Source organism: Paenibacillus sp. FSL K6-1558, from assembly GCF_038002565.1.
Taxonomy (GTDB): Bacteria; Bacillota; Bacilli; order Paenibacillales; family Paenibacillaceae; genus Paenibacillus; species Paenibacillus polysaccharolyticus.
In genome coordinates this window covers 230,687-1,153,432 of record NZ_JBBOCV010000001.1, presented here as the reverse complement: position 1 = coordinate 1,153,432, position 922,746 = coordinate 230,687, and the positions used below count along the sequence as shown (strand labels likewise).

The following is a 922,746-nucleotide window of genomic DNA, read 5'->3' as shown; positions in this document are numbered from 1 at the left end:
TGACGATATTGTCCATCTCCTCATATCTGGAGCTTAAGGGGTAATTGTAGTTGGATTCAGCTGCATACGTATCTCGGCAGATCAGAGTGATGCCAGGCAGATCATTAGGAACTGCAAACGAAAAAGCAAATGGATTTTCATCATCAAAAGGTGCAGGAGAAGGTGATGGATAGACAAAAATTTCATCTGAAGTAGCAGCCTGTGTGGCCATCATAAATGCACCGTTTATAATGAGTCCTTCATCAGTCCGATCAACAACCTTGGCAGCGATGGCATCTTCAGTAGCATCCATCTGTCCTGAAATTTTACTGGCATGTGGCTGAATAAAGGCATGGGATAGTGTGATGTCATGATCACGACAATAGGCGTAGTAATTTCTCAGATTTTCAGCATATTGTGGGGAGAGATCGTTCAACAAGTCGGCAGCGGTAAAAAACGCCATCATCGCTGTGTTCATGTAATCGGGTGAGCGTCCCAGAAAACCGTGATGAGTCTGAGCCCATATCGTCATCGCTTCACGGCGTTTGCGGAGATCGTTGACGCTGGTTGGAGGCAGGAAGGACATTCCTACAGGCTTTCCATCGGTAGGAGAAGGATACGTCATAAGTTCTGTAAGGTGAGGGTCATACTGCAGGTCGTACATATTCATTTGAGTTTTCATCAAACCGGAGAAGGCGATGTGCTCGGAGCGTTTAGCAGTAAGCAGTTCTCCTTTATACCAGCAGGGTACGGTCTGGGCGTTAATTCGTTCACAATACTGCATGCCGGTTTTAGCGGGCATAGTTCTTCACCTCTTGGTCATGGTTCATGAGCACATTTATTTCTATCCTATACTACGTGAAGCTGTTGTCTAATGTGCTACGGACCATGGGGTGAAAAATTTGCATCGAGGGCTTGATAATAATTATCATTCTTGCTACAATAAACAAAGAAAAAGGAACCCGAGTGGGCTCCTTGGAATGAAACAGATCTTTTTATTTAACTTCAAACGTTTTGCAGTCTGTTTCAGCAGACTCGCTTGCTTCTTTGGAAGCGTGGCTCACGATGTAGATGGAAGAAGCATTACATTTGTTTTCTTGAGCCCAGTGACGACAGGAGTTTACTTCACACAATACGTCTTTTGCCATGATTGTTAACCTCACTTTTAGTTGGATTTACATTCGTTGGTATAAAGATCCGGATTCGCAAGTTGCCGCTTGAGAATCTGGAACAATTTTCACGCTCTCATGAATTTGGAGGGCTTTTTTGTGTTATACACAACGATGCACTTTCAGAATAGCAAATTTTGCTTTCCCATGCAACTGAATGGCGGCTCAGGAGACATACGGATGCAGATCAGGAGTCTAATCTTTGCAAAGAGGCATCTGTATGTTATTATTTAATAGTAAAAATTACGATTAATTAGCAAGCAGTCCCGCAACAACAAAATCTTTAACAATAAATAACGACGATACGAATGACTATCTTTTTTGAAGGAGCTACATATACACATGAGTAAATTGAATCACGCAAACCGCATCCCTCGTGCAAAAGGAATCGATATGGCGGCATTCTTCACGCCGAAGGAATGTAAACGAAAAGCACAACATATTGTCTTCTCGGCGGAAAATGAACGCATTGTCGAAGAGTTCATTACGATTCTTGGCATGAAAGAAAAGTTCAGGGAACATGATGTATCCATCCCTAATAAAATGGTCATGTTTGGCCCTCCCGGCACAGGGAAAACGTTAACCGCGTCATATCTGGCTCAGAGATTGGAACTGCCTCTTGTACTGGTCAGGCTGGATGCCCTTATTCACAGCCACTTGGGAGAAACGGGAAGTAACGTACGCAAGTTGTTTGAATATGCTCGCCTTAATCCTTGCGTATTGTTTCTTGATGAATTTGATGCCATTGGCCGGACAAGGGAAAGTAACGACGAGGTAAAAGAGATGGCCAGGGTGGTGAATACCCTTTTGCAATGTTTGGATGAATTCGAAGGGGACAGCATTCTGGTTGCTGCCACGAATCTGGAGACACAGCTTGATCATGCGATCTGGCGCCGATTTGATACCAAGATGACGTACGCGATGCCAGATGAAGATAGCCGCAGACTGTACATTAGCAAACTGGTTGGAACGTTTGAACAGGAGCACAAGCTGGAGGATTATATTTGTGAACGTCTGGCTGGCTGCAGCTATGCGGATGTGGAGCAGATTGTGTTAAAAGCAAAGCGTAAAGCTATTATTGGAAGCAGTGCTCTGCACAGGCAGTTGATCTCTGATGCGTACGAGGAATACAGACCCCGAGTGCTACAAGGGTAGAGGTGAAGTCAGTACCTCGGCGAATAATGAAAGCCCGGCTTCCTTTTTGTAAGGAATACCGGGCCTTTTTATTACAATGCTGATTTGGCTTTGACAGGTGAACGATAGGTTTTCTCTGGAATAGATGTTTCCTGCTGAGCAATCCAGCGTGGCAAGCTTAATCTAAACGTACTTCCATCTGGACTGCTGGAAACGAGGGTTAACGTACCACCTTGCTCCTGTGCAAGAAGACGGCTGTATGTTAAACCGAGACCCAAGCCACGATTACGGCGTTTTTTCAACTCTCCCCGATAGAATCGTTCGAATATGTTACGCTGATCCTCTATGGAAATTCCCGTGCCGTTGTCCTGCACATCGACATGTAACATGTCTTCCTCTACGCTTAAATGCATCTGGAAGAGGGCTTGTTGGCCAGGTATTGTGGCATGCAGTCCATTGTTAAGCAAATTTACAATAATCTGCTGGATCCGGAGCGCATCACCCATCACGTATAGTGCGTCTGACGGCGCATGAAGCTGAACTTCTGGCATATGTTCCTCATAGGCAATTTTCCATTGGTAAATGATCTCGCCTACAAGCAACTTCAGGTCGGTACGTTCCTTCCGAACAGCAACACTTCCAGCGGTCATGGCATTATAATCCAGTAGATCCGCAATCATTCGTTCCATGCGTTCTGATTCTTTCAGAGCAATATCCAGAAACTCTTTGCCTTCCTGCGGACTGACGACATCGTCGCGAACAGCCATCACCAATCCTTTGATCGAGGTGACAGGCGTTTTGAGCTCATGACTAACGCCTGCGAGAGAGAGTGCACGCCATTCTTCGAGTTGACGCAGACGGGTTGCCATGTCCCCAAAAGAACCTACAAGTTCGTTCATTTCCCGTTCACGTGTTTTAATATCTAGGTTTACATCATAATTTCCACCGCGGATCTGTTCTGCCGCGTAAGCGACCTGACGAATCGGTCTAGATAGTTTGCTCGACAGGAGATAAATCGTGAACCAGCCGCAGAGAATAAGGCCTCCAAAAATCAATGCGACGAGCCAGACCGTTTCAGGACCGAAGGTGATAGATTGTTTGGATTGCATGACCCATACTTTGCCAATCGTTTGATTCCCGTCAGCAATATCTACCGTTACACCAGCATACTTGCTGTTACGCGGTTCAAGAAAATCATCGGACAGTCGGTAATAAACATCCTCTTGTTGCATTTTTGGCTGGGAGAAAATCAGTTTGTTGTTATTGTCGAGCACCATGACGCAAAAATAGTTATCGGTATTAAACAGCTTCTCCCGGCTGCTTACGATCGTATTCAGATCAGGTGGTACCTGAAGCTTATGATCTTTCACGGTTACTCGATCAGCGATCTCCCATCCGAGTAGCTCAGCCGTTTTCAAACTTTTCTCAATCGATGTTGTTCTTATCCAGTACAGCGCACCCGCAGCAATTACGGAGAAGCCGATACATAAAATCAGAAAGTAACGTAGTGTCCAATGTGACAAAATAGATGTTGTTCGTTTGGGTTTGGTTGATGATGTCAGTTGGCGATCCAAAATTGATACCCCATTCCTCGCAACGTCCGGATTTCTCCTGTGTCTGTTGTCCAGTGAGAGAGTGCCTGACGCAGTCGTTTGATCGATAGATCCACAGCACGATCACTGCCTTCATAATCGAGTCCCCAGACTTGTTCAATCAGATGATCTCTAGTGAATGTGCGGTTGGGATACTCGGACAGAAAAATAAGAAGAGACAGGTCACGTGGTGTGAGTGCGACCTCCGCACCGTTCAGTAGCACTTGCTTAGCCGCAAGGTCAATGACCAGATTGCCAAAAGAACGCTTGTCCTGCCCTCCGGAAGTCCAGTGCGGGTTCCGCCGCAGTACAGCGTTCACGCGTGCAACCACTTCTTCAGGTACAAACGGTTTGCTCATATAATCGTCAGCACCGGCATTCAGACCGTTAAGCCGATCTGTAATATCGTCCAGTGCAGTTAACATAATGACGGGACAAGCACTCTTTTCCCGGATAATTCGTAACAGATCCCATCCATCCATTCCGGGTAGCATAACATCGAGTAATACGATAGAAGGATTTTCGGAATCAAAAAGGGTTAAAGCAGTCTTGCCATCCGCTGCATGATGAACTTCAAATTCAGCTTTTCTCAGATAAGCAGCTAGAACGCGTGCGATTGCTTGCTCATCCTCTACGATGAGTACAGATTTCAAACAGGGTGTTCTCCTTTCACAGACAAGCTTGTGTACTGATTTTACATGAGGCGGGACATAAAGCCAATCCTGTTTTCACATTTTGAAAAAAAATGAAAAAGAATTTCATCTTGACTTCTTCCTGACACATTGGACTGTTACTATCCATATCAAGAGGTAACGAAACCATACTGTACTGGAGGAATAATAGAGATGAGTAAAAAGGCCAAAACGTGGATTATTACAGGGGTAGCAGCAGTAGCCATCATTGGTGGGGGCGGTTATTACTTTGCAAATAGTTACTTGGGTAACAATGTTGAGATTGAACAGGTACTTCCGGCAAACGTGGCTGCATCCACTACAGCTGCAGATAGCGGCACGGGCAAAGCAGTGGAAAATAAAAAGGTTGGAGCAGACCAGCTGAACGGAGACTGGAATATCAGTCAGGGGTCGAAAGTATATTTCTCAGTAACCACTTCACAAGAAACCGTAAATTTTGTGGACGAGCAGGTTAGCGGGAAATGGACGATTAATGTGAATGACCCGGCCCAGTCGAAAGCAGAAGGAACAATCGAGGTAAACGGCATTGATTCTGGTAATGGACAGCGCGACGAGCATGTGAAAAGTGCAGACTTCTTCGATATGGCTAAACATCCGCAAGCAACATTCAAAGCGACTTCATTTGAAGGTCTGCCTTCGGAATGGACAGAAGGACAGACGGCTGATTTGAAAATGAAAGGCACACTTAACGTAAGAGGCATTGAAAAGGAAGTTACGTTTGACGCTAAAGCGGCTTATCAAAATAATGAAGTGCTGTTGTCAGGCACAACAATGGTTACATTCGAAGATTTTGGCATGAAAAATCCACACTCGGTTGTACTTTCCACTGAAAATGACATCCAGGTTCGTCTTGAGCTGAAGCTGGCAAAATAATAGATGGATTTAAACTATTCTATTGAAATATTCTAGTAAACAATTCTATTAAACGATTTTAATATAGTAAGCCACTAAATCTGTTGTGTTCCGCCTCCGGGCGGGCAAACAGATTTTTTGCTTTTGATATTTTTGTTGGGAAAAAGAATACACCTGTTCATCTCCCTGACGCTGGAAAATAAGGATTACGCTAGGCTGGATTATGGTTAGAAAAGTCGACATTGTTAAAAAAACTGCTGTTTCCTTTGCATAATGCCGTGTTGCTAAGGATCATGAAGCGCTTACAATGGGGAGGATTCATGACATTCATTGATCCAAGCACAAACAAACACAAGAAGGGGAGATCAAGGGTGAACAAAAGGTACATAAGCGGCTGTCTTGTTTTGTTGTTGTTATTCTGTGATCTGGGTCTGATTGCCAGGCCCGCAGAGGCGGCAAAAAATAATATCGCGCTGAACAAAACGGTAACGGTGAGTTCGGATGAAAAAAGATGGGGAGGCGATAAAACGCATCTGGTAGATGGGGATGCGAGCACCTATTGGAGTACAGAAACGGGAGTAACTGCTGAAAAACCGGAGTGGGTCATCATAGATCTGGGTGAAACGTACAATCTATCCGGAGCGGAAATAACATGGAGAGACAGTACGGTAGTGAAGTATACGGTTGAAACGTCTGCTGACCAGCAGCATTGGTCTACCGTTACGGATCAAAGTGATAATGCAGATGCGAAACAGATTGCTGATCTGACATTTCAACAAAATAATGTACGATACATTAAGCTCAACATAGCCTTTTATAAAGAGGGCGGAGCGTGGCCACAAATATTGGAGTTTAAAGTGTGGGGAGAATCGGAGGGCATGGAACCGGCTAATATTACCCATTTTGATTCCGTTCAAGTGAGCACACTTCCACGAAGTGCGCCGATTCTGCCTGCGGAAGTCAAGGCCAACTATAAGAATGATAAGTCGGGTCTCGTTCCTGTCACATGGGACAGCGTTGATCCAACGAAATATGAAAAAACAGGTTCATTCTCTGTCACGGGTACCGTATATGGTACGAATCTTAAACCCGAAGCAACAGTTGCTGTACAAGGTTATCGTTCCGATTATGTGAGGGGCGTCGATATTTCCACACTCACGGCTATCGAGGATAAAGGTGGAAAATACCTGGATATCAACGGCACCGAGCGGGACTTGCTTGATATTCTCAAAGATCGAGGTGTCAATTATGTACGTCTGCGGTTGTGGAATGACCCACAAAAATCAGGCGGCTATAACGATAAAGCTGACGTCATCACCATGGCCGTACGCGCGAAGCAAAAAGGGTTAAAGGTGCTGCTGGATTTCCATTACTCCGATGAGTGGGCACACCCGGGTCAACAGCTCAGACCGAAAGCGTGGGAAAAGTTAAGTTTCGAAGAGCTTAAGCAAGCGGTGTATGATTATACGGTTGAAGTCGTTGGGGATCTGAAGAAGGCAGGAGCCATGCCGGATATGGTGCAGATTGGTAACGAGATCAACAGTGGTCTCCTCAATGGACTAAGCAGCGATGTGAATTTTGAGGAAAATGCAGCTTTGCTGAAGCAGGGAATCAACGGGGTTCGCGCAGTTGAAGGAAACGTTAATGCAGCTGATCGGGCGAAGATCATGATTCATCTGGCTGAAGGTGGCAAGGCAGAGACATTCAAATGGTATTTTGAGGAGTTGAAAAAACAAGGACTGGGCTCCGATTATGACATCATTGGACTATCCTATTATCCGTTCTGGCACGGGACATTTGCCGATGTGCAGAAAACGATGAACGAAGTTTCAGCAGCCTTTGGGAAAGATGTCATTATAGCTGAAACGTCTTATCCGTTCACTTATAAAAACGGGGACGCGCATGGAAATATTATTGGTTCGGATCAAGCGCTCTTTCATGGTGGAGCCACATTCCCGGCAACAGTGCAAGGTCAATACGATGCCATCGCTGGCATCATGGATTTGATTGCCAATGTACCGAATAATCGCGGTGCAGGTTTCTTTTACTGGGAGCCGGCATGGATTCCGGCAGATGTAGGCTGGATTGCATCCGAAGGCGATGCGTGGGAGAACCAGGGCATGTTTGATTACGATGAGTATCCAGCGAATGGCGGGCATTCTTATGAAGGAAGAGCGTTATGGTCACTCGATGTGTACAAAAGAGGAATGGAACAGATGCCGACAGATCGGCAGCAGCTCGCAGCGGCACTGACACGAGCAAACTCGCTTGTAGAAAGTGATTTTACACCAGAAAGCTGGGGCAGTCTGGCTCCTGCAATTGTTGAAGCTAAAGGGGTATACGCCAAAGCGTATACGTCAGGTGGTGTGAGTCAAGAGGAAACCGATGCTGCATCAGCATCTTTGGAAAATGTGATGTTACAGCTTGGCGTGATTACACCAGAACTGGAGCCACTTCAAGCGGCAATTGCAGAAGCAGAGAAGATTCAACGGAATAACTGGTCGGATGCAACATGGAGCGTATTCAGTAAAGCACTGGAACATGCAAAATCCGTTGTGGCTAACTCACGAGCTACTCAGACTGATGCAAATAAAGCGGTAGAGCGTCTCGAAGCAGCCATTAAGGGCTTGTCTGACGTGGATAAAACAGAACTGCACCAGTACATTCAGCTCATGCAGCTGGAAAATGAATCTTCATATACACACCGCAGCTGGTCAGTTCTACAGCAAGCTTTACAGGCTGCTATTCAGGTGAGAGACCAAGCAGATGCGATGCAATCTCAGGAAAATGCAGCACTGGATACATTAAAACAAGCTTTTACAAATCTGGTTAAACTAGAAGCCTTGACCACGGGTAAAACCGCTACTGCATATAGTAGTGCTGGAAATGGAGGCGGTAAAGACAACGCCCCGTCAGGTGCAATTGATGATAATCCAAATACGTCATGGGGAACGGATCAGGGCCCGGGTAACGATACTTGGTGGAAGGTGGACTTGGGACAGGTTGCCAATCTTCGGAAAATTGAAATGTCGATGTGGAGCGGTGGGATCAAATACAGAATAGATGTCTCCGATGATAATGAGCATTTCAAGACCGTAGTGGATACAACCAGTGATGTTGTCGTATCGACATCCCCAAGTCATGTTCTCCCCGAGGGAACAGATGGGCGTTATATTCGTGTAACCATTACAGCTGGTCCGACATGGGTTGGATTCATGGAATTTGAGGCATATGGCACAATTCCGGGTGACAGGACCGTATTGAAATCAACCGTTGCATCTGCGGAAGCATTGAAACAAACGGATTACACGGCCTCAAGCTGGAGTGTGTTCAGTAAAGCGTTGGGGCAAGCGCAGCAGTTGGTTCTGGATGCGGAAGCTACAGAAGAAGAGCTCACCAGTGCGGAACAACTTCTGAAGGAAGCCATGGCACAATTGGCACGTCAGACGACAAATCCGGGCACAGGACAGCCATCTCAGCCTAGTAATCCGTCCGGGTCATCGGCACCTTCAACAAGTACGGACAACCCATCAACTACTCCTCAGCCAACACCTGGTAGCGAAACTGCGAGCGGTTCTATTATTGTAAAAGGAACAGCAACTGGAGATGGCACATATGCGGTGCGTCCAAGTACAGCGGAGCTTGCTCAGGCCTTGAAATCAATGGACACAGGTAAACGTACATTGAAGCTGGTGGCCGATGTACCAGACAGTTCCAAAACAGTGAAGTTCCAAGTACCAGCAGGTCAGCTCTCTTCATGGGTTCGTTCAGAGGAAGTGCAGTCTATTGAGGTGGTTGCAGGCAAAACGACAGTTCGGATCCCGCTTCGGTCCCTGCCCCTCACGATTGCCGAGAACACAGGTACGTTTGACGTTATCGTTGCGGAAGGCTCAGCTGCGCAAGTGAACGATACCCAGCGAGCCAATATGGGCAATCATCCTGTAGTTGATGTGCAGATGCTGCTCAATAACAAGTCAATCCAGTGGGCTGACAAGACGGTTGAAGTGCTTTTGTCCGATGTGCAACCTGTCAAAACAGATCATACGGTCATGGTTGTCAACTCCATCTCAACAAACGGTGAACTCCATCCTGTGACGTATACGAAGTATGAGCAGACCACAGCTACGATGGCATTCAAGCCGTCTAAGCCTGGAAGTTACGTTATAACCAATATTGAAGTGCCGTTAACCGACTTGCAGCAACACGCCTGGGCAATTCAAGAGGTTCAACATCTCTATAGCAAAGGCATCATCGCGGGAATGAGTGACACACGTTTTGAACCGCAGGGTGAACTCACCCGTGCCCAATTTTTACAGATGCTCGTTAAAGGGATTGGCAAAACAAATCTCACTGATTCTTCGGCTACCCAACTACCGACAGACGTCAAGTCAGATCAATGGTATGCGGATGCGGTTCGCGCAGGTCTTGCAATGAACATTATTCAGGGCAGAGCGGACGGAACATTCGGTGCGAATGATCTCATTTCCCGGCAGGATATGGGTGTTATGCTACATCGAGCGATGGAAGCAGCAGAACGTAATAACAACTCTGCTACTGTAAACACGGGTCAGATGAAGTTCAGAGATCAAGCAGATATTGCCGATTATGCCAAAGACGCCGTGGCATTCATGTCGCATCTCGGTGTGCTAAACGGCTTGCCTGATAACACATTTGCTCCCAAGCAAACCGCTAATCGTGCGCAAGGCGCCGTTGCAGTAGCGAGATTGATGGAACAGCTGTATTAGAAACGGTAACTTGATTTAATGGAAAGTAAATAACATGTAGACAAGAAAGAGGTCGAATCCAAGATTCGGTCTCTTTTTTCGTGCGGAATTTGTTAATGTCGTATTGACAATATCGAGATCGTTTGTTATCATTTCGATAATATCAAAACGACATTAATAAGAAATGAGGAATGAGCCATGTTAGGATTCCGATTTGTAAAGTTTCAGCCGAGTGAATATGTTATGAAAGTGAAGAACGGCAAGGTACAGCGCCAAGGCGTGGGCTTATCTTTTTATTATTATGAGCCGACGACTTCGGTGGTTGTATTGCCTGTTTCTTCGGTGGATGTGCCGTTTATGTTTGAAGAGATTACAGCGGATTATCAGACGGTTACCGTACAGGGACAGCTTAGCTATCGCATTATGGATTACAGCAAGATTACACAGAGCCTGAATTACACGTACAATTTGCGCAAAAATCAATATATGTCTGACGATCCTCACAAGCTGGATCAGCGGGTGATTACCATAGCAAAAGTGCTCACGAAGAAATATTTGGAGCAGTTGCCGTTAAAAGAAGCGATTCAATCCAGCGAACGGCTTGCCAGCAACATGAAACGAGAGGTCGCACAACATGAAGAGTTGGAAAAGCTGGGCGTAGAGCTGATGAATCTGTCCATTTTGGCTATTTTGCCTAATAAGGAAACGATGCGTGCGCTGGAAGCACAGGCGCGGGAAGAAATTCTGAAGCAGGCCGACGAAGCTTTATATGTGCGGCGCAATGCTTCCATTGAGCAGGAACGCCGTGTGAAAGAAAATGAACTGAATACCGAGATTGCGGTGGAGACGAAGAAACAACAGATTCGGGAAACCCAATTACAGGCCGAACGCTCGGTGAAACAGAAGCAGAACGAGATGGAACAGGAGCAGCTCCAGTTTAATACCGCGATGGAAGAGCGCAAGCAACAGTTAATCGAGCTCACCATTGCGAATCAGAATGCGGAAGCGGATGCCAAAGCGTATGAGATTGCAGCAGTCATGAATTCGCTTCAGCATGTACAGCCGAACGTATTACAGGCCATGGCCAATATGGGCATGAATTCGGATAAACTGATTGCACTTGCGTTCCAGGAACTGGCCGAGAATGCTGGCAAAATCGGGCAGCTGAATATCTCACCAGATCTGCTACAGGGTCTGATGGCACCAGCAGAAGGAAGAGGTAAGGGAGGGGCAACACGATGATTGTTGGATGGGGGAAACAAACCAATCTATCCGCTTCCAGAACACGGTTTATACGATCCAGTCGAGTTAGTCAAAACGTGTCAGATAATCAAGTCAATCTGGTGAGTCGGGCAAGTGAGACAAGTGAGACAAGTGAGACAAATGAAACAAGTGAGACAAGTTCAAAAATTCAAAAAAACCAAAAAAATCAATAATGGTTTTCCTTAAGTCAAAGGGAAAGCGGGAGGTGGAATCACAGATGGTTAAGATAAATGAACCCATGAGTGAGCATAAATTAATTTTGGTTAAGCGCAGAACCCGGCTGGAGGAAATGATTGTACGTTACAACACTGTACAGCAGGCTCAGTTTTACATTGAACGTCTTGGTGCTGACTTTAGCGATTACGTCGAGGAAGATCGCCGTTATAAGCAATCGATACAGCTTGCTCAGCAACAACTGAGTCAACTTGGACGTGTTCAGATGATTGACCGGGAGCATGTGCCAAACTTTATTTTTGGAGAGCAAGATATTGTAGTAGTGGTCGGACAGGATGGTCTGGTTGCCAATACGTTGAAATATGTTACCGAGCAGCCGCTTATCGGTGTTAATCCAGATCCGATGCGGTGGGACGGGGTGCTGTTGCCTTTTACAGTGGAGGATTTAAGCTTCATTGTTCCAGACGTGATACGTAGACAGCGCTCGCTTAAGGAAGTCACCCTTGCCAAAGTTGAGCTGAATGACGGGCAGGTGCTGTACGGTGTCAATGATCTCTTTATTGGTCGGAAGACACATGTATCTGCCCGTTATGAAGTGCGTTTGGGAGCCTCCACTGAAAATCAATCATCCAGCGGTATTATTGTATCTACAGGCATGGGATCAACCGGATGGTTTAAGAGTGTGCTGGCTGGTGCTTCAGGTATTGTCCGTTCAGCGGCTTGGCAACATGTGAGCAGGGGGGAGCACCAGCAATTGACTAGTGATGAAAGATCAGTTGATTTAAGAGGAACGGCTTCTGAGGGAGGATTGAACAAGAACGAGTTTTCGTGGGATTCCCGTTATTTATATTTTACGGTACGTGAACCGTTCCCGAGTCGAACCACGGCGGCAAATCTCGTGTTTGGACAGATTCATGCGAAGCAACCCCTTCACATTGTTTCACAAATGCCGGAGGATGGAGTTATTTTCAGTGACGGGGTGGAGCAGGATTTTCTGGAATTTAACTCGGGTGTGCACGCAACGATTGGTTTGGCGGAAAAGAGAGGACAATTGGTAATATGAATGAGTTTCTTCTATTATAGTATGGATATATATTATATTGGTATTTGTTCTTGTATTTACTGATATATAAAACAAGTGATATTTTAGAATGTAAATCCTAAATTCACGCCTGCATTTTCTTGATTTGAATCAAGGAGTTGCAGGTTTTTTTGCGATAAGATGAATACATAACCAGAACAAATACAGGAGGATGATGATCATGAGTATCACGTCATTACAAGAAGTTAAAGCATACAGTACGGAACGTTTCACGAAACGGGTGTTGTTTCAACAAGGAGGCGGTGTAACCTTCATGCTTCATTTTCTGCCAGGACAACAGCTTCCCGTTCACAAACATCCCGGTGCAGACCTCACGTTGCTTGTTGTTGAAGGCAAGGGCACACTGATTCTGGACGGAATAGAGCATGAGATTCAGGCAGAAGATGTGGTATCATGCGGAGGAGAGACGGAATTTGCGTTCCATAACACAAGTGATGCGGAAGTTCGTTTGTTCGTGGTATTGAATAAAGTGCCGGAAGCTTCTTACGCCAAGGATATCTAATATCCGATAGAGCCGGATGGATAATAGGGAATGGGGACTCCGCGAGGAGTTCTTTTTCTTTGGTGAAGTGCCTCTCCTTTCCGTGTGAAAAGGAACACATACAAAAACGTACCTTGGCCTGACTGGATCAGAGCTTGGGTACGTTTTTTCGGGTATTGATGTTCATCAGACAGAGTTGTTTGGACATATATCCTTGTGCCGACATCCTTAATTATAAACACCTGTTTAAAAATATCCGAGCATTTCTTTGGCTTCTCTGGACATCAGCTGCGGAGACCATTGCGGTTCCCATACCACCTGTACGTCAATATCGGTTTTGTCGGTATTTTCTTGTAAAACCCATTTCACCGCACCAACGATGGTGTCATGCAGCGGACATCCTGGCGTAGTCAGCGTCATTCGCACCTGAATGCGCTCAGGTTCTTCCTTTACTTCATACACAAGGCCGAGGTCAACGATGTTGACACCAAGCTCCGGGTCATATACTTCTTTTAAATACTCGAGTAAATGTGAGGTTTGTTCCATCTTTTCCACGCTCCAATCCATCTTGTTAACGTCTGAATACCAAGGCTATATTTGAAATATACACGATAGAGATCATAGACAGTAATGTTCCGCCAACCATCATCACTTCCGCCAAATTAATCAGAATACCGCTGACTAAGAGCAGACTGGCTGCGACCATCGCAAGTATTCCATGATTGATCCTTTTTTCACTTAACATGCCAGCCATGAGTGGAGTGCCAGGACGTCCGGCAAGCTTGCCGTATTTGTGGGTCCACCATAGAAAAGGCACGATTTTGGAAGCATACCCGAGGATCGTCAGAGATACCCAGCCTCCAAGGTATACCCAGCCAGTCAGAAGCACAACGCGTGAATCAAGGAGTAGCTCTACATCTTGCGCACTATAGATTAACAGAGCCATGGAATATACGAGCAAGGCACGGCCTACATAGACCGTCCAGCGGATTCCGGGGCCAGGGTTGCTTTTATGCCGTTTCTCCTGAATTTGCTCCAGATGATACACATAACAGATTAATGCTCCTGTCAAAAGCAAAAGCGCAAACCAGAGCAAGCCACCTTGGATACCTGTCAGGAATGCGATCACTCCTGTAATAACAGCAGCATTCCACAGGACCAGAACCATCTTTTGCAATCGGATAGAGAAATCATGGGACAAATAAAACATCGGCAGCATTTTGTAACTGAACCCGGTAATTAACATGCCAAACCATCCAAGGGTTCCCATCCAGATATGTGCGCCAAACAATCGTTGATGCAGACCATTCCAGTCGCCAAAAGCAAAATTCAGTCCCATCAGCATGCCAGATAATCCGGTAAGTACAAGATACAGACAGGCACATGCTGCACTGATCGTTACAGGGTTCCATATGGAAGCACGGTAGAGGGTGATACCCATGTTCAAGCCAAATAACAAAATGCCGGATAGTGCAAGCGTTGCTGAACCTGCAATCCAGATTACATCTGTGCGAATAAAACCAATCAACATGCCTGTAGCACCGACGGTGAACAAGAAATAGTGACAGTAACCAAGCACTGTACTATATATATTCGTTTGTAAAATGACATGTATCAACTGATAAACGGCACCCATCGCCAGCATGGTGGCCCATCCGAGTACGAACAAATGCGCATGAAACCAGCCTTCGGGTCCCCTTAATTCATCACCTAGCCAGCCTGTCAATGAGAGCAAGGAAAAGGCGTGATACATTACAAATCCAACGATGCCCGTGATGATAAAAAGAAACGGCAACCTGGACATGGCTTTCGCCCCCTTACCCTTTTTCAATTCTGACTTTGGCTGTACCATCCGCCTGGTCCTCAACGGTGTAGAGGCAACCGAGCTGATTCAGTTCCTCGATCAAAAAAACGGGTACGCGGTCATTATGAATAAGTACAACTTCTCCCGGTTTGCAACGTTCAAGTGCAGCTAATGTGCGCATCATTGGCTGGGGCGGCTCCAGTCCGCGATTGTCCAGTACAATGGTTGGCTCTTTCAGTTCCTGTGTTATGGGCTCATCTGACAAGACCTCGGATGTCGAAGGTTCAGCTATTGCTGGAGGTTGCCCTTCACAGGAATTCATGGCATCCCCTGAACCCGAATCCTCAATCGACGATGAAGTTAATTCAGTTCGAGCCAACGTATTGGATTGAACCGCCGCAGAAATCTTCTCTGCAGCGGTTTTATTTTTTTTATGCACAAATGTGGTCACCCAATGATTGGATTCCAGACGCTCCGATGTACTGGAGTATCCTTTCATTTTCAGAATGCCAAGCAATGGAGTCGGCTTGAACGGCGCATGCAGGACCAATACATCTTCGTGTTTCAGTTCTTTAACGGTATCCATAATGAGCTGAAAAGGCTCCAGTTTTTTGCTCAGATGAGGGCGTACGTCCAGTTCAACAATATTAACGTCGGTTTCAAGCATGAACGTTCACATCCGTTTCGGTGCTGACTGCCGTAGCTGCTTGCGTCTGCTGAACCAGCTTGATCGAAGATTCATATAAAGCGGCCATGCCTCCGTACAGGGCATAGAAGAATGAATCAGGTGCATCCAGGGAGAAGGAGAGATAGGTTTTGGGGTCCATCTCAAGCACACGTTCAAACAGTCTCGCACTGTCATAGGCATAGAAGCAGAAATGAGTGAATTCGAACACGGGCATTTTCTCGTAAATCGTAATGATCTCCTGTGCATAGGCTGCCTGCTCACGCTGAGCGATCTGAATCATGGATACAGCATCTTCGAGTCCCAGCGTCAGACGCAGTGTAGTCTCGTTAATGATTTCAACATGCGCCATTCCCGTTCAACTCCAATCTATCGTTTAGTGATTTTGACCTGAAACGTTATAGGACCTTGTTCGATATACTCCCAGTCAAAGCCGTCAGGATGTGTCGATTGAAACTGGAAGCGGAGCGGTTTTGGATCGTGATCGTTAACGAGTAACATCGCTTCCTCAGGCTGAAGAGCTTCAAACGTTTCAAAGATAATTTTATGTTTCAAATGAGGTGGATACTCTGTGGCATTAATGGTTGCAGCGTATGTGTTCATGGGTCATTCCTCCAAATTGGGATTAGTGTGGTGTTGCAACTTGATTATAGAAAAGCAGACAGCGAGGCTGTGTGAGCCTGCTCACACCTTTATTTTTGTCATAATCTCGCCTTATTTGGACTGAAATCCTGTTCGGAAAAGGCTTGCGGAGCTTTCATAAATGTGCAACTGTGCGTTATGTTTCAGTTCTTGTGATATTTTGCACAGTTAGCAAAGCCAGACATCATTATGCTTAGCCCATGATTGACAATACATGTGAGGAAGCGAGTGTTCTCCTTTAGCGATGTCATGACAGCACCCGAGAGAAAGGAGGTACGTGTATGGAATCAAAACTAATAGACCCTTTTGGACGTGTGCACGATTACTTGCGTATATCCGTTACGGATCGTTGCAATCTGCGGTGTGTGTATTGCATGCCGGAAGAAGGAATGCAGTTTGAACCGACAGAACGCATTTTGTCCTATGAAGAAATTACATCGATTGTCCAGGCACTTGCTCCGCTAGGCATACGGAAACTGCGATTGACTGGCGGAGAACCTCTCGTTCGCAAGGGGCTGGATCAACTGGTTGCGATGTTATCCGCTATTCCAGGGATTGAAGACATTGCATTGACAACCAATGGCATATTTTTGGCAGCTCATGCCGAGATGCTGAAAGCGGCAGGTCTGACACGCGTGAACATTAGTCTGGATTCGCTCAAGCCGGAGCGATTTGCGCGTATTACACGGGGCGGTAAGGTACATCGCGTGCTGGAGGGCATCAAAGCCAGTCAAAAGGCTGGATTCAAGCCCATCAAGCTAAACGTTGTACTGATGAAGGGTGTAAATGACGATGAGGTGGAGGATTTTCTACGCATGACGCTGGAAGCTCCAATTGATATTCGTTTTATTGAATACATGCCCATCGGAGACAGTGGAACCGGTTGGAAGTCGAGTTATTTGCCGCTTGAACATGTACTGAAGACTTGCGGAACCAAGTGGAACTACGAAAGTTGCGGTGATGTGTATGGCAATGGCCCAGCAGATAGTTACCGGATCGTTGGAGCCGCTGGAACATTCGGGCTGATTCATCCGGTCAGCAGCCATTTCTGCGGTAGCTGTAACAGGCTCCGGTTAACGGCCGACGGTAACATTAAGCCTTGTCTGTACTGGTCGGATGAGTACAATGTTCGCCCGCTCGTTGGTGACGACAAAGCGGTGCAGGATTTATTTTACAAGGCGCTCGGCTCCAAACCCGAAACTCATGACATGGTAAAAGCCTTAAAAGGGCAAGAGATTAACGGAACACCTACGCTGCGGCATATGTCGCAGATTGGAGGATAGGAAGACCAGCATCAACAGGTCACAATTGTGGGAGGACAACAATGAGCAGCAAAAGCATGCCCTGGATGGGCAAACTGAAGTATTTTGCCAAACGTGAAAAAAACGCGGAAGGCTGGAGTGAGATGTCCCCGGTAAACCGGGACTGGGAAGATGTGTATCGCCGTCGTTGGCAGCATGATAAAGTGGTGCGTTCCACACACGGCGTGAACTGCACGGGTTCGTGCAGCTGGCAGATTTATGTGAAAGATGGCATCGTGACATGGGAAACACAGGCGACGGACTATCCATCAACCGGACCGGATATGCCTGATTTTGAACCGCGTGGATGTCCGCGTGGAGCAAGCTTCTCATGGTATCTATATAGTCCATTACGTGTGAAACATCCTTACGTGCGTGGTGCGCTCCTTGAAATGTGGCGTGAGGCCCTGAAGACTCATGGCGATCCCGTTCGAGCTTGGTCAAGCATTGCGAATGATCCGGTCAAAGTGAAGAGATACAAATCGGTACGCGGTAAAGGTGGACTGGTTCGTGCATCATGGGGCGAAGTAACACAGATTATTGCTGCTTCCATGATTCATACGATCAAAGATTACGGCCCTGACCGTATCATTGGTTTCTCGCCGATTCCAGCGATGTCCATGGTCAGTTACGCTGCTGGATCCCGTTTCTTGTCTCTGGTAGGTTCACCATTGCTCAGTTTCTATGACTGGTATGCGGATCTGCCCCCGGCATCCCCGCAAATCTGGGGAGATCAGACAGACGTGCCGGAGAGTAGCGACTGGTACAACTCAGGATACATTTTGGTCTGGGGTTCCAACTTGCCAATGACCCGTACACCGGATGCCCACTTCCTCGCTGAAGCCCGTTACAAAGGGACAAAAGTAGTATCCATCAGTCCGGATTATGCCGAATATGTGAAGTTTGCAGACACATGGATGTCCGTAAAACAAGGTACAGATGGAGCTCTTGCCATGGCAATGGGGCACATCATCCTGAAAGAATTTTATCTGGATCATCCTACGGAGTACTTCATGTCCTATGCGAAGCAATATACAGACTTCCCGAATTTGTTGATTGTCGAAGAGAAGGATGGCGTGAACACTGCAGGACGATTCCTGCTTGGGGAAGACCTGGGCATCCAGGGCAACAACATGGCATGGAAGACCCTTGTATATGACGAAAATACGGCATCCTATGCGATTCCAAAAGGCAGTATGGGCTTCCGCTGGGGTGAAGAAGGTACATGGAATCTCAAAATGGAGCAGGTGGATACCGGCGAGCCGATTGATCCAAGACTTTCCATGCTCGGTGTGCACCATGATCTCGTAACCGTGCAACTGCCTTACTTCGATGACGAAGGAAGTCACGTAATGGAACGTCAAATCCCGGTTCGCCGCATCTGGGTTGATGATCGCTGGATTACGGTTACTTCGGTTTATGATCTCGTGCTGGCGAAGTATGGGGTTGATCGTGAAATGACGCGTTCAGCAGACTCTACTGAAATCGTTGCAGGAGTCGTTATGGAAGCGGAAGAGGATAAACCATTTACACCTGCTTGGCAGGAAAAAATCACCCGGGTTGACCGGGATACCGTCGTTCAGATCGCACGTGAGTTTGCACAAAATGCCGTGGATACACAAGGTCGCTCTATGATTATTATGGGTGCCGGCATCAACCACTGGTACAACTCTGACGTAATCTATCGTGCCATTATCAACCTGCTGCTGATGACAGGCTGTCAGGGGGTTAACGGTGGTGGTTGGGCTCACTATGTAGGTCAGGAGAAACTACGTCCGGCGGAAGGCTGGCAGACGATTGCGTTTGCGCGTGACTGGAGTGGACCTGCGCGTCTGCAAAATGGTACCTCCTTCTTCTATTTTGCAACAGATCAATGGAGATATGAGGAGACTAAGGTCGGAGAGCTGACCTCGGCACTTGAGGGTGATCCGCGCTTCGAGCACGTTGCTGACTATAATGTTATGGCTGCACGCATGGGCTGGCTTCCGTCTTATCCGCAATTTAACCGGAACTCTATTGATTTGCATCAGGATGCACTGGATGCGGGAGCAAAAACGAATGAAGAGATCGGAGCTTACGTGGCATCCGAACTGCAAAATAAAAATCTGAAATTCTCCATTGAACAGCCTGATGACCCGGCGAACTTCCCGCGTGTGCTGTTTGTCTGGAGAGCAAACCTGATCTCAAGCTCAGGTAAGGGACATGAGTATTTCCTCAAGCATTTGCTCGGTGCCACGAACGGATTGCTGAATGATGATGATCTGGGACTTCGTCCAGAGCATGTGGAGTGGGTGGAACATGCTCCGGAAGGCAAGCTGGATCTTATGGTCAATATGGACTTCCGGATGGCGGGTACAGCAATGTATTCCGATATCGTACTTCCAGCAGCCACATGGTATGAAAAAAGCGACCTGAGCAGTACGGATATGCACCCGTTCGTGCATCCATTCAACCCGGCAGTAGCCACACAGTGGGAATCCCGTTCCGACTGGGATACGTTCAAGGAGATTGCACGTGTGTTCTCCGACATGGCTGCACAGCAGTTCGACGGACCGCAGAAGGAGATTTTGACTACACCGTTGCTGCATGATTCACCGGATGAACTCGCGCAGCCGTACGGTGAGATCAAAGACTGGAGTGCTGGAGAATGTGAAGCTATTCCGGGCAAAACGATGCCGCATATTCATGTGGTAGAACGTGACTATGCTGCGGTTTACAACAAAATGATCAGTCTCGGACCTAATGTGAAGGATAAACCGATTGGTACGAAGGGGATCTCATGGTCTGCAACCGAGGAGTATGAGAAGTTGAAAGGCATTCTCGGTGTTAACCGAAAAGATGGTATTGGACAAGGATGTCCAGATCTGAGTACAGATCGCAACGTTGCTGAAGCAATTCTGACGCTCTCTACCACCACAAACGGCAAGATGGCTGTACGTGCGTGGGAGTCACTTGAGAAGAAGACGGCACTGCACTTGAAGGATCTGGCAGAAGAGCGCTCGGAGGAGTGTTTCACATTTGATGAGATTACTTCAAAACCGAAAACAGTCATTACATCACCTGCATTCAGCGGATCGGAAAAAGGCGGACGGCGGTATTCACCGTTTACAACCAACGTAGAGCGTCTGATTCCATGGCGGACATTGACGGGCAGACAACAGTTTTATATCGACCATGCGATGCTGCGTGAGTTCGGTGAGACGCTGGCGACCTTCAAACCAATTCTGAAACATACACCGTTCCATCCAAACAGCAAACGTCCGATCGAGGGCGGCAAAGAAATCGTACTGAACTACATGACACCGCATAACAAGTGGTCCATTCACAGTATGTACTATGATGCACAGCCGATGCTGACGTTGTTCCGCGGTGGTCCAACGATCTGGATGAATCATGAAGATGCTGAGGACGCCGGCCTGGTGGATAATGACTGGATCGAATGTTTCAACCGTAACGGGGTCGTTGTGGCAAGAGCAGTTGTTACGCACCGGATTCCACGCGGAGTAGCCTTTATGTATCACGCTCAGGACCGTCACATTAACGTTCCGGGTACGAAAATATCACAGACACGCGGTGGTACACATAACAGTCCGACTCGTATTCACGTGAAACCAACACATATGATCGGTGGTTATGCCCAGTTAAGTTATGGTTTCAACTATTATGGCCCGACAGGCAACCAGCGTGACCTGAACGTCATCATTAGAAAACTGCAGGAGGTGGATTGGCTTGAAGATTAAAGCACAAGTCAGTATGGTCATGAACCTGGACAAATGTATCGGATGCCATACATGCAGCGTGACATGCAAAAACACCTGGACGAATCGTCCAGGTGCAGAGTACATGTATTTTAACAATGTCGAAACGAAACCGGGTGTCGGTTATCCGAAACAATGGGAGGATCAGGAGCGTTATCGCGGCGGCTGGGAGATGAAAAATGGCAAGCTGGAGCTGAAATCCGGTACACGTGCCAGACGTTTGCTTAACATTTTCCACAACCCGGATCAACCAACGATTGACGACTACTACGAGCCTTGGACTTATGATTACGAAAAACTCACCAACAGTCCGGAGAAAAAACATCAGCCAGTCGCAAGACCGAAATCCCAGATCACGGGAGAGTACATGAACCTCGAATGGGGTCCAAACTGGGAAGATGACCTCGCCGGTGCTCATATAACGGGGATGGAAGACCCGAACATGAAAGGTGTCGAGGAATCGATCAAAATGGATTTTGAACAGGTATTTATGATGTACCTGCCGCGAATCTGTGAACACTGTCTGAACCCGTCTTGCGTGTCTTCTTGTCCATCAGGTGCCATGTACAAACGGGAAGAGGACGGTATCGTACTGGTTGACCAGAATGCTTGTCGTGCATGGAGATTCTGTGTATCCAGTTGTCCTTACAAAAAAGTATATTTCAACTGGCAGACGAACAAAGCCGAAAAATGTACACTATGCTTCCCGCGGATTGAAGCGGGTCTGCCAACGATCTGCTCCGAAACTTGTGTCGGACGTATCCGTTACATCGGTCTGATGCTCTATGATGCAGACCGCATTGAAGCGGCAGCATCGGTTGAGAATGAAAAGGATCTGTATGAGTCACAAATGGATGTTTTCCTTGATCCGAATGATCCTGAAGTCATCCGTGAAGCACGGGCAGCAGGCATTCCAGAGGACTGGATTATAGCAGCGCAGCAGTCCCCGATCTACAAAATGGTGATTGACTGGAAGATCGCACTTCCACTGCACCCTGAATACCGCACGATGCCAATGGTATGGTACATTCCGCCGCTAAGCCCGATCACGAACCGGGTAGAAGGCCAAGGAAGCTCGCTCGAAGCAAACGATATTTTCCCGGCGATTGATAACATGCGTATTCCGGTTGAATATCTGGCGAACCTGCTTACTGCTGGAGATACAGGACGTATTCGTGAAGTACTGCGCAAAATGGCTGTAATGCGTATTCATATGCGTAACCAGCAAACCGGCAAAACAAGTGAGTCCGACCTGTTAGATATGGTAGGCATGAGTGCGCAGGAAGTTGAAGATATGTATCGTCTGCTCGCTATCGCGAAATACGATGATCGTTTTGTGATCCCACCAGCTCACCGTGAGGAAGTGGCGGATCTCTTCAGTGAACAAGGCAGCTGCGGTCTTGACTTTGCAGGCGGCCCGGGTTCTTGCGGCGTATTCTCATAGGAGAGGAGACAACAACGATGACAATTGATATCGATCCAGAACCAATCGTTAAGCCGGTGTACGACACGGAAACAAGACGAATGGTCTGCAAACTGATCTCCTATCTGCTGCAATATCCGGATACCGAGTGGAGAGAGGGATTACAAGGCGTACAGGAAGCTGTTCTTTCGATCTCTGATGAAGAAGTGAAGCAGACCGTGTTAACCTTCATCAGTAGTGCTCAGGCTCTAGATGCCATACGGTGGCAAGACGCGTATGTTCGTTCTTTTGACTTTGATAAAAAATCGAATCTCTATCTGACGTATGCTTTGCATGGCGATGAGAGGGATCGCGGGCCAGCACTGATTGATTTGAAACGCAGATATGAAGCGGCTGGTTTCTATATGGAAGCTACCGAACTCCCGGATTACTTGCCCATGGTGCTTGAATTCATTGCCGAGGCTCCGGAGCAGGATGCCATTGGAGTTCTGGACAGTTGCCATAAAGCACTGGTATCGATGACCGAAAGTATTGCAGGACAAAACAGTCCATACGGGCCGCTCCTTACGCTGATGTTACAGGTGATGCCCGAGCCGTCTGTTTCGGACGTACCTGAACCAAGCAAAGAAGAACAGAAACAACCGCTTGGCGGTCTGAACGAGATCGTTGAGCTGATGAGGAGGGGCAGTCGGTGAGTACACTGGAATTCATGTTATGGGGTGCTCTCCCGTATATGGTCATCGTGTTTTGTATCACAGCGACCATCTGGAGATATGTAACCAATCCGTTTAGTTGGACATCCAAATCAAGTGAGATGCTGGAGAAACGTATGCTGCGATGGGGAAGTTTACTCTTCCACATCGGCATTTTCGCCGTCATCTGCGGACATATTGCCGGTTTGCTAGTACCGATCGAATTTTACCACTGGATTGGTCTGAGTGACGAAGCCTATCATATGGGCGCTGTGTTCGGCGGATTACCGGCAGGAATTATTGCATTTGCCGGTTTGGTTATTCTGTTGGTACGCCGCTATACGGCTCGTAGAGTGCGCGCAACAAGCAGCGTTGGGGATTGGCTGGCCCTCGCCATGTTGATTATTGTTATTGTAACTGGCATTCTGGCAACATCCGCTAATGCGGTAAACCACAGTGGGTTTGATTATCGTACAACGATTAATCCATGGTTGCGTGGACTTCTGGTCTTCCAACCTGATCCGGCTCTAATGCAAACTGTGCCCATGAACTTCAAAGTTCATATCTTGCTTACATTTGTGCTGTACTGTGTGTTCCCATTCACACGTCTCGTTCACATGCTGAGTATGCCTCTCGGATATCTCAGACGTAGCTACGTGCTGTATCGCAGAAGAGACGGAGCCGTGTATCCGAATCAGAATCAAGAACAACATAAGGAAAGGGCGATGTAAATGCAACAAAAAGGTAAAGTTCAACTGCCCTTGCAAACCGCAAGTCTGATTCTCGGTTTCATGGTATGGGTGATTCTGTCATCACTCATGCCTTTCATTAAAGAAGACATCGTACTTACGTCATCACAGCTGGCTTGGGCAACGGCTATTCCGGTATTGATCGGTTCGATTGCCCGTATTCCGATTGGGTATTGGACGAACCGATACGGGGCACGTAACATTTTCATGATCAGCTTTGTATTGTTACTCGCTCCAGTATGGTGGGTAAGCCGCGCAACATCTTTCAGTGATCTGGTCATTGGGGGATTTTTCCTCGGGATCGGTGGAGCTGTGTTCTCAGTTGGAGTAACCTCATTACCGAAGTATTATCCCAAAGAGCGTCACGGTTTTGTTAACGGGATCTATGGTATTGGTAACCTGGGTACGGCGCTTTCGGCGTTTGGAGCTCCTTTGGTTGCTGCTCAGGTGGGTTGGTCCAAAACCGTATTATTTTACAGTATTCTTTTAATTGGTATGGCGGCACTCAACTTTGCTTTGGGAGACAAAAAAGAAACACGTGTCACCCTTCCTCTGATGCAGCAGCTAAAAGATGTATCACGCAATAACAAGCTGTGGCTCTTGTGTCTTTTTTATTTCCTAACGTTTGGTTCATTTGTGGCGTTCACCGTCTACTTGCCGAATTTCCTGGTAACCAATTTCCAGATGGATAAGGTTGATGCCGGACTTCGCACCGCAGGATTCATCCTGGTCGCAACAATTATGCGTCCGGTTGGCGGATGGCTGGGTGATAAATTTAATCCGTTCAAAATATTAATGTTTGTATTTGGCGGATTGACGGTAGCGGCGATTGTGTTATCCTTCGCGCCATCCTTCTATATCTATACAGTAGGCTGTCTGACAGTTGCGCTTTGCGCGGGGACAGGTAACGGTACGATTTTCAAATTGGTGCCAATGTATTTCGTCAAACAAGCAGGAATCGCGAATGGTATGATCTCAGCTATGGGTGGTTTGGGTGGTTTCTTCCCTCCATTGATGCTGACACTGTTGTACAGTATGACAGGGCATTATGCGATTGGATTCATGGCGTTATCCCAGATTGCACTGGTAAGTCTCGTGCTTGTCATCTGGATGTTCTATCAGGAGAAACTTCAACTGTCTGCCAGCATTTTGGAGAATACAATTGAAGCGATTCTGGTGACAGATACGAACAGTGTTATTCGTTCTGTGAATCCAGCCTTCACGGCAGTTACAGGTTATACAGCTGAAGAAGCGGTAGGACAGAAGCCAAGCATGCTGAAATCAGGCAAGCAGGATAAAAAGTTCTATGATCAGTTGTGGCAGGAACTGCGTGATAAAGGATACTGGCAGGGAGAGATCTGGAACCGGAAGAAAAACGGTGAGGTCTATCAGGAATGGCTTAGTATTACAGCGATTCGTAATGAAGCTGGGGAAGTCAAATATTACGCCGGTATGTTCAGTGACATGAGTAAACCCGATCTTACGATTGCCTGAGCAAATCACATAAACGGAACAGGTTTTGAAAAAGTGATCCAACATACAGCAAGAGACCTTAACTTGATTTACAGTAGTTAAGGTCTCTTTTTGCACAAGTGGCAGTCTCCACACTCGGATAGAAGTAAGAAGAAAGAAAAAAGAATAAGCAAAATGCATGCAGCGGCTTATCGTTATGCTCAGGCGTCTCGTTGTTCCTTTAAAGCCTGCAGGTTATGAATGATGATGCGACTACGATCAACCTCAAGCAATTCATCTTTCGCAAGCTGGTTCAGCAGTCGATTGGCTGTCTCCCTTGTCGTTCCTATGGAATTAGCGAATTCCTGGTGGGTCATGGGCAGATTGATGACAATTTTATCTGCTTGTTGCTGACCATGTTGCTCTGCCAGCATGAGAAGAAAGGAGAGTACACGATTACGCACATCCTGACCGGAAAGCACTTGTAACTTATCTTGTAATTCGCGTATTTTATCGCCAAGTACACGCATAATTTTGATGGCAATGGAAGGTGTGCTGAGCATGAGCCGTTCAAAATGACGGACAGGAATCGCTAGCAGACTTGTCGGAGTAATCGCAACAGCGGTAGCGGGGTATGGATGCGCATTGAAAAATCCGGTATGTGGGAACATATCTCCTGTTTTGAGAAAGGAGACAATCTGTTCATGTCCGTTTTCGTCTGTTTTGTACGCTTTGACAATGCCGGTACGGATGAAGAAGACCGCTTCTTTTTCACTGCCTTCACTAAAGATCACTGTTTTTTTGCTGATGCTGCGGGATATGGCGATTTCTTCGACTTGTTTCAACTCTTCAGGGCTGAGATCCTGAAATATTGGGAATTGCTGCAGAAATTCAGCTGCGTTTTCTTTATTTACCCGAGTCATACGAGTTCATCCTCTCTAAAGCTCTAATTTTGTAATGGTAAATCGGATAGGAGGTTATGATTGAATTGAAAATCAATGCAAGTACGAACCTAAAACCAATCGTTATCCCTCATGAGCACGGTGGGTGGGCGATGGTTAGTGTGCCTTTCCTCGTCGGTGTGGCGGCAAGTAGTCCCCAGTGGCTTCATGTACCTCTGTTCATAGCCTGGCTTGGCCTATATCTGACCGCATATCCTTTGCTGCAATCGCTCAAACGAAACGCGAATCGGCATCGCTTGTACACATGGGCCGCCATATACGGCACGGTAGCTTTGGTCTGTCTCATACCGGCCGTCGTTGGGCAATCCTCGCTGTTATGGTTTGGCCCTATGCTCGTAGGCCTACTCCTGGTTAACATCTGGCATGTGAGACATAAGGCAGAAAGGTCACTGACCAATGACCTTTGTGCGATGTTAGTGTTCTCCCTTGGCGGAGCAGCAGCTTATTTAATTGGCAGTGGTGAATGGGATTATGGCATGTTGATCGTTGTATTATTTTCCTTTTTACATTTTACAGGAAGTACGTTCTTTGTGAAATCTGTCTTTCGGGAACGCAACAATCCTCGCTGGATCAGGTTGTCACGACTTGTGCATGTTACACTGCTATTCATTCCGGCTATCGTTGGGTATCCATGGATGGGGCTGGCCTTCGTCTATTCTGCTGCGAGAGCGTTCCGATATGCAGGTCAAACTCTACGTCCTATGAAGGTGGGCATCATTGAGATCATTGGAGCGGTGCAGTTTCTGCTCTGGTTTATCCTGCTATAAATCACATCATGTTATCATAACGTGATTTAAGTCCACATCAGGTGACATAGGTCACATCGTCATCGGATTGACATGGAATGATGCTGAACGTTTACTAACCATGAAGACATGCCCAGGGACAAGAACATATTCCCATTGAAGTCGCTATTCAAAAAAACATTAGAGGACTGATCGCTGTAAACGATCCGTCCTCTAACGTTTTATGCCTACCACGACATATTGCCAAAGGTTGACGCCGGAATTAGCAATAAAGCATATATCCGTTTTTGCAGCCAACATCGACCAAAAAATGTTCACCAAGTAAGTAAAACGCGAGCAATAGGTGTTTAATTCCAGTATAATCGGATAGGGGGAATTGTACATTTTTTTGGGGGAAGATCTTAAGTATGAGTATAGGAAAGAACAAGCGGATCTAGTACAATTACACTAGATATTGTAAGCGCTTGCTTTGATTTCAGAGGGAGGTACGCTGCATTCAATGAATTACCGTAATCCCGTAATCGCCGGATATTTGAGCGCTATTTCCGGACCGAGCAGGAAGTCCTACACGCTGGACGATGAGGGGCCTCCCATGTTCGCGTGCCTCAGCAGTACCATCTCATGATGGAGACAGTCTTAGTTCTGAACTTCACGCCTCGGGCAACGGTATAAAGAACGCTAGTCCTACTTATTTATGAAGGATTCTATTATTCCAATACCAAAGGAGATGCCTTATGAACCAACAACATTTACCTAAGCCCCACCAGCCGCTTGTAACCCACATCTTCACTGCGGACCCGTCCGCCCATGTCTACGAGGGCAAAATCTATATCTATCCTTCCCATGACCTCGATCATGACGAGCCGAGCAACGATAACGGTGACCAGTATAAAATGGAAGACTATCATGTGCTCTCGATGGACAACTTCGATTCCCCGGTCGTCGATCACGGCGAAGCGTTGCATCTGAGAGATATTCCGTGGGCTTCCAAGCAGCTCTGGGCTCCGGATGCTGCTTATAAGAACAATACCTATTACCTGTTCTTCCCGGCACGTGATCATGACGACATCTTCCGTCTGGGTGTGGCAACATCAGAGTCTCCGGCAGGGCCGTTCACGCCGCAGCCGAATTACATGGAAGGCAGCTTCAGTATCGATCCGGCCGTACTGGTGGATGATGACAATCAGTCATACATCTATTTCGGCGGACTCTGGGGCGGCCAGCTGGAAAAATGGCAGACCGGAAGCTTCGTACCAGATGCAGAAGGACCGGCTCCTGACCAGCCGGCGCTTGGACCACAAGTTGCCCTGCTCAGCGACGACATGCTGTCCTTCCAGGATAAACCTGTCGAGATATCCATTGTGGATGAAGATGGGAATCCAATTCTGGCTGGGGATGAGGAACGGAGATATTTTGAAGGCCCATGGATGCATAAATATAACGGCTATTACTACCTGTCCTACTCTACAGGAAGCACGCATAAGCTCGTATATGCGATCGGCAAGAACCCGATGGGGCCGTTCACATTCAAGGGTGAGATTCTCTCTCCAGTTATCGGCTGGACAACCCACCATTCCATTGTGCAAGTCGAAGACAAGTGGTATCTGTTCTATCACGACAGCTCCCTGTCGGAAGGCGTCAACCATAAGCGCTGCGTTAAATATTCCGAGTTGAAATACAACGAAGACGGAACGATCCAGAAGATCAATCCTTATCCGGATGCCGAGTAAGCTGGCGGGTTAGCGGAAACAGATCAGATTACAAGATACGGCATGACATGAGGCAGCTCCTGACGGGGCTGCTTACTTTAGCATACAGCGCAGTCTGAAAATAGAATCTATTGAAACAGGTGATTGTTTTTAATCTGTCACGCCGGGTTAATGGGAGATAAAACGATCTGGAAAAAGGGAGGGCCTACCCGAATGTGGACTGCATTGATGTGGGGCGGCATCTCCGCCTCAGCGGTTGTAATTGGTGCTCTTGCCGCATTATTCATGAAGATTCCGAAAAGGGTTATCGGTTGGATTATGGCTTTTGGAACAGGCACGCTGATTGGTGCAGCAACGTTTGAGCTTCTTGGAGATGCATTGAATGATGGAGGCATGTTGCCAACTGCTGTCGGTTTTACCGCAGGAGCTGTGGTGTATACCTTGTTTGATTGGCTCATCTCGGCCAAAGGCGGGTCCGATCGGAAACGTTCCAGCAAAAAAGATTCAAGCCAGCAAAGTGGACTCGGCATATTTGCAGGCACAGTGATGGATGCCATTCCCGAATCGATCATGCTGGGTGCCAGTTTGCTAGCAGGTAAAGGTGTCAGTGTGGTGCTGGTGGTATCGATCTTTGTCAGCAATATTCCTGAAGGGTTGTCCAGTACGGCAGGACTGAAAAATAGCAAATATAGCAAAGGCAAAATTCTACTGATGTGGCTTGGTGTATTGCTGATCTCTGCTCTTGCCGCAATGGGCGGGTATCTATTTCTGGAACAGCTTCCGAAAGAGATCGGAGCAGCGATTGGCGCTTTTGCCGGAGGGGGTATCATAGCTATGCTTTGTTCAACGATGATGCCTGAGGCTTTTGAAGAAGGAGGGCCTGTGGTAGGATTGATCGCATCGATGGGACTGCTGGTGTCCTTGCTGCTGGATATTTAGTTTGGGTGTACTCTGAAACATCATATAAAACTCTTATCGCATCAAACCGAAGTCTGAATCTATCAAAGCAAAAGAGTATCCTAATCAGTTCAATTCTGAATGGGATACTCTTTTCTTATAGATTGATGATGAAGTTTCAACTTTATATTGAAATTAATGACCCGAGCAGCTTCCACCGCAACCACAGGCTTCTTTACCTAGTTCTTTGGCTTCTGGTAGCCGATTCAATTCAACGGATTTTGTAAAATAGTTGCTGATCTGCTGATGCAATTGGCTGAACTCACGCTGTGCATAGATAAATCTGCGAATCAGCGGATGATCGTAAAGCGCACGTTCTTCCTCTTCGTAGATTTTAATCTCGGATTCGAGCAACTCAATATTTTGACGTTCTTTCTCTTCAAGGGCCTGATGTTTCTCCATGAAGCGTTCATACTGCTCTGTCGCTTGTTCATCTGCGGCAAATTGGTCGATCATCTCACGCATCTCTTTGTAGCCTTCATCCTGTAACAATAGGGAGCATAGCTCCTGCATTTTATGCATAATGAGTTGTTTGTCCAATTTAACAACGGTAGTCGTCATAAGGTTAGCCTCCTGAAAATTCTTTTCTTGTTATTCACTTTATACTGTAAATCAGACGTTCACTGTGACGATACTCACAACCTGGGTTAAATAGTTTACATATGCAAGCAGACGAATCGATCAGGAGATCATATCTTTCAACTCCTGTAGCTGCAGAATCCGAATCTCATTGCCGTTTACTTGAAGCAGCATTTGATGTTGCATCATGTTTAATTTCCGGCTTAACGTCTCTGGAGTAATTCCTAAGAGCAAGGCTATATCCTTTTTGAAAACAGGCAGTCGGATCTCAGGGTTGGCATGATTCCGGGTATGGAAATCGAGAAGAAGCTTTGCAATTTTTTGCTCCGTCGTCATAGCGCTGAGAGAGCTGTTCCACTCGTCGGTCTCATTGAGCAGACGGGTGATGGCAAGCAGGAAATGGTAAGCAAGTTTGGGATCATGCTCAAGTAATTGGTCGAAATCCTCTTTGCGGATAGAACATATCGACGAGGTCTCAAGAACCTCCGCATTCGATTGATGGGGTGTCTGATGTAGTAATGAATTCTGTCCGAAAAAATCACCGGAGAACAGGAAGCGAATAATATGTTCTTTGCCATTCTCATTATACTTGGAGAGCTTTACACTGCCCTGATGTATCACAAAGAGGGTGTCTGAACGTTCACCTTCTTGCACGATATATTCTCCTTTATGATATTTTTGGGTATGGAGAAGCGAGGTCAGCAATGTAGCGTCCGCAGGGTCCAGATGCTGAAAAAGCGAAACTTTGGTGAAACAGGCATCGTTTTTTCCATGGGTACAGATCATTTCTTAGTCACCTCTTTGTATATTTAATGAGCCATGGTCTTACCACCGTGATTTTTACCATCTTTCGTGACACGGAGCACGGCAGAAGCACCTTTGTCTACATGTTTGAATTGGTGGGTTACGATGGGATAGTCACCTTCCTCAGTGACGGTAAACTCGACAACCGCTCCTCCGCTGGCAGGTAGCATAACGGTCTGAATACCATACTCGATGTTTCTTGGATTGCCGTCCTTGTATACACGATCCATAATCGTCCCTACGACATGGAAGGAAGAGACTTCATTTGGACCAGCGTTACTAACATAAATGCGAACGGTATCTCCTACTTTGGCAAGTAGCGGATGTTCTTTCAGAGTATAGGTATTGCCATTAAAAACAACATACTCGGGTTCCCCGTTAACAAAAGAATTGTAATCGTGCTCTTTGTACCATTCGCTCTGCACAAGGGTATACGAACGATCAACGAGGTGATCCGAAGGATATCCTGCTTTGGGCTCAACAATGATCATGCCGTACATGCCATTGGCAATGTGAGCTAGGGTTGGTTTGCTACCGCAGTGATACATAAATACGCCGGGATTGGAGGCCGGATAAGTGAAAGTACCTTCTTCCCCCGGCATGACATCAATGAATTTACTGCTCGGAGAAGCATGAACGGCATGCATGTCCATCGAGTGATTCATGCGCGTATCTTTATTTTTCAACGTAAAAACGATCGTGTCGCCCTCCTTCACACGCAGGACTGGGCCAGGTGACGTTCCATTAAACGTCCAGGCGTTATAGATGACTCCTTTTGAAATTTCAATATCTGTCACTTGAGAGGTCATTTCGATATATACGGTTTGGCCATCTCTGCGAATAACCGGATCAACGGGCGGCTGGCTGGGTGCAGTACTTGAAAAGGCTTCTTCATTTTGGGTCTGCTGAATTGGACTTGTCGAACTGCAATGAGAGAGTGCAGCAGTAAAGATGGTCAGGATCAGCGTGTATTTATAAATGTTGGGAAACGAGAGCATAGATTCACAACCTTTCAATTAGCAAGTGATGATTTTCACAAAAACGAACTTGTGCAAGTAATATTTCAGGAATCTCCTAAGTCCAGATTACGATATCGATGGGATCATCGGTGTGATGAAGCACACATTTGTGTAGGACCAAGGGCGTTATTTTTAGACAATGCGCCAGCATTTGTTGTGCTTGGGTTAAGAGTTTCATATAATTTTATTAACGGCTCATTTGGAACAATGTGGGATAAACGACTGTTTCAGCGTAAGGTTCAATGAAAGGAGAGGGTGAATGTGAAACGTTTCGAAGACGAAGGGGCATACAAATACAGCTTTTATTCTGTGCTTTACCGGGGAGAGCGAGTTGAAGTCAAATGTCCAGAATGCGGCGGGTACGCTTACATAGAACGCTCTAATGGAAAAGTGCAGTGGAGATGTAGTCAGTGCTACGCTCATGCAGTCAAAGAAGCTGACTACGAGTATGCAGCTAAGGGATATTGTACAGTATGTGAGCGGTGGTTTACGGTGCTGGTAACAGATGAGAAGATGACACCTCATCCGCTAGTCCATATTACATGTCCACACTGCGGGGCGAACAATCGAGCTACACTGCACAAAAGGCAGGTCAGTCGAGGTTATTACAACGAAATTCAAAAGGGCAGGGACCCGCTTTTTGGTCTGGAACTCTATTTTCTGGACCACATTCGAGGCAAACAGATCTGGGCGGTCAATCGGAAACATCTCAATTATCTTCTGCAGTATGTATCGGCTGATTTACGTGTGAAATATGGAGGCAGATCTCAGAAGACTGCATCACACAGTATCCCTGTCTACATCAAGGAGGCCAAGAACAGGGAAGCTGTAACCCGCGTGTTAACGAAGATGCAGCATAACTTCAGATAAATGATTATCATCAGGAACAGGGGAAAAAAGATGAATAAGCGAATTAAATTTAGTGTTTTTCTGTTTGTGTTTGCCATGATGTGCATACCTGCTTATTTTATTATGGAGACGTATGGTGTATTTCAAAAAGAAAAGGTGTTATCAGGCTACGCCGTTGCTGTGGATGTCGAAGGTAAATCTTATCAGACATGGCCGCTGATCAACGGATATACAGCAATGGACAAACGAGGAGACGACCGCCAGCTGTATTACCGTATTGACACGAGCGGTCTACAGTATTTGTTTCAATTGGCTTATAAGGAGTACGAAGTTCAACCGGGTGGAAACAACCCGTATTTAGCAGGTCAAATCGATTACTCGCAGAGCGATCATGTGTATGTGCAAAGCGAAAACAAATATACCAATGCAAATGACTTTGTTACGGTAATCACGCTGCTGGACCGTGAGGGAAAGATAATCTATACCTACGAACAAACGGGTAAAGGGGACGATAAGCTGGTGAAGTCTATCATTCATCAAGGCATGAGCCGGTCTAGCAATCGCGGCACGGAAGCCGCACGTGATCCTTACCTGAATATTACGGCGTTGTTTCGTGAAAAGCTGGGCATTGATGTAAAATTGACCGTGGATGATGAGCATAAGGTTGTCACAATTCGAATGAACAAAGTGGAGGCAAAATGATGAATATGTATGGTGTAGAGCATGGGCCTGTATATCTGCAAGGGCTGACAAAGAGCGTGGCGGCAGAAAAAACACATGAAGTGGAATGGCAAGGAAAATTACAAACCGGCGATGGACATGATCAGTTTCATATTTTTTATTATGGTGACCTGGATGAAGATGATCTGATTATGTGGCATGATATGACACCATTGTTGATTTATGCAGAACACTCGGTTACTGGAGAACGCTATCTGCTTATTGATGCAGCGAAGCATGGTTACGATGCGATGGTGTGTGAGACGTATCCCGAGGAAGAATTGAACAACAGGCCGCTTCGTCCTTATCTTGACGTTGAGGGTGAGGATACATTTGAAGTATTTCTGACGGCATATTACAACGTGCCATGGGATGAAGAGTTTGGCGAGGATGTGGAGGCAGATGGGACGTATGAGCTGATTACAGGTGAACGTGTGCATTTCAATGAAGTAAAGCGTAATGGTTATGATGCTTTTGCCATCCGCATTCGTAATCGCAAAGGCGTAGAGACTGAAATCGTACAGGAAGAGTTGGCCTAATGTGTTTTGTCTATCCATCATCTTATGAATTTGATGATTCTAATGTTAGGAGCTGATGCTGAATGTATATCGTGTCTCACATGTTAAAGCCTGTTTCTCATCAGGAGTTGCAACAAGTGGAGCAAGGACACGCCGTTCGTCTGCCTTTGGCTTATCAGCGCTGGCTGCAACAATACGGAGAAGGAACTTATTCAGGCTGGATGAACATTCAGCGGCCGGATCCTGAAGTTTTAAAACCATTTGCAGCATATGATCTTTGGGAGCATACGGAAGCAACGGTCATCAGCCAGTCCCAATTGCAAGAGTGCATTAGCATTGGAAGTTCAGTAGACGGCGATTTCCTGGTTATTCATGCAGATGTGGAAGGTCTAATTTGGCTCCCGCGGCATGATGAACAGATTACGGTGTGGCCATCGAACGAGGCGTCTTTCGCTGATATTCTTGATCGTATCTACTGCGGATATTACAACAGGGACGAGCCGTTCAGACCAGCGTATTTCGAACCGTGGAACGAGGAGAAGCAACATATTTTTTATCATTTTACGGGAAAAGAGAACGGAACATCAATGAAAGAACTGGTAGATCTGTGCGAGTCGCACTTTTCATGGGATCTGGTCATTGATAATGAATATACATGCAAGCTATTCAGCGCCATGATTGGCGGGTATGTTCGTTTTAATATGGCGAGTGAGCGCGAAATAGGTTTATTTTATGAAAAAAATAATCATGCAACGGAGGCGCAAGAAGCGCAGCAGCAGGTGCAGGCGATACAACAGTTATTGCAGGCACATCATTGCACTGCATTGGAATAGAGAGCAGCAGAGGGCGAGGGGATTTTATGGATTGGCTGGATACAGAAATTGCAGAACAGTGGCGTAAGGAAGGCAAGCGGTATGCCAGGGATGTAAATGCATTTGTACATAAAATGCTTCAGGGAGAGCATCCGGATGAATCTGAACTGGCAGATGATGCCCGGCATTCGCTCAGTTCCAAAGTGATGAAAATGGTGAAACAGGCTAATCTTCAAGGTGAGGTGGAGCGTCTTCGAGAAGAATTACCTGCGGCGACGTGGCCGCTGAGCAATCATTTTCAGGATTCTATGCAGGCCGTGCAAGTTGTAGGTTACTTGAATGAGGATACGATGCTCTGTAATACAGGAGTATTGTCGAATAACGGGCAGGTATATACGATGGATCAGCAGGGATGGTGGTGTAGTCCGGATTACACCATGGCAGGCTGTTCAGCGGGCGGCGCTTACGTAGCTCTGGCGAGTCATGAAGGTATTCGCGTCATTCGTGAACCAGACCGCAAGCTGGAAGGAGAGCAAGTCGCATACTACCCGTGGGACAAGATCAAAGATCGAATCAAAGCTCAATTGCCTGAAATTGAATCCCTGGCAGATACGATACATCCCGAGAACACGATTGAAAAGCTGATCCCCATGGATCAAGGACAGGCGCTGCTGCTTCAATCCCGTTACGGCATCTATCTGATAGAGCAGGAACAGGTGATTATTCTTCATCCCGATGTGTCAGAGATTAAGGAGTACGAATACGAGGACACTCAACTTTCTATGGGACATGCCGCAGTATCTTCGGAGGAGCGCTGGATTGCCTGGGGAAGCCAGATGAGTAGCCATACGGTGCTGGATCGGGAAAATAACAAGACGTATCAGGTGGAGCCGGAGTCGAGTTATCCGCACTGTGCGGCATTCAGTCAGGACAATCAAGTTGTCTGGTTTAATGCCTGCCATTTCTACAATGGAGTAACGATTCAAGTTCCGCTAGACAGCATTGCTGATCGTAAACAGGATGAAGAGTGGCCTATTATTGAAGAGAATGCTCGTGTTTATACCATGATTGAGATGGAGGCAGGCATGGTGATTGGTGATGCATACGGTTATTTGTATTGCACCAACCGCGAAGGCCAAGAGCTATGGCGCCATTTTGTGGGCTCAACGATCTGTTCTCTGGCTGTGTCACCTGAGCAGTCTCAGCTTGCTGTGGGAACATATGGCGGTATGTTGCACATCCTTGATCTGGGTTCGGAACGGATGGACGAATACGGAATTGGCACAGGTACGTTGCGTGAACGGGAGCGTTACGTATTATGGCGTGAACAGGAGCCGCTGCGCTGGTAGCATAGACTGGCAGGCCTTGAATGAATGAATTTGATTTTGCTAAAGGATGATGAGGGTGGAACGTAAAGAGGCTATAGTGTTGTTAAAATATCACGCCTTTGCTCACGATGATGTGAATCATCCGAAAATGGAACATGGCTTTCTCGGTAGCTTACGTCCGTTTCGCGGTCAATTGATTGAAGAGAACTTCCATGAATTAATGCGCATATTACGCACGCTCGCTCCAGATCTTTCGCATGCAGCACTGGATCGGGAAGTAATCGCTTGCCTATGGAGCATTACTCATCTGGCGAGGACTTGGGCTGTAGAACCGGAAGGTATGCTTCGCAGTAATCATCTCATCTCAGATGAGCAGGTTGCAGTGATGGAGGAATGGCTTAATCTGTTCTCGTATGCAGTTATGATCCTGATTGAAGGCGGCGATGAACAAGAGGCGTTCTGGGGATATGAACAATATGTGTTGGACCGAAGTGTGCAGAAAGGTGAAGGTGACGGGATATGAAGTCTGGAGTGGATACGGTTATCAATGATCTGCGGATAGAATTGAACCATCTGTTAGACCGGAAAATACAAGATGAAGAGATCCGGTCATTGTATGACACGTATCTTCAATTGTCAGGTGTATCCGAGGCAGAACTGGATCAGTTCGAGAAACTGTATGAGGTTCGCCTACCCTCTGATTTCCGTGCTTTTTACCGCCATACGGATGGCAGTGGTTATGGTCTGCATATGTTGTACCCGGGGGATGTAGAGCAGGGGTCTTGTCAACCGTTCTATCTAATGTCACTTGAGGAGATTGTCGAGACCAAACAATATTTCTGTGATGTGGACGAGAAGCTGGAGGAGCATTACGGTGATGAAGAGATTTGCCAGTTAGATCCTGAGATCAAACCGTATTTGTTCCATAAATCATGGATTCCTTTTGCCACAATGGCTGGAGGTTCGCTCTACTTGATGTTTGATTTTGATCCAGCAGAGGCGGGGACATACGGACAGATTATTATGTATGTGCATGATCCAGACTTTGTTTATTACGTTACATCATCGTTTGCGGAGCTTCTCCGGATGTCTATCCGCAATTTGAATCTAATGGATGGGATTGAATACTAGAACCCTGAATGTTCGTTGTAAACTACGATGGATATAAAAAGATGAAATAACCAAAAGGCAGGAGCAATTTGAATAGCTCCTGCCTTTTGGCTAAAACGTAAAGCCTTCAGGCTCTACCACTGGAAAAAACGGTGACCATGAAATCCGCCGGGACCTCCGGGCCCACCCGGTCCGCCATGGCCCCCGTGTCCTCCTGGACCGCCGCCGTGAGGGCCTCCCGGATATCCCGGATAATGTCCTGGATAACCACCATGCCACGATGGTCCAAATCCCCCAATAGGAAAAGGAAGAGGAAATGGCACTACCGGTGGATAAGGATAGGGGTATGGATAAGGGTAAGGGGGTGGCGGTGGCGGATAATAAGGATAAGGATAGCCTACAGATTGCTGGGTTGATGATGCACCTGGAACATATGACATATCACAAGCCTCCAATGTCTGGATTGATGATATCAGCCTATGCGGATTCTTCACTCGCTGACACAGCAACTTAGCCCAGTAGAAATGGGCTCACCGATCTGGGCGCTAGGCATACGCTGAGGTATAGGGTACCACCTAAACCGAGAGCGAAGGGCAGGCGTTTTATTTTGGCAACCTCGTACATGGATTTCACTTTACCGACTACGCAGTTTACGTATGATCTGAGCAACAATCCGCTTTTCAAGAAAGATGAGCATAATTACATTAATGCACTTTCGGTTAAACAGCTCAATACGTTGGGCGACAGCTCTTTATTGGATATTTTTCTGAGTGCAGGCAATGTCGTCGAACCTCACATTCATCAGAACGCAGCCGAGCTTGTTTATTGCATCAGCGGTGCGGCGGTTGTTTCCCTCATTAACCCGTTCACGAATGAACTGCTTCATTTCCCCATTACACCAGGGCAGACCGCTAACGTACCGCAAGGATGGTGGCACTATGAAGTGGCGACGGCAGATCACACACATCTGCTCGCGATCTTTGATGCTCCTGTGCCTGAAGCGATCTTCGGCTCTGATATTTTGCGACTGACTCCTGCGAAAGTGCTGGCACACACCTATTGTCTGGATGACCATAAAGTGCAGGAAGTATTGGCCCCCATTCAAAAAACGGTAATTATCGGCCCGCCAAAAGGTTGTAAAACGCAGATCGCGCCTGTATCCAACCACATGCCTAATGTGGGACCGAATCTTCAACCAAACATCCAACCAGTTAATATCCCACCTAGTATCAAACCGAATATTGAACCAAAGATCGAACCAAAGATCGAACATATTGCCCAACCGAGTATGCAACCGAACTTACAGCCTAATATTCAACCCAACATCGAGCCGAATGTACAGCCTAATATGCAACCAAATATGCAACCAAATATGCCTCCTTATGTGAATCGTCTTCCACATTGGGGTACTTGGGTAGATCCGCGTATTATCCACGAACCAGGATGCCCATACTATAGCGAAATCCCGGTGCAATTGAACTCAGATAATAAGGCGTAAATTGAATCATATTCCTCTATTTACTCTTCTTGTACGAATCTATTTCGTATTTTGTTCTCATTACCGTGAGCTTTATGATAAGCAGATCTGGCATGATTACGATAATCTTTATTATGAAGCATCATAACGATAAGGGCGTTCAATTCAGAGCGCCTTTTTTGTTTTTTTAATCTTTTTTCTCGCGAGATGTCACAAACTTCATACGTTATTTGTCTTCAGTATGTAGACCAAATGAGAGCAGATGATGGAGGAGAATGAATATGAATTTACGTATGAATTACAGAGCGGCGAACCCTGGTGCTTTCAAAGCTATGATGGCGTTGGAGCAATATGTATCCGGGCAATTTGAAGATAAGGTGTTATATGAGTTGTTGAAAATTCGTGTCTCTCAGATCAATGGCTGTGCCTTTTGTATAGATATGCATGCTAAAGACTTGATGAAGCTGGGCGATTATGGGGATCATATTCTTTTGCTCAGTGTGTGGCATGAAGTGCCTATATTTACGGAGAAACAACGTGTTATGCTTGAGATGGCCGAGGTTGTGACGCAAATATCGGAGCATGGGGTTCCACTTGAGCTGTATAATAAAATTCGTGAGCACTTCAGCGAAACGGAAATCGTTAATTTGATTATGGCGATTAATTCAATCAACAGTTGGAACCGGATTGCCATTACGACAGGCATGTACCCAGGATGTTTTAACTAACATGATAAACGAGAAAAATAAACGATAAACGAACCAAGCCAGAGGAGGCGATCCTATGCAGTCCAATCTTAATTCTGATTCTAATCAACATAAGTATACGCCGGAACCGTCTTCTCTGGATGTTGGTGCATTGTATAAACAGTATAAGAATTATGCCTTCGCGATCGCATATCGAATGCTGGGCAGTGTGACTGAGGCGGAAGATATCGTTCAGGACTGCTTCGCAGAACTTCAAAAGTTGAGGAATCAGCTTATTCACCAACCCAAGTCTTACATTGGAAAACTTATCGTGAACCGCTGTTTGAATCTGTTGAACTCTGCTCGCAACCAGAGGGAGCATTATGTCGGGGAATGGCTTCCCGAGCCGCTTGGTGTTCATGAATTAGTTAATACGCCAGAGGAAGCGATACAGCAAAAAGAAATGATTTCGTACGCCTATCTGGTTATGCTTGAACGTCTGTCACCCGTGGAACGGGCTGTTTTTGTGCTACGCGAAGCGTTTGAGCATGACTATTCGGAGATTGCGGGATGGCTGGGGAAAACAGAAAGCAACTGTCGACAGATTTACAGTCGTGCCAGACGAAATTTACCTGAACAACTTCCAGTGATAGAGCAAGCGAGCGCCAATTGGAAAACTAAAAAAGAAGTGCTTAGCCGTTTCACCACGGCATTTCTAGCACATGACGTTTCAGCTATGCTGGAGCTGTTGACAGATCAGCCTGTGTTCACAGCGGATGGCGGTGGCGTAGCACGCACGATTATGCGAACAATGCATGTGCATAAAGGTGTGCTCGCCATCCTTACCTCTCCTAGAGTGCTACGTTCGTTAAGAGAAAGAATGTGGAAGCCTGCATTCATTAATGGCGAGCCTCAGCTCGCTTTAATGAAAGATGGGCAGGTCACTGAAGTGTTATGTTTGGAAATGGATGCTTCAGGGAAGCGAATCCATGGCGTGTATCTCATTGTCAATCCAAACAAACTGGCAACTGTGCAATTATGAACTAATAATAGTAATGAAATGTTTAACTGTAACTACTTATTTAAGCGACATGATCCTTTTAAAAAGGACCGTCGCTTTTTTTGTTTTATATACCGTCTAATCTACTTTAGTTTCTCTATCATAAATTTGATTCTAGAGTTATACATGGTATGATCTAATAGATTTGAAAAATAGTAAATATATGCCATGAATGAAGTAGATTTTGAATTCAACACAAGTGAGGTTGTACGTATTGAGAAAACTAAATTATGTGCACATGTTTGTTTTTCTTAGTGCAGTTATGGTTGTCACGCTGGGGTTGTATTACATAGCGGCCGACTGGCTGAATCAGCGGTATTTCCGTTTCCTAATCTGGAATTTGTTTTTGGGCTGGATTCCATTTGTATTCTCATCCCTAACCTATGGTTTGGGCCGTCTGAAATGGAAAGGAGCCATATGGATCGCGATACCGAGTGCGATGATGTGGCTGTTGTTTTTCCCCAACTCTTCGTATATCGTTACGGATTTGCTTCACCTGACGTCAAGGAGTTCAAGGTATTTCTCTGGAAGCCTTGCCGAGTTTCACTATTGGTATGATCTGATGGTTGTGCTGATGTTTGTGTGGACAGGACTGCTGATCGGCTTCCTATCAATGTATCAGATTCAGGAAGTCATCTATAATCGGTTAGGACGTGCGGCGTCATGGATATTTGTAATGGGTGGAACAGCTCTTGGCAGTTATGGTGTTCTGCTTGGACGGGTTTATCGGTTAAACAGCTGGGATGCATTGACTAATCGCGAGTTGTTAATCAGGCTGATGAACGAAAGTGTTAGTCGGCCCTCCTTGGCGTTTTGTATGTTCTTTGGAACGTTTCTTTTTACTATCTATCTCACGTTATATTATTTGCTGAATGCGAGAGGGTCTGGACCAGATCAACGAAGTTTACAAACCAATGATAAGAAAGCGTAGGTGCTTCGATATGCTGGATGCAGCAAAAGTCAGGGAAAAAGTCAAAGAGGTTATGGAACAAAAAGATTTTTCGGGTGTTGTGCTGTGCAAACAGGAGGGAGAGACCCTTTTTCAGATGGTGCGAGGGTATGCGAACCGCAGTGATGAACTTCTGAATGATGTGAATACACGTTTTGGTATTGCTTCGGGCTGTAAGGTTTTCACAGCTGTAAGTATAGGTCAGTTGATTGAGCAAGGACATTTTACGTTAGATTCCAAATTAAAGGATGTCCTAAACCTTACGTTTCCGGCGTGGGATTCAGAGATTACAGTGCACCAGTTGCTGACCCATACTTCTGGCGTACCGGATTATTTTGATGAGGACGAGATGGATGATTTTTCAGCGTTGTGGAGAGACAGGCCCGTGTATGTGATGCGACAGCTCAGTGATTTTCTGGCTATGTTTCAACATCTGCCAATGAAGTCTGCTCCTGGTGAGAAATTTCATTATAACAATGCGGCATTTATCGTACTCGGACTCATTGTGGAGCAATACACTGGCTTGGCCTTTACAACATATGTGGAGGAACATATTTTCAAACGTGCGGGTATGCAAGATTCAGGTTATTTCCTGACAGATCAGCTTCCGCGTAACACAGCTATTGGATATATCGATGCTGACGACGGGACATGGACTAGTAATATTTTTTCGATCCCTGTTCAAGGTGGAGCAGATGGCGGAGCCTATGTAACCGCACCAGATATGATTCGTTTCTGGGATGCTCTGCTGGGGTATACGTTGCTCGGTGAGGAGATGACACGGTATTTGTTGACACCCTACGCGCACGATGAGGACGAGGAATTTTATGGTTTGGGGATATGGCTGGAGTTACGTGAAAAAGAAATATTTAAGGCTCATGTCATGGGTTTTGACCCAGGTGTTTCGTTTATGTCTGGCGTGTATCCCAAGCATGGGATTCAACTTGTGGTTATTTCAAATCAGGAGTCAGGGCCTTATCCTATAACGTTGGCTGTAGAGGAAGCAATGGTGTAAAGGGAGAGTTGAGGTTGGAAAATATCGGATCGTAGACAATTGCCCTGAAACGGACAGAAGGGAGAACGCCGTAGCAGGTTAATTCCTAATGTCTGAGTACCCTTGCCCTTCCACTTAACGATCACGCAATCCAGGCAAGGGTATATGTTTGAAATATCTCTCTTCGAATCATTGTAAATTTATTCGGAAAAGGTAGCTAGCTTCCACAATTCAGGCACAATGAATCTGGGGAATACGTCGATGGGTGGCTTTTCCTTCTTGCGTTTGTCATTAGTCAGCACGGTCACAAGTTCCAACTCGGGAACAACATATACATACTGACCTCCAAATCCTCTGGCGTAGTAATAATCTAGTGATTTGAGACGCTCTGAATGCGTAGGTCGGTGTTGGGGGAGCGAGTTATCGTCAAGATGTTGATCTGCATATTGATCCACCCACCAGTGCCATCCGTAACTGCCATGGTTTGGTGGAGGGACCGTGATGAAGGGTTGCGTTGAGCGTTTGACGAGTTGGCTGGAAATAAGCTGTTTTCCTTCCCAATTCCCTTCCTGAAGGTAGAGTTGTCCGAATCTGAGCAAGTCGGTTGGTAGCAATCTCAGGCCAAATCCACCCGTGTGTACACCTTGGGGATCTTGCTCCCATTCATAATCTTGAATGCCAAGTGGGCCAAATAAATAACGCTCGGCATACGCTGCTACACTCATGCCTACATGTTGCATTAATATTGAAGATAGAATCTGGGAAACTCCCGAATTGTATTCCATATGTGTGCCGGGTTCATGTCGCAAACGTTGTTCTAAAGCAAAGTTGATCCAATGATCCGTACGTGTCATCCGTGGAAACGAATTTTGTCCGCCGAACTCGTCCCAGTTAAATCCGGCTGTCATTGTAAGCAGTTGCTCTAGGGTAATTGCTGGTTTACGTGGATCAGGATCAGAAGTAAGCTGCGGGAAAAAGGTAGATATGGGCGTGCCTGCCTCGGGCAGTAGCCCTTGATCCATGGCGATACAGATGAGCGCAGAGATGATGCTCTTGGTACATGAATTGATTTTGGCGATATCTGTCTCAGCCTGTGTGTTCCGAAAATGCTTGTAAACGATCTCCCCGCGTACACTGACCAGACAGCTTCTGAGATCCAGCGGTGGAATGATCTGTTGCAATGTATGATGAAGGTTTAGGGAATTCATAGTGTCCTTTCTGTGTTCGTTATGTATTTAGTATGTAGATTCCGAAGGGTTGCCCACTATGTTAGCATATTCATTTGGGTAGCTCAACAAACATCAATTTCATTATTTCATTGCAGAGGAGGCCAAACTTATGTACAAAATCGGTAATCAAGGCACGTTCAAAACGTTACCTGATCCAGCCCTCGCAATCTACCAAGGAGATGTTGCCCGTGTTGAAGCATATATACAGCAAGGTATGGATTTGGAAGAAAAAATAGCAATAAGCTCAAACATTACGCTTCGTCCGCTTGATCTGGCATTGATCTGTAATCAGTCGAAGGTGGTCAGACTTCTTGTGGAGCGAGGAGCCAAGATCAATGCCAAAGATCATCCAGCCATTTTATATGCGGCGCGCTACGGTGGAGCAGATGTGATCCGTTATTTAGTTGAGCAAGGAGCCAAATTGAATGGAGTAAGCCGGTTGAAATCAAGTGCATACGATGAGGCATACTACGGGAACAAAAAGAATATTACGGTGTTGAACGACCTTGGGTTGGACATCCGCAAATATGGCGGCAAAACGTTACGAAAAGCAGTATCGGATCATGATATGAAAACGGTTCAATACCTGCTGAATGAGGGTGTGGACATCAACTACAACGAGCCGGATATGGTTTATCCGTACAAAGCGACACCGCTCACCGTAGCTGCACGGCAGAACAGTATGCGAATGGTCAAATATTTGGTGGAACAAGGTGCGGATGTGACGTTGCAGGAGAAGGATGGGGAGCGGGCCTACACGATTGCGGTCAGTCAGAAAAATAATGAAATGGCTGAATACTTGAAATCACACGAGCCTGAGGAGTTCCATAATCTGAGCAATAAACTGCATGCATTAAAACCTTACAAGCTTCCGGAAACGTTAATCCGTTTTCTGACCGAAGGTTCACGCCGAATAGACATGCCAAGCTGTCCCGCTGGCGTTGGTTATATTGAATTCTTTTCGTTGACAGATACGGTGGAGATGAAGATGGGCAGGCAGAAGCTATTGCGTTTATCCTCTGATCTGGATCAGTACTCTCATATGCTCATCGTCTGGAATCCAAGCAAAAAGATGATAGGTTATGCCGATATTGAACATCAGGAACAGGGCACATTATGCACGTTTGAACAATTTTTGGACGAACCTGAGGTTTACATTGAACGGCTTTTGAATTAGAAACAGTGGTGTCTTGATTTGTGAAACCTCTTGCATAACGCGGTTGCGATTGCAAGAGGTTTTTGAGTTTTCTCAAAGTGGTGCCTAAATAGGAAAAATATCTCATGAAATATGAACTATACTAGTGCGTAAGAAGGTTAGAAATGGTAAAATAGCAATGCCTAAACATGAAAAAACACGATAATTGACGAATATTAATATATCTTATGATTGTGTTGGTTGGGATCATAGATGTTGAAATCTAGTATTTTAAGCTAAAGTGAGGAATAGAATATGGCTATTATTGATGTAATCAAGTATGACGGTTCGCCCGACGTGTTTGCCTGGAAACATCCGGAGACTGAATTGGGAACTTGGACTCAGTTAATTGTAAATCAATCTCAACAGGCTATACTCTTTAAGGATGGAAGGGCCCTTGATCTGTTCGGGCCAGGCAGGCACACGTTAAGTACAGCGAACATCCCGATACTAAACCGACTTATTAACCTTCCATTCGGAGGAAAGTCTCCTTTTGCTGCAGAAGTCTGGTATGTGAATCAAGTAAGTGCTATGGACGTCAAGTGGGGAACTGCGAATCCGATTCAGGTTCAGGACCCGAAATATAATATTATTGTGCCTGTTAGAGCTTTTGGACAAATGGGCATGAAAATCTCAGATTCACGAAAATTTTTAGTTAAACTTGTAGGAACACTGCCAGAGTTTAATCAGCTCAATATGGTGAACTACTTCCGTGGATTAATTACGATGAATATCAATTCGATGCTATCTTCCTATTTAATACATAGAAAAGTAAGTGTGTTAGAAATTAATGCCTATATCGCTGAAATATCACGACACTTTGCGGACAACATCGCTTCTACATTTGACGAGTTTGGAATTGAACTTATCAATCTATACATTCATAATGTCAATTTGCCCGAAGAAGACCCATCGGTCATTCGATTACGGGAAGCACTCGCGCGCAAAGCGGAAATGGATATCATTGGATACACCTATCAGCAGGAACGCTCATTCGACACGCTTGAAGGTGCAGCCAAGAATGAAGGAAGCATGCAGTCTGATATTATGGGCGCAGGTCTTGGTATGGGCATGGGCGTTGGCTTGGGAGGTTCGTTTAGTAGCGGAATGTCTGAAATGTCCAAAGTCATGTCTACAACAACAGAAACGCCTGCCGTACGCTTGTGCGGGCATTGTCAACATCCGAATCAGGAACAGAGCTCTTTTTGCAGTAAATGCGGCAAATCATTAGCTGAAAAATCTGCAACGACGGACTGTAATAATTGTGGTCACACGATGGAGAAAGGAACTAAGTTTTGTCCGAACTGCGGTGACAAATATTATGCTTGTCCTTCATGTGGGGCTGATAATGCGGAGAATGCGTCTGAATGCGTGAAGTGTCACGAGCCGATGCCAAGGCCATGTCCTAATTGCAACCACATGAATGGGCCTCACACTAAATTTTGTGGAAACTGTGGTACAGGTTTAACGTTGAAGTGTAATCAATGTCAACATGAAGTACAACCTGGTCAGAAATTCTGTCTCGATTGCGGAAATAATCTGCAAGAAGGGGGGCAGGCTTAGTGATGGTGAAACGGAGCAACATTTTTATTCTAGATGTAATCTATCTTGTCTGTTTAATTTTAAATTCGATCATCTCATTTACGATGTTTAGCAACGATATTCTATCATTTCCATTCTGGATCAATCTTGCCGCATCGTACGTTGCGATGACGACTTTGTGGATTTATGCGCGTCATGTGATGCAAAATATGGATCGCTTTAAACGTTTTGTCCCAGGTTACACAGCTATAGGCATTGTATTAATCATTTATCTGGGGTGTGTCATTTTTTATGCGTTATTCGTAGGTTTCGCAGATTATGCACTGCGCTGGTTTGTTTTGTTACATGTAATCACTGCGGCTCTTGCTTTCATTTTGTGCGCTATTTTAATGATCTATATTCGATCAGGAAGTGAGCATGAAGCCAACGAGCAATTGAATATTAACGACTGGAAATCAATTGAGAACGCCATGTATCAGTTGCTTGATATGATGGATAGACATCCAATGTTGAATGTGGAAAAGGACAGGAAGTCAGTAGAAGCCATCATTGAGCTGGTTAAATATAGCGATCCAATCGCTCCAGCTGCCGTGCAGTATAATGATCGTCAGATTCTTATAGATATTGAATTGTTGAGAGAAGAACTGTCTACTCAGTATGAGGCAGGAGAAGTAGTAAATAGTGAACGTGTGGCTATGCAATTATCCCGATTGATGTCTCGTCTAAAAGAAAGAAATCAACAGATTCTTTCGCTCAAATCTTAACCATGTTTTAGGGGGAGAAGCAAGTGAAGAGGTTTTTTGGAATTATTTTAATCATCATCTCGTTTATAACCATTCTATTCTCATTAATGATGATGGCGGATGAAGCTGGTCTAGCCTTGTTTAGTTTAATCGTACTTTTTATTCCTGGTGTTATTGTATTGGTTACGGGAATAAAAATGTGTGGTCGACCTAAGTCTCGTTCTAAATCGGCTCGTAATGATCAACATCCGACTAGTGTTAAAGAACATTATAAGGATGTGTACCTTGATAAAAACCATACCCAGCAAAAAGAGCCGGTTTCGATAAATTGCTCTGGATGTGGAGCTAAGGTAGAGGTATATCCTAATTCTTCGGCAAATTGTGAGTATTGTGGGACAACGGTAAGAACTTCGTAGTTTCACTGACTTGCTTGAAGCTTAAGAATGAAGACTTGTGATAGATTATTTGAGTGCTTACAGAGTGTTCTTTGGAGGAATTATCATGATCAGAGCGTTTTTTGGACTGATATTTTTGATCTATGCAATTGGTATGCCTATTGCCTTTTTTAATGCAGGTAATCACAAACAAATCAAGAGTGAGCCTTTTATCTTTATGTGTCTCCTTGTATTAGAATTTATTTTTATATTTTCAGCGATTAAATTACTCCAAAGAAAAAAGGTTCCTCAAAAACAATTTTATGGAGGGGACTATGGGAGAGATTCAGATCCGGCACTAGAAAATACTTATCGGCCCCAAGAAATTGGAAATGGTTACTCAAGTTACAATAGTAATACGGTGCATTATACAAATAACCAGTCATATAGCTACACAGAGATAAATATAAACAGCGACAAGTATGCTAAAGACGAAGAAGGAAAGGTTGAAGAGAAGGTTGAAGAAGCACCAAGGCAAGTTTCAGTGACCTGCTCGGGGTGCGGGGCGAAGGTAAAGGTGTATCGGAAACAGTTCACGGATTGTGAGTACTGTGGAACAACGGTTGAAGCTTCATAAATCAGTAGAATAAATATAAAGAGAACCACAGCTTTGTCCCTTTGAATAGGGGATAGGCTGTGGTCTTCTTTTTATAATCTGCTCTAAAAGTCTCTAGTCCGATCGAAGACTTCGTATAACTGCTCCCGATCAATCTTGAAGGAACCTGACTGGGTTGTTTTCAACTGATCCTCTAGTTGATCGATCAAATCTGCAAGCGCCGTAGCAATCTCTTCACGCTCAATCGTCTCAATCCATTCCGATATGCCATCCATTTGATTAAACGTCTGTGTATACTCCTGAGTGAAAGAAATGAGCTGATCGGAGAGTGTGTCTTCATAATCATTTCTCTGGCTCAATTCACGAATCCGCTTCAGAGATTGTTTATACAACTGCGCGGCTTTTTTGGCATGTACTGCCTTGATCTGTTCCCTTCCGTCCCAATCCCGAAATGGATTGTTCAGATTTTCAGCGAGCCATTCCGGTTTACGAGGCTGAGTGATATCGAGATCGATTCGGGTTTCGGCAACTTTTTTATATCGGGTTTTGATCGACTTGGCTGCTTCTGCCGGGAGACTGCTCATCCAAAGCGTATGTAATTCAGGAAGTTGCTCGGGACTTGGAAATTGATCTCCCTCAAAACCAAATAGATCATTCGTGCTGAACATTTGCAAGGACTTTAAATGTTGAATGGAATGAATACCGGATACTGTGCCGGGTTTACCCCACAAGCGTAATTCGGAAAGTTCAGGATATGCTTGAACGACAGATTCAATATCAAGCTCCTTGATTTTGTACAATTGAAGGCTACTTAGACGAGAAAGACCGCGAATTTCCGGAAAAATTTCCGCTATACTTAAGGTCAGCCGATGTCCGTCTCCAGTAGTATCAATAAGAAGACCTGGACTGATCTCGCCAGTGAGACTTAGGAAATCCATCATGTCATTTAGTATAATCTTTTCCATCCCGCTAGCATCCACAACAAGCCGGGTCAAATGCGTTTGACTGAAATTCAGTATACGTTGCCCGTGGTTCTGTACATGAAGTTCATAAACGAAGGGATTCTCCTTCAGAAAAGGAATGATAGCCTCGTGGTACCCATTCATCTCGATATGAGTCAGACACGGAAGTGCCTCAAGTTCAGCTACATCGTCATCTGAAGTTGGAATAAAGTTACGAATCGTGCTGGTGTTACGTCGCATTTTAATCCCGCGGGCGGTGATGTCACTGTGGTCATGAGCTGCCTGCTTAAAAAGAGTTCTGCGGCTTTCATTGATGAGTTCCCATTGCCGCTGACGATACAGGCTTTCTCCGGCCGGCCAACCCGAACTGTAACTTCGTGATTCTTCGGTAATTAGGGGAGGTCGGTTGCCGACTAAAATATAGGATACAGGAACATCCGCTTTTACATAGTTATGCTCTAAGGTACCATTCCAAAAAAAGAAATTGCAGATCAGTGGTTTCATCACGTCAAGCTCGGATTCCGTTGGGAGCTGATCTCCAGACCAGTTCAATTGCAGAATCGCGGCTAGTTGACGTGGTTTTTTATCTTCTGTTTCTTTCAAAGCAGTGATCTGACAGGCCGTATATTGTTGCATTTGCTCATTAAAGCTGCAGTATATATCCCCGATAGATGGAAACATAATAAACTCCTCTCAACATATAAAGAGTACATTGGAAAAAAATGAAGCCCAATTCGTTATCAGAATTATATCATCTAAGCCTCACAAACTTCCAATTCAAGGCAAGCACAGCCCACGTTCTTCTTATCCGCAGCACGCACAGTTTGACTTAGTTATACGCCAGAGCTTGAGTGCAGTATTATCTCATGATGTCCCAGCATACAGTACAACAACGAGATGTTTGCCCAAGGAGGAGAATATAACCGATGATCAATCCGATCTTGAAATCCCCCAATGTTCCGCTTGCTGCTGATTCCAATGCTGTGGTGAATTACCGGAGAGATTCAAGCAACTACGTCACTCAGTTATTTGGAGAGCAGTTGCCAACGATTGAGAATGGTTTTTTTAATGTCTATCTGAGTAAAGGGATTATTGTGCAACCCCACTGGCACCCCAATGTAACCGAGATGGTCGTGGTAATCAGCGGTGAGATTACAGCTTCCGTGTTCAATCCGTTCACACGTGAACGGATAACGTATCGTTTGAAGCCGGGGCAAGTGGTTGTTTTTCCAAAAGGCTGGTTTCATTGGTTTGTTGCGGAGACCGATGGCGTATATGTGCTGACCATATTTGATCAACCGACACCGGATATTGTATTTGGGGCAGATTTTCTTGCGGCTACACCGCCGGAGGTTGCTCACCGTGCATATTGTCTGGATGAAGAAGCTTATGCCAAAGCGGTTGCGTCCATCCAGAATGATGCCATTCTTGGCCCTAATATTGGTTGTGGAACAGACGTTTCGGATACCTCCGTTCAAGCTTCCAAGGCTTCTAAGGCGCCAAGGGAATAACGTTAATAACCGAAATCATCCGGGCTGTTTAACCTGTCTTAATTGAATATTATTCCCTAACCTGCAACTGCGTATATTCGGTTGCAGGTTTTTACATTTACATAAGTTGACGCCATTCACCCTCTCTCTGTTACTATAGGAGTAACAACAATGAAAATGGAGGATTCTTCTATGACTATTGCTAAAAATGAATGGCTGGAAACAGCATTAAGTTATGCACCAGTAATCATGTTTGATCAGAATGAGCCTTTTTATCCGGATTTCGTTGGCGTGTCCGTGCTTGAGCATTCTGGGCCGTCTCCTTCTTTTCGTAGAGAGCTGCAGTTTCCTTCTGAAGCAGTAAAGTATGTTATCGAATATGCGATATGGTGGGATTACGAGATCGGACATCTCTATGAGCTGGAGCATGTATGGGTGTATGTGGGACATGATGGAGAAGTCGTGGATTGCGAAGCCAGCTTTCATGGGAGAGTATTAAGAGGGCTGTTAAAAGATAGAGTTAATCTGGTTGGTCATCATGTTTGCCTTTACTCCCAGCCGGGGAAACACGCCTTTTCACCATTGCCGATTGTATTTGAATTGTTGCCCAATCTGTATAGTGTAGCAGGCGCCCAGGCAGGATGTGATGGCTTGCTTGTAAATGAAATGTTTGAACCGTTTTTTCAAACCAGTGAACAGATCGATGCCCGTGTCAAAAAATATCTGCAAACCAAAGCATTTGTACCCTCGATGCAGTTTGAAGAGTATTTGTTGAAACCGGAGATGTTTATGACATGGGACAAGCTGTTTGAACTTATTCCACAGCGAATTAAAAATCGTCTAGCAGAGCTAGAGCAGATTTATTAATATGAATGATAGTGGATGGATTTGAGTTTATTGTTCAGAAATTGCTAAAAAATTGCATATGAATCTAGAAAACAATCAAACTCCTGCATAGTGAATTTGATTGTTTTTTTAGTTCAATTGAATCATGTATTTTAATTTTATTATTAGTCTTAAGTCGTATTTATTAGATGTTTTGAACAGATGAGTAGAACTATCTCGATTAGTTATCATATGAATTAGTCCAAAGAACTATGAACTAACATATAGGTCCAAGTAAAAAAGATAACATTGATCGTCCATCATCAAAAAAAGAGATATGTACAAAAATGTATATATAAATTTCGTTAATATGAATGTTTATTCTATTAAATTTAGATTAATAGTATTTAGTAGTATAAACACAAGAGTCTTATTTATCATAAAAATTTTACATAAAAATGAAAGTTTGCAAAAATAAAATTTATCTATTCAGTTTTCTAATATTTCTGTCGAAATACATCGTATGTTGTCTGGAGAGCGATCCATAGAATGGATTAGCAAACTTTATTTACATAACTAGACACGAAGAAACTTAGGGGGAGATAAAATGAAGTGGTTTGGCAACTTGAAAACAGCAACAAAGATTATCTCAGCATTTTTGGTAGTATCTCTGATTCTTGCGATTCTGGGAGTGTATTCAATCACGACACTTAGAAGTACCAATGAGCACATGAAAGAAATGTATAACAGCAATCTGATTTCAGTAAAAGAATTGAGCGGAGCACAAATGAATTACCAGAGGATGCGGGTTAACATTCGTGATCTCAACTTTGAGAAAAATGCCACAGAGCAAACTCGTATTGTCGATAATATTAATACCATTAAAGGTAACATCGAGAGTCAAATTGAAGGCTATCGTCCTCTGGCAACGACCCCCGAAGAAACTGAGCTCCTTAGCAAATTCGATACACAGTACTCAAATTACATGCGAATCTTTGAGCAAGGTATAGAGCTGGCAAAAAGTGATGACGATCAAGGATTTATCGTTTTCTTGAAAGACACACTCAAACCGCCTGGTGATGAAGCCCTCGCTACGATGGGTGAAATGGTGGATCTGAACGTTAAACTGGCGGAACAGAACAATTCAAAGTCGGAAGCAGCGTACACAAGTGCATTCTCAGTTACCGTTGTTTTGGTCATTGGTTCGATTATTTTTAGTATTATCATTGGATTTGTGATCTCCCGTTCCATCTCCAGACCTCTAATGGCTATGCTAGGTCTAGCTACAGAAGTTTCTAACGGAAACCTTACCCTCAAGTCTGATATCTCCTCAAAAGACGAGGTTGGGCAACTGGCCTTTGCGCTTAATCGCATGGTAGACAATCTGCGAGAATTAATTAATAACATTGTCATGAATTCACAGAGCGTTGCAGCATCGTCTGAACAAATCTCGGCAAGCACACAGGAAATTGCTAGTACAAGCACAAGTCAATCGAGTGAAGCAGCAAACATCTCCGAATTGTTTAAAGAGTTGTCTCTGGCGATCAACTCTGTAGCTGCAAGTGCTGAAGAAGCTGCCGAGTTATCTAATGATACGGTGAAAACAGCGCGTGAAGGCGGTCATGTTGTTCAGACTTCCTTGGAAGGTATGCAAGCCGTGAATATGAAAATGGCGAAGCTCGAAGAAGATTCACGCAAAATTGGCGACATTATCGAAGTTATTGACGACATCGCGGAGCAGACAAACTTGCTTGCGTTAAATGCGGCGATTGAAGCAGCCCGTGCAGGAGAGCAAGGAAGAGGATTTGCTGTTGTAGCTGATGAAGTTCGCAAGCTTGCTGAACGCAGTGGCGAAGCGACCAAAGAAATCACTACGATTATCAAAGTGATGCAGGAGAATACGAGACAAAGCGTACAAGCCGTTTCGGATAGTGTGGAACAATCATCCAAAACAGGACAAGCCTTTGATCAGATCATTGAGATGGTGAATAATTCTTCCCAGAAAGTCAATGAAATCGCGGCTGCGTGTGAAGAAGAGGCTGCACAAGCTGCGGAGGTGATGAGCTCGGTAGAGTCGATCTCTGCATCCAGTGAGGAATCTGCGGCGGCATCGGAAGAAACGGCTGCAACTTGTCAATCGCTCGCACACCTTGCTGAAGAATTGTCTGTATCTGCGTCTGCTTTCAAAACACAGTCATAATAACGAATTGAGGGTGAAACGAATGTCTTCACTTCAGAAAGAACAATATATCGAACTGTCTGTCGGCGCAGAGACCTGTGCCATTCGAATCGAAGAAATTCATGAAATTATAAAAATGCAAAGTATTACCGATATTCCGTTTAGTCGTACCGAAATCAAAGGAGTCATGAACCTACGTGGTAAAGTTGTCTGCGTCATGAGCCTGCGCAATTTGCTTGGCATGCCAGACGAATCGGCAACCCGGGCGACCCGAATCATTGTGGTACGTTATCAAGATGAGTATATCGGTTTGATTGTAGATCGAGTCAGCAAAGTCACAACTTATTCGGAAATACATCCGCCTACTGGAGGTCATGGACGCAACCTTGAGATATTTTTTCAGGGTGTAGGCCAACAGGGAGACAGTCTGGTTGGTATATTGAAACTGGATGAAATATTGGGCGGTTAGGAGGGAATGCACCAATGATGGATTTGTCCGCCTATCGCGACATATTTATCGAAGAACTGAATGATCAGTTGGAACGGATGGATCAGTCCTTGCTTGCACTTGAGCTTTCACCTTCTGTGGAACTTGTGCAGACCTTATTTCGGGCGGCTCATACGATTAAGGGCTCGGCTTCGACTATGGATTTTCGTGAATTAAGTGATCTGACACATGAAGTGGAGTATGCATTGGAATGGGTGCGATCCAAGAAACCGGAAATTACCGCACAACTCGTTGACACCCTTTTTCGTTCGTTGGATGCCATGAGAGTGCTTAGGGATCAATACGTGCAAGGCGAAAGTTTTACTGATTTCCGTGCAGTGGTTAAAGAAATACAAGACATGATTCATCAACCGGCCTTGGCTCAGCAGACTAAGTCACCCGTTCTACAGTCTGTGGAGTCGAATCTGTTCGATGAAGTACTTGAACCAGGTCAGCAGATTTTTTCCATTCGCATTGTATTAAGCTCAGATTGTTTGATGAAAGCAGCTAGATATCATATTTTGTGCAAACGGGTTGAAGATGTATGTGGCAGTGTACTAGCGACATCCATTGAAAAGCAGGGTCTTGATGAGGAACTGGGAGAAGCGCACTATAACGAGTTTGTGATCGTTATAGCATCTTCTCTGGATCAAGCTCAGATTGAGAGTGCGTTATCCGGAGATTCGGATATTCGGAGCGTGGATGTCGGTCCATATATTTTGGCGACAGAAGAGGTTGCTGTAACATCTGAATTAATAGAGACTGAAATGACAGTTGGAAAAGAAAAAAGCGACACGTCAGTGCCTCTTCATGAAGATAAGATGAAGTCAACCCAGCCTACGGTTCGCGTAAGTGTGGAGCGACTGGATCATTTGATGAACCTCGTCGGTGAGCTGCTTATTGATCAGACCTCTCTTGCTGATTTGAGCCGTACTGGTGCCCGTAAGGAGCCCTCCCCAGTGATTCAAAGTATTGGTGGAGTGTCCGACCATATGGGTAGAGTCATTAAGGAACTGCAGGACGGAGTTATGAAGACGCGGATGTTGCCTATTGATCAATTGTTGAACCGGTTCCCGAGGCTGGTTCGGGATTTGTCGCAGAAGCTGGGCAAAGATATTGAGCTGGTCATTAAAGGCGGAGAGACTGAGCTGGATCGCATGATTATCGAAGAACTCAGTGATCCGTTAATCCATCTAATTCGGAACAGTGCAGATCATGGCATTGAGAGTGCTGAGGTTCGGGCCCAACAGAACAAGCCTGCCAAAGGACGAATCAAACTGACCTCATACCACGAGGAAAATCATGTGGTCATACGTTTCTCTGATGATGGCAAGGGTATTGATGGGGAGAAAATTAAAGCTTCCGCATTGAAAAAAGGCATTATAACTGAAGAGCAAGCGGCTCGTTTAAATCAACAGGAAGCCGTTCATCTGATTTTTGAACCAGGGTTCTCTACGGCTTCAACCGTTAGTGATGTATCTGGCCGAGGTGTTGGCATGGACATCGTAAGAAGCCAGATCGGAAGGTTGAATGGCATCATAGATATTGATACAGAGGTTGGTATCGGAACGACATTTACGATTAGGTTACCGCTCACCTTAGCCATTATTAAAGGGCTTCTGGTGAATGTATCTGGCAGGGTATTGATTTTGCCAATGTACAACGTAGCGGAGATCGTGCGCATTAAACCGGAAGAGATTCAGATGATTCAGGGACAGCAATCCATTTTGAATCATGGACGTATCGTGCCTTTCTACCGACTGTGTGACAAGTTGCAGTACCCGCGTAACGACCGTAAGTCCAAGACGATTCCACTCGTCATTGTGCGTTCTGTCGATAAAATTGCGGCTTATGCAGTGGATGAAATCATCGGAAATCAGGAAGTGGTGATTAAGTCGCTTGGAACATACCTCGGAGCAATGAATCATCTATCTGGTGCAACCATTCTGGGGAACGGTAAAGTGGCTCTCATTCTGGACGCTTCTTATCTAGTCAGCCATTAAAAGTTAAAGAACTCACTTCATTCAGTAATCACTATAATTTATTTAAAATAAAGAAGATAAAGAGCCTCAAGATCCTGCATGCAGGGCCTTGAGGCTCTTTATCTTGTTCTCAACGGATCATGTTCTCGAGGTGTCCGCCTGTGCTTTGAAAATTAAGTCCATAAAGTGATTCGCAGCCGAAGAGATCGGCATATTGCGTTTTGTCATGATCCCTACATGAGATGGAGGCAGAGGAACGTCGAGCTGAATCTCAAAGAGAGAGCCTTCTTCCAGCTCTTTGGAGATAAATTCTCGTGTGACATAAGAGATTCCCAAGCCGCGGCGAGCAAATTCAATCAGGAGGTCAACGCTGCCGACCTCTATTTCTGGTTTTAACGTGTAATTATAATGATTGAAGAGTTCTGTGATAGCCATCCGAACCCGGCTGTTCCGGGAAAACAGAATAAGCTCATGTTCAAGCAGTTGTTCAAGGGTCAACACTTTTCCCTTCAACTGGGCATATCGTTCGCCGGCAACAAAACAATCCTTTAGTTGAATGCTCTCCCGCACTTCCAGCTGTGGGTCAACGATGGGCATACGCACAACGCCAAGATCGATTTTGCCTTCTTTCAGAAACGTGATGACTTCAGGCGTCGTTCCATGGCTTAGATGCAGCTTGATGTTAGGGTACTGAATGTGAAACTCCTCCAGATACGATAACATGTAATGTTTGAAGAGGGAGTCGCTACCGCCAATCCGAAGTTCCCCGTTATCCAGATTTTTTAGCGCAGCCATTTTTTCTTCTGCAAGGGAGATGAGAATCTGGGATTGTTCAATATAGGAGTACAGGCTGGCACCCTCCTGGGTTAATGCAACCCCCTTGGAATTTCGATAGAAAAGAGTGAGTCCGAAGCTGTCTTCCAACTGTTTGATCGCGTGACTGACGCTGGGTTGTGTGATGTAAAGGGCTTTGGCGGCTTGGGTCAGACTGCCTGTTTTGGCAGCCCAGTAAAAGACTTTATATAATTCATAATTTGTTGTCATAGATATCGTCTATAGCTCCTGTGAAATATATTAATTACTTGTATAGCTATAAAACGTATTATAGTGTAACTACAACAAAGAAACCAGAGTTACTTGGAAGGAGCACGGTAAGATGGAACCAACAACAATTGTTTTATTTGGTGCTACTGGAGATTTAGCCAAAAGAAAAATATATCCTGCCCTATATAATCTGTACCTTGAGAAAAAGCTTCCTGAAACCTTCTCCCTGATCGGCATGGGCCGCAGAGAATGGTCGGATGAATTTTTCCAAGCTCAAGTGGAAAAATCTTTACATGAGTTCTCCAGACGTCAAGGAGATCATCAATCAGTAAAATCATTTGTAAAAGCTTTTCGCTACAGTGTATTGAATATCACACATAAGGAAGATTATATAAAGTTGCTTCAATTGGTTGAGCAAAGAGAAGCTGAACTGGGCATCCCATCCAATCGCTTGTTTTATCTCTCGGTTGGTCCGGAATTCTTCGAACCGATCGCTGAAAATATTCAGGCAAGCGGGCTTGGTTCAACGCAAGGGTGGAAACGGCTCGTCATCGAGAAGCCATTTGGTCATGATTTGCAGTCAGCACGTGACCTTAACCGCAAGCTGAGTGAATCCTTCACAGAGGAAGAGATTTATCGGATTGACCACTACCTGGGTAAACCGATGGTTCAGAAGCTAGAGACACTTCATCAAAGCAACCCGATTATGAAGGCTCTCTGGAACAACCGTTACATCTCTAACGTGCAAATTACGGCAAATGAGACTGTAGGTGTCGAAGAACGCGCATCCTATTATGATCATGTAGGTGCTGTGCGTGACATGTTCCAGAATCATATGTTGCAATTGCTTATGATGATGGCGATTCAGCTTCCATATAACAGCACTTCCGAAAATGTGGGCCAGAAGAAGAAACACATTATGGAGTCCATTCAGCCCCTTCAGAAACAAACAGTCGGAGCAAGCATCATCCGTGGACAGTACGCTGCAGGCAGCATTCAAGGAAAACCGGTACATGCTTATGCAGATGAACCAGGTGTTGCCGAGAACACGATGAATGACACATTTATTGCCGCGAAGCTGCAAATTGATGATTTCTTCTGGAGAGGTGTTCCGTTTTACATCCGTACGGGTAAAAGAATGAAGGAGAAATCAACACGAATCGTGATTGAGTTCAAAGAACCTTCTGGCCAAGGTCACCTGATCAAGAACAACGGTTCGAAGCCGAACCTGCTTGTGATTGAGATGAGCCCGGATCAAAGCATGACACTGCAACTGAACGCAAGTGATCCTGAAAATAAAGGGGAGTTCAAACCCGTTCACATTGATCTTGCTCCTAATCAGGGAGATCTGGCAGAAGCTTATGAGAACTTGATTCGCGATGCGTTGCATGGTGATCCGACATTTTTTGCACATTGGGATGAAGTTGAGTTATCCTGGGCTTGGGTGCAACCGATTCTGGACGCATTCAATGAAAATCTGCTACCACTTCACTTATATCCGGCAGGAAGCTATGGACCAGCGGAGTCGGATGCCATGCTTGAGGCGGAAGGTCATCATTGGTGGTTTGATGAACCAAGTGAACTGATTTCCGAGCAAGACAGCGATGTACCGATCGCAGTTAACGGCAACATTTAATTCAAAACAACTTAAAAAATCAAACTAATCGGAGGTTATTTAATCATGAAATTTTTTATCGATACAGCTAACGTGGAAGACATTCAAAAAGCGTACAAAATCGGTGTATTGTCTGGTGTAACAACTAACCCTTCCCTGGTAGCCAAAGAAGGCGTGAAATTCGAAGACCGCATCGAAGAAATTCTGAAGCTTGTGCCTGAAGTGGAGTCTGTTTCCGCTGAAGTAACGCCAGATGCGCTGACTGCTGAAGAAATGATTGCCCAAGCGAATGAATTGATCAAAATCAACAACAACGACAAAAACATTACGATTAAATTGCCAATGACGCTTGCGGGTCTGGAGGCTTGCCGTTACTTGACTAAAAAAGGTGTAAAAACAAACGTGACTTTGATCTTCACTGTGAATCAGGCGTTGCTTGCAGCTCGTGCAGGTGCAACCTACGTATCTCCGTTCTTGGGACGTCTGGACGACATCTCCGAAGACGGCGTACAACTGGTAGCCAAAGTAGCTGAACTGTTCCGCACACATAATCTCGATGCACAGATCATTGCTGCATCCGTTAGACATCCGGATCACGTTACACGTGTAGCGATGGCTGGAGCACATATTGCAACAGTTCCATTTGCAGTCATTGAACAAATTTCCAAACATCCGCTGACAGATCAAGGGATGGAGAAATTTGCAGCAGACTGGAAAAAAACAGTACAATAATAGCCATACGTGTGGATAAGGTTTAACGAAAAATATATATAAATCATGGAGTATCGGGAGGACATAATGAGTAAACAACAGATTGGTGTCATTGGACTTGCAGTAATGGGGAAAAACCTGGCTTTTAACATTGAAAGTAAAGGTTTCTCGGTATCGGTATTTAACCGCTCACCGGAGAAAACACATGATCTTCTGAAAGAAGCAGACGGTAAAAACCTGATCGGAACGTTTTCCATTGAAGAGTTCGTAGCTTCTTTGGAATCACCACGCAAAATCTTGATCATGGTACAAGCGGGTAAAGCGACGGATGCTACTATTGAGCAATTGCTTCCTCATTTGGATCAAGGAGATATCATTATCGATGGCGGTAATGCGTACTTCCCTGATACACAGCGTCGTAGCAAAGAGCTGGAAGCCAAAGGTTTCCGTTTCATCGGTGCAGGTGTATCCGGTGGGGAAGAAGGCGCACTGAAAGGTCCTGCAATTATGCCGGGCGGTCAGGAAAGTGCTTATGAGCTTGTAGAACCGATCCTCACAGCAATTTCTGCCAAAGTTGGCGATGATGCGTGCAGTACGTATATCGGACCTGACGGTGCGGGACACTACGTTAAAATGGTGCATAACGGCATCGAGTATGGTGACATGCAGTTGATTGGTGAAGCATACCACTTGCTGAAATCCGTACTGAACGTTTCCGTAGAAGAATTGCATGAAATCTTTACAGAGTGGAACCAAGGTGAACTTGACAGCTATCTGATCGAGATCACAGCGGATATCTTCTCCAAATACGATCCAGAAACAGGCAAACCAATGGTTGACGTTATTCTGGATGCCGCTGGACAAAAAGGAACAGGCAAATGGACAAGCCAGAGCGCGCTGGATCTCGGCGTACCATTGTCCATGATTACGGAATCCGTATTCTCCCGTTTCTTGTCGGCGATGAAAGACGAGCGTATCGCTGCAAGCAAAATCCTGAACGGACCTAAGGCCGAAGCATTCTCTGGTGACAAAAAAGCATTCATCGAGAACGTGCGCAAAGCGCTGTTCGCAAGTAAAATCGTATCCTACGCTCAAGGTTTCGCACAGATGCGAGCCGCATCCGACGAATATGGCTGGGATCTGAAATACGGCAACATCGCGATGATCTTCCGCGGCGGTTGCATTATCCGTTCGCAGTTCCTGCAAAACATCAAGGAAGCATACGATAAAGATGCAGCCCTGAAAAACCTGCTCCTTGATCCATACTTCCAAAACATCGTGGAATCCTATCAGGATGCATGGCGTGAAGTGGTAGCCGCTGCGGTGAAACAAGGTATTCCGGTACCAGGCTTCTCTAGCGCGTTGTCTTACTACGACAGCTACCGTACAGAGCGTTTGCCAGCAAACTTGCTGCAAGCACAACGTGACTACTTCGGCGCACACACATTCCAACGTGTGGACAAAGAAGGTTCATTCCACTTCCAATGGATGGATACTAACGAGTAATTTTTAAATATAAGCACCTCTGCAACAATCCTTTTGAGTTTACTCAGGGGAGAGTTGCAGAGGTGTTTTTTTGGTTTTGGCACAACTTCGGTATGTATGGTTGATAATACAGAGGTGGAGACTCTTCAAAATTTAATATCATCAAATTGTAATAAAATGTACCCATCTGGAGTCTGTAAAAGATGCTGGGGCACCTCTATTTACGTTATACTAGTTCAGACGGAACTGTATCCGTTAAAATTGCAGTATATAACTTTTTGAAGGTGGGGGTCAGGCCAGGCATGTTTGTACTCGTAGGTATTTTGTTTTTGCTCGTATATGGATTATTAGTCTTCTACATAGGCTGGAGCGGCTGGAGTTGGATGAAACCCGTAGTGGCAGCCAGATTTCGCTGGTTGTATATCGTAGCACTAGTTTTTCTAGCGGCTTCCTTTATTTTGGCGCGCATATTTGGCAGCATTTCGTTTCTCGGTGTCATCGGTTCCTATTGGCTGGCGGTTTTCTCGCTATTATTGCTCATATTACCTGTTGTGCACCTGACGTTGTGGCTTCTGCGCTTGACGCGAATTCCTAGACATCACGCTCATAAATGGGCGGGTGTAGTTACGCTGGTTTTTCTTATCTCTACAATGGGATACGGAATTTTCAACGCGTACAGTCCAGTCGTCAGACAATATAACATTCAGATTGATAAAAAGGTGGAAGGCGTCGATAAGCTGAATATTGTCATGGCTGCGGATATGCATTTTGGACTGTTGTCTGGTCCTGCTCATGCGAAACGAATGGTAGAGGAGATTAATGCCCTCAAACCTGACCTCGTCTTATATCCAGGTGATCTGATTGATGACAATCTGGCGATGTATGAGAAGAGTGGTATTGCCGACATTATCAGTGAAATCAAGGCTCCTTATGGCGTATATGCTTCACTGGGGAACCATGACAAGTTTGACGGTCCTATAGAGGATTTAATCGCTGCGTTGGAGAAAAGCAATATGCAGGTGCTTTATGACGACAAGATCGTATTGGACAACAAAATCACATTGATTGGACGGAAAGACCGAACGGAAGAAGATCGGGCAGACGTAGCAACGCTTATGCAAAATGCAGATCTGAATCAGCCTGTAATCATGCTGGATCATCAGCCGTACGATCTGGATATCGCCGAGAAGAACAACGTTGATTTAGTCGTATCGGGTCATACCCACAGGGGACAGATTGCACCGGCACAATTCATAACACAAGCGATCTATGAGAATGATTGGGGTTATCTGCAAAAGGGGTCCATGCACTCGATTGTCACCTCGGGATACGGTTTCTGGGGGCCACCAATCAGGACAAGTAGCCGTTCCGAAATTGTGCAGATCAACGTGACCTTCAGGCAATAAACAAAGCAGCCCCTTCGTGATAGAAGGGGCTGTTTTGCTTAGTTCTACAAACGGACAGTTAGTTCCGTACTCCATTTACGGGAATCGCTTCAAACGAATAAAAAGCGCCTTTTTTGTTGATTTTACCGATGAGGGTGGTGGCCCCTTTTTTTGTAAAGGTGTATTGGTTATCTTGGATACGAACGCTGTATCCTTTCAAATTCAGGCCAAAGATCGATTTTACTTTTGGCACTGCGGCGGAGAGGGCTTTCTTTTTACTCAGCTTAGGTTTGGCAAAAGACTTTTTAAAATCAGCATCATTGTTCCAGTCCGTGCCAAATTCGTTGATTACCTTCCACACCTTGCCGGTGCTACTTCCAATATGCACTGAGTTTATACTACTATCATCCTGATATACCCAGAGTGTATCTTTGTTTTCTTTGGTAAGCAATGAATAATCAAATGCCTTAACGGATGAGATGCCAAGCATTTTGAGTGAGTTTCGGGCTTTGTTCGTAAGTGTAGCTCGTGCATCCCTAAGATCATACAGAATACTTGCTGACAATTGGTTGTTATGATCCACATCAACGTATAAACTTTGGTCATGTCCCCAGATCACCCAGTAGTTTTTGAGTCCGCTGTCGTTTACATCTTGTTTAACTCGCCAGAAGGCATCCGCTTTAAATTTTTTGTCTTTGTCGAAAGACTTCAGGAACGATTGTATTTTGGTGTATAAAGCTTGATCCAATACTTTGTTAAGATCATCCGCTTTATAATTGATTAGGGTAGAAGTAACTTTTCCCATTTTGGAATTATAATTTTGAGAGACATCGGCCTCGGCTAAGCCAGTTAATGTACTATTAACCATCCAATCTTCAAATGCAGTGTCTGCCGATGTGAATTGAATCGTTTGTTTTCCAGCCAGTGCTGTGATGGCATCGGTTAATTGCTCAGTCACTTTTTGATCGAGATTCAGCGTATTGGAAACATCCTGAACCACGGAAGTAGGACTTGATTCTGCCCAAGCGGCGGGAGCTATAGATAATAATAGTGACATAGAAGTGACCGTTGCGGTGATAGAAATCAATTTTTTCAAGACGTATTCCTCCTGTTACGTAAATGTAATTGTGATTGCATTAGATATTTGTAGTTGGATACACTATTAACGTGGATGAAAAGGAAAATGTTGCATACTCTATATTTTTAACTTATGCCCTTAGTTGACACCGTTTTCAGCTTGTGCTAGACTACTTTCGAGGCTTGTTACCGGTAAAGCGGGCAAAACCACAATGGAAATGATCTTATTATTTCTATTTTGGTTTTGCCCTTTTTTATGTCTCAAAATAAACCAGGTGGGTCCATTATGATTATTAAACAGATATTTAATAACAATATCGTCAGCACAGTAGATGATAAAAATCAGGAATTGCTGATCCTCGGCCGGGGTATCGGATTTAAGTTCAAAGCTGGCGATGAGATTGACGAAGAGCGAATCGAAAAGGTGTTTCGTCTTCAGGATACATCGATTTATGAGAAATTCAAATCCATTGTAGCTGAAGTACCAATTGAGATTTTGCAGGCAACCGATGACATTGTAACGCTGGCACGAACGCAGCTGAGTAAAACGATCAGTGACGGGATTTATGTTTCCTTGTCTGACCACATTCATTTTGCTGTTCAGCGGTTGGAGAAGGGAATGATTACGCGCAATCCGCTCTCGTGGGAAGTGCAACATTTCTATAAGGCAGAATACGATGTGGCCAAAGAGGCGTTGACCTTGCTAAAGGAAAGACTGGATATCGAATTCCCTAAAGATGAAATATGTAACATTGCACTGCATTTCATCAATGCGGAAGTCAACGACTCCATGAATGATGTTACACATCTGATGCAGTTGCTGCAGGAGATTATGAACATTATCAAATATCACTTTAATGTCGAACTGGATGAGGATAGCGTGAACTATTTCCGTTTTATCACACATCTAAAATACTTCTGTCAGCGAGTCATTACACATTCGACTCATGATGATGCGGAGGAGTATCTGTATGAGGTGGTCCGGAAAAACTATCCGGAGACCTTTAAATGTATCGGCAAGATTGAGACATTTATCCATAAAAATTATCAATACGATATGACTCACTCGGAGCAGTTGTACCTTACCCTGCATCTGGAGCGTCTCATGAAAACAAAACGGGAAACGTAACGTTTTCCTAAACGCTATGGGCTTGTTACTGTTCAATCAGGCAATACCCGAATGAAAGTATGCAGGTACATCTGCGTATTTTTGTTCGGGTATTTTTTATGGGGAAATTAAGGAGGAAATGAAGATGAAACATCAAGACACGGCACAGCAGATCATCAAAGCCGTTGGCGGAAAAGACAATATTAACTCGGTTTATCACTGTGTTACCAGGCTGCGCTTTGATCTGAAAAGTAATGAAAAAGTCGACAACGGCGCGCTCAAACAGCTGGACAAAGTGATGGGTACTAACATTTCGGGGGATCAATTCCAGGTCATTATCGGTAACGATGTGTCCAAAGTGTTTGATGCGATGGTGAAGGAAGAACCGTCCATTCAGCAAAACGCAGATAACAAGCAGGCTAAGCCGGAGAAAAGTAAAAATGTAATCCTGAACATCTTCGAAACGATTGCTGGTGTATTTGCTCCCATGCTGCCGGCCATAACAGCCGCAGGTATGTTAAAAGGGTTACTGGCCCTGTTCGTTTCACTGGAATGGATGTCCGCTGGTACAGACACATATCGTATCCTGTCCGCGATTGGTGACGGTGTGTTCCATTACTTGCCACTGCTAATTGCAGTCAGCGCTGCGCGCAAGTTTGGCAGTAATCCATTCGTAGCGATTGCACTAGGTACAGCCTTGATGTATCCCGACATGGGGGCCTTGCTCTCCAGCGGAGAAACGGTGGCATTTCTAGGCATTCCGGTCACGGCGGTAAGCTATGCTTCATCGGTTATTCCGATTTTGCTGGCGGTATGGTTGATGTCTTATGTTGAAAAATGGGTGGATCGGATCATCCCTGCAGCGCTCAAACTCTTGCTTGTGCCACTGATTACGCTCCTGGTGATGGTTCCAGTCACACTGATTGCGATTGGTCCATTGGGTACATTTGTTGGTAATGGCTTGTCCGGTGGGATTAACTGGCTACTGAACGAAGGTGGTTTGATCGCTGGTATCGTACTTGGCGGTGCCATGGCACTGATTATCATGACCGGTATGCACTACGCTTTAGTACCGATTATTCTCAGCAATATTGCTACACTTGGTTTTGACAAATTCCTACCTCTGACGTTCATTTCCAATATGGGTCAGGCTGGTGCAACACTCGGTGTATTCTTCCGCGCTAAAGATAAAAAACTCAAAACCGTGGCCTTATCCACGAGTTTCACGGCTCTGATGGGTGTAACCGAACCGGCGATGTACGGGGTTAATATGAAATATAAAAAGCCATTTGCCGCTGCGATGATCGGTAGTGCAGTAGGTGGCGGTTTCGCCTTGGCTTTTGGCGCTAAAGCCTATGTACTCGCGGGGAATGGCGGACTTCCGGGGTTACCGTCCCTTGTTGGACAGACCTTCCTGTATTCCTTTGGAGGTATGATTATCGCTTTTGTTGTAGGTACGATTGTATCCATTCTGTTCGGAATTAAGGAAGAAGAGGGTGATGCAGAGGCGCTGGCCCAATTCGCTCCAGGTGCTTCTAACGCTACCTCATCAACAGATAAGGCTAACATGGTTGACGCGCCTGTCAACATAGAGGATCTTGGTGTCCCTGCACCCACGGGTGATGCTATCGCTTATGCTCCGATGACAGGCAGATCCATCCCATTGCAAGAAGTGAATGATCCGACATTTGGTGATGAATTGATGGGCAAAGGTGTGGCGTTTGTTCCTACTTTGGGTGAACTGGTGTCCCCGGTTACAGGCACGGTGATGAACGTATTCAAAACCAAACATGCGATTGTTGTCCGCAGTGATGAGGGTATGGAGCTTCTTATTCATGTTGGGATCAACACGGTGAAACTACGCGGACAATACTTTGAAGCTCATGTAGCAACGGGGACTCGCGTACAAGCTGGTGATTTATTGCTAACCTTTGAACTGGATGAGATTGCGAAGGAATATGACATAACCACTGCTATGGTTGTGACCAATACAGCCGATTATAAAGAGATTATGCCTATACAACTTGGAAATATGCAAATGGGTGAGAAGGTATTGAAAGCAAATCTGTGAACAAGGAGAGATTGATATGAACAATAGACAAGGATTTCCCGAAGGATTCTTATGGGGCGGCGCAATCGCTGCCAACCAGGCTGAAGGGGCGTTTGATGTCGGAGGAAAAGGCTGGTCTACGGCAGACATGGTTCCTTATTTTGAGAAGAAGGATTATACCAATTTGCGAGAGTTGATGCATGTCACAACTGCCAAGGTGGAGAAGGCAATGGCACATCACAGTTCGGAAGGTTATCCGAAACGATATGGTATTGATTTTTATCATCGTTTCAGAGAAGATATTGCCCTGTTTGCCGAGCTTGGTTTTAAAACGTTCCGTCTGTCCATCAACTGGCCGCGTATTTTCCCGAACGGTTATGATGAGCAGCCAAACGAAGAAGGCCTTCGTTTTTATGATGAGGTATTTTCCGAGCTTCGGAAATACAATATTGAGCCACTGGTAACCCTCTCTCATTACGAGATGCCAATGTCACTTGTACTGAAATATAACGGTTGGGCAGGTCGTGAAGTTATTGAGCATTTTGTGAAATATGCAGAAACGGTCATGACTAGGTACAAGGATAAGGTTAAATATTGGCTAACGTTCAACGAGATCAACACGACGATTATTGAGCCGTTTACAGGTGGAGGCATCATCGAGGATCGGGTGGATAACGTTATGCAGGCGTCCTACCAGGCGCTTCATCATCAGTTTGTAGCCAGTAGTTTGGTGACTGAGAGAGCACGGCAGATTAACCCAGAGTTCCAGATTGGATGTATGCTGGCCCGTATGATCCATTACCCGGCGACGTCCAATCCCGAAGATGTGCTACAAGCTCAAATCGACAATCAACTCAACCTGTTGCATACGGATGTACAAGTTCGCGGCAGTTACCCTGCGTTTATGACTCGTTACTGGTCAGATCATGGAATAAACGTGGTCATGGAGCCTGGAGACGAGCAAATACTACGTGAGCATACGGTAGATTTTATTTCGTTCAGTTATTATACTTCGTTGGTGTCTGCGGTGAATCCTGAGGATTATGGGGTTACGGGCGGGAACTTATACAGTACCATCAAAAACCCGAATCTGGAACGCACAGAATGGGGTTGGCAGCTTGATCCGGTTGGACTGCGTATTGCGCTGAAGGAGCTGTATGATCGTTATCAATTGCCGTTGTTCGTTGTTGAAAATGGGCTCGGCGCGAAAGATAAAGTAGAGAAGGATGGTTCCATTCAGGATGATTACCGAATCGATTACCTCCGTAAACATATTACACAGATGAAGGAAGCGGTCATGGACGGTGTAGAACTGATGGGATACACGAACTGGGGAGCCATTGATATTATCAGTGCATCTACCTCGGAAATGTCCAAACGTTATGGTGTAATCTATGTGGACCAGGATGATAACGGACAGGGGACATTGAACCGGTATAAGAAAAAAAGTTTTGGTTGGTATAAAAAAGTAATTGCTTCAAACGGCGAGGATATGGATTGATCCTAGAACGAACTTAAAGGGCTTTGTTTCGTAGAATTTTGCTACGGAGCAGAGCCTTTTTCGGATTGTTCCTATGAAAATGAATGACTGAGTCCCGGATGAGATGATATACTGTGTTCGTATCAGGGAGGAATGAAAATGAGAAAACCGATTATTGCCGTAGATATGGATGACACGATTTGTCAATTGGTTAAACGGGCTATATACCATAACAACAGGAGTTTCCCGACGCACCCTCTCCAATATGAAGATATGGTCGACTGGGATACAACGCACTTGCGTCACCCTGATAGTACACATGAGGTATTTTACGGGCGTCCTGGTCTGTTCGAAGAACTGGAACTATATGACGAGTATGTGGTAGAAGAGATGCAGAAGTTAAACGAGGTATATGATCTCATTATTGTTACAGCGGCAGAACCGAGAACGGTTAATGAGAAGTGGAATTGGCTGCAACTACATATGCCGTTTATTAAACTGGAGCAATTCATTACGTGTAAACGCAAAAACTTGCTCACATTTGATCTTTTAATCGATGATGGGCCACATAATCTGATTCCGGCTGTGGAAAGTGGTCGGAAAGTGATCTGTATTCCACATCCGTGGAACAGACTACATCGTGAGCAGTATGGCTTTCCTCTAATGTCGTCCTGGAAAGATGCGAAGCTGTACATCGATGAGATGTTGCAGCCTTCAGGCCTTCATATTTAATATTAAAAAATACTACCGTAATCCAGAGCAGAAGTCATACTCTGGATTTTTTGCGATAGGCTAGCGGGCTATCACCCGTTATTTTTTTGAAGGCAGCATGAAAGGAATCCATATCCTGATAACCAACTATTTCAGCGATCATACCCACTTTTTGGTCCGATCTCTTTAACAGCTCACAACTTCTTTGAATACGTAGATGTTGTACATAGGATCTAAATGTCTGCCCAGTATAACGGACGAACATTCTTCCAATCTTTTTCTCACTCCACCGCGATAACTGAACCAAATCACTCATAAGGATACGTTCGCCAAGATGTTGCCTGAGGTAATGAAGAATGGCTTCCATGTCATGAAACATAGGGGGATGTGGAGTGGAGTCCATACACTTCTTCTGTTGATCCTGTCTGTAAGTCATGATAATTAATTGGCTAACCAGTGTGTCTAACATCGCAAGTGAACCTGGTCCGGGAACGGAGAATTCACGGTATAACTGATGCATTAATTCTTCCAAACGTCCTGTATGATCTGTGACGGAGATATACTTCTGCCGATTTTGCTCAAGGTCCATCAGATGTTGCATAATGTCCTCATCCCGAAGAATATGTCTCAAAGATTGTATTAATTCGGCGTTAAACAAGCAGTTATAGATGACCAAGGGTGTTTTTGTTGCATCTGTACTCACGGGGCGGAAGACGTGAGGGATTCCGATAGGAATGACAAATAACATGCCCTTGTTGACAGGTACAATATCTTCACCGATGTGGTGAAACCCACTACCTTCGGCAACATAGCTGTATTCAACAAAATCATGGGTGTGAAAGGGCATTATAAAGTTCTCAAAGCAGCGATTAACGAATAACTGTAGTGGACGGTTCAGGAATGCTTCGCTTTTCAATAGTTCTACAGACCTTTTCATACACCGTTTCTCCTTCCCACAGATGGCTGTATAAGGGGGTAAAAGAGTCCGTTTTACCGGATAATTCACACCCTGGAATCGATATAATTATATCGTAACCTACCAAGGGAAGCCATGATGGAGAGGATGATCACAATATGTTAAAGATCAGTGACCTTCGGTGTGAATATCGGTTGAATCCAATTGGTCTGGATGTCAAATCGCCCCGACTGAGCTGGAAGTTGGAATCAGATCGTAGGAATTGTATACAGGCGTCTTATCAGGTTCAGCTATCTCATACACCTGATTTTGCAGTTATCATATGGGATTCACGAGAGCTACAATCAGATCAGTCTGTTCATGTCGAGCTCGAAGGTTTTCAACCGGCTGCTCGAACACGGTATTTTTACCGGGTTCAGGTTTGGGATGCATTTGAAAATTCCTCAGGGTGGTCTGATGCCGCATATTTTGAGATGGGACGCATGGAACTCAGCACCGATTGGACCGGAAAGTGGATTACAGCCAACAGATCTGGTGAACCTGAATCATCCTGTCCACGCATGAGAAGATTCTTTCACATTGTGAAACCTGTTCTACGTGCAACCATTTATGCTACGGCACTTGGAATGTATGAGTTACATTTGAATCATACCCGGGTAGGTGAAGATTATTTTACGCCAGGTTGGACGACTTATAGTAAGCGTTTGCAATATCAGACTTATGAGGTGACTCATCAGCTTAAGACTGGAGAAAATGTGCTTGGAGCCTATCTTGGAGATGGTTGGTACTTAGGGCATCTTGGTTGGAAAATTGAACGAGAGAATTACGGTTCTACATCTGCTTTACTGATGGAGCTTCACATTCGATATGTTGATGGCTCGGAGGAGATCATCGGTTCGAATGAGGAGTGGTCTACTGCACCAAGTGCCATTTGCATGTCAGACATTTATATGGGGGAAACCTATGATGCGCGTATGGAGAGCGACTGGGGGGATCAATCTCAAGGTGCATGGTTACCTGCTCAGGTCCTTTCCTATCCAAAGGACATCATCGTTGCGCAAGAGAATGTACCTGTCATGCAGATAGAGCAACTACAGCCCATAGCTTTACTGACAACACCGCAAGGAGATCGGGTACTCGATATGGGACAGAACATGGTAGGCTGGGTGAGATTCAGTATTGAGGGGGATGCAGGGTGGGCGGTTGAACTGCACCATGCCGAAATATTAGATCACCAGGGGAATTTTTATATCGATAATCTACGTGCTGCCAAACAAAGGATACATTACACTCTCAAAGGAGGAGGGATGGAGACATATGAACCTCATTTTACTTTTCAAGGATTCCGCTATGTGAAATTAATTGGGTTCCCGGAAGAGGTTGTTTTAGATCAGTTTACAGGAGTTGTCCTTCATTCCAGCATGGAACGCACGGGCCACTTCTCTTGCTCCAGCCCGTTGGTTAATCAACTCCATCACAATATTTTATGGGGACAAAAAGGGAACTTTGTTGACGTACCCACGGATTGTCCGCAGCGGGATGAGCGGCTGGGATGGACAGGGGATGCACAGATGTTCATTAGAACCTCCGCTTATCTGATGAATACAGCCCCCTTTTTTACGAAGTGGCTTCGGGATTTGCGAGCAGAGCAAGGGGAAGATGGGGGCGTGCCGTTTTTTGTTCCGGACCTGAGAAATTCGACCTCTGAAGGCTGGGGAGATACAAGTCATTCCTCGTCTGCCTGGGGAGATGCGGCGGTGATCTGTCCATGGGTCATGTACGAAATGTATGGGGACATGCGATTGCTCAAGGAGCAATATGAAAGTATGCAGAGATGGATTGCGTATATTTATGATCAGGGAGAGAATGTCTTCCTCTGGAATACAGGGTTTCATTTCGGGGATTGGCTTGCACTGGATTCCAAGCCAGGCAGTTACGTTGGGGCGACGGACATTCATTATGTCGCAACTGCATTTTATGCATACTCCGTTTCATTGACTCGTAAAGCTGCGGCTGCACTCGGTAAATTGGAAGATGTTAAGGTTTATGATGAGCTGCATCGAAATATTGTCAAGGCATTTCAAGATGAATATGTCACTCCTGCAGGCAGACTAGCGGTTCCGACACAAACAGCGCATGTGCTCGCCTTACAGTTTGATTTGCTGGAGACATCAGCATCTAAACGTGTTGCTGCTCAATTGACTGAACTATTAAAAGAAACACAGAATCATCTTACAACCGGCTTTGTAGGAACACCTTATTTGAATCCGGTATTAAGTGATATGGGCAGGAATGATCTAGCCTATGAATTATTGTTGCAGGAAGATTATCCGTCCTGGCTATACCAGGTGACGCAGGGAGCAACAACCGTGTGGGAGCATTGGGATGGCATGAGAGAGGATGGGAGCCTGTGGAGTGCAGACATGAATTCGTTTAATCATTATGCCTATGGTGCTATAGGAGAATGGTTGTATCGTTATGTGGCAGGGATTCAGCCTGATGAAAAGCAACCCGGATTTAAGAAGGTTCGTATCAAGCCATATCCAGGTCCGGGACTGGAATGGGCAGAAGCTAGTTTTGAGAGTATGTATGGCCAAGTAAAGTCTAGTTGGCGTCGACAGACACATGGGGAAATGGAACTTTGTGTTCAGATTCCTGCCAATACGAGAGCGGAGATACATCTGCCACATGCCGATCGTCGAACGATTAAGGAGAACGGCAGCCTGATTCATCAATCTGCTGATTATGTATTTTTAAACAAATCAGGCACAGATGTAGCTATGACTGTAGGATCTGGGAAATATCGATTCACCTACAGGATGATTACTGAAGAGGGTGAGTGTAGCTAAACCTTGTTAATTGAATATACTACAAATTAAGATTGTAATCTCCTCGCTAGCTGATTAAAATAAGATTTGGAATCTGGATTGACGGAGACTATCTTTCTATTATCAGACACAAGTGAGGTTACAAGTATGAGTCCACCGGTTAATCGCCCCCGACGCATAGAGTATCTGGATCTCTATCGCGCTATTGCGATTATGGCAGTTGTAGCGATCCACGCAACATCAACTGCTGTTGCGCATTATCCCAAAAATACATGGGATCATGATCTGTTTTATTTCTGGAATACATTTCTGCAATTTGCAGTTCCGGCGTTCTTGTTTTTATCTTCACTGGTTCTGTTCTATAACTACAGTGCTAAGTTAAACGAGAAGGACTGGATCATTTCCTTTTATAAGAAGCGAATGTTCTATATATTTGTGCCGTATGTCGTGTGGTCTCTGATCTATTTTGTCATCAAGAAGTTGATTGCAGGAAAGGAACCATTAGCATACAGTGTTCAGTTTGTGAAGCAATTAACCCTTGGGACCGCTCATACACATTTGTACTTTTTTCTGATTATTCTCCAGTTTTATATCGTTTTTCCATGGATATTATATTTAACAAGGAAACCATGGTTTAGAAAATATTTACCTTTGTATTTTATTGCAGCGCAAGGGCTGTTTTACGTATTGAATGTAAAGTTTGACTTCGAACGAACAGGCAGTCTGTTACCCAGTTATTTGATAGTGATCGGGTTTGGAGCATGGATGGGACTGAACTTCGAATGGTTGATGAATAAAATGATGCGCCTGCGTTATGTGCTGCTGGTTGCACTTATAAGCGGAGCAGCGATTTCGATGTACGCCTCTGGCATCATTAAAACAACGTTAATAGAATGGCCGGTTTTGATGTACAGTGTGTTGTTTATTGTACGAAATATATTTACACTTTCTGCTTGTCTCGTGCTCTTGGTTTTGAGTGAGAAAGTGGGTACGAGAGGCCGCAGGAGCGAATATAAAGTGTCACGCTTCACAGACTCTCTGGGCACAGTTGCATTTGGAATCTTTTTAATTCATCCTTTAGTTTTGATGATCTGGAGGCTTGTGCTCACCGACGATTTTGCCCGTCACTTCAGCCTAGGCGTTGTGTTATCATTTATCGCATCATTGTTGCTTTCATGGCTCTGTGCGGTGGGACTACGCCGACTAAAATGGGGATGGGTTCTCATCGGACGGTAATGATACGTTCATTTTTTAATAAAATATGTGGAAAAGTACAAAGAGATTTCAATCCCTTTTAACAAGGAGATTTTGAAATTTCTTTTTTATTTATTACAAGAAAGGTATGATGATAGAATACCCTCAAAAAGAAATGAATGGAAAAATAGATTAAATATATACTGTTTAAGGATTCACATCCGATTACATTTAGGTGGAGGAAACCAATGAAACTAATTATTATCTTTGGACCGCAAGCAGTTGGTAAAATGACCGTTGGACAGGAACTGGAGAAGATCACCGATCTGAAGCTGTTTCATAATCATATGACGATCGATCTTGTATCCCCCTATTTTAGCTATAGCACATCAGAGGGGAAGAGACTTGTAGGATTGTTTCGGGAGGAGATCTTTCGTGCGGTTGCTCAGAGTGAGCTTCCGGGTCTTATTTTTACTTTTGTATGGGCTTTTGACGTGGAGCAAGATCATGCCTATATTCGTCATCTTACCGACATGTTTGTTTCCCAAGGTGCGGAAGTATGTTATGTAGAATTAGAAGCGAACGTTGCAGAACGACTGGAAAGGAACAAAAGCTCCAATCGTTTACTTCATAAACCAACCAAAAGAGACATTGCTTGGTCTGAGGGAGAATTATTGCATTCTATGAGAAAATACCGATTAAATTCCGAACCGGGAGAAGTTAAACATGAGCATTATCTTCGAATAGATAATACAAATCAAAGTGCTGAGCAATCGGCGCAATGGATTCGGCAACACTTTAATTTGTAGTTTAATACAACTGACCAGCTTGTTTAAGAATATGCATACTAAGGTTGAAATACTCTACTAAACAGGAGGATACGAATGTATTTCTTAATGCTTGTATTGGTAGGCATTGTTTTGTGTATTATGTTTCCTTATGGCCCAATCATCGTTGGAGGTATCGTCTTTGCCGTTGTTATTGATCAATACAGGCAGACGATGTATATGCGTCAAGATATAAAGACGATCAAAAATCATCTGAAATTAATGACTAAAGAAGAGTCAGAAGATTACGAGACGGATCAGGCATACAAAGATATAGATCGAATCTCATCCGAGAGAATGGAAGTTATTAATCGTAAGATTGAGGCGGAATTGGAGCGGGACAGCAAACATAAAAAAACGTAATCCCAATCAGAGACTGTTAGCGTTTTCTAGTTGCATAAAACAGTGAAATGTAATACCATGAACGCACATATAGTTCACATTGAAGAGATAAGGGCATGTCCAGTAACCTCAAGGCGCAGGTATGGTTTGCCTTTTTCTGTATATTGGAGTGATGAAGTGAGAATTGAGAAGGTGTTAAACAATAATGCGGTAGTCGCCATCAAAGATGAACAGGAAGTTATTGTTATTGGTAGAGGTATCGCTTTTCAAAAAAAGGCGGGTGATCTGATCTCTGACCAGCATGTTGACAAGATCTTTACTTTACAGAATGAAGATATTCAGGAAAACTTCAAGGCTTTAATTGCCAGCATTCCACTTGAGTATATGAAAGTGTCCGAAGAAATTATTGCGTATGCCAAGCTGAAGCTTGGGAAGAAGTTAAATGAGAGTATCTATCTGCATCTTACGGATCATATTCATTTTGCCATTGAGCGGTACCGCAATAATCTTCCGATTCGGAATGGGTTGTTATGGGAAACCAAGCAGTTGTATAAAGACGAGTATGAAGTTGGTCTCGAAGCGTTAAATATGATTTGTGATCAATTTGGAGTGCTTTTGCCGGAGGATGAGGCCGGATTTATGGCATTGCATTTTGTGAACGCAGCACTTAACGAAGAGATGCCCAATATACGTAGCATGACGCAGGTGATGCAGGAGATTCTGACCGTTATTAAATATCACTTCAAAATAGACTTTGATGAGAATGCGTTGAACTATACTCGTTTTGTTACACACCTGAAGTATTTCGCGCAGCGGATGGTGAAGGGGAAACACTATAAGAGCAACAATGATGATGAATTGTTTCAGATGATTCAGAAAAAATACCCGGATGCATACAAGTGCTCTGTTAAAATCAAAAAATTCATTGAAAATAACTACACCTATCAACTGACTGACGAAGAAATGATGTATTTAACCATTCATATTGAGCGAGTGGTCAATGCAACATCTGAATAATCATGACGATTAACAAATATATTAAAAAAGTGCTTGCAAACATAGTGCGGATGTACTATGATGATGTCAAGAAGTAAGCGCATACATTATCCAAACGGATTGTTACTGTTCAATCAGGCAATGCCGGACCGAAAGGTTTGAGGATGAATCAATGTGCTTGCAGTTTATAATCAAATATCAATGTGTACAGCCTTACAGGGTTGCAACCGTTAAGGGCAAAACCTGAATTGCTGAATAACATGACTGATTTCCGGATCTCCGGTACGTTGTGATTGTTCAGTAGTTCAGGTTTTCTTTGTTTCACAAGCATGGGGAGTCTACTTAGAGAGGAAGAATGACAATGAGCAACTACGATCAATTAGCAAAAGACATTCTGTCACGGGTTGGTGGACCTGAGAACGTAAACAGTGTATTCCATTGCGTAACGAGATTGCGGTTTAAACTGAAAAATGAAAGCGTAGCCAAAACAGAAGAACTGAAAAATATGCCTGGTGTAATTACCGTTATGCAGAGCGGAGGACAATATCAAGTCGTAATCGGCAACGAAGTGCCGGACGTATATAAAGCTGTGGTTAAAGTAGGCAATCTGTCTGCTGAGGGTCAAGTCGATGCGGATGATGCAGACTCCGGTCCAAAAGGCAATTTGTTTAACCGTTTTGTCGATATGATCTCCGGTGTATTTACTCCGGTTCTCGGATTGCTTGCAGCAACAGGGATGATCAAAGGTTTCACGGCGATGTTCGTGTCCCTTGGTTGGATTAACAATACGGAAGGTACGTATGCGTTGTTAAACGCTATTGGAGATTGTTTATTTTACTTCTTCCCGATCTTCCTTGGATACACGGCTATTAAAAAATTCGGTGGAAGCCCGTTCCTGGGTATGGCCATCGGTGCATCGTTAGTCTACCCGACACTTGCGGGAATACGCGCTGGGGAACCAATGTACACTTTGTTTGCAGGCACTTTGTTTGAATCACCGATTCGGATTGAGTTTCTAGGTATTCCGGTCATTCTGATGGATTATGCTTCATCCGTTATCCCGATTATTATCGCCACGTTCTTCGCGGTTAAAATTGAACGTTTCTTCAAAAAAGTTATGCCTAAAGTAGTCAGTAACTTCTTGGTTCCATTTTGTACGTTGCTCGTTATTGTACCCCTTACATTTTTGGTTATTGGCCCGATTGCGACATGGGCAGGTCAACTGTTAGGTGCATTTACATCTTCCATTTACGGACTGAGTCCGTTACTTACAGGTCTTGTAATCGGTGGTTTGTGGCAAGTATTCGTCTTGTTCGGACTCCACTGGGGACTCGTTCCATTGGTATTCGTTAACCTTGCAACGCTTGGTTATGATTCGATTCTGGCACTTTCTTTTGCAGCTTCCTTTGCTCAGATCGGTGCAGTGCTGGCGGTTATGCTGAAAACGAAAAGCCAAAAAGTGAAAACACTCGGTGCACCTGCATTCATTTCCGGTATATTCGGTGTAACTGAGCCAGCGATTTACGGTGTGACACTACCACTCAAAAAACCATTTATCATGAGCTGTATTGCTGGTGGTATTGGTGGAGGTATCCTTGGTTTGTTCGGAGCGAAAGGTTACATCATTGGTGGTCTAGGGATCTTCGGTTATCCGAGCTATGTAAGCCCTACAGAAGGAATGAATTCCGTATTCTTCTGGGTTGTAGCAGCTACAATTATCGCATTCATTCTCGGTTTCATCTTGACTTATGTTGTGGGCTTCAAAGATCCAGTTGAAAAAACAGCCGCTCCGGCACCTGTACTTGATCCTAACCCGAATAACCGTTATGAAATCGTTAGCCCAATGGCTGGTGAAGTGGTTGAACTGAAAGAAATTAACGATGTTACGTTTGCAGGAGAACATATGGGTAAAGGCATTGCCATCCGTCCAACCAGTGGTAGAGTTGTGTCCCCGATAACAGGTGTTGTGCAGACCGTGTATCGTACCAAACACGCAATTGGTCTTGTTACAGATGATGGTGTAGAGATGCTGATTCACATTGGTCAAGATACGGTGCAATTGAAAGGCCAACACTTTACTGCACATGTCAAAGATGGTGACCGTGTCAATGCAGGTGATCTGATCATGGAGTTTGATCTGCAAGCGATTAAAGATGCGGGTTACGAAATCGTGACCCCAGTAATCATCACCAATACTTCCAGTTATCTCGACGTTGTCCCTACTAAAAGCCAGACTGTGAACGAGCAGGATAAACTGCTGACAGTACTGAACTAATACGTGCTTGAACGGATCGAATCGGATCATAAATGCCTATGATGAATAGGAGGAATTATTCAAATGGTTGAAAAAATGAAGGCCTTCCCAGATGATTTTCTCTGGGGAGGAGCAACGGCAGCGAATCAACTGGAAGGTGCTTATCTTGAAGGGGGGAAAGGGTTAACTACGGTTGACCTGATCCCGATTGGAACCAATCGTTTTCCGATTGCGCTGGGTAATCTGGATTCGTTTGAACCCAAAGAAGGAGAATTCTATCCTTCACATGACGCGATTGATTTTTATCATCGGTACAAGGAAGATATTGCTTTATTTGCAGAAATGGGATTCAAGTGCCTCAGGCTTTCGGTAGCCTGGGCACGGATTTTCCCGAACGGTGATGATGCAGAGCCGAATGAAGCGGGGCTTCAGTTTTATGATGATGTCTTTGATGAACTGTTAAAACACAATATTGAACCCGTCGTGACCATATGTCACTTTGATGTACCTGTGAATTTGGTGAAGAACTACGGGGGCTGGAAAAACCGCAAGATGGTCGGCTTTTTCGAAACCTATGCCAAAACACTGTTTACTCGTTACAAAGATAAAGTGAAATACTGGATGACATTTAACGAAATCAACATGCTGCTTCATCTGCCTTATATTGGTGCGGGGATCGTGCTTCAGGAAGGCGAGGACAAAGAGCAAGTGTTGTATCAGGCGGCTCATCATGAGCTGGTTGCAAGTGCACTGGCAGTTAAAGCTTGTCACGAGATTATTCCGAGTGCACAGATTGGATGCATGCTGGCCGCGGGTACGGTGTACCCTTACAGCTCACATCCGGATGATGTGTGGAAAGCGATGGATAAAGACCGGGAATCATTCTTCTTTATTGATGTACAGTCCAAAGGAGAGTACCCGGGTTATACCAAACGTTTCTTCAGAGAGAATAATATCCGTATTGAGATGCAGCCAGAAGATGCCGAAATTTTGAAGCATCATACAGTGGATTACATTGGTTTTAGCTATTATGCAAGCCGTTGTACAAGTGCTGATCCTGAAGTGTTGAAGGACTCCACCGAAGGCAACGTGTTTGGATCGGTGAAGAATCCGTATCTTCAGGCGTCCGAATGGGGCTGGACCATTGATCCCAAAGGGCTTCGTATTACGTGTAACCAGCTTCATGATCGCTACGGCAAACCGTTGTTTATTGTCGAAAATGGACTCGGTGCGACCGATGTGTTGCTGGATAATGACACGGTTGAAGATGACTATCGCATTGAGTATCTGAATAGCCACTTCGCTGAGATGGCCGAAGCGATTCAGGATGGTGTAGAACTGATCGGGTACACCAGTTGGGGTCCCATTGATCTGGTTAGCGCAGGTACGGGTGAGATGAAGAAGCGGTATGGCTACATTTATGTAGACAGAAATAACGATGGAAGCGGAACACTTCGTCGGGTAAGAAAGAAAAGCTTCCATTGGTACAAAGAGGTTATTGCAAGTAATGGCGCAAAATATTTCTAGACCAAGAACAGTCCCGTTCGCACGGGATTGTTTTTGGTTTTGATAAGGAATCAATGGCTTGACGTCCGTTTGACTCGTGTTATGGGTTTTATTATAATTTATAAATGTAGAAAATCTTGTCAACTAAGAAGGAGGAGTGGTCAGTCATGAAGAAAAAATCACTTGCGTTTATATCTTCAGGATATGGATACTCCACTGCGGTATTTTTCTAGAATCCAAAATACGGGACAAGTCTGCCCAAATGGAGATCAAAATAATGAAAAACCGTAGAAAAACCTTAGGAATGATGAGGTAATGAACATGACAAATGAAAAAATTACGAGAAAAAATCCAACCAATATGCCATCCCCTGTAGGGAATTATACGCATATCACAAAAATTCCGAGAAATGCAGAGTTGTTTGTGACATCAGGGCAGGTTGGCGTAGATGTGAATGGTCAATTTCCGAATACGTTGAATGAACAAGTCACCAATACATTTCACAATATCAAAACCGTTATGCAATCCGAAGATTTGCATGCTGAACATATTATAAAAGTGAATGTGTGGGCAACGGAGAAAATAGACTGGGATTACCTGTACAGCGAATGGGAGCAATTATTCGATCATGATTATCCTGCAATGACGATTGGATATATTACAGAGTTAGGTCTGCCTGAGATCAAGATTGAAATCGAAATTTGGGCTGCAAAACTATAAAACCAAATATATTTCTATAAATGCGATGGAGCTCTATCTTGTAGAAGCTCCATCGTTTTATTTGCATATTGACTATGAAATATAAGGCAACAAGGGTCAACCTAATAGGTTAGCGGTAAATGAACACACGCATCTTTATGGGACTTGCACACTTTGATTGGCATTCAGCCGCCCGTACGTCCAATAGATGCCTGAACCCGATACGGGGTCTGAAGCGAAACATAGGGCATCCCGAATTTGGGCGTTCGTTTTGCCTTGGGATGCGAGTAAAGCAGCCACGCCAGCAACTTGCGGAGCGGCCATAGACGTTCCACTAAGGTAAGCGTACGATCCACCAAGGTACGTGGAGAGAATAGTATCACCCGGTGCAGCCATATCCACCCAAGAACCGTAATTGGAGAAATTCGATTTCAGGTCGGATGAGTTGGTGGATGCAACAGCGATGACGTTAGCATACGATGCTGGAACAATCGGAAATGACGTATTGTCATTACCTGCTGCTGCAATAATGACAGCTCCCCGATCCCATGCGTACTGAACCGCAGCCTGAAGGAAAGCATCTCCTGTCGGTCCACCCAGACTCAGATTGATCACTTGAACGCCGTTATTGGCTGCAAAAACAAGCCCATTGCCCACGTTACCAATCGTCCCTTGGCCGTTGTTGTCGAGCACACGAAGCGGTACGATGGAAGCGAGAGGTGCTGTGCCCGCAATCCCAACACCATTATTGGTCATGGAAGCAGCGATACCGGCAACATGGGTGCCATGTCCATTTCCATCCTCAGGGATGTTGTCATAATCGACGTAATCGTAACCGGGCAAGAGCTTGGATGCAAGTTCAGGATGATTCAACTGTACACCCGTATCAATGATGGCAATTTTAATCGAGCTGTTACTCTGAGTGATATCCCATGCAGCAGGTGCATTGATTTTGGTGAGATTATATTGATAAGGGAAGAAGGGATCATTGGGTATGAATGAAGCTTCAACCAGATAGTTGGGATGTGCATGTTCAATGAGATCATGATCCTTGTACTGCTTGAGCATCCTGTGCATTTTTTTGCGAGATTCGATTCGGTACCACCCGAGGTCTTCATAGGTTTCGGCGACTTTGCATTTCGTTTTTCGATGAAGGGTGTGCATCTGATCAGGGGTTGTACCTTCTTTGAACTTGAGTAACAGTTGATGGGGGGCGTGAGGATCAAATGTATTTGCTTCCCTTTGGTCGATATAACGAAGGGTGAGCCAGGTGGAGATCAAAATGAAAACGGCCAAGATGCCTAACCATAACCACATCGGCTTTACCCCTTTCCATATTGGATTCTGACACGCCTTATCCTATGCGGAATCTATGAAAATGCGCGGGCTTGCTTCCAAATTGGTCGTGAGTATAGATAGATTCATAGGTTTGAATATAGTTAATTGATAGGTTTATAAGAATTCGTTAAGATGAAGAGAAGTATTTTATAAAAGAAAATAAGGAATGTGATATGGTTGACAGAACATCAGGTGAAGCCCGAAGTAAGACCTGTTCGATCCTATGAAATTCAGGAAGCGATTGATTTTGCTATGCGTGTGCGTAGTGAAGTATTTCCGATGATGAGTCATAGCGTATTGCCTAAGGATTTTGAGCAGTTCGACGAATATTACATGAACCGGAATGATACTGTTTTTGTGATTGCACGATCGGATGAAGCAGGTATTATCGGTTCGATTGGTATTGTACCTTATGATGGGCGAATTCAGGTTATTGAAGGTCGTTACTCGGCTCATACCGCAGCTGAGATTGTAAAATGTTACGTTGATCCTGCCTACCGAAGGTATGGCATTGGTTCACGATTGGTACAAGAACTGCAACGGATCGTGACTAAAATGCAGTATACAACGTTATATTTGCATACCCATCGTTTTCTGCCAGGAGCCGTGAATTTCTGGGAGCGTCAAGGGTTTACATCTATTACGGAAGAGCAAAATGAATGGCAAATCGTGCATATGGATAAACCCATCAACATTTAGATCGGAGAGATGTAGGAATGTACACAAGTCTGATTGAGAAACTGGCCCACACAAAGGCGTTAAAATGGTTCCCGAACCATCAAGTTCAGGAAAGCTGGATTGTCGAGGTTGAACAGGAGCTGGGTTTTTCATTGCCTCCTTCCTACCGATGGTGGCTTCTCAATTATGGACAAGCGATGTTGAGCGGGACAGGAATTCTAACCATTACTTCATCAGAGCACAGAGAGTACACAGATACGGACATTCTCTATATCTACAGACTTGCAGATGAACAGGCAAAGCAGGAAGGCAAGCTGGAATTGTTTATCCCGGATGAGGATGAATATTACTATTTCGATACAAGAATGGCTGATGCACGCGGAGAATTCAAGGTGATGCGTTTAGATTACTTTAATGGAGAGCCTGAAGTGTATGCGGATTCTTTTGCCGAATTTCTAGTAAAGTTGATTGATCAACGAACACCTCGGAACGCTTAGTACAGTAAAACGTAAGGTTGCAGACAGAGAATACAACTGGGGGAATAACAGATGAGCAACATAAAACCAAAAATCGTATTTATTGATATTGATGGCACGTTGGTAGACGATGACGGTAATATCCCATTGTCTGCTCAAGAGGCTTGTAAACAAGCGCGTAAGAATGGACATCTGCTGTATTTATGCACAGGCCGCTCTAAGGCTGAGATCTATGATTCGATCTGGGATGTAGGCTTTGACGGATTGATTGGAGCAGGCGGTGGATACGTGGAGTATGGTTCTGACGTGTTATATCATAAAAAAGTAACGGCAGAAGATGTTCGTCATATGGTCGATTTCTTCAATGAACACGGCATTGATTTCTATCTTGAATCCAACTCGGCATTGTACGCAAGCAGTAATCTTCAATCCCATTTGGAACGGCGTATCTATGGCGATATCGAGAATGATCCGATTGCCCGGGAGAAAAAGGAAACAAAACCTCATCCGTTTATTGCAGGGTTAACCTACGGTGAAGCCGATTTGTATAAGGATGACGTCAACAAGGTTTGTTTTTTAGAAAGCTCGGAGGTTCCTTTTGAACGAATTAAACAGGAGTTTGAAGGCAAATTTGAAGTAATTCAGTGTACCGTGCCTGTCTTCGGAGAAGGTAGTGGAGAATTGATGATTCCGGGAATTCACAAAGCGATTGCGATTGCTGATCTGTTAGAGCATCTGGGAATGTCGAGAGAAGATACATTGGCCATCGGCGATGGCATGAATGATGCCGAGATGCTGGAGTTCTGTGCTGTAGGGATTGCAATGGGCAATGCGAAGCCTGGGTTGAAAGCCATTGCCGATGATATTACGGGCTCCGTGGAAGAAGATGGACTATATCATAGTTTTGTAAAGCATGGGTTAATTTAAAGCTTGAGAAAAAGAGAATCTTAAGATTCAATCCGTTAAGACAGACATCTCTGTAGTTGGAGGTGTCTGTTTTTATTTATACCCGAGTTTATTGCATATCTCAGCATGAAAGTATAATATGAATTTTGAAAACAAGGAATTTATTGGGTTTAAATGGAGGTTGGATGGAATATGAATTTGAATACATGGAGGACACCAGATGAGTAATATCGCCCTGTTGTTTCCTGGACAAGGTTCTCAGATCATTGGGATGGGAAGAGACTTCTGGAATCATTTTGGTGTAGCCAGGTATTTATTTGAAGAAGCTAGTGACGCTATTTCTTTCGATTTAAAAAAGCTGTGTTTTGAAGGAAACATGAATGAATTGACGTTAACGATGAATGCACAGCCCGCACTGCTAACCGTTAGTGTTATTGCATTTCAGATCTATATGCAGGAAATTGGAGTGAAACCGGCTTATATGGCCGGACACAGCCTGGGAGAATATTCGGCTCTGGTATGCACAGGCGTTATATCTTTTCGAGAAGCTGTTCAACTTGTAAGACGACGAGGCATGATTATGCACAAAGCAGACCCAGATCAGCAAGGTACCATGGCGGCTATTTCCAATATCTCAATCGGTACGCTTCAAAAAATATGCGAAGAAGTGTCTGTAAACGAACGACCTGTGTGCGTTGCCTGTATAAACGCGAACCAGCAGTTTGTTATATCGGGCCATCGCCAATCTGTACAAGAGGTTATAAGAAGAACGACATTCAAAGGAACAAAACATTCATATCTCCAGGTCTCCGGTCCATATCATTCTCCCATGATGAAAAATGCGGCAGACCAATTCAAGATCGAATTAGATCAATATCACTATGGTCATGCAGCATATCCGATCATTTCCAATGTCACAGCGAAGCCCTATCCGTCGGACCAATCCGTTGTAGATTATTTGAATAGACAAATGACTTGGCCAGTAAGATGGTTAGAGTCCATGCAGTACTTAATGGAACAAGGGGTTACGGAGGTCATTGAACTGGGTCCGAAACAAGTGTTAGTGAGTCTTATGAATAAAATAGCGAAGAACATTGTACCTTATTCTTTAGGTCAACCTTCCGATTTAACGATACTCGCGAATTCACAGGCAAGACAAGACAAACTCCTAGCCATACGCAAACATAAGTTGTCTCAACTGATGAGCACAGCACTCACATCGCGGAATTACAGTCAGGACGCAGAAATATACAACAAAACGGTTGAGCCATTATTTCCTGAATTACAACGGATGAAAGAGCGGCTAGACAATCATAGCCATGAACTTAACGAAGCTGAAATACAGGATTCAATTGTGCTGTGTGAGCAGATTTTTGCAGCCAAGCATTCCCCAATGAACGCAAAAGCGATGATAAGTACGATTTAGTTTTCCGGCTCCACCAATTGTTATACACTCCAGGTTGCCTCATCTGAGGCAGCCTATTTGCCGTTAGATTTATACTGAATGTGCTTAAAAATGTATGTGCTTTGTCATGTAAGCGTGAAAAGATGTTCCTGTTTAAAAACTACATTTTACCAAATAGTAACAATAATTTTCTTGAAAATACATATATTTCTATGGTAAAATTTTGCAGTAAATATGTGTAACTAATTAGATAAGTTACATAGAGATGATTCATTTGGAGGAGAGATATGTATACCAGTCGATTTCAAACACTCGTAGACGTTATTCGCGACAGAAGTAAAATAACAGACCGAGGGATTCGTTTTATTGATTCTGATAAAATGGAAACTTTGATGTCCTATCATCAATTATTTAACGAAGCCAAAGGTTATTTGGGATATCTACAAGAAATCGGCATAAAACCAGGGCAGGAGATTATTTTTCAGATTCAAGAAAACAAACGATTTATTGTCGCATTTTGGGCTTGTATATTGGGTGGAATGATACCTATACCTGTAAGTATTGGTGAAGATCACGAACAAAATATGAAAGTATACCGTATTTGGGATTTGCTGAAGGACCCTTTCATGATTGCATCTGAGAAAGTGCTGGATAAAATGAAAAAATTTGCTTTAGAGCATGAAATGTCAGATTTTCATCATCAGCTGGAGAAGAGAGCCGAAATAATACATGACCAGGTATATAAGTATGATGTTGTTAGATATAACGAGCCCAAGCCGGAAGACCTGGCATTTATTCAATTTTCGTCTGGATCAACCGGTGATCCCAAAGGTGTTATGCTCACTCATCGAAATCTGATATACAATGCGTGTGCTGCAATCAATAGTACAAAAATCAGCTCGGATGATCGTTTCCTCTCTTGGATGCCGCTCACCCATGATATGGGTTTGATCGGATTCCACCTCGTTCCATTCGTGGCAGGTATTCATCAATATCTGATCCCCACGGAGTTATTTATTCGAAAGCCAATTCTATGGATGAAAAAAGTCAATCAACATAGAGCCACTATACTGTCCTCTCCTAACTTTGGTTACAAGTATTTTTTGAATTTTTTCCGTGAAGACAAGGCCGATGGATGGGATCTGTCATGTGTCAGAGTCATCTATAATGGTGCCGAACCTATATTACCAGAGGTTTGCCAAGAGTTTCTGAATGTATTATCAGCCTATCAGTTGAAGAAAACGGCTATGTTTACCGTGTATGGATTAGCAGAGGCATCCGTGGCAGTCTGCTTTCCTCCAATAGAGAAAGAATTTGCTGCGGTATATGTGCACCGCGATCATCTGAATTTTGGTGAGCATGTCATTGAAGTCGAGAAGGATGCAGAGCATGTGGCATCGTTTGCTGTCGTTGGTCGGGCTGTGGACTATTGTCATGTCCGAATATGTGATGCGGACATGAATCCCGTTCCAGATTATGTTATCGGCAGGATACAAATCCAGGGAGATAACGTCACTCAAGGATACTACAACAATCCGATGGCAACAGAGAACGTATTTACTCGTGATGGTTGGGTAATTACAGGGGATTTAGGTTTCACTATGAACGGCAATCTTGTGGTCACTGGACGAGAGAAAGACATTATCTTCATGAATGGTAAAAATATATATCCTCATGACATCGAGCGTGTAGCTATTCAATTGCACGAGATTGAACTCGGCAGAATTGCCGCTTGCGGTGTGTACGATTCGAATAGTCAGAGTGAAGAAATTATTGTTTTTGTCGTTTATAAAAAAAAGATCGAACACTTTCTGCCACTCGTAAAAGACATTAAAAAGCATTTATATATCCATGGAGGATGGAGCGTCAAGGAAGTACTGCCTATTAAAAAATTACCGAAAACAACGAGTGGAAAAATTCAGCGCTATCAGTTAGCCAAGCAATACGAAGCTGGAAAGTTTTCAACAGAATCTGCACTTATCCAAGAAGCACTTATGAAGGATGCAGGAAAAGAAATGGAAACTGTTTCTGTACAAGTCCTGGAACGGGAACTGATATCCCTATTTTCTGAAGTTTTGGTGGGGAAGAGGATTAAAGTTGAGGACAGCTATTTCGATATGGGTGCAACTTCATTGCAGCTGGCCCAGATCGCTGAACGTATCGAAGAGAAATATGGAGAAGAGTTAGCCGTTACGGATCTCTTTACCTATCCATCAATAACGGATTTAGCAGGATATTTGGCTGGAAGTCGCAGTGAAAATAAAAGAGCTTATCCCGCTCGGGAACATGAGTCATCATCAAATGATATCGCCATCATCGGTATGTCTATGAATTTTCCTGGAGCATCAAATGCAAGTGATTTTTGGCGTGTCATGGAAGAGGGAAAGCACTGCATTCAGGATTATCCTGAGCATCGGATACAAGACGCAGCGGATTATATTCAGTCAATTCGAAGTGAAACGGATCAACTGGAATGGATCAAAGGCGGTTATTTAGATCAAATCGATCAATTTGATTATTCATTCTTTGGATTAACCCCGAGAACTGCCCAATTTATGGACCCAAATCAAAGAATATTTTTGCAAACGGCATGGCATACGATCGAAGACGCGGGGTATGCAGGTACAGGGATTAATGGAAGTCATGTTGGCGTGTATGTGGGTTATTCCAAAGTTGGCTATGATTATGAACGACTTATCACGGCAAGTTATCCTTCGGAGATCAAACACTATATTATTGGAAATTTACCATCTGTACTGGCAAGTAGAATCGCATACTTTTTAAATTTGAAAGGTCCGGCACTAACAATTGATACAGCTTGTTCTTCCTCACTTGTTGCGGTTCATATGGCATGTAAAGGTTTGCTTGCAGGAGATTGTGAGATGGCTATTGCAGGAGGAATTCGAACCGCCTTGTTACCGATCAGTATCGGACTGGATATGGAATCTCCAGATGCATTGACAAGGACATTTAGCGAAGATGCGAACGGTACAGGCTTTGGTGAAGGTGCTGGAGCGGTTATGTTGAAGCCATTGCAACAAGCCATGCAGGACGGCGACCATATCTATGGCGTAATCAAAGGAAGTGCGATTAATCAAGATGGTAGAACGGTTGGTATTACAGCTCCTAATCCCGAGTCACAGACGAATGTCATTGAACAGGCGTGGAGAGAGGCTGGAATCTCTCCAGATACAATGCATTTTATAGAAGCACATGGAACAGGCACCAAATTGGGTGATCCCGTTGAATTTAATGCTTTACGTAAAGCTTTTGAAAAATATACGGATCGAAAACAATTTTGTGCGATCGGTTCCGCTAAAACCAACATAGGACATAGCTTTGAAGCAGCCGGTATCGCCGGATTAATTAAATCTGTTCTCATGTTACAACATAGGACGATTCCACCGTTGGTTCACTTTAACAAGCCTAATCCGGCACTGAAATTTGAAACTTCTCCTTTTTATGTGAATCAGGAATTGATGGCTTTGACTGACGAAGATCGACCTTTACGATGCGGGGTCAGCTCGTTTGGCTTCAGCGGCACAAACGCGCATGTGGTTCTTGAAGAATATGTTCCATCACAGACAATACAACAAACTTCGGACCAAGAGCCTCACCTATTTGTGTTATCTGTACTTAATGAACGGGCACTGAATGACCTGATCAAAATGTATATCCAGTATATAGAAGAGCACAGCAACGTTAGCATTCAACAAATCTGTTACACAGCAAGTAGGGGAAGGGCTAGTCTGGATTATCGGATTGCTGTCGTTGTAAAGAGTGCACAGGAACTGTATGGGAAATTGAAACAAATCGCACAAGGAGAAAACAAGATTTCCGATGTTTATTTTGGTTATGCCAAAAAAGACAGGGCAATCGCTTCCGAACATCTCTATGCATTGACAAAGGCAGAATCATTACGTTCATTCGGTGAGTTATTTACACAAGGGGCAATGATCGATTGGGAGAGGCTGTATGAAGGCGAGACCATCCCTAAAATTCCATTACCTTTATATCCATTTGAGCAGAAAAGGTGTTGGATCGAAGTTAAACAACCGGTATCTGCAAAACATAAGGTAGAAAGGAATGGGGTTTCAATGGAGGAAAAAACAAACGACGTGCAATTGAAAATTAAGACAAGCATCAGTCGCGCATCCGGTTTGAAACTGGCAGAACTAGATGAACATGCCCATTTTCTTCAGATGGGACTGGACTCCATCATTCTTGTGCAAATCAAGAAAGAGATATTAGACGAGTTTGACCTGGATATTCCGATGGAGATGTTTTTTGAGAATCTTACGAATATCCATTCCTTAGTGCAATATGTGTCAGAGAATACAAAAGGTTTTGATATGTCTGCACAGTTAGATGATGCGCCAGAACAGGAACATTCCGAACAACAACATCTTGCATCGGTGCCTCATACAAATCCGGCCAGATCATTAGCGAATTCAGACCAAATTGTGATGTCTGCCATTCAGCTGATGGAATCCCAATTAAAAAGCTTGAATTTGCTATTGGGTGAGCAAACAGCTGCTCAAGTGAATCATTCACAAATGAAACATCCTAAACACGATGAACTCAATGAAGTTAATGAACTTAATGAAGTTAAAAAGGTCAGAGAAATGCCTAATATGAAAGCAAACATTGAAAACAGTAAGGGGATTCGAACGGAAAGTGTTACATCTAATCTCGATTCCAAGGAAATCAAGCCGTTTATACCCTATCAATCACTGAAAATTCAAGAAGAAAGTCCATTCTCTGATTTGCAGAACCAATATATTGAACAATTTATAGCCAAGTATACTGCTAAAACCAAAGGCTCTAAGCTAAAAACAGACCTAACCCGTTATGTACATGCCAACAATCGTAATGTTGCTGGATTTCGTTCTTATTGGAAAGAAATGGTGTATCCCATCATTGCTGCACGTGCTGCTGGGTCAAAGTTATGGGATGTAGACGGGAACGAATATTTGGATTTGACGATGGGGTTTGGTGTAAATTTATTTGGTCATAATCCATCCTTTATTCAAAATATTATGGCTGAGAGCATTCAAGAACAGATGCCCCCATTAGGCCCTATGTCTGATCTGGCAGGAGATGTTGCAGCGAAAATTTCAGAGCTGACAGGTGTAGAGCGTGTCGCATTTTATAATTCAGGGACTGAAGCTGTCATGGTTGCGCTGCGTTTGGCAAGAGCAGTAACGGGACGTTCCAAAGTTGTATTATTTTCCGGATCATATCATGGTACACATGACGGCGTACTTGGAGTAGCGAATCCCGAAGAAGTTTTATCTTCTGCATTGCCCATGGCTCCTGGAATTGTGCAAAGTTCTATGGAAGATTTGATCATTCTGAATTATAACCATCCGCAAACCCTTGAACTGATTCGTCATATGGGTGATGAATTGGCTGCTGTGCTTGTTGAGCCAGTACAGAGTCGAAGACCTGATCTGCAACCAACGCCTTTTTTACATGAACTTAGAGAGATTACTACGCAATCCGGTACTGCACTTATTTTTGATGAAGTCATAACTGGATTTAGGATCGGGTTGGGAGGAGCACAGGAATGGTTTGGAGTTCAGGCGGATTTGGTTACCTATGGAAAAGTGGTTGGCGGCGGGCTGCCAATTGGCATCGTTGCGGGCAAAGCTGAATTTATGAATGCTGTAGACGGAGGCATCTGGAATTTTGGTGATTCTTCCTTTCCTTCCGACGCAGACAAAAAAACCTTTGTTGGTGGAACATTCTGTACCCACCCGCTTACTATGCGAGTAACGCTAGCTGTACTGCAGCACCTTCAATCCGAAGCAGGAGCTGTGTACAAAGAATTAAATGATAGAACAGATTATCTTGTTAATGAATTAAATGAGTTTTTTAAAACATCGAATGTGCCTATGCAGATGGTGAACTTTGGATCACTGTTTAGATTTATTTCCTTTGGAGATATGGAGTTGTTTTTCTACCATCTAATCCATAAAGGTTTATATATTTGGGAAGGACGTAACTGCTTTATATCTACAGTTCATTCCATGGATGACATGAATACAATCATTAAGATTGTGAAAGAGACGATCAGTGAATTGCGGGAACTGGGCTTTATTCCTAGTGCTTCACCTGTTATGGAAGTTCCGCTGTCCTTGGAGCAAAAACAATTATTACTAACTACACTACACGGTGAAGATGCAAATGCGGCATTAAATCAGAGTGTTATTTTGAAAATGAAGGGCCAGATGAATCGGTCCGCTCTGGAACAGGCTGTGAATCATATTGTACAGCGTCATGAAGCTCTGCGAACGGTTATTCATGAGGATCATGAGACACAACAAATCAGGGAAGTAATGGAATTTCACTGCACATGGCTGGATTTCTCCGTGTACGTTGGAGAGAAGCAAGAGCAGGAACTATCCGCTTGGTTATCTACCGACGCAAATGAAGCATTCAATCTGCAATCCGGGGAACCTTTGTTTCGAATTACGTTGCTTAAACAGGCAGCGGATCAACATGTTATGGTGCTTACCTTTCATCATATTATTGCAGATGGCTGGTCGATTGCTTTATTTATTCAAGAAATGGAACAGATTTATTCTTCTCTTATTCGAGGAACTCCAGTTCAATTGCCAGAAGCCACTCCATTTCGTGAGTATTTAACTTGGCAACGGCTTGAACAGGGCAGAGGTGCGTATGACCAAGGGATTCAGTTCTGGCAAAAGCAATTTTCCTTATCCTATCCGAATGCGGTTCTACCAACGGCACAGTCCGTTGAAGTGCAAAAGGGATATTCCGGCGCACGATACTCCATGAAACTGGATCATTCCTTAACAGCTTCCTTGCGAACATTGAGTATAAGTAATAAAAACAGTTTGTTTGTCACGATGTTTGCCGCATTTCATTTATATTTGCATCGGCTCACAGGGCAATCTCAGCTTGTGATTGGAGTGCCTACGGCAGGACAGTCTCATATGAGGAAAAATGCTTTGATGGGCAACTGCGTCAATATTGTACCTGTTCATCATAGCTTGTTAACGGAGCAGACTGTTGCGGACCATATTGTTCAGCTTAAGGAGAGGCTCGCTATTGTAATGGAACATCAGCATGTTCCATTAACGCTTGTATCCGAGCAGCTTGCCCCTACGAGAACACCGGAGACCCGCATTTTATTTAATATGGATCGAACGTTTCATCACCTGCAATTCGATCATATTGAAACGAAGCTTGTGTCGTATCCGATCAAACATATTTCATATGATTTATTTCTCAATATCACGGATGTAAGCCATGAACTTCATCTAGATTTTGATTACAATACCGATCTGATTGGATATGAGATCATGAAATTGTGGTCTGAAGGGTTTATAGGATTACTGCAACATATGGTCAGTCGCCCTGAAGCTGAGATTTCGTCGTTGACACTATTTACAGATCAACAACAGGTACAATTAGACGATATGTACAATCAGTTTAAAACGGAACGTGCTGTTAGCATTAGGCGTACTGCCGAGTTTGCGTATCCGGTCAATGATATTGAACGAAAACTGGCGCGGATTTGGGAGGACGTGTTGTCTATAGATCAAGTGGGCAGAAATGATCACTTCTTTGATCTCGGAGGTAACTCTCTCCAGGCGACAGTGATGCTCTCCAAAGTCCATCAGCAGTTTGCACAACATATTTCGATCGTTCAATTATTCAAGAATAGACATCTGAAGGAGCTCGCCAGCCTGATTACAGACGAGAACGTAAGTCCACTCGTTCCGATTAGACCACTGGAGGCCAAAGAACTTTACGAGACTTCTCCTGCACAACAACGAATCTATTTTCTGGATCAATTCGAGCCCAATAGTGTGTTCCAGAATATGTGCGGTCATCTGACCGTTAGAGGAAACATAGATGAAGCTAGATTAATTGATGCATTAGAACAAATCGTGCAGCGTCACGAAGCTTTTCGCACCAGTTTTCATCTGGTTGAAGGAGAACTTTATCAAGCCATTGCCCCTTCTATTGATTTTCAAGTGAAACGCTCAGAGCATAGCTATGACTCATTTGAACAGCATATCAAGGCGTTTACCAAACCATTTAATTGCGCCCAAGCGCCGTTAATACGTGCGGAATTCATTCGTGTTAACGATGATCATGCAGAAATTCTCATTGAGATGCATCATATTGTATCCGACGGGTATTCCGTTGGTATTCTAGCGAATGAACTTATCGATGCGTATGACGGAAGAAACATGCCGGAAATCAAGGTTGAATACAAGGACTTTGTTGCTTGGCAGAAAGACTACATGACAGGTGAAAACTACAGGCAGCAGGAGAAATATTGGCTGGATCAATTCAGTGGGGAGATACCGAGTCTGAATCTGCCTACCGATTTTGTTCGAACACCCTATGTGACTTCGGCTGGTTCAAGACTGTCCTTTGTTCTGGATCACCACTTGAAGGATTCTCTGAACAGTTTTGCCAAACAGACAGGTGCCACATTGTTTATGGTGTTGTTAGCCGCTTACAATGTGCTACTTCATCGGTATACGTCTCAAGAGGACATTATTGTAGGGACGCCAACCTCAGGAAGAAATCATCCAGATGTCGAGCATATTGTAGGTGTCTTTATTCAGACGGTGGCGATTCGCACACAGCCTAAGGCAAATAAGTCGTTCCGATCCTATCTCGAGGAGATCAAAATTCAATCCCTTGATGCATTGAACAACCAAGACTATCTATTTGACCATCTTGTTGAAAAATTAAACGTACATCGCGAGTCGACAGGAACAGCATTATTTAATACCATGTATATTTTTCAAAATACAGAGTTAAACCAAAGGCAGGAAAAAGATTGCATTTTTAAAGTGAGAGAGAGCAACGTTGGCGTATCATTATACGATCTAATGTTCATCGTTGAAGATGATCACGAGTGTCTGGAGATGCACTTTAATTACAAGACAGATCTATTTGAACGGAATACCATCGACCGAATGAAGACACATCTGCTGAATATTCTTAGAGACATCGTGATCGAACCGGATGTTGTATTGTCGGATATTCAAATGCTGTCTAGGCAGGAGCAGTACGTTCTATTACATGATTTTAATGATAGTGCAATCGACTATTGCCGGGATCAGACCCTTCAGGAACGCTTCGAGGCACAGGTAGAACGATCACCTGACCAATTAGCTGTTCGTTATGGTAATCAGCAGCAATTAACATTTCGTCAATTGAACGAACGGGCGAACCAGCTGGCATATACGCTAAGAGCCGAAGGAGTATGCGCGAATCAACTCGTAGGCCTTATGACAGACCGTTCCATTGATATGATTGTTGGCATCTTGGGCATTATCAAAGCGGGCGGGGCATATGTACCGCTTGACCCGAATTCTCCTGAAGAGCGTATCCAGCATATCTTGCGTGATTCAGGAGCGATGGTGTTGGTCACACAAGAACATCTGAAACAAAGGGTCATTTTCGATGGAAAAGTTATGGATTTAAACGATGAAAAAAGCTACGCACCTAATCTGTCCAACTTAGAACGGGTAGGCGACTCCAGCCAGCTGGCCTATGTAATCTATACTTCCGGTACAACGGGGATGCCAAAAGGCGTCATGATCGAACATCGTCAGGTTCAACATTTAGTTACCTCGCTGTACAACCAGGTTATGAAAGAAACACATAACGGTATGCATGTTGCATTACTAGCTCCTTACTATTTCGATGCATCGGTCAAACAGATTTTTGGCGCGCTGCTGTCAGGGCATGCCTTGTTTGTTGTAGACAAGGAAACGGTTGGGGATGGACAAGAGCTAATGAATTATTACAAGCGGTATGAAATTGAGGTAACCGACGGTACACCCGCTCACTTGAAATTACTTGCCAGGGCAAGAGACGTTCACGGAAGTTCTTTAAAATATATGCTCATTGGCGGAGAGGCTCTTTCTCAGCAAAGTGTAGCTGAATTACTTGCTTTATTTTCACTCCACCATTCGACGCCAACCATAATTAACGTTTACGGTCCGACTGAATGCTGTGTCGATGCTGCGACATATCATGTTGTTCCGGAGGAGTTGGATACAGAAAACAGAAAAAATCATCTACCGATTGGCCGAACATTAGGCAATAACCGTCTGTATGTATTGAACAATCATGAAAAGGTACAGCCTGTGGGTGTTGTCGGGGAATTGTGCATTTCAGGTGACGGAGTAGGCAGAGGATATTTGAACTTGCCTGAACTGACAGCAGAAAAATTCGTGCGCGATCCCTTCGTCCAAGGCGCGACGATGTATAAGACGGGAGATCTGGTGAGATGGCTGCCTGATGGCAATGTCGAGTATTTGGGGCGAATCGACCATCAAATTAAGATTCGAGGCTATCGAATTGAAGTGGGCGAAGTTGAAGCAGCATTATTACTTGTAGCGGGTGTGAAAGAAGTCATCGTGATTGCACATGAGGATGAGAACGGAGACAAATCTCTTTGTGCCTACTTTACGGCGGACTCCGAAAAGACCGTTGGAGAGTTGAAACAAAATCTTGCTACTCTGCTGCCCAATTATATGGTTCCAGCCTACTTTATACAGCTCGATAATATGCCTTTGACCTCCAATGGAAAAATTAATCGACGTTTACTCCCTCCTCCACTAGAAAACATACAAACGGGAAGTGAATATATCGAAGCCCGGACATCCTTGGAAAAAACGTTACTACCCATCTGGAAGGACGTACTTGGTATAGATCAAATCAGCATCAGAGACAGTTTCTTTGATGTAGGAGGCAACTCTTTACGCGCGACAAAGCTGGCGTACAAAATCAATCAAAACCTGAGTGTTCGTATCTCAGTCAGAAACGTATTTGAATGGCAGACGATAGAACAAATGGCCCAGTACATTAATCAGATGGAGCAGCAGGTTAACCAATCTATTGCACAAGCGACGGAAAAAGAATATTATCCTATTTCTTCTGCACAAATGAGAATGTACATTATGAGCATGAAAGCCGGTGAGGAGCTCACCTACAACATGTCAGGCCTGTTTATGCTGGAAGGAGCGCTTGATCGGACACGATTGGACGCAGCTTTTCAGCAGTTGGTAGATCGTCATGAATCGCTCCGGACTGCTTTCAAAGTCATCCACGGAGAACCCAAACAAATCATATATCCTGAAGTGAAGTTTGTCATTGAATCCATTCAGGCGGTGGAAGAAGAGGTGGAAGACCAGGTAGAGCAATTTGTTCGTGCCTTCGATCTGGGACAAGCACCGCTTATGAGAGCAGGGCTGATTAAACTTCGACAGGATTGCCATGTGCTGTTAGTGGATCTGCACCATATTATTGCAGATGGGCTATCCGTGCAGATTTTAATGACCGAACTCGGTCAGTTCTATCGCGGAGAAAAGTTATCCCCTCTTCGGATTCAATACAAGGACTATGCGGAATGGCAGCAATTCCAACTTCACAGTGATTGGATGAAAAAGCAGGAGCAGTATTGGCTCGAGATATTCAGTGAAAAGATTCCACTATTGGAATTGCCGATAGATTATGAAAGACCTGAATCGCCGCGTTATGAGGGAGATTTATTGGATATCGATGTGAACGAAGAGCTGGTCATAAGCTTGAGAAAATTGGAAACTCAGACAGGAGCAACGTTATACATGATCCTGCTCGCGGCGTATACCATTTTATTGTCTAAATATAGTGGACAAGAGGATATTATCGTGGGTATGCCGATTGCGGGAAGAACACATGCGGAGCTGGAGCCGGTGATGGGCATGTTCGTGAATACACTAGCTGTTCGAAATCAGCCTGCGGCAGATAAAACATTTGCAGCATATCTGCTGGAAGTCAAAGAACATATGCTGAACGCTTATGAGAATCAGGATTATCCGTTTGAGGAATTAATCAAAAAAGTTGATCTAAACAAGGATGCACGGCGGAATCCGTTGTTTGACACCATGCTTGTATTACAAAATACAGGTCCATCAGAGATTCACATGGATGGCATCACCTGTAAGCCTTATGCTCCAAATAATCGCGTATCCAAGTTTGATTTAACGCTGTATGTCACTGAGTCGGATCACCAATTCGATGCCGCTTTTGAATATAGCACGATTTTGTTTGATAAAACAACGATTGAAGCCATGTCACAAAATTTACTGCTGATTCTGACAACGATATGCCGCGAGCCTCATATAGAAATCAATGAGATCCAATTGGCTGACGAATACACGAATGAGGATACACTGACCAATCTGATCGAGATGGATTTTTTCTAAAATGAACTGTAAATATAAATAGTGATCGGGGTGCCGTATGTCTATATTTAAGAAACAAGAAATGTATTGGGCAAGCCGATTTGAAGAAGAAGATGTTCTTGTTCATTTGCCTTATTGCAAGATAGATTTCAAACACCCACACGATACTAACCGACAAAATTATATGTATAAGCCATTGTCAGTCGAAGTATCTAATAAAATCAAATCTATCTCTAGAAACAATCCCATGGCCATGTACACGATATTATTATCCGGAGTTCAGTGTCTTTTATATAAATACACCCATGAAACCCAAATCATTATGGGCATGAGAGCGATGGAAGAGAAGAACAGTGACCTGGCGCTCTCCAATAAGGTTCTCCTCTTAAAAAATAATATCGATCATACGATGTCTTTTAAGTCCATATTTAATCAAATGAAGGTCAGTTTCAGTGAGGCTGTTCAACATCAACGAATCTCTTTCCGAAAAATGGTTGAAGGTTTAAGCATTGACTACGATTTGAATCATGCACCAATGATTCATACATTGGTTTCATTAGGGAAAGCTCAAACGGTTTCTGATGAAAATAACGTAAGAGCAGCCACGTTATTTCACTTTGACCTGGAGAACGGGATTGTTCAATTGAAATTAACCTATGACGCAGAGCGTTATGATCGAGATTATATGGTTCAAGCCGCAGAGCATCTCGATCAATTGTTCGCTATCTTATTGAACCAGCCCGATCTGGAGTTAAATCGCGTCGAACTATTGTCCGTTTCCGAGCGGAACAAACTGTTGTTTGATTTTAACGATACAAAAGTGGTTTATCCACAGCATAAGTTAATGCATCAATTATTCGAAGAACAGGTGGAGCGGACGCCGGATCATCCTGCAGTCGTATTTAAGAGCAGTGTATTAACCTACAGAGAATTAAATCAACAGTCCAATCAATTGGCTCGCACACTTCAAGCAAAGGGATTGCAGCCAGGGCAATTTGTTGCAATTATGGCAGAACGATCGCTGGAAATGATTGTGGGATTATTGGGTATTCTGAAAGCTGGGGGGGCATACGTTCCCATTGATCCGGAATATCCGGCAGATCGTATCCAGTTTATCCTTAAGGACTCAAATGCGGCTTGGTTGCTTCATCACAGTCACATCCAAATACCTGGATCATATGAGGGTACGTCTGTTTTTCTCGAAGATGATGCCCATCGCAGCAACAGCCATTCGAATCTGGAGTATTCGGTCAGTGACAGTGACCTGGCATATATGATCTACACGTCAGGAACAACGGGCAACCCCAAAGGTGTCATGATTGAACACGCCAACATTGTAAATTCCCTGCAATGGAAAGCGGACTTTTATCATTTTAGCGGAAACGACCGGGTGTTAATGCTGAATCCCTTTGTGTTTGATTCGTTCATTACTCACTTTTTTGGCCCGATCATCTCTGGAGCAACCGTATACGTATTGAACGGGCAGCAGTGTAAAGATGCGGTAGCCATCAATTCGATGATCAAAACACAGGCCATTACGCATATTCAAAGCCCGCCGAGTTTCTTGATGACTCTTTTGGAACAAGCGCAAGCTGCGGATTGGGCTTCGATGAAAAATGTAGTCGCAGCGGGAGAGAAAATCGTACCTTCCTTAATACATCGATTGAAACATATTAATCCACGGATCGAAGTATGTAACGAGTATGGCCCGACTGAAAATAGTGTGGTATCTACCGTACTTCCGATTAACTCGACGGAGCAATATATCTCGATCGGAAAGCCAATTGCGAACAATAGAGTCTACATTTTAAGTGAACGCCGTGAATTGCAGCCTGTTGGAGTACAGGGAGAATTATGTGTTGCGGGAGCGGGAATTGCCAGAGGTTACTTGAATCGTCCTGACCTGACGTCAGAGAAGTTTGTCGATGATCCGTTTGTACCTGGAGCGAAGATGTACAAGACGGGTGACTTTGCAAGATGGCTGCCCGATGGAAATATCGAATATATCGGAAGAATGGACCATCAAGAGAAAATTCGTGGATACCGGATTGAACTTGGTGAAGTGGAGGGTGCCCTTTTAAAAATAAACCGGATTCAAGAGGCTATCGTGATCGCTATTGAAGATGAGGCGGGAACAAAGCAATTATGTGGCTATTTCGTAGGAGCCGAAGCAATGACCATTGCGGAGCTACGGGAAGAGTTAGCTTGGCATTTGCCAAGCTACATGATTCCATCCTATTTTGTACAGCTGGATCAGATGCCGCTTACGTCCAATGGAAAGGTGGATCGCAAAGCACTGCCTTCTCCCAAAGAACATATGCTGAAGGGAATGCAATACGAAGCGCCGCGTACCATCATGGAACAACAGCTAGTATCTATCTGGGAAAGTGTGCTGGGGGTACAAAACATCGGACTCCGGGATAATTTTTTCGAGCTGGGCGGGGATTCGATTAAATCCATTCAAGTATCGTCGAGGTTATATCAGGACGGTTATCAGGTACAGATGGAACAGCTGTTTAAGAACCCAACCATTGCAAGCTTGATTCCGCATGTTCAGCCCGTAAGCATTAAATCAGAACAGGGAACCGTTTCGGGCAAAGTGTTATTGACGCCTATCCAACATTGGTTTTTTGAGCAGTACAAGGTGGATCCCCATCACTATAATCAGTCCATTATGCTATATCGGCAAGAAGGTTTTCACGAGGCCGCTCTGCGCCAGGTGTTCGATAAAATGATTGAGCATCATGATGCACTACGCATGGAGTATCATTACAACGAACAAGGTTATGAACCGTGGAATCAAGAGCTGGACTCACCAAAATCATTCTATACGTTTGAAACGATGGATTTTACGTCGTTAGCAGATCCATCTCATTCAATCGAGAAGAAAGCCAATGAACTGCAACGGTTGCTCAGCTTGGAGCGCGGCCCTTTGATGAGGTTGTGTTTATTTCAATGCGCAGACGGTGATCATCTATTGATTGTGATCCATCATTTGGTGATCGACGGGGTTTCATGGCGAATTCTGATTGAAGATATATCAAAGAGCTATGAACAATTCATGCTTGAAAAACCGATGCAGCTACCACAGAAAACGGCATCGTTTCAATTATGGGCGGAGCAGCTTCAGTTGTATGCGGACAGCGAAGTTATGAAACAGGAATTGGACTACTGGAGAGAAATGGAACAAACCTCCTTTACGCCATTACCGACCGATTTCAGAACGAACGATGCCCTGGAAAAAGACAGCGAAGAACTAACGCTGGAATGGACGCCAGCGGAAACAGAACAGCTATTGAAACATGCAAATCGTGCGTATAATACGGAGATTACCGATCTTCTGCTTACTGCATTAGGTATGTCTATTTATCAATGGACGGGCAGTGATCAAATTCTTGTGAATCTAGAGGGACATGGCAGAGAATCGATTATTCCGGATCTTGATATTACACGAACGGTCGGATGGTTTACAAGCCAATACCCTGTTTTGCTTAACATGAAAGAACATTCCAATCTATCTCTGCTCATTAGAACCAACAAAGAGGTCCTTCGCAATATCCCTAAAAAAGGGATTGGATACGGGATTTTAAGATATTTAAGCACACATCGGAAAGAGACTCCATTTACCTTGAATCCTGAAATTAGCTTCAACTATTTGGGACAATTCGATCAGGACCTCCAACATAGCGGGATGCAAATGTCTCCTTATTCCGGTGGAGCCGCAGCAAGCGAGAATCATAGAAGAAATGTCCTTATCGATGTTAATGCTTTGATTATGGATGGCAAATTGTCCTTGTCCTTGAAGTTCAGCCGTACACAATATCATAAAGAAACGATGGGGCGAGTGGGGGCCTATTTCAAGAACCATATGCGAGAATTAACCAAGCATTGCTTAAGCAAAGAGAAGCCGGAATTAACACCAAGTGATCTATCCTTGAAAGGCATGACCATTGAAGAGCTAGAAGGTCTGGTTCGCGAAATTGAACTCATTGGTGAAGTTGAAGACATATATGCGCTGTCTCCGATGCAAAATGGAATGTTATTTCATGGTTTACTGCATTCGAATTCTGAAGCTTATGTGCTTCAAACGACACTGGATCTTCATGGATTGTTAGACGTGAAAGCATTTGCGAAAAGTTTGGATCAACTGATCGAGCGGAATTCGATTCTCAGAACGAATTTTCATAGCCAATGGAAACACGGTCCCCTGCAAGTGGTTTACCGTCATAAACCAAACGGGATTCTATATGAAGATTTGCGAGAAATGAAGGAAGAAGATCGTGACGCATATGTGGCAGCTTATATTCGAAAAGATAAACATAAAGGTTTTGATTTGTCCAAGGATGTGTTGATGCGGATATCGATTTTGCAGACGGATGATCAAACTTATCGTTTCATTTGGAATTATCATCATATTTTAATGGATGGCTGGTGTCTTTCACTTGTGATCCAGGAGCTGTTCGATGGTTATTTTGCAATTCTGGAACGACGGCAAGGTGAACAACAAACAGCTTCGCCTTACAAACACTATATTGAATGGCTAGATAGACAGGATCATAAAGCATCACTGAAATACTGGAATGACTACTTGGAAGGCTATGAGGAGCAGACCGCTTTGCCAAAAGAGCACAGCATTCGGAAAAGCAACGAATATCATTCCGAAAATCTAATTTTTCCACTGAGTCGGGAATTAACTGAACGCATCACACAGGTTGCAAGTCAGAATCAGGTAACCCTGAACACGCTAATGCAGACGGCTTGGGGAATGTTGTTGCAGAAATACAATAACAGTAAGGATGTCGTATTTGGAAGTGTGGTATCCGGCAGACCCGCAGGGATCGCTGGTGTTGAACGTATGATCGGCCTATTCATTAATACGATCCCTGTGCGAATTCAATCGCAAGGAAACGAAACATTCGCGGGGATGATGAAACGGATCCAGGAGCAAGCTGTCGCTTCGCATCCGCATGAAACGTATCCATTATACGAGATTCAAGCGGAAACCAGGCAAAAGCAAAATTTGATCGATCACATTCTCGTGTTTGAGAATTATCCGGTCCAAGGCATCACGGAACAGTTTGGGGATCAAGAGCAGACAGCTCTTCGCATTACGAATGTAGAAGCAGACGAACAAACCAATTATGATTTTAACTTAATTATCAAACCGGACCAAGAAATGAAATGCATGTTCTACTACAATGCCAATGTCTATGATCGGGGAAGCATAGAACAGATCCAAGGACACTTCATTCAACTTTTAGAGCAGGTCGTCCTGAATCCATATATCTCCATCGATGATATAGACCCGATGACAGCACAGGAGAAAGTGCATATATTGCAATCTTTTAATGACTCGAAGGCCACATATCCGATGGACCAAACGATTCATGGACTGTTTGAAGAACAGGTGGAACAAACGCCTGAACACATCGCGGTTGTGTTCGAAGGTCAACAGCTCACCTATCAGGAACTGAACAGAAAAGCCAATCAATTGGCAAGAACTCTGCATGCTAGAGGGATTCAAAAAGAGCAGTTAATTGGAATTATCGCTGAGCGATCGTTAGACATGGTGGTGGGAATGCTTGCGATTCTAAAAGCTGGCGGTGCGTATGTACCGATTGATCCTGATTATCCAGAGGAACGTGTGAATTATATGCTCGAAGATTCGGGTGTGCATATATTGCTGCTGCAGCGGCATATACAGGAGCGTATCTCTTTTACAGGAGAACGCATCTACCTTGATCAGTTATACGATTATGAAGATGATTCCAACTTGGGAGTAACGGTGTGCCCAACAGGGCTGGCCTACGTAATCTATACTTCGGGAACAACAGGGAGACCCAAAGGCACATGCATTGAACATAAAAATGTGGTTCGATTATTGTTTAACAGTCAAAATAGATTTGATTTTCAATCATCAGATACATGGACGCTGTTCCACTCTTTTTGCTTTGATTTTTCCGTATGGGAAATGTACGGTGCTTTGCTCTATGGAGGCAAACTGGTTATCGTCCCCCAAATGACAGCTAGAAGCCCGCAGCAATTTTTACAATTGTTAAGAGATGAGCGAGTAACCATTTTGAATCAAACGCCAACGTATTTCTACCATCTCCTTCAGGAGGAGTTAACAAGTAATGGAGAAAGATTGAATGTTAGAAAAGTGATTTTTGGAGGGGAAGCACTCAATCCGGCTTTACTAAAAAACTGGCGAGAGAAATATCCATCTATTCAGTTAATCAATATGTATGGCATAACGGAAACAACCGTTCATGTAACCTATAAGGAAATTACTGAAATTGAGATACAGGCGGGTAGGAGCAACATCGGTAAACCGATCCCGACACTGCAGACCTATATATTGAACACGCATCAACAGCTGCAGCCGATTGGGGTTCCGGGAGAGTTATATGTTGCGGGAGAGGGACTGGCCAGGGGATATCTGAATCGACCTGAGTTGACAGCAGAGAAATTCGTAGAACATGCCTGGATTACTGAAGGAAAGATGTACCGAACTGGAGATGCTGCCAGATGGCTGGCAGATGGAAATATTGAATATTTGGGACGAATCGATCAGCAGGTGAAAATTCGAGGTTATCGAATTGAACTGGGAGAAGTGGAGACCGCTATTTTAAAAATAGAAACGGTCCAAGAAGCGGTTGTAATCGCCCATGAACAGGAGGACGGATCCAAGCAATTATGTGCTTATTGGAAAGGCAACAGTGCATTGTCAGCCAAGGAGATTAGATCAGCATTAGCTCATGAAATCCCGGATTACATGATTCCGTCTTATTTTGTTCATGTAGATCATATTCCGTTAACTTCCAATGGTAAAGTTGACCGGAAGGCATTACCTTTACCACAAAAAAATGTAGATCAGATAGCCGAATATGAGGCACCGCAGAGCCCAGTGGAACAAGCGATTATCTCTGCCTGGGAAGCCGTGCTTGGTGTTCAGAGAATCGGCAGATCAGATCATTTCTTTGAGCTTGGGGGAGACTCGATCAAATGTATTCAAGTGGCATCACGATTGCTTCAGTCAGGCTATAAAGTGGAAATGAAGCATTTTTTCACCTATCCGGTCGTATCCGAATTAAGTGAACACGTCACCTCTGTGAACACTCATTATGATCAAGGGGAAGTAACAGGGGAAGTCTTACTGACACCTGTTCAGCGTTGGTTCTTTGATAAAAACATGGTGGATGCACATCATTACAACCAGGAAATGATGTTCTTCCGTAAAGATGGTTTCGATATCGGCTTCATTCACAGCATGTTGAAGAAAATGGTCAAGCAGCATGATGCACTTCGCATCGTTTATCGTCAGGTACCAGAAGGTGGATATGAAGCGTGGAACCGCGGAGCTGAAGAAGACGGATTATACAGTTTGGATATCTTCAATCTGACGAATGTAACGGATCCGGCACCTTTGGTTGAAATAAAAGCAAAAGAAATCCAGAGCAGCTTGGACCTGGCTCACGGCCCATTGATTAAACTTGGCTTGTTTCAATGCGCTGAAGGGGATCATTTGCTCATTGCCATTCATCATCTGGTGATTGATGGAGTGTCATGGCGTATTTTGTATGAAGATATTCAAACAGGGCTTGATCAGTTCCACAGAGGGGAAGAAATCTGCCTGCCTCAAAAAACGACTTCGTATAAACAATGGGCAGAAGAGTTATCTGCCTTTGCTGTTCAGCCTGTGATGAAGCAGGAATATGCATACTGGTGTTCTGTGGATCAAGTCGAGCGAACTCCGTTGCCTAAAGATATGGATTGTAAAGAAAGCATTGGAAAAGACAGCGAAACGATTACCTTGCATTGGACGGCAGAGGAAACGGAGCTGTTATTAAAGCAGACCCATCGTGCGTACAATACGGAGATTAACGACATTTTGCTAACGGCTTTGGGAATGGCAGTTCATGATTGGACAGGCATGGATAAAGTGGTCGTGAACCTGGAAGGGCACGGCAGGGAGGATATTCTTCCAGAGCTGGATATTACGCGTACCGTGGGATGGTTTACGAGCATGTATCCAGTCATGATTAGGATGGAAGCGGGAGCTGACATATCTAAAAGAATCAAGTCTGTCAAGGAAGGACTGCGCCAGGTCCCGAGTAAAGGGATCGGTTACGGGATCTTAAGGTATTTGTCAGCATGGACTGAAGGAGACAAATTAGAGCGAAATCCCGAAATCAGTTTTAATTATATGGGTCAAATAAACCAGAATTCGGACCAGGCTGGTATTCAGTTTTCAACGTATTCCAGTGGACCTTCCGTCAGTGAAAATAACAAGAGACCGTTTGTGCTTAATATCAACAGCATCGTTGTAGAGGGGAAATTGGCACTGACTATCAATTATAGTCAAAAGCAATATCAACGAGAAACGATGGAGCAACTGGCCTATTCTTATAAGGATAACCTTCGTAAAATAATCGAGCATTGCACCATTAAAGAACAAAGGGAGCTCACCCCAAGTGATCTTTCACTTAAGGGATTGACGATAAATCAATGGGATCAGATAGTCGAATATACCCGAAGTATCGGTCAAATTGTGAATGTGTATCCACTTACCCCTTTGCAAAAGGAAATGCTGTACGAGAGCGAGCGGAATCCTGTTTCGGGTGCGTACTTTGTACAAATCTTGTTTGATATGGCCGGGAATTTGGATGTGACCTCTTTTGCACAAAGCCTGGATCAAATCATGCAAAGGCATAGCATATTAAGAACTAATTTTTACACGGGAATGCTGGACATTCCTCTTCAAATTGTGTATGAGCAGAAGAAATTTGAATTTAAAGTTGAGGATATAACAGGCAAAAGCGAAATGCAGCGTAAAGAGTATATCGATCAATACATCAAGCAGGATCAGGCTTTGGGATTTGACTTGCAAAAAGACTCGTTAATCCGGATGTCTGTTATACGAACAGCCCTAGAAAATTATCATGTCATTTGGAGTTTTCATCATATTTTGATGGATGGCTGGTGTATGTCTCTGATCAGTAAAGAGATTTTCGAGAATTATTTTGCGATCCGGGAAAATCGAAAACCTGAAATGAGCCTGTTAACACCCTATAGTGAATTCATTGAATGGTTGGAGCAGCAGAACAATGAAGGAGCGATAACCTATTGGAGTCGTTACCTAGAAGGTTATGAGGGACAAACCAGATTACCTGGAGGGAAAACTAAACCGCACTATGAAAGACAGGATTCCAGAACGCTAAACTGTCATTTGGATGAGGAACTGGTTCAGAGAATGAAACAAATTGCTGAGCAACAACAGGTGACGGTGCATACATTTATGCAAACCGCGTGGGGCGTATTACTGCAACAATATAATGAAAGTAAAGATGTCGTATTTGGCAGTGTTGTATCGGGCAGACCAGCAGTTATTCCTGGGATTGAAAGCATGATTGGACTATTTATCAATGCTATTCCTGTTCGTATTCGGGCTGAGGGTGAAGAACCCTTTATCACACTGATGAAAAGGACCCAAGTACAAGCTGTGGATTCACATGCTTATGATACGTACTCGTTATATGATATTCAAAATTTGACTAAACAAAAACAAGCCTTGATTAACCATGTAGTCGTGTATCAAAATTTTCCGGTACAGGATCGGCTGGAGGATTTGGGCAAAATAGGTGAAGTGCCGCTTGAAATCACGAATGTTGGGGGAACGGAACACAATAGTTTCGATTTTACTTTAATTATTAAACCCCATGAGCAAATGAAAATCATATTAATGTTCAATGCTAAGATATATGACATCGCTACGGTTGAACAGATTCAAAAACACTTTGTTTCTATCATTCAACAAGTGGTGCTGAACCCCGAGGTTCATATCAATGATCTAGACTTGATTACATCGGAAAGTTATTAATGTATGTAACAACCCAAACAACTGTTTTCAGTGATTAACAGCGGTTTGGGTTGTTCTTTTTGCTGATATGTTGACCGGGTTTTTAACAATAGCTTCCCTTCTGGCCGATATATAATGAGTACAATTACATGCGAAGATAAGGAAGGAGAGATCACATGGATATCGCAGCACTATCTATGGCCAAGAGTCAGGCTTCGCTAGCTCAGGCGGCAAGTCTGCAAGTGATGTCAATGACCAAAGATATGGCACAGCAGCAAGGTCAGCAGATGGCCGAGATGTTGAAGTCGGCGCAGGCTCCTCACCCCAATCTAGGCAGAAGTCTGGACATTTCGGGTTAAGCTAGTTCCGACGGCATTTTAAGTTTATTATCTTTACAAAACATGCAGCAAGCAAAACACGAAGCAGCTTCAATTCATTGGAATTGAGCTGCTTCGTGTTTGTTTTGCGTTATTAAATTATTTCGTGTTTGTTAATATGCAGGTTTTCAGTATAGATATTATGATATTAAACTGATCTTGGTAAGTCCGGTGCTACGTTCTCAAAAGGCAGCTTATCTTTCAATGTCCATAGCTCATCATAGCTGGAAATTTGCACATCTGCTTTGGACAGATTCTGATTGCCCGACCCCGGATTATGATAGCCGATGCAGCGCATGCCTGCACTTATGGCTGCTTGAACCCCGTTGCATGAATCCTCTATAACCAGACAATTCGCCGGAGATACACCGATTCGCTCGGCTGCGGCCAGGAAAATATCCGGAGCCGGTTTGCCGTGTTCAACCTCTTCACCAGTCAGGCGAACATCAAAGAACGCACCCAATCCCGTTTTCTCCATGATTAGATTAATGAGTGCCCGAGGGGATGAGGAAGCAACGGCAATCGGGATGTGTTGCTCATGTAGCCAGCGTATCCACCGTTCTACCCCAGGCATAGCCACAAGCTTGGCATGAGCTAACATCTTTTCCATGACATGCTGCTGATGATACGCAAGAATCTCTTCCAGCGGCACCTTGACCTGATACTTGTCGATAACATGTTGCCACATGGATTCTAACGTGACACCAACAAAAGAATGATGTTCTTCCAACGTCACGGCTGCCCCAAAATGATCAAATGAACTTCGCTCTATCTCGAAATAAATCGGTTCACTGTCGATCAGAACGCCATCCATATCAAAAATGACCCCTTGAATAGAAAGATGACGATGTTCATCTTGCATCTGATTCCTGTCCAGACGTCCAGCCACTTGATCTGCTGTCATGCTGCATTCCTCCTCTGAATGATGTCTCATATGTTTTAGTGTAACTGCTTTTTATTCAGCATTCCAGCAAGCTACGAAAAACGAATTAATTGGATTGCAGTACAACCTTGATGGCATGAGAGGAGGCTTGTAAGGTGCGTCCCTGTATATCGCATCCAAGTGTGCGGAATGCTTCTTCGTAATCTTCCAGCGGAAAAGAATGGGTTATAATTTTTTTGGCAGGAATAATCTGTTGTTCAATCATATAATGTGCGGTGGCAAACGTTCCAAGCGAATCAATAGAGCCGATAATTTTCAGGCTGCGATCCACTACTTCCTTCGGGTTAAATGACGTATTTCCATCCCGTAAACCAACCAGCATCAAATAGCCGCCACTGGCAAGCTGTGACAATACTTGAGTGCCTACAACTCCAGTAGTATCTACAATCATATCCACTTGTCCGGTTGCAGGAGCGATGTCTGCAATCGCCTGTTCAAAGGAAGAATGAACTTGCCAGCGATCGGGTGCGATGGAACCTGCAATGGCTAAGCGTTCCTCGGAGATGTCGACCAGACTTCCGGTGACACCTTTGGAAGCAAGTGCATAGCTGTACAGGATGCCAATGGGTCCAGCCCCAAGAATAATCGTTCTGAAATTCGGCAACAAATGAATCTGATTAATGCCTGTCAACATACAGCTTAGCGGCTCGGTTAGAGTAGCTTCTTCATAGCTAACATGATCTTTTAATTGATATAAAAAGCGATCTTCTGTCACGTAATAATCCGTGAACGTGCCATCTGCACTTACTCCCGTTTCCGTAACGGACTTGTGAGTACAGTGGTTCTGCCTTCCTGTCCTGCACATCTCGCATTGACCACAATAATACGTAGGGTCGATGACGACACGATCTCCTGGTTGCAGAGTGGTGACGGCGGAGCCGACAGCAATTACTTCACCTGCGGATTCATGTCCAAGAATGACGGAAGGAATCGCATGATATTTTCCGCTAACAATACCTAAATCTGTTCCACAGACCCCGGTTGCCCGTATACGCACAAGCACCTGATTATCTCTGGTAATTTCGGGAACGGGTCGTTCCTCGAGTGCGACATCCCATGCAGATTTATATACTAATGCAAGCATGATGGAACCTCCTTTTTTTGTAGGAACTACATTTTTTCAAACTACTTTCGACGCTAAAATAACTTCCGATCATTAATGAACGCTGGCGAGGACAGAATCCAATCGATCGACAATCTCCACCAGTTCGTCTTCGGTCGTTGTCAGAGAAGGGCGTACTTTAACGACGTTGCCAAAGCCGTACCGTGAACTGCGTAGAATCAAATGTTGATCTTCAAAGGCACGGTCGATGATCGCATTGGTTTTTGGAGTATCTGGCTCATTTTGATCACCCACGATTTCAAGTCCCCACATGAGTCCCACTCCGCGGGCTTCTCCGATGCTAGGATATTTCAGAGCGAGCTCGTGTAGCAGTCCGCCAAGCAAAAATCCTTTTCGTTTGACCGCATCCAGAAATCCCGGTTCTGAGACCACTTCCAGTGTGGATTTGGCAGCGGTGACCGAGATGAGATTACTGCCTGAGGTAAAAGAATGCTCATGTTTTTCCAGTACATTTAATCGAGATTGCATCAGAACTGCAGCTACAGGTACACCGATACCGCCAAGGCCTTTGGCAAGTGTAATCATGTCGGGCTGGATATCAAATAATTCGCTAGCAAACATCGTACCCGTACGTCCGACACCCGTTTGGACTTCATCAGCAATGAGAAGCATGTTGTTCTCATCACATAATTGGCGAAGGCGCTTGAAATATCCTAACGGTGGAACGATGTTGCCGCCATTTCCGAGAATGGGCTCAATAATCATACAAGCAACCGAGCCTGAGCTGGCATACTCTATAGCATCAGATATCGCTTCAACACATTGATATCCGCACTCGCTACTTTCACTTTTGAACGGGCAACGATAACAATATGGTGCGGGTACATGAACCGCATTAGGGGCTGACGAATTAGGAAAACGCTTGCGTCTAAAGGCATTACCTGAGATGCCCGTTGCGAATTGGGTCTGTCCATGATGAGAAAGGTACAAGCTGATGATGTCCGTTGATCCTGTATACTTCTGGGCAATTTTAGTTGCGCACTCATTGGCCGTAGACCCGGTAATATCCCGCATCCATCCGGCATCGATATTGTTCGGAGCGTACTCAATCAAGTGTTCCAATACTTCATTGACGTAAGGTTCCGTGAAGGAGGAAGACATATGCGTAAGATTGCCGACTTGTTCCTGAATTTTATTGACTACATGTGGATGATTATATCCCAAGGACAGATTAAACGTACCCGAGACGCCATCTAGATATTCCACACCTGCATCGTCAATCAACTTAATCCCTTTTCCGACTGTAAAGCGGTTATTGGTTAAAGTTTGCATTCGGATTCCTCCAATAGTTTAGTGTACTAGCTAGGTGAACAATATGATTCATTCCGGATGGTTTGGGCATCCCCCCTTTCAGGTGTTGAAGTCAGTAGCCTTGCAAATTATATTTCTTTGGTTTGTTGCGGGAATGCAGAGCTCAACGATTCATCTCGAGTGTTCCACAGGTGGGAGAGGATCAATGTCAGCAATAAAAGCAAACAAAATCCCGCTAAAATCATGATGGTGCCGACGATCGGCCATGCGCTCATACTCCATCCCGTGAGGTACTGTAACGTTGCACCGCCTATACCGCCGGAGGCAATCAATATACTCGTTGTCCTTTCCGTCATGCCAGGAATCAGTACATTCGCATAGACGAGTGCGATGCAGAATAAACCCGACATAAATAATCCTGTTCCAAAGATTAGCCCATATGTTACCCATTGACCGGACACGAATATCATAGATACCGTAAACAGCAATGTACCTATCGTGCTCCAGATCAGGAAGGGCATATAATTGACGGCTTCAGCGATTTTGCCAGAGAAAAGGCGTCCTACAATCATGGCAATCCACAGAATGGATACACTTAGGGAGGCGATAGATTCTTTCAGTTCCAAACGTTCTACCAGAATGGAGGGCAGGAAATTCATCAATCCAAGCTCCAGTCCCATGTAAACAAAGAAAAAGACAACGAAGAGGGAGAGCAGCCCCAGATGTTTTTTGGAATAACGGACTTTGTTTGCCCCCTGTTGTGCCGTGTTTTCTCCAGCCTGTTCGAGGTATTGTGCAGCAGGCCGAGGCATGGTGACCCATGAAACCATGAGGATAAGTGCGCAGGCAGCAACCGTGAAGAACGTCAAGTGCCACTGACCCAACCAGATGAACAGAGCTGCCGCCGCGGGGATGAGAAGTGCGCCAAGGGCGAAATAAACATCCAGTTTGGACATGGCGACCGCTTTCTGATTTTCCGTAAATTCAATAGTGAAGGCTCCAACAGAAGGTTCGATGATGCCTGAGCCAAACCCGACAAGAATGGTTAACAAAAGCAGGACGTTCCACGAAGGCAACCATCCGAGCACCAAATAAGCTGCAATAATGAAGATCAACGCAAGGGTGAGCATCCATTTTCGACCAATTTTAGCCGTCATGGACGGTGACACAAGTACACCGACAAGAAACCCGAGAAACTGCAAAAATAGTAGAAATCCCCCGTCACTGTAACCGCGTTCATAGTGAGGTAATAAAACGGGTAGAAGCGCACCAAGTACTACGCTGGTTATGCCAATCAGCAGATAGAAGCCGCAACTTAAAACGAATATTCTTTTCAAATGTCTACCTCCTTGAAGTGGATAACATTTTTATAAATTGAAATAAATGTTTATTTTATATTTAACTTATACCATAATTTTGAAAATGTACAAGCTTTTTATTGTAAAATTATGTTAAAGTTTGGCGAGGTCATTCTTTTTTTAGTTCATCCTGTCCGATTACAAGATTTATGTCGAAGGTGACTCAGTTGCGTCGCTTTTCATTTCATGAGAAGATGAGGTTCAACGCTTTTAAGGTAAACGGAATAATTGTTCAAATGAATGAAAGAACAGTTGTATATACAGATCAAATAATGAGAAGCGGTGAAATATGTTAATCAACAAATACATAAGTGAGACGGGGCATTTTTCCCGCAGGGAAACGACTCGGCGCATTGCAGCCGGAAGAATTACAATCAACGGCAGGGTATGTGTAAAAGGAGATACGGTTGCACCAGGAGACATCGTGCTGATGGATGGGGAGCGCATTCCAGAGCGGAATCATGAGGCCGTGTATATCGTTCTGAACAAACCCGTTGGCATTACATGCACGGCAGCTGAACATATTGAGGGCAATATCATTCAGTTTGTGAATTATCCTTCACGCATTTTTGCAGTCGGCCGGTTGGATAAAGGGTCAGAAGGGTTGATTTTACTCACCAATAATGGAGATATCGTGAACAAAATGATGCGTTCGGAGCATCATCATGAGAAAGAATATGTCGTTACCGTGGACAAGCCAGTCACTGATGCATTTCTTCAATCCATGTCAAAAGGTGTGGAGATTCTGAATGTGGTTACCAAACCATGTGAGGTGTATAGACAAGACGAGAACGTCTTTCGAATTATTTTGACACAAGGGCTTAATTTACAAATCCGCCGAATGTGCAAAGCGCTGGGGTACAGGGTTTTAAAGCTGGAGAGAATTCGGATTATGAACATTACACTGGATGAACGGTTGAAAAGGGGAGAGTGGAGACATCTGGAGAAACAGGAGTTGGAGTTACTTATGTCTCAGTTAGATCAAGACAAAGCAGGGGATGAGTAGTGATGGACTTGCCCAATCTCTGTGATATAAGCTAATTTTTTTCGAAAAAGACGCAGAAGACACGACCCCGTTTGCTAGGGATCGTGTTTTTTACATTGTGAACGTGATTACGTAACTTCTAACGAGAAGTGAGTTAAGTGTTGCGACGTAATTTTGCCGAAAATACGTTGCGCTTTTTGCCTCTCGCCGTGCTCTCCGAAATGTAAGAGCCATACAACGTAAGGGATGCACCTAGTATGCTAACCCATGTCAGTTGCTCATGAAGAATAAGTGCAGATGAACCAACTGTAATCAGAGGTACGAGATAGATGTATACACTTGTTGGAATCGCTCCTAGTAGCTTAACGGCTTGATTCCATGTCACAAAACAAAGGGCTGAAGCGCCCACACCGAGAAAGAGAAGGTTCGATAAATTGGTGAGGTGTGTGAATCTAGCGACATTCAGATCAGATTCTACTAAACCCAACGCTGGTAGCATGAATAGCAGGCCATAGAAAAACACTTTACGTGTTGCGCCTATAACGTTGTAGTTTCGTAATCCGATTTTACGCATCATAACCGAGTACACTGCCCACACCACAGGAGCGATAAATGCGAGTAGATCACCCAAGGGATTAAGTTGCAACATATAGCTTCCGTTCAGGGTAATCAGGATAATGCCACAGATCGCAATGCCAAATCCGCTTACAAAGCGGGTCGTTAACCGTTCCCCATCCAGAAAAAAGTGGGCAAGTACAGCGGTGAAGAAAGGAGCAACGGATACAATGATGCCTGCATTGGAAGCTGTCGTATATACCAAGGCCATATTTTCAATGAGAAAATATAAGGTCACTCCGCATAAACCTGCACCGATAAATAATGCTTCTTCCCGCAAAGAAACAATTTTCTGAGTACGTGGATAGATCATCCACAGGACGAGATAACCAATCAGAAAACGGAACAATAAGATTTCAACAGGTGTAAAGTCCTTCAGTAACACTTTTGTTGAAACAAAGGTGGTTCCCCAGATGAGAATGGTAAATAAGGCAAGCAGGTGTCCGGCAACATGGTTGTGATTACGCATTAAAGTCATCGCTTGTTTTCCTGCAATCGTTTAGTCTCGGCTCCGTGATTAAAAATACGACGATATTGTTTGGGCGTTAGACCAATCAGTTTTTTGAAAAAGTTGGTGAAATGGCTTTGATCGCTAAAGCCTGTCTGAGCAGCAACATCTATAGGCAATAGTCCCTGTTCCAAATGGCGTTTGGCATGATTGATCCGTATCGTTTCAAGATAGCGGTAGGGAGATATGCCTTTTTGACGAGTAAACTGTCGCAGTAAATGGTATTTGCTAATCCCCGAAATCTCGGATAATTCATTCAAGCTGATGTTTTCCGAGTAATGGACTTCCATATAATCACACAGTTGCCGAATCTCTAACGTTATCTTCTGTTCGGTTTCAGCCATCTCTGCATCAGCGTAGTCCTTCAGCAGTTGATCTAGTAGCAAGAGAAGCATCTCTTCTTTGCAGAAGTCGGGTTGTTCCTCAAGTATGAACTGATGTAGCTCATGGAGCGAGGAGACCAGCTCACTCTGATATAGAACATGGGTGGAGAACCTTGGCAAATAGGCTTGTCCAGTAATTTCACGCACGTACTCCAGCATAACTTCTGGCTGAATATTGATGCAACGGTAATCCAATTTTCTTCCATCTACCTGCTCACAGGCATGAGGATCTTGGGGGTTGAAAACAATGATGTCACCGCTATTTAATAGGTATTCCTCGTTGTTACAGACGAGATGCCGTTTCCCTTCTTCAATAAAACCAATCACATAATAGTCATGAAAATGATTGGGAAATTTCTGCATGATGCCTTCAAATTGATAAGCTTCCAGTTGCAAATCTGGATCATACACGACGGTTCGCACTTCGCGGCTCATGATGCACCTTCTTTCTGGTATGTTTAGGTGATTATAACGTGCATCTGAGGCTGAATTCTTGAACAATATTGCTTATTATACCGAAGCGGTGAATCGAGAACATCTATTTGAGTTCAGTTTAGGTTTAATTTAAAATAAGAATGAGGCTGAATGTAAGATTATCCTCCAATGGATAAGGAGATGGGATAATATGTTTGAACACTTGGTTATTTTTAAATTTAACGATAAAATCACACCTGCGAAGCAACAGGAGTTTGTAGCTCAGTTGCTTGCGTTACAGGATCAAATTCCTGGGATTGTTGATCTGACGGCTGGCATGAATGTAACGGAGGAAACCGATCGCATTCAAGGATTCACCCTGGGATTAAGAGTGACATTTGAAGATCAGGAAGCCTTGCGAGCATACGGTCCGCACCCTGCACATCAGGCATTCGTAGCCTCTCTGGATGGCTGGATTGAGAACGTGATTGTAACAGATTATCCGATCCCTGCGAAGTAAAATACCAATAAACACTTGGTTTTATGCCGGATGATCACGTCAGATAAGAACTGTTTTACTTTGGAATTTCCATGCGACGACATAAATGAGTATGGGTTCACAAATGCTACATGAAGATAAACAAAGGAATTTCTTTGTTAGGAGAAGGAGTGTGACCCATGGAAAAAAACGATTTAAACGCAGGCTGGAATCTGGAAAACAGTTATGCAGAACTGCCTGAAACGTTTTATACAAGACAACAAGCTGTGGCTGTCCAGTCTCCAGACTGGATCATTTTTAATCAAACACTGGCGGTCAGCCTGGGGTTGAATGCAGATGTACTGCAAAGCCCCGAAGGCACAGCTATTTTCGCGGGTAATAACATACCAGACGGAGCCGAGCCCCTTGCACAAGCGTATGCAGGTCATCAATTTGGTAACTTTAATATGCTTGGGGATGGACGTGCTTTGCTCCTGGGTGAACAGATTACTCCGCAAGGGGACCGAGTGGATATTCAGTTAAAAGGTTCAGGACGGACGCCGTATTCCCGCGGAGGGGATGGACGTGCTGCCGTTGGCCCGATGCTTCGGGAGTACATTATCAGTGAAGCAATGGCTGGCCTGGGAATTCCTACGACACGAAGCTTGGCTGTTGTCTCCACAGGAGAGAACATTTATCGTGAAACAGAGCGCCCAGGGGCTATTCTCACTCGAGTCGCGGCCAGTCACATTCGAGTCGCAACTTTTCAGTATGCAGCCCAATTTGGTTCGGTAGAGGATTTACGTGCGCTCGCAGACTACACGGTACGTCGTCATTTCCCGCAAGTAGAAGGTAACGAACAGCGTTATCTAAGCTTCCTACAGGAAGTGATCAAACTTCAGGCGCACCTTGTTGCAAAGTGGCAAAACGTAGGCTTTATTCACGGGGTCATGAATACGGACAATATGGCAATTAGCGGGGAAACGATTGATTATGGTCCCTGTGCCTTTATGGATACGTATAACCCAGCGACGGTGTTCAGCTCAATTGACAGACAAGGCCGATATGCTTATGGCAATCAACCATACATTGCGGGCTGGAATTTGGCTCGTTTTGCTGAGACATTACTGCCGTTACTACATGAAGATGAAGAGCAGGCTGTTCAAATCGCTCAGGATGCCATTGCACAATTTTCGGAGCACTATCATCATCACTGGTTAACGGGTATGCGAGCCAAACTCGGTTTGTTTACGGAAGAAGCGGAAGATGAGACCTTGATTAAGGACCTGCTCGATCTGATGGAAAAGCATGCTGCAGACTTCACGAATACGTTTGTGACATTGACTCTGAATAAACTGGAAACCTCCACACTTAGTGACAAGTCCGACTTCAAGGAGTGGCATACACGCTGGCAAGACAGATTAGTTAGACAGCCGGAATCCAGCGATGAAGTGATGGAACAGATGAAACGAAACAATCCCGTAGTGATTCCGCGGAACGAGAAGGTAGAAGAAGTACTGGAGCGAGCAGAGCAGGACGGAGACTACAGTTTGATCCAGCCTTTGCTGGATATTCTCCAGCGTCCTTATGCGTATACTCCTGAACAGGAAGTATTTGGTGCGATGCCAGTGTCCTGTGACCCTTCGTATAAGACATTTTGCGGGACTTAACCTCTCTGTGAACCTGAGAGGAAAAGGTGTGGGCTGCCGAGAGGCAGCTTTTTCATTGTTAGCCGTTATAATCGATTATATGAGGTTGATCTCACACCCTAGATGTTAGAGAGAAGGAAGGTGAATCTTGTGTCAAATGTGTTAAGCATGGAGGAGCTAGCCCAGCAACTCCTTGAATTGTTATCACGTACTTCTTACCCGATGGAACAGATGGAAAGTTATGTGAACCGATTGGGCGAGTCGTTCAAATGGGAAGGTGCACCCTATGTCGAAATAGGCGATGGACATTATATTGTTACAATCTATGAACGCGGTGTACCGTCCCTGATTAAAAAGCTGAAGCACGTGGAGGAGGTCCTCTACTGGTTGTTGGAAGATATGATTTTTACAGCCGCCCATGTAAGCCTGCTTAAGAAGTATGGTGTCGATAACGTTAACACCCATCTCGATTATACAAGTGAAGTGTGGCAAGAGATCGAAGACAACGTACGGGCAGCTTTTCGAAGGATCGGTGAACCATATTTAACTTGGCATCAAGAGGGTAAACGCCGGGAACTGGAAACGGTTCAACCCAGGAAGGGGAAATCTTCGATATGAGCGAACGGGACATTCAGGATGTGTGGTATGATTACGCACTGACTTTTGTGGAGAAAAAGAACCAGTCTGCGCAAGGATGGACTGCGCTTTCCCAGACGGAACAAGAGATTGCAGCGTTGTGGCTGTTTGAGGCAGATGTCTATAATGGTGGTTTTATACAATTCTTCTGCAACTGGGGAGAAGAGGCTTATAAGTTCGCATGCAAGGCACTTGAAACGATCGGGGCAAACCAGGTTCTGAGTAATGTGAAGCAGCAGTATGCTTGTTTTGAGCATTTGGAAAACGATTCTAGACTAACGGGGTTGTGGGACATCCCAAAATATCTGGAGACGGAGCAAGAAGAACGTTTGGATGAGCTGGACCAGCAACTCTGGAATAACGAAGATCAGGTTGCGGAGAAGGCTTACGCTCATTACCATGACGAGCTACGGATCAGGTTATAGTTTTGTTGATGATTTGAATACTTGCGCTTGCAATGTGCAGAACGTTTCGCTATACTGGCTATAATTAAATATATGAATTACGTTGATAGAGCGCAGTAGCGGCTTTGTCCCTGTTACAGAAAGTCAGGGGTTGATGGAACCTGATACATACAAGGGCTGCGAATTACACTCTGGAGTACTTGGGTAATGCCAAGCGGATGGGCAAACGATAACTTGCTGAAAGTGGTATGGATCGCTATTTCTTGAACATATGAATGTTCGGAGAGGTTGTCCATGCAATTTGGGTGGTACCACGGTTATTCTAATCGTCCCTGTGTCTGTGAAGACAAGGCGGCGATTTTTTTGTGTCCAAAATACCACTTGCAATGTTAGTTCCAGATAAGTTGAACTAATTTTACACTTTAACGGAGAGGACAGAAAAAACCTGAAAAAGCGAAGCGTTCGCCTTTATCACCGGATTTTCCCCTTTGGGAAAGGGAACCAAAAAAATCTGGGGATAACAGCGATTGGAGGGTTATTCTGTCATCGAAGTGGACGGTGTAAATTCCTTGGTTCAACTTATATAGAACGTAAGTCATGACTGAATTTTGATGATGAAAAGGGGTTATTACAATGAACATTATTGACGAACTACAGTGGCGCGACGCCATTAATCAACAAACGGATGCGGAAGGGCTACGTGAACTGACGGAGACCAAAGCGATCTCCCTGTACTGTGGTGTAGATCCGACAGGTGACAGTATGCATATCGGACACTTGATTCCGTTTATGATGCTGAAACGTTTCCAATTGGCAGGGCACCGTCCGGTAATTCTTATAGGCGGCGCAACGGGTACGATTGGTGACCCGAGTGGTCGTCAGTCCGAACGTTCTTTGCAGACGTTGGAGCAAGTGCAAGAGAATGTAGACGCGTTAACGGCACAGATGAAAAAGTTGTTTGTTACCGAAGGTGACAATCAGGTTCGCATGGTTAACAACTACGACTGGACACATAAGATTAACGTTATCGAGTTCCTGCGTGACTACGGGAAAAACTTTAACCTGAACACCATGCTGGCAAAAGATGTCGTAGCAAGCCGTCTTGAAGGCGGAATTTCATTCACGGAATTCTCCTACCAGATTCTGCAATCTCTAGATTACCTTCACCTGTTCCAAACGGAGGATGTACAACTACAGATTGGTGGATCTGACCAATGGGGTAATATTACGAGCGGTCTGGATCTGATTCGTAAAAAAGAAGGCTCAGAATCGAAAGCTTACGGCTTGACCATCCCACTGATGCTGAAGTCGGACGGTACAAAATTTGGTAAAACAGCTGGTGGTGCGATCTGGCTTGATCCGAATAAAACGACACCGTTTGAATTCTACCAATTCTGGGCGAATACAGATGACCGGGATGTGATTAAATACTTGAAATACTTCACATTCCTGAGCAAAGAAGAAATCGAAGCCTTGGCTGAGAAAGTTGAAACAGAGCCGCATAAACGTGATGCGCAGAAAGCCTTGGCAGAGGAAATGACCAAGTTCGTTCACGGCGAAGAGATGCTGGAGCAGGCAAAACGTATTACAGCAGCTTTGTTCAGCGGAGATATTCGTTCCCTGACAGCAGATGAGATCGAGCAGGGTTTCAAGGAAATGCCAACATACGAAACAGACGGTGAAGCTAAAAATATTGTAGACTGGCTTGTTGATCTTGGTTTGGAGCCTTCCAAACGCCAAGCTCGTGAGGATGTGACCAAGGGAGCCATCTCTATGAACGGCGAAAAAATAACCGAGCTTGAATTTACGGTATCTGCAGAGCACGCGATTGGCGGTAAATTTATCATCATCCGTAAAGGTAAAAAGAACTACAGCCTGGTTAAGCTTCAAGCATAGTTATTTGCAAATCAAGCAACCAAAAAGACCGTCTCCCATGCTGTCAGATGACAGAGGGGAGACGGTCTTTTGTATAACAAGCTAGAAGCTAGCCGTATTTTAATGTTGATTGACAATCGCAGTAATCTCTTCATCCAGATCCAAGGTAACATCTTCACGATACGCACGAATGTTGTACTCGCTGTGCAAGTAGCGAAGAATCGCTTCGATCATGTTGGATTCTACCAGGAACTGACTGCGACCTTGAATCCAGACTTCTGCGGAATAACCTGTATCTTCTTCCCAGCTTAACTCCACATTTACGTCCGTAGGACGCACACCTTTACGCTCTGCCATGTGAATGCAAATTGCATTCACAATCTCATCCATACTTAGAACCATAGAGCTTAGTACCGTCCGTTTCTGTTACGATCATCATCACGATCGTCACGGCGGTCATAACGACCATCCGCAGCAGGTTTACGACGATTTGTAATGGCTCTGAACAATGCCATAGCCAGCATAACAATCAACATAATTGCGGCTACGTTCACGAGCAATCCAAGAATGTTACCCAGTGCTCCCATACCGCCAAATAGTCCGCCGAACAACATACCTGCCAGACCACCCAGCATCATACCTTTCATGAAGCCGCCGCCACCGCCAAAGAATCCACCACGGTTATTTGCCGCTGCGCCAGTATTGGAATTGTTACGGGAATTGGACTGACTTACGTTATTGTCTGATTTCTTAGGGGTATTCGTGTAACTCTTCGTACCGGATTTGAACCCGCCGCCGCCTCGTCTTGCATCAGCACTGTCCGGATTCGTAACACCAACCGTCGCGAACAGTAGTGTGAATGCCATGAAAACCATCATTAGATGTTTAATTCCGAATTTTTTCTTCATTGTATAGATCGTAACCCCCTGAATAAATTTGTTTAACTCCCCAAAATGGGCCTTACTCTAGTAATACGGGTCAACCTGCTGGAACGTTTCAAAATTAATTTAAATTTCTGAAATACTTGGACTCGGGTCTTGAATAGCCGCTTGACCATCGAGAAGCTGGGTGACCCAATGACACCATTCCAACCCCGTCTGGGCATGCATTAACCCTTTTTGCACCAAAATGTAACTTCCAAAATCCCGGTTGCCTACCCGAAGATTATCCTGCGGTATCCGTGATTTCAATTCTTCGAAATACCGTATACGTTCCATGAACCAGCTTTTCCGCTCATTCAGGATACGTCTCATGCTTCCATCTTCGGCAATACCTACACAAAGAATGCGAAGATTAAATTCATCGCGCGTAACGGGTGCCGTAACCGGAGTAATCATCCACTCCAGTAACTTCTGAATGCCTTTTTCCGTAACTGCATACATTTTTTTGTCCGGTTTGTCAGACTGTTGTACCCAGCGGGAGGCGAGTAACTCTTCGTTTTCCATTTTGGACAGGAGCGGGTAGATCTGGCTGTGTTTGGCCTGCCAATGCGGCTGAATCTTCAGCATTAGATCATAACCGGAAGACTCCTCGCGGGTAAGCAGCCCGAGTAATCCGTAGGAAAGTATGTTCATGCACATGTCTCCTTAATATTAGGGCTGGGCCAACGAAACAACCCTTGTTTTGTTTCGTTGACCGCTTTCATAAAAGTGTACACTGAAACTGTATGGTTTGACAACCTGACAGGATAACTGCCTTAATTTAGACAAAAAAAAGTACGAACCAAGAAGGTCCGCACTCCAAACCATTTAGAGAGATGCCTGTTGTCCATACCCGTCAGCGACAAGATCAAGCTCGCCTGTGGCAGAGTCAATCACCATACCGTGAACAGGTACATTGGGAGGAAGTAATGGATGCTTTTTAATCACGTCCACAGTTCCTTTTACCCCTTCTTCAACACTATCAAACCCGCGCAGCCACTTTTGCAGACGAATGCCGGAATTTTCAAGCGTAGACATGACCTCTTCGGAAATTCCACGTTCTGTCATGTGACCAATCATTGTTTCGGCATGCAGGGAAGCCATACCACATTCTGTATGACCTACCACAAGCACCTCATCGGCGCCCAATTCATAGATAGCAACCAATACAGAACGCATAACACTACCAAAAGGTTGGGAGATAATTGCACCTGCATTTTTGATGATTTTTACATCGCCATTTTTCAGGTTCATCGCTTTCGGCAACATCTCTACAAGACGGGTATCCATACAAGTGATGATGACCATCTTTTTGGTTGGAAACTTGCTAGCCGTATACTTCTCGTATTCTTTAGTCTCGACAAATGATTTGTTGTAAGCCAAAATCTCTTGAATGTTGTTCATGTCCATTGCCTCCTGTTATCCAATACGACGAGCACGGCCATTTGCATGAGATGCAGCTTGTCCTACACGCCTTTGATTAATTAGAGCACCGCAGTCAGTAGACCGCGCTATCCCTATTTTAGAAGCATAATGCATTATACTTCTGTCAAAAGTTGATTATACGCAATGCAAAAAGTATCATCAATAGGGTGTACAAATTTTTTTTGAAGAGGTGAACGGTAACCATGGACAAACAAACACAGCAACATTTGCAATCTTTCCTTATTCTGGCCCGTAAAATAAAAAGTTATCACGAAGCCATTGGTTTGCTTCACTGGGATTTACGCACAGGAGCACCGAAAAAAGGCGTTCCAACTCGCTCCGAGACGCTGGGATTGCTCTCTACTGAGGCATTCAAACTGCAAACCTCCGCTGAGATGAAAACTTATCTAGATACGTTGACTGAGCCGGATGTGCTGGAGCAACTCGAAGACACCGACCGCCGCCAAGTGGAGGAGTGCAAGAAGGAGTATGATCGCAGTCAGTCGGTTCCACCTGAGAAAGTTCAAGCCTATACCGTACTTACTGCCAAATCCGAGACGGCTTGGGAAGATGCCAAACATAACAGTGACTATGCCGGATTCTCACCATATCTCACCGACATCGTGAAACTTAAACAGGAGTTTATTGACTATTGGGGTGTCAAGGATACAAGGTATGATACACTACTGGACATGTACGAACCCGGATTGACTGTGGAAAAGGTAGATGCTGTATTCGCCCGCCTCAAAGCGCGTCTCGTTCCACTACAAGAGAAAATCAATGCGGCTGAGAATAAGCCTAATACTGATTTTCTGAATCAAATTTTTGACACCAAACAGCAGGAGAAGTTCAGTCTGTTTATTCTGGAACAGATGGGATACGACTTTGAAGCAGGCCGTCTTGACGAAAGTGTGCATCCATTTGCTACAGGTTTGAATTCCGGTGACGTTCGAATAACGACTAACTATTTACAGGATGATGTAACCAGTGCGATCTTTAGTTCTCTGCACGAAGGCGGGCACGCACTATATGAGCAAAATATTGATGAGAGTCTTGCCGGTACGCTTCTTGCCGAAGGCACATCGATGGGTATCCACGAATCTCAATCCCGTCTTTGGGAAAATATGATCGGACGCAGTCTACCTTTCTGGACACGTTATTATAAAGATCTACAGCAACATTTCCCGCAACTGAGCGAAGTGAAGCTGGAAGATTTCTACCGTGCAATAAACCGGGTGGAGAGTTCTCTGATCCGGATTGAAGCAGACGAGCTGACTTACAATCTGCATATCATTATTCGATATGAGATTGAGAAAATGCTTTATAATGAAGGGTTGGAAGTGAAGGATCTGCCAGAAACATGGAATAAAAAATACAAGGAATACCTCGGAATTCTGCCAACCAACGATGGTGAGGGTGTGCTTCAGGATGTACACTGGTCCGGTGGAGATTTCGGTTATTTTGCTTCTTATTCTTTAGGCAATATGTATGCTGCACAGATTATGCATACGTTACGTCGGGAGATGCCGGAGCTGGATCGTCTGATTGAAGAAGGGAATCTGATTCCAATCAAAGAGTGGCTTACAGACAAGATTTATCGCTACGGTAAGAGCCGCACCCCTTCCGAACTCATAGTTGCAGTGACAGGTGAAGAACTGAATCCGGATTATTTGGCAGACTATTTGGAAGCCAAGTATGCTGAGATTTATAAATTATAAAGCGTCTGAATGAAGGTCAGCCAGAAAATTCTGGTTGACCTTTTTTTGTGTGCAAGTTCTTAACCTTTTACTGGGCCTCGGCATATTCATAGTAAAGAGAAACTGCTGAACTCAGAAAAGGAGGGAAATCGAATGAAATATACGCCATGGTTTGTCCGGGGGATTGTAATTGTGTTGATTCTCATTGTAGCGCTGACGAGCTGCAATAAGGAAGAGAATGAAGCCAAGATTACGATTGGTGAAGTGACTCGTTCTGTATTTTATGCACCGGAATATGTAGCCGCGGCTCAAGGTTTTTTTGCAGAAGAAGGGATTGAAGTGGATATCCAAACAACGGCTGGTGGAGATAAAACGATGGCGGCATTGCTCGCAGGTTCGGTAGATATTGCACTGGTTGGTGCAGAAACATCCATCTATGTCTATCAACAAGGGGCAGAAGACCCGGTCATTAACTTTGCTCAGCTCACGCAGACCGACGGAACGTTCTTATTCGCACGAAATGCACAAGACAGCTTTGATTGGGAACAATTGAGGCAAAGTGTATTTCTCGGACAGCGCAAGGGTGGCATGCCGCAAATGGCCGGGGAGTTTGTTTTAAACAAACATGGCATTAACCCGTCAAGTGATCTGGAATTGATTCAGAATGTGGATTTCGCGAATATTGCTTCTGCCTTTGCTTCAGGCACAGGGGATTATGTACAGCTATTTGAACCGCAGGCATCGATCTTTGAACAGGAGGGCCGGGGTAAAGTGGTGGCATCGTTCGGAACGGAAAGCGGGCATCTGCCTTATACGGTTTTTATGACCAAACAAAGTTATCTGAATGAAAACAAAGAACTTGTACAAAAATTCACGAATGCATTGCACAAGGCTCAACTTTGGGTAGATTCTCATACAGCGGAGGAGATTGCACAAGTGATCACCCCATTTTTCAAAGACATTGATCCAGCGATTCTGACCAGCAGCGTAAGCCGGTATAAGGAACAAGGCACGTATGCCACAGATCCGATCATTGATGGCGATGAGTGGAACAATCTGCTGAATGTCATGAGCGCTGCCGGAGAATTAAAAGAGCGGGTTGAATTGAACACCATTGTTGATCCGTCTTTTGCAGAACAGGCGCTCCAGGGAAGGAAGTGAGGAGCAATGCCTGATTCCGGGAACGTGATTCGACTGGACAATATTTCTCAAGTGTATGTCAGTGAACGCGAAGCATCACTCGTCATCGAGGATTTGAATCTGGAGATCAAACAAGGAGAGTTCGTCAGTCTGGTGGGACCAAGTGGTTGCGGAAAAACAACGCTATTGTCGATCATCGCCGGACTGCTAAAACCCACCCGGGGAAAGGTTGAAGTCGAAGGCAAGCATGTTCAAGGTCCCTCTGCCAATATGGGTTATATGTTGCAACAGGACTATCTGTTCCCCTGGCGGACGATTCTGGATAATGCACTGATTGGGCTTGAGTTGACAGGAAATCTGGACGCACAGAGCAGAGAGCGTACCCGTGAACTTCTCGTTAGTATGGGACTTGGCGGGACAGAAGAGCAGTACCCCTCTGAATTGTCGGGTGGCATGAGGCAACGGGTAGCCCTCGTTCGAACATTGGCCACAGACCCTGCGATACTCTTGCTTGATGAGCCGTTCTCGGCCTTGGATTATCAAACCAAACTACAACTGGAAGATCTTGTATCGGATACGTTAAAACAGTATGGCAAAACTTCCGTGCTGGTCACACACGATTTGTCTGAAGCTATTGCAGTCAGCGACCGGGTCATCGTACTTGACCGCAACCCCGGACGCATTCGGCGTGAATTCGATATTCCTGAACAGATTCGGCTGGCACAGCCTTTCCATGCAAGGGAGCAGGCAGGCTTTAATGAGTTGTTCCAGTCACTCTGGGATGAACTTGTTCAGTCTGGAGGAGGTGAGAAAGATACGTGAGTCAGAAAATTCCAGATCAAGGAAAGCAGGAAGTACGTGAAATTTGGCTGGAAGAACTCCATCGTGACCATCATCGTAGGATGGTTAGATGGCGGCAACATATTTTTGCGGTTCAGCTGTCCATGTTAGTCGCTATGTTTTTACTCTGGGAGCTGGCGGGCAGATTACGGTGGATTGATGTATTGCTCTTCAGTTATCCGAGTAAAATCTTTGCTCAGATTGGCAAGGATGTCGTCAGCGGCGAAATATGGGCACATGTCGGGGTAACCGTAGGTGAAACGGTCGTTGGATTTTTACTGGGGACACTTGTCGGAACGTTGCTTGCTGTTCTGATCTGGTGGTCTCCTTTTTTGTCCAAAGTGCTCGATCCTTATATGGTTGTGTTCAACAGCATGCCTAAGGTCGCGCTCGGTCCGATTTTTATCGTTATGTTCGGGGCAGGATTTACAGCCATTGTGATGACAACCCTCTCTATTACGGTCATCATTACAACGCTCGTTGTGTACAACAGCTTTAATGAAGTGGATCCCAATTATGTGAAGGTTATTCGCACGTTTGGCGGTGAACGATCTGAAATTTTTGCCAAAGTTGTGTTTCCTGCTTCATTCCCCACAATTGTATCTACGTTAAAAGTCAATGTGGGTATGGCCTGGGTTGGGGTCATCGTCGGTGAGTTTCTGGTCGCCAAACAGGGTCTGGGATATTTAATCATCTACGGATTCCAGGTGTTCAACTTCACACTTGTGTTATCAAGCCTGCTCATTATTGCAGTCGTAGCTACCGCTATGTATCAACTGGTTGTATATGCAGAACGCAAGTTACTATCGTCTGGTCGTAGATCATAGCTCGAAAATGAAAAGTGACTGACAGAGCCATTTTACAAGTATTCATCATATGTATACAATTTCACAAGAGGTGTCACGTTGCCCCCAATTGTAAAATCAAGTAGGATATTTGATGGAAGGAAAACCTTCATGCCGGGCAGAAACACATGGGATGAGTATAGGTCGGTTAGAGGTTTAGACTCTTTCGGTTATCGCAATTGAAAGGGCAGTGTTTCTTCTTCGTGGCATGTTTCTGTGACCGGCATGTGTTGTGCATGCCGGTTGATGTCGTCTAGTTTGTAACCGGTTGAGTCATACTAAACAGGGGACATATGGGCCGCGAACTTTTGTACAGCTTAGAGGAGATGGAATGTTAAATGGGGTTTAGAGTCATTAAAACGGCAATCGCAGCGCTGATGGCTGTACTGATAGCGGACTGGTGCCGCCTGCCAGGACCAACGTCAGCAGGCTTGCTTGCGATTCTGGGTGTGGATGTTACACGAAAAAGGAGTATTCGAACGATATCGGCACGTTTTTTTGCATCCGTGGTTGGCCTTTTGTTTGCAAGTGTACTTTTTCACTTTCTCGGCTTCCATTATTGGGTGTTGGGCGTATACATACTCACGGCTTTTCCGGTGATTGTTCGGGTGGGCTTTAAGGAAGGTATTGTGACAGGTTCAGTCGTGGTGTTTCGGGTATTTAGCGGTGGAGAGATGGATGTGCATGTCATTCTTGTACAGATTGCGCTGCTCTTGATCGGCCTTGGTTCAGCGATGGTTGTGAATCTGGCTTATATGCCTGCGGCTGATCCACAGATGTTCCGGATACGCAAACGGATTGACGAATTGTTCTCGAAAATTTTCCGGGAGTTCGCCACAACGTTGCGTAACCCCAATGAAGTATGGGCGGGCAAAGAATTAATTGAAGCGGATAAAGCCGTACTCGGCGGAATTGAAGCGGCCAAACGTTCACTGGAGAATCAGGTCATTCATCCAAATGAAGGCTGGAGCGTATACTTTTATATGCGTAAAACCCAGCTGGATTCCATACAGCACATGATGCATCTTGTATCCCAGGTCTATCAGAAAATGCCTCATGCCGAGATGGTAGCGGAGCTGTTCGATCAGCTCAGTCAGGACGTGTTGACCGAATCGTACACGGGACGAACGGAAAAGTTGCTTGCTGATGTGCAGGAAGAATTCAGACAAATGGAGTTGCCGGATACAAGGGAAGAATTCGAGATGCGTTCCGCTATTCTCCAGCTGTGCCGCGAGCTCTCCATGTATCTGAAAATCGCCAAGAAGGACAAAGCGCCTTCTCCAATCTCAGACCGCTCGCAATCTGTAAACGAATCATAGAAAATAGTTGTCACCCTAGACGGATGTCCTGCATACACTTGTAGTGAATGATTGTATGGAGGAGGTTTAAAGATGTCATTGAGTCATAAACATCAATGTAGAGAGATTATCACGAAGGCGATCTGCGGCAAAGGTCGTAAGTTCTCTACCGTAACACATACCGTGACTCCGCCCAATGGTCCGACCAGCATTTTGGGGGCTTGGATTATCAACCACCAGTATGAAGCCGTATCGGCGGGGGACGGGATTGAAGTTATTGGTACTTACGATATCAACATTTGGTATTCCTACGACAAAAATTCACAGACAGATGTAGCTAAAGAAACGGTATCGTATGTAGAACATGTACCTTTGTCCTATCTAGACCCGAAACACCGGACTTCCACTGTAGAGGTATCTGCGGATGCAACGCAGGAGCCTAGCTGTGTGGAAGCCACAGTGTCCTCGGGGGGCGGCAGCGTAATTATCCGGGTTGAGCGGGAATTCGCTGTAGAGCTTGTGGCTGAAACGAAAGTCTGTGTCAAGGTATGCACGGATGGCTGCGGTGATTACGAAGACAAGGATTATGACTATGGCAGCGCGGATGGAGACTATGATGATCTCGATCCAGACCTGCTGGATGATGAGTTGTAAATCGCTCATCCGAAAAGGGAAAGTGAATGTTCATAACCTAAGGTATCATATGCACCATAAGGTGCGGCGAAGAGGGCGTAAGCCCTCTTTCTTTCATAAAGTACAAAAAATGGGTTGTGACGAGCCTGATTATGTGCCTGAAGAGTTTAACGGGAAGGCTCCGCAGCTGCGGGGTCTTTTTTTGATAAGCAAGAACATGGCGAAGGGAGGGACGGAATGGACTTCATGGAAGAAGCCGAAAAGGGTGTTCAAGCTTATACACGTCTGGGCGCTGGCGAACGGATAACGCGTTTAAAACAGGCAGGGATCGAAGTGCTGTCCATGAGTGAGCAACGTAAGCGGGAAGCTGGACTCCGTGTGCGGTATGATGTGCATATCAGCTGCCTTCAGGCCATTCGGATTATACGCAGAGACACGAGCGGAATGGGAGCGAGACAGGAAAGCGAACTGGACCGTGAAGCGTCATCATCTGTTTATAAACGGGTAGAGCGCCTTGCGATCAAGACGTTGTATACATTAGGTCTAGATCATGGGGCTGTCCGTTTGGAAGCTTCGGGTAATGGCGGGTGTGCAGTCATTTCGGTTAATCCCGACCCGTGGAAAGGTGTAACAGACCTTGCTCTGCTTTATAGGGAAAGCTGGCAGCAACATCAGACGTTATTGAACCAGGAGCGGCAGGAGAACCTGGTTCCTGTGCTCGGCATGGACCCTGAGTTTCTACTGGTGCAGATGCCTGAGTCCAAAATTGTACCTGCTTCTCGTTTTCTCGAACGCACGGGTATCGCAGGCTGTGATTCAGTAACGATTGGTGGCAGACGGGTGTACCCCGTTGCCGAGCTTCGTCCAGCTCCGAGTGCAGAACCGCGTGAGTTGTTGTCGCATTTATTGCGAGCCTTTGCGGTTGCCTCACGCAGCATAAGTGACTCCTCTTTGATCTGGCAGGCAGGTGGAATGCCGCAACGAGGATTGCCGCTAGGTGGCCACATTCATTTTAGTCGCTTGCATCTAACGGGGGGATTACTCCGTGCTCTGGATAATTATTTGGCACTACCACTGGCAGTGTTGCAAGATCCACGCGGATCAGGAAGAAGACCAAGGTACGGAACGTTAGGTGACTTTCGTCTGAAAGCCTATGGTGGATTCGAATATCGGACACTGCCGAGTTTTCTTGTTTCGCCGGTTGTTGCTAAAGGGGTTGTTGCTCTTGCAGGTCTGATTGCATGCCACTACGATCTGTTAAAACAGCGTCCTTTAGCAGAGGAGAAGGTTCATTCCGCGTTTTACGAAGGACAGCGTCATGTCATGATGACCTGTATCCCGTCACTGATGGACGATCTGAAACAGTTACCCGGATACGCTAGGTATGAACGATATGCTGCGCCTCTCATGAGGCAATTCAAACGGGGGCATACCTGGGATGAGAGCCGGGATATTCGTAAACTTTGGAATATTCGGGCAGGCTCATGAAGAAGCGTCATTTTTTTGTTATAATGAAATATAGGACTTTTAATACGTTAAGATACGGAAGATATGAAGCAGTAAGCCCATGAAGGAACAGGCGGATAGCCGAACATAAGGCGGAGGTGCGCGATCTTGGTGCCTGACCGCCTTATTGCCTTCCAGGGAACTTTCTTCCTGACATCATAGGAACGGATGGTGGATCGATATCATGGCTCAGTACACGCCAATGATTCAACAATATTTGCAAGTGAAATCCGAAGCACAGGATGCATTTCTTTTTTTCAGATTAGGTGATTTCTACGAAATGTTCTTCGATGACGCAATCAATGCTGCAAGAGAACTGGAGATCACGTTAACAGCACGCAACGGAGGCACAGACGACAAAATTCCGATGTGTGGCGTGCCCTATCATTCGGCGGAAAATTACATACAGCGTCTGATTGAGAAAGGGTATAAAGTAGCTATCTGCGAGCAGATGGAAGATCCGACAGTAACCAAAGGCATGGTACGCCGCGAGATTGTTCGTGTCGTTACACCCGGAACGGTGATGGAAGGAAAGACGCTGGGGGACAAGTCTAACAACTACATGGTATGTCTAACCGGTAACCAAAACACGCTCGCTCTTGCTGCCTGTGACCTCTCTACAGGAGAACTGTACGTCACATCAGTTCCATACTCCAAGGAGTGGCTTAAGGACGAAATTGGCATCTATGAGCCGTCTGAACTTGTTGGAGATGAAGCCCTGCTGGAGCTCGTAGAATCCGAATCATCTCCAATCGGCCGTCCGGTAGTCTATACCGCATGGACTAAAAGCAAGGAAGACCTCGTGCGTCAGCAGTTTGGCGAGTCGGTATGGGCAAGGCTGGAGCCGGAGCGTCAAGCATGTGTAGCACGTCTTTTCTCGTATCTAAGTGAAACGCAGAAGCGCTCGCTCGGACAATTGACACAAATCTCTACGTATGAGCCGGATCATTATATGATTCTTGATCCGTTTACACGCCGTAATCTGGAGCTTGTAGAAACGGTGCGAGAACGTTCGAAGAAAGGCTCCCTGCTGTGGTTGCTGGATCGCACGGAGACGTCCATGGGCGCCCGCATGATGCGGCGCTGGGTGGATAAACCTCTTTTGCAAAAAGGAAAGATCAATGAAAGACTGGAAGCAGTAGATACCTTGTATAACCAGTTTATTCTTCGTGAGGATCTGCGAGCTGAGCTGAAAGACATCTATGACTTGGAACGTCTGGTGGGACGAATTGCTTTTGGGAATGCGAATGGTCGTGACCTGAACGCGCTCAAATCGTCACTGGACAAAATTCCGAGTCTGCGCCACCACTGCGCGGCATCTTCGTCTGTAACGCTCCAGCATATCGCTGAAATGATGGATGATTGCGCTGATTTGCGTGATGCGATTGGACAGGCTATCGTGGATGAACCGCCCGTGTCGGTTAAAGATGGGGGCTTGATCCGCGAAGGATACCACGCCCGTCTGGATGAGCTTCGGGAAGCTTCGGTGAATGGTAAACAGTGGATTGCCGAGCTGGAAGCAAGAGAACGTGAAGCAACGGGCATCCGCTCGCTGAAAATCGGGTACAACAAGGTGTTCGGTTATTATATTGAAATCACTAAATCGAATCTTGCTTCACTTCCTGAAGGACGGTATGAGCGTAAACAAACACTTGCGAACGCTGAACGATATATTACACCTGAACTGAAAGAGAAGGAGACACTCATTCTTGAAGCTCAGGACAAAATGGTCGATATCGAGTACGGTCTGTTTGCAGAGCTACGTGAACGTCTTAATCAAGAGATTGCACGTCTACAAAAGCTTGCTGAGCAAGTGGCTGAAATTGACGTATATCAATCGTTTGCAGTGATTAGTGCAGAGCGTAACTTTGTGCGTCCCGTATTGACAGATGGATATAATCTGGTCGTCGAGCAAGGACGGCATCCGGTCGTGGAGGCCGTCATGCGTGATGGGGCGTTTATTGCAAACCATACTGCGATGACTGAGGAGGAGGCACGTATTCTGCTGATTACCGGACCGAATATGGCTGGTAAAAGTACGTACATGAGACAAGTTGCACTCATCTCGATTCTGGCGCAGATTGGTTGTTTTGTCCCTGCTGGTCAAGCTGAAGTTCCGATCATGGATCGTATCTTCACACGGATCGGTGCTGCTGATGATCTGATCGGTGGTCAGAGTACGTTTATGGTGGAGATGGCCGATATTCAGGTCATGACCGAAAAAGCAACGCCGCGCAGTCTCATCATCATCGATGAGTTGGGCCGAGGGACTTCCACCAGTGAAGGCATGGCGATAGCACAATCGGTCATTGAATATGTACATGACGTGATCGGCTGTAAAGCTCTTGTATCCACCCACTTTCATGAGCTGGCTCATCTGGAGGAAAGTCTGGACAAGCTGGCAAATTATTCGATGGCAGTTCAGGAGAGCGGTGACAAAGTAAACTTCCTGCGCAAGTTGATTACGGGTGCGGCAAGTAGCAGTTACGGCATCTATTGTGCAAGGCTTGCGGGTCTCCCTGATAGCATTATTGAGCGTGCTAATGGACTACTGCATGGTTTCGAACAAGCAGCCTCACAGGTAGCGGTTGGCAGTGAGTTTGTGAGTGAGAACAGAGCGTCATCCGAACAGTTGGCAAAGGTGCAAGCGGCGACTCGTTTGGAGTCATCGAACGTTGCGGAGGAGCCGTTCATTCGGGAGGAAAGCCCGAAGAATCTATCCAAACAGGGACAGCAGGAGGTTGTACAGCTGTCGATCTTCGACGACGAGCAGTCAGCAACTGTGCAACCTACAAAAACAGTTATAGTTGAAGATAAACCTGCACGCGAACTGATCCGTCATATGAAAGAAATTGATGTGATGAACATGACGCCTTTGCAGGCGATGCAAATCTTGAATGAACTTAAATTAAAGGCACAGCAATTATCCTGATTAACCGGGAGGAGGAGAATCTGTGGCTAAAATTCATGTGCTTGATGAACATATTGCCAACCAGATTGCGGCGGGTGAGGTGGTTGAACGGCCTGCATCTGTCGTAAAGGAACTGCTGGAGAATGCAGTGGATGCAGGGGCCACCAAGATTGAAGTGGCAGTGGAGGAAGGCGGTCTGCTTCGCATCCGGGTAAAGGATAACGGCTCAGGCATAGAGCCGGATGATCTGGAGACAGCTTTCTACCGCCATGCGACCAGTAAAATAACCCACGGACGTGACCTGTTTCAGATCACAAGTCTCGGGTTCCGCGGAGAGGCGCTGCCAAGTATTGCAGCCGTCTCCAAGGTGGAAGTGCTGACCGCTAGTGGAGACGACGGGCGGGGACGACGAATCGTGATTGAAGGCGGCAAGCTCTGCACTCACGAGGATGCTGCATCACCACAAGGAACGGAATTTGTGGTTAAGGAGTTATTTTACAATACGCCTGCAAGACTAAAGTATATGAAAACCATTCAGACCGAGCTGGGACACATCTCGGATGTGTTATATCGGATGGCGATGTCGCATCCGCATATTTCGTTCACTCTTCGGCACAATGAGAATACGTTACTGCAAACGCTGGGTAATGGTGATCTGTTACAAGTGGTTGCGGCGATCTATGGTACGAGTGCGGCTAAAGCGATGCTGCCTATTGAGGGCGAAAATCTGGATTACAAGATCAGCGGTTTGATCAGTCTGCCGGAATGGACACGTGCGAATCGTGCGGGGATGTCAACGATTGTGAACGGACGATATATTCGCAACTATGGATTAAATCAGGCGATTCTGAAAGCCTATCACACGTTGCTCCCTATTAATCGTTTTCCGCTCGTGGTACTGCAGTTGGAAATGCATCCTTCACTCGTGGACGTGAACGTTCACCCGGCGAAGCTGGAGGTTCGCTTTAGCAAAGAGGCGGAACTATACGAGTTTGTGGAAACCACGTTGCGTGGGATTTTAAGACAAGAGGTATTGATTCCGCAAGTAAGGAAACAGCAAATTAGACGTGGAGATGACAGTTCATTTATCCAAGAACAATTTTTGTTCCCTCGTGGACCCGTGAAAGAGCAGGAAGTAAGTGAAGGATATGGCCAACAAGGACCGCTTGGTAAACCGGTTTTAGAAGATGATCATTCCGACCTGGATGCGCCAGCGGAAATTGAATCAGGAGCAGGAATAGCTACAGTAACAGGAGTCGGCGCAGGAAATGGGTCAGAACCAGCATTACAGCAAAGTTCTTCCGATTTCTCGCAATCGGCTCCTTTGCCCGAAGTACCACCGGAATCTACTCCAGCGTACGGTTCGCTCGATCTGTTGAATGGAGCCCAGTTCGATAAAAGGAATGATTCTGAGCAGGAGAGTAAGGGGGAGTTTCAAGGTGTAGACTCTCCTGTACCTTCAGATGCCCATATAACTGAATATCAACGTGAGAATCCAGGCCAACATTCTCGGAACAATGTGGGTGAAAGTGCAGATGTGCGTGCCGACAAAGTAGCTGCTACGAGCACATCTGAAACCCCAGCGGCTACCGGGATCCAAACCGAAGCGTATCGTGCGCCATCTTACGGCGCTCCAGTAAGGGAAAGCCGTACGCCATACACATCGGCAGGTCAAAAAGGAGAGCGTAGCTGGAAAAAAGCATCGATACCTGATCCGGTCAAACTGTCGGCTGCAATGCACGCAGATCCTTCTATGCCTGCGTTCCCTGAACTTAGTCTGATTGGTCAGCATCACGGAACGTACTTGATCGCACAAAACGATGAAGGGTTATATTTGATCGACCAGCATGCGGCGCATGAACGGGTAAATTACGAGTACTATTACGAACAGTTTGGCAATCCGGCTCAGGCCTCACAGGAGCTGCTACTGCCGATTACCCTTGAATTCACACCTTCCGAGACAGAAAAGCTAAAAGCAAGACTCGCCTGGTTTGAACAAGCGGGGGTATATCTGGAGCATTTCGGCGGCCAAACCTTCCGTGTGCGTTCTCATCCTTACTGGTTCCCTAAAGGGGACGAAAAAGACATTATCGAGGAAATGTCGGAATGGGTGCTCAGTGAACGAAGTATTGATGTGGCTAAAATGCGTGAAGCCGCATCGATTATGTGCTCCTGCAAAGCTTCCATCAAAGCGAATCAAAAGCTTACCGACCGGGAAGCTGAAGTGTTGATTCAGCGTCTGGGTTCATGCCGGCAGCCATATACGTGTCCGCATGGGCGACCGATTGTGATTTCGTTTTCAACATATGATCTGGAAAAATTATTTAAACGAGTGATGTAGTTTTATAGGGGGATATTATGTATATAACGACGGGTGACAAGGAGGCGGCTTCTCTGGTAGAACGTGCGCGCGCATTGGCCGCTAAGACTGGAGGCACCTATGTAGCACGCAACAGAACATCTCTGCCCAAATTGCTTGAGCAGTATAAGGTTCAGGAGATTCTGGTGGTGCTGAAAGGGAGAGCGCGATTGTTCCGGAAAGATGCATCCGAGCTTGAATTTCACCCGAGTATGGGATTTGTACGTGCCAAACGTGTGTTACGGGGAGAATCTGATCCGATGCTGGAAGCAGGTGCTGTTCGCGAAGGAGATACGGTTGTGGATTGTACCGCAGGGCTTGGCTCGGATTCACTCGTTTTTGCGGTGGCGACAGGTGTTCGAGGGCATGTGATTGCCTGTGAAAGCTCCGCGCCACTCTATACACTTTTACTTGATGGCATGTCCCATTATGAGAGCAACGAACCATCCATAGACGAGGCGTTCCGGCGCATTGAACTGCGAAATCAGGATCATCTGGAACTGCTTCGTTCATTGCCTGACCATAGCTGTGATACGGTTTATTTTGATCCGATGTTTCGTGAACCGATGATGGATTCGAGTGCAATCAAGCCTTTACGGGACTATGCCAATGCCCGTGCATTAGCCGAAGAGAGTATTAAAGAGGCGAAGAGAGTCGCACGCAAGCGAGTGGTCATGAAAGAAAAACGCGGCAGCGCAGAGTTTGAAAGGCTTGGATTCCAGGTGCTGGATCGGGCGAATGCAAAAACCTTGTACGGAGTGATTAATGTTGAAACCGGAAGTTGAAAAAAAACCAAAGCTACTGGTGCTGGTTGGACCGACAGCTGTAGGCAAAACAAGATTGAGCATTGAGCTGGCACAGGCTTTTAACTGTGAAATCATATCGGGAGATTCCATGCAGGTTTATCGTGAGATGGATATCGGAACGGCGAAAATAACGACGGAAGAAATGAAGGGCATTCCCCATCATCTGATTGACATTCATGAGCCGGAGTATCCGTATTCCGTAGCGGAGTTTCAGGAAAGCTGCACACGTTTGATTCCTGAAATTCATGCACGGGGTAAACTGCCCTTTATCGTGGGTGGCACGGGTTTGTACGTGGAATCGGTTTGTTATGGCTTTCAATTTTCGGACAGTGGCTCAGATGAAGCTTTCAGGGAAGAGCAGTTCAGTTATGCTCAGCAGCATGGGGCACAGGCACTTCATGATCGGCTCAGGGAAGTTGATCCAGCCAGTGCGGATCGTCTTCATGCGAATGACCAACGGCGAATTGTACGTGCGCTCGAAATTTTCCATCTTACAGGAGAGAAATGGTCAGAGCAGCTGGCTGTTCAGAAAAAAGAGTCTCCGTACGATCTACTCATCATCGGTTTGACGATGGATCGCCAGAAGTTATATGCACGAGTCGAAGAGCGAATCGATCTGATGATCGAGCAAGGGCTGGTCGATGAGGTAAAAGCGTTGCTGGAACGCGGAGTCGCGCGAGGTCATATTTCTATGCAGGGCTTGGGATACAAGGAGATTGCTGCATATTTGCAAGGTGAAGTTAGCTGGGATGCTGCGGTAGAGTGGCTTAAAAGGGATACACGCCGCTTTGCGAAACGTCAGTTGTCCTGGTTCCGTCATATGAAAGATATTCACTGGGTGGACATGACGGACACCGGGAATTTTGAAGGCCAGTTTAAGCAAATAAATGATTTGATTACACATACATGGAAATAAACTTAGTCAGGCAAGACCTCTACTTTTCGATGAAAAGCTGGAGGTTTTTTTATTTTTGATTAGGTATGCTACCCATATATGAAAAAGGGTTCTATCAATATGATTCAAATCGTTGATTTCAGGATAAGATTAAAGTGATCATTCTTCGGAAATCTGAGGTTTTGAGATCGAAGGTAGGGGGAACTGATCTGCTATTCAGTCTGCTACGTAACGTTCTCATAGAGCAAATGGTCGTTCCTGTGTGGAACCATTTACTAGTAGTGTGATATTACTTAACACGGTATAACGCATTAAAACTTGTTTAGTGAAGCCTTGTTATACGGTTATTACGTGAAATTTGTTCCTCTTTTGCAAATCTGTAAGGCAGTGTATAATGGATAAGTCTACTAATTTTATAGCCTCTCCTCTGGGAGATGTGAAAAAGGGACAAGGGGTTTTTGTGGATTATATGAAACTGTTCATGATATAATAGCACGAAAGCTACTCAGCGATATTGAATAATACTTACACTACGAATTCAAATGAACCAATGGGGGTACGGCTAATGAACAAGTCCATCAACATCCAAGATACGTTCTTGAACCAACTGCGGAAAGAAAACATTCCGGCTACGGTCTATCTGACCAATGGCTTCCAAATCCGCGGGACGATCAAGGCATTTGACAATTTTACGATCGTCATTGACAGCGACGGACGCCAGCAAATGGTCTACAAGCATGCCATCTCCACGTTCACGCCGCAACGCAGCGTATCGCTGATGCAGCAAGACAACGGCGGCGAAGCTTAAAAAATCCGAAACCTTTTCACAAACCATTTCGTCTACAAGTATAGGTATTGAAACAGAGCAACCTAATAAGGGTTGTTCTTTTCATTCCGGGCAAAATAGGTTTAATATAAGCTTGTGCTCGCCAGAGAAATAGAAAACATGCAACTGAAAGGGAGTCAGGAGGTAACATGCCAAACGATCCGTTATCGAGGTCTAATAATCGCAACACCAATAACAAGTCAAACCAAAAAGCGAAACCTAAGACCTCTAAAAAGAAAAAAATTACGGGGAAACGCGTTGGATGGACTTTGTTTTTCACCATGGCAGTCGCCATATTCTGTGCGCTAGGCGGATATTTGTTTATTTTGATTAGTGGTGAACGCCTGCTTACAGCCAACATGGATAAAACAACAATCAATGAAACGTCAAAGGTTTATGATCGCAACAATAATATTATGGGCGAGCTGTCCATCAAAAAGCTGGAGCCTGTGGAATCCGATGATATTCCGAAATTGGTCAAAGAAGCCTTTGTTGCTACAGAGGATAAACGATTCTATGAGCACCAAGGGGTAGATATCTGGTCCATTGGTCGTGCAGCCGTCAAAGATATCATGGCACGTTCCATGGTAGAGGGCGGTAGTACGCTGACCCAGCAACTGGCCAAAAATATGTTTCTGTCGCGTGATAAAACGTTCTTCCGGAAAGCAACCGAGGTATCGATTGCGATGGCGCTGGAACGTAAGTTTTCCAAAGATGAGATTTTGACGATGTACCTGAACCGGATTTTCTTTGGCCATCAGCGTTATGGAATCAAGGCTGCATCGGAGTTTTATTTTGGAAAGAGTAACCTGAACGACCTTAAGCTGTGGCAGATCGCTACACTGGCTGCTATGCCTAAAGGGCCATCTGCATACAATCCGCTGAGTAATCCAAATGATTCGAAAACGCGTCGGGGCGTAGTATTGCAATTAATGTATGAGCAAGGTTACATCACCGAGGCGGAGATGAACGAAGCGAAGGCCGTGGTTTATAAATATACGCCGCCTGAGAAAGACAGAAAGTATCAAGCCTTTATTGACTATGTGCTCCGTGAAGCAGAGCGTGTAACGGGCATGACGGAAGACGATCTCAATATTGGCGGTTTCAAAATCTATACAACGATGGATGCGCAGGCTCAAACAGCAGTGGAGAATGCTTTCTCGGATGACAGTTTGTTTGAGGCAAGCAAGGATGATCAACAGGTTCAAGGTTCGATGGTGATTATGAATCATGAAAATGGCAGTCTTGTTGCCTTGTTAGGTGGACGTGATTATCAGACCAAAGGATATAGTCGTGTAACGCAAAGTCGGAGACAGCCAGGGTCAGCGTTTAAACCAATTGTATCTTACGCTCCTGCTCTGGAGACAGGAAAATACAGTGCGAACTCGCCGCTGAGCAATGAGAAGCAGTGTTTCGGAAATTATTGTCCGGGTAACCTGCATGGATACTCTTCTACGATCAGTATGACCGATGCCATAACAAAATCGGAAAATATACCTGCTGTATGGTTACTGGATAAGATCGGGGTAAATACGGGAGTTAATTTTGCGAAAAGTGTAGGCATTCAGCTGACGGACCAAGACAAAAACCTGGCAATCGCTCTGGGTGGTCTTAGCAAAGGTACGAATACACTGGAGATGGCTCAAGCTTACAGTTCCTTTGCTAACCTTGGTGAGTATCAGCAAGCCTACTCCATAAAAAGTATTGTGGATAGTAGCGAGAAAACCATTTACAAACATGATAAATCAGAAACCAAACGTGTGATGAGTGAACAGAACGCATATCAACTTACGCAGATGTTGCAAAACGTAGTAAATGACGGTACCGGACGCTCCGCTCGTCTGGATCGGCCAGTAGCCGGTAAAACGGGAACTGTGCAAAGTGGTATTGCTGGCAACAGTTCGAACCGTGACGTATGGTTTGTCGGGTACACTCCTGAGTGGACTGGTGCTGTCTGGATGGGTTATGACAATCCGGATGCAAAACATATGCTTAAGAACAGCAGTAAGCTGTCTGCAGCGTTTTTCGCCAAAGTCATGGGAGATGCATTAAAAGGTGTCCCTGTGAAAGAGTTCAAAACGCCAGCTGGCGGTCAGGCACCTCCTCCCGTGGAGCAACCACAGCAACCGACATTATCAGTGAGCGGATTGAATGGATCCTATGATCCATCTACTCAGACCGTTTCACTTAGCTGGACTGGAACTGGAGATGCGAATACGCAGTATCGTGTCTACCGGAAGGAGACATCGGAAGCTCAGTTTACTCATCTGATCGATGCTGTTGGCTCAACAAGTGCGCAGGATTTAAGCGCATTACCTGGGCTAACCTATGAGTATTATGTAACGGCTTATGATACGGCTTCCGCACAGGAAACTAGCCCATCCAATACCATTTCGCTTATGATCGAAGCTCAGGAGATTAATCCGCAGCAACCAGATCCAGGTACAGATCCTGAAACAGGTACAGATCCTGAAGTGCCAGGTACGGATAATCCGGACAATGGTGTGGGCGATAATGGTAACCCGAATGGTAACAATGGTAATGGAAGCGAGAATGGCAACAATGGCAATGGGAATAACGGAAACAACGGAAATGGTAATGGCAACAATGGTAACAATGGTGGATCAGGTCCTGGGAATAGTCAACCGGACGGTGGTGGTACTCCGCCAGGACAAGAAACGACTGATCCTGGAAGTGACGGCTCAAGTGATGGTGGAGTGAGTACACCGGGTCAAGTCGTTACACCACCAGACAGTGGAACCGGTGGAGACGGCGCAGGAACAGAAGTTCCTTCTACCCCTCAATCCGGTTCGGGAGGATAAAAATCCTGTTTCACAATAGTATATATGTGTACTCAACTGCTTCCCGGTTCGCCGGTGAAGCAGTTTTTGTTTTGTATGAACAAAAGGAAGGTTACAATTCGATATCCAAGATCATGTGAACTATGAATAGCAACATAACAAGCTTAGTTTTGAGTGTATCCTTTAAATATGGTAAGCTGTAGCTATTCGTAATACGTTGTATAGAGCAGATTCATAGCACTTGTTCTCTAGTAGACGTATAAATGTTCACCAATCCAAAATGCAGATCATAGATCTGCAGTCGGCAAAGAGGGGTTCGTATGAAACGGAAATTCGGGGATCGCGCAAACTGGCGCCGGATTACGAACCGACAATTTACATGCCGGTTCGTTCAGTCCAAAATTTTCACAGGTTACATTACGCTGTACACCATACAGGATTTAAAAGAACCCTTGTGGAAGACGTATGGAGGTACAACCTTCTGTATTGCTGACAAGGGATACTCCTGGCTACAGTACTATCCGAAGGGAGAACACTTTGTTGTTACAGCCATGTTTGATGATCAGCAGCAAATTGTAGAGTGGTACATCGATACTTGCCGTAGCCAGGGAATTACCGATCAGGGTGTTCCTTGGTTTGATGACCTCTACTTGGACGTTGTTGTGCTGAAGGACGGAGAGATCTTTTTGCTGGATGAGGATGAGCTTGAGGATGCCTTGTCACGGAAACATATTACAACCGGAGATTATGATCTCGCGAATAAAACGGCGAAGGAGCTGCTCCATGCCATTGATGCTCATGTGTTCCCATACTTTCAGTTATCACTGAAGCACAGACAAACGTTATTTGAGAACGGGGAGTTTCGCAAAAACATCCAGGTCTAAAACGAATTTTTCTGACCAGAACTTTTCTTGTACATCCTTCTAATATCTGGACACCTGATAGAATACATTAATAATCAGGAGAGATCAGCCCGATAAAATAGAGGTGATGGCGAATGAACGGACGGGTCATGGCTGCAGGAGGGCAACCGGGAGGCAGACCATCCAGGCAAATTAATGTGGTACTACGTAACCAGGAACCTCAAATACTCGCTAAAGATGAAGCACTCTCGGTACAAGCGGCTAAAAGTATAACAAAGCATGCGCATTTTCAGGAGATTCAGGGTGAACTTGAGCAACTGGTGGGACTCGAAAATATCAAAGATTTGGTGTTCGAAATTTATGCATTTCTTCAGATTGCGCAGATGCGCTCCGAGGCAGGTCTGCTAAGTGGTGCACACGTGTATCATATGATCTTTAAAGGCAACCCCGGAACGGGCAAAACCACGGTAGCCAGAATCGTAGCCAAAATGTTTCAGAAGATGGGCGTGCTGAACAAAGGACATCTTATTGAAGTGGAACGTGCTGACCTTGTGGGGGAATATATTGGTCATACGGCTCAGAAGACCAGAGATTTGGTTAAGAAAGCCCTTGGAGGCATTTTGTTTATCGATGAGGCGTACAGTCTGGCTCGCGGCGGGGAGAAAGATTTTGGCAAGGAAGCGATCGATACACTTGTAAAATCAATGGAGGACCATAAAAACCAGTTTATTCTGATCTTGGCGGGATACTCGGAAGAAATTGATTTTTTTCTACAAACGAATCCAGGTTTACCTTCTCGCTTTCCGATTCAGGTTGAATTTCCAGACTATACGATTGACCAGTTGATCCAAATCTCTGAGATTATGGCCAAAGAGCGTGATTATATTTTGATGCCTCAGACCATACTCAAGTTAAAGCAACATCTTCTTCAGGAGAAGAATGATTCGTTGCACGCGTTCAGTAACGCCAGGTATGTAAGGAATGCAATCGAGAGATCAATCCGGCATCAGGCTGTTCGTTTGCTGGAGCAGTACTCGGATGGAAGTCCGGGTAAGCTGGAGCTCATGACTATTCGTACAGAAGATTTGAAGTTTGAACGAAAGTAAGCGATAATAACCTTTTAACAGAGCCGGCCGGGCTAACCGGTTCGGCTTTAACCATGCCACGGGCATTTCGTGGTTTAATGTATTTATACGGAGCAGGGGAGTTGGTATATATATGACAATGGGCACGCACGATACAGATACAACCAAAAAAGACCGCGCAATATTGGTCAGTCTGGTTACCGATGAAGTGAAGCGTTCAGGCATTAATCATGAGTATTCATTACAGGAACTTGTGAAGCTGGCTGAAACCGCAGGCGTTGAAGTTCTCAGTGTATTAACCCAGAACCGGGAAACAAGGGACACGAAATGGTTTATTGGTAAAGGTAAAGTGGAAGAACTGCGTTTGGTTGCAGACGAGCTGGGAGCAACGACAGCTATTTTTGATCAGGAGTTGTCTGGCGCTCAGGTTCGAAATCTGGAAGAGGCTTTGGATCTGAAAATTATTGACCGTACACAGCTTATTTTGGATATCTTTGCGCAACGTGCCAGTACACGGGAAGGGATCATTCAGGTAGAACTGGCGCAACATAGCTACTTGTTGCCGCGTTTATCGGGGCATGGTAAAAACTTGTCACGACTTGGGGGCGGCATCGGGACAAGAGGCCCAGGTGAGAGCAAGCTGGAGACAGACCGTCGTCACATCCGGGGACGGATCGATGATCTAAAGCGTCACCTCGAGGAAGTCACACGTCATCGTAAACTGCACAGAGAGCGTCGTAAAAAAACTGGGATTATTCAAGTTGCTTTAGTAGGTTACACAAATGCAGGTAAATCAACATTGTTGAAGCAGTTAACCGCAGCGGATGTATATATTCAGGATCAACTTTTTGCTACGCTCGATCCAACATCACGTACAATGGAGCTACCGAGTGGTAAAGAAATTGTACTGACGGATACCGTTGGTTTTATTCAAAATTTACCTCACGATTTGGTTGCGGCTTTCCGCGCGACATTGGAAGAAGTGAATGAGGCTGATCTGATTTTACATGTTGTAGACGCTTCATCCGAAATGCGTGACGATCAGATGAGCACAGTTCATACCATTTTGCAGCAACTTGGTGCAGGGGACAAGCCTCAGCTTGTTCTGTATAACAAAAAAGATGCCTGCACGCCGGAACAACTACAGATGCTTCCTTTGGATAAAAAGCATATTAAAATAAGTGCACTTGATGAATCAGATTTGATCAAGGTTCGTGAACTGATTCAAGCGGAACTGACAGGCGATACGAAGCGATTCCGTATTCCGGCGGAACGTGGGGATCTGACATCTGTACTCTATAAAATCGGAGACGTTGTAGGAACGGAATATGATGAGAACGATGTTATCTATCAAGTCGAGCTGCAAAAAGGTGAATATGAGAAGTTTGCATATTTACTCGAAGATTTCATTGAACTGTAATATTCATGACATATTAATGTGATAAGTTGACACGAGAATTGATTCGAATGCGTCAGTTTCGTGCTATAAAAGGGGAATGAAGCAAGATGGCAAGGTTTGATTCAACTATTCTAGAACTTCAACATCAGGTGGAACGTCAGATCGAGGGACAACTTCATCAGGTTGATCGTATTGTAGATCACAATCAATGGAAAGTTATCGATGCCTTTCAGCGCAGAAAAGTAAGTGATTATCATTTTGCGGGCTCAACGGGGTATGCCTATAACGATCGTGGACGTGAGGTGCTTGATGAGGTGTATGCGGATGTGTTTGGTGCAGAAACTGCACTGGTGCGTCCTCATTTTGCCTCAGGAACACACACGATAAGTACGGCCCTGTTCGGCGTATTGCGGCCAGGAGACAATCTGTTGTACATCACAGGTAAGCCCTATGACACATTACATAAAGTGATCGGCAAGCCTGGGGATGGAACAGGGTCTCTCCGTGATTTTGGGGTTGGCTATGCTGAAACTGAACTCACAAACGCAGGGCAAGTGGATTGGGGAGCGGTGGAAAAGTCTATTACGCCAGCAACGAAGGTTATAGGCATTCAGCGCTCACGCGGTTACGACTGGCGTTCTTCGTTTACAATTGAGGAGATTGCAGATATGGTGGCACGTGTTAAATCGTTGAAACCAGACGTTATCGTGTTTGTGGATAATTGTTACGGCGAATTTACTGAAGAACGCGAACCTACGGAAGTAGGTGTGGACTTGATGGCAGGTTCGTTGATTAAAAATCCTGGTGGTGGGTTAGCAGAAACCGGAGGATACATATGTGGTAAAGAGAAGTATGTACAACTGGCAGCGTATCGCTTGACTGCACCTGGTATTGGGGGTGAGGTGGGTGCTATGCTGGGGACAACACGAGGCATCTACCAAGGACTTTACATGGCTCCGACCATTGTTGGTCAAGCGATTAAAGGAAGTATTTTTGCTGCGGCGATGTTTGCTGCATCCGGATTTGTAACGAAGCCTGCGTGGGATGAGCCGCGTACCGACCTGATTCAGGCGGTGCAATTCAGCTCTGCGGAGCATCTAATTGCTTTTGTGCAAGGCATTCAGCAGGCAGCAGCTGTTGATAGCCATGTTGTGCCTGAGCCTTGGGATATGCCTGGATATGAGCATCCTGTCATTATGGCGGCAGGTACGTTTATCCAAGGAGGAAGCTTGGAGTTATCCGCCGACGCACCGATTCGAGAGCCTTTTATCGGTTATATGCAAGGTGGGTTGACTTACTCTCATGTTAAATATGGCGTTTTGATGGCATTACAAGCGATGAAAGATCGTAAATTATTGTGAGTTTATCTAACATGTCATTGACACTTTGTAACAACTAAATGTACAATAGGGTCAAGAATAGATGACTGGAAGGTTGATGAACATGGGCGACGAGATTCGCAGAAATATGGCCTTATTCCCGATCGGTATCGTAATGAAACTTACCGACCTGTCCGCGAGACAGATTCGTTATTATGAGCAGCATAGTCTCATTGTTCCTGCAAGAACTTCAGGGAATCAGCGTTTGTTTTCCTTTAACGATGTTGAGAGATTGCTAGAGATTAAAGCTCTGATTGAAAAAGGAGTTAACATTGCTGGCATCAAGCAAGTGATGAATCCTGTCTCAAAAGAGTCTGAAGAGGCAACGGTGATTACGCCAGATACGGAAGTTAAACGTAGAGAGCTGTCCGATACGCAACTGCACCGCTTGCTGAAGCAACAGCTGGTGTCAGGCAAAAGACCAGGCCAAGTATCTCTCATCCAAGGTGAACTTTCTCGTTTTTTTAATAAAAAATAATCGGTTCACCTAACGAGGCGGGTAAGGTAAATTTCAAACTTCTGATGTCAGACTCCTTGACCCGTGGAACATTCTAATGTACAAATATAACATGCAAGCCAAATACGCAGATAAGAAAGGGAGAGGAATCATGAGTTATACAAAAGAAGACATTCTCCGCATCTCCAAAGAAGAAAACGTACGATTCGTTCGATTGCAATTCACCGACTTGCTGGGAGCGATTAAAAACGTTGAGATTCCTGTAAGCCAGTTAACGAAGGCTTTGGATAACAAAATGATGTTTGATGGTTCTTCCATTGAAGGTTATGTTCGTATCGAAGAATCCGACATGTACCTCTATCCGGATCTTGACTCTTGGCTTATTTTCCCATGGGTATCCGATAATCGCGTCGCGCGTTTGATCTGTGACGTATATCTGCCAGACGGCAACCCATTCCCAGGTGATCCACGTGGCATCTTGAAGCGAAACCTGAAGGAAGCCGAAGAAATGGGATTCACTTCCTTTAACGTTGGTCCTGAACCAGAATTCTTCTTGTTCAAAACGGATGAAAAAGGAAATCCAACAAACGAACTGAATGACCAAGGTGGATATTTCGACCTTGCACCAACAGATCTTGGTGAAAACTGTCGTCGTGATATCGTTATTACACTTGAAGAAATGGGCTTTGAAATCGAAGCTTCTCACCACGAGGTAGCTCCTGGTCAGCATGAGATCGACTTCAAATATGCGGATGCATTGAAAGCGGCAGACCAGATCCAAACCTTCAAACTCGTTGTTAAAACGATTGCACGTCAGCATGGATTACATGCTACGTTTATGCCAAAACCATTGTTCGGTATGAACGGTTCCGGTATGCACTGTAATCAATCCTTGTTCCGTGGCAATGAGAACGCATTTGTTGACGAGTCGGACGAACTGGGCCTGAGCAAAACTGCACGTCACTTCATGGCTGGAACGCTGAAGCATGCACGTGCGTTTGCAGCAATTACTAACCCGACTGTGAACTCCTACAAACGTCTTGTGCCAGGTTACGAAGCACCATGTTACGTAGCATGGTCTGCAAGTAACCGTAGCCCAATGATCCGTATTCCTGCTTCACGTGGTCTGAGTACTCGTGTTGAAGTTCGTAACCCGGATCCAGCTGCTAATCCTTACCTCGCTTTGGCTGTTTTATTGAAAGCAGGTCTGGACGGAATCAAACGTGAGCTTTCCTTACCAGCTCCGATCGACCGTAACATCTACATCATGTCAGAAGAAGAGCGTGTGGAAGAAGGCATTCCTAGCTTGCCAGCTGACCTGAAAGAAGCATTAAACGAATTGATCCGCAGCGAAGTAATCTGTGATGCTCTCGGCGACCACGCCCTGGCTCACTTCTACGAGCTGAAAGAAATTGAGTGGGACATGTACCGTACACAAGTCCACCAATGGGAACGCGATCAATATATCACGTTGTATTAATCCCCGAATCCCTTGCGCCATCTGGCGTGAGGGGTTTTTCTTTTTGTGGGCAAAACATTATAAATTCAAATAATACGAGAGTGCCCACAAAATGCCCACAAAAATTTAATCTTGAAGAATACCTTTAGTAAATACTTCGAACTTGTCCATATTGCTTTTCTGGATTTTAGAAGAAATGTGGGCATAGACATCCGACGTAATTTGAATGCTGCCGTGACCCAATTGCTCTTGTACGAATTTCATATCTGCTCCAGCTTCAAGCAATAATACGGCACAGGTATGTCGGAGTGAATGAATGGGGAGGGAGTGAAGGTCGCTTCGATCTAGTATCCGAGAGAAAGCATTGAATAATGATGATTTCGGCATATAGTTACCGTCTTCTCTGCATAACACTAGATCAAGGTCAAGATGATATCGTTCCCCTAAAACCCCTTTATTCTGCTTCTGCCATTCTTGGTGATACTTTAAATCATTAGCTAATGATTGGGATATTTTAATCGTTCTCTCTGATTTGATGGTCTTGGTTTCTCCGAATAATCCTTCCTTATCTTTAGCGGTAAAATCTAAAGTTTCGTCAATTGTTATTAACTGATTTTCTGGATCAATATCAGGCCATTTCAAGGCGGCAGCTTCACCTTTTCTCATTCCTGTTTCAATTAAGACTTTGAAAAAGATCCAATAAATGTAGCCGTGGGACCTTTTTCTGAAATTGAGTTAATGAAATTCTGATACATAGGTTTAACATCTCGAAGTAGTATGTTTCTGAAATAAGGCAAGATGTGATTCTTGATGTTGTTTTGATGTAGAAGTAGTGTGTTTTTTCGAACACTCCCTTTTTTGTATTGATCAATCCAAAAATAAAGATAATCTTTTAAACTCAAATCACTTTGCTCGTAGCCAGCGGAGAGACTCCTTTCGAACTCTGCAGCAGCTAATTGAGCTTCTTTCTTGGTTTTGAATCCCCGCTGAGACTTTTCGCGAAAAGTCTGTGTGAATGGATCTTTGTACCTTGGACGGTACTCCCAGCCAGTAGCATGTTTCTTGAAGCTTGCCATAAAAATCACCTCTATCAGAACCTATGTTCTTTTTTTGTGTATGTAAAACCGCCTCACAGCGATGTAAGCGCCTATTGACTGATTTTAAACAGTCAGTGAATTATTGTTGTTGAAAGATATTTAAGGGAAGTTTTCAGTTAGAATCTGAAAAAGATATTTTAAAGAAATCATCAAAAAACGAGCCTTAGTAACTAAGGCTCGTTTATGCAGAAGCCACTATTGGCTCTAAAAGTTGTGATTGGTTTAAGACAGTGGTTTCTCACTGACAAAGTAGCTATATTAATTCTACCCTATTTCAGAGGGTTTGACCATACTTTAGCTTATAGTTATTGTCCTTGGTTCGAGACCAGAACTTGTACCAGGTGCCGGAATGGAATAGAACGTAGTTCATTCTGAGAATAGAGATGTGTCTAATCATTGTGCATTTAACTGAAAATATCATGTTCTATTCAAATTCGCAATTATAGAGGCTTTTTTGTTTTAAGGAACCTTAATTTTAACGATATAAGTTCTTGGTTCAGTGACAAAACTCATATCGTTTTGGATAAAAAACATACATTTGACCCACAATTTACAATATTTATTAAAACGGAAAGAGAAAGGTAGAGTTAAGTGTAAAAAACGCTACGTCCTTGGAGTATCTCAAACACCTAGCTCGACTGGCACATAGTGGAAAATTAGCACAAACCGTCCCGGACATTCGATTGAAGCTGTTTAACCGTCTACGGCAAGTTCCGTGCATAAAAATACCCCTCATTCCGGATAAGCGGATAGAGGGTATTCGTTGTTACTTCTCCTATGCGAACCCTATAGGGCACTGCGAAGAGCCAGCCCGCTCGTTGCGATTTTGTTTTACAGCCGATTCAGCGCGATCAGTGAATGTATCGGACCTGCTTCCACAGATGCCTTCGACGCGTCAAGACGGCGAGTAGGAAGGATTCCCGCATCCGTCACTCTATTCATTCGTTTGCCATGCCCTCGACGCCGAACTGAATAGAATGGAGGTTTTAATGTTATTACAGACATTTCTTATAGCGAGAATTCACATGAGGGCATACTAATTTAAAACATTGTACAAAATATAAAACGAAATTTTAAAAAAGGAGGAAATTTAATGGTGTTTGGATTTGTGAATGAGGGGAAATTCTACGAAATTTTGGTTAGTTCCGATCCATTAACATTTAAAGAGAATATTAGACAACAAATTGCACGTTTACCTTTGCAGCTTCAATTTGGTAACGATGACGAACAAAATTTTGTTTTGATTTCCTATAAAAAAACGGAAACCGGAGAGTCCCCAGAGATAGTGGAGAGATCTAGTTAAATTCAAAAATATGCTATTTTTATGTTACTGAAACGTAGAGAAGAAGGGTCCACTTCTTTCTCATCTTCGGTTGATGGTTCTGTGAATTATCGTGATTCTGAACCTAGTCCATCCATCTAATTATCCAGTGAAGAGCAAATAACTCAAAGAAAGCAGGAGGTCGCATATGTCAAGTATTACTATCGGTGGGACTTTAGGAGAATTGGCTGAAAAAGCGAAGAAAGAACTAAAAAAATTAAAAATCAAGGATGTTAACGATTTTTTCGAGAAATTAGGTAATGATATTGATCATCTACCTCAAGATGTAAAAAAAGCAATAAAAGATACTGAGGAGGAGTTAAAACGTCTCAATATTAATTTTAACGAATTACTAGAGAATGGTTTTGATTCAATGAAAGAAATTTTTGAAAAAATTCCTACACCAGAAGAGTTTGCAAGAGAGATGGCTTTGAGTTTTGCAAATCGTGTAAAAGAGGATACTAAAGACGATACCTCTATAAAATTATGTAACAGGAACAGTAGGAGGACTTTTGGTTGCTACTGGTTTAACGATGAAAACTGCATCTTCAGGTGCTCCAAATCCTTATGCGGATTATCTTATTATTTCCGGTCCTGTTGCTGCAACTTGGGGTTGCACAGAAGCTTATAAATAAATTAAACATTAGATATGGAGGATTTTAATATGGGATTGAAAATTGGTGGAACGTTAGGAAAGATGGCTGAAGGAGCAAAAAAAAAGTTGAAAGGTATTAAAATTAAAGATGCCTCAGATTTTTTTGAGAAGTTAGGAAGTGATTTTCAACATATTCCTGAGGACGCAAAAAAAGCTGTGAAGGATATAAACGATGAATTAACACGATTAAATCTTAATTTTAATGAACTTTTAGATGATGCGTTAGGCAAAAGTGCTGAAAAACTAAACGAAGCACCAACACCAGAGGAGTACGCAAATGAAATGGCACTAGAATTGGCAAAAAAATATAGAGAAAGAGACGGGAGCTCGGCCGAGCAATGTCCTAAAGTTGTAAAAGGACTTTTAGTTGCGTTGGGCGCATCAATGAAGTTCGAGTCAGGCCAGACTGAAAATATGTATGCTGACAGTTTAATTGACAATAGAGAGGCAGCCGCAAATTTGGGATGCTCAGGAGCATTCAAGTAGCGACAAGGGGATGCCAAGTTTGTTGGCTGTATGTACATGTCTTTCGTATTAAGATCAGCCAGTGAACTCTGGTTGGCCAATTTTATATGCGTTTTTAAAATTAGTGATTCCTGTGTAGAATGAAATTTGTTCGATGGGAATAAGTGCCGAAATAAAAGGGAGGGGATACGGTAATCGGAACATGTTTTTGTCCCTCGACAAATTTGAAGGACAAGAACTTGTACCGATTACCAAAATGGAAAAGAACATAGTCCGAGTGCCGATTAGATATAAATCTAATCATTATGCATATCACTTAAAACCTCATTAAGTACCTTAACTCATGTAAATGAGCCTTGCAGGGCCAGAATAATGTACAGTTCAATTACGGCCATCCATGGAAATCGAGCCATTTTTGTGGTAACTTTGACCACAGGTCTTGAAAAGGAATTCGATCTTAGTATGCAAGAAGTTAACAACTTTATCGATTGGTACGAATCAAAACAAGTTGGAAGTGTAAAGGCATCATACGCTATTGATAAGCAAGATAATAACAAGGGACCATTCAAAAGTCGCAAGGAGTACATTCCTATTTGATCGTGTCTTAACGTTTGAAGTAAGCGAATACTGAAAATTTGTTACAAAGGCTACCGCGATTGTATTGCGGTAGCCTTTGTTCGTTCTTTTATAATACACTGAAATAGCTTTTCATTTTCCTTTATAGTAATAATTAACAACCTGAATAGTCTATCAGGACTAGGTACATTTTGCTATGAAAAATTTATGGTATGAAGCGATGAATCATTTTAAAAGACCAAAATGAAAAAGACTCCCTGTATGAAGATGGAGAGCCTTTTCTTGAATTTAGACTATAATATTGATTAGTTGTATTTTGTAAATTGAATATTATAAGGTTGGTTGTAGTTGTTAATGCCGTTATCCATGATTCTAAAGTAAACCTTCTCCCCAGGTTTAGCACTCATACCAATTGCCTCGGCGTATCCAGGCCCATTCCAGTTATCCGTTTTAATGAACTCTATTCCACCGCTTGCATTCATTTTATAAACAATCATAACAATATCGAAATTAGGTGGAGGGGTAGCAATAACGCCAAATGTGATTACAGAAGATCCATTTGTATTGTCTACAAGATAATAATCATTATCACTCATACTGTCTAAATACTGTGTAGCGCTGAATCCAGAAGTTGGACTAATACTTGTATACATTACTTCCGCGGTTTCAGGAGTATCTGCCCAACCCGTTGCTGCAAAAGCAGAACTTGACCCGAAAGCCATCAAACATGCCGTTGCCATAACAGAAATAGAGAATTTTCTTAATCTTTTCATATTCAAACCTCCCAAATATACTAGAGCCACTAGAGTAAGATTCTGTGTTAAGTTGTTATTTGAAATTAAAAATATAGAAGAGATCTCACATAATTAGGTTGGCCAACCATGGATAAATATACCATAATAAATCGATATTTGTAAACGATAATATTGTAAAATGATGGATTTATAATTATTATTTTGGAAAGTTCTATTTATAAAATAGATGGAAATGAAGGAAAAACACGACTTTTATCGAAATGTTAGATTGGTGATGAGATGAATTATATACATAAGATATTATCCACAGAAATGGATTTTTTCTCAGCAGCCCTAGCCCAGGTCCGCGTATCAGTCTGGCATGTTTTGGGCGATCGCGAACACATCATTGACTATGGCGACCCGGTGTTGGAGTATAGTCCAGTATCCATTAAGATTATGGGGAAGAGATACTTTCGTGATACGTTTGAATTTAGGGTACAAAAAAAGGAACCATATAGTGATTCCTTTTTTACCAATCTCTTATGAACTCTATTAAACCCAATATAAGTAATAGACCACATGCAAGAGCAACAATTCCAGCTAAAAAACTGCCTATTATAGAATTAGCGACTACATTTATATTTCCAAAATTATCTCCACAATAAGGACATATAATAGCAGTTTTTGATACCGGATTTCCGCAAGATCGGCATGGTTCCATGCTTGATGAGTTACCTTTAATGGTTGCTTTGATATTTCGGAATGTAGAAAGAAACAAACCAGCAGATAAGCCTAATATAACTAGAATAAAGCTTGAAAATAATATTATTGCAATAACAAAGAATATTTTCTCTTCCATATATTCCTCCACTATGTAATCAATCCAGAATAGTCTATCAGATCAATTTGTTTTTTTCTATAAAATTGTATGGATGTGGATAATGAATACATATCGAGAGTTAAAAAGTGACATGGTAGTATTGCGCCAGGCGAGAATACTTTTGGCATGCATTGGAGCAGCAGGAGCACTTGATTGATTCGGCGGATCGGTGGATGCTTATACGGAGGTATCCGTCAAGTTGGCGGGAAAGAGATTTTTTAGGGACACATTTGAGTTTAGGGTACAAAAATAGGAGCCTTTTCAGGCTCCCCAATTTCTATTTACTAGTGAATAAAAGGTATAATTCTTGTGCAGGTTCAAACATAACTATAATAAGAAACACAGCCAAAGCACCACTCAACACGCCCAGTACAAGCATAGCAAACATTGATTCAGCGATTGAGGATGTGCTGCCTCTTCCAAAGCTTTCTCCACAACTGGGACAAATAATGGCTGTTTTTGATACTTCATGTCCGCATACATTACACGGTACAAGTTTGGAACTCAAACCACGAATTTTTTCCCTAATATTCATGAATAAAGCGTAAAAGCATGCGTGAGCGAAATATAAAAGTGGCGATATCCCGCAGAATCCAATTATTAGCGCAAAAATAAGTTCAGCCTTATCACTCATGTTATTCCTCCATCTATGTATTTAATCCAGATTAGTCTATCAGAACTATATTACCATTTCCATAATTTTGGATAAAAAAGCTTGTCCCATTAGGACGACACTCAAATAATAAATTTATTTTCCTTAATAATTTCACATCGTTATTCCTCACACTTCCAACTTCTTTCGACACCTCGTAAACTCACATTTTAGCCGCTTCATACGGCTTAAGTAGCCCCAGTAACCTCCTTTAAATCTATAATCAGTTTGTTATATTACTCAAACACAAATGCGGGATCTCCAGTAACAAATAAAACACCTCAACCTAATTATAGCTATTTGCTATAAAAGATTGAGGCGGTATGTTATGGGTTAGTTGGAATACTCAATCAATTCAAAAATGTTCGTTCAAACCATCCAACTGACTCGGTCAAAGCTGCAACTCCTAGTGCAAAAAAAACTAAAGCGAGAAAAAAACACATAACTATGGAATCACCTGCTCCATGCAGCTCACCATAATTTTCTCCGCAATCAGGACAAATTAAAGCTGTGCTTGATATTGATCGTCCACACGTTCTACAAGATCTGGTCTTACTTACTTTCACACCTCTTAATTTCCTATAGATATTGATAAACATGTAGATTGCAGCTACGATTGCCACCAAAAAAAATATTAATACAACTATTCCTAAAACAAATACACCGACGTAATTACTTAGTTTATTCATTTGTTCACTCATACGAAGCATTTTTCCCTTCAATTAATGTAACTCTAGCACACAATCATTTAGATAATTCTCTAGGAGATTCACTACCTAATTGCCAGCCCGAAATTATCCGATTATTTTATGTATTTCATATCTTCTTCCTTCAATGCCCTCAGCCCACTGTTCACATCCTTTCATATAGCCTGTAGCTCTTTAGTAGCGTAGCTGCGGAATACATACATTGGGAAGATAGGTCTGCTACGGCCAACATAGTGATACTGGAAGGATGGGAAAGTGAGGGAGAACGTCCTAAGGTAGACCATACACCACCTTCTGGAAACATTGACTATTGGACTCAATATAAAGGGGGCTTGTCATACGTAGCAGACTGAAGGATAACGGATTGTATGAGACATCCAGAATGATTATGCCTGTACACAGAGAAGCATGGTTGGCTCAGTGCGAGCAACAGAAGAGACGTGGCAAGCCAGATTTGGACGATCAGGAAATGCAACGGATCAGTGAATTACTTGTTGACTCTTATAATAGAAGTAGTACGATTGATTTGATATTATTTAACCCTTTCTTTGAAGAGCCGCTCTCAGTAGTAGTTGTGGTGTGGGATTAAACTCTGCACGGTGTGAAATAAAGTTGATGCTAGAGGATGAGTTCCGCTGGGTTTCTTTGCCGAAATTGTCTCTGTTAAGTAATGAGATTGTAGCGCATTGGAATTGCGAACGTAATACTTTATAATATCTGTATAAGTACATTAATTTAATTATTTTCGATTTAATCAGGCAATATAGAATAGATTTATCGCATTTAATGTCAGAGTAGTAATGAAAACAAAATGAATATTTGAAACGAGTTTCTTCATTATAATAAGAAAAAAAGGGCGCCCACAAAAGCGCCCACAAAATGCCCACAAAAGTCTGAATGATTATGATTAGTTTTGAAAAGTTGATCATTGATAATACTTGTTTTAAGCGGGTTTCAAATGGTGAATGATACACTTTGAAAGCTAGGAACATAAACCATACACAAGTCCACCAATGGGAACGCGATCAATATATCACGTTGTACTAATTGAAGAAACCTTGTAACTACGGGGTTTTGAAAGAATAAACCGGGGGACGTTTTGAGAGACTTGCACGTCTATTGAGGTTGCGTCCCCCAAACGTCCCCCGGTTTTTGATTTTCTGATCCAAAAATAAGGGAAGTGTACTCTTGATACTTATCAATGTTTCTCTTTTCTAGCTTTATAGAAATATGAGCATTCACATCGGATGTAATTTGCACACTACCATGCCCAAGTTGCTCTTGCACATTTCCATGGAGTTATTACTTGTTAAGGAGAATTGTACATATGACAAGCAAAATTAAAGATTTTACGGCAAACACATTGTTTGTAGAAAACTTAGAATCATCAAGATTAAAAGATGGAAAAGTCAAGAAGAAAGGTTTTGTGGTTTGGAAACTACGTTCTATTCTTTTAGCTTTCTTATTGATTTGGTGTCTATCCGCTGTACTGATTTATCTGTGTTTTGACAGCTGGGGCAGTAGAGGAACTTTTGGAGATTTGTTTGGGGCCATTTCCTCCGCTGTGCTTTTTTTGTGCTTAAACAAAAAAAGAAACGGCACAGGACTTTTCTATACCGTTTCACATTTAATTTTCTATACTCATTTTGTCTTTGCTCGAGGGAGGTTTTTTTGTATTCCTTAGTAAGATTGAAGTGAAGACCATGGTGAATCGTTGATAACATAAAGCTGTAATTTGTAATCAGTACTGAAATTACCGTTGTATTTCACGTAAGTAAAAGAAAAGGTTGCTTTGGCTGGGGAGTCATATGTTTGATATTGCTGAACAATATAAGGCTGAACCTGATTACTTGCATATCCTGCTGCCACATCTACAAAACCGTCAAAAACCTTTGATATATAATCATAACCACCGTTTACCAATACATAGTCCGCATAAAATTTAGCTTTCACAAAAACAGTTTCTTCTTTAACAAGTGCATTGTAGTATTTTTTATAACCACTTCCGCTTACAACCCAACCAGTTCCATTATCAACAATCATAGGTGTAATCATGTCAGGTTTAGCAGTAGGTTTAACAACTTCTAAAGTAGCAGCAGTAGCATCAAAAGTAGATTGAATTACAGAACCATCAGGAAAAACTATTCTCTTAACCTTTAGCTTCTCAGAGTTAATATATTCTTCTGTAACTCCAGTATCTTTTTTCTCTGGATTATCTGAATCTGGAATACCACCAGCTTCAATTTTTTCTATAAGAGAATCCCTTACCGCATCTGATATACCTAAATTCTCCGCGTATTCTGTGATTTTTTTAAGTTCATCCTGTGATAGTTGAACCTTAACTGAATTGCTTGCAAAGATGCTTGAGGAAAAAGTAAATAACATAATAATAGACACAGCAACAGTTAATATCTTTTTCATGTTAACTCCTCCTAAAATATAATTATAATAATTAGTTAAATTTAATTCATTCAAAGATTATTAATTTAAATCAGAGCCTTGATATTCGATCAAAAACATGCAGATACAGCTAATAAGCTAGCAAGTAATTTCTTTATCATACAATCTTCGCTCCCTTTTATTATGCTCATGAATTCATTCTAAAAGAATAAATTATTCCATCTTAGTTACGTAACCCTCATAGTTTCCATAATATAATCCGTTTGAATAGGTAGTAGATGTTAATGTTAATCTTCCATACCAAACGCCATCAGCATAAGTGTAGGTCTGTGGAACATAACTTGCATTTCCATATTTATTGTTAACGTCTGAGTATCTTACATATTTCTGGGTTGCCTGAATCGTAATACTTTGTGAAGTTAATGAATCTTGAGAAGAGGGTGAAGCGGCAGCAAATGATGTTGGAACAGCGACGATTGCCGCAATAACAGTTAAAGCTCCAAGTGAATACATTTTTTTTTTATACAAATACCTCCTAAGATTTGTAATGAATTAATAAAACTTTACTCTTTAAAACTACCATATTATTCAATGTAAAATAATAACATTTGTCACATGGTTTACTATATTTATCCTCAGATCACAATTAAACATATATGAAGATAAAATAAGAAAGTCAAAAATCAATATGTCAAGCCTCTGCATTAAATAAGTTAGAAGGTATGATTTATATTTGTGCAAAGTAAAAGTAAATAGTTATATTATTGTGAAATCTCTAAATGAAAACTAAACTCAAATAAGAACATGAAGAGTTAGAAATATAATAAATTCAATATCTGAAAAATTCATAAAAGAGTTAGCGGAAAAAATAAAGAAGTATGCGTCATACTTTCCACTTATTTTGTCTTTTGACATCTGTCCTGTTTCAAAACTATGTTGATAGTTTCATATATAAAAGATATAATTAATTTGATTTTGAACAATATAATTTTTATAAATTAATTGGAGATGATATTTTTGGAACAACAAGCGAAGCAACTTGTGACTACACAACGTACGTTTTTTAATACAGGACAGACTAAACAAGTGGAGTATCGGATTCAGGCTTTGCAAAACTTGAGAGAAGGGATCGAGAAGTACCAGCAACGTATTCTGGATGCGCTTCGTGCTGATCTCAATAAATCAGAGGCTGAAGGATATGGCTCGGAGATTCGCATTGTATTGGGTGAATTGGATTACACGCTGGAACATCTGCGTGAGTGGGCTACACCACGTAACGTTCCAACGAGCCCTGCAATGCCAGACGCGGCTAGTACGATTTACCCTGAGCCTTATGGAGTTGCTCTGATTATCGCGCCTTGGAATTATCCGTTCCAACTGGCGTTTGGGCCGCTAATCGGTGCAATTGCTGCAGGGAACTGTGCTGTGATCAAACCTTCTGAGCTTACACCAGCGACGTCTCGTTTAATTAACGATCTGATCCAGGACATATACCCTGAGGAGTACATTGCTGTTATGGAAGGAGAGGTTGAAACGAGTACAGCACTGCTTAATGAGAAATTCGATTATATTTTCTTTACAGGCAGTACGGGGGTCGGTCGTATTGTCATGAAAGCTGCAGCAGAGCACTTAACTCCAGTGACGTTAGAGTTAGGCGGTAAAAGTCCAGCCATTGTGCATCGGGATGCTGATCTGAAACTGGCAGCACAACGTCTTGTGCGCGGTAAATTTCTGAATGCAGGTCAAACCTGTGTTGCACCGGACTATTTAGTAGTAGATGAACAGGTACATGATCAATTCATCGAGGAAATCAGAGCCGAGGTTCGCGATAAATTTGGGGATGATGTGATGCAAAATAAGGATTTTCCTCATATCGTTAACACACGTAACTTTGATCGTTTGACCGCTTTCCTTACGAATGGCAAAACTTTAATGGGAGGGCGTTCGAATCGGGATCAGCTTATGATTGAACCGACTATTCTTGGCGATATCGATTGGGATTCACCAGTAATGAAGGAAGAGATCTTTGGACCTATTCTGCCCATATTTACGTATCGTGATTTGAATCCAATGCTCGATGAAATCGCTCGGCGGCCTAAACCACTCGCTTTGTATTTATTTACTGAAAATGAAGCTTTACAGGAGCAGGTATTGAATCAGGTTTCTTTTGGTGGAGGCTGTATTAATGAGACTCTATCTCACATGACCTCGCATTATTTGCCATTTGGCGGTGTGGGAGAGAGTGGCATGGGTTCTTACCATGGACAACAAAGCTTTGAAGTATTCTCACATCACAAAAGCATTCTTAAACGCACTAAATAATCTCTTGTTCAGCGCATGCACTTATTAGAGTAGATGGTTAGTAAACGATATGCCCCAACTATTAGAGTAAAAGAAAGAGGTTGTCCTGTTGATCAGGGCAACCTCTTTCGTATTCTATCGGGTAGAACGTATTAGCAATTTAATAAACCAATATGCATTAATGAATATCGCGGAAAAGACCAATGACCTTGCCTAGAATACTAACGTGTTTCAACCGCAACGGTTCTAATGTAGCATTTTCCGGTTGAAGGCGAATGTGATCCTTTTCCTTATAAAAAGTCTTCACTGTTGCTTCATCGTCCTCAGTCATGGCAACGACAATGTCACCATTATCAGCGGTTTGTTGCTGACGAACGATTACATAGTCTCCATTAACAATACCGGCTTCAATCATACTGTCCCCAACAACGGAAAGCATAAATACTTTCTGTTCTCCTACATAATGTGTAGGAAGTGGGAAGTAGTCTTCAATATTTTCTGTTGCCGTAATCGGCACACCAGCTGTTACTTTACCCACGACCGGAATTCGTGCAACGCTGTGGGCGAACTGATGAGAATGCTCAGACTCTTCCTGGCTTAACAATTCAATCGCTCTTGGTTTGGTTGGGTCACGTCTGATTAACCCTTTCTTCTCCAAACGATCCAAATGTCCATGCACTGTGGAACTGGAAGCCAGTCCAACGGCTTCGCCAATTTCTCTTACGGAAGGAGGATACCCCTTCAAACGGACTTCATTTCGTATAAACTCCAGGATAGCCTGTTGCCTGCTGGATATCTTCGACATACCGTATCAACCCCATTTTAGTAACGTTTGGGAAAATTATAACATAGAACCTCCGTTCGTACAAACATAAGTTCTAAAGAAATCATATTATTTCTACTTTTTTCGATTCAGACTCATTAGTTTTTTTGGAAAAGAGAGTTTAATTGTTCATTACGCGAGAATTTTAATATGAAAAAAGATGTTTTAATGTCGAAAAAAGAGCGAACAATTGTTCTAAAAAAGTCTTGAACAAAACAAATGTTCGTGTTATATTGATTTCAAGAGATAGGAACAAACGTTTGGAGGCGGGGCAAATGAGATATTCTACGTATCAGAGCATTTATAAACCAGTAAATTCAGAAGCTGTAAAGTCTAATATAGGGCAATTCAGAACGTTCGTGACACGACTTAAGTTTTCTAAGGGTTTGATTAAACTGGCAATTGCTTTATTAATTATATTTATTGGATGTAGTACAGTGCTAACTGTTTTTGCTGGTAATGAGAATGATCTACTACCTGGCGGTAAGATTGCTGTATCACAGGGAGAAACATTGTGGAGTATTTCTTTGGAACATAAACCAACGTCGATGGATACACGTGTATATATAGAAGCAATCAAAAAAGTGAATCAACTTGAATCAGCAACAATCCAGACAGGACAAGTACTAATATTACCTCAGTTTGTTAAATAGAGTGCGCATCTGCATAGGTTGGCGCGTGCTAACTTGACAAGCCGCCTTTCTCATGTCAAAGTTAATATGACTTTGTATTTTTGGAGGGGACAAGCTTGGATATAGATAGTCTGGTAGCACGTATTAACGAATTGGCTCGCAAGCAGAAATCCACTGGACTATCAGAGGAAGAACTTGCTGAACGTGCCAAATTGAGAGAAATTTACCTAGGTAACATTCGTAGCAACTTCAGACAGCAACTCGATTCAATTGAGATTGTTGACGACGACAAGGGCCAAGGCCACCAAGGCAAACTCAAACATTAATTTACGAAACCTAAACATATCGTTATGATATTTAGGTTTCTTCATGTTAGCTGGGGATGCTTACTATAAGGGGGAACATCGGTTTGCAGTATAATTATGTAAGCCGATACAAGACACATAAGGGGGATTCACATGTCACGGCGTTCGTTCGAGAGAACGGTTCGGAAAAATTCGAAGCAATTGAATCAGCAACGTAAAAAAAGCGGTCAACCAATCACAGGTAATCCAGGTGAGGATATTTACAAAGGCAGAAGCCTTTTGTTCCCTATCTTTTTAATTGGTTTGGCGTTTTTGTATCTGTTCATGAGTACTTTTTTAGTGAAAGCACCGATGACAACCTGGGATTGGGTCACAATGCTGCTCTATGTATTTTTGGCTGTCATTTTTATGTTGCGCCGTCCTTACGTTAAAATTAGCAGTAATCGGATCATTACAACGAAGGGGAATCGTGAACGATCGATCGGGGTTGACGATATTATCAAATTCCGTTTTGAGCCAGGCACTGTTGTTATTGAACACAACAGTCGTGGAAAAAGATGGGTTTTCACCAAGTTGTTAAATCGTTACGATACAGAAGCGATTACCGAGCGGTTGCTGAAATTTGCAAAAGCACACCAGATTACCGTAGAAACGATTGATAAGTAATTAATGTGTAAAGGGGCAGTTGATCGGAATGGCGTTAAAAGCGATTATGTTTGACCTGGATGATACTTTATTATGGGACGAACGGAGTGTACGAGAAGCCTTTCATGAAACTTGTCTAATTGCTGCAGCAGAAACAGGTGTTAATGCTGAGGCACTCGAAGAGGCTGTTCGTAATGAAGCACGTGAACTATATGAATCTTATGAAACGTTCCCTTTTACCAAAATGATTGGAATTAACCCTTTTGAAGGACTTTGGGCGAACTTTACGGGAGGAGAACAGCCGGAATTTCGTCAGCTTGAACAATTGGCTCCAATTTATCGCAAGGAGTCTTGGCGCCGTGGTTTACTAAAGCTGGGTGTCGATCATGATGAGCTTGCAGAGCGCCTGGCCTCTAAGTTTGGTGCAGAACGTAGATCGAGACCTCATGTATATGAAGAAACGATGGAAACGTTGCGCCATTTGCAAGGTAAGTACAGATTGTTGCTTTTGACTAATGGATGTCCTGCTTTACAGCAAGAGAAACTTGATGGTGTTCCAGAGTTATCTCCCTTCTTTGATGAGATTATTATCTCAGGTAGCTTTGGTAAAGGTAAGCCAGATCCATCCATTTTTGAGCATGCGCTAAGTAGACTGGGTGTTCAACCAGAAGAAAGTATGATGGTAGGCGATAAGTTAACAACAGATATTCGTGGTGCGTTGTCTTCAGGTATTCGTGCAGTATGGATTAACCGCGAAAACAAAACAAATAATGAAAGTTATTCACCGAACCACGAGATTAAACATTTGTCTGAATTAGAGGGGCTTATCGCAAATTTTTAAAATCATAGATGACATAAAATCTTCGCCCAAATAGCTATTCATTTAACATTGGTTATGACATGAATGATCGTTTGTTCATGTATCGTAACCAATGTTTTTTTGTTTTAATACATTCCATATAAGAGTGTTTTTAATGCATTGTTAGGGGCGATTATTTAAATTTTTAATGAAAAGTTATTGAAATTAAAAAAAAGCTGCTTTAGAATACAACTAACATACTAGTATGACTAGTTTTTATTTATACAATATTCGAGACCATTCACTGATCAAACTACAAGTACATTTTCAGATGCATGAAAGAAGAAAAAGGCGAATGATTTAACAACCGTTTTGTAAGCGCTTTATAGAATGACTGATTCAATTCAACGACATTCAAGCAATGCATGCTCAGTCAGGTTTCACACGATTGCATATTCTTGGGTGTACATATATTCCGAATTGATACCGTTTACATTTTTGATTTTGTAGTGGAGGTGAATCGAATAGACAGGTATCCTCTGCAACACGAGGAGAGAGAAAGACTTGTCAAACAACGATTATAGCTTTTTTTTAATCAAGCATGGATCGGAGTGAATGGCACATGAAGTCAGAAACATCTAAGGCAACGATACCGATGATATCTTCACGTAAAGAAAGCAAGTTGCGAACAGCTACCATATTGATTCGTAAAGATTGGCAGTTGTACTCGCTACTAGTTCTTCCCATCATTTATCTGATTATTTTCAAATATGGCCCGATGTTAGGCAACATAATCGCCTTTAGGCGATTTGTACCGGGTGGCAGTATTTTTGGAGAAACCTGGGTTGGATTACGATACTTCAAAATGTTCATTGAGGACCCAACGTTCTGGCGGGTTTTCAGTAACACACTTATGCTCGGCGGGCTTGCGTTGTTATTTACGTTTCCCGTGCCGATTATTTTCGCACTGATGCTTAACGAGGTGAAGAGCAAACGATTTAAAAAATTTGTTCAAACAGCGTCGTATCTGCCTCACTTTCTATCGATTGTTATCGTAGCCGGCATGATTCTGCAATTAACGGCAGTGAATGGTTCGATCAACGGTCTGGTTGCATTTTTTACTGGCGATAACATTCCATTCATGCAACGTGCAGAGTGGTTCAGAACCATCTATATCTCTTCTGAAATCTGGCAGGGTATGGGTTGGGGAGCTATTTTATATCTGGCAGCACTAACTACGATTGATGAATCTTTGTATGAAGCAGCACGAATCGATGGAGCGAATCGCTGGAAGCAAACGATACATGTAACCATTCCAGGCATTTTGCCAACGATTGTTACGTTACTGATTCTAAACATGGGGAACTTCCTGGCTGTAGGCTTTGAAAAAATCTTGCTTTTGTATAATCCGCTTATTTATGAGACTTCCGATGTAATTTCGACTTATTTGTATCGTGTGGGTCTTGAATCGAGCAACTTCAGTTATGCAACGGCCATTGGGTTGTTCGAATCGGTCATTGGACTAACTCTGGTATTCACTGTAAACGCTATCTCACGCAAACTGACACAACGAAGTTTATGGTAAAGGAGGAACACCATGCAGGAATCACGATCATACAAGGTGTTTAAGGTATTTAATGTAACATTCTTGCTATTTATTGTTTTTATTACACTATATCCATTCCTGAATGTTGTTGCACAATCCTTCAGTAGTGAAGCGTACATTAACTCAGGTAAGGTAAGCTTGTTCCCGAGAGGGTTCAATGTGGATACGTATAAAACCATTTCAAAGGATAACATGTTCTGGTTGAACTATAAAAATACGATCCTTTACACAGTGGTGGGGACTTTAATCTCAATGTTTATGACGACGATTTTTGCTTATGCATTGTCTAAAAAAAGATTGATGGGACGTAAATTTCTGACCATGTTTGCCGTGTTTACGATGTTTTTCAGCGGGGGTCTGATTCCTAACTACGTTCTGATCAATTCCCTTGGTTTTAATAACACCATGTGGGCACTGGTTGTCCCAGGTGCAATCAGCATATATAACATGCTCATCATGAAATCCTTTTTTGAGAACATGCCAGAAGAGTTAGAGGAAGCAGCCGCCATTGACGGGTTAAACACATACGGTATTTTGCTTCGTATCATTTTGCCTCTCAGTAAAGCGGTCATGGCCACGATGGTGCTGTTCTACGCTGTTGGACATTGGAACTCCTGGTTCCCTGCCTTCTTGTATTTGGACAAAAAAGAGCTGTTTCCGGTCACGATCTATTTGCGTAATATGATTGCCGGGGCAACGAGTGGTGCCACTGCGGGAGCAACCTCTGCGGACAATCTGACTCAGATTGCTGCCAACATCAAATCGGTAACGATGGTGTTAACGATCCTGCCTATATTAACAATCTATCCATTTGTACAGCGATACTTTGTAACCGGTATCATGTTGGGTTCTGTTAAGCAGTAACCTTTTCACACATAGGTTTGGAAACTAAACAAAAGGGGATGAATGGATTGAAAAGAAAGCCTCGTAAACTGATTGGTAAGATGATTCTGGCAATGACAATGTCCGCTGTACTTGCTGCTTGTAGCAGTGGTGCCGGGACTGGCCCAGATGTTACCGAAGTGGGCACGAAATCAGCCATGGAGAGTTATAAAGTGGGCGAAACCTTCAAAGCGACGGAACCATTTAATCTTTCTATTTTGTATAGTGATCATCCGACGTATCCTTATAAAAAAGACTGGCTGTTATTCAAAAAAATATCGGAGATGACGGGAGTTACGTTGGAGCCAACCATCGTGCCGATGAGTGACTATCCACAGAAGCGATCGCTGTTAATCAGTTCTGGCGATGCTCCGCTCGTTATTCCAAAGACTTATCCGGGTGAAGAATCTGCTTTTGTATCTTCTGGAGCGATTCTGCCGATCAGTGATTACATTGATTTGATGCCAAACTTCAAGGACAAAATTGAAAAGTGGAAACTCGAACCTGAACTTGAAGGACTGCGTCAGGAGGACGGGAAGTATTATGTTTTACCGGGATTACATGAGGAAGTATGGCCTGATTATACACTGATCATAAGAACAGACATTTTTAAAGAAAATAATATTGCCATTCCTACAACTTGGGATGAACTCTATACCGCAGCCAAAAAATTAAAAGAAATCTATCCGGACTCCATTCCATTTTCAGACCGTTTCAAATTCAACAGTACACTTGGCATTGCAGCTACGGGTTTTGGGACTAAGGCTGGATGGGGATATGGAAATGGCTTGATCTACAAAGCCGACCAGGATGAATTTGTTGCCACGGCAACGACGCCAGAGTACAAGGAATTGCTGACGTTTTTTAACAAAATGGTTGCAGAAGGACTCCTTGATAAGGAAAGCTTCACGCAAGACGATGATCAAGCTACTCAAAAGTTCGTTTCGGGTAAATCATTTATTATTAACGGTAACTCGCAGACACTTGTACTGCATCGAAATGATATGAATAAAACGTTGGGTGAAGGGAAATTCTCGATTGCTAAGATCACAGTTCCGGGAGGGCCGAAAGGGCAGCTGATGTCGGGTTCTAGACTCGAAAACGGTGTGATGATTTCCGGGAAGATTAAAGATAGTGACAATTTCAAAGCGATTTTACAATTTATCGACTGGTTGTATTACAGTGATGAAGGACAGGAATTTGCGAAGTGGGGTGTAGAGAACGAGACATACACTAAAAAAGGTGGCAAACGCAAGTTAGTAGATGATATTAATTACAATGGTTTGAACCCTAAGGGTACGAAAGACCTTCGCGTTGACTTCGGATTCTCTGGTGGTGTATTTGCTTACGGTGGAACAACAGACCTGCTTCAATCCATGTTTAGCGAAGAAGAACTTGAGTTCCAGAAAAATATGAAAGAGACAAAGGAAGTGATTCCGGCTGAACCACCTATCCCTTATTCTTCCGAAGATCGTGAACGTGTAACACTGATGAGCACGCCGCTCAAAGACTATACAGACCAGAATACGTTGAAGTTTATTATAGGTGAACGGAAGTTATCCGAGTATGATACATTCCTAAAAGAGCTGGAGAGTCAGGGTTTGTCCAATTATGTGAAGATGGCGAACGACACTTATAAGACGTATAAGGAAAACAAAAAGTAATTTGTAAGATTTGAAGCCGAGCTACCGTTTCGCTAAAGTTATTTAAAGTGGAGCGGTAGTTTGTGCTAATATGAAAGGAATATGGCTGAGAGAAAGAGGTCAAGGCATGGCATTTAATCAGAAAACAAGAGGCTCTACCAGGACGTATTCTTATAATTTGCTCAAAGAACGAATTCTTCATCTGGAGCTTGAACCAGGTACCAAAATTTCCGAAAAAGAGATCGCAGATGAATTACAGGTGAGCCGCACACCGGTGCGAGAAGCTTTTATGAAGCTTGCCGAAGAAGAACTACTGGATATCATTCCACAGAGTGGCACTATTGTTTCGCATATTAACCTGGAGCATGTGGAAGAAGGCAGGTTTATGCGCGAGAAGATGGAGAAGGAAATTGTCATGTTAGCCTGTACTTCGTTTCCTGAAGAGTACATGTTCAAATTAGAAACCAACATTGCCATGCAGGAAGTGTGTATTGGAAAAAAGAACTTCTATCGACTGTTCGAATTGGATGAGGAATTCCACCAGATTTTGTTTCAGGGCACTGGAAAGCTACGGACGTGGAAAATGTTGCAACAATTGAACATGCCATTTAATCGATTACGATTACTCCGTTTAGCAGAAGACTCGAATCTAGAAGTGATTATCTCTCAACATAAAGAGATTTTGAGGCTGGTTACAGAGCGTCAGACGGAGGAAGCGGCACAGGTCATGGAAGCACATCTTAGGCTTGTAGTATACGAGCAGGAGATTTTAAAGGACAAGTATCCTCACTATTTCATCTAGGTTATCACACTAACCCCCGACTCTTATGAGCAGGGGGTTAGTTAAGCACGTTAACTTTTTAATCAAAGTTAGGCGTTTTTGATAAACGTTGGATCAGGATACGGATCGGCGATCCAGCCATCTTTTTCGATGAACAGGCGCACCGCAATAATTTGTTTGTTCTCCATTAAAGTGAAGAAGTGCGGTGTGTTTTCAGGAACGGAAATGACGTCGCCCGGAGACAGTTCTACATTAAAGTAACCTGTATCATCAGTTGCTTTAATGACAAAGATACCTTTACCCGCAACAATTGCACGGATTTCATCTTCCGCATGCGTATGGATTTCTTCGAACTTGGCCAGTTTCTCTTCGATGTCAGGTGTTTGCTCGGAAAGGGTAATGACATCCCAGATTTGATACCCGCGGCGTGCCGCCAAGTCTTTGATCTCATAATCGAAGGTTTCTAATACTTCTTGCTTCTGATCATCCGTTAAGCCGAAGTTGTTTTGCAGTTCCGTGTTTAATTTGGAAGCGTCCCACTTCTCGTATAATACGTCATATTTGTTCAAGAAATTTCGAACGTTCTCGTCTCCAGTGATTCGTTCGTTCGTATTTCGGATAACAATTTCAGCCATGCGCTTTCCCTCTTTTCCACTTGGATTAATTGATATTATATCGGATTGCTCAAAATTTGTCGATTCACAATTCTGCTTCATTCCTGCAAATCCGCGACCTTTCGGGAGCAAAACCGATCTTTCACATTAAGTAAGTTTCTGTTAAACTAAGATTTAACGTTTTGCGGGGGTGAAGATATTGGATAAGCTTAGTCTACACGATGCAATAAAACAACGAATATTAATCCTCGACGGCGCAATGGGGACAATGATTCAACAAGTGGATCTGACCAGCGAAGATTTCGGCGGTGAAGATCTGGATGGATGTAATGAAATGTTGGTGCTAACCCGTCCAGACTTGATCCAACGTATACATGAGGATTATCTGGAAGCCGGTGCCGATTTAATCGAGACCAATACATTTGGTGCAACTTCAGTGGTTCTCGCTGAATACGATATTCAAGATCGTGCACGTGAAATAAATCTCGAAGCGGCCAGAATTGCAAAAGCAGCTGTTGACCGCTTCTCCACACCGGAGTCGCCACGATATGTGGTCGGAGCGATGGGACCAACAACCAAAACGCTGTCTGTGACTGGCGGGGTGACATTCCAAGAGCTGGTGGACAGTTATTTCGAGCAGGCCCTCGCTTTAATAGAGGGAGGCGTTGATGCGCTACTGCTTGAAACTTCACAGGATACTCTTAATGTCAAAGCAGGTAGTATCGGTATTCAGCAAGCATTTGATCAAAGCGGTATCAAGCTGCCTCTCATGATCTCAGGAACCATAGAACCGATGGGTACGACCTTGGCCGGTCAGAACATCGAATCTTTTTATATATCCTTAGAACACCTTAACCCAATCTCGGTAGGACTAAACTGTGCGACGGGTCCGGAGTTCATGCGTGACCATATTCGATCTCTGTCTGGCATGGCATCTGTAGCTGTGAGCTGTTATCCCAATGCAGGTTTGCCTGACGAGAATGGTAACTATCACGAATCACCGGATTCACTTGCGCAGAAGATCGGTGCTTTTGCAGAACAGGGTTGGTTGAACATTGCAGGAGGATGTTGCGGAACAACGCCAGCACATATCCGGGCCATGCGTGATACACTCGCCAAATACCCCCCAAGAGAATTGAACGGAACACACCCGCCTGCATTGTCGGGAATTGAACCGGTATATGTCGAACAGGACAATCGTCCATATATGGTTGGTGAGCGCACCAACGTGCTTGGTTCACGGAAATTCAAACGACTAATTGTCGAGGGCAAGTACGAAGAAGCTTCCGAAATTGCCCGGGCTCAAGTGAAAAACGGTGCACACATCGTTGACGTCTGCGTACAGGACCCTGACCGTGAGGAAACGGAAGATATGATCAAGTTCCTTGAACTTGTGGTCAAAAAAGTAAAGGTTCCGCTGATGATCGACACAACAGATGCCTCAGTTATTGATACAGCGCTTCAATATTCTCAAGGGAAGGCGATTATTAACTCCATTAATCTTGAGGATGGCGAAGAGAAATTTGAGTTGGTAACACCTTTGTTGCATAAATATGGCGGAGCGGTAGTTGTCGGAACGATTGACGAGCGTGGTCAGGCGATCAGCCGCGAGGACAAGCTTGAAGTAGCCAAACGTTCGTATGATTTGCTGGTGAACAAATACGGGTTGAAGCCAGAAGACCTGATTTTTGATACACTGGTCTTTCCGGTAGGAACGGGTGATGAGCAGTACATCGGATCTGCAAAAGAAACGATTGAAGGTATCCGTATCATTAAAGAAGCGTTACCAGAGTGTCATACGATTCTGGGTATTAGTAACATCTCCTTTGGTTTGCCTGAGGCTGGTCGTGAGGTGCTAAACTCCGTGTTCCTGTACGAATGTACTAAAGCAGGGCTGGATTATGCCATCGTGAATACCGAGAAGCTGGAGCGCTACGCGTCCATACCGGAAGAAGAACGCAGACTCTCGGAAGAGCTTTTATATAATACAAACGATGATACTCTGGCTGCCTTCGTAGCGGCATTCCGTAACAAAAAGGTAGAGAAGAAAGAAAAAATCTCGAACCTTTCATTAGAAGAACGTCTCGCATCTTATGTGGTTGAAGGAAGCAAAGAGGGTTTGTTGCCCGATCTGGAGCAAGCTCTAGCCAAATATACAGCGCTTGAAGTCATCAACGGTCCTTTGATGCGCGGCATGGAAGAAGTCGGGCGTCTCTTTAACAACAATGAGTTAATTGTAGCGGAGGTTCTTCAGAGTGCAGAAGTGATGAAGGCTTCCGTCGCATATTTGGAGCAGTTCATGGAGAAGAACGAAACTTCTGTCAAAGGAAAGATCATTCTTGCCACCGTTAAAGGGGATGTACATGATATCGGTAAGAACTTGGTGGAGATCATCTTGTCCAACAACGGTTACCGGATCATTAATTTGGGTATAAAAGTACCACCAGAGCGTATTATTGAGGCGTATAGGGAAGAAAAAGTGGACGCTATTGGCCTCTCGGGTTTGCTCGTTAAGTCTGCTCAGCAGATGATTCTTACCGCTCAGGATCTGCGCACGGCTGGTATTGATGTGCCAATCATGGTAGGTGGAGCGGCATTGACTCGTAAGTTTACCAAAAACCGGATTCGCCCTGAATATAACGGCATGGTAGTCTATGCGAAGGATGCAATGGATGGTCTGGATCTGGCCAATAAGCTGATGAATCCTGTGACACGGGAAGCCATGCAAGCAGAGATGGATGCGGAAAAAGAAGCCGATGCTTCAAATGTAGGAGAGGTTCAAGCACTACCTGAGTTAACCCGGGTAGAACGCTCGGCCATTTCAGCTGATCATCCTGTGCTTGTACCCCCTGATTTAGATCGTCATACATTGCGGAATTACCCGTTATCACATATCCTGCCTTACGTGAACATGCAGATGTTACTTGGGCATCATTTGGGACTTCGTGGTTCAGTAGAGCAATTGCTCGCTGCGGGTGATCCTAAGGCTACGGATTTGAAAGCGGTCGTTGATGGCATTATGCAGGAAGCGGTTCGTGACGGAATCATTCAGGCTCATGCGATGTATCGTTTCTTCCCGGCGCAGTCGAGCGGCAATAGCGTCATCATTTATGATCCGCAAGATACGAGCAACATCCTGCATACCTTTACGTTCCCACGCCAGAAGGTGGAGCCGTTTCTGTGTCTGTCCGACTTCCTGAAGCCAGTTGAATCCGGTGAAATGGATTATGTGGGCTTCCTCGTTGTCACTGCGGGACATGGTGTGCGCGAGCTTTCGACGGCATGGAAGGATCAAGGGGATTATCTACGTTCGCATGCGTTGCAGTCTGTAGCACTGGAAGTGGCGGAAGGACTGGCAGAACGTGTGCATCACATGATGAGGGATATCTGGGGCTTCCCAGACCCGGCTGATATGACGATGAAACAACGTCATGGCGCACGTTATCAGGGGATTCGAGTATCTTTTGGATATCCGGCTTGTCCGGATCTGGAGGATCAGGGTCCGTTATTCAAGCTGATGCAGCCTGAAGATATCGGAGTAGAGTTGACTGAAGGTTTCATGATGGAACCTGAAGCATCGGTGTCCGCGATGGTATTTAGCCATCCGCAGGCCAAATATTTTAACGTCGAAAAAGCATAAATTGATAAGTTGTTCAGGCAAGCCCTCCGCATGGTCGGAGGTTTTTTGCTGGCAACAGAAAGAGGTGCGATCCAGAATGGAACTATATTTCCTGGGAACTAATGCTGGTGTACCTACGCTGCAACGGAATGTAACGTCCATTGGACTACGCATGTTGGATGAGCGCAGAGCGCTGTGGTTGTTTGACTGCGGGGAAGGGACACAGCATCAGATTTTAAGTTCTCCGCTTAAACTAAGCAAATTGGAGAAAATATTTATTACCCATCTGCATGGTGACCATGTGTTTGGATTACCTGGTTTGCTGTCCAGTAGGGCATATCAGGGTGGAACGACTCCACTCACGGTGTATGGACCACCAGGGACGGAGCGCATGATTGCAACAACGATGGAGATTAGCCAATCTCGTTTGAATTATGATTTGAATATTGTGGAGCATACTGGCGGTGTACTGTTTGAAGATGACAGCTTTATCGTCGAATCGGCCCTGCTCGAACACCGTATTGACAGCTATGGGTATCGGGTTACGGAGAAAGATCGCCCAGGTAGTCTTGATTCGGCTAAATTAGCGGCTTACGGTCTGAAACCAGGCCCGTTGTTCGGACGGTTAAAGCGGGGAGAGACGATTACATTAGACAGTGGTGATACGGTACGTCCTGAGGATGTTTTAGGAGCACCGAAACGTGGAATGGTGATTACGATTCTGGGTGATACCCGTCCTTGCGAAAACGTGAAACCTCTGGCCCAGGATGCAGACGTTCTTGTTCATGAAGCGACGTTTATGCATGATCTGGCTGACACGGCTCATGAGTACTATCATAGTACGTCCAGACAAGCGGCGGAAGCGGCCCTGGCGGCGAATGTGGGTGAGCTTATTATGACTCACTTCAGTTCCCGTTATAAAGATGAGGAACAGCTTCAGCCACTACTCGATGAAGCGAAGAGTATCTTTCCGAACACAAGGCTTGCGAACGAGCACCAACTGATTCCTGTGGTTCATGGGAAGCTTGATTCTTCGCAATAAAGCAGAGGCCTTGATTCATGACGCAGGCCATATCAACAACCGGCGAGTGAGACGGGACTGAGGGAGAAATATTCCCGAGGTCCCTTTTGCAATCTGCTCAGAAAGCGTGTAGGATGGGCAATATGAGCAGGGAAATTTTCCGAATTATTTTCCGGGAAAGCGCAGGAAATGACAAGCTTGTACAGAAGACGCGCGAGTTAAACCGTCTGTGTTCGATCCGGTTCGACTTGTTATGTGCCTCTTTCAATGAGGCTGAACCCTCCTACATGCTTGAATACATAGTATAAAGGTTTGTTTGCATCGCCTGATTTTGTTAAGGGGATGAAATGTTAACAGAATGAAGGAATGAAGAGAGGAAGTGCAATGTATGATTAAGGCCTATCTGATCGATCTGGATGGTACATTGTATCATGGCAGGCATCGTATTGATGGAGCCGATGAGCTCATTCGCACGTTGCGAAAGCAGGGAGTACCTTATTTGTTCGTGACCAATAATTCTTCCCGTACACCTCAAGGTGTGGCTGATCATTTGAATGGCATGGGGATAGAAGCGGATGCTTCCGAGGTATGTACCTCTGCGGTTGCCGCGGCTGAATACGTTGCTGCAGATTTTCCGGGGGCGAAGGTAGCATGCATCGGGGAAGGTGGGCTGTTACAGGCCATTAAAGAAGCGGGTTTAATTCTGACGGAGGATGAGCCAGATGTTGTGATCCAAGGCATCGACCGTGAATTTACCTATCAAAAATTAACGAAGGCACTCCGCTGGATTAATGGGGGAGCTAAGTTTATTATGACTAACCCTGATCTTCAGCTTCCGGCTGATGATGGATTAACGCCCGGCGCGGGTACGATTGGGGCTGCCATCGAGGCAGCGACGGGCGTGCAACCAACGGTGATCGGCAAACCTTCAAGCATTATTATGAGATCAGCCATCCGTCGGCTGAATTTGAAGGCGGAAGAAGTGGCTGTTATCGGAGATAATATGCGCACGGATATTGCTGCAGGCGTGGCAGCAGGTTGTGAAACGATACTTGTTCTGACAGGTATTACTACACATGAAAATATGGATGGACATATTCAGGCCGTGAAAGCACGTCCAGATCATGTTTTTGAAGATTTGAATACACTGACTGCATGGTTAGCCCAAAAGGCAGGCCAGGCTTCCAAGAAGGAGTAGATAAAGAATGCCAGAGTTACCGGAGATGGAAAATTACAGGATGTTATTGTCCGAGCATATACTTGATTTACCGATAACAGGGGTAGTTGTGAACCGTGAAAAGACGATCAATACGACTGCTGATGTGTTCATAGATGAGTTAACAGGCAATCGGATTATATTTGTGGAACGGCGCGCTAAACATCTGATTTTTCACCTTGCAAACGGCAAACGTCTTGTGTTGCATCTTATGCTGGGTGGCATGTTGTTCTGGGGGACAGAGAACGATCGTCCTGACCGCACCACACAGGTAGAGATTCAATTCGGAGAACATATTCTGTTCTTCATCGGTTTGCGTCTTGGGTATTTGCATCTGATGACTTCCAAGGAGACAGAAGAAGCGATGTCCGATCTAGGTCCAGAACCTCTGGATCGAAGAATGAATAAGGAACGTTTTGCTGGACTGCTTAAAGGTCGCCGGGGAACACTCAAAACAACCTTGGTAAATCAACATATTATCGCTGGCATCGGCAATTGTTATTCAGATGAAATCGCCTTCGCTGCGGGACTTAGACCAAGCTCAAAAACGCAGAACATTGCAAACTCGACTGAACTGACAGAGCGACTGTATCACTCTATGCAATCGGTGTTACGTGAGGCTGCGCACGAGGGCGGTTATATGGAAATGCCGCTAATGCAGGGTGACAACAAAACAGGAAAGTTTGACGAGCAGTGCCGGGTCTATGACCGGGAGGGTGAAACTTGTCCTCGCTGCGGGGGAACCATTGAACGAGTTGAAATTACGGGCAAAAAGGCATTTTTCTGTCCGCAATGTCAGCATGAGGCCTAAAACCGGCATCGGCGCACATGTAAGCACTAAAGGTGGATTTTTACAGGCGGCTAAGAGAGCATATGAGATGGGAGCGACGGCTTTTCAGTATTTTCCGAAAAATCCGCGCAGTCTTAGCCTGAAAAGTCTTGATCAAAAAGATGCTACATTGTGCAGGGACTGGTGTGAAGAACATGGTATGGCATCCATTGCTCACTCACCTTATCCTACGAATCCGGCACTAGGTATGACCCGTGGAGAGGCGGGGTTTCATGCTATTGTTTCATCGATTCGCAATGATCTTGAGATTTCTAATGCATGTGGTTCGGTTGGAACGGTTGTTCATTTTGGCCATATACAGACGAAAGATCCGCTAGAGGGATATCGTAATTTGATTCACTGTCTGGACACCGCGCTGGAAGGGTGGCAAGGCGAATCCAAAATTTTGCTTGAAAATCAGGCAGGGGATCATGGACCCATGGGGACAACGATGGAGGAAATGATCCAGATTCGCAAGCTGAGTCGATTCCCTGAGCATATTGCATTTTGTTTCGACACATGTCATGCTTTTGCTTCAGGGATGTGGAAGGCTGGAGATGAGAACATTTTGTTGGAAAAAGGTAGGCAGCTGGAATATTGGGATGACCTGGCGGCTGTTCATTTTAATGATTCCAAATATGCATCCGGTCTGAACAAAGACAGACATGCGAGAATTGGTCATGGACATATGGGCTATGAATCAATGAAGAAACTGCTGCAATCACCCCATATTAAGCAGGCGGTAGTTGTAATGGAGACGGAAACAGGAGAAGACGGAACGCACAGTGAAGATATACAGCTCATGCGTTCGTGGTTATAAGTTGGGAGGTGCGAGACGATGCATGTTTTTCTGGATGACTATCGTTCTTGTCCAAAAGGGTTTGTTCTGGCTACCAATGCTGAGGAATGCCTCTTGTTATTGCGAGATGGCGAAGTAGACATTCTATCGCTGGACTATGAACTTGGGCCGGATTCGATGAATGGCGGTGAAGTAGCTGCATCGATTGTACGGGAAGGGCTCTATCCGCGTGAGATCTATTTACATACGTCGAGTATGTACGGAAAACGCCAGATGTACGAGATGTTGTATAGCAACAAACCTGATTCCGTTATAATTCATAACGGTCCGATGACAGGTGAAGTCATGTTGCGAGTGGCTGCGGAGGCTGAAAAGTTATGAAGCCGATTACGTCTAAAATGGTAATGCGGGGTGTATGGGAAGGGTTGCCTCAAGCGGTATTTATATATACTCCGTTATGCGGAACGTGTGCAGCAGCTCGTCGTATGCTGGAGGTCGCTGAGCATATGTTGCCAGAAGGTGTTTTATATGAGATGAATATTCATGATATTCCGGAGCTTGTGCAGCAGTTTCAGATTTCGAGTGTACCGGCTTTAATGTTGTTTGATGGTGAGCAAGATGTACCCAGGATGGTCTATCGGATGAACTCGGTTGAGCATCTGCTCAATGAGATTCGGAAGGCGGTGTTAAAATGAGTGTTGTAGTGATGGAGAACATTTCGCTTCGTCGCGAAGAAAATCAGATACTTGATGACGTTCATTTACGCATTGAACCAGGCGAACATTGGGTCATCCTGGGGCGTAATGGATCAGGTAAAACTACACTGCTGGAAATGATGAATGGATATATGTTTCCTAGTTCGGGACGCATTGAAGTGCTCGGTAATGTGTACGGGCAATGCGATGTCCGGGAGGTTCGCAAAGAGATCGGTTATATCAGCCAAACATTGATTGAAAAATTGACCTTACGTGATCCGGTATGGGAGGTTGTCGCTACAGGAGCCTATGCCTTTTTACGCTTTTATCAGACGATTCCAGAAGAAGTGAAAACAAAGGCGATGCAGCTGCTGGAGGAGATGGGTTTCTCAAAACTGGCAAATCAACCGCTGGGAACGTTATCCCAGGGAGAACGCAAAAAAGTCATGTTGGCACGTTCGTTAATGGCTGAACCAAAGCTGCTTATTATGGACGAGCCTTGTGCTGGCCTTGATCTGTATGAACGTGAGAAGATGCTGATTGAGATTGATCGTCTGCGCCAGCGGAATATGACGGTGGTGTACGTCACCCATCATGTGGAAGAGATCGTGCCGTTGTTTACTCATGTCGCATTGATCCGTGATGGACGCATTGATGCGGCGGGGCCAAAACATGAGATTTTAACAGAAGATACAATTAAGCATACGTATGATATTCCGGTGGAAATTCAGTGGCATGAGGATCGTCCATGGATACACGTACGTTCTGGAGGGTAACACAAGTTGAGTACACAATCACTTTCGGGAGAAACAGACTTTTCCCGTTTTATATGCACCGCCAATCACGGCTTTGCACCTTATGCGCAGGAGGAACTGCGCCGCACTTTTGGAGCAGTGAAGAGCACGGTGCTGGTTCCAGGTGAGATTCTACTGGCTGGTTTACCAGTTGCAGAGGAAGAAGTCTCGATTAGACTTCTGCAAGAGTCTCCGACGTTTTTACGTCACATTCAGCCTGTTCAATTTCAAGAGAATACAGAGGATACGGAGCAGTCTCTGGAGAAATTGATTGCATTTATCCTGAACCATAAGGAATTGTCTGGGGCTAAAGTAGTCATGCAAACTCGCAAAACGGAGAGTTCTTTTTGGGGCGAAAACGCAGCTTCATTGAAACAAATGCTGAATGAAAAACTGGGTGATCTGGGCTGTGAATGGGTTATTCGGGATGCGGAATATGTCATTTCGGTATTTGCTGCTAATGATATGTTATATGCAGGTGTATCCAGACCCGAACAGAATCTGTCCGACTGGAGTGGTGGAGCGATCCGTTTTCAGAAGGAAGAAGGACAAATCTCTCGAGCCAAGTTTAAGTTGCTTGAAGCGGAGCAAACGTTTGGTATTGATTTTACTTCGTTTCACAAGGCACTTGATATTGGCGCAGCACCTGGGGGATGGACATCATTTCTGCTTGAGCGCGGGCTTGAGGTAACAGCAGTAGACCCGGCAAAGATGGATGCAACCTTGCTCGCTTCACCTAAATTGACGTTTTTGAAAAAAAATGCAGGCGATGTGCGTTTCCGCGAAGGTGAATTCGATCTGCTTGTATGTGATATGAGCTGGAGTCCGAAGCTGATGAGCAGACTGGTATCTGACCTTCTGTATAGTCTCCAATCCGGTGGGACAGCCATTGTTACGGTGAAATTGCTTCACAAAAAACCACTTGCGCTTATAAAAGAAGTGATCGATACGTTTGAGCGTTCACGGATGCAGATTCAGCGTTCAAAGCAGCTGTTTCATAATCGTGAAGAGATCACATTATATATGATTAAATATTAAGTCATTTAACTTATAAAATATTCTGCTTTACAACGGTTGATTATGTGTACTATAATGATACCAATATTAACCATAACGACAATAAATTTGAGGGAAAGCATCCCGAAGTGAGCATGACTGGAATTCCAGTGTGCTCATTATCGGTGAAGCTTTCCCTTTTTATGTTGTTTGGAAGGAGGTAGACCTATGAGACATCCGGCGAGGCTGGAACGCGGGAGCCTGCTGGGAGGAAGATATCGTATCCTATCGATTCTTGGTTCAGGAGGAATGAGCCATGTGTATGAGGCAGAGGATTTGAAGCTGCCAGGGAAGATCTGGGCTGTGAAGGAAAGTGTCACGAAGCTGCCCTATGAAGGCAGTATGGAGAGAGAAGCGGCTCTGTTGACATCACTTCGGCATCCGAGACTTCCGCAGATTGTTGATTTTTTTGCTCCTGACGATGACGGTTATACGTACCTTGTCATGGAATATATTGAAGGGTTAACGCTGAGCGACTACTTCAAACAGTGCCGGGGTAAAATTCCGGTGGAACAGTTGATGGAATTTGTACTTCAATTACTGGATGTTCTAAGTTATTTGCATAACTTGGATCCTCCTGTCATTTACCGAGACCTGAAGCCGTCCAACATTATGATTACACCAGAGCATGAAGTGCGCTTGATTGATTTTGGCATTGCCCGCAGTTATAAGACGCATCTTGCTGAAGATACGGTTAAACTCGGGACTGCCGGATTTGCGGCACCAGAACAATATGGTTCCGGACAAACGGATGCCCGTTCAGATCTATATGGTCTTGGAGCCCTGATGCTGTATCTAATGACGAGTGGAGCTTACACCGAATGGATTCAAGGCGTGGAAAGTTCTATACGGAGTGATGTCCCGCGAACATACGCCCCTGTTGTCAGACGATTGCTACGATATGACGTGAATGAAAGGTTTCAAACGGCGAATGAGGTGAGGAAGGAGCTGCTTCGAATACCGGGAATAATGTCCTCGCCTGTAGATCAACAGCTAACGCTTGGCGGGGGCACGAGAGTGATTGCTCTTACCGGGGTTTCTGCTGGGGCAGGTGTTACTCATACAGCGATAGCGATTAGTCATTATTTGGAGAGGCAGAACTTTAAGGTCGCGGTGATCGAAATGTCACCTCGCTCTCAATCATTTACACGTATCCAGCACATTGCTCTAGGCGGTAAACCTGTGGCATCAAGCAGGCAGTTTGCGGTGGATGGCGTGCATTATTGGAAGCAGTCTGGCCGGGCCGATATTTTATCCCTGCTGGGCGGCAGCTATCAATTTATTGTGATGGATCTAGGAAGCGGACAGGATCAGAATCGATTAGAGGAGCTTTTGCGTGCAGATCTGCCTATCATTATTGGTTCTGGTGCAGAATGGAAACAAGCGGAGATTGGAGCTTTTGTACGCACGCATTATCGCTTTCCCCGGGAGAAATGGATATACTGCCTTCCGCTCGCCGCAACAGACGCAGTGGAGCGTGTACGTAAAACACTGGATACATCCCACGTATACGGTTTACCACTGCAGCTGGACCCATTTGACAAGGATGTTCATATGGATAAGGTATTCTCACAAATTCTAGGGCATTTAATGGTAGGGCAGACCCCAAAACGTTCATTTTTTTCACTTAAAAAGTACATGAGAAGAGGAGATTAGGAAAGGAGAGCCTCTTTTGTCCAAATTAAGAAAACAAAGTCGTCAACTGATTTATGCAGGACTGATTGGAGCAGGAGCTGTCGGTATGATTTTTGGAGGTTATGTGGTATATCAGCTGAGCACCAAAGAGGATGTCAGATCAGCTATGGAGGCCCGTTATCTGTCAGCGTATGAGGAGAAAGAAGCGGAATTGTTGCAGCAGTGGAATTCTGGTGCCCGAGGGTGGGTAACCATCAGGGATATCGAAGCGGGAGAACTTATCTCACCAGAGGATCTGAAACTGATTGCCATACCGGACGCTCAGGCTCCACGCAATCTATGGTCTAGTTCGCAGAAGCTGGAAGGGCATTCAGCTAAAATTGAGCTTAAAAAAGGAACGGCGATTACAACGGAGATGGTATATGAGGGGACACCTGCATCGGCTGATTTAAGAAATCGCGAGTTGCAAGTGGTATTGCTACCATCTTCGCTAGCCAAAGGAGACATGATCGACGTACGTATTCAGTTTCCTACAGGTCAAGACTACATTCTCTTGTCCAAGAAAAAGGTGGAACGGTTAAACGCAGCAACACTATGGATTACGATGACAGAAGAAGAAATTTTGTCGTTGTCCAGTGCAATCGTGGATGCCTATTTACATAAAGCTTCAATCTACGCTCTAACCTATGTAGAACCACAATTTCAGACAGCAGCTATTCCGACATATCCAGCCAATTCCGAAGTGTTAAAGCTACTGGAGAGTGATCCCAACATCGTTCGTCATGCCGAGCAGGAATTAACGAGACAAGTTCGAAGTTCACTCGAAAGTTCGCTCGCTGCCTCCATGTCAGCCCCATCTAATGGTGTCGAACAAGATGTGGCACAATCTTCTGTTACGTATAATAAAAGGCCAACAGTTCAAGATTCATCTGAGCATCAAGGAACGATCTGGAACGACGGATCAGGCAACAGGGGAACAGATCACACGGGAGAGGCACCGGACGCTATTGAATCTTCAACTTTGAACGAGCAACAGCAATTGCTGATGGGAAATGAGTAATTTGCATTAAATCATTAATTCTTATAACAATATTAAATTGAGATTGAGGGGCGCTGATCAGTGCACATTTGGATTTTTGCAGGTTTATGTGAGAAAAATGATCTGATGTTATATCTGAGTAAAATACTTGCTTCAACAGGTAAGCGGGTTCTCTTAGTGGACGGTACGTTGCAACAAAAATATGGATACAGTGTCGGAGATCATCAGCAATCATTACGAGTTGTGGAATTTGAGGGATTTGATATTGCATGTCATTTTGTTACTTCAATGGCGGTAGAACAGCATTTGCAGATCAACGGTGAGAGCCTGGATGGTTATGATTATGTGTTATATGACATCGAGACCTTGCACTTTGCTTCACGTCATCTATGGCTTACCGCAGAAGTTCGCGTCTGGGTGAGCGATTATGAACGATATAATCTGGAACGAGGGAAGGGGTGGCTGGAAAAGTTATTCAACGAGCATGAGCTTGCTGAAGAGGTGGCTTTCCATCGAATGCTGATTAATGGAGTGGATTGTAGACTTGAAGCCCGTTATCTGTGGGCCTACCTTGAGGGTGGCCCCTTTCGTTGGACTGGAGAGTCCCTGATCCTCCCGTGGGATGAACTGAGTGCTGCGGTCAAGCTTGAAAATGAACATTACCACCGTGTGAATCTCGGCCCACTGTCCAGAAATTACAAAAAATCCTTATGTCGTGTTGTGGAACAACTGACCGGGTGGGAGAGCGTTCGCAGCCGCCGTGCGATCAAAGAAGCGGGGAGGATGAGGGCATGAGTACGATTGCTTTTTGGAGTCCATTTGCTGAAACGGGATGTTCCTCAAGTGCATTAATGAGTGCCTATGCGACAGCATTCCAATATAGAGCCAGAGTATTGCTTGTCAACACAGGTTCGGCAAATTATGGTGTAGAATCAGGAATATTTCAGGATGAGAAGAGTTCAGCCGATGTCTCGTATTCTTTTGAAGAAAATGGTTGGGATGCTGTCGAACGGCTGTTTATTAGTGGTAGCCTTAACAAGCACAACCTGAAAGATTACACCAAACCGCTGTTGAAAGAGCAGCTTGATCTACTGACTGGGAGCGTGTATAGAAATGAGCGTTCTGTGAGTGAAAAAGGGGAGTTGTTAAAAAAACTGCTGGAGACTGCTAATCAATGTTATGATCTTGTGCTTCTGGATGCAGGGCAATCTAATGTTGATTCACAGCTTATTGTGCAGCAGGCTGATTATGTTGTCGTTGTTCTGAATCAGAATATGAGGCATCTGGAACACTTTTTTGAAGAGATCCTGCCTGAACAAATAACGGAACGGAAGCTACATGTACTTATCAATAAATATGATTCGCATTCTCGTGCTACACTCTCCAATATAAAGCGTGGTTTTAGATACAAGGGAAGTCTTTCCGCAGTCCCGTATACGACCGGGTATCTGGATGCGATCAACCGCAGAGATGTCGCCAGATACTTGCAAATGGAGAGTCTGACTGAGAAAAAACAAGTTCAAAAAGGGAGTTTTGCCTCAGCTATGGCTGAACTCGCTCGCCTGATTATGGATGGTACGGGCATGCGTACTGTGCTGAAGAGGCTGGAAAGGGGAGCCTGAATCTCTAGTGGTCTGGAATGCGATATTCATCACAATGATTCTAATTACAGGTATATGGTATGTATGGTTCAAGTATCGAGCCTATATCCGGGAAAAAAATGAACGTATACCTGAGCAAGAGTACTTTACGTTTGAGACATTGATTGAACAAGTGAAAAATTCATTGCATGAAATAAGCCATAGCCAGCTTGCCGATGCCGGTTTACATGAAGAAGAGTATCGCCGCAGAATCAATCAACGAGCTGAGATGAGAAAGGCGCTCAAAAGCTGTGTATCAGGAAGCATCAGTGACAAGACGTATGTCAAAAACCTGATTAGTGACTTGTTGACACGAAGTATTGGTTTGAATAAATCCAACGTCGACGAAGTGATGATGTTTGCTGAACCAGAACGGTTAAGCGTGCAAGACCGCTTCGAGATCATCTTTTATTTATACCGTGAGCAATTTGGGGTAGATGCTCTTTCCAGAATGATTGATACCTATGATTTAGGTAAACTCCGATTGGAAGAAGGCTCAGAAGATGGCGGAAGTTACTATATTTCCGATCAAGATATCCAGCATGTTTTTGATTGTGAATACAGGGAATTGGGATTTAGAGAAAAGGTAGAAATTATCGTGCAGCGTATATATCAGCAATATAAAGGGTTCTCGGTAGTAGATGAAATCAGGGATCAACGGATCGATGGTGTCAGTGGAGGGGTAAGCGGGGCTCTTGAAATACTGCCATATACGGGGAATCATGTACCGGCTTCATGGAATGATCTTTTGGAACATGCTTTTGAGGATGAGCATAACGAGCAACCGCTAAGCGGGATGGAGAGTGTATGGATTTTTTATAAAGGGAAGTCTATTCATTTGTCTTTCTTAAGCTTTGGCAGTATCCGGGAATTGAAACGAGTGTGTCAGAACATATATAAATACAATTATCCTGGTCAATTATCGGAAGCAAGTGGTTATAAAGTGAATGAGATGAAAGACGGCTCACGTGTTGTCGTTGTGCGTCCTCCTTTTGCGGAATCCTGGGCATTCTTTGTTCGGAAGTTTGATATTCCCAACGCCTCCCTTGAACAATTGATTACAGGTAACAACGCACAATTACCAATAGAACTGTTGCAATATTTGATGAAAGGTAGTCGGATCACGGCAGTAACCGGTGCACAGGGCTCCGGTAAAACAACATTGCTGATGGCGATGGTGAAACATATCTATGCTTCCTATACTTTGCGGGTACAGGAGATGGCATTTGAGTTGCAATTAAGACGGATATACAGTCGCCGTAACATTCTGAGTTTTCGGGAAACGGAACATATATCGGGTCAGCAAGGACTGGATTTACAGAAAAAAACAGATGGGACAGTAAACATTCTCGGTGAGGTTGCGAGTGATGAGGTGGCTGCCTGGATGATTCAGATGTCACAGGTGGCGAGTTTGTTTACCCTGTTTACACATCACGCCAAGACATTCCGTGATCTGGTGTTTTCACTCCGGAATTCATTACTTAAAACAGGTATGTTTCAGCATGAACATATTGCCGAAGAACAGGTTGTCAGTGTCATTAACTTTGATGTTCATATGAAAAAAGATGCAGAGGGCCGCAGATATATTGAGCGGATTACTGAATGTATTCCCCACTCCCTTGAAGCAGAAAATATGAAAGAAAGTGCTGGGTTCACATTTAGAAATGTCGTAGAGTATCGCCAAGGGAAATATGTGGCTACTGCTCCGATCTCGGCTTCTAGCATCGAAGACATGCAGGAGCAGATGACGCTACCAGATGCCGAGAAGTTTGGGTGGTTTATTGGACAACACTGGGGTGAAACCTATGAGCATTAAATGGCTATTGTTGGTTGTAGTCAGTTTTTGTGTAGTTGGTTTAGTCATCACGCTGATCATTCTTCGTATGCTGAGGCAGAGAGAGTCAACCTCGATGTACGCTGCGGGGAAAATCGTGAATTTTCAAGGTAAGAAGTATAGAGATTGGGGAAGTTTCCTGTTGCAGACATATCAAGTCGGTATGAAGATACCCTTGCTTTCCACGTATATTTTGCAAGTGCAAAAAAGAATCTCATATCGTTATGCCAGTGATGAACCAGCGCTTCGCAGAGTCACGATGACTGTTGTTCTGATTATTATGGGCGGGTACGGAAGTGTAAGTACAGTGTTGTTTTGGTTACAGCCAGGTATCACCTTTATTCTTCTGGCTACGCTGTGTGCTATCGTGCTGAACAGTCTTGTGTTAGATATGTGCCTGAGTCGTATGGAAAAAAAACTGCTGGTGCAAATGCTAGATTTGTTCGCCGATGTAAGACATCGGTATCATCAGCATGGCATGGTTGAGGAAGCGCTCTATGAAGCGTCCGAAGCAGGTACAGGAGAAGCTGCCGAGCAGGTGAGGCTAATCTATGAAGCGTTGACTTCTCCCGACCCCAATGAAGCACTTGAACGATATTATGAAGTGGCACCCAACCGTTTTCTCAAAGGTTTTGCCGGTGTATCTTATATGGTGATGGAGTTCGGAGATAAGGATAAGGAGCAGGGCTCCATCTATCTGAAAGGTATAGGTAATCTTACTCAGGAGATACACCTGGAGATATTAAGGCGTGACAGGCTTGATTATCTGCTACAAGGGTTAAACGTGATTGCTCTTGTACCTGTACTCTTTACAGGGCCAATTGAGCGTTGGGCTCGGGTCAGTTTCCCGACGATGGATGATTTTTATCGTAGCAAACTTGGTTTTATCACTAAAATATCCATATACATTATCATCATTGTTGCTTACTTGCTATTACAGCGTCTTCAGCAATATGATGAAACCCGCTACCGTTCCGGGAAGAAACAATCCAGACTGGATCGTGTTTTGTATAAACATATTTTTTTGCGGAGGCTGGCGATGCTTTTTGCAGCCAAACCCGGAACAACTCCTTACAATCAGACGATCAGGTTAATGAGAGAGAGCAGTACCGAGCTGAAATACGAATGGTTAGCTATTCGCAGATTATTGCTATTCGCAAGTTGTCTGGTTCTGACTGTAGGCTTGATTCTTTTGCTACATCAAGTCGAGCGTAATCACATATTGCACGATCCAATCAGGGATGACCGCATGTTTGGTGCAATGTCAGAGGCAGATTTGAAAGTTGCCCGAGAGAAGACGGCACTGGATGGAAAAGTTATGGCGTATGTTGAGATGAAGCGAGCAGCCACATATGAAGATATTTCCAATGCGCTGTTGCAACTTGCACCAGCCCAGCTTGATCATGATGCTCAGACAGCAACAATTCAGCGGATTATAGACAAGATCGAATCATATAACAACCAATATATGCGTTGGTGGGAAATTGTTTTGACACTGCTCATAGGGATAGGGGGCTATAATCTGCCCATCTGGCTTATGTTGTTCCAGCGTAAAATGCGAAGGTTGGATATGAGGCATGAAATTTATCAATTTCAGACAGTCATTTCGATTTTACGAGAGATGGATCGAATGTCTGTGGAGGAGATTGTAGAATGGCTTAATCGATTCGCTGTCATTTTCAAAAGGCCACTACAAAAGTGTTTGTTGCACTTCGAACATGGGCCTGAACAAGCGCTTGAACAATTAAAAGAGGAGGTGGGTTTGCCTGAATTTCAACGTTTGATTGATAAACTGCAACTGGCTCTAGGTAAAATATCCATTCGAGAAGCTTTTGATGATTTAGAAAGCATGATGGCCTTTTATTTTGAACAGCGCAAACAGGAGTACAGCAAAATCATTGATATCAAGGCTGGATGGGGGAGGACGATCGGTTTTACACCCATGTACGCTCTGATCTTCATGTATCTTGTTATTCCGCTGGTAGGCATGAGTTTTGTACAGATGAGCATGTATTATGAACAAATCCAGAAACTGTAGTGTTTCGCTTGTACGAAGAACTGAAAAATAATCATTCATAACACTTTAGGAGGTATTTAGTATGAATAATGCTTCAAGTGCTTTAAAGGTGGCAGCGGGGATATTTTTGACGATTGCTTTGATTACGATTGTAGTGTTGTTATTTATTTCGGCTCAGGAGGCAACGAAAACAGCCCAGAATAACTTTGCAGATATTCAAACCGAGCTTTCTCAGGCAGCATTTACGGTGTATGACGGAACAACCATCAGTGGATCACAAGTGACCAATGCTTTACGGAAATACGCGGACAAGGACCAGTTTGGTATTCAGGTTATTACAGGTAAAAACAAAGGCGGACAGTGGTACGGTAATCAGCTCAACATCTCTCAGGACGTTAATAATGCGGACTATGGTTCTGTCATTGCACCTGATGACAAGGTAGGCAGCATTAATCAGACGATGAGTGAAAAGGACAATCAATACGTTAATCCAAGCGGTAAATTTAAGGCCATTATCGTTAAAGACCGATCCAATGTGGTTAGAGGTCTGATTTTCCAGCAATCCTGACTGGAGCTGGTTGAATATGACCCGGAACACACAGCATATGATGCTGTTCTGTACGGCGGTTGTCCTTTTTGTGACAGCCTGCCTGTACGGGCAGTGGAATATCCGTATTTTAAACGAAGCCTTGAATGACAGGGTGAAAACAAATGCGGCTATGGAAGGAAGAGTTCATACGACACTTCTTACAGGTGGTTTTGTCGGATACACCGGAGCTGAGGTTCTGCATACGGTGCGGCAAATGACAGGTACAGGGGTTCATGTTGAGTTAGACGGTCATGAGTATGTGGTTGATCCACTTGAACATCGATCAGCTATGATTCCGGTTGAGCTGGATGGGAATTATCGAGTTGAATATAACCGAAGTGCATCGGGTGAATTGTTAAAGCTTTCTTTTTGGAAGGAGGTACAGAGACCGTGATCAATGCAGTATCCAAATTGTTTGCGGTATTGCTTGCCGTTTTACTGCTCTATGTGTATCCTGCAGCCGAGACTGCTGAACGTCAGGATGATATTGCACGCTTGACAGCGACTCAGAGTGTCATACGATTTGTGGATGCTGTCCGCACCAAGGGATATATCTCACCTCGAATGCTCGCGGAGTTTCAAGAACAGTTAGCCCAAACGGGCAACAACTATGACATATCCATGGAACATTTACACAAAAAATATGTCCCCCAGTATTCAGATCCGATGATTCAGAGTAGCTTCACGGGTACATACGAGGTTGTTCATGATGCATACTACTTGTCACAGATTCAGGAGCGGTTATATCCGTTGTCTAGCACATTGTCCGTCAATGATCCCGGGCGCAGATATACGCTCAATATGGGTGACTTCTTCACCGTGAGTCTTAAAAGTACCAACCGCACACCTTCCATGATGATACGAGAATGGTTACAAGGTACAGTTCAGGCTTCTGCGGTTTTTGCTTCTTATGGAGGTATGGTACTGAATGAAGATTACTGAGCTTTCTATCGTGTTTATTCTCATTTTCTTTCCGTTATTTTATATCCTCTCGTTTCATACGCAAGATGCGCAAGAGGCCAATGAACTGGCTTATCGCTACAAAACAGCGTTACAAACCGCAGTGATGGATGCTGGCGCGGTCATGCACCAGAATGAAAAACAACATGCTGAAGCAGGTTATGATTCTGCCAAGTTTGTTAAAGCGGATAAGGAACTGGCGTTGACTACTTTTACCCAGACGATGGCATTAAACATGGGCATACAGGATGACAAGGAAGCTATTCAACATATGTTTAATTATATTCCAGCGATTGTGGTTCTGGATTACGATGGTTATTACATTTTTGCCAAGGAAACCGAGATGACTGGGGAGCTGGAAAATTCTTATAGACATGTGTGGAGTCCAAAAAAACCTTATACATATTCAGATTCAGACGGAAATAGCATTAATTTCACACTTGAAGGTTATGTGTATGCTTATGATGCTGGTGCAGAAAAATGGATCGAAGGATTTCAGCAGGAGCTAGCGTCGAATTCCACGATTCCATTGCTTCAGGACTCTACAACTTTTGAACAGGTACGGCGTAGCCGGATCGTGACCCGAATACAGGAAGAGCTTGCAGACGTAATCAATCGACATAATGAATTTGCCAGGAGAAATGGTGTCGCTTATCTATTCACGATGCCTTTAGTCTCGCAGGAAGATTGGTACAATTCGATCAATGATACGGGTATTATGGCTTTTATACAGGGGATCGCTGTAGGGGGTCAGAAGATTAACAATTATGCCATTGGTGGAGGCCGGCTAGTCAAAAAAACAGCGATCATTGGCGGGATTGATCCCGAAACAGGCATAAAATATCATTATCCTGCCACCTGTAACCCCGGTTTTCGTGCTGAAGAGGTGTTTACAACTGCAAGACAGGCAGCGGCCAGAGGTTATTTCGAATATGATTGCTTCGCGCAAGTGTCATTACTTTCAGAAAAGACTGAACCTGTGCTAGAATAGGGTTTTGGAACGTGAACTAAAAGTAATGTATATAGATAGGAGCAGTCTCATCTTATGAGTTTATTGTCAGTAGAGAACGTCAGTCACAATTTTGGAGACCGTACGTTATTTAAAAATGTTTCGTTTCGTCTGCTTGCTGGAGAACGAGTGGGTCTGGTTGGGGCTAATGGTGCCGGAAAATCAACCCTAATGAATATTCTCACCGGAAAATTGCTTAAGGATAGCGGTAAAGTGGAATGGACGCCAAAAGTTCGATATGGCTATTTGGATCAACATACGAAGTTAACACCGGGCAAGACCATTCGTGATGTGCTTAAAGATGCTTTTTTGCCGCTACTGGAACTGGAGAAGCAAATGATGGCCATTACGGATCAGATGGCTGATGCCGATTCAGACAAACTTGAGCAGTTGCTTGAAGAAATGGGAGATATTCAGGAACAGCTTGAACAGGGCGATTTTTATCTGATTGATGTGAAAGTGGAAGAAATGGCAAACGGTTTGGGATTAAATGCAATTGGCCTTGATCGGGATGTTGCGGCTCTCAGTGGTGGACAACGTACGAAAGTCCTGCTTGCAAAATTGTTGTTGGAGAAACCCACTGCCCTTTTGTTGGATGAGCCGACAAATTATCTGGATGTAGAGCATATTGAGTGGCTAACTAGATATTTGAAAGACTACCCATATGCTTTTCTATTGATTTCCCATGATACAGAGTTCATGAATGAAGTGGTTAATGTCATTTATCATCTGGAATTTGCTAAATTGACGCGTTATGCGGCCAACTATGAGAAATTTCTTGAAATGGCAGATATGCAGAAAGCACAGCATATTGATGCCTATGAGAAGCAACAGGAATACATCAAAAAGCAGGAAGATTTCATTCAACGCAACAAAGCTCGAGCTTCGACCTCTGGTCGAGCGAAAAGCCGGGAAAAACAACTTGGAAAGGTCGAGCGAATTGATCGACCAGACGAAGCAGCAAAACCAGCATTTAAGTTCAAGGATGCCCGCGCAAGCAGCAAAACCGTTTTTGAAGGTATTGATTTTGAGATCGGTTATACGTATCCATTACTACCTAAGATGACCATGACGATTGAACGTGGTGAAAAGATCGCGATTGTGGGGTGCAACGGGGTAGGTAAATCAACACTGCTTAAAACGATCTTGGGTAAAATAGCGCCAATTAGCGGAAAAACGTTTCTTGGAGATTATTTGGAGACGGCATACTTTGAACAGGAAGTACGAGCCGGGAATATTACACCGATCGATGATGTATGGAACGAGTTTTCACATCTAACGCAGAACGAGGTGCGAGGACATCTTGCACGTTGCGGGCTCAAAAATGAGCATATTACGCGTCCGCTTAACATGCTGAGCGGGGGAGAGCAAGCCAAAGTCCGTTTGTGCAAACTGTTGATGCGGGAGAGCAACTGGGTCTTGTTTGATGAGCCGACGAACCATCTGGATGTAACGGCGAAGGCTGAGCTACAGCGGGCACTGAAGGAATATAAAGGAACCGTTTTGCTTGTATCGCACGAACCGGATTTTTATGAAGGCTGGGTCACCAAAACGTGGGATGTAGAAGAGTGGTCCGAAAAAGCACGATGACAAAAAAAACCGGTTGTGGTAATATAGGCTACAACTTCATATGAACACTAGGGGGGCCGCACGATGCGGCTGAGATGGAAGAATGCGATTCCGGACCCTTTGCACCTGATCTGGATCATACCAGCGTAGGGAAGTGGCGCGTTTCAGCGAAAGCGATAGTAAATGATTCTAACGTAAGAACAGGATCTTATTACATCGTGATGCCAAGCGGTTCAATATCAAAATAAACAGTTATAGATTTGACTATCAAACTGTTTAACAGGTATTTGTCAGACGCTTGTGATTGAACTGAACCTTTGTTTATACGCAGCCACTCCCCTACGGGAGTGGCTTTTTTGGTTTTATATTTGTCATTACTACTTCTCCAAGCCTGTAGCTGAAAGGAGCGAGAACGAGACTGCATACCTTGATGTTTGATTATGATGCTCATGAATCAGGTAAAACTTCAACAGACCAGTGGTACAAGCGGACAGATAAATCTGTACCAACCTGTGGACTAGAGAAAGACTTTTTTGAGTTACATGTGATATCTACGAATAAAGCGGAACAGTCAGTCATGTTGAAGGCAGCCAAAGATATTTGGCCTTATGTGCATTACATTCATATCCGGGAAAGGCAACTCTCGCAACAGGAATGTTTTAACTGGGCCAAATTGATGGTAGAAGCGGGTGTTCCAGCTTCCCGCATTGTAATCAACGGTGCGAACCTATATTCGTCAGGCTATTTTTATCAAGGGGTACATTGGAGCCAAGATATGCTGGAAAGGGCAAAAGTAATGGTAAAGCCGGAGAACAAGCATGATTTGAGGCTCCGGTTGGGGATATCGGTGCATTCGTTGCATGAAGCGAGAATTGCCGAAGAGTATGGCGCGGATTACCTTTTTTTCGGGCATGTGTACGCAAGTGCAAGCAAACCGGATTCTGTAGCGAGGGGATTAGATGCGTTATCGGAAGTGTGCTCCAGTGTCAAGGTGCCTGTTATTGCAATTGGGGGGATTCAGCCGGATAACATTCGGGCCGTCAGGTCTGCGGGAGCCAGGGGTGCTGCTGTGATCTCAAGTGTGTTAAAACATGCAAACCCTGCTCATGCTGTTGCGCTTCTTAAACAGGCTGTGGAAGCGGTGAAGTGAATGTTTCTCGCTCAAAAAGTTGGAAATGACGCCAACCTAATAAGATCGGAATGTTGTTCAAACAAGGAGATGACAAAATGGTACAGAGAGGACCGAGTCAACCCGAGGAAGTGATCGACTCATCGTGTGAACAAGATAAGTTTAAGCGGCTACCGCTATCCGAAACTTTAACTAAGAAACCAGAAACCTTTCATGCAGAAACAATCATTGTGGGCGGTGGAGTCATAGGCTGTGCGATTGCTTTTGAACTGGCATCCCGAGGTCAGGAAGTACTGCTTGTTGAGCAGTCGGAGATTGCTAGCGGAGCTTCATGTGCAGCTGCCGGCATGCTGGCAGCAGATAGTGAGGATTTTGCTCATCCACTCATGGCACAAGCCGCATATGACAGTAGGGAATTACTTCATAAGCACAAAGAGCAAATATCCGCTTTAACAGGTATGGATCTTGGCTTAAGGCGCAACGGATTTATCACACCGTTTCGTTCATACGGTGATCTAAGTAAATACAAGGATAAACGAAATACCACTTCGGGGGTGCAACAACTTTGGTGGGATCGAAGCACAGTGCAACGAGAAGCGTTATGGTTGAATCGGGATACGTACGGTGCTTATTACCGATCATTGGAGAGCGAAGTGTTGCCCGTGTCATTGACAAGAGCTTATGCGATCTCAGCTGAAATGATGGGTGCCCGCATTTTGGAAGGAGTTCAAGATGTTCGGCTGATCGTAGATAAGCATGGTGTTCAAGGGATTAAAACGGCTAAGGGAGAGATGTGTTGCAAACATATCATCATAGCTGCTGGTTTACACGGGGAGCAACTCATGCATCAAGTGGGGATCGTTTTGCCTTCAAGTCCGGTGAAAGGTGAAATGTTGGCCGTTCGGTTTACTACAGATCAGGCTGGAGGCAGACCCGATCGCACGGTATATGCAGAAGATGTCTATATCGTTCCGAAAGCAAACGGAGAGGTATGGATCGGCGCAACCAGTTTGCCAGGAAGAAAAGATCACAGCGTATCGGCAAATAGTATGCAACGATTGCTTGGAGCGGCAAGTTATTGGGTTCCGGGAATCAAGGAGGCGGACTTTGTGCGGGCATGGGCAGGTATAAGGCCTTCCACCCCTGATGGGCTGCCGTATATAGGCAAATGTGTAGGGATTTCAGGCTTGTATGCAGCGTATGGACATTTTCGTAATGGGATATTGCTTAGTGCAATAACAGGTCGCTGGATCGCAGACATGGTAGAGGGCAAGAGTGCCGAAGAGATCGGGATCGAAGCATTTTCGCCTGAACGATTGAACAGAAAGGGGGTTATGTCGTGAACATTATCGTGAACGGCCAAAAGATGGAGGTTGAAGACGGGTTAAATCGTGTGGACAAATTACTGCAATCATTTAACTTACAAGTGAAAACCGTGGTGGTTGAGTTGAATCGCAATATTTTGACCAAAGATCACCATGGAACAACAACGCTAAGAGAAGGAGATCGGATTGAGATTGTTCATTTTGTCGGAGGCGGCTAAGCAAAGTGATTCACAGGCGTCGTTGAATCTTGTTGATTGAGTAGTTGGTAGTTGATACTTGCTAAAACCTAGGAGGTTGAAAGATGTTAACGATTGGTAAATACTCGTTTGAGTCAAGGTTGTTGCTTGGAACAGGCAAGTTCAGCGATATGGAAGTACAGAGTCAGGCTGTGGAAGCTTCAGGTACCCAGGTGCTGACCTTTGCTGTACGTCGTCTGAATCTGGAGGAGACGGGCAAGCAACACTTTCTGGATACGCTGGATCTGAGCAAATACACATTGCTACCCAATACGGCGGGTGCTTCGACTGCGGAAGAAGCCGTAAGGATCGCTGAGCTTGCGCGAGCTTCGGGGCTTTGTGATATGATAAAAGTCGAAGTTATCGGAGACGGAGTAACGTTACTCCCTGATCCGCTTGAAACGTACAAGGCTTGTAGCATTTTACTCGAAAAGGGATTCACCGTGTTGCCCTATATTTCGGACGACGTTATTTTAGCTAAACGGCTTCAATTGCTTGGTGTACATGCAGTCATGCCTGGAGCTTCGCCAATTGGAGCAGGTAGAGGGCTCATTAACCCTTATAATCTCGAAATCATCATAGAGCAAGCGGCAGTGCCTGTTATTGTAGATGCAGGGTTACGCTCTCCCAAAGATGCCGCTTATGCCATGGAACTTGGGGCGGATGGTGTATTGCTTAACACAGCCGTATCTGGATCAGATGATCCGGTTGCCATGGCAAAAGCGATGCGGCTCGGGGTCGAAGCGGGCAGACTGGCGTATACGGCAGGCATGATTCCGGTGAAACGTTATGCAACAGCAAGCAGTCCGGTGGAAGGAATGGTTCATACATGACAGATCAGTTACATCATACGGAGCAGAGCGATCGTTATTCCAGACAGGAACGATATGCTCCGCTCGGTAAAGAAGGTCAAGCGAGGTTAAAAGACAGCAAAGTTTTAATTATCGGAGCCGGCGCACTTGGAACAGGTATTGCAGAAACGCTAGTGCGTTCCGGTGTCGGACAAATTACCATTGTAGATCGGGACTATGTGGAGTGGAGTAACCTCCAGCGGCAACAACTTTATGTTGAACAGGATGCGATTGAGCGTATGCCCAAAGCGATGGCGGCTGTCAAACGTTTAACAGAAATCAATTCAAGCGTTCGCATCGAAGCCAAAGTGATGGATGTGCGCGTGGATGAACTTGAAGAGCTAGTGGAGCATACCGATTTAATCATGGATGCAACGGATAATTTTGATACAAGATTACTGATTAATGATATGGCACAGAAACACAATATACCTTGGATATACGGAGGATGTGTGGGTAGCTATGGCATTACGTATACGTTTTTGCCTGGCGAAACACCTTGTTTAAACTGCCTCTTAGGAGAAGTACCACTTGGTGGGGATACTTGTGATACGTCGGGCATCATTCCTCAAGCGGTGCAAATGGTGACAGCCAATCAGACAGCAGAAGCGATGAAGTTGCTAAGTGGTAACACAGCTGCTCTTCGGCGTAAATTGTTGTCATTTGATGTGTGGAGGAACGAGTACATATCCATTAATGTAGATGGGGCAAAAAAGCAAGAATGTGCATCATGTAGCCCAGCAGCTACGTACCCGTTTCTTTCTGCATCCAATCTGGAGAAAACCGATGTGTTATGTGGTAGGGATACTGTTCAGATTCGTCCAGCGCGCCGCATACAACTGGACCTTCCGCAGACAGCAGATCGATTGGAACGGCTTGGTGAAGGAAAAGTGGAAATGAATCCTTTTCTGGTGTCATTCACAACAGGTCAACATCGGTTGGTCATTTTTCAGGATGGTCGTGTCCTTGTTCATGGCACAAAAGATACGTCTGAAGCGCGTACGCTGGTTCATCGATATTTTGGCTAAACCACATCAATTACTTGTAATATCAAAACTCATGCATTGACAAAGTCTGTTCCCCGCGGGGATGGACTTTTTCTTTTTATGGCATCCTAACGGTACAATCCATGCCAAGTAGCAACGGAAACCAGACGGGCCGGGTGAGAAATGATGAAAACAGCTATCATATTAGTGGGTACTGGGGATTTAGTGGGCCGTATAGAGCGTATCATGCAAGACGAGGGTTATGAGGTGAAGCATGTAGAATGGTATGAATTAAACGACATAGAGGACTTTAGGTCTGTTCGTCCGCATTTGATTATTTTGGTGGATCGAGAGTCTGAGGATATGCTGCATCAGAGTGAACAGGATAAAATTGCATTGAAGCGGTGGATGAATCCGAGTATATCCACGCCTCTAATCGTAATTATTCCTGAAGTTTCGCCGCAACGGGTCATTGATTGGCTTGATTTTGGAGCGAATGATGTAATGGAGGAGCCTCTTCATTGGAAGGTTATGCTTGCGAGAATTCGTAGCCTGCTCCGGTTGTTTGCCAGTGCTTCCCATGAAGGTGAGGAAATGATTATAGTTCAAGACCTCAGAATTAATCTGCGTTCGCGTAGAGTGAGTCGTGGAGGGCAATATTTGAACCTGACCCCGAAAGAATATGAATTATTGGAGTTTTTAGCCTTGCATTTGAATGAAGCCTGCACACGGGGAGATATTTTGCGCGATGTGTGGGGATATGAGTTTGCCATGGATACGAACGTTGTTGATGTTTACATTAAACACCTACGGGTGAAAGTGGATAAAGGCAGAGAGGTGAAGTTAATCCAGACGGTTCGAGGGATAGGTTATATGTTGGTGGATAGCTGATTTTTAAATATTCCACTAATTTCCAGTTTAAAACAAGGATAAATCCGGGTATTTAAAGGATATGATGATATGAAAAAACCGGATCAATTGATCCGGTCGTCAGTTTAAATTATAAAGGCAGATGGACTAAAGGACGCGGCGAGCTGTAATGTAAGTTCTTTTCCACGTACCGGAGTTCAGATCAGACAGGGTTACACCTGGAGAGCCGTACGTGTGAAGAATTTTACCGTTTCCAGCATACACACCAACGTGAGTAATGTTAGAACCCGTAGAGCGGCTGCCGCTCGAGAAGAACACCATGTCACCAACACGAAGGTTGGCTTTAGAGACGAATTTACCTTCTTTGGATTGTTGTACGGAAGTGCGCGGAAGATCTACACCATATTTTTTGAAAATGTACTTCATAAAAGAAGAACAGTCAAAGTATCTGGTTGTCGTTGTTGAAGCACCAAATTTATATGGAGTTCCAGTGAATTTTTTACCATAGTTTACAATTTGCTGTCCTGTTGATACGGATGCCGTTGCGGCTTGTGCAACAGGTGCATTTGTCATTAATACAGCTCCAAAACCTAGTGTAGCGCACAACCCGACGGTTACGGCCTTTTGGATGAAGAAGTTTGTTTTCATGTAGTTAGTACCTCCAAAATTCGTTTTCGTTAAGTTGCTAGAGCGAGTATAACAGGTTTGTAACACCCTAGAAATTGGATACATAAGCAAAAAGGCTGATAGGACAGTACTTTAGATGTAATTATTAAAATACGATTAAAAATGTCAAAAAATTAATCATTGACGAATCCAGAAATAACTATAAAACAAAAATCCCCTTGATAATCAAGGGGATTTCTTCATTTAATTTGATTTAGGAAACAAAATAACAGGTTACAAAAACGTAATAATTAAGCGTTGAGCTGTAGGTTTTGACTCGTATTAACTTAAAAAATGCCTTACTAATATAGTATTTAGTGTTCAGTCTTTGCTTTGAATAATAAGTAACAGGCCGCTATCAATCGTAACTGTGCCTGACTTGTCCAATAGCTTGTTACTGATCCCTAAGGATTGTCCCATACGTATAGTAGCGTGATCCAAAGGGTACATGAATCCTTCCAGGCATATCCCTGTGACCTCATGTGTTAATGGAAGCAAAGAGACATAGGTAAAACCGCGTTGTTCGACAACAGCACTTGAAGTGGTTAACGTCATATAATTATGCTCATCCTGAAGCGCACAAGAGATATGATGTTGCATAGCACGAACCATGATATGAACATTGGCGAGGGTGTGATCCATTCGTGTGCCCGTTGCGCCAAAGATGAGAATATGAGTAGGTTCATGATCCAGAGCTGTTTCAAATGCCATTTCGGTATCTGTCAAATCTTTATGGATCGGATCACAAGCAATGAATTCTACACTGTTACTGTTTACGATCTCTCGTTCTTCTTCCGTTATAGAATCGAAGTCGCCCACTGCGATGTGCGGTTGGATACCATGTTCGATTAAATACAAGGCTCCGCGGTCTGCCGCTATAATAACGTCATCGGGCTGAATCTCCTGAAGGAATTCCTGCGTGAGTTGACCACCTGTGAAGATGACAATACGTTTATAATCCATTCTATTTCATCCTTCCTTATTTATAGAGGGACACCATTTGATTTTCTAATTGAAGCTAAATCCTGCGCTAAGCTATAAAACTATACACCAAACCAGTATAATCGACAAAATGTGGTTGCACAATTTCCGTACTCGCGGATACAATGGGGAGAGCGACATGGAGATGACTTGAAAAGTGAGGTTTGAACAGGTTGGACTTACACATTTTTGAAGTATTCAGCATTATCGGTACGATCGCATTTGCAATGTCCGGTGCATTTGTAGCTATGGAAGAGGAATACGATATTTTGGGTGTATTGGTACTTGGGCTTGTGACAGCATTCGGAGGCGGAGTGATCCGGAATGTGCTTATTGGCGTGCCTGTAACAACATTATGGAGTCAGGGCTCGTTAATCATGCTTGCGCTGGTTTCTGTAGCTGTTGCTTTTGTATTGCCCTTGAAGTGGATCAGTCACTGGAAACGGACTGAAGCTTTGTTTGATGCAATTGGACTGGCTGCCTTTGCAATTCAGGGCGGATTGTATGCGGCTAATATGGGTCATCCCATCAGTGCTGTAATCGTTGCAGCTGTACTGACGGGAATTGGCGGAGGAATCATTCGGGATCTTCTTGCCGGACGTAAACCGCTTGTTCTTCGTGATGAGATCTATGCGGTATGGGCAATGGCAGCGGGGTTTGCCATCGGAATGGGCTGGTTTACAACGAACATTGGTTTGCTGATCTGTTTTGCAACAGTTGTCTTTTTCCGAATGTGTTCCGTGCACTACAAATGGAAGCTGCCGCGCCGCTCGTTGACGCCTAATGAAACCGTCGTTTTGAAGCCGGAGAAACTTATTCCGCAACATGCACCGTCCGTAATTCAAGGTACTTTGAGCAAGGGGGAGTAACTTATCATGATTAACATTGTATTTGTATGTCTCGGTAACATTTGCAGATCCCCTATGGCGGAAGCAGTAATGCGTCATAAAGTGATGAAGAAGGGGCTTGGCGAACAGATTCGGATTGATTCGGCTGGTACAGGCAACTGGCATGTGGGCAAACCTCCGCATGAGGGTACACGTAAGTTGCTTGATGGTTATCAAATCTCTTATGCCAACATGACAGCAAGACAATTTGTGAGTGCAGACTTCACTGAATTTGATTACATTATATGTATGGATAATTCTAATGCAGAGAATGTACGTAGCCTGCCAGGTGGAGAAGAGGCAGAGATTATCAAGTTCATGGATTTGCTACCGAACGAAAAGCTGAGAGAAGTGCCTGATCCGTATTACACAGGGAACTTTGAAGAAGTGTACGAGCTTGTGAACGCAGGTTGCGATGTCTTGCTGAACAGAATTCAAGAAGAGCATCCTTTAACCTAATTTTAATTAGATAAAATACAAGCCAAGCTTGAGTAGCTCATTATTATTGGTGAAATGGCAAAGAAGCAGGAACGGAACGAATTAGAACTCCTGCTTCTTTTTCAGGGCATGAATGTAAGCGGTAACAACGTATTGTCCAAAAAATCGTAAAAAGAAAAGCGGCTATGCAGCCGCCTGTTCAACGAAATATTTAATTGTAGCTAGAACCTTTTAGCCATTCCTGCATTAACTTTTTGAGACAATCTTCTATTAACTTTCTTGTAAAAAGTAAAGCAAGGCATCAGGCAGTTCCTTTTGCCAGAAGCCCCATTGGTGATTCCCGTCTTTTTCCTGATAGGAGATGAGAGCACCACGTTTCTCCAGCAGATCACGAGTATCCCGGCTCAGCTGTACAAAATCATACGTTCCGGTATCGGCTTCAAAGGCCGTCTCCTGCAAGCCAACAATCATCCAGATCGACAACCAGGACAAGTCTTCGGCTGCAGCATAGATTTCCTGAGATGCGGAGTAGAAGGCACCAGACATGCTGATAACGCGGGTGAACAACTCAGGATATTTCAGTGCAAGATGCAATGAAACACTGCCTCCCAATGAATCACCAGCAAGAACACGTTCCTGCGGAGAGCGCCTTACAGGATATTTCTCTTCGACATAGGGAATAATCTCTTCTGCAAAGCACTTCGTATAAGCTTCAAACCGACTGCCAAAGGGAGCGTACTCCTGCGTCCTTACAGAGACGTCCACTTGAACCCCTACAATAATGAAAGGTTCGGCGCCTTCATCCAAAATGATGCGGTTAGCTGTGGTAGCGATTCGGCCAAAGTTGAAAAACTCTTCGCCATCCTGACAGTAAACGACAGGGTAGCTAAGCAGTTCGTTATAGCCTGGGGGGAGATAAATACGTAAGGTTCGTTTCTCGCCGAGATAACGGCTTTCAATCTCTTCCTTAACAATTGTACGTTTCAAATAGCGGGAATCCGTCATAAAACGTCACCTTTCCGGGTTATTTTTGCATTCACCCGCGCAATACGGTAAGATTAACCTGGTGCGGGGATGGGTCAAACACGCAATCATGTATTATGCTGTTATACCAATATTAAACCCCTGTTATACATACAATCCAAAAGGAAACATAAAAATATTACGGATTTCTTTGACGTATGCAGTGAAACAGGTGTATAATAATAATATAACAGCGGAACTTGATATTCAAATTTTTTGTTGAGGTGAAGAAAAAAATGAGCAAGGTTCCTTATGAAGTATACACGGAGGATGTAGAAGCTCTGTCCGTGCTGTCTCCTGACGGCGAAATTGTTAACAAAGACATGATGCCTAAGCTTTCCGACGATCAATTAAAAGAAATTATGTATCGCATGGTATTTACCCGTACTTGGGATGACCGTGCAGTAAACCTTGGCCGTCAAGGTCGTCTTGGTTTCTATGCTCCAGTATCTGGTCAAGAAGCTACAATGGTTGGTAGTGAATTTGCAATTGAAAAAGAAGACTTTGTATGTCCTGGCTATCGTGACATTCCGCAACTCGTATGGCATGGACTTCCTCTTTATCAAGCATTCTTGTACTCCCGTGGACACCAACATGGTGGACAAATTCCGGACGGCGTTAACGTTTTGATGCCGCAAATCATCATTGGAGCTCAAATTCTGCACGCAATGGGTATTGCTATGGGTTACAAATTGAAGAAACAAAAACAAGTGGTTATCACTTACACAGGTGATGGCGGATCTTCCGAAGGTGACTTCTATGAAGGTCTGAACTACGCTGGTGTTTACAAACTGCCAGTTATCTTCTTTGTACAAAACAATGGTTATGCCATCACAACTCCTTTTGCTAAACAAACAGCAGCTCTGTCCATCGCTCATAAAGCGGTAGCAGCAGGGATCAAAGGTGTTAAAGTTGACGGTATGGACATCTTCGCTGTTATCAAAGCGGTTCAGGAAGCTGCTGAACGCGGACGTAACGGAGAAGGCGCTACTTTGATCGAAGCGGTAACTTATCGTTTCCGTCCACACTCCCTTTCTGATGATGCTTCCAAGTATCGTACGAAAGAAGAAGAGGCTGAGTGGAGCGAAAAAGATCCAATCGCACGTTTCGCTAAATATCTGGAGAAAAAAGGTCTGTGGACTGAAGAAGATACAGCACGTGTGAAAGAAGAAGCAAAAGCAAAAGTGAACGAAGAGATCAAAAAAGCGGAAAAAACCGAGAAAATGACGATTTCAGGCTTGATCGACAGCATGTTCGAACAAACGCCTAAGCACTTGGAAGAGCAAAAAGCTGATTTCCAATAAGTTTTTTCCGATAAAGCATAAACATCCGGCGCCGGTACTGGTGTCTCGGTATACATGTATGAATTCAAATGTGAACTGTCAATGTTTAAGGAGGAAATGAAGCAAATGGCACAATTGAACATGAAAGAAGCAATTCGTGATGCGCTTCGCGTAGAGTTGAAACGTGATCCTAACGTTCTGCTTTTCGGTGAAGACGTAGGTAATGTAGGCGGCGTTTTCCGTGTAACGGAAGGCTTGCAAAAAGAGTTTGGCGAAGAGCGTGTATTTGATACACCACTGGCTGAATCCGCAATCGGCGGTCTGGCTGTAGGTTTGGGTATTCAAGGCTTCCGTCCGGTAGCTGAGATTCAATTCGTAGGTTTTATCTTCGAAGCCCTTGACCAAATGGTAGTTCAAGCTGCTCGTATGCGTTTCCGCTCTGGCGGCAAATACAATTCTCCGATCGTATTCCGTACACCATTCGGTGGCGGCGTAAAAGCGGCAGAATTGCACACAGACTCTCTGGAAGGTTTGCTCACGCAAACTCCGGGTATTAAAGTGGTAGTTCCTTCTAACCCTTACGATGCAAAAGGTCTGATGATCGCTTCCATCCGTGACAACGATCCAGTATTCTTCATGGAGCACTTGAACCTGTACCATGCTTTCCGTGCAGAAGTTCCTGAAGAAGACTATGTTGTTGAACTGGGTAAAGCGAACGTTGTTCGTGAAGGTTCCGATGTTACTATCGTTACTTACGGTATGATGGTTCATACTTCTGTAAAAGCTGCAGAAGAGCTTGAAAAACAAGGGATCAAAGTTGAAGTGATCGACCTTCGTACGATCAGCCCGATCGATATCGATACCGTTGTTGCTTCCGTTAAGAAAACAAACCGTGCAATCGTTGTACAAGAAGCTCAAAAGAGCGCAGGTGTTGCAGCTGAAGTCATTGCACAAATCAATGAAAAAGCAATCCTGCACTTGGAAGCACCGGTTCTGCGTGTAGCTGGCCCGGATACGGTATATCCTTTTGCACAAATTGAAGATACATGGTTGCCTAACCCGGCGCGTATCGTTGCTGCGGTTAATAAAGTCATGAACTTCTAATTCAATCATCTGACATGCCGCAAGGCGCAGTATGGTGATTCACATCGTAGCGCAAGCTGCACTGTAAACAGCCATTAGTCCCTTGATTGACAGTTATTTGCGCTCGCAGTAACAGTTGGTTTTTGGAGCTAAGGGTTGTTTTCAGGATGGAGCAAATAATCAAGGAGGTTTTTCAGTTGGCTAAATTTGAATATAAATTCCCTGAACTGGGCGAAGGCCTTCACGAAGGCGAAATCATCAAGATGCACATCAAAGTCGGGGACAAAGTAACTGACGACGATATCATCATGGAAGTACAGAACGACAAAGCGGTTGTTGAAGTTCCTTGTCCGGTTAACGGAATAGTAACTGAAGTTTTCGCTAAAGACGGTCAAGTCTGCCACGTTGGTGAAGTTGTAGCGGTTATCGATGCAGAAGGCGAACTGCCTGAACAAGACGACGCTCCTGCTGAAGACCAAGGTGCACAAGAGAAAGACGCAGCACAAGGTGGAGCTGATACTAGCGGTTCTTCTGCGGCAGCTTCAAGCTCCAATGCAGCTCAAGAAGGCGGCAACAACAGCGTTCCTGCAGTTCCTGCAAAAGACGTTTTGGCTACGCCAAGCGTTCGCAAATTTGCTCGTGAGCAAGGTGTAGACATCGCTCAGGTTAACGGCACTGGCAACAACGGTAAAGTAACCAAAGAAGATGTGGAATCCTTCAAAAACGGTGGCGGATCTTCCGCAGCGGCAACTTCTTCCGAAGCTCCAGCTCAAGAAGAGAAAAAATCTGCAGCACCTGCAGCTGCAGCGGCTGATCAACGCCTTGAAGAAGAGCGCGTACCTTTCAAAGGTATCCGTAAAGCGATCTCCAATGCAATGGTTAAATCGGCTTACACTGCACCTCACGTTACAATCATGGACGAAGTGGACGTAACTGAACTGGTTGCATTCCGTACTCGCATGAAACCAATCGCAGAGAAAAAAGGCACTAAAGTGACTTACTTGCCATTCATCGTTAAAGCATTGGTTGCAGCTTCCCGTCAATTCCCAGCGTTGAACGCAATGATTGATGAAGAAGCAAATGAAATTGTGTACAAAAAATATTACAATATCGGTATCGCTACAGATACAGACAACGGCCTGATCGTTCCTGTAATCAAAGATGCTGATCGTAAATCCATCTGGATGATCGCTGATTCCATTCGTGATCTGGCAGCTCGCGGACGCGATGGCAAACTGAGCGCGAATGAAATGAGAGGAAGCACAATCTCCATCAGTAACATCGGTTCTGCTGGCGGTATGTTCTTCACTCCAATCATCAACTTCCCAGAAGTTGCTATCTTGGGTACAGGACGCATCAGCGAAAAAGCTGTTATCAAAAACGGCGAAGTTGTTGCAGCACCTGTAATGGCATTGTCCTTGAGTTTCGACCACCGTATCATCGATGGCGCAACAGCACAAAACTTTATGAATTACATTAAACAGCTGCTCGCTAACCCTGAGTTGCTTGTTATGGAGGTGTAAGATATGGTAGTAGGCGACGCTTCTCTCAATATCGACACATTAGTAATTGGTGCAGGACCTGGCGGCTATGTAGCTGCCATCCGCGCTGCACAACTGGGCCAAAGCGTATTGATCGTAGACAAATCCGAGCTGGGCGGCGTATGTTTGAACCGTGGATGTATCCCATCCAAAGCTCTGATCTCTGCTGCACATCAATATGAGTCTGCTCTTCACGGCGAAGCTTTCGGTATCTCCGCCGAGAACGTAAAAGTAGATTTTGCTAAAACTCAAGAATTCAAAAACGGCGTTGTTAAGAAAATGACTGGCGGCGTAGCTGGTTTGCTCAAAGGCAACAAAGTTGAAGTTTTCAACGGTGAGTGCATGTTCATCAACGAAAACGAAGCTCGTGTATTCAACGATCACGAGTCACCACGTTACAAATTCAAAAATGCAATCATTGCAACAGGTTCCCGTCCAATCGAACTTAAACCTTTCCCGTTTGGCGGACGCATCTTGTCTTCGACAGAAGCATTGAACTTGCCTGAAGTACCAAAAAGCATGATCGTAATCGGTGGCGGTTATATCGGCGCTGAGCTTGGTCAAATGTACTCCAAATTCGGTGCTAAAGTAACAATCATCGAAGGTTTGGATACGGTACTGCCAGGTTTCGATAAAGACATGACTAGCCTTGTAGCTAAAAACATGAAGAAAACAGGCATCGAAATCGTAACGGGTGCAAAAGCGGAAAGCGCTGAGCAAACGGATAAAGATGTAACTGTTAAATATTCTGTAAATGGTGAATCCAAAGAAGTAACTGCAGATTACCTGCTCGTTACTGTAGGACGTCGTCCTAATACAGACGGAGAACTCGGTCTTGATATGATCGGTGTTGACGTTGATGAGCGCGGATTCGTTAAAGTTGACCACCAAGGTCGCACTAGCATCCCGCACATCTTCGCAATTGGTGATATCGTATCTGGTCTTGCTTTGGCACACAAAGCTTCTTATGAAGGTAAAGTGGCTGCAGAAGCAATCGCTGGACAACCATCTGTAGTTGACTACAAATGTATGCCAGCTGTTGTATTCACAGATCCTGAGTGCTCCAGCGTAGGTTACACGGAGAAAGAAGCAAAAGAAAAAGGTTACAAAGTAAAAGCAGGTAAATTCCCTTACGCGGGTAATGGCCGTGCAGTATCTTTGAACCATGCTGAAGGCTTCGTGAAAATCGTTGCTGACGAAGAAAGTGGCCTTGTATTGGGTTGCCAAATCGTTGGTCTGGAAGCTTCCAACTTGATTGCTGAGCTTGGTCTTGCAATCGAGATGGGCGCAACGTTGGAAGATCTGGCGCTTACTATTCACGCTCACCCAACTTTGGGCGAAATCGTGATGGAAGCAGCGGAATTGGTAATGGGTCACCCGATCCACATCATCTCCCGCTAAGATCATCGAAGTATCGGATTCGTCCGGCATTATATGTAGATTCGAAAGAGACGAGTGGCGCTAATTGCGTTGCTTGTCTCTTTTTTTTTGAGTTGTAATTGAGAAGATCAAGATATCGGTGTCCATAGAATGATAGAAGCATACACGCCTCAACTTGTTTAGCGAATTCATTTCTTCCTAGTACTCAATTGTGGTACACTTTAGTAATGAACAGACCTCTCGAAGTCTGTGGCCCAGATGGGTATGAGTGCGAAACATATATAGAGATGCGAGGAGATACCAACATGAAAAACTATCTCGATTTATTACAAGATATATTGGATAATGGGGTCCACAAAGGAGATCGTACCGGAACGGGCACACAATCCGTGTTTGGCCGACAGCTTCGTTATGATTTATCGAAAGGTTTTCCGCTTGTAACAACCAAACGAATTCACCTCAAATCCGTTATTCATGAGTTGCTATGGTTTTTGAGTGGGGATACGAATATTTCTTATCTGAAAGAAAATGGTGTGAAGATCTGGGATGACTGGGCAGACGAAAATGGCGATCTTGGACCGGTTTACGGCTCACAATGGCGGACATGGGAAGCGCCGAACGGGGAGAAAATAGATCAGATCGCTGCTGTAGTGGATTCAATCAAAAATAATCCCGATTCCCGCCGTCATCTGGTGAGTGCGTGGAATGTAGCCGAAATTAACAACATGAAATTACCGCCTTGTCATTTTGCGTTTCAGTTTTATGTGGCGGAGGGTAAACTATCTTGTATGCTGACGATGCGCTCCGTGGATACCTTCCTTGGTTTACCGTTTAATATAGCCAGTTATGCACTTCTGACACATATGATTGCACAGCAATGTGATCTGGAAGTGGGCGACTTCATCTGGTCTGGTGGTGATGTGCACATCTATTCCAATCATGTGGAGCAGGTGAAAACGCAACTAGAGCGCGAGCCTTTTGCTTTGCCTAAGCTGGTGATCAAACGTAAGCCTGATTCGATTTTTGATTACAAATTTGAAGATTTTGAATTTGAAAATTATGAACATCATCCAGGTATCAAAGCACCGATTGCAGTATAAACACAATAACGTATTCGATGAAAGGGATGTGCGGCCTTTGAGTATTGAATTGGTATGGGCAATGGGGGAGAATGGTGTGATTGGACATCATAATTCTCTTCCTTGGCGATTGCCAAAAGATATGGCTTTTTTCAAGCAACAAACGATAAACAAGACGATAATTATGGGACGTAATACGTGGGAATCATTCGGCGGCAAGCCACTCCCTCACCGTCGTAATATTGTTGTGACTCGAGACTTGAATTATAGAGCGGATCAAGCAGAGATCGTACATACGATTGAAGAAGGTCTGAAGGCTGCTCAAGGTGAAGAACTTTGTGTAATTGGAGGTTCTCAGGTATATCGGGAGTTTCTACCGTTTGCGGATCGGCTTGTCGTCACCAAGATTCATGAGCAATTTGAGGGAGATACGTTTTTCCCGGAAGTGGACTGGAGCGAGTGGGAGTTAAAGAAGCAGATCGAAGGCGAGCAGGATGAGAAAAACGTATATCCTTTTACATTCGAGTTTTACGAGCGTAAACGTTAGAAAAACATGTAAAGACACTGAACACAGGAATTTTCCGTGAACAGTGTCTTTTTTAATATAATGTTTTGTATTGATTGTGAACAATCATTTCAAATCGTATTCCATTACATCAATATAACACATTGACTGGTGAATTTTGCATAATATACATTGGATCAACATTCGTTTATGGTCGAATAGTCTAAAAACTGTAGGAATTCAACGTTGTAAAGCTTTAAATTGAGCTTTATTTTCGTAAATGAGTATAAACTTCACTAAAAAGCTTGATTTTAATGACAATTTATCTTACATTTATATGACGTTATCGCTTTTTTTATTCTCAACTTTCGCTTGTAAAAAAACATTATACTCTGGTTTAAGACCAAATTTAAGCTATTGACCATACGTTCAGTTGAACGCTATGATGTATAAAATACAAATAATTATGCGGATAATCCATTTAATATTCAATGTCGTAAGTGCTACTATAATTGAAATATCTTTGAGTAGATTTTGTGATACAATAGACAAAAACTCAAGTAAAAGAGTAATCCATTTCATATAGAGCCATACGCATGAAGGGATTAAGACAAGAACGGATGGGGGAAACGTAAGATGTCTACACCTACTGGATTTATGGAATACAAACGGCAGCTCCCTGCCGATCGAGAGCCAGCGGAGCGCATCAAGGATTGGGAAGAGTTTCATAAACATATGGCTGAAGAAGAGCTCAGAACACAAGGTGCAAGGTGCATGGATTGTGGTACCCCTTATTGTCATACAGGTATAGATATGACTGGCGGTACGTCAGGCTGCCCGGTTCATAACCTGATTCCAGAATGGAATAATCTCGTTTATCGCGGTTTGTGGAAGGAAGCGCTGGAGCGTCTTCACAAAACGAACAATTTTCCGGAGTTTACAGGCCGTATCTGCCCAGCCCCTTGTGAAGGATCATGTACAGTGGGCCTGATTGGTCAGCCTGTAACGATCAAAACGATTGAAGAAGCCATTATTGAAAAAGGCTTCGAAGAAGGTTGGGTTGTACCACAGCCACCGGAGAAACGCACAGGTAAGCGTGTAGCTGTAGTCGGTTCAGGTCCGGCGGGACTTGCAACAGCGGCTCAATTAAACAAGGCTGGACATACGGTAACGGTATATGAACGTTCAGACCGTGTCGGTGGATTATTAATGTATGGAATTCCGACGATGAAGCTGGATAAAAAAGTGGTGCAACGCCGTGTAGACCTGCTGGCAGCTGAAGGAATTCAGTTTATTACGAATACAGAGATCGGAAAAGATATTCCGGCTGAGCAACTTGTTAATGATTATGATGCTGTTGTTCTGTGTGGCGGTGCAACCAAGCCACGTGAATTTAACATTGAAGGTGCTGACCTGAAAGGTGTGCACTATGCGATGGACTTCCTGAATGGAAGCATCAAAAGCTTCCTGGACTCTAACCTGGAGGATGGCAACTACATTTCTGCAAAGGATAAAGATGTCATTGTAATTGGTGGCGGGGACACAGGTTCTGACTGTGTGGCTACATCGCTGCGTCACGGATGTCGCACGATCACACAATTCGGTACGCATACTCAGGCGCCGATGGAGCGTGATCCAATTAACAATCCTTGGCCACAATTTCCGAACGTATACACACTGGATTATGCACAAGAAGAAGCCAAAGCGTTGTTTGGTCAAGATCCACGTGAATTCTCCATCATGACTACCAAATTTGTGGGTGATGAAGAGGGCAATCTCAAAGAACTGCACACGATTCAAATCGAACGTATTGTCGATGAGACAGGCCGCAAGATTTATCAGCCAGTTCCAGGTACAGAGCGTGTATTCCCTGCGCAGATGGCAATGATTGCGATCGGTTTTGACGGACCGGAGCAAACACTGGTTGAGCAGTTGGGACTTGAAACGGATCGCCGCACGAACGTGAAGGCGCGTTATGGCAAATACAACACGAACGTAGATAAAGTATTTGCAGCAGGTGACATGCGCCGTGGTCAAAGTTTAGTAGTATGGGCTATCAATGAAGGCCGTGAAGCCGCTCGTGAAGTGGATAAATATTTGATGGGCGCAACAGTACTGGTATAAACCAGCACCATTGTTCGATCTTTCTGTCTTCTTAATTTACATCATAAAGTATTTACATTATCAACAAAGCGATGAATACCCCTCGTATATACGAGGGGTATTTGCTATATATTTTGATCAATAAACTTTCTTTAAATTTTTCCATTTCTGATGACAATGTGAATAAGAGCATTGCATTTTCTAAGATAAAGACTTATTATTAGATTATAATTATTATAAATAAGATTGAAGTCGAATTCATTCATAATGGGAAATAGAATTTTAACTTTGACGATGCTGTCTAAACATGACATTGAATTGAGTACATGACTGTAGATACGTTTAAGTAAAGATAGGTAACATAACATATAACGGAGGTGCACCCGTATGGCAAGTAATCGGGACAAGTCCATTTCAGAGCAAATTGATCAAATCAAAAGCCAATTGGTTGATAAAGGATATAAGTTAACTCAGCAACGTGAAGTGACGGTACGTGTGTTGTTGGAACATGAGAAAGATCATTTTAGCGCAGAAGAAGTATTTCTCCTGGTAAAAGAAAAGTTTCCGGAGATTGGACTCGCAACCGTTTATCGTACGCTAGAGCTACTCAGTGACTTGCAGGTTGTAGAGAAAATTAACTTCGGCGATGGAGCTGCACGTTTTGATTTGCGTAGCACAGACGGCTCTCACCATCATCATCACTTGATTTGTACGGAATGTGGCAGTGTGGAAGAAATTATGGAAGATGGATTGCTTCGATTGGAGCAACAGGTTTTGCGTCAGTATGGTTTTGCTGTGACCGATCATCGACTTGATTTTCAAGGTGTGTGTAAAGAATGCAGACAAAAACATGAGCTAGATGAGCCAGCAGCCGGTTAATTCATCCCGAATAGGTGCTCTTGAATCCAAAATCTGATATAATAAGTTTCAGAAGCAGGGGCTTCCGTCGGCGGAAGGCCCCTTTTTGCCGTCATAGTGACGGTTTAGGAGGAGAGATGGACGGATGAAGACACTGGTTATTGCGGAGAAACCCGATATGGGGAGAACCATTGCCGCCGTCATAGAACCAAAAGCCAAAAATAATCGCACGTATCTGGAAGGTGAACAGTACATTATCACCTGGGCGATTGGGCATTTGCTTGGACTGGCTGAACCGGATGCCTATGATTCGAAATACAAACGCTGGAATATTGCGGACTTGCCGATCATTCCGGATCAATTCAAAATTGTACCGAATCCACGGACAAAGGATCAGCTCAAAATCATCGGAGAACTCGCAAAGCGTGCTTCAGCGATTGTTAACGCTTGTGATGCAGGGCGGGAAGGACAATATATTTTTGCGCTGATTCAGCAGCAATTAAAGTTGCGCCAGCCTGTAAAACGTCTGTGGATATCGGATTTGACAGCTGAAAGTATTCGGCGTGGATTTGATGGATTGAAAGATGCCGCAGAATTCGAAAATCTGACTTATGCTGCCCGTGCACGCAGTGAAGCGGACTGGCTGATTGGCATGAATGCCTCACGGGCGTTTACAACAAGGCATAATGCACTACTGTCTGTTGGACGAGTGCAAACACCTGTGTTGGCTCTCATCTATGATCGTGAGATGGAGATTGAAGCGTTTCAGTCACAGACGTTCTATGAAGTGGCGGCCTGGTTTCGGCAGGAAGGTGTTGAATACCGGGGTGTACGTCAAGGAGATAAACTTACGGATGCAGCAACAGCGGAGGCTATTGCAAACAGTGTAAAGGGCAAGACAGGTCAGATTATTAAATATGAAGCCAAACAAACCAAGGAGTATCCATACCGGTTGTATGACTTGACTCTTTTACAGCGTGAAGCGAATGCGAAATTTGGCTACGGCGCGAAAAAAACACTGGATATTGCACAGGCCCTGTACGAAAAACATAAAGTGATCTCGTACCCGCGTACCAATTCCAACTATGTTACGGAGCAGAACATTGAAGGCATGCACAAAACATTGAATTTGCTCAAAAACGGAACGTACAGTGAGCTCGCTTTGGGCGCAAAGCCGGAATTGATGCATAAAAATAATAAAGGGGTTTGCAATCCGAGCCGGGTGGAAGACCACCATGCGATTTTGCCAACACTGAAACGACCAGGGACACTATCCAAGGAAGAACAAAATATATATGACTTAATTGTGAGACGTTTCCTGTCTCATTTCTATCCCCCCGCCGAGTATAAACAGCATACGGTACTTACGGAGGTTGAGAAACATCAGTTCAAAACGTCTGTGAAAGAACTATTATCCATCGGTTGGAAAGTAGTGCTTGGTTCTGGCGATCAGGAACAAGGTGCTTCTGGTAAGAAAAAAGCGAAGAAAAATAGCAATGAAGAAGAGGAAGCAGAGGAATGGACGGACAAAGCTTTCGCTGTACAGCCTGACTTGCCTATTCAATGTACGAAGAGCGAGTTCAAGGAGAAAGCTACTCAACCGCCCAAAAGTTATACTGAGGGCACACTGCTCAAAGCAATGGAGAGTGCAGGTAAACAGATCGAGAACGAAGAACTTCGTGATGCGATGAAGGATAGCGGTCTGGGAACCCCGGCTACACGGGCGGCTACGATCGAGCGTCTCAAAAACGTAGGTTACATTACGATGCAAGGGAAAAAGATGCAATTGACGCTGAAGGGACGAACAGCGATTGAATTAATTCGTCGTGCCGGTGTAGATTTGCTGACTTCGCCTGAGATGACGGGGCAATGGGAGCGTCGGTTACATCAGATCTCTAAAGGTGAAGCTGGACAGGACAAGTTCATGGAAAACGTCAAGAAATTCACATTATCAATCATTGAAAAAGTGCGTGTACAGGCTCCCGCTGCTGCTGATGCCTTTGGTGAAGATGCGAGAGGCAAAGGTAAGGGGAAAGCGAGAGGATCTGGCAACAAAGCAGGTAACAAGGTAACGAGTAGTAGCAAAGCGACCAGGACTTCAACGGCAAACGCAGCTTCAAGTACAGGCACAACTGTGAAATCGGGTACCGCAAGTTCTGGTGTACGTGAAGTGCTTGCTTCATGTCCTTCACCTGGTTGTTCCGGGCATATTATTGAGGGCAAGAAGGGGTATGGCTGTTCCCGTTTCAAAGAAGGATGTACATTTGTCGTCTGGAAAGAATACGCTGGCAAAAAAATAACAAGCACAATGCTGAAGTCATTGGTAGAGAAGGGCAGTACGCAAGTTCTCTCGTTCAAGCGCAAGGATGGAAGCACGGTGAAGGCACGTATTATTTTAAAAGATGTGGTCACGGGTCAATTATCCGGTGAAAAACAGGAAGCATGATCATGGGCCGCTGTAGATTTTATAGTTGAAAGTAAAAAAGAACCCTTTAGCCAAGGGTTCTTTTTTGTTGTTTCTGCTCTATATCTTCATGAATGACTTTCGGGACCTCTTCCAGTGCTGTGATGGTATACATGGAAGTTTCCGGATTCGGTTGCAGTTCAACAATGTTATATTGCCATTCATTGGGCTGTTTGATATAGATGCTATGAATTCCGGCATTTACGGCAGGCATAATATCTGTGCGAAGTGAATTGCCAATCATCCATGTTGCTCGCCGGTCAAAAGGGCCTTTGGACAGGATGCCTTCCAATGTTTCAATATTTTTGTGCTGACGAATATAGATTCGATCATCGAAATAGATGGAGAGCTTCATCTGGTCAATCTTTCTTTGTTGAATGACGGTCTCACCGCCTGTGTACAAATAAAGAGAGTGCCCTGCAGACTTCAGTTCTTCCAACGTTTCTACCATATGCGGATAAGGCTCAACTTCCTGGGTGTAGACACTCATGCCCAGTTTGCTCAAATACGTTTCTTCTTTAGTTGATGTTACACGTGCATATTTTTGGGAAAAATATCGATACGTATCAATCAAAGATTGTGGAAAATGGTGACTTGCAAACCCGACTTTGTTCACTCCCGTCACATCTATTTCGAGTTGCTTCTCCCGAATCTGCTGTGTGGTCAGGGCATGTCCGTCGAACCATTGTTGCATGTTCTCAAAGAATTCTCCCAGAACAAGATTGAAATATTTGTTGCAATATACGAGTGTATCATCAAGGTCAAACAAGATATGTTGTTTTAATAAGGTCAATGCTAGTTCACTCCTTGCCTGCGCTTGCCTGCGGATCATTCATTATCCTATAAAATAAAATAACGAGTTAGATGCGAATGTAGGATTCTAAAAACATATTCAATTCAGATACTCCGTCAGGTCTGATGCTATATTTTTCTTTACGATTGCTTCCTAGTAAATGTGTACGCAGTAGACCTGCAATGCGAAGAGCTGTAACCTGATCTTTGACAGGATCTTGTTCTTTGCCAAGCTCCTCACACATCTCCGAGAGTGACTTCGGTTCGTCCGAGACATATCTTAACAGGCGAAGTCTTTCCGGGTCTGCCAATGCATGTGTGAACCTGAGCAAACACGTTGGCGGCTCATCTTCACTCTCTTCAGGTATATCTACGGGATACTGAATAATCATCATGCCTTCATAGAAGCAGTACATGTTAATAGGACGGTTATGCACCGTTGGGAACAGAATCACTTCGTTTAATCCAGCGATGGGTTCCACAATAACACCTGCCGTAGCGTATTCTATTAACAGTTCAGGGCCCATTTTTTCGAGCAAAATGCGTTTTTCTTCAGCATCCTCTTCAAGCCATACTCGATGATCTTCGCTAATGTTCCGGCAATAGTGCTGATCCCATAGTCGCAGTAATGGGACGTAGCTGTTTCGAATACGCGTCGATTCTTCTATCGTAAGCGAAGGCATTAATGAAGACACGCGCGCAAATAATTCGTCAGCCGAAAGCTCTGTGAGCATGTCCAGAAAGTCTTGATTTTCTAAAGTGGTATTCTTATATGCTGCCCAGGCGAACAGGACATCAAAATCGTCAAAAGGCCACGTAGCAGCGGGTGCAAGCGCTGCACGTACGTTGGAACTTAGCTTGCGCTCAACGTCCAGAATCCATTCAGGACCAATGTCCAGATGCTGAATCCACTTTTTCGTGACATAAACTAAAAAGCTGTTGAGCATCTCATATATCGGTGAAACATCAATTTTAACGTGATAAGCCATAATGATGCAGAATCCTCCCGTCACATCTAGGTATTCACAGCGACTTATGTACTATTATGGCTTGTTTTACCGGGCGTTGTCCACTATAATGTTCAAGTTCGGGGCTTAGACCTGATTTATAAAGAAAGTATATACCCATATAAATAACAGCCTAGAGATCGTCAGCAATGGCGATTTTTTTTTGTTTGCGCTTGCAGGAGGAATGAAATGTCGTGGCATTGATGTTCAAATCTAAAATATCACCCTCAACTTTTAATTATTTGATTTTAATTACCGTGATCGTTGCAGCAGGGATCAGTCAGGGATTGTTGCTACCTGTCTTATCCATTTTTCTGGAACAGCAAGGGGTTTCTCCCGGGTTAAACGGGTTAAATGCCGCTGCGCTCTACATTGGCTCATTCGCAATGACACTGGCAGCCGAACGTTTACTGGGGGTACTGGGATTCAAAAAACTGATTGTTGGCGGCTTGATTCTGGTTATGCTTCCCTTGATCCTGTTCCCGTATTTTCCTGATATTAAAATTTGGTTTGTGCTACGCCTGATTGTCGGCATCGGAGACAGTGCTTTACATTATGCAGCCCAGCTATGGGTGCTGTTAGTCACTGCGCCAGAGAAGCGAGGACGTTATATATCCCTTTACGGTATGTCTTACGGACTGGGTTTCAGTATCGGGCCATTAGGAATCAAGTTGCTCGGGTATGGTGATGCTGTGCCATTTTTGGTGCTGTTTGTTGGCATGGCCGCTGTACTCATTCTGGTGCTGATGAAGCTACCGGATACCAAGCCGGAAAAAGCAGAACATGCTCATTTTCCAGAAAGACGCTTTCGCCGTAGTTTCGCTTGGGCATGGTATGCGCTGTTGCCAGCTCTTTTATACGGTTATATGGAAGCAGGCATGAACAGCAACTTTCCCGTTTACGGACTTCGTGTGGGATATGATACCGATCAGATAGCCTCTTTGCTTCCTTTTATAGGGATTGGTGGACTATTCCTGCAGCTTCCGCTCGGAATATTAAGTGACCGATATGGTCGAAAAGTAATTCTTATGATAGCCGGAATGGGTGGCGGTTTAGCATTTATGCTAGTTCCTTTAGCGGGTACGAATTTCTGGCTGACACTTGTACTGTTGCTTATCGCCGGAGGACTCGTAGGTTCATTTTTCTCGCTGGGACTCGCTTATGCCGCAGATATTTTACCTAAAGTTTTGTTACCTGCAGCCAATGTGGTAGCGTCCTTTCACTTTACGATCGGAAGTATCGTGGCACCGAATCTGGGAGGTCAGTTGATCAACTGGGTTTCACCTGGCAGTATGTTTACGATGCTTGGTTGCTTGTATTTCATTTTTGGTGTTACAGGACTATTATTTCGGCGTAAACGCGAAGCGGAATTTGTGTTAAAATAGAAGCTGGTGTTCGCATGGAAATTGATGTCCATTTCCGAGTACACTAGTAGTAGGGAAAAACATGGACAAGAGGAGACATCGCGATGATCAGAGTGGAGAACTTGAGTAAATCCGTTGGAGCGGATCGTATTCCGATTCTACGTGATATTCGTTTTGATATGCAACAAGGGGAAATGATTGCGGTAGTCGGCTCCAGCGGGAGCGGCAAAAGCATGTTGCTGAAATGTTTGGCGATGAAGGAGACGTGGGATTCAGGACGTTTTACTGTTGACGGCATGGATATTCTGAAAGAAGGCTGGAGCGGTAAACAGAAAATTCGGCGGGAATGGGCATACTTGGAACAGAACCCACAGTTATATCCCAGAAAAACGGCGCTGAAGAATGTACTTATCGGGCGTTTTGGTCAAACTCCATTATGGAGGATGGCAACGGGCATGGTGCGTTCGGATGACTACATGGGAGCGATGGACCACCTCGAAGGTTTAGGTTTACTGGATAAAGCGCATCAGCTTGCTGAAAAAATGAGCGGCGGCGAGAAGCAGCGTGTTGCTATTGCAAGGGCGCTTGCTCATGGTGCCAAGGTTGTGTTGGCGGATGAACCTGTCATTGGACTTGATCCTCATACGGCTGATGCCGTGCTGGAAACGTTACGCAAATTGTGTGAAGAGGAACGAGCTACGGTCATTGCCGTGTTACCGATTGAACTAGCAGAGAAACATGCTTCGCGAATCTGGGGAATCGCAGAAGGCCGGATCGCTTTTGATATACGAGGACGGAGATTAACACAGCAGGAGAAAAATCAGATTTAAAATGAGTGCTTAATGAAAAGAGTGATGAAATTGCTTAATTCGCGATGGGGACGCTGCATGGCAGCAGGTACAATGGCTGTTTTGCTCGGAACCGTGCTAAGTGGCTGTACAGTGATCAGTGACCCCAAGCTTCTAATGAAACCGCCGATGATGTCGACGGACAAAGAGAAACTGTATAATATTGTGCAGAAGGAAACACCGCCTGAAAGTAAGTTGATTCGGCCCAAAGATATGAGCAATACCAGCATGATTCGTGTGGAAGATCTGAACGGTGACGGTATTCGCGAGGCCATTGTTTTCTACGAGACGCCTAATGAGAATGTACGTATCCACGGTATGATTTTGGAAGAGCAGGGGGGAACCTGGGTCAAAAAACTGACGTTTGATGTACCGGGCAATGAGTTGGAATCATTCAAAGTAATGGATATTACGAATGATGGGAACCCGGACATTATCGTAGGTGTCAGCTTGCAGGATCAGAAAGCCTTAACGGCATATTCATATAAAGGCGGAGTCTTGGAACAAGTGCTGGGCGGCGTGCCTTACAATCAGGTCATTATCGATGATATGCAGGGTAACGCGCTGGATTTAAGTGGAGATGGCAAGAGTGATTTTGTTGTTGTTTCGCTAAACGCCAGTGGTTTTGCCAGCATAGCCTTGTATCAGTATCAGGATGACAGCTTTAAGGAAATGGATCGTGTTGTTACTGACTATACGGTTAAAGAAGTGTATAACGCTCTTGGCGGTGAGATCGCTGACGGAAAAATGGGGATTGTACTTGATGCGGATCTGGATGATCGCAGTTCGTTTACACAGATCATGTATGTGAAAGACAATAAACTTGTTAGTGCTTTTAAATCACCGGATCAAACGTACAGAGATGACAAAATTTTAAGCGGTGATGTGAATAATGATGGTATTATTGAGTTTGGATTAAAAGAAACACCAAAAGGTTGGGAGCACTACGTATTTGATTCGCGCATGTGGTTTTATACATTCTACCAGTGGGATGGCAAAGAGGGGAAAAAGTTTGTGTCGTTCCAGTTCCGGGATGATGCGGATTTGTTCCATTTGAACTTAAAGCCTGAATGGTATGGCAAGATCACGATTGACACCAAATCGGAGAAGGAAAAATACATTCGGTTTAAGATGATCAAAACGGATGAAACCGTGGCCGAAATCAAATATTTCACGTTTTCTCAGTGGGATCTTGAAAAGGGAAAGAGCTGGAAGGAAATTACTCGAACAAAAGATCGGGTGATTGCATCGCGTGTTGCACAATCTGAGGCGGGCAAGGATGCATTAAGTAAAAACTTCTCAGCTGAATAGAAAGGAAGAACTTGATGAGTAAAGTACTTATTCTTGAGGATGAAGAATCTATCCGCAGTTTTATCGTCATTAATTTAAAAAGAAATGGATTCGAAGTGCTGGAAGCGGGCGATGGTCATGAGGCCTTACGCATTTTGCAATCTGTACCCGATATTGATCTTGCACTGCTGGACGTTATGGTTCCTGGCATTGATGGGTTTGAAGTATGCAGACGGATTCGTGAAACGAACGAACGGCTCGGTATTATTTTCTTGACAGCCAAAGTTCAGGAGCAGGATAAAGTATACGCTCTTTCAGTAGGGGCAGACGATCACGTAAGCAAACCTTTCAGCCCGACTGAACTGATTGCACGGATTCAATCACTTCTTCGTCGTGTCAATGTACACCGCGAAACTGCGGCTAAAGTAACGTTCCAATCGGGGCCGTTTTCACTGGATCTGATCTCCAAACAGTTTAAAAAGAATAATGAAGCCATTGAATTAACACCTACGGAATTTTCTTTAATTCAGTTCTTCTTGGAAAAAGAAAATACGCCGCTGAGCCGTGACTTGCTACTGGACCATGTGTGGGGCAAAGAATATATGGGTGATCCCAAAATTGTTGATGTTAACATCCGTCGTCTACGTCAAAAAATTGAGAACAATCCTTCCGAGCCTGAATACCTGCAAACTGTATGGGGTCACGGGTACAAATGGAAGGGCCGGGATCAATGATCAAAAAGGGGATCACGCGGCAGATCGTATTACACTACTTTATTGTCGTTTTCCTCGCTCTGGTGCTTGTTGAGTTTGTGTTTATGCTAGCTGTGCAGCGGTATTATTATGAGAGCATTTACAATACCATTAGCACGCACATTACCAATAACAGAGACTTTCTTGAGCCAATAGCCAGAGCTAGTAATGGAGAAGACGGCAACAACAACTTGTCCAGACTCCTTGTTCGACTTGCATTAGACAATACTGAACTGGAGATTCTGGATCTGAACGGCCGCGTGCTGGCGAGTTCGACGGCCTTTGAGTCAGATCGAGCGATGTTACAAACGAGCGACGTTATGCAGGCTTTGAACGGGGATATGGGACGATGGATTGGCAGACAACCCAACACCGGAGAATCGGTGATGGCAGTTGCCAACAAATTCGACCTTGGTGGTGAAAATACGTACATTGTACGTTATCTGACTTCGCTCGAATCCGTAAACTCTAAATTACTTGTCATGGGGTTACTGGCTATTGCCGTAGGCGTTGGTGTACTTGCCATCGTGTTAATTATCAGTATTGGAATGGCCAACTCCATTGTAAGGCCTATTAACAGTATCACAGCGGTATCTGCTCAGATGGCGAAAGGACGGCTGGATGTCAGAGTCAAAGGGAATTATAAACATGAACTGGGCGAACTCGCGTCAACGCTTAACTTCATGGCCCACGAAATTGTACGTAGTAACCAGATTAAAGACGATTTTATTTCGTCCATTTCCCATGAACTGCGTACACCGCTGACCAGTATTAAGGGTTGGAGTGAAACGCTTGATTCAGGTGGATACGATCCGGAAGAAACACGTATTGGTATGGGTATTATCGCGAAGGAAACAGAGCGGCTAATCGGGTTGGTAGAGGAGATGCTTGATTTCTCCAAACTGCAACAGAACCAGATGAAGCTTGTGAAAGGCACAGTTAATATTCGTGAGGTTGTGCAAGAGACCATGCTGAACGTATGGGCCAAAGCTGAACAAAAGCAGGTACATCTGAAGTTAGAGACGGACGAAACACGCGCCTACAATGTATATGGCGATGGGAATCGTTTGAAGCAGGTGTTCTTAAACATTGTGGACAACGCGATCAAGTTCTCACATGAGAACTCGTGGATATTCCTTACGGTCAAAGAAGAGAATGGTCAGATTGTGGCTGTTGTGCAGGATACAGGAATTGGGATCAGTGAGGAACATTTGATTAAGGTAAGGGATCGTTTCTTCCAGGTAAACCACCAAAATGGAGGCACGGGACTTGGTCTTGCCATTACTCAGGAGCTTGTGGAATTGCATGAGGGCACCATTACGATGCAAAGTGAGCTTGGTTCAGGGACAACGGTGACCGTATCCTTACCTATGCTTAATCAGGAGATAGCTTCAGTTGAACAAGATATAACGGATGAGGTAGCACTGATCGAAGCTGGTACACCGGAGAAACCGGCAAATACAACTTCGGAGCCAGATCAGAAGGAGCAGATACAGGCTCATGACTCATCAACTGAGGGCGAGAAGCGCTAGTTCGTCATTATCACACGTACGGTGGTAGCAGACGATGAAATCTTATACAGCGAAACCAGAAAGGCGAGCCATTATGGCTCGCCTTTTTACATTTAAGGTACATCTTAAAGAATTTATGAGGATAATTCACCAGCACGGAGACGACCACTTTTTTCATACACTTCTTTGAGCATACGTACAGGTTGCGTGCGTACGGCTGGTTTAGGTGCGACAATCTCATTCGGGCCAACGACAACAATTTCATCGGCTGTACCTTTAACAATGGCACCATCTTTGATAATGGCTCCTTCGCCGATAATTGCGCGTTCGATATGAACACCGCGGCCTACGCGTGCATTAGGCATAATGACACTGTCAAGCACTTCAGAGCCTTTGCCAACTTCGGCACCGCAGAAAATCACGGAGCGTTCAGCCCGGCCTTCAATAGCGCAAGAGTCGTGAACCATGGAAGCCAGATGTTGCATCTGATTTTGTCTCGCTTTGATCGCGCTTGGTTTGGAGCGCCATTCGCGGGTGAACATAGGCCAATCTTCTCGTTGCAAGCTCCAGTTTTCTTCGTTATATAACAGATCCATATGCGCATCCCAAAGACTTTTCACCGTACCGACATCTTTCCAGTAACCATTGAAATTATATACGTAAAGCGAATTGGTTTCATTTAACATCTGTGGAATAACGTCTTTTCCGAAGTCATGACTGGAATTTGGATTCGCAGCATCTTCAAGCAAGTGACGTTTCAGATATTGCCAATTGAACATGTAAATGCCCATCGAGGCCAAGTTACTTTTAGGTTCAGCCGGTTTTTCGGCAAATTCGGTTACTCTCATGTTTTCATCAGCAGCCATAATTCCGAAGCGGTGAGCTTCGTCCCAAGGCACTTCCATCACCGAAATGGTTGCAACAGCATGATTAGCCTTGTGTGATTCAAGCATTTCGCGGTAATCCATATGATATATGTGGTCACCCGACAAAATTAGAACATTTTCGGGGTTTTGCTGGTCAATATAGTCCATATTTTTATATATGGCATCCGCAGTTCCCAAGTATTCGTCATTTCCTGTATGATAAGATGGAAGCAAGGAGATTCCGGTCTCATTCGAATTGCCAGGTGTCCATGGCTCTCCTTGACCAATATGTTCGTGCAATGATTCCGCCTGGTACTGCGTCAGAACACCTACAGTGTCGATCCCTGAGTTGACGCAGTTACTGAGAGGAAAATCGATAATCCGGTAATGCCCGCCAAACGGTACAGCGGGTTTTGCAATCCTCGAGGTTAAAGGAGCTAATCGCTTTCCTTCTCCTCCCGCCAACAGCATAGCGATGCAATCTTTATTAAACATGATCGTTTCCCTCCCAAAATATTTGTGCAGTGTAGTACATTAGTAAACGAAAGCGAAGCCTCTGAAACGATAGCTATTGTAAAAATTCTGAAAAAATACATCATTTTTTAAAACAACGCATTTTTCTTTTCAACTTGGCTAGAATGGGGTAATGGTTAACGTTATATCTATTTTCTGGAGAAAAGAAGGTGATCCCTTGGCTATTGAACCGTTGACACAACCGGATAAGTTATCTGATCTTATTTATTTATTTCATGAAGGTAATCTTCATCACAGTTATCGAATGTTGGGCGCGCATCCTGAGACTCGCGATCACCGTCAAGGATTCCGTTTTACCGTATGGGCACCCAATGCCGTAGAGGTGGGACTGGCTCTGGACCGTAATGGATGGCAAGGAGAAAAGGAACCTTTATATAAGATACCCGAATCTGGATTTTGGAGTCGTTTTATTCCGGGAATCGAAGAAGGTACTTTATACAAATTTCGCATTTTAACGGAAGATGGGACTGAAATTCTCAAAGCGGATCCGTATGCATTTGAGGCAGAAGTTCGTCCTCGAACGGCGTCAATCACAAGTTCCATTGAAGGTTACAAGTGGAATGACGGTGCATGGAGGCGTAAACAACGCTCGATGTACAACAAACCTTTACATATTTATGAAATGCATCTGGGTACCTGGAAGCGCAAAGGCGATGGGAGCCTGTATAGTTATCGTGAGATGGCGGATTTGCTCGTTCCTTATTTGCTTGAGATGAATTATACCCACGTTGAAATGATGCCCCTTAGTGAGCATCCATATGACCTGTCATGGGGATACCAAAATACGGGTTTTTACGCACCTACAAGCCGTTACGGGCAACCCAAAGATCTGATGTATCTGGTGGATACACTACATCAGGCGGGTATTGGTGTATTACTGGATTGGGTGCCAGCTCATTTTGCCAAAGATGCGCATGGCCTACGTTTGTTTGATGGTACACCTTTGTTCGAGTACGCAGATCCAATGTTAGCCGAGAAGCCGGGCTGGGGAACCCTTAGTTTTGATTATTCCAAACCTGAGGTTCGCTCATTCCTTATTTCGAACGCACTGTACTGGATGGAAATGTATCATTTTGATGGACTTCGTGTTGATGCGGTGACGAGTATGCTTCGTCTTGATTTCGAAAAGCAGCCAGGTCAATATCGTACGAACGATGAAGGTGGCCTGGAGAATAAAGAAGCGGTTGCTTTTTTACAACAGTTGAACACAACTGTTTTCGAATATTATCCTTATGCTTTAATGATGGCTGAAGAATCCAGTGCATGGCCAATGGTTACCATGCCAGTGGACAAAGGTGGTCTGGGTTTTAACTATAAGTGGAACATGGGCTGGATGAATGATACGTTAGATTACATGGAATCTGATTTTCATGAACGTGCTTCCAAACATCATTTGCTGACATTTCCGGTGGTATACTCCTTTTCTGAAAATTATGTGCTTCCTTTGTCTCATGACGAGGTAGTGCATGGTAAAAAGTCCCTTTTGAACAAAATGCCAGGAAGTTATGAGCAAAAATTTGCGGGTATGCGCGCGTTTCTCGGTTATTTCATGACATTTCCAGGCAAAAAGCTGTTGTTCATGGGTGGAGAGTTTGGACAGTTCATCGAATGGAAAGATGAAGATCAGTTGGACTGGTTTTTGCTGGACTATGATAGTCACCGCAACCTGCACAAGTTCGAGCGCGAGCTATCTGAGTTGTACGTCCGTGAAAAAGCTTTGTGGGAGCTTGATCATTCCTTTGACGGTTATGAGTGGATCACTCCGGATGACCAGGGCCAAAGTGTCATTTCATATGTACGCAAAGGAAAAAAACCTGCGGATACACTCCTTGTGCTCATTAACTTTCAGCCTGTCAAAAGGGAGCGTTACCGGATTGGCGTCATGCGTCCCGGTATGTATACCGAAATATTAAATAGTGATCATTCGGATTACGGTGGTTCAGGGATAATTAATGATATGCTGATCCCTACGGAAAAGATTCCATTTCACGGGCATGCAAACAGCCTGGAGCTGGACTTACCACCGCTAAGTATCGTTATTTTAAAAAAGAATACACGCCGGAAAACGGAGCCCATCGCTGAAGGTAGCGCTTCCGTGAAATCAAGAAAAAAGACTGAAAAAAATACAGAAAAAAAAGGGAATAGCACGCTTAAACCGAATAGGGGGACAAAAGCATGAATATTTTATTTGCAGCAGCAGAGGCCCATCCGTTTATCAAAACGGGAGGTCTGGCTGACGTTATCGGTGCTCTGCCGCAAGCGTTGAAAAATAACGGAGCAGATGTACGCGTGATTTTGCCGAAATATAAAGGGATACCTGAAGAATACAAAGAAGCTATGAAACCCGTGCTCGTGACGGATGTCCCGCTTGGTTGGCGTAGAGCCTATTGTGGCATTGAGATGCTGGAGTATGAAGGAATTCCAGTTTATTTTATTGACAATGAGTATTATTTTGCACGGGATGGCGTTTATGGGTACATGGATGATGGCGAGCGATTTGCATTTTTCAACCGCGCTGTACTCGAGGTGCTTCCACAGCTTGATTTTAAACCAGACGTTCTGCACACACATGACTGGCATGCAGGTATGATTCCGTTGTTGCTCAAGGCTCACTATGCCCATGATGCGTTTTATAGTGAAATCCGAACGGTATTCACCATACATAATTTGTTGTATCAAGGTGTATTTCCACACCAGTTGTTCAGCGAAATTTTGGAGCTTGATGATCGGTATTTTACGATGGAAGGCGCCGAATATTATGGGAATGTCAATTTCTTAAAATCAGGTATTGTGTATTCTGATCATGTGACAACGGTGAGCCCAACCTATGCTAGAGAAGTGCAGACATCTTATTATGGGTATGGACTGGACGGATTACTAAGTTCGCTTGGAGATCGCTTCAGCGGTATTGTGAACGGCATTGATACCAAAAGTTATAACCCGGCAACAGACAATAAAATTGCAGTCAAATACAGATCAAGCTTGTCCAAAAAAATCGAAAATAAAAACGAATTGCAAAAAGAACTGGGACTTCCGGTGCGTCCAGATGCACCACTGATGGTCATGGTGACCAGGCTCGTTGATTCCAAAGGGCTCGATCTGGTATGTCGGGTTCTGGATGAACTGCTCTACTACGATGACATTCAATTCGCCGTGCTGGGGACTGGAGATTCAGCTTATGAACATTGGTTCAGAGAGGCGGCTAACCGGTATCCACTAAAAATGTCAGCACAGATTACATTCAATGACGGATTATCTCGTCGTTTCTATGCGGGCAGTGATATCTTCCTGATGCCATCCAAATTTGAGCCGTGTGGAATTAGCCAGTTGCTGGCATTGCGTTATGGCAGTGTACCACTGGTAAGGGAAACAGGGGGATTAAACGATACGGTTCAAGCTTACAATGAGTTCACAGGAGAAGGTAACGGCTTCTCATTTACAAGTTTTAACGCACATGACATGATGAATACCATTCGCCGTGCAGAAGAGTTCTATCGTAAACCGGCTGAGTGGAAAAAAATTGTGAAAAATGCAATGAGCGGGGAATACAGCTGGGATGTATCGGCTGAGGAATATATGGATATTTATCGTCGAATTCAGGTGTGATCTAAGAGTAAGGTTTTATTTCGATTTTCGTATGGAGTGCCGCAGTTTAATAACTGCGGCTTTTGTTGTTACTCCGGCATCACTTAGCGAGTAATTTGGTCAAATTCCTTACGGATGGCTTGCAACAGTTCAGGCTTGCTTAGAACATCATAAGCTGTAGCAGCGAGCGCTTTGGCTCCTAAAATCATGCCATCCAGAGCGCGTTCCTGCAACGCCAAATCACGGAATTCAATAGAATGCAGGGTATGAACTTCATCAACGACACGGATATAAGGGTGAATCGCTGGGCATCTCAAGGAAACATTACCGATATCCATCGAGCCATGGTCGTTCCCACTGACGATTTCTTCCTGCGGAATGCCAAGTTCCATTAAATTCTGACTGAACGCGTCAGAGAAGGTCTCATTCGTGACCATCTCATCATAGGATGTTTCGTAGTTGGATGTTACGAGTTTACATCCGGTCTGAAGTGCAGCGCCTTGTGCTATCTGAACGACACGTTCGGTTAGAACGTTCAGTTCTTTGCGTGTGGCTGCACGCACGTAAAACTGAGCAGAAGCATAGTCCGGGATAATGTTAGCAGCTTGTCCACCGCTATTTATGATGCCGTGAATACGGACGGTGCTTTTCACCTGCTGTCTAAACGCATTAATTCCGGTGAATGTTTGGATAACCGCATCGAGGGCATTAATACCTTCATGTGGGCTGGCTGCCGCATGTGAGGATTTACCATGGAACTCGAATTGTACGGCATCGATTGCAAGGGAGCTGCCTGATTTTTCATAAGCATAGAATGGATGGGCCATCAGTGCGACATCACAGTCGTCGAATAACCCCGCTTCCGCCATCGGAACTTTAGCCCCGCGTGTCTCCTCTGCAGGTGTACCAAACACCTTGATCGTTCCGCCGACTTCGTCCACAATGGCTTTCAGGCCAACGGCTGCGCCAAGACTCATCATGCAGATCAGGTGATGTCCGCAAGCATGACCAATTTCGGGCAAAGCATCATATTCACATAGTAGGGCAATGGTCGGGCCTGGCTTGCTCGAAGCATAAGTACCGATGAAAGCTGTTTCCAGTCCGAGAATCGGAGCTTGTACTTTGAACCCATGATAAGACAATTCTTCCTTCAAACGGGCAGAAGCAAGATATTCCTCATTTCCAAGTTCAGGATGAGCTCCGATATATGATGAAATGTCTTTGAAACGGGAAGCATATTGATCAATAACGTTAAAAATTTGGGTTTTATTTGTTGTCATGGCTAAACTCCTTAGACAAAAATGAAAATAACTCCATGAGTATAACATGTTTGCAGTATTTTTTCAGAAACAAGTCAAGATTTGATCTTGAAAATGCATTGCATAATCATGCATTGTACTTTATAATGACTCAGTCATCAACATGACTGACGAATCAGTATGTAATCGTAATTATAGCATTGTAAGGGGAGAACAAGGTTGAAATTAATAAGTCGTTATACCGTAATGTTGTTAACGTTCCTTCTTTTTCTGACGGCGGCTGCACCTGCGGCGCTGGCGAGTGGAACGACAGACAACAGCTCAGGCGGTAAAAAACTGGTGCTCGGTACAAGTGCCGATTTTGCACCGTATGAGTTCCACAAAGTCATCAATGGTAAAGACGAAATCGTCGGATTTGATATTGCGATTGCCAAAGAAATTGCGGCGGATCTTGGAGCTGAACTCGTTATCGAGGATATGGGCTTCGACGGACTTTTGCCCGCACTTCAGAGTGGTCGTGTAGACTTGGTCGTCTCAGGCATGACGCCGACGGATGAGCGTAAGAAAAGCATTGATTTTTCAGATACGTATTACAAATCCAAACAAGTGATTATGGTTCGTAATGTCGACAAAGACAAATACCCGGACATGAAATCACTGGAAAATGTCAAGATTGGCGTGCAAAAGGGATCCATTCAAGAAACCATCGGACAGAAGATTCCTGGTGCAAAGCTGACTTCACTGGATAAAATCTCCGACATCGTGCTACAACTGCAAACGAAACGCGTTGACGCAGCTATTGTAGAAGATACCGTAGCCGCTGGTTACCTGGATGACATTATCGGTCTTGCGGCAGCAGTTCCTGACGAAGAACAGGCTGAAGCCGCTGTCGGGATTCGTAAGGGCAATACGGAGTTATTAGCCTCTGTAAACAAAACCTTGGACCGCTTGAAAAGCGAAGATAAGATCAACCAGATGGTTACAGAAGCAAGTCTCCTGATGGCTGACAAAGTCAATAAATCTCAAAACATTTTTCAATTGTTCTGGGAATACAAAGGCTTATATGCAACAGGTATCGGTTACACGCTCCTGTTGTCAGCGCTAGGCGTAATATTCGGGGTCATCATCGGTCTGATTATTTGCCTGTTCCGTCTTCATAATATGGCGATTCTTCGCTGGATTGGTACAACTTATGTAGAGGTGATCCGCGGGACGCCAATGCTGGTACAACTTATGATTATCTATTACGGGGTGTCGCTAACTTTTGGCATTAACTTCTCAGCACTTCAAGCAGGGATTATGACGCTTTCCATTAACAGCGGTGCGTATCTCGCCGAGATTTTCCGTGCCGGTATCCAAGGCGTTGATCGTGGTCAACTGGAAGCAGCCCGTTCACTTGGTATGGGCAGAGGCGCAGCGATGCGTTACATTATTCTGCCACAGGCCTTCAAGGCCGTTTTGCCAGCCATCGGTAACGAGTTCGTAACGATTATTAAAGAATCATCCATTATTTCGGTCATCGGTATGGTGGATATTATGTATCAAGCAAGTGTAGTCAAAAATCTCACATTCCAGGGTCTGAACCCGTTCATTATTGCGGCAGCGATTTACTTTGTGATGACATTTATTCTGTCCAAGCTGCTCGGACGATTGGAAAGGAAGTTGGGTGCAAGTGATAGACGTTAGACAATTACACAAATCATATGGTAAAAATGATGTCCTGAAAGGCATCGACGTAACGATCGGCAAAGGTGAGGTCGTTGTAGTTATTGGTCCTTCCGGTTCGGGTAAAAGTACATTTCTGCGTTGTCTGAACCTGTTGGAACAGCCATCATCGGGACAGATCGATTTCGAAGGTGTTTCGATTACCGATCCGAAGCATAACATCAATGCTACACGTGAGAAGATGGGCATGGTGTTCCAGCATTTTAATCTGTTTCCTCATAAAACGGTGCAGCAAAACATAACGATTGCTCCAATCAAGGTGAAGAAACAATCCACGGATGAGGCCAACAAAATTGCCGAGGATCTCCTGAAGACAGTCGGTTTGGCGGACAAAAAAGATGTATATCCTAACCAGCTGTCCGGTGGTCAAAAGCAACGGATTGCCATTGCAAGAGCACTCGCGATGCAGCCGCATGTGATGCTGTTTGACGAGCCTACATCGGCCCTTGATCCGGAGATGGTCGGAGAGGTATTGGAAGTCATGAAACGTCTTGCTGAAGGCGGAATGACGATGGTCATTGTAACGCATGAGATGGGTTTTGCGCGTGAGGTGGGAGACCGCATTCTGTTCATGGACGGCGGCGTCATCGTTGAGGAAGGTACCCCGGATGAAGTGTTTGGTGCGCCAAAACATCCGCGTACGCGAGACTTTCTTGCAAAAGTACTTTAATTCATGCCATTCCGTATATAGAATCAAATGAATAACGGCGTTATCGGATCGAAAGATCCGGTGACGCTTTTTTGTTGTTTGCAGAAAAGGTAGAGCTGAAAAAGTAACTTTTCTGTTACCTGTAAAATGAATTAAAACGCCAAATGGAAACATTTACTACAGCTTAAGGTTACAAATTTGTGATATATTCAAGACTGCCGAAACTTCCGAAGCGGAAGTGCGGGGGACGTAACAATGCAGACATAGTTAATGATTTGAGAAATATGCTGCTTGGGGTGAATTAGGAATACATAATGCTTCAGCATGTCACGTACAGCCTATAGGGTGGGTTCCTCCATCCGAATCCGACAACTAACTTCGCAGGCATCATGAGGGAGGAAGACCATGCATAACAAGAAACGTTTAGCCAAAACAGCCATCGCACTACTGACATCCATTCTATTCATTCAAGCCGTTCCGGCTCACGCGGATTCCGTTCATGTGGCCAAAGAAGGGGATACCTTCTTCACCTTATCCAAGCAATACGGCGTTGATATGAACACATTAATTAAAACGAATAAAGACATCTCACCTTATAACATCTATGGTGGTTTGAAAATTACAATCCCAGGTAACGAAAACAAAGTAGAAGCGGCACCAGTTCAAGCGAAGTCGCAGGAAAAAACGGTGACTGCTGCAAGCCTGGACGTGAATACAGATAATAAAGTGGTACAGGCTTGGGGGAAAACATTCGACTACAGCAAAACGCTTAGTGTTAAAGCAACAGCGTATTCCGCGGATGCTTCCGAGAATGGTGGATGGGGCCCCGTTGATTATTTTGGCAACCCGCTCGAACTCGGCACAATCGCAGTGGATCCCAAGGTTATCCCTTTTGGAACCAAGGTACTAGTGACAGGGCATACACACCCTGGATTGCCGAAACAGGCTTTCGTAGCAACGGCTTTGGATGCAGGTAGCGCGATCAAGGGAAATCGTATTGACATCTTTATCCCTGGAAGCAAACAGTTCGTTAGTTCGTTTGGTTTTCAGGATATTGAGTTGTACATTTTAAAATAAGGCTTAAACCCTCTCATTTATGGATGTGAGGTCATAAGTTGAATTGAGCATTAATAGACAGGGTGTTCTTTCTTGCGTAATCATGATAGGCATAATTCATGACGACGTAGAGGGACACCCTGTTCTTTCAATTATTGTTTCTCTTTTGGCAGTTTAAGCATCTCGTCCAATGTAACTAATTCATATCCTCGGTTTCGCAATTCCTCAATAACCTCAGGCAAAGCCTCTACAGTACCTTTCAGGTTCGAACCTGTACCGCCGCCAGCATGTTGTAATACGATGGAACCAGGCTTCACCGCGGTGAGAATATTATGTTTTACCTTTTCCTTGTCTAGTCCCTTCCAATCGAGAGAATCCACATTCCAATTCACGATGCTGTAATGCTGTTTTGCAGCCCATCTCAACTGTTCTTCGTTAATGTCCCCATACGGAGGACGAATCATTTTGGGCGTATACCCCGTCAGGCGGTGAATGATATCGCCGGTATGTAATATTTGTTTGCGAAAGGCAGTCATTGATAATTTGCTGAATTCAGGATGATTGTAGCTGTGATTGCCAACGATATGTCCTTCTTTCACCATCCGTTTCACCAAGTCCGGGTGTTTCTCCGCACGGCTGCCAACAACAAAAAAAGTAGCACGAACCTTATATTTTTTTAATACATCAAGTACCTGCGGTGTAAATCTTGGATCAGGTACATCATCAAAAGTCAGCGCAACTTGTTTGGTGGAAGGGCCATTGGTTTTGAACGTATCCGCGTATTTCTGACGAAGTTGACCTAGAGTCAACTGTTCTTCTTTAACATCTGACCCAGACGCCGGTGTATCACTGAGGGTTGAAGAAGGTTCCTCAGATGAAGCAGCAGACACAGGCGCAGGGGCTAAAGGAGCTGTATAAACCCCAGAACATATAATAGTAACGAGTGCGAGCATGACGAGGCGTATTCGCATGTTAACGGCCTCCTTTTTCCAAAATTGCGTTCTCTATGGTATGCCCGTTGCCTGTTTCTTTTATGCGTGTGTGAGAAGTTTCATTGCATCATCAGGTCATGAAAGCCATAATTCCACCATATATAACATATAGAGAAGGATAGGTGGAGAGACGATGAGTACATATGATTTGAAATCCATTCGTTTAGAGGTTTTTGAGGCAGGACAGGACAAGGTATTTCTGGTTACGGGTGGTAAAGCTCATATCGGGGCTGTAGCTACATTCTATGTTGACCATGATCGGGTTAGTGGAACAACGGTACATATCCCGGGACACAAGGAACAAGAGTTATGTGAGCGGCTAGCCCGCAAGGCGGCACTGCAATTGAAAGTTACGGTAACCGTAATTATGGGCATACATTTTGATAGCATTACACGAGTGCAGATCGACGAGATCGTAATGACTGCAGAGAGACTTGTGGATGAACATTTGAATAAGAAGTCAGAGTAATGTTTTGGTAATCGGTCACCTTATAGGATAAACGACACGTGCCTGGATAAGCATAACCTTCAGAGGTAATCCTCCTTATATTAGAGGTTGTCATCAAGTTTTAATTTTTTTTTGTAAAATTGAAACGAGTTGCAGATTGTAACGTATGTATCTTTATATACAATGCACAATCCACTGGGAGGAATAACCTAATGTCTATTTTTAAAAGATTACGTGACCTGACAATGTCTAACATCAATGCGATTATCGACAAAGCTGAAGATCCAATCAAGATGACGGATCAATATATCCGTGACATGCAAGAGGATCTGGAAGATGCTGAGAAAGCAGTAGCCGCACAAATCGCAATCGAGAAGAAGTTCAAGCAATTGTTCGAGGAACAGGAAGCACTTGTGAAGAAACGTGAAGAGCAGGCTCACACGGCAGCTCGTGCACAGAACATGGACCTTGCTCGTCGCGCTTTGGAAGAGAAGAAAGCAGCGGAAGAGAAAATGGTGGAATACAAAGCCAGCTACGATCAAAACAAAGCGTCCGCAGACAATCTTCGTGGTAAACTCGATGAGATGCGCAAACAATTGACACAGATGAAAAACAAGCGCGAAACACTGGTCGCTCGTTATAACGCAGCCAAAGCACAAACCGAAATCAACAAAGCGCTGAACGGATTTAGCTCAGATACGGCGAGTGCGGGCTTGAAACGTATGGAAGAGAAAATGATGCAGATGGAAGCTCAGGCTGAAGCAAGCAACGAAATGTCTTCCAAAGGCAAATCACTTGACGAGGAATTTGAGAAACTTGGTAAGGATGCGGCTGTTGAGGACGAACTTGCTGCACTTATGAAACAGTACGAAAATAAAAACTAACACCTTGGCGTTCAGCAGGGTTAACCAGCGGAGGGGAACAGCGTTTCTCCTTCGCTTTTAAATGCGGATCATGTTGATAAGTGGAGGCTGTGTAAATGGATTTGAACATTTTGGCGATGCTGGTCTGGACGGTTTCAGGTTCGGTTTTGCTGTTTGTACTGATGTATGTAGATTCACTCTTTACGAAATACAAGGATTTTGCTGAAGTCAAGGCTGGCAATATGGCGGTCACTACCCGGATGGTAATGAAGTTATTTGCGCAAGGTTACGTGCTTGCAACATCCATCTCAACAGCAGGACATCTTGGAGAGGCTTTGCTCGTTTCTGTTGTATCATTTGTAATTTTATTAATTCTGGAAAGTGTTGTTCACTTTATGATTCGCAAATGGGCCACATTGGATCTGGACACGGGGATACAGCAAGGTAAGACAGGGTATGGCTTGTTCTCAGGCGCTTTGCATATTGTAGGCGCATTGATTATTGCAGCGTGCTTGTAAGCCGATAAGATAAGGAACAGGAGTAATTGGCATGAGTGTATGGAAACGTATTAAAGGAATACTAACAAAGCCCGAGCCACCTAAAGTGGAAAAAACGATGCTTCAGCTTGCTCCTGGGGATATCTGTGAAGTGTCTCTGGTCACTTATGAAGTCGTTGGCAGGGTGCAGAATCGGGCTCGTAACGCAGTTGTATTAACGCTCCAGGATGGTAGTTCATTCCGATATTTACATGTGGAGGAGCGTGAGATCACGCGTTACGCCCTGTATACACCTATTGATGGGAGACTTGATGCCCCTGACGAGGTGCCGACCATTCTTGAACTGGATGATCACGTGTATCATTTGGAGGAAGAATATGGAGGTATGGTTCAGACTGTGGGTAGAACGCCTTATGGTCAGGCTGGTGAGCAGCTTGTGTGGCAGTATCAATCGGATGATAACAAACTTCTTCGTGTGGAATGGCAAGATAGAAGGTTTAACCTCTACGAGGGTGAGTCCATTCTTCCTGCGGATATCAAAGTGATTCGTTCGAACTAGGAGAGGTTCCAATGAAAAAACGCTTGGCACATGGATTAAAATTAATGCTGGTCCTCAGCCTTGTGATGTCTCTGCTGTCTGCGTGTGGTGCAGCTCCTTCCGTACAGGATACATATCCTCTTGAATCGGTAAGTGGCAGCGGTCAATCCACGTCTTATGTGTATCGGGCTGCGGATCGCACAGTTCCTGAAGTAGCAAAAGAGCTGTCCGATCAACGAACACCCGACCAGATCTCGGCAGAAAATGCAGAGCGTATGTTCCTGGTGTATCAAGACCAGTATTATCACTTGCAACAAGATCCCAAGAAACCAGAGGATACGCTCGTCGAAGTCGATTCCAAGGAATATGTTCGTCAGAACTATAGCTCTTCCTTCTTACAAGGGTATCTAACGGCAACGTTAATCGGGAATTTGTTTGATACTTTTGGTGGACGCGGTTCAGGCAACTATCGGGGATACACGGAACGGGATACGTACAAACCGAGTGCGGGATCGTATCGGGCTCCAACGAGCAATGATAAAAAGCTGGCTCCGCCTATTACCGTTGAGCGAAAAGGCTCCATTACGCGGCGTGGCAGTGATAAGGACACAAGTGTTGGTTCTGGCGGCGGTTTATTCGACCGCAAAAAGGATCAAAGTCGAGGAAGTATCGATCGCAACAAGAGCAGTGGTGGCTTGGGTGGTTTGTTTGATTCACCAAAAAAATCCTACAAAAAGCCAAAGACTCGAATCGGTGGTGGCAGGATTATGAGGCGAAGATAACACCTCGCAAGCCTGATATATATGCTTTATGGAATGATTATGATTCAAAGAATGATGATTATATACAGGACAAAATAACAGTAGCATGGTGAGACACTGGCGAATGACAGTGAGCACCTTGTTACTGTTATTTTTTTATGATTTGCGGACATGATGGGACTTGCGAACACGAGGAATCGAAGAAGCTGGCTGTTTGCGTATCCAGCGCAGGTAAGGAATGATCCGTTCATCTGCATGCAGCGATTGTAGATCGGTCAATCCCAGCGTAACCAGATCCCGATTCGTATATAACGAGTGGATTTGTTTATGACAGGGAATGCACAGGTTAGCTGTGGGCATGAAGCTACCGCCCATCTCCTTTGGCGTTAAATGATGAACTGTTGTCTCGACGGGTTCTCTCCCGCATAACTCACAATGATGATTCGTGGTGATCACCTCCCGATTTCGAATGCTATTATGTGCAAAGAAAGGGTATTTCATGTTACCAGTTTGGCCCCTGATCATATTAGCGGGTAGTGATAGCAATGATGTTTCTCCTGTTAAATCTCAAGAGTGAACACATTTAGAATGTGTCTGTTCAGATACATATGCAGTTTTTCTATTCGGATTCAGTGAGTAATCGACTTGTCATCGGCGTATATTCGGGCTACACTTTCTTAAATGAGAAAAAGACCTCAGGAGGTAAGTTACTTTGAAACATAATTCCCATTCATATGATATGACCACCGCTAAATTTCATCGTACGGCTGTACAAGTACCGGAAGCACAGAGCAGAATTGCTGCTCAGGTATCGGCAGGCCGGATTGAACATGTGCCTCTTGCCGACTCACACGGCCGCACACTTGCAACGTCGATTGAAGCGCCGCATGCGTATCCTTTTTTCCGCAGATCAGGTATGGATGGTTTTGCGATTCAAAGTGCAGATACGGCTGAGGCCACAAGTGATCATCAAGTGTGGTTTCGCGTTATTGATGAAATCCCGTGCGGATATACACCAGAACATCATATTACACCTGGAACGGCTGCAAGAATCATGACGGGTGCTCAAGTTCCGGATGGTGCAGATGCCGTCGTCATGATGGAGATGACGGAAAGCAAGCAAGAAGAAGGGGAGCACTGGATTGCACTGAAACGTCACATTCAGGCTGGGGCTAATATTACGCCCATTGGGCTTGAAGTGCAGGAGGGACAGCAACTGATCGAAGCCGGTACCGTAATCGGGGCGGGTGAACAATCTGTGCTGGCGACGTTTGGCGTGGCAGAAGTGCCGGTCTTTGAACGGCCGAGGGTGGCTATTTTTGCTACAGGAACGGAGTTACTTGAGGTTCATGAGCCGTTGCAACCTGGTCGGATTCGCAACAGCAACAGCTATATGTTACGTTCTCTGGTTGTGGAAGCTGGAGGAGAGCCGGTCATGTACGGAGCCATCGCAGACGATGTGAATACAGCAAGGGCAAAACTGGAGGAAGCGATTCGGGAGAATGATATCGTTGTGACGACAGGTGGCGTGTCTGTTGGAGACTACGATATAATGGGCGAACTTGTGCTCGAAGAACAGATGCAACTTCTCTTTAACAAAGTTACGATGCGCCCAGGCAGTGTAACTACGGCTGCTGTATATAAGGACAAGCTGTTATTTGCTTTATCAGGTAATCCAGGCGCTTGTTTTGTTGGATTTAATCTGTTTGTTCGTCCCACACTTCGTGCGATGCAAGCAGATGTCCATCCTTATTTGGAAGAATGGAATGTGATTTTAGAAGACGGTTATGCAAAGGTGAACAACTTCACTCGTTTTGTACGAGGACGTACGATCATTCGAGACGGAAAAGTATTTGCGGCTCCAGCTGCATCCCGTGTGGATGAGTCAAGTGTCATGATCACCATTAAAGACAGTGACTGCCTCATTGTGATTCCGCCTGAGAAAAAGGGCATAGCTGCAGGGGAACGGGTCACAATTCTCAAACTTCCAACCGGGCAGGCAAGGTAACTAGAATGGATAAAAGGATTGCTTCAGAGCCAAAGATCATCCAAGTCGTTGGATATAAAAATACAGGCAAGACAACAATGACAGCTACATTAATCTCCGGACTTGCTTCCAAAGGCTTGAAGGTTGCTGCATTCAAACATGACGGGCATGACCATTTTGAAATGGATCAGGAAGGGACGGACTCGTATCAGTTTGGCAGAGCGGGTGCTGCAGCTGTTGTGGTGATGTCTCAGAAAAGAACAGCGGTCATTAAGCAACACAATACCCGGCTTGACGATATGTTGAGCCAGTTCTCAGACTATGACTGGATTGTGATTGAAGGTTTCAAAGACGCCCCGTATCCCAAATTGGTGATGGTGCGCGAAGCTAATGACCTGACCCTGATACGCAAGCTTCAGCAGGTGGTTGGCATTGTTTTTTGGACGCCTGAATTAATGAGGGAAGCAGAGGCGGAAAAGTTAAGTGCTCAGATGGATAAGAAACAGGATATAAGCAAAGGAGCTATGGCCGGTTTTCTGTTCCATGAACGGGAAGTTATTGTAGAGGCTCTGCTCCAGCTAAAATCACTTAATACCTGAGATCGTTAGAATGATCAAGATCTGTGGAGGGTTATTTTTAACGTAATTATTATTATGTAAACTAAATAAATGATTTTAATATATAACTGCTAAAATGCTCCATTTAACCTATCTTCGAATGACCTGATATTTCATTTTGGTGCTTGTTTCACACCGCGTGTGGCACGCGGTGTACTGTTTCATCACAATAGAGGACAGCCACATGTGCAATTGTCTATAAGACTTTAGTGATAACTCTAAGCATTATCATCCATGCGGCGTTCGATGGCTTCGGACATCGTTTTGTCGGTGAGATGCGCATAAATTTCGGTTGTTTCGGTAGAAGCATGACCTAGTTGCTCTTTGGTTTTGTAAATATCATTTTGCAAATAATAGTCGGTGGCAAAAGAATGGCGTAATTTGTGCACGGTAAGATACGGTTTGCCAAAACATTTAGCGTATTTCATAATCATCGCTTGAATCGCGCGTTTAGTCATTCGACTTCCTTCGGATTCCCCGTTACGGAGTGCAATGAAAAGTGCTTTTTCTCGTTTAGGTGTGCGGTAACGGGATTGCCGCAGATTCATGTATGCTGCCAGCTCATCTTTGGCCTGTTCTCTGAAATATACGGGCGTTTTGTATGTTTCATCATTGTTACCTTTGCGGTAAACATAGAGCAGTTTGTTACCTGGATCGAGGTCATCCACATTCAAGTTAACCACTTCAGATACCCGTAGACCGGAGTTGAGGATGAGGCTGGCGATACAGGCATCTCGTTCTTTGTTCAACTCATGTGAGTACAGGGCCTGTTTGTTCTTCTGCATATCTGTAGCGTAGCCCTCGAGAATGTAACCGATAAATTCGAGTAATTCATTCTCTTCCAATATCTTGCCTTTGAGTTTCGCGGCAGTATCTTTGGGTTTATGGGTACGTTTGATCTCAATCTTGGCCATGATATTACGTTTAAGCAGGGGATAGAAGTCCTCATCTTCAGCAATTTGGCTTAAATAATGAAATAACGACCGCAGGGAAGAAAGCTTGCGTGAAACCGTGATTCTTGAATTGGTTCCCTCACGCTTCGTAGTCAGGAACAGTCGGTACGCAGTAACCGAATCCATACGTAGCACTTCCAGTTCGGTCAATGTTACCCCTTGGTTGGACTCAGCTTGGGACAGCCCTTCTGCACGTAGCCAGCTGAAAAAGGTATCATAATCTCTCAAATACTCCAGCAGCGTGGACGGAGACAGATCAGGCAGTTTATAGTCAATGAATTGCTGAACAAACCAGGGCATGGATGGTAGTTTTTCATCTAGTTTGCGTCGGTCAATCTCTTTTTGCACGTTGGTCAAGTTCGGCACCTCCATGTGAACGATTATTTATCTACAAAGTATATTAAGTGTACCATAATTTACATGCATCATCTTGTTTGATTATGCTGATAGGTATGGTCAAGCGTTGTGCTACACAGGCTACGATTTGTCACGTTGTTGCCCTTCATCTTATAAAGGTTTACAGTATGTATACATACAGACTAGAGGAGGCGAACCAAATGAATATGCAGATTGAGCTGGTTCCCCGCGAACGCAGTCAGGTGATTCGGCATCTCATGCAATTTTATCTCTATGATTTTACGAAATATCTGAATATTGATGTAGACCAGGATGGTATTTTTCCGGAATATCCGGGATTGGATGCGTTCTGGACGGAGAAAGGACGCAAGTTTCCTTTTTTGATCACGAGTGATGGTTCACCAGCGGGGTTTGCACTTGTGGAGAAGTTAGATCCCGGGAGTAAGGATAATGACTACTATTTGACTGAATTTTTTGTGATGCAAAAATATAGACGTAGCGGCGTTGGAACAAATGCGGCTTACGAACTATTTAGACGTTTCCCTGGGCGGTGGAAAGTGACACAGGTTCGGAACAATGTGATCGCACAGGCATTCTGGCGTAAAATCATTGGAGATTATACCGGAGGGCGTTTTCGAGAAAAATTCCATCCTGAACTGGGCAATCCCAGTCAGTATTTTGTTACCTGATGTCGTAAAAACATGTCTGTAAACTGGAACCCCATAGTACAACAAAGGAGGTCTAACATGATCGTACCAGCATTTCATCTGGAAGGACAAACAGCATTAGTCACAGGGGCAGGGAGAGGTATCGGAAAAGCGCTTGCCATCGGCTTAGCGGAATCGGGGAGCAATGTCGTGCTTGTATCTCGAACGATGAAGGAGATCGAAGAGACAGCAACAATGATTAATGAAATGACAGGCCGCAAAGCTTTGGCGCTCTGCGCAGATGTCACTTCTAAAGAGCAGTTGGAAAAGACTTTTCAGCAAGCCATTTCGGAGATGGGACGAATTCATATTCTCGTAAACAATGCGGGTATGAACATTCGGACGCCAGCGCTGGAAGTAACGGAGGAACAGTGGGAAAGGATTATGCAAACAAACCTCAAATCCGCTTTTTTCGCTTCACAATTGGCAGGTCAGCATATGAAGCAGTATGGGGATGGGACAATCATTAACATCTCATCGGTAGGTGGACATACTGCCTTGCGAACAGGTGTCGTATATGGTTCTACCAAAGCGGCTTTAATCCATATGACTAAGGTGCTGGCGCTGGAGTGGGGGAAATACGGTATTCGCGTGAACTCGGTTGGACCCTGGTATTTCCGCACTCCACTGACCGAGAAGTTACTTGATGATCCGCAGTATTTGCAAGAAATTATTAACCGCACACCGCTTAGACGTGTAGGTGAATTACAAGAGGTTGTTGGGCCTGTTGTTTTTCTTGCTTCGGAGGCAGCCGGATATATCACAGGTCAGACTTTATTGGTGGATGGCGGCATGTCTATCTACGGTTTTTAAAAGTTTAAAAAAATGTGCCGCCCCGTGACTAAACGGGTAATAACATATGATACGACATGAAAAGGCCGTAAGAGACAAACCTGATTTGGAGGAGGATCATGATGGAACTTCGTAATTACGGAAATACCGGAATGAAAGTCAGTACACTTGGTTTTGGCGGCTCTGAGATAAGGGATGCGTCCAAAGCAGACGTAGAATTGTTGCTGAATCGTGCTTTGGATGCGGGTTTGAATATGATTGATACGGCGGAATGTTATGGAGACAGTGAAGAGAAAATCGGTGATGTGCTGGGACATCGCAGGCAGGAGTATTTTCTGTTCACCAAATGTGGACATGCAGCTGGTGTGAATGGACCCGACTGGGATGCCAAGGTGCTCGCACAGACCATTGACCGTAGCCTCAAACGCTTAAGAACAGATTATGTGGATGTCGTGCATCTGCACAGCTGTTCGGAAGAAGTACTTCGGCAAGGTGAGGTAATCGAGGTATTGCAACGAGCAAAAGAAGCTGGTAAAACTCGTTTTATCGGATATAGCGGAGATACGACAGATGCTCTATACGCCATCCAGACAGGTGCATTTGATAGTTTGGAGACATCATTGAATATTGCCGATCAGGAAGCGATTGAACTGACTTTGCCTGAGGCGCGAAAAAGAAATATGGGGATCATCGCCAAAAGACCGATTGCCAATGTAGCCTGGATGTATGATAAGGTGACAGAAGAGGATTATGCTTATCACTATTGGAAGCGGTTAAAAGAACTGAAATATGACTTTTTGGCTGAGGATGCAGAGCGAGTCGTAGAAATTGCATTGCGTTTTACGCTGAGCACTGAAGGTGTGGATACCGCCATTGTGGGAACCGTCAAACCTGATCGTTGGCTACAAAACGCCGAACTGGTGGCGAAGGGGCCGCTTGAGCAGGGGCTATATGATGCTATTCGTGAACGCTGGAAGGAAGTAGCGGGATCCGACTGGACAGGCCGTATCTAATTCGAGTTAATTTTAATAAATTCATTAATCATATAAAATTGGTTGTGAACGATTTGAATTTTTAAAAAACTGCCCAACAAAGGCAGTTTTTTGTGTTTAAAGGAGAGTACTTGAAGGGACAGCAGAGAAAATAATCTGTCTAATCTCTATAATTGTTTTGTATTTTCATCATATGAAAAATTCACAATAGAAGAAGCCTTTTCGAAAAAAAATAGAAAAAAGTCCCCGAAGGGACTTGGGATGTTGGGTAGAACTTATCCGAAATTGTTAAATTCAATAGCGTTTACTGACGCAAATTGTTGTTCAATGGCTGGGCGAGCTTAGCCGGAATTGTTTTGGAAGCACGGTTAACCTTACCATACGTAAGTTTGCGCCAGATCGACTCCATTGGTCCGATCTTGAAGCGTTTTAACCACAGCGAGGCAAAAATGACGAGTACAACATACACAGCAATGCTAAGCATAAGTGTACCAATAGGTTTTATAGAACTAGCCAATCCAAATGCATAAGGAAGCAGAATTATGGTTCCCATGATGGAATGAAGGAGGTAACAGGTCAGCGACATACGTCCAACTTTGGTAAATACCATCAACGCTTTACGAAGTGCAGGAACATACAAAAACAGCATCGCGAGGCTACTCATATAAAACATGCTCCCGGTTAAGTTCCCCTGTTGACCCAAAATCATGAATAGCTCCATCCAAAATGTATTTTCGGCTGAAATAAGTGTATTCACCATGGAGCTGAACTGAGTGAGTATAAATGCAGCCAAGCTGATGAACCAGATTCGCTTCCAGATTGATTGCTTTGCTTCCATATTCGTGAAGAAGTCCATCTTCACAAAATACATACCGATCAGGAACATCAGGAACATGGAATAAACTGTAGAAAATGAACTAGCCGCCATAACGCCCATATCAGCCCATCTTTCTACTAAGGAGTTCAAGTAAGTAGAACTGGTATGACTGGATAATGTGAAATCAAAATAAGTTGGCATGTTTGAGGATGCAGTGTTCATCGCATTATAGACCATCATAAATACAGGAGTCAGAAATTGAATCAATATAAGTGCAATAATCCATCGCAATATCGTTTTAGGTGTGCGAGCATAGAACGCGAATAGTAAAAATCCGGCTACGGCGTAAAAGGTCAATATGTCGCCAACCCATATAAAGGTGATGTGCAATAAGCCAATACAGAATAAAATTAATAATCTGCGGGCAAACAACTTTCGTGGATGTTCCACTCGTTGCACGGCTCGATCCATAAAGATCATAAATCCAACACCAAACAGAAAAGAAAATAGCGTGATGAATTTTCCTTCGGCGAATGTGGAAACGAGGTTGTGGACTAGATCGCCTGAATCCATATCAAATCCCTTCACCGAGTCTACAATCAAAAAGTAATTGACAATAATAATGCCGAGCATAGCAAATCCGCGAACGATATCTAGAAAATGCACACGTTCCTTCAGACTCATTGGTTTTACAAGGTTCTCTTTTTTTTCATTCATAACATTTCTCCTATTCATTTTTATATTTAACTTGAGCGAGTCTAATCTTGGTGTGTATAAATGCTTTCCTTACCTTGGATAACTATACTTATCGATTCTTAACAGTTTCTGAAAGTTCGTTTCATTTTTTTGATTTGTGACAAATGTATGACAAATGATTGCGTTCATAAATGGTTAAGATTTATGATTTATCGTATTACTTAAGTGTTACTGAAGGACGATATATATTGAGGGCACCGTAAATAACATCAGGAATCATGAGGTGAGAAGGGCATGACCCATCGGATATTAGTTGTCGAGGATGATCAGGATATTGGTGATTTGTTAGAAGAATCCCTTACGAGAGCGGGCAATGAGGTATTAAGAGCCAGAGACGGACAGCGTGCGCTGCAGCTTGTAGATGACGGGCTAGACTTGGTCATTTTGGATATCATGATGCCGGGGATGTCGGGGATTGAAACATGTGAGCAGATTAGAACGTATTCCAACGTTCCCATTTTGTTTCTAACGGCCAAATCGAGCACATTGGACAAAACAGAAGGTCTCCTGGCAGGTGGCGATGATTATATGACAAAGCCATTTTCAGAAGAAGAGCTTCATGCCCGTGTTATCGCTCAATTGCGAAGATATAAGATTTATAAGGAGAAAAAGGAAAGTGGAGATACGTTTCTGGTTGGAGGCAAGTTAAAAGTCAATGAACATTTTAATGAGGTCTCGAAAGAAGGACAGCAGCTCAAGCTATCTGATCTGGAGTATCGCATCCTGAAGCTCTTGATGAGCAAACGAAGCAAGATATTTTCCGCTCAAAATATTTACGAGAGTGTATGGGAACAGCCGTATTTTTATTGTTCAAACAACACCGTGATGGTGCATATTCGCAAACTGCGTGCAAAGATCGAGGATGACCCGGCACACCCGGTTTATATCCTTACCGAATGGGGGAGAGGATACCGTTTTGGCACACCGTAAATTTACGCTGACCAAAAAATTGGCCTTAATCATCTTGATGGCAGCTACGGTAAGTGGTCTGTTTTTTTTGACGATGCAGAAGGTTAGTAATGGGCTGATTGACAGATACCTTAATTCCGATGCGTACTATGAAAGTGAATCGTCTAAATCTATTGCAAAGTTTAGCAAATATGTTGAGACGAATGATCTGTCTTCAACCGATCGAAAGGCATTTGGGGAATGGGTGAAAAAAGAGAACTACATCATGCTAACCATCTACAAAGACCAGCTACTGCAATATGATTCGAATTACGCAGCGGAAGATGAGTCTGGATATGGGATAGAGCAGGAAACGCTATATGCTCAGAAACACTCATTTCCTGTCATGTTTAGTGATGGAGAGGGGAGAGTAACGGTAGACGGGTTTTTCTCATCCCGATATTACGATATTGCCTTTACTCTGGAACTACTCAGCGCCACGATGATTTTTCTGTTGATTGTCCTGCTGGGCATTCGTCGAAGCCTCGCTTACCTGAGAAAGATTCATGAGGAGATCCACATTCTTGAAGGTGGAGAACTGGAATATGAGATGACGATTCGGGGCCATGATGAAATAGCGATGATCGCTGAGAGTATTGAGGAACTTCGTAAGGCCTTTCTCGATAAATTGGATGCGATTGAAGCTTTGCAGGTGGAGAGCCGAAGCCTTGTTACCGAAATGTCACATGACATGCGAACCCCGCTTACCTCTTTGATCATGTATTTGGAATTTGCCAAGAAAGAACGTGGAGACCAAGGGACGGAACATAGCCATTACATCACGAATGCCTATGGAAAAGCCATTCAACTTAAAAAGTTGTCCGATAATTTATTTGATTATTTCCTTTTGGATAAAGAGCAAGAAGCTGACCTTGAGAGCATAGCTGTGCAGGAGGCTATTTATGATCTGATATCTGATCAGGTGGCCATTTTGCGGCAGGAGGAATTCAAAGTCCGCATTATTGGTGAACTGCCGCAAGTCTATATCACAGTGAATTTGGAGGAACTCGGGAGGGTCTTTGATAATATTTTGTCTAATCTGTTGAAGTATGCAGAACCCAAAGATGAAATCTGCATTACATTCAACTCTAGTCCGGAGATGTTTGACATTCAACTGGACAATACGATTAAAATTGCTGAGGTTTCTCCGGAAAGTACCGGACTGGGCGAAAGGATCATAAGCCGGATGATGAGCCGCATGCAAGGGCAGTTTCTCAGGAATCAAGATGGAGTACATTATAGTGTTGTGTTGAGGTTTAGGAAATCCAAAATCTAACCGCAGTACTAGAATGAAATATTCAAATTCAGATAAAAAAACACAAGGGGTTTAATTACATCTGTGGAGGAATCAGAATGAGCCCGATAGACAAACCTATGAGAGGTACTTTATTTGCAACTCAATCTACATTTACGTCACTTATGGCCACTTATCAATCGATGGTATGGAGATTGGCTTCGCGCTATTTCCGGGACCCGCAAGATCGAGATGATATCGTGCAGGAGACATTCCTGCGGGTGTATACACATATCGAACAGATGAACAGCCAAAAGAATGTCGTAAACTGGATTTATACCATTGGGAGAAATGTATGCCTGGATGTGTTGCGCAAGAAAAAGAGACAGAGTCTTGCCACAACTTCGTTATATGTAGAGGATCCGAATAGATCTCCGGATGCCATATCTGATCTAATGTCCTATGAACTTGGCCCTGAAGAAAGGCTGATTCAGAACGAGACTTCTTCCGAACGCAAACGTCGGATCAATGATGCATTTCATCAGATTCCAGGTAAATGGAGGCATTACGTCTATCAGCGGTACTATTTGGAAATGACCGTCAAAGATATCAGTGTATTGAACGATATACCGGAAAATACGGCCAAAACGTATCTCTTTCGAGGAAGAAAACATATGAAACAACAGTTAGTTGACATCACGAATTGAAATAGGGGACATGACAAATGAAAGATTTAATGACTAAATTCCAAAAAACACCACACATTCTACAAGCGCTTTTGAATATCTGCCTGTTCTTTCTGGCCTTAGCTTTAAGCGCACTTCTAATCAGTGAGACATGGTATATCGTACAAATTGTGTACCAGTCTTTTGTAACTCGTCAGGATAGCTACTATGAGATGTTATCCGAATTGCTCGTGTTCTTCTTGTACTTTGAATTTATCGCTTTAATTGTGAAGTACTTCAAGTCTAATTTTCATTTCCCTCTTCGTTACTTTATTTATATTGGAATCACAGCGGTGATTCGCTTAATTATTATAGATCATGATAACGCAATGTCGACGTTCTGGTGGTCGTTGGCTATTTTGATCATGGTAGGTGCTCTGTTTATATCAAATCGACGGAATTCAGGAGCTCAGAAACATGAAAAAAGTGAAAGTGATCATTGATGGGAAAGCAATAGGAAGCGTGGAGGATCTGCAACGCATACTTCAGGCCGAATTTTCGTTGCAACCAGCTCATTTTGAAAGTATGGACACCCTCTGGGAAGCGTTAGTATGGCATGTGCCAGTCCCGGTTACGCTAGAATGGAACCATTTTAATGACAGCAGAGCCTCAATCGGACCTTACGCAGATCAATTAATGAACTTACTGTACGATGTCGATGAACAGCTGGAGGAATTATTTAGATTTACAGTAAAATTATAAAATTTCAACATATGAAAAATTCACAATAGTAAGATCAAATATGCTCCATTGTTACATCGCTATAAATCATACAATCACACTCCAATCAACTCCGAGTAACGTATAAACGAACCTCCACATTCTGAGAAGAACGTCAATAGAAAAAGCTGCTCCTTTCCCAATGAAAGGGCAGCCTTTTTTAATCACAATGTAAGTAATATATGTAACGAGTCGGATGAGATGACGAAGGGTTCAAGAGCCTTATTCTTAAAAAAGCACTTGCCACAATGCGCTAACAAACTTATAAAAAAAGTAGAACGCAAAGCCAATTAGAAGAACTCCGGCCAGGCTCGAAACGAGCTGTACCATCCTGGCACTCATCATTTTACGTGTGATGGATACGATGGTGAGTAAACCGAGATCATGTAGCAGAATGCCACATAATATCCCGATTGCCGCAATGACAAAACTGAGCTTGCCTGCCGATTGATAAGAGTCGGATAAGACAACACCAAAGACAGAAACCCAAAACATCAGATTACCTGGGGAGATCGCAACCAATAACCCATTACGATAAGTCCGCCAAAAAGAGGGTTTGGTCGGAAACGTCTTTCCGTCTGTTGTCATGAGGCTCACATCCGAATTACGGATGGACTCATATCCCAAATAAGCTAAAAATCCTGCACCCACCAACCATAGTGGAATCTGAACGAATGGAACGGATAACAGTGTAGCAAATCCAAAATACATAGCAATAATTAAAGCGATATCCAATGTCATACCACCTAGACCAACCGCCCAGCCATGAAGGAATCCATTTCGCAGTCCCTGTTTGGTCATCTCTACCGTGATTGCGCCTACCGGCATGGCAATAGCAAGCCCGATCAGGATAAATTTCACATAAATCTCCATAATCATTTCCTTTCTGAGAGATGGGTTGATGGAAGAAAAGAAGCTTGTCCACTTAAAAAAGACGTTTGCTCTAGTAGTCTATGTAACTCTTCACATGGAAGAGATATAAAAAGAAGTGCTCTCCTCACACCTCGGCTCGTATAACAGCTTATTCGAAGGAGAGCTTGTTTAGAATACGGATGATGTTATTCTTTTGCTTGTGGTTGTTGTAACAAAGAGCGTAGAAAAGGACATTTGGATGGGGCAGTGTCATCATCTCGTAGAAAATACTGTTTATACTCCAGATTTCCTTCTGCCCCGTATTGCTTCAATTCAGGATGTGCGGGAATCGTGTCATAGGCAGCAAGCCTCGCTCGAATCCTTGGCCCGATGGCTGCAGCCCGCTGAGGCTGCTCATTCCATAAATCAAGGACCCAGCGAGGCGTCATAGCTAACATGAGATAAGGAAAATGGCGACTTTGTCTTGAAATGTGAGCTGGTGTACCGCAATAAACGAAATACCGTTCATCGTTATAACAGTACTCCCATAATGGATTCTCGGGGTCTTCCGGGATATCTGCTGGCCATGATTGGGTATCGAGAGTTCGCATCTCACTTAACAGGTTCCAGAATGATTGTTCGTAAGTGAGCACGTCTTTTGTTTCCTTTTCTTTTTCAAAAAAAATGACTAGAGATGAAAAATCTCCGAAGGAACGTGAAGAAGCTCCATATTCCGTTACAATTGCTGATAATTGCTCCGCAAGAGAAAGATGTTTGGACTGAAAGACAAATCCATATCGAAGATGACCCAGTGCATATGCCTGGGTTGCAGGAATGCAGGGGAACCTGGTCTCCCGGTCACTCATCTTGGCAGAGAACAAACGATAAGCATCCCTTTGCCACAGATCCAGCGGGAGCTCACCATTTTCCATATCAGTAGAAGAAAACAATAGCGACATCAGTAAGCCTCCTTTTACTTATAGGATATCGCCTGCAAGCAAAATGGTGACTGTCCATTTATGAAAGTAAACATTGGGTAGACTGTTCAGTGAAATGCGTATCATGATGTAGTTTGTGCCAAGCAGTAATTTCAGAAGAAAGCAACTAGCTGAAACGCAAACAAGGAGCTCAGTATTGAGCTCCTTGTTATTTGCAATTTCCTGCCAAATCTTAATCTATTGGCGGTGCTGGTTGGAGAAATTGCCGAATGACTGACCTTGGCCTTGGATTGTCGTGTTAGGTGTATTATACGGTTGATCGATGTAGGATACATGCTGTGAAGAGGTGTTCGCAAGCTGTTGAGCAAGGTTAGAAATCTGTTGCAATTGCTGAATGGCTGTTTGATGTCCTTGCAATGCGGTTTGAATAATATGCGCCGCTTGTTGCTCGCGCTGGGCCAGTTGTTCCAGTTGTTGAGCATTGCTTTGTTCTTGTCTCAGCAATTGTTGATATTGCATAGAAGCTTGTTGTGTTTGTTGCGTCAGTTGTTGAGCGAGTTGCGTAATCTGTTGAGATTGTGAATATTGGTTCATGATGGTGCCTCCTATTTGTTTGAATTTACCTGTGTATTATGCTGAGAGGTTCGAAGAAATATTCAGGGAGATGTTTTGCTCCAATTGGGGAAGGCTACCTGTTGCGACGATTATCAAAAGGGAAAGGATTGACGAAATGAGTCACGCTTCAGGCAAATCATCGGATGAAAAGAAATTGAAATGGTGGCAACTTAGTTTGTTGGGCGTTGCGGGCACCATAGGAACAGGTTATTTTCTCGGTTCAAGTCTAGCGATTACCATCGGGGGACCCGCTGTAGTAATTGCTTATGCACTTGCTGCGTTAGGTACATACGTTGTTTTTGATGCTTTGGCACGCATGACTTCGGACCATCCAGAGCAAGGATCATTTCGTTCTTATGCGAAGAAGGCATTTGGCGCATGGGCAGGTTTTGCGAGTGGTTGGGTCTATTGGTTTTCGGAGCTTCTCATTATGGGGAGTCAGTTGACCGCACTTTCTATCTTCTCACGATTCTGGTTTCCCAGCGTGCCACTCTGGATCTTTGCCGCGGGGTTTGGAATCGTCGGTTTATGTATTGTGTTTTTTGGAAACAAGGGATTCGACCGGGTTGAGAATGTACTTGCAGTCATTAAAATAGCAGCTATAATCATGTTTTTGGTTCTGGCGATTGCTTTACTTGCCGGCTGGATTGGGGGCACCAAATATGCACATAAGGTACCGATGGACATGGCTTCCATTTTCCCGAAAGGGACAGTAGGATTGTGGTCTGCATTCCTGTTTGCTTTCTATGCGTATGGAGGTATTGAAGTACTCGGCATTATGTCGTATCGATTGGAAAAACCGGAGGATGCACCCAAAGCAGGCAAAGTCATGCTTATTTCACTGTCTGCAGTTTATGTCGTTTCCATTGGCCTTGCACTAACCATGGTTCCGCTGTCTGCTTTTAATCCGAAAGAAAGTCCGTTTGTACTTGCACTGAGCAGTGATCACCTTGCTTTTGTACCACATTTGTTCAACGGTGTTCTGATTGTGGCCGGTTTCTCTACGATGACCGCATCGCTCTATGCAGTGACCTCCATGATGATTACACTGGCACAGGAGGGGGATGCGCCAAAGTTATTCTCACAGAAATGGAAGAAGAAATATCCTCTATTTGCCTTGTGTCTGATTGGTTGTGGTTTGATTGGTACGATTATCATGTCGCTACTGCTTCCTGGAAAAGTCTATGAATATGTAACTACTGCTGCAGGGTTAATGCTGATGTATAACTGGCTATTTATCTTGCTCTCCTCAGGTCGGTTGCTGAAATCTCGCACCATAGATGTGATAAAACGCTGGACTGGATTGGTGCTGATCAGCACGGCCATAACTGGAACTCTTTTTCATGGGTTAAGCCGGCCAGGTTTCTTTATTAGTTTACTGTTGATTTCTCTAATTGCTTTAAGTGATATCATCGTGCAACGCAAGCGCAAAAAAACATCATCCGCTGCAAGTACGGAGCAAGACGAGCAAAAGGAGCAAGCTGATGAGAGCAGCCCCTCGGAGAGAGCAGCCTTTCATATTACAGGTATTCGTAAACAAAGGAACAAAATCAAGTGAAGAACATAAACTTCTAAAGCTAAACAGGTGGTTACTTCTGAATCTACGTTGCCTAAGGTTTCATCATAAAACATGATCTCTGAAAAATCGGGATCATGTTTTATCTATCTTATATATTAATTTTCAAGTAATATGATGATTACAAGATTCGTAGTGTAATGTATCAGATCATCAAAAAGTTAGGTCAACTGCATCCCAGAAAAGAGGGAAACAATGATGAACAAAGATTACTTTTTGCTTTCCAGTGAAGGAAAATGGGGCGATCAAGGGGACGGTACTTATGTCAATCCGGTCTTGCCTGGAGATTACTGCGATCCAGATGTGATAAGCGTTGGGGAAGATTACTATGCGATCTCTTCCACATTACATTGCTCACCAGGTATGGCTGTTCTGCACTCTAAAGATCTAGTCAATTGGAATGTAATTAGTCATGTTGTAGAAGATTTGACAGTTATCGGGCCAGAATATCGGCATGATCGAATGAATCGTTATGCAAGAGGAGTCTGGGCGGGAGCGATCCGTTTTCATGACCATCAATTTTGGGTGTATTTTTTCACACCGGATGAGGGTTTATTCGTAAGCACAGCTACAGATCCTGCTGGCCCATGGGAGCCTCTTTATCATAGTTGGGAGACTTCTGGTTGGGATGATTGTTGTCCTTTTTGGGATGATGACGGTCAAGGATATCTGGTGGCTACGAATTTTGCCGACAATTATAATATTTACCTGTTTAAACTTAGCGACGATGGAAAACAAATTTTGCATGACAGTGGTGTTGTGATCCATCAATATAAAGGTAGCGAAGCGAGTAAGCTTTACAAAATAAACGGTCTTTATTACATTTTTCACAGTGAAGTTCGACCGAGAAATGGTGAGGAGGTAAGGATTGTTATGATGCTCCGTTCAGAGCATTTATACGGTCCTTACGAAGAAAAAGAGTTAATTCATACGCATGGTGTGGAAGTGGACCGCGAACCGAATCAAGGCGGACTTGTGCAAACACCGTCTGGGGAGTGGTATTTCATTAGTCACCAGGGAGCCGGTGGTTACTTTGAAGGCAGAACTCTTCACCTGCTTCCCGTTACGTGGGTTGACGGTTGGCCAATCATTGGTGAGGATACAGACCGTGACGGTGTCGGAGAAATGGTATGGGGAGGGAAAAAACCAATTCAAGGTTATCCCAAAACGATCTTAACCGTGAATGATGATTTCAATAGCCGGGTACTGCAGTCTCATTGGGGGTGGAACCACCAACCTAAAGCGGATATGTGGTCTTTAACAGAGAGACCAGGATATTTGCGTTTGCATGCAAGTGTACCCTCGGAGAAGAATGATTTCTTTAAAATTTCGAACATTCTTTCCCAACGGGCGTATCGTGTGCCTCATAACGTAGTGACTGCCAAGTATGATCTAAGTGGAATGGTGGATGACCAGGAAGCGGGTCTATGCCATTTTGGACAAACCTATTGTACGATTGGTATTCATCAGCAGCAAGGATCTCGGGCATTGAAGTTCAATCAATTAGGTACAATCGAATGGGGACCATCTATTGATGCTGATGCGACTACCCTATGGTTGAGATCCATTTGGAACTTGCGCGGTGAAAACAGGTATGAATATAGTCTCGATGGCGAGAAATTTATTTCCTTTGGGGATGTCTATCCACTGGGATGGGGACATTATCGTGGAAATCGCGTTGGAGTATATAACTTGAATTATGAAAGAGAACAAGGGTATGTGGATGTGGAATACTTCAATTACGAGTCGGGAGATAAGAAAGTCTAGTTCATTTCTGAATACAAAAGAGGCCGAGAAGAGGGATATGTTATTATTCTCATCTCGGCTTCTTTAATGTTGTGTGTTTAAATCATTATTAAATGTCTTTATTTAATTCGTTTGATATCACAGGACTATTCGCCATCCGGCCTTTTCACTTGTAGCGGCGGAGGAATAAGCCATCCTTTTTCTTTACTCAAACGGAGAATTCGAACACCCAGTGCCGTTTTGGTAACGTGATACTTCGCAAACAGTGCACCAATGTCCTCGCGGATGGATTGGCCAATAGTCTGACTCGCGGCGACTAATCCAAGAGCATTATCAGCTGCAATTTTGGCACCGATCTCTGGATCAGTAAACCTTGCGCCAGGAGGAATGTCCTCTAATGCCACAACGGGTCTCTCTGGAAGAGTCGGAGCGGGCGTGATACCGTTCTCGGTGAGTAAGGCGTCACATTCTTTAATTTCCAGTCTTGCCTGATCCAGCAAGTCTTCTAAAATTTTCTTCAAATCTTTATCTCCTGCGTGATTCATATAAGCCTGATAACAAGAGACAGCTCCTTTGGCTACCATTGAGCACTCCCATGCACTATAGATTTCTCCATAATGCATGGGCTCGTTTTTAGGATTTCCACTTAAAATTCCCATCGCTGATCCCTCCCGCTAAGTTATTTATTTCACTACATTAGGGTTTACATGACAAGCAAATTTTATCCGGTAGAGAAGTAGTCCGAGATTTTGATTTACATCATCATTATTATGTTAACCGAAATCTATTGTCAGAAAGATGGTCACATGAACAACTGTAATTATCATCCAAGATAGTCACATGGACTAAATTAAAGAATCATTCAAATCGCATCAGGTTCTCTGCTCTGATGCGATTCCTGTTCCACTGAAAAAAAGCCATACAGTTATGTTCTGCTGGCTTCTTTCCGCTTTTATAAGTATTTTAAGCTTTTGTCGAGGTTGGGAACATGGGATTCGCTTCCATGCCAACCCACAATTCTGTTGATTCGAGTTGTCCCGCCAGATGTAATAACCAATCTTCACGGCCTTTGGTTGCCATAACCTGAACACCCATTGGCAATCCTTCTGCAGTTAAATGCAGAGGAAGACTAATGGCAGGTTGGCCTGTCAGATTTGCAAGCTGCGTGAACGGGGTGTACTTAAGGCTCGGCTTGAACATCTCATAGATCAGCTCTTGTTGCGCCGTTTTATCGAGATCACTGACGGACATCAGATGTTGAATCTGCTCCGCATGTGGCGTCAGTTCGCCAATCCGGGGTGCGGGAAAAGCGTTAACAGGTGTGATGTAAAAATCATACCGTTCAAACAGCGTAGACATCTGCGCAGCCGCCACGTCCCATTCGGCCAAGCTATGAACAAATTCAGCAGCAGATACTTTTTTGCCCGCTTCAGCCAGTACCCAGGACTCAATCTCCATATCATCTGCAGTGAGAGAACGACCCATACTATGTTCCATGGATGAAATCATAGCGGCCATCTCGCCGCTGTTCATCATGTAATAGTTTTCCATCAGGCGTACGCCATTGACTGGACTTAACTTTTCTTCAACATGATACCCTTGAGATTCCAAGAAATGGACTAATTTCATCACAGCCTCTTTGGCATCTTCACTGACAGGTGTGCCGACAGGTGAATCCATCGTATAAGCGATTCGCCATTTGCGTTGATGCGGATAGTTCATATCAGTCAGGTAACTTCCTGGGAATAATGGTGCATGAAATGCGGCTTCCGGTTGGATAATCTGGAGCGTATCCAGCAGTGCAGCACTGTCTCTGACGGAGCGAGATACTGCAAAATCTATCGAGGCTCCTTGCCATTGTCTTCCCACACCTGGACCAACGGGAGTGCGTCCGCGGGTTGGTTTCAGCCCAAACAAACCGCTGAAAGAAGCGGGAATTCGAATGGAACCACCGCCATCACTTGCGCCAGCAAGCGGCACGATGCCTGATGCTACAGCGGCAGCGGCACCGCCGCTTGAGCCGCCTGGGGAATGATTCACATTCCACGGATTGCGCGTTGGCCCGTGTAGACGTGGCTCGGTTATATTTTTCAACCCGAATTCCGGTGTATTCGTATGTCCGATCACAATAAAGCCTGCTTCGAGCAAACGAGTTACGAAATTGGAGTTGCGAAGAGCACGATGTTCGCTGAACAGACGTGAGCCAGAGGTAAGAAGTTCACCTTCCAAAGATTGAGAAATATCTTTGAGGAGCAACGGCACACCTGCAAATGGCTGTTCTCCAGGCCTAACCATGCTGGCTTCCTGCCGAGCACGTGTTTCATATGTACGAATGACTGCATTGAGATGTGGATTGACTTCTTCCAGACGTGCATAGGCAGCTTCAAGCAGTTCAACCGGGGATACTTCCCGGGAGCGAATCAGTTCGGCGAGCCCTATAGAGTCATAGGAGGTATATGAGAATGAAGACATTAGTAATCGTTCCTCTCTGAAAATAGTTCCTGTTGGATATCTTGTTCCAAGTTCCATAAGCCATCGTACCACCTAGGCAGACAAAAAACAAAACATCAATCCATCATAATAGAAGAAATACGGCAGAAGAAAAGCACTGTTCACCTCATTAAGGTGAAACAGTGCTTATATTATTTGAACCAGATGAAAATGTATTACTCCGTGCGAAGTTTGGGTGCGGCCTCGGCGATCGGTGTAGAGCGTTCCTGCTGTTTGGAGATCAGGAATAGTGCGATCCAGATCAGGATAAAGCCAAGCAATTGCTCCCAGGTTATCAGCGTACGGAATGCAATCCAGTTTACAAGCACGCCGGCCATCGGGAAACTGAGTTCTGCGAGGGTTGCAACAGAAGCTTTGGTGGAAGACAACCCTTTGTAATACAAGAGTAGACTTAGCAAGCCTGGTAAAAGTGCCTGCCCAAGAATATTCAGGATAACGGCAGCCTGTGCCCCTGTTCCAGCCGGGAGTGTCCAAGGTGCACCTTCATTCCAGGTCATGAAGATCAGGAGTGGAAGCGCAACGACGAAGCGAAGGGAGGTGACCGTCTCATAACGAGCTTGACCAAGCATTAACCGGCCCATAACGGTAGATCCACCCCACAAAGCTGCGGCACCAAGAGACAGCAGACTACCTGCATGAATCCAGTTATTCCAGTTGCCGAGCGGAAGTGAGAAGCCAAACGTAAGCAGATATGTTCCTGCCAGCGCAATGATGAACAGTCCGCCGAAGTGACGCGGCAATGTTTCTTTTAATAACAATTTCGCAAGTACAATTGCGAAGAGTGGTTGCATTTTTTGCAACAACAATACCGTATTGGGATCGTTATGGGTAAGCGCCAAAGTGAATAATACCGTTGCCAGCGCTGATCCGCCCCAGGAAATGAAGATAACAGCGATCCAGTGACGTGCACGCAGTTTCTTCAGATCATCCCGGAACTTCCATAATACCGGAATCGCGACAAGGCTGACGATGATGTGTTCGATTAGAACAATCTGTGTAGAAGTCATCGTTTTTAGCAAAAGGATGCGGAATAAGGGGTCTACACCCCAGAGGGCTGCGCCTAGCACAACTAGCCAAAATCCGGTGTTGCTTCGTTCCTTGCGATAAATCGTTGATGCTGTTGATGTGTTTTCCATATTCAGGACTCCTTCGTCAGAACACGGAATCTTCAGTTGGCAAAATCGACAAAATCCCCCGTCCTTGGCGTACGCCAAATAAACGGGGGACCATTCAAAGACAAGGCGTCAGGGAAAAAGACTTCCCAAATACGGCTTGCCGTTGTGTTGATCTTCTCTCATCCGGACTATACCGTCGGCCTTGGAATCGCACCAAGTCAGTCGCTGCCAGGTGGTAACTAAACAGCGAGTCGCGGGCTGGTTCTATAAGAACATCACCGCCGGTTGGGAATTGCACCCTACCCCGAAGATCCTATTCAATTTTAATTAGTGTATTGAACAAGTTGTAACCTTATGAAGTTCATCTTATTCCTGTAAACGCTATCAGTTCAAGTGTTTTTTTAGAAAACAATACTCCAGCATCCCTGTTGCCTCCGCAACTGCACAATCTGACCTGCATGATAGGCATCGTGTAGAACCCAGCGGGCAAGCGTCTGAGCCCAGTTGTCGTCGGAATCCATATAAGCTTCCTCAAGCTTCGAGTCCTGTAATGTAGCAAGGGTGTCGCGTAACTGCTCAGCCAGTTTAGTGGTTTGTTCCATCAGCTTGCTCCAGCCAGCTTCGTTCAAAGGATCACCGGAAATACCAAACGTAGCTACGTTGGAATCTGCAGCGGGTACAGACGGTTCTTTTCCCTGAAGACGTTCCAAAATACGTTGATTGTAATAAAACATATGATTGGCTAGTTGCCATATGCTCAGTCCACCTGAAGGAGGAACCCAGGCAGCCTGTTCGGCGTTCAGTCCCTCAAGCGCTTTTGACAATGGGACGATCCAGTTACATTGATCCCAGGTATCTTCATTCTGAATAACCAATACATCTAATGCTGTGGTGACTGTTTTCATTTTTTAATTTCATTCCTCTCTTGTCAGATTCATCTCGCCCTTGCATCTTCATGATGGTAACTAGCTAATGTGGGTGGAAGTGGTTACAATTAATATAACACAATTTCAAAGGGTGTAACCATCTTTTAATGATTTAGATAGTTACATTAATCGGAGGCTCTCATGGATAGATTATGGACTGATTTTGTTAACAGCGATTATCATGATTGGCGTGGTGGGGAGCGATCAGAAGACAGACTGGGGAACGTAAACTGGCAACAAGATTTTTTGAATCGTTGGCAATTAGAAGCGTCAGTACCGGCGTCGAATGAAGAGGAATCTACATTGAGAGGTTTTAGAGATGATTTGCAGTCACTGGCTATTCGTTTGTCTAACGGGAAGCTCTTTACTGAGAAGGATCAGGCTTGGTTGAATGATTTTATGATGGCTGGCGAAGTCATTAGACGAATAATTACACAAGATCAACAACTGGGTGTTGCGCTTGTTCCTATTCATAGACATTGGGCTCAGGTGATGGCAGAGGTTGCGGCTGATTTTGCCGTGACACTCGTTGAGGGCGAAGGGAAGAGAATTCGTTCCTGTGACAATCCGGACTGCCGCTGGATCTTCTATGATGATACCCGGAGCAGAACACAGAAATATTGCGATGATAAGATGTGCGGTAATCTAATGAAGGTGAGACGTTTTCGAGCGAAACGAAAAATACACTCTAGTGAGGAAAAGAGTAAAACATAATTATTAAGTTTACCAACGAAGTTCTACCTTTTCCAATCCGTGAATCACTATATAGGTCTCAGTTAGCTCTTCCAGAATTTGATAAATATTAAGATATGATATATAATGTATATATACTAGTGAAAATATAGTCATAAAGTATATGTAAGAACAAGCAATGCGGATCAGATCATTTTACAAACCATTACGATTGGAGAGATGTCTTATGAGGACAGGTTATCTTTTGAAGAACGGTTGTGTATTATCGATGGATGCTCGTATTGGTCAGTATAACCGGGCAGACGTACTTATTCAGGATTCTTTGATTACAGCGGTTCAACCAAATATTGAGGTGTCCAATGCAGATATTGAGGTCATCGACGCTTCAGACATGATTATTATGCCTGGACTGGTGGATACACACCGGCATATGTGGGAATCGCTTGTCAAAACAGCCGGAACAAACTGGTCGCTCCCCGTCTATCTGCAAAATTTGTACTATGGAGCTATGGGAAGCAAGCTTCGTCCAGAGGATAGCTATATTGCCAATCTGCTGGGATCACTGGAAGCGCTTAATGCAGGCGTCACTACGGTGCTGGATTGGAGTATGCCATACTCGGCTGAGCACACAGAGGAACTGATTCGAGGATTACAGGATGCAGGAATTCGTGCTGTTTTTGCCCATGGTGTGCCAGGGGAAACAATGTATTGGAATCGTGAGAGTAAGCTGTCGTATCCAGAGAATGTGAGAGGTGTTAAGGAGCGATATTTCTCTTCGAAAGATCAACTACTCACCTATGGACTTGCTATTCGGGGACCGGAGTTTAGCCACTGGGATACAACGGTGCAGGATATTCAGCTTGCGGAAGAACTGGACGCCATTTGTTCGATGCATGTCGGTTTCGGCAGCTGGGGATCAGCGGATCGTTCGATCAGCCGAATGTATGAGGCAGGACTGCTTGGTCCACGAATCAATGTTGTTCATGGCAATACGATGGGCATGGATGAATTCAAAATGCTCGCAGACAGCGGAGCTTCTTTGTCTGTCACACCTGAAGTTGAGATGATGATGGGACATGGTTATCCGGCTACAGGATACTTTCTTGAGCATGGAGGTACGCCAACGCTTGGTGTAGATGTCGTGACTTCGACGGGCGGAGATATGTTTTCACAGATGAAATTTGCGTTGCAAGCTGAGCGTTCAAGAACGAATGAGTACCTTTTGCAACAAGGTGAAATGCCGGGTGAACTCAGTTTGCAGGCAAGCCAGGTGTTGCGATTTGCGACCTCCGCGGGTTCGCGGGCCTTAGGACTGGAGCAAAAAACAGGCTCGCTTACGCCGGGAAAAGAAGCGGATGTGATCATGATTCGCACGACGGATCTGAACTTGTTCCCCGTGCACGATCCGATTGGTGCTGTTGTGCAATTCGCGAATCCGTCTAATGTGGATACGGTTTTTGTTGCTGGGAAGCCTGTGAAGCGAGAGGGCAAGCTGCTGCATGTCGATCTGAATGAAGTTCGGCGCAAAGCCATGCAGAGTACGGAATATTTGTTGACGCAATATCGGATGTCCGATGCAGATCGGGTTGTTTTTTCATAATAAAGCTGTCATAAAATAATTAAAGTCAAAGGGCCGTTCATCCAGAATACGGCTCTTTTCTTGTCTTTCTTCTCTAATCCGTTTTTCGTAAATTGTTTTCACATGAAATTAGGGTTGGAGTAAGGTATGTTGACAAATAGAACGCTTTCCACTAAGATAGCGATATAAGTTAATAATGAATATAATCAGGATTGTTACTGATCAGCAGGCAAGACCGATTGATAATGCAAACATGCAGAACTGTATTCTTTCATGTGTGCATAATTAATGGTCTTTTTTTTGTTGCTAAATTCTGTTAACGTTTCATTTTAAAAGGAGATTCCGATGAAGATTACACGAATTATTAACAATAATGTCGTCTGTGCAGTGAATGAACGGCGCCAGGAGATGATGCTTTTAGGCAGTGGCATCGGTTTTCAGAAGAAAAAGGGAGACGATGTGGACACAGACAAAATTGAGAAAGAATTTTTTCTGAAATCCAAAAATGTAACAGGTAAATTATATGCCCTGCTGGCACAAATCCCGATGGAATATATTCGTGTATCCGATAGCATTATTCAATACGCCAAGCAGTCTCTAAACAAGGAACTCAATGAAAATATATATCTAACGTTAACGGATCATATTAATTTTGCAGTGGCGCGTTATAAGCAAGGTATGAATTTCAATAATGCGTTGTTGTCTGAGATTAAAGCGTTTTACTCCAATGAATTTCGCGTGGCTATGAAAGCCCGGGATATGATTAATGAAGAATTCAACATTACACTGCCTGAAGATGAGGCTGGGTTCATTGCACTTCATATTGTCAATGCAGAATTGGGATCCGAAATGGAAGAAACCATGAAGATTACACAGTTCATTCATAAAGTCTTGAATATTATTCGATATCAGTTTAATATTCATTTCAATGAAAGCTCGCTTCATTATTCCAGGCTTGTCACTCATTTGAAATTTTTCGCCTACCGCTTGTTTAATCATACGGTTGTGAAAAGTGGTGACAGTGATTTTCTCCATATCATTAAGGAAAAGTATGCGAATGAATATCAATGCAGTCTCCGAATTGCACAGCTGATTCGGGTCGATTATGGAAAAGAATTAACAGAAGACGAATTGGTATATTTAACGGTTCATATCAAAAGGGTCATTGATGAAGAGAAGGAATAATTCATCGGCCACTATAATGAGTATACTAGGATTGTTACTGGTGAGGCAGGCAAGACCTAGAGTTCCATCGTGTATAGAGCTTATCTATATTCGATAGAATTCTAGGTCTTTTTTTATACCTAAAAACGTTTGAGGGGGAGCAGTACATGAAACATGAAAGCACAGCCGCCGAGATTTTAAAACTGGTTGGTGGAGAAAAAAACGTAGATAGTGTAACACACTGTGCTACAAGGTTGCGATTTAATCTGAAAGACGAGAAGGTCGCGAATGATGAAGCTTTAAAAAATGTCCAAGGGGTTGTAGGTGTTGCCAGCAGTGGTGGGCAGTATCAGGTCATTATCGGTAACGAGGTAAACAATGTGTATAAAGCTTTGACGCAGCTGGGGAACTTTGCAACCAATAATGATGCCCCTACTGTGAAAAAAGGAAAACTGACTACGCTTCTGGACACGATATCCGGAATCTTTACACCGATCCTGCCAGCCATGATTGGTTGTGCGATGATCAAAGCCGTTCTTCTTATTTTGAAAACATTTGATCTCGTCGATCTGGATGGGCAGTTCAATACGATTATGACGTTTATCGGTGATGCGGCGTATTACTTCTTGCCGATGCTGCTTGCCTGGAGTGCGGCTGTTAAGCTTAAAGCTAACGTAGGCTTTGCATTAACGATTGCTGGTGTTCTGTTGCATCCTTCCTTAGGGGCGTTGATGTCTGCAGGTGAGCCTGTTTCGTTTTTAGGACTGCCTGTCACGCCAGCGACGTACACTTCGTCGGTTATTCCGATTATTTTAGCGGTATGGATCTTGTCATATGTTGAACGCTTTGCGGAGAAGTATTCTCCATCGGTTATTAAATCTATTCTTAAACCGTTGGTCGTAATCCTTATCATGGCTCCATTAACGCTGATTGTACTAGGTCCAATCGGTGCCATTGCGGGTAACTACCTTGCGTCAGGCGTTTCTTTTGTGAATACACATGCAGGATGGTTAGTATCTGGTATTATCGGCGGGGCATTCCCGTTCTTGATTATGACAGGTATGCATTATAGTTTAGGACCTGTAGTGCTCACTGCGTATGCTCAGACGAAGACCGATAGCATTGTTGGTCCAGGTATGCTTGTACACAATATTTCTCAAGGTGCTGCTGCGCTTGCAGTTGCTATGAAAACTAAAAATAAAGCATTTAAACAAGTTGCATATTCTACAAGCATCACTGCCTTGCTCGGAATTACCGAGCCTGCCTTGTTTGGTGTAAATTTACGATTGAAAAAACCACTGATTGCTGTAATCGTTGGTGGCGTTGTAGCTGGTGTTTATGTCGGATTGTTCGGTGTAGCTCGATCGGCTCTGGGTATTGCAGGTATAGCTACGTTACCCGCATTTATCACGGATCATCCATGGAACTTGGTTCATGCGGCAATTGGTTGTGTGATTGCATTTGTAGTTACTTTCATCATGACTCTTATCTTGGGATTTGAAGATGTACCCGAGGATGGAAAGATTCAAGAAACACAAGAAAAAACGTCTACAAACGATCGTGTAGCTGTTGCCGGTGTTTCTGAACATATTCTCGTTGCACCATTGACTGGTAAAGTTCTGGAGTTATCCACGATTAAGGACGAAGCTTTTGCAACGGGAGCTATGGGAAAAGGGGTCGCTATTGAACCTGCGGTTGGAAAACTAGTATCACCAGCAGATGGTGTGGTATCTGCGATTTTCCCTACGTCCCATGCCATCGGTATTAGTTCAAATGATGGTGCGGAGCTTCTCATTCACATCGGAATGAACACGGTGAAGTTGAAAGGTGAGCATTTTAAGGTTCACGTCAAAGAAGGCGATACTGTAAAAGCTGGAGATTTACTCATTGAGTTTGATACGGATGCGATTGCGGCGAAAGGCTTTGACCTGACTACCCCCATTATCGTTACGAATTCACATGATTTTGTAGATGTGATCAACACGGACAAGCCATCGATTACGATTGGTGAAAAATTGATCAAAATTATTTAAAGGTAATTTAAGGAGGAATGGTTCATGAATAACAAAAATGGTTTCCCTGAATCTTTTATGTGGGGTGGTGCAACAGCGGCGAATCAATACGAAGGTGCCTGGAACCTTGATGGTAAAAAGGCAAGTACAGCTGATATGATGACAGGCGGAACCCATACGGTTCCCCGTCGGATAACGATAACAACTGAGGAGGGGGTTCATTATCCTTCTCATGAAGCGGTAGATTTTTACCATCATTACAAGGAAGATATTCGTCTGTTTGCAGAGATGGGTTTCCGTTGTTATAGAATGTCCATCGCATGGTCCAGAATTTTCCCGAACGGAGACGATGCAGCGCCGAATGAAGCAGGGCTTCAATTTTATGACAATGTGTTCAATGAATTGAAAAAGTATAATATCGAACCCATCGTTACGATCTCGCATTATGAAGCACCGTTTGCTCTAACTAAGAAATTTAATGCTTGGGCTTCCAGAGAAATGATCGATTGTTATGTAAAGTATTGCGACGCCATCTTTAATCGTTACAAAGACGTGGTGAAGTATTGGATTACTTTTAACGAAATTAATAGCCTGATTGTTCCGGCAGGTGCATACCTGGCAGGAGCTCTGCTGGTTGATAAAAAAGGCGGTGTATTTAACAATACATCCGTAGACAGCACGCAGATGAGATTTCAAGCGCTGCACCATCAATTCGTGGCGAGTGCCAAAGCGGTCAAGCTTGCACATGAGATCAATCCAGACTTCAAACTCGGCTGTATGATCAATTACAGCCACGGGTACGGAAGCACATGTAAACCGGAAGATATGTTGCAAGCGCTAAGAATGGATCAAATCAACAATATGATGAGCAGTGACGTGCAAGTTAGAGGCGAATATCCTGACTTTGCGAAGAGGTATTTTGCAGAGAAAAATATCCACATTCAAATGGCTGAAGACGATCAAGAAGTTCTTAAACAAGGTTGTGTAGATTTCTATAGCTTTAGCTACTACAAATCTCATGTGGTAGGTACGCGACCAGAAGGGGATGAAACCCAAGGTAACGTTTTTGGTGGGTACAAAAATCCGTATCTAGAAGCGACGGACTGGGGCTGGCAGATTGATCCGGTTGGGCTCCGGTACGTGCTGAACCATGTCTATGATCGATATCGCATTCCGATGATGATTGTAGAGAATGGCCTGGGTGCAGTGGATGTCGTTGAAGAGGATGGCACCATTAACGATACGTACCGGATTGAGTTTTTGCGCGCCCACATTGAACAGATGAGAGAAGCTGTTCGTGACGGCGTTAACCTGATCGGTTATACAGCCTGGGGTTGCATCGATATTGTGAGTGCTTCCACTGGTGAAATGGCCAAGCGCTATGGTTTCATTTATGTAGATAAGGATAACGAGGGCAAAGGCACACTGAAAAGAAGTAAAAAGAACAGTTTCTACTGGTATCAAAAAGTGATTGAATCCAACGGGGAAGATCTGGGTTAGGATAAAAAGTATCGTAGTGAAATAGCCTTCGGATATGATCATTGGTCACTGGCCTGGATATGGTCTATATGAAAATGTGTTGAAAGAAGCCGCTAATTGCTAGCGGCTTTTTTATTACGAACAGTAGGGACACAATCCGAATCAGGATAAGAAATGACAGCGAAAAAAGACGAAAAAACAGTTCATTTTCATAAATTCATTTAACAACGATAAAAGTTAGATTTCGATCTATAAAAAGTATTCAAAAAACTGCGCATAATATAAATTATACGCAGTTTTTATTTAAATCCATTTTCATCCTTCAGCATGGGTAACAGAACGTGATATTTTTCGTGCATAAAGGTCAAAATAAGCCATCTTCAAAAATAAATTTAATCATTCAACGCGATAACGTGTAGAATTCGATAGGTTTTTATAGGTGATGGATAAGATAGAACAAATGAGTTTTTCATAGAACAGATGAGAAATGTTATTTCGTCCTAATTACGCGGCAACACATTCGAGATTCACCATGAAAGGAACATGCGTATGAGTAGAAATGAGAAAATCAGTGTGTTATTCCGTAAAAAGCCGATTGCCAGCCAATCCAATGAAAGCGGTGTGTTGAAGAGGGCACTTGGGGCCTTTGATTTAACGACGCTTGGTGTAGGAGCGATCATTGGTACAGGCATTTTTGTACTGACAGGTGTCGCAGCTGCCAAGTATGCAGGCCCTGGTCTGGTATTATCCTTTTTACTGGCGGGCATCATCTGTGCGTTTGCCGCCTTATGTTACTCTGAATTTGCTTCCACCATCCCGGCATCGGGAAGTGCTTATACGTACAGCTACACTGCATTTGGTGAAGTGATTGCGTGGATTCTAGGTTGGGATCTCATTCTGGAATATGGCTTTGCGAGTGCGGCGGTAGCCAGCGGTTGGTCAGGGTACTTCCAGACTTTATTATCCGGATTTGGATTGGAATTGCCTCATGCATTAACCAGTGCGTTTAATCCGGAGAAAGGTACGTATTTTGACATTACAGCGGCTCTGATTACGTTAATGATTACTTTCCTGTTGACTCGAGGAGTAAAAGAAGCGGCGAGAGCGAATGGAATCATGGTAGGCATTAAAATTATCGTGGTGCTAATCTTCATCGGTGTGGGTGTGTTTTATGTTCAACCAGCGAACTGGCATCCTTTCTTGCCGTTTGGCTTCTCCGGTGTAACGGCGGGTGCAGCTACAGTATTTTTTGCGTATATCGGATTTGATGCTGTATCAACCGCAGCTGAAGAAGTGAAACGCCCGCAGCGGGATTTGCCGATAGGTATTATTGCATCCCTTGCCGTATGTACCGTCCTATATATTGTAGTATCTCTGATTCTCACGGGCATTGTGCCATTCAACATGTTAAATGTTAGTGATCCGGTTGCGTTTGCTTTTGAATTCGTTCAATTAAACGGGTTGTCATGGATTGTATCCCTTGGAGCCATTACGGGAATTACAACGGTCTTGCTCGTCATGATGTATGGTCAGACCCGTCTGCTCTATTCCATGTCACGTGATGGTCTATTATCTCCCGTTTTCTCCAAGGTAAGTGGTAAAAGTCAGACACCGGCAGTGGGTAGCTGGCTCGCAGGTATCATTGTTGCACTGTTCTCCGGCTTCATCTCTCTTGGCCATCTGGCAGAACTTACGAACATCGGTACGTTGTTTGCTTTTGCTGTAGTGAGTATCGGGATTATCGTATTGCGTAAAAATAACCCTGATCTCAAACGGGGTTTCCGTGTTCCGCTCGTGCCATTGATTCCGATTCTGAGTGCTCTCGGCTGTTTCTATTTGATGACTCGCCTTGCAGCTCTGACATGGATTACGTTTTTTGGCTGGCTGATTGTCGGATTAATCATTTATTTTGCCTATGGTCGTCATCATAGTCATCTGAATCCACTTCGGCGGAAGTGAATTGAAAAATAAGCTTTGAATCTTTCCCTGCTCCCCAATCGCCAAGCGAAGGAGCAGGGATTTTTTTGTGCAACAATATAGGAGTCGTTGGTTAAAAAGAGATGTTTAAAACTAACGATTAAAAGAAGTTTGCTGCGTTAAATTTGTCGCTCACCTGGGTAAAGGATAAAGGAAACCTGCTGAGTGTATCAGCAGGTCGGGGTTGCGGATGAACCAAATATGAAATATATTTGGGGGTGTGATCTGCAACCAGAACCGAAGAGAGGGGTTAACGTATGAAAGAACCATTACATAACAATTTTAATGAACACTCGTCGCATTTTGGGTTTGCACTTGCGGATTCAACCGTTCTCGCTGAGGCGAAGCTGATCATATCACAAGAGGATGAAACAGATAATCTGCAGTTGGACATCGATCCACAACGACATCTGGAGGATGGTCGCAAAGTTTCCGTGATCGCCCAGCTATTGCAGACACCTGTGCACCGTGAGGATGCTAATGTTCTGTATGGAGCCGAAATATCCTACGTACAATACGCGGTTCGTCTAACCGAGAACAGCAAGATTTCAATAGCTTCAATTCAAGGTATAAGTTATCCGATTGAACTTGATCTCGCACCTTATAAAGAGGGTGAATATGAGGTTCGCGTTGCTTTACACCGCAAAACACCCCGAATCGCAGAAGGTCCGTTAGAACCGGAACAGCTAGCGATGGTGAAATACGCACAAGTGAATACCGTACATATCACACTGTTCCCGGCAGAAGCCTCTATACTCGATTCACCTTCTGCAACATGGACTCGGAATCATCATGTGTTCGACTCCTATGGCCGAAGAGGATTCATCCTGGCGGATCTGGGTCGTCTCGCGAAGCGAGTAGAGGAATTGCTTGGGCCAGGTAATCATAATTTAATTGAACATTTCACGGAAGGCCGACTGGATGTATTGCTTGAAGAGGGACTGATGCTGGTTGTTTGGGGCATGACTCCGTGGTGTTACTCCCTGTATTCCCCACCAAGCGAGCAAGGTGATTATGCATTACCATGGGACAAGCTTGGGGATGAACCTGAGCGGCAAGCAATATATCCGATTGATCCCAAAGTGCAGCAGCTAAGCATTGTTCCAGCGAATGAACTTGCTTTTTGGGCGGATTGCATTCGCAAAGATTGGCCAGTTATTGATATTCCAGGCGAAGGAGAGACAGTTCTTCTGGATCTGTATGTTCAGGTGGCGGAATCGGTTAATGAGCTTCATGAAAATCCGATCCCATCCTTTGTACTTACACGCTGTGAGGGCAAACCGGAGACGATTTCGCTGATGGCTGATGTTGTGATCGTCGAAGAGGTTGATTTTCCACTAAGTTAGGCGTCTGTGTTCTGCAAATAGTAAACCGATTTTGAAATAGAAATACATTGCATTCACGTCAGTCAGTATAGCAGGTCAATCAGTACATTTGAAGTCAGTGGAGGTGACAAGAGCAGGTGATCAATGAAGAGGTTCAGGAGCAATATGGGGATGAGTTGCAGGCCTTTCATATCTGGATGAAGGATGCCGGGTACACCGGATATACGGTCAAATCTTACACGGGGGACGTAACGGAATTCCTTACTTCTATCCAAGGAAAATCGCTGGAGCAAGTGAAGAAGTTGCATGTGCTTGCTTTTCTGTCCCGTGCACGGGAGCGTGGCGTGAGTGATGCTACCCGGAACCGTAAACACGCGGCAGTCAACTGCTTCTACAAGTCACTCATTGAACTCGAAGTGCTGGCGAGCAATCCGGCTTCTGGCATCAAAAAGTCCAAAACCGAGAAAAATCGTGCTCCAGTCTTCCTGGACGAAGGAGGTTTGACACGCTTTTTGGCATCCGTCGAAGGGAAATATCGCACCCGCAACCTGGCATTGTTCCTGCTAATGGGTTATATGGGACTTCGGGTGGGAGAAGTGCATGCCCTTAATTGTAAAGACTACAACCCCGAGCGACGCACACTCGATGTGTTCGGAAAGGGGAGAAAATGGAGAACAATCCCGGTTCCTGAAACGGTTGCAGAAGTGTTATCTCAGGCTCTTGAAGAACGGTTGAATCCGTGGCGGGGCGAGAAGGAAGAGGCCCTGTTTGTATCGCAAAAAGGCAAGCGTCTGTCCATTCGTAGCATTCAACTCATCTCAACTGAAACCTTCGAACGCTTCCAGCAGGAAGCTCCTGTTCATCAGCGTCAAAGCTATTCCAGCCACAAGCTGCGCCACTCGTTCGCCACTATGATGTTGCGGCGCGGAGCTGATCTGCGCACCGTACAGGAACTGCTCGGACATGCCTCCATTCAAACGACAACGGTATACACCCATGTTACCAGCCGGGAAAAAGAAGAGGCGATGGCTTTGCTGGATGTCAAACTTCCGGTTAACGAAGTGATGAATTAGTACAAAACGAACGATATAAGTTGGAGAGAATCCAAAAAAATCTGGACAACAACACATGACCTGCTAGGAGAGATGGGCGAGGATGAAGACGGGAAATCTTGCTTCGGATGATCAAGATCAGGCTGTTACACCAAACCGATGGCGTGCGCTGTGGGAAGTGCTTATGGTTGCTGCCAAGCTGGGACTGACATCCTTTGGCGGCCCGACAGCGCATTTAGGCTAATTTCATAACGAGTATATACGCAAACGAAAATGGATGGACGAGCAGAGTTATGCTGATCTAGTGGCGTTGTGTCAATTTCTCCCTGGACCAGCGAGTAGTCAGGTGGGGATTGGGATCGGTGTCATGCGTGCAGGTCTGCTTGGTGGATTGATGGCTTGGATTGGATTCACTCTTCCGTCCGTGCTCATATTAGTGGGGTTTGCTTTTATTTTAAAAGGTTACGATGTGGGCCATGCGGGTTGGATTAGCGGTTTAAAAATCGTAGCAGTGGTAATTGTTGCTCATGCCATTTTTGGCATGGCTCAGAAGCTTACCCCGGACAAGGTGAGGATTACCATTGCTGTGTTAGTGGCTACAGCGGCTTTACTACGGACAGTTCCATATAGTCAGATCATATTAATCCTGTTCTCAGGTTTCATTGGCTGGTGGATGTACCGCAATGTTCCGGTCACTCCAGTTATCAAAATGAATGTGCCCATCCGCCGTAGCTTGGCTGTGCTGTGTTTAATCACTTTTGCAGGTCTGCTTATCCTGTTGCCGATCCTGCGGCAGGCCATAAATATGGAGTGGATCGCTCTTTTTGATTCGATGTACCGAGCAGGTTCCATGGTATTTGGCGGGGGACATGTCGTATTGCCATTGCTTGAGCAAGAACTCGTACCTCACGGTGTAGTGAGCAAAGATGACTTTCTAGCTGGATATGGGGCAACACAAGCGGTCCCTGGCCCCTTGTTTACATTTGCCGCGTATCTTGGGGCAGTTTCGATGGGCGGAGCAGGAGCGTTTATTGCTACAATCGCTATATTTTTACCTGCATTTTTGCTCATTATCGGTGCGTTGCCCTTCTGGAATGTGCTTCGCGGTAATTCGCATATGCAAGGAGCGTTAGCTGGAATCAATGCAGGAGTTGTAGGTCTTCTGTTAGCCGCACTCTATCAGCCGCTATGGACAACAGCTGTATTGTCGCCTGCTGATTTTGCGGTGGTATGTATTTTGTTTGTGTTGCTGAACTTCTGGAAATGCCCACCATGGATCATTGTTCTATTAGGTATCGTTGGAGGTATGATTGTCAATCAAATTTGAATTTTAGTTTCCGTCATTATTATTATGTAAACAGAAGAAAATAAAAAGTTAAAGACTGAAATAATTAATGATAATCATGAATGAGCTGAAATTAAACGATAATCTTGTAAGGAAGTGGAGCGCCCAGTCACGTCATATCAAAAGACCATCCGGAACTCTATGCAGAGTTGTTGAATGGTCTTTTTTTAATGGATAAGTGTATATGTTATTCCAGTCCGGCAATCTGTTCTTTTAATTTGCTTGCAGATGCCTGAAAGGCCAATCTCTCGGTTTCATTCAACGGAAGCGGCAGAATTTCACGCACGCCATGGCGATCTACGACACAAGGAACACCCAGATAGACATCAGAAACGCCGTTATAATCTTCAAGCAATGTGGAAACATTCAGAACGGAGCCTTCGTTACCCAGAATGGCAGCGACAATACGATCGAGTGCCAAAGCGATGGCATAGGAAGTGGCTCCTTTAGCATTAATGATCTCGTAAGCTGCGTTTTTGGTGCTATTGAAAATGTCTTGTTGGGTTTCTTCGTCCAGTTCAAGGTCTGTTCCCGCAACGTTTGCCAGACTCCATACAGGCACCTCGGAATCCCCATGTTCACCGATGATGTGAGCGTGAATGCTGCGGGGGTCGATGCCTTTATTTTTACCGATCAGATAACGGAATCGTGCGCTGTCCAGCAATGTACCTGAGCCAATGACCCTGGAAGCCGGCCAGCCGCTTTGTTTCCAGGACGTATAGGATAAGATATCGACAGGGTTCGTAGCAATTAACAAAATACCGTGCGAGTTGACTTCGGTAATTCGATCAATGATGTCTTTGAAAATGCTTGCATTTTTCTTCAGCAGATCAATTCTAGTCTCGCCCGGCTTTTGTGAAGCACCCGCAGTAATGATGATGATATCGGCATCTTTGCAGTCGGAATAGTCGCCTGCCCACACTTTAACGCCCCCGGTAAATGGTAAACCGTGGTTCATATCCAGCATTTCACCGGTTGCCTTGTCATGATTCACATCCACAAATACCAACTCGGACGAACGCTGTCTGAGCATAAGCGTGTATCCCGTTGTTGTTCCTACCGCACCCATGCCGATAATAACGACACGACTGGGCTTCAATGCTGAACTTGTTGTCATAATCTTATCCTCTCCTTTTTGGGTATACTACCATCCATATTAAGGGATATGTGGAGATAAAGCGAGTTTTGTCTATAACTTTTTTCACAACATATCTCATTTTCCAAGGGGAATCCGCTAAAAAGGTGGATAAATAGACTTCAAATGATTCAAAAAAGGTCTACATATTGGTATTCAAGGACAATGATCGGCAAAAATATTCAACATTCGGCAGGTTCCCCGGCGGTGTGAGCCTTTAGGTCGAAGTTTGTGGTAGAATAGGAGCAGTGGATTCTGATGAATCGTAAATATAACTTCGTCACAGAGACATGCGCGTCTGTCTGATGAATGAGAGAGGTGGAACCCACTTGCGCTTGCAATGGAAAAAAATCGCGCAGACAGCAATGCTGTCTATAGGTATCATGATGTTACTGGTTGCTTGTACCAAAACGGAACAGCCGCCAGTTGCAGAACCTCAGGAACAGGATGACAGCGGTAACGTTGGTCAGACTCTTACTGTTGTACCCCCGGCAAACAATAACACCGAAGCAGCGGAGATGGCCAAATATCAGATTCAGACTCGTTTGACCGATTTTCAACTCATTAATGATAACGGGGGCTTGGCCTGGGGAGTTACGCGTAATGCGCTCCGGCTCTATTACACTCAGGATCAGGGAAAAACGTGGACCAACATTTCGCCCTCAGAGAATGTGCAATTCCCGGCTAATCCGAAATATGGAGAAAGTATTTATTTTGTAGATCGTATGCATGGCTGGATTGTTCGAGAGGGGATGGGAGGCACAGATACGATTGTGCTACGTACCAATAATGGAGGCGTGAGCTGGAGTTTGTCTTCCTTGTCGAAGACGGATAAGGTAACAGCGATATCCTTTGTCTCTCCCGAGAAAGGCTGGGTTCTGACGACACTCGATACGGGAATTGGTAAACAGGACAAGAACCTGTATCGTACTCAAGATGGAGGTACAACTTGGGAGCGAATGACTTCCAGTGATGACAAGGATAAATCCCAAACGGGTGAAATTTCAAGACGTGGCTACACCACGGGCATGACGTTTTCGGACTCCAAGCATGGATTCCTGAGTGCCATAGAGTTCGGTACACCGAAGCTGTACGTGACATCAGATGGTGGCGAACAGTGGCGAACGGGTTCTTCCTTTTTTGACCGGGATAAATTCAAAGCGTGCGGTAATTTCACGATCAGTGCACCTCAATTTTTTGGACGTGAAGCGAAGTCGGCCTGGATGTCCATGTCATGTGCCAGCGGAGAGAGCATAACGTTCAGCGGTTTCTTCACAGCTGATGGTGGCGTAAGTTGGAAGCCGTATTCATTTAATCTGGATAAGCAAACAGGGATTAACCGCAACCTGGCGCCTGTATTTCTGAGTCCATCGGAAGGTTGGGCGATGCAGAAGGGCATTATGTATTATTCGAAGGATACAGGCAAAACATGGACAGCCTACCCTACGAGCAGTGTGTTAGAAAAGATTTTCAAAGACTACCCTGAGATTGTGAAAATGCAGATGGTATCGCCGAAGCTTGGCTGGATCTTGGTGGAGAATACTGATGCCAAACGTTCGCTACTACTGCAAACCGTAGATGGCGGAGAACATTGGAAAGTACTTTAATATTGCTGCTTGGGAAAGTGTAAGGGGGAGATCTCGAATGAGGTTTTCCCTTTATTTTTATTTTATTTTTTTGATACATTGTGAAATTAATCACAAATAAATCATGAAGATGATGTTATATTTAACTCAAGAAGAAAAGGAGTGATGAAGATGAGAACCAACGGTCAAACTCAATTCACGCAGGCGGATGAATTAACAAGATACATGCTTCACTTATGCTACACATGTGACGACGCTAATCGTTGTACTACGGAAGAAGCCGTGAAAGCTTGCATGGCTGCACATGCAGAGACAGATCAGCCGGAACAAGCAGAAGGCGTAGATGTAACTCGTGGATTCATGGACATGATGTACGCCTAGTGAAAGAAAGTGGAGATGAAAATAGCGCTGTATCAACGATTGACCCCCGAAAGGGGGTTTCTTTTTATATGCGGTTAAATGTTCCTACAATCCTCTATTCAATCTTGTGTGATATTAATTTTGAGTATATTGGAATTTATTGAAATAATCAATTATGTTTCATATAATACTACATATCATACGGTGGTCACAGATGGATAATTCTTTAAGCATAAGGAGTAATATGATGAGGAAAATTAATTTCACTTCGATTGTGATTGCAGTAGTAATTGGGACTACAGTAATTACAGGAACATCTATGATTCAAGCTTCTGAGATTAACACTATAGACTCGCACGAAGTCTCTACAGATTCTCTTCCAGCTAACTTACAATATGATTCTCAACATCCAGATGAGATTTACATAAAGGATTGCGGTGTATTCGTAAAGGCGGACTCAAATCCAGTTGATTTACATGGAAAAGATTTAATTTATGATGCGCAAGAAGTTACAGATAAAACTGAAGTAATTATAGGCTATGATGCAACCTATGTGAAAATAAGGGACTGGGAATAAAACAATGTCATATTGACGAACGCAAGGAGATAATTTTTCTTGCTCTTTTTTTATGTAATGGGGCAAATTCTCAGGATACTTTCTCACAATAGTCACGTAGCATAAAATGGGAAATAATATATCTTCGATACTTTATAGAAAATCCATGTGTAAAATAAAATAAATAGTATGTGATTTTCTGAAACCCATTTCATCACTCGTTGTATAAGAGGGATCACGTTTGAATTTTTGGCAACTTCTCATTACGTGGATTGGCATCCTTTGTTTGGTTATCGGATATAAAGATCGTGTGAACAAATGGATACTGTACCCTATATCACTTCTATGCATATTTGGAACATTCGTTTTCACATTATATAAAACAACAAATCTCAGTCCATAAAAGAGATCAATAGATCTCAAGGACAGCCATTGACGAATACTAAATGTATGTGTTAGCTTCGTTTTACATGGAAGATGCAGGGATTCATGAGTGTATCTAGAAAAGAGGAATACATATGGCTATGATCGGCGTTATCCGCCACGGTGCAACGGACTGGAATGATGAATACCGGACACAAGGGCATACCGATATCCCGCTCAATGCAGAGGGGAGAAGACAGGCACATTTGCTTGCTGACCGAATTCGATCGGAACAATGGCATTACATCTATTCAAGTGATTTATCGAGAGCATTGGAAACGGCATCTATACTTAGCAAAGCTATTTCGATTGAAATACGTGTAGACGAAAGGTTGCGCGAGATGGACTGCGGACAGATTGAGGGTACGACGGAGCAAGAACGTGTGGATCGTTGGGGGTATAGCTGGTCCAAGCTGGATTTGGGGATTGAATCTCAAGAATCGATTCTAAAAAGGGGAAGGCAGTGCCTTGCCGACTTAGCTAACCGGCATTCAGGTGAGAACATATTAGTTGTAAGCCATGGAGCATTTCTTAGCCTTACTATGAAAAGACTTCTTACTCATATGGATATCAGAGGAAATCTATTAAACACATCGGTAACTCACTTGCATAGCGGAACTCCTCGGTGGGATTGCTCGCTCTATAACTGTACTAAACATCTCACTTAGGTGGAGGAGGAAATCCTATGCAACTCGCAGATATTCCATCGGAGATATTAGGACAGATTGGAACGGTACAGCAGGTTATGCTACCTCGGCAAGGGCACACCTCTACCGTTGCCGTTCTGGAGACAGCAGATCAGAGATATGTAATCAAAAAAACAGAGCACGAACTCTACAATGCATGGTTGTCTGATGAATATGCCGCAATGCAGCTTCTTCAAGGAACAGGAATCCCTATTCCGAAAACGCATTCATTTTACATAGAGAATCAATCTAGATGGCTATTGATGGATTATGTGGATGGAATATCGTTGAGACAATTTCTTGCCGGTTATCCGCCTGAGAAAGATAAAGAAAAGGCGATTGTCAGCTTAGGACGTTGTTTGAAACAACTGCATGAATGTCCATGTCCGATCGAATGGCAACAGGTGGAGCACGCTTGGCTTGATCATATATTAACGAAAGCGGAGTATAATCTGGCTCATTATTCAGTAGACGGAACCGAAGAACTACTTGCTCATTTAAAAATAAACCGACCAGGCGATATGGCGCCCACCTTAATACATGGAGACTTCACTATCGATAATGTACTCGTCCATAACGGCGAAGTCGTGGGAATAATCGATTGGGCGGGGGCGGCTCATGGTGATCCCCGGTATGACGTGGCTTTGGCCATTCGGCCAAAAACGAATGCCTTCGAGGATGAGCGGGATAAAGATATTTTTTACGATGCGTATGGCAAGCGGAGATTGACGGAGGAAGAGTATCGGTATTTCGAAGATGGAATATATAACTTTTTCTAAAAAGTGCACAAAAGTGAGACAGGGGCTGTGCCATGGAATTCCCGGTAATTATTGTAGATTTGGATGGAACCCTATTGAAGGCAAACAAAGAAGTCTCCGAGCGAAACGTAAAGGCGATTCAAGATTGTGCCCATCGTGGAATGAAATTCATATTTGCAACGGCGCGTCCGCCGAGGGCAGTGAAAGCTTTTTTGCCGGAAAAATTGCTGGAGCTTGGTTCATTTGTGTATTATAACGGCGCGTATACAAATTGCAGACATAATGGAAAACAAAATCACTTTGGAATCACACCTGCGTTAACTGCAGAGGTTCTAGACTATTGTCTGGCATGTAATCCGAATCTGGACATTAGTTTAGAAGTGAGAGATGTATGGATGAGTTTGAAGCCTTATGATGCAGAGACAATCATGAAAGTAAAAGGGCAACCTATGGTCAGGTCTTTAATGGAGCTTAAACAGCAAGAAGCATCCAAGATCCTTTTCACAGGCAATCTGGACCGGGTGGCTTTTCAAGAATGCTTTGAAGGAAAATTAAACATATTGCTCACGGATCAAGGTGAATTAACACAAGTCTCGGCGTTGAATGCATCCAAGGAACATGCCGTCTCTGTGATCTGTGACGCCATGGGTGTTGCAATGCAAGATGTGATGGTGTTTGGGGATGATGTAAACGATATCGGTCTGTTTGATCAATGTGGTTGGCCTGTGGCGATGGGGAATGCCACTCAGGATTTAAAATGCAGAGCGAAAGAGATAACAGAAACGAATGAAAATGACGGGGTGGCTGTTATTTTGGAGAGACTTTGTCAGTAATGTCGTGAACGGATTGTGGAGGTACAAGTTCATGAAATATAGCGTAAGAACAGCTGTCGCCAGGGACATCGTAGGACTCTGTTCTGTTCGAAACAACGAGACCTTATTCATGTCCTACATGAAACAGCAGGAAAATAAAGAAGTCATTGTAGTCCTTGCTGAAACCGAGGATGAGGATAGCGTCATCATGGGGTTTGGAGTTCTTAAATTACAAGGAAAGCTGGTTCCTAAATTAAGTGATCTGTACGTTAAGGAAATATATCGCGGTCAGGGTGCTGGGTCAGCATTGATTCGGTATAGAGAAGAACGTGCGAAAGAATTGGGTTATAGCGAAATGTTTGTGAGCGTTGATCCTGTCGAAAATCCCAGAATGATCAAGCTGATCTCGAAGCACGGTTATCATGCCATCTCTGAACCTTACTCCAAACAGGCTGTTTACTACAATGAAGATGGTTCAAGTTACGAGAAAACGTACATACGGATGGATTTGAAAAAGCAGCTGCTGTAGAGTTGGTTTGCTTGGCTCTGCGAAGTTGTTACTTTGCTTTTGCGAGTAGCCGGATGACGCACAAGAATGTTGAAGGGTTGCGATGAGATGAACACAGGTGGTACTATAGGAACCCGAAATAATAGAATAGACGAAGTGTCACGTGTTATTCGCAGAATGTCTCACGAAGGGTTCCCGGGTCAAGAAGAGGTGTGGATCCAACTTGTTGGTGTGTCCAGTTTCGCTTCCTTGCTTGCGACTCGAAGAGGAGTAAACCAGGAACTGGCCGCGATCACAGGTTTGCTTCACGGATGTTACCTTTACAGAACCGGGATCAATGTTTTCCCGGGTCCTAATAGCGCAGATACTGCAAGGCAGCTACTCCGGGGTTTACAGCTATTCAGTGAGGAAGAATTGTATATCATACTGAATTCGATTTTTGTTCAAGAGGCATGTCAGCAGGTTCAGGGGTCGTACGAAGAGATTTTAAAAGATGCGATCCATTTACATATGAACTTCTCTCCTGTAAGACAGAGTTTAACGAAGGCGAGGATGGAGAAGGTCAGATTACATCATATATTGCATGAGCTTGGAATGACGGTTGAGGTGGATGAAATGGATTCCACAGGCTCAACGGTAGAAAAACAGGATTACTGTGAACAAAGACGCTCAGCCCTTGCTGATGCTGCAGAGAAGTTGGCCAAACAAAAGATTATCGGAGTTCCAGAGGATGAACACTTTCGGCAGATTTGCCAGTATTGGCCGGACCGCGATATTCACACGATACTTAAGGATAATTGGTGCGCGGCTTTTGTGTATCATTGCTGTATGCAGGTTGACATTAAGCTGCCTATTCGTTATCCCAACCGGACGTATCGTTTAGCTGGAGTTGGAGCGTGGCTGGACTGGGCCAGGTTACCTGAAAATGAATTTTTCTATCTTGATCAGGAAGATGGTTTCAAGCCAGAGCGAGGTGACTTGGTCGTATATGAAAAACTGCTGTCTGACGACTCGCATGATCACATTGGCATTGTTGTGTCTTGTGAGGGCGATTATTTACTCGTCGCAGAAGGAAACGTGGGTAATCACAACTACTCGGGGATCGTGAACAGATCCTGAGGTGACTGTATTCTTGGATACATTCGGATCAGTGATGACTACCAATTTCATTTCGAAGGGGAATATCGACCGATTTAAGATTTGAAGCTGGCTGGTAGCAGATTAAGGAGGATTCAGAATAAACATCTGGGAGGATTAATTATGTTTAAACATGCCTTAGACCGTACAGATACAGCGTACCTTTCGCTTTTTACATCCAATGACGCTACAGCGTTATTCCGATTAATTGATCGTAACCGGGAACATCTCGGAGCCTGGCTCAGGATTCCTGATATGACTTTGACTGAAGAGGATTCAGCGGGTTTTATCGAACGCACTCGTCTGCGTTACGCGCAGGAGGAAGGATACTGGTTAGGGATCTGGTTTCGAGGCGAACTGGCGGGTTCGATTGGATATTGTGATATTGACCTTGAAAACAGGAAGGCTGAGATTGGTTATTGGCTGGGACAGGAATACGAGGGAAACGGACTCATCACGAAAGCAGTCAACGTACTGATTGAGCACGCATTTGAGCAACTTGGATTAAATAAAGTGGAGATTGGAGTAGCAACGGACAATCGGAGAAGTCGTGCTATACCCGAGAAGCTGGGTTTTCAACGTGAAGGTGAGCTACGAGATTATGAGTTTTTGAATGGGAGATTTCTACATCGAGTGATGTACGGCCTAAGGACTGAGGAATGGCATTCTATCGATTCACAGCGAGATTAGAGCTTATAAGACGACAACAGGAGGAATATTCTAATGAGTAAACTACCTTTATTTGTAATCACAGGCGCGAGCGGTACGGGCAAAACAACGGTGTCATCACATGTGCGCAAGCTTTTGCCTGAATTTGACGTCTTTGATATGGATATCATCAACAATGTCGATTGGCAGATTGCCAAAGAGAATTGGCTGCGCGTTGCTTATAGCATCTCGTTAAGCGGAAGAGGTACCGTTCTATGCGGCACGATGGTACCCGAAAATATTGCATCCTCCCAATATATTGAACGATTTGATCGTATTCATTACGTCAATCTGCATTGTGATGATGCGACGCGTGAGATGCGATTACAAGCACGTGGCTGGGACGAGAATGCGATTAAAGATCATCGTAATTTTGCGAACTGGTTGTTGCAGAACGCGGATAAAGCCTTTGACCCGGCGATGCCAACGGTGGATACAACCGATTTGTCTTCTGAGGAAGCGGCAAAACAGATTGAAGAGTGGGTCAGAGCGAACTGGTAGAAAAGTTGGATGTCTCGATGACGAAAATGTTTAGAACGTAACATATATGGATGATCGGAGGGTTCGCATGCTCCCTTTTCAAGTCATAAACGAAGGCACATCCAGACAGGCTCAGTGGTTGTATGATCATTATGAGAACATTGTGACGTACAGCTTATTGTCCAGTGATTGGCAGGAGGAAGGTTCGAAATGATATTCAACATGATCTTATGGCTGACAATCATCTGGTTAATTTATCGCTATTACAGTCTTCCGAAGAAAGATCATATGTACAGCGTCAAAGTACCCTCTACATATTTCATTTCGTCCCCCAACAGGACGGAGGTACAGAAGAACGTCGAATGTGCTGCATTTTCCAGTGCATATGTGTTAAGACATTTTGGTATCGAATCCGAAGGAGATGAACTTTATCGGAGGTATCCGCGCAAATTACTGGATGGCACCTTTTATCCGAAAGCGATTACTGTGTTTTTTAAAAAATTGGGATATCCGGTCACGTATTTGCGTGGTAATGTCACTACGTTAAGAAAGCAGATCAGCCGCGGCGTGCCTGTCATTCTGTTCATCAGGGTTCATTCGGACCGGCGATTTTTGCACTTTGTGCCTGTTGTCGGGTATGATGAAACTCATTTTTATCTGGCAGAGTCTCTGGATTTCAAGCGGAATTGTGATGAAGCGCAGTACAATCGGAAGATTAGTATAGATGAACTGGAGTCGTTATGGAACACATGGCTTCCTTTCACTCGCAACTCCTATATCGTGATTGAGCCCAAACCTGATTCTTTAGATAAATCTGCGTAATAAATTGCGCTATAGCACGGTTGAAGCATGGCTGAGTATGTTCAAAATATAATCGGTGCTCCACCTGAGATATACGATGTAAATATTTCATCAGGTTAACAAGTTCTGTGTTCGTCCGCATATACATTACAGAAGACGGGTCAAGACTCCGGCTGTCCCAAGTATGAACGGAGGGGAGAGACATGGGCATTGAATCATCCTGGATGTTTGATTTGTTTGGAACCGTCTTTCCGGTGGCATTTGTCCTGATTCTGGGTATCGTGCTGTTATCAATGGGCAAAGAAGTATGGAGGTGGGGGCGCAACAATGCAGAGCCTCTGCTGACTGTACACTCTCGCATCACTAGCAGACGGGTTAAGATGAGCCAGTCGCCTTCCGAATCCGGCACCACAAATGCCGCACGAACGTTGTATTACGTCACTTTTGAAGTAGAGAGCGGTGACCGCTTGGAATTCAAAGTGAATGGTGAAGAGTATGGTATGTGTGCCGAAGGGGATGAAGGACGGCTCTCCTTCAAGGGAACCCGGTATATTGGATTTGAACGCACGAATCGTCTGTACACTGAACGTTTACGAGGTTAAAAGAAGTTGAAAATGGAGTAGCTTGCGCCCGAATGGCGTAAGCTTTTTTTGACGGATTAGGGGACAAGCGTTTCTTAAAGGGGCGAACGTGTTTGTATATTAGTATAGAGTTAGTGGAAATCGATAAGAAATGAACAAGGTAATTAGTACATCAAATTAAACAGAGAGTCTAACCAGAGGAGGAATATAGTCATGTCATTTACAGATCAAGTTGTTGTTGTCACGGGAGCGGCTCAGGGAATTGGACGAAGTGTGGCAGAAGCTTATGCGGTTGCCGGGGCTAGAGTCGTGCTTGCCGATGTTCAGGAAGCCGAGGGAGCAGCGGCAGCGGCTTCGATCCGCAATGAGGGCGGCGAAGCGATCTTTGTGCAGTGTGATGTGCGGAAAGAGCAAGATATTCAGCAGCTATTCGATACCACAGTGAAAGAGTTCAAACAGGTTGATGTATTGGTGAATAATGCTGGAGTGTCCAGGTGGGAATCGCCCTATGAGCTAACGGTGGATGAATGGGACGATGTGCTCAATACGAATGTAAGGAGCTGTTTTCTGGCAAGTCGGGAGGCGGCCCGGCATATGAAAAAAAATGAACATGGCGGTGCCATCGTAAATATGGCTTCGACCCGTTCACTAATGTCTGAGCCGAATAGCGAGGCATATGCCGCATCAAAAGGTGCAATTACAGCGCTGACACATGCGATGGCAGTCTCACTTGGTAAGGACCAAATTCGGGTCAATTGTATCAGTCCCGGCTGGATTGAGACTGGAGATGTGTCCAAACTCAAAGCGGAAGACCACGAGCAGCATCCATCCGGTCGGGTGGGGGTGCCATCGGATATTTCAAGGGCCTGTCTATATTTGTCCGACCCTGCTAATACCTTTGTCACAGGGACTAATCTCGTAGTTGATGGAGGCATGACCCGAAAAATGATATATGAGGACTAGAACCGGGACGTCGCCCCGAAGCCGGTCTTTCGATATCCCTCGAAGCTGGAATAAGCCCAAGTTAAGCACTTGGGCTTATTTGTTTTTGATAAGTCGGTTGCTATAATGAATGTGATTTTACAACAGAACAGGAATGGAGGGAGTGTATGTTCGGGAAAACGTCCCGGAAAGTATTTTGGCTGTTATTACTGATCGGAGGAATGATAATGATCGGGATCAAGTCACCTGCTACAGCTGAAGATGTGGATATACGGGCTGCCTGGGTATGGCAGGCACAGTCTGTTAAGAGTGCAGGAGATGAGCTGCTGGAAAATGCGGCTAAACATAAGATTAATCGGCTGTATGTAAACGTAGACACGACCATATCCAAAGAGGTGTATCGAGCATTTATTGCCAAAGCGGATCGTGAAGGTATTGCCATTGAGGCACTGGGTGGCGACCCTTTCTGGGGTGTTCAAGGCCGCGAGGGTCCGATGCTTCGATTAACTTCATGGGTGCAGGATTACAATCAGGCTGTGGAAGCAAGTGAACGTTTTGATGCAATCCATCTGGATGTTAAACCATATGTGTTGCCTGCATGGAAGGCAGACGCCAAACCATTGGTGCAATCCTGGATCAGTAATATGAAAATGGTTTTAAATCAGGCCAAACAGGATGGCGGAATAGCCGTGCATGTAGATCTGCCTTTCTGGCTCGATTCATACACGGTCAAGGGTGATCGTACAGCAGATGATGCAGATAACGAAGCATTGTCACACTGGTTTATTCAAAATGTAGACCATGTGACCCTGCTTGCTTACCGGGATAATGCACAAGGAAGTAACGGAATTATTCGTTTAATTGAACAGGAGATGCAGTGGGCAGACGCGAGCGGGACAAGTGTTACCGTGGGAGTAAACACCAAGCCGATGCCAGGTGAAGAGTTTACCAGTTTTGCGGGCAAAGGCTCAGCGCAGCTGGAGAATGCGCTCCAAGAGGTCGCAACTGCATTTCGGGAACATAAGTCCTATGCCGGTTCAGCTGTCCATGATTTGACGTATTGGGGGGAACTGGAGCCAGGAGAACAGACACCGCCAGAGAAACCAGTGAACCCTCCTGCGAGTGCACCTGAAATTCGCGGCACCTATATCTGGGAGGCTTCACAAGTGACGGATGATGGCGGCGACCACATTCTGGCTTTTGCCAAGCAGCAAAAGATTAACTGGTTATACGTCCGGCTTGATCTGGATCAGCCCTACTCCAGTTACCGCAGTTTTGTAAAAAGAGCGAAAGCTCAGGGGATCGAAGTTCATGCGATGGGTGGACATCCGATCTGGGGCAAAAAGGAGAATCGTCCTCGGATCAAACGACTGATCGATTATGTGAAAAACTACAATGCCGAAGTGGAACCGGATGAGCGGTTCGAGGGCATCCATCTGGATATCGAGCCGTATACGTTGCCCGAATGGGAGGCTAACCGGAATACGTTGCTGACCGAGTGGGCATCGAATATCGCCTATTTCCAAGAAGAAACGAAGAAAGACAGCAACCTTGAAACCAGTGCGGATCTTGCGGTGTGGCTGGATACCTACCCGCTACCAGGTAAGGATATCTCAGTTACCGAGTTCATGATTGATACGCTTGATCATGTATCCTTGATGGCATTCCGTAACACTGCAGAAGGCTCTAACGGGATCGCTGCAGTCGTAAGTCAGGAAATGGAGATTGCAGATCGTCTGGGTAAACGACTGCTCATTTCCGTCGAAATGAAAGAAAATTTTGAAGGTACACATATTTCATTTCACGAAAAAGGAGCCGAGGAGATGGAGAGTCAGCTCATCAAACTGCCAGACCTGCTCTCTAAATACAAGGCTTACAAGGGCAATCTGGTACATGCTTATGATTACTGGATCGAAGCCAAACCTTAACGGATTCAGGAGCATAGCAAAATTAATTTGTGTTATAAAAAGGCTTTGGGACTTCACCTTGCGTGAGGTTCCGGGCTTTTTTTATGGAAAAAATCTGGAATAGTGTCACCGAATAGGCTCCTGCACAATACGATGTACGGTGATGAACAGTTGCTGCATGGGAGGGATCAGTAAATGGCTGTAATTAAGGCCAACACGGAAGACGTCAGATTGCTGGCCAGATTGATGAGGGCAGAGGCCGAGGGAGATGGGCAGCAAGGAATGCTACTGGTAGGCAATGTTGGCGTGAATCGTGTGCTGGCAGACTGTCTGGACTTTGGCAATATTCGTGATATGAACCGCATGGTCTTTCAGAATCCGGGGGGCTTTGAGTCCACGCAGAAGGGATACTTCTATCAGCGTGCTAGACAATCCGAGATTCGGTTGGCACAACGGGTCATTAACGGGGAACGTTTCTGGCCGGCGAGCAACTCATTATGGTTTTTTAGGCCGGTTGGAGATTGCCCGGCGACGTGGTATAACCAGCCCAACACGGGACGTTTCAAGGCGCATTGTTTCTTTAGTCCAACCGGGGAAGACTGTCCGGACGTCTATTAATCCATTACCAATTTTCATATTCAGGGAGGAATTATCGTGATTAACACACCTTATCAACCAACTCAAACTATGGGTCAGCAAGCCAACTCCGTATTGGGGGCACAAGCGAATTCTCAAGTTCAGGGAACATCTTATAAAGTCGGTAATGGCATGCCGTCGATGGCACCAACACCCGGCATGGTATCACCTGGCATGGTATCTCCTAGCTCCACCAGCGTACCGCCACTCGTATCCAGCGGAAGCCCAATGACACCGTCAGGAACGGTCGTTTCGACTACAGCTCCGCAGTTTGAGCAATCGTACATTGAAAATATTTTGCGTTTGAACCTGGGTAAATTCGGTACATTCTATATGACATACGAAGGAAACAAAGAGTGGAATGCTCGTATTTTCCAAGGGGTTATCGAAGCAGCTGGACGTGACCACATCATTATCAGTGATCCTAAAACAGGCAGAAGAATCATGTTGCTGATGGTTAACTTCGACTATGCAACGTTTGATGAGCCATTGCTGTATCAATATCCGGGCGTTGTTGGCAACTATCCACAAGCGCCAAGCAGACGTTAATCCCTCATCGATATAACATTTTATACAACACATAAGGTAATTTGGGCTGTCCTGAATGCAGTTCACATCTGCAGACAGGACGGCTTTTGCATTTGTAGTCGAAAATAAAGTAACCTAATCAAGAGTTCAAGGCACTTACATATGAGAACACAAAAGTGAAGCAATAGATATACAAGTTCAGACAGCGATGAACGACAGATGAAGGGAGTCCGCGGTATTGAAATCATGGATTGAAGGAGCAATACAGGGAGAAACGGAAGCTTATGAACAACTGGTGACGCATTTTCGAGGAATGGCACTTGCCGTGGCCTATCAGCAGTTACAGGATGCATATGGCGCAGAAGATGTTGTACAGGAGGCGTTTACCGAAGCATTTGCCAATCTGTTCAAATTGGAGAAGCCGGAAGCTTTTCCGGGATGGTTCAAAATCATTGTTGAAAGGCAATGTTATCGCTGGCTCAGACGCAAGCGGCATTCGGTGGTTCCTATGCAAGAAGTAGAGACTGTATTCCTTGAAGAAGATCAGACCCGTAACCCAGAAGCTCAAGCGCTCCAGAAGGAGTTGCAGGAAACGCTACGTCGTTCAATTGCCCAGTTGCCATCATCGATGCAAGTTGTGGTGGAGCTGTTTTATTTTCAAGGCTACACGCTCAAAGAAATATCGGACTTTCTTGATGTGAATGTATCTGCATTAAAGAAAAGGCTGTTTGATGCCCGAACAAAACTCAAGCGTTCACTGCCTATACGAAATCTGGCATCCGTGTTCAATGAACTTCATGAAGGAGGAAAAGGCATGTTGCATATTATGAATGGGGATCATGCGGCCAATCGCTTACGCGAAAGCGGTATACAAGGAGACATTCTCGTTTGGAGGGAATTGTACACGTATGGTCCTGTAACTACAGCTATGGCGGACAGGAGCGCACGTCAGCATCGTGCTGTTGTACTGGAAGAGGAACTGGGCATACCGCAGAAGGTGTATTTGCAGATTGAGTCATTAGATGAGAAGCTTCGTTCGTTACAGCAGTATAAAGAGATTGTGTTATGGTTCGAGTATGACCTTTATGATCAAACGATGTTATCCTATTTGCTGCATTATTTTAGCGGACAAGATCTACAGAACATATGTCTGAATCTCCTTTGCATCGATTCGTACCCCGAGGTAGAGCATTTCAGAGGACTGGGACAGCTTACTCCCAAGCAGATCGGAAGTTTGTCAGGCAACTGGCATGTCATTGAAAAACAGGAACTTCAGGCTGGCAAACAGTTCTGGGAAGCGTACAGTTCATCTGACATTTGGTTGCATCAAGAATACTTAAAATCCGGAATGAATGAACTCCCATTTGCAAAAGCAGCATTCGAGGCGCATTTGTCCAGGTTGCCTTCCTTAACCAATGGCTTGGGTAGTATTGAACAGACCACACTGGAGACGATTAGAGCTGGTATTCAACATCCGTATGACCTTTTTCGTGAGGTAGGGGACAAGCTACATATACTCGGTATGGGGGATCTGGAATACTGGGCACATCTGAAGCGGATGTCGGAAGGGCCGGCTGCACTTATCCGCATGACAGGAGCGGCAAGTTTTCCGAAGTATAACCAGTATGATCAAGCATTTCGTGATGCTGTATTGTCTCTGACGGAACTCGGGGTTCAGGTAATGAATGGTGAAGTCGACTGGACTACCTTCAGAGAGGATGAATATTGGGTCGGTGGCCTACATGTTGAGAGTCATCATTTGACTTGGCGCTGGAACCCGGCTGAAAAGATGCTATGTGAGATTTAAAGGACTTCCTGAATTCATAAAATGTGAATAAAACAGCGAAATCACTACTTTTGTGAACGAATTTTGTCGATTTTTCCTTTTAGGTGTCATAGGACACGGATTGACTGTGTAGTGTAGAATTATATAATAAAAGAAGTATATCCATGTTATTATGGCGCAAACAGCAGGAGGTGGAAGCATTGGGAAGTTGAAATTGCATATGAACGGCAGAATGGCTAATATCCTACATTTTCGAAGGAGGTGGACCTATTTGCCGAACGATAACGGCGAATAGGAAGAACATTTGAGTGACCCCTTACCGAGTATTATGAGTTTGTTTTTAATTGGTTTACTGGTATTAATGAATGGTTTCTTTGTCTCGGCAGAATTTGCAATGGTCAAGGTGCGAAGTAGCCGAATTGAGGCTTTAGTAGAAGCGGGTAATCGAAATGCGAAATATGCGTCAAACATTATTCGTAATATGGACGCGTATTTGTCAGCTTGTCAGCTAGGCATTACGTTAGCTTCACTTGGACTCGGATGGCTGGGAGAGCCCGTCATTGCACGACTGCTGGAGCCTGTATTTACGGCATTTGGACTGGGTCCGGTATATGTGCATGGCATCTCGATTGTCATTGCGTTTGTCATTATTACGATTTTGCATATTGTCCTGGGTGAACTGGCTCCCAAAACGATGGCAATCCGCAAGTCAGAGGCCATTACACTGTGGTCTGCGGCATTGCTGACGTTCTTTTACAAATTGATGTATCCGTTTATCTGGGTGCTGAACGGCATGGCTAATGCCTTGCTCAGATTGTTTCGGATGGCACCTGCTTCAGAACTGGATGAAGCGCATAGTGAAGATGAAATACGTATTCTCATGAAAGAAAGCAATAAGAGCGGTTTAATTGATAACACTGAATTAGCACTTGTTGATAATATATTTGATTTTACGGATACAACCGCCCGTGAAATCATGATTCCGCGGACGGAAATGATCTGTCTCAACGCCAATCAGTCCATGCTGGAAAATATGGAGATTGCGAGCGAAAGCATGCGTACCCGGTATCCGGTATATAACGGAGACAAGGACCATATTATCGGCTTTATTCACATTAAGGATCTGATGCGTTCACAGTTAACAGACACCATATCCGTGATTCGTCCGATTCTGGCTGTGCCTGATACGACGTTAATTAGTGATCTGCTCAAGCGTATGCAGCGTAGCAAAACACAAATTGCTGTTCTGATCGATGAATACGGGGGAACCTCCGGCATGGTCACGCTTGAAGATATCATGGAAGAGATTGTTGGTGAGATTCAGGATGAATTCGATCAGGAACGTCCGACCATTGAACAAGTGAATGAGATGGAATACTCGATTGACGGATTAATGCTGATTGAAGAAGTTAGTGAACGATTCGGTATCGAGATGGATCGAACGGATTACGATACGATTGGCGGCTGGTTATATTCCAGAGTGGATGCGATTCCGCCTGAAATTGGCCAATCCGTTGAATATGATGGGTATTTGTTTATTATTGAGGAGACGGAACACAAACGAATCTCGCGTGTACATGTGCTGAAGCTTGAAATGCTCGTTGAAGATGCAGGGGCATAGCTTCTCAGTGAGCATGAAGTTCATGATTTAGAGTATACCGACGTTTCTTTAAAGTTCTTGAAAAGTTCCTTACATGTAAGCCGCTATTATGTAGCGGCTTTTTTGATTGCTCCCTAACAAGTTTCTGTGCCTGGTTGACGCATGAAGAGCCTCATGGTAATATTCAATTCAATAAAAGAAGAGGAGGCTCGTTTCTATGACTCATTCCATGCGTCTTCGATAAGCAGGTCAAAAAAAGCGGATTTTACCACAATCGTGGGCTTTTTTGATTTGCTTATTTTACGTATGGAGAGACATAGGTTTCGAATGGGGTAGTTTATTTGTGCTATGCTGATTCGAAGTGTCTTCTATACGTGAGTAATGCAGATTTGAGTCCACAGTGGACTTGGATCTGCATTTTTTATTACATCCAAAATGCTTGACATAGAAAGGAGGGAAGACCTCATGAGATATATGCATTGGTATTTCTTTATATAATCCCCCTTCTTAAATCGCAGGTCATCCTGCGAACGTGAAAACTGCGATTTTTGAAGGAGGAACTCATGATGAGTATATTAATTAAAGCAAAAGAGGTTGTTGTGGAATATGCGGGCCGTGAGGTATTCAATATTGAACATTTGGAGCTTTATGAATATGACCGGATCGGCTTGGTTGGCGCCAATGGGGCGGGCAAGAGCACATTGTTAAAAGTGTTACTGGGTGAGATTCCCGAATCTTACGGGAAAGTTGTGAGGAACGGCAGTTTTTCTTATATCCCGCAGATGGAGCAGGGCGGGGCTCAGAGCGATGTGGATTATGCATTAGCGGGTAAGCTTGGAATAGACCGCTTAGATGCTGAGCAGATGAGTGGCGGACAGGAAACAAGGCTGAAAATTGCTCAGGCTTTGTCCAGTTCAGTGCACGGCATTTTTGCAGATGAACCCACGAGCCATCTCGATTCGGAAGGAATCCATTTCTTGATCCATCAGCTCTCTTTTTATACAGGAGCGTTGCTGGTTATCAGTCATGATCGGGAATTTCTTGATCAAGTGGTTGATAAAATTTGGGAACTGAAGGATGGGAAGATTACGGAGTATTGGGGTGGATATTCCGATTATTTGGCTCAGAAGAATGAAAACCAGAAAAAGCAGGAAATCCAGTATCAGCAATATGTGAATGAACGAGAACGACTGGAAAAAGCGATAACTGAAAAAAGGAATCAGGCTCGGAAAGTCGATCAGAAAGAGAAAGGGACTGCAAGGAAAAATAGCTCTGATCACGGTGGCAGACTTGCTCATCAGAAATCTGTGGGGAGTAAACAGAAGAAACTTCATCAAGCCGCTAAAAATATGGAACAACGCATTGAAGCGTTAGGGGATGTCCAAGCACCGGAGGCGAATCGTACGATTCACTTTCGTCAGAGTCATGCGTTAGAACTTCACAATCCATTTCCGATTATAGGAAATGAGATGAACAAAGTATTTGGTGAGACTGTCATTTTGGAGAACGCGTCTTTTCAATTCCCTCTTGGGGGTAAGATTGCGCTGACAGGTGCGAACGGTGCAGGAAAAACAACGTTGCTTAACATGATCTTGAACCGTGAACAGGGCATCATCATATCGCCTAAGGCAGAGATCGGTTATATTGCACAACAAGCATACACACATAACCACAATCAGGCCGTCATCGAATTCATACAGGAGAACTGTGACTATCAAGTGCCGGAGATTCGAGCTGTATTAGCATCTCTAGGGTTTTCTCCGCATGATGTGCGCAAGCAGTTGGCGGTATTAAGTGGCGGCGAGATGATGAAGTTGCAGCTGGCGAAGTTGTTGCTTGGCCGATACAATATTTTGCTTATGGATGAGCCGAGTAATTTTCTTGATCTTCCTGCAATGGAGGCGCTAGAGCATTTAATGAAAAGTTATGCAGGCACAATTATTTTCATCTCACATGATGCTCGTTTGGTCGAGAACGTCGCCGATCAGGTATATGCTATAGAGAATAAACAAATCGTTCGAATCAGGTAATTAGACGATGATGATGTTACTTGCATAAAGTAGATTTAGGATTCCGCCGAACAAAGCCTATTCTTCATCATACGAGATGGATTAATTTAGGTTTCATCGTTTTTGTTAATCCGGAAAATGATGAAAGGACGCTGCCGATTAAACCATCGGGCGTCCTTATTTTTTTGAAACCAGTTATCCATTCCGTCCGTTTAATAGATTACACCAAAAATCAAAACAGAGCTGAGGAGGAATGAAGATGCATAATATCCTTAAACGAGGTAGACAAATATGTCGAACGCCAATCTTGAAAGTAGGCCTGGTTCTGGCTTTGGCTGCGCCAATAATTCTTATACTGTCTGCCGATCCGTCTGCAGTTGCAAGTCCGATCATCAACGTGACATCGGGAGCTCGAACCGCTCCGCCGCCACTCGAATCTCAGGAGTATTTCCTCCAATCAAGGGCTGCCAAACCCGTACATATCTATCAGGCGACTTGTGCATTAACACGCGGAGACGGACTTCATGCCATCGTAAAAACAACGACTAGAACATTCAAAGACATGAAAACCTTGTCTGTGAATTATCGATTGGAGCGCTGGACAGGAACAGCTTGGGTAATGTTCGCAGGCAGCTCCTCGACACAGACCCAAATGAATCTTCTTCGATCCAATTCGGATTGGGAGGTCACATCCGGTTATTATTATCGTGTCACTAGTGTTCATACTGCTGATGATGGGATGACATCGGATGAGTCTACACATACATCACCTAGTGTATTGTTTTAATTTATTTTGATTTGGCAGGAGAATTTTGCTCCAGAAAATCGTTGGCGATTGCAATCATCTCCTCTTCAGTCACGGTTCCAAACAGACTCATACTTAGAGAACCTGTCATCCACTGAATAGAATTGAAGGGTGGTCCCACATACATGAGTGCTTCACTATCATCTGCAAGCTTCACAACAGTGCTTTTCTGCAGTGATGTTTTCTCAAGAGACTGCCCTGGCTTAACGTATTCATAATCGAACTGGATAAGCTCGTCTGTATCACTTTTACCCTGGATGGAGTATTTCACCCTCATCATATCGGACTCGTAATAGTTGTCAGGATTGACGGGATTCTCTGTATCCAGTACGAGTTCATATTTTATCTTGTCAAAACGGGCAGGAATGGCTTTGGATATAATAAATTCACCGATAAATCCATCACGAGCGATCTTTTCCGTAACCGCAACGGGGCGGAAAACATGTTTGTTGAGTTCAAAGGCAGGAATGTCTTCCGCTTCATCATGGATAATTGTGCTCGATTCAAGGTCAGGTGGTGGCGGTGTTTTGGCGGTTGAGGGATCGGGACTCAGATTTACAGACTTATCCTCAACCATGATCGATTTCATGCCATTACTCCAATCCTTGATCGATTGAACAATAGGAGATACGGCTTGTGTTCCCGAGGGCAGACTGAAAATAACGGCTCCAATGGTCACAGAAGCTGCCACGATGCCCGATAGCTTGAAGGTGCGTATTTTACGTTTACGTGCGCCAATTCTTTCGATCTCCTTATGTACCTTTTGCCAGGATTGCTGCATGGATTCTGTACGGGAGGCGGAAGGGGTAGAGGTGGCTTGTTGGAAAGCTTCATCAAATGCCTGCTCAAACGCTGCATCAAAGTATTCATCTTCAAGACCTGAATCGAATTGATGTTCAAGCTTATCTAGCTTGCCTTTGCTCAATGCTTCCACCCCATTCCTTATGTAATTTCTTCTTGATACTACCACGTGCCCGGAATAATCGCTGTTTCACAATGTCTTCTGTGGTGCTCAACAATTCAGCAATTTCCCGATAAGAAAAGCCTTCTTTCCACCGTAACTCAACGAGAACGCGGTATTCCGGCTTCAGCTGAGAAAGGTAACGCTCGATGGATTCTTGCATCATCTGAGTCTCAACTATGTTTTCAACCGAAACAGCGGTTTGATTCATCGTCTCTATATCTATAAAAACACTGTCCGTGTCCAGTTGGTTACGGTTATTTTTATTTTTTCTCAAATAATTTATTGCGGTATTCCGGGTGACTACTTTGAGCCAGGCTTTAAGTTTAACCTCGTCTTCGAAGAGGGGTTTGTTTTTAATGATTTTAATAAATGCTTCCTGAATAATATCTTCTGCCGCTGTACGTTCCTTAATGATATATACGATTAATCCATACACCATATTGTAGTATTCATAATAGACCTCTTCCTGAAGTACAGGTCCTAATTGATGAAAATCGGATGCGAGTAAAAGCTGGAGCCGATTGGCCATGGTGTTCTCCTTTCTGGTCAACAGTCCACAAACATTGGTATCATTACATTTTACAACAGATTATGGAAACGTTACAATGTCCGATAGACCTGTTTACAGTCCTGAAAAGAGGGAGTTCCGACCCTGTTTGATGTTTGCTGAAAAAGAAAAAACAGACGATCTTGCAAACCATGGAATCCATGGCAGCAAAATTGCCTGTTCAATATAAAAGTTTTTTTAAAACGCCCAGTTTCCTTTCAGGAAAATCGGTTCACGGTCTCCACGCGCTGTAATGCCATAGATGTCTGTCTCTGGTGACCCCATCATAAAATCAACATGAGTGATGCTGGAGTTCATACCGCGTTCCGCAAGCTCTTCGGGAGACATCGTTTTGCCTCCTTCGATATTGGAAGCGTACGAACTGCCAATCGCCAGATGGCAAGATGCGTTCTCATCATACAGCGTTGTATAATACAGAATTCCGCTTTCCGAGATTGGAGAGTGGAACGGTACAAGCGCAACTTCGCCAAGATAATGAGAACCTTCATCCATGGAGACGAGGCGCTCTAACGTTTCCTGACCTTCCTCTGCATGAAAGTCCACAATCCGTCCCTTCTCGAATGTGAGGGTAAACCGGTCGATAATACTACCGCCGTAACTTAGCGGTTTGGTACTCGCCACTGTACCGTTCACACCGTATTTCGCTGGAGCGGTGTACACTTCTTCCGTAGGAATATTGGCTACAAAAGGGGTTCCTTGTGCGTTTACGCTACCAGCCTGCGCCCAAATATGTCCTTCAGGGAGCTCTATCGTAAGATCTGTGCCCGGGGAGATGTAATGCAGTGCATGGTACTTCTTGTTATTGAGCGCCACGGCTCGTGACTCCAGGCGTTCGATATGTTGTGCCCATGCAGCGATTGGATCTTCAACGTCCGCGCGTACAGCGGCAAAGATCGCATCCCAGAGCTGATTCATCTGTTCTGCTTGTGGGAGATCAGGGAATACCTTGGCCGCCCAATCCGGTGAAGGGCAAGCAATGCCAGTCCAACTCATCTTATCAGCTTGCAGATACTGACGATACTTAGCCATCGCCTGACCAAAGGAGCGCTGGTTCGCCGAGATTCTAGCCGGATCAATGCCTTTCATCAGATCCGGGCTGGAAGATAAAATCGTCAGAAAAACGGCATTATTCTCTGCGAGTTCCTCCATCTCTGCCGCATGCCATTTGGGAAGTTCATCGAAGGACTCCTCAGGAGCCATTTCAAAGCGAAGACGGTTGACCGTTTCATCGGAGTATTTCACGATAACTTGTTTGGCCCCGGCTTCATATCCTTTACGTACCAGTAGTTGCACAAGTGGTGCTGCATCAATCATGGCATTGATGACAAAAATCTGCCCCGGTTGCACGTTTGCCCCAACTTTGACAGCGAGTGCAGCGTATCGATCCAGCTTTTGTTCAAAACTCAACATCGAATGTCCCTCCATAATCTTTAAATATGAGTACAATTCAGACACAGGAAAAGAGAGGAGAAATCTCCTCTCTATGCATGGAGCATATTAGAATGCCCAGTTTCCATTCACGAAGATCGGTTCTTCCGCACCTTCCGAAGTGACACCATTGATGTTCATCTCACCGGAACCAATCATGAAATCAACGTGAGTCAGACTGGAGTTCATGCCATGTTCGATCAACTCTTCCTTAGACATCGTCTTGCCGCCTTCCAGACAGAAAGCATACGCATTTCCGATCGCCAAGTGATTGGATGCATTCTCATCAAACAATGTATTGTAGAACAGAATGTTCGTATCCGAAATTGGAGATTGATGTGGAACAAGGGCAACTTCACCCAGATAATGTGCACCTTCATCCATTTCGACGAGGTTTTTCAGTGCATCAAGCCCTTGCTCAGCAGTGTAATCAACAATGCGTCCATTCTCAAATGTGAGGGAGAAGCCGTCAATCAGATTGCCACCGTAACTAAGCGGTTTTGTGCTGCGAACAGTACCATTCACACCGGTTTTCAGCGGTGCAGTAAATACTTCCTCTGTAGGCATATTGGCAATAAACACATGTCCTTGCTCGTTTACACTGCCTCCGGATACCCAGATGTGACCTTCTGGAAGTTCGATGGTTAAGTCTGTACCTTGCGCGGTATAGTGAAGTTTTTTATATTTTTTGCTGTTCAGCAGATCTGCGCGGGAGTCAAGGTTCTGCAAGTGAGTTTTCCATTCAGCGACAGCATCTTTTTCACCAATCCGTACCGTTTTGAAAATAACATCCCACAGGCGGTCTACTTGCTGCGCTTCAGGCAGATCCGGGAACACTTTAGCGGCCCATTCAGGGGAAGGGACAGCTACGATGGACCAGCTGAACTTATCAGCCATTTGATAGGCGCGATATTTCTCCAGCGCTTTGCCGCGCACTTTCTGACTGGTTACGATGCGCTCCTGTGCCACTCCGTTCAGCAGATCCGGATTTTCCGCGATGACATGCAAGATTGCCGCGCCTTCTTCAACAAGCTCTGTCATTTCACCTGCAAACCATTTCGGTTCAATGGAGAATGCTTCATCTGGAGCCAGATCATAGTGAAGTCGGGTAACCGTTTCGTCACTCCAGTTGACTTTGACCAGTTTTGCACCCGTGTTGTACGCAGCCTTAACGATCAATCGTACAAAATGAGCTGCCGTGATTGGCGCATTTACGACTAACGTTTGTCCAGGGTGGACATTGACACCTACTTTGACAGCCAGTTCAGCATATTGTTGCAGATTCGATTCAAAATTGTTCATGCTATTTTTTCCTCCAATGTGATATGAATATCGTAGCTGGCGGTCTATTATAGTCCTCTTTGAAGTTAATGAGGATTCAGCATAGGGCCTTCATTGAATAATGTATACGTTGCTACGATATATATTGTACAATTAACCAATAATAATTACCAAACAGCTTTGCCAGAAAGTTGGAGAAAAGCACCAAAAGAGAGTTTTTTGGACGCTTGAATCGAAGAGTTATCGAAGTGAGGCTTGAAACGAGAGATTAAAGGAGAGTATAAAAGTGAGTATTGAAATTATTCGCGCAGAAATGCGTCGTGAGGATGAAAAAAGTTTCGTAGGTAGCACGGTGTTCAAAACAGATGGTGGTAAATCCGTATATGAAATTACGTTTATGAGCAAGAACGGTAAGGACTGGGACTACAGCTTGCACTTCACGGAACAGTCGGGTGATGAGGAAGAGTTGCTGAAAATGGACGAGTTGCTCGAAAATGATGATGATTTGTACAATCAATTGCTGGATGCAGCCTTGGATGCTTACCCGGCTTAATGGAAAGTAAATATTCTTGTTCTATTGTCCGAGTTACCTGACTATACTAGACGGTGTGTGCCCTGGGAAGGGTGTCCGCCGTCTATTTTTATTTCCGAGATTCCGAATAGATATTCCAGAAAAGGGAAGTCTACGAGATGAACTAAACCAGAGAGACAATTCGCCTGATGGGAGGTAACCGTGAATGGCATTTGACAATCTGATTACATCAGGAATGACCAGCGTAGAGGAAGTTGCTCCTGATATTTTGAGCTTGCGTACCCTTTTTGTGAATGTCGTGTTCATTGGAAAACCGGGAAGCAGGAGCTGGGTCCTTGTGGACACAGGAATGTCAAAATTCACGAATCACATTGTTGATGTGGCAACCGAGCGTTTTCAAGGTCCGCCGTCTGCCATTATTTTAACGCATGGTCATTTTGATCATGTGGGAACGGTAATTGAACTGGAGCAATTCTGGGGAGTGCCGGTGTACGCGCATCCACTTGAAATACCTTATCTCACAGGTTTGAAAAATTATCCTCCGGCAGACTCTTCTGTGGGTGGAGGCCTCATGACGCAGTTGTCTTTTACGTATCCGAACGAAGCCATTAATCTGGATGATCGGATATTTAGTCTACCCCAAAATCATACGGTGCCCGGCACAAAGGGGTGGAATTGGATTCATACGCCAGGTCATACACCGGGACATATATCCTTGTTCCGCGAAGCAGATCGATTACTGATTGCGGGTGATGCGATTGTCTCGGTCAAACAGGAGTCGCTCTGGAGTGTTCTGCTTCAGGACAAACAGTTACACGGCCCTCCGGCGTATTTTACAACGGATTGGGAGGCAGCGCATGAATCGGTTCAGCGTATCAGGCAACTGGAGCCGAGAACGGTTGTGACAGGGCATGGACATGTGTTAAGCGGGGAGATGTTACATGAATCACTCCGGCATCTCGACATGCATTTTGAAGAAGATACGGTACCCAAGCAGGGTAAGTATGTAGAATGAGAAAACATAGACCGTTACTCGTGAGTGAGTTGAAGAGCGATGAAGACCAACAAAGAGTGATCAAGGCAGCTGATCGTGCAGCTGTCTTTTTGTTTTGCGCTTGCCTGTTTAATTTGTTCTCGATCTCAGATTGTTCTTTTAGGCGCAATCATGATATAGTCGAGCCGTATAATATAACCTTAGTATGCAGGAGGTACATATAACGATGACACAACAGAATACAGCGTTTGAAGAGCAATTTGGCGGTATTCCCGCGGTATGGCTACGCTTTGGTTCATTTGAAGCGGCGGTGATTCCAAGCGTTGGCGCGAACCTGGTAGCTTTTCGGGATACGGAAAAAGGATACAGCTACCTGCGCGAACCGGATCAGGATCAGATGGATGAATTCATGGCGGCTCCTGCCGTGTACGGTATTCCGATTCTGTCTCCTCCTAATCGATATGAAGACGGTCGTTTCCCTTGGGATGGAAAAGTCTATCAACTACCGATTAATGAACCCGCGACAGGCAACCATTTGCACGGATTTTTGCATGATGTGGCGTGGACAGTTGAGGGATTCGGTTCTAATGATCTGGAGAGTTATGTCACACTCAGCCAAAACATTGGAGAAGGCCATGCTTTTTACAAATATTTGCCGTTCACCTTCAGTGTAACGCTTCGTTACTCTCTGAGCAGTCATGGTCTGCAGCAGCAGTTAATTGTGAACAATACGGGCACAGAATATATGCCGAACCTGTTTGCTTTCCATACAGCAATTAAAGTTCCTTTTGCTCCGGACAGTCAGTCCTCGGATTATACAGCCAAAGTGACGATTGGCCAGCGCCGTGAATTAAACGAGCGTTCGCTACCGACAGGACAATTTCAACCGCTTACACCGGAGGAAGAGCAGCTTAAACAGGGCGGAGTTAGTCCGTTTTTTGCAGCGATGGATAACCACTATACCGCCGAGCCGCAAAATGGCCGCAATTACATGGAACTGACAGATCATCGCACAGGAGACAAACTGGTGTACGATGTAGGCACGTCCTATAAACATTGGATGATCTGGAACAACAATGCCTGCAATGAATTTTTCTGTCCGGAACCACAGATGAATCTGGTTAATGCTCCGAATTTGGAAGGGATTTCCGCAGAAGAGAGTGGTCTCGTTGGATTACAACCAGGTGAACTCTATGAACAAACCAGCCGTTTGTATCCGATTGCTGCTCAAAAATAAAACGGGATAGATTGAACTTGCTTCTGACCTATTCGTTTTGCGCTACGCTTACAATTTTGTCGAAAAGGTGAAAACCTGTTCGTAAATCATGTATAATATGACGAGATACACAAGCTTTGTAGAGACCCAGACCAACATTTTGGAGGAGGACAAGCAAGTGGAATACCGCATTGAGAGAGATACGTTAGGCGAAATGAAAGTACCAGCCGACAGGCTGTGGGGCGCTCAGACGCAGCGCAGTAAGGAAAATTTCCCGATTGGACGCGAGCATATGCCGATGGAATTGGTGCGAGCTCTCGCCATTTTGAAGAAAAGTGCTGCAGCTAGCAATCATAAATTAGGCAAATTATCAGCGGCGAAAGCAGATGCGATTGCTTATGCTGCTGATGAAATTATTGCAGGACGTATTGATGATCACTTCCCACTGGTTGTATGGCAGACGGGTAGCGGTACTCAATCCAACATGAACGTGAATGAAGTCATTGCTAACCTGGGTAACCAGCTGCTGGAGCAAAAAGGTAAAGAAGAGCGCCTGCATCCGAATGATGATGTGAATATGTCGCAAAGCTCCAATGACACCTTCCCAACAGCGCTGCATGTCGCGGGCGTTCTTGCGGTGGAGGATCAGTTGCTGCCAGCAATTGCGGTGTTGAAAGCGACTTTTGCGGAAAAAGTGGAAGCGTTTAAGGATATCATCAAAATTGGACGTACTCACCTTCAGGATGCAACGCCGATTACGCTTGGCCAAGAGATTAGCGGCTGGGAAGCTATGCTCGGTAAGAGTGAACGTATGATCCGCGAAAGCGTAGAGTACATGAAGGAGCTTGCGATTGGGGGTACGGCTGTAGGAACCGGAATTAACGCGCATCCTGACTTCGGTGATCTTACAGCTAAGGAGATTGGTAAACATACAGGTAAAGATTTCGTATCTGCGCCGAACAAATTCCACGCTCTGACCAGCCATGATGAAGTGGTGTATGCTCACGGTGCAGTAAAAGCGCTTGCAGCGGATATGATGAAAATCGCCAATGACGTACGCTGGCTCGCAAGTGGTCCACGTAGCGGTCTCGGTGAGATTCGTATCCCTGAGAACGAGCCGGGCAGCTCGATTATGCCAGGTAAAGTGAATCCGACACAGAGCGAAGCGATCACGATGGTTGTGACACAAGTGATGGGTAACGATGCGGCGATTGGATTCGCGGCAAGCCAAGGTAATTTTGAACTGAACGTATTCAAACCTGTCATCATTTATAACTTCCTGCAGTCTGTACAGTTGCTCGCTGACTCCATCGTTGCATTTAATGACAAATGTGCTGTGGGTATTGAGCCGAACCTGGATCAGATCAAACACAATCTGGATAACTCGCTTATGCTGGTCACTGCACTCAATCCTCATATTGGATATGAGAATGCAGCTAAAATTGCTAAACTTGCACATAAAGAAGGTTTGTCCCTGAAGGAAGCTGCGTTACAAACCGGACTTCTTACAGAGGAACAATTCGATCAATATGTAGACCCGGCTAAAATGATTGCACCAAAGGCTTAAACTGATTTTAAACTCCTATATTGTGTCAATTATAAATTTCTATGAATAAAGTCCCGGAAAAGCGGCCTGCTAAGCAGGTCGTTTTTCTTATGTAATCACATATTTTTCTTGTCAGCTGATATCTATACATATAAAATACTAATGCAACAGATTTCATGCAACGATTCAGCATTCGTCTATATTTGGAGGGTTTCACGTTGTCTAAAACGAGAAGATTTACGATACGCTCCAAAATTGTATTGGGCTATCTTGTGGTTGTGCTCTTATTTGGTGTAGTGCTACTGATCCTTTCGGCCCAAATCGATGTGTTGCAGAAGGAAAATGATTTTATTAGTCATCATGATCTGGACGTACATAATCTGACCAACGCGATTGAGAAAAACGTACTCGATATGGAAACGGGACAGCGCGGGTTCATGCTTACCGGAAAGGAAAGTTATCTGCAACCTTATGATCAAGGTCTTTCCGAGTGGAATACGAATTACGATCAGTTATACGCCTTGATTAGCGATAATCCTGCACAACAGCAAAACTTGCAAAATATTAAATCCCATATCAACCGTTGGATTGAAATTGCTGGTGAACGATCCGTACAGCTCAAGAAGGAAGGCGATCAGGATAAGGTTCTCGCTTTTTTTCAGTCCGATCCGGGGAAAACGGAAATCGATCTGCTTCGCTCCCAGCTGGCTACCTTCCGCAACACCGAAATTTTGCTTACAGAAGCTAGGGTGACGGATTTGGCGAACCGGAGTTCAACTTTGCTGACAATCATGTACACCTTGTGGGGTCTGATTGCAGCACTATCCATCGCCGCGGCTTTCATTGTATCAGGCAACATTGTTAGAACGCTTCAAGAGGTAAAGCACACGATTAGCGATATCTCCAGAGGCGGTAACCTCAAACAGCGGATACGTGTAAGAACACGGGATGAAGTCGCTGATCTCGCACATGAAGCGAATCAACTACTGGATGAAGTGCAGGAGCAAAACCGGGTGAAGGATCAACTTACAGGTGTTGCTACTCTTTTCCAAAACCCTACCACATTAGAAGGTTTATCACGTTTGTTCCTGAGTGAACTTGCAACGATGTTGGAGATTCCGTACAGCGTGTTGTATCACTGGAAGGACAATCGGTTGTTTCGGGTGGCAGCCTATGCAGGAGACGGGGAGAAGGAACGCTCGCTCGGGAAAATATCACTTGCCCCTGGTGAAGGGTTAGTCGGTCAAAGTGCGATTGAGCAGCGGGTGTTACGAATGAATGATTTACCACAGAATTACATTCGCATCTCGTCAGGTCTGGGCCATGCCTCAGCGAGTTCGCTTACCGTTGTACCCATCCTGTTTGAAGGAAAGACCGTTGCTGTCGTAGAACTCGCTTCCATGAAGCCATTAACCGAGAAGGCCATGGAATTGATCAAGGAATTAACGGTCATTTTCGGAGTTTCGCTTCATTCTACAGTTACGCGGATGGAACTACAGCACCTTTACGATGAATCGCAAGTACTGAACGAAGAGTTACAGGCACAATCCGAGAAGTTGCAACTTCAAACCGAGGAGATGCAATCTCAGACAGAAGAATTGCAGATGCAAACGGAAGAGTTATATATGTTAAATGAACGCTTGGAGAGTCAGAAGGGCACGGCTGAGAATGCGGTCCAAGAACTTGCAGCAACTGCGCATCAGCTGCGAATCAGTTCGGGATACAAATCCGAATTTCTGGCTAATATGTCGCATGAGCTGCGCACACCTCTGAACAGCATGTTGATTCTGTCCGAGATATTGGCGGAAAACAAACATCATCATTTGAGCGGTGAGGAGCAGAACTATGCAGCCGTTATTCACAGATCGGGCAAAGACTTACTTAACTTGATTAACGATATTCTCGATCTGTCGAAGGTTGAGGCTGGACAGATGGAAGTGGAATTTGATGATGTTTACCTCGACACGTTGCCTGAAGTGATGAATCAGTATTTCTTGAAAACGGCTGAACAGAAAAAAATAGATTTTCGTATTCAGCTACAAGGTCCTCTTCCGGCTACGATTGAAACCGATGAAATGCGGATGCACCAGATTCTTAGAAATCTGCTCTCGAATGCGTTTAAGTTCACCAGCACAGGGGAAGTGGCACTAACCATTTCTCAGGTGCGTCTGACTGACCCTGAACACGCCGGTCAAGAAACCGAAGTCATTGCTTTTTCCGTTAGTGATACGGGGATCGGTATTGCGGAGGATAAACTTCTCCAGATCTTTGAGGCATTCAAACAGGCTGATGGAGCAACGGCTCGTAAATATGGCGGTACGGGACTAGGGCTGTCCATCTCTCAATCGCTGGCTTCATTACTTGGCGGTTCAATTTCGGCAACGAGCCGTTTGGGCCAAGGCAGTGTGTTCACGCTGTTTCTCCCGTTGTATCGAAAAGGTCACGAGGTTTCGCAGGAGGAGCAAAGTTCTAGACTGTTTGTTTATGAGGCAGTTGATGCTAAAGTAAAAGAAAGTATCGTCCCTTCATCGCCTCAGATGGAGCCGGAACAGAAGAATATGGATATTTTGCTAACGCCTTTGGAGGAATCGTTATTCAAGGATCGACAGATTCTTGTTGTGGATGATGATATTCGTAACGTATATGCGCTTGCAAATGCACTGGAGCAATACGGTATGCAAGTGACCTCTGCTCAGAATGGAACGGAATGTCTGGAGCTGTTAGAGCAGGGAGGTCTTAGACCGGATGTTATTCTTATGGATATCATGATGCCAGAACTGGATGGATATGAAACCACCCGCCGGATTCGAGAGCAACTTGGCCTGACCCAGATTCCCATCATTGCGCTCACAGCAAAAGCGATGAAAGAAGACCGGGAGAAATGTATCGCTGCCGGAGCCACGGACTATCTCAGTAAACCGTTGAATATCAAAGATGTATTATCCCGTATGAAATTATGGATGAGTCACGAAAAAATGGAGATTTGAACGAATCCGCATTGCCGGGTTTAATGTTAAGCATAAAATATTTTCAAACCTATGCCCATGACAGCATGATGATGCTGCCTTGAGGACATAGGTTTATTTTTTTCTCATGTAAGTTTCTTTATGGAAATTGATGTTATAATACTTAACAAACAATTAAAGGTTCTCTATTTTTCATTTCGAAATCGGTGGGATTATGAAGCCTAAAGGTCATTGTAAACGATTTGTTTACACATTTGTGTTAAATATATGGGAGGTCATGTCCATGCAGCTTACCGTTAAAGAAGCTTTGCAGGTATACCCGCTGTCTGAAGCCAAATTGATTGCGGGCCGGGAAGGGACTTCACGGATGATGAAGTCAGTCAACGTCATGGACGCTCCTGATATTGCAGATTGGATCAAATCTGGAGAAATGTTGTTTACGACCGCTTTTATGATCAAAGATAGTGAAACAGATACGCTTCGATTAATGCAACGGCTGAATGAACGTGGATGCGCGGGAATCGGCATCAAGCTTGGACGGTTCTGGGATTCGATTCCCCAAGGCATAGTAGAGGAAGCGAATCGACTTCGGCTACCGCTTTTGGAGCTTCCGTTCCAATTCACTTTCTCTGACCAGATGAATGCCTTGTTTAAAGCGGAACATGAACGTAGCCATCGGCTACTGCATGAAGTTGTTCAGAAGCAAAAGAAACTCATGCAGTTTGCCTTACAGCAACAACAACATCGCAATGTGTTTGCCGAAATGTCCACGATCCTCAATTATTCGATTGCCGTCATCGGCTCCCGCGGACATGTGCTCTATGCGAACGATGACGTGATGTCGGACAATGCAGTCACGCAAGGCTGGCCCTGGAAATCAGTCATGCACCGGGTAAAATGGAATCAGGGGAGCTGTCACCGAGTCCCGATTCAACAAAAAGACGAGGAACTGGGTTTCCTGCTGGTGTACACGGATTCTGCCTTGTCTCTACGAGCGGAGGAGGAACTGTTCCAGCAAGCTGCGGATGTGCTCGCCTTTTACATGGATATGACCTACCGCGAACATATCAACCCAACGGTTCAGGATGAAATGCGAACCTTGCTGACGCAATATATGGATCAGAAATTGACGATGCAGGAGCTCATGACTTTGAGCGAAAATAAGGGAGTACACCTATTTCAAGAGACGTATCAGTGTGTGTTAACCACGCTCGAACCCAATGCTTTTGCTGAGGGGAAGCTGCTCAAGCAGATTCATCGTGAGTTGCAGTACAATCCCCTTATGCAATTCACAGCTTCTCAGCATTTTCAGATGAAAGAAGGAATCCTATCCATCTACAGTTGTCCGACCGGGCGTGATTATGGTGAGGAGTTGTCCGCCTTTCTCTTAAATCGCTTTGGCGATGTGCTCACAGCTCAAGAAGCCAAAGGTGCGCCAAGTCCTCGTTTCTGGATAAGCAAAATGAAACATGAGCCGACTTCACTACGTGAAGCATACCAAGAGTGTCTGGATACACGTCAGTTAGCCCAAAGGCTCGGTATGAAGGATCGGGCACTACAATTTGAGATGTTGGAATTTGCCTATGTATTCCAGCATGTGCCGGAACAGATCATGGAGAACTATTGTCATAAAGTGCTCGAACCGTTACTTGCCAGAGACGGTGATCCCAATCAGGTGCTGATGAGCACGCTAGAGTCTTTTATTGAAAATGACGGATTAATTAATGAAGCCGCCAAACAGCTTTATGTGCATCGCAATACGGTAACTTATCGTATGGAGAAGATCGGCAGTCTGTTGCAAATGGATTTCAAAAAGACGAATGATCTGCTCAAATTAAAGCTGGTCTTTACCTTCCGTAAATTCGTGCGAGATAAAGCGCCTGTAAGACTTCGTACGTAATCACTGCTGCTCGTATGATTGGTGTGCTCATGTGATCATGTGTTCTTGTGTTTATAATGCTCGTGATATGAGTGAGACTTAGAGTGTTGGCCATAATTTATATTAAAATTGATTAAACCGCACTTCCTTCATTGGTGAGTGCGGTTTTTTGACATACACAGCAAGTGTAAAAGTCGGATTCCGTGCGCGGATAACAATTCATTTGTTTGATGTTATGTTATTTTACAAAATCACGTAAATAATATTGCTGTATTCTGAGTCAGTGAATAGAATGAGGAACAATAATTAAATAGAGACCGGAGGTTATCACATGGATGATCTTATACATCTCGTTAACGGCTGGTCTGATCAACGGTTTATGAAAGAATTTGGCTCGTTATTTGAAGAGTCTGCTTGGATTGCAGAGCGTGCTGCCGGTCTTCGGCCTTTTGGTTCATGGGAAGAGATGATGCAGGTTATGACGAAACAAGTTCTTGACTCGGAGTATAAAGAGAAGCTGGAACTGCTCCGAAAGCATCCGGATTTGGGTGCTCGCATCAGAATGAGTACCAGCTCGGTTCAGGAGCAGGCTGGTGCTGGCCTGGATTCATTAACGCCGGAACAATATAACGAGCTAAAGCAGTTGAATGAGAGGTATACAAAGCAATTTGGCTTTCCGTTCATTTTAGCGGTGAAGGGCCATACGAAGGGATCTATTTTTGATTCCATAAGACAACGGCTAGAGAGAAACGAGCAAGAAGAATTCGTAACGGCATTAAATGAGGTATTTAAAATTGCGACAATTCGGTTGCAACAATGGATGACCGAGCGTGCGAAGTGATCTGAAGAAAAAGGATAAACATAGATCGAAGGTGAATGCCTGATGCAGCCGAATGCAGGCCGGATTACTACACATGTACTGGATATATCTAAGGGGGCTCCTGCTGTAGGAGTGAGAATTGAACTCTATTTTATAAAATGGTCAGGAAACGAGTGGAATGCCCTGAAGATGGCAGAATCATTGACCAATTCGGATGGACGTTTGAATGAACCTCTGCTTCAAGAAGGAAAGCTGGAAGTGGGCGAATACGAACTGCGTTTTGATGTGAAACCCTATTTTGCACAAGATGCTCAAACGGATATCACACATGTGTTGTGGACCGAAGTCCCTATTCGTTTTGCCGTAAGAGATACCGGAGGCCATTATCATATCCCTTTGTTGATAGCACCTGGGGGATACAGCACGTACCGGGGAAGCTGAAGAGAAGACAGGACGGGACAGGGGAGATGGGGATGGGAACGATTTTAATCAAAGGCGCGCAATTGGTCACGATGAATACAGAAGAGGAAGTATTTACGGGAGATCTTCTCATCGAAGATAACAAAATCAAAGACATGGCAGTGCATATCGATGAGAACCTGGCAGATCAAGTTATTGATGCACGAGGGAAAGTATTACTGCCCGGCTTTATCCAGACCCACATTCATCTATGCCAGACGTTGTTTCGCGGACGTGCGGACGATATGGAACTAATGGATTGGCTCCGCAAACGCATCTGGCCGCTAGAAGCGGCACATGACGAGGAATCGGTGTATTACTCGGCAATGCTTGGACTGGGCGAATTGATCTCTAGCGGCACAACAACCATTCTGGATATGGAGACCGTGAACCATACGGAATCGGCTTTTCAAGCGATGGCCCAGAGTGGAATCCGGGTCATCTCAGGCAAGGTGATGATGGATCATGGTGATGAGGTTCCTGAGCCTCTGCGGGAGGATACGGCGGATTCGTTGCAGCAGAGTGTTGATTTGTTAGAAAAATGGAACGGATTCGGTGGAGGCCGCATTCAATATGCGTTTTGTCCAAGGTTTGTTGTATCCTGCACAGAACAATTGCTCATGGAAGTTCGGGACCTCTCGAATAAATATCATGTCAAGGTGCATACCCATGCTTCCGAGAATCGTGGAGAGATTGAACTGGTCGAACACGAGAGAGGTATGCGTAACATCGTCTATCTTGATCACATCGGTCTAGCCACCCCGAGATTGGTTCTTGCACACTGTGTGTGGCTGAGTGAAGAAGAGAAGGAGATTATTCGTAAACGTGGTGTCAAAGTAACCCATTGTCCCGGATCTAATATGAAACTTTCCTCCGGAATTGCCGACATCCCCGACCTTTTGAACAGACAAATTGCAGTGGGGATCGGTGCAGACGGTGCGCCATGTAATAACAATCTGGATATGTTTCAGGAGATGCGTATGACAGCTTTGATCCAGAAGGTGCCGCACGGGCCGACGGTGATGGATGCCAGAACCGTGTTACACATGGCAACGATGGGCGGGGCGGAAGTGTTGGGGCTATCCAGAGAGATAGGCAGTCTTGAAGTTGGCAAAAAGGCAGATATGATCCTGCTGGACCTTGATGATTTTCATACGTACCCGTCCTATGAGACCGACATTTACTCCCGTATCGTGTATTCGGCTACCCGTAGCTGTGTGGAAACGGTCATCATTGATGGCAGTATCGTGCTGAACAATCATAAAATACAAACTATTGACCGCAGCATCGTATTACGAGAGTCAGATAAATGCATTGCACGGCTAATGAAACGGTTATAACAGAAACGTTGAAAGGACAAATAGTAAAGAGGGGGCGGCCCTATGGAGATGCATGATCTGTGTGCCATTGCCCTTCGTGAAACCCGGAGTGTACTTGCTACTGCGATTAAAGTGGAGGGGCATGCCTATCGCAAGCAAGGGGTTTCTATGCTAATAACGGAGGACGGCAGGATGTACGGCAGTATCAGTCCGGGTTGTCTGGAGAGTGACCTGCAAGCCAGGGTGAGCCGCGTGCTGGAGACGCAACAACTTGAGCTGGCTTCCTACGATATGAGGCCTGAAGACGACTTGTCCTGGGGCGAAACAATTGGTTGCGGAGGCCTTGTAGTTGTTCTGCTTGAACCGATCTGTGGTGAGCTGTATGACATAATGAAACAGATGCAACAATGTTCGGATGCGGCAATAGCGGTTTCTCTTCTCCGGTCGTTCAATGACGATTACACTAACATTACGTATCGTTGCTCGAAGATCGAGTCAGTCAAGTCAGCCGAGCCAGGACAAGAGCAATATTTAACTGCAAATGAACAACCTGATTGTTTCGAAAATGATTTATTGTTGTCCTGTCCTCCTGATCTGGAGGTTAGGAATAATTCTTGGAATCTTCCTCAACATTTTACTTCGCTATATACGCCCAAACCACGTTTGATTATCATTGGCGCCGGAAATGATGTTGTACCGGTCGCCGCACTGTCTCAATCCGCTGGATTCCGTGTCGTTATCACAGATTGGAGAGTAGCCTTGTGTACGCCAGAACGATTTCCAGATGCGGAACTCGTGCACGGTTTTCCTCAGGAAGTTTTCCCGCAGCTTAACATCAATGAACATGACTATCTCATCCTAATGAGTCATCAATTCCCCCGTGAACGAGAATGGATAGCGTTATTAGACAACACCAACTATGCATATCTCGGCATTATGGGTTCACGTACCCGAACAGCTCGTTTGTTCGACGGGATGCCACCATTACATCACGTGCATAGTCCAGTTGGATTGTCCATTGGTGCAGATGGGCCAGAGGAGATCGCGATCAGTATTGTTGCAGAGTTGATTACGGTAAGACGTAAGGGAACGGCTGTTAAATCTGCGTTAGTAACCGAAAAAAGGAGCGGTGCTTATGCAAACGACAGGTATCGTTCTGGCGGCTGGCAAGAGCAGCAGACTTGGGCGAGATAAACTATCGGTCATGATGCCGGATGGAAGAGCACTGGCGGCATGGACACTGGAGGCCGCTCTGAATTCCCGGTTGGATCACATCATCTGTGTGGTCAAACCAGAGGATAGTCTTGAATGGTTACCTTCCAAATGGCACAAGGCATTCTCTTACACATATAATCCCGACAAAAGATTGCGTGTGGTATTATGTAACGATTTCGCTGGTGGTATGGCAAACTCCATTCGTTGCGGTATATTGACGGCGATGGAATACAAGCCGAAGGGGGTCCTGATGCTGATGGCAGACCAGCCCCTTATAACGACAGAGAATATTAATCATGTCACCGCAGTACTGGATTCTAATCCGCTGTCTGATTATGTTGCGGGTACGGACAATGAGGGGAGTAAACCCCCGGTTGCTTTTCGCTCACATATGTTCGGCCCGCTTCTGTCCCTACACGGAGATGAAGGGGCACGCAAAATGCTCCGAAACCCTAAATACCAAGGTGTACAGGTGTCTTTAGGGCGAGAGAGTTTCTGGGACGCTGATACGGAGTTGCAAGTGCAACAAATTCTGAAATATGCAGAAGAACGGATGTGGAGGGAAGCCTAAAATCAACGCGACTCTGTACGAACACAGCAAGACGATTGGAAAGGTAGAGGAAACGGAGAAATAAAGGAGGGAGAGCCATGGTACTGCCGGGATACGGCTCAGGTGCACAGCCCTCGGTGTGGCAGCCAGATACGTTACAAGAACTACAAAATATTAGGGAACAGATTGAAGGAACACGGTGTTACGTTGCTGGAGGCACGTTATTGCGAACACAATGGGAGGCTTCATCAAAGGTTTTACCAGAACATTTGGTTAGTTTGGCTTGCATTCCCGAGATCAGTGGAATCTCGATGCAAGGAGATGAGATTGTGATTGGAGCCATGACCCGATTGAGGGAATGTGCAACAGATTCTTTGCTAAGCCGGTTTCCTATTTTGCATCAGGCTATCTTGGCTATAGCTGCCCCTTCTGTTCGAAATCTGGCGACGATTGGCGGGAATATTGCTTCCGGGATAGGGGACACATTACCGGCGCTACTTGTGTATGATGCTGAGCTTCACTTCCTGACCTGTCGTGGTATGAAGACACAGCACGTGGCATTATGGCTTGAAAATGGACGTGATAACAAGCTGAACGCAGATGATGTATTAATCTCCATTCATATTCCGTTCAGGAACGCTACAGTAAATCTATCGTCCTCTGATCCAGAGCAATACGTATACGAGACCGAGCAATCCATGCCTGAACGAAATCATCAAATCTCCTTCTATCGTAAATTAGGCCGAAGAGAGGCATTTACTGCCTCGCTTGTCACGGTAGCTTGTCACGGGGAGATTAATCCGGAGGACGGACGATGGACACAGGTTGCGATAGCTGCTGGTGGCGGCTCGGGTATAGCCGTGAGGTTAACCGAAACGGAGCACTGGCTTCGATCAGGAAAAGCAGATGCTTCTCAAGCCGCCGGGCTTGCGACCCAGGCTGTTGCTGAATTTGTATCCTATACGGATGCTTTTGCCACTGAACTCTACAGAAGACAGTCGGCAGGGAATATGCTTGGGGCCGGACTTTGGCAGGCTTTTCATCCATAGGCAACTAAGCTGTCTGCAAATCAGAACTGGACTTAAAAAAGGAGCTACGAAAGGGGAGGAACACCATGTTGCTTAACCGGAAACAGAGTAGAAATCGCTGGCATCTGCGGCCGGATGGTCCTCCTAAGGTCACGGGACAATTGCAGTATCTAACGGATATGTCCTTGCCTAACATGGTCTATGGGAAAGTACTGCGAAGTGCTTATCCTTATGCACGGTTGCTGTCGGTTGATACAACGGAAGCGGAAGCCATGGAGGGTGTATATGCGGTGTTAACGGCCAAAGACGTACCTGGACTCAACCGTTTTGGTATTGCGACCCCGGATCAGCCCGTCTTCTGTGAAGATGTTGTTCGTTATGTAGGCGATGCGATTGCCGCGGTTGCGGCTGACTCACCTGAACGAGCCTTGCTCGCCATAGAAGCTATTCGTGTAAAGTATGAGGAGATTGAGCCACTGGATAGCACGGCTGCCGCACTGGCTCCTGGGGCGCCTGAACTGCATCCACATGGTCCAGGCAATGTGCTGCATCGTACAGAGATCAAACGCGGAGATGCCCAGCAAGCTTTTGATGCTTGTGCACATATCGTAACTGAGACTTATTATACGCCACGACAAATGCATGCATATATGGAGACAGAGGGAGGGCTGTTTGCACCTGACGAGATGGGTCGTCTTCATGTCTATGCGGCAACACAGCATGGGTATAAGGATCGTATGCAACTCGCACGTATTATTGGCTGCCCGGAAGAAGACATTCGGGTGGTATCTTCACCTATTGGCGGTTCGTTTGGCGGAAAAGATGAATTGAACGTGCAACCTTATGGTGCACTGCTCGCGTTAAAATGCGGCCGCCCTGTTAAAATGCATAACTCGCGTAAAGAATCCGTTCGGGCTGGTTTGAAGCGTCATCCGATGAAGATTGAGATGCAAACGGGGATAAGCCGTGAGGGGATTTTGCAGGCACATCGGGTTCGTATTACGGCAGATACCGGTGCATATGCAACACTTGGAGCACCCGTATTGAACTTCTGTACCGAGCATTGTATGGGGCCGTATATGATTCCGCATGTGGATGTAGAAGGGGTATCTGTGTATACAAACAATGGATTATCCGGGGAGTTTCGCGGATTCGGAGGCAATCAGGCGATCTTTGCAATGGAAGGTCAGATGGATCGTTTAGCACAGCTCATAGATATGGACCCCTGGGAGTTTCGGCGGCGTAATCTGAGGCAGAAACATGATCCCGGTCCCTTGAACCAGCGTATTCTGCCCACGGATGGATTATATCAAGTATGGGAGGCGCTGGACCGCTCGGAGCTATGGCAGAAGCATCTTCATCCTCCGGTGGAAGCGTCACTTCCTCCATGGATCAAACGAGGCGTAGGTGCGGCTATCGCAATGCATGGCGCCGGGCTTGGTTATGGCATTCCAGATCCGGCTGGTGGACGCTTGTCGCTGAATGCGGAGGGCAAGATTGAAGTGGCCTTCAGCTACGAGGAATTCGGGCAAGGTCTTGTGGCCACGCTGGAGATCATGCTCTGTGATCTCTTCCAGTGCCACCCATCGGACCTGAGTATTGTTATTGGGGATACAGACCGCGTGCCCCATAGTGGATCCAGTACGGCATCTCGTTCCACCACGATGGCCTGGATGGCTTTGCAACGTTTGCAGCACCCGTTCCGTGCAAAGCTACTTAAAGTTGCATCACAGTTTTCTGGGATTTCGGCAGAACAACTCATGACAGGACGTGAGGGAATATGGATAAAATCACAGGATTCCTCTTCAACCTCTGCCCCCCGCTTAGTCGTCGCTTATACGGATCTTGTAAAGCAGTGTGAAGCACAGGAATGGATTTTTGACACCACTTTTCATTACCCCACGACGCCTGACAATGTGATGGGCGGTCATTACCTTTACACGTATGCAGCAGTTGCTGCAGAGGTTGAGGTCAATACGCTGACGGGCGAAACCAAACTTCTGGATACAAGGCATATTGTAGCCGCAGGACCGGTGATCAATCCCATGGGTTATATAGGTCAGATTGAAGGTGGCAGTGTAATGGCTCTTGGATTTACGTTAACCGAGGATGCCGTCATGGAGCAGAGCCGCTACGTTACGGCGAATCTGGACACGTATTTAATTCCGACGATCAAGGATATTCACTCGAATTTGGAAGTAGAGGCAATTGAAGAGTTACCTGAAGGAGATGCATTCGGACCCAGAGGCATTGGCGAGATTGGTTCCGTTGCACTCGCACCTGCGATTACTGCGGCTATTCATCAGGCAACAGGCGTATGGGTAACTCAGCTCCCCGTGCCGCGCGAGCAACTCAGTCAGGGGATAAATGTTCTTTTGCCAGAAGGAGTGAAACCATCATGAAGAATCAACCTCTTGAACAGACATGGAGTGCTAGAGTGAATGGGCAATTAAAAGAACTATCCGTTTCTCCTGAAACACGACTTGTCGATATCCTTCGGAATCGCTTAGAGCTGACGGGAACGAAGGTTTCTTGTGAGGTCGGACGATGCGGTGCATGTATGATTCTCATGAATGGAGAGCCGGTTAATGCCTGCCTTGTGATGGCGTATCAAAGTGAGGGGAGCGTCATTACAACCATTGAAGGACTTCATGGTGAGAAAGAGGGAGAGCTACATCCCATTCAACAAGCCTTCTTGGAAGAAGGTGGGTTTCAGTGTGGATACTGCACTCCAGGGATGATTATTTCAACCAAGGCTTTGCTGGACGCATGTCCACATCCTTCTCTGGAGCAGATTGAAACCGGATTATGTGGTAATCTCTGTCGCTGTACAGGCTATGGCGGGATAATACGCGCGGTAAACAAGGCAAGTGAGCGTTGCGCAGTTAAAGGAACGGTTGGAACAGTGGTAAAAGAAAATGGAAACAGATCAGCGGTTAACTTTGTACAAACAGATGGTGCTGAAACCTGATGATCCGAAGCAGTAGCACGATTTAATTTTTGTACAAAATTATGGTAATATTAAAAATAATAGAGAATTTCCTGCGAGTGGAGATCAAGTGCTGCCCGTGGAAAGTTCTTATTTTTTTGTGTGGGGGGATTATGATGAAGAAAAAGCATTTGTTTCTGGGAACCGTGTTAAGTCTGCTTGTGATCATGTTGCTTGCAAATTACATTGAGAATAATGAGGCCGTCGTAAATACGAGCCAGGTGGTCGAAAGTTATGGGGAAGATCGCGAAATGTACAAAGCAACCGTAACGTTTGATATGTTTCCAGCGAAAAAAGCAAGCAACGTAAAAGTTATGGTTGTATACCCTAACGATACGATCGAATATCATGATGTGTCGTCACCTGATGGTCACTACCTTTTGGACATAACGAAAAACGTGGAAGAGTTCGCCTTGGACAAAAGTAAAGGCACATCACCCGAATTCCTGATTACTTGGATATCAGGGGATAAAAATAGAATAAGCTATGTTTCTTCAAGTGTCAGATGAATGAAAGATAAATGAAGAGCTTAGTTACATAAGCATGACTAGATTGTGAAAAACATAGTGTTTTTAAATGTAAATTTAAGCGTTTTCGGAATGTGAGTTTGTAAAGTTTTATTGGGATAGAATAATTATTTTTTCTTGATATACATAGTGATGACTGATCTACATAACCATATATTTACAATTTTATCCACTCATGATATGTTTACATATGAAAGCGCCATCATGATTGGGGTTATGCACATTTCGCTCTCACATTTCAGATGGAAAGGGAGATGGCAATGAAGGTCCGAATGAAGATGGGAACGAAGAATGGATGGAGGGAGAGGGTTCAAAAAACATTGGCAATCATGCTGGTCAGTACCTTGTTGTTGGGTATGCTGGCCTTGCCTGCACCTGCGCAAGCGGATGCCCCGCTGCTTAAGATTGAAGGTGAAGATGCACAATTAACCTCGGATTTGCAAGTGGTAACTCAGATTTACGGACAGCCGAAGCCAGGTTACTCGGGAAGCGGATTTGTCTGGATGCAGGGATCGGGAACGATCACATTAGATGTAACTGTTCCCGAAACGGGGATGTACAGTATTTCCACCCGTTATATGCAGGAGCTTAGTATGGACGGCAGACTTCAATACTTGGCAGTGAACGGGGTAACGAAAGGTTCTTACATGCTTCCCTATACGACAACATGGTCGGATTATGATTTTGGTTTTCACAAATTAAACAAGGGAAGCAACACAATTCAACTGAAGGCTGGTTGGGGTTATGCATATTTTGATACGTTCACGGTGGACTATGCCGATCTTGATCCATTGAATGTGCAGCCTGTGCTCACGGATTCTCAGGCTACACCAGAAACGCAGCTTTTAATGAATTATCTAACGGAGGTATACGGACACAAGATCATATCGGGACAACAGGAGATCTATGGAGGAGGGAATGACGGGAATTCTGAGCTGGAGTTTGAGTGGATACATGATCTGACGGGTAAATATCCGGCTATCCGGGGATTTGATTTTATGAACTACAACCCGCTGTATGGCTGGGAAGATGGTACAACTGATCGATTGATCGATTGGGTGAATAACCGCGGAGGCATTGCAACCGCATCTTGGCATATCAATGTGCCGCGTAACTTTACTACGTATCAGCTTGGCGATTTTGTCGATTGGAAAGAGGCGACCTACAAACCAACCGAAACGAATTTTGATACCGCAAAAGCTGTCATTCCTGGTACGAAGGAGTATCAGTATGTGATGATGACGATTGAAGACCTGGCGGAGCAACTGCAGATATTACAGGATAATGATGTGCCGGTTATTTTCCGTCCTTACCATGAAGCAGAAGGAAACGGCGGATTGAACGGAGAGGGAGCTTGGTTCTGGTGGGCTTCTGCTGGAGCAGATGTGTATAAAAAACTGTGGGATATGATCTACACCGAGCTGACCGAAACGTATGACCTGCATAACCTGATCTGGACTTACAACAGCTACGTTTACAGTACTTCACCAGCTTGGTATCCGGGGGATGATCAGGTAGATCTTGTGGGCTTTGACAAATACAATACGATCTACAATCGTTACGATGGATTATCCGGTGTGCCTAACGAGGATGCCATCACGTCCACATTTTATCAGCTGGTGAACTTGACCAATGGCAAAAAAATGGTGGCAATGACAGAGAACGATACTGTTCCAAGCGTGAAAAATCTGACAGAGGAAAAAGCGGGCTGGCTTTATTTCCTTCCGTGGTACGGCGAGCATCTGATGAGCGAAGCGTTCAACTATGCTGCCACATTAAAAACGCTCTATCAAAGCGATTATGTCATTACTCTGGATGAGTTGCCGGATCTGAAGGCGAACCAGCCCAATCCAAGTGCGGTCATCTCACCCGGAAGTGCGACCTTTGATAAGGAAACAAGTCATGCGCAGGATATTACGATTTCACTCACCTTGAACGGACATCAGCTTACGGGCATTTCTAGGGGAGGGGTGAATCTGGCTTCCGGCCAGCATTATACGGCGTCTGAATCAACAGTGGTACTGAAGCAAGCCTATCTTACAACACTACCTCTCGGGCAAACGAGTCTGACTTTTCATTTCGATCAGGGTAAAGATGCCGTTCTTAAATTGAATGTAGTCGACAGTTCCGTTGTTGTTGTACCACCCGACAGCAAGCTAACGATTCAGGCGTATAACGGCAATACGAGTGCTTCGACGAACGGGATCGCTCCCAAGTTCAAGCTGATTAATTCCGGGAATACGGCTATTCCTCTCAGCGATGTAAAGGTGCGGTACTATTATACGATTGATGGTGAGCAAGCACAGACCTTCTGGTCCGATTGGGCAAGTGTAGGCAGTGCCAACGTTACCAGTACCTTCGTCAAGCTGGACACACCAGTAACTGGTGCTGACTATTATGTTGAACTGGGGTTCACTAGTAACGCCGGAGTGCTGAATCCGGGTGAAAGTGCAGAGATACAGGCTCGGTTTTCTAAAAATAACTGGTCTAATTACAATCAATCCGATGATTATTCCTTCATGGCAACGGGGAATCAATATGCTAATCACAGCAAAATAACCGGGTACGTAAGTGATCAGTTGGTATGGGGTGTGGAACCTTAATCGAAAACAAGCAGACCGGATCAGTTTCTTGTTGAACTGATCCGGTCTTGTTTTATTATGTGTAGGGAAGGAGGCGTATGGATGAAAATCTGAAACTTAAGGGAGTTATGTTTTATTTTAGAAAGTTATACTTTTGGTAGTATATGTAATTTACATGAGAATAATGACGAAGTTTTTACCATAATAATTATTATGTAAACTTATATTTTTCGATATCCTTTATAGATGACATCTATGGTATTAGGGAATGCTAAAGTCCTGATTAATACTAAAATTCACTCTTTTATGAACTGGATTCAGACACAGAAGAGACACTCCATTGCAGTGAACAAATTCCATTTTAGTTGAAACTTTTACACACCAGATTGTTTCCCGAAAATCGTTTTCGATTCTACTGAAAAATGGGCAAGTCAATCATGTTATTTTTGGCTCAAATGACAGTCAGAGCTAGGGTTACAACACTCCATAAGTGTAGAATAGCAACACTAATCTCCTAAGGATACAGGAGAGAAGAAAACGATAATTAAAATTGGGAAAAATATTAATGTTTTAATACAAAAAAAGGAAGCTATACGCACTATAAGCCTACCCCTAAATCAAGTTAAATTAACTTGTCTAATAAATAGAAAAATAAGGGAAATGCCAGAGAAAAGCTGATGCCACGCTATTTATAGATTGATTTGATATGGATTTGCGATAGATTTTCAGATGACCTTCACGTTATGCTGTGGGAAATCAGAAAGGAAGTGGCAACCATGGAACGCGAACTGGCGTTGGAAATTGTCCGAGTAACAGAATTGGCGGCTTTAGCTTCAGCTCCTTGGATGGGAAGAGGCGACAAGAATAGTGCAGACGAAGCGGCTACTTTGGCCATGCGTGCCATGTTCGATTCCGTGTCCATTCGAGGCACGGTCGTGATTGGGGAAGGGGAGATGGATGAAGCCCCAATGTTGTACATCGGTGAAGAAGTCGGGAATGCGGAGGGACCGGAGGTTGACGTCGCTGTTGATCCTTTGGAAGGTACAGACATTGTTGCTAAAGGGCTGAACAATGCACTATCGGTCATTGCGGTGGCGGGAAAAGGAAATCTGCTTCACGCTCCGGACATGTATATGGAGAAGCTGGCCGTTGGTCCTGCCCTGGTAGGCAAAGTATGCATTGAAGATCCGATTGAGGTGACCTTGGAAAAAGCGGCTGTTGCTCTAAATAAAAATATCTCCGATCTCACGGTCATGATCCTTGATCGAGTAAGGCATGAGAGCACGATTAAAACGCTTCGCAAAGTTGGCGTGCGGATCAAATTCCTTAGTGACGGCGACGTTGCGGGAGCGATGGCTCCAGCTTTCCCTGAAGCGGGTATTGACCTGTATGTTGGATCAGGTGGTGCCCCTGAAGGCGTGCTGGCTGCAGCAGCCTTGTCCTGCCTCGGAGGCGAGATTCAAGGCCGTTTGATGCCAGCCAATGCAGATGAATTCCAGCGTTGCTTGCAGATGGGCATTGATAACCCTTACAAAGTGTTGACGATGGAAGACATGATCGGTACAGAGGACGTTATTTTTGCCGCAACGGGAGTAACGCCTGGTGAGATTCTTGGCGGCGTGCGTTATCTTGCAGATGACCGGGCGGAGACAGATTCGATTGTCATGCGTGCCAAAACGAAAACCATTCGTTTTATTCGTTCTCTGCATTTCCTGCCGAACAAAGAGGTATTGCATAAGGTTCGTAAGCTTCAGGCTTCCTCCGAGCCATCAGATCGCATGATCCGGAAATTGACTAAAGAGATGGAACAGGCTGAATTCAGTCAGTCTGCCAAAGAAGCAAGCGTAAGTACAAATGGTTAAAATGTTTACTTCATCTATATATTAAAATCATAGTACGTATATATTAAGTTCATAGAACAAATCTGTGCGCTACATTATTGACAAGTAAGAATGAGGAAAAAAGGTGAATCCTGAATTCCTCATTCTTTTTGTTGTTTTTGCATTGACAACGATTACATAGCATGAGAAAATGTACGCGCGTACATAAATGAATGTTCTCGATCATTTTTTGATTTTTACGTGCACATTTCATCTGAAGGAGGTGACGGACATGGCTTCTCGCAGAGAAGTCGCTGAGCTTGCGGGGGTTTCCGAAGCGACGGTGTCCAGAGTTTTAAATGGTGTTGGACCCATCAGGGAAGAGACTCGCCGCAGGGTACTTGAAGCATCCGAGCGGCTAGGCTATGTACCGAGTGCACTTGCTCGTAGCTTCGCCAGAAGTAAGAGCGGCAATTTGGGCGTTGTGTTGCCATATGTTCCTAAGGCACATCTGTTTTCAGCCTATTTTTTCTCGGAAATGTTAAGTGGTATCGGAAGCAAAGCGAGAGATAACGGCCTTGATCTGCTGGTCATGTTTCAAACCGCAGGTGAGGTTATGAATTATACCGATTTGTTCCGTAGACAGAAAATTGATGCCTGTATCATTCTTGGTGCGAGACATGATCAGGATGAGCTGGCGGCCATGCAGCAACTGGATCGGGAAGGGCATCCGTTCTGCGTTATGAATCAGCATTTTGCGAATGAGTCATTCATGGAAGTGGATGCTGATCATGTAGAGGGAAGCAGGCTTGCTATACGTCATCTTACCGATCAGGGACATCGTAGAATCGCCTTTTTGAATGGACCCGACAGCTATTCGAACAGTCAGGATCGATTGGAGGGCGTGCGATTGGGGCTGCATGAAGCGGGCATGGAGCTGGATTCTAGTCTGTTATTTGAAGGCAACTACAGCAGGCGGAGTGGCATTGAGGCGTCAGCCTCTATAGCTGATCGTTTGCATGAGATTGATGCCGTGTTCGCAGCGAATGATCGGATGGCCATTGGTGTAATGCATGGCTTGCGGGAACGAGGAGTACGTACTCAGGATTTCCCGGCATTTGTTGGTTATGATGACTCGGATGCGGCCGAGATGGCTGTTCCCGCGCTGAGCAGCGTCAGGGTTCCCTTTTTCGAGATGGGGGAGCTTGCTGTGTCCAAGCTGATGCAAGGTACGAGTGGCATAGCTGATGCAAGAGATTCGAAAGGGTATCATTCTACAGTATCTTTTGACTCGTTACGAACCCTTTTACCCACAGAATTGATTATTCGTGCTTCTTCCAACCGTCATGTTGAAGAGTAGAGCCAAGCAGATCCGTTAGTTACCTTCTATGAAATGGTACTTTCATTCTATACCCATGTTTTTTCATTCTATTAAGGGAGGAAATGATTATGTCAAAACGTCTTCGTGTAGGAATGGTTGGATACAAATTTATGGGGAAGGCCCATAGTAATGCCTATCGCAGTCTGCCCATGTTTTTCCCATCTGCACCGCTACAGCCTGAAATGTCAGTCATATGCGGTCGAAATGAGCAGGGAGTTCAGGCGGCGGCAAACCAGTTTGGTTGGGCTGAGAGCGTCACGGATTGGCGTGAACTGGTCAAACGGGATGACATCGACCTCATTGACATCAATGCTCCAAGTGATGCTCATAAGGAAATTGCGCTGGAGGCAGCACGTCAAGGCAAGCACTTGTTCTGCGAAAAGCCACTCGCGCTTTCGCTAGCTGACTCCCGCGAGATGCTTCAGGCTGCAGAAGATGCAGGTATAACCCATATGGTCGGGTTTAACTATCGTTTCTCCCCAGCCGTGCAGCTTGCGAAGGATCTGATCGAAAGTGGACGGCTGGGCAAAATCTATCATTTCCGTGCGTTTTTCCTTCAGGACTGGATTCTGGACCCGAACTTCCCACTCGTTTGGCGTCTGCAAAAAGAAGTCGCAGGTTCCGGTTCACACGGTGATCTCGGTGCTCACTTAATTGACCTCGCTCGTTTCCTCGTTGGTGAATTCCAGGAGGTTATTGGCATGAGTGAAACGTTCATCAAAGAACGTCCGCTCGCTTCCGAGATGACGGGTCTTAGTGCCAAAGGCAGTTCAAGTGCAGATGCACCTAAAGGTGAAGTAACAGTGGATGACGCCACGTTGTTCTTGGCGAGATTCGCAGGTGGGGCGCTTGGCAGTTTCGAAGCGACTCGATTCGCTGCCGGACATCGTAGCACGAACTCTTTTGAGATTAACGGTAGCTTAGGCAGTGTGCGTTTTGACTTTGAACGTATGAACGAACTGGAAGTCTACTTCACGAAGGATGATGAAGATGTGCAGGGCTTCCGCCGCGTGCTGGCTACCGATCCTGCGCATAAATATGCCGAGGCTTGGTGGCCTGCGGGACATACGATTGGTTTTGAACACACATTCACACATGAAATGTTGGAACTTGTAACCGCTATTTCGGAAGGCCGTCAGCCGTCGCCAAACTTCCATGATGGAGTTGCCTGCCAAGCAGTACTTGAAGCCGTAGAACGTTCGGTAACGGAGCGTCGCTGGGTAACTCTTGAAGAGATGTAACGATGTGATAACGAGCTGTAGTCCGAGTCCGATTTTCAGATCCAAGGAAGCATCAAAAAAAATGTATCGAAAGCGAGGATCTAGCAATGAAAAAAGCACTGATTGTATGGGGCGGCTGGGATGGACATGAGCCGGAGCAAGTAGCAGCCATTTTTGAGCGTATCTTAAAAGAAGAGCAGTTCGAGGTCGAAGTATCTGACACCTTGGAGTCGTATGCGGACGCAGAGAAATTGCTCGGTCTGGATCTGATTGTGCCTCTATGGACGATGGGGCAGATTGAACAGGAGCTGGTGAATAACGTTTCGGCGGCTGTACAGAGCGGTGTGGGTCTTGCGGGTCTGCATGGAGGGATGTGTGACGCGTTCCGTAACAACGTAGACTGGCAGTTTATGACAGGCGGACAGTGGGTAGCTCATCCAGGTAACGACGGGGTCGAATATATGGTGAATATGAAGCGAGGCTCCAGCCCGCTTTTCGAACATATTGAAGATTTTCAGGTGAAAAGTGAGCAGTATTACTTGCACGTTGACCCGGCTGTGGAAGTGCTCGCAACCACCCGTTTCCCGATTGTATCCGGGCCTCACGCTGCCAATGGGCCTGTCGATATGCCAGTAGCATGGACGAAGCGCTGGGGTGCAGGACGGGTATTTTACAATTCACTAGGACACCATGCAGACATCGTAGATATGAAACCCGTAACCGAGATGATGCGCAGTGGTTTCCTCTGGACAGCCGCAGGTAAGGAGCTGGCGAAGAGTCGCAAAACGGATGCAACAACAGAGGTATACACAGGTATGGCAGACAACCAAACCTAATCTTCTATAGTTAATTATTCCAGTCAATCTGTAAGTTCGCAATTTCGTACTCACATGACATCCATAAGAGAACTTTAAACACATATCAGATCCACGGCGAAGGGAGCAAGGGCATGAAAACAATGAAAGTAGGTATTATCGGCTGTGGTAAGATCAGCGGCATCTATATGGAGAACTGCCATCGTTTCGAGGTGCTTGAGCTGGTTGCGGTCGCCGACCTGGATCGGAATCGGGCAGAGGAACAGGCTGCTGCATACAACGTTCCTAACGTATACACTGTGGACGAAATGTTTGCGAGTCCCGAGATCGAGTTGATCATCAATCTGACAATTCCTGCCGTGCATGCCGAAGTATGCATACGTGCGCTGGAATCGGGCAAACACGTATATGTCGAAAAACCACTCGCGGTTACCCGTGAAGAAGGGCAGGCTGTACTTGAAACAGCCAAACGCAAAGGCCTTCTTGTAGGCTGTGCACCTGAAACCTTCTTCGGTTCAGGCATCCAGACAGCACTACAGCTCGTAGAGGATGGTATCATCGGGAAGCCGGTAGCTGCAACAGCCTTTATGATGAGCCGGGGACATGAGTTCTGGCATCCTGATCCGGAATTCTATTATGCAAGCGGTGGAGGGCCGATGTTTGATATGGGGCCTTATTATCTGACCGCGCTTGTTCAATTGCTGGGGCCGATTAAGTCCATTGCGGGAATGACGGGTAAAGCGATGACAGAGCGAACGATTACGAGTGAGAAAAAGAGAGGCCAGATCATCCCCGTTGACATTCCAACCCATGTCACCGGTCTGCTCCAATTTGAGCAGGGAGCCATCGGTACGCTGATTACAAGCTTTGATGTATTTGGCGGAAGTGCATTGCCTCCGATTGAGATTTACGGAACGCATGGCACGTTGCAAGTCCCTGACCCGAACACTTTTGGCGGCCCAGTCCGTTATCGTTTGATGGGGGAACATGAATGGACAGAGGCTCCGCTTCTTCCAGGATACCAGCAAAATACGCGTGGCATCGGCGTGGCGGATATGGCGTATGCTGTTCAAAGTGGTCGCGCGCACCGAGCGAGCGGCGAGCTGGCCTACCACGTGCTTGAAGCCATGTGGGCGTTCCATGACTCTTCGGATGAGCAGACTTTTTACAAAATGCAGAGCACATGTCAACGTCCAGTGGCGTTGCCAGTGAACCTGCCACTATATACGTTGGATCAGTAAGAAGTGTATAACTTCTTTCACGTGTAAACAGAAATAAACGGCCTCTTTCCAAGAAAATGGGAAAGAGGCCGTTTTGTGTACGAAGAGTATCGTGTACCAAAAGTATTGTGTATCAAATGTACAATGCAAGATTACCGTTATTTTATCTGACATTTAGCAAAATGTATTTATAATCAAGGCTCAAATCCGGCCTGACTTATATAGATATCCTGTTCTGCAAAATGCGTCTGCATTCGCTCCACAACCGTTTGGTAAGCATCCGGCTGATACCAGTGCTGCATTCCGACCTCCTGATAGAGAGCCTCCATCCCAAGTCTCCGTGTGCGCTTGCCTTCGCTACCGTCACCCATAAAATAGTCATCAATGCACACGCGCTGAACAAGCGGCCTCAGTGTAGACGCAAACTGTTCACTGCTCGGCAATACAGGTGCAATAGCTGCTTGAGTCGGGACGCCAGCTTCCCGGAGTAGCTTAAGTGCGTGTAAGCGACCTGAAATAGGTGGCGCAGAGGGGGTAAAGTGCTTCCTGATATCGTCTTGATCTGTCTCCACGGTCATGCTCACTCGTACACGTTCACCAAGTTTCTGCAGGACATCAATATCACGAGTAACCAGCGGACTTCGGGTCTGCACCAAAATAAAATCCGGCGGTTCGATCAGCATCGTTTCCAGCAATGAACGTGTGATTTGTTCCTGAGCTTCGACGGGTTGATACGGGTCGGTGCTGGACGACATGAATATTGTTATTTTTCCTTTCTTACGGGCTCGCTGCAATTCTTTGGCGAGAATGCCGGAGGCTTCTTTTTTCACATCAACCCAGCTTCCCCAGTCTTCCTTACGAAATAAGTTGACAGGCATCTGTCGAACGTAACAGTATGAACATCCGAAGGTGCAACCGGTATAAGGATTCAAGGTATGGGTGTAACCATTCAGGAAGCCCGTGCCTTTGTTTAATAACGTTTTGGGCACCTTGTAAGCCAATTGAGCCTTCATGAGCTGTCATGCCTTTCTCTGTAATGTGCAGGAGTACATCCGGTGTGCTTACGAAAAACGGAAATGAAATAAGCCGGATTAGATATCCCTACTTGGCGTGCGATTTCGTTAACGGTTAAATGTGTATGTTCAAGAAGAGCTTGAGCTTCGCTGATACGTTTCGCTTGGATATATTGAACCGGGGTTTGACCTGTAATGCGTTTGAACACCCGATGCAGATGGTAAGGACTTCCATGGCTAGCAGCAGCAAGTACATCCAGCGTCAATGGTTCCGTGTAGTGCTTCGCTATATATTCCGTAACCCCGTAAATCCACTCTTGATCTGGCACCCGTTCCCCTGTAGGTTTACAGCGTTTGCAAGGTCTGAAGTTGTGAGCCAGCGCTTGTTCGGCATTTTGAAAAATTAGGACATTGTCCGATTTGGGAGCTCTCGATCTGCACGAGGGACGACAGAAAATACCGGTTGTTTGTACCGCGTAGAAAAACGTACCATCGTACGTGTGATCATTCTGGATTATTGCTTCCCAGTATTCATGGGGAATCCACGAAGGCAGGGTATTATGTTGCTCTGTAGGTTTCATCAGATTCACCTCTACTTTAATTATACCCTGCATGATCGAGAAATGACGAAGTTTCGGATTGAAATCGCAAGATATCAATATTGTAACTATATCAGTTGAATAACAGATATTTACCCGGAACACTGCGATGACAGAACAACCTGAAGAGTAGCGGTTATCCCCAGATTTTTTGAATTCCCTTTTACAAAGGGAAAATCCGGTGATAAGCGTATGCTTCCGATGCAGCTTTCTTGCAGAAAGCTTTTAGGCGAGCGCTTCGCTTTTCCAGGTTTTCTCTGTCCTCTCCGTGTCTGTGTAAATGAAAAGTTCAACTGATATAATGAAAACACATGGTATTGAATCTTTCTACGGAAGGAACGAGATTAGCTCTTTCTTCATTCCTGCTGAAATATACGCTACAATGTACAGGATAGGTTATGAAGCAGAGATCATCTTATTATCTAACCATTGAACAAATATCCAACAACAAATAACAAACAGTCATAGACGAAAGAGGTAGATAAACATGGTTCGATTCGGTGTAGTAGGTACCAACTGGATTACGGAAAGGCTGCTGGAATCTGCAGTTCAAGTGCAAGGCTTTCAGCTAACGGCGGTATATTCGCGAACAGAAGATAAGGCTAACGCATTTGCAGATCGGTATGAAGCAGCCTATCGTTTTACGGATTTGGAAGAAATGGCAGCTAGTGATGCGCTGGATGCAGTGTATATTGCCACGCCGAATACACTCCATGCACAACAAGCAGAGCTTTTTCTGAAAAATGGCAAGCATGTACTGTGTGAGAAACCTCTTGCGGCGAATGCGGCAGAAGTACACAGTATGATTGAGACAGCTCGCAAACATGAGGTGTTACTGATGGAAGCGATGAAGTCCACTCTCGTTCCAGTTTTTAAAAGTGTAGAGCAACATTTGCCTAAAATCGGCCCTGTTCGCAAGTACATAGCGGGTTATTCGCAGTATTCTTCACGTTATGACAAGTACAAGGAAGGTATTGTGTTAAATGCCTTTAAGCCTGAGCTCGCTAATGGGGCATTAATGGATCTGGGTGTATATTGTTTATATCCACTCATTACGTTATTCGGAGCACCAAACCAGGTTCAATCTCAAGCCATGATGCTGGAATCCGGCGTTGACGGGCAAGGCAGTGTGTTGCTGAATTATGATGGAATGGATGCGGTCGTAACGTACTCCAAAATCGCCAATTCACACGTACCTAGCGAAATTATGGGTGAGCGCGGAAGTATCATCATCGACAAGATTGGATCGCCGGAACATGCAGAAATTCGTTATAATGACGGTACGATTGAGGTACTGACGGTGGAACAGCCACATCCCGCGATGTATTATGAAGTGGAGGAGTTCGTGAATCTGGTGCAACAAGGGAAAATAGAATCCACTATGAATACGTACGAACGCTCCTATCAAACGATGAAGGTCATGGATCAGATCAGGCAACAGATTGGTCTTGTTTTCCCCAATGATTAAACGAGAGAGTTTATAAGAGAGGAAGCGAACGAGATGAGCCGAGAAGAGCAGAGGATCGTGAACGATCAGCAGAGCAGAGAAGAACGGGAACATTCAGAAGACATCATCAGAGACAGGAAACGCAGCAAACAGATGCATCAGCATGAAGAGAGCGGTCTGGAACTGTCCCAGATTGTTTTTATAGGAAGAACGTTTGAGGAATACATGCTTATGTTTGATCTGACCAGGGAGGAGCTTGCAGGCCAGAACATCCTGGATTGCCCTGGAGGCGCATGTTCCTTCAGTGGTCAGGCTCGGAAGCTTGGGGCTCATGCTGTAGCGTCAGATATCGTTTACCAGTACGGCATGAATGAACTAGGAACGAAGGGGTTTCAGGATATTGAACATACGATGAAACAGATCCAAGCTGTTCAAGGGATGTATGTCTGGGATCAATTCGGAACGATTGAAGGGTTGAGGCAAGAACGATTGCGCGCGATTACGGATTGTGTGGAAGATATGAGACAGCATCCTGAATGTTACGTAGCCACGGTATTGCCTGAGCTGCCTTTCAATGATGAACAGTTTGATTTGACCTTATCCGCACATTTCTTATTTACTTATGCAGATCGGTTGAATTTTGATTTTCATGTTCGAACGTTATTAGAGATGTTACGTGTCACAAAGCATGAAGTACGTATTTTTCCCACAGTAGATCTGTCAGGCAAGCGTTATGAATATATGGACGAACTGAAGATGTTTTTGGAAAATAAGGGCTATCTTCTATCTGAAGTTAGAACGTCATATGAATTTCAGCGTAATGCTCATACGATCCTTCGGATAAGAAAGCCTTCACTTTAGACAGATTAAGATTGGAGGGAAACGAGATGAAAAAGGTTCTTATTCTTGGAGGTACACGTTTCTTCGGTAAACGACTTGTGGATCATCTGATCTGGGAAGGGAAGTCAGAGATCACGATTGCGACTCGTGGACAGACGGAGGTCGATTTTGGAGCGGAAGTGAAGCGAATCCGGATGGATCGGGAAAACCCTCAGTCTGTAGCAGAGGTTGCACAGTCGGATGAGTGGGATATCGTCTACGATAATATCTGTTACTCTCCGAATGAAGCCAAGGCTGCATGTGAAGCATTTGCCGGACGTACTAAAAGATATGTGTTAACCTCTACACTTTCGGTGTATGGGGAACCAAGAGAAGGATTTGTGGAAACGGATTTTGATCCATATACGTATCCACTGCAGTATGGTAACAAGGAGGACTTTGCATACGGTGAAGGCAAACGGCTTGCCGAAGCTGTCTTTTTCCAAACGGCGTCCTTCCCGGTAGCGGCCATGCGTATCCCTATTGTACTTGGTATGGATGATTATACGAGACGGCTTCATTTTCATATCAAACATGTACAACAAGGAAAACCGATAGGCATGCCGAATCCCGCTGCCGAGATTGGGTTTATTAATTCAACGGAAGCGGCAAGGTTCCTTGCCTGGCTTGGTAATGTGTCGTTAACTGGACCTGTGAATGCCGCGTCCAAGGGGGCGATTACACTCGCATCGATGATGCAGTTAATCGAAACGGTGACGGGAATGCAGGCTCAGATTCTGAAGCAAACCGTGGACGAAGATATGTCGCCTTTCGGAGTGCAGCAGTCATGGACGATGGACACATCCAAAGCAGAGCATGCAGGGTATACGTTTGAAGCGCTTATGGACTGGTTTCCGGGTCTTGTGCGTGAGATCGCTCTTGCGCTACAGTCTGAACGATAATCACGCCAAGAGATGCACTTATCCGTTATAAGAGAGCCAATAGAGAGATACGCTTGTATTCAACTAAAAGTTTAAATTGATCATATTAAAAAACAGGATGACCAGAGTGAACTGCACCTCCAATTGTTGATAATGACTAACAATTGGGGTGCAGTTCATCTCGGGAACGTCCTGTTTTTTTGTCTTTTTTCTCGAACTTGGTCATCGGAGTAGACTGCGTAAACTCTAGTTAAATTTGTATAACATTAATTAGTAGGCGGAACAGAAGCGGATGTACGTATTCGCAGCTCGGAAGGTAAGATCATCGTTTCAGCGGCAGATGACAGCTTTCCTTCAATCCGGTCAATCAGCATCTGCATCCCTTGGTATCCGAATTCATAAGCAGGTTGTGCAATGACGGTCAGAAAAGGATCAAAGGCGGAAGCCAGATCAAGGTCATCGAAACAAACGACAGAGATATCCTCGGGTACTTTAAGTCCTCGTTTGCGGAGCAGACGGATCACTCCAATCGCCAGCATATTATTGGCTGCAAAAATAGCTGTAGGCTGCTGTGACCTGGAGAGCAAACGTTCCAATCCTTCATTATCACTAAAATCACGATAGCTTGTACGGAGTATAAGGGAAGGATCAGGTGTAATCCCTGCTTCCTGCAGTCCTTCGATATAACCATCCTCACGCAGTCTGGCAGTCGAAACTTCGGAAGACCCGTTGACCAGTGCAATGTGCTCGTGTCCAAGTTGAATAAGGTAACGTATGAGCTCTATTGCGCCTTCACGGCTGTCTCCGGCAATCACATCCGAAGTGATACCGGGCACGGTTCGATCCAGAAATACAAATGGAATGTTTCGAGCCTGCAACTGTTGCAGATGGGGGAGAGAGCGATCTCCTGCAGGTGCAAAGAGCACGCCATCTACCCGTGTCGACAGGATCGCCTCCACATACTCTTTTTCTTTTCGATAATCCTCGTCACTGTTACCAAATAAAACACGATAACCCCGAAGATGCGCAGCATCCTCGGCTCCACGGGCCAGCGTTGTATAGAAAGGGTTGGTAATGTCCGTAATTAGCAAAGACAACATATGAGTTCGCTGCAACACCAGACTTCGTGCATTGGAGTTAGGGATGTAGCCCAGTTCATTGATGACCTGCTGCACACGCTCACGTGTAGCCGTGCTGATGCGTCCTGTGCGATTAATGACTTTGGAGACAGTCATCGCAGAGACATTTGCTTTTTTGGCAATATCATAGATTGTAATCAAATGGAATCGAACCTTTCCACAGCATAGTCCTTTCATTTTAAAGGATAATGGTAATTGACAGCAACATAGGAGCGTGGTAAGTTAGGGTTACCGATAACCCAGAAAGACATTCTACGATCTTAACTCGTTTTTAAATTGCTGGATTAAGCACTATTTTAATCTGATTTAAGAAGTACAGTTAAGAAAAATCGTTCTATAGGTTATTTCTGAAAATGATCTTTATAAATTCATTTTTTGAGTCAACACAGCAACCGTTCTCGTTATTTTTCATGATAATTAATGAGAGTGGTTTATTTTTTTAGAGTTATGTAAACGCATTCAGAAAGTCAATGCGTGTGGTTATCGGCAAATGTCCACCAGGTAGTGTGATCTGATTTCTTTTTCTTTTGTCGCTCATCGTTCAGTCAGAATATTCTCAATTCCACATGCATTTAATGAAATGCACTAAAAGGAGGACGTTCTCGCATGACTCATCAGGATTATCGTTATCAACAGCCTTTTCCCAAGATTGGTATTCGTCCCACAATAGATGGCAGACGCAAGGGTGTGCGTGAGTCGTTGGAAGAGCAAACGATGCGTATGGCAACGTCTGTAGCTGAGCTGATCTCATCCGAGCTTCGTTATGCCGACGGTTCTCCAGTCGAATGCGTGGTCGCGGAGACCTGTATCGGCGGTGTAGCCGAAGCAGCGGCCGCAGCGACATTGTTCAGCCGTTCGAATGTGGGTGTAACGATTACCGTAACGCCTTGCTGGTGTTATGGTACGGAAACGATGGATATGTCACCATCTACTCCAACGGCAATTTGGGGTTTTAACGGCACAGAGCGGCCGGGAGCCGTATATTTGGCTGCCGTGCTATCTGCACATGCACAGAAGGGGATTCCTGCGTTCGGCATCTATGGTGAAGATGTGCAGGACGGCGGTGATACGACCATTCCAGATGATGTGCGTGACAAGCTGCTCCGGTTCAGCCGTGCTGGACTTGCGGCGGCCACAATGAAGGGACAGGCGTATTTGTCTATTGGCTCGGTGTCGATGGGGATTGCAGGTTCCATCGTGAATGATTCTTTTTTCCAGGAATATCTGGGCATGCGAAACGAATATGTGGATATGAGCGAATTGACACGGCGTATAGAAGAAGAAATCTATGATCCAGAGGAATACAAGCTGGCTCTGGCGTGGGTAAAGGAGAACTGTAGTGAAGGTCCGGATAACAACCCGGAGCATCTTCAGTCTGATCGAAAACGTAAAGACGATGAGTGGGAAACGGTTGTTAAAATGACGCAAATCGTACGTGATCTGATGGCAGGAAATCCGAAACTTGCTGCGCTTGGATATGAAGAAGAGGCCATGGGCCATCATGCCATTGTTTCGGGGTTTCAAGGCCAGAGGCAATGGACGGATCATGCCCCTAATGGAGATTTCCTGGAATCTATACTGAACTCCACGTTCGATTGGAATGGTAAACGTGCACCCTATCTTGTGGCAACGGAGAATGACAGTTTAAACGGTGTGTCGATGTTGTTTGGGTCTCTACTCACACATACGGCTCAAATTTTCGCAGACGTACGGACGTATTGGAGCCCTGATTCGGTGAAGCGTGTGACTGGTCATCAACTGGGAGGGCACGCTGCAGCGGGCATTTTACATTTGATCAACTCCGGTTCTGCTGCCCTCGATGGAACGGGGGAACAATCGAAAGATGGCAAGCCTGTTCTCAAACCTTTTTGGGATATCACGGATGAAGAGGTGCAGCATTGCCTGAAAGCGACCTCATGGAGACCGGCTTCCGTTGAGTATTTCCGTGGTGGAGGATACTCGGCTGACTTTTTGACCAAAGGCGGTATGCCTGTGACTATGACTCGTCTGAATCTTGTTAAGGGATTAGGACCCGTGCTACAGATTGCCCAAGGTTACACGGTGGATCTGCCGGAGCATGTTCATGACACGCTGGATCAGCGTACCGATCCCACATGGCCTTCGACCTGGTTTGCCCCAACTCTGACGGGTTCTGGAGCATTCACTTCGGTCTATGAGGTAATGAATCAGTGGGGAGCCAACCACGGTTCCATCTCGTACGGACATATCGGTGCAGATTTGATTACGTTAGCATCGATGTTACGCATCCCCGTAAATATGCACAATGTACCTGAGGCAGAAATTTTCCGTCCGCGTGCATGGGGATTGTTTGGCACAAGTGAGCCGGAGGGAGCAGATTATCGCGCTTGTCATGTATTTGGACCGTTGTATCGTTGAGACGCTGAATTAAGGAGGCTTTCTTATGAGTAATCAGGCTGCATATGTACTTGCTGCTGATTTCGGTGCTGGCAGCGGTCGAGTCATACGGGGCGCTCTAGATGGACGCAGACTGACGCTACATGAGGTGTATCGGTTTCCTAATGAGCCGGTTCAGCTTCGGGATGAATTGTACTGGGATTTCCTTCGTTTATTTTACGAGCTGAAACAAGGGATACGCAAAGGCGCTGAAGGTATGCCGGGACGGATAAAATCCATTGCTGTGGATACCTGGGGCGTGGATTACGGACTGATTGATGGTGCGGGAAGATTGCGCTGCAATCCCCGTCATTATCGTGATGCACGTCATGCGAAATCGATGAACGATGTGCTACAGATGGTCAATGAGCAAGAGCTATATGCGATGTCAGGTGTACTACCTCAGCAGATTAATACGATATTTCAGTTATACGGTGAACTTCAGGACAGTGGGATCAATTCTAAAGATAGTACAATGAATCCCGATGCTGATACACGTCTATTATTCCTGCCGGACTTGTTTAACTATTATCTGTCTGGCGAGCAAGCATGCGAGTATACGATAGCAAGCACCAGTGGGTTGTTGCATAGCGGGGAAGTGAAATGGAATGAACCATTAATGAGCCGCCTCGGCTTACCTGTTTCGTTATTTCCACGATTGGTTCACTCAGGGACTGTACTAGGCCATTTATCAGACGATCTGGTTAGAGAGCTACGCACCGGTCCCATGAAAGTTGTTTCCGTGGGATCACATGATACGGCTTCAGCACTGGCGGCGATCCCTGCGACTGAATCGAACTATGCATTTATTAGCTGTGGAACTTGGTCCCTTATGGGGGTGGAACGTGATTTTCCTGTGTTAAGTGTGCAGGCTCTGGAGCTTGGATTTACGAATGAAGGAACCGTGAATGGTAAGGTGAGAACGCTGAAAAATCGTTCAGGTCTGTGGTTGCTTCAGGAGTGTAAACGCCAGTGGGAACGGGAAAATCGATTCTACTCCCACGAAGAGTTAGTCCGGCTTGCTGTATCAGCAGGTGCACATCAATCGGTGGTATCGCCGGGAAATGATGTTTTTATGAGCCCAGGTGATATGCCTAAACGAATCAGGCAATATTGCGAGCGCACTTTCCAACGGGTTCCCGAATCCGTTGGAGCCATCGTTCGCTGTATATTGGAAAGTCTGGCACTGGAGTTCAGGCAGACGCTGGATGAGCTTGAACAGATTACAGGCGTAAGGCCTCCTGTGATTCATATGGTTGGCGGTGGTGTGCATAATCGCCTGCTATGCCAGTTTACGGCAAACGCTACGGGTGTTCCCGTAATTGCTGGACCCGTTGAGGCATCTTCTGCGGGCAATTGCCTGCTTCAGTATGTGGCTCTCGGTGAAGTAGGTGGTTTGTCCGAGATCCGTGACATTGTATCGGCCTCCTTCGATACGGAGATGTATACACCTCAAGATTCAGAGTGCTGGCGGGAAGCATATGGAAAGTACCAACAATTCAACGAACGGAAACAACACCAGCAATAAAGGAGTGGGAGAAACATGTCTGAACAGCAGATCAGAGAAGAACTAACCAAATATTCCCGTAAGGCAGTAACTCAAGGACTTGTTGTCGGGCCGGGAGGTAACATTAGTGCACGATCAGGCAATACGATGCTTTTATCTCCAAGCGGGTTCGCGCTAGAGGAACTGGAGCCGGATGAATGGATCGCGATTGATATGGGGACAGGAGAGACACAAGCAGGAGCCAGCCGTCCTTCGTCTGAAGTCCTCATGCATCTGTTCAGCTATCGTGCTAACCCGGATATTCAGGCTATTGTGCATACGCACCCGGCTTATACGATAGCCCTAAGTCTTGTTTTTGACCATCTTCCGCACCTGTTTCCGGATCAGTCCGCCCTGGTTGGAGATATCGGATTTGTGCCTTACGTACTGCCAACGACCAAGCTTCTCGCCGATGCTGTTGCTGCTAAGGTGACCGAACATTCTGCGCTTATTCTCGTCAATCACGGTCTGGTTACGACAGGCAAAAATCTGCGCGAAGCCTATTACCGTACACAAGTGGTAGAGGAAAGTGCCAAGGTGTATATGATTGCCAAGGCCGCAGGCGAACCTAAAATTTTGACTGACGCAGAATATAAAGAGATTCAATCCCTTGAGAGTGAAGCTTATCGAGTTCAGCTACTGCAGCAACTTAAATCTTGATCTGGTTTGATATTAAAACAGGATAGTTTCTGCAGTCGTAAGGGAAGAATTTCAAAGATATGAGATTCGTCAAAATATGACATGAGGATAAGCAAATGATTCCCTTTTTCTCGACAACTATTGCATTACCTGAAATACCGAGTATAATACTGGGTAAATAGAACGAAAAGGGGATGCAATAAACGATGAAAACATATGCTGAATTGAACTCTCTTCTTGTTGACGATTATCTGGATCTCCTGAACATTGCAAAACAACTTGGTGATGACGAATGGAAAGACGCTATTCTGCAAGCATTGAAGGAAGAAGTCGATGCGAACCATCACGTGGATTCTACCGAAGTACGGCAGGATCTTTGGAACCAGTTTGAAGACATCAACGAACAGATGCATGAATTGTTGCTACAATTAAAACAAGCCGAACATCCTGAAGAAAAAGAACAGATTATCGAGTTAATCTGGGGACTGAAAATAGACCGCCATGCGATTACTCGCAAGCTTGAAACGATGAGCCGTGCCAGTGCCGGGGTGCACAAAGGCTGAGCATTAATATAAGTTATACAACACTGTTATACAGTGCAGATTTACATGAAAAACCCGCATCAACCCTAGAATTATGCTCTAGGGCTGTGATGCGGGTTTTATTTATCATGGCGGATGATCGTTGGTCCTGATTACGGCTGTTTGGCTCGTTCTATCTTACTTAGAACTGCTTGGCAAAACGCTGCGCTTCTTCAATCCCTTTCTGTTTGATCTCCTCGGCACGATCTTTGAACTGGTTATGCCCTTCGACAAAGATACCATCCAGCTTCGGCACGCCCAGGAATGACATGATAATGCCCAAATAACGATGTCCCGATTCCATCTGAGCCGCAGGTCCTTCCGAGTAGATACCGCCGCGCGCTTGAATATGCAATGCTTTTTTATCCGTCAGAAGTCCTACCGGACCTTGCTCTGTATAACGAAACGTTTTGCCTGCTACACAGATAGAATCAATATATGCTTTAAGTACTGGCGGGAAGGAGAAGTTCCACAATGGTGAAACGAATACATATTTGTCTGCATTTGCGAACTGGTCAGATAGTTCATTTAGCCGATGCACTTTGGACTGTTCTTCAGAGGTCAGGTCGCCTCCACCTTGCAGTTTGCCCCATCCACTGAATACATCCGCATCGATATGTGGGATATTGGAACGGTACAGATCGAGATGAATGATTTCGTCTGAGGCATGACTTTCTTTGTACGCATCAATAAAAGCTTTGCCGGCAGCCATACTGAACGAGGTTTGATGATCATGCGGATGGGCAGTAATATACAATAAAGTAGACATAACTTGGTATCCTCACTTTCCAATGTGGGTTGATTTATGGGTCCATATATCTCAAGAAACAGCTCCAGTGACTGGAGTAGTATGGGGTGCGATGTTACTTTTTATTCGTCCGTTTGGGTAAAAGACCGGGTAAGTTGGTCATTGAGACAGCGAAGGTGATATGTAATTTGACTTTTGGCAAAATATAGTGATGGAAACTTTAATATATGTATAATATATAAGGACAAGTATTGTAGCGAAATGAACTTTATACGTACAAGTTCAGCCAGCTATATACCAGAAGTTGAGGCCAAACGTTATATTTTATTTTCCAACGATAATAAGATGAGTGAGATGAATGCACATGGGAATGGACTTGGAGAAACAGCGATTAAGCATTGAAGCGGCAAAATTGTATTATCAGTCCGATTACAGCCAGCAGGATATTGCCTCAAGACTGGGCGTATCACGCCCTACCGTGTCGAGGCTTCTTCAATATGCCAAAGACCGAGGGTACGTGCGCATTGAAATCATGGACCCGCTGGAGGATATTGATATTATCGGCGGGGAACTGAAAGCCAAATACAACCTGGAGACGGCACTGGTATGTTTTGCACCCTTGAAGAGTGATGAGGAGATTCAGAAGCATATAAGCAAGAGAGCTGCGGACTATTTGCAGGACACCGTGCAGGATGCGGACATTATCGGTGTGACATGGGGAACAACAATGCATGCCGTCGCACGTCAACTCAGACCCAAGCAGGTGAAAGGCGTAGAAGTGGTACAGCTCAAAGGGGGCGTAAGTCACTCCCATATAAACACCTATGCCGCGGATATTGTTCATCTGTTTGCCGAAGCGTTTCATACGGTTCCCAGGTATCTGCCGCTTCCGGTGATCTTCGATAATATTGAAGTGAAAAAAATGGTCGAGGCAGACCGTCACATTGGACGCATTGTTGAGCTGGGAAGACAGGCGAACATCGCCATATTTACGGTAGGAACCGTGAAAGAGGACGCACTTCTGTTCAAGCTGGGATATTTTAACGAACAAGAACAGGAGCTTCTGATGAAGTCTGGTGCAGGTGATATTTGTTCACGTTTTTTTGATGCGGAAGGGCACTTGATCAGTGAGGAGATTAACAGCAGAACGGTCGGGATTGATTTGGCTGAATTAAGAAACAAGGAGAAATCCATTCTCGTGGCTGGGGGCGGGCGCAAAATTGAAGCGATTCATGCGGCTCTGAAAGGCCAGTATGCCAACATTTTGGTTACGGATCAATACACAGCGCAGGCATTGCTTCGTTTATAGGAAAGCTAATAGATGGGTTACCCAACCCATATGGCTGCTATTCTTGTCACCTGCACAACTTCAACTTCATATTAAGTTCAACAGTGACAACATCTGCCATGACATCCGGGCGGATGTTTTACTATGTAAGGCGGAAAATAAACACGGAACAAGTAAAATTTCCTCATGGCGTAACACAAAGTTCACTTTTCGATCCACAAATGATAAATGAACGAATGTTCAAGTTGATTTTTACATATGTTCATGATAGTGTAAGGATATAAGTTCACCAGTTCAGATAAGGGAGAGATTTCAATTGACTACACCACAATTAGCCAAAATGATCGACCACACGCTGCTTCGTGCAGACGCAACTCGTAACGAGCTTACCAAGCTGACAGAAGAAGCGAAGCAGTACCAATTTGCATCGGTATGTGTGAATCCGGGCTGGGTATCTTACGCTGCAGAGCAACTTCAAGGCACTGGCGTAGATATCTGTACAGTTATTGGTTTCCCTCTGGGGGCGTCAACTTCGGAAACAAAGGCATTTGAAACGAAAGATGCTATTGCTAAAGGGGCAACAGAAGTTGATATGGTCATCAATATTAGCGCACTGAAAGACGGCAAAGATGATGTTGTAGAGCAGGACATTCGTGCTGTTGTCGAAGCTGCAGCAGGTACATTGGTGAAAGTAATTATTGAAACTTGTCTGTTGACAGATGATGAAAAAGTACGTGCGTGTCAAGCGGCTGTCAGAGCCGGAGCAGATTTTGTGAAAACATCAACTGGTTTCTCCACAGGCGGGGCAACTCCGGAAGATATCGCACTGATGCGTCGTACCGTTGGTCCAGACGTAGGCGTTAAAGCTTCTGGCGGCGTACGCAGTCTAGAAGATATGCAGAAAATGATTGAAGCAGGGGCTACTCGAATCGGAGCAAGCTCTGGCGTGAAAATCATGCAAGGCGGCCAGTCCACTTCTTCTTACTAAAATGAGTTATTCTCCTGAACTCTGCCTGAGATACATGACAGGGTTCAGGGCCATTTTTCACTTGAACATGAAACGTAATATATCCTGTTGTTTGTAAGCGCTTTATAAAATTTCTGAAATCATATGTTATGAAATGACACAAAATAAGATTCAGTAACCCTTTGAGCAGTTTATACAACGGGATTAACGACCTTCAAAGGAGAGATCACATGAAATACCTTATTGCCATCCTTGGCTTACTCGTTGTTTTTGGACTGGCTTATATCGCCAGTAACGGAAAGAAACAGATTCGATACCGACCGCTTGCGGTAATGATTGTTTTACAGATTATACTGGCTTACGCTTTGCTGAATACGGAAGTGGGAACATGGCTGATTGGCGGATTTTCCACCGTATTTAAGAACTTGCTTGATTATGCAGCCGAAGGGATCACCTTTGTTTTCGGCGGTTTGATCAACATTGGAGCAGAAGGCGGGAGCGGTCCGTTTTTCCTGACTGTGCTAATGCCGATTGTGGTCATCTCTGCCTTAATTGGTATCCTGCAGTATATCCGAATCTTACCTTTTGTTATAAAATATATTGGTCTGGTATTAAGCAAAGTCAACGGAATGGGCAAACTGGAATCATATAACGCGGTTGCTTCTGCCATTTTGGGGCAATCTGAAGTTTTTATCTCGGTGAAAAAACAAATCGGGCTACTGCCGAAACATCGGCTGTACACCCTCTGTGCATCAGCAATGTCCACGGTATCGATGTCCATTGTCGGCGCCTATATGACAATGATTGAACCGAAATATGTAGTGACAGCGCTTGTGCTTAACCTTTTCGGCGGTTTTATCATTGCTTCCATCGTCAATCCGTATCGGGTTACGGCGGAAGAAGATATATTGGAAGTGCGGGAAGAAGAGAAACAATCGTTCTTCGAGATGCTGGGAGAATACATTCTGGACGGATTCAAAGTAGCAATTGTCGTAGCGGCGATGCTGATCGGTTTTGTCGCCCTGATTGCCTTGATTAACGGAATATTTAGCGCTGTAATCGGTATTTCGTTCCAGGAACTGCTTGGGTATGTGTTTGCACCTTTTGCCTTTGTTATGGGTGTCCCTTGGAAAGAAGCGATTCAGGCAGGCAGTATCATGGCTACCAAAATGGTGTCCAACGAATTTGTTGCGATGCTGAGTTTGAGCGAGCAAACGGCATTGTCTGCCAGAACAACAGGAATCGTATCCGTCTTCCTCGTATCCTTCGCCAACTTCTCCTCCATCGGTATTATTGCCGGCGCGGTGAAGGGACTTCATGAGAAACAGGGCAATGTGGTGGCCCGCTTCGGTCTGAAGCTGCTTTACGGTGCATCGCTGGTCAGCGTGCTGTCTGCGATCATCACTGGACTGTTTTTGTAATTCGGATTATTGGAAGCTGGAAGGAGTGCTTAACTTATGTCAACATTCAAAAGAGTACATCTGATCGTTATGGATTCTGTAGGAATCGGCGAAGCGCCGGATGCAGCAGAATTCGATGACTTTAACGTCGATACGTTGGGTCACATTGCACGTGAACGTGGTGGTCTGAATATGCCGAATATGGCAAGTCTTGGACTTTCCAACATTGAACCAATCCAAGGTATCCCTGTCGCGGATAAACCTAAAGCGTATTACACCAAAATGCAGGAAGCTTCCCGAGGCAAAGACACGATGACAGGTCACTGGGAGATCATGGGGTTATACATTGATACACCTTTCCGTGTGTTCGAGAATGGCTTCCCGGATGAGTTAATTCAGCGCATTGAAGAGAAAACGGGCCGTAAGGTCATTGGTAATAAACCAGCCAGCGGCACGGAGATTTTGGATGAACTGGGTGCGGAACATGTGGAAACAGGCGCGCTGATCGTATACACCTCAGCTGACTCTGTCCTGCAAATTGCAGCGCATGAAGACGTTGTACCTTTGAAAGAACTGTATGAGATCTGTGAGTTCTGTCGTGAAATCACGCTTGAAGATCCGTACATGCTCGGTCGTATTATTGCCCGTCCATTCGTTGGTGAAGCGGGGAATTGGAAACGTACGGCGAACCGTCATGACTACGCGCTCAAACCATTTGGACGCACGGTGATGAATGAATTGAAAGATGGCGGTCTGGATGTGATTGCTTTGGGTAAAATCTCTGACATTTATGACGGTGAAGGCGTAACGAAAGCTGTTCGTACTGTGTCCAATATGGATGGGATGGACAAGTTGTCTGAGACGCTGGACGAAGAGTTCACTGGACTCAGCTTCCTGAACCTGGTTGATTTTGATGCATTATACGGTCACCGCCGTGATCCACAAGGTTATGCGCAAGCCCTTGAAGATTATGATGCACGTTTACCTGAGATTTTTGCGAAAATGACAAACGATGATCTGCTGTTGATTACAGCTGACCATGGTAACGATCCAACCTACCGCGGCACAGATCATACGCGTGAATATGTACCACTGCTGGCTTACTCCCCGCGTTTCAGCGAGGGTAAAAAGCTTGAACTGCGTAGCACGTTTGCCGATCTTGGTGCAACCGTGGCAGATAACTTTGGTGTGAAATTACCGGAGTATGGAAAAAGCTTCTTGAATGAGTTGAAGTAAATTGCGTTCAGACGCGGATGTAATAACTTGAAACCAACAAGACTCACATCAAGAACTCAAGGTTATCTATCGTAACAAAGATCATCTATATCGGAGGAGATTACACATGAGTACACATATCGGAGCAAAACCAGGAGATATCGCAGAAACGATCCTTTTGCCAGGAGATCCGCTACGCGCCAAATACATTGCTGACACGTATCTGGAAGACGTTGTTTGTTACAACGAAGTTCGTGGCATGCTCGGTTTCACAGGTACATATCAAGGTCACCGGATTTCGGTGCAAGGTTCAGGTATGGGGATTCCATCCTTTGCAATCTATGCGAACGAGCTTATTAGCGAATATGGCGTAAAAAACTTGATTCGTGTAGGTACTTGCGGAGGAATGCAGGAACATGTACGTGTACGTGATGTGATCCTTGCTCAAGCAGCTTGTACCGATTCCAGCATGAACAAACATGTTTTCGGTGGATACGACTTCTCACCAATTGCAACGTTCTCGTTGTTGAAAGAAGCCTATGACCGTGCCACTGCGAAAGGCATGAAAATCCACGTAGGTAACGTATTTAGCTCCGATTCCTTCTATCGCGATGACCGTTCCGTGACAGAGAAATTGATGAAACACGGTGTGCTTGGTGTGGAGATGGAAACAACAGCGCTTTACACGATTGCCGCGAAATTTGGCGTGAACGCTTTGACAATCCTGACCGTAAGTGATCACTTGCTGACAGGCGAAGAAACATCAGCTGAAGAGCGTCAAAAAACATTTAACGACATGATGGTTGTGGCGTTGGATACAGCAATTACACTGTAAAAATATCGAAACTGGTGTTGAGCATGGAGTGGAGGAACCGGAATCGATTCTGGAGAAGCGAAGCGTGCGCCTTTGTCTCCGAATTTTAACTATGGAAATGGTGATCAGAGAAATTTGGAGACAACAGCGCTCGTAAGAACGATCCGGGTCCGGAACGGCCCCGCTCAACACGTGTTCTAGACAATCCATTTTACAAAAGGAGAGATCATCATGAGAATGGTAGACATTATTGCTAAAAAACGTGACGGAAAAGAACTGACCACAGAAGAGATCGATTTCGTCGTTCAAGGATATACGCAAGGAGAAATCCCGGATTATCAGGTCAGCGCATGGGCGATGGCTGTATTTTTCAAGGATATGACGGATAAGGAACGTGCCGATCTAACGATGTCGATGGTAAACTCCGGCGAAACGATCGATCTTTCGGCTATTGAAGGTATTAAAGTTGACAAGCACTCCACTGGAGGCGTGGGAGACACGACGACACTGGTACTTGCGCCACTCGTTGCTGCACTGGATGTACCTGTTGCGAAGATGTCTGGTCGTGGTCTGGGACACACGGGCGGTACTACGGACAAGCTGGAATCCGTTGCTGGGTTCCACGTTGAGCTGGAAAAAGAAGAGTTTATTCGTCTCGTCAACGAACACAAAGTAGCGGTTATCGGTCAAAGTGGCAACCTGACACCTGCGGACAAAAAGCTGTACGCACTTCGTGACGTAACGGCAACGGTAAACTCGATTCCATTGATTGCTAGCTCTATCATGAGCAAAAAAATCGCAGCAGGTGCAGATGCGATCGTACTGGACGTAAAAACAGGCGCAGGTGCGTTTATGAAAACAACAGAAGAGGCTAAAGAGTTGGCACACGCCATGGTTAGCATTGGTAACAATGTAGGACGTAAAACAATGGCGGTTATCTCCGATATGTCCCAGCCACTGGGTCTTGCCATCGGGAACGCTCTGGAAGTGAAAGAAGCGATTCTTACACTGCAAGGTAAAGGTCCGAAAGATCTGGAAGAACTGTGCCTGGCACTGGGACGTCAGATGGTATATCTTGCAGGTAAAGCAGATTCACTGGAGCAGGCGGAAGAGAAACTCAAAGAAGTCATCCAGAACGGTAAAGCACTGGAGAAATTTAAACATTTCTTGGCCAATCAAGGCGGCGATGCTTCTGTGGTCGATCACCCAGAGCGCTTGCCACAAGCACAATATCTAATCGAAGTTCCAGCAGATCGTGACGGGTATGTAGCTGGAATCGTTGCAGATGAGATCGGAACGGCTGCGATGTTGCTTGGTGCAGGTCGTGCAACGAAAGAGTCCGAGATCGATCTGGCGGTTGGTTTGATGCTGAACAAAAAAGTTGGTGATTCAGTGAAAGCCGGTGAATCTCTGGTAACCATTCATGCGAATCGTGAAGATGTCGATGCCGTGATTGCGAAAATCAAGGAAAACATCACCATTGCAGATCATGCCGATGCACCTGTATTGGTTCATGATATCGTAACGGAGTAAAAGGATAAATAAGGTAGACTAGCGGGATAGATAAGCAGGGTAACGATGCACTCATGACTTACCTGCTGATGGCAGTCCGCTAGACTGCCACAAAACTGTCGTGAGATCCCTTACTGGCAGACACTTGTAAACATACAGGCGAACATAATATATGAAAGACGACGGAGCAGGTATTAATCTGCCCGTCTTTTTTTGTTAGGAGACGACGTGCACGTAAACTCGAATACACGGCTGAGTACATAATACGACAAACCTCAGTCCAATGTTCTGGTTCTCAATAAACCGTGAAAGTGCTACTTTGGCGCTCTTCGTTAGTTTAAATTGTCATGATCATCATGATTATCATCAGCTCGGCTACTAACTTGTGTGCAAATGGAGCGTCTAAAACGATCCAATGAGATTAATTTTCTAACGATCACAAGGAACGCTATTTGAGCTATTTCCCGCGTTTAAATATTCTAACGATCACAGGAAACCTTATTTTAGAATTTTGATGTGAAAAAGGGCATTTTTCTTGTGTTTTCAGCAAAATAAGCTCTCAGGTGATCGTTAGAAATAGAAGTGTGCTGGCGATCTTTTCGTAAAGTGCTCCACTTCAACTCAATGATGCTCTACTTTCTCTCACTCACTTACTTACTTACTTACTTACTTACTTACTTACTTACGATCTTATCATATGCCTTAACGGAATCGGCATTGGTGTAAATATAAGGAGAAGCTGGCTGATTAATCGGTGTTACGGACGTTGCCTGAATTTCCATCGTATCTTTACCGTTGACTTGCGCGGAGCCAATGGTACCACGGATCTGTACCCAACTGTCCTTCTCAAACTTGTTGGCATCCGGAATATGAATCATCACGCCGAAAGGAGCCGCATCTGCCGGGCAACACATCACGAGAAAACGTCCTAATGCAAAATGAGATGTATGCTCCATGTTATCGTCCCGGTAAACAAAGCCGGTCAGCATAATCTCTTTGCCTGTGAATTGGCGCTGGAACATATCGATGGTGCCGAGGGTTTCCGAGAATATCTCTGGATACACCTGGATGACAGGTTGTACGTATAACTTTTCTGCCAGCTCCGCGAATTCCCGGCTGTATTCATCCGGTGGTACAAACTGCACACTGGCAGGTAATTCGGATAACTTGTCATTTTGCTGCTTTATACCTTGCGTGACCGTATAATCCTGCACGTTCAACTTAGCAGACGCGTCTGGCAGTGGGTCTTTACGCCTTATTTCAGGTGGAGTATACGTCAGAGACATTCCTTTCTGACTTGCCATCGAACTGCCTAAAGCTTGATCCGGTAGTAGAAAACCGAGCAATAGCGGCAAAGCAATTAGACCGTAGACCATAAAACTGCGAATCAGGCCGGAAGGTGGAGCATGCTCACAATCGCAATCGAATTCATTTCGACCCCAAAAAGCATGCCATGCCATAATAACAGCAATAAACAGGAGAGGAACTGCACAACCGAGAAGTAGCGTTTGCATCGTGGGAGCCAGATAATAATGCAGGGAATTGCTCGATTTGAGGTGCATAATATACACAGCCAGACTGCCAATCCAGCCTGCTCGAATGAGCGTATGCCACTGAATGACGATCCTTTTCGTAAAAAAGTTCTTGTTCATCGCATGATTAGCGTGAGCCATGACTTGCACTCCTTTCTTGTATGAATCTCATCTATGGATCATTTCAAATGAGGAGATACCACCCGGTAAACTAATTAACAGCATTAATGATTAATGTTGTTAATAACATAACAAGTACTCTTCAGCTAGAAGCAGTTTCATCTCAATCATCCAAAGAAGTTTACGAGCCAAGACCCGGCAAAAACCAGAAGGATAATCGCCAGACTTAAGCCAATGACAAAACGGGTGCGGAAGGTGGAGAGTAACATAAGCGTGCTTTTGAAATCCAGCATCGGGCCGAGCACAAGGAAGGAAATCAGCGGACCCAAAGCAAACGTATGTGAGAAGGCTGACGCAACAAAAGCATCCGATGTAGAACATAAGGACAGAACATATGCAAAGCCCATCATAAATACATAGGATGCAACCGGGCCATTTCCCAGCGCAACAAGATCACTGCGACTCACAAATGTCTGAATACATGCTGTAATCAATGCTCCAATCACCAAATATTTGCTCATATCGACGAACTCTTCACCGGCATGGATGAAAAAGCTGCGCCAGTCCTTCTTATGGGAGTGATGATGGTCATGGGTGCCTCCGTGCGAGTGAGCGTGGACATCTGAATGTGTATGTGTTGGTTTATGAGAATGAGCTGAGGAAGCCATTTTGAACCCAGGATGTGTCTTTACTTCCGTCATGACCGTTTTGGGCATGCGCAGAGGATTGCGTTTCACAAAAACATACACAAGCCCACCAACGGCAGCAGCCACCGCAAAAGCCAGTCCCATTCGAGCGATGGTGAGCTCTAGATGACTAGGAAATGCCATGAGAGTTGCTGTAAATACAATCGGATTGACGACAGGACCGCTTAGAATGAACGTTACCGCAATATATGCAGGCATGCCTTTATGCATAAGCCGCCGTACAACCGGGATCATTCCGCATTCGCAGATGGGAAAAACAATACCGAGCAGGCCCGCTACAAGCACGCCCCCAACCGGATGTTTGGGGGTCAGTCTTCGCACCATCTCTTCCGATACGAACCATTGCATCAGAGAGGACAGGAACACGCCCATGAGCAGAAAGGGGGCCGCTTCCAGAAAAATACTCACAAATACTGTTTTTATATTTTGCAACGCTTCACTATTCCAGACCTTATTGAGATCCGGGGCGAACGCAATAACAACCGGAACCAGAAAGGCACAGGGAACCAGGAAGGTGAGAAGTTTCAAACTAGCTGCGATTCTCATGAAAAGACCTCCGTAACTAGAACTTTGCTAGAATATATGCTTGTACTTGCCGTAACATACATCGATTCGGGCAGTTAATCAGTTATTTTACGATTAAAAAGTTCGCTCAAAGGGACTCAGTTGACAAGCAAAGGTGGAATAAGGTATAGTTCTCGATGTATTTAATCGTAATGATTACGATTAAATACATCGCCCATATAACTAAATCAGCATAAGTACATCATCCATCATCTTAGTTCACCATCTAGATATCCCGAAAGGTTTCATGGATCACTTAAATTCACCCATAAGAAGTGGAGGAAGCAATAATGTCAGTATCAGAAAAACAACAACATATTCAAAATCGAGTGCCAGTTACGGTTCTTAGCGGTTATCTTGGAGCGGGTAAGACGACATTGCTAAACCACGTGTTACATAATCGGGAGGGCATGCGTGTCGCCGTCATCGTAAACGATCTGAGTGAAGTCAATATTGATGCAGGGTTGATTCGGGACGGGGGCGGTTTATCGAGGATTGATGAGAAGCTGGTGGAGATGTCGAACGGGTGCATCTGCTGCACACTTCGTGAGGATTTGTTAAAAGAGGTGGAGCGGCTTGCGCTGGATGGGTCGTTCGACTACATATTGATTGAATCTACGGGCATTGGCGAACCCGTTCCTGTGGCTCAGACATTTACGTACATTGACGAGGAACTTGGCATTGATCTGACTCGATTCACTCGTCTAGACACGATGGTAACGGTGGTGGATGCCGCTCAGTTTTGGCGTGACTTTTATTCGAAAGAGACGCTTAAGGATCGCGGACAGGAAGCCGGAGAAGATGACGTGCGGGGCATTGTGCATTTGCTGACCGACCAGGTTGAATTTTGCGACGTTCTTGTGCTGAACAAATGTGATCTGGTATCCGAAGAAGAGCTATCGAAGCTGGAAAAAGCACTGCATGCGATGCAGCCAGAGGCCAAGTTGGTTCGCACAACGCATGGACAGATTGATCCGAGAGAAATTTTGAATACCGGTCGGTTTGATTTTGAAAAAGCAAGCCAGTCCGCGGGCTGGATCCGCGAATTGATGAAAGAGGAGCATACGCCTGAGACCGAGGAATACGGTATTCATTCGTTTGTATATCATCGCAAACGCCCATTCCATCCCGAGCGCCTGCTGCGCTGGATTGCCAAATGGCCAGACAGTATCGTTCGTTCCAAAGGGTTAATGTGGATGGCTACTCGCAACCATATGGCCATTTCATTTAGCCATGCGGGTACTTCCAAACAGCTTGCACCCGCGGGAATATGGGTAGGGGCGATGAGTGAGGAAGAGCGGCATCTTCATTTTGGCGACACACTTCCAGCTATTCCGGATTGGAATGAAGAGTGGGGTGACCGGGTGACCAAGCTGGTATTTATTGGGATCGATATGGATCGTGCAGCCATTGAACGAACATTGGATGAGACATTACTTACGGACGAAGAGATGCAGATGAACTGGCGCGAGTTGAAAGATCCTTTTCCGCAGTGGAGCTAAGAGAAACAGTTGACAAAATAAAAGGCTTAGGCTAGTATCAATAAATAGTAATTATTACGAATAAATAAAGGGAGGCAACACCATGAGAGTCATTGTAACCTTAGCATGCACGGAGTGCGGAGATCGCAACTATACAACAACGAAGAACAAGCGCAACCATCCAGAACGTCTGGAGATGAAAAAGTATTCACCTCGTTTGAAGAAGATGACGATTCACCGGGAAACCCGCTAAAAAATTTTGGTTTTTATAAATCGTAATATTTACGAAAAAAAGAAAGAGGTAACACCATGATTTTATCTTCCATGCGTGATGTCGTATTTGGATATGGTAAAGAGCCCGTCATTGATCATCTGTCGTTGGATATTCATGTGGGTGAATTTGTCGGCATCACGGGGCCGAATGGCTCTGCGAAGACAACCATGCTGAAGCTGTTGCTGGGGCTCTTAAAGCCCTGGAGCGGTTCGGTACATATGAATACACAGCAGCTTCGAGGCAAAAAGCTGGAGATCGGTTACGTACCTCAGCAAGTAGCCTCGTTTAATAGTGGTTTTCCCAGTACAGTCATCGAACTCGTGCGATCCGGTTGTTATCACAAGTTAGGTCTTTTTCGGCGATTCACTTCGGACAAAGAAGCGATTGTTGAACGAAGCCTGCGTGAAGTCGGCATGTGGGAATACCGCAACGCACGTGTAGGAGAGCTTTCGGGCGGACAGAAGCAGCGAATCTGTATCGCACGAGCCCTGGCTGGACAGCCGCAAGTGCTTGTGCTGGATGAGCCCACCACCGGGATGGATCGGCGCAGTAGAGAAGGGTTCTATGAATTGATGCGTCACTATGCAGATGTTCATGGTCTCACCATCATTATGGTCACACACGGTCTCGAAGAAGTGGGTAACCGGCTGGATCGAACGATCACCTTGGAGAGACAAGAAAGTGAGGAATGGCAGTGTTTGAGTACGAATTCATGCAACGTGCTTTCTGGGCTGGAGGACTAATTGGAATCATTGCACCTATTTTGGGTGTATATCTGATGCTTAGAAGGCAGGTACTTATGGCTGATACACTTTCTCACGTTTCACTGGCAGGGGTTGCCCTAGGTTCGGTTATGAACCTGAATCCGGTTCTAAGCGGCTTCGCTGTTGCAATCATTGGTGCTCTGCTGGTCGAACAGCTACGGCGAAGCTATCGGACTTACAGTGAGGTGCCGGTTGCAATCATTATGACATCTGGTCTAGCTTTGGCTGTTGTATTAATGAGTCTAAAAATGAATCTTTCCAAAACCTTCAGTTCTTATCTGTTTGGTTCCATCGTCGCAGTGAGTAATATCCAGCTGTGGATGATGGCTGCGGTATGTTTGATTGGATTGACCTTTTTTTTCGTTTTGCGAAGACCGTTGTACAATTTGACATTTGATGAAGAGACTGCCTCCATTGGAGGCGTACAGGTGAAAGGTTTATCATTTGCCTTTGCGATACTAACCGGAATGACCGTGGCCTCTGCGATGCCGATTGTCGGTGTGCTGCTCGTATCTGCACTTATTGTATTGCCGGCAGCATTAGCTTTGAGGGTTGCACGCAGTTTTGCCGCAGCCATTGTTATTTCTATCGTTACAGGATTGATGGGCATTTTTAGCGGGCTCACCGCTTCGTATCAATGGAATACACCTCCGGGAGGAACCATTGCACTCATCCTGTTACTTTTCCTGTTGACTGGAATATCAGCCCAAAAGGTGATTTCACTATACAATCGTAAACGTCATCGCGCCGTCAAGCAGCAGACAGCAACATTATATATTCATTCAAAAAGCAACACATAAAGATGAAATGGGGAATTCAGACTATGAAATTGGGCAAAACTTCAGCGCTGGGAATTATCTTCAGTTTGGCACTTGTTGCAACAGGTTGCGGCCAAAAAACAACAACCTCCAATCCGGATCAAGCTGCTGCAGTTAGTACTCCAGCGGCTTCGGAGCAAAAATTAAATGTAGAGGTCAGCTTTTATCCGATGTATGATTTCACGAAAAATGTAGCGGGCGATCTGGCTGATGTACATACGCTTATTCCGCCAGCCATGGAGCCGCATGATTGGGAACCAACGCCTCAGGACATCGCGAGCATTGAAAAAGCAGATGTTCTCGTCTACAACGGGGCAGGCATGGAGTCCTGGATGGATCAGGTCAAAGACAGCCTAAGCAATAGCAAACTTGTACAGGTGGAAGCCAGTCAAGGGATTAGCATTCGTGAAGGAGGAGAAGAAGAACATGATCACGAACAAGCGGACAAAGCAACAACCACTGAAGAACATGATCACGCAGATGACGCCTCTGCGAAGGAAGGTCACGAGCATGACCATGACGCCGCAACAGGTGAAGAGCATAACCACGACCATGGCGGGCTTGATCCTCACGTGTGGCTGTCACCAGCGCTCGCTATAAAGGAAGTACGCAACATTGAAGCTGGACTTGCCAAAGCGGCCCCTCAGCATGCAAACCAGTTCAAACAGAACGCCGATGCATATATTGCCAAGCTGGAAGCACTGGATCAGGACTTCAAAGCGGCTGTGAAGGACAGCAAACGGAAGGACTTTATTACACAACACGCGGCTTTTGCATATCTGGCAGCGGAGTATGGTTTGCAGCAGGTTCCGATTGCCGGGTTGTCTCCTGAACAGGAACCATCCGCAGCACAGATGGCAACTGTCATTGATTTTGCCAAGGAACACAAGGTGAAAACAATCTTTTTCGAAACACTCGTTTCATCCAAAGTATCTGAAACTATTGCTAAGGAGATTGGAGCCAAGACGGCTGTGTTGAACCCCATCGAAGGTTTAACCGAGGATGAGGTTAAGGCAGGCAAGGACTACATTAGCGTGATGAGAGAGAATCTGGAAGCGCTGAAGCTGGCATTGAACGAATAGGAACTTTAATGAGCATTTGATGCTTTTCGCCGAAAAAGGTACAATATAACAACATGCTGAGGAATGAACGTGACCTATTCCTTTGCCTTTTGCGAAGCAGAGAGCACAGTGATGTGCTCTTTTTCGTTTGAGACGTTTGGATATGCAGACCAGGAGGAACATGATGAACGTACATGAAGAATTTGAGGAACAGGAAGTACTGCTCAGTGAACAGCCTGTACATCTGTGGAGAAGACGGAAACAGGAACTGTTGCACTGGACCGAACGGGACAAACGAACCGTGTCTCCCAAACGGACGGTGATATGGAACGGGGTAGAGGTCGACGCAGAGCTGGTTCGCTCCCTGAGCCTGCTCCATGAAGCAGGGGTGCAGACCGAGTTTTCATGTGCCGGGGTTAGTCCGCTGGATGAGCCTGTCGATCATTCACTATATGCATATGTAACGCTTATCCAGAGCAAAGCCGCCGAACAGTTCGTGAACGATGCCATTTTGCGGATGCGAAATCGACTTTTGGTGACTTTTGAGAAAGGGCGTGGTCGATATGATCTATCTTCTTTTTTCATTGGGCACAATCGCAGCTTTTGCTGGTGGATGGAGCAATGCGCGCTTGACTTCAAAAGACGAAACGAAGCAGGGAAGCCTGACGTACTATAATGGATAGGCTCGCTAGTTGAAGGCAAGGAGGTTTGAACAGAGTGAACAAGTGGCTCAAAACGATCCTTTTTCTAATGGCCTCTGTATTTCTGACCCGATTCATCCCGTTCTCATCCTTGTTCCGTAATCTCGATACGATGATTCATGAATTCGCTCATGCGCTGATGACACTGGTTTTGTCCGGTAAAGTGTTACGCATAGAATTATACGCGGATCATAGCGGTGTCACGTATTCATCTATGCTGACATCGGGGAGAGCGATATTTGTTTCGCTGGCAGGATACATTGGTGCATCGCTTTTTGCATGGCTTCTGTTTTACTTGTACCGCAAAGGGCGGCACATGTGGGGCTTGGGAGTTATGACGGCTGTGGCACTTGTGTCGCTGGTGTTATATGTCAGAGGCGAATTCGGAATGTTGTGGTTGACCGGGTTTATCGCGTTGAATGTAGTTATTATGATTTTTGGTGTGAAAATCGCGAAGTACTACTATCTGCTACTGGCCTTTATTACGCTCGAAGAGTCCGTTGTTAGTGCGATGTATATCGGTTGGGCATCCTGGACCCGTCCATCTCAGGCCGGAGATGCAGCCAATCTGGCGCAACAGACGTTTATGCCAGCTCTGTTCTGGGGTACGCTGTTTGCATTGTTTGCGTTATGGTGTGCAAAGGGAGCTCTTGCACTTTTCTTCCGAAAAGAAGGAACGGCAAGTCCCTCGAAGTCGAAATCCCGTGGATTAAACAGAGCATAGAACGTAATGTAGATAGGGCGAAAGTCCGAAGGATGAACAAAGAACACTTCCTTTTTTTAAAAGGAGGTGTTTTTATATCGTTTTTTTGTTTTGTACCACTCAGCATAATTTGCGGGTTAGTTTCAACTCTCTTTGGATAGTGCGAAGTGTTAGTCCCCGAGGTTATCCCATAAGGCATAAAAATAATAAATTTCCTCCATAATCGCTTGATCATCCTGCGCCGCAATACCGCCCTGGATTCGTGCAAGTGCGCCCAGAATATCATAAATACTTTCACGCTCCACGCTGAATTGAATGCGGTTGACGATCCGATGCCAAGCTTGCATGGCATACTCGATCTGACCTTTGGCTTGAGTCCACTGCTTGTCCAGAACCTGCTTCTCCAGCTTCTGGATGGATTCCAGTAAGCGATCTTGCGTGCCAAAAGGTTTTTTGAGCCAAGGGCCGCTAATCATGATCGCGATGAACAGCAAAAGCATGATAATGGGGATCGTATAGAGAAGCCATTTATGCTTTTTCATTTCCGAACCTCCCGGGACAAGTTTGGTCAGATTGTTTTTATGAGTTCAGATATACTAGATTCATTCAGATCAGTTGCGTTTTTTTTCCTCATCCGTGCTGGTCATGTCTGATAACCGATCCTTATACAAATCGATATATAACTTGTCATTCGGTAGAATGGCAGCAAATGCAATGTCCTGAATCGTCAGGTTTTGTTTTTTCAATTGTTCGGTTAACCAGCTGCTGTCCTTATTCCGCTCCGCCAGTTTTTCTTTCATTAATACACCGTCGATAATAAGCTCGGTCATGAGTTTCTGGGATGGTGGGCGCATGTGCATATCCTTTGCGGTTACGGGCTGATTCTCCGGTTTCAAAGCAATGGATAGGGTGCCATCCGGCTCTAAAATGCCATAATCGACCGTGGTCAGGTCAAATACATCCTTTTGCCGTAGCATCATGGTGAGTTCGTCGAACTTCACGCGCATTTGATTCAGATTTTGTTCCAGAATTTTGCCATTCTGAATGACCAGGGTGGGATCGGAGTCCATAATTTGGGAGAAGGCTCGGCTTTTCAGCGTAATGTATTGAAAAATGATGGTGATCAAGGTGAAGATGGTTAACGCTACAAAATGAATCCACGCTTTGGACGACAAATCCGTGGCAAACGTACCGGCAATGGAGCCAATCGTAATGCCGTTAATATAATCAAAATAGGTCAGGTTGCCCATTTGTTGTTTTCCCAAAACCCTCGTATAGACAATTAAGGTGAGAAAAGCGATAATCGCTCGCACAGCAACGACCGTAGTTTCCTCCATCATATATGCATCACCACCCTTTACACCCTCAATCCTTGCCCACAACGATGCAATTTATTCCTTATCACTTGAGGATCAAATCAACGTCAAAAAAACCGAAGCCCGTGAGCATATCACGAGGTTCGGTTGGATTGTGAATCTGTTTCAGACAATCGATGTATTCAAAAAGAAGACTACACCCCGGAATAAGCCATGAATCCGCCGTCTACAGGCACAACAATACCCGTTACAAAGCCGGACTGATGCTCATCTGCCAGCCACATTAACGTACCGAGCAGATCCTCCGGTTTACCAAAACGGCGCATTGGGGTATGCGCAATAATTTTGCTGGAACGCTCCGTAGGTGAGCCGTCTGGCTGTAAGAGCAAGTTGCGGTTCTGCTCGGTCAGGAAGAAGCCTGGAGCAATCGCATTGACTCGAATCCCCGACTCTGCCAGATGCACAGCGAGCCATTGTGTAAAATTGTTAATAGCCGCCTTGGCAGCACTATACGCAGGTACTTTGGTCATAGGAGATGGGGCACTCATGGACGATATATTGATGACCGTAGCCGGTACATCGCGCTCAATCATGTGTTTGGCAAAAATTTGAGTAGGGATGAGGGAGCCGACAAAGTTCAGATCCATGACCTGCCGAAACCCCTCTACACTTACATCAAAAAAGGTGGTCACATCAGGATTACCCAAATCCTCCGGTTTAAAAATTTCATTTGTTGTGTTGGCACTGGCGTTATTGCCGCCAGCACCATTAATCAATATGTCACATGGGCCGAGTTGCTCTCGAACAATATCTGCCGCCGCCTGAACACTTTCGGCTTGGGTGACATCACATGCAACGGCAATGGCACGGCCACCTGCTTTTTCAATTGCGGATGCAACGTCTTGACCTTTGGATACCGTCCGGTTCAGGATGGCCACCTTGGCGCCGTGTCTTGCGAGTTCTTCAGCCATGGAGCGGCATAATACGCCTGCCCCTCCGGTAATCACGGCTGTTTTACCTTGAAGGCGAGAAGTACGCTCCAGATTCAGGTTCGAATGGTGTTCGCTCATGCGTTTGCCCTCCTTTGTAGTGAATCCCAGACACCCCAGAGATACATAATTCCGAGTGCACGATCATATAGTCCATAGCCTGGTCTACATTCTTCTCCCCACAGATGTCGACCGTGGTCCGGTCTGGCGTATCCTTCAAAACCAATATCGTGATAGGCTTCTACAACACCCGCGATATCTACACTTCCGTCCTGACTGCGGTGAGAGGTTTCGATAAAGTCACCATTTTCATAGACCTTCACATTCCGGATGTGAGCAAACGGAATCCGATCACTGAACTCATGAATCATACCGATGATATCATTGTCTGGATTGGCACCGAGAGATCCGCTACACAGCGTTACACTATTCGCCGGACTATCATATAGATTCAGGTATCTGCGAACATTGTCCTGATTGATTATAATTTTAGGCAGACCAAAGATCGGCCAAGGCGGGTCATCGGGATGAATCGCCATTCGAATGCCAAGCCGCTCGGCGGTAGGAATGATCTCTTGCAGGAAGTAACGTGCGTTCTCCCACATATCGTCTTCGGTCACATCTTTATAGGCTTCAAACAAACCTGTGAGATACTGCAGTCGTTCCGGTTCCCAGCCCGGCATCGTGAGGGTGGAGTTTTCATTGATTTTGCGAACCAGTTCCAGTGGTTCAATGTTTTCAATTTTGCTAGCTTCATAGAAGAGGGCTGTTGATCCGTCCTCCATTTCTTTGTGCAGATCCGTACGCAACCAATCGAAGATCGGCATAAAATTATAACAGATCACTTTGACACCCACTTGGGCAAGTTTCTCCATGGTTTTAATGTAGTTGCTAATATATTTATCCCGTGAAGGCAGTCCAAGCTTGATATCTTCATGAATATTAACACTTTCTACGACATCCAGATGTAGTCCGGCTTGGTCCGCAGCTGTCTTGACAGCAAGTATTTTGTCCATCGGCCATTCTTCGCCTGCAGGAACATCATGTAGTGCCCATACAATGCCTTCGACGCCCGGAATTTGCCGGATCTGATCCAGCGATACCGTATCATTGCCTTCGCCAAACCAGCGAAAAACCATCTTCATCTCATTCACCTCATCCTCATTAGTGGAAGAAACAACATGTATTACGATGTGCAAGCAGGAATTCTGTACTTATTGGAAATAGGAAGGATATGTACTCCGCAGAACAGCCAGATCCGTCACTGTCAGATACAGATGTTCCTGCATCAGACGTTCTGCTTTCTCTGCATCATGCTGCTGAATCGCCTGAACCATGGATCGGTGCTGCTCGATTAAGTGATCCCAATGATGATCGGAAGACAGACGGAGCATCCGGCTTCGATTCAAATGCACATTCATCTGCTGAATCACCGTCCAGGTGTTGCTTTTGTTACAGCCAGCAAAAAGACTGCTATGGAACTCCTCATCCAGTTGAAACATGCGTTCATCATCCGGTTCGCTCAGGCATTGCTGCTGCTCTGCAAGATTGTGTTCAAGGGCCAACATCTGCTCTTCTGGAAATTGTGCACAAGCTAGACGGATGACAGCTCGCTCCAGCTGCTCGCGCATAAATCGGGCTTCTTCGACGAGATCCAGTTGAATCAGAGAGACATACGTTCCACGCTGGGGATACACTTCCAGCAGACCTTCCTGAGCGAGCCGGACAAAACTTTCTCGCACAGGAGTCCGGCTAACCTGAAAGTCCAGGGCGATTTCTTTCTCCGAAATGGCCGTACCCGGAGGCAACTGCAGACTCAAAATCTGTCGTTTCAGCGTGTCATAGACCAAATCTCGCGTCGAGTAGGATTGCTTGTTCAACGCCGAGAGGTGGCCTGACAAGGGCGATAAACCGGCTTTGGATGATAATCTGGGGGTATGTTCCACAACTTCAACTCCTTCATTGCCATACTACCATACAAGTATGGTAGAGTGGAAGCGTTTTATTTATAAAAGATTGTTGTTCTAAGCTGTTTTTCTTGAAATTTGAGATATTAGGAAGTACAATTCAATTTATAGGTTTAAATGTTTAAACGAATGAAAGTAAAAACTATAAAGTTCGTAGAATGATAGTTAATAGATAGAACGCAGAATGATAATCGAGGTGTAAATATGGGTCAGAAGGCCATAACCATTTTCCAAACATGTATCCCGCTGTTTCAAGTTCTGAGTGACAACCATCGCCAATCGATTTTGCTCATGCTGAGCGAAAAAGGGCATATGACAGTGAATGAGATTACGGAGCAGTCCAGTCTGTCCCGTCCAGCGATATCCCACCATTTGAAGTTGCTGCTGGAGAAAGGGCTCATTTCCGTGGAACAGAAGGGAACGCAGCGTTATTATTCAGCTTCGCTGCACGCTTCCGTCGATCTGCTTAAACAGCTTGTAGCTGCGCTTGAAGAGGAATGCCTATAAATAAGTAGCTGATTCAGCGCTCGATTAATCTACAGTCAGATTGCACAACAACAAGAAAAGACTTAACATGCTACGGCATGTAACGTATAGGTTCGTCAGTTTAAACCTTTCATCAATAATCTTTTCCAACGAAGGAGAGTGAGCATTATGACCACGTTTCAAGAATTAACACACGAAGATGTACACGTCATTCTGGAGAAACAACGTACATTTTTCCGTTCCGGTGCCACGAGACCAGCGGAAGTTCGAATAGAGCGTTTGAGACGTTTAAAACAGGCCATTCAGAAACATGAATCCGGATTGACCGAGGCACTGTATCAAGACTTGGGGAAAAGTGAATTTGAGTCGTATACGACAGAGATTGGATTTATGCTCGACAGCATTACACACACGATGCGTAAAATCAAAAAGTGGGCGAAGCCTGTTAAGGTTAGAACTCAAGTGGCGCTTATTGGCTCCAAAAGTTATATCTTTCCTGAACCGTATGGTGCGGTGCTTATTATTGGGCCGTTCAATTATCCTTTTCAACTCCTTATCGAACCACTGGTTGGTGCGATTGCCGCGGGCAATACGGCGGTGCTCAAAGCGTCAGAGAACACCCCGGCTGTATCGGCTGTTGTGAAGAAATTGATTGGTGAAGTATTTGAGCCGGAATATGTACAAGTGGTCGAAGGAGCCAAAGACACAACAACAGCGCTTATCCATGCATCGTTCGACTATATCTTTTTTACAGGCAGTGTACCCGTTGGTAAAATCGTGATGGAGGCCGCAGCGAAAAACCTTGTTCCTGTTACGCTGGAGCTTGGAGGGAAAAGTCCTGTCATCGTGGATGAGCAGGCGGATATTCAAGTTGCGGCCGAACGTATTATTTGGGGCAAACTGCTGAACACAGGGCAAACTTGTATCGCCCCGGATTATTTGCTTGTACATGAGCGTGTAAAACAGCCTTTAATTGATGCGATGAAAGCTGCGATAGTAACCTTCTTTGGAACGGATATTCAGCATAACAAGGACTATGGGCGCATCGTGAACAAGTCACACTTTAAACGTTTGACCGCATTAATTGAACGAGACTGGGACCAGGTCATCTATGGAGGCTCTTCCGATGAAGAGGATCGCTTTATTGAGCCGACCCTAATTGATGCGGAATCGTGGAATGCAGCTACGATGGAGGATGAGATCTTTGGGCCGATTTTGCCGATGATCAGTTATAATCATCTAGATGATGCAATTGGCGAAATTATTAAACGACCAAAGCCGTTAGCCTTGTACCTGTTCACATCCGATTCAGCTGTTCAGGATAAAGTGTTAAACGAGGTTTCTTTTGGCGGAGGATGCATTAACGATACGATTACACATGTGGCCAATCCACGGCTACCGTTTGGAGGAGTAGGTCATTCTGGTATTGGCTCGTACCATGGACGGTACAGCTTCGAGACCTTTTCACATATGAAAAGTGTTTTGAAAAAGAGTACCAAGCTTAATCCGCATATGCTGTACCCGCCTTACAATAACAAATTGAATCTGATCAAACGTTTGCTGAAATAACGATATGTAACGTAAACATCAAATAGAACAGCCTGCTGCTGGACATTACTCCAGAGCAGGCTGTTCCTGTCTATATTGTGAAGGGGACTTCCCCGACCACCGTTTGAATTGACGGCTAAAATGGGCGATATCCTTATATCCAAGCATCACTGCGATATTTTGTACAGAGAGCTGCGGATTACCTAGTAAAACTTTGGCCTCGTGCAGCACCATTTGGGATAGAACGGTACGGGGGGACTGCCCGAATATTTGTTTGAAAACACGATTGCAATGCGAAGTACTGATGCCGAGTTCTGCGGCGATATCATCGATCCCATAGTGGCTGTCGGATTCATCGCCTTGTTTGAATTGCTGGCTCATTAGTCCTTGAAGCCGAGTACGAATCTGATGCGCCAGTTCAATCCGTTCGTACCCACCCGCAAACGTCTGGACTGCTTCCTGAGACACCGTCTCCCAGAGGTGACCAAACAGCTCAAATACCGCGGATTGCAGTTGCATGCGCTGTACCATAGCACTGGGGGATTGATCGTGGGCAGAGGACATGAGCTTGTGCAGCACAGGTTCAATCTGCCGGGTAACCGGGCTGTCTGCTCCGAATAATACTTGCTTGATTCGTGCCAGAAGAGAGAGAAACAGCTGATCATCAATATCAAAATGCATACAGAAGTAGGTGAAGCCTTGTCCGCTTCGGCTCTGGCTGGAATGAATGCTTCCCGGAGGGATCAGCAGGAGCTCGCCAGCGTTTTGTACATACAAAGTACCGTTTATGGTCATATACTGCACACCCTCTGTTACATAATTGAGCTCATATTGAGGATGCTCGTGCGCCGGATAGTCCCAATCGGGTCCGACACTGCGCAGATGAATGGCGAACAAGTTAACGGTGGTTTGCACATCTGGGTAAAACACTTCATGCACACTTTCTCCCAGATCGGGAGGTAAATACGTGGAAGACATTTGAATTCCTCCTTATGTTGGGTCATGTTACGCTATGTTATGTACATATTTAAAACGAATTTATTAAAATTTTAAAAGTGTAACCGCTTTATATTTTATCATATTTCAGCTTGATTTGGGTAAATATCCGATTGATTTGTTCATGGTCTGGACGGACACTGCGTGATAGGATGGGGCTAATGAAAACGCATGCATATCTTATTCCGAGAGAGGTTATGAAGAATGAGTACATCCAATTCTATTTTTTACAATGCTCATCACGCACCAATCGGTGCATTTGCCAGTTTCACGCTAGGTTACAAAGGGGCTAAAGGTGGGCTGGGGCTTGAACTTGGGAAGCCGGCTGACCAAAACGTATATATAGGATTACAAGCTTGTGATGGAGAGCATTATCAGGCTTTGCCTTTTTATGAAGCGAGTGAAGATGAGAGTAGACGTTATGATGTGGAGAAGCTGGACAGTGGAAGTCAAGCTGACGGTGCGGGGGCAAAGCCGTTGATCTCTGCGTTTCGGGATGAAGACATTACTCGGGAGTTCACTTCGGGGACAGATACATGGAATGCAGGAGATCTTGAATTCCGTATTTATTCGCCTGTACGTCCCGTTCCGCATCCGAAGAGTGCAGATCGTGAAGCGCTGATGGATGCACTCGTACCCGCAGTGTTGGTCGAGATGACCATTGACAACAGCCAAGGCGAGAAAACCCGTAAAGGGTACTTCGGTTATCAAGGTAGTGATCCGTATTCTGCGATGCGTTTAATTGGTGGACCAGAGGGAGGTCCATTGACAGGGGTTGGACAAGGGCGTCTGACAGCTATTGTGTCGAAAAATGAAGGTCTGTGGCCTGCACGCGGATTTACGCTGGAGAAAATTTTAGAGGAAAAACATCGTGACAATCTGGCATTTGGCTTAGGATCTACATCGGTATTACTGATGGAAGTTCCGGCAGGCCAGAAACGCACGTTCCAATTCGCGGTATGTTTCTATCGGGGAGGAATTGTAACTACCGGTATGGACACCACATATTGGTACACACGTTACTTTGCTGACATTCTGCAAGCGGGTGAGTATGCACTCGATCGTTTTGATGCATTGACTGCATCCTGTGCCGAAGTAGATCGGCGACTTGGAACGGAAGCGCTTAGCGAAGATCAGTCCTATATGCTTGCTCATTCCATCCACAGCTACTATGCGAGCACCCAACTGCTCGATGCAGATGGCGAGCCGCTTTGGATTGTGAATGAAGGCGAATATCGGATGATGAATACGCTGGATCTGACCGCAGATCAGCTGTACTTCGAGCTTGCTCTTAATCCATGGACTGTTCGTAATGAGCTGGAGTGGTTTGTGAAGCGTTATAGTTATACGGATCAGGTTCGCTTCCCTGGAGAAGAGACACTTCATCCGGGCGGCATTACGTTTACACATGATATTGGAATCGCCAATGTATTTTCCCGTCCGGGTCATTCGGCGTATGAACTCGTCGGCATCGATGACTGTTTCTCTCAGATGAGCCATGAAGAGCTTGTCAATTGGCTTTGCTGCGCAACGGTATATATTGAGCAGACGCAAGATCGGGAGTTTGTGACGGAGATGTTGCCGGTTATTCAGGAATGCTTCCAAAGTATGCTTAACCGTGACCATCCAGAAGAAGATCAACGTAATGGCTTAATGGGACTGGATAGCAGCCGTACACAAGGCGGGGCAGAGATAACCACGTACGACAGTTTGGACGTATCCCTTGGACAATCGCGGAACAATATCTATCTTGCGGGTAAATGCTGGGCTGTCTATGTTGCACTCGAAAAGTTGTTTGCAGCCGAGAAGCTCGCAGAGCTGTCTCATCAGGCAGGAAAACAAGCAGATCGCTGCGCGGCAAGCGTCGCTGCTCAATTGACTGATGGAGGTTACATCCCGGCGGTTATTGCGGAAAATAACGATTCGCGTATCATTCCGGCGATTGAAGGTCTGGTATTCCCGTATTTTACAGGTTGTGAAGCGGCACTCGATGTTAACGGTCGGTTCGGACCCTATATCAAGGCACTGCATACACATCTAAAAACGGTGCTAGTTCCAGGAATATGTCTGTTTGAAGATGGTGGCTGGAAGCTGTCTTCGACAAGCAACAACTCCTGGTTGAGCAAAATCTATTTGTCCCAATTTATCACACGTGAGATTCTGGGTGTGGAGTGGGATGAGACTGGGAAAGCAGCGGATGCAACTCATGTGGAATGGTTGCTTCATCCGAAGGAATCCTACTGGTGCTGGAGTGACCAGATCTTATCCGGTGTTGCTGTCGGCAGCAAATATTATCCACGTGGCGTAACTTCTATACTGTGGTTGCTTGAAGGCAAAAATAATCGTCTTGCACAGATCTATGCAAGCAAGGAGGCTGTACAATGAGTCAAACTACCGTACAATCTGGACTGTCCGGCCCGCAATATGAAGCATGGCTAGGTTATCATGTTGCACTACCAGAAGCGAAAGGGGCTACGGGAACGAGAACGGCAGCTCCTCTCTGGAGCCGGCAAATTGATGTACAGGAACAGCATCTGGTCATCGATACCGCTCTTACCGAGCTCAAGCAAGGGCTCGGTAAGTTATACGGTGAACAGCCTGTCATTCGCCATTCTCAGACCCAAAGCACGGATTCAGACGAACAACGTAAACCTTCAATCCGAGTGGGCACCTGGGCAGGGAACAATCAGGTGACAAGTGCGTTTACGGAGGCGGAACGTGCTGCTGTACAGGGTGAGGGTTTTATCATTCGTGAAGATGAGTCTCGCCAGGAACTGATTATTGGTTCAGAGACGCCGCAAGGTGTTTTATATGCTGTTTTTCATTTGCTTCGTGAACTGACATTAAAGCAAGGTAAGTCAGAAGAGGCCGGTTCGGCTCTTGACGGAGAGAAGCCTTTATTTATTACAGAGCAACCCGTGAATCAACTGCGCATGATTAATCAGTGGGATAATGTGGACGGCAGTATTGAGCGGGGATATGCCGGGCGTTCTATTTTTTACGAAAACGATGAGTTCACACAGGATTTAGGGCGGATCCGAGACTATGCCCGATTACTGGCTTCAACCGGAATCAATGCGATAACGATTAATAACGTGAATGTGCATAAACAAGAGAGTCTGTTTCTGACAGAGCGATACCTTGGTGATGTTGCGAAGGTAGCGGCTGAATTCAGAGCGTATGGTATTCGCTTGTTTCTTTGTGCCAATTACGCCAGTCCAATCGAAGTTGGTGGCTTGCAGACAGCTGATCCACTGGATGATCAGGTACGTGAGTGGTGGAAGATTCAAACGGCGAAGGTGTACGCTGCGATTCCGGATTTTGGCGGATATGTGATCAAGGCCGATTCTGAAAATCGTCCGGGGCCTTTCACATACAATCGTGACCATGCAGACGGTGCAAACATGCTTGCAGAAGCCCTTCGTCCCTTTGGCGGACTTGTCATCTGGCGGTGCTTCGTATACGACTGCAAGCAGGACTGGCGGGATCGTACTACAGATCGGGCTCGCGCGGCTTATGACCACTTTAAACCGCTAGACGGACGGTTTGCAGACAATGTCATTTTGCAGATTAAAAATGGACCTATGGATTTTCAGGTTAGAGAAGCAGTATCCCCTTTATTCGGGGCGATGGAGAATACGAATCAAGTGATCGAGTTCCAGATTACGCAAGAATACACAGGACAACAGCGTCATCTGGCTTATCTTGTGCCACAGTGGAAGGAAATTCTGGATTTTGACACGTATGCCAAGGGCAAAGGCTCAGAGATCAAGCGCATTGCAGACGGTTCGCTCTATCAGCGCCAGTACAGTGGATTTGCGGCTGTATCCAACATCGGTGCGGATGCAAGTTGGACAGGCCATCCGCTGGCTCAAGCGAATTTGTACGGATATGGCAGACTGGGGTGGAATCCTGAGCTCTCGGCAGAAGCCATCGCAGATGAATGGGTGAGATTAACGTTTGGACATGATGAGCAAGTCGTAGAGCGGGTTACGGGTATGTTGCTGTCTTCACTTGACATCTATGAAAATTATACTGCACCTCTCGGTGTAGGCTGGATGGTAAACCCGGATCATCATTACGGACCTAATGTGGATGGTTACGAGTATTCCAAATGGGGAACGTATCACTTTGCGGACTGTCATGGAATTGGGGTTGATCGGACGGTGAAGAGTGGTACAGGTTATACTTCCCAATATCATGCGGAAAATGCAGCAAGATATGAATCACTGGAGACTTGTCCCGATGAGTTAATTCTCTTTTTCCATCACGTCCCGTACACGCATGTGTTACATTCCGGTAAAACGGTTATCCAGCACATCTACGATACTCATTTCGAAGGTGCTGCGCAGGCTGAAGCTTTACTCGAAACATGGAGAGAGCTGGAAGGTAAAGTGGATCCAGTCATCTTTAACAAGGTAGCTGCGCTGCAGGAGGAACAGGCAGATCACGCGAAGGAATGGCGCGATATGATTAACACGTATTTTTATCGCAAGAGCGGTATTCAGGATGAGCAAGCTCGAAAAATCTACTAATAATCATGCATGAAATAAACATGTACGAAAGTACGCAATGTTTTCTTTGAAACGAGAGACAGCACTGACATGCATAAGGAGGAGAATGCGTATGAGTGAACACGAACTGCCCGTAACGATGAAGGCTGCCGTCATGACAAAGCCTGGACATATTATCATTGAGGATCAACCTGTTCCCAGACCTTCATCCAATGAAGTGCTTATTAAGGTAATGGCCGTAGGCGTTTGTGGATCTGATGTACACTATTTTGAGCATGGTCGCATTGGCAGATTTGTTGTGGAGAAACCGATTATTCTTGGCCATGAATGTGCGGGGATTATCGTTGCGGTTGGTGCAGACGTTGCCCGAGTGAAGGTGGGGGAGCGAGTTGCCATTGAACCTGGAGTGACTTGCGGACGCTGTACAGCTTGTAAGGAAGGACGTTACAATCTGTGTCCTGAAGTTCAATTCCTGGCAACCCCTCCGGTCGATGGAGCATTCGTGCAGTACATGGTCATACGAGAGGATATGGTATTTCCAATCCCGGATCACCTGACCTTTGAGGAAGCAGCCATGAATGAACCGTTTTCCGTTGGTATTCATGCCGCTCGCAGGAGTAAACTGGCTCCAGGAACGACACTGGCTATTATGGGAATGGGCCCCGTCGGACTGATGGCTGTTGCGGCAGCGAAATCCTTCGGAGTAGAGGCCATCATTGTCACGGATCTAGAGGAAGTCCGGCTTGAGGCCGCACGCCGGATGGGAGCAACGCACACCATCAATGTGCGTCATGAGGATGCGCTTGCTGTGATTCGGGAAATTACCGAGGGCATCGGAGTGGATACAGCCTGGGAGACGGCAGGTAATCCCAAAGCACTGCAGTCGGCGCTATATTCTCTTCGCAGAGGTGGTAAGCTGGCCATTGTTGGATTGCCCGCCCAGGATGAGATTGCAATCAATGTCCCGTTTATTGCCGACAATGAAGTCGATATCTATGGCATATTCCGTTATGCCAATACGTATCCTGCGGGGGTAGCCTTTTTAAGTTCGGGACAGCATGATGTGATGTCTTTGATCACCGATCGATACCCCCTTGAAGAGACACAACAGGCAATGGAGAGGGCGCTGCATAACAAAAGCGGTAGTCTTAAAGTGATGGTTTACCCGAACGGTATGTAATAAGAAAAGAGTGTGGGTTCTGTACACATATGTGTACAGGACCTTTTTTTAATTGTAACGGGAGTAGTCGTAATTTTTTTGTTTTTTCCGCATGAAAGGCATGGACAACCTGCCAGCACATGGTATAATTCATGTTGATTTTAATATATAAATGAAAACACATGATTACAGTTACTCATATTTTGGCGAAAGGAATTGAAAGTTGTGAGAACACATGAATTTATGATTCACGCGGATTTTCATCGGGATGAGTTACTGTCGGTATCCTCTCAAGCGTCACGTTTTGCTTCGGACATATCATTGTCTTATACGGAGGCTGATCATGAACATCGTGTAGATGTAAAGAGCCTGCTAGGCATGGCATTACTTCCGCTTCGAAACGGCAGTATGGTTCGATTACAGACGAGAGGAAGGGATGAACTCGAGGCGCTCGAGTACATATTGCATGTACTGGAAAAAGGCCCGGCGTAATGATGGATTTAGATACCCACTCGCATGGATTATAATTTTTTTGTCTTTTCGTCAATTCTTGCTGGTACTTCGTGCAAAAAAAGAGTATAATAAAATTTAGTTTGATTCTAGGAAGTACCCATATTAAAGGAGTGTAAATAGATTATGCCAAAAGTTGACATCCATCCTAAAACACAGCTCGTTATTTTCTACGATGCAAGTGCTGACTTCAAATTCCTGGCTTCTTCCACGAAGTTCTCGAATGAAACAATGGAATGGGAAGACGGTAACACTTACCCTGTTATCCGTGTAGATACTAGCTCTGCATCCCACCCGTTCTTCACTGGTAAACAAAGAAACGTGGATATCGGTGGACGTGTTGACAAGTTCAACCGCAAATACAACCTCAAAAACTAGTTCTCTTATAGATGAGGAGCAACCCCTGGAATGTTATTCCGGGGGTTTTTGTTTTTGGTTGTGTTTTCTTAGTTTCTTGCATGAAAGCTCATTGGTTCAATTCAACCAAATATTGCGCTTTCAGCGCATTCAGTTGTAAACTAGAGTACAGAGTCTGAACATAGTGGAGGAGGAAACAGAGATGAGCAGAATTACACATATGGTGACATTTACACTTTATGCAGGTAAAGATACAGCGGAGTCCGAAGTTTTTTTGAACGAAAGTAAGGAAGCGCTTGCGGAAATTCCAGGTGTTGAACATTTCCAGGTCCTACGCCAAGTGAGTGCAAAAAATGAGTTTGATTACGGGTTTTCTATGGAGTTTGCAGATCAGGCTGCTTATGACGCTTATAATGATCATCCCGTACACCGTCAGTATGTTGCTGAGCGCTGGGAGAAGGAAGTCAGCCGTTTTCAGGAAATTGATTTTATGAAACACAATGGTGAATAGAGATCCAAAAGTAACGTTGAAAATGGACTGAGAGTCAAGAAAATCTCCAAAGGAAGTCTTGATATCCGAAAATGCAGGCGTCACGAGTATTCGAAAATTCACTTTTCGAAATCGTTTTAGAGTAGAATGGATAAGGAGGTGACTCAGGTCATGAAGTTGGATTTAACGGGGAAAACGGCATTAGTTACGGGTGCAACTGGGCAATTGGGAAGAGTGATTGCTCGTACACTTGCAACTTGCGGCGCGAATCTGGCATTGCATTACATAAACAACGAAATGAAGGCCAAAGAATTGCAGGACGAGATCGAAGCAATGGGTCGTCAGGCCGTTATCGTACAAGGTGACATGACTAAACAAGATACCGTATTTCAGATGCGAGGTGCGATCCAAAATACGCTGGGTAACGTAGATATTGTCGTTGCGAATGCAGTCATTCAATACGAATGGACTTCCGTTCTGGAGCAAGCACCCGAGGATTACTTAAGCCAGTTCGAATCATGTGTCATGCAGAGTGTATATCTTGCCAAAGCTTTCATTCCGCAGATGCAGGAAATGAGGTCCGGTCGCTTCATTGGGATTAACACTGAATGCGCGATGCAAAATTTTGCCCATCAATCGGCCTACACCGCTGGAAAACGCGGAATGGACGGTGTATATCGTGTGTTAGCGAAGGAAGTTGGCGAATATCAGATTACAGTTAACCAAGTAGCTCCGGGGTGGACAATTAGTGAACGCGATCGAACAAACGAACCAGGACATGATGAGGCGTATACTCGATCCGTACCATTGAGACGCAGGGGAGAAGACCAGGAGATTGCAAACGTCGTTGCTTTTCTGGCATCCGATTTGTCCTCTTTTATCACTGGAGCGTACATCCCTGTAAGTGGTGGAAATGTTATGCCAGCTATTTGATTAATTATGCTCTCAGGAGTAGATATCGTGTAAAAAACAAGATTGATCCGTTTGCCTTTTAAGGTAAGCGGATTTTTTGAGTTTTCTCCAGATGTTAACGCAGAATGTGTTTATATACTTGGAATGACATATGCTTTTGATTCGTTTTTCAAAATATTGGGGTATAAGAATAGGTATATTCAAGGGATGGAAACCTAATCAAAATAACGTTATAAAGGAGTGACCAAGCATCATGAAAAAAACGATAGCAGACGTCCTTGTCGAAGCTTTATTAAATGCGGGAATTCACCGGATATACGGCATTGTTGGAGACTCGTTAAATGCGGTCCTCGACTCCATCCGCAAGTCGGGCAAAATAGAATGGATTCATGTAAGACATGAAGAAGTAGCGGCTTTTGCAGCGGGTGCAGATGCCCAAGTAAGTGGGAGCATTGCCGTATGTGCAGGTAGTAGCGGGCCTGGGAATATGCATCTTATTAACGGACTCTATGATTGCCATCGAAACCGTGTGCCGGTTCTGGCCATTGCTGCTCACATTCCAAGTGACGAGATTGGCAGTGAATATTTTCAGGCGACTCATCCAGAGTATTTGTTTCAGGAATGCAGCCATTATTGTGAAGTGATCACGACAGCTAAGCAGATGCCTCGTTCGCTCACAATGGCGATGCAGACAGCAGTAGCTCGTTCCGGTGTGTCAGTCATTGTGCTTCCGGGCGATGTTGCTGGACTTGAAGCGGCTGATCTGCCTGTTCCCGAGCATGTCTACCATGCGCCACATCCGGTTGTACATCCTTCTGAACCCGAACTCACCAAGCTGGCGGAGTACTTGAATCAGGACAAAAAAATTACACTTCTATGCGGGGCAGGATGTGCGGGGGCTCGTGAACCACTGCTAGAGCTTTGTGATCGATTGAAATCCCCTATGGTTATTGCACTTCGAGGGAAAGAGTACTTAGAATACGACAATCCTTATTCAGTAGGGCTGACAGGCTTAATCGGATATTCTTCGGGATACCATGCCATGATGGACTGTGACGTGCTCCTTATGCTCGGGACTGACTTCCCTTATCGTCAGTTCTATCCGGAAGATGCAACTGTACTGCAAGTGGATATTCAAACCTCGCATTTAGGGCGGCGAACTAAACTGGATTACGGAGTTTGCGGTGATATCAAGGCGACGATTGAAGCGTTGCTTCCATACCTCACGGCTGAACATAGTGACAAACATCTGCGTAAAAGCGTGAAGCATTATACGAAAGTAAGGGAGGATTTGGACGAGCTTGCGGTGGGAAAACCAGGCAAAAAGCCTATTCATCCGCAATACTTGACCAAAGTGATCAGTGATGCCGCTGCGGAAAATGCAATCTTCACTTGTGATGTAGGTACACCCACGGTGTGGGCAGCACGTTATATTCAGATGAGCCGTAACCGCAGATTGCTGGGTTCATTCAATCACGGAACGATGGCTAATGCACTGCCTCAGGCCATTGGGGCTCAGGTTGCTGATCCTGAAAGGCAGGTCATCTCGTTGTCCGGAGATGGGGGATTAGCGATGCTTATGGGGGATCTGCTCACGCTGAAGCAGCATAACCTCCCAGTCAAAGTAGTTGTGTTTAACAATGGCGCACTCAGCTTTGTAGAGCTGGAGATGAAAGCTGCCGGTTTCCTCGAATCGGGGACAGAGCTTGTGAATCCAAACTTCGCGATGGTGGCACAAGCAATGGGCATTGAAGGCATACGCGTAGAAGATCCTGCCGAGCTTGAGGGAGCCATAGAGCGCGCGTTGCAACACAATGGCCCGGTATTGATCGACGCTGTTGTGAATCGCCAGGAGCTGTCCCTGCCACCGAAAATTAATATAAAACAAGCGGAAGGATTCACGTTATGGATGATGAAAGCCGTTCTGAATGGCCGTGGCGATGAATTAATTGAGCTGGCGAAAACGAACTTGCTTCGGTAAGCAAAATCATATGGGTTGATATAATTTAGTTTGTTTTTAAATCAATTGTTTATTAAAATAGGTAAAGTCAGGAAGGAGTCATGTCCTTGCTGACCTACATAGCTCATCCATATCGAGGCGAGGAATGAATAGGTACAATCACAAATGACACATAATCGGAGGAGATCATCATGAGTCACGCAGGAAAAGTAGCCATCATTACGGGAGCAGGAAGTGGATTAGGTCAAGCCGCAGCACTGAAACTAGCGGAGCAAGGAGCTTCCATCGTTGTCGTAGATTTGGTGGAAAAGACAGGTCTTGAAACGGTGAAGCAGATTGAACAGCTGGGGAGCAAGGCAATTTTTGTTCAGGCTGATGTAAGTAAAGCTGTTGAGGTAGAGAATTATGTGAAAAAGACGATCGAAGAGTTTGGCCGGATTGATATGTTTTTCAACAATGCGGGAATTGCCGGCCCAGGGATCAAATTAATCGAACATACCATTGAGCAATTTGACCAGATTATTGATATTAATTTGAGAAGCGTATTTTACGGATTAAAATATGTTATTACCGAAATGCTCAAAACGGGTGGAGGTTCCATAGTGAATACAGCTTCTACCGCTGGAATTGTGGGTGTTCCGGCAGTTGCTCCGTATGCGGCGACCAAACATGGTGTTGTTGGTTTGACGCGCACAGCAGCGATTGAATATGGCAAGGAGAACATTCGCGTGAATGCGATTGCTCCAGGGACGATTGAAACACCGATGGTTGTTCAATTCGGTAAAGATAATCCGGAGGTTTTCCAAGCTACAGTAGATAGCATTCCATCCGGACGTCTCGGTAAGCCGGAAGAAATCGCTAATCTGGTTTCTTTCCTGCTTGGAAACGATGCACCGTACATCAACGGAGCTGTATATCCGATCGATGGTGCGGTAACTGCTCAGTAAGAAGTCAGGGCGCCATGAAAAAGAGTACTCAAAAGAGGAACTGTATGCGTTAATCCGCTCAGTTCCTCTTTCATTTTGAGGGCGATACTATCGATCTAATGCTTCAACATAATCTTTAGCTTCTTTTAAAGAAAGGCTGCGGGCTTCACGAAGTTTTTTAATGGCTTGAATTTTGTTTCCACCCCGTACCATTGCAAGCAATTCCTGATCCAACTCCGTATTCATGTCGAATCCGCTCTGAGGAAAAGAATCTGTGCTTGTAGATGAAGAAAAGGATGAAGCATTTTGGACAGAAGAAGCGTTCATGGCAAAACGATTTGCATCGAGAGACGAACCGTTTTGAAGTAGCTCTACCTCTGATTTCAGCTCATCTACCTGACGTTGCAGATTGCCGAGTTTGGACCAGAGAATTGGAATAATCAACAGGAATACCACGAATAAGAAACTGCTCATTTCAGTAGAACCGGAATTTCCTTGACGCCGCGAACGACCATGCCCGGTCTCCATTCCAGTGTATCCACATCTTTTTGTAACTTCATGTTAGGAAAGCGATTGATCAGCGTACTCACGGCAATTTCACCTTCAAGTCGGGCCAGCGGTGCACCGAGACAGAGATGAATACCTTTGCCAAAAGCGAGATGCGCACTTTTCTCACGTGTGATATCGAATACATCCGGATCTTTGAATTGCTCTTCATCACGATTCGCCGAATCCAGCGCCACAACCACAAGTTCACCTTTGGTAATCTGCTGCCCACGAAACTCCATATCCTCTGAAGCCCAGCGTGAGGTGCTGAACTCAACTGGTCCGTTATATCTCAGCATCTCTTCAATGGCTTGATGGATCAGTTCAGGCTCCCGAATTAACAAATCTCGTTGTTCCGGATGCTCAAGCAGGGCCAGAATACCGTTTCCAATAAGATTTACAGTGGTTTCATGTCCAGCAATAATAAGCAGAGAGACCACACCAAGCAATTCTTTTTCGGTCAATTGCTCCCCGGATTCTTCGGCAATGACTAGCTGGCTGATCAGATCCTGACCGGGGTCTTTACGTACTTTGGCGAACCAATCGGTCAAATATTCGATGAACTCCCGTTCATGTTGTTGGAATAGTTCTTCATTCTTGCCGGTGGAAGCCTCAATAACGGTGTTGGACCACATGCGGAATTGATCACGATCCTCAAGCGGCACGCCGAGAATTTCACTAATCACAATAATAGGCAGCGGAAAAGCAAAGTCATCGATGAGATTCATCGTTGCTTGCGAAGGCAACTTGTCAAGCAGATCATCGGCAATGCTCTGAATATGGCTTCTCATATCTGCGACAAGTTTTGGCGTGAAAGCCTTCTGTACCAAACCTCGCAAACGACGATGATCAGGTGGATCGGAGAACAGCATATTTTTTGAAAAAATACTCTTGCCCTCTGTCCCGTATCGTTTGACTATGTCTTTGCTGAAGCGGGAATCTTTCAAAATCTGAACAGCATCCTCATATCGAGAAATGATCCAGCCAAACTCTCCACTCGGAAACATGACTTTAAAGATGGGGTCATCTTTTCTTAATTTTCCATATACCGGATAAGGATTTTGAGTAAATGATGCTGTGAAAAAATCTGGGCTAGAGGTCTCGTTGCTCTCATTCGTCTCATTAGATTCATTTGGATTCAAATGTGTAATCTCCTCTCCTTAGCAATAAGATATGTCACTTTGTAATTATTCCATATGTAAAGGTTCGAAACCTTGTTTTTCCATGATAAAAATGCGAGCGATGCAGGAATATCGTGTTGGACTCAAGAAGACAAGATAGGAAGTCAAGAATACGTTTTCAAAAATAAAAAAATGAGAGGGAGTACGGAAATGTCATATAGACAGTTGCCTTTACATGATCATCAAATTCCCGCGAGTCCTATTGTTCTGGGGTGTATGCGCTTTGGAGGAGATTGGGATGGAGCCCCCATTACTGAGGATTTGGTGGTCGAAGGCCGTCAAGCGGTAGAAGCCGCACTGGAGATTGGCATTAATCATTTTGACCTGGCGGACATCTATACACGTGGGAAAGCGGAGCATGTATTTGGGCGGATCTTATCTGAAAGGAACGGACTTCGGGAACAGATCATTATTCAATCTAAATGCGGAATTCGGCTGGTAGGGGATGATGAGGGGCCACAGCGTTATGACACATCAGGGGCACATATTATAAAGAGTGTTGACGGGATTTTATCCCGGCTCGGCACGGAGTATCTGGATATTTTGCTGCTGCATCGTCCCGACCCACTTGCCCACCCGCAGGAGATCGGAGAAGCGCTGGCTAAACTTCATCAGGCTGGAAAAGTAAGAAACTTCGGCGTGTCTAATATGGGTTCTGAACAGATCCGTTTGCTTCAGATGCACAGTCGTATGCCATTCATCGTGAATCAACTGGAGATGAGCCTTGATAAAATCGGTTTTGTAGAGGCTGGCGTAACCGTGAACCGTGCGCAGGCGAAAGAAAATGTTTTCCCATACGGTACGATGGAGTACTGCCAGGCAGAGCGTATTCAGTTACAAGCTTGGGGTCCTCTCGCACAGGGAAGATTTACAGGCAGAGCGATTGAACGACAACGACCCGAGATTGAAGCAACGGCAGAACTGGTGGCTCGTATTGCTAAAGAGCGTGGTGTCACGAGTGAAGCCATTGTACTAGCTTGGTTAATGAAACATCCAGCCGGAATTCAGCCGGTGATTGGTTCGATTCGTCCAGAGCGGATTCTCGCTTGTCGTGATGCGGCTCAGGTTGAACTCACACGGTATGAATGGTACGAGCTGTACTCGTCTTCGTGCGGACGGAGAATGTAGTGTCTACAGAACAGGATATATGTTTGCATATAGTCGCTAATCTAGCGGCTTTTTGTTTATGGCTGTAGCCAGTTGAGTGCGTGAAGTGAGCGATAATATGCCGCCAATTATGCGGGTGGATGAAACACAGGAAGCACAGTTCTGTGTTTTGCATTCTTTTCTTTTTATGCAGTGATTAGAAGAGATGTTGGATTGTTTATAAGATTGTAGTGCCCTATCTCTGAAGTCCGGCCGTTAGTGTTGATAGGTAGAACTATATGCCTAAGCGATATTCCAAAGGATAGAATGAGAAATTGCTCTATTCTAGAGGTAGACCGGGAGAGAGGATTCACATTTGTGCGGTGATGTAAGTCCTCGGACTTAGTCAAAAGTGCAGGTAAGAAGGACGTTTCAACCATTTTTGCCCGTTTTCAGACTTAATAACTTACGGCTGTGATAAAATGATGTGAATAGGAACATACGATCTGTTTATTTGAGAGGAGACATCTTGATGATAGAGATGCTTAAACCGCCTGCGGAGACATTATACGAGGCTGAGTTAAGGGCGTTACAACAGGAGGATCAGGGTCATCGTCCGCCCAACTGGTTATTATCTCCAGCTAATGTGAGGGATTTTATTGTTGGTCGAGATAAGCCAGCGATGCTGGATGGAGAGAAGATCACCATTACACGTAAATTTTACGGGAATGATGTGTTGATTGAACGTGCAGTTGTTACCCTTGCAGGAAATCGCGGGTTGATGCTTGTCGGTGAGCCCGGTACAGCAAAAACAATGCTCAGTGAGTTGCTTACGGCAGCGATCTCGGGGACCAGTCTGAATACCATACAAGGTACAGCTGGAACAACGGAGGATATGATCAAGTATTCCTGGAATTATGCGATGCTTTTGGACAAAGGACCTTCTGAAGCGGCTCTAGTGCCTTCCCCTTTATACAATGGTATGAAAAAGGGTATTTTAACGCGCTTTGAGGAAATTACACGTTGTCCGGCAGAAGCACAGGACAGCTTAATTAGTATTTTGAGTGATAAAGTCATGAGCATTCCAGAACTTGACGGGGGTGTGCTTTTTGCCAAACCGGGATTCAACGTCATTGCTACGGCAAACATTCGGGATAAAGGTGTAAATGAGATGAGCGGCGCACTCAAGCGACGTTTTAATTTTGAAACGATCAGACCGATCCAGAATGTGAAGATGGAAGCCAAAATCATCGAATCTCAGGCGAGAAACCTGTTATTACATAGTGGAATTGATACCGAAATTCAGACCGACGTGGTGGAGTTGCTGGCAACTACATTTATGGAACTGCGAACAGGCATGTCTCGCGAAGGGTACAAGCTTGATACACCTCAAGCGTCCATGAGTACTGCAGAAGCCGTGTCAGTATATGTGCAGAGTGCAATGACATCGTACTATTACGAGGGGAAATCTATTGCGCTGGATCGGTTGGTACAAAACATGCTGGGAACCATTGCAAAGGAAAGCGACAAGGACCTAGGCATTCTCAAAAACTATTTTTCCAAAATTGTCAAAGCTCGCTCTGCCGAAGAGGAGATTTGGAAAAATTATTATGAGGAAAGAAAATGGATCGGTTAGACCAAGTAGAGCCCGCCGACGCTGTTGGTTTATCGGATGTTACGGATTTCAATCAGCTTCAATCCTTATTCGATACGAGTGTATATAACTTAAATAATCGAACGGTTTATTTTCCAATACGGCATCATAGTCCAGCTTGTTCTCATCATCTGTTGCATGTCATCGGAGATTACAAACCCGATATCATTTTGATTGAAGGGCCAGAAAGCGGTAATCCCCTGATACCTGTTTTAACGGATGAAGCGACCTTGCCTCCGGTCAGTCTCTATTATACCTATGAAGATGAATATGGAAGAGAAGCCTGTTATTATCCGATGCTCCGGTATTCACCCGAATATGTCGCGTTGAAGCAAGCCCACCGGCTTGGCATTCCGGCACAATTTATAGATTTGGATTATCGGCATGTATCCAGAAACACGGAGAGTCCTTCGCAAACAGAACAGAAAGAAATCTCCGTTCAGGACGAAACACTGCTTGCCAGTTCAGAATTTATTAACCGTTTATGTGAGAAAACAAACTGTCGCAGTTTTGATGAACTATGGGAAAAGGTGTTTGAGATCGGTGGGCTGCAGAAACCTACCTCTGCCTTTGTGCAGGATGTTTTCACGTATTGTACATTATCCCGAATGTGTTACACCCCGGAGCGGCTGATGACGAGTGGTGACCTGGTGAGAGAAGCCCATATGGCAAAACGAATCAAGGAAGCTGAAGAGCAGTATCAGCGTGTGCTTGTAATTACGGGAGGTTTTCATACTTTTGGTTTAGTGAATTCTACTGTTCAGGAAAAGGAAACCAAGGGCAATTCAACTCAGCACGATATATCTGATTCAGGAAATGTTCAAGAACAGGTGTATCCGATGGTGTATACATTTGCCGAAGCTGATCGATTGAATGGCTATGCCAGCGGTATGCCTTATGTGTATTTTTACGATCAAATCTGGGATCAACTGCTCCATATTTCACGTTCTCCTTACCGTGTAACTACACTGAACGTGTTATCCAGATTGATGCGCAAGCTGCGAGAACGGGAAGAACATGTTTCCACGAGTGATGCCATTGAGGCATATAGTATGATTCAAGGTCTGGCGGAGCTTCGAGGCAAGCAGGAGGGCGGAGTGTACGAGCTGATGGACGCGGCCCTCTCTTCATTTGTCAAAGGAGAGCTTACACTTGCCACCGACAAGCCGCTTCAGGAACTACAACTTCTGTTGACCGGAGACGCCATCGGGAGTGTTGCACCTAATGCTTTTCATATTCCTATCGTTGAGGATTTTAAAGCGCGATGCACAGAATTCAAACTTCAGATTCGAACAACGGGTCAGCATAAAAAGGTACTTGATCTGTATGCCAAGCCGGAACATCGTTTGATTAGCCAGTTGTTTCAATGCATCTCTTATCTTGTTCCCGAGTTCGCGAAGCGACAGGCGGGACCGGATTGGATCGCGCAGCGTGATATGAATCTGGTTCGTGAAACGTGGGAATACATGTATTCCTCACGAATTGAAGCGCGGCTTATTGAAAATTCTTTATATGGCGGAACACTTGCCACAGCAGCTACTCGAAAGATGGAAGAGCAGATGCGAGATATTCCTGACCATCACAGCGGTGAACTTGCTCAAAAAATGCTCCAGGCACTATTAATGGGACTTCAGGAGACAGCGATGCGTTTGTATGCCCAGGTTCGAGCAGCTTTGCGGACAGATGGACATTTTCTGTCACTATGCAACAGCTTAACGATTCTGAATCGGATTCATCAGCATCGCCGGCTGCTAGGACTATCGGATGACCCTCATCTTCCTGAATTAGTATCTGAAGCTTACCGTAACGCGGTGGACAAGCTGCAACAGCTTTCGCGAACGAATGCGGACGAGCATGAAGGTATTATTCAGGGAATAAAGCTACTTGCAATGCTGGCCGAGTCTGCCGAAGAGCAATTCCAGGATACGGCTTTTCGAAACCATTTGCACGAGCTTTTATCGGATTCGAAGCTTCCTGCTCAGCTCGAAGGGGTCTGTATCGCTATTGCTTCGGGACTTGGTGATCGATCTAGAGAAGAGATCGTGGAGCGTGCCCGCGGGTATATCCGCGGAACGCCGGAACAGACGCGTCAAACGGCTTTATTTTTACAAGGTGTGTTTACCGTAGCTCGAGATGCATTTCTATATGAGGACCAGCTGTTACAAGAGCTAAACGGGTTAATTGAGCAGTTATCCTATGATGATTTTATTGCTATGATTCCAGAACTACATCTGGCTTTCACTTATTTTACGCCAATGGAAACAAATCTGATTGCCGAGCGCGTGGCCAATCTGCACCAAGTGAGGTCGGATGAAATGTTGATGCCTGTGCTGGACGAGCAACTGCTTATTCGTTACAAAACGCAGGACGAAGCGCTTCGAAAGGAGTTTGCTGCATGGAAGTTAATATGAATGATGCCCGTCGCGGCCAGGACGAAATGTTGCCAGAGTTGTCTTCCTCGGAAGAACGAAGTGCTGTTGAAACTTTGAACCGTTGGCGCCTGATTTTGGGAGAATCTGCAGAGGAAGGTCTTTGTGAATCGGATCAATATAAAACGGGTGAATTTCAGTATGTTGAATTGGACGAGATTCTGGGGTACCTCTATAACCGTGAATACGGTGAAGAACAAGGTTACCGAAAAGAGGGTGGACGTGGTTCATCCGAGCTTACCGTACCTAATTGGTTACACAAGGTCAGAGATCTTTTTCCCAAATCAACGGTTGAAATTTTGGAGAAGCAGGCACTTGATCGTTATGGACTGACGGAGCTCTTAACCGATAAAAAACTGCTGGAGTCCCTTGATCCTAATATGAACCTGCTCAAAAACATCATGCAGTTCAAAGGGCGAATGAAAGGTGATGTACTGCGGAGTGCAAAAGATATTGTACGCACAGTGGTTGAGGATCTGCGCAGGAAGCTGGAGTCTCATACTCGGGCCAGTATTATGGGAAAACGCAGTCGGTACGCATCCAGTTCGGTGCGATCCCTGCGCAACCTGAACTTTAAACGAACGATTACTCGTAATCTTAAAAATTATGATAAACACAAACGAAGGTTTGTGATCGATCGACTTTATTTTGACGGGAATTTAGAGCAACACAATAAGTGGAACATCATTATCGGTGTAGATGAAAGCGGTAGTATGATGGATTCGGTGATTTACAGTTCGGTCATGGCGAGTATTTTTTATCGATTGAACGCACTACGCACAAAGCTGTTCATCTTTGATACCAAAGTTGTGGACCTGAGCGACCGACTTGAGGACCCCGTAGATGTATTGATGAATGTGCAACTCGGTGGAGGAACCCATATCGCCAAAGCGCTACGTTATGGGGAGACGCTGATTGAGAATCCTGGAAAAACGATCTACATTTTGGTGAGTGATCTGGAGGAAGGTTACCCGATTAATCAGATGTATCAAGCTTGTAAGGATATTATCGATGCGGGATGCAAGTTGCTTGTGCTTACCGCTCTCGATTTCAACGGAGATTCGGTGTACAACAAACATGCTGCACAGACTTTAGCCAATATGGGGGCACATGTAGCAGCGATTACACCTAATGAACTTGCCGAATGGATCGGCGAAATGATCACTTAAACATACTTTTAGGAGGAATATAATCATGCTTACCGCAGACCGTGCAGTAGAGAGTTTGGTAGAAAAGTTCGCTTCCATTTGTTCAGATGACTACTCGCTCAAAACAGATCGTAGCTCCGAAATTATCGATTACGTCATGGGTGCAACCGAAAAGTTCCCTGAGATGATGGGTAAAACGAGTCATTATGTCTATCGAACGGTAGAAGCTCTGTCCAAGCTTGGCAAAAAAGATGATGGAGATATCTTTTTTCGTGCCGGAGCTATTGCCATGCATTTGGAATCGAATTATTTCCGTAGAAGTCCTTGGGGGGTTAACGCATTCACAGCTTGTCTGGGTGATGATTCGGAGGCTTACGGATTAAATGGGAAAAGCAAGATTTCGGATCGGATGGGAACCTTGTTATCTCGTTTGAAGAAAATGAAGCAATATGCGGGTGAAGAAGAAATTCTCTCTGAGCTTAAGAGGCGCGTGAAGCGAGCACAATGGCTATTCGATTCCAAAAAAGCAGATAGTCAGGGTAATTTCAGAGATGTGATTGATGCCATGATGCTTGTTCATTTGTGTGTGCAACCGGATGTGGAATTTGCAAATAAGCAAGAGATCGAGGATATGAGTTCCGTCCTGCCCGAGTTGTTTCAGCATGTTATGGCGAACGATGCGACAAATCTTCATCAAGAGCTGTACCGCTTGATTGAACCTTTGGTTGCAGGCAACGTTCAAGGCAAACAAAACGGTTCGTCACAGTTGCTGGAAGAGGAATTCCTGAAACAGAAACGTAGCGAATTGATTGCCAAGCATTATCCTGAAATCACTTACTCCGCGAAACATCATGTTTCACATGCGGAATTCCATCAGACGATGGTTTTATTGAGCAGTGCAGTCTTGTATCTGACGAATATCAATGGAGGAAAGCAACGCTTTCTGGATAACGTTAGTGACGTTGGCAAGGTACTACTCGAAGTCATTCATCACCTGCATGAACTGTATCCGATGGAGGTTCGTAAGTATTTACTTAGCATGAACCCTCGTTCAAGAAGTGAAGATGATCTGCTGTCCGGGCTGATCCCTCTGAACGAACCCTATCAATTGATTGAAATGATGCAACTCGAATTGAATTCGTACCGCGTGTCTTGGATTATAATCAAAGCGGCAATTGCCAATCAACCTGAGCAAGCCAAACGAGCATATGAGATTGTCAGAGCACCATTCCTGAAGTTGTGTCTTCATAAAATGATGTTGGATCAAGCTATCAATGGAATTCAACCGGAAAGCACAATTGAAGATGCTGTATTCCAAGTGTTGCGTCAACCGCTCGAAGGTGGGAGACAAGGTCTTGCCATTGCGAGATATTTAAGTGGTGAGTACACACTTGAAGAGTATTGGGAAGACAAGGACAGCCGTGGATTGTTTAATCATGTCAACCGGGATCGGAAGCGGATTAACAATCTCATTAGTATCAGCTTCCTGCCCATTGATTCGGAGCCAATGCACCGCTTTGCGATTTTGCTAACTCATCCGGAATGGACGCTGGACATTGTCTCGGACATGTATCATTCTTATGCTTTTAGTGGTGAGCAGATTTTAAATACGTATGGTGACGACCCTCAGGTGAAACGAGAACAACTGCTGACTAGTCTGATTTCGCTGAATGGTATGACAGATTATACTTATCAATCGATGCCGCAGGATGAGTATCGCCGTATTTTACAGCAAAACCTGGAGTACGCGTTGAAGCAGTATAAAAAACTGCCAACGGATACACGTATTTTAACGCTTGAGGTTGCATTTGAGCAGCGAGATACCCTGCCTAAGCAACAATTGGTAGCAGCTATTCAGGTAGGTTTACAGGATGCTTCTAAACGGGCGAGCAGTATTGCTTTGGCTGAGTTCAACCGGGTTCCGGATCAAGAACTGTATATGATGATTTACCGTGCGGAGAAAAAGGCTTCGATTAAAGAAATGGCGCTAACAGCGATCCGTAGTCTGGATAACAGTAAGGAATTATACACTGAACTCTTGCAAAATGAGAAAGCCACCGAATTGAAAAACCTGATTCAAATTCTGCTTGATACGGCTGACCTAAGCCCTGAATATTCACATGCAGCGTTAGCTGACCTGGCCGATGCGAAAAAGATGTCTCGGATCAGCTGGTTACCTCTAAAGGAATTGCCTGCCTTGATTCGATCCACAGATGGTTTGCCATTAGATGATCGGATCAAACAATATGTATTACTGCAATCGATTGATCATGGGTCTGGCCCGAATGAGCGGTTAAATGAACTGCGAGAATATGTAAGCGAAGCTTCACTTATTCGTTTTTCAAAGGAACTGTTACAGCTATGGATTCAGGATGGTGCACCTGCGAAAGAAAAGTGGATCATGTATGTTTCCGCACTGTTCGGTGATCTTCAGATTGTTCATATATTGACCCCACAGATTAAGGAATGGACAGAGAATAGCCGCGGGGCTATAGCAGCCGAGGCAGTGAAGGTACTCGCATTTCTAAAAGAACCTGCCGCACTGATGGCAATTGACAAGGTTAAACGCAGTGTAAAGAACCGTCAGGTAAAAGGCGCAGCCGAAGAGGCTTTGCAGCTTGCAGCAGAAAATATGGGATTGACTGCAGAGCAACTTGAAGACCGTCTAGTCACTTCCCTTGGTTTTGATGAAAAAGGCAAGTTACAGCTTAGTTACGGTGAACGGTCCTTCCAGGTCAAAGTTAATGCCGATCTACAGGTTGTGGTCGTAAACGAAGAAACAGGTAAAGCCGTTAAAAGTTTGCCTGCTCCGGCACAAAAGGATGATCCTGAGCTCGCGGCAGAATCCAAGGCACGTTTTACCCAGTTGAAGAAGGATCTGAAAACGATGGTTACGATCCAGACTGCACGCTTGGAAGAGTCTTTATCCAAACAGCGTTTATGGACAGGTGAGGAATGGACTTCCCTATTTGTAGACAATGTCATCATGCAGAAATTTGCCGTTGGATTAATCTGGGGCATTTATGAGCAGGGTGAGTTAATCCGTACATTCCGTTATATGGAGGACGGTACATTTAATACGGTGGACGAGGATGCAACGGATCTGCCATCAGGAGCTCAGGTGGGTCTTGTACATCCGCTTGAACTGGACCAGGATACACTTGAAGGCTGGACTACTCAGCTTGAGGATTATGAGGTCAAGCAGCCGTTCGAACAATTGAAACGTCAAATCCATTTAATTGAGGATGAAGATCGGGCCAAGACTGAGTATGATGGTCTCCCAGAAGAGGAATTTTCACCAACAGCTCTCCCGAAAGCATTGGAGAAATACGGATGGATTAAAGGTCCTGCGCAAGATGGCGGCTGGTTCAACGAGTTTTACAAAGAGTACGGAGAGATTGTTGCTGAACTTCGGTTCAGCGGTACAAGTATCACGTATTATGAAGGGATGGACGACGTGACGCTGGAATCGTTACATTTCTTCAAACCAAATGGCAAGAGACAGCACTATTATTATGCAGATAACAAATCCATTCCTTTGGGCCAAATTTCAGGCCGAGTATTCAGTGAGACTCTCTATGATATTTTGAGAGCAACGGGGCGTTGATTTGGTGGTTATGGACGATTTCAGTGAATTCAAGCAGAAATTCAGACACTTTACAAAATTGTGCACAGAGGATTATCTCATTCGTTATGCGAACAAGGGGCTATATAAAAGGGCGCTTAAAGAGCTAGATCAAGGTGTACAAGTACAGTACACCTGGAATACAGCTTCAGTGAGCTGTCAGCTAAGTGAGGGTATCGAGTGTACCCTCTATGCTACGCTGGATGAATGGCAGTGCTCCTGTCCCTCGGAGAATATCTGCAAGCATGTCTTGATTGCGATTCTGTATGACCAGCGTCAGCAGATCACTGAAGACAGTGTTATGGGTGAGGATATTGTAGAAGTTGAGAAAATTGCCGAGCCTTCAGCAAACATTTCTACATCTTCCCCGTCAGCCTTGGATGTAAAACCATCTTCTGCTGATTATGCAGATCCTGACACTATTAAAGAATACGAGCTTCAGACGCAGGATAAGTTTCATCAGGTTAACGAGTCAGAAAGGCTGGATTACGGTTTGCAGTCTCATGCGCCGGAGGGACATGTCCGTTTTCGCTGGATGCTCGAAGCCGATCTTACTCCCATCCTGAAATCATATACTTCGACGATGGTTGAAGAGGTCGTTTTTCGTTTGCGTTATCCTGAGGACATTCAAATCATGGAAGACACACTGCTTACCGTACATTTAAAAAGTCAGAATATCGAGGTATCCTTCACAGAAGAACCTCAGCTGACCAAAGCTTTATGCAAGTTAAAGCAGACCGCGGGAAAAATGGCCAAGCTTGAAGCTTTGCTGAGATACCGTATATGTCATGGGGTCGATGACACGGACGCTTTGAGTGTCCGCGCATATGAGCCCAAGTTCTCGCTTCAAACGATTCAGGAATGCCGCGACATGTTGGGAGGCATGCTTAAGACAGGGCTCGCCAGACTGCCTCAGTCATATAATGCGCAGCTGGAGACGCTGGCCATTGCTGCACATAGTGGTAACCTTCCAGAGATTGAACGTAGTTTACGCGGCATTCAGGGAGAACTCCAGCTTTTTTTCAAGCGTCATGTACGTTTCTCCATGCAGACGATGCTGGATCGTATAAGTAAGCTATATCTCGCGCTAGAAGTGCTTGAACAAGGCGAAATCCCTGTTAGGCAACAAAGTCAGCTGGTTGGCAGTTTCCGAAGTAAGTACTTTACCGTACCTTCACTGCATCTCTATGGGCTAGGAGCAGACTCTTGGGAGACACGGTCAGGATTTCGCGGCATTACGTATTATTTCTATTGCTTTGATGATGGGCAGATCTATACGTACAGTGATGTACGTGCGGTGTACTATGAGGATCAACAATTCTCGTTTGCCGAGCATTATGCAGCGTTTACCCCCTGGTTGCCAAGTTTGACATTTAGTCAATTTACGGGAGAAGAAGTTCAGTTTCAGTCGGTTAAAGTGAATGAAGAACGACGAATTTCTTCAGGTGATGGAGCGAAACTGACTATTTTACCACGAACCGGAGTGACTGAGGTTCATTTTGGAGAGTACCTGCTAGACATACCTGCAGCACTTGAACGGGAGCCCGATTCTATTGATCTATTCGCTGAACCAAAAGAACGGTTGGCACTAATTGAGGTTGCCCGTATTACAGAGCATAGCTTTAACAAACAAACGCAGGATCTGATCCTTATGGTCGAGAATACTGAGGGGGCACGCTTGCCTCTCACACTTCCATACTCATCGGATTGGCAATCTATGATTAACAGACTCGAATCAGGATTTGGTTCACAAAAACTTGAACATTTTTATGCATTTGTTCGAATAGAAACGAAACGTATTAGTCCAATCAGTTTTCTAAAGGGCCAGACGTTGCTAAGCTTGAAGCTGGATTCCAGTAGTGGAAGGATGGGACGTTTTGGAAGAAGATAGTGGATTGATACAGCAGTTATCCGATTGGTCTGAAGAACTACTTCTTCGGGGGTTATCTCAATTTTCGATTCGAGATACGCAACTGCTTGAGCAACTGGATGCCAACGCGCAGCGATTGCAGATGCACTTCCTGCATGAATTGATCAGCGGTGTTCTAGAGGCAGGGCGCAAAGTGGCACTAGGCGAAGCACAAGATGAACGGCTCTTGGATCAATATTGTCGTCTGAGTCAATATGTTCAGCTTAGTGTACAATCACAAACTTGATCTCTCTAGTTAACTTGTTTAACGTTATGGCTGATTTAGAGAACGATGAACAGTGTTAAGTCTGTACTAAGGTATGGTATGAAGTAATTCTTGGGCTGGTTGTAGTCCTAATTCGATAGAAATAATCTAAAAAAATTGCAGGTGGCTGAGCCCCTGCAATTTTTTTGTTGTTGAATGTGAGTAAAAGTGATTTGATGAACGAATATATGTAGGAAGTTCATGTTTACGAAGTAACGTTGCAGTCACAGGGGATGAACATGGAAAGGAGGCAGATGTAATTGTGAAGGAAGAACAGATCAGGAAGGCCATAGTGAATCGCAATCCTGAGGCTATGGAATGGGTGATGAATCAATACGCAGGATTGTTGTGGACGATTGCACATTCTATTCTCCAACATGTTTCCAATGAAGAGATCGAAGAATGTGTAGCAGATACTTTCTTCACATTCTGGAAGCATCCAGAGGCGTTCCAAACAGAGCGAAGCAGCCTAAAAAATTATCTTGCGACAATTGTAAAACACAAAGCGATTGATCGTTACCGGAAAATAAATCGAAGATCCGAGATTACATATGAAGAGCACATTCATTCAATAGAAACGGAAGATGTTTTACTACAGCTTATTCGCAAAGAGAATGATATAGAGCTTGATCAAATGATTCATTCTTTCCCGGAACCTGAACGCGAGATCATGAAACGTCGTTTCTATAATGGTCAAAAGCCACATGAAATTTCAGAAGATCTGTCGTTGCATGTCAGACAAGTCCATAACAAGCTGTATCGTTCCAGACAACGTTTGAAAACATGGTGGAACAATAGGAAGTAAAAAAGGAGGCGATCCTATGGGGAAATCCAAAAATCAATTCAACGAGCAACACCTATCCAATATTAAGAGACGGTTTTATGACAAAATAACGAAGGCTGAATTAGAGCCGAATGTTCTATCCAAGTTATCACTTAGCAGACGTAAACAAACACAAAAAAGCATAATCAATCGGAGAAGATATCGTAAATTCATTTATATTCCTGTGACCGTAGCGTTATCTCTATGTATATTTACTGGTGCAGCTGCCGCGATCGGGATTCCTGACCTGACTTCAGTTCTTCATTTTTTGGGAGTAGATCGAATTGCTATTCTCCAGCCAGTTCATCAGGAGAGTGAAGATCAAGGAATACATGTGGAGGTTATCGGGGCAGTTAGAGATGGGGATACAACCGAAGTTTATGTTTCTGTATCCGATCTGATAAGTAACCGTATTGACGAGAATCTCGATGTGTATGATTACAGATTAACTGGAGGAAAAGCAAGTAATGCTCAAATTATTTATTATGATAGAGCCGCCAAAACAGCAATTGTTCGATTTGTAACCCAGGGTAAAGTTAGTACCAATCGGATGACTGTCCGCATAAATACTTTGATGTCGGGAGCGGCTAGGAAGGATGGCTATTCCGTCCCTGTGGACTGGAAATCATTGTTACAACAAAAAGAGAAAAACAGTTACGAAATGTTGAATTCAGATCAAATCAGCGGACTTGGTGGTGAAATTGCAAATGAAATGGATAAAGATTCGTTCCAAGTACTGCGAAAGGATCAAACGAACATTGCCATTCAGGGTGTGAACTGGATGTATATATCTAATATCGGCTTCGTTAATGGAAAGCTGCATGTGCAGATTAATCCGGATAATGAGGTGGGTGGATATAATCATGGATTTTTCTATTTCATAGATGAACAAGGTCATAGGCTCGATATTCCTGAAAACTCCATCAGCTACGGTTATTATATGAAAGATGGCGTAGGTTATGGTGGAGATTATATCGAGTATATATATGATATTTCATCAGTTAAAGCACTAAGTAAGCTTAAGCTACAGGGCAGTTTTACAAATATCGGTGAAGTTATTCAAGGTAAGTGGGAAACGAGCTTTAACCTGAACCAGCTTAACAAAAGTAAACGTGGACATGTAAACCTGGGTAAGAATTCAGGCACAGAAGTGGAAGCAACTCTTTCACCAATCGGTATTACGTTAACAGGCGAGGCCTTAGGCATGATTCGTATGGAGGACTTGAAAATCGAATTGCAGCTGAAGGACGGCACAAAAATGTCTGCTTTAACCGGTTTTATTCAATTGCACAATGATCTGGTCAAATGGATATCTTCTAAAACCATTCGCGTAGAAGATGTAAGCAATCTTGTAATCAATGGACAGAAGGTGAATTTAGAAGAGTAATAGGATGAAGTAGAGGTGTCACAATACATTTTCATGTCATATCCCGAGTTATGTTGCATACCATTAGGCGAATGCGGTCATAAGGGAGGAAGCGGAGATGTCGATGAGTGAACCGCTATTACTGCAAATTGTAAATCAACATATTCCGGCGGGGGCAACGGTCATTACGATAGATAAGCCAATTCAACATCCGGCAGTGTATGCGGCTGATCTTACAGGTGATGGAATGCCTGAGATTGCTACAGTGTATCAGTTGAATAGTGAATTGTATCTGCTTATATTAAAATTCGTTCAAGGGCATTGGATTAAAATGGCTTTGACAAAAGGATTAGGTTATGGTGTTACGTTGCTGACAGCAGCGCCTGTAACTTCAACGGCAAGAAATAATCTGATCGTAGGCTGGCAGATTGGAGCCATTTGGTCAAAACTCGCTGTATATGAGTGGACCGAATCCGGTCTTACGGACATTGCTCCAGACGATTTGTATTACAGCTACGCTGAGATTGTGGATATACCTGGCGTGCACGGGCGAGATGGAAAGGTAGAAATAGCGCTCTGGATTCATGACACTGGTGAAGCTTACCGAGTGGAGATTATTCGGTGGCAGCAGAATCAGTGGGTTCCAGCAACAGATGTATACCGAGCCTATTTTCCTAAAGTCGTGAAATATTATGAGCAGTTAACGAAGCAGTATCCCGATTATGTATTCTATTGGTATTATCTTGCGGATGCCCAGTTTCATGCCGGCTCCTATCCCGCGGCACTCACTTCGGTTCAGGAAGCGCTGCGTTTTCCGGAAGCGTATCCTTCAAGAGAGAACTTGCTTGAACTAGAGAGTAAAATAAAGCAGGCGATGACTGCAACGGCAGGCACATATGCCAGAGTGACAACATGGTTATATCCCGTCTCTGTTCGAACAACAAGCGGGACGCGCTGGGGTTATATGGATGCACAGGGACATATCCGTCTAGAGCCGGTGCTAGAAGACGCTCAGGCGTTTCAGCCTAACGGATTGGCAGTCGTCGTTAAGAACGGTCGTACTGGTGTCATCAATCTTCAAGGGCACTATGTAGTTCAGCCTGTGTATGATTCCATTAATTCTTTTTCCGAAGAGCGGGCCATGGCCATTGATTCTCAAGGGTTTAAAATGATCAATGAGCAAGGTACCGTGCTCACCAAACGAGCTTATCCGTTTATCGCAGATATGCATGAAGGCAGAGCGATGTTTTATAATGAAAATCCGAATCAGACGAATGGATCATCTAGCTTGTATGGATACCTGGATGCTTCAGGAAATGAGGTAATCCGAGCGCAATTCGCTTCAGCAAATGATTTTCAGCAGGGTAAAGCCGTTGTACAGATTAAGGATCAGGAATATGCCCTTATTGATCGAAACGGAAATCGATTAGCGACTTACCCATATGCCTATGTAGGGCCGCTAGGGGATGGTTTGCTTGCTTTTCAAAAAGAATCCTCTGGAAAATATGGGTACATCGATGAACGGGGTAACATTCGTATTCAGCCTAAGTTTACTTCTGCATTTGCTTTTAACGATGGGCAGGCTATTGTTAATATAGCAGAGGATTACAAATCGAATTATGGTGTCATTAATATGCAGGGATCATTTGTGATTCAACCGGCCTATAACGATATTCGGGAGCTTGGGGAGAACAGGTACGCACTCGGGAAAGCCATTGATGCAGAACAACCTTACATCGGCTCGTTGTATGCAATCGCTGAATTGAATGGAAGAATACTAACGGAGTTTATCTATCGTAATGTGGAAAATTACAAACATGGTCTTGCATCTGCATCAGACGGAAATCAGACGTATCTTCTGGATTTGAGCGGCAGACCGGCTCCTGGATATCCTCGTGTAATAGGTGCAGGATCGATGGAAGTTGTGGCGCCGGATCTGATTAAAGTGTTTGTGGATCAACGTTTATCCTATGTGAACCGGGCTGAACGTATAATTTGGCAACAGAATACGATCGTACCGCTACATCCGCCTTATCAGGTGCGTGAAGAGAAGTATAAACCAAACCGGGATTATCTCGTTTATTATCCGCAGGTTGACGGATTAGCCAATCAGATAGAGCAGGATAAGCTTAATGCTGAACTGAAAGAACTTTCCCAAGTAAAACCGATTCCTGCAGATCAACAACTGGACTATACTTATACCGGTGATTTTGATATAACTTTCTATCAGAAGCAATTGCTCCAACTCCAGTTGACGGGTTATAACTATCCAGCAGGAGCTGCACATGGGATGCCAACGATGGTGTATGCCATTATTAATCTAACCGACGGTCAGCTCTATGAATTGAAGGATCTGTTTAAGCCGGACAGTGATTATGTGAAGGTATTAAGCCAAATTGTAGGGGAGCAGATCAAAAATGATCCGCAGTATTCGTATGTTTTTCCAGATACGTACACTGGAATAAGTGCGGACCAGCCTTTTTTTGTGACAGCAGATGCACTACATCTGTATTTCAACCCTTATGATATCGCGCCATATGCTGCGGGATTCCCGACCTTTACGATTCCGTTTAGTCAGATCATGAGCATCATTAATACAGAAGGATCATTCTGGAGAGCATTTCATTGATGATTATAAGAGCAGGGTAAATATACTTCCAGGCCATATGTGTAATATGGCTTTTTCTTTATTTTGGAAGTAATAGAAGAGAGGGATTACGCGAAAAGGTGAAGTCTAAACATATTAAACGCATCTATATAATAGTTAATAATTTCACAAAGTGGCAAGAAAGATATTTGGGAGATAAAAATGAATAATATGAACCAAATGGTATATATTTCTTGTATAATATAAATAACCATGCATCAAGGTATGACAAAATAGTTTGGAGGAAATGATTTTGTACAAATCAGGTTTTTGGATTAGGCTTGCAGCGAGTTTCTTGGATGGACTTATTATTGGAATACCAACAGTAATCATCGCAGGTGTGCTTACTGGTAATTATGATTCAGATGAACCAATTGCGAAGATATTAAGTTCGTTATATGCGATTTTTTTACCTGTTTATTGGTATGGCCGAACGGTTGGTAAACGAATTTGTGGGATTCGAATTCAAATATATGACACACAAGAACCACCTAAAATTACTACAATGTTAATGCGAGTTTTAGTTGCTGGACTTGTGTACGTATTGACGCTAGGTATTGGAATTATTGTGAGCGCGTTTATGATTGGTATGCGAGAGGATCGTCGTGCAATACATGATTTTATAGCAGGAACAGAAGTTGTTTGGGATTAAGTTGTAAATGAGCAGAACCGTAATTGGATATATAAATTCATAGCGGTTCTTTTATTTTCTTAAGTACTGTTTCACAAAACTCGTATTTTGTACATATGTATATCTTTCTGGGCTCTTTATATTATCTCTATCTATTCACGTTAGTTGAAGAAAAGCAGCCAATCACATTGATCAGCTGCTTTTCTTCTAATTTTATTGTGCTACCTTTTCCCGTTAGCTTAACGATTAAAAACCTTGTTTCAGAATAGTTTATTTAATAATTCCTTTTGAATTGGCTTAATATTAATGATACTTCTAATGCCTTTTGCCTTCAGTTCAGCATCCTCTATTGTATTGGCTAACCCTAGCTCTAACAGAGTGCCAGCTGCAACAGTCCCCGTTCTGCCCTTGCCTCCACCACAATGAAAGGCGACCTTCTTACCGGCATTATATGCTCCAACAACCTCATGAATGGCTTGTTTAAAAAGTTTGGCTTCATATTCTTTCGTATCGTCATCAAGCGGAACCTTTATCCACTTCACCTGATCTGTTGGATACGCGCACTCTGTTGCTTCTTCTCGAAGATCCACCACGACTTCTATACCTTCGTTAAGAACCATTGCCTTTACGTCAGCAGCTCCGCCCATAAAAACTCGTTCAGCGATAAGTGCATGGTATTTCTTTTCGGCGTAATCCATTTTACTTACCTTCTTTCAAGAATTGCTCGATACGAGCTTTAATTGAATCACGAACCTCAGCGAATGTAGCTGTGATTTCTTCCTCTGTACCTGTCGCCTTGGCTGGATCATCGAAGCCCCAGTGCCATCTTTCAGCTTTGTCATTACGTACAACGGGACAATTATCGTTAGCATGACCACAAAGCGTGATGATGTAGTCTGCTTGTTTTAAAATCTCAGGATCAATCACATCCGATGTATGATTCGAAATATCGATTCCAGCTTCTTTCATCGTTTGAACAGCACGAGGATTTAAGCCATGCGCCTCTAATCCAGCACTTCTCACCTCATATTTGTCACTACCAAGTGCCTTTAAAAATCCATCGGCGATTTGGCTTCTGCAAGAGTTTCCTGTACACAAAAAGTAAACAAGTGGTTTGTTGTTCATGATTATTGATCTCCTTTATCCTTGATATGGTTTACTTGTATTTTGGCTTCCCTCATTTTTGAATTAGCCAACGTTTTTATGACCATAGCAATAACAACCAATGCTACTGTGATTACGGCAATTATTAACCAAACGTTTATATTTGTTGAATGAATCAGGTATAGCCACAGATACAGTCCTGTTAACGTGATAAAGAGCGTTGGGATGGTGAGCACAATTCCAATTTTGAAATAACTTCTCCATGTGATTTTTACATCCTTACGGGACAGTACATGTATCCACAAAAGTGTGGCGAGCGATCCGATCGGTGTAATTTTGGGACCCAAGTCACTGCCGATAATATTGGCGTAAATCAGCGATTCCCGAATGACACCTTCCGTGCTGGTTCCGTCAATAGCAAGCGCATCAATCATCACCGTCGGCATATTGTTCATAACCGATGACAATACGGCAGCTAGAAAGCCCATGCCAAGTGTGGAGATGTAGAGTCCCTGGTCGGCAATAGCTTGAATTACCTTACCAAGTTCATCCGTCAATCCCACATTTCGCAGTCCATAAACGACGACGTACATACCAATAGAGAAAATCACGACTGCCCATGGAGCCCCTTTAATGAGCTTCCAGGTTTGAATAGCGTGACTCCGCCTTGCAGCTAAAATAAACAAGATGGCTATAACCCCAGCGATAACAGACACCGGAACTTGAATGAACTCGCTCATCAAGTACGCCACCAGTAGCACGGCTAAAATCACCCAAGATACGTTGAACAGTTTCTTGTCCTTGATCGCTTCAGCTGGTTTTTTGAGCTGACTGACTTCGTAGTTGCCTGGAATACTCTTTCTAAAGAACAAGAATAAGACCAGAAGACTCGCTAATATTGAAAAGAAATTCGGAACAATCATACGACTTGCATACTCCACAAAACCAATACCGAAGTAATCCGCAGAAACGATATTGACGAGGTTACTAACGACGAGCGGAAGTGAAGTTGTATCTGCAATAAAACCACTTGCGATGATAAAAGGTAAAATCATCTTTTGATCAAATTTGAGCGCTCGGACCATGGCAAGCACAATGGGTGTTAATATCAGTGCGGCACCGTCATTTGCAAAGAACGCTGCCACTGCTGCTCCAAGCAGCACCACATAAACGAACATCAGCTTGCCATTACCTCTTGCCAGCCTTGCCATGTGCAGTGCAGCCCATTCAAAAAATCCGATTTCATCTAAGATTAGCGAAATTAAGATAATAGCTACGAAAGCAAGCGTGGCGTTCCATACGATTCCTGTGACCGTACCTACATCGGATAGACTCACAACTCCAAAAAGAAGAGCAAGGACAGCTCCAGCTGACGCTGACCATCCAATATTAAGTCCCTTGGGTTGCCAGATCACAAAAGTCAGTGTAAGTAAAAAGATTAAAATCGCGATAATAGTCATGCTTCCTCCTGAGGACCGCAGCAGTTGTTCAATCCTGCTATTTTATCTTTCATGGATGGCAGATACGGATACACACACTGAACATATGCTTCTGCATCTGGATTAAGAGAGTAGTACACCCACTGCCCTCTTTTCTTTTCATTTAGTAGACCGGCTGCCTTTAGTTTTCGAAGATGCTGACTGGCGTTTGGTTGTGACATGCCAATAATGTCAGTGATATCACAGACACAAAGTTCCTGTTCCTGAAGTAATGCAACGATGGTCAACCGCGTTTTATCAGCTAATAACTTATACGCCTCAGCCATCTGCTGAATTCTTTGTTCCATATGTACACCTCCTGTGATTAGTCTTGTCGGCTTCATTTAATGATATAATCATATAATGAATCACTTATATAAGCAATGACGAATATAAAGGGTTTAAATACACCAAAAAAGTCGGCGAAAAAGATTGCCGACTTTACTCTGAACTAAAAATTCACATGTTGACTTCATAAAATATTGACCGTCTTTCATTTTAACTATATCTTTCGTTTGATACTCAATGGCTCCACCTTGATCTAATAATTCATCATGCTGATATCTCACTACATGCCATTGTTTTAAGATTGCCTCATTAAGTTGTGCTGCTGTATACAAAAGTGCGCCCTTCATTATAGTCACCTCGAGAATATTTATAATCACCAATTATAATATCCTCCTGAGATCCGATAACTCACAATCTTTTCCCAAGCGATTGTACTGCTTTTTTCGCATCTTTCGCTGAGCCTCGAATCGTCGCTGAAGCAAATGAAGTCTGCCACGGTATACCTACAAAATGAATATTTTCATCGGTTTGTTTTAAAGGTACACCTGACGAATCAAGAACATTCAAACCACTAAGATATTCGAAATTAGGAATATACCCTGTGGCAAAAATAACGGTATCCACATTTTCAAGAGTCTCATCTGCCCACACTATCCCATTTTCCGTAAAAGCTTTAAACATCAGTTTGGCATCAGGCTTACCTTGATCAATAACACTTTTATATATACCGGTATCAAGGACACCGTCACTGCTTTTTTGCAATAATCGTTTGCCCCAATTGGATTGATCGAGCCTAAGTATAGTTAGCCAAAAGTGAATATCTTTCCCTGCAATGACCTGCGGCTTGAATTTGATCGGGCTTCTGGATGCAATCGTTACATACGCCGTCCGAGCAAGTTCAACCGCTATTTGTACCGCCGAATTTCCGCCTCCCACAACAATGATCCGTTTGTTTATAAACTCTTTCTCATTTCGGTAGTCCTTGGCATGAAGCATCTCCCCCTTAAATTCATGCATGCCAGGAATGTCTGGAAGATGAGGATTTACGAATGCCCCGCTTGCACAAATGATGGACCTTGTACGAAACTGTTCTCCGATTGAGGTATGGACGGTATAGATATTACTTTCCTTAACCGCTTTGATTACTTCTTGCCCTGAGTATATTGGAAAATGGTATTTATCCGCATAAGACTTTAAGTAGTGAACAACCTCATCTCTGCGCGGATAAACATTTGCACCGCCTGGAAATGGGAGCCCTGGCAATGAGGAATACGGTGCAGGTGAGAACAACGTTAAGCTATCGTAGTAATTTGCCCATGATCCTAAATGCTCTTTATTTTTTTCAAGGATGATAAAGTTCCGTTTAGCTTTCTGTAAGTAATAGGCTGCTGCCAAACCGGATTGACCACCACCAATAACGACGCAATCATAAGTTATGTTTTTCAATTTATTTTCTCCCTCCTTCTATAAAAAGCTGCTGCATCACGATTCGGATGCAGTAGCTCTAAATTCTTGATTATCTGCAGCAGGAATTTGATCCTTCCTTTTCAGTTTTTAAAGGCGAGCAGCAATCTGAAGATGCTTCCTTCACTTGAAGCGGTTCACAGCAACTTTCCGTGCTACTAGCACCAAGACTGCAAACACCCGTCTCTGGCAGTTCCAGTTCTACTTTTTGTGCTGATTCCATATCTCCCACTAGAGCAGCTACAATGGATCGGACTTGCTCATATCCCGTTGCCATGAGGAAGGTTGGCGCTCTCCCATAACTTTTGGCACCTACGATATAAAAGTCCTTTTCTGGTTGACGGAGTTCTTTTTCGCCATGTGGTCGAACTGTTCCGCAGCTGTGGATATTGGGGTCAATTAATGGCGCAAGCTCATAAACACATTCTAAGCCTGGGTCCGTCAATACTCGTACTTCTCTCAACATCGATAAGTTAGGACGAGAACCTGTGTTACCTACAATTTCATCGATGTGATCAATAACCACTTGTTCATCTTTTATGGTTCCGGAAACCTGGATCTGTTCACTTTGTTTTTGAAGTTTTTCAATATGGAATGCCGTTAGGACCTTTACGGCACCGGATTCAACCACTTTTTGAATCCGAGTGCCCAGTTCACCCCTTACCTGAAGCCCATCTAGTTCTCGTCCGCCATAAACATCCTCGATATTTGCTTTGCGAACAGCCCACACAATCTCAGTTCCTGATTCTTCTTTTTGAAGCTCTACAAGTTCGAGTAACGTGTTTATTGCAGAATGTCCGCTTCCTACAACAAGTACCTTCTTGCCGCTATATCGATTTCTCTCTTTTCCTAATACAGCAGGAATATCGTATGAAATGTGGCTATTAATCGCTTTTTCCTCTTCTGAAAATATACCGTCTGAACGAAGCGGGTTGGGATTGGACCATGTCCCCGAGGCATCGATAACAGCCCGCGCTTCATATATAAACGAAGATCCGTTTTGTTCAACATGGATTACAAACGGCAGTTTCTCACGCCCACTTGTTTTCACTTTGCTTAACCCTTTGCGACTGATCGCAGTAACTTTCGCATTCAAATGTACATTTGGACTTAATTCAGGCAGCGCAGCCAAAGGTTTTAGATAATGCTCAACAATTTCCTTACCCGTTGGGATCGTTTCGTTTTTTGGAGCAACCCAATTTGCCTTCAGCAGCAACTCTTTAGAAACTTTATCGATGTTATACTGCCATGGCGAGAACAGTCGTACATGTTGCCATTTTCGAATGTTTGCCCCCACTTCATCTCCACCTTCAAACAACATAAACGGCTCACCTTTTGAAATGAGTTGTGCTGCTGCCGCAAGACCAACCGGTCCAGCTCCAATGATCGCAACAGGTAATTTGCCCTTCTCTTGCACGGGTGCTTCGCAGCAACTCTCTTGGTTCACAGGGATATGTTTAATCATCTTAGTTTTCTCCTTATAATTATTTGCATTTTGCAAGTATTATACTAAATAAATGGGATAAGTATTATCCCAATGGTGTACAGCATACGCTGGATTTCGCCATACTTTCGTTTAGCAGTTTGACGGCGTTGATGACCATATCCCGTTCAAACTCAGACATATGCGAAAAGACTTCTTTTAAATAATCATTCATCTGCTCATCAATGACCGTAGCAACAAACTTACCTTGTGTAGTCAAGGATAATATGTAAATCCGTCGATCTTCAGGTAAGGGCGTTTTTTGAACCAAACCCAACTTTACGAGACTTTGAACCTGGCGGCTAAACGTCGTGATGTCAATGGAGAGCGCATCTGCCACTTGCTGAATGGATGGATTATGCTTACGATCAATTTCATAAATGATATGACTTTGAACAAGCGAAATATCCAACCCTCCTGCGGTGCAGCAGTTTTTATCCAATAATCCAAAACGCCGTGTCATGATCTGAAACATCTCTCTTACGTTGTTTTCCAATTACATCACCTCTTATAATAGTTATATCCTTATTATTTGCAAATTGCAAATGTTTTTTATTTTTCTATCCCCCTTCTTCCCATTTCAAATTACATTGTGATATATAAACATATACAATAACAAAACATAGGAGTGATCAACATGATAATTCTGCGGCATGCTACCGAAGTGGATCTGGGAAGCATTCTAACTATCTATAACCAAGGTATTGAAGATCGGATTGCCACGCTAGAAACAGATATAAAAGATGAAGCTTACATGTCTGAATGGTTTAATAAGCACCAGGGCCGTTACTCGGTACTTGTAGCCGAACAGAATGATCAAGTGGTCGGATGGGCTTCTATCAATACGTATAGCTCAAGAAGCGCGTATGACGGTGTCGGTGACCTCTCCATTTATATTCATCGTGATCATCGTGGCAAAGGGGTTGGAAAGCAGTTACTTCAGAAATTAGAGGAAATCGGTAAGCAGAATAACTTTTATAAGTTTGTTCTTTTCACCTTTCCATTTAATACGCTTGGTCAAAGCCTATATCATAATGCTGGATACCGAGAAGTAGGTGTATTTCAGAATCAAGGCTATCTGGAAGGAAAATTTGTAGATGTGATGGCTATGGAAAAAATATTATAAGCATCGTGAGTCGTATTGATCTTAGAATACTAGGTTTTCGAATTACTTGAACACGATACATTAAACTAATCTTTCCGTTAGTTTAATTGTATTGAAGGGCAAGACTCCACTTAGATATACGTCTAATCGGTAATAGGAACATGTTTTTATCCAATACGGTAATGGGTACAAGTTCTTGTTCTCAATAGCTAGTTTCAATCCGACTTAATACCTAGCCACGCGTGTTTCTTCCCTCTTAGTTTGTCAGTTGTTCATAACAATGTGAACATTTTCATGTATTATGGTGCTAAAAAGGTTTTAAGTCCATTCGTGCATTGTTTAGATATGCATCTAATCGGAAATCGGACTATGTTCTTGTCCCTCGACATTTTTTGTTCTCCTCCGACAAATTTATTTTTATATTAGTTGTCGGATAATTAAATTTTTTGTTTGGATATCGTCCCGAAATATTCTACAACTACCTCACGGAATTCTAGAGCAACCCGCGAAATGTACCGATTCCTGTGCCATAACAAAGCGATCTCCCTTACCAACTCATGATTCTCTACTTTGAGATATTTGATATGTTCCCAAGAATGCCTTGCAGTACTTGGTATAAAGGCTATGCCAATCCCCGCTTCCACTAGAGAACTTAGCCTTGCAGGTTCATCGCCTTCGTACACATATGCAGGAATAAATCCAGCCGATTGGCATATCGAATCCACCAAGTCGCGAGTACCGTATCCTCTTTTTACACCAACAAAACATTCATCCCTTAGCTCAGTCAAAGATATGCTGTTTCGGTCAGCAAGCCGATGCTCTTTGGGAACAGCTACAAGAATCGGGTCGATGAACATGATTTGAGTTTCAATGTCTTCCCCTCGTATAGCTGGTGAGGACAAGCAAAAATCAACCTCTCCTCTATGAAGAAGCATAACCATTTCCTGCGTGGTGAGCATTTGCACATGAAATAAGATATCGGGTCTCTTGTTCCGAAACTCTCGAAGGATCTGAGGCAATGTACTTGCGGTGGTCACAGCCAATTCAAGTATGCCATGTTCTGGTCTGGATAGATCACGAATCTCCTGCCTCCCCTGTTCCAATTCAAACAACGCTCTTTCTGCACGGTAATAGAATCTCTTTCCAAACTCATTCAATCGCAGTTTCCTTCCTATTCGATCGAATAACGGAACTCCCAAATCTTCTTCCAAACGCCCAATCGTTTTGCTTAGTGATGATTGAGTGACATGCAGACTTCGTGCTGCTTCCGTCATATGTTCCACACGAGCTACTTCGAGAAAATATTTCAGTTGAAGAAGTTCCATTCTACACCCTCCACTCATTCCTTTGAGTCAATGAAATCATAACATAAAATGCATTGGAATAAATAAATGATTTCAAGTACGATGATGACACTAACACACAGATCGGGGGCTTGAAATGAGTTTTCGCAATAGGTGGTTGATGATCTCCGTTGGACTAGGAATTCTATTGAACCCATTAAATTCTTCAATGATTTCAGTTGCAATTCCAAGGATTCAAAATGAGTTCCAACTCGATTTTACCGTGGTCTCTTGGATTATTTTTTCTTTCTACATTGCGAGCGCTATCGCTCAACCTATCATGGGAAAAGCTAGCGATTTATTTGGTCGGAGGAGGATATTTCTTACGGGACTTGTTGTATCCTTCATTGCATCATTATTAGCTCCACTATCCCCAAACTTTGGGTGGCTCATCGCAATGCGCATTGTGCAATCCATCGGAACAAGCATGATGGTTGCGGTTGGAATGGCTATTGTGCGAATACATATTACTGAGAAACAAGCGACTGCACTGTCATTTTTGAGTATTTTCCTATCCGGAGCGGCAGCGATTGGCCCCTTTATTGGCGGGGTCATCATTCACTGGTGGGGCTGGCCTGCTATCTTTTTGGTTAATATTCCGATCGTAGTGACAAGCTTTTTATTAGCCTGGAGGCATATTCCTAAGGATATTCCGTCGACGACATCCGTTGCCCGCAACATGTCCTTTCGCAAATGGTCTGATTTGATTGATGCGCCAGGAGTTCTCCTATTCACCGTGGGTTTGGTTGCTCTGCTCGTCGGATTATTGTCCATAAAATCGTCTGGTCAAATTACATTCAGCAGCGTTATTGTGGGGCTGATTGGCTTCGTTGGACTGGGAGCTTTCGTGCGACATGAGTTAAAAGCGAAGGCGCCCTTTATTCCTTTACGCACATTCGTTAAATATCCTGCAATGACTTGGGTTAATATCGAATTCTTGATCGTTAACTTGCTTTTTTACTCTCTCTTTTTCGGCCTTCCGTCCTACTTGCAAATCGTTCGTCGTGTCAGCGAGTTCAATACAGGGATGCTGATGCTAAGCTTAGGATTGTGCTCGCTCGTTACTTCTCCAATGGCAGGACGATGGATCGATAAATCAGGTCCCGGGCCAGCTTTGCTTATGTCCGGAATGCTTATGACATGTGGGTCGTTGTGGATCGTAACATTGGATCAGAATTCACCAGTTATCAGTGTGTGTCTGGTTTTAGCTGCATTCGGTGTTAGTAACGGATTGAACAGTGTCGCTATGCAAGCGGCCTTATTCAAAAGTTCTCCAAAAGAAATGATAGGTGTAGCATCTGGAATATTTAATACTTCAAGATACCTGGGAACCATTCTCTCTTCTATACTGATTAGCACTGTAATGGGAGATAGCTTCAGCTTTGAAGGATTTCGAGTACTTGGGATGATCCTCACATTAATTGCATTGTCATTGGTATTTATACATTGGCGGCGAAAGGAGACAGGGCAGTCTCATGGGTTCTAGTTATCTGACATATGAAAATAATCCTCACTGAACTGTGGGACTATTCTTCTTTATCAAAGCTCCTCCGTACGTTATCTTTGTTTTGTTTTTGTGATCAATCTTAAGATGTACATCTAATCGTTAATCGGACTATGTTCTTGTCCATTCCGGCAATCGGTCCAAATTCTTGTCCTTGGCTCGGTACACGAACTTGTACCTATAAAACAAAAAAGTCGCTAAAACAGCGACTCTAATGGGAACATGTTCTTGTCCCTCGACATTAATATAGTTAAATTCCTGCTAGCCGCAAAACGTCTTCTAGTTTCAGTTTCCCAATAACCTTATACCCTCTTTGATCTCCCAGAGGTTGTATAATAACAGTCTCCATACTTGAAAGCTCTCCAAGCCCTAACCCTGGAGGAAAAGAATGAGCTACAATTACCCGGTTGAAATGACTTGGAGGTGTTTGTTCAACTTCTTTGTTGAAAACTTGCAGTGTACTGTTCATGGTTTCAGTGCTCGGATTCTGACTGAGTTTATATATATTCAGCCAGAAATCATTAGCTTTTACATTTTGTATACCAAAAGCAGTTTGAGCGGTTTCGATGGTTCTACATAAGGGGCTACTTTCCACGGGCATATAAACAGGAATATTTAGTTTTCGAATAGCACTCCCATACTTTTTAGCTTGTTCCTTTCCGAGAGCGTTTAAATTTCTTTGTGTAGTGCAATCAGTTAAACTAAGATCATGTTGATCTTCCCCTACAGTTGCATCTCCATGTCGGATATAAAGTATGTAACCACCATTTTGAAGATCATGTATTATAGAACTTTCAGAGAGCTCTGACGCCCCAGCAGTATTGGTGCTTCCAACCAGCAGAAAAATACAAAGTAATACTCTGAACAAACGGTACACTGGTGCTCCACCTCATTTTCTTTTTATTCTATATCAACAGGATGTTTTAATTGATCTTTGTAATAATCAATGTATAATCTACCATCGCTTCCTTTTACTGCGTAGAAGACATCACTAACGTTTTTATTGTTTGATTCAAGTTGCATTAGTAACTCTTCATCGGAAATACCATTTAACTTCAAATTCATCACTAATACCTCTCCATCCATAATTAGCTCCACAGGCATACGTTCCTGTTTCTGTTCAGATTTTTTATGTACATCCTGAACTGTAGCTACTCTGTAACCAGCTTTTTTCATCACCGAAACTTGTCCATTTACTTCCAATAATGCATATTCTACTTCTTCGATATTAAATATATCTTTTTGTCTTAACATCTGGTTCAAGGAATCTAATGTTAGTTTATTCTTTGCGAGGTTATTCTCCATAATTTTTCCTCCTTCAATTAATACAGTTGGAGAACCTTCAGCCATTAAACGTAATTTTCTGCTTTTTAGATTCATTTTAGACAACAGATAGGAGGTACAAGTAAAAACAATTAACGATATGATTAGATGCATGACTTCCATCTTCTCGTTAAAAGCTAAATTAGCTGCAATCGCTCCCATGATTACTGCAGTGACAAATTCATGAAAATTCATGTTTGACAAGGTTTGTTTACCCAGTATCCGTGCGATAACTAATAAAAGTAAAAAGGCAGAGATACTTCTAATTAGAATCATGAAATGATCTAGCAAGCTAAGCACTCCTTCAATCGTAAAAAGCTGTTGTTACAATGGTTCTCCAACAACATTTTTTGATACATTGTAATGATTTCCAACATTAAATTGTACTGTTGAGAGCCTTATTCCCACGTAGTAAGAAAATGGATTGGACTAAAATCACATCCACTTAATCCAAACATATTTGCTCTTCATCTACGATCAGTGAGTTCTTCCCAGTTGCTCCTTTTCACCGACTTCACCTTGAACCACAACATCCTCTTGTCCATTCCGGCAATCGGTACAAGTTTGTCCTTGGACATTTATCAACGTGTGACTGAACCTCGCCCTCTTCTTTCCATAGTTCTTTGAGCTCTTTTATGTATATAAAGTATTTAATATTAGCGATAGCCTAAGTATTCCGTGAACAACATTTTTATAAATTACGTTATCTTATTCCTCTTTAAGCAAAGTTAGTCCCACTCTTCGACTTATTTATTAAGCTATCTTGCCCTTATGATACGGTTCGGCTTATTATCTTTAGAGCGAAATCGAAGGCACACTGTACCCAATTAGGGTGCCTTCGATGTTCTTCCTGTCTCTCTTTGGGAAGTTGGATAAACGAACTCTAATCGATCAATCAGTCTTGTTGGGACACTCGTTCATTGTAAAGAACGTGCAAGTGCTGCAACAGAGCCGCGGAAATCTGGTCAGCCGTCAACCGTCCACAAAAGCGCTATCACGAATGTATGCGATTTGGAACGTACAGCGATCTCCTATAATGTTCTTGTATGTTCTTGCGTGAAACACAAATAGCGTCTCTTCTTCGTCCTCTGACACTGTGAAGGAATTATGACTGGGACCATACATTGATATGCTATCATCTGTCGAGAGAACCGCTGTTTGCGACTTGCGCCATGAGGTAGCATCGAGGGCTAAGCTTTCCCATTCGGTACGGACCTGCCCTCTTTCCATCCAACGGCCTTGGAGCGGATTGACATTTTCATTCTCTAGCACGTCCGATGGTCGAACAACCCTTCATTCGTTTCTGTCTTGTGATGCTTGTTGTTGGATTTCCATCTTATTACCTGTTTCATAATATATACTACCCTTTAACAGCACCTGCAGTCATACCGTCTATGAAATATTTCTGAAAAGCAATGAACAGTATGAAAATTGGAACGATGGAGAAAAAGGAGCCTACGATCAATAGGTCATAGTTATTGCCATAAGGGGTTAACAACGTTTTCAAACCGATTGGAAGTGTATATTTACTCTGATCTCCGAGCACCATGAATGGCCACAATAGATTATTCCAGCTATTCATCCCATTCAAAATGGCCATTGCCGCAAAGGATGGCTTCATAATCGGCATAATTAATCTGAAATAAATCGCATACTCGTTTGCTCCATCAACCCGCCCAGATTGAATAATCTCTTTGGGTATGCTTCTTAGATATTGCCTGAAGAAAAATATGGTCGCGGCATTAGCTATACCCGGTAGAATGATTGCTGAATAGCTATTCACCATTCCCAAATCATTAATTAGGCTGTACAAAGGAACCAGCAATATTTCGAAAGGCACCATCATAATGAGCAAAACACATATAAAGAGGAAGTTCTTACCTTTAAAATCATATGCAGCAAAACCATATCCAACAAATGCGCTTACAAAAAGTGTTAAAACCACTTGAACAATTGTTAGAATCATACTATTCCAAAACCACACAAAATAATCATGTTCTCCAGTAAACAGAAAAATAAAATTATCAAAACTCATGATTTCAAAATCCAAACTTAGGTTAAGACCATATCTAACTAATGATTCACCTGGTTTAAAGGAAGATAGGGCCACTGCGTAGAATGGGATCATAATTATAACGAATAGTATAATAAAGAAACAAATAATTACTATTCTAGAGATGAAATCACTCCTTGTCTGACTTCTGCCCACTTTAATCCTCCTCCTTTTTGAACATTCCACTAAATTTCAACTGCGTTAAATTGATAACCATAGCAATAACTAATAGAACGATACCAACCGCAGCTGCGTAACCCAGCTTATTCTGCTCAATCCCTTGTCTATACAGATATCCAACAATGGTTAGACCAATATTTTGGGGTGATTTGTTACCGTTAAACATCATCAGGCTCTCGGTAAACATGGCTAAACCAGCATAAACACTAATTGTGGTAACATATACCGTGGTCGGCTTCAATAATGGCATTGTGATCATTCTAAACTTCTGCCAAGCAGATGCCCCGTCAATTGAAGCAGCCTCATAATATTCATTGTCAATGCTTTTCAAACCGGATAGATAGTAAAGTATATTAACGCCCGTCCATCTCCAACATGCGAGGATTAACAGTGCTGCCATACTCCATGCTCCGTCTTTCAAAAATTTAATAGGCTCTACACCAAATAGACCCAGGAAACTGTTCATTAATGAACCTTCCATTTCACCGAATGTAAGACGGAAAATGGTCCCCGCAACTGCGACAGATGTCAAGGCAGGGAGAAAGAACGAAGATTTAAAAAACTCTCTTCCCACCATTAACTTACTGTTGATCATAACGGCGAATAACATGGGAAAGGGAATTAACAGCACTAAGGTTCCTAACATGTACACAACGCTATTTTTAATAGATATCAAAAACACTTTATCTGTAAGCAATTTCGAATAATTTGCTTCACCAATCCACTTAGGATCCTGCCCCAACATCCGATCTTGAAAACTCATTACGAATGAATTTACAAGCGGATATAACCAGAAGATCAAAAATATGAGTATAAATGGCAATACAAAAACATAAGGTGCAGCTTTTTGAGAGTATACAAATTTCTTTATCATATTCTCAATCTCCCTTGACTATGGTTAAACCTGCCGACCACTATACCTGCCAACAGGTTTAATCGAATCATTTACTTATTATATTTATTTCAATTCTTGTTCAATTGCTGCTTGTGCTTCATCCAACGCTTCCTTCACGTCTTGGCCATCTTCAAAGATCGCATTCAAAGTAACCGTATTGAATATATTGCCAATGGTTGGTGAAGCTTTAACGGACTTTATCGCTTGAATTTCGTCCTTGATTTCATTCAAAGTATCAAATGCATTTGTCTTAAAGTATTGGACGTATTCATTTTCAGGGTTTTTCGTAACTGCATCATCTTTCCATACTTCCATGTTGATTGGGTCAAATCCAAGTGTATTCCAAATTTCAGTAGTAGCTTCTTTCGAAAGCTTAGCAAAGGCTACAAATTCTTTTGCCAACTGAACGTCTGTACCATTTTTAGTAACAACTGTGCCAGTACCGCCTAAGCCAACGGAACGAGGGTTACCTTCTTCGAATACAGGCAATGGAGCTATTGCATACTTCCCTTTAAGGTCTTTCATTTCGTTTACAAAGCGGGACATGTACCACTCAGGCATTAATGCACTTGCGTAGTTGCCTTTGTTATATTCGCCTTTTGCTTCTTCTGTGTCGGGTTGTCCGCCAGGGATCGTATGAATAACATTGTTCTTCTGTAGATCGACTAACATTTCAAGTGCTTTAATCATTTCAGGCGAATTCACTTTTGGATTACCATTTTCATCAGTAAAATCAGCATTTTGCTGAGCTAGTAGCAGCGATGCTTGGAACGAAGCTGATGTATCAGCAGTACCTAAGTACTTGCCAGTCTTTTCGTAAACCTGGATCCCTGCTTGTTTGTAATCTTCCCATGTTTTGATGGTCTTGTAGTCAACACCTGCTTGTTCAAGAATTTCAGTGTTGTAGAAAGCAAGCGTAGCACCTACGTGATAATCAAAGCCATAAACCTGATCGGCTTTGGAGTAAATCTCGACACGTGAAGGAACAACAGCGTCTTTGTATGGTGCATATACATCATTCAAAGATTCCAGGGGAACGTTGTCACCTTCCAAGAATTTAGGGAATTTACCAAGCTCGATATCCGCGATATCAGGAGCACCTTTTCCGCTTGTAACTGCCAATAAGAGCTTGTTGTGCATATCATCGTAAGGCATAACCGTTACATTCAACCTAATCTGTTTGTCTGGGTTCTGTTGGTTCCATAACCCCAGCATTTTATCCAAATGCTTGCCGTGCAAATCTACGAATGTCCAAAATGACAATTCTGTTGCATTCTCACCGGCATTAGCCCCTAATTGCTTTGTTTCCGTTTTTGAACCAGAAGAATTACCACATGCAGTAAAAACAAGTGACATAATAAGGAGTGTAACGATGGTGATTAAAGCACTGCGTTTTTTCATTTGTTCGTCATCCTCTCTTTTTTGTTATGCATTTGAAAAGTCGGCTGACTAGTTAGTTCTGTTAATTTAAGCGGTAAGCGCTTTCCGTGCCGTATTATAATATATATGAAATAAGCTTTATATAACCAATTGATTATAAAATCATAAAGTTTACGAAGAGATGCTACTCTTTGAAAAAGCTAGCGCTCTAACCAAAATGAAACAATGTTCTTGTCCACTGACAAATCATGACTTACCAAGAACTTGTTCGTACTGATAAAATAAAAAAAGCCGCTAAAAATAGCGACTTTAATGGGATCATGTTCTTGTCCCTCGACATGATATGAGTGATGTTTTACAGCCCACCTATTCGAACCTTTTAATCTGTCTTTACTCCACTTCGCTGACTTTCATAATAATTCGCAATCTCCACAATTAAAGCACCCATTCGTTCTTGTTCTGAAGGTCTTTACTCATGGAAAGTCTCTCCCCATTCTTCAGTAATCCAACTCGTACCTCTTCTACGTGAACCTGAACCGGATAAGTCCGAACCTGTCCCGTATCAGGATCAAGCACCTGACCATCCGTCAACGAAATCTTCCAGTCACAGATTGGGTCGAACAGGACGTCCCCGGATATAATTCCTTCTGCAATCGTGCCTCCGCGCGGGCCAGGGCTTTTATTCTCAAGAGCATAGATACGTCCGTCCGTTGTCTTAAATATCGCAATCTCTTCATTACCTAAGCGCACTACTCGTCCCAGTCTCTCTGTGAAATCATCTACATTGCCAACAAGATAATACGTGTATTCATTTTTATTCAGTTTCGGTTCCATCATGCAGCCCCTTCCTGTTTCTAGTCCTGTTTCGTAGAGATACTAATCTCTTCAAACATCCTTTCCCTTAAATTCGAATTATTCAAGATTTCACTCCATGGTTCCTTCACCTGCGCCAGAGCGACCTCCATTCGCTCAGCCAAAACCCGGCGGTTATCCAGATCATTGACTACAGCTTCCGTGACGGATTCCAATCCCATCCTTTCAATCCATTCCGAGGTCCGCTCCAGATATTTGCCTGTCTCCCGGTAATGCTGCATGAACGCCGCGACAATCTCCAGAAGTTCTTCATCTGTTCGCACCTTACACAGCAGTTCAGCAAGTCGGGCTTTAATTCCGCCATTACCGCCAACGTAAATTTCCCAAGCTCCCTCATTACCGACGATCCCAATATCCTTGGTTGTTGACTCCGCGCAGTTACGCGGACAGCCGTTAACGGCAAGCTTGAACTTGGCCGGCATATCTAACCGCTCGAACTTCTTCTCAAGCATTATTCCCATCCCCATCGAATCTTTCGTACCAAAACGGCAGAACTGTGATCCCACGCATGTCTTGACCGTACGAAGCGCCTTCGCATACGCATAACCGGACGGCATGCCAAGGTCCTTCCAGATCTTTGGTAGGTCCTCTTTTTTGACCCCAAGCAGGTCCAGCCGCTGACCACCGGTTACTTTAACCAGCTTGACGTTGTATTTCACCGCAATATCAGCAATAAGTCTGAGATCGTCCGGAGTGGTTACCCCGCCGTACATTCGCGGCACAACGCCAAATGTTCCATCCTTTTGAATGTTCGCATGCATCCTTTCATTCACAAAACGTGAATCCTTCTCGTCCACATGCTCAGTTGGCCAGATCATACCCAGATAGTAGTTCAGCGCAGGACGACATTTAGAGCAGCCCTCCGGGTTATCCCATTCCAGCGCATATCTTACTTCTTTAGATGTGATCAGCCCCTTTTCTTTAATCGCCGTCACGACTTCATCTCTGCTCAGTGTGGTACAGGAACAGATTGCTTCCTGTTTCGCCGCCGCTGAATCATACTTGTCTCCGAGCACATATTGAAGAATCTGCTCTACAACCGGTCGGCAACCTCCACAAGAACGCGATGCACTTGTGGCCACCTTGATCTCTTCTACTGTGGTTAATCCTTTTTCGTTAATGGCATCCACAATGTGTTTTTTCGTCACACCATTACAACCACATACGATTTCCTCATCCGCCAGCTCTGCGGCTGTATTCCCGGTTTCGACCGAGGCTTGTCCCATAATCGCATTATGAATGGCTTCTGTCATTACCGTGCCTGTTCGAATCCACTGCTGCAGTCTGGAAGATTCCTTTCCGTCACCAATCAGAACACCGCCGACGATCCGTCCGCCGCGCAGGAGAACTTTTTTGTAAATACGTAACCACTCATCATGCATCCGCACTATAGACAGTCCTTCTGCATCCATAAACTCACCAGCGGAGAACACGTCTACACCAGATATTTTTAGTTGAGTAGATACCACAGATCCTTCATATGGCTTCGTATCCACTCCGCACAGATGCTTCGCAAGGACAGCTCCCTGTTCAAATAGTGGAGCTACCAGCCCATATGTAATGCCCCGATGCTCGTTGCACTCCCCTACTGCATAAACATCCGGTGCTGAAGTACGCATATAATCATCCACAAGAATCCCGCTATTAACCACAATGCCGCTTTTCTTGGCTAATGCAGTGTTTGGTCGAATTCCCACCGCCATGACTACGAATTCTGCATCCAGCGTCGTTCCGTCGGTAAAACGAATCCCGCTGACCCGATCATCTCCGAGAAACTCCTCAGTCTGTTTGCCGGTAGCAAATTTCAATCCTTGGCTTTCCAGCTCTGCCTGAAGCATTAGTGAGGCGGTATGATCGAGCTGACGTTCCATTATCTCCTCAAACAGATGGACCACTGTCACATCCATCCCCAGTTTGAGCAGCCCCTTGGCAGCCTCCAATCCGAGCAGGCCCCCACCAATAACAGCAGCCTTCTTGTACTGATCTGCTGCATGCAGCATGTTTTGGCAATCTGCGATATCTCTAAAACCTACAATCCCCTCTTTATCTGCTCCTGGTACCGGAAGCATAAACGGATTGGAACCGGTTGCAACAATGAGCTTGTCATATGGAACCTCCATACCATTGTCTGCCTTCACAATTTTTTGTTCCGTATCAATATGTGTTACAGTCGTTCCGGTATATAGCTCTATTCCATTCTCTAAATACCAGTTCCTGTCATTCAAAATAATGTCTTCTACTGCTTTACTCTTCTCTAGCACATACGATAACTGAATACGATTGTAGTTGGGATAAGGTTCACTCCCAAATACGGTAATTCTGTAGGTGCTGGGTGCCAGTTTTAAGATCTGTTCCACCGTGTTGATCCCAGCCATCCCGTTACCAATCAAGACTAAATGCCGACGTTCTTGTACTTTTACCATGCAAAAACCTCCTACTACCTATATATTCCTATCCATGACAAAGAAAACTTGTAACCTACTAAACAACTAACATACAATCGAACCATTTTTGGCAGTATTTATTGTATTTATATCAAAGAAGGTTATATAGGGCAACTCTTATTTTAATTTTTAACAAAATAATCACCTGCCCGTTAGTTTAATGAATTAACGACTAAATACCGATTAGGTATACATCTAATCGGTATTTAGTCTATGATCTTGTCCCTCGACAATATTATTTTTATTATTGGAGGTTGGTGTCCATTCTGGAATGGACACCAACCTCCTTCCAATGCTGTTCTACGTTTGTCAGTAAAAAGTATTTTCGTATAACTTCCCCGTATGCGCATCAAGCACTTCGGGCGTCCGCTTGTGCTCGCTACCAATCATTCGATACACTAGTTCGTACGAGGCCTCTTCCGCCCTAGCATTGTGCATGCGTTCCCATTGCAGATGCAACTCGGTCTGTGCCGTCCAACGGAGGATGGCTGTCTGGGAATCAAATGAAGGTGCGGTCACCACTTTCTTTAACTGTTCTGGCCTTATGGAGGGGGACATCAAACTTTTGACCCTCCCATTAGAGCGGTCAACAGCTAGTTGATAGCATTCATCCCTGACAGATACGTCCTGAACATATACACCAAAGCGAATGATTTCCAAACGATCTTCGTCATCGGTCTCTTCAGTTAGAAGCCTGAGATAAGGCAACATTTCGGCTGCTATTCCTCGGACATAGTCCATAGCTACTTCTATACATGCGTCTCGATCCCAGGTTAATGGAGCTAGTTGATCTGGCTTACCATGCGAAACAAAGTCAATCAGTTGTCCAGTTTGGCTGTCTACTCGCGCCTTGACCGCTCCCTCCATCTGATCAGCCCAATAGGCCTTCCAAGACCGGTCATTCTTGGCTGGACGTTCTTCATTCTGTTGCTTCCACACCATCAACTTGATGTTCGAGTCGATATTGTCGTCTTGTACTAACTGAAATTGGTCGTTGTCTACGCCAATCCACTCTTCTAGGCTTCGTGCGAGCGGGAACTCACCTGGCCACTCGTCCAGAGTTCTTGGGTCAGAGGGGACAGCTTCTGCCCTATAGGTTGTTAGAACTTCCTCTTGTGATGATGCAGTATAGATGAGTCCTCTACTTCGAGGAGCGTAAACAAGATGGACCTGATCGTCACCATCCGTGTACACGGCTTTGTCCAATTTGCAATATTCCACATGTAGCAAAAAATTTGCCTTCATATACGCCATCTGTTCCTCTTCTGGTGTGATCATGGTTGGGAGTGCCGGCCCTGTAACGGTTCCGTAGTACCTAAATCCGACCACGTGACCGCTGGGGTGAACCATAATCAGGCATCCCGTCTCAGGAAGTGGCAGCCCCATCGCCTTCTGCTGTCGTGTGTACCCAAACATCCCTTCCATCCACTCCATCTCACAATACGGAAAGTCACGCAGTGCGCCGGGATAATGATCTTCCAGGAATTGCTCTGCCTGCTGTTTGAGCTTCTCATCAGATAGCCGTGTCTCGTTGTCCAATGAGGCCCAGGAAATGGAATAGTCTATCAAGTTGCCGTCCTTGGAGAGTGTAGCAGAAACGGCGTCATCACTCCCCGTTTTAACCCATAAGAATCCCGCTTCGCCCTTCCCTGTTCCCCTCATGGTATTCTCTTGATAGTCATTAACGATTAAATTATAATCCGGTGAAACGGCAAACTGGTGCTCTGCTTGTTGTCTTAACTTCAGGCGTAATGTATCCAGGTCTCGTTCGAGAAAATCTTGAGCCATTTCGTTGCGCAAATGTTCCAGCCCCTTCCGTAATTGTGTTTTTACAGTACCTAAAGGCATATCCAGGAGATGGGCGATTTGCTGCTGGGTCAGGTCCTTCTTATATTTTAAAAACAGGAGCTGACGTAGCTTCGGATTCAGACTGGCCAATGCACGCTCCAGATCCAGGGCTTGATCGATATCATTAACGACCAATGGCTCTTGTGCCAGCGGGTCTTCGCTCAGGTGAACACGCTTGGATTTCTCCAGATGATTGAGCGCCCGGTTCACCACAATTCTGGTAAGCCACCTCTCAAAGGCTTCAGCTTGCTGCAGCGTGTGCAGTGACTCATAAGCCTTAACCAGGGCATCCTGAACGATATCCTCCGCATCTTTGGACTCCCGTACATAATGGCGAGCCACTCGGTGCAGCTTATCCGTTCGATCCTTTATAAGAGAAACGAAGGCATCGTGATCTCCGTTTAGTGCGGCGCTGATTTGTTGCTGGGCATCTATCATTGTCGTCCACCTCCTGTTATATAGACAGCTAACTCACGGATTTGGATTTTATTAATGTAAAATTATTCTTTTACTTGGCTTAATTTATTTCCTTTGCTATCAGTACATTTAGATATACACCTAATCGGTAATCGAACTATGTTCTTGTTCTTCGACAATCCCGTGTGCAGCCACTATTTTGTTAAGTTCACTTCTTCAATACACTTTCATTGTCTATTGAGCCTAATTTTTTGTTATATTAATTAGTGATGGAGAGAACATATCATTTTTAAAATAAGGCCTTCTTTGCCAATCATAGTACAATTCTGTTTCTTAGTGTTATATGTAGAAAATCCTATATTTTACTTTCAAGCATATAAAATTTAGTCAGTCGTCTGCTCAAAGTGGTGAGAATTACGTTAGGTATCTCGTCTTTATGTCTAAGACCCAAGCTACATATATAAAGCTGTATATTCAATAAAGATTGATTATGAGGTGAACAATGAACAGAACATTAGATCAATTGCGCTACATCGAAAAATATGAAAGTTGGGAAGGGGCATTGGAGGTTAAAGCTTCGGTAGATTTATTTAATACGGAGATATATTCGCTTAATACGTATATCGATACTAAATATGCACTAACCACGGAAGATCTAAATACAATTCATTTTGTTAAAAGGCATTTTCACGAGATATATACAATCTTCTTAGAAAGTTTGTTGGAATGGCAATCCTACGGGATTTCTTATGAGATATATGATGAACAAAATCACTCGTTTGAATTGATTAATCCTAAAAAGATAGAGGATCTACATACATATGTAGGTCTTCCTATACTTCAGATTCTACATGACCATGCTAAAGATGGGCATTCATACTATTCCCTTAATTTTAACAAAAACTGCAAAATTTCTATTGAGCATGGCTTTACAGCCCTATTCCATAAAAAAGAACTCATCGATCTCTCCCCTTCTGATATTGATTCTGTAATTAGCGGACTTCAATATATTGAACCCGATTGTTCACAGTGGGAAAAAGGTTTTTGGAGGTTAAAACCAAAACTTGAGAATAGTTACTACAATGAGCCTGGAGTGATTAGAAATAGGTGGATCAGCGGCCTTTTTGATTAACGAGCAATACTAATCGTAGAATCATTTGTGTTGTTGAAGCTTTTTCATGGCCTATCAGACAGGTTACTTTACTCTTGGTATCAAAAATGCTTCCTCTATTTTTCAAAGCCTAGCTGAGAATAATATTCCATAGCAGTCGGTGCAGAGAGTAACAATAAAGCTACTTCTTCTTCTCATAAATGGTTTCGCAAACATTCAACAAGCTCTTTTCAGGCAATTGGTACAAGTTCTTATCCCAATCTAAGGACATGAACTTGTACCGATAAAATAAAAAAGCCGCTAAATTAGCGACTTTAATGGATATATATTCCTGTCCCTCGACAACCGGCCCTTTTTACAACTTTCGTTTACTGCGGTTTTTAAACCAATTCTTCCCCCGCAAAACCATGGTTTGCTTCGTTACGAATATTCGAGTTCTCTACCGTAACTAGTTCGGAAAATAACTTTTACGAAGAACCACTACGATATCTGTCTGAGGCACAAATAAATTATAATTCGTTACATGCACTTGTCTCGTTTCGGTTACGGATTCAATCTTTAATTCAGGAGGAAGACAGCGCTCGATGTGAGTAATTAATGTTTCTTTGGTAAATCTCCAAATTACACCATCAATCGAAGAGTTCGCCATATAACCACCATCCGTTACAGAACCTGAAAGAGACTTGAGTATAACCGGATCCGTAATAATGATTGATCCACCATCACGTAACAATCTGCTGCTCTCAATGAAGGCTTTTTTGTGATGACGAATATGATGAAAGCTTCGTGCAAATAAAATCATATCACAGCAATGTTCAGGTAAAGAAGTCGGCTTATCAATGAAGGCATGGATATAGGAATCAAACCTCCCCCACTTCTTTCCAAGTTTCAGCGCATTTAAATTCGGATCCATATTGAGAAAACGAATATCCTTCTGCTTGCGAAGATACTTGTTCAGTAAACCTGTACCACAGCCCACCTGAAGAACATCGCCCCTTAAAGGGGGTAAAACTTTGTATACATTATGAGGAATAGGGAAGTTCTGAACGTACATGGCTAATTCGTAGAGAATCGGATAACGCTCTTGTAATCGAACTAATTTACTGGTGTAGAAAGGTTTCCGCTTTTTGCGACGTTTAAAGTCCCATTTGTTTAAATAGTAGATAGGGCTTAATAACAAGAACAGAATAATAAAGACTCCTTGGACGCCATAAATTCCAAGTGTACTAAACAGACCATTGGAATTATGAGGCATCATTTGTTTAGAAGTATTCAAAGTGATCACTCCCCTATCACAGCGCTATAAATGATGTGGAATCTGTCTAACATAACAAATGAATCCGATATATAGTTTAATTCGTCAAAAAATAAATATATACTTTCCGTAACCAATGCTTTCTACCAAATGACTTACGAAGCGGAGTGAATCTGATCATGCACAATTCAATCGCATTTAGCGAATAGTAATTTATTGACTCCTTCACTCCCTGCACTTGAGGCTGATAAAAGAAGAGCCGTTTACGATGATGTATCACCATGATTTTGTTGAAGTTGCTTATGTATATGAAATTGAAACATGTTCTTGTCCCTCATCTTAGCATCGAAAAAGCCGCCCACAGGCGACCTTTTGAGCAATAATACGATTTTTAATTTGAAGTAGGATCTCAGGACGGATCATACAGGTCTGCATCATGTTCTTCGATCCAATCAATTTGCCTGGATCCATAGCCAGCCATCGTTTGCTGCACATCCAGCACCTCTAATTCCGGTGTCAGCCAAGGCGCTTTTTTCTTTTCCATCGGTCATTTCCTCCTTTCTACAAAACTGGAACCAAGATGCGAGCACCTGTACATTACTTGCGCGATACAAACTTTTGAGATACAATATGTATCTTTTTGAAAATTATAAGACACAATACGTATCGGAGTAAACAACTATTTCATCCTTTTCTATGGGTGAAGTATTCCCTGTAGCGCTAACTGCCCAAGTTAAAGCCCACTCGCCTCTATAATAGTGTTTTATATGATACCTATCTAATTGGTACTTGGACTATATTCTTGTTCTTGGCTCTTGACACGAACTTATGCCGATAAAATAAAAAAGCCGCCCACAGGCGACTTTTTTAAGCAAGAATACGATTTTTAACTTGAGGACGCTGGATTATATAGGTCAGCATCATGTTCGGAAATCCAATCAATTTGCTTGTATCCACGGCCAGCCATCGTTTGCTGCCGCACATCCAGAACTTCTAATTTTGGTGCCAACCAAGGCGTTTTTTTCGTTTCTATCAGTCGTCCCCTCCTTTCTACAAAAACTGGTACCAAGATGCGAGTAACCTTACTTACATTAATTGTGTTAAACAAACTCTTTGAGATACAAAATGTATCTTTATAAAATTATAAGACACATTTCATATCGAAGTAAACAACCTATTTCATTGCTTTCTCTGGGTTAACTATTTCCCTGTAGCGCTACTGACCCAAGATAAAGCTCGCTCACCTTTAGATCGCTTTTTATTTAGACATATATCTAATCGGTAATCGGACTATGTACATGTCAATTCCGGCAATGAGTACAAGTACTAGTCCTTGGCTGTGAACATGTTCTTGTCCCCATTCTACCCATCGGTTCATGATCTAACATGAGAGTTACCGATCTTAATTTCGCTCATCTTTCTTGGCTTAGCTTCATAAGCTGCTCTTGAGTACTGTTAAATGTCTTGGTCAGTAAGTTGAACTTTTCTTGAATTTCACTCAATTTGTCATATAGAGCATTTCTCTTTTTAATAGCAAGTTTGATTTCTTTAAGATCTGTTTTAGTACGCCCTCTCATTGCTCCGTACACTTGCTCTTCAGCATCCAAACCCAATCCATAAGCTGCAATAAACATCTGAAGTGTTTGGTTTCTTGACTCATATTGTTCGAGAGATTTTTCCGCAAGAGAAAGTGTTTTTTCTTTTTCAAACGAAAGTTTCAGCAGTGATTGTTGAAGTGATTTCGTTTGTTCATCTACCTGCTGCCTAGCTTTTTCTATTTGTTCAAGAATAGCTCTTCGCGCCTGTATATGGGTTTCCACTTGCTCCAGCAGTCCTGTAACGTTACTGTTTTTCTCCCTCCCTTGCCTCAGAATAAAATTGTATAATTTCATATCTTCTTGTTCATGATTTGAAAGGGACTCCAGAGATTTGTCGATCGCCTGACTATTTTGAGCTAGATGATTAATCTGATTGACCGCAGGCTCCTGAGGCTCTCCACATCCGTTAAGTAGGAGAAGTAATAAGGTAATAAGAACCGCATATATCCGTTTTTTACTTGTGATTTTCACCGGTTTCCCCTCTTTTACTGTTATTTTATCTAAGTTAAATTACAAGCGAGGATCGTGGCTGAAATTAACAACCATATGCTCATTCGGATTGTAAACCTCAAACTCATAGCCTTTTGCTCTCAGTAGCTTAAGAATTTGTGGCAGAGCTTCTACAGTCTGTTTCCGTTCATGCATCAGAATAACTTCTATATCTCGGTGTGCGCCTCTTTCTATCCGGGATATAATTTTATTGGGCTGGCCGGGAAGGTTCCAGTCAAGTGAGTCCGTTGTCCAGTCCCACATTTTAAACCCTGCTGCCGCGATATCCCCTCTAAATGCCTCACCGATCTGTGGGCTGCTTCCATAAGGCGCACGTATCAGATGAGGTGTATATCCAATCAAAGCCTCGACCTTATTTTGTACTTCTTTAAATTCATTCAAAAAGTTGTCTGAGCTGCCGCTCTTATATAACTTTTTATAACTATGTGTCATACTATGCAACCCGGGATAACTGCCTTCTTTCACCAAACGTTTCACCGCTTCCGGGTAGTGATCCAGATTCTCTCCAACCATAAAAAAAGTAGCTTTAGCATCATACTGGTTCATAATGTCAAGCAATTGCTCCGTGTATTTGCTAGGGCCATCATCAAAGGTAATATACGCTACTTTTCTGATTTGACCCAAGAATCTCGTCGGTTGCTCTTTTGAGTCTGGCGAACCCTGTATGAACCCTAATTGAACAGGCTCTTTAATAACAGAAATGGGTGGCGGTTCAACCATCGTCTTTATCCAATGTGTCTTACCGCTGAATACATACGTAGTCCCCATGACAAGGAGAATCAAACCCATAAGTACCAAACTTAACTTTCCATAACGAATCCTCCTTCTTCTTTTGCGACTTCCACCGCGAATTGCAATTCCGTTCACTTGTGTTGATTCATGGTGTGATTTCAAAACCTGTACACGTCCTATCATCTCGTAATTTATGCTAACTATTAATCTATGAACTCGTTCTTACATAAAATTCATAGAAAAATTCGCCGGTAACCTTCGATTGCAATTGCCTTACGGAAACAAGACGGGCAAATTGTTTGAAAAGTTTGATTTTTCAATTAGAAATTTCAACCACTGTGATTGGGCGGGTCACAAGCCCCCAACAAGAAAAAAAAGACCGCTGGCGCAAATTCTTGCGGGCGGTCTGTGCCGTGATCGAATATGAGGGCGGACAGAAAAGGAGAAAAGCGCGTTTTTAATTTTCTGAATTGGAGATCGTGATCTGACCCTGCTTGTCTTGGATGACCTTCAAATTCAGAATATCGGACAGGAATTCCAGCGGCACGTAGACGTATCCATTTCTCATTTCCTTTACCGCCCCGAGCTTGTGGGAAGCATTTTTTCCAAGAAAATAGCTGTCCTTGTTCAAGCTGATGGAGCTCCTGAGGGCTCCTTTGGTAATGTCGGTGGTTTTGCTTTTGCCATTCCAAGTAACGTCTTAATTCAGCTGGCGCAGCACGCTGGCTAAAAGAATCATTAGCTTACCGTCTTTGCCGATGTAATGCTTGCTGGTAGGAATGATTGCTTGGACAGCTCTGTGTACGGCTTTCTGGTCCGGGAGCTTCACGGCAAATTCAGGAGTGCCGGTTGATCCCGGAGCGATGCTGTATTTTTGGAATACGATATGTGCATGGCCGTCCTTCACGTAAAAGCTTTGCTCGGGGTGTATGTTCTGAAACCCGTCCTTCCCTTTAAAATAATGCTCTTGCTCTGCAGCAATTGCTGATTTAATATACGCATCCAGAATGGAGAGATACTTATTACCGAACAGATTTTCAAGCGTTACGCGCTTCGCCTGTGCTTCATTTGTGAAGTTGTACGTGTCGACACGTGTATCGGGATTGTTCATGCCAGTCCCCTCCGTGGTGATTTTAAGGGAGACCATGCCGTTGTCCGATCCGTCTGATGTCAGCTCATATTGGATCAACAGCTGGTAGGGATGCATGGTGTAGCGATTCTTTTTGGCCAAGGTGGCTGCTTCAGCGGCGGCCTTTTCCCATTTTGCAAGATCCTTGGAGGCATGGGTCTCAATGATATCGTTCAGCTGATCCTGATATTTATTGTCTGCGAGTCCTTGGAATACGGGAATGGTAATATAAGTCTTCAGCCATTTCTCAGATGAGTGGAGTTTCTTGCTTGTAACCATCTTCGTGGCAAGCACGGGAGCCGTAATCTGTCCGTTACCGGAAGCGGATTGGACCTGTGCATGTGCGGAAGAATGCCCGGAAGCGGATACCATCAGAATGCCTGCTAAGCCGGCTGCGGCCAAGGTTTTAGTCCATTTTGTTGTATGTTGTATCGTTTTCATTGTAATTACCTCCTGGTGATTAAAAAAGATTTAGTCGTATAGTAGTTATTGAACATACTTATTGCTGACGAGCAATTCCTGAATCACCTCTGTCGGAATCGTAAACTCAACAATGCCCATGGAGCCAGGCGCTACGTCATATTCATTGAAGCTGATAACTAGCTTGCCGTTCTGATTAATGTAGAAATTCTGGTCCTTCGCGATGCTGCGGAACAGATCATCCTCTGGCATATCCGCCTCGGTCCCCGGCTGCTGAACCCAGTAAACCTTGCTTGGGTCGTCCTTCATCTGCTGACTCATTTGCTCTTTAATATTGTCGCTAATCACTCGAATATAGCGTTCATCGCTGAAGAGGCTCGGCAGCGTGATGACGATATGGTTGACTTTATCGATGGTATCGTATTTGCGGGATTCCGCGGAGGATCCGGCTGATTCGACGACATAACGAGAGAGGGTTAGCAGCTGGTCCGTATCGGTGACGACTTCATAGCCGCTTTCCAGCCCGAGATGCCCTCCCCCGCTTTTTTCCAGTTGAGATACTTCATCCTTGAAGCCTTCATACAGCTTCTTGTTTTCCTCCATATATTTGGAATTTAGGGACTTTTCCAGTTCAGAATCGCCGGTACCGACAATGCCGGGCGTTTTAAGATGCACATCGGTGTTTTCGTTCTGTTCGGCATATTCCCGGATGGTGATCACCTTGACAATCTGCCCGAGCACCGGCACTTCAGATAGCGCCTTGGCGAAGGTCGGGCTAGCGTTTACGCCGACAGACAGCAGGATGCAGGCAGCTGCAGCGCTTACGAGCCAGGGCATGGCCTTTATTTTTGTTCGCCGGGAAGCGATCGTTCTGTTCACCATCTCATTTAATTCATCAGGAATAGGAATGGACTCATACTCCTGCTTCATCCTATTCAGCTTATCATTCATTATCGTCTCTCCTCCTCTTGATCTTCCTCGCTCATGTTCACCCGAAGCTTCTGCAGTCCTTGATAGAGCCTTGTTTTTACGGTATTGAGATTCTCGTTGAGCACTTCGGCAATTTCTTCGATCTTCATATCTTCAAAAAAGCGAAGGATAATCAAAATACGGTATTTTTCCGGCAACTCATCCAGTGATCTTGCCAGATCCAGATCGGCATAATGATCTTGGCTGCTTGGAAGCACAACCTCCAGTTTTTCTTCGTCCATGATTTGGACTTTTTTCTGTTTTCGTATGAAATCCAGGGACGTTGTCACGATGATCCGAAAAAACCAGCTTTTTAATGAACCCGTATTCTTCAGGTTTTCGATGGACATGAACGCTTTATGGATGGCATCCTGTACGATGTCGAGGGCATCCTCTTTGTTGCGGACATAGCTGTAAGCCAGTCGATATGCACTTTCTTGGTTATCGGTGATACATTGAATTAGAAGCTTTTCCAGCTTCCGGCCGACTCTCATCTAATCAGACACTCCTTTGGGCCCGCGCGGGTAACCATCAATTGCAATTGCCTTACGGAAGCAAGACGGGCGAGTTGTTCAAAAAGTTTGATTTGCAATGAAAAATTTCAGTCGCTGTGATTTTGTCAGCGATATGGCGGGCCAAACAAGCGGCTCAACAACTAAAAGACCCCAGCTTCACCAGGGTCCTGCGCTAATGTTTATTCACTTTTATATATTCGGATATGTATTGCGGAATTATGCCCCTCCGAAGCCAAACGAACTTTTTAGCGAAAAAATAATAACTGATTAAGTCATGTTCTTCTCTTTTTTGTGGGAAATTCCATAATGCAAACCAATCATAAGAATCCCTTCCTTTAGGAGCTTCACTATGTCGATGAGATGCACCTCACCATGATTTTTCCTCAAATGGGTGAATTGAATGTGAATGTATAAAGGAGTTTTTCTGTAAACTGCCCGATACAGACGATATAGAAAAAAGCAGCTGATTCCCTTAATCAGCTACTCTATATCATTGAACTAACGTTCCCTGTGAGTCAGGCAGATTAACTTCATCTATATCCTCAAAACCGACAAAGTAATAATGCTGTTCGTCTAATTCTATTAAGCCTCCATCTGTCGAGCCAGAAGAAGAAATTAAACTTCCGCCATGGTATAGCTTACAAGAGACATTATACTATTTCAAACTGAATCCATTTACTTCATACCCGACCTTTATTTGTCCTTCGGTGTATTCAGCACTTCTTCAATTAATAGCGCCCTTATCAACCATTTTTGTTTGAATTTCAATATTTGCTTCAGGCATCTAAGGTTTATTTTATAAATAAGCCATTTTAAAGTAACATATAATTCCCAAAACAACTGCAACAACTATAACAATAGCAATAATAAACTTCTTTTCTTTTTTATCCATAATATTTGCTCCTTACATCATGCAAAATAAAGACGAAGCCATAGAATGATTTATGGCCTCATAATAGCATTCTAAAGATTGAATGAGAAATCCGATGTTGTTTTCTCTACTTTATAAGTAATTTCAGAAGAGATGGAAGACGAAGGGCCACCAGAGATTGATACGTTAGGAGCTACATTGAGAGATTTTCATGCCGTTCCTTTAAACACACAATAAAACCATCTTCTTTTGAGTCGTAATCCTTCAGTTTTTTTGTTGTATTTACAACAAAAATTATATCGTTTATAATCATCCAAAAGAATGTTTAATTTGTTTATCATTACAAAATGAATTTCTGAAAGGATTATAAGAAATGAAATCAAAAAAAATAGACTCCATTGAGGGGCTCAACATCGCTTTTCAAATAAGAGAAGAAGTGTTTGTAAAAGAACAAAATGTACCCCTTGAAGATGAGTTTGATGATCATGATAATTTAGATGGACAATGTGAGCACATCCTGGTTTATTTTAATGAACTACCCGCCGGAACAGGCAGAATTATTCTTCGAGATGGCGTAGGTAAACTCGATCGAATATGTATCTTGAAACCTTATCGCCAATATGGTCTGGGTAAATTAATCGTTACATCACTTGAAGAAATTGCAGAAAATAAAGGAATTTCCAAAGTTAAATTACACGGACAGACACATGCAGAGGGATTTTATCACAAGCTAGGATACCAGACGACCTCCGATGTATTTATGGAAGATGGAATACCGCATTATCTAATGGTGAAAGATTTATTATCGAAATGATGCCGTTATCACGTGTAAATCAATATTTAATTTATGCAATAGGTATCTTAATTTTAACTCTTGGCATTACATTGACCATACAATCAAAGCTTGGAAGCTCTCCATTCGATGCTCTTCTGGTCGGATTGTCCCTAAACGTAGGTTTAACTGTTGGCAGCTGGGAGATTATCATTGCCCTAGTTATGATATTTTTTAATTCGTTGCTACAAAAACAAAAACCTGAATATTTGGGTTTAGTAACTGCACTTATAACAGGCATTTGTATTGATTTCTGGCTGTTATTGTTACGGACTTGGGTGGCACCTGATCTATTGTTTTTGAAATTTTTGTGTTTCGGCTCTGGTTTGGTTGTTGCAGGAATAGGAACGGCCATGTATCTACAGACCAATTTTGCACCGATTCCGATCGATCGATTAACACTCTCACTACAAAAAATAACTCGAACGAATATATTTTTTGCGAGAACTCTGATTAATGTTGTAATCCTGGTCATGGCATTCATTTTTAATGGACCCATAGGTATAGGAACTGCACTGGCTGTCTGCTTCAGTGGGGCCATTTTAAATATTTTTATGCCATGTATTGGAGAAATGATAGAAAAATGGAGTTTAACAGAATCAGGAAGTAATAAGGTCGATGGAAACCATTCCGTTTAGAATATATCGCGTATATAAAGACTTTTAGTATTGTCGCTAATCAGGAATTGAAACAGGTTCGTGTCCCTCAGCGGCTAGTTTTATTACTAAATTTCAATTTTGTAATGCTTAGCAGCCTTTGTTTACCTTCAAAAACACAGTTTGTTAATCTATAATGCGTATTTCTCCCAAAAAATCCTTACCTAAATACGCTTTTTGTCCTTGGCGTAGGATAAGAACTTGTAACGACGAAATAAAAAAGCCGCTTATAATAGCGACTTCAATAGGAAGATGTTCTTGTTCATCGTTTATAACTTTTATAATACACGTACATTATACATGTTACTTAATTAATTATTTCCTACTTCAAGTAACCACCAGGCAATTGCACTTTTTATAAATTCGCTTTCTTGACTTAGTCTCTCATTGTGAATAAAGTCGTTTACCTTTTCACGGATTTGATACTGTACACGTTCAAAAGCGACTTTATCACTTTTAATACCAAGTAGTTTTGCTGTTTTATCCAATTTATTTCTATCAGCTATAGTAGTAAACAGCTGCGGAAAAATCATAATCTCTAAACGATGTACGTAGAAAAGTGGTCTACCATTTTCAAACGGGATTCTATTTAGTTGCTCAATTAATTTAACATTTGCAATTTTACTAATAAGACGGTAGTCAAGCGGTTCTTGCAAGCGAAGTAAAATTAAACTTTGAATCTTATTCTGCACATCTTGATCTTTAAGAAATATATTATTGAATTCTGAACGGAAAATTTTAGCTGTGCCCTCTTTTGAAATATCATTGGCTCTTGTGGCTGTCCAATACTTATCGAATATGGAGATTGTATCATTAATATTCCAGTTAAGAACTTCTTGGCTTAACTCATCCAATAACTGCACAGCAGAGCGCTCAATATATTGGTTTTCAGGTTGAGATAATTCAATCTTCAGTTTTTCATAAGCTTTACGTAAAAGCAATTCATTATCTTTCTCCATACTTCCCCTCCCACATCAAACTATGTACATTAAAAAATTCAAGTTATCTACTTTGTAGATCATCACTAAAGAAATTATCATTTTTTTAATGTAGGTATAATTTTTTGTTTCACTTCTTGTTGCAAAGATTCGTAGACCTTGAATACCAAGGTTCTCATATAACCACTCTCAAATACATAATCACAACAAGCTTCAATAGCTCTATAAAAACCACTTAGAAATTCTCCACTGAAGTAATGATAGCAGAAGACAGGAACTTCTTTCTCTCCAAATAAGCCTTGCTTCCATGTAATAGATTCTATTACATCATAGCTTAGATCACTATAAGAGAAGTAGTTTTCCTTATCTATCCCTCTGCCCCAGCCTATTACATTTTCATCTATGAATTCGCGAATACCCCCATTTATGTGAGAAGTTACTTGATTATAATCTGACAGATCTACAAGTATGATATACGCTCCGCAATCAAGCTCCAATGTGAAATTAGGATAAGCCATACCATGTTTATCATAAATCGCTTGTAGCTTCTTCTTAAATGTATTGACCGTACTTTCCAGTTGAGTCTGATACTTATTTGCTAAGTCAAAACTAATTCTATCTGCATTTCCAATTTCTAAATAATTTGAGCATTCTTTATACAGCCGCCAAACACGATTTTGTGCTGCCTCACTCGCTTTACTGTGAGATGAAAAACGAAAAGAGCTGTCATAATCTGTATCAATTGAGCGAAAGACAGATTCCTTTTTTAATGGGATTGACTTAGTTTCATTCACGAGAGATTTAATTTGTTGAATAATTGCATCTTGATTGACATTTGGTGAACTTTCTAAATTAATGTGTTTTTTCAGTTCGGATTTTAAAAGGCTTAACTTTTTATTTAATGTCTCCTGGAATACTTCTGAATATTTCTTATACAATGTTTCAATTTTCGGATCTAACTCTTTATACATTTGCATAGAGAGCCCAAATACAATGTATTCACGGAATGTCTTTTCGGCCTCGACTAGTGAATATTTGTAGCCATCTCCGTAATCTTCAACGTTGATGTAAGTTTTGAAAAATTCAGCCTCTTTCATTCCGGTATTCCAATCGTATCGCTCCAAATGCCTCAACCGATAACAATAAGATTCTCCTTCAAAGCCAAAATCAGGACCAACGTCAAACTCACTAAAATCGGCAGGGAGATTTAGCTGATTGTTAGAGATCGCTTGCCCTAATACAACTACTTCTCCTAGCGTTTTAGCTATTTCTCGATTGATATCATAAAAGTAATTTCCTTCAGTTTTATTATAATAGGAAAACTTCTTGAGTTGTTTAGTCTTGTAATTAATACAAACTGCCTGAATAAGTGCTTTTTGCTGGGAGTACATCGTATCTTTAAAGGCATTAAAGCCTTCTCTATCTGCCTTATCGTATGAGTTATACACTTTGGCAGACATGTCTTTAGTTAATAGTGGAGGAGCTTCATAGTTGTTCTCAACAAAATCATAATCTGATTGGGAGGGATAAGGAATTGAAAAGTTATCCAGTTTTTCGGAGATCAAAGCTTTGAGCTTTACAAGTGCCTCAGACCCACTATGTCCTGTGATATATTCATCTTCTACAGATATGGCCTGAACGGGACAGCTTACCTCTACTTCTTTAAAATCAAGATACTGCACTTCGGTAATTAATCCTGGATCAACAGGTATGGCAAAACCCTCAGGGGTTTCTGTTAGAAATTCAGAATTTACAACACATGATCCACAAGCTACACATTTATCTGATACGGCAATTCTTTTCATTAACTGTTGCATTCAATTTTCTCCTTATATCAAATATTTATTTTCTTCATTTTGTTAAGAAAAGCCTCTCCTGTTTCTATCAATTCAAGTGATTTCAAGTTAATTTCACCAGTCTCATCAAGTAGAGGAACATCCAATATATCTTTGATTCCTTTGGCAAAGTTGAAACAAATCATGAAAGCTTCCCTGTCTTTTTGCGAATATTGATTTTTTTCGTTATCGTTACGTTGGATAATTGATCTACATTGTTGCAATGATCTGATAAATAATGCATTTAAATTCCGTAGAACATCACAGATATGTTCTGAACGCTGGAATATAGCATCCAGAGCAATGCAAATTGTCTCTGCTTGTTTTTCAATCATGAATGATTGCGAGCTACGGGCATTAGCTGCAGACAAGTTCATCTCTGCTTCTTTTTTTATCACTCCGGCAATTCCTGAAAATATGTAAGTAGAAAAAACTTGAGAATCAGATAGTTCACTTTTAGATACTCCAACCATCTTATTCATTGATTCAACAGCAATTGGAGATAGAAAAGAAGAACGCAATTCCTTTAATCCCGCTCCCTCCTCCATTTCAATTTTCTGTAGATTTCTGTACAGCTCTAAAAAGTTTACAATTGAAGTTTTATATATACCCCGTTTTCGATTGATAAGCTTTTGAATGCTGGCTTGCGTTTTTGAACTTTGTATTTTGACCTTTTCTTCTGCCTCCACTACTCGTTCAAACGAACGGACATTAACACTTTCAGCCTTTTCATTTAACTTATCTGCCTTTATCATCCTCGCTACGGTACTGCTGACTGCCCCGCCGAGCAAAATACTTTCTAACAACATAAAAACGCCCCCTAGCCTACATTTTGAATACTGAATTGTTATCAAAGAACATATCATCAAATGCCTTTTGATTTTCAAAAGAGACATTCTTTGAGAAAACAGAGAGAATTGTACTTAAACCTTCGTTGATTTGTTCTGGTGAATCTGATACAGATCCATTAAATATCATGTTATATCCTTTAATAAAATGTGCATTCCACTCGGCATATTCTTCTTGAATTAGCTGTTTTAATACGGCTTGTTGTCTGTCCATCTCCTGCAAAGCTTCAGATGCAATCTTAGCTGATGCCTGCTCAAGCTGTTTATATTCATCCACATTACGGTATGAGTGATAAAGATCCATGCATACCGTTGAAATGATCAATGATCCAAGAGCCGCACCAACAACCGGAATTGGAATAAGTGCTTGACCTGCTATTGCTCCGATAGTTCCTGCAAGCATTCCTACTCCCTTCTCTCCGACTTCCTCGAAAAATTGTTTTCCATCTATTTCTCCCTTTACATATTTGAAAATTGAATCTTTTAGCATTAGAGAGATAGTAATTACCTGCATCACTTGATTTGAATTTGCTAGTTTACGAATTGCTTCTTTTCCACTATTTTCAAGTAAATGTGTCACTCCTGTAGAAACAACTCGTATTGTGCCCCCTGTAGTTGCAACAGATAGAGTTAGATTCCCCATATCTTTGGCAGCATCTTCAAACTTTTTCTCTCCTAAGGCAACTTTGTACAAGTTACCCACACCTTCAACTACTAATGGGACAGCAGAGGATTGCAGTGAAAATAGTGCTCCTTCTGTAAAGTCTGCTCCAGCATTTTTCATAGATCTAGACAAAATATCCGTATTGACTTTGGCCTCCGCAACGACCTTACCTTGTATTAGCTTGACTCTCCCTGGGGTTGAACTCTTACTGTCAGGCGCGAATGCCAATTCAAAATCACTTTTACTACCTTTAGATGTATTCAATGACTTGGAAGTGACCCTGAAATTACTCTTTTGATTTGCGATTTCCTTCATATCTTTATCGCTAAAGAATGGGTTATATTTGACACGATTATGTATTTCTTTTAAGGAAACGACATGATCAACCTCAGCAGAATGTCTCGCCCAAGCTGATGAAATATTCTCTCCTGCTTCATTTTTCATGCGAAACCTACGTTGAGCTGCTTTTTGTGAGAAATGCAATTGCTGTCCGCTTATTGGGTCATCGTAGATTTTCCGATCCTTAAAAGTAGATTGCTTAAATTTACCTTTTGCAGATGCTGAATCCCATAATTTATTTCGATTTACACTGTTATACTCCTGAGTAACTCCATACTGCTTCTGATTATGAATTTTCATTTCTTGCAAAATTGGATTAGCTGTTAGACTGTACATTAATCGAACTGTTTTATCTTCCATTTCCATCTCCCTTTCGCTCTTCTAAAACTTGGATATACTGGCCTTGGCTTCGGAGCCACATATCGATTCCTGTACCGTAAACTTCAGCTTGAATGGTGTAAATACCATTGTTTTCTGAGATGATTTCTGCTGTAGGGAGTCTATCAAGTACGGCCTCTAATGAAGGACCTGAGAAATTAAATACAATTTTCATTAATTCACCTGAATACATAAATTGTACTCGCTTACGAAACTCTCCCTCATTAAATTTATCTCTGTAAGGAAGATTAAAATGACGTTTTGTTTCCGCTAAACCTGAAATTCGGTCTACACGAAATGTTTTTGGAAACTCATTATTGCCATCTTCCATATAAGCAATTAAATAAAAGTAATATTCTGAAAACATAATGGCCAAAGGTTTGACAAATCTAGTTTTCGAACTGCCATCTTGACGGGTATAGTTAAACTTTATAATCTTTCGTTTACTGATTAACAATGATAGTTTCCATATGGTTTTTATCAAAGGTTTGTTGTGCTTCAGAGGAACATAATGGTGTTGCTCATTGCTAATTACTTGTTGAATTTGTTTACGGTCGTTTGGTACAACTTGTTTAAGTAGTTTTCCAATTAATGCATCTAGCTCTTCCCGTGCGAATGCACGGCTCTCAAGTAAGATTTTACACAACGCCATGACTTCACTATTTGCAAGCCATTCTCTCTCAAAACGAACTAAATAATAGACATTTTTACGTCTATCATATCTGATAGATACATCACTTTCAGAATAGTGCATCTCAGCCAAATACGCTCGTAAATCGTCAATATCTCGCTGTATTGTCTTTTGTGTCACTCCAAAGTCTGTAGCAAGGTTAGCTTTATCGATCATTTCTCCCTTGTTTAGACGCTCGTAAATATTTAATAAGCGAAATCCTTTATTACTCTTGTAATTCATTTGTACACCACCTAAAGGCCTAATTCATTTTCATTATAACAGGTTAAATGGACACATATTGGGGTGCTTCAAAATAACTATGAGAAATCTCCAAGTTTATATTCTATAAACCAGCAAGTAATAAATGAGATACAGTTTGCAGTGCTGTTGTTTCTGCTGAATGTTTAGCTAATCCACATTTATATCTCGCTTTTCTGAAGGAATGCTCAAGATCATTCTGTTCAACATAAATAAATAAGGGATTTAGTCCCTCTATAATTTTTTTCAGCTCTTTGATATAGCTAGTAACATCTTCGTTCGTATCACCATATTTGATCATTCCTATTGTTATCGAATTTTGCATAAAGCAACAACAAAAATGTAAGTGTCTGAACCATTCAAGGCACGCTTACTAAACCGCTTCCATCTTTCTGTAATGATTTCCTTGCAGTGATCTAATGTTAATACATAAACATCACAACATACGCGCATAACATGTACGATTCTTTCTATATATCCTTAGAAAATAACTATCTGATTCAAGATAAAATAAGCTTAGTCTGTACAATGCTAACAATCAATTGATTGCGACCAAGACGTTTGATGATTTACCTGCACAAGGATTGCTACAGCAACTCAATGATCAGAGTATTGTCTTCGGACCACTGATCGATCACAAGCTTGGTATGATTCAACTAAACCAGAGCCGAAGAAGGCGATCTACTACATTTTCGATTCACGTACCTTAAAAGTAAAAAACACACTTGAAATCGATGATGCTCTTTTTCACCAAGCTGATATTCGTTTTCACGATGCAAACACATTTTATATTCACATGGATAAAACAATCACAAAATACGTTTTAAAATAAATTATGAAAGCTTGCACATTCTACCGACTAATGACGTATGACTTCGCTCCTTGATAGAGCTAGGCATACGTCGTTTTTTATTAGGGTATTTCATATTAGTCATCGAATTACTACTCGTAATCCCTCCTCCCCCGTCAATTGTAGCTATCCAACATATTGAAGAATTAGCTGGTATATTGCTATGGAAAGCCCTAGAAGACTCGCCTTCATTTTTGACGGGTGGTACCTCTCTCGGTTTGATAGATATAATATAATCAATAAAAATCCAATGGGAAGCGATAGCTGAAAGTCACCTTCTGATGAACCATAGGAATAGATTGGTATAACTAGTGTACTGATCCAAAAGTATAAGAATACGGTAAAACGTCTTGTCTCTAATTGTTTGCTCCACCGTACTAACAAGAGTATAATGATGATCCCAATAATTGTGATTTGTAAAGGGGGTAGAACAATAGCAACGTTCCCAAATTTGAATTCCATTCTGCACAGCTCTCCTCTTCATAATCATTCGTAACGTACTTTTCAGATGGTCTTATATCATATGTCTCCTGCCTTATTGGTAGTAATGTAAATGGATTGGATGAAAGGTGGCTAGAACTTCTTATATGTTGATAAAACCAACCTTACATAAGTATAGATATCTGAATTTCACAATCAAAAAAACCTCCACTCAGGAGGATTTTGATTTATCCAATTTAATTGAATCTTTGTAATACTTAGTGGAAACAGAGGGAAGGCAAAGGCTTAACTCGATATTCGTGAAAATAAATTGTATAAGAAGTTAAAATAGTTAGTACCCTTCTCATATTCATTAACATAATATTGAATAACTCTGTCTACTTCATTCTTATTCATACCTAATTATTTCAGTTCACCAATTCTAATACCAAGTTCAACCAACATTTTATACCAAGAATGCACTATCCTTATTTTGTTTTAAATATCTATTATATACCAATTTATTTATCAGTCAACAGGATTACAGCCCTCCCATCATCTGCACAACCTCCTGTAATCTCAATTGGGAATTAACCAGTTACTTTCAATGAAACACATATCTATGTATTATTCATATGTTTACAATTCGACAAAATGGTTGTTCTTATCTCACATAATAGCGTGAATTAAACGAGATTATCAATAATGAGAATCAAGTCATTTTGACGCAAGAAAAGAATCTGTCCAGATAAAATAAAAACCCGTTAATTTTCAGTTCATGAAAATAACGGGAGATTAACAATTTAATCATTACAAAACGTATTCTTCATCATTTCTGGTGAATTCTTGATTTTTAAAGCTGGTGCTTTTTTAGTTTATTGCGCTTCAAGTATTCGTCGTAGCAGTTTCTTCCTACCCTACTATAAGCATAACAATAGAAAGTTGTCTATTCCATCAAATCGGTTACTGCACCTTTTGAAGCAGAAGAAACTAATTTAGCATATTTGGCGAGTACACCGGATTTTACTTTCAGCGGAGGTTGTACCCACGCTTTCGCTCGAGCGGCTAATTCTTCTTCTGATACTTCAACCTTCATTTCCTGAATATCACTGTTAATGGTGATAATATCCCCATTTTTGAGCAACGCGATCGGTCCGCCTACTTGTGCTTCAGGTGATACATGTCCGACTACAAATCCGTGTGAGCCACCCGAGAATCGACCATCCGTGATGAGAGCCACTTTCCCGCCGAGTCCTTTGCCTACGATAAGTGCTGTAACGGAAAGCATCTCTGGCATACCTGGGCCGCCCTTCGGACCACAGTAACGTATGACCACGACATCGCCTTCTTTAATTTCATCATTCGTAATCGCTATTGTTGCTTCATCTTCGCTATCGTACACCTTGGTAGGGCCGGAGAACTGCTGGATCTTCATGCCTGACATTTTGGCAACAGCACCTTCGGGAGCGAGGTTTCCTCGAAGTACAACCAATGGTCCATCAGGTTTCAGCGGATTATCGAGTGGTCGTATAATCTCTTGATCATTCGGAAGTGGATCAGCTTCCGCTAAATTCTCCGCCAATGTTTTACCGGTTACGGTGAGGCAATCCCCATGTAGTAATCCCTCAGCAAGCAATAGCTTCATTACCCCTGAGACGCCACCGATATCATTCAAATCCTGCATCACATATTGGCCGCTTGGCTTCAAATCCGCCAAATGAGGAACACGGAGGCGAATGCGTTCAAAATCATCTAAGGTTAAATCGACTTCTACCGAGTGCGCAATCGCTAGCAGATGGAGAAATGCGTTAGTTGATCCTCCCAGAGCCATAACAACGGTGATCGCATTCTCAAATGCTTTCTTCGTCATAATGTCTCTTGGATAGATTTCCTGTTCAAGCAGTGAGATGACCTGTTTACCGGCTGCTTCGCATTCTAATGCTTTATCCGCTGAAATCGCTGATGTCGAGGAAGAACCTGGCAAACACATACCCATGGCTTCTGCAGCTGCGGCCATCGTATTAGCGGTATACATCCCCCCGCAAGCCCCTGGGCCTGGGCAAACACTACATTCAACCTTATGTAGCTGTTCATCTGTTATTTTGCCATCTTGATATTGACCAACGGCTTCAAAAGCGGAAACGATATCCACTTTTTTTCCATCGAGATTACCTGGTTGAATGGTTCCCCCATATACATAGACAGAAGGAATGTTCATTCGTCCAATAGCCATCAGACATGCAGGTGTATTCTTGTCACAACCACCAATCGCAACAACGCCGTCAAAACGCTCGGCTCCGGTTACAATTTCAATCGAATCAGCGATAGCTTCCCGACTTGGCAGCGAGAACAACATCCCGCCGTGCCCCATAGAAATTCCATCCGAAACGGTAATCGTATTAAAAATTAGTGGAGCACCGCCGTTATCGCGTGCGCCCTGCTTAGCTTGTACCGCTAAATCATTAATGTGCATATTACATGGTGTTACCTCACTCCAGGTACTCGCTATGCCGATCATTGGCTTTTTAAAATCTTCATCCTGAAAACCAACCGCACGCAGCATTGCTCTGTTTGGTACCCGGTTAGCTCCTTCACTGATTACCTTACTTCGAATACGAAGATCTTTTTTATTCTCCATGTTTCTTCCCTCATTTCAAAGTATTTCGTTCAGTTCCTGCATCGGCCTGATAAAATTTTGTTTCATTAGTACGTGAGCATCCTCACTATTTTTGCCTTCAAAAGCTTTAATAATCAAATCATGCTCTTCGACTGAAGCTAGTGTAGCCGTGATAGGTTGTTTTAAAAACACATATTTAAATCGCCTAATGTGAATTTGAAGAGATGCATTAAATGTGGCCACATAAGTATTATCTGAGAGCTCCACAATATAATTATGAAATAGCTCATCCACCTCCATGGCCTGATACACTTGACCATTTTTAATGGAATTTGCAAATTCCAAATTAATAGATCTTAATTTCTCGATCTGTTCTGGAATAATAATTTGAGCGGTGATTTCAGCAGCCAAGGCCTGAAGAGCGGCCATTGTTGAATACATCTTAAAAATATCGTTTTTCTCAATATTCGTTACTTTTGTTTCTTTTCCTGGATGCATTGACACGAGGCCTTGAACTTCGAGTAACTGAAATGCCTCCCGAATCGGTGTCCGGCTGACTCCAAGCGATTCAGCCATTTCCGCATCAATCAGCTTTTCACCTGGTTGCAGTGTTCCATCAATAATCCATCGCTGAATCTGAGAAAACGCTCTTTCTTTTGCAGACATACGGACGGGTAAGGCAAAATCTTTAGGAATTGGCATGGTTTTCATCCTCATTACAATTATTCTTATATGCAATATATCGCATACAGGATTGAGAAGCAATTATTATTTCATTTTAACTCGCTTATTTAAGTTTATTCTGATAACTACCTGTTTTTTTTGCCCGTTCGAATGCATGAAAAAAGCAACCAATCATAGATCAGTTGCCTCCTTGATTTTATTGAGTACGGTTAGATTTATATTCATCATTGAACCTGTTAGTTAGGTTAAACCAAAATGTTGTGTTAAAATGTTCACTAAAACTTGCTTATAATCGTTAAAATCATACGAAGGGTTCCTGAGATGCTTGGTTAAGAGCTTTTAAGAATAACTCTGTTGGTTGTGCGCCGGATATTGCATATTTTCTATCAATGACAAAGAAAGGCGCTCCTGTTATACCTAATTGTTTTGCTGTGGCTTCATCTGAACGCACTTCGCTAGCATATTTGGAGGGATCATGGAGTATTGCCATTGACTCGTCCCTATTCATTCCAACTGATTCTGCAATACTGGCTAAAGTATCATGATCACTAATTAACTTGGCGTCCGTGTAATAAGAATAGAACAGCTTCTCAGCTAATTCCTGATCTTTACCCACAGATTTGGCATACTGGGTTAAACGATGCGCATCAAACGTATTGGTGGGCTTTATTTGGTCGATATTATACACGAGACCCATCATTGCTGCTTGTTGTTCTAGTTCAGCATGTGCCTTTTTCGCTTGTTCGAGACTCATACCATGTTTCTCCGAAAGTATTTGATGCATACTTTTGCCTGAGTACATGGATGCTTGCGGATTAAGTTCGAAGCTTTTATATTCAATAAACACTTCATTCGGAGTAGCGAATTGTTCCAGTGCAGATTCTAATCGTCGTTTACCAATATAACAAAATGGACAAACATAATCCGACCATATCTCGATTTTCATTTTGAATCCTCCCTCACTAACCACCTTAATCGGTGAATACTACATTTGAATTTATTTGTTATAAATAATAGGCATTTTCCTAATCAATTGGTTGTCACGAGCGGCAGAGTACATGAATTTAGCAACATTTTCTCTGGAAACACCTAATTTAGCTGGTTTATCACCGAATGAATAATCATAAGATTGCCCTTTGTATTTGACATTGGGATTAATAATTCGAACGACTGTCCAATTCAGTTTGGATTCCTTAATCATTCCTTCCAGTTTCTTCATTTCTGCATAACCGTTTGGTAGGAAAACTTTCGCTAAGACACCTGGAAGTATCGTGGAAATGTTTTTCTTATCGTCATCGGATTGCAAAGCCGGCGTCGCAAGTGTAATGAGCCTTTTTTTGTTAAGTTTGTTCATAGTCTTAATGATCCGTTCGTGCCCGTCAGCAATCGGCGTGCCTTTAAGCTTTCGTGACATATCGGATGCTGGCCCCAATGTGCTGATTACAACATCTGATTCGGCAACGGCCTTCTCGATGGTTGAAGTATTCGAAAGATCCCCTTGTACAAGGCTCAAATTTGGATGTTTGAGGCTGATTTTTTTGGGGGTTTCTAACATATGCCGTAACGAAATCTCCGTGATCCAAAGCTAGTTGTGTTACAAGCTGTCCAATTGCACCACTTGCACCAAAAACAGTGATATTCATATTTTTCTCTTGTATCTCCTTTAAAATAAATTATTCAACTCACACTTTATCTTCAGTTATAAACTTTTCTACTCTATCTCTTTTGGTGTACATGTCGTACCAAATATCAGCGATTTTATCCTGAACGCCTGAATTCGGCTGCATCCAGATTCCGATCGAAAGATGCCCTGCATATACTCCTTTGTCCGCTAATTCGCTGTTCAAATTAAAGATATAATTACGAAGTCCTGAGATTGCAATTCCGACATTACCCATCCTTGGAACGGGGTGGACTGAAGCACCTCCGGTTGTAAATAACAGAGCACCGCTTTGCTTATCCAGCATATCCGGAAGTACTTGTTTAATGCTCGATAAAGCACCTAAAACATTATATTGAAATTGGTATAACGCATTTTCTTCAGTTACATCTAATGTTGGCGCTACGGAATCAAAGCTCGGCGTTGGACTGTACTCAAGAACATCAATAAATCCGTACTTCTCTTTAACAGCAGCAAATGCCATCTCAATTTGTTCTTTATTTAATATGTCCGCTTGAAATGAAGCCGCTTCGATTCCCAATTGTTCTAATTCAATAACCAGTTGGTTTAGCTTTTCTTCATTTCGCGCAATAAGGGCTACCCGAAAGCCATTTTGTCCGAATTTCTTTGCAATGGACATCCCTAATCCTGCTCCTGCTCCAACAATTGCTATCGTTTTCATTTCATATCTTCCCTTCGAATAGAGTTAATTATCAACAAGATAAATAATGGACAACGTGTTGTATATTTATCTTTTGTTTATTATGATTAATAAAAGATTAGTCTTCAATGTTTAATAATTTTGATTTTGAGAGATAAAATACAGTTTCAACTCAAATGTCGTATATCTAACAAAAAAAAGTTAAGGGAACGGGTCATGATGAAGAAAAAAACCGATTTGCGTATCATTCGCTCCAAACATTCGATAAAAAAAGCATTTATAGAACTTCTCAATGAGAAGGGATACGAGGGGATTACGATCCAAGATATAGCCGATAAGGCGATGATTAACCGAAATACATTTTACCTTCATTATCAGAACAAACCCGATTTGTTAAATGTATCTATGGACGAATTATTAGATGAGTTAAAGAGTACACTCAAGCTTTGTTCGAGTAGCAAATCTAGTATAAGTGGCTCTATGCTTGAACAACTGATGCAAACCATACTGGAGAAAATTAAGGACAATATCCCCTTTTACAAAGCATTCTTACTGGATGAGAACAGAATTTATGGTTTTCAATCAAAAATGGAGGAGATTATAAAAAATACTGTGGAAGATGGCTTGGATCATACCCCTCTGAAGATTTCAAAGGAATTATTACTTCAATATATCGCATCTACTTTTATGGGCATTGTAATATGGTGGGTTAAAAATGATTTTTCGTATACTCCGAGTGAACTTGCCTCTCAATTTGGAAAAATTTTAACTCACGGACATTTAACAGCTGCGGGGATTCCAATCAATGATTAAAGTGATCCATGCTTACGTACGGGGAGACATAACAGAAGAGAAGCCCTTCGAATGAGGGCTCCTCTTCTTTACAAGATCTACAGTTCCTTCGTCATAAATGTACTATTCCCATCTGGGATATAATCTGCAAATGGCTCACAATACGTGAAACCAAAATTTTCATACAACTTGCGAGCTGGAATAAATGAATCCGTGGAGCCAGTCTCTAGACTGATCCTTTTGTATCCACGGTTGATAGCTTCTTCAATAATGTGGGCAAGAATATGTCTAGTAACACCTTTACGCTTATGATCTTTAGCAGTCCGCATCGATTTGAGTTCTGCATGCTCTTTGTCTAATTCCTTAATAGCCCCACAGCCAAGAAGCTCCTCATTCTCCCATGCGCACCAGAATGTAATTTCGGGTTTCTTCAAACCGTCCAGATTAAGGGCATGAATGCTCTCTGGTGGAGAGTCATCTGCCATTCCTTGCAGATGTTCTGCAATTAACCCAATCACTTGTGCCCCGGTCAAATCATCTACACGAATATCCATTGTAACCACTCCTGCGTTAATGTTAAGTCTGAACCTCATAAATCAGAACCCAATATTTCGCTCCAGGCTCTCCTTCCTCAACAACCGCTTTCCAACCCCGTTTCTTATAAAAATTCAATGCTATTTGATTCTCGGAAACACATTTTAATGTGACTGGCGTTCCCAGTTCGGCTACAGCCCGTTTGAGTAACAGATCGCCAACACCTTTGCCAGCAGCAGTGGGGTGTACAAACAAATTATGAATAAATCGGTTAGGTACATACAATGAAGCAAATCCGAGAATATGGGCGTTCTCCTCTGCAAGAAGGATTTGTTCTTCCAATGTGTCCCTGTCAAAATCATCAAGTGTCATTTCATCTGTGTTAACCCAATGAAAACTCTCACGACGGGAATCCAGATAAATTTGTCTCAATTGTGGATAGTCTCTTATATTCGCTTCTCTGATTAGCATCAGATCAATCCCCCTAATTCTTCTACGCTTAGACTCACCATGAAGTCGAGTGTTTGCCTTTGTATTTTTCATCAGAGTCAAACTCATCGTAATCTAAGAAATATGTTAGCATTTTAATTTGGGATCAAGTAAGTACCATTTTTATTCTTTTACAACATACCAATTCTGCTATTTGGTCCACCAAAAGATCTTCACGTTTGTCTGCTAAAGTATTTTGATATGAACTTGCTTTTATAAACCGATCGGTTTATACTGACACAAACAGTTTAGAAAGTGAGGAAAAACTAATGAATAATTTAACTCCCCCATTCACACTTGAGACAGCAATTCAAAAAACTCGTATGGCAGAAGACAGCTGGAATAGCCGAGACCCTCAGCGTGTCTCACTTGTGTATACTGAAGATTGTTATTGGAGAAATCGGAGCGAGTTTATCACAGGCCGCCAAGAAATTGTTTCTTTACTAACTAGAAAATGGGCCAAAGAACTGGAATACCGCCTTATTAAGGAGCTTTGGTCATTTACGGATAACCGTATTGCAGTGAGATTCGCATATGAATGGCATGATGATAGCGGTAACTGGTTCAGATCGTATGGAAACGAGAATTGGGAATTTGCTGATGACGGCTTGATGAAGCGAAGATTTGCTTCGATTAATGACATGCCGATCAAGGAATCGGAACGAAAATTTCATTGGCCTCTCGGCACACGCCCTGCTGAACACCCGAGCCTAAGTGAGTTAAACCTATGACTCGTACTGTTTTTGAAAAATCTGACGTCGTCCCTCTCGTTACGGAGGTATTCCGTGAATTAGGTTATGAAGGTGCATCGTTAAGTAAAATTACAGCCCGTACGCGTCTATCTAAAGGAAGCTTATATTATTTCTTTCCAGGTGGAAAAGATGAGATGGTTGCTGAAATTCTTACTCATATTGATCAATGGTTTGTCAAAAATATTTTTGAACCGCTCGAAAAGAATGAACCCCTGGCAGCCATTGATCATATGTGGCAAGAGGTCGATACCTATTTTCAATCGGGACAGCGTATATGCCTTATTGGTGCATTCGCTTTGGACGGAACAAGAGATCGATTCGCTACTGTAATACAGCAATATTTTATAAGATGGATTGAAGCCTTAAGCGCGGCGCTAGTTCAAACAGGCATCTCTAAAGAGACTGCTGACCAAATTTCAGAGGAAACAATTGCTAGTATTCAAGGAGCATTGGTTCTGAGTAGAGCGCTTAATGACGAATCTTTCTTTGAACGTACGTTGGCAAATCTTTCACAACGAGTCTCAACTTATGTTTCTAAAAGCAACTCTGGTCACTGACACAAACGTGTTCTCTTTAACGTTTTCATTAGCGACTTTATTTTATGGGAGGTCAATATCATGAGCAATTTTGTCGCAGATCAATTGAAATTTGTTCGCCGTCAGGCAGTTGATTATGTAAGGAATATAACTGACTCTGCATCCGAAATCATTCCAACAGGTTTGAAAAACAATATAAAATGGAATCTCGGCCACATGTATGTTATACATGAGAAGTTCGCTTTCCAGCTTACTGGTGAAGAAACCAAATATCCTGCTAATTTTAGTAAATTGTTTGATCCAGGAACTAAACCGTCTGACTGGGATACAGAGCCTCCGACATTGTCTCAATTAATCGACTTGTTAACTGAACAAATGGAAAGGGTCGAATCGGTACTTTCAAGCAAATTGAAAGAAGAAATCAATCCTCATTACAAGTCTTCTACAGGACTTAGCTTTACGAATGCAGAACAATTACTGAGTTTTCTGATTTACCATGAAGCAATGCACTTTGCAACAATTAAAAATATCAAGAGCATAATTGAATCCGACTAAGGAAACGACTGGGCTGGAGGATAAAAAAAGAAGCTACAACAAAAGGTCTTGGTAACGCCCAACCTCTTGATGTAGCTTCTTTTGTACTTCTACTCGCTTTACACAGCGAATTCAACATAACTTTAAGCTTTGCGAAGCATTTGTCTATCGCTTAGGTGTGAAAGCATATCCTTCGTTATGGCCCTCAAGTCGTAGCGGGCATGAAATCCCCATTCTGTTTTCGCCGCCGTAGCATCAATGGAATGCGGCCAGCTATCGGCAATTGCTTGCCTCTTCGGATCAACATCATAATCCAGGGTGAATCCGGGAATCTCTTCCCGAATCGCGGCAGCGATCGCCTCTGGGTCGACGCTCATTGCGGTGACATTAAATGAGTTTCGGTGTATCAATCGGCATGAATCCGCTTCCATTAAATCAATGATAGCGTTTAGGGCATCCGGCATATACATCATGTCCATGTTAGAGTTTTTGGCGATATAAGATGTATACCGACCCGTCGTCACAGCTGCATAGTAAATTTCCACAGCGTAATCCGTCGTTCCTCCACCGGGAGGCGTCATATAAGATATCAATCCGGGGAATCGTAACCCCCTCGTATCCAGACCGTACTTATAAAAATAATAATCACAAAGCAGTTCGCCGGACACCTTGTTCACACCGTACATCGTATTGGGCCTCTGGATCGTATCCTGCGGTGTATTGTCTTTGGGAGTCGAAGGGCCAAAAGATCCAATGGAGCTTGGAGTGAAAAATTGGCAACCGAGCTCCCTGGATATTTCAAGTGCATTCATCAGTCCGCCCATATTCAAGTTCCAGGCAAGCAGGGGCTTCTCCTCTGCCGTAGCCGACAGTAGCGCAGCCAAATGCATGATGGTATCTACTTCGTACCGCTTGGCGATTTCAAACATCGCCTTCTCATTTGTCACATCCAGCAGTTCGAATGGTCCGGATCGGGTAATTTCGTGGGACGATGACCTGAGATCCGTAGCAACGACGTGATCCGCACCATAAATTTCACGTAATTTAACAACTAACTCAGAACCGATCTGGCCCAGTGCTCCGGTCACCAATATCTTCTTCATAAGACATTCCTCCCGAAATAGACTCCCGTAGGTGCAACTAAATCAGCTTCATTTCTTTGCCAACTTTCTCGTAAACGGAGATCACTTGATCCAGCATCTCCTTGGAATGGGCAGCTGTCGGCATGTTGCGTATTCTTCCGGTTCCTTTCGGAACCGTAGGGAACAGGATTGCCTTGGCGTAAACGCCTTCTTCATAGAGCCGTTTGCTGAATTTTTGAGTGGTTACCTCATCGCCAATGATACAAGGTGTGATCGGTGTTTCGCTTTGGCCTACATCATATCCAAGCCGGCTCAAGCCATTTTTCAAATGATTGCCGTTCTCCCACAGCTTCTCAATCAGCTCTTTGTCATTCATCAAAATGTCGACAGAAGCGCTACACGAAGCGATTACAGCCGGAGGCAACGATGTTGAGAACAAAAACGGACGGCTTCTCAGCTTCAACCATTCAATCAGTTGTTTCTTACCCGCGACATAACCGCCGACAACGCCGATCGCCTTGGAAAGAGTGCCAATTTGAAAGTCGATACGGTCGGACAATCCAAAATGCTTCACGGTTCCAGCACCTGCTCCGAGAACGCCTGAACCGTGAGCATCATCCACATAGGTAATCAAATCGAATTCTTCTGCTATTTTCACGATTTCGGGCAGAATTGCGATATCACCATCCATGGAGAAAACCCCGTCGGTAATGACCATAATTTTATGGTACTGACCGGATTCCTTGGCCTCTTTCGCCTGCTGCCTTAAATCATTCATATCCGAATGCTTATAGCGGATCACCTTGGCTCTCGACAGACGGCAGCCATCAATAATCGAAGCGTGATTCAGCTCATCTGATAAAATCGCATCATGCTGGTCCATTACCGCGGATATAGCGGCCATATTGCAGTTAAATCCCGATTGATACACGATAACGGCTTCCGTTTTTTTGAAAAGGGCAAGTTTTTCTTCAAGCTCAATATGAAGATCCATCGTACCATTAATGGTTCTCACAGCCCCTGCGCCTGCCCCGTATGTCTGAGCTGCCTTAACTGAAGCATCAATCAGGCGATTATCTGTTGCCAGTCCCAAATAGTTATTAGAAGACAAATTGATTAGGGACTTTCCGTTGATTCGAATAACCGGACCATTTGCACCCTGTAGCGTATCGATAACGTTATATAGACCTTTAGACTTTAGATCTTCGATGTTCGAACTTAAAAATTGATCCAATGCTTGACTTGACATTCTATTCCCTCCTCGATATACGTATGTCCTCGTACAGGAGACAAGAAATTTCTGTTTTAAAACCTTGTTATAAAAGGAATTTTCCTGATTTCAATGTAGCATCTTTTTTATTTTTTGTACACATATGGTGGACAAAATGACAAAAAAATCCGCAAATAAACATAGTGATTGCATCGCTGGACTAGTATAATATTTTGACAATATAACCATGTACTAAGCTCCAAATCGTATATTCTTTATTATTAAATCATATAAGGAGTGGAGTGGATCATGAATCGTACATAGTCATACATAGTGGAGAGAAAGAGATCGAAGAATGAATGTAGAACCTAATTTTAAGGAGTGCACTATGCCTAATCCATTCGTAAAACGTTTAATCGTATTTTGTTTGATGCTTTTAATATTACCGACATCCACAACTTTGGCAGCTTCAGTCGTTAAAGATCCCGTTTTAACACAAATCATTCGAACAGAATTAAAGCTATCGGGTAAAAATGAACTGAAAGCAGCCGATTTAAAAAAATGAAATCCTTGTATTCATTGGATGCAAAAAGAAAAATCTCAAGTTTGCAAGGACTTGAGTATGCAGTTAACATAAGGGAACTAGTTCTACCCGGCCATAAAATCAAAAATATAAACCCCCTATCCAAGCTGACAAAAATAAACCTATTGGCTTTAGATGGGAATCAAATTACAGATATATCTCCAATTTCAGGATTGCGCAATTTGGAAAGTTTGTTGATTAATGATAGCCAAATAAAAGATCTAGGACCTCTAAAAAATTTACGCAATCTTACAAGTTTGCTTGCCAGCGGTAATCAAGTATCAGACTTAAGACCACTCCAGAAGATGAATCTTGAATGGCTTAGTATGGACAATAATCTTATTAAGGATCTGACACCATTAAAAAACCATCCAACTTTACAACATCTTTATCTGCAAGATAATCTTATTCAAGATATTGCTGTGCTTGAAACGGTTCCTCATCTAACCGAGGTATATCTGGGCAATAACCCGCTAAATGAACATGCGAAGCAGATCGTTAAAGATTTGAAGAAGAACGGAGTCATGGTTAAGCTGGAGATTGATAAAGTGGATTAGTCTAATCAACTTGAGTTTAGATTTTTTTTAGTGAGTAGTTAGACCATCTTTCCTTTCAAATAGGACAAAAAGGCCGTTATATAATAACGGCCTTTTTTGTGCATTGCAGTATATATAAGTCACACGAGCGCTTCTCCACCTGTTAGTCTATATCTCCATTCATTTTTCGTTATTATCGCATCGGCGCAAAATGGCTGATGGAAGACAGGATTTTTTCTGTTTCCGAGATAATATCCGGTGTAAGTTTAAGCTCAATTGCTTTGAGATTCTCCTCAATCTGAACGGGTCTGCTGGAGCCAATAATAGCAGAGCTTACCGCTGGTTGACGGAGAATCCATGCTAATGCGAATTGAGATAAGGTTGCCCCGAGTTCGTTAGCCATTTCCGATAGTTGTACAGTACATTGGAGCACATCCTCACGTAAATAACTGTTGATGACACCATTTGTTTGATCATTCGCAGCCCGTGTGCCTTCTGGAATTTGCTGTCCTGGTTTGTATTTGCCTGTGAGTACACCCTGTGCTAATGGAGAGAACACAATGAGACCAAGTCCCTCCTGCTCGCATTGCTCAATCACACCTTCTCTCTCGATATATCGCTCAAACATATTGTAGATTGGCTGATTGGAAATTAACGGACGCAAGTTCAGACGTTTGCTGATTCCGGAGGCTTCCGCAATCTGTGCGGCCGTCCATTCACTGACACCTGCATATAAAATCTTACCTTGCGCTTGCAGATCATCCAATGCTCGAAGCGTCTCTTCAACAGGAGTTTCGGAATCAAAACGATGACATTGGTATAGGTCAATGTAATCTGTGCCCAATCGTTTCAAGCTCGCCTCACACTGCTCGACGATATGTTTACGGGACAATCCACGTTCATTCGGTCCCGATCCTTGCGGGAAAAACAATTTTGTAGCAAGGACATAACTACTGCGTGAATACGACTTCAACGTACTTCCCATGACCTCTTCAGCACCTGCATACGAATTCGAAGTATCAAAAAAGTTGACACCGAGTTCGTATGCTTTATGCATACATGCCCGCGCTGCCTCCTCAGAAGTGGCCGATCCATAGGTCAACCAGCTTCCTAATCCAATTTCACTAACTTTCAATCCACTTCTACCCAGCTTTCTGTATTTCAACTGAATCACTCCTTTTTGAGAATGGTTTGACTAGAGGCTATTTATGAAAACGCTCTATTGTACTATCTTAGGATAGTAGTTAAACTTAGGTTTAAGTCAATACCTTCAACCTTTTTTTGAAAGGAAGATTTGTTTGGAATTTACGATTAAACAAGTTGCAGAACGCACCCAGTTGCCTGCTTCCACGTTGCGGTTCTATGATCGGACAGGTCTGATGCCTTTGTTGAAAAAGACAGAATACGGTACCCGTAAATATTCCGAGATGGATATATGTTGGCTGGAATTAGTACGCTGTCTGAGAGATAGTGGTATGCCACTTGAGGATATAAAAGCATTCATGCTACTCTGTCTGGAAGGTTCGAGTACTAGTGAACAGAGGAAAGAAATGTTACAGCAACATCGGCAAAATATCGTGAAGCAAATGGACGTGTTGAACTGTAGCCTAGGAACCATTGATTACAAGCTGGATCACTATAATGAGATTGGCATCTTTCATATCGATACCCAATAATATGATTGTTGTTTATCAGACGGGTGGCCTTTTCAAGTTTAGCTCTGAAAATACGGTTACGAGGAGTGACTTTCATGCGACAACCGATCCAAGACGAATCATGGTACTCATACCCCGGAATGGTTGCAATAGTGACTGCGCGTCATGAGGGGAAACAAAATATTATGGCTTCAGGATGGCACACGTACATCGGCTCTTCACCAGGAATATATGGCATATCTCTTCGCAAAGAGACCTATACCTATACACTAATAGAGCAGAGCGGAGCATTCGGTGTACACTTTTTGCCTGCACATTGTTCAGAGATAATTCAAGCCGTTGGAACATACAGTGGAAGAGATTTGGATAAATTCAAGGAATTCAATATTGAGTATGAAGAAGGACTTCAAGTCGATATACCTGTTCTCACGGATGCCTACTTTGCATATGAATGCCGTACGCTGAGCATTACAAGTTTTGGCGACCATGAGTGGATCGCAGGAGAAATTGTTCAGCGCTATAGAGATGATACATGTTTTTTAGAGAATGGACTCCCCGACTTCTCAAAGCTTGAGATTCCATTATATGCAGGTCGATCAACTTACAAAATACTAAATCACGAAAGCCCGGAAAAGAACCATCCATTGTATCTTAATCGATCGAAGTAGATCTAAATACTCCGAATAGGGCTAAATAAAAAGAGTCCCCTTTTGGGGACTCCGTCTATCATTCCGGGTTTTTGCGGGTTGTTGTATTGTTAATACTGGATTGACATGCTCACCCACATTTTTTTGACTTCGTCGTTCGAGGCCTCTCTCTCCCACGGGCTTTCTCACATTAACTTTAATATTTACGAATGATTCATCTGTTTCTTGGTATAGTACATTTCCATCACTTGATAAATAGTTTCACTTTTAATGGGTTTACTGATGTATTCATCCATTCCTGCCTTCAAGCATCGATCCCTATCCCCTCTTAGAGCATTTGCAGTCACTGCAACGATATAGGGACAGTCTTCAGGAGATAGATTCTCTTTGATCGCTTGGGTCACTTCAAATCCATTTAATTTTGGCATCTGCACATCCATAAATACTATATCGTATGCATTTCTCTTGACAGCTTCTAACGCTTCTTTTCCGTCCACGACATGATCTACGAAGTGTCCCTTTTTTTCAATCATTTTACTAAGGACAAGCTGATTCATATCATTATCCTCTGCAATCAGAATATGGAGAGGGATGTCTCTGTTCTTTTTTGGGGACAGATCTAAGCGCTGGCTGACTTCCTTATTGTTTTTTTTAAAGCAGGCTGTAAATATAAACGTTGTGCCAGGCTCATCTGCATCCTCAATCCATATATCTCCATGCATAAGTTCTATCAATTTTTTGCTGATTGCCAGTCCCAATCCCGTTCCTTGTGTTTTGCGGGTCATAAAGTTATCCAATTGGTAGAATGGCTCAAATAATTGTTGCCTTTTCTCTACTGGAATTCCCACTCCCGTATCTTTGACTTTAAACTCGAGAAACACGTTCTCATCACATTGTTCTTTAACCCGTACTTCAATTTCAACGCTACCTTCGAGAGTGAACTTCACGGCATTACCGATGAGGTTAGTCAGTACTTGCTTTAAACGAGATGCATCACCATAAAGCGGAATTGGCAGCGTCTTATCCAAACAAATAAGAATGTCTAACTTCTTTTCGCGGATCAAAGGTTTCACGATTTGCACCGTTTCTGTCACGATTTCTTGAAGATCGAATGGATCAACCACTAAATCGGTTTTCCCTGACTCGATCTTAGAAAAATCAAGGATATCATTGATAATAGTAAGTAAGGAATCTCCACTTTTTTGAATAATCTGAATATACTCTGTTTGCTCCTGGCTCAGTCCCGGGGTATCTAGAAGAAGATCTGTCATTCCGATCACACCATTCATAGGTGTCCGTATTTCATGGCTCATCATCGCCAGAAAATCGCTTTTCGCCTGATTCATCCTTTCAGCTGTTTCTTTGGCAATGAGAAGCTTTTTCTGTTCCGTTATGTCCTTGGCTATTAAATAGTAGCCGACATTGACATTATTAATAATAATTGGGGCAAGCGTTACCAATACTTCCGTTTCACGGCCGTCCTTGTGCAAAACAGTGTTCATTTTCTTCTCAGCCAAACCATAGTGACTCCGCAGAATGAGGCCTAAATTACTAGCCCCAATAAATCTCCCTATACTTTTTCCAATCATTTCGTTTACTGCATAACCTGTCATCTTGACGGATGCAGGATTAGCATTAATAATGTTTCCACTCATGTCAAATGAAATAATAGCATCATGATTATACTTTTTGAGCGAGGTGTAACGTTCGATGGTTTCTTGAAGCCTGAATTCGATCTGTTTCTGTTCGGTAATATCCTGAAGTACTCCTTTTAACTCTACGGGCTGTTGATGTTTGTCATAAATGATTAACCCACGTAATTGAATATACTTTACTCTAGCTTCGGACCGAGCGTATTTAAATTCAAAAACAAATGGATCTCTTTGTTCTACGTTTCTTATTTTTTCTCGCAAAGATGCAACATCTGCAGTACTCATTACCTTATAGATATCTTTTGCACAATAATATGGGTTTGTGCGCTCAAGTTCAAAGATTTCCAGTACCTGTTCAGAAATGGTGATCTGATCATGAACTACATCCCACTCCCAGCTTCCAATCTTCGCCAAGCGTTCGGCATTTTCAATAATGCCTTTACTGTGCGAAAGTTTCCGTTCAGATCGGATACGATCAGTGATATCTACAATAAAGCAAATAAAATAAAGGAGTTCACACGTTACGTCGTCGCTGACGGGAGTTACATGAAAAGAACACCATAATTCTTCGCCATTCTTTTTAATGCAACGCCTTTCATATATATTTTCTGTTACTTTGTTCTCAAAAAGTCCAGCTTCTTCAACATGATCCTTCGAGGAATCCTCGGGATGCGTTAAATCCTGGCAACGGAGCTCTATCAGTTCTCCCCAAGTGAAACCGGTCATATGACAAAAAGCAGGATTCACTTTCAGCCAATTTCCCGCTGGAGCTATGAGAGCAACTCCAATCGGTGTATGGTCATATATTTGCTCGAAGAATTCATGATGATTAACCTTCTGAACCTGCATTGAAAGCTCTCCCCTACTTCATTTTATGATTTAGAACCATTTTCCCAAAAACTTTATTCTTTGTAAATCAAAATAAAACGAGATAAAACGTTTTTAAATATTAGCCTTTATCACATATGTAATTTGATCTTCCAGTAACGGACAAGATGACACTGAATTTAGCATTGGACTACATTCTAATCCTCAAGTTTACGATAAGATAGTATAGGCTCATAAATAATTATGCTTTATTTACTTCCGAGGGGGAACAGAACGTGAAACACATGCGCAACAAAAGAATGGATTTAAGATTAAAACTATATTCGATCATCCTTGTCCCACTACTGGCTATGGGCGGCCTGATTTTGTGGGCAACGAACTACTCCAGTGAAAATTCATCCTTGATGACAATGCAGCATAACAACCAGAAGCTTGCAGTGAACATCGCTACTGAGATGGGTAAGGAATCAGCATTAATCAACTCGTTATATACTTCAGGTTCGGAGGAAAGCTCTGAATACAAAACACTTAGAGAACAGCTTGTTAAGGCTCGCCTTCAATCGGGGGCCCTTTATGTTTATATGTATAATAAAACACCGAATGGATGGGTCTACACCGTGGATGGCGCGGATTGGGACGATCCGGAATACAGTCCTTACGGGACTGCGTTTGAGCTGAACTCTCAAACTCTAGAACGTTTGGCAAGCGGTGAAGTTGTAACGACTGGCATTGTCGAAGATCCTGTCTGGGGACTGCTTATGTCCTCTTTTACACCAATTAAAGATTCGCAAGGAACGATTATTGGTTATTTGGGTATGGACCAGTCTGCAGCAGAAGTTGAAGGCGTTTCTGCATTAACGTTGAATAATACGTATGGTAAAGTTATCCCGATTTTTGCAGTAGTTTTAATTTTATCGTTCATCATCATGTGGCTTGTCGTAAGAGGGATCCTTCGTCAAGTATCTGACATTAAGTCAAGCCTGGAACAGGTCTCTTCCGGAAATCTCCGGGTTGCATCCACTCAGATGACAAACGACCAACTCGGTGACATCAGTAACCTAATTAATACTATGGTTGTTCAACTAACGAACATTATGAAGGGAATACAACAAGGCTCCGCTACACTGCAACAGTCTTCTAAAAATATTGCCAAAACGTCTCTTACCAATCAGCGTCAGTCTGAAGAGCTTTCCAGAGCTATCGAAGAAATTGCCATAGGCTCCATGAAACAAGCTGAAGAGACAGAACACTCCGTCCAGCATTCTGAAAATCTGGGCAGTATTATGAATGAAGTAGGTTCTTATGTGGAACAGTTCACCCGTACTTCCGATCAGTTATCTGCATTGCAAATACAAGTGACACGCCAACATGAGGTTCTGCTAGAAAAGGGCCGTGAGAACGCCAAACTTGTTGAGGATCAACAGAATATTTCCAAGTCGCTGACGACACGTTCGGAACTTGCTTCTTCCATCAGTGGACAGATTCACAACATATTAAAACAAACTCAAATCTTATCTTTGAATGCTTCGATTGAAGCAGCCCGTGTTGGTGAAGCAGGTAAAGGCTTTGGAGTTGTTGCTAATGAGATGGGACATCTCGCTCAAGAATCCGAACGTTCGATTCAGGAGATTGATGAGATACTGAGTTCTTTTGTTCAAGAAATTCATCATATGGGAGCGCATCTGGATTCAAATATGTTAGCTGCCAAGGAGCAGGAAGAACAGATCGCTGAATGTCTTCAAAGCTTCAAACAGGTAAGCCGGTTATCCTCTGAAGTGCATGAGCTTGCTCAACGTCTGGAAAATCGGACAATCCATATGCAATCCATTCGCCAAGAGGTGGAGCAACATTTGAGTTACATTGCTTCCACAACTGAGGAAACATCAGCCATGTCCGAAGAAGTTTCCGCCAGTGCTGTAGAGCAACAGCGTTCGGCCAATGAACTATCAGGCATTTCCGGAGAGCTAACCCTCCTTGCTGATAACCTCAAATCGTATTCAGATCAATTTCAAATCGAAATCCATGATACGGATAAATACTAAGTAAAGACCGATGCTTGATTCAATAAAGTGTCGGGCTTTTTTTTATCGTTTTGACATTTTGTTTTACTTCATAGTTTGAGTTACGGTTCTCTGTAACTAAAATTCAGCCGGCCAGTGTTTCATTACATAGCGGTTTGTTTTAAATTATCAACAGCTGGCTTTTCGCATGATTACAAGCCGGACTAGCAATACTAAGGATTAGTTGGCTATAGCTTACATAACGGAGGTCTCATCATGGTATTCACAATCACAATTATCATCGTTGCACTCTTTGCAATATGGGGAGCCGTTGCTCCTGATCAGCTGGCTGATGTGGCTAACGTGGCCTACAACTTCTCGATTCACAATTTTGGCTGGTTTTATCTGCTGGCGACACTGTTCTTCCTGATCTTCGCCTTCTATCTGGCGTTCAGTCGATTCGGCAATATCAGACTGGGGGATGACGATGATGAACCGGAATATTCTACGATTTCCTGGTTATCCATGCTGTTTAGTGCTGGTATGGGGATTGGACTGGTTTTCTGGGGAGTTGCCGAACCGCTATCCCACTTTTTATCTGCACCGGAAGGAGCTGAAGCCGGAACCGCTCAGGCAGCAAGACTTTCCATGCGGTATTCCTTCTTCCACTGGGGGCTGCATCCTTGGGCGATCTATACCGTTATCGGCTTAGCGCTTGCATACTTCCAGTTCCGAAAAGGGTATAAAGGGTTGATTAGTTCCACCTTTATCCCTTTGATCGGAGAGCGTCTTGCGGCAGGCTGGCTTGGCAAGGCCATCGATATTTTGGCGGTCATCTCCACCATTTTTGGTGTAGCGACATCACTTGGACTGGGTGCACTGCAGATTGGTGGAGGACTGAATCACTTATTCGGTATCGCTAACTCCACGACGGTACAGGTGATCATCATTACGGTAGTAACCGTACTTTATTTAATCTCGGCAACCTCCGGACTGGACCGAGGGATTAAAATTCTAAGCAATACGAACCTCGTTATAGCTTTGCTATTGATGTTATTTGTATTGGTGACCGGACCGACTACGTTTATCTTTGACACATTTACAACAACCTTAGGTAATTATTTGCAAAATATTGTTAACATGAGCTTGAGACTAACGCCGTTCTCAAGAGAAACCTGGATTGGAGCATGGACTTTATTCTACTGGGCATGGTGGATCGCGTGGGCTCCGTTTGTCGGAACTTTTATCGCAAGGGTATCCAAAGGAAGAACGGTAAAAGAATTCGTGATTTACGTGATGCTCATTCCAAGCCTCTTCGGATTTGTCTGGTTCTCTGTCTTTGGTGGAACAGGTCTTCACATGGAGTTGTTTAATGCTGCAAATCTGGCGGAAGCTGTCAAGCAAGATACGACAACGGCTCTATTCCTTATGTTGGAGCAACTACCTTTAGGCACGATCGTAGCTTTCATTGCCACAATCTTAATCATGATTTTCTTCATTACGTCAGCGGATTCGGCTACGTTTGTTCTTGGCATGTTAACCACAGATGGTAATTTGAACCCGAGTGCAAGAGTCAAATTAACCTGGGGTATCTTTCAATCGGCAATTGCGGTCGTACTGCTGATTAGTGGGGGATTGAATGGTCTTCAGACAGCCTCTATTGTAGCTGCGCTGCCATTCGCAGTTGTACTTATTGGCATGTGTGTGTCCCTTCTCAAAGCTCTGCAAGCTGAAGATCGAGAGCGCCGTCAGAAGGAAAAACGACAGCGCCAAAAACTGAAACGACTGCTGGAAGAACAGGAAAACCTGCAGATCTGAATAGCCGGCAGGTAATGTACCCTTGATCTCTAACGTATGCAATCTCTACAGAAAGAAAGGACACTCACTTTTGTGTGGGTGTCCTTTTATTTATTCATGATGTTATTCCATTCGATTACATCACATTGTCCATAATCATTATCACCCACAGCAACCATGGTACCATCTGATTTCAGTCCTATGGTATGGGTACATCCTGCTGAAATAGCTCTAATATCTTGCCATTCACTTATAACGCATTGCTGATGTTTATTTGAACCCACAGCAATGACCGTACCGTCCGATTTTAGAGCAACCGTATGATAACTTCCCGCTGCAATGGCCACAACATCCCGCCATCCTTTTACGTCGCATTCACCTTCCTTATTCCTACCTACAGCCACAACTGTACCATCTGATCGAAGCCCAACCGTATGAAGGTACCCGGCGGAAACAGCTAATATGTCGCTCCAATCGTTAACGTTACATTGTCCATACTTATTGTTACCAACGGCTATTACTGTACCGTCTAATTTGAGTCCGACTGTATGCCAGTCCCCCGTCGTGACCGCTACAATATCGCGCCAGCTGTTAACGTTGCACTCCCCTTCGTTATTTCGCCCCACTGCAACCACGGTTCCATCTGACTTAACCCCGACAGTGCGACACCAACCAGCTGAAACAGCAACCATATCGCGCCATTCGTTTACATTGCATTGCCCGTGCTTATTCCAACCTGTAGCTACTGCCGTACCATCAGATTTAAGACCGACGGTGTGGGCATTACCCGTGTTCGTAGCCATATGAACATTGCCAGCATCAACTGCGACGATGTGGTTCCAATCGCTTACGTTACATTGTCCGTAGTTATTATCACCCACTGCTGTCACTGTACCGTCTGATCGAAGACGGGCGGTATGACGACGACCCGCCGCTATAGTAGAGTTTCTAAGTTGTTTCGTGTCAAACCATGCTTTTTCTCCTGAATTGTAGTCCATATCTCCCTCCACCAATTGAAAACTCGCGATTTTCAAGCAGAATATTTGCACTAATGAAAAAAACCTCAGATGATATAACTATTCTGAGGTTAATCCATTCATTATGTTATCAAAATTCTATCATGTTGCAGTCTTTTAATTCTAGTGAATGTCGAATCAGTTGTTTTCAATTCCTTTGATAACTTCAACCTTTTTATCCCCTGCTGTTTTCGCTACCTCTAACGTGGTTGTGCCTTGGATCGCAACGATTACACCAGCAGCTAACATAGAAACGATTAAAGTTGCACTCAGGGCAGTGGAAATTTTTTTCTTGACCATAACAATACCTCCTTCACTGAAAAATAACAATATTTAACTTTATTGTTGGGTATTTCATCTAGTCATTGTATTATAACCTACTGATAATATTTGTAAAAGGTTTTTACGATCCTTAAAGAAAGTCAGTTTCTACTGAATCCATATCTATGCCCTACTAAAAACGATTGAAGTCTCCTGATTTTCTTGCAGTGTTAAGTTCACATATTTCTGCTTGCCATGCATGTGAACTTGTACCTCTACTCCATCGACCAGCGCGGTTGTCCATGGCAACCCCGAACTCAGTCGAATGGTGTTATCTTGAATAAGTGAGGACAAAACCACGCTTGTTATCCCCACGGATTGATCCCATGACAAACGGCTTACTCTCACTTGTGTTCTTGCCATTAGCCCTTCGATGTGACCCGATATCCAGTCTGAAGAAAGTGCAGGCAACACTTCAATCTCTCCCGTGTTGGAATAGAGCAGTGCTTCCTGTACCGTAGCAACTACACCAAAAGCTGTGTCCGTACAATAACAATGATTTCTACGGTTGGTATCATGATCAGTCATTAAAGAATCATAATAACCCCCTTCGATCATCATCGGCAGAAGTGAATGAAGGACACCATCTGCATTTTTCAAGCGTGCATGTACGAGTGCTTTATGCATCCAGCCATGTCCTGCTGTGGCATCCGTTGTGTTAAACTGGTCTCTGTTTGCCAGAGCTACAGCAGAAGCCGATGCGAGGTCAGCATCACTGTGGGTTTCATACGCAGGCCAGGCAGCATATAAATGACTCAAATGCCGGTGATTGTTGTTTTCAATATACTCGGCCATGGCCCATTCGCAGAGCGCACCATCTTCATCGTAACGATATGCTGGTAACTGTTCCAGCAACTTGTTCCACTTGTCTACCGCCTTGTCATATCCCGGGCGCTTTAAAGCCATCTCCGCCTGAATAACCATGTTTAATCCATCTCGTGCTGCAGAAATGTCCATCGTAGCGTTAGCGGTGATGGTGCTGTTATAACCGATTGGGTGATTTTCAGGAGAGTACGTAGGAATAATCATATAACGCTCTCCGGCAAGTAATGATTGTTTGCCTGGTTCATAACGTGATTGTCCCGCAACATCTGTGAAATACTCAGGTGTACAGATCTGCTCCCAGAAGTTAGCCTGTTTGGTGAGCAGCGGTAGCAAAATATCTTGAAGCAGATTCAGCGTACCGCGTTCTTTCAAACTTACAAATGCCTCATCAGATAAGCCGTTATCATTGACAGATAACAGCGGTTGCAGACGATCAATGTTCATGTCCTCTACTATGGGAATGTTGCGATTACCGAAACATTGCCAGTATTCAAAAATAGGAAGCAAACACCAGCTCGCGCCGGCATTCCAGTATTCAAAAGGATAGTCGTTATCATATTCGACATGCATAGCACGATCTCCGTCTGAGTTAACACTTACCTGAATCGCATCATGCATGCCGTAGGCCATACGGGCATTAGCTTCGAAATCCGGGGCATTTCTGAGAAAAAATGAGATGTACCCAAGCTGAGCTTGTGTCAGACTCCCCGTATTCATGGCTGCGACCTGCAGGTTCACATTCGCATCAAGTGTGTAAATGCCTCTCCATCCCGGATTCCACTCGCCTGTCCACATTCCGTATAAGCGAGGTGCACTGCTTCCGCTGCAACAGATCATAGCATACCGCCCCTGGTTATAGACCTGTTCAATAAATGCATGATTAATTCGGTTTGGGGATGCCCGTTGCAGTTCAATGAGTTTCAGATTATCCACATCTTTGTGTTCCTCATCACCACCGAGAGCAAAACGTACAGCGTTAAATTCACGGGAATGCCATGCGGCATGTAATGAAAGTGCCTGTTCATAATCAAATGCACATTGCGCATGACTATACTTCTCCACGACCAACCGGGTGTGCTGTAACAACTCATCTACAAGGAAGTAGCTTGAGCAGTCGGCAAAGTTCTCTATACTGCCCATTTCATGAGTTCGTCCCGAAGTTGTGATCAGAAATACAGCATCGGCATCTTTAATCTGAATTGCAGGGTTCCGTTCAAGTCCTACATTCATCTCCTCGTGGGTATCTTCCAGCACAATACGTTCCTTCGTACCATTAACAACAATAACTTGAGTGACTCCGGCATATCCTCCATGGCACAACTCACTGCCTGCATAAGATGGATAGTGGGCCACTTGAGCAAGATAACGGGCTTCGGGATCCACCAGTTTTTTGTATCGAAGTGCATGAACTTCGGACATCCCATTATGCGCTCCGTCCATATGTGATATATCATCAAGCTGCAACACCATAGTTATTTTTTTGCCAAGATCCGAATGCTCCAGCTTGGTGATGGACACGTCATCTGTTCTGGATGTAAACGAGGTCCGTACCCACAGGCCGTCGTTATCACGATATTTTACGCCAGTTTCAGCCGTTTCATAGTTCGTCCAACGTTCATAATCTGAAACTTGTCCTCTGTTCACCATGTTCAAGCGAAGCTGATGACCTGGATGGTAGCTGTAATAGAATGTTCTTACACGGGTCTCACCATTGTTGTGTTTGATTTTCCATTGGTCATTCTGTTCAAATACATTTTGTCTGGCTTCCTGCAATTGACTAGTCAGTTCTGGTGGTATTTCTCTGGGGTCAGCGGAAGGGAAATTGAACCACATATGTTGAAAAATAAAGCTGTCGGAATACGGTGAACCTGACGTGATATAGCCGTTTCTTCCATTACCACTTACCATGCCATCTCTCCAGGCATGACCCGGATTTAAAGCGGGTATTTCGGTATAATGCAGAGCGTAATTGCCTCTATCGTACAGTTTTCCCAACTTCTTCTCCCCCGTTTCCCAATCTTGGATTCATAGATATAATTATAAAGATGAGCAATGGAGTTGTGTTATCACAAGAGCCGACCAAGTTCCGTTCATGATGTCGCATTATGACAGAGGAGAATAGACCATGAATCTACCCCCGATAGATATTGATGAGATGGATATCAAGTTAAAACTCGATGACCTTGTCCTTAACGTACTTTATGTAAAATTCGGTTATTTTCATCAAACGATGCCCAAACACAGCCACAGTCATGGAAGCTATGAGCTTCATTATATTCCGAGCGGTAAGGGGCTTCTTATTGCCGACGGCCAGCATTATTCCTTAACGCCCGGCACGTTGTTTATGACTGGCCCTGAGGTCGAGCATGAGCAAATTCCAGATCAAACGGACCCCATGGCTGAGTATTGTATTTTCTTCGAGATTATTACGGGACCACTTCAACTGAAACAAAACACAAGACATCTTCCGAGAAAGGGGCTTCTCTCTAGGTGGCTACTGGATACGCCTTTCTGGATCGGCCCCGATCAGGAAAACATGATGACTTTATTTGAGATGCTTGCTCGGGAGGTGTCACTCAAACATATAGGTTTTCATCAAATGACAACGAACATACTTGAGATGATTGTAGCTCGAACAATCAGACATTATCACCAAGGTGCCACCGCGGTACTGAATGCACCTGTTAAAACATTAAATGATAGCAGGCTTGTGACCATTGAGAACAGTTTCTTATATGATTATCAATCCATAACATTGAAACAGCTTGCAGATAAAATTGGACTAAGCACAAGGCAGACAGAAAGGACCGTGCAGAAGCAATACGGAATGTCGTTTAAGGACAAGAAATGGCAAGCGCGTATGGAGGCTACAGCGCAGCTTCTGCTGACGACCGATTTGCCGATTCGAGAGGTAGCGATCGCGGCAGGTTTTTCAACACCGGAACGATTCAGTCATTCGTTTAAAAAATATTATAACCAGTCTCCTTCTAAATATCGCAGTGAGAATCGTGTAGAAGTTATGAATTGATAAAGGTTACGGTTACAAATGAGCTACCATAACTGCGGTCTAACTCTTCCGGTAAGCAACTTTATGAAAAGCGTTGATATAACGAAATAGTGCTTTACCGTCATCAGGCACATGCTTGCTTCTACCCAGTGGCAACATCATTGCCTGATACGGCTCAGGCACCATGCTATATTGATGAACATAGGAAGTCAGGACGAAGCCGTTGCGTTGCCAGAACTGAATACGTTCCAGATGTGCCTCCGTTGTCCCGGACTCCGCCTCGATAATTATACCTTTGACCCCATGTTCCCTTGTTGCCCAAGCTCGAAGCTGTTTCAGCATCCATGTTCCTATACCCGATCCGCGCAACTTCTGTTCAACCGCGAGATAATCGATGATCAGGATGCGTTCTTCGCCCTTCCCCCCGAGTCCAGTAACGGCCATTGCGACCACTTCCCCATGATGCATGCCCGTGTGTAAGTAACCAATCCCCCGATCCAGCATACTGCGCAGAATCACTTTTGGCTTAGCGCCGGTTGGAAAAGCCTCTTCATAGATCCGCTCTATCCTCGTCCACAAGGCTTCATCCCAGGTCTCTATCGTTGCAAACTCTAATTCCAGCACATTTATCGCCTCCAGATGGTTATCCCAATTCCTGTCTCATGTTGTCGATCAACAGCAAGTTTTATTAATTATACTATTTATAAGACTAAATCAGCTTATCCTGACCAAAACAAAGAAGCCGCTATTAAAGCGACTTCAATGGGGGAACGCTCCCAACTTCAGACCTGCACGCACAGGTTTTTACTTGCTTATGATGATTCTGGACAGCATTCAGAGTCTGTTTCCGACTCACCTTATCTCAAGCGCCGCGGTTCTTCTACTTTTTTCATTGATCGTGATCCAATCCATAACATGCTTAATGAAGCAACTACCAATAACACAATAAGGGCTACAATAACAGCAAAAAAGGACTGAACAAACGCAAATCGCGCGGCCTGTTTCAATGTTTCCGAGGCTGTTCCAGGCAGCCCTTCTGCTACGATTAAAGCTTCATCCAAACTATCTTTCACATTTACTGGAACAGTCAATCCTGTTGGGATTTTCATGGTTAATGTGTACACAAGACCTGATAGACTGCCGATTATGGCTATTCCTGTAGCTCCACCAACTTCATATCCCACACTTTCCATCGATGCAGCCATACCTGCTTTTTCATACGGAGCACTACTCATTATAGAATGAGATGCTACCGTCATCCCGCCACCTAAGCCTGCTCCAAAAATGGCTAGTCCAAATACCTGACCAGCAATGCCCGAATCAAATTGTACAAGATAGATTCCCAATCCTGCTGCTGTAAGGAATAGAACAGCACCCTTGATATAAATAACATTGAAGCGATTCAAGAGCATTCCGGTCACTGGAGCTGCAATGACAGATGCAAAAGGGATCGTTAACGTATATACTCCGGCTAGTAGTGGGCTGAAACCTTCTATTAATTGAAGGCGTTGCGTCACAATATATTGGATTCCCGTCATAGCAAATAAACCTACCAATGCCGTAATAAATCCTGTGGTAAACAGAGGTATCTTAAATAATGAAAGGTCAATAAGTGGGTCAGAACTTCTGTTTTGACGACATATAAAGATAACAAGTGCTACAATGCCGACAGCAGCTCCGATTACTGCAAAAGTTACCGAACCTTCGCGGCGAGTAAACTCCTTGATCGCATAAATTAGAGTCACCAAGGCAATCATAATTTGGATTGAACTGGTTAAGTCAAATTTTTTACTTCTATTCCCTTCATGTTTAGGAACGATCAGTATGGTTAGTGCAAATGCTAGTATTGCAATCGGTAAATTAATTAAGAATACAGATCCCCACGAGAAATACTCGAGAAGAAGTCCACCAACAATGGGTCCAAGTCCTGCACCTCCTGAGGCAACAGCACCCCAAATACCAATAGCCAAGCCTAACTCACGCGGATCTGTAAACGTAACTCTGACGATTGCCATGGTAGCAGGCATCATAATCGATGCTCCGACAGCAAGAAGTACCCTTGCCGCGATCAAAACATAGGGGTTGGGAGCAAAAGCCGCAGTAAGTGAAGCGATTGAAAATATAATCAAACCTATTAAGAAAACCCGTTTATAACCCAGGCGGTCTCCTAATGTCCCCATTGCGGGAAGCAAACCCGCCATAACAAGTGAGTAACCATTTAATATCCATAATTTTTGTGAAGCAGTCGCACCTAATTCATGTGTTAACGTTGGCATAGCCGTGTAAAGAATGGTCATATCCATGACGATGAGTAAGAGTGCACTGGATACAATGATTAAAATCATCCAGCGTTTGAATGTTGACATAAGTAATCTTCCTCCGTACGAATTATTTTAAACTTTTAACATATTGAACTATAATGTATAGGGTAACCCTATAGTCAACAAACATTTTCAGCGAATTTAATACATAGCTATAGAGGCATGGAGGATAGAAAATGTCGAATATATCAAACGAATATTTCACAACCAGTGAACTAGCTAAAACTTGCGGAGTGACTAAACATACCCTTTTTCATTATGATGATATTGGACTGTTAAAACCTGAATTTGTCAATTCTAAAGGCTACCGTTATTATTCCGTTCAACAATGTCTTGTACTTGATTTGATTATTGTGCTCAAAAAAGCCGGGAGTTCACTAGAGGAAATCAAGGTGTTTCTCCAGAAGCAAAATACGCCTCTATTAATCAATATGTTAAAAGAAAAACAGGTGGAGTTGGAAAGAGAAAAACGTAGAATTACTCAGATGCAAAATATTTTGACAAGTGCCATCAAGATGACAGAGGAAGCAACAGTAGAGTTACGAAACGCACCAATGATTCTAGAATGCCTAGAGGAATATTTTATAACTACCCAACTGGATATAGGTGATGGTGATAAGGAGTTTGCCAAAAAATTAACCGAACATCGAGACTTTTGTGAAACACACTATATCGATCATGAATTTGCGATTTGGACGATTATAAGTAAAGACCGATTTGAATCCGGGGGCTATTATCCTGAATACATAGCTAACCAAATAAAGACCTCCATTCCTGAAGAAAAGATGTTAATCAAACCTGCAGGTTTATATGCAGTTATAGATCACAAAGGATCATACGATAGCATGCCGCAAACGTATTCTGTCATTAAAAATTTCATTGCACGTAAAGGAATGTATATAAGCGGAGATGTATATGCATTGGAACTGCACACCTATTGGACAGAAAAGAATCCAGACGACTATAAAATAAGGATATTTGTTCAGGTATCACATTGATCTCTTCCTCATTTGCATGCCAGATGAATAACAAAATCCCCCCTTCTTTTTCAAAGGGAGGATTAATGTTAAACGTTTAATATGTTCACTCTCATTTGACTCTAAAATGGTGATGAGCATATTTGCTGACAAGAGGTACAGCACTGAATAGATAACCTACCGTCAACACGATTATGGCAGCAGTTAACAACCAGAGTGCAGTCCCTAGAAAGATCGCGACAACAATACTTAATGAGATAAGAGTGTTCATGATTGTAAAAAGAGGATGATTCGTATCCAACTCGGCTGTGTAGGGCTGGAGCACATAGTACAACAATAGATGATGTACTGAGAAAAAAACAGCCAGCGTAATGATTAAAATCCAGATAGCAAGAAGTGAATCTATATTCCGTCCCTCACTTAATATGAGTACAGGCACACTTGTGACAGCCGCAAAACACAAGCCTAATTTTAAATTGGTGCTTAATATATATTTAAACCTCAAAAGGGAATGCTGTTTCGCATCCTTACGGTAAAATGCATAACGCATAAGTGGTATATCGCAATGATAGAATAACATTTTACAGATTTGACTACCTACCGTCAGACTTAGCATGGCTAGAATGAGTAAAGGCGTAAATCTTTCTACTTCATTCAGCGAAATATGATCTTTGAAAATGAATGCCAAGCAAGATAACAATAAACCAATGATCATAATAGCGATTAAACGTCTGTGGAACGGTGCGAGAAGGAGATTCGAGTGCCTCTTAACAAATAAATCATGCATCTGCTCGTATCCCTTTTTGTTTACGGTGTTCTGGACGCTCTGCTCAATGACATGGAGGTTAGTGGATGAAGGCTGGCTAAGATCGCTCCCCTTCGACTGGATCATTCTTTGTTGAAGATCAGCGATCATGAGTTCTGTGTTCAACAGCGGATCAGCATTATTTGTTACTGCGCGCACTGCGGCTGCATATTCCGTATGTTTGAGCAAAATATACCCGGCGACAGTTCCTGACAACACGATGATGGTCACAAACCAACGTTGATCCAATATCGTAGCCCCAAATAAAGGAATGCTCCATTGGGTTAAAGGAAGGTAAGCGAGAGCAAGTGCGATTAACATTGTTAAACTCGTAGCCCACGTTTTCTGTATGAGAACAATGCCTTTCTGCTGAAATATTGCCAAATGTAAAAATTCGCATAAGACTCTCCAACAAGTCATGATTCCGACGACCAGCAATACATGGCTGATCGAAAAATTGAAAAATAAGGAGACCAGCGTAAAGGCTATCCCTTGATACAAGAAAAATGTGGTATACCTGTGAAACAGTATAGCCCGCATAAATCGAGTTGGCGCTATTCGCATAAGCTTGATCGCAGTATACTTCATCTTATTTGTTTCCAGCACTTTCGCACCCGTTACTGCACCCATCACTCCACTAATGCAAAAATACATGTGAAGAGCGAGTACAAATCGATCCGTATAATGATCTTCCGTCCATAAAAGTATGGGCAATGCGAGCATTCCGCAGAAGTAGATTAAACTTTCTAATAAACCAGCGCCAAACATTAGAACTACTGCGACTGCACCTAATGTGCGTTTCGCCCGGAAAGCAGCATATGTTTGGTCACTAATGAGAGGGCCTACCACCGGTAACCTTTGCATGAAATATATTAAACGGTTGACTAGCGTGATCACCTGCAACTGCCACATGAGAGAAACTGTATTAAAGATTCCCTGCATCGGCATTCTCCTTCTGGCTACCCTCTTCGCCTTCATGTCGCAATAACTCAATAATCTGTGCTTCAAAGTCGGGTTGAGTGAGAATATCAGGTGAAATCCGAGTCAAACTCCCTTGATTTAAAATAACTAACTCGTCGCACAGATCCGTTGCCAGTTGCAGTATGTGAGTTGAAAAAATCAGGATATGGTCCCTTTTCAGATCACGCAGCAGTTGTTTCATCTCGCTCGCAACAATGACGTCAAAGGAAGTGAGCGGTTCGTCCAGTAGAATCACAGCGGGTTTCATCAGTAAGAATAGCATCGTTTGAACTTTATTTTTCATTCCGTGTGAATACTGTTTAATGAGTTTGTGACGGTCTTCTAATGTCATGTGCATCATATCGAATAAGTCATCAATATTGTTTCCTCGCCCTTCGATTACATCAGCGTTAACATCTATAAAAAATCGTACAAACTCATATCCCGTCAGAAATTCTGGCAACATAGGCAGTGAATAAACATAACCTACATCATCTACCTCTAAGTGCCGCGATGTCGCATCGTTAACTAGTTCCATTGCGCCGCCATCCACCTGAATCTCGCCACCTAGGCAATTGAATAATGTTGTTTTTCCAGCGCCATTTCGACCAAGAAGGCCATAGATTTTTCCTTTTTCAAATTGAAAGTTTAGATCGTTTAAAACATTTTTCTCACCAAAACTCTTCCTTACATTCTGTAATACCAGTTTCATTAATTAGCTCCTCGCTTTCAAAACCCTTATTTTCGTCCATATACAAATTGATTAATTGTTTAGTTTTCATACTTATCAATCCCTTCAAATTATTTTCATAAAAGGATAGCCATTCACATCCATTTAGAAGGTAAATCGTCTTAATGGAACCCAGTAGATAATCTTGGAAAATTAGACAATTACTTAATCTTGTATTCGATCTTGATTTATAATATTCCTTGTTGTATCTGCAAATAAAAGAAAACGAACTATCGAATGATAGTCCGCTTATGCAAGTTATTGAATTACTAGTTCCTGTCCATGTAAACCACTTATGGCTGTAACTTCATTAGTAAATGGTTGGAACCATTCCTCCATCCATACGAATCGGTGAACCTTTAAATGGCGCTGCATAAGGGCTGCATACAAATGTTGCTAGTCTTCCGATCTCGCTTGGTCTGATGAAACGCTGCAACTCGGATTGGGGAAGATTGGCCGCCATGAACTTTTGTTCTTTCTCATCAAAGGTCAGACTCTCATCCTGGATGACACTCTCTATGATCTGCTCTACATTCTCCGAAAGGGTTGGTCCAGGCATGATCGTATTGACCGTTACTTCCGTACCTTTTGTCCATTGGCTTAGACTCTTCGATAAAGAGAGTAGCATGGATTTGGTTACAGCATATTGCGGCATATGTCCAGGCATCACAGCTTCTTCACTCGCGATAAAGATGACCCTTCCGAAGCCGCTGTCCAGCATGATTGGTAAATAAAACTTGGTCAGTGCGTTTGCGGAAAGAACGTTTGTCTGAATATATTTTTCCCATACAGCGTCGTCTACATCATAATAGGACATGATTTCGTAAATCCCGGCATTGTTGATCAAAATATCAACCTGTGGGAACGTTTTGAACAAAGCTTCACGTTCATCGGCGTTGACGATATCGGCAGCCGCGTTTTGAGGAGAAGTGTTCGGATAGGCAGATTTGATCTCGCGAACGACTCGTTCTACCTCTTCAGCACATCGTCCATTGATAAGTACGTTGACACCTTCTTGGGCTAACTCTATAGCAATCGCTCTACCGATTCCTTTGGTGGAGCCTGTCACCAATGCTGTTTTATTATTTAATCCCATATCCATAAACCATTTCTCCATTTCTGTCTAGTTTGGCGTATCTCTCCGCATGTTCGCTTCGCCAATTGGCAGGTGTATCTCCTTCCCAAGCACGAAATACACGGTAAAATGAATTCTGATCTTCATATCCGATCAGGAATGCGACTTCCTTGATATCAAGCGATAAGTCTGCCAGGTACATCCGTGCTTGTTCATGCCTTGCCTGGGTGAGCAGATGTACGAAACTTGTTTTCTCATCCGTTAATCGGCGCTGTAAAGTGCGGTCACTCATGCCCAATTCCTTAGCGATAGTCTGTACTTCTGGACGTCCGGCGCTTAAGCTACGCTTCATGATCCATTTGACCATGTCCGACATGGAACGATTTACTTTGTATTCATGTAGCGTATGATCCAGTGCAGGGCTCAAAATCTCAATTAACTCTTCATTGTAGGTGAGGAAAGAAAGATCCAGGTCTTTTCGATGTAACGTCAACCGATTTCTACTGCCATTTGTCCGGACTGGGCAACCAAAATAAGCTTCGAGAGCTTTTTCATCTCCCATCGGTTGAGTAAATTCTACCGCACTTGCAATAAGAGGCCGTCCTGTTCCCTTCCGTCCCAATTCAAGCAGGAATGCTAATGTGATGCCGACCAGTAATGGCGGACAAGTCTGATCGGTGATGATCCACTCCAGATCAATTGTAAAACTCTCCCCCGCATCAACCATCTTTAATCTTTCGGGAGGACAAAGTTGTTTATACCTGGCCATCCGATGCAATGCATCGCGATAATTACGGGCATGATAAGTGGCTAATATCGGCGGTGGATACTTCGTTACTTCATAAACGGTTGCAAGATTGATGAGCCCTTGGGCAATATCGTCTGAAAGGTCAGAATACGCTTGCCAAATAGCATAATATTGAGCGGTATTTACCGTCGTTTCGGAAATGACGGTAAGCGGTAATCCGGCTTTACGAGCTAGATCATATGAGGCAATCCCTAACTGACGCAGTCCTTCCCAGAGACCTTGTGGCATTTTGATACGGTTATAGGAATGGGATGACATTCATTTGTACCTCCTTCTGTTGACTGACACACTCGAATGACAAACCTCCCTCGTCTTCGCTGACTCATGAATATGATGATACCCTTAACTTTCTGATATGTAACTAGCACAGGGTGACAACAGACCAACAAATTACGCCATTTTCTAAACCATATTCAGGTCATGCTACAATCCTTTCTTCGAATATCCTTCCGTGTATTTTAGCTCTATGGAAAACTGTCCCCATTAACATAAAAAGTCGCTAAATTAGCGACTTAAATGAGAGTGTTTTTAATTCCTCGACATGTGTGCTTTCATATTATCAGAAGATTCGTTCTTTTGCGCAACAATAAAAACACGGTCCTCTTCTTCCGGGGTTTCAATAGGAGCGGATAAGTCTTTCATTTTGGAAAAGTGGACTTGGTTCCATCCCACTTCTAGAAGAGAGGCCTTTACTTCATCTAACCTAAAACAGGTATTGGTGATTGAATGTACAAATCTGTCGTAATCCCCATTTTGGTTTTTAGAAAAACCTGTCATATTTGTAACGGCTCTTAAATTCATTTCGTCATAGAAACTTCTAGATACAATCATGGATTCCTCATTGTCCTCAATCACGATATTGGTCCATCCTTTAAGACCTTTATTGGTATTCAGATCAAAAATAAAGATCCCGTGATCATCGGTCACGTTATAAACGGAACGAAAGCATCTCTTTAAGGCATGCATATCAGGTAAATGGTTAAGGGCATCGAATGTTGAAACAATGAGACCAAATTTCTGCTCCAACTTGAAATCAGTTGCATCTGCCTGTACAAATGCAGCCTGTCCTGTCTCAACATATCTAGAATTGTTTCGCTTTGCGTAATTCAACATCCCTGAGGAAAGATCTATACCCGTTACTTGAAATTCTTTTTTTAGAAAATAATGAGCTAAGTGCCCTGTTCCGCAACATAAATCAAGAACGTAATTGTTATCAAGGTGTATTGCCTGTTCAACGTAATATTTCCAAATTCTTGGCGCTGCTTGAAGAGCGAAGTTTGACCATTTTTTATTATATAATCCGGCAAATACATGACCATACGTTTCCATGTTCATCACACTCACGATCTATGTTGGAGTCGATAGGAGACCTCTTGTAACAAACCTAAGAGGACGCTTTTAAACTGTGATTGAGCTTCTTCGCTTAATTCGTTATTCTCTGACAACTCTTTTTCACACACAGAGATTTGCTGAGGAATAACGTGAGCATGTAAAGAACGAAATATTAAGCGCATCGAGTTCAGGGTGTTGATGCCTGATCTCATTCCGCCTGAAGTTGACATTAGTGCGATGGTTTTATTTTTAAATCCTGATCCATCTTGGTAGTCCAGTAAGTTTTTCAGTGCGCCAGAGTACCCTCCATGATACTCTGGCGAAGAAATAATGAAAGCATCAGCCGCCTTTATTTTCTCTGAAACGATATTCATCTCTTCTGTTAGAGGTACTACTGGGCTGTATAAAGGAAAGTTCGAATCACATACACAAATGATCTCTGTATCGTGTCCTTTCTTCTGCAGCGTTCGACTTGCCATGTTTAACAGTTTTTTTCCTAGCGAATTTGGATTCATACTTCCATTAATCAGAACAATTTTAGCCATATCGCTCCTCCTATTTCTACTAAAAAGGTTTTAATTGTTTTTTAATTGGTATTTTTCAATTGTTCTAACCTGCTATTCATTTTTACAATCCATGACTTAACCTCCGTGTCGGCATGTAAACCGTAAGATTCTTGCAAGGCTCCTAAAGCCTTGGGATATTTTTTTAACTTCATATAACTTATCCCGAGCAATCGCCAGCCATAAGCATCTTGGGGATGTTCTTTCAAGTAAGGGGTAAGCCATAAGCATGCTTCTTGTTCTTTCTTAGTACGAATATACAGTAGCGCCAGTTCAGTTATTGCCCATTTTTTATGGACGCTATCTACATAATTGAGATATAACTGCTCCAGATCGTTCGTTCTATTTTGTTTTTTCAGAATTTGTGAATACAACGTAGCGTATTCCAAGTGATCAGGGTGCAATCGGCAAAGCGCAGATAAGCCAGTCGTTGCTTGCATCCATTCTTCCTTCGAAATAGTAGCTTGTACTAAATTATGCCACGCCTTAGAATGACTTGGGTCTTTAAGAACGACATTGTTCCACAGTTGTGTTGCTTTGAATAGGTGGCCGTGAGCAAAATATACATTTCCAAGATGATAAAGGGAATTTGTATCCCTTCTCCAAAAGTAAACAGAGCGCCAAAAGAAAGATAGGATATAATAGGTCACTTTGGATCCCTTATGAGGAGATCGTTGCTCCAGTTTCTTCAACCAATATTCCCCCCGTGTATAACTTAAGTAATAACTTTCTTACGGAGGCCTCCTGCTTTTCTGGAAACTTGTTCAATAAATTGCCTATTGTGATTGGATTTTTGCATTGTGTAAGAACGGTGACGATAGCTGGAGAGATCGTGATAAAGCTATCTTTTTTACAATCATACAGTATACGTGTTTCCTTTCTCTCAATGGCTACGCTAGCGTACTCCTTCTCCTTACCTGGAACAGTTGGTTGCATACTTTTTTCTAATTCCGATAGAGAGTAAGGTAAGGTGTACATTTTACATGAAGGTGAGAGCGACACTACTAAATCCTGCTTCAACACGGGTTCAGCTTCTGAATCCGCTTTTCGAGGTGGATCTAAGAAGAGCTCCGTATCATCTACAGCCAGCACATCACGAGGAAAGTCGTATCTTTCCTTATGTTGAAGCTCCCCTACTAGTGAAGAGGCAAAGCTAAGAAAATGTTTACTGTCCCAACCCGTTTCCGTTCGGAAAGGATAACTCCGTTGCAAATCTTTCTCCGGGTTTTTCTCAGCGATCCGCTCGATTCCGTATTCCTTGGATTTATTCCAAAAGCTGCTACCCTCATAAAGACGGAAAATTTTGAAACGAATATAACGATCTGTCCATTCGGAATGTTCTTTCAGAAAGGATATAAATTCTGTAAATCCTTTCGGAGAAGTCAGCGGATAACCTAGAACGACAGAATGGTACACCGGAAGTTGTTGAGACCTGCATGCTTGCCAAGTTTGAAGCATCTTTTGCTTGACCTGTTCAACGTTATCACTTTCAAGCCAACCCTTGATCTCCCAGTGGACCCACCGTAGCCCTCTACTCTTTAGCCATATCAATTCATCCTCTTTCAAGGATTGATCGAATTTGAGATAGATCCCCCAAGGGACTTCAGTATGTGATTTTTCCAAGCGTTCTCCAAAGTGTAGAGCTTCTTTCAAAGTCGTAGGTTCATACAAATACAGGCGTTTATCCGCTAAGTGCTTGCTCTCGGTTAACCAGGAGAAAAATGAATCGTCTTGCATCCAGTTCTTCTGTACTCGAACATCTCGGTATGGAGTCCAATATTCAGCTGACTCTAATTCCCCGAATCCCCAGCTGACGTCATGCTTAGAGCTTTGATGCAAAATGAAGTCTTGAGGATGTCTAACAGCTATAACCTGGGCTAGATTCATCGGAGGATTGCTGATTAAAGCTCTCCCAAAATCCGAAAAAAACGGGCCAGCCCAGGAAATCGACGCATTTGTATTCTTTTCACGAATAAGGGCTGACAGCGTGTACGCTGAAACGATTTGTTGATCTGACTCGATCCAAATGATCCATTCTCTCTCTTCGGTTTCTATAATGGATTTCAGGAATGGCTTAAAGGGATTTGTTTTCTCGTCAGTAACGCTCTTCTCCAGTTGCGCTGTACTTTCAGTGGAATACAGTAAATTAATATCATTCATTGCTAATTGAGTTGGGAGATAAGGCAGTTGAAAAAGCTCTATTGCATACCGGATCAGATTTCTTGCCTCTTCTCGTTCGCGTACACCGCATTTTGTCTTCATCGCTTGTACCGCTTCAGGAAGGTTTTTTTCTATGAGGTCCCTTCTCAAAAAGGCCCTAATCAAACCTCTCACATACTCTTGATCTTCTGGTTGAATTTCGTTTCGAACATGCAGGTGATCCCATTCAGATTCAAGTTGTTGATACCGTTCTTTTACCGCATCTGAATCTACGACATCGTTCCAAAACAAAAGATTGGCGTCTACAAATTCAATCTCCGTATAAGAAGCTTGTACAGAAGAGATACAGGACGTTAACAAAAAAGGAATTTCGGAGGGATCTTTCAAAGGTGGATAGATTACTTTAATCGGAAGAGTCATGCCCATTTCCCCTTTCAACAAAGCAGCTTATTCTTAGTTCGGCTGTATGATGTTGCTCGTGACCTTTGGTTAGCCACGTTTCGTTCAGACCGGGTAACATTTCACTTAGAGTACATTCCTCGTCAGTCCAGAATGCATTCCACATTTCCAGAAGAAAGTAGTTCTCAAAATCAATATAAAATGGCTTAGGCTGATTCGCCGTTTTAACGAATGCTTCTTTGGGGAGTCCGTTTACCAAATGAAATTTAAAAGCAGCATAAAAAAGTTCACTGGAAGAGCCTTTATATACTCCATCCCAGAAATTTTCCTTTTTGATCTGCCATTTAGCTCTTTGCACAACTACTTCCCCCATCATCAATCTTGGAGTGAATGAGCCTGTGTTAATAACAAATGGCACCGCTTTAGGTAAAGCGAAGAACGAATGTACCATCGTGTGAAGTTCACCGTTATAAATACGATACATGCCATCGTCCTCTGGAAGAGATATAGCAACACCGTTGTCTAAACATTGCACCTTCGCTTGAGCCAGGGGAATTTTTTGATTTGGGCTATTCGATATGCTGCTCATTTGTGCGGTTATGCCAGGATATTCGAAGGGTACAATTTTAAATCGTTTATTGGATAACAGATTCAACATAGGTTGATTCATTGTGCTGCTTTTAATCTTTTTTTCTAATTGTGCTGTTAGATTTTCTTCATCATTATGAAATTGCAATGCCCATCCCCATATCATAACGGTATCGTGAATTTCTCCGAGTATAACTTGATAAGTACCATCGTTCTTTTTGGCTAGCATCAGGTCGGGAGAGTTAATCCAGCCGAGGTCTGAATCAAATTCATAGGGTGAATCGTTAGGAAGCTCAACAACAAAGTCATTGCTCTTTTGAACAAAGGATTGCACGTGCTGCTCTGTATCCGTTTGTATGTTTTGCCATCGATTTTCCCAGATCTGAGCTTCAGGATGCTGAGTAACATCCTGTATAAATTTCAGATAAGGTACTTCTTTTGCTGACGGATATAGGGCGGTAAATATCTCTTTCGCCAGTTTTTGCTGTTTCTCATACTTTTCTTGGCCATGTTTAGCGCAGAGATTGAGCCATTTAGGTACGCTTTCCCGAATAACCGCTTCAATGGTGCCACCTATCTGTAATTCATCTAATGGACCGTGGCTTTCTTCATACAAAAGAGTACGGTCTGCATATATAGCACCACCACTTCTTCGAGGATTCTCCCCTGTCCATTCCGTGAAAGACTGCTCCAGTTGGGTCAATGCATTCATCTTTTCTTCCAATGGAAATGAGGCATATGAATTTTTTAAATCCCAGAGCCAATTAATCCTTTGTCTCCATAAGGTTACTTCTGGATGTGTGGGTAAGACTGGATTGTTCAGCCACTCTCTTAAACTGCGTAGGGCATCTGGTTCCGTAATGGAAATGGGTATTTCAATGTCAACCCATTTTTTGCTTTCGAGCCTCGATAACATTGGTTCTGTTTCTTCGTACGTCCAAGGTAAATGATCCGTCAGCTCCAATATGGTTTGAAAATCATGAGAAAGCCCCTCAATCAATGGATGATAACGCTCCTGAAGTGTAATGCGTTTCCCGGAATGAGGGAAATAAAGTGTGGAGCCTTCCTTGTTAAGCAGATAAGATAATTTCACACTACAATAGGGTCTAAACACTTCTTTGACCTTCAAGACGTTGACTAAACTGGACACTGCCCAGTAGGGGAAAAAGGTTCTCCGCTCCCTTTCTTGTCCTGAAACGCTAACAGTGTATGTCACGTCTTCGTCAATATTTGTTAATTTGCCGTATTGAATAGGGCCAAAATAACTCGTGGTTTCATTTTTTGTGCAAAATCGTTGCATATAGGAAATTAATTGTCTCTCTGTCCGCTTTACATCTGCATTCCTTTTTTCTAGAGAATTCTGCAGATAGGGTAATAATGCGTTCTTATACATGGATGGGCTTTGTTGAAAAACAGCCTCTTGTAATCGCACGTTCTTAAAGATGTCCTGTAATTGACGTTGTTTTAAACAAAGTTCCTCTTTGAATACTTGATTACTTTCTTCACAGACCCTTTCCAAACGTTCAACATTTATTTGATAACGTTTTAATTCATCTAATACGTTTGAGTCTAATCCACCTGTTTCAAGGCTTGTGATGAGCTCCGGATGTATTGGTTTTCTTTTCGACATCGTTTTGCGAGCTTTTTTCCAAAAAGGAAGTACTGCGTTTGAGATGGAGTCGGCATGTTCCAATTCCTTCAATTGGGTAATACCCTGTTCTATAGCTCTCTCTATGTCATAGCGTTGATGAAACGTTTGAACGGTCTTTTCAAAGCGAAGTTGTTGTATCCATTCCACAGGAAACCCGGTTGAGCGTAAAATAAATTCAGGAAAGTGCTCCCACTTTGGAGTCACGATACCGCTCACCTCCTAATCGTTCGGATACGGATGTTCCTTTTTGAAAAACAGTTCCCCTCATCTCAAAACAGTATTTGCCCTCCTCATCTTTAAGCCACAAATGATCGGGCGAGGGTTCCATTTCAATGAAAGTTACACCTTTATTTTTTTGGAGTAAACTATGGAGCAGTTCGATCGCAAAGAAATTTTCGAAATCAAAGAAAAATGGCTTTTTCTCTGAATCTACCTTAAAAAATACATATCTTGGAAGTTGGTATTGTTCACGAAGACGTTGCATTTCAACAAAAATGCCAAACGCATCTTTGGCGTTACGCAGCCTTTCTAAAGTTGCTTCTCCGAGTTCCCAACGTTCGCGCTGAAAGATTACACCGTTAATTTCAATCCTTGGTGTATGCTCCGAAATTCGGACTACAGGCGAACTCACACGTGAGGGAGCAAAAGCCCATAAATGAATGTTCTCGTCTCCGCTATTGTATAAATAGAGCTGTCTTTGATCCTGATCTATTAATTTCAATTCCCGATCTTCATAGGTTACAACTAGATCACGAATGGACACTACGTCTTGAGCTCTTGTGGATGGTGTACCAAATAGTTTGATAATCGTGCCTGGAAAAGTTTCATGAATAAGTCCTTTGTGCCTCCTTGTATTGAGAATGACAGAGAGGTTTTGGTACATGGGCATATCGGAAATCATGTGATTAATCTCTTCATTTACCTGCTCTCTTTTCGAATCAAAGAGAAGTTGTGAACCCCACATCGCAATAAATTGGTGGACCTCACCCAAAATGATTTTGTAATCTCCTTTTGATAATGCATCTAAATCCTTAGCTGAAAACATGACATCTGGAGAAGTATGACACTCCTCAAATTTCCTGAAGCGTTTAAAATGCTCGACATCTTCAGAGGTGATGTGAGCGATTGAACCTTCCTGCCGAATTTGAACCAGTTCATCAAGCAGCGTATGAAATTGGTCTAATGCAGTAAAAGAAAGGTCAACCTTGGCTTCAGCTAATAAGGCTTGGGATTGATATATAAATTCTGAATATGGAATATGAGTTCGATTGTCTTTTATTTTTTCAAAGATACGTTGTGCAATGGTTTGGTAATAATCCCTCATTACATCACCGTAGGCGGCACTTAAATCGAGAACCGGTTTGAGCCTTTCCATAAAATCATCGTAGAAATTCTGTCCAAACGACAGCCTATCAATGGTTCCCTTACATTCTTCATAGTATAACGTTCGATCCGCATACATTTGCCCCTGGCTCCGCCGTGCCGAGGAACGAGTAACTTCTTCAAAAAGTTGTTCCATACGACCGGTGACATCTTGACGATGATCTAAATCTTTCGCTAATGCTTCTTTTTTCAAATGGATAAACTGCTCCAATATGTCGAGCCATTTTCTCTTACTGCCGTTGTTTAGCGGAAGATCCTTTAACCATGAATACAAGTAATTTAACGGATCAAAAATGGTAGAAGGAATCTCAATTTCAAAAAGAACGATGTTTCTATCAGCCAATTGTTTGATGTACCTCGTAAGTTGAGGAATACTCAGACCCAATTTTGCTGACAATTGATGCAGATTTTGCTCCTCATTCGATATTTCCTGGACAATCTTTTCGTACTTTGGAGGGAGTAAGACCTCTTTATTCAGGTGTAAAAAGAACAGTTTATTTTGTTGGAGTGTACACATCGGGTGCAGTCTGGGAATCAGAAAGTTTTGGATCTCCTGCTCTTCTGTCATACCTTTGGCGAGCTCTCTGACCATCCAGAAGGAGTAATGGATGATGCGCTCTGCGAATTTGCCCGAGTGTGCTTCATAATGCACTGGTTCATGCGATTCCATATCCCACTCTGCATAATTCATTGGTCCGAAAAAACTGGCGGTATCATTTTTCGAACAAAAACGTTGCAAATAAGAATAAAAACGCATTTCCAGTGTTCTAATTTTCGAAGGTCGACTCTCATAGTCCCGATGTGTCATAAAACGAGGATAGGAAATATTGAAAACATCCGGATTAGAGATATATACGGCTTCTGCTAAATACGGATCTTGAAATATTTTCTGAAGTTGTTGCCTATTCATCTTTAGTTCTTCAAGAAATTTATCCTCAGCCCCTCTTATAGTTTCATGGATAAGTAGATCAACATCATGCCATCTCTGCAAACCTTTACGCATAGGGTGATCCGAAGGAAAGAATTGATTCACTTCCTCCAGTTCACGGTTTCGTATCACATTTTTTGCTAGATATTTCCGAATTCGGGACAGGAGGTGTAAGATCGATTTTTGGTTCTGTTCGGCATACAGTTTGACGGACCGAGGAATGATGTCACGTAATAATTGTTCCGTTAGTAATTCTTTATCTTTGTCTAAGGAAGTGACAACGATTAACTGCTGCATAGTTTCTTTCCAGTGGAGCTGCTCTAGTATTTCAAAAGGAAACCCCGTTTTTCTGACAACCAATTTTGATACAAACGTCCAGTCCAAATTTTCGTTGATATCCATCCTGTTCATACCTCCAAACATCGTATTCTAGTTACTGTTGGATTAACGGATTAGGAATATGGATCGGATAAAAGGGACGACCGATTTTCGTAATCGGTAAACCCAGATCCAATTGTGGTTTTATCATCATGGAATCATGTTGTTGTAATATCTCGACTCTTCTCCTCTGCAGCGAAGCGATCTCCTCATCACCAAACTCAATTGCCATAGACGCCGACTGTTCCAGCCAGTGGACAGCTTGATCGAAATTATTGTCATTGTAGGCATAGATCGCCAGCTCCTGGGCAATAAAGGCGGCATGGAACACGTCGTCAATCCCTTTTGCAATTTCATAAGCTTGCATGATGTGTGCAATACCCTCTTTTTGCTGACCGGACACTACAAGGAGTGCTCCCAATCGGAAATAATAAGTTTTGCTAAACGCTGCGGTTGTGCCACGGGTTATGAATTGGTCGAATTTTTGCCAAGTCGCCAGTGCTTTATCGCTCAATCCCATTTTTTCAAAAAGTACACTTAAATTAGAAATAACATTAATTTTTAAATGAAGTGCATCTCCTGCTTGATGGTTCTTAATTCGTTTCAGAGCAGATTGACTGTACTCTAAAGCCTCAAGGTAGTTCTTTTCCCGGAAAGCAGACAATGCACGGACATTAAATAGCCAGCCCTTTTCAATATCGGCTTCTTTCCCTTCCAACTGTTCGGCCTCTTGCATCCCTTTATTAATCCAAGACTGTGCTTCGTCTTCCTGATCCAGTCGTTTACTAGAGAGCAGAGCCAGGTACATGCAGGTTGCAGTTCGTTTCTGAGCATTCATCGAGAGTAAAAATAGATGTTTGTAACAAGCTATTGCCCTGTTGTAGTTGCCAATGAAGGCGTATACAAGCCCCTTTTTCATCCAAAAGGTTGCTAGGCGTTCCTTATCGCTAATCTGTTGCAGTCCTTCTTGAATCAGTGCCAGACCAGCTTCATAATTCCCATCCATAACCAACCGCTGAATGGTTTCCTCAATATCGTAAGTGTCGCTGGATTCACGATGCTGAAACCAGGATAACGAGACTTTTTCATCGAAGGATAAAGACCTACTCTGTGTTACTTGTTCAAATGGGGCTTCAATTTCATCAATCTTATATAGGCTCTTCTTCCATAACTGCAGAAGTTCAAAGCGCAAAAGTTTGCATTCTTCATCCCAGCTTGCTGGAACCTCGCCAACATGTATTCGTAGTCTCATGTTTCCCTTCAATGAAGAAAGATAACTGATAAATTGAAGACTAACTCGGTCCGCCTCTGCTAGGTTATAAAAACGAATTTGTAGAGGACTGTGATAACTTACAAACTGAATTAACTTGGATATGCCCCAGACGACGCGAAAAATCTGTTCGGATTCTTTGGATAACCTTCTTTCGGAAGAACCTGCAGCCAGCGCTTCTAAAGGGTCTATACGCTCGTTAAACGATTCTTCTGGGAATAAAAATTGTAACTCTGCTGAGAATCGTCGCTTCAACTCGGGGTGATGGTTCTCAACAACGTCTCGAAGTTGCCACCAGCATTCCTTTAACCCGTAGAATGAATGGAACAGTTTCTCTTCGAAGGAAATAGAGACTCTGATTTCTTCATGCGTAACAAGGGTAGAAGGATCTTTATACATGGTCTTCCTCCTCCTTTGTTCCGATTTTGTAAACACCCATTCTGAGCTCGCAAGAATGGCTTCCTTTGTTTGAGGTCAACCATAGATGATTCGGGCCCGGAAGCATCTCTTCAATCATCACATTGTCATTGTCCATTAAAATCTGCTGCATCAGTTCAAGAGAAAAGTAATTTTTGAAATCAATAAAATAAGGTTTCCTAACGTTAGATCCTTTCATATAAATGATTTCAGGAAGGCCTTCTTTTATTCTCCATTCCTCGCTTTTCTTCATTAATTCAAGGCCATGCAAACCTTTAAAGGTTAGATCCAAGGGTTCTGCTTCAAAGCTCCAACGTTCTCGTTGATAAACTACACCATCAATCACGATTCTAGGTGTATGTTTTCCAGTAGATATAGGAACATGAAGCAGCATAGGTTTACTAAATATTGCAAAAGGCAAATAAAATACTTGATCGGCCAGAGGGATGTAAAGCTCTATTTGCTCCAAGCTGCCTTTTCTAATAAGAATGAGATGTCCTTCATCATTTGTTGTTACAACTAATTCGGCCAAGTGGATGGACGGCTTACCCTGCGCGGGCTTCTCCGCGATCTCAATGACTGTGGATGGATAATCATAAAAGGCTTTATTTCTGCGCATCACTTCAATTCCGGCCAGCGTAGTACCATCCGTCTGATCCATCTGCTCCAATAGTTGAACCAGCTCTGTCTCCAGACTTTCTTTTTCTCTGTAAAAATAGGTCATCCAATTATTCATCAATAAATGATGATGCAGCTTGGCCAGAATGATTTGTACGTTGCCGGTTTGTAAATCTTCTGTATTCCTGGCCTGAAGAAATAGATCCGGTAGAGCGTATAATGAACGATTGGAACGTTTGATCTGCATGGATTTGGAAGATAGTTCGACTTGTTGCAACTCCGAACCCTTCTCTTCAACCATTTCTCTCAGATGCTGTGTAAGCGAAAATGACGGCAAAGTGGGTATATCCGGGTAGTGCTCTCTTAATTGCTCTATAAATTTAGAAAAAGGAACGCCTTCACGATCTACCGTTTCCATTCTTTCGAACACATTTTTCCCAAGCTGCTGGTAGTGGTTCCACACTTCTTCTCCGTATGCTGCGCTCAGATTCAGAACCCCTGACATCTTGGACTCCAAATCTTTAATAAAGGGATTTCCCAAAGTAAAATGCTTAATATGTCCGTGAGCATCTTCGTAATAAACAAACCGGTCTGCATATAAAGAAGCTTTGCCACGTCTGCTTGGCTTACCCGTTAGTTGCTCAAATTTCTCTTCGAGTTTATGAACCCATTCTATCTTGGACGTTATGGGTTGTTCGGCCAATTGCTCTGCTATTCCACATAGTTCCTGTAATTCACTGCACCATTTTTCTTTCACTTCGTTATCTGGCAGAGCTCGAAGCTGTTTCAAAAACATAGAAATGGGATGAACCAATGTGGATGGGATCACCCATTCCTTTCGTAAAATTCCTTTGGAGGTGAGTTGATCTATCCATTTTTTAATTTGTGCTGGTGCAAGATGCGAATGTACCTCCATGACTTCCGCAAGACATGGTGAATACTGCTGAATATAGCGTAATATAGACATCAACTGTGCAGGCAGTTTGATTCGATTTTCTGAAGAGATTTGAATTTCATTTTTCTCTAAAATAGTCCGAGCAGAAATATGCAACGGGACGTAGGCACTAAGTTCCTTTTCAGCCGCCACAGCTTTAATAAGCTCCTTAACAGCCCAATAGGATATAAAGGACTCTCTATCTTGTAAATAGCTTCGATGATCCCATTCTCCATTCCAGTAGCAAGGCTCTTCACGATCTACCTTTCCATAATTCAATGGACCAAAAAAACTAGCCGATTCGTTTTTAGCGCAAAACCGCTGGAGATAAGAAAATAGTTTTTTTTCGATTCGTTTTACCTTGGAAGGTCTTTGGGAAGCTGAAAAGTGTTGCATATATCGATCAATATGCTGATACATATCTGGGTTGGATATAAAGATAGCCTGCCGAAAGTCTTCCGTATCAAAAAAGTATTTTAGTTTTGTTCTTTTCTCCGCGAATTCTTTTTCAAAGACAATCTCCGCTCGCTCTTGATTGGAATCCTGGTTTAAAAGGAGTGAGGTTTGCTCCATTCTTAACTCAGCTAACCATTCGAAAGGGAAACCTGTGCTTCTCAAAACGAAATGCCCAAACCACTGCCAACCACTGGAAAAATCATGCTCATGCGACGAAGTATTTTTAGAATTATCTGTTAACAGATTCATTAGCTAACACACCCTCTAAATTTGTTGAAAATGGATGATGGGAGTATGTAAATCCCATTCTGAATTCACAGGTTTGCTTACCGTGTCCACCCTCCAGGAATAGCTGGTCTGCTGCAGGCAAGAATTCCGTAATTTCAATAGAAGAAGTATTTTTCATGATCCGGAACAACCAATCTAAAGCCCAGTAATTTCGGATGTCGACAAATACCGGCTTCTCAGTATTCGACCACTTTACAAAGAACTGCGTTGGAAGATGATGAGCAGCCTTGAACTTGTAACCTTCTTTTAGAAGTTCATATCCAGATGGTACAGTCTGGCTTTGATAATCTCGTGTGTTGATCTTCCATTTTTTTCGTTGATACACCATTTCTCCAACATAAATTCGAGGTAACATTGTTCGATCCAGCGAATCCAATAGGTTAATCGAAATGATTCGGGGTAAAGAGAATGCTCCATGAGCTATGGTTCTGACATCCCCGGGATAAAGGATGATTTCCTTGCCTTGATATTCAAGAGTTAGATGTTCTCCATGTTTGACAACATTCACTTCGCCAATAGGAATAACCTGTTCCCTGCTTTTGGTGGATTTCGATGCGAGTTCAATGGTCCAACCAGGTAACTCCGGGGTGACATGTTTATGGCGCCGGTTAGAAACAACACTAGACATTTGAGATGATACAGGCAAAGCAGATATAAAATCCTGCATCTCTTTTTTCACTTTCTCATTTTCGGGATGAAAGAAGCCGAACACACCATCATAAATCGTACTCCAGTCATCATGTATTTCTCCTAATACAATTTGATAGGCACCCTCTTCAAGATCCCTTACTGAATGGGCAGCAATCATGAGATCCGGGCTAGGAAAACTAATTGGTGCACGTGAATACACCTGATTTATGATTTCTTCATATTCTCGAATGAACTGCTCTACTTGATGCGCATCAAGCACATACCCCTCCGTCGTCTCCTGGAGTACTGAACTTGCTTTTTTTTCAAATTCATTCACTCTTGATGAAACAAAAGTTACGCCAGGGTTATCCAGGCTCTGAATGATCTCGGTATAAGATATGGAGTCCCTCTCCCCTCTTAATTTTTCATAAACAAGAAGAGCGGCTTCCTGATAATCTAACCAGCGCAAGGCTGCAGGGATTTTTAAAAATTCCAATACGAGAACGCTTTGATTATATAGCCGTTCATAGAGCTCTCCGCCGATCTGTAAATGGGTTACACTGCCAACACAATCTTCGGTAAGAATCAACCGATCACCATAGAGCGTACCCGCTTTACGGCGAACTTCATCTTCATGCCACGAACCAAACCACGTTTCCGTTGCTTCAAAAATACGGGCTTTTTCAGGCCATGCCGAAGCTTCGAATTGATCTCTCAGTGTGACAGCTTCTTCCACTAACGAAGCCCAACGATTTCGAGCATCCGGAGGTAGTTGCTCTACAATTCGTTTTAAATCCTCTAGTAATGGGACCCTTGTGGCACAAAGCTCAACCTCATGCCGAATCGCTCCAATTTTTTTGAGTTGTGCAAGCATGTAATCTATTTTTTCAATGGGCTCATCTATTAAGCGGGCTAACTCATGTGGTTGCGTTTGACCGTCGATTCGTTCTAATAGAGAGAGATAGACTTCTGGAAGAACCCTTGTTTTGTCCGTGAAGTGATACTTTAGTCTGTTGTCTACCATGGTAACTAACGGATTTTTACTAGGAGCAATATGTCTCAGAACAGCAGGGTCACTACTGATTTTTGAAGCCATTGCACGTATGCACCATTGACTAAAAGTAGCTGCTTTTCTCTGTAATGTTCTTCCCTCTGTATGCTGTATTTCTAACGAACGACCATTCTTTTGTTCAAATCGCCCGTAGTTAATCGGCCCAAAAAAACTGGTTGTATCGTTTTTCGTACAAAAACGCTGCAAATAACCAAAGATTAAAGATTCATTTTTGCGAACCTCTTTATTCAAAGAGGGGCCTTCCCTACCAGAATGTTGCCATAACTTGGCGTGCCTCTCCAATGCTTCATAAGCAGACGGACTGCTAAAATATACTGCTTCCTGAAAACGGGAATCTTCTGCAATTTCCTTAAGACCTGCTCTTATTTTGCTGAACTCTTGTTCAAATTTCTCCTTTGCCTCTAACTCAACTCGTGATTCCTCTTCAAAAAGAGCATTCCACAAAACAGGGATTTCCCTCCATTTTTTCGGGTAGTTTCTGGATAACCACCAACGCACCATTTCGCCGGGAACAGGGGTTCTTTTAAAAAAGTACTTTCTAACCTTGTTCACTTGGTGGTGGTGTTGCTCGTTTTCCGTCTGACTCCATTCCCAACTCATCATCAGATCGTAAATGGTTTGAAGATACCGTTTGGCCAACTCTTCTTTACGCTGTTGAATATCTTCCCAACGCTCTAGTGAAACGACTACTTTTTGTGAATTTAATCTCTCCACCATGTCAAAAGGAAAACCTGTCGTTCGAAGGATCATTCTATCCATCAACGTCCACTTCTTCTCATGATTGGATAACAGCATGTTGAAGTTCCTCCTTAAGGCTGTTCTGCTTTATGGGAGGGCGAATCATAATGCCCCTGAGTTCACAACAATAGCTTCCCTTCTCATTTTCAAACCAAGTAGAGTCTCGGTTCGGCAGTAATTCACTGAAGGTTACATTCTGCTCTGGAACCAGATGTTTAAGTAACAAATCAACTAGATAATAATTTTTGAAATGAATATAGAACGGCTTTAACTCGCTCTCCAGACGCACAAATACCTCATCAGGAAGTTGATACTTCTCCTTTAAGAGCCAGGCTTTTATAAAACGCTTATTCTCATCCGCTGTCAAAATGCTGTGCCATTCTTCGGTTGACATGGTCCATGTTTCACGCTGCAGTACAATGTCACGAAACAGAATCCGTGGTGTATGCCCAGGAAGTTTAAATTTGGGTACGACAACATTAGGTTCAGAGAAAACAAGCGATACCAAATCGTCTGGTTCTCCCATGTGTGGAATAATCCGCTCATGATGTATACCCCGAATCAATAGTTCCCCGTTCTCTTCGACCACATATAATTGGCTAAACGACAACACGTCATCTTTGTTTTTCGCCGAATAACCCATGAGTGTAATACTTCGATTGAAAATTTCTAGAAAGAAATTTTTTCCGGCTCTCTGCTTTAAAACCACATTTACAATATGCTTTCCGTTAGGCAAGCTTTCGATAGCCTGTTTGACCTCTTTGATCCATGGATCACGATTCGGATGATAATAAAGCAAATTACTCATCCCTTGTGTTCCCCAATGAACCTCGCCAATGATCCACTGGAAGTTTCCTTTATTGATTTCATCTATGCTTTTGGCTTGAATCATGACGTCTGGGGACGTAACACATAGATACTGCTCTGCTTCTGGAAGATCGATGACGTTTTCCACCCATTCCTCCTTCAGTTCAACGACCCTACTATGTTGCAGTTCCTCTTCATCAACCCACTTCTTCAAGAGTTCAGAAGGCGATGCCCCCTCTACCTCTAATTGAAATCTTTGCTGCTGTAGAGCAAGTAAAAATACTAAAAAAGGAACTTTTTGTGACCCCGAATCGTTACTTAATTGCTTGAACAGCTGCCTGGCTTGAGATTGTGCCAATTTCTTCTTCTGATTAGCCAGTGTCCAGCCCCAATCTAACAAAGGGGATATACGCTGTTCTAAATCTTCCTTTATTTTTTCGGATAAAATGAACTGGGTCACATCTCCTGCGCATTCTTCACAATACAAACTACGATCCGCATAATTTTTCCCTGATGATTGATATGGCTCCATACCTGTGAGATTTTTAAAAAGTTCGCCGGCTTGTTGAATAATCTTCACTTTACTTTCCGCGTTTCCGTTACTGTACTCCCATTGCCACTTCTTAAATTGACTCAAATGCAGTAGCCAGCTTTCTTTCCGAGAGCTTTCGGGTAACTTCTCAACGAATTCAATTAAGTCTTCAAGTAGATGATGTGTAGAAGGTGTCAATCTGAACCCTCGAATGACGATACCTTTGTTGATTAAGAGTTCCATCTGTTTTAAAACAGCAGCCGAATGGTTACCGAGTAGGTCGTTCGCTGATTTCAGTCCGTCACATTGTTGTAAAATTTTAATGATTTCGGTTCGGGTTCCTATTTTTTTACCACTCTGAGCATGCACAATGCCTGTTTCGTCCAGATAAAAACTATCATGTAAAGACAGAGGGAAAAACCGGCTCCATGTCTCTTCGCGATTGATTTGATGAGCTAAAGACTCGACCGCCCAATAGGCAAGAAATGTTCGTCGTTGGCTAGGGATGTGTCCCGTTCTTGTCAAACCAATATTCTGATTTTGTTCTTTGAAAGATCCGTAATTTAATGGGCCAAAAAAACTAGTCGTATCATTTTTGAACAAAAACCGCTGTAAGTAACTAATATAGGTTCGTTCTTCATAACGTCTTCTGGAAGGTTTCATTGAACTCGTCTCTTTTTGAAGATAGCTGTTCAACGAATTCCATACCTCAGGGTTTGAATGGGCGATGGCTTCTTGGATGTCTGGTAGGTTTAATAGGAATCGCAGCTGGATTGTTTTCCTATTTTTCTCTTCATGCAGAACATGTAAGGTCTTTTCTTCTTCCTTCACTAGTGTTGCTCTTTGTTTCTCGTATTCTCTAAGCCATGCTTCCCCGGGAGGCAGATTGTGAGGCCAGTCATAAGTTAATAAAGGAGCATATTTCGTGATCCGTTTTTTTACGTTGTATAACGTTTTAAACACAGGATCTCCCTGAGGGTAGATGTGTTGTGTTGCAATAACCCATTTATCAAAAGTAGTGAGAAACCATTCCCGTTCTTTTTCTAATTTCTCTCTAAGCTGAGTTGTATGTTGAATTTGATTTATTGTCTCTGAAAATAAAAGCGTGTCCATCAGATGTTGAGGAAATCCAGTACTGCGTACAATATAATCCGATAAAAAAGACCACATCACCGATTTCACCTCATTCCTGCAGCTGTGAACCGTTCGAAGCCGAACGCATTCAGCAGATTGGGAGTTTTGTTCATTTCCAATTCCTGAGTTACTAGATGTCCCGTTATACCGCTAAGCAGGACACCATGCCTTGTATGGCCGGTCGCTAGATAAAATCCTTCCCATTCAGGGACAGCTCCAATAATCGGTTGTCCATCAGAGGTAGCAGGTCGAAGTCCAGCCCATAATTCCTGTATTTCGCAACGTTTAAGCTCAGGCACGTAGTCAAATAAGGGGAGCAATTGTTCCAACCCTTTTGGAGTAATAGCTTTGTTAAATTTCTCTCTTTCGTTGGTTGCTCCCAACACAACAGTGCCATTTGGCTTTGAGAGAATATAGCCTCTGGAAGTGTTAATCATAACGTTCAGATCGATATTTCCCTGTTTTAGTACGATGATCTGCCCTTTTAAAGGATAAACGGGAAGCTTTAGCTTGGCCCATCTTGCAAGTAAAGCAGACCATGCTCCAGCAGCCAATACAGTCGTTTTAGCTCGAATCTGATCATTGTGATTCGTTAAAATTCCGTGCAGTTTTTGGTTTTGTTGAATTAGCTGAACAGCCTCGGTCTGTTCTTTGATCGTTACACCTAACTTCCTCGCCATTTTTGCTAAGGCATGAGAATATTGTACCGGGTCTACATGGTATTCTCCTGGACTGCGGACTGCCATTTGAATATGGGGAGATAGCAAAGGCTCGATCTCTCTAGCTTTTTCAGCGCTCAGTACGGTTGTCCCCGGATTAGCTGCGGATTGAAGCTGAAAGGTATCCTCAAGAATTGAGGTCTCTTCGTGATTTATGGACAGTCGCAATAAATCCTGTTGAACCAGTCCGCTGCTGATCTGTGTTTTGCTTTGAAGTTCAGGTATCCAATGGAGAAGATATTGAAGTGCTTCTCTGGATAATCTAGCGTAAGGATGTTCCTCACTTGATCCTTCGGAGACAGTAGTTAACAAGCCAGCACGGCCTCCCGATGCTTCCTGACCAAGTTGTCCTTTCTCTACGATGACAACCTTCGCTCCCTTTTGCGCTGCATGAATGGCGATAGATAGACCGATAACGCCGCCTCCTATAACACATATATCAAAGTTCTCTCTCATAAGTTCCTCCTAACCTTAACGTTATACTGCTAGGTCAGATTCTCATATATGACACTGAACCGGAATTCCGAAGTATACTTGCTGTCATGACGTTCAAACCATAGATCATCCGCTGATGGTAACATCTCCGATATCACTACAAGCTCATTTTTCTTCAGAAGCTGGATCAGTAATTCCAAGGTGAAAAAATTTTCGAAATCAACGAAAATGGGTTTAGGCTCGCGATCTCCCCTCACATACACATAGCGAGGCATCGAATATGTTTCTTTGAACTCTATGGCCCATTCAATAAGCAACTCATCGTTTGTGTCTTGATCACTCGCACTCGTTAGAATCTCTTGACTGTTTAGTTTCCAGCGTTCACGCTGATAAACGACCCCATTAATCTCAATCCGGGGCGTATGTTCACCCATATGAAGCGAAAACGACTTGACGGAAGGGAAACTAAAGATCTGATTAAGAGGTTCAACATCCGTCTCCAGGTCCATAATCTTTTTATGTCCGGATTCTACAATATAAAAGCGATCATCATAGACTAGATCTAATTCGGAAACCGCTCGTACTTCATCATGCGATTTCATGGAGCGACCTAGGTTTTCAATAGTTATGCCCCCGCTTAGTTCTGGCCTAAACGTCTTCCCGGGTGCTCTTGGCCCTACATGTTCAAGCCAAAGGGCTTGTAAACGGTCACCTAAATGATGATAAATCTCCGCATTGAGTTGATCTCTTTCAGGATAAACGGAGTCAAGCACGCTCCATACCTGTATACCACTGTGAACTTCACCCAATACCAATTGATATTGCCCTTCATTTATTGCTTCCGCATTAGGCGCCGCCATCATTACATCCGGGCTGAATAAAGCCAAATCTGTTGAAGGAAATTGAGAACAAAATCGTTCAATCTCCTCTCCTGTAACATTGATTTTGTCTGAATCTAGGGGAATTCCTTGTAGCATTGTGACTAGCTTATGATCAAATGCCTGAAGTTCTTTGTTTACGTACTCCAGTGCATCCTGTTTGCATTGTTGCATATGCAGTGCGAAGGAAAGAAAGTTAGGTTTGCTCTCAAATTTCTGATACTGTTCATAGGCAAACGTTGTGAATGCCTGGTGTTCAATACCAGCACGGCAAGTCAATAAACGGAAAATAGGGGTTAATTGCGCTTTCCATTGCTCCTTTAAATCCTGTCCAATCAGACAAGTGCTTACATCTCCATGAGCCTCTTCATATACGATCATTCTGTCGCTATAATGCTTTCCTTGATCTTTTCTAGAAGAAACTCCGATATGTTTTTCAAAGGAGATTTCAAGTGATTTTAGCAGCTTTCGACGTTGTTCAAAGGTGCTGCTATGATTCCATTCGTTTAAAAGGTCAGACCATTCATGGGCAATTTCTTGCCAGGCCGCCTTCGAAGCACAGTCATTGGGCAGCTGATGGATCCATTCTTTTAATTCGTGAAACGTTTCAAATACTGAAGTGGGGAAATCCACCTCCAGAACCAGGACACGTTTTTCTTTTAATTTCAAAATTCGTGACAGACATTCGGTTAAAGACAAATCTAGAACATGAGCAATCTCACTAACGTTCTTTATTCCGTTGCTCTCTTCAATAATTTGTTGATATAAGTTTGGAAGCCGAAGCAATTTGTCCGTTGCTACTTGTCTGAGCTGTGTATTTTCTCTTTTCAAAAATGGGCTGAGTTTGGGTTTCAGATATGGCTGCACATGTATATCATTTGCAATTTTGTCAGCTAAGCTCTGTACTGCCCAGTAAGCAAGAAATAATCGGCGCTGTATTTTACCGTTAACACGGACATCTAGCCGGCCAGGTTGAGATGTAAACACACCGTAGTTAGAAGGCCCATAGAAACTCGCCGTTTCATTCTTTGAAGTAAACCTCTGTAAATATTTCGTGGCCATCTTTTCCTTTTTTCGCTGGCTGTTAGCACGAGATGAATCTAGCTCACTGTTTATGAACAAATGTAATCCGGTCTCATATGCGTTCGGAGATGACAGATAGGTCGCTTCTTGAAGATTTTCATTTTCCATAAATATTTGTTGCAAATGTCGGCGATTTCTCCTTAACTCGTCTGCAAAGACCGTGTTTATTTGATCGGATATTTCCTTCAATGTATCGAATAATTCTTTTGTTTCCATGAGCCGACGATTCTCAATCTTACCTAGTAGTTCATCACTTCCCTCACCTGCTGGCCAGGTGTACATATCCAGTTGGCGATGTAATCTCTTTCGTTGTCGATTTGTCAATTCAGGCATGTTTCTTAGTGCGGCTTTAAAATCCTTAAGCGCTTCTTTACACTTGGCTTCTTGCTGTTTCTTTTCATAAATCAATGCTGATGTTTTTAGAAAAGAAAGTTGTTGTAACCAATGTAAAGGAAATCCTGCACTCCGAAGAATGACATGTGGGAAGAAACGCCATTCTCCTCGGTCTAACTGTTTTCGTGTAGGATCTGCTGTCATTTCTAATGTCATTATTGCACCTCCTAATTACTGATGTCCTTCGTCATACTTTCTGGTTGATGAATGTTGTTTTTCGCATTGTTTAGTCTGATTCGACCAAAGATTAACATTCCGATTGCCAGAAGTCCTACGATAAAACCGGAAGTTGCATAGACCATAGTTGGTGTGAAAGCTCCAAACAGATATCCAAATAACGCATAAGCCATAAATTCCCCGATCCAGATCGTTACTGTATGAAATCCAAAAACTTTACCTAGGTGTTCATCTGCCACTCTTTGTTGTACTAAAGTAACTAAAGGAACATCGACGAAGGGTTGAGTTATCCCTACCATGAATAATAGGATCAGAGGAAGCCAGATGGAGTCACTAAACGGCATGAAAAGAAATGCGATTCCGCCTCCCAGCCAAGCAAGCATCATTGTACGGTATTTGTTCTTAATGGCAAGACGAGCCATAATAATGCCTGCAATCAGGTATCCAAACCCATCGGCGCTCGAAAGAACACCAAAACCCGAAGAGTCTAAGCCAATTTCATTTGAAACCATCAGATTACCTAGGTGGGCAATGCCCCGACCAAAACAGGTAAATGCAGCAAACGTAATAAAAATGGAGAAGATTAGTCGATCTTGGGATACCAGTTTTAATCCGACGCCTAAATCTTTGAACAGATTTTTGTTCTTATGCTCCACTTTCACTTGCTTAATCTGCACAGGCATAAGTAAAAATACAGAAATTATAAATAGAATAGAGTTCATAATCATAATTTGTCCCGTACTAAGTAACGTTAATGAGAATCCAGCAAATAACGGTCCAATGAGCCAAAAACCCATTCTCACGCTGTTCGTTATGGAGTTGGCTTTCATTAATTGCTCTTTATGAACGATACCCGGCATGGCAGCTCTGTATGCGGTCATCGCAAATAAACGCAGAAAACCTAATATGAACGAAGCCAACATAAAAATGATTTCATTTAAGAGGCTAGAAAAAGCTAAAAGTCCCATTACAACCATGAGCACAGCTCTTATGGCATTACAAAACATCACAATTTTTTTGCGGTTAAAACGATCTGTTGCCACTCCAGCGACCATTCCAAAGATAATTTGCGGGATGGTCGTAAGGATTAAGGTTAAAGCCAAAAGTGTAGTCGAATTGGACTCTTTCCAAATCGTCCAGGTTATTAAAATCGTGGAGAAACTCTCTGCAATGGGTGAAACAATTTGGGCAGATACCCAAAAATTAAAACTTCTATTTTTGCGTAAAGGTATGATCTCTGACAAATGAAGTGCCTCCCTTAAAACCAAAAATGATGAAAAGGATAAAAGAATCTTGAATTCGGTTTCGGGACGATCTGGTAGATTTCAATCTCCCCTCTTTCGATCTGTTCTAGTTGTTTTTTTCTAATTCTCAATTGAGAAGGGGATAAAATCACGTTTCGTTTGACTGTTGATTCCGACAGTTCTTCTGATACACCAGTGATTTGGCGGACTGCCCTTAAAGCTGTAGAGATAGATATCCACTCTGGCAGAAGATGAATTTTTTGGCACAGATCTGCGCTTCTTTGAAGCCATAATGCTGCTCGATCCATCTCCCTGGACTGAAGTAATAGATATGCTGTGCTTCTGGCAATCCATTCTTGCATGTAAGAGTCAGATAACCGGTTACAAGCTTGATACGCTTTGTCTAACCAACTTAGCGCTTGGTCGAGTTCTCCCTTCTTTCCTGCCAGAAATCCTATGCGGAACCAGTGCGGGAGCAGAAAACGGTCTTCCTGTCCTGCATTTTTATGGATGAATATGTGCTGGGCTTGTTTCGCTGCATCTATTTTCCCGATAGCTTCGTAAAGGTAGCTTGAATTCTGGGCATATGCAGACGAGAGCAGGGCTGCATCTTCCTCGCCTAGCTGCTTAATGTATTCTTTAACTTGTTGTAATGATTTCGCTGCCTGAGGCAGTTGCTGAAGCCTGTAATAAGTTAAAGCTTCTACATTATGTAACCAAGCCATTTCTCTAATGGCTGATTCATCGTTCCTTCCACGAAGAAAAGATATCCCTTTTCTCACAACGTGAATGGCATCTTCAGGACGTTTGATATGATTCGCTAATAACAACGCATCATATATCGCTGCTCTTGCACGAATATCGTTTGAATATTTATGGGCTTGAGTGATTTTTTGCAACGTTGATTCTGCTGCAGAGAGCTGCCTCTCAAAAAGATAGGCACGCATGACAAGAAATAAAACTTCAGGCTCTTCTTCGTCGTTCACTGCTTTGTCAAGTGCTTCGTTAGCATGTGCTAATACTGCATATCCGTCACACCAAACAAGTGCTTTTTCTAAAGATAGATTTAATAAGGGGTACGGTTCATAGGATGATCTGATTATGGACGTTTCCTTTAAGTGGTCTACACCTAGTGATTTGTAAAAATCCTTTACACGGATCTGGATGAGCTGATTTACGTTTTGATCTTTACATGGAATGTTTTCCTGGTTGAAGTAATATGTTGCGATACCAAACGGAAGGTCTTTTGTCCGAACAATTAGCCTTTGTAGAAATATCAAACTTACCTTATCCAGGCATGAGACATTTAATTGTAGAATCCAAGGGACTTGTATTTCAGGCGTTTGCGCACGAATTTCAAGCAAACAACTTACCATATCATTGGCTATACGCAGTATTTTCTCCATGTTAGTTGAGAATTGTCGATCCATTGAGTGAGCTGGAAGGGGCGTCAACCAGCCTGTCTCATCCTCTTCAAGAGCCTGATGCAAAGGGGTATAGGCATGTTGCAATTGAATACTTTTTCCGATGTAAGGATGAATTAAAACGTCCCACATTTTATAAAGTAAATGAGCAGGCGTGTATGTGTCCTCTTGTAGTTGAATCAGAATGGCCACTCTTCCATCTAAAGAAGGGAGTTCTTGATGTTCCCGGCCCGTAACACTTGGACAAGCGGAGAACCACTGATCCAGTGCTCCTTGGTCTATCCAATTGAGCAGGTCGTGTTTGTCGCTTTTCATTACCTTCATCTTCTCACCCCTTTAATAGAATACAGATACGTTTTCTACATACAAAGATGGAGATATAAATCCTTTACTACATGTAAGATGATATCCATCTGTCGCTGGATCAATTGAACGTAACATCTGAAATAAAGGTGCTTCAATGCGGACTTGTGATAATCTCTCCGCTAATTGGTGATTGTGAATTCTCCAGCCTTCCGCTTCAAAGATGAGTTTGCCGCCTCGAATATGTCCACCATAGCTGCGGTTTAGTACAAAATCGGATAGCTTTTTACTTATCATTTGTTCTGTCGAAAGAGTACCTTCTTCTACCTTCAAGTTTGTGTATTGGATTTTGGGTGTACTTTGATAATTTTTGCGAAATGCTCGGCCATTGGCCATCTGTTTATGTTTAGTTGATGAAGAAAGTGAATGCAAGGCTTCATTAAATACGCCCTTTTTGATGATCGCAACGTCCCTACAGATGGCTCCTTCATCGTCGAAAGTCGAACTTCTAAGCAAGTCAGGGATGTGAGCGCAATCCGTTAATGTGAATGTGGGACTTGCAATTCTTTTCCCTTGTTTTTGCCAAAGTACAGGTACATTTGCATCCATATAGTCAGAAATAAAAAGATTTCCAAGAGCTTTGAGCAGCTCTTCTGTCCCCTGCTCCGTTAATATGATGCGTGAATGTTCTGCGCTTCTGCTTGGACCATCTGCTCGAGATTGCAGTTGAACGTTTAACTGTTCACACTGTAAGTGCCAATCTAAATCTGCAATGGAACGAAAAGAGAATGTCGTACTGGCCCTTCGGGATTTCCCTTGAACCAAAATAGATACAGTATGTTGAGCTTCTCGTTTCTCGAGTTCTCTTCCCTCCGTATCTTGATAAAAAACGGCTTTCTCTTCCGCTTCAAAAAAAAGAGTCGGACTCACGATAAGGTCAGGAATTGAATATATGATTTCTTTTCCTTCACGCAAAATATGATCTATAGTGTGGTTTGAGATAGGCTGGTGCATGTTCAAACAGGGTTGATTTATATTTGTTTCATCAGATCGTTGCGGTACAGACCCTGCTACTCCGCTATCACAAGCCCAATGAATCCAATCTTGATTTTTCACATCCGTATAATTGGATAAAGGGCGAATACATGAATAGAATCGATCTTCCACCCACCTTCGTAGCGCTCCTCCGCATCCTTTTCTCTCGGAATAAAGAGACTCAATCTCGGTCATGACCCATGATTTCTGGAATAGTTCTGTTCCATAATAATCCGCATATTTGCTCATGAGTCGATTGCCTGCACTTCCCAGTTGAGTACTCTTACAGTCGGGGAACCGGCCGAAACGGGTAAAGGTGATTGTCCTAATTTTCCACATCCACCTCTTACTTCTGCATGGATCTGAAAATCATTTCCTACTCGATCAATGGAACGAAGCAGCTTACGGCCGTCCCCTTCTAATATAGAAGGCGCTATTGGTGAGGTTAGTTTACCGTCTTCGATAAGATAGCCTTCAGTAACATGAATTTTGAATTCACCAGTAATCATATTTACGTCTCCATTAAAAGCATTTTTGATATAAATTCCTGATTTTGTTTCCAAAATGATCTCTTCTGGTGCGTCCTCTCCTGGTAACACAAACGTATTCGACATTCTTACTAGAGGAGGATGCGCATAATTGAGGACACGTCCATGTCCGTTGCTCTCAACATTACTGTGCAGATGACTTAAATAGTTAGATATTCTACCTGATTCGACTAATGGTGTGCACTTGGCGGTAATACCTTCATCATCTATGTTATAGCTCCCGGGTAAACCCAAAATGGTTGGATCGTCAACAATGTTAAGTTTATCGGAGCCAATTTTTTCACCTTTACAGTTATGGAATGCCGCTCCTGTAAGAGCCGCAATATCTGCTTCAAGTCCATGCCCAACAACTTCATGAAAGATGCCTGGTGCTGCTAAAGGACCTAGTACTAACGAGTATGTTCCAGAGTAAAATGGTTTGGCCTGGAGCTTGTCCAACGCCGATGCGGCAGCGTACGACACTAATTTTTCAATGTCTTTCATGTGCACATGTTTTGGTGAAAGCCAGCTTTTCGTAACATTTGATTTCGTTATTTTTTTGTTTTTTCTTGCGATTACATCTAGCTCTAACATGAAACAAGGTCTAATATCTTCCCGCAACCCTGTTGCTGTCGAATAAAACCACACATGCTGCTTTACAGATTTCCAATAAGCTCTTGTAGACAAGATCTCTGGTGCAAAGTTCAGAGCTAATTCATTCATATGGTGGTTCCATTGTTCTATTTCGTTTGTCATATCATCCTCAAAGCTGTTCTCATGCTTAGGGTCCCAATGTTTAAATAACTGGAATTGTTCTCCACTTAAATGTTGTTTGGAAGCAGCATATAAAGAATCCGGACTCAAATCAGAGATACCGATGACTTGTCGATGTGCTCCGTGATTCAAACGAACAGCACTACCGTTTTCGATCCAATTTTTCATTTCGATTTTTTCAAGGTTATTAAAAATGAGAAGCTCGGTTTTCTTTTGTTCAGCAAATAGGTGAATATTCTGCATCATATCCCCCTTATTGTTCATTTTTCACGTAAATTGTGAGTATAAGAATCAGCTATGATAAGCCGATCCCTATACTCAAAAGCTTGTATTATCAGAGGGCTAAAGGTGCAATCTTATCTTCGATCTCTTCCAATTCGAAATCGATATCATCAAGGTCATCTAACTCCAGATCCAATTCTTCCAATTCAACTGTGTCAGCCATCTTTATCACCTCCTTCACAAGGTATAATAAAGACTATCCATAACGCTAAATCGATTTTTCTGTTCTATATAGAAAAGTTCGTAATTCGGAACAGTAGTGGCCATACTTATCTTTCATCCACAAATCCCGGAAAGAAGGGTCCATTCTTGTGAAAATGAAAGATTTTGCTTTTTTGGCTTCGGTAAAAAACAGATCAATACAAAAAGGATTGTCAAAATCGAACCACATGGGCTTCTGTTCGTGCGAAAAGTGAATAAAACCCTCCGTTGGTAAATTAAATCTGCTTTGGATTGTTTGCAGCCGCTCAAACTGTTGAAACCAATCGGATAAGTTCTGCTCACCGACCCAATCTGAAGGCTCAAATCTCCAATGTTCGCGTATAATGGTAACTCTTCCTACTTTAACGGGTGCGTGTCTACCTTTTGATATCGATTTAGGTGGATCAAAAATGGGTGTACCGAATAGAGCAAATGGGAAAAAGGTTTCCTCTTTAAATCCAAGAGAAGGAGAATAAAAATGTAAACATTGTTGCGAGTCTTTTATAAAAAGAGCTACTTCATTATTTTTAATTCGCACTTCGAGTTGCTCTAAAGACAAAATATTCTCCTTGATCGATTCAGAGACACCTGTTAATTCAACGCAAAGACCTGGATATTCTTGTGGGGTGCTTTTCATCGTGCGTTTAAATACCCAATTGGCCCACGACTGTGTGCTGTGTTCGACTTGTAAAGCGTTCTGAACCGTTTGTCGTATCTTATCTTTTTCGATGTTAAAATATTGCATCCACCCATCACCCGTAAATCCATGATGAAGCTCTCCTATAACAATGGATGAAACTTCAATTCCTATTTTGCTTTCATTGCCAATGATCATAAGATCAGGAGAAAGAAGCCACCTGAATGAGTCCATTTCTGATCTCCATTCTTGCAATACGTTTTGAGGCACTTGAATGTAAAAATTCCCCTGATCTTCAACTAACCAACTCTCTAGAAACTTGACCATGGACTGATTTTCAATAACTGCAGGATTCCGAAGCCAATACGATATCCACCTCTTTGCTGGTACGGATGAACGGCCATGACTTATTTTTTTAAATTGTTGTACTGCCGTTCTCTGGAATGCCTTCCACCGCTCTAATCGAAGTTTTGCTTGGATCAATATCGTTTGGTCTAATTCCTGCCAAAGATCTTCCGAGATAACGACGGGCAAAAATTGCTGATCGTAACACTCCTCGTATACTAAGGTTTTGTCAGCAAAATATTGGGTGTTTTTACCTTGATAATGCTCTCCTGTAATTTCGGTATACATCTCTTCGATTTTAGCTAAGGTGTTACTCTTTTCAATGGGTGAAAAACTACTGCCATACTTTTCTAGATTGTGCTTGATCTCAGACAATACAGCGGACCATTTAGGTGAATTACAATCTCCTGATTTCAGAAGAAGCTGGAATTCATCTAAGCCATCTACAGCGGAAGAAGGAAGTCTCCACTCCGCTGCATTTGTACCCAAGTCATGCTTTATAGCAGTTAATATTTTTTGTAGCGCTTGATGTGACATGAATGCTTTTTTCTCTATAATCTTTCTTTCTTTAAGGGGTGCTCCTTGATCTAAAACGCCATAACTAATGGGGCCAAATTCACCCATCGTATCGTTTTTTGTGGTAACACGTTGAAGATAGGCGAAAAGAGTTCTTCCCATTTGTCTTTTCTGACTATGCTTTGTATGCTTTTTTCGCTTATAAGATTGATAAAAACTCCAAAATGCCGAGTTAATTGTATAAAGCGCTCGATCATAACGCTCCGATTGATACAGTTCAAATAGTTTTTGTTGTACAAGTCCGAGTTCTTGCTCAAATGTATTACGAGTTAAGATTTCAAGCTGGACCAACTCTTGATTTTTAAGTGAATAAAATTGGATTTTCTCTTCCATATGCAAGTTCAGTAGCGTTGTTTTATCATTTTCAGTTAAAGGGTTCTTCTGTTTTATTCTTCGGATGATTCTACGCTGTTGGGAAAGTAGGATCTTTTGCTTCGGAATAGTTCTTATTTCTTCAATCCATTGGCTGCACCAATCGTTCAAAACTTTCGTGGCTTTTTGCCATTGATGAAAATAATCCTTCGTTTTAACTACTCTTAGCTGAAGAATATCTTCAATAGGGAGAGATGTGCTACGTAAAACAAAGGGTTTTAACCATTCCCAGGTGGATGTTTTAGCCCACACGGATTCTCTCCGCTTTTTCATAATAAAGATTAGTAAGATCAAAAGGCCGATTTAGTTTGGTTTCTGGTTTTTGGATTGACCATTTTACGTAACTCTCCCACGTCTCATCTCTTTTTTGATCCCATTTTAGTACGATTTCTGATGCTTTTTGCGCAGCGCTTCCTTGGGATTGAACTTTTAAGCTATTCAAAATTTCCTGTTTCCCTGCTTCCCCGTTTCCTTGTCTTTCCAGACATATGGCTAACGCCGTTGCAACCCGTGGAAGATCTTCATCTTGCATAAGAGCCAGCTTGGAATCAAGACTTTGGCTGTACCATTGCGTCGCTTTATCGTAAATCTCCTGCTCGAAATATATGGCTCCTATGCTTCTGGCGATGATATCCATATGAAAAGCATCATTCATCTCTTTGGCAATTCGATAACTATCTTCTAATGACTCAATGGCTTCAGCATATCGCTGAAGTTTAAAAAGCAGGCCTGCTTTTCTATATAAATAATGCTTTGTAAAAATCGGGCTTGAATGTATGACAAACGGTTCAAATTTTGACCAATGTTTGAGCGCAGCATCTACCTTCTTCATCGATTCAAATAAGACCGATATGTTGGAGATTAAGTTGATTTTGATATGGATAGCATCTTCTTTCCGATTGCCCTCTTTTATATGTTCCAACCCTTGTTTGCACTCTTTAAATGCCTGAGCCAGATCGCCCGTTCCCACGAAGGTAAGTGCCCTTAGGTTATGTAACCAAGTACGCTCCACTTCTACTTCGGAACCGGTTGTTCCCTCAATACTCTGGAGTGCCTGATCAATAATTTCCCTTCCTACTAATGGTTTGTTCAAACGTTTCGTACACAGCAATGCTACATACAAATGTAATTCCGACTTTTTTAATGTATCTTCTGTAAGGGAAAGTGCATTCTTGAATATAGCTAATGCTTTATCATATTCAACCATGAATGCATAACATAAGCCCATATAAATCCATAGTTCAACGTGTGTCTCTTTCCTCAGATTGTGGATATACGGGGATGCCTTATTGATGAGAAACAGCGCATGTTCATAATTCTGCGTGAAAACACTGATCTCTAGCGCTTCAAGTAACAATTCATCAAGATGGTCTACATCTCCATTGGTAATGCTGTCTAGAAGCTGTGCTGATTTGTGAGTTTCATTGTTTACAGGCTGCATGGTTAATGAATTTTCGTATGAGCAGTCACTTTGGTTCTCATCTTTCAAGTCTGTTAATTCATATATACTAGGTTTGATTTGATGGTACAGACTTTCAAGTAATTTATTTCTGTTTTCCGCCAGATTGACATGCATGCAGATATCGTTATGTGATGCCATGTGGAAACGGGAATCACGTTCACTGGCTTCGGATACGGTTGCAACAATGACAATGGGATGATGCTCAATACACTTAGACAAGCGGGCAAAACATCGAAGAGAATGTTCGTCCATTCTGTCGATCTGGTCAAATAGAATTATGGTGTTTGTGTGATTCAGATGTTTTGTATATTCTAATAACAATTTTACAATGGCTTGTGTAACTCTGAACATTTGTTCCGATTCTTTATGTAACCTACGACGTGATGGAGGAAGTGCAATATCTTCAAGATTTTGAGCATTCACAAAAGGAGACTCGGAACGGAATTTTGGAAAAAGATACAGAATCTCAGGTGCATGGCTTTTTAGAAGATGGTGTTTCCCGTTATGGAGAAAGGAAGAAACGATTGTATAGATCAGAGGTGCAATGGAATTAAACCCCTCAGTTCCCCATCTACCTCCAATGGTAATTAGATTCGTTGTATGAGCTAATCGATCATGTGTTTTTTTAGCAAAAGTAACTCTGTTAATCAAATTACCGTTATAAATCCATAGTTTATCTTCTATTTTTAAGGGAAGTTTGTTCCTCTTTTGTTCCAGGGTTTTCAATACATTAGATTCTAATACTTCATATTTTGACTTTATCTTACTTTCAATAAGAAAAGGAATCCCTACTTCTTTAGAATGCATATATAACACCATCCTTTTTGAATAATCTGACGTGTTATTTTGTTGATAAGTCTATCAAATATGATGTGATACAAAAGAGATCATGTGAGATTGAGTAATATGAGTTTTGTATTGAAATTTTGGACAAAGAATGTGCGGGATTTACTCTTTCAACTTTGAGTAGAATAAGAAGAGCGTCATGTAATTTTACGTCGTGACCTTTTCCAAAGTACAATACGAAAACTATTCTGACTTTTTTAGCGAAGGGTAAAGTAAATGGGCAGAATGTTATGTAGAACCATTGGATCCAATAAAATTCAATTTAACTACAGCAATTCTTTAATGTGTAAGATTTTTCTATTGTTATACATAATAACATAGATTTTTCATGTGTCAAATTTCGTATAATTGATAAATATCCGCCAACATTTGTCTTTTATCGAGCCAATTGCTTCTTTAAAATACGACAGAACCCTCTTTTTTTAAGCTGGATTCAGCTCATTCCAAGGACGTCCATGCCTTTAGAAGCTTCAAGTTCCTTCCCTTTGTACAAAAAGTTATTGTAGAATAAAGGATAGTCATTATGCTTCTTTGCTGTACAGGGGGAAAAATATGTTGAAGGAAAAGTTTTCAAAAGAAAACGCTTCTATTTTTCAAAAACTGGCGCTGGGCCTGGTTTTGATGTTTGTACTAATCATCCTGATCTTCTGGTGGATCTATCGATTAAACGTAGATGAAATTCAGCGTGAGCTGCAGAAGAATAAACTGGGCGAAGTACGTTTCATGTCCTCCCAGCTGTCTAATCAATTTGAGCAGGTATTAATGAATGCGCTGACATTATCCGAGGATCAGTCGGTTAGAGGATATACGTATGCTCTCACTTACGGGAATGATTTTGCTAAATACAAAGCCAAACTCGAGCTAATGGAGAAGTTGGCCCTTAACAGTGCTTCAACGGCTTGGAACAATACGATCATTCTATATTATCCAGATGAGAAGGCTACCGTATCTTCGGACCGTGAATTTTCATTTCAGCCGTTTGTCATGTCCAAAGATCCGCTGGATAAATGGACGTTACATATGAACAAGGATGGTACGGGGTATTATTCGCATCTTACCAAGGGACATCGAGGACCAATGTACATCGAGATTCGAATATCCTTGGAGGTGTTGCAGAAAATGATGTCTGAATATACTTCCGGGACACCCATGCTTTATGATTCGCATTTTAAGACAGCTATCCGGGGATTAGGATCCTCACAACTTGCCGAAGCTGACGCACAGGTTATTCCACAGATCAGAAATGATAGCGGTTTCTTCGAAATCAAATTTCAGAATCAGAATTATTTCATCAGTTATATGAAAGCAAGTATTCTCGATTTGTACTTTATTGATTACCATCTTACCAATCAATTGCAACAGTCTATCTCACGTAACAATACATTATTTGTGCTGGCGCTGATGGCGATGCTTCTGCTCTCTCTACTGTACACTCTGGCGCTGCGAAATCAGATCCAACAACCGATTATTCGTTTGCGTAAAGCGATTGATCGTTTTGACCGGGGAGATTTCTCCAGCCGTGTTGATGGAACCCAGACTCTTGAGTTTCGAATATTAGGCCGGTCGTTTAACCGAATGGCCGAGAATACCCAGACGTTAATCGAGCAGGTGCTACTTGGAGAGCTTTCGGTCAAAGAGGCCAGGTTGAAGCAGTATCAAGCCCAGATCAATCCACATTTTCTATATAACTGCCTCAACTATATTCAGAGCAAATCCAGTGTCAAAGACTATGAATCTGTAACCGCCATGACCCTGGAACTGGCTGCCTATTGCCGTTATATTCACCGCATTGAAGATATGGATACAACGCTTGGTGAAGAGCTCCGTTTTGTGAATCACTACATGTCCATCATACATATGCGAAAAAAGAGTATTACCTGTGAGATTCATGTGCCAAAACAGCTTCTATCTATTCGCATTCCTCGCATGATCCTGCAACCGCTCGTTGAAAATGGTGTCAAACACGGGATAGAACCTTCCATGGATCCTGGGAAAATTACAATTCGTGCAGAGCAGGATCAGGAGTTCATACGTATCACGGTTGCAGACAATGGTGTAGGCATGCCAGCAGAACGGCTTGCACTCATCAGTGAGCATATGGATGAATTAACACGTCCAGAAGAACAGATTGGAACTGGAGTCCGAAATGTAAATCAGCGAATCAAGCTTACGTATGGCAAACGATCGGGCTTGTCCATACAATCCAGCCTATATGAAGGTACCACGTACATCATTACTATACATAAGGAGGATATTGCAGATGCATCAGATTCTGTTAGTTGACGATGAATCCTATGTGATCGACGATCTTGAGATCTCATTCCCATGGGATCAATACCGTATTGAGCGTATTCACAAAGCATACTCCGGCATGCAGGCATTATCCATTCTGGAGGAACAAACGGTAGACATTGTGATCACTGATATTTCAATGCCTGTCATGAACGGACTTGAACTGATACGGCAGATCAAGGCGGTAAAACCCAACCTTCCCTGCATTTTGCTTACCGGTTATGCCGAGTTTGAGTATGCCAAAGAAGCGACGAAATATGGTGTTGTCGAGTATCTATTGAAACCGCTGGATGTCGAAAAACTGGCCTCCTGTCTGGAAAAAACGGTACTGTCCATTGAAGAGCAAATCCGCAGGGCCTTGTCCTATGAACAGGCGATGAACTCATTTCGCGAACATCTTCCTTCGCTGAAGGACAGATTACTGAATCAACTGATTGAAGGTAATCGTTATTCAGAAGATGTTTTGAACGATAAGTTGGGCCATTATCAGTTACCCTTCAGTGCAGAAGATAATGTGCAGCTTGTTCTGGTGCGGTTGGAAGAGCATTTCACCAGGTATACAACGACCAGCCTGCAATTGTTTGAATACGCTGTGACCAACATTGCATGTGAGTTGTTCAATACGGCTTTTTATACTTGGCACTGTAGGGATCATTACGATTATTTGGTCTTTTTATTAAAGTCTGCTGGACCTGACAACAACGAATGGCATACTTCACCAGACACGAATCATAATGAGCAGCTTACGAAGCAAAAACAAGATCAAGATCTCACCCATCTTTCCCTGCAGTTGCATCACAATGTCAATGAATACCTGAAAGGAGGCATTTCAGTCATCCTTAGCCATGGAGGCAGACTTCAGCAAGATATACGTGACATGTACGAGCAAGCCCTATCGGCTCTCAAAAAGCAGGTAGGTAACGGCACGGGATACTTCCTTTCCCTCGAGGAAAGTTATCGCCCCGTATCCATTCGTTCTTTGCATATATTATATGAACCTCCAACCTTCAATCATTTACTTGAAACGGCACAATGGGAAGTATTCAAAGAACGTCTACACCGAATTAAGATTGGATATACCGCGCTACCTGAACAAACCGAAGAACATCTAGACGAGATTCAGATTGTATTGTTATCGGCCTTTCATTACATTGCCCACAAAAACCAAGCGCTGTTGTCCGATCTGGTAGGAAACGAACGGGTTCCACGTGTGCCCTTTCGTTCAGTCTCCCAACTTACGGATTGGGCGGATAACATGCTTGATCGGCTGCGTATTAAGCTGGAAGAACAGTCTTTTGATGAGCAACATGACGTTATTCATCAGATCAAGACATTTGTTTCTGCTAATCTGCACTCCCTCAGTCTTCAATCGATCGCAGATCATGTATCCTTGCATCCGGTATACGTCTCCAAGCTGTTTAAACAATTTCAAGGTATCAGCTTAAGTGAGTATATTTTAAGCGTGAAAATGGATCTTGCCCTCTACCTGCTCAACCATTCGCAGGATAAGGTATATGAGATTGCCGAAAAACTGGGGTATGCCAACTCCCAATATTTCATCAAGGTGTTTCGTGATAAATTCGGGATGACACCGCAGGAATACCGGGAACAGTAATGCGGCATATCGTGAAGAAAGTAGCATAAAACAAAGTAAAAAACCGCGCTTCACGTACACAGGTCAATGAAACCCCTTGTACGTAAAGCGCGGTTCGTTTTTTTATTTTATCGTGTCATACCATGCATTGACTTCTTCGGTGATCTCTTTACCTCCAGAAGTCATATACTGCTCCGCAAAAGTATCAAATTCCTCAATCGGCGCTTGGCCATAAATGATTTTGTTCAATACTTCCTTCTCCAGCTTGGTCAGCATATCGCCTCTGGCAACCTGTGTTTTCGTTGGAACACCCGTGAACATCTGAGGCATTACAATATCTTTTTGATCAATGACAATTTTGGCTGCCTTAATCTGTTCAGGGATTCGGTCCGCCAGGTTTTTCTCATACTGAGTGGTCGGCTCTTTGCCATTCGCAAGATCAGCTAACGTATTCATCATCAGGTTAGGAATGATCGCTCCATCAAAGGTTAATGAATAACGGATCGCATCAATCCAGCCGCCGGGAATTTTGTCGCTTTGCTGCTCTTTATATACCTCACCGTCAGGGCCGATATCATAATCATATCCTTTGGCAAACCCGTGTACGAATGTTGTGCTGTCCGGATTAGCCCAGTGATCAAACAGATAGTTCTGGTATACAAAGAAAGCGTCTTTGTGTTCCATATCTTTGTTGATCAGAACAGCACCCGTACTAATTGGTGTTCCGTGGCGTCCCATTTTACCATCGGGACCAGCAGGAAGTGGATAAGCTTTATATTCAGCACCTGGCACATTTTGCTGCAGATCCGGGATTGGCCAGCCTGTCATCCAATAAGGGCCAACGATAATACCAGACTTGCCGGCAGTGAATGCTTCAGCGGCCTTAGGCTCATCATATAGTCCCGCTTCCTTATCAATATAACCTTTCTGCATCCACTCTTTCATCTTCTCCAGTGCCGGTTTCATCTCTGGTTGGATAGAGCCGTATGCAAGCGAACCGTCTGCTGCTTTATTCCACTGATTCGGCATCGCTCCAAACATACCAAAAATCCAGCCGGATTCTGCCATCCATGTGTTCAAATTGTTTTTGAACCCTACAGAGAGAGCAACGGTGTCTTTCTTCCCGTTTCCATCCGGGTCTTGATTGACGAAGGCATCCATTACCGTTTCTAATTCATCTAATGTTGTTGGTGCCTTCAGATTCAGCTTCTTAAGCCAGTCTTCACGAATGTACATCACTGGATCATTGTTGTAAGCGTTCTCCAGAATAGGAATTGCCATTCGTTTACCATCACGGATGTAAGGATTCCATACATTTGGATCTTCCGCCATCGCTTTTTTATACGTATCCGAAGCATATTTATCAAACAGTTCTCCTGCATCCACGAATTGACCCGATTCAATTAAATCACTGATTAATGTCTGGCTGCCACGGAAAGAGATAATATCCGGCATTTTTTGACCCGATGTGAGCATCAGACGAAGTTTGGTCTGGTAAGCATTATTTTGTTCACTGACCGTCCATAAGTACTTAATATCGATCCCTAGTGTATCGTGAGCCCACTTGGTATGAACGTTATTTTCAATGTTTTCCCCATTTTTGAATTTCAGGCTGCTAGTGATTGGGAATACCGTCGAAATGGTAACCGGTTCAACATACTTACCATTTTCAAACGGTGCGGAATAAAATTCATTACTGTCGCTAGGATTTTTCTGTGATGTAGAATCGTTACTGCATGCTGCGAGTACACCAGATAACATTGTAGCAGCCATCAGAATGCGAAGCGGCTTTTTCCATGTTTTTAACATGTTGTCTCCCCCATATCATATAAAATTTAGTTAACCCTGAATTGGTCTTACTCTTTAACAGCACCAAGTACAATCCCTTTAACGAAAAAGCGTTGGAGTAAGGGGTACACCACCAAGATCGGTGCCATGCCAATGAAAATCTGTGCCGCCTTGATCGTCCGTTGTGAGATATTCTCGAGGTCTTCGGGACGCACGGAAACTTTGCTAAAGTCTTGCTGTACGATGATCGTCTGCAAGAACGTTGCGAGTGGATATTTTTCGTGATCTGTCAGGAAAATCAAACCATCGAACCAGGCGTTCCAGTGCCCTACCATGGAGAACAAGGATAATGTAGCGATGGCTGGCATCGACACGGGCAAAAAGACAGAGACCAATGTTCGAAAGTAACCCGCACCATCAATAAAGGCAGCCTCCTCCAGCTCTTTAGGCACATTGCGGAAGAAATTTAATAACAGGATCATATTCCACACAGATACGGCACCGGGAAGAATAAGCACCCACATCGTATTGAGCAAATTAAGCTTCTGGATAAGAATGTAAAATGGAATTAAGCCCCCACTGAACAGCATTGTAAACACAAAGTACCACGTGTAGATATTACGACGTTTGAAGCTTCGATTTTCGCGGGATAACGGATAGGCTGCCAGAATGACAACCATCATGCTGAGAAGTGTACCCAGCACGGTTCGCTGTACAGCAACCCATAGGGATCGGATGAAGTTTTCATTAGCCAATGTTTTCTCATAAGCATCAAAAGTAAATTCAACCGGAAAGAGTCCAACCAGATTCGCATTGGCAGCTGCTTTACCGCTGAAGGAGACCGCGAGAATGTGAATCAACGGGATAATACAGAGTAACGATAATAAAATTAAGAACGTATAGTTAAACACGGTGAAAACTTTGTAAGGTTTTGTTTTATGATACATGCCGTGAGGTCTCCTTTCTAGAAAATACGGTAATTTGCAAATTTATAAGCTGCACGGTATGCGAGCACAATCAGAACGAATCCGACAACCGACTTGAACAGCCCGACTGCAGCCGAGAATCCAAACTTCCCGTCGATGAGACCTACCCGATAAACGAAGGTATCAATGATATCGCCCTTATCGTAAACGAGTGGATTGTATAGATTGAAAATCTGGTCGAATCCTCCGTTTAAAATATTTCCAAGGGACAACGTTCCTACGACAATCATAATGGGAATGAGAGCAGGAATCGTAATGGACCAGGTTTGTTGCCACCGGCTCGCTCCATCCACTTCAGCAGCTTCATATAGTGCAGGGTTTATACCTGCCAGCGAGGCGAGGAAGATAATCGCGCCGAATCCGAATTCTTTCCAGATATCACTGGTGACCACAACGATTCTAAACCAGGTACCTTCTCCGAGGAAAAAGATTGGTTCCAGGCCAAACACGGCCCCAAGAAACTGATTGATCATACCTTTTGTTGCGAGCATGTCCAGCAGTATTCCGCCTAGAATAACCCATGATAGAAAGTGCGGCAGATAAACGAACGTTTGTATACTCTTCTTGAAGGTTTCCTTCCGTACTTCGTTGAGGAGTAAGGCAAAGACCAATGGTGCAATCAGACCTCCAATCAGTTTCATTCCCGCAATAATTAAAGTGTTCCAGATCACCTGCACATTCTCCGGCATGCTGAACAAAAATTGGAAATGTTCCAGGCCGATCCAGGAAGATTTGGCAAACCCGAGCCAGGGCTTGTAATCCTGAAAAGCAATGACCAATCCGCCCATCGGTATGTACGCAAATATGAACGTCAAGATGACTGCCGGCAGTAGCATAAGATCCAGTGCCAGTGTTCGTTTAAAGCCTTTTTTGCGTTTGGTGCGCCGGGGACTCGGACGAATCACATCGGCTTGTGTGGGTGTGGTGGCTTTTGCATTACTCATTCGTGTGCTCCCCTTCTTTCTCTATGTTTTGCAGAGATAGGCGTCAGCTCTGTTGTATCTCCGTATATTCAGTATAGATTCACCGCTCCGAAGTCAACATGATAAAACGATAACTTCGATAACAAATTATTAATATGACATGCTCGTTGAACGAAAATAACCCTCATGCCTATAGAGCGTTCTCTCCACAGGTAAGAGGGTTATTGATTTACAGGTATAATTCACCGAAAACAACTAAACATGTATTTAGTATGAAGTGTAAGTGTTAGTATTTGGATAAAATATTCAGGAGTACATCTCCATCAATGTTGCCACCGCTTAACACAAGTGCGACATTTCGACCATCGATTCGTTCCCTCTGTTCCATAATTGCTGCAACTACAGTAGCGCTTCCTGCTTCAATAATGTATTTTTCTTCTTTGGCCAGAAAACTTAAGGCTTGGCCAATCGAATGCTCCGATACGGCAATAAAATCATCAACATAATCTTTAGCCATCTCGTAACTCAGTTTTCCAACCCCACCAAGGAGTGCATCACAGAGGGATTCCTCGCTAGGATACTGTTCATATAAGGTATGATCTTCGTAAGATTTAATCATGGCTGGGCAGGCTTCGGTTTGCACTCCAACAATTCGAATGGACGGCTTGATCGATTTGGCAGCAACCGCAATCCCTGTAATCAGGCCCCCACCACCTACTGGAACGACGATCGTATCAATATCCTGGTTTTGTTCTAAAATTTCAATGCCTATCGTGCCTTGTCCACCATAAATCTCCGGATCATCGTAGTAAGGATCAATATACGTTAAATGATGTTCATGAATGTACTTCATGCCGAGCGTATGAGCCTCGTCAAAATCTTTACCTAATTTCATCACTTCTGCTCCGAAATAGTTCATTTTATCAATTTTGCTTTGGGCTGTCGTTTCGGGAACAAACACCTTGACGGGATGAATTCCTAGAATGGAAGCCGCGTAGCTCACAGCACTACCGTGGTTACCTGAAGAAATGGCGGCAACGCCTCTCTTCTTTTCTTCCTCGGATAACGTCATTATTTTGTTTAAAGCCCCTCGGATTTTAAAGCTCTTTGCTCGTTGGAAGGACTCCAGTTTGAAAAAGTATCTTCTGTTCAGATCGCCTAGATAGAACGACTCTTCAAGTGGTGTTTTCTTCAGGTGTTTATTGATACGATCATATGCTTGTAACACATGTTCATAGTTAAAAGTCATTTCTCTTTCTCCCTAGATGCCAATTTTAACGCCGAGATTTCGTTCCTCTGCAGTCTGCAATGCGATTTTCGCTGCATATATATCCAGAATCGCCATACCTGTCGCATCAAATATGGTGATTTGTTCGTTTGAGGTTCTTCCCTTTGTTTTCCCTAAAAGTAAATCCCCAATCTCACCGCATATATGGTTTTCTGCAATCTTGCCTTCTTTTAGCGGTATCTCAATCTCGCCCACTTGTATACAGTGCTCCCGATCATCTACATATAAGATGGCTTGTGACACCAGGTTGGAGTCAATCTCCTGTTTTCCCGCCATATCTGCACCTATGCAAGAAAGATGTGTGCCTTCTTTTACCCATTCCCTCTTAATGATCGGCGTTCTGGATGATGTGACGGTGATGATAATATCACTGCTTTTTACAGCTTCTTCTAACGATTCTGCTGCTTCAAACGTAACGTTCTCTATGTTTGTACCAAATTCAGATTGAAGTCGGTGTGGTAAGGTGTTTACAAAAGTTCTCAGCTTCTCTTGGTCCCTACCAGCCACACAAACCGTTTTCAAGTTCGGAAGCACGGATAAGGCACAAGCGATTTGGAAGATCGCCTGATTGCCAGAACCTACGACAAGGAGAGTTTCAGAGTCTTTTCTGGCCAAGTATTTTGCTCCGATTGCCCCCGAAGCACCTGTACGTATGCCCGTAATATAGGATGCCTCGGTTATGCCTAAGGGTCTGCCTGTATCGGCATCAAATACGTTTATAAGCCCCGTCAACGTGGGGAGTTGCTTCGCTTCATTCTCGGCAAACCATGTGATTGTTTTATGTCCAAATACCTTATCACTCTTCAAATATCCTGATTTGATATCCATATCTGCCTTGCCTGGAACAAAATCGTAGAAGATTGTCGGCCAAGTCTCCGTGTTCTCTTCACTCCTAGCCTTGTATACTGTTTCCACTAAATGTATCACCTGAGGTACATTCAATCCTTGTCTGACATCGTGATCACTTAAAAATCGCACCTGGTATGCCTCCTTCTTTATCAAAAAAAGCACTGAATCTCATCCCTCCCACATTACATAGGCCCTAGTGGGGATTGAGACTCAATGCTTTTTATCGTTCTTACCCGGGGATAAAAACAAGCATGATATAAAATTTGTAGCTTTATTTTAGCTGAACTTTGTTGAGAATACAACGATTATTCCGTTTTGATATACAAATGAGACTCAGAGTTCAATTCCTTCGCCGGCTTCTAGAACTTTCCCTACTCCACTAGGCAACAGCGCGACAAAGGAATGCGGGTTTTGCTGAATGAACGGAAAGGTATTGAAGTGAATCGGTACCACCTGTTTGGCTTGAAGCCATTCAGCCGCCACAGCCGCGTCTTCGGGTCCCATGGTGTGGTTGTCTCCAATGGGGAGAAAAGCCAGATCGATGGCATGGCGATCACCAATCACTTTCATATCATAAAACAGGCCAGTGTCTCCTGCATGGAACACCGTTTTTCCTTCGGTGGTAAATAAAATTCCTGTTGGCATGCCGGTATACGTAATTTTTTTCGAAATATGGTTTACATAACTTGAACTATGGAAAGCTTGTGTCAATTTCACTCGCCCGAAGTCAAACGTATACGCACCCCCAATGCTCATGGCATGTGTACGAACGCCTTCCCATCCGAGCAGGTCGGCGAGTTCGGGTGAAGCAATAACCAGTGAATTGTTGCGTTTTGCAATGTCTACGGTATCTCCCACATGATCGCCGTGCCCGTGTGTCAGCAGAATAACGTCTGTTTCTATGGTGGATGGATCAAGATCGGTATGTGCGTTTCCGGTAATAAAAGGATCAATTAAAATGATAGTGCCTTGCGTTTCGATCTTTACTACAGAATGTCCGTGATAAGTTACTTTCATGACTAAATCCTCCTTGAATCAAGATACCCATCCTGCAAATGACGGATGAACCGAAAAATGCGTGATGGGTACAATGAGATGCGATACAAGTTGACGTATTGTAATTCCTGTTTTTACATCGTTATTTTATATCTAGCATTAAAATGTTTGTGCTATGCTACGCGCTTGTTCAATGCTTTCGGCTTTGATCTGTGGTGCACGTTCTCCTGCTGTGGATACACCCTCGATAAACAGATGCTGAACGTCTGTGATGCCTACAAAATGAAGTACTGTTTCCAGATGACGGTTGCCATTCTCACGATCCGCTACAGGACCTGATGAGTATACTCCGCCACTTGCCTGAATGTGGAACGCTTTTTTGTTTTGTAGCAGGCCAACTGGACCGTTTTCGGTATATTTGAATGTTTTGGCTCTGACACAAAAGGAATCGATATAAGCTTTCATTACGGGAGGATAAGAAAAGTTCCACATGGGTGTCACAAAAACATATTTGTCTGCAGCCACGAATTCTTCGAGAAGTTCATTCAATTGAGTTACTTTTTGTTGCTGTATTTCAGTCAATTGATTGAAAGTGCCGCCTGTTTGCAGTTTGCCCCAAGCATCCAATACGTCTGCATCGATGTGTGGGATATTGCGTTGATACAGATCTACATGCACGACCTCATCTTGAGGGTGACTTTCACGATAAGCTTGTACGAATTGCTCGCCTGCCGAAAGGCTATACGATGTCTCGGGGTTGCCGGGATGAGCTGTTACATATAGTAAAGTTGACATAGTTATAACTTCCTCTCTTATATACGGTATGAATGCATTGTTACAGATCTAGACAATAAACGAAGCAATTCCATTGCCGTATGACCAGTTTTCTTTGGTAACTTCAATCAGATTAATGAATACATCTTCTTTTCGAATCCCCACCTTCTGATGTAACTCTTCAGCGAGCGCTTCATAAAACTCCTTTTTCATTTCGTCAGGACGACCCAGGTTCAAGGTGACCTGAATGATTAGGAAACCCTCACTTCTTTCGATATCCAGACAAGTTGGATCAAAGCTGAAATTTTCTCGATCCAGTTCTTAAATAATCAGAAAAAGATCATTTGTGGGCACATGCAGTTTATCCACGATGGTTTGTAAAACAACTTCCTTGAGCTGCGTTTTCTCTTCGCTCGAACGACCTTTCAATGCGACAATGCGAGTTAAAGGCATCTGTGTTACCTCCTTAGTTAATTGGTGTTGATATGACTTATTTTATCTGCTACAATCCAGAACACGAATGTACAAGAGTTCGTGTTTGTTCGTGTGCTCAGGTTGCTTAGACTATGAAATTCAGGTGATGTCATGGAAAACGATAAATACACAAACGATTGGCCCCATGAATGGATTAAAAAAATTCGTACAAGGCCTTCTCGGAAAGGCACTTTTAAAAAAATGCGGCAAGTGGACTTGGCCAAGCGAGCTGGCGTAGATCCAAGGACGGTACAGCAATGGGAGAATGGGGATCGTCTCCCCAGTATCGGAAGCCTGAAGCAGATCATTCAGGCTTTTTGGGAAGAAGGACTTTTTCTAGAGGATGCTGCTATAGAGGAAGCTACAATGTTATGGAATACCGTCAAGCGATTCTCGGAAGCGCGTTCGGCGTCAGGTCGTGAATTTGCAGATTTTGATCAAATATGGTTCAACACCCTCATGGCAAGTGAAACTGTGCAACCTGAGGCTGTGAAAGAAGTGTCCACAACACCGTTCAAGGCAGCAGTACGATTACGCAATCGACCCTCCACCTTTGTCGGACGACAACATTCCAGAGAAGTGCTGACTGAGAAATTGATTGATCATGCTCTGATTTCTATCATCGGACCTGGTGGGATTGGCAAAACGTCTTTTGCTACCGAAGTGGCTTCCACACTCACAGCTCGTTTTTCGCAAGGAATATATATGTTTGAATTTGGTACAATCCATGATGCACATGACGTATATCCTTTGCTTTTATCTACATTGGGGCTGACCACCCAGGGGAAGATGTCGGATGAAGCTGTGATCATTGAAGCGATACGTCATTATGAGCTGCTGTTTATTTTCGATAACTGTGAACATATCATTGATACAATTGCTGAGGTAGCGGAATTCCTTTTGATGGAAACACCAGACCTACGAATAATAACCACCAGTCGAGAGCCTCTTAATATCACTCAAGAATTGGTTTATCGCCTTCCTCCACTCTCTTATCCTGCGTAGGAGGATTTATCGGATGTACATACTGAATCAGAATGGATGAGCTATGAAGCGATCCAGCTGTTTGTGGAACGAGCCAGCGTTCTGGTTCCGCACTTTGTGCCTACGCTTTCACATTTCAAGCAAATCGGTGCGATCTGCCGGAAAATTGAGGGCATACCTCTAGCGATTGAGCTTACGGTAGCACGGATGAACATGTTGAGCTTGGGACAGATTGAAGAACGTCTCACTCAGCAGCTTACCCTTTTGACTTCAGGTAAACGAACCGCCGGGCCTCGGCACCAAACACTGCGTTCAACCATTGATTGGAGTTATCATCTGCTGACAGGCAAGGAACGCCATTTGCTCCAAAGGTTAAATGTATTTGCGGGCGGTTTCACGCTGGAAGCAGCAGAGGCAATCTGCATATGTGAACCGGATCTGTCTGGCCAGAAAGACCCTATTACGGTCGAAGATATGCTCGATCTTTTATCGGGTCTGGTTAACAAGTCTCTTGTCTCCACCGGGATTGATTCGCACCATGGCTCCATTCGTTACTCTTTGCTGGAGGCAATCAAGGAATATGCCACAGATAAATGGAACGAACAATCTGATGATGAAAAACGTAGTACTCTCTCTATGCGACATATGGAATATTACAAAGGCTATTTGATTCAGGCTGAAGCCTGCTTCAGAACCATTGAACGAGAGCTTAGTATCGAATCTGTGAGAACGGAATACGCCAACTTAAGTGCTGCACTTCAATGGTGTTATGCTCATGTTTACTCACGAGCATCGGGTCTTCATCTGGCGGCCCATCTGTATGGGTTCTGGCTTCATGAGGGCAGATTGAAGGATGGATTGTTCTGGCTGGAACGATTTTTGCATGTAGAAGAATCGAACGATGGTTCTGCAACGGATTGTGCCAAAGCATGGCACGGGTTAGGCATCATTCAATTTGTTCAAGGGAACATCCAATCGGGAATGGACGCTGCAACACGCAGTGTGGAGCTAGCCCTTGAACAACAAGACAATTCCCTGTCTGCCTCTTCCCTTCGCTTGCTTGCTTTTATCTACATTCGGCAGAACGATCTTCAAAAAGCGGAGGCAATGGCACAACAGAGCGTAGAATTGGCAAGAAGTATCAATGACTCTTGGAATCTTGCTTCTTCACTGCATGCATACGGCAAAATTCGTTTGGAACAGCAACGTTATACAGAGGCTTCCAACTTGCTGGAAGAGAGCGTGCGTCTTTTTCAAATGGTAAAGGACCCATGGGAACTATCTGGCCCGTACGAATGTCTCGGGTATTCCGCGTTGAAACGCGGGGCAATGAATCAAGCGGTTGAATATTTCAAGAAATGTATCGCTGCAAGTCAGATCTACCGCGGTTCCTGGGTTCTTTCTCGTGGAGTTGAGGGTTTGGGAATAACATTATGTGCTCGGGGAGCATTAATGGAAGCCGCATTATTACTCGGTGCTGCCGAGAAAAGACGTCAGTCCTATGGCGGGGATAATCAACCGAGCTTTCCAGAAGAATATTTGGAATGTGTGGAAGCCATCCATCAAGGTTTACAGCAGCACGAATGGCAAATTTGGTGGAATAAAGGGGCAGACATGAGCCAAGCGCGAGTCCTTGCTTATGCGCTCGAATTGTAGAATGATCGTTTCTGAACCGTCTTAAGCCGTATTCTATCTTGGGCCAAAGTCAGAGAGCGATTCAACAATCACGGAGAGGTTTACTTGTTTTTTTCATATGGCTTATTTCTCTCACCCTACTTAGCTATGTACTGGCAATCAATGTGTCACCTGTATTTGGTCTGCTACTAATGTGGGCCCAGGACTCTCATCTATCCTGACACGGCTTATGTTGCGCGAAGGCTTTGCAGATATTTCTCTGCGATTTGGCGGGATATTAACGTTAAAAACGCTTCCTTTTGTGCTACTATTTCCAGTAGTTGTCGGGTCGTTAGCTTATGGATTCGCCTGGATAACCGGCTTGGTCGACTACGTGCACACCAGTGGCTCTTTTATCTGGGCTCTGATGGGAAGTGTTATTTATCAGATGTTTGCTGGTACATTGTTCGGTGTGATCAGCAGTGCCGGTGAAGAGCTGGGATGGAGAGGCTATATGCTTACCAGATTAATAACAGCAGGTGTGCCCAAACCGATTCTTACAAGTGGGTTGATCTGGGGAGCGTGGCATATTCCCGCCATTCTGTTAGGGAGTTATTATTCGGGACCATCACTCGGATTGTCAATTATCCTATTTTTGATTACGATCAGTTCATTTAACTTTGTCATCAGTCATCTTCGTTTAAGTACAGGTAGCATATGGCCGGCAATCCTCCTTCATGCTTCCTGGAACGCCGTGATTCAGGATTCATTTGATCTATCCACAAGCGGAGAAAACGCCTACCTATGGACGGGGGAATCCGGCATATTGGTTGCTTTGGTGATGCTGTTTGCCGTCTGGGTGTTTTCCCAAAGATCACAGTTGATGCAGCATAAAATATAATTAAGTTTCGGACAACATGGGTTTACTGCGACTTATCACAAATAAAGATAATACAGTTTAAGCCGCTATTAAAGCGGCTTTTTACTCATCACGGGCGTGTACTGCGGGCTGTCCTCTCAATTCCATCAACAACGGTTTCAAACAGCTGCTGCGGCAAATCATGGCCCATACCTTCAAGTAACATCAATTCTGCACCGTTGATCGCTTCCGCCGTGTCTCTACCGCAAGCGGGAACAAACATCGGATCTTCCACACCGTGAATCACTAAGGCTGGGACCTTAACTTTTGCCAGTCGCGCCCGCCGATCACCTGAAACCGCAATTGCAGCAATCTGTCGCCCAACACTTCCCGGGTCATAAGCTCGCTGTATTTCCTCTCGAATGAGTGAACGATACGCGTCTTCCTCAAAAGGGTAACCTGTACCGGCAATACGTTTAGCAAAAGCTACGCTGAGAGCCAAATAACCCTCTTCATCCTCCATCGGATTCGGTGCTGGCCCAGTCATCAACGCCATGACTTCCGTGGATGTGGGTGGAAGTTCCGGGTTACCTGTAGTTGACATTAGTGAAGTAAGCGAGAGGACACGCTCGGGATATTGGCTGGCCATAAGCTGGGCAATCATACCGCCCATCGAACGACCAACAACATGTGCTTTTTTGATCCCCAAGGCATTTAACAATCCAATTGTATCGTCAGCCATATCATCAAGGGTATATGGAAGATCAGGAAGTTTTCCCGACATGAGTGTTTTAGCAAGTGCTTCGAAATCTAATGTTGCATGATTGCTAAAATGGGTCGATAACCCCGTATCTCGATTATCAAAACGAATCACTCGAAATCCACGTGCTGCTAACATCTCACAGAATGGAACCGTCCAACGAATCATCTGTGTGCCGAGCCCTGCAATTAATAGAATGGTTTCATTCTTTTCACTGCCATAACTGTCATAAGCAATATCAATATCGTTTACTCTTAACATATTCATTACGATGTTCTCCTCTATTCCTGCGTGAATGCATTACTGGACAAAGACTTAATATAATCTCTGATATCAGGTGTCCAATCATCAATTGATTCGTAAAAACGATTTTCATTCGGGGCATACAGTGCTCTCAAAGCTTCTTCGTATTGAGGGAAATCCCCCGCCATTGCTGTCATGAAATGATAGGTTGCTTCCTGCGCCGCACGAACTTTGTTTCCGTTCTCCCCTGAATGGCGAGCCTCATCAATCAGTTTTCTTAGGGTTACCGAAGCGCCACCGGGTTGAGCTTTAAGCCAGTCCCATTGCCTGGGCAGCAAAGTAACCTCACCGGATACTACGCCTAGTTTGGGGCGGCCGGCTCTGCGAGCGGGTTGTTCATTTTCTTTCGTATCCTTTATTCGTCCCGGTTTACTATTAAGACGGTCTAATACATCCTCTAGGCTTCCTCGAAAATCAATATCTATCGGTTTTCCAGTAGAATCGTCAAAAACAAGCAAATCAAAAAGTGTATTCTCTTCCAAGTTTTCTTTTACGACTTGAACAACGTGTTGTAATGTACCTTTGACGAAATGTTTTCTGCCTACAAAGGCAGTGTAGTTTATCTGTGTAGGTGAATCCTGCATGTTAACCCTCCTTTAATGATCTTCTTTAGGTATTATACCCGGGTAAAAATATGAAGTCAATATTACCCGGGTATAATTAATTTATCTCATCTTGGTCTTTTTTTACATGAAAAAATCCCTCACAGTAAAGAGTGACTATTTTACCTGACTACCATAGGAGAGCATATTCTATATAAGAAAATAATACTGTTAAAATTCCAATATAAATGTAAAATGACTGCCGGCAAATATCGCCGACAGTCATGCTCTTACTCCGTAGTATTCTTCTCTTCATATTCGCTTGATATTTCTTTGAGCGATCTGATTTTACCATGAGGGTGCTGTTCTTGCTTACGTGACTTCCAGGCAGCTTCCTGCCTTTTCTTCTGGCGAGCCATATAAGATCTCCTCCTCAGGAAATGAGAATAGTACTACTTCTGTAGGATGTCATGAACAAGTCACTTTCATTCATACTAAGCTGTATCCTCTGCCTACGGTTAGGCTATTATATGTCATATATGAAAACTTCACCACAAGACTGGAGCTGTGGTGAACTCCTACACCTATTAAGTTGCTATAAATGGGTGTGGGGCTATCGAATAAAAAAAAGCATGACTCGTTAGAATCATGCCTCGAACAAGCGAATCCCCTACATTTTATCACATAATCCAATGCGGGCTTCGAACGGCTGCAGCTGACCAGCGTAAGAAATCTCATAGTTGGTCAGCCATATCTCGGAGAGTTGAACGCCCGGCTCATCATCCTTAAGCTCCACCATCTGTTCAGTAAGATTAATGAGTACTAACACCTGCTGATCTTCCAATGTACGTGTATAGGCGAAAATGTGAGGGTGATCAGGCAGGAGCAGGTCATAGGTGCCGTATATCAACGTGTCATGCTGCTTGCGGAGCCGAATCATCTCTTTATAAAAGTGAAGGACAGAGTTCGGGTCTTGAAGCTGTTTCTCCACATTGATATCGAGATAATTGTCATTTACCCTTAGCCAAGGAACTCCAGTCGTAAATCCGCTCTGGTTGCCTGCAGACCACTGCATCGGTGTTCTTGAATTGTCACGGCTGGACGCCCAGATGATATTCATGATCTCCTCATGCTCCATGCCTTCTGCCTGCTTGATCTGATACAGATTTTGGTCTGCGATGTCGTTATAATCCTCGATGGAAGGGTAAGCCACATTGGTCATGCCAATTTCTTGTCCCTGATAGATGAAGGGTGTGCCCTGCATGAAAAAGTACATTGCTCCAAGTGCCGAAGCGCTCTCATACCAGTAATCGACATCGTTTCCCCAGGATGAAACCTTGCGCGGCTGATCGTGATTTTCAATAAACAGTGCATTCCAGCCGATGCCTTCCAGTGATTTCTGCCACTTGGTCATTACGTTTTTCAGTTTGGGAACATCCAGCTGCTTGTCTGTACTGTTATTCCATAGGTCAAGATGTTCAAACTGAAAAACCATGTTGAATTTGCCTCTGACTTCACAGATCCAGTCCAGCAGATCTTCTGAATCTTCTACTTTGACTCCATTGGCTTCGCCAACGGTGACGACATTATATTTCGACAGCGTCTCTTCTTTCATTTCCTGCAGATAGCGCTGAATGCCTTTGACATTCATATGCTTCTCGAATGACGAAATGTATTTGAAACCTTCCTTGGCCGGCATATCCAGCAGACCTTCTTCTTTGTGGATATGACTGATCGCATCCACCCGGAAGCCGTCAATGCCTTTGTCCATCCACCAATTCATCATTTCATAGATGGATTTGCGAACGTCGGCATTAGCCCAGTTCAGGTCCGGCTGTTTTTTGGAGAACAGATGAAGATAGTACTGGCCTGAAGTTTCATCGTACTGCCAGGCTGAACCGCCAAAGATGCTTTCCCAGTTGTTCGGCTCCTCCCCGTTCTTGCCGTCTTTCCAGATGTACCAGTCTCGTTTGGGATTATCCACGGAAGAACTTGATTCAATAAACCAGGGATGCTCGTCACTGGTGTGGTTAATGACCAGATCCATAATGAGCTTCATACCGCGACGATGTACTTCATCTAATAATTGGTCGAAGTCAGCCATCGTACCGAATTCATCCATAATGGCGCAGTAATCACTGATGTCATAACCGTTATCATCATTAGGTGACTTATACATCGGACAGATCCATATCAGATCAATACCCAGTTCCTGAATATAATCCAGTTTTGAAAGAATGCCTTGTATATCACCAATGCCGTCTCCGTTCGAATCCATAAAGCTCCTCGGATAGACCTGGTAAGCGACGGCCTCTTTCCACCATACTCTTTTCATTCCATCTCTTCCTTCTTTCTTCAAATGAATAGGCTTTAGTTGGGTATGCTGCTTTTCAATTGTTCTGCATAAGGTACATTCTGGCTTCGTAAGCACGCAGCTCATTGTCTGGCAGCATATCTGTGTAATTGGCAAGCAGCAGTTCGGCTGAGGATGACAAATGTTCCTGAAGCGGAAGCTGCACCGTTTCTCCCCGGAAGTTACAGACAACCATGATCTGATTCTCATGTAATGAGCGTGTGTAAGCAAATACATCCGGATGTTCCGGGAAAATCAATTCATAATCGCCATATACAATGACCTCATGATCTTTTCTAAGCTGAATGAGCTGACGATAATAATGGAAGATGGAGTCCGGATTTTGAACATTTTCCGCAGCATGGATCTCCGTATAATTCGGATTGACTTTAATCCAGGGCTCTCCTACGGTAAATCCTGCTTGATGGGAGTCATCCCACTGCATGGGTGTTCTCGCATTATCACGCCCTTTGGCGTAGATCGACTCCATAACTTCATGTTCGGGATATCCTTTCTCCATTCTTTCCTTATAAAAACGAAGCAGTTCAATATCCCGATAATCCTTGATCTCATATTGGACATTCGTCATGCCCAGTTCCTCGCCCTGGTAGATGTATGGTGTTCCCTGCATGCCATGCAAAAGGGTTGCCAGCATCTTAGCAGATTCAACCCTGAACTCCCCGTCATTACCCCAACGTGAAACAATTCGAGGCAGATCGTGATTGTTCCAGAACAAACTGTTCCACGCTTCGCCTTTGAGCTCGGTCTGCCACTTGGACAGCACATCTTTCAATTCCATTAGATCTAGAGGTTTGAGATCCCACTTCCCCCTCCCCTCCTGCTCATCCAGACTGATGTGCTCAAATTGAAATACCATGGAAAACTCACTGCCATCAGGGTTGCTGTACAATTTTGCGATCTCCGGCGTGGCTCCCCACGTCTCTCCTACGGTTAACAACTCCTTCCCTTTCTGGAATGTTTTCTTACTGAGCTCCCTGATATATTCATGCAGAAGAGGTCCGTTTCCTGTAATTTTGGAATCCGGCTCTTTCCCGATCAAATCTATGACATCCAGGCGGAATCCGCCTACACCTTTTTCGATCCACCAATTGATCATGCTGTAGATGTCCTGACGGACTTTCGGGTTCGCCCAGTTCAGGTCCGGCTGTTTGACCGAAAATAAATGCAAATAATACTGCCCAATCTCAGGCACCCATTCCCAGGCTGAACCGCCGAAGGTAGATGTCAGGTCATTGGGGGGGGTTCCTTCAATCCCGTCTCGCCATACATAATAGTCATGGTACGGGTTGTCCTTTCCTTTTTTAGCTTCCTGAAACCAAGGATGTTCGTCAGAGGTATGATTCAGGACCAGGTCCATAATGATGCGTATGTTCCGTTTGCCGGCTTCATGAATTAAAGCTTCCATATCCTCCAGCGATCCAAACATCGGATCAATATCCTGGTAATCCGAAATATCATAACCATAATCATCTTGAGGAGACTTGCAAACAGGTGATAACCAGATCGCACCGATCCCGAGATGCAGCAAATAATCCAGCCGAGATATAATGCCTCTTAAGTCGCCGATTCCATCTCCATTGCTATCTTGAAAGCTGCGCGGATAGATTTGATAAACGACGGTCTCTTTCCACCATTCTTGCTGTTCCATGTTTCATTCCACCTCTCTGACGCTGCCTAAAGGCTGTGCCTACGGTTATTTTAGTAAAGTTTCAATGCGGTTGTATATTAAGATACTCACGGTTGCAATCTCATGGCAGGATGTTATTCCTTAACCGATCCAACAACGATCCCGGTTACAAAATACTTCTGAAGCAGCGGATAAATCAGCAGTAGTGGAATAACAGCAACGACGATCTTGGCTGCATTTAAATTTTTGTTGGATATCTCCGTCAGGCTGCTGAGCTCGCTGGAGTTCGTTCCGGCTTGGAGCAGATCCGCAATATTGACGTTAAGTGACTGGATATAGGTCATGAGCGGATAGTTGCTTATTTTCGTCATATAGATCAACCCGCTGAAGAAGTCATTCCATGTACCCACGATACTGAATAAGGCGACTGTTGCAAGTGCGGGAATGGATACGGGAACGTACACTTTGAATAAAACCTGAAGCGGATTGGCTCCGTCAATGAAAGCTGCTTCCTCAAGTGCTTTAGGAACGGCTGAGAAGAAGTTCATGACCAGAATGACACTGAATATGGGTACTGCTCCCGGCAAAACAAGTGCCCAGATTGTATTCAGCATGTCCAGATTTTTAATCAACAGGTAGCTCGGAATCATACCGCCACTGAACAGCATGGCAAAAATCATAATGTTCATATAAATGTTTCTGCCCTTGAACTCTCTTTTGGATTTGGACAACGGATACGCCATTAGAATAATCAAAATCATGTTCAGCGCGAGCGAGAGCGCCACACGCAGAATGGATATGCCGAAGGAGCGCCAGAACTGGGCATCATCGATAATTCGGATATACGCAGCTGTTGTAAAATGAACAGGAACCAGACCGACGGCGTTCGCGGATACCGCTTCGCTGCTGCTGAAGGAAATCGCAACAATATTCCATAACGGCAGAAGGCAGATCAGCGCAAGCATAATGACGATGGCATAGATGCACACCCGGCCCATTCGATCTTTGAAGTTTGCGGAATAAGACACAGACGTTTGCCTCCTTAGAATATTTTACGATCGGTATATTTTTTGGCGAGCTGATTGGCAGATAGCAGTAGGATGATGCCGATTACGGACTTGAACAGACCTACAGCCGTTCCGAAACTGTACTGTCTTCCGACCAGACCAATTCGATAAACATAGGTATCGAGAATGTCACCTGATTCATAGACTACCGGATTATAGAGATTATAGATTTGGTCAAAACCGGCGCTTAATATATTCGTCAGACTCATCACACCCATGAGCAGAATAATAGGCAGCATGCCTGGGAGCGTAATATGCCATACTTTTCTCCACCAGCTGGCTCCATCCATACCTGCAGCTTCGTATAAGCCTGGATCAATTGACGTAATGGCTGCCAAATAAACGATGGAACTGTAGCCGAATTCCTTCCACACATCCGTCCCAATAATCAGCGGCTGAAACCATGTGTTGCTGCCTAGAAAATTAATGTGCTGCAGTCCAAAAAAGGCCAGGATCTGATTCACAATGCCATCCAGACTGAACATATTAACAACGACGGACGCGAGCACAACCCAGGATAGAAAGTGCGGTAGATACACGATCGTCTGGACCGATTTTTTAATCGTTTTCATCCGAATTTCATTAAGCAGTACGGAGAAAATGATCGCCATTAATGTGCCGAGCAGAATCTTGCCCAGAGCGATCACCAGTGTATTGCTAACCACTTGGGCAATATCCGGGAGCTTGAACATATAGATAAAATGTTTTAACCCGACAAATTCCGAGCCGAACATGCCTTTGGCAGGAATATAGTCTTGAAAGGCCGTAATCACACCAACCATCGGTATATAGCTGAATACAAGCAAAAACAAAATGCCCGGTATCATCATCATATGGTACATCGTACCTGAGCGGATGCGGCCATCTGTCTTGTATACTCGTTGTTTCATGAAATTCTCTCCTCTCCTTATGAAGAAAGGCTGCGCATTCGGATTTCGCGCGCAGCCCTGCAGCTATCCATAGATGATTATGGTTTTGCCCCGATCTCGGCTTCAATTTCTTGAATAATCTGCTCACCGCCTTGTTTTTTCCAATTGCTCACGAATGTGTCGAAGTAATCGAGCGGTTCTGAACCGGTTACAATTTTGATAAATGACTCCTGTTCCAGCTTGGTCAGGTTAGCCCATGTCTGTTTCATGCTTGGGGTCGTTCCCGAAAAAGCAGGAGTGATCCACACGAACTTGTCTTCTTTGGTCAGCTTGTCAATCAGTCCCACACCGTTAATGCGCGAGTGGTATTTCGACCAAGCTGTAGTATTATCCGTGTCCATATCACTCAGATATGTTTTGATGCTGCCAATATTGTTTTTGGATTCGGTTGTACGTACCTCATCCAGGCTGATCTCTCCCTTAATCCCGCGAACAACGTCCGAATAATCGTCCAGCAGCGATGTAGCCGAGTTAACTTCAATATTGAATGGGCGGGTGGAACCGTCCACGCCGGTCTCTTGATACTTGGCCGCTTCCGGCATCGTTGTGGCCACGTCTTTGTCATTGGCCAGCTTATCGTAGAACAGGTTCACAATTTTCACCGCAAGTTCGGGATGCTCGTATCCTTTTCTCACCACAATAAATTGATTGGAAGGATTAGCATGTGCGACGTTAACCTTACCATCTGCATCCTGCAGTGCATAAGCTGAAAATTTAGCGTTTTTATCCATCTGTTTGACGCTGATCAATCCCCAGTCAGGAATATGCCAAGGTCCGAAGGCAATGCCGCTCTGCCCGTTTGCATACAGCGCGGTAATATCGTCAAATGTACGAGTTCCGAATTGAGGATCGATGATTCCTTCTTTAAACCAGTCTGCCATAATTCCGAGCAGCTTCTTCGTTTCTTCCGTCGTTGAACCGTAGAGGATTTTACCGTCGTCTCCTCTCATCCAATACTGCGGAAATGCATGCTGCGTTGAAGCTGCTCCCAGCATCGTATACGCAGAGCCATTATAATCCGTTGTATTCAATGTGTTAACAAAAGGAATGCCGACCGGATTGCCGGATTGTCCCGGATCTCTTTTCAGGAACTCCTGTGTCGTTTTCTCTACCTCTTCCAGTGTTATGGCTCCGTCTCCATCGGCATCAAGCTTGATGCCGAGCAGATCCACCCAGTCTTGGCGAACCCAAACCATCGTTGGCGCAGAATCCAGGGAAGTCGCGGGAAGTCCCATCAAACGTCCGTCAATCGTTGCGTTGTCCAACGCGCGGCCATCGTAGGAATCGTAAATTTTCTTAATCTCATCCGTGGCATATTGATCATAAATGGTTGTTAAATCCTCGATCAGATCATTGTCAACCAGTTCCTTGAGCTCATCTTTGGAATCGACACGCATCATATCGGGCAGTTCCCCGGATGCAATCGCAAGCGAGACTTGGCGGCTGTAATCCTCACCGTTCGCTTCAAATTGATCTGTGATTTTGGCATTAAAGGTGTCTTTGACCAGCCGGGTATAGGCGTTGTTCTCATACGTATCTCCCGCGGGCAGCTTAGGATTAGCCGTGGTCACTCGTCCCATCGTTACGTTTATTTCGTCTTTATACGCACTGAATGGATCGCCCGGTGTTACTTCATATTTTCCTGCTTCCTCTGCAGTAGGAGCTTCTGTCTTGGCTCCACATGCTGCCAAGGCAGCAACCATCAAAGCAGACATCGACAGCACAGCTAAACGTTTGGTGAACAGATTGCTTCTTATCGATCGTTTTGTTCTCATCTTGTTAGATTCCCCTTCAATCTGATTTCGTTTTTTGTGTACGCTTTCATTATAAGGTGGACTCCGTTCCTGCCGGGATAGGGATTACACGCCCCTTTAGATAGATTAATGTTAACAGTTCTCAGGTGGAATTCCCTTATACCATTCGCCTGTGAACATTCGTCCTACCTGCTGTCATCCATTTGTCTACCCGCCCCTGTGTTTACATTTGAAAAGAAAAGCCGGCAGCTCCTTAGTTAAGAATACTGTCGACCTGTAAAGATGACCTCGCTTATCATTTTGAAATTTTAAGAATGTAATGAATTCTCTGTATCCGATCTGTTACTTCGTTGCTCGCCAGCATGTCGATATTCGCTTGGCAGCAGACCTGTCATTTCACGAAAAATCCGGCTGAAATATTTCTCATCCGTATACCCGACTTGCTCCGCAATCCAGGAGATGGTGTGAGGTGTACTGACCAAATATTCTTTGGCTTTCTCTACCCGAACAAAACGGGAATAATCATTAAAGGTGCGTCCCATCAGCTCTTTGAAGCATTGACTGAAATAACTTCGGCTGATGTTGAGCTGTTGTGAAAGCTCCGAAGCAGTGTGTGCTTGAGTCAAATCATGTTGTATGATAATCACCGCATTTTTTACAGCCTCTATAATTTCAGGTGAATACGCCTGCTGTTGATCAGCCTTCTGAATATTGGCAGCCGTCTGCTTGACCCAGGCCTGCACTTCGTGCCAGGAATGAAATGAATGGATCATGGTGATTTTACCGAGTGAGGTGTGAGCAAATAAGCGATTCCACTCCATGACAATGAAATAAAGCAGTCCGGTTAGCTGCGCTTTCTGCAGCTGCAGTGCTTTGAACTGAGCAATAAGCCGGTGATAGTCCTGCTCCCGGTGTGCCCAGGCTGTTTGGAACCAGCTTTGCTTCATCCGGTCCAGTTCTTCATCCCGGGGTTCTTCTATCTGCTGGTGCTCATCCTTCATCGTAAGATGCATGACTTGCTGATCGGGAGAGTAAGCGTAGAATAACGCCGTCTCCGTGTAATTTATAATCCAGTTTTTAATCTGCGACCACGTTTGTCCCTGTACATCAGACAGTACTAGTAGTGTGCTGTTTGGAGCTTGAAGCTGTGTTTTCTTAACCAGTTCAAACACCTGCTCTTCCTGTTCCTTACGTGCTGCCCACATCCAGCTGTTCCGTTCAATTTCCCATCGAACCTCAGAATGGTCAGTCGAATGCAGCTGATCGCCCCACGACGGTTCGGATTTGCGATCCTGTGATATAAGAGCATACACGGTTGAATAATGAACATTGGTTTCATCGAGTGAAGGAAGCTGGCGAACAATCTTGGCTGATCCGTTCATCCGTGTATGGATGCGCTGCAGCACATGCTCGAACTGCTCTTTTTCCAGCTGCACTTTAGCGATATAGTCGATTGCGCCCAGCCGAAGTGCTTCCTGGATATAATCGAAATCCTGATGCAGGGTTAACACCACAATATGAAGCTCCGGATAGAGCTGCTTCGCGGCTCTCATCAGCTCAATGCCGGACATCACCGGCATCGCCAGATCCGTCAGCATCAGATCAACGGGACGGGACTGCAGAAACTCCAGCGCTTTATGTCCATTGCTCGCTTCCCCTATAACCTCCATATTGAATTCATTCCATGGCATCGCTGAGCTGATACCTTTGCGTACCAGTTTATCGTCATCAACAATCAATACTTTAATCATAATGAGTGTCTTCTCCTTTTATAGGCAATATCAACAGCATAGTTGTCCCTGTTCCTGGTTCACTGTGAATGACCAGTTGTGCTTGATTACCATACTGGGCCTGCAACATACGATGAACATAATTGAGTCCAATGCCCATTCCTACCTTTTCCTGTTCGGCTTCTCGATTGTTCAGCAGTTTCTGAATCGCTTCCTCACTCATGCCTGCGCCGTTATCCTCGATCAAAATGTTCAATGTCGACGTACAGGTGACCTCAATCTGAATAAATCCATCATCGCTCAGCCCATGATAGAGCGAATTTTCGACCAGCGGCTGCAGAATGAAGCGGGGTACGGGAATCTGAAGTACCTGTTCATCTGCGGTAATGCGCACATCGAATTCAAAGTCATAGCGAATCTGCTGAAGAATCAAATACTGTCTTAACGCATCAAGTTCTTCCTGCATGGTGGAGACTTGCCCCAATTTACCAAGGTTGTAATAGAGCAGCTTGTTCAGTGCCTGCACCAGCTTATCAATCTCTCCTTGTCCGTTCATTACTGCCAGCCAGTGCACTGTATCCAGGGTATTCATCAGAAAATGTGGATTGATCTGATAGAGTAGCTTCTCTACCTCCAAGTCAGCACGGATCTTTTCTTTCTGCTGTACTTCCTTAAACAAGTCACCAATCTGGTGCTGCATATTGGAAAACTCACTGAGCAGAAAATCAAACTCGGGAATCTCCGTACGAGCCTGACTGCCTGTCGTTTGCGGATTACTCGACATGCTGTTGATTTCGGAATGAAACAGACTGAGAGGTCTGTACACCATCTTCCAGAGCAGCCAAGCAAGAAATACGGTAAAGCCTAGAAAAAATAAAGCAACCAGCAGAATTTGGACCAGCCATTGATTTTTCTCTTGTTGGTATTGATCCTGTGAAATGACGGATACAACACTCCATTTTTGCGGAGAACTTGTCTTAAACCAGTGATATCCTCGCGATATTCCGTCTTGGGCAGATGCCTCAGTCAAGGTGTCGAAATTCTCTCCGACACGAATGGTCCCGGGGATTTCGCTGTAGACGGTGTTTCCTTCGGCATCAAGGATGAGATGGGATACGGTAGTGTTGTGCTGATTGGCACCAAGAATATCCTCACTCAGACGGAAGCCGGATTCAACATAAATATACACATCTTCTCTGCCTGGCAGCTTTACCTTTCGCATGGCGGACAGAACAAGCTCGTCATTGAACCGATTCATACTGATGTGCGGACTGTGATATTGGATGCCATAGGATTGAAAAAGAGCGGGTAGCGATTCGGGAGAAAACCGATCCTTGATCGGAAAATTACCGAACTGCGTCGTGCCTTCTTTTTGAAAATAATACAAGGTCAAACCGATGTTAGGATTGGTGAACGTAACAACACTTAACTCACTTTTTAATTCGTCTCTCGCTTCGATTAATTCAAAAATATCAGAGGAGGGGTTCAGAAATTGCTGCAGTCTCTTGCCCGCAGTGCCGCTGTATGATAATTGCTGGGTCACGTGATTCAGGTTGGTGATTGAGTTTTCCAAAGAGGAGTTAACCTGCTGCAGACTGCTTCGGATGCCATCATCAATTTTATTGGCGAAAATCGAATCGATCGTATAATACGAAATGGCAAAAATACTGATAAAGGGGATAAACGCACTGAGGAAAAACAACAGAAAGATTCTTTTCTTTAGTGTCATGTTGATATTCTCCTTGCTAAATGAAACAGCAAGCCTCCTGCCTGCGGAAGCTTGCCTTTGCTTTCATAATTATAAAAGGTTATCTAAATAAGTCAAACGCTTTCACGCCAAACAGGCCGCTTGAAGTTGTCGTTTTCGGTTACATTCAAACCTTGAGAAGGTTGACGCAATCTAGCCAAAAGAACGCCTTTCTGGTACTTTTTCAGGCAGCCAACATTTAAATTCATTTCTTATCTAACATAAAAAAGCTCGTTTGGATTAAACCAACCTGAGCCTTTTCATGGGAATTATAAGTCAACATAACTTACAGCGATTGAATTTGGACCTGTATGGGAGCCGATAACACATCCGCCCTCAATAATGATGATTTCTTTAAAATGGTTGGTTTGCAGCAGAGATGTAAGAAGCTTTTCAGTCATTTTCTCGGCAAAAGTCTGAGCGATTACGAGTACGTTTGGACAGATCTCATTTTTCCGTGTAACAATCTTTTGTACAACCCCGTCCAAGGCTTTCTCCATTTTCCCGCGGTACTTCTGTATGGAGCGCACCTCTCCCTGGATGATATTCAGCACAGGTCGCACTCTCAGTACATTAGCAATAAGATGTTGTAAACTGCTCACCCGCCCGCCTTTATGTAGATAATCAAGTCGGTCCACTAGAACCTCAATATGGACTTTCTCTCTTACATTCTCGATATCTTTAATGACTTGCTCAAGCGAATGTCCGGCTTCAAGTGCTTGCGCTGCACGTATAACCAACATGGCATAGCTCGCTGATAAGTGCATCGAATCCACGATATGAATTCGACCAGCCGGAAATTCAGATGCTGCAATATGTGCATTTTGATTGGTGGAAGACACCTTGGATGACATACTGATGAACAAGATTTGATTGCCCTCGTTAAGCTCTCTTTCGAAGACAGGAACAAAATCGGAGGGTGACGGCGCTGCTGTTTTGGGAGTGATCCCTTCTCGATCCGAACGTTGATATAACTGTCCTGTAGTGATTTCTATGTTATCCTTATATGATTCTGTGCCCATAACGACATATAGAGGTACGACACTGATATTGTACTTATCCATGAGTTCTTTTGATAAATCTGATGTGCTGTCAACTATTATTTTAATGTTCTGATTCATTTTCATAGTTACATCAATCCGATCTTATAGGATTTTGAAGCGATAAATAAAAAACAATATCATTTGATAATAAAGTATATCATTTTATGATGTGAGTCAAATGTACTTAACAGATTAGGGATAACGCAGTCAGATGTTCACATGGATGTGATCAGCCTCGCATACCAGGTATGCAGCTCATTCCGATTGGGGACTAATATGTTTAACCAGATCCGTCAGCTTGGTTGTAAATTCTTTAACCATTTTGGGAATCGTTTCATCCGTTCTTGTGATTCTGCCCAATATAGCTGTACCGTCCGAGGTGAACTGATGTATAGGAACGGTGACTAACTGCTCCTGATAGATGGAAGACAACGCAGTTACGATAAAGTCGGGAGCAATAGTAACTGCATTTCCCTTAACAACCATCTGACACAGAGCATCTGTGTTGTTGGTGATTAAAGATATACGGTTACCATCACTGGCAGACATTAAATGGTGCGCTATTTGTTCGATATGTTCATCTTTATACAGAACAAACACCTCATTTTTCAATACTTGAGGAGATATCGTTTTGTAGAAACGCAGGGGCGATTGCGTATTCATGATTAACACAGCATTGCCTTTAACGATAGGAACCCATTTCAATGAAGTATTCTGCTGGCTTTTACTGTAAGAGAGCAATCCCATGTTGGCGTATCCATCCTGAACGTGTTTCATTACGGTTTGGGTATCTCCTTCGATCATCTGAACTTTAAGTGCGGGATACGTATGCATAAGTTCTAACGTAGCTTGAACCACTTGAGGAACCAAACCTGGAATGGTGGAGATCGTGATGCTCTCGATATGTTCTTCTTTAAGGCTGAGTAAGTCATGATGCATATGATCCAAGTTGTTGAGTATAGCTGCGGCATGCTGCAGCACGAGCTCTCCTTCTGCCGTGGGCACAACTCCCTTTTTGGTACGATGAAAGATAGTGGTGTCTATCTCTTCTTCCAATTGTTTAATGGACTGACTGATCGTTGGAACTGTGAGATGATGAACACTTGCGGCCTTTGTAAACGAACCACACTGTGCAGCAGATATCAGATATTGCAGCTGTGAAATATTCATTCTATCCTCCATATCTTTAAATAATTATTTAGGATACTAAATTATATTTAAATATCATTTATGATTATATTCAAGTATTCTTTATACAGGAGGTTGATATTATGCGAAGCATTCGAAGTTTTCTAGTAGAAATGCTGCTGAAGATGACGAAACAAAAGCTTGATGCAAAAGAATTTATGGAGCAGCGAAGAAAAATTAACAGCATCCCTTATGAAGTACCTGCCAAACTTAAACATAAGTATAATATAACGAAGGAACGCAGCCTCCCGGTAGATACGTATGTGTTGAAATCTGATTCACAATCGGACCGTCGGATCGTTCTATTTTTGCCTGGCGGAGGATATGTTGAGCAGCCCTTGACATGGCATTGGCATTTTTTGAACCAACTGAGGAAGCAGTTACATTGTACGGTGTACGTCCCTGTTTACCCTAAAGCACCGAACTATCAGTATATGGACGCGATTGAGAGTGTTCTCATGGTTTATCAGCATCTATTAAAAATAGCTAAACCCGAAAACATCGTCATCATGGGTGACTCTGCAGGTGGTGGCCTGTCACTAGCCTTTGCGCAGTATCTATTAGAACAAGGACTGCCGCAGCCCAAGGACATTATTCTGTTGTCACCCTGGCTTGATATAACATTAAGCAATCCGGCAGTACTCGCCATGATCGACAAAGAACCTATGTTGAACTGGGATATGCTGGTCGAGGCCGGGAAAAGATACGCCGGTGAAACTCCGCGCTCCCATTACTTGGTCAGCCCCATCCATGGAGAGATTAAAAATCTGGGTAAAATTTCATTATTTATTGGAACACATGAATTTTTCCTTCCGGATGCCCGCAAATTCAAAGAAAAAGCAGCCCGCCAATCCGTTGATATCAACTATTTCGAGTATCCAAAAATGAATCATGTCTTCCCTGTATTTCCGATACCTGAAGCGAAAAAGGCGCTTAAACAGATTGTAGACATTATCCAAAAATAAGCAGAAGTAACAATAACATTTTAGAAAAAAGACATTTGTAAAAAGTCTAGTCTAAAACTAAATTAAATTAAAAAAAGCCGCTATATGGTATTATCCCCTTTAAGTAGACACTTAAAAAAACCTTCATGTTATCATGAGGGTTCAAGTGACACTTGGAGGGGATATTTTTTATGGCGAAAAAAGGACAAACATTTCAGACGTACACTGAAGAATTCAAATTGAATGCAGTAAGATCTTATGTTGAAGGTTCTTCAAGTTACAAAGTGATCGCTGAACGTGAAGGAATTCGAAACTGTTCACAACTGAAGGTCTGGGTGAAAAAGTGGAAAAACGGAGAAGCGTTCGATGAACGAAAAAACAATGTCCCGAACCCACTGAAAGGGCGTTCCCGTACTGCTTTTGGTAGTGTAGAAGAAGAACGAGACTATCTTCAAGCACAGGTAGATTATTTAAAAAAGCGGTATCCAAATCTAGTAAAGGAGAAGCGCTAAGCCAACGGGAGAACTACCACATTCTAGATGAACTGCGCGGCTTGCATGGGATTACACGCCTATTATCGATTACGGGGATACCCCGATCGAGTTACTACAAATGGCGAGCCACCCAGACGCAACGAGACGCAAGAGAGGCTCGTGATCGCGAGATCAAAGAACAAATGATGGCGATTCATTTGGCAAACCGAGAGTTTGGTTATCCTCGCATGACTACAGCATTGTGGGAGGCCGGTCTGAACGTTAATCACAAGAAAGTGTGGCGAATCATGCGGGAACTATCGATCCAATCCGTGATTCGTAAGAAGCGAAAAAAGTCCAGTTATACGCCATCTATTATCTATCCGAATCGTCTGAAGCGCAAATTTCATGCCACAGCACCCCAGCAAAAGTTGGTGACTGATATTACCTATATTTCGGATGGGAACGCATTCGTTTACCTATCTGTCATTCAAGATCTGTTTAACAACGAGATTGTCGCTTGGCAGTTATCTAAACGGAACGATGTTCAACTCGTATTGGATACGGTGGAGCAATGGACACAAAAAAGAGACGTTTCGGAAGCCGTGCTCCATTCGGATCAGGGCTTCCAGTATACGTCTCAGGCGTACAACTCGCGATTAGAAGCATTCGGCGTCAAGGGCAGCCACTCTCGCAAAGCAACCTGCCTGGATAACGCATGCATCGAATCTTTCTTTTCGCATCTCAAAACAGAGAAGCTGTACCTTAACCAGTGTAATTCAGAAGCCGAGATTCGACAAGCCGTGGAGGATTACGTGTACAATTACAACTACCGACGCTTTCAAGCCAAACTCAGACAGCGCGCACCGATTGAATATCGATGCGCGCTGGCAGCATAGCTTTTTTTCATCTGTCTACTTGACAGGGGTATGACCAATAGAGCGGCTTTTCCAAATGTCCTGAGCACTTTCCTTCAATTACTCGGCTCGTTTAGTTCGTTAGGTATCCTTAGATTTTTTGCAAAAATTAGATTTTGTGCTAATTCTACTTTGTTGAAGGATGAATGTCGCGGATCAACAAGATTCCGTCATATTGATCGCGAGGAATCATCTTTTCATCCAATACGCCCCACGCCTTGGCTATACGAGGTGTAAACATCCATTCCGTCGCTGGGCTTAATTTTTGGTCTCTCATGTTGATAAATCGGGCTGCCTCCATTTCCGTTCCTAGAATATCTTCCAGGCTACCCTTATCATGAGATTGAACCTGTTCCTCTTCGCCATTATTTTTGGATGAGCTTCCTTGGTAAGCAAATAAACCGATTACATAATTAGCTTGCTTCAGTGAATAAGGCAGAAGCTCCCCCATGGTGGGATATGGATTCTCGTCAAAATCATAACCGTTATGCTCTGTGATCATCGTAGAATTGTGTTTACGAATGTGATAGTTATGTCCCCATACGATCATTTTTTCATTGGGATATACCGTTTTGGCAAGCCAAGTCAGGTTATCGGCCATAACGCGATCACGTTCATAACTCGCCATTTGTAACTGCTTCTCAGGGTCAATTCCAGCAAACATGTTTATGATGTGTGGATGATAGCTATCCAGCATATCCAAACGGTTTTGCAATACACGTTCAATCAAGGGTACCAAGTCGGATTGTTTTGGCTGTGCTTGATGTAATTCATCTTGATTTTCGCTTACGAATTGCTGAAGAGCTAGATATTTTTCTTTAATCTTCTTTTTCTGCTTGTTGAATTCATCCATGTCGGTAATCGTGTTCATTTTCAGATACCATTGTTCCGTTTGAGCAAAACCGCTCGCTTTACTTGGATCGACTTGGGCGAACCAATCTTTGATGAACGTGATAAAAGACTCCTTTGGGCCTTGTGCGTCGAATCCAGTTAAAATCAATGGATGATCGGTCTTGCTCTGCTCTGCAATGTATTCAAACAAGGGCAAGTTTTCTTTGACCTGCCACACACCAAAAACAGAATTTTTCATCAATTGTTCCGGCGTCGACTGATGTACCTGAGAATACGCAGTAGCTGTATCCGAAAGATTAGACTCGAATGCGATGACGTTAAATCCTAATTCCTCATGCAAAAATTGGACTAGCCGCACTTTCATCGAATTGTACTCAGATGCACCATGCGAAGCTTCGCCCAGACTAACGATTTGTTTATCCGCTAAAATAGAATTCAAAAACTTCAAATCATTGTATTCATCCTCTTTTTGCAGTTTGATCGATGTGATCGTTTTGGCATTTGTACGAACGTGTTCTTTCCAGATTAGATCGGAAGACATAAGGCTCTCTTGTCCCTCTTTAGAAGATCCTTCCATATATGCCGTTGCACTCACAGACACCATACTTAAGCTGCAGATTACTGCTGTAGATAATAAAACCTTTTTGTACCATGGATTCATTAGGCTGACACTCCTTCTGCTATGATGAAGTTCAGCTTAACATTCTCCGTTTAAAACCAGTCCACGTGATGTTTAAGTTTTGTTTAAGAATGGTAACGGTATAAAGATCATGGAAACTCAAAAAAAGCAGCTTCACCTAAAGACTGTGCTCCCATGTTTACAAGTCGTATAACCTGTGGGTGTAACTCTGCAGTCAACTTCTTAGTAAAGTTTAATCGAATCGGACATTATTTGTCGTAAAAAATGATGCAAATTGTCTGCGATTTTGTTAACCTCTTCAAACTCAGGTTCTTCTCCTCGTACAATAGAGCCAATCTCATTGTTTAAATCAATGGCATAAAAAGAATATCCATCACGAACAGACATCATAATCGGCAGATACTTCTCCCACCATGTCGTAATTTCTAATCGCCACGCCTCATCGTCCACTGCTGCATCCAGGCTGATTAATTCAAATTCATTCCAGTGAAAGTCCGAATCAGAGCTATTGTTGTAGTCTGCCTCACACAGGAACCACGTCTGCTCGCTAGGTGTCATACATTGGTTGATTACGCGCAAAAACGCTGTATATTCCGCGGGAATATCCGAGTATCTAGTGAGTAAACGAGGATCCAGATGGAGGTCACGTTCGGATTTAAGAGTTACAATCCATCCGTTTGACTCAGCCCAAGTCACAAATTCCAGAATCGTTTTATTCATAACGTACATCGCCCCTATCGTACAAGATTTTCCTCCAGAACGTTTGAGCATAGTCTAGTCCATCTGAAAAATAAGAGCTACAGTTAACCTTCATCCTTAAAATGGAAATGTTCGTGATGGATTGAATCCATTCCTGCCAGCTTCCCCGTTTTTTTGTGGTAAAACGCAAAGTTATGATTCAGCGGCATTCGCAGCAATTGATAATTGTGATCTCGGGGTAAAGTGTCGATTTCTTTCACGGCCTCCTCCCTCGTGCTGTACATGCCAATAGGAAAAAAATTAGGAAAGTGTGCAGAGGCATCTACTGCGAATATTCCCCAAACGAATTCAGTCAATGGATTTCATCTCTTTTCTGTAAATGATCGCCTGCTGCTTGCTCAATTGCTATTCCTTTCGTGTACCTTTCCATAAAGCGGTTGAACCCGTTCACATCAGAAATGTCCGGATCAATCTTCAGGGCTTCGATGTCTTTGAATACTTTCAGATGGAGGTAATCTGTCAAACTTTCGTTTTTCTCCTTACAAACCATATAGGAAGCCAATACGGCTATACCCCATGCACCACCCTCACCAGCAGTCGGCATGACAGATACCGGAACGTTAAGTGCAGCCGCACACATTTTCTGGCCAACGAAGGGCGTCTTGAATAGTCCGCCATGTGCCAAGATCTGGTCAACCTTTACATTCTCCCTCTGCGTTAAAATGTCCATTCCGAGCCTTAATGTGCCAAACGCACTGAACAGATGCGTCCTCATAAAATTAGCGAGTGTAAAGCGGCTCTCTGGAGAACGAACAAATAACGGACGCCCCTGAGTCATACCGGTAATTTTCTCTCCCGAATAGTAACCATAACTTAGCAAACCGCCGCCATCCGGGTCTGCTTCGAGGGCTTTATTAAACAGAACATGGAACAAGTGACTGGCGTCAGCTTTATATGCTAATGCTTCATAAAACTCATGAAAAATTCTGATCCATGCATTGATATCACTAGTGCAATTGTTGGCAAGAACCATACCAACAGGACTTCCATCCGGTGTAGTCACAATGTCAATCTCGGGATACACCCCTATATCTTTATCCAGAACAATCATAGCAAAAATAGATGTTCCTGCGGATAGACTGCCGCTACTTGTATGGATACTATTCGTAGCTACCATGCCTGTTCCTGCATCCCCTTCCGGAGGGCAGAACGGAATGCCTGCTTGTAGATCGCCAGACGGGTCGATGAGACGTGCACCGGCTTCATGAAGATAGCCTGCATGTTCACCAGCCGAATAAACAGAAGGTAAAAGATCTTCAAGTTTCCATGGGTAATCTTTATGGCTAATGAATTCGTTGAACTGCTCAATCATCTCTTCATTGTATCCTCTGGTCATCCTATTGACCGGGAACATGCCCGAAGCATCGCCCACACCGAGCGCTTTATTACCTGTTAGAAGAAAGTGCATGTAACCCGACAACGTTGTCATATAGTTAATGTCCCTTACATGTTCTTCATCGTTTAAGATGGCTTGGTAAAGATGCGCAATACTCCATCGCTCCGGAATTTTATATTGGAACTCCCTGGTTAAGAATGTTGCTGCATGACTCGTTGCAATATTACGCCAAGTCCGAAATGGAACTAACAATTCTCCCATGCTGTCCAAAACAAGATAACCCTGCATCATGCCGGATAGTCCGATGGAGCCTATGCTGCTCAGCGTTACTTCATAATGCATCATAACCTGCTGTTTCAGTTTAGCGTACACTTCTTGCAACCCTTGAATTATCTCATCAAGATGATAAGTCCAGTATTGATTGTTCCATTGATTTTCCCATTCGTAGCTGCTGGAAGCAATGATGTCAAATTTGTTATTGATCAGAACAGCCTTGATCCGGGTTGATCCAAATTCAATGCCAAGCGAGGTTTCTCCGCTGACAATCGCTCGTTTGAGATATTGATCCATTATGGCTCTGCACCACCTTTTACTTGAACTTGGTGTGATAATAACATGTTTACAACACTTTGTATATTGGATAAACTAAGTATCGCCAATGAGAAGTAAAAAGACATGCCCAATGCTCACTTGCCTAAGATGGATCTAAACAACACTTTGGGCAAATGAAATTAAGACATGTCTCACAAAAATACGATTATTTTTAATTTATGGAGTACTAATGAACAGGCACGGATGAGCCTAATCCTGCACCCTTCTTTTCTGATAACAGAGATTCAAGATTCGTTCTGCGGCGATTTGTACTATGAATTTGTGTAGGATCTGTAACAGCTTAAGCGCTCTAATTCAATGATGAACCTGATTTTGGTAATTTTCTTATCAGCTTTTTTGCGCTTCATTACCCTTAGGAGCTCCAACAGCTTTTCTCCCCATGTTCATGGATAACTGTACACTAATCATTAGCATTACAATGACCAGCATGGCAATAATGGATACGTTAAACCGTCCGCTGAGATCAAAGATCCATCCAATAACAAGTGGACCGAAGGCACCCATGATATAACCTCCCATCTGTGACATTGCTGACCACGACCCTGCTTCCTCGGCCGTATTTGTTGCCATAATGGGTAGCATCAGCGCTAGTGGAAACAATCCACCAGCCCCGATACCTAGAAAAATAACGGCTGGTAGCATGGGCACAGGCAACAAAAGTAACACTAAACCGATGAGTTCTGAGACACTACACAAGACAAGCCATAGTTTGATCTTGCCTGAACGGTTTACAAGATTCGGAATCAGTAATGCAACAGGAACTTGAATCAATGTAAACACGGTCAGAAGCAACGCTGCGTTTGGTGCGCTGTATCCGAAGCTAAGAGCGATTGGCGAAATCCAAGCTGTCAAGCTATAGAACATGCTGGCCATGAAGCCAAAAAACAAAGTGAATTGAATCGCTTTTTTATTACCCAGAGGCAGTTTAACGCGTTGTGATCTGCTGCTGGAGGGTTTGTTTTTTCGAATGAGTAAGGTCCAGAAGATCACAGCAATGAAACCAAAAGCGGCCCAGCAGGACAAGGCTAGTGAAAGATTGTGTTGATTTTGATTATAAATCGGAATGGTTAATCCGGATGCCAATGCTGCCCCAATCGTCATCGATACGGAGTAAATACTCACTATGCTTGGGCTTGCCGGGAAATACTTTTTAATAAAACTTGAAAGTAGCGGTCCCGCAAAGCTGATGCCGATCCCTCCGACTAAGGCGGTAGCAAGTAGTAAAGTAACAGATTGATCTACACTGCGAAGTGCAGTGGCGAGTGTGATAAGCAGAAGCGAGAGAAAAATAGTTCGCTCCAAACCGAGCCTCTGACTTAATGTGGTGGCGACAGGAGCAAATAATCCCATACACAGGACAGGCAGTGTGGTCAGAAGGCTTGCTGTTAATGCGCTTATACCTAACTCGGTTTGAATCATGCTCATCATGGATGCGACAGAAGTAATGATAGGTCGCAGGTTCAATGCCGCAATAAATAGAGCGATTAAATATAATGTTTTTTTCATGGTTCTTTTCCTCCCGGTTCTTCTTGAAGTCACTTTGAGTATACGTCCGCTCTAACCATTGATCAATCCAATAATTCGTATTATTATGATAGTAAAATACTATTATTAAACGAGGAGAAAAAGATGGATACTCGAAATATAACGTATTTTATGGCCGTCTTTGAGCATCTTCACTTCACAAAAGCCGCAGAGATTCTCGGGATTTCACAGCCTACATTAAGTCAGCAGATACGTCTGCTGGAGGCTGAAGTCGGTATGCCTCTTTTCGATCGGATTGGCAAAAAAGTTGTGACAACCGAGGCTGGAAGGCTGCTCCATCAATACGGAATGAAAATGATTCAGGCTGAAATGGATGCAAAAAGTGCGATTCAAGAACTTGTATCTGAGAAGCGTGGAACGGTCCGGCTTGCTGTGTTACCCTCTGATCTTGATTTTCAACTTGTTCCGCTGTTTGTTGAATTCAAGACTCGGTACCCTCATACGAAGCTACAGGCTTTTTCAACCATTTTCGTTCGAGACGAAGTACTAACACATAAAGTAGATCTTGGTATTGGTCTTCGTGGTCCCAAGGACAAGCGCCTTGTGCAGATTCCACTGGGAAGTGAGCCTTATGAACTGTTTGTTCATGCATCCAGTGATCTTGCAAAAAAACATGAAATAACCCTGGAAGAATTGACCCGGCTCGCGCTGGTCATGTATCCCAAAGGGTATATTGGCAGAGATTTGGTGGATGAGGTTTTTCGGGAGCAAGGCTTGGAGTTAACTACGGTTATGGAAGCAGGTTCTGCTTCTTCCCTATTGCAACTGGTAGCTGCAGGTATTGGTGCAACGATCCAGCCAAGAGAACTGTTAAAGCAGCATTCTGGCTGGGAAGATATCGTAACGATTCCCATTGTTGGGCCTGCACCTGTTCGACACATGGAGTTGACCTACTATGCGGATCGATTCATTAGCAAAGCGCAACACCAACTAGCGGAGTGGTTGATTGAATTTTTTAAATCGAAAACGAACTAGTGAAAAGCGAAAATTCGAAGAGAATAAATGAGGTTTTATAAAATGGAGAAATCGAAAGACGTATTTGCCGTTTCGGAGCGTTTAGTGATTCGAAAGTTCGGCATGCAAGACGTTCAGTCCTTCTATCAATACCGCTCTAATCCCGATATTGCTCGCTTTCAATCGTGGGAAAATTATACGCTCCAAGATGCAGAATCATTTGTCGGCCATCAATTAGAATCTTTCCCTGATCAGCCGGGTAGGTGGTTTCAATATGCGGTTGCTTTGGCTGCGTCTGATCAGATTATCGGAGATTGTGCGATTCATACACTTGGAACCGAACCTAGAATTGTCGAGCTTGGATGTACTCTCGCGCCTGAGCATCAAGGGAAAGGATATATGCATGAAGCACTTTGTGCCCTACTTGACTATATTTTCGGTACACTGAACAAACATAAATTGATCGCTTTTTCCGATGTGCGTAACACAAAGTCTATTCACGTTCTGGAACGTTTGGGCATGAGACGCGAAGGACATTTGCTCGAAAATTACATGTCCAAAGGTCATTGGATTGATGAGTATCAATACGCGATTTTGCAATCGGAATGGCTAAACATGCGTAAGTAATCTTTGTGAAGAAATGGGTTGTTCCATTATGACGTAGAACCCAACGGGTCATTGTTCTAATGGAGTGATGACTTTGTTGGGCACCCAGCCCTTCTCCCCTTCAGTTGTATGTACATAGCTCCATTCGTTTAGTTCTCGTTCTTTTTGCACTACCGTACCTGGAGCCACGTTTAGTTCGTATGCTGAGTAGTCTTCTTGTACTTTTGCCATTTGTTCTTCATTAGGCGTGCTCAGTATTTGCTTGGGTACCCAGCCACGCTTCTTAGACTCGATAGATTCACAAAAAATCCAGTTCGGAAATTCAGTATCTTCTTCTCCGTAATGAACGATATCTCCCTTAGCCAGAACAATAGGGTCTGGATAATTGGACTTATGCGGGTGAATCACTTTGTATTGCTTCATATGTACTCCCTCCAGAATGTAATTCTTTAAAAAGTGAACCCAACGATCAGGACAATTCTTCATTTTTTATAATAAATGATGTGTTGCCCATAGGCGCGAAGAAAGACACGTACCCCTTCAGTGATGATTCGCTTGGTTTGTTCATCCTGAAAATTTTCAATTTTTTTCGGTTGATTAAATACCATTAAAAACGTTAATGCGGCGAAATGCTTTGTAGCCAGTTCAGGATCGGGCACATGAAGAAGTCCGTTTTCTCCCAACTCGGTAAACCTCCTGATTAGCCCCTCCTCTGTTGCATTGTCTAACTTTTCTAAAAAAGAGATGGGTAGGTTGGCTTCTTCCATCGTAACCAGACGGATCAAAGCACTGTAATCAGAAGAACCGTTCGCAGAAGCTACGAATTGTTCACAGAAGGATATAAGAGCCTGCTCCAAATCCTCGAATTCCGAGAGATAGTCTGTTATTCCTTGTTTGATCATGTCCAAAACCGCCCAACTTGTGTCTTCCACAACAGCAAGCAGCAAGTTTTGTTTGTCACCGTAATAATCATAAACTGTCCTTTTCGAAACGCCTGCTTTAGCTGCGACCGCATCAACGCTGGAACGATCAAACCCATCTGAGAGAAACAAATCACGTGCCGCCGCAATAATTTTCGCTCTTTTGTCAGAAGAGCCTTTTCGTACTTTTTTGTTTTCCGTAGTATTCATCCTTAAGCTTCCCCCCTAAAACTATACTATCAAAAATGAGTTCCTCTTTACAAACTACACTGCACGGTGTAGTTTAGTTATATAACCTATCCATGATCAAGGAGGAATTTATTTATGAACACGCCGCAGTCTTTTGTTGATGTTCTTATTGTTGGGGCTGGGCCTACAGGACTGACACTCGCCTGTGACCTTGCGCGTCGAAACGTAGACCATCGGATTATCGAACGAAGCACCTCGTATAACTTAGCGTCCCGTGCCAAAGGAATTCAGCCCCGTTCGCTTGAAGTCGTTGATGATTTGGAAGCCGTTCGTTACATTATGGAAACCGGTGTCGTAGATTTACCTGTCCGCTATTATAACGAGGATGGCAGAAGTATGGTTAAGCCCTCTATTACCGTTGCAGCTAGCGCTGAACTGGGTTCACCCTATCCAGATCCGGTCTGGATTGCTCAATTTGATGTGGAAAAGGCGCTACGTGACCGATATGAGATGCTTGGCGGTAAAGTGGAGTTGGATATGGAAGCTGTAGGACTTGTTCAAGACTTGGAGGGTGTGCAGGTAACGGTGAATACACCAGAAGGAAAAGAGCAAATTCATGCCCGTTATGTGGTTGGCGCTGATGGTGGGAAAAGTAGTGTTCGCAAATTTATCCATCATCCATTGGTCGGGAATACACACGATCATGAACGCTGGTATCTTGGCGATGTACGTTTGGAAGGACTAGATCGTTATCATATCCATATCTGGACTTCGCCGGAGGGGATGGTCGGAGTAACGCCATTACCGAAATCCGACATTTGGCAACTGCAAGCTACCATTCCGTCAGAGATTAAGGAACCGGAAAAGCCATCGTTAGAAGTGTATCAGGATATGTTTAACCGTCGGGCAGGTGCTGGGCATGTTCAGTTTATCGATGCCTCCTGGCTATCTATCTACCGGATCAACGTGCGAATGGTTGAATCTTACCGCAACGGTCGGGTTTTTCTTGCCGGAGACGCTGCGCATGTTCACTCGCCAGCCGGAGGGCAAGGCATGAATACCGGGATGCAGGACGCCTACAACCTAGGATGGAAACTGGAATCCGTCATACGCGGAGCAAACACCACCTTGCTTGACACCTATGATGAGGAACGTCGTCCCGTAGCACAAGCGGTGCTTGAGGATAGCACCAAAAAAATGGGAGCGATTCTAGGGACAGTGACTGAACGTGGAGCATTATCCCAATCCTTAAGTACCGTATCCGATGATCTAACGAGCGGACTTCTTATTTCTTATCGTTCAAATTCTCTTACCCTCCCCTCTCATCAAGCCAATGTTACCCGTTCAATGCCTGGAGATCGTGCTCCTAATGCCAAGGGTCTGCAAAGTGCTGAGTTCACAGGAGATGTCTTTGACCTGTTGCGCGGCCCACACTGGACTCTTTTCGCTTTTGTAAACCGTACAGACCACCTTTCTCTAATGGACTTCACTTTTGATGAACTCCATACGCACTGCATTGTGCCATCACATGTCGAAGGGGAAGAATGCATTATTGACGCAGCAGGTAATGCCTATCAAATGTACGATATTACAAGCGAGACACTTTTATTGATTCGTCCTGATGGCTACATCGCATTACGCACTTCCATTGAGGACAGCGCACAGATTCTACAATACCTGAACTCTATGTATCACGCGAACTAGGTTATCCGCTGTAAACTTCTGTCGCTCAACCTAAAGATGGCCCCCGTGAAAACAGGAGCCATCTACATCGTTTTTTATGATGTAGAATAACGAAAATAATCAAAATCAGCATGTTTGCGGGTTCCACCCAGATCTTGCACACAAAGACCAATATAGGTTCCCGTGAACCGGATGTATTCCGGGGATTCATCGCATAGATGGGTAATATCCGTCCACTCACCGATCTGTTTCCATGACGCTTCACGATCTCCTAACGCATAGTAAAAGCAGGCACGATCATGATGGACGACTACTTTTAAACGAATTGGATTACCTGTCTGTAGCGGAATATCTTCCTCCAAAAGCTCATCATACACCCCATATTTAGACTGAAGGATGCCAATGCACAGTCCCTTCTCTTCTTGATGCGTCACCCTAAGGTAAAGGTAATCCTGCGTATCGTAATAGAGGATCAGTCCAGCCATCTGCTGTGGATAATCAGGCGCAAATTCCAGACACGTTTCAGCTTCACACTCGAAAGCCTCGAGTCTGCGAGCAAGCAAGCTTTGTCTATGGGTTGAACTCATCGATTCCATCCCATACAAACGTAAATAGCCAGGACGTTCCTTCAGTGTCAGCCAAGTGGCGTCCGGCGGGATACGAAGAGTGTTCCAGTCGTTACGAAGCTCGCTCTGATCAAAGTGGTCCATCTCCGCTGACGGCTCAAACTGCTGAGGCTTTATATTCGGTGCGGATACTTGAAGTTCTGGATATCGATCCCCGCTTACAAGCCTTAACCACCCATCCTCGCTCCACGTACAGCGCTGCAGAGCCGTTTCACGTCCAAGGACACAGTGTTTCTCCTGAACAGGTCTGCCCACCAGATGTGCCATGTACCATTCGCCCGTGTGCGTCTCGACGAGACATCCGTGACCTGCCTTTTGCAGTGGTAAATCCGTTCTTCCGTGTGATGTGAGGATCGGATTGTTCGGATCAACTTCATACGGGCCTTGTAATGTACGTGAACGGGCAACCGTCACAGCATGCTCATAACCTGTTCCGCCTTCAGCGGTTACTAAATAATAATAACCATTGTGTTTATAAAGATGTGGTGCCTCTGTCAGTCCCAGTTCTGTTCCTTTAAAAATGTTGATAGCACTTCCGACCAGCTTCTGCTCCTGAACCGAATACTCCTGAAGTACAATACCTGCAAAGCGGTTTTTGCCCTTACGATGATCCCAAATCATGTTTACCAGCCACTTACGTCCATCTTCATCATGAAACAGAGAAGGATCAAAGCCGCTGCTGTTCAGATAGATTGGTTCAGACCATGGCCCTTCGATATTTGTTGCGGTCACGAGGTAGTTGTGAGTATCTTTAAAAGCACCTATTCTACTCTTCACATCCGTATATATTAGATAAAACATACCGTGATCATAGCTGAGACAAGGTGCCCATACGCCTCCAGAGTTGATATTCCCCTCCATGTTTAACTGGGATTTTCGCGTCAATGGTGAAGGTAACGCATGCCAGTGAACTAAATCCTTGGAGTGATGAATGCGGACACCTGGGAACCACTCGAAGGTGGATGTGGCAATATAATAATCTTCTCCTGCCCGGCATATGGAAGGATCGGGATGAAAGCCGGTGAGGATTGGATTGGTAATCATGGTTGTGGTTGTATTCATGAAAGCAACCTCCGGTAAAAGTAATAGCTATGAAACATTGCTGGCTAGCACTTGGTAAAAGAATGCGTTGATTGCAGGGTCTCAGTTCCAACCGAGCGCCTTTTTGCCAGCCTCAAGTGCAGTTATGATGCGGTCTACATCGTATATATTCCCTCTCCAGGTGCCTCCACTGACCGATTGCAGCGCTGCCCACAAGCGTGTATCGTCAGGCAGTGCTTGGTCTGGTCGCATATCCGGATGAAAAGGCCGCTGTGCCAGGATCAATGCTCCTTCTTCGGGAGAAACTTCGATCCCTTCCGCTCCGACAAAATTAACACTTCCATCCAGCGTGTTCCGATCTACGACAATGTCAATTAAATCACCGTTTCGCAACTTTCCGATGGGACCGCCGGCAAGCGCTTCCGGTCCAACATGACCAATGCATGCACCGGTAGATACACCGGAGAAGCGGGCATCGGTAATGAGCGAAACATATTTTCCAAAGGAAAGATGTTTAAGTGCAGAAGTAAGTTGATACGTTTCCTCCATCCCTGTTCCAGATGGCCCACGTCCAAGCAGGACTATAATATCACCCGCGACTATTCCACCTGTTTTAATTGCACGGATGGCTTCACGTTCAGTGGTAAATACCTTGGCCACCCCCTTGTGACGATATACTCCTTGTTCATCGAGTACATCCGGGTCAATGGACGTAGATTTGATAACAGAGCCTTCGGGAGCAATATTGCCCGTTGGAAATGTCACAGTAGAGGAAATGCCCAGCCGCTGGGAGTGTTCCGCACTCATAATGACACTGTCCGGATCGATGCCATCGACCTCTTGCAACTGTTTTCGCATAACATGCCTGCGCTCGGATGACTCCCACCAATCCAGGACGTGACTCAAGGATGTGCCTGTTACCGTCTTCACAGACTCATCCAACAAACCAAGTCGTCTAAGATGGAGCATAACTTCTGGCACACCACCGGCCTGGAAAATCCGAATGGTCGGGTAGAAAATAGGGCCATTAGGGAGCGCACTCACCAGTCTCGGAACATGTTTATTGACCTGAATCCAGTCCTGTACATTGGGCAGGGTTAAACCGGCCGCATGTGCAATGGCAGGAATGTGAAGAAGTAGATTGGTGGATCCGCCGAAGGCTGCATGCACTACCATGGCATTACGAATCGATGCATCGGTGATAATGTCCGCCATTCTCAACCCTTGAGTCTCCATCTGGATCAGTGCACGTGAGGATTGCCGAGCCATCTCAAGCCAGATCGGTTGCCCTGAAGGGGCTAGAGCGGCATGAGGCACAGTTATTCCCAGTGCCTCTGCTACAACCTGCGCGGTTGCCGCTGTTCCTAGAAACTGACAGCCCCCGCCCGGGGTAGCGCAAGCCCGGCACCCTAACTCAGACGCCATCTCCAGTGAAAGCTCTCCGCTTGAGTACCTTGCACCGATCGTCTGAATTTTCCCGGCGTCTTCTCCATCCGTAGGCGGAAGAGTTACACCGCCAGGAACAATAACACCTGGCAGCTGCGGCATACCCGCCAGAGCAAGCATCATTGCGGGCAGTCCCTTGTCACATGTCGCCACGCCTAACACACCTTTGCGTGTGGGCAAAGATCGAATCAATCGGCGAAACACCATCGCAGCATCATTTCGATATGGCAGGGAGTCGAACATGCCGGTTGTTCCTTGTGATCTGCCGTCGCAGGGGTCGCTGACATAACCGGCAAACGGAATTCCGCCGCGGCTGGACAATTCATCTGCCGCTGCTTTCATCAGTAGTCCAACTTCCCAGTGGCCCGTATGATAACCGAGTGCTGTGGGACTGCCGTCCTCATTGCGTATACCACCTTGCGTACTTAAGATCAGATACTGTTTGCCGTTTAACTCTCCAGGCTTCCACCCCATGCCAACATTCTGGGACATGCCGAACAAGTCGCCACTTGGCGCATTTCGCAGTAAATCATCGGTTAGAGGCAGACGCCCTTCCACCCCGGGAGCATGGGCTTGAATCGTGAAGAGGTCAGATTGATTGTTACTCAGATCAGGCGAATTTTCACCCATAATGGATCGAATCTGTTCGTACATGATATCTCTCCCCGCAGTTTAAGATTTCACGAAGACGGTTTTGATTGCGGTGAAAAATTCAATAGCGGCCTGACCTTGCTCTCTGGAATGGGAACTGGACATCTTCATCCCGCCAAATGGAGCCTGTAGCTCGACACCCGCTGTTTCCGCATTAATTCTTACAAGTCCAGCGTCCATATCACGAATAAACGAAAGCATCGATCCAACGTTTTGTGTATAGATTGAAGCACTTAATCCATAGTCGCTATCATTGGCTAGCTCTATAGCTTCTTCAATGGAATCTACAGGCATTAAGGCCAGCACTGGGCCAAATATTTCTTCTCTAGCGATCGACATATGGGATTTGACACCTTCAAATACCGTCGGCTGTACATAGAATCCTTCTGCAAGCTCAGGACTGTCCGGTCTGTTCCCTCCGGCCAATAGTATTGCACCCTCATCCTGTCCTTTTTGAATGTAACTCAGGACTGTATTAAGCTGTCCTTCACTTGCGCATGGACCCATCCAGCTCTCGCCAGACATACCATCGCCCAAACGAATTTCCTCAACTTTTGCCAGAAGCTTTTCCTTGAAAGCATCATAGACTTTTCGTTCAATGATTACGCGGCTGGTCGCCGTGCATTTCTGACCCGTTGATTTCAGGCCACCGCTAATCGTTCCTTCCACAGCCAAATCCAGGTCAGCATCAGCTGCAATGATGACCGGGTTTTTGCCACCCATTTCAAGCTGATATTTGGCCCCCCGAGAAAGTACAGCAGCACCGACCCGTTTACCCACTTCATTGGAGCCCGTAAACGTAATCCCGTTCACATCTGGATGTTCAGCCATTGCAGAACCGATTACCGAGCCTTTACCACACACCAGGTTGAGAACGCCAGCCGGAAGGCCTGCTTCTTCAAAACATTCCAACACTTTGGCTGCCGTAACCGCTGTCTCCTGTGCAGGTTTCAAAACAACCGTATTGCCGTAGATCAACGCAGGTGCAGCTTTCCAGATCGGGATAGCTACCGGGAAGTTCCACGGTGCAATTACACCAACAACACCAAGCGGTACACGCGTTGTAAACATTAAAGCTTCGCTATCTGTGGACGGAATGACATCACCCGTTTTACGCATGCCTTCACCTGCGTAATATCTCAAGATCGCGACGCCGCGCATTGTTTCTCCTTTGGCTTCAGGGAACGTTTTCCCCATTTCTCTCGTCATCGCTTCTGCGACTTCATTCGCTCTGCGTTCCAGTACATTTGCCGCTTGAAAAAGAAAATTACCTCGTTCAGCACCAGTTAACTTCCGCCAAGACTTTGCCGCTGCTTTTGCTGCTGCCACCGCTTGATTTAGATCTTCCACGCCAGAGGCAGGTACATGCCCCACCACTTCATTTCGATTGGCCGGGTTGATGCTAGTGTCTGTTTTTCCACTGGCAGCTTTCACCCATTCTCCATTAATAAAATTGCTATAGGTCTGCTCTAACTGAAAAGTGCTCATTGTTTTCATCCTCTCTAATCAGTCATTAGAATTTAGTATTTAGAATTGTCGGATTGTCACGAGTTCGAAATAACGGGATTAATTAGCGTTCCGATGCTGCTGATTGAAATCTCGATACGGTCTCCTGGCTCAAGTGTAAAATCATTTGGCGGTACAATATTAGTACCGGTCAGAAGTACTGTACCGTCGAACAAGTCATTGTCTCTTGCCAAAAACGACACCAGTTCATCCAGCTTACGGTTTAATTCACTCGTGCTAGCATCACTTTTTACAATGACTTCTCCATTGCGATAGATCTCGCAAATAATGCTCAGGTCATAGGGGTTCTGCACCGTTTCCGCTAGCCGGATCGCTGGCCCGATAGAACAAGAATTGCGCCATATTTTGGCCTGCGGCAGATACAGTGGGTTCTCCCCTTCGATATCCCGGCAGCTCATGTCATTGCCTGCGATGTATCCTACAATGCTGCCATCAGCGGCAAGCACAAGCCCAAGCTCGGGCTCTGGAATCTGCCATGTGGAATCACTGCGGAGCGTGACCGCTTCATTGGGTCCAATGGTACGAGCAGCTGTGGATTTGAAAAAAATTTCCGGACGTTCTGCATCATAAACTTTATCGTAAAAGGTAGTCGCATCCAGCTTGCCATCCGTTGCTTCATAATTACGAGCTTCCCGGCTTCGCTGATACGTTACACCTGCTGCCCATACTTCGGGTGCTTCAATGGGGTTGACAATATGCAGGGTTGTCCAATCGTCGGTCAGTTTGTTTACAGGTTTAAAAGCGCTTTCAACAAGTTGGGCTGTTGAAATGCCCTGTTCTCTCGCTTGGTAGATTAAGGTCATGAAATCGGTCTGTGGCAAACGATAGGCTTGTTCATCATCCGTCACGGCTGCCAGCCACTTCTGTTCTCCATCCAGAAATCGAATAATTCGCATATAAACGTGCCTCCTGTGCCCCTATTGGGTTGATAATTCTAGATTAGCATTCACCATGTCTCATGACGATGTTCTAATCACTCCGACCATTTACCCTTTTCACGCATCAACTTTCTGTTAAGATAAGGATATCAGTTTCACAAGGAGCTGATTTACACAGACACTCCGATGACAGAATAACCTTCCAATCGCTGTTATCCCCAGATTTTTTTAATTCCCCTTGTAAGGTGAAAATCCGGTGATAAAGGCGACCGCTTCGCTTTTTCAGGTTTTTTCTGTCCTCTCCGTTTTTGTGTAAAGGATTAGTTCAACCACAACCAATCTAAAAATTGTACAAGGGGGTTGAATTGCTGTGGCGAAGCATTCAGAAGGGATGTATTTAGGCCGTTTGCCTGATGTTCGTCTATCGTTCCAATTAATGGGGTTGCATGCCAGAAAAGCAGATTCGAACTGGACATATCCATCCCATGAACATTCGATGTATGAAATTCATTGGATGATGGAGGGTCAGATGAGCATGGTGATCAATGGAAAACTGAATCAGCAGTCCAAAGGAGATCTTTTGTTCATTCGTCCGGGAATCACCCATGCTTGCACAGGGGCAGGGCCAGAAGGGTTTACCTATTTTTCAGTTCATTTCAGTGTGCACGATACTTCTTTTTGCCGGGAACTCAACCGCAGCAAAGACACCTACTATCCAGCAACATCGAATCTGGCCATGGCGATGTCCCCGATCCTCTCTACGTTGTATGATCTGTCCACAGAGCATTTGTCTGAATCCTTATCCTCCTCGAAACAAATGAAGGTGCATGCCGCTGTATTTGAGCTTCTTGGCTCGCTAGTTGGACAGTTATCGGAAAACGCATCCGTTACTGTATCCAGAAAAGAGGCGATTGCCCATAAGATCGCTGAGTATATCGAGGACTCGGTAAGATATATCCATCTACATAGTGAGATTCAAGAAACGGATAGAACCTGGATTCAGGATATTGCAAAATCGCTCAACTTGAGCACGTCACAGGTCAATCGAATTTTCCGAGAAGTGTACGGTCAGGCGCCGCGCAAGTATTTATCCGAAACGTTACTGAACGAAGCACAGCGGCTATTAAAACAAACGGATCTGAATATTGATCATATTGCCATGATGCTCGGATACAAAACGAATGCACATTTTAGCCGCCAGTTCAAACGGTGGACAGGCATTGCGCCAAGTGAATTTCGCGTGCATGCCCAGCAGGATGTGATGAGTCTTACGCAAGATAAATAATGCGCAAAGATGGAGAAGAACGTACTGTTTAAATGAAACGCGATTCCATGTGAAAAAGAAAAAAGCAGCTCAAGGATGAGTGCCCTCACCACTGACTGCTTGGAACTTTTGAAGACAAATGAAGTTAATTCAGTTCAAATGAAGCCAGGCTCGCGCTGCCCATCCCCTGGTATGTAAAATACAAGGCCTGTTTACCGTCCGGAATGTCAATCGCGGCTGAATACGGCTTCCATACGTTGGTGAAGTGTACCGGGATGGTTCCCAGGACGGGGCCGTCCCAAGCGGTTTTTACCTCAAAGCTACCATTACAGTATCCACGCACCTTAATCGTGACTTGTTGAATGTCTTTACAATCGAAGTATTTAAAACCAGCTGTCGCAGATTCCGTCATATTGGCAATATATCCGCTTTCTTCGTCACCATCTCGGCCATCTTGGGTAATTTTCGGAAAGCGACTGTCGAGCCAAGCACCTGCACCAAATCCACCCGTATACAATTGATCTTCTTGGGTAAAAAGGTTGCACGCAAGATAGGCGGGGTACTCGCCTCTACCTTCCAAAGGTTCCCCATTCGAACCACAAGAGGTCATTTCAACTTGAGGGATGAAGCCATCCTTTTCAAACGTAAGCTTTTCAATACATCCCTGCCGGTTAAATGCATCTCCATTCGTATGTCTGTGGTAAAAAATGTACCATTCTGCGCCGATCTCTACGATACTTCCATGATTGTTCCCTCCATAATACATGGGCTTTCCAGCCGGCTTGTATGAATCGATGTGAAGATCGCAGTTGCTCACAATTACACCTTGATATTCAAAGCCTTGAGTTGGAGACGTACTGGTTGCGTAACATAATTCATGCATGACGACCGAGGAGTATACGAGGTAGTAGAGGTCTCCCCTTTTGCGAATCGAAGGAGCTTCAAAAAATTCATGTCCTTCATACCCGCTTCCATCACTATATGGCTGACTTGGGGCTATAAATACCGGTTCCTCTACAATCGTTAGCATATCGGGGCCAAGCACCGTCGCCATTGCTCCATGTCTGGAACGGTCACCGGGTGCACTGAAGCCCGTGTAGAGATAAGTGAGCTCTCCTTCTGTCAGCACACCTGGATCGAACTGCGGCTCATCCCCTTCTCGTTCCCCGAGCCGAGTGCCGTCTGTATATTGAACATAACCATAGAATTCATATTTACCCGCAGGTGAATCGCATACCGCTACAGAAACAACCGGCACTTTATCAAGTACATAATATAGATAATAGCGACCATCCGGTCCGATAGTTACATCGGGGGCATAAAGGCACATATGACCGTCGGGGTTCAGCGGATCATCTGTTTTTTGATAAATAACTCCCTCATTGCGCCAGTTACCAAGGTCATCTACAGGAGCAGACCAGCATACATAATCGTTCAGACAAAACGCATGTCCGTGAAACCGATCATGTGACCCGTAGACGTATACTCTGTCGTTAAACACATAAGGCTCGCCGTCAGGCACGTACTCCCATGATGGGAGATAAGGGTTTAAACCTTGTTTTTTCATTGGAAAATGCACCCCTTGTTTAGATTTGTCAAGATAACTTTCGTATAATTAGGAGACACCGAGCATGTTCATGTTTCAATGGCGTTTCGATGTACACGTAGACGAGATTCACAATACGCATGGTAAAGGTGAAATACGATGAATACGATTTATTACGTTGAATATGATGCTGAGCATCACAGTCCATTTGTGTTTGATATACCTGAAGGTCATGATTGCTGGCTGTTGGTCATTACGCAGACTCCGGCACTGTTCTGGGTTAAAGGTCAACTGGAAGAATTCCCGCCCTATTGTGCTGTTCTGTATCCGCCCTATTCGAAAATATACTATCGCGCTTGCTCAGACCAATATGTGAACGATTGGATACGTTTTGCAAGTGACGAGCTCTATGTAACCGAAACCTCTCTCCCTCTGGGCGAGCCTTTTGCATTGGATGATCCAGAATATTGTCATAAGCTGTTTCAATTACTTTTCGCAGAGCATTCTCTCCAGAAAGGCTACAAGGAATCATCCATCGATTATTTGCTTCGCACATTGTTTAACAAACTGCTTGAATCTTATGTACAAAAAAATATTGGCCCGCAGCATTATCCTCTGATGAAACTTCGGACAGCTATTCACAACCATCCAAGTCATCCATGGACTGTGGCTACAATGGCCAAAACCATGAATATCAGCCCGGGATACTTGCAACTCATTTACAAGAAATCATTCGGTTTATCCTGCATAGATGATGTCATCCATAGCCGAATTCGCTTAGCTAAAGAGTACCTTAGACACCATCCCTATACGGTTGCAGAGATTGCGGACAGATGCGGGTACCGTAATGTCGAACATTTCTGTCGGCAATTCAAACAAATAACAGGTGTATCGCCTAAGCGATTCAAACATCAGTGAGTCTTAATGAGCATCTGCACCTCTGAAACAGACTTGTTTGTTTCTCCACGTTTCTTAGTGAATTGGTAGCGTTATCTTATAATTTAGGATAAGGTTTCTAACACATTCATTCAATGATTTATCCTGACCGATTATTGATCAATCCTCATATGAGATCAGTTGTTGTAGTTTTCTTCGGTTCTACCTTGGATTAATGGTAAAATAAACAAAAAATGATGCCCACTAAAGGAGAGTTAATATGAACGAAAGACCGAGTCAAGAAGAATACGCTGCTTTCTACGAAGGATACATCCACCTTGTTCCTGAAGGAAATGTCATTGAGTTATTACAAAAGCAAGCGGAACGTGTGGAGAGCGCAATTCGCGCATTATCAGAGGAACAAGCCAATTACCGCTATGATGAAGGGAAATGGAGCGTTAAAGAGGTATTTGGTCACCTTATTGATAATGAGCGAATTATGAGCAGCCGTTTGTTACGCATCGCCAGAGGAGACAAGACCTCTCTTCCAGGATATGATCAGGACACACTTATGGAAGGTCACCCTTTTGAAGCATATAGCGTGGTTGATCTGGCTGAAGAATATGCAGCGGTACGGTATTCCACCATTGTACTGCTCCGCCGCTTGAGTCCAGAAGCTTGGATGCGTATGGGGCAGGTCAATGATAACACGGCATCTACTCGTTCCATTGCTTATGTGATTACTGGACACGAGCTACATCATTTGTCAGTCCTTCGCGATCGTTATGATGTACAGATATAAGAGGTGAAGTGAAATTGAAAGGATCTCCAGCCTATTTGAGGCAAATACAGCTTAAACGGAATCAAATTGCTACTTATGATGAGTATCCGTTTGACTTACCCGTTATTCGTAACCTTCATACGATGGATTTTCATCCCAAAGTTACGTACATTGTTGGTGAAAACGGGATGGGCAAGTCTACGTTAATGGAGTCGATTGCCGTGTCATGGGGATTCAATCCCGAAGGCGGCACGATGAACTTTACGTTTTCTACCCGAGCCACACATTCGAACTTGTATGAGTATATTCAATTAATCAAAGGTGCGCGGCGTCCGAAGGATGGTTTCTTTTTCAGGGCCGAGAGTTATTATAATCTGGCTACAACCATTGATGAGTTGGATCGTGAGCCTTCCTACGGTGCTCCCATCAAGAATTCATATGGCGGTAAATCGTTACATGAGCAATCCCATGGAGAGTCGTTTTTTTCCACGTTTGTTCATCGGTTTGGCGGTCATGGTCTTTATATTCTGGACGAGCCTGAGGCGGCATTATCGCCGCTTCGCCAGATGGCCATGCTTGCCCGAATTCATGAGTTGGTACAGCAAAATTCACAATTCATTATTGCTACCCACTCTCCTATTCTGATGGCGTATCCCAATGCGCAGATATATAACCTGACACCGGAAGGCGTCGAGGTACAGACCTTGGAGGAAACCGATCATTTCTTGATCATGAAGGAATTTTTGAATAACAAAGATAAGATGATTCAGCAGTTGTTTGAAGGAGCGGACACAGAGGAATAAGGACACCAACTACCGATTCTGATGCTGCCCCCTGACCTGCTCCAACAACCTGTGTTATCACTGCTACTAAATAAAAAAGAGCCAGCTAACCATATTGATTAGCTGGCTTACCTATTGATCACTAGAATGACTTGATCACTAAAATTACTTCTTGATCACTCGGATTGCTTCACGTACATATTCCCGCTTCGTTCTTAGCCCTTATAATGAAAATCAGGGATACTCGTCCACCGTCTTTTCAGTTCATGTGCGATAGCTTTCGGTTTGCGATCCCGTGTGAAAATGCCTTTTTTATTGCCTTGCACACGGATAATTCCCTGACTGGTGGCAAAATCAGCAAAGTTCCATACTTGTTCACCGACAAATTGCTCAAATTCATCGAATACTTCATGGTTGGCTTTGTAAAATTCCACTTGGTATTCCTCCGTAAACATGACAGGTTCAACATCGTGCAATCCGGCAACCGTGTCTGCACCGTATTCGGTCATCATGAACGGTTTGTTCGGGCATCGCTTTAGCCAGCCATTGAATTCGGCACGAAGCTTTTCCTTGGCAGCATGCAAATCCCCACCATCCACATACCAGCCGTAATATCGGTTGAAAGTGAGTATATCCAACAGCTCCGCAATCTGATCCTTCTCAGGTGAGGATTCCATTTGAGTAACAATAGTCACCGGACGTTTCTGTGGATCTAACTCTCTCGTTAGATCAATCAGCGGTTTAAAATATTCATAGGCTCCCTTTTCTTCAGAGGCAGGCTCGTTAGCGATATTCCACATGACCACACAGGGGTGATTTTTGTCCCGCTCAATGAGTTCCCGAATGACATCCTGATGATGTTCGAACGTATCAAGTTCATCCCATGTGTTCTTCAGCACGCCCCCGCGATGCACAACCAGCATGTTCAGATGCATGCCAACTGCGGCCACCTCATCAATCACAACAAATCCTTCCCGATCAGCCAGTCGCATCACTTCTTCCGAATATGGATAGTGTGCAGTTCGGAAGGAGTTGGCTCCCGACCATTTCATGAGATTAAAATCAAGCACATTGGCGGCCTCATTAAATCCCCTGCCATGAATAGTCGTATCCTCATGTTTGCCATACCCTTTGAAGTAAAAGGGTTTATCATTAATCAGGAACTTGCCTTCTTTCACTTCTACACTTCTCACCCCGAATGGCTGTTCATATACATCTATGGTTTCCCCTTCGGTTTGCAGTTCTACGCGCAACGTGTATAAGTAGGCATTCAGCGGCTCCCAGAGTCTAACATCTGATATAATCATTGTGCCCGATTCGCCTTCGGATGCTGCAACCAAAAAGCCGGATTCATCGATAATTTCAGCTTTAACCGACGCAGAGCCAACCACATCAATGGAATAATGAACCTGTCCATCCAATTGGGTTACGATCGTGACGTCCTTAACATAGGTCGTTGGTGTTGTGTATATCTTTACAGGGCGATGCAGACCGGCATAGTTGAAAAAATCAAAGTTCGGCAGATTGTGCACCGTTGTTTGCCCATCTGAATGTTGTTTCTCAACAATGGAGCCAACGGGTAGTGTTGTTTCATCCACAATATTATTTACAGCGACGGTCAGGCGGTTCTTCCCTGTGTGCAGGTAACGGTTTATTTCAGCTTCAAAAGGTAAAAATCCGCCTTTGTGCTGGGTAACAAATTCCCCGTTCACATACACTTTGGCCATATGAGTAACGGAGCCAAAGCGCAAAACAACTCTCTCTTCATTCATCACACTCGGTAGCGTGATCTCCCGCTCGTACCAGACCCAGCCTACATGGTCCCGAATTTTGGCGCTTACTCCGATGTCGTTATATGAAGCTGGGACAGCCATGCGCATCGGATCTTGGAGTTTTGCCTTTTGCCAATTTTCCTGAAATCCCTCTCCGGCATCCAATTTGAAATTCCAGATTCCATTCAGATCGATTAGATTACGTGTCTCGGTCAAAATAGGGTATAACATATGAACACTCCTTCATTCTCTATAAAATAGGTGCTTCCTCTACCTCCTGCCTTATGCACGTTGTGAAACAGGTCTCGGGTATCAGTTCATTCGTTTTGCCTTGATATCGCTTACAAGTTGTGCTGTACGTTTTTTGTTTAATGGATACAGGAAAGCAATGCAGATAAATACGAGAAATAGGCCCATAGCTGGAACAAGTGTTGCCAAGAAATAAATGCCTTCAAGTGTACGTGTTGTTTGCACATGCAGTGTAGCATTATAGCCAACAGCCGCCATAGCTACCCCGCCAATACCACCTGCAACGGCCTGCCCGACTTTACGCGAAAAGGAATAGATGGAATATATCGTCGCATCCTCTCGGAGTCCTGTAACATGTTCGTGATAGTCAACCAAATCTGTGATAAACGCCCAGCTGATTAGATTGAACAGAGCGTATCCTAACAAGCCAATGAACAGAATCGCCATGTATTGAATAGCGGAAAGATTCGGAATGAAATAGAGAAGCAAGTAAACGAGCGTTGAGAGTAAAAAGCCAGCAGCGGCAACTTCTTTTTTCCCGAACTTTGCTACGAGTGGTTTGATTAACGGCATTCCGATAAATATAGGCGCAGCTTGCACCAGACTGAACACACTAAGTAATTGCGCGTTACCGAAATAGTCTTTGAACAAATACGTATTAACCGTGCCAAGCAACATTAAATTAATTAAGAAAATGAGCGATCCGATCAGGAAGACGATAAGCGGTCTATTTCTCAAAAGGCCATATAGTGTTTTTCTCAAATTGGTATTTGGCTTCTCATTCATATCCGGGATAACACGTTCGATCGATAATTTATAACACGCCATATAAGAAGCAATGGACAATATTCCAAAAATAACAGCTCCCAGGAAAAAACGGCTTGCATTCGCTTCGTTATTAACAAACAACAGCAACGGGCCCACCACGCCTACAAATAATTGCGCCAATGTTGCTCCAAGCGATCTCCATGTAGACAGCACGGTTCGTTCTACTGGGTCAGCAGTAATGACTGAAGCCATGGAACCGTAAGGAATGTTAACGGTGCTGTAGAGCGTTCCCCACAGAATGTAAGTAACATAAGCGTAAGCGAGATAAAATCCATCGGACATTCCGGGAATGTAAACAAACATGAGTACCCCGGAGATCACAAGCGGAAATGACATGCGATAAATCCATGGTTTGAATTTACCGTGTTTGCTTGCTTTACGCGTATCAACAAAACGCCCCCACGAGACATCCGCTATGGCATCCCACAAACGAGCTAACAGGAATAATCCTCCGACCGCTGCCGGGTTAATATGAAATACATCCGTGTAATAGACCATCAAAAATGATCCAACTAGCGCGAAAAAGAAATCGTTTCCAAAATCACCAAACAAATAACCGAATTTATCCTTATATCCGAAAGGACGCATAAAAATCCACCTCTTTATTCAAAATTTGGAATAACTATTGTCGAATTTTATTACAAGATGAATCTGATCATTTGATAACGCTCTCAATTCAGGGTATAGGTCATGTGTTATATTGGCTGAGTAGCTGATCCCCCTTAAATCCGTGCTTGAAATCGATTTCATGACAAATTATAATCGGTCTTGTGAGGTTTCATATGGTAAGTTTCACATGTAAATAGGAATATTCACATGTGTTTTTCAGTTCTTAGATTGAAACGGAGGCTTGGTGATGCCTAACTTTTGTGATGAAAACCTTGAATATATATGTAATATGACACATCATTTATACAATGTACCCGTCTACTATTTTGATAATGAATACACGCTAGTCTATCAGGTCACCCCTGTGGATTTCCGGTGTAACCCCTTATTCCCCTCTGACTACAAGATCATGACAGACCTGTTTTCCAGCATGCCAATCGAGCAACTCCCTGTCCTTCGTGAAACAATGTATTTGGAGAAATTTTTCGCCATACGTATTCATGCGGATCATCAGTGGAAAGGAATCATCATTGTAGGCCCGATTATTAATTTTAAAATGACAGAGGAAATTATTCGTGTGACTCTAAGTGATTTGTTAGCCAAAGCGGATCATCATGAAATGAAGAAATATTACGACGGAGTCCCTGTGATGAGTACGTTTAAATTAATTAATCTTAGTATGGCGATGTATTTCATGCTCTATCAGGAAAAGCTAACGCTGGACGAAATCTTGATGAAAAATGAGGATGAGCGTTGGAGAAAAACGCTGGAAATCGAGCAACCGTATAAGCAAATCATAGACGACCGTCAAAATAATCTCGTTCACACGGAAATCGATAAAGAGAAAAAAGTATTTGATTTCATTCGCTTGGGCAGAACCGATAAGGTGCTGGAATCCTTTCATACCATTCACAAACAAGGCAAAAAGAGTGTGTTGTCCAAGACGAGTTATTTGCGTAGTCAAAAGAATCTGGCGATCTCACTGATCACGCTTGCGACAAGATCAGCGGTAGAAGGTGGTGTTTTTCAAGAGATTGCTTATAATCTTAGTGATTTTTATATCCTTAAAATTGAGGACTTAACCGACAGCCAAGCGGTTGAGGATTTAATGGAGGTTGCTCTGCTTGATTTTGCGGAACGTGTGAAGCGTAGTAAAAAACACAAATACTCGAAACCGATTAACATATGTCAAAACTATATCTTTAACCATTTAAATGAGCGGATTACGATCTCACAACTGGCTGAAATCACTTCGTTGAATCCGAATTATTTGTCCAATCTGTTCAAAAAAGAAGTCGGCATCTCCATTTCGCAGTTTATTTTGAAAACGAAAATTGAAGAGGCGCAAAATCTGTTGACGTATTCTCACTATACGTTAGCGGAGATTTCTACGCTTTTAAACTTTTACGATCAGAGTTACTTTGCGAAAGTGTTCAAAACGTATACGGGATGTACACCCAAACAATTTAAAGATCAAAGAACAAACGGTTAAATTAATTGGATCAAAAACAACAAAAAACCGCTGTAAAAGCGGCTTTAAAGGTGTATTTAGTAACTTCCAAGTTACATTCCGGTGTTTGAAAGTAACCTGTGATTTGCGTATGCTGCTGCACCGATTACACCCGCTTGTCCACCCAATTTAGCTTGCACGATGGTACAAGCTCCTGAAGAGAGCTTTAATGAGTGATTTCTAACGGTATTACGTACGGAATTAAGGAGACGATCACCAGCTGCGGACATGCCGCCACCTACGATAATCATTTCGGGATTCAACATATTTATGACATTAGAAAGGCCGAAACCTAATATCTCTCCTGTTTCGTGCATGACTTCAACAGCAAGTGCATCCCCAAGATCATATGCATTCGAGATCATATGAGCGGTAATTCTGGACAGATCTCCTTCTACCCACTCCGTAATCATACTGGATTGGCTTGCCTCCAGCCTTTCCGTCAATGTTCGAACCATCCCAATGGCAGATACATATCTGCCCAGGCAGCCTGAACTACCGCAACGACAAGCACGGCCTTCCCTATACATATTCATGTGTCCCATTTCCCCTGCGCTTGAGGTTGCTCCGTAGATCACCTTTCCGTCATTAACGATTCCAGAGCCCAGACCGGTTCCTAAGGTGAGTAATACCAAGTTGCGACAACCGACACCAGCACCAAACAGCCATTCACCATATAGATTAACGCGTACATCATTGTCGATAAAAATGGGGAAATCGAAATGGTTGTTCATGTGATTCACTACATGGATATTCTCCCATTTGGGAAAATTAGGCGAAAATATAGATAAGCCCGTTTGTGGATCTAGCAAGCCAGGCACACCTATCCCCATGCAGTTCACCTCATCTGGATGGATTCCTTCGGCCGCCATCATTTCTTGCGTGATGTTCGCCATTTTATTTAACACATGGATCGGGCCTTTATCGGCTTCCGTGGCATCACTCCGTTCGTGAATTTTCTTAAATGCTGTATTAAACACAGCGGATTTAATATTGGTGCCGCCCAGATCTATTCCAATTATATATTTGCTCATATTAACATCCTGACTTTTAATGGTTTTGACACATCACTATTAAACCACGAAACCAGGGAAAACGGTACATTGTAAGCCGTCTTCTTCGAATATACTCAGCCAGTGGAACATTCGTAATGAACGAGAACATCCTCTGAAACTGATATGAAGAACAACAAGCACACTGCGCAACGTCATTTAAACTGATTTCGTTGGATAGATTCGTTTCAATATGATCTAGAGCACGATTCATTCTCATCAGCCAATCCATCTGATCCCTCCTCTCAACTAAGGTAAAGTATAGCGTTATGTAACCGATTCTTCGCAACGATCTGTGCATTCTGAAGTTTCATCATGCCCCACCCATCTCTGGGCAAATATTATGTTCAACACCTTTTCTTTAAGAACCATTTGTGATCTTGCACAAATCAATCTTCTAATGTTATGTTGTTTGACATTCTTGTTTGACTCCCCTCCACAACCATGTTACATTTTCAAACATAAGCAATGATTGGAAAAAGATTACATGGAACCAAGCCTGTTATTTCTTCTCATTTTAACTCAGCGAAGGAGTTGCTGACTATGCATTTAACTGTACAGGAACGTGAAAAATTACTGATGTACCTTGCTGCAGATATGGCTGAAAAGCGGCTGAAACGTGGCGTTCAGTTGAATTATCCGGAAGCCGCTGCCTATATCTCAGGTTTTGTCGTAGAGGGTGCACGGGATGGGAAAACCGTAAAACAACTCATGGAAGAAGCTCGTCACCTTTTATCAGCAAACCAGGTAATGGATGGCGTAGCCGAGTTGCTGAGTGAAGTTCAGATTGAAGCCACGTTCCCCGATGGAACGAAGCTGGTGACTGTACATGAGCCTGTTGCCCGGATCGATGGTTCGATTATCCCCGGTGAGTATGAATTTGCGGATGACCCAATTGTCCTGCTGCCTGACCGCAAACGCATTACCCGTTCCGTGACCAATACAGGCAGCCGCCCCATTCAGGTCGGATCACACTTTCATTTTTTTGAAACGAACCCCGCTCTATCATTTGACCGCGAAGGTACTAAAGGATATCGGCTGGATATCGCTTCAGGTCTTTCCGTCCGCTTCGAACCGGGAGACGTTCATGACATTACGCTGGTTGAAATCGGTGGAACGAAGGAAATCCATGGATTCGCCGGGTTAACCAACGGGAGGGTTGAATGATGAACACCATTGATCGTGCGACATATGCAAGCATGTATGGCCCCACGACCGGAGATCGGATCCGGCTCGCGGACACCTCGTTAAAAATCGAGATTGAAAAAGACTTTACTGTGTATGGAGACGAGTGTGTTTTTGGCGGAGGTAAAACGGTCAGGGATGGCATGGGACAGCATCCTCTAGCAACGCGTAGCGAAGGCGTTCTGGATACGGTCATTACCAACGTTGTTATTGTGGATACATGGGGAATTGTCAAAGCCGATATTGGCATTAAGGACGGACTGATCCGAGGCATTGGCAAAGCGGGAAATCCATTTGTGATGGATGGTGTCGATCCTGACATGGTTATTGGGGTAGGTACAGAAGTGATCTCTGGTGAAAATTTGATTGTAACCGCTGGCGGTGTAGACAGCCATGTGCATTTCATCTCTCCGCAGCAAATTGAAATTGCGTTGCAAAGTGGGATTACCACGATGGTTGGTGGAGGCTCCGGCCCGGCCACGGGCACACTCGCTACTAACTGTACCTCAGGGGTGTGGCATATTGAACGCATGCTGCAGGCGCTTGATTCACTTCCGATGAATTTTGTGATGCTTGGCCGAGGTAATAGTTCCAGACCTGAAGCGTTGATGGAACAAGTACTTGCTGGTGTTGGCGGACTGAAAATTCACGAAGACTGGGGAAGCACACCATATGTTATCGACAAATGTTTAAGCGTGGCAGAACAGTATGATATTCAGGTCAATATCCATACCGATACGCTGAATGAAGCCGGATATGTGGAGGACAGTTTGCGTTCATTCAATGGTCGCGCCATTCATACCTACCATACCGAAGGTGCGGGCGGTGGTCACGCGCCGGACTTGTTACGTGTTGCTTCCATGCCGAATGTCCTGCCTTCTTCCACCAGTCCAACCATGCCTTATACCCGAAATACCGTCGATGAGCATCTGGATATGCTAATGATCTGCCATCATCTCGATCCCAAAATTCCGGAGGATGTCGCCTTTGCCGCTTCGCGGATTCGGGAGACAACAATTGGTGCGGAAGATATATTACATGATATCGGTGCAATCAGTATGACTAGTTCAGATTCACAGGCGATGGGCCGTGTAGGTGAGGTGGCAATCCGAACCTGGCAAACGGCGGATAAAATGAAAAAACAACGCGGTTCGCTTACCGGAGATACCCAGGCGGATAACAATCGTGTGAAACGATATATTGCCAAATATACGATTAACCCTGCAATTACTCATGGCATTTCAACATATGTAGGATCGATTGAAGTCGGTAAAATGGCGGATCTTGTGTTATGGAAACCCGCTTTTTTCGGAGTTAAACCCGAACTTGTTATTAAGGGCGGCATGATTATGCATAGTGTAATGGGAGATCCGAACTCCACGATCTCGACACCACAGCCCTATATGTACAGACCGATGTTTGGGAGCTATGGCAAAGCTCGTTCTGCCATTTGTGCAACCTTTGTGTCCCAGGCCTCTATTGATGCTGGTACCCTTTCCCCTCTGGGGCTCAGTAAATCTTTAAAGCCTGTGACAGGCTGTCGTGCAGCTAGCAAAAAAGATATGATTTTAAATGGAGAAACGCCAACGATTATGGTTAATCCGAAAAATTATACCGTATCCGTGAATGGTGAAACGCTACGCTGTCTTCCGGTTGACGAATTACCCATGGCTCAGAGATACTTCTTGAGTTAATATGTGAAATCGTTGTTGCCTTCATTGAATGGCTCCGTTTAAATCTAGAAAAAAGCCCAGCTAACCTAGCCGGGCTTTTTATGATTCCAATCATTTTTTTGCCAGTCGCTTTCGATTATTCTCGAATGAATCCACCTTCCGAATGAATAACTTGTCCCGTAATCCAAGCTCCGGCTTCACTCACGAGAAAATCAATGATGTTCGCTGCATCCTCAGGTGCTCCAATCCGTCCCAACGGGAACTTTGGCATAAGATAATCACGAATGGAATCATCCATCCACGTTGTATCGGTTGGCCCCGGATTTACGGCATTTACCGTAATCTTTAAAGGTGCAAGTTCACGGGATAAGGATGTAGTAAAAGCAGAGATTGCGCCTTTGGTCGCAACATACGCTAACTCCCCTGGCATCGGCGATATATCCTGTCCCGAAGTCATATTGATAATTCTGCCTGTGGTTAGATTGGATTTTTCGAATTCACGAGCAAATATCGTACACAGTAAAAATGTCGTTCGCATATTAACAGCATAGTGGTTATCCAAGAGTTCGGCGTCAAAGGACTTGTAATCGGTGTTGACACCATAAGCCGCATTGTTAATCAGTATTGAGGGTTGTCCCAGTTGCTGGACTGCACTTTCATATACTCGTTGTGCTGCGTTACGCTCGGTTAGATCGATCTCGATTGATGTACAGCGAACCCCCATGTCTTCAATTTCCTTGTGAAACGCAAGTGTCCATTCCGGATCAGCCTTATAGTGTGTGAAGAAAATATCAATATCTCTGGAAGCTAGTTTGCGACAAAAAGCACTTCCCATTTCTCTGGGACCGCTGGCACCTGTGATAATCGCGATTTTTCTCTGAGTTAGAGTCATCATTCTACCTCCACTTGTGAAAGTTGCTAGTTCATATTTATTATTCTTCATCATAATAGATAATAGAGTTGATGAACATCATCTTTGATGATTTGACCAAAGTTCTTTAATCAGCTTAACCAAGGAATTTAATGTTATTCCATCGGTCTGATTGGTGAAGCCTCTCATCTCTTCCGTTTTCCCGTGATAAGCAGATAGAACATACTTCTCATCCACCACATAATATGTGGCATACCTAGTGAAAGAATGTTTTTTTTGGCTAAATTACCCTCTGATGTTCCTGGTTCCGTAGATAAAGTTGATTGAAAATTTTCGTTTTGCTTTATAACTTCAGCGATGATAACGGAATCTGATCTCTTCAAAATTTGTTCAAAAGGAACATCTATGGTTAGAGCATAATCAGAGTGACCATCGGAAAGGGGGTACTCTTTGCGAAGTTACTTGATTCTTTCATCGCTAAGTCTCAAGCTGGATTGTTGATCCGTTGAACAACCTAATACAACCAATGTTAAACTAAGTAATAGAATCAACACTATCATTTTCTTCAATGTTCTCTTCCCCATTTCAGTACCTATAGTTGACATCATTCAGATCAGGTTTTCTAGGTACATAAGTGATTTTTCTATCCAATTATTTGATACAATCTATTAGATCCATCTATTTTACCTATGAGGTGATACCCGTTTGATGAATTTATACGGCGCGCAGCATCACATTCTTGTGCATTCCAATGCCATCGATGCTGAGGCACATCAACATACGTTTATTCAAGTCACGATTGGTTTAAAAAATCATTTTAAGATTGAGGTTCAGGGAGAGATTATAAGTACTGCTGTAATCGTGCTTAACTCCAATATATCTCATCGTTTGCAGGTCTCAGGGCAGCCCGTAGTATTGCTTTTAATAGATAGCACATCCCAGATGGCAACAGCATTTAAACAATATATGGGCAAGCGGAATTATGCCAGTTTTCCCGAAGAGCTTGGTAAAGAAGTCGCCGAACATATCAAAAGGCGGTTACCGTTACTCAATGATGCAGAGACTTACTGTGTATTTTTACAAGAACTCATGACTCTTTTTCAACTGGATTACATTCCACCTGCGATTACGGATTCACGAATCAAGGAACTGATCCAACATATGAAGGATTGCACGGATTCGGAGCACTCTATTCGTATGTATGCTGAACAGTTCGGTCTATCGAACAGCAGGCTGTCACATCTGTTTAAAGAAAATACAGGCATATCGCTTAGCGGTTATATGTTGTTACATAAGCTACAGAAAGCATCCTATTTGATTTTCCAAGGAACGAGCATCACGGATGCAGCCATGGCGGCTGGTTTTGATACGCCCTCCCATTTTGCCAATACCAGCAAGCGATTGCTCGGAATGACCGCCAAAGATATTCGTAAGGATAGCGTGTTTTTGCAAGTTTCCTCCCTGCACTGACGATACAATGTTTGCAGGAGGTGCTCATCATGAACAACAATCTCGAGCAAACGCAATTGTTAGATTACAATCATTCGACCATTCAGAGCCTCATTCGCAGCCGTAACTGGGCTTCACTCCCTGTAAAGGAGCAAATCCTTCACGTATATAACTACGTTCGTGACGAGATTGAATTTGGTTATAATCGTAGCGATAATATTCAGGCTTCAGAAGTGCTCCACGACGGCTATGGACAGTGTAATACGAAAGGCATTTTATTCATGGCACTACTTAGAGCGCTAAGCATCCCTTGCCGGATTCACGGTTTTACGATTCATAAGCAATTGCAAAAGGGAGCCATGAAAGGCTGGTATTACCACCTTTCTCCGAAAGAGATTATCCACAGCTGGATTGAAGTGTTATATAACGACAGATGGTTAAATATTGAGGGATTTATCCTGGATCTCCCTTATCTGACCAAGCTTCAGCAAAAGTTTAAGCAATGTACTGGTTCATTTTGTGGTTATGGAGTGGCTACGGACGATTTTCAGAAACCTGCTATTTTTTGGAATGAAAATGACACCTATGTGCAGAAAGAAGGCATTGTCCAGGATTTCGGTACGTTTGACAATCCGGATCAATTCTTTTCTCTCCATCCCCAAAAGTTAAATCCAATCAAGAGAATGATATTCAGCCATGTGGTTCGTCGTCTAATGAATAGGAATGTGAGACGTATTAGGCGGGGGTGAACGTTTATTCTTTTGAAGCAAAACACCAAGAAAAAGACGGAAAGATTCGGGGTAGGTTCTCCGTTTCGTTCCGTCTGAAAGCTAGTATTAATCCATTTTTACAGGCTCGACCACTTCGAATAAAAATGGATTACCGTTCAAATATTCTCTTATATATGCTTGGGCATATTTTTGTTCATCGATTAAACTGGCTGTTTCTCTTGGATCGGAGGCGTGATGGCAGAAGTTCTCGATCATGAACATGATGAAAAAACATTCCAGATCCCGAGTATAGTCCGCTTCCAGCTTCTTAATACTCTCATAACCTTGGATAAGCTGCCATCGATGTTTAGGCCAAAGCTCCAGCATGGTGCCTGCCATATCGTAGAGAAAATATCCGTACCCACATCTTTCAAAATCAATCGGTGAAGGTTGATCATCGTTAAAAACCATATTACCGGTATGTAAATCAGCATGAATTAGTCCGTAGTTATGTTCAGTTTGACGCATAGTGGTAAGTTGGGATACAACCTTCTCCGCTGCATCTTGATACAGCTTCCATGCCTTTTCGGATAAAAAACGTTGATGGTAACGTTCCAACTTAGCCAGTTCACGTTTAAAGCTTTCTACTCCCCAAGCAGACCTTACAAAATCAGAAGGTGGATTGAAATCCTTTGCTGCTGCATGGAGCCTGCTAATCATTACTCCCATATTATACGCATGGCTATCCGTAAATTCCCCTGTTGTTTTTTCACCCTCGATCCACCGCATCATTGTTACATAAGGCCGTCTATATCCCATTTCCGTTTCAATCTCCAAAACATAAATACCATCACAACTTGGTATCCCTTCGGATACATTTAGTTCTTTCGATTTTTTCAGTGCTTGTAACAGTAGGAGCTCCGAACGAATTTCCTCTCTGCTCAATCGGTCCGAATGAATGCGAAGCAAATAATGGTTAGCTGTACTGGTTTCAATTTTATACGTGATCGATTCAGATAGTTGAATAAACTCGATTTTATCCCATTCTAAGTCATACTGTTGGATTGCTGATAAAGCAACCTTCCTTGCTCTAATTAATAACGCTTGCCGTTCTTCATTCGTATCAAATTTTAAAAAATCTTTCATTGGTTATCCTCCTGCAATTTTCATGTAGTAAAAATCACCTACTTCTCTTATACGTTATTGTAACGATCGTAAAAGCTTAAAAATATGTAGTAAACAATTTAAACTATGTTATACACAAAAAAAGCCATAAGCCTAATCAACAAAAAAGGAACGAGGCGTCATCAAGTGATACCTCGTTCCTTCTGAATCGGGTCTACTGAATGGAGAATACTTCTTTTTTCAACAGTTCTTCAGGTTTCTGACCAATAGGATCGCTGTGGAAATAATCACGGATAACTCCATCCTCCAGATAGTTCGCAATAGATACCATGATCATGCCCTGATCCAGTGCCAAGTAAGCTTTGGCGATTTCTTTGGTCTCCAGATTAATGGAGTCATATAAGCCGTATTTGCCCATCATGTTTAACTTTTTCAAAGTTTTGATGTTTTTGCGTGCCTCTTCAGGCGCATAATCCAGGGCAAGGAATGTTGCATGCGCGGTTACCGTTGCTCCGTCTTTGTAACCTGAGATGCCAAGCGGTGTCGCTGCGAACTCACTATATCCGGTAGGTGTTGCCGATGGCGAGAATCCCCATGCAGCATAGCCTTTTTCTTTGGCATATTCGATTTGCAGATCGACATGACGTTTATTGTTTAGACCTAACGCCTTAGTACCCAAGTCTTTTTCCTTGATCACCAGACCCGGCATCAGTCCTTCAAACATACTGCCTCCCCAGCTAGGAACGAACTTTTTACCTTGATACTCATAACTTCCTTCAAAGACATCCACGCCATCATAATTCACCGTGTGACCCTGTGGAATCTGAGACTGCCAATCCCATTCAAGTGGCATCGTGCGGTACATCTTCCACCAATGTTCTTTTGGTACATCTCCTTTACCGATGGCAATATAACTTCCTACACGAGGTTCCGTATAAAAGGACCCATAATGATGCTCTGTCAGTGCGCCTTTCGCGACATCATAGCCACCACGGAATTGGCCGACTTCCGGATCGTATAACGTTGTATAGTTCATTTGTTTAACGAGTGTGCTGGTTTGTGCATTTAATTCCGGATAAGCTTGACCAATTACGATTAAGCCTGCGGATAACCAACCGTTATCCACTTGAGATATAAATTGCCCCCAATCTTTTTTGACGGAACCATCGTCCGTGTTGTACCAGTTATAAAAGAGACCGTTCCACTTATCCATCTTCTCCAGTGTGTTTAACGTTGTTTTCAAGCGGGATACGGCTTCTTTTTTCGAAAGCAGTCCCATTTGTTCTGCAGAAACGGTACTCATCATGTACATCGCAATGTTTGTTGGTGAGGTACGCCTGGCTTCTTCCGTTCCCGTTTCCTTCATTCGCACTTCATCGTACGTTAACCCGGTTTTGGGATCGGTGAAATCTTTGAAGTACTTGTACGTTTTTTTGGCAACCGCTTTTAATTCCGGTTTGAAGCCTGGCGGCTTGCTTGAATCATGTGCAGATATGACAGGAGTGAAAGCTGTACTGGCAAACAGACAAAAAGTTATTATTAGTCCTAACCTTTTTACAATGTTCATCTCTTTTCTCCCTTCAAAAACGAATTCGAAACGTTTCGCATTTATGATATCATGAATGTCCATATTTGGTAAATAACAAAATGAAAACCCTTACTTTAAATAGTTGTATTTAGATTCGCTTTTTATTTTTCGACTCGAAACGTTTCATATGAAACGTGAATTCTTGAAGTATACAACTGCCCTCTTTCGTAATAACAATGCTTCGAGCCAGGTACATATATAAGCAAAATCTAAAAAAGCCGCTATAGTTAGCGGCTTCCATGAGACATACAAATGATGAGTTCAATCACGATACTCTAATCGAATTGTATTGGTTTGTATCGTGATTGTTTGCTTTAATGCTCAAACCATCCCATCATATTACAACACAACGGGCTTCATTCGCCCATCCGCTCCAAACTGAATCGGGTCAATACACACTTCACGGTGGTATCCTTTTCCCTCCGAGAACCGCGATAACGGAGTGACAAAACGATGGTAAGCCATGTAATACTGATCCGTTTCAGAATCATGGAAAATACAGTGATGTCCTGTTCCAAGCATGTCTTTTTCTACATTTTTGCTTAAGACAGGGTAGTGATAGGTGACCGGGCCGTAGAGGCTTTCCGACGTACCGTAATTGACGTGATAATCCTCACTTCCCGTATCATCACAAGACCATGTGAAGTGGTAAAGCCCATCCCTCTTTAACACGGTTACGGCCTCTCTGAAATCATGCAATCCTGCAATGTTACGCATCGTTTCTTCACGAACAGTTATCATATCGTCACCAAGCTCCACAATTGCAGCATCACCGTTGCCAAACAACAGATACATCTTGCCATCCTGCTCTGCATAGATTGAAGGATCAATGGCTTGCCCCATCTTGATCCCAAGATGTCTTAATTGACCCATTGTAATTAAAGGCTCAGGCTCCGCTCGGAATGGACCCGTCGGTGAATCGGCAATAGCGACACCAATAGCACTTTCCTGGTTAGGCATTTTGCCGCAGAAATAAAAGTAATATTTGTTGTTGTGGCTGGCAATCGCTGGTGCCCATGCATTCCCGATGGCCCAAGGCACATCATCCGTTGCCAGATCAAGAATAATCCCTTCATCCTGCCAATATTGCAGATCGCTGGAGGAAAACACCTTAAACTGCGTACCTGACCACCCGTCGAAGCCATCCGTAGTAGGATACATATAATAGCGGTCGCCAAACTTCGCCACATCAGGGTCAGCATATTGACCAGCCAGTACCTGGTGACCGTCTCCATAAGCGGCCAGCAGACAATTACCTTCTTCCGCGGTGATTGGCAGAATGCCGCCGTGCCGCTTTTGGGTTTTTCCCATATCAAACTCATCATCTGAAGCTATTCGGAAGTTTCCGCTATCCAAATCCGTCGTCAACAGCGGTAGATAACCTTTTCCCTCAGCAAAACGATCCACAATCAGGCACCACTCATCCCGGTCATTGAATTTAAATATCTGTGGCCCTTCTACACCCATCAGAGCTTCCAACACAGGCGCATGGAGCGGAGTGAAGGCGTCCTTGTCCAGAGATCGCCCCTTTTCAACACGAATGTTTTTGGTTGTTTCATCTTTGGAATATCGGTAGTAAGAACCCGATGAAGCCAGAATGGTCGTATCGATGATGTGGTTTTCACGCTCGATATACTTTACCGATGGAGTGAATGTACGGAAGTTTTTGGTGCGTGCGCTGTAAATCTTCTGTTTACGTTCAGATTCATCTGCATCTTGTGTGGCTGAGGCCCAGAATACAAGAAACTCATCAGCCGCTTCATCATATACGGCTTCAGGTGCCCACACACAACCTGCACCCGGGGTGCCAAGTGTAACTGTCCAAGGAGAAGACCAATCCATGAGATTACTGGACTCCCATACGACAATATCACGACTGCCTTCGTTTACAGCAACACCCCAGCCTTTACCGCTTGCGATTCGTAGATCGGTTGCAATCAGATAAAACTTATTCTCCTTAGCGGAGCGAATGAGAAACGGGTCGCGTACACCCTGTTCCCCCAGATTGGAGCGCAATACGGGCTTACCCCCGTTTAAGTCCTTCCAATGAAGGCCATCCTCGCTATATGAAAAATAAACCTGCTCTCCATCGGGCTGCTCACCGATAAAATGCACAAAAAGATATCCTGCGTAATTGGTGTTTGTATTCAACAAGTTTAGTAGCCTCCTAAGTATGTATATTGAATTTGATCTAAAAGAAAGCGCTTAACCTAGTATATATCATACTGCAAATCAGGGTTTAGGAGTAGGGAAACTTCCTGCTTTTCCTTATTTACCGTTGTAGTCTCTCCAATTACAATGGTATAACTGTATCGTTGACCAAAAGATGAAATGGAGGCCCCCTTATGATTCAGTCGATTATACATATCGCTTTGGTCGTTAACGATTATGATGAAGCGATCGAATTTTATACTCAAAAATTGAACTTCACATTGCTTGAAGACACCTATCAACCTGAGCAGGACAAAAGATGGGTGGTGATTGCCCCTCCGGGATCTATAGGCACAACCATTTTACTCGCGAGAGCTTCCAAACCGGAGCAACAGCCTTTTATCGGTAACCAGGCTGGTGGGCGTGTTTTCCTGTTCCTGAATACCGATGACTTCTGGAGAGATTATAAGGACATGGTTGCCAAAGGCATTGAATTTGTGAGAGAACCAAAGGAACAAGACTATGGCATCGTTGCTGTATTTAAAGACCTTTATGGGAACCTGTGGGATTTGCTGCAAATGAATGAGGATCACCCTATCTCCAAACGTGTGAAGTAGTGTTACAAATAGTTTGAAGAACCGGGGAGAGTGTTCTGCTCTAGCATGTCAGTATGAGCCTGACTTCGAATAATTAAAGTCAGGCTGCCTTCATGCAGGGTTATCATGGCGTTTACATGTTTGAAGAGAAGATTACTGTATTTTCCCATGCGTCATTTATCAATTTCATATTCCAGACCTTCAGTAACATATCCCTACGCGTGCATTTATAAAGCGGCGGTCGCTGAGTTGACGATAGGTGAATTCAGCGGTATCGCCAACGGTAATTTCTGTGCCGCCTTCAGGTAAAACGTCACGCTCTACACGGTAATTGCCGCGGACCTCCCCATCGGGCAAATACGTAGGGCATACAATCGTCCACTCCAAGGTGGAGGCTCTAAGCAACGTGTACACTTGTTCATGTTCCTCGGCAGCCCTAGTTGACTTACGTCTGGAGTCGCTCGACTGATATCGAAGTTTCTCTGGCTCGGTTCTGCTTTTAAGAATACCGGCTGTTCCTACAGTAATGATACGCTTTATGCCCTCCTGCCCCATGGCGTTGATGAGTAAGGGCATGCTTTGGGACAGTGTGGTTGTTCTATCCGTGTTCAGCGCGCTGATTACCGCATCAACTCCTTGTATAGCACGAAGAAGATCTTCGGATTCCAACACATTTCCTTGAATAACGGTCAAGCGATCATGGCGTTTGTTTATTTTTTCTGGATTACGCACCAATGCAGTTACATGATGTCCGTCTTGAAGCGCGAGTGTAACGATATGGCTTCCGACACGTCCAGTAGCCCCGAGCACTAAAAGTTGCATATTTAAACCCCCTGATTATGTGTTCACTATACGATGCTGTATCAGCATTTTGCCCGTAAAACAATAGAATAACAAAAAAAGCGTTACACGGGTACTTTAAGTACGCCATATAACGCCGTTGCCTCAATCTGTAGCGATCTTTTCGGTGAATTCCTTGATCTTCTCAGCGATTTCCTTGGGATGGGAGCGATACAAGTAATGTCCTGCCTCCAGTAAAATCATTTCTCCCTGTTCAGTGTTCGCCATCTGTTTCTCATGTTCTGCAACCCACTCTTTCACGACCGGGTGATTTTTCTGCACAAAGAAAAGAAGAGGTAAGTCCGAAGGCCATGTAAGCTGTTTCGCTGCCTGGAAGTTGGAATACATGCTTACGGCCTCGTTTAATTGTGTGTTGTTGTACATATTTTTACGGATTAAAATGTTTAATTGCTCTCTGGTATCGTCGTCATAGGAGAGCCCTTCATACGGGTCATCAGTCAGTTTCAACTGAACACGGGCAAAACCAAGGTTACGGAACCATTTAATGGGCTCAATGTCGGACGCTTCAACTTTTTGCTCACTAAGAGACGGAACACTGTGATCTAGTCCAATGAATGCTTGTACCTCATCTGCATATCGGTTCACATAGTCCAGGCTATAGAGACCTGAGATAGAATGTGCCATGAGCGTATAACGTTTGATACCGAGGCTTTGCAACGCACTATGGATCTCATGCGTGATATTAGCCGAACTACGTTCCTTGTCAGTCTGTTCACTTAGTCCGTAACCAAAAGGTTCAACAACTACGACCTTATAATGAGGACTCAGTTCGGAGATGAGTGGTTTAAAATCAAGTGCAGGCGAAGCTGTCCCGAATCCGGGTAAAATGACTATCGTTTCTTTCCCTTCACCCTGCATGAATACGTTCATTCGTTTTCCATCGACAGATACCTGTTGCCCGTAATGCTCCAGTCGCTTTTGTTCAGAATGACTGCTGACTTGGTTCACCGTGAACACGGTCGCGATGAAAAGCAGGATGACGATAAGTATAGAGGCTATGACTTTTAGTAAACGTTTAAGCACTCGCTTGACTTTGGAATCCTGGCTCGCTTTTGTTTTTTTTGAATCTGAATGACTTGGTTCAATCAACACCTTCAGCTCCTTTATGTCATGTTTCCTTCTCGGGTGGGTCTTGTTTTACTCCAAGTCAAGTGTACTCAACTTCGATGTCCCTAGAATGAATGCAATATGAACGGAACATGAACGAACGCTATAAACTTTCTTTCAAACCTTCTTCATTCTTCCTTCTACCTTATTTAAATGTAAAAAAACACCTCCAGTCATGATATCCCATAATGAACAGGACTACATGTTGCTGAAGGTGTCTGAGCTTATTAATCGTTAAACTGTCGTTCGTTTCGTGTGAGTTCTTAAAATAATTGATTCAGATAGTTAACCAGTTTCTGACGAAATTCAGTCTCTGAGCAGCCTAAAATGCCTTTGAGATCCTGCGGCTGACGGATCAATTGATTCATAGCTTCTAAACCGTACTTCTCTATGACAAACTCGACAAACATATACGAGAATTGGAATCCTTTCTTGGTTTCAAAATCCCACGTATCATCGTCTAATTGAGCAAAAGTAGGAATAGAATTCGTGCGAATGGCCTCTTTCGTCGAATTTTTAAGAAAATCGGGTGTCATCAGTTTAGCCTCGTATCCGCCAATTCCTTGTCTAATCCATTTGGGGGACAGCGGATTAATCTCCTCAATCAGCCACATGGAGAACAGGTGAATCGTACCTTTGATAATAGACTCGTAGGTATGTTCCGGTCCGGGATTAAGTGGTGATACGATCTTAAGAATATTTTCTTCATACGTACCCGTGAACCAGTTAGGCGCATCCGCTTCACCTACAGCCCGATGAAACGTTGGCAGATCTGGATACATTTCAATGATAACTTTACGTTTGGGCTGGTAATTGTATTTGGTCGCCAGTCGTTCGACATTTCCACTTAGTTGCGTGAAGAGATCATGATTTGCTTTTTCTAGACGGTTAACCGAATGTTCTGAACTTCCTTTATTTTCGATAGAAATCAATTGTTCAATCGACATGATGGCCATGTTCCCCCATTCATTTAATTCATGCTTCAGCTTTCCAAGAGCGCGGTATAATCGGTTCTTCACTGCGCTCTCACGCATGCCAACAATACTCGCAATCTCGGGTAGCGTACAATCTGCGAAAAAACGTAACGCAATAATCTCCTGATTTTTCTCATCCAGTGTTTGTAGTGCCGCGCCAATGTCAATTCGAAAGTCAACATACTTTGTAAATTCAAGAGTGATGGATTGGGATTCTAACTGTGTAAAATCAAGCGGTGTTTCATTCTGACGTGACAATCTGCGATATTCGTTTTTTAACATATTCTGAGCAATCTTGAAGATCCATGTGAAAATATGCGCACTCCCTCTAAAACGATGCATGTTCTCGGAGACTTTCATAAATACCTGTTGTGTAAGGTCGTCTGCAACCATGGCATTTATTTTCAGCAAAAAGTAACTACGGATGCGGTCACGATATAATGCATAGATGTGTTCAAATCGGGTATTGCTATCCTGTTCATCCGGATAAACAGGTGTAAAGTCTGTGTCATGAGCTCCTGACATGGTGTGAACCTCCTCTTGATTTACAATGAATTAGACACCGCAGCACAACGAAAAGCCACAAGTAACCTGAAAAATATGTATACTTCCGATAATTCTCACGATCTTCTTTGGTTCGAACAGGTCAAAAAAGTGCAACACAGTTCAAATAAGTGCAAGATTCGTACACACTTTTCATCCCATTCGCTCTCTCAATCTTCCTCTAAAGTAAAAAATCATACAGATTCTGGTCAATAACGTTTATATCCCCTCCTCTTATTCTCCATTACAATATCTTCAAGTACAACTTTCCTAAATATGACTTGAACTTGAGGGGGAACGTCAATGAACCAAAAGATGAAGCTTCTAATCATGTCGGTGAGTATGTCCGCTCTGCTCATCACAGCTTGTAGTGACACGGGAAAAGGTAAAACACAGACCGACGCGGACGATGACGGCACAGGTGCAGTCACCATTCATACGGTCACATCGGAGTACAGTTCAGCGAAATATCCAAAGGGCGATGATATCACCAATAATGTCTGGACTCGCCGGTATAAAGAGAAGTTAAACATTAACGTCAAGACGGACTGGGTCAGTGATGAATATGAAACAAAACTCAATCTCGCCATCTCTTCCAACGAACTACCTGACGTTTTCCGGGTGAATCCTTCTCAGTTACGCCAATTGGTTGAAGCCGATATGGTCATGGATTTGACAGAAGCCTTTGAACAGAATGCCTCGGAACGTCTGAAAGGGTATATGAAAGCGGATGCAGACAGCTACGAATCAGGCAAAAAAGACGGCAAGCTCTACGGTATACCGCAGATGCACTGGGGGTTAATTGAACAGCCCGACTTTATCTGGATCCGGAACGACTGGAAAGAAGAACTTAAACTGCAAGATCCGAAATCCGTTGAAGATATTAAAAATATGGCACTCAAATTTATGGAGAAACACGGCGGATACGGCATTGCTGTGGATCAATCCCTGGACTACCTCAACCTGCTTGCCATTGCATGGAATGCACATCCCGACATGTGGATTGAAGATAATTCGGGAAAACTCACCTATGGCTCCATTCAACCTGAGATGAAAAATGCGCTTGCCGAGTGGGCGGAGTGGTATAAATTAGGCATTATTGATCCCGAATTTGCAATTAAAGATTTCAACGCGATGAATGCCGACATCGTTGCTGGTAAAGTAGGCATTCAGCCTTACTATCAGTGGTGGGGGTATAATCCGGGCGTAGATACGATTGCCAATCTGGGCAAAGATGCGATCTTTTATCCGTATCTCATTCCAACCGTGGACGGTAAGGAAGCAAAACAGTCGATCTTTTTTGCCAACAACAACTACATTGTTATGAAAAAAGATGCCGCCAATCCGCAAGCGGTGATCGAAATCCTGAATGATTATGCCTACATCGTAGATGAAGGTAACGGCAAGGAAAAACCGGAGACACTGTCTGCCCTGCTCGACAATGATATTGCCCACGTGGTTGGTGCGTTCCGTGTACTTAATCCGAATTCGGACTATGAGCAGTTTGAAGCTGTGTCCAAAGCTCTTGAAACGAAGGATACAAGCGGACTTACGACTTCAGGAATGTGGCAGAAATACAATAATAGCGTGGAGTTTATTAAAAATGCGACACCGGGAGCAACTGGCGATTATTTGCAACAGGGTGCTCCGAAAAATGCATATGGTCTGGCCAAAAAAGTGCTTGATAGCAACAACTATATCAAAACCGCGCTATGGGGTGTTACGCCCGAAGCTCTCTCCAGTTACGGCACAACGCTGGATGACATTCTGACCGAAGGATTTACCAAAATCATTATGGGCAGTGAAAGCATCGATTATTTTGACGTGGTCGTACAGAACTGGCGAGCAGCTGGTGGAGATAATGCCATTGAAGCAGTCAACGAAGCCTACGGGAAATAAAGCATTTGCGGTGTGAAGCCGGAGGGGGTGAGCCCGTTCTCATCCCCTCTTTTTGATAACTGAACGGAGGAAAAGCCATGATGAAAAAATGGAAGCAGCAAAGTCCTTACCACCTCATGTTGATCCCCAGCGTTGTGCTGGTATTTATATTTAGCTACATCCCGTTCTATGGACTCATTATTGCGTTTCAAAAATATAACCCCGGTCTCGGCTTTAACTCACCGTGGGTCGGATGGGACAATTTCACGCATGTATTCAATCAGCCTAACTTTGTGAGAACGATCTGGAACACCCTCTACATGTCCATATTCAAAATGCTTGGCGGCATTGTGGTGCCGGTTGTTTTCGCACTGCTGCTGAACGAAGTCTTGCACAACGGGATCAAACGCACCTTTCAGACCCTCGTGTATATACCGAATTTCTTGTCTTGGGTCATTATGGCGGGTATCATGCTGGATGTTCTAAGTGCAAATGGCATCGTGAATACGTTTCTGAGTTTGTTCGGCGTCAAGCCGATCTCTTTTCTCGGTACCCCTTCCATCTTCCCATGGACAATGATCGTGAGTGACATATGGAAGGGTTTCGGTTTTGGAACGGTCGTTTATCTGGCGGCTTTAACCAGCATTGACCCCGGACTATATGAAGCCGCAGTGATCGATGGAGCCAAGCGTTGGAAGCAAACACTCTATATCACCCTGCCCCTACTCATGCCAACGATTGTTCTGATGTCTGTGCTTTCCCTTGGAAACGTGTTGAATGCCGGTTTCGACCAGATTTACAATCTCTACTCTCCTGTCGTTTATCAGACCGGTGATATTATCGATACTTATGTCTATCGTCTGGGGATACAGCAGGCCCAATATTCCATTGCGACCGCCGTTGGATTATTCAAATCCGTGATCTCCTGCATTCTAGTCGCTGTCTCTTACATTCTAGCTTACCGCGTGGCGGGTTACCGTATCTTCTAAGGAGGGCATATTCGCATGATCTATGATAAAAGTATAAGCAGACGCGTGTTTCTTATTATAAATTACACCATCCTGCTGACCATCTCGCTACTCTGTGTGTTGCCATTTGTGAATTTACTCGCTGTGTCCTTCAGTAGCAGTTCAGCGGTATCGGCTGGTAGTGTTACCTTCTGGCCTGTCGAGTTCACAACCAAAGCTTATGAGTTTGCCCTTTCGGGTGGCGCGTTTTATTCCTCGCTATGGGTTGCCATCCAGCGAACGGTTCTGGGCACGCTTGTGAATCTGGTGTTAATTGTGCTCACAGCCTACCCTTTATCCAAAACCAAGCAGAAAGTGATGGGGCGCAACGTCTACATGGGATTTTTTATCGTAACGATGCTGTTTAGCGGCGGTTTAATCCCGACGTATCTGGTTGTGGTGAAAATGGGACTGATTGATTCCATCTGGTCTCTGATTCTGCCAGGAGCGCTCCCCGTGTTCAGCATGATTATTCTGATGAACTTTATTCGTGGACTTCCTGAAGAGATTGAAGAATCGGCTATCATTGACGGCGCAGGCCCTCTGCAAGTGTTGATCCGCATTATGCTGCCGCTTCTCAAACCTGCGCTCGCGACGGTTGGATTGTTCAGCATTGTGGGTCACTGGAACTCCTGGTTTGACGGCATTATCTATATGAACAATCCCGCCAACTATCCGTTACAGAGTTATTTGCAGACGCTGCTTCAAAGCTTTGAGCAGATGATGCTGAAATCCGGATCGGATTACACGCAACTGTTATCCATGATGAATGCCCGGACAGGGCGAGCCGCGCAGATGTTCCTCGGTGCGATACCGATTCTGCTGATCTATCCGTTCTTGCAAAAGTATTTTACCAAAGGACTGGTACTGGGCAGTGTTAAAGGCTAAAGTGACAGCAAAAGCGACTTCACATGCGACTGTCTAAGACACATTCACTTGTTTTCCGATAAACAGGAGATCGCTGGAAGCAGAATTGCAAACGTTGTTCCTTTGCCGACCTCACTTTTCACCTGTATCCCATACGGCTCACCGAAGTGAAGTTGAATACGCCGTTGTACATTATAGAGGCCTATCCCCCGGCCTCCATTTCCTGTTTCATGCTTTTCCTCCATCAAGCCTCGTACCATACTCTGATCCATGCCGGTTCCATTATCACAAACTTCAATGCAGATGTCTTCCTCCTGAGATCCTATTCGAATCGTAATTACGCCATCCTCTTCGATCTCGGCCAGACCGTGAAAGAACGCATTTTCGACGATGGGCTGCAGGATCATTTTAGGCATTGCATATTGTAGCAGGTTCTCATCGATCTCATATTTCATCTGAATACTGCCATAATATCGAACATTTTGGATAGTCACGTAATGTGCAATGTGAGTTAATTCTTCACGAATCATAACGAGACTTCCATCAGACTTGGTGGCATATCGGAGCATAGAGATCAGTGCATCGGTCATATCTACAATTTTGTCGGCCTGTTGCATGGAAGCGATCCATTTCACGGAACCTAAAGTATTATACAGAAAGTGCGGGTTAATCTGATCATGCAGTGCCCGCATCTCGGCAGCGGCTTTCTCGATCTCTTCCTGCTGCATGCGTTCCACCATTCGTTTCAATTCATGGGACATTCGGTTGAATCTGGTAGATAAATGACCAATCTCATCACGAGAGCGAATATCCTGCACCTGCTCAAACTGTCCCTTTTCGACAAGACGTATATTGTTTAACAGTTTTTTGATGGGACGTGTAATGACGTGAGACAGGAAAATGGAGATCACCGCAGCGAAAAGTGACATGACGATCGCTAGGGTTACGAGGTTTTTACCTAGTATTCTACCATCGGCAGTTAGCTCTTCCAGCGGCATATAGACATATGTAGTCCATTTCTGCTGACTAAGCGGACTCTTTACCACGACGTTGGTTGCTTCGGATGGACGAACGTTATCCCGAAACAAGGTGCCAATTAACTGGTCGTTGACGTTGTAAACAATCTTTTCGTCCTCATCAATGATCATAAATCTGGATCGAAGTCCTTCCTGCAAGTTACGATTGACGATTTCGATAAATTTAATATCGATGCTAACCACCATCACGCCAAGCAATTTGCCGTTCGTGACATCATGAATTTTTCGTGCATGGGACACGGCCAGCACTTTATTTTCGAGTTGCTTGTCAACCCGGGTTGTTAACGTGATCGTACGCTCATCCTCATGCATAAACTTCTTGAACCACAGCTCATTTCTCACATTGAAGGCCTTGTCAATCGGTTGATGTGGACTTACAAACAGATCTTCTCCTCCGTTCATATTGTAGAGATAAATGGAAAATACACGATCCTTCATCATGATGTAATTCATTAGTATGTTATATGCCGAGATTTCGTTTTCTTCATTACTTACACGCAGAAAATCCTGGATCGGAAAGCTGCCTTCATGGGTAGCAGATAAACTGTCACTGAGCCCATTACTGGCGAGCAGCGTGATCTTTTCGATTTCTTTCAAAAACTCGTCGATGCGAATGTTCGTCTGTTTGGTCAAATCACTAAGCAGTGTATTGTAATTCTGTGATAATAACCTTTCGGAAGAGTAGTACGAATTAATAGTCATCACAACGACAGGAAAGATGATGACGATCATACAGATCACCATAATCTTGTATTTAATCTGAAAAGGCCGCTTATATTTCATCGATCACACCTCTATTTCCGAATGGCATGCACATGCTGCTGTTCCCGATATTCCTCTGGCGTAAGCCCTGTGTTCTTTTTGAAAATCTTACTGAAATACGTGTAGTTGTGATACCCGACTTTATCGGCAATCTCATATATTCTCAGCTCTTTGCTGAGGAGAAAAGCCTTCGCATGATCAATCCGAACCCGGGTCAGATAAGAGATGAAATTTTCCTTCTTCTCCTGCTTGAACAAACGGCTTAAATAGGACGGATTCACGTTAATCTGGCTAGCTACACTTTGCAATGAAAGATCCTCTGCATAATAACTGTTGATGATGTCTATTGCGAGGTCCGTGTATTTGAGCTCGTGTGTGACCTGGGAGCTAGCGTTAAATGTCTCCGTGATATAAGTCAGCACATTCTCATGGATATCCTGCCAATGTTCCCCGTTCAGGACAATCTCATAGGGGGATTTCTCCGTCATGGAAAGCTTGCTTCGTGATGTGCTGTTCAGCAAATGGGCGTTCATTGTTTCGAGCAACGTAAGGTATTGCTTGCGGATACTGTTCTCGCCTGCCCTTACGGTCTTCAGGTCAATGTAGATTTCTTCAAGAAATTGCCGGGCTTTCTCCTTATTTTTGCTCATACAAATTTTCATGAATTGTTGCTCCTGCTGAGGACTCAGCAGATGTTCAACGTCTTCCCTACTGGGGGTTTCACGTATATCCTCAACATACAGGATCTGGCTTTCACCCGTAAAAAAACGTTCCTTAAGCGCAAATTCTGCCTCCTGACAAGCCTTCCGCAGCGACACAAAGCCGAAACTAATCGAACTTACTCCCGCTGTAAGTGACAGGTTCATAAAATCCTTAAGGGAAGTGAGTACTTTACGAATCAGCTTGTTCAGGTCAGCATGTGCTTCCGTGTCAGATCGGACATTAACCACTACCCAGTATTCAGACGAGCTTTCCACAAAAATCTCCTTTGCCCACCGGGATGGAATAACCTCTTCCATAATGTTGAGTATCGAGAAACGGAGCAGCTTTTCCCCTTTTTCAATGTATTTGCGTTTGACCTTCTCATAATGATTAACGATGAATTTGATGACCACTAACTGGTCTGATTGGATACGAAAATGGAGTTCTTTGGCTTTGGTAATCAATTCTTTCTCATGGGTGAATCCGCTTACAATATCTTGGAAAAAGCTATCCTTCAAATAACGAATACTCTTGGAATAATCGGAGGATACGTAGGGTAAGGCATTTAATTGATGCTGTTCACTTTGCAACTTCTCCCGTATATTCGTCAAAAGCTCGATGAGCGATTGCTCATTAATTTCGCTTTTAATCAAGTAATCGGTGGCACCGAACTTTAAAGCATTTTTCACGTAATCTAATTCATCAAAATTGCTCAGAATGACGTATTTACAGTTTTTTAACGATGGGGATAACTGTTTGATTAACGCTAATCCGTCCATTACGGGCATTCGGATGTCTGTAATGATCAAGTCAGGTACCTTTTCAAGCGCAAGCTCCAGTGCTTCTTTTCCATTACTAGCCTCACCTGCTATACAAAAACCGTATTCTTCCCAGTTCAGCATGGAACGAATGCCCACGCGCATCAGCAATTCGTCTTCCACAATCATCAGTTTATACATGGAAGTCCTCCAAAGTTGGTTATTTATACACGAGCCATCACCCAAAAGATTCAGGGACAGGTACATTCTATCTTGTACTTTATTCGGACTGTATGTATGAAATCCCCTTAAAAGGTTAGAAAAATGATTAGAAAACGATCAAAAAATACACAACAGATTAGAAAACAGATAAAAGACCGCCAATTGGCGGTCTGCGTGGTTCGCATTATTGCTCTCTAGGAATGTCGAGAAAACATGAATACATGCTGAGGCAGGTGTTTTCATTTCTACAACCATTAGGTCATAGCCGGGCTACTGCCCTTTAATCGTTCGATATTAATATGGATATAGCACTTTTGGATTCCATGTATACAACAAGGCTTTCTTGATCTTGCATTTCAATCTTAACCTGTTTGCCTTCTTGCTCATCGTTAAACAGTACCAATGCTGTGCTTCCGTCAATATTGCGAAAAGCTACCGTGTATATGGAATCGTCGCTGGATACCGATTGGATTTGAACTGCTTTAGGGCGAATCAAAGCACTGAAATGAGCCAGCGCGTAATAATCCAGCGTGTAGACAAGTTCTCCCGTCTGCTGATTAATCTGCACAATTCCACGGCACGTGCTCTGCCCAAAACCCGGCACCGTAGGGCCATTATGTTCATCCAGTGCCATATTCCATAGTACGAGTGACTTGCTATAGTTTCGCAAAATCTGAATGCCCGTTCGAATCACATTGGAGAACGCTTGTTCAAAGGGGGGAATCCATTCCCCTCCAGAACCTTCGGTGAAATGCACTTCTTTTCCCGCAAAAGCTTCGTACACTTTGGATTGGGCAGAAGCATCTCCCCCATACCAATGCCATGCCACTCCATCCACAGCTTCTCCTGCATGTTCCAGAACGGTCAGCGGATAATCCGGACGATCCCAGTTGTGATCATAACACAGGATTTTGGTGTCAAGGTTGTTGCGTACAAAAGCTGGCTTGAGATGATTGAAAATGAACTCTGTTTGCGCCTCAGCGGGCATCAGCATGCCCGGATAATGTCCAGGCTCATACAAAGCCTCATTCTGCGGGGTGATTGCATAGATTGGCAGACCATGAGCTGCATAGGACTGAATATATTTTACAAAGTACTCCGCATATGCCGAATACCACTCAGGCTTGAGCTGGCCTGTAATCATGGAGCCGCTTGTTTTCATCCAGCCGGGTGCGCTCCACGGCGAAGCGAACAGTTTCAGCTCGGGATTCAGTGCAAGCGCCTGCCGGGTTAACGGAATAATGTCCGCTTCATCATGTGCAATGCTAAATCCGGCTAATTCCGGGTCTGTCTGATGGTCAGGCAGATCGTTATAACTGTATACCGTGCGGGCATAATCCGAAGCGCCCATCGGATTGCGGATCACCGACAATCCGATCCCTTCTGTCGGATGGAACAGCCGTGTCATCACTTCAACCCGCTGTTCAACCGTTATCTTTTGATTCATCAAATATGCCGCAGCATCTGTAAATGACGCTCCGAACCCGTCCATCTCCTGGTACGTTTGACGATCATCCAGTTGAACGGTTACGGCCATCGAATCAGCTTCCATGGACTTGATCGGATTGTATTCCTCGGGAGGAACAAGACGAAACAGGTCATTTTCCCCCGTAGTTTTGAACATTTTAAATGTTGTCATCGCAAAGCCTCCTCATTATTGCATGCCTAATTTCTCTTTATTCTGCTTCATCTTCTCGCTACGGATCTTCACAATGTCAGGCCAGCGATTTTCCTCCAAGAACGATTGATATGCCGCGAGGGCATTGTCAAACGAGGCATCATCCTTTGAACGCAACATGCTTACCAGTGTTGAGTTCCATTTGGTGTTAATGGCGGACAATGCGCGAGCTTCCGGTGTTCCCAGGTTTGGATTGATATTTTCCAGAATAAAATGAGGGGTCAACTTGCCTTTACCCCATGCTTGCATTTGTTTAATCGCCTCCGGGAAGGCATCGGCACTCAGCGCCTTATGACGGTCATGACCGAAAAACATAAATTCACCCAGGCGATATTCCTTCTTGAATTGGTCCGCATTATGCAATTGCATGTCCTTCACGGCCGGAAGTAGTTCCACCGTACCGTCAGCTTTTTTCTTAAACGTCTCTCCTTCAACGCCATAGTTCATCAGTATCTGGCCTTCTTCACTCAGCAAATACGTGAAAATTTGCATCGCTTTAGCCGGGTCTTTGGCATCCTTGGAGATGAAATTAATCATCCAGCCTGTAATACCGGACTGATTCAGTGTTGGTACATTGCCCTTGGTACTTTGCGGCCCATCAATGGCGATGTACTCTTTGCCTTCGTTGTCACTCATGTAGATCTGAAGGTTTCCGCCCTGTTGAGGTGTACCGTCGAGCAGCATCGCCGCATATTTGCCGGATTTCACCTTTTCTTCAAAGGCTGTACCGTCATCCGCAAAACTGTCATCACTAATATTGCCGTCTCTGTATACAGCGTTTAAGGTTTTCAGCCAAGTCAGATAATCTTCGTCCAGATTGCGGTCATAGAACTCTCCGTTTGCCGTCTCCAGGGGTACGCCGATAAAATCCTGTAACGCATCGCCAAGCGAACCGGTGCCTCCACCGATGGCGTTAAAGCCAAACGGAATGAGCGACGGGAACTTTTCCTTGATCTGTTTCATCACACTCTGGAATTGCTCCGGTGTTCCCATGACTGGACTGCCTAACGCTTCATATACATCCTTGCGGATGATAAAGGCGGTCTTGGCTGGAATGTTACCGCTATCATAATCTGCTTGTGTGTTGGAATAGTTCGGATAACCGTAGGTCTTGCCATCCTCTTGCTGGAACCACTTCATCGTGTCCGCAGCCGCGACCTTGTTGAAATACGGATCATATTTCTCGGCCAAATCATTCAGAGGAATGGCCCAGGTTGATGCTTTGCTCACGACTTGCGAATTGGAATCAAACACCGTCAGCAGGTCAGGCATATCTCCACCGGCAAAAAAGGTATTTAATTTGGTATCATCGCCTGTAATGAATTTGATGTTAATGTTCAAGTCTTCCTTGATCTTTTTGGTGACGATATCTTTGCCAAAATCAGTATTCCACCAGTCGGCATTGACGTACCAGGTCAGATCGGTCACTTCTTCCTTCTTATCGAGCTGCCATGCTGGTTTCTCCGGATCAACCGTATAACGATTCTCGATGGATACCCAGTTCGCTTCACTTGATCCATCGGAACCACCGCTGCATCCCGTAATCATTAACACAGCTGTCAGTAATGCTGCACATCCTTTAACCCCTCTTTTGCCCAGTACCCGGTGAATATTAAACATGTGTTTTCCCCCTCGTAGTCGAATATAAATCGTTGATGTGAATCTATCGTTTTATTCCTTCACAGCTCCAAGCATCATGCCTGAAATGAAATATCGCTGTAACAAAGGATAGATCAGCACAATTGGCAATGTGGTAATGACAATGGTGGCAAGCTGCACGCCTTTGGTTGTTGTTTCGATCACGACAGACCCGCCCACGTTCTGCATGGACTGTGTCTGGGATTGCACAATAATTTCATATAACATCATCTGTAATGGGTAGAGTGACTGGTCCGTAATATACAGTTTGGTCGTCATAAAGTCATTCCACTGGCCTACCCCGTTAAACAAAGCGATAGTCGCCATTGCTGGCATGGATAGCGGGATAAAGATTTTGAGAAAGATATGCCAGTCTCCGGCCCCATCCATCTTCGCCGATTCTTCGAGTGAATCCGGTACATTACGGAAGAAATTCATCAGGATGACGACATCGAAGAAACTGAACAAAGCCGGAATAATATACACCCAGAAGCTGTTCAGGAGCCCCAGTGCCTTGATGAGCAAAAAGGTTGGAATCATGCCGCCGGAGAAAAACATTGTAATTACACCCATGGCTACATACAATTTGCGTCCTCTCAGGTATTTCTTGCTCAGTCCGTATCCGACCATAGCGCAAAAGAATACGTGTGTTACGACACCGATCATGGTTTTGGACACAGAGATGAAGAACGCCTGCCAGATGTTTGAATCATTAAACACCGCTCGGTAATTTTCTAGCGAGAACTCGGGTGACCAGAAGATGAATCCGCCTTCTGCCAGTGCTTTGCCTGAACTAAAGGACGAGATGATAACATTCCAGAGCGGAATAATAATGACGATGGTACAGATTATTAAAAAAATGATATTGAGCGTATCAAAAATCCGGCTGTCCAGATCTTCTTTGGCCGCTTTTCCGTTCATGAGGGAACCTCCTTCTACAGCACAGACTGGTTGTCGTTTAGCTTGCTAGTTATTTTGTTTGCCGTGACGAGCAGAATTACAGAAATGATGGAAACACCCAAACCTACGGCGGTAGCATACGAGAAATCGCCTTGCGACATCCCCATACGATAGACATAGGAATTAATGACTTCGGCCTTCTCGCGGTTCTGTGAGTTCATAAGCACCAGCGTTTGGTCCAGATTCGAACCCAGCAATCCGCTGACCGTCAGAATCAGATTCAGGCTGATAATGGATTTCATGTTAGGCAAGGTGATATTCCAGATCTGACGCATCCGGCTGGCTCCGTCGATTTTGGCGGCCTCATAGTACGTAGGATCGATCTTGGACATGATGGCGAGATACAAAATGGTGCCCCAGCCAGCCTCCTTCCAGATATCCGATAACGTGGCGATCCACCAGTACTTGCCCGCGTCCAGCAATATGTTTTGCGGCTGTGATATGATGCCAAGACCGAGCAGTAGTTCATTGAACAAGCCGGTTGTGGAGAACCAGGTGATAAGCATACCGCCCAGCACGATCCATGAGAGAAAGTGAGGTAGATATGAAACCGTTTGCACGAATTTCTTGAATCGTCCGCTGTTCAGCTCGTAAATCATAATGGCCAGAATAATCGGAATGACAAACCCGATACCTAGCTTCAAAAAACTGATGCCCAGCGTATTCACAACGGCATCCCAGAAGTATTTGTCTGACATGATGATTCTGAAGTTATCCAGCCCCACCCATGGGGCACTGGACAGTGTATCAATGACGGTGTAATTTTTGAACGCAATCGTTAATCCGTAGATCGGTATGTAACAGAAGACAATCATGAACAGAATGCCGGGTAGAACCATGGACTGGATCTCCCATTGTCTGGCGAAATCGACCCAGAATGTATTGAAGCGTTGCTTGAAATGTTTCTTGCCACCGGGTTTAAGAGGTTGCTGCTGTCTGTCTGCTGTAGTCGTCAAGTGACTCATCCTTCGTTGCTCCCCTCTGTATGTGTCGATAGATGCATGTATTCCGTCTTATAAAAACGTTTTTATTTTCTCAAAAAAACTCCCTTCCCTGTAATATGAATGAAAATGGACCCGAAGAGTCTCTCTCCCTTTATTAGCGGCCATCTCTTCGGTTGATTCTCACATGGCTTGAGCCTCGTACGATAAGCTCTCCGGACAGCTTTTGCGCCACGCCTTGTTCCTGTCCCTTGATCATATTGACCAATTGCGTGATAGCTAGAATGCCTTGTCTTGCAATTTGATTGCGAACGGTCGTTAAGGGTGGGGAATAATACGGAGCGATATCAATATCATCGAATCCGACTACACTGATGTCACTCGGAACCTCATAACCGTGAGATTTCAATGCCTGTATGCATCCGATCGCACTCAGGTCGTTGCCGGCCAGAAAGGCATCAGGCAACTTGCCTGGATGCTTATGAATGAAGGATTTGATGGCACTGTAAGTGGCCTCTTCTTCAAAGTACCCTTGAATAATGTAGTCCTCATCGACTGGAAGTTCGTATTCTCTAAGGGCCGCCAGATATCCCTCCCGGCGCTGTACACTGTCAAACATCTCATCTACGCCGGAGATATAGGCAATTTTCTGATGACCCAGCCCGATCAAATATTTGGTCACTTCATAGCTGGCTACGTAAGAGTCAAAAATGACACTTCCCATTCGTTCGCTCTCGTACACACGATCCAGAAAAACCGCTTTAATCTTGTCTTTTTCCATCGATAGAATATCCTGCTCATCAATTCGCAGCTCTTCGTAGATGATTACCCCATCTACCCGCCTGCCGAGAATATTGCTCATAATTACATGTTTATCTTTGGTTACAAACACATTGAGTCCGTAACCGAGACGGTCGCATTCACGCGACATGGCCTCGACTAACTTGTAAAAGTACGGTCCCGACACACTAGTTGTGAAGAAACCAAGCATTTTTGTCTGACCTGATTTCAACAGTTTCCCATTCAGATTGGGAATGTAGTTTAAACGTTCCGCCACTTTGAGCACATGGGACTTCGTTTCCGGATTCAGTACATCCACACCATTTAAGGCATTCGAAACCGTAGAGATCGAGACACCGGCTTCCCTTGCAACATCTTTGATTGTGATTTTTCCCATACATTCAGGTTCCTTTACTATTAAAACGTTTTTATACATTCAAAATAGCATAAAACCGTTTTCAATACAACACTTAACTTTTCAAGTTTGTATAAAAGAAAACCGCTGATCTTCATTGATCAGCGGCTTCATCTCTTGATCTTATACTGCTCCGAGGGTGAATTGATTTATTGAATATAAGTTATTCACTCGAACGACATTAGGATTCAAGTTCATTTTATTTAAATGAAACGGTATATATTTGTCCTTTTTGCGTTGGCAGACTAACTTGATCGTCTTTCTCCTGAACGGTTTGTACAACCGTATCCCCTTGATATACTTTCAAGCCAGGCTCAACCTGCAAATAACATGTATTGCCCGTATGTGAGAGGACTTCTGCTTCAACTAGCTTACCGTTCTCCCAACTTAGGCTAACCTCAAACCCACCTCTTGCTCTCAACCCTTTGACCGAACCTGTAGACCAGCGTTCAGGCAAAGCTGGCAGGAAATCGAGATAACCCTGATGAGATTGCAGCAGCATCTCGGCAATACCTGCGGTTGCCGCAAAGTTTCCATCGATCTGGAATGGTGGATGAGCATCAAACAAGTTTGCGTACACGCCGCCCTGCTCATGTTTGCTTGGTTCATAGGCTTTAACGAGTGTTAACAAATTGGAGATAAGCTGTTCAGCACGGTTCCCCTCTCCAAAGCGAGCCCATAAACCGATTTTCCAGCCTAGACTCCAGCCTGTACCACCGTCACCCCGAATTTCCAGGGAAGTACGGGCAGCTTTCATCAAGTCAGGTGATTTTTTCTGCGTAATCAGTCCTCCCGGGAATACACCAACCAAGTGGGATACGTGTCGGTGCTGCGGATCTTCTTCCGTGAAATCCTCGCTCCATTCCTGAAGGCGACCTTTTGCGTCGATCTGCAAAGGCAGCAATTGTTCTTTTTTCGCTCGCAGGAGATCCACGAATTCCGCATCCGTTTGCAACACTTTAGCTGCTTGAATACAGTTTTCGAACAGCTCGGCAATGAGTGAAAGGTCCATTGTAGTTGCCTCACTGACAGCTGTATGTTCTCCGTTAATGACAAATTTCATCTCTGGTGACGTTGATGGTGATGTGATCAAATGTCCTTCTTTATTCTCAATGAGCCAGTCCAGGCAGAACAAGGCGGCATCCTTCATCAGTGGATAACCGGTCTCCTGCAAAAACTCTTTATCCTCTGAGAACGCATAATGCTCCCACAGATGCTGCGTCAGCCATACGCCGCCCATCATCCACAAAGCCCATGACGGGTCACCGGCACCATAATCCCCTACAGGGGCTGTTTGTCCCCAGATATCCGCATTGTGATGGGCTACCCAACCTCGAGCGCCATAGTTTACTTCAGCTGTTTTTCGTCCGTTTTCCGCAAGTTTTCCAATAAAATCAAGTAACGGTTCATGCAATTCAGCCATGTTACACGTCTCTGCCGGCCAATAGTTCATCTCTGCATTAATATTCAATGTGTAGTTGCTACTCCAGGGCGCACGTGTTTCCTGATTCCAGATTCCCTGAAGATTGGCTGGTAACGTTCCCGGTCTGGAGCTGGCAATCATCAAATAACGGCCATAGTTGAACAACAACTCGACCAGACCCGGGTCACTACTTCCGTATTTCTCGATGCGCTCATCTGTAGGCATGTCCTGCGGAGCAACACTTTCACCTAAGTGTAATTGCACACGATTAAACAGCGCTTGATGATCCTGTACATGACGTTGACGCAATTCTGTATAATCACGAGTCATAATCTGCTTAATAACGTCCGCAGTCTTCTCTTGCGGGGAGGTTACGCTGTCCCCTTTTTGACCTGTAGGAGCATAACTTGTAGCCCCTGCAAAGTAAATGACCGCTTCCGTTGCACCCACGATTTGCAGTCCGCCACCGCTTGAATGCAGTGTACCTCCAGTTTGAGATACCGCAAGTCGGCCATGGAAAGTCATCGCACGACTAGTTGCTACATCTCCGTAACGGACAGGAATTTCAACATCGTGATAGTTCGGTGACACATACTCAGGAGCCGTTCCAGATAGTTCATATTGAGCGTTCGCAGCAGAAGTTTCATGTCTCAGCGGACTGCTCAGCCTAGTATGAAAGTTAAGTCTTCCTTCTTTGCTTGCGGTTAAACGAATGACAATACCCTGATCGGGATGGGAAGCAAATACCTCCCTGTCATATCGTACTCCACCAATTTCATAGGAAACGCTTACAACACCTGTAGATAAATCCAGCTTGCGCTGATAAGTTTTTCGTTCACATAATTGTCCGTGTTCCATCACAAGTTCCAGATCACCAAATGGCAGGTACGATTGTGTAAAAGGCCCCATCATTTTTTTGCTAAGTTGATCCGCTTCTACGTACTGTTTACGGGCGATCAATTCCCTGATTTGAGGCAATACTTCACGAGCCTCCGGGTTATTCCAATCCTGTGCATAGCCTGACCATAACGTGTCTTCGTTCAATGCAATGCGTTCTTTTTCGATACCGCCAAAGACCATTCCGCCCAACTTGCCGTTACCGATAGGCAGTGCTTCAACCCAATAGGTGGCTGGAGTGCCAAACTGAATATTCATGCTGATCGTTACCTCCGAATGCACTTGATTTTTGGACAAACTCTAATTTTACTTGCTCAGGAATCATTATAACTTTCAATACAAAGGGAAGATATATATTTAATAAAAATGATGTGGAAAAGCTTAAACCAGTGACAAATAAACCTTAAAATTCCATTTGGTAAGAGGAGATTTTCCGTGATCTCAACACGGTATCTATTGTGAAGTACTTGTATATTTGTGATAAGCAAAAAGCGGCACCTGGTCTGGCGCCGCTCTTTAAATAAAGTATGGAAATTGTAAGTACTTCCTTTGTTGTTAGATTTGATTTGATTTATTTTAATTGAACGCTCTTCATATAAGCTTTGAATTCTGCTGCAATCTCTTTGTACTTTGTATGATGCAAATAATGCGAGCCTTCCATGGGGATCATTTTACCCTGATCGGATTGTTTGATCTGCTCCTCATGTAGCGGTATCCAATTGGGATTCGCAGTATTATTGGACTGAACGAAAAGCAACATCGGTAAATCGCGAGGATAGGTCAGTTTCTCTGCATTTTTGAAGTTAGAACCCAGATTTTTCAACTCATTCATTAAGGTTGAATTACTCGATACCTGATTAGAGATCAAGTTCATCTGCTCTATGGTATGCTCATCATAGTCCATAGATTTGTAAGGATCTGCACTCACATTTTTGAGGAATCGCATCAGCCCTGAGGTTTGAAGGAACTGCATCGATTTCAGAGGTAGTTTAACATCCATGCCAGGCTGATTAGGAACACTGCTGTCTATACCGATAAATGCGATCACTTCACCCGGATAATCTTTTACATAAGATGCGCTGTACAGTCCCGCAATAGAGTGCCCCATAAGAATATAACGGCCAAGACCTAGTTGCTCCACAGCTTCATGTATTTCTCTAACGATATTTTCAGAGGTACGTTCTTTGTCTGTACGATCACTTAATCCATAGCCAAATGGTTCAATCGTTACCACTTTATAATCTGACGTTAACTGATCAATTAATAGTTTGAAATCTAGCACAGGAGACGGCGTTCCCTGCCCTGGAAGCAGCACAATCGTCTGTTCTCCGCTACCTTGAATGGAAACATTCATGTTTTTGCCATCCACTTGCACATACTGACCATAGGATTCTATCTTTTTCTTTTCCAATCCATTGCTAATCACATTTATCACAAATACGATGCCCATGAATAATACAAGAGCTGCGATGATTCCCCCGAATATTTTTAGAAATAACTTACGCTTTTTGCCGTGTTTCTTCTCTGTTTGCTTCACTTCTACGATTTCTTCCACTCTCATCTTCTCCTGTCCTTAAGTCTGTGTAGCTGTCTTGGTGACTTATTTACAGTATAATGAGCCAAGATGTTGCCAGCGTGACGCCAATATGAACGGAATATGAACTGGCATATATAAGTTACCAATAAAACGATATAAAATGAATGATTATTTACACATAAACGAAGAGGACAGAAAAAACCTGGAAAAGCGGAGCGCTCGCCTTTATCACCGGATTTTTCCCTTTCGAAAAGGGAATCAAGAAAATCTGGGGATAACAGCGATTGGAAGGTTAGTCTGTCATCGGAGTGCTTGTGTGAAGCAATTCAAGTATATAAAAAAAGAACTGCTTATATAAACGCAGCTCTCTTTGCCATGTTCAAGACCGTTTCTTAGTGGTCGAGGAATACAAGTTGAATGAAGAATAGAATCGCAAAAATATAAAAAATCGGATGAACATCTTTACCTTTGCCACGAAGCAGCTTGAGCACAGGATAGAAAATGAAACCAATCCCTATACCTGTTGCAATACTGTGCGTCAGCGGCATCAGAATAATGATCAGGAACGCCGGGAAGGCCTCTTCCAGATCACTCCAGTTCATTTTGCTAATGACACTGATCATAAAGAAACCTACAATGATGAGCGCCGGGGATGTGATCGCCGGGATGCTCGAAATGACACTTACGATTGGACTAAAGAACAAAGTCGCGGCGAGCAATACACTTACTGTTACCGCAGTCAGTCCCGTTCTCCCTCCTGCGGCTACACCCGTACTGGACTCAATATAAGCCGAGGTTGGGCTTGTTCCAAGCATAGCACCCGTCGTTGTACCAACAGCATCAGCGAGCAATGCACCACGAGAGCGCGGGAATTTGCCATCTTTCAGTAATCCAGCTTGTTCCGCGACACCAAGCATCGTTCCTGTAGTATCGAACAAAGTAATCAACAAAAACGTGAAAATGATCGTGTATATTCCATTCGAGAAAACACCGGCTAAATCCATCTGGAACGCAGTTTCCCCCAGTCCTGAAGGCATCGCTACAATGGATGCAGGCATTTGGAACAGTCCCATGAACCAGGCGATGATCGCTGTAATAACCATACCTATAAATAGATATCCTTTGACATTGTAAGCCATCAACGTAACGGTGATGATTAGACCAATAATCGTCAGGTACGTCATCGGTTGCGCCAGATTTCCGAGTGTAATCAGATTAGATTTAGAATCGGCAATAATACCTGCGTTTTGCAGTCCAACCGTTGTAATGAACAATCCAATTCCTGCCGTTATCGCATGTTTGAGACTTGCCGGAATGGCATCCAGCAACATGTAGCGAAACGAAGTCAGCGATAAAATAATAAACAAAATACCCGCAATGAATACAGCACCAAGTGCTGTCTGCCAAGTTACGCCATACCCCTTAACTACACTAAACGCGAAAAACGCATTCAGTCCCATACCCGGTGCGATAATAATCGGATAATTGGACCACAGTCCCATAATCAGCGTTGCTACAATACTCGCCAAAATCGTAGCAATGAATACCCCGTTAAAGCTCATTCCTGTGTCGCTCAGAATTCCGGGATTCACAATCACTATGTATACCATCGTGAAAAATGTAGTAATACCAGCAATAATTTCGGTTGAAACGGTGGTGCCTCTTTCTTTCAGTTTGAACCAGTTGTCCATCGTCAAGCCAGCCTCCAACTTTCATTTTGTTTTCTTAGATTCTACAGCACAGTTAAAAACAAAAAATCCTAATTGCCTATAGGATTGGAATTCTTACGCTCCTATATTCGTCATTAGGATCTGAACATCTCCGAATGTGAAGATCAAAAAAAGAATTTTGTTTTTAATCTGAGGTGCATTTCGAATTTTATTAAAAATAACACAGGATGTCAATGGAATTCGAGCTTTGTTCACATTATTTACGAACTATTCAAGTTGATAAATGAGATTTCATTCGCTTTTAGTGTTTAGACTGATCTAAGCTTGTATGTTAGTTAATTTTGTATATTTTACAATCAGCGTACAATTGTGATGGTTTTTATTTACAAATGAATGATAATCTTCTTAAGGATGAACAAATGAACAAAGTTTCATGCATTCATGTTAAAGAGATATCGAGGAGGAATCGTTGTGAAATTGTCTAAAAAAGCATTGCCTGCATTAGCTCTGACGTTGGCTGTATCAGCTTCTACTCTTCTTTCCCCTGGACAAGCAACTATCGCTAAAGCTGCCGGTGCAAGTACTGAGAAAAAACCAATCAAAAATATCATTTTCCTTATTGGAGATGGTATGGGAACGTCGTATACATCAGCGTATCGTTACATGAAAGATAATCCTAAAACGAATGTGATGGAAAAAACGGTGTTTGATTCGTATCTGGTAGGCGCTCAGATGACCTATCCCGACGATGACAAACAAAATGTTACGGATTCCGCTTCTGCCGCAACTGCAATGTCTTCAGGTGTGAAAACGTATAACGCAGCCATTGCAGTGGACACAAATCAAAAGAATGTCAAAACCGTGTTGGAGCAAGCCAAACAGATCGGTAAATCCACAGGTTTGGTCGCGACTTCTGAGATTACTCATGCTACTCCAGCGGCATTTGGAGCTCATGATATCAGCCGCAAAAACATGGATGCTATTGCAAATGACTACTACGACGAGTTGATTAACGGCAAACACAAAGTGGATGTACTGCTTGGCGGAGGAAAAACCAATTTTGTACGTAAAGACCGTGATCTTACGAAAGAGTTTCAAAAAGCAGGTTATAGTTATGTGACGGATCGTACATCCCTGCTCGCGAATAAAAACAAACAAGTACTTGGGTTGTTTGCAGACGGTGGTCTGGACAAGTTCATTGATCGCACAAGCGCGACACCTTCACTCGCTGAGATGACGAATTCGGCTATTGATCGTCTTAAAACAAACAAAAAAGGATTTTTCTTGATGGTTGAAGGCAGTCAGATTGACTGGGCAGGACACGATAATGATATTGTTGGCGCAATGAGTGAGATGGAAGATTTCGCTAAAGCCTTTAAGGCAGCGATTGATTTTGCGAAAAAAGACGGACAAACACTGGTTGTAGCTACAGCGGACCACTCCACAGGAGGACTTACCCTGGGTAAAGATGGAGAATACAACTTCTTTGTAGACCCAATCAAAGCTGCACTGCGTACTCCTGACTTCATGGCTGCTCAAATTGCCAAAGGGGCTTCTGTTGATGAAACTTTGAAAAAATATCTCAAACTTGAGCTGACAGCAGAGGAAATTCAATCCGTTAAAGATGCTGCTCAAAGTGCGGATGTGACCAAAATTGATAATGCGATCGAAGCTATTATTGATAACCGCTCTTTCACAGGTTGGACAACAGGTGGGCACACAGGTGAAGATGTTCCGGTGTATGCCTATGGCCCAGGAAGTCAGCGCTTCTCTGGCTTAATTGATAACACTGATAATGCCAAAATCATTTTTGATATTTTGAAAAAGGGCAAGTAAACGATTTTGCACTCTGTCTTGATATCCAATGGTTAGCTGTATAAGTACTTTTCTAAATTGCCCCCTCTCTTCTTTCGAAAGAAATGAAGTGAGGGGGTTGTTGTATTAGCATTAATTTTATTCCCTGTTATATGAGAATAAGAGGTGAATTGCAGTTATACTCTGGCAAATTGTTGCATTATCGCCGTCGCCGCAAAGGTGCAGCCCCCAGCTTCTTTCAAAGATTTGCCGATGAGATGTGCCTGCTCTTTATAGATGGGATTGTGAAGTGCTTCCATAATCGCCTCCTGTAATTGGATTGCGTTCAGGTGATGCTGATCTAATACAATCCCGGCTCCAAGCTCTTTTACGCGACCGGCTACAAATGGTTGATCTGAGGTCATGGGAATCATAACAAGTGGAACATCGAAATATAATGCCTCGCTTACACTATTCATGCCTGCGTGAGTAACAAAAACGTCTGCATGCTGCAATATTTCAATCTGAGCAACATAAGGCTTCACGATAAAGTTTTCGGGAATCATTTCTTCGATGGATGTAATATCGGTGTATTTCCCCGAAGATAAAACAACATTTACTGCTTGATCTTTTAATGCATCAAAGCACAGTTTGTAAAACTCCAGGTTTTTATTCAGTATGGTTCCCATGGAAATGTATACTGTCTTCGTATGCCGTTCACGAAGAAGATGAAATGGGAATTCGGGAGCATCTTCCCGCGGAATAATCGATGAACCCGTGAATAGAAAACGATCTTGCAATTCTTCTGCCCGTGGCTGAAAATAACGGCTGGTGTAAACAATATTTAATTGAGCGTTATGTGCCATCATCTCCTCCACAGCAGGCAGGCTGACCTTATACGTTGTTGCTATTTCTTTTGCCTTGTTCATAATCGCTTCATATAATTCTCGTGTATTGATATCCTCTCCGTCATCTAAGCTTGCTGGCTCAACGGAAGCAAAAGAAGCTATCGTACATACGTATGGAATCCCTAATTTCTCAGCGAGAATTTGGCCTCCCCACCCCATCAGTGAATCATAGATGAGATAGTCAAACGTTTCATGCTCAATTAAACGAAGCACCTCAGGAATCATTCTGGGAATGATTCCGCAAGTAACCATGTGTAGGAATTGGTAGGGATGCCGATACGCCAAAGGCTTAAGTGTAGGTTCATGTGAGAACGCATCCTCCGCAAAAGGATAGGTCATGACCTTAGCTCCCGTTTGCTCAATCCGAGAACGATATTCCTCTACACAAACATAAACAACATCTTCTCCAAGTTTGACTAGCTCCGTAATTAACCCAAGGGATGGGTTCACATGGCCTTCAGCCGGAGTAATAACAACCAATACACGCGCCATCGTGCGCACCTCCTGAATGTAATATGTGCCTCCGATCCGTATCTGGTCTGACCGGTTGTTTGTTTACATCGGAAGTGTATCTATTTTTTGTCCAGCGGGATGATCTGTTTGGGATGTATGGGCTGTAATTCGCAACGATGAGAAAAAGCTCAGTATAACCAATAGAAGTTGAAGCGTCAGAACCATCAGAATGCCTGTGGATATGCCCCATCCCGTCGTTTTGGCTAAAGCAACCAATGAACCGCTTACACCAATGCTTACAGCCACATAAAAAGAATCGACAAACTGAAGGTTGGCAGACATTTTTCCTTCCTGTCCAAGCTCAGCATACTGTAAAGAAAGGACTGCGGTAGTCGGGTTAGCCAGACCCACACCAAAACCAATAATAATCTGTGAGAGGAGAATGAGCGCAATCCCGGTATCCGTCAAAAATAAAGCCAGCATGACGATCATAACTCCGACGATCATAATGCCAATTCCATACATCACTCTCCGCTTCCGCCCATCACCTCGGTCTTTTACATCCAATCTGGCTTGCAACCAAGCCGCTCCAGACCAGCTTAATGAGCCTGCTGCGACAAGTAATCCGGCAGTTTCTGCCGATAACCCCTTCATCTCAGTCAAACCCAGAATAACAAAACTCTCGGTTGCAAAGTAACAAGACACATACAATCCTCTTGTTACCAAGGTTGCCGGTAAACCGGATTGGATTAGAAATGTTCCTTGAGGCAATAATTTGTGCATGAACGGTATCATGATTATGAATCCACTAATCGAAAGAGCTATACCCTGCCAGCTCGTAATCATGCCAAGACCTGTCAGTAACAATCCCGTTCCAATAGCTAATAAAATGGCCTGACCTGTTCTTGAGTCAACCGCTCGTGCTTCTTCTATAATGTGCTGAGTGCGCTGCAGATCACGAAACGAGCGATATGTAAGCAGAAGAGCAAGTACAATCAAAGGGATAACGATCCAGAAAACAAACCGCCAAGACAGATAAGAAGCAAGAAGTCCAGCAAAATAAGGGCCTATTAATGAAGGAAGAACAAAGGCCATCGAAAAAGCTGCCAAAATCTGAGTTCGGAGATTTTCCGGGTAGTATAATGTTACACACACATAGACACATGTAATTAAAGCGCCAGCTCCAAATCCTTGAAAGACTCTTCCTCCAATGAGCATGTACATGTTCATGGATGTCGCAGCAATCATTGTCCCCATTACAAAAATAACAAAAGATATAAGAATGGAAGTGAATACACCTCGCCTGTCCACTTGCTGGCCCATCACCAGTGTTCCTACAAGCTGAGATAACAAAAACGCGCTAAAAATCCACCCATATAGATGAATTCCCTGCATGTCTTGAGCTATTTTGGCAGCAATAGTTGTGATCGCTAGCCCTTCGAATGCCGAAGTAGTTAATACCAACATAATACCAATGGTCATTGCGCTGTAACGTCGATGAAAGATGCCGATTGGTTTCTCGTGTGTCACGGACACCTCCATAAATATTGAAATATTAGTAAAATACACCTGCAGATGTATCTTTAATATAGGATAAGCAAACCACTTTGTAAACAAAAATGTTTATTAAGTGGTCTTCTTCGTTGATCATGCTAATCCGAAGGCCAGTCCACAGGCGCCCTCTCTGTTCAGCGCTCTCGCCATTTGCTCCTTCATAAGAAACGTATGCTCTGCATTGACTTCCAACAAAGTGCTCATACTACGTATCGAATATATTTAAGGAGAGATTCGAGATGGATCTGCAGAGCGGCAAATTGTATTGGCCAACCACGGTAACAAATCCTCCTTCTTACCCGAAGCTTGAGGAAAATATTACTTGTGATGTTCTCATCATCGGTGCGGGCAGTTCGGGTGCACAGTGTGCTCATTTTCTTTGTAATCAAGGATTATCAGTCGTTGTCGTGGACAAGCGAAAGGTTGGAGAAGGCAGCACAAGCACCAACACTGCGTTGATTCAATATGCGGGGGAAAAGAGTTTTGTATCTTTGAAGAATACATTCGGTGAAGAAGCAGCCGCCCGTCATCTGAAATTGTGTGAACAATCGATCAATCATATTGAGCATATCAGTAGCGAGCTCCCGATTAAGCCTGATTTTATAAGACGTGATAGCTTGTATTACGCGAGTTACCTGGAAGATATCCCGGCATTGCAAGAAGAATATGAACTTCTCAAAAAGCACGATTTCAACGTGGATTTTTGGGATGAGCAGCGTATATCAAGCGTATATCCTTTCTCTAAATCAGCTGCGATTTATTATCATGATGATGCCGAGATGAACCCGTTAAAATTCGTTTATGGACTGCTTGAGAAAGCAAAATCAGAAGGTGTACGGATCTACGAGGAAACCGAGATTTCAGGTAAACGTTTTGAGAACGATTCGGCTGTTTTCTATACCAAAGAACGCCACGAGATTCGTGCGAAACATGTGATTATTGCGGCTGGATATGAAGATAAAGACTTTAAAGCAGAAAAAAATGCCACGCTCTCCAGCTCTTACGCTGTTATTACCAAGCCGGTTTCTGATTTAGAAAACTGGTACAAACGCACGTTAATTTGGGAAACGGCACGTCCGTATGTTTATATGCGCACAACGACGGATAACCGTATTATTATCGGCGGCATGGATAAGGATACGGCCTACGTGGAAACCAGGGATTCTAAAATTTTGGCAAGTAAGGATAAACTGATCCAAGAATTTAATAAGCTTTTTCCAAATATTCAGGTTGAATCAGATTATTATTTAGGTGCTTTTTACGGGGGAACACATGACGGCTTGCCGGTAATCGGACAATATGACTCATATCCGCATTGTTACGTCATTATGGCTTATGGCGACAATGGAACCGTGTATAACGGTGTGTTGGCGAAAATTGTAACGGACAATATCGTGCATGGCTCTAGCCCGGATATGGATCTTTATTTGCAGAACAGACCCCTTGTTGAAAAAATGACTCTCTAACGCTAAAAGCCGATTCCACATCTACATCTGGAATCGGCTTTTAAGTATACCTTACAAAACCTTAATCGACCTCTATAGTTACAGGGTAATAATGATTGGCCCTTTTTTGGACAGAATGATCGTATGTTCAATCTGAGCTACATGACTGTTTTTGGTAGCAAACGTCCATCCATCCCCTTTTTGATAAACTTCTTCTTCAGATGTAGAAATAAAGGGTTCAAACGCGATGACCATGCCTTCTTTCAGCAACTCATCATCTGACGTGTCATTATAATTATAGATATGATCCGGCGCTTCGTGAATGGCACGGCCAACCCCATGTCCTGTCAGGTTACGAATAACAGTTAACCCATTCTGCCGGGCAGTTAGAAAAACAGCTTTGCCAATACCGCTCTTTTTAGAGCCAGGATTCGCTTTTTTCAGACCTGCTTCAAAAGCGAGTTTGGCTACCTCACAGATTTTCGTTAACACTTCTTCTCCCTGGCCGACAACAAAGGAGATACCTGTATCTGCGAAATATTCGTTTTTGGAGCCGGAAACATCGATGTTGACGATATCGCCTTCTTGGATTACCCGATCCCCTGGAATCCCGTGAGCGACTTCTTCATTGACACTAATACACGTAAAACCAGGAAAGTCATATTCACTTTTGGGTGCGGAAATGGCGCCCTCTTTCTCAAACAGCTCTCCAGCTAAATCATCCAGTTCTTTGGTCGTTACACCCGGAACCGTCCGCTCAACCAACGTATCGCGGATGGAAGCAACGATCCTTCCAATTTCTTTTAAACCATTAAAATCCTCTTCCGTTTTTGCAATCATATGCGCGTACCTCACGTTCCTTCTTCTTTGTAAACAGAAAGTTTCATCTCATTGCAACATAAATTGCTACAGTTTGCAACATTTTTAGGATTCGATGTACTCGCACAAAGAAAAAACTCAACTATTTGACATCTATGTCTTTGATTACGTGCTGGCCTTTACCTCTCTTACGTGTACAAAAAAGAGGTGAACCGAAGTTCACCCCAGGTATATAGCGTTAATAATCATGTTACGTTACACGAAGGATTTCGCTCTCGCTAATTTAATTTAACGGACTAAGCTAAAACCATTATTGCTGTTTATACACCCGAACATAATCCACCTGCATGGTTGCAGGAATATCTGAAGCATCCGGAATGCGGCCACCATCGAAATTACCGCCGATCGCCAAGTTCATGATTAAATAGAACGGTTCATCAAATGGAGCATTAGGGTTGTTCGGTGCAGCTGCAGACGACCACTGCTGATTGGTAACTTTATAGAAGAATTTTCCGTCCACGTACCATTTGATGTTGTCCGGTTCCCAAACTACAGAATATACGTGATAATCGTTAGCAATAGTTTGTCCTGCGGGGAAGTGATACTCTCCACCTGCATACTGATTGGCAGGCCATTGCCCGCCAAAGTGAATCGTCCCACTGCTTGTTCCAGGCAGACGGCCTCTTGCCTCCATCACGTCAATTTCGCCTGATGCAGCCCATGTGCCATATACCGAATCTTGCGGTAGCATCCAGAGTGCAGGCCATACGCCATCTCCTGTAGGCAGCTTGGCACGGAAATCGACACGACCGTACTTCAAGGATAACTTGTCTTTGGTATTCACCTTACCGGAAGCATATTTAGCAAAACGATTCGGGTCTTGAGGGAATGATTGATTACTATGTGTTGCACGGATATTTAATTTTCCATCCTGAACAAAAATATTTTGCGGACTGGTAGTGTAGTGCTGCAGCTCCGCATTGCCCCACCCCCAGGTTCCCGGATCATCATTGAGATAATACCCTGTTTCTATATTCCATTTGCTTGTATCCAGCGCAGAACCACTGAACTCATCCTGCCAAATCAGATTCATGCCTTCAATCGCCGGATTGTTCGGTGTACCGATAGAGATGTCTTCTTGGTCCGAACCATCGGGACGTGGGGCATCCGGGTTGCCAATGAGTGTATAATTCACATAGTTGCTGCCCACGTTTCCACCGGGTTGTCCATTAAGCGGATAGCCGATTCGAATTTGCATATTTTCCTGAATAGGTCGGAACCATAGACCATAGATATGATCGGCCCAGTATCCCCACTGATTGGCATCGGAAATCGGATTGTAGCCATTGCCGGAATACGTAAATTTACTTTGACCACTATTACTTAAGTCTACCCATTGACCATTGATATTGATTTGGTATACAAAATTTTGTAATTCCTTCGCAATAGGTGCGCTCCCGCCAATCTTGGGCAGCGGAATACCTATGGAACCGCTTTCATCTGCTGTGAAAGTTGTCCCTTCATAGGCAGTAACTACGAATGAATTACGCACAGGTTCATTGAATGTAATGGTGTAAATAATATTCACAGCCGATGTTTTGGACTGCAGCTTGACGTGAATAGACTCGGTTACGTTAAACCAATATCCTCCTCCACCCTCAGTGAATTGGCCGAAGTTCTGATCGTAAATCCAGCCGCTGGCTGCGTTATTGTCAATATCAATCCACGTGTTGCTCTGCACCGGTTTCACATACACCTTGAGATCCTGAGCGACGGCTTCATAGGTGACTGATGGATTATTGTTAAAGGTTGGATACGTAAAGCCGGCGCCTCCGGTGCTGCTGGCAATGATGTCAGGCCCCTGTGTAGGGCTCATTGCTGAGATCGTTGTTTCGTTAATGTTTTGAAAGACCAGTCGATAATCAAGCTTTATTCCGTTCGCTCTGGAATACAATTGAACATCGGTGGTTGAGGAGAGAGAGAACCAATATCCATGAAAGCCGGCGTCAGTCCAGTGTCCCCAGTTTTGGTTGTACGTAAAGCCTTCCGCCTGATCAATATCCACCCACTCGCTTCCTACCTTGACATTAACACCTAAATCCCCGTTCACTTCGCTCCATGCAGCAGAACCCCCATTAAACTTAGGCATCACGAACCCGAAACTGGCCTTGCCAACCCCGGATTTGGATATGACAGGTCCGTCAGCAGATGAAAAGTACTCCATGGACGTAATCGTCTTCCCGGCAGCCCGAGCCGTTGAGCCGGGCCCAAGTAAAACACTGGCCAGCATGATGAATACGAGCATCACACCCATCCTTCTGTACACCAATTGCCTCTCCCTGCAAGCAGCCGATTTCATTCATTCTCCTCCTTCAAATCATTTTTCCAATCCGTTATCAATAAGGAAAAAGATTACAGATCAGATAACTCTATTCTACCGAAAAGAAGAATGTGCTGAAAGATATATTTATATTTGTTTTAGCCTGTCAATTCATTGTATAAATGAAAAGAGATGATTCCTTTTTCTTTGTAAACAGAAAGGTTCATCTCATTGCAACATAAATTGCTACACTTTGCGACATTTTGCGTTGAAAAAGCAACCAGAAGCCTTAATCTATAAGACAAATCTTTTGATTAATGAAAAAAGCACTGTTGTCTAAAAGACGAAACAGTGCTTCTCATTAACATATGTTGTATGGGATTTATATGTTTTCCCCGTGACTTGCAATACATTCCTTGTACCAGTAAAAAGAGTCTTTCCGTACCCTTTTCAGAGAACCGTTTCCCTCATCGTCTTTGTCGACGTAGATCAAACCATATCTCTTTTTCATCTCTCCCGTACCGGCACTTACAAGGTCAATGCATCCCCATGGCGTATACCCGATCACTTCGACTCCGTCTTCCAAAATGGCCTTTTTCATCTCTCTTACATGTTGTCTCAGGTAATCAATTCGATATGGATCATGTACAGCTCCATCCGCTTCCAACACATCGATGGCACCCAGCCCATTCTCCACTATAAACAAGGGGATCTGATACTTATCGTACAGCCAGTTTAATGTAATCCGAAGACCTACCGGATCAATTTGCCATCCCCATTCGCTGGCTGGCAAGAGAGGATTTTTATAACCGCTGATTTCATTGCCCTCGCTCTTGTCCTGATCCGTTGGATCAGCCATCACGACTGAACTAGAGTAATAACTGAAACCGATAAAATCTACCGTTCCTTCTTTCAGGATCAATTCATCCCCCGGAGCAGATTCGATTTCCAATTGATGTTGCTCCAAGAATCGAAAATATGACCGCGGATATGTTCCTCTGACATGTACATCAAGAAAATAATAAGCTTGCTGAAGTTTCTTGACATGGGCGAGTACATCATTAGGGTCGCAAGTTGCTGCATAAGACGTTGGATGAAGAAACATGCCGCCAATGATAAAGTCCGGGTTGATCTTTTTACCGAGTTTGACTGCCTTGGCACTAGCGACCAGCATGTGATGTGCAGCCTGATACATGGTCTGCAGTTTGTTTTCTCCTTCAAACCATTGAATTCCTCCTGGCTTCCAGGGCTTGCGTACAATCATATTGATTTCATTAAACGTCATCCAGTACTTGACCTTTGTTTGAAATCTCATATAGATTGCTTCGCAGTAGTTTAAATAAAAGTCAATCAGCTTTCGATCACGCCATCCTCCATATTCCGTCACCAGATGATAGGGCATTTCAAAATGGGATATGGTGACTACCGGCTCAATTCCATATGCCAAACAGGTATCAAACAAGTCATCATAGAACTGCAGGCCTTCTTCATTCGGCTGCGTCTCATCCCCGTTTGGAAATATTCTTGTCCAAGCAATACTGGTTCGAAAGCATTTAAAACCCATCTCATGAAACAATTGAATGTCTTCCTTGTATCTCGTATAAAAATCACTAGCCTCGTGACTAGGGTAATATACATTTTCCTCTATACCTTCTGTAATCCTCCGCTCAACTCCATGCGCTGCTGCTGACATTACGTCAGCGACACTTATGCCTTTGCCGCCTTTGTTCCAGCTGCCTTCAACTTGATTGGCAGCGACAGCGCCTCCCCATAGGAAGTGTTCAGATAATTTATCCATGATCTCATCACCTCTAAGCATGAATGCGCAGCAATGCCTCATTTTGGGCAATTCGATCTTCTTTAGCGACCTGCTCTACACTCTGATATTCAAACGTATTTGAAATAATAATGGGTACTACTGTATCAAATCCTTCTGCACGAATAGCTTTATGGTCATATTCAATTAACAAATCACCTTGTTTAATAATCTGATCCTGTTGCACATGAGCAGTAAAATGTTTACCTTTCAACTTGACCGTATTAATGCCCACGTGAACAAGCATCTCTACACCTTCGTTCGACAGCAGTCCAATGGCATGTTTAGTCGGGAACAACGAGACGACCTTTCCGTCAAATGGCGCGTATACTTTGCCATCGATGGATTCGACTGCCGCGCCGCTACCTAAAGCAAAGATAGGATCGTCAATCTCTTTTATGTTCTTAACTGTGCCGTTAATAGGAGATCCGATGATTAACGTTCCTGAAGGCCGAATTACACGATCAATTCCTTTATTTGCAGATGTGGATGCTGACGATTCAGAAGTTGCCGCTGTTGGACTAGCCGTTCCAGCACTCACCATTCCATTACTAGCGTTAACTGTTGCTGGAGCTGGAATGTCCTCTTCAATCCCCCAGATTAAAACGGCAACCAAAGCAAGCGTTATACTTATGACAACACCAATGATAATGTGAATGTAGCTATCGGCAATATACGTTGGCAACGCAAGAATTCCGGGTAGAATCAAGGCTGTCGCTCCGCCGCCCCAGAAATTGATATAAGCTGCTCCAATCCCTCCGGCAAGCATTGCACATATAAATGGTCGCTTGTATTTCAGATTGAATCCGAAAATAGCCGGTTCCGTAATTCCAAACATGGCTGTTACACCACTGGACAAAGCACTCGATTTACTCGCTTTATGTTTTAGCAGGAGGAATACACCAAGACATGCTCCAGCCTGAGCCAGATTGCCTGTCAGGTTGGCAGGTGAAATGACCGAGTAACCATATTCTGCAATAAGCTGGCTGTTAATCGGTGTAATCGCGTAATGCATGCCAAATATGATCAAAAGCGGCCTGAATGTTCCGAACAAAAAGGCACCAATCACACCATTAACGGTATAGAGATACGTTACAATTTGAGCAACCCCGCTACCGAAATAGGTTCCGATCGGCCCGAATACAATCAATCCAAGTGGAACCATGATAAATAACACAATCATCGGTACAAACAGGATTTTAAACATATCGGGTATACGCTTATTTACAAAGCGATGTACGTAGCTCATAACCCATACGGAAATAATAATCGGAATAATCGTTGACTTATAGTTCACGAGCAACAACGGAAGTCCGAAAAAGCTTAAGCTGGTGACGCCGGTTTCTGCTACTTTTGCAGCTCCTTCCATGATCGTCGGATACATGTAAGCGCCGGCAAGAGCGACAGCTAAATACTCGTTTGTTTTAAACTTCTTAGCTGCACTGACTGCTAGAAAGAAGGGGAAAAAATAGAAAATTAGATCGCTGATCAGGTTAAAGGTTTGATATGCGCCGCTTGTTGTTTCGAGAAGATTCATTGTCGTCAGGATCGCAAGCACAGACTTGACCATACCGCATCCAATTAACACAGGAATGACGGGCCCGAATATACCTGCAACCGTTTCTACGACTCGGGATAATACATTCTTTTTTTGCTGCACTGCTTTTACTTCGATGTCCTGATTATCCAAGTCAAGCTTTTCACTGACTGCGTCAAAAACGCTTTTTACTTTTGCTCCAATAATGATCTGCAGCTGACCGCTGTTAAACTGAGCTCGCAGGACACCTTCCAGTCGATCAAGCGCTTTCAAGTTAACTTGAGTCTCGTCTTTGACGTTGAATCTCAGTCTGGTTGCACAATGCGTGGCATACGTAATATTATCCTGTCCAATGTTGGCGATGATTTCCTTAGCCAATTCCTCTGTTTTCATATAATTCCCCCGCCCTCTTAGCTGTCTTTACTTGCCTCCGGCAAAGTTGTATAACATCTTTTCACGCAAGTCAGATGTATCTTTGCCGAAAATCTCTGCAATTTTGTATGCAAACGGATAAGGCGTTGCAGGCCCTTGGCTTGTAACCAGGTTTTGGTCTGCTACGACAACTTCATCCTTGAAGATGCCACCAATCAATTTTTCTGCATACCCCACATAACCTGTTACCTGCTTCCCCTGAATGACCTTGGCATCGGACAGAACTACCGTGCCGGAACACATCGCGCCAATGTACTTGTCGTTATCATTGAAGTATTGCACTATATGAATGACATCGGGATTCTCCTTCAGATTTTGCCCACCTGGACGGCCTCCCGGCAGAACGATCATGTCATATTGCTTTACCTCTTCGCCAAATGCTTTATCTGCTTTAACAAAGATTCCGTGCATTCCCTTCACCAGCGGGTCTCCAAAATAAAAAGTGTCACAAGTCAAACCTGCTCTTCTCAAAATATCAACAATCGTCAGTGTTTCACCCTCTTCATAACCTTCCGCCATCAATACGGCTACCTTTTTTGTCATTGTAGTTCCTCCTATTCAGCATCAAATGCATTGAAATATACCATACGATTCTTTACAGCCATACTATCTCCACCTAAAGCATCCACCAACGCATAAGCAAAAGCGTAAGACGTTGCAGGGCCACGACTTGTTATCAGGTTTCCATCTTGAACCACAATGTCTTCTTTAAACGTACCGCTCGTTTGAATCTTCTGATCATAACCTACATAGGCAGTAAATTTTTTGTTTTCCAAAACACCCGCTTTAGCCAGTGCAAGTGGAGCCGCACACATAGCCGCTACATATTTGCCAGATTGGTTCATTTCCTGAATTAGCTGGATCACACGTTCATCATCACGAAGATTGGCAGCTCCTGGCATGCCCCCAGGAAGTACGATCATATCGTAATTTGCAACATCGTTACTGATGAGAGCATCTGCTTTCACTTCGATATCGTGACTGCCGCGCACCATTTCTCCTGCTGTACTAATCATGTGACAATCGATATGGGCTCTTCTTAAAATATCAACAATCGTCAGCGTTTCACTTTCTTCAAATCCTTCTGCTAAAAGAACTGCAACTTTACTCACGCACATAACCTCCTATTTATTTTATTCAGTGCAAGCAATTGCTTATTGCTCACGCTTACAACGCTATAGGTGCCGCGATACATTCATAATTTAACATACATATCCGCAACCCTAAAGCACATTTAGACTGCTTGTATGTAACTATTAGTTGCAGTATGATGATCCTAACCTTGTTGGTATATGTCATCCGTTAATCAAAGTCACAGAGAGGAAACACAGGAGGTCAGTATGCTGAATAACTATAAATACTTTTTGGTTCTATCCGAGGAGTTAAACATTTCCAATGCAGCTAAACGGCTATACATTTCCCATCAGTCCCTAAGCAAATATCTGAAAAGCCTGGAAGAAAAACACGGGGTTGCGTTTTTTGAACGAAAACCCAAAATTGCTCTGACACCTGCAGGGAGAATTATGCAAAACACGCTTCGCCAAATTGAATTGCTGGATCAAAATATGGAGAACCAACTCACCGATCTGAAAGAGGATAAGTCAGGCACTATTCATTTTGGCATTACCGAAGGGCGTTATCCGATTATCGTACCGAAGCTATTAAAAGAATTTCGCACTTTACACCCTAAGGTTCAGCTTGAAATTCATCGTACAACTTCCCCGCAAATGCAGGAGATGGTGTTAAACAATTCACTGGATCTCTTTCTCTCGGGTGTAGATAATATCGTGACACAAAATGTAAAGTATGAAACGATTCTGCATGAACAAATGTACATGGTGATTTCAGACAATCTGCTTAAGCTTTATTTCCCGGATCAGTATCCCGAGTGTATCGAAACCTTTAATCAAGGTGCGGATCTGAGTCTGTTTCAACATGTTCCATTTGTGCTTAACAAGAAAAACTTCAATTCTCGTATTTTACTCGATAAACATCTAGCTGAACGTAATATTTCCTTATATTGCATTAACGAATTAACTCAACCAGACATTCATCACCTTCTATGTGCGGAGGATTATGCTGCCAGTTTTTCGTTAACGATGTACCTTTCAGGAATACAGGCGTTGAATGAGTCCGGGCATACCAACTCTCCGCTTCATGTATTTCCGATCGCTGATTTTGCCCATCTCCACCCACTCGCATTGATTTATCACAGAAACAAAATCTTTCCTTCATACGTTGAGGATCTGAAAAGAATAATCAAGCATTATTGCAACCCTTCAGTGCATCAAATCGAGTAGCGGATGAAGCGATATTGCCCTTCAAGCCATCTTGTGCATACAAAAGTTGAGTGATTGCAGTTAACTTGTGCTGGAGTTCATCAGCGTGCCAACTATATATTTTTGTTATGTAAACTTCTCATACATTCGTGGATGGAAGTCAAAATAACGAGGTGAATTGTTGTGAAAACGATGATTGTTGAACTGGCCGATTATGTAACTCGCCTTCAATATGAGGATCTCTCCGAGAGGGCGATTGAGGTCGGTAAACAAGTGATACTGGACTCTTACGGTAATATGATATTTGGCCGATACTCGGAAGCAAGTGAACGCATCCTGAAATATGCGACTCTTGCAGACTCGGTTATTAAAAATGAAGAATTGGTTTCACTACTTGGTGAACGGAATGTTCGCACGAGTACAGACCATGCAGTCTTTATCCATACGATGATGGCGCGCTGTGCAGATCTTGATGATGGGTATCGTCATGCGATGGGTCATCCCGGTTCTGTGCTTGTTCCACTTCTACTAAGTATGGCCCAATTACACCGAAACGATGGGAAACAGATGATTACAGCTATTGTTTCAGCATATGACGTATATGCGAGGTTAGGTGAAGCTATTAATCCATTTATGTATCGGGAAAGAGGTTTTGATGCTACCGGGGTGTGCGGAGCTGTCGCAGCTGCGGCTTTGGTATGCAAATTAACCAATGCGGATACCATGCAGACCAAAGATGCCATGGGGATTGCATCTCTTTTCACAGGAGGTTTGATTGAATACCAGAATGATGGAACATCGGGGAAAATTTTGTGCAGTGGCTGGGCCGCATTGACCGGATTAAGAGCCGTGAGACTGGCATCCTGTGGTTTTACGGGGCCTGATGCAGCATTAGAAGGAAGATATGGATTTTTTCAGGCCTTCAAAGGTACAAGCGGGCATTGTGATACAAGTGATGTATTAAATGGGCTGGGAATCGATTTTAAAGTAACGAGTATTTATTTTAAACGCCATGCCTGTCAGCGCGGTTTACACGCTACACTTGACGCCATGCTGGAACTTCGTGAAGATTATCATTTAACGCCTTCGGAGATTAAGTCTGTTGAGGTGAAAACATCTTCCTTTGTATACCGACTAACGAATCCAAAACCCAAGACAGCCATCGGAGCACAGGCCAGCACGCAATTCACTTCAGCCGTGGCTCTTAAATATGGCCGTATGGATTCGGAGGAATTAATATTCGATAGCTTCACTGATCCGGAAGTACATGAACTGGTTGAAAAAATTACGGTAACCCTGGATGATGACGTACAGCAATATCTGGCTGAACATCCGACCCACTTTTGCGCTGCTCATGTTGTTATAACAACTTATGATTCTCATGTGCATGAACGTTGGATGCCCGTACCTTTAGGAGATATTGAAACACCATTTGGCTGGAACATGCTTGAACAGAAATTTAATCGCTTGCTTGCGGGCACACCTTTTGATCACACCCACAAAGAACGATTTGAGATGATTCAATATATGGAGAACCTGGCCGATGTCGATAAGCTGCTTTGTTTATAAACGATTTGATTAACGAATACTTGAATAGGATCTTAACCCGAACAAAATAGTACAAGAAAAGGGGCTGTCCCATAAGTCATAATTATGGCTGGGACAGCCCCTGCTCTATTCAAGTTATAGTCCATTGTTCGCAATCAAATTTTGGTACCAGAAGAAACTTTCCTTCCGTCTTCGCTCCAGGGTGCCGTTTCCGTCATTATCTTGGTCGACATGGATTAAACCGTAGCGTTTTTCCATTTCGGAAGAGGAATAGCTGATCAGATCGATGATTCCCCAGACGGTATACCCCATGATCTCAACACCATCCAGCAGAGCCTCATGCATTTGTTCGATATGAGAACGCAGGTATTCAATGCGATAAGGATCGCTGATTGTACCGTTATCTTCAATCGTATCGTAAGCACCAATGCCATTCTCTACGATAAACAGAGGTACCTGATAACGGCTGTACAGATTGTTAAGCGCGAGTCTCAGACCAATCGGATCGATCTGCCATCCCCAATCACTGACAGGAAGGTAAGGGTTCTTCACGCCGCCCATCGTATTGCCGCTAACCGTTTCCAGGCCTTCGCTATCTGCACTTGCAACAAAGGAGTTATAGTAACTGAATGATATGAAGTCAGCCGTAAACTTTTTTAGCAACTCACTGTCGCCTTCAGTTTTTTCAATAATGATTCCCTGCTCTCTAAAATATCTCTCGATGTAACCTGGGTAAGCGCCACGCACCTGCACATCGGTAAAAAACAGATTAAATTGATTGTTCTTGTGTGCTGCCAGTACATCCAGCGGATTACATGTGTGAGGATAGTGCAACAGGCTTGTCAGCATGCATCCAATTTGAGCATCAGGAATAATCTCATGACATAGCTTAACCGCATACGCACTTGCAATAAATTGATGATGCAACGATTGGTAGACCGCCTGCTCAACATTCTCGAAACGATCCGGAACAATGCCACCGTTGGTAAACGGATGACGAACTATACCATCAATTTCATTAAAAGTGATCCAATATTTTACTTTATCTTTATAACGGTTGAATACTGTTGTGCTGAAGCGTACAAAGAAATCAACAACCTCTCTGGATGTCCATCCACCGTAATGATCGACCAGATACATCGGCATCTCATAGTGAGACAAGGTAACCAGAGGTTCGATGCCATTTTTAATCATCTCATCAAAAAGGCGATCGTAGAACAGCAAACCTTCCTCGTTTGCATTTGTTTCATTTCCATTTGGGAAAATTCGAGTCCACGCAATGGACGTACGTAATGTTTTGATGCCCATCTCACCCATTAAAGCAAGATCCTCTGGATAACGATGATAGAAATCGATTCCTCTGCGTTTTGGATAATTCACGGTAGATTGATCCTGAAGCGCTCTCGCGAGTTGCTCCGAGCTCACAGCATTTTGTTTTTTATAGTCACCTTTACTTATGTTTTTCTTATTCATAGCCGTATCAGCGGTAGAGATGCCTTTCCCTGCTGCATTCCAGGCTCCCTCAGCCTGATTCGCTGCAATTGCTCCGCCCCATAAAAATCCTTCGGGAAATGTTCTGATGGTCGTCATATCATAATCCTCCTGTTAATGCGCTCTGTCCATCACACGGCTAATGTGAATGATGAGATACAATCTCTCTTCGTTGGACATAAATCGTTCAAATTTCGCGCCAATATAATTATTGATCTTGGAAACACAATTGCTTTCCTCTGGATATTTACTCGAAATTCGTTCTAGCAATTCATCATCCTTGGATTCGAGCATGGTATTCTCCAATAATCGCTGAACAAAAAACTGCAGATGAGTCAAAAAGCGTGAATAATTAATGCTTGATGTATCCAGCTCGATTCCATAATGAATGCGAATAATGTTAAGAATATCTTTAACGGTAGTAGTCATCATCATGACCTGACTCATGTTCTGTTCCGTTTGCTGAGCGTTGACCAGATGGAAGGCGATGTTAGCTGCTTCCTCTTCCGGCAGATCCAATCCAAGCTTATCTTTAATAAACTTTAAAGCCTGCTTCCCAATTAGGAATTCTTGCGGGTAAAACTTCTGCACTTCCCATAACATTCGATTTTGTATCGTAATATTCGATTTGAATCGCTTGGCAGCCATATGGAGGTGGTCTGTTAACGAAAAATAGAGATTTTCACTCAGATCACGCGATAATACTTGTTTCGCATAGGATATGATTTCGTCTGCCAAAATTAAATACTCTTCCGGCGTCTCTCTCATCAGTGCAGTCATATCCGAGGACATTCCTTCATTCTCAACGATATATACTTTTTCAATTTCATTTTCGTTAATCATGTCCCCGGGCCTGCTTCTGAACCCGATTCCTTTGCCCATGGCAATAACCTCTTTATTGTCATTACGCTTGGCCAAAACAATACTTGTATTGAGAACCTTAACTACTCTCATATCCATGCTCCTCTATGTTCAGGGTGAATTTCACCCCATAATATTACAAAATGGTTATAAGTGGTGTCTCAGGTCCTATTTTTTCAGATTGCTCATGTCCAAGGATTTCAAGATAGTCACCACTGTTTGTTACAATGATCGGTGTTGTTGTATCAAAGCCTGCTTTTATAATGGCTTCCATATCGAAATCAATCAGAAGTTGACCGTGTTTCACGATATCTCCCTCCTGAACAACAACATTGAAATGCTGTCCTTTTAATTTAACGGTATCAATGCCGACGTGAATCAGAAGTTCAATGCCTTCTACTGATTTCAAACCGATCGAGTGTTTGGTGCGAAACACGGTTTGCACAGTGCCATCAAATGGAGCTACGACTTGACCTTTGGAAGGTTTAATCGCCATACCTTTCCCCATCGCTTCTTGGGAGAACGCTTCATCGTTCACTGCTTTTAACGGAATTGCCTCGCCCTCAAGCGGGGAGAAAACAACCAAACGCGATTGCAATTTCTCTTTCTTCGGAGCTGGTGAAGTTGTTTCTACTTGAGCGACTTCTCTTGATGAAGCTTGTGCATGATCTTCTGCTCCTGGATCATTAAAACCGATGAAATAAACGGCAATTGGAGTAACAACGATAGAAATAGCCGCTGTAATCAGCGCGTAGGTGAAGTTATTTTCAGCCCCGATAAACATAGGTAACGATGCAAGACCCGGCCCTACTGCTGCATAAGCCTTCAAGTTAACAATACCAGCGAACAGTCCCGCTGAGCCCGCTCCAATCATACAAGCTACCAATGTTCGTTTCAGACGTAAATGTACCCCGTACAAAGCTGGTTCGGTAATACCGAACAATCCGGATATACCTGCTGGCAATGCAACCTGCTTCAATTTCTTGTCTTTTGCCAAGAACCAGACCGCCAGTGCTCCAGCGCCTTGTGCCATGTTAGAAGATAGCATCGCACTATGGATCAATGTTTCATAGCCTGGTGAAACCATGGCTGCGAAAATAACGGGATAAAACACTTTGTGCATGCCGAACATCACGATAAACGGAAGGAATACGGCCAAAATCACAACCGTTAACCAACCGATTTTACCTTGAATCCAGAATAAACCGTCAGACAAACCTACACCCAAATAGTTACCGATGGGTCCCAAAACAGTGAGAGCCAGTGGTGCCATGACAAGTATGACAATTAAAGGTTTCAGGAAGATTTTCACTGGACCAGGGGATACCTTATCCGCAAATTTCTCAACATACGACATGAGCCATACGGTCAGAATGATGGGTAAAACGCTGGACGCATAACTGATATTAGGTACAGGAACACCAGCGATTTCCACGGGTACTTCTCCGCCAAGTAATGTGATCATTTTAGGATGCAGTAAAACCCCCGCCAGTGTAGCTGCAATATATGGATTGGTTTTGAATTTCTGTGCACTTGAGTATGCGAGCAATACAGGCAGGAAGTAAAAAGCTGCATCAGCGATATTAAGCAATAAGGCGTAAATCTGACTTTCTTTAGATAGAATACCGAGCGATGTGCACAATAAAAGCAAAGCTTTAAACATACCCGCCGCTGCGATTGCTGGAATGATCGGCTGGAAAATCCCCGTAATCAATCCGGCAAAACTTTCAAACAAACCTTTAAAACTCATATCTCTTTTCTTGTTTGGCTCCGGTTTTTCATCTGTGTTTATCGTGATCATTTGTTTAAGTTCATTATATACATAGCTTACATCATTACCGATAATAACTTGATATTGTCCTCCGCTATATACTGCGCCCATAACTCCGTCCATGGATTTAATTTCTTCGGTCTTTGCTTGATTTGGATCTTTCAGATTCATTCTTAATCGGGTAGAGCAATGGAGAAAATCATTGATATTTTCTTGTCCGCCTACTTTATCAAGGATAGCCTTAGCGGTTTCTTTATAATTCATGTAAACACCTCACCCTGAAATTGTGCATAAAAAAAGGCCTAAATTGGGCGGGTATAATAAATATACAAACCACCCAATTTAGGCCTTGCCTGCCGAACAGTAACACGCCAAATTGAATCATATATGATGTTGTTTAAAGCAAATATAAACGTTTACATCGATAATGTAGCATGGATTTCGACAAAAAGCAACACTTTATACACAAAGAATCTTATTACATTTATGAATTACCTTAAGGTGTAATGGGCATCTTAACCAGATGATAGATGTACGCGACGGGGGTTGTAAACAATGCAACACATCAATGATTGGTTGAAACAGATCGCACACAATTACTTCTTGGTTGTTATCGCAGCTGTGCTCTTTTTTGCGATCAAAGCGGTGATTGGCTGGTATACGTACAGGCACTATGATCAAAAATTAAAAGCACTTACGGATAAAGTGAATCTTCTCCTTGAACAGAAAAAATCGGATTAATTGGCGAGAGTTCGTTTAGATATCACAGTTTAATTTGGAGGGAAAAGATATGCTGGGCAATTGGATCGTTGGTATGGTCATCCCCCTTCTGATAGGTGCTTGGATTTTACGGCGGAACTATAGACTCGTTTTGATTTATTTTCCGCTTGGTGTGGCCGTATCTACTTGTATCAATAGTGTTGGGTTTAATTATTTCTGGAATATATTACCCCATACTCGCAATGAGGCATATGCCGCCCTTCCGATGGATCTTGGTATATATCCAATCACAGGCTGCATCATGATGTATATGATTTTGGTCAAACACACCAGACCTTGGCCGAGTATCTTTGTAACTGCTCTCTTGTTAACATTGATCGAGTGGACTGCAAAGTTGATGGGTCATGTTGAGTATTTTAACGGATGGAATATTTTCTGGACATACTGGTCCTATTTCCTGCCTTTTGTGCTTGCCTATGGTTACAGTAAGCTGATAAAAATCATGATTAGAGACGATATCGTTAAGCGGATCGAACGTTAAAGGGCTCTGGTGCAGGCATAGCATGAAGCACAGCAAAAGAGAACGGGTTACGTTTCTGGGCATATGTGCATATCTTAACTCATCATTGTTATGGAGGTATTCGTATGTACACAACGTATCCTTATTTTTATCGAAAACCATTTACTCCGGTATGGGCAACATCAACAGCTGAAGCGCTCGGACTCATTCAATCTGCTGTTCAGGGCGAACGAAATGATGAAATGTCTTATGATGCTCTCATTCGTATGGCTCCGGATACGTACCAAGCCGCGATTATTACAAGCATTCGCGATGATGAGCGCGGTCACAATCAGATGTTCAGAGAGATGTACAAAGACCTCACAGGTCATGAGATCACAGGTGTAAGCAGTGAATCTCCGGAAAACGTTACATCGTATCTGGGTGGTTTACAGAAGGCATTTCAGGGCGAGCTTGCCGCGGTGGAGAAGTACAGAAGAATATGGTTTGGTCTCCCCTACGGTATTTACAAAGACACGGTATGGGGCATTATCCTCGACGAACAAAAACATGCGGATAAGTATAACAATCTGATTATGTACAATATGCCTAAATGATTGCTAGATAAGATCATTCGGATTGACGCGGGCATGTTAAAAAAGTGAACGAACCTTAAATACTTAACAACATCAAAAAACCAGTAAACATCATCGTTTACTGGTTTTTGCTTTTTCAAGGCCCTTTTACATTTTTTATTTTTTTTATAAATATTACATGTATTCTTTGACCGCTTCCTGCTCTGGCTCCGGCTCGACGTGAACGTGTACCGTATACACATCATGCTCTTCCAGCAGCTCATTCTCCACATCGGTACAAATATCATGTGCTTGTTGCAGATCCAAATCTCCTCGAACCGTGATGACCACGTCAACTACGGCGTTGCTGCCGTAATTACGTGCTCGTACATCTTTAACCGTCTCTACACCATCAATTCCGGCAATGGTCTCCCGGTATTCTTGAATCAACTCTACATCAAATCCATCGGTAAGATGGTGCGTAGCTTCTCTGAAAATATCCCAGGCCGTTTTGCAGATCAGCAAACCGACGATAATCGCCGTTACAGGGTCAAGCCAAGGAAGGCCGAACTGAGAACCTACGATCCCGACGACGGCACCGATACTCACCCAAGCATCGGAGATGTTATCCCGTGCGGCAGCCATAACAGCCTGACTTTTGATACGTGTGGCCAGTCTTTTATTGTATCGATAGACCAAAACCATAATAATTGCACAGAAAATGCCTGTATACGCAGCAATGAGATCAGGAGATTCGTGCTTGCCCTCGAATACGGAACCGAAGGCTTCGAATAATACTTGCAATCCCACAGCCATCATGATGAATGAGGCCACAAGAGACGCCACTGTTTCTGCCCGCCAGTGCCCATATGTATGATCTTTATCGGCCGGACGCTGGGCGAACCTTAAACCAATCAGTACGGCGATGGACGCGACAATATCCGTTGCGTTATTCAAGCCGTCTGCTTTGAGTGCTTCAGAGCCAGCAATTGTGCCAATCACCAGCTTTATTGCGGTCAAACATATATAAGCGATGATACTGATGATCGCCCCACGTTCCCCGAGTTTTAAGTTATCGTATCTTACTTGATCCACATTTCGTTCCTCCTGCAATCTTCAACTGTCGTAACACTTGTATGATGGTATCATTGAACATTTGTGTGGGTCTAGAGAAACGTTTTAAGTGTAAGCAAACATAGTCTGAGTGCCGCAAGAGTTTAATGGGAATCCAAAAAAGTTGCGTAAGGAAAACTTGTACTCCGCCTGAATCTTTATGTATAAATCTGGAGATATGTAACGTCAAAAACACTACATACATTAAATACGCTACAATCTTTTATCAACTCATAACGACATAAAAACCTGCCCAACTCTTGGGCAGGTTCGAAAAGTAAATCTTATGATACGGCTCTATAAATCAAAGAAGTACATCGATTACACTTTTAGTCCAGCAGGCTGAAGATATGAATGCTCTCGACCTTGGCATCCTTAATATGGAATGACATGACATCTACATAGTTCGATGGCTCGTAACGGAAGTCGTCTTCCTCGTCAGGTGCCCCATCTCCTACCAGCTTTCCTTCAGGATAAGCTTTTTTAAGTGTGTCTAGGCTATCCCCTGCTTTAATGTTTCGAACTGTTGTATACTTGGGATCGGTAATTTTGATATCAAAGATCGAGTCTTGTTTTCCTTCAGGTACACTGATCGTTTTAATCTCCATACCAGGATACGTGTATACTTTTTCCGTAAATCCGATTAAATTATCCATATTGGTTCCATCCCCAGCAGTGTACGTATGGGATTTGAAATTGTCTGGTTTGCCCAGCATCTGTTCCATCTGCTCTTCATTCGCTGTATCCGAAATCGCAATGGTGTGCTCATTATGAACAAAAGCAAGCTCCTTCAGCACCACATTGCCTTCTTTCTTCACTGAGCCTTCCTTCACTGCCTCAGAGCCCTGTCCTTCAGTACCTTCGGAATCCGGTTTTTTTGAATCGGATGTTCCTTCACCTTTACTTTGTCCATTCGACGTATTTTGCTCAGCAGAATTCTGTCCGGTTGTTGGTGACTTCGCATCAGTGGACTGACAGCCCGTCAGAGCTACCGTTAGTAAAGCACTTAGCAGGATAAAGCTCGCAGATTTCTTTGTTAATTTCATCATAATCCCTCCATAAATGTGTGATTTGTTCTTATGAAGTCATTATAAAAAAAGCATTTGTTAGTCTTATAACAGAAATGTATCAGTCTTGTAACGGTATTTATTTGGGCTTCGTTTTAGAAATGTGTTTAGGCACGAGGTAACACAATCGTAATTGTCGTACCTTGTCCTAACTCACTTTCGATGTCGATATATCCATTAAAACGCTCGACGATCTCTTTGCAAATGGACAAACCGAGACCTGAGCCATTCGCTGTGCTTGCATTTTTCGCCCGGTAAAAGCGCTCCTGCACTCGCTCTAGTTCATCACCCGCGATGCCTATGCCTTGGTCACTTATCTTTACAACGACCTCGCTTGACGTATGTTCCATCTCCACATCAATTTGCGAATGACTGCCTGAATATTTGATAGCGTTATCCAACAGGTTGGCGATTGCATGGGACATGAGCATTGGATTGACGCTCGCATAGACTTTTGTCAGACCTTCATCCGCCTGGTCTTCCTCTACTTGTTTAACTGTGATCCTGATCTCTTTATCCTTAGCTTTGGCTTCCATATTTCTGGCGACTTGCTGGATCAGTGCGTTCATTTCCGTCTTTTCGACCTCCAGCTCGCTTGAACCTGTCTTGTCAAATCGGGATAACAACAACAGTTCATTAATCAAACGGGTGAGCCGATCCGATTCCTGCAACAGATGAGCATAGATTTTTTGTAACTCTTCGTTCTCATTCTCTCCTTCGTACAAGTATTGAGAGAAACCACGAATGGCTGCGAGAGGTGTTTTTAATTCGTGAGACACGTTCGAGACAAATTGTTTCTGGTATTGAATGTAATTATGAAGCTGCTGTCCCATGGAGTCGAGTCCATCCGCGAGCATCCCCAGCTCATCCTTGCGGTTCAGATGAACTCGCTTAAATTCCTGTCTGGAGAAACTTTGCGCGGCACCAAGGAGCACCTTAATCGGTTTGGTTGTATTTCGTGCAATCCACAGACTGGCTAACGTAATCAGCACAATGAATCCGCCCGCGCCTGCAAACAGCACATAACGGATTTGATCCATGATTGCATAAAAGTACGAAATGTCCTCTACGAACTCGTACACATAAGCATTTTCGTAAAATTGATTCTGAATGGGAGTCGCAAAATAAAGCAGATGATCATCCGTTACAGTGTAGGCATAGCTACCGCTCAGAGCTTTTTCAATATTTTTCTCGAAAATATGTGGTTTGCCATCATTAATGATGATGCCATCTACAGCCAAGCCCAGTAGCTGCTTGGAGCTGTCATAGATACGCACTTCTTTGCCTGAAGCCTTCAGCTTCTCCAGTGCAAGTCTGACGATTTCCTTCGTCTGCGGCTCCCCTGATGATGATCGATGCTGTGCCAGCACTTCACGGAAGGACAGCTCGGAGAGATCTGCCTTCTCCATCATCTGTTTTTCAATAGTAATGAAGCTGTAGTAATCAATGGCTTTATTAACGGCAAAGATGATGATGCCAAAGGACAATACAGAGAAAAATAAATAGTTCAGCAGTAACCGGGTTGCGTACTTCAGGCCTCGCCACCTCCAAGTTGATAACCGAATCCATAGATCGTTCGGACATATTTCGGTTCGTCCGCGTTATCCTCCAGTTTCTTCCTTAGTCGCATGATGGTCATATCCACACTACGACTATCTCCCATAAAATCATATCCCCATCCGATCTGTAAGAGCTCATCCCGAGTATAGATTTTGTCAGGCCTTTTAAGTAAAGTTTCCAGAATTTTAAACTCTTTGGCCGTCAAAGAGACGGGAACATCGTTTTTCAGCACTCTTCGGCTTTCCATATCAAAAGTCAGCTCTTCATGGATGATACGTGTCGACGGCACTTCCGCCCCTTCACTTGTCTCCACCTTGCTCTCGTTTCTTCTCAAAACTACCTTGATGCGAGCAAGTAATTCGCGGTTGTCAAACGGTTTGGTCATGTAATCTTCCGCGCCAAGTTCTAATCCAAGCACCTTATCTATAATCTCATTTTTGGCAGAGAGCATAATAACAGGAACAGCACGTTTCCCGGTAATCTCCTTGCACAAGTCATATCCCGAGCAATCGGGCAGCATCAAATCAAGCACTACCAGGTCTGGTTGAAAAGAGTCCAGCAATTGCAGTCCGGTTTTGCAATCTTCTGCGGTTTTTACATCATAGTTCTCTCTTCTGAGCACCAGCTCAATTAAATCTCGAATGGCGACTTCATCGTCAATGACAAGTATTTTATTCAATGGACTGTACACCCCTTCTATCCTTGTTCCCCAGCTTGAATCATAAGTACCCTCATCTTAGCACAGAGCATTTGCAGTACTCCACCAATATAAGATGAGGTATATTCCACTGAACCCAACATAACTTGTAATAAACCCGAAGAAAGGAGAACAAACCATGGATCTGCTCTGGGTACTTATTGTTGGTGGACTTATTGGCTGGTTAAGTGGCAACTTGATTGGGCGGGACGTACCGGGCGGTGTAATTGGGAACATTGTTGCGGGTTTTATCGGTTCCTGGTTAGGAACCGAATTGCTTGGACCAAGGGGACCGGTGATTGGCGGGTTTCATATCATTCCGGCGATCGTTGGCTCAATCATTGCCCTGCTCCTCTTTTTTGCTCTGGCACGCGGCGGAGCCTTCCGTAGACGTTAACCAAGAAGTGGAAATCACTCCCGTTGTTCAATAGAAAATCATAAAAAGACCGACAGCATTCATCGTTTGCAGATGAAAACTTCGGTCTTTTTTATTTTATCTATGGTTTTATTGATTTCATCCATTCTTCCAATGCCTGAACAACCTGCTTAAGCTGCTCCTGTTCTGTGATCTTAGGTGCGTTGTCTCCCTTCTGCATTCCGTAGGAGCCAAATTGACCATGGTTGCCGCCTTCTATGCTTACATATGTCGTGTCATTCGGAAGATTGGACTTCGCTTTTTCCCACGATTCCCAGTTCAGAACACCATCATTGCTTCCCGTAATTTGCAGTGCGGACAAGTTGGTTCCGTCCAGTCTCCCGCCATCATCTGCATAAGAAGCTAGGTAAAAGACACCTTTGATCTGAGCTGTGTGCGCCGCAGCATATCTTGAAGCGAATACACCTCCTAGGGAGTGTCCACCAATAACAAAGCTTTCACCCGCATGTTCCGCGAGAAACGAATCCGCCCGGTTTTCCCCGAACATCGCCAAGTTCAGCGGCATCTTCGTAATATACACACGATGTCCTTGCTCCGCTAGTGCTCGTGCCATAGGCGCATAACTTGCCGGCTCCACTAAACCTCCGGGATAAAACACAACATTAGGCTGTGTGATGTCCTGCCCTTTAGGTTCAAATTGATAACCGTTCTTCACTTCACTAACAACGACCCGATCATGACTTTTCATTGCCACTTCCGCTTGTTCCGAAGGGCTGTATGTGACAGATGCCAGGTACGCAAACACCCCTGCTACCAGGGCAATAATAATTACACTAATCCATATCGTTATTTTCTTCCATCTGCTCTTACGCACTGTTGTCTTTGCCATAACTTCGTTGCCCACCTTTAAACGTATCATTTTTAATTACAGAACTAATTATATTTACTGGTAAGTAAAATTACAAGCTTCTTTGCTTATATTTATGATTTGACATAAAATATTGTGGAAGGAGTGTGTACGAATCTATGCTAGAGCAAGTACCTAAACGTTTGCGCGGAAGACCCAAGCAGACGGACAATGACATTTCCATGCAACAAACCATTATCTATACGGCATCTACCCTATTTAAAGAATTTGGCTACGAGATGGTTACCCTTCAGCAGATTGGGAAGAAATGCGGCGTATCCAAACCAACCATATATTATCATTTCGCGGGCAAAGCGGATCTATTCGTGGCAGCCATGACAACGATGTTGCAGAACGTTAGAAAAATTACGGCGCATATGCTGGATGAGGCTGAACATTTACGAGACGGATTAATCCGATTAGCGGAAGCTCGTCTTGCTAATCCGCATGGTGAGATTGAAATGATGATGCGTGAAGCGGAGCCTTTTCTGGAGGAAGAACAGATTCATGCCATTCGTGAAGCAGAACATCAGATTCATGACGTACTAGCCTCGCATTTTAAAAAAGCCATGGATGAGAAAATCTTTCGTGAAGAAGATCCGCTTTTCTTGGCTGAGGCTTTTTCGACTCTAATGTTGATGGGGAACCGGGCGCATGATCAGCAAAAATATGAGTCTCATCATGTCATGGCGGAGAAAATTGTACGTGTTTTTCTTAAAGGAGTAACGACCACTTAAAACGTCAAAAAGCTCGGTTGTTCGTTCTAAAGCGAACAACCGAGCTTTTTGACGCATTAATTTTCCCCGCGCAAACCATCTGTAATCTGGATTCGTTCAAGACGTCTAAGCGGCCAGTATGAGGCTATGAGTGTGGCTATGATAGCACCCAAACTGCCAATCAGAATGCTACTCCAAGGCATAACCCATTCGATCTGCACCGCATTCCTCATCAGATAGGACACACCATAGCTCAAACCTGTACCGAGAAGACTTCCGTACACAGCTGCAAATACGCCATAGAACACACCCTCAAGCAAAACCATCTTACGAATTTCCTTTTGCGTCATACCAATCGCTTTTAATACGGCGAACTCCTTCGTCCGCAGAATAAGATTCGTACTTACCGTATTCAAAATATTCAGAAACGCAATGGCTGCAATGACTCCTATAAAACCGTACAGGAATATATTTAGCGTCAGCGCATCGTTACGGGCTTGTTTCATCTCCTCTACCCGATCGCGATAGTTATACCCTGCATCCTGCTGAACAAGGCTTTTGAAATAACCCACAATTGCCCCGTTATCTGTCTCAGGACTCGCTTGAATGAATATTCTGTCATACGCGTTATCACCCGTAATGTTTTCAATCACCTTCGGTGTCGTAATCATTTGAATAACAGCACTTTCGGTGTATTTACCAGAGAGAGGGGCTTGATCTGCGGTTCCGACAACAGTAACGGTTTTGTATGCCTGCTTGTCACCCATTGACCGAACCTTAATTTTATCCCCTACCTTGAAACGGGTTTGATCAATGATCACATTGGTTCCTTTGTCGGTGATCATGCTGATTTTCTGGATAACAATGACACCATTTTCATCGTTCATTTCGCTCGCATCAATACTTCCGGAGGTGAGTTTGGGACGAAGTTCCTGAAGTCCGTTTATACCGTAAGATGTCAGAAAGTTGTTACCCATCCGATACCCGTTTTCCTGTTCAACCGTGTACATTTCTTTCTGCTGCTGGTAGTAATCCGGATTTATTTTCTCTTTCGGAATGATCGCTTGAAGCTGGTGGTTGTAGAACGAATACGCCTCTTTAACTCCGTCAAGTGTAGCCAGCTTGTTATATACCGAATTGGGGATACGTTTACTCATACCCTGATAGTCCAAGGAGTAAGAATAATTGATACCCGATGTAGAAGTCGTACTCAGAATGTTCACCAAGCCACTAAACACAATATACATGACAATGCTGATAATCATCGAAAAAGCCGTAATGCGAAATCTCTTTCGGTTCCGCCGAATATTTCGGCTGGCAAACCGGCCTTCAAACCCTAGCCATTTGCTACCTGCAAAAGACAAGCGCTTGAAATCTCCATGCTCTACCACCGTGCTGCCTGAGGTTTTCAGGGCTTCAAGCGGTGAAACGCTGGAGGCCAGCTTGGCTGGACCCAGCGCTGACACATAGACAACAATCAGTCCTAAACCAGCTGCCGCAAGTAAAATAGGCACTGAAATAATCATGTGCATGTCGTTCAAGAAGCCTAATGTCAGCATACTGATGTTATAGAATAAAACTTTCATTAGAATGGTTCCTGTAAATAAACCGATTGGAATGGCAATTAGACTAAGCGCAGTCGCTTCCTTGAATACGATCCTGCGAATCTGGGCTGGTGTTGCACCGATACAGCGCAGCATGCCAAACTGAGAGATGCGTTCAAGCACTGATATATGAAACGTATTGTAAATTACCGCGCTTGTGCATCCCATGATGATTAGAACAATAGCTGCAAATGCATACATTGAGCTTTGGTTAACGTTGGCATAGGTGCTCTTGCCAAACAGTTTGAGCAATTCATTGTTATATTCAATGCGTATATCCTTTAACACATTTTCCCGGTTCAGCTCCTGAGCAGAACCTTGATCCACCTTCCCTAAACCCAATGAAGACAGAATGGCCTCGCTCTTCTCCTTTATATTGTCCATCGATTTCATGGTCGCATAGATAAAAAAATTCTGAGACGGATCGATTTTTTGATGATCATCATACGTAATCGCTGAATAGATAAAAGTGGATGACCACGTTACATTTTTGGCTGTTTTCATCACCCCGACAACAGTATATTGCTGTTTCATACGCGGTTTGAATTTTTCATCCAGATTCCACCCATAATCACCAATGGAGCTCACGCTCTTCACCTTTCCGGTGGAAGCTTCGACCCGATCTCCCAGGTCCAGCGTAATCTTATCACCAATCGCAGGTTTTGAAGCGAACGTATTCAGGCTCCAGGATGACAGGATGATTTCATCAGGTTTTTGCGGCAGGCGTCCACTCTCCAACTGAACTTGAAGCTTGGACATGGCTTGCGCGTTGTATCCCTTCACATTCAGATAACGATACGGCGCAGCAAATGGATTTTCCTTTTGCTCCTTTTCACTCGTGGAACTTATGATGGCATAACCAATACGATGAATGACTCCTGCACTGCCTATGGCGGCCTGGTTTACGATACGAGGTACGTCTTTGCCAGGAACCCCATTGAAGGACACCTCATAATCTCCATAATCTTGAATTGTCTGACGTACCAGTTTGTCCTGATAACTCATTGCTAGTGTGCCGACAGCGGTAAGAAGTGTTACCGATAGAATGATGCCCACAATGGTGAGAATGGATCTTTTTTTCTGGCCAAGTAAATACTTCTCCGTGAGCCCTGTATACTTACGCATGATGCTCGCCCCCAGATTGCTGATCGAAAAGAACCCCGTCTTTAATGTTCACAATACGATCGGCTCTCCGGGCTACATCGGAATCATGTGTAATCATAATCAAGGTTTGATTGTACTTTCGAACCGAATAGGTGAGCAAATCTACAATTTCTTTACTGTTTTTGCTATCGAGATTCCCCGTTGGTTCGTCAGCTAGTATGATCGAAGGTTTGTTAATCAAGGCTCGTCCAATGGCTGTGCGCTGTTGCTGTCCACCTGATAGCTGGTTAGGGAGATGATGCTTTCTGTCTTTTAGACCGAGTACGTTCATTAGTTCGTCTGCATAGTCTTCATCGGCTTGACGATGGTCTAGTAGCATAGGCAGTTTAATATTTTCTTCTGCGCTTAGAACAGGAATCAGGTTATACGCCTGGAAAATGAATCCGATCTTTCGTCTTCTGAAAATGGCTAAATCCGTTTCGTTCAGAGAATACAGGTCTGTCCCATCAATATGGACTTGTCCACTGGTTGGGCGATCTACACCTCCAAGTAGATGAAGTAACGAACTTTTCCCCGAACCGCTCGCACCAACAATAGCGACAAATTCACCTTGTTGAACCGTTAAATTAATCTCTTTCAATGCATCAACCTTGGCGTCGTTACTTCCGTATGTTTTACATAAATCACGCGTTTTTAAAATTTCCAAAGAATGTGCCTCCTTCATGAGCTGTGAACAATTGTTGTATTCATATGGTTATTATAGGCTCGGAAGCTTACGTTAAAGTGAAGAGAAAGCTTACGTTATTGTAAGCTTCCTCTCAATACACTGTTTTCATAAAAGTAATTCGGAATTCAGCTCCCTCTCCAGGCTCGCTTGATACCGAGATCGTTCCACCCAAACCTTCAATAATGGACTTGGTCAGGGACAGACCTACCCCGGTACTGTGAGGTTTAGCATTGCTTCTGCCTAAGTAAAATCGCGTGAACACATGGGGGATCTGTTCCGGCCCGATCCCTTCCCCCTCATCCCGGATGATAATCGAATGAAACAAGCCTTCGTCTTCCATGGTAATGTAAACTTTTCCTGATACGGGAGAGTGCTCCAGCGCGTTTTTCGTCAAATTAATAATCGCTTCGGTTAACCATTCCTCATCTGCATGCAGCAACATGCCCTCGCCACCCTGAACGATGATGGACTGTTTCTTCTGCTCCGCCAAGGGTTGCAAGGTCTGCACCGTTGATTCAATGATGTCTTTGGGTTTAATGTTCTGCAGTTGAAAAACGATGGCTCCCGCTTCCACTCTTGCCAGCTTCAACAAGCTGATAATGAGCCATTCCATGCGTTCGATCTGTTGCTTGCTTCGTTCCAGAAAAGTGGCTCGGACGTCTTCTTTCATGTGTGGGTCATGCAACATATTTTCATTAAATACGAGCAGGGATGCGAGCGGTGTTCTGAGTTGATGTGATATATCGGTCAGCAGATCGCTGAGAAATGTTTTCTCCTGCTTCAGCTGATCTACACTATGGTTTAGTCTGCTTGCCATCATGTTAAAGCTATGGCCAAGCGCGCTGAAGTCTCCCTCTGCATTCTCAGGTAATGAGGTATCGAATTGACCTTCCACCACCTGCTCCGCTGCATGTGTGACACGGCGAATCCTTGAAAATAGCTTACGATACTCCCAAAATAAAAGCATCAACACCGGGATACTGCACAGGAAAAAGATCAATGCTGTATTTGCAGGTAATGCTGTTCCCGATAGGGCAGGCTGATCCTGAATATTCATATGATTTGTATATCCGTATTGAGACAATATTTGTTTACCTAGCTTAAGATCCTGCGGGTCTGTCCCTTGAGTAATTGTATGAATGAGCTGATCTTCGAGCTGTGGTTGCTTACTTAACACTTGTCCAACAAAGGCCGCGTGCTGGTTCACAACCGTTTCATTAATGCTTTGTGTTTGCAGGTTCATCACAACAAAAATGATAACAGTCAAACCTAATTGAACAAGGATGAACTTGGTGAACACAGATTTCCACTCTGGATTACGGATGACTTCAACCATCAGCGGTATGCTCCTGTCGTTTCGGCGTTCCATTTGTATCCAACCCCACGAATCGTAACAATATACTTAGGCGCGGCAGGTGTTTCCTCCACCTTTTCCCTTAATCTGCGTATATGTACGGACAACGTATTATCATCAATGAATTCACCAGAGACATCCCATAATTTCTCAAGGATTGATGTCCTGCTGCATATCTGTTTGGGATGGGACATTAACATGAGAAGCAGGCGGAACTCCAGCGTTGTCAGCGGAACTTCCTTTTTGTTTTTGAAAACAACCCCTTCCAGCACGCGAACTTCAAAGTCGTCGGATTTCCATATATTCGAATGCTGTTCAGGGCGAGAATGACGCCGTAAAACAGCCTTGATTCTGGATAGCAGCTCCTTGGTACGAATCGGCTTGGTCATATAATCGTCAGCACCCAGATCAAGTCCCGCGACCACATTCATCTCTTCATCCAGCGCGGTGAGAAAAATGATCGGCACCTCTGAGTCCACACGAATTTGCTTGCATAATTCATATCCCGTTCCGTCAGGCAAATTAATATCGAGCAAAATAAGTTCTATCTCGTGTTGCACAAGAGCATCGCGAGCTTCCTTCAAGGTTCCGGCATGAATGACCTCATAACCTTCATTGGTTAACGTATATTCTATTCCAAATACAAAATTTTCATCATCTTCAACAAGCAAAATGCGATTCATTGTAGCACCCCTATCCTAGCGTAACCTCTTAAATTCAAGTGTATGTGCTTCATCATTCTACTAAATGTAACATTTGAAATACAAGGTGGGAAAAGCAAAAAAGACAACCGACATATCGGTTGCCTCTGATGAAAATGATAAAACGGTCAAGTCGTACTATAAGTGCATGATTCCTTTTGTCTTCTTTCCCGAAAACGATTTAATTCACCAACTTCTCCGGGTTTTTCACCTTAATGGAAACGACCTCACCGCAGTTCAGACAAATCGTATACACACGTTCAGAACCAAGCGACATCTTTTTATCCAAAGGCCGCAAATTAATAAAGTCGGTTGCCTCCACAAAGGATGTACCTCCGCAATCGTTACAAGTTCTAGATGTTGTCATATCAAACATTCCCCTTTCTACTTATGTAATTTCAATGCATCATTTCAATCATTTTAATCATTACGATGCATTCTTACCCTTTCCTACATACACTAATTACCATTGGGCTTGAGGGTTGAAACGGCGTTTGATCCCAGTTCGCATATTGGTTCTCCAGGGTAAAACCTTGCTTTTCCAGCAACTGCTGCAGTGTCTGCACATCTGTGAATCGGCAAGCAATGCGTGAAGTGGTTTGACGATGCCCCCAGTTTCGAACGGTTGTCCAGTGCATGATCTGTTTCTCGGCATCATATGCCTGGTTACCAGATACATTGACGGTCACACCATCCACATCGACAAATGTGCCCCAGTGTTCTTCTTCCTCATCCGATAAATCATTGCCATCCGGGTTGCGCATCTCAAATGCGAATATGCCACCAGGCTCCAAATGATTATACGCCGTTTGCAGCAATGCCTGCTGATCCTCATCGCTCAGAAAAGCCTGAAATGCATTTCCTGTCAGAAAAATCATGGAGAAGCGCTGATCGGATTCAAACGTACGCGCATCTGCTTCGATAAAAGCAACCGGTAGATCCTTCGCTTTGACCCTCGCATACGCGAGCATAGGCTCTACGATATCTACACCGCTAATTGGAACTCCTCTTTCGGCTAAATAAAGTGTGGCTAATCCTGTTCCACAAGCAAGCTCCAGCACATGTCCCGGATTTTTCTTGGCAAGTTGAAGGAAAAATTCGTATTTGTCCGTCTCACCGCCAAATTCCAGATCATAGTTCATTGGATCTCGGTACTCTTCCTGATTGTTGTGATCAATCAATATGTCTCACCCTTTTCCATCAAAAATGTATTTACAACAGGAATTATAACACATTATAATAGTTTACATTGAGTAAAGGTTAACTATTTGTAAACCATAAAATGCGTACATGATGGAGAAGGAGAAATTTAAACGTATGCGTACAATGATACAATCCACCCGCTTTCCGATGTTCATTCTGATGTTAAATCTTTTTATTGCTTTGCTCGGACAAGGGATGCTGATTCCGATTTTACCGGAGTATCTCAAGCTGTTTCATGCAGGGGGCACCGTTGCCGGATTTTTGGTCGCGGCCTTTGGCGCAGCCCAGTTTCTGTTTTCTCCGCTGGGAGGACAATGGGCTGACCGTTTCGGACGTAAAAAGCTGATTATGGCAGGCATGTTTCTGGTTGTCGTATCAGATCTTATTTTTGCGGTATCGACATCTCTGCCTCTGCTCTATATCGCTCGTTTCATCGGGGGAATCAGTCTAGGTCTGATGGTTCCGGCCAATCTGGCTTATGTTGCCGATATTACAACTCCGGAGACTCGTGCCAAGGGGATGGGTTATTTCGGTGCATCGATGAACCTGGGAATGGTGCTTGGGCCAGGTCTGGGCGGTTTTATCGCTGAGATGGGTGTGCGTATGCCGTATTTCGTCGCTTCCGGTTTGGGTTTGGTTGCCGCACTGCTTACACTTCTTTTGCCAGAGACTCTTCCACCTGAAAAAAGAACGCTCCCGACGGCGAAGAAAAAAGGGTTCACTATGGGCGAGCAAATTTGGAGCTCGTTCAAAGTTCCTTACTTTGCATACTTACTGATTATCCTTGTTATGACCTTTGGTCTGATGAGTTATGAGACGGTCTTCTCGCTGTTTGCGGAAACCAAATATGGCTTCACGGCTTCAACCATCTCGATTATTATTACAATGGGAGCGATTATCGGTATCGTGATCCAAATCTGGTTACTGGACTTTTTTGTGAAACGAATGGGCGAAATCAAACTCATCCGTCTATCCTTAATCATGACCCCGATTGCTCTCTTGCTCATGTTAATTAAGGTGAATCTAGTATTTCTGTTATTTGCATCAGCGCTTTATTTTGCATTTAATGCGTTCCTGCGACCAACTGTCAGCTCCCTGATATCCAAAAGTGCCGGGGATCGTCAAGGTTATGCATCAGGTTTGAATACAACGTATTCCAGCTTAGGTACTGTCTTCGGGCCGCTCGTTGCCGGTCTGCTGTTTGACAAAAACGTAAACTTTCCGTATATTTTTGGTGCCTTTATGTTAGTGGCAGCATTATTACTTACAACGAATGCACAACGCTCCAAGAAAGGAAACCGATATGCAAGCGAATGAGAATTGGCATCAGCAGTTAAAAAATCAGAATCGGGATGAACTGATCGAAGCGGGTAAGCACCTTTTTCTGAAACACGGTCTGCTTCAAGTAAAAATCAAAGACATTTGTGCTGAAGCCAATCTAAGCCGAGTGACCTTCTATAAACATTTTCAATCGATCGATGAGCTGCTGCTCACCATTCAGATGCAGTTGGTTGAAACCATGACCCAGCACGTCGGACAGGCTGCAAGCCCAAGTGGTAGTGGCCTTGAACAGCTTGCAGCGATGCTGAACGCATGGGTTTCTTTTGCTAAGGAAAATCCGGACCATATTCGTTTTATTCAATTATTTGATATCAATTATGAGCTAGTTCATTTTCAGCCGGAATTGAAGGATACTTATGAACGGTTTATCCAAAACGGTAAAGAGAATCACTTCCTGCTTGAAGCACTGAACTCAGGTGTTGCCGACGGCAGCATCCGCAATGCTACCCCTCCGCTTAAGCTGGCGCAGTTCATATTTACGGTGATGATGGGCATGTTGCAGAAGATGTTTACACACCGCTCACATGAACTTCACCAACTGGATGATCAGATGACAAAGCAGTTGGTTGATATGCTGTTGCATTATGCAGGCAATGAGGACAACCGATAGAGTCAATTCGTGGAGCAAGATTAATCCGTTGGAATAATGACCTTTTAGCCAAATTTTACAAAATAAAAGAAGCCCTCCCTCACACGTATGGTTCATTGTACTCATGCGGAAGGAAAGGCTTCTTTGTTTGCGTTTTGTGTTATGAATTTGTGATTACATCAAGCTTCAAGCTTTACACCTGTGACATATTCAAAAGCTGCTCAAACGTATGGATGTTAGCTGCAAACTCAGGTACGTTCTGTGCTTCTTCTGCGGCTTCGACCAGTTGAACGACCGTATCATTATACGGTGTTGAAATCCCGGTACCTTTAGCCTTGCTCGAAACTACGCCGTTGATATAATGAATCTCCGTTTTACGTTGTTTCTCCAGATCCTGCAACATGCTCGCCTTAAGCAGTCTGGATGGTTCCATTACATGACGTAACGTTTCAATACGTGCGGGGACTTCCTTTTCGCTCTGTAGCTCCAATGAAGCCATATCGAATCCGTTCATTGTGACAAAAGAAACACCGTTCGCATGTCCGACCTTGATCGTTTCGTCAATGATATGAACCGCACTTCGAATGCCCGCTTCATGATCCAGAATATCTCCATACGTGCCGTTCAGTGCAGCAGATAAACCGCTAAAAGCGTTGTTGATTAGCAGTTTTGACCATTTCGTGCCTACCAGATTATCCGAGATATGTGTACCTCCAACGAGATCAAGTACTTCTTTTACACGCTGAATTCGCTCGGTTGTCTCTCCATTCAATTCCCCGATCTGGAATGCGTACTGCTTGAATTGAGGATACGCCGTGGTCAGACTGGATACGCCGGGTTCCATGAATGTAGCACCAAACTCAACGGAACCCGCGATAACCCGTTCAGCTCCAACGATCGATGCCACGTTGTCTTCGGGAATTCCGTTTTGCAGAGAACATACAACACTGTCTTCATGCAGATATGGAAGTAATTCTTTCAATACAGACTCATTGTACAATTGTTTCGTTAACAACAGCACAAGATCATATTGCCCTGACTTTTGTTCAGGGATGATTGCCTTAACTTTGGCCTGAAACTCGGTCGTTCCGGTTACTTTTGCTCCTGTCTGATTAAGTGCATCGACGTGTTCCTGATATGCATCAATTAACTCGACGTCCATTCCGCCATCTGCCAGATAAGCTCCAACGATGGTTCCAAGTGAACCTGCACCTACAATTGCAATTCTCATATGTGTTGCCTCCTTATTTTTCTTCCAGATAGTTATATACAGGCTGTGCTGCATTCAAAGTTAAGTTTGTCAGGATGTGTGAAGCAGACACGACTTCAAGCACTGGTAAATCAGCCAAAGGCGCAAGCGCATGCTCAAAAAGTTGTAGCCGAGCCGGGCCTGTCCAAGCTTCCTTCACCTCGATGTCGGTAATCTGGGTACGTATCAGGTCGCAGATCCGCAGATTCCCGGTATAATCCGTAGCTATTTTGATCATAAAGTTGGGACGGCAGATTTCATTTTTCGCAAGCTCTTTGTCCATCTCCACATGTTTGAAACCCATCGTTGCTGTGGCTACGCGCAGTGATCCATAGTCCAGTGTACCGACAAGTGTGTCAGAGTCTGTGTACAGCTTGGGAGCACCGAGCTTTTTGGGATAAGCGGTTAACTCTCGGCCACTTGCAATGGCGGGAAAGTTATCCACGTACATCGAATGCACATAATCCCCGTCTTCCCCATTAAACTGCACGGGAATGACCTGTCCAGCTTCCGTATATGCGCCAAGTCCAGAAACATCCGGCATCCACATCACTTCGAATTTCACCAAGGATTCCGTGATTTGCAATGGCTCAGGAACAGCTGCCCGCAGAGCCTGTTCATCCGTTCGGTAGATGATGTTCAGGTACTCGCGATTCACGAATTTATACGGTGGCATTGGATATGCCGGGGCTGTTAAAGGCGTGTTCAGGTTTTTGGCGATATTGTTCACATCGATTTTCATGAAAAAGACACCTGCCTTTGCATCGGGTTATTAGATTATTGGTTTAACTGTTGATTTGAATTTGTTGATTTGCTTATAAATAAAGTCTACATCTTTCTTTAAATTTAATATAATACATAATAAGTACTATATATATTTATTGAAATAAATAAGGAGTGCATACCAATGGAGCTTCTCCAATTGAAATATTTTCAAACCGTTGCCTACACAGAACATATCTCCAAAGCTGCTGCTCAGTTAAATATCGCTCAGCCTTCGTTAAGTCTCACCATAAAGCGGTTAGAGGACGAAATGGGTACTCCCCTTTTTCATCGAAAAGGCAGAAACATTGAGCTGAATGCCGCTGGAGAAATTTTGCTGAAACATGTGAACCGCATTTTTGTTGAGCTGGAGAATGCCAAGCTGGCCATTACGGAAAAAGAGGATGAACTGTCGAGGTTGATCCGGATCTCTATCTCCAATTCAAGATTTCTATCAGGTTTGATACGTGAGTATATCGAAGTTTTCCCCGATTCACAGCTTCATCAAGGTATTGCAAGTCGAAATGACATTATTACACAGCTGAAAAAAGGAGTTGTGGATCTGGGGATCACCGGCTACCCGGTTCAGGATGAGGAGATTGACAGCCGCGTGCTTGTCGAGGAGGACATTGTGCTTGTCTTGCCTGCTGATCATGCTTATGGCAGTGAAAAGCAAATTTCATTACACGCCGCTGCGAGTGAACCTTTTCTTTCTCTCGCCAATAACGATGAATACCGACGTTTCACCTTGATGCTGTGTGAAAGGGCAGGTTTTGTTCCTCATTTGGCATTCGAGGTCGATTCTCATACATTGGTCGAGATCATCAGACTGGATCGTGGGGTTGCACTGCTGCCTGTCTCTGTCTGTCGTAATCTTGGACTGCACTATGTGCCGATTGCTGACGATGCCGCCGTATATCCGATCAGCTTATCATGGATGAAACATCGAAACCTCTCTTCATCATTGGAACAATTCCAACAATTTATTATTTCGTATTACGCATCCAATGCCTCGATGTTTAAGGTGTAATATGAATGAGGATTCGATGGCAGGTGATTGACGCAGCCTTGCCTCTTCGGCTGACTGCTGTTCGTGTTAAAAACAAAAAAAGCCGCTAAATTAGCGGCTGAATTGAAACAATTATGGTCCGTTCCACGGGACAGTATCTTTCCTCTACTCTAATTATAACGTTTATGAAAATAGAATAACAGACTGTTTTTTCACCGATGCCTGCACTATACTGCTAAATACAAATCTAAAAGTTGAGGTGTGTCCGTAATGGATGACAAAAAAATAGTCTTAGATCCGGGTCCCTTTTTTCACGGTACCAAAGCAGAACTAAACATTGGCGATTTATTAGAGCCGCAATTTTTATCCAATTATCAAGACAAGAAGTCGAATCACATCTACTTCACCGGAACCTTAAATGCTGCTAAATGGGGTGCCGAATTAGCACGATCTGATTCAAAAGAACGAATTTACATCGTAGAACCCTTAGGAGATTTCGAAAATGATCCCAACGTAACGGATAAACGGTTCCCTGGAAACCCGACTCGATCCTATCGATCCAAATCCGCACTAAAGATCGTCGCTGAATTAGGTTCATGGGAACGACACACGGATGCAGAAATTGATCATATGACTTCATCTCTGAAAAAGTTAAGTGATGAAGGTAAAAATGTAATCTACGATTAATTTATCGAAGTCAATGATTAACATTCACTTTTGTAGCTACATTTACTTTATTAAGGATGATTAATGCTATTATTGCGATAGCAATTCCACCAGCACCAATCCAGGTTATCGATGAGAGAGAGAACGTTTCAATCGCGATTCCTCCCATACCTGCACCGGCTGCCATAGCAAGCTGCATCATGGACTGATTAAGACTTAGCATCACTCCTGAAGCTTCCGGTTCAATGGTCGTTAAATGATATTGCTGCGTTGGACCGGAGGACCAGGCGGAAAAGGACCAGAACAAAAGTACGATCATTACGCCCACTAATGTATGGGTCACAATGGACAGCAGGATCAGCATGAGAATATGCAGTGCAAATCCACTGAATAATGTGCGATGAACTCCCCACCGATCCGCACTGAAGCCACCAAGCTTGGAACCAATCATGCTTGCTATACCAAATACAAGCAAAGCTCCACTGAGATATTGGTTATTTAATGCTGATACTTGAAGCAAATAGGGTGAGAGATACGTATAAGCGATTGAGTATCCTCCCAGCCAGAAGAAAGTGATCGCTAATCCTAATGCGACTTTAGGGTTTTTCAATAGACTTAGCTGCTGCTTGAGCGGCACAGGCGCGTCCCCCTCAATACGCGGAATGACGAAAGAAAGAATGATTATAGCCAAAATGCCTAAAATGGCAATTCCTCCAAACATGGATTTCCAACCTAGAGTGTCAGCTGCAATTCGCCCAAGGGGAACACCAATGATTAATGACGCTGTGAAGCCCATAACCACTGTAGCAATCGCACTTGCTTGTTTACCTGACGGTGCAATTTTAGCGGCAATGTTCAAAGCAGTGACTACGACAATTCCTGCTCCAATCGCCATCATGACTCGAGCAGCTGCAAAGAGTCCATATCCTGGAAGTACAAAGGCAAGGATATTAGAAACAACAAATATGCCCATACTGATCACGATTAACTTTCTTCTGTCCATACTCGCGGTGAGCGCCATTAGAATAGGTGTACAAAGAGCGTAGATCAAAGAAAAAATGGTAATTAACTGACCTGCTGCAGCCAGTGAGACATCAAAAGAGGCGGCCACCTTATCTAAAATACCTGATAAAGCATACTCGGAAGTGCCGACTAAAAAACTGACTATGGCTAAAATGTAAACTTTCGAATGGGATGACATCAATTGAATCCACTCCTCAATAAATTTATAAATTGTTATATCTAAATTTGTAGATATAATGAACAACAAAATGACATATTGTGAATTGTCGATATGAAAAGTTAAAGAAAAACTGAATTCTTGGTAAGAACTCAGTTGCAACTTACATATCACTCATCATATAACGAGTAAATTCAGCTATCGCTTCCTCGTCTCTCTGATAATACGTAAATTTGCCTATCCGTTTGGTCGTGATCAGCCCTGCTCGCTGCAATATCGTAAGATACTGGGAGGCGGTCGACTGTGTCATGTTGAGTTTGTCGGTGATTTGACTTACACATACCCCTATTTCGTTCATATCCACTCCTTCATGGGGTTTGAAATGCTCGTTTGGTTCTTTGAGCCATTGTAAGATCTGAAATCTGGATTCATTCGAGACAGCTTTCAAAATTTCAATTGGATTCATAATCATCATTATATCGATCTTTTGCGATATGTCAATTTAAAATGATTAATGATCTTTTGTGTTAGGCTTCAGGGGCGTGAAATGAAATATAAGAAGATTGCCTGATGAGGCAACCTTCTTATATATGTGAAAAAATTAGAGATAAGAATGACGAGTCCTAATTACATTTTATTAAAGAATCTCTCCATTGGACTCAATCACTTGTTTGTACCAATAGAATGAGTCTTTGCGTGTTCTATCCAGCGAACCATTACCCGCGTTGTCTTGATCAACATAGATAAAGCCATAACGTTTACCCATCTCGGATGTGGAGCAGCTGATAATATCAATCGGTCCCCAGCTGGTGAATCCCATCAGTTCCACACCGTCAGCTACCGCTTCTTTCATCTGCTCGATGTGGCTACGCAGGTAATCAATACGATAAGGATCATGTACAGATCCATCCTCTTCGAGCGTGTCCGTAGCGCCGAGCCCGTTCTCTACGATAAAGAGCGGCATCCGGTAGCGGTCATACAACCGGTTCAGTGCGATGCGAAGACCGATTGGATCGATTGGCCATCCCCATTCGGTGGCTTTCAGATGCGGGTTTTTGATCTGACTTACCAGCATACCGGAGTTGCTGTTGTCATTCGGGTCGTATTTTCCGATATACGTCATGTAATAACTGAATGCAATGAAGTCCACTGTATTGTCGCGAATAATCGCATCATCTTCAGGCTCTTTCACCAGTTCAATGCCTTGCTCTTTAAAATATCTTTGCATATAGGACGGGTACTCTCCACGCGCCTGTACTTCCGGATAGAACAGGTTCATCTGATCTTCCTTCATGGTTTGCAGCGCATCTTCCGGTTTGCTGGATGCAGCGTATGTCTCCAGACGGCAGATCATACAGCCGATTTGGGCATTAGGCATTTTCTCTTTGCCGCTTTTTACAGCCAGCGCACTTGCCACAAACTGATGATGTGTTGCTTGATAGGCTACCTGTTCCGGTGTGCCCTTGATTTTATCTTCCAAAATGCCGCCACCTGTATACAGACTGGTTAGCATCATATTCATCTCATTGAAGGTAATCCAGTATTTCACTTTATCTTTGTAACGGTCAAACAGTGTGTTCGCAAATTTTAAATACAAATCAATCATCTCGCGGCTTTCCCAGCCATTATATTTGCGGGTTAACTCAATCGGCATCTCATAGTGAGAGATCGTAACCAACGGCTCAATGCCGTATTTCAACAGTTCGTCGAACACTTTATCATAGAAAGCAAGCCCTGCTTCGTTCGGAACGGCTTCTTCTCCTGTCGGAAAAATTCGCGGCCAAGCAATGGAAAGGCGGAATACTTTGAAGCCCATCTCCGCAAACAAAGCGATATCTTCTTTGTAGCGGTGGTAGAAATCTACTCCATTCCGTTTCGGGAAATACACGTCACTGTTGCCGCTCAAATATTGCTCCAATTCCACGGAATTGACGTCGAACGTAAAATCTTTGCCATTTCGCTCCTCATGGGGAACATAAGGTGCCATGTCAGAGGTAGAAAGTCCTTTGCCGTCAGCATCAAATGCGCCTTCCAGCTGATTGGCAGCGGTAGCACCGCCCCATAGGAAGCCTTTAGGAAAAGTGTGTTTTGTCGTTTGTGTCATGATGGTTTCTCTCCTATTTTTTATTTACACGTGCCACTTCAATGACAGATTAACCTTCCCATCGCTGTTATCCCCAGATTTTTTTGAATTATTTTTTAGTTGAGAAATATGGTGATAAGCATATGCTTCCGAAGCAGCTTTCTTACAGAAAGCTTTTAGGCGATCGCGTTGCTTTTTCTGGTTATTTCTGTCCTCTCCGTTTTTGTGTAAATATATCGTTAAATTCTATAACTCGGTAAAATAGAAATCCTTCATTCGTTTAGTAATAAGCTTAACGAACGGTGAGTAGCAGTAATTCATTCATTGGAACCACCCCCTTCACCTGAACGGGTACTACGTCAAGATAATCTGGCGTGTTGGCTACAATGACCGGGGTGGTCAGATCAATACCAGCGGCTTGAATGCTCTTGATATCAAATTCCAGCAATAAATCACCCTTGTTCACTCGTTGTCCGATAACAACCTTCTCTTCAAAAAACTTGCCTTTCAGGGACACCGTGTTAAGTCCAACATGAATGAGAATGTCGATTCCGCTGGAGGAAGTCAGCATGATGGCATGTTTGCTTTTCGCGATCATTGTGACCGTTCCGTCAAATGGTGCGGTTACACGGCCTTCTTTTGGAAAGATAGCAATTCCTTTTCCCGTCATTTCCTCTGCAAACGTAGGATCAGGCAGTTCTTTGAGTGAGACCAGTTCACCGGTAAGCGGGCTGAATATTTCACCTTTCTTTTCCTCGATCGAATGAACGGTCACAGGCGGTGTTGCAGGTATTTGATTAGACTGATTTGTTGTTCCTGATCGTTTTGCTGATTCCGATGCTGTTGTTGGAGCTATTGCTGACGAACTTGCCCCAGCAGGTTGCTGCGTAATCGGTTCATCCCACTTAAGCAATAAGGTCACTGTAAACGAAACTACGAAGCTGATACCTACACCGATGAGCGCGTACCAGAAATTCGCCATCCCCCCATTTGGACCAATGTATAAAGGCAACGACAGCAGACCCGGAACGGCAAAACCGAAACATTTTAACCCTACCGCTGTAATAAATCCACCGCCGGCTGCTCCACCGATGATCGAAGCATAGAACGGTTTTTTCAACTTCAACGTTACTCCATAGATTGCAGGCTCTGTGATGCCCAGAAAAGCAGATATACCGCTGGATAAAGCAATCGATTTCATCGATTTGTTTTTAGTTTTGAGGAATACCGCCATTACGGCACCAGCTTGACTCATATTGGCTACAAGGTTAAGCGGCAGTAACAGCACGTCGTAACCGAGTTTGCTCAAATTCTGTAATGTTCCCGGGAAAAATGCATAATGCATACCCGTCATAACGATCACTGGCATAAGTCCGCCCAGCACGATTCCTGTTAATGGGCCCGAGTGAGCAAAGAGCCAGGATGTACCGATCTCCAGATAGATGCCGATGAAATTACCAAGCGGCCCGATGGCTATTAACAGAATCGGGACGGTAATCACCAGCACGATCATTGAGGTGAAAATGACTTTAACCGGACCAGGAATGAAACGATCTACCCAGCGATGTACATAACTGAGAAGCCACACTCCGAGAATAATCGGAATGACAGACTGGGTGTAATTCACGATCGATACCGGCAGAGATAGAAAACGAATCGGCTCCAGATGATTTTCAAGATAAGCATTCAAAATGGTTGGATATAATAGTGTACCTGCAAGGGTCAAGGCGATATATTCATTCACTTTAAACTTCCGCGCAGACGATACAGCGAGTAGTAATGGCAAGAAATAAAAGGCCGCATTGGCTATGGACGCCAAAATCTGATACTCACCGCTAGTCTCTTGAATGGCCCCAAGTGTAACAAATAATGCGAGAATGCCCTTCAGCATCCCGGTACCTACTATGGCTGGAAGAATGGGGGTGAAAATACCCGAGATCGTGTCCAGTACGGCATTAAGACCTCTTGAACGCGGCGGTTCTGCTTCTCTCTCCGTTGCACCAGCTTGTTTCAACTGATCCTCCAGCTCTTCATAGACGGCTGCAACTTTGTTGCCAATTACAACCTGGAACTGATCGTTTTGGAACTGTGCCCCAAGAACACCATCCAGTGCGCGAATCTGTTCAAGCTGCACTTTCTTTTCATCACGTACATTAAAGCGCAATCGAGTGATACAATGCCAGGCTTGCGTAATATTTTCCTGCCCTCCTGTTAATCGGATGATCTCTTTGGACAACTCCCGGTGATTCATGCTGCTTCCTCCTTTTTTGGCGAAAAAAAAACCAAATGTAAACCCGCCCCGCTACTGAAGCGGAATCGGAAACATTTGGTGGTGCCTGATCGAATCAGTAACACTCCATATTCAATTAACATGGTAATGGAATATCTTCTAAGAGCTGTTTTGAGGTCAACCCGTGTCGGTACGGGATGTTACTCTTTCGATGTGGATCATAAGGTATACCATCTCATCGGGAGTAATTACAAATCCGCGTTGCTCTTCCATCGTCTCCTTGATCTTGAGTGCGCATTGGAAGCTGTCTGGATAACGTTCCGACAATACGTCATATAAAAACTGCTGATCCTTGAATGAGAGCACTTCCCGGTTCATTTGCCGAACGATGAAGTATCTCAGATGGGTAATAAACCTGGAAAAGTCAGCAGACTCCTGATTCAGTGCCCTTCCAAAATGATCGGTCATGATCCCAAGAATGTCATTGATCATCTGTGTAATCTTGATCGTCTGATTCATGCTACCCGAATCAAATTGTGAATTCACAAAATGAAGAGCAATGGAGCCGGCCTCACCCACAGGCAATGCGACCAGAAAAGCTTCATTGATCTTGCGTACCGCCAACTCACCAGCGCGGTATTCTGCAGGATACAGATGGCGAATATCCCAGTGTAGCGGATTTTGCATGTCCACCCCTTTCCTGAAACGATCCAGAGCAAAATGAATATGATCCGCAAGCGTTAATAGGATAGAATCATTCAGCTTTTTCCCGATGATCTCCCTGCCTTCTTCTATAATCTGATCCGTGATATCGATAACTTGCAGAGGGATATCGCTAAGAAATTGCTCGACTCGCTGATATTTATCATTCGAGCCGATCCGGAACGTTTTCTGAATCTGGCTGTGCTCGATCGGCTGTCCCTTTACTTTTTTGAAGCCTACACCTGTTCCAATGACAATGACTTCACAGCCTTCGGCGTCCTCCGCCAGGGCGATATTGTTGTTTAACGATTTCTTGAACCTCATGATGTTTTCACCCCCATATATGCAAAAAGCACCACCATGGCCAGGTACACAAGAAAATAAACTTGTGAGATCCAGACTGTGGTGGTGCCTGATCGAATCAGTGACACTCCTTATTTAGCTGTATTCTATACCAGCCATGTAATCGTTGTCAATACCATAACGCTGGAATGGGTATATGCTTCGTTTAAGTCGGATTATGCGCTGCTCTTATATAGGTTGATACCAAATTGCACATTTTATTCTTCTGAAGTGTTGTTTTCTAGAGCATTTTCATAATAATACCGAATCAGAATGTCCTGATCATAGTTGCCAAACCCTTTCCCAAATAGGGTCAGCCCACCTCGACCTGCTGCGCTCTCTTCGGGTTTTAACCCAAATGTCCAATAGGTAGCTGCTCGTAGATCCAGATCCGAGATCGTGACATCCGAAATTTGTTGACCATCCATAAACGTGCCTTCCTCGTTAATGCGCAGTACTTTTAACACACCATACTGGTTTACATCCAGTTTCCACCATAGTGGGGTATGCTTGCCCTTCCGATCTCCGAAGTCTCCAGGGCTTGTCCATGTACCGAGATCATTGCCGTTAAGCGTAAAACGGATATCGGATGGCCAGTTTTCATTGACTTTGGGTGCTTCCGAACTGAGTTCAAGTGAAATCTCTATCTCCCGAAGATGCTGATCATTATTCAGATAATTGGGAATCTTATATTCCAGAAAACCTCGTGCCATCCAAAGAATTGCCGCGTTAACCCGATCGGGGTCCATGAAACAGGCGGGTGTATCGTATTGTCCGATCATCTGAGTGGTCGTTGCGAGCCCGCAGGTCGGCCATGCTTCATAATCTGTATAATGTCCAACGGGGATGGATACTTCATGATAAGAAGCCTCAGCGGGTTCGGGGGGCGACAGTTGAATGGTCATGAACTCCTGCACGATAAAACAATATTTATAGGTTCCGCCATTTTCACGTTTCATTCGGCTGCCTACGATGCCTGCTTTCTGCAGTTTGCTAACATGTGTACTGACGATGGCTTTGCTCAGATATAGTTCTTGGGCGAGCGCATTGATATGCATCTCCCTATTTTGCAGCAACAGCCTCACAATATTTAAACGGGCTTCACTTGCCAGCGCCTCGTAGACAAGCAATGAGGATGCATCTGTTCCAAGCATCATAGAATACACTTCCTTTTGTATTTTTTGCTTATATATTTGGTATCCCATTTGTGTTCAAGCTTCTGTTCTATGGGTTAATTTGATCTTGTATTGAAATTATAGAATTCGCTATTTAGCGAACTGTGTAAAATGAACTTGCTCTGTATATCCGCATTATGATACATATTAGATAACAAATCAATGTATTGATTTTGCTTTCAGGCGAATTCAATATAGATTAGCGACATCATATGACATTACAAACGATGATATGTATTACACAATCATTCACATGCACTATAAAATTCAATCTTATGGAGGTTTTCACTATGCTTAAATCCAAAATGCTGATCGATAAAGATTTTCAAATTGCTGAAGTAGACCCGCGTGTCTACGGTTCATTTATAGAACATTTGGGACGTGCCGTGTATGGCGGCATATATGATCCAGGTCATCCAACCGCAGATGCACAAGGCTTCCGTCAGGATGCTATTGAAGCGATTAAAGCGCTTAACGTACCCATCGTTCGTTATCCTGGCGGCAACTTCGTATCCGGTTACAACTGGGAAGATGGCGTGGGTCCAGTAGCTGAACGTAAACGTAGACTAGAGCTGGCTTGGTGGACGATTGAAACGAATGCGGTAGGTACGAACGAATTTGCAGATTGGGCTAAGCTGGCAGGTACGGAAGTGATGATGGCTGTTAACTTGGGAACTCGCGGTATCGATGCAGCCAGAAATCTGGTTGAATATTGCAACCACCCTTCGGGCACATACTGGAGTGATCTGCGTATCTCTCACGGATATAAAGATCCACATAAATTCAAAACATGGTGCCTCGGCAATGAAATGGACGGTCCTTGGCAGATTGGTGCGATGACCGCATATGAATATGGCCGTATTGCCAATGAAACAGCCAAAGCGATGAAATGGGTTGATCCGGAGATCGAGCTCGTTGCATGTGGTAGCTCCAGCCGTGACATGAAGACATTTGCAGATTGGGAAGCAACTGTGCTTGATCTTACCTATGAAAATGTAGACTACTTGTCTCTGCATCAGTATTACAATAACAACAAAGACAACACGTATGATTTCCTAGCAACCTCACTGGATCTGGATCAATTTATTGATAGTGTGGCTTCGATCTGTGATTTTGTACAAGCGAAAAAACGTAGCAAAAAGAAATTGATGCTCTCTCTGGATGAATGGAATGTGTGGAAATCCATTGGTACAAGCCGTATGGAAGAACGTTGGCAGATTGCACCTCCTGAGTTCGAAGATGTGTACACGCATGAAGATGCACTGGCAGTAGGCTGTTACCTGATCACCATTCTTAAACATGCTGACCGTGTAAAAATGGCTTGCCTTGCGCAGTTGATTAACACGATCGCACCAATCATGACTGAAAATAACGGAGCAATCTGGTTACAAACGACGTACTTCCCGTTCCTGCACGCTTCCAACTTCGGACGTGGTACGGTGCTGCGGTCCATCACATCTTCACCTAAATATGATTCAAAAGACTTCACGGATGTACCTTATCTCGAATCCATCAGTGTACATGATGAAGAAAATGGCACCATCACCATCTTTGCGGTGAACAGACATCTCGATGAGGCCATGGAACTGAATGTTGATCTTCGTTCGTTCGGGGAAACAACATTTGTAGAACACATTGTCCTGGAAAACAATGACCTGAAAGCAAGCAATACCAAAGAAAATCCACGTAACGTGTTGCCTCACAACGGCGGACATACAACCGTGGATCAAGGTAAAGTACAAGCTGTGCTGAACAAAGCGTCCTGGAACGTAATCCGTTTGAAAACAAAACAAGCGTAATCGACAAATCGCATAAGATCAAAAAGCCCAGAGCATACCCGCTCTGGGCTTTAGCATTAGTATTAGCTTTTGCCTTTGCTGACGGACGTGTGGTAATGGGATATTGAGGTGCTTAAATGGCCCCAGTATGTAGCTTAAATTCTAACGATCACAGGAGACGCTATTTTGGACAATTCGGCTGTTTTCAATGTACAATCTCGTGTTTCAACAAAATAAGGTCTCTCATGATCGTTAGAATTTGGAACGCTCGATATTCGGCCCAATAAGGTTCCTGGTGATCGTTAGCGCTTTGCTCGATAAGATCTCTAATGCTCTGTTGTTTCCGCCTCTTAATTATAGAAATTGAGTAAGTATTGGAGCTCGCATTGAATCTTTATCCTATTCCGAAACAACTTAAATGATAAAAAAAAGCCGCTATAATAGCGACTTAGGAGTGTTTACTAATCTTTTCTCCACTATTTCTTAGCACATCAACATGTTCTCGACACTACACTTGTGTACTCAAGTTACCCCCGTTGGGTTTCCGCTTCGGCTTCAGCTTCATCCTCGGTCTGCGATGCCTGACTTGCTGGTGACATCAACCCTTGCACAGCTCCCATAAACGGCTGGATTTGTTTAATCATGCCGTAGCCCATTTTCACAACAGGCACAAAACGCTGAATCATGCCGAACAAACGCATGCCGCCTCCGAGCATGCCTCCAAATGATCCTGCCCCGCCCAGTCCACCTAATAAAGATCCCATCATCGGCATAAAGGATGATACCTGTGCCTGACGTTGACGAGAGGATCTATGTGAAGTTACCCGGGGTTGCACGGAGGATTTGCGGGAACGATTAACCTTTTTCCGGCTTGAAGAAGATACGGACTTGTTTGACTTGATTGGTTTGTTTTTCATTTGACGATCACGACTCCGTACTGCCCGCGCTTTTTTTGCCGTGGTTGTTGAAGTTTGTGTAAATTTCCCGCCCCCGGTAAGCTCTACACCCTCGTTGCTCACGCCAGAGATGTACCCGATGTACGTCTCACCATTATGAAGAGTCACGCAGACCGGACGATCCTTGAATCGTTTTGCCTTCACGTGTATTTCATTGGTCTTAGCCATGGAATTCACCTCACTCGACTTGATCTACTCTAGTCTACGCGATGGGTGGACGACTTGCCTGTGCGAATAACACATGCTTGTGCCGAAAAGAGAAAAGATACGGGTTCTGTCAACACGGCTTATACCACATCGTCTCACTGAAACCAGCCTAAATCATAAACTGCATTAACCGTCAGCAAAAAACCAACGATACCTACAATCCAGGCAGTAGCATTCTGTGCATTGTTCACCAGCCACCTATCCATTTTAGCTAGAGGTTGTTTCAAAACAGGGTAGGCGAGCAATCTCCCTGCCAGCAAAATGAGCGAAGGTAATATCATAACGAAGCAATATCCCAGTAACAGAATTCCCGACATAGGCCAGGCAGGTCCTTCACTAACTAATACGCCTATGGCTGCTAGATAGGGCAACATCGTTCCAAGTTCCAGTACGACCGCGGTCAGGGCAAGCCCAATAAGTATACTAATAGAACTTCTGCTGGAAACGGTCTCTCCCGTAACACGAGCCCTCCATTTTAAAATAGTACCTTCCCCACTTCCTGCACGTTCCGCAGCACGAGCCCGAGATTTTTTGGTATCCATGAGTTGGCTTACAATCATTAACAATATACCTATCACCAGTTGTCCTAAAAGGAAGGGCTGAGATTCCATTAGGGGTGCATATTGTTTCAGAAATGAATCTGTTCCAAACATGATGATGAGGCCAATTGCAAAGTAACAACCGGACACTGTGAATATATAGATCAAAAACCGATCTACTCGAACACGCCCAGGTGTCATCAGTAACCAGACAGGAATTAAGAGAGTGCCCAAACTCGTTGAATCTATTAGTGCTAGCAGTACAAGGGTAAATAACATTGCTGTTAACGTCATGATGTTCCTCACTCTCTGTTATAATTTTAACCACTTGCTGGAACAAAATGTAGAACATAGAACAGGACCTCCATCTACGAACGAAGTTATCCTGGCCCCAGCTGGAACTTCTTCTCACAGACAGCCTTCGCATCGCTCCCTCGCGACTTATGAGATGCAACTAACTCCCCGTCATACCAAATGGAACAGCTTATCCAGCTTGCACTGTCATCTGCTTTTGCCCTAACGTGAGTTGAAAGCAGCGGAATAAACGTATCTTTTGGAATAACAAATCTATCTTTGTACGGAACTTCAATCGTATCCCAATATACACTCTCCGGATTTTTTCGAGCATTGATCTCTACTTCCAGATCAGATGCCGAATTAACATCACTTTCAACAAGCACCTCAACGACGATGCCATCCGACTCATGTGCTGTATTTTGTTTTGACTTTTCACGATCCAGTTCATCATTCACTACATCTTCTGTCATTCCACAAGCTGAGAATATTATAAGCAGACCGGAGAGCAATAACAGAATCCAGATGTTTTTAATTTTTGTCTTGTTTTGTTTAATCTCCTTCATTAGCAATGTCCTCTCTTTGTTTTAGAAAAAAGCGGATCATCTCATCAACATAGGACATGAATTCATGATCCATGCCCATGACTACAGGCTCAGACGCATCTCTTGGATTGATAAGTTCCCAATACTTGTCGAGTAGTTTTTCATCATGATCAAACAGCTCTAATGCTGTTTCATACAATTGCCTCGCAACGACTTGGACCTTTTCAGAATGGGGAGATGAGGGCATCAAGGATCGTACACGTTGGAAAATAGTTAAAAGTCCCTCCATTCGCGGATCGTTACTCCCGAGTATAGGCAGATGATTCAGTATATCCGTTTCTCTTGATGTTAACTGTAAATCATCGCTGTATTCGGGACGAATTATCCCTTCAGAGAGCGGCCGATCTTCCATTTGGGAAATAATTTGCAATAAACTTTCGAGATTGCTCATTCCTCCAAATTTTAACGTATGAAGGGTTGATCTGAGATAATATTGCTTTCGGCTTAATTCTTCTTTTTTCTGTTCAATTAGCTCTATTTGTTCGTTTAAAGAGGCCACCCAATTTTCATGGTCTCCCTTATTTTCTTGGTTCTGAAACAATTCTTTAATCTGTTCTAATGTATAGCCGATGGACTTCAACAGAAGAATTTTTTGCAGGCGAAGAATAGCACTCTCATCATAGTATCGATACCCGTTTTCCGTAATAAGTGTCGGTTGTAACAATTCGATCTGTTCATAATAATGAAGTGTTCTTTTGCTGATATTTGTTTTTTTCGCTAATTCTCCAATCAGGATCATGCGTACCTCCCCTTCCTGAGAACATTATAAACCATAACGCATGCGTTAGGGTAAAGCCCCATAATTTCGATAGAAGACTATTGCTCAATAAAACGAAAAAAAGACGATGCTTACATCGTCCTCGCTGTGATATGAACTTCCTCTCTCCTTGAAAACAATTTCTATTATTGTACATGCTGTTCTTTGGTGTAATATCTTTCGTATTCTTTCGTCATCGCGTATCGATGAACTCCTTTACTAGCTTGTACGGCTTGCGCAGCCAACTCTTCTGCTTCCTTGTAATGATCCAGCTTACGCTCAATTTCGGCTAGAAGGGCAAATCGCATCCACTCTCTTTTAATGGAACCTAAATGCTCTCTGGCTCGTTCAGTCTCTCCTTCTTCGATCAGGACAAACGTTTCATAGTATGTACGATAAACCGATTTACGCATCTCGCGTACCGCTTTTCTCACGGTAAACAGATCCTTCCGGTAAGCACCGTATGCTGCCTGATAGTTGGCCTTCGTCGACTTGCTGGCTGATGTATTGCTCATCAGCTTTTCCATCGTGAGCTCAACTTCTTCATCCAACCTGTTGGCTGTCGCATAAATAATATAAATATAGGGCGCATTTTGTTTTCTTCTTAAAAAAGCCTCTAACCGATCCATACGTGTTTCCCAGACCATAGGATATAAAACAAAAATGCTAAACATAATGAGTCCAGCAACCAGCACTGTACCTAACACTAGTAAAATCGATTGGTCATTCAACAACATCACAAGCGTGTAAACAAATATAGCAACATAAGAAACAATTTCCCACTTACTCACTCCCAGCCTTCATTCCTTTCATGATGGATTACTTGTAGAACGGATAATAGAAATTACTATTATACCAGAAGTACCAGATCTTTTTGTATAATTTTAGGTAATTGAACGAAAGCCCATCTTACGCAGCAATAAAATATGAGCTAAACGGTACACCTCATCCATTCCATACATTCGGTATTGATTTTCACCGGTATATGCCGGGGTTAGCACTCCTTTTTTTCAAAATAACGAATCTGGTGCACGGATACTTGCAAGAGCTTAGCCAGCTCGCTAATCGTAATTCCATCTTTTATTTCATTCATGTAAACTCCACCTTTGTTCTCTTATCTATAGTTAGCATAAACCTTAGGTCTGACCTAAGGTCAAGATTAATTTTCAATTTCTTATAATCCTTTATGTATGTCTGAAATTATGAATGTACGGAAACATCACAAAGAAGGGAAAACCATATAGCGGTTCACCCTTCGCGTACGTATTTTGCAAAAATCCCGAAAAAAAGTACGGTGTGCTTGCCTATTTTTTGAATCTCATATTTCCTTTGTGATACGCGCTAATCAGCATGGGGATGGCGATCAGCAAACTGACGATGATCGGTACAATGGATGCCTCCAGTCCAAAGCTTCCACCTGTCAACCAAGGCGACCCGGATAGCTGTACATCAAAAAAACCTTGTGTCGCTATGCCCGACACCGGTATTCCCAGCATTCCCTCCAGTGCATTCCATGCAAAATGAAGTCCCATGACAAACCACAGATTACGTCGCCACAGAAACCCGGCTCCGAGCAAAATACCTGCTTCGATGACAATGGCAACTGAACTCCAAAGTGTTGCTCCGGGATTTGGCAGATGAGCCAAACCGAAAAATAGTGAAGTTATTGCCAAAGCAAACCAGCTTCCAAGTCGTTTTTCAATTGCTTGCAGGAATAGGCCGCGAAAGATCAATTCCTCCACAATGGCCGCACCAATCGCCAAAGCCAAAATAGAACCAATCGCGTTCGTCGCTGACCATGTAAAGCTGTATCCACCAAGCAACGTGATGATCCCGACAGAAACCCCAATCAAGATAAGACCAACTCCCGAGCCTAATACCAACTCAGTTCCTGCCCTACGAAGTTGTAATTCCTGTACGTTGCGCCCTGCCATGAATTTCATAACAAACCAGTAGACCGCAATGGAGACGATCCCCCCTGCAAGTGCCAGCATAATCGACAGTATGCCTTGCGAATCAACGAACAACTTTTGGGTCATGAAGCCGGACAGGCCCAGGAGAATAACACCTGTAAACATCCATACGAGCGGGAACTGCATTATTTTCCTCACTTCAACCGAACCTCCTCACATGATTGGACTAGTTACCTTTAGTATATATGTATGACGTGAATATTGCTTTCAAGCAATCCTTCGTAATGGATCGTTGTATTTACAATAGTTTGGAGCAAAGTAACCATTTAGCCGTTTGGTAGTTTCGAATCTAACGCAAAAAAGCCGCTTAAGTGCGGCTTTTCTTTATAGACTTAAGTTCCTTGCTCTCCAATCATCTGCAGTTCAATCTTCTTCATTTCGTAAAAATAACCCTTACGCTCCATCAACTCCTCGAAGGAACCTGTTTCGACAATCTGGCCTTGATCCATGACCACAATCTGATCCATCCGTTCAAGCCCTGTCAGACGGTGACAGATTAGTAGCAACGTGTCTTCAGCCGCCTGTGTCAACAAGTTCTGTAACACACGTGCTTCCGTAACATAGTCCAGCGAAGAGGTTGGTTCGTCCAGCAACCATAACCTGCCCTTGCGCAACATGGCACGGGCCAGAGCCAGCCGCTGTTTCTCACCATCGGACAGGTTTTCTCCTTTTTCGTATACGTTGTCGTCCAAGGATGTATTAGAAAGTTGAACTTGATGGAGTATATCTTCCACATATTCATCCGAGTAAGACTCGCCACTGAGTAGTAAATTATCCCGAATCGTTCCCCGGAAAAAGTGGCTCTGTTGCAACACAACATGGGTATTTTGCCATATGCATTTTTCATTCAACTCATTCACCGAGATGTCATTGAATTTTATTTTGCCAGCACCAGGTGTCCGTAGCTTGAGAAGTAAATCCAAAATCGTAGATTTTCCAGAGCCGCTTGGCCCGACAATCGCCGTTTTGGATCCAGGTGCAAGGTAGAGCGATACGTCATCTAGCGCAGATCTCCATTCCCCTTCATATTGAAAAGAAACATGAGACAGTTCGATGGTTGCCGCTTCCGCTTCTGAATAGACTTCCAGAGATAAATGGGTTTTAGACAAATGAGCCTGATTAACATGGCCATTGGTCTGCGGTTCAGGCACAGTCTCAGCCAAACGTTTCGCAGCATGCTCACTGTCCAACTTATACGCTGGTAACACGGCCATTGCTGCGGATTCTTCAAACATCGTTTGGGTTGCCAGAATCAACATCGCAAGATACACACCGGCAAAGACTCCGTCTGCAATGAGAAAAGCACTGATTACTAGCACACCCCATGTGACCAGATAAGTGACAAAAATATGCATGGATTGTCCCAGCACCAATTGTGTAGCGGCTCTTTGTTGCTGCGTTGCAAGTTCGGCCGAAGCCTGCTGAAGCTGCCGCTCACGCTCTGCCAATTGCCCATATACTTTCAAATCACGAAAACCATACAATACTTCGGTGACCTCCGTAGATAGCGTTGCCCGGTGCTCGCGCACACGTTTGTTGATTTTACGCTGACCGATCAGCACGAGGTTTGGAACAACAAAAGCTGTAATCAACATGCCAATGATGAGTAAACACGCAATCCAGAATGAAAAAACGCTTGTAAACAGGACCGTGCTCAAGAATACCATCACCACCATAATAGGCGGATAAGCCACACGCAGAAAATAATGTTGTAAACTCTCTACATCACCTACGATTCGTGCCAGCAGATCCCCGCTTCGGTTTTTGTTCATAATTCCAGGCGTAACCGGAATAAGCTTGGCAAAAAATGAGGTTCGTAAACGGCTGAGGATAGAAAAGGTTGCCCGGTGAGAAGCAAGTCTCTCCCCATAACGGCTAGCCGCTCGCACGAATCCAAGCAGCTTGACCATCGACGTTAGAACAATCAAGGTGTACAGTGGCGGTGCAAATACCGTTTGCGAGATGAGGTACCCACTTGCGGAGAAAAGGGCTACACCTGCTGTGCCTGCAATGAATCCGCATAAGATAGAAAGCAAAATGTCTTTACGTTCCTGCAGCATCGCCTTGGACAGAACAGCTAATTCTTTCATGCGATCCCTCCTGTTCTCTGAATTTGCACCATTTCGGCATATCCAGGTACTCGTTCTAGTAGCTCCTGATGTGTTCCCGAATCTGCAAGTTCACCATCCGACATGAACCAAATCTGGTCCGCTTGCTGAATCGTATACAATCGGTGTGCAACCGTAATGATGGTGGCCTGTTGTGACAATGCTGCGATAGAACGTTGCAGAATCTGTTCGGTACGCAGGTCGAGTCCAACTGTTGGTTCATCAAACAGTATGAGGGCAGGCTTTTTCAGAAAAGCGCGAGCGAGAGCTAATCTTTGTTTTTCTCCCCCAGAAAGTCCACGTCCTCCTTCCCCAACAGGGGTATCCAATCCTTTATCCAGTTGAGCAATTAGTGAAATGAGTCCAGCTTGTTCAGCCGCTTTTTCTATCTCCGCACGGGGTTCAGCGCTTCCTGAACCTATAGCTATATTTTCAGCTAATGTGCCTGCAAAAATATAGGGATGCTGTGTAATATAACTGATCTGTTCAAACCAGTCGGCCTCGTTTATTTGTACAAGCGGTTTTCCGTTAATACAAACTTCTCCCGAGGTTGGATGTAACAAACCGGAGATCAGGCTTAATAAGGTTGTTTTACCTGAGCCGCTTGGACCAACAATGGCGAGCTTTTCTCCTGGTTTTATCGATACATATCCCGTTTCAAGTGCAAACGAACCTGGGACATAGTGAAACCGGACATTTTTTAATTCAATGAATGAAGGCATATCTGACTTCGCTGACGACGGCCTTTGCTGATGTGACGACTTTTTCTCATCTTCCTTAGGCTGTGAAGTCTCATTTCGTTGTTCGCTTTCCGCAATTAGTTGCTCCACCTTACGAATAGCGCCCATGCTTGTTCGACCACTGTGAAAGGCGGTACCTGTATTTTTTAACAAACTGTAGAACTCCGGAACGAGCAACAACAACAGAAAAGCGGTATGAAAGGTCATCGATTTATACACAAGTAGCTGAATGGCAAGCTCTAACGCAACGATACCGATACTTAACATGACAATCGCTTCAAGCATAAACGTATTCGTAAAAGCAATCTTCAAAATGCTCATCGTGCTATCCCGATAACCCAGACTGCTGCGTTCGATCTCTTGTTGCTGACGATTCACCCGTCCGAATATTTTCAATGTCACCAGACCTTGAAGCGAATCGAGGAACGTGCCGGAAAACTCCGCCAGCTGTGCATACTTTTCTTCAGATTTATTCTTGGTCTGCAAGCCAACAAGAATCATGAACAATGGAATAAACGGTGCTGTACACAACAGAATCCAGCCTGTGTTGGCATGTAGTGTGAAGGCAACAACCAGAATCACAATCGGAATCATCGAAGCTTCCATCATACGTGGCATGTATTGACTGAAATAGCTGTCCGCCTCATCGACGGCGTCCAGGGCAACGCTGACCTTGCCTCCTGTCTGTCCCTCCAATGCAGAGAACATGGAAGCGTGAGTAAGATTTTGTAACACCTTTGCACGCATATTGGTTTTGGCACGTGCAGCCATATGCAAACCAACTTTCCCGTTGCCGTATGTTAACAGCGTACGTAGAGCCATAACGGTGAGTAATAACCCGAGAAGTGGCATGATCGATGATAAGGACGCCTTTTCTACAAAAATACGCTGTACAGATTCTGCCATGAATACAGCCTGGCTTATGATCGCTGCACCAAGGGCCAGTGAAAAGGCCATAAGGAGAAGTCTGCTTTTTCGAAGTAAAGACATCTGCTGTTGAATCAGAATCGATTTTTGCCGACCCGACTGTTTTCCTTGCTGTTTGGTTCGCTCTTTCCTTTGCCTTTTCACAGGGCGACCCTCCTTTTTATTTGTTTCCTTTGACATAATCCGCATCAAACAGGAACAGTTTGAACACCAGAATCAGAGATGGAATGAGCAGACATAATCCTCCGATAAAGACGACAACCAATGCGAAACCCATAGCTGGCGAGGTAGCACTGCTCTGAATCGTGATGTACGGATCAAGGATGTATGGATACTGACCGATGCCATAGGCAAAGAACGCACAGAAAAACTGTAGCATGATGCAAATAAAAGCAAGTCCGTAGCGGCGTTCGTTATACAGCAGCCACATGGCAACCATGAAGAAAGCGACGGATAAGGCGAGCAGCCACCAGAGATCCATCATATTTTGAAAATGACGTTCATTGTGCTGACCCAAATATATAAATGCAGTCAGCGCTAAAATAATCGTAGGTGTGCTCCAAAATAAGGAATAATTCCGCATGAGCTTCAAGGCACCTTGATCTTCAGCCCGTGAGGCGTAGAAGGTTAGAAAAGTTCCACTGATAAACAATACAGAGACAATCGCTAGTCCAACGATGCTCCAGGATAACGGGTTGGTGAATAACGCCCAGTAATCCAGTGAAACCGTCTCTCCCTGCTTCAGAATGAAACCACCTTCCGACAAGGTCAGGGCTACGGACAGAGATGCCGGAATCAACAAACCCGTTGCCCCATATAGAAACAGGTACACGATGTTGTTTTTGGAACCGTAATTCTCAAAAGCATAGAACGAGCCACGGATTGCTAAAAGTATAACGGCGATACTTCCGGGAACGATCAAGGCTGCGCCATAATAAGAGGCCGTATCTGGGAAAAATCCAACGATACCAATATAGAAAAAGACAAAAAATACATTCGTAATCTCCCATACGGGCGATAGATAACGAGAGATCAAACGGTTAATCAGATGATCCTGTTTCGTTAGACGTGCATAAAAGGCAAAGAATCCAGCCCCGAAATCAATGGAAGCAACGATCAGATATCCGTACAGGAACAGCCAGAGCACTGAAATACCAATTAACTCATAACTCATGGGGATGGCTCTCCTTTCTCTGCAACTGTTGCCGTTTTATTTGGCTTGGCCTGCAACCATTTCTCCATTTCTAGCTCAGCAGGATTGTTATTGAACAAACGTTTCAACACGAGAACGCAGATTACACCAAGCACGATATACAAAAGCAAGAAAACAAAAAATAAAATTCGCACACTCGGAGAAGATGTGGCGGCTTCTTCGACACGCATGTACCCACGAATAATCCATGGCTGCCGCCCGATTTCGGCATAGAACCAGCCCATCTCTACAGCGAGGAAAGCAAGCGGTGCGCTGAGTGCAACTAGGCCAAGCAGCCATTTGTTCAGCGGATTACGCTTCTTCCATAACACAAACAGGAAATATAGGCTGGAGATGGCCAGTAGAGCAAATCCGATGCCAGCCATTAAATCGAATAGATAATGCACCAGTAGTGGCGGTTGTTCATCGGGTGGAAATTCGTTCAGCCCTGTGACTTCTGCATTGAAGTCTCCAAAGGCCAGAAAACTAAGTAGTTTGGGCAAATGTAAAGCACCTATAATCTCATGTTCTGCATTCAGCCAGCCGAGTAGGATCAAATCCGCGCCGCTCTCTGTCTCAAAATGCCATTCTGCTGCTGCCAATTTCTCCGGTTGGTGTTCAGCCAAAAACTTTGCAGATACATCTCCAGCAAGTGTGTTCAGCAAACTGAATACCAGAACTACGGCCATCATCAGGTTTAGGCCTTTCTTGTGGTAAGCAGATACCCCTCTCTTCAACATCGCAAGAGCCGCGATCCCGGCGAGCAAAGCCGCTCCTGTCAGATAAGCCGAGCTTAAGACATGGAACACTTTAGAGAACGTTGCTGTATTCAGCATGGCTTGCACGGGATTAACCGCTGTAAATTGACCAGCCTGCATCACAAATCCTTCCGGTTGGTTCATGAATCCGTTCACGGTTGTGATGAAAACTGCGGACATCCCTGCTCCGGCAACAACGGGAATTGTAAGTAGCCAGTGGATATACGGGTTTTTGAATCGATCCCATGTATAGAGGTAAATGCCCAGGAAGATCGCTTCGAAAAAGAAGGCGAACACTTCCATAAATAGCGGCAATGCAATGACATTACCAGCCAGCTTCATAAAATTCGGCCACACCAGGGCCAGCTGTAGCGATATCGCTGTACCTGTCACCACCCCCACAGCCACCGAAATGACAAAACCTCGTGACCATCTTTTCGCCATAAGTATGTAGTGGGGGTCTTTCTTCCGAATACCGATAAATTCAGCAATCGCAATCATCAAAGGTATACCCACACCAAGTGTTGCAAAAATAACGTGAAATCCAAGTGTCAGACCCGTTACGAGTCTGCTCCATAACACCGTATCGACTGCCATTTTGTATTGCCTCCTCTCAAATTCCATTCATTGCTTCTTCTGTTTTACACATCCACTCCGATGACAGAATAACCTTACAATCGCTGTTATCCCCAGATTTTTTTGATTCCCTTTTTAAAGGGAAAATCCGGTGATAAAGGCGAAGCGTATGCTTCCGATGCTAGCTTTCTTTCAGAAAGCTTTTAGCTCCGCTTTTTCAGGTTTTTTCTGTCCTCTCCGTTTTTGTGTAAATTAGTTAGTTGTTAGCTTTCAAGCGAATCGCAAGTTGGTTATAGGCAAACGATTCCAATAACTTATGAGAAAAAAATCACAAACCAAAATACAAGGATAGGTTGCCACATGTCCAGTGCATTTAATCCTGCAAACGACATTAAACGTTATCCTAGGTTGGATGTCCATTTTCCTCTGATCACACAGCGTCTTAATCATTGGCTTAAACCTATTAATCAAAATTATTATATCCTTAATTTTAAGCAATTCAATCGCTGATACGTCTTCGTTGTTAAACGTTCAAGAAAGGCTCAACTCTTTCTGACAACTTCGTGAAAATAGGCACAATCACCCTTTAGGGCTATTGCATTATCTAGCTTAGCCGTGATATGCCGTGTTAATGATATTAGCTGATTGCTCATTGATTGAGTTTGAATCCTTGAGAGATTATCCAACCAATATTAGAAATGATCTGTGTTACACTAGAGTTACTTCTGTCCTCCGACAGAGAGACATGCAATTCATAACGATTAATAACGATTAATAACGATGCATAGTGTAAGGAGATGTTCTATTGAGTAATATTAAAAATAAATTCGATTATATGTCAGAAACCGAAAGACTCGTGATCCGCCCACTACAAGATAAAGATTACGAGAACTGGCTTCACGAATTCGAGAGCCGTTCTCCCTCCCAGCATCGACACGATCCTGGAAAAATGGATATGAGCGAATGTACATTAGAATGGTTCGAGCGTCTGGTAGCAAGACATCAGGAACTGGCGTTTAACGATAAAGTATATGTCTTTGGAGTTTTCCGCAAAGAAGATGGCACTCACTTGGGCATGATTGATATTGCCACCTTGGCGAGAGAACCTTTTCAGTGGGCGAGCTTTGGGTACACGATTCACAATCAGCACTGGAAAAAAGGATACGGCAAAGAAGCGGTACGTCAGGTCCTCCGTATTGCAGCCGAGTCTTTAAAATTCCACCGTTTGGAAGCACATATCAACCTGGATAACCTGCCCTCCATCAAGCTGGCTGAAAGTGTCGGTTTGGAGTTTGAATGTATTCGCAAAGGTTTTATCTATGAACATGAGGAATGGACGGATCATCTGGTATATTTCAAGAACCTGTTTTAAAGCAGTCTATTTATTTAAAAACAGATAACCTGAAAAAAGCAGCTACCATCCAAGTTAGCTGCTTTTACTTCAATATCAGACCAGACCAAGTGAACTAATAAAATACATTTATTTTACGGTGTGGATTCAGATCAGAGATACACTTCATATATAAACCAACTCATATCCACATGTATTAATGTGACTTTTTTTGAATACAGACCTCGAGGAATTTGCAATAACACATGGATAAATGTACTAATTCTATTTCTATCTTTTTCCTGAGTCAGTTACACCCGCTGAACAGCCATTTCATTTAAGATATGCCTTACTTGGTAGGTGCCCTCTTCTAATTCAGATTGTACAAATGACTCCACACGATCCTTCTCTACGTCATACAGTACTTCAATTTCTCTAGAGAACAGAAGATGTCCTTCTTTGATTTTGTTAGACAATGTAGCAATCTTCTTCGGCTTCGGCGCTTCATCCAGAATCTGCTGTAGCGCTTGAACGTAGGTTTCCAGAGGGCGAGCCCCAACCACTTTAATGCCTTGCTGCTCATTGTTGACAATAATAATGGATGGGAAACCTCTTACGCCTAGCCGGGCAGTCATCTCAAAGTCTTCTTCCAACAAGTCTTGTGCAGATTGCTGAGCAGCACTGGCCACGATTTCTTTTCCATTCAGCCCTAGCCCATTCACAAGCTCAATCAGCACATCATCTTCTCCAATATTTCGATTCATCGCAAATACGGCTTCACGTGCAACTCTTAGAAAGGCTTGTTCTTTCCCAGGATACATGCGCTCTATGACTTTAAACACACGAGAAGGCGGATAGGATGACTGGATTGGGTTCTCAAGCCAAACGGAACCGTCAATCGGCATCCGTGAGTGCTCACCTACTTCTCTCCAATGCCCTGCCACATCTGCAGGTTTCGAAATGCCATTTGCCCCATCAGAGAACCCTTCCCAGCTCGCTAGCAAACCACCCATTTTGGTCTCCACATTAAAATAATGACCGTACTCTTCTATAAAACGATTCAACACAGGTTCCAGTGCCCAGCAGTGTGAGCAAATGGGGTCTGTAGCATAATAAAGTGTTATTTTTTTCTCTTCCTGCTTTAGATTAATCACTTGCATTTCTTCTTCATCACTTACACCACATACACCCGTTTCCAAATCACACATCATGGATTCATTACTCATCATTATCCCATCCTTTTTGATCTTATCTATTGAATTGACTTTGTGTTAGTATGATTATAATATCTACAATCTACAGAACAAGTACGATTCTTTTTCTGACTAAGTATCAAAAAGTATACTAATGGACCGGAACAACAACTTTGGCTTGGAGGTTTTTGTGTGAAATATGATTTTAATTTTGAACAACTCTGTCCGGCTACTTATGCATTTCAAGTGATTGGTGGCAAGTGGAATCTGCCAATTCTGGCGATTCTAAGTGAAGATGACGCTATTCGATATAACGAATTAAAAAGAAGACTGCCGGGCATCACACCAACAATGTTAACCAATTGTTTGAAAGATTTGATTCAATACGGAATCGTGCATCGGGAGCAATATAACGAAATTCCGCCAAGAGTCGAATATTCACTCACACCATCCGGTAAAGAACTGGTTCCTTTAATTGAATCGATGGTGTTATGGGGTAAGAAAAATATGCAGCAAGGATCAAATTCACTTCAAAACGGATAAATGTCTTGTGGCATCATACGTAGTTAGCGGAAGTCCTGTTGTCCATCTTTGTACCAAATCCGGATTGGCAATGAAGGGTCGACCAAAAGCAGCCAGATCAATTACACCGTCATTGATTGCCTCTTCCGCCCTCTCCAGACTGAGATTCCCTACTCCGATAATCATGTGCTCCCATTGTGTCCGAATGGCCTGATGGAAGTTAAGTCCATCTAACCAGACACTTGCATAACTTTCGGTTGAAGGGTGCAGAATGGTGATGCCCGTTTCACGAAACAGCGCCAGATAGGCTTGGAGAGTCTCGACTCTAGAGGCCCATGAATAAGAAGGATCGTCATCCTTTTTTTCGGAAAACCGGATGCTTATGCGTTCTACGCTGATTTCTTTTTTCACCGCCTCAATAATCTCTCTCAAAAAGCGAAGTCTCTCCTGAAGACCGCCACCATACTGATCTGTTCGTTTGTTCGTACGCTCATTGATGAATTGGTCAATCAGATACCCATGTGCTGCATGGAGCTCGATCCCGTCAAACCCCGCTAAAACGGCAGTGCGCGCAGCCATCTGAAAATGATAGACAACATTCTCGATCTCCCCTTGAGTCATGGCTTGAGGGCATTCATAGGGCTTGTGAAGTTTATGCACCTTCCCCTCCGCTTGTATGGCTGAAGGGGCCTGGGGTTTCCTTCCGATTAAGTCGGAATGCGAAAGGCGACCCACATGCCATAATTGTGCGATGATCGTACCGCCGTGTCGATGAACAGCTTCCGTTACCTTTTTCCAAGAAGAGGTCTGTGCGTCCGTATATAATCCAGGTACCCCGTAGGTTCCTTTGCCTGAAAGCATCGGATTAATCCCTTCCGTAATGATCAAACCCACCCCATCTCTAGCTCGTTGTTCGTAATAAGCAGCGATTTCATCGGTTACCGTTCCGTCCGCATCTGATGCAAAACCTCTAGTGAGCGGAGCCATGACGATACGGTTGCGAAGCTTCCATTGGTTGATCGTTGCAGGTTGAAACAAATTTAAATTGATTTTAGTCATGTCATTTCCTCTTCTCTGTTTGAATTAAAGTTATTGTAGAACGGATAAGACATATCGTAAAATGATTAGAATATATAAGGATATCACTCAGAGTGATACCTTTACTTAAAGAAATGACGAAGAACTATCGTTCTTTTTCCGCTTAAAAATTGCTGTTCGGGAGGCTGTCATGGAACTATCTGATATTGATATTATGCTGGCCGTTGGACGCTCGGGCAAAATCTCACAAGCAGCCAAAGAACTAAACTATGCCCAGTCTAATGTCACAACACGGATCAAAAAACTGGAGGAAGAATACCAGGTTCAATTGTTTAACCGTTCTTCCAAAGGGGTGATACCCACGGAAAAAGGAACGCAGTTTCTTGCTTATGCGGCACGGATTCGAGGTCTGCTACATGATTTGCAACAAGAGATGATCGATCCGGAGGAACCATCGGGTACGTTGAAAATCGGAATCGTCGAAACCGCCGCTTCACGTCGTTTCATGGAGATTTTGAATGAGTATCAGATGACTTATCCGGACGTGTCCATTTCGCTGGTGAACGCCACCTCCCCCAAAGTGCTAAGGCATAAAATTCAGTCTTCTGAACTGGATGGTGCTTTCATTAGCGGGGCCTGCGTGAAGGAAGGATTAAAGGTGGAATATGAGATGCAGGATACGGTTCACATCATCTCGAAACGAACGGATACGCTTCTGGAATCGTTTTGTCAGCTTTCGTGGGTTGTCTTTCCCCAAGGGTGCCCGTATCGTGAGCTTACAGAAAAGTTTTTAGCGGAAGAAGAACTTTCGGCCAAAAAATTGATTGAAGTCAGTACAATGGAAAATTTACTTAACTGTGTAGAATCCGGGATCGCTGTGACAATTATGCCCTGTAGTGTTGTTCACAATAAACCTGAGGCATACACGTTACACAATCTATCTGATGTATTTACACCAACCACTACCACATTTGTTCGTGGTGAAAATCGATATGTCAGCAGTGCCCTTAAGCAGTTCATGAGACTGTTACATGAGAAGTGTATAACCTTCTAGGTCTTCATTGAGAACCATTTTGCTGACTATTCGACCATATATGCATAAAAAAGAGCAGCCAGATGGCTGCTCTCTTTTTATACTGTAACTCGTTCTACATACTGAATAGCTCATTCTGCTCACCCAAGCAGCTCTTTTATTACTTAAGACTGTTCCATAATTGCTGAAACGCCCCCTGCTCTACTTCAAAAAATACAGGTACATGACCGTAACGCACCATGCCTTCCTCACCGAACAACACAAGCTGAACCTTTGTTTTATCTTTCAGGGTCAAATAAATCATTTTGCGATCTTCTTTGCCATAGAGACGTTCTTCCAGTTCAGAACTTGTTGCAACCGGTGTTGCTTTGTACAATGCTTCAATAAAACGGTTCAGTGACTCGTCTGCCGGAAGCTGCTGTAGCTGCCCCAGCCCATTATTCCAGCTATCGAAGCTCTCCCACTGCGCTGCAGTCACATGACCCTCGATGTTAAGCTTGCCAATTAGATCTGTGCCGCTGCTAATCGACATACCATTGGTTTTATCGAACAATTGGGCGTAAACTTGTCCGTCTATTTCCGTATAAGACATAATCCGAAAATCAGAATCGTATCCGTTCACGGTGTAAATATCTGCTGTACCAATCGTCGAGGCCAGCTCTTTGTAGTCATCCTTACCACTTAGCTCATGGATGCCACCAGTCGTTTTGCCCAGTTTCTCACCTCGTAGCGCCAAGGCATCTGCAGCATCCACCGTTGTCGCAGATTCGGTGTAGGCGTTACCTTGATAAACAACTAATCCGATCATACTTGCTTTAACATTCTTATCATCACTGGGTAACTCAATCTTCGGAATCTCGACGGGAACAATATTTGAGTTTTCAGTTTTGATCGCAGTCTCTCCTTTGGTAACCTTTCCTTGGTTAACCTCTCCATTATTTAACGCAGTCTCTTTTGCAGGTGCAGTCGTTCCACCCCATTGCTGCCAGACGGTTGGTGCTGCAAGTCCGATACTGGCGGCGACAACAATGCTTGCTGCGACGATGTACAACGATTTACGAGGACGTTTCGTGGGTTGACGCTGGACATTCACGTTCTGTTCGATTCTTTTTTTCATCTGGTCATCTGGTTTCATCTGATCCACCGCTTTCTTATATCGTTGTTTGAATTGTTGTTCGTTCATGGTTGTTCCTCCCCCTCAAGCTCCACTTTTAATAGTTGTCTCCCCCGTTGTAATCTCATCTTCACAGCTGATTCACTAATCTCTAAAATTTGGCTAATGTCCCGGATGCCATAGTCTTCGTAATAATAGAGATGAACTACCGATCTATATTTCACGGGCAGAGACAACACCAGTTCAATCAAAGCCTGATCTTCAGGATTATCCATCATGACGGGTTCCACGGTTCCCAGCTTGACTTCCCGTTTACGCCAGCCTTTACGGAGCAGGGATTTGCAATGATTGGTAATCACCCGGATCAACCATGCTTTTTGATGTTCCGCATCGTTGAACGAAGGCGCTTTTTCCATCCATTTAATGAACGTATCCTGAGTGGCTTCTTCCGCGTCTTCCCGCCTGCCGAGGTGAACCATTGCAATCCGGAACAGCGTATCCGCGTATGTATCATAGATGTTCGTGACTTCATCACTTGGTTGGGATATGGTTTGCTGCATGGTTGTTGTGCCCTCCTTTATACCCTAAACACTCTTACGGACGACATTTGGTCACATTTTGTTTTCACTTTTTTTATCTCCGCTTGCAAAACACGCAAAAAAGGCTATTTCGCTGACAACACACTACCAAGTGCGTGTCATTGAAATAGCCCATTCATATTAACATTAACGGTAAAGTGCCCCGCTTTAAACGGGTTGATTCACAAACTAACTTATTTCCAAATAATCGAGATATGCGTCCCATGTACCGTCATCTGCTGTTACGATCAGCTCAATCACCTGATTTCCGGTGCCATGACTGATATTATTCAGCGTATACACTGCGGGACTGCTGCCTCCAAAATAAAACGTACCTTTCGTCTGCCCGCCAATCTTTAGATCCACTCTGGCCATATTGGCATTATTCGACGCACCTCGCAATGCGAATGGATGCGTCCCGCTTGAGAAGTTATGTGTCGTCCGCACGGCGTCATTATTCGCATACAAGACAACACCGTTGAACGGAGAGCTGATATTGCCAGTATACTGTCCGCTCTTGGTCATATTTTCTGTTTCGATTCTCACCGTCGTTGCAGGTGGATTGTTCGTTGCCCCATCCGGTGCAACGGCTCTTCCGGTGGATGGAGAGATCATACCGGCACACAGGCCTCGGTTTTTCAAATTTTGAGCAATCTGAGGAATAGCCTGAAGTGTTGTCTGGTACTGATCATGCATTAGAATAACATCTCCACTTGCCATACGATTCACCGCAGCTACTATCTGGGAGGCACTCGCTCCATTCCAATCCTGTGAATCGACATTCCACAACACTTCTCTCAAACCGTTCTGGCCAATGACCGATTTCACCGTTGCGTTGGTAGCACCATAGGGGGGTCTGAAGAGTGAAGGTGATGAACCGGTAATGGAACGAATGGTCTGCTGTGTACGTGTAATCTCAGATGCCATCTGAGAAGTATTCAGCTTCGTCATATCCGCATGCGTATAGGAATGGTTGGCAATCCACATGCCGGCGGATACCTGCGCACGAACCAAAGCTTGATTGTTTTGCGAGTTTTGTCCGGTATTAAACATGGTAGCGCGCAGACCCGACTGTTTCAGTGCATTAAGTATATTGTTGGTATTGTTGGAAGGGCCGTCATCAAAAGTCAGACCTACATAACCGTTAGGACAACGGGCATCGGCTGCAGTCGCAGAAGGCAGTGGAGGAATAGCGAATAACGAACCTAAAAGGGCAACAGACATGGCAGCTTTAATGAGCTTGGATTTAAACATGAATACACCTCCAGTTAATTGGTTAACATCATATTCTTTATGGTTCAATCGAAATGGCTTACTGCCGTACTTCGCTCCGCCTCCTCTCTTAACCAAAATCACCTTCCGATAAAAGCGCTTACATAGATGAATAGATTAAACTCTATCATTATGATGTTTCTAGCACTTCGCCCGGGTTGAATCTAGTATAAACGATGATTATATTGAAGTAAATTCAAATTATTACAATATATCCTATTTATTTTTCGATCCCAAAAAGAAAAACCTTGATACAGAGTCAACACCACCTAGAACATAGAGGGTTTAAACCTGTATCAAGGAGATAACTTTCACACTATTTATTTATTAAAGGTAACCTTTTCTACGCTACCATCCAGAGTAATGGATGTATCACGCGGTTTTGTTTCCGCAATTTTACGTCCTTCTCTGAAGGAGTACAGAACCGCTGCCTGTTTGCGCACCGCTTCGTATTCATTCTCTGCTTCCATAATAATGAAGTTTGCTGGCTTGCCTTCTTCAATACCGTAACGATCTTCAATGTGCAGTGTTTTGGCACTATTTTTTGTAATCAGATCGATGGAATTCACAATCTGGTCGTAACCCAGCAACTGTGAAGCGTGAATACCCATGTGAAGCACTTGCATCATATTGCCCGTACCGAGCGGATACCATGGATCGAAGATATCATCATGGCCGAAGCAAACGTTCAAGCCCGCTTCCTGCAGCTCCTTCACTCGTGTCAGCCCTCTTCTCTTCGGATACGTGTCAAAGCGTCCTTGCAGGTGAATGTTTACCAGCGGATTGGATACAAAGTTCAGATTGGCCATCTTGAGCAGCCGGAACAGCTTGTATGTGTATGCATCGTTGTATGACCCCATTGCAGTGGTGTGACTTGCTGTAGTACGTGAGCCTAGCCCTCGTTCATACGCTTCCTTGGCAACAACTTCAATGAAACGGGATTGCTCATCATCAATTTCATCACAGTGAATATCAATGAGACGGTCGTATTTTTCAGCCAGGTCAAAAGCAACTCTCATGGAATCAACGCCATACTCACGTGTAAACTCAAAGTGCGGAATGCCGCCGACAACGTCCACGCCCATTTTAAGTGATTCTTCCAGCAGCTCCACACCGTTTGGATAAGAGTGAATGCCTTCCTGCGGGAAAGCAACCAATTGAATATCGATGTACGGTGCCAATTCTTCCTTCACTTCAAGCATCGCTTTAACGGCGATCAGGCTTGGATCTGTCACATCCACATGTGTTCTCACATGCTGAATGCCTTGCGCCATCTGCCATTTCAAAGCTGTTTTGGAACGTGTTTTCACGTCCTCATGGGTCAGAAATGCTTTTCGCTCCGACCAGCGCTGGATACCTTCGAACAACGTACCACTCAGATTCCACTCCGGCTCCCCTGCTGTCAGCGTTGTATCCAGGTGAATATGTGGTTCAATGAATGGTGGCAACACCAGTGCTCCGCCTGCATCTAGTGTCTCTTCATTTGTACCCGAAGCTGGCTGTGGATCTTGTGTAATCTGCTCAAACTTCCCGTCTCTAAAGACGATATTCCAGAGGCCTTCTTTACCCCGCAATTTTGCGTTCTGTATAATCATGTGTTTTCCCCTTTTCTTTGGATGATGTCATGGACACGATAGCCATGAGGATTACATACGCTACGGCTGTACCGATCAGCGCATTAAGCGGTGTTACACCGGGAGCCAGTTGCGCAAATGCTACACCTATAGCCCATGCAACCATAGCGACCCAGTTTACTTTTTTGAAATTCATGTCGGCAAATGGTGCATACGATCTGCGTTTTACAATGAAGTAGTCCGCAATGATGATTGCTCCAATCGAGGGAATTGCTGCGCCGAGCACATTCAGGAAACCCACGAAGTTGTTGTACATCCACATCGCAAATACGGTCCCGATGATCCCGTTAACGATAACAAAGAATTTTTTCGATATTTTCGTAATGTTGGCAAAACCAAGACCCGAAGCATATAAAGCATTGTCGTTGGTTGTCCAGATATTGAGGCCCAGTACGATAATTGCTGGAATAAGTAACCCTTGCAGGAACATCACTTCTGATATGTCAGCCAGATTGTACGCCATTGCGCCGACAGCTCCAAACAAGAACATGAGTGAGTTACCGAGGAAAAATGCAATCACCGTCGCCGTAACCGCCTGCCGCGACGTCCGGGAGAAACGTGCAAAGTCTGGCGTGAGCGTCCCGCCGCTTATGAAAGAACCGATACAGATGGTGAGCGCTGCGGCCGCGGTAAGCGTCTGTGTTGGCGTGTAATCCAGCAACCCTTGTAGCCCGCCCAGCGAGCCAGCTCCCTCAAACATGGAGTACCCTCCGAGAATCGCTATGGCAGGTACTGCAATATAACCAAGAATAACAAGAGACTTCATACCGAAGATCGCGGATGCGGTCATGGCCAGACCGAATACAACGATAAGCAGGTATACGTTCCAGTCCATCGCTTTGGCAACCGGAATGGCAAACATCGCTACCCCAACCCCGAACCATCCGACCTGTGTAAAACCGAGCAAGAAGGAAGGTAGATAAGATCCTTTTTCACCAAACGAATATTTCGCCAGCAAATGGGTGGACAATCCTGTCTTGGCAGCGATATGCGCCAGCGCCCCGGTGTAGATGCCAAGCACCAGATTACCTGCCAGCACGATCGCCATAAATTCCATAAAGGTGAGGCTGACACCAAGTGTCCCACCAGCCAGCATACTAGCCGAGAAAAACGTGAATCCAAGCATGACGGATAACGTCTTCCAGAAATGATTGCGCTGTGCCTTCGGCACCTCTTGCCATGAAAACTCTTGATCTTGTTTGCTCATCAGAAACCCTCCAGTTAAAAGTGTTCTGATACCATAAAAAAAGCAGAAAAAGAGGCTACTTGTCACGCTTATACGCTGACAAGTAGCCTCTTTATGCATCATAATCCGCGCGAAGACACAGAACATTCCTGTGCAGGAAATGCTCTGATTCTCGCGTGATTACAAAATCCGCTGCCCTTGCCAGCCTCTCTGGACTGAATTAAAGGTACCAGTATTCAATTACATTCTATTATTTTGTAAAAATGGTTGACTGTCAATGTCATTTTCATCCAAATTCATTAATATTCGCATCGCGAGAAGCCGGTATTTAACTCATAATTCCTGTCGTAGCTTGGTCTCCACGTCTTCCCTTGCTACGTCAAAATAGGATGTAATTTATTAAAAAAGAATGAAGCACGTAGCAGGAACAATTCGCATAAATGTAGAATATTGTCACAAGCATAATTAAATTGAGGTGTGAAATGAGAAAATTCGTAAGTGTACTCTTGTTCAGTTTATTTTTTCTGATTGTCCTGCCCAATGTGGGACAAGCTGCCCCGCAAACTAAAATTATATTGGACGGTCAGGAGCTTGTGTTGCCGTCAGATGTCGAAGTTGTCAATGTAAACAACAATGTCATGATTCCCATTCGTGTTGTTGCTGAGAATTTGAAATTCAACGTGAAATGGGATCAGAAGAGTCAGAATGTGAGCATTGAACAAAATGCCAAGATCCTGTCTCTCAACGTAGGCAAGAAAGAAGCTAGGGTTCAGAATGAAAAAGTAACTCTGAACACGGCACCGAAATTAATCAAAAATACGGTCGTTGTTCCCCTTCGTTTTGTTAGTGAAGAGATGGGACTGTCCGTAAGCTGGAATAACAAAGAAAAAATTGTTGGCCTGACAAGCACTGAAGTTCCTCCTGTTGCTGAGCCATCCCCTGCACCCACTGTTCCAGGCGTAGGAAATAACATCGTATGGGGCAAAGTTAATGATCTCAGCTTTGCTAATCAGCAGCTTGTTGTATCTGTTGACAAAGAGGTTACGCCACAGATCACCAGACTATCCAATCCTGATCGTATCGTGGTTGATCTGCCGAATACCACCTTTGGAGATATCGGGTCAACATTACAGCAGGGCACGATGGGTAAGCTTGATGTTAGCGGTATTTCAAATGTAACAGAAATTCGATATGCCCTTTTCAAAAATGATCCGGCTCAAGTTAGAGTTGTCATTGAGTTGAATAATTTGAGCGATGTGCAGGTCAACTCTCAATATGTCAGTGGCAAACTAATTCTTGACTTAGCGCTTACACCTACGATCGGCGTTCCAATCAGCCCCGTTGGAAATGAAGGTGGCAAAAAAATCGTTGTCATTGATCCCGGGCATGGTGGCAAAGACCCAGGCACCATCGGTATCTCCAACACACAAGAAAAAGATTTCACGTTGCCGCTAGCTCTCAAAGTTCAAGCTCTTCTAATTCAGGAGCCGGATATTGAAGTTGTAATGACACGTGACACAGACGTTTACCCTACCCGCCCAGAGCGGGTGCAGCTGGCTAACACGTTAAACGCGGATGTGTTTGTATCCATCCATGGAAACAGCGTGAAAGCCTCACCACAGACCACAGGCACCGAGACGTACTATTACAAACGAAGCAGCAGTAAAGAACTGGCAGATATCGTACACAGACATCTCATAGAAGCGTTAGGCTTTAAGGATCGCAAGGTTAAGAACGGCAATTTGGAAGTGCTTCGCAATACAACGATGCCCGCTGTACTGCTTGAAATTGGATTTCTAAGCAATCTCGTTGAAGAACAAGCAATGCTTTCCGACAGTGTTCAGAATAAAGCAGCTCAGGCTATCGTGGATGGAATCAAGGAATTTTTACACCAATCGCAATGAATAGTGAATGTAATTGAGAACTGAATGTGAAGATAAGGATGTGCTTTGATGAAAAAAAAGACAAATATTATGCTCCTGCTCTACCTTACGGCTCTATTGCTCATCCTTGCCGGTTGCGGCAATAAACCGGCTACAGACCCTGGAAATGCGGAGCCTGCACCTAATACGACTCCATCTAACGGCTCTTCCCCCTCTGCACCAGATGCCGAGAAAAAAGAATCACAGGAAATTGAAGTGGGTTATGTGGACTCGGAACTCACGCAAGTCAAAACCAAAAAAGCTCAAATTGAATTTTCAAACAATAACGAGAAATATACACAAGCGTTTGATGTGATGCAGCGCTCGGATGACCCGGAGTATATCTCGTTGTGGAGTGACATCGGGCTGGAATCACTTGAGTTTCACGAAGCAGATGGCGCACTTACATTAAACATTCATATTCCCGACGAAGCCAGGCTCGGTTCTGGCGGCGAACTTCTTTTCCTGGATACGTTGAAACAAACTATGTTTCAGTTTAAAGAAATCGAAAGCATACAGCTTCTGGTAGATGGGAAAGAAAGCGAGAGCCTGATGGGGCATGTGGAATTGGAGAATCCCATCGTTCGTGGTACGGAATAATTGGATCAGGCCTGGTAAATGGCGTCTACGAGAGCAAAGATATGAATAAGGCAACGCGTGGATAACTTCAGCGATTGCCACACTGTAAAGCGTAAAAAACCTTGCTACCTGATTCTATTCAGGGGCAAGGTTTTTCGACGATGAAACTTGATCTTTTCTAATGTGATCCGATTCGGTTTATTCGCCGGACTGTCCGGAATCGATTGGAAGTTTGCCTTTTGCCTCAAGTTTTCCTAGCAGTACCTTGATAGCAGCAAGCGTGTTGGGCTCCTGTTTACCATACACAGCAAGGGCTGAACGTACATTGTGCAAATGAAGCATCTCATAGGGATTGCCAAGAGACAGCAACGTATAACGGACTTGGCGTTGGTTCAGTTCGTTGATGAATAACTGCATCTCTTCCCAACGAAACTGACTTGCTACGTTGCGGAATTGATACGAAGCCATAAGAACATAGTCGGCCTTGTTTACGGTCTGGAGCACCGTTTTCATATTATTCGAGTTCAAAACAACCATCACCGTTTCAATGGAAGCATTACCAGCGGTTTGCTTGAGTTGCTTTTGCAACTGCTCAGCCTGATCCGCATCAGAAGCCACGATGACGACTCGATCACTGGCTCGAATTGTCTCTACGCTCTTGCCATCCGCTCCAGCCAAAACAGTAACCGCCCGCTCCGCAATGCTACGCTCCACCTGAAGGTGAGCATCAGATCCGATGATGCTTTTCAACTTATTTAACTTTTGTGTCAGAGACGGACCAGACTCAAACAGATGATATTTAGATTTTACCGTCAAAATACGTTTTACCGCCTCATGCACCCGTTCGCTAGAAAGTGTCCCGTTATTCACAGCTTGAATGAGTGCCTGATGAGCATTGGACACATCTTGTGGCATGAGCATGATGTCTACACCCGCGTCAGCGGCACGCCTAACGGCTTCCGTTTCACCAAAATGCTCACTAATCCCCTTCATCGTGAAAGCATCGGAAATAATCAGACCTTTATACTGCAACTCTTCACGAAGCAAGCCGGTTAACACCTTACGAGATAGTGTAGCTGGAAGCGGAACCGGTGTACCGTCCTTGCGTGAGGTTACTTGCTCGTTATCTATCGCCGGAAAGGCAATATGTGCCGTCATTATCATATCGACACCTTCCTTAATTACCGCCTTGAACGGTTTTAACTCCACCGCGTCCAGTCGCTCACGTCCATGTGTAAGCACAGGTAATCCCAGGTGAGAGTCAACGGATGTATCCCCATGCCCTGGAAAATGCTTCACGCCTCCAACAACATCCGACTGATGAAGTCCCTTGATCATGGCTAGGCCGAGCCGGGTTACCAGCTCCGCATTCGAGCTAAAGGATCGCATACCGATAATGGGATTGTCCGGATTGCTATTCACATCAAGCACAGGCGCAAAATTAACCTGAATACCAAGCGCTTTTAACTCTTCTCCAGTCAGTCGTCCGGCTGCTTCTGCCAGTGTAGGATCACCCGTTGCGCCTAGCGCCATCTGTCCAGGGAGATTGGTGCCGCCAGGAATACGACGAATCACCCCTCCTTCCTGATCGATGCCAATAAATAGCGGGATATCGCCAGTCTGGTTTTGGATTTGATGCGTAAACGTTGTAACTTGCTGTGCATCCACGATATTTTTTTCAAAAAGGATAAGTCCGCCCACATGCTGATCTTGAAGGTTACGTTTCAATCCCTCGTTTACAGTCGTTGTCGCTTTGCCGTTCCATTGTCTGATATCGGGCATAAGCATCTGACCTACCTGCTCGCTAACGGTCATATACGAAATGAGCTTGTCCCAATCCTTCGCCTGAATCGCCGCTTCACGTTCAAATTGAATGACACGTGCCATGAATACGGCATATTCCGCTCGTGTCACCGTCCGATCCGGTTGATACGTCCCATCTGGATAACCTCCAACGAGTCCGTTTGAACTCATAATCTGGATCGGCGCCGCCCCCCAATGTTTCTCCGTATCGGTCCACTTAGCGATCAAAGTCCCTTGTTGAAGCGGATATGCGCGCGTCAAAAAAGCTGCCGTTTCGGCCCGACTAATCGGTATATTAGGCCGAAAGGAGCCATCTGGAAATCCACCAGCCAGCCCATGCTGCTCAGCGATGGCAATCTCACGGTAAAAAGGATGATTTATCGATACATCGGTATATTTCAGCTTTTCCACTGGCTGTTCAAGCTGATCCGGATAAAGTTCACGCACCAAGAAGGTAATGGCCTGTCCTCGGGTTACAGATGTCTGCGGCTGGAACTTGCCATTGCCATAACCTGCGACTGTGCCCCTTTTGGCCATATACTGAATACCATCCTTGGCCCATTGCGTATGCTGGAGGTCGACAAAGGTGGTTTCCGCGTTGGCACTCCCCGCCCAGATCAACATAGAACCGAACGCTGCCGCCGCAATGGTTTTATACATTAAACGCAATTCATTTCACTCCCTGTTTAATTCAATAGTTCATGAAGGGTTAGACGCGAACTCCCCCGCTTTTGTTGCTCATGCATGATATAATCGAATTCATATTACTATTCGTCAAGAAAACGTCTGACATGGTTTTCGGGGGAATAAGAGTTTGGAGACATCTTATGTTAATGGTAAATATAGTGCTTGTTATGTTTTTGCTAGGTCTTCTTCTTGGTTTTGTTGGCGCAGGCGGTTCCGGTTTCATTATCTCGATCCTGACGGTTGCATTCGGATATCCTATTCATGTTGCTCTCGGGACGGCGCTTGCTGCGATGTTTTTTTCCTCGCTCTCGGGTTCAATCAGTCATTACCGGGAAGGTAATGCAATGCTCAAAACCGGTGTGATCGTTGGTCTGGCCGGTGCAACAGGAGCCTGGGTCAGCTCAGGATGGTCATCCTATATTCCTGAGGATCGGCTTGGTATGCTGACTTCTTTTATGCTTTTTGCATCAGGACTCGCGCTGTGGCTTCGCTTGATTCTTGTTTCGCGGCGCCCTGCTGGTTCTGAAATACCGACTGTCATACTCGGAAAAGGTCTGCGTTACTGGGTATATGCGTTATTGATTGGGGTAGTTACAGGTATGTTATCCGGACTGTTCGGTATTGGCTCCACGCCCTTTATCCAATTAGGACTTATGCTGTTGTTGAATATGCCTATGAGATATGCCGCTGGAACAACGATGTTGGTCATCATTCCCATAGCTTTAGCAGGCGGAGCCGGATATATGAGGATCGGTTATCTGGACTTGCAGTTGTTATTGCTGGTTGTAATCGGCACGATGTCCGGTTCATACGTTGGAGCGAAATTTACGAAACGTGTGCCTGCACTATGGCTGAAAGTGAGTATGGTCGTGACTCCGATGATTGGAGCAACTATATTATGGCTGTGACTTTCTTGAAGCGTTCTGTGTAAGGCGTGCTAGATGTAACGAAGAAGTTCATTGTTCAATTAAAAAAGGATGTCCCCTAACATCTCGATGATGTGAGAGACATCCTTTTTCGGGTTTCTATTTAAAAATACTAATCTATCATTGATACCCTATTAGATTATACACGCTGGAGATGGGTATCCTTAAACTCCGTTTCATATTTCAAACCAAAACCAAACATGCGATCCATACCAATGTGAGCGATCCAGATGAAGCTGATCAACGTCAGTACTTCCATTTTCAACACGTACCCCGCTGCCAAAAATACCATAGGAATAATGTACGTATGTCCCACATTGTAGATTAGTGCGCCCAGTTTATTGTTAGCTACGTAGCCAATCATGAACACATCCGGGACGAGAAGCAACAGCAGGAAGAGCCACCAGGAGTAATCATTGTAAAAGTAAATCGTTGTCGCTGCTGCGAGCACCAGCAAACCCTCTAATCGAATCCATAATCTAGTCATTTGGTTTGATCTCCTTTGTTTAAATGTAATTTATTTTGATTTTCATGTTCTCCATTGGGAGATTTTATTCCACTTAGCATCCACCCGACGCCCTGAGATACCTGTTCGTGTGAGAGCGGCTGGGCGGACAGCAATACAGGCGATTGTAACGTTAATCCGTCGAACACAGCTTGAATTAAGACTGCGAAGGTTTCTTTTTCACCTTCGTCCAGAGGCAGATCCAACCGATCAATGATTAATCGAATACCCGATTTCATCTCTTGATAGAGCTTTACTAACTCGTGCGCGAGTTTCTCATTACTGACACTTTCCGTCCAGAGACTGATTAACAGTGTAAACCACTCCGGGTTTGTTTTACGAAATTCAACGACGTGTTGCAACGCTTGCTGGAGCAATGCTGCAGGTTGTGCTGACATATCCAATTGTTGCAGTGCTTCCTTCATCCCGCGGTTAATCATCCATTCCCGCACAACTTCCACCAGAAGTGTTTCCTTCGTATAAAAATGGTAGCCGATCAGTCCCTGTGCCACCCCGGCTTTAGCCGCAATTTCTTTCATGGTAGCTTTGGAATAGCCTACCTGACCGAACAATGTAAAGGCCGCTTGTAAAATGGCGTTTCTGCGCTCATCTTGATTTTCGGATTGTTGCTTAGACATTTAATTTCAACTCCAATACTGTTTGGTTGAACAGTCAATTTATGTCCTTATCTTAAAACTGTTTGGTCGAACAGTCAACATGTTTTTTGACATTTCAAATTGTATGTTGCTTCCAAATGAATATGTTATACTATACACGTTATATTAATGGTTTATTTTAGGAGGTTTTAAAAATGATGAGCAGTGTGGGATTTCCAGGTATGTTATTTGCAATAGTCTTTCTGATTCTAGTGATTATGCTGATTCGAAGAATATTGAAACGATGAGAAAAACAAACTTTATTAACATGGCTTACTTCCGTGAATACATGCTGTTAAACATGAGAAAGCGTTGTTTGCCATAACAACGCTTTCGAGATATAAAGTGTCTCATCAAGTATTGCAAGAAGTGCTAACACACCGCCGTTCCCTTCGGTAACTTAACTTATGACTTCACCTTGAAAATCTTAATATTTACACCGCCGTCCGCCGGATAACCCTCACCAATAAGCGTATCCACGTTCAAATATGATAACGCCTGACTGTTGGTTATAATTCGAGGTGAGGTGCGAAACAGCATGTCACCCTTTACTTCTCCGATATACCCATTATTTTCGATGTACATCTCACAAGCTTGCCCCGTATAATCTTGTCCCTGTAACATATATCTGGCTGACAAGCTGTGACGTCCTCCCGCTTTTCCAATAATTTGTGTATCCACGCCTCCCTCACGAACGAAGCCTTCGAAACAGGTTCCGGTGACATGTCCAGTAAACGTAATCATCACTACTGAGTCTCCCTCTGCGCTTTTTAGCTCAATTGAATTTTCAATCTTAACGTGCACAGTAAACAACTCTTCCATCTCTAGCTTCGTCATCAATCATTGTCATCCTCTCTGTCTGTTTTTTCGTGATTCTACCCATGTATTGACCCTACCTTACTTGACTTCGTCAGTTACTTAAGGACTCCTGCTAACAAGCGAGCTAATGAACAGCTGCTCTATGAAGCCTAACAAAAAAAGTTGCCAGAATAGCAACTTTGAGAGGTTGAGCATATATTTTATAAGGATTGGAAGCAGACGCTTATAAAAGAACAATATATTACCAGACTTGATCCAGCTCAGGATGAAAGAAGGCATAACCACACTTTCCATTTTTCTTGATTCTGTACATCGCCATATCCGCCAGTTTGAGAAGTTCCGTTGCATCTTGTCCATGCTTTGGAAACAGACTGATGCCAATACTGGCAGACAGATGGATCTCAATGGCATTAACATGAATCGGAGCTTCAAACGCAGCAGTCAAGTTCCTGGCAACGATCTCCGCATCATCATCTTCCTTAAGCTGGTTCAAGATAATGCTGAATTCGTCACCTCCCAGTCTTGCTACGCAATCCGTACTACGAATACTGCCCTTCAATCGACGGGAAACTTCCATTAACACCTGATCACCTATATCGTGACCATAGGTATCATTAATCTGTTTGAACCCGTCCGTATCGACATACATTACTGCAAACCGCGACTCACTTCTTAGCGCATTGCTGACAGCCCATGCAAGACGATCTTTAAAGGCTAAACGATTAGGAAGACCTGTCAAGGAATCGTGCAATGAAAGATGTTTGCTGATTTTCTCGGAAACTTTGATCTTGGTATACTCCGTATCCAGTTCCTTAATCAGGTTTTTGAGTTTGTACACGCGAGTGCTCATATTGGTTGTGTCGCTAATCTGCAGCAGTGCATAACTGTGATCATTTTCATAAAGGGGTTCAACATGCAGATTCTGTCTGTAAAAACTCTCATCTCCTCCATCCTTCGGAAGGACAAAAGATTTATGTAAAGCGCTGGAGCAGAACCTGCTCTGCCCGTGATACAGCGCATTTTGTATGATGTTCATATACATATTAGCCTTGAATCTGGGGCAAATCTCGAGCAGGTTTTTACCCAGCACGTCTCCAGCGAGCATACCTGTTAAACGTTCCAACCAGCCATTCCACACGAGAATTTTCAATTGTTTGTCGACAATCATAATGCCCATTTTGGTTTTGTTCAGCGCCTGTACAATGAGATTATCCATGGTTATCCTCCCAGTAGAGCATTTATCTTATCCAGCAGACTGGAGATGGAATCCATGCTCAATGCAATAACGATAATTCCTTTTATATCTGTATCCGCAAGCAAAAAGGAGGTATGCAACACCAATATGTACACTTCATTCTGAAGCAAAATTTGCGGGTCAGTTCGTGTAACATGAAGCAGCTCAATATCAGGCAGTACATACTCCAGCTTTATTTCGAGAAAATTTCCGAATTCGCCAATAATGGCATTGAGCAGCACATTGCTGATTTCCTGCAACACATCGAGATCCGTATCCATTAATAGACAATCGTTTGCATCCACGTTCTCTGTCAATTCTCCGAGACACATATTCGCTAACACTTTTGCCTGCTCGGCAGGAAACATCAGGAAAGCTTTGCCTTGGAACTGATACCCGAACTGCAACGATGACCGAAAGAGATGGCCTTCCGCAAATAAAATGTTGTACCTACGATCCTCGGGGTCTACTTCTTTAATGGAGATCAGCTCAACCTCGGGGATATTGAGTACAATATGTTTGTCTACAATTTCCGATAACATATTAGCAGCTTGTCCGACGTAAACATTGACAAGTTCAGTAAGCAGATCTTTTTGTAGCTCATTCAGCATAACGTGCCACCTGAATCATTTGGAGCAATGTACCTGCTCTTTCTGCAGTTAAAGGTTTATTCAGGAATCCTGAAATGCCCAGCTCCTCCACTTCCTCACGGGTAGCCTTCTGAATATCGGCAGACAAAATAATAATTTTGACATTCTGATCATTCTCTCGAATCAAACGCAACATATCCTGACCATTCAGTCCTGGCATCAAAAGATCTGTTGTTATCAAATCAGGTTTGTAATCTTGATAAAGTTGGTAACCGTCTTCTCCGTTGGTGGCCGTTCGAATTTCGCAATCGGGAATATGATCGCTAATCAACTTGCTCATCAATTTCTGCACAAAAATCGAGTCTTCCACAATTAATACTTTCATGATTCTACTCAGTCTCCTTGATAAAGTTTTAAGGGCGCAAAGATATCAGGCGCTGTAGACAGTTTCTTGAGAAGGAGCTTCGCGCACAGGTGGAACCCCTTAAAAGTGACTGACGAATAAATTAGGCAAAACAATATAAATTATAGTTACTAGAAAAATAGATTGTCAACAATATTTAAAAATAAATTAAAACGTATTCATTTGTCAATGGAAGGGAAATCCCAAGGATACGCAAAGCGATAAGTTCCATGGAAATATAATCCTGTTTGGGATTCCGATACCGGCGGACGCTAAAATTCCTGTAAACATGTAAAAGGACGAAGCAAATCATGAAATGCCAACTCACATTTCAATGATATCCTGCTTCGTCCTTTTCATATTAACCAAATCATATAGCAAGTCAGCGATATAGCGGACCATATGCAGCGCAGGCTCGGTAATCCGCATTCTCCAAGTCTTTGGTTCCAAACGCAGACCAGGCACTGGGGCGGAAAATAAGCTTGTCATCAATGTTGTGCATGTTAACTGGAATGCGCAATATGCTCGCCAAGGTAATTAAATCAGCTCCGATATGACCATAACTAACCGCACAGTGGTTGGAGCCCCAGGCTTCCATAACGCTGTACACATCACCGAAAACCGGATCATTCTCTACTAAATTCGGTACAAACCATGTTGTAGGCCATGTTGGTGTTGTACGCGAATCCAACTGCTCATGTACTCCATCCGGTAATTCCACCGTGTAACCTTCGGCCAGTTGAAGCACAGGGCCGAGTCCTTCCACGAGGTTGATGCGACTCATCGTTACAGGCATGCCTCCTCTCGTCGTATAATCTGTCGAATATCCGCCCCCGGCAAACTGATCCATATAAGTAGGTCTCCAGCGAACAGCATCCAGACAGCCTTGAACCTCGTGCTCTTCAATCTCCCAATGCGGTTTCATTACTGGTTTGCCATCACGTTGCTGCTCACCTGTTCCATCCAGTGCAGCAGGTCCAGAATTAATTAGATGTATAAAACCTGATGCTGCAAAGCCGTCAGGCTTCCATCCGGTAACTCGTTCTACAGCTTCGGGACTCCAATAGGCGCGAACATCCGCAAATATTTGAGCGGTGTGTGATACATAATGATTGAGCAGCATCGTGACTGCGTTTAAATTGTCGTTCTCCGTGGCGACCATGTAAGGCTCCCGTATGCCATTCCAGTCAAAGGAACTGCATAGAACCGCTTCAAGCACATCTGCACTTGGCTGATAATCTGTCCACTCCCGCTGTCCCTGAAAGCCCGATGCAATGGCGTTATAACCGTAAGCTTCTTCCTCATATCCCATTGCAGCAAGTTTAGGATTCCCTATCATTAAATCTCGTACGATCATCGCCATACGAATCGAGGTCTCCCACGCTTTTGATTTTCCCTGCAGGCTAATTCGAACAGATTCAGGATTAGGGTCAGGCCCTTCCTGACAATAACGTGTAACCCAGTCCAGAGCAGTCTGAAATTCCTGCTTATCATAGATATGCTTTTCGAGTCTGCGGTTAACCTCCGTCATATCCACGTACGCATTTCTCATGCCCAGATAACGCTGGTAGAAATTTTCGTCAACAATGCAGCCTGCAATCCCCATCGAGACAGAGCCGATAGATAGATATGATTTGCCTCGAAGTAACGCCACCGCCATAGCTGCACGGGTAAAACGAATCAACTGATCCCGAACATCCACAGGCAGCTTGCGTTCGTTCTGATCCTGAATGTGTCTGCCATAGATTTTAAAAAGCGGTAGTCCTTTCTGGTTATGCGCCGCATGAAGCGCAGCCAGGTAGACTGCACCGGGGCGCTCCGTGCCGTTAAATCCCCAGACGGCGTGTGGCAGCGTCGGGTCTGTCTCGATCGTTTCTAGCGGATAACACCAGCCACTTGCAACGGTGAGTAACACACCGACACCTTCCTTGCGGAATTGCTCGGCACATCGTGCAGCTTCTGTTGTACCAGAGATGCAAGGCTCGAAGATAACGACCTGTACCGGAGATCCATCCGGATAACGAAGAACGGCCGTGATTTCAGCGGCGGCTTCACGCGCAAGTTCCATCGTGCTTTCTGCCAAGGCTTCCTTTACAAGCTTGCGGCGGTCCACGATCGGGCGTATACCGATTTTGGGAAAGCCGCCTTCATAACGATGTGAATAATCTTCGTTCATCACAAACGCTCCTTCACTCATGTTTATCGCATAGTCCCTACAGGAAAAGTAAAGCTGTGTCGACCTGGCTTCAGCTCTTGAACACGGGGGAGTTTCGCTGCTATAACAATAGCAGAAGGCATTACTAGTGTAGCTGAGGTGTTCTCGGGAATTTCCACCTCGATGTGCAGTCCCGTTTGGCCTTTTTTCCAGGCTGCAGCGATTGTTCCGTGTGCCGTTCGGATGGATGCGCTGACCTCATCCAGCCTGGAAGGAATGCAGGGTTCGATCCATATCTTTTCGTAACCTGGTGAATCCGCTCTAATTCCTGCAAGTCGTGTGTAAAAAGAGACGCTGATGCCTCCAAACATGGCGTGATCATGAGAATGCATCCCCCCCTTCTCGCTCCATTGCTCCCAAAGCGTAGTTGCCCCTCGTTCAATCTGATAGCCGAAGCCCGGATATTCCTTTGTTGTTAGAAGTTCATAAGCGATATCGATATATCCGTAATCAGCAAGCACATCTAACAGGTATCTCGTCCCGTAAATGCCAGTGTGAAGATGTCCGCCTTTTTCGGCAATAGTCTGCACAAGACGTTCTGCGGCGGAAGCACGTTGTTTGACAGGCACCATTCCGTAGGCTAGCGGTAAAAGCTGAGCAGTCTGTGAACCACCGGCATAGATCCCATCTCCTGCATAAAAGCGACGTTGAAAGGTACGGTTAATGTCATCGGCGAGTTGGCTGTAATATTCATGGTCTGCGGGTTTTCCCAAAATAGCTGCCGATTCGGCAACGATGGAAGTAATCTTGTAGTAGACACTGGTATTAACCAGTTCAACTTCATGAAAGTAGTTTTCCCAACCATCTTCATTCGGAGGGCACCAATCCCCAAACCCTTCTTTCACTTCATGTTCAGGCCATTTCTCATGTAGATGATCGATGTATGCCTTCATGGAAGGATAACTTCGGCCCAATACGTCCAGATCGTTGTAATGTTGATACAGATGCCACGGGAGAGAAACCTTGTCTCCACTCCAGTCGGGATTCGTCTGGCTGTCTTCAATATCTTCAAGCCATTTATGATAATAGCTCTGCATATCGAAATGGTGCATTCCTGATTCCTCAACGACAGCGGAATCCATCAGACAAGGTGTTCGCTCGTCACGCTGGCAACAGTCCGTTGGAATGCTCACTAGATTGTTAAGGTAAGACCAGCGAATATTGCTGTAAAGCTGATTAAGCAGTTCATCCGAACATTCAAATGTGCCTGCCAGTTCAACAGCGGCATGGATCGGAACTGCCTGAATGTAAATCCAGCTTGATCCGGCACAGACCTCTACATACCGAAATCCATGATACGTGAAACGTGGCTCGTAACATTCCTCAGCATCACCGCGGAGGATGTAAGTATCTGTAGCCTTCGCATTCCGATTCGTCCAAGAGTCAATATTGCCTTGTCCATCCAGAAGCTCGCTGTATCGCAGCCGTATCTCATGGCCTGCCCGTCCTTTCACCCGAATACGAACCCAACCTGCGATGTTTTGTCCAAAGTCGTATACATTCACTCCAGGACGTGGATGAAACACAGCAATAGGCTGCAACGATTCGAATGGCAGAATAGGAGGCTGTTTATTCTCCTTGAGTTCACCTTTTGGCGCCTTGGCAGCTACAGCCCCTGTCCAGTTCTTGTCTTCAATAAACCCTGGACAATCCCACCCACTGTGCTGCAGGCGTGCATCATAGGACTCCCCGTCATAAATATCATTGAACAGAATCGGGCTTGGTGCCGATGACCAGGATTCGTCTGAGATAATGGTCTGTGTGCTGCCATCCTCAAAGCGTAGATCCAGTTGCAGGAGAAGGGCCTTATCCCGATTCCATTTCCATCCCCAACGCGAATAATTGTAATGATATCCATTCCCCAACCAAACCCCCAGTACGTTATCACCTTCTTGCAACATAGGAGTCACATCATATGTGTCATATAGCATTCTACGATGATAAGGTGTATTGGCTGGAGCAAGTACACGGCGGTCCGCCCGCTTTGCATTAATAAGAAGCTCATACCAGCCAATCGAATAGATGCGTAGTCTGGCTTCAATCGGGGGGTTGGATATATTAAATGTTTTGCGGAACAGCGGACTGTCTACTGGAAACTCTGCCTCACAAACCGATAGCATGTGTCCCTCCAGCACCAGTCCATTACCTGAAGCATGAATCGTACCTGCTGTACAATGCGTGGTTAGCGGATCATAAAAACGGTTGGAGTACAGCACACGTCCATCGCTTCCAGTTAGTTTCAAGTCGCGAAAGACCGCTTTTTGCCCTTCTTCTGTCCGAAATCCGACTGTTCCGTGATATTCTGTTGCTTGGCAACTACAAAAAAATTGTTCATTTATCGTGACTTTCCATTCTCCGTTTTCTGTGCATACTTTAAGCGATATTTTCGTAAACTCTTTCGACAGCAATGAAGGTAGTTTGATTCTTCCTATCACATGCTTCGCACCTTCTTCCGTGCGGAAAATGTAAGCAACAAATAGATTCTCATCTGAAGAAGCTTGTGTATGTTCCGGGTGCCCGGTCTTTTGTTGTTCGCTCTCCCGAATTTCAATCCCGCAGTGATCGTTCTCATTCTGATAACCAAACAAAAATGATGCACCACCTGTTGCAACCTCGATTACCACTTCTGCTTGATAAGAAGTCCACTCATCAATAGCACTTGTCTGGCGAGTAATCCATTCGGCTAGCCATGCGTCCGACATTTTTTTTCTGCCTCCTCACCCATTCGTCTGCTTTCCCTGTAGAAAATTCTGATGTCTGATCGTTACTTTAGAGGCATTCCATGCACTCACAGTTATCTCGTTCAACCGGATTTCAGATCCTATTTCAAACGAAATGCGTCTCTCTTCTCCCGGCAAAAGGCCAAAATCATTGTCATCCAGAAAGCAACTCCAATCCTCGGGAAAATCGTGAATCATTATCCGAATCGCAGGCATGCTCCCGATGTTACGGATAATAATCACGCCGCTATTGTCATCTGTACAGACAGCAGACGCTTCCATTGAAGTACAAGGAAGTTCACGTAGCGGTGCATTGGGAAGGCTCCCATACAGCATGAATGCATGCACAGCGTCTTTACCTTGGTATTCGTTGGCATCGTGCCGATGTTCTCTCTCAAAAGCGAGAAGTTCCGCGGTCTTCGGCTGGGCATTGAACCAATACCATTGATCAGAAATCAGACTTCCATTGTGGGCATGAAGTGTAACCGCCATAAGAAAAGGAGCAATGCATGAGGCTTGGGGTAGCTTGATTTCCAACGTATCTATGCAATACGCTAGGCCTGGATTCACTGTTAGAGCTGGGTACTCCCATGTCATCATTTCGGTTAATTGGCTGCTATACAATCTGACTTGTACCATGACATCTGTAAGTATTTCACGCGAATCATTGACAAGATGTAGATCAGCGTGAAACATTTCACCCTGCTGCCATCCGTCCATTTTGTGGGTTGTGATAAACGCATTTTGCGGACGGCAAGCTTGCTTGGCACGATAATAAGAAAGCTTAGCTGTCCCATAGTAATCGACGACTGCCCATGAGTGTCCCGGGAAGCAATCGGTGAATTTGTAATACCAGTATCCACTCTTGTTCTTCCCCGTACCTGCTCGTTGGATATCAGCGGTAAAGCGAATGGCGTCGCCCTGTGCAGTCTGCGAATAGGTGATATAGTCATGCCAATTGCGAATAGGTCCATACGCCGCGTACCGCATCACTTTAACGATATCTTTCAAGCTAAACTGATGAAAATGAGCCTTCCACCCTCTGCTTTCCTCGGTCGGTGGAAAAGAAGACAACGCTTCTTCCGGCATATATCGCAAACAGCTGGAAACATTCGTCTGGCTTGGGATGCCGAACTCGCCGTAAAACACCGAAGGCATCGCTAACGTGGCTTGATCGAGCGGTTCGCCTCCATGATAGACATTCCAGTTATGAGCACTGCCTCCCCAAGGATCGGTTCGATGAAAAGGACGTGATGGATCATACTCGCGGCATCGCTTCCCGACTAGAAAAAGACCCTCGTCTGCCCCGCCATGCGGCCCATTTTCGTTGCCACCGCCCCACATAATCAATGAAGGATGATTCCGTAGCCGTTTAATGGAGAGTACCGTTTGACGATCAATCACACCTAGATCGGTCAGTGGTGCATCAGGCGGCCCCCAACAGAGGGGGAACTCTTGATACACCATGATGCCTTTTTCATCACACAAGGTATAGAACTCATCACTTTCCACAATGCCACCGCCCCAAGCCCGGAGCATCTGAACGTGGCCTCTGCGTGCTAGCTCCAGTAAACGTTCGTATTGCCCTTCCTTGTGTGTGAGCATGACATCCGGCCAGCACCAATTTGCCCCTTTGATGAAGATCGCTTCTCCATTGATGACGAACTGCCAGCGATAGTCTGTTTCAGGTTTGGTATCTATCAAGGGTCTCATCTCAATCGTACGGATAGCAAAAGAAGTAAAGACTGCGCCTGTATGAACTGATTTTGATTCCGCTGTCCAAGCTGAGTTCAATGTGCTGATTAATTCATGTGCCATATCATTCGCTTCTGGATCAGTATGTTCAGTAGAGACTGCTCGCAGCACAAGCTCGTAGAGAGGCTGATCCCCATAGCCTAAAGGCCACCAGATTTGTGGATTGTTCAGTCTGACATCGGTGCAGAATTTGCTTTTTCCATAGGGTACTGTAATAACAGCTGTAAAGCGGCTCTGTTCGCAGCGAACAGAGTCTTGTTTCGTACTATCGACTGGGTCGTTTTTACTTGATGACTCCCTGCACGCCTTCTCGGTTTTCAGCCGGATCAGACCTTCAATGGTTATAGAAACTTGCTCAACTAGGGTGCTATCTACAGTAAATTCAATCTGGAGCAGCGCCTCCCCTGGAGTGACAGACTTTGTTATGACATAAGGATCAAGTAAAGCAAGGTCTGGTTCGCTCGTTAAGCGCACATCTTTCCAGATGCCAAGGGAGATGAGGTGTCCATAATGCCAGCCAAAGCCTGGACTTGGTTTCATCAGACCATTCCAGCTCTGAGGTGCCGGATCAATTCGAACAACGAGTACATTAGCTTCATTCCAGCGAACCAGATGTGTAACGTCATGAAGCGGACCGCCAAACATACCTTGATGATGACCAAGCGAAACACCGTTGAGAAATACGGTACCGGAGTAATCAATGCCGTCAAACTCCAGAGAAAGCCGCCTTCCATCCCACTCCTGCGGCACTTCAAATGTGGTAGCAAACCACCACTCCGTACACTCCACACGTGTTCGTCGGAACCAGACAGGTATGTCTTGAGGTGAACCATACTGTTCAAGTTCATCAATTGAATTGGTGTTCCAATGCGGGTCATCCATTAACCCCAGATCCAATAAAGCTTGCTGTACTGTTGCAGGAACATGCATTTCAAGCCAGTCCTTGCGAGGATGCTCAGGGTCGTACCAACGCTCTCGCATACCTTCGCTAGGGAGAGCTTTTCGTCCAAACCATCCTGGGGCAGGGGCCGGGGAACCGGGATCAGCTGCTTCTCCGCCCTTCATACGCCATACGCCAGATAGTAACAGCGAATCGGATGTGGGAGCTGCTGCTGAGTAAAATAGTTCGGACTCCTGTTGATCCATCACCGGTTTCATTTCGTGCGTTAAAGGGACAATTGGAATACGACTGTCCGCGTCCACCCAAGCGTCTCCGTGAAGCGAAGAACGTGAATAAGCTTCATCCTGAACTTCGTCCAGATAACGCTTTCCTTTCTCGGAACGGTAATATGAGATGTTTGTCATCACGCTAACACTCCATTCAGGCTCTATGAATTTCTGTTACTCTGTTTACTTTGTTTGCTCTGTTTGGGTCTATTCAACAGGTTCTGTGAATGAGCACGGGCCGATAACCTTCCGGTACCTCCATTGAAACCGAGACTGCTTTTGGAGCGACCACTTCCAATTGAAATACTGATTCGTCTCCTTCCTTCCTAATCTCCCAGCGCACATCGATTCTTCCATCCCCCGGAAGAGGCACCGCTCCTTTGGCCCATTGCAGATCCCCAGGTTGGGGCGCAACCCGAACCTTCGTCCAGCCGTCTGCCGTGGGGCGTACTCCGAGTACCACAGCTCCTAAAAAGTATCCCGGTGCAGCCGACCAGGCATGGCAATGACTGCGTGTCAGATCCTTCGGATTAGGTCTGTTCTCGGTAAATCCCGGGTACATCTCCCAGCAGGTTGTGGCATCATGTCTCACCATCTCTCCGAACTTCGTTCGCATATCCTGTAGCATCGTATCAATCTCTCCGTGCATCATCAGCGCTTCATAATAAAAAAACGTCATGAACGGACTGCCGATCGCAACAAAGTCCTCTGGCGGAGATGTTAAATAGGCAGTTAGCTTCTCCTCACGCTCATCTGCTGCAACTCCGGTAATCAATGCTATCACTTGAGTCTGCATGCTAAATGTGCTGGACAAAGAACCATTGGCATGAATACAGTCAACGAAGGCCTGCCGCTCACTACTCCATAAATGCTTGTTGATAGACTGAATTAAAAGATTTGACTTAGAGTCGTAGTAAACGCCTTCCTCTGCACACCCTGCTAGTTCAGACAAACGTGCCGCATCTGCCAGCGTGCGTGCAAAAATGGCGTTTTGATGTGTAACTGTTCCGTCGCTCGGTTGCTCAATCGGTGCCCAGTCGAGCAGGTTCCAGGCATGAACGGTTAATAGCCCTTGATCATCTATATTTTTGAGATAATGATCCAGCGTGAACCTGACCTTCGGCCAGATCGTTGATGCAAACTCCCTGTTTCCGGTATGCCGGGCATATTCAAGACAGGCCGTGACCCAAAAAAAAGTCCAGTTTGGAATAACACTGCTCCAGCCGCTCGGCACTTGATTTACATAAAGTGGTGTCTGCTGACCTGAGCCAGGCACCAGTTCTAGGCTATGCCTTACAATATCCGTTGCACCAAAGACGTAGTAGTTCACAAGCGCTTCATTACGGCTGTCACCTACCCAGAACACCTGTTCATAGGTCGGACAATCCACAAATGTATCCTCCATGCACAACCGGGTTGTATGTTTGCTAATCTCCCAGATATCATTCAAGAGTGAATCCGAGCTATGGAAGCGGCCGATCTCTGCCACTGGATGATTGCTCTGCACAAGCGTCACACCGAACAGTCGAACAGGCACTCTATTCCCGTGAATTGTGAGCATCAGATAGCGTAGTCCACGCCGCACAGGAGATTCATAGCTTTGTCTGCCTTCAAGGCATACATAACGTAGCGTGTTATCTACGCCAAAGGTATCCTGTCTCCATCCTCCATCCATGTATTCGAATCCATAGGCGTCGATGACTGTCCCTTCCGGTGCCTCAACTTCAAATCGCAAATAACCAGACCATTCACGTCCGAAGTCCAGAATCAGCTCAAGCCCTTGACCTTCAACCGTTGCCGGTATTATGGCCGGCCTGCGATTGGCAAAACATACTTGCTGCAATGTTGCGGGTACAGCCAAGTTCCGCTCTGTTCGCTTCCATATACTGAAGGTAAAGACGGAAGCATCCGAGCTTAACTTCGCAGGAAAAGCACGCATCCACTTTTGATAAGCAATCAATTCTGAAACCGAAGCGAGTCTGCGACATTGCTCATACACATCGGCGTCCTGAAACGCCTTCCTATCCAAGGGTTGATTACCGCCAAAGCCACGATACGCACGCAGTGGGTCTGAACTCGGCTGATGATCGATATGCACCAGCGTTGCGAACGGGCCTATCAGCATAAAAGGTGATTCGGTTACTTGATCTTCATGGAGAAGCGCCGAAACAACCGTAAATGAGACGTCACAGTCGATGCCAAGATGCAAGCCACCGCCATGATCAGGTCCAGCGAGTTCAATCAACAGCAGATTGTCTCCGGCTTGGAGCCTGACTCGTTGTAGACGGCGCGGATGTTCTCCCTCCATTTCTTCTAAACTGTAATAGGTTCCGTTGAGAGTAATTCCGCGCAGTGCATGGAAGGCACTGAAAAATCCGATCACAGCGTCTGCTTCGCTGCTTGCACGAATGACTGCTACCGCATAACCGGCAAAGGATACCGGGTTGGCATGCATTTTGCTGCCTGGCTCCATCGCTTCACGTACATCCAGCACATGTGTCCACGAGACAAGAGATACCTTTTTCAAAGACTCGACCCGGACCGGCCAAACCTCTTGCTCTGTCAATTCAGGAATATCGCTCGGGATCAACTGCTTCCAAGGTGCATCACCTGGCCTCCCGATGATCCGGGCATTAGTCCAACCGTGCTCCTTAGCAAAATCGTTGTCTGTTTTTGTTCCAAACCAATCGACTTGTGAGCGGCTTGCATCCACCTGTTCGCTAAAACCAAGCTGACAGGACATACGTGAAGCCCTCCGCTCGTATCCCGCATATGGAGCGGTATGCCATGTATCATCCGTAGCAACAATCAACTGCCTCTGCCGGGTAAGCGCTTCCGTATGCGGAGAGACCAGCTCCAGTTGAGCCAGCAGTCCCCCTTGACCTGGCAAATAGTTGAACGTAGCCACCCCATAACTGATGACCAGAACGGCAATCGTGTTATGGCCTGAGCGAAGCAAATGTCCAACTTCGTGTATATGGTAGTTCAGTTCGAACGGCCAAGAGCGATTAGGTCCTCTTCCGCACAAGACGCCGTTTACATACAACACGTACCGGGCATCTGCCGTAATTGTGACCTCTGCGCTCGCGTAATTCCAATGCTGCATCATAAATTGTTTTCGAAAAGTTCGCCACTCATTACGCGGCCACTCCTCATCGCCTCCCCAGATCCAGGAAGCTTTCCAGATGGAGCCGCCAGCTGGTAACGTCTGATCCATATCTAAATCAACTCCCGTTCCATCACTATTGAGTTGAAGCTATACGTACGTCTCCATTCCTAACACTCCAGGTTGCAAAACAAAAGGAGCTAAAACTTCATAGCTTTAGCTCCTCCTTCTTGCCCTTTCTTTTTCGGTCAAGTCGGTTTACAGACCGTGAGCTTGACGAAGCCGTTGGTATTCACTGTTGTACCAAGCTGTAAATTCGTCTGCTCCGGCTTTTTTGAATGCGGCCAGTGCAGCCTGTTTGTTTGCTTCAAAGGCTTGCTCATCCTTGGAAAGAATAATCTTGGCTGCCTCGCGCGCTGCCAGCTCTTTCAGCTCAGCCTCCTGTTTTTTCAGTTTGTCATCCAGTGTTACACCTGGGATGGTGTTACGCCTAATGATTTCCTCGTCTGTCATGCCATTCATCCAGCTAGTGAACGTATTCAGTTTGCCTTCATCAATCAGCTTTTTGAATACCTCCCCTGAGTATGAAGCGCCGTAATGCTGTGCGAAGTCTTTTTCAAGCGTTGTGGCTGCTTTTGACAAGGACTCCTCGGAGGTAAAAAGGTCAACGGGCATTTTGTCATTTGGATTAACCATATCTCCGCCGAGACCGATGATATTCCGATCGAGTGAAAGTCCTGTTGCTTCGTATGGTGCACCGCCTGCAGCTTTCAAAGCCAAGGTTTCGTCCGTCAGTGCCGGTTTACCGTCAACCACTTTCCAGTGTTTACCTTCAACACCGTTGTACATGGTGCGTGCACCTTCATAAGAGTAAATATAATTCAGGAATTCCATCGCTTTTTCAGGATTTTTGGATGTTTTGGAGATACTGTAGGCTTTATCCTGCCAGCCAAGCGGGTTCACTGCGCCTGTCCAAGCCAGTTTGCCTGCGGGTACAACCAGATATCCTTTACCTTCGCTTGCATGCTGTGCATTGAAATCCCCCATTGCCCAGGTCGCTGGACCAACAACGATCTGTCCTGCTGTTGCTTTAGCCATGTAATCATTGTTTTTCATCGTCAAGGAGTCCGGATCAAGCAATCCTCTGCGCTGCGCTTTATTGTAGAAGTCAAGGGCTGTCCAGAAGTTAGAGGATTCATCGGTCAGATTGCTGATGAACTCGCTGCCGCCAACTTTGGATGCCGTCAGGTCACTTGTAGCACTGACACTTTCATTGAAGATAATTGGCGGAATCGTATAAGGCCACAGTCCCCAATCCTGCCACATGGACACGCCGTATACTTTCTTTCCGTCTTCCGTCTGTGGATGTTTTTCTACGATTTGACCTACAACGTCGAGCAGATCATCCATCGTTGCAATTTCAGGGGTACCAATCTCTTTGTACCAGTCCCAACGAATCGTTGGGCCAATGGTAATTGGTGCAATGGATGTCCCCGGTTTGGATTGTACTTGCGGTGGAAGGAAATACAGTTTACCGGTTCCGTTGCTCCAGTTCTTTTTGCTGTAGTCTACAACGGTAGGAATGTTGGCTGTTATATCCTGGCCGGATTTGGCGAGCATATCGTCAAGCGGAACAATTAGATCCCCTTCAATCAATTGCTTCTGATATTTATTCACATTTGTACGTACCAGATCGGGCAGATCACCGCCGGCAAGCAATACATTGAATTTATTCTCGTCTGCTTCAACGTATTCAATCTTAACTCCGATTTTTTCGGCAATCGCCTTAGCGACCTCGTTATTTTGCTGTGTATTCCATTTGGAGCCGGTCTCCATAATCAGTACACGCAGCGTAACAAGATCTTTGTTCGAGCCATTGTCTGGGGAACCCGATTCGCCAGTATCCGTCTGCCCTGCTCCTCCACTCGTACAGGCTGCAAGCAGTAAAGACGTCATCATGAGCATGGCCATTACTCGGCGGAACGTTTTTTTAGTTCTCATGTCATAACCCTCCTGTTTATTCTTCTATAATTATCAGCATTATGCCGGATAATCCAACCTCGTAGCAACACCTTTTAGCCAACAAGCCTTATCCCTTAACTGCCCCCATCATGATTCCTTTCACGAAGTACCGTTGCAACATCGGATACACCAGAACAATCGGCAACGTAACCAGCATCGTGATTGTCATGCGGATGGACTGAGGTGTGAGTGTTCGAACTACATCTCCCCGGGTTAATTCCTCTGTGGTCATATTGGACAGGTTGCTAGATTGATTCAAGAAGTTATAGAGCACCAATTGTAACGTTTGCAGCTTCGGGTTTTCGACGAGAAAAAAGTTATCGAACCAGGTATTCCATTGACCAACAGCAGAGAACACGGCAATGGTGGCAATGATCGGCATCGAGAGCGGGAAAATAATACTGCGATAGATCCGGAAATATCCTGCTCCGTCAATCTTCGCTGATTCCTCCAGTGAAGCCGGAAGCTGTTCAATGAACGTTTTGATCAAAATAATGTTAAAGCCCGACATTGCACCAGGGATGATGTATAGCAGAAAATTATTTTGTAAGCCGTATGCTTTCATCGTTAGATACCACGGGATAAAACCAGCGTTAAAATACATGGTAATGAGGACAAAACGGTAAATGATTTTACGATAAGGCATCTCGTCCTTGGTGATCAGATAGGCAAAAAAGGAACAGCTAAATACGGTAATCAATGTACCCAGCACCGTTCGGGAGATACTTACCAATGCAGCATCCATAATACCCGGCAATTGTATCGTCGCTTTATAGGCTTCGAGAGAGAATCCTGCTGGCCAGAAATACACACCTTTCTGAACCTCAATCGGGTCACTGATGGAATAGATCAAAATGTAATAGAACGGATAGATCGTGATGATCACGAGCAGTGATAGCACGATGTAGTTAAACAGCGTGAAGGTAAGGTCTTTCCAATCGGTATGGTGGACGGGACGAATCGTCTGTCCTGCGGGTTGTGTTCGCATATCGGTTTTGCTCCTTTCCCTGCGAGTCAGACGATGCCTTGACCGCGAACTTTCTTGGATAAAATGTTAACACTGAACAGTAGCAGAACACTGATCACCGTTTTGAAAATCCCCACAGCTGTGGAGTATGAGTAGTCTCCGGTCACGAGACCAAGCCGGTATACATACAGATCTAATACTTCAATTCGATCCGCGATCATGACGTTGCTGAACACCAGATATTGTTCAAATCCTGCCGAGAGCAGGTTACTAACGGAGAGGAGTAAAAGCACGATAAACGTAGGCATGATGCTGGGCAGTGTAATATGCCAGATGGTACGCATTCGTCCCGCACCATCCACCTTTGCTGCATCGTATTGCTCGCTGTCTATACCCACGATGGCAGCCAGATAGATAATGGCACTCCATCCTGCGGATTTCCACAGCAACAGCAAAGTCTGCACCGTCCATACCCGGTCATAATTCCCGAGAATATCCACGGGCGGATTGCCGATGCCTGTTTTCATCATGATGGAATTGACTGCGCCCTCCGTGCTGAACATACTGAAGGCTAATGAAAACACGATGATCCAGCTGATGTAGTTCGGTAATGTGGACACCGTCTGTACTAGCCGTTTGAACCAGCCAGCACGTACCTCCGAGATTAAAATGGCGAGCAGCATCGGCACCGGTGCTGTTGCGATGGACAATAAGCTGAGCGCTAGTGTGTTTGCCAGTACAGGACCCATTCGTGGATCATCAAACATGTTCCGGAAGTTTTCGAGCCCCAGAAACGGGGTTTGATGCAATGGAATGCCTGGTTTGTAGTCAAAAAACGCATAAATCCATCCGAATAAAGGTACGTAACTGAATGCCAGTGTAAATAGAACAAAGGGTGCGGCTAGCAACAACAGATGAATGCTGTCTTTGCGATTCAGCTTGCCGGCTTTTTTGGTGACAGAGCTTTTCAGCGTTTCGGTTCGTTGCATATGAATTTCTCCTTTGTGCGTGTGCTTTCGTTTTGGCTTATTCATATGATAGCGCTTTCTTAAAGACACTTGAATGAAACTTCCCTCGATCTGCTTGAAAAAATAACACCTTCTCTTGATTCAACTTGAACGATCTTAAGATGTTTCTTGAACGAATAAGAAAACGATAACCGAAAAAAAGCTCTCATGGATCGCCTTTCGGGCGAGAACATGAGAGCTTTTACGAAGAAGCCAAGAAGCTACCTTATTTCAGTTCCATTATCCTAAAGCCAGTGAATAAGTAACACTTTTTATCGACGTGCTGGCAAAGTAATCATAACTTTTGCGCCCTGATCAGCTGGAACAAATTGAATGCCATATTCAGTCCCATAATATAAACGAATCCGTTTATTGACATTGTTCAGACCGATACCGCTGCCTCCAGCCGTGGACTTGGGTGATTCTCCCCTGGCTAACTTTTTATTTAACGCTTCAAGCGCATGCGTGTCCATGCCTCCCCCGGAATCGGTAACGCTCAATATTAGATGATTCTCATCTCCAGTAGCCTCAATGCGAATTTGTATAGCAAACTCCTCGCTCTGTCTGCCAGAAGCAATCGAATTTTCCAGTAAAGGCTGAAGAATAAAGCGCGGAACCTGACAATCCATCCATTGTTCGCGTACATCCATAGTGAAGGTAATGTTATTGTTAAATCGCATGTTAATGATCTTTAAATAGTTGTCCACATACGACAGTTCATCACGTAGCGTGCACATCGAATCTTTACTGGAGAATACGGGACGCAAAATATTGCCCAAAGCAACAATCGTATTCACGATGTTGTCTGCCTTGACAATGACCGCCATCCAGCGAATCATGTTCAATGTATTGTAGAGGAAATGCGGATTGATCTGGTACTGCAAAGCCTCTAGCTCCAGCTCTCTTTTCTTCTCTTGTATCTCGTTATTTTTCTCTACAAGCTCCACCATACTAAGCGACATCTCATTAAAACGGCGGATCACCGTGCCAAGTTCGTTATTGGGAACATGATCAACGGTAACGCCAAGTTCACCGCGACTCATGTCCTTCATTTTGCCGGATAATTGGTTCAGTGGTTTAATAATTTTGCGCAGCCAGAAGTAGGAAGCGATAAAGATCGCCAATACACTTATGGTAAACACCAGCATAAGCATTCGTTGAACGCCAAGAATCTGGTCCGCATACTGACTGAGCGGGATCTCTTTGAGCAGATACCAGCCCCCGTCATGGAGCTTGTAATAGACCACCTGCATGCTGCGTCCTGCCTTTTCATCATCCAGACTTCCGTAAGCACCGTTCTCAAGGTCCTCCCCTGGCTTGAAGTGACTGCGAGTTCCTACCCGATCCGCTTCACTCGCTGATACAACCATTCCGTCAGCGCTCGCGATGTACATGTCACCTTCTTCGCGGTTCAGTGCAGTCGCATAAATGGAGGATAGATAACGTTCATCGATATTAAAAATTAAAGTGGCACTTGTGTTCGGATCATAAATCGCTCGTGTGCCCCGCATCAGGCTGATTAAATAACCGTCATCTTTACCTGTGAGATACGGATTGTAGAATGATTTTTTGATTCCAGAATGAATGATCAGGTGTGGATACTGTTCAATTGTCTGATGAAAAGGCTCAGAGGTGAAAAAGCTCTGCTGCCATGCCTCCCGGTCATAGACAAGTGTCCGCTTCTGACTTCCGCCTACAGCGCCTAGATTGTCCGCCGTGATATAGATCGAATCAATGTAATTGTAGTTATCAATGAAATCGGCAATGACTCGCTGTACATCATTTTTGGATTCCAGAAATTCTTCTTCCGTTTTCTCCGAAATTTTGTACAAAAACTGCTGAATATGATCATCACGCAGAAACAGCATCGATAACCGATCTATCTCTTTAACCAATCCGCCAATGTTGTGATCCAGCTGCTGGAATTGTTGGTAGAGTAGCCGTTCATTCTGAATCTTGACCATATTTTGCATAAAAGAATAAATAAAATAAGAAGCCCCCGCCATGACGGCGAGGCTGATGATCATAATATACAGAATGAGCTGGGTTCTGAGTTGTCGGGATACAAACAGCGCTTGCAAGACTTTCTTCATCTTATTGCACCCTTTTGTCACGGAGCGTGGTTTGTCTGCGATATTCGTTTGGATTCAGGCCGGTAATTTTTTTGAACACCTTGCTGAAATAGGTATACTCGGGCGAAAAACCGACCAGAGCTGGTACATCAAAAGAACGCATCTGACTCTGCGCAAGCAGTTCTTTTGCACGCTCAATACGATATCGGTTTACGTAATCAATATAGGTAATCTGCAGTTCTTTACGAAACAGGTTACTGAGATAACCTGGACTTAGCCCCACATGGTCCGCGACCATCTGAAGGCTGATATTTTCTGTGTAATGGCGCTTAATGTACTCGATGGCACGGGTGATTTCATCACTCATTTGTAAGCGCTTGCGAATTAACTCGACAAGTGTGCTCATATAGACTAGGATTCGATCAAGCATATCAGGCAGGGTATCACAGGTTTCCAGCTCTTCCGTCATGCTGACCAGCAATGTCTTCTCATTGTTATGATCATATACATGTGTGTTAATCCATTGGATAAATTGATAGATTGTCAGCTCCAGCGTTTTACGCTCTTCACATAAACCGCCTTCGATCTCTTCTAAAAACTGGTCATATTCTTTTTGTTTCAGTGGTGGGAGCAGCTCCCTTATCGCCTTATGGTTTCTTATTTGTTCAATTCGTACAAGTACGCTCGAACGATCCGCACGTCCGGTTCCCTGATGTTGCTGGCCCGGGCCGGTAATGAATTTGCGTTGCAATGCACGCTTTGCTTCAGCATATTGTCTGGGAAGTGAATCATATCCTCCGTTCACACTACTGATTCCAAAGGATACCGTACAGTTAAAATAATGACGGATCGTGTCCTGCACATGTTCAAGCAATTGGTGAATCTCCTGAACGATCGCCTGCTCAGACAATATATCGGCAAAATGCAGCACGAGGGCGTAGTGCTGGTCGTTAATCTGAACGGCTTCCCCCCGTTTGTAACTCGTCATGATCTCTCCCAAAATGTTCAGCAACGACATCTTGACCAGATGACCGTGCTCATCATGAAAACGTTCCTTCAGCGAAAAATAACGATCCACTTCCATCACGCAGACCACGAGCCGAACAGGAGAAAGACGTAGGCCACTCTCCGTCACAAACCGGGAGAACTCTTCTGTGGAGAAGATATGATAAAACATAAAGTCCTTGAACATCTTTTCTTTTATAAGTTCTATATCCGGTGAAGTTGAACTTACTCTTCCCTGCACCTGGCTCTGCTTCTGATCCAGTTCTTCCCTGACACTCGTCAGTACTTGCTCAATCTCTTCTTCCGTCATCGTTAACTTTAATATATAGCTGGATACATCCAGTGTGAGCGCCTTGCGGGCCAGTTCAAACTCTTCCAGACAAGAGAGCACAACGATACGTGTATGTTTATCTAAGTTACGAATGTTGGTAATCAGCTCCATGCCATCCATTCTGGGCATACTGATATCGGTAATGACCACGTCGGGTTTCTCACGTTCATAATAATCCCATGCGGCAAGACCATCGGGGAAATCGGCGGTAACCTCTAACCCGAATTTGCTCCATTCAACGGAATTTTTCAGTCCGATCCGAACCAGCATTTCATCTTCGACGATCATCACCTTATACATGCATTAAACCCCCTTCAATATCAAAATCCAGTCATTCCCTCTTCCGCTTGTTGGGGCTGTAAAACGTTCAATGCCTTGATTCAGTATTGCTAAATCGGAAGAAACCTCTATGGTTTCTCCTGTTCTCGGACAGAACCATGTTGCTTTAACATGCTTGCCCTCAATATACCCCATGACTACGTCCACATACAAGCCATTGGGCAGATAAATGTAAGCGCTATATTTGTTCTGTAGACTCACTGCTCGATTCTCCCCTGCCCGATTCTGATGAATCAGATCCAGGTTAGGGCGCAGCTCCGAGCTAAGTTCTTGCTCAAGCAGCGTACGTACATGCTTCATCTGAGCTGCTCCGGGACGATGTAACGCCTCTCGCCAAGTCATTATGAAATAATCTCCTTGACGATTGGAGTCTACAAGATCATTCGTGCCCTGATACATTGACCATATGGAATGATGACCGTAGGTGTGACCGAATGCCCCTGAAAATAGCGCATAGTATGCGGCCTTTCTCACATCTGTGGCATCAAAATAACCCTGCTCTCCACGAAATCCGATAGGAATGTCTTCATAACATGGCTCGGCATCAAGTGTTGGCTTCACAGGCTTTCGTTCATAGTCCTGCCGTACACGCCAATCGTTGGTGATCTCTCGTTCGCCGTGACCCGATTGGATCATATTGAAGTCTAGCCATGGCTCATCATGGAGCTGTCTCGAGGATGAATCACATCCAGGTGGATGAAAGGTCATCAGTTGCATCGCACCACCTTCTTTTAATCCTCTCGCCATTGAAGTAACAACGTCAAAGTGACTCTTAGTCTCCAGCGGGCGATCTCCTCCAAGCACCCAAATGACTTGTGGGTGTGAGCCATATCGTTCACCTAGCCATTTTCCATACGAAAATGCATTTTCTGGCGTGAAAATTTCAGGCCCTTTCCCCCACTTTTGATTGAACTTGTCACCCCAAGTCGGCAGTAACGCAACATATAGCCCTTGACTGGCAACAAGCTCGAGTATGGCATCCACATGATGCCAGTAAGAATAGACCCCATCGCTATCCGGCCGGGTTGAATCAGGTAGACCCTGTTCATCCATATAAAAAGGCAGCCTGCCATAAGCATTTTCGGTTGTAATTCCGCTGAATTCAGCCAGTAGAACCGTCTGGATGACCGTGAAACGCTGTTCAGCTCTTGTACGCAAATAATGTTCGCTTTCTTCCCGGTTCAAACGATGCAAAAGCTCCCATGATGTATCCCCAAGCCAGAAAAAAGCAACACCCTGCGATGTTTCCAGATATCGTCCATTCGCAGACACACGAAGAGCTGTAAGATTATGATTTTTTTTGACGTTTACATGAAGGTTTGGTTGATGACTTGTTTCTGTTCCTATTTCTGTTCCAGGATTAGTATTTGGCGAACTCGCACACATCATTTTGAACCCCCCTTAGTGGTGAAGATTTTGCTCGAAGTGAATCTACAATGAAATTTTCCTTATGTTTGTTTACGATCTGTTCCCTTATGAAAAGCATAAAATGCCCTTTTGCTTTCGTAAAGACTGTTTTACCGTATAATTGTTCAACCGTGCTTGGTTTTGTTCAACCTCATCTTCATTTTTTCAACCGATTCGAAGGATATTTCAATTCTGTATTATATTGTAAACGCTATCATTTGAGGTGCCGCTAATACTTTGGGCGGTAAACTACTCTAAAGGAGAGCTGAGATGAAAAGTAAATCCGAACGTTTTGCTTCACGCTGGGGGATTCCTGTACTCATCACCGCCATGCTGGCATCGCTTATCCCCACCCCTGCCCAGGTTCACGCAGAACAAAGTCAGAATAAATCCAGTACTAGCACAAGTCACACGATTTCAATTGATACGAACAGCGTCATTCAGGATGATTTTCTTGGCGTGGGTGTGAACACCATTCCAACAGCACTCATGCCCGGACAGATGCAGTACGGGTATACCGAAGCCCATTGGGAAATTGATAAACAACGTATTCAAACCATTCAGCCCAAGGTAGCCAGAGTCTGGTTTCAGATCGACTGGATGGAGCCCTCCAAAGGAACTTATACATGGGACAGTGCAAAAATGAAAGCTTTCTACAAATACCTTGACGCGTTTAAGGCAGCGGGAACCGAAATCGAGCTGAACTTCGGCTGGAAGGTTGGGTCCTCTGTACATGATTGGTTCTCCATACCTGGCATCGATCCTTGGACAAGTGCACCTGCGGATCTGGATGCTTATGCAGTCTCTGCTTCTGCCTTGCTAGAGGAACTTATTCTGAACAGGAATTATGACAACGTCAAGTACCTTACCTTCTATAATGAGCCGAACGGCAGTTGGGACTTTGAAGCTCCGGGAGATCAGAAGGCATACTACGCAGAAATGGTCAATAAAGTTAGCGCCCGATTGACCGCGGATGGTCTTCGCAATCGGGTTGAAATTTGGGGTCCTGAGGAAACAGGCGCCCCGGCCTGGATTGAATATATGAAGCAACATGCCGATGATGCTATCGATGGATACAGTTTCCATGTGTATGGTGAATCATACGAAGGTCTTGGTAATGCTTTTACCCTGCGCAAAGGTTATGTCGGTAATAAACCGCTTCATCTGACGGAATTTGGCTGGGCGGACGATCAGGCAAGCAACTGGGATGCCGGTTATGCCAACTCGGTGATTCAAACGGCCAATATGGGTGTGAAATCAGCTTTGATGTGGCAGTTAAACGGAGTCTGGACGAACGATCCTACAGGAGGAACCAATGGAACCTATACGATGTGGGATGCGGTCGTACTCGGGCTCCCCCCCCGCAAAACCTTTTATATTGCAGGCATGCTGAACCGTTATATTCCGGAACATAGTGAAGTGCTTGCGGTTAATACAGGCGGTTCCGCCGATGTTCGTGCTGCGGCCTTCCGAGGTGCGGACGGTAATTATACGGTGCTCGTCGAATCCAAAGCAGGCTCTAGCAAAGAAATTACACTGGATTTTGGGGATACCCCAGTGAATAAAACGTTTCGCAAACTGGTTTACCAAAATGACGTAACGCCAGAAAGCAATGCGGTGCTTCCTCCAGTTACCTCAACGTTCCCTGGTGGCACATCACTTACCGATCATGCAGTTGACGGGAACTACAATGTCATCATATACACCACCCAGCCTGCGCAAACCCAAGTAAAACTGGACGAAGTGAATCCAACCGTTCGCTCGGGCGAGTCCATTACTCTTGCTGCTAATGTCATTGATCATACCGAAGGTGTGACTTGGAGCGTTGTTGGACAAAACAATGGTTCCATTAACAGTAGCGGCGTATATCAGCCACCTCAGGTAACCAACGAAAAGTTAATCGCGGTTCGTGCCACAAGTACTGCCGATCCATCTGCATTCGGCGTTGCTCTTGTGCGGGTGCTCCCCGCTTTGCAACCGGGCAAGGTTGATGTCCCAACATTCAGTCTTGATCAGCATGTGTTCCCAAGCTCTGAGGTGCTTTATCTGGAGAGCACTACAAGCGGAGCTCAGATACGCTATACAACAGACGGCAGCGAACCAACAGCCCAATCTAAACTGTATGTCCGGCCAATCATTTTGAACGAAGGTTCTCTTGCTCTCTATAAAGCGAAAGCCTTCAAGTCAGGCATGCAGCCTTCAGGTACGGTGTCTTCACTCTATCAGATTGGTCAGATCAGCAGCGCACCCGACGGATATAAGTTATGTATGATTGAAAATGGTGGAGATTGTTATTTCCAAGGGAAAGCGGTCGTTGCTTATGGTGCAGACGGATTGTTTAATTATTCGGTTCAGGAGAACGGTATAGCTTGTACAAGTGCCCTCTTGGGTGATCCGATCCCAGGTGTAAACAAACGCTGCTTCGTAAATCCAGTTATTCCGGCTGAGCTCCCGGTGGTCACATTGTTCAACGCTGGTTTTGAGAAACCCGCTACTACGTCAGCCAAACCGGGACCGATGACTAACGGTTGGGTATTTGATAGCCGTTCCGGTGTACAGCATAATAATGGCCCGTTTCAAGCACCTACAGCTCCTCAAGGAGTACAGACCGGTTATCTGAAAACGGATGGCGGTGTGTCCGGTACATTGAGCCAGTCTATTCATTTCAAGCCTGGCACATATCATATGTCGTTCAAAGCAGCGAAGAGAACCAGTTTCGGGGGTACTCAGTCCTTTGATGTTTATTTTGATGATCAAGTTATCGGCTCCTATCAGCCCGAATCGGGCAGCTTCGAAACATTCACAACTGCTGCTTTTGAGACGAACGGTGGAAAGCATACGATTAAGTTTGTAGCAACAACCACACAAGGTGACAATACAGCCTTTATTGATGATGTACGCATTACATCGCCTTGATCGGCTGCAGACATATTAGTGAAGCAATAACAGCCCCCTATCACTGACGCCCTAACCGGACGTACAAAAAAAGGACGAGGCAGAATGAATCTGCCCCGTCCCTTTGTCCAGCAACTGTTTTATTGCGTTTTCCCCATATTAACCAGATTTACATCAGACAGTGTAATCGTGGTATCGGCTTGCTCAGTACCATCGATCTTACCCATGTCAAACACAATTCGGCTGTTCGCATAACTCGCCTCGGTCGCCTGGAACGTAAACGTAAATTGTTGTTCTTCCGTCGTCAGATTCATTTGATTGCCATAGAATCCAGTCCACTTATAATTTGCAGGAATGTCTACCCATCCAATCCCAACACCCAGCTTGCGTGCTTTATCCGCTTTTGCTTTGAACGTCAGTTTATATGTGTATCCCTGCTGCATGGCAAAGCCTTCCTGGATCAATTGCCGATCCCACGCATTCTCTCCGACTTGACCAACCCGTGCTTGCAACTTCTGATTGTCCGCGCTAAGCATCAAGTCTTCCGGCTTATTGCTGGCCGCATACGGGAACCAGCCGTTCGTTCCTTGCGTAAAGTCACCATTTTTGATGAGATTGACATGTACAGGTTGCCCACCCTCGTCTGCGCCGGGGTTGACCTCGAACAGCATTACATTTTGAATGGATACCACATGTTCGGCTGCCGGCTCCAGTGAATTACCCAGGCCGAAGTTTAATAAACCCGCCTCATCCGCAGTATCTCCCATCGTAAAGGTATAGGCATATGGCTGTTTCGTTGTGGCCAGTTCAGCTGCCTGCTCCAAATACTTCACATCATCACTTCCCGTTTGTGACACAACCACTTGCATTGGTTTCGGTACTGTAGCCGAAGCATCAAAGCTTAGACGATACGTTTTCCCTGCTTCAAGCACTAGCTGTCCTTGCTGTAATATAGCATCCCACCAATTCTGGGTTGTACCAGGTACAGTTAAGCTAATGCCTTGGTCGTTACTATATGTCGCCGTAGTGACACTAGCAGGTACCATCCAATCCGATGTTGCTGTACTCAACTCGCCATTCTTTACTATACTACGAGAGATGTCCAGCCAGCGTGTGTTGTACTCGTTTCCTTCAAAATTCACGTAATACGTTGTTCCTGCTTTCAAAGATACCGACGGCAAATATACCGTTTTATATGTTTGCCAGCCGCCGGTATCTCCTAACGTAAGATTAGAACTTGCAACGGTATGGCCTTCTTCATCTTTGACTGTAAAACGTACCTTTGCATCAGCTTTTGCACTTGCCATCCGTGTGGAGAAGGCATATGCACCTTCATTCGCTGCAGTAATTTTGAATTGAAGTAGATCCTCTTCATCCATATAGCTAACATGCTCGCCGCCTTCATCGGAATTCTCAAGCTGTAATCCCTGCATCACGTAAGCATCTGCGGCAGGAATATGAGTATAATTCTGAATCGCTACCGGTTTTCCACGTTTCGTCAGCCGCACATTATCTACATAAAGCTTGCCAGTAGCCCCGCCAAATAAAAGCTTTAATGTAGATGTTGCTGTAGCATCACCTTCTCCGATCACAATTTCACCAGTGTATGTTTTCATATCAGACCCAATCTGAATCTTCTGGCCTTGATTAACTTGCACGTCATGGCCCTCCTCGGTAGATAAACCGATATCCATAACGCCTGTCGTATCTGCCTTGGCATCAAACGAGAACCCGTAGGTCGTGTTACCTTCTAACTTCATACCGGGCTGAACAACAGCTACCTGCTCAGGTTGACCATTTGTTTTCTTCACATCGACAACGAGTTGTCTCTCCATGATCGGGAATTTCAAGAAGTTATTGACGGATACCTGTGCTTCAGCATCGGACTGAATTTCAGTGTTCCAGAAGCCGAGCCGTTGTTTCCCTTGATCAAATGTACCATTGAATACGTAATTGCCATCCGGGAGTGCTTTTCGTTCCACTGGGAGTGGATCAGCCTCCCCAATCTCTGTCAGTCTCACGTTGGTTACCGAAACTTCGCCTTCGTTTAATCCCAGATTAAATTCGAAGCGTGCATTGTTGTCTGAACCATTACGCATATTGAATTCGTATTCATACGGCTGCCAATCCGTTGTGACTGAAAATGCTTTTTCTTCAGAGTAATTCGTCCAGCTTTTCTCAAACTGAGTTACTTTGGAGCGGATAATCCGGTTTGCAGAAGCTTTTGCTTCAAACTGAACTTTATATTTTTTGTCTTTCTTGATATACATCGGCATTTGAGTTAACTGAACCGAATACGTTTCCGTTCCAGCTTTGGAGATCGTTACTTTGGCTGCTTTTCCTTTCGCTTCATCCTCTACGACTTCAACCTTGCCCTCTCCGCCTGCATTCGTAATGAACTTCCAGTCGGCAGGAACACCATTTGCATCTGCACCTTTGGTGAAGCGTTCATTATAAATCTGGTTATCATCCGCTTGCGGTGAGCGCTGTTGCTCAGGCTCAATCGGACTGGAAGTCACGTCAGGCCATTGATCCATATTTTTATATGAATACACTCGCACAAAATCCACATTCATCTTCTCGGAAACAAAATCATTCTCCGGTGATCCCGGCCAGTCTCCGCCAACCGCAAGGTTGAGAATGAGATAGAACGGGCGATCAAACGGTGCAGGGAACGTGTAGCTTTCCGGCTGTCCAGCCGCCGTTGTCTGCCAGTTGTTAATCTGATGATGCAGTTTGCCATCCACATAGAACCGGATCATGCCTGGCAACCATTCTACCTGGAAATCATGATATTCATCAGCAAATGATTCACCTTGTGGCAATGTAAATTTGCCCTGATCATGTCCGTGAGAGCCGTCTGGTTTCTTTGAATCGTAATGGATCGTGCTGTAGATTTCATGATCTTTGTTTTGGCCGCCAATCAGCTCCATAATGTCAATCTCACCGGAAGCAGGCCATCCACCATAATGCGCTTCATCCGTAGGCATCATCCAGATTGCTGGCCACATGCCTTGCTGGATGGGAAGCTTCGCTCTCACAACCACTTTTCCGTACGTCCAGTCGCCCTTCTCTTTCGTAATCAGTTTGCCGGATGTATAATTTTTACTGCCCTTCTGCTCCCGCTTTGCTTCTATCTGCAACACATTGCGGTTGCCATCCTTCACAATACGTGTGTTATTCGGGCTGTAATATTGCAACTCATTGTTGTACACAAGCTCCGTATCTTGAACGGTCCATTTGGATGCATCTACGGAAGGCGCATTGAATTCATCATTCCAGACCATTTCCCACTGCTCATCCGGAATCGTTGTTGCCGGAATTGGTTTTTCACCTGAAGGAGTGCCCGGAACGGATGGTGTCGTTCCTCCTGAATTGGAAGATCCGCCCCCGCCTGAGCTAGAACTACTGCCACCGTTAGAAGTACCTGGTGTAGCAGTGTTTGGTTGCTCGGACTGTCCTGTCCCAGACGTAATGTTATCCTTATATTGCCCTGGTGCAACCGCTTTCCCATTTAGCAATACGTTGGTGGCATCTACGTCCAACAGTTTGATTTTACCTTTGCTGTCAATCATCGTATTACGGGCTTTACTATTTACTTTTAAAGTATCAATTGTACTCTCGGCAGACAATTCAACTGTAGCCTTGCGTTCGACAAATAGCTCTTCGATTTGAGTTGTCCCTGTGATTTTCACATGTACCGGACTCACGTTTTTGTCGACCACAACTCGATTCAATTTAGAGTTATGAATATCGATCGAGTGGTTTCCACCGCCTTTCACTATTACACTTCCAGTGACCGTTACTCCGTCGAGCATCACTGTACCTTCTCCAATGGCTTCTGTAAGTAACAAGTTGCCGTTAACTGTTGTATTTTTCAGCGTCACATCGGTTGAGCGAACGATCAGATTGCCATTTACATTGGATTCATAGGTGCCGGGTTTGCTAAGAATATCTGCTATCAAAGTAGACATGATCGTAGCAGCTTCTGCTCTCGTAATATTGGATTCAGGGGCTAAATTCCCATTGTATCCGTTTACAATTTTATTGTTTACGAAGTAGCTCATCGCATTTCTTGCATAGTCGGCTATATCTTTGTCGTCTTTAAACGCAGTACCGAGCGACTCACTTCCTGTGGACAACTGAAACGCACGATCTGCCATCACGACAGCATCCTGCCGGGTAATCGGAAGCTGGGGCGACAGATGTGTTGCATCAGTTCCCTGAATAATGCCAGATCCACTTGCTCGTGTGATCGCTTCATAATACCAGTCTTTTTCACTAATATCTGTGTAGGATGCCGCTCCGGGGCCTCCTGCGAATCCGAACACCCGATCGAGCATCACAACAAATTCGGCACGGCTGATACGTTCACTCGGTCTGAATGTGCCATCTGCATAACCTTTAGTGAGTGCCATATCCTGCATACGCATCACTGCATTTTCAGCCCAATGTCCCTGCAAATCTTTGTACGGTGCCCGAAGCAGGCTTGACGCCTGCTCCTGCTCCGTTACCGTTTGTTGCTTCATCTGTTCTGCCCCGATTACGGCTGGAGCTGCCAGTGAAACGATCATGCTTCCTGCTACGAGACAAGCCAACTTTTTTTTCACTCATATTCCTCCCTAGAATGTGTGGTCACTTGCAGGGCAGTACTACTCTTTTACTGCCCCAATGACGATACCTTTAACAAAAAAGCGTTGTAAGAATGGATATATGACCAAAATCGGCAACGCCCCGATGAAAATCTGTGCTGCGCGAACCGTACGCTGGGAAACATTCTCCAGCATGGATGGGTCCACGTTGATTTTACTGAGGTCTTGCTGCACGATAATGGTTTGTAGCAAGGAAGCCAGTGGGTAATTTTTGACATCAGACATATAGATCATGCCGTCGAACCAAGAGTTCCACTGACCTACCATGGTAAACAAGGACAAGGTTGCAATCGCTGGCATGGACAGCGGTATATATACGAGCGCCAGCGTTTTAATGTGACCTGCTCCATCCAGATAAGCCGCTTCCTCCAGCTCTTTAGGCAGACCGCGGAAGAAGTTCATCATCAGAATAACATTCCACACGGACAGTGCACCTGGAAGTACAAGCGCCCAGATCGTATCCATCAGACCGAGCTTTTGGATCAGAATATAACTCGGGATCAAACCTCCACTGAACAAAATCGTAAATACAAAGAACCAGGTGTAGATCGAGCGGCCTTTGAAATTGAGATCTTCCTTCGACAGCGGGAATGCGGTAAGTAACATAATCACCATACCGATCAGGGTAGCAATGACTGTTCGTTTAACCGAAACTAGCAAGGAATTAATGAAATTGGAATTACCGAACGTTTTGACATATGCATCTGTCGTAAAACCAATCGGCCAGAAGCCGACCAGATTGGCTGAGGCGGGTGCCATGCTACTGAACGAAACGGCCAAAATATGAATGATAGGCAGAATGCAAAGCAGTGATAATACGCCGAGAAAAATATAGTTCGCAACGCTGAATATTCGGTAGCCTTTTGTTTTGTAATACAAGCCCTTTTCTCCTCTCTACTAGAACACGCGGTAATTCGCCAATTTGTAAGCCATGCGATATGAGATGACGATCAGAATGGTTGCCACGACCGATTTGAACAGCCCTACAGCCGTTGCGAAGCTCATTTTGCCGTTTAAGATACCAAGACGGTATACGAAGGTATCGATGATATCACCTTTGTCATAAACGAGCGGATTGTAGAGGTTAAATACCTGATCGAATCCTGCATTCAAAATGTTTCCGATGGAGAGTGTCATGAGTACGATTGTAATTGGCATCAGGGCCGGAATGGTAATGTGCAGTGTTTGTTTGAACCGGTTTGCACCGTCCACTTCCGCAGCTTCGTACAGTGCCGGGTTAATGCCGGACAGAGAAGCCAAAAATACAATCGTGCCAAAGCCAAACTCTTTCCAAACATCACTAACAATCAGTGTTATCCGAAACCATGTTCCATCCCCCAGGAAAAAGATCGGATCTCCTCCCAGTGCAACCACCAGTTTGTTGACCATACCGCCCTGCGGCGAAAGGATATCAAGCAATATTCCGCCCAGGATAACCCATGATAGAAAGTGCGGCAGGTACACCAGTGTTTGACTGACCCTTTTAAAGGCATTTAAACGAACTTCGTTCAACAAAATCGCGAACAGGAATGGAGCAATTAAACCTGCGATGATTTTGAAAAATGCAATGACCAATGTATTCCAGATGACCTGGCCTACGTCCGGGTATAAAAATAAATACTTGAAATTATCCCAACCTACCCATTTGGATTCGGTAAATCCGAGGTATGGTTTAAAATCCTGGAAAGCAATCACAATCCCGCCCATTGGTATGTACTGAAATACAATTGCCAGCAAAACCGCTGGTACGAGCATCAAATGCAAGGACCAATTCCGTTGCATGTTCCAGCGCTGTCTTGCCTTGATGGCACGCCCTTTGCGAGGCGTTTCTAACGTATGTTCCTTCACCCCTACATCCCCCATGTTCTAAAATTTGTATTTTACAAGTGGATATGAACTTGTATATTAAAATTATAGCAACGGTTATTAGCAATCTATATCCTAATATTGCAACAACGATAACAATATTTTAATGAGTTGAGGAGGCCACGCATTGTTCGCTCGTCTGAATGTCTTTACCAAAATTACACTGTTATTTGTAGCATTGCTTGTCCTGGTTTTGTTTCTGTACACCTATTCGAACCGGGAAAGTGTTCGGGTGATCGAACACGAAATTCAGAACAATACTATGAATCATTTGTCCACTTTTGCCGATTCTGTAGAATCCAATATTTACCAATTATCTCTCTATGGAATGTCCATTGGGCAAGATTCGAGCATACAGGAATATCAGCGGCCGGATTACACAGATGTGCCTTATGAACGTGTCAAAGTTGGAAGCTCTATTCTTGAAAAGATGAATCTGTATAATGCAGCCAGCAAATGGCATTCCACCATCACCCTTTATTTTCCAAGGTTGCAAAAAGTCATTTCTACGGATTATTATGCTTATATCCCGTATGCGGAGGATGAATTTTCCAAGCCACTTTCGAAATCATGGGCATATAAGCATAATCAATTCGAGTGGTACACGACCGATCCAACGACAGCGATTGACACCCCTGGGAAGTCGAGACTGATTACCAAGATCAGCTTTCCAGTACATCATTTGATCAATATGCTGGATCAGAACAAATTGAATAACAAAGGTGACCCCTTTATGTTCCATCCCGAGTTTGGCTTAATTAGCAACAGTAGTGGAAATGGCACATTGACTGCGATTCAGTCCAAGCTGAAAGAGATGTCGTTGCAGGGAAAAGGCGGATTCACCACGACGCTCGACCGCACAGAATACTATGTTTCGTACATAGAGTCAGGCAGTCTGGGATGGTACTATGTAGACTACGTGCCTATGCAGCAAATTCTAGGGCCGATCACAAATAGTCGCAATCTCTTCTACGCTTCCATAGCCGTTCTAATTGCCATGAGTGTTGTTGTGTTGTATGTACTGTATCGAAGTGTGCAGCTTCCATTGCTTCAACTCGTAAAGGGAACGAACCGTTTGTCGACTGGAGATTTCTCCGTTCGTCTGCATCATTCGTCACGTAATGAATTCAGTTTATTGTTTGCACGATTTAACATCATGGCGCAGCGAATTCAGGAGCTGATTGAGAACGTGTACGAAGAACAGCTCCGAAGACGTGAAGCCACTTTGAAGCAGTTGCAATCACAGATTAACCCGCATTTTCTATACAATTGCCTCTTCTACATCAAAAATATGGCAAGGATGAAAAATGAGAAAGCCGTTGTGGCGATGGCGCTGAATTTAGGTGAGTATTATCGATACATCACCAGATCCGAGAATGATCAGGCCACCATTAAAGAAGAGCTGACCATGGTGAAAAATTACCTGGAAATCCAGGCGCTCCGGCTGGAACGCATGCATTTTACCATCGATGTACCGGACGATATGCTACATAAAACGTTACCCCGTTTAAGCTTACAACCTATCGTTGAGAACGCTATCATCCATGGCATTGAACCTCGTACTGAAGACGGTCATATCAACATAACAGGCTATCATACGGATGAAATGTGTACGATCACCGTCGAGGACAGCGGGCTAGGTATGACCGAGAATCAGATGCAAGAGTTGGTCGATAATCTGAACAAACCGCTTGATGGCAACATGGGATGCGGAACTTGGAATGTTCATCAGCGTTTGTCTTTTTTGTATGGTGAAAATGCGGGTCTAAGTTATGAACATACGCCTGGAGGAGGCGTTAAGGTAAGCATTACATGGTACAACAATATCAATGAGTAGGTGAAGTACATGTTACAAATTTTGTTAGTTGATGATGAACGTTCGGTTGTAGAAACGCTGGCGGAAACCATTCCGTGGGAAACCTGTGGAATCGGTACTGTACATGAAGCCTTGTCAGGTGCCGTAGCACTGGAAATTATGGAGAATCATGATATTGATATCGTCATCACGGATATTCGCATGCCGGAAATGTCCGGTATTGAGTTGATTACGGCCATCCACGAAAAATGGTCGCATGTGCAGACGATTTTACTCTCGGGCTTTGCCGACTTCGAATACGCCAAACAAGCGATGGCTCAGGAAAGCTTTGATTATTTGCTGAAGCCTGTAAGTGATGAAGATCTGATCGAAACCGTACAGCGACTCGTTGACCGAATCAAGCAAAAATGGGAAGCGGCGGCCTCCTATCAACGTGCCTTACATGCATTCCAGGATAACTTGCCGTTATTGCAATCTACGATGCTTCATGAATTGCTGACAGGAAAAACCTATGCCTCCTCCGCACTCGCGGACAAGCTGGAATTATTAAATCTGCCCTATTCGGTCGGTGAGGAGCTGGGCATGCTTGTCATTCGAATGGAAGAACATCTATCCGAGATGGCTGACCATGATCTTTCGTTGATGCAGTATGCCATTAGCAACATTATCAGCGAGGTGACGCAGCACCATTTTCATATGTGGCATACGCGGGATGTCCATGATTATCTGGTTGTACTGGTTAGTGTCAAAAAAGGCGGTATGCATAATGTGAGCAAAGAGGAGAACCCTCAAACGTTGCTGGAACATTACGCTGCCCAAATCCAGACAAACGTTCAGTTATATTTAAAAGGGGCTATTTCAATCGCAGTCTCTCACTGGGGCAAGTTCCCTAATGAGATTGGAGAGATTTATGAGAGTGCTGTCAGATCCATGCGGAAGCGTATGGGACATGCTCAGGGCTTGTTCATTACGGCATCAGATGATAAGGATGTACATCCCCTTCCTGCCATCCGCTCTCTGTACAAACCGCCAACCCTAATTAGTCTTCTCGAAGCTGGTCGCTTTGACGATGTGGAACAGAAGATTGAGATCATTTTCGAAGAATTGCTCGAATCGGCCCAACATCATGATATCGCGGAAACAACGATTGAGGTTTATCATGCTTTGGCTGGAGCCTTTGCTTATATCATCCACAAGAACGGAAAACAGATCTCTTCTGTCCTTCCTGCCGAAACGTATAAATACTTTCAGGCTCCAAGCTATGCTACCGCCCAGCAGTTGAAAGACTGGTCGATCCGCACACTTCATTCCATCAGTGAAGACGCAGAACAGGAGCTTAAGGATAATCACAGCACCATCGTTCGCAGTGTCAAAAGCTTTGTGGATTTGCATCTGGCTTCCGATGTTTCCCTACCGGCTATTGCCGATCATGTCCATCTGCACCCGGTGTATCTTTCCAAAGTGTATAAGGCAGAGACTGGAGAAGCGCTGACAGCCTATGTCTATCGGTTACGGATGGAAAAAGCAGCATACTATTTGCGTTCATCCAGCGCCAAGGTATTCGAAATTGCGGAGCTTGTGGGCTACAACAACACGGCGTATTTTATTCGGGTATTCAAAAAGTTTTACGATCTGACACCGCAGGAATATAGAGAGAATCTGCCGGTGTGAAGCAAAAAGGCCTCGCTGGAATGTTTCCAGCAAGGCCTTTTCTTTGTAGTTTTCTACCTGCCTTAGCAGCTTGGTTAGAATGAAATAACGGACAAAATCAAGTTACTTCGCTCGTACTTACTTGCCGCTAGTTACGGATTGATACCACTCATTAACTTCCTTCGTATTTTGATCTCCACCGGAAGAATTCCACTTCTCTACAAACGTATCAAAAGCATCAACCGGAGCTTTACCATAGATGATTTGTGAGAACAGGTCCTTCTCCATTTTGGTTAAGATGTCGTTGTTCATTTGCATGGACATCGTTGGTGCACCTGTGAACATCTGTTTTAATGCGATATCTTTTTGATCCTGAACAATCTTCGCCGCTTCCACCATTGGTGCAGGTACACCAGACTTGAGTTTTTTCTCGAAAGGTGTTGTAGCTTCTTCACCGTTAGCAAACTTCGCAAGCGTAGTCATGTTCAGACTCGGGATACGTGCACCGTCAAACGTTAATGTGTATTTCTCAGGTGCATAACCGCCTGTCACACTAGCATCCGTTGTTACTTTGCCGTCTTTCATTGCCCAGTCGTAGCCTTCAGCGAAGCCGTGTTCGAATTCATCACCTGCTTTTGGATTTGCATAGTGATCAAAGAGATAGTTTTGATATGTGAAAAAGACTTCCGGGTTCTTCATATCTTTGTTAATCAGAATTACACCGTTGTCGTTCGCGGTACCGCGTCTGCCTGCTTTGCCATCAGGTCCAGATGGAATCGGGTAAGCTTTGTACTCCGCTTCCGGATTGTTTTTCTTCACATCTTCGAGCGGCCATGACGGCATCCAGTGAGGTCCGACAACAATTCCTGCTTTACCTGCTGTAAACTCTTCTGCTGCTTTGGTTTCATCATAGACCCCGGCTTCTTCTGGAATGTATCCTTTTTTCATCCAGTCAGCCAGTGTTGCCAAAGCTTGTTTTGCTCCTGGATTTACAGAGCCATACTCCAGTTTGCCTTCTGCGTTCAGATTCCACTGATTTGGCATCGTGCCATAGGCTCCGAAGACCCAACCAGCATCAGACATCCATGTGCTGAGCCAGTTTTTGAATCCGATGGTCAGACCGTAAGTGTCTTTTTTACCATTGCCATCTGGGTCTTTATTCGTAAACGTATCCATGATCACTTCAAGATCAGCCAGCGTTTCGGGCGCTTTCAGATTAAACTTCTTCATCCAATCCTCACGGATCCACATCACTGGATCACTGTTGTAGGAGTAATCCAGAATCGGAATACCAATCCGTTTACCATCCTGCATATACGGATACCATACGGAAGGATCTTCATTCACGGCAGCTTTCCAGGTATCACTTGCGTATTTGTCAAACAATTCTCCAGCATCGACGAATTTGCCCGTTTCAATCAGCTCACGTGCCAGATTGAAGTCACCGCGATACGAGATGATGTCCGGCATTTCTGCATTGGAAGCCAGTGACAGACGAAGCTTCGTTTCAAACGCGTTGTTGGTGGATGGTGACACCCATTGATTTTTCAATTCAATGCCGAGCTTGTCTTTTGCCCATTTCGTGTGTACGTTATTGTCCTGATCTTCACCAGATTTGAATTTGATTTCGGGTCCCCAAGGACGTAAATAAGTAAGTTTTACGGGTGGATCATACTTCCCGTCCTTCAATTCCAGTGCAGTACTCGGTGTGCTCGGTGCAGCCTCTTTACTTGCTCCACTGTTACACCCGCTCAGAACTGCTGTAAGCGCCAACATTCCGGCCAAAGCCAAACCGCCAATCTTTCTTTTCCTGATTGTTCTCAACTTGTGTGTCCCCCTGTATGTAGTGATGTTGTCTACAGAGTCCATCATAATGAATGAACCATATGGATGCCCATACTAATATTGCAACATTTATTGTATTTATTTAGGATATTAAAAAGTGAATACATATGTTGCATTAGTACAATGTCTTACTTCTGTCTCTCTTGTTAATTAGGGGGAGAACACTTCCGGGTAATCACTCTTCCAAGCCCCCATACAGCCAATTAAGCAATACTTAACACATGTGATCACACTGCTGTCCTCATCCGTTTCATATTCAACAGAAATATTGATGTCGGATTTACGCCAAGCCAGATAAGGGCCACTGCCGCCAAGCCATTCACCTTGCTCATAGATATCCGGTTGACCATATGCTTCAATCCATTCGTCAGGTGTTGCATTCATCGTTATGCCTTTGGGCAATTGTCCTGCAAACGGTTTTTTAATTCGATCGTCCGAACCCGGTGCAAGAAAATAAATCGCTCCAATGATCCACTCATCCGCAGGGAGATCATCACGTCCGGTTAACGTATTGATTTTGGGGGAGCGATACACATCAATACGCACAGATGCTTTAACAGACCAGATGATGTCATCCTGAAAAGGACCGTCTGGCTTCGCTATTCTTTTTACACCGAAGGGTTCAAGAAACGTTTGTACCTGCTTAGCATCATATGGTTGACCTAACAGCTCTATAAACTGCTCGGAAGCTTGGTTGTTATTCGTATCATTTTGCTTATTCATGCTCATGGTTCTCCATCCTCTCGAGTGAGATCGATCGATTTTGCCCTTTTCTTTCATCATCTTACGTTTTATTCGTTCTGTAAAGATTGAAAATGAACATAAAAAACAGAGGAGCATGGGATGAGATCCCCTCCTCTGTTTCATGTGGCTATATGGCTACTCCTGAGTAGTCATGAGCTTCTGTTAATTACTTGTATATTTCACCCAATCATATTCGGCATGCAATGGATTAGCACCGTTATATGACCCCAGCCATCCGTCCACGCCAGTTCCATTCCAGATATTCATCATAATTTTACCCGGTGTTTTCGGAATATTCGTTGTAGCCGTATGTTTAAGCACACCGTCGACGTACCACTTAATGTGACCTGGCTGCCAATCAAACGCATACGTGTGGAATCCCTGGGACGCATCAAAACCCAGATTTACGATTTTCTCATGATTTCCAACGCCGTTCGTATAATAATTGAATTGGACTTTCGTTGTGTCTTTGCCCAGGAACTCGATATCAATCTCATCCCATTGTGTGCCATGAGCAGGACCGGTATAGGTGAAAAAAGAAGATACAATTCCTGTATTTTTAGCAGGCTTCATGCTTACTTCATACAGACCATACCCGTAAGTATTCGTTGACCGATATTCACCACAATCAAACTTGTTGTTTGAAGGACTTGTCAGACTCAACCGCAGCTTGCCATCATTCGTAAAATTAGCATTATTTGCCCGCCACGTACAATTGAACATGGAACCGTTGGAATACCCATCCGCCTTCTGCCAGGTACTTGCATTGTGATACGTCAACGGTTCCCAAAACACCCATCCCGCGAAAGCGCTTACCGAAATAAATAATGAAACCACTCCCGATACCATTAATGTCAACCATGTCTTCCTCTTCATCAATACACCTCCACCTTTGATTCCAACCATGTAAACAAATGAACACAACTCCTTTTCGTTCTTATATTCAACAGCAAGTTAATCGATTTAATTATTTTTGTAAAGCGCTTACATTGGTTGGTATTTCCATTTTATATGCTACATAATGGACGAACTATAGCAAAGTTTAAAGAACTCATATTCATTTTTTAAGATTGCTTCCCTTTACCAGGCGAAATGCCTGAAGGCCCATTTTAAATGAACAGGCCTCGTTATTTACTACGTACGACTCGCAATCCCTGATCGGGACCAAGGCCATTCGCATCGAATTTTCCTGGATATGAAATCTCTTCTGTATTTACACTGCTGACCCAGCCGCCTCCCTTGCTGACTCTCCAAGTGTTATCCGGGGTTTCCGGGTGGCTGTGCCAGTCCCAGCACCATTCTCTAACATTACCAGACATATCATAAATGCCTAGTTCATTGGCCTTCTGCTGACCGACTGGCTTGGTTTGATTCCGATTGTTTTCAATGGCAGGCCAGTTCCAATCTCCTGTTAACGGTTTTTCACCGGCATTCATCCAGTACCACGCCACTTCGTCTGGATTGTTGCTTCCGCTATAAGTAAAATTCTCACTCTTTTGTCCGCCACTTGCGGCATATTCCCATTCTTCTGCCGTTGGCAGCCGATATCCATTCGCATCTTCATTGATGGTTACAGTCCATTTGACATTATCGTTTTCATTCTTATTATTCGTATCCATCGTTTCTTTATCAATGATGTAATACGGTTTGAGATTTTCCTTCATGCTACGTGCATTACAGTATTCGATTGCATCGTACCAGCTCACTCTTTCAACGGGCCGGTCTTCACCTTTAAAACCAGAGGGATTGTCTCCCATAACGTCAGCCCATTGTTTCTGGGTTACTTCATATTTGCCGATATAAAAGTCAGACAGTGTGATATCTTTGCCGCTATAACTGGTTTTACTGCTCTTAAATGCTCCACCCTCTACCAATACAAGATCATCGCTCACGGTTGTACTGCCACCTGTCGAACAAGCACTTAATCCAACAACAGTTGCGATGAGCAGAAATACCATCCACTTTCTCATCTGGAAGTCTCCTTTAAAACGGGAATTGAGAGCAAGACAGATCCGTAGATCTGTCTTGCTTGAATCTAGGCTGGAAAAAAACGATAATGACGACTACCAGACAGTCACATTCGAGCTACCGCTACTTTGATATCCTTCAGTTGCCATCACTTGATAGGACCAGCTGTTCCCTAAGTACATTCCTTTGCTCGCCCACGCATTTACGTGATTCTGGAACGTAATTTGGGAGTTCACACCGATTGGACGTTTAGATTGTCTAACACTCCAGTATTGCGGGAATGTTGAATACCCGTCAATAGATGGCTGATTGTATCTCATGGTTGTATAGATGTCATACGTACCACCGTCACTAGTCATCGTGCCTTTGTAAGTTCCTGTCGGGCGGTATGTGCCCCAGTTATCTACCACATAGTATTCAATAAGTGCGTTACGGGTCCAGCCATAGAACGTCAGATAACCATTGCCGGAAGGTGAAAATACACCAGCGTTATAGTTAACCACACGATTAGGTGTGCCGTAAGTCCAACCTTTACCAACAACAAAATTCCCTGTATTTTGCCAATTGACACTGTAATTACCACCCGAACCGTTCACAGCATTAACGTAACCCCCGCCATCCGTCCAGTTCTGCCAGTAATCTGTAGCACCCGTCGTAGCGGCGAATACACCAAAACTCATGGAAGCTGCAAGAACAACGGTCAACAATTTTTTGCCGAATTTGAACATAGGGAAAAACCTCCTGATATTTTATTTTTGTAATTCACTTACCTGAAGAGACGCTGGGAAAAAAGATACAGATCATTTTTCCATACGGGCCAGTCGTGCCCTCCGCTTTCTTCATACCAAATATGAGGTACGCCATGCTGCTTCATATACTCATGAACATCAACACTAATCTGAATCAGATTGTCCTGATCACCACAAGACACCCAGAGCAATGACAGAAGCGATGTCGCTGTAGCGGGATCTGGAACAAGTACTTCCGGCGCTTTAGTGTTCGGCGCTGCTGAAAAAGCACCAACCCATGCAAAATGATCCAGATTACGTAGTCCGATGTTTAAAGACTGTCCTCCACCCATAGACAAGCCAGCAATGGCTCTTTTGTCCCTTGTTTGAGCTACCGGGTAACGGGACTCCATATACGGGATAAGATCCTGAATAAGATCCGATTCAAATTGTTCAAATGCCCGAATTTTCTCAGGATCAAAGAGGTCACCTTCCGCAAGGTCGTTAGCCATTGCACGCCCATTAGGACAAACAACAATCATCGGCTGGATGAGATGATCGGTGTAGAGGTTGTCCAGGATGATGGCAGGAGAACCATAGGTATGCCACTCCTTCTCATCCCCTCCAATTCCGTGCAGCAGATAGAGTACAGGATAGGTAAGCTCCGAAGAAAAGCCTGGCGGCGTATATACCATCGCTCTACGCACGTTGCCAACCGTCTTGGAATCATACTCTATCGTTTCAACTACGCCGCGTGTTATGTTATCACGATACTGGTCAAAACCAGCAGATGCTGAAGCTATCATTGGTCTTACTCCTTTCACGGTTAGCAAAATCCTCTAAACCTCAAATCAAGTTCCCGCTAATCAACGTAACCAAAACCCAGAATGGTGAACTGCTTGTCCTTCTGTCCAGGTGCCATGTCAATCTCAATAACATGTTTCCCCACTTCCTTGTTACTAAATAGAAGCATGGCATGGCAATGAGTCCAGTTCACTTGGTGCGGATCCGCCTCTTTGACAAGTTCACCATCTACTTTAATATGGGCCGTTCCGAAGCTATCACTGTCCGAGTCTTTAAAGATCAGGATGAGCCGGCTGCACCGCAAATGCAGCTCGAAACCTTTGTCACCAGCTGTTTCGCCAGGAACATACATCCAGTTGTTCGGAAAAAGCGGTGTACCATAATCATGATCGTCCATCTCGGTCATCTGGAGCTCTGTGTCTATGAGACTGAAGCTTCCTGATTCAATCTGGCCAATCTGCTCCCCGTTTTTCCGATCCAATAGTTTGACATTCACATAATCATTTCCAATAATCGGTAACTTCGTTAATTCATCTTCTTTCTGATCGAGATTCGTACGATCTGTCACACGAAACAAATTCGCCAGTGCATCCGCCATGATCCGATGTCCCACATTGGTGGGATGATAAATATCATGGAAGTACTGCTCTTTGGTTATTATGCCACCTTCATCTTTCGTCTTCTGAAACTGCTCTACAAGAGCATCCTTCATGCTAACCATAGGCAGATCATAATGAAAGCCTACAGGAGCGAGACGATCCTGAAGATTCCAATCATTTTTAAACACACTGAAAAGCAGGATGACCGCTGGTTCGTTACTAGAAGCAAGCGCTTTCAATACTAAGCTTTCGTAACAGTTTCCACGCGTCTCATCGTCAGCATCGTTTACCGCAAACTCGATAATGACAATGTCCGGTTGCACGCTGCCATCCCGGAGCACATCCTGCTCATAACGAATGACGCCAAGTTGCGAAGGCGTCCCGCCTACACCCGCCTTGATCAGCTTTACTGCACTGCTGTCCATCGAAGCGAACATTTTTTTAAAGTGTTCATAAGAGTGGTAGGCATAACTTTGGAGATGAATCGGTGCTGCACCAGCGCCATGAGTAATCGATCCCCCAATAAAAGCAATGACAACAGGTTCACCACGTCTGGCTTTCTCGATCGCTCTCTTTAATCTGACGTTGTTCCCCAAATTCAGGAGTGATCTGTCGATCATGTCAAGATAAGTCGGAGAGTTATAATCAAATTCAGCCTCAAATGATGAAACGGTAACTCCTACGGGGTCACGTGGTGCATGGGTTCCTTGATTCTCATCTACATCTCCTGAATCGCCAAGCATGTTACATCCTCACCAACCTTCCAGCGAAAATTTACACTCTGAGTATTGCCATGTGAAGAAACCTGGACTTGACTGATGTCGATATCAGGCGGTTCCTTCTCTCCGAGTGTAGCGCTTACATAATTTAACAACAACCTGATAAACTATAGGACTTGCCTAAATATATCATCCGTATCACGAAATGGAAATAGATGGTATAACACACCTATAATTTTCCATGTAAACGCTTTAATTTGAGTAGTATTACGAATGATATACTTTCATATATAAGCATTTTAGAAGGAGGATCTCATGAATATCACAGGAAAAGGCGCTTATGAGACAGGTACATATGTCAATCTTTTTCACAAATCGGGGTATAACGAAGAAGAAATCAACGCAAGGCTGGAACAGACTTGGAATGATCTTTTTTATGGAGATGAACATACACGAATCTACTATCCTGTTGGCGAAGACAAAGCTTATATGTTGGACACGGGTAACGACGATGTTCGTTCCGAAGGTATGTCCTATGGCATGATGATGGCTGTACAGATGAATAAAAAAGAGGAATTTGATCGTCTGTGGAATTATGCTCATACCTATATGCAACATACGGAAGGACGATACAAGGATTATTTTGCATGGCATTGCAAACCGGATGGAACCCGTCTATCTCCGGGGCCTGCTCCTGATGGTGAAGAGTTCTTTGCCATGGCGTTATTTTTTGCCTCGAATCGCTGGGGTGATGGGCCGGCCCCTTATGATTACAGAACTCAAGCTCAGAAGATTCTACATGCTTGTCTGCATCAAGGAGAACAAGGTGAAGGCGATCCCATGTGGGAAGCGAGTAACCGACTAATCAAGTTTATTCCAGAGTTACCTTTCAGCGACCCTTCCTATCATCTTCCTCATTTCTATGAACTGTTTGCCGAATACGCGAATGAAGCAGATCAGACGTTCTGGAAAGAAGCTGCCGAAGCAAGCCGGGTTTATTTGCGTACAGCCTGTCATCCGGTAACCGGGCTTTCGCCTGAATACGCCAATTATGACGGCACTCCTGCTCCGATTCAGCCGCACGGGGATTTCAGGCATTTTTACAGTGATGCCTATCGCGTAGCAGCTAACATTGCCCTAGACTGGGAATGGTTCCGTAAAGATCCGTGGCAAGTGGAACAATCCAATCGGATTCAGGCCTTTTTCAGTGATATCGACGTAGCGGATTATCGCCGGTATACGATCGAGGGTGAGGCTTTTGACGAACCTGCACTACATCCTGTAGGTTTGCTGGCAACCAATGCGATGGCTTCACTGGCAGCAGATGGCCCTCATGCAGATGATTTTGTTCGGTTATTCTGGAACACACCGCTTCGCCAGGGAAAACGTCGTTATTACGATAACTGTCTTTATTTCTTCACCATGCTCGCCTTAAGCGGAAGATATCGGGCATATTAAGACGCAAATACGACAAAAAAGACGGGCCCACCGCATGCTGCGAGTAAGGTCCGTCTTTCCTTTAATTTGTTCTTTTATTTGGATGACACGGATGAAGCATCATACGCAGACTGCATAATTTCCAGATAACGATTCATATTCAACCCTTCCAGTCCTTTCACATACTCATCCCAGTCTTTATCCAAACTCTTTGCTCCTGTAACAAATTGTAACGCATTCTGGTCGATATAATCCTTGATATTGGTTTGCATCATGCTGGTTTCATCCGCAAGGGATGGATCAACCCACAATGCCCAATGCGGGAAAACCTCTTTAGGTTCTTTACCTTCCATCAACAATGTTGCTTCGTACAGGCGACGTTCATACCCATCGTTGGCATAGATATCTGTTCCCTGTACTTCTGCATCGCGATATGCCCGGTGATGATTGTACTGGCTTAATGCAGCCCAGCTGTCATTACGAGGTTCTTCTCCGGATGGAAGCGGAATCGCTTTATAGAGCGGCTGTACCTGATCATTCAGAGCCACTTCTCCCTCTTCCGGTTTGCGCCAGCTTAAGCCTTCTTCGCCCAGATATGAAGCCATAGCTCCTTCTTGGGTATAGAAGTAATCCAGCATTTTTATGGCTGTAATCTGCGTTTGCTCACTGGCTTTGTTGGTCAGTACAAATGTTGCACCAGGATCGACCGGATAGTTGTACGAAGCATATTCAGCATTTGGCCCTTTTAATGGTGGAATCGGATTGTAATCATTGCCGTACGGTGACCCTTCAGCCGTGGTTACGAACAAGGATGGATGCATAGCCGCTCCTGCACCCAGAAGCTGCGCGTCAGCATTGTCTCCAATTTTCTTGAAGGCACCTACATTTTGCGTAAAAGCACCCGGATCAATCAACCCTTCATCATATAAGGATTTGATGTACGTAAGACCTTCTTTCCACTCCGGTTTATTCGCTACCGTTTCAACTTTGCCTTGATTCAGAATGAGGTAATTCCGGTCATCGTCATAGATGAAACCATTCATCAGATAGGGAATAATGTGTACACCAAAGTTCTCCGTAGAACCACTCAGAGGTACTTCATCTGCCTTGCCGTTTCCGTTCGGATCTTTCGTTTTAAACGCTTTCAGCATTTCCCGGAACTCTTCTGTCGTTGTTGGTTCTTTGATATTCAGCTGCTCCATCCATTTGGTATTCACCCACATCTTGTTTGGATACGAACAGTGGAAACACTCATTCAGCCCGGTCAGTCCATAGATTTTACCGTCAGGTGCGGTATTCATTGCTTTGTAGTAATCATTGCTATCGAGCACCTTCTTGATGTTAGGCGCATGCTGATCAATCAGATCATTCAGCGGCAGGATCACACCCTGTTGCCCGAACTTCAACAAGTCAGTCTGTGAGAAACGATCTACCCAAGGGATGAGCAGGTACAGATCCGGATAATCCCCGGAAGCAAGGGATATCTGTCTTTTTTCAGCTGCTCCGTCAAAAGGAACTGTCGTCCAGTTGAACTTGATATTGAACTTTTCCTCCATTTTCTTCGTGAATTTATTGGTTGCGAGGTTCATATCTGATCCTTGGTGCACAAATACATTCATCGGGACTTTCCCGTCCGCATCCACTTCCCCATTGCTCTTATCGGATGACGAGCAGCCTGCTAGTACCAACGTAAGAACCAGCACAGCTATTAATCCAAGCGCACTTATTTTCTTCAATAAAATCCTCTCCCTCATGAAAGTTGTAATTGAACTTATCCTTTAACTGAGCCGATCAACATGCCTTGTACGAAATAACGTTGTACAAAAGGATAGATGATCAGAACCGGTAAGCTGGCCATGACAATCAAGGAGTACTTCATCAGTTCAGCCATTTGCTGTTGTTTGATCATTTCGGAAGCATCCATATTGCCTGAGCTACCTAGAATAAGAATACTTCGTAAAATCAGCTGTAGCGGGTAGAGCGACTGCGATTTCAGATAAATAAGTGCGTCGAAGTAAGCGTTCCATTGACCAACCGCATACATCAGAGACAGCACCGCAATAATGGGTTTGGCAAGCGGCAGGATGACACTGAAGATAAACCGAATGTCACTACAGCCATCGATATCAGCCGCTTCGGATAGCTCATCCGGTATGGAATTTTGAAAGAATGTTCGTGCAATAATGACTTGCCACACCCAGATCGCATTAGGTATCAGAAGCGCCCAGCGTGTATCGATGAGTCCCAGGGATTTAACAACCAGATATGTTGGAATCAAACCACCGGCAAAGAGCATCGTGAACGTGATGAAGATCATCAGCGTACTGCGACCAACAAAGGTCTTTTTAGACAGTGGATAAGCGATCATAATTGTTAATGCTACGCTGATAAATGTGCCACATGCCGTATAAAACAATGAGTTGGCGTATCCCATCAGCACCTGTTCATTTCGCAATACAGCCTTGTATCCTTCGAATGACAGATCAACTGGCCATAGCCAGACTTTGCCTGAAGAAACGGCTGACGGACTGCTGAGTGACGAACTTACGATGTAGATCAAAGGATACAACACAGCAACCAGCACGAGTGACAGAATGATGTAGATTGCCGTAATAAACAAGCGATCCCCAGGCGATTCTCTAATGACAGGGTTTTTGTTGGCTCGTGAACGACCTGCCTGTGATTGTAAATTAGACATCCTTCAAGTCTCCTCCCCTCCGTGTGGTTACCATAAGCTTGTATTGGACAGCCGTTTTGCAGCTGCATTGACGGTTAACAACAAGATGAGATTAATGAGAGAGTTGAACAAACCAACCGCTGTAGCAAAGCTGTAATTGGCGTTTAATAGTCCCATTTTGTAGACATATGTGGAGATGATTTCTGAAGCAGACAGGTTTAACGGGTTTTGCATCAAATATATTTTCTCGAATCCTACCGCCATAATGTTCCCGACGCTCAAAATTAAAATAATGACGGCTGCCGGCAACAAGCCGGGCAAATCCACGTTAATAATCTTCTGCAGTCGATTAGCTCCATCCACTTTGGCCGCCTCATATAATGAAGGGTCAATGCCCGCAAGCGCAGCCAGATAGATGACTGCTGAATATCCCATACTCTGCCATACATCAGAAAAAACATAAATTGAGCGGAACATGTCTGGATTACCAAGGAAATTCACCGATTCAAAGCCAAGTGCACCTGCAATGGTATTGACAATACCGAGCCTCGGCGAGAGGAATAGCATAATGATCGATACCATAACCACCGTGGATATGAAATACGGTGCGTAGGTTACCATCTGCACGGTTTTCTTAAACTTCATGTTTTTGATCTCATTTAAAGCCAGTGCCAGCAAGATCGGGATCGGAAATCCGACGATGAGGCTGTAGAACGAGATGAGAAGCGTATTTTTGATTAAAGTCATAAAAGCGGGATTCTGGAAAAGCAGGTCGAAATACTTGGTGCCAGCCCAAGGGCTACCCCAAATTCCTTTGATGACGTTATAATCCTTAAATGCAAGGACCGTATTCACCATCGGTACATATTTGAAAACGATAAAGTACACCACCGGAGGCAATATGAGCAGATATAACTGCCAATGCCTCCTGAAACTTCTGGCTAGCGCATGCTGTAATGTTGATCGCTTGCGCTCCTTCACACCGGACTTGCTTTCACTTGTTATTGTTGTTCTCAGAATCATCCCCCCAGTCAGTGAACCCTATGGTTGAAGTGAGCGTCACCTTGTTTTGGTAGCGCTTTCTTTGTGCCCATATCATAAGTTCGACCTGAGGGAATCGTAAAGGTACATCTCGGAAATCAGCGTACATTATACGCATAGATACTATATGAGCAGCGTACATTTAGCGACCTAATTATCCATCTTCCGAAATACACTTGGTGAAATGCCGCGTACACGCTTGAATGCTCTGCGGAATGAATGCGCACTGTTATATCCCGTAGAAAGTGCGATTTCATCGATGGTTTGGTCACTTTCCCGAAGCAGTCCAGACGCTGCATTGATCCTCACCCGCTCCACATAATCGGAAAGATTCTCTCCGGTATGCTCTTTGAATAGTTGGGAGATGAATTTTTCGGATTTCCCCATATGCTCGGAGATTCGGTAGATCGTCAAATTCGCGTCGCCATAATGATTTTCAATATAACACGTAATTTCTTGTACGGTATCCGCATGTGTGGATGATCTTTTTCGCAGCACTTCTTTGCACATATCTTCGGTTAAGCGCTTGAATTTACCACGTAATGCGGCAATGGAATCGGTAATCTGGATACTGGTGACACCATTTTTGTATTCTTCTGCAAAGGAATCATCGTGTTTGATTTTGGGCTCATCCAGCTTCAGGTATGTTCCCTTTAACTCCATAATAAATTGTTGTGCCATCTCATAGGAAAGTTCGCGCTCTTCGAAATTGCGTGCAAACAGCTGATCCAAAATACGAAGAGCCTCTTCCAGTTCTCCTGCCTTGATCGTATTCAGCAAGCGCTGTTCTGACTCAATGGGATAATAGTACATTTCATTTTCCTTCAATGTATCTTCAAATCGGACGAGCTCATCTGCTCCCATATGAATCGCATATTCCATGGCCTGTTTGGCTTCATCAAATGAACGGCCTGCATCATTCCAAACTTCGTATGCGGCTCCGGTACCGATTGTTGTTGATATCCGGTATTCCTTATAAATGAGTTCGGTTAATCTGCTGAGTTCAGACTCACAATGACGTATTGCTGTTTCCAGCGGCATCTCGGTTACGGGACATATAAAAGCAATCTGATCTGTGCCCCAGTCCGTCATCAGCAGACCTTCGTTCCATTCTGTCATCGTCTGTCTGATAATTAATTTCGCCACACCAAGCTCCTGAATCGTTTCTTCGCTATCCAGACTCGCATAACCGTTCACCTTGAGCAAACCAGTGATCCCCTGGCTGTTCTCAATGGATAGTTGTGTCTGAGAAGAAATAGCTTCCAGTTCACGAGTAGTATAGAACTCACCCGTAAGCAGACGTTTGATGAATCCATCGCGCAAGAGCGGAATTTGTTCATTCAGCGCGTTCTCCAGCGATTGATTATTGGCGATTAAATGATGAATATGGCTTGCTAGAAAATCATACTCATTACGCCTTTTACCTGAAGGTTCACTGACTTGTTCTCGGAAGGCAGACAACAGTTTGTAGATGGGGGCACTATTTCGATAGGCCAGGATCAGTCCAAAACCTAAACCAAGCGTCAATGTTGCAAGCGTAAAGGCCAATGTCACTTTCTTGATCTGATCCGCATTGGTCATAAGTGCTTTCTCGGGAATACCTGCCATGTAACTCCAGCCGTTTCGATCTGAATGAATGGATATAAGCAGTCGGCCATCTTCAATAGGCTGTACCTCATTCGAATCGTTACCCACATTTTGCGCCAAACGCTGCGCTTCTGCTTCTTCAATACCGCGTGAGAAGATAATTTCGCCGTTCGCATCTCGAACCAAAGTCCAGCCGCCATACTGATCAACGATATGCTGGGTCAGGCTAGCCATCTCATCTTCATCAATTAAAACACCAATGGTAGCCTGTGGTTTATTGAAACTATTCAGCGGCAAGGATTGCAGAAAGGTAATTGCCGGTGCGGTGGTACGCAAGTTGCTGCTTATTTCACGTTTGTAATTCTGAAGTGGAATAATCTCATTAAAGTGTGGCTTTTTCAATATGTTTTCGCTCCACTCTTCGAAGGTCATACCCTCCATTGCATTGGCTGCATAATAATGTTCTGGCCTGTAATAGACCGTATTTGGTGTAATAATGACGTTATAGTTTGGAATGTAAATAAAAAAATGGGATAAGTATTCGTTTGTACTGCTGTACATGGATAAACTTCGCTGCATTTTACCTATGCCATAAACATTGTAGGAATCCAGTGGTTTGGGATCGGCAATCAAACGGTACAGCTCCTGATTAATGGCTAATTGCCTCGTAAACGCTTCGACCTGTAGCAGATTCCGTTCAATGATTTCTTTGCCCAGATTCAGAGACTTCAGACTGTTCTCTATCGAGCTGGCCCTTGCCGCTTCAATGGATGCCCGATAAGAGGCGTATCCGGCGATCTGTGGAATCATTAGAATGATTAGATACGAAATCAAATAACGACGGAACATCGGTGAAAATTTGGACCATAGGAGCTTCAATGTACTCCCCCCTTTTTCTAATCAAGCGCTTACATTTAACGGTGTATGATCATCATTTCATGATACAACGGGCATTTCTGAACAGTGAAGGTACAACTTCTTCCCTATGGTACATTTACACCTGTAGCTATACAATACTTGATTTCTCCAGCGTAATGTGCAACTTCACGAGACAAAGGCAATGAATAACAACCTTTTCAGTCATCCCATTTCGTTGTATCCATACATAGGTACAATAAAAATAACCTTCTCAAGTCATCAGATGACCTGAAAAGGTTATTTGTTGCCACTAATTTCGTGATGGAAATGTTGAGGTTAGTTAATTACTAACCGCTACGAATTTCCACTGTTGGTTCGTTGCGCCCGTGTAGGTGTTCTGTTGAAGTTTGGCTCCATCCGATGTGGAAGCGTTCTCAACTTCAATGGCTTTATTGCTGTTCACATTGATAATGCTGTAGTACCCATTGCCCAGATCATTCACTTTGAAATGCTGTGCCGTTGTATTGAGATTAGCCATAAGTTGCACAGCTTCACCATTGGTCTGTGTACCGTTACGAATGTCAATCACTTTATCAGGTGAATTCACACTCGTCAGCGTGTAGTTGCCCCCACCAATGGAGGTTAGCACCCACTTCTGAGGATTACCGCCCAGATCACTCCATTGTTGTAATTGGAGATTATTCTGATTTTGCCCACCGGGAACATCAATCACTTTATTGGAATGGCGTGCTACAATTTTGTACGTTGCACCAGACACCAGACCTGTAGACGGATTTGTTGGATTGGTTGGAGTACCGCTACCATAATTCTGGGACCGTTCATTGTACCAGTTGAACAAGAAACGTCCCATCGCACTTCGAGATGCATCTCCATCCCACTTCAGTCCTGCGGTTGGATCAGCGAATGAACTGCGTGCTCCCGGTTCGAGGATAAAACCATTCATATGAGCCGCGATACTGACATTGCCTGCTGCATTGAAGATGGTTTTGGTATTCGTCCCAAAACCTTCATTACTACCGTTGAACAGATTCCAGTAAGCTGAATCACCTGGTTTATTTTTGAACCATGTCACTTCCGTGATGTTAATTGGATATTTATCCGCAGCAGCCTTCACATTGGTGTTCCATTGATCTTGCAGAATGTTGAAGTTGTCATAGGCTCCGTACCCTGGATACCAGTGAACCGCATAACCGTAGTTATTCAGAGGGTCCGTCAACGGATGACTTGCTGTCAGGCTGTAGAACTGATTGTAACCCAGACCCGCAGCCCAGATGACGTTGTCTGCACCCTGATTACGAATGGTGGAGATCATGGAATTTTGGAAATTACGCAGGTCATTCCAATGATCCACGAAATCATTTTCTCCGTTGTATCCACCCCAGTGTCCGTTGGCATACGATTTCACCGGCTCATTAATCAGTTCGAAGTGAACATTGTCTGCACTTTTAATCTCTGGACGGGAGGCAAGATAACCCCAGATTTGATTGAACTTCTGCAAGTTGGCAGCTGTCGTAGCCTGATCATCCTTCAAGGTGAAGTCCAAGCCCAGAACGACATATACCCCTTTGGTTTTTGCATACTGGATATAAGGAATGATGACGTTCTGCGTCACAGTCTGCACACCGGCAAAGTTATATGTACCTGCCGCCACATCTCCCATGTCCTGACGGTCAATGAACAGACGCACCTGATTCATTTTCCAGCCATGATTGCTGCCATATTTCGGACTGGTATCTGCAAATGTGTCTGTGATGTCTTTCAGATAGGCCAATGTTGCGGCATGACGATTGTTACCATGAAGGTTGAGGTAATAATTGCTGTCCTGATACGTCCAGTATGCGCCGGAGGGTTGATGCCAGCCATTAAGGAGTACAGGTTGATTGTTGCTGTTGACCAAGTTTTTGCCACTCACTTTTAGTTTCCCCATAGGCATACCTACCCAGGCATCAGCTTGGCTACCGCCCCAGGGAGCAATCGTAATCAGTAATGCCAGAACGAGTAAAAGCTTGCAAGACATCATGAACTTTTTCACTGCTATTCCTCCTGTTTAATTAAATTGGCTTACATTACTGCGATAGGAAGCTACCGTCAAACCTGATATTTAGCAAGATCAAGATTTAACCTCATCTAGACTCGGTTGGCGCGCGCTCCCTTAAGCCATTCCATATCCAATGATAATGCGGGCTGTAACACATAAGATTAGCTGTACGCCATTCGGTGAAACTCACCTCATTGAGGTAAGCTTCCTTGGAATAGTCCTTAATATAATTCTTGGAATCACTCATGAGATATGCCTCCTTTCGTTGGGAATGTTTGAACATGTAATAGCTGTACACTTCTTCGCTCTAAACGGCTATCCTACGATACCTGTACGCTCCACACTTTCCACGAAATATCGTTGCACAAACAAATAAATGATAATTAACGGGAGAATTGCAAGCAGAATACCTGTATCCTGAATCATGCTCAGATAGAACGGATCGGCCTGAGAGGCTGCACCGTCTGTCACCTGTTGAGCGAGATTGTACGGCAACGACGATAACTGTGTTGACATGACTTTACTCGAAGTCAGATATGTTGTTGTGTAGAAGCTGTCGTTCCATTGCCATACGAAGGAAAATAGCATGACGGTGACCATGGATGGAATGGCATTCGGTAGCATGATCCGAGTGAATGTGCGACTGATCCCAGCGCCGTCAACATATGCAGCCTCCTCTACTTCTTTCGGGATGCCTCTGAAAAATTGGCGGAATATGAAGATATACAAACCTGCCTTTAGTGAATTTGCGGTAACGGCTGTCAGAATAAACGGCCAGTACGTATTGAGCAAGTTCACCGGCTTCCCGGAAAACAGCGTCATCAGGCCCATCAGATCAAAGCTTTTCAGATTGAGATATACGGGAATAAGAATGGTTGTTGGCGGAACAAGAATCGTCAGAATGACTCCTGCAAACAGCCAGTTGCTTCCTTTGAACTTCAATCTGGCGAATCCATAACCTGCAAGCGCGCATGAGGCTGTAGTCAACAGTGTTGTTGTAGCGGACAATGCAAACGTATTAAACAGCGTTACCCAGTAATCCATGACACGAATGGCCTGCTTAAAATTGTCGATCGAGAAGTTCTGCGGAATCCATACAACTACTGCCGAATAGAGATCGCCCTTGGCCTTGATCGATGTGGATATTTTTTGGAATATCGGAAATAAAATAACAAAGGAAAGTCCGGTGATCAGAACAAATCGGATGATAGACCACAGCCAACTCTTCCATTGCTCAAGCGATAATAATCGTGATGTCGTCACGCGGAATGCCCTCCTTTCTAATCTTGATAGAAGACTCGTTTTGAGAAAATGATCGATACGATCACTAGAATAATGGCAATGGCTACGAAATACACCCATGCCATCGCGGAGCTAAGACCAAAGTCAAATTTCACAAATCCCGTGTCCCGAATCAATTTGGTCATCGCATTATTCGCAAAGGAATCAATAATTGTATAGATCGCGTTTACAAAAATAAGCGGGCTGACCATCGGAAATGTGATTTTCCAGAAAGCCTCGTATCCTGTCGCCCCTTCCATCTTGGACGCTTCATAGAGCTGCGGGGAGATCGTTTGAATACCGGCCAGGAAGATCAAAATTTGTACACCCGATTGACTGACAATCTGGTAGATTCGATCAACTGCACCACTTAAATACGTAACAATCCATTCGCTTACACCTGCATTAAGCATCAGACCTTCCAGTTCCAATGTGCCAAAAGCACTTCCGCCTGTGCCGTTCTGGTTCACAGCTTCAATTAAACTTGTGCTTTCGAGCGACATAATGACGCCGGATGCCAGAATAACAGGCAAGAAAAAGATCGATCTTGCCACAGCTCGGCCTCTGAATTTCTGATTCAGAATGACTGCAAGAAACAAACTGAAAATGACAATAAGCGGTACATTCACAAGTACATCTGTAATGGACTCAATCAGTGCCCGGTTAAAGCTTGTATTTACGGTAAGTGCCTGAATATAATTGGCGAACCCCGTAAATTGAATCGCTATTCCTTCTGCGTTGGCTTGAATGGTGCTCATGCTGTATCGCAGAGACGCCAGTAGCGGAACGAAGAAAAACAATACAAATCCGATCAGCCACGGAAGTACGTAGATGACACCCCACATTGCTTTTTGCTGAGCATACGTACGACTTCCCCATTTCGATTTCAGGAGTGTCTTCAGAGCTGCTCACCACCAGTCACATAACTTAGGGCTTCAACGGTATGATTCTCTACTTCAACAGAAGAGTCATTGTAATTGACAATTACATATCCTCCGCCTTCATAGGTTGTTCGAAATACACCTTCACTCAAAGATTCATGAGTAATCATTGGACGCCCGGTGAACGACTTGTTTACTTGGCTAACTTCGGTATAAACCTCCGCTGCCAGATCCATCCATTGCTCGTAATTCGCGGCATAGAGATGGTTGTAATCCGTTTCTTTCACCACATGGCCCGGGACATTAAACCAGGCAAAATAAGGGCTCGCTCCATATTCAATCAGCTTCAGCACATACTGTCTTGCATCGGTATACGTGGACAGATTATACGGAGAACCGGTATAAGGAATACGGCCGTGAACGACCAGCTGAAAAAACGGAACTTCTTCATCCTCCAGTTTGAACCGACTACTGCTCATCGGAGCATCCGTAAGGCCTGTAATGTAAGGAAGCGCGTAAGCGTTACCGCCTTCAGCCACAATGGAACCTGCTTGTTGTTTAATTTGATCCAAAGATTTTCGAACCGTATCCAGTGCCTGTGTACGATCAAGCAATTTCTTCGGATTCATATCGCTGTTTAACTGTTCTGCCATATCTTTCAGAGAGATGCCTCCCGCCTGGAGTGGTTCCATGTCCTTCAGCATATCTGTTGTCACATCGTCAATCTCATTCGGTGAGAGGACATAGGAAGCAGATACATCCTTCGTCCGTCGCTCCAAAGCCAGATCCATTGGATAGAGGACCGCTGGTTCCTGTGTTAAAGACCGGGAAGCCTCATTCGATGGACTGAATCCTTTTTTCGATTGCACGTTAAGTACAGCTACATCCGGATAAAATCCGATTCCCGCTTCACTCGTAAAAGCGCTGAAATCTTTCATTCCTTTTTTTCCGCCAATTACTCCGTCCACCTTAATGGAATCCGGCAATCGGTGGTGCAGTCCGCCATTGAACCATCCGGCATAACGCACTTGAATGTTCGACACATTTTTTTCCATCAGCTTCGAAAGAATCTCTTTTCCCTCATCAAACGTCGTCAGAGCCTCCGTGGAATTATAAGGTATGCCGAGCATATGCTGTCTTGTTGTCATGCCTCCGAAAAGCTTGAGATAAAACGGGATCGTAGACTGCTCCTCAGACGATTTCATTTCAGGAAGTCCCCCGGTTTGCACCAGGTACTCCCGGTACAGTGAGGCCAGACCAGAATACGAAGCCTGCTCCTCGCCTACAAAAGCGTAACGAACCACAAAATCAGACGACGTCGGTTTATTCTGGAACTTCGGTAATGTACGAACCATGTCACTGGACTGAAGTGTAATATCACTTTTGTTCACGACATAAAAACTGGGATATACGTTATTGTAGCTGTTCAGCTTCCCACTAATATCTGCATTCACTACAGCCACCGCATCCCCTTCTTCGATAATGCCCAGGAAAGCACCTTCCGGACGAATCACTCCAAAGACAGGCAATCTTGCTTTGCTTTCACTGGAACTGGCTTCACGCAGCTTCATCGTTAAGTCTGGACCGTAAATATCCTGCTGGTAGGATGGGTACTGTAACTTACCATTGTTGAAGTGGATGAGCGCTCCCGAACCATCTGGTACGAGAATCGATCCTTCTTCTTTGGAGCCTCCAGCTCCGAAGTACTCCAGCACAGACAGAGTGTTGATGGGATACTCTTCTGGAAAATGGATACCTGAAGCTGGCACTCGCACTTTAAGCTGCTCTCCGTCCAGTTCATATTCCATTGTGAGCATGAATAGACGTGGCCCGCTTCGTTCCTGCTCAATGCCATGCTCGGTGTGATCTTTGACAAGATCTTCTTCTGTGTATCCGGCGTCTTCGAAAGCTTTCAGTGCACGGGTAAGTTGCAGACCTTGCATAGCTTTGTCAATCCGATTGTATACGCCTTCATCTTTATCTTCTGCATATCCGACTTTCAAGGCCCGTTCGCCGGATTTATCGAGCTTAGCCAGCACATATTGTTCGAAACGCTCTTTGCTGATCTTCACTGGCAGATCTTCAATAGATCGCTCCGTGTTGCCAAATTGATAGTGAACGCGTACCCCGTTCGGTAATGTTTCGTAACTCACTTGTTTATGCCGAACACTGTCCGTGAACGAATTCACCATACTGCTCTGGCCTGAACTGTTGAAAAAGCTCAGTCTGGATTGGGAGGACAGAAGGTCCTTGTTAATTCCGGCTGCAATGCCATCCTTCTCGCGTTCTTCCGGGTTACTGCGCCAGATTTGTCCGCTTTTACTATGGATAACGGCAATTTCAGCAGTCTCCTCGTTGATCAACAACTGCAAAGCGTTGTTTCGGGCGATGCCGATCATACCGGGAATGCGTGTATCACTAAAAGCAGATTTCAGTTTTTCTCCGGGAGGCAGGGAAGGAGTCTCCACTTGACTAACATCTGCTGCCGTCTCGCGAGCCGCCGTAGATGGCGAGAACTGACAACCGCTTAGAAGCAAGCTACTCACCAGCAGTATTCCGGTTATTTTTTTGGCTGCGGCATATTTCATTCTGATTTCCTCCTTCCTAGCCCCGAAGCACTAATTCCTGATAGATCGTGTAGACAAAAGAGACAATCTGCTGCACAAGGCTAAAGAACAACAAGCATAAGAAAGCCATAAATGCCATAGCTACAAGCGTGAGCAGCATCGTTAGAATCGTTTTGGCTGGGGTGTACTGATGCACAGTCATGTTGCCTACAAATAACAGGTACACGGTCCAGCAAACCGCAATCGCATTAGAGAAGTAATAAAATGCCGTTTCCTGCGCAGAAATAGCGAGACTCAGCCAGATCCACGGGAAATGCACCAGAAACATCGGAACCAGGGCAAAACACGTTGACATGAAAATTTCAGAGAACTTGCCCTCGCCATCCATCAATGTGGTTAGAGACCAGTTGGCCACACACCAGAACAACACGGGAATGACAACGTACACCATCTCAAGCAAGCTGTTCAGGTACTTTGGATTGTTAAAGTTAATCAGAAAGCCACTGTACTGGGCTTGCAAAATTTTAGTGAAGACGAGCAACACCATAATCATTAAAGAGATCAGCAGTGTCGTTTTTTGATTCCGCTCATATTTCAATTCCCAATACCCGTCAAAGGGATGAAAAATAAGATGCAGCGGGTATTGGTACAATTGTTTACTTGATGCCTGCATTCGTTGTCCTCCTTTTCTGCCTGCGAACGATGGCGATAGTGACGAACGCAGCTACAGCCAGGAATATACCGGACATCACCCATGAAAAGTGTTCACGCATCAGTTCCTTCCGATAGAGAAGAAAAGCTTTGGAGTACCCTTGACGCTCCATGCTTTGCTTGAAGTATTGCGCCGACTCGGCATATTCTTTCTGGCGAAGCAACGCTTTACCAATACCTGCATAGGCATATTCCAGATTGGCATTCATCTCGGCAGCCTTCGCAAACAGTTCCGAAGACTGATCTTCTTCGCCATTGTAATAACTGCGCACGGCATCATGTAGTGTGCGTCCATACTCTGTCGTCTGGAATACGGTAATTTCACCAAGCGCTTTGTCCAGAACAAGCATCCGGTCTCCCGCTCGCTCCAGCGCGACAGGTGTATTAAACATACCCATCCGGTTCCCGATGCCGCCAAAAATATGGAGCAGATAACCGTCGCCATTATAGGTAAAGATGCGGCCCCTGTTTGAATCGAGTACAGAGTACATATCGCTGTCCCCTACATCGACATCAATCAGACGTGATGGTCCAGCTTCCGTGGTATACCTTAGATCACCTTGAGGTGCTGAATATCCTTCTCTCCGCAAAATGTCTGTTCCTTGAGCATTCAACTTCTTGATCGGATCTTTGCCGCGATCTCCGCTGGTAGCATAGATGAATCCTTCTTCGTCCATATCCAGATTGGTGAACTCGGTCGGGGTAAACATGACCATCTGACTTCTCTGCTCCCGAGTAGCGAATCGTTTCCAGAGATATTCGACCGGATCAACCTGAACCCGATTTGCACCAATGAAGGAGGAGAACTCGCCATCGGCGCTGAATTCCATGAAGCCGTCAAATACACCTGCGGCCATTACGTAAATTCGCTCACCCTGATCCATCACAATCCGCATAGGTTTGAATTGAAAGTCCTCATTTAACAAGTCTGACTTCGGTTCAGATACAATTTTCACGAGCTGTCCCTTGTTATCCAAGTGCACAACCCGCTGATTATCCGAATCAGCCACCAGTAAATCCCCTTTTTCCGTTACAAACAATCCTTGCGGGTTTTTAAATTGATCTGTTTTGCCGTCATTTTGGAACGACTCAATTGTCCGTACTAGCTTGAAGTTGCGATCCATCTCGACAATTCGTCCATTACCCGAGTCAAGCACATAGACACGCTCATCTGCGGTAACATGCATATCACTCGGTTCCTTGAAAGGCGTTATATTCAGCTTCTTGCCTGTAATAATCGTTGTGGCTTCATAAGCAGCCGGAGCTGGAACGGTATCTCCGTAATAGGAATAGTGATAGGCATCTGGCTCACCGTCTGCGCTTGCAGGCAGTGCTGCTGAACTGAACAGCAGGAGGCAGACCATGCCCATGATGACCCATTTACGTCCTTTCCATGTGCTTTTTCGCGTGCTATGCTGCACTTTGCTGCCTCCTTTCTATTCTTTCATGCCTGAAGTAGCCATCGTCTGCATCACACTGCTCTGAGAGATAACAAACAGCGTGATCGGTACGATCATGAGCAGTAGCGCTACGGCAGCACCAACCCCTGCTCTGGCAATCCCGCCTTGTACGATCTGACTGAGTGCATAATGCAACGTTTTGAGATTTTCACTGTAAATAAAACTACCGCCGTCTGTTCCCCATAGGGCAGGGAATTGCAAAATCATAAGTGTGAGCCATGCTGGCTTCACATTAGGCATCACAATGCTCCAAAAAATCCGATATTCATTCGCGCCATCAATTTTCGCTGCTTCCAGCAACGCATCAGGAATCTGTTCCATGAACTGTTTCATTAGAAATAGTCCTAGTGAGAACGCCAGCGAAGGAACAATGATGGAAGCGTGTGTGTTGATCCAACCAAGCCAGGACATCACCATGTAGTTCGGAATTGCCGTAACGTGCGGCGAGAACATCAATGACAGAATAACAATGGTAAATAATATTTTCGACCCCGGAAAACGATATTTCGCCAAGGGATAAGCTGCTGCTGAAGCAAGCAGGATGTGCCCAGCTGTGCCCACTAGTGTAATGAGTAGTGTATTGGCAATATATCGAGATAAGGGGACCCAGGAATTGCCCATCAGATTAATCAAATCTGCGAAATTTTCTGTCGTCGGATTGTTCACCCAGAAGCGCGGCGGGAAGATAAACAGCTCATCCAGCGGCTTAAAGGCATTGTTGACCGCATAAATCAACGGAAGCACCATAAATGATCCGAACACAGCCAGTAGCGCAAACAACATGAAACTGACGGTAAATGACCGGTTAAGTCTCTTCGGCATGCCGAAGACGGCACGTACTTTGCTGGTCATCGTCATTCACCTATCTTTCTCAGCATTTTTTGCGTGAAAATGTTCGTTCCAAGCATCAATGCAAACAGCACGGTTGCGATCGCTGAAGCATACCCCATCTCAAAGCGAATCGTACCAAAGTCCATCAAATGGGTGACTACCGTATGCGCTGCATAGTTAACACTTGGGAATCCAGCCAAGGCAATCGAAATTTCGGCTACTGCGAACGATGCTGTAATCTGCATGACTGCACCAAACATCAACTGAGGTCTCATGGATGGCAGCGTAATATACCAAAGCTCCTGCCAGCGGTTTTTGATACCGTCCACCGTTCCGGCTTCCACCAGCGAGCGGTCAATCGTCTGCAAACCGGCAATAAAAGCCAAAAAGCTGGTTCCGAGACTAAGCCATAGCTGCACCAATATAACGATGCCCAGTACATACTTCTCGTTAGAAAGCCACTGAATCGGCTCCAGAATCACGCCAAGGCGCATGAGGAAACCGTTCATATATCCGTAGCTGTCACCAGAGAAAATGATCAGCCAGATGAAAAATACATTACCTGAGATCGATGGGGCGTAGAAAACCAATGTCATAACTGCTCTGACTTTAGGAGACAGCTCATTGATAATCCAAGCAAATAAAAAACAGGCAATATAACTGACTGGACCCGTGATCACTGCAAACAACAACGTGTTTTTGAGTGCAATTAGGAATACGTCGTCGTTCAGGAACAACCGGGAATAGTTTTGCCAACCAACAAAACGTGGAAATTCAAGCATATTAAAGTGAAAAAAGCTGAGACCGAGCGATATGCCGACCGGAATAACCGTAAACATGAAAAAGATCAGCATAAATGGTGCCATTAAGACGTAATAATGCCTGCTGAGATACAGATTCCTTTTCAATAAGGACCACCAGCCGACCTGGCGTGTATGCATAACAGGAGCGGCGGCTGTCTTGGATGTTTTAGCTTGCAACCGTTACCCTCCCTTTCCTTTATTTCAGATTAAATTCCTTGCGTTTCAGTTCAATCTCATCGTCAATATACAGTACATAGTCTGATAAAGCCTCACGTGGATTTTCATTCGCGTTAACGACTTTTCGGAAAGCATTATCCAAATGTCGACCTGTAAAATAACCCCCTGGCATCTGCGGAATCCCTTGCACCCATTCCCATTGCTTCTCCAGGTTCTGGTAATCCTTCACTGGCCAAGGTAACTGTTCTAATGCTTCAATGTTCGCTGTAGGGTAACGGGCAGCCGCGCCCATCAGACCTTCCATTTCTCGTCCGTACTCGATCTGGGTTGACTCATCCGTCCACCACTTCATGAATTTCCATGCCGCTTCTTTGTTATTGGCATTTTCGAGCATCATGACTGCACTGCTCGCGCTAGCTACCTCATGCCGTATAGAACCATCCGGAAGCTGTGTGCCAGGCACAATCGTGAAGTCCCACAGGTTGCGGATTTCCGGTGCTAATACAGTCAGCATGTTATAGGTCGTGTAGTCGGCTATGCCGATTGGCATTTCTCCTGTACGGAAACGGTTTGGAAAATCGGCTTTCAACGGGAACTTGTAATTCGTATAAAATTGCGTCCAGCGTTTGAATGCCTCCATCGAAATTTCTGAATCAAGCGCACTTTTCTTCCCATCTTCGTTGTAGAACTTTCCATCATTCTGATATAAAAGCATTGCAAATGTGGCGTTAGGAACCATGTTGGCATTGTTCAGCGTATCTTCAATCGGCAGATAGAACTCCATATTGTGTTTCTGCAATACAGCGATCGCATTATACACGTCCTGCCAAGTTTTTGGTGGCTCCAGACCTAATTCATTCAATATATCCTTGCGGTAAAATAGCATTGGGAAATGTTGCTGCTCCGGTAGTGCGTACACTCCACCGTCATACTCATAAGGTGTTATTCCACTTGCCCGGAATCTGCTAGCCACCTCTTTGAAATCCGGAAACTTGCTTAGATCTGCTGCCGCATTTCTCATCGCATAGTTCACAGGAATATCTTCGCCCATTTGCATCGCCACATCGGGACCTTCTCCGGCCAGCGTTGCGGGCAACAAAATATTTGGCGGCACAAGTCTCAGCTGCACAGACACATCGGTATCCGGTGTAAACGTATCGTCAATCATGCCCTTAAGCACTTGAGCCTGATCCCGTCCGGTGGTGATCCATACGGTGATTGAGTCCTTCTTTTTCTCCACGTTACCGATACTGTCATAGTCTTCCGTGTAGGAAGCGACATAAGCACCCAGTTCATGCTTCACCTGTTGGAACGCAGACGCTTCAGCCTTTGGCATTTCTTGTCCTGAAGGAGCTACAACCAGGTAATCCATCGTAATCGGTTGCTCACGTACAGTCAGAATCCATGTACCTAGGCCACCGACATTAATTTTGAATGTATCCAACCGTTTCGGAACGGTTTCCGGCCTTGCCGCCATATCCTTGAGCTGTACAACCATGGCATTCAGAATGGCTACTTTGTCACTCTGTTCTCCGGTTGCTTTTTCGAGATACTCCGCGACAGATGTGAGTACCACAGCTTGTTTTTCAAAAACCTCTATCATCTCTGGAATACGCTTCTCCAACTGATAATCCCGAAGTGGATCAGGTTTGTTGGAGGTAATCATTAGAATTTTGCGGTACATTTCATTCAGTTCAAGTACGCTTGATTCCACCGTTCGAAGTAACGGGGCAATATCGCCAAGTGTGACTGTCATCCGTAAGCGGTGTTTCCCCTTCTCCAGATGGAACTGATAGGGTTCTTCTTCACTGTTTCCAAGCACTTGTGTCTGCCAGGACGGACTATAGTTGAAGCGAATTCGTTTCACCTCTTCAAACGGAACTTTGCCGTTAATGGTAAGACTGCGTGTGGCATAGATACCCCGAAGCTGATCCTGTTTTACTTTTAACGCAATCTGGTACAGTCCATCTTCAGGCACATCAATCTCCCATTCAACCCATTCCCCCGGAAGTTTCCAGTTCACGCCTCCGATGGCATTGATCCGAATTTTGGATACATCGTAGGGTTCAAGTGATGGACTGGATCGATCCGAGATGGGCGCAAGTGTAGGTGAAGATTTGGTGATCGCTTCTTCGCCTTGCACTTTCAGCATGATGGGGCTGGCTGGCTTTACACCTAACGAATCATACGTCTTCTGGATTTCGGCATACGTAGGAACGGCCTCTTCCTGATACAGTTCGATGTAATCAATCGCCATACTCTCTCTGAGAGAAGTCAAAGATAATTGCTGGTTGCCTTTTTCAAAATAAAACTGAAACGGTTCCTCAAAATATCCGGCACTATCTCGAAACGAAGCGAGTTGCCATTCCGGCTTCTCCACCTGCCTTGGTCTGAGATCGTTGCCTCGATCATCCTGACGGACGTGATCTTCGCGATTGCCCCATACCCTGTCGAACAGAAGTACATCCGCTTCCCGGAAAGGAACTTGGCCGTTTAACTCCAGCTTGCGCTCAATTCCGGAGCTTTTGCCTTCGACAGGATAATAATGAATGCGAACCTGATATAAACCACTCACTTGAACGGGAACATCCCAGCGAATGGTTCCGGATTCGGGTGTAATAACAGCACTGCCATCCAACCCTTCATATCCTTGCACCACCTTAAACTCTCCGTTATCCGCCTCTGTATAAGCTTCACCTTGAATCCTTACGGTAGTGTCCGGTTTGGCAGTGCTCGCATACGTTTCCTGATAATGTTCATAACTTCGTGAATCCCTGGTGCCCGCTACAGCTTCAAAATCCTCAAGTGCATGCACTGTCCCGGGGCTCTGATTCTTGGATGGATAGATCACGATGATCGAGAACACCAAAGCCAGAACAAGTGCCAGAATCAGTACCTTTTTCTTACGTGACCGCATGTTTGCATGTATCCCCTTTCCTGTAAGCGTATCAGCAAAAGAATGATTGACTAACCCGGGCAGACCGCACTTGGTACTCGCGCGTTCTGCCCGTATTTAGCAGTGCTTATTTGTATACCTCATCAATAGCGGCTTGGAAAGGAGCCTTGTATTTCTCAATCAACGTAGATACGGATACGCCTTCTTTCAGTTCACCATCAAAATCCCAATAAGGAAGGGACGGGAACGTGTTATGGTCAAGAACAAGCATGCCAGCTGCCACTTCTCTGGCGTTGTTAATATCTGCTTCATCCGTCAGATGTCTTTCGAGCGTGGATTGTTCCGGATAGTCATAGATGGAATCAATCTCATTGATTTTTTCCCAGATGTACATCAGTTGCTCTGGATTCTCTACAGCTTTAGGGATCGTGATCGCTTGATAACGTGATTCACCAGAATGGTAGGCCGAAGCACTTGGGCCTTTAGGATAAGGCAGGAAGCCGATATCATAGTCAGGCATATCTGTTTTGATGCCTTCAATCTCGTACATTGCGCCAGAATACATGAGTGTATTGCCTTGACGGAAGAAGGTAGCTGGTTCAGTCCAGTCGCCGCCTTCTGTTGGTCTGCCCACTTTCTCTGTAGCCAATTTGTTTAAGAAATTGAGTGCTTCTTTTGTTTTTGGATCTTCGAGGTTCTGTTTATCCTCTTTGGTTAGTGAAGCTTCGTTGGAATACAGGATTGGTTCAAGCAAACCCGTTTGAGCGAGGCCCCACGTATCCAGCTTGCCGTCATTATTCCGGTCTTTGTTGGCTTGTTTGGCTACAGCCAGGAAGTTATCCCAATTCCATTCGTCCGCATCAACATATTCCTGCAGTGGCTTCAGGCCAAGCTCTTGCATCAGAGTACGATTGTAGAAAATACCGTTGATGAAGGAAGACTTATCTTCCGTAAATCCGTAACCTTTCCCTTCGTATTGCATATATTCCTTGGTTGTTTTTTGATTGAATACCTGATCGTTCTTGATATAATCATCCACCGGCCACAACAGGTCCTGTTTGGTCAGTGCCGGAATAGCATAGTTTTTACCGAGTCTAACAAAGTCGCCGAGCGGCTCGCCAGCCATTAATGAGGCTACAACTTTCTCCTGATATTCACCAAAATCGATGGATACGTATTCGATATTGAAGTTATGTTTTTTCTTTAAAGCTTCGAGGTTCTCGATTCGTTTGATATTATCCGGATTGTTATCTGTAATTTGCATATCCCACCACGCCACAACCTTGATCGTTCTGCCACCCATGTCAAAATCCATCTCTGGTGTAGAATTTTCATTTTTCGGCTCAGTTTCGGCTGGTGCTTGCTCTTCCTGTGGTGCCGGTTTTTCGGGTGCCGGCTCAGCAGCAGGTGCAGAACTACAAGCGTTGATCATCAACATGACCGCGAACAAAAGACTCAGTAGCATAAACTTGTTTTTCTTCATTGTCTTCCCCCCTGATTGTCGTGTGCTACCAAAGTGTATCGTCCAAATGTAAGCGCAAACAACCCGCTTAAATACAGGTATTTACCCGGTCAGATTATAGATCAGGTTCATTTGAGGAGTGATTTAGGGTATTTCACCTGCAACTGGTAAAGAAATGCACTATCTGCAAAATAATGCACATTGTATGCGCTTTCTTTTCTTCCCATAATGAAACTAAGCCTTATTTCAGTTAAACAGTGGATCGGAATATCAGGAGAAGGTGAGGTCATGCTTCATGTACAGTGTTTTACTTGTTGATTATAGCCGCCGCTTGTGTAGAGAGCTTGAACAGCTTTTGGAAGACCACAAATTCCCATTTACAATTACGGATTCGGTTTCCTCTTCAAACGCTGCTCTTGCAGCACTATCTGATCGGGATTTCAGTGTTGTCGTCGTGCATACAGAGCAGTATGATACGGCAGGATTATGGTTGTGTCACCACATTCGAAAAACAAACGATATCCCTATTCTGCTGCTCGGTGGAAGGGATCAATTCAGACTAGTCCGCAAAGCATTAACTTATCAGGTGAATGATTATTTACCCTCACCTTTTAGCGCTTCCGCGCTTGTACACAGTTTATATGAACTTTTGAACAAACTTGGGCCTGTTCCTGTGAAAAAAAGCCCTGCCGTCAAGCCTACGATTCAGCTCAATGGCAAAGCGATGGATTCCAAGCATGTGATTCGGATCGTGAAAGCTTATGTAAGAGATCATCTGAATGAAGAAATTACGTTGAAAAAGATCGCTGACATGTTGCATTTCAATTGTGCCTATCTTGGTCAGAAGTTTAAAATGCAAGAGAACGTTTCCTTTAATGACTACATGTTGAAGGAGCGAATGAAAAAAGCCAAACAACTTCTCCTGTCCACCGACCTGCGGATTTACGAAATTGCTCTGGAGGTCGGATATCGGGATATCGATTGGTTTTATAAAAAATTCAAAGCTTACGCTGGGTCAAGTCCCAATGCCTATCGCAGACAAAAGGCTCACACCGCTTAATTAATTAAGTAATATACGGAGCCGTTTGTATTCGGAGCGTATCCCAGGCTACATATATATTGATAAATCTATCTAATGAAAAGCACGCAGGAGATGCTACTCCTGCGTGCTTTATTACGTTCTTATCACTTACCGATCCGCCGAACGAATCAGTAAGGTTTCTCGATACTCTTGAGGAGTCATGCCCGTCTGTTTTTTAAACAGCCTAGTAAACGAATGAGCAGATTCATACCCGACCTGTAGTGCAACTTCCCGCACCATAAGCTCTTGGTTCATGAGCAACTCCTTGGCCTTGCGAATTCGGCTATCATCAATATATTCGGATAGATTAATGCCCATCTCCTGTTTGAAAAATCTGGATAGATACGAAGGATTAAAGTGATGCAGTTCTGCCAAGCGCACTAACGTAAGATCCTTTTCCAGATTACTCTTGATATAATTACATAAACTCTGTACGACGATATTCGCACGTTCCTCTTCGTTTGATCGTTTGAAGTTGACCAGTTCATCGGCTGCCAGATAGAGATATTGAACGGCATCTTTCATGCTTGGAAAATGCTCCAAATGCAGAAAACTTCGCTGATCCGGAGTTTTCTGCTTCAGTCCCCAGCGATTAAATGCTGCGTAAAAGGTCAATGCCAGATGATAGTATGTCTCCATGGCTCGCTCCATCGTCATATCCTGTTGAAGGAGTTCTCCCACAAGCTCTTCGAAGATATCATAGAAGGATTGAAACCGTCCTGTCTCCAGAAAACCATTCATTGCTTCTACCCGGCTTGATATCCGCGGTGATTCCTTCGGCGTACCCGCTTGAGGCTCCTTGTAATTGTCTGTCAGAACCATCGACATGCCATCCCCGACTTTCATCCACTGTAACAAGCGCAGACGCTCGTATTGCTGCGGGAGTTGGAACCAATCACACCCCCGTCCACTAAGTGTGCATGCAATCGACACGCCAAGTGAAGCAAGACACGACTCCTGGACAAGCTCTAAGGTACCTTCCATATATCTCGCAAAATGCTGGTCTGCATCTCGCTGGCTATCTTTAGGCTGAAGTAGCCACACCGTATCACCATAGTGATCCGTAGCACTGACACATTCCGTATATTCACTCATCAATGATGTTCCAATGATCCGAATAGATGATTCAGTACACCCTTGTTCAACTTCTGCTGGTTCATGTAGCTTATTCAATCTTGCAAGCACCAGAAACACCGGAGAATCAGCTTTTAGATGAATCTGCCTCTCTAGTAGTTCAGCCTGAAGTTCAATTAATGAAGCAGCAGTTGAACCTTCCTGAAGAAGCTTTCGGATGTATTCATTCTGCCTAAATGCGGTCAACCGGGATGTAATCTCGCTTTGTTGTTCCAGAAGATTATGCATATCATGACTTTCCCTGATCTCTTCCATAACCTGCTCCACCATGTGCATCACTTTATCGTAACCTTCTGTCTTAAGCAGGTACCGTACATTGTTCATCTGAAAGGCTTTGTATGCATATTCAAAATCACTGTGACCCGTCAGAAAAATAACACGGCACTGCGGCCAGCGGCTTTGAATCTCTTCCGTCAGCTCCAGTCCGCTCATGCCCGGCATACGAATGTCCGTCAACACAATATCAATTCTGGAGCGCCGCATCCAGGAGAGTGCTTCTGTAGCAGAGTATGCTTTGCATACATCCAGCCGATCCGGCATATGTCTCGCAAATGTTTCATACAAACTATCCGTAATGATCTCCTCGTCATCTACAATCAGAAGTCGATACATTCGTTTTCCCCCTCGTTCCACTGGATTCGGATGACAACCTTTAAACCTTGTAGCTCACTTCGTGACAAAAACAACCCGCTTCCTTCGCCAAAGGTCAGAAGCAATCGCCTATGGATGTTCATTAATCCCGTTATGTCATCTGTCGTTGCCTCACGATGCAAGTTATGTTGCAACTTCTCTATATCTTCTGTCTGGAGATCATGCCCGTTATCTTCCACCGTAATTTCCGCCCATGATGACTCCATATGGAATTGGACTCGCAACAGACCTGCGGACGTATTTTTTTCAAGGCTATGCTCATAGGCATTTTCAATAATCGGCTGGATTACAAGTCTGGGAACCTGAATCTGTTGCATTTCCAGCGGAACCTCACCGAATTCAACCTTGATTCGTCTGGAGAATCGCAGTTGCTGGATATCCGTATAGATTCGGGAATGATGTACTTCTTCCTTCAGTGGCACATGATCTGTCCCATTACGTGTAATGAATCGAAAATATTCTCCGAGCATATTCGTAAATTGTTCAATACGATCCGTTTCTCCTGTTCGTGCAAGCGAGCTCAGAATGAAGAAACTGTTATACAAAAAGTGTGGGTTAATCTGTGATTGAAGCTGCTTTAATTCAGCTCGCTGCATCATCATCGTTTTTTTGAAATCACGGTCAATCAGCAATTGCAGATTCTCAATCATATGATTAAAGCGGCCATACAAGAATCCGAACTCGTCTTTGCGATGATGTACAATCGGGATATCCAGCACCCCGCCCTCCATCTTTTTGAACCTTTTCACCAGCAATAATAAAGGAATGTGAATCAGTTTGTACGTTGAATAGAGATATGCTGAAATCGCAATAAACGATGTGATGGCAAATATCCATGCCCATTTATAAAACTTGCTCAAGGGTTTGGTGACCATTTTCTCTGGCAAATATGTAGCAATGGATAAACCAAGAGGTTGCATATGATGTTGGTTCACATGGTACGCTGTATCCTCAACATTTACGCGAAAGCTCTCAAGGGAGTTCTTTTGACTATATTCACGGTAATTGGCAAGAATGATCTCGCGCTCTTCCCGGTCTAAAATAGCAAAACCTGTTTTGTCTTCAATAAGGAGGGAAGCACTTTCAGGGTATAGATTAAGTTGAGATAATTCATTCTGAAAAGCAACATTATCCAGTTCCACCTGAACAACAAACAGCGGTGCGTCTCCCATTTTGCCTGTTAAACGGACCGCACTCAGATTCAGGGTATCGTCTTTAACTGTGAATCGAATGCTTTCTTCGTGCGTGAATGAACTGAAATAATCGTATGAGGTACTATTAAATTCATCAATTCCCTGCACTGCGGAGATACTCTTGTTGACTGTAGGAATATGTACATAAACGTTCTTGATATAAACGCTGCTGTTTTTGAAAGAGGCCAGCCGTTCGGACAAATAGTTTAGTATTTCCCGTTTTTCAATCTGGTCCATATTGTTCCAGAGGATCGCCAGCCGATTCAGCTTGCGGTCCTCTGCAATGTCAAACTGCTGCAACTCCATCCACTCGATCTCCCGGTTAAGTTCTGTCGCGTATTGACTTAACCGCCTCTCTGTCGATAAAGAAATTTCCTGACTTGCCGTATCATAGCTCCAGTGGTACAGATACACGCCCAGAAGAATCAAAGGTATGACAAAAACCAGGTAGGTCATAATCAGCCGCGCAAATATACTGTTAAACCACGACTGTGCCGGTATCTTAAACAACGAACTCCCCTCCTGATTTCAGATCAAAGACACCTGCCTTAATAGGATAAAGCGAACGCCTGGTGATCCCTGGCGGCTTGCGTTCTATACCATGCGTTCACCTCCGATGTAATCTCTTTTCCGCCCAGTTCAAGCCAATCTACTACAAATTGATCGAATTCTTCGATAGGTGATCCATAAATAATATTCATAAATACTTCAAGCTGTAGATCCCGAAGGATAATCTGCCGATCTACCATCGTTTCCGTAATTCCGCCTGTGAATTGATCATACAGAAGCTGTCCATTCATATCGTAATCATCCGCGATGCTAAACGCACCTGTTGGCCCGTAAGTCTGCTTCCATCCCCACCCGCTCTTCAAACCTTCTGATTCATAAGCAGCAATTCGCTTGTGAATCGCCAGCGCTTCGTTCTCCAGTACAGAAAAGTCACCTGTTGTACGTGCATCCCGAATATCTCGATATGCATCTAAATTTTTGGTTCCCGGAAAAGGAGTGACCGGAGACAGCATCCACACCGCACGTGAGTCGTCATTATAGTACGTTTCATATTCCGCATTCTGTCCCCAGTTTCTGTCCAAGTGCAGATTCATCAGTTTAACGACGACTTCAGGATGGGCAAAACCTTTTCTCACAGCAAAGTAGTTTCCTGTATTGGAACGAAGCGGTACAACCCTGTTTCGACCTGTCTCGGCTACGATCGGATATGCCTGCCATTCTGCTTTCGGATCTTCATCACGGGTAGACTGGACAACAAAAGGAGTCCACTGTTCACCATAGAGCATGCCAATTTTCCCCTGATCAATGAGACGGTATGCCTTGCTTCCATTTTTGTAAGCAAAGTCCGGATCAAGCTGTCCCTCAAGGTACATGGTCTGTAATACTTCCAACGCCTTACGTACCTCAGGCTGTATGCCTCCATAGGTCAGACCGCCCTCAGGATCTTTAATCCAGATATTCGGAAACGCACCATACCCCGCCATAAATCCAGAAACGCCCATTACCGGGTCCCATAGATAACTCGTTAGCGCAAGTCCGTAGGTGTCCTGTTCTCCATTACCATCCGGATCACGTGATGTAAACGCTTCCGAAACTTTCAACACGTCTTCTATCGTTTCAGGTGCCTGCAGCCCCAATCTATCCAGCCAATCTGTTCTGATCCACAAATACTGTGCCGTTTCAATGGAAGAAGATGATTCGGGAATAGCCATTAGCTTGCCGTTAATGGTCGCTGCATCAAACGCCCCTTTCCCTTCGGCCTCCAAAATATTTTTGGTTAGTGGCGTGGCGAAATCACGATATACTTCCGTCAAATCTTCAATTAGATTGGCATTGCTCAGCTGTCTTAGCTGATATGGGTTAACTCTGACGACATCCGGGAAACGGCCGGCAGCAAGGGAAACCCCTAACTTTTGATTATAAACATCGCCCGTTGCAATCCAGTCATACCGAATCTGAATACCAAGCTCCTGTTCGTACAAACGAGTCCAGCGGTTATCAACCAGTGTCTCACCGGGCAGTTGCTCAATCATGCGCTGTAAGTCTTCTCCCGTTTCTCTGACAAAAGAAACTTGAATGGGCGGAGAATAGGCCGCCAAAGATGAGGCCTGCTGATCCTTAGATAGGTTATTGATAAGACCGGAGTCTCCCTGCGTATGTCCAGTAGGTATACATACGGTTAGAAAGATAATGATCGTCCATCTTGTTTTGTACATCCATCGCTTATGCATGGTGACATGCCCCCATTTTGATTGAATGAACGTATCTATTTCTTTTTTCCATAATTGTTATCATTGTACAACATTTGATCTGTCATGAGTACGAAAAAGCCGCCGTTTGGCGACTTTTATTTATAACTCTGAGCAAGGATGGATTTACGGAGAGATATGATATTCAAAATTCGAAAAGTCGGCCATGCCCCCTATTTCATGTGTGGAGAACAGAAACAATCCAATTCTACAGCCCATGAAGTGATCCAGCTTGTAGACCATTTTGTGCGGAATCCCGAGGCTCTTCCAATCTGCCCCATCCAGATAGGCGAAGCGGCATTCATCTTGATTATCTACAAAATTGGCTGAGGCTTGCAGCTTCACTACAGGTCCTGTTACAGGTATGCGGGCGTACTCCGTGGCAGGCTCCTGGTCAATCATACTGCCAAATATGCTGTTATCCTGACTTACTCTGGCCTGCATAACGAGATAGTACTTGCCTTCATGTTTTGTCATTGCAATCAAACCATACGTGCCAATCAGAAAACATAAACCTGCATAATCACCATCGTTCAGGCCACTGCCATCCAATGTTACTGACGCTATACAAGCCGGCCCCATGGCCCGCTGAGTGAGTGTATTCACTGCAAACGTCAGGTTAGGGCTAAGTTGACCCGTTCGAATTCGGTACACTCCCGGTACTTCCGTAACAGACCACAGATCATCATGCGGTGTATGATTCCACTGCCAAACATCCCGAAGTCGCACATTACCCTGACCATCCAGCGTATATTCGAAACGATCGCTTGCAACCAGCGGTTGGTAACGGTAGCCCGGTCTTGTGCTGGCCAGATCGATTTGTTTCGGAGCCTCTTTTGCAAATACAGGTACGCCTTCCTCGAAACGCATCGGGACCAGAACCGGAATTCGCCCTACGGCCCCATGGTCTTGAAAAAGCACAGCGTACCAGTCACCATCCGGTGTATCCACGATTCCGCCTTGAGCAACCCCTGAATTAAAGTATCCCATATCATCATTGAACACTTCTCCGCCAACAAATGTACCATCCAGCGTATCCGCCCTGTAACAAGCTTGCGTTCGTCGCCCTGCTTCCTTCGTCATATGAATCAGGAAGACATAATAGATACCTTCAATTTTGTAAAAATGTGCTCCTTCATAACCCAAGTAGTGCGGCTGAAGGTCTTTCACTAGGATGCGATGCCTCCCTTCCGGCTTGGGTCCGGAGAGATCGGTTTTTAATTCGGTTAAGTGAATCTCTCGATTACCATGTACCAGATACACCCGTTCGTCATCATCAAAAAATAACGAGCAGTCATGGTAGAATCCTTCTACAATCTGTTTATTCCAAGGTCCGGTTATCGTTTCAGAAGTATACAGATACGTTTTACGAGTATCATTGGCTACAAAAATGACGTAGAACTTGCCTTGATGATAACGGAGTGAAGCCGCCCACATGCCTTTTCCGTAGATCTGCTGCCCGTTCTCCAGCCGCTGGGCTGGTGTATTATCCAGTCTGTCATATACATACGAAGCGGTTTCCCATTGAATCAGGTCATATGACCGGAGAATAACACATCCAGGCATCATATGCATGGTCGTACTTACCATATAATACGTATCTTCTACCCGAATGACGTCCACATCCGGATAATCGGCCCATATAATCGGATTTGAATACATCGTGTAAAACACCTCTTTTCGGAGTTCAGCATCATAGCTGTTCACTCTGGCTCCAGCTCTCCAATCAACAGGATAAATCCCTTCCTGATGTTAGGCTTCTTCAAACATCCATTGGTTTAAAAGGATGCATGGGTTTTCTTCTGATGGTTTCAGTACAAGATACAGGTCGTGTTCATGCTGAGCGCCAGTTATTGAAGTCGATGCCTCCATCCATTCTTGACCCTCCGCTGATGCAGGAATATGCACTTTTCCAATTAAATTACCGTCTTCTCGCCCTAGTCGAAGTTCAAGAGTACACGATCCACCTTGACTGCATACGGTTGCAGTAAAGCTTGCCGCCCCTTTTTGACCAAAATCCACACGCGAGATCGCAATCCAGCTTCCTTCATGCATCACACTGACCACTTCATCTGGTTTTGGAGACTTGCTTTGTTCCGCTTGCTCCGAACCCGAACCACTTATTTGACGGGTGATCACTCCCGCATTCCAGCCAATCGTTGACCCGCTGACCTGTTGGTATGGATTGAAAGATTTCAGTTGATCTACACCTTCGTAGTCCGCTTGAATCGCTTTGATTCTTCCACTTGTCTCTTCGTACTGCACCTTGTTCAGATGTGTGGAACGATACCCTTCCGGGATATCCATCGCCTGGCACAGAGTCTGCGCATGATAAGCAATATACCACTCATTCCCCAGTGGGAAAATAGCATGATGATTGTTACCGCCAATCCCGAAGAAGTGGCCCGGGTTTTTAAGTATTGTTCCCTGATACGTCCATGGACCCATAGGCTGCGCACTTGTCATGTATGCAATTTCTCCCGGCGGCGGGCTATCCTCGTCACGTTCAACTTGAAAAAAGTTGGAGCAGTAAGTGTAATAATAGATGTTATCATATTTATGTATCCCCGAATTTTCAAACATAAAAGGAGCAGGAATGATCTTGGCCTTACCCTCAACACTGACCATATCCTTTCCAAGTCTCATCACTCGCGCCGTATCCGGACGCTCTGGTTTCCCCTCAGGCACGCCTCCACCAAAATAAAGATAAGCTTGATGGTCATCATCCACAAGCACAGCAGGATCAAATAACCACGTTACGTCTTCAACACCCGGCGTTTCTCTTGTCACCAACGCTTTTCCGATCGGATCTGTCCAAGGCCCTATAGGCGTTGGTGCGCTCAGAACACCAATACCGCTGGCATTATTGGCAAAATATAAATAAAAACGATCTTCACCATTCAAATTGCGATGTGCAGCTGCTGGAGCCCAAGATTGGGAAGCCCAGGTAGCTGCCCCTTCTGGACCTGCTACTTTGATTTCCCCATGATCTGTCCAGTTGATCAAATCATCCGATGAGATGACTGTAATTTTATTGATCGACTGATAACTGTTTTTCTGAGGAATCTCATTCGCATCATACTCCAGTTTATCACTGGTCATATAGAGGTAGACCCGGTTATTAAACACGAGTGCATAAGGATCAGCTCCGAATTTGTGTGCCATTAGAGGATTGGCGTTGGGACGAAGCTTTCCAATCTCCTTTGGTGTATGCTGCAAGTGACCCGTTAAGCCAGCTTCAGTCTTCTGCTCCCCAGCTTGTGCCATCGTTTCATTGTTCATTTCATTTCCTCCCGCAAATAGAATGGATCTTGCATTATTTTCATATCTAATCAGGTATCCATATATTAGGGCACAACAAATAGAAAGCGTTTGCAAATCAAACGTTTTCATGATAGGATGATTACATTTTAAGTGAAACTAAGTCCAATTTCATTGCGTAGTTTGCATGTTTTATTGCGTGAAATGACAGGAGGTACTTCTACCATATGTCTTCTGATTATTTTTATGATGCGATTCAGCCAGAGCTTTTGTACCGCCATCCGCTAACAACCTACAGGTATGATTCCAGTTATCACCGCCACAACGCGTATGAAATCTACTTATTCCTGCAAGGAAATGTACACTTCTATGTCGATCATCGTTGTTATCCCATGCAGCGTGGTGACTTGCTTGTCATATCTCCTGAGGAGATGCATCGGACACTTATTGTGGACGAGACTGAATATGAGCGAATCACGATTAACCTCAAGAAAACCTATGTGTGCCAGCTATCCACAGTTTTGACGAATTTATTATCTTGTTTCGATCATCGCCCTGACGGAAGTGGCAACATCATTCATCTGAATGAGAACCAGTTAAATCAGCTTCTGTATTGGACCCGTCAGATTGAAGAGTTCGCTGATTCTAACAGGTACGGTGCAGACGTGCAGACCAATGCTGCTATGGCACAACTACTTGTTCTGATCAACCAGTGGTTTCAGCATAATTCATTTGTACCCCAAGACATCATGCCTGAACTGGTACGCAGAACGATGGAATATATCGAAGCACACATCACGCAACATATTACTCTCGGACAATTGGCCGAACAATTCTATATGAACAGCACCTCCATCAGCCGGCAATTTAAAAAGCATACCGGGCTTACGCTTCGCTCCTACATTCTAGGTAGACGCATTGAACTTGCCAAAACACTTCTTACAGATGGACTGAGCATCACAGATGTTTGCTTCCAGTCAGGTTTTAGTGACTACGCCAATTTCATTCGTAGCTTTACCAAGATCGTTGGAATCTCACCGGGAAAATATACGAGGTATCGGCAAGCCGAGGTTAGAATTGATTTGTAGCCGGAAACCGATTACCATTAAGAGCATTGTCATCATTAAAAGGAGATCAGAACATGCTTTTAAGAAAATGGTTGTATCCTCTATTCGTCTTGCTTTCCGTATTATTGCTTGCAGGTTGTACCTCACAGATTATTACCAATACCAGTTCTCACGCTGGTCAACCCTCCAAAGAGATGGGATTTCAGGAGGTCGCCGATTATATCAAAGAGCATCATGAACTTCCGCCCAATTATATTACGAAAAAAGAAGCTCGTAAGCTGGGCTGGGAGCCTAGTGAAGGCAATCTGGGTCAAGTCGCTCCAGGAAAGAGCATTGGCGGTGACGTATTCAGAAATCGCGAAGGGCTGCTTCCCAATAAAAAAGGTCGGATCTGGTATGAGGCGGATATCCATTATACTGGTGGAAAACGCGGAAGCGACCGGATTCTATATTCGAATGACGGTCTAATCTATCAAACCACCGATCATTATAAGACTTTTCAACAGATCAAATAACGGAGGAACACATGAATATCATTCAGATCGACGGTCGTTACCTTCTTAATCGGGAATCACTCCATCAGTTGTTGCAAGATAAATTGCAATTGGATGAATATTACGGACACAATCTGGACGCTCTATGGGATGCCTTGACAGGTGAAGTCAAGATGCCGCTGACGATCCGCTGGAGTCACTTTGATATAAGCAGAGAAAAGCTCGGTGATTATGCAGATCAGGTGCTTGATTTAATGCGCGAAGCAGAGCAAGAGATTGAAGAATTCTCATTAGAGTTATGGTCATAGTAAAACAGGCTGCCTAAGGGCAACCTGTTCTTTTAACTTCTACTAAATTCTGCTATCTTATTTTAACTTCTTTTGACTTCAATTCACTTCTATTTACTTCTTTGCCTCGTTCTTCTCTTCCTTATATCTATACTTGCTCTTTTGCTTCTTGCCTTGTTCACTTTATTTACATCTACCTTACGGTTGCACAACAAATGTTGTTACACTTTGGGCTGGCAGGTCTGCCGAGAATCCGTTGCCGGATATCTGCAACGCAGGGCCGGCCGCCAGATTACGTGTGCTGTCCGTTACCCAGGAGGATACAGCGGAGGCTGTTCCATTTTGCACAGTAAATCGCTGATTCACGCCTGATGTATTTTTGTTAATAGCAACGATAACGATCTTGTTGTTCTCTCCCTTGTATGCCGAGACATATACACCATTTGCCGGATTTTTGGTTGCATCTACTCTGATATCACCAGGACGCACGAATTTGGAGTAATGAGCCATACTATAGCCACGTTTACTTATCGTTCCATCCTCTTTGATCGGTCCATAATGTCTGCGGATATACCACCATACATACGTCTGAAAATTACCTTCAACCATCGCATTGTACATATGCTCCGCTACTCCTAAAGCTTCAGGCCAGCGATCTGCAGAATTGGTCTCGCTGTTCGGATAGTACACCTCTGTCATCCAAAGCTCTTTTCCTGCTCCCTTTTGTTCAAATAACGGATATGGAAAGTCGCTATATTGCGTACCATACGTATGTGCACCCAAAATATCCATATTCGCAAGGGCTTGCGGATCATTCAAAATAGGGTCCGACATGTTTTTCACATAAGAGAAGGATTCCGGGGCAATGACCCGATTGTTGATGGAACCCGCGTTTTCTTTCATGAAACGAAGCATTTCCTCCGGAGACCACCATGTCCAGTCATGGGCATAGTCAGGCTCGTTTTGTACGGAAATCGCATACAAGTTGACGCCGTTATTTTTCATAAATGTATCGAATTCATTCAAATATTGAGCGTAAGCCGCGTATTTGTCGTACTTGAGTCGTTTGGCCTGTGTAATCTGCGTATATGCGGTTACGTTGATGTTATCAATGTTCGGTCCACCCGTTCCTGTAGTAACCAGCTTCAACGTGCTTGTACCATTCACCATTGGTACCTGAATCGATTTGTCCTTCCAAGTGTTTCCACTGCCTGTAGCTTCAAATGGTACGTTACTAAGCGCTAATGTGCCGTTCACGTATACATCCAGGTTACTCGTTCCTGAAGGAAGTGAATATCGAATTTTAATGTTTTTGGTGCCGGTGCTGCCAATCAGAATCGTATTCCACTGAACAGCCGAGCCGCTCGCATTTTGGAAAGTAACATAACCTGATCCTGTATATCCTGTCAAAGAACTCCCCGCTACAGCCCCGGTCAACGTTGTCGAGGATTCAGCTTCATACGTTGAACCACCGCCCGAAGTAGTGCCGATGGTGACCAGTTCCGTCATATCTGTTGGTGGATTCCAAGGAGATGCAAATACAATCGCACCATGTTCAATCGCCTTTTTGGCTGTATCCACTTCCCGTTGCCAGTTGTTCTTGTTCTCATCAATCGGAATTCTTAGTACAGAGAAGCCCAGCTGGTTAGGCCCATTGCCAAAAGCGGTTTCCCTCTCAGAGGCAGTGAGATCACCGATCCAGCCGGAATGCGTCATACCTCCAAAACCCCGAATCAATTGTTTAGGTGCAGTTACGTTAATTACAGCATCGTTCGCCGCCATTACTTTGGAGGAAGCAGGTACATAAAACAGGGGTAGTGCTGTTAACGCTGCAAGCATCGTACAGAGTGATTTTTTGAACATAGAATTCACGATTTCTCATCTCCCGACCATTCAGATTAGAACACAACAATCTTAACCTTAACCTAACTTTTATCCCTTTACGCCTCCGATGGTCATACCTTGGACGAAGTATTTCTGCAGGAAAGGATATACCATCAGAATTGGAACACTTGCAATAATAGTCATCGTTGCCCGAATAGAAGTTGGTGTCACGGCAACTCCGCTGTTCTCAGCAGACTGATACACATCACTTGCCGATGATGTTGCCGCCGTTGTTGACGTCTGCAAAATCTTCATCAATTCATATTGTAGTGTGCTTAACTCCTTGTTAGACGAGTTGTAGAGAAAAACGTCAAACCAGGAGTTCCATTGACCTACCGCCACGAAAAGAGAAACGGTTGCCATCGCTGGAATCGTTAATGGCAGTACCACTCGAATAAACGTTGTAAATTCTCCCGCTCCGTCAATACGGGCCGACTCCAGAATTCCCTCAGGCAATCCTTCAATGAAAGAACGAATGACGATCATATTAAACACACCGATTACACCCGGAATGATGTAGACCCAGAAAGATCCAATCAGCCCGAGATCACGAATCAACAGGTACCCTGGAATGAGTCCTCCGCTGAAATACATCGTGAAGACAAAAAACATCGTCACGAACTTACGCAGTACGAATTCCTGCCGGCTAAGTGTATAAGCAAGCATCGCGGTACAGAAAACGGAGACAATCGTTCCGATAATCGTACGAAGTGCCGAGATCAGCGTAGCATGGTAAATGTCGGATTCTCCGAAGATATATTTGTAGTTATCCAGTGTCCACTCCCGTGGCCACAAATAGATCCCTCCGCGTATGGCGTCATTCGCATCATTGAGAGATACGGCAATCATATTGATAAACGGATAGATTGTAACAATCATCAAACAGATCATAAACGTGATATTAATCGCATCAAACGCCCGGTCCCCGGTGCTACTGTTCCGCAAGCGGGATGATTTTGCTTTTGGCATGGCCTAGGCCTCCTCTTAGAATAGTCTGCTTTCTCCCATTTTTTTGGCGATATAGTTGGCGGTAAAGAGGAAGATGAAGCTGACCACAGTTTTGAAAATCCCTGCTGCTGTACCCAAAGAGAAGTTCCCCATTCCCAAACCATACTTCAAGACAAAGATATCCAGGTTCTCAGAATAATCCATATTCATTCCGTTGCCCAGCAAATATTGAGGTTCAAATCCGGATTCCAGAATACTTCCCATATTCATAATGAGCAAAATGACGATAACCGGTTTTAAACCTGGCAATGTGATATATAACATGCGTTTAAAACGACTGGCTCCGTCAATCTCTGCCGCTTCATACTGAGCAGGGTCGATGGCTGTAATCGCCGCCAGATAGATGATCGTGTTCCAGCCAACATCTTTCCATACCTCAGTGGCCCCCAGTATACCCCAGAAATACTCGCCTTTCCCCATCCACAGCACTGGACTGTCGATCAAGTGCAGCTTCATAAGAATAAGGTTAATGATTCCATCGGGTGACAATACGGTGAGCACGATACTTGAAGCAACAACCCAAGAAATGAAGTGAGGCAAATAACTGACGGTTTGTACAAAACGTTTGAAAATAATATTTTTCAATTCATTCAAAAGAAGTGCCAAGGTAATCGCTGTGACAAACCCAAGCACCAATTTAATAGAACTCATCACAAGCGTATTTCGAAGCACTCGATAGAACGTATTATCTTCAAACAGTGTTTGGAAATGTTTCATCCCCACCCACTGCTGATCCGCGAAAGCTCTTGCCGGTTTGAAGTTCTGAAAAGCCATCGTCCAGCCCCATAACGGCAAATATTTGAATACAAATGCCCAAATCACAAAGGGAATACACATAAAAGCCAGGGTGCGCTGCTGTATCAGTCGTTTGTAAAAGCTGGTTTCGCGGTTCCCTTTTCGATGCGAAGTAGGTGGAATCGGTTGAAGAGTTACATTGGGTTCCTCCACGATGCAGTTACTCCTTTCCCTATCTGTTATTCATGCGCGAGAGAGTATAAACGGAGATATACATCAGGAAGCGATTCCCACTCTCTCTCCAGCGCACGTAACAGTTTATTTTATATGGTCTTGATTAAATCACCATTTACCTGCGACACGATTTTGAATGACTTCAGTCATCTTTTTCTCGTATCCTGCTTTGTCCAGCTTGCTAAATTCAGCCATGTAAGCATTCCACAGGTTATCGAAGTTCGAAGGTGCACTCAAAATCATCTCAGGCAAGTACTTGCGCTGTATGTCATCCGATTTGGTTGTGAAAACTTGTTCAGGAGAACCTTGTTCGAGCGCAATTGACCATGCCGGGAACCAAGGACGTTCCTCCGGTTTGTTGAACAGCTCACTGAACGTCTTGATACCATAGGCATCCAGGAATTTTTTATCCCCTTCTGTATATGTTCCTGCGACAACTTCCGGCTGATTGCCTGGATTAAATGCATTCCCATCGGACAGTGTCGATTCTCCACCATAACGTGGCCAGTCATTACTGAAATAGGTAAATCCGAATTTACGGCCAAGCTCGACATCGTCGTGAATTTTCCGCTGTTCATCATTCGCATAATAGTAGCGCCCTTTTTCATCTACACTATAAGTCTGATCTTTGATCCCCCACTGGATTAGAATCTGATTCTCTTCTTTGAGCAAATTATCAAAATACTTGATGATACGTTCCGGGTCTTTCGCATTTACGGTAATACCCGTAGCATAGTTGTTTACGAAGCCAGGAGGATCAATGTATTGGTCCTTGATGCTCTTATCGAAGACGATCGGGAGCGGTGCATAACGTTTCTCATCGATACCTGCTGCCAGCAAGTTTTTCGTTGCATCTCCTACTTGCCATGCGTAGTTAAAGTAACCGAGAACACGTCCTGAAGTCAGTTTTGCCAAATACTGATCCTTGTTCATGGTGAATGACTCTGGATCAAGCAAACCTTTGGCGTTAATTTCATTCAGCTTTTTGATCCAGCGTTTCTGTTCTTCTGTACCTGAAACGGTTCTTGCGACATGGGTTTGCATATCTACCATAACGCCGCCGTCATTTGGATATCCTGCAAGGTGCATGGCTGGATTTTGCAACGTGAAGAAGTTATTGGCTACGCCAGCAAGGGATACAAACCCGATCGTTTCGGCTCCATCCACTGTCGGGTGTTTCTCCTTATAGTCCTCGATCAGATCAAAATATTCATCCAGCGTCGTAATTTTAGGATAATTAAATTCCTTCAATACAGAACGTTGAATCCAGAATGCCCCCCCGCCAATGTTAGGGCTACCTGAATACTCACCTTGGTTAGCCGTATATGGCAACGCATAGATTTTACCGTCTTCCGGGTTTCTCATTTTATCGAAGTACGGGCCATACACTTTCTTAATATTCGGACCGTATTTTTCGATCAGATCATCTAACGGAATGTAAGCTCCAGCATCCAGCAATTTGGACATTTCTCCGCTGGAGGCGATGACGTCAGGATAGTCTCCGGACGCAATCATAACGCCAGCTTTAGTCGCACTGTCACCAACCAGATATTCCAATTTAAAATCTACACCTGTCTGCTTCTGCAGTTCTTTACCAATCGTTGTTTCACTTGCCAAAGTATCTTTCTTGCCCGAAGAAAACATGTAATACGAAAATGTAACCGGGCTATTATCATCTTCTTTTGCTGTAGACGAAGCCCCTGGAGAAGAGCTGCCTGACGAGCACCCAGCCAACAGGGATGCCAATAATACGGCTAATCCTGTCGTTTTCAAAAGCGGTTTTAACATGTGTTTTGTTCCCCCTTTTTAGTTAAACGGTGTATGTAAGCATTTTCAATATATCAAGATAACGCTTTCATAGTTACCCATGAAACTGTACATTGTTCTTTAAAAAGTATATCGAACCATCATTTAACTTCAGACTCATCTCCATCAAGCGGGAGCCTGATTTGTATACACGTCCCCTTGCTTTCCTCTGAATGGATAGAAAAAGAGAATCGATCCCTATAACAAAGTTTCAACCGGCTATAGGCATTTTTCATCCCTACATGCTCACCCATATCCATATTCTGTTCCAGATATCCTACCAATTCTTTCAATCTTGCTGCGGACATGCCAATACCGTTATCCTCCAGTCCGATATGAAGATTCTGACCCTCCAATTGAACAACAAGCCGAATAATCCCTTCACCCGGTGTAGATTCAATGCCATGTATGCTGGCGTTTTCCACGAATGGCAAGATGACCATTTTTGGTATCCGGTACTTTAACGCTTCAGGATCAGCTTCAATATAATACTGGAGTTTTTCCCCAAAGCGATACTTCTGGATTTGCAAAAAGCTGTCGATTAGCTCCAGTTCCTCCTTCACGGTCACGTCATGCTGATTCCAGCTAATGGACTTACGGAACATTTTTGCCATATGATGCACAATCTTAGCGGTCTCTTTCTCGCCCTTGATCAGGCTCCGCATTCGCACAGATTCAAGCGTGTTAAACAGGAAATGCGGATTAATCTGACTATGTAATGCATGAAGCTGCGCCTGCTGCTGTTTAAGCTCCAGGTCTTTTTTTTGAATATCCGCTAGATATACTTCATCAATAAGATTCCGAATCGTCTCGGTCATCCGGTTGAATTCGGTTGTCAATTGTCCAATCTCGTCCCTTGCATCTTCAGGAGGAATGGTCTGAAAATTTTGTGTTTTTACTTTTTTCATATGTTTGAGAATACGTACCAGTCTGACGTGAATGGAGCGGGACATCGCCGCAATGATAATCGAAGGCAACACGAAATTGATACATGCCAGCCAGACGACGAAGGATCGTGATTTACGAACTTCCTGTAACACGATTTCCTCATCCATCACACCTTGCAGGGACCACCCTTCCAAATAGTTAATGCCAGAATAGACACGATCAAATCGAATGGTTTTATTGGGGAATTCCATTTTTCCGTAAAGCTGTCCAATTGAAACATTCTCTGTGCTTATATCATTCGAAAAGCGAATATGGCCTCCTGGATCAACCAAATACACTTTGCCATCAAAACCGCTGTTGCGAAATTGCTCTTGGAGTAGATCCATATTAAAGTCAATTTTGAGTAATTGTTCGATACCGCCCGTGTCCTGATTGTTTAACCGCTGGATGAGGCTTAACATCTGATCGGTTGCAATCAAGGTTGGATAAGGTACAACATTATCCTGTAATTGCTTATACCAGCTCGTGCTGCGAACCGCTTCATTTAAGTGTTCAATGTAGCCTGAGGACAAAATCGTTGGATTATCGGTATACACTTGGTACCAACGAATGCCTTGACTCAGTTGACCGGAAAACTCTCCTTTGAGATAGGAGTTATATGCCCGAATATACTCCGAGTTACTTTCAAACGAACGAGATAACGTGTCATTGAATACAGGATCAGCATAGAGCGAATACGACAGACCTACCCCCTGGTCAATCGTCACACGTAATTCGTTCTTCAGATTGTTTAACGCCATTCCGGCATCACGAGATTTCTGGTTACGGATATTGGCTGTGGTTACTTGATAGAAAACGACATTCGTCACAACAATCGGAATGAACACCGATAACACGTACATCAGCAACAATTTGTCCCGAAGCTTCATGTAGTTCCACTTCCACCTGATCATTGGGCCCCCCGCTGTCCATCCTCTTTGAGAAGATTACGGTAGGCTGTTGGCGTCATATTAACGATTTTCTCAAACTGGGTCACAAAATAATCCGCATTCTGAAATCCGATACGAGCCGCCACCTCATACATTCGCAGATCCGTCTGGCGAAGCAACTTCTGGGCTTCCTGAACCCGAAGATTCAGCAGATACTCATTAAAATACTGGTTGTAACTTTTACGGAAAAGTCGACCCAGATAGACCGGATTCATATAGAACTGGGCCGCTATACTTTTGAGACTGATATTCTCCATGTAATGGGAATCGATATATCGTTTGATCTTGTTGATATCTCCTTTGGACTGCTCCATCCGCAGTTGCGCAATATACTCCTCTGCTTCCTCCAATGCAGTCAAAAATGCAATTTTCAATAGTCGCAAATTCCATCCATCCTGACCTTGCTCAGCTAATAACTTGAGTTTCTGTAACCCTGCGTCCGTACCTCCCATTTCATGCACAACCGCGAGTATGCCCGTAATGCAACGCAACAGAGAACCTGTAACTGCCTGAGTAGAAAACCGGCGAGAGTGAAACTTGTTAAACATATCGTGCACAATCTCATGACGAGCCTCACGATTTCGCTCTTCCAGACTTAGAATTAGGGGATCAACCTCTTCCTGATTTATGTTAAATACGTATAACGCTTTATCCTTCACTTCTGCATAATGGACAACACTTCCAGGCTCTGCAAATTTATGCTTGGATGCTTCCTCTGCTTCCGCATAAGACCGAGGTGCATCGCTCATGTCATCTATTAATGTACCTGCGTACAAGCCTACATCTGCGCCAAGGTGGTCGCTGAGCATGTTTTGAATCCATTGAATTTTATCGACTACACGTTGTTTTGGTGAGGGTTCCTTCAATAGAACAATCAAGGCAAATCTACCTAGCTGTTCCTCAATAACGTATAGGTTGAACCGATGATCCGCCAACGAATGAAGGATTTCATTAACCTGGTGAAGAGTCACTTTCCGGTGCTCTGAGCCTGTTTGTAATTCAAACAGCACAATGATCAATGACGTCTGATGGTCAATACCTAACATTTCTGCATACCGGATCTCATCTTCTTTTCGAATCTGACCCTTGATCATATCTTTTAACATAATTCGACTGGCTTGTCCTTCCTCCAAAAATGCATGTTTTCGCTTATTCTGGATCAGGTTAGCCGCCTTTTGCAGCGTTGCGGTCATTTCTTCGTCATCAATCGGCTTGAGGATGTAATCCTGGACACCGTACCTTATTGCTTGTTGTGCATACTTGAAATCATGGTAACCGCTAATGATAATAAACACAGGCTCTAGCGTAGGTGACTTGTCAACGGCACGGATGAGCTCGAGTCCATCCAGAATAGGCATTCGGATATCGGTAATAATGACATCAGGATGTAGACACTCCGCCTTATTCAGCGCCTCCAGTCCATTCTCTGCTTCCCCCGCAATCTCCATGCCAAGACTGTGCCAATCAATCAGTTCATGCATTCCTTTACGGATATACATCTCATCGTCGACCAGAAGTACTTTTAACATATGATCTGCCCCTTCCCTTCAAGCGAAAATCGTTGAATGAAATCAACAAAAAACGGTATATTCCAATTATAATTAGAAACCGCTTACAATTCTGCAGCTATTTATACAAGATGGTTCTCATTCTATCCTTTGCCGTGAGCAAATTCATTGCGTGAATCGTTGATTTTATTGCGCGAAAGTACAGACATCAGCTTCATAATATAAAAAAAGCGAAACAGAACCGAGTTTAACCCGGACGTTTCGCTTAAGAAATAGAGGTGAATTTTATGCTATATCCTTATCCTTCTAATCAAGAGGTTACTTTCCACTTTTCCCCTTTTAAAATAATTGAATCTTGTGCACTCTGAAAATTCAGTTCTATATGTTGATCCAGATAAGAAACGCTGACTTTACTTGCCTCGCTTGCACGTATGCTGGCATGAAGCAACTTCCCTTCGCTCCATTCCATATCCACTTCAAATCCGCCGCGCGCTCGCAGCCCTCGAACGGAACCTGTAGGCCATGCTTTTGGCAACGCAGGAAGTAAACGAATCTCACCGCCGTGACTCTGGAGCAACATTTCGGCTATGCCTGCCGTACCTCCAAAGTTTCCATCAATCTGAAACGGAGGATGATCACAGAATAAATTAGGCAGTGTCGAGGAACGAAGCAGCTCCATAACGTTATCATGTGCCTGTTCAGCCTGCTCCAGTCTGGCCCACATGTTCAGAATCCAGGCCCGACTCCAGCCTGTATGTCCGCCGCCATGCTGAAGTCTGCGATCCAGCGTAACACGAGCGGCCTTTGCCAGATCAGGCGTCGCTTTCGGAGTAATCTGTGATCCCGGATGCAGCGCAAACAAATGTGATATGTGTCTATGACCTGGTTCAAGTTCATCGTAATCCTTGCTCCATTCTTGAATCTGTCCGTGTTTTCCCACAGCGATATCCGGAATGCGAGTTAATGCTTCTTGTAACTGTGATGCAAATTCCTGATCTTGTTGCAAAATGTGTGTACTATAAATACACCGCGTGAACAACTCCCGAATAATCTGGTTATCCATCGATGCCCCATAACAAAGCGCACCCGACTCACCATTATCCAGGATATAGATATTTTCCGGTGAGGATGAAGGACATATCGTGAGATTCCCCTCCGGGTCCTGTACAAGGAAATCCAGAATAAACAAAGCTGCCTCTTTCATCGTTTCATATACTTTTTTCAAAAAAATCTTGTCCCTACCGTATTCATAATGATCCCACAGGTGAAGAGACAACCACGCGCCGCCCATCGTCCAGAAGGTCGACGTTAGACAGACATCCTGCGGGGCAGGATCTGCCCATATGTCAGAATTATGATGTGCTACAAATCCGCTACAGCCATACATCTTGCTGGCCGTTTCCCTTCCACGTTCCTGTAGTCGCTCGATAAAATCAAATAACGGGATGTGACACTCCGGCAGATTACAACTCTCGGCTGGCCAATAGTTCATTTCTGTATTGATATTAATGGTGTATTTACTATCCCATACCGGAAGCATGTCTTTGTTCCATATGCCCTGCAGATTGGCAGGTAACGAACCGGGCCGGCTGCTGGAGATTAGCAAGTATCGCCCGAACTGGAAGTACAAACTTACGAGTTCAGGATCATCACCGCCTGCTCTAAGACGCTCGAGTCGTTGATTCATCGGCAGAGTCATATAACTGGTATCTGTGTGTCCACCTTCCAGATGCAGATCCATTCGTTTGAACAGCGCCTGATAGTCAGTGATATGATCCTGAAGTAACTGATCATACGTTTTGGCGGAGGCCGCATCTATTCTTCGTAAACATTCTGCCTCCAAATCTTCCTTGTCATAACGAAAATCAGTGCATGCTGCGATCAGCACGGTGGCGGAATCAGCATTTAAAAGTGACATTTGACCACTCGAATACTGAAGTTCTCCTTGTTCGTGCATGATCCTAATCGCACAACAAAAACGAATCCCACCTTCTCCCCCGCTTCTTCCCCGGACGATCAGTTCACCATTGCTGCGCTGTTCGATTCGATCGATCAACGATTGGAACCCGACCGGATGTCTTAGCGCTCCCGATAACGGCGACCATTGTAACACGGAACCTCTGCCGAACAACGCTGTGAATGATAATTCACCTGGCACGCTACTAGAGAGACGGACTGCTATGACCTGATCAGGATAACTTGAAAAATATTCTCGCTTGTATTGTGTGTTACCTGCTGTGTACTGAACGCTAGCGATCCCTTGTTCCAAATCAAGATATCTCTGATACTCTGCTGTCTCTTCGTCTGCATGATGCATGGCTACATAGAAGTCACCAAGCGGCTCGTAATGTCGTTGCCCATCAGGCACACCCACTAATGAGGTTAACGCTAGTTCCTCTGCCTGCCGAATCTGGCCTTGAAACAGAAGTTCCCTTATGTTATCCAGTGATTGAAGTGAATGCGGGTTGTTCCGCTCCATCGGTCCGCCGTACCAAAGGCTATCTTCATTTAACTGTACTCTCTCTAGATGTGTTTTTCCAAATACCATACCACCGAGGGTTCCGTTTCCAATCGGAAAGGCTTCTTCCCACTGCTCCGCGGCGTGATCAAACCAAATTTTATTCGTATTCATCATTATACCTCCAACGAGAGATGCCAAGGTTCACTGCTGCACTAGCAGCATGACGAACAGGACTCAATATGACCCATCTTACAGGCCGTATAATCAGTTTACTTTGTTCACCCGGCTTCGTAGAATGAAGAAAACTAACCTAAACCTTCACAATGCTAACCCGTTTGGAGGCATAATCATATCTATTCAATCGCTGGAGGTGACTTGATCCCAGTAGTCACCAACGAGACCTTCGATGATGGAGCCGCTGGCCCACGGCATCAGACAGAACCAGGTGCTTGCCGGCGTACCATCGGCATAAGTCTCCGTAACGAGTCCTTGCGAGTGACAAAAGCGCTCGGACATCCATCCTTTTTTGCCAAAACCATATTCACCATCAACACGATTATAGGTTTGACAGCCCCAAGCGATCGTATCATTCATACGCTGACGGATATAGTCATCCTCACGATGCTGAAGATAATACAAAAGCTCATCAACGAGATTGCTCGACATGGGATGAATGTGCGGGTTAGCTACCGAAGTGACGCTTCCTCCAGAACTTGACCAGTTCAATGTACTCAGCGGCGGAATCTGCACTGGCGAGTTATAACAAAATTTAAAACTGAACTCATAGCTGATGGCGTCTCTCATATGATCAAGGAACGTTTCCTCACCGGAGAGTGCATGCAGGAAACGGAGAGCTTTGATATATGCCAGAATGCCTTCCGAATCCACTGCTTTGTCCGCATCAAGCGGAGCACCATAACATTCCATCTGTTTCACATAGGCATTGTAATAATGTGTTTCACTGCGTCTCATTTCCTCCAAATCGGATAAATCATTGATCAACCAGCTGTAATAAGCTTTCGCAGCAAGACACCACGCCCCGCTAAAAGCGTCATACTCCAGGCCTGCACCCGTGCGTTCGGATAATATCGTCGGATATTCGCCATCCGCATTTTTGCTCCGTTCCAGGCATTCAAGTACTTGCTTCACATAGGCGAGCCAGTCATCATGTCTAATCTGCCTTATGCGACATTCATAGTCATAACATTTGAGGATATAAAACATGGCTTGTGCAACGAGATAGGATGAGTGACCTGGTGTACGCATACCGTCAAACCACCAGCCTTTAATGCTCCATTTTCCATCCTGATAAGCATCATACGGAAGTCCTGACTCGGAATTCATCGCATTTTCGATAATGTTTGTGATACAGGACAAAGCCTGCTGACGCATGGGTTCATCGTTCTGACGCAATGCTGCAAGCAGCATGGGGGTTGCAATGGTCATGCCATTGGTCCAACTGATCGAGATGATTTTGTTATACCGATACCCCCCGCTCTCTGCGTCTTCGTACACAAAAGTAGAATAGTGACGGTCATCTGGAAGCCACGCGTAGTCTCGAACAGCAGCGGACATGTCGGATACGGCTGTGCGGATGTCGCTTCCTTGTCTAGGGTGTTCATGGTACTTTTGGTAGACATGCTCTAATGCAGGGTTAATACCCAAGGGCGAAGAGGATTCATAATCATATAATTCAAGGGTGAACGCCACCGATTCTCCTGCTTCCAACACAAAGACGCTCTCTGCCAAGGCTGAGCGCTCGTGCACAAGTCTTGATTTGATAAACAGCAACGGAGCATTCTCATACCCTAAGGTATAACCAACGGTGCCTTTCTCTATTGAACATGTGAAACCTCCATATTGTAGAAAAGTTCCTGTTTGACCCGGATACCACGGCTGCTTCTGTCCACTATGCTTGCTTTCCACCCAATATGGGCTTGCGCTGAGCCCGGCAATTCGGCCCGAATCATATACAAGTGCAGCCGGATGCGATAAACGATCGCTTCGAACCATCCACCACGGGGATGAAGGACGGGAAGGTGTTCCTTCACGAATTCTTGGAAATTCGTTAGGTACGTTTTGGGGTGCTTCTCCCCGATTACGACCATACATAAAGGCAGGCAAAAAAAATCTGGGCTGCTGTTTGTCAAAAGCAAGTTCTACATGAATCACTCCACTCCACCGTTGACTGCCTTCATTCTTAATGGTAATCTGTGCCTGCTTTGGATCATCTGCACTTCCTGTCCCGGCACTCATATTTACGTCAGTCTGAAGATTATGCGTGCTCATTCCAGTATAGGCTGTCCCTTCCTGCCTTCTACTGCGTGCGGTAAAGATCAGTTCCATACAATCCTCCCTTTCTGTTTTCCCTACTCCTTCAGAAAACGCTTGCAAATTTTAAACCAAGATGCTAGGATGGTACCATTTTATAGGTTCAGGTTCGCAATTTCATTGCTTAGATCGTGATATTTATTGCGCCAAACGATTAGGAGGCTTTCATGATATGAATGAATCGCAGGAGTACCAGTATGATCCCATTCAGTTGGATCTGCTGTATCTGCATCGTGTCACGACCTACAATATGGGCACATTCTACCATCGGCATAATGGGTATGAGCTGTACATTTTTCTTCGCGGCAATGTGAATTTCTATATTGAGAATCGATGTTACCATCTGGAGCGAGGTGATCTTATTGTTTTAAGTCCAGAGGAAATGCATCGGTCCTTTGCACTCGATAAGAATGAATATGAACGAATCACAATTAATCTGCAAAAATCATATCTTAATCGATTATCCACATCATCTACCAACCTCTCTGCCTGTTTTGATCATCGGCCTAAAGGTAAGGGCAATATCATTCATTTGAATGAAGAAGAGTTAGAGTCATTTCTCAATCTTACAACCCAAGTGGAGCAAATGTTGCTAACCTCAGACTACGGTGCTGATATTATGAGAAATATGCTGATCGCCCGACTGCTTCTCATGACCAATCTGGCTTTTAAACATACGGATTTTGTGCCCACCGACATTATGCCTGAACTGGTTCGTAATACGATGGACTATATCGAAACGAATCTGACCGAGTCTCTCACACTTCAGCACTTATCAGAAAAACTATTTGCCAACAGCAGTTATATAAGCCGTCAATTCAAAAAACATACCGGACTAACGATTCGAAACTATATACTTAACCGCCGCATCGAGCTCGCCCAAATCTGTTTATCGGAAGGTATGAGTATTACCGAGGCCTGTTATCATTCCGGATTCGGCGATTATGCCAACTTTATTCGCAGTTTTACCAAGATGGTCGGAACATCACCAGGTAAGTTTGTACGTAAACACTCGAGTGAGGAATGATAATTATTGTTGAATGACGGTATTGACCCAATGATCAAAGGATGGAGGATATGCATGGAACTTTCAAAAGGGACCTATGGTTTTCGATTTGCCGAAGATCGTGAACTTGAGCTTTGTAAGCTGTATGCAACGGGGAGCGATATCATTACTGATCCGTCGTATTACTGGGATGGGCTGGAACGAACGGATGGTCCTCTTCTTTTATTTCAGTACACCCTTGCAGGAGATGGTATTTATGAAACAAAGGACCGTACATACCGTGTGACCTCCGGACAGGCTTTTCTTACTGAGATCCCTAGCGCTCATCGATATTATTATCATCCAGAGTCTGATGAGCCATGGCATTTCATCTTCCTACTATTCCGTCCTGATCTCATTCAGGCTCATTGGCAGAAGTTTGTGCGAGAAGCAGGTGAGGTCGCTTTTCTCCCCATGGATTCTGCTCCCATCCGTCTGCTGCGAATGATTGTAACGGATGCGGCGGCAGGAAGGATAACGGACCCTTTGATTGCCTCATCCAGTGTGTATCAGTTCATGACAGAACTTGTTCGTTTACAGACGACAACACGTCATAATCGGGAGAACTGGCCGGAACATATTCAGCAGGCTACGAAGTACATTGAAACCGATTACGCCAGTATGGTCAGCGTGGATCAGCTTGCAGAACGTGTTGCTCTATCCAAATACCACTTTATTCGCAGATTCTCGGCTAGCACAGGTATCACTCCAGGTGCCTATCTTACCCGCGTTCGAATCGAGAAAGCGATGGAGTTGCTTCGCGGCACGACATTAAGCATCGAACAGATTGCGGTACAAGTGGGATACTCCAGTGGAAGTTATTTTATCAAAGCTTTTCGAGGATTAACTGGACTTACACCTGGGGAATTTCGAAGCGGTGGCGAAAGTCTCGTATACCGCAGATTATTTTTTGACTGACCGCAATATATTGCTATTGAAGACTTAACATTACTGTAGATTATTGTATTTTACTTCATTATGATGAATGTTACTGAAGCAATAATTTAAATTACGTCAGGTAAAGGAGCCTTCAAATGGATCATACTCTTGTTGCACCAAAACCCCCTCTTGGCTGGAACAGCTGGGACTGCTACGGGGCTGCCGTCACTGAAAAGGAAATTCGCGGTAATGCGGAGTATATGGCTACACACTTGAAAGAATATGGTTGGAGTTACATCACCGTTGATATTCAATGGTATGAACCTCTGGCTAACTCATCGCAATACCGCCCTTTCGTTCCACTGATTATGGATGAATACTCACGTCTGATGCCTGCAGAAAACCGCTTTCCTTCAGCTGCGGATGGTCAGGGATTCAAACCACTTGCTGATTATGTTCACAGTCTGGGACTGAAATTCGGCATTCATATTATGCGCGGAATTCCAAGGCAGCAGTTCATTCCGACACAGCTCTATTAGGAACAAACTCCACCGCCCGTGAGATCGCTCATACCAACTCCATCTGCCCATGGAATACCGATATGTATGGGGTGGATCACCACAAAGAAGGCGCGCAAGCCTACTATGATTCATTGTTTGAATTGTATGCTTCATGGGGTGTCGATCTGGTCAAAGTGGATGATATCGCTGCCTCCAGATTATATGACACACATCAGCCTGAGATTGAGATGATCTCGAAGGCGATCAGACGTGCCGGACGTCCCATGGTATTAAGTCTGTCTCCCGGTCCTGCCCCCGTGGAATACGCTGAATTTTTCGCGGAACAGGCTAACATGTGGCGGGTAACGGATGATTTCTGGGATCAGTGGCCACTTTTGCTAGATATGTTCGACCGCTGCCGTAAGTGGCAGGGCCTTCCTAAGGAGGGATGTTGGCCGGATTGTGATATGTTGCCTCTGGGGCACATTGGTATTCGCTCTGTGGATGGAGGTGGAGCCGATCGGTGGACAAGATTCACTAAGGATGAGCAATTGACGATGATGTCTCTGTGGAGTATCTTCCGTTCTCCTCTCATCTTTGGCGGTGAGTTGCGGGATAACGATGACTGGACGCTGTCCTTGCTGACAAACCGTGAGGTTCTGCGTATGCATCGTGAGAGCCATAGTGCTAGAGAAGCGCTACATCAGGGCGATCTGATCGTATGGACGGCATCTCATGTCGATGGTTCCACTTATGTAGCTGTGTTTAATGTTGGCGAGCAGTCAGCACTCCCGGTGGAACTTAATCTCAATACAGTTGGTTTATCCCTTTCTGCTACAAGCCATGGAACTGAGTTATGGAGTGGCGATGTGACAGAGGTTAACGAGGATATTTTACGCACGGATGTGCCTTCGCACGGTGTGCGCCTGTACCATTTTGCGTGAGCCATTTGACCTGAACCGTTCCATAAAGAAGGGGCCTGTCGTTTATGACAGACCTCTTCTTCTCTATTTTTTTAAAAAAAACGGATTGTAACTATTGGCTTGGAAGAGCATTTTCGGCTTTATTAGAACAATGTAGATGATCCATTCATTTGTCCTTCGGGCTTACGATCAAAATGCCATCTATACACAAAAGTCATTACCACAACCAACATGGCAAGCACAATAAATAGATTACTATATACAAATGCAGACGATCGGCTGATAAAAGGATTGAAACGCATCTGTTGTGCTCCCTCGTCGATGACCTTGCCAAGAACGGTTGTAGATACAGAAGCCGCGATGAAATTAAACATCGACAGTAGTCCCATACCAATGCCGACCTGTTCTTTGGAAAGGGTCTGTGCGATCGTATTAGACAGCGCAATTTGCATATATGATTGACCAAGAACCGCCAAGATTAGAAAAGATGAAACGAAAAACAATGACACGCCGGCAGCAAACGATAGGCTTATGAAGCCGATAACAAGCATCGTCGAGGCTGTATAAATCAAAAAGACATTGCCTTTCTCATCCGCTAACTTTCCTCCTCGTCTTCCCAGTAATGCTGCAGTCAGAGCCGATGGTAACATAATTAGACCTGTCAGAGCCGGATAAGCATCATACACATGGGTTAACAGTTGCGGGATAATAAATGGAATGCTAAATCCACATGCAACTAACACAAATGAAATAATCATTCCCCATGTATAGGAGCGGTTGCGAAAAACAGCTGGTTGCACAAACGGTGATGCTGCGTGGAGAATACGAAGGATAAACAAGGCTAAAACTACAATGCCCATTAGCAAATACCACAAATTTAATTGAGTCAGTGCGAGCAAAATGGCTCCAATGCTTACGGCGAGCAGTATGCCTCCTAGATAGTCCATCTTTTCATACCCTCCCCTCTCATCATTCAAATACTTTCTATAGAAGGGGAGCGTCAACAGCGAAAGTAGCGGAATCGCAAATAGAAACTTCCAATTAAGTGCACTGGATACGAATCCGGCAACAATAGGACCTAACGCAGATCCCAGGGCGATTCCGATCGCAGAAGTACCGAGTGCCTGACCACGCTTGTTTGGCGGAAAATATCGAACTGGTATAATCATGGCCAGAGCTGGAATGACGGCAGCCCCTGCGGCCTGAATCAGACGAGCCAAAATAATCATAAAGTAGGAAGTAGAAAGAATTCCTATAACGGAGCCAGCAGCCAACAATAAGAGTCCAAATGTGATTAAATGTTTAATGCTATATCGATCTGTTAGCTTCCCGTAAGTGACTGTACCAACGGCGTATACAATTAAATATCCGGTAACGATCCAGCTTGTCTCGGAAGCCGACCGTTCGAATTGATCTCCAATGACGGGTAGGACAACATTAAACATCATTCCGTTCATTACGGAGATGATCAAAGTGAAGACAAGCACGCGAAGTAGTGCAGTTTCTTCGCCCGTTGCAGATGTATACTGGATCTCTAAACTCTCTGTGGTCTCCATCGTTTCCCTCTTTTCCTTACGTTACTAAAAAACACGCAAAATTGACTGTCAGTACTTACTGTCATATTATGACTTAAAATACTAGGGCGTTAGCGCCCTAGTGAACGTCCACACACTTTCGGTAATCACATCTTCTAATGAAAGCCACGGAAAATGTACATGATCCTCCATATGGTTAATAAACAAGCCATAATTCAATGCCATGAAGGAGAAAGCCTGTAATTCAGCGTTGATCTGAACCACCTTTCCTTGCTGGTACATCGTTTGCAGATATCGGGTTAAAAGCTCAAGTAACTGCTGGGGATGTCTTATCGTTCGTGTTCTTAACTCAGGCAAATGATTCATTTCCTTCAGACTGATCATGAATAGTTTACGGTTCTTATGCATGATTTCATGATAAGTTTTACTAACTAACAATAAGTCAGAATGCAGATTCCACACGACTTTTTCCTCAAAAAGTCGTGTCATTTCTGCGACATAATGATATTCGTCAAATGCACTCTCGAGCAGATTTAGTTTCGTACCAAAGTGGCGAAATAACGTCTTCTCACTTACGCCGGCGGTTAAGGCAATCTCCTGCGTTGTAACACTTTTATATCCCTTAACCGAGATCAGCTCAATCGCCGTTAACATTAACTTCTCTCTTGTGTTCCGTTTACTTGAATTGGACATTAAGCTCTCCTTATTATCGCAATGTCAGTGACCACTGTCATAAGAGAAGACTACCTTTTGCTTATCTCTTTGTCAAGTATCTCAATGAAATTTCAAATATAAGCAGAACCAGCAGTAGGTTTTCGGATAGAAACCACTGCTTTACCTTTCACTTTGCCTTCGGCTAGATCCTGAATAGCTTTAGCAATGTCATGCAGAGCATATTCATGATGAATAACAGGTACAACTCTGCCCTCTTTGACCTGCTCTATCCAAAAGAGTTGATCTTCATGATTCGGCTTGTGAACCAAAACAGACAATTTCTTTTGTTCTAATGTGGAGATAAATGGCGAGTATAACAGGTTCATAAGAATGCGAGGCATTGGTCCTCCAATCATGACATACCTTCCCCCCTTTACAAGTGCATGTTTAAGTGCCGTTACGGAGTGATTACCAATAACGTCCAGGATTACGTCATACGTGGTTCCGAAAGCAGTAAAATCCACCTCCCTGTAGTCCAAAACGTGATCTGCGCCCACGGTTTGCAGCATATGTAACTTGTCAGCTCGATCCACGGCAGTTACTTCAGCTCCCAACAGCTTCGCGTATTGGATACCAAATGTTCCTACGCCTCCGCCCGCACCATTGATCAGGACATGCTGTCCTCTGTGCAACTTACCGTGGTTTCGCAGACCTTGCAGCGCCAGAACAGCAGCTTGAGGAATGGCAGCAGCCTGCACATGTGAAATTCCATCCGGTTTTAAGGTAAGTGCCCTTTCAGAAGCGCATACATAATCTGCGAATGCACCCCAGCTACAGCCAGAAAGATCGCCAAAAACTTCGTCTCCTGGTTTAAATCGTGTTACCAAAGAACCCGTTAAAGCTACCCTCCCTGCTACGTCTGCTCCAAGTGTGCGATAGCGCGGTTTACGAACAGCTCCTATACGGTTAATGAATGGTTTACCGCGAAGCAGATCCCAGTCCCATGAATTAACCGATGAAGCGTAAACCTCAATCAACACTTCATAATCCTGAGGAACAGGTACGGCAATTTGCTCCATACGGAGCACTTCCGTTGTTCCGTATGTGTCATAAACGATCGCGTTCATCCTATGCTGTTTGGAGATATAATCATAAGCATCCATATCTTTCATTATACCTACTCCCCGTTTATCACCAAATTTTAATAACCACATTCAGGGTTTGAGCTAAACCAGATCCATCGCTTGAATAGCCAATTGAAAAGCTCGAATTCTTCTTTCAAGCAAGGTATATTGAGGTGTTCCAGCTGCCGACTTCTCCATCATTCGTTCAAGAGAAGGAAGGAGATTGTTCATCACTTGACGTGCCTCGGATATTTCCAAGCCGCTATAATGTTGGTCATCTCTCCCATTCCAGGTGTGCTCCAATATATATAAACTGACGATTAGCGCATGAAGACGTTTCTCTATAACAGATGTATTAGCTTCCTTCCCCTTCATGTTCTTCAGCGCGTTCTCCGATTTGCGGATCGCAGACTGAAAGGCTTCAATGGATTGTCGTTGTACAATCTCAGGTACGGGTTCGTTCATAGGATAATACTCCTTTGCAAAGGATTTAAAATGGCCTTATATGGATGTAGATACAATACGTTCACTGTTTTCAGGCCTATTATAGTCCCATATGGAATAAATGTACAAAACAAAAAAAGCCGCATATCGCGACCTTTTTGTTGAACCATGATAGAACTGGATTAGAGCACCTTTTCCAAAAAACTGATTGTACGTTCGTGCTGCGGTTTACCGAAAATCTGTTCAGGATTACCTTCCTCCACAATATATCCGCCATCCATAAAAATAACCCGATCCGCAACTTCGCGGGCAAAGCCCATCTCATGCGTAACAATGATCATCGTCATACCTTCTCTAGCGAGGTCTTTCATAACGCCAAGCACCTCGCCGACCATTTCGGGGTCAAGCGCCGACGTAGGCTCATCGAACAGCATCACATCCGGGTTCATCGCGAGTGCACGCGCAATAGCTACACGCTGCTTCTGTCCACCCGAGAGCTGGCTTGGAAAGCTATCCGCTTTATCTGCCAGACCGACACGGTCAAGCAAGCGAAGCGCTGTTTCCCGTGCTTGTGCTTGATTTAATTTGCCAAGTTCCATTGGCGCGAACATAATATTTTTCAGCACGCTAAAGTGTGGAAACAGATTAAAATGCTGGAATACCATGCCGATGTTCTCACGGGCTTTATTGATATCGATATCTTTGCTGTTTAAGTCACGATCATCGACAATAACACGGCCTGCGGTGATATCCTCTAAACAGTTCACACAACGCAGAAATGTACTTTTCCCCGAACCGGAGGGGCCGATCACACATACAACCTCTCCTTCGTTCACAGTCACGTCTATTCCTTTCAACACCTGATTGGAACCAAAACTTTTCTTCAGACCTTCTATTCTAATTTTACCCACGACGGATTCTCACCTCCAGATAATCGGCAATTTTAGTCAGTATAATAATAACGATCAAGTACATTATCGCAACCGTTAACCAAATGTCAAACGAGGCCAAGGATCTGGCAATAATGATTTTACCAGACTGCGTAAGCTCAACCAGCCCGATAACGGACAAGATGGACGTATCTTTCAACGTAATAACCATCTGGTTGATAAATGAAGGAATCATCACACGGATCGCCTGAGGAATGACAATTTTCATCATCGCTTTGCGATACGGAAGTCCGAGTGAACGAGCCGCCTCCATCTGTCCGCGATCAATCGATTGAATACCCCCACGGATAATCTCAGTTACGTATGCTCCGGCATTTAAGCTCAACGTCAGAATCGCTGCCAAGAATAGCGGCATCGTAAATCCGAATGCCTGAGGGATACCGAAGTAAATGAAAAATGCGAGAACAAGCAACGGAATACCCCGGAAGACATCCACGAATACGGTAGCAATCCCACGTAAAATTTTGTTGCGTCCTACCTTCATAAAGGCAAAGATTAAGCCGATGATAAAGGCAAAAAATAGAGACATGATCGTATATAAAAGTGTGTTTCCCAAACCTTTCAGCAAGGATGGAAGAGACTTGATTACAAGTTCCATCCGTCCCAGGCTTGCAACAGTCTCCGCATTGTCACCTATATACTTATCTACAATACGCTTGTATTCACCGCTTTCCTTGATGTTTGCAAGGCCTGCATTAAACTTCTGCAGCAACTCCTGGTTTTTACCTTTACTTACAGCAAAGCCGTAAGGGGCACCTTTTTCTGGTTCTGTAACAACTTTCAGTCCGTTTTTTTGATTCTCCCCATATTTCAATACAGGGTAATCATCAAAACAGGCTGCAGAATTTCCCGTTTTCACATCTTCATACATTAGCGCCGAATCATCAAAAGGTACAATGGTAAACCCATACTTAGATGCGTTCGCTTCAGCAAAACGATACCCTTCCGTCCCCGTTTTTACTGCAACCTTTTTACCACGCAGATCCTCATAGCTTTTTATTGTATCATTGTTCGCTTTAATGCCCATAACAACGCCTGATTCAAAATACATATCGGAAAAATCAAATTGGGTTTTACGTTCATCCGTAATACTCATACCTGCAATAACACCATCTACTTGATTGGATTCCAGTGCCTGCACCGCTGCGTTAAAACCTAAGGCTTTGATCTCATATTTGAAATTCTGGTCCTTCGCAATCGCTGCAAGGATATCCATGTCAATGCCGACAAGTTCTCCGTTTATATCCTCAAATTCAAACGGTGCGAAGGTAATGTCGGTACCGATCACATAAGTTTTGCCCGAATCCGATTGTGCCTGCACACTTCCCGTCCAACCTGTAAAGCCGGACACCAGAAGCAGCACCATGGTAAGTATAATTAATGTAATCCTGTTATTCTTCATATGTCCTCCTCGTCTTGACGTCATGCCATACGTATGTCCCGAATCATGCTAAGGTTATTATTCTCAGCTCTTGACCAATCAATGCTCTTTCTACCCACCTTCATTTTTGTTTCCATGGCATTTCTTCAATCCACTTGTAAAAGTCCTCTTATACTTACCCTGGTGGTCAGGTTGTCGAAACTTTAATTTTAAATTTGAAACATTAAAATGCCAAAAAGCCGCAAAATGCGACTTTTTGGCTATCTTATAGATATGCATTAATTCTCAATCGATAAACTATAATTCTTAAGATGGGTTCATGCTTTATTTTAACGTAATCTCAAAGACTGATCCAGCTTCACCAGCAAAGACAAGGTAGCCTCTCTCGGGCAGTACCATGGTCGTTTGACCACTGACTACGCTGTGATTCAGACTGACACCAGACGCATCATACACAACAAATGAACCATCGGAGGGCAAATTCACTTTCATTTCTTTCCCGCGAGCCGCAGCTGGAATCGAAAACCATTTGGCATAACCATTCGACTGGATCGTCGTTTTGGATTGCTGACCTGCATAGATCGGTTTCACGATATCCTGGTTGGCATATATATTGCCTCCTTGTGACACATACTCCACACCGTCTTGTTTGTAAAAGGTAAATTCCATCGTATCACGACCTGCTACACCCGGAATCTGCAATTGATTCACAGCCTGATCCCCATCTGTAATAGCATTCGTATAAATATAACCTGGTAACTCACTTAACAACTGAATAGGTATCAGCGGCATTGCTGTATTATATAGAGTCGAGGTATGTTTCTCATTCACGAGTACATACGCTTTACCCACACGCGCTTGCCACGCAGCTTTGGCTTCGTCTGACAATAGATTGGCTTGAAGCTTTTCAGCCTTATACTCCGAAGAAGCAAGCTGACCGAGCCCAGGAGCCGATTGATACGAACGTGTCCAAAGATACGTATTTCCGTTATCTTCCTTAACAAATTTCACTTTCTCCGTACCTGCCTCATTCACAAAAGAACCGTCAGCAATATAGGTGTACGTCTGTTTCGGGCTATTTGGTGTCGCTAACATCGACATCGTGAGTTGCCCATTCTCCTGAACATCCAGCTTCATCAACATGTTGGCTCCGCCACCATAGATTCCTGAATGTTTCATCTCTTCCTTCGGCATCTCTGCTTTCACAGGTACTCCATGTGACTTCTCCGGTTTACGCTCCGGAATCAGCTTCTTTTCTTCCAGGCTACTTAGCAACAGCTCTGTTGCAATCAATTGATTCGTTGAACTTGAACCTCCCGAAGATGTAACGGCTGCAGCCATATTATACTCAGGCAATACAATCAGAGAGGAATGATAAGCAATTGTATTTCCGCCTTTAGTCCATGCCTTGATCCCATACTGATTGAACGGAAACAAGTTTACACTATCCCACCCAAGTCCATACGCAATGGATGAATCACCGTCCTCTGGCCACATTCCCCTCTTGTACTCTTCCTGTCCGGTAGCTTTCGCTGATTCTTCGGAAAGAACACCATTCTTCTCGTTCGTGAATACTTGTGACAGCTTCACTAAATCTTCGGCTGTGGAATAGATGCCACCTGAAGCAATCATATTGGTTGTCTCCAAAGGCTGCCGTTCCTTCATGGGGGAGTATGTCGTTGCCATGTGTTTCACATCGAGCGGATCTTGTGGCGTCTTGGTATGATTCATGCCTAGAGGTGTGGTGATATGACGATGCATGAATTCCGTAAAACTCAACCCGCTAACTCGTTCTACCAGAATCTCAGCTAATGAAAACCCGTCATTACTATAAACCGAGTAAGCTCCAGGATCTGCCTTCAAATGTTGTGAGGCTAACTGTTCCAGTAATGTATCATGTGCGTGTGTATCTGGATCTTCGAACAGAATCGCGCTATTACTGGATGTGCCAAGTAATCCCGATGAATGATTTAACAGCATACGTACTGTAATCTGAGCATAACGCTTGTCCTTCATTTTAAATTCAGGAATATAACCCACTACAGGATCGTCCAATTTCACTTTGCCCTCATCCACCAACTTCATGACAGCGGTTGTGAGAAACATTTTACTTGTCGATCCTATGCCATACATGGTGTTTGACGTGAGTGGCACACGATTCTCCGGGTCATTCATTCCTGTCTGTCCAGAGAGAACGATCTCCCCTCCATCGATAAGTGCGTACTGTACACTCGCGACACCGTAGGTTTCGGTCAGTGTTTTCGTTTTCGCTGCAACTGATTTTTGAGTCAATCCGTAGTCTAGTCTACCTGGAAGCTCGGTAGCATATGCAGCTGTGGGCGTTAACATCGCAAATGCCAAGGTCATGGCAACGATGGACATTCTTTTTTTTCGTATCAAATTCATCTTCTCCTATTCTGCTCTGTGGTCGTCGTGTATGAGCTGTTACCTAACGCAGTATAAACAAAGAAAATGAACTACCCACGTCCTGAATATGAACTGGAGATGAACAGGAAAAAATATATTCATCGTGATTCATCATTGCAGCTTGAACCATTGTCATGATAATATTTCCTACAATGGAAGGCCCAAATTTTCATTATGTGCTATTAATATACAATCCATAAATTCAACAACAACGGAGTTGTTATGATGTTAAAAGTGAACCGAAATGATGACCGTCCCATCTGGCAGCAGCTGCTTGACCAGGCTATTCACAACATTACAACCGGGAACTGGCCTCCAGGTGAGCTGCTACTTCCGTCACGTGAGTTAGCTGGGCGAATCGGTGTTTCACGATCTACAATTCAGATCGTTTACGAAGAATTATTCAGCCGGGGTTATACAGTAACTTCACGTCGCGGTGGAACAAGAGTCAGTAGCTCGATCCAAGTGCTCCGTTCTTTAGATGAGGAGCCGCAGTCCGGGCCTGTGCCTCCCGTATTGCCTTTAGTACACGAATCCATCACCAAACTGCAGAGTTGGTTTGGAGATCATGATACCATGCAGGTGGATATTGATTTTAACCCTCACGAGCCTTACATCGATGAGACGTTCACCCAATCCTGGAGAAAATCATTTTTGCAGGTATCTGCTGAACCCAACCTCGATATCTGGTCGTATGGCGATGCCAGAGGTTTCCTGCCGCTACGGGAACAGATCCAGCGATACTTGTCATTAGAACGAGGAATTCATATTGAAGCTGATCAGATTTTGTTAACTTCAGGTGCTCAGCACAGCATTGATTTGATTGCTCAGGCACTTCTGACTGAAGGAGACAAAGTGTCCGTGGAGGACCCCGGTTTTCCTGCTGCCTGGACCACCATGAAATACCGCGGTATGCAGATTGATGCCGTACCGGTAGATGAGCAGGGACTATGTGTAGATCGCATCCACCCAGAATCGAGGCTCGTATTTGTCACCCCTTCGCACCAATGCGCGACCGGAATCATCATGTCTGAGCCACGAAGACAGCAATTCATGCAGTTGGCCGGAAAACGTGGAATGTGGATTATCGAGGACGATTACGATAGCGAATTCAGATATCGTGGAGACCCGATTCCTACCCTGTTCAGCCAGCTGCCTCAGAATACGCTTTATATGATGAGTTTCTCCAAAATGATTGCGCCCGGTATACGTTTATCCGCAATTATAGGACCTCAGGCAGCGATTGAGCGGCTTACCCAGATTCATGAACTGACTTATCGCCATTTACCCATAATGGAGCAGCTGACGCTGAATCATTTTATTGAACGTGGGCAATTTATGCGCCACATGAGAAGAGTTCGTAACATTTATCGCCGCAGACACGAGGTCATGACCAAAGCGATCCATTCTTCCGGTCTTAGTTCGCGTTTTAGATTAAGCGGAGTAGAAACGGGATTACATATCCTTCTTGAAGCAGATGCGTCATGTGATGAAGCAGCAATAACCTCTGCCGCCCGCAAGCAGGGTGTCTGTGTTTATCCGTTGAGCAGATACTGTCTGGAGAGTGATCGTAAGGGGTGGGTATTAGGTTTTGCAAAAGTGGATGAGGAACGAATTGAAGAAGGCATCTCCCGATTTGCCCGTACCTTATAATAACGATTGAATAGAGCCCTCCGGCAATGCTAATGGACAATTAGAGAAGATTGCAGGCGGGCTCTATCTATTTATGAGGTGAACGATGTCCCTGCTTCGTACAGGGGAAACCGTGATGTGATCTCGCGCACACAACCTGATATGTGCTGTTTTACTTTAGTGTTCGCTGGATTTTTTAAAGCAAGCGCGATAAGCTCGGCAATTTCTTTCATCTCCCCGGCACCAAGTCCTCTCGTTGTCATGGCAGGCGTTCCAAACCGAATACCGCTTGTAACTAACGGACTCGCTGTATCATGAGGAATCGAATTTTTGTTTGCCGTGATGCCTGCTTCATCCAGCATAATTTGAGCGTCTTTACCCGTAAGGCCAACGCTGCGCAGATCAACGAGAATGAGATGATTATCTGTCCCTCCAGAAACTAGAGTAAGCCCTTCATTGATTAGTGTTTCCGCCATTACTTTAGCATTATTCAGAACGTTGCTCATATAAACAGTGAAATCAGATTGCATTGCTTCCCCAAAAGCGACCGCTTTTCCAGCAATAATATGCATAAATGGCCCACCCTGCGTTCCCGGAAATACAGCTTTATCGATGGCCTGTGCCCAGGATTCTTTACACAAAATAGCACCTCCACGCGGACCTCGCAGCGTCTTATGTGTCGTGGTTGATACAATATGTGCATGCGGTACGGGGTTAGGGTGTAATCCTGCTGCAACAATGCCCGCAATGTGTGCCATATCTACAAACAGTAATGCTCCCACTTCGGAAGCAATTTGAGCAAAAATCTCAAAATCAATACGCCTCGGGTATGCACTCCCGCCTGCAACGATCATTCGTGGACGATGTTTGTGAGCCAGTTTTCGAACTTCATCGAAGTCAATAAGACCTGTTTGTGGATCAACACCATAGGGAACAAAGTGATAAAATCTTCCTGAAAAATTAACAAGATTCCCATGTGTCAGATGACCGCCATGAGCAAGATTCATTCCAAGAATCGTATCTCCCATCTGGACTGAGGCAAAATATACAGCCATATTCGCCTGTGAACCGGAATGAGGCTGCACATTCGCATGTTCAGCACCAAATAATTGTTTCAGGCGCTGATTAGCAATATCCTCTACGGTATCAACATGCTCGCATCCCCCATAATATCTTCTGCCCGAATAACCCTCTGCATATTTATTGGTTAATACGCTGGCCGTGGCCTCCATTACGGCTTGGCTCACAAAATTCTCTGAAGCAATCAGTTCTATCGTATCCCTCTGCCTTGCAAGCTCGTGACGGGTTGCTGCTGCCAAAATTTCATCTTGGCTCTCTATATGTTTTAACATTCTGATCATCATCCCTTCCAGGTTTCTTAGCCATTTGTTCCAAGTGGTTTTTTGGCAAATTTATAATGGATTAGTAGATGCGCCATAACTCCTGCTACAAGTCCCCAAAATGCACCGCCGATGCCAAACAAAGTTACATTAGCCGCTGTCGCTAAAAATGTTATTAATGCCGTCTCCCGTCCGTTCGGGTCCGCCAGAGCGTTAGCCAGGCTGCCGCCGATCGTTCCAAGTAAAGCTAGCCCTGCTAATGTGGCGATAAAAGCTGCGGGTAGAATTAAAAATAATGCGGCTAAGGTTACGCCAAAAATTCCGACAGTTATGTAGAAGACTCCGCAGGCAATGCCTGCAATATAACGCTTGGACGCATCTTCATGCGCATCTTTCCCTGTGCATATGGCTGCGGTAATGGCTGCCACGTTAAATGCATGTGAGCCAAATGGTGCAGCAATTAGTGAACCCAGTCCGGTTATAGTTAATATAGGATTGGCACTCGTTCGAAAACCGTCATTGCGGAGGACCAGCATACCTGGCATGTACTGCCCCGTCAGCGTAATAATAAATAACGGCAGGGCCACACCGAGCAACGCTTGAATTGAGAATTCAGGCGCAGTGAATACAGGTAAAGCGACTGCGAGCTGAATGGAACTGAAATCCGTTTTTCCCATAATCACCAGGTAGATCAGACCGAGAACCAATATACCAACGATGGCATAGCGAGATGTAAACCGTTTTAATACGATATAGGCGGTGAACAACAGAATAACCAGTAAAGGTTCGACCTTGGCTCCTTCAAACGCGGAGATACCAAACTGGAGTAAAATGCCTGCAAGTAAACCCGAAGCGATCCCTGGCGGGATCAATCGCACGAACCGTTCGAACAAACCAGACATGCCCAAAATGATAAAACCCACGGCTGATATCATATAAGCACCTACGGCTTCTGAATAAGGAGTTACAGCCAGCATGGAGACAAGGAAAGCTGCAGCTGGAGTAGACCACGCAGTAATGATAGGTTCTTTGTAGCGGTAACTAAGCCATATCCCCGTGATCCCGACGCCAATCGAAATGGACCATATCCAGGATGCGGTCATTTCCGGGCTCAATCCAGCTGCTTTGGCCGCTTGAAACACAAGAATGAACGTCCCTCCGTAATTGACAATTACAGAAATTAATGCAGCGGTCACTGGTGATATTAGATCGCGCCCGCGAATCTTATTAGATGCTGTTTTCAATGTAAACCCCTGCCCCTCAACTAATCTTCTATCTTTTTATGTTCGTTCCAGTAATATTCATCGGGCAGATAACGTGGGCCAAACACATTGGTTCCCACACGAACGATGGTCGCTCCCTCTTCAATCGCCATACTGAAATCACCGGACATGCCCATCGATAACATTTCCATCTCGACGCGTGGGATGTTTCTCTCTCTGATCTGCATGCTGAGCTGTTTCAACAAGCGAAAACATTGGCGTGTCTCATCAGCTGATGCATGCAGCTTCCCTATCGTCATTACTCCTTTTACATGAAGCGTTTCAAATTGAGACAATTGTTCAACGAGTTCCACTGCATCCTCTGGAGAAGCACCGAATTTACTTTCTTCATAGGACGTATTAATTTGTACAAGAATGTCCATTGTCCGCTGTTCTTTGACAAGCTGGTCATGCAAGACCTGCCCGAGCTTCAGACGATCCACCGAATGGATCATTGTCACATACTTAACTACCTCCTTTACTTTATTCGTCTGCAGATGGCCGATAAAATGCCATTCCAACGCTTTGGACTGCTCCATAAGAGGATATTTATCTCGCAGTTCCTGCACCTTGTTTTCTCCAAACAGATGTTCACCTGCCTGCACGGCAATCTGTAACTTCTCCAGCGGTACCGTTTTCGTGGCTAAAAGCAGCTGCACATCGTTAACATTTCGTCCAGAAGCCTTGCAAGCCAGTGCCATTTGTTTTCTAACCATTTTTAAATTTTCTTCAACCGGATAATCCAAGCCGGATGCCCCTTTCTACTCACCATTTGAATGACAGTATAACAATCTATGGATTGAATACATATATCCAAAGATATAATTTTTGAGCAATCCAAAACTCTGTAATATGCAATTGGAGTCACGTATGAGCTTGATTCCAGTTAAACCAACTATAATTCTCACAATAAAAAATCCCGCCTCCGGCTTTCTCAGCCAGAGCGGGATTCATGCAATACCTTATAAATATTTGATTATTGATTCACGTTATCTTTCGTTACCAGCTTCAACTCAGCCGGGATGGATTTCTCCACTTGTTTACCACTCAGCACATCGAGTGCGGCTTGCAATGCGAGCTGTCCGATCAACTCAGGTTGTTGAGCTACAGTTGCTGTTAGTTTACCATCCTGAATCGATTTAATGGCATCATCATTACCATCAAATCCGATCACGGGGATATCTTTCCCCGAACTCTGGATTGCTTCAATGGCACCAAGAGCCATTTCGTCATTATGGGCGAACACGGCTTGCACTCCTGGGTTACCTTGCAATAAGTTCTCCATGACATTCAACCCTTTGGAGCGGTCAAAGTCAGCGGATTGTTTCGCAACCACGTCCAGCTTCTGGTCTGCAATCTCGTGGAAACCTTTGCCACGCTCACGGGTAGCTGATGCACCCGGTACACCTTCAAGTTCAATCACTTTAGCACCTTCGCCAAGCTGTTTCACGATATATTCAGCAGCCATGCGTCCACCCTTTGCATTATCGGAAGCAACAAGCGCTGCAACTTCACCTTTATCCGCAGAGCGGTCAAGCGTAATTACTGGAATGCCCACACTATTAGCGGATTGAACCGCTGTAGAGATTGCAGCGGAATCTGCCGGGTTAATCAGCAAAGCATCAACGCCTTGCTGAATCAAATCGTCCACATCATTCGTTTGCTTCGCAGAATCGTTCTGTGCATCTACGACAACAACCTGAATACCTTGTTTCTGTGCTTCGGCCACGACACCATCTTTCAGTGAAACGAAGAACGGGTTGTTCAGTGTCGAGATCGACAAACCGATTTTCTTCTGTTCCTTACCTCCGGCTGACTTTGGTTTCGCCCAGCCTGGCGGCTCCAGCGAACATCCGGCTAGAACAACGATCAGTATCATGCTAACAAGCGTTAGTGTCCATTTTTTCATGTTGTTTTCTCTCCCTTAAGCGGTTTTCTTGCGGTCCAGCAGGACAGCGATAGCAATAACGACACCCTTCACAACCATTTGGTAGAAGGAGTTCACACCGAGCAGGTTCAGACCGTTATTCAGCACACCAATGATCAGCACACCAATCAATGTACCTACAATGCGGCCGCGGCCGCCGGAAAGGCTTGTTCCGCCCAGCACAACTGCAGCGATGGCATCCAGCTCATAAGATGTACCTGCCGTAGGTTGAGCGGAGTTCAGACGCGATGTCAGAATCGCACCGGCCAGCGCGGCGAGCATACCCGCAAGGGAGTAAATCATAATTTTGACGCGGGATACTTTGATCCCCGAGATGATGGAAGCTTTTTCATTACCGCCGATGGCGTACGTTTTGCGGCCGAAGGCCGTTTTATGCAAAATCGTCCACAGAATCGCAAACGTAATCAGCATTGTAATGGCTGGTACTGGAATACCAAGTAAATATCCGCGTCCAAACAATTGGAACAGCAGGCTATCGCCCAGACCTGTAATCGGATTACCATTGGTATATACCAGTGTCAAACCTCTAAAAATGGTCATCGTTGCAAGGGTTGCGATAAATGGAGCCATGTTACCCTTGGTAATCATCAGTCCATTCACCATACCCATTACTCCACCAAGGGCTACCCCAATGATGATTGACAGGATTGGATCAAGACCGGATAACATCATATTGGCTACGAAGGCACTAGATAGCGCAAGTATAGAACCAACCGACAAGTCAATCCCGCCAGTAAGAATAACAAACGTCATGCCAAATGCAATTAAAGCATTAATGGAAACCTGGCGTAGCAAATTTAGAATATTAAGTGGTTCCAAAAAGCTTGGATTGAGCACGGAAACAATCACAATTAGAATGATTAATCCGAGAAGTGGGCCGAGTTTTTGTGTTACGCTAGACAAGCGGAACCCGCTTTTGGCTGTTTTAGTATCCTGCATCGTTGTCATGTTACTGTCCCCCTGTAGCTAGAGTCATAATGTGTTCTTGTGTCGCTTGTTCCTTCGGTAGAACGCCGGTAATGTGACCTTCATGCACAACGGCAATGCGGTCGCTCATACCCAGCACTTCAGGCAGTTCGGATGAAACCATGATAATAGCTACCCCGCGATCCGTCAGTTCGTTCATGAGCTGATAGATCTCACGCTTCGCTCCAACGTCTACCCCGCGTGTAGGCTCGTCCAGAATGAGCACGCTTGGACCGATACCTACCCATTTGGCAATGACAACCTTCTGCTGGTTCCCACCGGACAAATTCCGGGCTGCGGTTTCCGAGGATTGGGTTTTGATCTGCAACCGTTTGATGAGTGTGTCTACAAACTCCTGCTCTTTCCCATTCGAGATGAAGCCTTTGCTGGAAAAACTGAATAGGTTCGTCAGTGCCATATTTTCACGGATGGAAAAGTCGAGCACCAGCCCTTCATCCTTCCGGTCTTCTGTTATAAAACCGATACCGTGCTTCACCGCATCCGCCGGTTTGCGAATATTTACTTTTTTGCCACGTATCTTAATCTCTCCGCTATCCAATCGATCCAGACCAAAGATCGCTCTCATGATCTCCGTACGCCCCGATCCCATCAGACCAGAGAAACCGAGTACTTCACCGGCCTTCACGTCAAAGCTGACATTTTCGAATAATCCCTTCCGATTTGCTTCCCTCACCTCAAGCACGACTTCACCATATTTCGGATGACGGGACGGATAACGCTCAGTCAGCTCACGACCTACCATCTTGCGTACAACTTCATCAAAGTTTGTCTCGGGAATGGCTTTGGTATCCACGGTTCGCCCGTCACGCATAATGGTGATGCGATCACAGATCGTGAAAATTTCCTCCATTCGGTGAGAGATGTAAACAACGGATACGCCATTTTTTTGCACAGAACGAATGACCTCAAACAATTTCTGAATTTCACGTTCAGTCAAAGCCGCTGTAGGCTCGTCCATGATAATGACTTTGGCCTCGGTCATAAGCGCTTTAGCTATCTCAATCATCTGCTGCTGTCCGACAGAGCACTCTCCTGCAGGGCGTTCTAGCGGAATGTCCACCGAAAGTTTGGCGAATTGTTCACTAGCAAGCGCTTTCATTTGTTTTGTGTTCAGCAACCCCATGGAGGACGATATCTCTTTACCGATAAACAGGTTATCCAGTACCGTCATCTCAGGCCAGACATTCAATTCTTGGTGAATAAACGTAAGCCCAAGCTGCTCTGCTTCTTTTGGACTACCGAAGTACGTCTCTTTGCCATCAATCTCTATGGTTCCTTGATCCCGTTGGTGCAGACCGATCAAAATGTTCATCAGCGTTGATTTCCCGGCGCCATTCTCCCCCATCAGGGCATGAACCTCGCCTTCTTTTAATTCGAAATCCACACCGCTTAACACTTGATTTGTGCCAAACGCTTTATGGATATTATGCATCTGAATGTGCATGGTGCTGCCTCCTTTTAACCGAAATGAACTCCCGATTGTAAAATGCAATTGGCATACGGTGTAGCCTCGCCTGTACGAATAACGGCCTTCACTTGCCGGGTTAACGCTTTAAACTGCTCATGGTTCTGGCTATCATCTATGATCTGTGAATCAAATTTCTCATTCAGGTACGCAAGTGTCTGCGGATTCCCTTCATGGATTTCACTAGCGATGATCACTTTCTCAATGACCATGTCTTCCGCAATGATGTCCAGCACTTCACGAAAGCTTGGTGTACCAAGTTTGAGTGCCAGATCAATCTTCGGCACACCATCCGGAACGGGCAAGCCCGCATCCGCAATGGCAATTTGATCCGTGTGACCCAGATCAGACAAGATTTTAGAGATGTGACTATTCAAGATGCCGTTTCTTTTCATTACAAGCTCTCCTCTACTTCGTCCCTGGTTGGCATACCGCCCTGTGCACCAAACTTGGTTACGGATAACGATGCCGCCCGATTGGCAAAACGCACACTGACCTGAATCGACTTACCCTCAGCCAGAGCGACTGCAAATGCTGCATTAAATGTATCGCCAGCTCCGGTTGTATCTACAGCTTCAACTTTATAGGTTGGCACAAGTACCTCTTCATTACCGTCATAATATCGAACACCCTTACTGCCTTCCGTAATGAATAATTTGTTTGGATGTTGACGTAGCGCTTCCGCAGGCTTCATGCCTTTGAACAAAATTTCGGCCTCATGCTCATTAGGTGTAATATAAGATGCATTGTCGATCACCTCTTGTGGAACCGCACGGGCAGGAGCCGGATTGAGCAGTAAGGGTGTCTTGTATTTGGCACATAATTGGCTGACATGAATCACCGTTTCTTCTGGAATCTCTTGCTGGATCAGCACAATATCCGCGTTACGAATCGCTTCAGCAGCTTCATCCACATAAGCAGGTGTCACTTCGCGATTAGCCGCTTCGACCACCACAATGCTATTATCTCCCTCTGCCAAGATGATATGAGCTGTACCACTCTCTGAATGTGTAACCGGTTTCATATTGCTTGTATTTACACGATTTGCTTTAAAGTTTTCTAAAATGTCTGTACCGAATGTATCATCTCCAACACGGCCGATCATGACAACCTCGGCTCCCAAACGAGCTGCCGCCACAGCTTGGTTGGCGCCTTTCCCGCCGGGTACTGTCTTAAAACTTTCACCAAGCACGGTTTCTCCCGCGCCCGGTCTTCTGGAGGATGTCACAACCAAGTCCATTGAACTGCTACCAATAACACAAATGTTAGCCATCGTTTCTCACCTTTCTCGTTGTTCCCCGTTCAATGAAAGACACGGGCAACTGTATGTTTTTATTCTCCATCTTATTTTGCTCTACTAACTGAATAAGTAATCCTGCTGCTTCTCTGCCCATTTCATATGCTGGCTGCCTGATCGTAGACAATGCCGGTGACAACAATCCACTCATTGGAATATCGTCAAACCCAATAACCTGTACATCATTCGGGACGTTCCTCCCAATCCGATAAGCTTCATGCAAAACCGCCATTGCGGCGATGTCATTACTGGCAATAACGCCGTCCGTGTCCGGAAATTTTCTGAACAGTTCCTCCGCCCATACACCTGCCTCATTAAATGAAAAAGAGGTGGTTTGAATGACCTCATGATCCAGTCCTGCTTCCCGGATGACTTCAATCGCTCCTTCAAACCGATCTTGAGCCGGCCGAATATGGGATGGTCCTTGCATAACGGTAATTCTTTTGCTGCCCCGTTTGATGATCTCTTTGGCAGCAAGCCTTCCGCCTTCTCTGCCGTCGGCATAGACCGAAGGTCGATCCAGTGAAGTTCTGTCCAGAAAGACAACGGGAATCTTCAGCTTTTCATATATCGAAGAGTGAGGGTAATTGGTGGATGAGATCACACCCACTACGTTATTCTGGATAAACGTCTGGATGTAATCCTGCTCCTTCCGTTCATCCTCATCACTGTTTCCAAATATTAAGCGGTAATCCTGCTCTTGCATCCGATCCTCCACCCCCCGCGCAAGCTGAGGGAAATAAGGATTCGCAATGTCTGGAAGCAGTAGACCAATCAGTTTCGACTTGCGTGTGTATAGTGAACGTGCCACTTCATTCGGTGAAAAGTGAAGTGCCTTGACAGCCTCTTCAACTTTCTTGCGAGTATCTGCGTGCACATAGCCCCTGTCATTAATCACTCTGGATACCGTGGCTACGGATACACCGGCCAGATTTGCTACGTCTTTAATTGTTGTCATGGAATGTTCTCCTTATGTGTAACCGGTTACAGACATAAATTATCACATTATTTTTCATTTGGCAAGCGCTCTGTTGTTGGAAATAAAATCCATACACACTTTTCTCGCGATCATCTCTGTAATTTCTCTCATCACTTCATAACAAGGTTGCCTGCTCCAATCCATTTTTCTTCCAACACAAAAGCAGGTTTTTATGATATGGTCTATAAGGCATGATTGTTTATTCTTACATACAGATGTGCACAACAAGCGAGGAGAAGATTAAGCGTGATCGAGAGAGATTCAACACTCATTAGTCCAAAGGCAACAGAACATACGCAAAGTGAAAGTACAGCACGAGAAAACAAAAATCAAGGGGAACAGGAGCATCGGAGCAAATTAAGCGATCCATTCATTGTGATGCTCGTTGCAGGCTTATGCTGCTTATTATGGGGAAGTGCCTATCCTTCCATCAAACTCGGCTATGTTGCTTTTCACATTTTACCCGAAGATATCGCTTCAAAATACGTTTTTGCCGGGTATCGATTCAGTTTGGCAGGTATATTGCTACTACTTCTATATCGCGTTGGTTTCAGACGCAAGCCCAAGCTTAGCGGACGTGAATGGGCAGGTTTGAGCATGCTCGGCGTACTGCAGACAGGACTGCAATATATGTTTTTTTATGTAGGCGTAGCCAACACCACCGGTGTCAAAGGGTCCATCATGAATGCAACAACGACGTTTTTCAGTGTTGTATTGGCCCATTTTATCTATAAAAATGATAAGCTGAGCCGTAACAAAATCATCGGCTGTGTAATCGGGTTTATTGGAGTCATTATCGTCAACTTTCATGCAGACTTGCTTACCTTTTCATTCTCTTTCACAGGAGAAGGATTTATCATTATGGCCGCTCTCGTTTTCTCGGTAACAGCCATTTACGCGAAGCGTTTAACTGGAACAATTGATGTTATGGTGATCACCGGCGTTAGTCTTCTAGTTGGCGGATTGGTGCTGACTCTGCTCGGTCTGTCACTCGGAGGTCAAGTTACTCATTTTACATGGGAATCCACACTGAATCTGGTGTATCTGGCTTTGCTGTCATCCGTGGCCTTTTGCCTGTGGAATCTGCTTCTGAAGTACAACAAAGTAGGCAAAGTATCGGTCTATAATTTCTTAATCCCCATCTTTGGTGCCCTGTTATCCGCATTGTTTCTTGGAGAAACGATCTGGGAACTAAAAAATCTTGTTGCGTTAATATTGGTATCTGTTGGCATTTATCTGGTCAACCGTGTAAACGCACTTCGAATGACAAAAAGCCGCTAATCAGCGGCTTTTGTTTATAATATCACAATATGATCATGTAAGAGGAAACATCTCCCTCTAGTTCCAATTACCTAAACCATAATATCATACTTTCTCCCACGGTAAATGTAAATAATAAGGAGTACGTGGCCCACTCCTTATCACATTAAAACAAACAAAAAACCCTGCTGTTTTTCCTTAGCAGGGTTCAAAATAAGTTAATATTAATCAGAATAGCTTTCGAGCATACAGCTTTTTTATAGGCAAGAGTACACTACATTACGCAAGCGGCGCTGCACATAATGCTCCTGGCTGTTCAACAGATGCTGTGCATACATCACTGTCAGCCCGGAATCCGGATCTATAATGGCCATACAGCCAGCCGCACCAGCCCATCCAAATTCACCGATCGGACTCAGTGATCCACTGCCTGCTGTGGAGATATGTGTACGAACGCCGAGACCATAGCCGTAACCATACATATGATCCCATGAAAAGTCTGGTCGTGTCATGTCATTCAGATGATCGGCTCTCATGAGCTCCACGGAAGCTCGGGACAAAATCCGCACGCCTTCAGGACTTGTGCCAAATCCGGTCAGTGCATTCAGGAACTTGGCGTAATCGTTCACGGTAGATAACAATCCGGCACCGCCACTATCCAGTTCTGTACCTACACGGAAACCGTTGCCGTCCATTCGTACCGCTTTATCTTGCTCTTCATCAAAAAGATATTGCGGAATCAAGCGAGATTGTTGAGCTTCATTCAGGTCAAAGGTGGTATCATGCATACCAAGTGGTTTAATGATCTCATCTTGCAAATACGTGCCGAATCGTTTGCCACTTACGACTTCGACCAGCGCACCAAGCACATCATGACACATGCTATAATTCCAGTGGGTACCCGGCTCAAACATGAGTGGTTCTTTCGCCAAAGCTCTCGCAAACTCTCGCGTTGGCAGTGTTCCATTCGTGCGTTCTACGGCTTCCTTGATACTTGGCGAATGGATATCATATGAAAAACCAGCAGTCATCGTAAATAGATCACGCACCGTTATTGGTCTTGTCGCTTTCTCATAGTACACCTCGCCATTCGGAAGTGCCTTTTTCACCTGCATTTCCTCAAATTCAGGTAAGTACTGAGAAAGCGGGTCAAGTAAAAGGATATCCCCTTTCTCAACCAGTTGCAGTGCAGCAACACAGGTCATAATCTTGGTCATGGAGTACAAATTAAAGATGGCGTTATCCCGAATTGGAGTTTTCTCCTCCAGATTCTCAAATCCATTGCGATACTGGAAAACGGTTTCGTTTTGATGCATAATAAGCACTTCTGCCCATGGAACTCTCCATGAGGTTAAACGATCAATTAATGAAGCAACCGGTTTAAAGTCCATATTTCCCCATCCTTATATGTAAAATTGTGTTGTTTGTGCCACGAAGAGCACTTAGCGAAATATACTTCTCTTCCCTACGACATATACTACTATACGACCTTTTGAACCTGTTGACTAGTTTGATTAAATGTTAATTTCGTCAGGCCAGATATTGCAATTCGAATGGCAAAAAGCCGATCCATAACTGGACCAGCTAATAACCTTAAAATCATATTCGCACGCTAATTTGGATAAGATCGTCTATTCTCAACCGATTTCATACGATTCTGGTCATCCGTTACGTGATCCTGACTAAATTCCTGCCCTGCCTCCATCTCACCATGACCGGATACGTTGCGGGAGAAATTGGTAAATTGTCTTTTGTGCTCATCCTGTTCGTGCTTCTGTTTCAAAAGTTCCTGCGGGTCTTGCTTTGTCATCGCACTAACCTCCATATTGAAATGTCTTGTACGTCTTCTCACTATATAAATCGAACTAAAAAGAATTTGCACACCAATCCAGTTCGACTTATATACAAAAGCTTTCCATACAGAAGCCCCACTTATGCAAGTAAATGTAAGTAATCCAAGTTAACACAAAGGAAAGGAGATAGGTCTAATTATGGCTCGACTTCTCTTATCTTATCCGCTGGGTGTGAACACCCCGGTGTACAAAGGTAATCCTCCCGTCGTGATACAGCAACAATCCAGTATCGCTCAAGGTGATGCCTACAACCAGTTTATTGTCTCAAGCCTTAATCATAATGGTACACATATTGATGCGCCGTGGCATTTTAATCCTCAAGGCAAAAAGATCAGTGAGATTCCGATAGATGATTTTATTTTTACACACCCCGTGGTGATTGATATTACCAAAAGTGATGATGAGTTGATCACCAAAGCTGATCTGCAGCCTTATGAGCATCAGATCGCTGGAGCTGACCTGCTGCTGATTCGCACGGGATTTGGCAGAATTCGCTCATCTGATCCTGACAGATACGCCAATCATAACCCGGGTTTATCCGCCTCGGCAGCACAGTACCTGATGATTTTCAACTCCTTGCGTGCTATTGGTATTGATATGATATCCGCTGGTGCAGCGAATCATCCAGATGAAGCCGTTGCTTTTCACCAGATTATTCTGGGTAAAGGTCGGGTCGACGGTAAGTACATTCTCGTCATTGAAGATCTGAATCTGAATCAGGATCTTTCCCATATCTCTAGGGTCTACGCGATCCCTCTGTACATTGAAGGCGTCGACAGCAGCTTTGCTACTGTTTTTACGGAAGATTAACGCTGGCTAGCGGAATGATTATGGTTTTGTGAAAAAAAGATAAGAAAAAGCGCCGACAAGAGGGCTGCTCTTATCAACGCTTGTTCTTAGTGAATGTCTTTCTTCTTGAAATTTCCGCCCTTCACTTCGGCTACATCGTAGACAACAACAAAGGCTGTAGGGTCAATCTCGTTAATGATTTCTTTGATTTTACTCTCTTCCATCCGGTTGATGACACAAGTGATTTCCTTGAACTGCTCGTTGGAGTATCCACCATATGCCTCGGTGTACGTTGCTCCGCGTCCGAGTCGATCACGAATAGTCTCCACCATGACTTCCGGTTGTGTCGTAATAATTTTGAATGTCTTCGAACCGCTCAAACCTTCTTCGACAATATGTATCACTTTAGAGGCAATGAAATAAGCGAGTCCTGACAAAATCGCACCTTGCAGACCAAATACGGTCGAAACAACGATAAATACAAACATGTTCAGGAATAGAATCAGGTCACTCGTTCCGAAGGGAAGCTTACGAGATAACAATACGGCAAGCATATCAATCCCATCAAGTGCTCCGCCGTTACGTAGTGCAAGACCCATACCAAAACCGATAATGATACCACCCACAACCGTTACCAGCAACGTGTCCCCTTTAATAATCGTGGGCACATGATGCATCAGACTGGCACTAATCGCCAGTGACGCAATACCAATGACGGAGTAAAGTGCAAAGCTTTTACCAATTTGCTTGTAACCGAGCCAGACAAACGGAATGTTTAGCAATCCAATTAGTAATCCGAGTGGCAAGCCGAACAAATTCGAGCCGACGATACTGAGACCGGTTACGCCACCATCGGATACCTGGTTTGGAATCAATATGGCCTCCAGACCATAGGCCGTGATGAATCCCCCGATAATGATGAGTAGCGCTTTGGAAAGGATTTTGAGCTGGTTCGACTTGTGTGGTTTGTGTTGATTCATTCCATTTCCCCCTTGATAAACGATAAACACGATAAATTTTAACAAACATAAAAAATAGTCTATAACAAAAATCACACATTTGGCAATAGAAGGGCAATCCAAAAGTTAGTTCAGTCTTCCGATCGCATTCTTTCTACGTTACATTATTTCCCGATAAAGGATCGATATGCCGTGATTTTAAGTTCAAGCATTTCATTCGCCGCATGAAGGGTATTCATCTGATCTTCAACGGCTTTTTTATGGTTCTCGAGCAACTTCAAACGTCCTGGAGCCGTATGCTCACCTTCTTGAAATAAAGAAGCATACTGTTTGATTATCGCAATCGGCATTTGTGTTTCTTTCAGCTTGATGACAAACTGCAGCCATTTAAGATGCGACTCATTATAGCGCCTGTCCCCACTGGAATCCCGTAAAGGTATTATGATCTGTTCCTTCTCGTAATAACGTAGTGTATGTGCACTGATGCCCAGCAGTTCAGCCACTTCTCCAATGGTATGCATGGTTGTTTTCACCTCCTCCACTTGAGTGCTTGACTTAGAGTAAACTCTAATCAGTATAATCAATTCGTGGTCATCCCACAATAATGCTTAGCATTGATCCCAGGAGGAATTCACATGAAATATACCGTTATTACCGGTGCCAGCTCAGGCATTGGATATGAAGCCGCTTTGGCTTTTGCAGCCAGAGGCAAACATCTCATTTTAGCAGCCCGCAGAACCGAAGCTTTGGATACGTTAAAAAATAAAATCGCCGAACTCAACTCGGAACTCGATGTTGTTGTTCGTACAGTGGATTTGTCCATTGCCGCAGATGTACATGCTTTCTATGAAAGCTTGAAAGGTTACTCCATTGAAACATGGATCAACAACGCAGGCTTTGGCAACTTTGCTTCGGTCGGTGAGCAAAATTTGCCTAAAATTGAGCAAATGCTTCATCTGAATATTGAAGCACTGACGATTCTCTCCACTCTGTATGTTCGGGATTATGCCAATACTCCGGGCACGCGGATCATCAACATCTCTTCAGGGGGCGGCTACACTATCGTTCCAGATGCGGTGACCTATTGTGCCACGAAGTTTTATGTCAGTGCCTTTACCGAAGGGCTAGCACAAGAACTCCAAAGCAAAGGCGCTCCAATGCAAGCCAAAGTGCTGGCACCTGCGGCCACAGAAACTGAGTTTGCTGAACGTGCCTTTGATCTGGATCAGTTCCAGTATGAAGGCCGTGTGCCCAAGTTCCATACAGCCGAGCAAATGGCTGGATTTTTACTCGATCTCTATGACAGCAAACATGTTGTAGGTATTGTGAATGTTCTAACGTATGAATTCGAACTGAAAGACCCAATCTTCCCCTATGCCGCAAGAGCTGCAAGCAAACCTGTCGATTCTAACGAATAATAGAAGTAGCCAAAAAAAGGCTGTCCTCTGGTCACACGAAGCCTGTGACCTTGGACAGCCTTTTTACTTGTACTGCACTATTATTGCTCTCTATTGTAATATCTCTATATTGCTCCGATATATAATAAAGTATTATGCCAATCGCATTTTAAAATCCTGATATCCGAATTCACGTACAACTTCGCAATCTCCATCTTTGCGTTTAACCGCAATGGCAGGAAGCGGCATGCCGTTAAACGTATTGGTTTTAACCATGGAGTAGATCGCCATGTCTTCAAATACGAGACGGTCGCCTTCTTTCAAAGGCTCATCGAATGAATAGTCGCCAATCACGTCACCAGACAGACATGTTTGACCACCTAGACGATACAGGTGAGCTTTCTCGCCCACTTCACCCGATCCAATCAATGGCGGACGATACGGCATCTCCAGAACATCTGGCATATGACAAGTTGCTGAAGTATCCAAAATGGCAATATCCATGCCATTCTTGTGGAAGTCCAGTACGGAAGTCACCAGATAACCTGCATTAAGTGCAACCGCTTCTCCCGGCTCCAGGTACACTTCCAGACCATAATCATTTTGCATCCGTTTAATGCAAGCTTCGAGTCTTGGAATGTCGTAATCTTCACGGGTAATATGGTGTCCTCCGCCGAAGTTAATCCATTCCATCTGCGGCAACCATTGTCCGAACTTCTCAACAAATGCATTCAACGTTGTTTCCAAGTCGTCCGAGTTTTGCTGGCACAGCGTGTGGAAGTGCAGTCCAGATACCCCTTCAAGCAACTCTGCACGGAAATCCTCCTGCTTCGCGCCGAAGCGTGAACCTGGAGCACACGGATCATAGATCTCGTGTCCTTCCTGAGTGGAGCATTCCGGATTCACACGCAAACCAACCTTACAGCCCGCTTGAAGTGCTTTATCCTTGAATTTTGCCAGTTGTGAAAAGGAATTAAAAATGATGTGATCACAGATCGAAACAATCTCATCCATCTCTTCCTCACGAAAAGCCGGAGCAAAGACATGATTCTCTTTGCCCATCTCTTCGTGACCAAGACGCGCTTCATACAAACCGCTCGCAGTCGCACCGCTCAAGTATTCTCCAATAAGCGGATACATCGCCGTCATGGAGAACGCCTTCTGCGCAAGCACGATTTTCGCTCCTGTACGCTGCATTACACCGTTCAGGATTTTCAAGTTTTTCTCAATCAGACCTTCGTCAACAACAAAACAGGGTGTCGGTAATTGCTCGAACCGCATGTTAGCGAACAAGCTCCGATTCTTTTGCTTTGGACTCTTCTGGCAGCTCATCCACGAGAACCGGATTGAAGTCTTCTACCCAAGGAAGTCCCCATTTGTTCAGTTCTTCCATGAATGGATCCGGGTTGAACTCTTCCACGTTGTATACGCCTGGTTTGTTCCATTTTCCTGTCATCACCATAGCCGCACCGATCATTGCCGGTACACCAGTTGTGTAAGAGATCGCTTGGGAACCAACTTCCTTATAGCACTCTTGGTGATCACAGATGTTGTACACATAATATGTTTTGTCTTGACCGTCTTTTTTACCTTTGAAGATACAACCGATGTTCGTTTTACCTACTGTACGAGGTCCGAGGGACGCCGGATCAGGCAGAACAGCTTTCAGGAATTGCAAAGGAATGATTTGTTTTCCTTCGAACTCGATCGGCTCGATGGAAGTCATGCCTACGTTTTCCAGAGCTTTCAGGTGAGTCAGATAGCTTTGGCCAAATGTCATGAAGAAACGGATACGTTTCAAGCCAGGCATGTTTTTCGCCAGAGACTCCAGCTCTTCATGGTACAACAGGTACATATCTTTTTCGCCAACTTCTTTGAAGTCGTACACACGTTTGATTTCCATCGGTTTAGTTTCGATCCATTCACCATTCTCCCAGTATCTGCCGTTCGCAGAAACTTCACGAATGTTGATCTCAGGGTTGAAGTTCGTAGCAAATGGGTAACCATGGTCGCCGCCATTGCAGTCGAGGATATCGATATATTCGATCTCGTCAAAATAGTGTTTCAATGCGTATGCGGAGAATACGCCCGTTACGCCAGGGTCAAATCCGCTACCCAGCAATGCAGTGATGCCCGCTTTTTCGAAACGCTCTTTGTAATCCCATTGCCAGCTATATTCGAATTTCGCCGTATCTTCCGGCTCATAGTTTGCTGTATCCATGTAGTTTGTTTTCGTAGCCAGGCAAGCATCCATGATCGTCAGATCCTGGTATGGCAATGCCAAGTTCATTACGATATCCGGTTGGAACTCGTTGATCAATGCAATCAGCTCTTCTACATTGTCCGCGTCCACTTGAGCTGTTGTAATTTTTGTTTTGCCGCCATCCAATTTTGCTTTCAGTTCATCACATTTGGATTTGGTACGGCTTGCGATACAGATTTCTTCAAAAACCTCGCTGTTTTGAACGCATTTGTGTACTGCTACAGAAGCTACGCCGCCGGCGCCGATGATTAGTGCTTTTCCCATTTTCTCATTCTCCTATCCCCATAATTAGGATTTTTTAGTTTTTGTTTTTTTCGTAAAATTCCAAGACGTTCGCAGTTGTATTGTTTCATTATGCAACGTCCACCCGCTCCTGATACAATAAAAAAAGCAAGGTGAAAAATGTCGCACTTTTGCGCACACCATCACACTTGCTTGTCGATATACATCATAAAAAAGACGTGAAGACTCCTTGACCAAAAAAGTCCATAAGAACCCCTTCAGCGGAAAGCTTCTTCATGTATATCAATATTGGATCAGAGTCTATATAGCAAATAATTCGCCTTTACCACTCTTATTGACCGTTTCACAAGTTGATGTGCAGATGCACTGGTTGTAAAGTAACCAACTTATAAAATTTGAGCTTTGAACTCAATCAATAAGGCAACAGAAGTTGCCAATCGGCATTTGACCCGGCTGTCCGTATGGCCTTAACTCCTTGGTAGAAGTGGTCAAAAATTATCTGCTGGAAAGCTCTAATTCATATTGATAAATCAACTTTCCAAAATCACAGGTATTACACTATCAGACGTTTCCCGAAAAATCAAGGGATATTTTAAAATTTATTTTTTATTTTTATTAGATCAGGAATCAACAGGTCGTCATAACCTCTAAAGTCATCTTCAGCGTTTCCCACTAGAGATCAATGTTTCTGCATAAATATGCCCCCTCTTTTATTCAAGTCCACTTCTCACGTAATTATAGATAAAGTCATGACTGTTATATTTTAACTTCAGCCTCTATCCTTCTGTATTGATTTAATCGATATATTTTCCTAATGAAGCCATACTTTTTCGAAAAAACGTTTCTCCATTTGTCTATATAGTTCTCTAATGGTGGTTTACGAATAATTCAAACAATTTACAGGGATGTAATCCAAAGAGCATCAAAGCATGCACTGTGTCTATAAAGTACAAATTTTAAATCGAAATAAGGTGCATATTAATAAACTATTATTGGATATTCATTCACACAATTAATTTGCACAATGAGTAAATTTGCACATTGGGCAAATTGTTGTTATGATTATTTTCACAAAAGAGATACTGTGGATATTTTCCTTTAATCCATCTTAAGGAGGTGAACGCATAGGCGGTATAAATTATGAAACGAACGTTGCGACACTTAAAAAAAGAAGCCACGGAGAAAGCCCTTGCCGGAGTTGCTTTTAATCTGACACTGGAGCATGGACTAGATGGATTTACGGTAGAAGATATCGTGCGACAGGTCGGATGCTCTCGTAGAACATTTGCCAACTACTTTACGTGCAAGGAAGAAGCTGTTGCGCTTGGAGCTCTATCTGTACCAAATACAGCCGAGCTTGAACATCTGATCACAGAGATTCCGGATCATGCCTCACTGCTGGAAATTATGTATGAACTGGTTAAAATGCAACTCACGTCCGAATTGATTGGCAGACTGCATCAACTTGTCATCTTGTCCCGAACCTATCCCGTGCTTGAACCTCACTATTTGGCAGCGATGCACAGACTGCAAACTCAGGCGCAGGAAACCCTGCTCGACCTGTCGAACGGCCAAAACGACGAAATCTATACTTACTTGTTGATCAGCGCTATTTATGGCACCGTGTTGCCCTTAATTGAAGGAAGACTGAACGTACTGTTGCCCGGTAAGCAAATCCCCGCAGGCTCAGGTTCAGATGCAGTCCCGTTTGAGCAGTTTATGGAAACGGTGTTTGATCATTTGCGAAAAGGATTTTAAGCTCCTTCTTTTATCGTCTTTTAATCATAATCCACCATTAGAATTGTCATACTTATAATAGAAGGAGTGTAAAAAAGAGAAATGTCTACCTTATTATATAAAATAGGAAAAACTGCTTTTCGCAAGCCGGGATATTTTATTATTGGCTGGGTGATCATTCTGGGGATCGTCATCTCCATGATCAGTATCAACGGCGTGCACATCAGCTCGGAAATGAAAATTGAAGGAACAGAATCACAGAAAGTTTTGGATCAGCTTGCAAAAGAACTGCCTGCCGCCTCTGGCGGTCAAGGAAGCGTTGTGTTCAAAGCGCCGGACAACGAGCGGCTGGATACACCTGAACGTACCGCTGCCATTATGAAAGGTGTCAGCGAAGTATACGGGCTGGACAAAGTGATTAATCCAGCCGACTATGCAGCTGCGCAAGGGAACAGCTCAGGGGCATCTGCGGACGCGGCTCAATTGATGAACTTGGCCCAATCGGCCACAGCCTCGCCGCCTCCATACGGACCATTCATGGTGAACAACGTTCCCGTACCAGGTTTGTTAATCTCATCGGATGGTAGCACAGCACTGTTTCAGTTCCAATTCACGATTGAACAGTCTGCTATTACGCAAGATGTGTTTGATTCTGTTATTCAATCGGTCATGAAGGTTGAAGAAGGCACACAGATTAAGGTATTGCCTGGTGAAACGCTTAAATCCGTATCCATCGGGGTTGGTTCCGCCGAAATTGTAGGGCTGGTTATCGCGGTCATCGTACTGCTCATTACCCTTGGTTCCGTTGTTGCAGCAGGCCTGCCGCTGATCACAGCCCTTCTTGGTGTCGCTATTGGGGTTGGGGGAGCATTCTCGATCTCCAAATTTGTTGATATGCCAAGTGTGACATCCGTTTTGGCTCTAATGGTAGGTTTGGCTGTCGGCATCGACTATGCACTTTTCATCGTCAATCGTCAGCGCCGGATGATTATTGACGGGCGCCTAAGCGCACAGGAAGCTACAGCGCGGGCAATTGGCACATCAGGCAGTGCTGTATTTTTTGCCGGCTTAACCGTCATTATTGCCCTCTGCGGTATGCTCGTCATCGGACTCACTTTCTTGTCCACGATGGCACTCGTCGCAGCGGCAACGGTACTGATCAACGTATTCGTTGCATTAACCTTACTGCCAGCCTTGCTCGGCCTTGTTGGTGAACGAATCTGCTCGAAGAAAGCTCGTGCGAAAGCTACCAACTCATCAGAAGCGTCAAGCCATGGCGTGGCTAACAGATGGGTCAAATTCGTTATTAAACATCGCTGGGCGACCGTTATTGCGATTATCCTTGTCCTTGGTTTTGCTGCTACCCCGATTACTAAAATGGAAATGGGCATTCCGGGAGCTTCCTCAGCAAACCTGGATACGGATGCAAGACAGAGCTATGATGCCATTTCGAAAGGTTTTGGTGAAGGCTTTAACGGGCCGCTAATCCTGGTGGCCGAACCACGTAATGCCTCTGCCAAAATGACACCAGAGCTTCTGGGTGGACTCGCCATGGAGTTGCAGGGTCAGAATAACGTGGCTCAAGTCTCTCCTTTAGGGATGACGGAGGATTTGGCTATTTTCAGTCTCATTCCCAAGACAGGTCCTAACGATCAATTGACCAAGACGTTGGTTAACGACCTGCGGTCAGCAGACTCTAATATGGCTAAGACCTATGACGTCAAACTTGGTGTAACCGGACTTACCGCCGTAAATATTGATATGTCCGCCAAGCTGGCTCAGGTTTTCCCGATCTATGTAGGTATCATCATTCTACTTTCATTGATCATCTTGTTGCTTGTGTTCCGTTCGATCATCGTTCCGATCAAAGCAACGATTGGTTTCCTGCTTAGCATTCTAGCCACATTCGGTATGACAACCGCAGTGTTCCAATGGGGCTGGTTGCACTCCCTCTTTGGTTTCGATACAGGCGGCCCGTTGCTCAGCTTCATGCCTATAATCGTAACCGGGATTCTCTACGGTCTTGCCATGGATTATCAGGTATTCTTGGTTAGCTCGATGCGCGAATCCTATGTTCATGGTCATCGTGGAACGGAATCCGTTATACATGGTTATAATCAGGTTAGTCGAGTCGTTGTTGCCGCTGCGGTTATCATGGTTTCCGTATTCGCTGGTTTTATCTTTACTGATGATGTCATGATTAAACAGATCGGCTTCACACTCGCGGTAGGTATTTTAGTTGATGCTTTTATCATTCGCATGGCTCTGGTTCCGGCCATTATGGCGATGTTTGGCGATAAAGCTTGGTCTCTTCCGAAATGGCTGGATCGCATCCTGCCTAATCTCGATGTGGAAGGTGAAAAGCTGATTGCTTCCCTCAATGCCCAAAACGAAGTTATGTCGAAGTCAGCTTCCAAGTCATAACGGATTTTCAATAATATATCTTCAACAAAAGACCTCCTCAGCTCATGAGGAGGTCTTTACATTAAGCCTATTATCTAACACAAAACTATCTAACCCAAACAACTCTCGCACATCAATATACATGCTATAGCATGTATTAAATGTTCTTTAACTCTCTATCTTAAATTCACTTAATTCTCTTGCACATTCATGTACAGCTTTTCTAATATTGCCTTTAATTGTTCCAGTTCCTCAGGCTCTATCCCTCGTGTAACATAGTTATGAGCGTCTTGGACCGTTAACAACAACTTTTCTTTCACTTCTTCTCCTTTGGGAGACAAATATAAATGGTGTGAACGTTTATCTTGATCATTAACGATACGTCGAACCATTCCTTTACGCTCTAGTGAATGGATCATTCGAACGACAGTCGTTTGATCCCGATCGATAGCCTCTGCCAGCTCTTTTTGAGTCGTAGCTTTATCGAGATCCATGAAAGATATAATACTCCATTGTTCAGGTGTGACCTCGTAAGGCTTCAATTGTTTGATAAAATAATTCGTAAGTTTGAGATCTGTTCGGTGAATTAAAAAACCAGTCACACTGTATAAGTCCATTGTTGTACCCTCATTCATCATTTTCTTACACCCAATTATAGGTGATCTGAACGAATGTTACAAACGACACTCATCAAGGAATGAGGCGGCTAAACTAATTTTCAATCAGATGCTTACTTAATTATCCGATTTCAAATTTATATCCTAACCCCCATATCGTTTTGATCATAGAGGAGGAACCCGCCGAAATGTCATCCAGCTTTTCCCGAATTCGTTTGATGTGTGTGTCTACGGTACGATAGTCCACACTATAATCATAGTTCCATACATTTTGAAGTATATTCTCTCTCGAAAACAACTTATCTGGTGACGTCGCTAAATAAAATAACAATTCGTATTCTTTAGGAGTTAAATGAATCTCTTTCCCCCTAGAAGACAATTTGTGATCGTCTTCCAAAATGAAATCACGCAATTTCAATCTTCGATAAAAAGTAAGGTTTTCGTGATTCCCCGCTTGTCTTCTCCGAACGACACTTCTAATACGATGAACGACTTCACGTGGACTAAACGGTTTGGTGACATAATCATCCGCTCCTGACTCAAAACCTTGAATAACATCCTCTTCACTATCTTTTGCAGTTAAAATTAAGATGGGAGTTGTCTTATATTGACGTATTCTTGAAGTTACGAAAAAGCCATCCATGCTAGGTAACATGACATCAAGGATCAACAGATCGTAGTCATAACGAAGTGCTTTTTCCAGACCAATCTCTCCTGTGGTAGCTTCATCTACTTCGAAACCTTCTCTCTCTAAATACAACCGTAGAAGATTTCGAATTCTCAGCTCATCATCAACAATTAAAATTTGTTGGGATTGTAATCCCATCTTACGTCTCCTCCTTATTCAGCGCTTAGAAGAAATAATACAGTGATACAATCAAGCTAAGTACGAACAAAACAATGGCAGGAATGGCTTTTTGTATGGGATCTTTAGCTAAAACAATCAAAGTAAAGGCTCCAGCAAGCATTGTACCTCCCAGTAACAATCCTGCCCAAAATGCAACACCAGGTATCCATATGCCAGCAAGCATACCCATAGCTCCAACAATCTCAAACGATCCGGTCAAAATATTAAAGAATGAAGGCAATCCAAAACGTTTGAATTCATCGGCCATCTTCCCCGAAATAATCTTGCTTCCTGTAACCAGGAAAAAGAGGCCTAACAGAACCTGTAAAACCGTAATAAAAATGAACATCGCTATCCTTCTTTCATTCGTTATTACATATAGATCGCGAATCAATTACATGCTATACCATGTATCTGGTCTGTGACTCTGCTTATGAAAAAGATTATTTAGTTGCACTGACAGCACTCACGTTTAACAACAACCATCAATCCCATTGGCATTCTATATGCTATAGCATATATTTTGTTTTAAATTTAATCTAATGTCAACCCCAGAGTATAACTTTATTGAAATGTAACCATTCATACGTTATCTCGAATAAAAAAATAAGAATCACTTTCAAGCGTATGCTCTAATCTATACTCGAAAGTGATTTTTGTGTTCAACCTTTCATATCAATCGAACTAGAATCAAGCCGTAATGTCCTGCACAGGGCTCTTAAATCGTGCTGAACTGCATGCTCTGACGAAAGCTGCAAATAACTGCTGACTGTACCCGTCAACGGCATAACTATACTCTGGATGCCACTGAACTGCGAGTACAAACGAATCACCCGGCTTGACGACAGATTCAACTAATCCATCCTCCGCAATGGCAACAGCCACTAATTGATCGGATAACGTTTTGATGCCCTGATGATGATAGCTGTTAACCTGAATCTGATCCGTCTGCAAGATATCATGAAGCAGATTATTTTTTTTAATATGTACGGAATGTACGAGATTGGTGTATGGGGGTTTTTGCTGATGGACAATCTCCTGCTCTGCTTCCATATCTGTAGGAATATCCTGATATAACGTACCGCCTAATATTACGTTAAACAGCTGTAATCCGCGGCATATGCCGAAGGCAGGTTTATCTATTGCAATCACTTTTTTAAACAGAATAACCTCCATCTGATCCCGCTCCATACACAACTCGCCACAGACGCTCTGCATCCGCTCATCATAAAGTTCCGGATTAACATCATGGCCACCAGTAAACAGAAATCCGTCAAAGGTGTGCGCCAGCGTTGTGATCATGTCCTCGTCTGTCGTTAATGGCAGCATGACCGGGATACCACCTGAATCTTCAATGGCCTTCATATAGTCAGGAAGCATCCAGTAACTTTTTTTGTCCGTATCGTATAAAGGAAGTACCCCTATCATCGGTTTGTTCATCTCAAGCCACCTCCTGTTTTAATATTGGATTCAGCGCTTCATCCGTTGTTTATGTTGTAATGGGGTTTACATTCAAGTTTGTTTTATTTTATCAGAGTTTTCGTTGAACAACATGCACAAAACCTTGCATTTCCTTACCTGTTACATCCTCTGTTAGCTTGAGAAAAAATAGATTTCAACGTAAAAAAAGCCGCTGTACCCAGCGACTTTCCTTAACGTCTTAGAGTGTAAATCGTTGAACCAGCTGTTGCATATTGTCAGCCGTTTGGGCCAGCTGAACCGTGGATGCCGAGATTTCCTCCATTGCAGCCATTTGTTCCTGTGCCGCTGCCGAGGTTGTCTGAGCACTGTCCGCAGACAGCTTCGAGATGTCCGCCATCTCGGTTACTGCAGCCGAAACTTGTTCGGTACTCGCAGACAGCTCTTCAGATATACTGGAGATATCCTGAATCTGATCTACTATTTTAGACGTGTGCTGTTCAATGTTCCGAATGGTTTTGGAAGCTTCTATGCTAATGCGCATACCCTCACTTACCTGATTCCGAACCTGCTGATTCATCAGCATTGTCGACTGTTCAATCAAGTTCAGCATGTGCTCAATAGTACTGCCAATCTGTTCGGCGCTTTGTTTGGACTGCTGGGATAGCTCGCGAACTTCCGAAGCAACAACCGCAAACCCTTTGCCATGTTCTCCAGCTCTGGATGCTTCAATGGAAGCATTTAATGACAACAGATTCGTTTGACGAGAAATATCTGCTATGGCATCGTTCATCTGACTTGCTTCCGAGGAAAGAGCAGACAATTGATTCATCAGTGAACTGGTTTCTTCCACGACTTCCAATATGAGTCCCATCTGTTCTTCCACTTGTTTAATCGTATCGCCACCGCTTACTACTGCACGTTCTGTCTCTTCGGCCGAATCCACAATCGTCGTTGCAGATGCTGCTATGGTGCTGATTCCTCTTGCCATCTCTTCCACAGCATTAGCGGTTTGACGCGAGCTTTCAGCTCCATTTACGGCTGTCTCAGCCGTTTGTTGCATAATCTCGGCTACATGCTGAACAGATTGGGTCGTCTGCTCTGTGCTCTCTTGAATCATCTGTGAAGATTCCCCCAGCAACGAAGAGGTCTTGTTCAGTTCAAGGACAACAGATTGAAGGGATTGAGTCATTTCATCAAAATCCTGAGCCAGCATACCAAATTCGTTAGCAGAATTCAGACCAACTCGCTCAGATAGATTGCCCTCACGTACTTTACGTGCAGCCACTCTGAGTTTTCTCATCGGAACAATAAAGGCTCTCAATATCAGAAAAATGATCCATCCGGCAATAAGGACCGAGATGCCAATGACCGTCAGACTTGTAATCAAAATTGGTTTGGCTGCAACAATAAAGTCTTCATGCCCCATAAGCACAATCACATTCCATCCCGTTAAGGCGTTAACACCGTTATATACATCCAAATCATATTCCAGGTCTGTACGTACAAAATGAGAGAAAGCCATGGGCTCATCCATATCAGACGCCGTATTAGGGTTTACCGGGATGCCTTCGATCAGTGGTCCACCCAGTTCACCGCCCCCTCCTTTGGAAATAGCTCCTGACCAAGCCGCTATGGAACGATTGCGATCCACAACAATTAAGCTGCCATTACCGCCAACCTCTATCGCGGCGAGCTCTGTTGCTAATGAAGTCAGATCCAGTTGAATGCGTACAGCCCCTTTATCACCCGAAAGTCCCTTTGATATTTCTACGTATATTTTTCCGGAGGCTGCATCTTTGGTAATGTTCGAAAAATGAATTTTGCCACCATCGCTAATGGCGCTTTTGTACCATTCGGTATTGCGAACATCGGAGGTTGTTTCTTCGATATTGGAGTTCGTAATAAACTTCCCTTGTTCATTCGCCATAGAAAAAGCCAAAATCTCCGGATATGTAGTCGAGAAACGATTCATGTCTAGCCTAACTTCTTCATACTGCTCCGTTCCTGGATTTGTACCCACCAAATCGTCTATATAATGAAGTAACTTCACTCGCTCACCAACGGTGTTGTTAATATGCTGCCCTACCATCGTTAAGATCGTTTGGATGGGTGCTGTCATTTTTTGCTGAACCTGATCCTTGGCACTGGTATACGAAAAATATCCGATAAGTGCGGTAGGAATCAAAAGTACAGCAAGAAATGCGATTGTCAGACGTGTGCTCATCAAACGTAATGCCGAAATCCCTTTTTTCCAAAATGAAACCTTTCTCTTGTTCTGCTTCAATCCAATCTCCCTTTCTGAATCAAATCAGTTGACTTTTATTTAATAAACTCAGCTTCAATTTCGCCATCATCCTGCGTTAAAGACGGGAATGGAGCCAAGTTGATCATTGGATAAACGCAAAAAAACCCATGCATACACACACTCAGAGAAAAACTGAGTGCATGTAAACATAGGTATTGCCTGAAAAAATCAGTAACAAGCCTTATTTGAACCGTATCATAGCATAGACTGTAAAATATGTTAAGGATAAATATGGGAAAAAGGAATTTATACATTTTTTACATCATACAATTCTTCAGGCAATGACAGAACAAAAGGTGACCAGTCTTTCGCCGTATAGAGATGCAACCGATGCATCGCGCGAGTACAAGCCGTGTAAAGAAGCTTGCGGTCATATTCTTCCCCATATCGAACTGCGGAGGCATCATATACAAGCACTGCATCGAATTCTACACCCTTGGCGAGGTAGACGGGAATGACCATCACGCCTTTTTCAAACTGCTCCGTGTCTTTCGTAATCAGCCTTAGTCCCTCTACACCGACCTCTCGCAAACATTCATATGCAAGGTGACTCTCGGCTGCCGTTTTGGTTATGATCGCAATCGAACGAAAACCCTCTGTTTGAAGCGCCTCAACGTCAGATCGAATGAACTCATCACGCTCGTTCTCTCCTGCCTCCACCCGGATTAAAGCCGGCTTCTGGTCCCTTCTGTCAAAAGCAACAATCTCATCACCGCCCGGTAGCATCGCCTTCGTGAATTCAACAATTTCTCGAGTTGAGCGATAGCTCTGTACTAGCCGAATAAGCGTCGTTTCTTTGTCCCCATATAACGAAATTAATGGCGAATCAGTAGCGGCAAGTTCTGTCGCCTGCATATAGATCGCTTGCCCGAAATCACCTAGTACCGTCATGCGGGCACGAGGGAACAGCTTTTTGAGATATTCATATTGAAATGCCGAGTAATCCTGACCTTCGTCGACGAACACATGACGGATATCCGTGTTGATTCGTACCCCTTCGATGATTTCTTTTACATATAAATACGGGGTAGCATCTTCATGGAACAGCTTGTTCTGACGCAACATATCTTTGGTTTGGATACAGATTTCATCCCAGTGAGGTGGAACTGCCGCTCCATTCGTACGTTCTTGATAGGCTGCGGAATCTACAAATAGTTGTTCATAGGCTGACTGTACATTGACGAATTTGAACTTTCGAACACGCTGCCTTAGAGGCTTGAACGTTTGCTTCACTATTTTTCGCCGTAGCAATTCTTCTTCCCTCTCGCCAAAATCGAAAGCACCTTCATCCAGATCAGCACGCTTGCTTGCATTCTCTCTTGCCGCATACTGCTCCGCCACTTCGAACACAGCCTTTTCCTTGTGCAACTTACCGTACGCGTCTGCGTAGTCGTCCGTATCGAGATAATTCAACTCTTCCTCCACCCAGTCCGCTTGTCGTTCCTGTTGCTCTAGAACAGCCAGCTGTTTCAGCAACCATTCTTGCAATAACAATATGCGGCTTGGCAACGGAAGATGGACGTCATACGTTGAAAATTGTGCCTTCATCTGAGCTGAAGTAATGAACTCCCGTTCACGGAACCGGATGCCGATAAAGTTTAACCCTTCATGCCCTAGCCATTCCCCATAGTTCTTCAAAGCTTTCATAAATTCCGCGGATGCTTTATAGCGAATGCCTTCCATACGAGCAGTGTAATCTGGTTCCGCACCAGCAGTAAGTACATACTCGATCTGATCAAGTGGATCTTCCGGACTCAAGCTCGATCCGAGCCAATAATTCAAGTATTCCTGAAACGTCGTCTGTTGAATGTTCTCTTCACCTAGCTCTGGCAAAACGGTCGAGATATAACTCGCAAACATCGGATTTGGCGAAAAAAGAACCATCTGATCTGCCTTGATCGTCTGGCGATGTTTATATAATAGATAGGCCACTCGCTGGAGCGCAGCGGATGTCTTGCCGCTACCTGCGGCGCCCTGAACAATCAGCATTCGGCTGCGATCATCACGAATAATGGCATTCTGTTCCTTTTGTATCGTTGCTACAATGCTTTTCATCTGAGAATTCGCACCTTTGGAGAGCACTTCCTGGAGCATGGCATCCCCAATGGTTTCACTAGCATCAAACATGCCCAGCAACTGACCATCCTGAATTTGAAACTGACGTTTCAGTTCAACGGTCCCCTCGATTTTCCCCATAGGTGTCTCATAATCTGCCGTACCGGAGCCATAGTCATAATAGAGACTCGCGATAGGTGTACGCCAATCATAGATGAGAAAATCCAAGCCTTCCTTGTCTGTAAAAGAAGACACCCCAATGTAAATTGGCTCCGTAACACCAAGACCCTTTTCCTTAAAATCAATACGTCCGAAGTAAGGTAAAGGCAATAAACGATTTACATTTTTCCACTGCTGTACTAATAACTTATGCCCACGTTCTCGTTCAGCCAACACTCTCGCTTGCTGATTAATGGTATAAAAGGCTTCTTCAAAATCCGTGTATGAACCCGTATTAATCGTGACTTCTTCCCAGAAACGTTTACGAATTTTCGTAGCCTGATCCGCAAGACCTTCAACTTGGGGTTCAAGTTCAGCAAGTCTCGCCTGCAGTTCATTTCGCACGTAAGCCAATCTTTCTTTTTCCAATTGCCATTCGTTCGTTTCTGTCATATCTTTAACCACACTCCTCAGCCCATTTTTTTTGGAGAAAAAAAGCGCGTTGACAAACCGAAGAATCCGATGTATGATTAATTTAGGAGAAATAATGATACACCAATTACATATTCAACGAAATCAACTGCGCTCATGATTATATCACAGCGTATTTTTGCGTTCAATCTTTTTTTATTAACATTTAAACGATAGCTCCACTCTCTTTAAAGCCCTTTGGTCTGTTCCATGGGGCTTTATTTTATTAGGTGCTCTACGTTTCTATACGTAAAAGAGTGCTACTCCCATTTTGATCGGATCAGGCAAACTTTTGATTGAAATGAACTACAGTTTCATTAGAGAATCATGACATAATAGAACAGAACACAGCCATCCTATTAGATATGTGGAATACGTGGCAACTTGGAGAAGAAAGGAAATGTGATTACGATGGAATACGTTAAACTTGGTAATACAGGACTCGATGTCTCGCGCTTTTGTCTCGGATGTATGGGATTCGGGGACGCCAGTAAATGGGTTCACGAGTGGGTGCTGAACGAAGAAGACTCCCGATCCGTGATTCGCAAGGCACTGGATCTTGGTATTAATTTCTTCGATACAGCCAATATATACTCTCTTGGTACGAGCGAGGAATATCTGGGACGGGCTTTGAAAGACTACGCAGACCGTGATCAGGTCGTGATTGCGACCAAGGTTCATGGCCGAATGCATGAAGGCCCCAACGGCTCCGGGTTGTCCAGGAAAGCCATTTTAAGTGAAATCGACAAAAGTCTGAAACGACTCAAAACGGATTATGTGGATCTATATATCATTCATCGCTGGGACTATAACACACCTATAGAAGAAACAATGGAAGCACTCCATGATGTGGTGAAGTCCGGGAAAGCCAGATATATTGGAGCTTCCGCCATGTTCGCATGGCAGTTCCAGAAAGCATTATATACAGCGGAGAAAAATGGCTGGACCAAATTTGTTTCCATGCAGAACCATTTGAACCTGATTTACCGTGAAGAGGAACGGGAGATGCTGCCACTTTGCAAAGAGGAAAAGATCGGCGTTACGCCATACAGCCCACTCGCTTCCGGCAGGTTAACAAGAGATTGGTCGGTGACGACGCATCGCTCTAAAACGGATATGATTCAGAAATCAAAGTACAATGCCACAAGTGACGCGGATCGCATTGTTGTCGAACGGGTGGCGGCTATTGCCGAGAAGTATGATGTGCCTCGTACACACATAGCGCTGGCATGGCTGTTACAGAAAGAGACCGTGACTGCTCCGATTATCGGCGCAACGAAACATTCACATCTCGATGTTGCCTTGGGCGCACTGTCTATGAAGCTTAATTCAGAGGACATCGCTTTTATGGAAGAGCCTTATATTCCCCATCCTGTCGTGGGCGCACAGTAAACAACATTGATGGAGCACAAGAAACATATTTATGATCTATCAACGATAGGTACCGTGGCATACGGTCTTTAAAATGTTATCGTAACAACAAATAGCCCCTCCTTTCCATATGCGGAAATAGGGGCTATTTGCTAATACATCAGTTTTATTTATTCAAAGGCGAAGGCGTTAACTGAACTCCTTCCCCTCTGCTCTGTTAAATGGTGCTTGTATCAATAACAAAGCGATATTTTACATCTGAAGCGAGCACACGTTTATATGCTTCATCAATCTGATCTGCCGAAATGACTTCAATGCTAGGTGCAATATCATGCTCGGCACAGAAATCAAGCATTTCCTGTGTCTCACGTATGCCGCCAATCATGGAACCTGCGAATGAACGGCGGTGACCAATCAACGCAAATGCATTGACGGGGAGTGGCTCTGGCGGAGCTCCTACATTGACGAGTGTACCGTCCAACTTGAGTAGCGAGAAATAAGCGTTGATATCAATGCTTGCACTTACTGTATTAATGATCAGGTCTAATGAGCCTGCGAGCTTTTCAAATGTTTCCGGGTCGCTCGTTGCGTAGTAATGATCTGCGCCAAACTGCAACCCGTCTTGCTTTTTGCTAAGGGATTGAGAAAGAACCGTAACCTCAGCTCCCATCGCATGTGCGATTTTAACTGCCATATGACCAAGGCCACCCATCCCTACGACTGCGACTTTCTTACCCGGGCCAGCGCCCCAGTGATGTAGTGGAGAATAGGTTGTGATTCCGGCACATAGCAGCGGTGCAGCAGCATCCAGCTCAATATTGTCAGGAATGCGCACTACAAAATCCTCGGTTACCACGATATGTGTGGAATAACCGCCTTGGGTTGGCTCACCGTATTTGTCTACTCCTGCATACGTTGGAATATTACCTTTCAGGCAGTATTGCTCTTCTCCTTTACGGCAATTCTCACATTCGCCGCAAGAGTCAACCATACATCCAACGCCTACGCGGTCGCCTACTTTATATTTTGATACACCACTACCTACTTCAGTCACAATACCGGCAATTTCGTGTCCCGGTACGAGTGGATAATTAACGGGTCCCCACTCCCCATGAGCGGTATGAATGTCCGAGTGGCAGATGCCGGCAAACTTAATCTCAATTAATACATCCGTGGTATCCAGATCACGGCGGTTAATCTCTGCGGAACGGAAGGGTTTATCGGGTCCATCCACGGCTCTAGCTTTAGCTGTAATCAATAGTATAACCTCCTCATGATTTTGGAATCTTCTTTATCTTACGCCCTATAGTTAACTCTAGGTCAAATGTTTTAATCTACTTTTTTCAAAAAAATTGCTCGTTTTGACATCACTCCAGGCCGCATGATAGAATTCACTCGCATCAACGAGAGCCCTTTACCATACAAGGTTTAATCTCGATCTGATCTAGAACTGAAAGGAACAAACTCGATATGACCTATTCCATTAGTGAAGTCGCTAAAAAATTGGATCTGACTGTGTATACATTGCGCTATTATGACAAAGAGGGACTCATGCCCTTCGTCGAACGTAATTCGACCGGAACGAGACAATTCAAGGACTCCGATATTGATTTTCTGAAAATAATCCAATGTCTGAAAGCTACCGGAATGCCGATCAAGGATATCCGGGAATTCATAGCCTGGTGCTCGGAAGGTGACGCAACCTTGCATCAGAGGTATGACATGTTTACCGAGCGCAAAGCCAGCGTCGAGGCTCAAATGGAAGAACTTCGGAGAACAATGGAAGTTATTGAGCATAAGCGCAGTTATTATCAGCAGGCCATCGAAGCTGGAACGGAGAACATTCATAAAACTACACTGGCGCCTAAGCCTGAGCACGCAGCAAGCTCCTAGAGTTAAACGAAAGGATTTCATCCTATGTCTAAGCCATTTCAGCAGCAGTTAGATGAACTTGCCAGACTTATTCATCAGCACACGGTCAATGAAGGGGTCCATTCAACCGAACTTCCCTCCCTTTCTCTGATTCGTGAATCTGACATCACTGAACCGATTTTCAGGTTGAACGAAGCTTCTTTTTGTATCGTCGTCCAGGGTCAAAAGGAAATGTTGCTGGGACAAGAACGTTTCCAGTACGGACCTGGCAGCTATATTGTAGCTACGATGGATTTGCCTGTAAGCGGCCAAGTCATAGAGGCTTCGCCTGTCGCTCCTTATCTCGCATTAAAGCTTGAATTCACAGGCAGTGAAATTTTGGAGGTAATTCAGCATACCCGTCTCTCCCCTAATTCGAACGATACAAACGATGTTACCAGACGAGCCATGTATGTGAGCAAAACTTCTCCAGAGCTGCTGAATGCCGTGATCCGATTAGCTCAGTTGCTTGAAGGGGATGCGGAGGATATCTTCATGCTCTTTCCATTGTTTAAAAAGGAGATTTTGTACAGAGTACTCAAAGGACCTCAGGGCAGTGCGCTGAAGCAGATGGCACAAGAAGGATCTCACGCGTACCGTATTCGTAACGTGATTGAACACATGGTGACACATGTTAGTCGGCCCGTCCGGATTGAAGAACTGGCAGAGCTGGCGAATATGAGCCAGGCTTCCTTCCATCGACATTTTAAAGCAGTCACTGCGATGAGCCCGCTTCAGTTCATCAAACAACTGCGGCTACAAGAAGCACGTCGTCTCTTAATGTCTCAAGCTGTAGACGCATCAGAGGCTGCTTATCAGGTTGGATACGAGAGCCCGTCACAATTCAGCCGTGAGTATTCACGCATGTTTGGTTGTCCGCCAATGGAGGATATTAAACGTTTGAGAGGCAGTACGTACTGATTTCATCTCCAGAAAATAATCCCGTTCCACGTAAAGAGACTCACACCTAAACGGTGAGAGCCTCTTTTTTTTCTTCGTTCCATTTGCTCTAAAATACAGTCTGCCTGCCCGAAACTACTTGGATGCCGAAAGTAAGCTATCCGTAATAAATTTAAGCTGTCCTTCCAACGATACCGGATCGTTATACGTATCAGACGATGGATCTAGCTGAAATACATGATTGGCTTTGACAGCCGGGAGGTTCTTCCATAACTTATTTTCGTAAATCTTTTTGGAATCACTCGTGTCCCCGGACCACGGGCTGGTGAAAATAATGTCTCCTGCATAATCCGGCAGCACTTCTATCGAGATGGAAGCCCAGCCTGTTCCGCTATCAATAGCTTCCGCTTGAGCCTTAGTTGGTGCTCTCAGTCCAAACTCACCATAAATAATCTCTCCCCCGCGGCCATAGTTATGACCGAAGACATACAACCCTTTATCATACGGATTCAGGATCGATACGGTACGATTACCTACAGCTGCTTCTACCTTCGGTTTCAACTCGTTAATCTGAGCTTCCCACTTGCTTATCCAGGCCTTAGCTGCTTCTTCCCTGTTTGTAAGTTTGCCCATCTCCAGCATTAAGTCTTTGTAGTTACGTTTACCGTACTCAATCTGAACTACAGGTGCAATCTGTGACAGCTTGTCGATGCCTTCTGTACCTGTGTACACAATAAACAGATCGGGTTTCAAAGCAAGCAGTTGCTCCGGTGTTGGCGGCTGATCACCTAAATCTGCTGTTCCTTGTGCAGCAAGCTGCTCTTTAATGTATTTGTTGTTCATTGCACCTGTAGTTGCCCCCACCACTGGAGCATCCAGTGCGACAAAGTATCCCGTAGAGAAGGCCGTCAGATCCACAATCCGTTTAGGATTTTTCGGCACTTTCACTTCACCAGCATCAGACTGGAATGAAACCATCTCATCTTCTGCACCTGCTCCTGTGTCTGTCGTACCATCTGAATTGTTACTGGTTTTGCTTCCCGCATCGGATGATACAGTAGTCTTCTCCGCCCCATCTTTAGCTGTATTTGAAGCTGACTGACCACATGCACTCAAGATCAGCATGAACACAAGCGCCATCATGATCCAAATTGAACTTCTTTTTGTACTACGCAAAAATAACCCCACCTTTAATGTATTGGATTCAATCAAATAAATGATATTGATAATCGTTATCAACGATATCACGACTCTAGCTTTTTTACAATACAAGTTTAATATATTCATTCCAAACTTCGTCTATTAAGTGAAAAAAGAGAATATACATCCCATTTCTACTGACAATTTCATTCCAAACTTGCCATCTAGTAAGTTAAAAGGCTATCATCATTAGAGTGGATAGAGAGATTTAACAAAGAGAATGATTTTGAACATGATTTTTGAGAATGTAGAGAAATGTTTCAAGGAGGACAAGATGGATCAGATTATACTGTGGTTAAAGTACTTTTTTTTGGGTATCGTTCAAGGGGCAACGGAGCCGATTCCGGTCTCCTCCAGCGGTCATTTAATTATTGCCCAGCGACTAATGGGACTGAAGCAAAATGGCCTTTCGTTTGAAATTTTGACGAACACCGCTTCATTAATTGCCATTGTTTTTATTTTTCGGGAAGACATCATGAAGCTGATTACCGGTGGATGGGGTTACTTAACCACTCGTAAACCGGAATATCGAGCAGACTTTATGTTTTGCTTATATATCGTGATCGGAACGATTCCGGCTGCTGTTATCGCTGTATTTTTCAAGGATCAGATTGAAGAAATTTTCTCATCCGTCTATACAGTTGCTGTTGCCCTGTTAATTACAGGTGTGGCGCTCTGGCTTATTCGTAATCTGCGAGGCCGCAAACAGGACGGTGACTTAAAAACAAAGGACGCCGTGCTGGTTGGACTCGCTCAGGCCGTTGCTCTTATTCCGGGAATCAGTCGTTCAGGGGCTACCGTTATCTCTTCTATTGCAGTCGGTATGAAACAGGAAACGGCGTTAAAATTCTCCTTTATGCTCTATATCCCGATCAGTATCGGCGGTGTGATTATGGGTGCTTCAGATATAGCGCATGATCCTAACCGTGCACAGCTGGCTATTCCTTACCTGATCGCGTTTATCACAACGCTGGTCGTTACCTATTTCTCAATGAGATGGTTTATGGGCATTATGGCCCGTGGCAATCTGAAGTATTTTTCATATTACTGCTTTGCGGCAGGAACATTGTTACTTATCTTTTTATAAAAAGGATCTCTATACACAGCAAAGGGACAACCATGGCGGTTGTCCCTTTGTGCTTGTAATTCGTTTTATCCGCTGTTTTCCTCTCATTCGCTCGGTTATAGCTTTTACTCTTACTAGTTCTACACTCCACTTTGATGCTGAGCTTACGGTTTGGCATATTGCAAAATGGCGATAGCCGCTTGTACTCGCAGTCCTTCATCTTTGCTCAGCAATGCCTCTTGAAGTACTTGCAGCGCGCTATCAATCGTGGATTGCTCAACTCGTGGAAGTGTGTGATCATGTGTTAACGTTTTGAATAATTCTGGTGCTACCCGCTGAGTTTCTTGGTTCAATGCTGTCCCAACACTCCCCGCTGTATCGCTATTCCCCCTAAGAGCTTGATCCAGCCTCGCCTGCTTTACAGGCAACTTAAATTGGGCAACAACATTGGGTTCTTGCAGCAAAGTTTGCATGTGTTCATTAATATCCTCCAGCGGTACCCGTCCAAGCCAGGTTACGCCCCTGCGGTGGCATATAATATCATCGCTTGTGCCAATGGAGTCGTCATAATAATAATCGCCGAGATCTCCGACATACATCCAATCCTCATCCTTAATCACAACATAATCCCCATCATTCATCGCGTCTGCAAACAGCTGGATCGTCTCCAAAACGTCGCCTGAATTATCCGCAATAATTCCATAGGTTTGCTCCAACAGTTCACGTAATTCCTCCGATGACGCCTGCTCCAGATCGCCAAGCGCTGACCACGGGATGCCGATATAGTTATCCTCCAGAAAATTTTTCACTTTACTTACTCCGTCTAAGGTCGATTGAACGTAAAACAGATTCACAGATGCCGCCTTCCCTTCCTTCTTACTATAAGCCTAGTTAACCATTGGAACGCTCCTATGTCTACTTCCATAGCAGATTATCTTCCTTCAATGGCGGTCACTGCTTCAAATCACCTTCGCTATCTCACCTTCCCTATCAAACCTTTCCCAATTAACTCTCTTATCCTCACTCCTCTATCTTGTTAGTCCCGTCTGCTATAGCACAAAGCTATAGCTGGATATAATTTAATGGAATTACTTAATAACCATACTTCTGTGATACCTTGTTGTTAACACATTGCAGAGGGGTTATGGCAAATGACAAAAAGCAGCGTATTGGGATACCCGCGAATCGGAGCCGATCGGGAATGGAAAAAAGCACTTGAGGCCTTTTGGTCAGGAAAAATACAAGAAAACGAACTTCACGCGAGATTACAAGAGATTCGTTTAGATCATTTGCGCAAGCAACAAGCCAAAGGTATCGATCTGATTCCAGTGAACGATTTCAGTTATTATGATCATATTCTGGATACAGCCGTGATGTTTGGTATTGTGCCAAAACGCTTTGCTTATACCGGAGGTGCTGTGCCTCTCTCCACCTATTACGGCATCGCCCGTGGAACGAAAGATGCCGCAGCCAGTGAAATGACCAAATGGTTCAATACGAACTATCACTATATTGTACCTGAATTGAATGATGCTTCGCCGATTTTAACCGAGAATAAACCGCTGATCGCATACCTTGAAGCCAAAGAGAAGCTCGGCATTGAAGGCAAACCGGTCATCGTTGGACCGCTGACCTTCCTGAAGCTCTCCAAAGGCTATGATGCCTCCGAAACAGACACTTGGCTGGATCAGCTACTTCCTCTCTACACTCAAGTGCTGCAAGAACTTGCAGATGCTGGCGTACAGTGGGTACAGATTGATGAGCCGGTGCTCGTAACGAAATTGAATGATGCGGATGTTCAGCGCCTGAATAAGATTTATGCAGCCTTTGCATCCGCAGTTCCTGGCTTAAATATCTTGTTACAAACCTACTTCGAATCCGTTGAAAACTACAACGAAATCATCAGCTTGCCAGTTCAAGGTATCGGTCTTGATTTCGTACATGGATTGGAAGGTAACTTGCAATCTATTCAAACGAACGGTTTTCCGGCAGACAAAGTGCTGGGTGCGGGTATCATTGATGGACGCGGCATCTGGAAAGCATCCCTTCAAGACAAGCTGACATTACTCCAGACGCTTACTTCACTCGTTAACCCTGAAAGGTTAATTGTGCAATCCTCCTGCAGCTTGCTGCATGTACCTGTCACAACAGCACGCGAAGCTAAACTTGCTGCTGAGCTCAAAGATGCACTTGCATTTGCGGATGAAAAGCTGGATGAGATCGTTATTTTGACCCAAGCAATCCGCAGCACTGATGCGGACATCACCGCTAAAATTAAAGACGCCGAGCAAAAACTACAGGCATTGCAAAGCTCCGGAGATCGTAACCGCAAAGCCGTGCAGGAAGCCGTTGCTTCCATCCGTGTACAAGAGCCTAACCGCTCACGTCCATTTGCCGAACGTCATGTTGCCCAGCAAGAAAAGTGGCAATTGCCTCTCTTCCCAACGACAACGATTGGCAGTTTCCCGCAATCCACGGAGGTTCGAAAAGCTCGCCAACAATGGCGCAAAAACGAGCTGAGCAATGAACAATACGCTTCCTTTATCCGCGATCAGATTGACAGCTGGATTAACATTCAAGAAGAGATTGGTATTGACGTGCTGGTTCACGGTGAGTTTGAACGCACCGATATGGTCGAATTTTTCGGCGAGAAGCTGGCTGGATTTGCCTTTACGCAATATGGATGGGTACAGTCCTACGGATCACGTTGCGTGAAACCACCTGTTATTTTCGGAGATGTCGAATTTGTAGGTGAAATGACGGTTGAGGAAACGAAGTACGCACAGTCGAAGACAGACCGCCCTGTTAAAGGTATGTTGACAGGCCCGATCACCATCATGAACTGGTCCTTTGTACGGGATGATATTGAACGGGAAACCATCGCGTATCAATTGGCGTATGCACTCAGACAAGAGGTTGAAGCGCTCGAAAAAGCAGGCATCGGCATGATTCAGGTGGATGAACCTGCCGTCCGTGAAGGCCTGCCGCTCAAGGAGAATAAACAAGCCGATTATCTGGATTGGGCCGTCAAAGCGTTCCGCATTACGACATGCACCGTACAGGAAACCACCCAAATTCATACCCATATGTGCTATTGCGAATTCCACGATATGATTGATTCTATCGAAGCAATGGATGCCGATGTGATCTCCATTGAAACATCGCGTAGCCATGGGGAGTTAATTCACAGCTTTGAAGAGAATACGTATGAGCTCGGTATTGGACTTGGCGTATACGACATCCATAGCCCGCGTGTACCAAGCGTCGAAGAAATGAGTAACATGATTGACCGTGCTTTGCGTGTGCTCGATCCGAAACTGTTCTGGATTAATCCAGACTGCGGCCTGAAAACCCGCGGACAGGAAGAAACCGTGGCTTCACTAAGAAACATGGTAGATGCTACCCGGATTGCCCGAGCGAAGTACAATGCTACTCCTGTTCTGAACTAGATAAGCTTACAACTGATGATTCGTATGGAAGTTTTAATAACAGATAAACTTAATCTGCATAGTCTCTGTTTTGTTCTAATAGCAACACTGAAAAAGCCGCAATCCTGATCATGCAGGATTGCGGCTTTTTAAAGTATCTCCCTGTGCAGGGGAACCAGATTAAACTTTGACTGTATACATCCATTCTTTTTCAAGAATATGGGTACGACCAGCTGATTCCACATCGGTATATTGATGCATGTTTGTAATAATGACCGGCGTAATCATGCTGTAACCCGCTTTTTCGATCTCTTCACGATCAAATTCCATCAATAGGTCGCCTACGGATACCTTAGCTCCAGCCTGCACCTTTGGCGAGAAAAATTGGCTTTTCAGCTTTACCGTATCAACTCCAATGTGAATCAGCAACTCTGCGCCAAGATCACTTACGAGACCAATAGCATGACCACTCTTAGAAACAGAGAATACTATGCCGTTAACCGGGGAAACTGCACGTCCTTCTGAAGGTTGAATGGCAAATCCTTTACCCATCATTTCTTCTGAAAAAGCAGGATCTGGAACCACGCTAAGTGGCTTAACTTCCCCATTGATTGGGCTGAATATTTGTTCATCCTGTAATTTAATATCTTCAGCTACTACATTAGTCTCTTCAGTTACTACAGGTATAGTTCCAGACGTTGCTGATGGTGCAGGTACGTCTTCCTGGAAGCCCAGAATATAAGTAATGACGCTAGCTACAACGAATGCAATTAAAGCAGCAATCAGTGCATATAGCAGGTTGCTAATGTCTGGACCCACATATGAGGCAGCTCCCGGAAGACCTACTGTGCTAATGAAATAGGCTTTAACCGAAAAGGCTCCCAGAAACGCTCCAGCGACTGCGCCCCCAATGAGCGCTGCAATAAATGGTTTTTTGAATTTCATGTTAATGCCGTACATGGCAGGCTCCGTAATCCCCATAAGAGCGGTCAGTCCTGTCGAATAAGAAAGTGATTTGGTATCGGTGTTTTTAGACTTGAAGCCAACCCCAAATGCAGCACCACCCTGGGCCATATTAGCTGCGAACATCAACGGAACGATAAAATCGTAACCAAGTGTTGCAATCGAACCAACTGCAAGCGGCAACAGTGCATAATGCATGCCTGTAATAATCAGTACAGACATTGTGCCACCAATCAAAATACTTGCAAAAATGGATGCGTTATCAAATAACCATCTGATACCTCCGGATAAACCGTTTCCAATAATACCACCCAGTGGCCCAATCGCAATCAAGGTTAGGGGTACCATGATAAGTAACGTTACCGTTGGTACAATAATCATTTTGAGTGAAGCATGCGTTATACGGTCTATCGCTCTCTCCAAGTAAGCAGTGATCCAGATTGCGATGACGATGGGAATAACCGATGAAGCATAGGATGTAGCAATAACTGTAATCCCTGCAAACGATGTATTCCCCCCTTGAAACAAGGCTCCAATGGTAGGGTGCATAAGACCAGCCGCTAAGGCAGCTCCTACATAAACATTGCTACCCATTTTCTTCGAAGCGCTAACGGCTAGAAGTATAGGCAGGAAGTAGAATGCACCATCGCCAACGGCGGATAAAATGATATAGGTTGAACTTGTATTCGTCATCCAACCAACAGCCACCAGAATGGATATGATCCCTTTGATCATACCTGCGCCAGCAATGGCTGGCAGGATTGGCGTGAACATGCCCGAGATGAAATCAAACAATGCGCTAATCGGGTTCCTTTGTTTCTTTTCGCTTTTTGGAGCACTTTCTGTGCTAGGCTTATTGCTCATATTGTTCACTAGTGCTTTGTACACTTCGGAAACTTCATTGCCAATAATCACCTGAAACTGTCCGCCGTTTTCCGTTACACCCATAACGCCAGGTGTGTTTTTCAACGTAGTTTTGTCAGCTTGATTGTTATCGTTCAGATTGAATCTGAGTCGAGTCATACAGTGTGTAACTTGTTCGATATTCTTTTCCCCACCAACCAGTTTGAGAATATCTTTGGACAATTGTTGTTTATCCATGTTGTAAGGCTCCTTTGACGTAAATTAAGGTATTCTCTGACCATGGACGCGTCTGGCCAGATATAATGGAAGTACAAAACATATGTTATAACGTCATGTTACTCAGAACAGGGAAGAAAATATATATGATTTAAGTGTTTAGTTTGCTTTGACACGAAATGATTTTTGTTACAAAAGTGTAACGCCTTGTTTCTAAATCGTAGGTAATATATACTGTCTAAGCAGGCTACTTATTATTTTGACTATGGTCTAAGGAGTGCATATTTATGTTCACCAGTGAGCAAATCTCATCCTATAACGATTTAGAACTATCTTTATACAACTATATTTCTCAGAACATGGAAAAAGTGGCTTACATGCGTATTAGAGAACTAGCCAATGAAACTCATGTATCTACAGCCACCATTCTGCGATTTTGCAGAAAGAATCAATGTGAGGGATTTTCCGAATTTAAAGTAAAACTTAAGATGCTCGTTTCCCAAAAAGATAAATTAACGAAGCAAGAGTTGAAAAGTCCTCATCATGCCGTGTATGCGTTTTTTGAACATTCTCAATCTCCTGAATTGGTGGAAAAAATTTCGGCAGCAGCGAAATTAATTGCTACAGCTAGTAATGTCATTTTTATTGGTATCGGAAGCTCTGGAGTAATGGGTGAATATGGAGCTAGGTTATTTTCAAATTTAGGGATATTCTCTATGTACATAAAAGATCCTCATTATCCTATTCATACGAGAATTCAAAAAGACAGTATTACGATTGCTTTGTCTACACGAGGTGAAAACCCATATGTTCAACCTTATCTCGAGCGGATCAAGCAGGATAAGCATAAAATTATTGCAATTACAAATAATCGCCAATCTACCATGGCTAAAATTTCAGATGTATGCATTCCATATTATGTAAAAGAAGAGTATCTCGGAAGTATTGACCTCACTACACACACACCTGTTATTTTCTTATTAGAATGGCTAGGTAAAGAGGTTTACAATCTAATTGCAAAACTAGAATAAGAGTTATAGTGGAGCATCCATTCTTTCTAAATTTACGCAAACAAAAAGAGAGTCATTTCGACTCTCTTTTACGCTGCTATAGTTCTCAAATGAATGCTTACTTTAAGCTCTTTCCATTCCTTTTTTCTTCCGTGTTGCTGCAATTTGTGTCATGATCATTAGAATGATGATCACCAACATTCCAATCATAGCAGGTGTGAAGCTATGGGAAGCATCATGAATCCAGCCTAGCAATATTGGACCTATCGCTCCAATGACATATCCAGCAGATTGCTGCATCGCTGACCAGGAAGTAGCATCGTTCACATTGGTTGTAGAATCAATCGGTAACATCAGGTTTAAAGTGAACAAGCCCCCTGCCCCAACTCCAAAGAGTACAACGGAAACCATCGGCATGAAATTCATCATCAATAAAACCAACCCAACAATCATGAACAGAGATTCACCAACCAACCATACTCTTCTTGAGGGAAAGTTCTTCAATAATACAGGAAGTACAAAGCTAATCGGAATTTGGATGACAACAAATATGGTCAGACATAGCGTTGCATAGGATTTGCTATACCCCATTTCCTGAATCATCAACGGGAGCCACGCTGTAAAAGAATAAAACAACATCGCCATTAATCCAAATGAGAGCGTAATCGTCCATGCTCTTCTATTTCCCCAGGGAAGTTTAATTTGCGGACGTTCTTTTATTCCACTCACATGAGCAGATTCAGATTTCGGTTTCACCATGATCCACCACATGATCGCTGCTACAAAGGCAATGACTGCCCACCCTCCTACTGCGATCTGCCAAGAATTGAAATATGCCTCTAAGGGAATGGATACCATTGAACTGCCCGCAGCCCCTACAGTGATTGCAATACTATAGAGTGCAATCATAGATGGAACATGATCGGGAAAATACTTTTTAATAAAGCCTGAAGTTAACGGGCCAATCGAAGCGATCCCGATACCTACGATCAATGCAGATAAAAGTAAAACGGACGTAGACTGTGTAAATAGCCGAGTGGCTATTCCGATTCCCACCACAATCAGGGAATATCCAATGATTAGCTCTATTCCCCATCTCCCACTTGCTTTGACGGCAAAAGGTGAAAATACGCCCATACATAATACAGGTATTGACGTTAGCAAACTGGCTAGTGCAGCGCTCATCCCCAAATCTTCCCGAATCGTATCTAGCAGTGGAGATATAGAATTAATAGCTGGGCGCAAATTCAATGTAGCAACAAATAATGCAATAATTAAAAATATACTTTTTTTTCTCATCTTCTACTCCCGAAACAAACTGCTCCCGTTGCTTTCAATGACATCTTTGTACCAGTGGAAGGACTTCTTACGATAGCGTTCCAATGTTCCTGAACCATCATCATGGCGATCTACATAGATGAATCCGTACCGTTTTTTCATTTCTGCAGTTGTGGCACTCACCAAGTCAATGCAACCCCATGATGCATATCCCATTAATTCAACACCATCTTTAATGGCTTCAGCGACTTGAAGCAAGTGCTCCTTCAAATATTTAATGCGATAGTCATCAATAACGGTTTTGTTACCATTTTCGTCCGTAATCAGTTCATCTACGGCTCCTAATCCATTTTCAACGATGAACAATGGCTTCTGATAACGATCATACATCGCATTCATGATGTACCTTAAGCCTTGAGGGTCAATCTGCCAACCCCAATCACTCGCAGTCAAGAGCGGATTAGGAACACCACCAATCAGGTTTCCTTCTCCTTTAATTTGCTTGGCAGGATCAGCCGTTTCGCAACTGCTTTGATAATAGCTAAAGGAAATAAAATCAACGGTATTTTTCAAAATTTCTTCGTCACCAGGCTCGAAATGAATGGTAATTCCGTTATCTTTCAAATAACGTTTCATGTAACCCGGGTAATAACCACGCACGTGAACATCCGTAAAGCCTGTATTCTTATGATCCGCGTCCATCACTTTGATCATATCATTAGGGTCAGGAGTCAACGGGTAAATCGGCATAGCAATAACCATACAACCAATTTTGAAATCCGGGTTAATTTCGTGCCCAATTTTAACCGCCAGTGCACTTGCAACAAACTCGTGGTGAACCGCTTGGTACAGGGCCTGTTTGCTAAGTTGATCCTTAGGGGTGCTAATCCCGCCACTTGCAAACGGGTGTTCAAGAATCGAATTAATCTCGTTAAATGTGAGCCAATACTTCACTTTGTTTTTGTATCTTTCAAAAATGGTTCGCACATATCGTTCATAGAAATCGACCATTTTTCGGTTCGCCCAGCCATCGTATTCTCTAACGAGATGTAACGGAGTCTCATAATGAGAGATTGTAACTAAAGGTTCAATCCCGTATTTCAGGCACTCGTCAAAGAGATCATCGTAAAATTGGAGACCTTTTTCGTTTGGCTCAAGTTCATCCCCTTTCGTGAAGATTCTGGACCAAGCTATCGACGTACGAAAAACTTTGAAACCCATTTCGGAAAGGAGTTTAATATCCTCTTTATATCGGTGATAGAAGTCAATCGCAAATAACTTCATATTATCCTCTGTCGGTTCATTCGTCGGAGGTGTCTGAATGCCGTTTGGCATGATATCCTGAATGGAAAGTCCTTTTCCATCTTCTTGATATGCACCTTCTATTTGGTTTGCAGAGACGGAACCTCCCCACAAAAAACCGTTAGGAAATTGAAATGTTTTACTCATTTGGTAATCCACCTTTCTTTTAAACCTTCTGCGGATCTGGATATAAAACGAATCACGCTGTATCGGTTTTTTATCTTGTATTTGTTTTCACAACTTATGTTACATAGTTTAGTGCATAAAATACATGTTATTTCGTATTTAGTACAAGGTATCAGAGATTCACATTTGTAACATAAAAGTAACACAGTGTTTCAGAAGCTTAATACGTGCAAGCTCAAGGGTAACTGCATTCAACTACGCCATCATAGTTATGTAACAAAATAAAAAAAGCCGCCAAAATGACGACTTCATCCATGATAAGTTATTTCATATCTACAAAGTTCTGGAGACTTTCCTTAATCTGATTCGTAACTTCGTGACCATGATACGTAATCACTTTTTTAATATCAAGCTCTAACAGTTTGGCAATTGACTCTAGCGCAGTCGTATGATCCAAAGTTTGCTCGTCATTAAAGGACAAGAGACGACCATCTTCCGCATTTAAAGCATCACCAGCAATTAACGTTTGGCTCGGGATATGATATAGCGACATATGATCTGGTGTGTGTCCTGGTGTAAAGACGACTTGAATACCACCTGCCAAGGGCAGGATATCTCCATCCTTTAAAGCGGTATGAACGTGCACAGACGGTGCGAAATCTTTACTTTTGATAAGCGGAACGGTTCCGGTCAAATAGGGTACCGTTTCCTCATGCGCAAGTATCGTCACCTCGCTCCCTCTTGCCTCAACTAATTCCGGCAGACTGCCAATGTGATCCCCATCTTGATGCGTGATGATGATATGCGTCAGCTTATTGAAACTGAAATTCTTCTTTTCGAGTAACGTACGAATTTGTGCCAATTGCCCAGTAATGCCCGTATCAACGAGCACTACATTCTGTTCATCCCATAACAATGTTGGATATACTATAAATGGTTCCCATAATATTCCATTTCAAGCTTTATCGTTTTGATTCCGGTATTCGGTTGAGACATAGACATTCACTCCTTGAATTCGTAAAGATATTATATTACTTAAAGTAAGTCAGAAGTCAACACTTTTTCAGCTCACTCTCTTATTGGTTTGGTACTTAATGCTACAAACATAGCTAAAAAAGATGCCTTCTCTTCTTCTTTTTTGTACGTTTTCATTTGAAAATGAAAGAAACCCAAGGTTATAATTCACCCGGGTTTCTCACTATTTAGTGCTGTATTCAGAATGACTCGCAACTTATAGTTCATCATCCATATGATCTACTCCCCACTTGCATAGCTCTTGCAGAGCAGGGATGAGGGACTTGCCACGCTCTGAAAGGTAATACTCAACTTTAGGCGGTACTTGTGAGTATTCATGGCGTGTAATGAGCGAATCAGCCTCCAGCTCTTTTAATTGATTACTGAGCATTTTGTGTGTAATTCCTTGAAGCGCTCTTTTCAACTCACCGTAACGCATAATGTCTTCCTTCAGTAGTAAAAATAAGATATGTAATTTCCATTTACCACTAATTAGCGATAAGGTATACACAAATGATTCATTGCTGTCTTCTTTTTCATTTTTTGTTTTACTTGGAATCATCTAATACTCTCCTTTTGGATAGTATCTCACTAAAAAGTGCATACTATTCTTTTTTTATGCTTGCATTATACTATACATCAGTGTTCAACAAGAAAATAAGCTAATAATGAAAAGGTGAATAAATAATGGCAATTACGCCTGTTGATTTAAAGAAAGCATACCGTTTATTGCAAGTAGGTCCAACAACCATGATTTCTGCTAAACACGATGGGATAGAAAATGTAATGGCAGCCGCTTGGGTCGGTCTGGTGGGAAATAATAAAGTGATGGCATACATCGGCAAACAAGCTTTCACACGTGAACTCGTTGAAAAGAGTGGTTACTATGTAGTACATGTTCCAACTGTTCAACAAATGGAAACGGTCTTGTATGTTGGTGAGCACAGCGCTAAAGGAATGGACAACAAACTTGAACATATCCCAATCTTTTACCAAGAAGAGTTTGATTTACCACTAGTTGAAGGTTCCGCTGGCTGGCTAGTATGCAAGGTTATCCCCAATTCTCAAAATGAACAAGAACTTGATCTTTTCATGGGTGAAATTGTCGGTGCTTGGAGTGATGATCGAGTATTCAACAACGGACATTGGATTTTTGATGATGCTCCTGATGAATTACGTACAGTACACTATGTGGCTGGCGGTCAATTCTATGCGATTGGAAAAGGTACTAAATTTAATCACGGACCTGGTAAAGACTAAATTACATCCGTAAAGAAAACTCTCAACTTCCATTTTGGTTACATGAAATGATCAAAGAGATAATATAAATTTTCTCAGTACGAACAGGGGAATCTTTTTTGAAATATACAAAAAAACACAAAAAAAGTAGCTACTAATAGCGACTCTTTTTGTGTTTTGGGGTTAAAGCTAAGTTCATCTTTCACTATTAATGATAAGTCAAATTCCGCTTAAAAGCATATTCAATGGTTAAGGAAGCTAGTAATACTTTACAATGAAAGGGTTAGCTCATCGCAGGCTGAAGTGATTCCAGCAGTTGTTTAATCTGCTCATCATACTCCAGTTCAAATGATGGAAGAATCTCATCCAATCTTTGCTGGAACAAATCAGAATCATGTACACCAAGCTCTGCCCTTAATTCCATCTCCTCTTCTGAACCATTATCGTCCAGAATCATATTCAGCACGTCACAATTAAAATATTCACTTGGAGGAAGGATCAGCGCATTCATCAGGAATTGCATAGAGAAGAGATAGTTGTCTTTTTCCTGATCCGCTTTTTCCATCGCTTTCTTCGTAAATAAGTTGATATATTTCTGACCAAAAGTAACTCCTTTCAGTTCGTAAGGTCCTCCATGTTCCACCCTTTTCCAACGCATGTCAGCCACAGAACTAAGCCACCAAGCCGGTTCGATGGCCTGCTGCATACGCTGTAACACCTTACGCTCAAACTGTGGTTCATGTTGTATGCGCTGTTCTTCCAGACATTTGCCTATCGTCTCGGCTTCAATCGCCGCAACAGTTATGCCTTGTCCGTGAATAGGATCAAAACCACACAATGCGTCACCCAGAACGAGTAAGCCCGAAGGCCAATTCTCCATCAGTTCAAAATGCTGACGAACAGACTCGGAAATACGGTATCCTCTAGGCCCTTGCAAGGGCTCTAATTGCTCCATAAGTCCGACGATTTTATCTGCTGCAAACAGATGTTTGATTTGTTCTTGAAACTCCTCCGGCTGAGTAGACGAGTATTCATCTCCTCCTGCATTAAAAAGAATGAGTCCAACAATATCATCCTCAATACGCGTAAATATACCTGCACGAATACCTCGCTCAGGATCGGAGTCAGACATCACCCATTCGTTCGGAATGGAGCCTTTTATTTTGTAATACCGGGTACTGTAACCAAGAGATACCTTAAGCACTTCAGGCTCTGGTACTGTTAATCCGATCTTATTAAGCCATCTGATGATCTTGGAGGAACGTCCAGAAGCATCAATAACCATATTTGCTGGAATTCGCTCTTCCTTCTTTTCTCCGCTTCTTTCTTTGGTATAAACGCCGGTAATGGCACGCTGATCTTCAGATACGATTAGTCCAGTCACTTCTTTGTTTGTTAAAAAGCTGATCTGAGACATATTCTGGATTCGCTTGCGCAGCACCCATTCCAGTAAAGCTCTGCTACACGATGCAATTTCAAACGAAGAAGAGTCCTCCTTGTTGACTAATGTGCCGTATCGGTTAGCAATCAGGAACTGCTCATCATGTGAGGATATCGCTCCCATTTGAATTAATTCATCATTGTATCTCGGGAAGTAATGCTCCATAATAAGTGCGCCACGTGGTTGTACACGGTGTGGATGAAATGATTGAGGAACACCCTGCCTGTTATCTGGATTCAAAGGGAACTCATCCCTTTCAATCACACATACCTCGTCATAATAGTCAGCTAACATTCTGGCAGTAATCAACCCTGCAATCCCTGCCCCAATGACTATCGCTTTTTTCATGTCAGACATTTCAACTTCATCCTTTCTTCAGAATTATATTGAATGTACGGTTGTAGATCGCTAAAAATATTACTTATAATACCAATATATAATCAAAATCTCTCTTATGTAAGAATCAATATAAAGACGCTGTATAGTTAAACTACGATATCGAGGAGGTGTAGATGAAATTATAGAGAAAAAGGTTGATTTAAGAGTTGCCCGAACTAAAAAGTTGTTAACCACTGCCTTTAAAGATCTGTTATCCGAGCAAGGACAATCATTCAGTAATATCACGATTAATGAAATATGCGACAGAGCGATGGTTCACCGTACCACATTTTACAAACATTTCGAGGATAAATTTGCACTGTTACACTCGACACTAACCTGGGTGCTTCAGGATTATTTACACATGAATATAGAAGATCGGCTACGGCAGCCCTTGCAAAGCTTATCCAGATTCATGTTGGAGAATTTATTAGAACCGATTGTTCAAAATCAGAAGAATGATAAAGGATTTACTGATTTTTTCAAAACTTATATCGGAGATATTTCCAGAAGAGATTTTCTCGAACTAAAACGAAGAGGTAAACAGCTTTCAGCTCCAATTGAACTTTTAGCCGAATATCATTCAGGAGTCATTAGTTTACTTGTGACGTGGTGGATATATCATCTTGAAGAAGATATTACGGCAGAACAGATGGATGAGTATTATTATCAAATGGTTAATGAGAAAATCATGTTGGAATAGCAAACAACTCACTTTCAAATCAATGGCTGATTTTAGAGTGAGTTGTATTTGCTTCATTTGGCTAATCATCAACATTCACATACTTTCCTCCAGCCATTGCTGCAAAGGAATATCCTCTGTCAGTTCACCGAGCAAAATATGGCTAAACTGTCCCGCTTGGTCAATAACCATTGTGGCTGGTAGGCCAGTGATACGGTACAGCTTGGATACTTTGCCCGTTGCGTCAATGATCACTGGAAAATCGAACTGATGACTTTTCATAAACTCGTTAATTGTGCCCTTGCTCTCCCCCACGTTAACAAACAGTGTCTCCACCTTATTTTGATTTTGCTGCGCTAGCTCGTGAACCAAGGGCATCTCTCTTACACATGGCGTGCACCATGATGCCCAGAAGTTAATCATCACGGCTTTGCCCCGGTAATCAGACAACTGGACTTGCTCCCCTTTGGAATTAACTGCTGTAAAATCAGGAGCCTCGACTCCTGTACGAATTGGATTGCTACTTTTCGAATCAGAGTCCGATAAATTTGTCAGCACAGCCCATATACCTGTAGCCAATGCTGCCAGTGCAATCAACATCGTAACAACCCGTCTTATTTTCGACCCTGTCTTTTTTTGTCCGTCCTGTTGTGCACTGTTCGTATCCATACTTTGCGGCTTGTTTTGCATGTTCACATCACCTTCACTTTATTCCCAGACTCTGATGAAAAGCAGCATGAAGTGAACCATACTGATTCCGAATATCTTCTACAGTACCTTCCCCGACATTACACCCCTGATTCATAAACATCACCTGATCTGCGATATCATTCGCCACTTCAAGCTGATGTGTGGAGAACACAACCATATGCCCTTGATGTTTGATACCTCTCAGCAAATGTACGAACTCCTGCATCCAGAAGGGATCTAGTCCATTGGTAGGCTCGTCCATGATCAGAAGAGCAGGCTTTGCAAGCATCGCCTGAGCAAACAATACACGCTGGCGCATCCCTTTGGAAAAGGTCGTTACCCGTTTATGTTTTTGCCCGTCAAGTCCAACCATCACTAATACTTCCTGCACCCTATCTCGGGGAAGTTTACGCAGAGATGCCCAGAATAATAAAGATTCCTCGGCCGTAAGACCTTGGCTGAACTGATAATCATCCGGCATATACCCAATCTGATTCGCATACCGCTTGCGATACTGTGACCAACGTACGTTATTCACCATAATTTCCCCTGACGTTGGACGCAGAATGCCTGCCAGCATACGTAGCAAGGTGCTTTTGCCTGCACCGTTCCCGCCGCATACGGCAAGTACCTGACCAGAACCAAGTCGGAAGGAGATATCATCTACAATTTTTTGACTTTTGATTTGTTTGTCTAAACCGTTCACGATAACTTCCGCTTCAAGCACGGGAGCGCCCCCTTTCCCATATAACGTAAACAACAAGGATCGAGCAACTCACCCATAACAAGCACATTCCAACAAATATGGCACTGCCGCTTGGCTGTTGCACCCAGGTAACCCATTGATAATACTCAGGCCCCAGTATAGAACCGCCACCGAGCTTGATCACAATAAACAGCCGTACCAATTCAGCCGGGTTCAGAAAAGTTAACACCACCAGCAACGGTTTTATCCAGAGGTACGGCATTAGCCCTAATATCGCAAGTAATAATGTAGGCCAGCCAATAACGGCGAAAAACCAGATCGATACGGAAATCGTTAAAGCTTGCCAGCGATTGCGAGACAGTGAGCCGATCAGCAATGCAACACTTAGGAATAACAGCACAAGTCCACAAGAAAACGCTAAAAACAGTAGATAGGTCAGTAGATCGATCGGATTGCCAAGCAACCCGCTAACTAGCCCCATCAGGCCGTAGCCAAATGTCACGATGAGTAGCAGCACCGCGGCTAGTCCGAGATATTTGCCTGTAATGAACGATAACGTACCGATGGGATACGTCGATAGAAGCTGCCAGCTTCCGTCTTCCTTTTCAGCAGTCAATGAGAATGAACCCAGAAAAAGCGTCATCAGCGGCAAAAGATAGAGGATAAGGTTCAGCATAGAACCTGTCGTGCCCGAGTATCCTTCTACTGGATTCTGTGCATTTAGTAGTAATAAACTTAAGCTAAATGTGCAAAAAAGAACGAGAAACGAATACGACCAGGGGTTACGAAACCCCGTTTTCAACTCTCTTTTTGTTATTTGTAACATATCAGACATCGGCTTCAGCACCCCCCATCAGCATCAGTGGTTGCCTGATCCTTCTTTCGACTCACCTTCTTGATGCATATCTTTGCTCATATCTTCACCCATATCATGCTTCGAGCCTTGATCCGTCCCGCCCTCATCGTGACCATGTCCGTGCCCGTCTCCGTCCATATTCATGTTATCCATATTCTGAGTCCAATCGTGAGAAGCAAGTTCATCCGCAGTCATAACCTTGCCTACCCCCTGCTCGGCTACGAAAGCCTCGGCAGAAGCTTTATCCTTGAAGTTAACAATGCCATACGCCATGGGTGTTCTGAGTGAAGGGTCATATACATAAGTCGCTTTATTGAATTCGATCCATTCCTTATCGTTATAATCACGCACATAGTCCATGCCAATGTTGTCTGTGCCATTTTCTTTTTTCCATTCATTCATGCAGCCAAGGTCATCGAACTTGAAGTTTTTACCGTCCTTCGTTGTAAGCTGTGTGGCAAACGCATCATCCTTCACCTGCATGTTACAGATCGCACAGATATCCACGTCCTCATTAATGGGCACAGCCGCATACTTCTGCCCACAAGCCGTTAACATCAAAGTCCCTAACAGCAACACCATTGCCAAAATCCATCGTTTATTCATTTTCTCCATACCCCCATATAGATCATCGTACTAGCAGACAAACCAAGTAAAAGTAAACTGATTATCATAACGGGACTAGACCAGGTTCCCACATTTGTTCTAGCTGTCCCGGATGTTCCCGATGTTGCTGCAACTTCAGTATGCTTTTTCACAATGCTCATCTGCGGTGACTCGTCTGTTGTCCAATTGCTTTTCCCTTCCGAGTGCAGTTCACTCAGAAAGACCATGCCCGGTGATTGAAAAAATAGCTGGTACGCTGCATTTCTGCTTATTACTTGTTCGTAGAACGGGTTGATCGCATAGGAAAGCTCGCTGATTCCATCCTGATTCAGATCCAACCCCTGAAAGGAATCCCAATAGTTTTCTTTCAAAATATTATCCTTGCTGTCCATTGTCGAGGCATCAATAACGTTGGAAACAAATCGATTTTGCGTAAATTGATTTCCCTCAGCGAGCACCATCTGGATTCCAACGAAATTACTGATTAAGCCGTTGTCATCAATTTCATTGCCTGAGGACTCAGCGATATTCATGCCCACACGATTGCCCTCTACTGTATTGCTGTGGATCTTGGACTGATGCACGTCATAGAGCAAAATACCTTGCGAATGAACATTTGAACTTTGTTTGCGAAACGTGTTGCCTGATACAACCGTATTTTTAACACCCATGATCATGGCACCTGTCATGTTACCTTCTCCTGTGTTATTCGTAACAGATGATCCATCGATATACATGCAATGAATACCGTACCTGGTTTGCATGAAACGATTATTGTTCACCGCTACGTTTCGGCTGTTCTCCACATAGATGCTATCGAGCACACCCTCAATCTGATTCCCTTCAATCCTACTGTTATGCGAATTGTAGAGATCGATCCCGTTGCCTTTTTGACTGCTGGATGCTGTGCTTGCACCTGCCCATTCAATCGTATTATTTCGTATTACAGAAGTAGCTGCATCACGCAGAAGCAAACCAGCCCCCTTGGTACGAATCTTAAGGTCGGATATTTCGTTATTGCTGCCCGTAATCTGCACAGCTGCTGCTGGTTGACGACCGTTATGTTCGATTGTAAACCCTTCCAATTTCACACCTTCCGCCTGAATGGATATCGCACTTTGTTCCTGTTCATTATGGATGGTAACCGAATCATCCCCAATTAGAGTGAGTGCTTTAGAGATGAGAACGGGGCCTTCATATCGACCAGGTTCAAGATGAATAACCGCTCCGGCATCCGCTTGGTCTATAATGGGCTGAAGTAGGACGGATTCACGATCTCCAGTGACTCCAGTAGCATTCACGGTAGTTTGAAACACTAGAAGGAGGCTCAGTCCGATCACGATCAGAGTATTCGCTGCAAGCCTACGGATATTGAATCGTTTATTACTGTTCATATTTTTGATTGTATTTTTGTTATTGTTCTTCCATCGATCTCTCACGTTCAGAATGTATAAGCCCCCAATTCTCCTGTATTTTGCATCCATATCATCACCACGTTCCTCCAGTTCCTTCTTATTGTTGTCACAGTATCGTGTGATCCCAGTCCTTCACACAGTGTATCGAAAATGATAAATTTCCCATATAGCCCCATCAGGCTATAGCTTGCTTACTTTTGTGTCCAAATTGTGATTGAATGAAAAAAAGCCGCCAAATTGGCGACTTTAGTAAGTTTCAACTTATGCAAATCGATAGGTCCAGAACCGCTCACGTCCAAAGCGTGCTTGAAGTTCTTCGTCGTTCAGCTTGCGATTACCAAGCAACTCTGCGGCTTGAAATTGCGAGCGGTGGGCACGAATCGAAGCCAGCTTTTGCGCCAGAAATTGGGAGACATCTACGGTTACATCTGGCTTGCCAATATGCTGCTCATGATTATTAGAAAAAGCTACGCAGTGAACGACAGGACGCTCTTCCAGCGGTAGACGGCTAACAACCCTGATCACCGCAGCTCCTGTCGCATCATGATCGGGGTGAACACTGTATCCAGGATAAAATGTAAAGATCAGTGATGGCTTAATCTCCTCAAGAAGAGCCATAATGCTGCCATCGAGCAATTGAGGATCTTCAAACTCTACCATTTTATCATGAAATCCGAGCATTCTTAAATCTTGAATACCAATCGCACTAGCCGCTTCAATAAGCTCATCTTTGCGGATAGATGGCAGGGTCACGCGGTTCGCGAACGGCGGAATACCCATGTTACGTCCCATCTCACCCAGCGTCAGACAAGCATATGTAACGTGTGCTCCAGAATCAATGTATTTGGCTAACGTGCCCGATACGGAGAATGCTTCGTCGTCTGGATGAGGATAAACCACCAGGATGCGTTGATGCTCATCGTGTGCATTCTTTGTCATATGTTGTTCCTCCACTTCCATTAGAACTTCTCCCGGCTCAGCTGCAGAGCCACAACCAGTTTGCCCTGGGTGTCATGGCCGGCCATAATCAATCTATCTTGTTCCTGCTCATCAATATGGGTTAGCCCTTCAGCATACACCCAGCCATCTGTCGTCTTGAGACCGACACGGTAAGGTCCCTCACCTGAAATGGAGCCCTGTGTATATCGAATGGCGGCATTGGTGATAAAAGCTGAAGCCGGATGCCGTGAACTATCGTAATGTTGAGCGTAAGCGCCCGTTGTCATCTCAAGATGCATATATACATCCTGATCAACAAGGCGATCGAGCCGAAGCTGGATATCTTGTGGTTGTATCAGTTGCATGACGGCCTCCTTGTTTCTTGTAAAGTATGAACTCCATTTTATCATATGCATCAAAGAATATACATTTAAAGCTGCTCAGTTGCATAAAATGACAGACAAAAATATGAACTTTCTTCTTTATTTTTTTCTATTTTTCAAATGGGACAAAATCGATTAGATTAATATAAGTGATCATGCACACTCAAATTTACTCCAGATCAGAAGTGTCAAAAGGAGCTACTTCCTATGAAATCAATCATTCAGTTATTGCATTTTGGCTATCATCAGGCCATGAGCTGCATTTTTCCCGTAGCCATTTTCGGTACACTGGCTCTTTCAACGATCATTCCATTTCCTTTTATCCACCGCTATGATGCCATTCTGCTTATTCTGCTTGCTGTTCAATATTTGATGTTTCGCACTGGACTGGAAACGTTGGACGAAATCAAGGTTATTTGCGTATTCCACGTAATCGGTCTCTTACTCGAAATTTACAAAGTACATATGGGATCATGGTCTTACCCGGAGCCCGCATACAGCAAAATATTTGGCGTTCCGCTTTACAGCGGATTTATGTACGCCAGTGTAGCCAGCTTCATGTGTCAGATCTGGCGAAGACTGCGTATGGATATGACCGGCTGGCCGGGCATGGTTCCCTCCATGTTACTCGGCGCAGCAATCTATCTTAATTTTTTCACCCACCACTTTATCCCGGATTTTCGCTGGTGGCTGACAGCCCTTGTCTTTGTTGTCTTCTGGAAAACGTGGATTATCTACCGGGTGCGCCATACAACCTACCGTATGCCATTGTCTCTTGCTTTCATTATCGTAGGTTTCTTTATCTGGCTGGCAGAAAATATCGCTACCTTCTTCAATGGCTGGAAATATCCGGATCAACATGAGAGCTGGCAACTGGTGAGCTTCAGCAAGATCAGTTCATGGTTTCTACTGGTTATTATCAGTGTAATCATCGTCGCTCAGCTCAAACACGTGAAAGCCAATCGCACAGCAAAATAATTTAAAGAAGAACATGTCCGGATCACATTGACGCTGACCTTTTCCCCAGCGTCAATGATCCGCTATCGTTTACCATTTCATTTTGTTTGCTGCCCACTTGTTTTCCCTCTTCATCATATATTTTAATGGTATAGGGTGTACCCTCCGATGAAGGCAGCATCACAAACCAGATATACTCTTCCATATCTGTTCTGATCAACTTGGCTTCAGTAATGGACATGGAGCCGTTCTGTTCTGTTTCAGCAGTTACACGCTGGATACCCGGATGCTCGATTGTACCAAACACCATTGGAAAAGGAGCGTCTATCCCTTCAAGCTTCGGTAAGTTCATATAATACAATGCATACTCAGACGGATCCACATCTCCTATTCCATAACCTCCGCCCCATACCCACTTCCACCCAAAACTATTTTTTCGCACGTACTCCAGCTGCATATTACTTGATGCTTCACTGTTCGTTCTCTGCGTAAACACGATCATGCCGTCGTCCACAGGCTCCTGATGAACTAAACGGACATTAGGACTCGACGCTCTGAATTGTTGAACTGCATCCTCTGGCGTACTGCCGATCGGAATCGACATGGTTTCGTCCAGCCCCATAGCTTTGGACAATGTCTGATCCGCCAGACCACCCGGTTTTTCTTTTAAATACATATATGTGTATACGGATATCACTGAGAGTACTAAGAGCGCTATCGTTGCGACTATAATCTTGAGAGTCATTCCTTTTCCTTTACTCATGTTCGAGCCTCCTTCTTGAAAACAGATAAATTAACAATATAACATATAAACCCATCTAATATTACCAAAATTATCATAATCGTTTTTTCGCTTCTTATAAGATATAGCAAAAAAGCCGCCATATGGCGGCTCCATCTTATTAACGACTCATATTCTAGTCATGGCTTACACGTGCTTTAGTGCCCCAGTCTTCATAAACTGTGCCTGAATTAATATTCTCCAAGGAATATCACTTCAGTTTCTAATTCCACCTGGAACGTGTCCCACACCTTTTTCTGAATAAACTGAATCAGATCCTCATAATCCTTGGCAGTGGCGTGATCCACATTCACGATAAATCCAGCATGTTTAGTCGAGATTTCAGCCCCACCGATGCGAGTGCCTTGCAATTGACAATCCTGAATTAGTTTACCGGCAAAATGTCCTTCTGGACGTTTGAACACACTTCCGCAAGAAGGGTATTCCAATGGCTGTTTCGATTCTCTCAGGAACGTTAATTCCTTCATCTTGCTAGAGATCTCCTCCTGATCCCCTTCGTTAAGCGTAAACTCGGCATCTAAAATAATATAATGATCCATCTTGAAAAGACTGTTGCGGTAACTCAGCTTCATCTCTTCACGAGGGATAACAACAACGTTGCCTTCACGGGTAATGACCGTCGCCTTTTCAATGACATCCGCGATCTGACCGCCGTAAGCGCCAGCGTTCATGTAAAGAGCGCCTCCTGTACTGCCAGGAATGCCACAGGCGAATTCCATACCCTTCAGGCTATGTGCCAAAGCGGCTCTGGATACGTCAATAATATCGGAGCCGCTCTGTGCCATGATACGTGTTCCACTGACTTCGATCTGATCGAAGCGGCTAAGCGAAATCGTGACTCCCCGGATGCCTCCGTCCTTAATAATAACGTTGGAGCCTTTACCAATAACGGTCAGCGGCAGCTGATGGCTGTTCGCAATTTCAACCACTTTGGTAATCTCCTCCACCGTCGTTGGATGCACGAGAATATCGGCCTTGCCTCCAATTTGGATAAACGTATGATTTTTTAGCGGTTCATTAAATTTTACTTTTTCGTTAGGTATGTGACTTTCAAAAATATTCATGATTTTCTCTCCCTGCGTTCTTCAAAAAGAACATGATTCCTACATTGTAAATCGAAACACACTCCAATGACAATCTATATAAGTTGAACCAAAGAATTTACACTATCCACTCCGATGACAGAATAACCTTCCAATCGCTGTTATCCCCAGATTTTTTTGATTCCCTTTTCCAAAGGAAAAAATCCGCTGATAAAGGCGACCGCTTTGCTTTTTCAGGTTTTTTCTGTCCTCTTCGTTCATGTGTAAATAAATAGTTCAACTTATATTTCCTTATATTTCCCTTTACAGGCCGATGAAATTCAACCGTATACTATCATGATATTCGCCTGTTTACTGAATAGATACTTGAATACAAGTTAAATTATACATGAACAACCATTTTCAGATTGTACGGCATCAAAAAAAGCAATAGCGCTGCGGATTTATCACCCGCAGCGCTTGAACATTCTAACACATATTCTTAAACTTCTCTATCTTCTGAATAGAAGTCCGCTTCATCCACGATCGTTATCCGGAATATCCGTCTTTGTCAATTCAGCAGATAACGCCCATAAGCGCTCCGCCTGTTCTGCATCAATCGCATATGGCTTCACGCCGTAAAAACCGCCATCTTCGGGAGCCATCTCACTGATATTGCAATCTTCACAGTACACACCGCCCATGCCTTCAAGCTTGGGAGAAGTCGCAGCCCACACCTGGGTTGCTGCACCCTGCTCCGGTGATTTGAACCCCGGATTAGCCACGTTGCCGGATTCATCAATCCAACCGAGAGCAACCATCTCATCTTTGGGCATATAACGCTGTAATGGAGTCATGATTCCACCCGGATGTACAGCAAATGCACGAACTCCATGCTGCTTGCCAAGTCTGTCGAGTTCTACCGTGAATAAGCTGATCGCTGTTTTGGACTGACCGTATGCCGGAAACTTCTCGTATCCCTGTTCAAAATGAATATCATGCCAGCGGATTGGGGAGAAATGATGTCCTGCAGAGGAAAGCGAAACGACACGGGCTCCACCTTCACTGACCAGCGCAGGCCACAATTGATTGGTTAGCGCGAAATGTCCCAGATGGTTCGTAGCAAACTGTGCTTCCCATCCCGGACCAATCCGGGTCTCTGGACAGGCCATGATACCTGCATTCAGGATTAACATGTCAATACTGCGTGCACTTGCAAGAAAACGTTCCGCAAATGCAGCAACACTGGACAAGTCAGCCAAATCAAGCTCGTCCACTTCCACGTTCTCAAGATCAGCCAGAGCTTCACGGGCAACATCTGGTCTGCGCGCAGTCACAACAACGTGTGCTCCCGCTCGAATCAATGCACGTGTTGTTTCCAATCCCAGACCGGAATATCCGCCTGTCACTAAAGCGAGATGCCCTGACAGATCCAGTCCGTTTAATACCTCATCCGCTGTACTACTCTTGTCAAAACCTGAATGTATGTTATGCTGAACTGTTCTTGTCTCTTTGTTTATGTTCATCTGACTCAGCTCCTTCATATTTGCACTTGTAACTGCTTATAGTATTTATCCCTATTAGGACTTCTATAATCAGTCTACACCCTAGAGTAAACTCGAAGTCAAATCATGCCCCTTAAAACGTCTATCCTGAAAATTCACCATTGATCTTCATTCGCCATCAGGATGAACAAAAAAGCCGCCATTCGGCGGCTTTATCCATATACATATATTTAAATGTACTGAAACATTTAACCATTTCTATTTCTTTATTTCAGACGAATGTGGAAAACATCTCCGGCGTTACCTCCAAATACGATAAAGCCTTTCTTCGGAAGTTTCGTGGACTGTTCACCAGTCGCGATAGAGAACTGTAGCGCCTGACCTTGATCATCATAAACCGCATAACCGCCGTGCTTAGGAGAATCCACCGTTATCGTTTTTTCAGCTGATTTTCCGTCAATCGCATACCATCGAGCTTGACCGTTAGCTGGTATAGTCGCAATTCCTGATTTCCCACTGAAAATAGGCCGAATCGCCTTTTCCGAGATGTACTGCTGTCCGTTCTGCGTGAGAATCTCAGCATCTTTTTTCATCATTAATTCCAAGTCGAATGCATCTCGGCCATTCATGACTGGAATCTCCGCAACATTAACGGCATAATTGGCATCCTTGATTTGCGTCCCATTTACATAGCCATGCTCTGCGTTGACCTTAAAATTTTTAATAAGCTGTGATGGAACCAGGTAGAAGAGCGATGTGATTTTTTCGTCCAGCGCAAAATAGTTCACACCGTTCCGTGCAGCCCACTTCTCTTGGGTAACTGCATCCAGCTTGTTAGGCTCCAGCTTTTGATAATCGTACGTGCTCATGCCCATCTGTCCCAGTCCCGGCAAGCTAAGATATCCTTGGACTTTAACATAGGTCTTGGCATTCCGCTCCTTTACAAAACTCACCTTCACGCTTCCGTCCTTGCCGGTAAAATACCCGTCACCTGTATACACATACTTTTGTTCAGCAATTAGTCCGCCCAGCATAGCTGGTAAGGTGAATGCTCCGTCTTGAATATTAATCTCCGTTGTTGCACCAACGGTTCCATACAAACCGGAGTAATCTTTCAACTCAGCAGGCATCTCGGTCTGGACTGGGACAGAGAAGGTGCGATCCGGTTTAATGTTGTCAATAATGCCCTGTTCCTTCAGTACTTCCAGCAACACTTTAGAGGCAAACATCTGGTCAAAAACAGAAGATCCACCTGAAGATAACACAGCCATGGATATGCCGTGCTCTGGAATCGTAATTAATGAAGCGTGATACATGATCGTATCGCCGCCCTTGGTCAGTGCTTTAATGCCATACTCACTGAATGGAGCAAGTTCTACTGCATCCCAGCCGAGTCCGTAGTTGAACGAATTGATTTCGTCAGACACCCATATGCCTTTGCGATATTCTGGACTTTGCATCGCTTTAGCCGAAGCCTTGGATAGAAGATCCGGGCGGTTACCCATCAATACCTCAGCAAATTGCGTTAACTCCTCAGCCGTTGAATAAATGCCACCCGTACCGATGATATTGGCATTTTCAACAGGCATCTTTGATTTAAAAGTTGGCCAATAGGTTCCAGCTAATTTGTCTCTATTGAAAGAATCCAGTGGTGTCTTCGTAGAACCAAGTTGCAACGGCTTGCTGATAGACTGTTCCACATATTTACTGTAACTTTGCCCACTCACGCGCTCAACTAGAATCTCCAGCAATTGAAAGCCATCATTGCAATAAACGGAGTATTCCCCGGGTTTAGACTTGAGACGTTCGGCCTGAAGTTTGATCAGCAGTTCATCATGATTGCGTGTGTCGTTATCATCAAAAAGAATGCTGTTTCCATACTGCGAACCGTACAACCCGGATGAATGATTCATTAACATACGCGGTGTGATTTCTTTATAGCGGGGGTCTGCCATTTTGAAATCGGTAATATACGTAGTAAGTGGCTGGTCCAGGTCAACCTCACCAGAATCGACCAACATCATGACCGCAGTTGTCACCACCATTTTGCTTACGGAGCCTATACCGTACATGGTATCTTTGTCAACGGCTTTCTGGCTCGCCTTATCATGAAATCCAGCACCGTCAGATAAAATCATTTCACCTTTGTCCATAATCGCATATTGCATACTTGTGACGCCATAATTCTGAACCAGCATGTCAGCGAGTTGTTTAGCTTTCGCTTGGGTTGTCTGCTTTTCTGTCGCCTCAGCTTTAACATCTGCTACAGGCATGATGACAAGCATAAACGCACATAAAACCGTAATTATCCTTTTCATTCAGATTTCCTCCTTCAGATCGATATACTTGAATGAACTCATCATACCTGGCAAAGACGTGGCCTGCGGAAAAGAACCCCGAATGGAAAAAAACAACCCCTGAACGACAGTTCAGACGTTGTTTGTGTTGTAAGGAAGAACGACCATATTGTTAAAAGACCCTTGTCCTTGCTCAATGGTCATATGTCCTCCATATTTGCTACATATTCTGGATATATTGGTCAGGCCAAAACCATGAAATTCTGAATCCGTTTTGTCACTTTTCAGATCCGGGGCCGGTTGGGCGGTATGGTTCATAATCTGGATTACCAGAGCAGAAGCTGTAGAATGAATAGATACTACGATATAACGATCCTCGGCGACCCGTACTTTCTTGGATGCTTCAACAGCATTGTCTAGAATATTTCCGAGGACCACGCACAAATCATAACGCTCAATGCCTATGTGCTGAGAATGGAGATTGATGCGCGTATCGATTCGAATGCCGTTTGCCTGCCCGACGGTTAGCGTATTTGTAACGAGAGCATCAATGACCAGATTACCGCTATTCACACGTTGGTACGCATGCTCAATGGTGTTCATTGTAACATGCATATGCTCTGTTGCTGCCGCAAGTTCGTTACGTTTCACACACTCTTCGATATATAGAAACTGCTGATTGATATCGTGGATAATACTTTTAATGCTTTTGAAACTATGCACGGTCTTCTCGTAGTTGGCATCCTGGTAATCCATCTGCCGCTGCAATTGTTCATTTTCATGAGCGAGATGCGCCTTCTCCACGATATTATCAAACACATACACAATAAATACGTTTAGAAAAAGGGAGCCCAGCACCGAAAAAATATAAAAGATATTTTTTTCGCTATATATTGAAATGACATTGATCTGGTACACCGTAATCGCAGTAACGATCAAAAATAAAAGATAAGACCTATGGTGCACCCGGAAGCTCCTGCGTTTGGCAATGAGATGAACAATGGGGATCACAACAAACATAATGCTGCATCCTAGCAGCAGAACTTTGGAGAACAACCATATCGCTTCCGGGCCATAGACAGGCACTTTCAGGTAGTCGATGCCGTCAATCACACTAAAAACATAAACTGAAATGATATTTACCGTGGTTAACAGCGCTGCATACATAACCGTAAACATAATCTTCAGTTTTAATTCTACCCGGTAGGATTGTGCCAGAGTGAAGATAAAAATCAATGCAAGCAAGGTCGAAAGAAAAGAAGGTAATCGCGTAGCCAAATAAAAGAAATTGAGCAGGACAAACACAACAAAATAAATCGTTCTGCGAGGTTTACGTCTGGATTTTCCCAGCACAGCATCAAAGTAATAATTGGCTTGAAAGGTCATGAGCAGGGTCAACAAAATGACGGGTACTAGATGCAAAATATTCATTTTATTGAACCCTCATGATCATATATTTGGTATACGTATCCTTGACTTCTTTGATTTTGGAACGACCTATCGGCAGAGAGGTTCCATCCAGCATCGTGACTTGTGCCCCCGTGAACTTGTGTACATGCATTAGATTAATAAGCACGGATCGGTGAATTTGCATAAAACCATGCTCTGTCAGCGTTGCAGCATAAGCCGATAGAATACCTTTCGTTTCATAAGAGTTATCACGAGTAATTACCTTTAGTTTGTTTTTAACCGTGAGGCTTTTGATTACCTCAATCCATAAAATATCTTCATATTTCAACATCAAATCATCGTAATCTGATTTAATCACCAGATACTTTTTATCCATAGCTTGATAATAATGATGCAGTTTGACCAGCTTCTCTTCCAGCACAGCCTCTTGAATCGGTTTGATCAAATATTGGAACGTCATCACATCGAAACTTTGAACCATATACTCGGGATAACTGGTCAAAAACATGATCTGCACATCCATGATCTTGAGTTTTCTGATTTCCTGTGCCGTCTGTATGCCATTCAACCCACCCATCTCTACATCCAGAATAAGCAGGTGAAACGTCTCTCTCTGATCCTTATAATGAGTCAGGAGTTGTTCTCCTGAACTGAACATGGTGATATGAAACTCGATATTGGTTTTGAGCGAGAACGCTGTCAGCATATGTCTCATCAATTCTCGTTGCTGCTCGTCGTCGTCACATATCGCTACCTGATACATTTCATCCCGCCTTTCTCGAACACAAACCGTTTTTATTCATTCTAATATTACTATCTTATCACGCTCAGATCGTTAAGAATGGATTGAAAAGCATTTACACTACCCTGAAATGCAGGCAAATGTAAAAAGAACAACACCGTGATGATGTGTCCTTGTTCCATCCTTTGGTTGTTTTTTGATCTTTCCACTTCCTTGGTTGTAAGCACCACCTTACTCTTGAACAAAAAAAAAACGACTGACCAGGAGTGGTCAGTCTTGTTAATACCGCTAATATAGGATGAGTATATAAGTTCTTCAACCACAGCTATTCGATGAGTGCGGCCTTAATCAATGCATTTACCCTTGAGTTATAGAGCAATCCGATATGAGTTACCAGACTAACGGAAATATTGTTTGCCCCGTCCAGTCTGGATAAAAGAGGCGAAACAATGGTGTCGCTGGTGGAGTAGATTGAGGTAACTTTAATGCCGCTTGGTGCGCTGTTCGTTGTCAACCGATTCGCCCCACCCAGCGTAATCAATTTATCCACCTTATCTATGCCACCGCGATTCAATATATAGTACAGGCTGTTAGCTCCACCCATGCTATGTGCAACGATATGAACTTTGGAATGCCCCGTTTGGCGAAGAACATCGTCCACAAATCGGCTTATCGCCGCAGAATTCAACAATTGATTCCCTGCTTTGCTCGGGAGATCAATGGCAAATAGCTCATTATTCGACCATCCTTCACCGCGCAGATACCTTTCAATTAAGGCAAAATTACTGTCCGAGCCTGTCAATCCATGAACAAAAACAATGGGTGTCCGCGCAGTGGCAGCAGAAGCTGTCGTACTCTGCCCAATTCCTGGTAAAGCAAAAGCAAAAATCGCACTCATCAAAACAATTAGCAGTGGTCTTAACCTTCTCAATCAGATCATCCTCCTGTAAATGGAATATCCACATTTTACAATTTAAAAATTGTAAAATAAATGGTATTTTAGTCTCATTTAACCAATGGAGTATGATGTTTACTGCTAATTATTTTGTCGAAATACAGAGGTTCTCCTCTTTCAGCCTGGCTCATCGTACGACTCGGAGCACGAGAAAACTATCCCTCTACAATATCCGCATGCAGCTGCGATGCCGCTTCCATCATAACCGGAACAATCGCTTCATTCGAAATAGCAACGTACAACTCCCCCATATACAATCGGAATGGGTATTGTTGTCCTTCATGCTCCCACATAAAAAAGTCACCCTCAATGGTCATCGTGCTCTCCGCGCCAACGATATTTAGCACTGTGGAGTAAGTAAACTCCGGCTTGGTAGCAAAATATGTGCTGCACTCCTCCAAAGAAATATGTTGTTCCGGATTGTTTTCCTGCATCGATCTCGTTATTTTAAAACGCTGGTTCATCTCGTTATGCCTCCAACTTCAAATTATTTGTTTTTTCTTCATATCATAGAAAGGTATTTTCTCATTTCGTTCTTAATGTGTCAAAACATACGTTCAAAATTGCTTTAATACTCCATCTAACTTTCCTAATTTGGCTAGTCCTGAGCGCTCGTCCATGCGAATGTGACCTCATTGAATATAGTATTCTATCTGAATGTGAAGGAGGAATATCACATGACCCAATTACTTGATGCAAGGGTGTCATTGAATGCAGCTACATTTAATTCCATTGCCATTCCTATTCCTGTCATCAATACACCTACATTATTTGCACAAATCGGGTTACTAACTGCTGGGGCAGGTCTTAATCCAAGAGTTTCTATGAAAGGAACGATTACAGTTCAGCTTCCACTCGCTCTCTTCCAAGTCCGAATTACGATTGTCCGTGGCACGGTTGCGACAGATCCTCTCATATATTCAGCCAATCACACGTATGGTCTGAACGGATTGCTTGTACCTGAAGTCATCATTTTTTCCGCCAATGATTATAATCCGCCTGTAACTCCGCAAATCACCTACACCGCTTTTATCAGTACCAATCTGCTTGGTACGGTCCGGGTAGGTCCTGAAAGCTTCGACGGATTTATCGTTTCGGATTAACGTTTAAGATTAAGGTCTCGTATGTAATGCTTAGCGCCCCCAAACGTGTAATCTACATCTGCATTGTAGATTACACGTTTGGGGCTTTTATATGTCCAGCTAATTTCCGAAATAAACATCCAGCTTACCTGTCGGAGGTGTAGTAGCCATCCACACGGCAGCCAGGTTATCCGGAGCATATGTAGCTGCTGTAATATAGTCACCGATTAGAACGGTTGGCACTGGGGAGACACCATTCGGATTAAAGGAGGTCGTTGTTAGCCGGCGATTACTGAAGCTTGCTCCGCCATCAAAGGACTCGGCAACAAAAACATCAAGCAGGAACCCGTCAATTTGATTGGAGTAATAGATTACCCGAATGGTTCCAGCAAATGGAGACACCGTGATGGCAGGAAAAAAGTTCTGTGTACCTGGCGGTGCGCTAGTAATGCTTATTGGATCTGACCAAAGAAGTCCATCGGGAGATTCACAAAGCAAAACATCGGTATACCCCGCGCGAGCGTCATTCCATACGGCATAAACGGTACCGCTGTTCGGTCCAATGGATATGTCTGCTGCCAAACTCAGATTGGTCTGCACTCGAAAATTATAGTTCGGAACAGGGAGCGGCGATGGCGCCGGCACAACGGAAGATATGAACGTAGACTGCCGTTCTATGGGCGGTTGATAATTGATTCCCCCATCATACGATATGCGTAGCAATGCCGAAGGGCTGGCTGGCCCTGTAATGATATAACCTGCATAGACTTCACCGGAGAAGCCAACGGCCAAAGCTGCCCGGTCATGGATTCCACGAGGACTCGATTGTCGATCCGGGGGTTCCCACGAGATTCCTTGATCAACAGATCTTTGAGTAAAAATAGCAGAAGAAGTTGTTGCAAGCGGTGTATAACCTACATACGCATGGCCTCGATATGGACTGCCAGGAGAGCGATCTACAGCAATGAAAGGTTCATCATTATGCACGATTGTTCCAAATCCTAATTGTACAATGACAGGCGGCTGCCAAGTTGCACCGTCATCAAATGAAGTATAACTTACAATGGTCCCGTCATTAATCCCGTTAAACACATGCACCGTGACGATAAAAGTGCTCGGAAACGTATAGTCGATGGTTGGTGCTTCCGCCCCCGAATAGCCTGCGGGTTGCGGAAGCACCGTTGTGGACCATGTCGTTCCACCGTCGATGGAGCGATAAAATCCTGTTAACGTTGGTCCCGTACTGGTATCTACAGCAACAACACACATAATATTAGGATTTAAAATATTTACTGCAATAGAGGGTTCAAACTGATTTCCCGCCAAAGCACCAGTAATATTTACAACGGCCATTCTCTTCACCTCTTTTCTTCTAAGGGATATTGGTGAATCGGTCAATTAACGTCATTTCAGATTGTAGAATGCGCTGTATAATCTGACCCGTAGAATCAACGCCATAGACATGGATTACCGTACTGGTTGCGCTAAAGAAATCACTTTGAACTTCAAAAAACGCAGCATTAATCAACGGATAGATGAAAGTCCTTGTTGCTTGCGGCAAGATTTCAACTAAATCATGACCAATAGGAATCCGAGTCAATTGAGTTGTATCCCACCTGAATACCTCCAATTCAACACTGACAGGAGCATTCAACGAATCGTTAATGCAAGTGACGATAATTTGTGTAGACTGTGTAGGACCTGAAGTTGGATTGTAGATAAACCCTGTAGAGTTCGGCAAAGAGTCACACTCCTTTCACACCATATACTCCACTATACTTTCCATTCAGCTTGTGTTATGCAGATTCTATGTTTTCTTGTATTGGAACAATATGAAAATTTTGTTATGATAGATTTGCCAAATTTCATTAGTTTGGTAGATTTACGCCAAACCACAACGCCTGGAGGTCCACCTATTTATGTTTATACAACGTACTGGGAAAATCGCTGTGGCAGCCGCCATGGTAATATCCATGATGGGCAGTATACCTGCAACTCAATCCCAAAAACTTCAAGCAGCCCCTGCGATCTCTGTTCAATTGGATCATGTACCCTTAACCTTCGATGCAGCACCCCGGATTGATAAAGGAGTAACCTATGTTCCATTCCGGACGGTCGGAGAAGCACTCGGCATTGGTATTAGCTGGAACAACAAAACACAGACCATGACCGCGGTGAACACATCCAAAGGAAAAACAACGAAAGTTGTTCTTCAGGTTGGAAGCAAGACAGCTACTGTAAATGGAGAGAAAGTGAATCTCCCTGCCGCACCTGTGCAACGGGAAGGACGTGTACTTATTCCGCTGAGTTCATTCAGTAGCCAATTCGATGTCCGTACAGGCTGGGATCAGGCTACACGAACCGTCTCTATGGTATCACCTCAACGTGAAATGCATCTCCGAGCGTTCTATGCCGTAAAAGCCTACCATGAAATCGATCTGTTACCTTCTATGAATTCGGTTGCTTTTGGATGGAGCCGCATTGACCGAGATGGTACGTTTACACTGGAAGGGAAAGAATATCAGGTTCCTGCTGCCGCGGGTGAAGTAACCCCTAAATCCATTGTAGCTGACGCGGCAAGTCAACAAATCCAGCCCAGTTTGATGGTGTATGCGCTGGATGGAAATGGCGAGCTAACTAAAGTACTGGGTGACAGCACTTTAAGGCAAAAATCCATTGAAGGCATTCAAGCAGCCATTCAGGAGTATGGCTTTGGTGGGGTTGTGCTTGATTTTGAGGGACTCGGCTTCAAACTGGACGCTGTAGAGCAACAACAATTGCTGAATCAGTATGTGAAACAGCTAAGGGAATCGCTACCTCAAGAGATCGCCATCTCTCTGGCTGTTCCTCCGCTCAATAGCGCCTACAAAGGGTATGATTACAAAACACTGGCTACGCTGGCGGATGACCTTATCATTATGGCCTACCAATATAATCCTGCAGGAACCAAAGCTCAAGTTGCGGAGCCGAACAGTCTGGTCAATCAGGCAATTGCACTCGCACTCAAGGCAGGAGTGCCCAAAGAAAAGATTTTGCTTGGCATCAACATCAATAGTGAGACACCTGCATCTGTCGGGGACAAGCTCGGACTTGCCAAGCGTTACGATCTGAAGGGTGCAGCCTTCTGGCGGCTTGGCCTATTCCGCACGTATAGCGCTGATATGCAATCTGCTGTGCAAGCATCGGTAATTAAGGAATAATAAAGCTACCTTCTCATAGCTATATTGAACTTCATAATCTAATTCAAAATAAGCAGGAAAAAGCACGCTCCTTGACTGACTGTACAAGGAACGTGCTTTTTTGTGTACTTCATCACCTTCTCTTCTTATTTCATGACCTTATCTATACCGCCAAACAGCAGTTTAATGATCACACCCGGTCCCGGCAACTGGGGATCAAATAACAGGACCATGCCAATGACCGCACTGATAGCGCTGACTCCTGTTGTAATCATCCGGACTTTTTTTTCTTCGCTATGTTTCCATTCCACATAGATGATCGTTCCGGCTAACAACAGAATACCTAACATAGAAGCAATTTTCATAACTTATCACCTTCTGTCTATCATATCTCGTATCCCCATGAGTGATGGCATTACTTCCACAGTTAATCGCTCATCTCCCCTGCTCATCCGGGATGCCCTGAGGCCCGGCAGATTTACCTGTACGTACAACCTGCGCATGAATCTGGATATCCACATCAAGCTCAGAGTAGATCTGCTCCCATCTCTTCTCCTGCTCCTTCCACTGTTTCGGATAATATCTGCGGAACTCCACCGCGAACTTGAACAGATCCGTTCGCATCTCTCGCTGGGATAATCGAAGGGCCGACTCTGCCATGTCTTTCAATTGTGACGCCCAGGTTTCCTCCAGCTTTTTCAACACAGCAGGATCTGTGAGATCCCCGTTGGTTGTATTCAACAACACCTCTCCCCTTGCCTGTACATCCACCTGCATGCTCCACTGTGAACCCGAAATTTTCGGCTTCAAAATCGTCTTCACTTCTAGCGGCTGGATCGAAAAGGAACCTCTCTCAGGCTCTACATTTACAGGCATGATGATGTTGTTTAATTCATTAGCAAGCATTAAAATGCCAACGGTTAACGGCTCCTGTACACTCCGATTAAACCTATCGCCCTTATAAAGACTTAGTCCTTTGATATATGGCGTCGTTGTTAATTTATCCTGTCCCTCGTCAGGTGCAAGAGTCAACATACGGGACAAAATGACAGATTGGTTAGGGCCTTCAATGGATTGAGCGAGTTCCAGAACGGTTATCCGTGTACCTAGTTTCATATTGGCCATCTCACGCAAAGATTCCGCAGAGCTTCGTTCCAATGGGTCCAGCAAGGCAAGAATGTTTTTGGCAGGGTCAGGTGTTGAAAAAACATAAGCATGTTCCCTGATCTGGGGGTATCGAAGGAAAAAATCGATAAATTCGCGTATGCCTTTTTTTCCGGCGTCTTCGCTAATCACAATTACTTCGCAGTGTCCCCAAAACATATTTCTCGGCACTTTCCGTTGCAAGCGATTCAAAGCCTCTGCAATGGTATGACCTTCAGCCGATCGAGTTAGTGTTACCCCGCTTGGACTGCCTCCACTCCCCGTGCTGTCTCCTCCCCCAGCTTTACGGGGAATAAAGATCTGTGATGTCAGTTCGATCTGATCATTTTTGTAATCCACTCCGGTTGCCAGTACTATCGCGAGATCATTAATCTCAATCCGATCCCAGCATCCCGTGAGTAATGTGCAACAAAAACAGATAAGAAGCCAAGTATTGCATGCAGAGATCATTCTTTTTTTCATGGGATCAGCCATCCGTACGTTTTTTTCGCACATAAGCCCACCCCTTTTTCACCCAAGCTATCCCGTAAGTCACCCCTGGAAGAACCAGTAAAACGGCGATCGTATACAAATTGGCTGAAGGACTTACCAAACTGGATAACCCCGAACTGCTCGAAGCTACCCAAAACGAAAAAATCATACAGAGAAAGGAAAGCGGGCTCACTAGGGGCTTGTAATCCTTCAGACCGAACCATTCCGCTGTGGACGTCACAGATATATATAGAAATACGGAAACCTTCACAAACATACCAAAGATCCACACGGCAATTATGAGGGATTCAATATGTTGTAGAAAGTCTGCAATCGTAATGTACCGGGCAGCGATCATCACCGGGAAAACAAATGTATCGGTCAAATCTCCAATTAAAAAGAGACAAACCACATTAATAACGGTCATCACTATCGTTGTTGTCAATAAAGAGCCGAGCATCACACGAGCGGTTCTTTTTTGGCGATTTACATACGGCAGGAGAAAGGCAATTACGATATATTCACTGAACCAGGCGGCAGGAGCGAGCGCTCCTTTGACGGCAGGCATCGGCCCATTTTCCATAAAAGGAAACAATTCTGACGGGTGCAATTCCCCAATGAGCAGTACGAAGACGAGACCCAGCATAGCCATGACCAGTGTTACAAAAACCTGGGCTGTCCTGCCAACCACTTCTATGCCAAGTCTGACATTAATCGCACAAACGAGCATCATCGTGCCCATGATTACAAACATCGGTGTGCGCGGAAGTGCATTATTGGCGATAAACTCACCATATTCTCTTATAATCAGCCCGGTTAGATGAGGCATGAACAAAATATAAATAAGTCCGACTAGCTTGCCTGGAATGAGACCAGCCACGAGCACACTGGATTCAATGAGCGATTTTCCGGGGTACATCCGTGCTAGTCCAAGTGATATACCAATGGCGGCAAGTCCTATAACCGATCCAATAATAGGAGATAACCACATATCATGTCCGGCATAATGCATTGTAATTCCAGGTACAGACAAGATCGCAGTGGCAATAACAGCCGGGAAGATCATGAACGCCAGCTGTGTCTCCGATATTCTTCCTTGGTCAGTTAACATGAATCTTCCCGCCCTCTCCTACATCCTTAATGCAATCTAATCCCTATCGCGGCTTGTTCCAAGGTGCTGGACGCCACCACAGATCCTTCAACCCTTTGGCATTCGTTGGTGCAACCGGAGACAGATACGGTGCACCAAATGAGCGAAGGCTGCTCAAATGAATGACGATCAAAATGATGCCCAACATAACCCCGATTAAGCCCAGCGTTCCAGCCAAAATCATAATGGGAAAACGAAGAAGTCGTGTCGATATGCTAGCAGAGTAACGAGGGATCATAAAGGACGCAATCCCTGTGATCGCCACGATAATAATCATCGGAGCGGAGACGATACCCGCCGTGGTTGCAGCTTGTCCAATGATCAGTGCGCCAACGATACTGACCGCGGAACCTACCTGTTTCGGCAGGCGAACACCGGCTTCCCGGAGCGCTTCAAAGGCGATTTCCATAATCAGTGCCTCTACAAGTGCGGGAAAAGGAATCTCCTCTCTGGCCCTAGCGATACTGAGTAGCAGCACTGTAGGGATCATCTCCTGGTGATAGGTCGTGATCGCGACATAAGCCGAAGGCAACAACAAGGACAAAACATAAAATACGTATCGCAGCCAGCGGAGGAATACGCTCATAAACACATATTGATAGTAATCTTCAGGCGACTGCAGCATGGAAAACAACGTTACAGGGGCAACCAGTGTGAACGGTGTTCCGTCCACCAGTATCGCAAATCGCCCTTCCATCAGATTGGAGGCCACCACGTCCGGACGTTCTGTAGCAATCATTTGAGGAAAAGGAGAGAATCGCTGATCGATGATATCTTCCTCAATATACTGACTTTCCAGAATGTCCCGGACTCTTAACCGATCCAGTCGCTGCTCCACCTCTTTCACCAGAGAGGCATCAATAATACCCTCTACGTACGCAAGTGCAATGCTGGTATTGGAGCTTTCTCCAACGGTGCGTGTTCGGAATTTTAGTGCAGGTGTTTTGAGCCGTTTACGAACCAAAGAAAGATTTGTTGCGAGCGATTCAGTGAATCCGTCCCTTGCACCACGAACCGTTGATTCAGCTAGAGGCTCTTCTGTCGAACGATTAGCGGCTTTATAAAGCGGATACGTTGTTGCGACATTGGAGCCTTCCAGCAACAGAAGTGCTTCTCCTTCCAATATCGCTTCTGCGGCCTCTTTCGACGTTTCAACGGTTTTTACGGAAGATAGAGGAACCTGAGCAGCCTCCATGCCAATCTCCTGAACTGGCGTTAGCACCTGACGCTCAAGCCGCTCCGTATCACATAAACCCACACAATATACACATAGTGCCGAGGTGAAGCCCGCGGTCTCGAATGAATGAAATATGACATCGGAACAGTCCGTAAATACGGCGCGTAATGTCTCTTCATCAATAACCAAATCTCCTGTTAAGGGCAAGTCCTGCTGCGTTTCTTGTTTTTCTTGATCCGATTGATCCTTGCCTTTGTTCTCTTTGTTCTCTTTCTTCTTCTCTTTCTCTTTCTCGTTTGAATCCTGATCCGTATTTTTCTTCGCGTTTTGATCCTTATTCTGTTTTGATTTTTCGCTGTTTCCGCTGTTTTCGTCGTTTTCTTTTTCTTTTTCTTGCTGATCTTGATCTTGTTCTTGTCTTTTTTCTTCTTTTGTATCCTGTTTCATATTTTGTTCGGTTGACCGCTCTGCACCTTGCTTCGAATCCTGTTGTTCCGTGGTGCTTGTGCTTGAGTTGGTATTTGTACTTGAGTTCGTGTTTGAGTTTGTTCCTGAGTTGGTATTTGTATTTTGACTGTTTTGACTCATGGGCTCCCCCCCTTTCCGCCGATTCGTCCAAGTATTCTCAGTAAAAGATATCATTTGCTTCCTTCACCAGAAATATGCAATCCGAACGACGAAAAGAGCCGCTCCGTGAGCGACTCTCTTCTAAACTAACATTTAACTGCCACTGCACAGATTGTGTGTAGTAGCTATCCTTTTACAGCACCCAGTGCAACGCTTCCGATAATCTGCTTCGAAAATACGGCGAACACAACAATAATCGGCAATATCGAAATCGCTACGCCCAGATACAACAATCCGTAATCCATACCGTAGTAGCCCTGAACGAGAGCGACCAAGACGGGTAGCGGATACTTATCTAAGGAGAAAAAGAGTACGAGTGGTGTCAGAAAGTTATTCCATGACCCGATAAAGGTGAAAATCCCCAGAGCCGAGATCGCTGGCCCAAGGATGGGCAGTACAATCTGATTAAACGTCCTGAACTCATTTGCACCGTCTACTCTTGACGACTCAATGATCTCATCCGGAATACTGCTTTCCATAAACTGTTTGATGAAAAATACGTTAAAGGCATTCGCCGCCGCGGGTAAAATAATCGCCGCATAACTGTCCAGCAGGCCAAGCGTACTGAACAACCGGTATACCCCGATTAGCGCCAGTTGACCCGGAACCATCATCGTGGCGAGCAGAAACAGAAACAATCCGGTGCGTCCTTTGAAGTTAAACTTGGCAAAACCATAAGCCGTTAAAGCACCGATATACAGCGACAGCACTGTAGAGCTACCAGCGATAAAGAAACTGTTGGCAAAGCCACGCCAAATGTTGATTTTTGAAGCCATATTCACATAATTGTCTATCAGAAACGCACCCGGAAGAAACGTAAAGCTTGAAGCAATCGACGCATTGTTATGTGTAGAATAGATCAGCATCAGGTAAAACGGAATCACACACAATACAGCGAGGGCGATCAGAAACAGATAAATGAGGATTTTCCCCAATGTCAGCCGCTGACGAAGCGCATGGTGTTGAACTACGGTCTCTCGCTGCGCGGCAACTTTAGCAGTTTGCATACAATCTCTCCCTCCCTATGAACGGCTCTTCCGTTTGGTCATGATGAAGGATGCAACCGATAACAGAATAATAATGATGAACAGACAAAATGCAATGGCAGCTCCATAACCAAAACGTGTACTTTGGAACGCTACATTATATAGGTACATGATGCTGGTCATTGCCGCACGGTCCGGCCCTCCTGTACCATTGGTCAACGTAAACGGCTGGTCAAAGATCTGAATGCCCCCAATGATCGAGGTAATAATCTGAAACAATATAATAGGTTTGAGCATCGGCACGATGATGTGCAGGAAAATATGTTTTTTCTTGGCACCATCGATTTGTGCAGCTTCTTGCAGCGCTGGATCTATCCCTTGTAATCCAGCCAGATAGATGACCATTGAATAACCAAAGTACTGGAAGAACAGAATGGATGACACGATTAGCCGCATAAACCAAGGGTCATCTTTCCAATTGATCGGGTCTTGAATTATCCCTGTCTGCACGAGAAAATGATTCAGTCCACCCGACTGCCAATCAAAGATCAGACTGACAAGCAAACCGAGCGAAGCAGCCGTAACGATGTTAGGGAAGAAGTATACCGCCCGGAAAATATCCCGTCCTTTTAACAACTTGTCGTTCAAAATAAAAGCAAGTACAAGGGAGACCGTCAGTTGTGGTACTACCGATACACCCCAAATGAAGAGTGTATTAAACAATGTTTTGTAGAAAAGCGGGTCTTGAAGCACCGCGACATAGTTACCAATTCCGACGAACTCAGGTGTTGTGATCCCGTCGAAATTCGTGAAACTGATATATAGCGAGTAGAGAATCGGATACAGTCCGAAGATGGCAAACACGATAAAAAAAGGAGCAATAAAGTAGTACCCGTAATGGTCTTTTCGAATTGTCTTGGCAAACATGTGCTGTCCTCCAATCATCAACCTGGAAAATGACTGCTCTTATTGATTTATCTTCCATTAAGTTTAACTAAGCGTTTACACAATCAACGGAGAGGACAGAAGAAAGCTGGAAAAGCGAAGCGGTCGCCTTTATCACCGGATTTTCCCCTTTTAGAAAGGGAATCAGAAAAATTTGGGGATAACAGCGATTGAAAGACTCTTCTGTCATCGGAGTGCTTGTGTAACCATATTTGTTCAACTTACTCTACCTCTAATTCTGGGAACCTTAAGCGCACGTCACGTTTGATGCGTTTCACCACTTCTTCCTTCGTCTGAATATCGCCGTTTAGATACAACTGCAGCAAGTTTCGATAGATATCATTGCTGATGATACCGTCATATTTAGTGCGTTCATACACCGGAACCTGCTTGGCGGCCTCTGAGAAAAATTCAAAATGCTTTTGTCCACCCAGATAGGCTGAAGTCAGCGAGTCTGCAAGCTGGTCATTCACGACCATGTTACTCGTAAAGTAATCCTGCTCCTTGGCAAGTCCCGTCAGAAATTCGTGATTAAAGTTGTAAAATTCAATGAATTTCCAGGCGGCATCCTTCTGATCACTCTTGTTATACATCGCGATGTAAGTCCCTCCTGAACTGAAGGACGAAGGCCCGTGTGCCAAACCCCATAACCCTTCGGTATCGGGTGCGTTTGCTTTGAATGTAAACTGCAATCCCCAAGTCGCCGCAGGATAGAACATCACTTCACCTTTTTGCATGGACGCTGCATACCCTGCACTTCCATCCTCGTACTCACCAAGTACACGCCGCTCCCTTGCCTCACGCACCAGATCAAGCACCTTCATATACGTAGGATCAATGACGAGCTTCCCATCTTTCACCCAAGGAATGCCACCGTACGAGTTGGCTATCCCGTTCCAGTTCGCCAGTGCATGTACCTTGTTGCCACTTTGTTCTTGAACCTTTTCTCCGATAGCAAAAATCTTCTCCCATGTATCAATCTGGGCGCTGACTTTCTCTGGATCATCGGTACCCAGATATTCCTTCGCCAGATCACGGCGATAATAGATGCCACCAGGTGTACCTTGATATCCAATGGCGCGAACGTTCCCCTCACTATCCTGCTCATTAGCCTGAACAAAAGGGTACTGCTCCTTAATTAACTCGTTTGCATTGTATGGTGCAGCTGATAAATTTTCCAAATATGGTACATCAATGAGTTCCCGAATATTTGCATTTTCAATCATAAACACGTCGGGTGCTTTGGAACTGGTCTGAAGTGCTGATTTGAGCTTGGTCAGGTAAAAGTTGCCTGGAATATTAACGAAATTCACTTTGATATCTGGATACTTCTCTTCGAATTTCTCAATCGCATAGCCTGCCTCATCCGTAAAACTCCAGACCGTAATCTCCTGTTGCTTCGCTTGATTGGATGCACCTGTCTGACAACCGACGAGCAAGAGTATAGAACTTGCAAGCAGCGTGACTGGTACAACAAACCGCTTAAACCATCTCTTCATAAAAGTACCCTCCCTGAAAAGGAAACGCTTACAATTTATTTGAGTATAAGAATTTGAGCGATGGCTTTCTCCACAAATATTGTCAATCATCCTTGATATTTTGCGATATTGGAACGATGACGTTTGCGAAATTCGGACGGCGTGCAGTTATTATATTTTTTAAAAAGACGATTATAGGAGTTCACATTGTTGAATCCGTGACTGATCGCAATCTCCAAAATGGATTCCTGACGAAACAAAAGCGCCCACTCCGACTTAATAATGCGAAAATGATTCAAATATTCCATTAACGTTATGCCCTTGATTTCTTTGAATAGTTTGCAGATATGGAACTTACTGAACTTCATATGTTCTGCCACCTGCTCCAGCTTAATCGGCTCGGCATAGTGCTCTTCCAAATACTCGCATACGGATTCGAGAAACTCGAACTTTTTGGAAGATACGCAAGGCCAGCATGGCGACGAATCCGTTTGTGAAGCCGGGGGCGTGGTACGTAGTAACAAGACGATTAGATCATATAACCGAGATACCATAATCCAGCGGTAACCGGGTTTCTGATTTGTTTTCTCCACGGCAATCGCATCAATATAAGGACCCGGGTTGGACTGACTGCCCGACGGAATGATGGACGTTTGATTCAAAAGTGTTCCCAGCTCTTGCATCTCCGCTTCACTCGTAAAGCTCCCGGTTAACAATTCAAGCCGAAACAGCAAAATCGTCAGCCTTCCGGTGCCTGGCATAAAATAATGCACGTCCCCCGGCTTGATTAGAACCATATCCCCTTGGTTCAGTTCAAAAATTTGCTCATTTACACCGATTCGTGCATGTTTTCCAGTCACGATAACAAGTTCCACTTCATCATGCCAATGTGCCGCATAATTGAATTCTGCACCTGTATAAATTAACCGAATGGGAAACCCTTCGGCCATGTGACCTGTTTCGAGAAAAGTAGGTACGCCCATGTCATTTGCCTCCTCTTTTTTCCATACACATCTGCCTCATGTTTCTATACTTATGCCTGCATGTACTTCCCCGTTTCTCATATTCTATCTAAAATAGGACCAAACATCCAAATTTCTGATCTCAATGGTTAGGGAGATTGAACATAAGCATGTTAATATATGCTAAGTAAATCCAAAGAAATCGGAGTGGTCAAACATGAAATTCAGCGATTTTAAACTAGGACAGCGTTACGAAACCGGATCGGTTCTCTTAACGAGGGAGGACATTCTTCATTTTGCCGAACTTTACGATCCGCAATATATGCATCTGGATGAGGACAAAGCGAAAAAAGGACGCTTCGGAGATCTGATTGCATCAGGCATGCAGACCCTGAATGTCACGTTCCGACTATGGATCGATGTTGGCGTGTATGGTGAGCATATTATCGCTGGCACTGGTATGAACCATATTCAATTTTTGAAACCTGTCTATCCAGGGGATGAACTTCACGTTATCGCTGAAGTCACCGAACTTCGTCCGAGACGAACCGGGAATGGCACGGTGACGGTATTGCTCAGTACATATAACCAAAAGGGCCAGAATGTATTTCGGGCAGAATTGAGTGCGCTGGTGGACAATTAAAAGACTAAAAAAGAGTCGTCTACTCGGTAAAATGTTTGTACCCTACAAACAACCGAATAGTGACGACTCCCTGGTCAACCTATAGCAATTCCCTTTAAAAGCAACTTAACCGCTTTGACATGCAGAGCCGCGTATTCATCTCCGTCTGCAACACCTGCCTAATTGCAGTATAGGCTACTTCTGTGATCTCCTTTAATGTAGTCAATGACTCGGATTCGCTAGAAAGTGTTCTGGAATACTCTTCAAGCGCCTGGATTAATGGACTTTCACAATCTCTTCCGAATAAATCAGCCATTTCAAGCAGCTGTTCGCTGGGAGACGAAGTATGCTCCATCAAACGAAGCCATTTTTGTGACATTTGTTCAGTATGCTGAGTAAGCAGCTGGAGAAACAGTACCTCTTTATTTTTAAAGTGATGGTATAAGTTTCCTTTGCTCATCTGTGTCAATGCACATAAGTCATCTATAGTAGCCACGTAGACTTCTGTCAACATTGAACAAGATTTTAATGTTTGCTGGCGTGCAGATAAATATTCGGTTATGAAATGCTGTACCAGACTTATAACCTCTATCTTCGCTTGTTTTACGAACCCAATAATGACGACTGGCTAATCTGATCATACAAAAAGCCGCCCATGGGCGGCTTCGTCATAAATTTGTTTTTTTACGAGAACGAGTTCCTTAACACTTGTCCAAGGATCTCCACACCTTTAACAATTTGTTCGTCTGACGGTGTTGAGAAATTCAATCGAATGGCATTGCACGGATCTTGCTCATTCACGAGGAACGCATTTCCTGGTACTACAGCTACACCTTGCGCAGCAGCAGTTTTGGCATAATCCACCATCGGTACATGAGCAGGCAGATCACACCATAGGAACAGTCCGCCATCTGGACGAGTATAGGTCACAGCATCGCCTAGATGCTCTTGTAGTTTGTCCATCATAAGTGTAGCCTTTCGGAGGTAGACATCACGAATAAGATTGATATGCCCTGCATAATCATACTCCGTCATAAAACGATGAGCCAGAATCTGCGGAAGCATCGCTGTATGTACGTCTTCCCCCTGCTTGGCTACAACCATCTTCTCCACGACTTCATGCGGCGCCTGTACAAAGCCAACTCGCAGTCCGGCCGACAAAATTTTGGAGAACGATCCGACATAGATGACCAAGCCGTCTTCGTCCATAGACTTAATCGTTGGCACATCCTCACCCTTAAATCGAAGCTCCCCGTATGGATTATCCTCCAGAATCATAACACCATACTTCTTAGCCAGTGCATAGATCGCTTGGCGCTTCTCCAGACTGGTGGTTACACCTGTAGGATTTTGGAAACTAGGAATAACATAGATCATTTTTACATTCGGCTCGGTTTGCAGCGCATGCTCCAGTTTATCAATGTCCATACCGTCCGTCTCCATCGGAACCCCTGCCAGCTTCGCACCGGAAGCACGGAAGGAATTCAGAGAACCGATAAAGCTGGGACTTTCGCAGATAATTGTATCGCCTTCATTACACAGCACTTTACACGCAAGCTCAATCCCCTGTTGTGCCCCTGACACGATAAAAAGTTGGTCAGACGGCTTACCTGTGTTGAAATTCTGTTCCAGGTGTTGCTGGAGTGCTTCACGAAGCGGTACGTATCCTTCCGTAATGCCATATTGCAACGCGGTAACCGGATCTTGTTCCAGAATCGACTGGGTGAAGGTACGAATCGCTTCGATCGGGAACGTTTCTGGCGCAGGATTGCCTGCTGAGAATGGGATTACATTTTGACCTGAAGAAGCTTTCAAAATCTCACGAATAATAGACGGTTGCAGTGATGCAATCCGGTTGGAAAAGGTATAATTCATCTTTAGTAACATCCTCTCGGCATCTAATCTATCTGAGTTCTAGCTCTATTGATACATTAGACTCTATTATACGAGCATTTTTCAATTTGCCAAAGAGTCATGCTCCTTTTTCATACAAAATGTTGTGAATCCTTGTTTTGAACACCTGTAGTAACGACAAAAAGCTGCTCTCGGCAGCTTATCTCATCTCAGACAGTCTCGTCGCTTTTACAACGTAGGTTGCCAATCCTGGAAACATTCGAGCTAGAGCAGGATAAAAGCGGTTGGTTTTGGCGAAGGCAAGATTCTGAATCGTTCTGGCTCTTCGAAGCAATGGTGCGAACTCCCGATTCGCTTCGAGTGTATACTCGCTTTGCCATGTGGTATAGTCAACCTCGTCCTTAAGGTATGCATCTGTCCACCGCACGCACACGATCGAAGAACGAAGGGCAACGGACATCCCGTCTCCGCACAGAGGTGGAATGACCATCATAGTATCCCCAATATGCGGATAATCGGACCACGGTTCCGGGACATGAGACAATTGCAAAGGCGCAACAGACACTTGGGTTCCCTGAATGGCTTCCCCTTCTGCTAAACGAGCCGCCAGATTTGAATTCGTCATCGCGGCCGCCTGCAAAATCTCTGTTACCGACTTGCCGCTCCCCTGTACAGAATCAAGTGTTAACAATGCGGCAACATTAACCGTGTCGTTTTCAATCGGGGATATGCCCACATAACCACCATCACAAAAATATAATTCTACCCTAGCCGGTATGTTAATACCTCTGTAATGAGATTTGACACCGACATATATCGTCTCGTCCCGAACCCCTTCTTCGCTACTTGTTCCTCTCAACTTTTTGCTGCCATATGCCCCGATAACCGCCTTGGCTTGATAACATCTCCGTTCATTGCCCTGCTTCACCTCGACTTCATAACTCTGATTTTCAAGTTGCCGGATCGAAGTAATATTCACTTTCGTTAAAATTTCAGCCCCGGCGGTATAAGCCTGCTGATGCAGAAGTTGATCCAGCTCATATCGGCTTATTCCATAGGCGAATCCAGGCAAAGGTGCTTCAATCTCACCACCATCCGGCATCGTAATTCGAGCATGATCCATACTGCTGGGGCTCTTCTCCTGATTCAACAGATGAATGCCAAGACGCTCCAGCATCTCCTTCGTTTCAGGTGACATGAACTCCCCACATGTTTTATGTCTGGGAAACTGTTGCCGATCGAGTAACAACGTTCGATGACCTTGCCTGGCCAGTTCGATCGCACAACTACTGCCCGCAATGCCAGCTCCAACAATGATTACATCGGTTGATTTCATCATGTTACGAGGCCTCCCTTTCGCGGAATCACCACAGAATACCGGAATAACGGTTTCCACTCATAGGTCATCGTGTCATGGTTCAACCGCTGCTTGAGTTCCTGCCAATCCTGATCTGTAAATCCCTTGGCTACCGACAACGGTCCGTCATGACGAATATAACGGTTACGCGAGATAAGTCTGGTTGTAATCCATACCGCTTTATAAGACACCGGATGACGGTGAATGTCGTTGATAACCACGCCATATCTCGAAGCACGAAGCATATGACCAACCATGTCCACAAGCTGTTCTCCTTCGAAATGGTGAATGAACTGTGAGCCTGTCACAATATCGGCTGAATCATCAGGCAACGCTGTTAGATCGGCACGCTGTACTCGAACACGAGGCTCGTTCTGAAACAACTGTCTTGCTTCCTCACAAGCCTCTTCGGTCAGATCCACTAGCGTAATTTGCATATCTATCCCTTTTTTTTTCGCCCAATGTAATAGCTTCTGATTCACATCTCCTGAACCCGCACCAACGTCCAGTAGTGTCAGGGTATCCGGCTTACCGACGGATTTCCATAACTTCTCCACACCGGACACGGTGGGACCCGGAGCAGCAAATATTTTGTTCAACCGCCGTAAATGTCGCAACGCTTCACGCAGTTCTTCTCCACCCATCGAAAAGTCATCCATCAGTTCGTCTTCTCTGGCACGACTGCTTAATCTTCTAAAGAAGGACATGATCCTGCTCCTCCATGACCGATGTTAACGCCGGAACATACGTGAATTTCATTAATTCTGCAGTAAGTCCGGGACCAAAAGCCATAGCTACGCCTTCCGTCGATGATTGTTCCTGCTTTTTCATATCCATGCGCATCGCTTGCAGCACAAACAAGATCGTATTCGAAGACAAGTTGCCGTAATCTCTCAAAACATCCCGACTGTACTTCGTCTGTTCCGACTTCAGATTCATCACTTCCTGAACAGAATCTACGATTCCTCGTCCGCCCGGATGTATTGCCCATAGTTCGGGGAGCTGTTCACTTTGCAGCAAAAGACTCAGTTCTTCTTGCAAATGATTGCCAAGTAACTTCGGGATGCGTGGCGACAGATGCAAATCATATCCGTAATCGGCCACTTTCCACGTCATGTCCTCCGTCGAATCCGGTAGCAACACCGAATAGCCGGTTCCCAGACTCAGGTAGTCTCTGTGCTGCGCTTCTGGCGTACCCACGATGGATGCAGAAGCGGCATCTCCAAAGAACGACGCAGCAAACAGTGCCTCCCGATCTTGCACCGGCTGGAAATGAAGCGTGCATAATTCCACGCAAACAACCAACACCTGCGAGCCAGGAACACCCTGTACGACGTCACGAGCCATCTGGATTGCTTTTAATCCTGCTGCACAACCCTGGAAAATAAGTGGTAATCGGTTCACTCGAGCAGAAAGTCCGAAATGTTGGATCAGTTGCACATCTAGTCCTGGCAGATACTGTCCGGTGCAGCTAACCGTTATCATATGAGTTATCGCTTCGGGAGATATCTGCGCGTCTTGCATCGCTTCTTCCGCTGCTCTGATCGCCAGAGGAAGCGCCTCCCGCTGGTATGTATCCATGCGTTCCCGTGTCGTTGGAATATCTGGCTGTTCACCTGAGGGGATATAACGGCATTCTTCCAATGTGCCAAGATAACTCGGCTCTACGGTATACCGTGTCTCTACACCACAAGATTTGAAAATACGCTTGGCGAACCTCGCCAAATCCGGTCGATCAACCAGTGAAGAAGCGATAAGCTCCGCAATGTCCGACTGAGCTACCTTGTGTACAGGGAGAGCCGTTCCCATGCCAAGAATGGCGATATCACTCGAAGGATTATTTAGATTCATATGAACCTCCTGATTTTGGTTATGATTACCTGCAATTAACACCTCTTACCCTTTATGAAAAAGTTGTAATCCCCAATTATATATTTTATTAAGATGATGACATACTCAGAAGCCCCGTTTGACGAACTTTATAACTTCACACAAAAAAGCCGCCCATAGGCGGCTTCAACGTCATCGTTCTATATCAAACTTCTGCGCGGCTAAAAACGTTCCTCAACTTGTCACTCATCAAATACCAAGCATCTTCAGCCATTTCAATATCGCCATGATGTGTAAAACCGTGCACTGCCCCTGCGTACTCTTTGTGGGTCACCTTTACACCGTCTGCTTCCAGCTTCGCGGCATATGCACGCGCTTCTTCAGCTAGAGAATCTCTCTCCGCAGTAATAATCAGAGCCTCAGGCAAATTAGAGAGTGATTCGGCAAGCAACGGAGAAACTAAGGGGTTCGAAGCATCCTCTGGTTTTGATAAATACATTGCATTAAACGTTCTAGCCACATGGGCTGGGATAGCTTCCGGAAAGTCAGGTTTCTCCCCGGGTTCTGTAGCCACGTCCAGCACAGCATAATCAATAATTTGGAGCAGTATTGGTAATTCGCCCCCACGTTCCCTATTCAGCAAGCATACCGATGCTGCCAGATTGCCTCCCGCACTATGACCACCAATAGCAAACATAGTTGCATTAGCAGAGAACTGATCTGCATTGGAATGCATCCATTTCACGACGTCATAACACTCATGGACAGCCGTGGGAAATTTGTGTTCAGGTGCTAACTTATAATCAATGTTCACGACGAGGCATGCTGCACGATCTGCAATCAAACGACACCAAGGGTCGTCCCCGTCAGCCTGACCCAGCACAAAGCCGCCTCCATGCATGTTAAAGAACACGGGCCAAGTTACGGCTTGTTCGTTCTTCTTGCGGTTCGGCACATACACCAACACCCGGGTTTCTCCGGCGGAGGTAGGAATCGTGTATTCTTTTACAATAACATCATATGTAAGACTTGGTTGGAGACTCTGATCATTTCCCGAGCTTTGCTGACGCATTTGTTGAACCATGGCGATCTGCTGCTGTTGATCCATTCACATCCACTCCTCATCATCTTTGTGTATTCCGAAAACTGCTACAACCGCATCTGGTCTCATTAAATCTATTCGCTCAGTGTCTCCTGAATCCTCTTTGGAAGCTTCTGCACGATCAGGTCATAGGAGTGATCAATCATGGCATATATGTCCTCATTTGGTAGGGAACCATCCAGTTTAACAGTATTCCAGTGCTTTTTATTCATGTGATAACCGGGAATAACAGCCTCATGCTGCTCTCTCAGGTTCTCCGCAATGATCGGATCACATTTCAGATTCAAACGACTGTTCTCTCCATTGCCTTCAAACAGAAGTGCAAACATTTTATCGGCTACCTTAATCACTGCCGCGTCAGGCCCGAATGGAAATTCCTTCACAGCACCTTTTTTGCCAAGACAATAATTCATAATACTATTAGTCACAACATTTCCCCCTCTAAACTGAACTCGTTTATCTTCCATTTTAATCGAAGCCTTACACAAAGAAAACCTCCTCCAATAGATCGGAGAAGGCTTCGTTCCTAGTATGTTAATTAACTTTATCATTGCGCGTTTTACTACGGCGCTGTTGGCTCTGATACGTAGAACGGCTACCAGTTTGGCTATGATCTGCTTTACGTACTCTCTCAGATGACGATGCACCCTTAACTTTGGCTTGAGGGTTGTCGCTACGTCCGGAACGTGAACCATTCGAGCTACGCTCTTCGCTTCTACCACCGGATGCTACTTTGTCTCGTTTGGTAAACCATTCGGACTTTGGCTTACGCGCCGGATTGGCTTTGGATTTCGCCGGTTTATCCGCAGTAGCGCGATTAAATCCAGATCTACTGTCCACTGTTCTGGAACTTGGTTTTGTCCGTTTACCTTGATTCGTTTGATTCATTGGTACAAACACAGGCATGTTCGTCATCGGGTAAGGATGATCCTTCACTTCGGGAATCGATTTTTTGATAACTTTCTCGATATCTTTCAGGAAAGGAAGTTCATCCTTCTCACAGAACGAGATCGCCATCCCGCTTTTCCCCGCTCGGCCTGTCCGTCCAATACGGTGGACATACGTCTCAGGGATGTTCGGCAGATTGAAGTTGATGACATGAGTCAACTCCTCCACGTCGATACCTCTCGCTGCAATATCAGTTGCAACCAGCACACGAGTTACACCACTTTTAAAATTGTTCAGCGCCCGTTGGCGTTCGTTCTGTGACTTGTTGCCGTGAATCGCTTGCGCCGTTACATTAATTTTGGCCAAATCTCGCGTGACCCGATCTGCTCCGCGTTTCGTACGAGTAAATACCAGTGCAGTAGCGATAGATTTATCCTGCAAAATATGATTTAACATGTTCTGCTTCTTGCCTTGCTCCAGCAAATATACAGACTGTTGAATACGATCTACCGTTGAAGATACCGGGGTAATCTCCACTTTCACAGGGTTCACCAATAGTGTTTGCACCATCTTCACAATCTCTGGCGGCATGGTTGCCGAGAAGAACAAAGTCTGTTTTTTGTTTGGCATCTTGGCAATGATGCGCTTCACATCATGAATAAAACCCATATCGAGCATACGGTCAGCTTCATCGAGTACAAGAATCTCTACTTTGCTCAGATCAATCTGCTTCTGATTCACCAGGTCCATCAAGCGTCCAGGTGTAGCAATAATAATGTCTGCGCCCTGTTGCAGTGCGCGCTCCTGCACTCTTTGGGATACGCCGCCCACAATTGCCACGGAGCGAATGTCGGTGTATCTGCTGTACATTTTAATATTATCGGATATTTGAATGGCCAGCTCCCTTGTTGGGGACAAGATCAGTGAGCGAATCGCGCGGACGGATTTTACTTTTTGATCTGACTGTTTACCGGGAGACCCTTGTTTCTGCTTGCTGCCTTGACTCAACAACTGGATAATGGGCACCGAAAATGCCGCTGTCTTACCTGTTCCCGTCTGCGCACAACCAAGTAAATCTCTGCCCGCAAGCACGGCAGGTATGGATTGCTCCTGAATCGGAGTAGGTTTACTGTAATTTGCTTTTTTCAATCCTTCCAATATCGGAGGGATAATATTTAATTCCTGAAATGTCATGTTATCTCCTTCATCTACGCACATCTCTACATAAAACGAATCTTTATGTCACACGTAACAGTTAAGGATAACACTAAATCACGATTCTGTATATCTTTTTGAACGTTATTTGATGATCAGTCCCATTAATCCGGCAAACGTTGCTGCTTGATGCGGTGCGATTGCGCACCCGGCCAGGTCCTCCAGCGTAAGAACAAGAGCATCAAATTCACTATCACTGAGGTCCAATCCTTTCATTGGTGTTCCGGTAAACGTCACCTGATCCAGTCTACACGCACCGAATGCGATCTTCTGTAATTTCAGATAGGCAAAGTCTGCACCGATCATACTACATTCGAGGTACTCCACTTGTTTAAGATGGGTAAAACGAAAATTGCTATAATCGCATATACTCTGCACAATGCTAACGTTCTGCCACCTGCTACCGGAAAAGTCCGTGCCGACCAGTTTGCAATTGGCCCACTCCGTGCGATGCATAAACGTATTTTGCAGATTCACATTGGAAAAGTCGCAGTGTTCGAACCGCACATCCGTAAACTCACAATGTTCAAGTGATGACTCCAGAATGGTTACATGCCGGAACACCACGTTCTCGAATGATGCTTTGCTCACCTCCAGCATGTCCAGTGTCATATGTTCGAACAGTTTGTCCTTGTACTCTGTCTTCGAATCCAAAGTATAGGTCGGTTCAGATTCAAGCAACTGCAAGGTCAGCTTGGGTTTCTCTATTTTCATGCGAGCCTCCTCGGATTTTTGTGTGGTTTATGCCAGCCGGGCTATTCTCGTTCGTTAACCTTTTACAGCGACAACTCGCAATCTGGCGATATCCAGATTCCACTGCCCATCATGATAAAGCAACGGTTCTACTTTCTTTTCGACGATCCCCATAATCATCTCCTGCTCCGCTCTTTCAATATCATGGAACAGATACGATGCAAAGCTGCTCAACCATTGACGGACTCCTTGTTTCAGCGGCCTCATCGTGTCGGTACGCTGTATGAATAACACTCGGAATCCATGTTGCTCCAGTAAGCTTGAAAATTCCCCTACGGTAGGGTGATACCACGGATTCCGCCCTTCCCATGTGTATCCTCTTGTGAGCAACTCGTCCCGAACCGCATGAAGAAGGATCGCCGTATTACCGCTTCCTGCAAACTCAGTAACAAGACGTCCTCCTCTCTTTAACGCTAATTGCACGGTTTTCAAGGCAGCTGGAGCATCAGCCATCCAGTGAAATGCAGCATGAGAAAATACAGCGTCATAACGTTCCTTTGTCCGATAATGAGCAGCGTCTGCGATCTGAAAATCCAGTCCGGGATGTTTCTCCATAGCCTGCGCAATACTCTCTTTCGAAAAATCAATTCCGGTGGTGATCGCTCCGGTTGCCGCAATTTTAGCTGTCAGTATGCCATTCCCACATCCCAAATCCAGAATCCGTTCTCCTGGAGATGGATGTAACATCGTTAGGAGAGGCATGGATTGTATAGGAAGCATCGCTTGTAGAGCTTGGATCGCTTGAGTTGATTCATTTATAGAAAAAGCAGACTGATTCCCACGCATTGAAGTATTCGTTGAAAAGGAGTTCTCTTCAGGTTTCATAACATCTCTCCTTCATATTAGAGATATAAAGTGTCTACAATAACTTAAATCAATCAGAGAATGATGTCAATCTAATCTAACCACTTCTACATAAAATCCGGATTGGATCATTTCCATATAAAATAAAAAGAAGTGCCCTACAGGTTACATCTCACCTGCAAGACACTCTCCATTTCTATCTTAGGCACATCTCATCCTATAATTAGCTATAGAATGATCGTATGCACGCCTCTAATTATACCATTGCCGCTGTCTCTAACACCGCAACCGCTTCAGCGAATTCAGCTGGATCTTTATCCTTCTGCAGCAGTGATACAATATCACGCGTTAGTGCTTCTACGTTTTCTGGACGAGTGGCCCAACTGGTACAGAAGCGAACGGCACTGCGGGAATGGTCAACCTTTTCCCAAAATGTAAATGTGTAGTCTTGGCTCAATTGTGCCAGCAAGGAATCCGGCAAAATCGGGAACTGCTGATTCGTTGGAGAATCATACAAGAACTGCACACCATGTTGCTTAAGGGTATCATGAATTTTCAAAGCCATATCTACGGCATGACGGGAAATTTCGAGATACAGACCATCCTCAAACAACGTTTCAAACTGAATACCTAGAAGTCTTCCTTTCGCCAATAAGCCACCCTTTTGCTTGATAATATAACGGAAATCGCGTTTCAACGCATCATTGAGAATAACAACCGCCTCACCCATCAATGCACCAATTTTGGTTCCGCCAATATAAAATACATCGCAGAGTCGAGCAAGATCGGCCATCGTCATATCACAATCTTTGGATGCAAGAGCATAGCCGAGACGTGCTCCATCCACAAAAAATGGCAGACCACACGCCTTGCTTACTGCATACAGCGCTTCAAGTTCAGCTTTGCTATACATTGTGCCATACTCGGTCGGTTGGGATATGTATACCATGCCCGGTTGCACACTGTGTTCTGGTGACGATTCCTGTGCATGTGCATCATAGACAGCTTTCACTTGCGCAGCCGTAATTTTACCGTCCAGACTCGGAACCGTCAGCACCTTGTGTCCTGTCGCCTCGATCGCACCTGTCTCATGAACAGCAATATGGCCAGATACCGCAGCAATGACGCATTGATGTGGGCGAAGAATAGATGCAATTACCGTTGTGTTGGTCTGTGTACCTCCGACGAGAAAATGTACATCTGCCTCTTCTTGATCGCAGGCCTGGCGGATCAGCATACGTGCACGCTCACAATGATCATCTGTGCCGTAACCACTCGTTTGCTCCATATTGGTTTCCATTAATCGCTGCAAAATGCGTTCGTGTGCACCTTCGTTATAATCACATTCAAATCGTATCATCGTGCTCTCTCTCCTGCTTTCTTGTTCAGCTTCTCTTGGATGTTCATCATAGAGGCATATACCTCTTGAATCTCTTCTTCGTTTAAATTTTGCATTAATTTCATAATCTGCTGGTCGGATCGGTCATTCAGTTCAGCAAACAGCACCTGCCCTTTTTCCGTCAGGCGAATGAGGCTAACCCGGCTGTCTTCTGTGGAATCCACCTTAATGAGTAACCCTTCCTTCGTCAGCTTGTTCACGATGCGGCTCATATAGCTGCGATCAATGGTGAGGGTATCGACCAGGTTGTTCGCAATGCTTTCGCCGCGCATGCCAATCTCGATGATGACGCGTACCTCGGCAAAAGAATATCCTGTTCCGAGAATATGCTTATCAAGCACCCCGAGAATATTGGTATAAAAACGGTTAAACCGCCGCATGTCTGCCAGAACTTCCGGTTGAATATGTTGAGAGCTCATTACGAAACCTCCCTTTTAGTGGACATTGTCAACATTATATTAATAAGGATTGTGGACACTGTCAACATTATTCTTCCAGTTCAACATCTCCAGACATCGGATCTCTAAACGAACACAAAAAAGCCGCGCATTGCGCGGCAACTTCAAACAATTTAAAGAACTTGGTGAGACACCAGCCTAAGAGTGATTGTGTTGAACTTGATGCAGGCGGCTGTAGATACCTCCGGCAGCAACCAACTCTTCGTGATTACCTTGTTCAGCGATGCCATCGGTGTTCACCACGATAATTCGATCTGCATTTTTGATCGTGGTCAGTCGGTGAGCAATTACCAACGTTGTTCTGCCTACCGACAATTCGGCAAGAGATTGCTGAATGAGTGCTTCCGTTTCCGTATCCAGGGCAGATGTCGCTTCATCCAGGATTAGAATGGGCGGATTTTTGAGGAACATGCGGGCGATGGACAGACGTTGTTTTTGCCCACCGGACAGCTTCACTCCTCGTTCTCCAATAATTGTGTCCATGCCGTCAGGCAAGCTTAGAATGAGTTCTTCCAGTGAAGCACGGCGCGCCGCCTCCCAGATTTGATCCTCGGTTGCGGTCAGATCGCCATACGCGATATTTTCCTTAATCGTACCCGAGAACAGAAATACATCCTGCTGTACAATCCCGATCTGTTTACGCAAAGATTGCAGCTTAATGTCTCGAATATCCATCCCGTCCACCGTAATTCGGCCTTCTTCTACTTCATAAAAGCGTGGAAGCAAGCTACAGATCGTCGTTTTCCCTGCACCTGAAGGCCCGACAAAAGCTACGGTTTCACCCGGATGAATCGACAAGCTAATCTGATTCAAGATACGCCGGCTGGATTCGTAACCAAACGACACATTTTCGAAGCGGATATCCCCTTTCACCTCGCGCAGTTCAACCGCCTCTTTGCGATCCGCGATCTCAGGCTCGGTGTCAATGATCTCCAGGTAACGTTTGAACCCCGCGATCCCCTTCGGGTAACTCTCAATCACGGCATTAATCTTCTCAATCGGGCGGAAGAAAATATTCGACAAGAGCAGGAACGCCATGAAATCGCCCATGTTGATTCTGCCATCGATGTAAAACCACGCTCCGCTGATCATCACAAACACGGTCACCAGACGCATCATCATATAACTCACCGAGATGCTTTTCGCCATCGTTTTGTACGCGAGCAGTTTGGTTAAACGGAAATTGGCATTATCTACAGCAAACAGTTTTTTCTCATGATCTTCGTTGGCAAAAGACTGAACGACACGCATCCCGCCTACGTTGTCTTCAATACGTGCATTGAAGTTACCGACGTCACCGAAGAGTCTCCGGTACGTTTTGGTCATCCGACCGCCGAATACAATAATCACCCACGCCATAATCGGAATGATGATAAACGTTAGCAAAGCCAGCTCCAGATTGATATTGGCCATCAGCCAGAATGAGCCAATCAGCGTCATCACGGCGATGAATACATCTTCTGGTCCATGGTGGGCCACTTCGCCAATATCATTGAGGTCATTCGTGAGATGACCGATCAGATGCCCCGTTTTGCGATTGTCAAAGAACCGGAACGAAAGCTTCTGCAGATGGGCGAACATTTTTTCCCGCATATTCGTTTCGATGTTAATTCCCAGCATATGCCCCCAGTATGTAACAACGTAGTTCAATACCGTATTAAGTGCATAGATCGATAACAGCACGATACACGCCAGTAAAATCAGCGGCCAGTCTTGGCCTGGTAGCAGTTCATTGATAAATTTACTAACCGCAAGCGGAAATGCCAGCTCCAGCAAACCCGCAAATACAGCACAGCCAAAATCGATCAAAAACAGTTTTTTATACGGTCGGTAATACGAAAAAAAACGACGAAGCATTTCGATTCACACTCACTCTCCACATTCATATTTCGTTATACAGTGTATACCATTCTATACAGTCTTCCAAAACATGTAAACCTATTCTCGTTGATCGATAGCTAAAAAGCCTCCCCCATATCATAGAGAAGACTTTTTACATGTTGATTCTGTAAATACGTGCGAATACGCTTTCTATTTTTTCAATGAAACTTCAAATCGAGAACCTGTCTCACCCGCGAATACAATACGCCCGTTTTCAGGTAGAACAACCTCATTCTTGCCACTAACCACTGTATGATTCACACAAACTCCTGTCTGATCATATACAGCAAAGGCGGCATTTGCTGGCATCTTCACTGTCATAACCTGACCTACGGCAGCTGATGGCACGGAGAACCATCTGTTATAACCTTCTGGCTGGATCGTTATCTTAGATTGATTGCCACTGTAAAGTGTCTGGACAATCTCTTCACTGGCGTATTCATAGCCTGTAAAATGAATATACTCTATACCATTTTTACTGGAAAAGTAGATATCCCTCGCATCCCTACCAGCCATGCCGGGAATCTGGAGTTGGTTCACTGCATGGTCGGCTCCAACAATTTTGTGGTTGATCATATACCCGGGAACGCCATTCCCTGTATCCAATGGAATGATTGCTGAAGAATGGAGATATGCCGTGGAGGTATATTTTTCATTCATCAAATAATACCGCTGCCCATCACGCTGATCCCATGCCGCCTGAATATCCTTAGGCAATTCATTGTTTTCGAGCTTTTGTGCCGTATATTCCGAGAAAGCAAGTTGCCCTAAGCCAGGTATGGACAGATAGGATCGAGACCACAAGTAGATATGACCATTTGACTCTTTAACAAATTTTAATTTTTTTGTGCCTTCCTTATTAACAAACGTTCCATCCGACGTATAGATGTATTGATCCGAAGGACTATTCGGAACCATTTGGGGAGTAATCGACAGTTCTCCAGTAGAACCTACATCCACCTTCATAACCGAATTGTTGCCACCATAGGTTCCCGCATACTCAAACATCTCTTTTGGCATATCCGCCTTTACAGGCATGCCAAACGACTTTTCAGGTTTGCGTTCTTGAATGATGCCTTTAGTCTCGAGTGCGCTAAGTAACAGTTCGCTCGCTATCAATTGGTCAATTGCGCTCGAACCTCCTGAAGAAGTAACGGCCGCAGCCAGATTATGCTCTGGAAGCACGATGAGGGATGAATGGAATGACACCGTATCTCCACCTTTTGTAACCGCCTTGATGCCATAATCATTGAATGGGAACAAGTTCACACTATCCCACCCTAATCCATAAGAGATAGAGGAATCACTCTCTTCTGGCCACATGCCTCGTCGGTACTCCTTTTGTTCCAAGGCTTTTACCGACTTCTCGGAAAGAATCCCTTTAACCTCACCAGTGAAGATTTGCGAAAATTTCACAAGATCCTTAGCGGTGGAATATATGCCTCCGGTAGCGATGATATTATAATTCTCTTGAGGGAGCTGACCTTTATATAGCGGTGAATAGATTCCCGCCATATTTGCCGGGTTAACCACATCCTGTGGTGTTTTCGTATGCTCCATTTTCAAGGGCTCTGTAAAATGTTTGTGTATATACGCCGTAAAGCTCAACCCACTGACTCTCTCAACCAGAAGTTCAGCTAATGTAAAAGCATCGTTAGAATATACCGAATATGCACCTGGTTCTGCCTTTAGATGTTGCGTTGCTAGTTGATCCAAGAACGTAGCATGTGAGAGCGTATCATTATCCCCGTATAGTGTTGCATTGTGGCTTGAAGTGCCATGAAGACCCGCCGAATGATTCAATAACATGCGTGGTGTAATCTGTTTATAACGTTGATCTTTCATCTTAAATTCTGGAATATAACGCGTCACTGGTTGATCCAAATCTACCTTGACTTCGTCAACAAGCTTCATCACAGATGCTGTAAGAAACATTTTACTAGTCGACCCTATGCCATAGATGGTATCGGATGTGAGTGGAACTTCCCCTTTGGAGTCATTTTTGCCTGTCTGCCCGGAAACAACAATCTCTCCTTGATCCATCAGTGCATATTGCACACTGGTTACCCCGTATGTTTCGGTAAGTAGGCTAGCCTTCTCCACCACTGTTTTCTTGGTAGTCTCATACATCAGGTCATTGCTCTTAGTGACAGAAGGTGCAGCCATAATAGTACCTGGTGTTAACATAATTATCACCAGACTCAACGCAACAATTGAAGTCCGTTTCTTAACTATTGTTTTGATCATGCCCTTATTGATCTTGATATCTTGGGTTATCATTCACATCTCCTCCTGTTCTGTGGTCAGATCTTCACCTTACGATATGGAACAAGCTTAATCGATTCAGATGTACTCTTCATGAAGTCTATATGAACGGAACATGAACAAACCAAAAAAGCTACATCACATACAAGCGAACTTGTACATGAACGTAGCAAAGAACCACACAAAAAGAAGTTGACTAGCCTGCCGTCGGTGGACTAATTGGCAAGCTTACTATAAATGTTGTTCCTTGGCCCATTTTACTCTCCACCGCGATATCCCCTTTATGTAACGAAATAATCTGTTTCACGATCGCAAGCCCCATCCCGCTACCATCATATTTCCGACTATGGGAACGATCGGCCTTGAAGAAGCGCTCAAATACACGCTTTTGATCTTCGAGAGGAATACCAATTCCCTCATCCGTTATATATGCTGTTACAGTCCTGACATCCCGTTCCATCCTGACGTGAATTACGCCTTTATTCTCTGAAAACTTAATCGCATTGCTGAGAATATTCGTCCATACCTGATTCAACTGATCGTGATCTGCGATGACTTGAACCTTCTGTAAATCCAGCTCAAAACGAATATCCCGAGCGGACCATTGGGGCTGTAATGCAACGATAACCCTTCGGATCTGTTCATCAAGATCACGCGTGGCGAGTTGCAACTGATGAGATTGTGATTCCAGCATACTGAGCTTAAGCAAATTATCACTCATTTTAGACATGCGTTTCGCCTCTGAAATGATAATATCGAGATACCGTCCTCGTTCCTGATCCGGTAACTCTACATTTTTCAATGCTTGGGCATACCCTGATATGGAAGTAAGCGGTGATTGTACCTCGTGTGAGACGTTGGCTACAAACTCTCTTCTCATCTGCTCCAGTTGCTGTAGATCCTTCATCATATCTTCGAAACTACGAGCGAGCGTGCCCAGTTCACTAGATTGCTTAATATTCAGTTTTACATTGAAATCACCTGCTGCAATACGTTTGGTTGCCTGGGTCAATGTTTTGATGGGTCTAACCAAGAACATAGAAGCAATCAGAATGATCAGACTTCCGGCGGCCAGAGATGAGGTGGCAAAGATTGTACCCCATTGAATCACAGCAGCGGCAGCAGGCGGCGACAGCGTCTCCAGAAACATGGCTCGAGTCCCGCCAGCAGTCTGGACCGGCAATCCCAGTAGAACTGTACCAAGACCATTCGGAGTCGCTTCGACTACGGCTCCTCCCAGTACTTTCTGAAGCTGCTCTTCCGTCACTGAAATCGGTTTATGATCTATAGCCTTCCCGTACGTTTGGAACTGTCCTGACGGCTCATACATCCGAATATAGTACAAATCGAGCTGCTTCATGTTGTTGACGAATGCATCCGCTTCGGAGAGTGGCAGCGTTTTGTATATCTGTACAACATCCTGACCGAAGTTGCGTATGTTGATATGTGAATTCTCATTGAGCTGATCTTCAAAAATCCAGGTGGATAAGAGGAAAGCAATCACGGTCCCGGCAATCACAGAAATGAGAAAAGTCACAACAACCCGGATATACAAAGACTTAATCATGCTTGACCTCTAACCGATATCCTAAACCACGAACCGTTTCAATCTGAAAATCAGGCGTCGTCGCAAACCGTTCACGCAAACGTTTGATATGTACGTCCACTGTCCGATCATCCCCTGTGTAATCCAGCCCCCAGATCTGATCGATCAATTGCTCTCGTGTATAGACCTGCCCCGGTGTTCCGGCCAGCTTGTATAACAATTCAAATTCCTTGAGTGGCAAAGTTAACGACTCTGTACCCAGGATAACTTTGTAACTCTGACGATCCAGTGTGACGTCTCCAAATTGAATCATATGTGTGGAGCCAATCTTGTATCGTTTTAGCAGAGCTTTCACACGTACAGTTAACTCCAACGGGTCAAATGGTTTTGTTAAATAATCATCTGTGCCCAGTTCGAAACCTTTCACCTTTTCCCATGTCTCACCTCTAGCTGTCAACATAAGTAAGGGTAGATCTGCGTTCATTTGTCTCAATTCTCTGCACAATGCCCACCCGTCCATCACTGGCATCATAATATCCAGTACCACTAGATCAATCGAGCGTTCCTTGTATAGCGTGAGCGCCTGATAGCCGTCCACAGCCTCAACGGTATCGAATCCGTCATTTCGTAAAAACAAACAGACCAGCTCACGAATATTCGCATCATCGTCTGCAACTAATATGGTAGCCATATGCTTCTCCTTCGGCAACATTATACGAATTGTTATGCATTTATATCGCCAGTTTGTAAATTTAGTGAATCCTCGTTCTTTGCAATCTCATTCGATCCTCTTTGCTTATTCCACATCCGTCAGAGATATCGTGAACATCGTATGTTTTTTCATCACTCCCTGAATAGGTACATCGTGTGTGCCACTTTCCTGGAAGCCTGCTTTCAAAAGCACACGAATGGAGCCGATGTTGTCTGGAACAGCACCAGCTTCAACATGCGTAATGCTCATCTCATGTTTGGCATATTGAAGCACACGTTTTAACGCTTCGCTCATATATCCTTTACCGTGGTGTTGCCGATCGGTTGCATAACCTATCACCCATTTATCTGCACCGTTCAGTTCAATTCGAAATAATGAGATTTCGCCCACCAGTTCATCTGTATCTTTAAGAAAAATGCCAAAAGAATGTCTTGTTCCTTCTTTTCTCAGCTCAAGCCATTTCTCAATCAGACGGGTCTGTCCATCCAGACTATAAAATGCTTCATCTCGATGACCAGCCGAAGTCCTCTCTATTTCTTCTCTATTGCCCATTTGAAACTCCTGAAGCAACGTAGCATCTTCTAACGTCCAAGCTCTGATATAAATTCGTTCCGCCTCATATTTCATCTCAAGTTACTCCTTAGAAGTTCAGTTCATGTCATCTGAAAACGGCCTAATCCACTAGTTCATCCAATGTATTCCCCAGCTCTTCAAGCCGAGCTGACAGCATATTCACATGTTGTTTCGCGTCAGCAATCTTTTTCTGTAAAACCTTTGTCTGCTCGTTCTCTGCGACTTGTTCATACTGCTTCAGTTTTTCAACAGCTACGACATGTTCTTCTTTGATTTGATCAATCTGCTGTTCCAGATACAATACTTCCGACAGGCTTGCTCCGCCGGATAAACGCTGTGAATACGTCATTTGCTCACCTCATTCATGTAGCTGTTATTCTGCGTTCGACTCGATCGCTTTACTTACATCATACGCATCTATATTGATATCCGGTGCCATGTCTAAAGCCAATTTGGCAAGCTGACTACCAATATAAGGCCCCATGGTTAGACCGGAAGCACCCAATCCATTAGCTGTGATCAGACCTGACCATCCCGGGACATGTCCCATAACGGGCAAAAATCCTGGGGTGAATGGGCGAAAACCTATACGAACCTCATCAAGTGTGCTGTTTGCAAGCTCAGGTGCCAGTTCTAGTCCCTTGTTCAACACTTCTTGCATGCCTCCGGCAGTAATTCGTGTATCGTAACCGTGAACATCATTTTCATGTGTGGCGCCAATAACTATTTTCTGTTCTGCAAACGCAAGTAAATACTGATCAGTAGGCGGCATAATGACAGGCCACTCTTCTGTATTTTGCTGATTAGAAGTACGCAAATGCACAATCTGACCCTTCTGATAATGGACGTTAAAATGAATCCCCAGTGGTTTCATTAACTCATTCGCCCACGCACCTGCACACACAACCACCCGATCCGCGACATAATGCTTCGATTGCACTTCAACGCCAGTTACTTGCTCATCCTCATAGAGCACTCTGGCTTCTCCCTCAATCAGACGAGCGCCGTGCCGCTGTGCAGAGCGGATCAATGCATCACGCAGCGCTCTTCCATCCACACGCGCAGCACCGCTGATGTGTACAGATGAATAACCTTCCCCAAGTAAAGGGAACCGTTCACGGGTTTCATTTTCATCCAGACATGTGATTGTACCAATCTCAGGCGCATCTTCTCTGCGCAACTTGGCACGCTCCGCTATTTTGTTAATCTTCTCCTGATCCGTATGTATGCTGAGTGCGCCTGTCTGTGCATACCCCGTCTCGGTTTCCCCAGTACATTCTAATTCAGTTATAAGCTCAGGGTAATAACGAGCACCTGCCTTGGCTAGCTGATACCAATCCTGATTCCGACGCTGAGACAACCAAGGACAGATGATACCAGCAGCCGCATCCGTGGCCTGCCCTGCATCTTTCCGATCGATAAGAAGCACTTCTGCTCCTGATTTTGCTAAATGATAGGCTGTTGATGCTCCTAATATGCCCGCTCCGACTACGATGACTTTTTTCATACGAGTATTCCTTTCCTTCGTCCATTCATCTATATAGCGTACCCTTTTTGCCATTCTGTTGGCAAGCTGTGGCACCTGGATACCGCGGATACCGTTTTCGGTAAAATACAAAGCTAAGATGTCGACACATTTAAAATAATTCCATTTATGTAATATAATTCTATTCAGGTTTCTTTCATGCTCTAATCATGCTACCTGCACAAGACCTTTTAACGAAAAGAGGAATTATTCAACGATGCTGAAACCTAACATGGGAAATCTGCTAGTGCCCGATATGCCTCTCATGATTACTGGGCAAAACCGGTTAACCGTTAATGAATTAATGGATTGGAGCGACCATTCACGGGATTACACCATTGTACAATGCATCGGCGGAACAGGGAGAATCGCTGCCAAAAATCTCGAGCTTTCTGTTCGGAAAGGAACAGCGCTTATCATGTTTCCTGAAGTTCCCTACCGTTATAACAATTCAAGTAACACATTACAGTTTGATTGTTTGTCATTTAATGGCTACATTTTGCCGCGTTTCCTGCACTCCTTGCAGATCGGGGAACTGCGCGCCTTCAAACCGGAAGGCATACTTGGCCTTCTGTTACGTGAGATCACACTGGCGCTACAGTCCCGTCACAAGGATTACATCTGGCACGGTTCTACACTGCTCTATACTCTTTTGGTTCGTTTAACTATTGAGAGTGAACGCTACAGCAAGGTTGAGCGCTCTGAGGCTCGCCTGCGTCTGACAGAGCTTGTTGCTTTTATCAAAGAAAACTATCAACAAGATCTCTCCCTCTCCCTACTCGCGGATCAGATGAATGTGACCGAGCAACATCTGAACCGCATCTTTAAAAAAGAGTTCCATATGACTCCACTCGATTACCTGGTTCGCTATCGTTTGCTTAAGGCCAAGGAGATGCTTGTCCAGCAAGAAGATATCACCGCACATGAGATTGCAAAAGCCGTCGGTTTTAACAGTGCCAGTTATTTCGGTTCCGTATTCAAAAAATATGAAGGCATCTCACCCATTGAACTGCGCAAAAAGTTTCAGAGATAAAAAATCATATCTTCATCTCAGCCAGCGAGGATAACCGCCGTTCATGCATGGTGAATTCCAAACCGCGTGTTACCTCGTTCGGCACGATATAACAACGGATACCTGCGGCATTTGCTGCCTTTAGTCCATTGGGAGAATCCTCAAAAACAATCGCCTCATCTGCCTCCACACCAAGTTTCTGCAGCGTGAGCAGGTACAGCTCCGGGTCAGGTTTCACCCGCTTCACATCATCCGAGGTATGAATGACTTCAAAATAATCAAACAACCCAAGCTTTTGCAAGTACCCTTGTACCCAATCACGAGTGGAGCTCGAAGCAACCGCAAGCCGAATTCCCCTCTCCCGGGCAGCGTCCAGCAATTCAAGTACGCCCGGGAGTATGCTTGCTTGTCCCAAATATGCTTCGTACTTCTGTTCAGAGAGCAAGCGGACTTGCTCATGATTGATCTCTTTTTGCAACATCTGCTCCAGATATCGATACGGATGAAATTCCTCGAAGGAGGTGCCTACGTTTTTAGACCAAAGCTCAAGTCCCAGCTCCACACCATGCTCTTCATAAATATCACGAAAAGCATAATACCAAGGCGTTTCTGTATCGACAATCAGGCCGTCAAAATCAAATATAAATGCTTTTAACTTCTGTACCATTGTTCCATTCCTCTCTCTCAACCATCGCTGGAGAAACGGATCAGAAGCGTGCAGTCAAATCCGGCTGGGTCATGCTTACGGATAAAAAGTGGCAAGTGCAACCCGTGCCGGTCGGTGACTGAGCAACAACTCCAGCTCGAAGCTCTCCATCCATCGGCATGCCAAAGTATCGAATTAACTTCCATTCTTCCCCATCGGGAGAGTAAAAGAAGGACAGACATCCCTCCACTTTTCGTATACGCAGGTAAGGATCTGACACAGGCACCTCTGTCGAGTTACAATCATCGGATGAACCATCGCGTGTAACGACAGATACGATCGTTGCGACTTTACCATCATATTCAAAACACAGTTTGCACCAGTTACGTTCGTCAACCATCACCATCAAACAACCGGAATCATATTGATGCTTCATCTCTACCGTCAGCTGTGCAGTCATTTCGAAATCACCAGCCACGGGCATCGACAAGAATGGTGCGGTCGCTCGAATATGCTTGCCTGCCGGGTCTTGGAAAAAATCCGAGTCGGCTTGCGCCTCTATGATCAGTCCACCTTGATCCGTATATGACCAGTTGTGCGGCTCATTGATCCAGCTCAGTTTCTCCCTTGCTTCCGTTGTCATTACATTCATCATTCAAAACCTCCCAAGGATTGTGCTAATAACTGCATTTTACCGTTTTATATATTCGGCAACATACAGAAAAGCCCTTCTTCTACATATTTTTGTAAGATTCCATCACTTGGGGGCGTTGCTGTGGATCATGTAAAAACAACATGATAATCATCAAGAAAATATAAAGTGCAAGAATAACGCCGAACAGAAGGACCGGATGATAATGATACAGCAACCCGGTTAGATACCCGGAAGGTATTGCTGTTAACGTCATAACCGTCTGTACAGCCGAGAACATATCCGCCTTCTCATGCGTGCCCAGTCGGTTCATCAGTAATGAATCACGGTACGTTTGCAGAATGAAGTTCCCGGCAGCAAGTACAATAAGGGTAAGAAACAGCATCGCTATATTACCGGCCGGAATCAGAAGAAATAACACAGCACCCGCGGTACTAAGCACAATGGAGAAGCTAACATACTTTTCTTCCGATCTCTGCTTCAAGCGCGGAAGAATAACTAGATAGAGCAGCATGACGGTAACCGCTGTCACGACCGGAACAAACGAGATCACTCGATCACCAAAGCTTAACTGCTCTTTAAAATAGATGACCTGAAAGAAGTTTAACTGTAGAACCAGATTGGACAATACCGTAATTAAAATGATCGGAAATAACCTGCGCTTGTAGAACGACCTTCCAAACAGACGAAGGCTGGTGACGAGGCTGCGAAATACATGCGTTTTGCTGTGTATGCCCATCAATTCCTTGCCAACCTCAGTCTCTTCCGTGTAGCGATTACGAATAAAAAACATCGCTGTCATCAACAGCCCGCCCACAAAATAAATGCTTGCTAGCGTAGGCGCGATGCCAAAGTCTGCAATCACAACTCCCGCAATCGGTGTAAGCACTCCCGCACCGGTAATAATCATGTTCAGCATGGCGAACACCTTGGATCGTTTATGTTCTTCTACGTCTTCAATGATCAGACAATTGAAAGACACCGTGACAAACTTTGATGTCGCATTAAGCAAATAAGCCATGAGAAACAGCCAGAAATTTTGTGAAAATGCCCAGATGAACATGGGTACACTCCAGGCGAGTAAATCAAAGATCAGTGTCGTTCGTTTACGTCCCAGCTTATTAGTCACTGACCCTGCAAATAGTTGAAAAATGAAGGCAAAATACAGATTCACCGAATTAATGATGCCTATCTCAATGTCGGACAAACCGGCCTCTTTCATATACAAAGGAGCGTAAAACAAAACAATCGTTCCCGGAATGGCCCACACCGGCTCAAGTAAAATAGAATACCGCGGATTTCTCGGCAAATCCCGAAGCAGTTTCACTCCATATCCCTTCTTTCTCTCTGCGGATCGCTCCGCTGTAACCTGCAAGATCCAATCGAGAACACATCTCACTTGTGCTTAACGCCTTATACCTCACTGGTCACAGCGGAGAACCCCACAATATCTACATCATTATAGAATCAATGCGGTTTTCACCGAATTCATCGGCAGCTTCTCCCCGCTTTGCAGGTCATAACCGATGGTGCCATTGAAAGCCTGCTCATAGTCCGTCAAAAATTCTTTGGCTGTTACCATCTGCTCTAGCTCAGGAATGCTTTGCGCGAATTTCAACGCTGTGCTAATCATGGAGTGTACAGCTACCGCACCAATAATACTGAGTCCATCGTTAATGACATGGGTTGATTTAAAAGTCACTTCGTAACTGTCGTCATACCCCATTGGGATGATCCGGCCGCCTTTAGCAATCATCTCAAACCCGACATGAAGCTGATTCCCTACAGCATCGACAACAATATCAAACTTTTTGTTATTGTTGATCTCATATACTTTGTCCAGTGTTAGATCCTGCGGATAGTAGACATGATCAGCGATCCCTTCTGCGAATTGTTTGCGATAAGGATCAATCTCAGTACCCACCGTAAGTCTTGCCAGTCGTTTGCTCACCAGCTGACACAGCGAACCAATGGCGCCTGACCCCAGCACGAGTACAGAGTCACTTGGCTTCACGCCTGCTTTCATGAATGTTTGCAATACACAACCCAGAGGTTCAATCATCATGGCCGCTTCCCAGCTCATGGAATCGGGAATGGGATAGATATATTTTTCATCTCCCACAAAGTATTCGGCAAACGTTCCATGTGTGGTCATTCCTACTTGGTAGTCATCGAAATTTTCACAGTAAATGAACAAGCCTTCACGGCAATACGAGCAGTGTCCGCAAGATTGAGTCGGGTCCACGAGAACCCGATCTCCTACGCGAATACCCCGTACTTCATCTCCCACCTCGACCACAGTCCCTACACCTTCGTGACCGATAACGGTTCCTTTATTTGCTGGGACTTTACCTTTAACAATGTTCAAATCTGTTCCACAGATCCCTGATCCATAGATTTTCACTTTGACCTGATTCGGTCTTTGAATGCTGGGCTCCTCAATCTCTTGTAGCTCCACCTGTTTCAAATCTTGATATACGAGTGCTTTCATGAGATATCCTCCTGGTCATATCATAAATTTTCGTGTTACTTTCCTTACAGATTGGCATATTTCAGATGTTCAAGCTTCTGCATTTCTTTCCAGTCCGACAAGATCTGAAGCAGTGCATCCTCCACCCAAATCAATTCCTCCCGCGTATGCGTATCCGAGAAAATAAAGTAACCTTTGGTGAAAATGCCGTAATGAGCCATCTTCTTCACCATAAATTCGCGGAACGGGTCCGTCTGAAAATTTTGCTCATCCAAAGATTGGATGTAAAAGCTCGCGTAGGTTCCCTTTAAGACTAATTGTTCCGTGAGACCAAGCAGCACAAGTTCGGATTCCAGTCGTTTCATGATCCGTGTAGCGGGTTCACGCCAAGTGGGCCAGACTTTGGCATTTTTAATTAACCTTTCGCAAGCAATAGCCGCCGCAAGCGCTGTTGTCTCGCTGGAATGCGCATTGCTAAATCGCACCTGTCCTGCAAGGGACATGAGGTGCTCTGGCCCCATTACTGCTGCAAGCGGAAGTCCGTTGGCCATACCCTTGGAGATGCAGAGCAAGTCCGGCCAGATGTCATACTCTCCTGCAGTCGCCTGTTTGCCCATTCGTATTCCCGAAGTAACCTCGTCGAAGATAATAATGATGTCCAGAGAGCGGCATAAATTCACTACCTTCTCCAGTTCTTCTTTATTCCACTCGTTGGGGCACAAGACAATACAAGCGATATCATCCATAGATGAAGTGTGTTCCCGAATGTTAGTATAGGAAGGCTTGTTCACCCAAATCGTGGAACGCTCAATATCCACCGGAATGCCTCGTTCTTTGGTCTGACTGCCGTAATAACCATACGCGGACCAGTCATGCCACCCGTGGTAAGCTGTTGCAATGACCTTGCTTTTACCACTTCCCGCACGGGCCAGCCGCACCGCTCCGCTTACCGCATCTGCACCGCTCTTGGTGAAGCGCAGGGACGGATAACGTCCCTCGAACCGCTCCAGAATTAACTCGGCACACTCCAGTTCAATATCCGCTGGGAGTGAAAATCCTGTTCCTTTTTTCAACTGATGAATGACTGTAAGCTGAATTTCTCGTCTGGCGTGCCCCCAAGGAACCGTGCCCATGGCCATCTCACAATCCAGCCATTCATTACCGTCAATATCTGTGAATCGGGAATGATATGCTTCCGCACAGCAGACCGGGGTATGTCCCGGAAATAAGCGTTCTGGCGCTTTGGCTAGTGTACTGCACCCGCTCGGAATAACCTTTTCAACCTTCTCCAGCCACTCCAGATTTTGAGTAAATCTTGCGGCACGATCCAGCGTGCTTTTTTCATCGCTCACTTTGAAGTACCTCCCTAAGGCTTAATAGTGGTGTATCACAACCTGAATGATTAAGTTATCGCACTTTCGTGCCCGGCCAACATCCATCATAGATGCGATCCATCGTAATCACGTTACCGTAGAGGTCAATAATTAGATCCTTGGCTCTATGGGCATGCCTCATTTCGATCCAATAGCGGTTCTCCAACAATCGGGTGAAGTTGTCCACCAGAAACAGCAACCGATTTTCGCTATGAATTAACTCCTTGCCTAATACTTGGGGTAGCCATATGGCTCCATTCGAGTTAAAGCGGTTGGAGTAGTCTCGCACGTCGGCAAGGGGCGCGATACCTGCCTCGTCAAGCTTGCTCCAGAACGTGTCCGCATCACTTCGAACCTCGGCAAGATCGATACCGATCATTGGCAGATGCTCGTATTCGCGTTGATGATGCAATTGCTCCTTTAGATGACTGAATACGAAAGGCCATACATCGGCTTCGATCTGACTTCCCCACTTTTTCCAAAATCGTGCCAGATTGTTCTTGCGGTTAAAATTGCGATGAATGCCGCTGCTGCGTTCCCAGTGATAGGCTTGAATATTAGGGTTAATAACCGTATCATAACCCGCTTCTCTGGCGCGCATCTGATAATCAAAATCTTCATATCCGTTGAAAAACTTTTCATCCAGGCCGCCAATTGTCTCATAAACTTCCCGTTTCATGCCAAACATCGCAAATACAACAAGTTGCACGGAGAATGTCTCCTTCGGGATATCATCCGGGGATGCGTTCAGAAAAAGATGGCGTCCAATCGAGTCGGCAAAGGCGATACCACAATGCTGCACACCGCCAGTCTGCGGATACAACAGTACGCCTCCGATCATACCGATCGTAATATCCGTGTCGAGCGTCTCCTTCATCATCGTTTGCCAGTGGGGCTGCAATATCGTGTCGGAGTCGAGGAAAAAGATATATTCTCCCTTAGCAAGATTCAGGGCGCTGTTAATGGATACGGCGCAGCCAAGTGGAAAGTCATGCTGAAGAATATCAATGGTCACACCTTCTCCAACCTCTTGTTTGAGTTTATCCAGGTGCTGGAAGACGGCAGAGCCAGATCCGTCGTTGATAAAAATAATTTGTGTTGATGGGACGACTGTTCGAAGCAGCGAGTCTGTAAACAGGTTCAGAATGTTATAGTCCTGATTGACCGGTACAATAATGGTATAAAGCATACAATTCCTCCTCATGAAGTTAATTTTGATGGAACCCGTTGGCCAAGATTATGAATATGTGCAAGATATAACTATTTGTTCTCTGTCGTCCTCCTCCACTCAAACTTTGTCTTAATTTGGTAATGATTTGAATCTAATAGAAATTTATATCATTTTTTGGAAGTTTTAAATCTTAAATTCTGAACTCTATTAATATCTGAATCTCTTTAAAAATCAAAAAAACTCTCGATGGGCCCCTCGCATCTAATGCGACACCGATCAAGAGTTTTTAGAGTTGCTCTTCATTTATTAAATACGTCAATAATTGCTTAACTTTATGCCTTTGCAGGCAACCAATCGGACTCTTTGGCACCCAGATTCGTGATGAATTGTTGCAGTGCATGCGATATCCATTTGCGGGCATGAATAACAAGCTGAATTTCCAGTGTAAAGTCCGTATGAACTAGAGGCAGCACCGTAAGCTTCTGTCTTTGGATCTCATCCATGGCAATCATACGAGGTAAAAGCGAGATGCCCGGACCAGCCATAATACTTCGTTTAATGGCCTCAGGGCTTCCCAGCTCCAGCCCTACTTTATAAGGGATTCCATTCGTTCGGAGTACTTTCTCCAGCAACTGCCTGTAATTGCACGAATCCTCCGGCATGATCCATTCTTCGTCCGCCAAATCACTCAATGTTACCTCGGATTTAGCTGTAAGTGGATGGTCTGAATTCACGATAAGCACCAGCGGTTCCTCGCGAATCGTAATCCATTGTAATCCGGATTCCGGTGAAGCATTGGCCAGAATAAGACCCACGTCTGCCTCCCCTTCTCTGACTTTTTGTAGAATCAGATCTTCCCGATCGGTCTGTAGCCGAATGCCAAGCTCGGGATATTGTTTACGTGTCGTTTGAATGGGCACCGGCAGATAATAAGAAGCAAGCGAGTCCATCGTAGCAATGGTAAGTGATCCGCCGCCCTGTTTGGTCAGCTTCTCCTGAGAATGTTCAAATATCTCCAGAAGCTGTCCAGACAACTTAAACAGCTCTTCTCCAGCCGAAGTCAGCCTAATTTTATTGTTATTAAAACGTTCGAATAGTTTGACCTGATAAATTTTCTCCAGCTTTTGAATCTGGGTTGTCACACTTGACTGCGCGTAACCAAGCTCTTCGGCTGCTTTGGTAAAGCTTTGCCTCAATGCCACCTCACGAAAGGTTTGAAAATAATTCAAATCCATCATTTATTCCCTCACATCATCGAAATTATTGATAACACCTATCATCTATTATAGCTAACTATGATACCTTTTCCCATGGTAAAGTGAATGAAATGGAATTCCAACATACATTTGGGGGTAATACGATGTTAACCGAACAACAGATTCAAGGTATTTATATACCTGTAATCACACCTTTTACCAAAGAACGCGAACTTGATCTTCCTTCGTTCCAAAATTACATCAAAGTTATGGCTAACAGTGGCATCCATGGCTTGGTGATTAATGGTACGACTGGAGAGTCACCTACCGTGACATGGGATGAAGTGGAACAACTTGTGAAGGCCGCTAAGGAAACTCTGAGCAGCATCAACTCCTCCGTACCCATTATGGTTGGAACTGGAACCAATGATACCGCTTCAACGGTGGCAAGAACAAAGAAAGCTGCCGCACTCGGAGCCGATGCTGTTCTTGTCGTTACTCCATACTATAACAGACCCACGGAAGAGGGCATTTACGAGCACTTCCGCATGGCAGCCAGCGTGGGCATACCCGTGATGGTATACGAAATCCCAGCCCGTACAGGGGTTAGAGTTTCCATAGATATGATGAAAAAAATTATGAACATCGATGGTGTTATTGGTCTTAAGGATAGCACAAATAACCTCGATCTTATGACTGAACTGGTACGTTGCGGCTCGAAGCCCATTTTGTGTGGAGATGATACCTTCTTCTTCGATATGTTAACGAGAGGTGCAGCCGGTGGCATGATGGCATCGGCTAGTATTAATCCAGAGCGGTTCCTGGAAGTGTATAACCGTTTTGTGGCTGGTGAAAAAGAAGATGCCTACCGTCTCTATACGCAGTTGCTTCCGTTCATTAAAAATCTCTTCGAAGAGCCTGCGCCTGCCATGCTGAAACATCTGCTTGCACAGCAAGGCATTATCGCTTCTGCACAGCTGCGCCTGCCTCTCATGCCAGCATCTGAACAATTAAAAGCAAAGATTGCACTGTAAATTAAGCGGAACACCTCTATAGAACATAGCCACAGATAGCCATAGGTCGAAATATAAAAAGCCGCAGTTTCATCTGCGGCTTTTGCTGTGCACTTGTTTAACACTCCATAGAAGCAACAACGTAAAAATGCTTGATATCCTGCTTCTTTTTCAGCTCATCTCGTAACAAAACCGTGATAGAACGTGTCCACAACAAGTGCAGGCGCAGCATTTCTGGCGATATTGCCATGGATCACTTGTTGCCACGTCAAGAAAAGAATTGAATACAGAACATCTACAATCCACGTTTTGTCCACATCCGAACGAAAAAAGCCTTTCTCTTGAAGTATACCAATGGCATGAAGCACCGGTTGTCTCAGCTTCTGATCGGCCCCTTCAATCTCGGCATTATAATTGACGGTTGCATCGTGAGCCAGAAAATATATCTTATCCCCAAGTGGAATTAGCGCTTCAATCAGCTCCGGGATATAGTGTTCAACCTGCTCCTCATCGAGCTTGACGTGTTGCAACGTCTCGTTAACAACATCAATTGCACGCATCGCCAAGTGAATCATCAGTTGCTCACGGCTCTCAACATACCGATGTAATGTGGCAATTCCGATGTTCGCGGCTTCAGCAATGTCGTTCATCGACGCATTGGGCTTCTCGATCAGTAATTTTGTGGCTTCATCCAGAATGGCTAGCATTCGATTTTGCTTAAATGTTAACTTCTCATTTTTCATCTCAAACGGCACCTCGGTCTGATTCATTATAAGTGAAGAATGGCAATTTCGAGTCAGAGGTCAAGCTAGTCCACTTTCGCTCCATAGGAGCGTGCAATCAGAACGGCCTGTTCGCGATCCATTCGCACCCCTTTCAGATCTAGAGATTTCAGATCAATGCCATCCAAAATGGCCCCCCGCAAATCCGCACCCTGTAGCTTCACCTTACTCATGGATACTCTCGTGAGGTCACAATCACGCAAATCCGCTTTGCTTAAATCGGATTCAGCTAGATCCGCTTCAAAAAAACGAATCCCTCGCAAATCCTGTCTCCCAAGTCGCGTATATCTCAGATTGGTATAAGACCAATCTCCTTTGACAAGTGTAATGCCGTCCATCTGGGCACCGGAAAAATCCGATCCCGTCATCTTGCAAGCTGTAAATTTGGAAGCAAACAGGTTGGCACCCCCAAACAGGCAATTCTCAAATGCAGACTCCGTATGTATGGAACCATTCATGGATGCCCCTTTGAAATCACACTCAATAAAACGGCAATGGCTTGTTTCGACTTCTTCCATGGAGGCATTCATGAACGTGCAATGCTTGAACACACAGCTAATTAGCTCGCCGTAACGCAAATCCCGTCCCTCAAAATGAACGCCCTCATATTCCTGATCCTTATATTGATACATGGATTACACCTCATTTGGTATCGTGTTAACGTCGTAGTCATTTTAAATAACAACTCATTCTACTATACCATATGAGATCACTTCATTCAGTGAAGTGCTTTCGACATTCGATACATGGATACAGCAGGTTTACTGATCACTCCCACTTTGTTGTACCCCAGACGTTCATAGAGCTTGATGGCACCTGCATTCTCCTGTTTGACGGTTAAGGAAGACTTTGCAAACCCTTGCAGAAGCGCCTGTTTCTCCGCATGACGGATCAATTCTGTCCCGATCCCAAGCCCCCTGCTTTCTGGTAGAGCGGCAATGATTCCGATGTGGTATTCATCGTTCTCTGCCTCTTTTAACGTTACCATCGTATAAAACTCCTTCCAGTTACGCAGGTTGTATCCGATCAGCTTCCATTTGTGTATGTCAAACAGCTGTGAGAACGTCGGCCATGCCAGCTTATTCATCAGTGTCGTTGGATAACACATGATCATGCCGAGTGTTTTCCCCTCCCGAACCGCTTCGTAAGCGTACTCGTGACTAAACCGATTATTTCGGGACTTCCAAAGCTTCTGGAAGGTCTTATCTATAACTGCGGGCTCCCTGGAACCCGCCAATGAATATTTCATGTAATCAAGCGCCATCTCCGTTAGTTTTCCTCCGACGGCGGTTTGCGGATTTGCTTTTTGAATAGATATTTGGCTCATGGTGATCACTCCTCATGTATGCTTAGTAAGCTCTCGTCTCTTCGATCTTAAGATTTGGACGGATATGCTTCGGATGTCATGCCATCTACAAAAACGTTCACCGCTTGAATGGATATCCCAGTAAGATGTTCTACCTGGTCAATGACCTTTTGCTGTAACTCTCTGCAAACCTCGTGTACTTTACTACCGTAATGAACGATGATTTTCACGTTAATCTCCACGCTATTGTCTACTCTGCGAATGACAATGCCGTTATGCCCGCTACGACCGCTCCATATTTTGCTAATACTCTCAACCAATCCAGCCGACATGGAAGAAATTTCGCGGGTAGCACCTGTTATTTTACCGACCATTTTGGAGATGACTTCATCGGATATTTGGATCTGACCTAACGTTTGTTGATTCATCATATGAATCGCCTCCATTTTTTTGATAGTAAATACTATCATTTAACTAAAATATATATCATTCAACAACTGAATTCAACTATTTCTCCATAAAGCAAAAAAAACCGCATCAATTGCGGTTTTTTTTGCTTCTCTATATTAGGTGTTCATTCTATAAAAAGATTCGCCGAAAGGCTAACTCTCGAATTCATTCTGCATTTGATGAGCTACAGGTACTCGTTAAACCAGGCATTCACCTGTTCGAAGCTATCGACTCGAAGAGAAGGTTTGCCACTTTTGAGCAGTGAATGGTTGGAACCCGGGTAACGAATGAGCTTGGTTGTTTTTCCATAACGCTTCAATGTCGTGTACAATTCCTCCGCCTGAGCTACCGGTGTTCGGTAATCCTGTTCCCCGTGCATGATAAGCAACGGAGTTTCGATGTTGTGCGCATGAGCAAGCGGCGATCGAGACCAGAGGTATGCAGCATTCTCCGCAGGATTACCCCCAATAACACCCTCCACGTAAGAAATCCCGATGTCGCTTGTGCCGTACATGGATAACCAGTTGGAGATACAGCGTTGTGTCACAGCTGCTTTGAAACGGTTTGAGTGAGCGACAATCCAGTTGGTCATGACCCCGCCATAACTACCGCCGGCAACACCCAAACGAGATACATCCAGCATTGAATTCGTTGCCAGTGCGTCATCCACAGCTTCCATCAGATCCCGATAATCACCGCCAGCGAAGTCTCCGCGACAAGCTCTGGCGAACTCCTGGCCATAACCTATGCTACCTCTAGGATTAACCCATAATACAGCATAACCTTCTGCGAGAAGTGTCTGCATCTCATGACTGAATGCTCCAGTATACATCGCGTGAGGTCCACCATGAATCTGTAAAATCAAAGGTAACTTACGATCAGATTGCAGTTCATCTTCAATCTGAATTCCGGACGATGGGGTCGTTGCACCCGTAGCTTCAGTCCAATCTGCATCTTTCGTTAAATCAGGCATCGCTAGCCAGCCTTGAATCCGCCAACCGTCCGATGAGGTGAATTCCACTCTTGCCGGTACGTTAACCATTCGTTGCCCCATAAATTCATCATTACGATGAGTGAGTCTGACCATTTTACCGCTTTTCATGCCGACAGTGTACAACTCTCCTGGATGCTTATCCGTGAGTGCAGCTACAACCAAAGTCTCTTCATCTGCAGAGATCGTATACTGATAAACATCTTTTTCTCCTGCTGTTGTGATCATTTCGCAGTTGCCATCGGACTGAATTCGGTATACATCGACATTACCGTGATGTGTGCCTAGTACATATACTCCCGGTTGAGAAGATGAACGACTAATGATTGGCGAAGGAGAGGCGCTTGCCGACTTCATATCCCCCAGTGCAGCATTACCGATGTGCATATCTAGCTCAGGTGCGAATAGCCTGGGTATCCCCCGATTCACGGGAAGTGTAAACAGTTGATGATGACTTCCACTTCCGTATTTACGATCGCTTGCAATCAGAATCAGTTGTTTTCCATCGGCTGTAAAAGAAAATTGGGTGATCTGGAGACTGGAATCCGTAACTTTGAAAGGTTCTTCAACTTTTCCTGAGCTTGCTTCAATGCTGGTCATGTACACGTCCGTATGATGAAGCAAATCCGGATCTGATCCTGCTTCTTCTACTTGTTTGGAGATAAAGGCAAGTTTCAGGCTGTCCGGTGACCAGACGGGGGTAGTGATGTTCCATACCCCGGAGGTTATCTGCTTGATAAGTCCACTCTTGATCTCGTAAAGAAACAAATGGCTGTACTGACCATCCCACCAACCTGATCCCTCAGCTTTCGGCGTAGTGCGCTCGTAGACTTTTCCCCGCAATGTCGCTTCTGGTTGCCGGGTTGCTTCATCGTTAGCGTCTTTCGCCAACTCATCGGTTGATAATTGAGCTGAACTCATCTGAGCTTTACTCGTAAACGCAATATACTTCCCATCGGGAGACCAGACGTAACTCATGATTTTACGTTCAGGAGATATGAGCATGGACGGTTCTGTACATTCCGTATGAACAGACCAAAGTCCTTTTCCAGCCTGAGTCGATCGAATAAACGTCAACTTGTTGCCGTCTGGTGACCATGCAGGAGAGGAATCCTTCGTTCCATCCGTCAGCGCTACATCTTCTGTCCCATCCAGCGAAATTCCCCGAATTTGTGTGTTATATTCGTTCTTCGCCCGATCAATCGTTTGTTCAACGTAGGCTACTTGTCCATTTGCACTGATCACCGGCTGACTGATCCAGCGGTAGTGATAGAGATCCTCCGGCGTAATCTGGCTTTTTTTCATATCCATAACTCCCTTCCGTTATGATTTCTGAGCTGACTCTGTTCGAGGATCAAGCACATCCCGCAACCAATCGCCGAGAAAAATAACACCCAGCACAGTAAACGTAATAGCTAGTCCCGGAAATGTAGCAACCCACCAGCTCGTGGCTACATACTGCCGTCCGTCACTTAACATGCCACCCCACGATACATCCGGTGGTTTTATTCCAAGTCCCAGAAAACTCAGCGACGCTTCCATGATGATTGTTGTGCCTACATTCATGCCGCAGATGACAATAAACGACGACAATACGTTAGGCAAAATATGCTTGATAATCAGCCGTCCATTTTTGGCACCAATCGATCTGGCGGCAAATACAAAATCCCGCTCTTTCATACTAAGCACTTCACTACGAACTACACGGGTGAATGGCACCCAGTTGGTTACACCGATAACAAAGATCAACGTGGTCATACCTGGACCCACAATAGCCATCACTACTAACATGAACAGAATCGTTGGTATCGCCATGAATGCATCACCCACACGCATAATAATGGCATCCAGCCACTTTCCATAGAATCCGGATATCAGACCCAGAACGGCTCCGATTATTCCGGAAACAATGACGGCGCCCATACCTACAATTAAAGACACGCGTGCGCCATATACAATACGGCTCCACATATCTCTGCCCAGATTGTCGGTTCCCAGCCAGTATTCGGCCTTTCCGCCTTCGAGCCACGCAGGCGGTTTGAGACGGTTCAGCGGGTTGACCGCTGACGGATCATGACTCGTTAGCAGAGGTGCGGCTATTGCAATCAGGACAACAACCAATACAAGCACTGCACCGATGAATCCGGTCTTGCTGATGATTAGCTGTTGCCAGATGGATCGAATTCCGGCAATCGTACGCGAACTTCTGTTGTCCGGTTCGGTAACCAGAACATTTGTTTCATCGTTGTCTCTCATAGATCGCACCCCCTTCTAGTCATATTTGATACGTGGATCCAGCAGTCTGTAGGACACATCCGTGAGAATATTAACAACCACTACAATGAATGCAATCACAAACACGGCTGCTTGCACAATCGCCATATCATGTGTATTTACGGCCACTACTAACAGTTGACCCAAGCCTGGCCAGGAAAATACGGTTTCTGTAATCAAAGTACCTCCGATCAGACTGGTAAACTGCAGACTCATAATGGTCACAACCGGAATTAAACCGTTACGGAACGCATGCTTCGCGATCACTGTCATGCGTCCCAGTCCTTTACTGCGTGCCGTGCGAATGTAATCTTGATTCAGAATCTCCAGCATGCTGGATCGGATTAGCCGTGTCATCTGTGCAGCAAGTCCCACCCCCAGCGTAAAAGCGGGCAGAATCAGATGGGATAAACCTCCGCGACCCGAAACCGGTAAAACGCCCAGCACAACGGAGAATAACAGAATGAGCATAATGCCCATCCAGAAGTTTGGCATCGCTTTGCCAATCACCGAAATACCTGAAATGAGAAGATCGGTAAATGTATTTCTTTTCACTGCCGAGATCACTCCCAGCGGAACAGCCATCAATACTGCAAATAACATGGCAGCCGCGGCAAGTTCAAAGCTTGCAGGCAATCGCTCTAACACAAGCTCAAGTGCAGGCTGACCGTAACGGAAGGATTGACCAAAATCTCCCTGAATGGCATTACCGAGAAATTTCATATACTGCGCGTATAAAGGCTGGTCGAGTCCCAGTGCCTGCGTCAACACAGCCCTGTCCTCTGCTGTAGCGGTCTCAGGCAACATCAGAGCCACAGGATCACCCGTGACCCGAACCAGAATAAAAACAATTAATGAGACAATAAACAGCACCGGAATGACCTGCAGTAAAGATTTGAATACGTATTTTCCCACTCCCGGCTCACCTCCTCTTTCCAAAAAAGAACGGCAGGAACTTGTTCATTCAGTCCCTGCCGTTCACGGCTTACTCATGCAATGACAGGTGGTATTAGCCTCTGTTACTTTGCAACAGGTGTAATCTCATCCGCATAGAACATCTCATCACTGCGTGGTGCAAAGTTCACTTTGTCATTTGTTCCATAGACGCCTTCCATCTGATACAAATATACGGCAGGGCGCTCTTCTGAGAAAATCTGTTGTACTTGCTGATATTCTTTCTCACGAGACTCAGGATTCATGTTTACAAGCGCAGATTGCAGCAACTTCTCCACTTCCGGATTGTTGTAGTCTGATTCCCCTTTGGCTTCTTCCACCATATAGCGGTTATAGTTGTTGGACGCGTCAAACAGGGAGTTACCGATTCCGATCATGAAAATTTCTTTAAATGATTTGGAGCTATAACGCTCGCTGAATGCACTCGGCTCAAGCACGTCCAGATTGATTTTGAATCCGGCCTGATCCAGCATGGCTGCAACAACCTCAGCTTGTTCCTTGTACTGAGAAGATACGGAGATAGTCATCTCGGCCGTGCCTTCAGCGTAGCCTGCCTCTTTCAGCAACTGCTTTGCTTTTTCTAAATCATACAATGATGTCTTATACAGTGACGGGTCAGCTCCGAAGTTTCCAGGTGTTACAGATGTACGTGTAACGATCCCTGCTCCCCCGGCAATGCTGTCTACGATCCCTTGTTTATCAATCGCCAGATCAATGGCTTCACGCACTTTTGGATCAGCTGTAATGCTGCCTTCCGTTTGACGGAAGATCAGTTGCAGAACACGCTGAATAGGTGCTTTCACAATTTTTTTGTCTGCTTCGCCTTCAATACGTGCAATATCTGTTGACGGGATGGATGACGCAACGTCAACTCCGCCAGCAAGTAATTCAGATACACGTGTGGAAGCCTCAGGGATGACACGGAATACCACTTCATTCCACTTCGGCTCACCGCCGAAATAGTTTTCATTTTTCACAAGCTCAATCCGGTCGTCTTTGGTCCATTTGCTGAACTTGTATGCGCCAGTACCCACCGGCTCTTTCAGGAACGTGTCCATGCCCTTGTCTGCAATATATTTGGAAGGCAGGATGCCAGCGCCCATTTTGGACAAGCGATTGAGCAACAATGGGTCTGGACCATCGGTAATGATGTCTACCGTATGCTCATCCACCGCTTTGACTTCAACGATGTTTTTGAAATAACTATTTTGCTTCAGCGTATTATCTTTAGCGACTCTCTCCAGCGTGTACTTCACATCAGCGGAAGTGAACGGGTCGCCATTGTGGAACGTTACACCTTCACGCAGCTTGAATCTCCACGTTGTATCGTTCACTTGCTCCCATGAAGCAGCGAGCGCAGGAACTTTTTTCTGCTGACTGTCGTTTTTGATCAAATAATCAAATACGTTCACAAGCACAGCTTCACTCGCGGTATTGTTATTGTTGTGTGGATCAAAGCTTTCGATATCCGTTGCCGCCGCAATTGTTAACGTGCTACTGGCAGCCGCACTTTCGCTTCCGCTTCCTTCAGAGGTTGCATTGTTCGTCGTACCTTTACTGCCCCCACCACAAGCACTTAACACCATCACGATTGCCAGCAAAGTAATCCACAAGCCTGTCCATTGTCTCTTTTTCATTGTGATTCTTCCCCCTTGGAAGTTGTATTCCTTGCCAAAAATTCAAATGCAATTGCTGACAACAAGCCTACGCCGTAAGGCATGACCGTTTCGTCAAGATCAAATCTCGGATGATGAAGCGGATACCGTGTACGCTCCTCTTCATTTCCCGATCCTAACCGGAAAAACACACCAGGCACATGTTCGCAATAAAAAGCAAAGTCTTCCCCACCTGTCGACGGTTTGATGTAACTCCACCCCTTCTGCGCATTCACCTCTTCACAGACTTCTGTGAGCAGATCAACCATGCCAAGGTCATTCACAACAACCGGATAACCGTCACCGTAGGTGACTTCACATTCCGCTCCGAATGAACTGCAGACACCGTTCACGACTTGTTTGATCAGAGATGGCATCCGTTCACGCACTGCAGGAGATAATGTGCGGACTGTGCCAATCATCTCGACTTCAGGCGCTATAGCAGTACCCATATAACCTCCGGTGATTTTACCAATCGTGACAACTACAGGTTCAAGCGGGTCAATCATACGGCTGGCGATGTTCTGTAGCGCAGTAATCACCTGAGCGGATACGGCGATCGCATCAATACCTTCATGCGGACGAGCCGCGTGACCTCCCTGACCCACAATCTTGATGACGAGCGGATCAGCCGAAGCAAAAGCAACTCCCCTGCTCACCCCAACTGTTCCCGTATCCTGACCAGGTGTCATATGCAAGCCAGCAATGGCATCCACCTTTGGATTCTCCAGCACGCCGTCCTGAATCATGGCTCTTGCACCGGCTAGTCCCTCTTCCGCAGGTTGAAAGATGAACTTAATGTTACCGGATTTCGGTCTGCCAAGCCCTGTGAGTAGTTCAGCAGCACCCATCAGAATCGATGTATGTGCGTCATGACCACAGAGGTGTGCCTTGCCTTTCACCGTTGAGCGATATTCCACTGATTTTTGATCTTCAATCGGCAATGCATCCATATCTGCTCGAAGTGCAAAGGTAGGGCCATCTGTTTCTCCGCGAAGCAGGCCAGTTACACCTGTCTTCCCAACATGACGAGTAACCTCAAGTCCAAGGCTCTCCAGATGCTCGGCCACAATGGCAGAGGTACGATGCTCCTCATAACCAATCTCCGGATGGCGATGCAGGTCTCTGCGCCAGGCACTTAACTTCGCTTGTAGCGGCTGAGCCAGTTGTATTAATTCAGATTGCTTCATTGGATCTCATTCCTTTCATGTTCCTCGGATTCTGACACCAAGCGCGCATAGATGGCATCAGCCGAGAATTCGATATGCCTTTTCATCGTATCCCGTGACCTCACGCTGTCTCTTGACTTCAGTGCTTCAAGAATTTTCATATGTACTTCGTAGTTTACGGAACGAATTCGGTCATCGTAGGGCATCAGATCGAGCGCCGGGTTAATCTTCGTTCGAATTTGTCTGACGGCTGTTTCACAGTATGGATTTCGTGATGCTTTGGCTATAGTCAGATGGAATTTCACATCCAGTGCCCTGAACCATTCCCGTGTACAATCCGGCTCGATACTTTGCTCCATATAGTTATACAGCTGTTCCAGTTCGCCTGCGGTGATCCGCTCAGCAGCCAGAAAAGCCGCCTCCGGCTCAATAATGGTCCGGTACTCAAACACCTTGAGCATCTGAGCCCAGCCTCGTTTGATCTCTTCTCTTGTCCGTTTATGCGAATTAGTCGTGAGTGGCAGAACAAAAGTTCCACCTTTGGCTCCAACTCTTTTTTCTATCAGTCCTTTATCTTCCAGTGCTGAGAGCGCTTCGCGAACCGTAATACGGCTTACATCAAACATCTCGGCTAAATCCCGTTCAGCGGGAAGCTGCTCCTCACTCATCAACTCTTTTAGAATAATGGCTTCTTCCAGTTGTTCCCGAATAAATTCACTAACCTTTTTAGTCGATACTTTTTCGAAATGAAAGGAGAATGGATTAGACATCTGATCACTCCGATCTATATATGGTCTAGACCTTATACCATTAATATAATTCCGACTAAACTGATATGCAATACTTTTTTTGCTAAAATCCAACATTTATTTTAATCCCCCATATAGATCACTCTCTCCACATCGAAATTAAACTCTATCTATAAAGAAAAAAGACGCTCTGCACCGGTCAGAACCTCTCTGGATCAAATGGATGTTATACTTTTTTCTGAATGACGATATCCGACTCTTCGCTTAAAAATGCAGTGTCTCCCTTTTCTACAACTTTTTGTTTGCAAAAGGTTTAAAAGTCCTGGTTACAGCCAGTCGCTCGCTTCCTTCAAGGTAGAACTGATCCTCTGCTCTCCACGTATGACTTGCTTTGTTCTGCCTGCGCAGATACACATAGTTGTAAGGTGATGTTGCATACGTTTTGTACCCTCTCTTCCTGCATTGCCTTAGAAACGTAACATCTTCCCCCACCGAACGATCCGTAAATCGAATCCTTTTTAACACCTTTTTTCTGAATAACAGCGTGCCTCCCTGGATAAATTCCACAGGTTTATTGCTCTCGCCCGGTGACCTCATCAGCAATGTTCGGGAAGCTTCCAGATAAACCAGACAGGAGTGTTTACCCACAATATCACTGCCGGTTTGCCTGAGCGCACGTACCTGTTCTTCCAGATAATAAGGAGAGTAGTAATCATCATCATCCATTTTCGCAACGAGTGAAAAACGAGCTCTGGTGATGCCTGCATTTAGACACTGTCCTAGTGAGATACGTTCGGGTACTTGGTATACGTGGACATTCGCGTATTTCTGCACCTTTTTCCGAATTAAACGCATGTTCATGCTGTCGAGATTCAGAATGATAATCAATTCCTTGACCTTGTAACGCTGGCGAACATAATTCTGCAGGATGTTATCCAAAAATTGTGGACGGTTGGTGCAAACAACGATGGAAACTCCCATAGGTGTAAGATACCTAGACACAACATCCCCTCTTTCAGCTTATTTCCATTCATCCTATGTGTTTGATCCATATCAGGTATGGACGGCTCCCTCTATTATGGAAAAATAACAAAAAACCTCTGACCGGATAAACGGACAAAGGTTTAGGAATCTAATTATGTTAACAGAACAATCTATTGAAGCTTCTCCGTTAATTATTAAAGTATACTGCCTTGCCCGTGTGTGCCGACTCGTAAATAGCTTCCAAAATCTGTGATACCACCAGCGCCTGTTTTGGTGTAACTACGGGCTCCGAATCTTTATCGATCGCTTCAATCCATTTGCGCATCTCCACATCCGGTGCATTTTCGGACTGTCCTTCATAGAAGTCCACACCACCAGAGCTGAGTTCAATTTCATTGGTATACAGACGGCTGAACTTCTCGCCATTGATACGCAGTCCGTTTTTCATGTCAGCGCCTGCCTCGGTGCCACTCAGACTGCATTTAGCTTCGTCCACATCAAGCGAGTTCAGCGCCCAGCTGGATTCCAGCATGATCGTTGCCCCATTTTCCATGACAATCATACCAAAGGCGGAATCCTCCACCGAGAATTTCTGTGGGTCCCACGGTCCCCAGGCATTCGCTGCATTTTCTCTCTGGGAGAGCTCATGATGCGTAGTGCCAAGTACCACTTTCGGTTGATAATTATCCATCATCCATAAGGTCAGATCCAGTGCATGTGTTCCAATGTCAATCAGCGGTCCGCCGCCTTGTTTCTCTTCATCCAGAAATACACCCCAAGTCGGCACGGCTCTTCTTCGAATCGCATGGGCTTTGGCAAAATAGATCGAACCTAGCTCGCCCGCTTCACACAGTTGCTTTAAGTACATGCTGTCCTGACGGAAACGGTTGTTATAACCGATCGTCAATTTTTTACCTGTACGTTCGGCCGCTTCCAACATAAGCTGAGCTTCAGCCGCAGTCTTGGCCATCGGTTTCTCACACATCACATGTTTGCCAGCCTCCAGCGCCGCAATTGAAATCTCTGCGTGGGAGATGTTCGGGGTAAGCACATGCACAATATCGAGTGTCTCATCATTCAACAGTTCCTGGTAATCCGTGTATATCTCGGCATCGGCAGAACCGTACTGTTTCTTCGCCTCTGCGGCACGATCTTCCACAATATCACAGAAAGCAACCAGTTCAACGTTCTCCAGCTTGCTCAGACTTGGCAGATGTTTGCCGTTTGCGATCCCGCCACAGCCAATAATTCCAATGCGATATAATTTACTCATCATAAGTCACCCTCACTTTAGTATTGGTTGTTTCATTTTGCGAAAAGCCGATGGGGTCATCCCAAGGCGTTTTCGAAACACAGCATGTAAATAGTTGGCGTTGTTAAAGCCTGAGCCAACCGCAATCTGTTCAATAGACACGTTGCTTTCCTGTAAATTACGGCACACCGCTCGCAGGCGAATGTCCTCCAGCACTCGGCTGAACGGCATATCAGGCTGTACCTGATAAAAAATGCGTTGCAACTGGCGGCTGCTGATGTGCAGCTTCTCGGCGACATGCTCCAGCGTCACTACAGAAGCGTGATTAGCTTCCATGTACTGTACAGCATAATCGTATCGATACACTGTCATATCCCTTACAGGAGCTTCAGCTCGAATTCCGCCCGTATCGTAAGCGCGAACTGTTTTTAACAAAATGCTAACAACCAGCTGCTTAATCGAAGTATAATATCCGACCATCTTGTGGTCACATGCTTCATACGCTTCGAGAAAACAGAGCATTGCACGGTGATAATCCTGAACCGGTTTATGCGGAAGTGTCTTTAGTTTTTCAATGGTCTCTTCTGATTCCGCAACTTCCCATGGATCGACATGCTCTCGTGGTTTATGCACGATATCCACATGAAGACACAACTCATCCATATCCTGCTCGGCGTCGGCTTCCTGATAATGAACAACCCCAGGTCCGGTCAGATACAATAACCCTTCCGATAATGCATGGGACTGATCATCAATAATAACTTTACCTTTCCCTCTAGGAATGAAATGGAACTCATACTCCGCATGGTTATGAAAATCGACAATCCGCCCCGCTGGAAATGTCGTCAGATGAAATCGCAGCACACGAATCTCGTAATGCCCCCATACCACGGTAATATCAAGCCGCTCCAGGAGATCCTGCCGATCCAGCATTTTCTCATACGGATACAGACCCAAGATGCCTTCCTCCTTAACGCCTTACAGGACGAAATTATATTGAGTAGAACTGAAGATTTTACACAGTCCACTCCGTTAAAGTGTAAGTAATTCATTCAACTTATATAATCCAATCTATCCTGTCTAGCTTGATATCTAACTTTGCAACTCAGTCAGCGCAACTCGTCTACCTTCCTTCGCTGAGCGATTCGCCGCTTCCATCAACCGGGTCAATTCCATCGCCATGTTGATGTTTGCGCTGTCCTCGGTATCATTTTGAATGTGTCCTACCCATTGATTGAATGCGCTTTCTACATTTTCAGCAACAGGAAGTTCGGTCCAATCCGTATACTGACCTTCCGCTACTTTCGTGCGAATCAACAATGTGGAATCCGGCGTTCCATATAACAATGTGCCCTCTGTGCCATGTACTTCAATGGTAAAAGGCGAGTGACTGTTCACAAATCCCGCTTCCACTACCCCAATAGCTCCTGTTGATGTAGAGAGTGTTGCCACTGCATTATCCTCAACTTCTTTGCCTGTAATATAACCAAAGTGTGCGCTCACATCGGTAATTGGCTGATTTAGAAACAATCTCGTTAAATACATCGGGTGACAGCCCAGATCAATCAGAGCTCCGCCTTGACAGTCATGCAGATCATAGAAGTGCTGAGGCAGCCAATCTGTGATCGCTCCATCATGGGATAATCGTGCCCTCACGTATGTAACTTGACCGAGTAATCCGCGCTCAAGCACGTCTTGAATGGTCAGCGTATATCCAGCATATAGACGCGGAAGAGAAACGGTCATTTTGACTCCGTTTGCCTGAATCTCTCTCAGAATAACATTAGCCTCCACTTGCGTCGCGGCAATGACTTTTTCGGTAAAAATATGTTTACCCGCCTTGGCAGCAGCCGTAATCACCTCTTCATGGAGACGTGTAGGCGCATCTACAATTACCGCATCAATGTCATCTTGTGCCAGCATATCCTCAAGCGATGCATAAAAGGGCACGTTCAAGCGGTCAGCAGCTTCCTGCCCACGCTTCGGGTCTTCGTCCCACACGGCGGCGATTACTGTATCCTCGTGTTCCTGGGCTTGCTTGATGTAATCCCATGCATGTACATGCCACAAACTGATTTTTCCAATTCGAATAGTCACGGATGTCTTCCCTCCATAGTATATAATATTCTGACAACGTATCTATAAGGTATCACATGATTTATTTATTTTTAATCGAAACTCACGACAATTCATATATAAAATTACGACATTTAATATTACTAAACTATCACAGTTGCACTTTCCCTCATTCTCCTAAAATATGAAAAAGCCGCTCACAGGCGGCTTCTCATCCAACAGTTAACGCTTTAAGCTCTAAAGCCTAAACTTCAGCTGACTCTGTTGATTCGTTCGGTATCACAGTAGCACGTAACCATGCGTAACAATTTTATATCCCGCTACCGTCCGATGATTATTTTCAAGCGAACCCTTCACCCGCTCCAGCACATCACTCTCATATGTGGAGACACACTCGAAGCCAGTCTGTACATGCAAATCAGCCGGATCAGCACTCAAATTGAACCAACGTGCAATCACATCTCCTGTTTCTTCTGCAATCTTCAAAGCGGAAAATGCCAGCGTTGAATTCTCGGCTTGCCAGTCCAGCCACTGTTTGCTCAGTGGTAATTTCCGTTGGCCATCTTTCATTCCATGTACAGGCTGCGCTTCTTTTTCATACGTATGAGCCAGTTCCCCAAGCTGCACCGTCGTCCACGGGATAGGATACATGTATGCACTTGCACAAGCACCTGATTTCGCCGCATCGCCTGCAAATGGAATAATAGCATACTCCACCGCCTGAGGTCCCAGACATTGAGCCTCCGGTGTGTCGAATACACCCCAATCTCCCAATTCGGATGAAGCGCGGAGCAGCGTAACCGCAATCGTACTTCCTGCATTCTCCTGTAAAATCTCATATTCATTGAGCCCTTTGTTCGCAACCATCAGCCCGGTGCTCCCATCCGTCACATGAACAAATGCTTGCTGATGCTGTGCATTGCTCGGATTCACCCACTCCTTCGCCGGAATGTTTGGCCGTTTGGCGACTTCAAAGATGGAATCAGCATAATGATGGTCCGTGACCAGACCGGATGGGAAAAGCGCACGTAGGCGATGATCTTTGGCCTGATTGTTAAATTCGGTCTTTACCTTGACCATATCACTGCCTGCTTCCAGTGTATATGTTGTTGTGATCTTAAGAGGAACGGTATCCTGAACACGCTGAGCCTTACGCTCCGTGAACGGAACCATGTAACGTTTCTCCCGCTCAAACAGCTCATCTGCCCCAGCCGGAATGTTCCAACGAAGCACGCTTTCCATTACGGCACGATAAGGGGAATGCTCCACAAGACGTAACTCCGCCTTGAGTTGTTTAGTGGATAACGCTTGCTCGCCTTCAGGCTGACGGTACACATATTCGTTGCCGATATCCCCGGTATTTTCGTAGACGTTCAGTCCGTGATATTCTGTTCCCGAACGTTTATCAAGCAGTGTGATCGTGCCATTCTGCTCCACACGCACTTGCAGATATTCGTTTTCCATCAGGTTTGCTTCAATCTCAACGTTAACTTCAACGCCAGCCGCCTGTCTTTCTTGCTTTTCCCCGACTGGAACCAGACCATACGTCTGATAACCCAGTGCAGGAACATTCTTCGCCTGGAAAATCACCTTAACCTTACGTGCCATATATGGCTGACGGAAGCGATCTTTCGGAAGCTCGTAACCGAAATGAACACCTAGATCAAGAATTTCGGCTACGTATATATTGCCTTCAGCATCGATCACTTGATATGTTGGTAGTACGACTTCTTCCAATTTGCGCGCAAGAGCCTGTGGATTAGGACCTTCCGGGAAAAAGGATTTATCTACGATCAGTTCTTTCTCTATGATACCGCTTCGCATCCACCCAGCCGTATTAAACACGGTGAACAACACGGCATCCTCGGCCCAAGCTTCGATATTCTGTACGTCAATGCATTCCGCAATGGCTTGCGACGTCTGGGATACCAGCTTCTCGGCGAGTTGCCGGCTCTTGGCAAACCGGGTCACCATCTCCCGATGCACCTCATCTACACTACAGCCACAGATGCTGTCATGTGGATGATTCTGCATAAGCATCTTCCAGGCATGGGTAAGCAGATGATGCGGGTATTCCTTAACCCCGGCTACATGGGCCATGGTTGCCAGGGGTTCTGCTACTTTTTCCAATAACGTCTGACCTTGCTGGTTTAACTGTTTCAGATAGACACGTGCAGAGGCTGTATTCACCAGCGTTCCCCATCCATCCGTATGCTGACTGCGAAGCTCCCCTTCAATCGTTGCCAGATGATCAGGAACCTGCTGCGAGACTGCTGCGATATAGTCATCAAAATTGGAGTGTACAAATTTCACTTCAGGGTACAACTCGGAAGCGGTACGAAGTGCCTCAGGTAGATCCGTCTGAATAGGCTGATGATCACAACCGTTCATGAAGAGTAGATGTGATGTTGATGCAAATTTCTCGGCTTCCTGCAGATTTTTGTCCCAGTACACTCGTGCTTTCTCCGGGTCTACAGGTACTTCCATCCCGTTACAATACCAATTGGCAAACAGAATACCTAGCACTTCCGAACCGTCCGGGGAACGCCAGATCATCTCTGAATAGGGAGATTCATACGCTTCTGCATCCACAACAGCGTTGTTGAATCCGGTAGGTTTTACCCCGCGCCCAAAGATCGCATTCTGGATATCCGCCTGCTCTAAAATCTGCGGGGCTTGTCCCATATTGCCGAACGAATCCGGGAAATACCCGGTTTTGGAGATGATTCCAAAAGGTTTGGCGTCCCGATGCCCTATGAGCAGATTGCGCAGGTTAGCCTCGCTACTCGTCAGAAACTCGTCCTGAAGCACATACCACGGACCAAATTGAATGCGTCCCTCACGAATGTACCGATCCAACCGCTCTTGCTGGTCTGGACGAACTTGTAAATAATCTTCCCGAATGATGGTCTGTCCGTCGAGATGAAAGTACCGATATTCCGGGTCCCGGTCGAGTGTGTCCAGCAACTTGTCCATCAGTTCAACCAGTAACACATGATGATGCTCGTATGGCATATACCATTCCCGATCCCAATGCGTGTGTGAGATCAGATGCGCTGTTTTTTGATTCGTCGTATTCGTCATATGTGTCTCCTCCTATCCTTTTGTCGCTCCACCCATACTAAATCCTTTGGACATATAACGTTGGGAGAAAATATAGAGTACTACCGAAGGCATCGTGTATAACATCGAAAATGCGGCCAATCTGCCGTATTCCACCATGCCATGACTGCCGAAGAATTGATAAATCGTGACCGATGCCGGCAGTTTTTCCGGGGTTTGAAGCAAAATGTAAGGTACAAAAAAGTTGCCCCAGCTGCCTGAAAAAGTAAAGATCGCAATGGTTGCAATGCCTGGCAGCATCAGCGGAGCAACAATGCTTCGCAAGCCTCTCCAGACCGACGCACCATCAATCCAGGCCGATTCTTCCAGATCAATTGGAACAGAATCCATGAAGTTCTTCATCATCCAGATGCCGTATGGAAGAGATGAAGCCGTCAGGAACAGCATCGTAGCAATGATGGAGTTCTGCATTTTGAAGAACAGAAACATCTGGAACACTGGTACCATCACAGCCGTAATCGGCAAAGCCGTCATAAACAGAATGGATAATAAAAAGCTTTTCTTAAACCGCATCTCGTAGCGTGACAACGGATAGGCCGCCAGCACAGATACTGCGACAACAAGTGCCGCCTGTCCTCCTGACAGAATCAGACCTACCCCGAACGAGCGCAGGTTACTTTCATCCCCAAGTACATCCTTGAAATTTTGCAGTGTCCACGTTGCAGGCATCTTGATGCCTTGCTGCGCGTTCGGATCAAAGGATGCCAGAATAATCCAAAGTAGCGGCAATAAAAAACATAGACCGAGGAAAACCAGAATACCGTACTGGATTTTGCGTTGAATACTGTGTTTGACCATCATAAGAACATGACACCTCCTTAATCCTTACACTTTTACTTTCATCGAACGGATGTAGAACAGGCTGGCGATAATACCAATGAACAGTAACACAAGAGAAATGGCTGTTCCGTATCCGAACTGGTAATTCACAAAAGCCTGGTTATACATAAATATAGGCAAGGTTTGCGTAGAGGTACCCGGGCCACCGCCCGTCATCGTATAAATCAGGGTAAACACACCCAGTGTCTGCAAAGTAACCAGCATCATATTGGTAACGATTGAGCCTTTCACCATCGGAATCGTAATATGGCGAATGATCTGGAATCCGGTGGAACCATCAATAATAGCGGCCTCTTCTACTTCCTTCGGAATATCATCCAGTGCAGACTGATAAACCATCATGGAAAAAGCCGTTCCATGCCAGATGTTAGCGATAATGACACTCACCATGGGAAAACTGAACAGCCATGAGATCGGACTTACGCCAAACCAGCCCAGAATCTGGTTCAATGAACCATTGTCACTGAAAAAGGCTACCATACAGAATGCCACGACAATTTCGGGCGTGACCCAGCCAGCAATTACGATTATGCCGATGATCCGGCGGAACGTTACATTTTTTTCTTTCATGAGTAAGGCAAGAATAAATCCGAGCACGACCTGACCGATCACTGCGGAGAAAATTAGAAATACAAGTGTACGCCATACACTGATCCGAAAGTCAGGGTCCTGGAACATGTTAATAAAGTTTTGGAACCCTACGAATTCCAGGCTTTTGGCTGCGGCACCGGTCAATGCCATATTCGTGAACGCAAAGCAGATTGTGAGCACAATCGGCACGATAAAAAACACGAGTAACAGCGTTACGGAAGGCATCAGAAACAGAAATGAGCCCGGGGCTTTTCTTTTCATACGTCACTCTCCATTCGAACCGGAAAAAGGGGAGTTTTTCGCTCCCCCTCCGAATATATCGATGTTGTTATCCTCCATATATAAGTTGAACCAAAGATATATTTACACGTTCACTTCGTTTTTGTGTAAATGACAAGTTCAACTTCTATAGATATCTAATTCACATCTCTTGCAAGTAAACTATTTTTCTTCGATATGCTCCGCTCCAACTGCTCGGGAGACATTATCCTTGAACTGTTTGATGGCATCTTCCGGCGTAAGTTTTCCGGAGGCAATGCTCTCCACGATGCTTTGCAATTGTGCGGATACCGATGCATATTGATCATTGGCCGGACGGAAGTGAGCCACATTCAACAGCTCTTGTGCTTCCTTCGTATAAGGGCGATTCGTGTACCCTTCAACTTCTGTCGAATCGTTGCGTGGACTGAGACTGCCCTCGGCAACGACACGTGCTGTTGCGTTTTCTTTGTTCATCAGAAACTCAATAAACGTCCAGGCTGCTTCTTTGTTTTTCGCCTGAGCAGGAACGGACCACGCCCAGCCTCCAGACATTGTGGTCGCACCTGGCTCCTGTCCATTCTGTGTCGGGAACGGTGCGAAACCGATTTTTTCTTCTACATTCGGAATCGGAGCAGCTCCATTTTCCGCCCATGTAGAACCTGCCCAGCTTCCATCGACCGCCATTGCCAGCTTGCCTTGCGGAAATTGCTGCTGGAACGCAATGCTTCCTGCCTGTCCGTTAAGCGCTACTTGCATGGTTGGTCCGGTTTTGTCCTTGTTGAAGACCTGATCAATAAACTTGAAGGAATCCAGCAATCCCGGACTGTTCACAACCCATTTCTTCGTTGCATCGTCGTAGAGCGTATCCGTTGTACCATATAACAGCATCTCCAGCGTCTGCATCGTTACGCCTTCGCCGTTTGCTTTACCGACAATGAGATTCAGCGGCGTTACGCCAGGCAGCTTCTGCTTGATCGTGCGGGCTGCTTCCAGAACTTCATCCCAGCTTGCCGGTTTGAACGGTACAGGTAGTCCAGCTTGCTGGAACAGCTCTTTGTTATACCAGATGCCGCGTGTATCCGAAGTCGCTGGTATACCATAGATTTTGCCGTCCTCGCCAGTTACTCCGGCTTTCAGGTTGTCGATCATTTTGCCGTTCCAATCTGCCCAGCCTTTCACTTGCTCGTCCAGAGGCTCCAGATAACCTGCAGCTGCGTCCGATTTAATAATAGAGGTATCCTCGGCAATGACGTCAGGTGCAGTATCCGGTGATTTCATCTGTAACACCATTTTGGAAGTGTAATCGCCTTCACTAGCAAGCACAGGTGCTATGTTAATCTTGATATCGGGATGATCTTTCTCAAACTGCTCGACCAGTCCGGATTTGAAAAACTTCGTAAGGGTGTCCTCCGAACCAGAGGAACGGAACGATACGGTTACTTCTTTTTTCCCATCGCTAGTCGTGCCTGTGGAAGAACTTCCACTTGAGCAGGCAGTCGTCAGAATAAGCAAAGAAGTCATCATAGCTGCCACCGGCAGTTTCATCGAAAATTTTCTCATGTCTCGATCTCCTTTTTGTCCTATTTCTGTATGCGGAATCCGCAATAATCCATGACTAACTCGCTATATAACATGTTGGACCAGGAAAACCATGGACGGGTATACTCATGTGGATCATTCGCCGAGAAACCTTCATGCGTCAGACCTGTATCCGCATCCGTCCGCTGGATCAACTGAAGCATGTTCATTTTTTCATTCCGATCTACAGAAGTTAGTCCCTGCATAGATAAGGCGATATGCCATATATATCCTTCGGGTGTGTGCGGACTACCAATTCCGGAAGCCGAAGAACCTTCATAAAAATAAGGGTTCTGTGCGGACAATATGAACCGGCGTGTGTTCTGGTAGATCTCGTCATCTTCCGTAACATATCCGAGATAGGGTAAAGATAAGAGACTTGGTACGTTGGCATCATCCATCAGGTTGTGGTTGCCTTTCCCGTCCGTTTCATACGCGTAGATCGTCCCGTATTCAGGATGCTCCACCATTCCATATTTCCGAATTCCTTCGTCAATCTGTTCCGCCAGCTTTCGAGCTGTCTCAGCCAGCATAGGTTCATCCAGTAACGCAAGTGCAATCTCCTCTACATATCGGAGAGCTACTACCGCGAACATGTTGGATGGAATCAGATATCCGTATTCACATCTGTCATCACTTGGGCGGAAACCCGACCAGGTCATACCCGTATAAACGGTCTCTGTGCCTCGCCCTTCTCTTCCGAGCGTATCCGTCTCGGGGGCGTCCAGTCGCTGGAATGTATATGGAGAACGGGTCTCATGATGTTGCTCTACTTGCCATAAAGAGATGATCTCGTTGACGGCATTACGAAACGTGGCATTAAACTGATCTGTTCTGCCTGTATTTTTCCATAGCAGATAACTGAGCTGAATTGGATACGCCAGTGAATCAATCTCGTATTTCCGCTCCCAGATCCAGTCATTCATTTCTGTAAGATCCGATTGATGTCCATTGCCACTCTCTGTTTCGTTAAAAGCGTTTGCATAAGGGTCTAACAGAATGTATCTCAGTTGCCTTTCAACCAGCCCGGCGATCATATCCGACAGTTCCTGATCTTCTGAAGCAAGCATCAGATACGGTCTGACCTGAGCCGCAGAATCCCTAAGCCACATGGCGGGAATATCCCCGGTGATGACGAATGTTGTCCCGTCTTCCTTACGCTGAATCGTCGTTGTTAATGTATTGGTAAAGCAGTTTTCAAACATCTCCACAAGCTTGGGATGGTCTGGCAAACTAGCCTTCACTTTGCCGATCATCTGCTGAATGGAAGGAGAAATGTTCTGATCTTTTCTCGTTATGTGCATGAGTCCTCCTTAAACATCAAAAGTTTAACCGCTTTCATCATCCTAAAACGAATTAAATGTTATGTCAATATATTTAATTATATAACATCATGTTATTTACATAAAATAAATCAAATGGTATGTTAACTTTTGTCATTAAAGCCAATAAGAACATATGCATAACAAAAAGAGACTTCGTCACCAAAGCCTCCGTTATATTCATCTGATCTTATCCATCTGGTGCATCGAATTCCACAAATTCAATACCCTTATTTCGGTTGAAAAACAGCACGCTCTCTTACCTGACTTGTCGAGGTTCCCTTTACGATGGACGCAGGCAGGACAACTCGCTTAACCCCGCCTAGTTCTTGACCTTGCATATGTTGCAAGACCATTTCAAACGCCTTTTCTCCCATATCAAACTGGTTCTGTTTGAGGTGGGTAATTCGCGAATACCTTTCGGTATGCGGACTGTCAAAACACAGGATGGACAGTTCTTCGGGTACACGCATATCCAACTGTTCTGCGGCCTCTAAAGCAAGTAATGCAATGTCATATTCAGCTGCAAAAACCGCTGTAATCTGCGGGTATTTTTTAAAATGCGCAACAAGCTTCTCCACGTCACGATGCTTGGCTTCAGGATCGAATTCATTCGGCAAGGACGAAAGGATAGACTCCATCCACATTTCTCGATTCACAAGTATACCCTGATCGTTGTGCGCCTCAATAAAACCTTCAATTCGTTCCTCAATGGTCGTTGTGTTCACTGGAGGCTGCGTAAGAAAAGCAATATGCTGATGTCCCAGATCGAACAAATACTTTGTCCCTTCTCTTGCTGCTCTGACATTGTCCGTGCTAACCGAGGAAGCGGGAATCCCTTTAAGATATCGGTCTATCATTACAAACGGGAACTTGCCAACCACCAGTTTTAAAATCTCGTCACTAAAATATTCCCCCTGTGCAGGGAAAATAATTAAACCGTCTACCCCAAGCTCCAGCAACTCACGGATACACTGTTCCTCCTGCTCGGGAATACCGAAAGAACGTCTAAGCACAAGAAAGCTGTCATGTTTTCGTGAAGCTTCCTCCATACCATATAAAAGCTCTGTTCCATACATATCGCTGAAATTGGTAATGACCAGACCGATGAGCAGTTTACGTTCCTGCTTCTGTCCTTTGTTGGCTACAGACGTAACTTCTCGTCCTAACTCATCCAAAGCGGTATCGGCCACAAATGAACCACGTCCCGGCTGTCGAACAATCAGCTGTTCATTGGTCAGCATTTCCAGCGCCTTCTTCGTTGTAATCCGGCTCACGCCGAATTCGTCACATAGTTCTTTTTCCGATGGAACACGATCACCAATTTTATATTGATGTTGCTGTATTCGTTCTCTCAACGACTCAAAGATCTGTTCATACATCGGCTTGGAAGCCGAGTCTTTCGCCAATACAAGCACCTCCATAAACACTTTACTTCATAATTCTTATATCCTAATATATCATGTTATATCATTAAAGTGAAGGAGAGATTAAAATTATTGTATGTGTGCATAGTTAAACCCCAAAAAACGGCAAGCCCTGATTCCAGGCTTACCGTTTTTTAAAAGATACTGATTTTAGCTGACAAGGCCTATATAGCTTACAGAACTTCCATTCAGATGATCTCAAAGCATGGACAGGTTATGCTCCCTGACGGATCAGACTATGGTTCAAGACTTTCAGCGGGATTAGAGCCTGTATCGGTTGGGTCCGATTTCAGGTCACTCCCTGCCTCAGCTTCCTTCTCTGGAACAGGTTGCTCTTCTGCTTTGTTTTCTCCTTGCTCTGCATGGACAAACAATTTTCCAGTAGCTTGAGCTTCAGCCTTGTTGCCTGCAGCATCCTGTGCCCGGATCACAATGACTCCACCTTCAAGCACAAGATTAGCAGGTGTTGTGTAAGAGCCTGTGTATATACCCGGTTCTGTTTCCACCAGAGGCACCTCTCCCGCACCGTCCGCGTTTAGATTCAAAGGCAACTGAACTCGGAAAGAGGCTTGCAATCCCGGTTTGCTTTTGAACGAAACGTTGAGACTTTCCCCTGATGTAATTCGTACATCTTGGGCTGGCGTGATATCGGTAAGTTCAGGCGCTTCCGTTTCCACATAAACCTTACGTGTTACTGTCGTTTTATTTCCGGCAAGATCGGTTGCCACAATTGTGATGATGTTTTCACCTTTATTCACCAGTACGCGATGACTGAACTTTCTGTCTCTGTCAACCTGCACGGTTTGACCATTCACGGTGACTTTGTCGAGGAATTGTTCCACCACACTGCCTGTCACATGAACGACCTCGGTATTAATCCGGCTTCCTTCCGCCGGACTGACACCATTCACTTGCGGATTGGTCTGGTCAAGAATGATAATCACGGGAAGCGAACGATCTGTCGTTTTACCATTAATGACAGCTTCTGCGGTAATCACATTAACGCCTGCCCGCAGCTTCACTCCATAAGAGAATTTTCCGTTATTTACGGTTGTTGTTCCTGCAGCATCCTTGCCATTGTAAAACTTGATCTGTGCTCCAGAAGCAGGAGATGTTCCAGCGATCGTAAAGGTAGACTGATTGGTATACGTATTCGCTGGTGGTGTAAGCACCGGAGCATTCACCGGATATTGTACCACTGCGCGGATCATGTAGTTCCCCTCTTCAGCAGGGGAAGCACTCCATGCCCCGCTTACACGCTGCCAGCTACGGGCCGCATAAGTTCCATCCTCGTCCGTAGCCAGACCAGGAGCAGCTGTACCCGCTAAACTCTGAATATAAACGATGTAGAAATCACCTGTCACAATAATTGGCTCAGGGAATTCTACGGAAGTCCACTGATCGTTCCGCAATGCCGTACCATTGAACGGTCCAGCAAGCTTTTTGCCTGGTGCTCCACCAGCACCTGATGCATCATAAACCGCGTATTGGAAAGCAGTCCCACCAGGTACAGGCCACTCCGTATTCCAGAATCGGAACGAAGCTCCCGTGACTTGAGCTGTTTCGAGCTCTGGAGTCATTCGAACGGCCCATGCATTATCAGCAGCATTAAAAGCTCTTGCATTCTCGGCTGTACCGTCGTCATAAGCAATTTCACCTGGGAAACCGATAAATGGTTTCAAAGCGATATTACTATCTACTGTGCCGTTGCCCGGAACAGTCACCGTAACTTTTTTGCTGTAATAGTCCGCAGCGCGAACCGACAATGTGTAACTTCCCTCTAACACTTGAAGCGTAAAACTTCCGTCTGCTCCTGTACGAACTTCTGCTACTTTAGCATCCTCCACAACGAGTACCGAGGCATCCGCTATCGGTTGACCTGAGCGTTCATCCTTAACCACCCCTTTGATCTGTCCATAAGGGATCGTTTCCAGATTGAAGTTGGCTTTGGCTCCGCCACCATCTGTGATCGTCACCGTTTTCGTTTGCGGATAATAACCGTATGCCTCCGCTTTTAACGTATACTCTCCTGCAACATGTGTGAAGCTGTACTTCCCTGTTGACGAGTCTGTTTTCACAGAACGTCCTGTCTCAAGCACGGTAACCGTTGCACTAGCCGGCAGACTTTGCGGCTGAACTGAACCCGTGCCCGGTTTTTCGATAGCAGGCTCTTGTTGTTTCGTCTTATTGAATTCTGCTTTGTCTGTACGCGTAACTTTGTACCATGGATTATCATAGTCCGGCTTAGGTTTGTCACTCGAAAGCACAACGGCTTCATCCTTTGTTACCGTTGGTGTAGCAACACCCAGTACACGGAAATCATCGATAAACCAACCTGTTCTCACCACACTGTTATCCGAGGTTAATCGGAAACGGAATTGAACTTCATTCCCAGTCAGTGCGTCCAGTCCATAGAAGACAGGTGTCCACTGTTTTCCGTTGGTATTATGCGAGAATTTGCCGAGTTCCGTCCAGGTTGTTCCTCCATCTTTGGTAGCTTCGACATAACCGAAGTCATATCCACCTTCAATCTCATACCAGTGATTAAACGTAAGTGTCGCATCAGAGACATCCGTCAAATCAATCACCGGGGATACCAGCGAGTAGTTGGAACCATTCTCATACGTGTTGTCGAGATCGGTTGCCCACACATTAGGCGGGGATACCGCACTTAAAGGACCCGTTAACGGGATACCTCGTTCCCACTCATCCTTGGTTCCGGCATGAGTCCAGCCATTATCATCGTTTCCATCAAACGAATCGATATAAATATCTTCCGGCACCTCTACGGTGATGGAAACTTCATTCGATTTCTCACTTTCGTTACCACTATAGTCACGTGCCGCCACGGTGTAATAATACGTAGCGTTCGACTCCGTAGCCGTATCTGTAAATGTGGTTTTCTTCACCGTGCCGACAGCCTCATAACCGGAACTAGCCGTTTCGGAACGGTAAACCACATAAGATTCAAGATCCTCATCATCCGAACCCGTCCAGTTCAACGTTACGTTCCCCAGAATATCCGCTGTTGCAGACAAAGCTGAAGGCGTTCCTGGAGCAATATCGTCTAGTTCCTGAACGGCAAAGTCATCGATATACCAACCAGCTTTCTGAACTGAAGCATCACTGGTCAGATTAAACTGGATGAACACCTGCTGTCCGGCATAATCACGCAGATCAATGTACTGTGTTTTCCATCCACCACTCGTTCCTGTGTAACTAAGCAGTTCTTCAAATACATAGTCGTTATCTTCAGAAGCAATGTATACCTTGCCAAAATCGAGATTATTCTCAATATCATACCAATGTTTGAATGTTAACAATGCCCCTTCAGGGCTTTCTGTCAAGTCGATCGGAGGAGCAAGCAAGTACGCATTACTATTAGGCAGATACGTGCCTTGCAGATTGGTAGCAATCACTTTCTCACCTGAGTAAGCAGCCTTCGGCCCGCTTACAGGTGCCCCCCAAACCCACGTACTGCCTGTGCCGCCCGTAGTAAAGCCAAGCTGATCGGCCTCAAAGTCCTGCAAATATCCAGGCTTCACACCATTAGACACCGCAATGTTATATACCTTACTCTCAAATCCATTGTTGCCATAATCATTCACTCGAATGTAATACTCCACACCTTCTGGCTCAATCAGGAAAGCCGGAATCGTCGCAGTATACGTACCTGCTTTACTGTCTCCTTCAATCCGATTCATTGGAAGATAGACGTACTGCTTCGTGCCTTTGGTTCTGGCAAAAGCTTCGACGGAAACTACCGCTACATTATCTGTCACATGTGCCGTTAAAGGAATGTCCAGACCCGTAAACGCCGTATTTACAGGCGTGTGCTCCAGCACCGGCTCTTCCAGATCATCTCCAGCCGTAACCACTCTTCCGGAGACAGTACCGATGCCTTCGAGAACCGAACCAACCGCATCCAGTGCGTTAATGATTCCGTGACCATAGCCGTTATTCGGGGTAACCGGAAATTTGCTATCGGTTCGCGGTGTCGCCGTATCCATGATGATCTGTTCCAGCTGATCCACGTTAAGAGAGTGGTTCGCTTGAAGCAACAATGCTGCGAGCGCCGTCGTATGCGGACCTGCCATGGATGTGCCGTCCCATCCACCTTCATATGTACCTCCAGGCACGGCTGAACGAATGTTCACGCCAGGGGCGGATACTTCTGGTTTGATCTCACCATACGGGGATGGTCCCAGCAATGAGAATGAACCTAAATTGCCGTTAATATCGGTTGCTCCTGTAGCAAAACTCTCAGGATAGTTGGCCGGGTTCGCAACGGAACCAGGACCGCCCGGATTCCCCAATCGTACATTCCCTGCAGAGAATTCAGGGAAAATCTGAGCATCACGCCAAGCCTGAACCATCGGTCTAAACCATTCGTCGAGCCCTGCGCCTCCGCCCCATGAATTATTTACAACGTCCGGTGCGAGTTCAGGATGCAGATTGCCTTCGGCATCCACTGGGGCAATGAGCCATTGTCCGCCATCCAGAATAATGGCATCTGTTGTTTCCGGATTAAAAATACGCACTCCGATCCACTTTGCACCAGGTGCAACACCGATCTTATTCGTGCCGTTCGCTTCGGAACCAACCATCGTTCCCATGGTGTGGGTACCGTGTCCGTCTGCATCAGCAGGAAGAGTCGCGCCGCTATGCGGATCGTACCAGCTTAGCTCTGGATCAACGACATTGCCTGAAGCGTCCAGACCACGCCATTTACTGCGAAGCGCCGGATGCGTGTAATCCACGCCACTGTCCAGATTGGCAACCACGATGCCTGTTCCATCAATGCCTCGCTCCCAGATCGCAGGTGCATTGATGTAGTCTATATTCCATTCCACATTTTCAGTCTGTTTCTTCACCTTGGAATCCGCTTCTTTGGTTGCAGTTCCTTGTGAAGCTGACTCTTTAGCCGGTGATTGGACGGAATCCTTCGCTGGCGACACACTCGCTGGCTGCTTGCTTACTTCCGCCTTATCCAGATATCGCGTTTCGTTCGGCAGAACTTTCTCTACCTCTGGCAGCAACGCAATCTGTTCCATGACTTCTTTCGTACTGGTGACCGCGAGTGAATTCACGATAAAGTAACTTTTATATTCTTTGACCTTCCCCAGGCCAATTTCCTTTTCCAGATAATTTTCGATCGAATATTGTGTCCGCGAAGCCGTTTCACGAAGTGAACTCACCACAGAGTTCCGCACAGACAGCTTGGTTGCCGAAGGTGTTTCCTTGGCAATCGTTGCCTTTTCCATCGCTTGTTTGGAGACAGCCTTGGTGTCTACCTGTTCCTTCATTTTAACAAGATAGGTGACATATTCGCTACCTTCAAAGGCTTTGGTCAGTTTGGCATTCACTTTAGACGTTGAAACCTCAGCCAAGCTGGACTTCATATCGATTTTAGATGAGGATGAGTTCTGTGCAGAAACCGGAAGTGCCATTGATAATGCAAGGAGAAGCGAGAGCCCCATGGAAACGGGCTTGCGTAACGGTTTTAATTTTATCAAACTTTTCCACTCCCTTTACACGGCTTTATTATTTGGTCTAGTACAAGTACCCTTCTCTGTGAATGAATGCAATTGTTGATTTCGTAGCGGTGTAGTGACCATCATCGGACATCTTTTACTTCACCTTACTTACTTTCTTTTCACTTCACATACGGCCTCACCTCCTTTACAGGTTTGGTTAGGGGAACATAGGGAACTGAAACATTTGGAAATTGTCCATAGGTTAAATAAATGTGAGAAAATGGCACTTAGATAAAGGTCTTTATGCTGACTGAGGTCATCAATAATTAGCGTGGGTGTCATAAGAGAGTAACTGGGATGTCGTAAGCATTCGTGTGGAGGATATTCGGAAGTGTTCGTATAACGCTTGCCATGAAGTGGTAAGTGAATCTGTGTGATTCGTACGGGTTGATTAACAGAATACATCTTGAATTACATATAAAAGTTAAATTTAGGCTTAAATTGGATTTTATTGGTATAGTATAGTTTCAAAGTGGGAACTGCACAAGTCCTTATTTGAAAAAAATAGAAAATAAGTCTATATCATGCTTTTACACATCTGTTGTCTACACCTTCGACCTATACTCCTTTCGCATTTGCGCATAATCCATAAAAAAGAACCAGCTCTTACGCCAGTTCTCTTCACACTTAGTCCAGATCAATTTTAAATACGACAGGTACATTGCTCTGCACACCTATAGTGGTAATCGTTAAAGCATGTTCATCTCGCTCCCAATTCGGCTGTTCCTCATATCCCAGAATCTGAACCTGCTCAATTATTCCATGAAAATGCGGAGATCCTTCTTTCAACGATTGGATGTGCACGATTCCGTTATCCGGGTACACCATTACCGTCGCATACAGACTACTGCCTTTTACCGTAAATCGTATATCTTCACTTGTAAAAACCTTCGTATCTCCGTCAGTGAACTGACCTTCCTTCACCTCTGTAGGCCCTTCACCATACGTACGCCAGTACGTGGTCTCGTAGATCGCCTCTCCGTTCACTTCCAGCCACTTCCCGATACTTAGCAGAATATTGCGATCCTCGTCTGGAATCGTTCCGTCTGCACGTGGCCCGATGTTGAGCAGTAGACTTCCATTTTTACTGACGATATCCACAAGATCCCGAATAATCTCTTCTGCCGTTTTGTACTGATTATTTTCCGTATAACACCAGGAATTTCTCGCAACTGCGGTATCCGTCTGCCAAAAAAAAGGCTTAAGCTCAGCGAATTGTCCACGCTCTACATCAGGAACCGCTGCACCAAACATAAACGCATCATGCTTGTAATTGATGGCAACCGGAATGCCCCATTCCTCGCCTTTGTTATAATAATACGCTGCGAACTTTTTCAGATAGGGCTTGAACGCCGCCGTATGAATCCACCAGTCAAAATAGAACACCCTCGGTTGATACTCATCTACCAGTTCACAGCATCGAATGAGCCAATCTTCCAGAAATTCGTCCGAAGGCGGTGAACCGTACAGGTCTTGAAAATCGGGCGGCTCCGGCATGGCGGGCCAGTAGAAATCCCCGCACTGCAACGGTTCCTTGATATCGGAATCGAATTCTTTGCCATGAGACATGAAGAACCAGTGCTCGGCACGGTGGGACGACACACAGAAGGTTAACCCTTGCTTCTCATAGGCGACTTTCATCTCACCTAATACATCACGTTTAGGGCCCATTTCATATGTGTTATAGTGAGAGATAGAGCTTTTATACATCTGAAAACCGTCATGATGCTCGGCAACCGGCATAACATACTTTGCACCTGCTTGTTTAAATAGAGTCGCCCATTCGTCTGCATCAAAGTTCTCTGCCTTAAACATCGGGATGAAATCCTTATATCCAAACTCCTTATGGTCTCCATACACCTCAAGGTGATGTTCATAGGCCTTTGACCCTTGAATGTACATATTACGGGAGTACCACTCACTATCATAAGCCGGAACCGAATACACGCCCCAATGGATGAAAATGCCGAATTTCGCTTTTGGATACCACTCGGGAACGACGATTTCACGAAGCGAAGTCCAGTTGTCCTTGAATTTTCCGTTAGTAATAGTTTTATCAATATGTTGCAAATATTCATGTTTGTTCATGTGCTGTCCCCATCCTTTCCTGGTTGACTACAATTGTATTGTAGTGTGGCAGGACTCCGATGCACATGCAGAACTCTAACGATTAGATGGACGATAATAACTTTCAGGGAGATATGCTCATGGATCATCAAACACTGCTGACCAACTATTTGTCCAATCTGGAAGTGGATCTATTCATGGTGAATTACAACCGTTGCGGCCCGGATTGGAGAGATCTGGACTACACACCGGACTATAGCAAATTGTACTATATCTGCGAGGGGGAAGGCTGGCTTCGAATCGGGGATCAGGAATATTACCCCAAACCAGGACAGCTCTTTTTGATGCCGGAAGGAATAAAACAATCCTATTCAGTTATCAGTGACAAACCTTTTCTCAAATACTGGTGTCATTTTTCCGCCAAAGTCGGGGGAATCAATCTATTTCAGATTCTCAAATTCCCACACGTTGTTGACGTGAATCAACCTGAACAATTTCAGGACATCTTTGGCAGTGTGTTAACCTACGCGAATTCCAATGAAATTTACGCCCACATGATGGCCAAGAGTAAACTGACAGAATTGCTTTCCTATTACATCATGAACTTGGATGTGAACCAGATTACCTACTTGAACGTGCCCGTGGTTGAAAAATTATCCACCTTGCTCACCTATATTGATACTCATATCGAAGAGAACATGTCCGTTCAGGATTTGGCTAAGATGCTGCATATGCATCCGAATTATTTCATTCGTTTTTTCAAACAGCAAGTAGGAATGCCCCCCATTCATTATCTGACCAGCCGAAAAATAGATAAAGCCAAAGAGATGCTTCACTGCACCTCTCTAACGATGACTCAAATCGCGGACAATCTCGGATTCAGCGATTCGTATTACTTTTCCAGACAGTTCAAGAAACACACCGGATTGAATCCCACTGAATATCGCAAGCAAACGACGGTGGTCAACTGAATTGCAAAAGATAGTTCAGCTCCGAAAAAACATTCCCACAAGTTTCATTTTTGGATTAAAATGGATGTGTGGCTCATTCTTGCAGAAGGGAGGTTTGTATATGACGAAGAAAACGCTCCTGCTCCTTGCTGCCCTGTTTGTTGTCTCCTCATTCGCTGCTTTTGCTTCGGCGGCACCGACAGACAACGGATATAGCGTGTTATCTGATCGACAAACGGGAACCGTTAAACCGAGATAACGATTGATCGTTCCATGCTGGACATCTGGACATACATAACTGATGCAATTCCTAATGTGCAAAAGATTATACAAAAACAACCTCCTGCTTTCTGTTCAGGAGGTTGTTCTTTCGCATTACTTTGCAATGTGTACCATACGCTATGTGTTATGAGCTATGCGTTATTCGTTACTGCCAATCTCTTTTTCTGAGATAAGACTCAAATACAAATGTTCCAAAAGGAAGCAGTCCCGCCAATAGCCCCATAATCCAAAGTGATATCTTCCACTTTTTGACCAAGCCTACATGTACCAGTGCAATGAGATATAGAGGAAATAAAATACCATGAATCATCCCCAGTATGGCTACAGCTGAAGAAATATCTGCAAAATATTTGAGTGGCATTGCAATAAATACGAGTAGTAGAAGGGATATCCCCTCCCAGATTCCTGCAATTCTGAAGCGACCTGTGACCGTTTTCATTCCGTATGCTCGCACCTTTCCGCTAAATTGTTTGTGAAATATGTAACTTATAACATGATGCTTTACAACGCTGTATTCGATTCTCACACAACGTATGTAAGCTCCTTCCCCGTATTATAAAGCATGCATCCGAGTCAGATTTACTTTAAATTTGAATAATTATTGAATAGAATCGAATCAATATCATCCGTTTTGCTTCGCTCAAGTCGTAGCTCGTTCAATCAAACGGTATTCCAGTGATGTCGCCTTATGTTCCTCGTTCCCCAGCACTCTCCACAAATGATAAAAAGCCTGTTTCGCTTGCTCCGCAATTGGATTATGAATGGTTGTCAGCTCAAGCACACGTGACAATTCAATATCATCAAATCCAACAATAGCCAGCTGATCTGGAACCTGTATGTTCTGTCTGCGCGCTTCACTCATGATGCCTATTGCAGCATAGTCGTTGGAACACAGCACCGCTTGCGGTAGCTCTCCTCCGTTGGCCATACGTCGTAAGGCCGTTTCTCCGTCTGATGAAGTAAATACGGAATACTGATATGCTTCACGCCACACGGGAAGTCCTTGGCTCGTCATGAATGTCTCATATGCTTCGCGGCGGCTTTTCGTATTCAGACTATTACTACGGCCAAACACATTCGCAATACGTGTGTAGCCTTTCGATACCAAATGTTCCAGCGCCAGTCTATACCCTTGTGCCTGATCCATTGCAATCGAAGGAATCTCGTCGTTCCCCATGCGTTGCCAGGACACCATCGGTCCATATTGCAGATATGTTTTCAATTCCCCCGGATCATTCACACAAGTCACGATTAACAAACCATCCACACGTTTACTCCGCAAATCCTCGAATGCCTGTAGCTCAATTTGTTTATCACTGCGCGACATATATACAATCGTCTGGAATCCGTAGTCCATCGCGGTATCCATAAATTGGTTAATGAAGGTCAAACTCAGTTCATCAATCATCGCAGTGACAATCCCGATCTGTTTCGTCTGCCCTGTAGACAGAGAAACTGCATTCCGGTTAGGTATGTAGTCCAGCTCATTCATAATTTCTGTAATAATGCGTCTTGCTTCATCACTGACGTGTGGTGAACGGTTAATGACCCGGGATACCGTAGCCCTCGAATAACCGGAACGTTTCATAATTTCATCAAATTTGGACATCCCGATGCTCCTTTCCTGCGAATAAACGCCAAATATAGTATGCCTCATCTGCTCTGTAAAAGTAAAACTTGACGTGTAACCCGTTACAACGTGTAAGCTTTTTTTGAGAGAAAATACTAATGTGAACTCAGCACGTTCACCATGAATTCAATGAATGGAGCGATCTATATGAGTAAATCTTCGAATCATACGTATTCATTTCCTGAAAACTTTCTGTGGGGCGGTGCCATTGCGGCGAACCAGGCTGAAGGTGCATACAATCTAGGCGGCAAAGGTTTGTCCACTCAAGACGTTGCTCCCCGGGGTGTCATGGGTTCGATTACGGAAGAGCCAACGGACGACAATATGAAACTGATCGGTATCGACATGTACCACCGTTATAAGGAAGACGTGAAGCTGTTTGCCGAGATGGGTTTCAAAGTGTTCCGTACTTCTATCGCATGGTCTCGCATTTTCCCTAAAGGGGACGAGCTTGAGCCGAATGAAGAAGGCCTGCAATTTTATGATAATCTGTTTGATGAATGCCGCAAGTACGGTATTGAACCGTTGGTCACGTTATCCCACTATGAGACACCTCTGCACCTTGCCAAAGAATATGATGGCTGGGTTAACCGTAAAATGATCGGCTTCTATGAGCGCTATGCAACAACTGTTTTCAATCGATATAAAAACAAAGTCAAATACTGGCTTACCTTCAACGAGATCAACTCTATTCTTGAATTCCCGTTCATGAGTGGTGGGATCTACACACCCAAAGAAAAGCTAAACAAGCAAGATCTGTATCAAGCGATCCACCACGAACTGGTGGCAAGTGCATCTGCTGTGAAGCTGTGCCATGAGATCATCCCTGATGCTCAGATCGGATGTATGATTTTAAGTATGCCGACGTATCCACTAACTCCGAACCCCGATGATGTCATCAAGGTGATGGAGTACGAACATAGCAACTATTTCTTCGGTGATATGCATGTGCGTGGACGTTACCCTGGATACATGAAACGTTACTTCCGTGAAAAGGGCATTGAGATTCATATGGAAGACGGCGATCAGGAGATGTTGCTTAACACCGTTGATTTCATCTCTTTCAGCTATTACATGAGCACATGTCAGACAGCCGATCCTGCCAAACAAGTGGCTGGTGAAGGAAATCTGATCGGAGGAATCCCTAACCCGTATTTGCCTGCAAGTGAGTGGGGCTGGCAGATTGATCCACAAGGACTGCGCTATGTGTTGAATATGTTTTATGATCGTTACCAGAAACCGCTGTTTATCGTGGAAAATGGTCTTGGTGCAGTCGACGAGTTAATCACGGGTCCGGATGGCGAGAAAACAGTGAATGATGATTACCGAATCCAGTATTTGAATGACCATCTCGTTCAAGTCGGTGAAGCATTGGAAGATGGCGTAGACATTATGGGATACACTTCTTGGGGTTGTATTGATGTCGTGAGCGCCTCCACTGCGCAACTGAAAAAACGTTACGGTTTCATCTATGTAGACCGTCACGATGATGGTTCAGGTACGCTCGAGCGTTATCGTAAGAAATCCTTCCACTGGTACAAAGATGTTATTGCCAGCAATGGGAATAGCCTGAAGCGTTAAGCTTCAAGATTTAAACTTCAAGACATAAACTTCAAGGCGTAAATTTCAGGTTTCACTTCAAAACGTAAACTAGTTAAACCCTTCTTTCGGCAGCATGATGTCAGCAAAGCCATAGCATCCAAGCTTGGCATGCTGACTGTTCTGCCGAGGAGGGTCTTTTTTCATATCGCGCTACTCCATATTAATCTCCTTGATCACTCTTGCGGGATTCCCGCCTACAATCATATTACCCTGCACATCTTTCGTAACTACCGCTCCCGATGCAATAACCACGTTATCTCCGATGGAAACTCCTGGATTAATAATTGCTCTACCGCCAATCCATACATTGTTACCAATGGTTACAGGTTTACCGAATTCCGCTCCGGTACTGCGCTCATGTGGGTTAAGCGGATGAGTTGCTGTATAGATATGTACATCTGGTCCCAACAAACAGTTCTCTCCGATTCGAACTTCGCATACATCCAGAATCGTACAGTTAAAATTGGCATAAAAATGATTGCCTACGTGGATGTTATACCCATAATCGACATGGATATTCGGTTCCATGCTTAGATGCTCAGCTGTCGATCCGAATAGTTCCTTTAACAGCTTTTGGCGTGTCTCCTGTTCGATCTCCGTCGTTTGATTAAATAGACGTGTCTTCTTCCGTGCACTCTCTCTGTCTCGGGATAACTCGGCATCATTAGCCATATACAGTTCCCCGTCCATCATCTTCTGTTTCTCTGATTTGATCGTCATGTAAATCTCCTTTGTGCAGATCATATATGTGAAGTCTTTGGAAATAAGTAGCGACGTTTAGCTAAGCTCGGCTACTTATGCTTATACTTTTTAAAACTATTTTAATTATATGAGTTCATGATCAAAAATCAAGCCTCTTTTGTATTTTCGGCCTACGGACTCCGTCCATTAAATGACGAAAAAACCTCTGTACTTCCGCAAAAATGCTGGAAACACAGAGGTTCTATTTGAGTTGCAATTATGAATCATTGTATCCTCATGCGATCGCATGAGCATGTTTTTCTTTCATACTAATTGCGAGAACTGCAGTACCAAGTCCAACACATACCAGGATAGAGCCGACCCAACCGGTGTTCATAATGGAAGAGTGATCAATAACCAGACCGCCGATATACGTTCCCAGGGCGATCCCCGCATGGGCTATACCTGAGTTCGTGCTAATTAGAATTTCAGATGTCTCAGGCGAAGTCTTAATAATCAGACTATTTTGTACGGGTGTAACCGTCCAGCTTAGAGCACCCCAGATACTTAACAGTAGCAGAAAAGCAATCAAAGGCAGTCCCGTGCTGAGAGGAATCACAGCCATACTGATCATGAACGGGACTAACACGATAATAATGGCTTTAGCAGGATGAAGCCGATCGGATAACATGCCCCCCATGCCTCCTCCTGCTACAGCAGCGAGTCCAAACATCATATAGATTAACGTGATTGCTGTTGAACTCGCACCGATGGTTTCCTGTAGAAACGGGGTGAAATAAGCATATAATGTTAAATGCCCAGCCAGTACGAGCAGTGTAGTTGTATGAATCGCCAGCATTTTCGGATTCCAAAGTGCCTTTAACTGATTTTTCAAACTCACGGCAGGAGCAGGTTGTACACGATCCATCGCAAGGCCAATCGCCACCATGACTAGCACGGTAAGAACCGCAATCAGCATAAATACTTCACGCCATCCAAGCGCATTACCAATAAAGATGCCAATCGGTACGCCAAGGATCAGAGATGCACTTCCTCCCATCGTTATTGTACCCACCGCACGTCCTTTATACTCCGGCTTAACGATGCGGGAAGCTAACGTCAGAGATAATACAAAAATAAGCGAACCTGTTGCGGCTCCAAGCATGCGCCCTGCCATTAACATATAAAAGTTCACACTAAACGCTGAGATCAGATTACTGATCAGAAATACAAATAACGTAACCATGTATACCTTCTTACGCTCAAATCGGGCTGTCATATTGAGTAGTATGGGTGCGGATATCGCATAGACCAATGAAAAGATTGAAATTAAATAACCAGCTTTCGCCAGAGACAGATGGAGATCCGTTGCAATCAGATCCAATATGCCTCCCAATATCAGTTCAACCGTTCCGACCACAAAGGCTGCAATGGCTAAAACATATACCTTTTTGTTCATATCATAAAATCCCCCTAACAAGTTACAACTACGATAGTAACCTAATAAAATGAAAAGTTCAATGGATATTTTTAATTTATTTTCAGATTGTTTTTCATTTTATTTACAAAAAGATAAAAAAACAAAAAAAGACTATTCTTCGAAAGAATAGTCTTCTAATAGATCAATCTCGTAAGCAAACGTTCAATTTCTTCGTCCTGCAACAGTTGCTCCCCGTATTTTTTGGTGATCTGTGTCAGAGCCACATCGTGATAGAAATAATCCGTCATCGCTTTAACAATCGGTTTGGACATGGTCTTGATCGCTTTCCACGATTCATTTTCCAATCCGGCGAACAGCAGATAGGCATGATCTACAATAAGCAATTGTGATGGCTCTGGCGCATCAAGTAGCGGAATTAGTGAGTATTTTCGGGTTAGGGTGCTTTCCAGACCACCAACCGCGAGCACTTCTACATACACACCCTGTCTCTCCTTCTGCTCCAACAAACCACGGTATCTCTCCAACCGCTCATTCCAGGCCAGAAAAAGAATCGATGAATCTGCCTCTTCAATCAGCTGTTCTATGTTTGAAGCAATGGATGACTCATCCTTTAACGTCCAAATATGCTCATCCGTGAACGTACGCTTGATTTTATATTGTTTCAAGGATTCTATATCTTTGTCGAAATCAAGCTTGATTTTGTGAATCACCGTTTGCAGATCCACCGCCATGTACAGTTTTTTCTTGCCATCCATCGTTGTCAGCACGATGCCTTTATCGATCATTCGATTAAGCACTTCATAAATTTTAGCCTTGGGTACATTCGAGGCGCTTACAATCGTCGTCGCATCCAGCGGTTCATCCTGCGCAAGTATAGCTTCATAGACCTGACTTTCATATTGAGTAAAACCGAATTTTTGCAACATGTTTTGTCCAGAACGTCCCTTCGTTCTTGTTGTAGTTGAACTAAAATGGTTTACACGAAACACTCCGATGACAGAATAACCTTGAGGGTAGCTGTTATCCCCAAATTTTTTTGATTCCTTTTATAAAAGGGAAAATTCGGTGATAAGCGTATGCTTCCGATGTAGCTTTCTTGCAGAAAGCTTTTAGGCGAACGCTTCGCTTTTCCAGGTTTTTTCTGTCCTCTCCGTTACTGTGTAAAAGAATAGTTCAACTTGTATCTAGTTTAGAGACAAGTTCAGCACCTGTCCAGTTTCATGGTGTCTGTTCAAATAAAATGAGTTAAGCCTGGTTATATTAAGCTTGAATTACCCATTCCCTGTTTTGGAAAGGAGCATGAATCCGAATGGAAAGTACACAAGAATTTGTGAAAAAGGTCAATGAAAATGCCGAAAAAGCACGTCACAACAAAAACAATGGTAAAGGTACGCCCGGTGATAAATTGCCGAACAAACAACACTCCACGAACAAATAAGTCCACGATTAATATGCTTCGTCTAAATTTTTGAACCAAGTATAACAGCCTCAAAGCAGACAAAATATGGTGCCTTCTCTTATCGAGGCACTGTTTTTTTATTAGATCTCATATTTTCAGCCCTAGCAATATCGATTTCACACTTTATCACTAGATCATATTATTATATAATTCGAATTTCATTGTTCTCCAGCTTTGTTGTTCTATTGCTGAAACTTATTATACAATGAAACGTAATATTTACCTGTTGATTTTCGAGAAAAATAAGGATTAATTCTGATAACAAATGAGGGAGTTCATGAAAAAACAATTTATGGTTCTGGGTCTTGGACGATTTGGTTCAAGTTTGACACGCACTCTAATTAAAAACGGACATGAAGTGCTTGCCGTTGACAAGAATGAAACTCTGGTACAAGAAATCTCGTCGATAGCAACTCACGTGGTACAGGCTGATTGTACGGACAAGTCAGTCCTTCAAGAGCTTGGAGCAAGTAACTTTTCACATGCTATTGTAGCCATTGGTGAAGATCTTCAAGCCAGCATACTAGCTACACTCTTACTTAAAGAGCTTAATGTTCCCAAAGTTACAGCAAAAGCGAAGAACGAAAACCATGGTAGTGTGCTCAGCAAGATTGGCGCTGACCAGATCGTTTACCCGGAACGTGACATGGCAACCAGATTGGGAAATCAACTGAGTTCTGACAACATGATTGATTCGATTGAATTATCTCCTGATTACAATTTGGTTGAATTAAAGGCTCCGGCGAGTATGCATCAGCAAACATTACTGGAGCTCAATATTCGAGCTAATTACGGTTGCACGATCATCGCTATTAAAACGGGGGAGGAGATCAATATCTCTCCCCTTGCAGAGGATCAGATACAGATGGGAGACACGCTTTTGTTGATTGGAAGTAATGATAATATTCGGAGCCTGGAGCGTGATTATGAACGGAGCTAATAACAATAACATAAAATCTTCAGTACTAACCAAACTTGAAAACATTGTTAATATCCTGAAAAATAAGACAAGTCCTCCACAGCTTATTATGATGATTTTCTTTGCACTCATCTGGGTAGGTGCTATATTGCTGGCATTACCGATTTCCTCCAAAAGCGGTAACTCTGTAGGTTTGCTTGATGCTTTATTCACAGCTACCTCGGCAATATGTGTTAATGGATTGGTTGTCCTGGATACAGGGAGTGTTTTTTCTACGTTCGGCCAAGTAATCATTATGATACTAATTCAAGTGGGTGGGCTCGGTTTTATGACCTTGGGTGTGATGGTCGCCATCATACTTGGTAAACGAATCGGTTTAAAGCAACGGCTTCTTATTCAACAAGCGGCCAACGCTTCCTCCGCCCAAGGACTTGTGAAACTTTCATTGTATATCGTTCTGATTGCCTTTGCTTTTGAAGCACTTGCCACCTTGATTTTAACCTTACGCTGGCAAAGTGAATTAGGGCTGGGTCAAGGTTTCTATTATGCATTGTTCCATTCAGTATCTGCATTCAATAATGCAGGGTTCTCTTTGTGGCCGGATAGTCTATCTCCGTTTGTCGGTGACCCGATCGTTAATATAACAATTATCCTCCTCTTTATCATGGGAGGGTTGGGTTACATGGTCGTAGTCGATATTTTCCGTAAACGATCTTGGCGTAAGCTGTCATTACATTCCAAAATTGTTTTGGTGGGTAGCTCCTCGTTATATGTCATAGGTTTCATTATTATTTTTTTGCTAGAGAACTGGAACCCTGCCACATTCTCCAACTTATCATGGGGTGAACGTGTCTGGGCTGCTTTATTTCAAGGCACTGCACCTCGAAGCTCTGGATTTAATACCATTGATATCGGGAGCATGCTTGCAACTTCACAGTTCTTTATCATCATCCTCATGTTTATCGGCGCGTCCTCTGGCGGGACCGGTGGAGGAATCAAAATCAACACCTTCGTCGTTCTTGTATTAGCAACGATTCAAACCTTTCGAGGTGGTGGACAAGTTCATGCCTTTGAGCGGCGAATCGCAGGAGAAACTGTAATGAGGGCTCTCGCGGTTGTTATGAGTTCGTTAGCATTTGTATTAGGTATTTCGATACTGTTATCCATCACGGAGGGAATACTAGAAAATCACTTCCTCGATGTTCTGTTTGAAGCAACCTCTGCCTTTAGTACGACTGGGCTTTCAATGGGATTAACCAGTGAATTAAGCGTGCCAGGTAAACTGATCGTGATCTTCACCATGTTTGCAGGTCGATTGGGGCCATTAACGCTTGCATTTGCTTTGGCACAGAAAAAACATAAGTCCAAAATCGGTTATGCCGAAGACCATGTACTCATTGGTTAAGGTAATGAAAAGGTCTTACCCCGCCAGCATGAACTCTGTTATTGAGCAGAATTCATGCTGGCGTTTGAATATATACGCGCATGTGTGAAGCTATGTGTATGTTCTTAAACCTATGTATGATTATAGTGTATCACCATGCATAGTTTATTAGTGCTTGCCCCAGAATTATCGTAACCATGCAGCTGATCCGCTTTGAAACGAATCGAATCTCCCTGTCTTAACTTGTATTCTTCTTCGCCTACTCTGATCGTAAGCTCCCCTTCATACATCGTGATGAATTCCTCAGCCCCGTCAATATGCGGTTCAGCAGTCAACGATGCCTGTTCATCCATCTCCATCATGTACATTTCAAACCGGCGCCCCTCTTCCAAAGAAAAATGAGGATAGATTCGGATTCTTCCCTCATCTTCTCGCATGACTTTGATGTCTTCCCTCATGAGAACGGTTGTATCCGACTTCGCTTCATGAATTAATTCACTGAATGAAATTTTTAACCCGTTTGCAATTTTCCAAACCGTTGCAATCGAAGGATTAGACTCCCCGCGTTCAATCTGACCCAGCATCGTCTTGCTAATGCCCGACAGATCTGCGACCTTGTCCAGACTAAGTTTTCTTTGCTCTCTGATTTGCTTCAAGTTGTGAGCCAAAACCAAATTAATATTTTCCATCCAAAATACACCTCTCTCCTCGCGCCCTCTTGTGCACTATATAGCACATATTGTACAATTAAAACATACATACGTTATAACGACCATATAGTTCATTAT

770 protein-coding genes, 10 pseudogenes, 3 riboswitches and 1 other annotated feature (1 of these 784 running past the window's edge) are annotated in these 922,746 nt (G+C 44.3%); of the genes and pseudogenes, 358 read left to right on the top strand and 422 right to left on the bottom strand.

Features of this window, described 5'->3' with window-relative positions:
* Together MHI38_RS04785 and MHI38_RS04780 are read right to left on the bottom strand one after the other, a co-directional pair.
* Nucleotides 1–781, bottom strand: partial view of a 4-hydroxyphenylacetate 3-hydroxylase family protein gene (locus tag MHI38_RS04785; RefSeq protein WP_253493599.1) — the 5' portion only. The gene continues 677 nt to the left of window position 1, outside the view; the window shows 781 of its 1,458 coding nt (coding positions 1–781); its start codon is at nt 779–781; its stop codon lies beyond the left edge, outside the window.
* A 193-nt stretch (nt 782–974) separates the two neighbouring features.
* Entirely contained in the window at nt 975–1,127 is a 153-nt protein-coding gene (locus MHI38_RS04780; RefSeq protein WP_090917035.1) for a DUF1540 domain-containing protein, read from the bottom strand.
* Nucleotides 1,128–1,490: 363 nt separating this feature from the next.
* Between MHI38_RS04780 and MHI38_RS04775 the strand changes: the two genes are divergently transcribed.
* Nucleotides 1,491–2,303, top strand: a complete 813-nt coding sequence (locus tag MHI38_RS04775; protein WP_308723376.1) for an AAA family ATPase — start codon at nt 1,491–1,493, stop codon at nt 2,301–2,303.
* A gap of 71 nt (nt 2,304–2,374) precedes the next feature.
* On the opposite strand, the gene MHI38_RS04770 is transcribed toward MHI38_RS04775, so the two are convergent.
* Complete coding sequence (locus MHI38_RS04770) at nt 2,375–3,856, bottom strand: HAMP domain-containing sensor histidine kinase (RefSeq protein WP_308723375.1); 1,482 nt, start codon at nt 3,854–3,856, stop codon at nt 2,375–2,377.
* Nucleotides 3,841–4,527, bottom strand: coding sequence for a response regulator transcription factor (locus MHI38_RS04765; protein ID WP_090917028.1), 687 nt, complete (start codon nt 4,525–4,527; stop codon nt 3,841–3,843). The genes MHI38_RS04770 and MHI38_RS04765 overlap by 16 nt, the downstream gene beginning before the upstream one ends.
* Nucleotides 4,528–4,719: 192 nt before the next feature.
* Here MHI38_RS04765 and MHI38_RS04760 point away from each other — a divergent pair, with 192 nt between their 5' ends.
* From MHI38_RS04760 to MHI38_RS04740, 5 genes are all read left to right on the top strand, one after another.
* Nucleotides 4,720–5,439 (top strand): YceI family protein, encoded by a 720-nt coding sequence (locus MHI38_RS04760; RefSeq protein WP_341181010.1) that lies wholly within the window; start codon nt 4,720–4,722, stop codon nt 5,437–5,439.
* A 350-nt stretch (nt 5,440–5,789) separates the two neighbouring features.
* Nucleotides 5,790–10,163, top strand: a complete 4,374-nt coding sequence (locus MHI38_RS04755; RefSeq protein WP_341181009.1) for a glycosyl hydrolase 53 family protein — start codon at nt 5,790–5,792, stop codon at nt 10,161–10,163.
* Between the two features lie 177 nt (nt 10,164–10,340).
* Entirely contained in the window at nt 10,341–11,384 is a 1,044-nt protein-coding gene (locus MHI38_RS04750; RefSeq protein WP_154890562.1) for an SPFH domain-containing protein, read from the top strand.
* Nucleotides 11,385–11,622: 238 nt separating this feature from the next.
* Nucleotides 11,623–12,642, top strand: coding sequence for a sugar kinase (locus MHI38_RS04745; protein WP_445667201.1), 1,020 nt, complete (start codon nt 11,623–11,625; stop codon nt 12,640–12,642).
* Nucleotides 12,643–12,841: 199 nt separating this feature from the next.
* The gene (locus tag MHI38_RS04740) at nt 12,842–13,183 is read left to right on the top strand and encodes a cupin domain-containing protein (protein WP_308723372.1); all 342 of its coding nucleotides are present in this window, start codon (nt 12,842–12,844) and stop codon (nt 13,181–13,183) included.
* A gap of 225 nt (nt 13,184–13,408) precedes the next feature.
* On the opposite strand, the gene MHI38_RS04735 is transcribed toward MHI38_RS04740, so the two are convergent.
* From MHI38_RS04735 to MHI38_RS04715, 5 genes are read right to left on the bottom strand one after another with little or no spacing between them, the layout of a single operon-like run.
* Nucleotides 13,409–13,708: a metal-sulfur cluster assembly factor gene (locus tag MHI38_RS04735; protein ID WP_145413227.1), complete on the bottom strand. Its 300-nt coding sequence runs from the start codon at nt 13,706–13,708 to the stop codon at nt 13,409–13,411.
* Between the two features lie 25 nt (nt 13,709–13,733).
* Nucleotides 13,734–14,966 carry a hypothetical protein gene (locus MHI38_RS04730; RefSeq protein ID WP_341181008.1) on the bottom strand — a complete coding sequence of 411 codons (1,233 nt, stop codon included), beginning with the start codon at nt 14,964–14,966 and terminating at the stop codon, nt 13,734–13,736.
* A 13-nt stretch (nt 14,967–14,979) separates the two neighbouring features.
* Nucleotides 14,980–15,633 carry a DUF2249 domain-containing protein gene (locus MHI38_RS04725; protein ID WP_308723370.1) on the bottom strand — a complete coding sequence of 218 codons (654 nt, stop codon included), beginning with the start codon at nt 15,631–15,633 and terminating at the stop codon, nt 14,980–14,982.
* On the bottom strand, nt 15,626–16,003 hold the full coding sequence (locus MHI38_RS04720; RefSeq protein ID WP_090917011.1) for a hypothetical protein: 378 nt from the start codon (nt 16,001–16,003) through the stop codon (nt 15,626–15,628). Before MHI38_RS04720 ends, MHI38_RS04725 begins: the two co-directional genes overlap by 8 nt.
* A 17-nt stretch (nt 16,004–16,020) precedes the next feature.
* Nucleotides 16,021–16,254, bottom strand: a complete 234-nt coding sequence (locus tag MHI38_RS04715; protein ID WP_090917009.1) for a DUF2249 domain-containing protein — start codon at nt 16,252–16,254, stop codon at nt 16,021–16,023.
* 320 nt (nt 16,255–16,574) lie between these two features.
* Between MHI38_RS04715 and moaA the strand changes: the two genes are divergently transcribed.
* From moaA to MHI38_RS04685, 6 genes are read left to right on the top strand one after another with little or no spacing between them, the layout of a single operon-like run.
* Nucleotides 16,575–17,576, top strand: coding sequence for a GTP 3',8-cyclase MoaA (moaA, locus tag MHI38_RS04710; RefSeq protein WP_090917008.1), 1,002 nt, complete (start codon nt 16,575–16,577; stop codon nt 17,574–17,576).
* Nucleotides 17,577–17,617: 41 nt separating this feature from the next.
* Nucleotides 17,618–21,334, top strand: a complete 3,717-nt coding sequence (locus tag MHI38_RS04705) for a nitrate reductase subunit alpha (protein WP_308723369.1) — start codon at nt 17,618–17,620, stop codon at nt 21,332–21,334.
* Complete coding sequence (narH, locus tag MHI38_RS04700) at nt 21,324–22,796, top strand: nitrate reductase subunit beta (protein ID WP_090917004.1); 1,473 nt, start codon at nt 21,324–21,326, stop codon at nt 22,794–22,796. The genes MHI38_RS04705 and narH overlap by 11 nt, the downstream gene beginning before the upstream one ends.
* Nucleotides 22,797–22,813: 17 nt before the next feature.
* Nucleotides 22,814–23,470 carry a nitrate reductase molybdenum cofactor assembly chaperone gene (gene narJ, locus MHI38_RS04695; protein ID WP_090917002.1) on the top strand — a complete coding sequence of 219 codons (657 nt, stop codon included), beginning with the start codon at nt 22,814–22,816 and terminating at the stop codon, nt 23,468–23,470.
* A 14-nt stretch (nt 23,471–23,484) separates the two neighbouring features.
* Nucleotides 23,485–24,198 (top strand): respiratory nitrate reductase subunit gamma, encoded by a 714-nt coding sequence (gene narI / locus MHI38_RS04690; protein ID WP_090917322.1) that lies wholly within the window; start codon nt 23,485–23,487, stop codon nt 24,196–24,198.
* Complete coding sequence (locus MHI38_RS04685) at nt 24,199–25,710, top strand: nitrate/nitrite transporter (RefSeq protein ID WP_308723367.1); 1,512 nt, start codon at nt 24,199–24,201, stop codon at nt 25,708–25,710.
* 179 nt (nt 25,711–25,889) lie between these two features.
* Here the strand turns inward: MHI38_RS04685 and MHI38_RS04680 are convergent, their stop codons facing one another.
* Complete coding sequence (locus MHI38_RS04680) at nt 25,890–26,591, bottom strand: Crp/Fnr family transcriptional regulator (RefSeq protein WP_090916998.1); 702 nt, start codon at nt 26,589–26,591, stop codon at nt 25,890–25,892.
* 56 nt (nt 26,592–26,647) lie between these two features.
* On the opposite strand from MHI38_RS04680, the gene MHI38_RS04675 reads away from it, so the two are divergent.
* From MHI38_RS04675 to MHI38_RS04665, 3 genes are all read left to right on the top strand, one after another.
* Nucleotides 26,648–27,397, top strand: a complete 750-nt coding sequence (locus tag MHI38_RS04675) for a YwiC-like family protein (RefSeq protein WP_308723366.1) — start codon at nt 26,648–26,650, stop codon at nt 27,395–27,397.
* A 713-nt stretch (nt 27,398–28,110) separates the two neighbouring features.
* Complete coding sequence (locus MHI38_RS04670) at nt 28,111–29,106, top strand: glycoside hydrolase family 43 protein (RefSeq protein WP_154890552.1); 996 nt, start codon at nt 28,111–28,113, stop codon at nt 29,104–29,106.
* A 192-nt stretch (nt 29,107–29,298) separates the two neighbouring features.
* A complete protein-coding gene (locus MHI38_RS04665; protein WP_154957524.1) occupies nt 29,299–30,024 on the top strand; it encodes a ZIP family metal transporter in 726 nt (241 codons plus the stop codon).
* Between the two features lie 153 nt (nt 30,025–30,177).
* Here the strand turns inward: MHI38_RS04665 and MHI38_RS04660 are convergent, their stop codons facing one another.
* The 3 genes from MHI38_RS04660 to MHI38_RS04650 all read right to left on the bottom strand — a co-directional run bounded on the left by MHI38_RS04660 (nt 30,178) and on the right by MHI38_RS04650 (nt 32,423).
* Nucleotides 30,178–30,603, bottom strand: a complete 426-nt coding sequence (locus MHI38_RS04660; protein ID WP_154890551.1) for a YlbF family regulator — start codon at nt 30,601–30,603, stop codon at nt 30,178–30,180.
* A gap of 120 nt (nt 30,604–30,723) precedes the next feature.
* The gene (locus tag MHI38_RS04655) at nt 30,724–31,407 is read right to left on the bottom strand and encodes a Crp/Fnr family transcriptional regulator (RefSeq protein ID WP_308723365.1); all 684 of its coding nucleotides are present in this window, start codon (nt 31,405–31,407) and stop codon (nt 30,724–30,726) included.
* Nucleotides 31,408–31,430: 23 nt separating this feature from the next.
* On the bottom strand, nt 31,431–32,423 hold the full coding sequence (locus tag MHI38_RS04650) for a multicopper oxidase domain-containing protein (protein ID WP_308723364.1): 993 nt from the start codon (nt 32,421–32,423) through the stop codon (nt 31,431–31,433).
* 282 nt (nt 32,424–32,705) lie between these two features.
* On the opposite strand from MHI38_RS04650, the gene MHI38_RS04645 reads away from it, so the two are divergent.
* From MHI38_RS04645 to MHI38_RS04615, 7 genes are all read left to right on the top strand, one after another.
* Nucleotides 32,706–33,314, top strand: a complete 609-nt coding sequence (locus MHI38_RS04645) for a hypothetical protein (RefSeq protein WP_154890548.1) — start codon at nt 32,706–32,708, stop codon at nt 33,312–33,314.
* Between the two features lie 30 nt (nt 33,315–33,344).
* Nucleotides 33,345–33,995 (top strand): hypothetical protein, encoded by a 651-nt coding sequence (locus tag MHI38_RS04640; RefSeq protein WP_154983620.1) that lies wholly within the window; start codon nt 33,345–33,347, stop codon nt 33,993–33,995.
* On the top strand, nt 33,992–34,552 hold the full coding sequence (locus MHI38_RS04635; protein WP_154983619.1) for a hypothetical protein: 561 nt from the start codon (nt 33,992–33,994) through the stop codon (nt 34,550–34,552). The genes MHI38_RS04640 and MHI38_RS04635 overlap by 4 nt, the downstream gene beginning before the upstream one ends.
* Nucleotides 34,553–34,632: 80 nt before the next feature.
* Nucleotides 34,633–35,364 (top strand): SMI1/KNR4 family protein, encoded by a 732-nt coding sequence (locus MHI38_RS04630; protein WP_341181006.1) that lies wholly within the window; start codon nt 34,633–34,635, stop codon nt 35,362–35,364.
* Between the two features lie 26 nt (nt 35,365–35,390).
* Nucleotides 35,391–36,692 carry a hypothetical protein gene (locus MHI38_RS04625; protein WP_308723362.1) on the top strand — a complete coding sequence of 434 codons (1,302 nt, stop codon included), beginning with the start codon at nt 35,391–35,393 and terminating at the stop codon, nt 36,690–36,692.
* A gap of 55 nt (nt 36,693–36,747) precedes the next feature.
* Complete coding sequence (locus MHI38_RS04620) at nt 36,748–37,194, top strand: hypothetical protein (protein WP_308723361.1); 447 nt, start codon at nt 36,748–36,750, stop codon at nt 37,192–37,194.
* The gene (locus MHI38_RS04615) at nt 37,191–37,802 is read left to right on the top strand and encodes an SMI1/KNR4 family protein (protein ID WP_308723360.1); all 612 of its coding nucleotides are present in this window, start codon (nt 37,191–37,193) and stop codon (nt 37,800–37,802) included. The genes MHI38_RS04620 and MHI38_RS04615 overlap by 4 nt, the downstream gene beginning before the upstream one ends.
* Before the next feature lie 113 nt (nt 37,803–37,915).
* On the opposite strand, the gene MHI38_RS04610 is transcribed toward MHI38_RS04615, so the two are convergent.
* Nucleotides 37,916–38,221 (bottom strand): hypothetical protein, encoded by a 306-nt coding sequence (locus MHI38_RS04610; protein ID WP_308723359.1) that lies wholly within the window; start codon nt 38,219–38,221, stop codon nt 37,916–37,918.
* A 167-nt stretch (nt 38,222–38,388) separates the two neighbouring features.
* Here MHI38_RS04610 and MHI38_RS28715 point away from each other — a divergent pair, with 167 nt between their 5' ends.
* The 5 genes from MHI38_RS28715 to MHI38_RS04585 all read left to right on the top strand — a co-directional run bounded on the left by MHI38_RS28715 (nt 38,389) and on the right by MHI38_RS04585 (nt 42,968).
* Nucleotides 38,389–39,279 (top strand): cupin domain-containing protein, encoded by an 891-nt coding sequence (locus tag MHI38_RS28715; RefSeq protein ID WP_373323312.1) that lies wholly within the window; start codon nt 38,389–38,391, stop codon nt 39,277–39,279.
* Between the two features lie 260 nt (nt 39,280–39,539).
* Nucleotides 39,540–39,986, top strand: a complete 447-nt coding sequence (locus MHI38_RS04600) for a carboxymuconolactone decarboxylase family protein (RefSeq protein WP_253493670.1) — start codon at nt 39,540–39,542, stop codon at nt 39,984–39,986.
* Nucleotides 39,987–40,041: 55 nt separating this feature from the next.
* Entirely contained in the window at nt 40,042–40,986 is a 945-nt protein-coding gene (locus MHI38_RS04595; protein WP_308723358.1) for a sigma-70 family RNA polymerase sigma factor, read from the top strand.
* 232 nt (nt 40,987–41,218) lie between these two features.
* A complete protein-coding gene (locus tag MHI38_RS04590; RefSeq protein ID WP_341181005.1) occupies nt 41,219–41,935 on the top strand; it encodes a DUF1361 domain-containing protein in 717 nt (238 codons plus the stop codon).
* 10 nt (nt 41,936–41,945) lie between these two features.
* Complete coding sequence (locus MHI38_RS04585; protein ID WP_253493682.1) at nt 41,946–42,968, top strand: serine hydrolase domain-containing protein; 1,023 nt, start codon at nt 41,946–41,948, stop codon at nt 42,966–42,968.
* A 179-nt stretch (nt 42,969–43,147) separates the two neighbouring features.
* Here MHI38_RS04585 and MHI38_RS04580 read toward each other — a convergent pair whose 3' ends face one another.
* Entirely contained in the window at nt 43,148–44,155 is a 1,008-nt protein-coding gene (locus MHI38_RS04580) for a serine hydrolase domain-containing protein (RefSeq protein WP_253493685.1), read from the bottom strand.
* Nucleotides 44,156–44,285: 130 nt separating this feature from the next.
* Here MHI38_RS04580 and MHI38_RS04575 point away from each other — a divergent pair, with 130 nt between their 5' ends.
* The 5 genes from MHI38_RS04575 to MHI38_RS04555 all read left to right on the top strand — a co-directional run bounded on the left by MHI38_RS04575 (nt 44,286) and on the right by MHI38_RS04555 (nt 48,667).
* The gene (locus MHI38_RS04575; protein ID WP_308723356.1) at nt 44,286–45,353 is read left to right on the top strand and encodes an ankyrin repeat domain-containing protein; all 1,068 of its coding nucleotides are present in this window, start codon (nt 44,286–44,288) and stop codon (nt 45,351–45,353) included.
* A 273-nt stretch (nt 45,354–45,626) separates the two neighbouring features.
* Nucleotides 45,627–46,934 (top strand): SPFH domain-containing protein, encoded by a 1,308-nt coding sequence (locus MHI38_RS04570; protein WP_154983609.1) that lies wholly within the window; start codon nt 45,627–45,629, stop codon nt 46,932–46,934.
* Entirely contained in the window at nt 46,934–47,677 is a 744-nt protein-coding gene (locus tag MHI38_RS04565) for a hypothetical protein (protein ID WP_308723355.1), read from the top strand. Before MHI38_RS04570 ends, MHI38_RS04565 begins: the two co-directional genes overlap by 1 nt.
* Before the next feature lie 23 nt (nt 47,678–47,700).
* Nucleotides 47,701–48,072, top strand: a complete 372-nt coding sequence (locus MHI38_RS04560; RefSeq protein ID WP_308723354.1) for a hypothetical protein — start codon at nt 47,701–47,703, stop codon at nt 48,070–48,072.
* Between the two features lie 85 nt (nt 48,073–48,157).
* Nucleotides 48,158–48,667, top strand: a complete 510-nt coding sequence (locus MHI38_RS04555; protein ID WP_154890528.1) for a hypothetical protein — start codon at nt 48,158–48,160, stop codon at nt 48,665–48,667.
* A gap of 83 nt (nt 48,668–48,750) precedes the next feature.
* On the opposite strand, the gene MHI38_RS04550 is transcribed toward MHI38_RS04555, so the two are convergent.
* Nucleotides 48,751–50,289, bottom strand: a complete 1,539-nt coding sequence (locus tag MHI38_RS04550; RefSeq protein WP_341181004.1) for a hypothetical protein — start codon at nt 50,287–50,289, stop codon at nt 48,751–48,753.
* A 245-nt stretch (nt 50,290–50,534) separates the two neighbouring features.
* Between MHI38_RS04550 and MHI38_RS04545 the strand changes: the two genes are divergently transcribed.
* The 5 genes from MHI38_RS04545 to MHI38_RS04525 all read left to right on the top strand — a co-directional run bounded on the left by MHI38_RS04545 (nt 50,535) and on the right by MHI38_RS04525 (nt 56,592).
* Nucleotides 50,535–51,119, top strand: coding sequence for a cupin domain-containing protein (locus tag MHI38_RS04545; protein ID WP_090916939.1), 585 nt, complete (start codon nt 50,535–50,537; stop codon nt 51,117–51,119).
* 171 nt (nt 51,120–51,290) lie between these two features.
* Nucleotides 51,291–51,965, top strand: a complete 675-nt coding sequence (locus tag MHI38_RS04540; protein ID WP_154890526.1) for a hypothetical protein — start codon at nt 51,291–51,293, stop codon at nt 51,963–51,965.
* A 565-nt stretch (nt 51,966–52,530) separates the two neighbouring features.
* The gene (locus tag MHI38_RS04535; RefSeq protein ID WP_154890525.1) at nt 52,531–54,123 is read left to right on the top strand and encodes a methyl-accepting chemotaxis protein; all 1,593 of its coding nucleotides are present in this window, start codon (nt 52,531–52,533) and stop codon (nt 54,121–54,123) included.
* A gap of 22 nt (nt 54,124–54,145) precedes the next feature.
* A complete protein-coding gene (locus tag MHI38_RS04530) occupies nt 54,146–54,571 on the top strand; it encodes a chemotaxis protein CheW (protein ID WP_154890524.1) in 426 nt (141 codons plus the stop codon).
* A 14-nt stretch (nt 54,572–54,585) separates the two neighbouring features.
* Nucleotides 54,586–56,592 carry a chemotaxis protein CheA gene (locus tag MHI38_RS04525; RefSeq protein ID WP_341181003.1) on the top strand — a complete coding sequence of 669 codons (2,007 nt, stop codon included), beginning with the start codon at nt 54,586–54,588 and terminating at the stop codon, nt 56,590–56,592.
* A gap of 117 nt (nt 56,593–56,709) precedes the next feature.
* Here MHI38_RS04525 and MHI38_RS04520 read toward each other — a convergent pair whose 3' ends face one another.
* Nucleotides 56,710–57,615 (bottom strand): LysR family transcriptional regulator, encoded by a 906-nt coding sequence (locus MHI38_RS04520; protein WP_154890522.1) that lies wholly within the window; start codon nt 57,613–57,615, stop codon nt 56,710–56,712.
* A gap of 112 nt (nt 57,616–57,727) precedes the next feature.
* Here MHI38_RS04520 and zwf point away from each other — a divergent pair, with 112 nt between their 5' ends.
* The 4 genes from zwf (at nt 57,728) to MHI38_RS04500 (ending at nt 62,832) form a co-directional block, all read left to right on the top strand.
* A complete protein-coding gene (gene zwf, locus MHI38_RS04515) occupies nt 57,728–59,251 on the top strand; it encodes a glucose-6-phosphate dehydrogenase (RefSeq protein WP_154890521.1) in 1,524 nt (507 codons plus the stop codon).
* A 45-nt stretch (nt 59,252–59,296) separates the two neighbouring features.
* On the top strand, nt 59,297–59,962 hold the full coding sequence (fsa, locus tag MHI38_RS04510) for a fructose-6-phosphate aldolase (RefSeq protein ID WP_090916923.1): 666 nt from the start codon (nt 59,297–59,299) through the stop codon (nt 59,960–59,962).
* A 66-nt stretch (nt 59,963–60,028) separates the two neighbouring features.
* Nucleotides 60,029–61,447, top strand: a complete 1,419-nt coding sequence (gene gndA / locus MHI38_RS04505) for an NADP-dependent phosphogluconate dehydrogenase (RefSeq protein ID WP_154890519.1) — start codon at nt 60,029–60,031, stop codon at nt 61,445–61,447.
* Between the two features lie 281 nt (nt 61,448–61,728).
* On the top strand, nt 61,729–62,832 hold the full coding sequence (locus MHI38_RS04500) for a metallophosphoesterase (protein WP_308722000.1): 1,104 nt from the start codon (nt 61,729–61,731) through the stop codon (nt 62,830–62,832).
* Between the two features lie 58 nt (nt 62,833–62,890).
* On the opposite strand, the gene MHI38_RS04495 is transcribed toward MHI38_RS04500, so the two are convergent.
* Nucleotides 62,891–63,907, bottom strand: coding sequence for a hypothetical protein (locus MHI38_RS04495; protein WP_308721641.1), 1,017 nt, complete (start codon nt 63,905–63,907; stop codon nt 62,891–62,893).
* A gap of 267 nt (nt 63,908–64,174) precedes the next feature.
* Here MHI38_RS04495 and licT (MHI38_RS04490) point away from each other — a divergent pair, with 267 nt between their 5' ends.
* The 4 genes from licT (MHI38_RS04490) (at nt 64,175) to MHI38_RS04475 (ending at nt 69,258) form a co-directional block, all read left to right on the top strand.
* Complete coding sequence (gene licT, locus MHI38_RS04490) at nt 64,175–65,017, top strand: BglG family transcription antiterminator LicT (protein ID WP_090916914.1); 843 nt, start codon at nt 64,175–64,177, stop codon at nt 65,015–65,017.
* A 124-nt stretch (nt 65,018–65,141) separates the two neighbouring features.
* On the top strand, nt 65,142–67,067 hold the full coding sequence (locus tag MHI38_RS04485; protein ID WP_154890517.1) for a beta-glucoside-specific PTS transporter subunit IIABC: 1,926 nt from the start codon (nt 65,142–65,144) through the stop codon (nt 67,065–67,067).
* Nucleotides 67,068–67,083: 16 nt separating this feature from the next.
* On the top strand, nt 67,084–68,547 hold the full coding sequence (locus MHI38_RS04480) for a 6-phospho-beta-glucosidase (protein ID WP_154890516.1): 1,464 nt from the start codon (nt 67,084–67,086) through the stop codon (nt 68,545–68,547).
* A 138-nt stretch (nt 68,548–68,685) separates the two neighbouring features.
* The gene (locus MHI38_RS04475; protein ID WP_341181002.1) at nt 68,686–69,258 is read left to right on the top strand and encodes a 5' nucleotidase, NT5C type; all 573 of its coding nucleotides are present in this window, start codon (nt 68,686–68,688) and stop codon (nt 69,256–69,258) included.
* 34 nt (nt 69,259–69,292) lie between these two features.
* On the opposite strand, the gene MHI38_RS04470 is transcribed toward MHI38_RS04475, so the two are convergent.
* Nucleotides 69,293–70,174: an AraC family transcriptional regulator gene (locus MHI38_RS04470; RefSeq protein ID WP_341181001.1), complete on the bottom strand. Its 882-nt coding sequence runs from the start codon at nt 70,172–70,174 to the stop codon at nt 69,293–69,295.
* A 137-nt stretch (nt 70,175–70,311) separates the two neighbouring features.
* Between MHI38_RS04470 and MHI38_RS04465 the strand changes: the two genes are divergently transcribed.
* The 8 genes from MHI38_RS04465 to MHI38_RS04430 all read left to right on the top strand — a co-directional run bounded on the left by MHI38_RS04465 (nt 70,312) and on the right by MHI38_RS04430 (nt 80,820).
* Nucleotides 70,312–73,002, top strand: a complete 2,691-nt coding sequence (locus MHI38_RS04465) for a family 78 glycoside hydrolase catalytic domain (RefSeq protein ID WP_154890513.1) — start codon at nt 70,312–70,314, stop codon at nt 73,000–73,002.
* 126 nt (nt 73,003–73,128) lie between these two features.
* Complete coding sequence (locus MHI38_RS04460; RefSeq protein ID WP_154890512.1) at nt 73,129–74,217, top strand: acyltransferase; 1,089 nt, start codon at nt 73,129–73,131, stop codon at nt 74,215–74,217.
* 206 nt (nt 74,218–74,423) lie between these two features.
* On the top strand, nt 74,424–74,984 hold the full coding sequence (locus MHI38_RS04455; RefSeq protein WP_154957495.1) for an AAA family ATPase: 561 nt from the start codon (nt 74,424–74,426) through the stop codon (nt 74,982–74,984).
* A gap of 75 nt (nt 74,985–75,059) precedes the next feature.
* Nucleotides 75,060–75,365 (top strand): hypothetical protein, encoded by a 306-nt coding sequence (locus MHI38_RS04450; RefSeq protein WP_154890510.1) that lies wholly within the window; start codon nt 75,060–75,062, stop codon nt 75,363–75,365.
* A gap of 156 nt (nt 75,366–75,521) precedes the next feature.
* Nucleotides 75,522–76,361, top strand: coding sequence for a BglG family transcription antiterminator LicT (licT, locus tag MHI38_RS04445; protein ID WP_090916894.1), 840 nt, complete (start codon nt 75,522–75,524; stop codon nt 76,359–76,361).
* Nucleotides 76,362–76,701: 340 nt separating this feature from the next.
* Complete coding sequence (locus MHI38_RS04440; RefSeq protein WP_090916892.1) at nt 76,702–78,615, top strand: beta-glucoside-specific PTS transporter subunit IIABC; 1,914 nt, start codon at nt 76,702–76,704, stop codon at nt 78,613–78,615.
* 63 nt (nt 78,616–78,678) lie between these two features.
* A complete protein-coding gene (locus tag MHI38_RS04435; RefSeq protein WP_341181000.1) occupies nt 78,679–80,121 on the top strand; it encodes a 6-phospho-beta-glucosidase in 1,443 nt (480 codons plus the stop codon).
* Nucleotides 80,122–80,421: 300 nt separating this feature from the next.
* Nucleotides 80,422–80,820: a RidA family protein gene (locus MHI38_RS04430; RefSeq protein WP_154890508.1), complete on the top strand. Its 399-nt coding sequence runs from the start codon at nt 80,422–80,424 to the stop codon at nt 80,818–80,820.
* A gap of 135 nt (nt 80,821–80,955) precedes the next feature.
* Here MHI38_RS04430 and MHI38_RS04425 read toward each other — a convergent pair whose 3' ends face one another.
* Entirely contained in the window at nt 80,956–82,116 is a 1,161-nt protein-coding gene (locus tag MHI38_RS04425; protein WP_253493789.1) for a S8 family peptidase, read from the bottom strand.
* A gap of 198 nt (nt 82,117–82,314) precedes the next feature.
* Here MHI38_RS04425 and MHI38_RS04420 point away from each other — a divergent pair, with 198 nt between their 5' ends.
* The 7 genes from MHI38_RS04420 (at nt 82,315) to MHI38_RS04390 (ending at nt 108,050) form a co-directional block, all read left to right on the top strand.
* Nucleotides 82,315–82,836: a GNAT family N-acetyltransferase gene (locus MHI38_RS04420; RefSeq protein WP_341180999.1), complete on the top strand. Its 522-nt coding sequence runs from the start codon at nt 82,315–82,317 to the stop codon at nt 82,834–82,836.
* A gap of 17 nt (nt 82,837–82,853) precedes the next feature.
* Complete coding sequence (locus tag MHI38_RS04415) at nt 82,854–83,312, top strand: SMI1/KNR4 family protein (protein ID WP_341180998.1); 459 nt, start codon at nt 82,854–82,856, stop codon at nt 83,310–83,312.
* Nucleotides 83,313–83,363: 51 nt separating this feature from the next.
* Nucleotides 83,364–84,218 carry a Cof-type HAD-IIB family hydrolase gene (locus MHI38_RS04410; protein ID WP_186809721.1) on the top strand — a complete coding sequence of 285 codons (855 nt, stop codon included), beginning with the start codon at nt 83,364–83,366 and terminating at the stop codon, nt 84,216–84,218.
* Nucleotides 84,219–84,417: 199 nt separating this feature from the next.
* Complete coding sequence (gene fabD, locus MHI38_RS04405) at nt 84,418–85,623, top strand: ACP S-malonyltransferase (protein WP_154890506.1); 1,206 nt, start codon at nt 84,418–84,420, stop codon at nt 85,621–85,623.
* Between the two features lie 266 nt (nt 85,624–85,889).
* Nucleotides 85,890–97,853, top strand: coding sequence for a non-ribosomal peptide synthetase (locus MHI38_RS04400; protein WP_154890505.1), 11,964 nt, complete (start codon nt 85,890–85,892; stop codon nt 97,851–97,853).
* A gap of 37 nt (nt 97,854–97,890) precedes the next feature.
* On the top strand, nt 97,891–107,712 hold the full coding sequence (locus MHI38_RS04395) for a non-ribosomal peptide synthetase (protein WP_261769341.1): 9,822 nt from the start codon (nt 97,891–97,893) through the stop codon (nt 107,710–107,712).
* 155 nt (nt 107,713–107,867) lie between these two features.
* Nucleotides 107,868–108,050: a YjfB family protein gene (locus tag MHI38_RS04390; RefSeq protein WP_154890503.1), complete on the top strand. Its 183-nt coding sequence runs from the start codon at nt 107,868–107,870 to the stop codon at nt 108,048–108,050.
* 166 nt (nt 108,051–108,216) lie between these two features.
* Here the strand turns inward: MHI38_RS04390 and MHI38_RS04385 are convergent, their stop codons facing one another.
* The 4 genes from MHI38_RS04385 to MHI38_RS04370 all read right to left on the bottom strand — a co-directional run bounded on the left by MHI38_RS04385 (nt 108,217) and on the right by MHI38_RS04370 (nt 112,722).
* Nucleotides 108,217–108,930: a beta-phosphoglucomutase family hydrolase gene (locus MHI38_RS04385; protein WP_154890652.1), complete on the bottom strand. Its 714-nt coding sequence runs from the start codon at nt 108,928–108,930 to the stop codon at nt 108,217–108,219.
* A gap of 127 nt (nt 108,931–109,057) precedes the next feature.
* On the bottom strand, nt 109,058–110,095 hold the full coding sequence (locus MHI38_RS04380; RefSeq protein WP_154890502.1) for a zinc-dependent alcohol dehydrogenase: 1,038 nt from the start codon (nt 110,093–110,095) through the stop codon (nt 109,058–109,060).
* Nucleotides 110,096–110,167: 72 nt separating this feature from the next.
* Nucleotides 110,168–111,406, bottom strand: coding sequence for an aspartate aminotransferase family protein (locus MHI38_RS04375; RefSeq protein WP_154890501.1), 1,239 nt, complete (start codon nt 111,404–111,406; stop codon nt 110,168–110,170).
* Between the two features lie 107 nt (nt 111,407–111,513).
* The gene (locus tag MHI38_RS04370) at nt 111,514–112,722 is read right to left on the bottom strand and encodes an MFS transporter (RefSeq protein ID WP_154890500.1); all 1,209 of its coding nucleotides are present in this window, start codon (nt 112,720–112,722) and stop codon (nt 111,514–111,516) included.
* 310 nt (nt 112,723–113,032) lie between these two features.
* Between MHI38_RS04370 and MHI38_RS04365 the strand changes: the two genes are divergently transcribed.
* Complete coding sequence (locus MHI38_RS04365) at nt 113,033–113,749, top strand: pseudouridine synthase (RefSeq protein WP_154890499.1); 717 nt, start codon at nt 113,033–113,035, stop codon at nt 113,747–113,749.
* A gap of 133 nt (nt 113,750–113,882) precedes the next feature.
* On the opposite strand, the gene MHI38_RS04360 is transcribed toward MHI38_RS04365, so the two are convergent.
* Together MHI38_RS04360 and MHI38_RS04355 are read right to left on the bottom strand one after the other, a co-directional pair.
* Complete coding sequence (locus tag MHI38_RS04360; protein WP_154890651.1) at nt 113,883–114,812, bottom strand: DMT family transporter; 930 nt, start codon at nt 114,810–114,812, stop codon at nt 113,883–113,885.
* A gap of 5 nt (nt 114,813–114,817) precedes the next feature.
* Nucleotides 114,818–115,669, bottom strand: coding sequence for an AraC family ligand binding domain-containing protein (locus MHI38_RS04355; RefSeq protein ID WP_154890498.1), 852 nt, complete (start codon nt 115,667–115,669; stop codon nt 114,818–114,820).
* A 190-nt stretch (nt 115,670–115,859) separates the two neighbouring features.
* Here MHI38_RS04355 and MHI38_RS04350 point away from each other — a divergent pair, with 190 nt between their 5' ends.
* The 5 genes from MHI38_RS04350 to tyrS all read left to right on the top strand — a co-directional run bounded on the left by MHI38_RS04350 (nt 115,860) and on the right by tyrS (nt 120,711).
* A complete protein-coding gene (locus MHI38_RS04350) occupies nt 115,860–116,168 on the top strand; it encodes a Dabb family protein (protein ID WP_154890497.1) in 309 nt (102 codons plus the stop codon).
* A gap of 158 nt (nt 116,169–116,326) precedes the next feature.
* Nucleotides 116,327–117,796, top strand: a complete 1,470-nt coding sequence (locus MHI38_RS04345) for a protein adenylyltransferase SelO (protein WP_154890496.1) — start codon at nt 116,327–116,329, stop codon at nt 117,794–117,796.
* A 147-nt stretch (nt 117,797–117,943) separates the two neighbouring features.
* Nucleotides 117,944–118,393 (top strand): Imm63 family immunity protein, encoded by a 450-nt coding sequence (locus MHI38_RS04340; RefSeq protein WP_186809720.1) that lies wholly within the window; start codon nt 117,944–117,946, stop codon nt 118,391–118,393.
* Nucleotides 118,390–118,836 carry a DMP19 family protein gene (locus MHI38_RS04335; protein ID WP_154890494.1) on the top strand — a complete coding sequence of 149 codons (447 nt, stop codon included), beginning with the start codon at nt 118,390–118,392 and terminating at the stop codon, nt 118,834–118,836. The genes MHI38_RS04340 and MHI38_RS04335 overlap by 4 nt, the downstream gene beginning before the upstream one ends.
* A 73-nt stretch (nt 118,837–118,909) precedes the next feature.
* Nucleotides 118,910–119,152 (top strand) — a binding site (T-box leader).
* A gap of 296 nt (nt 119,153–119,448) precedes the next feature.
* Nucleotides 119,449–120,711, top strand: a complete 1,263-nt coding sequence (gene tyrS, locus MHI38_RS04330) for a tyrosine--tRNA ligase (protein ID WP_154890493.1) — start codon at nt 119,449–119,451, stop codon at nt 120,709–120,711.
* A 99-nt stretch (nt 120,712–120,810) separates the two neighbouring features.
* Here the strand turns inward: tyrS and MHI38_RS04325 are convergent, their stop codons facing one another.
* The 4 genes from MHI38_RS04325 to MHI38_RS04310 form a co-directional block, all read right to left on the bottom strand.
* Nucleotides 120,811–121,092: a YxcD family protein gene (locus MHI38_RS04325; RefSeq protein WP_090916857.1), complete on the bottom strand. Its 282-nt coding sequence runs from the start codon at nt 121,090–121,092 to the stop codon at nt 120,811–120,813.
* 5 nt (nt 121,093–121,097) lie between these two features.
* Nucleotides 121,098–121,598, bottom strand: a complete 501-nt coding sequence (locus tag MHI38_RS04320; protein WP_090916855.1) for a hypothetical protein — start codon at nt 121,596–121,598, stop codon at nt 121,098–121,100.
* Between the two features lie 99 nt (nt 121,599–121,697).
* A complete protein-coding gene (locus MHI38_RS04315) occupies nt 121,698–122,264 on the bottom strand; it encodes a PadR family transcriptional regulator (RefSeq protein WP_090916853.1) in 567 nt (188 codons plus the stop codon).
* 174 nt (nt 122,265–122,438) lie between these two features.
* The gene (locus MHI38_RS04310) at nt 122,439–123,014 is read right to left on the bottom strand and encodes a beta-class carbonic anhydrase (RefSeq protein WP_090916851.1); all 576 of its coding nucleotides are present in this window, start codon (nt 123,012–123,014) and stop codon (nt 122,439–122,441) included.
* A 224-nt stretch (nt 123,015–123,238) separates the two neighbouring features.
* Between MHI38_RS04310 and MHI38_RS04305 the strand changes: the two genes are divergently transcribed.
* From MHI38_RS04305 to glnA, 19 genes are all read left to right on the top strand, one after another.
* On the top strand, nt 123,239–124,753 hold the full coding sequence (locus MHI38_RS04305; RefSeq protein WP_154890492.1) for a carboxypeptidase M32: 1,515 nt from the start codon (nt 123,239–123,241) through the stop codon (nt 124,751–124,753).
* 132 nt (nt 124,754–124,885) lie between these two features.
* Nucleotides 124,886–125,893, top strand: coding sequence for an ABC transporter substrate-binding protein (locus MHI38_RS04300; RefSeq protein WP_154890491.1), 1,008 nt, complete (start codon nt 124,886–124,888; stop codon nt 125,891–125,893).
* 6 nt (nt 125,894–125,899) lie between these two features.
* The gene (locus MHI38_RS04295) at nt 125,900–126,694 is read left to right on the top strand and encodes an ABC transporter ATP-binding protein (protein WP_090916844.1); all 795 of its coding nucleotides are present in this window, start codon (nt 125,900–125,902) and stop codon (nt 126,692–126,694) included.
* An 80-nt stretch (nt 126,695–126,774) separates the two neighbouring features.
* Nucleotides 126,775–127,539 (top strand): ABC transporter permease, encoded by a 765-nt coding sequence (locus MHI38_RS04290; RefSeq protein WP_090917310.1) that lies wholly within the window; start codon nt 126,775–126,777, stop codon nt 127,537–127,539.
* A 356-nt stretch (nt 127,540–127,895) separates the two neighbouring features.
* Nucleotides 127,896–128,876 (top strand): aromatic acid exporter family protein, encoded by a 981-nt coding sequence (locus MHI38_RS04285; RefSeq protein WP_090916842.1) that lies wholly within the window; start codon nt 127,896–127,898, stop codon nt 128,874–128,876.
* A gap of 72 nt (nt 128,877–128,948) precedes the next feature.
* Nucleotides 128,949–129,509, top strand: a complete 561-nt coding sequence (locus MHI38_RS04280; protein ID WP_090916840.1) for an outer spore coat protein CotE — start codon at nt 128,949–128,951, stop codon at nt 129,507–129,509.
* Between the two features lie 216 nt (nt 129,510–129,725).
* Nucleotides 129,726–130,976 carry a putative amidoligase domain-containing protein gene (locus MHI38_RS04275; protein WP_253493829.1) on the top strand — a complete coding sequence of 417 codons (1,251 nt, stop codon included), beginning with the start codon at nt 129,726–129,728 and terminating at the stop codon, nt 130,974–130,976.
* Nucleotides 130,977–131,178: 202 nt separating this feature from the next.
* Nucleotides 131,179–133,926: a DNA mismatch repair protein MutS gene (gene mutS / locus MHI38_RS04270; protein ID WP_154890490.1), complete on the top strand. Its 2,748-nt coding sequence runs from the start codon at nt 131,179–131,181 to the stop codon at nt 133,924–133,926.
* 22 nt (nt 133,927–133,948) lie between these two features.
* The gene (mutL, locus tag MHI38_RS04265; protein ID WP_154890489.1) at nt 133,949–136,246 is read left to right on the top strand and encodes a DNA mismatch repair endonuclease MutL; all 2,298 of its coding nucleotides are present in this window, start codon (nt 133,949–133,951) and stop codon (nt 136,244–136,246) included.
* Between the two features lie 17 nt (nt 136,247–136,263).
* Complete coding sequence (locus MHI38_RS04260) at nt 136,264–137,049, top strand: class I SAM-dependent methyltransferase (RefSeq protein WP_154890488.1); 786 nt, start codon at nt 136,264–136,266, stop codon at nt 137,047–137,049.
* A complete protein-coding gene (gene miaA / locus MHI38_RS04255) occupies nt 137,030–137,986 on the top strand; it encodes a tRNA (adenosine(37)-N6)-dimethylallyltransferase MiaA (protein ID WP_154890487.1) in 957 nt (318 codons plus the stop codon). The genes MHI38_RS04260 and miaA overlap by 20 nt, the downstream gene beginning before the upstream one ends.
* Nucleotides 137,987–138,530: 544 nt before the next feature.
* Nucleotides 138,531–138,773 (top strand): RNA chaperone Hfq, encoded by a 243-nt coding sequence (hfq, locus tag MHI38_RS04250; protein ID WP_090916826.1) that lies wholly within the window; start codon nt 138,531–138,533, stop codon nt 138,771–138,773.
* A 167-nt stretch (nt 138,774–138,940) separates the two neighbouring features.
* On the top strand, nt 138,941–141,613 hold the full coding sequence (locus tag MHI38_RS04245) for a PBP1A family penicillin-binding protein (protein WP_154890486.1): 2,673 nt from the start codon (nt 138,941–138,943) through the stop codon (nt 141,611–141,613).
* Nucleotides 141,614–141,912: 299 nt separating this feature from the next.
* Nucleotides 141,913–142,476, top strand: coding sequence for a DUF402 domain-containing protein (locus tag MHI38_RS04240; RefSeq protein WP_090916821.1), 564 nt, complete (start codon nt 141,913–141,915; stop codon nt 142,474–142,476).
* A 113-nt stretch (nt 142,477–142,589) separates the two neighbouring features.
* A complete protein-coding gene (locus MHI38_RS04235) occupies nt 142,590–143,561 on the top strand; it encodes an AAA family ATPase (RefSeq protein WP_154890485.1) in 972 nt (323 codons plus the stop codon).
* Between the two features lie 112 nt (nt 143,562–143,673).
* On the top strand, nt 143,674–144,960 hold the full coding sequence (hflX, locus tag MHI38_RS04230) for a GTPase HflX (protein WP_154890484.1): 1,287 nt from the start codon (nt 143,674–143,676) through the stop codon (nt 144,958–144,960).
* 86 nt (nt 144,961–145,046) lie between these two features.
* Complete coding sequence (locus tag MHI38_RS04225; RefSeq protein WP_090916816.1) at nt 145,047–146,300, top strand: methionine gamma-lyase family protein; 1,254 nt, start codon at nt 145,047–145,049, stop codon at nt 146,298–146,300.
* A gap of 82 nt (nt 146,301–146,382) precedes the next feature.
* A complete protein-coding gene (locus tag MHI38_RS04220) occupies nt 146,383–146,796 on the top strand; it encodes a MerR family transcriptional regulator (RefSeq protein ID WP_056689944.1) in 414 nt (137 codons plus the stop codon).
* A 130-nt stretch (nt 146,797–146,926) separates the two neighbouring features.
* The gene (glnA, locus tag MHI38_RS04215) at nt 146,927–148,255 is read left to right on the top strand and encodes a type I glutamate--ammonia ligase (protein ID WP_090916813.1); all 1,329 of its coding nucleotides are present in this window, start codon (nt 146,927–146,929) and stop codon (nt 148,253–148,255) included.
* A 105-nt stretch (nt 148,256–148,360) separates the two neighbouring features.
* Here glnA and MHI38_RS04210 read toward each other — a convergent pair.
* Nucleotides 148,361–149,310, bottom strand: a pseudogene (locus MHI38_RS04210) (site-specific integrase).
* 1,114 nt (nt 149,311–150,424) lie between these two features.
* Here MHI38_RS04210 and MHI38_RS04205 point away from each other — a divergent pair.
* From MHI38_RS04205 to MHI38_RS04190, 4 genes and pseudogenes are all read left to right on the top strand, one after another.
* The gene (locus MHI38_RS04205; protein ID WP_154890483.1) at nt 150,425–150,634 is read left to right on the top strand and encodes a hypothetical protein; all 210 of its coding nucleotides are present in this window, start codon (nt 150,425–150,427) and stop codon (nt 150,632–150,634) included.
* Nucleotides 150,635–150,800: 166 nt separating this feature from the next.
* On the top strand, nt 150,801–151,283 hold the full coding sequence (locus MHI38_RS04200; protein ID WP_341180997.1) for a hypothetical protein: 483 nt from the start codon (nt 150,801–150,803) through the stop codon (nt 151,281–151,283).
* A gap of 33 nt (nt 151,284–151,316) precedes the next feature.
* A complete protein-coding gene (locus MHI38_RS04195; RefSeq protein ID WP_341180996.1) occupies nt 151,317–151,793 on the top strand; it encodes a hypothetical protein in 477 nt (158 codons plus the stop codon).
* Between the two features lie 378 nt (nt 151,794–152,171).
* Nucleotides 152,172–152,403: pseudogene (locus MHI38_RS04190) on the top strand (hypothetical protein); the annotation flags it as partial.
* Between the two features lie 250 nt (nt 152,404–152,653).
* Here the strand turns inward: MHI38_RS04190 and MHI38_RS04185 are convergent.
* The 4 genes from MHI38_RS04185 to MHI38_RS04170 form a co-directional block, all read right to left on the bottom strand.
* On the bottom strand, nt 152,654–153,121 hold the full coding sequence (locus tag MHI38_RS04185; RefSeq protein WP_062325463.1) for a hypothetical protein: 468 nt from the start codon (nt 153,119–153,121) through the stop codon (nt 152,654–152,656).
* A gap of 493 nt (nt 153,122–153,614) precedes the next feature.
* On the bottom strand, nt 153,615–153,944 hold the full coding sequence (locus MHI38_RS04180) for a zinc ribbon domain-containing protein (protein WP_154890479.1): 330 nt from the start codon (nt 153,942–153,944) through the stop codon (nt 153,615–153,617).
* A 298-nt stretch (nt 153,945–154,242) separates the two neighbouring features.
* Nucleotides 154,243–154,599, bottom strand: a complete 357-nt coding sequence (locus MHI38_RS04175) for a hypothetical protein (RefSeq protein WP_154890478.1) — start codon at nt 154,597–154,599, stop codon at nt 154,243–154,245.
* A gap of 368 nt (nt 154,600–154,967) precedes the next feature.
* Nucleotides 154,968–155,318, bottom strand: coding sequence for a hypothetical protein (locus MHI38_RS04170; RefSeq protein ID WP_308721658.1), 351 nt, complete (start codon nt 155,316–155,318; stop codon nt 154,968–154,970).
* A 394-nt stretch (nt 155,319–155,712) separates the two neighbouring features.
* Here MHI38_RS04170 and MHI38_RS04165 point away from each other — a divergent pair, with 394 nt between their 5' ends.
* Both MHI38_RS04165 and MHI38_RS04160 read left to right on the top strand, forming a co-directional pair.
* Entirely contained in the window at nt 155,713–155,913 is a 201-nt protein-coding gene (locus tag MHI38_RS04165) for a YolD-like family protein (RefSeq protein WP_186809718.1), read from the top strand.
* Nucleotides 155,914–156,651: 738 nt separating this feature from the next.
* The gene (locus MHI38_RS04160; protein WP_154890475.1) at nt 156,652–157,008 is read left to right on the top strand and encodes a hypothetical protein; all 357 of its coding nucleotides are present in this window, start codon (nt 156,652–156,654) and stop codon (nt 157,006–157,008) included.
* Here the strand turns inward: MHI38_RS04160 and MHI38_RS04155 are convergent.
* On the bottom strand, nt 157,005–157,745 hold the full coding sequence (locus MHI38_RS04155) for a hypothetical protein (RefSeq protein WP_154890474.1): 741 nt from the start codon (nt 157,743–157,745) through the stop codon (nt 157,005–157,007). The two genes, MHI38_RS04160 and MHI38_RS04155, sit on opposite strands and share 4 nt — an antisense overlap.
* 192 nt (nt 157,746–157,937) lie before the next feature.
* Nucleotides 157,938–158,252: a hypothetical protein gene (locus MHI38_RS04150; protein WP_341180995.1), complete on the bottom strand. Its 315-nt coding sequence runs from the start codon at nt 158,250–158,252 to the stop codon at nt 157,938–157,940.
* A 489-nt stretch (nt 158,253–158,741) separates the two neighbouring features.
* On the opposite strand from MHI38_RS04150, the gene MHI38_RS04145 reads away from it, so the two are divergent.
* On the top strand, nt 158,742–160,046 hold the full coding sequence (locus MHI38_RS04145; protein ID WP_341180994.1) for an aldehyde dehydrogenase: 1,305 nt from the start codon (nt 158,742–158,744) through the stop codon (nt 160,044–160,046).
* 157 nt (nt 160,047–160,203) lie between these two features.
* Here the strand turns inward: MHI38_RS04145 and lexA are convergent, their stop codons facing one another.
* Nucleotides 160,204–160,830 (bottom strand): transcriptional repressor LexA, encoded by a 627-nt coding sequence (lexA, locus tag MHI38_RS04140; protein WP_090916776.1) that lies wholly within the window; start codon nt 160,828–160,830, stop codon nt 160,204–160,206.
* A gap of 293 nt (nt 160,831–161,123) precedes the next feature.
* Here lexA and MHI38_RS04135 point away from each other — a divergent pair, with 293 nt between their 5' ends.
* From MHI38_RS04135 to MHI38_RS04100, 8 genes are all read left to right on the top strand, one after another.
* Complete coding sequence (locus MHI38_RS04135) at nt 161,124–161,501, top strand: LysM peptidoglycan-binding domain-containing protein (RefSeq protein ID WP_154890471.1); 378 nt, start codon at nt 161,124–161,126, stop codon at nt 161,499–161,501.
* A gap of 95 nt (nt 161,502–161,596) precedes the next feature.
* Entirely contained in the window at nt 161,597–161,806 is a 210-nt protein-coding gene (locus tag MHI38_RS04130) for a DUF896 domain-containing protein (protein WP_123065749.1), read from the top strand.
* A gap of 132 nt (nt 161,807–161,938) precedes the next feature.
* Complete coding sequence (locus MHI38_RS04125) at nt 161,939–162,451, top strand: hypothetical protein (RefSeq protein WP_090916770.1); 513 nt, start codon at nt 161,939–161,941, stop codon at nt 162,449–162,451.
* A 28-nt stretch (nt 162,452–162,479) separates the two neighbouring features.
* The gene (locus MHI38_RS04120; protein WP_308721659.1) at nt 162,480–163,271 is read left to right on the top strand and encodes an HAD family hydrolase; all 792 of its coding nucleotides are present in this window, start codon (nt 162,480–162,482) and stop codon (nt 163,269–163,271) included.
* Nucleotides 163,272–163,884: 613 nt separating this feature from the next.
* The gene (locus tag MHI38_RS04115) at nt 163,885–164,814 is read left to right on the top strand and encodes an ABC transporter permease (protein ID WP_253500072.1); all 930 of its coding nucleotides are present in this window, start codon (nt 163,885–163,887) and stop codon (nt 164,812–164,814) included.
* Between the two features lie 12 nt (nt 164,815–164,826).
* Entirely contained in the window at nt 164,827–165,699 is an 873-nt protein-coding gene (locus tag MHI38_RS04110; protein ID WP_154890468.1) for a carbohydrate ABC transporter permease, read from the top strand.
* Nucleotides 165,700–165,746: 47 nt separating this feature from the next.
* Nucleotides 165,747–167,381 carry an ABC transporter substrate-binding protein gene (locus MHI38_RS04105; RefSeq protein ID WP_341180993.1) on the top strand — a complete coding sequence of 545 codons (1,635 nt, stop codon included), beginning with the start codon at nt 165,747–165,749 and terminating at the stop codon, nt 167,379–167,381.
* A 106-nt stretch (nt 167,382–167,487) separates the two neighbouring features.
* Nucleotides 167,488–168,162 (top strand): GntR family transcriptional regulator, encoded by a 675-nt coding sequence (locus tag MHI38_RS04100; protein WP_154890467.1) that lies wholly within the window; start codon nt 167,488–167,490, stop codon nt 168,160–168,162.
* A gap of 68 nt (nt 168,163–168,230) precedes the next feature.
* On the opposite strand, the gene MHI38_RS04095 is transcribed toward MHI38_RS04100, so the two are convergent.
* Nucleotides 168,231–168,776: a cupin domain-containing protein gene (locus tag MHI38_RS04095; protein WP_090916759.1), complete on the bottom strand. Its 546-nt coding sequence runs from the start codon at nt 168,774–168,776 to the stop codon at nt 168,231–168,233.
* 238 nt (nt 168,777–169,014) lie between these two features.
* Between MHI38_RS04095 and metH the strand changes: the two genes are divergently transcribed.
* The 26 genes from metH to MHI38_RS03965 all read left to right on the top strand — a co-directional run bounded on the left by metH (nt 169,015) and on the right by MHI38_RS03965 (nt 196,494).
* Complete coding sequence (metH, locus tag MHI38_RS04090; RefSeq protein WP_373323173.1) at nt 169,015–172,395, top strand: methionine synthase; 3,381 nt, start codon at nt 169,015–169,017, stop codon at nt 172,393–172,395.
* 76 nt (nt 172,396–172,471) lie between these two features.
* Nucleotides 172,472–173,416: a ribonuclease Z gene (rnz, locus tag MHI38_RS04085; protein ID WP_154890465.1), complete on the top strand. Its 945-nt coding sequence runs from the start codon at nt 172,472–172,474 to the stop codon at nt 173,414–173,416.
* 367 nt (nt 173,417–173,783) lie between these two features.
* On the top strand, nt 173,784–174,593 hold the full coding sequence (locus tag MHI38_RS04080) for a TIGR01457 family HAD-type hydrolase (protein WP_154890464.1): 810 nt from the start codon (nt 173,784–173,786) through the stop codon (nt 174,591–174,593).
* A 7-nt stretch (nt 174,594–174,600) separates the two neighbouring features.
* Nucleotides 174,601–175,422 carry an Fpg/Nei family DNA glycosylase gene (locus MHI38_RS04075; RefSeq protein ID WP_154890463.1) on the top strand — a complete coding sequence of 274 codons (822 nt, stop codon included), beginning with the start codon at nt 174,601–174,603 and terminating at the stop codon, nt 175,420–175,422.
* A complete protein-coding gene (locus MHI38_RS04070) occupies nt 175,412–176,260 on the top strand; it encodes a deoxyribonuclease IV (protein WP_154890462.1) in 849 nt (282 codons plus the stop codon). The genes MHI38_RS04075 and MHI38_RS04070 overlap by 11 nt, the downstream gene beginning before the upstream one ends.
* An 18-nt stretch (nt 176,261–176,278) precedes the next feature.
* Nucleotides 176,279–176,620: a cyclic-phosphate processing receiver domain-containing protein gene (locus MHI38_RS04065; RefSeq protein ID WP_154890461.1), complete on the top strand. Its 342-nt coding sequence runs from the start codon at nt 176,279–176,281 to the stop codon at nt 176,618–176,620.
* A complete protein-coding gene (locus tag MHI38_RS04060) occupies nt 176,617–176,934 on the top strand; it encodes a thioredoxin family protein (protein WP_145331543.1) in 318 nt (105 codons plus the stop codon). Before MHI38_RS04065 ends, MHI38_RS04060 begins: the two co-directional genes overlap by 4 nt.
* A complete protein-coding gene (locus tag MHI38_RS04055; protein ID WP_154890460.1) occupies nt 176,931–177,710 on the top strand; it encodes an ABC transporter ATP-binding protein in 780 nt (259 codons plus the stop codon). The genes MHI38_RS04060 and MHI38_RS04055 overlap by 4 nt, the downstream gene beginning before the upstream one ends.
* Before the next feature lie 6 nt (nt 177,711–177,716).
* Nucleotides 177,717–178,766 (top strand): SAM-dependent methyltransferase, encoded by a 1,050-nt coding sequence (locus MHI38_RS04050; RefSeq protein ID WP_154890459.1) that lies wholly within the window; start codon nt 177,717–177,719, stop codon nt 178,764–178,766.
* Nucleotides 178,767–178,952: 186 nt separating this feature from the next.
* The gene (locus MHI38_RS04045; RefSeq protein WP_154890458.1) at nt 178,953–180,440 is read left to right on the top strand and encodes a protein kinase domain-containing protein; all 1,488 of its coding nucleotides are present in this window, start codon (nt 178,953–178,955) and stop codon (nt 180,438–180,440) included.
* A gap of 16 nt (nt 180,441–180,456) precedes the next feature.
* Entirely contained in the window at nt 180,457–181,479 is a 1,023-nt protein-coding gene (locus MHI38_RS04040; RefSeq protein ID WP_154890457.1) for an SAF domain-containing protein, read from the top strand.
* A gap of 60 nt (nt 181,480–181,539) precedes the next feature.
* Nucleotides 181,540–182,253, top strand: a complete 714-nt coding sequence (locus tag MHI38_RS04035; RefSeq protein WP_154890456.1) for a hypothetical protein — start codon at nt 181,540–181,542, stop codon at nt 182,251–182,253.
* Entirely contained in the window at nt 182,250–183,080 is an 831-nt protein-coding gene (locus MHI38_RS04030; RefSeq protein WP_154890455.1) for a hypothetical protein, read from the top strand. Before MHI38_RS04035 ends, MHI38_RS04030 begins: the two co-directional genes overlap by 4 nt.
* Before the next feature lie 34 nt (nt 183,081–183,114).
* Nucleotides 183,115–184,914 carry an ATPase, T2SS/T4P/T4SS family gene (locus MHI38_RS04025; protein WP_341180992.1) on the top strand — a complete coding sequence of 600 codons (1,800 nt, stop codon included), beginning with the start codon at nt 183,115–183,117 and terminating at the stop codon, nt 184,912–184,914.
* A complete protein-coding gene (locus tag MHI38_RS04020) occupies nt 184,904–186,970 on the top strand; it encodes a hypothetical protein (protein ID WP_341180991.1) in 2,067 nt (688 codons plus the stop codon). The genes MHI38_RS04025 and MHI38_RS04020 overlap by 11 nt, the downstream gene beginning before the upstream one ends.
* A 61-nt stretch (nt 186,971–187,031) precedes the next feature.
* Nucleotides 187,032–187,517 carry an ABC transporter permease gene (locus MHI38_RS04015; protein WP_090916729.1) on the top strand — a complete coding sequence of 162 codons (486 nt, stop codon included), beginning with the start codon at nt 187,032–187,034 and terminating at the stop codon, nt 187,515–187,517.
* Nucleotides 187,518–187,533: 16 nt separating this feature from the next.
* A complete protein-coding gene (locus MHI38_RS04010) occupies nt 187,534–187,932 on the top strand; it encodes a hypothetical protein (protein ID WP_221789404.1) in 399 nt (132 codons plus the stop codon).
* On the top strand, nt 187,929–188,480 hold the full coding sequence (locus MHI38_RS04005; RefSeq protein WP_341180990.1) for a hypothetical protein: 552 nt from the start codon (nt 187,929–187,931) through the stop codon (nt 188,478–188,480). Before MHI38_RS04010 ends, MHI38_RS04005 begins: the two co-directional genes overlap by 4 nt.
* On the top strand, nt 188,467–189,489 hold the full coding sequence (locus tag MHI38_RS04000) for a hypothetical protein (protein WP_341180989.1): 1,023 nt from the start codon (nt 188,467–188,469) through the stop codon (nt 189,487–189,489). The genes MHI38_RS04005 and MHI38_RS04000 overlap by 14 nt, the downstream gene beginning before the upstream one ends.
* A 54-nt stretch (nt 189,490–189,543) precedes the next feature.
* Nucleotides 189,544–191,097, top strand: a complete 1,554-nt coding sequence (locus MHI38_RS03995; RefSeq protein WP_341180988.1) for an ABC-F family ATP-binding cassette domain-containing protein — start codon at nt 189,544–189,546, stop codon at nt 191,095–191,097.
* A gap of 39 nt (nt 191,098–191,136) precedes the next feature.
* A riboswitch (TPP riboswitch) is annotated at nt 191,137–191,246 on the top strand.
* A gap of 260 nt (nt 191,247–191,506) precedes the next feature.
* Entirely contained in the window at nt 191,507–192,226 is a 720-nt protein-coding gene (locus tag MHI38_RS03990; protein WP_308722002.1) for a thiamine phosphate synthase, read from the top strand.
* Nucleotides 192,227–192,303: 77 nt separating this feature from the next.
* Complete coding sequence (gene thiO, locus MHI38_RS03985; protein ID WP_308721669.1) at nt 192,304–193,548, top strand: glycine oxidase ThiO; 1,245 nt, start codon at nt 192,304–192,306, stop codon at nt 193,546–193,548.
* Entirely contained in the window at nt 193,545–193,748 is a 204-nt protein-coding gene (thiS, locus tag MHI38_RS03980; protein ID WP_154890446.1) for a sulfur carrier protein ThiS, read from the top strand. Before thiO (MHI38_RS03985) ends, thiS begins: the two co-directional genes overlap by 4 nt.
* Nucleotides 193,749–193,831: 83 nt before the next feature.
* Nucleotides 193,832–194,599, top strand: coding sequence for a thiazole synthase (locus MHI38_RS03975; RefSeq protein WP_154890445.1), 768 nt, complete (start codon nt 193,832–193,834; stop codon nt 194,597–194,599).
* The gene (locus MHI38_RS03970) at nt 194,596–195,645 is read left to right on the top strand and encodes a ThiF family adenylyltransferase (protein ID WP_090916708.1); all 1,050 of its coding nucleotides are present in this window, start codon (nt 194,596–194,598) and stop codon (nt 195,643–195,645) included. Before MHI38_RS03975 ends, MHI38_RS03970 begins: the two co-directional genes overlap by 4 nt.
* Before the next feature lie 144 nt (nt 195,646–195,789).
* The gene (locus MHI38_RS03965) at nt 195,790–196,494 is read left to right on the top strand and encodes a winged helix-turn-helix domain-containing protein (protein WP_186809714.1); all 705 of its coding nucleotides are present in this window, start codon (nt 195,790–195,792) and stop codon (nt 196,492–196,494) included.
* Nucleotides 196,495–196,620: 126 nt separating this feature from the next.
* Here the strand turns inward: MHI38_RS03965 and MHI38_RS03960 are convergent, their stop codons facing one another.
* Nucleotides 196,621–197,121 (bottom strand): C40 family peptidase, encoded by a 501-nt coding sequence (locus MHI38_RS03960; RefSeq protein ID WP_090916703.1) that lies wholly within the window; start codon nt 197,119–197,121, stop codon nt 196,621–196,623.
* A 339-nt stretch (nt 197,122–197,460) separates the two neighbouring features.
* On the bottom strand, nt 197,461–198,102 hold the full coding sequence (locus MHI38_RS03955; protein WP_090916701.1) for a thiamine diphosphokinase: 642 nt from the start codon (nt 198,100–198,102) through the stop codon (nt 197,461–197,463).
* 191 nt (nt 198,103–198,293) lie between these two features.
* Here MHI38_RS03955 and MHI38_RS03950 point away from each other — a divergent pair, with 191 nt between their 5' ends.
* Together MHI38_RS03950 and MHI38_RS03945 are read left to right on the top strand one after the other, a co-directional pair.
* Complete coding sequence (locus MHI38_RS03950; RefSeq protein WP_090916699.1) at nt 198,294–198,989, top strand: trimeric intracellular cation channel family protein; 696 nt, start codon at nt 198,294–198,296, stop codon at nt 198,987–198,989.
* A 6-nt stretch (nt 198,990–198,995) separates the two neighbouring features.
* A complete protein-coding gene (locus tag MHI38_RS03945; RefSeq protein ID WP_339830834.1) occupies nt 198,996–199,466 on the top strand; it encodes a low molecular weight protein-tyrosine-phosphatase in 471 nt (156 codons plus the stop codon).
* Nucleotides 199,467–199,715: 249 nt separating this feature from the next.
* Here MHI38_RS03945 and MHI38_RS03940 read toward each other — a convergent pair whose 3' ends face one another.
* Nucleotides 199,716–200,450, bottom strand: a complete 735-nt coding sequence (locus MHI38_RS03940) for an alpha/beta hydrolase (RefSeq protein ID WP_341180987.1) — start codon at nt 200,448–200,450, stop codon at nt 199,716–199,718.
* Between the two features lie 254 nt (nt 200,451–200,704).
* Here MHI38_RS03940 and pdhA point away from each other — a divergent pair, with 254 nt between their 5' ends.
* The 9 genes from pdhA to MHI38_RS03895 all read left to right on the top strand — a co-directional run bounded on the left by pdhA (nt 200,705) and on the right by MHI38_RS03895 (nt 212,746).
* On the top strand, nt 200,705–201,772 hold the full coding sequence (gene pdhA / locus MHI38_RS03935) for a pyruvate dehydrogenase (acetyl-transferring) E1 component subunit alpha (RefSeq protein ID WP_090916691.1): 1,068 nt from the start codon (nt 200,705–200,707) through the stop codon (nt 201,770–201,772).
* A 105-nt stretch (nt 201,773–201,877) separates the two neighbouring features.
* A complete protein-coding gene (locus MHI38_RS03930) occupies nt 201,878–202,855 on the top strand; it encodes an alpha-ketoacid dehydrogenase subunit beta (protein ID WP_090916689.1) in 978 nt (325 codons plus the stop codon).
* Between the two features lie 176 nt (nt 202,856–203,031).
* Nucleotides 203,032–204,357: a 2-oxo acid dehydrogenase subunit E2 gene (locus tag MHI38_RS03925; protein WP_154890439.1), complete on the top strand. Its 1,326-nt coding sequence runs from the start codon at nt 203,032–203,034 to the stop codon at nt 204,355–204,357.
* Nucleotides 204,358–204,360: 3 nt separating this feature from the next.
* On the top strand, nt 204,361–205,776 hold the full coding sequence (gene lpdA, locus MHI38_RS03920) for a dihydrolipoyl dehydrogenase (protein ID WP_123065714.1): 1,416 nt from the start codon (nt 204,361–204,363) through the stop codon (nt 205,774–205,776).
* Nucleotides 205,777–206,060: 284 nt separating this feature from the next.
* Nucleotides 206,061–206,855: a thymidylate synthase gene (gene thyA, locus MHI38_RS03915; RefSeq protein WP_090916685.1), complete on the top strand. Its 795-nt coding sequence runs from the start codon at nt 206,061–206,063 to the stop codon at nt 206,853–206,855.
* A 37-nt stretch (nt 206,856–206,892) separates the two neighbouring features.
* Nucleotides 206,893–207,381 carry a dihydrofolate reductase gene (locus MHI38_RS03910; protein WP_090917302.1) on the top strand — a complete coding sequence of 163 codons (489 nt, stop codon included), beginning with the start codon at nt 206,893–206,895 and terminating at the stop codon, nt 207,379–207,381.
* A 594-nt stretch (nt 207,382–207,975) separates the two neighbouring features.
* The gene (locus MHI38_RS03905) at nt 207,976–209,463 is read left to right on the top strand and encodes a glutamate synthase small subunit (RefSeq protein ID WP_154890438.1); all 1,488 of its coding nucleotides are present in this window, start codon (nt 207,976–207,978) and stop codon (nt 209,461–209,463) included.
* A gap of 366 nt (nt 209,464–209,829) precedes the next feature.
* On the top strand, nt 209,830–210,321 hold the full coding sequence (gene fur, locus MHI38_RS03900; protein ID WP_090916681.1) for a ferric iron uptake transcriptional regulator: 492 nt from the start codon (nt 209,830–209,832) through the stop codon (nt 210,319–210,321).
* A gap of 124 nt (nt 210,322–210,445) precedes the next feature.
* On the top strand, nt 210,446–212,746 hold the full coding sequence (locus MHI38_RS03895; RefSeq protein ID WP_154890437.1) for a DNA topoisomerase 3: 2,301 nt from the start codon (nt 210,446–210,448) through the stop codon (nt 212,744–212,746).
* Between the two features lie 46 nt (nt 212,747–212,792).
* Here the strand turns inward: MHI38_RS03895 and MHI38_RS03890 are convergent, their stop codons facing one another.
* A complete protein-coding gene (locus tag MHI38_RS03890; protein WP_341180986.1) occupies nt 212,793–213,557 on the bottom strand; it encodes an HAD family hydrolase in 765 nt (254 codons plus the stop codon).
* 67 nt (nt 213,558–213,624) lie between these two features.
* Entirely contained in the window at nt 213,625–214,545 is a 921-nt protein-coding gene (locus MHI38_RS03885; RefSeq protein WP_090916674.1) for an ArsR/SmtB family transcription factor, read from the bottom strand.
* A gap of 221 nt (nt 214,546–214,766) precedes the next feature.
* Between MHI38_RS03885 and MHI38_RS03880 the strand changes: the two genes are divergently transcribed.
* The 5 genes from MHI38_RS03880 (at nt 214,767) to MHI38_RS03860 (ending at nt 220,349) form a co-directional block, all read left to right on the top strand.
* Complete coding sequence (locus tag MHI38_RS03880) at nt 214,767–215,948, top strand: MFS transporter (RefSeq protein WP_339839495.1); 1,182 nt, start codon at nt 214,767–214,769, stop codon at nt 215,946–215,948.
* Between the two features lie 83 nt (nt 215,949–216,031).
* On the top strand, nt 216,032–216,757 hold the full coding sequence (locus MHI38_RS03875; protein ID WP_154890435.1) for a phosphonate ABC transporter ATP-binding protein: 726 nt from the start codon (nt 216,032–216,034) through the stop codon (nt 216,755–216,757).
* A 57-nt stretch (nt 216,758–216,814) separates the two neighbouring features.
* A complete protein-coding gene (locus tag MHI38_RS03870) occupies nt 216,815–218,086 on the top strand; it encodes a hypothetical protein (protein ID WP_090916670.1) in 1,272 nt (423 codons plus the stop codon).
* A gap of 14 nt (nt 218,087–218,100) precedes the next feature.
* A complete protein-coding gene (locus tag MHI38_RS03865) occupies nt 218,101–218,799 on the top strand; it encodes a response regulator transcription factor (protein WP_090916668.1) in 699 nt (232 codons plus the stop codon).
* Nucleotides 218,796–220,349 (top strand): sensor histidine kinase, encoded by a 1,554-nt coding sequence (locus MHI38_RS03860; RefSeq protein WP_336120145.1) that lies wholly within the window; start codon nt 218,796–218,798, stop codon nt 220,347–220,349. The genes MHI38_RS03865 and MHI38_RS03860 overlap by 4 nt, the downstream gene beginning before the upstream one ends.
* A 113-nt stretch (nt 220,350–220,462) precedes the next feature.
* On the opposite strand, the gene MHI38_RS03855 is transcribed toward MHI38_RS03860, so the two are convergent.
* Nucleotides 220,463–221,689 (bottom strand): glucose-1-phosphate adenylyltransferase, encoded by a 1,227-nt coding sequence (locus MHI38_RS03855; protein WP_154890433.1) that lies wholly within the window; start codon nt 221,687–221,689, stop codon nt 220,463–220,465.
* A 196-nt stretch (nt 221,690–221,885) separates the two neighbouring features.
* Between MHI38_RS03855 and glgB the strand changes: the two genes are divergently transcribed.
* Both glgB and glgA read left to right on the top strand, forming a co-directional pair.
* Nucleotides 221,886–223,907: a 1,4-alpha-glucan branching protein GlgB gene (gene glgB, locus MHI38_RS03850; protein ID WP_154890432.1), complete on the top strand. Its 2,022-nt coding sequence runs from the start codon at nt 221,886–221,888 to the stop codon at nt 223,905–223,907.
* A complete protein-coding gene (gene glgA, locus MHI38_RS03845) occupies nt 223,904–225,334 on the top strand; it encodes a glycogen synthase GlgA (RefSeq protein ID WP_154890431.1) in 1,431 nt (476 codons plus the stop codon). Before glgB ends, glgA begins: the two co-directional genes overlap by 4 nt.
* A gap of 83 nt (nt 225,335–225,417) precedes the next feature.
* Here the strand turns inward: glgA and MHI38_RS03840 are convergent, their stop codons facing one another.
* Nucleotides 225,418–226,593, bottom strand: a complete 1,176-nt coding sequence (locus tag MHI38_RS03840; protein ID WP_154890430.1) for a M20 family metallopeptidase — start codon at nt 226,591–226,593, stop codon at nt 225,418–225,420.
* Between the two features lie 198 nt (nt 226,594–226,791).
* On the opposite strand from MHI38_RS03840, the gene MHI38_RS03835 reads away from it, so the two are divergent.
* The 3 genes from MHI38_RS03835 to MHI38_RS03825 all read left to right on the top strand — a co-directional run bounded on the left by MHI38_RS03835 (nt 226,792) and on the right by MHI38_RS03825 (nt 230,023).
* Nucleotides 226,792–228,258, top strand: coding sequence for an ABC transporter substrate-binding protein/permease (locus MHI38_RS03835; protein WP_154890429.1), 1,467 nt, complete (start codon nt 226,792–226,794; stop codon nt 228,256–228,258).
* The gene (locus MHI38_RS03830; RefSeq protein ID WP_123065699.1) at nt 228,245–228,967 is read left to right on the top strand and encodes an amino acid ABC transporter ATP-binding protein; all 723 of its coding nucleotides are present in this window, start codon (nt 228,245–228,247) and stop codon (nt 228,965–228,967) included. Before MHI38_RS03835 ends, MHI38_RS03830 begins: the two co-directional genes overlap by 14 nt.
* 185 nt (nt 228,968–229,152) lie before the next feature.
* Nucleotides 229,153–229,349, top strand: a riboswitch (cyclic di-AMP (ydaO/yuaA leader).
* Nucleotides 229,350–229,351: 2 nt separating this feature from the next.
* Complete coding sequence (locus tag MHI38_RS03825) at nt 229,352–230,023, top strand: 3D domain-containing protein (RefSeq protein ID WP_221789416.1); 672 nt, start codon at nt 229,352–229,354, stop codon at nt 230,021–230,023.
* Nucleotides 230,024–230,154: 131 nt separating this feature from the next.
* Here MHI38_RS03825 and MHI38_RS03820 read toward each other — a convergent pair whose 3' ends face one another.
* On the bottom strand, nt 230,155–230,973 hold the full coding sequence (locus MHI38_RS03820; RefSeq protein ID WP_090916651.1) for a polysaccharide deacetylase family protein: 819 nt from the start codon (nt 230,971–230,973) through the stop codon (nt 230,155–230,157).
* Nucleotides 230,974–231,127: 154 nt separating this feature from the next.
* Between MHI38_RS03820 and lpdD the strand changes: the two genes are divergently transcribed.
* The 5 genes from lpdD to MHI38_RS03795 all read left to right on the top strand — a co-directional run bounded on the left by lpdD (nt 231,128) and on the right by MHI38_RS03795 (nt 234,122).
* Nucleotides 231,128–231,463: a prenylated flavin chaperone LpdD gene (gene lpdD, locus MHI38_RS03815; protein ID WP_090916649.1), complete on the top strand. Its 336-nt coding sequence runs from the start codon at nt 231,128–231,130 to the stop codon at nt 231,461–231,463.
* Between the two features lie 191 nt (nt 231,464–231,654).
* Nucleotides 231,655–232,326 carry a PspA/IM30 family protein gene (locus MHI38_RS03810; protein WP_090916647.1) on the top strand — a complete coding sequence of 224 codons (672 nt, stop codon included), beginning with the start codon at nt 231,655–231,657 and terminating at the stop codon, nt 232,324–232,326.
* A 95-nt stretch (nt 232,327–232,421) separates the two neighbouring features.
* Nucleotides 232,422–232,823: a DUF350 domain-containing protein gene (locus tag MHI38_RS03805; RefSeq protein WP_090916645.1), complete on the top strand. Its 402-nt coding sequence runs from the start codon at nt 232,422–232,424 to the stop codon at nt 232,821–232,823.
* A gap of 31 nt (nt 232,824–232,854) precedes the next feature.
* Nucleotides 232,855–233,361: a DUF4178 domain-containing protein gene (locus MHI38_RS03800; protein ID WP_154890427.1), complete on the top strand. Its 507-nt coding sequence runs from the start codon at nt 232,855–232,857 to the stop codon at nt 233,359–233,361.
* 11 nt (nt 233,362–233,372) lie between these two features.
* Entirely contained in the window at nt 233,373–234,122 is a 750-nt protein-coding gene (locus MHI38_RS03795; RefSeq protein ID WP_154890426.1) for a DUF4247 domain-containing protein, read from the top strand.
* Nucleotides 234,123–234,257: 135 nt separating this feature from the next.
* On the opposite strand, the gene MHI38_RS03790 is transcribed toward MHI38_RS03795, so the two are convergent.
* On the bottom strand, nt 234,258–234,602 hold the full coding sequence (locus tag MHI38_RS03790; RefSeq protein ID WP_261769334.1) for an HNH endonuclease: 345 nt from the start codon (nt 234,600–234,602) through the stop codon (nt 234,258–234,260).
* 238 nt (nt 234,603–234,840) lie between these two features.
* Between MHI38_RS03790 and MHI38_RS03785 the strand changes: the two genes are divergently transcribed.
* Both MHI38_RS03785 and mobB read left to right on the top strand, forming a co-directional pair.
* Nucleotides 234,841–236,109 (top strand): molybdenum cofactor synthesis domain-containing protein, encoded by a 1,269-nt coding sequence (locus MHI38_RS03785; RefSeq protein WP_154890646.1) that lies wholly within the window; start codon nt 234,841–234,843, stop codon nt 236,107–236,109.
* 5 nt (nt 236,110–236,114) lie between these two features.
* Entirely contained in the window at nt 236,115–236,687 is a 573-nt protein-coding gene (gene mobB, locus MHI38_RS03780; protein ID WP_154890425.1) for a molybdopterin-guanine dinucleotide biosynthesis protein B, read from the top strand.
* A 236-nt stretch (nt 236,688–236,923) separates the two neighbouring features.
* On the opposite strand, the gene xerS is transcribed toward mobB, so the two are convergent.
* A complete protein-coding gene (gene xerS, locus MHI38_RS03775) occupies nt 236,924–238,015 on the bottom strand; it encodes a tyrosine recombinase XerS (RefSeq protein WP_341180985.1) in 1,092 nt (363 codons plus the stop codon).
* 200 nt (nt 238,016–238,215) lie between these two features.
* Here xerS and MHI38_RS03770 point away from each other — a divergent pair, with 200 nt between their 5' ends.
* The 3 genes from MHI38_RS03770 to MHI38_RS03760 all read left to right on the top strand — a co-directional run bounded on the left by MHI38_RS03770 (nt 238,216) and on the right by MHI38_RS03760 (nt 240,527).
* Complete coding sequence (locus MHI38_RS03770; protein WP_090916635.1) at nt 238,216–238,704, top strand: GNAT family N-acetyltransferase; 489 nt, start codon at nt 238,216–238,218, stop codon at nt 238,702–238,704.
* Nucleotides 238,705–238,761: 57 nt separating this feature from the next.
* The gene (locus MHI38_RS03765; protein ID WP_341180984.1) at nt 238,762–239,535 is read left to right on the top strand and encodes an SDR family NAD(P)-dependent oxidoreductase; all 774 of its coding nucleotides are present in this window, start codon (nt 238,762–238,764) and stop codon (nt 239,533–239,535) included.
* 101 nt (nt 239,536–239,636) lie between these two features.
* The gene (locus tag MHI38_RS03760) at nt 239,637–240,527 is read left to right on the top strand and encodes an aldo/keto reductase (protein WP_090916631.1); all 891 of its coding nucleotides are present in this window, start codon (nt 239,637–239,639) and stop codon (nt 240,525–240,527) included.
* 283 nt (nt 240,528–240,810) lie between these two features.
* Here the strand turns inward: MHI38_RS03760 and MHI38_RS03755 are convergent, their stop codons facing one another.
* On the bottom strand, nt 240,811–242,040 hold the full coding sequence (locus tag MHI38_RS03755) for a DUF418 domain-containing protein (protein ID WP_341180983.1): 1,230 nt from the start codon (nt 242,038–242,040) through the stop codon (nt 240,811–240,813).
* A gap of 273 nt (nt 242,041–242,313) precedes the next feature.
* Between MHI38_RS03755 and MHI38_RS03750 the strand changes: the two genes are divergently transcribed.
* The 5 genes from MHI38_RS03750 (at nt 242,314) to MHI38_RS03730 (ending at nt 245,688) form a co-directional block, all read left to right on the top strand.
* The gene (locus MHI38_RS03750; RefSeq protein ID WP_090916627.1) at nt 242,314–243,009 is read left to right on the top strand and encodes a response regulator transcription factor; all 696 of its coding nucleotides are present in this window, start codon (nt 242,314–242,316) and stop codon (nt 243,007–243,009) included.
* Complete coding sequence (locus tag MHI38_RS03745; RefSeq protein ID WP_341180982.1) at nt 242,996–244,303, top strand: HAMP domain-containing sensor histidine kinase; 1,308 nt, start codon at nt 242,996–242,998, stop codon at nt 244,301–244,303. Before MHI38_RS03750 ends, MHI38_RS03745 begins: the two co-directional genes overlap by 14 nt.
* A gap of 98 nt (nt 244,304–244,401) precedes the next feature.
* A complete protein-coding gene (locus MHI38_RS03740) occupies nt 244,402–244,968 on the top strand; it encodes an RNA polymerase sigma factor (protein ID WP_341180981.1) in 567 nt (188 codons plus the stop codon).
* A 29-nt stretch (nt 244,969–244,997) separates the two neighbouring features.
* Entirely contained in the window at nt 244,998–245,429 is a 432-nt protein-coding gene (psiE, locus tag MHI38_RS03735) for a phosphate-starvation-inducible protein PsiE (RefSeq protein WP_261769332.1), read from the top strand.
* The gene (locus MHI38_RS03730) at nt 245,404–245,688 is read left to right on the top strand and encodes a barstar family protein (RefSeq protein WP_341180980.1); all 285 of its coding nucleotides are present in this window, start codon (nt 245,404–245,406) and stop codon (nt 245,686–245,688) included. Before psiE ends, MHI38_RS03730 begins: the two co-directional genes overlap by 26 nt.
* A gap of 246 nt (nt 245,689–245,934) precedes the next feature.
* Here the strand turns inward: MHI38_RS03730 and MHI38_RS03725 are convergent, their stop codons facing one another.
* The 3 genes from MHI38_RS03725 to MHI38_RS03715 form a co-directional block, all read right to left on the bottom strand.
* A complete protein-coding gene (locus tag MHI38_RS03725; protein ID WP_154983513.1) occupies nt 245,935–246,579 on the bottom strand; it encodes a LysE family translocator in 645 nt (214 codons plus the stop codon).
* A 185-nt stretch (nt 246,580–246,764) separates the two neighbouring features.
* Nucleotides 246,765–247,517, bottom strand: a complete 753-nt coding sequence (locus tag MHI38_RS03720) for a YqcI/YcgG family protein (RefSeq protein ID WP_154890417.1) — start codon at nt 247,515–247,517, stop codon at nt 246,765–246,767.
* Nucleotides 247,518–247,733: 216 nt separating this feature from the next.
* Nucleotides 247,734–248,090, bottom strand: a complete 357-nt coding sequence (locus tag MHI38_RS03715; protein WP_154890415.1) for an AMP-dependent synthetase and ligase — start codon at nt 248,088–248,090, stop codon at nt 247,734–247,736.
* A gap of 136 nt (nt 248,091–248,226) precedes the next feature.
* Between MHI38_RS03715 and MHI38_RS03710 the strand changes: the two genes are divergently transcribed.
* A complete protein-coding gene (locus tag MHI38_RS03710) occupies nt 248,227–249,669 on the top strand; it encodes an amino acid permease (protein WP_154890414.1) in 1,443 nt (480 codons plus the stop codon).
* Nucleotides 249,670–249,882: 213 nt separating this feature from the next.
* Nucleotides 249,883–251,454, top strand: a complete 1,572-nt coding sequence (locus tag MHI38_RS03705; RefSeq protein WP_222592181.1) for a glycoside hydrolase family 43 protein — start codon at nt 249,883–249,885, stop codon at nt 251,452–251,454.
* A gap of 125 nt (nt 251,455–251,579) precedes the next feature.
* Here MHI38_RS03705 and MHI38_RS03700 read toward each other — a convergent pair whose 3' ends face one another.
* The 4 genes from MHI38_RS03700 to MHI38_RS03685 all read right to left on the bottom strand — a co-directional run bounded on the left by MHI38_RS03700 (nt 251,580) and on the right by MHI38_RS03685 (nt 255,964).
* A complete protein-coding gene (locus MHI38_RS03700; RefSeq protein WP_154890413.1) occupies nt 251,580–252,092 on the bottom strand; it encodes a DUF3231 family protein in 513 nt (170 codons plus the stop codon).
* Nucleotides 252,093–252,396: 304 nt separating this feature from the next.
* A complete protein-coding gene (locus MHI38_RS03695; RefSeq protein ID WP_154890643.1) occupies nt 252,397–253,905 on the bottom strand; it encodes an amidase in 1,509 nt (502 codons plus the stop codon).
* Nucleotides 253,906–254,099: 194 nt separating this feature from the next.
* Entirely contained in the window at nt 254,100–255,080 is a 981-nt protein-coding gene (locus MHI38_RS03690) for a DMT family transporter (RefSeq protein WP_090916606.1), read from the bottom strand.
* 146 nt (nt 255,081–255,226) lie between these two features.
* Nucleotides 255,227–255,375: riboswitch (FMN riboswitch) on the bottom strand.
* A gap of 85 nt (nt 255,376–255,460) precedes the next feature.
* Nucleotides 255,461–255,964 carry a DinB family protein gene (locus MHI38_RS03685; protein ID WP_154890412.1) on the bottom strand — a complete coding sequence of 168 codons (504 nt, stop codon included), beginning with the start codon at nt 255,962–255,964 and terminating at the stop codon, nt 255,461–255,463.
* A gap of 162 nt (nt 255,965–256,126) precedes the next feature.
* Here MHI38_RS03685 and MHI38_RS03680 point away from each other — a divergent pair, with 162 nt between their 5' ends.
* From MHI38_RS03680 to MHI38_RS03640, 9 genes and pseudogenes are all read left to right on the top strand, one after another.
* On the top strand, nt 256,127–256,699 hold the full coding sequence (locus MHI38_RS03680; protein ID WP_154890411.1) for a CGNR zinc finger domain-containing protein: 573 nt from the start codon (nt 256,127–256,129) through the stop codon (nt 256,697–256,699).
* A 205-nt stretch (nt 256,700–256,904) separates the two neighbouring features.
* A complete protein-coding gene (locus MHI38_RS03675) occupies nt 256,905–258,278 on the top strand; it encodes an amidohydrolase family protein (protein ID WP_341180979.1) in 1,374 nt (457 codons plus the stop codon).
* Between the two features lie 324 nt (nt 258,279–258,602).
* On the top strand, nt 258,603–259,442 hold the full coding sequence (gene licT, locus MHI38_RS03670) for a BglG family transcription antiterminator LicT (RefSeq protein ID WP_154890409.1): 840 nt from the start codon (nt 258,603–258,605) through the stop codon (nt 259,440–259,442).
* A gap of 146 nt (nt 259,443–259,588) precedes the next feature.
* Nucleotides 259,589–261,454, top strand: coding sequence for a beta-glucoside-specific PTS transporter subunit IIABC (locus MHI38_RS03665; protein ID WP_308721681.1), 1,866 nt, complete (start codon nt 259,589–259,591; stop codon nt 261,452–261,454).
* A 24-nt stretch (nt 261,455–261,478) separates the two neighbouring features.
* Complete coding sequence (locus MHI38_RS03660; protein WP_154890407.1) at nt 261,479–262,933, top strand: family 1 glycosylhydrolase; 1,455 nt, start codon at nt 261,479–261,481, stop codon at nt 262,931–262,933.
* Nucleotides 262,934–263,461: 528 nt separating this feature from the next.
* Complete coding sequence (locus tag MHI38_RS03655; protein ID WP_154983493.1) at nt 263,462–264,871, top strand: amino acid permease; 1,410 nt, start codon at nt 263,462–263,464, stop codon at nt 264,869–264,871.
* A 275-nt stretch (nt 264,872–265,146) separates the two neighbouring features.
* Nucleotides 265,147–266,235, top strand: a complete 1,089-nt coding sequence (locus tag MHI38_RS03650) for a hypothetical protein (RefSeq protein WP_154890405.1) — start codon at nt 265,147–265,149, stop codon at nt 266,233–266,235.
* A 116-nt stretch (nt 266,236–266,351) separates the two neighbouring features.
* Nucleotides 266,352–267,287: a tyrosine-type recombinase/integrase gene (locus MHI38_RS03645; protein WP_090916588.1), complete on the top strand. Its 936-nt coding sequence runs from the start codon at nt 266,352–266,354 to the stop codon at nt 267,285–267,287.
* 163 nt (nt 267,288–267,450) lie between these two features.
* Nucleotides 267,451–268,593: pseudogene (locus MHI38_RS03640) on the top strand (chromate transporter).
* 205 nt (nt 268,594–268,798) lie between these two features.
* On the opposite strand, the gene MHI38_RS03635 reads toward MHI38_RS03640, so the two are convergent.
* Entirely contained in the window at nt 268,799–269,728 is a 930-nt protein-coding gene (locus MHI38_RS03635) for an L-lactate dehydrogenase (protein ID WP_154890403.1), read from the bottom strand.
* Nucleotides 269,729–270,075: 347 nt separating this feature from the next.
* On the opposite strand from MHI38_RS03635, the gene MHI38_RS03630 reads away from it, so the two are divergent.
* From MHI38_RS03630 to MHI38_RS03530, 21 genes are all read left to right on the top strand, one after another.
* On the top strand, nt 270,076–271,353 hold the full coding sequence (locus tag MHI38_RS03630) for a WD40/YVTN/BNR-like repeat-containing protein (RefSeq protein ID WP_090916582.1): 1,278 nt from the start codon (nt 270,076–270,078) through the stop codon (nt 271,351–271,353).
* Between the two features lie 150 nt (nt 271,354–271,503).
* Nucleotides 271,504–271,713, top strand: coding sequence for a hypothetical protein (locus MHI38_RS03625; RefSeq protein WP_090916580.1), 210 nt, complete (start codon nt 271,504–271,506; stop codon nt 271,711–271,713).
* A gap of 226 nt (nt 271,714–271,939) precedes the next feature.
* Nucleotides 271,940–272,269: a hypothetical protein gene (locus MHI38_RS03620; RefSeq protein ID WP_186809712.1), complete on the top strand. Its 330-nt coding sequence runs from the start codon at nt 271,940–271,942 to the stop codon at nt 272,267–272,269.
* Nucleotides 272,270–272,766: 497 nt separating this feature from the next.
* The gene (locus MHI38_RS03615; RefSeq protein ID WP_154890401.1) at nt 272,767–273,339 is read left to right on the top strand and encodes a histidine phosphatase family protein; all 573 of its coding nucleotides are present in this window, start codon (nt 272,767–272,769) and stop codon (nt 273,337–273,339) included.
* Between the two features lie 17 nt (nt 273,340–273,356).
* Entirely contained in the window at nt 273,357–274,136 is a 780-nt protein-coding gene (locus MHI38_RS03610; protein WP_154890400.1) for a phosphotransferase, read from the top strand.
* Nucleotides 274,137–274,168: 32 nt separating this feature from the next.
* Nucleotides 274,169–274,948 carry an HAD family hydrolase gene (locus MHI38_RS03605; protein ID WP_341180978.1) on the top strand — a complete coding sequence of 260 codons (780 nt, stop codon included), beginning with the start codon at nt 274,169–274,171 and terminating at the stop codon, nt 274,946–274,948.
* Nucleotides 274,949–274,979: 31 nt separating this feature from the next.
* Nucleotides 274,980–275,456 carry a GNAT family N-acetyltransferase gene (locus tag MHI38_RS03600; protein ID WP_154890398.1) on the top strand — a complete coding sequence of 159 codons (477 nt, stop codon included), beginning with the start codon at nt 274,980–274,982 and terminating at the stop codon, nt 275,454–275,456.
* A gap of 87 nt (nt 275,457–275,543) precedes the next feature.
* Entirely contained in the window at nt 275,544–276,554 is a 1,011-nt protein-coding gene (locus tag MHI38_RS03595) for a CHAP domain-containing protein (RefSeq protein WP_341180977.1), read from the top strand.
* A gap of 141 nt (nt 276,555–276,695) precedes the next feature.
* A complete protein-coding gene (locus MHI38_RS03590; RefSeq protein WP_154890397.1) occupies nt 276,696–277,262 on the top strand; it encodes a GNAT family N-acetyltransferase in 567 nt (188 codons plus the stop codon).
* 33 nt (nt 277,263–277,295) lie between these two features.
* Nucleotides 277,296–277,781, top strand: a complete 486-nt coding sequence (locus tag MHI38_RS03585) for an AAA family ATPase (protein WP_154890396.1) — start codon at nt 277,296–277,298, stop codon at nt 277,779–277,781.
* 67 nt (nt 277,782–277,848) lie between these two features.
* Nucleotides 277,849–277,974, top strand: a complete 126-nt coding sequence (locus MHI38_RS03580; RefSeq protein WP_261769328.1) for a hypothetical protein — start codon at nt 277,849–277,851, stop codon at nt 277,972–277,974.
* Between the two features lie 8 nt (nt 277,975–277,982).
* Nucleotides 277,983–278,582: a C39 family peptidase gene (locus tag MHI38_RS03575; RefSeq protein WP_341180976.1), complete on the top strand. Its 600-nt coding sequence runs from the start codon at nt 277,983–277,985 to the stop codon at nt 278,580–278,582.
* Between the two features lie 182 nt (nt 278,583–278,764).
* Nucleotides 278,765–279,163 (top strand): DUF2500 domain-containing protein, encoded by a 399-nt coding sequence (locus MHI38_RS03570; RefSeq protein WP_090916558.1) that lies wholly within the window; start codon nt 278,765–278,767, stop codon nt 279,161–279,163.
* A 192-nt stretch (nt 279,164–279,355) separates the two neighbouring features.
* Complete coding sequence (locus MHI38_RS03565) at nt 279,356–280,105, top strand: SDR family NAD(P)-dependent oxidoreductase (RefSeq protein WP_154890393.1); 750 nt, start codon at nt 279,356–279,358, stop codon at nt 280,103–280,105.
* Between the two features lie 146 nt (nt 280,106–280,251).
* Complete coding sequence (locus tag MHI38_RS03560) at nt 280,252–282,012, top strand: hypothetical protein (protein ID WP_341180975.1); 1,761 nt, start codon at nt 280,252–280,254, stop codon at nt 282,010–282,012.
* A 174-nt stretch (nt 282,013–282,186) separates the two neighbouring features.
* Nucleotides 282,187–282,609: a cell wall hydrolase gene (locus MHI38_RS03555; RefSeq protein WP_154890391.1), complete on the top strand. Its 423-nt coding sequence runs from the start codon at nt 282,187–282,189 to the stop codon at nt 282,607–282,609.
* Between the two features lie 69 nt (nt 282,610–282,678).
* Nucleotides 282,679–283,176, top strand: a complete 498-nt coding sequence (gene gerQ / locus MHI38_RS03550; protein WP_154958016.1) for a spore coat protein GerQ — start codon at nt 282,679–282,681, stop codon at nt 283,174–283,176.
* Between the two features lie 217 nt (nt 283,177–283,393).
* A complete protein-coding gene (locus tag MHI38_RS03545) occupies nt 283,394–284,962 on the top strand; it encodes a sigma-70 family RNA polymerase sigma factor (RefSeq protein WP_154890390.1) in 1,569 nt (522 codons plus the stop codon).
* Nucleotides 284,963–285,269: 307 nt separating this feature from the next.
* Nucleotides 285,270–286,562 carry a hemolysin family protein gene (locus tag MHI38_RS03540; protein ID WP_154890389.1) on the top strand — a complete coding sequence of 431 codons (1,293 nt, stop codon included), beginning with the start codon at nt 285,270–285,272 and terminating at the stop codon, nt 286,560–286,562.
* Nucleotides 286,563–287,107: 545 nt separating this feature from the next.
* Nucleotides 287,108–288,571, top strand: coding sequence for an Msr family ABC-F type ribosomal protection protein (locus MHI38_RS03535; RefSeq protein ID WP_154890640.1), 1,464 nt, complete (start codon nt 287,108–287,110; stop codon nt 288,569–288,571).
* 238 nt (nt 288,572–288,809) lie between these two features.
* Nucleotides 288,810–289,337: a hypothetical protein gene (locus MHI38_RS03530; RefSeq protein WP_154890388.1), complete on the top strand. Its 528-nt coding sequence runs from the start codon at nt 288,810–288,812 to the stop codon at nt 289,335–289,337.
* Nucleotide 289,338: 1 nt separating this feature from the next.
* Here MHI38_RS03530 and MHI38_RS03525 read toward each other — a convergent pair whose 3' ends face one another.
* The 4 genes from MHI38_RS03525 to MHI38_RS03510 form a co-directional block, all read right to left on the bottom strand.
* Nucleotides 289,339–290,280 (bottom strand): hypothetical protein, encoded by a 942-nt coding sequence (locus MHI38_RS03525; protein WP_154890387.1) that lies wholly within the window; start codon nt 290,278–290,280, stop codon nt 289,339–289,341.
* Nucleotides 290,258–290,848: an RNA polymerase sigma factor gene (locus MHI38_RS03520; protein ID WP_090924812.1), complete on the bottom strand. Its 591-nt coding sequence runs from the start codon at nt 290,846–290,848 to the stop codon at nt 290,258–290,260. The genes MHI38_RS03525 and MHI38_RS03520 overlap by 23 nt, the downstream gene beginning before the upstream one ends.
* 216 nt (nt 290,849–291,064) lie before the next feature.
* Nucleotides 291,065–292,297 carry an aminopeptidase gene (locus MHI38_RS03515; RefSeq protein ID WP_154890386.1) on the bottom strand — a complete coding sequence of 411 codons (1,233 nt, stop codon included), beginning with the start codon at nt 292,295–292,297 and terminating at the stop codon, nt 291,065–291,067.
* A gap of 87 nt (nt 292,298–292,384) precedes the next feature.
* Nucleotides 292,385–293,617: an aminopeptidase gene (locus MHI38_RS03510; RefSeq protein WP_154890385.1), complete on the bottom strand. Its 1,233-nt coding sequence runs from the start codon at nt 293,615–293,617 to the stop codon at nt 292,385–292,387.
* A gap of 265 nt (nt 293,618–293,882) precedes the next feature.
* Here MHI38_RS03510 and MHI38_RS03505 point away from each other — a divergent pair, with 265 nt between their 5' ends.
* The 21 genes from MHI38_RS03505 to MHI38_RS03405 all read left to right on the top strand — a co-directional run bounded on the left by MHI38_RS03505 (nt 293,883) and on the right by MHI38_RS03405 (nt 320,695).
* Nucleotides 293,883–294,149, top strand: coding sequence for a hypothetical protein (locus MHI38_RS03505; protein WP_244159485.1), 267 nt, complete (start codon nt 293,883–293,885; stop codon nt 294,147–294,149).
* A gap of 184 nt (nt 294,150–294,333) precedes the next feature.
* The gene (locus MHI38_RS03500) at nt 294,334–295,143 is read left to right on the top strand and encodes an MBL fold metallo-hydrolase (protein ID WP_154890384.1); all 810 of its coding nucleotides are present in this window, start codon (nt 294,334–294,336) and stop codon (nt 295,141–295,143) included.
* Nucleotides 295,144–295,348: 205 nt separating this feature from the next.
* On the top strand, nt 295,349–296,359 hold the full coding sequence (locus MHI38_RS03495) for an aldose 1-epimerase (protein ID WP_341180974.1): 1,011 nt from the start codon (nt 295,349–295,351) through the stop codon (nt 296,357–296,359).
* A gap of 157 nt (nt 296,360–296,516) precedes the next feature.
* Nucleotides 296,517–297,905 (top strand): class II fumarate hydratase, encoded by a 1,389-nt coding sequence (fumC, locus tag MHI38_RS03490; protein ID WP_090924818.1) that lies wholly within the window; start codon nt 296,517–296,519, stop codon nt 297,903–297,905.
* A 197-nt stretch (nt 297,906–298,102) separates the two neighbouring features.
* Nucleotides 298,103–300,871 carry a CHASE3 domain-containing protein gene (locus tag MHI38_RS03485; protein WP_341180973.1) on the top strand — a complete coding sequence of 923 codons (2,769 nt, stop codon included), beginning with the start codon at nt 298,103–298,105 and terminating at the stop codon, nt 300,869–300,871.
* Between the two features lie 262 nt (nt 300,872–301,133).
* Complete coding sequence (locus tag MHI38_RS03480) at nt 301,134–302,750, top strand: PucR family transcriptional regulator (RefSeq protein WP_341180972.1); 1,617 nt, start codon at nt 301,134–301,136, stop codon at nt 302,748–302,750.
* Between the two features lie 310 nt (nt 302,751–303,060).
* On the top strand, nt 303,061–303,570 hold the full coding sequence (uraD, locus tag MHI38_RS03475) for a 2-oxo-4-hydroxy-4-carboxy-5-ureidoimidazoline decarboxylase (RefSeq protein ID WP_154890380.1): 510 nt from the start codon (nt 303,061–303,063) through the stop codon (nt 303,568–303,570).
* A 42-nt stretch (nt 303,571–303,612) separates the two neighbouring features.
* Nucleotides 303,613–303,990 carry a hydroxyisourate hydrolase gene (uraH, locus tag MHI38_RS03470; RefSeq protein ID WP_154890379.1) on the top strand — a complete coding sequence of 126 codons (378 nt, stop codon included), beginning with the start codon at nt 303,613–303,615 and terminating at the stop codon, nt 303,988–303,990.
* A 32-nt stretch (nt 303,991–304,022) separates the two neighbouring features.
* Nucleotides 304,023–305,348, top strand: coding sequence for a 5'-deoxyadenosine deaminase (locus MHI38_RS03465; RefSeq protein ID WP_154890378.1), 1,326 nt, complete (start codon nt 304,023–304,025; stop codon nt 305,346–305,348).
* 42 nt (nt 305,349–305,390) lie between these two features.
* Nucleotides 305,391–306,521 (top strand): XdhC family protein, encoded by a 1,131-nt coding sequence (locus tag MHI38_RS03460; protein WP_154890377.1) that lies wholly within the window; start codon nt 305,391–305,393, stop codon nt 306,519–306,521.
* A complete protein-coding gene (locus tag MHI38_RS03455; RefSeq protein WP_341180971.1) occupies nt 306,463–307,113 on the top strand; it encodes a nucleotidyltransferase family protein in 651 nt (216 codons plus the stop codon). Before MHI38_RS03460 ends, MHI38_RS03455 begins: the two co-directional genes overlap by 59 nt.
* 77 nt (nt 307,114–307,190) lie before the next feature.
* Nucleotides 307,191–308,141: an FAD binding domain-containing protein gene (locus MHI38_RS03450; protein ID WP_341180970.1), complete on the top strand. Its 951-nt coding sequence runs from the start codon at nt 307,191–307,193 to the stop codon at nt 308,139–308,141.
* A gap of 65 nt (nt 308,142–308,206) precedes the next feature.
* Nucleotides 308,207–310,522, top strand: coding sequence for a xanthine dehydrogenase subunit D (gene pucD / locus MHI38_RS03445; protein ID WP_341180969.1), 2,316 nt, complete (start codon nt 308,207–308,209; stop codon nt 310,520–310,522).
* A complete protein-coding gene (locus tag MHI38_RS03440) occupies nt 310,519–311,091 on the top strand; it encodes a (2Fe-2S)-binding protein (protein WP_341180968.1) in 573 nt (190 codons plus the stop codon). The genes pucD and MHI38_RS03440 overlap by 4 nt, the downstream gene beginning before the upstream one ends.
* 134 nt (nt 311,092–311,225) lie before the next feature.
* A complete protein-coding gene (locus MHI38_RS03435) occupies nt 311,226–311,618 on the top strand; it encodes a hypothetical protein (protein ID WP_341180967.1) in 393 nt (130 codons plus the stop codon).
* Between the two features lie 296 nt (nt 311,619–311,914).
* Complete coding sequence (locus tag MHI38_RS03430; protein WP_341180966.1) at nt 311,915–314,239, top strand: glycosyl hydrolase; 2,325 nt, start codon at nt 311,915–311,917, stop codon at nt 314,237–314,239.
* A 755-nt stretch (nt 314,240–314,994) separates the two neighbouring features.
* Nucleotides 314,995–316,080 (top strand): class II fructose-bisphosphatase, encoded by a 1,086-nt coding sequence (gene glpX / locus MHI38_RS03425; RefSeq protein WP_154890371.1) that lies wholly within the window; start codon nt 314,995–314,997, stop codon nt 316,078–316,080.
* 250 nt (nt 316,081–316,330) lie between these two features.
* Nucleotides 316,331–317,398: a LacI family DNA-binding transcriptional regulator gene (locus MHI38_RS03420; RefSeq protein WP_154890370.1), complete on the top strand. Its 1,068-nt coding sequence runs from the start codon at nt 316,331–316,333 to the stop codon at nt 317,396–317,398.
* A gap of 89 nt (nt 317,399–317,487) precedes the next feature.
* Nucleotides 317,488–318,660: a Gfo/Idh/MocA family protein gene (locus MHI38_RS03415; protein ID WP_154890369.1), complete on the top strand. Its 1,173-nt coding sequence runs from the start codon at nt 317,488–317,490 to the stop codon at nt 318,658–318,660.
* A gap of 86 nt (nt 318,661–318,746) precedes the next feature.
* Nucleotides 318,747–319,475, top strand: a complete 729-nt coding sequence (locus MHI38_RS03410; protein WP_154983454.1) for a ThuA domain-containing protein — start codon at nt 318,747–318,749, stop codon at nt 319,473–319,475.
* 113 nt (nt 319,476–319,588) lie between these two features.
* The gene (locus tag MHI38_RS03405; RefSeq protein WP_341180965.1) at nt 319,589–320,695 is read left to right on the top strand and encodes a Gfo/Idh/MocA family protein; all 1,107 of its coding nucleotides are present in this window, start codon (nt 319,589–319,591) and stop codon (nt 320,693–320,695) included.
* 173 nt (nt 320,696–320,868) lie between these two features.
* On the opposite strand, the gene MHI38_RS03400 is transcribed toward MHI38_RS03405, so the two are convergent.
* Entirely contained in the window at nt 320,869–321,687 is an 819-nt protein-coding gene (locus MHI38_RS03400) for a radical SAM protein (RefSeq protein ID WP_154957289.1), read from the bottom strand.
* Nucleotides 321,684–322,268, bottom strand: coding sequence for a bifunctional transcriptional activator/DNA repair enzyme AdaA (locus MHI38_RS03395; protein ID WP_341181902.1), 585 nt, complete (start codon nt 322,266–322,268; stop codon nt 321,684–321,686). The genes MHI38_RS03400 and MHI38_RS03395 overlap by 4 nt, the downstream gene beginning before the upstream one ends.
* Before the next feature lie 505 nt (nt 322,269–322,773).
* Here MHI38_RS03395 and MHI38_RS03390 point away from each other — a divergent pair.
* Genes MHI38_RS03390 through MHI38_RS03380 form a run of 3 tightly spaced genes read left to right on the top strand, consistent with a single transcriptional unit; the run spans nt 322,774 to nt 325,514 of the window.
* Nucleotides 322,774–323,754, top strand: a complete 981-nt coding sequence (locus MHI38_RS03390) for a Gfo/Idh/MocA family protein (protein ID WP_341180964.1) — start codon at nt 322,774–322,776, stop codon at nt 323,752–323,754.
* 33 nt (nt 323,755–323,787) lie between these two features.
* Nucleotides 323,788–324,594: an SAM-dependent methyltransferase gene (locus tag MHI38_RS03385; protein WP_341180963.1), complete on the top strand. Its 807-nt coding sequence runs from the start codon at nt 323,788–323,790 to the stop codon at nt 324,592–324,594.
* 26 nt (nt 324,595–324,620) lie between these two features.
* Entirely contained in the window at nt 324,621–325,514 is an 894-nt protein-coding gene (locus MHI38_RS03380) for an NAD-dependent epimerase/dehydratase family protein (protein WP_154890365.1), read from the top strand.
* A 245-nt stretch (nt 325,515–325,759) separates the two neighbouring features.
* Here the strand turns inward: MHI38_RS03380 and MHI38_RS03375 are convergent, their stop codons facing one another.
* Nucleotides 325,760–326,773 (bottom strand): LacI family DNA-binding transcriptional regulator, encoded by a 1,014-nt coding sequence (locus tag MHI38_RS03375; RefSeq protein WP_154890364.1) that lies wholly within the window; start codon nt 326,771–326,773, stop codon nt 325,760–325,762.
* 465 nt (nt 326,774–327,238) lie between these two features.
* On the opposite strand from MHI38_RS03375, the gene MHI38_RS03370 reads away from it, so the two are divergent.
* From MHI38_RS03370 to MHI38_RS03355, 4 genes are all read left to right on the top strand, one after another.
* A complete protein-coding gene (locus tag MHI38_RS03370; protein WP_341180962.1) occupies nt 327,239–329,029 on the top strand; it encodes an L-fucose isomerase in 1,791 nt (596 codons plus the stop codon).
* Nucleotides 329,030–329,054: 25 nt separating this feature from the next.
* The gene (locus tag MHI38_RS03365; protein WP_341180961.1) at nt 329,055–330,575 is read left to right on the top strand and encodes a rhamnulokinase; all 1,521 of its coding nucleotides are present in this window, start codon (nt 329,055–329,057) and stop codon (nt 330,573–330,575) included.
* Nucleotides 330,576–330,590: 15 nt separating this feature from the next.
* Nucleotides 330,591–331,253 carry a class II aldolase/adducin family protein gene (locus MHI38_RS03360; protein ID WP_341180960.1) on the top strand — a complete coding sequence of 221 codons (663 nt, stop codon included), beginning with the start codon at nt 330,591–330,593 and terminating at the stop codon, nt 331,251–331,253.
* Between the two features lie 185 nt (nt 331,254–331,438).
* On the top strand, nt 331,439–331,795 hold the full coding sequence (locus MHI38_RS03355) for a hypothetical protein (RefSeq protein WP_154957284.1): 357 nt from the start codon (nt 331,439–331,441) through the stop codon (nt 331,793–331,795).
* A 160-nt stretch (nt 331,796–331,955) separates the two neighbouring features.
* Here the strand turns inward: MHI38_RS03355 and MHI38_RS03350 are convergent, their stop codons facing one another.
* Nucleotides 331,956–332,582, bottom strand: a complete 627-nt coding sequence (locus MHI38_RS03350) for an FMN-dependent NADH-azoreductase (RefSeq protein ID WP_341180959.1) — start codon at nt 332,580–332,582, stop codon at nt 331,956–331,958.
* 349 nt (nt 332,583–332,931) lie between these two features.
* Between MHI38_RS03350 and MHI38_RS03345 the strand changes: the two genes are divergently transcribed.
* The 6 genes from MHI38_RS03345 to MHI38_RS03320 all read left to right on the top strand — a co-directional run bounded on the left by MHI38_RS03345 (nt 332,932) and on the right by MHI38_RS03320 (nt 339,778).
* Nucleotides 332,932–333,870, top strand: a complete 939-nt coding sequence (locus MHI38_RS03345) for a sugar-binding transcriptional regulator (RefSeq protein ID WP_090924853.1) — start codon at nt 332,932–332,934, stop codon at nt 333,868–333,870.
* A gap of 319 nt (nt 333,871–334,189) precedes the next feature.
* The gene (gene deoC, locus MHI38_RS03340; RefSeq protein WP_154958012.1) at nt 334,190–334,837 is read left to right on the top strand and encodes a deoxyribose-phosphate aldolase; all 648 of its coding nucleotides are present in this window, start codon (nt 334,190–334,192) and stop codon (nt 334,835–334,837) included.
* A 209-nt stretch (nt 334,838–335,046) separates the two neighbouring features.
* Nucleotides 335,047–336,237: a NupC/NupG family nucleoside CNT transporter gene (locus tag MHI38_RS03335; RefSeq protein WP_090924846.1), complete on the top strand. Its 1,191-nt coding sequence runs from the start codon at nt 335,047–335,049 to the stop codon at nt 336,235–336,237.
* A 36-nt stretch (nt 336,238–336,273) separates the two neighbouring features.
* Nucleotides 336,274–337,452, top strand: coding sequence for a phosphopentomutase (deoB, locus tag MHI38_RS03330; RefSeq protein WP_154890359.1), 1,179 nt, complete (start codon nt 336,274–336,276; stop codon nt 337,450–337,452).
* Between the two features lie 106 nt (nt 337,453–337,558).
* Nucleotides 337,559–338,266 (top strand): purine-nucleoside phosphorylase, encoded by a 708-nt coding sequence (gene deoD, locus MHI38_RS03325; protein ID WP_056691414.1) that lies wholly within the window; start codon nt 337,559–337,561, stop codon nt 338,264–338,266.
* A 210-nt stretch (nt 338,267–338,476) separates the two neighbouring features.
* Nucleotides 338,477–339,778, top strand: a complete 1,302-nt coding sequence (locus tag MHI38_RS03320; protein ID WP_308721710.1) for a pyrimidine-nucleoside phosphorylase — start codon at nt 338,477–338,479, stop codon at nt 339,776–339,778.
* A 653-nt stretch (nt 339,779–340,431) separates the two neighbouring features.
* Here MHI38_RS03320 and MHI38_RS03315 read toward each other — a convergent pair.
* Both MHI38_RS03315 and MHI38_RS03310 read right to left on the bottom strand, forming a co-directional pair.
* Nucleotides 340,432–341,430 (bottom strand): TIGR03943 family putative permease subunit, encoded by a 999-nt coding sequence (locus tag MHI38_RS03315; RefSeq protein WP_341180958.1) that lies wholly within the window; start codon nt 341,428–341,430, stop codon nt 340,432–340,434.
* Nucleotides 341,431–341,576: 146 nt separating this feature from the next.
* Nucleotides 341,577–342,662, bottom strand: coding sequence for a permease (locus MHI38_RS03310; RefSeq protein WP_154891822.1), 1,086 nt, complete (start codon nt 342,660–342,662; stop codon nt 341,577–341,579).
* A 308-nt stretch (nt 342,663–342,970) separates the two neighbouring features.
* On the opposite strand from MHI38_RS03310, the gene MHI38_RS03305 reads away from it, so the two are divergent.
* The 7 genes from MHI38_RS03305 to MHI38_RS03275 all read left to right on the top strand — a co-directional run bounded on the left by MHI38_RS03305 (nt 342,971) and on the right by MHI38_RS03275 (nt 348,503).
* Nucleotides 342,971–344,182 (top strand): GTP-binding protein, encoded by a 1,212-nt coding sequence (locus tag MHI38_RS03305; protein WP_154891823.1) that lies wholly within the window; start codon nt 342,971–342,973, stop codon nt 344,180–344,182.
* A gap of 82 nt (nt 344,183–344,264) precedes the next feature.
* Nucleotides 344,265–344,414: a 50S ribosomal protein L33 gene (rpmG, locus tag MHI38_RS03300; RefSeq protein WP_036613813.1), complete on the top strand. Its 150-nt coding sequence runs from the start codon at nt 344,265–344,267 to the stop codon at nt 344,412–344,414.
* Nucleotides 344,415–344,470: 56 nt separating this feature from the next.
* Nucleotides 344,471–345,178 carry a metal ABC transporter ATP-binding protein gene (locus tag MHI38_RS03295; RefSeq protein ID WP_154959282.1) on the top strand — a complete coding sequence of 236 codons (708 nt, stop codon included), beginning with the start codon at nt 344,471–344,473 and terminating at the stop codon, nt 345,176–345,178.
* The gene (locus MHI38_RS03290; protein WP_154891825.1) at nt 345,124–345,999 is read left to right on the top strand and encodes an iron chelate uptake ABC transporter family permease subunit; all 876 of its coding nucleotides are present in this window, start codon (nt 345,124–345,126) and stop codon (nt 345,997–345,999) included. Before MHI38_RS03295 ends, MHI38_RS03290 begins: the two co-directional genes overlap by 55 nt.
* Nucleotides 346,000–346,022: 23 nt before the next feature.
* The gene (locus MHI38_RS03285) at nt 346,023–347,099 is read left to right on the top strand and encodes a metal ABC transporter solute-binding protein, Zn/Mn family (protein WP_154891826.1); all 1,077 of its coding nucleotides are present in this window, start codon (nt 346,023–346,025) and stop codon (nt 347,097–347,099) included.
* Nucleotides 347,100–347,262: 163 nt separating this feature from the next.
* Nucleotides 347,263–347,754, top strand: a complete 492-nt coding sequence (locus tag MHI38_RS03280; RefSeq protein ID WP_154891883.1) for a hypothetical protein — start codon at nt 347,263–347,265, stop codon at nt 347,752–347,754.
* 41 nt (nt 347,755–347,795) lie between these two features.
* The gene (locus MHI38_RS03275; RefSeq protein ID WP_090916441.1) at nt 347,796–348,503 is read left to right on the top strand and encodes a M50 family metallopeptidase; all 708 of its coding nucleotides are present in this window, start codon (nt 347,796–347,798) and stop codon (nt 348,501–348,503) included.
* A 149-nt stretch (nt 348,504–348,652) separates the two neighbouring features.
* Here MHI38_RS03275 and MHI38_RS03270 read toward each other — a convergent pair whose 3' ends face one another.
* From MHI38_RS03270 to MHI38_RS03250, 5 genes are all read right to left on the bottom strand, one after another.
* Nucleotides 348,653–349,024: a DUF4363 family protein gene (locus tag MHI38_RS03270; RefSeq protein WP_154891827.1), complete on the bottom strand. Its 372-nt coding sequence runs from the start codon at nt 349,022–349,024 to the stop codon at nt 348,653–348,655.
* 69 nt (nt 349,025–349,093) lie between these two features.
* Nucleotides 349,094–349,819: a DUF421 domain-containing protein gene (locus MHI38_RS03265; RefSeq protein ID WP_341180957.1), complete on the bottom strand. Its 726-nt coding sequence runs from the start codon at nt 349,817–349,819 to the stop codon at nt 349,094–349,096.
* A 173-nt stretch (nt 349,820–349,992) separates the two neighbouring features.
* Nucleotides 349,993–350,868 (bottom strand): SDR family oxidoreductase, encoded by an 876-nt coding sequence (locus MHI38_RS03260; RefSeq protein ID WP_090916437.1) that lies wholly within the window; start codon nt 350,866–350,868, stop codon nt 349,993–349,995.
* Nucleotides 350,865–351,932 carry a mannonate dehydratase gene (uxuA, locus tag MHI38_RS03255; RefSeq protein WP_154891829.1) on the bottom strand — a complete coding sequence of 356 codons (1,068 nt, stop codon included), beginning with the start codon at nt 351,930–351,932 and terminating at the stop codon, nt 350,865–350,867. Before uxuA ends, MHI38_RS03260 begins: the two co-directional genes overlap by 4 nt.
* Before the next feature lie 69 nt (nt 351,933–352,001).
* Complete coding sequence (locus MHI38_RS03250) at nt 352,002–352,688, bottom strand: GntR family transcriptional regulator (protein WP_373323176.1); 687 nt, start codon at nt 352,686–352,688, stop codon at nt 352,002–352,004.
* A 270-nt stretch (nt 352,689–352,958) separates the two neighbouring features.
* Here MHI38_RS03250 and MHI38_RS03245 point away from each other — a divergent pair, with 270 nt between their 5' ends.
* Together MHI38_RS03245 and MHI38_RS03240 are read left to right on the top strand one after the other, a co-directional pair.
* Nucleotides 352,959–353,261, top strand: coding sequence for an ArsR/SmtB family transcription factor (locus tag MHI38_RS03245; RefSeq protein WP_154891831.1), 303 nt, complete (start codon nt 352,959–352,961; stop codon nt 353,259–353,261).
* Between the two features lie 147 nt (nt 353,262–353,408).
* A complete protein-coding gene (locus tag MHI38_RS03240; protein WP_154891832.1) occupies nt 353,409–354,809 on the top strand; it encodes an aldehyde dehydrogenase in 1,401 nt (466 codons plus the stop codon).
* Nucleotides 354,810–354,854: 45 nt separating this feature from the next.
* Here MHI38_RS03240 and MHI38_RS03235 read toward each other — a convergent pair whose 3' ends face one another.
* A complete protein-coding gene (locus MHI38_RS03235; protein WP_090916427.1) occupies nt 354,855–355,766 on the bottom strand; it encodes a helix-turn-helix domain-containing protein in 912 nt (303 codons plus the stop codon).
* Between the two features lie 222 nt (nt 355,767–355,988).
* Here MHI38_RS03235 and MHI38_RS03230 point away from each other — a divergent pair, with 222 nt between their 5' ends.
* The 9 genes from MHI38_RS03230 to MHI38_RS03190 all read left to right on the top strand — a co-directional run bounded on the left by MHI38_RS03230 (nt 355,989) and on the right by MHI38_RS03190 (nt 366,633).
* Nucleotides 355,989–358,169 (top strand): glycoside hydrolase family 52 protein, encoded by a 2,181-nt coding sequence (locus MHI38_RS03230; RefSeq protein ID WP_154891833.1) that lies wholly within the window; start codon nt 355,989–355,991, stop codon nt 358,167–358,169.
* Nucleotides 358,166–360,319: an alpha-glucuronidase family glycosyl hydrolase gene (locus MHI38_RS03225; protein WP_341180956.1), complete on the top strand. Its 2,154-nt coding sequence runs from the start codon at nt 358,166–358,168 to the stop codon at nt 360,317–360,319. Before MHI38_RS03230 ends, MHI38_RS03225 begins: the two co-directional genes overlap by 4 nt.
* 85 nt (nt 360,320–360,404) lie before the next feature.
* Nucleotides 360,405–361,478: an NAD(P)-dependent alcohol dehydrogenase gene (locus tag MHI38_RS03220; RefSeq protein ID WP_261769638.1), complete on the top strand. Its 1,074-nt coding sequence runs from the start codon at nt 360,405–360,407 to the stop codon at nt 361,476–361,478.
* A 204-nt stretch (nt 361,479–361,682) separates the two neighbouring features.
* Complete coding sequence (locus tag MHI38_RS03215) at nt 361,683–361,949, top strand: HPr family phosphocarrier protein (protein WP_244159217.1); 267 nt, start codon at nt 361,683–361,685, stop codon at nt 361,947–361,949.
* Nucleotides 361,950–362,093: 144 nt separating this feature from the next.
* Complete coding sequence (locus MHI38_RS03210) at nt 362,094–362,345, top strand: type B 50S ribosomal protein L31 (RefSeq protein ID WP_090916418.1); 252 nt, start codon at nt 362,094–362,096, stop codon at nt 362,343–362,345.
* 181 nt (nt 362,346–362,526) lie between these two features.
* Complete coding sequence (locus MHI38_RS03205) at nt 362,527–362,835, top strand: Dabb family protein (RefSeq protein WP_251504140.1); 309 nt, start codon at nt 362,527–362,529, stop codon at nt 362,833–362,835.
* 150 nt (nt 362,836–362,985) lie between these two features.
* Complete coding sequence (locus tag MHI38_RS03200; protein WP_154959270.1) at nt 362,986–363,747, top strand: SDR family oxidoreductase; 762 nt, start codon at nt 362,986–362,988, stop codon at nt 363,745–363,747.
* A gap of 232 nt (nt 363,748–363,979) precedes the next feature.
* On the top strand, nt 363,980–365,707 hold the full coding sequence (gene poxB, locus MHI38_RS03195) for a ubiquinone-dependent pyruvate dehydrogenase (protein WP_341180955.1): 1,728 nt from the start codon (nt 363,980–363,982) through the stop codon (nt 365,705–365,707).
* A 170-nt stretch (nt 365,708–365,877) separates the two neighbouring features.
* On the top strand, nt 365,878–366,633 hold the full coding sequence (locus MHI38_RS03190; protein WP_221789531.1) for an SDR family NAD(P)-dependent oxidoreductase: 756 nt from the start codon (nt 365,878–365,880) through the stop codon (nt 366,631–366,633).
* 87 nt (nt 366,634–366,720) lie between these two features.
* On the opposite strand, the gene MHI38_RS03185 is transcribed toward MHI38_RS03190, so the two are convergent.
* Both MHI38_RS03185 and MHI38_RS03180 read right to left on the bottom strand, forming a co-directional pair.
* The gene (locus tag MHI38_RS03185) at nt 366,721–367,056 is read right to left on the bottom strand and encodes a ribosomal protein L7/L12 (RefSeq protein WP_341180954.1); all 336 of its coding nucleotides are present in this window, start codon (nt 367,054–367,056) and stop codon (nt 366,721–366,723) included.
* A gap of 26 nt (nt 367,057–367,082) precedes the next feature.
* The gene (locus tag MHI38_RS03180) at nt 367,083–368,300 is read right to left on the bottom strand and encodes a cytochrome P450 family protein (protein WP_253494333.1); all 1,218 of its coding nucleotides are present in this window, start codon (nt 368,298–368,300) and stop codon (nt 367,083–367,085) included.
* A gap of 189 nt (nt 368,301–368,489) precedes the next feature.
* Here MHI38_RS03180 and MHI38_RS03175 point away from each other — a divergent pair, with 189 nt between their 5' ends.
* The 11 genes from MHI38_RS03175 to MHI38_RS03125 all read left to right on the top strand — a co-directional run bounded on the left by MHI38_RS03175 (nt 368,490) and on the right by MHI38_RS03125 (nt 385,943).
* Nucleotides 368,490–369,467, top strand: coding sequence for an aldo/keto reductase (locus MHI38_RS03175; RefSeq protein ID WP_341180953.1), 978 nt, complete (start codon nt 368,490–368,492; stop codon nt 369,465–369,467).
* Nucleotides 369,468–369,960: 493 nt separating this feature from the next.
* Complete coding sequence (locus tag MHI38_RS03170) at nt 369,961–371,061, top strand: ATP-binding protein (protein ID WP_341181901.1); 1,101 nt, start codon at nt 369,961–369,963, stop codon at nt 371,059–371,061.
* A complete protein-coding gene (locus tag MHI38_RS03165; RefSeq protein WP_341180952.1) occupies nt 371,049–373,490 on the top strand; it encodes a DUF5682 family protein in 2,442 nt (813 codons plus the stop codon). The genes MHI38_RS03170 and MHI38_RS03165 overlap by 13 nt, the downstream gene beginning before the upstream one ends.
* A 26-nt stretch (nt 373,491–373,516) precedes the next feature.
* Entirely contained in the window at nt 373,517–374,677 is a 1,161-nt protein-coding gene (locus MHI38_RS03160) for a VWA domain-containing protein (protein WP_341181900.1), read from the top strand.
* A gap of 25 nt (nt 374,678–374,702) precedes the next feature.
* Nucleotides 374,703–378,263 (top strand): DUF4132 domain-containing protein, encoded by a 3,561-nt coding sequence (locus tag MHI38_RS03155; RefSeq protein ID WP_341180951.1) that lies wholly within the window; start codon nt 374,703–374,705, stop codon nt 378,261–378,263.
* A 10-nt stretch (nt 378,264–378,273) separates the two neighbouring features.
* Entirely contained in the window at nt 378,274–380,172 is a 1,899-nt protein-coding gene (locus MHI38_RS03150) for a hypothetical protein (RefSeq protein ID WP_341180950.1), read from the top strand.
* A complete protein-coding gene (locus tag MHI38_RS03145) occupies nt 380,159–380,437 on the top strand; it encodes a hypothetical protein (RefSeq protein WP_154959260.1) in 279 nt (92 codons plus the stop codon). Before MHI38_RS03150 ends, MHI38_RS03145 begins: the two co-directional genes overlap by 14 nt.
* 280 nt (nt 380,438–380,717) lie before the next feature.
* Complete coding sequence (locus MHI38_RS03140; RefSeq protein ID WP_341180949.1) at nt 380,718–381,260, top strand: sigma-70 family RNA polymerase sigma factor; 543 nt, start codon at nt 380,718–380,720, stop codon at nt 381,258–381,260.
* 16 nt (nt 381,261–381,276) lie between these two features.
* A complete protein-coding gene (locus MHI38_RS03135; protein ID WP_341180948.1) occupies nt 381,277–382,665 on the top strand; it encodes a hypothetical protein in 1,389 nt (462 codons plus the stop codon).
* A gap of 97 nt (nt 382,666–382,762) precedes the next feature.
* Nucleotides 382,763–385,273, top strand: coding sequence for a WG repeat-containing protein (locus MHI38_RS03130; protein ID WP_341180947.1), 2,511 nt, complete (start codon nt 382,763–382,765; stop codon nt 385,271–385,273).
* Between the two features lie 265 nt (nt 385,274–385,538).
* Complete coding sequence (locus MHI38_RS03125; RefSeq protein ID WP_341180946.1) at nt 385,539–385,943, top strand: RDD family protein; 405 nt, start codon at nt 385,539–385,541, stop codon at nt 385,941–385,943.
* Between the two features lie 239 nt (nt 385,944–386,182).
* Here MHI38_RS03125 and MHI38_RS03120 read toward each other — a convergent pair whose 3' ends face one another.
* From MHI38_RS03120 to MHI38_RS03085, 8 genes are all read right to left on the bottom strand, one after another.
* Nucleotides 386,183–386,620, bottom strand: coding sequence for a protein-tyrosine phosphatase family protein (locus MHI38_RS03120; protein ID WP_154891863.1), 438 nt, complete (start codon nt 386,618–386,620; stop codon nt 386,183–386,185).
* A gap of 1 nt (nt 386,621) precedes the next feature.
* Nucleotides 386,622–387,047, bottom strand: coding sequence for an arsenate reductase (thioredoxin) (gene arsC, locus MHI38_RS03115; RefSeq protein ID WP_024634603.1), 426 nt, complete (start codon nt 387,045–387,047; stop codon nt 386,622–386,624).
* Nucleotides 387,048–387,049: 2 nt separating this feature from the next.
* Complete coding sequence (locus tag MHI38_RS03110) at nt 387,050–388,486, bottom strand: arsenic transporter (protein WP_154891864.1); 1,437 nt, start codon at nt 388,484–388,486, stop codon at nt 387,050–387,052.
* Nucleotides 388,483–388,812 (bottom strand): ArsR/SmtB family transcription factor, encoded by a 330-nt coding sequence (locus tag MHI38_RS03105; RefSeq protein ID WP_154891865.1) that lies wholly within the window; start codon nt 388,810–388,812, stop codon nt 388,483–388,485. Before MHI38_RS03105 ends, MHI38_RS03110 begins: the two co-directional genes overlap by 4 nt.
* A gap of 93 nt (nt 388,813–388,905) precedes the next feature.
* Nucleotides 388,906–389,169 (bottom strand): hypothetical protein, encoded by a 264-nt coding sequence (locus MHI38_RS03100; RefSeq protein ID WP_341180945.1) that lies wholly within the window; start codon nt 389,167–389,169, stop codon nt 388,906–388,908.
* 31 nt (nt 389,170–389,200) lie between these two features.
* The gene (locus MHI38_RS03095) at nt 389,201–390,238 is read right to left on the bottom strand and encodes a flavin-containing monooxygenase (RefSeq protein ID WP_341180944.1); all 1,038 of its coding nucleotides are present in this window, start codon (nt 390,236–390,238) and stop codon (nt 389,201–389,203) included.
* 70 nt (nt 390,239–390,308) lie between these two features.
* The gene (locus tag MHI38_RS03090; protein ID WP_154891886.1) at nt 390,309–391,721 is read right to left on the bottom strand and encodes an NAD(P)-binding domain-containing protein; all 1,413 of its coding nucleotides are present in this window, start codon (nt 391,719–391,721) and stop codon (nt 390,309–390,311) included.
* A gap of 64 nt (nt 391,722–391,785) precedes the next feature.
* The gene (locus tag MHI38_RS03085) at nt 391,786–392,214 is read right to left on the bottom strand and encodes a MarR family winged helix-turn-helix transcriptional regulator (RefSeq protein WP_029881702.1); all 429 of its coding nucleotides are present in this window, start codon (nt 392,212–392,214) and stop codon (nt 391,786–391,788) included.
* Nucleotides 392,215–392,370: 156 nt separating this feature from the next.
* Here MHI38_RS03085 and MHI38_RS03080 point away from each other — a divergent pair, with 156 nt between their 5' ends.
* Entirely contained in the window at nt 392,371–392,865 is a 495-nt protein-coding gene (locus MHI38_RS03080) for an arsinothricin resistance N-acetyltransferase ArsN1 family A (RefSeq protein ID WP_341181899.1), read from the top strand.
* A 416-nt stretch (nt 392,866–393,281) separates the two neighbouring features.
* Here the strand turns inward: MHI38_RS03080 and MHI38_RS03075 are convergent, their stop codons facing one another.
* The gene (locus MHI38_RS03075) at nt 393,282–394,169 is read right to left on the bottom strand and encodes a LysR family transcriptional regulator (protein ID WP_341180943.1); all 888 of its coding nucleotides are present in this window, start codon (nt 394,167–394,169) and stop codon (nt 393,282–393,284) included.
* Nucleotides 394,170–394,284: 115 nt separating this feature from the next.
* Between MHI38_RS03075 and MHI38_RS03070 the strand changes: the two genes are divergently transcribed.
* Nucleotides 394,285–395,673 (top strand): MFS transporter, encoded by a 1,389-nt coding sequence (locus tag MHI38_RS03070; protein WP_341180942.1) that lies wholly within the window; start codon nt 394,285–394,287, stop codon nt 395,671–395,673.
* Nucleotides 395,674–395,941: 268 nt separating this feature from the next.
* Here MHI38_RS03070 and MHI38_RS03065 read toward each other — a convergent pair whose 3' ends face one another.
* The 8 genes from MHI38_RS03065 to MHI38_RS03030 form a co-directional block, all read right to left on the bottom strand.
* Complete coding sequence (locus tag MHI38_RS03065; RefSeq protein ID WP_222128657.1) at nt 395,942–396,568, bottom strand: histidine phosphatase family protein; 627 nt, start codon at nt 396,566–396,568, stop codon at nt 395,942–395,944.
* 23 nt (nt 396,569–396,591) lie between these two features.
* Nucleotides 396,592–397,290 (bottom strand): DUF421 domain-containing protein, encoded by a 699-nt coding sequence (locus tag MHI38_RS03060; RefSeq protein WP_341180941.1) that lies wholly within the window; start codon nt 397,288–397,290, stop codon nt 396,592–396,594.
* 1,084 nt (nt 397,291–398,374) lie between these two features.
* The gene (locus tag MHI38_RS03055) at nt 398,375–399,193 is read right to left on the bottom strand and encodes a carbohydrate ABC transporter permease (RefSeq protein ID WP_445667223.1); all 819 of its coding nucleotides are present in this window, start codon (nt 399,191–399,193) and stop codon (nt 398,375–398,377) included.
* A 31-nt stretch (nt 399,194–399,224) separates the two neighbouring features.
* Nucleotides 399,225–400,121, bottom strand: coding sequence for a carbohydrate ABC transporter permease (locus MHI38_RS03050; protein WP_154891873.1), 897 nt, complete (start codon nt 400,119–400,121; stop codon nt 399,225–399,227).
* Between the two features lie 84 nt (nt 400,122–400,205).
* Entirely contained in the window at nt 400,206–401,543 is a 1,338-nt protein-coding gene (locus tag MHI38_RS03045; RefSeq protein ID WP_341180939.1) for an ABC transporter substrate-binding protein, read from the bottom strand.
* 414 nt (nt 401,544–401,957) lie between these two features.
* Nucleotides 401,958–402,359, bottom strand: coding sequence for a nitrite reductase (NAD(P)H) small subunit (locus MHI38_RS03040; protein ID WP_341180938.1), 402 nt, complete (start codon nt 402,357–402,359; stop codon nt 401,958–401,960).
* A gap of 17 nt (nt 402,360–402,376) precedes the next feature.
* Nucleotides 402,377–404,818 carry a nitrite reductase large subunit NirB gene (gene nirB, locus MHI38_RS03035; RefSeq protein ID WP_341180937.1) on the bottom strand — a complete coding sequence of 814 codons (2,442 nt, stop codon included), beginning with the start codon at nt 404,816–404,818 and terminating at the stop codon, nt 402,377–402,379.
* Between the two features lie 330 nt (nt 404,819–405,148).
* Nucleotides 405,149–407,125 carry a sigma-70 family RNA polymerase sigma factor gene (locus tag MHI38_RS03030; protein ID WP_341180936.1) on the bottom strand — a complete coding sequence of 659 codons (1,977 nt, stop codon included), beginning with the start codon at nt 407,123–407,125 and terminating at the stop codon, nt 405,149–405,151.
* A gap of 481 nt (nt 407,126–407,606) precedes the next feature.
* On the opposite strand from MHI38_RS03030, the gene MHI38_RS03025 reads away from it, so the two are divergent.
* On the top strand, nt 407,607–408,236 hold the full coding sequence (locus MHI38_RS03025; RefSeq protein WP_341180935.1) for a hypothetical protein: 630 nt from the start codon (nt 407,607–407,609) through the stop codon (nt 408,234–408,236).
* A gap of 427 nt (nt 408,237–408,663) precedes the next feature.
* Here the strand turns inward: MHI38_RS03025 and MHI38_RS03020 are convergent, their stop codons facing one another.
* The 5 genes from MHI38_RS03020 to MHI38_RS03000 form a co-directional block, all read right to left on the bottom strand.
* Entirely contained in the window at nt 408,664–409,491 is an 828-nt protein-coding gene (locus MHI38_RS03020) for a class I SAM-dependent methyltransferase (protein WP_341180934.1), read from the bottom strand.
* Between the two features lie 388 nt (nt 409,492–409,879).
* On the bottom strand, nt 409,880–410,014 hold the full coding sequence (locus MHI38_RS03015) for a paeninodin family lasso peptide (RefSeq protein WP_341180933.1): 135 nt from the start codon (nt 410,012–410,014) through the stop codon (nt 409,880–409,882).
* Between the two features lie 342 nt (nt 410,015–410,356).
* Entirely contained in the window at nt 410,357–410,479 is a 123-nt protein-coding gene (locus tag MHI38_RS03010) for a paeninodin family lasso peptide (protein ID WP_341180932.1), read from the bottom strand.
* A 403-nt stretch (nt 410,480–410,882) separates the two neighbouring features.
* Nucleotides 410,883–411,539, bottom strand: a complete 657-nt coding sequence (locus MHI38_RS03005) for a YkyA family protein (protein WP_341180931.1) — start codon at nt 411,537–411,539, stop codon at nt 410,883–410,885.
* 39 nt (nt 411,540–411,578) lie between these two features.
* A complete protein-coding gene (locus MHI38_RS03000; RefSeq protein WP_341180930.1) occupies nt 411,579–412,472 on the bottom strand; it encodes a polysaccharide deacetylase family protein in 894 nt (297 codons plus the stop codon).
* 137 nt (nt 412,473–412,609) lie between these two features.
* On the opposite strand from MHI38_RS03000, the gene MHI38_RS02995 reads away from it, so the two are divergent.
* On the top strand, nt 412,610–412,771 hold the full coding sequence (locus MHI38_RS02995) for a hypothetical protein (RefSeq protein WP_341180929.1): 162 nt from the start codon (nt 412,610–412,612) through the stop codon (nt 412,769–412,771).
* On the opposite strand, the pseudogene MHI38_RS02990 reads toward MHI38_RS02995, so the two are convergent.
* The 4 genes and pseudogenes from MHI38_RS02990 to MHI38_RS02975 all read right to left on the bottom strand — a co-directional run.
* Nucleotides 412,768–412,998: pseudogene (locus MHI38_RS02990) on the bottom strand (stalk domain-containing protein); the annotation flags it as partial. The gene MHI38_RS02995 and the pseudogene MHI38_RS02990 overlap by 4 nt on opposite strands.
* 12 nt (nt 412,999–413,010) lie before the next feature.
* Nucleotides 413,011–413,880, bottom strand: a complete 870-nt coding sequence (locus MHI38_RS02985) for a DUF3298 and DUF4163 domain-containing protein (protein ID WP_341180928.1) — start codon at nt 413,878–413,880, stop codon at nt 413,011–413,013.
* A gap of 45 nt (nt 413,881–413,925) precedes the next feature.
* Nucleotides 413,926–414,810, bottom strand: coding sequence for a DUF3298 domain-containing protein (locus MHI38_RS02980; protein ID WP_341180927.1), 885 nt, complete (start codon nt 414,808–414,810; stop codon nt 413,926–413,928).
* Nucleotides 414,810–415,322: an RNA polymerase sigma factor gene (locus MHI38_RS02975; protein ID WP_145414276.1), complete on the bottom strand. Its 513-nt coding sequence runs from the start codon at nt 415,320–415,322 to the stop codon at nt 414,810–414,812. Before MHI38_RS02975 ends, MHI38_RS02980 begins: the two co-directional genes overlap by 1 nt.
* Before the next feature lie 1,265 nt (nt 415,323–416,587).
* Here MHI38_RS02975 and MHI38_RS02970 point away from each other — a divergent pair.
* Together MHI38_RS02970 and MHI38_RS02965 are read left to right on the top strand one after the other, a co-directional pair.
* On the top strand, nt 416,588–417,028 hold the full coding sequence (locus MHI38_RS02970; protein WP_145331130.1) for a GNAT family N-acetyltransferase: 441 nt from the start codon (nt 416,588–416,590) through the stop codon (nt 417,026–417,028).
* A complete protein-coding gene (locus tag MHI38_RS02965; protein ID WP_341180926.1) occupies nt 417,025–417,684 on the top strand; it encodes a YczE/YyaS/YitT family protein in 660 nt (219 codons plus the stop codon). Before MHI38_RS02970 ends, MHI38_RS02965 begins: the two co-directional genes overlap by 4 nt.
* A 329-nt stretch (nt 417,685–418,013) precedes the next feature.
* On the opposite strand, the gene MHI38_RS02960 is transcribed toward MHI38_RS02965, so the two are convergent.
* The 6 genes from MHI38_RS02960 to MHI38_RS02935 form a co-directional block, all read right to left on the bottom strand.
* Nucleotides 418,014–418,661, bottom strand: a complete 648-nt coding sequence (locus tag MHI38_RS02960; protein ID WP_090916363.1) for a hypothetical protein — start codon at nt 418,659–418,661, stop codon at nt 418,014–418,016.
* Nucleotides 418,662–418,738: 77 nt separating this feature from the next.
* Complete coding sequence (locus tag MHI38_RS02955) at nt 418,739–420,457, bottom strand: ferredoxin (protein ID WP_090916361.1); 1,719 nt, start codon at nt 420,455–420,457, stop codon at nt 418,739–418,741.
* Between the two features lie 17 nt (nt 420,458–420,474).
* On the bottom strand, nt 420,475–421,284 hold the full coding sequence (locus MHI38_RS02950; RefSeq protein ID WP_090916359.1) for a hypothetical protein: 810 nt from the start codon (nt 421,282–421,284) through the stop codon (nt 420,475–420,477).
* Nucleotides 421,285–421,300: 16 nt separating this feature from the next.
* The gene (locus MHI38_RS02945) at nt 421,301–422,686 is read right to left on the bottom strand and encodes a hypothetical protein (protein ID WP_090916357.1); all 1,386 of its coding nucleotides are present in this window, start codon (nt 422,684–422,686) and stop codon (nt 421,301–421,303) included.
* Nucleotides 422,676–423,617 (bottom strand): helix-turn-helix transcriptional regulator, encoded by a 942-nt coding sequence (locus MHI38_RS02940; RefSeq protein ID WP_145414274.1) that lies wholly within the window; start codon nt 423,615–423,617, stop codon nt 422,676–422,678. Before MHI38_RS02940 ends, MHI38_RS02945 begins: the two co-directional genes overlap by 11 nt.
* 103 nt (nt 423,618–423,720) lie before the next feature.
* Entirely contained in the window at nt 423,721–423,960 is a 240-nt protein-coding gene (locus MHI38_RS02935) for a hypothetical protein (protein ID WP_186809639.1), read from the bottom strand.
* 217 nt (nt 423,961–424,177) lie between these two features.
* Between MHI38_RS02935 and MHI38_RS02930 the strand changes: the two genes are divergently transcribed.
* Entirely contained in the window at nt 424,178–424,345 is a 168-nt protein-coding gene (locus MHI38_RS02930; protein WP_186809640.1) for a hypothetical protein, read from the top strand.
* A 1,506-nt stretch (nt 424,346–425,851) separates the two neighbouring features.
* On the opposite strand, the gene ilvD is transcribed toward MHI38_RS02930, so the two are convergent.
* The 6 genes and pseudogenes from ilvD to MHI38_RS02900 form a co-directional block, all read right to left on the bottom strand.
* Nucleotides 425,852–427,543, bottom strand: coding sequence for a dihydroxy-acid dehydratase (ilvD, locus tag MHI38_RS02925; RefSeq protein WP_090916349.1), 1,692 nt, complete (start codon nt 427,541–427,543; stop codon nt 425,852–425,854).
* Nucleotides 427,544–427,558: 15 nt separating this feature from the next.
* Nucleotides 427,559–428,224, bottom strand: coding sequence for an FCD domain-containing protein (locus tag MHI38_RS02920; RefSeq protein ID WP_154888690.1), 666 nt, complete (start codon nt 428,222–428,224; stop codon nt 427,559–427,561).
* Between the two features lie 283 nt (nt 428,225–428,507).
* A complete protein-coding gene (locus MHI38_RS02915; RefSeq protein WP_154888692.1) occupies nt 428,508–429,152 on the bottom strand; it encodes a DsbA family protein in 645 nt (214 codons plus the stop codon).
* A 51-nt stretch (nt 429,153–429,203) separates the two neighbouring features.
* Nucleotides 429,204–429,761: an NAD(P)H-binding protein gene (locus MHI38_RS02910; RefSeq protein ID WP_261769256.1), complete on the bottom strand. Its 558-nt coding sequence runs from the start codon at nt 429,759–429,761 to the stop codon at nt 429,204–429,206.
* A gap of 19 nt (nt 429,762–429,780) precedes the next feature.
* Nucleotides 429,781–429,849, bottom strand: a pseudogene (locus MHI38_RS02905) (oxidoreductase); the annotation flags it as partial.
* A 39-nt stretch (nt 429,850–429,888) separates the two neighbouring features.
* Nucleotides 429,889–430,548: an SDR family NAD(P)-dependent oxidoreductase gene (locus MHI38_RS02900; protein WP_154888694.1), complete on the bottom strand. Its 660-nt coding sequence runs from the start codon at nt 430,546–430,548 to the stop codon at nt 429,889–429,891.
* 195 nt (nt 430,549–430,743) lie between these two features.
* Between MHI38_RS02900 and MHI38_RS02895 the strand changes: the two genes are divergently transcribed.
* Entirely contained in the window at nt 430,744–431,340 is a 597-nt protein-coding gene (locus MHI38_RS02895; RefSeq protein WP_261769257.1) for a TetR/AcrR family transcriptional regulator, read from the top strand.
* 77 nt (nt 431,341–431,417) lie between these two features.
* On the opposite strand, the gene MHI38_RS02890 is transcribed toward MHI38_RS02895, so the two are convergent.
* Together MHI38_RS02890 and MHI38_RS02885 are read right to left on the bottom strand one after the other, a co-directional pair.
* Nucleotides 431,418–431,873, bottom strand: coding sequence for a GNAT family N-acetyltransferase (locus tag MHI38_RS02890; protein WP_154888696.1), 456 nt, complete (start codon nt 431,871–431,873; stop codon nt 431,418–431,420).
* Nucleotides 431,874–431,895: 22 nt separating this feature from the next.
* Nucleotides 431,896–432,324, bottom strand: coding sequence for a GNAT family N-acetyltransferase (locus MHI38_RS02885; RefSeq protein ID WP_154888698.1), 429 nt, complete (start codon nt 432,322–432,324; stop codon nt 431,896–431,898).
* 287 nt (nt 432,325–432,611) lie between these two features.
* Here MHI38_RS02885 and MHI38_RS02880 point away from each other — a divergent pair, with 287 nt between their 5' ends.
* The 3 genes from MHI38_RS02880 to MHI38_RS02870 are packed head-to-tail and all read left to right on the top strand — an operon-like array spanning nt 432,612 to nt 434,185.
* Nucleotides 432,612–433,073: a nuclear transport factor 2 family protein gene (locus MHI38_RS02880; protein WP_154888700.1), complete on the top strand. Its 462-nt coding sequence runs from the start codon at nt 432,612–432,614 to the stop codon at nt 433,071–433,073.
* On the top strand, nt 433,070–433,651 hold the full coding sequence (locus MHI38_RS02875) for an LmrA/YxaF family transcription factor (RefSeq protein WP_154888702.1): 582 nt from the start codon (nt 433,070–433,072) through the stop codon (nt 433,649–433,651). Before MHI38_RS02880 ends, MHI38_RS02875 begins: the two co-directional genes overlap by 4 nt.
* Nucleotides 433,652–433,711: 60 nt before the next feature.
* Nucleotides 433,712–434,185 carry a DinB family protein gene (locus MHI38_RS02870; RefSeq protein ID WP_154888704.1) on the top strand — a complete coding sequence of 158 codons (474 nt, stop codon included), beginning with the start codon at nt 433,712–433,714 and terminating at the stop codon, nt 434,183–434,185.
* Nucleotides 434,186–434,307: 122 nt separating this feature from the next.
* Here MHI38_RS02870 and MHI38_RS02865 read toward each other — a convergent pair whose 3' ends face one another.
* Together MHI38_RS02865 and MHI38_RS02860 are read right to left on the bottom strand one after the other, a co-directional pair.
* Complete coding sequence (locus MHI38_RS02865) at nt 434,308–435,267, bottom strand: L-threonine 3-dehydrogenase (RefSeq protein WP_154888706.1); 960 nt, start codon at nt 435,265–435,267, stop codon at nt 434,308–434,310.
* 37 nt (nt 435,268–435,304) lie between these two features.
* Entirely contained in the window at nt 435,305–436,495 is a 1,191-nt protein-coding gene (locus MHI38_RS02860; protein WP_154888708.1) for a glycine C-acetyltransferase, read from the bottom strand.
* Nucleotides 436,496–436,811: 316 nt separating this feature from the next.
* On the opposite strand from MHI38_RS02860, the gene MHI38_RS02855 reads away from it, so the two are divergent.
* Complete coding sequence (locus tag MHI38_RS02855) at nt 436,812–437,021, top strand: hypothetical protein (RefSeq protein ID WP_154888710.1); 210 nt, start codon at nt 436,812–436,814, stop codon at nt 437,019–437,021.
* A gap of 14 nt (nt 437,022–437,035) precedes the next feature.
* Nucleotides 437,036–437,596: a leucine-rich repeat domain-containing protein gene (locus tag MHI38_RS02850; protein ID WP_186809641.1), complete on the top strand. Its 561-nt coding sequence runs from the start codon at nt 437,036–437,038 to the stop codon at nt 437,594–437,596.
* Between the two features lie 172 nt (nt 437,597–437,768).
* On the opposite strand, the gene MHI38_RS02845 is transcribed toward MHI38_RS02850, so the two are convergent.
* Complete coding sequence (locus MHI38_RS02845; RefSeq protein WP_308721745.1) at nt 437,769–438,740, bottom strand: aldo/keto reductase family protein; 972 nt, start codon at nt 438,738–438,740, stop codon at nt 437,769–437,771.
* A gap of 133 nt (nt 438,741–438,873) precedes the next feature.
* Here MHI38_RS02845 and MHI38_RS02840 point away from each other — a divergent pair, with 133 nt between their 5' ends.
* Both MHI38_RS02840 and MHI38_RS02835 read left to right on the top strand, forming a co-directional pair.
* Complete coding sequence (locus tag MHI38_RS02840) at nt 438,874–439,251, top strand: MerR family transcriptional regulator (RefSeq protein WP_154888714.1); 378 nt, start codon at nt 438,874–438,876, stop codon at nt 439,249–439,251.
* Between the two features lie 74 nt (nt 439,252–439,325).
* Nucleotides 439,326–439,898 (top strand): flavin reductase family protein, encoded by a 573-nt coding sequence (locus MHI38_RS02835; RefSeq protein WP_154888717.1) that lies wholly within the window; start codon nt 439,326–439,328, stop codon nt 439,896–439,898.
* A 182-nt stretch (nt 439,899–440,080) separates the two neighbouring features.
* Here MHI38_RS02835 and MHI38_RS02830 read toward each other — a convergent pair whose 3' ends face one another.
* Complete coding sequence (locus tag MHI38_RS02830; RefSeq protein WP_154888719.1) at nt 440,081–442,378, bottom strand: PAS domain S-box protein; 2,298 nt, start codon at nt 442,376–442,378, stop codon at nt 440,081–440,083.
* Between the two features lie 263 nt (nt 442,379–442,641).
* On the opposite strand from MHI38_RS02830, the gene MHI38_RS02825 reads away from it, so the two are divergent.
* A complete protein-coding gene (locus tag MHI38_RS02825; protein WP_341181898.1) occupies nt 442,642–444,399 on the top strand; it encodes a methyl-accepting chemotaxis protein in 1,758 nt (585 codons plus the stop codon).
* Nucleotides 444,400–444,633: 234 nt separating this feature from the next.
* Nucleotides 444,634–446,175 carry a glycine betaine uptake BCCT transporter gene (locus MHI38_RS02820; protein ID WP_154959215.1) on the top strand — a complete coding sequence of 514 codons (1,542 nt, stop codon included), beginning with the start codon at nt 444,634–444,636 and terminating at the stop codon, nt 446,173–446,175.
* An 86-nt stretch (nt 446,176–446,261) separates the two neighbouring features.
* On the opposite strand, the gene MHI38_RS02815 is transcribed toward MHI38_RS02820, so the two are convergent.
* The 3 genes from MHI38_RS02815 to MHI38_RS02805 all read right to left on the bottom strand — a co-directional run bounded on the left by MHI38_RS02815 (nt 446,262) and on the right by MHI38_RS02805 (nt 450,311).
* Complete coding sequence (locus MHI38_RS02815) at nt 446,262–447,152, bottom strand: RCC1 domain-containing protein (RefSeq protein WP_341181897.1); 891 nt, start codon at nt 447,150–447,152, stop codon at nt 446,262–446,264.
* Nucleotides 447,153–447,308: 156 nt separating this feature from the next.
* On the bottom strand, nt 447,309–447,470 hold the full coding sequence (locus MHI38_RS02810; protein ID WP_341180925.1) for a hypothetical protein: 162 nt from the start codon (nt 447,468–447,470) through the stop codon (nt 447,309–447,311).
* A gap of 144 nt (nt 447,471–447,614) precedes the next feature.
* Entirely contained in the window at nt 447,615–450,311 is a 2,697-nt protein-coding gene (locus MHI38_RS02805) for a glycosyl hydrolase family 95 catalytic domain-containing protein (protein ID WP_341180924.1), read from the bottom strand.
* A gap of 130 nt (nt 450,312–450,441) precedes the next feature.
* On the opposite strand from MHI38_RS02805, the gene MHI38_RS02800 reads away from it, so the two are divergent.
* The gene (locus MHI38_RS02800; RefSeq protein ID WP_341180923.1) at nt 450,442–451,344 is read left to right on the top strand and encodes a helix-turn-helix transcriptional regulator; all 903 of its coding nucleotides are present in this window, start codon (nt 450,442–450,444) and stop codon (nt 451,342–451,344) included.
* A gap of 39 nt (nt 451,345–451,383) precedes the next feature.
* On the opposite strand, the gene MHI38_RS02795 is transcribed toward MHI38_RS02800, so the two are convergent.
* Nucleotides 451,384–451,947 carry a GNAT family N-acetyltransferase gene (locus MHI38_RS02795; RefSeq protein WP_341180922.1) on the bottom strand — a complete coding sequence of 188 codons (564 nt, stop codon included), beginning with the start codon at nt 451,945–451,947 and terminating at the stop codon, nt 451,384–451,386.
* Nucleotides 451,948–452,180: 233 nt separating this feature from the next.
* Nucleotides 452,181–453,689: an MFS transporter gene (locus MHI38_RS02790; RefSeq protein ID WP_341180921.1), complete on the bottom strand. Its 1,509-nt coding sequence runs from the start codon at nt 453,687–453,689 to the stop codon at nt 452,181–452,183.
* 131 nt (nt 453,690–453,820) lie between these two features.
* Between MHI38_RS02790 and MHI38_RS02785 the strand changes: the two genes are divergently transcribed.
* On the top strand, nt 453,821–454,642 hold the full coding sequence (locus tag MHI38_RS02785) for a MerR family transcriptional regulator (RefSeq protein WP_186812408.1): 822 nt from the start codon (nt 453,821–453,823) through the stop codon (nt 454,640–454,642).
* A gap of 91 nt (nt 454,643–454,733) precedes the next feature.
* Here the strand turns inward: MHI38_RS02785 and MHI38_RS02780 are convergent, their stop codons facing one another.
* The 23 genes from MHI38_RS02780 to MHI38_RS02670 form a co-directional block, all read right to left on the bottom strand.
* Nucleotides 454,734–456,368: a hypothetical protein gene (locus MHI38_RS02780; RefSeq protein WP_154985485.1), complete on the bottom strand. Its 1,635-nt coding sequence runs from the start codon at nt 456,366–456,368 to the stop codon at nt 454,734–454,736.
* Nucleotides 456,352–457,098, bottom strand: a complete 747-nt coding sequence (locus MHI38_RS02775; protein WP_154985484.1) for an ABC transporter ATP-binding protein — start codon at nt 457,096–457,098, stop codon at nt 456,352–456,354. The genes MHI38_RS02780 and MHI38_RS02775 overlap by 17 nt, the downstream gene beginning before the upstream one ends.
* A 328-nt stretch (nt 457,099–457,426) precedes the next feature.
* Nucleotides 457,427–458,218, bottom strand: coding sequence for an SDR family NAD(P)-dependent oxidoreductase (locus MHI38_RS02770; RefSeq protein WP_154985494.1), 792 nt, complete (start codon nt 458,216–458,218; stop codon nt 457,427–457,429).
* On the bottom strand, nt 458,199–459,257 hold the full coding sequence (locus MHI38_RS02765) for an AraC family transcriptional regulator (RefSeq protein WP_341180920.1): 1,059 nt from the start codon (nt 459,255–459,257) through the stop codon (nt 458,199–458,201). Before MHI38_RS02765 ends, MHI38_RS02770 begins: the two co-directional genes overlap by 20 nt.
* A 270-nt stretch (nt 459,258–459,527) precedes the next feature.
* Entirely contained in the window at nt 459,528–460,328 is an 801-nt protein-coding gene (locus MHI38_RS02760; RefSeq protein WP_154889518.1) for a class I SAM-dependent DNA methyltransferase, read from the bottom strand.
* 11 nt (nt 460,329–460,339) lie between these two features.
* Entirely contained in the window at nt 460,340–460,876 is a 537-nt protein-coding gene (locus tag MHI38_RS02755; RefSeq protein WP_154888738.1) for an NAD(P)H-dependent oxidoreductase, read from the bottom strand.
* A gap of 41 nt (nt 460,877–460,917) precedes the next feature.
* A complete protein-coding gene (locus MHI38_RS02750; protein ID WP_154888740.1) occupies nt 460,918–461,586 on the bottom strand; it encodes a tetratricopeptide repeat protein in 669 nt (222 codons plus the stop codon).
* Nucleotides 461,555–463,474, bottom strand: coding sequence for a hypothetical protein (locus MHI38_RS02745; RefSeq protein ID WP_341180919.1), 1,920 nt, complete (start codon nt 463,472–463,474; stop codon nt 461,555–461,557). The genes MHI38_RS02750 and MHI38_RS02745 overlap by 32 nt, the downstream gene beginning before the upstream one ends.
* Nucleotides 463,458–465,896: a lantibiotic dehydratase gene (locus MHI38_RS02740; protein ID WP_154888745.1), complete on the bottom strand. Its 2,439-nt coding sequence runs from the start codon at nt 465,894–465,896 to the stop codon at nt 463,458–463,460. Before MHI38_RS02740 ends, MHI38_RS02745 begins: the two co-directional genes overlap by 17 nt.
* Nucleotides 465,868–468,405 (bottom strand): lantibiotic dehydratase, encoded by a 2,538-nt coding sequence (locus MHI38_RS02735; RefSeq protein WP_186809644.1) that lies wholly within the window; start codon nt 468,403–468,405, stop codon nt 465,868–465,870. The genes MHI38_RS02740 and MHI38_RS02735 overlap by 29 nt, the downstream gene beginning before the upstream one ends.
* Before the next feature lie 31 nt (nt 468,406–468,436).
* The gene (locus MHI38_RS02730) at nt 468,437–470,050 is read right to left on the bottom strand and encodes a tetratricopeptide repeat protein (protein ID WP_154888749.1); all 1,614 of its coding nucleotides are present in this window, start codon (nt 470,048–470,050) and stop codon (nt 468,437–468,439) included.
* On the bottom strand, nt 470,043–472,325 hold the full coding sequence (locus MHI38_RS02725) for a lantibiotic dehydratase (protein WP_154888751.1): 2,283 nt from the start codon (nt 472,323–472,325) through the stop codon (nt 470,043–470,045). Before MHI38_RS02725 ends, MHI38_RS02730 begins: the two co-directional genes overlap by 8 nt.
* The gene (locus MHI38_RS02720; RefSeq protein ID WP_154888753.1) at nt 472,306–474,861 is read right to left on the bottom strand and encodes a lantibiotic dehydratase; all 2,556 of its coding nucleotides are present in this window, start codon (nt 474,859–474,861) and stop codon (nt 472,306–472,308) included. The genes MHI38_RS02725 and MHI38_RS02720 overlap by 20 nt, the downstream gene beginning before the upstream one ends.
* Nucleotides 474,842–477,325, bottom strand: coding sequence for a lantibiotic dehydratase (locus MHI38_RS02715; protein ID WP_341180918.1), 2,484 nt, complete (start codon nt 477,323–477,325; stop codon nt 474,842–474,844). The genes MHI38_RS02720 and MHI38_RS02715 overlap by 20 nt, the downstream gene beginning before the upstream one ends.
* A complete protein-coding gene (gene thiO, locus MHI38_RS02710) occupies nt 477,322–478,452 on the bottom strand; it encodes a glycine oxidase ThiO (protein WP_090916280.1) in 1,131 nt (376 codons plus the stop codon). Before thiO (MHI38_RS02710) ends, MHI38_RS02715 begins: the two co-directional genes overlap by 4 nt.
* A gap of 29 nt (nt 478,453–478,481) precedes the next feature.
* Nucleotides 478,482–480,941, bottom strand: coding sequence for a hypothetical protein (locus MHI38_RS02705; protein ID WP_341180917.1), 2,460 nt, complete (start codon nt 480,939–480,941; stop codon nt 478,482–478,484).
* Between the two features lie 11 nt (nt 480,942–480,952).
* Nucleotides 480,953–482,206 (bottom strand): MFS transporter, encoded by a 1,254-nt coding sequence (locus MHI38_RS02700; RefSeq protein ID WP_186809646.1) that lies wholly within the window; start codon nt 482,204–482,206, stop codon nt 480,953–480,955.
* 14 nt (nt 482,207–482,220) lie between these two features.
* Nucleotides 482,221–483,954 carry a tetratricopeptide repeat protein gene (locus MHI38_RS02695; RefSeq protein WP_341180916.1) on the bottom strand — a complete coding sequence of 578 codons (1,734 nt, stop codon included), beginning with the start codon at nt 483,952–483,954 and terminating at the stop codon, nt 482,221–482,223.
* Nucleotides 483,955–483,966: 12 nt separating this feature from the next.
* A complete protein-coding gene (locus MHI38_RS02690) occupies nt 483,967–485,100 on the bottom strand; it encodes a metallopeptidase TldD-related protein (RefSeq protein ID WP_186809647.1) in 1,134 nt (377 codons plus the stop codon).
* Nucleotides 485,101–485,213: 113 nt separating this feature from the next.
* Entirely contained in the window at nt 485,214–486,512 is a 1,299-nt protein-coding gene (locus MHI38_RS02685; protein ID WP_186809648.1) for a metallopeptidase TldD-related protein, read from the bottom strand.
* Between the two features lie 91 nt (nt 486,513–486,603).
* The gene (locus tag MHI38_RS02680) at nt 486,604–486,714 is read right to left on the bottom strand and encodes an ammosamide/lymphostin RiPP family protein (RefSeq protein WP_139168847.1); all 111 of its coding nucleotides are present in this window, start codon (nt 486,712–486,714) and stop codon (nt 486,604–486,606) included.
* Nucleotides 486,715–486,759: 45 nt separating this feature from the next.
* Entirely contained in the window at nt 486,760–488,955 is a 2,196-nt protein-coding gene (locus tag MHI38_RS02675; RefSeq protein WP_341180915.1) for a hypothetical protein, read from the bottom strand.
* Nucleotides 488,924–490,951, bottom strand: a complete 2,028-nt coding sequence (locus MHI38_RS02670; protein WP_154888772.1) for a tetratricopeptide repeat protein — start codon at nt 490,949–490,951, stop codon at nt 488,924–488,926. Before MHI38_RS02670 ends, MHI38_RS02675 begins: the two co-directional genes overlap by 32 nt.
* A gap of 594 nt (nt 490,952–491,545) precedes the next feature.
* On the opposite strand from MHI38_RS02670, the gene MHI38_RS02665 reads away from it, so the two are divergent.
* On the top strand, nt 491,546–493,273 hold the full coding sequence (locus MHI38_RS02665) for a sensor histidine kinase (RefSeq protein ID WP_341180914.1): 1,728 nt from the start codon (nt 491,546–491,548) through the stop codon (nt 493,271–493,273).
* Entirely contained in the window at nt 493,251–494,897 is a 1,647-nt protein-coding gene (locus tag MHI38_RS02660) for a response regulator (RefSeq protein ID WP_186809651.1), read from the top strand. The genes MHI38_RS02665 and MHI38_RS02660 overlap by 23 nt, the downstream gene beginning before the upstream one ends.
* Before the next feature lie 102 nt (nt 494,898–494,999).
* On the opposite strand, the gene MHI38_RS02655 is transcribed toward MHI38_RS02660, so the two are convergent.
* From MHI38_RS02655 to MHI38_RS02615, 9 genes are all read right to left on the bottom strand, one after another.
* Entirely contained in the window at nt 495,000–496,685 is a 1,686-nt protein-coding gene (locus tag MHI38_RS02655; RefSeq protein WP_154888778.1) for an extracellular solute-binding protein, read from the bottom strand.
* Between the two features lie 47 nt (nt 496,686–496,732).
* Nucleotides 496,733–497,611 carry a carbohydrate ABC transporter permease gene (locus MHI38_RS02650; protein WP_154888780.1) on the bottom strand — a complete coding sequence of 293 codons (879 nt, stop codon included), beginning with the start codon at nt 497,609–497,611 and terminating at the stop codon, nt 496,733–496,735.
* A 17-nt stretch (nt 497,612–497,628) separates the two neighbouring features.
* A complete protein-coding gene (locus MHI38_RS02645; RefSeq protein ID WP_244159223.1) occupies nt 497,629–498,486 on the bottom strand; it encodes an ABC transporter permease in 858 nt (285 codons plus the stop codon).
* Nucleotides 498,487–498,859: 373 nt separating this feature from the next.
* On the bottom strand, nt 498,860–499,822 hold the full coding sequence (locus MHI38_RS02640; RefSeq protein WP_341180913.1) for a threonine ammonia-lyase: 963 nt from the start codon (nt 499,820–499,822) through the stop codon (nt 498,860–498,862).
* 12 nt (nt 499,823–499,834) lie between these two features.
* Nucleotides 499,835–500,839: an ornithine cyclodeaminase family protein gene (locus MHI38_RS02635; RefSeq protein ID WP_154888784.1), complete on the bottom strand. Its 1,005-nt coding sequence runs from the start codon at nt 500,837–500,839 to the stop codon at nt 499,835–499,837.
* A 204-nt stretch (nt 500,840–501,043) separates the two neighbouring features.
* Entirely contained in the window at nt 501,044–501,727 is a 684-nt protein-coding gene (locus tag MHI38_RS02630) for a metal-dependent hydrolase (RefSeq protein ID WP_154888786.1), read from the bottom strand.
* A 138-nt stretch (nt 501,728–501,865) separates the two neighbouring features.
* Nucleotides 501,866–502,501, bottom strand: a complete 636-nt coding sequence (locus MHI38_RS02625) for an FMN-dependent NADH-azoreductase (protein ID WP_154888788.1) — start codon at nt 502,499–502,501, stop codon at nt 501,866–501,868.
* A 48-nt stretch (nt 502,502–502,549) separates the two neighbouring features.
* Nucleotides 502,550–502,798, bottom strand: coding sequence for a tautomerase family protein (locus MHI38_RS02620; protein ID WP_341181896.1), 249 nt, complete (start codon nt 502,796–502,798; stop codon nt 502,550–502,552).
* A 3-nt stretch (nt 502,799–502,801) separates the two neighbouring features.
* The gene (locus MHI38_RS02615; RefSeq protein ID WP_341180912.1) at nt 502,802–502,933 is read right to left on the bottom strand and encodes a hypothetical protein; all 132 of its coding nucleotides are present in this window, start codon (nt 502,931–502,933) and stop codon (nt 502,802–502,804) included.
* Between the two features lie 132 nt (nt 502,934–503,065).
* Between MHI38_RS02615 and MHI38_RS02610 the strand changes: the two genes are divergently transcribed.
* The 3 genes from MHI38_RS02610 (at nt 503,066) to MHI38_RS02600 (ending at nt 506,453) form a co-directional block, all read left to right on the top strand.
* The gene (locus MHI38_RS02610) at nt 503,066–503,959 is read left to right on the top strand and encodes a helix-turn-helix domain-containing protein (RefSeq protein ID WP_341180911.1); all 894 of its coding nucleotides are present in this window, start codon (nt 503,066–503,068) and stop codon (nt 503,957–503,959) included.
* Nucleotides 503,960–503,995: 36 nt separating this feature from the next.
* Nucleotides 503,996–505,594 carry an ATP-binding protein gene (locus MHI38_RS02605; RefSeq protein WP_341180910.1) on the top strand — a complete coding sequence of 533 codons (1,599 nt, stop codon included), beginning with the start codon at nt 503,996–503,998 and terminating at the stop codon, nt 505,592–505,594.
* A gap of 172 nt (nt 505,595–505,766) precedes the next feature.
* The gene (locus tag MHI38_RS02600; protein WP_154959181.1) at nt 505,767–506,453 is read left to right on the top strand and encodes a CPBP family glutamic-type intramembrane protease; all 687 of its coding nucleotides are present in this window, start codon (nt 505,767–505,769) and stop codon (nt 506,451–506,453) included.
* A gap of 88 nt (nt 506,454–506,541) precedes the next feature.
* On the opposite strand, the gene MHI38_RS02595 is transcribed toward MHI38_RS02600, so the two are convergent.
* The 12 genes from MHI38_RS02595 to MHI38_RS02540 all read right to left on the bottom strand — a co-directional run bounded on the left by MHI38_RS02595 (nt 506,542) and on the right by MHI38_RS02540 (nt 521,457).
* The gene (locus MHI38_RS02595) at nt 506,542–507,438 is read right to left on the bottom strand and encodes an alpha/beta fold hydrolase (protein WP_341180909.1); all 897 of its coding nucleotides are present in this window, start codon (nt 507,436–507,438) and stop codon (nt 506,542–506,544) included.
* A gap of 14 nt (nt 507,439–507,452) precedes the next feature.
* Nucleotides 507,453–508,058, bottom strand: coding sequence for a DUF2239 family protein (locus tag MHI38_RS02590; RefSeq protein WP_154888797.1), 606 nt, complete (start codon nt 508,056–508,058; stop codon nt 507,453–507,455).
* Nucleotides 508,059–508,306: 248 nt separating this feature from the next.
* A complete protein-coding gene (locus MHI38_RS02585; protein ID WP_222592175.1) occupies nt 508,307–508,435 on the bottom strand; it encodes a DUF6254 family protein in 129 nt (42 codons plus the stop codon).
* A gap of 251 nt (nt 508,436–508,686) precedes the next feature.
* Nucleotides 508,687–510,351: a glycoside hydrolase family 13 protein gene (locus MHI38_RS02580; protein ID WP_154888799.1), complete on the bottom strand. Its 1,665-nt coding sequence runs from the start codon at nt 510,349–510,351 to the stop codon at nt 508,687–508,689.
* A gap of 55 nt (nt 510,352–510,406) precedes the next feature.
* Nucleotides 510,407–512,038, bottom strand: a complete 1,632-nt coding sequence (locus MHI38_RS02575) for an alpha,alpha-phosphotrehalase (protein ID WP_154888802.1) — start codon at nt 512,036–512,038, stop codon at nt 510,407–510,409.
* Between the two features lie 113 nt (nt 512,039–512,151).
* Nucleotides 512,152–513,045 (bottom strand): carbohydrate ABC transporter permease, encoded by an 894-nt coding sequence (locus MHI38_RS02570; RefSeq protein WP_154888804.1) that lies wholly within the window; start codon nt 513,043–513,045, stop codon nt 512,152–512,154.
* Nucleotides 513,046–513,059: 14 nt separating this feature from the next.
* A complete protein-coding gene (locus tag MHI38_RS02565; protein ID WP_154888806.1) occupies nt 513,060–513,974 on the bottom strand; it encodes an ABC transporter permease in 915 nt (304 codons plus the stop codon).
* A 77-nt stretch (nt 513,975–514,051) separates the two neighbouring features.
* The gene (locus tag MHI38_RS02560) at nt 514,052–515,788 is read right to left on the bottom strand and encodes an extracellular solute-binding protein (protein WP_341180908.1); all 1,737 of its coding nucleotides are present in this window, start codon (nt 515,786–515,788) and stop codon (nt 514,052–514,054) included.
* A 287-nt stretch (nt 515,789–516,075) separates the two neighbouring features.
* Nucleotides 516,076–517,518 (bottom strand): response regulator transcription factor, encoded by a 1,443-nt coding sequence (locus tag MHI38_RS02555; RefSeq protein ID WP_341180907.1) that lies wholly within the window; start codon nt 517,516–517,518, stop codon nt 516,076–516,078.
* Complete coding sequence (locus tag MHI38_RS02550; RefSeq protein ID WP_154888812.1) at nt 517,511–519,226, bottom strand: sensor histidine kinase; 1,716 nt, start codon at nt 519,224–519,226, stop codon at nt 517,511–517,513. Before MHI38_RS02550 ends, MHI38_RS02555 begins: the two co-directional genes overlap by 8 nt.
* Nucleotides 519,227–519,513: 287 nt before the next feature.
* On the bottom strand, nt 519,514–520,365 hold the full coding sequence (locus MHI38_RS02545) for a DegV family protein (RefSeq protein WP_186809652.1): 852 nt from the start codon (nt 520,363–520,365) through the stop codon (nt 519,514–519,516).
* A 177-nt stretch (nt 520,366–520,542) separates the two neighbouring features.
* The gene (locus MHI38_RS02540; RefSeq protein ID WP_341180906.1) at nt 520,543–521,457 is read right to left on the bottom strand and encodes a LysR family transcriptional regulator; all 915 of its coding nucleotides are present in this window, start codon (nt 521,455–521,457) and stop codon (nt 520,543–520,545) included.
* Nucleotides 521,458–521,510: 53 nt separating this feature from the next.
* Between MHI38_RS02540 and MHI38_RS02535 the strand changes: the two genes are divergently transcribed.
* The 3 genes from MHI38_RS02535 (at nt 521,511) to MHI38_RS02525 (ending at nt 523,791) form a co-directional block, all read left to right on the top strand.
* On the top strand, nt 521,511–522,440 hold the full coding sequence (locus MHI38_RS02535; protein WP_341181895.1) for an alpha/beta hydrolase: 930 nt from the start codon (nt 521,511–521,513) through the stop codon (nt 522,438–522,440).
* A 170-nt stretch (nt 522,441–522,610) separates the two neighbouring features.
* On the top strand, nt 522,611–522,931 hold the full coding sequence (locus MHI38_RS02530; RefSeq protein ID WP_341180905.1) for a transposase: 321 nt from the start codon (nt 522,611–522,613) through the stop codon (nt 522,929–522,931).
* A gap of 20 nt (nt 522,932–522,951) precedes the next feature.
* A complete protein-coding gene (locus tag MHI38_RS02525) occupies nt 522,952–523,791 on the top strand; it encodes an IS3 family transposase (RefSeq protein ID WP_341181894.1) in 840 nt (279 codons plus the stop codon).
* A gap of 145 nt (nt 523,792–523,936) precedes the next feature.
* Here the strand turns inward: MHI38_RS02525 and MHI38_RS02520 are convergent, their stop codons facing one another.
* The 5 genes from MHI38_RS02520 to MHI38_RS02500 all read right to left on the bottom strand — a co-directional run bounded on the left by MHI38_RS02520 (nt 523,937) and on the right by MHI38_RS02500 (nt 529,514).
* Complete coding sequence (locus tag MHI38_RS02520; protein WP_154888822.1) at nt 523,937–525,322, bottom strand: erythromycin esterase family protein; 1,386 nt, start codon at nt 525,320–525,322, stop codon at nt 523,937–523,939.
* A gap of 201 nt (nt 525,323–525,523) precedes the next feature.
* Nucleotides 525,524–526,021, bottom strand: a complete 498-nt coding sequence (locus MHI38_RS02515) for an SMI1/KNR4 family protein (RefSeq protein ID WP_154888824.1) — start codon at nt 526,019–526,021, stop codon at nt 525,524–525,526.
* 83 nt (nt 526,022–526,104) lie between these two features.
* On the bottom strand, nt 526,105–526,260 hold the full coding sequence (locus MHI38_RS02510; RefSeq protein WP_186809654.1) for a hypothetical protein: 156 nt from the start codon (nt 526,258–526,260) through the stop codon (nt 526,105–526,107).
* Between the two features lie 92 nt (nt 526,261–526,352).
* Nucleotides 526,353–527,966, bottom strand: coding sequence for a xylulokinase (locus MHI38_RS02505; protein ID WP_154888826.1), 1,614 nt, complete (start codon nt 527,964–527,966; stop codon nt 526,353–526,355).
* A 369-nt stretch (nt 527,967–528,335) separates the two neighbouring features.
* Nucleotides 528,336–529,514, bottom strand: coding sequence for an MFS transporter (locus tag MHI38_RS02500; protein ID WP_154888828.1), 1,179 nt, complete (start codon nt 529,512–529,514; stop codon nt 528,336–528,338).
* A gap of 123 nt (nt 529,515–529,637) precedes the next feature.
* Between MHI38_RS02500 and MHI38_RS02495 the strand changes: the two genes are divergently transcribed.
* Entirely contained in the window at nt 529,638–530,528 is an 891-nt protein-coding gene (locus MHI38_RS02495; RefSeq protein ID WP_341180904.1) for a LysR family transcriptional regulator, read from the top strand.
* A 42-nt stretch (nt 530,529–530,570) separates the two neighbouring features.
* Nucleotides 530,571–531,134: a GNAT family N-acetyltransferase gene (locus tag MHI38_RS02490; RefSeq protein ID WP_341180903.1), complete on the top strand. Its 564-nt coding sequence runs from the start codon at nt 530,571–530,573 to the stop codon at nt 531,132–531,134.
* A 48-nt stretch (nt 531,135–531,182) separates the two neighbouring features.
* Here the strand turns inward: MHI38_RS02490 and MHI38_RS02485 are convergent, their stop codons facing one another.
* Both MHI38_RS02485 and MHI38_RS02480 read right to left on the bottom strand, forming a co-directional pair.
* Nucleotides 531,183–531,536 (bottom strand): SH3 domain-containing protein, encoded by a 354-nt coding sequence (locus tag MHI38_RS02485; protein ID WP_154888834.1) that lies wholly within the window; start codon nt 531,534–531,536, stop codon nt 531,183–531,185.
* 59 nt (nt 531,537–531,595) lie between these two features.
* Nucleotides 531,596–532,243: a TetR/AcrR family transcriptional regulator gene (locus tag MHI38_RS02480; RefSeq protein ID WP_154888836.1), complete on the bottom strand. Its 648-nt coding sequence runs from the start codon at nt 532,241–532,243 to the stop codon at nt 531,596–531,598.
* A gap of 114 nt (nt 532,244–532,357) precedes the next feature.
* On the opposite strand from MHI38_RS02480, the gene MHI38_RS02475 reads away from it, so the two are divergent.
* The gene (locus MHI38_RS02475) at nt 532,358–533,926 is read left to right on the top strand and encodes an FAD-dependent monooxygenase (protein ID WP_154888838.1); all 1,569 of its coding nucleotides are present in this window, start codon (nt 532,358–532,360) and stop codon (nt 533,924–533,926) included.
* Nucleotides 533,927–534,000: 74 nt separating this feature from the next.
* On the opposite strand, the gene MHI38_RS02470 is transcribed toward MHI38_RS02475, so the two are convergent.
* From MHI38_RS02470 to MHI38_RS02455, 4 genes are all read right to left on the bottom strand, one after another.
* Nucleotides 534,001–535,593 (bottom strand): glycoside hydrolase family 43 protein, encoded by a 1,593-nt coding sequence (locus tag MHI38_RS02470; RefSeq protein WP_341180902.1) that lies wholly within the window; start codon nt 535,591–535,593, stop codon nt 534,001–534,003.
* A gap of 81 nt (nt 535,594–535,674) precedes the next feature.
* On the bottom strand, nt 535,675–537,672 hold the full coding sequence (locus tag MHI38_RS02465; protein ID WP_308721772.1) for a YjhG/YagF family D-xylonate dehydratase: 1,998 nt from the start codon (nt 537,670–537,672) through the stop codon (nt 535,675–535,677).
* An 18-nt stretch (nt 537,673–537,690) separates the two neighbouring features.
* Nucleotides 537,691–539,157, bottom strand: a complete 1,467-nt coding sequence (gene gucD / locus MHI38_RS02460) for an alpha-ketoglutaric semialdehyde dehydrogenase GucD (RefSeq protein ID WP_154888844.1) — start codon at nt 539,155–539,157, stop codon at nt 537,691–537,693.
* Nucleotides 539,158–539,213: 56 nt separating this feature from the next.
* Nucleotides 539,214–540,092 carry a fumarylacetoacetate hydrolase family protein gene (locus MHI38_RS02455; protein ID WP_341180901.1) on the bottom strand — a complete coding sequence of 293 codons (879 nt, stop codon included), beginning with the start codon at nt 540,090–540,092 and terminating at the stop codon, nt 539,214–539,216.
* A 352-nt stretch (nt 540,093–540,444) separates the two neighbouring features.
* On the opposite strand from MHI38_RS02455, the gene MHI38_RS02450 reads away from it, so the two are divergent.
* Complete coding sequence (locus MHI38_RS02450; protein WP_154888848.1) at nt 540,445–541,359, top strand: helix-turn-helix domain-containing protein; 915 nt, start codon at nt 540,445–540,447, stop codon at nt 541,357–541,359.
* Nucleotides 541,360–541,483: 124 nt separating this feature from the next.
* Here the strand turns inward: MHI38_RS02450 and MHI38_RS02445 are convergent, their stop codons facing one another.
* Nucleotides 541,484–542,905, bottom strand: a complete 1,422-nt coding sequence (locus MHI38_RS02445) for a family 43 glycosylhydrolase (RefSeq protein ID WP_154888850.1) — start codon at nt 542,903–542,905, stop codon at nt 541,484–541,486.
* A 138-nt stretch (nt 542,906–543,043) separates the two neighbouring features.
* On the opposite strand from MHI38_RS02445, the gene MHI38_RS02440 reads away from it, so the two are divergent.
* The 3 genes from MHI38_RS02440 (at nt 543,044) to MHI38_RS02430 (ending at nt 545,344) form a co-directional block, all read left to right on the top strand.
* Complete coding sequence (locus tag MHI38_RS02440) at nt 543,044–543,802, top strand: AraC family transcriptional regulator (RefSeq protein WP_154888853.1); 759 nt, start codon at nt 543,044–543,046, stop codon at nt 543,800–543,802.
* A gap of 238 nt (nt 543,803–544,040) precedes the next feature.
* Nucleotides 544,041–544,562 carry a DinB family protein gene (locus tag MHI38_RS02435; protein WP_154888862.1) on the top strand — a complete coding sequence of 174 codons (522 nt, stop codon included), beginning with the start codon at nt 544,041–544,043 and terminating at the stop codon, nt 544,560–544,562.
* 8 nt (nt 544,563–544,570) lie between these two features.
* On the top strand, nt 544,571–545,344 hold the full coding sequence (locus MHI38_RS02430; protein WP_261769260.1) for an AAA family ATPase: 774 nt from the start codon (nt 544,571–544,573) through the stop codon (nt 545,342–545,344).
* A gap of 194 nt (nt 545,345–545,538) precedes the next feature.
* On the opposite strand, the gene uidA is transcribed toward MHI38_RS02430, so the two are convergent.
* Entirely contained in the window at nt 545,539–547,326 is a 1,788-nt protein-coding gene (gene uidA / locus MHI38_RS02425) for a beta-glucuronidase (RefSeq protein ID WP_154888864.1), read from the bottom strand.
* An 81-nt stretch (nt 547,327–547,407) separates the two neighbouring features.
* Nucleotides 547,408–548,760, bottom strand: coding sequence for a glycoside-pentoside-hexuronide (GPH):cation symporter (locus MHI38_RS02420; protein ID WP_154888867.1), 1,353 nt, complete (start codon nt 548,758–548,760; stop codon nt 547,408–547,410).
* Nucleotides 548,761–549,070: 310 nt separating this feature from the next.
* Between MHI38_RS02420 and MHI38_RS02415 the strand changes: the two genes are divergently transcribed.
* On the top strand, nt 549,071–550,273 hold the full coding sequence (locus MHI38_RS02415) for an AraC family transcriptional regulator (RefSeq protein WP_341180900.1): 1,203 nt from the start codon (nt 549,071–549,073) through the stop codon (nt 550,271–550,273).
* Nucleotides 550,274–550,344: 71 nt separating this feature from the next.
* Here MHI38_RS02415 and MHI38_RS02410 read toward each other — a convergent pair whose 3' ends face one another.
* Nucleotides 550,345–551,325 (bottom strand): ROK family protein, encoded by a 981-nt coding sequence (locus tag MHI38_RS02410; protein ID WP_341180899.1) that lies wholly within the window; start codon nt 551,323–551,325, stop codon nt 550,345–550,347.
* Nucleotides 551,326–551,383: 58 nt separating this feature from the next.
* Nucleotides 551,384–551,575: pseudogene (locus tag MHI38_RS02405) on the bottom strand (AraC family transcriptional regulator); the annotation flags it as partial.
* 311 nt (nt 551,576–551,886) lie between these two features.
* Between MHI38_RS02405 and ureA the strand changes: the two are divergent.
* Nucleotides 551,887–552,510, top strand: a complete 624-nt coding sequence (gene ureA, locus MHI38_RS02400) for an urease subunit gamma (RefSeq protein WP_221788077.1) — start codon at nt 551,887–551,889, stop codon at nt 552,508–552,510.
* Nucleotides 552,510–554,222: an urease subunit alpha gene (ureC, locus tag MHI38_RS02395; RefSeq protein ID WP_251504636.1), complete on the top strand. Its 1,713-nt coding sequence runs from the start codon at nt 552,510–552,512 to the stop codon at nt 554,220–554,222. Before ureA ends, ureC begins: the two co-directional genes overlap by 1 nt.
* Nucleotides 554,223–554,337: 115 nt before the next feature.
* Here the strand turns inward: ureC and MHI38_RS02390 are convergent, their stop codons facing one another.
* The gene (locus MHI38_RS02390; protein WP_341180898.1) at nt 554,338–555,093 is read right to left on the bottom strand and encodes an SDR family oxidoreductase; all 756 of its coding nucleotides are present in this window, start codon (nt 555,091–555,093) and stop codon (nt 554,338–554,340) included.
* A gap of 687 nt (nt 555,094–555,780) precedes the next feature.
* Between MHI38_RS02390 and MHI38_RS02385 the strand changes: the two genes are divergently transcribed.
* Both MHI38_RS02385 and MHI38_RS02380 read left to right on the top strand, forming a co-directional pair.
* Nucleotides 555,781–556,542, top strand: a complete 762-nt coding sequence (locus tag MHI38_RS02385; RefSeq protein WP_308721778.1) for an AraC family transcriptional regulator — start codon at nt 555,781–555,783, stop codon at nt 556,540–556,542.
* Nucleotides 556,543–556,571: 29 nt separating this feature from the next.
* Complete coding sequence (locus MHI38_RS02380) at nt 556,572–557,270, top strand: transglutaminase-like domain-containing protein (protein WP_253494564.1); 699 nt, start codon at nt 556,572–556,574, stop codon at nt 557,268–557,270.
* Nucleotides 557,271–557,357: 87 nt separating this feature from the next.
* On the opposite strand, the gene MHI38_RS02375 is transcribed toward MHI38_RS02380, so the two are convergent.
* From MHI38_RS02375 to MHI38_RS02365, 3 genes are all read right to left on the bottom strand, one after another.
* Entirely contained in the window at nt 557,358–558,377 is a 1,020-nt protein-coding gene (locus tag MHI38_RS02375; RefSeq protein ID WP_253494566.1) for a phosphotransferase enzyme family protein, read from the bottom strand.
* Nucleotides 558,378–558,570: 193 nt separating this feature from the next.
* Nucleotides 558,571–559,923 (bottom strand): glucoamylase family protein, encoded by a 1,353-nt coding sequence (locus MHI38_RS02370; RefSeq protein WP_341180897.1) that lies wholly within the window; start codon nt 559,921–559,923, stop codon nt 558,571–558,573.
* Between the two features lie 360 nt (nt 559,924–560,283).
* Nucleotides 560,284–562,098 (bottom strand): family 43 glycosylhydrolase, encoded by a 1,815-nt coding sequence (locus MHI38_RS02365; protein WP_154888883.1) that lies wholly within the window; start codon nt 562,096–562,098, stop codon nt 560,284–560,286.
* A 191-nt stretch (nt 562,099–562,289) separates the two neighbouring features.
* Here MHI38_RS02365 and MHI38_RS02360 point away from each other — a divergent pair, with 191 nt between their 5' ends.
* The gene (locus MHI38_RS02360) at nt 562,290–562,712 is read left to right on the top strand and encodes a VOC family protein (protein ID WP_154888885.1); all 423 of its coding nucleotides are present in this window, start codon (nt 562,290–562,292) and stop codon (nt 562,710–562,712) included.
* 180 nt (nt 562,713–562,892) lie between these two features.
* Here the strand turns inward: MHI38_RS02360 and MHI38_RS02355 are convergent, their stop codons facing one another.
* From MHI38_RS02355 to MHI38_RS02345, 3 genes are all read right to left on the bottom strand, one after another.
* The gene (locus tag MHI38_RS02355; protein ID WP_308721781.1) at nt 562,893–563,513 is read right to left on the bottom strand and encodes an NAD(P)-dependent oxidoreductase; all 621 of its coding nucleotides are present in this window, start codon (nt 563,511–563,513) and stop codon (nt 562,893–562,895) included.
* Between the two features lie 123 nt (nt 563,514–563,636).
* Nucleotides 563,637–564,644, bottom strand: a complete 1,008-nt coding sequence (locus tag MHI38_RS02350) for an alpha/beta fold hydrolase (RefSeq protein ID WP_318294948.1) — start codon at nt 564,642–564,644, stop codon at nt 563,637–563,639.
* A 278-nt stretch (nt 564,645–564,922) separates the two neighbouring features.
* Nucleotides 564,923–566,158 carry a sigma-70 family RNA polymerase sigma factor gene (locus MHI38_RS02345; protein ID WP_154888890.1) on the bottom strand — a complete coding sequence of 412 codons (1,236 nt, stop codon included), beginning with the start codon at nt 566,156–566,158 and terminating at the stop codon, nt 564,923–564,925.
* 321 nt (nt 566,159–566,479) lie between these two features.
* Between MHI38_RS02345 and MHI38_RS02340 the strand changes: the two genes are divergently transcribed.
* From MHI38_RS02340 to MHI38_RS02330, 3 genes are all read left to right on the top strand, one after another.
* On the top strand, nt 566,480–568,075 hold the full coding sequence (locus tag MHI38_RS02340; protein ID WP_154888892.1) for an extracellular solute-binding protein: 1,596 nt from the start codon (nt 566,480–566,482) through the stop codon (nt 568,073–568,075).
* Nucleotides 568,076–568,152: 77 nt separating this feature from the next.
* Complete coding sequence (locus MHI38_RS02335; protein ID WP_154888894.1) at nt 568,153–569,043, top strand: ABC transporter permease subunit; 891 nt, start codon at nt 568,153–568,155, stop codon at nt 569,041–569,043.
* A 15-nt stretch (nt 569,044–569,058) separates the two neighbouring features.
* Nucleotides 569,059–569,949, top strand: a complete 891-nt coding sequence (locus MHI38_RS02330; protein WP_090916140.1) for a carbohydrate ABC transporter permease — start codon at nt 569,059–569,061, stop codon at nt 569,947–569,949.
* A gap of 44 nt (nt 569,950–569,993) precedes the next feature.
* On the opposite strand, the gene MHI38_RS02325 is transcribed toward MHI38_RS02330, so the two are convergent.
* The 10 genes from MHI38_RS02325 to MHI38_RS02280 form a co-directional block, all read right to left on the bottom strand.
* Complete coding sequence (locus tag MHI38_RS02325) at nt 569,994–571,748, bottom strand: cache domain-containing sensor histidine kinase (RefSeq protein WP_341180896.1); 1,755 nt, start codon at nt 571,746–571,748, stop codon at nt 569,994–569,996.
* 11 nt (nt 571,749–571,759) lie between these two features.
* Nucleotides 571,760–573,388 carry a response regulator gene (locus MHI38_RS02320; RefSeq protein ID WP_186809657.1) on the bottom strand — a complete coding sequence of 543 codons (1,629 nt, stop codon included), beginning with the start codon at nt 573,386–573,388 and terminating at the stop codon, nt 571,760–571,762.
* 301 nt (nt 573,389–573,689) lie between these two features.
* Nucleotides 573,690–575,048 carry a glycoside hydrolase family 30 protein gene (locus tag MHI38_RS02315; RefSeq protein ID WP_341180895.1) on the bottom strand — a complete coding sequence of 453 codons (1,359 nt, stop codon included), beginning with the start codon at nt 575,046–575,048 and terminating at the stop codon, nt 573,690–573,692.
* Nucleotides 575,049–575,063: 15 nt separating this feature from the next.
* A complete protein-coding gene (locus MHI38_RS02310) occupies nt 575,064–576,707 on the bottom strand; it encodes an extracellular solute-binding protein (protein ID WP_221788053.1) in 1,644 nt (547 codons plus the stop codon).
* Nucleotides 576,708–576,758: 51 nt separating this feature from the next.
* Nucleotides 576,759–577,646, bottom strand: coding sequence for a carbohydrate ABC transporter permease (locus MHI38_RS02305; RefSeq protein ID WP_154888904.1), 888 nt, complete (start codon nt 577,644–577,646; stop codon nt 576,759–576,761).
* Between the two features lie 14 nt (nt 577,647–577,660).
* The gene (locus tag MHI38_RS02300; RefSeq protein WP_423246125.1) at nt 577,661–578,650 is read right to left on the bottom strand and encodes an ABC transporter permease; all 990 of its coding nucleotides are present in this window, start codon (nt 578,648–578,650) and stop codon (nt 577,661–577,663) included.
* 133 nt (nt 578,651–578,783) lie between these two features.
* Nucleotides 578,784–579,803, bottom strand: coding sequence for a LacI family DNA-binding transcriptional regulator (locus MHI38_RS02295; RefSeq protein WP_221788052.1), 1,020 nt, complete (start codon nt 579,801–579,803; stop codon nt 578,784–578,786).
* 217 nt (nt 579,804–580,020) lie between these two features.
* Nucleotides 580,021–582,399, bottom strand: coding sequence for a glycoside hydrolase family 95 protein (locus MHI38_RS02290; protein ID WP_341180894.1), 2,379 nt, complete (start codon nt 582,397–582,399; stop codon nt 580,021–580,023).
* A 313-nt stretch (nt 582,400–582,712) separates the two neighbouring features.
* Nucleotides 582,713–583,702 (bottom strand): alpha/beta hydrolase, encoded by a 990-nt coding sequence (locus MHI38_RS02285; protein WP_154888910.1) that lies wholly within the window; start codon nt 583,700–583,702, stop codon nt 582,713–582,715.
* 368 nt (nt 583,703–584,070) lie between these two features.
* Complete coding sequence (locus MHI38_RS02280; RefSeq protein WP_154888912.1) at nt 584,071–585,369, bottom strand: NCS2 family permease; 1,299 nt, start codon at nt 585,367–585,369, stop codon at nt 584,071–584,073.
* Between the two features lie 420 nt (nt 585,370–585,789).
* On the opposite strand from MHI38_RS02280, the gene MHI38_RS02275 reads away from it, so the two are divergent.
* Nucleotides 585,790–587,184 carry an alkaline phosphatase gene (locus tag MHI38_RS02275; RefSeq protein WP_154888915.1) on the top strand — a complete coding sequence of 465 codons (1,395 nt, stop codon included), beginning with the start codon at nt 585,790–585,792 and terminating at the stop codon, nt 587,182–587,184.
* 155 nt (nt 587,185–587,339) lie between these two features.
* Here MHI38_RS02275 and MHI38_RS02270 read toward each other — a convergent pair whose 3' ends face one another.
* Both MHI38_RS02270 and MHI38_RS02265 read right to left on the bottom strand, forming a co-directional pair.
* Nucleotides 587,340–588,542, bottom strand: a complete 1,203-nt coding sequence (locus tag MHI38_RS02270; protein ID WP_154888917.1) for a macrolide family glycosyltransferase — start codon at nt 588,540–588,542, stop codon at nt 587,340–587,342.
* Nucleotides 588,543–588,605: 63 nt separating this feature from the next.
* Nucleotides 588,606–589,970 carry an MFS transporter gene (locus tag MHI38_RS02265; RefSeq protein ID WP_154889528.1) on the bottom strand — a complete coding sequence of 455 codons (1,365 nt, stop codon included), beginning with the start codon at nt 589,968–589,970 and terminating at the stop codon, nt 588,606–588,608.
* 326 nt (nt 589,971–590,296) lie between these two features.
* Here MHI38_RS02265 and MHI38_RS02260 point away from each other — a divergent pair, with 326 nt between their 5' ends.
* A complete protein-coding gene (locus tag MHI38_RS02260) occupies nt 590,297–591,523 on the top strand; it encodes an NAD(P)/FAD-dependent oxidoreductase (protein WP_341180893.1) in 1,227 nt (408 codons plus the stop codon).
* Between the two features lie 78 nt (nt 591,524–591,601).
* On the opposite strand, the gene map is transcribed toward MHI38_RS02260, so the two are convergent.
* The 6 genes from map to MHI38_RS02230 all read right to left on the bottom strand — a co-directional run bounded on the left by map (nt 591,602) and on the right by MHI38_RS02230 (nt 599,538).
* Complete coding sequence (gene map / locus MHI38_RS02255) at nt 591,602–592,342, bottom strand: type I methionyl aminopeptidase (RefSeq protein WP_154888921.1); 741 nt, start codon at nt 592,340–592,342, stop codon at nt 591,602–591,604.
* Nucleotides 592,343–592,631: 289 nt separating this feature from the next.
* Nucleotides 592,632–594,635 carry a glycoside hydrolase family 16 protein gene (locus MHI38_RS02250; protein WP_445667222.1) on the bottom strand — a complete coding sequence of 668 codons (2,004 nt, stop codon included), beginning with the start codon at nt 594,633–594,635 and terminating at the stop codon, nt 592,632–592,634.
* 388 nt (nt 594,636–595,023) lie between these two features.
* Nucleotides 595,024–596,439: a 6-phospho-beta-glucosidase gene (locus MHI38_RS02245; protein WP_154888925.1), complete on the bottom strand. Its 1,416-nt coding sequence runs from the start codon at nt 596,437–596,439 to the stop codon at nt 595,024–595,026.
* A gap of 13 nt (nt 596,440–596,452) precedes the next feature.
* Nucleotides 596,453–598,387, bottom strand: coding sequence for a glucose PTS transporter subunit IIA (locus tag MHI38_RS02240; protein WP_341180891.1), 1,935 nt, complete (start codon nt 598,385–598,387; stop codon nt 596,453–596,455).
* Nucleotides 598,388–598,414: 27 nt separating this feature from the next.
* Nucleotides 598,415–598,969, bottom strand: a complete 555-nt coding sequence (locus MHI38_RS02235) for a DJ-1 family glyoxalase III (RefSeq protein ID WP_341180890.1) — start codon at nt 598,967–598,969, stop codon at nt 598,415–598,417.
* A gap of 11 nt (nt 598,970–598,980) precedes the next feature.
* A complete protein-coding gene (locus MHI38_RS02230) occupies nt 598,981–599,538 on the bottom strand; it encodes a DJ-1 family glyoxalase III (RefSeq protein WP_154888932.1) in 558 nt (185 codons plus the stop codon).
* Between the two features lie 228 nt (nt 599,539–599,766).
* On the opposite strand from MHI38_RS02230, the gene MHI38_RS02225 reads away from it, so the two are divergent.
* A complete protein-coding gene (locus tag MHI38_RS02225) occupies nt 599,767–600,726 on the top strand; it encodes a LysR family transcriptional regulator (RefSeq protein WP_186809659.1) in 960 nt (319 codons plus the stop codon).
* A gap of 171 nt (nt 600,727–600,897) precedes the next feature.
* Nucleotides 600,898–602,274, top strand: a complete 1,377-nt coding sequence (locus MHI38_RS02220) for an MmgE/PrpD family protein (protein ID WP_253500140.1) — start codon at nt 600,898–600,900, stop codon at nt 602,272–602,274.
* A gap of 114 nt (nt 602,275–602,388) precedes the next feature.
* On the opposite strand, the gene MHI38_RS02215 is transcribed toward MHI38_RS02220, so the two are convergent.
* Genes MHI38_RS02215 through MHI38_RS02205 form a run of 3 tightly spaced genes read right to left on the bottom strand, consistent with a single transcriptional unit; the run spans nt 602,389 to nt 606,640 of the window.
* Nucleotides 602,389–603,843, bottom strand: coding sequence for a glycoside hydrolase family 1 protein (locus MHI38_RS02215; RefSeq protein ID WP_154888938.1), 1,455 nt, complete (start codon nt 603,841–603,843; stop codon nt 602,389–602,391).
* 15 nt (nt 603,844–603,858) lie between these two features.
* Complete coding sequence (licT, locus tag MHI38_RS02210) at nt 603,859–604,698, bottom strand: BglG family transcription antiterminator LicT (protein ID WP_308721797.1); 840 nt, start codon at nt 604,696–604,698, stop codon at nt 603,859–603,861.
* Nucleotides 604,699–604,741: 43 nt separating this feature from the next.
* Nucleotides 604,742–606,640, bottom strand: coding sequence for a beta-glucoside-specific PTS transporter subunit IIABC (locus MHI38_RS02205; RefSeq protein ID WP_308721798.1), 1,899 nt, complete (start codon nt 606,638–606,640; stop codon nt 604,742–604,744).
* Nucleotides 606,641–606,931: 291 nt separating this feature from the next.
* On the opposite strand from MHI38_RS02205, the gene MHI38_RS02200 reads away from it, so the two are divergent.
* The 3 genes from MHI38_RS02200 to MHI38_RS02190 all read left to right on the top strand — a co-directional run bounded on the left by MHI38_RS02200 (nt 606,932) and on the right by MHI38_RS02190 (nt 608,212).
* On the top strand, nt 606,932–607,117 hold the full coding sequence (locus MHI38_RS02200) for a hypothetical protein (RefSeq protein WP_154888945.1): 186 nt from the start codon (nt 606,932–606,934) through the stop codon (nt 607,115–607,117).
* Between the two features lie 49 nt (nt 607,118–607,166).
* Complete coding sequence (locus MHI38_RS02195) at nt 607,167–607,637, top strand: hypothetical protein (RefSeq protein WP_154888947.1); 471 nt, start codon at nt 607,167–607,169, stop codon at nt 607,635–607,637.
* Between the two features lie 104 nt (nt 607,638–607,741).
* Nucleotides 607,742–608,212, top strand: coding sequence for a ferritin-like domain-containing protein (locus MHI38_RS02190; RefSeq protein WP_341180889.1), 471 nt, complete (start codon nt 607,742–607,744; stop codon nt 608,210–608,212).
* Between the two features lie 153 nt (nt 608,213–608,365).
* Here the strand turns inward: MHI38_RS02190 and MHI38_RS02185 are convergent, their stop codons facing one another.
* From MHI38_RS02185 to MHI38_RS02170, 4 genes are all read right to left on the bottom strand, one after another.
* Nucleotides 608,366–609,265, bottom strand: a complete 900-nt coding sequence (locus MHI38_RS02185) for a cation diffusion facilitator family transporter (RefSeq protein ID WP_154888951.1) — start codon at nt 609,263–609,265, stop codon at nt 608,366–608,368.
* 347 nt (nt 609,266–609,612) lie between these two features.
* Entirely contained in the window at nt 609,613–610,329 is a 717-nt protein-coding gene (locus MHI38_RS02180; protein WP_154889530.1) for a hypothetical protein, read from the bottom strand.
* 128 nt (nt 610,330–610,457) lie between these two features.
* Nucleotides 610,458–611,837 carry a sensor histidine kinase gene (locus MHI38_RS02175; RefSeq protein ID WP_341180888.1) on the bottom strand — a complete coding sequence of 460 codons (1,380 nt, stop codon included), beginning with the start codon at nt 611,835–611,837 and terminating at the stop codon, nt 610,458–610,460.
* A 44-nt stretch (nt 611,838–611,881) separates the two neighbouring features.
* Nucleotides 611,882–612,589 carry a response regulator transcription factor gene (locus tag MHI38_RS02170; protein ID WP_341180887.1) on the bottom strand — a complete coding sequence of 236 codons (708 nt, stop codon included), beginning with the start codon at nt 612,587–612,589 and terminating at the stop codon, nt 611,882–611,884.
* A 157-nt stretch (nt 612,590–612,746) separates the two neighbouring features.
* Between MHI38_RS02170 and MHI38_RS02165 the strand changes: the two genes are divergently transcribed.
* Entirely contained in the window at nt 612,747–613,004 is a 258-nt protein-coding gene (locus MHI38_RS02165; protein WP_090916093.1) for a GlsB/YeaQ/YmgE family stress response membrane protein, read from the top strand.
* Nucleotides 613,005–613,104: 100 nt separating this feature from the next.
* Here MHI38_RS02165 and MHI38_RS02160 read toward each other — a convergent pair whose 3' ends face one another.
* Nucleotides 613,105–613,872 carry an alpha/beta hydrolase gene (locus tag MHI38_RS02160; protein ID WP_154888957.1) on the bottom strand — a complete coding sequence of 256 codons (768 nt, stop codon included), beginning with the start codon at nt 613,870–613,872 and terminating at the stop codon, nt 613,105–613,107.
* A 137-nt stretch (nt 613,873–614,009) separates the two neighbouring features.
* Between MHI38_RS02160 and MHI38_RS02155 the strand changes: the two genes are divergently transcribed.
* Nucleotides 614,010–614,627 (top strand): TetR/AcrR family transcriptional regulator, encoded by a 618-nt coding sequence (locus MHI38_RS02155; protein WP_154888959.1) that lies wholly within the window; start codon nt 614,010–614,012, stop codon nt 614,625–614,627.
* 56 nt (nt 614,628–614,683) lie between these two features.
* Here MHI38_RS02155 and MHI38_RS02150 read toward each other — a convergent pair whose 3' ends face one another.
* The 6 genes from MHI38_RS02150 to MHI38_RS02125 all read right to left on the bottom strand — a co-directional run bounded on the left by MHI38_RS02150 (nt 614,684) and on the right by MHI38_RS02125 (nt 621,277).
* Nucleotides 614,684–617,335, bottom strand: a complete 2,652-nt coding sequence (locus MHI38_RS02150) for an ABC transporter permease (protein WP_154888962.1) — start codon at nt 617,333–617,335, stop codon at nt 614,684–614,686.
* On the bottom strand, nt 617,328–618,020 hold the full coding sequence (locus MHI38_RS02145; protein ID WP_341180886.1) for an ABC transporter ATP-binding protein: 693 nt from the start codon (nt 618,018–618,020) through the stop codon (nt 617,328–617,330). The genes MHI38_RS02150 and MHI38_RS02145 overlap by 8 nt, the downstream gene beginning before the upstream one ends.
* A 112-nt stretch (nt 618,021–618,132) precedes the next feature.
* Nucleotides 618,133–619,377, bottom strand: coding sequence for a HAMP domain-containing sensor histidine kinase (locus MHI38_RS02140; RefSeq protein ID WP_341180885.1), 1,245 nt, complete (start codon nt 619,375–619,377; stop codon nt 618,133–618,135).
* Nucleotides 619,377–620,078, bottom strand: a complete 702-nt coding sequence (locus MHI38_RS02135; RefSeq protein WP_154888968.1) for a response regulator transcription factor — start codon at nt 620,076–620,078, stop codon at nt 619,377–619,379. The genes MHI38_RS02140 and MHI38_RS02135 overlap by 1 nt, the downstream gene beginning before the upstream one ends.
* Nucleotides 620,079–620,277: 199 nt before the next feature.
* Nucleotides 620,278–620,463: a hypothetical protein gene (locus MHI38_RS02130; RefSeq protein ID WP_090916079.1), complete on the bottom strand. Its 186-nt coding sequence runs from the start codon at nt 620,461–620,463 to the stop codon at nt 620,278–620,280.
* Between the two features lie 73 nt (nt 620,464–620,536).
* On the bottom strand, nt 620,537–621,277 hold the full coding sequence (locus MHI38_RS02125; protein WP_261769265.1) for a class I SAM-dependent methyltransferase: 741 nt from the start codon (nt 621,275–621,277) through the stop codon (nt 620,537–620,539).
* Nucleotides 621,278–621,413: 136 nt separating this feature from the next.
* Between MHI38_RS02125 and MHI38_RS02120 the strand changes: the two genes are divergently transcribed.
* Complete coding sequence (locus MHI38_RS02120; protein WP_154888970.1) at nt 621,414–622,616, top strand: MFS transporter; 1,203 nt, start codon at nt 621,414–621,416, stop codon at nt 622,614–622,616.
* Nucleotides 622,603–623,250 carry a TetR/AcrR family transcriptional regulator gene (locus tag MHI38_RS02115; protein ID WP_341180884.1) on the top strand — a complete coding sequence of 216 codons (648 nt, stop codon included), beginning with the start codon at nt 622,603–622,605 and terminating at the stop codon, nt 623,248–623,250. The genes MHI38_RS02120 and MHI38_RS02115 overlap by 14 nt, the downstream gene beginning before the upstream one ends.
* 172 nt (nt 623,251–623,422) lie before the next feature.
* On the opposite strand, the gene MHI38_RS02110 is transcribed toward MHI38_RS02115, so the two are convergent.
* Nucleotides 623,423–624,460: a 2-dehydropantoate 2-reductase gene (locus MHI38_RS02110; RefSeq protein WP_154888974.1), complete on the bottom strand. Its 1,038-nt coding sequence runs from the start codon at nt 624,458–624,460 to the stop codon at nt 623,423–623,425.
* Nucleotides 624,461–624,473: 13 nt separating this feature from the next.
* Nucleotides 624,474–625,220, bottom strand: a complete 747-nt coding sequence (locus tag MHI38_RS02105; RefSeq protein ID WP_154888976.1) for an acetoacetate decarboxylase — start codon at nt 625,218–625,220, stop codon at nt 624,474–624,476.
* Nucleotides 625,221–625,385: 165 nt separating this feature from the next.
* Here MHI38_RS02105 and MHI38_RS02100 point away from each other — a divergent pair, with 165 nt between their 5' ends.
* Together MHI38_RS02100 and arr are read left to right on the top strand one after the other, a co-directional pair.
* Nucleotides 625,386–626,270: a LysR family transcriptional regulator gene (locus MHI38_RS02100; RefSeq protein WP_154888978.1), complete on the top strand. Its 885-nt coding sequence runs from the start codon at nt 625,386–625,388 to the stop codon at nt 626,268–626,270.
* 249 nt (nt 626,271–626,519) lie between these two features.
* Nucleotides 626,520–626,936: an NAD(+)--rifampin ADP-ribosyltransferase gene (gene arr / locus MHI38_RS02095; RefSeq protein WP_154888981.1), complete on the top strand. Its 417-nt coding sequence runs from the start codon at nt 626,520–626,522 to the stop codon at nt 626,934–626,936.
* A gap of 10 nt (nt 626,937–626,946) precedes the next feature.
* On the opposite strand, the gene MHI38_RS02090 is transcribed toward arr, so the two are convergent.
* From MHI38_RS02090 to MHI38_RS02065, 6 genes are all read right to left on the bottom strand, one after another.
* Nucleotides 626,947–628,116: an MFS transporter gene (locus MHI38_RS02090; protein WP_154985424.1), complete on the bottom strand. Its 1,170-nt coding sequence runs from the start codon at nt 628,114–628,116 to the stop codon at nt 626,947–626,949.
* 142 nt (nt 628,117–628,258) lie between these two features.
* On the bottom strand, nt 628,259–628,561 hold the full coding sequence (locus MHI38_RS02085) for an ArsR/SmtB family transcription factor (RefSeq protein ID WP_154888983.1): 303 nt from the start codon (nt 628,559–628,561) through the stop codon (nt 628,259–628,261).
* Between the two features lie 171 nt (nt 628,562–628,732).
* Nucleotides 628,733–630,199: a glycoside hydrolase family 1 protein gene (locus tag MHI38_RS02080; RefSeq protein ID WP_154888985.1), complete on the bottom strand. Its 1,467-nt coding sequence runs from the start codon at nt 630,197–630,199 to the stop codon at nt 628,733–628,735.
* 271 nt (nt 630,200–630,470) lie between these two features.
* Entirely contained in the window at nt 630,471–632,429 is a 1,959-nt protein-coding gene (locus MHI38_RS02075; protein ID WP_154888987.1) for a beta-glucoside-specific PTS transporter subunit IIABC, read from the bottom strand.
* Between the two features lie 156 nt (nt 632,430–632,585).
* Complete coding sequence (licT, locus tag MHI38_RS02070; protein WP_154888989.1) at nt 632,586–633,434, bottom strand: BglG family transcription antiterminator LicT; 849 nt, start codon at nt 633,432–633,434, stop codon at nt 632,586–632,588.
* 236 nt (nt 633,435–633,670) lie between these two features.
* The gene (locus MHI38_RS02065; RefSeq protein WP_154888991.1) at nt 633,671–634,609 is read right to left on the bottom strand and encodes an ArsR/SmtB family transcription factor; all 939 of its coding nucleotides are present in this window, start codon (nt 634,607–634,609) and stop codon (nt 633,671–633,673) included.
* Nucleotides 634,610–634,917: 308 nt separating this feature from the next.
* Between MHI38_RS02065 and arfA the strand changes: the two genes are divergently transcribed.
* Nucleotides 634,918–636,426, top strand: a complete 1,509-nt coding sequence (gene arfA, locus MHI38_RS02060) for an arabinosylfuranosidase ArfA (RefSeq protein ID WP_154888994.1) — start codon at nt 634,918–634,920, stop codon at nt 636,424–636,426.
* 506 nt (nt 636,427–636,932) lie between these two features.
* Here the strand turns inward: arfA and MHI38_RS02055 are convergent.
* The 11 genes and pseudogenes from MHI38_RS02055 to MHI38_RS02005 all read right to left on the bottom strand — a co-directional run bounded on the left by MHI38_RS02055 (nt 636,933) and on the right by MHI38_RS02005 (nt 648,058).
* On the bottom strand, nt 636,933–637,529 hold the full coding sequence (locus tag MHI38_RS02055) for a hypothetical protein (RefSeq protein ID WP_154888996.1): 597 nt from the start codon (nt 637,527–637,529) through the stop codon (nt 636,933–636,935).
* A 134-nt stretch (nt 637,530–637,663) separates the two neighbouring features.
* Nucleotides 637,664–638,401, bottom strand: coding sequence for a GAP family protein (locus MHI38_RS02050; RefSeq protein ID WP_253494617.1), 738 nt, complete (start codon nt 638,399–638,401; stop codon nt 637,664–637,666).
* A gap of 86 nt (nt 638,402–638,487) precedes the next feature.
* Nucleotides 638,488–638,967 (bottom strand): hypothetical protein, encoded by a 480-nt coding sequence (locus tag MHI38_RS02045; protein ID WP_154889000.1) that lies wholly within the window; start codon nt 638,965–638,967, stop codon nt 638,488–638,490.
* Complete coding sequence (locus MHI38_RS02040) at nt 638,954–639,745, bottom strand: MerR family transcriptional regulator (RefSeq protein WP_154889002.1); 792 nt, start codon at nt 639,743–639,745, stop codon at nt 638,954–638,956. The genes MHI38_RS02045 and MHI38_RS02040 overlap by 14 nt, the downstream gene beginning before the upstream one ends.
* Nucleotides 639,746–639,909: 164 nt before the next feature.
* Entirely contained in the window at nt 639,910–640,554 is a 645-nt protein-coding gene (locus MHI38_RS02035; protein WP_154889004.1) for a hypothetical protein, read from the bottom strand.
* Nucleotides 640,555–640,668: 114 nt separating this feature from the next.
* A pseudogene (locus MHI38_RS02030) lies at nt 640,669–640,847 on the bottom strand (MerR family transcriptional regulator); the annotation flags it as partial.
* A 220-nt stretch (nt 640,848–641,067) separates the two neighbouring features.
* Nucleotides 641,068–641,874, bottom strand: a complete 807-nt coding sequence (locus tag MHI38_RS02025) for a CPBP family intramembrane glutamic endopeptidase (RefSeq protein ID WP_261769266.1) — start codon at nt 641,872–641,874, stop codon at nt 641,068–641,070.
* Between the two features lie 194 nt (nt 641,875–642,068).
* Nucleotides 642,069–643,826 carry a thiol reductant ABC exporter subunit CydC gene (cydC, locus tag MHI38_RS02020; RefSeq protein WP_154889006.1) on the bottom strand — a complete coding sequence of 586 codons (1,758 nt, stop codon included), beginning with the start codon at nt 643,824–643,826 and terminating at the stop codon, nt 642,069–642,071.
* Nucleotides 643,823–645,574 (bottom strand): thiol reductant ABC exporter subunit CydD, encoded by a 1,752-nt coding sequence (gene cydD, locus MHI38_RS02015; RefSeq protein WP_341181893.1) that lies wholly within the window; start codon nt 645,572–645,574, stop codon nt 643,823–643,825. The genes cydC and cydD overlap by 4 nt, the downstream gene beginning before the upstream one ends.
* 97 nt (nt 645,575–645,671) lie before the next feature.
* Nucleotides 645,672–646,685: a cytochrome d ubiquinol oxidase subunit II gene (locus MHI38_RS02010; protein ID WP_090916035.1), complete on the bottom strand. Its 1,014-nt coding sequence runs from the start codon at nt 646,683–646,685 to the stop codon at nt 645,672–645,674.
* Nucleotides 646,682–648,058, bottom strand: coding sequence for a cytochrome ubiquinol oxidase subunit I (locus MHI38_RS02005; RefSeq protein WP_154889010.1), 1,377 nt, complete (start codon nt 648,056–648,058; stop codon nt 646,682–646,684). Before MHI38_RS02005 ends, MHI38_RS02010 begins: the two co-directional genes overlap by 4 nt.
* Nucleotides 648,059–648,872: 814 nt before the next feature.
* On the opposite strand from MHI38_RS02005, the gene MHI38_RS02000 reads away from it, so the two are divergent.
* On the top strand, nt 648,873–649,409 hold the full coding sequence (locus MHI38_RS02000; RefSeq protein ID WP_090916506.1) for a GNAT family N-acetyltransferase: 537 nt from the start codon (nt 648,873–648,875) through the stop codon (nt 649,407–649,409).
* A 269-nt stretch (nt 649,410–649,678) separates the two neighbouring features.
* Here the strand turns inward: MHI38_RS02000 and MHI38_RS01995 are convergent, their stop codons facing one another.
* Nucleotides 649,679–650,593 carry a DsbA family oxidoreductase gene (locus MHI38_RS01995; protein ID WP_341180883.1) on the bottom strand — a complete coding sequence of 305 codons (915 nt, stop codon included), beginning with the start codon at nt 650,591–650,593 and terminating at the stop codon, nt 649,679–649,681.
* A gap of 159 nt (nt 650,594–650,752) precedes the next feature.
* Between MHI38_RS01995 and MHI38_RS01990 the strand changes: the two genes are divergently transcribed.
* Entirely contained in the window at nt 650,753–651,103 is a 351-nt protein-coding gene (locus tag MHI38_RS01990) for a winged helix-turn-helix transcriptional regulator (protein WP_154889012.1), read from the top strand.
* Here MHI38_RS01990 and MHI38_RS01985 read toward each other — a convergent pair.
* Entirely contained in the window at nt 651,086–652,141 is a 1,056-nt protein-coding gene (locus MHI38_RS01985; RefSeq protein ID WP_154889014.1) for an oxidoreductase, read from the bottom strand. The genes MHI38_RS01990 and MHI38_RS01985 overlap by 18 nt on opposite strands.
* Nucleotides 652,142–652,310: 169 nt before the next feature.
* Between MHI38_RS01985 and MHI38_RS01980 the strand changes: the two genes are divergently transcribed.
* Complete coding sequence (locus MHI38_RS01980) at nt 652,311–653,174, top strand: LysR family transcriptional regulator (RefSeq protein ID WP_090916024.1); 864 nt, start codon at nt 652,311–652,313, stop codon at nt 653,172–653,174.
* A 139-nt stretch (nt 653,175–653,313) separates the two neighbouring features.
* Here MHI38_RS01980 and MHI38_RS01975 read toward each other — a convergent pair whose 3' ends face one another.
* The 5 genes from MHI38_RS01975 to codB all read right to left on the bottom strand — a co-directional run bounded on the left by MHI38_RS01975 (nt 653,314) and on the right by codB (nt 658,958).
* The gene (locus MHI38_RS01975) at nt 653,314–654,336 is read right to left on the bottom strand and encodes a hypothetical protein (protein ID WP_154889017.1); all 1,023 of its coding nucleotides are present in this window, start codon (nt 654,334–654,336) and stop codon (nt 653,314–653,316) included.
* The gene (locus MHI38_RS01970) at nt 654,333–654,827 is read right to left on the bottom strand and encodes an RNA polymerase sigma factor (protein WP_154889019.1); all 495 of its coding nucleotides are present in this window, start codon (nt 654,825–654,827) and stop codon (nt 654,333–654,335) included. The genes MHI38_RS01975 and MHI38_RS01970 overlap by 4 nt, the downstream gene beginning before the upstream one ends.
* A 207-nt stretch (nt 654,828–655,034) precedes the next feature.
* Nucleotides 655,035–656,099, bottom strand: coding sequence for a polysaccharide deacetylase family protein (locus MHI38_RS01965; RefSeq protein WP_341180882.1), 1,065 nt, complete (start codon nt 656,097–656,099; stop codon nt 655,035–655,037).
* 338 nt (nt 656,100–656,437) lie between these two features.
* Nucleotides 656,438–657,712: a cytosine deaminase gene (locus MHI38_RS01960; protein WP_154889023.1), complete on the bottom strand. Its 1,275-nt coding sequence runs from the start codon at nt 657,710–657,712 to the stop codon at nt 656,438–656,440.
* The gene (codB, locus tag MHI38_RS01955) at nt 657,681–658,958 is read right to left on the bottom strand and encodes a cytosine permease (protein WP_253494630.1); all 1,278 of its coding nucleotides are present in this window, start codon (nt 658,956–658,958) and stop codon (nt 657,681–657,683) included. The genes MHI38_RS01960 and codB overlap by 32 nt, the downstream gene beginning before the upstream one ends.
* 461 nt (nt 658,959–659,419) lie before the next feature.
* On the opposite strand from codB, the gene MHI38_RS01950 reads away from it, so the two are divergent.
* Complete coding sequence (locus tag MHI38_RS01950; protein ID WP_154889025.1) at nt 659,420–660,841, top strand: N-acetylmuramoyl-L-alanine amidase; 1,422 nt, start codon at nt 659,420–659,422, stop codon at nt 660,839–660,841.
* Nucleotides 660,842–660,889: 48 nt separating this feature from the next.
* Complete coding sequence (locus tag MHI38_RS01945; RefSeq protein ID WP_154889027.1) at nt 660,890–661,459, top strand: GerMN domain-containing protein; 570 nt, start codon at nt 660,890–660,892, stop codon at nt 661,457–661,459.
* 177 nt (nt 661,460–661,636) lie between these two features.
* On the opposite strand, the gene MHI38_RS01940 is transcribed toward MHI38_RS01945, so the two are convergent.
* Entirely contained in the window at nt 661,637–663,901 is a 2,265-nt protein-coding gene (locus tag MHI38_RS01940) for a glycoside hydrolase family 3 N-terminal domain-containing protein (protein WP_341180881.1), read from the bottom strand.
* Nucleotides 663,902–664,068: 167 nt separating this feature from the next.
* Between MHI38_RS01940 and MHI38_RS01935 the strand changes: the two genes are divergently transcribed.
* Nucleotides 664,069–664,836 (top strand): sulfite exporter TauE/SafE family protein, encoded by a 768-nt coding sequence (locus MHI38_RS01935; RefSeq protein ID WP_308721813.1) that lies wholly within the window; start codon nt 664,069–664,071, stop codon nt 664,834–664,836.
* 157 nt (nt 664,837–664,993) lie between these two features.
* On the opposite strand, the gene MHI38_RS01930 is transcribed toward MHI38_RS01935, so the two are convergent.
* From MHI38_RS01930 to MHI38_RS01855, 16 genes are all read right to left on the bottom strand, one after another.
* Complete coding sequence (locus MHI38_RS01930; protein WP_154889033.1) at nt 664,994–665,341, bottom strand: DUF4260 domain-containing protein; 348 nt, start codon at nt 665,339–665,341, stop codon at nt 664,994–664,996.
* Complete coding sequence (locus MHI38_RS01925; protein WP_308721815.1) at nt 665,338–665,997, bottom strand: TetR/AcrR family transcriptional regulator; 660 nt, start codon at nt 665,995–665,997, stop codon at nt 665,338–665,340. Before MHI38_RS01925 ends, MHI38_RS01930 begins: the two co-directional genes overlap by 4 nt.
* A 423-nt stretch (nt 665,998–666,420) precedes the next feature.
* Nucleotides 666,421–666,852, bottom strand: a complete 432-nt coding sequence (locus tag MHI38_RS01920; RefSeq protein WP_341180880.1) for a DUF3237 family protein — start codon at nt 666,850–666,852, stop codon at nt 666,421–666,423.
* A 223-nt stretch (nt 666,853–667,075) separates the two neighbouring features.
* Nucleotides 667,076–668,050, bottom strand: coding sequence for a sensor domain-containing protein (locus MHI38_RS01915; RefSeq protein WP_341180879.1), 975 nt, complete (start codon nt 668,048–668,050; stop codon nt 667,076–667,078).
* Nucleotides 668,051–668,052: 2 nt separating this feature from the next.
* Nucleotides 668,053–668,679 carry a chemotaxis protein CheC gene (locus MHI38_RS01910; protein ID WP_154889039.1) on the bottom strand — a complete coding sequence of 209 codons (627 nt, stop codon included), beginning with the start codon at nt 668,677–668,679 and terminating at the stop codon, nt 668,053–668,055.
* Complete coding sequence (locus tag MHI38_RS01905) at nt 668,669–669,043, bottom strand: response regulator transcription factor (RefSeq protein ID WP_090915992.1); 375 nt, start codon at nt 669,041–669,043, stop codon at nt 668,669–668,671. Before MHI38_RS01905 ends, MHI38_RS01910 begins: the two co-directional genes overlap by 11 nt.
* 400 nt (nt 669,044–669,443) lie before the next feature.
* Nucleotides 669,444–671,237, bottom strand: coding sequence for an L-fucose isomerase (locus MHI38_RS01900; protein WP_154889542.1), 1,794 nt, complete (start codon nt 671,235–671,237; stop codon nt 669,444–669,446).
* Nucleotides 671,238–671,260: 23 nt separating this feature from the next.
* Complete coding sequence (locus MHI38_RS01895; protein WP_341180878.1) at nt 671,261–673,978, bottom strand: family 78 glycoside hydrolase catalytic domain; 2,718 nt, start codon at nt 673,976–673,978, stop codon at nt 671,261–671,263.
* 15 nt (nt 673,979–673,993) lie between these two features.
* Nucleotides 673,994–677,056, bottom strand: a complete 3,063-nt coding sequence (locus MHI38_RS01890) for a glycoside hydrolase family 2 protein (protein ID WP_341180877.1) — start codon at nt 677,054–677,056, stop codon at nt 673,994–673,996.
* A 73-nt stretch (nt 677,057–677,129) separates the two neighbouring features.
* Nucleotides 677,130–680,135, bottom strand: coding sequence for a family 78 glycoside hydrolase catalytic domain (locus MHI38_RS01885; RefSeq protein WP_341180876.1), 3,006 nt, complete (start codon nt 680,133–680,135; stop codon nt 677,130–677,132).
* Between the two features lie 147 nt (nt 680,136–680,282).
* Entirely contained in the window at nt 680,283–682,025 is a 1,743-nt protein-coding gene (locus tag MHI38_RS01880; protein WP_154889047.1) for an extracellular solute-binding protein, read from the bottom strand.
* An 88-nt stretch (nt 682,026–682,113) separates the two neighbouring features.
* Nucleotides 682,114–683,034 (bottom strand): carbohydrate ABC transporter permease, encoded by a 921-nt coding sequence (locus tag MHI38_RS01875; RefSeq protein WP_341180875.1) that lies wholly within the window; start codon nt 683,032–683,034, stop codon nt 682,114–682,116.
* Nucleotides 683,035–683,060: 26 nt separating this feature from the next.
* Nucleotides 683,061–684,002, bottom strand: coding sequence for an ABC transporter permease subunit (locus MHI38_RS01870; protein ID WP_154889052.1), 942 nt, complete (start codon nt 684,000–684,002; stop codon nt 683,061–683,063).
* A 290-nt stretch (nt 684,003–684,292) separates the two neighbouring features.
* A complete protein-coding gene (locus tag MHI38_RS01865) occupies nt 684,293–686,113 on the bottom strand; it encodes a cache domain-containing sensor histidine kinase (protein WP_341180874.1) in 1,821 nt (606 codons plus the stop codon).
* Nucleotide 686,114: 1 nt separating this feature from the next.
* Complete coding sequence (locus MHI38_RS01860; protein WP_341180873.1) at nt 686,115–687,728, bottom strand: response regulator; 1,614 nt, start codon at nt 687,726–687,728, stop codon at nt 686,115–686,117.
* A gap of 3 nt (nt 687,729–687,731) precedes the next feature.
* Nucleotides 687,732–689,156: a glycoside hydrolase family 140 protein gene (locus MHI38_RS01855; RefSeq protein ID WP_341180872.1), complete on the bottom strand. Its 1,425-nt coding sequence runs from the start codon at nt 689,154–689,156 to the stop codon at nt 687,732–687,734.
* A 288-nt stretch (nt 689,157–689,444) separates the two neighbouring features.
* Between MHI38_RS01855 and MHI38_RS01850 the strand changes: the two genes are divergently transcribed.
* Nucleotides 689,445–692,090, top strand: coding sequence for a chitobiase/beta-hexosaminidase C-terminal domain-containing protein (locus MHI38_RS01850; RefSeq protein WP_341180871.1), 2,646 nt, complete (start codon nt 689,445–689,447; stop codon nt 692,088–692,090).
* A 119-nt stretch (nt 692,091–692,209) separates the two neighbouring features.
* Here MHI38_RS01850 and MHI38_RS01845 read toward each other — a convergent pair whose 3' ends face one another.
* The 3 genes from MHI38_RS01845 to MHI38_RS01835 are packed head-to-tail and all read right to left on the bottom strand — an operon-like array spanning nt 692,210 to nt 698,569.
* Nucleotides 692,210–696,679 (bottom strand): carbohydrate binding domain-containing protein, encoded by a 4,470-nt coding sequence (locus MHI38_RS01845; RefSeq protein WP_341180870.1) that lies wholly within the window; start codon nt 696,677–696,679, stop codon nt 692,210–692,212.
* Between the two features lie 42 nt (nt 696,680–696,721).
* Nucleotides 696,722–697,600 (bottom strand): carbohydrate ABC transporter permease, encoded by an 879-nt coding sequence (locus tag MHI38_RS01840; RefSeq protein WP_154889067.1) that lies wholly within the window; start codon nt 697,598–697,600, stop codon nt 696,722–696,724.
* An 18-nt stretch (nt 697,601–697,618) separates the two neighbouring features.
* A complete protein-coding gene (locus MHI38_RS01835; protein ID WP_373323151.1) occupies nt 697,619–698,569 on the bottom strand; it encodes an ABC transporter permease in 951 nt (316 codons plus the stop codon).
* 145 nt (nt 698,570–698,714) lie between these two features.
* On the opposite strand from MHI38_RS01835, the gene MHI38_RS01830 reads away from it, so the two are divergent.
* Together MHI38_RS01830 and MHI38_RS01825 are read left to right on the top strand one after the other, a co-directional pair.
* Nucleotides 698,715–700,424 carry a sensor histidine kinase gene (locus tag MHI38_RS01830; protein ID WP_154889069.1) on the top strand — a complete coding sequence of 570 codons (1,710 nt, stop codon included), beginning with the start codon at nt 698,715–698,717 and terminating at the stop codon, nt 700,422–700,424.
* Nucleotides 700,425–700,433: 9 nt separating this feature from the next.
* Entirely contained in the window at nt 700,434–702,074 is a 1,641-nt protein-coding gene (locus tag MHI38_RS01825; RefSeq protein ID WP_154889071.1) for a response regulator, read from the top strand.
* 117 nt (nt 702,075–702,191) lie between these two features.
* On the opposite strand, the gene MHI38_RS01820 is transcribed toward MHI38_RS01825, so the two are convergent.
* The 7 genes from MHI38_RS01820 to MHI38_RS01790 form a co-directional block, all read right to left on the bottom strand.
* Nucleotides 702,192–703,829 (bottom strand): extracellular solute-binding protein, encoded by a 1,638-nt coding sequence (locus MHI38_RS01820; RefSeq protein ID WP_186809677.1) that lies wholly within the window; start codon nt 703,827–703,829, stop codon nt 702,192–702,194.
* Nucleotides 703,830–704,048: 219 nt separating this feature from the next.
* Entirely contained in the window at nt 704,049–704,621 is a 573-nt protein-coding gene (locus tag MHI38_RS01815; protein WP_154889076.1) for a hypothetical protein, read from the bottom strand.
* Between the two features lie 183 nt (nt 704,622–704,804).
* Entirely contained in the window at nt 704,805–705,518 is a 714-nt protein-coding gene (gene bglS / locus MHI38_RS01810) for a beta-glucanase (protein WP_154889078.1), read from the bottom strand.
* Between the two features lie 251 nt (nt 705,519–705,769).
* Complete coding sequence (locus MHI38_RS01805; protein ID WP_154889080.1) at nt 705,770–706,612, bottom strand: formylglycine-generating enzyme family protein; 843 nt, start codon at nt 706,610–706,612, stop codon at nt 705,770–705,772.
* Between the two features lie 93 nt (nt 706,613–706,705).
* Complete coding sequence (locus MHI38_RS01800; RefSeq protein WP_154889082.1) at nt 706,706–707,338, bottom strand: glycoside hydrolase family 11 protein; 633 nt, start codon at nt 707,336–707,338, stop codon at nt 706,706–706,708.
* A 38-nt stretch (nt 707,339–707,376) separates the two neighbouring features.
* Complete coding sequence (locus MHI38_RS01795) at nt 707,377–708,144, bottom strand: alpha/beta hydrolase (protein WP_154889084.1); 768 nt, start codon at nt 708,142–708,144, stop codon at nt 707,377–707,379.
* A gap of 56 nt (nt 708,145–708,200) precedes the next feature.
* On the bottom strand, nt 708,201–709,484 hold the full coding sequence (locus MHI38_RS01790; protein WP_154889086.1) for an SGNH/GDSL hydrolase family protein: 1,284 nt from the start codon (nt 709,482–709,484) through the stop codon (nt 708,201–708,203).
* A 291-nt stretch (nt 709,485–709,775) separates the two neighbouring features.
* On the opposite strand from MHI38_RS01790, the gene MHI38_RS01785 reads away from it, so the two are divergent.
* Entirely contained in the window at nt 709,776–710,918 is a 1,143-nt protein-coding gene (locus MHI38_RS01785) for a glycosyl hydrolase family 8 (protein ID WP_154889088.1), read from the top strand.
* Between the two features lie 74 nt (nt 710,919–710,992).
* On the opposite strand, the gene MHI38_RS01780 is transcribed toward MHI38_RS01785, so the two are convergent.
* The 15 genes from MHI38_RS01780 to MHI38_RS01710 all read right to left on the bottom strand — a co-directional run bounded on the left by MHI38_RS01780 (nt 710,993) and on the right by MHI38_RS01710 (nt 732,209).
* Nucleotides 710,993–712,651, bottom strand: coding sequence for an ABC transporter substrate-binding protein (locus MHI38_RS01780; RefSeq protein WP_373323153.1), 1,659 nt, complete (start codon nt 712,649–712,651; stop codon nt 710,993–710,995).
* Between the two features lie 17 nt (nt 712,652–712,668).
* Complete coding sequence (locus MHI38_RS01775) at nt 712,669–713,595, bottom strand: carbohydrate ABC transporter permease (RefSeq protein ID WP_090915965.1); 927 nt, start codon at nt 713,593–713,595, stop codon at nt 712,669–712,671.
* A gap of 27 nt (nt 713,596–713,622) precedes the next feature.
* Nucleotides 713,623–714,477, bottom strand: a complete 855-nt coding sequence (locus MHI38_RS01770) for an ABC transporter permease (RefSeq protein ID WP_090916500.1) — start codon at nt 714,475–714,477, stop codon at nt 713,623–713,625.
* 288 nt (nt 714,478–714,765) lie between these two features.
* Nucleotides 714,766–717,081: a helix-turn-helix domain-containing protein gene (locus MHI38_RS01765; RefSeq protein ID WP_186809663.1), complete on the bottom strand. Its 2,316-nt coding sequence runs from the start codon at nt 717,079–717,081 to the stop codon at nt 714,766–714,768.
* A 319-nt stretch (nt 717,082–717,400) separates the two neighbouring features.
* The gene (locus tag MHI38_RS01760; RefSeq protein WP_090915963.1) at nt 717,401–719,113 is read right to left on the bottom strand and encodes an RICIN domain-containing protein; all 1,713 of its coding nucleotides are present in this window, start codon (nt 719,111–719,113) and stop codon (nt 717,401–717,403) included.
* A 91-nt stretch (nt 719,114–719,204) separates the two neighbouring features.
* Nucleotides 719,205–719,366: a hypothetical protein gene (locus MHI38_RS01755; RefSeq protein ID WP_186809664.1), complete on the bottom strand. Its 162-nt coding sequence runs from the start codon at nt 719,364–719,366 to the stop codon at nt 719,205–719,207.
* Nucleotides 719,367–719,434: 68 nt separating this feature from the next.
* On the bottom strand, nt 719,435–720,382 hold the full coding sequence (locus tag MHI38_RS01750; protein ID WP_090915961.1) for a carbohydrate ABC transporter permease: 948 nt from the start codon (nt 720,380–720,382) through the stop codon (nt 719,435–719,437).
* 17 nt (nt 720,383–720,399) lie between these two features.
* Nucleotides 720,400–721,245, bottom strand: a complete 846-nt coding sequence (locus MHI38_RS01745) for a carbohydrate ABC transporter permease (RefSeq protein WP_090915959.1) — start codon at nt 721,243–721,245, stop codon at nt 720,400–720,402.
* Nucleotides 721,246–721,298: 53 nt separating this feature from the next.
* Complete coding sequence (locus MHI38_RS01740; RefSeq protein WP_154889092.1) at nt 721,299–723,869, bottom strand: DUF5696 domain-containing protein; 2,571 nt, start codon at nt 723,867–723,869, stop codon at nt 721,299–721,301.
* 16 nt (nt 723,870–723,885) lie between these two features.
* Nucleotides 723,886–724,521 carry a YIP1 family protein gene (locus MHI38_RS01735; protein ID WP_145412998.1) on the bottom strand — a complete coding sequence of 212 codons (636 nt, stop codon included), beginning with the start codon at nt 724,519–724,521 and terminating at the stop codon, nt 723,886–723,888.
* Nucleotides 724,505–725,929, bottom strand: coding sequence for a hypothetical protein (locus MHI38_RS01730; RefSeq protein ID WP_154889548.1), 1,425 nt, complete (start codon nt 725,927–725,929; stop codon nt 724,505–724,507). Before MHI38_RS01730 ends, MHI38_RS01735 begins: the two co-directional genes overlap by 17 nt.
* Nucleotides 725,930–725,995: 66 nt before the next feature.
* Nucleotides 725,996–726,871, bottom strand: coding sequence for a carbohydrate ABC transporter permease (locus MHI38_RS01725; RefSeq protein WP_090915952.1), 876 nt, complete (start codon nt 726,869–726,871; stop codon nt 725,996–725,998).
* A gap of 2 nt (nt 726,872–726,873) precedes the next feature.
* Nucleotides 726,874–727,791, bottom strand: coding sequence for a carbohydrate ABC transporter permease (locus MHI38_RS01720; protein WP_423246135.1), 918 nt, complete (start codon nt 727,789–727,791; stop codon nt 726,874–726,876).
* 58 nt (nt 727,792–727,849) lie between these two features.
* Complete coding sequence (locus tag MHI38_RS01715) at nt 727,850–730,747, bottom strand: extracellular solute-binding protein (protein ID WP_154889097.1); 2,898 nt, start codon at nt 730,745–730,747, stop codon at nt 727,850–727,852.
* Between the two features lie 106 nt (nt 730,748–730,853).
* The gene (locus tag MHI38_RS01710; RefSeq protein ID WP_154889099.1) at nt 730,854–732,209 is read right to left on the bottom strand and encodes an extracellular solute-binding protein; all 1,356 of its coding nucleotides are present in this window, start codon (nt 732,207–732,209) and stop codon (nt 730,854–730,856) included.
* Between the two features lie 274 nt (nt 732,210–732,483).
* Between MHI38_RS01710 and MHI38_RS01705 the strand changes: the two genes are divergently transcribed.
* Nucleotides 732,484–733,248 (top strand): helix-turn-helix transcriptional regulator, encoded by a 765-nt coding sequence (locus MHI38_RS01705; protein WP_154889101.1) that lies wholly within the window; start codon nt 732,484–732,486, stop codon nt 733,246–733,248.
* A 129-nt stretch (nt 733,249–733,377) separates the two neighbouring features.
* On the opposite strand, the gene MHI38_RS01700 is transcribed toward MHI38_RS01705, so the two are convergent.
* The 5 genes from MHI38_RS01700 to MHI38_RS01680 all read right to left on the bottom strand — a co-directional run bounded on the left by MHI38_RS01700 (nt 733,378) and on the right by MHI38_RS01680 (nt 741,787).
* Entirely contained in the window at nt 733,378–735,015 is a 1,638-nt protein-coding gene (locus tag MHI38_RS01700) for a response regulator (protein WP_154889103.1), read from the bottom strand.
* Entirely contained in the window at nt 735,000–736,757 is a 1,758-nt protein-coding gene (locus tag MHI38_RS01695) for a sensor histidine kinase (protein WP_186809665.1), read from the bottom strand. Before MHI38_RS01695 ends, MHI38_RS01700 begins: the two co-directional genes overlap by 16 nt.
* Before the next feature lie 38 nt (nt 736,758–736,795).
* Nucleotides 736,796–738,487, bottom strand: coding sequence for an extracellular solute-binding protein (locus MHI38_RS01690; protein WP_154889105.1), 1,692 nt, complete (start codon nt 738,485–738,487; stop codon nt 736,796–736,798).
* Nucleotides 738,488–738,631: 144 nt separating this feature from the next.
* Nucleotides 738,632–740,212 carry a glycoside hydrolase family 43 protein gene (locus tag MHI38_RS01685; protein WP_261769268.1) on the bottom strand — a complete coding sequence of 527 codons (1,581 nt, stop codon included), beginning with the start codon at nt 740,210–740,212 and terminating at the stop codon, nt 738,632–738,634.
* A gap of 45 nt (nt 740,213–740,257) precedes the next feature.
* Nucleotides 740,258–741,787 (bottom strand): glycoside hydrolase family 43 protein, encoded by a 1,530-nt coding sequence (locus MHI38_RS01680; RefSeq protein ID WP_154889109.1) that lies wholly within the window; start codon nt 741,785–741,787, stop codon nt 740,258–740,260.
* Between the two features lie 206 nt (nt 741,788–741,993).
* Here MHI38_RS01680 and MHI38_RS01675 point away from each other — a divergent pair, with 206 nt between their 5' ends.
* Genes MHI38_RS01675 through MHI38_RS01665 form a run of 3 tightly spaced genes read left to right on the top strand, consistent with a single transcriptional unit; the run spans nt 741,994 to nt 743,635 of the window.
* Nucleotides 741,994–742,854 (top strand): AraC family transcriptional regulator, encoded by an 861-nt coding sequence (locus MHI38_RS01675; protein WP_154889111.1) that lies wholly within the window; start codon nt 741,994–741,996, stop codon nt 742,852–742,854.
* Nucleotides 742,855–742,907: 53 nt separating this feature from the next.
* The gene (locus MHI38_RS01670) at nt 742,908–743,348 is read left to right on the top strand and encodes a ribonuclease domain-containing protein (RefSeq protein WP_154889113.1); all 441 of its coding nucleotides are present in this window, start codon (nt 742,908–742,910) and stop codon (nt 743,346–743,348) included.
* Nucleotides 743,349–743,359: 11 nt separating this feature from the next.
* Nucleotides 743,360–743,635, top strand: a complete 276-nt coding sequence (locus tag MHI38_RS01665) for a barstar family protein (RefSeq protein ID WP_154889115.1) — start codon at nt 743,360–743,362, stop codon at nt 743,633–743,635.
* A 177-nt stretch (nt 743,636–743,812) separates the two neighbouring features.
* Here MHI38_RS01665 and MHI38_RS01660 read toward each other — a convergent pair whose 3' ends face one another.
* From MHI38_RS01660 to MHI38_RS01620, 9 genes and pseudogenes are all read right to left on the bottom strand, one after another.
* Nucleotides 743,813–745,123, bottom strand: coding sequence for a carbohydrate-binding protein (locus tag MHI38_RS01660; protein ID WP_441342897.1), 1,311 nt, complete (start codon nt 745,121–745,123; stop codon nt 743,813–743,815).
* Nucleotides 745,115–745,453 (bottom strand): annotated as a pseudogene (locus MHI38_RS28710) (hypothetical protein); the annotation flags it as partial. The gene MHI38_RS01660 and the pseudogene MHI38_RS28710, both read right to left, overlap by 9 nt.
* Before the next feature lie 93 nt (nt 745,454–745,546).
* Complete coding sequence (locus tag MHI38_RS01650; RefSeq protein ID WP_090915927.1) at nt 745,547–746,467, bottom strand: carbohydrate ABC transporter permease; 921 nt, start codon at nt 746,465–746,467, stop codon at nt 745,547–745,549.
* Between the two features lie 15 nt (nt 746,468–746,482).
* Nucleotides 746,483–747,454, bottom strand: a complete 972-nt coding sequence (locus tag MHI38_RS01645) for an ABC transporter permease (RefSeq protein ID WP_154889119.1) — start codon at nt 747,452–747,454, stop codon at nt 746,483–746,485.
* Between the two features lie 129 nt (nt 747,455–747,583).
* On the bottom strand, nt 747,584–749,263 hold the full coding sequence (locus MHI38_RS01640) for an ABC transporter substrate-binding protein (RefSeq protein ID WP_090915923.1): 1,680 nt from the start codon (nt 749,261–749,263) through the stop codon (nt 747,584–747,586).
* Nucleotides 749,264–749,382: 119 nt separating this feature from the next.
* On the bottom strand, nt 749,383–751,122 hold the full coding sequence (locus MHI38_RS01635; protein ID WP_154889124.1) for a cache domain-containing sensor histidine kinase: 1,740 nt from the start codon (nt 751,120–751,122) through the stop codon (nt 749,383–749,385).
* Nucleotides 751,119–752,687 (bottom strand): response regulator, encoded by a 1,569-nt coding sequence (locus tag MHI38_RS01630; RefSeq protein WP_154889126.1) that lies wholly within the window; start codon nt 752,685–752,687, stop codon nt 751,119–751,121. Before MHI38_RS01630 ends, MHI38_RS01635 begins: the two co-directional genes overlap by 4 nt.
* A gap of 289 nt (nt 752,688–752,976) precedes the next feature.
* Nucleotides 752,977–755,298 carry a glycosyl hydrolase family 95 catalytic domain-containing protein gene (locus MHI38_RS01625; RefSeq protein WP_154889128.1) on the bottom strand — a complete coding sequence of 774 codons (2,322 nt, stop codon included), beginning with the start codon at nt 755,296–755,298 and terminating at the stop codon, nt 752,977–752,979.
* Between the two features lie 186 nt (nt 755,299–755,484).
* Entirely contained in the window at nt 755,485–757,473 is a 1,989-nt protein-coding gene (locus MHI38_RS01620; RefSeq protein ID WP_341180869.1) for a hypothetical protein, read from the bottom strand.
* A 157-nt stretch (nt 757,474–757,630) separates the two neighbouring features.
* Between MHI38_RS01620 and MHI38_RS01615 the strand changes: the two genes are divergently transcribed.
* From MHI38_RS01615 to MHI38_RS01605, 3 genes and pseudogenes are all read left to right on the top strand, one after another.
* Nucleotides 757,631–758,485, top strand: coding sequence for an AraC family transcriptional regulator (locus tag MHI38_RS01615; RefSeq protein ID WP_341180868.1), 855 nt, complete (start codon nt 757,631–757,633; stop codon nt 758,483–758,485).
* Nucleotides 758,486–758,539: 54 nt separating this feature from the next.
* Nucleotides 758,540–759,421 carry an AraC family transcriptional regulator gene (locus tag MHI38_RS01610; RefSeq protein WP_341180867.1) on the top strand — a complete coding sequence of 294 codons (882 nt, stop codon included), beginning with the start codon at nt 758,540–758,542 and terminating at the stop codon, nt 759,419–759,421.
* A gap of 116 nt (nt 759,422–759,537) precedes the next feature.
* Nucleotides 759,538–760,826, top strand: a pseudogene (locus tag MHI38_RS01605) (glycoside hydrolase family 27 protein).
* 122 nt (nt 760,827–760,948) lie between these two features.
* On the opposite strand, the gene MHI38_RS01600 reads toward MHI38_RS01605, so the two are convergent.
* The 7 genes from MHI38_RS01600 to MHI38_RS01570 form a co-directional block, all read right to left on the bottom strand.
* The gene (locus MHI38_RS01600; protein ID WP_154889137.1) at nt 760,949–762,361 is read right to left on the bottom strand and encodes an MFS transporter; all 1,413 of its coding nucleotides are present in this window, start codon (nt 762,359–762,361) and stop codon (nt 760,949–760,951) included.
* Between the two features lie 81 nt (nt 762,362–762,442).
* Nucleotides 762,443–763,033 (bottom strand): TetR/AcrR family transcriptional regulator, encoded by a 591-nt coding sequence (locus tag MHI38_RS01595; RefSeq protein WP_154889139.1) that lies wholly within the window; start codon nt 763,031–763,033, stop codon nt 762,443–762,445.
* Nucleotides 763,034–763,125: 92 nt separating this feature from the next.
* Nucleotides 763,126–764,166, bottom strand: a complete 1,041-nt coding sequence (locus MHI38_RS01590) for an NAD(P)-dependent alcohol dehydrogenase (protein WP_261769269.1) — start codon at nt 764,164–764,166, stop codon at nt 763,126–763,128.
* A 54-nt stretch (nt 764,167–764,220) separates the two neighbouring features.
* The gene (locus MHI38_RS01585) at nt 764,221–764,583 is read right to left on the bottom strand and encodes a hypothetical protein (protein WP_154889141.1); all 363 of its coding nucleotides are present in this window, start codon (nt 764,581–764,583) and stop codon (nt 764,221–764,223) included.
* 161 nt (nt 764,584–764,744) lie between these two features.
* A complete protein-coding gene (locus MHI38_RS01580) occupies nt 764,745–765,473 on the bottom strand; it encodes an amino acid ABC transporter ATP-binding protein (RefSeq protein WP_154889143.1) in 729 nt (242 codons plus the stop codon).
* A complete protein-coding gene (locus tag MHI38_RS01575) occupies nt 765,466–766,914 on the bottom strand; it encodes an amino acid ABC transporter substrate-binding protein/permease (RefSeq protein WP_154889146.1) in 1,449 nt (482 codons plus the stop codon). The genes MHI38_RS01580 and MHI38_RS01575 overlap by 8 nt, the downstream gene beginning before the upstream one ends.
* A 303-nt stretch (nt 766,915–767,217) precedes the next feature.
* The gene (locus MHI38_RS01570) at nt 767,218–769,299 is read right to left on the bottom strand and encodes a serine hydrolase (RefSeq protein WP_154889148.1); all 2,082 of its coding nucleotides are present in this window, start codon (nt 769,297–769,299) and stop codon (nt 767,218–767,220) included.
* A 246-nt stretch (nt 769,300–769,545) separates the two neighbouring features.
* On the opposite strand from MHI38_RS01570, the gene pdxR reads away from it, so the two are divergent.
* Nucleotides 769,546–770,973 (top strand): MocR-like pyridoxine biosynthesis transcription factor PdxR, encoded by a 1,428-nt coding sequence (gene pdxR, locus MHI38_RS01565; RefSeq protein WP_154889554.1) that lies wholly within the window; start codon nt 769,546–769,548, stop codon nt 770,971–770,973.
* Between the two features lie 71 nt (nt 770,974–771,044).
* Here the strand turns inward: pdxR and glyA are convergent, their stop codons facing one another.
* From glyA to MHI38_RS01520, 9 genes are all read right to left on the bottom strand, one after another.
* Entirely contained in the window at nt 771,045–772,304 is a 1,260-nt protein-coding gene (gene glyA / locus MHI38_RS01560) for a serine hydroxymethyltransferase (protein ID WP_154889150.1), read from the bottom strand.
* Nucleotides 772,305–772,330: 26 nt separating this feature from the next.
* Nucleotides 772,331–773,536: a benzoate/H(+) symporter BenE family transporter gene (locus MHI38_RS01555; RefSeq protein WP_154889152.1), complete on the bottom strand. Its 1,206-nt coding sequence runs from the start codon at nt 773,534–773,536 to the stop codon at nt 772,331–772,333.
* Between the two features lie 20 nt (nt 773,537–773,556).
* Nucleotides 773,557–774,300, bottom strand: coding sequence for a YggS family pyridoxal phosphate-dependent enzyme (locus tag MHI38_RS01550; RefSeq protein ID WP_154889154.1), 744 nt, complete (start codon nt 774,298–774,300; stop codon nt 773,557–773,559).
* Nucleotides 774,301–774,530: 230 nt separating this feature from the next.
* Nucleotides 774,531–775,463 (bottom strand): ribose ABC transporter substrate-binding protein RbsB, encoded by a 933-nt coding sequence (gene rbsB, locus MHI38_RS01545; RefSeq protein ID WP_145330672.1) that lies wholly within the window; start codon nt 775,461–775,463, stop codon nt 774,531–774,533.
* 15 nt (nt 775,464–775,478) lie between these two features.
* Nucleotides 775,479–776,450 carry an ABC transporter permease subunit gene (locus tag MHI38_RS01540; RefSeq protein WP_341180866.1) on the bottom strand — a complete coding sequence of 324 codons (972 nt, stop codon included), beginning with the start codon at nt 776,448–776,450 and terminating at the stop codon, nt 775,479–775,481.
* Between the two features lies 1 nt (nt 776,451).
* Nucleotides 776,452–777,933 carry an ATP-binding cassette domain-containing protein gene (locus MHI38_RS01535; protein ID WP_154889157.1) on the bottom strand — a complete coding sequence of 494 codons (1,482 nt, stop codon included), beginning with the start codon at nt 777,931–777,933 and terminating at the stop codon, nt 776,452–776,454.
* A 14-nt stretch (nt 777,934–777,947) separates the two neighbouring features.
* Entirely contained in the window at nt 777,948–778,349 is a 402-nt protein-coding gene (gene rbsD / locus MHI38_RS01530; protein WP_154889159.1) for a D-ribose pyranase, read from the bottom strand.
* On the bottom strand, nt 778,349–779,227 hold the full coding sequence (gene rbsK, locus MHI38_RS01525; RefSeq protein WP_154889162.1) for a ribokinase: 879 nt from the start codon (nt 779,225–779,227) through the stop codon (nt 778,349–778,351). The genes rbsD and rbsK overlap by 1 nt, the downstream gene beginning before the upstream one ends.
* Nucleotides 779,220–780,209, bottom strand: coding sequence for a LacI family DNA-binding transcriptional regulator (locus MHI38_RS01520; protein WP_154889163.1), 990 nt, complete (start codon nt 780,207–780,209; stop codon nt 779,220–779,222). The genes rbsK and MHI38_RS01520 overlap by 8 nt, the downstream gene beginning before the upstream one ends.
* 267 nt (nt 780,210–780,476) lie before the next feature.
* Between MHI38_RS01520 and MHI38_RS01515 the strand changes: the two genes are divergently transcribed.
* Nucleotides 780,477–781,511, top strand: a complete 1,035-nt coding sequence (locus MHI38_RS01515; protein WP_261769270.1) for a DMT family transporter — start codon at nt 780,477–780,479, stop codon at nt 781,509–781,511.
* Nucleotides 781,512–781,747: 236 nt separating this feature from the next.
* Here MHI38_RS01515 and MHI38_RS01510 read toward each other — a convergent pair whose 3' ends face one another.
* Both MHI38_RS01510 and MHI38_RS01505 read right to left on the bottom strand, forming a co-directional pair.
* Entirely contained in the window at nt 781,748–782,881 is a 1,134-nt protein-coding gene (locus tag MHI38_RS01510) for a serine hydrolase domain-containing protein (RefSeq protein ID WP_154889165.1), read from the bottom strand.
* A 221-nt stretch (nt 782,882–783,102) separates the two neighbouring features.
* The gene (locus MHI38_RS01505) at nt 783,103–783,300 is read right to left on the bottom strand and encodes a hypothetical protein (RefSeq protein WP_145330658.1); all 198 of its coding nucleotides are present in this window, start codon (nt 783,298–783,300) and stop codon (nt 783,103–783,105) included.
* Nucleotides 783,301–783,481: 181 nt separating this feature from the next.
* Here MHI38_RS01505 and MHI38_RS01500 point away from each other — a divergent pair, with 181 nt between their 5' ends.
* Nucleotides 783,482–784,153, top strand: a complete 672-nt coding sequence (locus MHI38_RS01500) for a cyclase family protein (protein WP_341180865.1) — start codon at nt 783,482–783,484, stop codon at nt 784,151–784,153.
* Nucleotides 784,154–784,239: 86 nt separating this feature from the next.
* On the opposite strand, the gene MHI38_RS01495 is transcribed toward MHI38_RS01500, so the two are convergent.
* Together MHI38_RS01495 and MHI38_RS01490 are read right to left on the bottom strand one after the other, a co-directional pair.
* A complete protein-coding gene (locus MHI38_RS01495) occupies nt 784,240–785,112 on the bottom strand; it encodes a YitT family protein (protein WP_154889169.1) in 873 nt (290 codons plus the stop codon).
* A gap of 143 nt (nt 785,113–785,255) precedes the next feature.
* On the bottom strand, nt 785,256–785,612 hold the full coding sequence (locus tag MHI38_RS01490; protein WP_154889171.1) for a MerR family transcriptional regulator: 357 nt from the start codon (nt 785,610–785,612) through the stop codon (nt 785,256–785,258).
* A 114-nt stretch (nt 785,613–785,726) separates the two neighbouring features.
* Here MHI38_RS01490 and MHI38_RS01485 point away from each other — a divergent pair, with 114 nt between their 5' ends.
* Complete coding sequence (locus MHI38_RS01485; protein ID WP_341180864.1) at nt 785,727–786,509, top strand: SDR family NAD(P)-dependent oxidoreductase; 783 nt, start codon at nt 785,727–785,729, stop codon at nt 786,507–786,509.
* Between the two features lie 132 nt (nt 786,510–786,641).
* Here the strand turns inward: MHI38_RS01485 and nspC are convergent, their stop codons facing one another.
* Both nspC and MHI38_RS01475 read right to left on the bottom strand, forming a co-directional pair.
* On the bottom strand, nt 786,642–787,769 hold the full coding sequence (nspC, locus tag MHI38_RS01480; protein WP_154889175.1) for a carboxynorspermidine decarboxylase: 1,128 nt from the start codon (nt 787,767–787,769) through the stop codon (nt 786,642–786,644).
* 1 nt (nt 787,770) lies between these two features.
* On the bottom strand, nt 787,771–789,015 hold the full coding sequence (locus MHI38_RS01475) for a saccharopine dehydrogenase family protein (RefSeq protein ID WP_154889177.1): 1,245 nt from the start codon (nt 789,013–789,015) through the stop codon (nt 787,771–787,773).
* Between the two features lie 1,119 nt (nt 789,016–790,134).
* On the opposite strand from MHI38_RS01475, the gene MHI38_RS01470 reads away from it, so the two are divergent.
* Entirely contained in the window at nt 790,135–790,752 is a 618-nt protein-coding gene (locus MHI38_RS01470) for a TetR/AcrR family transcriptional regulator (protein ID WP_341180863.1), read from the top strand.
* 81 nt (nt 790,753–790,833) lie between these two features.
* Nucleotides 790,834–793,155, top strand: coding sequence for an MMPL family transporter (locus MHI38_RS01465; protein WP_341180862.1), 2,322 nt, complete (start codon nt 790,834–790,836; stop codon nt 793,153–793,155).
* Between the two features lie 170 nt (nt 793,156–793,325).
* Here the strand turns inward: MHI38_RS01465 and MHI38_RS01460 are convergent, their stop codons facing one another.
* The 6 genes from MHI38_RS01460 to helD all read right to left on the bottom strand — a co-directional run bounded on the left by MHI38_RS01460 (nt 793,326) and on the right by helD (nt 800,992).
* Nucleotides 793,326–793,751: a MarR family winged helix-turn-helix transcriptional regulator gene (locus MHI38_RS01460; protein WP_341180861.1), complete on the bottom strand. Its 426-nt coding sequence runs from the start codon at nt 793,749–793,751 to the stop codon at nt 793,326–793,328.
* Between the two features lie 121 nt (nt 793,752–793,872).
* Nucleotides 793,873–794,577 carry a response regulator transcription factor gene (locus tag MHI38_RS01455; protein ID WP_341180860.1) on the bottom strand — a complete coding sequence of 235 codons (705 nt, stop codon included), beginning with the start codon at nt 794,575–794,577 and terminating at the stop codon, nt 793,873–793,875.
* Nucleotides 794,578–794,602: 25 nt separating this feature from the next.
* The gene (locus MHI38_RS01450) at nt 794,603–794,953 is read right to left on the bottom strand and encodes a DoxX family protein (RefSeq protein ID WP_341181892.1); all 351 of its coding nucleotides are present in this window, start codon (nt 794,951–794,953) and stop codon (nt 794,603–794,605) included.
* A 335-nt stretch (nt 794,954–795,288) separates the two neighbouring features.
* On the bottom strand, nt 795,289–796,038 hold the full coding sequence (locus MHI38_RS01445) for a gamma-glutamyl-gamma-aminobutyrate hydrolase family protein (RefSeq protein ID WP_339838933.1): 750 nt from the start codon (nt 796,036–796,038) through the stop codon (nt 795,289–795,291).
* 220 nt (nt 796,039–796,258) lie between these two features.
* On the bottom strand, nt 796,259–798,304 hold the full coding sequence (locus tag MHI38_RS01440; RefSeq protein ID WP_341180859.1) for a methyl-accepting chemotaxis protein: 2,046 nt from the start codon (nt 798,302–798,304) through the stop codon (nt 796,259–796,261).
* A 267-nt stretch (nt 798,305–798,571) separates the two neighbouring features.
* The gene (gene helD, locus MHI38_RS01435) at nt 798,572–800,992 is read right to left on the bottom strand and encodes an RNA polymerase recycling motor HelD (RefSeq protein ID WP_341180858.1); all 2,421 of its coding nucleotides are present in this window, start codon (nt 800,990–800,992) and stop codon (nt 798,572–798,574) included.
* A gap of 429 nt (nt 800,993–801,421) precedes the next feature.
* On the opposite strand from helD, the gene MHI38_RS01430 reads away from it, so the two are divergent.
* Nucleotides 801,422–802,402: an aldo/keto reductase gene (locus MHI38_RS01430; protein ID WP_154889195.1), complete on the top strand. Its 981-nt coding sequence runs from the start codon at nt 801,422–801,424 to the stop codon at nt 802,400–802,402.
* A 196-nt stretch (nt 802,403–802,598) separates the two neighbouring features.
* Here MHI38_RS01430 and MHI38_RS01425 read toward each other — a convergent pair whose 3' ends face one another.
* Nucleotides 802,599–803,639, bottom strand: coding sequence for an NAD(P)-dependent alcohol dehydrogenase (locus MHI38_RS01425; protein WP_154889198.1), 1,041 nt, complete (start codon nt 803,637–803,639; stop codon nt 802,599–802,601).
* 212 nt (nt 803,640–803,851) lie between these two features.
* On the opposite strand from MHI38_RS01425, the gene MHI38_RS01420 reads away from it, so the two are divergent.
* Together MHI38_RS01420 and MHI38_RS01415 are read left to right on the top strand one after the other, a co-directional pair.
* Nucleotides 803,852–804,274: a MerR family transcriptional regulator gene (locus tag MHI38_RS01420; protein WP_090915837.1), complete on the top strand. Its 423-nt coding sequence runs from the start codon at nt 803,852–803,854 to the stop codon at nt 804,272–804,274.
* Between the two features lie 24 nt (nt 804,275–804,298).
* Nucleotides 804,299–805,213 carry an AraC family transcriptional regulator gene (locus MHI38_RS01415; RefSeq protein WP_154889200.1) on the top strand — a complete coding sequence of 305 codons (915 nt, stop codon included), beginning with the start codon at nt 804,299–804,301 and terminating at the stop codon, nt 805,211–805,213.
* A 114-nt stretch (nt 805,214–805,327) separates the two neighbouring features.
* Here the strand turns inward: MHI38_RS01415 and MHI38_RS01410 are convergent, their stop codons facing one another.
* Nucleotides 805,328–806,368, bottom strand: coding sequence for an ABC transporter substrate-binding protein (locus MHI38_RS01410; RefSeq protein ID WP_261769273.1), 1,041 nt, complete (start codon nt 806,366–806,368; stop codon nt 805,328–805,330).
* A gap of 298 nt (nt 806,369–806,666) precedes the next feature.
* Between MHI38_RS01410 and MHI38_RS01405 the strand changes: the two genes are divergently transcribed.
* On the top strand, nt 806,667–807,479 hold the full coding sequence (locus tag MHI38_RS01405; RefSeq protein WP_154889202.1) for an undecaprenyl-diphosphate phosphatase: 813 nt from the start codon (nt 806,667–806,669) through the stop codon (nt 807,477–807,479).
* Nucleotides 807,480–807,622: 143 nt separating this feature from the next.
* On the opposite strand, the gene MHI38_RS01400 is transcribed toward MHI38_RS01405, so the two are convergent.
* Nucleotides 807,623–808,312 carry a hypothetical protein gene (locus MHI38_RS01400; RefSeq protein ID WP_154889204.1) on the bottom strand — a complete coding sequence of 230 codons (690 nt, stop codon included), beginning with the start codon at nt 808,310–808,312 and terminating at the stop codon, nt 807,623–807,625.
* Between the two features lie 297 nt (nt 808,313–808,609).
* On the opposite strand from MHI38_RS01400, the gene metE reads away from it, so the two are divergent.
* A complete protein-coding gene (metE, locus tag MHI38_RS01395) occupies nt 808,610–810,907 on the top strand; it encodes a 5-methyltetrahydropteroyltriglutamate--homocysteine S-methyltransferase (protein WP_154889207.1) in 2,298 nt (765 codons plus the stop codon).
* Nucleotides 810,908–811,066: 159 nt separating this feature from the next.
* Here the strand turns inward: metE and MHI38_RS01390 are convergent, their stop codons facing one another.
* Complete coding sequence (locus tag MHI38_RS01390; RefSeq protein ID WP_341180857.1) at nt 811,067–812,950, bottom strand: beta-glucoside-specific PTS transporter subunit IIABC; 1,884 nt, start codon at nt 812,948–812,950, stop codon at nt 811,067–811,069.
* A gap of 266 nt (nt 812,951–813,216) precedes the next feature.
* Between MHI38_RS01390 and MHI38_RS01385 the strand changes: the two genes are divergently transcribed.
* Entirely contained in the window at nt 813,217–813,960 is a 744-nt protein-coding gene (locus MHI38_RS01385) for a MurR/RpiR family transcriptional regulator (RefSeq protein ID WP_154889211.1), read from the top strand.
* Nucleotides 813,961–814,062: 102 nt separating this feature from the next.
* On the opposite strand, the gene MHI38_RS01380 is transcribed toward MHI38_RS01385, so the two are convergent.
* From MHI38_RS01380 to MHI38_RS01365, 4 genes are all read right to left on the bottom strand, one after another.
* Nucleotides 814,063–815,238 carry an MFS transporter gene (locus MHI38_RS01380; RefSeq protein ID WP_341180856.1) on the bottom strand — a complete coding sequence of 392 codons (1,176 nt, stop codon included), beginning with the start codon at nt 815,236–815,238 and terminating at the stop codon, nt 814,063–814,065.
* A 3-nt stretch (nt 815,239–815,241) separates the two neighbouring features.
* The gene (locus MHI38_RS01375; RefSeq protein WP_341180855.1) at nt 815,242–816,666 is read right to left on the bottom strand and encodes a glycoside hydrolase family 1 protein; all 1,425 of its coding nucleotides are present in this window, start codon (nt 816,664–816,666) and stop codon (nt 815,242–815,244) included.
* A 301-nt stretch (nt 816,667–816,967) separates the two neighbouring features.
* Nucleotides 816,968–817,561 carry an MBL fold metallo-hydrolase gene (locus tag MHI38_RS01370; protein WP_341180854.1) on the bottom strand — a complete coding sequence of 198 codons (594 nt, stop codon included), beginning with the start codon at nt 817,559–817,561 and terminating at the stop codon, nt 816,968–816,970.
* Nucleotides 817,562–817,876: 315 nt separating this feature from the next.
* Nucleotides 817,877–818,221, bottom strand: a complete 345-nt coding sequence (locus MHI38_RS01365; RefSeq protein ID WP_154889219.1) for a winged helix-turn-helix transcriptional regulator — start codon at nt 818,219–818,221, stop codon at nt 817,877–817,879.
* Between the two features lie 125 nt (nt 818,222–818,346).
* On the opposite strand from MHI38_RS01365, the gene MHI38_RS01360 reads away from it, so the two are divergent.
* Entirely contained in the window at nt 818,347–818,919 is a 573-nt protein-coding gene (locus MHI38_RS01360; RefSeq protein WP_154889221.1) for a flavin reductase family protein, read from the top strand.
* A 262-nt stretch (nt 818,920–819,181) separates the two neighbouring features.
* Here MHI38_RS01360 and MHI38_RS01355 read toward each other — a convergent pair whose 3' ends face one another.
* Entirely contained in the window at nt 819,182–820,696 is a 1,515-nt protein-coding gene (locus MHI38_RS01355) for an FAD-dependent monooxygenase (protein WP_154889223.1), read from the bottom strand.
* 205 nt (nt 820,697–820,901) lie between these two features.
* On the opposite strand from MHI38_RS01355, the pseudogene MHI38_RS28705 reads away from it, so the two are divergent.
* Both MHI38_RS28705 and MHI38_RS01350 read left to right on the top strand, forming a co-directional pair.
* Nucleotides 820,902–821,033 (top strand): annotated as a pseudogene (locus MHI38_RS28705) (TetR/AcrR family transcriptional regulator); the annotation flags it as partial.
* Between the two features lie 99 nt (nt 821,034–821,132).
* The gene (locus MHI38_RS01350; RefSeq protein WP_339838904.1) at nt 821,133–821,420 is read left to right on the top strand and encodes a hypothetical protein; all 288 of its coding nucleotides are present in this window, start codon (nt 821,133–821,135) and stop codon (nt 821,418–821,420) included.
* Nucleotides 821,421–821,495: 75 nt separating this feature from the next.
* Here MHI38_RS01350 and MHI38_RS01345 read toward each other — a convergent pair whose 3' ends face one another.
* From MHI38_RS01345 to MHI38_RS01315, 7 genes are all read right to left on the bottom strand, one after another.
* Nucleotides 821,496–822,089 carry a redoxin domain-containing protein gene (locus MHI38_RS01345; protein ID WP_308721847.1) on the bottom strand — a complete coding sequence of 198 codons (594 nt, stop codon included), beginning with the start codon at nt 822,087–822,089 and terminating at the stop codon, nt 821,496–821,498.
* Between the two features lie 13 nt (nt 822,090–822,102).
* Nucleotides 822,103–822,816, bottom strand: a complete 714-nt coding sequence (gene ccmA / locus MHI38_RS01340; protein WP_341180853.1) for a heme ABC exporter ATP-binding protein CcmA — start codon at nt 822,814–822,816, stop codon at nt 822,103–822,105.
* A complete protein-coding gene (locus MHI38_RS01335; RefSeq protein WP_154958632.1) occupies nt 822,809–823,630 on the bottom strand; it encodes an ABC transporter permease in 822 nt (273 codons plus the stop codon). Before MHI38_RS01335 ends, ccmA begins: the two co-directional genes overlap by 8 nt.
* Nucleotides 823,631–823,654: 24 nt before the next feature.
* Nucleotides 823,655–824,257: a nitrous oxide reductase accessory protein NosL gene (locus tag MHI38_RS01330; RefSeq protein ID WP_244159196.1), complete on the bottom strand. Its 603-nt coding sequence runs from the start codon at nt 824,255–824,257 to the stop codon at nt 823,655–823,657.
* On the bottom strand, nt 824,254–825,651 hold the full coding sequence (locus MHI38_RS01325) for a right-handed parallel beta-helix repeat-containing protein (protein ID WP_341180852.1): 1,398 nt from the start codon (nt 825,649–825,651) through the stop codon (nt 824,254–824,256). Before MHI38_RS01325 ends, MHI38_RS01330 begins: the two co-directional genes overlap by 4 nt.
* A gap of 282 nt (nt 825,652–825,933) precedes the next feature.
* A complete protein-coding gene (gene bshB2, locus MHI38_RS01320) occupies nt 825,934–826,611 on the bottom strand; it encodes a bacillithiol biosynthesis deacetylase BshB2 (protein ID WP_154889229.1) in 678 nt (225 codons plus the stop codon).
* A 20-nt stretch (nt 826,612–826,631) separates the two neighbouring features.
* Nucleotides 826,632–826,976 carry a YojF family protein gene (locus MHI38_RS01315; protein WP_090915805.1) on the bottom strand — a complete coding sequence of 115 codons (345 nt, stop codon included), beginning with the start codon at nt 826,974–826,976 and terminating at the stop codon, nt 826,632–826,634.
* A 225-nt stretch (nt 826,977–827,201) separates the two neighbouring features.
* On the opposite strand from MHI38_RS01315, the gene MHI38_RS01310 reads away from it, so the two are divergent.
* Nucleotides 827,202–827,972 carry a DUF817 domain-containing protein gene (locus MHI38_RS01310; RefSeq protein WP_154889231.1) on the top strand — a complete coding sequence of 257 codons (771 nt, stop codon included), beginning with the start codon at nt 827,202–827,204 and terminating at the stop codon, nt 827,970–827,972.
* Nucleotides 827,973–827,994: 22 nt separating this feature from the next.
* Here the strand turns inward: MHI38_RS01310 and MHI38_RS01305 are convergent, their stop codons facing one another.
* From MHI38_RS01305 to MHI38_RS01270, 8 genes are all read right to left on the bottom strand, one after another.
* Nucleotides 827,995–828,714, bottom strand: coding sequence for a hypothetical protein (locus MHI38_RS01305; RefSeq protein ID WP_341180851.1), 720 nt, complete (start codon nt 828,712–828,714; stop codon nt 827,995–827,997).
* Nucleotides 828,715–828,923: 209 nt separating this feature from the next.
* Nucleotides 828,924–829,817, bottom strand: coding sequence for a UDP-N-acetylmuramate dehydrogenase (murB, locus tag MHI38_RS01300; protein WP_154889235.1), 894 nt, complete (start codon nt 829,815–829,817; stop codon nt 828,924–828,926).
* A 494-nt stretch (nt 829,818–830,311) separates the two neighbouring features.
* Nucleotides 830,312–831,301, bottom strand: a complete 990-nt coding sequence (locus MHI38_RS01295; RefSeq protein ID WP_154889237.1) for an SDR family NAD(P)-dependent oxidoreductase — start codon at nt 831,299–831,301, stop codon at nt 830,312–830,314.
* Nucleotides 831,302–831,546: 245 nt separating this feature from the next.
* Nucleotides 831,547–833,598, bottom strand: coding sequence for a serine hydrolase domain-containing protein (locus MHI38_RS01290; RefSeq protein WP_339838879.1), 2,052 nt, complete (start codon nt 833,596–833,598; stop codon nt 831,547–831,549).
* 111 nt (nt 833,599–833,709) lie between these two features.
* Nucleotides 833,710–835,008 (bottom strand): GHKL domain-containing protein, encoded by a 1,299-nt coding sequence (locus MHI38_RS01285; protein ID WP_154889241.1) that lies wholly within the window; start codon nt 835,006–835,008, stop codon nt 833,710–833,712.
* Nucleotide 835,009: 1 nt separating this feature from the next.
* Entirely contained in the window at nt 835,010–835,750 is a 741-nt protein-coding gene (locus MHI38_RS01280) for a LytR/AlgR family response regulator transcription factor (RefSeq protein ID WP_341180850.1), read from the bottom strand.
* 304 nt (nt 835,751–836,054) lie between these two features.
* Nucleotides 836,055–836,627, bottom strand: a complete 573-nt coding sequence (locus MHI38_RS01275) for an esterase/lipase family protein (protein WP_090916475.1) — start codon at nt 836,625–836,627, stop codon at nt 836,055–836,057.
* Nucleotides 836,628–836,839: 212 nt separating this feature from the next.
* On the bottom strand, nt 836,840–837,148 hold the full coding sequence (locus MHI38_RS01270; RefSeq protein ID WP_090915790.1) for a hypothetical protein: 309 nt from the start codon (nt 837,146–837,148) through the stop codon (nt 836,840–836,842).
* A gap of 213 nt (nt 837,149–837,361) precedes the next feature.
* Here MHI38_RS01270 and MHI38_RS01265 point away from each other — a divergent pair, with 213 nt between their 5' ends.
* Nucleotides 837,362–837,787, top strand: coding sequence for a hypothetical protein (locus MHI38_RS01265; RefSeq protein WP_221788688.1), 426 nt, complete (start codon nt 837,362–837,364; stop codon nt 837,785–837,787).
* A 99-nt stretch (nt 837,788–837,886) separates the two neighbouring features.
* On the opposite strand, the gene MHI38_RS01260 is transcribed toward MHI38_RS01265, so the two are convergent.
* Nucleotides 837,887–839,119 carry a sialidase family protein gene (locus tag MHI38_RS01260; protein ID WP_221788687.1) on the bottom strand — a complete coding sequence of 411 codons (1,233 nt, stop codon included), beginning with the start codon at nt 839,117–839,119 and terminating at the stop codon, nt 837,887–837,889.
* Between the two features lie 19 nt (nt 839,120–839,138).
* Nucleotides 839,139–839,507, bottom strand: a complete 369-nt coding sequence (locus MHI38_RS01255; RefSeq protein ID WP_154889250.1) for a hypothetical protein — start codon at nt 839,505–839,507, stop codon at nt 839,139–839,141.
* A gap of 178 nt (nt 839,508–839,685) precedes the next feature.
* Between MHI38_RS01255 and MHI38_RS01250 the strand changes: the two genes are divergently transcribed.
* The gene (locus MHI38_RS01250; protein ID WP_341180849.1) at nt 839,686–840,966 is read left to right on the top strand and encodes a stalk domain-containing protein; all 1,281 of its coding nucleotides are present in this window, start codon (nt 839,686–839,688) and stop codon (nt 840,964–840,966) included.
* A 125-nt stretch (nt 840,967–841,091) separates the two neighbouring features.
* Here the strand turns inward: MHI38_RS01250 and MHI38_RS01245 are convergent, their stop codons facing one another.
* The 8 genes from MHI38_RS01245 to MHI38_RS01210 form a co-directional block, all read right to left on the bottom strand.
* Nucleotides 841,092–841,310 carry a hypothetical protein gene (locus MHI38_RS01245; protein WP_154889254.1) on the bottom strand — a complete coding sequence of 73 codons (219 nt, stop codon included), beginning with the start codon at nt 841,308–841,310 and terminating at the stop codon, nt 841,092–841,094.
* A 70-nt stretch (nt 841,311–841,380) separates the two neighbouring features.
* Nucleotides 841,381–842,571, bottom strand: a complete 1,191-nt coding sequence (locus MHI38_RS01240; protein WP_186812301.1) for a Ger(x)C family spore germination protein — start codon at nt 842,569–842,571, stop codon at nt 841,381–841,383.
* 4 nt (nt 842,572–842,575) lie between these two features.
* Nucleotides 842,576–843,691: a GerAB/ArcD/ProY family transporter gene (locus MHI38_RS01235; protein WP_154958647.1), complete on the bottom strand. Its 1,116-nt coding sequence runs from the start codon at nt 843,689–843,691 to the stop codon at nt 842,576–842,578.
* Nucleotides 843,692–843,734: 43 nt separating this feature from the next.
* Nucleotides 843,735–845,495 carry a spore germination protein gene (locus MHI38_RS01230; protein ID WP_261764564.1) on the bottom strand — a complete coding sequence of 587 codons (1,761 nt, stop codon included), beginning with the start codon at nt 845,493–845,495 and terminating at the stop codon, nt 843,735–843,737.
* 164 nt (nt 845,496–845,659) lie between these two features.
* Nucleotides 845,660–846,541, bottom strand: coding sequence for a carbohydrate ABC transporter permease (locus MHI38_RS01225; RefSeq protein WP_154889260.1), 882 nt, complete (start codon nt 846,539–846,541; stop codon nt 845,660–845,662).
* Nucleotides 846,542–846,556: 15 nt separating this feature from the next.
* Nucleotides 846,557–847,447 (bottom strand): carbohydrate ABC transporter permease, encoded by an 891-nt coding sequence (locus MHI38_RS01220; RefSeq protein WP_154889262.1) that lies wholly within the window; start codon nt 847,445–847,447, stop codon nt 846,557–846,559.
* 239 nt (nt 847,448–847,686) lie between these two features.
* Nucleotides 847,687–848,964: an ABC transporter substrate-binding protein gene (locus MHI38_RS01215; protein ID WP_154889264.1), complete on the bottom strand. Its 1,278-nt coding sequence runs from the start codon at nt 848,962–848,964 to the stop codon at nt 847,687–847,689.
* 86 nt (nt 848,965–849,050) lie between these two features.
* Nucleotides 849,051–849,926 carry an AraC family transcriptional regulator gene (locus MHI38_RS01210; RefSeq protein WP_090915779.1) on the bottom strand — a complete coding sequence of 292 codons (876 nt, stop codon included), beginning with the start codon at nt 849,924–849,926 and terminating at the stop codon, nt 849,051–849,053.
* A gap of 196 nt (nt 849,927–850,122) precedes the next feature.
* Here MHI38_RS01210 and MHI38_RS01205 point away from each other — a divergent pair, with 196 nt between their 5' ends.
* Nucleotides 850,123–850,548 (top strand): MaoC family dehydratase, encoded by a 426-nt coding sequence (locus tag MHI38_RS01205; RefSeq protein ID WP_154889266.1) that lies wholly within the window; start codon nt 850,123–850,125, stop codon nt 850,546–850,548.
* 94 nt (nt 850,549–850,642) lie between these two features.
* Here the strand turns inward: MHI38_RS01205 and MHI38_RS01200 are convergent, their stop codons facing one another.
* The 19 genes from MHI38_RS01200 to MHI38_RS01110 form a co-directional block, all read right to left on the bottom strand.
* The gene (locus tag MHI38_RS01200) at nt 850,643–850,906 is read right to left on the bottom strand and encodes a hypothetical protein (protein ID WP_253500458.1); all 264 of its coding nucleotides are present in this window, start codon (nt 850,904–850,906) and stop codon (nt 850,643–850,645) included.
* A 305-nt stretch (nt 850,907–851,211) separates the two neighbouring features.
* Nucleotides 851,212–852,402, bottom strand: a complete 1,191-nt coding sequence (locus MHI38_RS01195) for an aminotransferase-like domain-containing protein (RefSeq protein ID WP_154889269.1) — start codon at nt 852,400–852,402, stop codon at nt 851,212–851,214.
* A 178-nt stretch (nt 852,403–852,580) separates the two neighbouring features.
* Nucleotides 852,581–853,720: an NAD(P)/FAD-dependent oxidoreductase gene (locus MHI38_RS01190; protein ID WP_154889271.1), complete on the bottom strand. Its 1,140-nt coding sequence runs from the start codon at nt 853,718–853,720 to the stop codon at nt 852,581–852,583.
* Nucleotides 853,717–854,445, bottom strand: a complete 729-nt coding sequence (locus tag MHI38_RS01185; RefSeq protein ID WP_154889273.1) for an SAM-dependent methyltransferase — start codon at nt 854,443–854,445, stop codon at nt 853,717–853,719. Before MHI38_RS01185 ends, MHI38_RS01190 begins: the two co-directional genes overlap by 4 nt.
* Nucleotides 854,432–855,589: a type III polyketide synthase gene (locus MHI38_RS01180; RefSeq protein ID WP_154889275.1), complete on the bottom strand. Its 1,158-nt coding sequence runs from the start codon at nt 855,587–855,589 to the stop codon at nt 854,432–854,434. Before MHI38_RS01180 ends, MHI38_RS01185 begins: the two co-directional genes overlap by 14 nt.
* A 184-nt stretch (nt 855,590–855,773) precedes the next feature.
* Nucleotides 855,774–856,676 carry an alpha/beta hydrolase fold domain-containing protein gene (locus MHI38_RS01175; RefSeq protein WP_154889277.1) on the bottom strand — a complete coding sequence of 301 codons (903 nt, stop codon included), beginning with the start codon at nt 856,674–856,676 and terminating at the stop codon, nt 855,774–855,776.
* Nucleotides 856,677–856,744: 68 nt separating this feature from the next.
* Nucleotides 856,745–857,098: an MmcQ/YjbR family DNA-binding protein gene (locus MHI38_RS01170; RefSeq protein WP_154889279.1), complete on the bottom strand. Its 354-nt coding sequence runs from the start codon at nt 857,096–857,098 to the stop codon at nt 856,745–856,747.
* 106 nt (nt 857,099–857,204) lie between these two features.
* Entirely contained in the window at nt 857,205–858,752 is a 1,548-nt protein-coding gene (locus MHI38_RS01165; protein WP_154889281.1) for a DEAD/DEAH box helicase, read from the bottom strand.
* Nucleotides 858,753–858,857: 105 nt separating this feature from the next.
* Nucleotides 858,858–859,487 carry a pentapeptide repeat-containing protein gene (locus MHI38_RS01160; protein WP_154889283.1) on the bottom strand — a complete coding sequence of 210 codons (630 nt, stop codon included), beginning with the start codon at nt 859,485–859,487 and terminating at the stop codon, nt 858,858–858,860.
* Nucleotides 859,488–859,541: 54 nt separating this feature from the next.
* The gene (locus MHI38_RS01155) at nt 859,542–860,351 is read right to left on the bottom strand and encodes a methyltransferase domain-containing protein (protein ID WP_261769278.1); all 810 of its coding nucleotides are present in this window, start codon (nt 860,349–860,351) and stop codon (nt 859,542–859,544) included.
* 235 nt (nt 860,352–860,586) lie between these two features.
* Complete coding sequence (locus MHI38_RS01150; RefSeq protein WP_154889286.1) at nt 860,587–861,690, bottom strand: beta-eliminating lyase-related protein; 1,104 nt, start codon at nt 861,688–861,690, stop codon at nt 860,587–860,589.
* Nucleotides 861,687–862,148, bottom strand: coding sequence for a MarR family winged helix-turn-helix transcriptional regulator (locus MHI38_RS01145; protein WP_167375624.1), 462 nt, complete (start codon nt 862,146–862,148; stop codon nt 861,687–861,689). Before MHI38_RS01145 ends, MHI38_RS01150 begins: the two co-directional genes overlap by 4 nt.
* A 177-nt stretch (nt 862,149–862,325) precedes the next feature.
* The gene (locus tag MHI38_RS01140) at nt 862,326–864,044 is read right to left on the bottom strand and encodes an ABC transporter ATP-binding protein (RefSeq protein ID WP_154889288.1); all 1,719 of its coding nucleotides are present in this window, start codon (nt 864,042–864,044) and stop codon (nt 862,326–862,328) included.
* Between the two features lie 174 nt (nt 864,045–864,218).
* A complete protein-coding gene (locus MHI38_RS01135; protein ID WP_341180848.1) occupies nt 864,219–866,348 on the bottom strand; it encodes a serine hydrolase domain-containing protein in 2,130 nt (709 codons plus the stop codon).
* A 181-nt stretch (nt 866,349–866,529) separates the two neighbouring features.
* Nucleotides 866,530–867,900 (bottom strand): sensor histidine kinase, encoded by a 1,371-nt coding sequence (locus tag MHI38_RS01130; protein ID WP_154889292.1) that lies wholly within the window; start codon nt 867,898–867,900, stop codon nt 866,530–866,532.
* On the bottom strand, nt 867,893–868,570 hold the full coding sequence (locus tag MHI38_RS01125) for a response regulator transcription factor (RefSeq protein WP_154889294.1): 678 nt from the start codon (nt 868,568–868,570) through the stop codon (nt 867,893–867,895). The genes MHI38_RS01130 and MHI38_RS01125 overlap by 8 nt, the downstream gene beginning before the upstream one ends.
* Nucleotides 868,571–868,675: 105 nt before the next feature.
* Nucleotides 868,676–869,218, bottom strand: a complete 543-nt coding sequence (locus MHI38_RS01120) for a GNAT family N-acetyltransferase (protein WP_154889296.1) — start codon at nt 869,216–869,218, stop codon at nt 868,676–868,678.
* Between the two features lie 46 nt (nt 869,219–869,264).
* Nucleotides 869,265–869,513 carry a hypothetical protein gene (locus tag MHI38_RS01115; protein WP_154889298.1) on the bottom strand — a complete coding sequence of 83 codons (249 nt, stop codon included), beginning with the start codon at nt 869,511–869,513 and terminating at the stop codon, nt 869,265–869,267.
* 24 nt (nt 869,514–869,537) lie between these two features.
* The gene (locus tag MHI38_RS01110) at nt 869,538–870,671 is read right to left on the bottom strand and encodes an NAD(P)/FAD-dependent oxidoreductase (protein WP_154889300.1); all 1,134 of its coding nucleotides are present in this window, start codon (nt 870,669–870,671) and stop codon (nt 869,538–869,540) included.
* Between the two features lie 235 nt (nt 870,672–870,906).
* On the opposite strand from MHI38_RS01110, the gene MHI38_RS01105 reads away from it, so the two are divergent.
* Nucleotides 870,907–871,722: a helix-turn-helix domain-containing protein gene (locus MHI38_RS01105; protein WP_154889302.1), complete on the top strand. Its 816-nt coding sequence runs from the start codon at nt 870,907–870,909 to the stop codon at nt 871,720–871,722.
* Nucleotides 871,723–871,726: 4 nt separating this feature from the next.
* Here MHI38_RS01105 and MHI38_RS01100 read toward each other — a convergent pair whose 3' ends face one another.
* The 7 genes from MHI38_RS01100 to MHI38_RS01070 all read right to left on the bottom strand — a co-directional run bounded on the left by MHI38_RS01100 (nt 871,727) and on the right by MHI38_RS01070 (nt 879,248).
* Nucleotides 871,727–872,368, bottom strand: a complete 642-nt coding sequence (locus MHI38_RS01100; protein WP_154889304.1) for an HAD family hydrolase — start codon at nt 872,366–872,368, stop codon at nt 871,727–871,729.
* Between the two features lie 40 nt (nt 872,369–872,408).
* Nucleotides 872,409–873,002 carry a DUF1349 domain-containing protein gene (locus MHI38_RS01095; protein WP_186809669.1) on the bottom strand — a complete coding sequence of 198 codons (594 nt, stop codon included), beginning with the start codon at nt 873,000–873,002 and terminating at the stop codon, nt 872,409–872,411.
* A 79-nt stretch (nt 873,003–873,081) separates the two neighbouring features.
* Nucleotides 873,082–874,326 (bottom strand): MFS transporter, encoded by a 1,245-nt coding sequence (locus MHI38_RS01090; protein ID WP_154889306.1) that lies wholly within the window; start codon nt 874,324–874,326, stop codon nt 873,082–873,084.
* Between the two features lie 132 nt (nt 874,327–874,458).
* Nucleotides 874,459–875,490: a zinc-dependent alcohol dehydrogenase gene (locus MHI38_RS01085; RefSeq protein WP_154889308.1), complete on the bottom strand. Its 1,032-nt coding sequence runs from the start codon at nt 875,488–875,490 to the stop codon at nt 874,459–874,461.
* A gap of 44 nt (nt 875,491–875,534) precedes the next feature.
* Complete coding sequence (locus tag MHI38_RS01080; RefSeq protein ID WP_154889310.1) at nt 875,535–876,821, bottom strand: aminotransferase class III-fold pyridoxal phosphate-dependent enzyme; 1,287 nt, start codon at nt 876,819–876,821, stop codon at nt 875,535–875,537.
* A gap of 55 nt (nt 876,822–876,876) precedes the next feature.
* Nucleotides 876,877–878,031 carry a glycosyltransferase family 2 protein gene (locus MHI38_RS01075; protein ID WP_186809670.1) on the bottom strand — a complete coding sequence of 385 codons (1,155 nt, stop codon included), beginning with the start codon at nt 878,029–878,031 and terminating at the stop codon, nt 876,877–876,879.
* Nucleotides 878,032–878,345: 314 nt separating this feature from the next.
* Nucleotides 878,346–879,248 carry a LysR family transcriptional regulator gene (locus tag MHI38_RS01070; protein WP_154889573.1) on the bottom strand — a complete coding sequence of 301 codons (903 nt, stop codon included), beginning with the start codon at nt 879,246–879,248 and terminating at the stop codon, nt 878,346–878,348.
* Between the two features lie 125 nt (nt 879,249–879,373).
* Here MHI38_RS01070 and dapA point away from each other — a divergent pair, with 125 nt between their 5' ends.
* Nucleotides 879,374–880,243 carry a 4-hydroxy-tetrahydrodipicolinate synthase gene (dapA, locus tag MHI38_RS01065; RefSeq protein ID WP_154889314.1) on the top strand — a complete coding sequence of 290 codons (870 nt, stop codon included), beginning with the start codon at nt 879,374–879,376 and terminating at the stop codon, nt 880,241–880,243.
* Nucleotides 880,244–880,398: 155 nt separating this feature from the next.
* On the opposite strand, the gene MHI38_RS01060 is transcribed toward dapA, so the two are convergent.
* The 22 genes from MHI38_RS01060 to MHI38_RS00955 form a co-directional block, all read right to left on the bottom strand.
* Nucleotides 880,399–880,965 (bottom strand): TetR/AcrR family transcriptional regulator, encoded by a 567-nt coding sequence (locus tag MHI38_RS01060; RefSeq protein ID WP_154889575.1) that lies wholly within the window; start codon nt 880,963–880,965, stop codon nt 880,399–880,401.
* 65 nt (nt 880,966–881,030) lie between these two features.
* Nucleotides 881,031–881,636 carry a pentapeptide repeat-containing protein gene (locus MHI38_RS01055; RefSeq protein ID WP_090915749.1) on the bottom strand — a complete coding sequence of 202 codons (606 nt, stop codon included), beginning with the start codon at nt 881,634–881,636 and terminating at the stop codon, nt 881,031–881,033.
* Between the two features lie 86 nt (nt 881,637–881,722).
* Nucleotides 881,723–882,331, bottom strand: a complete 609-nt coding sequence (locus MHI38_RS01050; protein WP_154889316.1) for a GNAT family N-acetyltransferase — start codon at nt 882,329–882,331, stop codon at nt 881,723–881,725.
* A 47-nt stretch (nt 882,332–882,378) separates the two neighbouring features.
* A complete protein-coding gene (locus MHI38_RS01045) occupies nt 882,379–882,741 on the bottom strand; it encodes an Asp23/Gls24 family envelope stress response protein (protein WP_186809671.1) in 363 nt (120 codons plus the stop codon).
* 203 nt (nt 882,742–882,944) lie between these two features.
* Complete coding sequence (locus MHI38_RS01040) at nt 882,945–885,056, bottom strand: S9 family peptidase (protein WP_154889320.1); 2,112 nt, start codon at nt 885,054–885,056, stop codon at nt 882,945–882,947.
* An 18-nt stretch (nt 885,057–885,074) separates the two neighbouring features.
* Entirely contained in the window at nt 885,075–886,007 is a 933-nt protein-coding gene (locus tag MHI38_RS01035; protein WP_090915740.1) for an ABC transporter permease, read from the bottom strand.
* A gap of 15 nt (nt 886,008–886,022) precedes the next feature.
* Nucleotides 886,023–886,940, bottom strand: a complete 918-nt coding sequence (locus MHI38_RS01030; RefSeq protein ID WP_145412920.1) for an ABC transporter permease — start codon at nt 886,938–886,940, stop codon at nt 886,023–886,025.
* Nucleotides 886,941–887,044: 104 nt separating this feature from the next.
* A complete protein-coding gene (locus MHI38_RS01025; RefSeq protein ID WP_154889322.1) occupies nt 887,045–888,616 on the bottom strand; it encodes an ABC transporter substrate-binding protein in 1,572 nt (523 codons plus the stop codon).
* Nucleotides 888,613–889,824: a M20 metallopeptidase family protein gene (locus tag MHI38_RS01020; protein WP_308721864.1), complete on the bottom strand. Its 1,212-nt coding sequence runs from the start codon at nt 889,822–889,824 to the stop codon at nt 888,613–888,615. Before MHI38_RS01020 ends, MHI38_RS01025 begins: the two co-directional genes overlap by 4 nt.
* Entirely contained in the window at nt 889,821–890,573 is a 753-nt protein-coding gene (locus MHI38_RS01015) for a FadR/GntR family transcriptional regulator (RefSeq protein ID WP_154889326.1), read from the bottom strand. Before MHI38_RS01015 ends, MHI38_RS01020 begins: the two co-directional genes overlap by 4 nt.
* A 267-nt stretch (nt 890,574–890,840) precedes the next feature.
* On the bottom strand, nt 890,841–891,554 hold the full coding sequence (locus MHI38_RS01010; protein WP_261769279.1) for a glycosyltransferase: 714 nt from the start codon (nt 891,552–891,554) through the stop codon (nt 890,841–890,843).
* Between the two features lie 169 nt (nt 891,555–891,723).
* Nucleotides 891,724–892,809, bottom strand: coding sequence for a Gfo/Idh/MocA family protein (locus tag MHI38_RS01005; protein ID WP_341180847.1), 1,086 nt, complete (start codon nt 892,807–892,809; stop codon nt 891,724–891,726).
* 12 nt (nt 892,810–892,821) lie between these two features.
* The gene (locus tag MHI38_RS01000) at nt 892,822–893,745 is read right to left on the bottom strand and encodes an AraC family transcriptional regulator (protein ID WP_341180846.1); all 924 of its coding nucleotides are present in this window, start codon (nt 893,743–893,745) and stop codon (nt 892,822–892,824) included.
* 135 nt (nt 893,746–893,880) lie between these two features.
* The gene (locus MHI38_RS00995; RefSeq protein ID WP_341180845.1) at nt 893,881–894,885 is read right to left on the bottom strand and encodes a Gfo/Idh/MocA family protein; all 1,005 of its coding nucleotides are present in this window, start codon (nt 894,883–894,885) and stop codon (nt 893,881–893,883) included.
* A 258-nt stretch (nt 894,886–895,143) separates the two neighbouring features.
* The gene (locus tag MHI38_RS00990) at nt 895,144–897,948 is read right to left on the bottom strand and encodes an alpha-mannosidase (RefSeq protein WP_341180844.1); all 2,805 of its coding nucleotides are present in this window, start codon (nt 897,946–897,948) and stop codon (nt 895,144–895,146) included.
* A 12-nt stretch (nt 897,949–897,960) separates the two neighbouring features.
* Nucleotides 897,961–898,785, bottom strand: coding sequence for an ABC transporter permease subunit (locus MHI38_RS00985; RefSeq protein WP_154984239.1), 825 nt, complete (start codon nt 898,783–898,785; stop codon nt 897,961–897,963).
* A 27-nt stretch (nt 898,786–898,812) separates the two neighbouring features.
* Nucleotides 898,813–899,679: a carbohydrate ABC transporter permease gene (locus tag MHI38_RS00980; protein ID WP_090924060.1), complete on the bottom strand. Its 867-nt coding sequence runs from the start codon at nt 899,677–899,679 to the stop codon at nt 898,813–898,815.
* Nucleotides 899,680–899,859: 180 nt separating this feature from the next.
* Nucleotides 899,860–901,239, bottom strand: a complete 1,380-nt coding sequence (locus MHI38_RS00975) for an extracellular solute-binding protein (RefSeq protein WP_341180843.1) — start codon at nt 901,237–901,239, stop codon at nt 899,860–899,862.
* A gap of 20 nt (nt 901,240–901,259) precedes the next feature.
* Nucleotides 901,260–902,561: a glycoside hydrolase family 125 protein gene (locus tag MHI38_RS00970; RefSeq protein WP_154889336.1), complete on the bottom strand. Its 1,302-nt coding sequence runs from the start codon at nt 902,559–902,561 to the stop codon at nt 901,260–901,262.
* Nucleotides 902,562–902,809: 248 nt separating this feature from the next.
* Complete coding sequence (locus MHI38_RS00965) at nt 902,810–903,997, bottom strand: GntR family transcriptional regulator (RefSeq protein ID WP_341181891.1); 1,188 nt, start codon at nt 903,995–903,997, stop codon at nt 902,810–902,812.
* A gap of 245 nt (nt 903,998–904,242) precedes the next feature.
* Nucleotides 904,243–909,522 carry a S8 family serine peptidase gene (locus MHI38_RS00960; protein WP_341180842.1) on the bottom strand — a complete coding sequence of 1,760 codons (5,280 nt, stop codon included), beginning with the start codon at nt 909,520–909,522 and terminating at the stop codon, nt 904,243–904,245.
* Nucleotides 909,523–910,170: 648 nt separating this feature from the next.
* Complete coding sequence (locus MHI38_RS00955; protein ID WP_341180841.1) at nt 910,171–911,631, bottom strand: alpha-L-fucosidase; 1,461 nt, start codon at nt 911,629–911,631, stop codon at nt 910,171–910,173.
* A gap of 119 nt (nt 911,632–911,750) precedes the next feature.
* On the opposite strand from MHI38_RS00955, the gene MHI38_RS00950 reads away from it, so the two are divergent.
* Nucleotides 911,751–912,581 (top strand): AraC family transcriptional regulator, encoded by an 831-nt coding sequence (locus tag MHI38_RS00950; protein ID WP_341180840.1) that lies wholly within the window; start codon nt 911,751–911,753, stop codon nt 912,579–912,581.
* Nucleotides 912,582–912,681: 100 nt separating this feature from the next.
* Nucleotides 912,682–912,819 carry a hypothetical protein gene (locus MHI38_RS00945; RefSeq protein WP_167375824.1) on the top strand — a complete coding sequence of 46 codons (138 nt, stop codon included), beginning with the start codon at nt 912,682–912,684 and terminating at the stop codon, nt 912,817–912,819.
* A 168-nt stretch (nt 912,820–912,987) separates the two neighbouring features.
* Here the strand turns inward: MHI38_RS00945 and MHI38_RS00940 are convergent, their stop codons facing one another.
* On the bottom strand, nt 912,988–913,281 hold the full coding sequence (locus MHI38_RS00940) for a DUF3817 domain-containing protein (protein WP_341180839.1): 294 nt from the start codon (nt 913,279–913,281) through the stop codon (nt 912,988–912,990).
* A 201-nt stretch (nt 913,282–913,482) separates the two neighbouring features.
* Nucleotides 913,483–914,451, bottom strand: a complete 969-nt coding sequence (locus MHI38_RS00935) for a LacI family DNA-binding transcriptional regulator (RefSeq protein ID WP_341180838.1) — start codon at nt 914,449–914,451, stop codon at nt 913,483–913,485.
* Between the two features lie 168 nt (nt 914,452–914,619).
* Between MHI38_RS00935 and MHI38_RS00930 the strand changes: the two genes are divergently transcribed.
* On the top strand, nt 914,620–916,053 hold the full coding sequence (locus MHI38_RS00930; protein ID WP_341180837.1) for a glycoside hydrolase family 1 protein: 1,434 nt from the start codon (nt 914,620–914,622) through the stop codon (nt 916,051–916,053).
* A 171-nt stretch (nt 916,054–916,224) separates the two neighbouring features.
* Here the strand turns inward: MHI38_RS00930 and MHI38_RS00925 are convergent, their stop codons facing one another.
* From MHI38_RS00925 to MHI38_RS00915, 3 genes are all read right to left on the bottom strand, one after another.
* The gene (locus tag MHI38_RS00925; RefSeq protein ID WP_341180836.1) at nt 916,225–916,794 is read right to left on the bottom strand and encodes a sugar O-acetyltransferase; all 570 of its coding nucleotides are present in this window, start codon (nt 916,792–916,794) and stop codon (nt 916,225–916,227) included.
* Between the two features lie 256 nt (nt 916,795–917,050).
* A complete protein-coding gene (locus tag MHI38_RS00920; RefSeq protein WP_341180835.1) occupies nt 917,051–918,214 on the bottom strand; it encodes an MFS transporter in 1,164 nt (387 codons plus the stop codon).
* Nucleotides 918,215–918,369: 155 nt separating this feature from the next.
* Nucleotides 918,370–919,122: a helix-turn-helix domain-containing protein gene (locus MHI38_RS00915; protein ID WP_154984131.1), complete on the bottom strand. Its 753-nt coding sequence runs from the start codon at nt 919,120–919,122 to the stop codon at nt 918,370–918,372.
* A 383-nt stretch (nt 919,123–919,505) separates the two neighbouring features.
* Here MHI38_RS00915 and MHI38_RS00910 point away from each other — a divergent pair, with 383 nt between their 5' ends.
* The 3 genes from MHI38_RS00910 to MHI38_RS00900 all read left to right on the top strand — a co-directional run bounded on the left by MHI38_RS00910 (nt 919,506) and on the right by MHI38_RS00900 (nt 921,979).
* Nucleotides 919,506–919,634: a DUF4023 family protein gene (locus MHI38_RS00910; RefSeq protein WP_090924048.1), complete on the top strand. Its 129-nt coding sequence runs from the start codon at nt 919,506–919,508 to the stop codon at nt 919,632–919,634.
* 298 nt (nt 919,635–919,932) lie between these two features.
* Nucleotides 919,933–920,595, top strand: coding sequence for a potassium channel family protein (locus MHI38_RS00905; protein WP_154889357.1), 663 nt, complete (start codon nt 919,933–919,935; stop codon nt 920,593–920,595).
* On the top strand, nt 920,582–921,979 hold the full coding sequence (locus MHI38_RS00900; RefSeq protein ID WP_154984241.1) for a TrkH family potassium uptake protein: 1,398 nt from the start codon (nt 920,582–920,584) through the stop codon (nt 921,977–921,979). The genes MHI38_RS00905 and MHI38_RS00900 overlap by 14 nt, the downstream gene beginning before the upstream one ends.
* A gap of 110 nt (nt 921,980–922,089) precedes the next feature.
* Here the strand turns inward: MHI38_RS00900 and MHI38_RS00895 are convergent, their stop codons facing one another.
* A complete protein-coding gene (locus MHI38_RS00895) occupies nt 922,090–922,647 on the bottom strand; it encodes a helix-turn-helix domain-containing protein (RefSeq protein WP_154984132.1) in 558 nt (185 codons plus the stop codon).
* Between the last annotated feature and the right edge of the window lie 99 nt (nt 922,648–922,746).

What these genes read in the sequence shown, in the direction of transcription:
- MHI38_RS03590 (WP_154890397.1), top strand. Translation starts at nt 276,696, where the DNA reads ATGTTTAAACATGCCTTAGACCGTACAGATACAGCGTACCTTTCGCTT.
- MHI38_RS02415 (WP_341180900.1), top strand. Translation starts at nt 549,071, where the DNA reads ATGACACATCATTTATACAATGTACCCGTCTACTATTTTGATAATGAA.
- MHI38_RS02320 (WP_186809657.1), bottom strand. Translation starts at nt 573,388, where the DNA reads ATGTATAAACTGATGATTGTGGAAGACGAATTGCTGATGCGCGTGGGC.
- gerQ (WP_154958016.1), top strand. Translation starts at nt 282,679, where the DNA reads ATGGGTCAGCAAGCCAACTCCGTATTGGGGGCACAAGCGAATTCTCAA.
- MHI38_RS02240 (WP_341180891.1), bottom strand. Translation starts at nt 598,387, where the DNA reads ATGAAAACAGAGGAATTGGCTAAGGAAATCATCGCCAACATTGGACAG.
- MHI38_RS03750 (WP_090916627.1), top strand. Translation starts at nt 242,314, where the DNA reads ATGACCCATCGGATATTAGTTGTCGAGGATGATCAGGATATTGGTGAT.
- MHI38_RS03515 (WP_154890386.1), bottom strand. Translation starts at nt 292,297, where the DNA reads ATGTTGAGTTTTGAACAAAAGCTGGATCGATACGCTGCACTCGCTGTC.
- cydC (WP_154889006.1), bottom strand. Translation starts at nt 643,826, where the DNA reads ATGAAAGAATTAGCTGTTCTGTCCAAGGCGATGCTGCAGGAACGTAAA.
- MHI38_RS03380 (WP_154890365.1), top strand. Translation starts at nt 324,621, where the DNA reads ATGAAAAAGGTTCTTATTCTTGGAGGTACACGTTTCTTCGGTAAACGA.
- MHI38_RS03160 (WP_341181900.1), top strand. Translation starts at nt 373,517, where the DNA reads ATGTTGCCAGAGTTGTCTTCCTCGGAAGAACGAAGTGCTGTTGAAACT.
- MHI38_RS01295 (WP_154889237.1), bottom strand. Translation starts at nt 831,301, where the DNA reads ATGAACATAAACAAAGAGACAAGAACAGTTCAGCATAACATACATTCA.
- deoB (WP_154890359.1), top strand. Translation starts at nt 336,274, where the DNA reads ATGTCAACATTCAAAAGAGTACATCTGATCGTTATGGATTCTGTAGGA.
- MHI38_RS04290 (WP_090917310.1), top strand. Translation starts at nt 126,775, where the DNA reads ATGGTTAGATGGCGGCAACATATTTTTGCGGTTCAGCTGTCCATGTTA.
- MHI38_RS02380 (WP_253494564.1), top strand. Translation starts at nt 556,572, where the DNA reads ATGAACAACAATCTCGAGCAAACGCAATTGTTAGATTACAATCATTCG.
- MHI38_RS01225 (WP_154889260.1), bottom strand. Translation starts at nt 846,541, where the DNA reads ATGCAAACTGCTAAAGTTGCCGCGCAGCGAGAGACCGTAGTTCAACAC.
- MHI38_RS02155 (WP_154888959.1), top strand. Translation starts at nt 614,010, where the DNA reads ATGCTAGAGCAAGTACCTAAACGTTTGCGCGGAAGACCCAAGCAGACG.
- MHI38_RS04545 (WP_090916939.1), top strand. Translation starts at nt 50,535, where the DNA reads ATGATCAATCCGATCTTGAAATCCCCCAATGTTCCGCTTGCTGCTGAT.
- MHI38_RS02445 (WP_154888850.1), bottom strand. Translation starts at nt 542,905, where the DNA reads ATGAAAAAACAAGGTTTAAACCCTTATCTCCCATCATGGGAGTACGTG.
- MHI38_RS03555 (WP_154890391.1), top strand. Translation starts at nt 282,187, where the DNA reads ATGGCTGTAATTAAGGCCAACACGGAAGACGTCAGATTGCTGGCCAGA.
- MHI38_RS02915 (WP_154888692.1), bottom strand. Translation starts at nt 429,152, where the DNA reads ATGAAAATCGAGATATGGTCGGATTATGTTTGTCCATTTTGTTATATT.
- MHI38_RS01980 (WP_090916024.1), top strand. Translation starts at nt 652,311, where the DNA reads ATGGAACTATCTGATATTGATATTATGCTGGCCGTTGGACGCTCGGGC.
- MHI38_RS03060 (WP_341180941.1), bottom strand. Translation starts at nt 397,290, where the DNA reads ATGATTCTAATTAGAAGTATCTCTGCCTTTTTACTTTTATTAGTTATC.
- MHI38_RS01475 (WP_154889177.1), bottom strand. Translation starts at nt 789,015, where the DNA reads ATGGGAAAAGCACTAATCATCGGCGCCGGCGGCGTAGCTTCTGTAGCA.
- MHI38_RS02830 (WP_154888719.1), bottom strand. Translation starts at nt 442,378, where the DNA reads ATGCAGGTTCAGAAGGTTAATCATCATGAATTCTTCGAGCAAATATAT.
- MHI38_RS03210 (WP_090916418.1), top strand. Translation starts at nt 362,094, where the DNA reads ATGCCAAAAGTTGACATCCATCCTAAAACACAGCTCGTTATTTTCTAC.
- miaA (WP_154890487.1), top strand. Translation starts at nt 137,030, where the DNA reads ATGTTGAAACCGGAAGTTGAAAAAAAACCAAAGCTACTGGTGCTGGTT.
- MHI38_RS04065 (WP_154890461.1), top strand. Translation starts at nt 176,279, where the DNA reads ATGCATGTTTTTCTGGATGACTATCGTTCTTGTCCAAAAGGGTTTGTT.
- MHI38_RS02390 (WP_341180898.1), bottom strand. Translation starts at nt 555,093, where the DNA reads ATGACTCTAACTCAGAGAAAAATCGCGATTATCACAGGTGCCAGCGGT.
- MHI38_RS03130 (WP_341180947.1), top strand. Translation starts at nt 382,763, where the DNA reads ATGTCGATGAGTGAACCGCTATTACTGCAAATTGTAAATCAACATATT.
- MHI38_RS00970 (WP_154889336.1), bottom strand. Translation starts at nt 902,561, where the DNA reads ATGCACATAACGAGAAAAGATCAGAACATTTCTCCTTCCATTCAGCAG.
- MHI38_RS03050 (WP_154891873.1), bottom strand. Translation starts at nt 400,121, where the DNA reads ATGATAAAGAAATTTGTATACTCTCAAAAAGCTGCACCTTATGTTTTT.
- MHI38_RS01115 (WP_154889298.1), bottom strand. Translation starts at nt 869,513, where the DNA reads ATGACGTATTCACAGCGTTTATCCGGCGGAGCAAGCCTGTCGGAAGTA.
- MHI38_RS03045 (WP_341180939.1), bottom strand. Translation starts at nt 401,543, where the DNA reads ATGAAAAAACGCAGTGCTTTAATCACCATCGTTACACTCCTTATTATG.
- MHI38_RS02975 (WP_145414276.1), bottom strand. Translation starts at nt 415,322, where the DNA reads ATGAGAGTCGGCCGGAAGCTGGAAAAGCTTCTAATTCAATGTATCACC.
- MHI38_RS01360 (WP_154889221.1), top strand. Translation starts at nt 818,347, where the DNA reads ATGGCAATTACGCCTGTTGATTTAAAGAAAGCATACCGTTTATTGCAA.
- MHI38_RS02945 (WP_090916357.1), bottom strand. Translation starts at nt 422,686, where the DNA reads ATGGAAGATAAAACAGTTCGATTAATGTACAGTCTAACAGCTAATCCA.
- MHI38_RS04635 (WP_154983619.1), top strand. Translation starts at nt 33,992, where the DNA reads ATGATGAATATGTATGGTGTAGAGCATGGGCCTGTATATCTGCAAGGG.
- nirB (WP_341180937.1), bottom strand. Translation starts at nt 404,818, where the DNA reads ATGGTAAAAGTACAAGAACGTCGGCATTTAGTCTTGATTGGTAACGGG.
- MHI38_RS04435 (WP_341181000.1), top strand. Translation starts at nt 78,679, where the DNA reads ATGGTTGAAAAAATGAAGGCCTTCCCAGATGATTTTCTCTGGGGAGGA.
- MHI38_RS01730 (WP_154889548.1), bottom strand. Translation starts at nt 725,929, where the DNA reads ATGGGCATGGTCTGCCTCCTGCTGTTCAGTTCAGCAGCACTGCCTGCA.
- licT (WP_154890409.1), top strand. Translation starts at nt 258,603, where the DNA reads ATGAAGATTACACGAATTATTAACAATAATGTCGTCTGTGCAGTGAAT.
- MHI38_RS04595 (WP_308723358.1), top strand. Translation starts at nt 40,042, where the DNA reads ATGCAGTCCAATCTTAATTCTGATTCTAATCAACATAAGTATACGCCG.
- MHI38_RS03535 (WP_154890640.1), top strand. Translation starts at nt 287,108, where the DNA reads ATGAGTATATTAATTAAAGCAAAAGAGGTTGTTGTGGAATATGCGGGC.
- glgA (WP_154890431.1), top strand. Translation starts at nt 223,904, where the DNA reads ATGAATATTTTATTTGCAGCAGCAGAGGCCCATCCGTTTATCAAAACG.
- MHI38_RS01625 (WP_154889128.1), bottom strand. Translation starts at nt 755,298, where the DNA reads ATGAATACGAATAAAATTTGGTTTGATCACGCCGCGGAGCAGTGGGAA.
- MHI38_RS04335 (WP_154890494.1), top strand. Translation starts at nt 118,390, where the DNA reads ATGAGCGAACGGGACATTCAGGATGTGTGGTATGATTACGCACTGACT.
- MHI38_RS00980 (WP_090924060.1), bottom strand. Translation starts at nt 899,679, where the DNA reads ATGAAAAGAAAAGCCCCGGGCTCATTTCTGTTTCTGATGCCTTCCGTA.
- MHI38_RS03355 (WP_154957284.1), top strand. Translation starts at nt 331,439, where the DNA reads ATGAAAACATATGCTGAATTGAACTCTCTTCTTGTTGACGATTATCTG.
- MHI38_RS02735 (WP_186809644.1), bottom strand. Translation starts at nt 468,405, where the DNA reads ATGGATATCAACGAAAATTTGGACTGGACGTTTGTATCAAAATTGGTT.
- MHI38_RS03965 (WP_186809714.1), top strand. Translation starts at nt 195,790, where the DNA reads ATGAAAACAGCTATCATATTAGTGGGTACTGGGGATTTAGTGGGCCGT.
- MHI38_RS02090 (WP_154985424.1), bottom strand. Translation starts at nt 628,116, where the DNA reads ATGTCATCCCATTCGAAAGTTTACATTTTAGCCATAGTCAGTTTTTTA.
- MHI38_RS02120 (WP_154888970.1), top strand. Translation starts at nt 621,414, where the DNA reads ATGCGTACAATGATACAATCCACCCGCTTTCCGATGTTCATTCTGATG.
- MHI38_RS03040 (WP_341180938.1), bottom strand. Translation starts at nt 402,359, where the DNA reads ATGATGGAACCGAAACTGAATAAAAATGAATACACGTATTATCTTGTT.
- MHI38_RS04615 (WP_308723360.1), top strand. Translation starts at nt 37,191, where the DNA reads ATGAAGTCTGGAGTGGATACGGTTATCAATGATCTGCGGATAGAATTG.
- nspC (WP_154889175.1), bottom strand. Translation starts at nt 787,769, where the DNA reads ATGCGGTTCGAGCAATTACCGACACCCTGTTTTGTTGTTGACGAAGGT.
- MHI38_RS04015 (WP_090916729.1), top strand. Translation starts at nt 187,032, where the DNA reads ATGAATAATGCTTCAAGTGCTTTAAAGGTGGCAGCGGGGATATTTTTG.
- MHI38_RS03285 (WP_154891826.1), top strand. Translation starts at nt 346,023, where the DNA reads ATGAAATTGGGCAAAACTTCAGCGCTGGGAATTATCTTCAGTTTGGCA.
- MHI38_RS01275 (WP_090916475.1), bottom strand. Translation starts at nt 836,627, where the DNA reads ATGAGTGCGATTTTTGCTTTTGCTTTACCAGGAATTGGGCAGAGTACG.
- MHI38_RS03530 (WP_154890388.1), top strand. Translation starts at nt 288,810, where the DNA reads ATGCATAATATCCTTAAACGAGGTAGACAAATATGTCGAACGCCAATC.
- MHI38_RS02100 (WP_154888978.1), top strand. Translation starts at nt 625,386, where the DNA reads ATGGAGCTTCTCCAATTGAAATATTTTCAAACCGTTGCCTACACAGAA.
- MHI38_RS01095 (WP_186809669.1), bottom strand. Translation starts at nt 873,002, where the DNA reads ATGATGAATGTAATGACAACGGAAGCAAGGGAGAAACTGAGCTGGATC.
- MHI38_RS02825 (WP_341181898.1), top strand. Translation starts at nt 442,642, where the DNA reads ATGCGCAACAAAAGAATGGATTTAAGATTAAAACTATATTCGATCATC.
- MHI38_RS04350 (WP_154890497.1), top strand. Translation starts at nt 115,860, where the DNA reads ATGTTTGAACACTTGGTTATTTTTAAATTTAACGATAAAATCACACCT.
- MHI38_RS03580 (WP_261769328.1), top strand. Translation starts at nt 277,849, where the DNA reads ATGCTCCCTTTTCAAGTCATAAACGAAGGCACATCCAGACAGGCTCAG.
- MHI38_RS03955 (WP_090916701.1), bottom strand. Translation starts at nt 198,102, where the DNA reads ATGGATTATAAACGTATTGTCATCTTCACAGGTGGTCAACTCACGCAG.
- uraD (WP_154890380.1), top strand. Translation starts at nt 303,061, where the DNA reads ATGGATGATCTTATACATCTCGTTAACGGCTGGTCTGATCAACGGTTT.
- MHI38_RS01795 (WP_154889084.1), bottom strand. Translation starts at nt 708,144, where the DNA reads ATGATAGCTTCAGCATCTGCTGGTTTTGACCAGTATCGTGATAACATA.
- MHI38_RS01970 (WP_154889019.1), bottom strand. Translation starts at nt 654,827, where the DNA reads ATGCAGCAAACCATATCCCAACCAAGTGATGAAGTCACGAACATCTAT.
- MHI38_RS02605 (WP_341180910.1), top strand. Translation starts at nt 503,996, where the DNA reads ATGAGCTATGAAGCGATCCAGCTGTTTGTGGAACGAGCCAGCGTTCTG.
- MHI38_RS01185 (WP_154889273.1), bottom strand. Translation starts at nt 854,445, where the DNA reads ATGTCCTTCTTTAGAAGATTAAGCAGTCGTGCCAGAGAAGACGAACTG.
- MHI38_RS01350 (WP_339838904.1), top strand. Translation starts at nt 821,133, where the DNA reads ATGTTGGAGAATTTATTAGAACCGATTGTTCAAAATCAGAAGAATGAT.
- MHI38_RS03245 (WP_154891831.1), top strand. Translation starts at nt 352,959, where the DNA reads ATGGGTCAGAAGGCCATAACCATTTTCCAAACATGTATCCCGCTGTTT.
- MHI38_RS01155 (WP_261769278.1), bottom strand. Translation starts at nt 860,351, where the DNA reads ATGAAACCTGAAGAGAACTCCTTTTCAACGAATACTTCAATGCGTGGG.
- MHI38_RS01150 (WP_154889286.1), bottom strand. Translation starts at nt 861,690, where the DNA reads ATGATACGATTTGAATGTGATTATAACGAAGGTGCACACGAACGCATT.
- MHI38_RS01075 (WP_186809670.1), bottom strand. Translation starts at nt 878,031, where the DNA reads ATGCTTTATACCATTATTGTACCGGTCAATCAGGACTATAACATTCTG.
- MHI38_RS04715 (WP_090917009.1), bottom strand. Translation starts at nt 16,254, where the DNA reads ATGAACACATACGCTGCAACCATTAATGCCACAGAGTATCCACCTCAT.
- MHI38_RS00935 (WP_341180838.1), bottom strand. Translation starts at nt 914,451, where the DNA reads ATGTCCAAATTTGATGAAATTATGAAACGTTCCGGTTATTCGAGGGCT.
- MHI38_RS02040 (WP_154889002.1), bottom strand. Translation starts at nt 639,745, where the DNA reads ATGATCCTGATTGGAGAATTAGCGAAAAAAACAAATATCAGCAAAAGA.
- MHI38_RS02885 (WP_154888698.1), bottom strand. Translation starts at nt 432,324, where the DNA reads ATGCTAATCAGAGAAGCGAATATAAGAGACTATCCACAATTGAGACAA.
- MHI38_RS02935 (WP_186809639.1), bottom strand. Translation starts at nt 423,960, where the DNA reads ATGCAAAATTCGATAACAATAGGAATGATCAAATATGGTGATACGAAC.
- MHI38_RS03885 (WP_090916674.1), bottom strand. Translation starts at nt 214,545, where the DNA reads ATGGCTTATCACGTTAAAATTGATGTTTCACCGATATATGAGATGCTC.
- MHI38_RS02265 (WP_154889528.1), bottom strand. Translation starts at nt 589,970, where the DNA reads ATGTTGGTATTAACTACTTCGGCATTCGAAGGGCTAGCGATCACAACT.
- MHI38_RS04580 (WP_253493685.1), bottom strand. Translation starts at nt 44,155, where the DNA reads ATGAATTCCCTAAACCTTCATCATACATTGCAACAGATCATTCCACCG.
- MHI38_RS04120 (WP_308721659.1), top strand. Translation starts at nt 162,480, where the DNA reads ATGGCGTTAAAAGCGATTATGTTTGACCTGGATGATACTTTATTATGG.
- MHI38_RS02000 (WP_090916506.1), top strand. Translation starts at nt 648,873, where the DNA reads ATGTCAGAAACCGAAAGACTCGTGATCCGCCCACTACAAGATAAAGAT.
- MHI38_RS02500 (WP_154888828.1), bottom strand. Translation starts at nt 529,514, where the DNA reads ATGAAAAAAACATTATATTTAATCGCTCTATTTATTGCGGCATTGAAC.
- MHI38_RS02880 (WP_154888700.1), top strand. Translation starts at nt 432,612, where the DNA reads ATGAATAATTTAACTCCCCCATTCACACTTGAGACAGCAATTCAAAAA.
- MHI38_RS04155 (WP_154890474.1), bottom strand. Translation starts at nt 157,745, where the DNA reads ATGAAAAAGATATTAACTGTTGCTGTGTCTATTATTATGTTATTTACT.
- MHI38_RS02105 (WP_154888976.1), bottom strand. Translation starts at nt 625,220, where the DNA reads ATGAAAATCGATGTGAACAATATCGCCAAAAACCTGAACACGCCTTTA.
- MHI38_RS03565 (WP_154890393.1), top strand. Translation starts at nt 279,356, where the DNA reads ATGTCATTTACAGATCAAGTTGTTGTTGTCACGGGAGCGGCTCAGGGA.
- MHI38_RS01310 (WP_154889231.1), top strand. Translation starts at nt 827,202, where the DNA reads ATGAAATCAATCATTCAGTTATTGCATTTTGGCTATCATCAGGCCATG.
- MHI38_RS02595 (WP_341180909.1), bottom strand. Translation starts at nt 507,438, where the DNA reads ATGAATATGTTAAGAGTAAACGATATTGATATTGCTTATGACAGTTAT.
- MHI38_RS02790 (WP_341180921.1), bottom strand. Translation starts at nt 453,689, where the DNA reads ATGTCAACATTCAAACGCTGGATGATTTTAATCATTGTATCCAGTGCA.
- MHI38_RS02900 (WP_154888694.1), bottom strand. Translation starts at nt 430,548, where the DNA reads ATGAAAACGATAGCAATTGTTGGAGCAGGAGCAGGATTAGGGATGTCC.
- MHI38_RS02505 (WP_154888826.1), bottom strand. Translation starts at nt 527,966, where the DNA reads ATGGATCAATATCTCAAACGAGCGATTGTCAGCGGAGAAACCTCGCTT.
- MHI38_RS02165 (WP_090916093.1), top strand. Translation starts at nt 612,747, where the DNA reads ATGGATCTGCTCTGGGTACTTATTGTTGGTGGACTTATTGGCTGGTTA.
- MHI38_RS01050 (WP_154889316.1), bottom strand. Translation starts at nt 882,331, where the DNA reads ATGAGCCAAATATCTATTCAAAAAGCAAATCCGCAAACCGCCGTCGGA.
- MHI38_RS01390 (WP_341180857.1), bottom strand. Translation starts at nt 812,950, where the DNA reads ATGGATAAACAACAATTGTCCAAAGATATTCTCAAACTGGTTGGTGGG.
- MHI38_RS01180 (WP_154889275.1), bottom strand. Translation starts at nt 855,589, where the DNA reads ATGAATCTAAATAATCCTTCGAGTGATATCGCCATTCTTGGCATGGGA.
- MHI38_RS02010 (WP_090916035.1), bottom strand. Translation starts at nt 646,685, where the DNA reads ATGAGTTATGAGTTAATTGGTATTTCAGTGCTCTGGCTGTTCCTGTAC.
- MHI38_RS04390 (WP_154890503.1), top strand. Translation starts at nt 107,868, where the DNA reads ATGGATATCGCAGCACTATCTATGGCCAAGAGTCAGGCTTCGCTAGCT.
- MHI38_RS03345 (WP_090924853.1), top strand. Translation starts at nt 332,932, where the DNA reads ATGGACTTGGAGAAACAGCGATTAAGCATTGAAGCGGCAAAATTGTAT.
- MHI38_RS01745 (WP_090915959.1), bottom strand. Translation starts at nt 721,245, where the DNA reads ATGTGGGGTGTCATCTACGTACTTCCGTGGCTGATCGGATTTGTATTG.
- MHI38_RS01660 (WP_441342897.1), bottom strand. Translation starts at nt 745,123, where the DNA reads ATGACGGAACTGGTCACCATCGGCACTACTTCGGGCGGTGGTTCAACG.
- codB (WP_253494630.1), bottom strand. Translation starts at nt 658,958, where the DNA reads ATGAGCAAACAAGATCAAGAGTTTTCATGGCAAGAGGTGCCGAAGGCA.
- MHI38_RS02075 (WP_154888987.1), bottom strand. Translation starts at nt 632,429, where the DNA reads ATGAATCACCGGGAGTTGTCCAAAGAGATCATCCGATTAACAGGAGGG.
- MHI38_RS02465 (WP_308721772.1), bottom strand. Translation starts at nt 537,672, where the DNA reads ATGTACGAACAGATTCGATCCATTATGGGTGAAAATTCGCCTGATCTG.
- MHI38_RS02050 (WP_253494617.1), bottom strand. Translation starts at nt 638,401, where the DNA reads ATGACGTTAACAGCAATGTTATTTACCCTTGTACTGCTAGCACTAATA.
- MHI38_RS01240 (WP_186812301.1), bottom strand. Translation starts at nt 842,571, where the DNA reads ATGAAAAAAAGAATGATCTCTGCATGCAATACTTGGCTTCTTATCTGT.
- MHI38_RS01235 (WP_154958647.1), bottom strand. Translation starts at nt 843,691, where the DNA reads ATGTTAACTGACCAAGGAAGAATATCGGAGACACAGCTGGCGTTCATG.
- MHI38_RS01465 (WP_341180862.1), top strand. Translation starts at nt 790,834, where the DNA reads ATGTCTACCTTATTATATAAAATAGGAAAAACTGCTTTTCGCAAGCCG.
- MHI38_RS03075 (WP_341180943.1), bottom strand. Translation starts at nt 394,169, where the DNA reads ATGGAACTTCTTCAACTGAAATATTTTCTCGAAGTAGCTCGTGTGGAA.
- MHI38_RS02435 (WP_154888862.1), top strand. Translation starts at nt 544,041, where the DNA reads ATGAACGAAAGACCGAGTCAAGAAGAATACGCTGCTTTCTACGAAGGA.
- dapA (WP_154889314.1), top strand. Translation starts at nt 879,374, where the DNA reads ATGTTAACCGAACAACAGATTCAAGGTATTTATATACCTGTAATCACA.
- MHI38_RS01785 (WP_154889088.1), top strand. Translation starts at nt 709,776, where the DNA reads ATGAATATCACAGGAAAAGGCGCTTATGAGACAGGTACATATGTCAAT.
- MHI38_RS04355 (WP_154890498.1), bottom strand. Translation starts at nt 115,669, where the DNA reads ATGAGCCGCGAAGTGCGAACCGTCGTGTATGATCCAGATTTGCAACTG.
- MHI38_RS04735 (WP_145413227.1), bottom strand. Translation starts at nt 13,708, where the DNA reads ATGGAACAAACCTCACATTTACTCGAGTATTTAAAAGAAGTATATGAC.
- MHI38_RS01200 (WP_253500458.1), bottom strand. Translation starts at nt 850,906, where the DNA reads ATGTCACAAAAATGGCTTCGTTTGATGGAGCATACTTCGTCTCCCAGC.
- MHI38_RS03860 (WP_336120145.1), top strand. Translation starts at nt 218,796, where the DNA reads ATGATCAAAAAGGGGATCACGCGGCAGATCGTATTACACTACTTTATT.
- MHI38_RS03360 (WP_341180960.1), top strand. Translation starts at nt 330,591, where the DNA reads ATGTCTGAACAGCAGATCAGAGAAGAACTAACCAAATATTCCCGTAAG.
- MHI38_RS03570 (WP_090916558.1), top strand. Translation starts at nt 278,765, where the DNA reads ATGGGCATTGAATCATCCTGGATGTTTGATTTGTTTGGAACCGTCTTT.
- MHI38_RS04185 (WP_062325463.1), bottom strand. Translation starts at nt 153,121, where the DNA reads ATGAAAAGATTAAGAAAATTCTCTATTTCTGTTATGGCAACGGCATGT.
- MHI38_RS03705 (WP_222592181.1), top strand. Translation starts at nt 249,883, where the DNA reads ATGATGAACAAAGATTACTTTTTGCTTTCCAGTGAAGGAAAATGGGGC.
- metE (WP_154889207.1), top strand. Translation starts at nt 808,610, where the DNA reads ATGACAAAAAGCAGCGTATTGGGATACCCGCGAATCGGAGCCGATCGG.
- MHI38_RS01575 (WP_154889146.1), bottom strand. Translation starts at nt 766,914, where the DNA reads ATGAAGAATAACAGGATTACATTAATTATACTTACCATGGTGCTGCTT.
- MHI38_RS04670 (WP_154890552.1), top strand. Translation starts at nt 28,111, where the DNA reads ATGAACCAACAACATTTACCTAAGCCCCACCAGCCGCTTGTAACCCAC.
- MHI38_RS03725 (WP_154983513.1), bottom strand. Translation starts at nt 246,579, where the DNA reads ATGGAGATTTATGTGAAATTTATCCTGATCGGGCTTGCTATTGCCATG.
- ureC (WP_251504636.1), top strand. Translation starts at nt 552,510, where the DNA reads ATGAACACCATTGATCGTGCGACATATGCAAGCATGTATGGCCCCACG.
- MHI38_RS03395 (WP_341181902.1), bottom strand. Translation starts at nt 322,268, where the DNA reads ATGAAACCTACAGAGCAACATAATACCCTGCCTTCGTGGATTCCCCAT.
- MHI38_RS01445 (WP_339838933.1), bottom strand. Translation starts at nt 796,038, where the DNA reads ATGAACAAACCGATGATAGGGGTACTTCCTTTATACGATACGGACAAA.
- MHI38_RS04025 (WP_341180992.1), top strand. Translation starts at nt 183,115, where the DNA reads ATGATTCTAATTACAGGTATATGGTATGTATGGTTCAAGTATCGAGCC.
- MHI38_RS03680 (WP_154890411.1), top strand. Translation starts at nt 256,127, where the DNA reads ATGGATAGATTATGGACTGATTTTGTTAACAGCGATTATCATGATTGG.
- MHI38_RS01285 (WP_154889241.1), bottom strand. Translation starts at nt 835,008, where the DNA reads ATGAATATTTTGCATCTAGTACCCGTCATTTTGTTGACCCTGCTCATG.
- MHI38_RS03685 (WP_154890412.1), bottom strand. Translation starts at nt 255,964, where the DNA reads ATGAAAACAGTCACCACAGCATTAGATGTATTGGTTATTCAGAATGAA.
- MHI38_RS02335 (WP_154888894.1), top strand. Translation starts at nt 568,153, where the DNA reads ATGATGAAAAAATGGAAGCAGCAAAGTCCTTACCACCTCATGTTGATC.
- MHI38_RS01195 (WP_154889269.1), bottom strand. Translation starts at nt 852,402, where the DNA reads ATGAATTATACCTTTTCCAACCGGATTGCATCACTGCAACCGTCTATT.
- MHI38_RS01880 (WP_154889047.1), bottom strand. Translation starts at nt 682,025, where the DNA reads ATGAGAACTAAAAAAACGTTCCGCCGAGTAATGGCCATGCTCATGATG.
- licT (WP_154888989.1), bottom strand. Translation starts at nt 633,434, where the DNA reads ATGAGGTTCAAGAAATCGTTAAACAACAATATCGCCCTGGCGGAGGAC.
- MHI38_RS03970 (WP_090916708.1), top strand. Translation starts at nt 194,596, where the DNA reads ATGACAGATCAGTTACATCATACGGAGCAGAGCGATCGTTATTCCAGA.
- MHI38_RS04380 (WP_154890502.1), bottom strand. Translation starts at nt 110,095, where the DNA reads ATGCTTGCATTAGTATATAAATCTGCATGGGATGTCGCACTCGAGGAA.
- MHI38_RS03270 (WP_154891827.1), bottom strand. Translation starts at nt 349,024, where the DNA reads ATGAAAAAGCATAAATGGCTTCTCTATACGATCCCCATTATCATGCTT.
- MHI38_RS02490 (WP_341180903.1), top strand. Translation starts at nt 530,571, where the DNA reads ATGGAGAAATCGAAAGACGTATTTGCCGTTTCGGAGCGTTTAGTGATT.
- MHI38_RS03110 (WP_154891864.1), bottom strand. Translation starts at nt 388,486, where the DNA reads ATGACTATTATCGCGATTTTAATCTTTTTACTTACACTGACTTTTGTG.
- MHI38_RS03410 (WP_154983454.1), top strand. Translation starts at nt 318,747, where the DNA reads ATGAAAAAAGCACTGATTGTATGGGGCGGCTGGGATGGACATGAGCCG.
- MHI38_RS02725 (WP_154888751.1), bottom strand. Translation starts at nt 472,325, where the DNA reads ATGAATCTGTTAACAGATAATTCTAAAAATACTTCGTCGCATGAGCAT.
- uidA (WP_154888864.1), bottom strand. Translation starts at nt 547,326, where the DNA reads ATGTTATACCCTATTTTGACCGAGACACGTAATCTAATCGATCTGAAT.
- MHI38_RS01070 (WP_154889573.1), bottom strand. Translation starts at nt 879,248, where the DNA reads ATGGATTTGAATTATTTTCAAACCTTTCGTGAGGTGGCATTGAGGCAA.
- MHI38_RS01145 (WP_167375624.1), bottom strand. Translation starts at nt 862,148, where the DNA reads ATGAGCTCTCAACATATTCAACCGGAAGTTCTGGCAGACATGCGGCGG.
- MHI38_RS01735 (WP_145412998.1), bottom strand. Translation starts at nt 724,521, where the DNA reads ATGCAGGCATCAAGTAAACAATTGTACCAATACCCGCTGCATCTTATT.
- MHI38_RS02860 (WP_154888708.1), bottom strand. Translation starts at nt 436,495, where the DNA reads ATGTCAAGTCAAGCATTGGATCAATTTTTAAGTTCGAACATCGAAGAT.
- MHI38_RS02955 (WP_090916361.1), bottom strand. Translation starts at nt 420,457, where the DNA reads ATGCAACAGTTAATGAAAAGAATTGCCGTATCAGATAAATGTGTAGCT.
- deoC (WP_154958012.1), top strand. Translation starts at nt 334,190, where the DNA reads ATGATCGACCACACGCTGCTTCGTGCAGACGCAACTCGTAACGAGCTT.
- MHI38_RS02295 (WP_221788052.1), bottom strand. Translation starts at nt 579,803, where the DNA reads ATGGGAAAAATCACAATCAAAGATGTTGCAAGGGAAGCCGGTGTCTCG.
- MHI38_RS01600 (WP_154889137.1), bottom strand. Translation starts at nt 762,361, where the DNA reads ATGGAGACCACAGAGAGTTTAGAGATCCAGTATACATCTGCAACGGGC.
- rbsB (WP_145330672.1), bottom strand. Translation starts at nt 775,463, where the DNA reads ATGAAAAAATGGACACTAACGCTTGTTAGCATGATACTGATCGTTGTT.
- MHI38_RS03960 (WP_090916703.1), bottom strand. Translation starts at nt 197,121, where the DNA reads ATGAAAACAAACTTCTTCATCCAAAAGGCCGTAACCGTCGGGTTGTGC.
- MHI38_RS01610 (WP_341180867.1), top strand. Translation starts at nt 758,540, where the DNA reads ATGGAACTTTCAAAAGGGACCTATGGTTTTCGATTTGCCGAAGATCGT.
- MHI38_RS03085 (WP_029881702.1), bottom strand. Translation starts at nt 392,214, where the DNA reads ATGTTTCAGATCATGACACGGCGTTTTGGATTATTGGATAAAAACTGC.
- MHI38_RS02550 (WP_154888812.1), bottom strand. Translation starts at nt 519,226, where the DNA reads ATGACACTAAAGAAAAGAATCTTTCTGTTGTTTTTCCTCAGTGCGTTT.
- MHI38_RS03740 (WP_341180981.1), top strand. Translation starts at nt 244,402, where the DNA reads ATGAGAGGTACTTTATTTGCAACTCAATCTACATTTACGTCACTTATG.
- MHI38_RS01495 (WP_154889169.1), bottom strand. Translation starts at nt 785,112, where the DNA reads ATGAATCAACACAAACCACACAAGTCGAACCAGCTCAAAATCCTTTCC.
- MHI38_RS04060 (WP_145331543.1), top strand. Translation starts at nt 176,617, where the DNA reads ATGAAGCCGATTACGTCTAAAATGGTAATGCGGGGTGTATGGGAAGGG.
- MHI38_RS02695 (WP_341180916.1), bottom strand. Translation starts at nt 483,954, where the DNA reads ATGAAGGTAATGAAAAGCGACAAACACGACCTGCTCAATTGGATAGAC.
- MHI38_RS04100 (WP_154890467.1), top strand. Translation starts at nt 167,488, where the DNA reads ATGGCATTTAATCAGAAAACAAGAGGCTCTACCAGGACGTATTCTTAT.
- pdxR (WP_154889554.1), top strand. Translation starts at nt 769,546, where the DNA reads ATGTTAAAAGTGAACCGAAATGATGACCGTCCCATCTGGCAGCAGCTG.
- MHI38_RS02630 (WP_154888786.1), bottom strand. Translation starts at nt 501,727, where the DNA reads ATGAAAGTAACTTATCACGGACATTCTGTAGTAAAGATCGAAACGCAA.
- MHI38_RS03390 (WP_341180964.1), top strand. Translation starts at nt 322,774, where the DNA reads ATGGTTCGATTCGGTGTAGTAGGTACCAACTGGATTACGGAAAGGCTG.
- MHI38_RS03405 (WP_341180965.1), top strand. Translation starts at nt 319,589, where the DNA reads ATGAAAACAATGAAAGTAGGTATTATCGGCTGTGGTAAGATCAGCGGC.
- MHI38_RS03435 (WP_341180967.1), top strand. Translation starts at nt 311,226, where the DNA reads ATGAAGAAAAAGCATTTGTTTCTGGGAACCGTGTTAAGTCTGCTTGTG.
- MHI38_RS02310 (WP_221788053.1), bottom strand. Translation starts at nt 576,707, where the DNA reads ATGTTTAATATTCACCGGGTACTGGGCAAAAGAGGGGTTAAAGGATGT.
- MHI38_RS03990 (WP_308722002.1), top strand. Translation starts at nt 191,507, where the DNA reads ATGTTTGATTATGATGCTCATGAATCAGGTAAAACTTCAACAGACCAG.
- MHI38_RS03385 (WP_341180963.1), top strand. Translation starts at nt 323,788, where the DNA reads ATGAGCCGAGAAGAGCAGAGGATCGTGAACGATCAGCAGAGCAGAGAA.
- MHI38_RS03620 (WP_186809712.1), top strand. Translation starts at nt 271,940, where the DNA reads ATGAGGAAAATTAATTTCACTTCGATTGTGATTGCAGTAGTAATTGGG.
- MHI38_RS01590 (WP_261769269.1), bottom strand. Translation starts at nt 764,166, where the DNA reads ATGAAAGATATGGATGCTTATGATTATATCTCCAAACAGCATAGGATG.
- MHI38_RS03800 (WP_154890427.1), top strand. Translation starts at nt 232,855, where the DNA reads ATGAGTGTATGGAAACGTATTAAAGGAATACTAACAAAGCCCGAGCCA.
- MHI38_RS02330 (WP_090916140.1), top strand. Translation starts at nt 569,059, where the DNA reads ATGATCTATGATAAAAGTATAAGCAGACGCGTGTTTCTTATTATAAAT.
- MHI38_RS01780 (WP_373323153.1), bottom strand. Translation starts at nt 712,651, where the DNA reads ATGAGGGAGAGGATTTTATTGAAGAAAATAAGTGCGCTTGGATTAATA.
- MHI38_RS01045 (WP_186809671.1), bottom strand. Translation starts at nt 882,741, where the DNA reads ATGATGAATCAACAAACGTTAGGTCAGATCCAAATATCCGATGAAGTC.
- MHI38_RS01540 (WP_341180866.1), bottom strand. Translation starts at nt 776,450, where the DNA reads ATGACAACGATGCAGGATACTAAAACAGCCAAAAGCGGGTTCCGCTTG.
- MHI38_RS01335 (WP_154958632.1), bottom strand. Translation starts at nt 823,630, where the DNA reads ATGTCTGATATGTTACAAATAACAAAAAGAGAGTTGAAAACGGGGTTT.
- MHI38_RS03610 (WP_154890400.1), top strand. Translation starts at nt 273,357, where the DNA reads ATGCAACTCGCAGATATTCCATCGGAGATATTAGGACAGATTGGAACG.
- MHI38_RS01265 (WP_221788688.1), top strand. Translation starts at nt 837,362, where the DNA reads ATGACCCAATTACTTGATGCAAGGGTGTCATTGAATGCAGCTACATTT.
- MHI38_RS01755 (WP_186809664.1), bottom strand. Translation starts at nt 719,366, where the DNA reads ATGAGTGATTCCAAGAATTATATTAAGGACTATTCCAAGGAAGCTTAC.
- fur (WP_090916681.1), top strand. Translation starts at nt 209,830, where the DNA reads ATGGCAAGTAATCGGGACAAGTCCATTTCAGAGCAAATTGATCAAATC.
- MHI38_RS04365 (WP_154890499.1), top strand. Translation starts at nt 113,033, where the DNA reads ATGTTAATCAACAAATACATAAGTGAGACGGGGCATTTTTCCCGCAGG.
- MHI38_RS03320 (WP_308721710.1), top strand. Translation starts at nt 338,477, where the DNA reads ATGAGAATGGTAGACATTATTGCTAAAAAACGTGACGGAAAAGAACTG.
- MHI38_RS00925 (WP_341180836.1), bottom strand. Translation starts at nt 916,794, where the DNA reads ATGACGATCAAATCAGAGAAACAGAAGATGATGGACGGGGAACTGTAT.
- MHI38_RS03415 (WP_154890369.1), top strand. Translation starts at nt 317,488, where the DNA reads ATGTCAAAACGTCTTCGTGTAGGAATGGTTGGATACAAATTTATGGGG.
- MHI38_RS03700 (WP_154890413.1), bottom strand. Translation starts at nt 252,092, where the DNA reads ATGGGAATTTTAAGTGGAAATCCTAAAAACGAGCCCATGCATTATGGA.
- MHI38_RS04000 (WP_341180989.1), top strand. Translation starts at nt 188,467, where the DNA reads ATGAAGATTACTGAGCTTTCTATCGTGTTTATTCTCATTTTCTTTCCG.
- MHI38_RS01060 (WP_154889575.1), bottom strand. Translation starts at nt 880,965, where the DNA reads ATGAAAAATGAGAAGTTAACATTTAAGCAAAATCGAATGCTAGCCATT.
- MHI38_RS02420 (WP_154888867.1), bottom strand. Translation starts at nt 548,760, where the DNA reads ATGCGTCCTTTCGGATATAAGGATAAATTCGGTTATTTGTTTGGTGAT.
- MHI38_RS03895 (WP_154890437.1), top strand. Translation starts at nt 210,446, where the DNA reads ATGAAGACACTGGTTATTGCGGAGAAACCCGATATGGGGAGAACCATT.
- MHI38_RS02475 (WP_154888838.1), top strand. Translation starts at nt 532,358, where the DNA reads ATGAACACGCCGCAGTCTTTTGTTGATGTTCTTATTGTTGGGGCTGGG.
- gndA (WP_154890519.1), top strand. Translation starts at nt 60,029, where the DNA reads ATGAGTAAACAACAGATTGGTGTCATTGGACTTGCAGTAATGGGGAAA.
- MHI38_RS03335 (WP_090924846.1), top strand. Translation starts at nt 335,047, where the DNA reads ATGAAATACCTTATTGCCATCCTTGGCTTACTCGTTGTTTTTGGACTG.
- MHI38_RS02985 (WP_341180928.1), bottom strand. Translation starts at nt 413,880, where the DNA reads ATGAAAACGATACAACATACAACAAAATGGACTAAAACCTTGGCCGCA.
- MHI38_RS02910 (WP_261769256.1), bottom strand. Translation starts at nt 429,761, where the DNA reads ATGTTAGAAACCCCCAAAAAAATCAGCCTCAAACATCCAAATTTGAGC.
- MHI38_RS03295 (WP_154959282.1), top strand. Translation starts at nt 344,471, where the DNA reads ATGATTTTATCTTCCATGCGTGATGTCGTATTTGGATATGGTAAAGAG.
- MHI38_RS04095 (WP_090916759.1), bottom strand. Translation starts at nt 168,776, where the DNA reads ATGGCTGAAATTGTTATCCGAAATACGAACGAACGAATCACTGGAGAC.
- MHI38_RS04500 (WP_308722000.1), top strand. Translation starts at nt 61,729, where the DNA reads ATGTTTGTACTCGTAGGTATTTTGTTTTTGCTCGTATATGGATTATTA.
- MHI38_RS01935 (WP_308721813.1), top strand. Translation starts at nt 664,069, where the DNA reads ATGTTAATGGTAAATATAGTGCTTGTTATGTTTTTGCTAGGTCTTCTT.
- MHI38_RS02280 (WP_154888912.1), bottom strand. Translation starts at nt 585,369, where the DNA reads ATGGACAACTGGTTCAAACTGAAAGAAAGAGGCACCACCGTTTCAACC.
- MHI38_RS01870 (WP_154889052.1), bottom strand. Translation starts at nt 684,002, where the DNA reads ATGCAACGAACCGAAACGCTGAAAAGCTCTGTCACCAAAAAAGCCGGC.
- MHI38_RS01790 (WP_154889086.1), bottom strand. Translation starts at nt 709,484, where the DNA reads ATGCTTGGCGATTCAGGAGATGTAGATGAGAATCAAGGAACCCATGCA.
- MHI38_RS03135 (WP_341180948.1), top strand. Translation starts at nt 381,277, where the DNA reads ATGGGGAAATCCAAAAATCAATTCAACGAGCAACACCTATCCAATATT.
- MHI38_RS01635 (WP_154889124.1), bottom strand. Translation starts at nt 751,122, where the DNA reads ATGATCAGGTGGAAGTGGAACTACATGAAGCTTCGGGACAAATTGTTG.
- MHI38_RS01455 (WP_341180860.1), bottom strand. Translation starts at nt 794,577, where the DNA reads ATGGGATTACAATCCCAACAAATTTTAATTGTTGATGATGAGCTGAGA.
- MHI38_RS04470 (WP_341181001.1), bottom strand. Translation starts at nt 70,174, where the DNA reads ATGAAAAGGTCTGTAGAACTATTGAAAAGCGAAGCATTCCTGAACCGT.
- MHI38_RS03105 (WP_154891865.1), bottom strand. Translation starts at nt 388,812, where the DNA reads ATGGAACAAAGAATTCAGCAGATGGCTGAGGCGTATAAGTTATTAGCT.
- MHI38_RS03015 (WP_341180933.1), bottom strand. Translation starts at nt 410,014, where the DNA reads ATGGAAAAGAAAAAAGCGCCTTGGCTGACACCGGAATTAGAGGTGCTG.
- MHI38_RS04055 (WP_154890460.1), top strand. Translation starts at nt 176,931, where the DNA reads ATGAGTGTTGTAGTGATGGAGAACATTTCGCTTCGTCGCGAAGAAAAT.
- MHI38_RS02520 (WP_154888822.1), bottom strand. Translation starts at nt 525,322, where the DNA reads ATGAATCCATGGTACAAAAAGGTTTTATTATCTACAGCAGTAATCTGC.
- MHI38_RS02375 (WP_253494566.1), bottom strand. Translation starts at nt 558,377, where the DNA reads ATGAAAGATTTTTTAAAATTTGATACGAATGAAGAACGGCAAGCGTTA.
- MHI38_RS01260 (WP_221788687.1), bottom strand. Translation starts at nt 839,119, where the DNA reads ATGGCCGTTGTAAATATTACTGGTGCTTTGGCGGGAAATCAGTTTGAA.
- MHI38_RS02585 (WP_222592175.1), bottom strand. Translation starts at nt 508,435, where the DNA reads ATGGCTCGCCAGAAGAAAAGGCAGGAAGCTGCCTGGAAGTCACGTAAG.
- MHI38_RS02555 (WP_341180907.1), bottom strand. Translation starts at nt 517,518, where the DNA reads ATGATTAAAGTATTGATTGTTGATGACGATAAACTGGTACGCAAAGGT.
- MHI38_RS03030 (WP_341180936.1), bottom strand. Translation starts at nt 407,125, where the DNA reads ATGATAGATGCCCAGCAACAAATCAGCGCCGCACTAAACGGAGATCAC.
- MHI38_RS03430 (WP_341180966.1), top strand. Translation starts at nt 311,915, where the DNA reads ATGGGAACGAAGAATGGATGGAGGGAGAGGGTTCAAAAAACATTGGCA.
- MHI38_RS04665 (WP_154957524.1), top strand. Translation starts at nt 29,299, where the DNA reads ATGTGGACTGCATTGATGTGGGGCGGCATCTCCGCCTCAGCGGTTGTA.
- MHI38_RS04430 (WP_154890508.1), top strand. Translation starts at nt 80,422, where the DNA reads ATGACAAATGAAAAAATTACGAGAAAAAATCCAACCAATATGCCATCC.
- MHI38_RS03480 (WP_341180972.1), top strand. Translation starts at nt 301,134, where the DNA reads ATGCAGCTTACCGTTAAAGAAGCTTTGCAGGTATACCCGCTGTCTGAA.
- MHI38_RS01140 (WP_154889288.1), bottom strand. Translation starts at nt 864,044, where the DNA reads ATGCTTCGTCGTTTTTTTTCGTATTACCGACCGTATAAAAAACTGTTT.
- MHI38_RS02655 (WP_154888778.1), bottom strand. Translation starts at nt 496,685, where the DNA reads ATGTTAAAAACATGGAAAAAGCCGCTTCGCATTCTGATGGCTGCTACA.
- MHI38_RS02045 (WP_154889000.1), bottom strand. Translation starts at nt 638,967, where the DNA reads ATGAAGGAGATTAAACAAAACAAGACAAAAATTAAAAACATCTGGATT.
- MHI38_RS01800 (WP_154889082.1), bottom strand. Translation starts at nt 707,338, where the DNA reads ATGTTCAAATTCGGCAAAAAATTGTTGACCGTTGTTCTTGCAGCTTCC.
- tyrS (WP_154890493.1), top strand. Translation starts at nt 119,449, where the DNA reads ATGAACATTATTGACGAACTACAGTGGCGCGACGCCATTAATCAACAA.
- MHI38_RS04325 (WP_090916857.1), bottom strand. Translation starts at nt 121,092, where the DNA reads ATGGTTCTAAGTATGGATGAGATTGTGAATGCAATTTGCATTCACATG.
- MHI38_RS03870 (WP_090916670.1), top strand. Translation starts at nt 216,815, where the DNA reads ATGGCAGCAGGTACAATGGCTGTTTTGCTCGGAACCGTGCTAAGTGGC.
- MHI38_RS03665 (WP_308721681.1), top strand. Translation starts at nt 259,589, where the DNA reads ATGAAACATGAAAGCACAGCCGCCGAGATTTTAAAACTGGTTGGTGGA.
- MHI38_RS01875 (WP_341180875.1), bottom strand. Translation starts at nt 683,034, where the DNA reads ATGCGAACACAACCCGCAGGACAGACGATTCGTCCCGTCCACCATACC.
- MHI38_RS03235 (WP_090916427.1), bottom strand. Translation starts at nt 355,766, where the DNA reads ATGTCTTCCACGTATTTACCTCCCGATCTGGGAGAAAGTGTGCATGAA.
- MHI38_RS02675 (WP_341180915.1), bottom strand. Translation starts at nt 488,955, where the DNA reads ATGAAAAAGCGGAGAGAATCCGTGTGGGCTAAAACATCCACCTGGGAA.
- thiO (WP_308721669.1), top strand. Translation starts at nt 192,304, where the DNA reads ATGGTACAGAGAGGACCGAGTCAACCCGAGGAAGTGATCGACTCATCG.
- MHI38_RS03090 (WP_154891886.1), bottom strand. Translation starts at nt 391,721, where the DNA reads ATGATTAAACATATCCCTGTGAACCAAGAGAGTTGCTGCGAAGCACCC.
- metH (WP_373323173.1), top strand. Translation starts at nt 169,015, where the DNA reads ATGGGGACAATGATTCAACAAGTGGATCTGACCAGCGAAGATTTCGGC.
- MHI38_RS02970 (WP_145331130.1), top strand. Translation starts at nt 416,588, where the DNA reads ATGAAATCAAAAAAAATAGACTCCATTGAGGGGCTCAACATCGCTTTT.
- MHI38_RS02755 (WP_154888738.1), bottom strand. Translation starts at nt 460,876, where the DNA reads ATGGCTAAAATTGTTCTGATTAATGGAAGTATGAATCCAAATTCGCTA.
- glyA (WP_154889150.1), bottom strand. Translation starts at nt 772,304, where the DNA reads ATGTTAAAACATATAGAGAGCCAAGATGAAATTTTGGCAGCAGCAACC.
- MHI38_RS04300 (WP_154890491.1), top strand. Translation starts at nt 124,886, where the DNA reads ATGAAATATACGCCATGGTTTGTCCGGGGGATTGTAATTGTGTTGATT.
- MHI38_RS03820 (WP_090916651.1), bottom strand. Translation starts at nt 230,973, where the DNA reads ATGCGAATACGCCTCGTCATGCTCGCACTCGTTACTATTATATGTTCT.
- MHI38_RS04160 (WP_154890475.1), top strand. Translation starts at nt 156,652, where the DNA reads ATGACAAGCAAAATTAAAGATTTTACGGCAAACACATTGTTTGTAGAA.
- MHI38_RS01915 (WP_341180879.1), bottom strand. Translation starts at nt 668,050, where the DNA reads ATGGATAATCTCATTGTACAGGCGCTGAACAAAACCAAAATGGGCATT.
- MHI38_RS03635 (WP_154890403.1), bottom strand. Translation starts at nt 269,728, where the DNA reads ATGACAACAAGTTCAGCATTGAAGCCCAGTCGTGTCGTTATTATCGGC.
- MHI38_RS03440 (WP_341180968.1), top strand. Translation starts at nt 310,519, where the DNA reads ATGAAGAATCAACCTCTTGAACAGACATGGAGTGCTAGAGTGAATGGG.
- MHI38_RS02545 (WP_186809652.1), bottom strand. Translation starts at nt 520,365, where the DNA reads ATGAATCAGAACATTAAAATAATAGTTGACAGCACATCAGATTTATCA.
- mobB (WP_154890425.1), top strand. Translation starts at nt 236,115, where the DNA reads ATGGATAAAAGGATTGCTTCAGAGCCAAAGATCATCCAAGTCGTTGGA.
- MHI38_RS03810 (WP_090916647.1), top strand. Translation starts at nt 231,655, where the DNA reads ATGTCTATTTTTAAAAGATTACGTGACCTGACAATGTCTAACATCAAT.
- MHI38_RS02565 (WP_154888806.1), bottom strand. Translation starts at nt 513,974, where the DNA reads ATGAAACAACGAGTATACAAGACAGATGGCCGCATCCGCTCAGGTACG.
- cydD (WP_341181893.1), bottom strand. Translation starts at nt 645,574, where the DNA reads ATGTCTTTACTTCGAAAAAGCAGACTTCTCCTTATGGCCTTTTCACTG.
- MHI38_RS04455 (WP_154957495.1), top strand. Translation starts at nt 74,424, where the DNA reads ATGAAACTAATTATTATCTTTGGACCGCAAGCAGTTGGTAAAATGACC.
- MHI38_RS01975 (WP_154889017.1), bottom strand. Translation starts at nt 654,336, where the DNA reads ATGAACGAACAACAATTCAAACAACGATATAAGAAAGCGGTGGATCAG.
- ureA (WP_221788077.1), top strand. Translation starts at nt 551,887, where the DNA reads ATGCATTTAACTGTACAGGAACGTGAAAAATTACTGATGTACCTTGCT.
- MHI38_RS04475 (WP_341181002.1), top strand. Translation starts at nt 68,686, where the DNA reads ATGAGAAAACCGATTATTGCCGTAGATATGGATGACACGATTTGTCAA.
- MHI38_RS01895 (WP_341180878.1), bottom strand. Translation starts at nt 673,978, where the DNA reads ATGTCGGACGCATGGCTAGCCGAATGGATTACTCGCCAGACAAGTGCT.
- MHI38_RS02235 (WP_341180890.1), bottom strand. Translation starts at nt 598,969, where the DNA reads ATGACAAAAAAGGTAGCCGTATTGATGGCGGAAGGTTATGAAGAGGGT.
- MHI38_RS02890 (WP_154888696.1), bottom strand. Translation starts at nt 431,873, where the DNA reads ATGGATATTCGTGTAGATGATTTGACCGGGGCACAAGTGATTGGGTTA.
- MHI38_RS02980 (WP_341180927.1), bottom strand. Translation starts at nt 414,810, where the DNA reads ATGAATGATAAGCTGAATAGGATGAAGCAGGAGTATGAGTCCATTCCT.
- MHI38_RS04175 (WP_154890478.1), bottom strand. Translation starts at nt 154,599, where the DNA reads ATGAGTGATAAGGCTGAACTTATTTTTGCGCTAATAATTGGATTCTGC.
- hfq (WP_090916826.1), top strand. Translation starts at nt 138,531, where the DNA reads ATGAACAAGTCCATCAACATCCAAGATACGTTCTTGAACCAACTGCGG.
- MHI38_RS03880 (WP_339839495.1), top strand. Translation starts at nt 214,767, where the DNA reads ATGTTCAAATCTAAAATATCACCCTCAACTTTTAATTATTTGATTTTA.
- MHI38_RS01385 (WP_154889211.1), top strand. Translation starts at nt 813,217, where the DNA reads ATGTTCACCAGTGAGCAAATCTCATCCTATAACGATTTAGAACTATCT.
- MHI38_RS03660 (WP_154890407.1), top strand. Translation starts at nt 261,479, where the DNA reads ATGAATAACAAAAATGGTTTCCCTGAATCTTTTATGTGGGGTGGTGCA.
- MHI38_RS04110 (WP_154890468.1), top strand. Translation starts at nt 164,827, where the DNA reads ATGCAGGAATCACGATCATACAAGGTGTTTAAGGTATTTAATGTAACA.
- hflX (WP_154890484.1), top strand. Translation starts at nt 143,674, where the DNA reads ATGACAATGGGCACGCACGATACAGATACAACCAAAAAAGACCGCGCA.
- MHI38_RS03500 (WP_154890384.1), top strand. Translation starts at nt 294,334, where the DNA reads ATGGCATTTGACAATCTGATTACATCAGGAATGACCAGCGTAGAGGAA.
- MHI38_RS01825 (WP_154889071.1), top strand. Translation starts at nt 700,434, where the DNA reads ATGTTACAAATTTTGTTAGTTGATGATGAACGTTCGGTTGTAGAAACG.
- MHI38_RS04625 (WP_308723362.1), top strand. Translation starts at nt 35,391, where the DNA reads ATGGATTGGCTGGATACAGAAATTGCAGAACAGTGGCGTAAGGAAGGC.
- rbsD (WP_154889159.1), bottom strand. Translation starts at nt 778,349, where the DNA reads ATGAAAAGAAACGGCATCTTGAATAGTCACATCTCTAAAATCTTGTCT.
- MHI38_RS02055 (WP_154888996.1), bottom strand. Translation starts at nt 637,529, where the DNA reads ATGGCTAAGACCAATGAAATACACGTGAAGGCAAAACGATTCAAGGAT.
- MHI38_RS01105 (WP_154889302.1), top strand. Translation starts at nt 870,907, where the DNA reads ATGCTGAAACCTAACATGGGAAATCTGCTAGTGCCCGATATGCCTCTC.
- MHI38_RS04650 (WP_308723364.1), bottom strand. Translation starts at nt 32,423, where the DNA reads ATGCTCTCGTTTCCCAACATTTATAAATACACGCTGATCCTGACCATC.
- MHI38_RS02085 (WP_154888983.1), bottom strand. Translation starts at nt 628,561, where the DNA reads ATGAATCCAATTGAAATTTTGAAAGCTGTCTCGAATGAATCCAGATTT.
- ilvD (WP_090916349.1), bottom strand. Translation starts at nt 427,543, where the DNA reads ATGGAGAATAAAAAAGATCTTCGTATTCGAAGTAAGGTAATCAGTGAA.
- MHI38_RS00905 (WP_154889357.1), top strand. Translation starts at nt 919,933, where the DNA reads ATGAAAAAACAATTTATGGTTCTGGGTCTTGGACGATTTGGTTCAAGT.
- MHI38_RS02820 (WP_154959215.1), top strand. Translation starts at nt 444,634, where the DNA reads ATGGTATTCACAATCACAATTATCATCGTTGCACTCTTTGCAATATGG.
- MHI38_RS04225 (WP_090916816.1), top strand. Translation starts at nt 145,047, where the DNA reads ATGGCAAGGTTTGATTCAACTATTCTAGAACTTCAACATCAGGTGGAA.
- MHI38_RS02485 (WP_154888834.1), bottom strand. Translation starts at nt 531,536, where the DNA reads ATGAAGCAATACAAAGTGATTCACCCGCATAAGTCCAATTATCCAGAC.
- MHI38_RS04685 (WP_308723367.1), top strand. Translation starts at nt 24,199, where the DNA reads ATGCAACAAAAAGGTAAAGTTCAACTGCCCTTGCAAACCGCAAGTCTG.
- MHI38_RS01405 (WP_154889202.1), top strand. Translation starts at nt 806,667, where the DNA reads ATGGATCAGATTATACTGTGGTTAAAGTACTTTTTTTTGGGTATCGTT.
- MHI38_RS01885 (WP_341180876.1), bottom strand. Translation starts at nt 680,135, where the DNA reads ATGGATCAGACGTTACCAGCTGGCGGCTCCATCTGGAAAGCTTCCTGG.
- MHI38_RS04165 (WP_186809718.1), top strand. Translation starts at nt 155,713, where the DNA reads ATGCCTGTACACAGAGAAGCATGGTTGGCTCAGTGCGAGCAACAGAAG.
- MHI38_RS01570 (WP_154889148.1), bottom strand. Translation starts at nt 769,299, where the DNA reads ATGAATTTGATACGAAAAAAAAGAATGTCCATCGTTGCCATGACCTTG.
- MHI38_RS01125 (WP_154889294.1), bottom strand. Translation starts at nt 868,570, where the DNA reads ATGGCTACCATATTAGTTGCAGACGATGATGCGAATATTCGTGAGCTG.
- MHI38_RS01305 (WP_341180851.1), bottom strand. Translation starts at nt 828,714, where the DNA reads ATGAGTAAAGGAAAAGGAATGACTCTCAAGATTATAGTCGCAACGATA.
- MHI38_RS03450 (WP_341180970.1), top strand. Translation starts at nt 307,191, where the DNA reads ATGGTACTGCCGGGATACGGCTCAGGTGCACAGCCCTCGGTGTGGCAG.
- narJ (WP_090917002.1), top strand. Translation starts at nt 22,814, where the DNA reads ATGACAATTGATATCGATCCAGAACCAATCGTTAAGCCGGTGTACGAC.
- MHI38_RS02225 (WP_186809659.1), top strand. Translation starts at nt 599,767, where the DNA reads ATGCTGAATAACTATAAATACTTTTTGGTTCTATCCGAGGAGTTAAAC.
- MHI38_RS01355 (WP_154889223.1), bottom strand. Translation starts at nt 820,696, where the DNA reads ATGTCTGACATGAAAAAAGCGATAGTCATTGGGGCAGGGATTGCAGGG.
- MHI38_RS04045 (WP_154890458.1), top strand. Translation starts at nt 178,953, where the DNA reads ATGAGACATCCGGCGAGGCTGGAACGCGGGAGCCTGCTGGGAGGAAGA.
- MHI38_RS02305 (WP_154888904.1), bottom strand. Translation starts at nt 577,646, where the DNA reads ATGAACGGAAAAGCGGCCAAAGAAGATCTGGACAGCCGGATTTTTGAT.
- MHI38_RS04170 (WP_308721658.1), bottom strand. Translation starts at nt 155,318, where the DNA reads ATGAGTGAACAAATGAATAAACTAAGTAATTACGTCGGTGTATTTGTT.
- MHI38_RS01015 (WP_154889326.1), bottom strand. Translation starts at nt 890,573, where the DNA reads ATGTCTAATCCATTCTCCTTTCATTTCGAAAAAGTATCGACTAAAAAG.
- MHI38_RS01220 (WP_154889262.1), bottom strand. Translation starts at nt 847,447, where the DNA reads ATGTTTGCCAAGACAATTCGAAAAGACCATTACGGGTACTACTTTATT.
- MHI38_RS04310 (WP_090916851.1), bottom strand. Translation starts at nt 123,014, where the DNA reads ATGAACAACATTCAAGAGATTTTGGCTTACAACAAATCATTTGTCGAG.
- MHI38_RS01510 (WP_154889165.1), bottom strand. Translation starts at nt 782,881, where the DNA reads ATGGACTTTAAACCGGTTGCTTCATTAATTGATCGTTTAACCTCATGG.
- MHI38_RS03825 (WP_221789416.1), top strand. Translation starts at nt 229,352, where the DNA reads ATGCATAACAAGAAACGTTTAGCCAAAACAGCCATCGCACTACTGACA.
- MHI38_RS04750 (WP_154890562.1), top strand. Translation starts at nt 10,341, where the DNA reads ATGTTAGGATTCCGATTTGTAAAGTTTCAGCCGAGTGAATATGTTATG.
- MHI38_RS02190 (WP_341180889.1), top strand. Translation starts at nt 607,742, where the DNA reads ATGTACACAACGTATCCTTATTTTTATCGAAAACCATTTACTCCGGTA.
- MHI38_RS01905 (WP_090915992.1), bottom strand. Translation starts at nt 669,043, where the DNA reads ATGAAAGTATTAATTGTGGAAGACTCGATTTTTGTGCAGAAATTGATG.
- MHI38_RS03805 (WP_090916645.1), top strand. Translation starts at nt 232,422, where the DNA reads ATGGATTTGAACATTTTGGCGATGCTGGTCTGGACGGTTTCAGGTTCG.
- MHI38_RS01725 (WP_090915952.1), bottom strand. Translation starts at nt 726,871, where the DNA reads ATGACCAGCAAAGTACGTGCCGTCTTCGGCATGCCGAAGAGACTTAAC.
- lpdD (WP_090916649.1), top strand. Translation starts at nt 231,128, where the DNA reads ATGAGTACATATGATTTGAAATCCATTCGTTTAGAGGTTTTTGAGGCA.
- MHI38_RS02685 (WP_186809648.1), bottom strand. Translation starts at nt 486,512, where the DNA reads ATGCAGAATATTCACCTATTTGCTGAACAAAAGAAAACCGAGCTTCTC.
- MHI38_RS02560 (WP_341180908.1), bottom strand. Translation starts at nt 515,788, where the DNA reads ATGAGAACAAAACGATCGATAAGAAGCAATCTGTTCACCAAACGTTTA.
- MHI38_RS02530 (WP_341180905.1), top strand. Translation starts at nt 522,611, where the DNA reads ATGGCGAAAAAAGGACAAACATTTCAGACGTACACTGAAGAATTCAAA.
- MHI38_RS04315 (WP_090916853.1), bottom strand. Translation starts at nt 122,264, where the DNA reads ATGAACATACTTTCCTACGGATTACTCGGGCTGCTTACCCGCGAGGAG.
- MHI38_RS02440 (WP_154888853.1), top strand. Translation starts at nt 543,044, where the DNA reads ATGAATACGATTTATTACGTTGAATATGATGCTGAGCATCACAGTCCA.
- MHI38_RS01330 (WP_244159196.1), bottom strand. Translation starts at nt 824,257, where the DNA reads ATGAATAAACGATGGATTTTGGCAATGGTGTTGCTGTTAGGGACTTTG.
- MHI38_RS04260 (WP_154890488.1), top strand. Translation starts at nt 136,264, where the DNA reads ATGTATATAACGACGGGTGACAAGGAGGCGGCTTCTCTGGTAGAACGT.
- MHI38_RS02370 (WP_341180897.1), bottom strand. Translation starts at nt 559,923, where the DNA reads ATGAACATTGTAAAAAGGTTAGGACTAATAATAACTTTTTGTCTGTTT.
- MHI38_RS01055 (WP_090915749.1), bottom strand. Translation starts at nt 881,636, where the DNA reads ATGTATCAATATAAGGATCAGGAATATGAGGGCGTTCATTTTGAGGGA.
- MHI38_RS04295 (WP_090916844.1), top strand. Translation starts at nt 125,900, where the DNA reads ATGCCTGATTCCGGGAACGTGATTCGACTGGACAATATTTCTCAAGTG.
- MHI38_RS00910 (WP_090924048.1), top strand. Translation starts at nt 919,506, where the DNA reads ATGGAAAGTACACAAGAATTTGTGAAAAAGGTCAATGAAAATGCCGAA.
- MHI38_RS01470 (WP_341180863.1), top strand. Translation starts at nt 790,135, where the DNA reads ATGAAACGAACGTTGCGACACTTAAAAAAAGAAGCCACGGAGAAAGCC.
- MHI38_RS03675 (WP_341180979.1), top strand. Translation starts at nt 256,905, where the DNA reads ATGAGGACAGGTTATCTTTTGAAGAACGGTTGTGTATTATCGATGGAT.
- MHI38_RS04775 (WP_308723376.1), top strand. Translation starts at nt 1,491, where the DNA reads ATGAGTAAATTGAATCACGCAAACCGCATCCCTCGTGCAAAAGGAATC.
- MHI38_RS01110 (WP_154889300.1), bottom strand. Translation starts at nt 870,671, where the DNA reads ATGAAAAAAGTCATCGTAGTCGGAGCGGGCATATTAGGAGCATCAACA.
- MHI38_RS02340 (WP_154888892.1), top strand. Translation starts at nt 566,480, where the DNA reads ATGAACCAAAAGATGAAGCTTCTAATCATGTCGGTGAGTATGTCCGCT.
- MHI38_RS03615 (WP_154890401.1), top strand. Translation starts at nt 272,767, where the DNA reads ATGGCTATGATCGGCGTTATCCGCCACGGTGCAACGGACTGGAATGAT.
- MHI38_RS02895 (WP_261769257.1), top strand. Translation starts at nt 430,744, where the DNA reads ATGATGAAGAAAAAAACCGATTTGCGTATCATTCGCTCCAAACATTCG.
- MHI38_RS01120 (WP_154889296.1), bottom strand. Translation starts at nt 869,218, where the DNA reads ATGAAATATGAGGCGGAACGAATTTATATCAGAGCTTGGACGTTAGAA.
- MHI38_RS01490 (WP_154889171.1), bottom strand. Translation starts at nt 785,612, where the DNA reads ATGCATACCATTGGAGAAGTGGCTGAACTGCTGGGCATCAGTGCACAT.
- MHI38_RS04450 (WP_154890510.1), top strand. Translation starts at nt 75,060, where the DNA reads ATGTATTTCTTAATGCTTGTATTGGTAGGCATTGTTTTGTGTATTATG.
- MHI38_RS02285 (WP_154888910.1), bottom strand. Translation starts at nt 583,702, where the DNA reads ATGAGAGTGGAAGAAATCGTAGAAGTGAAGCAAACAGAGAAGAAACAC.
- MHI38_RS01280 (WP_341180850.1), bottom strand. Translation starts at nt 835,750, where the DNA reads ATGTATCAGGTAGCGATATGTGACGACGACGAGCAGCAACGAGAATTG.
- MHI38_RS04280 (WP_090916840.1), top strand. Translation starts at nt 128,949, where the DNA reads ATGTCATTGAGTCATAAACATCAATGTAGAGAGATTATCACGAAGGCG.
- MHI38_RS01675 (WP_154889111.1), top strand. Translation starts at nt 741,994, where the DNA reads ATGTCTTCTGATTATTTTTATGATGCGATTCAGCCAGAGCTTTTGTAC.
- MHI38_RS03455 (WP_341180971.1), top strand. Translation starts at nt 306,463, where the DNA reads ATGCAAACGACAGGTATCGTTCTGGCGGCTGGCAAGAGCAGCAGACTT.
- MHI38_RS02345 (WP_154888890.1), bottom strand. Translation starts at nt 566,158, where the DNA reads ATGTCAGGAGCTCATGACACAGACTTTACACCTGTTTATCCGGATGAA.
- MHI38_RS01210 (WP_090915779.1), bottom strand. Translation starts at nt 849,926, where the DNA reads ATGGGCGTACCTACTTTTCTCGAAACAGGTCACATGGCCGAAGGGTTT.
- MHI38_RS01175 (WP_154889277.1), bottom strand. Translation starts at nt 856,676, where the DNA reads ATGGATCAACAGCAGCAGATCGCCATGGTTCAACAAATGCGTCAGCAA.
- MHI38_RS02495 (WP_341180904.1), top strand. Translation starts at nt 529,638, where the DNA reads ATGGATACTCGAAATATAACGTATTTTATGGCCGTCTTTGAGCATCTT.
- MHI38_RS01860 (WP_341180873.1), bottom strand. Translation starts at nt 687,728, where the DNA reads ATGTATAAGGTGATGATCGTCGAAGATGAAATGCTGGTTCGGATCGGA.
- MHI38_RS02785 (WP_186812408.1), top strand. Translation starts at nt 453,821, where the DNA reads ATGTCGAATATATCAAACGAATATTTCACAACCAGTGAACTAGCTAAA.
- MHI38_RS02385 (WP_308721778.1), top strand. Translation starts at nt 555,781, where the DNA reads ATGAATTTATACGGCGCGCAGCATCACATTCTTGTGCATTCCAATGCC.
- MHI38_RS04075 (WP_154890463.1), top strand. Translation starts at nt 174,601, where the DNA reads ATGCCAGAGTTACCGGAGATGGAAAATTACAGGATGTTATTGTCCGAG.
- MHI38_RS01230 (WP_261764564.1), bottom strand. Translation starts at nt 845,495, where the DNA reads ATGAGTCAAAACAGTCAAAATACAAATACCAACTCAGGAACAAACTCA.
- MHI38_RS01190 (WP_154889271.1), bottom strand. Translation starts at nt 853,720, where the DNA reads ATGATGAAATCAACCGATGTAATCATTGTTGGAGCTGGCATTGCGGGC.
- MHI38_RS00985 (WP_154984239.1), bottom strand. Translation starts at nt 898,785, where the DNA reads ATGGTCAAACACAGTATTCAACGCAAAATCCAGTACGGTATTCTGGTT.
- MHI38_RS01505 (WP_145330658.1), bottom strand. Translation starts at nt 783,300, where the DNA reads ATGACAAAGCAAGACCCGCAGGAACTTTTGAAACAGAAGCACGAACAG.
- MHI38_RS03975 (WP_154890445.1), top strand. Translation starts at nt 193,832, where the DNA reads ATGTTAACGATTGGTAAATACTCGTTTGAGTCAAGGTTGTTGCTTGGA.
- MHI38_RS03655 (WP_154983493.1), top strand. Translation starts at nt 263,462, where the DNA reads ATGAGTAGAAATGAGAAAATCAGTGTGTTATTCCGTAAAAAGCCGATT.
- MHI38_RS03650 (WP_154890405.1), top strand. Translation starts at nt 265,147, where the DNA reads ATGAAAGAACCATTACATAACAATTTTAATGAACACTCGTCGCATTTT.
- MHI38_RS02245 (WP_154888925.1), bottom strand. Translation starts at nt 596,439, where the DNA reads ATGGATAAATTATCTGAACACTTCCTATGGGGAGGCGCTGTCGCTGCC.
- MHI38_RS03510 (WP_154890385.1), bottom strand. Translation starts at nt 293,617, where the DNA reads ATGAACAATTTTGAATCGAATCTGCAACAATATGCTGAACTGGCTGTC.
- MHI38_RS01985 (WP_154889014.1), bottom strand. Translation starts at nt 652,141, where the DNA reads ATGACTAAAATCAATTTAAATTTGTTTCAACCTGCAACGATCAACCAA.
- MHI38_RS04425 (WP_253493789.1), bottom strand. Translation starts at nt 82,116, where the DNA reads ATGTGGTTATGGTTAGGCATCTTGGCCGTTTTCATTTTGATCTCCACC.
- MHI38_RS02180 (WP_154889530.1), bottom strand. Translation starts at nt 610,329, where the DNA reads ATGAAATTAACAAAGAAATCTGCGAGCTTTATCCTGCTAAGTGCTTTA.
- arfA (WP_154888994.1), top strand. Translation starts at nt 634,918, where the DNA reads ATGCTTAAATCCAAAATGCTGATCGATAAAGATTTTCAAATTGCTGAA.
- MHI38_RS01025 (WP_154889322.1), bottom strand. Translation starts at nt 888,616, where the DNA reads ATGAAAAAGAGACAATGGACAGGCTTGTGGATTACTTTGCTGGCAATC.
- MHI38_RS03795 (WP_154890426.1), top strand. Translation starts at nt 233,373, where the DNA reads ATGAAAAAACGCTTGGCACATGGATTAAAATTAATGCTGGTCCTCAGC.
- MHI38_RS04485 (WP_154890517.1), top strand. Translation starts at nt 65,142, where the DNA reads ATGAAACATCAAGACACGGCACAGCAGATCATCAAAGCCGTTGGCGGA.
- MHI38_RS03310 (WP_154891822.1), bottom strand. Translation starts at nt 342,662, where the DNA reads ATGAGAATCGCAGCTAGTTTGAAACTTCTCACCTTCCTGGTTCCCTGT.
- MHI38_RS02800 (WP_341180923.1), top strand. Translation starts at nt 450,442, where the DNA reads ATGAATCTACCCCCGATAGATATTGATGAGATGGATATCAAGTTAAAA.
- licT (WP_090916914.1), top strand. Translation starts at nt 64,175, where the DNA reads ATGATTATTAAACAGATATTTAATAACAATATCGTCAGCACAGTAGAT.
- MHI38_RS01500 (WP_341180865.1), top strand. Translation starts at nt 783,482, where the DNA reads ATGGCTCGACTTCTCTTATCTTATCCGCTGGGTGTGAACACCCCGGTG.
- rpmG (WP_036613813.1), top strand. Translation starts at nt 344,265, where the DNA reads ATGAGAGTCATTGTAACCTTAGCATGCACGGAGTGCGGAGATCGCAAC.
- MHI38_RS04360 (WP_154890651.1), bottom strand. Translation starts at nt 114,812, where the DNA reads ATGCGTAATCACAACCATGTTGCCGGACACCTGCTTGCCTTATTTACC.
- MHI38_RS02290 (WP_341180894.1), bottom strand. Translation starts at nt 582,399, where the DNA reads ATGAATATTCAGTTTGGCACTCCAGCCACCTATTGGGTTGAAGCACTG.
- narI (WP_090917322.1), top strand. Translation starts at nt 23,485, where the DNA reads ATGTTATGGGGTGCTCTCCCGTATATGGTCATCGTGTTTTGTATCACA.
- MHI38_RS01245 (WP_154889254.1), bottom strand. Translation starts at nt 841,310, where the DNA reads ATGAAAATTGCTTCTATGTTAGGTATTCTGTTGTTAGCCGGAACGATC.
- MHI38_RS02730 (WP_154888749.1), bottom strand. Translation starts at nt 470,050, where the DNA reads ATGTATAAAGATCCTTCTACCCTTGTTACGCATGAAGAAATCAGAGTC.
- MHI38_RS01890 (WP_341180877.1), bottom strand. Translation starts at nt 677,056, where the DNA reads ATGACAAACATCTCATATTACCGTTCCGAGAAAGGAAAGCGTTATCTG.
- MHI38_RS02760 (WP_154889518.1), bottom strand. Translation starts at nt 460,328, where the DNA reads ATGGAAACGTATGGTCATGTATTTGCCGGATTATATAATAAAAAATGG.
- MHI38_RS04675 (WP_308723366.1), top strand. Translation starts at nt 26,648, where the DNA reads ATGATTGAATTGAAAATCAATGCAAGTACGAACCTAAAACCAATCGTT.
- MHI38_RS01380 (WP_341180856.1), bottom strand. Translation starts at nt 815,238, where the DNA reads ATGAGAAAAAAAAGTATATTTTTAATTATTGCATTATTTGTTGCTACA.
- MHI38_RS01865 (WP_341180874.1), bottom strand. Translation starts at nt 686,113, where the DNA reads ATGAAGAAAGTCTTGCAAGCGCTGTTTGTATCCCGACAACTCAGAACC.
- MHI38_RS03240 (WP_154891832.1), top strand. Translation starts at nt 353,409, where the DNA reads ATGACCACGTTTCAAGAATTAACACACGAAGATGTACACGTCATTCTG.
- MHI38_RS02650 (WP_154888780.1), bottom strand. Translation starts at nt 497,611, where the DNA reads ATGTATCATAAAACAAAACCTTACAAAGTTTTCACCGTGTTTAACTAT.
- helD (WP_341180858.1), bottom strand. Translation starts at nt 800,992, where the DNA reads ATGACAGAAACGAACGAATGGCAATTGGAAAAAGAAAGATTGGCTTAC.
- MHI38_RS04070 (WP_154890462.1), top strand. Translation starts at nt 175,412, where the DNA reads ATGAGGCCTAAAACCGGCATCGGCGCACATGTAAGCACTAAAGGTGGA.
- MHI38_RS03260 (WP_090916437.1), bottom strand. Translation starts at nt 350,868, where the DNA reads ATGAGCGAACACCATTCGAACCTGAATCTGGAGCGTACTTCTCGCCTT.
- MHI38_RS02220 (WP_253500140.1), top strand. Translation starts at nt 600,898, where the DNA reads ATGATTGTTGAACTGGCCGATTATGTAACTCGCCTTCAATATGAGGAT.
- MHI38_RS04345 (WP_154890496.1), top strand. Translation starts at nt 116,327, where the DNA reads ATGGAAAAAAACGATTTAAACGCAGGCTGGAATCTGGAAAACAGTTAT.
- MHI38_RS02745 (WP_341180919.1), bottom strand. Translation starts at nt 463,474, where the DNA reads ATGACTCTTCCGATTAAAGTAATCTATCCACCTTTGAAAGATCCCTCC.
- MHI38_RS01085 (WP_154889308.1), bottom strand. Translation starts at nt 875,490, where the DNA reads ATGAAAGCACTCGTATATCAAGATTTGAAACAGGTGGAGCTACAAGAG.
- MHI38_RS01950 (WP_154889025.1), top strand. Translation starts at nt 659,420, where the DNA reads ATGAGAAAATTCGTAAGTGTACTCTTGTTCAGTTTATTTTTTCTGATT.
- MHI38_RS03460 (WP_154890377.1), top strand. Translation starts at nt 305,391, where the DNA reads ATGGAGATGCATGATCTGTGTGCCATTGCCCTTCGTGAAACCCGGAGT.
- MHI38_RS02115 (WP_341180884.1), top strand. Translation starts at nt 622,603, where the DNA reads ATGCAAGCGAATGAGAATTGGCATCAGCAGTTAAAAAATCAGAATCGG.
- MHI38_RS00955 (WP_341180841.1), bottom strand. Translation starts at nt 911,631, where the DNA reads ATGAACAAACATGAATATTTGCAACATATTGATAAAACTATTACTAAC.
- MHI38_RS02770 (WP_154985494.1), bottom strand. Translation starts at nt 458,218, where the DNA reads ATGGATATGGGATTAAATAATAAAACAGCATTGGTGACAGGCTCCACC.
- arr (WP_154888981.1), top strand. Translation starts at nt 626,520, where the DNA reads ATGGATGACAAAAAAATAGTCTTAGATCCGGGTCCCTTTTTTCACGGT.
- MHI38_RS01290 (WP_339838879.1), bottom strand. Translation starts at nt 833,598, where the DNA reads ATGAAAAGGATAATTACGGTTTTATGTGCGTTTATGCTTGTCATCATG.
- MHI38_RS01415 (WP_154889200.1), top strand. Translation starts at nt 804,299, where the DNA reads ATGTCTAAGCCATTTCAGCAGCAGTTAGATGAACTTGCCAGACTTATT.
- MHI38_RS03930 (WP_090916689.1), top strand. Translation starts at nt 201,878, where the DNA reads ATGGCACAATTGAACATGAAAGAAGCAATTCGTGATGCGCTTCGCGTA.
- MHI38_RS02250 (WP_445667222.1), bottom strand. Translation starts at nt 594,635, where the DNA reads ATGGGTGTGATGCTCGTATTCATCATGCTGGCCAGTGTTTTACTTGGG.
- MHI38_RS03560 (WP_341180975.1), top strand. Translation starts at nt 280,252, where the DNA reads ATGTTCGGGAAAACGTCCCGGAAAGTATTTTGGCTGTTATTACTGATC.
- MHI38_RS01135 (WP_341180848.1), bottom strand. Translation starts at nt 866,348, where the DNA reads ATGATAACCCAAGATATCAAGATCAATAAGGGCATGATCAAAACAATA.
- fsa (WP_090916923.1), top strand. Translation starts at nt 59,297, where the DNA reads ATGAAATTTTTTATCGATACAGCTAACGTGGAAGACATTCAAAAAGCG.
- MHI38_RS01585 (WP_154889141.1), bottom strand. Translation starts at nt 764,583, where the DNA reads ATGAACGAACCCGTACCTGAGATTGTACAACGACAATCCATTGAAGCC.
- MHI38_RS03865 (WP_090916668.1), top strand. Translation starts at nt 218,101, where the DNA reads ATGAGTAAAGTACTTATTCTTGAGGATGAAGAATCTATCCGCAGTTTT.
- MHI38_RS01710 (WP_154889099.1), bottom strand. Translation starts at nt 732,209, where the DNA reads ATGAAGAAAAACAAGTTTATGCTACTGAGTCTTTTGTTCGCGGTCATG.
- MHI38_RS02410 (WP_341180899.1), bottom strand. Translation starts at nt 551,325, where the DNA reads ATGAGCAAATATATAATTGGAATAGATCTGGGCGGCACCAATATTAAA.
- MHI38_RS03350 (WP_341180959.1), bottom strand. Translation starts at nt 332,582, where the DNA reads ATGTCTACTTTATTGTATATTACTGCCCATCCGCATGATCATCAAACC.
- MHI38_RS01775 (WP_090915965.1), bottom strand. Translation starts at nt 713,595, where the DNA reads ATGTCTAATTTACAATCACAGGCAGGTCGTTCACGAGCCAACAAAAAC.
- MHI38_RS02130 (WP_090916079.1), bottom strand. Translation starts at nt 620,463, where the DNA reads ATGACAACATCTAGAACTTGTAACGATTGCGGAGGTACATCCTTTGTG.
- MHI38_RS01020 (WP_308721864.1), bottom strand. Translation starts at nt 889,824, where the DNA reads ATGAAGCAATCTGAATTAATACAACTGGCTCAGCCGCTACAAGCGAAG.
- MHI38_RS03315 (WP_341180958.1), bottom strand. Translation starts at nt 341,430, where the DNA reads ATGGCTCACGCTAATCATGCGATGAACAAGAACTTTTTTACGAAAAGG.
- MHI38_RS04760 (WP_341181010.1), top strand. Translation starts at nt 4,720, where the DNA reads ATGAGTAAAAAGGCCAAAACGTGGATTATTACAGGGGTAGCAGCAGTA.
- MHI38_RS01315 (WP_090915805.1), bottom strand. Translation starts at nt 826,976, where the DNA reads ATGCAACTGATACAACCACAAGATATCCAGCTTCGGCTCGATCGCCTT.
- MHI38_RS02205 (WP_308721798.1), bottom strand. Translation starts at nt 606,640, where the DNA reads ATGAATTATAAAGAAACCGCTAAGGCTATCCTTGATAAAGTAGGCGGA.
- fabD (WP_154890506.1), top strand. Translation starts at nt 84,418, where the DNA reads ATGAGTAATATCGCCCTGTTGTTTCCTGGACAAGGTTCTCAGATCATT.
- MHI38_RS04740 (WP_308723372.1), top strand. Translation starts at nt 12,842, where the DNA reads ATGAGTATCACGTCATTACAAGAAGTTAAAGCATACAGTACGGAACGT.
- MHI38_RS01165 (WP_154889281.1), bottom strand. Translation starts at nt 858,752, where the DNA reads ATGACATTTCAGGAATTAAATATTATCCCTCCGATATTGGAAGGATTG.
- MHI38_RS01910 (WP_154889039.1), bottom strand. Translation starts at nt 668,679, where the DNA reads ATGCTGAATGAGCTACAAAAAGATCTGCTTACTGAACTTGTCAATGTT.
- MHI38_RS00945 (WP_167375824.1), top strand. Translation starts at nt 912,682, where the DNA reads ATGACGAAGAAAACGCTCCTGCTCCTTGCTGCCCTGTTTGTTGTCTCC.
- MHI38_RS03710 (WP_154890414.1), top strand. Translation starts at nt 248,227, where the DNA reads ATGAGTCACGCTTCAGGCAAATCATCGGATGAAAAGAAATTGAAATGG.
- MHI38_RS01215 (WP_154889264.1), bottom strand. Translation starts at nt 848,964, where the DNA reads ATGAAGAGATGGTTTAAGCGGTTTGTTGTACCAGTCACGCTGCTTGCA.
- MHI38_RS03540 (WP_154890389.1), top strand. Translation starts at nt 285,270, where the DNA reads ATGAGTTTGTTTTTAATTGGTTTACTGGTATTAATGAATGGTTTCTTT.
- MHI38_RS03600 (WP_154890398.1), top strand. Translation starts at nt 274,980, where the DNA reads ATGAAATATAGCGTAAGAACAGCTGTCGCCAGGGACATCGTAGGACTC.
- MHI38_RS03465 (WP_154890378.1), top strand. Translation starts at nt 304,023, where the DNA reads ATGGGAACGATTTTAATCAAAGGCGCGCAATTGGTCACGATGAATACA.
- MHI38_RS03995 (WP_341180988.1), top strand. Translation starts at nt 189,544, where the DNA reads ATGAGTTTATTGTCAGTAGAGAACGTCAGTCACAATTTTGGAGACCGT.
- MHI38_RS04205 (WP_154890483.1), top strand. Translation starts at nt 150,425, where the DNA reads ATGGTGTTTGGATTTGTGAATGAGGGGAAATTCTACGAAATTTTGGTT.
- MHI38_RS03495 (WP_341180974.1), top strand. Translation starts at nt 295,349, where the DNA reads ATGACACAACAGAATACAGCGTTTGAAGAGCAATTTGGCGGTATTCCC.
- MHI38_RS04235 (WP_154890485.1), top strand. Translation starts at nt 142,590, where the DNA reads ATGAACGGACGGGTCATGGCTGCAGGAGGGCAACCGGGAGGCAGACCA.
- MHI38_RS00975 (WP_341180843.1), bottom strand. Translation starts at nt 901,239, where the DNA reads ATGAGAAAATTTTCGATGAAACTGCCGGTGGCAGCTATGATGACTTCT.
- MHI38_RS04585 (WP_253493682.1), top strand. Translation starts at nt 41,946, where the DNA reads ATGCTGGATGCAGCAAAAGTCAGGGAAAAAGTCAAAGAGGTTATGGAA.
- MHI38_RS02810 (WP_341180925.1), bottom strand. Translation starts at nt 447,470, where the DNA reads ATGGTCAAGAAAAAAATTTCCACTGCCCTGAGTGCAACTTTAATCGTT.
- MHI38_RS03420 (WP_154890370.1), top strand. Translation starts at nt 316,331, where the DNA reads ATGGCTTCTCGCAGAGAAGTCGCTGAGCTTGCGGGGGTTTCCGAAGCG.
- MHI38_RS01820 (WP_186809677.1), bottom strand. Translation starts at nt 703,829, where the DNA reads ATGTTGGCGCTTACAGCAGTTCTGAGCGGGTGTAACAGTGGAGCAAGT.
- MHI38_RS03400 (WP_154957289.1), bottom strand. Translation starts at nt 321,687, where the DNA reads ATGAAGGCTCAATTGGCTTACAAGGTGCCCAAAACGTTATTAAACAAA.
- MHI38_RS01325 (WP_341180852.1), bottom strand. Translation starts at nt 825,651, where the DNA reads ATGAACAGTAATAAACGATTCAATATCCGTAGGCTTGCAGCGAATACT.
- MHI38_RS01855 (WP_341180872.1), bottom strand. Translation starts at nt 689,156, where the DNA reads ATGATGTGTGCGAGTTCGCCAAATACTAATCCTGGAACAGAAATAGGA.
- MHI38_RS01850 (WP_341180871.1), top strand. Translation starts at nt 689,445, where the DNA reads ATGAAAAGTAAATCCGAACGTTTTGCTTCACGCTGGGGGATTCCTGTA.
- MHI38_RS02775 (WP_154985484.1), bottom strand. Translation starts at nt 457,098, where the DNA reads ATGAAACTGGTATTACAGAATGTAAGGAAGAGTTTTGGTGAGAAAAAT.
- MHI38_RS04395 (WP_261769341.1), top strand. Translation starts at nt 97,891, where the DNA reads ATGTCTATATTTAAGAAACAAGAAATGTATTGGGCAAGCCGATTTGAA.
- MHI38_RS04195 (WP_341180996.1), top strand. Translation starts at nt 151,317, where the DNA reads ATGGGATTGAAAATTGGTGGAACGTTAGGAAAGATGGCTGAAGGAGCA.
- MHI38_RS03520 (WP_090924812.1), bottom strand. Translation starts at nt 290,848, where the DNA reads ATGGCCAATCGGCTCCAGCTTTTACTCGCATCCGATTTTCATCAATTA.
- MHI38_RS01665 (WP_154889115.1), top strand. Translation starts at nt 743,360, where the DNA reads ATGAATATCATTCAGATCGACGGTCGTTACCTTCTTAATCGGGAATCA.
- MHI38_RS01595 (WP_154889139.1), bottom strand. Translation starts at nt 763,033, where the DNA reads ATGTCCAATTCAAGTAAACGGAACACAAGAGAGAAGTTAATGTTAACG.
- MHI38_RS02640 (WP_341180913.1), bottom strand. Translation starts at nt 499,822, where the DNA reads ATGACTTTTAACTATGAACATGTGTTACAAGCATATGATCGTATCAAT.
- MHI38_RS01960 (WP_154889023.1), bottom strand. Translation starts at nt 657,712, where the DNA reads ATGATTATACAGAACGCAAAATTGCGGGGTAAAGAAGGCCTCTGGAAT.
- MHI38_RS03730 (WP_341180980.1), top strand. Translation starts at nt 245,404, where the DNA reads ATGAAAAAAGTGAAAGTGATCATTGATGGGAAAGCAATAGGAAGCGTG.
- MHI38_RS03220 (WP_261769638.1), top strand. Translation starts at nt 360,405, where the DNA reads ATGCGTATGAGTGAACACGAACTGCCCGTAACGATGAAGGCTGCCGTC.
- MHI38_RS04460 (WP_154890512.1), top strand. Translation starts at nt 73,129, where the DNA reads ATGAGTCCACCGGTTAATCGCCCCCGACGCATAGAGTATCTGGATCTC.
- MHI38_RS02080 (WP_154888985.1), bottom strand. Translation starts at nt 630,199, where the DNA reads ATGACACAAACGACAAAACACACTTTTCCTAAAGGCTTCCTATGGGGC.
- arsC (WP_024634603.1), bottom strand. Translation starts at nt 387,047, where the DNA reads ATGAACAACAAACCACTTGTTTACTTTTTGTGTACAGGAAACTCTTGC.
- MHI38_RS03155 (WP_341180951.1), top strand. Translation starts at nt 374,703, where the DNA reads ATGCTTACCGCAGACCGTGCAGTAGAGAGTTTGGTAGAAAAGTTCGCT.
- MHI38_RS01690 (WP_154889105.1), bottom strand. Translation starts at nt 738,487, where the DNA reads ATGCATAAGCGATGGATGTACAAAACAAGATGGACGATCATTATCTTT.
- rbsK (WP_154889162.1), bottom strand. Translation starts at nt 779,227, where the DNA reads ATGGCTAACATTTGTGTTATTGGTAGCAGTTCAATGGACTTGGTTGTG.
- pucD (WP_341180969.1), top strand. Translation starts at nt 308,207, where the DNA reads ATGTTGCTTAACCGGAAACAGAGTAGAAATCGCTGGCATCTGCGGCCG.
- MHI38_RS03290 (WP_154891825.1), top strand. Translation starts at nt 345,124, where the DNA reads ATGGCAGTGTTTGAGTACGAATTCATGCAACGTGCTTTCTGGGCTGGA.
- MHI38_RS02870 (WP_154888704.1), top strand. Translation starts at nt 433,712, where the DNA reads ATGAGCAATTTTGTCGCAGATCAATTGAAATTTGTTCGCCGTCAGGCA.
- MHI38_RS02455 (WP_341180901.1), bottom strand. Translation starts at nt 540,092, where the DNA reads ATGCGAATTATTCGATTTCTGGATGGAGAACAGAAGTGGCTGGCAGCC.
- MHI38_RS01345 (WP_308721847.1), bottom strand. Translation starts at nt 822,089, where the DNA reads ATGCAAAACAAGCCGCAAAGTATGGATACGAACAGTGCACAACAGGAC.
- MHI38_RS04520 (WP_154890522.1), bottom strand. Translation starts at nt 57,615, where the DNA reads ATGACAACAAATTATGAATTATATAAAGTCTTTTACTGGGCTGCCAAA.
- moaA (WP_090917008.1), top strand. Translation starts at nt 16,575, where the DNA reads ATGGAATCAAAACTAATAGACCCTTTTGGACGTGTGCACGATTACTTG.
- MHI38_RS01535 (WP_154889157.1), bottom strand. Translation starts at nt 777,933, where the DNA reads ATGCACATTCAGATGCATAATATCCATAAAGCGTTTGGCACAAATCAA.
- MHI38_RS04200 (WP_341180997.1), top strand. Translation starts at nt 150,801, where the DNA reads ATGTCAAGTATTACTATCGGTGGGACTTTAGGAGAATTGGCTGAAAAA.
- MHI38_RS02195 (WP_154888947.1), top strand. Translation starts at nt 607,167, where the DNA reads ATGCTGGGCAATTGGATCGTTGGTATGGTCATCCCCCTTCTGATAGGT.
- MHI38_RS01250 (WP_341180849.1), top strand. Translation starts at nt 839,686, where the DNA reads ATGTTTATACAACGTACTGGGAAAATCGCTGTGGCAGCCGCCATGGTA.
- MHI38_RS01945 (WP_154889027.1), top strand. Translation starts at nt 660,890, where the DNA reads ATGAAAAAAAAGACAAATATTATGCTCCTGCTCTACCTTACGGCTCTA.
- MHI38_RS04220 (WP_056689944.1), top strand. Translation starts at nt 146,383, where the DNA reads ATGGGCGACGAGATTCGCAGAAATATGGCCTTATTCCCGATCGGTATC.
- MHI38_RS04180 (WP_154890479.1), bottom strand. Translation starts at nt 153,944, where the DNA reads ATGGAAGAGAAAATATTCTTTGTTATTGCAATAATATTATTTTCAAGC.
- MHI38_RS02140 (WP_341180885.1), bottom strand. Translation starts at nt 619,377, where the DNA reads ATGGTTGAAGTCATCCGTAATCCAGAGTGGAAATCTGTGTTCACCAAG.
- MHI38_RS03365 (WP_341180961.1), top strand. Translation starts at nt 329,055, where the DNA reads ATGAGTAATCAGGCTGCATATGTACTTGCTGCTGATTTCGGTGCTGGC.
- MHI38_RS02660 (WP_186809651.1), top strand. Translation starts at nt 493,251, where the DNA reads ATGCATCAGATTCTGTTAGTTGACGATGAATCCTATGTGATCGACGAT.
- MHI38_RS02965 (WP_341180926.1), top strand. Translation starts at nt 417,025, where the DNA reads ATGATGCCGTTATCACGTGTAAATCAATATTTAATTTATGCAATAGGT.
- glpX (WP_154890371.1), top strand. Translation starts at nt 314,995, where the DNA reads ATGGAACGCGAACTGGCGTTGGAAATTGTCCGAGTAACAGAATTGGCG.
- MHI38_RS04720 (WP_090917011.1), bottom strand. Translation starts at nt 16,003, where the DNA reads ATGGCGCATGTTGAAATCATTAACGAGACTACACTGCGTCTGACGCTG.
- uxuA (WP_154891829.1), bottom strand. Translation starts at nt 351,932, where the DNA reads ATGAAGATGGTTTTTCGCTGGTTTGGCGAAGGCAATGATACGGTATCG.
- MHI38_RS04480 (WP_154890516.1), top strand. Translation starts at nt 67,084, where the DNA reads ATGAACAATAGACAAGGATTTCCCGAAGGATTCTTATGGGGCGGCGCA.
- MHI38_RS02765 (WP_341180920.1), bottom strand. Translation starts at nt 459,257, where the DNA reads ATGTCATCCCATTCCTATAACCGTATCAAAATGCCACAAGGTCTCTGG.
- MHI38_RS04680 (WP_090916998.1), bottom strand. Translation starts at nt 26,591, where the DNA reads ATGACTCGGGTAAATAAAGAAAACGCAGCTGAATTTCTGCAGCAATTC.
- MHI38_RS01720 (WP_423246135.1), bottom strand. Translation starts at nt 727,791, where the DNA reads ATGCATACACGCCAGGTCGGCTGGTGGTCCTTATTGAAAAGGAATCTG.
- MHI38_RS04030 (WP_154890455.1), top strand. Translation starts at nt 182,250, where the DNA reads ATGAGTACGATTGCTTTTTGGAGTCCATTTGCTGAAACGGGATGTTCC.
- MHI38_RS01670 (WP_154889113.1), top strand. Translation starts at nt 742,908, where the DNA reads ATGCTTTTAAGAAAATGGTTGTATCCTCTATTCGTCTTGCTTTCCGTA.
- MHI38_RS01420 (WP_090915837.1), top strand. Translation starts at nt 803,852, where the DNA reads ATGACCTATTCCATTAGTGAAGTCGCTAAAAAATTGGATCTGACTGTG.
- MHI38_RS01920 (WP_341180880.1), bottom strand. Translation starts at nt 666,852, where the DNA reads ATGACGAAGCTAGAGATGGAAGAGTTGTTTACTGTGCACGTTAAGATT.
- MHI38_RS02615 (WP_341180912.1), bottom strand. Translation starts at nt 502,933, where the DNA reads ATGCCTTTAACTCGCATTGTCGCATTGAAAGGTCGTTCGAGCGAAGAG.
- rnz (WP_154890465.1), top strand. Translation starts at nt 172,472, where the DNA reads ATGGAACTATATTTCCTGGGAACTAATGCTGGTGTACCTACGCTGCAA.
- MHI38_RS04320 (WP_090916855.1), bottom strand. Translation starts at nt 121,598, where the DNA reads ATGAAGAAAAAATTCGGAATTAAACATCTAATGATGGTTTTCATGGCA.
- MHI38_RS01130 (WP_154889292.1), bottom strand. Translation starts at nt 867,900, where the DNA reads ATGATTAAGTCTTTGTATATCCGGGTTGTTGTGACTTTTCTCATTTCT.
- MHI38_RS04245 (WP_154890486.1), top strand. Translation starts at nt 138,941, where the DNA reads ATGCCAAACGATCCGTTATCGAGGTCTAATAATCGCAACACCAATAAC.
- MHI38_RS02270 (WP_154888917.1), bottom strand. Translation starts at nt 588,542, where the DNA reads ATGGCGCGTGTATTGGTTGTTATTACTCCGGCTGAAGGCCATGTGAAC.
- MHI38_RS02645 (WP_244159223.1), bottom strand. Translation starts at nt 498,486, where the DNA reads ATGCTACTGCCGGCAGTCATCTTGACGTTCATATTTGCGTACATACCG.
- MHI38_RS01160 (WP_154889283.1), bottom strand. Translation starts at nt 859,487, where the DNA reads ATGAAAATAGAGAAACCCAAGCTGACCTTGCAGTTGCTTGAATCTGAA.
- MHI38_RS03230 (WP_154891833.1), top strand. Translation starts at nt 355,989, where the DNA reads ATGAGTACATCCAATTCTATTTTTTACAATGCTCATCACGCACCAATC.
- MHI38_RS00990 (WP_341180844.1), bottom strand. Translation starts at nt 897,948, where the DNA reads ATGACGAATACGACGAATCAAAAAACAGCGCATCTGATCTCACACACG.
- MHI38_RS03205 (WP_251504140.1), top strand. Translation starts at nt 362,527, where the DNA reads ATGAGCAGAATTACACATATGGTGACATTTACACTTTATGCAGGTAAA.
- MHI38_RS03625 (WP_090916580.1), top strand. Translation starts at nt 271,504, where the DNA reads ATGAGAACCAACGGTCAAACTCAATTCACGCAGGCGGATGAATTAACA.
- MHI38_RS03370 (WP_341180962.1), top strand. Translation starts at nt 327,239, where the DNA reads ATGACTCATCAGGATTATCGTTATCAACAGCCTTTTCCCAAGATTGGT.
- MHI38_RS03575 (WP_341180976.1), top strand. Translation starts at nt 277,983, where the DNA reads ATGATCTTATGGCTGACAATCATCTGGTTAATTTATCGCTATTACAGT.
- MHI38_RS02865 (WP_154888706.1), bottom strand. Translation starts at nt 435,267, where the DNA reads ATGAAGAAGATATTGGTGACCGGAGCACTGGGCCAGATCGGTTCTGAG.
- MHI38_RS01940 (WP_341180881.1), bottom strand. Translation starts at nt 663,901, where the DNA reads ATGTATAAAACCATTGCGGCGGCAGCGTTCGGTTCTATGTTGATCTGG.
- MHI38_RS02355 (WP_308721781.1), bottom strand. Translation starts at nt 563,513, where the DNA reads ATGCAACTTTTAGTGCTCGGGGCTACTGGACGTGTCGGAAGCCATATC.
- MHI38_RS04465 (WP_154890513.1), top strand. Translation starts at nt 70,312, where the DNA reads ATGTTAAAGATCAGTGACCTTCGGTGTGAATATCGGTTGAATCCAATT.
- MHI38_RS04080 (WP_154890464.1), top strand. Translation starts at nt 173,784, where the DNA reads ATGATTAAGGCCTATCTGATCGATCTGGATGGTACATTGTATCATGGC.
- MHI38_RS04415 (WP_341180998.1), top strand. Translation starts at nt 82,854, where the DNA reads ATGTACACAAGTCTGATTGAGAAACTGGCCCACACAAAGGCGTTAAAA.
- MHI38_RS01620 (WP_341180869.1), bottom strand. Translation starts at nt 757,473, where the DNA reads ATGGAACTGATCTTTACCGCACGCAGTAGAAGGCAGGAAGGGACAGCC.
- MHI38_RS01705 (WP_154889101.1), top strand. Translation starts at nt 732,484, where the DNA reads ATGTACAGTGTTTTACTTGTTGATTATAGCCGCCGCTTGTGTAGAGAG.
- thyA (WP_090916685.1), top strand. Translation starts at nt 206,061, where the DNA reads ATGAAAAACTATCTCGATTTATTACAAGATATATTGGATAATGGGGTC.
- MHI38_RS01680 (WP_154889109.1), bottom strand. Translation starts at nt 741,787, where the DNA reads ATGAACAATGAAACGATGGCACAAGCTGGGGAGCAGAAGACTGAAGCT.
- MHI38_RS01740 (WP_154889092.1), bottom strand. Translation starts at nt 723,869, where the DNA reads ATGAAATATGCCGCAGCCAAAAAAATAACCGGAATACTGCTGGTGAGT.
- MHI38_RS04530 (WP_154890524.1), top strand. Translation starts at nt 54,146, where the DNA reads ATGTCTTCACTTCAGAAAGAACAATATATCGAACTGTCTGTCGGCGCA.
- MHI38_RS03225 (WP_341180956.1), top strand. Translation starts at nt 358,166, where the DNA reads ATGAGTCAAACTACCGTACAATCTGGACTGTCCGGCCCGCAATATGAA.
- MHI38_RS02855 (WP_154888710.1), top strand. Translation starts at nt 436,812, where the DNA reads ATGAATGTAGAACCTAATTTTAAGGAGTGCACTATGCCTAATCCATTC.
- MHI38_RS02300 (WP_423246125.1), bottom strand. Translation starts at nt 578,650, where the DNA reads ATGAGTCACTTGACGACTACAGCAGACAGACAGCAGCAACCTCTTAAA.
- MHI38_RS01005 (WP_341180847.1), bottom strand. Translation starts at nt 892,809, where the DNA reads ATGAGTAAATTATATCGCATTGGAATTATTGGCTGTGGCGGGATCGCA.
- MHI38_RS04745 (WP_445667201.1), top strand. Translation starts at nt 11,623, where the DNA reads ATGGTTAAGATAAATGAACCCATGAGTGAGCATAAATTAATTTTGGTT.
- MHI38_RS01430 (WP_154889195.1), top strand. Translation starts at nt 801,422, where the DNA reads ATGGAATACGTTAAACTTGGTAATACAGGACTCGATGTCTCGCGCTTT.
- MHI38_RS02110 (WP_154888974.1), bottom strand. Translation starts at nt 624,460, where the DNA reads ATGAGAATTGCAATTGTAGGTGCAGGTTCACTTGGAACCATCGTTGGA.
- murB (WP_154889235.1), bottom strand. Translation starts at nt 829,817, where the DNA reads ATGAATATTTTTGAAAGTCACATACCTAACGAAAAAGTAAAATTTAAT.
- MHI38_RS03760 (WP_090916631.1), top strand. Translation starts at nt 239,637, where the DNA reads ATGGAACTTCGTAATTACGGAAATACCGGAATGAAAGTCAGTACACTT.
- MHI38_RS04570 (WP_154983609.1), top strand. Translation starts at nt 45,627, where the DNA reads ATGGCTATTATTGATGTAATCAAGTATGACGGTTCGCCCGACGTGTTT.
- MHI38_RS03755 (WP_341180983.1), bottom strand. Translation starts at nt 242,040, where the DNA reads ATGAATGAAAAAAAAGAGAACCTTGTAAAACCAATGAGTCTGAAGGAA.
- MHI38_RS02590 (WP_154888797.1), bottom strand. Translation starts at nt 508,058, where the DNA reads ATGCAGGATTCACCTACACAGATAAACTACACTGCCTTTGTAGGCAGA.
- MHI38_RS01040 (WP_154889320.1), bottom strand. Translation starts at nt 885,056, where the DNA reads ATGAAAAAAAGCCAGATTACGCCGGAGGATCTCTATCACTACCGCTGG.
- MHI38_RS01460 (WP_341180861.1), bottom strand. Translation starts at nt 793,751, where the DNA reads ATGGACTTATACAGTGTGACTGGTTTTTTAATTCACCGAACAGATCTC.
- uraH (WP_154890379.1), top strand. Translation starts at nt 303,613, where the DNA reads ATGCAGCCGAATGCAGGCCGGATTACTACACATGTACTGGATATATCT.
- MHI38_RS01650 (WP_090915927.1), bottom strand. Translation starts at nt 746,467, where the DNA reads ATGCCAAAAGCAAAATCATCCCGCTTGCGGAACAGTAGCACCGGGGAC.
- MHI38_RS02580 (WP_154888799.1), bottom strand. Translation starts at nt 510,351, where the DNA reads ATGAAAAGAGTATGGTGGAAAGAGGCCGTCGCTTACCAGGTCTATCCG.
- MHI38_RS01995 (WP_341180883.1), bottom strand. Translation starts at nt 650,593, where the DNA reads ATGAGTAATGAATCCATGATGTGTGATTTGGAAACGGGTGTATGTGGT.
- MHI38_RS03720 (WP_154890417.1), bottom strand. Translation starts at nt 247,517, where the DNA reads ATGTCGCTATTGTTTTCTTCTACTGATATGGAAAATGGTGAGCTCCCG.
- MHI38_RS03070 (WP_341180942.1), top strand. Translation starts at nt 394,285, where the DNA reads ATGAGTTTTCGCAATAGGTGGTTGATGATCTCCGTTGGACTAGGAATT.
- MHI38_RS00895 (WP_154984132.1), bottom strand. Translation starts at nt 922,647, where the DNA reads ATGGAAAATATTAATTTGGTTTTGGCTCACAACTTGAAGCAAATCAGA.
- MHI38_RS03785 (WP_154890646.1), top strand. Translation starts at nt 234,841, where the DNA reads ATGACCACCGCTAAATTTCATCGTACGGCTGTACAAGTACCGGAAGCA.
- map (WP_154888921.1), bottom strand. Translation starts at nt 592,342, where the DNA reads ATGATTGCAAAAACGGAAGAGGATTTTAATGGTTTAAAAGAAATTGGA.
- MHI38_RS01930 (WP_154889033.1), bottom strand. Translation starts at nt 665,341, where the DNA reads ATGACTAGATTATGGATTCGATTAGAGGGTTTGCTGGTGCTCGCAGCA.
- MHI38_RS02720 (WP_154888753.1), bottom strand. Translation starts at nt 474,861, where the DNA reads ATGCTGTTATCCAATCATGAGAAGAAGTGGACGTTGATGGATAGAATG.
- MHI38_RS03305 (WP_154891823.1), top strand. Translation starts at nt 342,971, where the DNA reads ATGTCAGTATCAGAAAAACAACAACATATTCAAAATCGAGTGCCAGTT.
- MHI38_RS04660 (WP_154890551.1), bottom strand. Translation starts at nt 30,603, where the DNA reads ATGACGACTACCGTTGTTAAATTGGACAAACAACTCATTATGCATAAA.
- MHI38_RS04730 (WP_341181008.1), bottom strand. Translation starts at nt 14,966, where the DNA reads ATGTCCAGGTTGCCGTTTCTTTTTATCATCACGGGCATCGTTGGATTT.
- MHI38_RS02540 (WP_341180906.1), bottom strand. Translation starts at nt 521,457, where the DNA reads ATGAATATTTCACAGCTGCAATATCTGATATCTGCTGCACAGTGTGGT.
- MHI38_RS03765 (WP_341180984.1), top strand. Translation starts at nt 238,762, where the DNA reads ATGATCGTACCAGCATTTCATCTGGAAGGACAAACAGCATTAGTCACA.
- MHI38_RS04375 (WP_154890501.1), bottom strand. Translation starts at nt 111,406, where the DNA reads ATGCAAACTTTAACCAATAACCGCTTTACAGTCGGAAAAGGGATTAAG.
- MHI38_RS01485 (WP_341180864.1), top strand. Translation starts at nt 785,727, where the DNA reads ATGAAATATACCGTTATTACCGGTGCCAGCTCAGGCATTGGATATGAA.
- MHI38_RS02360 (WP_154888885.1), top strand. Translation starts at nt 562,290, where the DNA reads ATGATTCAGTCGATTATACATATCGCTTTGGTCGTTAACGATTATGAT.
- MHI38_RS02065 (WP_154888991.1), bottom strand. Translation starts at nt 634,609, where the DNA reads ATGATGCTTGGAACAGATGCATCCTCATTGCTTGTCTACGAGGCGCTG.
- MHI38_RS04010 (WP_221789404.1), top strand. Translation starts at nt 187,534, where the DNA reads ATGACCCGGAACACACAGCATATGATGCTGTTCTGTACGGCGGTTGTC.
- MHI38_RS01375 (WP_341180855.1), bottom strand. Translation starts at nt 816,666, where the DNA reads ATGAGTAAAACATTTCAATTTCCTAACGGTTTTTTGTGGGGAGGTTCC.
- MHI38_RS01805 (WP_154889080.1), bottom strand. Translation starts at nt 706,612, where the DNA reads ATGAGAAAGTGGATGGTATTTCTGCTCATCGCAACTGTTGTTGGATTA.
- MHI38_RS03025 (WP_341180935.1), top strand. Translation starts at nt 407,607, where the DNA reads ATGAACAGAACATTAGATCAATTGCGCTACATCGAAAAATATGAAAGT.
- MHI38_RS01925 (WP_308721815.1), bottom strand. Translation starts at nt 665,997, where the DNA reads ATGTCTAAGCAACAATCCGAAAATCAAGATGAGCGCAGAAACGCCATT.
- MHI38_RS04020 (WP_341180991.1), top strand. Translation starts at nt 184,904, where the DNA reads ATGAGCATTAAATGGCTATTGTTGGTTGTAGTCAGTTTTTGTGTAGTT.
- MHI38_RS02835 (WP_154888717.1), top strand. Translation starts at nt 439,326, where the DNA reads ATGCGACAACCGATCCAAGACGAATCATGGTACTCATACCCCGGAATG.
- MHI38_RS02260 (WP_341180893.1), top strand. Translation starts at nt 590,297, where the DNA reads ATGGATCTGCAGAGCGGCAAATTGTATTGGCCAACCACGGTAACAAAT.
- MHI38_RS04340 (WP_186809720.1), top strand. Translation starts at nt 117,944, where the DNA reads ATGGAGGAGCTAGCCCAGCAACTCCTTGAATTGTTATCACGTACTTCT.
- MHI38_RS01640 (WP_090915923.1), bottom strand. Translation starts at nt 749,263, where the DNA reads ATGTTAAAACCGCTTTTGAAAACGACAGGATTAGCCGTATTATTGGCA.
- MHI38_RS01700 (WP_154889103.1), bottom strand. Translation starts at nt 735,015, where the DNA reads ATGTATCGACTTCTGATTGTAGATGACGAGGAGATCATTACGGATAGT.
- lpdA (WP_123065714.1), top strand. Translation starts at nt 204,361, where the DNA reads ATGGTAGTAGGCGACGCTTCTCTCAATATCGACACATTAGTAATTGGT.
- MHI38_RS03690 (WP_090916606.1), bottom strand. Translation starts at nt 255,080, where the DNA reads ATGGAAAACACATCAACAGCATCAACGATTTATCGCAAGGAACGAAGC.
- MHI38_RS03840 (WP_154890430.1), bottom strand. Translation starts at nt 226,593, where the DNA reads ATGACAACAAATAAAACCCAAATTTTTAACGTTATTGATCAATATGCT.
- MHI38_RS04630 (WP_341181006.1), top strand. Translation starts at nt 34,633, where the DNA reads ATGTTAAAGCCTGTTTCTCATCAGGAGTTGCAACAAGTGGAGCAAGGA.
- MHI38_RS01270 (WP_090915790.1), bottom strand. Translation starts at nt 837,148, where the DNA reads ATGAACCAGCGTTTTAAAATAACGAGATCGATGCAGGAAAACAATCCG.
- MHI38_RS04125 (WP_090916770.1), top strand. Translation starts at nt 161,939, where the DNA reads ATGTCACGGCGTTCGTTCGAGAGAACGGTTCGGAAAAATTCGAAGCAA.
- bshB2 (WP_154889229.1), bottom strand. Translation starts at nt 826,611, where the DNA reads ATGACAAAGAATGCACACGATGAGCATCAACGCATCCTGGTGGTTTAT.
- MHI38_RS03715 (WP_154890415.1), bottom strand. Translation starts at nt 248,090, where the DNA reads ATGAACCAATATTCACAATCTCAACAGATTACGCAACTCGCTCAACAA.
- MHI38_RS04655 (WP_308723365.1), bottom strand. Translation starts at nt 31,407, where the DNA reads ATGATCTGTACCCATGGAAAAAACGATGCCTGTTTCACCAAAGTTTCG.
- MHI38_RS02315 (WP_341180895.1), bottom strand. Translation starts at nt 575,048, where the DNA reads ATGACAACATTTAAAATGTTCAAAACTACGGGGGAAAATGACCTGTTT.
- MHI38_RS03120 (WP_154891863.1), bottom strand. Translation starts at nt 386,620, where the DNA reads ATGGATTACGCCGAAAAGAAATACCATGCACTTATCGCTGAACGAGTT.
- MHI38_RS03905 (WP_154890438.1), top strand. Translation starts at nt 207,976, where the DNA reads ATGTCTACACCTACTGGATTTATGGAATACAAACGGCAGCTCCCTGCC.
- MHI38_RS02575 (WP_154888802.1), bottom strand. Translation starts at nt 512,038, where the DNA reads ATGGAACAGCAAGAATGGTGGAAAGAGACCGTCGTTTATCAAATCTAT.
- licT (WP_308721797.1), bottom strand. Translation starts at nt 604,698, where the DNA reads ATGAGAGTAGTTAAGGTTCTCAATACAAGTATTGTTTTGGCCAAGCGT.
- MHI38_RS02215 (WP_154888938.1), bottom strand. Translation starts at nt 603,843, where the DNA reads ATGACGACCATCAGAACATTTCCCGAAGGATTTTTATGGGGCGGAGCA.
- MHI38_RS02625 (WP_154888788.1), bottom strand. Translation starts at nt 502,501, where the DNA reads ATGTCAACTTTACTATATGTAACAGCTCATCCCGGCAACCCCGAGACA.
- gucD (WP_154888844.1), bottom strand. Translation starts at nt 539,157, where the DNA reads ATGAGCACTTTTCAGTTAGAGCAGACCTATAGCAATTTTATTAATGGA.
- MHI38_RS04115 (WP_253500072.1), top strand. Translation starts at nt 163,885, where the DNA reads ATGATATCTTCACGTAAAGAAAGCAAGTTGCGAACAGCTACCATATTG.
- MHI38_RS04240 (WP_090916821.1), top strand. Translation starts at nt 141,913, where the DNA reads ATGAAACGGAAATTCGGGGATCGCGCAAACTGGCGCCGGATTACGAAC.
- poxB (WP_341180955.1), top strand. Translation starts at nt 363,980, where the DNA reads ATGAAAAAAACGATAGCAGACGTCCTTGTCGAAGCTTTATTAAATGCG.
- MHI38_RS02960 (WP_090916363.1), bottom strand. Translation starts at nt 418,661, where the DNA reads ATGGAGAAAGATAATGAATTGCTTTTACGTAAAGCTTATGAAAAACTG.
- zwf (WP_154890521.1), top strand. Translation starts at nt 57,728, where the DNA reads ATGGAACCAACAACAATTGTTTTATTTGGTGCTACTGGAGATTTAGCC.
- MHI38_RS02200 (WP_154888945.1), top strand. Translation starts at nt 606,932, where the DNA reads ATGCAACACATCAATGATTGGTTGAAACAGATCGCACACAATTACTTC.
- MHI38_RS02705 (WP_341180917.1), bottom strand. Translation starts at nt 480,941, where the DNA reads ATGACATTAGAAATGACAGCAGATCCTACACGAAAACAGTTAGACCGA.
- MHI38_RS02815 (WP_341181897.1), bottom strand. Translation starts at nt 447,152, where the DNA reads ATGGACTACAATTCAGGAGAAAAAGCATGGTTTGACACGAAACAACTT.
- MHI38_RS02780 (WP_154985485.1), bottom strand. Translation starts at nt 456,368, where the DNA reads ATGCAGGGAATCTTTAATACAGTTTCTCTCATGTGGCAGTTGCAGGTG.
- MHI38_RS01100 (WP_154889304.1), bottom strand. Translation starts at nt 872,368, where the DNA reads ATGGTACAGAAGTTAAAAGCATTTATATTTGATTTTGACGGCCTGATT.
- MHI38_RS03150 (WP_341180950.1), top strand. Translation starts at nt 378,274, where the DNA reads ATGGACGATTTCAGTGAATTCAAGCAGAAATTCAGACACTTTACAAAA.
- MHI38_RS04410 (WP_186809721.1), top strand. Translation starts at nt 83,364, where the DNA reads ATGAGCAACATAAAACCAAAAATCGTATTTATTGATATTGATGGCACG.
- MHI38_RS04305 (WP_154890492.1), top strand. Translation starts at nt 123,239, where the DNA reads ATGGACAAACAAACACAGCAACATTTGCAATCTTTCCTTATTCTGGCC.
- MHI38_RS04440 (WP_090916892.1), top strand. Translation starts at nt 76,702, where the DNA reads ATGAGCAACTACGATCAATTAGCAAAAGACATTCTGTCACGGGTTGGT.
- lexA (WP_090916776.1), bottom strand. Translation starts at nt 160,830, where the DNA reads ATGTCGAAGATATCCAGCAGGCAACAGGCTATCCTGGAGTTTATACGA.
- MHI38_RS02480 (WP_154888836.1), bottom strand. Translation starts at nt 532,243, where the DNA reads ATGAATACTACGGAAAACAAAAAAGTACGAAAAGGCTCTTCTGACAAA.
- MHI38_RS01900 (WP_154889542.1), bottom strand. Translation starts at nt 671,237, where the DNA reads ATGAACGAAGATTATTCACATCGTTATGAAGGCGGCTTTCCCAAAATC.
- MHI38_RS03695 (WP_154890643.1), bottom strand. Translation starts at nt 253,905, where the DNA reads ATGTCTTCATTCTCATATACCTCCTATGACTCTATAGGGCTCGCCGAA.
- MHI38_RS02275 (WP_154888915.1), top strand. Translation starts at nt 585,790, where the DNA reads ATGTTAAAGAGATATCGAGGAGGAATCGTTGTGAAATTGTCTAAAAAA.
- MHI38_RS03790 (WP_261769334.1), bottom strand. Translation starts at nt 234,602, where the DNA reads ATGAAATACCCTTTCTTTGCACATAATAGCATTCGAAATCGGGAGGTG.
- MHI38_RS04725 (WP_308723370.1), bottom strand. Translation starts at nt 15,633, where the DNA reads ATGCTTGAAACCGACGTTAATATTGTTGAACTGGACGTACGCCCTCAT.
- mutS (WP_154890490.1), top strand. Translation starts at nt 131,179, where the DNA reads ATGGCTCAGTACACGCCAATGATTCAACAATATTTGCAAGTGAAATCC.
- MHI38_RS04385 (WP_154890652.1), bottom strand. Translation starts at nt 108,930, where the DNA reads ATGCAAGATGAACATCGTCATCTTTCTATTCAAGGGGTCATTTTTGAT.
- MHI38_RS02150 (WP_154888962.1), bottom strand. Translation starts at nt 617,335, where the DNA reads ATGCGTAAGTATACAGGGCTCACGGAGAAGTATTTACTTGGCCAGAAA.
- MHI38_RS02950 (WP_090916359.1), bottom strand. Translation starts at nt 421,284, where the DNA reads ATGTTGTTAGAAAGTATTTTGCTCGGCGGGGCAGTCAGCAGTACCGTA.
- MHI38_RS01615 (WP_341180868.1), top strand. Translation starts at nt 757,631, where the DNA reads ATGAATGAATCGCAGGAGTACCAGTATGATCCCATTCAGTTGGATCTG.
- MHI38_RS01630 (WP_154889126.1), bottom strand. Translation starts at nt 752,687, where the DNA reads ATGTTAAAAGTACTTCTGGTCGACGATGAGATGTATATCCGTAAAGGA.
- MHI38_RS04135 (WP_154890471.1), top strand. Translation starts at nt 161,124, where the DNA reads ATGAGATATTCTACGTATCAGAGCATTTATAAACCAGTAAATTCAGAA.
- MHI38_RS01815 (WP_154889076.1), bottom strand. Translation starts at nt 704,621, where the DNA reads ATGAATAAGCAAAATGATACGAATAACAACCAAGCTTCCGAGCAGTTT.
- MHI38_RS02160 (WP_154888957.1), bottom strand. Translation starts at nt 613,872, where the DNA reads ATGGCAAAGACAACAGTGCGTAAGAGCAGATGGAAGAAAATAACGATA.
- MHI38_RS04600 (WP_253493670.1), top strand. Translation starts at nt 39,540, where the DNA reads ATGAATTTACGTATGAATTACAGAGCGGCGAACCCTGGTGCTTTCAAA.
- thiO (WP_090916280.1), bottom strand. Translation starts at nt 478,452, where the DNA reads ATGAGAGAGAACTTTGATATATGTGTTATAGGAGGCGGCGTTATCGGT.
- MHI38_RS01965 (WP_341180882.1), bottom strand. Translation starts at nt 656,099, where the DNA reads ATGTTTAAATCCAAGCTCATTAAAGCTGCCATGTCTGTTGCCCTTTTA.
- MHI38_RS04400 (WP_154890505.1), top strand. Translation starts at nt 85,890, where the DNA reads ATGTATACCAGTCGATTTCAAACACTCGTAGACGTTATTCGCGACAGA.
- MHI38_RS04610 (WP_308723359.1), bottom strand. Translation starts at nt 38,221, where the DNA reads ATGTCATATGTTCCAGGTGCATCATCAACCCAGCAATCTGTAGGCTAT.
- MHI38_RS00900 (WP_154984241.1), top strand. Translation starts at nt 920,582, where the DNA reads ATGAACGGAGCTAATAACAATAACATAAAATCTTCAGTACTAACCAAA.
- MHI38_RS03770 (WP_090916635.1), top strand. Translation starts at nt 238,216, where the DNA reads ATGAATATGCAGATTGAGCTGGTTCCCCGCGAACGCAGTCAGGTGATT.
- MHI38_RS04525 (WP_341181003.1), top strand. Translation starts at nt 54,586, where the DNA reads ATGATGGATTTGTCCGCCTATCGCGACATATTTATCGAAGAACTGAAT.
- MHI38_RS03605 (WP_341180978.1), top strand. Translation starts at nt 274,169, where the DNA reads ATGGAATTCCCGGTAATTATTGTAGATTTGGATGGAACCCTATTGAAG.
- MHI38_RS02670 (WP_154888772.1), bottom strand. Translation starts at nt 490,951, where the DNA reads ATGCATTCTAAAGAAGTAGGGATTCCTTTTCTTATTGAAAGTAAGATA.
- MHI38_RS04275 (WP_253493829.1), top strand. Translation starts at nt 129,726, where the DNA reads ATGGACTTCATGGAAGAAGCCGAAAAGGGTGTTCAAGCTTATACACGT.
- MHI38_RS02875 (WP_154888702.1), top strand. Translation starts at nt 433,070, where the DNA reads ATGACTCGTACTGTTTTTGAAAAATCTGACGTCGTCCCTCTCGTTACG.
- MHI38_RS03875 (WP_154890435.1), top strand. Translation starts at nt 216,032, where the DNA reads ATGATCAGAGTGGAGAACTTGAGTAAATCCGTTGGAGCGGATCGTATT.
- bglS (WP_154889078.1), bottom strand. Translation starts at nt 705,518, where the DNA reads ATGAAGAGGAAGACATGGTTGACATTAATGGTATCGGGAGTGGTTTCA.
- MHI38_RS01035 (WP_090915740.1), bottom strand. Translation starts at nt 886,007, where the DNA reads ATGAGAGACAACGATGAAACAAATGTTCTGGTTACCGAACCGGACAAC.
- MHI38_RS04535 (WP_154890525.1), top strand. Translation starts at nt 52,531, where the DNA reads ATGAAGTGGTTTGGCAACTTGAAAACAGCAACAAAGATTATCTCAGCA.
- MHI38_RS03585 (WP_154890396.1), top strand. Translation starts at nt 277,296, where the DNA reads ATGAGTAAACTACCTTTATTTGTAATCACAGGCGCGAGCGGTACGGGC.
- MHI38_RS01715 (WP_154889097.1), bottom strand. Translation starts at nt 730,747, where the DNA reads ATGCGGTCACGTAAGAAAAAGGTACTGATTCTGGCACTTGTTCTGGCT.
- MHI38_RS01205 (WP_154889266.1), top strand. Translation starts at nt 850,123, where the DNA reads ATGAAATTCAGCGATTTTAAACTAGGACAGCGTTACGAAACCGGATCG.
- MHI38_RS03945 (WP_339830834.1), top strand. Translation starts at nt 198,996, where the DNA reads ATGATTAACATTGTATTTGTATGTCTCGGTAACATTTGCAGATCCCCT.
- deoD (WP_056691414.1), top strand. Translation starts at nt 337,559, where the DNA reads ATGAGTACACATATCGGAGCAAAACCAGGAGATATCGCAGAAACGATC.
- MHI38_RS03940 (WP_341180987.1), bottom strand. Translation starts at nt 200,450, where the DNA reads ATGACGGATTCCCGCTATTTGAAACGTACAATTGTTAAGGAAGAGATT.
- pdhA (WP_090916691.1), top strand. Translation starts at nt 200,705, where the DNA reads ATGAGCAAGGTTCCTTATGAAGTATACACGGAGGATGTAGAAGCTCTG.
- glnA (WP_090916813.1), top strand. Translation starts at nt 146,927, where the DNA reads ATGAGTTATACAAAAGAAGACATTCTCCGCATCTCCAAAGAAGAAAAC.
- MHI38_RS04555 (WP_154890528.1), top strand. Translation starts at nt 48,158, where the DNA reads ATGATCAGAGCGTTTTTTGGACTGATATTTTTGATCTATGCAATTGGT.
- MHI38_RS03595 (WP_341180977.1), top strand. Translation starts at nt 275,544, where the DNA reads ATGAACACAGGTGGTACTATAGGAACCCGAAATAATAGAATAGACGAA.
- MHI38_RS04640 (WP_154983620.1), top strand. Translation starts at nt 33,345, where the DNA reads ATGAATAAGCGAATTAAATTTAGTGTTTTTCTGTTTGTGTTTGCCATG.
- MHI38_RS02005 (WP_154889010.1), bottom strand. Translation starts at nt 648,058, where the DNA reads ATGGCAGTCGATACGGTGTTATGGAGCAGACTCGTAACGGGTCTGACA.
- MHI38_RS03855 (WP_154890433.1), bottom strand. Translation starts at nt 221,689, where the DNA reads ATGTTTAATAAAGATTGCATCGCTATGCTGTTGGCGGGAGGAGAAGGA.
- MHI38_RS02515 (WP_154888824.1), bottom strand. Translation starts at nt 526,021, where the DNA reads ATGAATAAAACGATTCTGGAATTTGTGACTTGGGCTGAGTCAAACGGA.
- psiE (WP_261769332.1), top strand. Translation starts at nt 244,998, where the DNA reads ATGACTAAATTCCAAAAAACACCACACATTCTACAAGCGCTTTTGAAT.
- MHI38_RS00915 (WP_154984131.1), bottom strand. Translation starts at nt 919,122, where the DNA reads ATGTTGCAAAAATTCGGTTTTACTCAATATGAAAGTCAGGTCTATGAA.
- MHI38_RS00950 (WP_341180840.1), top strand. Translation starts at nt 911,751, where the DNA reads ATGGATCATCAAACACTGCTGACCAACTATTTGTCCAATCTGGAAGTG.
- MHI38_RS04285 (WP_090916842.1), top strand. Translation starts at nt 127,896, where the DNA reads ATGGGGTTTAGAGTCATTAAAACGGCAATCGCAGCGCTGATGGCTGTA.
- MHI38_RS00920 (WP_341180835.1), bottom strand. Translation starts at nt 918,214, where the DNA reads ATGAACAAAAAGGTATATGTTTTAGCCATTGCAGCCTTTGTGGTCGGA.
- MHI38_RS03265 (WP_341180957.1), bottom strand. Translation starts at nt 349,819, where the DNA reads ATGGAGGAAACTACGGTCGTTGCTGTGCGAGCGATTATCGCTTTTCTC.
- MHI38_RS00940 (WP_341180839.1), bottom strand. Translation starts at nt 913,281, where the DNA reads ATGAAAACGGTCACAGGTCGCTTCAGAATTGCAGGAATCTGGGAGGGG.
- MHI38_RS04705 (WP_308723369.1), top strand. Translation starts at nt 17,618, where the DNA reads ATGAGCAGCAAAAGCATGCCCTGGATGGGCAAACTGAAGTATTTTGCC.
- MHI38_RS04575 (WP_308723356.1), top strand. Translation starts at nt 44,286, where the DNA reads ATGTACAAAATCGGTAATCAAGGCACGTTCAAAACGTTACCTGATCCA.
- MHI38_RS02610 (WP_341180911.1), top strand. Translation starts at nt 503,066, where the DNA reads ATGGAAAACGATAAATACACAAACGATTGGCCCCATGAATGGATTAAA.
- MHI38_RS02325 (WP_341180896.1), bottom strand. Translation starts at nt 571,748, where the DNA reads ATGAAATATAAGCGGCCTTTTCAGATTAAATACAAGATTATGGTGATC.
- MHI38_RS03200 (WP_154959270.1), top strand. Translation starts at nt 362,986, where the DNA reads ATGAAGTTGGATTTAACGGGGAAAACGGCATTAGTTACGGGTGCAACT.
- MHI38_RS02680 (WP_139168847.1), bottom strand. Translation starts at nt 486,714, where the DNA reads ATGGCTGACACAGTTGAATTGGAAGAATTGGATCTGGAGTTAGATGAC.
- MHI38_RS03190 (WP_221789531.1), top strand. Translation starts at nt 365,878, where the DNA reads ATGAGTCACGCAGGAAAAGTAGCCATCATTACGGGAGCAGGAAGTGGA.
- MHI38_RS04780 (WP_090917035.1), bottom strand. Translation starts at nt 1,127, where the DNA reads ATGGCAAAAGACGTATTGTGTGAAGTAAACTCCTGTCGTCACTGGGCT.
- MHI38_RS04550 (WP_341181004.1), bottom strand. Translation starts at nt 50,289, where the DNA reads ATGTTTCCATCTATCGGGGATATATACTGCAGCTTTAATGAGCAAATG.
- MHI38_RS02940 (WP_145414274.1), bottom strand. Translation starts at nt 423,617, where the DNA reads ATGAATTACAAGAGTAATAAAGGATTTCGCTTATTAAATATTTACGAG.
- MHI38_RS01520 (WP_154889163.1), bottom strand. Translation starts at nt 780,209, where the DNA reads ATGACAACAATTAAAGACGTAGCAAATCTGGCCGGTGTATCCGTAGCC.
- MHI38_RS02920 (WP_154888690.1), bottom strand. Translation starts at nt 428,224, where the DNA reads ATGCCAATTCCTAAAGATTTTGCCTTACCCGTCCGTATGTCTGCAAAA.
- MHI38_RS03125 (WP_341180946.1), top strand. Translation starts at nt 385,539, where the DNA reads ATGATTTTGTACAAATCAGGTTTTTGGATTAGGCTTGCAGCGAGTTTC.
- MHI38_RS01365 (WP_154889219.1), bottom strand. Translation starts at nt 818,221, where the DNA reads ATGATTCCAAGTAAAACAAAAAATGAAAAAGAAGACAGCAATGAATCA.
- MHI38_RS03175 (WP_341180953.1), top strand. Translation starts at nt 368,490, where the DNA reads ATGTCATATAGACAGTTGCCTTTACATGATCATCAAATTCCCGCGAGT.
- MHI38_RS04540 (WP_154890526.1), top strand. Translation starts at nt 51,291, where the DNA reads ATGACTATTGCTAAAAATGAATGGCTGGAAACAGCATTAAGTTATGCA.
- MHI38_RS02470 (WP_341180902.1), bottom strand. Translation starts at nt 535,593, where the DNA reads ATGAATACAACCACAACCATGATTACCAATCCAATCCTCACCGGCTTT.
- MHI38_RS03280 (WP_154891883.1), top strand. Translation starts at nt 347,263, where the DNA reads ATGAACGTACATGAAGAATTTGAGGAACAGGAAGTACTGCTCAGTGAA.
- MHI38_RS03165 (WP_341180952.1), top strand. Translation starts at nt 371,049, where the DNA reads ATGGATCGGTTAGACCAAGTAGAGCCCGCCGACGCTGTTGGTTTATCG.
- MHI38_RS02135 (WP_154888968.1), bottom strand. Translation starts at nt 620,078, where the DNA reads ATGAATCGCATTTTGCTTGTTGAAGATGATGAAAATTTTGTATTTGGA.
- MHI38_RS00930 (WP_341180837.1), top strand. Translation starts at nt 914,620, where the DNA reads ATGAGTAAATCTTCGAATCATACGTATTCATTTCCTGAAAACTTTCTG.